At 54.1% G+C, this 922,746-nt stretch carries 775 protein-coding genes, 17 tRNA genes, 3 rRNA genes, 9 other RNA genes, 27 pseudogenes, 3 CRISPR repeat arrays, 1 riboswitch and 1 other annotated feature (2 of these 836 only partly in view); of the genes and pseudogenes, 480 read left to right on the top strand and 351 right to left on the bottom strand.

Translation table 11 applies throughout. The features are described from left to right. From aceE to JGC47_RS13425, 7 genes are all read left to right on the top strand, one after another. Positions 1–477 carry the final stretch of a pyruvate dehydrogenase (acetyl-transferring), homodimeric type gene (gene aceE / locus JGC47_RS13455; protein WP_004159647.1) on the top strand. Its footprint begins 2,187 nt before the window's first position, so 477 of the gene's 2,664 nt are visible here — the last part of the coding sequence; its start codon lies off the left edge, out of view; it ends in the stop codon at positions 475–477. A 14-nt stretch (positions 478–491) separates the two neighbouring features. Then, positions 492–2,087, top strand: a complete 1,596-nt coding sequence (gene aceF / locus JGC47_RS13450; protein WP_004159646.1) for a pyruvate dehydrogenase complex dihydrolipoyllysine-residue acetyltransferase — start codon at positions 492–494, stop codon at positions 2,085–2,087. A gap of 292 nt (positions 2,088–2,379) precedes the next feature. Next, positions 2,380–3,807, top strand: coding sequence for a dihydrolipoyl dehydrogenase (lpdA, locus tag JGC47_RS13445; RefSeq protein WP_004159645.1), 1,428 nt, complete (start codon positions 2,380–2,382; stop codon positions 3,805–3,807). A gap of 107 nt (positions 3,808–3,914) precedes the next feature. Next, positions 3,915–4,616, top strand: a complete 702-nt coding sequence (locus JGC47_RS13440) for an SDR family NAD(P)-dependent oxidoreductase (RefSeq protein ID WP_004159644.1) — start codon at positions 3,915–3,917, stop codon at positions 4,614–4,616. Positions 4,617–4,629: 13 nt separating this feature from the next. Beyond that, on the top strand, positions 4,630–5,304 hold the full coding sequence (locus JGC47_RS13435) for an energy-coupling factor ABC transporter ATP-binding protein (RefSeq protein WP_004159642.1): 675 nt from the start codon (positions 4,630–4,632) through the stop codon (positions 5,302–5,304). Next, on the top strand, positions 5,301–5,918 hold the full coding sequence (locus tag JGC47_RS13430; RefSeq protein WP_013034901.1) for an energy-coupling factor transporter transmembrane component T family protein: 618 nt from the start codon (positions 5,301–5,303) through the stop codon (positions 5,916–5,918). Before JGC47_RS13435 ends, JGC47_RS13430 begins: the two co-directional genes overlap by 4 nt. Continuing rightward, a complete protein-coding gene (locus JGC47_RS13425) occupies positions 5,857–6,468 on the top strand; it encodes a biotin transporter BioY (RefSeq protein ID WP_004159641.1) in 612 nt (203 codons plus the stop codon). Before JGC47_RS13430 ends, JGC47_RS13425 begins: the two co-directional genes overlap by 62 nt. A gap of 40 nt (positions 6,469–6,508) precedes the next feature. Here JGC47_RS13425 and JGC47_RS13420 read toward each other — a convergent pair whose 3' ends face one another. Next, positions 6,509–7,495 carry a zinc-dependent alcohol dehydrogenase family protein gene (locus JGC47_RS13420; protein WP_004159640.1) on the bottom strand — a complete coding sequence of 329 codons (987 nt, stop codon included), beginning with the start codon at positions 7,493–7,495 and terminating at the stop codon, positions 6,509–6,511. A 46-nt stretch (positions 7,496–7,541) separates the two neighbouring features. Between JGC47_RS13420 and JGC47_RS13415 the strand changes: the two genes are divergently transcribed. Genes JGC47_RS13415 through JGC47_RS13405 form a run of 3 tightly spaced genes read left to right on the top strand, consistent with a single transcriptional unit; the run spans position 7,542 to position 10,643 of the window. Continuing rightward, positions 7,542–7,976 carry an acyl-CoA thioesterase gene (locus JGC47_RS13415; protein ID WP_004159638.1) on the top strand — a complete coding sequence of 145 codons (435 nt, stop codon included), beginning with the start codon at positions 7,542–7,544 and terminating at the stop codon, positions 7,974–7,976. Further along, on the top strand, positions 7,976–9,475 hold the full coding sequence (locus JGC47_RS13410; protein ID WP_004159635.1) for a class I adenylate-forming enzyme family protein: 1,500 nt from the start codon (positions 7,976–7,978) through the stop codon (positions 9,473–9,475). The genes JGC47_RS13415 and JGC47_RS13410 overlap by 1 nt, the downstream gene beginning before the upstream one ends. Next, positions 9,438–10,643, top strand: a complete 1,206-nt coding sequence (locus JGC47_RS13405) for a thiolase family protein (protein WP_004159633.1) — start codon at positions 9,438–9,440, stop codon at positions 10,641–10,643. The genes JGC47_RS13410 and JGC47_RS13405 overlap by 38 nt, the downstream gene beginning before the upstream one ends. Before the next feature lies 1 nt (position 10,644). Here JGC47_RS13405 and JGC47_RS13400 read toward each other — a convergent pair whose 3' ends face one another. After that, positions 10,645–11,427 (bottom strand): enoyl-CoA hydratase/isomerase family protein, encoded by a 783-nt coding sequence (locus tag JGC47_RS13400; RefSeq protein WP_004159632.1) that lies wholly within the window; start codon positions 11,425–11,427, stop codon positions 10,645–10,647. Between the two features lie 506 nt (positions 11,428–11,933). Continuing rightward, positions 11,934–14,096: a CRISPR direct-repeat array (repeat unit 29 nt; unit sequence GTGTTCCCCGCGTGAGCGGGGATAAACCG). Positions 14,097–14,158: 62 nt separating this feature from the next. Here JGC47_RS13400 and JGC47_RS13395 point away from each other — a divergent pair. From JGC47_RS13395 to cas2e, 11 genes are all read left to right on the top strand, one after another. Next, complete coding sequence (locus JGC47_RS13395; RefSeq protein WP_004159629.1) at positions 14,159–14,719, top strand: thioesterase II family protein; 561 nt, start codon at positions 14,159–14,161, stop codon at positions 14,717–14,719. Between the two features lie 77 nt (positions 14,720–14,796). Continuing rightward, positions 14,797–15,600, top strand: a complete 804-nt coding sequence (locus tag JGC47_RS13390) for a GNAT family N-acetyltransferase (protein WP_004159627.1) — start codon at positions 14,797–14,799, stop codon at positions 15,598–15,600. A 91-nt stretch (positions 15,601–15,691) separates the two neighbouring features. Next, positions 15,692–16,462, top strand: coding sequence for a TauD/TfdA dioxygenase family protein (locus JGC47_RS13385; protein WP_004159626.1), 771 nt, complete (start codon positions 15,692–15,694; stop codon positions 16,460–16,462). Positions 16,463–16,774: 312 nt separating this feature from the next. Next, the gene (gene cas3 / locus JGC47_RS13380) at positions 16,775–19,408 is read left to right on the top strand and encodes a CRISPR-associated helicase/endonuclease Cas3 (protein WP_004159622.1); all 2,634 of its coding nucleotides are present in this window, start codon (positions 16,775–16,777) and stop codon (positions 19,406–19,408) included. Then, positions 19,405–20,928, top strand: coding sequence for a type I-E CRISPR-associated protein Cse1/CasA (casA, locus tag JGC47_RS13375; protein ID WP_004159620.1), 1,524 nt, complete (start codon positions 19,405–19,407; stop codon positions 20,926–20,928). Before cas3 ends, casA begins: the two co-directional genes overlap by 4 nt. Beyond that, entirely contained in the window at positions 20,912–21,382 is a 471-nt protein-coding gene (gene casB / locus JGC47_RS13370) for a type I-E CRISPR-associated protein Cse2/CasB (RefSeq protein WP_004159618.1), read from the top strand. The genes casA and casB overlap by 17 nt, the downstream gene beginning before the upstream one ends. Next, positions 21,379–22,473, top strand: coding sequence for a type I-E CRISPR-associated protein Cas7/Cse4/CasC (gene cas7e / locus JGC47_RS13365; protein ID WP_004159615.1), 1,095 nt, complete (start codon positions 21,379–21,381; stop codon positions 22,471–22,473). The genes casB and cas7e overlap by 4 nt, the downstream gene beginning before the upstream one ends. Before the next feature lie 2 nt (positions 22,474–22,475). Then, a complete protein-coding gene (cas5e, locus tag JGC47_RS13360) occupies positions 22,476–23,132 on the top strand; it encodes a type I-E CRISPR-associated protein Cas5/CasD (RefSeq protein ID WP_004159613.1) in 657 nt (218 codons plus the stop codon). Next, on the top strand, positions 23,129–23,731 hold the full coding sequence (gene cas6e / locus JGC47_RS13355) for a type I-E CRISPR-associated protein Cas6/Cse3/CasE (protein ID WP_004159610.1): 603 nt from the start codon (positions 23,129–23,131) through the stop codon (positions 23,729–23,731). Before cas5e ends, cas6e begins: the two co-directional genes overlap by 4 nt. Before the next feature lie 39 nt (positions 23,732–23,770). After that, positions 23,771–24,688, top strand: coding sequence for a type I-E CRISPR-associated endonuclease Cas1e (cas1e, locus tag JGC47_RS13350; RefSeq protein WP_004159607.1), 918 nt, complete (start codon positions 23,771–23,773; stop codon positions 24,686–24,688). Position 24,689: 1 nt separating this feature from the next. Continuing rightward, on the top strand, positions 24,690–24,974 hold the full coding sequence (gene cas2e, locus JGC47_RS13345; RefSeq protein WP_004159604.1) for a type I-E CRISPR-associated endoribonuclease Cas2e: 285 nt from the start codon (positions 24,690–24,692) through the stop codon (positions 24,972–24,974). A gap of 88 nt (positions 24,975–25,062) precedes the next feature. After that, positions 25,063–27,107: direct repeats of the CRISPR family, unit length 29 nt; unit sequence GTGTTCCCCGCGTATGCGGGGATAAACCG. Between the two features lie 227 nt (positions 27,108–27,334). On the opposite strand, the gene JGC47_RS13340 is transcribed toward cas2e, so the two are convergent. Together JGC47_RS13340 and JGC47_RS13335 are read right to left on the bottom strand one after the other, a co-directional pair. Further along, positions 27,335–27,805, bottom strand: a complete 471-nt coding sequence (locus tag JGC47_RS13340; RefSeq protein ID WP_004159584.1) for a hypothetical protein — start codon at positions 27,803–27,805, stop codon at positions 27,335–27,337. Then, positions 27,802–28,551: a winged helix-turn-helix domain-containing protein gene (locus tag JGC47_RS13335; RefSeq protein WP_004159583.1), complete on the bottom strand. Its 750-nt coding sequence runs from the start codon at positions 28,549–28,551 to the stop codon at positions 27,802–27,804. The genes JGC47_RS13340 and JGC47_RS13335 overlap by 4 nt, the downstream gene beginning before the upstream one ends. Positions 28,552–29,308: 757 nt before the next feature. Here JGC47_RS13335 and acnB point away from each other — a divergent pair. Both acnB and yacL read left to right on the top strand, forming a co-directional pair. Next, positions 29,309–31,906, top strand: coding sequence for a bifunctional aconitate hydratase 2/2-methylisocitrate dehydratase (gene acnB, locus JGC47_RS13330; protein WP_004159579.1), 2,598 nt, complete (start codon positions 29,309–29,311; stop codon positions 31,904–31,906). 171 nt (positions 31,907–32,077) lie between these two features. Then, positions 32,078–32,440: a protein YacL gene (yacL, locus tag JGC47_RS13325; protein WP_004159576.1), complete on the top strand. Its 363-nt coding sequence runs from the start codon at positions 32,078–32,080 to the stop codon at positions 32,438–32,440. Positions 32,441–32,527: 87 nt separating this feature from the next. On the opposite strand, the gene speD is transcribed toward yacL, so the two are convergent. The 3 genes from speD to JGC47_RS13310 all read right to left on the bottom strand — a co-directional run bounded on the left by speD (position 32,528) and on the right by JGC47_RS13310 (position 34,658). Then, the gene (gene speD, locus JGC47_RS13320; RefSeq protein WP_004159573.1) at positions 32,528–33,331 is read right to left on the bottom strand and encodes an adenosylmethionine decarboxylase; all 804 of its coding nucleotides are present in this window, start codon (positions 33,329–33,331) and stop codon (positions 32,528–32,530) included. 21 nt (positions 33,332–33,352) lie between these two features. Then, entirely contained in the window at positions 33,353–34,210 is an 858-nt protein-coding gene (gene speE, locus JGC47_RS13315; protein WP_004159571.1) for a polyamine aminopropyltransferase, read from the bottom strand. A 100-nt stretch (positions 34,211–34,310) separates the two neighbouring features. Beyond that, positions 34,311–34,658: a YacC family pilotin-like protein gene (locus JGC47_RS13310; protein ID WP_013035878.1), complete on the bottom strand. Its 348-nt coding sequence runs from the start codon at positions 34,656–34,658 to the stop codon at positions 34,311–34,313. 180 nt (positions 34,659–34,838) lie between these two features. Here JGC47_RS13310 and cueO point away from each other — a divergent pair, with 180 nt between their 5' ends. The 3 genes from cueO to JGC47_RS13295 all read left to right on the top strand — a co-directional run bounded on the left by cueO (position 34,839) and on the right by JGC47_RS13295 (position 38,624). Then, positions 34,839–36,449, top strand: a complete 1,611-nt coding sequence (cueO, locus tag JGC47_RS13305) for a multicopper oxidase CueO (protein ID WP_013034898.1) — start codon at positions 34,839–34,841, stop codon at positions 36,447–36,449. A 182-nt stretch (positions 36,450–36,631) separates the two neighbouring features. Beyond that, positions 36,632–36,899: a CRISPR direct-repeat array (repeat unit 28 nt; unit sequence GTTCACTGCCGTACAGGCAGCTTAGAAA). A gap of 795 nt (positions 36,900–37,694) precedes the next feature. After that, positions 37,695–38,372: a helix-turn-helix domain-containing protein gene (locus tag JGC47_RS13300; RefSeq protein ID WP_004159562.1), complete on the top strand. Its 678-nt coding sequence runs from the start codon at positions 37,695–37,697 to the stop codon at positions 38,370–38,372. Positions 38,373–38,435: 63 nt separating this feature from the next. Further along, on the top strand, positions 38,436–38,624 hold the full coding sequence (locus tag JGC47_RS13295) for a hypothetical protein (protein WP_013035882.1): 189 nt from the start codon (positions 38,436–38,438) through the stop codon (positions 38,622–38,624). Positions 38,625–38,698: 74 nt separating this feature from the next. On the opposite strand, the gene JGC47_RS13290 is transcribed toward JGC47_RS13295, so the two are convergent. Continuing rightward, positions 38,699–39,979, bottom strand: a complete 1,281-nt coding sequence (locus tag JGC47_RS13290) for a cystathionine gamma-synthase family protein (RefSeq protein WP_004159559.1) — start codon at positions 39,977–39,979, stop codon at positions 38,699–38,701. Positions 39,980–40,232: 253 nt separating this feature from the next. On the opposite strand from JGC47_RS13290, the gene hpt reads away from it, so the two are divergent. After that, entirely contained in the window at positions 40,233–40,769 is a 537-nt protein-coding gene (gene hpt / locus JGC47_RS13285) for a hypoxanthine phosphoribosyltransferase (RefSeq protein ID WP_004159558.1), read from the top strand. 99 nt (positions 40,770–40,868) lie between these two features. On the opposite strand, the gene can is transcribed toward hpt, so the two are convergent. Then, positions 40,869–41,531 (bottom strand): carbonate dehydratase, encoded by a 663-nt coding sequence (can, locus tag JGC47_RS13280; RefSeq protein ID WP_013035883.1) that lies wholly within the window; start codon positions 41,529–41,531, stop codon positions 40,869–40,871. 232 nt (positions 41,532–41,763) lie between these two features. On the opposite strand from can, the gene JGC47_RS13275 reads away from it, so the two are divergent. Together JGC47_RS13275 and JGC47_RS13270 are read left to right on the top strand one after the other, a co-directional pair. Beyond that, the gene (locus tag JGC47_RS13275) at positions 41,764–42,690 is read left to right on the top strand and encodes an ABC transporter ATP-binding protein (RefSeq protein ID WP_004159555.1); all 927 of its coding nucleotides are present in this window, start codon (positions 41,764–41,766) and stop codon (positions 42,688–42,690) included. Beyond that, entirely contained in the window at positions 42,687–43,457 is a 771-nt protein-coding gene (locus JGC47_RS13270; protein ID WP_004159553.1) for an ABC transporter permease, read from the top strand. The genes JGC47_RS13275 and JGC47_RS13270 overlap by 4 nt, the downstream gene beginning before the upstream one ends. 67 nt (positions 43,458–43,524) lie before the next feature. Here JGC47_RS13270 and panD read toward each other — a convergent pair whose 3' ends face one another. The 9 genes from panD to thpR all read right to left on the bottom strand — a co-directional run bounded on the left by panD (position 43,525) and on the right by thpR (position 50,652). Continuing rightward, positions 43,525–43,905, bottom strand: a complete 381-nt coding sequence (gene panD, locus JGC47_RS13265) for an aspartate 1-decarboxylase (RefSeq protein WP_004159549.1) — start codon at positions 43,903–43,905, stop codon at positions 43,525–43,527. Positions 43,906–43,968: 63 nt separating this feature from the next. Then, the gene (gene panC / locus JGC47_RS13260) at positions 43,969–44,823 is read right to left on the bottom strand and encodes a pantoate--beta-alanine ligase (protein WP_004159545.1); all 855 of its coding nucleotides are present in this window, start codon (positions 44,821–44,823) and stop codon (positions 43,969–43,971) included. Positions 44,824–44,838: 15 nt separating this feature from the next. Next, positions 44,839–45,633: a 3-methyl-2-oxobutanoate hydroxymethyltransferase gene (panB, locus tag JGC47_RS13255; protein ID WP_004159544.1), complete on the bottom strand. Its 795-nt coding sequence runs from the start codon at positions 45,631–45,633 to the stop codon at positions 44,839–44,841. Between the two features lie 77 nt (positions 45,634–45,710). Continuing rightward, positions 45,711–46,190, bottom strand: coding sequence for a 2-amino-4-hydroxy-6-hydroxymethyldihydropteridine diphosphokinase (gene folK / locus JGC47_RS13250; RefSeq protein ID WP_033477717.1), 480 nt, complete (start codon positions 46,188–46,190; stop codon positions 45,711–45,713). Continuing rightward, positions 46,190–47,614 carry a polynucleotide adenylyltransferase PcnB gene (gene pcnB / locus JGC47_RS13245; RefSeq protein WP_205217198.1) on the bottom strand — a complete coding sequence of 475 codons (1,425 nt, stop codon included), beginning with the start codon at positions 47,612–47,614 and terminating at the stop codon, positions 46,190–46,192. Before pcnB ends, folK begins: the two co-directional genes overlap by 1 nt. Before the next feature lie 58 nt (positions 47,615–47,672). Then, positions 47,673–48,581 (bottom strand): tRNA glutamyl-Q(34) synthetase GluQRS, encoded by a 909-nt coding sequence (gene gluQRS / locus JGC47_RS13240; RefSeq protein WP_004159540.1) that lies wholly within the window; start codon positions 48,579–48,581, stop codon positions 47,673–47,675. A gap of 70 nt (positions 48,582–48,651) precedes the next feature. Next, positions 48,652–49,107, bottom strand: coding sequence for an RNA polymerase-binding protein DksA (gene dksA, locus JGC47_RS13235; protein ID WP_004159538.1), 456 nt, complete (start codon positions 49,105–49,107; stop codon positions 48,652–48,654). A gap of 303 nt (positions 49,108–49,410) precedes the next feature. Further along, entirely contained in the window at positions 49,411–50,115 is a 705-nt protein-coding gene (sfsA, locus tag JGC47_RS13230) for a DNA/RNA nuclease SfsA (protein WP_004159535.1), read from the bottom strand. A gap of 9 nt (positions 50,116–50,124) precedes the next feature. Beyond that, positions 50,125–50,652: an RNA 2',3'-cyclic phosphodiesterase gene (gene thpR / locus JGC47_RS13225; protein ID WP_004159534.1), complete on the bottom strand. Its 528-nt coding sequence runs from the start codon at positions 50,650–50,652 to the stop codon at positions 50,125–50,127. A gap of 77 nt (positions 50,653–50,729) precedes the next feature. Here thpR and hrpB point away from each other — a divergent pair, with 77 nt between their 5' ends. The 5 genes from hrpB to JGC47_RS13200 all read left to right on the top strand — a co-directional run bounded on the left by hrpB (position 50,730) and on the right by JGC47_RS13200 (position 61,077). Further along, the gene (gene hrpB, locus JGC47_RS13220) at positions 50,730–53,168 is read left to right on the top strand and encodes an ATP-dependent helicase HrpB (RefSeq protein WP_004159533.1); all 2,439 of its coding nucleotides are present in this window, start codon (positions 50,730–50,732) and stop codon (positions 53,166–53,168) included. 126 nt (positions 53,169–53,294) lie between these two features. After that, entirely contained in the window at positions 53,295–55,811 is a 2,517-nt protein-coding gene (gene mrcB, locus JGC47_RS13215) for a bifunctional glycosyl transferase/transpeptidase (RefSeq protein WP_004159532.1), read from the top strand. A 147-nt stretch (positions 55,812–55,958) separates the two neighbouring features. Continuing rightward, positions 55,959–56,411: a DcrB-related protein gene (locus JGC47_RS13210; RefSeq protein WP_206215640.1), complete on the top strand. Its 453-nt coding sequence runs from the start codon at positions 55,959–55,961 to the stop codon at positions 56,409–56,411. A gap of 12 nt (positions 56,412–56,423) precedes the next feature. Further along, on the top strand, positions 56,424–60,671 hold the full coding sequence (locus tag JGC47_RS13205; RefSeq protein ID WP_004159529.1) for an RHS repeat-associated core domain-containing protein: 4,248 nt from the start codon (positions 56,424–56,426) through the stop codon (positions 60,669–60,671). A 1-nt stretch (position 60,672) separates the two neighbouring features. Beyond that, entirely contained in the window at positions 60,673–61,077 is a 405-nt protein-coding gene (locus JGC47_RS13200; RefSeq protein ID WP_013035886.1) for a hypothetical protein, read from the top strand. Positions 61,078–61,140: 63 nt separating this feature from the next. Here the strand turns inward: JGC47_RS13200 and JGC47_RS13195 are convergent, their stop codons facing one another. Then, positions 61,141–61,428 carry a SymE family type I addiction module toxin gene (locus JGC47_RS13195; protein ID WP_004159528.1) on the bottom strand — a complete coding sequence of 96 codons (288 nt, stop codon included), beginning with the start codon at positions 61,426–61,428 and terminating at the stop codon, positions 61,141–61,143. Between the two features lie 320 nt (positions 61,429–61,748). Between JGC47_RS13195 and JGC47_RS13190 the strand changes: the two genes are divergently transcribed. Both JGC47_RS13190 and JGC47_RS13185 read left to right on the top strand, forming a co-directional pair. Beyond that, entirely contained in the window at positions 61,749–61,976 is a 228-nt protein-coding gene (locus JGC47_RS13190; protein WP_004159527.1) for a type II toxin-antitoxin system RelB/DinJ family antitoxin, read from the top strand. Then, positions 61,966–62,202 (top strand): type II toxin-antitoxin system RelE family toxin, encoded by a 237-nt coding sequence (locus tag JGC47_RS13185; protein WP_013035888.1) that lies wholly within the window; start codon positions 61,966–61,968, stop codon positions 62,200–62,202. Before JGC47_RS13190 ends, JGC47_RS13185 begins: the two co-directional genes overlap by 11 nt. Here the strand turns inward: JGC47_RS13185 and JGC47_RS13180 are convergent. Next, positions 62,189–62,407 (bottom strand): hypothetical protein, encoded by a 219-nt coding sequence (locus JGC47_RS13180; RefSeq protein ID WP_004159522.1) that lies wholly within the window; start codon positions 62,405–62,407, stop codon positions 62,189–62,191. The genes JGC47_RS13185 and JGC47_RS13180 overlap by 14 nt on opposite strands. A 327-nt stretch (positions 62,408–62,734) precedes the next feature. Between JGC47_RS13180 and fhuA the strand changes: the two are divergent. The 4 genes and pseudogenes from fhuA to fhuB all read left to right on the top strand — a co-directional run bounded on the left by fhuA (position 62,735) and on the right by fhuB (position 68,662). Then, positions 62,735–64,950 (top strand): annotated as a pseudogene (gene fhuA / locus JGC47_RS13175) (ferrichrome porin FhuA). 48 nt (positions 64,951–64,998) lie between these two features. Beyond that, positions 64,999–65,793, top strand: a complete 795-nt coding sequence (gene fhuC / locus JGC47_RS13170; protein WP_004159512.1) for a Fe3+-hydroxamate ABC transporter ATP-binding protein FhuC — start codon at positions 64,999–65,001, stop codon at positions 65,791–65,793. 14 nt (positions 65,794–65,807) lie between these two features. Continuing rightward, on the top strand, positions 65,808–66,686 hold the full coding sequence (gene fhuD, locus JGC47_RS13165; protein ID WP_004159509.1) for a Fe(3+)-hydroxamate ABC transporter substrate-binding protein FhuD: 879 nt from the start codon (positions 65,808–65,810) through the stop codon (positions 66,684–66,686). Continuing rightward, on the top strand, positions 66,686–68,662 hold the full coding sequence (gene fhuB, locus JGC47_RS13160; protein ID WP_004159505.1) for a Fe(3+)-hydroxamate ABC transporter permease FhuB: 1,977 nt from the start codon (positions 66,686–66,688) through the stop codon (positions 68,660–68,662). Before fhuD ends, fhuB begins: the two co-directional genes overlap by 1 nt. A gap of 41 nt (positions 68,663–68,703) precedes the next feature. Here the strand turns inward: fhuB and hemL are convergent, their stop codons facing one another. Next, positions 68,704–69,984 carry a glutamate-1-semialdehyde 2,1-aminomutase gene (gene hemL, locus JGC47_RS13155; protein WP_004159504.1) on the bottom strand — a complete coding sequence of 427 codons (1,281 nt, stop codon included), beginning with the start codon at positions 69,982–69,984 and terminating at the stop codon, positions 68,704–68,706. Positions 69,985–70,248: 264 nt separating this feature from the next. Between hemL and erpA the strand changes: the two genes are divergently transcribed. Continuing rightward, positions 70,249–70,593: an iron-sulfur cluster insertion protein ErpA gene (gene erpA / locus JGC47_RS13150; RefSeq protein WP_004159503.1), complete on the top strand. Its 345-nt coding sequence runs from the start codon at positions 70,249–70,251 to the stop codon at positions 70,591–70,593. A gap of 104 nt (positions 70,594–70,697) precedes the next feature. Here the strand turns inward: erpA and JGC47_RS13145 are convergent, their stop codons facing one another. Next, entirely contained in the window at positions 70,698–70,943 is a 246-nt protein-coding gene (locus JGC47_RS13145; protein ID WP_004164744.1) for a hypothetical protein, read from the bottom strand. 318 nt (positions 70,944–71,261) lie between these two features. Then, a complete protein-coding gene (gene mtnN, locus JGC47_RS13140) occupies positions 71,262–71,960 on the bottom strand; it encodes a 5'-methylthioadenosine/S-adenosylhomocysteine nucleosidase (RefSeq protein WP_013035891.1) in 699 nt (232 codons plus the stop codon). Between the two features lie 119 nt (positions 71,961–72,079). On the opposite strand from mtnN, the gene dgt reads away from it, so the two are divergent. Both dgt and degP read left to right on the top strand, forming a co-directional pair. After that, positions 72,080–73,585, top strand: coding sequence for a dGTPase (gene dgt / locus JGC47_RS13135; RefSeq protein ID WP_004159496.1), 1,506 nt, complete (start codon positions 72,080–72,082; stop codon positions 73,583–73,585). Between the two features lie 147 nt (positions 73,586–73,732). Continuing rightward, entirely contained in the window at positions 73,733–75,190 is a 1,458-nt protein-coding gene (gene degP / locus JGC47_RS13130; RefSeq protein ID WP_004159492.1) for a serine endoprotease DegP, read from the top strand. A gap of 93 nt (positions 75,191–75,283) precedes the next feature. Here the strand turns inward: degP and JGC47_RS13125 are convergent, their stop codons facing one another. The 4 genes from JGC47_RS13125 to map form a co-directional block, all read right to left on the bottom strand. Continuing rightward, on the bottom strand, positions 75,284–75,676 hold the full coding sequence (locus JGC47_RS13125) for a DUF3461 family protein (protein WP_004159487.1): 393 nt from the start codon (positions 75,674–75,676) through the stop codon (positions 75,284–75,286). Positions 75,677–76,009: 333 nt separating this feature from the next. After that, the gene (dapD, locus tag JGC47_RS13120; RefSeq protein ID WP_004159486.1) at positions 76,010–76,834 is read right to left on the bottom strand and encodes a 2,3,4,5-tetrahydropyridine-2,6-dicarboxylate N-succinyltransferase; all 825 of its coding nucleotides are present in this window, start codon (positions 76,832–76,834) and stop codon (positions 76,010–76,012) included. Between the two features lie 95 nt (positions 76,835–76,929). Beyond that, complete coding sequence (gene glnD, locus JGC47_RS13115; protein WP_004159485.1) at positions 76,930–79,587, bottom strand: bifunctional uridylyltransferase/uridylyl-removing protein GlnD; 2,658 nt, start codon at positions 79,585–79,587, stop codon at positions 76,930–76,932. A gap of 93 nt (positions 79,588–79,680) precedes the next feature. Continuing rightward, entirely contained in the window at positions 79,681–80,475 is a 795-nt protein-coding gene (gene map, locus JGC47_RS13110; protein WP_004159481.1) for a type I methionyl aminopeptidase, read from the bottom strand. Between the two features lie 343 nt (positions 80,476–80,818). Here map and rpsB point away from each other — a divergent pair, with 343 nt between their 5' ends. From rpsB to JGC47_RS18040, 21 genes and pseudogenes are all read left to right on the top strand, one after another. Then, positions 80,819–81,544: a 30S ribosomal protein S2 gene (gene rpsB / locus JGC47_RS13105; protein WP_004159477.1), complete on the top strand. Its 726-nt coding sequence runs from the start codon at positions 80,819–80,821 to the stop codon at positions 81,542–81,544. Positions 81,545–81,745: 201 nt separating this feature from the next. Beyond that, positions 81,746–82,597 (top strand): translation elongation factor Ts, encoded by an 852-nt coding sequence (tsf, locus tag JGC47_RS13100; RefSeq protein WP_004159472.1) that lies wholly within the window; start codon positions 81,746–81,748, stop codon positions 82,595–82,597. 155 nt (positions 82,598–82,752) lie between these two features. Beyond that, positions 82,753–83,478, top strand: coding sequence for a UMP kinase (gene pyrH, locus JGC47_RS13095; protein WP_004159470.1), 726 nt, complete (start codon positions 82,753–82,755; stop codon positions 83,476–83,478). A 122-nt stretch (positions 83,479–83,600) separates the two neighbouring features. Continuing rightward, entirely contained in the window at positions 83,601–84,158 is a 558-nt protein-coding gene (gene frr / locus JGC47_RS13090; protein WP_004159466.1) for a ribosome recycling factor, read from the top strand. A 150-nt stretch (positions 84,159–84,308) separates the two neighbouring features. Next, positions 84,309–85,523, top strand: coding sequence for a 1-deoxy-D-xylulose-5-phosphate reductoisomerase (ispC, locus tag JGC47_RS13085; protein WP_004159464.1), 1,215 nt, complete (start codon positions 84,309–84,311; stop codon positions 85,521–85,523). Between the two features lie 170 nt (positions 85,524–85,693). Beyond that, entirely contained in the window at positions 85,694–86,446 is a 753-nt protein-coding gene (gene ispU / locus JGC47_RS13080) for a (2E,6E)-farnesyl-diphosphate-specific ditrans,polycis-undecaprenyl-diphosphate synthase (RefSeq protein WP_004159462.1), read from the top strand. Positions 86,447–86,464: 18 nt separating this feature from the next. Further along, positions 86,465–87,322 carry a phosphatidate cytidylyltransferase gene (gene cdsA, locus JGC47_RS13075; RefSeq protein ID WP_004159458.1) on the top strand — a complete coding sequence of 286 codons (858 nt, stop codon included), beginning with the start codon at positions 86,465–86,467 and terminating at the stop codon, positions 87,320–87,322. A gap of 9 nt (positions 87,323–87,331) precedes the next feature. After that, a complete protein-coding gene (rseP, locus tag JGC47_RS13070; protein WP_004159457.1) occupies positions 87,332–88,681 on the top strand; it encodes a sigma E protease regulator RseP in 1,350 nt (449 codons plus the stop codon). A gap of 54 nt (positions 88,682–88,735) precedes the next feature. Continuing rightward, positions 88,736–91,147: an outer membrane protein assembly factor BamA gene (bamA, locus tag JGC47_RS13065; RefSeq protein WP_004159456.1), complete on the top strand. Its 2,412-nt coding sequence runs from the start codon at positions 88,736–88,738 to the stop codon at positions 91,145–91,147. Between the two features lie 123 nt (positions 91,148–91,270). After that, entirely contained in the window at positions 91,271–91,768 is a 498-nt protein-coding gene (gene skp / locus JGC47_RS13060) for a molecular chaperone Skp (RefSeq protein WP_013035892.1), read from the top strand. Positions 91,769–91,771: 3 nt separating this feature from the next. Next, positions 91,772–92,794 carry a UDP-3-O-(3-hydroxymyristoyl)glucosamine N-acyltransferase gene (gene lpxD / locus JGC47_RS13055; protein WP_004159449.1) on the top strand — a complete coding sequence of 341 codons (1,023 nt, stop codon included), beginning with the start codon at positions 91,772–91,774 and terminating at the stop codon, positions 92,792–92,794. 159 nt (positions 92,795–92,953) lie between these two features. After that, positions 92,954–93,409 (top strand): 3-hydroxyacyl-ACP dehydratase FabZ, encoded by a 456-nt coding sequence (gene fabZ, locus JGC47_RS13050; RefSeq protein WP_004159448.1) that lies wholly within the window; start codon positions 92,954–92,956, stop codon positions 93,407–93,409. Positions 93,410–93,412: 3 nt separating this feature from the next. Next, the gene (gene lpxA / locus JGC47_RS13045) at positions 93,413–94,201 is read left to right on the top strand and encodes an acyl-ACP--UDP-N-acetylglucosamine O-acyltransferase (protein WP_004159446.1); all 789 of its coding nucleotides are present in this window, start codon (positions 93,413–93,415) and stop codon (positions 94,199–94,201) included. A gap of 3 nt (positions 94,202–94,204) precedes the next feature. Then, complete coding sequence (gene lpxB, locus JGC47_RS13040; RefSeq protein WP_004159440.1) at positions 94,205–95,350, top strand: lipid-A-disaccharide synthase; 1,146 nt, start codon at positions 94,205–94,207, stop codon at positions 95,348–95,350. Next, positions 95,347–95,982: a ribonuclease HII gene (gene rnhB / locus JGC47_RS13035; protein ID WP_004159438.1), complete on the top strand. Its 636-nt coding sequence runs from the start codon at positions 95,347–95,349 to the stop codon at positions 95,980–95,982. Before lpxB ends, rnhB begins: the two co-directional genes overlap by 4 nt. An 18-nt stretch (positions 95,983–96,000) precedes the next feature. Next, positions 96,001–99,483, top strand: coding sequence for a DNA polymerase III subunit alpha (gene dnaE, locus JGC47_RS13030; RefSeq protein ID WP_004159436.1), 3,483 nt, complete (start codon positions 96,001–96,003; stop codon positions 99,481–99,483). Between the two features lie 12 nt (positions 99,484–99,495). Then, positions 99,496–100,455: an acetyl-CoA carboxylase carboxyl transferase subunit alpha gene (gene accA / locus JGC47_RS13025; protein WP_004159433.1), complete on the top strand. Its 960-nt coding sequence runs from the start codon at positions 99,496–99,498 to the stop codon at positions 100,453–100,455. 185 nt (positions 100,456–100,640) lie between these two features. After that, positions 100,641–102,815, top strand: coding sequence for a lysine decarboxylase LdcC (locus JGC47_RS13020; RefSeq protein ID WP_004159429.1), 2,175 nt, complete (start codon positions 100,641–100,643; stop codon positions 102,813–102,815). Positions 102,816–102,843: 28 nt separating this feature from the next. After that, on the top strand, positions 102,844–103,239 hold the full coding sequence (locus JGC47_RS13015) for a VOC family protein (RefSeq protein ID WP_004159428.1): 396 nt from the start codon (positions 102,844–102,846) through the stop codon (positions 103,237–103,239). A gap of 55 nt (positions 103,240–103,294) precedes the next feature. After that, positions 103,295–104,596, top strand: a complete 1,302-nt coding sequence (tilS, locus tag JGC47_RS13010) for a tRNA lysidine(34) synthetase TilS (protein ID WP_004159427.1) — start codon at positions 103,295–103,297, stop codon at positions 104,594–104,596. 21 nt (positions 104,597–104,617) lie between these two features. Continuing rightward, positions 104,618–104,924: pseudogene (locus tag JGC47_RS18040) on the top strand (c-type cytochrome); the annotation flags it as partial. A gap of 87 nt (positions 104,925–105,011) precedes the next feature. Here JGC47_RS18040 and rof read toward each other — a convergent pair. Beyond that, positions 105,012–105,275, bottom strand: a complete 264-nt coding sequence (gene rof, locus JGC47_RS13000; RefSeq protein WP_004159420.1) for a Rho-binding antiterminator — start codon at positions 105,273–105,275, stop codon at positions 105,012–105,014. A 300-nt stretch (positions 105,276–105,575) separates the two neighbouring features. Here rof and JGC47_RS12990 point away from each other — a divergent pair, with 300 nt between their 5' ends. Next, on the top strand, positions 105,576–106,130 hold the full coding sequence (locus tag JGC47_RS12990) for a YaeQ family protein (protein ID WP_004159419.1): 555 nt from the start codon (positions 105,576–105,578) through the stop codon (positions 106,128–106,130). Beyond that, a complete protein-coding gene (gene arfB, locus JGC47_RS12985) occupies positions 106,127–106,543 on the top strand; it encodes an alternative ribosome rescue aminoacyl-tRNA hydrolase ArfB (protein WP_004159418.1) in 417 nt (138 codons plus the stop codon). Before JGC47_RS12990 ends, arfB begins: the two co-directional genes overlap by 4 nt. A gap of 151 nt (positions 106,544–106,694) precedes the next feature. Here arfB and JGC47_RS12980 read toward each other — a convergent pair whose 3' ends face one another. The 7 genes from JGC47_RS12980 to metN form a co-directional block, all read right to left on the bottom strand. Beyond that, on the bottom strand, positions 106,695–107,717 hold the full coding sequence (locus JGC47_RS12980; RefSeq protein ID WP_004159416.1) for a hypothetical protein: 1,023 nt from the start codon (positions 107,715–107,717) through the stop codon (positions 106,695–106,697). A 382-nt stretch (positions 107,718–108,099) separates the two neighbouring features. Then, positions 108,100–109,818 carry a proline--tRNA ligase gene (gene proS, locus JGC47_RS12975; RefSeq protein ID WP_004159413.1) on the bottom strand — a complete coding sequence of 573 codons (1,719 nt, stop codon included), beginning with the start codon at positions 109,816–109,818 and terminating at the stop codon, positions 108,100–108,102. Between the two features lie 92 nt (positions 109,819–109,910). Further along, a complete protein-coding gene (gene tsaA / locus JGC47_RS12970) occupies positions 109,911–110,618 on the bottom strand; it encodes a tRNA (N6-threonylcarbamoyladenosine(37)-N6)-methyltransferase TrmO (RefSeq protein WP_004159411.1) in 708 nt (235 codons plus the stop codon). Continuing rightward, entirely contained in the window at positions 110,615–111,019 is a 405-nt protein-coding gene (rcsF, locus tag JGC47_RS12965) for an Rcs stress response system protein RcsF (protein ID WP_004159409.1), read from the bottom strand. The genes tsaA and rcsF overlap by 4 nt, the downstream gene beginning before the upstream one ends. A 134-nt stretch (positions 111,020–111,153) precedes the next feature. Next, complete coding sequence (locus JGC47_RS12960; protein ID WP_004159403.1) at positions 111,154–111,969, bottom strand: MetQ/NlpA family lipoprotein; 816 nt, start codon at positions 111,967–111,969, stop codon at positions 111,154–111,156. Positions 111,970–112,006: 37 nt separating this feature from the next. Beyond that, positions 112,007–112,660, bottom strand: a complete 654-nt coding sequence (locus tag JGC47_RS12955; RefSeq protein ID WP_004159400.1) for a methionine ABC transporter permease MetI — start codon at positions 112,658–112,660, stop codon at positions 112,007–112,009. Beyond that, on the bottom strand, positions 112,653–113,684 hold the full coding sequence (metN, locus tag JGC47_RS12950) for a methionine ABC transporter ATP-binding protein MetN (RefSeq protein WP_013035893.1): 1,032 nt from the start codon (positions 113,682–113,684) through the stop codon (positions 112,653–112,655). The genes JGC47_RS12955 and metN overlap by 8 nt, the downstream gene beginning before the upstream one ends. 189 nt (positions 113,685–113,873) lie before the next feature. On the opposite strand from metN, the gene gmhB reads away from it, so the two are divergent. The 7 genes from gmhB (at position 113,874) to JGC47_RS12915 (ending at position 121,965) form a co-directional block, all read left to right on the top strand. Beyond that, complete coding sequence (gmhB, locus tag JGC47_RS12945) at positions 113,874–114,434, top strand: D-glycero-beta-D-manno-heptose 1,7-bisphosphate 7-phosphatase (protein ID WP_004159398.1); 561 nt, start codon at positions 113,874–113,876, stop codon at positions 114,432–114,434. Positions 114,435–114,845: 411 nt separating this feature from the next. Continuing rightward, a 16S ribosomal RNA gene (locus JGC47_RS12940) occupies positions 114,846–116,385 on the top strand. Positions 116,386–116,457: 72 nt separating this feature from the next. Further along, positions 116,458–116,534, top strand: a tRNA-Ile gene (locus JGC47_RS12935). A 152-nt stretch (positions 116,535–116,686) separates the two neighbouring features. Next, a tRNA-Ala gene (locus JGC47_RS12930) sits at positions 116,687–116,762 on the top strand. A 344-nt stretch (positions 116,763–117,106) separates the two neighbouring features. Then, positions 117,107–120,099, top strand: a 23S ribosomal RNA gene (locus JGC47_RS12925). A gap of 209 nt (positions 120,100–120,308) precedes the next feature. After that, positions 120,309–120,424 (top strand): 5S ribosomal RNA (rrf, locus tag JGC47_RS12920). Together the 16S, 23S and 5S rRNA genes with 2 tRNA genes alongside form the textbook arrangement of a ribosomal RNA operon. Before the next feature lie 239 nt (positions 120,425–120,663). Further along, on the top strand, positions 120,664–121,965 hold the full coding sequence (locus JGC47_RS12915; protein WP_004159394.1) for an MFS transporter: 1,302 nt from the start codon (positions 120,664–120,666) through the stop codon (positions 121,963–121,965). Here the strand turns inward: JGC47_RS12915 and JGC47_RS12910 are convergent, their stop codons facing one another. The 5 genes from JGC47_RS12910 to trxC all read right to left on the bottom strand — a co-directional run bounded on the left by JGC47_RS12910 (position 121,966) and on the right by trxC (position 127,726). Then, on the bottom strand, positions 121,966–122,286 hold the full coding sequence (locus JGC47_RS12910; RefSeq protein WP_013036181.1) for a YfiM family lipoprotein: 321 nt from the start codon (positions 122,284–122,286) through the stop codon (positions 121,966–121,968). Positions 122,287–122,337: 51 nt separating this feature from the next. After that, positions 122,338–123,696, bottom strand: coding sequence for a CDP-diacylglycerol--serine O-phosphatidyltransferase (gene pssA, locus JGC47_RS12905; protein ID WP_004159391.1), 1,359 nt, complete (start codon positions 123,694–123,696; stop codon positions 122,338–122,340). Between the two features lie 102 nt (positions 123,697–123,798). Then, a complete protein-coding gene (locus JGC47_RS12900) occupies positions 123,799–126,462 on the bottom strand; it encodes a bifunctional acetate--CoA ligase family protein/GNAT family N-acetyltransferase (RefSeq protein WP_004159390.1) in 2,664 nt (887 codons plus the stop codon). Positions 126,463–126,493: 31 nt separating this feature from the next. Further along, complete coding sequence (locus JGC47_RS12895) at positions 126,494–127,243, bottom strand: tRNA-uridine aminocarboxypropyltransferase (RefSeq protein ID WP_004159389.1); 750 nt, start codon at positions 127,241–127,243, stop codon at positions 126,494–126,496. Between the two features lie 63 nt (positions 127,244–127,306). Continuing rightward, a complete protein-coding gene (gene trxC, locus JGC47_RS12890) occupies positions 127,307–127,726 on the bottom strand; it encodes a thioredoxin TrxC (RefSeq protein WP_004159388.1) in 420 nt (139 codons plus the stop codon). A 236-nt stretch (positions 127,727–127,962) separates the two neighbouring features. On the opposite strand from trxC, the gene JGC47_RS12885 reads away from it, so the two are divergent. Further along, complete coding sequence (locus JGC47_RS12885) at positions 127,963–128,997, top strand: tRNA/rRNA methyltransferase (protein ID WP_004159386.1); 1,035 nt, start codon at positions 127,963–127,965, stop codon at positions 128,995–128,997. A gap of 62 nt (positions 128,998–129,059) precedes the next feature. Here JGC47_RS12885 and emrB read toward each other — a convergent pair whose 3' ends face one another. From emrB to nrdH, 11 genes are all read right to left on the bottom strand, one after another. Then, positions 129,060–130,595 carry a multidrug efflux MFS transporter permease subunit EmrB gene (gene emrB, locus JGC47_RS12880; RefSeq protein ID WP_004159385.1) on the bottom strand — a complete coding sequence of 512 codons (1,536 nt, stop codon included), beginning with the start codon at positions 130,593–130,595 and terminating at the stop codon, positions 129,060–129,062. Between the two features lie 16 nt (positions 130,596–130,611). After that, positions 130,612–131,784, bottom strand: coding sequence for a multidrug efflux MFS transporter periplasmic adaptor subunit EmrA (gene emrA, locus JGC47_RS12875; RefSeq protein ID WP_004159384.1), 1,173 nt, complete (start codon positions 131,782–131,784; stop codon positions 130,612–130,614). 165 nt (positions 131,785–131,949) lie between these two features. Continuing rightward, a complete protein-coding gene (mprA, locus tag JGC47_RS12870; protein ID WP_004159383.1) occupies positions 131,950–132,480 on the bottom strand; it encodes a transcriptional repressor MprA in 531 nt (176 codons plus the stop codon). A gap of 465 nt (positions 132,481–132,945) precedes the next feature. Continuing rightward, positions 132,946–134,130: an MFS transporter gene (locus tag JGC47_RS12865; protein ID WP_004159382.1), complete on the bottom strand. Its 1,185-nt coding sequence runs from the start codon at positions 134,128–134,130 to the stop codon at positions 132,946–132,948. A gap of 196 nt (positions 134,131–134,326) precedes the next feature. Next, entirely contained in the window at positions 134,327–135,322 is a 996-nt protein-coding gene (proX, locus tag JGC47_RS12860; RefSeq protein WP_004159380.1) for a glycine betaine/L-proline ABC transporter substrate-binding protein ProX, read from the bottom strand. 65 nt (positions 135,323–135,387) lie between these two features. Further along, positions 135,388–136,551: a glycine betaine/L-proline ABC transporter permease ProW gene (gene proW, locus JGC47_RS12855; protein WP_004159377.1), complete on the bottom strand. Its 1,164-nt coding sequence runs from the start codon at positions 136,549–136,551 to the stop codon at positions 135,388–135,390. Beyond that, complete coding sequence (proV, locus tag JGC47_RS12850) at positions 136,548–137,744, bottom strand: glycine betaine/L-proline ABC transporter ATP-binding protein ProV (protein WP_004159375.1); 1,197 nt, start codon at positions 137,742–137,744, stop codon at positions 136,548–136,550. The genes proW and proV overlap by 4 nt, the downstream gene beginning before the upstream one ends. A gap of 389 nt (positions 137,745–138,133) precedes the next feature. After that, complete coding sequence (nrdF, locus tag JGC47_RS12845; protein WP_004159373.1) at positions 138,134–139,093, bottom strand: class 1b ribonucleoside-diphosphate reductase subunit beta; 960 nt, start codon at positions 139,091–139,093, stop codon at positions 138,134–138,136. 51 nt (positions 139,094–139,144) lie between these two features. Further along, positions 139,145–141,226 (bottom strand): class 1b ribonucleoside-diphosphate reductase subunit alpha, encoded by a 2,082-nt coding sequence (gene nrdE / locus JGC47_RS12840; protein ID WP_033477886.1) that lies wholly within the window; start codon positions 141,224–141,226, stop codon positions 139,145–139,147. A gap of 41 nt (positions 141,227–141,267) precedes the next feature. Continuing rightward, positions 141,268–141,678, bottom strand: a complete 411-nt coding sequence (nrdI, locus tag JGC47_RS12835; protein WP_004159369.1) for a class Ib ribonucleoside-diphosphate reductase assembly flavoprotein NrdI — start codon at positions 141,676–141,678, stop codon at positions 141,268–141,270. Positions 141,679–141,682: 4 nt separating this feature from the next. After that, positions 141,683–141,925: a glutaredoxin-like protein NrdH gene (gene nrdH, locus JGC47_RS12830; RefSeq protein ID WP_004159367.1), complete on the bottom strand. Its 243-nt coding sequence runs from the start codon at positions 141,923–141,925 to the stop codon at positions 141,683–141,685. Between the two features lie 508 nt (positions 141,926–142,433). On the opposite strand from nrdH, the gene JGC47_RS12825 reads away from it, so the two are divergent. Next, on the top strand, positions 142,434–142,769 hold the full coding sequence (locus JGC47_RS12825; protein WP_004159360.1) for a DUF2002 family protein: 336 nt from the start codon (positions 142,434–142,436) through the stop codon (positions 142,767–142,769). A 185-nt stretch (positions 142,770–142,954) separates the two neighbouring features. Next, positions 142,955–143,377: a hypothetical protein gene (locus JGC47_RS12820; protein ID WP_024015318.1), complete on the top strand. Its 423-nt coding sequence runs from the start codon at positions 142,955–142,957 to the stop codon at positions 143,375–143,377. A 35-nt stretch (positions 143,378–143,412) separates the two neighbouring features. Here JGC47_RS12820 and speG read toward each other — a convergent pair whose 3' ends face one another. The 10 genes from speG to fliE form a co-directional block, all read right to left on the bottom strand. After that, entirely contained in the window at positions 143,413–143,979 is a 567-nt protein-coding gene (gene speG / locus JGC47_RS12815) for a spermidine N1-acetyltransferase (RefSeq protein WP_004159349.1), read from the bottom strand. A 129-nt stretch (positions 143,980–144,108) separates the two neighbouring features. Then, on the bottom strand, positions 144,109–144,975 hold the full coding sequence (locus tag JGC47_RS12810) for a nucleoside-specific channel-forming protein Tsx (RefSeq protein ID WP_004159346.1): 867 nt from the start codon (positions 144,973–144,975) through the stop codon (positions 144,109–144,111). 444 nt (positions 144,976–145,419) lie between these two features. Further along, positions 145,420–145,842, bottom strand: a complete 423-nt coding sequence (locus tag JGC47_RS12805; RefSeq protein ID WP_004159342.1) for a flagellar protein FlhE — start codon at positions 145,840–145,842, stop codon at positions 145,420–145,422. Next, a complete protein-coding gene (flhA, locus tag JGC47_RS12800; protein ID WP_004159341.1) occupies positions 145,839–147,944 on the bottom strand; it encodes a flagellar biosynthesis protein FlhA in 2,106 nt (701 codons plus the stop codon). The genes JGC47_RS12805 and flhA (JGC47_RS12800) overlap by 4 nt, the downstream gene beginning before the upstream one ends. After that, positions 147,944–149,089, bottom strand: coding sequence for a flagellar biosynthesis protein FlhB (flhB, locus tag JGC47_RS12795; protein ID WP_004159338.1), 1,146 nt, complete (start codon positions 149,087–149,089; stop codon positions 147,944–147,946). The genes flhA (JGC47_RS12800) and flhB (JGC47_RS12795) overlap by 1 nt, the downstream gene beginning before the upstream one ends. An 18-nt stretch (positions 149,090–149,107) precedes the next feature. Next, entirely contained in the window at positions 149,108–149,740 is a 633-nt protein-coding gene (cheZ, locus tag JGC47_RS12790; protein WP_004159335.1) for a protein phosphatase CheZ, read from the bottom strand. 5 nt (positions 149,741–149,745) lie between these two features. Further along, the gene (cheY, locus tag JGC47_RS12785) at positions 149,746–150,129 is read right to left on the bottom strand and encodes a chemotaxis response regulator CheY (protein ID WP_004159332.1); all 384 of its coding nucleotides are present in this window, start codon (positions 150,127–150,129) and stop codon (positions 149,746–149,748) included. A gap of 50 nt (positions 150,130–150,179) precedes the next feature. Beyond that, positions 150,180–151,229 (bottom strand): protein-glutamate methylesterase/protein-glutamine glutaminase, encoded by a 1,050-nt coding sequence (locus tag JGC47_RS12780; RefSeq protein WP_004159330.1) that lies wholly within the window; start codon positions 151,227–151,229, stop codon positions 150,180–150,182. Continuing rightward, positions 151,226–152,083 carry a chemotaxis protein-glutamate O-methyltransferase gene (locus tag JGC47_RS12775; protein WP_004159328.1) on the bottom strand — a complete coding sequence of 286 codons (858 nt, stop codon included), beginning with the start codon at positions 152,081–152,083 and terminating at the stop codon, positions 151,226–151,228. Before JGC47_RS12775 ends, JGC47_RS12780 begins: the two co-directional genes overlap by 4 nt. 9 nt (positions 152,084–152,092) lie before the next feature. Next, a complete protein-coding gene (gene fliE / locus JGC47_RS12770) occupies positions 152,093–152,425 on the bottom strand; it encodes a flagellar hook-basal body complex protein FliE (protein ID WP_004159320.1) in 333 nt (110 codons plus the stop codon). A 267-nt stretch (positions 152,426–152,692) separates the two neighbouring features. On the opposite strand from fliE, the gene fliF reads away from it, so the two are divergent. The 15 genes from fliF (at position 152,693) to JGC47_RS12695 (ending at position 167,869) form a co-directional block, all read left to right on the top strand. Continuing rightward, on the top strand, positions 152,693–154,378 hold the full coding sequence (fliF, locus tag JGC47_RS12765) for a flagellar basal-body MS-ring/collar protein FliF (RefSeq protein WP_004159319.1): 1,686 nt from the start codon (positions 152,693–152,695) through the stop codon (positions 154,376–154,378). Next, complete coding sequence (fliG, locus tag JGC47_RS12760) at positions 154,375–155,361, top strand: flagellar motor switch protein FliG (RefSeq protein ID WP_004159318.1); 987 nt, start codon at positions 154,375–154,377, stop codon at positions 155,359–155,361. Before fliF ends, fliG begins: the two co-directional genes overlap by 4 nt. Further along, the gene (locus tag JGC47_RS12755) at positions 155,348–156,058 is read left to right on the top strand and encodes a flagellar assembly protein FliH (protein ID WP_004159315.1); all 711 of its coding nucleotides are present in this window, start codon (positions 155,348–155,350) and stop codon (positions 156,056–156,058) included. The genes fliG and JGC47_RS12755 overlap by 14 nt, the downstream gene beginning before the upstream one ends. Further along, on the top strand, positions 156,055–157,419 hold the full coding sequence (gene fliI, locus JGC47_RS12750; RefSeq protein WP_004159313.1) for a flagellar protein export ATPase FliI: 1,365 nt from the start codon (positions 156,055–156,057) through the stop codon (positions 157,417–157,419). The genes JGC47_RS12755 and fliI overlap by 4 nt, the downstream gene beginning before the upstream one ends. Positions 157,420–157,453: 34 nt before the next feature. After that, complete coding sequence (gene fliJ / locus JGC47_RS12745) at positions 157,454–157,885, top strand: flagellar export protein FliJ (RefSeq protein WP_004159312.1); 432 nt, start codon at positions 157,454–157,456, stop codon at positions 157,883–157,885. Continuing rightward, complete coding sequence (locus JGC47_RS12740; protein ID WP_004159311.1) at positions 157,882–158,997, top strand: flagellar hook-length control protein FliK; 1,116 nt, start codon at positions 157,882–157,884, stop codon at positions 158,995–158,997. Before fliJ ends, JGC47_RS12740 begins: the two co-directional genes overlap by 4 nt. 127 nt (positions 158,998–159,124) lie before the next feature. Further along, positions 159,125–159,622, top strand: a complete 498-nt coding sequence (gene fliL / locus JGC47_RS12735) for a flagellar basal body-associated protein FliL (protein ID WP_004159309.1) — start codon at positions 159,125–159,127, stop codon at positions 159,620–159,622. A 5-nt stretch (positions 159,623–159,627) separates the two neighbouring features. Further along, positions 159,628–160,626 carry a flagellar motor switch protein FliM gene (gene fliM / locus JGC47_RS12730; protein ID WP_033477715.1) on the top strand — a complete coding sequence of 333 codons (999 nt, stop codon included), beginning with the start codon at positions 159,628–159,630 and terminating at the stop codon, positions 160,624–160,626. Between the two features lie 7 nt (positions 160,627–160,633). Continuing rightward, on the top strand, positions 160,634–161,008 hold the full coding sequence (gene fliN / locus JGC47_RS12725; RefSeq protein ID WP_013034895.1) for a flagellar motor switch protein FliN: 375 nt from the start codon (positions 160,634–160,636) through the stop codon (positions 161,006–161,008). Continuing rightward, positions 161,008–161,412: a flagellar biosynthetic protein FliO gene (gene fliO / locus JGC47_RS12720; RefSeq protein ID WP_004159299.1), complete on the top strand. Its 405-nt coding sequence runs from the start codon at positions 161,008–161,010 to the stop codon at positions 161,410–161,412. The genes fliN and fliO overlap by 1 nt, the downstream gene beginning before the upstream one ends. Further along, the gene (gene fliP / locus JGC47_RS12715) at positions 161,409–162,152 is read left to right on the top strand and encodes a flagellar type III secretion system pore protein FliP (RefSeq protein WP_004159294.1); all 744 of its coding nucleotides are present in this window, start codon (positions 161,409–161,411) and stop codon (positions 162,150–162,152) included. The genes fliO and fliP overlap by 4 nt, the downstream gene beginning before the upstream one ends. 9 nt (positions 162,153–162,161) lie before the next feature. Beyond that, entirely contained in the window at positions 162,162–162,431 is a 270-nt protein-coding gene (gene fliQ, locus JGC47_RS12710) for a flagellar biosynthesis protein FliQ (protein ID WP_004159293.1), read from the top strand. After that, positions 162,431–163,210 carry a flagellar biosynthetic protein FliR gene (gene fliR / locus JGC47_RS12705; protein WP_004159292.1) on the top strand — a complete coding sequence of 260 codons (780 nt, stop codon included), beginning with the start codon at positions 162,431–162,433 and terminating at the stop codon, positions 163,208–163,210. Before fliQ ends, fliR begins: the two co-directional genes overlap by 1 nt. Before the next feature lie 161 nt (positions 163,211–163,371). Then, positions 163,372–166,755 carry a bifunctional class I SAM-dependent methyltransferase/glycosyltransferase gene (locus tag JGC47_RS12700; RefSeq protein WP_004159291.1) on the top strand — a complete coding sequence of 1,128 codons (3,384 nt, stop codon included), beginning with the start codon at positions 163,372–163,374 and terminating at the stop codon, positions 166,753–166,755. Continuing rightward, complete coding sequence (locus JGC47_RS12695; RefSeq protein WP_004159287.1) at positions 166,745–167,869, top strand: DegT/DnrJ/EryC1/StrS family aminotransferase; 1,125 nt, start codon at positions 166,745–166,747, stop codon at positions 167,867–167,869. Before JGC47_RS12700 ends, JGC47_RS12695 begins: the two co-directional genes overlap by 11 nt. A 37-nt stretch (positions 167,870–167,906) precedes the next feature. Here the strand turns inward: JGC47_RS12695 and JGC47_RS12690 are convergent, their stop codons facing one another. The 4 genes from JGC47_RS12690 to JGC47_RS12675 form a co-directional block, all read right to left on the bottom strand. Continuing rightward, on the bottom strand, positions 167,907–168,476 hold the full coding sequence (locus JGC47_RS12690) for an acyltransferase (protein ID WP_004159281.1): 570 nt from the start codon (positions 168,474–168,476) through the stop codon (positions 167,907–167,909). 116 nt (positions 168,477–168,592) lie between these two features. After that, positions 168,593–169,111: a hypothetical protein gene (locus tag JGC47_RS12685; RefSeq protein WP_004159280.1), complete on the bottom strand. Its 519-nt coding sequence runs from the start codon at positions 169,109–169,111 to the stop codon at positions 168,593–168,595. Continuing rightward, positions 169,083–169,889 (bottom strand): winged helix-turn-helix domain-containing protein, encoded by an 807-nt coding sequence (locus JGC47_RS12680; protein ID WP_004159279.1) that lies wholly within the window; start codon positions 169,887–169,889, stop codon positions 169,083–169,085. Before JGC47_RS12680 ends, JGC47_RS12685 begins: the two co-directional genes overlap by 29 nt. A 466-nt stretch (positions 169,890–170,355) precedes the next feature. Further along, positions 170,356–171,807 carry a flagellin N-terminal helical domain-containing protein gene (locus JGC47_RS12675; protein ID WP_004159277.1) on the bottom strand — a complete coding sequence of 484 codons (1,452 nt, stop codon included), beginning with the start codon at positions 171,805–171,807 and terminating at the stop codon, positions 170,356–170,358. 330 nt (positions 171,808–172,137) lie between these two features. Here JGC47_RS12675 and fliD (JGC47_RS12670) point away from each other — a divergent pair, with 330 nt between their 5' ends. The 3 genes from fliD (JGC47_RS12670) to JGC47_RS12660 are packed head-to-tail and all read left to right on the top strand — an operon-like array spanning position 172,138 to position 174,394. Next, positions 172,138–173,607: a flagellar filament capping protein FliD gene (fliD, locus tag JGC47_RS12670; protein WP_004159276.1), complete on the top strand. Its 1,470-nt coding sequence runs from the start codon at positions 172,138–172,140 to the stop codon at positions 173,605–173,607. A gap of 48 nt (positions 173,608–173,655) precedes the next feature. Next, positions 173,656–174,063 carry a flagellar export chaperone FliS gene (fliS, locus tag JGC47_RS12665; protein ID WP_004159275.1) on the top strand — a complete coding sequence of 136 codons (408 nt, stop codon included), beginning with the start codon at positions 173,656–173,658 and terminating at the stop codon, positions 174,061–174,063. Beyond that, positions 174,056–174,394, top strand: coding sequence for a flagellar protein FliT (locus JGC47_RS12660; RefSeq protein WP_004159273.1), 339 nt, complete (start codon positions 174,056–174,058; stop codon positions 174,392–174,394). The genes fliS (JGC47_RS12665) and JGC47_RS12660 overlap by 8 nt, the downstream gene beginning before the upstream one ends. 199 nt (positions 174,395–174,593) lie before the next feature. Here JGC47_RS12660 and JGC47_RS12655 read toward each other — a convergent pair whose 3' ends face one another. From JGC47_RS12655 to flgA, 3 genes are all read right to left on the bottom strand, one after another. After that, positions 174,594–175,037: a flagella synthesis protein FlgN gene (locus JGC47_RS12655; protein ID WP_004159272.1), complete on the bottom strand. Its 444-nt coding sequence runs from the start codon at positions 175,035–175,037 to the stop codon at positions 174,594–174,596. A 19-nt stretch (positions 175,038–175,056) separates the two neighbouring features. Continuing rightward, positions 175,057–175,356, bottom strand: a complete 300-nt coding sequence (gene flgM, locus JGC47_RS12650) for a flagellar biosynthesis anti-sigma factor FlgM (protein WP_004159271.1) — start codon at positions 175,354–175,356, stop codon at positions 175,057–175,059. A gap of 72 nt (positions 175,357–175,428) precedes the next feature. Further along, the gene (gene flgA, locus JGC47_RS12645) at positions 175,429–176,133 is read right to left on the bottom strand and encodes a flagellar basal body P-ring formation chaperone FlgA (protein WP_004159270.1); all 705 of its coding nucleotides are present in this window, start codon (positions 176,131–176,133) and stop codon (positions 175,429–175,431) included. 246 nt (positions 176,134–176,379) lie between these two features. Between flgA and flgB the strand changes: the two genes are divergently transcribed. The 22 genes from flgB to JGC47_RS18035 all read left to right on the top strand — a co-directional run bounded on the left by flgB (position 176,380) and on the right by JGC47_RS18035 (position 198,386). Continuing rightward, positions 176,380–176,823: a flagellar basal body rod protein FlgB gene (gene flgB, locus JGC47_RS12640; RefSeq protein ID WP_004159267.1), complete on the top strand. Its 444-nt coding sequence runs from the start codon at positions 176,380–176,382 to the stop codon at positions 176,821–176,823. Between the two features lie 14 nt (positions 176,824–176,837). Then, positions 176,838–177,242: a flagellar basal body rod protein FlgC gene (flgC, locus tag JGC47_RS12635; protein WP_004159264.1), complete on the top strand. Its 405-nt coding sequence runs from the start codon at positions 176,838–176,840 to the stop codon at positions 177,240–177,242. A 9-nt stretch (positions 177,243–177,251) separates the two neighbouring features. Further along, the gene (locus tag JGC47_RS12630; RefSeq protein WP_004159255.1) at positions 177,252–177,932 is read left to right on the top strand and encodes a flagellar hook assembly protein FlgD; all 681 of its coding nucleotides are present in this window, start codon (positions 177,252–177,254) and stop codon (positions 177,930–177,932) included. A gap of 34 nt (positions 177,933–177,966) precedes the next feature. Further along, positions 177,967–179,199 carry a flagellar hook protein FlgE gene (flgE, locus tag JGC47_RS12625; RefSeq protein WP_004162871.1) on the top strand — a complete coding sequence of 411 codons (1,233 nt, stop codon included), beginning with the start codon at positions 177,967–177,969 and terminating at the stop codon, positions 179,197–179,199. A 12-nt stretch (positions 179,200–179,211) separates the two neighbouring features. Further along, entirely contained in the window at positions 179,212–179,949 is a 738-nt protein-coding gene (locus tag JGC47_RS12620) for a flagellar basal body rod protein FlgF (RefSeq protein ID WP_004159246.1), read from the top strand. 21 nt (positions 179,950–179,970) lie between these two features. Then, the gene (flgG, locus tag JGC47_RS12615) at positions 179,971–180,753 is read left to right on the top strand and encodes a flagellar basal-body rod protein FlgG (RefSeq protein ID WP_004159244.1); all 783 of its coding nucleotides are present in this window, start codon (positions 179,971–179,973) and stop codon (positions 180,751–180,753) included. A gap of 64 nt (positions 180,754–180,817) precedes the next feature. Continuing rightward, positions 180,818–181,531, top strand: coding sequence for a flagellar basal body L-ring protein FlgH (locus JGC47_RS12610; RefSeq protein ID WP_004159242.1), 714 nt, complete (start codon positions 180,818–180,820; stop codon positions 181,529–181,531). A 1-nt stretch (position 181,532) separates the two neighbouring features. Continuing rightward, positions 181,533–182,657, top strand: coding sequence for a flagellar basal body P-ring protein FlgI (locus tag JGC47_RS12605; RefSeq protein ID WP_004159241.1), 1,125 nt, complete (start codon positions 181,533–181,535; stop codon positions 182,655–182,657). Further along, complete coding sequence (flgJ, locus tag JGC47_RS12600) at positions 182,657–183,598, top strand: flagellar assembly peptidoglycan hydrolase FlgJ (protein ID WP_004159240.1); 942 nt, start codon at positions 182,657–182,659, stop codon at positions 183,596–183,598. Before JGC47_RS12605 ends, flgJ begins: the two co-directional genes overlap by 1 nt. 108 nt (positions 183,599–183,706) lie before the next feature. Next, positions 183,707–185,344 carry a flagellar hook-associated protein FlgK gene (gene flgK / locus JGC47_RS12595; protein ID WP_004159238.1) on the top strand — a complete coding sequence of 546 codons (1,638 nt, stop codon included), beginning with the start codon at positions 183,707–183,709 and terminating at the stop codon, positions 185,342–185,344. A 24-nt stretch (positions 185,345–185,368) separates the two neighbouring features. Further along, on the top strand, positions 185,369–186,277 hold the full coding sequence (gene flgL / locus JGC47_RS12590) for a flagellar hook-associated protein FlgL (RefSeq protein WP_004159237.1): 909 nt from the start codon (positions 185,369–185,371) through the stop codon (positions 186,275–186,277). A 90-nt stretch (positions 186,278–186,367) separates the two neighbouring features. Further along, a complete protein-coding gene (locus JGC47_RS12585) occupies positions 186,368–188,008 on the top strand; it encodes a methyl-accepting chemotaxis protein (RefSeq protein ID WP_004164690.1) in 1,641 nt (546 codons plus the stop codon). A 171-nt stretch (positions 188,009–188,179) separates the two neighbouring features. Then, a complete protein-coding gene (locus JGC47_RS12580) occupies positions 188,180–188,911 on the top strand; it encodes an RNA polymerase sigma factor FliA (RefSeq protein WP_004159235.1) in 732 nt (243 codons plus the stop codon). Positions 188,912–189,337: 426 nt separating this feature from the next. Next, positions 189,338–189,688, top strand: coding sequence for a flagellar transcriptional regulator FlhD (gene flhD / locus JGC47_RS12575; RefSeq protein WP_004159234.1), 351 nt, complete (start codon positions 189,338–189,340; stop codon positions 189,686–189,688). Next, positions 189,689–190,261, top strand: a complete 573-nt coding sequence (gene flhC, locus JGC47_RS12570; protein ID WP_004159233.1) for a flagellar transcriptional regulator FlhC — start codon at positions 189,689–189,691, stop codon at positions 190,259–190,261. A gap of 86 nt (positions 190,262–190,347) precedes the next feature. Beyond that, a complete protein-coding gene (motA, locus tag JGC47_RS12565) occupies positions 190,348–191,244 on the top strand; it encodes a flagellar motor stator protein MotA (RefSeq protein ID WP_004159232.1) in 897 nt (298 codons plus the stop codon). Beyond that, entirely contained in the window at positions 191,241–192,149 is a 909-nt protein-coding gene (motB, locus tag JGC47_RS12560; RefSeq protein WP_004159230.1) for a flagellar motor protein MotB, read from the top strand. Before motA (JGC47_RS12565) ends, motB (JGC47_RS12560) begins: the two co-directional genes overlap by 4 nt. Continuing rightward, on the top strand, positions 192,136–194,106 hold the full coding sequence (gene cheA, locus JGC47_RS12555; RefSeq protein WP_004159228.1) for a chemotaxis protein CheA: 1,971 nt from the start codon (positions 192,136–192,138) through the stop codon (positions 194,104–194,106). The genes motB (JGC47_RS12560) and cheA (JGC47_RS12555) overlap by 14 nt, the downstream gene beginning before the upstream one ends. Beyond that, positions 194,103–194,609 (top strand): chemotaxis protein CheW, encoded by a 507-nt coding sequence (locus JGC47_RS12550; RefSeq protein WP_004159227.1) that lies wholly within the window; start codon positions 194,103–194,105, stop codon positions 194,607–194,609. The genes cheA (JGC47_RS12555) and JGC47_RS12550 overlap by 4 nt, the downstream gene beginning before the upstream one ends. 369 nt (positions 194,610–194,978) lie before the next feature. Next, the gene (locus tag JGC47_RS12540; protein WP_004159224.1) at positions 194,979–197,003 is read left to right on the top strand and encodes a capsular polysaccharide biosynthesis protein; all 2,025 of its coding nucleotides are present in this window, start codon (positions 194,979–194,981) and stop codon (positions 197,001–197,003) included. Positions 197,004–197,107: 104 nt separating this feature from the next. Continuing rightward, positions 197,108–197,728, top strand: coding sequence for a Tar ligand binding domain-containing protein (locus JGC47_RS12535; protein ID WP_004159221.1), 621 nt, complete (start codon positions 197,108–197,110; stop codon positions 197,726–197,728). A 304-nt stretch (positions 197,729–198,032) separates the two neighbouring features. Continuing rightward, on the top strand, positions 198,033–198,386 hold the full coding sequence (locus tag JGC47_RS18035) for a TIR domain-containing protein (RefSeq protein WP_080515489.1): 354 nt from the start codon (positions 198,033–198,035) through the stop codon (positions 198,384–198,386). A 278-nt stretch (positions 198,387–198,664) separates the two neighbouring features. On the opposite strand, the gene ssrA is transcribed toward JGC47_RS18035, so the two are convergent. Both ssrA and smpB read right to left on the bottom strand, forming a co-directional pair. Continuing rightward, positions 198,665–199,045: a transfer-messenger RNA gene (ssrA, locus tag JGC47_RS12530) on the bottom strand. Positions 199,046–199,094: 49 nt separating this feature from the next. Then, entirely contained in the window at positions 199,095–199,577 is a 483-nt protein-coding gene (gene smpB / locus JGC47_RS12525; RefSeq protein ID WP_013036172.1) for an SsrA-binding protein SmpB, read from the bottom strand. A 160-nt stretch (positions 199,578–199,737) separates the two neighbouring features. Here smpB and JGC47_RS12520 point away from each other — a divergent pair, with 160 nt between their 5' ends. Together JGC47_RS12520 and JGC47_RS12515 are read left to right on the top strand one after the other, a co-directional pair. Further along, entirely contained in the window at positions 199,738–200,172 is a 435-nt protein-coding gene (locus JGC47_RS12520) for a type II toxin-antitoxin system RatA family toxin (RefSeq protein WP_004159218.1), read from the top strand. Further along, on the top strand, positions 200,165–200,452 hold the full coding sequence (locus JGC47_RS12515) for an RnfH family protein (RefSeq protein WP_004159216.1): 288 nt from the start codon (positions 200,165–200,167) through the stop codon (positions 200,450–200,452). Before JGC47_RS12520 ends, JGC47_RS12515 begins: the two co-directional genes overlap by 8 nt. Before the next feature lie 135 nt (positions 200,453–200,587). Here JGC47_RS12515 and bamE read toward each other — a convergent pair whose 3' ends face one another. The 3 genes from bamE to nadK form a co-directional block, all read right to left on the bottom strand. Then, entirely contained in the window at positions 200,588–200,935 is a 348-nt protein-coding gene (gene bamE / locus JGC47_RS12510; protein ID WP_004159214.1) for an outer membrane protein assembly factor BamE, read from the bottom strand. 190 nt (positions 200,936–201,125) lie between these two features. Further along, positions 201,126–202,787, bottom strand: a complete 1,662-nt coding sequence (recN, locus tag JGC47_RS12505; RefSeq protein ID WP_004159213.1) for a DNA repair protein RecN — start codon at positions 202,785–202,787, stop codon at positions 201,126–201,128. 86 nt (positions 202,788–202,873) lie between these two features. After that, positions 202,874–203,752, bottom strand: a complete 879-nt coding sequence (gene nadK, locus JGC47_RS12500; RefSeq protein ID WP_004159212.1) for an NAD(+) kinase — start codon at positions 203,750–203,752, stop codon at positions 202,874–202,876. A gap of 123 nt (positions 203,753–203,875) precedes the next feature. Here nadK and grpE point away from each other — a divergent pair, with 123 nt between their 5' ends. Beyond that, positions 203,876–204,460, top strand: a complete 585-nt coding sequence (grpE, locus tag JGC47_RS12495) for a nucleotide exchange factor GrpE (RefSeq protein WP_004159211.1) — start codon at positions 203,876–203,878, stop codon at positions 204,458–204,460. A gap of 151 nt (positions 204,461–204,611) precedes the next feature. Here grpE and ung read toward each other — a convergent pair whose 3' ends face one another. Both ung and srmB read right to left on the bottom strand, forming a co-directional pair. Continuing rightward, positions 204,612–205,292 carry a uracil-DNA glycosylase gene (ung, locus tag JGC47_RS12490; RefSeq protein WP_004159210.1) on the bottom strand — a complete coding sequence of 227 codons (681 nt, stop codon included), beginning with the start codon at positions 205,290–205,292 and terminating at the stop codon, positions 204,612–204,614. 658 nt (positions 205,293–205,950) lie between these two features. Then, positions 205,951–207,279 (bottom strand): ATP-dependent RNA helicase SrmB, encoded by a 1,329-nt coding sequence (gene srmB / locus JGC47_RS12485; protein WP_004159206.1) that lies wholly within the window; start codon positions 207,277–207,279, stop codon positions 205,951–205,953. Positions 207,280–207,411: 132 nt separating this feature from the next. Here srmB and trmN point away from each other — a divergent pair, with 132 nt between their 5' ends. Further along, complete coding sequence (trmN, locus tag JGC47_RS12480; protein WP_004159205.1) at positions 207,412–208,149, top strand: tRNA(1)(Val) (adenine(37)-N(6))-methyltransferase TrmN; 738 nt, start codon at positions 207,412–207,414, stop codon at positions 208,147–208,149. Positions 208,150–208,197: 48 nt separating this feature from the next. Here the strand turns inward: trmN and JGC47_RS18030 are convergent, their stop codons facing one another. Continuing rightward, a complete protein-coding gene (locus JGC47_RS18030) occupies positions 208,198–208,344 on the bottom strand; it encodes a hypothetical protein (protein ID WP_004159204.1) in 147 nt (48 codons plus the stop codon). 138 nt (positions 208,345–208,482) lie between these two features. Beyond that, positions 208,483–208,982: pseudogene (locus JGC47_RS18025) on the bottom strand (FAD-binding protein); the annotation flags it as partial. A gap of 465 nt (positions 208,983–209,447) precedes the next feature. Here JGC47_RS18025 and rpoE point away from each other — a divergent pair. The 13 genes from rpoE to acpS all read left to right on the top strand — a co-directional run bounded on the left by rpoE (position 209,448) and on the right by acpS (position 221,201). Continuing rightward, positions 209,448–210,023: an RNA polymerase sigma factor RpoE gene (gene rpoE, locus JGC47_RS12465; protein ID WP_004159202.1), complete on the top strand. Its 576-nt coding sequence runs from the start codon at positions 209,448–209,450 to the stop codon at positions 210,021–210,023. A gap of 30 nt (positions 210,024–210,053) precedes the next feature. Beyond that, on the top strand, positions 210,054–210,707 hold the full coding sequence (gene rseA / locus JGC47_RS12460) for an anti-sigma-E factor RseA (protein WP_004159201.1): 654 nt from the start codon (positions 210,054–210,056) through the stop codon (positions 210,705–210,707). After that, a complete protein-coding gene (gene rseB / locus JGC47_RS12455) occupies positions 210,707–211,663 on the top strand; it encodes a sigma-E factor regulatory protein RseB (RefSeq protein ID WP_004159200.1) in 957 nt (318 codons plus the stop codon). Before rseA ends, rseB begins: the two co-directional genes overlap by 1 nt. After that, positions 211,660–212,124 carry a SoxR-reducing system protein RseC gene (gene rseC / locus JGC47_RS12450; protein ID WP_004159198.1) on the top strand — a complete coding sequence of 155 codons (465 nt, stop codon included), beginning with the start codon at positions 211,660–211,662 and terminating at the stop codon, positions 212,122–212,124. Before rseB ends, rseC begins: the two co-directional genes overlap by 4 nt. A gap of 409 nt (positions 212,125–212,533) precedes the next feature. Then, positions 212,534–213,310: an antitermination protein Q gene (locus JGC47_RS12445; RefSeq protein WP_004159197.1), complete on the top strand. Its 777-nt coding sequence runs from the start codon at positions 212,534–212,536 to the stop codon at positions 213,308–213,310. Between the two features lie 286 nt (positions 213,311–213,596). Next, entirely contained in the window at positions 213,597–214,484 is an 888-nt protein-coding gene (locus JGC47_RS12440) for a hypothetical protein (RefSeq protein WP_004159195.1), read from the top strand. Between the two features lie 280 nt (positions 214,485–214,764). Further along, positions 214,765–216,564 carry a translation elongation factor 4 gene (lepA, locus tag JGC47_RS12435; protein WP_004159192.1) on the top strand — a complete coding sequence of 600 codons (1,800 nt, stop codon included), beginning with the start codon at positions 214,765–214,767 and terminating at the stop codon, positions 216,562–216,564. A 29-nt stretch (positions 216,565–216,593) separates the two neighbouring features. Then, on the top strand, positions 216,594–217,550 hold the full coding sequence (lepB, locus tag JGC47_RS12430) for a signal peptidase I (protein ID WP_004159190.1): 957 nt from the start codon (positions 216,594–216,596) through the stop codon (positions 217,548–217,550). A 139-nt stretch (positions 217,551–217,689) separates the two neighbouring features. Beyond that, positions 217,690–218,370, top strand: coding sequence for a ribonuclease III (gene rnc / locus JGC47_RS12425; protein ID WP_004159189.1), 681 nt, complete (start codon positions 217,690–217,692; stop codon positions 218,368–218,370). After that, entirely contained in the window at positions 218,367–219,272 is a 906-nt protein-coding gene (gene era, locus JGC47_RS12420; protein ID WP_004159188.1) for a GTPase Era, read from the top strand. Before rnc ends, era begins: the two co-directional genes overlap by 4 nt. A gap of 5 nt (positions 219,273–219,277) precedes the next feature. Further along, entirely contained in the window at positions 219,278–220,015 is a 738-nt protein-coding gene (gene recO / locus JGC47_RS12415; protein ID WP_004159187.1) for a DNA repair protein RecO, read from the top strand. A 74-nt stretch (positions 220,016–220,089) separates the two neighbouring features. Beyond that, complete coding sequence (pdxJ, locus tag JGC47_RS12410; RefSeq protein ID WP_004159186.1) at positions 220,090–220,821, top strand: pyridoxine 5'-phosphate synthase; 732 nt, start codon at positions 220,090–220,092, stop codon at positions 220,819–220,821. Beyond that, positions 220,821–221,201, top strand: coding sequence for a holo-ACP synthase (acpS, locus tag JGC47_RS12405; RefSeq protein WP_004159185.1), 381 nt, complete (start codon positions 220,821–220,823; stop codon positions 221,199–221,201). The genes pdxJ and acpS overlap by 1 nt, the downstream gene beginning before the upstream one ends. On the opposite strand, the pseudogene JGC47_RS12400 reads toward acpS, so the two are convergent. From JGC47_RS12400 to JGC47_RS12395, 3 genes and pseudogenes are all read right to left on the bottom strand, one after another. Beyond that, a pseudogene (locus tag JGC47_RS12400) lies at positions 221,198–221,451 on the bottom strand (YfhL family 4Fe-4S dicluster ferredoxin). The gene acpS and the pseudogene JGC47_RS12400 sit on opposite strands and share 4 nt — an antisense overlap. 45 nt (positions 221,452–221,496) lie before the next feature. Beyond that, a pseudogene (locus JGC47_RS18105) lies at positions 221,497–221,607 on the bottom strand (4Fe-4S dicluster domain-containing protein); the annotation flags it as partial. Positions 221,608–222,017: 410 nt separating this feature from the next. Further along, positions 222,018–222,857, bottom strand: a complete 840-nt coding sequence (locus tag JGC47_RS12395; protein WP_004159182.1) for a MurR/RpiR family transcriptional regulator — start codon at positions 222,855–222,857, stop codon at positions 222,018–222,020. Between the two features lie 192 nt (positions 222,858–223,049). On the opposite strand from JGC47_RS12395, the gene murQ reads away from it, so the two are divergent. From murQ to tadA, 3 genes are all read left to right on the top strand, one after another. After that, the gene (murQ, locus tag JGC47_RS12390; RefSeq protein WP_004159181.1) at positions 223,050–223,955 is read left to right on the top strand and encodes an N-acetylmuramic acid 6-phosphate etherase; all 906 of its coding nucleotides are present in this window, start codon (positions 223,050–223,052) and stop codon (positions 223,953–223,955) included. 215 nt (positions 223,956–224,170) lie between these two features. Further along, complete coding sequence (yfhb, locus tag JGC47_RS12385) at positions 224,171–224,809, top strand: phosphatidylglycerophosphatase C (protein ID WP_004159179.1); 639 nt, start codon at positions 224,171–224,173, stop codon at positions 224,807–224,809. 164 nt (positions 224,810–224,973) lie between these two features. After that, a complete protein-coding gene (gene tadA, locus JGC47_RS12380) occupies positions 224,974–225,453 on the top strand; it encodes a tRNA adenosine(34) deaminase TadA (RefSeq protein ID WP_004159176.1) in 480 nt (159 codons plus the stop codon). Here the strand turns inward: tadA and mltF are convergent. Then, positions 225,442–226,923 carry a membrane-bound lytic murein transglycosylase MltF gene (mltF, locus tag JGC47_RS12375; protein ID WP_004159174.1) on the bottom strand — a complete coding sequence of 494 codons (1,482 nt, stop codon included), beginning with the start codon at positions 226,921–226,923 and terminating at the stop codon, positions 225,442–225,444. The genes tadA and mltF overlap by 12 nt on opposite strands. A 269-nt stretch (positions 226,924–227,192) precedes the next feature. On the opposite strand from mltF, the gene purL reads away from it, so the two are divergent. The 6 genes from purL (at position 227,193) to glyA (ending at position 237,302) form a co-directional block, all read left to right on the top strand. After that, a complete protein-coding gene (gene purL / locus JGC47_RS12370) occupies positions 227,193–231,077 on the top strand; it encodes a phosphoribosylformylglycinamidine synthase (protein ID WP_004159172.1) in 3,885 nt (1,294 codons plus the stop codon). Between the two features lie 587 nt (positions 231,078–231,664). Continuing rightward, entirely contained in the window at positions 231,665–233,104 is a 1,440-nt protein-coding gene (locus tag JGC47_RS12365; RefSeq protein ID WP_004159169.1) for a sensor histidine kinase, read from the top strand. Further along, positions 233,095–233,817, top strand: a complete 723-nt coding sequence (gene qseG / locus JGC47_RS12360) for a two-component system QseEF-associated lipoprotein QseG (RefSeq protein WP_004159167.1) — start codon at positions 233,095–233,097, stop codon at positions 233,815–233,817. The genes JGC47_RS12365 and qseG overlap by 10 nt, the downstream gene beginning before the upstream one ends. Continuing rightward, a complete protein-coding gene (gene glrR / locus JGC47_RS12355) occupies positions 233,814–235,148 on the top strand; it encodes a two-component system response regulator GlrR (RefSeq protein ID WP_004159164.1) in 1,335 nt (444 codons plus the stop codon). Before qseG ends, glrR begins: the two co-directional genes overlap by 4 nt. Before the next feature lie 135 nt (positions 235,149–235,283). Then, positions 235,284–235,622, top strand: coding sequence for a nitrogen regulatory protein P-II (glnB, locus tag JGC47_RS12350; protein ID WP_004159160.1), 339 nt, complete (start codon positions 235,284–235,286; stop codon positions 235,620–235,622). A gap of 426 nt (positions 235,623–236,048) precedes the next feature. Beyond that, the gene (glyA, locus tag JGC47_RS12345) at positions 236,049–237,302 is read left to right on the top strand and encodes a serine hydroxymethyltransferase (RefSeq protein ID WP_004159153.1); all 1,254 of its coding nucleotides are present in this window, start codon (positions 236,049–236,051) and stop codon (positions 237,300–237,302) included. 216 nt (positions 237,303–237,518) lie between these two features. Here glyA and csiE read toward each other — a convergent pair whose 3' ends face one another. Together csiE and suhB are read right to left on the bottom strand one after the other, a co-directional pair. After that, positions 237,519–238,787 carry a stationary phase inducible protein CsiE gene (gene csiE / locus JGC47_RS12340; protein WP_004159151.1) on the bottom strand — a complete coding sequence of 423 codons (1,269 nt, stop codon included), beginning with the start codon at positions 238,785–238,787 and terminating at the stop codon, positions 237,519–237,521. A 629-nt stretch (positions 238,788–239,416) separates the two neighbouring features. Beyond that, positions 239,417–240,220: an inositol-1-monophosphatase gene (gene suhB / locus JGC47_RS12335; protein ID WP_013036166.1), complete on the bottom strand. Its 804-nt coding sequence runs from the start codon at positions 240,218–240,220 to the stop codon at positions 239,417–239,419. Between the two features lie 261 nt (positions 240,221–240,481). Here suhB and trmJ point away from each other — a divergent pair, with 261 nt between their 5' ends. The 14 genes from trmJ (at position 240,482) to JGC47_RS12265 (ending at position 255,483) form a co-directional block, all read left to right on the top strand. Then, entirely contained in the window at positions 240,482–241,207 is a 726-nt protein-coding gene (gene trmJ, locus JGC47_RS12330) for a tRNA (cytosine(32)/uridine(32)-2'-O)-methyltransferase TrmJ (RefSeq protein ID WP_004159142.1), read from the top strand. Positions 241,208–241,363: 156 nt separating this feature from the next. Continuing rightward, positions 241,364–241,861 (top strand): Fe-S cluster assembly transcriptional regulator IscR, encoded by a 498-nt coding sequence (gene iscR, locus JGC47_RS12325; RefSeq protein WP_004159141.1) that lies wholly within the window; start codon positions 241,364–241,366, stop codon positions 241,859–241,861. Positions 241,862–242,000: 139 nt separating this feature from the next. Next, positions 242,001–243,200: an IscS subfamily cysteine desulfurase gene (locus tag JGC47_RS12320; protein WP_004159140.1), complete on the top strand. Its 1,200-nt coding sequence runs from the start codon at positions 242,001–242,003 to the stop codon at positions 243,198–243,200. A 202-nt stretch (positions 243,201–243,402) separates the two neighbouring features. Next, entirely contained in the window at positions 243,403–244,692 is a 1,290-nt protein-coding gene (gene pepB, locus JGC47_RS12315; RefSeq protein ID WP_004159136.1) for an aminopeptidase PepB, read from the top strand. A 106-nt stretch (positions 244,693–244,798) separates the two neighbouring features. Next, the gene (gene sseB, locus JGC47_RS12310) at positions 244,799–245,578 is read left to right on the top strand and encodes an enhanced serine sensitivity protein SseB (RefSeq protein WP_004159133.1); all 780 of its coding nucleotides are present in this window, start codon (positions 244,799–244,801) and stop codon (positions 245,576–245,578) included. A gap of 434 nt (positions 245,579–246,012) precedes the next feature. Then, positions 246,013–247,629, top strand: a complete 1,617-nt coding sequence (locus JGC47_RS12305) for an APC family permease (RefSeq protein ID WP_004159132.1) — start codon at positions 246,013–246,015, stop codon at positions 247,627–247,629. A gap of 28 nt (positions 247,630–247,657) precedes the next feature. Beyond that, a complete protein-coding gene (locus JGC47_RS12300) occupies positions 247,658–248,578 on the top strand; it encodes a dihydrodipicolinate synthase family protein (protein WP_004159131.1) in 921 nt (306 codons plus the stop codon). Positions 248,579–248,650: 72 nt separating this feature from the next. Then, positions 248,651–249,343 carry a GntR family transcriptional regulator gene (locus JGC47_RS12295; RefSeq protein ID WP_004159130.1) on the top strand — a complete coding sequence of 231 codons (693 nt, stop codon included), beginning with the start codon at positions 248,651–248,653 and terminating at the stop codon, positions 249,341–249,343. Between the two features lie 4 nt (positions 249,344–249,347). Beyond that, complete coding sequence (locus JGC47_RS12290; RefSeq protein WP_004159129.1) at positions 249,348–250,277, top strand: 4-hydroxyproline epimerase; 930 nt, start codon at positions 249,348–249,350, stop codon at positions 250,275–250,277. Continuing rightward, positions 250,277–251,383, top strand: a complete 1,107-nt coding sequence (locus JGC47_RS12285) for an NAD(P)/FAD-dependent oxidoreductase (RefSeq protein ID WP_004159126.1) — start codon at positions 250,277–250,279, stop codon at positions 251,381–251,383. Before JGC47_RS12290 ends, JGC47_RS12285 begins: the two co-directional genes overlap by 1 nt. A 4-nt stretch (positions 251,384–251,387) precedes the next feature. Continuing rightward, positions 251,388–251,624, top strand: coding sequence for a 2Fe-2S iron-sulfur cluster-binding protein (locus JGC47_RS12280; RefSeq protein WP_004159124.1), 237 nt, complete (start codon positions 251,388–251,390; stop codon positions 251,622–251,624). Further along, entirely contained in the window at positions 251,617–252,906 is a 1,290-nt protein-coding gene (locus JGC47_RS12275; protein WP_004159122.1) for an NAD(P)/FAD-dependent oxidoreductase, read from the top strand. The genes JGC47_RS12280 and JGC47_RS12275 overlap by 8 nt, the downstream gene beginning before the upstream one ends. Beyond that, entirely contained in the window at positions 252,896–254,485 is a 1,590-nt protein-coding gene (locus tag JGC47_RS12270) for an aldehyde dehydrogenase (NADP(+)) (protein WP_004159121.1), read from the top strand. Before JGC47_RS12275 ends, JGC47_RS12270 begins: the two co-directional genes overlap by 11 nt. Next, on the top strand, positions 254,482–255,483 hold the full coding sequence (locus tag JGC47_RS12265) for an Ldh family oxidoreductase (protein ID WP_004159120.1): 1,002 nt from the start codon (positions 254,482–254,484) through the stop codon (positions 255,481–255,483). Before JGC47_RS12270 ends, JGC47_RS12265 begins: the two co-directional genes overlap by 4 nt. A gap of 98 nt (positions 255,484–255,581) precedes the next feature. On the opposite strand, the gene sseA is transcribed toward JGC47_RS12265, so the two are convergent. Beyond that, positions 255,582–256,442 (bottom strand): 3-mercaptopyruvate sulfurtransferase, encoded by an 861-nt coding sequence (gene sseA, locus JGC47_RS12260; protein WP_004159118.1) that lies wholly within the window; start codon positions 256,440–256,442, stop codon positions 255,582–255,584. 432 nt (positions 256,443–256,874) lie between these two features. Between sseA and ndk the strand changes: the two genes are divergently transcribed. The 9 genes from ndk (at position 256,875) to der (ending at position 266,921) form a co-directional block, all read left to right on the top strand. Further along, positions 256,875–257,306: a nucleoside-diphosphate kinase gene (gene ndk / locus JGC47_RS12255; RefSeq protein WP_004159115.1), complete on the top strand. Its 432-nt coding sequence runs from the start codon at positions 256,875–256,877 to the stop codon at positions 257,304–257,306. Positions 257,307–257,476: 170 nt separating this feature from the next. Then, entirely contained in the window at positions 257,477–258,643 is a 1,167-nt protein-coding gene (gene rlmN, locus JGC47_RS12250; protein ID WP_004159110.1) for a dual-specificity RNA methyltransferase RlmN, read from the top strand. 85 nt (positions 258,644–258,728) lie between these two features. Then, on the top strand, positions 258,729–259,460 hold the full coding sequence (gene pilW / locus JGC47_RS12245; RefSeq protein WP_004159109.1) for a type IV pilus biogenesis/stability protein PilW: 732 nt from the start codon (positions 258,729–258,731) through the stop codon (positions 259,458–259,460). After that, positions 259,450–260,577 (top strand): cytoskeleton protein RodZ, encoded by a 1,128-nt coding sequence (rodZ, locus tag JGC47_RS12240; protein WP_004159108.1) that lies wholly within the window; start codon positions 259,450–259,452, stop codon positions 260,575–260,577. The genes pilW and rodZ overlap by 11 nt, the downstream gene beginning before the upstream one ends. 39 nt (positions 260,578–260,616) lie before the next feature. Continuing rightward, positions 260,617–261,738: a flavodoxin-dependent (E)-4-hydroxy-3-methylbut-2-enyl-diphosphate synthase gene (gene ispG / locus JGC47_RS12235; protein ID WP_004159107.1), complete on the top strand. Its 1,122-nt coding sequence runs from the start codon at positions 260,617–260,619 to the stop codon at positions 261,736–261,738. 225 nt (positions 261,739–261,963) lie between these two features. After that, positions 261,964–263,241, top strand: coding sequence for a histidine--tRNA ligase (hisS, locus tag JGC47_RS12230; RefSeq protein ID WP_033477935.1), 1,278 nt, complete (start codon positions 261,964–261,966; stop codon positions 263,239–263,241). Positions 263,242–263,278: 37 nt separating this feature from the next. Further along, the gene (locus tag JGC47_RS12225) at positions 263,279–263,899 is read left to right on the top strand and encodes a YfgM family protein (protein ID WP_004159105.1); all 621 of its coding nucleotides are present in this window, start codon (positions 263,279–263,281) and stop codon (positions 263,897–263,899) included. 128 nt (positions 263,900–264,027) lie between these two features. Then, on the top strand, positions 264,028–265,209 hold the full coding sequence (bamB, locus tag JGC47_RS12220; protein WP_004159104.1) for an outer membrane protein assembly factor BamB: 1,182 nt from the start codon (positions 264,028–264,030) through the stop codon (positions 265,207–265,209). Between the two features lie 212 nt (positions 265,210–265,421). Then, positions 265,422–266,921 carry a ribosome biogenesis GTPase Der gene (gene der, locus JGC47_RS12215; RefSeq protein ID WP_004159103.1) on the top strand — a complete coding sequence of 500 codons (1,500 nt, stop codon included), beginning with the start codon at positions 265,422–265,424 and terminating at the stop codon, positions 266,919–266,921. A gap of 108 nt (positions 266,922–267,029) precedes the next feature. Here the strand turns inward: der and JGC47_RS12210 are convergent, their stop codons facing one another. Further along, positions 267,030–267,866, bottom strand: coding sequence for an aminoglycoside 6-adenylyltransferase (locus JGC47_RS12210; RefSeq protein WP_004159102.1), 837 nt, complete (start codon positions 267,864–267,866; stop codon positions 267,030–267,032). 314 nt (positions 267,867–268,180) lie between these two features. On the opposite strand from JGC47_RS12210, the gene JGC47_RS12205 reads away from it, so the two are divergent. Continuing rightward, the gene (locus JGC47_RS12205) at positions 268,181–270,610 is read left to right on the top strand and encodes a membrane-bound PQQ-dependent dehydrogenase, glucose/quinate/shikimate family (protein WP_033477933.1); all 2,430 of its coding nucleotides are present in this window, start codon (positions 268,181–268,183) and stop codon (positions 270,608–270,610) included. 55 nt (positions 270,611–270,665) lie between these two features. On the opposite strand, the gene JGC47_RS12200 is transcribed toward JGC47_RS12205, so the two are convergent. The 3 genes from JGC47_RS12200 to xseA all read right to left on the bottom strand — a co-directional run bounded on the left by JGC47_RS12200 (position 270,666) and on the right by xseA (position 273,466). Then, a complete protein-coding gene (locus tag JGC47_RS12200; protein ID WP_004159097.1) occupies positions 270,666–270,992 on the bottom strand; it encodes a protealysin inhibitor emfourin in 327 nt (108 codons plus the stop codon). Next, positions 270,989–272,005 (bottom strand): M4 family metallopeptidase, encoded by a 1,017-nt coding sequence (locus JGC47_RS12195; protein ID WP_004159096.1) that lies wholly within the window; start codon positions 272,003–272,005, stop codon positions 270,989–270,991. Before JGC47_RS12195 ends, JGC47_RS12200 begins: the two co-directional genes overlap by 4 nt. An 87-nt stretch (positions 272,006–272,092) precedes the next feature. Then, entirely contained in the window at positions 272,093–273,466 is a 1,374-nt protein-coding gene (xseA, locus tag JGC47_RS12190) for an exodeoxyribonuclease VII large subunit (RefSeq protein WP_004159094.1), read from the bottom strand. Positions 273,467–273,636: 170 nt separating this feature from the next. On the opposite strand from xseA, the gene guaB reads away from it, so the two are divergent. The 8 genes and pseudogenes from guaB (at position 273,637) to JGC47_RS12150 (ending at position 282,704) form a co-directional block, all read left to right on the top strand. Then, positions 273,637–275,103 (top strand): IMP dehydrogenase, encoded by a 1,467-nt coding sequence (gene guaB, locus JGC47_RS12185; protein ID WP_004159092.1) that lies wholly within the window; start codon positions 273,637–273,639, stop codon positions 275,101–275,103. Positions 275,104–275,185: 82 nt separating this feature from the next. Next, positions 275,186–276,766, top strand: coding sequence for a glutamine-hydrolyzing GMP synthase (guaA, locus tag JGC47_RS12180; RefSeq protein WP_024015310.1), 1,581 nt, complete (start codon positions 275,186–275,188; stop codon positions 276,764–276,766). Positions 276,767–277,071: 305 nt separating this feature from the next. Continuing rightward, positions 277,072–277,599: pseudogene (locus JGC47_RS12175) on the top strand (tyrosine-type recombinase/integrase); the annotation flags it as partial. Positions 277,600–277,754: 155 nt separating this feature from the next. Next, positions 277,755–278,060, top strand: a pseudogene (locus tag JGC47_RS12170) (transposase); the annotation flags it as partial. Positions 278,061–278,223: 163 nt separating this feature from the next. Then, a complete protein-coding gene (locus JGC47_RS12165; RefSeq protein WP_004159084.1) occupies positions 278,224–279,936 on the top strand; it encodes a hypothetical protein in 1,713 nt (570 codons plus the stop codon). Continuing rightward, on the top strand, positions 279,929–280,582 hold the full coding sequence (locus tag JGC47_RS12160; RefSeq protein ID WP_004159082.1) for a hypothetical protein: 654 nt from the start codon (positions 279,929–279,931) through the stop codon (positions 280,580–280,582). The genes JGC47_RS12165 and JGC47_RS12160 overlap by 8 nt, the downstream gene beginning before the upstream one ends. A 337-nt stretch (positions 280,583–280,919) precedes the next feature. Continuing rightward, positions 280,920–282,031: pseudogene (locus tag JGC47_RS12155) on the top strand (IS3 family transposase). A gap of 133 nt (positions 282,032–282,164) precedes the next feature. Then, a complete protein-coding gene (locus tag JGC47_RS12150; RefSeq protein ID WP_004159074.1) occupies positions 282,165–282,704 on the top strand; it encodes a DUF2058 domain-containing protein in 540 nt (179 codons plus the stop codon). A gap of 97 nt (positions 282,705–282,801) precedes the next feature. On the opposite strand, the gene JGC47_RS12145 is transcribed toward JGC47_RS12150, so the two are convergent. Beyond that, positions 282,802–283,500: an RluA family pseudouridine synthase gene (locus JGC47_RS12145; RefSeq protein ID WP_004159071.1), complete on the bottom strand. Its 699-nt coding sequence runs from the start codon at positions 283,498–283,500 to the stop codon at positions 282,802–282,804. 176 nt (positions 283,501–283,676) lie between these two features. On the opposite strand from JGC47_RS12145, the gene JGC47_RS12140 reads away from it, so the two are divergent. Beyond that, positions 283,677–284,159, top strand: a complete 483-nt coding sequence (locus tag JGC47_RS12140) for a cold-shock protein (protein WP_004159066.1) — start codon at positions 283,677–283,679, stop codon at positions 284,157–284,159. A 353-nt stretch (positions 284,160–284,512) separates the two neighbouring features. Here the strand turns inward: JGC47_RS12140 and denD are convergent, their stop codons facing one another. The 3 genes from denD to mgtE all read right to left on the bottom strand — a co-directional run bounded on the left by denD (position 284,513) and on the right by mgtE (position 288,478). Then, on the bottom strand, positions 284,513–285,481 hold the full coding sequence (denD, locus tag JGC47_RS12135) for a D-erythronate dehydrogenase (protein WP_004159060.1): 969 nt from the start codon (positions 285,479–285,481) through the stop codon (positions 284,513–284,515). Between the two features lie 17 nt (positions 285,482–285,498). Beyond that, positions 285,499–286,818 (bottom strand): MFS transporter, encoded by a 1,320-nt coding sequence (locus JGC47_RS12130; RefSeq protein ID WP_004159059.1) that lies wholly within the window; start codon positions 286,816–286,818, stop codon positions 285,499–285,501. Between the two features lie 223 nt (positions 286,819–287,041). Beyond that, entirely contained in the window at positions 287,042–288,478 is a 1,437-nt protein-coding gene (gene mgtE, locus JGC47_RS12125) for a magnesium transporter (protein WP_004159057.1), read from the bottom strand. 596 nt (positions 288,479–289,074) lie between these two features. Between mgtE and JGC47_RS12120 the strand changes: the two genes are divergently transcribed. Next, positions 289,075–291,324 carry a sensor domain-containing phosphodiesterase gene (locus tag JGC47_RS12120; protein WP_013036155.1) on the top strand — a complete coding sequence of 750 codons (2,250 nt, stop codon included), beginning with the start codon at positions 289,075–289,077 and terminating at the stop codon, positions 291,322–291,324. Here the strand turns inward: JGC47_RS12120 and tehB are convergent. The 3 genes from tehB to ppk1 form a co-directional block, all read right to left on the bottom strand. Next, positions 291,314–291,946, bottom strand: coding sequence for a tellurite resistance methyltransferase TehB (gene tehB / locus JGC47_RS12115; RefSeq protein ID WP_004159053.1), 633 nt, complete (start codon positions 291,944–291,946; stop codon positions 291,314–291,316). The two genes, JGC47_RS12120 and tehB, sit on opposite strands and share 11 nt — an antisense overlap. 93 nt (positions 291,947–292,039) lie before the next feature. Then, positions 292,040–293,566, bottom strand: a complete 1,527-nt coding sequence (gene ppx, locus JGC47_RS12110; protein ID WP_004159045.1) for an exopolyphosphatase — start codon at positions 293,564–293,566, stop codon at positions 292,040–292,042. 5 nt (positions 293,567–293,571) lie between these two features. After that, a complete protein-coding gene (gene ppk1 / locus JGC47_RS12105) occupies positions 293,572–295,632 on the bottom strand; it encodes a polyphosphate kinase 1 (RefSeq protein WP_004159044.1) in 2,061 nt (686 codons plus the stop codon). A 144-nt stretch (positions 295,633–295,776) separates the two neighbouring features. Here ppk1 and JGC47_RS12100 point away from each other — a divergent pair, with 144 nt between their 5' ends. From JGC47_RS12100 to pstB, 3 genes are read left to right on the top strand one after another with little or no spacing between them, the layout of a single operon-like run. Next, positions 295,777–297,933, top strand: coding sequence for an ABC transporter permease subunit (locus tag JGC47_RS12100; RefSeq protein WP_004159043.1), 2,157 nt, complete (start codon positions 295,777–295,779; stop codon positions 297,931–297,933). Next, positions 297,930–299,579 carry a phosphate ABC transporter permease PstA gene (pstA, locus tag JGC47_RS12095; RefSeq protein WP_004159042.1) on the top strand — a complete coding sequence of 550 codons (1,650 nt, stop codon included), beginning with the start codon at positions 297,930–297,932 and terminating at the stop codon, positions 299,577–299,579. The genes JGC47_RS12100 and pstA overlap by 4 nt, the downstream gene beginning before the upstream one ends. A gap of 13 nt (positions 299,580–299,592) precedes the next feature. After that, the gene (gene pstB, locus JGC47_RS12090) at positions 299,593–300,369 is read left to right on the top strand and encodes a phosphate ABC transporter ATP-binding protein PstB (protein ID WP_004159041.1); all 777 of its coding nucleotides are present in this window, start codon (positions 299,593–299,595) and stop codon (positions 300,367–300,369) included. 61 nt (positions 300,370–300,430) lie between these two features. Here the strand turns inward: pstB and purN are convergent, their stop codons facing one another. After that, a complete protein-coding gene (purN, locus tag JGC47_RS12085; RefSeq protein WP_004159039.1) occupies positions 300,431–301,069 on the bottom strand; it encodes a phosphoribosylglycinamide formyltransferase in 639 nt (212 codons plus the stop codon). Next, on the bottom strand, positions 301,066–302,106 hold the full coding sequence (gene purM / locus JGC47_RS12080; protein WP_004159038.1) for a phosphoribosylformylglycinamidine cyclo-ligase: 1,041 nt from the start codon (positions 302,104–302,106) through the stop codon (positions 301,066–301,068). Before purM ends, purN begins: the two co-directional genes overlap by 4 nt. Positions 302,107–302,350: 244 nt before the next feature. On the opposite strand from purM, the gene upp reads away from it, so the two are divergent. The 3 genes from upp (at position 302,351) to hda (ending at position 305,352) form a co-directional block, all read left to right on the top strand. Next, positions 302,351–302,977, top strand: coding sequence for a uracil phosphoribosyltransferase (gene upp, locus JGC47_RS12075; RefSeq protein ID WP_004159037.1), 627 nt, complete (start codon positions 302,351–302,353; stop codon positions 302,975–302,977). Between the two features lie 232 nt (positions 302,978–303,209). Further along, positions 303,210–304,496 carry a uracil permease gene (gene uraA / locus JGC47_RS12070; RefSeq protein ID WP_004159036.1) on the top strand — a complete coding sequence of 429 codons (1,287 nt, stop codon included), beginning with the start codon at positions 303,210–303,212 and terminating at the stop codon, positions 304,494–304,496. Positions 304,497–304,644: 148 nt separating this feature from the next. Further along, positions 304,645–305,352, top strand: a complete 708-nt coding sequence (hda, locus tag JGC47_RS12065) for a DnaA inactivator Hda (RefSeq protein WP_004167072.1) — start codon at positions 304,645–304,647, stop codon at positions 305,350–305,352. Here the strand turns inward: hda and JGC47_RS12060 are convergent. Continuing rightward, positions 305,330–305,500, bottom strand: coding sequence for a thioredoxin domain-containing protein (locus JGC47_RS12060; RefSeq protein WP_223386239.1), 171 nt, complete (start codon positions 305,498–305,500; stop codon positions 305,330–305,332). The genes hda and JGC47_RS12060 overlap by 23 nt on opposite strands. Before the next feature lie 180 nt (positions 305,501–305,680). Continuing rightward, positions 305,681–307,147: a beta-barrel assembly-enhancing protease gene (gene bepA, locus JGC47_RS12055; RefSeq protein ID WP_004159031.1), complete on the bottom strand. Its 1,467-nt coding sequence runs from the start codon at positions 307,145–307,147 to the stop codon at positions 305,681–305,683. A gap of 297 nt (positions 307,148–307,444) precedes the next feature. On the opposite strand from bepA, the gene JGC47_RS12050 reads away from it, so the two are divergent. After that, complete coding sequence (locus tag JGC47_RS12050; RefSeq protein ID WP_004159025.1) at positions 307,445–309,058, top strand: sensor domain-containing diguanylate cyclase; 1,614 nt, start codon at positions 307,445–307,447, stop codon at positions 309,056–309,058. A gap of 109 nt (positions 309,059–309,167) precedes the next feature. Here JGC47_RS12050 and bcp read toward each other — a convergent pair whose 3' ends face one another. Together bcp and JGC47_RS12040 are read right to left on the bottom strand one after the other, a co-directional pair. Further along, entirely contained in the window at positions 309,168–309,635 is a 468-nt protein-coding gene (gene bcp / locus JGC47_RS12045; protein ID WP_004159023.1) for a thioredoxin-dependent thiol peroxidase, read from the bottom strand. Between the two features lie 73 nt (positions 309,636–309,708). After that, positions 309,709–310,260 carry a glycine cleavage system transcriptional repressor gene (locus JGC47_RS12040; RefSeq protein ID WP_004159017.1) on the bottom strand — a complete coding sequence of 184 codons (552 nt, stop codon included), beginning with the start codon at positions 310,258–310,260 and terminating at the stop codon, positions 309,709–309,711. A 143-nt stretch (positions 310,261–310,403) separates the two neighbouring features. On the opposite strand from JGC47_RS12040, the gene dapA reads away from it, so the two are divergent. The 6 genes from dapA (at position 310,404) to JGC47_RS12010 (ending at position 317,327) form a co-directional block, all read left to right on the top strand. Next, positions 310,404–311,288, top strand: coding sequence for a 4-hydroxy-tetrahydrodipicolinate synthase (gene dapA, locus JGC47_RS12035; protein WP_004159015.1), 885 nt, complete (start codon positions 310,404–310,406; stop codon positions 311,286–311,288). Between the two features lie 9 nt (positions 311,289–311,297). Continuing rightward, complete coding sequence (gene bamC / locus JGC47_RS12030; RefSeq protein WP_004159013.1) at positions 311,298–312,329, top strand: outer membrane protein assembly factor BamC; 1,032 nt, start codon at positions 311,298–311,300, stop codon at positions 312,327–312,329. Between the two features lie 192 nt (positions 312,330–312,521). Next, entirely contained in the window at positions 312,522–313,235 is a 714-nt protein-coding gene (gene purC, locus JGC47_RS12025) for a phosphoribosylaminoimidazolesuccinocarboxamide synthase (protein WP_004159011.1), read from the top strand. Positions 313,236–313,382: 147 nt separating this feature from the next. Continuing rightward, the gene (gene ypfJ / locus JGC47_RS12020) at positions 313,383–314,246 is read left to right on the top strand and encodes a KPN_02809 family neutral zinc metallopeptidase (RefSeq protein WP_004159009.1); all 864 of its coding nucleotides are present in this window, start codon (positions 313,383–313,385) and stop codon (positions 314,244–314,246) included. A gap of 6 nt (positions 314,247–314,252) precedes the next feature. Next, on the top strand, positions 314,253–316,256 hold the full coding sequence (locus JGC47_RS12015; RefSeq protein WP_004159006.1) for a tRNA(Met) cytidine acetyltransferase TmcA: 2,004 nt from the start codon (positions 314,253–314,255) through the stop codon (positions 316,254–316,256). An 804-nt stretch (positions 316,257–317,060) separates the two neighbouring features. Continuing rightward, positions 317,061–317,327 (top strand): SymE family type I addiction module toxin, encoded by a 267-nt coding sequence (locus JGC47_RS12010; RefSeq protein ID WP_004159004.1) that lies wholly within the window; start codon positions 317,061–317,063, stop codon positions 317,325–317,327. Positions 317,328–317,381: 54 nt separating this feature from the next. On the opposite strand, the gene JGC47_RS12005 is transcribed toward JGC47_RS12010, so the two are convergent. Further along, a complete protein-coding gene (locus JGC47_RS12005) occupies positions 317,382–317,699 on the bottom strand; it encodes a hypothetical protein (protein WP_013036149.1) in 318 nt (105 codons plus the stop codon). A gap of 1 nt (position 317,700) precedes the next feature. Beyond that, a complete protein-coding gene (locus tag JGC47_RS12000; RefSeq protein WP_004159003.1) occupies positions 317,701–319,086 on the bottom strand; it encodes an RHS repeat domain-containing protein in 1,386 nt (461 codons plus the stop codon). Here JGC47_RS12000 and JGC47_RS18020 point away from each other — a divergent pair. After that, positions 318,973–319,251, top strand: coding sequence for a growth inhibitor PemK (locus JGC47_RS18020; protein ID WP_371411500.1), 279 nt, complete (start codon positions 318,973–318,975; stop codon positions 319,249–319,251). The two genes, JGC47_RS12000 and JGC47_RS18020, sit on opposite strands and share 114 nt — an antisense overlap. 57 nt (positions 319,252–319,308) lie before the next feature. Here JGC47_RS18020 and JGC47_RS11995 read toward each other — a convergent pair whose 3' ends face one another. Both JGC47_RS11995 and JGC47_RS11990 read right to left on the bottom strand, forming a co-directional pair. Beyond that, entirely contained in the window at positions 319,309–319,506 is a 198-nt protein-coding gene (locus JGC47_RS11995) for a hypothetical protein (RefSeq protein ID WP_004159001.1), read from the bottom strand. Positions 319,507–319,514: 8 nt separating this feature from the next. Continuing rightward, on the bottom strand, positions 319,515–320,858 hold the full coding sequence (locus JGC47_RS11990) for an RHS repeat-associated core domain-containing protein (RefSeq protein WP_024015416.1): 1,344 nt from the start codon (positions 320,856–320,858) through the stop codon (positions 319,515–319,517). Here JGC47_RS11990 and JGC47_RS18015 point away from each other — a divergent pair. Next, the gene (locus JGC47_RS18015) at positions 320,745–321,023 is read left to right on the top strand and encodes a growth inhibitor PemK (protein ID WP_375217710.1); all 279 of its coding nucleotides are present in this window, start codon (positions 320,745–320,747) and stop codon (positions 321,021–321,023) included. The two genes, JGC47_RS11990 and JGC47_RS18015, sit on opposite strands and share 114 nt — an antisense overlap. 57 nt (positions 321,024–321,080) lie before the next feature. Here the strand turns inward: JGC47_RS18015 and JGC47_RS11985 are convergent, their stop codons facing one another. The 8 genes from JGC47_RS11985 to JGC47_RS11950 all read right to left on the bottom strand — a co-directional run bounded on the left by JGC47_RS11985 (position 321,081) and on the right by JGC47_RS11950 (position 349,718). Further along, positions 321,081–321,341, bottom strand: a complete 261-nt coding sequence (locus JGC47_RS11985) for a hypothetical protein (protein ID WP_013036148.1) — start codon at positions 321,339–321,341, stop codon at positions 321,081–321,083. Continuing rightward, positions 321,341–325,621: an RHS repeat-associated core domain-containing protein gene (locus JGC47_RS11980; protein ID WP_206215639.1), complete on the bottom strand. Its 4,281-nt coding sequence runs from the start codon at positions 325,619–325,621 to the stop codon at positions 321,341–321,343. The genes JGC47_RS11985 and JGC47_RS11980 overlap by 1 nt, the downstream gene beginning before the upstream one ends. Before the next feature lie 12 nt (positions 325,622–325,633). After that, on the bottom strand, positions 325,634–326,086 hold the full coding sequence (locus JGC47_RS11975; RefSeq protein WP_004158997.1) for a DcrB-related protein: 453 nt from the start codon (positions 326,084–326,086) through the stop codon (positions 325,634–325,636). Positions 326,087–326,346: 260 nt separating this feature from the next. Continuing rightward, entirely contained in the window at positions 326,347–347,424 is a 21,078-nt protein-coding gene (locus tag JGC47_RS11970) for a non-ribosomal peptide synthase/polyketide synthase (protein ID WP_013036146.1), read from the bottom strand. Positions 347,425–347,438: 14 nt separating this feature from the next. Continuing rightward, positions 347,439–347,639 (bottom strand): hypothetical protein, encoded by a 201-nt coding sequence (locus JGC47_RS11965; protein ID WP_013036145.1) that lies wholly within the window; start codon positions 347,637–347,639, stop codon positions 347,439–347,441. A gap of 366 nt (positions 347,640–348,005) precedes the next feature. Then, on the bottom strand, positions 348,006–348,194 hold the full coding sequence (locus tag JGC47_RS11960) for a YpfN family protein (RefSeq protein WP_004158988.1): 189 nt from the start codon (positions 348,192–348,194) through the stop codon (positions 348,006–348,008). A gap of 10 nt (positions 348,195–348,204) precedes the next feature. Further along, the gene (gene dapE, locus JGC47_RS11955; RefSeq protein ID WP_004158981.1) at positions 348,205–349,332 is read right to left on the bottom strand and encodes a succinyl-diaminopimelate desuccinylase; all 1,128 of its coding nucleotides are present in this window, start codon (positions 349,330–349,332) and stop codon (positions 348,205–348,207) included. Between the two features lie 2 nt (positions 349,333–349,334). Next, a complete protein-coding gene (locus tag JGC47_RS11950; protein WP_004158980.1) occupies positions 349,335–349,718 on the bottom strand; it encodes an ArsC family reductase in 384 nt (127 codons plus the stop codon). A gap of 978 nt (positions 349,719–350,696) precedes the next feature. Here JGC47_RS11950 and JGC47_RS11945 point away from each other — a divergent pair. After that, positions 350,697–350,891: a hypothetical protein gene (locus JGC47_RS11945; RefSeq protein WP_004158976.1), complete on the top strand. Its 195-nt coding sequence runs from the start codon at positions 350,697–350,699 to the stop codon at positions 350,889–350,891. A 502-nt stretch (positions 350,892–351,393) separates the two neighbouring features. Then, positions 351,394–351,453: a protein YpfM gene (gene ypfM / locus JGC47_RS11940; RefSeq protein WP_004158969.1), complete on the top strand. Its 60-nt coding sequence runs from the start codon at positions 351,394–351,396 to the stop codon at positions 351,451–351,453. Positions 351,454–351,551: 98 nt separating this feature from the next. On the opposite strand, the gene acrD is transcribed toward ypfM, so the two are convergent. The 3 genes from acrD to JGC47_RS11925 all read right to left on the bottom strand — a co-directional run bounded on the left by acrD (position 351,552) and on the right by JGC47_RS11925 (position 356,520). Next, complete coding sequence (gene acrD / locus JGC47_RS11935; RefSeq protein ID WP_004158967.1) at positions 351,552–354,665, bottom strand: multidrug efflux RND transporter permease AcrD; 3,114 nt, start codon at positions 354,663–354,665, stop codon at positions 351,552–351,554. A gap of 221 nt (positions 354,666–354,886) precedes the next feature. Beyond that, a complete protein-coding gene (locus tag JGC47_RS11930; protein ID WP_004158956.1) occupies positions 354,887–355,516 on the bottom strand; it encodes a response regulator in 630 nt (209 codons plus the stop codon). Between the two features lie 17 nt (positions 355,517–355,533). After that, positions 355,534–356,520, bottom strand: a complete 987-nt coding sequence (locus JGC47_RS11925) for a histidine kinase (protein WP_004162794.1) — start codon at positions 356,518–356,520, stop codon at positions 355,534–355,536. Positions 356,521–356,873: 353 nt separating this feature from the next. Between JGC47_RS11925 and JGC47_RS11920 the strand changes: the two genes are divergently transcribed. From JGC47_RS11920 to nudK, 3 genes are all read left to right on the top strand, one after another. Beyond that, positions 356,874–357,149, top strand: coding sequence for a YdgH/BhsA/McbA family protein (locus JGC47_RS11920; protein ID WP_004158951.1), 276 nt, complete (start codon positions 356,874–356,876; stop codon positions 357,147–357,149). 329 nt (positions 357,150–357,478) lie between these two features. Beyond that, positions 357,479–358,927: an L-asparagine permease gene (ansP, locus tag JGC47_RS11915; protein ID WP_004158950.1), complete on the top strand. Its 1,449-nt coding sequence runs from the start codon at positions 357,479–357,481 to the stop codon at positions 358,925–358,927. A gap of 109 nt (positions 358,928–359,036) precedes the next feature. Beyond that, complete coding sequence (nudK, locus tag JGC47_RS11910) at positions 359,037–359,618, top strand: GDP-mannose pyrophosphatase NudK (RefSeq protein ID WP_004158949.1); 582 nt, start codon at positions 359,037–359,039, stop codon at positions 359,616–359,618. A gap of 79 nt (positions 359,619–359,697) precedes the next feature. On the opposite strand, the gene tkt is transcribed toward nudK, so the two are convergent. The 4 genes from tkt to amiA form a co-directional block, all read right to left on the bottom strand. Continuing rightward, positions 359,698–361,698, bottom strand: a complete 2,001-nt coding sequence (tkt, locus tag JGC47_RS11905; protein WP_004158947.1) for a transketolase — start codon at positions 361,696–361,698, stop codon at positions 359,698–359,700. Positions 361,699–361,770: 72 nt separating this feature from the next. Then, positions 361,771–362,721, bottom strand: coding sequence for a transaldolase (gene tal / locus JGC47_RS11900; protein WP_004158945.1), 951 nt, complete (start codon positions 362,719–362,721; stop codon positions 361,771–361,773). 330 nt (positions 362,722–363,051) lie between these two features. Beyond that, complete coding sequence (gene hemF / locus JGC47_RS11895) at positions 363,052–363,960, bottom strand: oxygen-dependent coproporphyrinogen oxidase (RefSeq protein WP_004158943.1); 909 nt, start codon at positions 363,958–363,960, stop codon at positions 363,052–363,054. Positions 363,961–363,990: 30 nt separating this feature from the next. After that, positions 363,991–364,872 carry an N-acetylmuramoyl-L-alanine amidase AmiA gene (amiA, locus tag JGC47_RS11890; protein WP_371410561.1) on the bottom strand — a complete coding sequence of 294 codons (882 nt, stop codon included), beginning with the start codon at positions 364,870–364,872 and terminating at the stop codon, positions 363,991–363,993. 209 nt (positions 364,873–365,081) lie between these two features. Between amiA and JGC47_RS11885 the strand changes: the two genes are divergently transcribed. The 10 genes from JGC47_RS11885 to JGC47_RS11840 all read left to right on the top strand — a co-directional run bounded on the left by JGC47_RS11885 (position 365,082) and on the right by JGC47_RS11840 (position 374,007). Beyond that, positions 365,082–365,507, top strand: coding sequence for a GNAT family acetyltransferase (locus JGC47_RS11885; RefSeq protein ID WP_013036140.1), 426 nt, complete (start codon positions 365,082–365,084; stop codon positions 365,505–365,507). Between the two features lie 75 nt (positions 365,508–365,582). Continuing rightward, the gene (locus JGC47_RS11880) at positions 365,583–366,044 is read left to right on the top strand and encodes a DUF2919 domain-containing protein (RefSeq protein ID WP_004158933.1); all 462 of its coding nucleotides are present in this window, start codon (positions 365,583–365,585) and stop codon (positions 366,042–366,044) included. A 72-nt stretch (positions 366,045–366,116) separates the two neighbouring features. Further along, positions 366,117–366,737, top strand: a complete 621-nt coding sequence (locus JGC47_RS11875; protein ID WP_004158932.1) for an RpoE-regulated lipoprotein — start codon at positions 366,117–366,119, stop codon at positions 366,735–366,737. A gap of 285 nt (positions 366,738–367,022) precedes the next feature. Next, the gene (locus JGC47_RS11870) at positions 367,023–368,039 is read left to right on the top strand and encodes a sulfate ABC transporter substrate-binding protein (protein WP_004158931.1); all 1,017 of its coding nucleotides are present in this window, start codon (positions 367,023–367,025) and stop codon (positions 368,037–368,039) included. Next, a complete protein-coding gene (cysT, locus tag JGC47_RS11865; protein ID WP_004158930.1) occupies positions 368,039–368,872 on the top strand; it encodes a sulfate/thiosulfate ABC transporter permease CysT in 834 nt (277 codons plus the stop codon). Before JGC47_RS11870 ends, cysT begins: the two co-directional genes overlap by 1 nt. Then, complete coding sequence (gene cysW, locus JGC47_RS11860; protein WP_004158928.1) at positions 368,872–369,747, top strand: sulfate/thiosulfate ABC transporter permease CysW; 876 nt, start codon at positions 368,872–368,874, stop codon at positions 369,745–369,747. Before cysT ends, cysW begins: the two co-directional genes overlap by 1 nt. Further along, the gene (gene cysA, locus JGC47_RS11855; RefSeq protein WP_004158926.1) at positions 369,737–370,825 is read left to right on the top strand and encodes a sulfate/thiosulfate ABC transporter ATP-binding protein CysA; all 1,089 of its coding nucleotides are present in this window, start codon (positions 369,737–369,739) and stop codon (positions 370,823–370,825) included. Before cysW ends, cysA begins: the two co-directional genes overlap by 11 nt. A gap of 78 nt (positions 370,826–370,903) precedes the next feature. After that, complete coding sequence (gene cysM / locus JGC47_RS11850) at positions 370,904–371,782, top strand: cysteine synthase CysM (protein ID WP_013036139.1); 879 nt, start codon at positions 370,904–370,906, stop codon at positions 371,780–371,782. A 183-nt stretch (positions 371,783–371,965) separates the two neighbouring features. Beyond that, positions 371,966–372,646: a response regulator transcription factor gene (locus tag JGC47_RS11845; RefSeq protein WP_004158923.1), complete on the top strand. Its 681-nt coding sequence runs from the start codon at positions 371,966–371,968 to the stop codon at positions 372,644–372,646. Further along, a complete protein-coding gene (locus JGC47_RS11840; RefSeq protein ID WP_004158922.1) occupies positions 372,643–374,007 on the top strand; it encodes an ATP-binding protein in 1,365 nt (454 codons plus the stop codon). The genes JGC47_RS11845 and JGC47_RS11840 overlap by 4 nt, the downstream gene beginning before the upstream one ends. Before the next feature lie 127 nt (positions 374,008–374,134). On the opposite strand, the gene crr is transcribed toward JGC47_RS11840, so the two are convergent. The 5 genes from crr to cysZ all read right to left on the bottom strand — a co-directional run bounded on the left by crr (position 374,135) and on the right by cysZ (position 379,218). Beyond that, positions 374,135–374,638, bottom strand: a complete 504-nt coding sequence (gene crr / locus JGC47_RS11835; RefSeq protein ID WP_004158920.1) for a PTS glucose transporter subunit IIA — start codon at positions 374,636–374,638, stop codon at positions 374,135–374,137. Between the two features lie 43 nt (positions 374,639–374,681). Next, a complete protein-coding gene (ptsI, locus tag JGC47_RS11830) occupies positions 374,682–376,409 on the bottom strand; it encodes a phosphoenolpyruvate-protein phosphotransferase PtsI (RefSeq protein ID WP_004158917.1) in 1,728 nt (575 codons plus the stop codon). 206 nt (positions 376,410–376,615) lie between these two features. Further along, a complete protein-coding gene (gene ptsH, locus JGC47_RS11825) occupies positions 376,616–376,873 on the bottom strand; it encodes a phosphocarrier protein Hpr (RefSeq protein WP_004158914.1) in 258 nt (85 codons plus the stop codon). Between the two features lie 394 nt (positions 376,874–377,267). Continuing rightward, positions 377,268–378,239: a cysteine synthase A gene (gene cysK, locus JGC47_RS11820; RefSeq protein WP_004158910.1), complete on the bottom strand. Its 972-nt coding sequence runs from the start codon at positions 378,237–378,239 to the stop codon at positions 377,268–377,270. Positions 378,240–378,456: 217 nt separating this feature from the next. Beyond that, complete coding sequence (gene cysZ / locus JGC47_RS11815; protein ID WP_004158909.1) at positions 378,457–379,218, bottom strand: sulfate transporter CysZ; 762 nt, start codon at positions 379,216–379,218, stop codon at positions 378,457–378,459. 220 nt (positions 379,219–379,438) lie between these two features. On the opposite strand from cysZ, the gene zipA reads away from it, so the two are divergent. From zipA to JGC47_RS11800, 3 genes are all read left to right on the top strand, one after another. Continuing rightward, positions 379,439–380,377 (top strand): cell division protein ZipA, encoded by a 939-nt coding sequence (gene zipA, locus JGC47_RS11810; protein ID WP_004158906.1) that lies wholly within the window; start codon positions 379,439–379,441, stop codon positions 380,375–380,377. A gap of 67 nt (positions 380,378–380,444) precedes the next feature. After that, positions 380,445–382,457, top strand: a complete 2,013-nt coding sequence (gene ligA / locus JGC47_RS11805) for an NAD-dependent DNA ligase LigA (RefSeq protein WP_004162790.1) — start codon at positions 380,445–380,447, stop codon at positions 382,455–382,457. A 1-nt stretch (position 382,458) separates the two neighbouring features. Next, positions 382,459–382,677, top strand: coding sequence for a DUF3820 family protein (locus JGC47_RS11800; protein ID WP_004158903.1), 219 nt, complete (start codon positions 382,459–382,461; stop codon positions 382,675–382,677). 74 nt (positions 382,678–382,751) lie between these two features. Here the strand turns inward: JGC47_RS11800 and JGC47_RS11795 are convergent, their stop codons facing one another. After that, positions 382,752–383,777, bottom strand: a complete 1,026-nt coding sequence (locus tag JGC47_RS11795) for a bile acid:sodium symporter family protein (protein ID WP_004158902.1) — start codon at positions 383,775–383,777, stop codon at positions 382,752–382,754. 94 nt (positions 383,778–383,871) lie between these two features. Here JGC47_RS11795 and JGC47_RS11790 point away from each other — a divergent pair, with 94 nt between their 5' ends. Beyond that, complete coding sequence (locus tag JGC47_RS11790; protein ID WP_004158886.1) at positions 383,872–384,792, top strand: LysR family transcriptional regulator; 921 nt, start codon at positions 383,872–383,874, stop codon at positions 384,790–384,792. On the opposite strand, the gene JGC47_RS11785 is transcribed toward JGC47_RS11790, so the two are convergent. From JGC47_RS11785 to JGC47_RS11750, 8 genes are all read right to left on the bottom strand, one after another. Then, a complete protein-coding gene (locus JGC47_RS11785) occupies positions 384,789–385,127 on the bottom strand; it encodes a FlxA-like family protein (RefSeq protein ID WP_004158882.1) in 339 nt (112 codons plus the stop codon). The genes JGC47_RS11790 and JGC47_RS11785 overlap by 4 nt on opposite strands. A gap of 104 nt (positions 385,128–385,231) precedes the next feature. Beyond that, a non-coding RNA gene (locus JGC47_RS11780) (RtT sRNA) lies at positions 385,232–385,357 on the bottom strand. Between the two features lie 31 nt (positions 385,358–385,388). Beyond that, positions 385,389–385,514: non-coding RNA, RtT sRNA (locus JGC47_RS11775), on the bottom strand. A gap of 31 nt (positions 385,515–385,545) precedes the next feature. Further along, positions 385,546–385,671, bottom strand: a non-coding RNA gene (locus JGC47_RS11770) — RtT sRNA. A 31-nt stretch (positions 385,672–385,702) separates the two neighbouring features. Beyond that, positions 385,703–385,778, bottom strand: a tRNA-Lys gene (locus JGC47_RS11765). 4 nt (positions 385,779–385,782) lie between these two features. Continuing rightward, positions 385,783–385,858, bottom strand: a tRNA-Val gene (locus JGC47_RS11760). Positions 385,859–385,889: 31 nt separating this feature from the next. Further along, a tRNA-Val gene (locus JGC47_RS11755) sits at positions 385,890–385,965 on the bottom strand. 57 nt (positions 385,966–386,022) lie between these two features. Next, positions 386,023–386,098, bottom strand: a tRNA-Val gene (locus JGC47_RS11750). A gap of 258 nt (positions 386,099–386,356) precedes the next feature. Between JGC47_RS11750 and gltX the strand changes: the two genes are divergently transcribed. After that, positions 386,357–387,766 carry a glutamate--tRNA ligase gene (gene gltX / locus JGC47_RS11745; protein ID WP_013036137.1) on the top strand — a complete coding sequence of 470 codons (1,410 nt, stop codon included), beginning with the start codon at positions 386,357–386,359 and terminating at the stop codon, positions 387,764–387,766. Positions 387,767–387,811: 45 nt separating this feature from the next. Here gltX and JGC47_RS11740 read toward each other — a convergent pair whose 3' ends face one another. Together JGC47_RS11740 and JGC47_RS11735 are read right to left on the bottom strand one after the other, a co-directional pair. Further along, positions 387,812–388,162 (bottom strand): YfeC-like transcriptional regulator, encoded by a 351-nt coding sequence (locus JGC47_RS11740; RefSeq protein WP_004158807.1) that lies wholly within the window; start codon positions 388,160–388,162, stop codon positions 387,812–387,814. A gap of 149 nt (positions 388,163–388,311) precedes the next feature. Next, complete coding sequence (locus tag JGC47_RS11735; RefSeq protein ID WP_004158806.1) at positions 388,312–389,100, bottom strand: formate/nitrite transporter family protein; 789 nt, start codon at positions 389,098–389,100, stop codon at positions 388,312–388,314. Between the two features lie 347 nt (positions 389,101–389,447). On the opposite strand from JGC47_RS11735, the gene JGC47_RS11730 reads away from it, so the two are divergent. Beyond that, positions 389,448–389,523, top strand: a tRNA-Ala gene (locus JGC47_RS11730). A gap of 51 nt (positions 389,524–389,574) precedes the next feature. Continuing rightward, positions 389,575–389,650, top strand: a tRNA-Ala gene (locus JGC47_RS11725). A gap of 244 nt (positions 389,651–389,894) precedes the next feature. Here JGC47_RS11725 and JGC47_RS11720 read toward each other — a convergent pair. Further along, entirely contained in the window at positions 389,895–391,079 is a 1,185-nt protein-coding gene (locus JGC47_RS11720; RefSeq protein WP_004158805.1) for a NupC/NupG family nucleoside CNT transporter, read from the bottom strand. A 432-nt stretch (positions 391,080–391,511) separates the two neighbouring features. On the opposite strand from JGC47_RS11720, the gene JGC47_RS11715 reads away from it, so the two are divergent. After that, positions 391,512–392,753, top strand: coding sequence for an Nramp family divalent metal transporter (locus tag JGC47_RS11715; RefSeq protein ID WP_004158804.1), 1,242 nt, complete (start codon positions 391,512–391,514; stop codon positions 392,751–392,753). A gap of 36 nt (positions 392,754–392,789) precedes the next feature. Here the strand turns inward: JGC47_RS11715 and JGC47_RS11710 are convergent, their stop codons facing one another. Together JGC47_RS11710 and JGC47_RS11705 are read right to left on the bottom strand one after the other, a co-directional pair. Beyond that, positions 392,790–393,158 carry a DUF2502 domain-containing protein gene (locus JGC47_RS11710; RefSeq protein ID WP_004158803.1) on the bottom strand — a complete coding sequence of 123 codons (369 nt, stop codon included), beginning with the start codon at positions 393,156–393,158 and terminating at the stop codon, positions 392,790–392,792. 224 nt (positions 393,159–393,382) lie between these two features. After that, on the bottom strand, positions 393,383–394,372 hold the full coding sequence (locus JGC47_RS11705) for an aldo/keto reductase (protein ID WP_004158801.1): 990 nt from the start codon (positions 394,370–394,372) through the stop codon (positions 393,383–393,385). Positions 394,373–394,567: 195 nt separating this feature from the next. On the opposite strand from JGC47_RS11705, the gene JGC47_RS11700 reads away from it, so the two are divergent. Continuing rightward, positions 394,568–396,220, top strand: a complete 1,653-nt coding sequence (locus tag JGC47_RS11700) for an alpha-keto acid decarboxylase family protein (protein ID WP_004158798.1) — start codon at positions 394,568–394,570, stop codon at positions 396,218–396,220. A gap of 165 nt (positions 396,221–396,385) precedes the next feature. After that, positions 396,386–397,351 (top strand): glucokinase, encoded by a 966-nt coding sequence (gene glk, locus JGC47_RS11695; RefSeq protein WP_004158793.1) that lies wholly within the window; start codon positions 396,386–396,388, stop codon positions 397,349–397,351. 14 nt (positions 397,352–397,365) lie between these two features. Here glk and JGC47_RS11690 read toward each other — a convergent pair. After that, positions 397,366–397,574: pseudogene (locus tag JGC47_RS11690) on the bottom strand (LytTR family DNA-binding domain-containing protein); the annotation flags it as partial. Between the two features lie 156 nt (positions 397,575–397,730). Here JGC47_RS11690 and JGC47_RS11685 point away from each other — a divergent pair. Together JGC47_RS11685 and alaC are read left to right on the top strand one after the other, a co-directional pair. Further along, complete coding sequence (locus JGC47_RS11685; RefSeq protein ID WP_004158790.1) at positions 397,731–397,871, top strand: hypothetical protein; 141 nt, start codon at positions 397,731–397,733, stop codon at positions 397,869–397,871. A 118-nt stretch (positions 397,872–397,989) separates the two neighbouring features. Then, entirely contained in the window at positions 397,990–399,225 is a 1,236-nt protein-coding gene (gene alaC, locus JGC47_RS11680; protein WP_004158788.1) for an alanine transaminase, read from the top strand. Between the two features lie 122 nt (positions 399,226–399,347). Here the strand turns inward: alaC and JGC47_RS11675 are convergent, their stop codons facing one another. Continuing rightward, entirely contained in the window at positions 399,348–401,252 is a 1,905-nt protein-coding gene (locus JGC47_RS11675; protein WP_241097882.1) for a type III effector, read from the bottom strand. A gap of 599 nt (positions 401,253–401,851) precedes the next feature. Here JGC47_RS11675 and JGC47_RS11670 point away from each other — a divergent pair. The 3 genes from JGC47_RS11670 to JGC47_RS11660 all read left to right on the top strand — a co-directional run bounded on the left by JGC47_RS11670 (position 401,852) and on the right by JGC47_RS11660 (position 403,685). Continuing rightward, on the top strand, positions 401,852–402,298 hold the full coding sequence (locus JGC47_RS11670) for a universal stress protein (RefSeq protein ID WP_004158784.1): 447 nt from the start codon (positions 401,852–401,854) through the stop codon (positions 402,296–402,298). 44 nt (positions 402,299–402,342) lie between these two features. Beyond that, a complete protein-coding gene (locus tag JGC47_RS11665; RefSeq protein ID WP_004158783.1) occupies positions 402,343–403,152 on the top strand; it encodes a hypothetical protein in 810 nt (269 codons plus the stop codon). A gap of 251 nt (positions 403,153–403,403) precedes the next feature. Then, positions 403,404–403,685: a hypothetical protein gene (locus JGC47_RS11660; protein ID WP_004158781.1), complete on the top strand. Its 282-nt coding sequence runs from the start codon at positions 403,404–403,406 to the stop codon at positions 403,683–403,685. Positions 403,686–403,778: 93 nt separating this feature from the next. Here the strand turns inward: JGC47_RS11660 and JGC47_RS17660 are convergent, their stop codons facing one another. Further along, on the bottom strand, positions 403,779–403,928 hold the full coding sequence (locus JGC47_RS17660; RefSeq protein WP_004162770.1) for a Slp family lipoprotein: 150 nt from the start codon (positions 403,926–403,928) through the stop codon (positions 403,779–403,781). A 247-nt stretch (positions 403,929–404,175) separates the two neighbouring features. On the opposite strand from JGC47_RS17660, the gene JGC47_RS11650 reads away from it, so the two are divergent. Continuing rightward, positions 404,176–405,060, top strand: coding sequence for an SMP-30/gluconolactonase/LRE family protein (locus JGC47_RS11650; RefSeq protein WP_004158778.1), 885 nt, complete (start codon positions 404,176–404,178; stop codon positions 405,058–405,060). Positions 405,061–405,768: 708 nt separating this feature from the next. Here the strand turns inward: JGC47_RS11650 and JGC47_RS11645 are convergent. Further along, positions 405,769–405,978 carry a hypothetical protein gene (locus tag JGC47_RS11645; RefSeq protein WP_004158774.1) on the bottom strand — a complete coding sequence of 70 codons (210 nt, stop codon included), beginning with the start codon at positions 405,976–405,978 and terminating at the stop codon, positions 405,769–405,771. 192 nt (positions 405,979–406,170) lie between these two features. On the opposite strand from JGC47_RS11645, the gene JGC47_RS11640 reads away from it, so the two are divergent. Further along, positions 406,171–407,415, top strand: coding sequence for a mechanosensitive ion channel family protein (locus tag JGC47_RS11640; protein WP_004158773.1), 1,245 nt, complete (start codon positions 406,171–406,173; stop codon positions 407,413–407,415). Positions 407,416–407,801: 386 nt separating this feature from the next. On the opposite strand, the gene JGC47_RS11635 is transcribed toward JGC47_RS11640, so the two are convergent. The 5 genes from JGC47_RS11635 to JGC47_RS11615 form a co-directional block, all read right to left on the bottom strand. Beyond that, positions 407,802–407,873: transfer RNA gene (locus JGC47_RS11635), tRNA-Arg, on the bottom strand. A gap of 110 nt (positions 407,874–407,983) precedes the next feature. Beyond that, on the bottom strand, positions 407,984–409,243 hold the full coding sequence (locus tag JGC47_RS11630) for a sensor histidine kinase (RefSeq protein WP_004158771.1): 1,260 nt from the start codon (positions 409,241–409,243) through the stop codon (positions 407,984–407,986). Beyond that, positions 409,243–409,695: a putative pterin-binding protein gene (locus JGC47_RS11625; RefSeq protein WP_004158770.1), complete on the bottom strand. Its 453-nt coding sequence runs from the start codon at positions 409,693–409,695 to the stop codon at positions 409,243–409,245. The genes JGC47_RS11630 and JGC47_RS11625 overlap by 1 nt, the downstream gene beginning before the upstream one ends. After that, positions 409,695–410,132, bottom strand: coding sequence for a GNAT family N-acetyltransferase (locus JGC47_RS11620; RefSeq protein WP_004158766.1), 438 nt, complete (start codon positions 410,130–410,132; stop codon positions 409,695–409,697). Before JGC47_RS11620 ends, JGC47_RS11625 begins: the two co-directional genes overlap by 1 nt. Before the next feature lie 9 nt (positions 410,133–410,141). Next, complete coding sequence (locus tag JGC47_RS11615) at positions 410,142–410,921, bottom strand: helix-turn-helix domain-containing protein (RefSeq protein WP_004158765.1); 780 nt, start codon at positions 410,919–410,921, stop codon at positions 410,142–410,144. 964 nt (positions 410,922–411,885) lie between these two features. Here JGC47_RS11615 and ccmA point away from each other — a divergent pair. The 10 genes from ccmA to mlaA all read left to right on the top strand — a co-directional run bounded on the left by ccmA (position 411,886) and on the right by mlaA (position 419,668). Then, the gene (gene ccmA / locus JGC47_RS11610) at positions 411,886–412,500 is read left to right on the top strand and encodes a cytochrome c biogenesis heme-transporting ATPase CcmA (protein WP_099258380.1); all 615 of its coding nucleotides are present in this window, start codon (positions 411,886–411,888) and stop codon (positions 412,498–412,500) included. After that, a complete protein-coding gene (gene ccmB, locus JGC47_RS11605; protein ID WP_004158760.1) occupies positions 412,500–413,159 on the top strand; it encodes a heme exporter protein CcmB in 660 nt (219 codons plus the stop codon). Before ccmA ends, ccmB begins: the two co-directional genes overlap by 1 nt. A gap of 89 nt (positions 413,160–413,248) precedes the next feature. Continuing rightward, the gene (locus JGC47_RS11600; RefSeq protein ID WP_004158758.1) at positions 413,249–413,992 is read left to right on the top strand and encodes a heme ABC transporter permease; all 744 of its coding nucleotides are present in this window, start codon (positions 413,249–413,251) and stop codon (positions 413,990–413,992) included. Next, on the top strand, positions 413,989–414,222 hold the full coding sequence (gene ccmD, locus JGC47_RS11595; protein WP_004158755.1) for a heme exporter protein CcmD: 234 nt from the start codon (positions 413,989–413,991) through the stop codon (positions 414,220–414,222). The genes JGC47_RS11600 and ccmD overlap by 4 nt, the downstream gene beginning before the upstream one ends. Further along, the gene (ccmE, locus tag JGC47_RS11590; RefSeq protein ID WP_004158752.1) at positions 414,219–414,701 is read left to right on the top strand and encodes a cytochrome c maturation protein CcmE; all 483 of its coding nucleotides are present in this window, start codon (positions 414,219–414,221) and stop codon (positions 414,699–414,701) included. Before ccmD ends, ccmE begins: the two co-directional genes overlap by 4 nt. Then, positions 414,698–416,653, top strand: a complete 1,956-nt coding sequence (locus tag JGC47_RS11585; protein WP_004158750.1) for a heme lyase CcmF/NrfE family subunit — start codon at positions 414,698–414,700, stop codon at positions 416,651–416,653. Before ccmE ends, JGC47_RS11585 begins: the two co-directional genes overlap by 4 nt. Then, positions 416,650–417,207 (top strand): DsbE family thiol:disulfide interchange protein, encoded by a 558-nt coding sequence (locus JGC47_RS11580; RefSeq protein ID WP_004158745.1) that lies wholly within the window; start codon positions 416,650–416,652, stop codon positions 417,205–417,207. Before JGC47_RS11585 ends, JGC47_RS11580 begins: the two co-directional genes overlap by 4 nt. After that, positions 417,204–417,665, top strand: a complete 462-nt coding sequence (locus tag JGC47_RS11575) for a cytochrome c-type biogenesis protein (protein ID WP_004158743.1) — start codon at positions 417,204–417,206, stop codon at positions 417,663–417,665. Before JGC47_RS11580 ends, JGC47_RS11575 begins: the two co-directional genes overlap by 4 nt. After that, positions 417,662–418,867 (top strand): c-type cytochrome biogenesis protein CcmI, encoded by a 1,206-nt coding sequence (gene ccmI, locus JGC47_RS11570; protein WP_004158738.1) that lies wholly within the window; start codon positions 417,662–417,664, stop codon positions 418,865–418,867. The genes JGC47_RS11575 and ccmI overlap by 4 nt, the downstream gene beginning before the upstream one ends. Positions 418,868–418,906: 39 nt before the next feature. Next, positions 418,907–419,668 carry a phospholipid-binding lipoprotein MlaA gene (gene mlaA / locus JGC47_RS11565; protein WP_004158736.1) on the top strand — a complete coding sequence of 254 codons (762 nt, stop codon included), beginning with the start codon at positions 418,907–418,909 and terminating at the stop codon, positions 419,666–419,668. Positions 419,669–419,729: 61 nt separating this feature from the next. Here mlaA and fadL read toward each other — a convergent pair whose 3' ends face one another. Further along, positions 419,730–421,064: a long-chain fatty acid transporter FadL gene (gene fadL, locus JGC47_RS11560; RefSeq protein WP_004158735.1), complete on the bottom strand. Its 1,335-nt coding sequence runs from the start codon at positions 421,062–421,064 to the stop codon at positions 419,730–419,732. 116 nt (positions 421,065–421,180) lie between these two features. Here fadL and JGC47_RS11555 point away from each other — a divergent pair, with 116 nt between their 5' ends. From JGC47_RS11555 to sixA, 5 genes are all read left to right on the top strand, one after another. After that, positions 421,181–421,369: a hypothetical protein gene (locus JGC47_RS11555; protein ID WP_004158731.1), complete on the top strand. Its 189-nt coding sequence runs from the start codon at positions 421,181–421,183 to the stop codon at positions 421,367–421,369. Positions 421,370–421,444: 75 nt separating this feature from the next. Then, positions 421,445–421,588 carry a hypothetical protein gene (locus JGC47_RS11550; protein ID WP_162010773.1) on the top strand — a complete coding sequence of 48 codons (144 nt, stop codon included), beginning with the start codon at positions 421,445–421,447 and terminating at the stop codon, positions 421,586–421,588. Positions 421,589–421,735: 147 nt separating this feature from the next. Next, positions 421,736–423,046, top strand: coding sequence for an acetyl-CoA C-acyltransferase FadI (gene fadI / locus JGC47_RS11545; protein WP_004158728.1), 1,311 nt, complete (start codon positions 421,736–421,738; stop codon positions 423,044–423,046). Beyond that, the gene (gene fadJ, locus JGC47_RS11540; RefSeq protein ID WP_004158726.1) at positions 423,046–425,193 is read left to right on the top strand and encodes a fatty acid oxidation complex subunit alpha FadJ; all 2,148 of its coding nucleotides are present in this window, start codon (positions 423,046–423,048) and stop codon (positions 425,191–425,193) included. Before fadI ends, fadJ begins: the two co-directional genes overlap by 1 nt. 170 nt (positions 425,194–425,363) lie before the next feature. Next, positions 425,364–425,846, top strand: coding sequence for a phosphohistidine phosphatase SixA (sixA, locus tag JGC47_RS11535; RefSeq protein WP_004158725.1), 483 nt, complete (start codon positions 425,364–425,366; stop codon positions 425,844–425,846). A gap of 91 nt (positions 425,847–425,937) precedes the next feature. Here sixA and smrB read toward each other — a convergent pair whose 3' ends face one another. Continuing rightward, on the bottom strand, positions 425,938–426,489 hold the full coding sequence (gene smrB, locus JGC47_RS11530; protein WP_004158721.1) for an endonuclease SmrB: 552 nt from the start codon (positions 426,487–426,489) through the stop codon (positions 425,938–425,940). Between the two features lie 201 nt (positions 426,490–426,690). Between smrB and prmB the strand changes: the two genes are divergently transcribed. From prmB to JGC47_RS11500, 6 genes are all read left to right on the top strand, one after another. After that, complete coding sequence (gene prmB / locus JGC47_RS11525; protein WP_004158719.1) at positions 426,691–427,623, top strand: 50S ribosomal protein L3 N(5)-glutamine methyltransferase; 933 nt, start codon at positions 426,691–426,693, stop codon at positions 427,621–427,623. 24 nt (positions 427,624–427,647) lie between these two features. After that, positions 427,648–428,733, top strand: coding sequence for a chorismate synthase (gene aroC, locus JGC47_RS11520; protein WP_004158718.1), 1,086 nt, complete (start codon positions 427,648–427,650; stop codon positions 428,731–428,733). Positions 428,734–428,737: 4 nt separating this feature from the next. Continuing rightward, positions 428,738–429,556: a penicillin-insensitive murein endopeptidase gene (gene mepA, locus JGC47_RS11515; protein WP_004158717.1), complete on the top strand. Its 819-nt coding sequence runs from the start codon at positions 428,738–428,740 to the stop codon at positions 429,554–429,556. 9 nt (positions 429,557–429,565) lie between these two features. Then, a complete protein-coding gene (locus JGC47_RS11510; protein WP_004158716.1) occupies positions 429,566–430,363 on the top strand; it encodes a sulfite exporter TauE/SafE family protein in 798 nt (265 codons plus the stop codon). Between the two features lie 88 nt (positions 430,364–430,451). Then, complete coding sequence (locus JGC47_RS11505; RefSeq protein ID WP_004158714.1) at positions 430,452–431,000, top strand: elongation factor P hydroxylase; 549 nt, start codon at positions 430,452–430,454, stop codon at positions 430,998–431,000. 31 nt (positions 431,001–431,031) lie between these two features. Beyond that, positions 431,032–431,313: a YfcL family protein gene (locus JGC47_RS11500; RefSeq protein WP_004158713.1), complete on the top strand. Its 282-nt coding sequence runs from the start codon at positions 431,032–431,034 to the stop codon at positions 431,311–431,313. Positions 431,314–431,436: 123 nt separating this feature from the next. Here JGC47_RS11500 and mnmC read toward each other — a convergent pair whose 3' ends face one another. Further along, positions 431,437–433,434, bottom strand: a complete 1,998-nt coding sequence (mnmC, locus tag JGC47_RS11495; RefSeq protein WP_004158710.1) for a bifunctional tRNA (5-methylaminomethyl-2-thiouridine)(34)-methyltransferase MnmC2/FAD-dependent 5-carboxymethylaminomethyl-2-thiouridine(34) oxidoreductase MnmC1 — start codon at positions 433,432–433,434, stop codon at positions 431,437–431,439. Between the two features lie 157 nt (positions 433,435–433,591). Between mnmC and fabB the strand changes: the two genes are divergently transcribed. Beyond that, positions 433,592–434,815 carry a beta-ketoacyl-ACP synthase I gene (gene fabB, locus JGC47_RS11490; protein WP_004158709.1) on the top strand — a complete coding sequence of 408 codons (1,224 nt, stop codon included), beginning with the start codon at positions 433,592–433,594 and terminating at the stop codon, positions 434,813–434,815. A 244-nt stretch (positions 434,816–435,059) separates the two neighbouring features. Here fabB and JGC47_RS17655 read toward each other — a convergent pair whose 3' ends face one another. Then, a complete protein-coding gene (locus JGC47_RS17655) occupies positions 435,060–435,206 on the bottom strand; it encodes a hypothetical protein (RefSeq protein WP_223386190.1) in 147 nt (48 codons plus the stop codon). On the opposite strand from JGC47_RS17655, the gene JGC47_RS11485 reads away from it, so the two are divergent. From JGC47_RS11485 to JGC47_RS11470, 4 genes are all read left to right on the top strand, one after another. Continuing rightward, entirely contained in the window at positions 435,205–435,435 is a 231-nt protein-coding gene (locus JGC47_RS11485) for an L-2,4-diaminobutyrate decarboxylase (protein ID WP_223386188.1), read from the top strand. The two genes, JGC47_RS17655 and JGC47_RS11485, sit on opposite strands and share 2 nt — an antisense overlap. 278 nt (positions 435,436–435,713) lie before the next feature. Continuing rightward, on the top strand, positions 435,714–436,004 hold the full coding sequence (locus tag JGC47_RS11480; RefSeq protein WP_013034888.1) for a hypothetical protein: 291 nt from the start codon (positions 435,714–435,716) through the stop codon (positions 436,002–436,004). A gap of 161 nt (positions 436,005–436,165) precedes the next feature. Further along, positions 436,166–436,393 (top strand): hypothetical protein, encoded by a 228-nt coding sequence (locus tag JGC47_RS11475; RefSeq protein ID WP_004158703.1) that lies wholly within the window; start codon positions 436,166–436,168, stop codon positions 436,391–436,393. Beyond that, positions 436,380–436,520, top strand: coding sequence for a hypothetical protein (locus JGC47_RS11470; RefSeq protein ID WP_004158701.1), 141 nt, complete (start codon positions 436,380–436,382; stop codon positions 436,518–436,520). Before JGC47_RS11475 ends, JGC47_RS11470 begins: the two co-directional genes overlap by 14 nt. Positions 436,521–436,571: 51 nt before the next feature. Here the strand turns inward: JGC47_RS11470 and pdxR (JGC47_RS11465) are convergent, their stop codons facing one another. Further along, positions 436,572–438,002 (bottom strand): MocR-like pyridoxine biosynthesis transcription factor PdxR, encoded by a 1,431-nt coding sequence (gene pdxR / locus JGC47_RS11465; RefSeq protein ID WP_004158700.1) that lies wholly within the window; start codon positions 438,000–438,002, stop codon positions 436,572–436,574. Between the two features lie 90 nt (positions 438,003–438,092). On the opposite strand from pdxR (JGC47_RS11465), the gene JGC47_RS11460 reads away from it, so the two are divergent. Continuing rightward, positions 438,093–438,545 (top strand): rhodanese-like domain-containing protein, encoded by a 453-nt coding sequence (locus tag JGC47_RS11460; protein WP_004158699.1) that lies wholly within the window; start codon positions 438,093–438,095, stop codon positions 438,543–438,545. A 1-nt stretch (position 438,546) separates the two neighbouring features. On the opposite strand, the gene flk is transcribed toward JGC47_RS11460, so the two are convergent. Beyond that, a complete protein-coding gene (gene flk / locus JGC47_RS11455) occupies positions 438,547–439,584 on the bottom strand; it encodes a flagella biosynthesis regulator Flk (protein WP_004158697.1) in 1,038 nt (345 codons plus the stop codon). 166 nt (positions 439,585–439,750) lie between these two features. Then, positions 439,751–440,629, bottom strand: a complete 879-nt coding sequence (locus JGC47_RS11450; protein ID WP_004158696.1) for a DMT family transporter — start codon at positions 440,627–440,629, stop codon at positions 439,751–439,753. Positions 440,630–440,730: 101 nt separating this feature from the next. Here JGC47_RS11450 and JGC47_RS11445 point away from each other — a divergent pair, with 101 nt between their 5' ends. The 16 genes from JGC47_RS11445 to hisP all read left to right on the top strand — a co-directional run bounded on the left by JGC47_RS11445 (position 440,731) and on the right by hisP (position 459,657). After that, entirely contained in the window at positions 440,731–441,519 is a 789-nt protein-coding gene (locus tag JGC47_RS11445; RefSeq protein ID WP_004158695.1) for an AraC family transcriptional regulator, read from the top strand. 83 nt (positions 441,520–441,602) lie between these two features. Further along, positions 441,603–442,796, top strand: a complete 1,194-nt coding sequence (gene pdxB, locus JGC47_RS11440; RefSeq protein WP_004158693.1) for a 4-phosphoerythronate dehydrogenase PdxB — start codon at positions 441,603–441,605, stop codon at positions 442,794–442,796. 111 nt (positions 442,797–442,907) lie between these two features. Further along, positions 442,908–443,918, top strand: a complete 1,011-nt coding sequence (locus JGC47_RS11435; RefSeq protein WP_004158690.1) for an aspartate-semialdehyde dehydrogenase — start codon at positions 442,908–442,910, stop codon at positions 443,916–443,918. After that, positions 443,918–444,733 carry a tRNA pseudouridine(38-40) synthase TruA gene (gene truA / locus JGC47_RS11430; protein WP_004158689.1) on the top strand — a complete coding sequence of 272 codons (816 nt, stop codon included), beginning with the start codon at positions 443,918–443,920 and terminating at the stop codon, positions 444,731–444,733. The genes JGC47_RS11435 and truA overlap by 1 nt, the downstream gene beginning before the upstream one ends. A gap of 30 nt (positions 444,734–444,763) precedes the next feature. Further along, a complete protein-coding gene (locus JGC47_RS11425; RefSeq protein ID WP_004158687.1) occupies positions 444,764–445,423 on the top strand; it encodes a DedA family protein in 660 nt (219 codons plus the stop codon). Between the two features lie 352 nt (positions 445,424–445,775). Next, positions 445,776–449,954, top strand: coding sequence for a hypothetical protein (locus JGC47_RS11420; RefSeq protein ID WP_004158685.1), 4,179 nt, complete (start codon positions 445,776–445,778; stop codon positions 449,952–449,954). A 301-nt stretch (positions 449,955–450,255) separates the two neighbouring features. Then, the gene (accD, locus tag JGC47_RS11415) at positions 450,256–451,164 is read left to right on the top strand and encodes an acetyl-CoA carboxylase, carboxyltransferase subunit beta (RefSeq protein WP_004158683.1); all 909 of its coding nucleotides are present in this window, start codon (positions 450,256–450,258) and stop codon (positions 451,162–451,164) included. A gap of 65 nt (positions 451,165–451,229) precedes the next feature. After that, positions 451,230–452,492 carry a bifunctional tetrahydrofolate synthase/dihydrofolate synthase gene (gene folC, locus JGC47_RS11410; protein WP_004158681.1) on the top strand — a complete coding sequence of 421 codons (1,263 nt, stop codon included), beginning with the start codon at positions 451,230–451,232 and terminating at the stop codon, positions 452,490–452,492. Then, the gene (gene dedD / locus JGC47_RS11405) at positions 452,482–453,231 is read left to right on the top strand and encodes a cell division protein DedD (RefSeq protein WP_004158679.1); all 750 of its coding nucleotides are present in this window, start codon (positions 452,482–452,484) and stop codon (positions 453,229–453,231) included. The genes folC and dedD overlap by 11 nt, the downstream gene beginning before the upstream one ends. A gap of 295 nt (positions 453,232–453,526) precedes the next feature. Continuing rightward, a complete protein-coding gene (cvpA, locus tag JGC47_RS11400) occupies positions 453,527–454,012 on the top strand; it encodes a colicin V production protein (RefSeq protein WP_013036124.1) in 486 nt (161 codons plus the stop codon). A 36-nt stretch (positions 454,013–454,048) separates the two neighbouring features. Continuing rightward, complete coding sequence (purF, locus tag JGC47_RS11395; protein WP_004158674.1) at positions 454,049–455,566, top strand: amidophosphoribosyltransferase; 1,518 nt, start codon at positions 454,049–454,051, stop codon at positions 455,564–455,566. Positions 455,567–455,635: 69 nt separating this feature from the next. Then, positions 455,636–456,211 carry a UbiX family flavin prenyltransferase gene (locus JGC47_RS11390; RefSeq protein ID WP_004158673.1) on the top strand — a complete coding sequence of 192 codons (576 nt, stop codon included), beginning with the start codon at positions 455,636–455,638 and terminating at the stop codon, positions 456,209–456,211. A 265-nt stretch (positions 456,212–456,476) separates the two neighbouring features. Further along, on the top strand, positions 456,477–457,259 hold the full coding sequence (gene argT, locus JGC47_RS11385; RefSeq protein ID WP_004158672.1) for a lysine/arginine/ornithine ABC transporter substrate-binding protein ArgT: 783 nt from the start codon (positions 456,477–456,479) through the stop codon (positions 457,257–457,259). Positions 457,260–457,475: 216 nt separating this feature from the next. Next, positions 457,476–458,162 (top strand): histidine ABC transporter permease HisQ, encoded by a 687-nt coding sequence (locus JGC47_RS11380; RefSeq protein ID WP_004158667.1) that lies wholly within the window; start codon positions 457,476–457,478, stop codon positions 458,160–458,162. Next, complete coding sequence (locus tag JGC47_RS11375) at positions 458,159–458,875, top strand: ABC transporter permease (protein WP_004158657.1); 717 nt, start codon at positions 458,159–458,161, stop codon at positions 458,873–458,875. Before JGC47_RS11380 ends, JGC47_RS11375 begins: the two co-directional genes overlap by 4 nt. Positions 458,876–458,883: 8 nt before the next feature. Further along, entirely contained in the window at positions 458,884–459,657 is a 774-nt protein-coding gene (gene hisP / locus JGC47_RS11370) for a histidine ABC transporter ATP-binding protein HisP (protein WP_004158651.1), read from the top strand. A 96-nt stretch (positions 459,658–459,753) separates the two neighbouring features. Here hisP and JGC47_RS11365 read toward each other — a convergent pair whose 3' ends face one another. Further along, entirely contained in the window at positions 459,754–460,647 is an 894-nt protein-coding gene (locus JGC47_RS11365; protein ID WP_004158650.1) for a TIGR01777 family oxidoreductase, read from the bottom strand. Between the two features lie 95 nt (positions 460,648–460,742). Here JGC47_RS11365 and JGC47_RS11360 point away from each other — a divergent pair, with 95 nt between their 5' ends. Both JGC47_RS11360 and yfcD read left to right on the top strand, forming a co-directional pair. Continuing rightward, positions 460,743–460,904, top strand: a complete 162-nt coding sequence (locus tag JGC47_RS11360) for a hypothetical protein (RefSeq protein ID WP_004158649.1) — start codon at positions 460,743–460,745, stop codon at positions 460,902–460,904. Between the two features lie 250 nt (positions 460,905–461,154). Continuing rightward, on the top strand, positions 461,155–461,685 hold the full coding sequence (gene yfcD, locus JGC47_RS11355; protein WP_004158646.1) for an NUDIX hydrolase YfcD: 531 nt from the start codon (positions 461,155–461,157) through the stop codon (positions 461,683–461,685). 63 nt (positions 461,686–461,748) lie between these two features. Here yfcD and JGC47_RS11350 read toward each other — a convergent pair whose 3' ends face one another. From JGC47_RS11350 to JGC47_RS11335, 4 genes are all read right to left on the bottom strand, one after another. Continuing rightward, positions 461,749–462,576 (bottom strand): ABC transporter permease, encoded by an 828-nt coding sequence (locus JGC47_RS11350; protein WP_004158645.1) that lies wholly within the window; start codon positions 462,574–462,576, stop codon positions 461,749–461,751. 10 nt (positions 462,577–462,586) lie between these two features. Next, positions 462,587–463,855: an ABC transporter permease gene (locus JGC47_RS11345; protein WP_004158641.1), complete on the bottom strand. Its 1,269-nt coding sequence runs from the start codon at positions 463,853–463,855 to the stop codon at positions 462,587–462,589. A 59-nt stretch (positions 463,856–463,914) separates the two neighbouring features. Further along, positions 463,915–464,940 carry an ABC transporter substrate-binding protein gene (locus tag JGC47_RS11340; RefSeq protein ID WP_004158640.1) on the bottom strand — a complete coding sequence of 342 codons (1,026 nt, stop codon included), beginning with the start codon at positions 464,938–464,940 and terminating at the stop codon, positions 463,915–463,917. Positions 464,941–465,016: 76 nt separating this feature from the next. Next, complete coding sequence (locus tag JGC47_RS11335; protein WP_004158639.1) at positions 465,017–466,279, bottom strand: 4-aminobutyrate--2-oxoglutarate transaminase; 1,263 nt, start codon at positions 466,277–466,279, stop codon at positions 465,017–465,019. A gap of 183 nt (positions 466,280–466,462) precedes the next feature. Between JGC47_RS11335 and pdxR (JGC47_RS11330) the strand changes: the two genes are divergently transcribed. Both pdxR (JGC47_RS11330) and JGC47_RS11325 read left to right on the top strand, forming a co-directional pair. Then, positions 466,463–467,944: a MocR-like pyridoxine biosynthesis transcription factor PdxR gene (gene pdxR, locus JGC47_RS11330; protein WP_004158638.1), complete on the top strand. Its 1,482-nt coding sequence runs from the start codon at positions 466,463–466,465 to the stop codon at positions 467,942–467,944. Positions 467,945–468,218: 274 nt separating this feature from the next. Then, positions 468,219–469,304, top strand: a complete 1,086-nt coding sequence (locus JGC47_RS11325) for an ABC transporter ATP-binding protein (protein WP_004158636.1) — start codon at positions 468,219–468,221, stop codon at positions 469,302–469,304. 83 nt (positions 469,305–469,387) lie between these two features. Here the strand turns inward: JGC47_RS11325 and pta are convergent, their stop codons facing one another. Next, entirely contained in the window at positions 469,388–471,532 is a 2,145-nt protein-coding gene (gene pta / locus JGC47_RS11320) for a phosphate acetyltransferase (protein WP_013034886.1), read from the bottom strand. Between the two features lie 206 nt (positions 471,533–471,738). Further along, entirely contained in the window at positions 471,739–472,941 is a 1,203-nt protein-coding gene (gene ackA, locus JGC47_RS11315; RefSeq protein WP_004158633.1) for an acetate kinase, read from the bottom strand. A 323-nt stretch (positions 472,942–473,264) separates the two neighbouring features. On the opposite strand from ackA, the gene yfbV reads away from it, so the two are divergent. The 5 genes from yfbV (at position 473,265) to JGC47_RS11290 (ending at position 481,526) form a co-directional block, all read left to right on the top strand. Beyond that, on the top strand, positions 473,265–473,717 hold the full coding sequence (yfbV, locus tag JGC47_RS11310) for a terminus macrodomain insulation protein YfbV (RefSeq protein WP_004158631.1): 453 nt from the start codon (positions 473,265–473,267) through the stop codon (positions 473,715–473,717). A gap of 79 nt (positions 473,718–473,796) precedes the next feature. Next, the gene (locus JGC47_RS11305; RefSeq protein ID WP_004158630.1) at positions 473,797–474,456 is read left to right on the top strand and encodes a sugar phosphatase; all 660 of its coding nucleotides are present in this window, start codon (positions 473,797–473,799) and stop codon (positions 474,454–474,456) included. 491 nt (positions 474,457–474,947) lie between these two features. After that, positions 474,948–475,643 (top strand): hypothetical protein, encoded by a 696-nt coding sequence (locus JGC47_RS11300; protein ID WP_013036123.1) that lies wholly within the window; start codon positions 474,948–474,950, stop codon positions 475,641–475,643. Between the two features lie 601 nt (positions 475,644–476,244). Beyond that, positions 476,245–478,791 (top strand): ADP-ribosyltransferase, encoded by a 2,547-nt coding sequence (locus JGC47_RS11295; protein WP_004162625.1) that lies wholly within the window; start codon positions 476,245–476,247, stop codon positions 478,789–478,791. A gap of 203 nt (positions 478,792–478,994) precedes the next feature. Continuing rightward, positions 478,995–481,526 carry an ADP-ribosyltransferase gene (locus JGC47_RS11290; protein WP_004158620.1) on the top strand — a complete coding sequence of 844 codons (2,532 nt, stop codon included), beginning with the start codon at positions 478,995–478,997 and terminating at the stop codon, positions 481,524–481,526. A gap of 93 nt (positions 481,527–481,619) precedes the next feature. Here JGC47_RS11290 and yfbR read toward each other — a convergent pair whose 3' ends face one another. Both yfbR and JGC47_RS11280 read right to left on the bottom strand, forming a co-directional pair. Beyond that, on the bottom strand, positions 481,620–482,216 hold the full coding sequence (gene yfbR / locus JGC47_RS11285) for a 5'-deoxynucleotidase (RefSeq protein ID WP_004158619.1): 597 nt from the start codon (positions 482,214–482,216) through the stop codon (positions 481,620–481,622). A 60-nt stretch (positions 482,217–482,276) separates the two neighbouring features. Next, a complete protein-coding gene (locus tag JGC47_RS11280) occupies positions 482,277–483,494 on the bottom strand; it encodes a pyridoxal phosphate-dependent aminotransferase (protein ID WP_004158618.1) in 1,218 nt (405 codons plus the stop codon). Between the two features lie 1,012 nt (positions 483,495–484,506). Between JGC47_RS11280 and lrhA the strand changes: the two genes are divergently transcribed. The 18 genes and pseudogenes from lrhA (at position 484,507) to JGC47_RS11195 (ending at position 504,445) form a co-directional block, all read left to right on the top strand. Further along, on the top strand, positions 484,507–485,436 hold the full coding sequence (gene lrhA, locus JGC47_RS11275; protein ID WP_004158617.1) for a transcriptional regulator LrhA: 930 nt from the start codon (positions 484,507–484,509) through the stop codon (positions 485,434–485,436). Between the two features lie 667 nt (positions 485,437–486,103). Then, positions 486,104–486,541: an NADH-quinone oxidoreductase subunit NuoA gene (gene nuoA, locus JGC47_RS11270; protein WP_004158614.1), complete on the top strand. Its 438-nt coding sequence runs from the start codon at positions 486,104–486,106 to the stop codon at positions 486,539–486,541. Positions 486,542–486,558: 17 nt separating this feature from the next. Continuing rightward, entirely contained in the window at positions 486,559–487,233 is a 675-nt protein-coding gene (locus JGC47_RS11265) for a NuoB/complex I 20 kDa subunit family protein (protein WP_004158612.1), read from the top strand. Positions 487,234–487,337: 104 nt separating this feature from the next. Beyond that, positions 487,338–489,151, top strand: a pseudogene (gene nuoC, locus JGC47_RS11260) (NADH-quinone oxidoreductase subunit C/D). A 2-nt stretch (positions 489,152–489,153) separates the two neighbouring features. Beyond that, complete coding sequence (gene nuoE / locus JGC47_RS11255) at positions 489,154–489,669, top strand: NADH-quinone oxidoreductase subunit NuoE (protein ID WP_004158605.1); 516 nt, start codon at positions 489,154–489,156, stop codon at positions 489,667–489,669. After that, entirely contained in the window at positions 489,666–491,006 is a 1,341-nt protein-coding gene (nuoF, locus tag JGC47_RS11250) for an NADH-quinone oxidoreductase subunit NuoF (RefSeq protein ID WP_004158603.1), read from the top strand. The genes nuoE and nuoF overlap by 4 nt, the downstream gene beginning before the upstream one ends. 50 nt (positions 491,007–491,056) lie before the next feature. Then, a complete protein-coding gene (nuoG, locus tag JGC47_RS11245) occupies positions 491,057–493,783 on the top strand; it encodes an NADH-quinone oxidoreductase subunit NuoG (protein WP_013036122.1) in 2,727 nt (908 codons plus the stop codon). Beyond that, complete coding sequence (gene nuoH, locus JGC47_RS11240; protein WP_004158600.1) at positions 493,780–494,757, top strand: NADH-quinone oxidoreductase subunit NuoH; 978 nt, start codon at positions 493,780–493,782, stop codon at positions 494,755–494,757. Before nuoG ends, nuoH begins: the two co-directional genes overlap by 4 nt. Before the next feature lie 12 nt (positions 494,758–494,769). Beyond that, a complete protein-coding gene (gene nuoI, locus JGC47_RS11235; RefSeq protein ID WP_004158594.1) occupies positions 494,770–495,312 on the top strand; it encodes an NADH-quinone oxidoreductase subunit NuoI in 543 nt (180 codons plus the stop codon). Positions 495,313–495,322: 10 nt separating this feature from the next. Then, positions 495,323–495,877: an NADH-quinone oxidoreductase subunit J gene (gene nuoJ, locus JGC47_RS11230; RefSeq protein ID WP_004158590.1), complete on the top strand. Its 555-nt coding sequence runs from the start codon at positions 495,323–495,325 to the stop codon at positions 495,875–495,877. Further along, a complete protein-coding gene (nuoK, locus tag JGC47_RS11225; protein ID WP_004158589.1) occupies positions 495,874–496,176 on the top strand; it encodes an NADH-quinone oxidoreductase subunit NuoK in 303 nt (100 codons plus the stop codon). The genes nuoJ and nuoK overlap by 4 nt, the downstream gene beginning before the upstream one ends. After that, a complete protein-coding gene (nuoL, locus tag JGC47_RS11220; RefSeq protein WP_004158587.1) occupies positions 496,173–498,011 on the top strand; it encodes an NADH-quinone oxidoreductase subunit L in 1,839 nt (612 codons plus the stop codon). The genes nuoK and nuoL overlap by 4 nt, the downstream gene beginning before the upstream one ends. A gap of 212 nt (positions 498,012–498,223) precedes the next feature. After that, positions 498,224–499,744, top strand: coding sequence for an NADH-quinone oxidoreductase subunit M (gene nuoM / locus JGC47_RS11215; RefSeq protein ID WP_004158586.1), 1,521 nt, complete (start codon positions 498,224–498,226; stop codon positions 499,742–499,744). A 6-nt stretch (positions 499,745–499,750) separates the two neighbouring features. Then, the gene (gene nuoN, locus JGC47_RS11210; RefSeq protein ID WP_004158585.1) at positions 499,751–501,208 is read left to right on the top strand and encodes an NADH-quinone oxidoreductase subunit NuoN; all 1,458 of its coding nucleotides are present in this window, start codon (positions 499,751–499,753) and stop codon (positions 501,206–501,208) included. A 264-nt stretch (positions 501,209–501,472) separates the two neighbouring features. After that, positions 501,473–502,831, top strand: a complete 1,359-nt coding sequence (locus tag JGC47_RS11205) for a hypothetical protein (RefSeq protein WP_004158583.1) — start codon at positions 501,473–501,475, stop codon at positions 502,829–502,831. 8 nt (positions 502,832–502,839) lie between these two features. After that, a complete protein-coding gene (locus tag JGC47_RS11200) occupies positions 502,840–503,658 on the top strand; it encodes an MFS transporter (RefSeq protein ID WP_004158581.1) in 819 nt (272 codons plus the stop codon). Beyond that, entirely contained in the window at positions 503,556–503,924 is a 369-nt protein-coding gene (locus JGC47_RS17650) for an MFS transporter (RefSeq protein ID WP_004158579.1), read from the top strand. Before JGC47_RS11200 ends, JGC47_RS17650 begins: the two co-directional genes overlap by 103 nt. Before the next feature lie 59 nt (positions 503,925–503,983). Then, entirely contained in the window at positions 503,984–504,445 is a 462-nt protein-coding gene (locus JGC47_RS11195; RefSeq protein ID WP_004162613.1) for a GNAT family N-acetyltransferase, read from the top strand. A 59-nt stretch (positions 504,446–504,504) separates the two neighbouring features. On the opposite strand, the gene JGC47_RS11190 is transcribed toward JGC47_RS11195, so the two are convergent. Beyond that, entirely contained in the window at positions 504,505–506,160 is a 1,656-nt protein-coding gene (locus tag JGC47_RS11190) for a glucan biosynthesis protein D (protein ID WP_013036121.1), read from the bottom strand. A 427-nt stretch (positions 506,161–506,587) separates the two neighbouring features. Here JGC47_RS11190 and elaB point away from each other — a divergent pair, with 427 nt between their 5' ends. After that, positions 506,588–506,896 carry a stress response protein ElaB gene (gene elaB / locus JGC47_RS11185; protein ID WP_004158575.1) on the top strand — a complete coding sequence of 103 codons (309 nt, stop codon included), beginning with the start codon at positions 506,588–506,590 and terminating at the stop codon, positions 506,894–506,896. Between the two features lie 257 nt (positions 506,897–507,153). On the opposite strand, the gene kup is transcribed toward elaB, so the two are convergent. Beyond that, positions 507,154–509,022: a low affinity potassium transporter Kup gene (kup, locus tag JGC47_RS11180; RefSeq protein WP_004158573.1), complete on the bottom strand. Its 1,869-nt coding sequence runs from the start codon at positions 509,020–509,022 to the stop codon at positions 507,154–507,156. A gap of 261 nt (positions 509,023–509,283) precedes the next feature. Between kup and JGC47_RS11175 the strand changes: the two genes are divergently transcribed. The 4 genes from JGC47_RS11175 (at position 509,284) to JGC47_RS11160 (ending at position 513,527) form a co-directional block, all read left to right on the top strand. Then, positions 509,284–509,442: a hypothetical protein gene (locus JGC47_RS11175; protein ID WP_013036120.1), complete on the top strand. Its 159-nt coding sequence runs from the start codon at positions 509,284–509,286 to the stop codon at positions 509,440–509,442. 119 nt (positions 509,443–509,561) lie between these two features. After that, a complete protein-coding gene (locus JGC47_RS11170) occupies positions 509,562–510,935 on the top strand; it encodes an alpha,alpha-trehalose-phosphate synthase (UDP-forming) (protein WP_004158567.1) in 1,374 nt (457 codons plus the stop codon). Positions 510,936–511,045: 110 nt separating this feature from the next. Next, on the top strand, positions 511,046–512,164 hold the full coding sequence (locus JGC47_RS11165; protein WP_004158565.1) for an endonuclease/exonuclease/phosphatase family protein: 1,119 nt from the start codon (positions 511,046–511,048) through the stop codon (positions 512,162–512,164). Positions 512,165–512,336: 172 nt separating this feature from the next. Continuing rightward, positions 512,337–513,527 carry a nicotinamide mononucleotide deamidase-related protein YfaY gene (locus JGC47_RS11160; RefSeq protein WP_004158562.1) on the top strand — a complete coding sequence of 397 codons (1,191 nt, stop codon included), beginning with the start codon at positions 512,337–512,339 and terminating at the stop codon, positions 513,525–513,527. A 139-nt stretch (positions 513,528–513,666) separates the two neighbouring features. Here the strand turns inward: JGC47_RS11160 and JGC47_RS11155 are convergent, their stop codons facing one another. From JGC47_RS11155 to ubiG, 5 genes are all read right to left on the bottom strand, one after another. Further along, entirely contained in the window at positions 513,667–513,924 is a 258-nt protein-coding gene (locus JGC47_RS11155; protein ID WP_004164578.1) for a hypothetical protein, read from the bottom strand. A 73-nt stretch (positions 513,925–513,997) separates the two neighbouring features. Further along, complete coding sequence (yfaE, locus tag JGC47_RS11150) at positions 513,998–514,258, bottom strand: class I ribonucleotide reductase maintenance protein YfaE (protein ID WP_004158558.1); 261 nt, start codon at positions 514,256–514,258, stop codon at positions 513,998–514,000. A gap of 2 nt (positions 514,259–514,260) precedes the next feature. Then, on the bottom strand, positions 514,261–515,391 hold the full coding sequence (gene nrdB, locus JGC47_RS11145; RefSeq protein WP_004158555.1) for a class Ia ribonucleoside-diphosphate reductase subunit beta: 1,131 nt from the start codon (positions 515,389–515,391) through the stop codon (positions 514,261–514,263). A 50-nt stretch (positions 515,392–515,441) separates the two neighbouring features. Continuing rightward, positions 515,442–517,727 (bottom strand): class 1a ribonucleoside-diphosphate reductase subunit alpha, encoded by a 2,286-nt coding sequence (gene nrdA, locus JGC47_RS11140; RefSeq protein WP_004158554.1) that lies wholly within the window; start codon positions 517,725–517,727, stop codon positions 515,442–515,444. Positions 517,728–518,219: 492 nt separating this feature from the next. Next, a complete protein-coding gene (ubiG, locus tag JGC47_RS11135; RefSeq protein ID WP_004158553.1) occupies positions 518,220–518,951 on the bottom strand; it encodes a bifunctional 2-polyprenyl-6-hydroxyphenol methylase/3-demethylubiquinol 3-O-methyltransferase UbiG in 732 nt (243 codons plus the stop codon). Positions 518,952–519,143: 192 nt separating this feature from the next. Between ubiG and gyrA the strand changes: the two genes are divergently transcribed. Together gyrA and rcsC are read left to right on the top strand one after the other, a co-directional pair. Beyond that, entirely contained in the window at positions 519,144–521,780 is a 2,637-nt protein-coding gene (gene gyrA, locus JGC47_RS11130; protein WP_004162608.1) for a DNA topoisomerase (ATP-hydrolyzing) subunit A, read from the top strand. Positions 521,781–522,216: 436 nt separating this feature from the next. Next, positions 522,217–525,087: a two-component system sensor histidine kinase RcsC gene (rcsC, locus tag JGC47_RS11125; protein ID WP_013036119.1), complete on the top strand. Its 2,871-nt coding sequence runs from the start codon at positions 522,217–522,219 to the stop codon at positions 525,085–525,087. Positions 525,088–525,216: 129 nt separating this feature from the next. Here the strand turns inward: rcsC and rcsB are convergent, their stop codons facing one another. The 3 genes from rcsB to JGC47_RS11110 are packed head-to-tail and all read right to left on the bottom strand — an operon-like array spanning position 525,217 to position 528,983. Next, the gene (rcsB, locus tag JGC47_RS11120) at positions 525,217–525,864 is read right to left on the bottom strand and encodes a response regulator transcription factor RcsB (protein ID WP_004158545.1); all 648 of its coding nucleotides are present in this window, start codon (positions 525,862–525,864) and stop codon (positions 525,217–525,219) included. 1 nt (position 525,865) lies between these two features. Next, a complete protein-coding gene (gene rcsD / locus JGC47_RS11115) occupies positions 525,866–528,523 on the bottom strand; it encodes a phosphotransferase RcsD (protein ID WP_004158542.1) in 2,658 nt (885 codons plus the stop codon). A 13-nt stretch (positions 528,524–528,536) separates the two neighbouring features. Continuing rightward, a complete protein-coding gene (locus tag JGC47_RS11110; protein WP_004162607.1) occupies positions 528,537–528,983 on the bottom strand; it encodes a hypothetical protein in 447 nt (148 codons plus the stop codon). 1,090 nt (positions 528,984–530,073) lie between these two features. Here JGC47_RS11110 and ompC point away from each other — a divergent pair. Further along, positions 530,074–531,180, top strand: coding sequence for a porin OmpC (gene ompC, locus JGC47_RS11105; protein ID WP_004158535.1), 1,107 nt, complete (start codon positions 530,074–530,076; stop codon positions 531,178–531,180). A gap of 208 nt (positions 531,181–531,388) precedes the next feature. Here ompC and JGC47_RS11100 read toward each other — a convergent pair whose 3' ends face one another. Beyond that, complete coding sequence (locus JGC47_RS11100) at positions 531,389–531,544, bottom strand: hypothetical protein (RefSeq protein ID WP_004158532.1); 156 nt, start codon at positions 531,542–531,544, stop codon at positions 531,389–531,391. Positions 531,545–531,985: 441 nt separating this feature from the next. Here JGC47_RS11100 and apbE point away from each other — a divergent pair, with 441 nt between their 5' ends. The 3 genes and pseudogenes from apbE to JGC47_RS11085 all read left to right on the top strand — a co-directional run bounded on the left by apbE (position 531,986) and on the right by JGC47_RS11085 (position 535,444). Beyond that, positions 531,986–533,041, top strand: a complete 1,056-nt coding sequence (apbE, locus tag JGC47_RS11095) for an FAD:protein FMN transferase ApbE (protein ID WP_004164544.1) — start codon at positions 531,986–531,988, stop codon at positions 533,039–533,041. Positions 533,042–533,050: 9 nt separating this feature from the next. Further along, positions 533,051–533,725, top strand: coding sequence for a DNA oxidative demethylase AlkB (gene alkB / locus JGC47_RS11090; RefSeq protein WP_004158527.1), 675 nt, complete (start codon positions 533,051–533,053; stop codon positions 533,723–533,725). A gap of 62 nt (positions 533,726–533,787) precedes the next feature. Next, positions 533,788–535,444 (top strand): annotated as a pseudogene (locus JGC47_RS11085) (multidrug ABC transporter permease/ATP-binding protein). Positions 535,445–535,662: 218 nt separating this feature from the next. Here JGC47_RS11085 and JGC47_RS11080 read toward each other — a convergent pair. From JGC47_RS11080 to JGC47_RS11065, 3 genes and pseudogenes are all read right to left on the bottom strand, one after another. Then, a complete protein-coding gene (locus tag JGC47_RS11080) occupies positions 535,663–536,391 on the bottom strand; it encodes a 4'-phosphopantetheinyl transferase family protein (protein WP_004158518.1) in 729 nt (242 codons plus the stop codon). A gap of 1,008 nt (positions 536,392–537,399) precedes the next feature. Next, a complete protein-coding gene (locus JGC47_RS11075) occupies positions 537,400–538,398 on the bottom strand; it encodes a hypothetical protein (protein ID WP_004158517.1) in 999 nt (332 codons plus the stop codon). Positions 538,399–539,051: 653 nt separating this feature from the next. Further along, positions 539,052–539,826 (bottom strand): annotated as a pseudogene (locus JGC47_RS11065) (IS3 family transposase); the annotation flags it as partial. 182 nt (positions 539,827–540,008) lie between these two features. On the opposite strand from JGC47_RS11065, the gene JGC47_RS18010 reads away from it, so the two are divergent. Further along, positions 540,009–540,134 (top strand): tail fiber assembly protein, encoded by a 126-nt coding sequence (locus JGC47_RS18010; RefSeq protein ID WP_080515488.1) that lies wholly within the window; start codon positions 540,009–540,011, stop codon positions 540,132–540,134. On the opposite strand, the gene JGC47_RS11055 is transcribed toward JGC47_RS18010, so the two are convergent. The 4 genes from JGC47_RS11055 to JGC47_RS11040 form a co-directional block, all read right to left on the bottom strand. After that, positions 540,109–541,155, bottom strand: a complete 1,047-nt coding sequence (locus tag JGC47_RS11055; protein WP_004158507.1) for an acyltransferase family protein — start codon at positions 541,153–541,155, stop codon at positions 540,109–540,111. The two genes, JGC47_RS18010 and JGC47_RS11055, sit on opposite strands and share 26 nt — an antisense overlap. A gap of 1,517 nt (positions 541,156–542,672) precedes the next feature. After that, the gene (locus JGC47_RS11050) at positions 542,673–543,398 is read right to left on the bottom strand and encodes a hypothetical protein (RefSeq protein ID WP_013036114.1); all 726 of its coding nucleotides are present in this window, start codon (positions 543,396–543,398) and stop codon (positions 542,673–542,675) included. A 119-nt stretch (positions 543,399–543,517) separates the two neighbouring features. Next, the gene (locus JGC47_RS11045; RefSeq protein ID WP_004158505.1) at positions 543,518–544,684 is read right to left on the bottom strand and encodes a restriction endonuclease; all 1,167 of its coding nucleotides are present in this window, start codon (positions 544,682–544,684) and stop codon (positions 543,518–543,520) included. A gap of 131 nt (positions 544,685–544,815) precedes the next feature. Then, complete coding sequence (locus tag JGC47_RS11040) at positions 544,816–550,329, bottom strand: DUF3320 domain-containing protein (RefSeq protein WP_004158503.1); 5,514 nt, start codon at positions 550,327–550,329, stop codon at positions 544,816–544,818. Positions 550,330–551,128: 799 nt separating this feature from the next. Between JGC47_RS11040 and JGC47_RS17805 the strand changes: the two genes are divergently transcribed. Next, positions 551,129–551,257 (top strand): hypothetical protein, encoded by a 129-nt coding sequence (locus JGC47_RS17805; protein WP_004158501.1) that lies wholly within the window; start codon positions 551,129–551,131, stop codon positions 551,255–551,257. Between the two features lie 147 nt (positions 551,258–551,404). On the opposite strand, the gene JGC47_RS18005 is transcribed toward JGC47_RS17805, so the two are convergent. From JGC47_RS18005 to JGC47_RS11015, 6 genes are all read right to left on the bottom strand, one after another. After that, positions 551,405–551,743, bottom strand: coding sequence for a tyrosine-type recombinase/integrase (locus tag JGC47_RS18005; protein ID WP_004158499.1), 339 nt, complete (start codon positions 551,741–551,743; stop codon positions 551,405–551,407). Beyond that, a complete protein-coding gene (locus JGC47_RS18000; protein ID WP_004158496.1) occupies positions 551,740–552,267 on the bottom strand; it encodes a phage integrase central domain-containing protein in 528 nt (175 codons plus the stop codon). The genes JGC47_RS18005 and JGC47_RS18000 overlap by 4 nt, the downstream gene beginning before the upstream one ends. A gap of 27 nt (positions 552,268–552,294) precedes the next feature. After that, complete coding sequence (locus tag JGC47_RS17995; protein ID WP_004158493.1) at positions 552,295–552,570, bottom strand: integrase arm-type DNA-binding domain-containing protein; 276 nt, start codon at positions 552,568–552,570, stop codon at positions 552,295–552,297. Positions 552,571–552,785: 215 nt separating this feature from the next. Next, positions 552,786–552,862 (bottom strand) — tRNA-Pro (locus JGC47_RS11025). A gap of 75 nt (positions 552,863–552,937) precedes the next feature. Beyond that, the gene (gene yejM / locus JGC47_RS11020) at positions 552,938–554,689 is read right to left on the bottom strand and encodes an LPS biosynthesis-modulating metalloenzyme YejM (RefSeq protein WP_004158492.1); all 1,752 of its coding nucleotides are present in this window, start codon (positions 554,687–554,689) and stop codon (positions 552,938–552,940) included. 21 nt (positions 554,690–554,710) lie between these two features. Further along, a complete protein-coding gene (locus JGC47_RS11015) occupies positions 554,711–554,938 on the bottom strand; it encodes a YejL family protein (RefSeq protein ID WP_004158491.1) in 228 nt (75 codons plus the stop codon). Positions 554,939–555,105: 167 nt separating this feature from the next. Here JGC47_RS11015 and yejK point away from each other — a divergent pair, with 167 nt between their 5' ends. Beyond that, positions 555,106–556,110, top strand: coding sequence for a nucleoid-associated protein YejK (gene yejK / locus JGC47_RS11010; RefSeq protein WP_004158489.1), 1,005 nt, complete (start codon positions 555,106–555,108; stop codon positions 556,108–556,110). A gap of 136 nt (positions 556,111–556,246) precedes the next feature. Here the strand turns inward: yejK and rplY are convergent, their stop codons facing one another. Both rplY and radD read right to left on the bottom strand, forming a co-directional pair. Next, positions 556,247–556,531: a 50S ribosomal protein L25 gene (gene rplY / locus JGC47_RS11005; protein WP_004158483.1), complete on the bottom strand. Its 285-nt coding sequence runs from the start codon at positions 556,529–556,531 to the stop codon at positions 556,247–556,249. Between the two features lie 126 nt (positions 556,532–556,657). Beyond that, positions 556,658–558,412 (bottom strand): DNA repair helicase RadD, encoded by a 1,755-nt coding sequence (radD, locus tag JGC47_RS11000; protein WP_004158480.1) that lies wholly within the window; start codon positions 558,410–558,412, stop codon positions 556,658–556,660. 187 nt (positions 558,413–558,599) lie between these two features. Between radD and rsuA the strand changes: the two genes are divergently transcribed. From rsuA to JGC47_RS10985, 3 genes are all read left to right on the top strand, one after another. Then, the gene (gene rsuA / locus JGC47_RS10995) at positions 558,600–559,304 is read left to right on the top strand and encodes a 16S rRNA pseudouridine(516) synthase RsuA (protein ID WP_004158478.1); all 705 of its coding nucleotides are present in this window, start codon (positions 558,600–558,602) and stop codon (positions 559,302–559,304) included. A gap of 30 nt (positions 559,305–559,334) precedes the next feature. Beyond that, a complete protein-coding gene (locus JGC47_RS10990) occupies positions 559,335–560,534 on the top strand; it encodes a Bcr/CflA family multidrug efflux MFS transporter (RefSeq protein ID WP_004158477.1) in 1,200 nt (399 codons plus the stop codon). Between the two features lie 378 nt (positions 560,535–560,912). Then, entirely contained in the window at positions 560,913–561,263 is a 351-nt protein-coding gene (locus JGC47_RS10985) for a YejG family protein (RefSeq protein WP_004158473.1), read from the top strand. Here the strand turns inward: JGC47_RS10985 and yejF are convergent, their stop codons facing one another. From yejF to yeiP, 8 genes and pseudogenes are all read right to left on the bottom strand, one after another. Beyond that, positions 561,264–562,847 carry a microcin C ABC transporter ATP-binding protein YejF gene (yejF, locus tag JGC47_RS10980; RefSeq protein WP_004158472.1) on the bottom strand — a complete coding sequence of 528 codons (1,584 nt, stop codon included), beginning with the start codon at positions 562,845–562,847 and terminating at the stop codon, positions 561,264–561,266. A gap of 1 nt (position 562,848) precedes the next feature. After that, positions 562,849–563,874, bottom strand: a complete 1,026-nt coding sequence (locus tag JGC47_RS10975) for an ABC transporter permease (protein WP_004158469.1) — start codon at positions 563,872–563,874, stop codon at positions 562,849–562,851. After that, a complete protein-coding gene (locus JGC47_RS10970) occupies positions 563,871–564,965 on the bottom strand; it encodes a microcin C ABC transporter permease YejB (RefSeq protein WP_004158468.1) in 1,095 nt (364 codons plus the stop codon). The genes JGC47_RS10975 and JGC47_RS10970 overlap by 4 nt, the downstream gene beginning before the upstream one ends. 11 nt (positions 564,966–564,976) lie before the next feature. Then, positions 564,977–566,784 (bottom strand): annotated as a pseudogene (locus JGC47_RS10965) (extracellular solute-binding protein). Positions 566,785–566,867: 83 nt separating this feature from the next. Continuing rightward, positions 566,868–568,478, bottom strand: a complete 1,611-nt coding sequence (locus JGC47_RS10960) for a cyclic di-GMP phosphodiesterase (RefSeq protein WP_004158464.1) — start codon at positions 568,476–568,478, stop codon at positions 566,868–566,870. Between the two features lie 286 nt (positions 568,479–568,764). Next, positions 568,765–569,337, bottom strand: a complete 573-nt coding sequence (mepS, locus tag JGC47_RS10955) for a bifunctional murein DD-endopeptidase/murein LD-carboxypeptidase (RefSeq protein WP_004158446.1) — start codon at positions 569,335–569,337, stop codon at positions 568,765–568,767. A gap of 488 nt (positions 569,338–569,825) precedes the next feature. Next, positions 569,826–570,533: a phosphatase PAP2 family protein gene (locus JGC47_RS10950; RefSeq protein WP_004158445.1), complete on the bottom strand. Its 708-nt coding sequence runs from the start codon at positions 570,531–570,533 to the stop codon at positions 569,826–569,828. A 148-nt stretch (positions 570,534–570,681) separates the two neighbouring features. Next, entirely contained in the window at positions 570,682–571,254 is a 573-nt protein-coding gene (gene yeiP / locus JGC47_RS10945) for an elongation factor P-like protein YeiP (protein ID WP_004158444.1), read from the bottom strand. Positions 571,255–571,432: 178 nt separating this feature from the next. Here yeiP and JGC47_RS10940 point away from each other — a divergent pair, with 178 nt between their 5' ends. The 4 genes and pseudogenes from JGC47_RS10940 (at position 571,433) to fruA (ending at position 575,786) form a co-directional block, all read left to right on the top strand. Further along, positions 571,433–571,687: a YkgJ family cysteine cluster protein gene (locus JGC47_RS10940; protein ID WP_004158442.1), complete on the top strand. Its 255-nt coding sequence runs from the start codon at positions 571,433–571,435 to the stop codon at positions 571,685–571,687. 320 nt (positions 571,688–572,007) lie between these two features. Continuing rightward, on the top strand, positions 572,008–573,141 hold the full coding sequence (gene fruB / locus JGC47_RS10935; protein WP_004158440.1) for a fused PTS fructose transporter subunit IIA/HPr protein: 1,134 nt from the start codon (positions 572,008–572,010) through the stop codon (positions 573,139–573,141). Then, positions 573,138–574,079, top strand: a complete 942-nt coding sequence (fruK, locus tag JGC47_RS10930; protein ID WP_004162458.1) for a 1-phosphofructokinase — start codon at positions 573,138–573,140, stop codon at positions 574,077–574,079. The genes fruB and fruK overlap by 4 nt, the downstream gene beginning before the upstream one ends. 16 nt (positions 574,080–574,095) lie before the next feature. Next, positions 574,096–575,786, top strand: a pseudogene (gene fruA, locus JGC47_RS10925) (PTS fructose transporter subunit IIBC). Positions 575,787–576,554: 768 nt separating this feature from the next. Here fruA and nfo read toward each other — a convergent pair. Further along, positions 576,555–577,397, bottom strand: a complete 843-nt coding sequence (nfo, locus tag JGC47_RS10920) for a deoxyribonuclease IV (RefSeq protein WP_004158435.1) — start codon at positions 577,395–577,397, stop codon at positions 576,555–576,557. A gap of 65 nt (positions 577,398–577,462) precedes the next feature. Further along, complete coding sequence (locus JGC47_RS10915) at positions 577,463–578,515, bottom strand: YeiH family protein (protein ID WP_004158434.1); 1,053 nt, start codon at positions 578,513–578,515, stop codon at positions 577,463–577,465. A 161-nt stretch (positions 578,516–578,676) separates the two neighbouring features. Here JGC47_RS10915 and yieE point away from each other — a divergent pair, with 161 nt between their 5' ends. The 5 genes and pseudogenes from yieE to JGC47_RS10890 all read left to right on the top strand — a co-directional run bounded on the left by yieE (position 578,677) and on the right by JGC47_RS10890 (position 585,245). Beyond that, positions 578,677–579,561 (top strand): DNA-binding transcriptional regulator YeiE, encoded by an 885-nt coding sequence (yieE, locus tag JGC47_RS10910; RefSeq protein ID WP_004158432.1) that lies wholly within the window; start codon positions 578,677–578,679, stop codon positions 579,559–579,561. Between the two features lie 156 nt (positions 579,562–579,717). Beyond that, positions 579,718–581,183: pseudogene (locus tag JGC47_RS10905) on the top strand (amino acid permease). A gap of 138 nt (positions 581,184–581,321) precedes the next feature. Continuing rightward, complete coding sequence (locus JGC47_RS10900) at positions 581,322–582,404, top strand: FecCD family ABC transporter permease (RefSeq protein WP_004158428.1); 1,083 nt, start codon at positions 581,322–581,324, stop codon at positions 582,402–582,404. After that, positions 582,404–583,189 carry an ABC transporter ATP-binding protein gene (locus JGC47_RS10895; RefSeq protein ID WP_004158425.1) on the top strand — a complete coding sequence of 262 codons (786 nt, stop codon included), beginning with the start codon at positions 582,404–582,406 and terminating at the stop codon, positions 583,187–583,189. The genes JGC47_RS10900 and JGC47_RS10895 overlap by 1 nt, the downstream gene beginning before the upstream one ends. 127 nt (positions 583,190–583,316) lie before the next feature. Then, positions 583,317–585,245 (top strand): S8 family serine peptidase, encoded by a 1,929-nt coding sequence (locus tag JGC47_RS10890; RefSeq protein WP_004158423.1) that lies wholly within the window; start codon positions 583,317–583,319, stop codon positions 585,243–585,245. 125 nt (positions 585,246–585,370) lie between these two features. On the opposite strand, the gene fghA is transcribed toward JGC47_RS10890, so the two are convergent. The 3 genes from fghA to ptrR all read right to left on the bottom strand — a co-directional run bounded on the left by fghA (position 585,371) and on the right by ptrR (position 588,324). Next, a complete protein-coding gene (fghA, locus tag JGC47_RS10885) occupies positions 585,371–586,216 on the bottom strand; it encodes an S-formylglutathione hydrolase (RefSeq protein WP_004158421.1) in 846 nt (281 codons plus the stop codon). 11 nt (positions 586,217–586,227) lie between these two features. Then, entirely contained in the window at positions 586,228–587,355 is a 1,128-nt protein-coding gene (locus tag JGC47_RS10880) for an S-(hydroxymethyl)glutathione dehydrogenase/class III alcohol dehydrogenase (protein ID WP_004158415.1), read from the bottom strand. 90 nt (positions 587,356–587,445) lie between these two features. Next, positions 587,446–588,324: a putrescine utilization regulator PtrR gene (gene ptrR / locus JGC47_RS10875; RefSeq protein WP_004158414.1), complete on the bottom strand. Its 879-nt coding sequence runs from the start codon at positions 588,322–588,324 to the stop codon at positions 587,446–587,448. A 469-nt stretch (positions 588,325–588,793) separates the two neighbouring features. Here ptrR and folE point away from each other — a divergent pair, with 469 nt between their 5' ends. From folE to mglC, 6 genes are all read left to right on the top strand, one after another. Continuing rightward, positions 588,794–589,459, top strand: coding sequence for a GTP cyclohydrolase I FolE (gene folE / locus JGC47_RS10870; RefSeq protein ID WP_004158413.1), 666 nt, complete (start codon positions 588,794–588,796; stop codon positions 589,457–589,459). Between the two features lie 100 nt (positions 589,460–589,559). Next, positions 589,560–590,720, top strand: coding sequence for a DUF418 domain-containing protein YeiB (gene yeiB / locus JGC47_RS10865; RefSeq protein ID WP_004158412.1), 1,161 nt, complete (start codon positions 589,560–589,562; stop codon positions 590,718–590,720). Positions 590,721–590,872: 152 nt separating this feature from the next. Then, positions 590,873–591,913 (top strand): HTH-type transcriptional regulator GalS, encoded by a 1,041-nt coding sequence (galS, locus tag JGC47_RS10860; protein WP_013036110.1) that lies wholly within the window; start codon positions 590,873–590,875, stop codon positions 591,911–591,913. A 314-nt stretch (positions 591,914–592,227) separates the two neighbouring features. After that, positions 592,228–593,223, top strand: a complete 996-nt coding sequence (gene mglB, locus JGC47_RS10855) for a galactose/glucose ABC transporter substrate-binding protein MglB (protein WP_004158409.1) — start codon at positions 592,228–592,230, stop codon at positions 593,221–593,223. A gap of 54 nt (positions 593,224–593,277) precedes the next feature. After that, positions 593,278–594,798 carry a galactose/methyl galactoside ABC transporter ATP-binding protein MglA gene (mglA, locus tag JGC47_RS10850; protein ID WP_004158408.1) on the top strand — a complete coding sequence of 507 codons (1,521 nt, stop codon included), beginning with the start codon at positions 593,278–593,280 and terminating at the stop codon, positions 594,796–594,798. Positions 594,799–594,817: 19 nt separating this feature from the next. After that, entirely contained in the window at positions 594,818–595,828 is a 1,011-nt protein-coding gene (mglC, locus tag JGC47_RS10845) for a galactose/methyl galactoside ABC transporter permease MglC (protein WP_004158404.1), read from the top strand. 52 nt (positions 595,829–595,880) lie between these two features. Here mglC and sanA read toward each other — a convergent pair whose 3' ends face one another. The 6 genes and pseudogenes from sanA to metG all read right to left on the bottom strand — a co-directional run bounded on the left by sanA (position 595,881) and on the right by metG (position 602,784). Next, positions 595,881–596,594 (bottom strand): outer membrane permeability protein SanA, encoded by a 714-nt coding sequence (gene sanA, locus JGC47_RS10840; protein ID WP_004158403.1) that lies wholly within the window; start codon positions 596,592–596,594, stop codon positions 595,881–595,883. 179 nt (positions 596,595–596,773) lie between these two features. Then, the gene (locus JGC47_RS10835; protein ID WP_004158402.1) at positions 596,774–598,471 is read right to left on the bottom strand and encodes an NAD-dependent malic enzyme; all 1,698 of its coding nucleotides are present in this window, start codon (positions 598,469–598,471) and stop codon (positions 596,774–596,776) included. 132 nt (positions 598,472–598,603) lie between these two features. After that, positions 598,604–599,488 carry a cytidine deaminase gene (gene cdd, locus JGC47_RS10830; protein WP_004158401.1) on the bottom strand — a complete coding sequence of 295 codons (885 nt, stop codon included), beginning with the start codon at positions 599,486–599,488 and terminating at the stop codon, positions 598,604–598,606. A gap of 125 nt (positions 599,489–599,613) precedes the next feature. Continuing rightward, a pseudogene (locus tag JGC47_RS10825) lies at positions 599,614–600,306 on the bottom strand (CidB/LrgB family autolysis modulator). Then, positions 600,299–600,694, bottom strand: coding sequence for a CidA/LrgA family protein (locus JGC47_RS10820; protein WP_004158399.1), 396 nt, complete (start codon positions 600,692–600,694; stop codon positions 600,299–600,301). Before JGC47_RS10820 ends, JGC47_RS10825 begins: the two are co-directional and overlap by 8 nt. A 60-nt stretch (positions 600,695–600,754) precedes the next feature. Further along, positions 600,755–602,784: pseudogene (gene metG, locus JGC47_RS10815) on the bottom strand (methionine--tRNA ligase). Positions 602,785–602,965: 181 nt separating this feature from the next. Here metG and apbC point away from each other — a divergent pair. Next, a complete protein-coding gene (gene apbC / locus JGC47_RS10810; protein ID WP_004158393.1) occupies positions 602,966–604,078 on the top strand; it encodes an iron-sulfur cluster carrier protein ApbC in 1,113 nt (370 codons plus the stop codon). A gap of 38 nt (positions 604,079–604,116) precedes the next feature. Here the strand turns inward: apbC and JGC47_RS10805 are convergent, their stop codons facing one another. Beyond that, a complete protein-coding gene (locus tag JGC47_RS10805) occupies positions 604,117–604,362 on the bottom strand; it encodes a hypothetical protein (RefSeq protein ID WP_004158391.1) in 246 nt (81 codons plus the stop codon). 35 nt (positions 604,363–604,397) lie between these two features. Next, on the bottom strand, positions 604,398–604,820 hold the full coding sequence (locus JGC47_RS10800; protein ID WP_004158389.1) for a GNAT family N-acetyltransferase: 423 nt from the start codon (positions 604,818–604,820) through the stop codon (positions 604,398–604,400). Positions 604,821–605,138: 318 nt separating this feature from the next. Here JGC47_RS10800 and JGC47_RS10795 point away from each other — a divergent pair, with 318 nt between their 5' ends. The 4 genes from JGC47_RS10795 (at position 605,139) to thiD (ending at position 608,273) form a co-directional block, all read left to right on the top strand. Continuing rightward, complete coding sequence (locus tag JGC47_RS10795) at positions 605,139–605,690, top strand: chorismate mutase (protein WP_004158387.1); 552 nt, start codon at positions 605,139–605,141, stop codon at positions 605,688–605,690. 389 nt (positions 605,691–606,079) lie between these two features. Further along, positions 606,080–606,289, top strand: coding sequence for a hypothetical protein (locus JGC47_RS10790; RefSeq protein WP_004158384.1), 210 nt, complete (start codon positions 606,080–606,082; stop codon positions 606,287–606,289). A 259-nt stretch (positions 606,290–606,548) separates the two neighbouring features. Beyond that, a riboswitch (TPP riboswitch) is annotated at positions 606,549–606,650 on the top strand. A gap of 34 nt (positions 606,651–606,684) precedes the next feature. After that, complete coding sequence (gene thiM / locus JGC47_RS10785; RefSeq protein ID WP_004158379.1) at positions 606,685–607,476, top strand: hydroxyethylthiazole kinase; 792 nt, start codon at positions 606,685–606,687, stop codon at positions 607,474–607,476. Further along, positions 607,473–608,273 (top strand): bifunctional hydroxymethylpyrimidine kinase/phosphomethylpyrimidine kinase, encoded by an 801-nt coding sequence (thiD, locus tag JGC47_RS10780; RefSeq protein WP_004158377.1) that lies wholly within the window; start codon positions 607,473–607,475, stop codon positions 608,271–608,273. The genes thiM and thiD overlap by 4 nt, the downstream gene beginning before the upstream one ends. A gap of 133 nt (positions 608,274–608,406) precedes the next feature. Here thiD and yegS read toward each other — a convergent pair whose 3' ends face one another. The 9 genes and pseudogenes from yegS to JGC47_RS10735 all read right to left on the bottom strand — a co-directional run bounded on the left by yegS (position 608,407) and on the right by JGC47_RS10735 (position 622,034). Continuing rightward, the gene (gene yegS, locus JGC47_RS10775; RefSeq protein WP_004158375.1) at positions 608,407–609,309 is read right to left on the bottom strand and encodes a lipid kinase YegS; all 903 of its coding nucleotides are present in this window, start codon (positions 609,307–609,309) and stop codon (positions 608,407–608,409) included. Between the two features lie 175 nt (positions 609,310–609,484). Then, entirely contained in the window at positions 609,485–610,228 is a 744-nt protein-coding gene (locus JGC47_RS10770) for a hypothetical protein (RefSeq protein WP_004164447.1), read from the bottom strand. 274 nt (positions 610,229–610,502) lie between these two features. Further along, positions 610,503–610,913, bottom strand: a complete 411-nt coding sequence (locus JGC47_RS10765) for a type III secretion system chaperone family protein (RefSeq protein WP_004158364.1) — start codon at positions 610,911–610,913, stop codon at positions 610,503–610,505. Positions 610,914–611,210: 297 nt separating this feature from the next. Next, positions 611,211–612,092: pseudogene (locus tag JGC47_RS10760) on the bottom strand (U32 family peptidase C-terminal domain-containing protein); the annotation flags it as partial. A gap of 165 nt (positions 612,093–612,257) precedes the next feature. Next, entirely contained in the window at positions 612,258–612,965 is a 708-nt protein-coding gene (gene baeR, locus JGC47_RS10755) for an envelope stress response regulator BaeR (protein WP_004158359.1), read from the bottom strand. Between the two features lie 14 nt (positions 612,966–612,979). Beyond that, the gene (gene baeS / locus JGC47_RS10750; protein WP_004164443.1) at positions 612,980–614,365 is read right to left on the bottom strand and encodes an envelope stress sensor histidine kinase BaeS; all 1,386 of its coding nucleotides are present in this window, start codon (positions 614,363–614,365) and stop codon (positions 612,980–612,982) included. Positions 614,366–614,626: 261 nt separating this feature from the next. After that, the gene (gene mdtC, locus JGC47_RS10745) at positions 614,627–617,701 is read right to left on the bottom strand and encodes a multidrug efflux RND transporter permease subunit MdtC (protein WP_004158348.1); all 3,075 of its coding nucleotides are present in this window, start codon (positions 617,699–617,701) and stop codon (positions 614,627–614,629) included. Next, on the bottom strand, positions 617,698–620,817 hold the full coding sequence (locus tag JGC47_RS10740; RefSeq protein WP_004158347.1) for an MdtB/MuxB family multidrug efflux RND transporter permease subunit: 3,120 nt from the start codon (positions 620,815–620,817) through the stop codon (positions 617,698–617,700). Before JGC47_RS10740 ends, mdtC begins: the two co-directional genes overlap by 4 nt. Further along, positions 620,817–622,034 (bottom strand): MdtA/MuxA family multidrug efflux RND transporter periplasmic adaptor subunit, encoded by a 1,218-nt coding sequence (locus JGC47_RS10735; RefSeq protein WP_004158346.1) that lies wholly within the window; start codon positions 622,032–622,034, stop codon positions 620,817–620,819. Before JGC47_RS10735 ends, JGC47_RS10740 begins: the two co-directional genes overlap by 1 nt. Before the next feature lie 251 nt (positions 622,035–622,285). On the opposite strand from JGC47_RS10735, the gene JGC47_RS10730 reads away from it, so the two are divergent. Then, positions 622,286–623,248 (top strand): aldo/keto reductase, encoded by a 963-nt coding sequence (locus JGC47_RS10730; protein WP_004158345.1) that lies wholly within the window; start codon positions 622,286–622,288, stop codon positions 623,246–623,248. Positions 623,249–623,287: 39 nt separating this feature from the next. Here the strand turns inward: JGC47_RS10730 and yegD are convergent, their stop codons facing one another. The 3 genes from yegD to JGC47_RS10715 form a co-directional block, all read right to left on the bottom strand. Continuing rightward, on the bottom strand, positions 623,288–624,640 hold the full coding sequence (gene yegD, locus JGC47_RS10725) for a molecular chaperone (RefSeq protein WP_004158344.1): 1,353 nt from the start codon (positions 624,638–624,640) through the stop codon (positions 623,288–623,290). A gap of 209 nt (positions 624,641–624,849) precedes the next feature. Continuing rightward, positions 624,850–627,396 (bottom strand): diguanylate cyclase, encoded by a 2,547-nt coding sequence (locus JGC47_RS10720; RefSeq protein WP_004158343.1) that lies wholly within the window; start codon positions 627,394–627,396, stop codon positions 624,850–624,852. A gap of 98 nt (positions 627,397–627,494) precedes the next feature. Continuing rightward, on the bottom strand, positions 627,495–628,181 hold the full coding sequence (locus JGC47_RS10715; RefSeq protein ID WP_004158341.1) for a phosphatase PAP2 family protein: 687 nt from the start codon (positions 628,179–628,181) through the stop codon (positions 627,495–627,497). 273 nt (positions 628,182–628,454) lie between these two features. On the opposite strand from JGC47_RS10715, the gene udk reads away from it, so the two are divergent. The 3 genes from udk (at position 628,455) to asmA (ending at position 631,679) form a co-directional block, all read left to right on the top strand. Beyond that, the gene (gene udk / locus JGC47_RS10710; RefSeq protein WP_004158338.1) at positions 628,455–629,096 is read left to right on the top strand and encodes a uridine kinase; all 642 of its coding nucleotides are present in this window, start codon (positions 628,455–628,457) and stop codon (positions 629,094–629,096) included. A 25-nt stretch (positions 629,097–629,121) separates the two neighbouring features. Beyond that, entirely contained in the window at positions 629,122–629,703 is a 582-nt protein-coding gene (gene dcd, locus JGC47_RS10705) for a dCTP deaminase (protein WP_004158337.1), read from the top strand. Between the two features lie 128 nt (positions 629,704–629,831). After that, positions 629,832–631,679: an outer membrane assembly protein AsmA gene (gene asmA, locus JGC47_RS10700; RefSeq protein ID WP_004158335.1), complete on the top strand. Its 1,848-nt coding sequence runs from the start codon at positions 629,832–629,834 to the stop codon at positions 631,677–631,679. Between the two features lie 51 nt (positions 631,680–631,730). On the opposite strand, the gene JGC47_RS10695 is transcribed toward asmA, so the two are convergent. Further along, the gene (locus JGC47_RS10695; protein ID WP_004158334.1) at positions 631,731–633,302 is read right to left on the bottom strand and encodes a TerC family protein; all 1,572 of its coding nucleotides are present in this window, start codon (positions 633,300–633,302) and stop codon (positions 631,731–631,733) included. A 799-nt stretch (positions 633,303–634,101) separates the two neighbouring features. On the opposite strand from JGC47_RS10695, the gene wbaP (JGC47_RS10690) reads away from it, so the two are divergent. The 23 genes and pseudogenes from wbaP (JGC47_RS10690) to JGC47_RS10580 all read left to right on the top strand — a co-directional run bounded on the left by wbaP (JGC47_RS10690) (position 634,102) and on the right by JGC47_RS10580 (position 662,101). Further along, positions 634,102–635,535 carry an undecaprenyl-phosphate galactose phosphotransferase WbaP gene (gene wbaP, locus JGC47_RS10690; RefSeq protein WP_004158333.1) on the top strand — a complete coding sequence of 478 codons (1,434 nt, stop codon included), beginning with the start codon at positions 634,102–634,104 and terminating at the stop codon, positions 635,533–635,535. Positions 635,536–635,656: 121 nt separating this feature from the next. Then, positions 635,657–636,790 (top strand): polysaccharide export protein, encoded by a 1,134-nt coding sequence (locus tag JGC47_RS10685; RefSeq protein ID WP_169799810.1) that lies wholly within the window; start codon positions 635,657–635,659, stop codon positions 636,788–636,790. A 15-nt stretch (positions 636,791–636,805) separates the two neighbouring features. Continuing rightward, positions 636,806–637,240 carry a protein-tyrosine-phosphatase gene (locus tag JGC47_RS10680; RefSeq protein ID WP_004158327.1) on the top strand — a complete coding sequence of 145 codons (435 nt, stop codon included), beginning with the start codon at positions 636,806–636,808 and terminating at the stop codon, positions 637,238–637,240. A 12-nt stretch (positions 637,241–637,252) separates the two neighbouring features. Beyond that, positions 637,253–639,433: a polysaccharide biosynthesis tyrosine autokinase gene (locus tag JGC47_RS10675; protein WP_004158326.1), complete on the top strand. Its 2,181-nt coding sequence runs from the start codon at positions 637,253–637,255 to the stop codon at positions 639,431–639,433. 88 nt (positions 639,434–639,521) lie between these two features. Then, positions 639,522–640,427, top strand: a complete 906-nt coding sequence (locus tag JGC47_RS10670) for a glycosyltransferase family 2 protein (protein ID WP_004158325.1) — start codon at positions 639,522–639,524, stop codon at positions 640,425–640,427. Positions 640,428–640,457: 30 nt separating this feature from the next. Beyond that, a complete protein-coding gene (locus JGC47_RS10665; RefSeq protein ID WP_004158324.1) occupies positions 640,458–641,585 on the top strand; it encodes an EpsG family protein in 1,128 nt (375 codons plus the stop codon). 165 nt (positions 641,586–641,750) lie between these two features. Continuing rightward, positions 641,751–642,806: a glycosyltransferase family 4 protein gene (locus JGC47_RS10660; protein ID WP_004158320.1), complete on the top strand. Its 1,056-nt coding sequence runs from the start codon at positions 641,751–641,753 to the stop codon at positions 642,804–642,806. Positions 642,807–642,818: 12 nt separating this feature from the next. Next, positions 642,819–643,547 (top strand): glycosyltransferase family 2 protein, encoded by a 729-nt coding sequence (locus JGC47_RS10655; RefSeq protein ID WP_241097881.1) that lies wholly within the window; start codon positions 642,819–642,821, stop codon positions 643,545–643,547. A gap of 157 nt (positions 643,548–643,704) precedes the next feature. Further along, the gene (locus JGC47_RS10650) at positions 643,705–645,936 is read left to right on the top strand and encodes a phage tailspike protein (RefSeq protein WP_004162445.1); all 2,232 of its coding nucleotides are present in this window, start codon (positions 643,705–643,707) and stop codon (positions 645,934–645,936) included. Between the two features lie 148 nt (positions 645,937–646,084). Beyond that, complete coding sequence (wcaK, locus tag JGC47_RS10645; RefSeq protein ID WP_004158314.1) at positions 646,085–647,332, top strand: colanic acid biosynthesis pyruvyl transferase WcaK; 1,248 nt, start codon at positions 646,085–646,087, stop codon at positions 647,330–647,332. Between the two features lie 4 nt (positions 647,333–647,336). Beyond that, entirely contained in the window at positions 647,337–648,560 is a 1,224-nt protein-coding gene (locus tag JGC47_RS10640; RefSeq protein ID WP_004158313.1) for a glycosyltransferase, read from the top strand. After that, positions 648,557–649,897: a lipopolysaccharide biosynthesis protein gene (locus JGC47_RS10635; RefSeq protein ID WP_004158311.1), complete on the top strand. Its 1,341-nt coding sequence runs from the start codon at positions 648,557–648,559 to the stop codon at positions 649,895–649,897. Before JGC47_RS10640 ends, JGC47_RS10635 begins: the two co-directional genes overlap by 4 nt. 147 nt (positions 649,898–650,044) lie before the next feature. Next, positions 650,045–650,941, top strand: coding sequence for a UTP--glucose-1-phosphate uridylyltransferase GalF (gene galF, locus JGC47_RS10630; protein WP_013036109.1), 897 nt, complete (start codon positions 650,045–650,047; stop codon positions 650,939–650,941). A gap of 54 nt (positions 650,942–650,995) precedes the next feature. After that, a complete protein-coding gene (gene galE, locus JGC47_RS10625) occupies positions 650,996–652,009 on the top strand; it encodes a UDP-glucose 4-epimerase GalE (RefSeq protein ID WP_004158307.1) in 1,014 nt (337 codons plus the stop codon). A 396-nt stretch (positions 652,010–652,405) separates the two neighbouring features. Continuing rightward, positions 652,406–653,482 (top strand): dTDP-glucose 4,6-dehydratase, encoded by a 1,077-nt coding sequence (gene rfbB / locus JGC47_RS10620; protein ID WP_013036108.1) that lies wholly within the window; start codon positions 652,406–652,408, stop codon positions 653,480–653,482. A 1-nt stretch (position 653,483) separates the two neighbouring features. Continuing rightward, positions 653,484–654,350 (top strand): glucose-1-phosphate thymidylyltransferase RfbA, encoded by an 867-nt coding sequence (gene rfbA / locus JGC47_RS10615; protein ID WP_004158304.1) that lies wholly within the window; start codon positions 653,484–653,486, stop codon positions 654,348–654,350. 119 nt (positions 654,351–654,469) lie between these two features. After that, positions 654,470–655,405: an NAD-dependent epimerase/dehydratase family protein gene (locus JGC47_RS10610; RefSeq protein WP_004158301.1), complete on the top strand. Its 936-nt coding sequence runs from the start codon at positions 654,470–654,472 to the stop codon at positions 655,403–655,405. A 72-nt stretch (positions 655,406–655,477) separates the two neighbouring features. Beyond that, positions 655,478–656,245 carry an ABC transporter permease gene (locus JGC47_RS10605; RefSeq protein ID WP_004158298.1) on the top strand — a complete coding sequence of 256 codons (768 nt, stop codon included), beginning with the start codon at positions 655,478–655,480 and terminating at the stop codon, positions 656,243–656,245. Further along, complete coding sequence (locus JGC47_RS10600) at positions 656,245–656,985, top strand: ABC transporter ATP-binding protein (protein ID WP_004158296.1); 741 nt, start codon at positions 656,245–656,247, stop codon at positions 656,983–656,985. The genes JGC47_RS10605 and JGC47_RS10600 overlap by 1 nt, the downstream gene beginning before the upstream one ends. A gap of 24 nt (positions 656,986–657,009) precedes the next feature. Beyond that, positions 657,010–658,901, top strand: a pseudogene (locus tag JGC47_RS10595) (DUF4422 domain-containing protein). An 11-nt stretch (positions 658,902–658,912) separates the two neighbouring features. Beyond that, on the top strand, positions 658,913–660,067 hold the full coding sequence (gene glf, locus JGC47_RS10590) for a UDP-galactopyranose mutase (protein ID WP_004158294.1): 1,155 nt from the start codon (positions 658,913–658,915) through the stop codon (positions 660,065–660,067). Continuing rightward, complete coding sequence (locus tag JGC47_RS10585) at positions 660,055–660,960, top strand: glycosyltransferase (protein ID WP_004158293.1); 906 nt, start codon at positions 660,055–660,057, stop codon at positions 660,958–660,960. Before glf ends, JGC47_RS10585 begins: the two co-directional genes overlap by 13 nt. 13 nt (positions 660,961–660,973) lie before the next feature. Next, positions 660,974–662,101 (top strand): glycosyltransferase family 4 protein, encoded by a 1,128-nt coding sequence (locus JGC47_RS10580; RefSeq protein ID WP_004158292.1) that lies wholly within the window; start codon positions 660,974–660,976, stop codon positions 662,099–662,101. 50 nt (positions 662,102–662,151) lie between these two features. On the opposite strand, the gene JGC47_RS10575 is transcribed toward JGC47_RS10580, so the two are convergent. After that, positions 662,152–663,600, bottom strand: coding sequence for a UDP-N-acetyl glucosamine 2-epimerase (locus JGC47_RS10575; protein ID WP_004158291.1), 1,449 nt, complete (start codon positions 663,598–663,600; stop codon positions 662,152–662,154). Positions 663,601–663,928: 328 nt separating this feature from the next. On the opposite strand from JGC47_RS10575, the gene gndA reads away from it, so the two are divergent. Next, a complete protein-coding gene (gene gndA / locus JGC47_RS10570; protein ID WP_004158290.1) occupies positions 663,929–665,335 on the top strand; it encodes an NADP-dependent phosphogluconate dehydrogenase in 1,407 nt (468 codons plus the stop codon). 414 nt (positions 665,336–665,749) lie between these two features. Here gndA and JGC47_RS10565 read toward each other — a convergent pair whose 3' ends face one another. From JGC47_RS10565 to hisL, 10 genes are all read right to left on the bottom strand, one after another. Continuing rightward, complete coding sequence (locus JGC47_RS10565; RefSeq protein WP_004158289.1) at positions 665,750–666,226, bottom strand: YbaK/prolyl-tRNA synthetase associated domain-containing protein; 477 nt, start codon at positions 666,224–666,226, stop codon at positions 665,750–665,752. Positions 666,227–666,280: 54 nt separating this feature from the next. Beyond that, the gene (gene hisIE, locus JGC47_RS10560) at positions 666,281–666,892 is read right to left on the bottom strand and encodes a bifunctional phosphoribosyl-AMP cyclohydrolase/phosphoribosyl-ATP diphosphatase HisIE (RefSeq protein WP_004158288.1); all 612 of its coding nucleotides are present in this window, start codon (positions 666,890–666,892) and stop codon (positions 666,281–666,283) included. After that, positions 666,886–667,662 (bottom strand): imidazole glycerol phosphate synthase subunit HisF, encoded by a 777-nt coding sequence (gene hisF, locus JGC47_RS10555; RefSeq protein WP_004158287.1) that lies wholly within the window; start codon positions 667,660–667,662, stop codon positions 666,886–666,888. The genes hisIE and hisF overlap by 7 nt, the downstream gene beginning before the upstream one ends. Then, positions 667,644–668,381, bottom strand: a complete 738-nt coding sequence (gene hisA, locus JGC47_RS10550) for a 1-(5-phosphoribosyl)-5-[(5-phosphoribosylamino)methylideneamino]imidazole-4-carboxamide isomerase (protein ID WP_004158285.1) — start codon at positions 668,379–668,381, stop codon at positions 667,644–667,646. Before hisA ends, hisF begins: the two co-directional genes overlap by 19 nt. A gap of 4 nt (positions 668,382–668,385) precedes the next feature. Then, positions 668,386–668,976 (bottom strand): imidazole glycerol phosphate synthase subunit HisH, encoded by a 591-nt coding sequence (gene hisH / locus JGC47_RS10545; protein ID WP_004158284.1) that lies wholly within the window; start codon positions 668,974–668,976, stop codon positions 668,386–668,388. Further along, entirely contained in the window at positions 668,976–670,043 is a 1,068-nt protein-coding gene (gene hisB, locus JGC47_RS10540; protein WP_004158280.1) for a bifunctional histidinol-phosphatase/imidazoleglycerol-phosphate dehydratase HisB, read from the bottom strand. The genes hisH and hisB overlap by 1 nt, the downstream gene beginning before the upstream one ends. Continuing rightward, positions 670,040–671,131 carry a histidinol-phosphate transaminase gene (gene hisC, locus JGC47_RS10535; RefSeq protein WP_004158279.1) on the bottom strand — a complete coding sequence of 364 codons (1,092 nt, stop codon included), beginning with the start codon at positions 671,129–671,131 and terminating at the stop codon, positions 670,040–670,042. The genes hisB and hisC overlap by 4 nt, the downstream gene beginning before the upstream one ends. After that, positions 671,128–672,423, bottom strand: coding sequence for a histidinol dehydrogenase (hisD, locus tag JGC47_RS10530; RefSeq protein ID WP_004158277.1), 1,296 nt, complete (start codon positions 672,421–672,423; stop codon positions 671,128–671,130). Before hisD ends, hisC begins: the two co-directional genes overlap by 4 nt. Positions 672,424–672,439: 16 nt before the next feature. Then, positions 672,440–673,339 carry an ATP phosphoribosyltransferase gene (gene hisG, locus JGC47_RS10525; RefSeq protein WP_004158273.1) on the bottom strand — a complete coding sequence of 300 codons (900 nt, stop codon included), beginning with the start codon at positions 673,337–673,339 and terminating at the stop codon, positions 672,440–672,442. A 69-nt stretch (positions 673,340–673,408) separates the two neighbouring features. Continuing rightward, positions 673,409–673,531 (bottom strand) — a sequence feature (His leader region). Beyond that, complete coding sequence (gene hisL / locus JGC47_RS10520; protein WP_127133421.1) at positions 673,507–673,554, bottom strand: his operon leader peptide; 48 nt, start codon at positions 673,552–673,554, stop codon at positions 673,507–673,509. Its footprint overlaps the feature before it by 25 nt. Before the next feature lie 177 nt (positions 673,555–673,731). Between hisL and JGC47_RS10515 the strand changes: the two genes are divergently transcribed. Both JGC47_RS10515 and JGC47_RS10510 read left to right on the top strand, forming a co-directional pair. Continuing rightward, complete coding sequence (locus tag JGC47_RS10515; RefSeq protein ID WP_004158269.1) at positions 673,732–674,559, top strand: SDR family oxidoreductase; 828 nt, start codon at positions 673,732–673,734, stop codon at positions 674,557–674,559. Between the two features lie 544 nt (positions 674,560–675,103). Next, entirely contained in the window at positions 675,104–676,471 is a 1,368-nt protein-coding gene (locus tag JGC47_RS10510) for an APC family permease (protein ID WP_004158268.1), read from the top strand. A 92-nt stretch (positions 676,472–676,563) separates the two neighbouring features. On the opposite strand, the gene sbcB is transcribed toward JGC47_RS10510, so the two are convergent. After that, the gene (gene sbcB, locus JGC47_RS10505) at positions 676,564–677,991 is read right to left on the bottom strand and encodes an exodeoxyribonuclease I (protein ID WP_004158266.1); all 1,428 of its coding nucleotides are present in this window, start codon (positions 677,989–677,991) and stop codon (positions 676,564–676,566) included. 579 nt (positions 677,992–678,570) lie between these two features. On the opposite strand from sbcB, the gene JGC47_RS10500 reads away from it, so the two are divergent. The 3 genes from JGC47_RS10500 (at position 678,571) to JGC47_RS10490 (ending at position 681,801) form a co-directional block, all read left to right on the top strand. Further along, positions 678,571–679,629 (top strand): FUSC family protein, encoded by a 1,059-nt coding sequence (locus JGC47_RS10500; protein ID WP_024015277.1) that lies wholly within the window; start codon positions 678,571–678,573, stop codon positions 679,627–679,629. A gap of 160 nt (positions 679,630–679,789) precedes the next feature. Then, positions 679,790–680,107: a DUF496 family protein gene (locus tag JGC47_RS10495; RefSeq protein ID WP_004158261.1), complete on the top strand. Its 318-nt coding sequence runs from the start codon at positions 679,790–679,792 to the stop codon at positions 680,105–680,107. Between the two features lie 224 nt (positions 680,108–680,331). Further along, entirely contained in the window at positions 680,332–681,801 is a 1,470-nt protein-coding gene (locus JGC47_RS10490; RefSeq protein ID WP_004158257.1) for an EmmdR/YeeO family multidrug/toxin efflux MATE transporter, read from the top strand. Positions 681,802–682,098: 297 nt separating this feature from the next. On the opposite strand, the gene JGC47_RS10485 is transcribed toward JGC47_RS10490, so the two are convergent. From JGC47_RS10485 to JGC47_RS10440, 10 genes are all read right to left on the bottom strand, one after another. Then, positions 682,099–683,199 carry an NADH:flavin oxidoreductase/NADH oxidase gene (locus tag JGC47_RS10485; protein WP_004158254.1) on the bottom strand — a complete coding sequence of 367 codons (1,101 nt, stop codon included), beginning with the start codon at positions 683,197–683,199 and terminating at the stop codon, positions 682,099–682,101. Between the two features lie 282 nt (positions 683,200–683,481). Continuing rightward, complete coding sequence (locus tag JGC47_RS10480; protein ID WP_004158249.1) at positions 683,482–684,360, bottom strand: alpha/beta fold hydrolase; 879 nt, start codon at positions 684,358–684,360, stop codon at positions 683,482–683,484. 161 nt (positions 684,361–684,521) lie between these two features. Then, positions 684,522–685,148 carry a LysE family translocator gene (locus JGC47_RS10475; RefSeq protein WP_004158247.1) on the bottom strand — a complete coding sequence of 209 codons (627 nt, stop codon included), beginning with the start codon at positions 685,146–685,148 and terminating at the stop codon, positions 684,522–684,524. Positions 685,149–685,150: 2 nt separating this feature from the next. After that, complete coding sequence (locus JGC47_RS10470; protein WP_004158245.1) at positions 685,151–686,152, bottom strand: ornithine cyclodeaminase family protein; 1,002 nt, start codon at positions 686,150–686,152, stop codon at positions 685,151–685,153. A gap of 19 nt (positions 686,153–686,171) precedes the next feature. Next, entirely contained in the window at positions 686,172–686,717 is a 546-nt protein-coding gene (locus JGC47_RS10465; RefSeq protein ID WP_004158241.1) for a carboxymuconolactone decarboxylase family protein, read from the bottom strand. A 17-nt stretch (positions 686,718–686,734) separates the two neighbouring features. Further along, entirely contained in the window at positions 686,735–687,316 is a 582-nt protein-coding gene (locus JGC47_RS10460) for a hypothetical protein (protein ID WP_004158240.1), read from the bottom strand. 25 nt (positions 687,317–687,341) lie between these two features. Continuing rightward, positions 687,342–688,310, bottom strand: a complete 969-nt coding sequence (locus tag JGC47_RS10455) for a branched-chain amino acid transaminase (RefSeq protein WP_004158238.1) — start codon at positions 688,308–688,310, stop codon at positions 687,342–687,344. After that, the gene (locus JGC47_RS10450) at positions 688,310–689,719 is read right to left on the bottom strand and encodes a phenylacetate--CoA ligase family protein (RefSeq protein ID WP_004164435.1); all 1,410 of its coding nucleotides are present in this window, start codon (positions 689,717–689,719) and stop codon (positions 688,310–688,312) included. The genes JGC47_RS10455 and JGC47_RS10450 overlap by 1 nt, the downstream gene beginning before the upstream one ends. A 103-nt stretch (positions 689,720–689,822) precedes the next feature. Beyond that, on the bottom strand, positions 689,823–690,245 hold the full coding sequence (locus JGC47_RS10445) for a DUF2000 domain-containing protein (RefSeq protein ID WP_004158235.1): 423 nt from the start codon (positions 690,243–690,245) through the stop codon (positions 689,823–689,825). 24 nt (positions 690,246–690,269) lie between these two features. Beyond that, complete coding sequence (locus JGC47_RS10440) at positions 690,270–690,665, bottom strand: Dabb family protein (protein WP_004158234.1); 396 nt, start codon at positions 690,663–690,665, stop codon at positions 690,270–690,272. Between the two features lie 123 nt (positions 690,666–690,788). Between JGC47_RS10440 and JGC47_RS10435 the strand changes: the two genes are divergently transcribed. Further along, positions 690,789–691,262 carry an Lrp/AsnC family transcriptional regulator gene (locus JGC47_RS10435; protein ID WP_004162418.1) on the top strand — a complete coding sequence of 158 codons (474 nt, stop codon included), beginning with the start codon at positions 690,789–690,791 and terminating at the stop codon, positions 691,260–691,262. Between the two features lie 206 nt (positions 691,263–691,468). Here JGC47_RS10435 and JGC47_RS10430 read toward each other — a convergent pair. Next, a tRNA-Asn gene (locus tag JGC47_RS10430) sits at positions 691,469–691,544 on the bottom strand. Between the two features lie 664 nt (positions 691,545–692,208). On the opposite strand from JGC47_RS10430, the gene JGC47_RS10425 reads away from it, so the two are divergent. Then, positions 692,209–694,140, top strand: coding sequence for a sigma-54-dependent Fis family transcriptional regulator (locus JGC47_RS10425; protein ID WP_004158228.1), 1,932 nt, complete (start codon positions 692,209–692,211; stop codon positions 694,138–694,140). A gap of 64 nt (positions 694,141–694,204) precedes the next feature. Here JGC47_RS10425 and JGC47_RS10420 read toward each other — a convergent pair whose 3' ends face one another. The 5 genes from JGC47_RS10420 to JGC47_RS10400 form a co-directional block, all read right to left on the bottom strand. Next, positions 694,205–695,260, bottom strand: a complete 1,056-nt coding sequence (locus JGC47_RS10420; protein ID WP_004158227.1) for a 2,3-butanediol dehydrogenase — start codon at positions 695,258–695,260, stop codon at positions 694,205–694,207. Between the two features lie 205 nt (positions 695,261–695,465). Next, entirely contained in the window at positions 695,466–696,923 is a 1,458-nt protein-coding gene (locus JGC47_RS10415) for an AMP nucleosidase (protein ID WP_004158226.1), read from the bottom strand. A 501-nt stretch (positions 696,924–697,424) separates the two neighbouring features. After that, complete coding sequence (locus tag JGC47_RS10410) at positions 697,425–698,084, bottom strand: DUF421 domain-containing protein (protein WP_013036102.1); 660 nt, start codon at positions 698,082–698,084, stop codon at positions 697,425–697,427. A 4-nt stretch (positions 698,085–698,088) separates the two neighbouring features. Then, positions 698,089–698,268: a hypothetical protein gene (locus JGC47_RS10405; protein ID WP_004158223.1), complete on the bottom strand. Its 180-nt coding sequence runs from the start codon at positions 698,266–698,268 to the stop codon at positions 698,089–698,091. Between the two features lie 30 nt (positions 698,269–698,298). Then, complete coding sequence (locus JGC47_RS10400; RefSeq protein WP_004158221.1) at positions 698,299–698,772, bottom strand: V-type ATP synthase subunit E family protein; 474 nt, start codon at positions 698,770–698,772, stop codon at positions 698,299–698,301. An 864-nt stretch (positions 698,773–699,636) separates the two neighbouring features. Between JGC47_RS10400 and JGC47_RS10395 the strand changes: the two genes are divergently transcribed. Further along, on the top strand, positions 699,637–701,322 hold the full coding sequence (locus JGC47_RS10395; protein ID WP_004158219.1) for an AAA family ATPase: 1,686 nt from the start codon (positions 699,637–699,639) through the stop codon (positions 701,320–701,322). Further along, positions 701,312–702,187, top strand: coding sequence for a hypothetical protein (locus tag JGC47_RS10390; protein ID WP_004158218.1), 876 nt, complete (start codon positions 701,312–701,314; stop codon positions 702,185–702,187). The genes JGC47_RS10395 and JGC47_RS10390 overlap by 11 nt, the downstream gene beginning before the upstream one ends. 274 nt (positions 702,188–702,461) lie before the next feature. On the opposite strand, the gene JGC47_RS10385 is transcribed toward JGC47_RS10390, so the two are convergent. Beyond that, positions 702,462–702,537, bottom strand: a tRNA-Asn gene (locus tag JGC47_RS10385). A 569-nt stretch (positions 702,538–703,106) separates the two neighbouring features. On the opposite strand from JGC47_RS10385, the gene nac reads away from it, so the two are divergent. The 3 genes from nac (at position 703,107) to JGC47_RS10370 (ending at position 705,977) form a co-directional block, all read left to right on the top strand. Further along, a complete protein-coding gene (nac, locus tag JGC47_RS10380) occupies positions 703,107–704,024 on the top strand; it encodes a nitrogen assimilation transcriptional regulator NAC (RefSeq protein ID WP_004158211.1) in 918 nt (305 codons plus the stop codon). Positions 704,025–704,160: 136 nt separating this feature from the next. Further along, a complete protein-coding gene (cbl, locus tag JGC47_RS10375; protein WP_004158209.1) occupies positions 704,161–705,117 on the top strand; it encodes an HTH-type transcriptional regulator Cbl in 957 nt (318 codons plus the stop codon). Between the two features lie 260 nt (positions 705,118–705,377). Further along, the gene (locus JGC47_RS10370; RefSeq protein WP_033477689.1) at positions 705,378–705,977 is read left to right on the top strand and encodes a LysE family translocator; all 600 of its coding nucleotides are present in this window, start codon (positions 705,378–705,380) and stop codon (positions 705,975–705,977) included. Between the two features lie 367 nt (positions 705,978–706,344). On the opposite strand, the gene JGC47_RS10365 is transcribed toward JGC47_RS10370, so the two are convergent. Further along, positions 706,345–706,785, bottom strand: coding sequence for a hypothetical protein (locus JGC47_RS10365; protein ID WP_223386145.1), 441 nt, complete (start codon positions 706,783–706,785; stop codon positions 706,345–706,347). Positions 706,786–706,932: 147 nt separating this feature from the next. Between JGC47_RS10365 and JGC47_RS10360 the strand changes: the two genes are divergently transcribed. The 3 genes from JGC47_RS10360 to JGC47_RS10350 are packed head-to-tail and all read left to right on the top strand — an operon-like array spanning position 706,933 to position 709,084. Further along, positions 706,933–708,264: an NAD(P)/FAD-dependent oxidoreductase gene (locus JGC47_RS10360; protein ID WP_004158205.1), complete on the top strand. Its 1,332-nt coding sequence runs from the start codon at positions 706,933–706,935 to the stop codon at positions 708,262–708,264. A gap of 9 nt (positions 708,265–708,273) precedes the next feature. Beyond that, positions 708,274–708,561 carry a hypothetical protein gene (locus tag JGC47_RS10355; RefSeq protein WP_004158204.1) on the top strand — a complete coding sequence of 96 codons (288 nt, stop codon included), beginning with the start codon at positions 708,274–708,276 and terminating at the stop codon, positions 708,559–708,561. Positions 708,562–708,586: 25 nt separating this feature from the next. Beyond that, on the top strand, positions 708,587–709,084 hold the full coding sequence (locus tag JGC47_RS10350; RefSeq protein ID WP_225868847.1) for a GNAT family N-acetyltransferase: 498 nt from the start codon (positions 708,587–708,589) through the stop codon (positions 709,082–709,084). Between the two features lie 374 nt (positions 709,085–709,458). Here JGC47_RS10350 and JGC47_RS10345 read toward each other — a convergent pair whose 3' ends face one another. The 4 genes from JGC47_RS10345 to JGC47_RS10330 all read right to left on the bottom strand — a co-directional run bounded on the left by JGC47_RS10345 (position 709,459) and on the right by JGC47_RS10330 (position 713,834). Beyond that, on the bottom strand, positions 709,459–710,709 hold the full coding sequence (locus tag JGC47_RS10345) for a glycoside hydrolase family 28 protein (RefSeq protein ID WP_004158201.1): 1,251 nt from the start codon (positions 710,707–710,709) through the stop codon (positions 709,459–709,461). Between the two features lie 553 nt (positions 710,710–711,262). Beyond that, positions 711,263–712,099, bottom strand: coding sequence for a glycosyltransferase family 8 protein (locus tag JGC47_RS10340; protein WP_004158193.1), 837 nt, complete (start codon positions 712,097–712,099; stop codon positions 711,263–711,265). A gap of 257 nt (positions 712,100–712,356) precedes the next feature. Then, positions 712,357–712,542: a hypothetical protein gene (locus JGC47_RS10335; RefSeq protein WP_004158187.1), complete on the bottom strand. Its 186-nt coding sequence runs from the start codon at positions 712,540–712,542 to the stop codon at positions 712,357–712,359. 527 nt (positions 712,543–713,069) lie between these two features. Continuing rightward, complete coding sequence (locus tag JGC47_RS10330; protein ID WP_004158177.1) at positions 713,070–713,834, bottom strand: hypothetical protein; 765 nt, start codon at positions 713,832–713,834, stop codon at positions 713,070–713,072. A gap of 274 nt (positions 713,835–714,108) precedes the next feature. Here JGC47_RS10330 and JGC47_RS10325 point away from each other — a divergent pair, with 274 nt between their 5' ends. The 4 genes from JGC47_RS10325 to JGC47_RS10310 are packed head-to-tail and all read left to right on the top strand — an operon-like array spanning position 714,109 to position 718,749. After that, positions 714,109–715,632, top strand: a complete 1,524-nt coding sequence (locus tag JGC47_RS10325) for an ABC transporter substrate-binding protein (protein ID WP_004158175.1) — start codon at positions 714,109–714,111, stop codon at positions 715,630–715,632. Beyond that, entirely contained in the window at positions 715,629–716,564 is a 936-nt protein-coding gene (locus JGC47_RS10320; RefSeq protein WP_004158173.1) for an ABC transporter permease, read from the top strand. Before JGC47_RS10325 ends, JGC47_RS10320 begins: the two co-directional genes overlap by 4 nt. After that, positions 716,564–717,364, top strand: coding sequence for an ABC transporter permease (locus tag JGC47_RS10315; RefSeq protein ID WP_004158170.1), 801 nt, complete (start codon positions 716,564–716,566; stop codon positions 717,362–717,364). The genes JGC47_RS10320 and JGC47_RS10315 overlap by 1 nt, the downstream gene beginning before the upstream one ends. Next, positions 717,361–718,749, top strand: a complete 1,389-nt coding sequence (locus tag JGC47_RS10310) for an ABC transporter ATP-binding protein (protein ID WP_004158169.1) — start codon at positions 717,361–717,363, stop codon at positions 718,747–718,749. The genes JGC47_RS10315 and JGC47_RS10310 overlap by 4 nt, the downstream gene beginning before the upstream one ends. Positions 718,750–718,807: 58 nt before the next feature. Here the strand turns inward: JGC47_RS10310 and JGC47_RS10305 are convergent, their stop codons facing one another. The 14 genes and pseudogenes from JGC47_RS10305 to JGC47_RS10235 all read right to left on the bottom strand — a co-directional run bounded on the left by JGC47_RS10305 (position 718,808) and on the right by JGC47_RS10235 (position 734,465). Continuing rightward, positions 718,808–719,941, bottom strand: a complete 1,134-nt coding sequence (locus JGC47_RS10305) for an ABC transporter substrate-binding protein (RefSeq protein WP_004158167.1) — start codon at positions 719,939–719,941, stop codon at positions 718,808–718,810. 489 nt (positions 719,942–720,430) lie between these two features. Next, positions 720,431–721,645 carry an FAD-dependent oxidoreductase gene (locus JGC47_RS10300; protein ID WP_004158162.1) on the bottom strand — a complete coding sequence of 405 codons (1,215 nt, stop codon included), beginning with the start codon at positions 721,643–721,645 and terminating at the stop codon, positions 720,431–720,433. Between the two features lie 363 nt (positions 721,646–722,008). Continuing rightward, positions 722,009–722,197, bottom strand: a complete 189-nt coding sequence (locus JGC47_RS10295) for a hypothetical protein (protein ID WP_004158160.1) — start codon at positions 722,195–722,197, stop codon at positions 722,009–722,011. 353 nt (positions 722,198–722,550) lie between these two features. Then, positions 722,551–724,650 carry an OspG family effector kinase gene (locus JGC47_RS10290; RefSeq protein ID WP_004158159.1) on the bottom strand — a complete coding sequence of 700 codons (2,100 nt, stop codon included), beginning with the start codon at positions 724,648–724,650 and terminating at the stop codon, positions 722,551–722,553. Between the two features lie 593 nt (positions 724,651–725,243). Further along, positions 725,244–725,673: pseudogene (locus JGC47_RS17880) on the bottom strand (Arm DNA-binding domain-containing protein); the annotation flags it as partial. A gap of 179 nt (positions 725,674–725,852) precedes the next feature. Continuing rightward, positions 725,853–725,928, bottom strand: a tRNA-Asn gene (locus JGC47_RS10275). Between the two features lie 229 nt (positions 725,929–726,157). Beyond that, on the bottom strand, positions 726,158–726,994 hold the full coding sequence (locus JGC47_RS10270; RefSeq protein ID WP_004158155.1) for a metal ABC transporter permease: 837 nt from the start codon (positions 726,992–726,994) through the stop codon (positions 726,158–726,160). After that, entirely contained in the window at positions 726,991–727,848 is an 858-nt protein-coding gene (gene sitC / locus JGC47_RS10265; RefSeq protein ID WP_004158153.1) for an iron/manganese ABC transporter permease subunit SitC, read from the bottom strand. The genes JGC47_RS10270 and sitC overlap by 4 nt, the downstream gene beginning before the upstream one ends. Beyond that, complete coding sequence (locus JGC47_RS10260) at positions 727,848–728,651, bottom strand: manganese/iron ABC transporter ATP-binding protein (RefSeq protein ID WP_004158150.1); 804 nt, start codon at positions 728,649–728,651, stop codon at positions 727,848–727,850. The genes sitC and JGC47_RS10260 overlap by 1 nt, the downstream gene beginning before the upstream one ends. Beyond that, positions 728,648–729,559: a metal ABC transporter substrate-binding protein gene (locus tag JGC47_RS10255; RefSeq protein WP_004158147.1), complete on the bottom strand. Its 912-nt coding sequence runs from the start codon at positions 729,557–729,559 to the stop codon at positions 728,648–728,650. Before JGC47_RS10255 ends, JGC47_RS10260 begins: the two co-directional genes overlap by 4 nt. Before the next feature lie 296 nt (positions 729,560–729,855). Further along, positions 729,856–732,048 carry a catalase/peroxidase HPI gene (katG, locus tag JGC47_RS10250; RefSeq protein ID WP_004158140.1) on the bottom strand — a complete coding sequence of 731 codons (2,193 nt, stop codon included), beginning with the start codon at positions 732,046–732,048 and terminating at the stop codon, positions 729,856–729,858. Positions 732,049–732,810: 762 nt separating this feature from the next. Continuing rightward, positions 732,811–732,885: transfer RNA gene (locus JGC47_RS10245), tRNA-Asn, on the bottom strand. A 98-nt stretch (positions 732,886–732,983) separates the two neighbouring features. Beyond that, positions 732,984–733,766, bottom strand: coding sequence for a DgsA anti-repressor MtfA (gene mtfA, locus JGC47_RS10240; protein WP_013036095.1), 783 nt, complete (start codon positions 733,764–733,766; stop codon positions 732,984–732,986). Positions 733,767–733,808: 42 nt separating this feature from the next. Then, a complete protein-coding gene (locus JGC47_RS10235) occupies positions 733,809–734,465 on the bottom strand; it encodes an ASCH domain-containing protein (protein ID WP_004158135.1) in 657 nt (218 codons plus the stop codon). Between the two features lie 587 nt (positions 734,466–735,052). Here JGC47_RS10235 and JGC47_RS10230 point away from each other — a divergent pair. Next, on the top strand, positions 735,053–735,742 hold the full coding sequence (locus tag JGC47_RS10230; RefSeq protein ID WP_004158134.1) for a phosphohydrolase: 690 nt from the start codon (positions 735,053–735,055) through the stop codon (positions 735,740–735,742). Positions 735,743–735,814: 72 nt separating this feature from the next. Here JGC47_RS10230 and JGC47_RS10225 read toward each other — a convergent pair whose 3' ends face one another. Continuing rightward, on the bottom strand, positions 735,815–736,474 hold the full coding sequence (locus JGC47_RS10225) for an epoxyqueuosine reductase QueH (protein WP_004158133.1): 660 nt from the start codon (positions 736,472–736,474) through the stop codon (positions 735,815–735,817). A 154-nt stretch (positions 736,475–736,628) separates the two neighbouring features. On the opposite strand from JGC47_RS10225, the pseudogene JGC47_RS10220 reads away from it, so the two are divergent. The 6 genes and pseudogenes from JGC47_RS10220 to JGC47_RS10200 all read left to right on the top strand — a co-directional run bounded on the left by JGC47_RS10220 (position 736,629) and on the right by JGC47_RS10200 (position 740,777). Next, positions 736,629–738,037: pseudogene (locus JGC47_RS10220) on the top strand (DNA cytosine methyltransferase). An 82-nt stretch (positions 738,038–738,119) separates the two neighbouring features. Next, on the top strand, positions 738,120–738,587 hold the full coding sequence (locus JGC47_RS10215; RefSeq protein ID WP_004158131.1) for a very short patch repair endonuclease: 468 nt from the start codon (positions 738,120–738,122) through the stop codon (positions 738,585–738,587). A gap of 465 nt (positions 738,588–739,052) precedes the next feature. Next, on the top strand, positions 739,053–739,328 hold the full coding sequence (locus JGC47_RS10210) for a hypothetical protein (RefSeq protein WP_004158130.1): 276 nt from the start codon (positions 739,053–739,055) through the stop codon (positions 739,326–739,328). Positions 739,329–739,339: 11 nt separating this feature from the next. Beyond that, positions 739,340–740,251, top strand: coding sequence for a DUF808 domain-containing protein (locus tag JGC47_RS10205; protein ID WP_004158129.1), 912 nt, complete (start codon positions 739,340–739,342; stop codon positions 740,249–740,251). Positions 740,252–740,285: 34 nt separating this feature from the next. Continuing rightward, positions 740,286–740,417, top strand: a complete 132-nt coding sequence (locus JGC47_RS17800; RefSeq protein ID WP_004158128.1) for a hypothetical protein — start codon at positions 740,286–740,288, stop codon at positions 740,415–740,417. A gap of 180 nt (positions 740,418–740,597) precedes the next feature. Continuing rightward, positions 740,598–740,777 (top strand): YodC family protein, encoded by a 180-nt coding sequence (locus JGC47_RS10200; RefSeq protein ID WP_004158126.1) that lies wholly within the window; start codon positions 740,598–740,600, stop codon positions 740,775–740,777. 64 nt (positions 740,778–740,841) lie between these two features. On the opposite strand, the gene JGC47_RS10195 is transcribed toward JGC47_RS10200, so the two are convergent. Next, positions 740,842–741,165: a DUF6388 family protein gene (locus JGC47_RS10195; protein WP_024015271.1), complete on the bottom strand. Its 324-nt coding sequence runs from the start codon at positions 741,163–741,165 to the stop codon at positions 740,842–740,844. A 276-nt stretch (positions 741,166–741,441) separates the two neighbouring features. On the opposite strand from JGC47_RS10195, the gene yedD reads away from it, so the two are divergent. Continuing rightward, positions 741,442–741,900, top strand: a complete 459-nt coding sequence (yedD, locus tag JGC47_RS10190) for a lipoprotein YedD (protein ID WP_004158122.1) — start codon at positions 741,442–741,444, stop codon at positions 741,898–741,900. Positions 741,901–741,941: 41 nt separating this feature from the next. Here the strand turns inward: yedD and amyA are convergent, their stop codons facing one another. From amyA to fliD (JGC47_RS10170), 4 genes are all read right to left on the bottom strand, one after another. After that, complete coding sequence (gene amyA, locus JGC47_RS10185; RefSeq protein ID WP_004158121.1) at positions 741,942–743,426, bottom strand: alpha-amylase; 1,485 nt, start codon at positions 743,424–743,426, stop codon at positions 741,942–741,944. A 136-nt stretch (positions 743,427–743,562) separates the two neighbouring features. Next, complete coding sequence (fliT, locus tag JGC47_RS10180) at positions 743,563–743,928, bottom strand: flagella biosynthesis regulatory protein FliT (protein ID WP_004158117.1); 366 nt, start codon at positions 743,926–743,928, stop codon at positions 743,563–743,565. Positions 743,929–743,940: 12 nt separating this feature from the next. After that, a complete protein-coding gene (gene fliS, locus JGC47_RS10175; RefSeq protein WP_004158115.1) occupies positions 743,941–744,339 on the bottom strand; it encodes a flagellar export chaperone FliS in 399 nt (132 codons plus the stop codon). Positions 744,340–744,356: 17 nt separating this feature from the next. Then, positions 744,357–745,760, bottom strand: coding sequence for a flagellar filament capping protein FliD (fliD, locus tag JGC47_RS10170; RefSeq protein WP_004158114.1), 1,404 nt, complete (start codon positions 745,758–745,760; stop codon positions 744,357–744,359). Positions 745,761–746,036: 276 nt separating this feature from the next. Between fliD (JGC47_RS10170) and JGC47_RS10165 the strand changes: the two genes are divergently transcribed. The 6 genes and pseudogenes from JGC47_RS10165 (at position 746,037) to JGC47_RS10140 (ending at position 751,511) form a co-directional block, all read left to right on the top strand. Continuing rightward, positions 746,037–746,879 carry a flagellin N-terminal helical domain-containing protein gene (locus tag JGC47_RS10165; protein WP_004158113.1) on the top strand — a complete coding sequence of 281 codons (843 nt, stop codon included), beginning with the start codon at positions 746,037–746,039 and terminating at the stop codon, positions 746,877–746,879. A 71-nt stretch (positions 746,880–746,950) separates the two neighbouring features. Then, the gene (locus JGC47_RS10160; protein ID WP_206215638.1) at positions 746,951–747,919 is read left to right on the top strand and encodes an HNH endonuclease signature motif containing protein; all 969 of its coding nucleotides are present in this window, start codon (positions 746,951–746,953) and stop codon (positions 747,917–747,919) included. Between the two features lie 155 nt (positions 747,920–748,074). Next, complete coding sequence (locus JGC47_RS10155) at positions 748,075–748,797, top strand: RNA polymerase sigma factor FliA (protein ID WP_004158109.1); 723 nt, start codon at positions 748,075–748,077, stop codon at positions 748,795–748,797. A gap of 41 nt (positions 748,798–748,838) precedes the next feature. Continuing rightward, positions 748,839–749,342: a flagella biosynthesis regulatory protein FliZ gene (gene fliZ / locus JGC47_RS10150; protein ID WP_004158108.1), complete on the top strand. Its 504-nt coding sequence runs from the start codon at positions 748,839–748,841 to the stop codon at positions 749,340–749,342. Positions 749,343–749,424: 82 nt separating this feature from the next. After that, a pseudogene (locus tag JGC47_RS10145) lies at positions 749,425–750,176 on the top strand (pyridoxal-phosphate dependent enzyme). A gap of 240 nt (positions 750,177–750,416) precedes the next feature. Then, positions 750,417–751,511 carry an acyltransferase family protein gene (locus JGC47_RS10140; protein WP_004158099.1) on the top strand — a complete coding sequence of 365 codons (1,095 nt, stop codon included), beginning with the start codon at positions 750,417–750,419 and terminating at the stop codon, positions 751,509–751,511. 347 nt (positions 751,512–751,858) lie between these two features. On the opposite strand, the gene putA is transcribed toward JGC47_RS10140, so the two are convergent. Next, positions 751,859–755,806: a trifunctional transcriptional regulator/proline dehydrogenase/L-glutamate gamma-semialdehyde dehydrogenase gene (gene putA / locus JGC47_RS10135; RefSeq protein WP_004158094.1), complete on the bottom strand. Its 3,948-nt coding sequence runs from the start codon at positions 755,804–755,806 to the stop codon at positions 751,859–751,861. 434 nt (positions 755,807–756,240) lie between these two features. Here putA and putP point away from each other — a divergent pair, with 434 nt between their 5' ends. The 5 genes and pseudogenes from putP (at position 756,241) to phoH (ending at position 762,550) form a co-directional block, all read left to right on the top strand. Then, positions 756,241–757,725, top strand: coding sequence for a sodium/proline symporter PutP (gene putP / locus JGC47_RS10130; protein WP_004158089.1), 1,485 nt, complete (start codon positions 756,241–756,243; stop codon positions 757,723–757,725). Positions 757,726–757,941: 216 nt separating this feature from the next. Next, positions 757,942–758,775 carry an iron uptake transporter permease EfeU gene (gene efeU / locus JGC47_RS10125; protein ID WP_004158088.1) on the top strand — a complete coding sequence of 278 codons (834 nt, stop codon included), beginning with the start codon at positions 757,942–757,944 and terminating at the stop codon, positions 758,773–758,775. A 56-nt stretch (positions 758,776–758,831) separates the two neighbouring features. Continuing rightward, on the top strand, positions 758,832–759,962 hold the full coding sequence (gene efeO, locus JGC47_RS10120; RefSeq protein ID WP_004158087.1) for an iron uptake system protein EfeO: 1,131 nt from the start codon (positions 758,832–758,834) through the stop codon (positions 759,960–759,962). A 6-nt stretch (positions 759,963–759,968) separates the two neighbouring features. After that, positions 759,969–761,254 (top strand): annotated as a pseudogene (efeB, locus tag JGC47_RS10115) (iron uptake transporter deferrochelatase/peroxidase subunit). Positions 761,255–761,761: 507 nt separating this feature from the next. Beyond that, positions 761,762–762,550, top strand: coding sequence for a phosphate starvation-inducible protein PhoH (phoH, locus tag JGC47_RS10110; RefSeq protein WP_004158085.1), 789 nt, complete (start codon positions 761,762–761,764; stop codon positions 762,548–762,550). A 76-nt stretch (positions 762,551–762,626) separates the two neighbouring features. Here the strand turns inward: phoH and JGC47_RS17635 are convergent. Then, positions 762,627–763,380: pseudogene (locus JGC47_RS17635) on the bottom strand (nitroreductase family protein). 962 nt (positions 763,381–764,342) lie between these two features. Next, positions 764,343–764,430, bottom strand: a tRNA-Ser gene (locus JGC47_RS10090). A 240-nt stretch (positions 764,431–764,670) separates the two neighbouring features. Between JGC47_RS10090 and phoA the strand changes: the two genes are divergently transcribed. Beyond that, positions 764,671–766,074, top strand: a complete 1,404-nt coding sequence (gene phoA / locus JGC47_RS10085) for an alkaline phosphatase (RefSeq protein ID WP_004158079.1) — start codon at positions 764,671–764,673, stop codon at positions 766,072–766,074. A gap of 255 nt (positions 766,075–766,329) precedes the next feature. Here phoA and JGC47_RS10080 read toward each other — a convergent pair. Further along, a tRNA-Ser gene (locus JGC47_RS10080) sits at positions 766,330–766,417 on the bottom strand. 224 nt (positions 766,418–766,641) lie between these two features. Between JGC47_RS10080 and JGC47_RS10075 the strand changes: the two genes are divergently transcribed. Beyond that, entirely contained in the window at positions 766,642–766,860 is a 219-nt protein-coding gene (locus JGC47_RS10075) for a hypothetical protein (RefSeq protein WP_162010772.1), read from the top strand. Between the two features lie 216 nt (positions 766,861–767,076). Next, the gene (locus tag JGC47_RS10070; protein ID WP_004158076.1) at positions 767,077–767,643 is read left to right on the top strand and encodes a TorD/DmsD family molecular chaperone; all 567 of its coding nucleotides are present in this window, start codon (positions 767,077–767,079) and stop codon (positions 767,641–767,643) included. Between the two features lie 15 nt (positions 767,644–767,658). On the opposite strand, the gene JGC47_RS10065 is transcribed toward JGC47_RS10070, so the two are convergent. Continuing rightward, positions 767,659–768,534, bottom strand: coding sequence for a DMT family transporter (locus tag JGC47_RS10065; RefSeq protein WP_004158074.1), 876 nt, complete (start codon positions 768,532–768,534; stop codon positions 767,659–767,661). 359 nt (positions 768,535–768,893) lie between these two features. On the opposite strand from JGC47_RS10065, the gene exaC reads away from it, so the two are divergent. From exaC to JGC47_RS10045, 4 genes are all read left to right on the top strand, one after another. Then, positions 768,894–770,414 (top strand): acetaldehyde dehydrogenase ExaC, encoded by a 1,521-nt coding sequence (gene exaC, locus JGC47_RS10060; protein WP_004158072.1) that lies wholly within the window; start codon positions 768,894–768,896, stop codon positions 770,412–770,414. A gap of 189 nt (positions 770,415–770,603) precedes the next feature. Continuing rightward, positions 770,604–772,019: a purine-cytosine permease family protein gene (locus tag JGC47_RS10055; protein ID WP_004158071.1), complete on the top strand. Its 1,416-nt coding sequence runs from the start codon at positions 770,604–770,606 to the stop codon at positions 772,017–772,019. A 794-nt stretch (positions 772,020–772,813) separates the two neighbouring features. Further along, positions 772,814–773,800 (top strand): glycosyltransferase family 2 protein, encoded by a 987-nt coding sequence (locus JGC47_RS10050; RefSeq protein ID WP_004158070.1) that lies wholly within the window; start codon positions 772,814–772,816, stop codon positions 773,798–773,800. Continuing rightward, positions 773,800–775,098: a flippase gene (locus JGC47_RS10045; protein ID WP_004158069.1), complete on the top strand. Its 1,299-nt coding sequence runs from the start codon at positions 773,800–773,802 to the stop codon at positions 775,096–775,098. Before JGC47_RS10050 ends, JGC47_RS10045 begins: the two co-directional genes overlap by 1 nt. An 8-nt stretch (positions 775,099–775,106) precedes the next feature. Here the strand turns inward: JGC47_RS10045 and JGC47_RS10040 are convergent, their stop codons facing one another. Together JGC47_RS10040 and JGC47_RS10035 are read right to left on the bottom strand one after the other, a co-directional pair. Next, complete coding sequence (locus tag JGC47_RS10040; protein WP_004158068.1) at positions 775,107–776,441, bottom strand: cation:proton antiporter; 1,335 nt, start codon at positions 776,439–776,441, stop codon at positions 775,107–775,109. A 94-nt stretch (positions 776,442–776,535) separates the two neighbouring features. Then, entirely contained in the window at positions 776,536–777,114 is a 579-nt protein-coding gene (locus tag JGC47_RS10035) for an NADPH-dependent FMN reductase (RefSeq protein WP_004158067.1), read from the bottom strand. 225 nt (positions 777,115–777,339) lie between these two features. Here JGC47_RS10035 and hemB point away from each other — a divergent pair, with 225 nt between their 5' ends. Then, a complete protein-coding gene (gene hemB / locus JGC47_RS10030) occupies positions 777,340–778,317 on the top strand; it encodes a porphobilinogen synthase (RefSeq protein WP_004158065.1) in 978 nt (325 codons plus the stop codon). Between the two features lie 125 nt (positions 778,318–778,442). On the opposite strand, the gene umuC is transcribed toward hemB, so the two are convergent. The 3 genes from umuC to JGC47_RS10015 form a co-directional block, all read right to left on the bottom strand. Further along, positions 778,443–779,705, bottom strand: coding sequence for a translesion error-prone DNA polymerase V subunit UmuC (umuC, locus tag JGC47_RS10025; RefSeq protein ID WP_004158064.1), 1,263 nt, complete (start codon positions 779,703–779,705; stop codon positions 778,443–778,445). A 2-nt stretch (positions 779,706–779,707) separates the two neighbouring features. Then, positions 779,708–780,127, bottom strand: coding sequence for a translesion error-prone DNA polymerase V autoproteolytic subunit (umuD, locus tag JGC47_RS10020; RefSeq protein ID WP_004158062.1), 420 nt, complete (start codon positions 780,125–780,127; stop codon positions 779,708–779,710). Between the two features lie 157 nt (positions 780,128–780,284). Then, on the bottom strand, positions 780,285–781,016 hold the full coding sequence (locus JGC47_RS10015) for a YoaK family protein (protein WP_004158061.1): 732 nt from the start codon (positions 781,014–781,016) through the stop codon (positions 780,285–780,287). 721 nt (positions 781,017–781,737) lie between these two features. Between JGC47_RS10015 and otsB the strand changes: the two genes are divergently transcribed. From otsB to JGC47_RS09970, 9 genes are all read left to right on the top strand, one after another. Next, positions 781,738–782,547, top strand: a complete 810-nt coding sequence (gene otsB / locus JGC47_RS10010) for a trehalose-phosphatase (RefSeq protein ID WP_004158058.1) — start codon at positions 781,738–781,740, stop codon at positions 782,545–782,547. Beyond that, positions 782,522–783,952, top strand: a complete 1,431-nt coding sequence (gene otsA, locus JGC47_RS10005) for an alpha,alpha-trehalose-phosphate synthase (protein ID WP_004158056.1) — start codon at positions 782,522–782,524, stop codon at positions 783,950–783,952. The genes otsB and otsA overlap by 26 nt, the downstream gene beginning before the upstream one ends. 973 nt (positions 783,953–784,925) lie before the next feature. Next, entirely contained in the window at positions 784,926–785,279 is a 354-nt protein-coding gene (flhD, locus tag JGC47_RS10000) for a flagellar transcriptional regulator FlhD (protein ID WP_004158054.1), read from the top strand. Then, the gene (flhC, locus tag JGC47_RS09995) at positions 785,279–785,857 is read left to right on the top strand and encodes a flagellar transcriptional regulator FlhC (RefSeq protein ID WP_004158052.1); all 579 of its coding nucleotides are present in this window, start codon (positions 785,279–785,281) and stop codon (positions 785,855–785,857) included. Before flhD (JGC47_RS10000) ends, flhC (JGC47_RS09995) begins: the two co-directional genes overlap by 1 nt. Before the next feature lie 134 nt (positions 785,858–785,991). Then, positions 785,992–786,876 carry a flagellar motor stator protein MotA gene (gene motA, locus JGC47_RS09990; protein ID WP_004158046.1) on the top strand — a complete coding sequence of 295 codons (885 nt, stop codon included), beginning with the start codon at positions 785,992–785,994 and terminating at the stop codon, positions 786,874–786,876. Beyond that, the gene (gene motB, locus JGC47_RS09985; RefSeq protein WP_004158043.1) at positions 786,873–787,904 is read left to right on the top strand and encodes a flagellar motor protein MotB; all 1,032 of its coding nucleotides are present in this window, start codon (positions 786,873–786,875) and stop codon (positions 787,902–787,904) included. The genes motA (JGC47_RS09990) and motB (JGC47_RS09985) overlap by 4 nt, the downstream gene beginning before the upstream one ends. Positions 787,905–787,914: 10 nt before the next feature. After that, positions 787,915–789,903 carry a chemotaxis protein CheA gene (cheA, locus tag JGC47_RS09980; RefSeq protein WP_004158040.1) on the top strand — a complete coding sequence of 663 codons (1,989 nt, stop codon included), beginning with the start codon at positions 787,915–787,917 and terminating at the stop codon, positions 789,901–789,903. A gap of 24 nt (positions 789,904–789,927) precedes the next feature. Then, positions 789,928–790,425 carry a chemotaxis protein CheW gene (gene cheW / locus JGC47_RS09975; RefSeq protein ID WP_004158039.1) on the top strand — a complete coding sequence of 166 codons (498 nt, stop codon included), beginning with the start codon at positions 789,928–789,930 and terminating at the stop codon, positions 790,423–790,425. Positions 790,426–790,599: 174 nt separating this feature from the next. After that, a complete protein-coding gene (locus JGC47_RS09970) occupies positions 790,600–792,264 on the top strand; it encodes a methyl-accepting chemotaxis protein (RefSeq protein ID WP_004162400.1) in 1,665 nt (554 codons plus the stop codon). 412 nt (positions 792,265–792,676) lie between these two features. Here the strand turns inward: JGC47_RS09970 and JGC47_RS09965 are convergent, their stop codons facing one another. Continuing rightward, on the bottom strand, positions 792,677–792,850 hold the full coding sequence (locus tag JGC47_RS09965) for a hypothetical protein (protein WP_155118290.1): 174 nt from the start codon (positions 792,848–792,850) through the stop codon (positions 792,677–792,679). Between the two features lie 212 nt (positions 792,851–793,062). On the opposite strand from JGC47_RS09965, the gene JGC47_RS09960 reads away from it, so the two are divergent. From JGC47_RS09960 to flhE, 8 genes are all read left to right on the top strand, one after another. After that, positions 793,063–794,670, top strand: a complete 1,608-nt coding sequence (locus JGC47_RS09960) for a methyl-accepting chemotaxis protein (RefSeq protein ID WP_004158035.1) — start codon at positions 793,063–793,065, stop codon at positions 794,668–794,670. Positions 794,671–794,697: 27 nt separating this feature from the next. Next, a complete protein-coding gene (gene cheR, locus JGC47_RS09955; RefSeq protein ID WP_004158033.1) occupies positions 794,698–795,570 on the top strand; it encodes a protein-glutamate O-methyltransferase CheR in 873 nt (290 codons plus the stop codon). After that, a complete protein-coding gene (locus JGC47_RS09950; RefSeq protein ID WP_004158032.1) occupies positions 795,570–796,619 on the top strand; it encodes a protein-glutamate methylesterase/protein-glutamine glutaminase in 1,050 nt (349 codons plus the stop codon). The genes cheR and JGC47_RS09950 overlap by 1 nt, the downstream gene beginning before the upstream one ends. Positions 796,620–796,721: 102 nt before the next feature. Then, positions 796,722–797,111, top strand: coding sequence for a chemotaxis response regulator CheY (gene cheY / locus JGC47_RS09945; RefSeq protein WP_004158030.1), 390 nt, complete (start codon positions 796,722–796,724; stop codon positions 797,109–797,111). A 13-nt stretch (positions 797,112–797,124) separates the two neighbouring features. Next, the gene (gene cheZ, locus JGC47_RS09940; protein ID WP_004158028.1) at positions 797,125–797,769 is read left to right on the top strand and encodes a protein phosphatase CheZ; all 645 of its coding nucleotides are present in this window, start codon (positions 797,125–797,127) and stop codon (positions 797,767–797,769) included. Positions 797,770–797,931: 162 nt separating this feature from the next. After that, complete coding sequence (gene flhB, locus JGC47_RS09935; protein WP_004158026.1) at positions 797,932–799,083, top strand: flagellar biosynthesis protein FlhB; 1,152 nt, start codon at positions 797,932–797,934, stop codon at positions 799,081–799,083. Then, positions 799,076–801,163: a flagellar biosynthesis protein FlhA gene (gene flhA, locus JGC47_RS09930; RefSeq protein ID WP_004158024.1), complete on the top strand. Its 2,088-nt coding sequence runs from the start codon at positions 799,076–799,078 to the stop codon at positions 801,161–801,163. The genes flhB (JGC47_RS09935) and flhA (JGC47_RS09930) overlap by 8 nt, the downstream gene beginning before the upstream one ends. Next, on the top strand, positions 801,163–801,555 hold the full coding sequence (gene flhE / locus JGC47_RS09925; RefSeq protein ID WP_004158022.1) for a flagellar protein FlhE: 393 nt from the start codon (positions 801,163–801,165) through the stop codon (positions 801,553–801,555). Before flhA (JGC47_RS09930) ends, flhE begins: the two co-directional genes overlap by 1 nt. Positions 801,556–801,622: 67 nt before the next feature. Here the strand turns inward: flhE and argS are convergent, their stop codons facing one another. Further along, entirely contained in the window at positions 801,623–803,353 is a 1,731-nt protein-coding gene (gene argS, locus JGC47_RS09920; protein WP_004158020.1) for an arginine--tRNA ligase, read from the bottom strand. A gap of 335 nt (positions 803,354–803,688) precedes the next feature. On the opposite strand from argS, the gene JGC47_RS09915 reads away from it, so the two are divergent. Further along, positions 803,689–804,258: a VOC family protein gene (locus tag JGC47_RS09915; protein ID WP_004158015.1), complete on the top strand. Its 570-nt coding sequence runs from the start codon at positions 803,689–803,691 to the stop codon at positions 804,256–804,258. On the opposite strand, the gene JGC47_RS09910 is transcribed toward JGC47_RS09915, so the two are convergent. After that, positions 804,252–805,391 carry a MalY/PatB family protein gene (locus JGC47_RS09910; RefSeq protein WP_004158011.1) on the bottom strand — a complete coding sequence of 380 codons (1,140 nt, stop codon included), beginning with the start codon at positions 805,389–805,391 and terminating at the stop codon, positions 804,252–804,254. The genes JGC47_RS09915 and JGC47_RS09910 overlap by 7 nt on opposite strands. Before the next feature lie 89 nt (positions 805,392–805,480). Here JGC47_RS09910 and cutC point away from each other — a divergent pair, with 89 nt between their 5' ends. Next, positions 805,481–806,233 carry a copper homeostasis protein CutC gene (gene cutC, locus JGC47_RS09905; protein WP_004158007.1) on the top strand — a complete coding sequence of 251 codons (753 nt, stop codon included), beginning with the start codon at positions 805,481–805,483 and terminating at the stop codon, positions 806,231–806,233. 354 nt (positions 806,234–806,587) lie between these two features. Further along, a complete protein-coding gene (locus tag JGC47_RS09900; RefSeq protein ID WP_004164394.1) occupies positions 806,588–807,454 on the top strand; it encodes a hypothetical protein in 867 nt (288 codons plus the stop codon). Between the two features lie 119 nt (positions 807,455–807,573). Here JGC47_RS09900 and cmoB read toward each other — a convergent pair whose 3' ends face one another. The 4 genes from cmoB to JGC47_RS09880 form a co-directional block, all read right to left on the bottom strand. Further along, positions 807,574–808,539 (bottom strand): tRNA 5-methoxyuridine(34)/uridine 5-oxyacetic acid(34) synthase CmoB, encoded by a 966-nt coding sequence (cmoB, locus tag JGC47_RS09895; protein ID WP_004157997.1) that lies wholly within the window; start codon positions 808,537–808,539, stop codon positions 807,574–807,576. Continuing rightward, positions 808,539–809,279, bottom strand: a complete 741-nt coding sequence (gene cmoA / locus JGC47_RS09890; RefSeq protein ID WP_024015266.1) for a carboxy-S-adenosyl-L-methionine synthase CmoA — start codon at positions 809,277–809,279, stop codon at positions 808,539–808,541. Before cmoA ends, cmoB begins: the two co-directional genes overlap by 1 nt. Positions 809,280–809,364: 85 nt before the next feature. Next, entirely contained in the window at positions 809,365–809,760 is a 396-nt protein-coding gene (locus tag JGC47_RS09885) for an MAPEG family protein (RefSeq protein WP_004157993.1), read from the bottom strand. Positions 809,761–809,846: 86 nt separating this feature from the next. Next, a complete protein-coding gene (locus JGC47_RS09880) occupies positions 809,847–810,671 on the bottom strand; it encodes a DUF72 domain-containing protein (RefSeq protein ID WP_004157985.1) in 825 nt (274 codons plus the stop codon). A gap of 485 nt (positions 810,672–811,156) precedes the next feature. Here JGC47_RS09880 and aspS point away from each other — a divergent pair, with 485 nt between their 5' ends. From aspS to ruvB, 6 genes are all read left to right on the top strand, one after another. Then, positions 811,157–812,944, top strand: coding sequence for an aspartate--tRNA ligase (gene aspS, locus JGC47_RS09875; RefSeq protein ID WP_004157970.1), 1,788 nt, complete (start codon positions 811,157–811,159; stop codon positions 812,942–812,944). Beyond that, positions 812,944–813,378: a dihydroneopterin triphosphate diphosphatase gene (nudB, locus tag JGC47_RS09870; protein ID WP_004164390.1), complete on the top strand. Its 435-nt coding sequence runs from the start codon at positions 812,944–812,946 to the stop codon at positions 813,376–813,378. Before aspS ends, nudB begins: the two co-directional genes overlap by 1 nt. A 182-nt stretch (positions 813,379–813,560) precedes the next feature. Further along, positions 813,561–814,304, top strand: coding sequence for a YebC/PmpR family DNA-binding transcriptional regulator (locus JGC47_RS09865; protein WP_004157966.1), 744 nt, complete (start codon positions 813,561–813,563; stop codon positions 814,302–814,304). A gap of 31 nt (positions 814,305–814,335) precedes the next feature. After that, on the top strand, positions 814,336–814,857 hold the full coding sequence (gene ruvC, locus JGC47_RS09860; RefSeq protein WP_004157961.1) for a crossover junction endodeoxyribonuclease RuvC: 522 nt from the start codon (positions 814,336–814,338) through the stop codon (positions 814,855–814,857). A gap of 69 nt (positions 814,858–814,926) precedes the next feature. Then, positions 814,927–815,541: a Holliday junction branch migration protein RuvA gene (gene ruvA, locus JGC47_RS09855; RefSeq protein WP_004157960.1), complete on the top strand. Its 615-nt coding sequence runs from the start codon at positions 814,927–814,929 to the stop codon at positions 815,539–815,541. An 8-nt stretch (positions 815,542–815,549) separates the two neighbouring features. Continuing rightward, positions 815,550–816,554 carry a Holliday junction branch migration DNA helicase RuvB gene (ruvB, locus tag JGC47_RS09850; RefSeq protein ID WP_004157959.1) on the top strand — a complete coding sequence of 335 codons (1,005 nt, stop codon included), beginning with the start codon at positions 815,550–815,552 and terminating at the stop codon, positions 816,552–816,554. Positions 816,555–816,636: 82 nt separating this feature from the next. Here ruvB and znuB read toward each other — a convergent pair whose 3' ends face one another. Beyond that, positions 816,637–817,422, bottom strand: a complete 786-nt coding sequence (gene znuB, locus JGC47_RS09845) for a zinc ABC transporter permease subunit ZnuB (protein ID WP_004166891.1) — start codon at positions 817,420–817,422, stop codon at positions 816,637–816,639. After that, positions 817,415–818,173, bottom strand: coding sequence for a zinc ABC transporter ATP-binding protein ZnuC (gene znuC / locus JGC47_RS09840; RefSeq protein WP_004166890.1), 759 nt, complete (start codon positions 818,171–818,173; stop codon positions 817,415–817,417). The genes znuB and znuC overlap by 8 nt, the downstream gene beginning before the upstream one ends. 77 nt (positions 818,174–818,250) lie before the next feature. On the opposite strand from znuC, the gene znuA reads away from it, so the two are divergent. The 3 genes from znuA to lpxM all read left to right on the top strand — a co-directional run bounded on the left by znuA (position 818,251) and on the right by lpxM (position 821,658). Next, positions 818,251–819,210, top strand: a complete 960-nt coding sequence (znuA, locus tag JGC47_RS09835; RefSeq protein WP_013036080.1) for a zinc ABC transporter substrate-binding protein ZnuA — start codon at positions 818,251–818,253, stop codon at positions 819,208–819,210. Between the two features lie 11 nt (positions 819,211–819,221). Continuing rightward, on the top strand, positions 819,222–820,547 hold the full coding sequence (gene mepM / locus JGC47_RS09830; protein ID WP_004157954.1) for a murein DD-endopeptidase MepM: 1,326 nt from the start codon (positions 819,222–819,224) through the stop codon (positions 820,545–820,547). Positions 820,548–820,686: 139 nt separating this feature from the next. Next, positions 820,687–821,658, top strand: coding sequence for a lauroyl-Kdo(2)-lipid IV(A) myristoyltransferase (gene lpxM, locus JGC47_RS09825; RefSeq protein ID WP_004157949.1), 972 nt, complete (start codon positions 820,687–820,689; stop codon positions 821,656–821,658). 50 nt (positions 821,659–821,708) lie between these two features. Here the strand turns inward: lpxM and JGC47_RS09820 are convergent, their stop codons facing one another. Continuing rightward, positions 821,709–822,950 carry an MFS transporter gene (locus JGC47_RS09820; protein ID WP_004157943.1) on the bottom strand — a complete coding sequence of 414 codons (1,242 nt, stop codon included), beginning with the start codon at positions 822,948–822,950 and terminating at the stop codon, positions 821,709–821,711. Positions 822,951–823,160: 210 nt separating this feature from the next. Continuing rightward, the gene (pyk, locus tag JGC47_RS09815) at positions 823,161–824,642 is read right to left on the bottom strand and encodes a pyruvate kinase (protein WP_004157940.1); all 1,482 of its coding nucleotides are present in this window, start codon (positions 824,640–824,642) and stop codon (positions 823,161–823,163) included. Between the two features lie 777 nt (positions 824,643–825,419). Here pyk and zwf point away from each other — a divergent pair. Next, complete coding sequence (gene zwf / locus JGC47_RS09810) at positions 825,420–826,895, top strand: glucose-6-phosphate dehydrogenase (protein ID WP_004157937.1); 1,476 nt, start codon at positions 825,420–825,422, stop codon at positions 826,893–826,895. Between the two features lie 281 nt (positions 826,896–827,176). On the opposite strand, the gene purT is transcribed toward zwf, so the two are convergent. Further along, complete coding sequence (gene purT, locus JGC47_RS09805) at positions 827,177–828,355, bottom strand: formate-dependent phosphoribosylglycinamide formyltransferase (RefSeq protein ID WP_004157931.1); 1,179 nt, start codon at positions 828,353–828,355, stop codon at positions 827,177–827,179. A gap of 138 nt (positions 828,356–828,493) precedes the next feature. On the opposite strand from purT, the gene JGC47_RS09800 reads away from it, so the two are divergent. Then, positions 828,494–828,793 carry a YebG family protein gene (locus JGC47_RS09800; protein ID WP_004157925.1) on the top strand — a complete coding sequence of 100 codons (300 nt, stop codon included), beginning with the start codon at positions 828,494–828,496 and terminating at the stop codon, positions 828,791–828,793. Between the two features lie 31 nt (positions 828,794–828,824). On the opposite strand, the gene JGC47_RS09795 is transcribed toward JGC47_RS09800, so the two are convergent. Next, positions 828,825–829,643, bottom strand: coding sequence for a sugar phosphate isomerase/epimerase family protein (locus tag JGC47_RS09795; RefSeq protein WP_004157921.1), 819 nt, complete (start codon positions 829,641–829,643; stop codon positions 828,825–828,827). 414 nt (positions 829,644–830,057) lie between these two features. On the opposite strand from JGC47_RS09795, the gene JGC47_RS09790 reads away from it, so the two are divergent. Further along, a complete protein-coding gene (locus JGC47_RS09790; protein ID WP_004157915.1) occupies positions 830,058–832,118 on the top strand; it encodes a S9 family peptidase in 2,061 nt (686 codons plus the stop codon). On the opposite strand, the gene exoX is transcribed toward JGC47_RS09790, so the two are convergent. Both exoX and JGC47_RS09780 read right to left on the bottom strand, forming a co-directional pair. Then, positions 832,115–832,780, bottom strand: a complete 666-nt coding sequence (gene exoX, locus JGC47_RS09785; protein WP_004157914.1) for an exodeoxyribonuclease X — start codon at positions 832,778–832,780, stop codon at positions 832,115–832,117. The genes JGC47_RS09790 and exoX overlap by 4 nt on opposite strands. A 145-nt stretch (positions 832,781–832,925) precedes the next feature. Next, the gene (locus JGC47_RS09780) at positions 832,926–833,156 is read right to left on the bottom strand and encodes a DNA polymerase III subunit theta (protein ID WP_004157912.1); all 231 of its coding nucleotides are present in this window, start codon (positions 833,154–833,156) and stop codon (positions 832,926–832,928) included. 162 nt (positions 833,157–833,318) lie between these two features. On the opposite strand from JGC47_RS09780, the gene JGC47_RS09775 reads away from it, so the two are divergent. The 7 genes from JGC47_RS09775 (at position 833,319) to JGC47_RS09745 (ending at position 838,439) form a co-directional block, all read left to right on the top strand. Further along, the gene (locus JGC47_RS09775) at positions 833,319–833,516 is read left to right on the top strand and encodes a hypothetical protein (protein WP_013036076.1); all 198 of its coding nucleotides are present in this window, start codon (positions 833,319–833,321) and stop codon (positions 833,514–833,516) included. A 334-nt stretch (positions 833,517–833,850) separates the two neighbouring features. Next, positions 833,851–834,078, top strand: coding sequence for a hypothetical protein (locus tag JGC47_RS09770; protein WP_223386169.1), 228 nt, complete (start codon positions 833,851–833,853; stop codon positions 834,076–834,078). 84 nt (positions 834,079–834,162) lie between these two features. Continuing rightward, positions 834,163–834,369, top strand: a complete 207-nt coding sequence (locus JGC47_RS09765; RefSeq protein ID WP_024015261.1) for a hypothetical protein — start codon at positions 834,163–834,165, stop codon at positions 834,367–834,369. 26 nt (positions 834,370–834,395) lie between these two features. Beyond that, positions 834,396–834,731, top strand: a complete 336-nt coding sequence (locus JGC47_RS09760) for a YebY family protein (RefSeq protein WP_004157904.1) — start codon at positions 834,396–834,398, stop codon at positions 834,729–834,731. A gap of 464 nt (positions 834,732–835,195) precedes the next feature. Then, positions 835,196–836,236, top strand: coding sequence for a TIGR04086 family membrane protein (locus JGC47_RS09755; RefSeq protein ID WP_004157900.1), 1,041 nt, complete (start codon positions 835,196–835,198; stop codon positions 836,234–836,236). A gap of 589 nt (positions 836,237–836,825) precedes the next feature. Beyond that, positions 836,826–837,494: a 2OG-Fe dioxygenase family protein gene (locus JGC47_RS09750; protein ID WP_004157899.1), complete on the top strand. Its 669-nt coding sequence runs from the start codon at positions 836,826–836,828 to the stop codon at positions 837,492–837,494. Positions 837,495–837,548: 54 nt separating this feature from the next. Next, the gene (locus JGC47_RS09745; RefSeq protein WP_013034881.1) at positions 837,549–838,439 is read left to right on the top strand and encodes a LysO family transporter; all 891 of its coding nucleotides are present in this window, start codon (positions 837,549–837,551) and stop codon (positions 838,437–838,439) included. A 175-nt stretch (positions 838,440–838,614) separates the two neighbouring features. On the opposite strand, the gene JGC47_RS09740 is transcribed toward JGC47_RS09745, so the two are convergent. Together JGC47_RS09740 and JGC47_RS09735 are read right to left on the bottom strand one after the other, a co-directional pair. Further along, entirely contained in the window at positions 838,615–839,733 is a 1,119-nt protein-coding gene (locus tag JGC47_RS09740) for an AI-2E family transporter (RefSeq protein WP_004157897.1), read from the bottom strand. A gap of 101 nt (positions 839,734–839,834) precedes the next feature. Beyond that, positions 839,835–840,644 (bottom strand): spermidine synthase, encoded by an 810-nt coding sequence (locus tag JGC47_RS09735; protein ID WP_004157896.1) that lies wholly within the window; start codon positions 840,642–840,644, stop codon positions 839,835–839,837. A gap of 218 nt (positions 840,645–840,862) precedes the next feature. Between JGC47_RS09735 and JGC47_RS09730 the strand changes: the two genes are divergently transcribed. Continuing rightward, the gene (locus JGC47_RS09730) at positions 840,863–841,156 is read left to right on the top strand and encodes a hypothetical protein (RefSeq protein ID WP_004157895.1); all 294 of its coding nucleotides are present in this window, start codon (positions 840,863–840,865) and stop codon (positions 841,154–841,156) included. A gap of 170 nt (positions 841,157–841,326) precedes the next feature. Here JGC47_RS09730 and rsmF read toward each other — a convergent pair whose 3' ends face one another. The 3 genes from rsmF to yebS form a co-directional block, all read right to left on the bottom strand. Beyond that, on the bottom strand, positions 841,327–842,715 hold the full coding sequence (rsmF, locus tag JGC47_RS09725) for a 16S rRNA (cytosine(1407)-C(5))-methyltransferase RsmF (protein WP_004164375.1): 1,389 nt from the start codon (positions 842,713–842,715) through the stop codon (positions 841,327–841,329). A gap of 189 nt (positions 842,716–842,904) precedes the next feature. Further along, entirely contained in the window at positions 842,905–845,538 is a 2,634-nt protein-coding gene (locus tag JGC47_RS09720; protein WP_004157892.1) for a PqiB family protein, read from the bottom strand. Beyond that, positions 845,507–846,775, bottom strand: coding sequence for a membrane integrity lipid transport subunit YebS (yebS, locus tag JGC47_RS09715; RefSeq protein ID WP_004157891.1), 1,269 nt, complete (start codon positions 846,773–846,775; stop codon positions 845,507–845,509). The genes JGC47_RS09720 and yebS overlap by 32 nt, the downstream gene beginning before the upstream one ends. 187 nt (positions 846,776–846,962) lie before the next feature. Here yebS and JGC47_RS09710 point away from each other — a divergent pair, with 187 nt between their 5' ends. The 4 genes from JGC47_RS09710 to htpX all read left to right on the top strand — a co-directional run bounded on the left by JGC47_RS09710 (position 846,963) and on the right by htpX (position 851,391). Next, complete coding sequence (locus JGC47_RS09710; protein ID WP_004164372.1) at positions 846,963–847,463, top strand: GAF domain-containing protein; 501 nt, start codon at positions 846,963–846,965, stop codon at positions 847,461–847,463. Between the two features lie 96 nt (positions 847,464–847,559). Next, a complete protein-coding gene (proQ, locus tag JGC47_RS09705; protein WP_004157889.1) occupies positions 847,560–848,252 on the top strand; it encodes an RNA chaperone ProQ in 693 nt (230 codons plus the stop codon). 19 nt (positions 848,253–848,271) lie between these two features. Next, positions 848,272–850,287, top strand: coding sequence for a carboxy terminal-processing peptidase (prc, locus tag JGC47_RS09700; protein ID WP_004157888.1), 2,016 nt, complete (start codon positions 848,272–848,274; stop codon positions 850,285–850,287). Between the two features lie 222 nt (positions 850,288–850,509). Then, complete coding sequence (gene htpX / locus JGC47_RS09695) at positions 850,510–851,391, top strand: protease HtpX (protein WP_004157887.1); 882 nt, start codon at positions 850,510–850,512, stop codon at positions 851,389–851,391. 169 nt (positions 851,392–851,560) lie between these two features. Here htpX and JGC47_RS09690 read toward each other — a convergent pair whose 3' ends face one another. Beyond that, positions 851,561–851,797, bottom strand: coding sequence for a YobH family protein (locus JGC47_RS09690; RefSeq protein ID WP_004157886.1), 237 nt, complete (start codon positions 851,795–851,797; stop codon positions 851,561–851,563). A gap of 227 nt (positions 851,798–852,024) precedes the next feature. Between JGC47_RS09690 and JGC47_RS09685 the strand changes: the two genes are divergently transcribed. From JGC47_RS09685 to JGC47_RS09660, 6 genes and pseudogenes are all read left to right on the top strand, one after another. After that, positions 852,025–852,300, top strand: a complete 276-nt coding sequence (locus JGC47_RS09685; RefSeq protein WP_004157885.1) for a YebO family protein — start codon at positions 852,025–852,027, stop codon at positions 852,298–852,300. A gap of 20 nt (positions 852,301–852,320) precedes the next feature. After that, positions 852,321–853,331 carry an MBL fold metallo-hydrolase gene (locus JGC47_RS09680; protein ID WP_004157884.1) on the top strand — a complete coding sequence of 337 codons (1,011 nt, stop codon included), beginning with the start codon at positions 852,321–852,323 and terminating at the stop codon, positions 853,329–853,331. 501 nt (positions 853,332–853,832) lie between these two features. Continuing rightward, positions 853,833–854,002 (top strand): annotated as a pseudogene (locus JGC47_RS17630) (DUF2627 domain-containing protein). Continuing rightward, positions 853,989–854,198 (top strand): transcription antiterminator/RNA stability regulator CspE, encoded by a 210-nt coding sequence (gene cspE / locus JGC47_RS09670; RefSeq protein WP_004166884.1) that lies wholly within the window; start codon positions 853,989–853,991, stop codon positions 854,196–854,198. Before JGC47_RS17630 ends, cspE begins: the two are co-directional and overlap by 14 nt. Positions 854,199–854,371: 173 nt before the next feature. Next, positions 854,372–855,190, top strand: coding sequence for a 23S rRNA (guanine(745)-N(1))-methyltransferase (gene rlmA / locus JGC47_RS09665; protein WP_004157880.1), 819 nt, complete (start codon positions 854,372–854,374; stop codon positions 855,188–855,190). A gap of 287 nt (positions 855,191–855,477) precedes the next feature. Beyond that, a complete protein-coding gene (locus JGC47_RS09660; protein ID WP_004157879.1) occupies positions 855,478–857,031 on the top strand; it encodes a TerC family protein in 1,554 nt (517 codons plus the stop codon). A gap of 46 nt (positions 857,032–857,077) precedes the next feature. Here JGC47_RS09660 and sdaA read toward each other — a convergent pair whose 3' ends face one another. The 3 genes from sdaA to pabB all read right to left on the bottom strand — a co-directional run bounded on the left by sdaA (position 857,078) and on the right by pabB (position 860,566). Beyond that, entirely contained in the window at positions 857,078–858,442 is a 1,365-nt protein-coding gene (gene sdaA / locus JGC47_RS09655) for an L-serine ammonia-lyase (protein WP_004157878.1), read from the bottom strand. A 176-nt stretch (positions 858,443–858,618) separates the two neighbouring features. After that, positions 858,619–859,209: a CoA pyrophosphatase gene (locus JGC47_RS09650; protein WP_004157873.1), complete on the bottom strand. Its 591-nt coding sequence runs from the start codon at positions 859,207–859,209 to the stop codon at positions 858,619–858,621. Then, positions 859,199–860,566: an aminodeoxychorismate synthase component 1 gene (gene pabB / locus JGC47_RS09645; protein WP_004157872.1), complete on the bottom strand. Its 1,368-nt coding sequence runs from the start codon at positions 860,564–860,566 to the stop codon at positions 859,199–859,201. Before pabB ends, JGC47_RS09650 begins: the two co-directional genes overlap by 11 nt. Positions 860,567–860,680: 114 nt before the next feature. Between pabB and JGC47_RS09640 the strand changes: the two genes are divergently transcribed. Beyond that, positions 860,681–860,908, top strand: coding sequence for a YoaH family protein (locus JGC47_RS09640; RefSeq protein ID WP_004157871.1), 228 nt, complete (start codon positions 860,681–860,683; stop codon positions 860,906–860,908). 42 nt (positions 860,909–860,950) lie between these two features. On the opposite strand, the gene JGC47_RS09635 is transcribed toward JGC47_RS09640, so the two are convergent. After that, a complete protein-coding gene (locus tag JGC47_RS09635) occupies positions 860,951–861,295 on the bottom strand; it encodes a RidA family protein (protein ID WP_004157870.1) in 345 nt (114 codons plus the stop codon). A 506-nt stretch (positions 861,296–861,801) separates the two neighbouring features. Between JGC47_RS09635 and yoaA the strand changes: the two genes are divergently transcribed. The 5 genes from yoaA (at position 861,802) to rnd (ending at position 868,248) form a co-directional block, all read left to right on the top strand. Further along, positions 861,802–863,712, top strand: a complete 1,911-nt coding sequence (gene yoaA / locus JGC47_RS09630; RefSeq protein WP_004157869.1) for a DNA repair helicase YoaA — start codon at positions 861,802–861,804, stop codon at positions 863,710–863,712. A gap of 60 nt (positions 863,713–863,772) precedes the next feature. Continuing rightward, positions 863,773–864,474 (top strand): tRNA (adenosine(37)-N6)-threonylcarbamoyltransferase complex dimerization subunit type 1 TsaB, encoded by a 702-nt coding sequence (gene tsaB, locus JGC47_RS09625; protein WP_033477878.1) that lies wholly within the window; start codon positions 863,773–863,775, stop codon positions 864,472–864,474. Between the two features lie 57 nt (positions 864,475–864,531). After that, the gene (locus JGC47_RS09620) at positions 864,532–865,125 is read left to right on the top strand and encodes a Slp family lipoprotein (RefSeq protein ID WP_004157863.1); all 594 of its coding nucleotides are present in this window, start codon (positions 864,532–864,534) and stop codon (positions 865,123–865,125) included. 205 nt (positions 865,126–865,330) lie between these two features. Further along, entirely contained in the window at positions 865,331–867,016 is a 1,686-nt protein-coding gene (fadD, locus tag JGC47_RS09615; RefSeq protein WP_013036071.1) for a long-chain-fatty-acid--CoA ligase FadD, read from the top strand. A 122-nt stretch (positions 867,017–867,138) separates the two neighbouring features. Next, positions 867,139–868,248: a ribonuclease D gene (rnd, locus tag JGC47_RS09610; RefSeq protein ID WP_004157856.1), complete on the top strand. Its 1,110-nt coding sequence runs from the start codon at positions 867,139–867,141 to the stop codon at positions 868,246–868,248. Positions 868,249–868,300: 52 nt separating this feature from the next. Here rnd and minE read toward each other — a convergent pair whose 3' ends face one another. From minE to minC, 3 genes are read right to left on the bottom strand one after another with little or no spacing between them, the layout of a single operon-like run. Further along, a complete protein-coding gene (gene minE / locus JGC47_RS09605; RefSeq protein WP_004157855.1) occupies positions 868,301–868,576 on the bottom strand; it encodes a cell division topological specificity factor MinE in 276 nt (91 codons plus the stop codon). Between the two features lie 3 nt (positions 868,577–868,579). After that, on the bottom strand, positions 868,580–869,392 hold the full coding sequence (gene minD / locus JGC47_RS09600; RefSeq protein ID WP_004157848.1) for a septum site-determining protein MinD: 813 nt from the start codon (positions 869,390–869,392) through the stop codon (positions 868,580–868,582). 41 nt (positions 869,393–869,433) lie between these two features. Further along, positions 869,434–870,126 (bottom strand): septum site-determining protein MinC, encoded by a 693-nt coding sequence (gene minC, locus JGC47_RS09595; protein WP_004157846.1) that lies wholly within the window; start codon positions 870,124–870,126, stop codon positions 869,434–869,436. 154 nt (positions 870,127–870,280) lie between these two features. On the opposite strand from minC, the gene JGC47_RS09590 reads away from it, so the two are divergent. The 3 genes from JGC47_RS09590 (at position 870,281) to JGC47_RS09580 (ending at position 872,040) form a co-directional block, all read left to right on the top strand. Further along, complete coding sequence (locus JGC47_RS09590; protein ID WP_004157843.1) at positions 870,281–870,556, top strand: YcgL domain-containing protein; 276 nt, start codon at positions 870,281–870,283, stop codon at positions 870,554–870,556. Between the two features lie 311 nt (positions 870,557–870,867). Then, positions 870,868–871,527, top strand: a complete 660-nt coding sequence (locus JGC47_RS09585; protein ID WP_004157841.1) for a fumarylacetoacetate hydrolase family protein — start codon at positions 870,868–870,870, stop codon at positions 871,525–871,527. A 63-nt stretch (positions 871,528–871,590) separates the two neighbouring features. After that, entirely contained in the window at positions 871,591–872,040 is a 450-nt protein-coding gene (locus tag JGC47_RS09580; RefSeq protein WP_004157840.1) for a YcgN family cysteine cluster protein, read from the top strand. An 88-nt stretch (positions 872,041–872,128) separates the two neighbouring features. Here JGC47_RS09580 and dsbB read toward each other — a convergent pair whose 3' ends face one another. After that, positions 872,129–872,659, bottom strand: a complete 531-nt coding sequence (gene dsbB / locus JGC47_RS09575; RefSeq protein ID WP_004162391.1) for a disulfide bond formation protein DsbB — start codon at positions 872,657–872,659, stop codon at positions 872,129–872,131. Positions 872,660–872,961: 302 nt separating this feature from the next. Between dsbB and fadR the strand changes: the two genes are divergently transcribed. Further along, positions 872,962–873,678 (top strand): fatty acid metabolism transcriptional regulator FadR, encoded by a 717-nt coding sequence (fadR, locus tag JGC47_RS09570; protein ID WP_004157837.1) that lies wholly within the window; start codon positions 872,962–872,964, stop codon positions 873,676–873,678. 98 nt (positions 873,679–873,776) lie between these two features. On the opposite strand, the gene JGC47_RS09565 is transcribed toward fadR, so the two are convergent. Continuing rightward, positions 873,777–875,315, bottom strand: a complete 1,539-nt coding sequence (locus JGC47_RS09565) for a SpoVR family protein (RefSeq protein WP_004157836.1) — start codon at positions 875,313–875,315, stop codon at positions 873,777–873,779. Between the two features lie 510 nt (positions 875,316–875,825). On the opposite strand from JGC47_RS09565, the gene JGC47_RS09560 reads away from it, so the two are divergent. After that, complete coding sequence (locus JGC47_RS09560) at positions 875,826–877,127, top strand: D-amino acid dehydrogenase (protein WP_004157834.1); 1,302 nt, start codon at positions 875,826–875,828, stop codon at positions 877,125–877,127. Positions 877,128–877,156: 29 nt separating this feature from the next. Continuing rightward, complete coding sequence (gene dadX / locus JGC47_RS09555) at positions 877,157–878,227, top strand: catabolic alanine racemase DadX (RefSeq protein ID WP_004157830.1); 1,071 nt, start codon at positions 877,157–877,159, stop codon at positions 878,225–878,227. A gap of 5 nt (positions 878,228–878,232) precedes the next feature. Here the strand turns inward: dadX and JGC47_RS09550 are convergent, their stop codons facing one another. Both JGC47_RS09550 and wbaP (JGC47_RS09545) read right to left on the bottom strand, forming a co-directional pair. After that, entirely contained in the window at positions 878,233–879,423 is a 1,191-nt protein-coding gene (locus JGC47_RS09550) for a multidrug effflux MFS transporter (protein ID WP_004157829.1), read from the bottom strand. 150 nt (positions 879,424–879,573) lie between these two features. Then, complete coding sequence (wbaP, locus tag JGC47_RS09545; protein ID WP_004157828.1) at positions 879,574–881,043, bottom strand: undecaprenyl-phosphate galactose phosphotransferase WbaP; 1,470 nt, start codon at positions 881,041–881,043, stop codon at positions 879,574–879,576. A gap of 420 nt (positions 881,044–881,463) precedes the next feature. On the opposite strand from wbaP (JGC47_RS09545), the pseudogene JGC47_RS18100 reads away from it, so the two are divergent. Next, positions 881,464–881,547 (top strand): annotated as a pseudogene (locus JGC47_RS18100) (hypothetical protein); the annotation flags it as partial. Here the strand turns inward: JGC47_RS18100 and JGC47_RS09540 are convergent. The 4 genes and pseudogenes from JGC47_RS09540 to yeaG all read right to left on the bottom strand — a co-directional run. Further along, positions 881,542–883,158: pseudogene (locus JGC47_RS09540) on the bottom strand (potassium/proton antiporter); the annotation flags it as partial. The pseudogenes JGC47_RS18100 and JGC47_RS09540 overlap by 6 nt on opposite strands. Positions 883,159–883,702: 544 nt before the next feature. Further along, positions 883,703–883,951, bottom strand: coding sequence for a hypothetical protein (locus JGC47_RS09535; RefSeq protein ID WP_013036069.1), 249 nt, complete (start codon positions 883,949–883,951; stop codon positions 883,703–883,705). A gap of 360 nt (positions 883,952–884,311) precedes the next feature. Continuing rightward, positions 884,312–885,592 (bottom strand): YeaH/YhbH family protein, encoded by a 1,281-nt coding sequence (locus JGC47_RS09530; RefSeq protein ID WP_004157822.1) that lies wholly within the window; start codon positions 885,590–885,592, stop codon positions 884,312–884,314. Between the two features lie 72 nt (positions 885,593–885,664). Then, entirely contained in the window at positions 885,665–887,599 is a 1,935-nt protein-coding gene (gene yeaG / locus JGC47_RS09525) for a protein kinase YeaG (RefSeq protein ID WP_004157821.1), read from the bottom strand. A gap of 549 nt (positions 887,600–888,148) precedes the next feature. On the opposite strand from yeaG, the gene JGC47_RS09520 reads away from it, so the two are divergent. Together JGC47_RS09520 and JGC47_RS09515 are read left to right on the top strand one after the other, a co-directional pair. Continuing rightward, positions 888,149–888,898 carry a MipA/OmpV family protein gene (locus JGC47_RS09520; protein ID WP_013036068.1) on the top strand — a complete coding sequence of 250 codons (750 nt, stop codon included), beginning with the start codon at positions 888,149–888,151 and terminating at the stop codon, positions 888,896–888,898. A gap of 79 nt (positions 888,899–888,977) precedes the next feature. Then, on the top strand, positions 888,978–889,829 hold the full coding sequence (locus tag JGC47_RS09515; RefSeq protein WP_004157817.1) for an aldo/keto reductase: 852 nt from the start codon (positions 888,978–888,980) through the stop codon (positions 889,827–889,829). A gap of 96 nt (positions 889,830–889,925) precedes the next feature. Here the strand turns inward: JGC47_RS09515 and JGC47_RS09510 are convergent, their stop codons facing one another. Continuing rightward, on the bottom strand, positions 889,926–890,804 hold the full coding sequence (locus tag JGC47_RS09510; protein WP_004164369.1) for a D-hexose-6-phosphate mutarotase: 879 nt from the start codon (positions 890,802–890,804) through the stop codon (positions 889,926–889,928). Between the two features lie 120 nt (positions 890,805–890,924). After that, positions 890,925–891,920, bottom strand: a complete 996-nt coding sequence (gene gapA / locus JGC47_RS09505; RefSeq protein ID WP_004157815.1) for a glyceraldehyde-3-phosphate dehydrogenase — start codon at positions 891,918–891,920, stop codon at positions 890,925–890,927. 339 nt (positions 891,921–892,259) lie between these two features. Here gapA and msrB point away from each other — a divergent pair, with 339 nt between their 5' ends. Next, positions 892,260–892,670: a peptide-methionine (R)-S-oxide reductase MsrB gene (gene msrB / locus JGC47_RS09500; RefSeq protein ID WP_004157814.1), complete on the top strand. Its 411-nt coding sequence runs from the start codon at positions 892,260–892,262 to the stop codon at positions 892,668–892,670. Between the two features lie 9 nt (positions 892,671–892,679). Continuing rightward, positions 892,680–892,958 (top strand): YeaC family protein, encoded by a 279-nt coding sequence (locus JGC47_RS09495; RefSeq protein ID WP_004157813.1) that lies wholly within the window; start codon positions 892,680–892,682, stop codon positions 892,956–892,958. A gap of 71 nt (positions 892,959–893,029) precedes the next feature. On the opposite strand, the gene pncA is transcribed toward JGC47_RS09495, so the two are convergent. The 3 genes from pncA to sppA form a co-directional block, all read right to left on the bottom strand. Continuing rightward, entirely contained in the window at positions 893,030–893,644 is a 615-nt protein-coding gene (gene pncA / locus JGC47_RS09490) for a bifunctional nicotinamidase/pyrazinamidase (RefSeq protein ID WP_004157812.1), read from the bottom strand. 7 nt (positions 893,645–893,651) lie between these two features. Next, a complete protein-coding gene (ansA, locus tag JGC47_RS09485) occupies positions 893,652–894,665 on the bottom strand; it encodes an asparaginase (protein ID WP_013036065.1) in 1,014 nt (337 codons plus the stop codon). Positions 894,666–894,788: 123 nt separating this feature from the next. Then, positions 894,789–896,642: a signal peptide peptidase SppA gene (gene sppA, locus JGC47_RS09480; protein ID WP_004157810.1), complete on the bottom strand. Its 1,854-nt coding sequence runs from the start codon at positions 896,640–896,642 to the stop codon at positions 894,789–894,791. A 201-nt stretch (positions 896,643–896,843) separates the two neighbouring features. Between sppA and JGC47_RS09475 the strand changes: the two genes are divergently transcribed. The 3 genes from JGC47_RS09475 (at position 896,844) to JGC47_RS09465 (ending at position 899,782) form a co-directional block, all read left to right on the top strand. Then, on the top strand, positions 896,844–897,395 hold the full coding sequence (locus JGC47_RS09475; protein ID WP_004169947.1) for an NAD(P)H nitroreductase: 552 nt from the start codon (positions 896,844–896,846) through the stop codon (positions 897,393–897,395). A 162-nt stretch (positions 897,396–897,557) separates the two neighbouring features. Beyond that, positions 897,558–899,483 (top strand): DNA topoisomerase III, encoded by a 1,926-nt coding sequence (locus tag JGC47_RS09470; protein WP_004157807.1) that lies wholly within the window; start codon positions 897,558–897,560, stop codon positions 899,481–899,483. Further along, on the top strand, positions 899,480–899,782 hold the full coding sequence (locus JGC47_RS09465; protein WP_004157806.1) for a DUF1496 domain-containing protein: 303 nt from the start codon (positions 899,480–899,482) through the stop codon (positions 899,780–899,782). The genes JGC47_RS09470 and JGC47_RS09465 overlap by 4 nt, the downstream gene beginning before the upstream one ends. 75 nt (positions 899,783–899,857) lie before the next feature. Here the strand turns inward: JGC47_RS09465 and xthA are convergent, their stop codons facing one another. From xthA to JGC47_RS09420, 9 genes are all read right to left on the bottom strand, one after another. Beyond that, a complete protein-coding gene (xthA, locus tag JGC47_RS09460) occupies positions 899,858–900,664 on the bottom strand; it encodes an exodeoxyribonuclease III (protein ID WP_013036064.1) in 807 nt (268 codons plus the stop codon). A 157-nt stretch (positions 900,665–900,821) separates the two neighbouring features. Then, positions 900,822–900,952, bottom strand: a non-coding RNA gene (locus JGC47_RS09455) — RtT sRNA. Positions 900,953–900,988: 36 nt separating this feature from the next. Next, a non-coding RNA gene (locus tag JGC47_RS09450) (RtT sRNA) lies at positions 900,989–901,119 on the bottom strand. 36 nt (positions 901,120–901,155) lie between these two features. Then, a non-coding RNA gene (locus tag JGC47_RS09445) (RtT sRNA) lies at positions 901,156–901,286 on the bottom strand. A 37-nt stretch (positions 901,287–901,323) separates the two neighbouring features. Then, positions 901,324–901,454, bottom strand: a non-coding RNA gene (locus JGC47_RS09440) — RtT sRNA. 37 nt (positions 901,455–901,491) lie between these two features. After that, a non-coding RNA gene (locus JGC47_RS09435) (RtT sRNA) lies at positions 901,492–901,622 on the bottom strand. A 37-nt stretch (positions 901,623–901,659) separates the two neighbouring features. After that, positions 901,660–901,744: transfer RNA gene (locus tag JGC47_RS09430), tRNA-Tyr, on the bottom strand. 145 nt (positions 901,745–901,889) lie between these two features. After that, positions 901,890–902,738, bottom strand: a complete 849-nt coding sequence (gene purU, locus JGC47_RS09425) for a formyltetrahydrofolate deformylase (protein ID WP_004157801.1) — start codon at positions 902,736–902,738, stop codon at positions 901,890–901,892. A 38-nt stretch (positions 902,739–902,776) separates the two neighbouring features. Further along, complete coding sequence (locus tag JGC47_RS09420; protein WP_004157799.1) at positions 902,777–903,238, bottom strand: YchJ family protein; 462 nt, start codon at positions 903,236–903,238, stop codon at positions 902,777–902,779. 550 nt (positions 903,239–903,788) lie between these two features. Here JGC47_RS09420 and rssB point away from each other — a divergent pair. From rssB to JGC47_RS09400, 4 genes are all read left to right on the top strand, one after another. Then, positions 903,789–904,802 (top strand): two-component system response regulator RssB, encoded by a 1,014-nt coding sequence (gene rssB / locus JGC47_RS09415; RefSeq protein ID WP_004157798.1) that lies wholly within the window; start codon positions 903,789–903,791, stop codon positions 904,800–904,802. Between the two features lie 194 nt (positions 904,803–904,996). Further along, positions 904,997–905,905, top strand: coding sequence for a UTP--glucose-1-phosphate uridylyltransferase GalU (gene galU, locus JGC47_RS09410; RefSeq protein WP_004157797.1), 909 nt, complete (start codon positions 904,997–904,999; stop codon positions 905,903–905,905). 27 nt (positions 905,906–905,932) lie between these two features. Further along, complete coding sequence (locus JGC47_RS09405) at positions 905,933–907,273, top strand: UDP-glucose dehydrogenase family protein (protein WP_004157796.1); 1,341 nt, start codon at positions 905,933–905,935, stop codon at positions 907,271–907,273. 14 nt (positions 907,274–907,287) lie between these two features. Continuing rightward, complete coding sequence (locus JGC47_RS09400) at positions 907,288–908,295, top strand: NAD-dependent epimerase (RefSeq protein ID WP_004157794.1); 1,008 nt, start codon at positions 907,288–907,290, stop codon at positions 908,293–908,295. Between the two features lie 129 nt (positions 908,296–908,424). Here JGC47_RS09400 and hns read toward each other — a convergent pair whose 3' ends face one another. Beyond that, entirely contained in the window at positions 908,425–908,832 is a 408-nt protein-coding gene (hns, locus tag JGC47_RS09395) for a histone-like nucleoid-structuring protein H-NS (RefSeq protein ID WP_004157793.1), read from the bottom strand. Between the two features lie 343 nt (positions 908,833–909,175). Between hns and tdk the strand changes: the two genes are divergently transcribed. Beyond that, positions 909,176–909,793, top strand: a complete 618-nt coding sequence (tdk, locus tag JGC47_RS09390) for a thymidine kinase (protein WP_004157792.1) — start codon at positions 909,176–909,178, stop codon at positions 909,791–909,793. A 338-nt stretch (positions 909,794–910,131) separates the two neighbouring features. On the opposite strand, the gene JGC47_RS09385 is transcribed toward tdk, so the two are convergent. From JGC47_RS09385 to galB, 8 genes are all read right to left on the bottom strand, one after another. Continuing rightward, positions 910,132–911,445, bottom strand: a complete 1,314-nt coding sequence (locus tag JGC47_RS09385; protein WP_004157790.1) for a cytochrome c — start codon at positions 911,443–911,445, stop codon at positions 910,132–910,134. Positions 911,446–911,454: 9 nt separating this feature from the next. After that, a complete protein-coding gene (locus tag JGC47_RS09380) occupies positions 911,455–913,056 on the bottom strand; it encodes a GMC family oxidoreductase (RefSeq protein ID WP_004157789.1) in 1,602 nt (533 codons plus the stop codon). Beyond that, positions 913,049–913,573, bottom strand: coding sequence for a sugar dehydrogenase complex small subunit (locus JGC47_RS09375; protein WP_004157788.1), 525 nt, complete (start codon positions 913,571–913,573; stop codon positions 913,049–913,051). Before JGC47_RS09375 ends, JGC47_RS09380 begins: the two co-directional genes overlap by 8 nt. A 9-nt stretch (positions 913,574–913,582) precedes the next feature. Beyond that, positions 913,583–914,050 carry a GlcG/HbpS family heme-binding protein gene (locus JGC47_RS09370; protein WP_004157787.1) on the bottom strand — a complete coding sequence of 156 codons (468 nt, stop codon included), beginning with the start codon at positions 914,048–914,050 and terminating at the stop codon, positions 913,583–913,585. Between the two features lie 138 nt (positions 914,051–914,188). Further along, positions 914,189–915,076, bottom strand: coding sequence for an NAD(P)-dependent oxidoreductase (locus JGC47_RS09365; protein ID WP_004157786.1), 888 nt, complete (start codon positions 915,074–915,076; stop codon positions 914,189–914,191). A gap of 4 nt (positions 915,077–915,080) precedes the next feature. After that, positions 915,081–916,169: a 4-oxalomesaconate tautomerase gene (locus tag JGC47_RS09360; RefSeq protein WP_004164359.1), complete on the bottom strand. Its 1,089-nt coding sequence runs from the start codon at positions 916,167–916,169 to the stop codon at positions 915,081–915,083. Position 916,170: 1 nt separating this feature from the next. Beyond that, positions 916,171–916,884: a 4-carboxy-4-hydroxy-2-oxoadipate aldolase/oxaloacetate decarboxylase gene (locus JGC47_RS09355; RefSeq protein WP_004164357.1), complete on the bottom strand. Its 714-nt coding sequence runs from the start codon at positions 916,882–916,884 to the stop codon at positions 916,171–916,173. Then, positions 916,881–917,621, bottom strand: a complete 741-nt coding sequence (gene galB / locus JGC47_RS09350) for a 4-oxalmesaconate hydratase (RefSeq protein ID WP_004157784.1) — start codon at positions 917,619–917,621, stop codon at positions 916,881–916,883. The genes JGC47_RS09355 and galB overlap by 4 nt, the downstream gene beginning before the upstream one ends. Before the next feature lie 128 nt (positions 917,622–917,749). Here galB and JGC47_RS09345 point away from each other — a divergent pair, with 128 nt between their 5' ends. Then, complete coding sequence (locus JGC47_RS09345) at positions 917,750–919,018, top strand: LysR family transcriptional regulator (RefSeq protein WP_004157782.1); 1,269 nt, start codon at positions 917,750–917,752, stop codon at positions 919,016–919,018. A 39-nt stretch (positions 919,019–919,057) separates the two neighbouring features. On the opposite strand, the gene aroQ is transcribed toward JGC47_RS09345, so the two are convergent. The 4 genes in view from aroQ to JGC47_RS09325 are tightly spaced (at most 16 nt apart) and all read right to left on the bottom strand, a layout consistent with a single transcriptional unit that may run on beyond the window. Further along, a complete protein-coding gene (gene aroQ, locus JGC47_RS09340) occupies positions 919,058–919,486 on the bottom strand; it encodes a type II 3-dehydroquinate dehydratase (RefSeq protein WP_004157781.1) in 429 nt (142 codons plus the stop codon). Next, complete coding sequence (locus tag JGC47_RS09335) at positions 919,483–920,319, bottom strand: amidohydrolase family protein (protein ID WP_004157780.1); 837 nt, start codon at positions 920,317–920,319, stop codon at positions 919,483–919,485. Before JGC47_RS09335 ends, aroQ begins: the two co-directional genes overlap by 4 nt. Beyond that, positions 920,319–921,578: a gallate dioxygenase gene (locus JGC47_RS09330; protein WP_004157779.1), complete on the bottom strand. Its 1,260-nt coding sequence runs from the start codon at positions 921,576–921,578 to the stop codon at positions 920,319–920,321. Before JGC47_RS09330 ends, JGC47_RS09335 begins: the two co-directional genes overlap by 1 nt. Before the next feature lie 16 nt (positions 921,579–921,594). Next, positions 921,595–922,746: the 3' portion of an MFS transporter gene (locus JGC47_RS09325; protein ID WP_013036063.1), read on the bottom strand. Its footprint extends 228 nt past the window's final position; 1,152 of the gene's 1,380 nt are visible here — the last part of the coding sequence; its start codon lies off the right edge, out of view; the stop codon is at positions 921,595–921,597.

The following is a 922,746-nucleotide window of genomic DNA, read 5'->3' as shown; positions in this document are numbered from 1 at the left end:
CTGGGTTCAGGCTCTATTCTGCGTCACGTCCGTGAAGCGGCAGAGATCCTGGCGAAAGACTACGGCGTGGGTTCTGACGTGTACAGCGTGACCTCGTTCACCGAACTGGCGCGTGACGGTCAGGACTGCGAGCGCTGGAATATGCTGCACCCAACTGAAGAAGCCCGCGTACCGTACATCGCTCAGGTGATGAACGATGCCCCGGCCGTGGCGTCTACTGACTACATGAAACTGTTTGCCGAGCAGGTGCGCAGCTTCATCCCGGCCAGCGACTATCGCGTACTGGGTACCGACGGTTTCGGTCGTTCAGACAGCCGTGAAAACTTGCGTCACCACTTCGAAGTGGACGCATCCTACGTAGTGGTTGCCGCGCTGGGTGAACTGGCTAAACGTGGCGAAATCGATAAGAAAGTGGTGGCTGACGCTATTGCTAAATTCGACATCGATGCTGATAAAGTTAACCCGCGCCTGGCATAAGAGGTAATAGAGTAATGGCTATCGAAATTAATGTTCCTGATATCGGGGCAGACGAAGTTGAAGTCACCGAGATCCTGGTCAAGGTTGGCGACACGGTAGAAGTTGAGCAGTCAATACTGGTGGTCGAAGGCGACAAAGCATCAATGGAAGTGCCTTCACCACAGGCTGGCGTGGTGAAAGAGATCAAGATTGCCACCGGCGACCGGGTTGAAACCGGTAAGCTGATTATGATCTTTGAAGCGGCGGGCGATGCAGCAGCCCCCGCCGCGGCGCAAGAGAAGCAGGAAGCGGCCCCGGCCGCCCCTGCTGCCGCCCCGGCGGCGGCCAGCGCGGCGAAAGAGGTGAATGTCCCTGATATCGGCGGTGATGAAGTAGAAGTCACCGAGATCATGGTGAAAGTCGGCGACAAGGTTGAAGCTGAACAGTCAATCCTCACCGTTGAAGGTGACAAAGCCTCAATGGAAGTGCCTGCACCTTTTGCCGGTACGGTAAAAGAGATCAAAATCAGCGCCGGCGACAAAGTCAGCACCGGTTCTCTGGTCATGGTCTTTGACGTCGAGGGCGCGGCACCTGCCGCTGCTCCGGCGGCGAAAGCTGAAGCGCCAGCCCCTGCTGCGCCTGTGCAGGAAGAGAAAGCGGCTCCGGCAGCGGCGCCTGCCAAAGCCGAAGCGAAGTCTGAATTTGCAGAGAACGATGCCTACGTGCACGCCACGCCGGTTATCCGCCGCCTGGCGCGTGAATTTGGCGTTAACCTGGCGAAGGTTAAAGGCACCGGCCGCAAATCGCGTATTCTGAAAGAAGACGTGCAGAGCTACGTGAAAGACGCGGTGAAACGCGCCGAAGCGCCAGCGGCTGGCGGCGGCATGCCGGGCATGCTGCCGTGGCCGAAAGTGGACTACAGCAAATTTGGTGAAGTTGAAGAAGTGGAGCTGGGCCGCATCCAGAAAATCTCCGGTGCTAACCTGAGCCGTAACTGGGTGATGATCCCGCACGTTACCCACTTCGATAAAACCGATATCACCGATCTGGAAGCGTTCCGTAAACAGCAGAATGCCGAAGCAGAGAAGCGCAAGCTGGACGTGAAGTTCACCCCGGTGGTGTTCATCATGAAAGCCGTTGCCGCTGCGCTGGAGCAGATGCCGCGCTTTAACAGCTCGCTGTCTGAAGACGCGCAGAAGCTGACGCTGAAAAAATACATCAACATCGGCGTGGCGGTTGATACGCCAAACGGCCTGGTGGTTCCGGTATTCAAGGACGTTAACAAGAAAGGCATTGTTGAGCTGTCGCGTGAACTGACCACCATCTCCAAAAAGGCGCGTGATGGTAAGCTGACCGCAGGCGAAATGCAGGGCGGTTGCTTCACCATTTCCAGCATTGGCGGGCTGGGAACCACCCACTTTGCGCCGATCGTTAACGCGCCGGAAGTGGCTATCCTCGGCGTTTCCAAGTCGGCGATGGAGCCGGTATGGAACGGTAAAGAGTTTATGCCGCGCCTGATGATGCCGATCTCGCTCTCCTTCGACCACCGCGTGATCGACGGGGCCGATGGTGCGCGCTTTATCACCATTATCAATAACACGCTGGCCGACATTCGCCGTCTGGTGATGTAACCGCAGCGTTCAAGGCCGGCGTAAGCCGGCCTTGTTGTAAAGATTCGTGGCACCGTGGTTTGCAGTTTATTAACAATTCTGTAAACTCTTGCGGTGAACGCGTCCCGGTGGATGAAGGACGTTGAATAATATACCCAAAATATCTGGAGCAGCATCAAGGCGGCAAGGGAGCGAGTTCCGACGAGCTTACAGCGGTAGGTGATTCGGGTGAGCGAGCGCAGCCAACACGGATGCAGATGCAGGTATGACGGGTATCAGTCTGACCCGCCGGACTATCAATTAAGAGGTCATGATGAGTACAGAAATTAAAACTCAGGTCGTGGTACTTGGGGCAGGTCCTGCCGGCTACTCTGCCGCCTTCCGTGCAGCGGATTTAGGTCTGGAGACCGTTATCGTTGAGCGCTACAGCACCCTGGGCGGTGTTTGTCTGAACGTTGGCTGTATCCCTTCTAAAGCCCTGCTGCACGTCGCCAAAGTGATTGAAGAAGCGAAAGCGCTGGAAGCACACGGTATTGTCTTCGGCAAGCCGCAGACTGACATTGATAAAGTGCGTGGCTGGAAAGAAAAAGTCATCTCTCAGCTGACCGGCGGTCTGGCCGGTATGGCGAAAGGCCGTAAGGTGAACGTGGTTAACGGTCTCGGTAAATTCACCGCTGCCAACACGCTGGAAGTGACCGCAGAAGATGGTTCAAAAACCACCATCACTTTCGACAACGCGATTATCGCGGCGGGTTCACGCCCGATTGAACTGCCTTTTATTCCGCACGAAGACCCACGCGTTTGGGATTCTACCGATGCGCTGGAGCTGAAAGAAGTACCGGAGCGCCTGCTGGTGATGGGCGGCGGCATTATCGGCCTGGAAATGGCCACCGTCTATCACGCGCTGGGTTCGCAGATCGACGTGGTTGAGATGTTCGACCAGGTGATCCCGGCTGCCGATAAAGACGTGGTAAAAGTCTTCACCAAACGCATTTCTAAGCAGTTCAACCTGATGCTGGAAACCAAAGTGACCGCCGTTGAAGCAAAAGAAGACGGTATTTATGTCACGATGGAAGGCAAAAAAGCGCCGTCCGAACCACAGCGTTATGACGCGGTGCTGGTGGCGATTGGTCGCGTACCCAACGGCAAAGGCCTGGATGCGGGCAAAGCCGGCGTTGAAGTCGACGACCGTGGCTTTATCCGCGTTGATAAGCAGATGCGCACCAACGTGCCGCACATTTTCGCCATCGGCGATATCGTCGGTCAGCCGATGTTGGCGCACAAAGGCGTGCATGAAGGCCACGTAGCGGCAGAAGTGATCTCCGGTAAGAAACACTACTTCGATCCGAAAGTGATCCCATCCATTGCCTACACCGAACCGGAAGTGGCCTGGGTCGGTCTCACCGAAAAAGAAGCGAAAGAGCAAGGCATCAGCTATGAAACGTCCACCTTCCCGTGGGCAGCTTCAGGCCGTGCTATCGCTTCCGACTGTGCAGACGGCATGACCAAGCTGATCTTCGACAAAAACACCCATCGTGTTATCGGTGGTGCGATTGTCGGCACCAACGGCGGCGAGCTGCTGGGTGAAATCGGTCTGGCCATCGAGATGGGCTGCGATGCGGAAGATATCGCGCTGACCATCCATGCGCACCCAACCCTGCATGAATCGGTTGGCCTGGCGGCGGAAATCTTTGAAGGCAGCATTACCGATTTGCCAAACCCGAAAGCGAAAAAGAAATAACCCGCGATCGGTGTTGAAATAACGGCTCCTTCGGGAGCCGTTTTGTATTTCTGCGGCAAAATAGCGTATCTTTGCCGCCTTTGAATAGCGATTGAAAGGCGCGTCTTGTGCGAAAAGTTGCCCTGATCGCCGGTGCCTCGCGGGGTATCGGTCATCATCTTGCCCGCCATTTCTATGCGCAGGGCTATCAGCTGATTTTAGTGGCGCGTAATGCGCAGCGGCTGGCATCCGATGCCGCCACCCTTGATGCGCAGCGCGTGCAGACGCTGGCGCTGGATGTCTGCGACTATCCGGCGGTGGCGCAGCAGCTACAGCAGGCGCTGGCGCGGCATCAGCAGCTTGATGTGCTGATCAACGCCGCCGGGATTTTCCGACCCGGTTCAACGCAAACCCCGCTGGCCGACTTCAGCGCGCTGCTGGCAACCAACGTCACCGCCATTCACCACCTTTGCCAGCTGTGTACCCCGTGGCTGCTGAAATCGGCGGCGGGACGGATCTTTAACCTCGCCTCGATCAGCGGCGTGCAGCCGTACGGCAGCGTAGCCAGCTATGCCGCCAGCAAGCATGCGCTGGTGGGCTACAGCCGCTCCATCGCCCGCGAGCTGGGCGCACAGGGCATTAAGGTCACCACCCTGTGCCCGGACGTGGTGAATACCGATATGGCACAGGGCAGCGGCCTGGGGGAGGATGAAATGCTGACCACCGCCGATCTCTGTCGCGCCGTCGATTTTGTTATGTCGCTGTCGCCGGCTGCGGTGGTTGAACAACTGACCATCGGGCGTCAGCCGCGCCCGCGTCAACCTGCCTGATTCAGGAGCTGTCATGCTGGAACTGCAAGGAGTATCGCACGCGTTCGCTGAACGCCAGGTGCTCAACAACATCAATTTACAACTGAGCGAAAAACGTATCGGCATCGTTGGCAGCAACGGCTGCGGCAAAAGTACCTTTGCCCGGCTGCTGAATGGCCTGCTGCTGCCAAAACAGGGCGAGGTACTGGTCGACGGGCTGAATACCCGCCAGCATGGCAAGGCGGTGCGGCGTAAAGTGGGCTTCGTGTTTCAGAACCCCGATAACCAGATTGTTTTTCCGCTGGTGGAAGAGGATCTGGCTTTCGGCATGAAAAACCTCGGGCTGTCGAAAACCACCATCCGTGAGCGTATCGATGCCGCGCTGGCGCGTTACGATATGCAGGATCTGCGTCAGCATCCGGCACATCGGTTAAGCGGCGGACAAAAGCAGCTGCTGGCGATTTCCGGCGTGCTGGTGATGGAGCCGCAGTATATCGTCTTTGACGAACCGACCACGCTGCTCGATCTGCGCAATAAACGCCGCATTGCCGACGCCATCGCCGGGCTGGAGCAAACCGCCATCGTGGTATCTCACGACCTGGAGTTCTTACAGGATTTTGACCGCGTGCTGGTATTTGAAGGCGGGCAGGTAGTGGCGGATGACGTCCCTGCCGTGGCGCTGAAAACCTATGTCAGGATGATGTCATGACGATGAGTGATTACGTGGCCGCAGAGTCAGCCATCCACCGCCTGGCACCGGGGATCAAAATCCTCGCGCTGGCGCTGACGGGCACGCTGCTGTTTGTTTTTCCCCGGCTGGAGTGTGCCATTGCCGCCCTGTCTGCCATCGTGCTGGGTTATCCGCTGGCGCATATTCCCGCGCGTACCCTGCTGCTGCAACTTAAGCCGCTGCTGTGGCTGTTGCTGCTGCTGTTTGCCGTGCAGTGGTGGATGGTGAGCTGGCAGTCCGGCCTGCTGGTGGTAATACGCCTGTCGGCATTAATGCTGATGGCGGCGCTGGTCACGCTAACCACCCGCACCAGCGCGCTGATTGAGGCGCTGGAGAAGGGGCTGTTCTGGCTGCGCTATATGCGCATCAATCCGGCAAAAATCAGCCTGGCGCTGGCGCTGGCGCTACGCTTTATTCCGGTGCTGGCGGCCATTACGCTTGAAGTGCGCGAAGCGCAACGCGCGCGCGGGCTGGATAACAGCATACTGGCCGTGGCCGTGCCGGTGATGGTGCGCACCCTGAAAATGGCTGATGATATCGCCGCTGCGCTGGAAGCTCGCGCTTACGACCCGCAGCCGCAACGTAAAACCTGAGAGAATAGTTATGTCCACCAAAGATATTGTTTATATCGCGCTGTTTGCTGCCATGACGGCGGCGCTGGGCCTGTTCCCGGCCTTTAACCTGCCGGTGATTGCCGTGCCGATCACCGCCCAGTCAATGGGCTGCATGCTGGCCGGGGCGATTGCCGGCGCAAAACGCGGCGCGCTGGCGATGGTGCTGTTCGACCTGCTGGTGGCCATCGGGCTGCCGCTGCTGGCCGGCGGGCGCGGCGGCTTTGGCATCTTTATTGGCCCGGGCGGCGGTTTTATCCTCGCCTGGCCGCTGGCGGCGCTGCTGATTGGCTGGCTTTATCGCCGCAGCCTGTATTGCCTGACATGGGTGAAAGAGCTGCTGATTGTCACGCTGGGCGGGCTGGTACTGGTCTACTCAATGGGCATCCCGTGGATTGCCGCCGTGGCGGGCATTTCCCTGAAGCAGGCCGCCGTCGCCTCGCTGGGCTTCCTGCCGGGCGATCTGGTGAAAGTGGTGCTGGTGGTGGCCATCGTCCGCACGGTGCGGCGCGCCTGGCCAACGCTGGAATAACGCCGATCGGGCGGGGCGGGCTTTTCCGCCCCGCCCGCGCTTACAGCCGCAGCAAGATCTTGCCTTTCAGCTGGCCTGATTTCACCGCCGCCACCGCCTTATCAATCTCCGTCAGCGCATACTCGGCGGCAATCCCGGTGGCAATCACCCCGTCACCGATCAGCGCCATCACTTCATCGATTTTGCTTTGTACCCCGGCCTTTTCGCGGCCGTGTACCCACTGGCGCAGATGGAAATGGGAAAAACGGATATCGGGGCGGCTGCGCCAGAAAGCTGGCGGGATCGGCTGACCGGACAGCAGGCCATAATGAATAAACTGCCCGCCGGGGGCCAGCGCTCCGGCCAGCGTCAGCGACTCTTCACCGCCGATACAGTCGAAGATTGCCGCCACGCCGCCGCTGCGCTGCAGGGCGGCCAGCGCCTGGGGGTAACCCGCCGCGCTGCTGTTCAGCCGCTGTTCGGTGGCGTAACCGGCCAACAGCGGAAGGTTTTCCGCCTTGCGCACGATGACAATTGGCTCCAGCCCCATATGGTTGGCGATGCGGATCAGCATTTTGCCGATAGCCGAATTGGCGGCATTGATGATAATGCGCATGCCGGGCGTGAAGTCCAGCTCTTCCTTCAGCATCAGCAGCGCGGTCATCGGGTTGACGTAGCCGGTGGCCGCCTGGCGGTCGCTAACGAAATCGGGCAGGGGAAAGCACCATTGTGCATCGCTGTCTTTGTAGTTTTGCCAGGCCCCCATGCTGCCAACCGGCAGCACGCGCTGGCCGACCGCCAGCGCCGGATCGCCGCTCTGGCAGATGCTTCCCACGCCCTCAAAGCCGGGTACAAACGGCAGGGCAATACGTGAACGGTAGGCGCCGGCGATAGTGATCAAATCGGAAGGGTTGATGGTGGCAAAGGACATTTTTACCCGCACCTGTCCGGCGGCAAGCTCGGGCAGTTCGGCCTGCTCAAGCCGCAGGATATCCTCGATATTGCCGAACTCGCGAACCATCGCTCTGGTGAATAAACTGGCTTTCATGGTATCTTTTCTTCAGGGTGTTTCAGTTTACAGGTGGGCTTTTTTTATGCAGCAGCACAACAGCGAAACGTTTCGCATCTCAATGCGGGATATTGATTTGCATGGCCATGTGCATAATTCGGTCTATTTAGACTACTTTGAAGACGCGGTGGTTAATGCCTTTCGCCGTTACCATCTGCTGCCACTGTTTCGCCCGCAGAGCGCTGGCGTAGCCTATCATGTGAAAAAATGTGAGGCAACGTTCCACCATCCGCTGACGGTGGATGATGAAGTGATGCCGCTGGTGGCGGTAGAAAAACTGGGCAACAGCAGCTTAGTTTTTTCTGTGCAACTGCTGCTGGCGGATAAAAGCACTCTCTGCGCCGAGGGGAAACTGATCTGGGTTTGCGTTAATCCGCGGGATCATAAACCCTGCCCGATCCCGGATGAAACCCGCGCCGCATTGCGCCAGCACCTGCCGTTTACTGCGGCCAGCGCCTGATGCCGGTGCACGATCGCGTGCAGCGTCATGCGGCAGAAAAGCCCGATGACGCCGCGCTGAATATCGATGGTGAGACGCTGAACTGGCGTCAGCTGTGGCAAAGTTCAAACGCGCTGTACCAGCATCTTTGCCAGCAGTCGTTAGCCAAAGGCGTGGTGGCGATCGCCAGCGCCAATGACATTACCTTTCCCGTTGCCTGGCTGGCGGCCAGCGCCCGGCCGTTCACGGCGGCGGTTATCGATCCGCTAATGGCGCAACAGCCGCTGGGCGAGATACTGAGCCGCCTGAAACCGGACCTGCTGCTGCTGAAACGGCAGGATCGCCAGCTGATCGCGCTGGCGGATCGGCTGGCGATCCGCTGGCTGGCGCTCGATGGCTGGCAGCACGCGCCGCCGGTCGCCGACGATCGCGCTTTCAGCGCCGATATGCAGGCGGCAACGCCGTTTCTGATCGGTTTCACCTCCGGGACTACCAGCCTGCCAAAGGCGTTTATCCGCTCGCGCCGCTCCTGGCGCTGTAGCTTAGAAAACGGTGCGCAGATCTTCCGGCTGGCGGATGCCCCGTCGACGTTATATCCCGGCCCGCTGTCGCACGGTATCGGGCTTTACTGCCTGAATGAAACCCTGTATGCCGGCGGCTGTTTTTACAGCACGGCGCGCTGGCAGCCGCCGGCGGTGCTGGCGTTGCTGGCGCAGCAGCAGATTGAGCGGCTGGTGGTAGTGCCAACGATGATCGCCGGGCTGGCCGCCGCCGCGCAGTCAGACTATCCCGGCTTGCGCTCTCTGCTCAGCGCCGGGGCCAAGCTGGAACTGAATCATTATCGCCTTGCCAGGGCGCTGTTCCCGCAGGCGGTGATGCAGGAATATTACGGTGCCTCCGAGCTGGGCTTTGTTGCCGTCTCTACCCTTGATAATGACGATATCAGCGCTTCGCTGGCCAGCGTTGGCCGGGCATTCCCCGCAACGGCAATCACCATCCGCAATGACGATGGTCAAACATTGCCCGCCGGGCAGCCGGGTACTATCTGGCTGACCAGCGAACAGATTATTGACGGCTATGTATGGGGCGACGACGGCAGCGCCATCGAAAAACGGCCGTGGGGCGCTACGGTTGGCGATATCGGCTATCTCGACGCGCAGCAGCGCCTGCATATGACTGGCCGCCGGGGAAATATGATCCTCAGCGGTGGCAATAATATTTATCTCTGTGAAATTGAATCGCTGATCAAAAGCCTGCCCGGCGTAATTGAAGCGGTGGTGATTGCGCTCGATGATGCTTATCTGGGGAAAAAAATGGTGGCGGTGATTGAGGCCGATGCTGACGTCATCGGGCAGCTGCCGCAGCAAAGCGCCGCCCGGCTGGCAAAATACAAACGCCCGCGTCATTACTATCAGATTACACGGTGGCCGTTGACGTCGAGCGGAAAAATCAAACGCGCCGAGCTGGAACAGAGGATCAAAGATGGCAGCTGCACAGCGCTTACTGAATTACCAGCCTGAAGAGGACTGGCAGCCGGTGATTGTCGCCGCCTGCCGCACGCCCGTCGGCAGGGCTTATGGCTCGCTGGCCAACGTGCCGCCGCAGGCGCTGCTGGCCCCGCTGTTTGGCAAGCTGCTGGCGGCATTACCCGCTGGGTTTACGGCGATTGATGAGGTGATTATCGGCAACGCCACCGGCGGCGGCGGCAATATTGCCCGGCTGGCGGCGCTGGCGGCCGGGTTACCGCTGGCGGTGCCTGGCGTGACGGTGGACCGCCAGTGCGGCTCCGGGCTGGAAGCGGTGATTAACGCCTGTCGGCTGGTGCAGGCCAGGGCAGGTGAATGTTATCTGGCCGGCGGGGTAGAGAGCGTCAGCACCGCGCCCTGGCGGGTGGAAAAGCCCGCCACGCTAAGGCAGATGCCGCGCTTTTATCCGCGCGCACGTTTTTCGCCGGAAGAGATCGGCGACCCGGAAATGGGCATCGCCGCCGAGAACGTGGCGCGTCAGTGCGCCATCAGCCGGGAACGCCAGGACCGCTTTGCGCTGCGCAGCCATCAGCGCGCGCTGGCCGCCGCGCAGCAGGGCGCATTCCGCGAGGAGATCGTCGCGCTTAACCTTGACCGTTGCCAGGTTGAAAACGACGAATGCCCACGGCCTGATACTTCGCTGGCGCGGCTGGCGGCGTTACCGCCGGTATTTGCCGCCGATGGCTCGGTGACGGCGGGTAACTGCTGCCCGCTGAATGACGGCGCTGCGCTGCTGCTGGTGATGAGCCGCCGCATGGCGCGGGATTGCGGCTTCAGCCAGGGGCTGCTGTTTGCCGATGCCTGTAGCGCGGGGGTTGACCCGAATTTACTGGGGCTTGGCCCGGTTCCCGCCACGCAAAAGCTGCTGCGGCGTCAGCCGGGCCTGGCGTTGGATCGGGTTGAGGTGATCGAGTTTAATGAGGCTTTTGCCGCCCAGGTGCTGGCATCGGTAGATGCGTTGGGCATTGCTGAACACAGGATCAACCAGCAGGGGGGCGCTATCGCACTGGGGCATCCTTACGGCGCTTCCGGGGCGATCATGGTAACGCGGCTGTTCAGCCAGCTGGTAAGTCAGCGGCAGAGCGAAGGCTTCGGGCTGGCGATGCTGGGGATCGCCGGTGGGCTGGGGTTGAGCGCGCTGTTTAAGGGCGTGCGGCTGTAAATCAGCGCCCCTGCCACCGCGGCGCGCGCCGTTCGGCAAACGCATGCTGGCTTTCCTGGTAATCCTCGCTCTGCTGTAGCTGCCGCAACTCTCTGTCGCCCTGCTGGCGGATATCGGCTGCCAGCGCCTGGTTAAGCAGGGCGTTGCAGGCTTGTACCGCCAGCGGCGCGGCCTGATCGAGGCGTTCAGCCAACGCCAGCGCGGCGTCTGCCAGCTGCTCCGCGTCCACAACCTGATTAAATAAGCCGAGCGCCAGCGCGCGCTGCGCATCCATCGTTTCACCGGTCAGCAGCAGCTCACGCGCAATATTCGGTGGCAGACGCGCCGCCAGCTGGCTGATGGCTCCGCCCAGCGGCAGCAGCCCGTGCCGCACTTCCGGCAGGGCAATACGCGTGTTTTCACTGGCGACGATAAAATCGCACGCCAGCGCCATCTCCAGCCCGCCGCCAATCGCATCACCGTTGAGCGCGGCAATCCAGATTTTGCGCCGAGGCAGATGCTGGAGCGGATGATAGCCGCCGCATGAGTTACGCAGCCCCTCACCGCCGTGGGTAAACGCCTCATGCAGATCTGCGCCGCTGCAAAACGCCTTGCCACCCGCGGTCAGGACCACCGTACGTACCGCCGACTGCCGTTCGCACCAGTTCAGCCACTGCTCCAGCTCGCTGACCATCAGCGCATTATAGGCATTGCGCCGGGCGGGGCGCTGTAGCGTCAGGCGCACCACATGTTCAGCCGGGCGATCGCACAGCACCAGTCGGGTTATCGGGTTATCAGCATTCATTACGGCTTCCGCTAAGCATTGGCAGAGAGCGTTGCAGTGTATCACGCCGCGCGCTTCAACCCGGAAAAGCGTCCACGAAAAAGGCAGGGGCGGTTAACTCCCTGTCTTATTCGAGTGACTTCAACCCTTAAGGCGTCCGGTCGGTTGCTTAATAGCAACGATAATCAGCAAACTGACGTGCCGTATCTGCAACATCAGCAGGATTGCTCCCGGCGTTATCACTAGTATTGCCTTGATATAAGAGCGTGCGCGCAGCCTGTAAGTGCGAGCACGTAATGGTCGACAAAAATCAATCCGGTTTACAGGCCGGTTTTTTTCCGCCGCCACGCTGCCATTTCCGCTATATTCAAGAAGTTCACTTAGTCGATTACCCTTGTATTTGGCCGAGTATCAAGCCGACTTTTCCCGTTTTGAGTAGCAAATCCGTGCGTGCTTTAAAGTGGAAAAAAGTTGGTAGAATTGTAGGGCGGTAAAAAAATCACTAAGATCAGTCAGATAGTTTTAGAGTGTTCCCCGCGTGAGCGGGGATAAACCGTTATTCATGAGCCTTTTTATCTTCGCGGCATGGTGTTCCCCGCGTGAGCGGGGATAAACCGGTAAATAGCAAAATGATAAATAATTTATCAATGTGTTCCCCGCGTGAGCGGGGATAAACCGCTATGCAGAAGCGGAGGGCGGCGAGTGATGGAGTGTTCCCCGCGTGAGCGGGGATAAACCGAGCATCTCGGGAACTGTGTTTTTTGTATAAAAGTGTTCCCCGCGTGAGCGGGGATAAACCGAAGATGCTTTGACATTAATTATCTCCATAAAAGTGTTCCCCGCGTGAGCGGGGATAAACCGCAAGCGATCAACCTGTTTTTCAGTAGGTTTAAGTGTTCCCCGCGTGAGCGGGGATAAACCGGATTGCGCATGAGCACTGAAATTGTTCACAGCGTGTTCCCCGCGTGAGCGGGGATAAACCGGATTGCGCATGAGCACTGAAATTGTTCACAGCGTGTTCCCCGCGTGAGCGGGGATAAACCGACAAAAGACAACACCCCCCTTACCCCCCACGGTGTTCCCCGCGTGAGCGGGGATAAACCGCAGGTATTTCGGATAGCCGGTTGTCTCGGCGGGTGTTCCCCGCGTGAGCGGGGATAAACCGACTGAAATTTAAAATCACCGCTAACCCGCCAGGTGTTCCCCGCGTGAGCGGGGATAAACCGGGCGATGAGGGAGTACGCGGAGCGGCAGGGTAGTGTTCCCCGCGTGAGCGGGGATAAACCGAAAAGCCAACCGCCCGCCCGTAATAAACCTGAGTGTTCCCCGCGTGAGCGGGGATAAACCGGTTGCAGAGACTTAAAGATCGTCTGCTAGTTAGTGTTCCCCGCGTGAGCGGGGATAAACCGTAAATGGTTGTCCGTTCTTGGCGCAGACGGCTGTGTTCCCCGCGTGAGCGGGGATAAACCGTAAAGGAGCATGCTTATACAACTGACAAAATCGTGTTCCCCGCATGAGCGGGGATAAACCGAGATTTGGCGGAAATGTCGGCGGAGATGCCCCGTGTTCCCCGCGTGAGCGGGGATAAACCGAAATGTCCTGTGGCTCGGCCCGATGCTGCAATGTGTTCCCCGCGTGAGCGGGGATAAACCGGAGATCATTCTCATCCCTCATGTTTTCCAGGAGTGTTCCCCGCGTGAGCGGGGATAAACCAATTGTAAAATCCTCTCCGCCAAATTTGATTACGTGTTCCCCGCGTGAGCGGGGATAAACCGAAACTCTCGCATACATGGACGGAATTTAACGAGTGTTCCCCGCGTGAGCGGGGATAAACCGACGATTTGCCTGAAACCTCAACGAAGTTCGACGTGTTCCCCGCGTGAGCGGGGATAAACCGCTGATGGCGTCACGAGCCATACGGAATGTGACGTGTTCCCCGCGTGAGCGGGGATAAACCGCAAAAATTTGCGCATGTCATCTATCTTTTTTTGTGTTCCCCGCGTGAGCGGGGATAAACCGCCCTCGGGGAGGGCTTTGCGTTGTTACTCAGAGTGTTCCCCGCGTGAGCGGGGATAAACCGGTTACGTTGAATGTATCGTTGGATGTGATTAAGTGTTCCCCGCGTGAGCGGGGATAAACCGTACATCGAACAATGCCAATTGTTGACGTTCTTGTGTTCCCCGCGTGAGCGGGGATAAACCGCCGCGAAAATCCGCAGTGAGCTGGCAATGAGCGTGTTCCCCGCGTTAGCGGGGATAAACCGGCTGTCTATCTGGGCTGCCTCTATCCAGCAATGTGTTCCCCGCGTGAGCGGGGATAAACCGACTTCGGTGAGAATGTCGAATTGCCACCAGATGTGTTCCCCGCGTGAGCGGGGATAAACCATTGAATCAGAGTCTTTCAGGGACGATGTTTTCGTGTTCCCCGCGTGAGCGGGGATAAACCGTGAAGCAGCCAGAATCCCATCCGGCCTTTATCGTGTTCCCCGCGTGAGCGGGGATAAACCGGCTTTTGTACCCTTTACAGTCAACGTACTGCTGTGTTCCCCGCGTGAGCGGGGATAAACCGAGATTGAGATCTTATCAACGGACTCTGACGCCGTGTTCCCCGCGTGAGCAGGGATAAACCGTTTCTTCACACACAACGGTGAGGGCATTGTCTGTGTTCCCCGCGTGAGCGTGGATAAACCGTGATAAAGTAACGTTCCGAATGGCGCGTGATGGTGTTCCCCGCATGAGCGGGATAAACCGCCATGCCGGACAGTATTGAGCAACTGGCCGACGCCGCTTTACAGGCGCTGGATACCATATGTGACAAACAGATCGCGTTTTTTGGTCACAGCATGGGGGGACTGATTGCTGTTGAACTGGCGCGCAAGATGGAAATCTGTTGGCGCAAACCCGCGCGCGCGCTGTTTGTTTCCGGTTGCCGTGCGCCTGGCGAACCGCTAACGCGCTGCCTTAGCGGATTGGATGATGAGCTGTTTATCAGACAGTTGGCCGGTTTAGGAGGCACAGAATCCGTATTGCTGGAACAGCCGGCACTATTGCGGCTGTTTCTATCCACGTTACGTCAGGATATTGCGCTGTGTGAACGTTATGCCGGGCCACCCCCTGCACCTTTGCAAACGCCAATCCATGTTATATGGGGAACGGAGGACGACTTAATTACGGATGTGATGATCGATTCCTGGCGTAAATTTTCTACTGAGGGGAACGTCTTTTTTTATCCTCTTCAAGGTGACCATTTCTATCATCAACAGCAGTCAGCAAGCGTATGTTCAATAATTTATGAGAAGCTAAATCTCGATTAAATAAAGCGAAATTGAGTGAAAACTACCGGCAAATAGCGGGTTCCCAATGAATAATTATTAGCGTTATTGAGGTGATCATGACTAACCAACAGGAAAAGGATATTACCCGGCGTATGTCTGAAAATATTGCTGGCAAATTCTCATATCTGGCCAGCCAACTACCCGGTATGAAAGTGAAGCATTTGAATGGACTGCAATATGTTGATTGTGGCAGACAGTCGGATACCTTTAATACCGTTCTCGGAACGCCTGCTTCCACAGACGATATCGCTCAGATAACGCGATACTATCAGCAGATGAACAGGCCTGCTGCATGGTGGTTCTCCGAACCGACAACGGCATATGCACAGGCACTGCGGCAGGCAGGCTGGGAGCATGAAGAAAATGAAGTGGGGATGCATTTGTCTTTGACGTCGCAGCTGCAGACTAAATCAGACACCGCTTTATCCCGAATTGAATACTGCGATAGCCTGTCGCATTTCCAGGATTTTGGTCGCGTTCTTTCAGCGATATTTGAGCCGGGAAATACCGTTGAGGCAGAGAACATTCGGGCAATTTATCAGCAGGCTGGCGAGCATAGCGCCTCTTTGGATGACAGACTCATTCAGCTGGTGGGCTACTTCGATGATCAACCCGTCTCTACCGCGACGCTTTATTTTCACCATAATATTGCAGGTGTTTTCGATATTGCGACGCCAGAATGTTGGCGTCGACGGGGTTTTGGTAGCGAGATATTTTATCAGGCATTGCGGGTGGCGCAGCAAAAAAAAGCGACAGCCTGTGTATTGCAAGCGTCACCTGATGGGTTAAATATTTATAAAAAAGCAGGTTTCATTAGCACCGGTAATTTTGAGGTTTGGAATTTACCCCAAAATTACTGAGTGACCGATTAGGGGATCATCATCTGCTCATGAGCGCCATTGTACTGTATATATTGAGCCTTCTTTCGGTCTTAGAGTAAAAGGCGTTGACTTGAAAGTAATCAATCATGCTGAAGTTGAAACCTTGCTTGAATTAATAAAAAAATATCAGGTGTTAGTGGTTGCTGCCCAGCATTTAACTCCGGAGGAGCAAATTGAATTTTGCCGTAAAACAGGCACGATTTTCCCTCATCCTTTAAAAAAAAATACCTGTCCATGGCCGGAAATGACCTATGTCACCAACGTACAGGAAAATGGCGAAGCGCGTGGATATCCCGGTCCTGGTTTTCCCATTTGGCATTCCGATATGTGTTATGAGGAGCATCCTCCCCGCTTAACCACGTTTTATGCCGAAAAGGTGCCGTCAGAGGGAGGAAAAACGTTATTTTGCAATACGTTGGCGGCTTGTGCTGATTTGCCACCGCGGTTAAGCAAGACGCTGGAAGACAAACAGGCAATATTTGGATTTTCACAAAAATTGGTGCAGCGCTGTCAGGAGCGTGGGTATATGTTACACATTGAACCGGAGGATCAGCGGCCCGATACCTTGCATCCGGTTTTACGTCCGCATCCGCAAACAGGGCGTAAAGCCATTTACGTTAATTGGACCCATACAGATGCCATTGTTGGTATGTCAGAGCAGGAAAGCGAACATTATCTTAATGTTCTTTACCGGCATTGTATCAATCCCATCTACCTTTATGCGCACCAGTATCAAGAGGGGGATTTGGTTATATGGGATAATGGTTCAACGTTACATACCGGGGATGGAGCGGTGCCGGAGGGACAGGCAAGAATAATGCGTCGTGTTGTTGTCATGTGAGCATGTGTATTCGTCACGACTTGAACTGACACTTTTTGGTGCTAACCCAGAGCTAATGTTCCCCATCTCAATGGGGATAACCCTTTTTAACAAACAAATTTTAGTGCAGCAGCTGGCGTTCTGACGGTGAAAGCAGGGGGGGACATTCTGCGTAAATACTGCCAGCAGAGGCAGTGACAGGGCAGATGATAATTTTTCATTAAGAATTTCCTTGGTTCATCTATACTGCTTACTAAGCGAGCGCCGCCGCTGCGTGTGTAGCAGCCGGGCTACCCGTCTGATAATGGAATATAACGGTCGTAAAGGGAGCTTATGAATTCGCAGCCTGAGTATTACCGCTATTGGGGTAAGGCGACAGCCGCTACGCCCGAGGGGGAAACAGCGTGTCACTTACTACCCTGGCACTGTCTGGATGTTGCCGCCGTTGCGGCGCGCTGGTGGGATAGCAGCCCCAGCCTGAGATCGCAGTTTTCAACCGAATTAAGCCCCGTTTCCCAGCTCAGAGCCTGGGTGCTGTTTTTTGTCGCGCTGCATGATTTCGGTAAGTTTGATATCCGCTTTCAGGCTAAAGCGCCCGCCGCATTACGTATCCTCAATCCTGATGGTGAGAAGATCTCAGGCAGACTGCCGCCGTGGGATCACGGTAAAGGCGGCGTATTGTGCCTGCGTGAGGATTTCCGCGCAAACGCGGTCTCTGATGACTCACTGCTTGCATTTCTTGATGAACCACCGCATAGCAAACGGGCGTGGTTTCCGTGGATGGAAGCGGTTGCCGGGCACCACGGCTATGTGGTGCGTGAGTATCACCTGCCCGATGAAATGATGAATTACCCTCCGGGTTTGCAGGGCTGGGCGGATGCCGACAGGCAGGCGCGCATGGCGTGGCTGCAGGCGCTGGAGGGGCTATTTTTACAGCCTGTCGGGCTGTCGCTACAGGACAATCCGCCGCCGGTTTCTCCGCTGCTGGCCGGTTTCTGCTCGATATCCGACTGGCTGGGATCCTGGAGCAGTGAGGAGACCTTCTGCTACCGGTCATCCGTTGAACCGCCGGATAACTATTTCGCACGGCGCTATGCGTCCGATGCCGCCATCGTGCTGGAGCGCAGCGGCCTGGTGGCGCAGATAAAACCCTGGTCCGGGGTTGCTGCGCTGCTGGAAAAAGGGCATGCCCCCCGCCAGCTGCAAACGCTGGTCGACCGTCTGCCGGAACAGCCAGGCCTGACGTTAATTGAAGCGCCCACCGGTTCGGGTAAAACCGAGGCGGCGCTGGCCTTTGCCTGGCGCCTGCTGGCCAGCGGCCAGGCCGACAGCATTATTTTTGCCCTGCCCACTCAGGCCACGGCCAACGCCATGTATGCCCGCCTTGAACGCCTGGCCGTTCAGCTTTTCGATCGGCCTAACTTTATTCTGGCACATGGCTATGCGCGCTTTAATCCGGCTTTTGACGCGGTAAAGCAGCGCGCTGCTAACGTGCAGCAGGCTGAAGAGGGCTGGGCGCAGTGCTGTGAATGGCTGAGCCGTGGCAATAAACGCGCATTTCTCGGGCAAATCGGCGTGTGTACTGTCGATCAGGTGCTGATTTCGGTGCTGCCGGTTAAACACCGTTTTATCCGTGGTTTTGGTCTTGGGCGCAGCGTGCTGCTGGTGGATGAGGTGCACGCTTACGACAGTTACATGTATGGCCTGCTGGAAGCGGTGCTGCGGGCGCAGTCTGCCGCCGGCCAGAGTGCGCTGCTGCTGTCCGCTACGCTGCCCGCGCACCTTAAACAGCGTCTGCTAAACACTTACCCGGGGGATCCTGCTGCTGAACTCTCTTCAGCTTATCCGCTGGTCACCTGGCGCGGGCAACGCCAGCAGCTGCATTTTGATCTGTCCGCTACCCCCGAACATCTGCCCGCTGAAAGCGCTCTGCTGCTGCAACCCCGCTATCTGGCCGGCGGCGAACCTGATGATCTGCTATTGCAGCAGATGATGGCCGCCGCCGCTGCGGGCGCTCAGGTTTGCCTGATTTGTAACCTGGTGGATGTTGCGCAGAAAACCTGGCAACGGCTCAGTGCATACGGCCAGGCAGAGGTGATGCTGTTCCATGCGCGTTTTACCCTGACCGATCGCATTGCCAAAGAGCAGCAGGTGCTGGAGTGCTTTGGCCCCCACGGGAACCGGCAGCAGGGACGCATTCTGGTCGCCACCCAGGTGGTTGAGCAGTCACTGGATGTCGATTTCGACTGGCTGATCACCCAGCTGTGCCCGGTGGACTTGCTGTTTCAGCGTAGCGGGCGCTTACATCGCCATCAGCGCAACCGCCGTCCGGCCGGTTTCAGCCAGCCGATGCTGACGGTACTGCTGCCGGATGCCGAAGGCTATGGGCGCAGCGGCTATATCTACGGCAACACCCGCGTGATGTGGCGTACCCAGCAGCTGATTGAAGCACAGGGCGCTACGCCGCTGCCGTTTCCGGCCGCCTGGCGGCAGTGGATCGAAAGTGCCTACCGCCCCGAAGCCGATGATGCAGAACCCGGCTGGGTGCAGGAGGGCTATCAGGACTGGGAGCAGAAAGAGTTTGAGAAGCGGGCCAGCGCCCGCCAGATGCTAAAACAGGCGGAGTACGCCACGCCGTTTTCTGACAACGATCATGCCGTACGCGCCCTGACCCGTGACGGCGAGATGAGCCTGGCGGTGATCCCTTATTTTGACAGCGAACACGGCAGGGTGCTGCTGGATGGTCAGCAGCTGGATCGGCTGGCGGAGTTTGCCCGCCCGGAGGCGCTGGCGTTGAACCGGGTCAACGTTCCGCACGGCTGGCTGGGTGCTTTTCTGCAGCCGATGGATGAGCAGGGCGTTATCTGGCTGCCGGGGCATTTCGTTGCTGGAAAAGCCGGGTTTGCCGGGAAAGGTCAGCATCACTTTACTTACAGTCACCACGAGGGAATGGAGAAGACAGGATGAATTTATTGACCGATGACTGGATCCCCGTGCGCCCGCTGGGCGGCGGCGCATGCCAGCAAATCACCTTACAAACGCTGTTATGCAACGGACAGCGCTGGCTGGTGGCGCTGCCGCGTGATGATATGGAAATGGCCACCTTTCAGCTGCTGATCTGCCTGTTACAAACGCTGTGGATGCCGTCTGACGCGCAGCAGCTGATCCAGCGAATACGCCAACCGCTGAGCGCCGGGGAGTTTGCCGATGGCGTTGCCGGTTGGCAACAGGCGTTTGATCTCAACCATCCGCAGCAGCCATTTATGCAGGTAAAAGGCGTGGCGGCGAAAGAGGTGACCGGGATGGATAAGCTGCTGGTCGGGTTAACCGGTTCCACCAGTGGTGCTTTCGTCAACCAGCCCGGCCAGGGCAAGGCGCTGTGCGGCGGCTGCACGGCGATTGCCTTATTTAACCAGGCCTGTAATGCGCCGGGTTTCGGCGGCGGGTTTAAGAGCGGCTTACGCGGCGGCTCTCCGGTGACCACGCTGGTGCAGGGGGACTGTTTGCGCACCACCATCTGGTTCAACGTGTTGAGTGAAACCACGCTGGATCAGTTCTGCCCCGGCTGGCGCGAGCAGCGGGCGCAGCCGTTTACCTGGCAGCAGCCGATAAAAAAGGAAGAGGTGATTGCCGGCAGCAGTATCGGCCTGGCGCGCGGGCTGTTCTGGCAACCGGCCCATATTAAGCTCAGTCCGCCGGACGGCGCGGGGCAGTGCAGCGCCTGTGGGCGGTCGGCCAGCCAGCGTTATTGCAGCTTTCTGAAAGAGAAATTCAACTTTACCGTCAATGGCCTGTGGCTGCATCCGCACTCTCCGCTGATCCAGCAAATCAAGAAAGGGCAGGTGGAGTGGCGTTATATGGCGTTCAGTACGCCAGCCCCGTCATGGACGCAGATCGGCCGTCTGCTGATCGAGCAACAGGTCAATAAACAGCAGGAGGGGCGCCGGGTGGCGACCACGGTCGGGCAGGCGCGCATGCTGAGCGGGGGGCGGGCATTACGCCTGATGATCGGCGGCTACCGCAATAATCAGGCTTCAATTATTGAGCGCCGCCATGAGGTGCTGCAGATTAATCACGGCTGGCAGCACGCCATGCCGGTGATAAACGAGATTGTTACCCTCGGGCTGGAATACCGCAAGGTGCTGCGCACGGCGTTATGGATTTTTGCCGAAGGCGCAAAAGAGAGCGGGATTAAGGGGGCTGGCGTTGCGCTGCATGAAAAGGTTGATGCCCCGTATTACCGGCAAAGTCAGGCGCGGGTGCTGAATTTACTGGCGCAGATCGATTTCCAATCCCCGCTGCCACAGCTTGCGCAATTCCAGACGCAGCAGCGGCAGCTGTGTCTGCAGCTGTTTAACGACCTTAGCGCGCCCTATGCCCACCATCCGAAATTAATCTGCTCGCTGGCGCAGGCCAGAAGATATCTGACGAGCAGCCTGGCCAAACTTCAACCGCAAGGAGAACACATTGATGGAGCTGCCGTCTGACGCCAAAGCGTTATATGAAAACTGGTTACAGCTGGATCCGGGGAGCAAGGCAAAAATAAGGCGCGCCACGCAGCCCGACGATCTGATGGATATCCCCGCCTTTTACCTGCTGGTGGCCCCCTTTGGCTGGCCGCAGCAGCGCTACGCGTTGCTGCGAATGGTGTTTTGCCTGTCGGCCGGAAAAATCAGGCCCAGCGAAGATAAGCAGCAAAGTATCGGTAGAGTATTCGCTGACAAAGGTATCAGCCAGCCGCGTATTTTCCAGGTCATACGCGCTGATTACCCTAACGATATGGTGCAGCTGCGGCGCTTAATTATTCATGCCGAACCCGAGGTGTACTGGCCCGGTTTCGCACAGCAGCTGTATGGCTGGTATAAAAGCGATCGGCGTAAATTACTGGAAGATTTCGTTATCACTACCGCTCACAAGACATCACGTAAGGACGCTAAATGAACAACTTTATCAATTGCCATGTGCTGATTTCCCACAGCCCTTCCTGCCTGAATCGCGATGATATGAACATGCAGAAAGACGCCGTTTTTGGTGGCAAACGGCGGGTGAGGATCTCCAGCCAGAGCCTGAAACGCGCCATCCGTAAAAGCGCGTATTATCAGCAGCACCTTGGGGAATCAAGCATGCGCACCATCCATCTGGCGGATCTGCGTAATGTGGTTCATGCCCGTCTGGCCGATAAATACGCTGCCGGGGATATCGATAAGGCACTGAGCTTACTAAGCGGAAAAGCCATTGATGGCGCAGAAAAAATTGATGGCGGGGCCGTTTCCCCGTGGGTAATGGATGAAATTGACTGGTTTTGCCAGCAGGTGGCCCAGCCGGAATATGCCGATTTCGACGAAAAAAAGTGGGCGAAGCTGCTGAAAGAGCAGATTAATGCGCTGCGCGGCACCTTAAATAATGCGGTGGATGTGGCGCTTAGCGGGCGCATGGCAACCAGCGGCCTGATGAGCGAGGTGGGTAACGTTGACGGTGCGATGTCACTGGCGCATGCCATCACTACCCACGCCGTCGAGGCCGATATAGACTGGTTTACCGCCGTTGACGACCTGAAAGAGACCACCGGTGCGGCGCATCTTGGCACCCAGGAGTTCTCCTCCGGGGTGTTTTACCGTTACGCCAGCCTTAATCTGAGCCAGCTGCAGCAGAACCTCGGCGGTGCAAGCCGTGAGCAGGCGCTCACTATTGCCGCCCACCTGGTCCATATGCTGGCTACCGAAATCCCCGGTGCCAAACAGCACAGTTTCGCCGCCTTTAACCCCGCCGACCTGGTGATGGTGAACTTCTCTGACTTCCCCCTTTCGCTGGCGAACGCCTTTGAACAGCCGGTGGTGGCGAAAAGGGACGGCTTTCTGCAACCTTCGGTGGCGGCGCTTAATGATTACTGGGCGCGCGTTGCTGCCGGCTACGGCATTGATGGCCCCACCGCGCAATTCAACCTGGCAGAGGGCGAGATGCCTGCTGGCGTGCAGCGTATGGCGGGGTTGGCAGCATTAAAAACCTGGGTGAGCAGTAACGGCGAGGGATAACAATGACCGATTACCTGATTATGCGCCTGTGCGGACCGATGCAGGCGTGGGGGCTGCCGGGTTTTGAAGCCACGCGTTCCAGCGCCTCCTTCCCCACGCGCAGTGGCCTGCTGGGCCTGCTGGGGGCGTGTCTTGGGATCCCGCGTAGCGACCGTACCGCCCTGCAGAAGCTGGCGGACAGCGTGCGTTTTGCCGTGCGCTGTGACGATGACAGTCCGTATAAAGCGGTGAGCCGCGTTGACTTTCATACCGTCCAGGATGCCAGAAAAGAGCATGGCAGCCTGAAAAGCAATGACACGATCCTCACCTGGCGCGAATACCTTTACGATGCCGCCTTTACCGTCGCGCTCTGGACTCCGGCAGCGGATCAACAGGGCTACACGCTGGAACAGCTGAAACTTGCGCTGCAAAAGCCCGTTTTCACCCCTTATCTTGGGCGGCGCAGCTGCCCCTTGTCACAACCGCTGTTTTACGCGCAGCATCAGGCGGAACATGCCGGGCAGGCACTGCGAGAAGCCTCGCCGGGTCAAGGGGTGATTTACAGTGAAACGGCGATTAGCGGTAACGAACGTCACCTGACCATGCGTGATGAACCGTTAATCCACCTACCACGCCAGTTTGCCAGCAGAACCTGGTATGCCATCGCGGGGGATCAATGATCTATTTAAGCCAGATTGCCGTCCCCTGGAGTTGGGCAAAAGACCCCTATCAATTACATCGTGCGCTGTGGCAACTGTTTCCCGACCGGCCATCTGACCGGCGCGACTTTCTGTTCCGCGTTGAAACCCGCCATGCCCGTGCCGGGCAGGTGGTACTGCTGCAATCGCTGCAGGCACCGCAGAATTGCGCAGCGGCACAGGTGCTGGCCAGCAAGGTAACGCAGTTTGCCCTGTCGCCGGGCCAGCGCCTGCATTTCAGGCTGCGCGCTAACCCGGTGAAAAACATCAAAGACAACCGGGGGCGGGTAAACAGCCGGGGGGAGGTAAAAAGCTGCCGCGTTCCGCTGATTGACGATAACCAGCTGATGCAGTGGCTGGTGCGCAAGCTGCAGGATGCGGCCGTATTACACAGCGCCTCGGTGAGCAAAGAGCCAGCGCTCTGCTTTAACAAGCAGGCGGTGGCAGGAAAAATACAGCCGGTCTGTTTTGAGGGAATATTACAGGTGACCAGTGAAACACATTTTTATCAATGCCTGGTTAACGGTATCGGACCGGCGAAAAGCATGGGCTGCGGGATGTTATCCATCGCCCGTGCCTGACCAGCAAGAGGGAGCTACGCGGATGTTACCGGAGGCTTTATGTCGTTTGTTCCTTTAACGCCGCTGCCGCTAAAAGATCGCATCTCGCTGGTTTTTCTCCAGTACGGGCAAATCGATGTGCTGGATGGGGCGTTTGTTTTAATCGATAAAAGCGGCATTCGTACCCATATTCCGGTCGGTAATATCGCCTGCATTATGCTGGAGCCGGGCACACGAGTTTCACATGCTGCCGTCAGGCTGGCGGCAACGGTGGGAACCTTGCTGGTATGGGTCGGCGAGGCGGGGGTGCGCCTTTATGCCTCGGGCCAGCCTGGGGGCGCACGATCTGATAAGTTGCTGTATCAGGCGAAGCTGGCGCTGGATGGCGATCTGCGCCTGAAGGTCGTGCGCAAGATGTTCGAGTTACGTTTTGGCGAACAGGCTCCGGCGCGCAGGTCGGTGGAGCAGCTGCGCGGCATTGAAGGAGGGCGCGTAAAAGCAACCTATTCCCTGTTGGCGAAACAATACGGCGTTGAATGGCGTGGGCGTCGTTACGATATTAAGGACTGGGATAAAGGCGATATCATTAATCAGTGCATTAGCGCGGCGACCGCCTGTCTTTATGGCGTAACGGAAGCGGCAGTGCTGGCGGCGGGATATGCACCCGCTATTGGTTTTGTTCACAGTGGCAAGCCGCTGTCATTTGTTTATGACATCGCCGATATCATTAAATTTGAAACGGTAGTTCCGGCGGCTTTTGCCATTGCGGCGGCGCGGCCAACAGATGCGGAAAAGAGAGTCAGGCTCGCCTGCCGCGATGCTTTCCGCAGTGGAAGAATACTGGGCAAGCTTATTCCTCTGATCGAAACGGTGCTGGCTGCCGGAGAGATCTCCCCACCCCCACCCCCGCCGGATGCCCAGCCGGTTGCCATCCCTGAACCACAGTCTTTTGGCGATGTCGGGCACCGGAGTGCGTAATATGAGTATGCTGGTGGTGATCACTGAAAATGTTCCTCCCCGTCTGCGCGGACGTCTTGCCATATGGCTGCTGGAAGTGCGTGCGGGCGTGTACGTGGGTGATGTTTCGCGCCGCGTGCGGGAAATGATTTGGCAGCAGCTTAATCAGCTTTACGAGAATGGCAATGTGGCGATGGTATGGGCCACTAACAGCGAGTCGGGTTTTGAATTTCAGACGCTGGGTGAGAATCGCCGCCTGCCGGTGGATTTGGACGGTCTGCGGCTGGTGTCATTTTATCCCGTCTGACATGCAAACCGCGGCTTTTGACAGCAAAAAATCCGGTAGATTTTGACGGGTAAAAAAAGCCGTTATGGTTCAATGGTTTGTATCTAGAGTGTTCCCCGCGTATGCGGGGATAAACCGCCATTTTATGACAGTCTGGCGCAAAAACTGGAGTGTTCCCCGCGTATGCGGGGATAAACCGGAGATGCACTGGATATACCGACTCCTCACTGAGTGTTCCCCGCGTATGCGGGGATAAACCGGCTCGGGGGGACATGAGCTTGTACAAAACAGCGTGTTCCCCGCGTATGCGGGGATAAACCGTTTTTAGCAGCGTGACAGTTATGGAGCCGCTCGTGTTCCCCGCGTATGCGGGGATAAACCGATTATAAGGATCACTTGCTAGGGCATTATATAGTGTTCCCCGCGTATGCGGGGATAAACCGACTTGACTGTTTATGCAGTGGTTGTATTTCTTGTGTTCCCCGCGTATGCGGGGATAAACCGATCGGAACGACTTAGATTAGCGTCCTTGCACATGTGTTCCCCGCGTATGCGGGGATAAACCGTAACCGCAACCATCGCCGCGATAAATCCACTGGTGTTCCCCGCGTATGCGGGGATAAACCGGTTGATACGGCTGATTACAATAAAATGTCACTGTGTTCCCCGCGTATGCGGGGATAAACCGTAAAAAATGCCGCCATCGAATCAGCAAAATCGGTGTTCCCCGCGTATGCGGGGATAAACCGCTGCGGAGCGTCAAACGGGCGTTAACTCTCGAGTGTTCCCCGCGTATGCGGGGATAAACCGCCCTTCTGGTGTTTTGATTCTCCTAGGTGATTGTGTTCCCCGCGTATGCGGGGATAAACCTAATGGACGAGATTTCACAGAAAATATCTGTTCGTGTTCCCCGCGTATGCGGGGATAAACCGGCTACTACGTGTACGCACAGCCGCTGGCCAGTGTGTTCCCCGCGTATGCGGGGATAAACCGCAGATGAGGCTGCAAATTCCAGGCACTTTTTAGTGTTCCCCGCGTATGCGGGGATAAACCGGATGGTCGTACCGATGTTTGCGAAAGATTCGCGTGTTCCCCGCGTATGCGGGGATAAACCGACGGTCAGATGGTGGCGCTGGTTGCGCTGGCAGTGTTCCCCGCGTATGCGGGGATAAACCGCTGTTTATGAAAAATGCCAACAAACAGGAAGCGTGTTCCCCGCGTATGCGGGGATAAACCGATTTTTCAGGAACGGGCCGACACGAAAATTTATGTGTTCCCCGCGTATGCGGGGATAAACCGATATTTACTAGCATTTCCCCATGCTGTATCACGTGTTCCCCGCGTATGCGGGGATAAACCGCTGGAGCATGAGACGAAATCGGGGGTAGTGCTGTGTTCCCCGCGTATGCGGGGATAAACCGCCGGTTCAGGTTTGATAGGTTCTGCCTAACTCGTGTTCCCCGCGTATGCGGGGATAAACCGTTCGCATACGACAATCTCCCGGCACTGATTAAGTGTTCCCCGCGTATGCGGGGATAAACCGAGGGTGACGCAACGATTGTTGCAATTCCTAACGTGTTCCCCGCGTATGCGGGGATAAACCGCACCAGTGTGTACATTCCAGACTCAGAAACCACGTGTTCCCCGCGTATGCGGGGATAAACCGCCTCGAGGTGTTCTAAGCACTCCGGGGCTTTTGTGTTCCCCGCGTATGCGGGGATAAACCGGACGCTCAAATCAGTGGCGGCGAAACCCGACAGTGTTCCCCGCGTATGCGGGGATAAACCGCCAGAGGGGATTTAGCAAACGTCATTTCTGACGTGTTCCCCGCGTATGCGGGGATAAACCGTCATCTGCGGGTCGGGTAGGCTGCTTACGGGTGTGTTCCCCGCGTATGCGGGGATAAACCGCAGCTATTCCCCGCATCGGTCAGTACTGCGCTGTGTTCCCCGCGTATGCGGGGATAAACCGTGGCCCACAATGGTAAAACCGGCGGCTTTCCAGTGTTCCCCGCGTATGCGGGGATAAACCGGCCAATGGATTCAGGATTGGAGCCAGAATTTAGTGTTCCCCGCGTATGCGGGGATAAACCGAAAAAAAGCCTAAAGCTCGAAAGAATAAAAATGTGTTCCCCACGTATGCGGGGATAAACCGATGATGGCGCTGATAGTTTTATTAGATGTCGAGTGTTCCCCGCACATACGGGGCTAATCCAATAATATGTTTAATGCCAGCCCGGCTTCGGTATTGCCTCGCCGGACTGAGCCTGGCTACATTACCGGTAAAAGAGGGTAACGCTAAGCAATTCACGGCGTGCCGTTCAGATCGCTGCCTGGTCGAATATCGCCCTGGGTTCGATTGTTAAAACCATGCAATACGTATTATTGGCAGATGCTAAGTGGGCCTCCTTTGAAACCAGCAACGAGACAGCTATTTTTGTAACGAAAAAGGTGTATTTGTCCGGTAAACCCCTCTTTGGCTTGCGGATCGATATATTTCCCGGTGCGTGGGTCACTGGTTAATGGCCCTGCTATTCTGAATGATTTAACGGTATTGACATTAATTGAGTCGTAATTGAAGTGGCGTTCAGTTTCGATAGTCCTTTCTGAAGAAAACTCATCTATTTTTCCCTGTGGACCATCAATTGATACTTGTGCGGAATACCTGTGTTCCTGTCCACCCCGATAGGTAAACCAGGTGCTGCGGCTGATCACATACCGGTCAGGTTCATCGTAGATGATAATGTTTTTAGAAATGCAATCCTCCATATTGTAAAATAGTATCCATGGAGCGAAGAACCATCCACAAGAAAATACTATGACGGCGGCAATAGTAAAGTAACAGCGCCTCATGAGTGATAATCCCCTATAACAGTAACGGAGGTGCAGTTACTACCTTCATTACCGATTTCTCCATTGCAAAGATAAAACGAAGTGTTTCCAGTCCGGGAGTTATTCAAATATACGTACTTCATATCGCTGGCATTGACGAGCTTGTTATCTAACCAGTAACTGATTTTTGCGGCGGCGCTTCCATAATGCGCCTGATTTTTTCGATAGAAATAAAACCTTCCCTCTTTTTCTTCCGCCTGATGATAATTGACTTCTGTTATCATATTCTGCTGGCGAGTATAAAACCCGGCCAAAAACAATATAACAGAGAGAGAGAGGAATTTAGCAATCGGTAACAGCGATGTAACAGTTGAATAATGGTTAGTATGCCGATAGGTATCCTGCTTTACCACTGGCGGCACGCTGCTTTCGATGTCACCACGGTTATGACTGGCGAGGTCGGTCAGTAAGATGATATATCCTGCTTGCAGGATGTGCCCTTTTCTTGCCTGTGTCGTTAACGTATTGGCTGGAAGTCCGGCATCTTCAAATGCACGCCTTAATCGATAAAGACTCTGCCTGACTGCGCTGTCAGAAACTGTCACCCCACGTTTAACCCAGCACTCTTCTAACAGCTTCTCTCTTCTTATGATTTTACCTTCATTTCTAACCAAATAGTCCAGGCATCTTCCTTCCTGCAGGGTTATTTTAATGCTCTTTTTATCATTGCTTAAAATACAATTTTCGGGTTCAAAATACACGCGCATTTGTGCTGCCCTTTAAAAGCATAAGGTTTGCTAATTATAGTTAAAAGCGGTGTTTCAGGGAATGGTTATTTCAGTTTCTGTACTCTGAGTCGGCCAATAATCAGCATTTTAATACATGTAACAAAGGAGGTTGGTAAGGTGACAAATAAAGTTTATCCGATTAGGATTCAGTGGATGATTTTTCTTTGATATTAAGTTTTTATTTTTAAAGGGCTGGGGGTTAATAGTGGTCCGTATGGGCCGGGGTTCAATCATCAAAGCGGTTTCTACTGCTTTGGCAGAATTGGGTTTTCTGTCGATGGACTATTTTCCAGCGGAAGGTTATCTGTTAATAAGCGGCGTTGGCTCCCTGTCGTCTTTGCGTCAGAACCGTGTCTTTTATTCCAGGTAATATCTTAAACTTTGTAAGGTAAGCGATAATGCATCATCCCTCCTTAAATTAACTAAGTTAATTGTCATATCAAGAATATGCGTATTGGCGTGTGACAGATTCAAGGTTTGAAATTGATTAACCAGTAGAATTTATATGCTTGATGCAAAAATCAGTTAAGTACCTGATTAATCCTGCTTTAGCCTGTTGAAACTATGACAAAAATGATGTTGCTATTTTGTAAACAGATTAACAAGTTGATGAATTTCTGCTATGCTGAGCCCCGCAAAACCGGGCACCTCTACCCCGCGCATAGGATTGTTCTTACTGTGGGCTGCGAGCGAGGTAGCCCGGTATGCCAAATACAATGAGAGCGAGGAGAACGTCGTGCTAGAAGAATACCGTAAGCACGTTGCCGAGCGTGCCGCCCAGGGAATCGTTCCTAAACCGTTAGATGCTTCCCAAATGGCCGCGCTGGTTGAACTGCTAAAAGCCCCTCCTGCGGGTGAAGAAGAATTTCTGTCCGATCTGTTAATTAACCGAGTGCCGCCGGGCGTTGACGAAGCGGCGTATGTCAAAGCCGGTTTCCTGGCCGCCGTCGCGAAAGGTGAAGCGACTTCTCCTCTGGTTACTCCTGAAAAAGCGGTTGAACTGCTAGGTACCATGCAGGGCGGTTATAACATCCATGCGCTGGTTGACGCGCTTGACGACGAAAAGCTGGCCCCGCTGGCTGCAGAGTCCCTTTCCCACACGCTTCTGATGTTCGACAACTTCTATGACGTTGAAGATAAAGCGAAAGCGGGCAATCCACACGCCAAAAAAATTATTCAGTCATGGGCTGACGCCGAGTGGTTCCTGAAACGCCCTAAGCTGGCAGAAAAAATCACCGTAACCGTGTTCAAAGTGACCGGCGAAACCAATACGGACGACCTCTCTCCGGCACCGGATGCCTGGTCACGCCCGGATATTCCACTGCACGCGCTGGCGATGTTGAAAAATGCCCGTGAAGGGATAGATCCGGATGAAGCAGGCAACGTAGGTCCAATCAAACAGATTGAAGCCTTACATAAAAAAGGTTTCCCGCTGGCCTACGTTGGTGACGTCGTCGGTACCGGATCTTCGCGTAAATCGGCCACCAACTCGGTGCTGTGGTTTATGGGCGACGATATTCCTTACGTACCCAATAAGAAGGCTGGCGGCGTGTGCCTTGGCGGCAAGATCGCACCCATTTTCTTCAACACCATGGAAGATGCTGGCGCGCTACCGATCGAAGTGGACGTAGATCGTCTGAATATGGGCGATGTGATTGATATCTACCCCTATAAAGGTGAAGTGCGCAACCGCGAAACAGGTGAATTGCTGGCTGACTTCGCGCTGAAAACCGAAGTGCTGCTGGATGAAGTACGTGCAGGCGGCCGCATTCCGCTGATTATCGGTCGTGGTTTAACCACCAAAGCCCGTGAATCCCTGGGTTTACCACACAGTGATGTGTTCCTGCAGGCGAAAGACGTGGCGGCCAGCACGCGCGGTTTCTCACTGGCTCAGAAGATGGTGGGCCGTGCATGCGGCGTTGAAGGGATCCGTCCAGGCGCTTATTGTGAACCTAAAATGACGTCGGTCGGTTCTCAGGACACCACTGGCCCGATGACCCGTGATGAACTGAAAGACCTGGCTTGCCTTGGCTTCTCTGCGGACCTGGTGATGCAGTCTTTCTGTCATACCGCTGCCTATCCTAAGCCGGTGGATGTCACCACGCATCACACCCTGCCTGACTTCATTATGAACCGTGGCGGCGTGTCGCTGCGCCCCGGCGACGGCATTATCCACAGCTGGCTGAACCGTATGCTGCTGCCGGATACCGTCGGTACCGGTGGCGATTCCCATACCCGGTTCCCTATCGGGATCTCATTCCCGGCGGGTTCTGGTCTGGTGGCATTCGCCGCGGCGACCGGCGTAATGCCGCTGGATATGCCTGAGTCGGTTTTGGTACGTTTCAAGGGCAAAATGCAGCCGGGTATTACCCTGCGCGATCTGGTTCATGCCATTCCACTGTATGCGATCAAAGCTGGCCTGCTGACCGTGGAGAAGAAAGGGAAGAAGAACATTTTCTCAGGCCGCATCCTCGAGATCGAAGGGTTGCCGGATCTGAAAGTGGAGCAGGCGTTTGAGCTGTCGGATGCATCCGCCGAGCGTTCTGCGGCAGGCTGTACCATTAAGCTTGGCAAAGATCCGATTATCGAATATCTCAACTCGAATATCGTGCTGCTGAAGTGGATGATCTCTGAAGGCTATGGCGACCGTCGTACAATCGAACGCCGCATCCAGGGCATGGAAAAATGGCTGGCCGATCCGCAACTGCTGGAAGGCGACGCAGACGCGGAATACGCTGCGGTGATCGATATCGATCTGGCAGAGATCAAAGAGCCAATTCTGTGTGCGCCTAACGATCCGGACGATGCGCGTCTGCTTTCTGACGTACAGGGCACCAAAATTGACGAGGTGTTTATCGGTTCGTGCATGACCAACATTGGTCACTTCCGCGCTGCCGGTAAGCTGCTGGATAGCCATAAAGGCCAGCTGCCAACCCGTTTATGGGTAGCACCACCGACTAAGATGGATGCGGCGCAGCTCACCGAGGAGGGCTATTACAGCGTGTTCGGTAAAAGCGGGGCGCGCATTGAAATCCCGGGCTGTTCGCTGTGCATGGGCAACCAGGCGCGGGTAGCGGACGGCGCGACCGTGGTTTCGACCTCGACGCGTAACTTCCCGAACCGTCTCGGCACCGGCGCCAATGTTTACCTGGCCTCTGCCGAGCTGTCAGCGGTGGCATCGCTGCTGGGTAAACTGCCTACGCCAGCTGAATATCAGGGGTTTATGGACCAGGTGGATAAAACAGCCGTTGATACTTATCGTTATCTGAACTTCGATCGGCTGACGCAATATACTGACAAAGCCGATACGGTGATTTTCCAGACGGCGGTTTAACCCCCGTCTGTGCTGAAAACCGGGCCTGGTCCCGGTTTTTTTACGCCTGCAGTAAAAGCGCTGTTTTTCTGCAAGCAGGCTGCGATAATGCGCGCCAACGCTCAGTATTGACCAGCCAGACGCGCAAAATGATCCGAGCGTGCGCAGTTAACTGGTCGGAAGGAAAGCGCTATGGAATATGAATTTTTATCTGATATCACCGGGGCAGTGAAAGTGCGCATGTCGATGGGGCATGAGGCGGTCGGCCACTGGTTTAATGACGAAGTCAGTGACAACCCAGAGATACTGGCCGAGGTGGAAGCGGCGATAGCGCAGGTAAAAGGCAGCGAACGGCAATGGCAGCGGGTCGGACGTGAGTACACGCTGCTGCTTGACGCAGAAGAAGTCATGATCCGTGCTAATCAGCTTGGGTTTGAAGGGGATGAAATGGAAGAGGGCATGACTTACTACGATGAAGAGAGTTTGTCATTCTGTGGGGTAGAAGACTTTTTGAAGGTCATTGCCGCTTACCGGGCATTTTTATCGGAGCGCTAGCAGAGGCGTCAACGCCGTGCCTGACCTGAACACCAGGCTGGCGTTGTCAAGACAAAAGCGGCCTTGCGGCCGCCTGATGATACGATGTTAACCAAGAGCCGGGATATTACGACCGTAGTAAATTTCCCGCATTTCTTTCCACAGCAGGTCGGTAATGCGTTTATGTTCCTGTGCGCTAAGCTCTTCAGGTTTGGTATTAAACAGGTAGTGTTTAAGGTCAAACTCTTTCAGCATCATCTTGCTATGAAACATATTCTCCTGATACACGTTCACATCCATCATGTCATACATTGACTTCATATCTTCCGACATGAAGTTCTGAATCGAATTGATTTCATGATCGATGAAATGCTTCACCCCGTTCACATCGCGGGTAAAGCCTCGTACGCGATAATCGATGGTGACAATGTCAGATTCCAACTGGTGAATTAAGTAGTTCAGCGCCTTTAACGGCGAAATCACGCCACAGGTCGACACTTCAATATCCGCGCGGAAGGTACACAAACCACCTTCGGGATGGCTTTCCGGGTAGGTATGTACGCAGATATGGCTTTTATCCAGATGCGCAACGACCGAGTTCGGCAGCGGGCCTGGATGCTCAGAGGTGTCAATATCGCGCGGATCGATCGGTTCTTCGCTGACCAGAATAGTGACGCTGGCACCCTGTGGTTCATAATCCTGACGTGCAATATTCAGCACATTAGCACCGATAATCGAGCATGTTTCGCTCAGAATTTCGGTCAGGCGGTTAGCATTGTACTGTTCATCAATGTAGGCAATATATCCGTCGCGTTCAGCTTCAGTATTCGCGTAGCAGATGTCGTAGATACAAAAACTCAGGCTTTTGGTCAAGTTGTTGAAGCCGTGTAGTTTCAGCTTTTGCAATTTCATTCACCCCCTTAAAATGCCCGGCTAATCTGCCAGCGCATTTAACAGATATTGCGGCAAGGCAAAGCTGCCAGTATGGATTGCCGGATTGTAATAACGGCACTTCAGGCCAGCCTCCGTGCAGCGGGCGGTCAGTGTGGCGGTATCCAGCTGGCGTAACGCAGGATTGTCGCTTGCCCATGCAAAGGTCATAATTCCGCCGTAGTAGGTTGGAATTGCGGCCTGGTAGAAACTGACATCGTCAAAATAGTGGCTCAGCTTACGATGGCTGTTGACCGCTTCATCCTGCTGCAGGAAACAGACGCCGTTCTGTGCCACAAAAATGCCGTTCTGATTCAGACAGCGGCGGCATCCCTGATAAAATTCCGAAGTAAACAGACTTTCTCCCGGCCCGATAGGATCGGTGCAGTCAGAGATAATCACGTCGAATTTATCGCTGGTTTGATTAACGAAGTTTACGCCATCCTCAATGACCAGTTTGAAACGTGCATCCTCATAGGCTCCGGCGTTATGGTTCGGCAGGTGCTGCTGGCAGAAAGTCACCACGCCTGCATCGATTTCAACCATGGTGATTTGTTCGATATTTTTATGGCGACACACTTCACGCAGCATGGCTCCATCTCCGCCGCCAATAATCAGCACGCGCTTTGGTGCGCCGTGGGCCAGCAGAGGAACGTGAGTCATCATTTCGTGATAAATGAACTCATCGCGTTCGGTGGTTTGTACCACGCCATCCAGCGCCATAACGCGACCCAGGGCGGCATTTTCAAATATAATCAGATCCTGATGATCGGTCTGTTGGCGATAAATGACTTTGTCGACAGAAAAATACTGTCCAAATCCGGCATGAAGCGTTTCATACCACATTTCATTAGCGGTCATGGTGGGGCATTCCTCGTCACGAAAATGGGCGCAGTATGATAGCTATTAATCACCGCCGTTGCACGGTCAACCTGTTTGCGGCAGGGGAAATGGCGGAAAGTTACTTCACCCACGCCAGAAGATTCAGTGAGTCGCGTGCCAACGATTTGCATTTTGCATCGTTAGGAACTGCGATCCCGCTAAGGTCACGGTAGCTGTCTTCACCCAACGCTTTCATATTGAAGCTGCTGTAATTGGTGAGATCCCAGCGATTTTGCTGGGCAAAAAAGACCAGCGCACGGCGTATCTGGCCGTCAGGAAGGTCCCGATAGCCACAATCATTTTTTAAATACACAAATACTGCGGTTAAATCAGCCAGATCTTCTGCTTCCGGCTCGCTCAGGGCGAAGCTGGTGGAAGTGAAGCCAAACAGCCCTGACAGCAACAGAGCCTTGATGCTTTTCTTCATGGTTATTCTCATACGTCTGCAATCATCAGACGTTAGCACAGTTCACGCCGGGCACCAGCCACTTTTACCGTAGAAAATTCCTGAAGTCTGTTTTCACCGCCTTTGTATAACAAACTTGACCTTCCCGCTGGGGCAGGGTTTATGCTGCAAGCTTATGCCGGCCGAAAAAAGGAATGGAAGATGCAACGTCGCGATTTTATCAAACTCTCCGCCGCGTTGGGCGCAGCGGGCGCTCTGCCAGTATGGAGCCGCGCTTTGATGGCGGCAGAGCAGCGCCCGCTATTGCCAATCCCCACCTTACTTATCCCCGATGCGCGCAGTGAAATCAGCCTGACGGCCCAGGCCATCAACAGCAGCTGGCGCGGCAAACGCGTGCCCGGCTGGGGATATCACGCAAACCTGCCTGGCCCTGCCATCCAGCTGGAGCGCGGTAAGGAAGTCAATATAACGCTGTACAACCGCCTGCCTGAAGCCACCACGGTGCACTGGCACGGCCTGGAAGTGCCGGGCAACGTCGACGGCGGGCCGCAGGCGCGCATTGAGCCAAATCACAGCCGTCGCGTGACTTTTACCCCCGATCAGCCAGCGGCAACCTGCTGGTTCCATCCGCACCTGCATGGTCGCACCGGTTTTCAGGTGGCACAGGGGCTGGCCGGACTGGTACTGATCACTGACCCGGAAAGCGGCAAGCTGCTGCTGCCAAAACAGTGGGGTATCGACGATATTCCGGTCATCCTGCAGGACAAGCGCCTGAGCGCCGACGGCAGCCGCATTGATTATAAGCTGGATATCATGAGCGCGGCGGTAGGCTGGTTTGGCGATACGATGTTGACTAACGGGGCAATCTACCCGCAGCACGGGGTGCCGCGCGGCTGGCTACGGCTGCGTTTGTTGAACGGCTGCAATGCGCGCTCGCTTAACCTGACGACCAGCGATAAACGTCCGATGTATGTGATTGCCAGCGACGGCGGGCTGCTGGCAGAAGCGGTGCAGGTCAGCGAGCTGCCGATGATGCCTGGTGAACGCTATGAAGTGCTGGTAGATACGGCTGACGGCAAAGCGTTTGACCTGCAAACCCTGCCGGTGCGGCAAATGGGCATGACGCTGGAACCGTTCAACCAGCCGCTGCCGGTGCTGTCACTTGTGCCGTTACAGGTGCAGGCCAGCGGCACGCTGCCGGATAAGCTGGTCGATCTGCCCGCAATGCCATCGTCACAGGGGCTTAACACCCGTTGGCTACAGCTGACGATGGACGCGGAACTGGATAAGCGCGGTATGCAGGCGCTAATGGATAGATATGGTCATGCGGCGATGGCAGGCATAAGCATGGATGCGCACGGCGGGGGTAAAAAGGCTGGTGCGAACCACCAGCAAATGTCTTCGATCGATCACCGGGAGATAACCGGGATGAATCACGGCAGTTCCGCTCAGCAACAAAAGTATGATTTCCATAATGGCAATCAGATCAACGGCATGGCGTTTAATATGGATAAACCGTCGTATGAGGTTAAGCGGGGCGTTTATGAGAAGTGGACGATCTCAGGCGAAGGCGATGAGATGCTGCATCCGTTCCATATTCACGGTACCCAGTTCCGCATCCTGTCGGAGAACGGCAAACCTCCTGCCGCGCATCGTAGCGGCTGGAAGGATACGGTACGTGTTGAAGGCTGGCGCAGCGAGGTGCTGGTGCGCTTTAACCACCAGGCAGACAGGGCACATGCCTATATGGCGCACTGCCATCTGCTGGAACATGAAGATAGCGGTATGATGCTTGGTTTTACCGTGGCGTAATAAATACAGACTGGCGTTATAGGATGGTTTTCGCCGGGTAACAGGCCTGTCTGGCGAACCCTTTTTTCTAAGATTTAACTTGTTGATTTCTAAAGCGTGATAATTCAACAGAAAAAAGGGTACAGCACGGTTAAGCTGGTAAAAAGTTAATGCGATAAGCCAGTTAGCCCGGTAATGTAACGGTTCACTGCCGTACAGGCAGCTTAGAAATTTACGTTTGCGTTAACAGTAAGCTCTGCAACGTTCACTGCCGTACAGGCAGCTTAGAAAATCGCACCCCACTGATTGAAGAGCAGCACACTGTTCACCGCTGTACAGGCAGTTTAGAAATAGCAATAAATTCGATAGACGCTGATTTGCGTGTTCACTGCCGTACAGGCATCTTAGAAATGGCTTCAATTGCGGTCGGGTGTGATGCATCAGTTCACTGCCGTACAGGCAGCTTAGAGAGCCAACGTTCACTGTCATTTAGCCACGCTTCCGGTTCAATGCCGTACGGGCAGTTTATTGAGGACTGAATGACTTCTCCCCTTGCCTGAAAGCATACTTTGCTTCACGGGCTTCTCATGCTGTGGACATTACGCTGACAGGCAGAAAACAGGTTATCCGTGGCACATCTCCGCTGGCGCCAGCGGCTTCACCGGTGCGCCTGACCTTACCTGTGCAGTGCGGTCTTACCGCCGTTGTATGCAGATATGATTAAGACGGTTGTTTCACTGCAATTAAATCAGCTAAATGTAAAATAAGAAAAACCCCCGGTTAAAGTTCTTAATTTGAGAGTATTAAGTGGGGGTTTTTCACGGTTTTTTTACAATAAAAAAAGAAAGATCTTATATTTTTTTTATGCTCATAATTTGGCTGTTGAACCTGTTTTTAAGCTATTTGAAATTTTTTTACTCAATAATTTTCAGAACTTTCATTTTGAGTTAGCCACTTTTTTTCTCTCCTTTTTCTTCGATAATGGTTCCGCATGCAGTGCAATTGACGTTTTTTGTATTGAATGAAATGCAAAGTTAAACTCAATACGCTTATCAAAAAGAGTATAAATATTGATAAAATTCCGAACATTTACAGATATCCTTTCCAGTAAATCAGGAGGTGACATTAACATAAATCTGGATTTGAATGATTCAATCAACTTGTGAAGGCTGATTGAGGAGGATCTATGGTATTGAAAATGATCTGTTTTTAGGTTTTGATAGGGGCCGTAAAGGAATGATACAAATCGTTATCTAAGAGGGAATTATGGATATTTATGCTCAAGGATTGTCTTCGCGAAAAAAGGTTGTTTTAGTGACGGACGATCGCTATTTTTATTTAGGCATTAAGTCTGCAAGTCTGAGGAATTTGGCTATCACAGCTCTGGGGTTTGACAGGTTCATGAATGAAAGCGTGAGTGCCGACGCACTGATAGTTATAGATATGCTCTCCTGGGCTTTTTTCAAATCAAGCAATGAAACTTCTTTTTATGAAAAAATGATAAAAAATAAAAAACCTGAAGATGTGGTTATGCTGACCTCAAATATCTTCCAGGAGGTCATTACAGACATGCTTTATCCTGGGTTATGCAAAGTTGACAGAAAGTTAACTTTATCATTTTTCTCAGAATTATCTGCCAGTAAAATCAAAAAAAATTCTGCCAGGTGGTGTCCTGCTTTTGCAAAGAAACGCGGCCTGACGAACAGGGAGATGAATATTATTCTCGAACTTTTCAGAGGCGGTAAAGAAGATGAAATTAGTATGCAGCTAAACATTTGTCAAAAAACGGTCAGTGCTCATAAATTATCAGCCCTGTCTAAAGTAGGCTGCAAGAATATTTCTCATTTCTTTCTGCTTGGCAGGCCATTTTACAGAGATCTCAAATTCTTGTTAAGCCCACGAAGGAATAGTCTTTCCGGAAAGAGGTTATCAGTGTCTCAATAAGCGATCAGCGCACAAAATAAGCGCAATTGAGCATCGTCTGGTATAACAGGGTTAAGCAGTAATATGAACTCATCAACTTACCCGCAAGTGAACGATGCAGCTTGTCGCCCGGCAGAAGTGCATGTTGAACGTCGAAGAAAGTCTGTCTGGCAAACTATGCATTATATGTTAATTCCTTCAGGGATTGGCTTGCGATTGGCGTGCAACCTGGCGGATATGGCTATCCGCCAGGCGTTACTGAGTCTTGGTTAGCTGGTGGGTATTCATGCCTGCTGCACTTTCCGGGTGCTGGTAGCGCCAGGCGACAACGCGTTTGCCCATCGCCTTTACCTATCCAGCGACAGCCGCAGATCCTCGATTAAATCATCTTTATTCTCAATGCCAATCGACAAACGAAGGGTAGAGGCTTTAATACCCATTCGTTCCCGCACGGCCAGATCTACTCCCGAATGGGTAGTGCTGGCGGGATGGCTGGCAAGGGACTCGGTGCCACCCAGGCTGACGGCCAGCTTAAACAGCTGCAGGCCGTTGAGAAAGCGGAATGCCGCATCCTGACCGCCGCGAATATCAAAAGAGAACGTCGATCCGGCACCGCTGCACTGGTCGCTATAGACTTTACCGGCCGCAGAGTGCGGATCAATGAACGGCAGATAATGGATTTGCTCGACCAGAGAATGGCTGCGCAAAAATTCTGCCACCGCAGCAGCGTTGTCGTTAGCGCGATCCATGCGCAGTGCCAGGGTTTCCAGCGAGCGGCCAATCATCCAGCTTGAATGCGCATCAAGCTGGGTACCGATGGCGCTGCGCAGTGCCTTTACCTGGCGGATCAACGCCCGATTGCCCATCGCCGCTCCGGCAATCAGATCGGAGTGACCGCCCACATATTTTGTCAGCGAGTAAAGCGAGATATCCGCACCGTGTTCCAGCGGGCGGGAGAATACCGGGCCGAGCAGGGTATTATCGCAGGCGATCACCGGGCGGTGCTGCTGCTGCTGTTCAATCCGATCGGCCACACGCTTGATTAAGGCGATATCCACCAGGCTGTTGGTCGGATTGGCCGGAGACTCAATCAGGATCGCCGATACGCGCCCTTGCGCCAGCGCTTTATCTGCCGCAGCCTGCACCAATGCTTCATCGATTCCGTCAGCAAAGCCGATGGCGGCAACGCCGAGATTGCCGAAGGTTTTACTGAGCAATGTCTCGCTGCCACCGTACAACGGCTGCGAATGCAGGATGGCGTCACCGGGCCGGACGAAAGTCAGTAACGTAGTAGCGATGGCAGACATGCCGGATGAGAACAGCGCCGCGCTTTCACTGCGTTCATAGATGGCCAGTCGGTCCTCAACGATTTCGCTGTTGGGATGATTAAAGCGCGAATAAACCAGCCCGTTGCCCTCTCCCGCAGGTGGTTCACGGCGTCCGGAAACATAGTCAAAGAAATCGCGCCCCTCTTCGGCACTGTTGAAGATAAAGGTTGAAGTCAGAAAGACCGGCGGTTTTACCGCGCCTTCGGATAACGCCGGGTCATAACCGTAGTTCAGCATCTGGGTTTCAGGCTGAAGCTCGCGCTGGCCAATATGGGTTTTTTTAGAATGTGAAGAAGGCATCAGATCTCCTGCCATAACGGCGTGTTGTATCATTATGGGTGCTAAGTTAACATGCGGCCAGACAGGGCAATAAATGAATAATTGCGCTAAGGTTACATCAGTACGCGATATTAAATATGGCTGTATTTGCATGTGGCAGTCTGTATGGCTGTGGTGGTCAGGGGGGCCGCCGCGTTGCGCAACGATGAGGGTAATGGCTGCTAAATGTGATAAACTTTCTCGCTTTCCTTGAGCAATCGGCAAACCGCTACTTATGAAACACACTGTTGAAGTTATGATCTCCGAAGCTGAGATCGCCTCCCGTATTACCGAGCTGGGCAAGCAAATCAGCGAACATTACCGCAACAGCGGCAGTGAAATGGTGCTGGTTGGCCTGCTACGCGGCTCATTTATGTTTATGGCGGATCTTTGCCGCGCCATTGATGTTTCTCACGAAGTCGATTTTATGACTGCGTCAAGCTACGGCAATGGCACCACCAGCAACCGCGATGTGAAAATCCTCAAAGATTTAGATGAAGATATTCGCGGTAAGGATGTGCTGATCGTTGAGGATATAATTGATTCAGGTAATACGCTGAGCAAAGTGCGTGAGATCCTTAGCCTGCGCGAACCAAAATCAATGGCGATTTGTACCCTGCTGGATAAACCGTCAAGGCGCGAAGTGTCTGTGCCGGTGGAGTATGTAGGCTTTGCCATCCCTGACGAATTCGTGGTCGGATACGGGATTGATTACGCCCAGCGCTATCGTCATTTGCCGTACGTCGGCAAAGTGGTGTTGCTGGACGAATAATTCCCGCAAGCATGTGCGACAGCACAATCAACCAAGGCCGGAGGTTCCGGCCTGTTATATCATCTGCGGCGGTTGTAAAGGCGCGGGTAACCGGCGGTCTTACGGGTTGAGATCGGGATCGTTAAGCAGATTGGCAATACCGTGGCGGTAACGCTGTTCCAGTATTTCGCGGTTGGTGGCCGTCACTTCCAGGTCGCGCAGATAGCCATCCTGAATGCCGTACACCCAGCCATGAATGTTGACGTTCTGACCGCGCTTCCACGCAGACTGCATAATGGTGGAGTGGCCCAGGTTGTAGACTTGCTCGATCACATTAATTTCACAAAGCTTATCCACGCGCTTCTCTGGCGGCAGCTCGCCTAATAGCGCGCTGTGCTTGTAGCAGAGATCGCGGATATGCAGCAGCCAGTTGTCAATCAGGCCCAGTTCCGGGTTTTCCACCGCGGCCTGAACGCCGCCGCAGCCGTAGTGACCGCAGATAATGATGTGCTCCACCTCCAGAACTTCGACCGCGTATTGCACTACCGAAAGGCAGTTTAAATCAGTGTGAACCACCAGATTGGCCACGTTGCGGTGAACAAATAATTCGCCCGGCTCCAGCCCGGTCAGCCGCTCGGCGGGTACGCGGCTGTCTGAACAGCCAATCCAGAGAAAACGGGGTTTTTGCGCCAGAGACAGGCGTTCGAAAAAACCGGGATCTTCCTCTTTGAGCAGCCTGGACCACTGACGATTGTTGCTGATAAGGGTACTGATGTCTGTCATTAGGATGTCGACCAATAGCTCAAAATGCGTGGCAATAATATAGGCCAGCGCAGCGTAATTGAAAACGATTAACAAGAAAGCTATAGCCGAAATAATTAAAGCGGCGCAAAAGTGGCAGGTGCTGAATCCCAATAAACTGACTACAGTCAGTAATTGAGACAAATCACTGCTGCTAAGGCAAAAGCCGCTTGAAATGTCGCGAATATACACACAACAGGGCAATTTTTAACTTATGACTTATGCACTGGAACTTGAAAAGCTGACCAAAACCTATCAGGGCGGGGTTCAGGCGCTAAGGGGCATCGATCTCGCGGTGGAGGCCGGTGACTTCTATGCGTTGCTTGGTCCTAACGGCGCGGGTAAATCGACTACCATTGGCATTATCAGTTCACTGGTAAATAAAACCGCTGGCACAGTGCGGGTGTTCGGCTATGACCTGCAAAAGGACACGGTCAATGCCAAGCGCCAGCTGGGGCTGGTGCCGCAGGAGTTCAACTTCAACCAGTTTGAGACTGTACTGCAGATCGTCGTCAGCCAGGCTGGCCTGTACGGCGTGGAAAAGACGGTTGCGCTGCAGCGGGCAGAAAAATATCTGACGCAGCTGGATCTGTGGGGCAAACGCAACGAGCGCTCGCGGATGCTGTCGGGCGGTATGAAACGCCGGTTGATGATTGCTCGCGCCCTGATGCATGAACCGAAACTGCTGATCCTTGATGAACCGACCGCCGGGGTGGACATTGAGCTGCGCCGCTCAATGTGGAGCTTCCTGCAACAGCTTAACGCGCAGGGAACCACCATCATCTTGACGACGCACTATCTGGAAGAAGCTGAAATGCTGTGCCGCAATATCGGTATCATCCAGCACGGCGAATTAGTGGAAAACACCTCGATGAAAAGGCTGCTGGCTAAACAAAAATCGGAAACGTTCATTTTCGATCTGGCGGTGAAAAGCCCGCTGCCTAAGCTGGAAGGCTTCCAGTATCGGCTGACTGACACCTCAACGCTGGAAGTCGACGTGCTGCGCGAGCAGGGGCTGAACAGCGTATTCAGCCAGCTTAGCCACCAGGGCGTGCAGGTTTTAAGTATGCGCAACAAGGCAAACCGTCTTGAGGAGCTGTTCGTTGACCTGGTAAACGGTCGTAGTGGAGATAAATCATGACGCATTTGTACTGGGTGGCCCTGAAAAGTATCTGGTGTAAAGAGGTTGACCGTTTTGCACGTATCTGGATCCAGACGCTGGTGCCGCCGGTTATTACCATGACGCTCTATTTCATTATCTTTGGCAATCTGATCGGTTCACGTATCGGTGAAATGCACGGCTTCAGCTATATGCAGTTTATCGTGCCGGGCCTGATTATGATGGCGGTGATCACCAACGCTTTTGCCAACGTCGCCTCCTCATTCTTCAGCGCCAAATTCCAGCGCAATATTGAGGAACTGCTGGTGGCTCCAGTACCGACCCATGTGATCATTGCCGGCTATGTTGGCGGCGGCGTGGCGCGCGGGATCTGCGTTGGCATACTGGTGACGGCCATCTCGCTGTTCTTTGTGCCGTTCCACGTCCATTCCTGGCTGATGGTGGCGGTCACGCTGCTGCTGACGGCAATATTGTTCTCGCTGGCCGGCCTGCTGAACGCGGTGTTTGCCCGCACGTTTGATGATATCAGCCTGATCCCGACCTTCGTGTTGACGCCGCTAACCTATCTTGGCGGCGTGTTTTACTCGCTGACGCTGCTGCCACCGGTATGGCAGATGGTGTCGAAGCTCAACCCGGTCGTCTACATGATCAGCGGCTTCCGTTACGGATTTCTTGGAATAAACGATGTGCCGCTGGCGTTGACCCTCGGCGTTCTGCTGGCCTTTGTTCTGGTGTTTTATGTGCTGGTATGGTTTTTTATCCAGCGCGGACGCGGGCTGCGTACCTGATGATATAACAGGGGCCGGACGGCATCACCGTTCGGCCCCTGGCTGGCAGCCAACCCGCCGCGTGAAACTAGGCGACCTGAACCGGCACCGCTTTTGCTACGCGTTTCATCTGGTTGTCACCTTCGAAATAGGCCACTTTAGGCTGCCATTGATGTGCCTGCTCATCGGACATCTGTACGTAAGAACAGATAATCAACAGGTCACCTTCACAGGCACAGCGCGCTGCCGCCCCGTTAACCGAGATGATTTTTGAACCGCGTTCGGCGGCGATAGCGTAGGTAGAGAAACGCTGGCCGTTATTAACGTTATAGATGTCGATAGCTTCATATTGCAGAATGCCGGAAGCGTCGAGAAAATCCTGGTCGATGGCGCAGGAACCTTCGTAATTCAGCTCCGCCTGGGTAACTTTCACCCGGTGGAGTTTACCCTGCAACATAGTACGATTCATAAGTCATTACTCTGCAATCAATTTAAAAACGGAGGTCAGTATTGCTCGCACAGGCGCTACTGTCTACTGCGTGAGATCAACCTGCTGGTTATCAATCAGACGCGCTTTACCCAGCCATGCTGCCATCAGGATCACTGCTCGCTGGCTGTCGACGTTCAGTGGCAGCAGCGTATCGGCATCGACTATCGCCAGGCCATCGGCCCGCAGGCCTTTTTCAGCCAGCGCGTTTTCGCCACTGGCGATCAGCTCTGCAACATGGCGTTCCCCCTGACCGAGCCGTGCGGCGATTTGCTGCATCACTTTACTCAGTTCAGGGGCGATTTTACGCTCGTCCGCCGTCAGATAACCGTTACGCGAACTGAGCGCCAGGCCATCTTTGGCGCGTACGGTGGGCACGCCGATAATATCAATATCGTAGCCCATATCCGCCACCATTTTGCGGATCAGCGCCAGCTGCTGATAATCCTTTTCACCAAAGCAGGCGAGATCCGGCTGCACCAGATTAAACAGCTTGCTGACGATGGTGGATACGCCACGGAAATGACCGGGACGGCTGGCCCCTTCCAACAAGGTGGAAAGGCCGGGTACATCAACGAAGGTGTGGTCGTCCAGTCCCTGAGGGTAGATATCAGCAGGAGCCGGGGAGAACACCAGGTCAACGCCATGACGATTCAGCTTTTCGCAGTCTTCCTGCAGGGTGCGCGGATACCGGGCCAGATCGTCTGCGCGTTCGAACTGCATCGGATTAACAAAAATCGACACGATAACGATATCCGCACGTTCACGCGCTTCATCGACCAGCGTCAGATGCCCTTCGTGCAGGTTGCCCATAGTGGGAACCAGCGCAATACGTTTGCCATCCTGACGCCAGCGCCGCACTTCACGGCGTAGCACCGGCAGGGTTTCAATCATCAGCACGCTGTTGCTCCTTGGTTACTGAAAGCTGTGTTGTTCGGCCGGATAGCTACCGGCTTCGACTTCTGCCACGTACTGACGCACGGCGGCACGAATGTCTCCGGTCTCGGCAAGGAAGTTTTTGGCGAATTTAGGAATATGGCCGCCGGTAATGCCAAACGCATCGTGCATCACCAGGATTTGACCGTCGGTGGCATTACCGGCCCCAATGCCGATAACCGGCACGGTAAGCGCTTCAGTCACGCGCTTCGCCAGCGCCGCCGGTACGCACTCCAGAACCAGCAGCTGCATGCCTGCTGCTTCCAGCGCCAGCGCATCTTCCAGCAGTTGGTCAGCTGCTTCCGCGTTCCGCCCCTGCACTTTATAGCCACCAAAAATATTCACCGACTGCGGCGTCAGGCCAAGATGGCCGCAGACCGGAACGGCACGCTCGGTGAGCTGTCTCACCGTTTCGGCCAGCCATGTTCCGCCTTCCAGCTTGACCATATTCGCCCCGGCGCGCATCAGCTGCGCCGCGCTGTCAAAGGTTTGCTCCGGCGTGGCGAAGCTCATAAACGGCAGATCGGCAAGCAGCAGCGCGCCCGGGCTGCCCCGGCGCACGGCCTGGGTATGATAGACAATATCGGCTACGGACACCGGCAGCGTCGACTCCTGGCCCTGTACCACCATGCCCAGCGAATCGCCGACCAGCAGCACCTGAATGCCTTCATCGGCAAACAGGCGGGCGAAGCTGAAATCATAAGCGGTGATGGTGGCGAATTTATGCCCCTGCTGCTTCCACTGGCGTAACGTCGAAACGGTGGTTGGTTTCATCATATCCTCACTCGAAATTTTCTGTTTGGCTATCTTAAAGCAATGGATGGAGGGCGCACAGGAGATGGCAAACGGGCTTACCAGGGGCGGATGCTGCTACAGTCAAGGTTAGCCAGCATATCAGCCAGCGCTCTGCCGTCCGGCAGGCAAAGCGCGGGAGCAATCTCCAGCAGCGGCAGCAGCATAAACGCGCGACGATGCATATCGTAATGCGGCACCGTCAGGCGAGGGGTGTTTAGCGTCTGCTCACCGAACAGCATGATGTCGAGGTCAAGCGTGCGCGGGCCCCAGCGATGCGCCTTGCGTACGCGCCCCTGCTCCAGCTCAATGCGCTGGGTATGGTTGAGTAGCGCTTCAGCGTCAAGCCCGGTATCGAGCGCCACTGCCGCATTGAGAAAATCGGGTTGATCCGGCGGGCCATAGGGTGGCGTGCGGTACAGGGAAGAGGTGGCAACCAGCTGGCAATCAGGTATGGCTACCAGCGCATCAAGCGCGCATTGCACCTGAAGCAACGGGTCGGCCAGATTACTGCCCAACGCCAGATAAACGCGGTTGATCACTGGCGATTGCTGCTACTGTCGCGGCGTGGGCTGCCGGGCACGCGCTTGCGCGGACGGCGGGTGCGGCGGCGCGGTACAGGATCATCACCAAGCGTGTTGAGCATCGTCTTCTGCTGCGGCGGTGCCGAGACCTGAAACTCGCTCCACCAGGTGGTGAGACGCTGCAACTCATGGTTATTTTCCACTTCGGCGCGCAGCGCCAGCAGATCGAAGGCGGCGCGGAACTTAGGATGTTCCATCAGCTTCCACGCGCGTTTACCGTGGCGGCGTGACAGGCGCAGCTGCAGCTGCCAAATATCGCGCACCAGCGTGGTAATACGTTTGGGGATCGCCAGTGAGCGGCAGGCTTCATCCAGCACCTCGTTCATCGCCAGCGCAAATGCGTCGTAATAGACGAGGCCGCTCTCTTGCGCAAATTTCTGCGCCATCTCCAGCTGCGGATACCAGAACATTGCGGCAAACAGGAACGCCGGATTCACGCGCATCTGATTATGGATGCGCGTATCAGTGTTTTTCAGTACCAGCAGGATCATCCGTTCCATATTACTGTCACCCTGTTCGGTGAAGTAGCGGGTGATAATCGGGAACAGCGGCTGGAAAAGCTGGTATTCAAGCAGCTTAAGGTAAGTACTGTGACCATAACCGGCCTGTAGCAGCTTCAGCGTCTCTTCAAACAGACGTGCCGGAGGAATATCGTGCAGCAGGGTGGCCAGACGCGGGATGGGTTCACCGGTCCCGGCTGCGATACTCATGTCCAGTTTGGCAGCAAAGCGCACCACGCGTAGCATGCGCACCGGATCTTCGCGATAGCGGGTTTCCGGGTCACCAATCATGCGGATGATGCCCTGCTGCAAATCGCTTAAACCACCGACATAATCACGCACCGTGAAATCGGCAACGCTATAATAGAGGCTGTTAATGGTCAGATCGCGGCGCTGGGCGTCATCTTCAATCGAGCCGAAAATATTGTCGCGTAGCAGCATGCCATTCTGGTCACGATGCGAGCTGTTACGATCTTCAACCACCTGCTGTTCAGCTTCGTGGTGGCCCCGGAAGGTGGCGACCTCGATAATTTCCGGGCCGAACATGACGTGGGCAAGGCGGAAACGGCGACCGACCAGACGACAGTTGCGAAACAGCTTACGCATCTGATCCGGCGTGGCATTGGTGGTCACGTCGAAGTCTTTCGGCTTTTTACCCAGCAGCAAATCGCGCACGCCGCCGCCAACCAGATAGGCTTCATATCCGGCTTTATTCAGGCGATACAGCACCTTGAGGGCATTTTCACTGATGTCCTTGCGCGAGATATTATGAGCCTCGCGTGGGATGGTCGCCATTTGACGCACTGCCGCGGTCTCGGCGGGTGCCACTTCTTCGCGACTAAGGACTTTCCGGCAAAAATTAGCAACTCGGGTAAAAATGGGACACCTCGATAGTGACAAATAATTCTAATCGATAAAAATAGCGGCTAATCATAGCTCAGAGTGAACCATTTGAGAATGCCGAAGTCGTTGTATGCGTCAGCATCGCGTCGCTTCTGGGAATATTAGCCTGCTTCCAGCCGCTTATTGCCAGTTTTAACAGCGTGGCGACCGTGATATCCCGCCAGTCATCGTTCACCGTCTGGCCAAGAAAACGCAGAGCCTGCACCAGGGACGGACGCGGGTCGCCCGCCGGCAATGGCGGTGCATGATTCTGTTTGGACAGCTTATTACCATCGGGGTTTAGCACCAGCGGCAGATGTAAATGGCGCGGGGCAGGCCAGCCAAACTGTTGATAAAGCACGATTTGCCGCACCGTAGGCTCAATCAAATCCGCGCCACGCACCACCTCGGTGATGCCCTGAAAATGGTCGTCCACCACGACCGCCAGATTATAGGCAAACAGCCCGTCGCGCCGGTGAATAATGAAATCCTCCCGCGCCAGGTTCGGGTTAGCCTGGATGCTGCCGCGCAGCAGATCGTGAAAAGCCAGTACAGGATTATCTACCTTCAGACGCGTGGCTGCCTGCTCAGGGCCACGGTGCAGCTCCCGACAGCGATTGTCGTACAGCCCGCCACACTGCTGAATGCGGCGGCGGGTGCAGGTACAGTGATAGCTCAGTCCCTGCTGGTGAAGATGGTCAAGCGCTGCGCGGTAAGCCTCATGACGCTGCGACTGCCACAGCACTTCGCCGTCCCATTCAAGGCCGTGATCTTCAAGCTGTTGCAGAATACGCGCTGCCGCACCGGGCACTTCACGCGGCGGGTCAATATCTTCGATACGCACTCGCCAGACGCCGTGCTGCGCGCGCGCCTGAAGATAACTGCCTAAAGCAGCAATCAGGGAGCCGAAATGCAGGTCGCCGGAAGGGGAGGGAGCAAAACGCCCGACACAGGATGCTGACATCGTAACAGGAGATTGGCAGTGAAGCGCAAGCGGAAACCGTTTCCTGCTTCACTGCACAATCTACAGGCCGTTAGCCGGCCATCTGTTTTTCGCGGATTTCCGCCAGCGTTTTACAGTCGATGCACAGATCGGCGGTAGGACGCGCTTCAAGACGACGGATGCCGATTTCAACGCCACAGGATTCACAGTAGCCGAAATCATCGTCTTCAACCTTTTTCAAGGTTTTTTCAATCTTCTTAATCAGTTTGCGCTCGCGATCGCGGTTACGCAGTTCAAGACTGAACTCTTCTTCCTGAGCGGCACGATCGACCGGATCCGGGAAGTTTGCCGCTTCGTCTTGCATGTGAGTCACCGTGCGATCGACTTCGTCCCGAAGTTGATTGCGCCAAGCTTCAAGAATTTTCTTAAAGTGCTCCAGCTGGGCCGCATTCATATACTCTTCGCCAGGCTTCTCTTGATACGGCTCCACCCCAGCGATGGCGAGAATACTCAGTGACGATGTTTTACGGTTTTGCCCTTCTTGCATGTTGTGTCTCCTGGATAACACGCACTACACACCCTTCATTATTCAGGGGCAGGAGCATAAGCCCTTTCCTGCACGCCGGAATACTCGGGTATCGATCCCACTAGGGGAAAAAACAGGCCGCTATAAATAACAGAAGCGGGCAAGGTTAGCAATTATTCCTGAACATGCCTTGACAGGCATGTGAGGAAAAGCGTATCTGGCGGCTCGCTGTCCACCTGCAAACCACTGCTACACCATTTAGTGGTATGCCGTCGGTAAGCGGCAAAGTCAGAAGCGCCGTATAAAAGCAAATTGCGCTGCATATTACAACTCCCCTTTCAGGGGGTCTCGCAGCTTAAGCCCCAGCGGGGATAACTGCGCCTTGTAGCACAGAACTTCGACACCGTTACGCTGCGCCTGTTCCAGCAATTCGGCGTAATGTGCATCAATGTGATGCGCCGGGGAAACGTCATTAATCCCCGAATGCAGCACGGCGAAAAACAGCACCGCACGCTGGCCTGACCGGGCGATTTGACTGAGTTCGCGCAAATGCTTTTGTCCGCGCACGGTGACCGCATCCGGAAAGTAGCCATGGCCCTGCTGCAACAGCGTTACCGATTTGACTTCAATATAGCAGTTGCGGCGACTGTCTGCCTGTAGCAGAAAGTCAATACGGCTGTTTTCGCTGCCGTATTTCACTTCAGGCAGCAGCGTTGGGTAACCGGTCAGCTCCGCTATCTGCCCGGCATTCAGCGCCTCACGGAGCAATCCGTTGGCGCGCAGGGTATTGACGCAAATCCAGTGGCCATCTTGCGTCTCGGTCAGCTCCCAGCTGTGCGGATATTTGCGCGTCAGGCTGGCCGAAGTAGAGTACCAGACGGTATCGCCCGGCGTGGCGCATCCGGTCATCGCCCCGGTGTTGGCGCAATGAATGGTTAGCGTTTCTCCTTCGGGGGTTACCACGTCTGCCAGAAAGCGTTTGTAGCGTTGTACCAGCCGCGCCGGACGCAGAGCGGGGCTAAAATCCATAAGACTTCCTTATAATAGTGACCATGCGGCAACTTCCTTATAGCGGCTGCGCCCGGCGGTAAACTGCGACTGAAACAGGACAAAACGCTTTACGGTCAGCGACCAGTTGAAGTTACGCGCCGGCAGCGCCAGCGGCTGGGTAGCATGACGCAACAAGGTGACATGGGGATGAAACGGCTGCGCAGTTTGCGCACAGCCGCTGCGCGCCGCCTGTGAGCGTAATAACTGCGCCAGCTGGAGCAGCCCGCGCGGAGCCTGGCGCGGCCCCAGCCATACCACGCCTGATCGCGGCCAGTGCCCGGCATCGTCCAGCGTCAGGGAAAAAGCGGGCTGCTGAATGCGCGCGGCCAGCTGCATCAGCGCCCGTGCTTTCTCATCACTGACTTCGCCAAGGAATGCCAACGTTAAATTCAGCGCGTCGGCCGCCAGCGGGCGTCCGGCCTCCGCCGGGAAGGTTTCTGCCCGCCAGCGGATTATGCTCTGTTTACAGCTGTCCGGCAGTTCAAGAGCAAAAAACAGCCTTTTTACCTCACCCATTCGCTCCTCCGGTATTTCAAACGCGTCAATGCTACAATGCGCAGCAGATTTAGACCATGTCGTTATGGAGCCAAAACGTGAGTTCATTACCGGTCAGTGCCGTATTACCCGAGATATTAACGGCGCTGCAATCTTCCCCCCAGGTCCTGCTGGCGGCCCCGACCGGGGCGGGTAAATCGACCTGGCTGCCATTGCAAATCCTGCAGCTGGGCGGGTTGAACGGGCGCATTCTGCTGCTGGAGCCGCGCAGGCTGGCGGCGCGCAACGTCGCCCAGCGGCTGGCGGAACAGCTGGGGGAAGAACCGGGGGCTACCGTCGGCTACCGCATGCGTGGTGAAAGCCGTAGCGGAGCCAATACCCGGCTGGAGGTGGTGACGGAAGGGATACTGACGCGGATGTTGCAGCAGGACCCGATGCTGAACGATGTCTCACTGGTGATCCTTGATGAATTCCACGAGCGCAGCCTGCAGGGCGACCTGGCGCTGAGCCTGCTGCTCGACGTACAGGCCGCGCTGCGTGACGATCTGCGCGTGCTGATTATGTCGGCGACGCTGGACAATGCACGCTTAAGCGCATGGTTGCCCGCTGCCCCACTGATCGCCTCGGCCGGGCGCAGCTGGCCGGTGGAACGCCGTTATCAACCGTTGAACGCCAGTCTGCCCTTTGACGAGGCGGTGGCCCGTCAGACCAGCCAGCTGCTGCGCGAAGAGCCGGGATCGCTGCTGCTGTTTCTGCCCGGCGTAGCCGAAATTCAGCGCGTGCAGGCCCGGCTTGCCGGGCTGGTCGCCAGCGATGTCGATCTCTGCCCGCTGTACGGCGCGCTGTCGCTGGCAGAACAGCGCCGGGCGATCCTTCCTTCCCCGGCCGGGCGGCGTAAAGTGGTGCTGGCGACCAACATTGCTGAAACCAGCCTGACCATTGAAGGCATTCGCCTGGTGGTAGACAGTGCGCTGGAGCGCAGCGCGCAGTTCGACGTGCGCAGCGGACTTACCCGCCTGCAAACCCAGCGCGTTAGCCAGGCCTCTATGACCCAGCGCGCCGGGCGTGCCGGGCGACTGGAGCCGGGTATTTGCCTGCATCTTCTGGCACAGGAGCAGGCGGAGCGCGCGGCGGCGCACGCTCCGCCTGAAATCCTCAACAGCGATCTCTCCGCCCTGTGGCTGGATCTGTTGCAATGGGGCTGCCACGATGTCAGCCAGCTCAACTGGCTGGATGCGCCGCCGCCAGCTGCCATTGCCGCGGCGCAACGGCTGCTGTTGCAGCTGGGAGCAACCGACGGCAATGGCAGGCTGACGGCCAGCGGGCGCAAAATGGCGGCATTGGGCAGCGAACCGCGCTATGCCACCTTATTGATTGCCGCCGGGGATAATGCGGATGCGGTCGCCACGGCGGCACAGCTGGTGGCGATGCTGGAGGAGCCACCGCGCGGATTGGTCGATCTGCGTGACGCTTTCCAGCGCAGATTACCGCAGTGGCAGCGGCGCACGCGCCAGCTCCAGCAGCGCCTGAATATCAGCGGCGGCAACATGGATGAAGATCGGCTGGCCATGCTGTTGGCCGCCGCCTTTCCTGACCGCATCGCCCGGCGGCGCGGTGCAGAAGGGCGCTATCAGTTGGCAAACGGCAGCGGTGCCGCGCTGGACCGCGAAGACGGCCTGACACGTTATGAATGGCTGATTGCGCCCGCGCTGTTACAGGGTAATGCCCAGCCGGATGCGCGCATTTTGCAAGCGCTGCCGCTGGATATCGACCGGCTGATCCGTCAGTGCCCTTCGCTGGTTCAGCAGCAAACCGAGGTGGAATGGGATGAGGAAAAAGGGACTTTGCGCGCCTGGCGGCGTGAACAGATTGGGCAGCTGGTATTGACGTCGCAGCCGCTGGCGAAACCTGGCGAAGACCAGCTGCACGCGGCGATACTGCGCCGGGTACGACAAAAAGGGTTATCGGTGCTTAACTGGACGCCGCAGGCCGAACAGCTGCGGCTACGGCTGCTGTGTGCGGCGCAGTGGTTACCGGAGGGCGACTGGCCAGCCGCCGACGATAACGCACTGCTGGCTTCGCTTGAGCATTGGCTGCTGCCGGTTTTGGCCGGGGTGCGTGATGCAAAAGAGCTGCGCCAGGTCGATATGGCCAGCGCGTTATTACCCTTACTAACGTGGGCCCAGCGTCAGCAGCTGGATAGTGCGCTGCCAACTCATTACACTGTGCCGACCGGAAGCCGCTTGCCGATCCGCTATCATCAGGATAAGCCTCCGGCGCTGGCGGTGCGCCTGCAGGAGATGTACGGTGAGGCGCAAAACCCCTGCATCGCACAGGGGCGCGTGGCGCTGGTGCTGGAGCTGTTGTCCCCGGCGCAGCGACCGTTGCAGATAACGCGCGATCTGGCCGGGTTCTGGGCCGGTGCCTGGCGCGACGTACAGAAAGAGATGAAAGGGCGCTATCCTAAGCACTTGTGGCCTGATGACCCGGCCAATACCTTACCCACACGGCGGGTGAAAAAGTTTTCCGCGCCGTAATTTTTCTGTCTGGCTGACGGATTGCGTGCCGTGACCGGATGATTCAGACGGTTCTGCTTCCGCAGAGGCCGTTGTGAGAAGAGAGTAGTCGGCCTGGCCGACGCCAGCCCTGGAGAAATGAAACACATGTCTGACGATCGTGAACCTATCGGGCGCAAAGGAAAGCAGCCGAAGCCGCCGCGCAACAAAGCGGGGCGAGGTCGCCGCAGGGAACAGCAATACGATGATTATGACGATCGGGATGATGACCTGGATGACGAGGAGATAACTCCGGTGCCACGTAAAGCAAAAGGACGCCCGGTGCGTAAAAAAAGAAGCTGGTCGGGCTTATTTATTAAGCTTTTTCTGATTTTCGTTGTGGCGATGGCTGCCTATGGCTTCTGGCTTGACGGCCAGATCCGCAGCCGTATCGATGGTAAAGTCTGGCAGCTGCCGGCCACGGTCTATGGCCGTATGGTCAGCCTTGAACCCGGCATGTCATACAACAAAAAAGAGTTGATCGCGCTACTGGAGGGGACGCAGTACCGCCAGGTAACGCGCATGACGCGGCCCGGTGAGTTTACCGTACAGGCCAACAGCATTGAGATGATCCGCCGTCCGTTTGATTTCCCCGACAGCAAAGAGGGGCAAATTCGCGCGCGTCTCAGTTTCAGCAACGACCGCCTGAGCGAAATCAAAAACCTCGAAAGCGGACGTGATTTTGGCTTTTTCCGCCTCGATCCGCGTCTGATCACCATGTTGCAGTCGCCAAACGGCGAACAGCGCCTGTTTGTGCCGCGTGCCGGGTTCCCGGACCTGCTGGTGGACACGCTGGTGGCGACCGAAGACCGTCACTTCTATCAGCACGACGGTATCAGTTTCTATTCCATTGGCCGTGCCTTCCTGGCCAATATCACCGCCGGACGGGCCGTGCAGGGGGGAAGTACCCTGACCCAGCAGCTGGTGAAAAACCTGTTCCTGACCAACGAACGCTCATTGTGGCGTAAGGCCAATGAAGCCTATATGGCGCTGATCATGGATGCGCGCTACGGCAAAGATCGCATCCTTGAACTTTACCTGAACGAGGTGTATCTCGGCCAGGCGGGCAGCGACCAGATCCGTGGCTTCCCGCTGGCCAGCCTGTATTACTTTGGTCGTCCGGTGGATGAACTGAGCCTTGACCAGCAGGCGCTGCTGGTGGGCATGGTGAAAGGGGCATCGCTCTATAACCCGTGGCGTAACCCAAAGCTGGCGCTGGAACGCCGTAATCTGGTGCTGCGCCTGCTGCAACAGCAGAAGGTGATCGACGAAGAGCTGTACGCGATGCTAAGTGCGCGTCCGCTTGGCGTGCAGCCGAAAGGTGGGGTAATCAGCCCGCAGCCGGCCTTTATGCAGATGGTGCGTAACGGGCTGCAGGCCAGCCTTGGCGACAAAGTGAAGGATCTGTCCGGGGTGAAAATCTTCACCACGCTCGATCCGGTATCGCAGGATGCCGCCGAAAAGTCGGTGGAAGAGGGCATCCCGGCGCTGCGTAAACAGCGTGGCCTGAACGACCTGGAAACCGCAATGGTGGTCGTCGATCGCTTCAGCGGTGAAGTGCGCGCGATGGTAGGCGGTGCCGATCCGCAGTTTGCCGGTTATAACCGCGCGCTTCAGGCGCGGCGTTCAATCGGTTCACTGGCGAAACCGGCCACCTATCTCACCGCCCTGAGCCAGCCGGACGTTTATCGCCTGAACACCTGGATTGCCGATAATCCGCTGGAGTTGAAACAGCCGAATGGTCAGGTGTGGAAACCACAGAATGACGACCGCCGTTTCAGCGGCCAGGTGATGCTGGTGGATGCCCTGACCAACTCGATGAACGTGCCAACGGTCAACCTCGGAATGACGCTGGGGCTGCCGCAGGTGGTGGATACCTGGACCCGTCTGGGTGCGCCGAAAGATCAGCTACAGCCGGTTCCGGCGATGCTGCTGGGGGCGCTGAACCTGACGCCGGTTGAGGTGGCGCAGGCGTTTCAAACCATTGCCAGCGGCGGCAGCCGTGCGCCGCTGTCGGCACTGCGATCGGTGATAGCCGAAGATGGCAGCGTGCTGTATCAAAGCTTCCCGCAGTCGGAACGCGCGGTGCCGGCCCAGGCCGCGTATCTGACGCTGTACAGCATGCAGCAGGTGGTTGACCACGGTACGGCGCGTGCGCTGGGGGCGAAATACCCTAAAGCTACCCTGGCGGGGAAAACAGGTACCACCAACAACCTGGTGGACAGCTGGTTCGCCGGTATTGACGGCAAAGAGGTAACCATTACCTGGATTGGCCGCGACAATAACCAGCCGACCAAACTGTATGGCGGAACCGGGGCGATGCAGCTTTATCGCCGCTATCTGGAAAACCAGGCGCCGCTGCCGTTGCTGCTGAATCCGCCGGAAGATATTGCGCCGATGAACGTCGATTCTGCCGGTAATTTCGTCTGCGACAGCGCCAGCAGCAGCTGGCGCCGCCTGCCGGTGTGGACTACCGATGCCAGTGCGCTCTGCCAGCAGCAACAGCAGCAGGTTCAGCAGCAGCAACATATGTTGCAACAGCAGGATCAGCAACCGCAGCAGCAGAACCAGCAGAAAGACGCTAACGGGGTCGCTGGCTGGATCAAAGATATGTTTGGCCAGTAACAACCGCTATTGAGCATGACAAAAAGCCGGGAAACCGGCTTTCTCATTTGTTTTGTAAGCGTATTTTTGCTCAATACCGGACGATGGATTTTCTTTGCGCCCTTCTTATGCGATGCTTAAGCCCGGTTAATTAAAAGGACCCCGTTAATGCCTGATTTTTCCCGTTGTACCTTCGCGGAAGGCAGCGTGACGTTGCCGGAAGGCTACAGCGACCGCACCGTTAACCTGCTGCTGGCCCCTGACGATGCGTATCCCTCGCTCAATATCTCGCGCGATACGCTACAGCCCGGTGAAACCGTGGCCGGCTACATCACCCGCCAGCTTGATACCCTGTCCGCCAGCCTGAAAGGCTGGGTGCTGAAAGCGCGCGCGGCGGCGCAACTCGGCGAGGCGCAGCAGCCCGGCGAGAGCGTGTCTGCCAGCTATCTGCGCGACGGCCAGCGCATCTGGCAGCACCAGGCGGTGTTTGCGCTGGCCGGAGGGCGCGTGCTGGTGTTCACCCTGGCGCAGACGCGCAGGCTGTCGCCGCAGGATGAAGCCCTGCTACAACAGGTGCTGGCAAGCTACCGCCAGCCTGTGGCTACCGGCCATCAGCCATAATGGGAACTTATCATGAGTGAAGCCGCACGCGTCGGCGACGCCATCGGCCATTCCTCCGCGCTGGCCGGGATGACGGGCGGCACCATAGTCGGCGGGCTGATTGCCGCCGCCGGCGCCGTGGCCGCCGGGGCGCTGTTTGTCGCCGGGCTGGCCGCCTCCTGTCTTGGCGTTGGCGTCTTGCTGATGGGCGCCAGCCTGGCGGTGGGCTATCTCACCGGGGAGGCGGCCACCGCGGCGCGCGACGGCATGGCCGCTGCCGGGGCGGACAGACGGTCCGCTTCCGGCCAGATACTGACCGGCTCACCGAACGTGTTTATCAACGGCAAACCGGCGGCCATCGCCACCGTCAGCCAGGCGGGCTGTGACCGGGACGGGCCGACGATGCAGATGGCGCAGGGCTCCGCCCGGGTGTTTATCAACGGCCAGCCCGCCGCGCGCGTCGGCGACAAAACCAACTGCGGTGCCACGGTGATGGCAGGCTCGCCCAGCGTGCGCATCGGCGGCGGCACCGCCACCACGCTGACGATAAAACCCGAAGTGCCGGACCGGGCCTATAAGGCCTCGGACCTGACGCTGCTGTTTGCCGGGCTGCTTGGCGGCGCGGGCGGCGCGGCCGGCAAGGCGGGCAAACTGGCTGAACTGCTGAGCAGGCTGCCCGGCATCAACAGGCTTGGCCAGGTGGCCTGCCGCTTCGGCGTGCTGATGACCGCCAGCGCGGCGGCGGGCATCATCGCCCGCCCGGTGGATATCATCAGCGGGCAGAAGTTTCTCTCCGGCGACGACGAGCTGGACTTTGTGCTGCCGTCGCGCCTGCCGGTTGAATGGCAGCGCTACTGGCGCAGCGGCAACCCGGCGGAAAGCGTGCTGGGGCGCGGCTGGAGCCTGTTCTGGGAAAGTACCCTCCAGCCTTACGCCGACGGGCTGGTGTGGCGCGCGCCGTCCGGCGACCTGGTTTCGTTCCCGATGGTGCCGCGCGGCCATAAAACCTGGTGTGAAGCCGAAAAGTGCTGGCTGATGCACAACGCCGACGACAGCTGGCAGCTGTTCGACGTCAGTGAACAGGCCTGGCACTATCCGCCGCTGGACGCGCAGTATCCCGCCCGCCTGAGCATGGTGACCGACGCCGGCGGCAACGCCACCTCGCTGTTTTACGACGAGCAGGGGCGGCCGGGCGAACTGGTGGACAGCGCCGGCCAGCGCCTGAGCTGCCGCTACCTGACGACCGCCGGCGGGCATTGCCGCCTGAGCGCGGTGCTGCTGCATACCGCGGACGGGGAGCACACGCTGGTCAGCTACGGGTATGACGACGACGGGCAGCTCGCCAGCGTGCGCAACCGCGCCGGCGAGGTCACGCGCCGCTTCACCTGGCATGACGGGCTGATGGCCAGCCACGAGGATGCCAACGGGCTGCGGAACGAATACCGCTGGCAGGAGATTGACGGCCTGCCGCGCGTCACCGCCTGGCGGCACGGCGCCGGGGAAGCGCTGGCGCTGCACTACGACATTAACGGCGGCACGCGCCGGGCGGTGCGCGACGACGGCATGCAGGCGTGCTGGCAGCTGGACGACGACGACAGCGTGGCGCAGTTCACCGACTTTGACGGCCGCAGGCTGGCGTTTATCTACGCGCGCGGCGAGCTGTGCAGCGTGCTGCTGCCGGGCGGCGGCCAGCGGCACAGCGAGTGGGACCGCTACGGGCGACTGCTGAGCGAAACCGACCCGTCAGGGCGTAAAACCACCTGTCAGTATGCGCGTAACAGCGACCGTCTGGTTTCGGTCACCCATCCCGACGGCAGCCGTGAGTGCCAGTCATGGGATGACAGGGGGCGGCTGATTACACAGAGCGACGCGCTGGGAAACACCACGCTTTACCACTACCCGGACGGGGAAGAAAGCTTACCGGCGCGCATCACCGATGCCCTCGGCGGCGTGGCGCGGCTTGAGTGGGACGGCCGGGGGCTGCTGACGCGCTATACCGACTGTTCCGGCAGCGTCACCGCGTACGACTATGACATTTTCGGCCAGCTCACCGGGCGCACCGATGCGGAAGGCAACGTGACCCGCTACCGCCGGGATACCGCCGGTCGCCTGCAAACCCTGCAGCACGCGGACGGCAGCGAAGAGCACTTCGTCTGGAACGAACGCGGGCAGCTGGCGCGCCATCAGGACCCGTCCGGCAGCGAAACGCAGTGGCGCTACAACCTGCTGGGCCAGCCGGTCAGCGTCACCGACCGCATCAACCGCACGCGCCACTACCACTACGGCCCGCGCGGCTGGCTGACGCGGCTGGAGAACGGCAACGGCGGCGAGTATCAGTTCAGCTACGATGCTGCCGGGCGCATCACCGCCGAACGCCGCCCGGACAACACCGACCACCTCTATCGCTACGGCGCGGACGGCCAGCTTGCCGAACACCGGGAAACCGGCCCGCAGAACAGCCTTGCGCCGCCCGCGCACCGCCTGCACCGCTTCCGCTTTGACGAGGCGGGCCGCCTGGCGTGGCGCGGCAACGACAGCGCCGAATGGCAGTATCACTACGATGCCGCAGGCAGGCTGACCCGGCTTGTGCGTACCCCCACGGCCGCCGGGGCGGAGCTGGGGATTGAGGCGGACAGCGTTGAGCTGCAGTACGACAAAGCGGGTCACCTGCTGTGCGAGCGCGGCGTGAACGGCGCGCCGGTCTACAGCCGGGACGCGCTCGGCAACCTGCAGGCGCTGACGCTGCCGCAGGGCGACCGCCTGCAGTGGCTGCACTACGGCTCCGGCCATGCCGGCGCGCTGAAATTCAACCGGCAGGCGGTGAGCGAATTCACCCGTGACCGCCTGCACCGTGAAACCGGGCGCAGCCAGGGCGCGCTGCACCAGCAGCGCCGCTACGATGCGTCCGGCAGGCGCAGCTGGCAGAGCAGCACTTTCGGTGACGGCCAGATAACCCGGCCGGAAGACGGCATGCTGTGGCGGGCGTTCCGCTACACCGGGCGCGGCGAGCTGGCGGGCGTCAGCGACGCGCTGCGCGGCGAAGTGCACTACGGCTACGACGCCGAAGGCCGCCTGCTGCAGCACCGCGAGCTGCAGTCCGGCAGGACGGGCAGCCGGCTGGTGTATGACGCCGCCGACAACCTGCTGGGCGGGCAAAGCCCGCACGACGACCCGGAACGGCCGCCGCCGCCGCCGCAGAGCAGCAACCGTCTGCCGCACTGGCAGCGGCTGTTCTACCGCTACGACGTCTGGGGCAACCTGGTCAGCCGCCGCCACGGCCTCAACGAGCAGCATTACACTTACGACGCCGACAACCGCCTGATACGGGCGCGTGGCTCCGGTCCTCAGGGCGAGTTCAGCGCGCAGTACCATTATGACGCGCTGGGCCGGCGCAGCCGCAAGGAGGTCACCTTCGCGGGCAAAGCCCCGCAGACCACGCGCTTCCTGTGGCAGGGCTACCGGCTGCTGCAGGAGCAGCGCGCCAACGGCACACGGCGTACCTGGAGCTATGACCCGGAAAGCCCGTGGACGCCGCTGGCGGCCATCGAGCAGGCCGGGGAAGGGCCACAGGCGGATATTTACTGGCTGAACACCGACCTCAACGGCGCGCCGCTGGAGGTGACCGACGCCGATGGCAGGCTGCGCTGGTCGGGACAGTACGACACCTTCGGCAGGCTGCAGGGCCAGACGACGGCCGGTGCGGCACAACGCACGGGGCCGGTTTACGACCAGCCGCTGCGCTACGCCGGGCAGTATGCTGACAGTGAAACGGGACTGCACTATAATCTGTTCCGGTACTACGAGCCTGACGTTGGCAGGTTTACGACCCAGGACCCTGTGGGGCTGGCGGGGGGCCTGAACCTGTATGCGTATGCGCCGAATCCGTACGGGTGGGTGGATCCTCTTGGTTTAACGAAATGTTCGCCGAACAAGAAAACGACTTATGAAGGTGTCAGCCGCAGAGATGCACTCAGGCAGGCTAAACGTGATGCGGGCATACCTAATAACCAGCAGCCTTCAAAGATTGTCAGACCAGAGCTAAGAGATGGTAACGGCAACATAATGATTGGCAAAAATAATCAACCAATCAGGACTAGAGAATACCATTTTGTTAATAAAGACAATAAAACTGTGTTGATTCAAGAGCATAGTTTAGGCCATCAAAAAGCTGTTCCCGGACACGGTGCAGAGCCGCATTTTAATACCAGAAGTATTGATAGGCCAGATGCAGGAAACTTTCCCGAAACACACGGGCACTACAATTTTCCGTGGAGTTATTAGTATGAATCTTATTGATGTGATTGGTTATAATAATTTTTTGAAAAGTCTGTTCCCTAACGGAATGGACGATAATGTCCTAATAGGGAAGCTTTCTTTTGAGTTAGGCGGTAGGTTTGGGGTGAGTATCCACACAAAACAAAGACCTGCTAAAGAAGTGCCCAAGTGGGGTAAGTGGGGCGTAGATTATAATGTGATAGTTATACATCTTTTGGGTGGAAAGGGTGAAGTTGTTAATATAAAAAATTGGAATGATGTTGAATACTCATCGGTATATTTAAAAAAATGTGACGCTGGGTTTAGCATTCAACAATCAGGTGCATCGCATGATATTTATTTTTTATTCGATGCTTTAACTTTCCAGAATTGCAGTACATATGTTGATAACACGGATATCTCGGATATTTAAAAGTAAAATTAGAGCCGGAAGCGATCTCCCCGATCCTTCCGGCCCTTTACCTTCAGCCACCCTTCACGCCAGCATGGCGATCATCCGCTGCTTAGCCTGCTCCAGCTCTTCATGCTGCGCCTTAAGCTGCTGTTCCATTGCTCTTAGCCGCCTCTCCTCGCGGCTGGCGGGGATCGGCAGCAGACAGCCGTCCGGCACCGTCAGATTAACGCCAGTTCCCACCGCAATACCCGCCTCCGCCAGCCACTTGTCCGCAATACTGACCTGTGGCGCGTCGCGTTCGCCGCCCTTCGGGCGGTAGCCGACGATAACGCGGCGCTCGTTTTGGACATTCCCCGTTCTGACCTGCATCGTCATTCGCTCCCGGTTTGTTGCCTGTGGTTAGCGGGCTGGCGGTTCGTTGAAAAACCGTTTTCACGGGGGAACAGGATCGTGAGAAGGCATCGCGCCAGACGTCATGCCGGAGTGAAAGGTGTTGCGTGATAAAACGCATCGGGCAGTGCACTGCGCCCATGCCGCGATCGGCCTTCGTCACGTTCGTCAGGCAGTCAGACTAAGAAAGGCTAAGCCTCCCGGTCACTGTCGGTAAAAAAGGAGTTACGAACGACGTGTAATGCTGTAATGCATTACGGTTAACTCATTACGGCAGAGATATCAGGGCAACATTAAACGTGCGGCTGGATGACAAACTGAAAAGCAAAGCCTGTGCAGTTCTGGATGAACTGGATGTATCGCCAACGGAGGCGGTCCGGCTGTTGTTCCAGTATATAGCGGAAAATGAGCGCCTACCGCTGAAAGCGCTGACGGTAAGTGATGAAAAAGACGCGCTGCTGAAAACGGTTCGCGAAAGGCTGGCATCGCTACAGAAGGGAATAAAGGTAACGCTGGATAAGCTATGAACTGCTCTTCGATCCCTGGGCCTTAAAAGAGTGGAAAAAACTGGGCGCAACGGTTCGGGAACAGTTCAAAAAGAAACTGGCGGAAGTGCTGGTAAACCTGCAGGTGGAATCAGCCAGGCTGAGAGATCACCCGGACTGCTGCAAAATAAAGCTGAAATCATCGGGTTATCGTCTGGTATATCAGGTTCAGGATGAACAGCTGGTAATGTTGGTTATAAGCGTTTGACAAGTTTCTCGTCCATGGTCAGGACAACGCTCACTGAAAGCAGCGCGAGGGAGTGACTGTTAGTCAATGCTGACAGCGTGGCGAGGTCGTGCGCAAACAAACTTTCGGCTTCCTGCTGATGGTGCTGCCAAACCAGCTTCTGAGCAGTTCTGAAAGGGGCGTGTTGCCCCGGCTCCAGCCTGTGGCCGCTTAGTCTCCGGACCACTTCTCCTGACAAGAAGCCATGTGGATCAGCTTCGTTTTACAGATCGGACGGTCATTCTTACCTGTTGCGGCGCAACAACGCTGCATGAGGGGGGGGGTTATGGCATCCGCCGTCAGGACAGTTGGCGTTCTTTGCCGTGACCCGCATTTTCACCTCTGAGACCGGGCGGAGTCAGGCTTAATCAGGCCTGAGATGCCGCAGCAGAAGCTCACGCCTGCCACGGGTTTTTCCTTGCGGAACGCGCTTCGTTTCGCATATTATCCGGGCGTTATAAGAATAATTATCGTTTCGTTTCCCATTCAACAATTCTTTTACCAGAGAAAGATCATGGCGAGTACGCGCACAATATCCTCACCTTTTTCATTTATTAACCCGGTCAAACGCCCGCTTTCGCTGCTGATTGCCCTGTCTTTGGCCAGCGGAGCGGCCATTGCCGCCGAGCAAACCATCACCGTTAATGCTAACGCCAGCAGTGAGGCAGCGGAAAGCGCCTGGGGGCCGTCCGCCACCATTGCCGCGAAACGCAGCGCTACCGGGACCAAAACCGATACGCCGATTGAGAAAAATCCGCAGTCAGTTTCGGTCGTGACGCGCCAGGAGATGGATATTCATCAGCCCGCGTCGGTGAAAGAGGCGTTGGGCTATACGCCAGGGGTAATGGTCGGTAACCGTGGGGCATCCAGTGTGATTGATGCTCTGTCGATCCGCGGCTTCAGCGAAACCAACACCAATCAGTATCTCAATGGCCTGAAGCTACAGGCTGATAACTACTCTGAATTTGCCATTGATCCGTATTTCCTGGAGCGTGCAGAGCTGCTGCGCGGTCCGGTATCGGTGCTGTATGGGAAGAGTAACCCCGGCGGCGTGCTGGCGATGGTCAGCAAGCGCCCGACCACCGAAACCCAGCGTGAAGTACAGTTTAAGATGGGCAGTGATAATCTGTTTTCGACCGGGTTTGATTTCGCTGATGCGCTGGACGACAGCGGCGAGTTCTCTTACCGTCTGACCGGCCTGGCGCGCAGCGCGGACGCCCAGCAGCAGATGAACAAAGAGAAGCGTTATACCATTGCGCCTTCCTTTAGCTGGCAGCCGGATGAAAAGACCAATTTTACCTTCCTGAGCTATTTCCAGAATGAGCCAGAAACCGGCTACTACGGCTGGCTACCGCGTGAGGGCACCGTGGTGCCCATCACCGATGCTAACGGCAATCCGCACAAGCTGCCGACCCATTTCGATGAAGGCGAGGCCAGCAATAAAATCGCACGCAACACGAAAATGGTGGGTTACAGCGTTGATCATGCCGTGAACGATAGCTGGACGGTGCGCCAGAATCTGCGTTACTCCCGGTTGCGGACTCATTATCTCAGTATCTATGGCGATGGCCTGAACACCGTCAATAACACCATCAATCGTGGCTATGCGCGCTCTCAGGAGCAGCTCAACCAGTTTGCCGTGGATACCCAGGCCCAGGCTAAATTTGCCACCGGGCAGTGGGATCACACATTACTGGCCGGCGTGGATTATCAGCGTTCGCGCAACGATATTGACGCCATTTTTGACGCAGCGGCACCGCTGGATGCCCTGAACCCGCAGTATGGTAACGACCAGCCAACCGCGCTTTACAGCCCTTATCAGTATCTGAATAAGCAGTAGCAGACGGGCCTGTATGCGCAGGATCAGATGGAGTGGGACCGCTGGGTACTGACGCTGGGTGGCCGCTACGACTACCTGATGATGTCAGCGTTTGACCGTAACGGCAGTGAGAAAAAGACTCATGACCAGGCTTTCACCTGGCGCGGCGGTTTGAATTAGGTGTTTGATAACGGGATCGCCCCGTACTTCAGCTACAGCGAATCCTTTATTCCCAACGCCGGAACCACGCTTACTGGTGATACGTTCCAGCCATCACGCGCGAAGCAGTATGAAGCTGGGGTGAAATTTGTGCCGAAAGATCGGCCGGTCGTTATCACCGGTGCGGTTTATCAGCTGACCAAAAACAATAACCTGATGGGCGATCCGACCGCGCCACTGTTCAGCGTGCAGGGCGGCGAAATTCGCTCTCGCGGCGTTGAATTTGAAGCCAAAGCGGCGGTTAATGCCAACGTTAATGTGACCGCTTCTTACACCTATACCGATGCGAAATACACCGAGGATAACTATCTGCGGGGTAAAACTCCGGTACAGGTGCCGAAGCATATGGCATCGTTCTGGGGGATTACACCTTTAATCAGACTGCGCTGTCTGGCCTGACGCTGGGTACAGGGCTACGCTATATCGGCGCGAGCAAAGGGCTGTACCGCCCTAATGTTGGTAATATTGACAATGGTGATAATCAGAATCAGAACTTTGACGTGGCCGGTTATACGCTGGTTGATGCTGCGGTGAAATACGATCTGGCCCGTTTTGGCTTGCCAGGTTCCTCCATCGGGATTAACGTCAACAACCTGTTTGACCGCGAGTATGTCGCCAGCTGCTATCGCGAACATGCCTGCTACTGGGGGGCCGAGCGCCAAATCGTCGGTACGGCGACCTTCCGTTTCTAACTTTTTGACCGGGCGCGGTTCGCCGCGCCCGCCTGGCAGAAGAAAACCATGTCTCAACCGCACGCAACAGAAACCACCTTCACGCTGGATAACGTCAGCTTCAGCGTTCCGGGCAGAACCCTGTTACAGCCCCTGTCGCTGTCCTTTCCCGCCGGAAAAGTCTGTGGCCTGATCGGGCATAATGGCTCCGGGAAATCGACCCTGCTGAAAATACTTGGCCGCCATCATGCCGCTACGGCGGGGCAGGTAGTGCTGAACCAGCAGCCGCTGGCTGGCTGGCACAGCAAGGCATTTGCCCGTGAAGTTGCCTATCTGCCCCAGCAGCTGCCTGCCGCCGAAGGGATGACGGTGCGCGAGCTGGTGGCGATTGGTCGCTATCCGTGGCACGGGGCGCTCGGGCGCTATGGCGCAGAAGATCGCCAGCGGGTTGATGAGGCTATCGCTCTGGTCGGGCTGAAACCTTTCGCTCAGCGGCTGGTGGACAGTCTGTCCGGCGGAGAGCGGCAGCGTGCATGGATTGCCATGCTGGTGGCGCAGAACAGTCGTTGCCTGCTGCTGGATGAGCCGACTTCGGCGCTGGATATCGCCCACCAGGTTGAGGTGCTGGCGCTGATCCAGCGTCTCAGTCGTGAACGCGGCCTGACGGTGATTGCCGTGCTGCACGATATCAATATGGCTGCCCGCTACTGCGACAGCCTGGTCGCGCTGCGCGCCGGGGAGGTGATTGCTCAGGGTACTCCTGGCAGCATCATGCAGGCTCCGGTACTGGAACAGATATACGGCATCCCGATGGGGATTTTACCGCACCCGCAGGGCGGGGCGCCGGTCAGCTTTGTTTACTAAGGATTGATATCGTGATGCCGGATTTACCGCGTCGCCGTCTGTTAACGGCTCTGGCTTTTTCACCGCTGCTGGCACGGCTTCCCGGCGTTGCGCACGCCGCCGGCGAACCGCGGGTTATTGCGCTGGAGTGGCTACCGCTCGAACTGCTGATGGCGCTGGGCGTCACGCCGCTGGGGGCGGCAGAGCTGTACAATTACCGTTTGTGGGTCGGCAAACCCGAGCTGCCGCCGTCGGTGGTGGATGTCGGGCTGCGTAGCGAACCCAATCTTGAACTGATCACCCAGATGCAGCCGTCACTGATCCTTTTTTCACAGGGATACGGCCCCGATCCCGCGCGTTTACAGCGTATTGCGCCGGGCATGGGTTTTGCTTTCAACGACGGTAGCGGTAAACCGTTGACCGGCGCACGCCATGCGCTGATGGCGCTGGCAAATCGTATCGACCGCGTGCCACAGGCACAGGCGCACCTGGCGCAGCTGGATGCGCTGATGCAGCAGGTTAAACAGCGGCTGGCTACCCGTGCTCATCGTCCGCTGTTGCTGATGTCGATCCTTGATGCGCGTCACGCCATTGTGTTTACTGCCAATGGCCTGTTCCAGGAAGTCATGGATCACCTCGGGCTGGAAAACGCCTGGAAGGGTGAGAAAACGTTTTGGGGAAGTGCGGTGATTGGTATTGAAAGGCTGGCAAAGCTGGGCGATGTAGAAGCTATCTGCTTCGAACACGGCAACGAGAAGCTGATGCAGCAGGTCAGCGCCAGCGCGCTGTGGCAGTCGATGCCGTTCGTGCGTGAACGGCGTTTCAGGCAGGTGCCGCGCGTCTGGTTCTATGGTGCCACGCTGTCGGCAATGCGGTTTATCCATTGCCTTGACCGTGTGGCGGGGGAGGAATGATGCGTCCGTCTGGTCTGTCACTGCTGCTGCTGCCGCTGTTGTTTATTGCGGCGCTGGCGTTGACCCTGTTTAACCTGCAACAACATTTGCCCGTTACACGGTGGCTCAACGCGCTCAGTTCTCCCGATAGCAACCATATCGAGCAGATGGTGTTTCATTACAGCCTGCTGCCGCGTCTGACGCTGTCGCTGTTAGTCGGAGCCGGTTTGGGGCTGGCCGGGCTGCTGTTTCAGCAGGTGCTGCGTAATCCGCTGGCAGAGCCAGCGACTCTTGGCGTTGCCAGCGGCGCTCAGCTGGGGCTGACGGTGGTTACCCTGTGGGGAGCCGCCGCAAACGTGGTGCCGCAGCCGCTGGCGGCGCTGATCGGCGCGGTGCTGGTCGGAGTGATTGTGTTTGGCGTTGCCTGGGGAAAACGCCTGTCACCGGTCACGCTGATCCTGGCCGGACTGGTGGTATCGCTCTACTGCGGTGCGGTCAATCAGATCGTTGCCATCTTTAATCACGACCAGTTACAGAATATGTTTCTCTGGAGCAGCGGTTCGCTGAATCAGATGGACTGGAGCCGCGTGGCGTTCCTCTGGCCGTATCTGCTGTGCGGGCTGCTACTGACGCTGCTGTTACTGCGGCCGATGACCTTAATGGGGCTGGATGACGGCGTAGCCAAAAACCTTGGGTTGGCGATTTCGCTGGCGCGTATTGCCACGCTGGCGTTGGCAATTGTGCTCAGTGCTGCGCTGGTCAACGCCGCCGGGATTATCGGTTTTGTCGGGCTGTTTTCACCGCTGCTGGCAAGAATGCTCGGCTTCCGTCGCCTGTTCGGCCGTCTGATGGCTGCACCGTTGATCGGGGCGCTGCTGCTATGGCTGGCGGATCAGTCAGTGCTGTGGTTAACCGGTCGTATCGGGGAGATCTCTACCGGGACGGTGACTGCGGTTATCGGCGCGCCCCTGCTGCTGTGGCTGCTGCCGCGTCTGCGCAGCGCAGCGCAGCCTCCGGCGCTGGATCTTGGCGACAAAGTGCCTGACGAACGCCAGCGGGTGCTGTGGTGGGCGCTGTTGGGCGGGGGCATTCTGCTGCTGTTGATAGCGGCGGCGCTAAGCGTTGGCCGCAGCGCCGACGGCTGGGTATGGGCCAGCGGCGAACTGTGGCAGCAGCTGCTGCCGTGGCGGGGGCCACGGCTGGTGGCGGCGCTGGCAACCGGCATGATGCTGGGCGTGGCGGGCTGCGTGGTACAGCGTTTGACCGGCAACCCGATGGCCAGCCCGGAAGTGCTGGGGATCAGCTCCGGGGCGGCCTTTGGCGTGGTCATCATGCTGTTTATCGTCCCCGGTGATGCTTTTGGCTGGCTGCTGCCGGCCGGCAGCCTGGGGGCCGCCTTAACGTTGTTAATTATCTCTGTCGCCGCCGGGCGCGGTGGTTTCTCGCCCGAGCGCATGCTGCTGGCCGGAATGGCGCTCAGTACCGCATTCACCACCCTGATGATGCTGCTGCTGGCCAGCGGCGACCCGCGTATGCGGGGCATCATGGCGTGGATGTCGGGTTCCACCTACCCTGTTGATGCTTTACAGGCGCAACGCACGCTGGTTATCGCCCTGCTGCTGCTGGCAGTGGTGCCGCTGTGCCGTCGCTGGCTGACCATTCTGCCGCTGGGAGGCGTTACCGCTCGTGCGGTGGGGATGGCGCTGACGCCGTCACGTCTGGCCTTACTCCTGTTGGCAGCAGGATTGACGGCAGCGGCGACCCTGACTATCGGTCCGTTGAGTTTTGTCGGGCTGATGGCGCCCCATATGGCACGGATGCTGGGCTTCCGGCGCGCATTACCACAGCAGGTGATGGCGGCATTATTGGGCGGCGGGCTGATGGTGATGGCGGACTGGTGCGGACGGATGTTGTCGTTCCCGGATCAGATCCCGGCAGGGCTGCTGGCCACCTTTATTGGCGCCCCGTACTTTATCTATCTGCTACGTAAGGTCTGAGGCAGCGCGGCGGGCGGCCTGTTGCCGTCCGCCTCGTGAGATTACAGTTTGGCGAAGCTGCGGCGGGCGGCATCGACCGTGTGCTGAATATCCGCCGGGCCGTGTGCCAGCGACATAAATCCAGCTTCAAATGCCGACGGTGCCAGATAAACGCCTTCTGCCAGCATCAGATGGAAGAAACGTTTAAAGCGCTCGACGTCACAGCGCGTCACGTCGGCATAGCGGGTCACGCTGGCGGCATCGGTAAAGAACAGCCCGAACATGCCGCCAACGTGGTTGACCACCAGCGGGATGTTTTCGGCTTTCGCTGCCGCCAGCAGGCCGTCAGCCAGCTGGTTGGTCAGTTCGGTCAGGGTCGCATGCGTGCCGGGCCGGGCGACTTCAGTCAGGCAGGCAAAGCCCGCGGCCATCGCAATCGGGTTGCCCGACAGCGTACCGGCCTGATAAACCGGGCCACCGGGCGCCAGCGCTTCCATCACTTCGCGGCGACCACCAAATGCCCCCACCGGCATCCCGCCGCCGATGATTTTGCCGAGGCAGGTCAGATCCGGCTCGACGCCATAATAAGCCTGAGCGCCGGCCAGCGCCACGCGGAAGCCGGTCATCACTTCATCGATAATCAGCAGCGCGCCAAATTCATCGCACAGCGCGCGCAGCCCCGGCAGGAACTCTGGCAGCGGCGGCACGCAGTTCATATTGCCGGCCACCGGCTCGACGATAATGCAGGCGATTTCCTCCGGGTACTGTTTGAAGGCATCCCGTACCGAGGCGAGATCGTTATAGGTGCAGGTCAGCGTATGTTTGGCGAAGTCCGCCGGTACGCCGGGGGAGTTCGGCTGGCCGAGAGTTAATGCGCCGGAACCGGCTTTCACCAGCAGACAGTCGGCATGACCGTGATAACAGCCCTCAAACTTAATGATTTTGTCGCGGTGGGTAAAGCCACGCGCCAGACGGATGGCGCTCATCGTGGCTTCGGTGCCTGAGTTGACCATGCGTACCATATCCATCGTCGGCACCAGCCCGGTGACCAGCGCGGCCATTTTGACTTCCATCTCAGTAGGTGCGCCGAAGCTAAGACCGCGTTCGGCCGCCTCGATCACCGCATGGCGGATCGCCGGGTGGTTATGGCCCAGCACCATTGGCCCCCATGAGCCGACGTAGTCAACATAGGCTTTACCGTCAGCGTCATACAGGTAAGCCCCGTTGGCACGCTCGATAAACAGCGGCACGCCGCCCACGCCGTTAAAGGCACGCACCGGGGAATTAACGCCGCCGGGGATGAACTGCTGCGCCTGAGCGTACAGGTTTTCAGACTTACTCATGGAACCGCTCCTGATCGTTGGGGTAAAAACGCCTCTATTCTAAGGGAACTTCACCGTCCGGCGAAAGGCCGCTGTGCTAAGGCAAGATTTGGTCGCCATTATTTTATCACTGAGGAAGTGTCATGCTGTGCTATCGTCTGATCAGGCATGCGCGCCGGGGGCGGCAACACTTGATTGCTGTATCTGGCTATTAGATAATGAGCGCAATTATGGTCGAATAATGACCTGTCAGGCACCCGGCCTGTACGAACACTGGAGTTTGCAATGACTGACGATGTAGCACTGCCCCTGCAATTTACTGATGCTGCGGCCAGTAAAGTCAAAAACCTGATTTCCGATGAGAACAACCCGGACCTGAAGCTGCGCGTGTATATCACCGGCGGTGGCTGCAGCGGCTTCCAGTACGGTTTTACCTTTGACGACAAAATCAATGAAGGGGATATGACCATTGAGAAATCGGGCGTGGCGCTGGTGGTTGACCCGATGAGCCTGCAATATCTGGTGGGCGGTTCGGTGGATTATACCGAAGGGCTGGAGGGTTCACGTTTTATCGTCACTAACCCGAATGCCAAAACCACCTGCGGGTGTGGCTCGTCATTCAGTATCTGATGGCGTTACGTCAGCGGTCGGGCATTTTTCACGAATGCTTTGACTGTAACGTGATGATTATTGAGAAAAAGCTTCCTGTTCGTAGCGACCAGGAAGCTTTTTTTTTACCATTCAACGGTAACTAAGTTTTCCTGCCGCCCGGTTTTTGCATCGCGTTTTAGCAGGTTGTGGGTGATTTTGGGCTGTGTTTCAGTACGTTTTGCACAGGGAATGGTATGGGCAGACGGGTTATTGCCGTCGATACTGCACTCTGAGTAGATGACCAAAGACACGCCTATGCTGCCGGTGATGCTGGCAGCATAGGCATGACCCGTTATCATCAGCCCGAGAGCCAGATAAACAGTTTTCATGCGGGTATTTCCTGGCGTTTTAAGTCAAAAAAAGCAGAAGCTTTGTATTTTAATAAGCGGCAATACCGCTGGTCATTGAGTTAACGACTATTTTTCAGAGATCTTTAATCACTTATCAAGATGATGATTTCACGCTTCAGGCGGTTCAGACTACGATAGCTTACCGCTCATTTTTTGCGCAGTTCGCATCATACGCGTTCCGCCGCGATTGAGCCAGTTCTTATCACGGATTATTGTGGGTCAATTGCGCACGTTAGCCAGCAGGGGGCTACCAGCCGTGGCGGGAAGGGCTGCCACGGCAGTCACAGGGGAGGGCGACTAGCCCCGGGTCAGGCGGGCTAGCAGGGTTTCGACCAGCAGTGATGACTGTTTTGCCGCTACCGCCAGGAACTCATCAAAGCTGAGATGTGACTGCTGGTCCGCCACGTCGGAGATAGCGCGCACCACGACAAACGGCGTAGCAAACTGGTGGCAGACATGACCGATGGCGGTTGCTTCCATTTCAACCGCTATCGCCAGCGGGAAAGTGTTGCGAATATGTGCCAGCGGGGCCGCGCCGTTGATAAAGGCATCACCACTGACCACCAGACCGCGCACCGCATGCAGATTCAGCTCACTGATACACTGCTCTGTCGCGCTGATCAACTTCTCGTCGGCTTTAAAGGCGGCCGGGCAGCCTGCCATCTGGCCCGCTTCATAACCAAACGCGGTGACGTCGGCATCGTGATAGCGTACTTCGTCTGAAACCACGATATCCCCTACCTTCAGCGTTGCGGCCAGGCCGCCCGCGGAACCGGTGTTAATCACCACATCCGGCTTGCACAACTGAAGCAGCAGGGTGGTGCCCAGCGCCGCAGAGACTTTACCAATGCCCGATTTCAGCAGGGCAACTTCTACGCCATTCAAGGTACCGGTGTAAATTTCGCAGCCTGCCAGCGTCAGAGTTTGACGGTTTTCAATCTTGTCACGCAGCAGCGTCACTTCCTGTTCCATCGCACCAATAATGCCTGCTTTCATAGTGATACTCTCTGAATTAGTGGAATTTGCCATTCATTTCGGCGCATAGTCTATCATGGCTGCTGAACAGAGATCTGCTCTGCGGCTTTCGTGGCGTCTTAAATCAAAGGGAGCAAGAGATGACCGGTATCGACTTTCGCAGCAAAATCAACTGGCAGCGTTGCTATCGGCCCGACAAGGGAGTAAAAAACGAGCATGAGATTTTGCGCATCTTTGAGAGCGACCGTGGTCGCATCATCAATTCAGCGGCAATTCGTCGCCTGCAGCAGAAAACTCAGGTTTTTCCGCTGGAGCGCAATGCGGCGGTGCGCACCAGACTGACCCATTCGCTGGAAGTGCAGCAGGTCGGGCGCTATATTGCCAAAGAAGTGCTGACGCGACTGCAGGAGGCAGGGCGGCTGGGATCCCTCGGGCTGGCGCAGCTCACCGCTCCGTTCGAAAGCATTGTCGAGATGGCTTGCCTGATGCACGACATCGGTAACCCACCGTTCGGGCATTTTGGCGAATCGGCGATTAACGACTGGTTCTGCCAGCAGCTGGACGCGAGCTGGCTGCCGGAAAGCGGGCGTGAAGACCGCTGCGTTCCACGGGTATTACATCATCAGGATGACGGACTGGATCCGCTGCGCGCGAAGGTTCGTCAGGATCTGGCGCACTTCGAAGGTAATGCCCAGGCCATCCGCATAGTGCACACGTTGATGAAAATGAATCTGACCTGGGCGCAGGTGGGCTGCATTTTGAAATACACCCGGCCAGCCTGGCAGAGCAGCCCGATCCCCGCCAGCCACGATTATTTAATGAAAAAGCCAGGGTTCTACCTTGCTGAAGAACAATTTATCGCTAAACTCCGGGAAGAGTTAGACATTCAGCCGTACTGCCGTTTTCCGCTGACTTATATTATGGAAGCGGCCGACGATATCTCTTATTGCGTAGCGGACCTGGAAGATGCGGTGGAGAAAAATATTTTCACCGTAGAACAGCTGTATCAATTTCTCTTTCAGATCTGGCCGAACCACCAGCCGGGCGATCTGTTTGCCAGCGTGGTCACCAGCGCGCTGGATAAGTCGCGTAGCCAGCAGCCCCATTGCTATAGTGAAGATCAGTTCTTTATGTATTTACGCGTCAATACCGTGGCGCAACTGGTGCCTTATGCCGCCGATCGTTTTATTGATAATCTGCCGGCGGTTTATCGCGGTGAGTTTAACGAGGCGCTGCTGGAAGACTGCAGTCCTCACAGCCAACTGCTGGATATTTTCAAAAAAGTGGCCTTTCGTCATGTATTTAATCATCCTGACGTCGAGCAGCTGGAATTACAGGGCGACCGGGTGATCCGCGGTTTGTTAGATATTTACCGGCCGTTATTATTATTGACGCGAGAAGAGTTCCGTGAACTGGCGGCGAGGGATTATTTGAAAGGATATCCGATTGAAACCCGTCTTTTCCATAAACTTTCTTCACGCTTTCGTCTTGCCTACAGCGAAGCCGTGGAGCAACTGGATAAAAATCAGCAGGAAGAGGAAATTTGGGAATACTATTATCGTGTGCGCCTGTTACAGGATTATATTAGCGGTATGACTGATTTGTATGCATGGGATGAGTACCGACGCATGATGGCGGTGGAGTAAATTGCGGTGCGCTAAGTTTTGTAAAGATGAACAATATTTTTTTACTTATTCTTTATCTTGAAACATGAACTTAGCGCAACCATATGAATCTCATTCTTCACAACCGACCTGACTGTGACTTTATTGAATCACTTGAGAATCCGCCCAATGAAAAAGAATACGTTAGTTCTGAGTGCACTGGCTTTAAGCCTGGGTCTGGCGTTAAACCCCTTAGCGGCCAGCGCGGCCGAAACCGCCTCTTCGTCCTCTTCAAACAGCCAACAATTACCCAGTCTGGCGCCGATGCTTGAAACAGTCATGCCATCCGTGGTTAGCATTAACGTTGAGGGGGCGGCGCCGCGCCGGGCGCAGCAGTCCCAACAGTTCCAGCAGTTTCAACAGTTCTTTGGTGGCAATTCCCCGTTCTGCCAGGAGGGCTCTCCCTTCCTCGGATCGCCGCTGTGCCAGGGGGGCTTGCCCGGCGGTAACGGCACCGATGGCGCAGACAGCCAGCAGCAAAAATTCCAGGCGCTTGGCTCCGGCGTGGTGATTGACGCGGCGAAAGGTTATGTGGTCACCAACAATCACGTTGTTGATAATGCAACAAAAATTCAGGTACAGCTGAGCGACGGCCGCAAATATGATGCGAAGGTGATCGGCAAAGATCCCCGATCTGATATCGCATTGATCCAGCTGAAAGAAGCTAAAAACCTGACCGCTATTAAGATCGCCGACAGCGACAATCTGCGCGTGGGGGATTACACCGTGGCTATCGGTAACCCTTATGGTTTGGGGGAAACCGTGACTTCAGGCATCGTTTCTGCGCTGGGTCGTAGTGGCCTGAATGTCGAGAACTACGAAAACTTTATCCAGACTGACGCCGCCATTAACCGTGGCAACTCCGGTGGCGCGTTGGTTAATCTGAACGGTGAACTGATTGGGATTAACACCGCAATTCTGGCCCCGGACGGCGGCAATATTGGTATTGGCTTCGCGATCCCGTCTAACATGGTGAAAAATCTGAGCGCTCAGATGGTAGAGTACGGGCAGGTTAAGCGCGGAGAGCTGGGCATCATCGGTACCGAGCTGAACTCTGAGCTGGCGAAAGCGATGAAAGTGGATGCTCAACGTGGCGCGTTTGTCAGCCAGGTGTTGCCGAAGTCTTCAGCGGCTCAGGCCGGAATTCAGGCGGGTGACGTCATTGTTTCGATCAATAACAAGCCGATCTCCAGCTTTGCCGCACTGCGTGCTCAGGTGGGTTCGCTGCCGGTAGGCACCAAAATGGAGCTGGGCCTGATCCGCGACGGTAAGCCGATTAAGGTTAACCTGGCGTTGCAACAAAGCAGCGCGGCGAAAGTAGATTCCGCCACCATTTATACCGGTATTGAAGGGGCTGACCTGAGTAATTACGATGTCAAAGGGGTGAAGGGCGTTAAAGTCGATAATCTGAAAGCGGGTTCTGCTGCGGCGCGTATCGGCCTGAAGAAAGACGATATTATTCTGGGCGTTAACCAGCATACGGTTACCAACCTGGGTGAACTGCGCAAAATTCTCGACAGTAAACCTTCGGTTCTGGCATTGAGTATTAAGCGCGGAGACAGCTCTATTTATCTGCTGATGCAGTGACGGTCGCCGTGCGCGCAATCCCGTTACCGGTCAGTCGCATAAGACAGATAACAACACGGTGCCGGCTGGCACCGTTTTTTTTGTCCGTTGGTATTAACGGCCGTTGCGGGTCAGCTTCTCAAGATCCGATTCAATTTCTGCGATCTTGTTAGAGACCACGCTTTCCAGATGGCGCAGGTCATCCAGTATTTTGCGTTTCAGATCGACTTCCATGCGATCCTGCTGACAAATCTGATCGAGTTCATCGATCACATAGCGCAGATTCGGGCTGATCTCCTGCACTTCTTTATAGCCCTGGCTGGCGTTATCTGCCACCACGGTTTTACGCTGGCGTGGATATTTGAATTTCACGCTTTTAGCGAAGAATTCGCCTTTATCCTTACGGAAATAAATTTTCAGGATGTCATGACTGGCTTCCTGGCGCAGGCTGTAGCGGTCGATATCTTCAGGTGAAGCAATGCCCAACCCTTTCAAATTGTCATACATGGTTTGTTCCTTATGCGGGAGATTGTCGTTTCGGCTGCGCGGGGCATAGACGGCGTTGTACTGTGCTCGCACTCCTCACGTATTTCATGTAGGTTACGGCAGCGATGAGCCTGGTCTTTGCCTGGCCCGCTCGTCCCATACTCAAGTCAGTATAAGTAAAAATGCAAAAAAACGAATCGGGGGAGCGCCATAGCGCTGAATGGCGCGGATTATGGATCAGATTGTGCACAATAGCATCACCCGTTTCGCCGCGTGAAAGAGGTTGTTGCATGCAGGATTGTAAAGCTGGCGTTACATAGGGGGACGGGCCACGCAGGTGGCCCGCTGATGGGATCAGTCGATGGTACGAAGTAGTTCGTTGAGGCCGGTTTTACTCAGCGTTTTGGCGTCCACTTTTTTTACAATCACTGCGCAATACAGGCTGTAGCTGCCATCTTTTGAAGGCAGGCTGCCGGAAACCACTACTGAGCCAGCCGGAACGCGGCCGTAATGCACTTCACCGGTTTCGCGGTCATAGATTTTAGTACTCTGGCCAATATATACGCCCATCGAGATCACTGAACCCTCTTCCACGATCACCCCTTCTACGATTTCAGAGCGTGCACCGATAAAGCAGTTATCTTCAATGATGGTTGGATTTGCCTGTAATGGCTCCAGCACGCCACCGATGCCAACGCCGCCGGACAGGTGAACGTTTTTACCAATTTGTACACAGGAACCCACGGTGGCCCAGGTATCAATCATCGAGCCTTCATCGACATAAGCGCCAATGTTGACGTAAGAGGGCATCAGTACGGTGTTACGGGCAATGAATGCTCCCTGGCGTACCGCCGCTGGTGGCACCACACGGAAGCCTTCTTTTTTGAATCGCGCTTCATCGTAATTAGCGAATTTCATCGGCACTTTGTCGTAAAAACGACTCTCTGCACCTTCCATTACCTGATTGTCATTGATGCGGAATGAGAGCAGAACCGCTTTCTTCAGCCACTGGTGGATAACCCACTGGCCGTCGATCTTCTCGGCGACGCGCAGAGTGCCGCTGTCCAGCAGGGCGATAGCCTGATTGACCGCGTCACGGATGGCCGCATCGGCGTTGGTCGGGGTGATGTTAGCCCGATGCTCGAAGGCCGCTTCAATAACATTCTGTAACTGTTGCATAGTTTGTCTCTTCCTGGTTTTTGCCAGCCGCTGTTGAAAATGACGATCCCACCTGAGCGGGATCGGCGGTGGCGCTGTTAAAAAGTGAATTGGACTCACACTTTATCGTTTGGATTCAGTGCCTTTGTCAACCGTTGTTGCAATACTTCGCGCAATTCTGTGTTTAGCGCACGCCGTTCGCTGTCGGCGAGAATAAACAAGTCCTCGACGCGTTCACCGATGGTACTGATGCGTGCACCATGAAGTGACACGCCTAAATCGGCGAAGACTTCGCCAACGCGGGCCAGAAAACCGGGCTGATCGAGTGCCACTAATTCCAGATAGGTACGTCTGTCGGTATGGGTGGGGAGAAAGTTCACCGCTGTTTCCACGTTAAAGTGCCTCAGACGCGCTGACTGACGGCGGGCACGGGGGGGCTGCCAGTCCGTCTGACAGATGGCCTGTTCCAGCGCATGGCGCGTTGCTTCATGACGGTCGGTCGCCAGTGGGCTGCCGTCCGGCTCCAGCACGATGAAGGTGTCCATTGCCATGCCGTCGCGGCTGGTAAAAATCTGGGCATCGTGGACGCTAAGATTACGCCGTTCCAACTCCCCGACGACAGCGGCAAACAGATACGGCCTGTCCGGGCTCCAGATAAAAATCTCGGTGCCGCCGCGCGTGGCCAGCGGGCTGACCAGAACCAGCGGTTTGCCAAGATCGTGAACCAGCAGGTGGCGCGCGTGCCAGGCCAGCTGGTTCGGCGTGTGGCGCAGGAAGTAATCGGCGCGGCAGCGCCCCCAGATTCGATGCAGCGCCTGTTCGTCGATGTTATCCATGCGCAGCAGCGCAAGCGCCTGCAGGCGATGATGACGCACGCGCTCGCGCAGATCCGGGCTGTTTTCCATGCCACGGCGCAGCTGTTTCTCGGTGGCGAAGAAGAGTTCGCGCAACAGACTCTGTTTCCAGCTGTTCCACAGGGTTTCATTGGTGGCGCAGATATCCGCCACCGTCAGGCAGACCAGATAGCGCAGCCGGTTCTCATTTTGCATCGCTTCCGCGAACTGCTGGATCTCGCTTGGGTCCTGGATATCGCGGCGCTGCGCGGTGACCGACATCAACAGATGGTGGCGTACCAGCCAGGCAACCAGCTGCGTTTCGCGCGAATTCAGGCCGTGCATTTCGGCAAATTCCAGCGCGTCCTGAGCGCCGAGGATCGAGTGATCGCCTCCACGTCCTTTGGCGATATCATGGAACAGCGCCGCCATGAGCAGCAGCTCCGGCTGGGGCAGGCGCGGCCACAGCTCAACGCACAAGGGGTGACGCGGACGGACGCTTTCATCGGCGAAGCTTTCCAGCTTCTGCAATACGCGGATGGTGTGTTCATCCACGGTATAGGCGTGGAACAGGTCAAACTGCATCTGGCCGACAATACTGCTCCATTGCGGCATATACGCCCAGAGCACGCTGTGCCGATGCATTGGCAGCAGTGCGCGGCTGACGGCTCCGGGATGACGCAATATCGCCATAAACAGCTCGCGCGCCTCAGCAATGGCGCAGAGCGGCCTTTTCAGATGACGGCGTGCATGGCGCAAATGGCGCAGGGTAGTGGAATAAATGCCGGTGATTTGCGGTGTGCGCACCATGGTATAAAACATGCGCATGATCGCTTCCGGCTGGCGGGTAAATAGCGTTTCGTCGCGCAAGTCTATCAGCGCACCGCGCAGCTGAAATTCATCATCTATTGCACGCGGCTTTTCGTCAGCGCCCAGCGCGAGGATTGCCTCGTCAAACAGCTGCAACAGCATCTGATTCAGTTCACTCACGCGGCGCGTTACGCGAAAGAAATCCTTCATCATGCGTTCGACCGGTTCATTACTTTCGCCCTGATAGTTCAGGCGCCGGGCGACGTTGAGCTGGCGGTCAAACAGCAGGCGGTTATCGTAACGTACCAGGGATAGATGCAGGGCAAAACGGATGCGCCACAGGAAACTCTGGCATTCGTTCAGTTCATTGCGTTCCGCTTCGGTGAGAAAACCGAAACCGACCATCTCAACCATCGAGGTTGCGCCAAAATGGCGTCGTGCCACCCATAGCAGGGTGTGGATGTCGCGCAGGCCGCCGGGGCTGCTTTTGATATCCGGCTCCAGATTATAGCTGGTGCCGTGGTAGCGCTGGTGACGCTCCCTCTGCTCGGCGATTTTGGCCGCGAAAAAGCGGTCAGATGGCCAGAATCCGTCGCTGAAAACGTTTTTCTGCATTTCAAGGAACAGCGCCAGATCGCCGGTGAGCATGCGTGATTCGATCAGGTTTGTGGCCACGGTCAGATCGGAAAGCCCCTCAAGCAGGCACTCTTCCAGCGTACGCACGCTGTGGCCAACTTCCAGCTTTAAATCCCACATCAGCGTCAGCAGTTCACTGGCGCGTTGGGCATCACTGTCGGACAGCGGTTGGCGACTGAGGATCAGCACATCAATATCGGACAGCGGATGCAGCTCACCACGGCCGTAGCCGCCAACCGCCACCAGGACTATGCCCTCTTTTTCCGGGAAACCAAAGAAACGCCACAGGCGGCGCAGCAGGCGGTCAATAAACAGGGTACGGGCTGCAATCAGGCTTTCCGCATCCTGGCCGGCGTCGAAAGCGGTGGCGAGGTGCTGCTGGAAAGTATCAAGGTGATGCCGCAGCTTATCGCGGTTCAGCTCCCGATCATCCCAGCGTCGCGGGGCTTTGGTGAGTTTTTTCAGGATGCTGATTTCCGTCACTTCTTTATTCATTTCACCGCTCCGAAGAGATAAAAAAAAGCCGGCGGCGGCCGGCTTAATATTGCATAACGTGTACGTGGTCCGTACCAGGCCCGCTTCGGTATGTCAGCCTTGGTGCGTCAGAACCGCCGGAATGGTGTCATCTTTACGCAACGTCATTATTTCACAACCGTTTTCAGTGACCACGATAGTGTGTTCGTACTGCGCGGACAAGCTGCGGTCTTTGGTTTTCACCGTCCAGCCATCTTTCATGCTGCGGATGCGATAGTCGCCTGCATTGACCATCGGTTCAATGGTGAACGCCATGCCCGGCTGTAATACCACGCCGCCATCATCGGCATCGTAATGCAACACCTGAGGCTCTTCATGGAAGCCCTTGCCGATGCCGTGACCGCAGTATTCGCGCACCACCGAGAAGTCCTGTGCTTCAACAAACTTCTGGATCTCGCGGCCCAGGGTTCGCAGGCGGATGCCGGGTTTGACCATGCGCAAGGCAAGGTACAGACTCTCCTGAGTGACCCGACACAGGCGTTCGCCTTGAATGGTTGGTTTGCCAACGATAAACATGGTGGATGTATCGCCGTGATAGTCCTCTTTAATCACCGTGACATCGATATTGACGATATCGCCATCCTTGAGGATTTTATCGTCGCTCGGGATGCCATGGCACACCACTTCGTTGACCGAGATGCACACTGATTTAGGGAAGCCATGATAGCCGAGACAGGCGGAAACCGCGTGCTGTTTGTTGACGATATGATCGTGGCACAGACGGTCCAGTTCAGCGGTGCTGACGCCGGGGACAACGTGTTCTGCAATCATCTCAAGAACTTCGGCGGCCAGGCGACCGGCCACGCGCATTTTTTCGATCTCTTCAGGGGTTTTTATTGAAATTGCCATTCATTCGGTCCGCATTTGTCGTCATTTTCGACAATAATAATGAGAGTGGGGCAATGGTAGCAGCCCACCAGGACGCTGCCAATTGGAGTTTGATAACCAGGCGGCGCGGCGTTGATAAAGCAACAAGAGTTGGCTTCAATGGCGACTTTATGGTATAAAGCGCGCCGACGATTCTCTGTACATTGAATTCAATGTAGCGGAGAAACGCATAAATCTCACTATGTGTAAATAACACACACGTATCGATACCTGGGCCGGGGTGCCCTGCTGGTTCAAAAGAGCCGACGGGTCGGTTGCCAGGGATACGTGGAGGCTTAACCCCAAACTATATATAGAGGTAATCATGGCAACTGTTTCCATGCGCGACATGCTCCAGGCCGGTGTACACTTTGGTCACCAGACCCGTTACTGGAACCCGAAAATGAAGCCATTCATCTTTGGCGCTCGTAACAAAGTTCACATCATCAACCTTGAGAAAACCGTACCAATGTTCAACGAAGCCCTGGCCGAGTTGAGCAAGATCTCTTCCCGTAAAGGTAAGATCCTGTTCGTTGGTACCAAGCGCGCTGCAAGCGAAGCGGTAAAAGAGCACGCTCTGAGCTGCGACCAGTTCTTCGTTAACCACCGCTGGTTGGGTGGCATGCTGACCAACTGGAAAACCGTTCGTCAGTCAATCAAACGTCTGAAAGATCTGGAAATTCAGTCTCAGGATGGCACTTTTGACAAACTGACCAAGAAAGAAGCGCTGATGCGCGCTCGTGAACTGGCCAAGCTGGAAAACAGCCTGGGCGGTATCAAAGACATGGGCGGCCTGCCAGATGCACTGTTTGTTGTCGATGCCGACCACGAACACATTGCTATCAAAGAAGCAAACAATCTGGGTATCCCGGTGTTTTCTATCGTTGATACCAACTCTGATCCAGACGGCGTTGACTTCATTATCCCAGGTAATGACGATGCGATCCGTGCTGTTAGCCTGTACCTGACTGCAGTGGCTGCCACTGTACGTGAAGGTCGCTCTCAGGACCTGGCTCAGCAGGCTGAAGAAACTTTCGCTGAAGCTGAGTAATAAGGCTTGCTCTGTTTAAGAGCCCCTTATCAATCAGATATCAATCTGTAACGAAGGGGCCTGAATTGGCCCCTTTATTTTTTCGACTTCGCTTTGCCGATGTTCATCATCGGCGGGGCAGAATGTTTCTCCCGACACCGACATTTGTGGTGAACGCCTGCGGGCACAGCTGACAGATGCAAGCTAACCGAGGATTAGAGAATGGCTGACATTACCGCTGCTCTGGTAAAAGAACTGCGCGAGCGTACCGGCGCAGGCATGATGGATTGTAAGAAAGCACTGACCGAAGCCAACGGCGATATCGAGCTGGCGATCGAAAATATGCGTAAATCTGGCGCAATCAAAGCGGCTAAAAAAGCAGGCAACGTTGCTGCTGACGGCGTGATCAAAACCCGCATTGAAGGCAACTACGGCGTGATTCTGGAAGTCAACTGCCAGACTGACTTCGTGGCTAAAGATGCCGGTTTCCAGGCCTTTGCTGATAAAGTGCTGGATGCGGCCGTTGCCGGCAAAATCACTGACGTTGAAGTGCTGAAAGCGCAGTTCGAAGAAGAGCGCGTTGCGCTGGTAGCGAAAATTGGTGAGAACATCAATATTCGCCGCGTGGCTTCCCTGGAAGGTGACGTGCTGGGCAGCTACCTGCACGGCGCACGTATCGGCGTTCTGATCTCCGCTACCGCGGCTGATGAAGAGCTGGTTAAGCAGCTGGCTATGCACGTAGCGGCAAGCAAGCCAGAATTCGTTAAGCCAGAAGACGTGTCTGCTGAAGTGGTAGAAAAAGAATACCAGGTTCAGCTGGACATCGCCATGCAGTCCGGTAAGCCAAAAGAAATCGCTGAAAAAATGGTTGAAGGCCGCATGAAGAAATTCACCGGCGAAGTCTCTCTGACCGGTCAGCCTTTCGTTATTGACCCAGGCAAGACCGTGGGCCAGTTGCTGAAAGAGAAAAACGCAGACGTGACCAGCTTCATCCGCTTTGAAGTCGGCGAAGGCATCGAGAAAGCTGAGACAGATTTCGCGGCAGAAGTCGCGGCCATGTCCAAGCAGTCTTAATGGTCCGACAAGAACCGCCAAACGGCGGTTCTTTTTTGTCTGCCTTGCGGCAGGGCATTTTCAGTCTCATCCCAATAGTATTTCTTTGCTGCTTTTAGGATGATACCGCACGCAGTTAACACCCCTTTTCGACGATATCTTCCAGGAAAATAACCATGGCGACCAATGCAAAACCCGTATATCAACGTATCCTGCTTAAACTGAGCGGTGAAGCACTGCAAGGTGCTGAAGGTTTCGGTATCGATGCCAGCGTGCTGGATCGTATGGCTCAGGAAGTGAAAGAGCTGGTTGAGTTGGGCATTCAGGTGGGTGTGGTGATCGGTGGTGGTAATCTGTTTCGTGGCGCTGGCCTGGCGAAGGCGGGTATGAATCGCGTTGTGGGCGACCATATGGGCATGCTGGCAACGGTGATGAACGGCCTGGCGATGCGCGATGCGCTGCATCGTGCTTATGTCAACGCCCGCCTGATGTCTGCTATCCCGCTTAACGGCGTTTGCGACAACTACAGCTGGGCCGAGGCAATCAGCCTGCTGCGCAATAACCGCGTGGTGATTTTCTCCGCCGGCACCGGTAACCCGTTCTTTACCACTGACTCCGCAGCCTGCCTGCGCGGTATCGAAATCGAAGCCGACGTGGTACTGAAGGCGACCAAAGTGGACGGCGTCTATTCTGCCGATCCGGTGACTAACCCGGATGCCGTCCTGCATGAGCGTCTGACCTATGCCGAAGTACTGGATAAAGAGTTGAAAGTAATGGATCTGGCGGCCTTTACCCTGGCTCGTGACCATTCACTGCCTATTCGCGTGTTCAATATGAACAAGCCTGGCGCGCTGCGCCGCGTGGTGATGGGCGAAAAAGAAGGTACGCTGATCGCGCATTAATATCTGTCAGCGGTTAGAATAAGGTATATTCTGCCTGTCAGAATTATCGACAAGTCATTGGCATTTGAACGGCTTCTGCCTGGCAGAGGCTGGTGGATCAAACAGAATCCAAGGGTTTCAACGTGATTAACGACATCAAAAAAGATGCAGAAACACGCATGGAAAAATGCGTAGAAGCATTCAAAAACCACATCAGCAAGATCCGTACCGGCCGTGCGTCACCGAGTATTCTCGACGGCATCATGGTTGATTACTACGGGTCTCCTACGCCGCTACGTCAGCTGGCCAGCGTTACCGTGGAAGACTCGCGCACGCTGAAAATCAACGTCTTCGATCGCTCCATCGGTGCCGCCGTTGAGAAAGCGATTATGACTTCTGACCTCGGCCTGAACCCAAGTTCAGCCGGCAGCGATATTCGCGTTCCGCTGCCCGCGTTGACCGAAGAACGTCGTAAAGACCTGATTAAAGTCGTGCGCGGCGAAGCCGAGCAGGGTCGTGTCTCCGTGCGTAACGTGCGCCGTGATGCTAACGACAAACTGAAAGCGCTGCTGAAAGATAAAGAAATCAGTGAAGACGACGATCGTCGCGCACAGGAAGATGTACAGAAGATGACCGACATCTTTATCAAAAAAGTGGATGCCTCACTGGCAGACAAAGAAACGGAGCTGATGGACTTCTGAGTTCGTCACTCTCCGCTCAAACGCCGTACAGGATGCCGTTCGTATGAAGGGCAGTCTGACGGCGTTTTGCATTTGTTAACTCGCCCGACAGCCGCCCGTCACCCTTGTTGAGGTGGGGAGGCGTTCCGGGTCATTACACTGAGCAAACGCATGAAGCAACTGACCATCCTTGGTTCGACCGGTTCTATCGGCACCAGTACACTGGCCGTGGTGCGCGCTAATCCGCAGCGGTTTGCCGTTAAGGCGCTGGTTGCCGGGCGTAACGTTGAAATGATGACCGGGCAATGCCTGGAGTTCCGCCCAACATATGCTGCGATGTCGGATGAGCGAGCTGCGAATGAACTGCGGCTGCGTCTCAAAGATCTCAATGTTGCCACCGAGGTATTGAGCGGTGAGCAAGCTGGCTGCGATCTGGCCGCGCTGGAGGATGTCGACCAGGTGATGGCGGCGATCGTCGGCGCGGCAGGATTATTACCTACCCTGGCCGCCATCCATGCTGGAAAACAGGTGCTGCTGGCGAATAAAGAATCGCTGGTCACTTGCGGCCGTCTATTTATGGAGGCGGTAAGCGCCTCACAGGCCCAGCTGTTGCCAATAGACAGCGAGCACAACGCGATTTTTCAGAGTTTGCCTGCTTCCCTCCAGCAGCAGTTAGGGTACGCTTCTCTGGAGAATAATGGTATTGAAAGCATTATTCTTACGGGATCTGGTGGCCCGTTTCGAGACACGCCGTTGGCGGAACTGCGTCATATGACGCCAGACCAGGCATGCGCGCACCCGAACTGGTCGATGGGACGTAAAATTTCCGTCGATTCGGCCACCATGATGAATAAAGGCCTGGAATATATCGAAGCCCGTTGGCTATTTAATGCCACCGATGCGCAGATGGAAGTGATCCTGCATCCGCAATCTGTGATCCATTCTATGGTGCGTTACCGTGATGGCAGCGTGATCGCCCAGCTTGGTTCGCCGGACATGCGTACGCCAATCGCTCATGCTATGGCCTGGCCACAACGGGTGAACTCAGGTGCTCAACCACTCGACTTCACACGGATGTCGGCGATGACATTCGCAGAGCCTGACTATGCGCGTTATCCCTGTCTGAAGTTGGCGATTGAAGCCAGCAAAGCCGGACAGGCGGCGACAACCACGTTGAATGCGGCGAATGAGATTGCGGTAGCGGCGTTCCTGGCAGCAGAAATCCGCTTTACCGATATCGCTGCGCTGAATATTGCGGTGCTGGAGACCTTATCTTGCCAGGAACCGCGTAGCGTTGATGCGGTGATTGCCATTGACGGCGAAGCCAGGGCAGCTGCGCGAGCATTATTGCCACGCTTTGCGGCTGGCCATGACGGCGTGATTTAACACGTCGCCATTTGTGAGCGCTGGGCGGAGGTGGTATAGTCTTGCCCCACCGTTCAGGGCTAATGACGTGGTTAAGCGGACAACGCCAATGCATTCGCAGCTTTTTTGCGCCAGGCGGGTGAGATATTTCAGAAGCCGTTGAATTCTGAATCAAGGAATCATTACGCGTTATGTCGTCCGAAAATCAATTAAAAACCGATGACCCGCTGTGGGCAGGCCCTCGCCATGTGGCCATCATTATGGATGGCAATGGTCGCTGGGCTAAAAATCAGGGCAAGCTGCGCATTTCTGGTCATAAAGCGGGAGTGAAATCCGTTCGTCGTGCCGTCAGCTTTGCCGTTAGTCGCAAGCTGGATGCGCTCACGCTTTATGCCTTCAGCAGTGAAAACTGGAATCGTCCACAGCTTGAAGTGATGGCGTTGATGGAGCTGTTCGTCTGGGCACTCGACAGCGAAGTGAAAAGTTTGCAGAAGCATAATGTCCGGCTGAAGATTATTGGCGATATCAGTCGGTTCAATAGCCGATTACAAGAGCGTATTCGCCGTGCTGAAGAGCTGACTCAACAAAATAATGGGCTAACGCTCAACATTGCCGCGAATTATGGTGGACGTTGGGATATTATCCACGGCGTCAGACAAATTGCAGAGCAGGTGCAGGAAGGGCTTCTTCGCCCCGATCAGATCGAAGAAGAGACTCTGGGGACGCGCCTTTGCCTGAATGACGTGGCACCTGTAGATCTGGTAATAAGGACCGGGGGAGAGCATCGCATCAGTAACTTCCTGCTATGGCAAGTGGCCTATGCAGAGTTTTGGTTCACCGATACTCTCTGGCCTGATTTTGATGAACAAGTTTTTGAAGGTGCACTGAATGCGTTTGCACAACGAGAGCGTCGCTTTGGCGGTGCAACACCCGGTGGCGCATAAGCGCTCTGGGGGTAATTTTTGTTAAAGTCACGCCTGATTACCGCGTTGATATTAATTCCCATCGTCGTTGCCGCGCTGTTTCTGCTGCCGCCGTCAGGGTTTGCCATCACCATTCTGGCGATAAGCATGTTGGCCGCGTGGGAATGGGGGCAGCTGGCAGGTTTTGCTGCCCGTTCGCAGCGCGTCTGGCTGGCGCTGTTATGCGGCCTGCTGCTGGCATTTATGCTTTTCACCCTCCCTGCTTACCCGCATTCAGTACATCTTCCGCAGATTGGTGACACCCTTTGGCTGGCGTCATGCTGGTGGATAGTGGCGCTGCTGCTGGTATTGTTCTACCCTTCTTCTGCCTCCTTCTGGCGCAATTCGCGTCCATTGCGTTTAGTGTTTGGTTTGCTGACCATTGTGCCGTTCTTCTGGGGCATGCTGGCGCTGCGCCAGTATCACTATGAATCAGACCATTTTGCCGGTGCCTGGTGGCTGCTTTATCTGATGTTTCTGGTGTGGGGAGCGGATTCAGGGGCTTATATGTTTGGCAAACTGTTCGGTAAACATAAACTGGCGCCCAAAGTCTCACCGGGAAAAACCTGGGAGGGTTTTGCCGGGGGGCTACTGACTTCAGCGCTAATTTGCTGGCTGTTCAGCGAATTTGCGCCACTGTCTGTTCCGTTAAACACGTTGCTGATTTGTTCGATTGCCGCCGCACTGGCATCCGTTCTGGGTGATTTAACGGAAAGCATGTTCAAACGCGAAGCCGGCATTAAAGACAGTGGTAATTTGATCCCTGGCCACGGTGGTATTCTTGACCGCATTGACAGCCTGACTGCTGCGGTCCCGGTATTTGCCTGTCTGTTATTGCTGGTCTTTGGAACGTTGTAGGGAAACACAATGCTGAATGTACTCTGGAGTTTTGCTGCTTTTATCGTTGCACTGGGGATCTTAATCACCGTGCATGAGTTCGGCCATTTCTGGGTGGCCCGTCGCTGCGGCGTCAAAGTCGAACGTTTTTCGATTGGCTTTGGCAAGGCACTTTGGCGGCGTTTCGATAAGCATGGCACTGAGTACGTCATCGCCCTTATTCCGCTGGGCGGGTATGTGAAAATGCTGGACGAGCGGATCTCCAGCGTGCCGCCTGAAATCCGCCATCAGGCATTCAACAATAAAACCGTGCTGCAACGCGCAGCCATCGTTAGCGCCGGTCCGGTCGCTAATTTCATTTTTGCTATTTTCGCTTACTGGCTGGTGTTTATCATCGGAGTTCCTGGCGTGCGCCCGGTTATTGGCGAAATAATAAGCGGTTCGCCGGCGGCCGAGGCACAAATTACCCCGGGCACGGAACTTAAAGCGGTTGACGGTATCGAAACGCCTGACTGGGATGCTGTGCGCATGGCGCTGGTGGCGAGAATGGGCGAAGAAGAGACACGTCTCACCCTCGCGCCTTTTGGCAGCGAGCAGACCAGTGAAAAGAGCATCGATCTGCGTCACTGGCAGTTCGAGCCAGATAAGCAGGATCCGGTGACCTCTTTGGGTATCCAGCCCCGGGGGCCGCATATCGAATCGGTGCTGGCCCAGGTGCAGAAGAATTCCGCTGCCGGTCGGGCGGGTTTGCAAGCTGGCGACAGGATCGTTAAAGTCGGTGGTCAGCCGCTGGGCCAGTGGCAGAGTTTTGTCACTATCGTGCGTGATAATCCGGAAAAAGCGATTGCTGTTGAGGTGGAACGTGCAGGCAGTAGGGTGCAGTTAACGCTGACGCCGGATGCCAATCCTCATAACAAGGCTGAAGGGTTTGCCGGGGTGATACCACGTATTATCCCACTGCCTGATGAATACAAAACGGTGCGCCAGTACGGGCCGTTCGCTGCAATCGGTGAAGCCAGCACGAAAACCTGGCAACTGATGAAGCTTACGGTGAATATGTTAGGCAAACTGATTGTCGGTGATGTGAAGCTGAACAATCTCAGCGGGCCGATTTCAATCGCGCAGGGGGCTGGGATATCAGCGGAATACGGTTTGATTTACTACCTGATGTTTCTTGCTCTGATTAGCGTGAACCTTGGGATTATCAATCTGTTCCCACTGCCGGTGTTAGATGGTGGGCATCTGCTTTTCCTGTTGATTGAAAAAATCAAAGGAGGGCCGTTGTCCGAGCGAGTTCAGGACTTCAGTTATCGTATCGGCTCAATTGTGCTGGTGCTGTTAATGGGGCTTGCGCTATTCAATGATTTTTCACGTTTCTGATTTGCCGCAGGCAAGTGATTCGTGGGAACCAGCTAGGAAGAATGCATAACAACGATGGCGATGAAAAAGTTGCTCATAGCGTCGCTGCTGCTTAGCAGCGCTACCGTATACGGTGCAGACGGGTTCGTAGTGAAGGATATTCATTTCGATGGCCTGCAGCGAGTCGCCGTCGGTGCGGCATTGCTCAGTATGCCCGTCCGCGTGGGAGATACCGTCTCTGATGAAGATCTCAGTAACACCATTCGCGCACTGTTTGCGACCGGAAATTTTGAAGATGTTCAGGTTCTGCGCGATGGCGACACGCTGATTGTGCAGGTCAAAGAGCGCCCAACCATTGCCAGCATCACCTTCTCCGGCAATAAAGCGGTCAAAGAGGATATGCTGAAGCAAAACCTCGAAGCCTCTGGCGTGCGGGTAGGTGAAGCGCTGGATCGTACCACCATCACCACTATTGAGAAGGGGCTGGAAGACTTCTACTACAGCGTTGGCAAATACAGCGCCAGCGTAAAAGCGGTCGTTACGCCACTGCCTCGCAACCGTGTTGACCTGAAGCTGGTCTTTACTGAAGGTGTTTCTGCCAAAATCCAACAAATTAACGTGGTGGGCAACAAAGCCTTCAGCTCGGATGAACTGATCTCGCGCTTCCAGCTGCGTGATGAAGTGCCATGGTGGAACGTGGTTGGCGATCGTAAATACCAGAAACAGAAACTGGCCGGGGATCTTGAAACCTTGCGCAGCTTCTATCTGGATCGCGGCTATGCCCGTTTCAATATCGATTCGACTCAGGTCAGCCTGACGCCAGATAAAAAAGGCATTTACATTACCGTTAACATTACCGAAGGCGAGCAGTATAAGCTTTCGGGCGTGGCGGTAAGCGGCAACCTGGCCGGGCATTCAGCGGAAATTGAAGGGCTAAGCAAAGTCAAGCCCGGCGAGCTGTATAACGGAGCCAAAGTCACCCGCACGGAAGACGACATCAAGAAACTGTTGGGTCGTTATGGCTACGCCTATCCTCGCGTGCAGACTCAGACAGAGATTGATGACGCCAACAAAACCGTGAAGCTGCATATCAACGTTGATGCGGGCAACCGCTATTACGTGCGTAAAGTGCGCTTTGAAGGGAACGATACCTCGAAAGATGCCGTGTTGCGCCGTGAAATGCGCCAGATGGAAGGTGCCTGGTTAGGCAGTGACCTGGTTGAGCAGGGCAAAGAGCGTCTGAATCGTCTTGGCTACTTTGAAACGGTTGATACCGATACCCGGCGCGTGCCAGGTTCGCCAGATCAGGTCGACGTGGTGTACAAAGTCAAAGAGCGCAACACCGGTACGCTGAACTTTGGTGTGGGTTACGGCACCGAAAGTGGCGTTAGCTTCCAGGCTGGGATCACTCAGGAGAACTGGCTCGGCACCGGTAATACCGTTGGCCTTAGCGGCACCAAAAATGATTACCAGACCTACGCTGAATTCTCACTGACCGACCCCTACTTCACGGTTGACGGCGTTAGTCTCGGCGGCCGTCTGTTCTATAACGATTTTAAGGCCGACGATGCCGACCTGTCCGACTATACTAACAAGAGTTATGGTGTGGACGGCACGCTGGGCTTCCCGGTTAATGAAAACAATACTCTGCGTGTTGGTCTTGGCTATGTCCATAACAGCCTGTCTAATATGCAGCCACAGGTGGCGATGTGGCGTTATCTGCGTTCCGTAGGGAAAAATCCGTCACTTTCAGGCGACGAAGACTTCTCGGCAGATGACTTCACCTTCAACTATGGCTGGACGTATAACACCCTTGACCGTGGTTTCTTCCCTACGGCGGGTAACCGTACCAACCTGAACGGCAAGGTAACGATCCCCGGTTCGGATAACGCCTTCTATAAGGCGACGCTGGACACGCAGCAGTATCTGCCGCTCGATCAGGATCATTCATGGGTGCTGTTAGGCCGTGGTCGCGTGGGTTACGGCGGTGGTTTGAGCGGTAAAGAGCTGCCGTTCTACGAGAACTTCTATGCCGGTGGTTCCAGCACGGTACGTGGTTTCCGCTCCAATACCATCGGTCCGAAGGCGGCCTATTACAACAATGGTTCTTCCAACTGTTCCGGCAGCGATGTCACCAGGATCTGTAGTTCTGACGATGCGGTCGGCGGTAACGCCATGGCCGTTGCCAGCGCCGAGCTGATCACGCCGACGCCGTTCCTCAGCGATAAATATGCCAACTCGGTGCGTACTTCCCTGTTTGTCGATGCCGGTACCGTCTGGGATACCAACTGGGATAACACCGCAGCGACCAGCGCGGAAGGCATCCCTGATTACAGCAAACCGGGTAACATCCGTATGTCAGCGGGTCTGGCGCTGCAATGGATGTCACCTCTTGGGCCGCTGGTGTTCTCGTACGCTCAGCCGTTCAAAAAGTATGACGGAGATAAGGCCGAACAGTTCCAGTTTAACATTGGTAAAACCTGGTAATTCGGTTCTGCATGGAAGCGGAGTAAGCGAGTATCGCGCTGTTCAAGGTGGCCTGAGTTCAGGCCACCAGGCAGCGCAACCCATGTGTCCGTGACACAAACGTTGATGGTAAGGAGTTTTATAGTGAAAAAGTTGTTGTGTGCCGCAGGTCTGGGTATTGCTCTGGCGGTTTCCGCCGGCGCTCAGGCTGCTGATAAAATTGCAGTGGTGAACGTTTCCAGCATTTTCCAACAGTTACCAGCGCGTGCGACCGTCGCGAAACAGCTGGAGAACGAGTTCAAAGGCCGTGCCACCGAGCTGCAAGGTATGGAGCGCGATCTGCAAACTAAAATGCAACGCCTGCAGCGTGATGGCTCAACGATGAAAGCCAGCGAGCGCAGCCGTGTGGAAAAAGACGTGATGGCCCAGCGTGAAGCGTTCTCCACTAAAGCTCAGGCATTTGAGCAGGATAACCGTCGTCGTCAGATGGAAGAGCGTAATAAAATCCTGAGCCGTATTCAGGACGCCGTACAGAAAGTGGCTGATAGTGAAGGCTATGATGTAGTTATCGACCAGAATGCGGTGGCTTATGTTGCTAAATCCAAGGACATCACTGCCGATGTTTTAAAACAGGTTAAATAAGCCATGCCTTCAATTCGACTGGCTGATTTAGCCCAGCAGTTGGATGCAGAATTGCACGGAGATGGCGAAATCGCCATCTCCGGCATTGCTTCTATGCAATCCGCCCAGGCAGGTCAAATCACTTTTCTTTCGAACAGCCGTTACCGCGAGCAGCTCGCAGCCTGTCAGGCTTCCGCCGTGGTGCTGACGGAAGCGGATCTGGACTTTTTCCATGGCTCCGCGCTGGTGGTTAAAAACCCTTATCTGACCTATGCCCGTATGGCGCAGTTGCTGGACAGCACGCCGCAGCCCGCTAGAGATATCGCTCCGAGCGCGGCGATTGATGCTACAGCCCGGCTTGGCAACCACGTATCGATTGGCGCTAACGCGGTGATTGAATCCGACGTGGTGCTTGGCGACAACGTGGTGATCGGCCCCGGCTGTTTCGTCGGCAAAAAGACCCATATCGGTGCTGGCAGCCGCCTCTGGGCCAATGTTTCTGTCTATCATGAAGTGCAGATTGGCCGCGACTGTCTGATCCAATCCGGTACGGTGATCGGTGCAGATGGCTTCGGTTATGCCAACGATCGCGGGAACTGGGTGAAAATCCCGCAGCTTGGGACGGTAATTATTGGCGATCGCGTTGAAATTGGTGCCTGTACCACTATCGATCGTGGCGCTCTTGATAACACTCAAATAGGTAATGGTGTTATCATAGATAACCAGTGCCAGATTGCGCACAACGTGGTAATTGGCGACAATACCGCAGTGGCAGGTGGCGTTATCATGGCTGGAAGCCTCAAAATTGGCCGCTATTGCATGATTGGCGGGGCCAGCGTGATTAACGGTCATATGGAAATTTGTGACAAAGTGACCGTCACGGGGATGGGAATGGTGATGCGACCTATCACCGAGCCTGGGTTATACTCCTCCGGCATCCCGCTTCAGCCTAACAAAACCTGGCGCAAAACTGCGGCACTGGTAATGAATATCGATGAAATAAGCAAACGCTTAAAAAACATCGAGCGCAAAGTCGGTAAAGACTAAGCGAATACGCACTAACGCTGTCCGGCTTTCATAAATAAAACATGCGAAGCAGGGAAAGCCTGGCGCACAGAAATGATTCGCGGCCTGCGGACGATCGACAGATTGTTGCAGGCCGTGTTGTTGATGCCATCAGATTTTTTTTAGGACAGGAAGAGTATTTTGACTACTGAAACTCATACTCTGAAGATTGAAGAGATTATCGAACTTTTACCGCATCGCTACCCGTTTTTACTGGTCGATCGGGTTCTTGAGTTCGAAGAAAGCAAATATCTGCGTGCGGTTAAAAACGTCTCGGTTAACGAACCGTTTTTCCAGGGGCATTTCCCGGGTAAACCGATTTTCCCGGGCGTGCTGATTTTGGAAGCTATGGCGCAGGCAACCGGGATTCTGGCTTTTAAAAGCGTAGGCAAACTGGAGCCGGGCGAACTGTATTACTTCGCCGGTATCGACGAAGCGCGCTTCAAGCGCCCGGTGGTACCTGGCGATCAAATGATCATGGAAGTCACCTTCGAGAAAACCCGCCGTGGATTGACGCGCTTTAAAGGCGTGGCCACCGTTGACGGTAATATTGTCTGCGAAGCAACGATGATGTGTGCCCGCAGCCGGGAGGCTTAATTCGTGATTGATAGTACCGCCGTTATTCACCCCAGTTCGATCGTTGAACAAGGCGCTGTTATTGGCGCTGGCGTCCAGATTGGCCCGTTTTGCGTGATTGGCGCGAATGTGTCGATCGGCGAAGGTACGATCCTGAAGTCGCACGTTGTTGTCAATGGCCATACCCGTATCGGCAAAGACAATACGATCTACCAGTTTGCTTCGATCGGTGAGGCGAATCAGGACCTGAAGTACGCGGGCGAACCCACGCGGGTTGAAATTGGCGATCGTAACCGTATTCGTGAAAGCGTCACCATTCATCGTGGCACCGCGCAATCAGACGGGGTAACCCGGGTTGGCGATGACAACCTGCTGATGATTAATGCACACGTTGCCCATGACTGTATTGTGGGTAACCACTGCATTCTGGCCAACAACGCCACGCTGGCCGGGCACGTTATCATCGATGATTATGCGATCATTGGCGGTATGACGGCGGTGCATCAGTTCTGCATTATCGGTGCTCATGTCATGGTTGGCGGCTGTTCAGGCGTGGCCCAGGACGTGCCCCCTTACGTGATTGCCCAGGGCAACCATGCCACGCCTTTTGGCATCAACCTTGTAGGCTTGCAACGCCGCGGTTTCAGCAAGGAGGCGCTGCACGCTATTCGTGCCGCGTACAAACTGCTTTACCGCAGTGGTAAGACGCTGGATGACGTTAAACCGGAGATCGCTGACATCGCGCAAGCGCACCCGGAAGTCCAGCCGTTTTACGATTTCTTTGCACGCTCTACAAGGGGCCTGATTCGTTAACCCATGCCAAAGCATCCCTTAACGATTGCCCTTGTCGCCGGAGAAACTTCCGGCGATATTCTTGGTGCCGGTCTTATCCGTGCGCTGAAAGAAAAACATCCTGATGCCCGCTTTGTTGGGGTTGCCGGGCCGCTGATGCAGTCCGAAGGGTGTGAAGCCTGGTATGAGATGGAAGAGTTGGCGGTAATGGGCATTGTTGAAGTGCTGGGCCGACTGCGCCGCCTGCTGCATATCCGCCGCGATCTCACCCGCCGCTTTACCGCGCTGCAGCCCGACGTCTTTGTTGGCATTGATGCCCCTGACTTCAATATCACCCTGGAAGGGCGGCTGAAGCAGCAGGGGATCCGCACTATTCATTATGTCAGCCCCTCTGTGTGGGCCTGGCGTCAAAAACGCGTGTTTAAAATTGGTCGGGCCACCGACCTGGTGCTGGCATTTTTACCGTTTGAAAAAGCGTTTTACGACCGTTTCAACGTGCCATGCCGCTTTATCGGCCACACCATGGCCGATGCGATGCCGATTGAACCCGATAAGCAGGCCGCGCGCCGCGCGCTGGGCATTGCGCCACAGGCCCTCTGCCTGGCGCTGTTGCCGGGCAGCCGCAGTGCCGAAGTCGAGATGCTAAGCGCCGATTTCCTGAAAACGGCGATGCTGCTGCGCGACAAATACCCGCAGCTGGAAATCGTCGTTCCGCTGGTTAATCCACGCCGGCGCACTCAGTTTGAAGCGATTAAGGCCGAAGTGGCACCGGATTTGCCGATGCACCTGCTGGACGGCAAAGGCCGGCAGGCGATGCTGGCAAGCGATGCCGCCCTGCTGGCCTCCGGCACCGCTGCGCTGGAGTGTATGCTGGCAAAATGCCCGATGGTGGTAGGTTATCGCATGAAACCCTTCACCTTCTGGCTGGCGAAACGGCTGGTGAAAACGGATTATGTCTCACTGCCCAACCTGCTGGCGGGCCGTGAACTGGTGCCCGAGCTGTTGCAGGATGTGTGTCAGCCGCCGCGGCTGGCAGCGGCGCTGGAGCCGCTGCTGGCTGAAGGCGAAACCCGTGATGCGCTGCTGGCCACCTTCGCCGGACTGCATCATCAGATCCGCTGGAATGCCGATCAACAGGCGGCGGAAGCGGTACTGGAGCTGTGTCGATGAGCTTATTTACCTATCCTGAAGCCCGGCTGATTGCCGGTGTTGATGAAGTAGGCCGTGGCCCGCTGGTCGGCGCGGTGGTTACCGCGGCGGTCATTCTTGATCCTTCCCGACCAATTGTCGGGCTGGGGGATTCGAAAAAGCTGTCGGAAAAACGCCGGCTGGCCCTGTATGATGAGATTAAAGATAAAGCACTGAGCTGGAGCCTGGGCCGCGCAGAGCCGGAAGAAATCGATCGGCTTAACATCCTGCACGCCACCATGCTGGCGATGCAGCGCGCGGTGGCCGGACTGCATCTGACGCCCGATTTTGTGCTGATCGACGGCAACCGTTGTCCTGCACTGGCCATGCCGAGCCGAGCCGTGGTGAAAGGCGATAGCCTGGTGCAAGAGATTGGCGCTGCCTCGATCATGGCGAAAGTCACGCGAGACCGTGAGATGTGTGAACTGGATCAGCAGTACCCGCAATATGGCTTTGCCCGGCATAAAGGCTATCCAACGGCTTTGCATATGGAAAAGCTGGCCCAGTTTGGCGTAACGCCTCAGCATCGCCGCAGTTTTGCGCCGGTGCGCAATGCATTGCTGGATAGTGACTGGCCGCTGCGGCTACCCGCACGCAGTAATTCTCCTCATTAGCATGAAACAGGAACACTGATGGCCGAACCTCGTTTTATTCATTTACGCGTCCACAGCGACTACTCGATGATCGATGGACTGGCGAAAACGAGTCCGTTAGTGAAATACGCGGCAAGCATAGGTATGCCGGCCATCGGCATCACGGATTTTACCAACCTGTGCGGGCTGGTGAAGTTTTACGGCACGGCCCACGGTCAGGGCATGAAGCCGATTATCGGCGCCGATTTCAACGTCAGCAGTGAAGCAATGGGCGATGAGCTGACGCAAATCACCGTATTAGCCGCCGATAATGAGGGTTATCAAAACCTGACGCTGCTGATTTCACGCGCCTACCAGCGGGGCTACGGGCCAGCGGGACCGACCATCGATCGTGACTGGCTGGCTGAACACCAGCAGGGCCTGATCCTGCTCTCCGGCGGTCGTCGTGGCGATGTCGGTAAAATGCTGTTGCGCGGTAACCACACGCAGGTCCGCGAGTGCCTGAGTTTCTATCAGCAACATTTTCCCGATCGCTACTATCTTGAGCTGATCCGCACCGGGCGGCCTGATGAAGAAGCGTACCTGCACGCGGCAGTAGAGCTGGCGGTAGCGCAGGGGGTTCCCGTCGTCGCCACCAACGAAGTCTGTTTTCTTGCCGAGTCGGACTTTGATGCCCATGAGATCCGCGTAGCGATCCATGACGGTTTCACCCTGGACGACCCCAAGCGCCCGCGTCATTACAGTCCGCAGCAGTATCTGCGCAGCGAGGAGGAGATGTGCGAGCTGTTCTCAGACATTCCTGAAGCGCTGGAAAACAGTGTGGAAATCGCCCGTCGCTGTAACGTCACCATCCGTCTTGGCGAATATTTCCTGCCACAGTTCCCGACCGGAGAGATGACCACGGAAGATTTCCTTGTGGTCGAATCGAAAAAGGGCCTCGAAGAGCGTCTGGAATTCCTGTTCCCGGATGAAAAGGTGCGTGCCGAACGCCGTGCTGATTATGACCAACGTCTGGATATCGAGCTGAACGTTATCAATCAGATGGGCTTCCCCGGCTACTTCCTGATCGTGATGGAGTTCATCCAGTGGTCCAAGGATAACGATGTTCCGGTCGGGCCGGGTCGTGGTTCGGGGGCGGGTTCGCTGGTGGCCTATGCGCTGAAGATCACCGACCTCGATCCGCTGGCGTTTGACCTGCTGTTTGAACGTTTCCTTAACCCGGAACGTGTTTCGATGCCCGATTTTGACGTCGACTTCTGCATGGAAAAGCGCGACTTGGTGATTGAACACGTTGCGGAGATGTACGGCCGTCAGGCGGTATCACAGATCATCACCTTCGGCACCATGGCGGCGAAGGCGGTTATCCGTGACGTCGGGCGCGTGCTGGGCCATCCTTATGGCTTTGTTGACCGCATCTCCAAGCTGGTGCCGCCCGATCCAGGCATGACGCTGGAAAAAGCCTTTGCTGCCGAACCGCAGCTGCCGGAAATTTATGAGGCCGATGAAGAGGTTAAGGCGCTGATTGATATGGCGCGCAAGCTGGAAGGCGTGACGCGTAATGCCGGTAAACATGCCGGGGGCGTGGTGATCGCGCCGACGCAAATTACCGATTTTGCCCCCCTGTACTGTGATGAAAACGGCGACCACCCGGTCACTCAGTTTGATAAAAATGATGTGGAATATGCCGGGCTGGTGAAGTTTGACTTCCTCGGTCTGCGCACGCTAACCATTATCGACTGGGCGCTGGCAATGATTAACGCCAAACGGGCTAAGAGCGGAGAAGCGCCGATTGATATCGCTGCGATTCCGCTTGAAGATAAAAAAAGTTTCGATATGCTGCAACGCTCGGAGACCACGGCGGTATTCCAGCTTGAATCGCGCGGCATGAAGGATTTGATTAAGCGCCTGAAGCCCGACTGCTTCGAGGATATGATCGCGCTGGTGGCCCTGTTCCGTCCGGGGCCGTTACAGTCCGGCATGGTGGATAACTTTATCGACCGTAAGCACGGGCGCGAAGAGATTTCCTACCCGGATATTCAGTGGCAGCATGAGTCGCTTAAGCCGGTGCTGGAGCCGACCTACGGCATCATCCTGTATCAGGAACAGGTGATGCAGATAGCCCAGGTACTGGCCGGTTACAGCCTGGGCGGGGCGGATATGCTGCGCCGTGCGATGGGTAAAAAAAACCCGGTCGAAATGGCCAGGCAGCGAGGCGGCTTCGAAGACGGGGCGAAAGCGCGCGGCATAGACGGCGAACTGGCGATCAAAATTTTCGATCTGGTGGAGAAATTCGCCGGGTACGGCTTTAACAAATCGCACTCCGCCGCCTATGCGCTGGTTTCCTATCAAACGCTGTGGCTGAAAGCGCACTACCCCGCGGAGTTTATGGCGGCGGTGATGACGGCCGATATGGACAACACCGAAAAGGTGGTTGGCCTGGTGGATGAGTGCTTACGCATGGGGCTGAAAGTTCTGCCGCCGGACATTAATTCTGGCCTGTATCAGTTCCATGTGAATGACGAGGGCGAAATTGTCTACGGTATTGGCGCGATAAAAGGCGTTGGCGAAGGGCCGATCGAAGCGATTATCGAGGCGCGTAACGAAGGCGGTTATTTCCGCGAGTTATTCGACCTCTGCGCACGTACCGATACCAAAAAGATGAACCGCCGGATGCTGGAAAAATTGATTATGTCCGGCGCGTTTGACCGTTTAGGTCCGCACCGTGCTGCATTGATGAGCGCGCTGCCGGATGCGTTAAAAGCCGCCGACCAGCACGCTAAGGCCGAGGCGATTGGCCAGGTCGATATGTTTGGCGTGCTGGCAGAAGCCCCGGAGCAGGTGGAGCAGTCCTATTCCGACGTCAAGCCGTGGCCGGAACAGATTCAGCTGGACGGCGAAAGGGAAACTCTGGGGCTTTATCTGACCGGCCACCCGATCAACCAGTATCTGAAAGAAATTGAGCGCTATGTCGGTGGACAGCGCCTGAAAGACATGCACCCGACCGAGCGTGGTAAAATGACCACTGCGGCCGGTCTGGTGGTGGCGGCCCGCGTGATGGTAACAAAACGCGGTAACCGTATTGGCATCTGCACGCTGGATGACCGTTCTGGTCGCCTGGAAGTGATGTTATTTACAGATGCGCTAGACAAGTTCCAGCATATGCTGGAGAAAGACCGTATTCTGATCGTCAGTGGGCAGGTCAGCTTCGATGACTTCAATGGCGGGCTTAAAATGATGGCCCGCGATATGATGGACATCGATGAAGCACGCGAAAAATATGCGCGTGGGCTTGCTATCTCGCTGACGGACAGGCAAATTGATGACCAGCTTTTAAACCGTCTCCGTCAATCCCTTGAACCTTATCGTTCGGGGACAATTCCGGTACATCTCTACTATCAGAGAGAGGATGCGCGGGCAAAGTTGCGCTTTGGTGCAACCTGGCGCGTGTCGCCGAGCGATCGTTTATTGAACGATCTGCGGTCGTTGATAGGATCGGAGCAGGTGGAACTGGAGTTTGACTAAAACAGGATTATTATGAGTCTTAATTACCTGGATTTCGAACAGCCAATCGCAGAGCTTGAAGCGAAAATTGATTCGCTCAAATCGGTTGGCCGTCAGGATGAAAAACTGGATATTAATCTGGATGAAGAAGTTCAGCGTCTGCGCGATAAAAGCGTGGAGCTGACGCGCAAAATCTTCTCCGATTTAGGTGCCTGGCAGATTGCACAGTTGGCGCGTCATCCGCTGCGCCCGTATACGCTGGACTATGTGCGCAACGTGTTCACGGATTTCGACGAGCTGGCGGGCGACCGTGCCTATGCCGATGATAAAGCTATCGTTGGCGGCATCGCGCGTCTGGAAGACCGTCCGGTGATGATCATCGGGCACCAGAAAGGGCGCGAAACCAAAGAGAAAATCCGGCGTAACTTCGGTATGCCCGCGCCGGAAGGCTACCGCAAAGCGCTGCGCCTGATGGAGATGGCCGAACGCTTTAATATGCCGATCATCACCTTTATTGACACGCCGGGTGCCTATCCGGGCGTGGGGGCAGAGGAACGCGGCCAGTCGGAAGCGATCGCCCGCAATCTGCGCGAGATGTCCGGCCTGAAAGTTCCGGTTATCTGTACCGTCATTGGTGAGGGCGGTTCCGGTGGCGCGCTGGCGATTGGCGTGGGTGACAAGGTCAATATGTTGCAGTACAGCACCTACTCAGTGATTTCACCGGAAGGCTGCGCCTCTATTCTGTGGAAAAGTGCGGATAAAGCGCCGCTGGCCGCCGAGGCGATGGGCATTATCGCACCGCGTCTGAAAGAGCTGAAGCTGATTGATAGCGTGATCCCGGAGCCGCTGGGTGGGGCGCATCGCGATCCGCTGGCGATTGGCGCGTCGATGAAAGCACAGCTGCTGGCCGATCTGGCCGATCTGGATACGCTGACCAAAGAAGAGCTGTTGGACCGTCGCTATCAGCGCCTGATGAGCTACGGATACGCCTGACAGCTGATTCTGCATTATTAAGGGCCGGACAGTGAACTGAACCGCAAATGTTGGACTGCAATCTGACATTTTCCGGTACAGTTTCCTGTCTGGCCCTTTTTGTTTCTGTGTCCCTGCCGCCGGGCCAGGCTTAATTTGCTGCCAGACGCCGCGTGTGGATCAGGCAAAACGATTTGGAGAATGTCATGAATATTATTGCCATCATGGGCCCGCATCGCGTCTTCTACAAAGATGAGCCTGTCCGTGAGCTGGATGTCGCATTAACACGACAGGGGTTCCACACCGTCTATCCGCAGGGTGCCGGAGATTTGCTGAAGCTTGTAGAGCATAATCCGCGAATTTGTGGCGTGGTATTTGACTGGGATGAGTACAGTCTCGATCTCTGTCGTGAGATCAACCAGCTGAATGAATATCTGCCGCTTTACGCGTTTATCAACACCGATTCGACGATGGATGTTGGCGTTAACGAGATGCGCATGGCGATCTGGTTTTTTGAGTATGCGCTTAATGCAGGTGAAGAGATTGCCCAGCGTATCCGCCAATATACCGATGAATACATCGATACCATCACGCCGCCGCTGACCAAAGCGCTGTTCAACTACGTCAAAGAGGGAAAAACAACGTTTTGTACTCCGGGGCATATGGCGGGTACGGCATTTCAGAAAAGCCCGGTGGGCAGCCTGTTCTATGACTTCTTTGGTGCCAATACGCTGAAAGCGGATATTTCGATTTCGGTCAGTGAATTAGGTTCGTTGCTCGACCACACCGGCCCCCATCTTGAGGCGGAAGAGTATATCGCGCGCACCTTTGGCGCGGAGCAAAGCTACATGGTCACCAATGGCACCTCCACCGCCAACAAGATTGTCGGCATGTACGCGGCGGCGGCAGGCAGTACCGTGTTGATAGACCGCAACTGCCATAAATCCCTGACCCATCTGCTGATGATGAGCGACATTATTCCCGTCTGGCTGAAGCCAACGCGCAATGCGCTGGGGATCCTTGGCGGCATTCCGAAGCGAGAATTTAGCAAAGAGAGCATTGCGCTCAAGGTGGCACAAACACCGCGCGCCAGCTGGCCGGTACATGCGGCGATCACTAATTCGACCTATGACGGGCTGTTGTATAACACGCAATACATCAAAGAAACGCTGGAGGTGCCGTCGATCCACTTCGACTCGGCGTGGGTGCCTTACACGAATTTCCACCCGATCTATCAGGGATTGAGCGGCATGAGCGGGGAACGCACGCCGGGTAAGGTGATTTACGAGACGCAGTCGACTCACAAATTGCTGGCCGCGTTCTCTCAGGCTTCGCTGATCCACATCAAAGGTGACTACGATGAACAAACCTTCAATGAAGCCTATATGATGCATACCACCACTTCGCCTAACTACGCCATCGTCGCCTCTATCGAAACGGCGGCGGCGATGCTGCGCGGTAACTCTGGCAAACGACTGATTAACCGTTCGGTAGAGCGCGCGCTGCATTTCCGCCGTGAAGTACAGCGGCTGCGTGAAGAGTCAGACGGCTGGTTCTTCGATATCTGGCAGCCGGACGGGGTTGATGAGCCGGAATGTTGGGCGATCCAGCCCGGTGATGAGCAGTGGCATGGTTTCCGTGATGCCGATGCCGATCATATGTATCTGGATCCGATCAAAGTGACCATCCTGACGCCCGGCATGAGCGAGATGGGTGAGATGGCGGAAGAGGGCATTCCGGCAGCGTTGGTAGCCAAATTCCTTGACGAACGTGGCGTGGTGGTGGAAAAGACCGGGCCGTATAATCTGCTGTTTTTGTTCAGTATTGGCATCGATAAAACCAAAGCAATGAGCGTACTGCGCGGACTGACCGAGTTTAAACGCGCTTACGATCTCAATCTGCGGGTAAAAAACATGCTGCCGGATCTGTACGCACAGGATCCTGACTTATATCGTAATATGCGCATTCAGACTCTGGCTCACGGCATCCACAACCTGATCCGCCAACACGATCTGCCACGCCTGATGCTACAAGCTTTCGCCACGCTGCCGGAAATGAAGTTGACGCCGCATCAGATGTTTCAGCAGCAGGTAAAGGGCAACGTGGAAACCGTCGATATCAGCCAGCTGGTCGGGCGCGTGTCGGCCAACATGATCTTGCCTTATCCCCCCGGCGTGCCGCTGGTGATGCCGGGGGAAATGATCACTGAAGAAAGTCGCCCGGTGCTCGATTTCTTACTGATGCTGTGTACCATCGGCAGACATTATCCCGGCTTTGAAACCGATATTCACGGTGCGAAACTGACCGAAGAGGGGCAGTATCTGGTGCGGGTGCTGACTCACGATGGCGAAGTGCGGGCTGCCGGAAATGCGGGGGTTTAACCTCGTCGGGTATCAATCAGGAGCTAACATGTCAGCTTTGGCGTTAAAAAAAGTACATCATATTGCGATTATTGCCCGTGACTATCAGGTCAGTAAGGCGTTTTACTGCGATATCCTCGGCTTCAGCCTGGTGGGCGAAACGTATCGGGCGGAGCGCGACTCATGGAAAGGAGATCTGGCGCTGAACGGTGATTACACCCTCGAACTGTTTTCGTTTCCCGCGCCGCCGGCACGCGTGGATCAGCCGGAAGCGTGCGGTTTGCGCCATCTGGCGTTCAGCGTCGATGATATCGATGCTGCCATGCGTCATCTGGAAAAGCACGGCATTGGTTGTGAAGCGCTACGCGGCGATCCGTTGACCGGCAAGCTTTTTACCTTCTTTAACGATCCGGATGGTTTGCCGTTAGAGCTGTATCAGGCATAAAATAATGCCCGGTTAAACCCGGCCCGTCTGCCGGGTTCTTTATGTCAGGAGCGCCATGTCTGCCATTTCCCATCTTGAACATGCTCTTGCAACGGAGCGCGCCGTGCTGCTGGCCTACAGCGGTGGCCTCGACTCCAGCGTACTGTTGCATCAACTGGTGCAGCTGCGAGAGCAGCGCCCGCAGCTGCAACTGCGCGCCGTGCATATCCATCATGGGCTTAGCCCGCTGGCTGACGGCTGGGTGGCGCACTGCCAGCAGCAGTGCGATCGGTGGCGGGTGCCGCTGGTGGTCGTCCGGGTTCAGGTCGATGCACGGGAAGGTGGGATTGAGGCGGCAGCGCGTCAGGCGCGTTACCAGGCGCTGCGTCAGCAGCTTGCCGCTGGAGAAACCTTGCTGACCGCGCAGCATCTGGACGATCAGAGCGAAACGCTGCTGCTGGCGTTAAAACGCGGCAGCGGCCCCGCTGGCCTGGCAGCGATGCCGCAGCAACAGCTTCTGGGGGATCATCGCCATCTGCGCCCGTTACTGGCGCAGAGTCGTCAGCAGCTGGAGAGCTGGGCGCAACGCTACCAGATCGGCTGGATTGAGGATGACAGCAATCTGGACCCGCGCTATGACCGCAACTTTCTGCGTTTGCAGGTCATGCCGTTGCTTAACCAGCGCTGGCCCCATTTTGCCAGTGCGGTGGCGCGCAGCGCGCAGCTGTGCGGAGAGCAGGAACGCCTGCTGGATGAGCTGCTGGCCGAATCACTTGATGCGTTAGTGGATGAGTCTGGCGCGTTATGCTTCACACCACTGCTGACGATGAGTGATGCCCGGCGTTCTGCGCTGCTACGGCGCTGGATAGCCCGCCAGCACGGCAGCATGCCATCACGCGCTGCGCTGCAACGCATATGGCTGGAGGTTGCCTGCAGCCGTGCGGACGCAGAGCCATGCCTCAGAATGGGCAGCCGTGAAGTCCGGCGGTTCCGCGATCGTCTCTACTGGCTACCGCAGCGGCTGCCACTGGGGGCGAGCCAGCTGGCATGGCCCGCGCCGTGGCAGCCGCTGACGCTGCCAGACGGGCTGGGGCAGCTACGTCAGAGTTCACAGGGGATCGCGCTGCGTTATCCGCAGCCGACAGACAGCGTCAACGTGCGTTTCCGGGCTACGGGGGCTTTTCATATCATTGGTCGGGCCGGTAGCCGATCGATGAAAAAGCTGTGGCAGGAGCACGGCATTCCGCCGTGGCAACGTGAACGCATCCCGTTAATTTTTTATGGCGATCGATTGATTGCCGCGCTGGGGGTATTTGTTACCCGCGACGGCAGCGTGCAACAGGGCGCTAAGGAGTGGCATATTGACTGGTGTCGTTAAACTCACCCGTGGAGCAAAACGATGACATACCGTGTGATGGCAATGCTGCTGCGCAGTAGCAGCCGTCCGCCCCTTGCAGGCGGCAACGGCCGCGCCGGACAGGATAAATCAGAACGCTATGCTGCATGCCATCGCGCAGAGGGTAAAGTTGCCGCGCCTGTTTACCACGATGTTGCCGGGCAGCATGCCCCTTATCAGGTTCAGGCATGACGGGCTCACAAGAGCGGCGCGCGCAGCGGTGGACAGGCCGAGGTGATGAGGGCCTTGGTTGCCGGGTTGAGTAACGAAATATTGGCGATTAGCGGCTTACCAGGCGGGGTCAGAACCTGAGCAAAGGGGGAGAATTGAACCTTGCGAGGCGCGCGGGAAAAACTGGGCAGCGGGCGGATCGACGATCCACCCGCTGGCTGCGAGGCTAATCAGGATCGCTGACTATCACCGTTCCGAGTTCGGGGTGGCTAAAGCTGAATATATGGTCAAGGCGCAGATGCTGGCATGCGCCCGAAACCTGAATACTGAGGTATTCCACGTTTTTACGTGACACGATGTCTTCTGCCCGCGCCTGCAACTGCTCGCCATTTTTCAATGCCAACGTCAGCACCCATTTGTTCTGGCAGGCGAGCTCCAGATTGTCATAATCATCACAGTTGATCGGTGTGTACACTTCATTCGTCAACATAGTTGCTCACCTTTAAAATTGTGGCAGCAAACGCCGCCTGTTCCCTGACAGAAGAGTGTAGCTTTAATTGCTACCTCTTCGAGTGCTTTCATGCGTCAGACAAGTTCCCCGGCTCGCCACTGCCTTGCCCGGCTGCCGTCCGGCGAATCATTTTTCATACTTTTGCATTTGCACCTCCTCGAGAGATCGCTCTGGCGATAATCCGACTATAGCACAGCCCTTTTGGGCAATTCAGCCCGTTATCGGGTGATTTACGGCGTCTTAAGGGTACAATGGCGGGCAACTCAGAAAAGGATCCTTATGGCACTGAAAGCAACGATTTATAAAGCCACGGTTAATGTCGCGGATATGGACCGTAACGTATTTATTGACAATACCCTGACTCTGGCGCGTCACCCTTCTGAAACCGCAGAACGAATGATGCTGCGCCTGCTGGCCTGGATGGTGCATGCCAATGAACGCCTGGCCTTCACGCGTGGGCTAAGCGCTGAAGATGAGCCTGAAGTCTGGCAGCTCAACGACCACAACGGTATCGATGTCTGGATAGAACTCGGTCTGCCGGATGAGCGCAGGATTAAAAAAGCCTGTAGCCGTTCACAGCACGTCTGGCTGTATGCATATAACGGGCGGGCAGCTCAACCGTGGTGGCAGCAGCAGCAGAATAAACTGGCGCAGTACGATAATCTGACGGTGCGTTATTTGCACGATCGGCAGCTTAACGCTTTGGCCCAGCTGGCTTCACGATCGATGACCCTGCAGGCGACCATCCAGGACGCTACCGTCTGGCTTTCCGATGACAATCATCACCTGGAAATTCAATTCGAGCAGTGGCAGGAAGGCGGGAAAAACAGGTGATAGTATTGCCATGCGGGATCGTTATTCCTGCTGCCGAAATTGAGCTCTCTGCTATCCGCGCGCAGGGAGCCGGTGGTCAACATGTCAATAAAAGCTCGACCGCTATTCATCTGCGCTTTGATATTCGTGCCTCCAGCCTGCCGGATTTTTACCAGCAGCGGATGCTGGCGGTCAGCCACCATTTAATTACCCCGGAAGGGATGGTGATTATTAAAGCGCAGGAGTACCGTAGCCAGGAGATGAATCGTGATGCCGCGTTGAAACGTCTGGAGAATCTGATTATCGAACTTACCGCAGTGGAGAAAAGCCGTCGGGCAACGCGTCCGACGCTGGCGTCGAAAAAACGCCGTCTGGAAGGCAAGGCGCGTAAGGCGTCGACCAAATCACTGCGCGGCAAAGTGCGTGGCGATTGAATCAGTGACCGCTGTTCATCCGATAACGATAAAGTCCCGGCGGTGAGGCCGGGACTTTATCGTGAGTGGTCGCTATCAGGGGGCCGTGAGTTTTAAGTGATTAAGCACGACAGGCTGACTCACTCTTTCCCACCCCCTGAGGCTGATGAGGTCAGGAGAATAAGTGCATATGCATATAGAAGTGCAAAATATAATAAGTGGCATAGGAAATGCCCATATACAGCCCCAGCGTAAACAAGAAGCCGAAAGTATTACAGGTTGCGGTGGCGCAAAGTGGCTTTTTACGCGGAATAAACAAGATAGCGACCAGCGGGATAATAAACAGGAAATGTCCGATGAAGTCGATCATGCCAAAAGGAATAACGGCCACCGTCACAAAGAAGCCCATGACGCCTATCCCGGCATAACCTGCCGCCCTGCCGCTATAAATATGCCATGCGCAGCAGAACTCAACAAACCCACTGGCGCGGATGAAGAACGACCAGTCCAGTCCCATGGTCAGATAGTTGTGTTCGGTCAACAGCTGATGAAACAGCTCAGGGTGCATGAACTTCTCTATCGCGCCCCACAGGAAAGAATAAGCAAGAGTAAAGCGAACCAGCTCCAGGGACAGTCCGCGGAAAACCTCCGGCTTTAAGGTCTGCATAATCAGATAGACGCCGGTCCCGATAAACACCAGATAATCCAGCATATGGAATAATCCATACAGCTGGATGGCATAGCCATACAGGAACAGGATGGCTACCCCGGCAATCAGGCTGGTGCGCTGGTGAAACGCGGTTATGGCAATCAGAAAATGAACATAAACCAAACCGGGGTTCTCAATCACCAGCTCCGGGGTCAGGATAATGCTGGGGAAAAATACCGCCAGAGTGAGGAAGAATGCCGAAGTACCATAACGCATAACCTTGGGTACCAGGTCCTCCAGACTGGTCAGGCGCGGCTGCCAGCGGCTAACATCGACCGGTGAGGGGATTTTTCTGTCCAGTACCGAAGTGATGAAAATAACCAGCGTGGATAAGAACAACAGCCCGAGAAATTCCGTGGACTGCATCATTTCCGTCAGAGGCACAGGCTCTTTTGTCGTATCGTAATCTACAAACCATTTTACATGTGCTAAAGCGTCGACTGGCATAAAAAGTGCCAAAAGACTAATTCCAGTGAAGCGTTTCATTGTTCTCTCAATTTGACTAATTTGGGGAGTAGCAGCCAGGAATTAAAAGGTTAATTTGATCCATGTCGCTAATTTGGGTGTTTCTGATTGCGGGCCAGTATATTGAACGGAAGGGAGTATGTTTGCGGATTTTAATGAGTTCAAAGAACAATAAGGAATTTTAATACCTTATATTTTGGTATTATGGATTAATAGCGAGATAATCGTCTGATGTGTCGATCCTCTTACGTGATGAAGTCTGAGGTAGCAGATGCAGGATTAACAGAAAGGGGCGCGGCAGTCGTCAGGCTTCGCCTGTCAGAGACAAATAAACACCCCGGTCGTTGGCTGACCAACGGCCGGGGTGATTTCAGTAACAGATTCCCATTGCCAGCTGCAGAAATTATTGAGCCAGTTCTTCTACCAGAAAATCGATGATTTCGTTAGTTTTGATCATGCGTTTCTCTCCGGCGCGGCGTGATTTGTACTCAACCTCTTCGCTGTCAAGATGACGTTCGCCAACCACGATAGTATGGGGAACGCCAATCAGCTCCATATCAGCGAACATCACGCCCGGACGCTCCTTGCGGTCATCCAGAATAACGTCAATACCTTTAGCACGAAGCTGGTGGTACAGCGCCTCCGCCAGTTCTTTAACGCGGAACGATTTCTGCATGTTCATCGGCAAAATAGCCACCTGGAAAGGTGCCAGCGCCGGGGACCAGATAATGCCGCGTTCGTCGTGATTCTGCTCTATCGCAGCGGCAACGATACGGGTGATACCGATACCGTAGCAGCCCATGGTCAAAATCTGGTTACGCCCATCTTCACCCTGCACCGATGCTTTCATCGCTTCAGAGTATTTGGTGCCAAGCTGGAAAATATGGCCGACTTCAATACCGCGTTTGATCTGAAGCGTGCCTTTACCATCCGGGCTGGCATCGCCCTCAACCACGTTACGAATATCCGCAATGCGTGGCAGTGGCAGATCGCGCTCCCAGTTAATACCGCTAAAATGCTGGCCATCAATGTTGGCTCCGGCGCTGAAGTCACTCATTGCCGCCACGGTACGGTCAGCCACAATTGGCATGTTCAGGCCAACGGGTCCGAGTGAACCCGGGCCAGCATTAACCTGTGCGCGGATCTCTTCTTCGCTGGCGAAGGTCAGCGGAGCGGCAACGATATCGATCTTCTCAGCTTTGATTTCGTTCAGTTCGTGGTCGCCACGCACCAGCAGCGCAACCAGCGTATGGCCACTCTCTTTGGTCGCCTTAACCATCAGGGTTTTTACGGTTTTTTCAACAGGCAGATTGAACTGCTCAACCAGATCGGCGATGGTTTTAGCCTCTGGCGTCGCGAACTGTACCCGTTGCTGCGTGGCAGCAGCACGGCCACCGGCCGGCGGCAGAGCCTCGGCCATCTCGATATTGGCCGCATAGTCCGACTCGCTCGAGAACACGATATCATCTTCACCACTTTGAGCCAGTACCTGGAATTCGTGAGACGCGTTGCCACCGATTGAGCCGGTATCCGCCTGCACGGCACGGAAGTCCAGCCCCATGCGGCTGAAGCTTTGGCTGTAGGCACGGTGCATGGCGTCGTAGGTTTCCTGCAGGGATCCCTGACTGGTGTGGAATGAGTAAGCGTCTTTCATGATGAACTCACGCGAGCGCATCACTCCGAAACGTGGGCGTACCTCATCGCGGAATTTTGTCTGGATCTGGAACAGATTCAACGGCAGCTGCTTATATGAACTCAGCTCATTACGGATCAAATCAGTAATCACTTCTTCATGCGTTGGGCCAAGCACAAACGGACGGTCGCTACGGTCAACCAGGCGCAGCAGTTCCGGGCCATACTGCTCCCAACGTCCACTCTCCTGCCACAGATCTGCTGGCTGCACCACCGGCATGGAAATTTCAATGGCGCCGGCATTGTTCATCTCTTCGCGCACGATGTTTTCAACTTTTTTCAACACGCGTAGACCAGTTGGCAGCCATGTGTACAGGCCAGATGCCAGTTTGCGGATCATCCCGGCGCGCAGCATCAGCTGATGGCTGATCACTTCAGCGTCGGCAGGGGTCTCCTTCAGAGTGGAGAGCAGATATTGAGTAGTACGCATGAGTTAAGATTCCATATAAACGGAAAAAGAGCCAAAAAACGTGGACGCTAGTGTAGCAGCGTGTTCGTGGAGTCAAAAGATGCCGGGAGAAATTAACTCAGGTCCAGGGAAATAACTTCGTTGCCTGCAGGCGTGACGCGCCAACGCACATTGAATTCCAGCAGCGATGCGGCGTACTCGCGGCCGGTTTCTGCGCCCTGGCGATAAGCGGGGCGAGGATCCTGCGCCAGAGTCTGAGTAATAAAACGCTCAAGATGCGGATAGCGCTGCTGATGTTGCGCCAGCTGAAGCCTTGCCTCTGTGCTGAAACTGACCGGCATATCAGCAGCGGGAGCCTGCCGGGCAAAGCCTGAATGGGCTTCTGGCAGCGCTTCGGCAAAGGGCAGATAAGGTTTGATATCGATAACCGGCGTGCCATCCACCAGGTCGAGGCTGCCTAATTGCAGAACGACCTGCTGCTTTTCGCAGCGAATGCCTTTCAGCTCAACCAGCGACATCCCCAACGGGTTAGGGCGGAAGGTAGAGCGAGTAGCGAAAACGCCCATGCGCGTATTGCCACCTAAACGCGGTGGACGGACGGTAGGCCGCCAGCCGCCAGCCATCGTCTGATGGAAGACAAACAGCAGCCACAGGTGGCTGAAATCTTCCAGGCCTCTTACCGCCTCCGGGTGATTATATGGGGCATGCAGATGGAGTTCGCCGCCGCCGTCTTCGACCAGCCTCGGCTGACGGGGGACGGCAAACTTCTCCTTCCACGGTGAATGGATCACCCCAATCTGTGAAAAGGAGAATTCACTCATGGCTTACTGACTTTGAGCGCCGAACCCTGACATATTGCCTGTCGGAAGCAACCCTGAGCGGCACTGACGATTTCGCACCGGTGTAACAGCACCGCATTGGCTTTCAAGCCTGATGCGCGCAGCTGCATGCGTTTACGTGCGGTAGCAAGGTTAGGCGGCGAGTCTTGGTTGCTGCTCTGGCAATCATCACCATACACTTCGCCGAGATCGCGGAAAGGCATGCTGACCAGATCGGCGGGGTTAGTATACAGTTTTACCGGCGCAGGGCGCGCAGCGGCCTTAGTCTGGGTTGACTCGGTTTGCGCTGACGGTGGAAAAGGCGTTACAGGCTTATAAGGCTGCGTCAGCAACGAACACCCTGTCAGCGTCATTGCTAACAAACAGAGCGGTAAAACACGCATGGGAAAATCCTCATTAAGAAAAGTGGTATTATTGAAGCAAGCCGGAGCGGAAATGACAAGCAGATAGCGTGCAGGTGGGGTCGTACAGCAGGAATAAATCGTAGCGGGCAGCAGCTGCTGCCCGCATTGAGCGGTTACCAGCCTTTTACTGCGCCACCGTTAAATACTTTATTAGCAGCGTCATTGACTTCGTCAGACTGATAAGCCTGAACGAATTTTTTCACGTTTTCTGCGTCTTTATTATCTTCCCGTGCCACGATGAGGTTGACGTAGGGTGAGTTCTTATCTTCAACGAAGATACCGTCTTTCGCCGGAGTCAGATTGATCTGGCTGGCGTAAGTGGTATTAATCACTGCCAGGGCAATCTGCTGATCGTCCAGTGAACGCGGCAACTGCGGGGCCTCTAACTCAACCAGCTTAAGGTTTTTCGGGTTTTCAACCACATCCAGCGAGGTTGGCAGCAGGCCAACGCCATCTTTCAGTTTGATCAAACCGACTTTCTGCAGCAGCAGCAGGGTACGCCCCAGATTGGTGGGATCGTTAGGGATAGCCACCTGGGCACCATTTTGCAGCTGATCCAGCGACTTAATCTTTTTCGAATAACCGGCGATAGGGTAAACGAAGGTATTACCGACAGAAACCAGCTTGTAGCCGCGGTCTTTGATCTGCTGGTCGAGGTAAGGTTTGTGCTGGAAAGCGTTAGCATCGATATCGCCTTTGCTCAACGCTTCATTGGGTAACACATAATCATTGAAGGTTACCAGCTCAACGTCCAGGCCATATTTGTCCTTGGCCACTTTCGCAGCCACTTCAGCCACCTGCTGCTCGCTGCCAACGATGACACCGACTTTAATGTGATTAGGATCTTTGGCTTTCTGATCGCAGCCCACCAGAGCCAGGGTTCCGATTAGCGCACCTACAGCGACAAATGTTTTCAAGTTAAAAGACATATCTCTTCCTTAATATAGAGAGAAATCACGGTTATGGTTATTTGTGGCTGACTGCCCGAACGATGCGATCGCCACCGAGCTGAATCAAATACACCAGAACAACCAGCAGGATCAAAACAGTATTCATCACCGTGGCATTGTAACCGATATAGCCATACTGATAGCCAATCTGGCCCAAACCGCCAGCCCCGACGGCACCGCCCATTGCAGAATAGCCAACCAGGGTGATTAAAGTAATAGTAGCGGCATTCACCAGCCCCGGTAGCGCTTCCGGCAACAAAACCTTGCGGATAATCTGTAGTGGGGTTGCTCCCATCGCGCGGGAAGCCTCAATCAGGCCGGCTGGCAGTTCAAGCAGGGCATTTTCGACCATACGCGCAATGAAGGGTGCGGCACCAACCGTAAGTGGCACAATCGCCGCCTGTAGCCCAATTGATGTGCCAACAATTACCCGGGTAAACGGGATCATCCATACCAGCAAAATGATAAAAGGAATAGAACGGAAGATATTCACTGCGGCTGACAGCACGCGGTACAGTTTGGCATTGGCAATAATTTGTCCCGGACGGGTAACATAGAGGAGCACGCCGACCGGCAGGCCGAGAACGAAGCCAAAAAAACCGGAGACAAAGGTCATCATCAGGGTTTCCCAAACGCCGCGACCCAGTAACCACATCATTGCCTCAGACATAACCCAGTACCTCTACCTTTACATGATGCTGTTGCAAAAACGCGATGGCAGCTTGAATATCTGCCGCTTCACCGTGGATTTCGGCCAGCATAATGCCAAACTTCACGCCTCCGGCATAATCCATCTGCGCGCTAATAATGTTGTTATTGACGTTGAAACGACGGGCCGACTCCGAGAGTAAAGGGGCATCGACTGACTTACCGGTGAACTCCAGGCGTAATAATGGCACCTTAGACGTGATGTTTTCAGAAGACAGCCGTTGCTGATAGTCTTCAGGAATATCCAGATGCAGGGTCGACTGAATAAACTGCTGTGCCAAGGGCGTTTTCGGATGAGAGAAAACTTCACTGACGGTATCCTGCTCAATCAGCTGACCATTACTGATAACGGCAACGCAGTCACAAATGCGCTTCACCACATCCATCTCATGCGTGATCAACAGGATGGTAATACCCAGCCGGCGATTGATGTCTTTCAACAGTTCGAGGATAGAACGGGTGGTGGCCGGATCCAGAGCGCTGGTCGCTTCATCGCATAACAGCACTTTAGGATTGCTGGCCAGCGCACGGGCAATCGCCACGCGCTGCTTCTGACCACCTGAGAGGTTAGCAGGCCAGGAGTCGTATTTATCTGCCAGACCGACTAAATCAAGCAGCTCGGTCACACGAGTTTTAATCTCGCCTTTGGTCAAATTGCCCAACTCCAGCGGCAACGCGACGTTTCCGGCAACGGTGCGTGAATTCAGTAAATTAAAATGTTGGAAAATCATCCCTATCTGACGGCGCGCCAGCGTCAGCTGGGCTTCTGAAAGGGTAGTCAGATCCTGATTATCAACCAGAACCTGACCAGAAGTGGGGCGCTCAAGCAGATTGACGCAGCGGATCAGGGTACTTTTACCTGCGCCAGATGCACCAATCACGCCATAAATTTGCCCGGCGGGCACCTGCAAGCTGACATGCGCTAATGCTGTGATAGTGCGCGAGCCTTGCTGGAAAACTTTGGTAATATTTAAAAGTTTAATCATTGATTTATTTATTATCGTGATGGGAATGAGCTGTGGCGTCGATGATAAACGCATCCCGCAACTGTCGGGACTAAGTGGATGGTAAGGCATCCAGACGTCTAAATCAATCGAAGTGATGTAAACGGTCTTTCTCTCTTTTCAGGCAATCATGCGATACTCTACGGCAAATTTTATAGCAGGAGTTTCGACGTGGCTGATAAGGTCCCCGCAATTTTTCTCGATCGTGATGGCACAATAAATGTCGATCACGGTTATGTCTTTGAAATCGACAACTTTGAGTTTATTGATGGCGTCATTGACGCGATGCGTGAGCTGAAGCAGATGGGCTTCGCACTGGTATTGGTCACCAACCAGTCTGGCATTGCACGCGGGATGTTTAGCGAAGAACAGTTTATGCAGTTGACCGAGTGGATGGACTGGTCGCTGGCGGATCGCGATGTCGACCTGGACGGCATCTATTTCTGCCCGCATCATCCTGAAGCGGTTGTAGAGGCGTTGCGTCAGTCTTGTGACTGCCGTAAACCACAGCCGGGTATGCTGCTTACCGCACAGCAGGAATTGCACATCGATATGTCCGCTTCTTATATGGTGGGCGATAAGATAGAAGATATGCAGGCAGCAGTAGCAGCGGGTATCGGTAAGAAGGTGCTGGTGGGCAGCGGCAAACCGCTCACACCAGAAAGCGAAAATGCCGCCGACTGGGTGCTTGATAGCCTTAAAGATCTCCCCGCACGCATCAGACAGGGCTAAAAAGCAGCATTTTGCATAAAATGTCAGCGGGCGAAAAAAACTTTATGTTTACACTTGCGTTCCCGCGAACCATCCCTATAATGCGCCTCCACTGACACGGAACAACGGCTTACCGGCCGGCGTGTTGAGAGGTTCAGAAAGTTCTGAACCGCCGGGAAAAACTTCTGTAAAAGAGGTTGACTCCGGAGGAGGAAAGCGTAATATACGCCACCTCGCGACAGGATGCCAAGGCACTGTGCGCACCGCTCTTTAACAATTTATCAGACAATCTGTGTGGGCACTCGCAGGATTGATATCAGACGCCTCCGGGCGTCAAAAAAATATCAAGTCTTAAGAGTGAACACATAATGAAATTCATTATGACGTTTTACGATTGAGCATCGCTGGACTGGTTTCAGCAAATCGAACTTTTAATTGAAGAGTTTGATCATGGCTCAGATTGAACGCTGGCGGCAGGCCTAACACATGCAAGTCGAACGGTAGCACAGAGAGCTTGCTCTTGGGTGACGAGTGGCGGACGGGTGAGTAATGTCTGGGAAACTGCCCGATGGAGGGGGATAACTACTGGAAACGGTAGCTAATACCGCATAACGTCTACGGACCAAAGTGGGGGACCTTCGGGCCTCACACCATCGGATGTGCCCAGATGGGATTAGCTGGTAGGTGAGGTAACGGCTCACCTAGGCGACGATCCCTAGCTGGTCTGAGAGGATGACCAGCCACACTGGAACTGAGACACGGTCCAGACTCCTACGGGAGGCAGCAGTGGGGAATATTGCACAATGGGCGCAAGCCTGATGCAGCCATGCCGCGTGTATGAAGAAGGCCTTCGGGTTGTAAAGTACTTTCAGCGGGGAGGAAGGGGAAGAGGTTAATAACCTTTTCCATTGACGTTACCCGCAGAAGAAGCACCGGCTAACTCCGTGCCAGCAGCCGCGGTAATACGGAGGGTGCAAGCGTTAATCGGAATTACTGGGCGTAAAGCGCACGCAGGCGGTCTGTCAAGTCGGATGTGAAATCCCCGGGCTTAACCTGGGAACTGCATTCGAAACTGGCAGGCTAGAGTCTCGTAGAGGGGGGTAGAATTCCAGGTGTAGCGGTGAAATGCGTAGAGATCTGGAGGAATACCGGTGGCGAAGGCGGCCCCCTGGACGAAGACTGACGCTCAGGTGCGAAAGCGTGGGGAGCAAACAGGATTAGATACCCTGGTAGTCCACGCCGTAAACGATGTCGACTTGGAGGCTGTTCCCCTGAGGAGTGGCTTCCGGAGCTAACGCGTTAAGTCGACCGCCTGGGGAGTACGGCCGCAAGGTTAAAACTCAAATGAATTGACGGGGGCCCGCACAAGCGGTGGAGCATGTGGTTTAATTCGATGCAACGCGAAGAACCTTACCTGGCCTTGACATCCACGGAATTCTGCAGAGATGCGGAAGTGCCTTCGGGAACCGTGAGACAGGTGCTGCATGGCTGTCGTCAGCTCGTGTTGTGAAATGTTGGGTTAAGTCCCGCAACGAGCGCAACCCTTATCCTTTGTTGCCAGCGATTCGGTCGGGAACTCAAAGGAGACTGCCGGTGATAAACCGGAGGAAGGTGGGGATGACGTCAAGTCATCATGGCCCTTACGGCCAGGGCTACACACGTGCTACAATGGCGCATACAAAGAGAAGCGACCTCGCGAGAGCAAGCGGACCTCATAAAGTGCGTCGTAGTCCGGATCGGAGTCTGCAACTCGACTCCGTGAAGTCGGAATCGCTAGTAATCGTAGATCAGAATGCTACGGTGAATACGTTCCCGGGCCTTGTACACACCGCCCGTCACACCATGGGAGTGGGTTGCAAAAGAAGTAGGTAGCTTAACCTTCGGGAGGGCGCTTACCACTTTGTGATTCATGACTGGGGTGAAGTCGTAACAAGGTAACCGTAGGGGAACCTGCGGTTGGATCACCTCCTTACCTGAAGATACCTTCCGGCGCAGTGTCCACACAGATTGTCTGATAAAAAGTAACGAGCAGAAAAACCTCTACAGGCTTGTAGCTCAGGTGGTTAGAGCGCACCCCTGATAAGGGTGAGGTCGGTGGTTCAAGTCCACTCAGGCCTACCAAATTTCTTCTCATGCTGCGATATGCACTCGGTCGTTTACTGTAGTAAACTTCCCTCCCGCATGCCTTGCCTGAAAAGAAATTACATTATTTCTTAAAGAAGAATAATGTGACTCCTTCCGAGTGGTAGACAAAGGTTTCTGTAAGACCGTATGGGGCTATAGCTCAGCTGGGAGAGCGCCTGCCTTGCACGCAGGAGGTCAGCGGTTCGATCCCGCTTAGCTCCACCATATGGTTTTTCTTCATTCAATACTTCAGAGCGTACTGTTTAACAGTATGCTGCGAAGTATTATGCTCTTTAACAATCCGGAACAAGCTGAAAATTGAAACGACATGTCGTGTTCATTCTCCGTAATCAGAATGAAGCCACGATATGTTCGAGTCTCTCAAATACTTGCACCCGAAAGGGTCTCTTACTCAGGTTGAGTAATGAGCGAGCTAAGTGAAGGCAAGGCGTCAGCGCGCAGCAACGCGGAGTGGACTTGAGTCCATGAGCATTGCGAGCACTGCATAACGCCGCCGTCACGACGCGCAGCCATTACGTGAACCGGAGAGGGACGCTTGTGGGTTGTGAGGTTAAGCGACTAAGCGTACACGGTGGATGCCCAGGCAGTCAGAGGCGATGAAGGGCGTGCTAATCTGCGATAAGCGTCGGTAAGGTGATATGAACCGCAACAACCGACGATACCCGAATGGGGAAACCCAGTGCAATCCGTTGCACTATCATGTCATGAATACATAGTGGCATGAGGCGAACCGGGGGAACTGAAACATCTAAGTACCCCGAGGAAAAGAAATCAACCGAGATTCCCCCAGTAGCGGCGAGCGAACGGGGAACAGCCCAGAACCTGAATCAGTTTGTGCCTTAGTGGAAGCGTCTGGAAAGTCGCGCAGTAAAGGGTGACAGCCCCGTACACAAAAAGGCACTTGCTGTGAGTTCGATGAGTAGGGCGGGACACGTGACATCCTGTCTGAATATGGGGGGACCATCCTCCAAGGCTAAATACTCCTGACTGACCGATAGTGAACCAGTACCGTGAGGGAAAGGCGAAAAGAACCCCGGCGAGGGGAGTGAAACAGAACCTGAAACCGTGTACGTACAAGCAGTGGGAGCACCTTCGTGGTGTGACTGCGTACCTTTTGTATAATGGGTCAGCGACTTATATTCTGTAGCAAGGTTAACCGTATAGGGGAGCCGCAGGGAAACCGAGTCTTAACTGGGCGTTAAGTTGCAGGGTATAGACCCGAAACCCGGTGATCTAGCCATGGGCAGGTTGAAGGTTGGGTAACACTAACTGGAGGACCGAACCGACTAATGTTGAAAAATTAGCGGATGACCTGTGGCTGGGGGTGAAAGGCCAATCAAACCGGGAGATAGCTGGTTCTCCCCGAAAGCTATTTAGGTAGCGCCTCGTGAATTCATCTCCGGGGGTAGAGCACTGTTTCGGCTAGGGGGCCATCCCGGCTTACCAACCCGATGCAAACTGCGAATACCGGAGAATGTTATCACGGGAGACACACGGCGGGTGCTAACGTCCGTCGTGAAGAGGGAAACAACCCAGACCGCCAGCTAAGGTCCCAAAGTCATGGTTAAGTGGGAAACGATGTGGGAAGGCACAGACAGCCAGGATGTTGGCTTAGAAGCAGCCATCATTTAAAGAAAGCGTAATAGCTCACTGGTCGAGTCGGCCTGCGCGGAAGATGTAACGGGGCTAAACCATGCACCGAAGCTGCGGCAGCGGACGTATCACCCAAGCAGATTCACTGAAGTGGATAACGATTGACGGAGCGCAGCGACGTCAATGCGCCATCAAAGTCGAGTCGACTTCGGGATACGTCCGTTGGGTAGGGGAGCGTTCTGTAAGCCGTCGAAGGTGTGCTGTGAGGCATGCTGGAGGTATCAGAAGTGCGAATGCTGACATAAGTAACGATAAAGCGGGTGAAAAGCCCGCTCGCCGGAAGACCAAGGGTTCCTGTCCAACGTTAATCGGGGCAGGGTGAGTCGACCCCTAAGGCGAGGCCGAAAGGCGTAGTCGATGGGAAACGGGTTAATATTCCCGTACTGGGTGTTACTGCGAAGGGGGGACGGAGAAGGCTATGTTAGCCGGGCGACGGTTGTCCCGGTTTAAGCGTGCAGGCTTGAGTTCCAGGCAAATCCGGAACTCTTTAAGGCTGAGGCGTGATGACGAGGCACCACGGTGCTGAAGTAACAAATGCCCTGCTTCCAGGAAAAGCCTCTAAGCATCAGGTAACATCCAATCGTACCCCAAACCGACACAGGTGGTCAGGTAGAGAATACCAAGGCGCTTGAGAGAACTCGGGTGAAGGAACTAGGCAAAATGGTGCCGTAACTTCGGGAGAAGGCACGCTGGCGCGTAGGTGAAGCGACTTGCTCGTGGAGCTGAAGCCAGTCGAAGATACCAGCTGGCTGCAACTGTTTATTAAAAACACAGCACTGTGCAAACACGAAAGTGGACGTATACGGTGTGACGCCTGCCCGGTGCCGGAAGGTTAATTGATGGGGTTATCCGTAAGGAGAAGCTCTTGATCGAAGCCCCGGTAAACGGCGGCCGTAACTATAACGGTCCTAAGGTAGCGAAATTCCTTGTCGGGTAAGTTCCGACCTGCACGAATGGCGTAATGATGGCCAGGCTGTCTCCACCCGAGACTCAGTGAAATTGAACTCGCTGTGAAGATGCAGTGTACCCGCGGCAAGACGGAAAGACCCCGTGAACCTTTACTACAGCTTGACACTGAACATTGAGCCTTGATGTGTAGGATAGGTGGGAGGCTTTGAAGCGTGGACGCCAGTCTGCGTGGAGCCAACCTTGAAATACCACCCTTTAACGTTTGATGTTCTAACCTGGCGCCGTAATCCGGCGTGGGGACAGTGTCTGGTGGGTAGTTTGACTGGGGCGGTCTCCTCCCAAAGAGTAACGGAGGAGCACGAAGGTCAGCTAATCACGGTCGGACATCGTGAGGTTAGTGCAATGGCATAAGCTGGCTTGACTGCGAGAGTGACGGCTCGAGCAGGTGCGAAAGCAGGTCATAGTGATCCGGTGGTTCTGAATGGAAGGGCCATCGCTCAACGGATAAAAGGTACTCCGGGGATAACAGGCTGATACCGCCCAAGAGTTCATATCGACGGCGGTGTTTGGCACCTCGATGTCGGCTCATCACATCCTGGGGCTGAAGTAGGTCCCAAGGGTACGGCTGTTCGCCGTTTAAAGTGGTACGCGAGCTGGGTTTAGAACGTCGTGAGACAGTTCGGTCCCTATCTGCCGTGGGCGCTGGAAGATTGAGAGGGGTTGCTCCTAGTACGAGAGGACCGGAGTGAACGCACCGCTGGTGTTCGGGTTGTCATGCCAATGGCATTGCCCGGTAGCTAAGTGCGGAAAAGATAAGCGCTGAAAGCATCTAAGCGCGAAACTTGCCTCGAGATGAATCTTCCCTGACTCCTTGAGAGTCCTGAAGGGACGTTGAAGACGACGACGTTGATAGGCCGGGTGTGTAAGCGCAGCGATGCGTTGAGCTAACCGGTACTAATGACCCGTGAGGCTTAACCTTACAACGCCAGAAGCGTTCTGGGTTGTGTTGAGAGACGAAAAACGATATTCAGCTTGTTCACCGGAATTAAGTCCGAAGGATTTTGCGCTGAGGCAAGGCGGCAACCGAGACGGCACGAAGAAGCATACATCAGTATGTGACTGATGTGTCGCCAGGGCGGCCAACGCAGCATCAGCACAAAAGACACAGGACAGAGCACAAAGAATTTGCCTGGCGGCTTTAGCGCGGTGGTCCCACCTGACCCCATGCCGAACTCAGAAGTGAAACGCCGTAGCGCCGATGGTAGTGTGGGGTCTCCCCATGCGAGAGTAGGGAACTGCCAGGCATCAAACAAAGCAAAAGGCCATCCTGCGGGATGGCCTTTTTGCGTTCTGAAGGATCTGTTTGAAGACTCACCAGCTTCAGTTAGTGAGCCTTCCTTCAGGCAATATTCAGCGCTGGCTCACAAAAAACACTTTCAGTACCTTTAAAATAAATTCATAACAAACAGCTAGTTGAGTTAACTGGTACATTGATCGCATTTGGTACTCAGTAAAGCTGGGAATTTATCACGAGGTGTATCTAATGACAGAGTCCGTCACCAATAACAACATTCATTTGCAAGGCTCGATGACAACCCGTCAGCGTATCTGGGCCATTGTCGGGGCCTCTTCAGGTAACCTCGTAGAGTGGTTCGACTTCTACGTCTACTCATTCTGCTCGCTTTATTTCGCCCACATCTTTTTTCCAAGTGGTAATCCAACCACCCAGCTATTACAGACGGCAGGGGTCTTCGCCGCAGGGTTTCTGATGAGGCCAATAGGTGGCTGGATTTTTGGTTATATCGGCGATAAACACGGGCGGAAAGCCTCGATGCTGATCTCAGTCTGCATGATGTGTTTTGGTTCACTGGTGATTGCCTGTCTTCCGGGTTACAACACGATTGGGGTTTGGGCGCCGGCGCTGCTGCTGTTGGCCCGTCTGTTTCAGGGACTATCTGTTGGCGGCGAATATGGCACCAGTGCGACCTATATGAGCGAAGTCGCAGTCGAAGGGCGCAAAGGTTTTTATGCGTCTTTCCAGTACGTTACCCTTATTGGGGGGCAGCTACTGGCACTTTTAACCGTGGTAATACTGCAACAGGTGCTGTCCGATCAGGAGCTAAACGACTGGGGCTGGCGCATCCCGTTCGCGCTGGGAGCTTTGCTTGCCGTGGTGGCGCTCTATCTGCGGCGCTCATTGAGAGAAACATCAGACAATAAGACTCGCGCACACAAAGACGCCGGGTCGCTGATAGGGCTGTGGAAACATCGGCGTGCTTTTATTATGGTTCTGGGCTTCACTGCCGGAGGCTCCCTCAGTTTCTACACCTTCACCACTTACATGCAGAAGTACCTGGTCAATACTGCCGCGATGGATCATAAAACGGCCAGCGCGCTGATGACCGCGGCGCTGTTTATTTTTATGCTGCTTCAGCCATTGATCGGTGCACTGTCGGATAAAATTGGCCGCCGCTATTCGATGTTAATTTTTGGTGCTTTGGCTGCCGTTTGTACCGTACCAATCCTGACGATTTTACAGAACGTGACCAGTCCGGTGCTGGCATTTATGCTGGTGATGCTGGCGCTGGCGATCACCAGCTTCTATACCTCAATTAGCGGGATTCTGAAAGCGGAGATGTTTCCACCGCAAGTCAGGGCGTTAGGGGTGGGATTATCCTACGCGGTGGCTAACGCGCTGTTTGGTGGGTCAGCAGAATATGTCGCTCTGTCACTGAAAGCCGCAGGCAGTGAAACCATTTTCTTCTGGTACGTATCGGGGATGGGGGCAATTGCTTTCCTTGTCTCGCTAATGTTGCATCGTCGCGGTCAGGGATTGGCACTGTAATTAGCGGGCTGTATTCCATAATACATAGCCGGTGGCAGCGCCGGCTACATCCCAGCTTAAATCCTTCCAGCTCCAGCCCGTTCCCCCAGCGCGGCTGTCGTTCAGCTCTTTTGCGGCACCAAGGCTGATGGAAAATAAAACGCCGAAGCCCGCACTGTGGCTCGGGCTCCAGTTCTGACGTTCAGCATAAGCGTTAGCCGCAGCGGCAAGAAACGCTGAGGAGAGAAAATGTTGAGCCTTATCCCGCCCAGTCCACTCATCGTTCGCCAGATGAGTGCAGCCACTGCAACACAGCAGGATGATCAGCAGGAAAATGCGCACAGAGGCGCGCCATGAGCCCGTTACTGGCAGGGTTGGAAGCAACACAACCGGTCAGAGAATACGGCTGATAAGCCGATCAATACGGATGCGTCGAAGGCGGCGGATCAGCTTGCGCACCTTCACCGGGTATTCGGCAATGCTTTCCAGATCGTGGAAGTGCGCCACGCAGGAGGTGTGTTGGCGGATCAGGTTGAGTTCCCGATTGCGTTGTTCGGCCAGCTGTTGCAGCGGATCGTGGATTAGCACCGCGTTTTCCAAATCCAGACGCCATGCGCGTGGGTTCAGGTTATTCCCGGTAATCATCATCCATTCGTCATCCACCCATAGCCCCTTCAGGTGGTAGCTGTTCTCGCCGTCTTTCCACAGGCGTACGGTGAGCTGCCCACTGTTAACGTAATATTGCAGGCGGCTGATAAAACGACGCAGGTTGATTTCATACAGATAAGGCAAGGCGCTGATGATCTTAAATGGCTGATCTTCGGGAATATAGAAATCATTGGCGGTTTTGTCGCCGACGATGATCTCCACTTCTTTGCCCCGCCGCAGCAGCCAGATGATGTTACGTACCAGAATGGCCGGCAGATTGAAATAAGGGGTACAGATCGTCAGCTTCTGCTCGGCACAGGGCATCAGATGATAGATGGTCTTGTTAAGCAGGCTGCGTTTTCCCAGACCGACCAGCGGAGTGACGGACAACTCTTCATTGCTGGCAACACCGTTGAATTCGTAGTCGAAGCCGCGCAAATCCTGACGGAACTGGCGGGTTTCGTTTTTAATTTCCGGGCTGGTTGGGCGTTCAAGGCGGTTAAGATGATGCACAGCCTCGGCCTGAATCAGATTCGTTTCGATCCAGGCAAACAGGGTATCGGCAAGAACCGGGTTGCCGATCAGCTGATAGCGGTCGTAGCGGTACCTGTCTTTTTGATGCAAATACACATCGTTGAAGCTGGCACCGGTATACAGCACGGTATCATCAATAACTGAGCCTTTTAAATGCAAAACTCCCAGCGCTTCGCGCGTATTTACCGGAATACCGTAAACGGGAATGCCAGCATCAGGATGCTGGCTGGCCATTTCACAATACCAGTCGGCGTTAGTGGCACCCGCAGCGGCACCGATACGGCCACGTTGAGCACGATGCCAGTCGACCAGCACACGAACGTCCAGCGCCGGTCGACGTTGTTTAGCGGCATAAAGCGCTGAAAGGATAGCGCGACCCCCTTCATCGTTTTCCAGATACAGAGCAACAATGCAAATACGCCGGGTAGCGGAGGCGATTTTTTCCAACAGCACCTGACGGAAATCTGCCGGTGAAAACAGCGTGTGGAAATCAGCCGCTGACTGCGGAATTTTTGGCAGCTGCGCAAGGTGCTGTTGGTGTTTATTGCGTTTGAATTTTGACAACATCACAGTGCGTTGCTTTCCTGTTCATAGAGTGGCCTCGGGCCATAAAATCATGATTCTAACCGCGAATAATACCATTAGTTAGCCCGGATGGTAGCAGATTTACTTCTACCGCCCCGCCTGATTATCCCGCAGAGGTAGCGTAAGCCCGACGATACCGTCTTCCAGCTGGATATCGATATTGAATCCTAACTTACGCGCCAGTGAAATCATGCCCTGGTTGCCCGGCATGGTAATCCCGTTCAGCTGCTGTAAACCATGCTGCCGGGTATAGACAATCATCTTTTCCAGCAGACGGCGGCCCAGGCCCAAACCTTTCAGGTCGGATCGCACCAGCACAGAAAATTCCGCATCGGTATTATCGGCATCAGAGATGGCGCGGGTGACGCCGATAATCTCATCAAGGCCATTGCGCTGACGCACCGCAACGATAGCCATCTCCCGATCGTAGTCGATCTGCGTCATGTTCGCCAAATCGTCATGGGTGAATTCATTTATCTCACTGAAGTAGCGATAAAAGAGGTCCTCTTTTGTCACCCGGGCAATAAACTGCTGTAGCAGCGGCTCGTCTTCCGGCAGGATCGGACGGAAAAGAGCGCGCTGGCCATTTTTCAGCTGGACTATCTCTTCCAGCTCCCGGGGATAAGGGCGTATTGCCAGCCGCGCCTGTGCAACGCCGATAAAGGGCGCCAGCCGAAGCGTAACGTCGAGTAAAGTAAAGCCGCCGGCGCTGGCCAGTAGCGGATGGATATCAAGTCCAACAATTTCCGGGCAATCGACAATCAGGTTCGATACCTGCACCAACAGCTGGCTAAGCCCATCCAGGTTCAGCGGATGCAGCGCGCTGCGGCGGCGTATTTTTCCGCTGCCAATAGCCTGTTTAACCAGATAGCGCGCCAGCGTCATATTGAGCGGCGGCAGGGCGATCGCGGCATGGCGGTCGTCTTGCCAGGGCATTCCGCCTTCTCCCAGCATAATAACCGGGCCGAATAGCGGGTCCTGTTCCACCACGATGCGCAGTTCATGCCCCCCGGCACGGTTTGCCATGCTTTGTACCAGCAGTCCGTCGATGCGCGCCTGAGGCCAGGCTACGCTGACGCGTTCGATGATGGCATCTACCGCCTGCTGAACTTCATCGGCCGTTCTCAGGTTAAGCATAACCCCCTGTACTTCCGATTTATGCGGGATATCCGGCGAGCGCAGTTTCAACGCCACCGGGTAACCGATCTGTGCGGCAATTTTCACCGCCTTCGCGCTGTCGCCGGCAATCCAGGTGGGTAGCGTATTCAGCCCGTAAGCCTGCAAAATCGGCTGCACCTGGTGCGTATCCAGTGAAGTGATGCCGTTGCTAAGTGCCTGACGGATCAAACGATGAGCATCGCTGGTATTGGCGGTCAGATTAAGCGGTAACGACGGCGTTTCACGCAGTTGCTTCTGGTTGCGGCGATATTCCACCATATGCATAAATGCGCTGACCGCACCTTCCGGGGTGCGATAAGTTGGAATTCCGGCTTCATTAAACAGCTGGCGCGCCTCTTGTGAGGAAAACTCGCCACACCAGTTGGTTAGCAAAGCGATCTGCTGCGCGCGCGGATGCTGTTTTACCCGATCGATGATCTTGCTCGCCGTAAGCGCGGGGGGGGCTACCGTGCTGGGGGCGTGGATTATCAGCAGCGCATCGAGATCGTGGCTGTTAAGCAGCATCGACAGTGCCAGCAGATAACGTTCTGGTGTTGCATCATCTTTGAGGTCGAGCGGGTTCCCCGGCCCAATCCCTTTGGGTAACAGCGGAGCTAATGAAGTGAGTAAAGGCTCACTCAGTGTGGCGAGCTTGCCGTTGCGGGCATATAACGCATCAAGCGCCAATGCTGCCGGTGCGGCTCCGTTGCAAATAATCATCAGTCGCTCTCCGCGCAGCGGGCGCATATGACTGAGCGTTTCCACCGCCGAGAATAATTCATGCGTGTTCTGAACGCGCAGCAGGCCAGCGCGCTGGATGGCGGCATCCCAGGCGGCATCCATTCCCCCCTGGGTGTTTAGCAGGCGCTGGGCATGCGGGCTACGGCCGCTTTTAATCACCAGAATCGGTTTATTGCGCGAGGCGCTGCGCGCGGCAGAGACAAAGCGTCGGGCGTCGCTAAGATGTTCAAGATAGAGCAGAATAGCGCTGGTTTTTCCATCGCGGGCGAGAAAGTCCAGCAGGTCATCGGCATCAATATCCAGACTGTCACCCAGTGCGATAAACCACGAGAATCCCAGCTGGCGCTGCTGCGCCCAGTCAAGAATGGTGTTGGAAACCGCAGACGACTGCGAGATAAAAGCCAGCTTTCCTCGCCTGGCAGGCACCGGCGAGAAGCTGGCATTCAGTCCCTGCCACGGGGCAATCAGGCCAAGGCTGTTCGGGCCAAGCAGGCGCATTTGCCAGCGGCTGGCACAGGCTTTCAATTCTGCCAACTGGTCGGGCGGGGCAGAGAGAACGATGCAGGCTTTGCAACCGCGTTCGCCCAGCGCATGCAGTAATGTCAGGTTACGCCGCGCATGAGTACAGAGGATCGCCAGATCCGGTGAGAGTGGCAGGCTGGCGATATCGGGTGAGGTTAGCACGCCACATACCGCCTGGTATTTCCGCGTCACCGGCAGCACCGGGCCGCTGAAGCCCCCGGCCAGCAAATTACGCATCATGACATACCCGGCACGCTCTGGCCGGATGGAGGCGCCGATCACCGCAATGGTTTTGGGTTTTAACAGGGCTTCTAGTCCACGCTGGCTCATTGCTGCTCCCTCCGTAAATAGTGATCTGATTCTACTCCGGGGCGGGCGAAGATGCTGTGTTGTGCATCAGCTTACCAGCAGCAGGCGGCGATGAATTATCAGCAGATTGATGAAGCGGATGATGCGGCTTACCGGCCAGATAACGCTGGCGAAACAGGTCAAAGTGACTGAACAGCGCTTCACCCGCGGCGCTATCGCCCGCCTGCAGCAGCAGTTCTGCCGCCACTTCAGCCGTGCAGTGCTGGCCAGCAGCGTGGGCTACGCGCAGTTGATAATTTGACGGGCGCGTCAGATTAAGCGACATCACCGGCAGCGAGTCCAGCCAGGGACTTTTGCGGAACATTTTTCGCGCTTCCGTCCAGGTTCCATCCAGCATAATAAACAGCGGGGGCTTGCCGTCGAGCGGCGGTGAGTTCAGCACCGGGCGGCCGGGGTCGGCATAGGATGCAGGGAAAACCACCATCGGTTGATAACCCGTATCCTTCACCGCCTGGAGCAGCCCGGCATCCGGCTCGGTGCGTGACCAGCCAAATGCCAGGGTATCAGGCAAAATATCGGCAATCAGCCGCCCGGTATTACTCGGTTTCATCGGCTCGCTGTCAAACATCACCAGACAAAAACGGCTGCGCGCCCGTTGTTGCACGAGGGTAGCGCACAGGCAATTTTTCTGCGGCAGCAGGCAACTCTGGCAGCGGGTAATGCGGTTGCCCCGGGCGAGGAATGGGCGGGTGGCGCGGGCGAGTCGCCAGGCGCGCAGGCGCAGAACAGCGTTATCGGTCATCGTTAGTCATCAGCGAAAAACGCCATGTTAACCAATTCTGACCGCCGCTGCCCGCTCATAATCTTACAGATTTTCGTCCAGCCAGGCTTCGAAGGGCGCTTTTGGCATCGCTCCGCTTAATATATCGGCTACCTGGCCCTGCTTGAACAGTATAATGGTTGGAATACTGCGAATACGGAAACGGGCGCTCAGTGCCGGTTCAGCTTCAGTATTCACTTTAAGAAAGCGTATTTTACCACTGCGTTGCTGTGCGACCGCCTCATAGACGGGAGCAAAGTTAACGCAGGGGCCGCACCAGGGCGCCCAGAAATCAATAACCACCGGCAGGTCGTCCCGCAGGTAATTATCCAGCGTTTCGCCGGTAGCGTTGACGACCTGGCCGTCAAACAACCTGTCACCACAGCGGCCGCATTTAGCGCCGTGCGCAATGCGTTCAGCCGGCAGGCGATTGGTTGCCTGACAGGATGAGCAAACCGTATTCATTTTTCACCTCATTTCAAGAGTAAGTGATTGCTTACTGCGTTTCCGACAATAAGCCAACAGTATGCGGATGGGTGATAAGGGTCACAACGTGATTCGTTCAATAAGTATAATAGGTAATCTCGCACGGTGGTTGATGCTGATACGTGGAAAACGGGCGCATCTATTGGAAGTTGATAGCTAACTACCGCGACATCAGGTAATCTGCGCGCTTCGCGCTCAGCCCAGGTGGAGGAAAAATGAACGACGAACTTAAAGGTAAGAGCAACAAGGTCAAAGTGATGTATGTTCGCAGCGATGACGAAAACAGCAAAAGCGGTAAAAATCCGCGCACCGGCAAAGGTGGCTATCGTCAGGATGGTGAACGCCGTCCCGCGCGCAATGCAGACAGCAAGCCACGTGGCGGGCGCGATCGCGACGAAGGGCGTTCTGACTCTCCGTGGCGTACGGTGTCCCGTGCACCCAATGCCGCTGCGGCGGATGACAAACCTGACCACGGTGGTATCAGCGGGAAAAGCTTTATCAATCCCGAGCAGCTGCGCCGCCAGCGTATGGAAGAAACGCGCGTTTACGGTGAAAATGCCTGCCAGGCATTGTTCCAGAGCCGCCCGGAATCAATCGTACGCGCCTGGTTTTTGCAAAGCGTCACGCCGCGCTTCCGTGAAGCGTTAAAGTGGATGGCGGCTAACCGCAAGGCTTATCACACCGTGGATGACGCCGAACTGCAGAAAGCATCCGGCACGGAACACCACGGCGGCGTCTGCTTCCTGATTAAAAAACGGGTTGGCATGCCGGTAAGCGAATGGCTGGCACAGTCCGGGCAGAAAGACTGTGTGGTGGCGCTGGAGGATATCGGCAACCCACATAACCTGGGCGGCATTATGCGTAGCTGTGCGCACTTTGGCGCAAAAGGTTTGCTGGTGGACGATGCTTCTTTGTTGGAGTCAGGGGCTGCGGTGCGTACCGCAGAGGGCGGCGCAGAACATGTGCAGGCGATCAGCGGTGAAAGTTTTGCCGCCGGACTGGATGCTTTCCGTCAAGCGGGCTACACCATTGTGACCACTTCCAGCCACCAGGGCGTTCCGCTCTCCTCGGCGGAACTGCCGGCCAGAATGGTGCTGGTGCTGGGTCAGGAACGCGACGGTTTATCGGACAGTTCTTTCCAGCAGGGCGATCTCAGCGTCTCGATTGGCGGCACCGGTAACGTAGAAAGCCTTAACGTTTCGGTAGCAACCGGCGTGTTACTCGCTGAATGGTGGCGGCAGAACGCGTAACGCGATGATGATAAAGGGAGCATTCACTCCCTGAAGCAGGGCGGACTGGCGATCCGCCCTTTTTAATGTGCGCCGCCTCCGCCTTCACCCGTTGCAAACGGTGGCCGGGCAAACCATACCAGCACCAGCAGAATCAAAAATACCCCGGCAGAAGCCCAAAAAATTTCATTGGCTGAAATGATCAGCCCCTGACGGGTAACCTGCTGTGCAATCCAGGCCGATGCCTGATCGTGAGTCAGCCCCGCCTGTGCCAGCTTCGCGTACATTTCCTGACTATTCACGCTGAAAGGCGTCACCGATTCCGCCAGCTGGCTGTGGTGGATCGATTCCCGGTTGCTCCACAGGGTAGTTGTAATTGAAGTACCGATCGAACCGGCCAGCGTGCGGGTAAAGTTAGACAAACTGGAGGCTGCCGCCAGCCGATCCGGCGGTAAACCGGACAGGGTAATGGTGGTCAGCGGCATAAAGAAGCACGCCACGGCGAAGCCTTGAATAAACTGCGGCCACGCCGAGGCGCCGAAATCCATCCCGGGTTCAAAGGTATAAGCGCGCCAGTAGAAACACACCGCATACATAATGAAGCTGAAGGTGACCAGCTGTCGCATATCCAGCCTGTGGGAAAACCGGCCAATCACTGGCGACAGGATCACCGGGATAATTCCCACCGGTGCCGAAGCCAGCCCGGCCCAGGTCGCGGTATAGCCGTACACTTCCTGTAGCAGCTGCGGCAACAGCACGATGGAGCCGAAATAAAGCATATAGGCAAGGCTGATAGACAGGCAGCCAATGGTGAAGTTGCGCGATTTAAACAGCGACAAATCCACGATCGGATGGTCATCGGTTAGCTCCCACACCAGCAGCACCGCCAGGGCTACTACGGCTATCGCGGTTAAGGTAATGATTTCCGGTGAGCTAAACCAGTCCAGCTCTTTACCGCGATCGAGCATCACCTGCAAACAGCCGATGCCTACCACCAGCAGCACCAGGCCAACGGTATCGACAGGGCGGATCGCCGTGGTCGTCTCGCGATTGCGCAGCGTCTGCCAGGTGAGGATCACCACCGCTATGCCGACAGGCACGTTAATAAAGAAGATCCAGCCCCAGTGGTAGTTATCACTGATCCAGCCGCCGAGGATCGGGCCACAAATAGGGGCAACAATCACCGTCATCGTCCATAGCGACAGCGCGATGCTGCGTTTCGCCGGGGGATAATTGTTTAAAAGCAGGCTTTGCGACAGAGGGATCAGCGGGCCGGCAACGATCCCCTGAATGACGCGGAAAAAAATAAGCATCGTGAGGTTTTCAGACATGCCGCACAACCATGACGCCGCGACAAAGGCGACGGTTGACCACAGAAACAGCTTCACTTCGCCCAGTCGTTTAGCCAGCCAGCCGGTGATCGGGATGGAAATGGCGTTCGCCACGCCAAAAGAGGTGATCACCCAGGTGCCTTGAGAGTTGGAGGCCCCAAGGTTGCCGGCAATGGTCGGGATGGCCACGTTAGCAATGGTGGAATCCAGCACCTGCATAAAAGTTGCCAGTGACAGCGCAATGGTCATTAAAACCAGCGGCGTACCCGTAAGCGGTTGACGCGCCATATCATCCCCCGCTGATTTAGCTGGCATTAGCGCGAATAATATCGGCGATAAGTTGGTTCACGGGGGCCAGGTCCAGCGCCAGCGCATCACTGGCGTAAGCCGGCTTACTGCGCACGCTGGTGGCTAGCACCGCTCCTTCACTGCTGCGGGTATCTATTTTCACCAGCGTCGACAGCCCAATACGCAGCGGATGTTTCGCCACTTCCTGTGCATCGAGCGCGATACGCACCGGCAGGCGCCGTACCACCTTGATCCAGTTGCCGGTAGCATTTTGTGCGGGCAGCAGCGAGAACGCGCTCCCGGTGCCCATATCCAGCCCAACCACTTTACCGTGATAGACCACGTCATCACCGTAGATATCGCTGACCACGGTGGCCGGTTGGCCGATGCGCATGCCAGCCAGTTGGGTTTCTTTGAAGTTAGCATCTACCCACAGATTATTAGCCGGGACAATAGCCAGCAGCGGCGTGGTGGAGCTAATCTGCGAACCGACCTGCACGCTGCGGCGTGATACATAACCATCAATTGGGCTGACCACGGTGGTGCGCTGCAGGGTAAGCCAGGCATCGCGCAGTTGTGCGGCACTCTGTTTCACCGCAGGCTGGTTTTCCAGCGAGGTATTGAGGATCATCGCCTGATTGGCATTGTACTGCTGCATCGCCACATCCAGCCGTGCTTTCGCAGTGGCTACCGCATCCCGCGCGTGCTGCAGATCCTCTTTACCCAGCAGCTTTGCCGCGCCCAGCGGCTCGCGGCGGCGTAAGTCCGCCTGTGCCTGCTCCAGCGCGGTCTTTTGCAGTTCAATCGTCGCCTGATACTGTTTACCGTTAATAATCAGCTGATGTGTCTGACGCACGCTGGTCGCTAATGCCGTTTGCGCTTTCTCAAATGCCTGGTCGGCATCGGTGCGATCCAACGTAACCAGTACATCCCCTTGCTTGACCAAATCCGTGTTGTCAAACCACACTTTATTGACGCTGCCCGTGACCTGAGCCATCACCTGTGCCTGATTTCCGGCAACATAGGCGTCGTCAGTTTCCTGATAGTGACTTAATATCAGTAACCACCATGCCAGATAAGCAATGCCAATCGTCACCAATAATACGGTTAGAAAAATCAATGCTCTTGTGCGCGTCTTATTCTTCTTATTCGGCTGCTGTGGCTCTCGCGCCGCCGCACTTACGTCCATGATATTCTCCTGAGTTTCTTGCCAGCCAGCGCTGTTCACATCATGGTGGCAATCGTCTGAGTCTAAAATGCCAGCGGGTTAGCGCTGGCATAAGGGAAAATTACGGGAGTAAGGTAGCGATTCGCGACTCAGGTTGTGTCGCACAATATGCTATTGATAGGCTATTTAACGTGACAGGGAAGCGACGACTTCTTCCTCATCCATTTGATCTAAACGATTCAACAGCTTACGAGTAATGGCTTCCAGTTGCGCTTTTTCGGCTTCGCTCAACGCCGACCACAAATGTTGCAGGCACTTATGCTGCGGTGGCAGCAACTGGCGCAGGAATTCGTCGCCTTTTGGCGTCAGGTGCAGATGCAGGCAGCGGCGGTCGTTATCACTTTCACGGCGCTCGATCCAACCGCGTTTTTCCAGCTCGTCAGCGATACGCGTGGCGTTAGTGCGCGAAGAGCCGAGGGCAGCGCTAAGCTCAGACGGCTGGATACTGTGGTTTTCCTGTGCATCCAGCGTAATCAATGCCATAAACAGCGTCTCGTTAATTCCCTGTGCTTTCAGCATCTTATTGCGGTTTTCCAGCAATTTACTCTGCATGTGCATACACAGGCGCGTCAGTATAATCTCCTGCAATGGGAAATCTTTCTGGCGGTTCGCACGAAAATTCAGCATCTGTTCAATGGGAGTAAATGAACTTTCCATTATAAATGAACCTCACTAGTTGCAACGGGTATAATAATGATGGTGATTAATGGGTAATGCGACTTTACCGTCGGTGAGATTTTCACATTGCCGTAGTCATCATCCGTAGTTTCACGGTCACTCCATAACCCAGGCCACTTAATAGCCACGAAAACAATGCTGTGCGTATAATGATAAATCCTAACAGGGGAGTAAGAACCTGAAAGGTCCGGCATCTTCCTGTCAGGAAATGATGGCTGGCTTGAAATACTCAGTAAAACGTGGATGAGTGCGATATCATTATCATGCATATGGGAACCCTCTGATGGGGATATAAGTACGATGACAATTAACTGCTTTGCAATCACCAAACAATTTTACTGTAAAATATAACCATCTTTAATAAATTGCGCCTAACCATAACAGAGCGGGAATTGTCTTAACAGGCAGCAAAATCTAAAAAGCGCCAATTATCACTCAAAAAAATCACTCTGTTGTGGCCTCAAAGTGATGGCCACGCCACCAGATAATCAGATTAATCAGGGTTAGCAGAACGCCAATCGTACATACCCCATACCATCCTGCTGTCTGAAAAGCCAACGCCGACAATAATGACCCGGCCGCCCCGCCAATGAAGTAGCTGGTCATATAACCGGCAGTGAGTCGGTTACGTGCTTCAGGCATACGGCGGTAGATCACGCTCTGATTGGTGATATGTACACCCTGAACCGCAAGGTCCAGCAGGATAATCCCCACAATCAGCGCCAGCAGAGAGTGAGCGCCCAGGGCGGTGATCCCCCACGAGGTCAGTAAAATCAACAATCCTCCGCTGGTGGTCAGCCGGGCATGGCCTTTATCTGCCAGTGCACCGGCATGGCGGGCCGCCAGCGCTCCTGCCGCACCGACCAGGCCAAGTAAACCAATCTCGCCCACTGAATAGTTCCACTGCGGGGAAGAAAGCAGAAATGCCATGGAGGTCCAGAGCACGCTGAAGTTAGCAAACGCCAGACAACCGATAATGGCCCGGGTGCGCAGCACGGGATGACGCGCATACAGGGTGAAAACGGACCCCAACAGCTGGCGATAATTGAGTGCCACCGACTGCTGATAACGCGGCAGATAGCGCCATAGCGCCAGCGCCATCAATACCATCAGTAGGCTGGCTATCCAGTACACGCTGCGCCAGCCGCCCAGCTCTGCCAGCCCGCCGGCTACGGTTCGCGCCAGCAGGATACCCAGCAGCAGACCGCTCATTACGGTGCCAACCACCTTGCCACGTTTTTCCGGCGCGGCGAGCGTTGCTGCCAGCGGCACAAGGATCTGTGCCACCACTGAAAACAGCCCGGTCAGTACCGTACCCAGCAGCATTAGCGGAAGCGTTGATGACATGGCGGTGATCATCAATCCCCCCGCTGCCAGCAGGCTCATCGAGACAATCAGGCCACGACGTTCGAACATGTCACCCAGCGGTACCAAAAAAAGCAACCCGGCGGCATATCCCAGCTGTGCGGTGGTGACAATAAATCCCGCCTGATGGAATGAGAGGCCAAAGGTATGGGCAATGGTGGCCAGCAGCGGCTGCACATAATAGTTGCTGGCCACGGAAAGGCCAGTCGCGAATGACATCAGCGTAACTAAAGCGGGCGTAAGAGCTTGATGGGGGGATTTCATAAAAACCAAACATGAGAGTAAGAAAAGTCCTATAGGCTAATAATAACCTAAAAAACTATTTCACTCACATGATAATTAACAGGACAAACCAGTTCAGCGGCATTAATCATCGAACTGCCGGCTGACCAGAAGAAGTGGCTCAGTTGTTAAAGCGTGAGCAGGTTGCCGCAGGCGGGGGCGGCAACCTGGCTACAGGTTATTTAGCGGCGGCCAGGGCGTCTTTCACCCAGCCATCGAACTGTGCCTGATGCGCTTTGATCCAGCCATTGACATGCGCATTGATATCCGCCTCAGAAGACTGGCCCTGATGCATACGCGAGTTCTGCGCGTTGATATCCGCTAACGGCAGCTTCATTTCTGCAAACAGTTTTGCCGCCGCCGGGTTTTTCTGCGCCCACTCTTTGTTCGCCACAATGTGCATGGAGTTAACCGGGAAGCCATAGTTGGCACCGTTTGCCAGCTTGGTATCGACATTTTTCTGTCCGCCCGGCATGGATGAGAACGGCACCTGCAACCAGACCACATCGCGGCCCGGAACCAGCACATCACTGACCCAGTAAGGTGTCCAGGTGAAATAGAGCACCGGTTTGCCGTCTTTGTAGCGGGTAATCGTGTCGGCGATCATCGCCGAGTAGTTGCCCTGGTTATGTGTAACGGTATTGCTGAGTCCGTAAGCCTTGATCTGGTGGGTAATCACATCATCACAGCCCCAACCCGGCGTACAGCCGGTCAGATCGGCTTTGCCATCATCGTTAGTATCAAACAGTTTGGCCAGCTTAGGATCTTTCAGCTGTTCGATATTAGTGATGTGGTACTTATCAGCGGTTTTCTTATCAATCAGATAACCCTGGGCTGCGCCCTGTACGTAGGCTCCCTGACGGTAGAATTTGGCGTCGCCGCCCGCCGCCTGGTACATATCATCGTGCAGCGGTCTCCAGTTGTTGGCCATAAAAGTGGTATCACCGGCGGCAATTGAGGTGTAGGCAACGTTGTAATCGACCTCACTGGGATCGTTAACGGTGTAGCCCAGTTTCTCCAGCGCGCGGCTTACCAGCAGCGTCTGAAACGTCTCTTCAGTAATGGTGCTTTGAGCGGGCTTTACGGTAATGCCCGTACCCGGCAGATCGGCGGCGGAAACCTGGGCGGCGGCCAGCGTGGTGAACGCGGCGGCCAGCAGTGCTGTCTTACGCATAGCGATTCCTTAATGTTTGGTCGTGCGGAGGTTACGGGCGGCACGGTGGCGTGCCGCCAGAAGAATTATTTTATAAAGGGGCGGGTCAACAGTCCCAGCGGGCCGCTGGTGTACCAGCGACGGTTGCCGCGGCTGCGTTTGTCCTTACCCACCGACTGCGTGAGTCGGTCAAGGATGATCGCCAGAATAACGATACCAACGCCGCCGACGGTAGCCAGGCCCATGTCCAGGCGGCCGATCCCGCGTAACACCATCTGGCCGAGACCGCCTACGGCAATCATTGAAGCGATAACCACCATCGACAGCGCCAGCATCAGCGTCTGATTGACCCCGGCCATAATGGTTGGCATCGCCAGCGGCAGCTGGACTTTAAACAGCATCTGACGCGGGCTGGCACCGAAGGATTCAGCGGCTTCCACCAGGTCAGCAGGCACCTGCTTGATACCCAGGATAGTCAGACGCACAATCGGCGGCAGGGCAAAGATGATGGTCACCACCACGCCCGGCACGTTACCGATGCCAAAAAGCATTACGATCGGCACCAGATAGACAAAGGCTGGCGTGGTTTGCATCGCATCCAGCAGCGGGCGAATAATTTTCGCCGCACGCTGGCTGCGTGCCAGCCAGATGCCTAAAGGCAGGCCAATGATGATACAGAACAGCAGGGCGGTCAGCACCAGCGCCAGCGTCACCATCGCCTGGGACCATGCGCCGATCGCACCGATCGCCACCAGTGACACCAGCGTGGCGACCCCCATACTGACGCTGGAGAGCTGCCAGGCGATCAGGGCAAAAACGGTAATCGCCACCGGTGCCGGCATGCCCAGCAGCAGCTGCTGAAAGGCGCTAAGGATATAATCCACCGGCAGGCGAATGCCCTGGAACAGGGGGCGGAAATGGCTCACAATCCAGTCAATCGCGGTGGTCACCCAGCTGTCGAGTGGGATCAGCGTTTTATGGAACGGGTCGAGGAGATTAAAATGCTCCACCTGCGGTGCCGGGGCGCTGTTCAGCCAGTCGCCGCTCGCTGCCGCGTCATGTGAAGCGCCGGAAGAAGCACCCCAGGCATCGCTGCCGCCGGTAGCAGAACCGGCGGCTGGCTGGCTGGAAGTCGCGGCATTCGGCGCCCCCCACGGGTCGCTGCTGCCGCTGGTGGCCTGGCTGGCATCAGCCGGCGCGCTCTGATTTGTGGTTGCAGAGTCCCACGGGTTACTGGTTTGTTCACTCATGGCTGGCCTCCGTCACGATCCAATGCTTGCAATAACATACCTTTGGAAATAATGCCGATGTACTGCCCCTCTTCACCGATGATTGGCACCGCGCAAGGAGCCTGTGCGACATGGGAAAGCAAATCGTTAAGCGTGGTATCGGCAGGCATCGCCTGGGGGCTGTCCAGCAACGCGCGATCGAGACCTGCTCCCTCTGCCAGCGCAGCTTTCAGCGAGTCGACGGAGACGGTGCCCACAAAGCGCTGTTTTTCCAGCACATAGCCGTACTCACGGTCATTATCCTGCAACAGTTTGATGGCTGAACGCGGGCCAAGACCCGGCGCTTTACGAATTAGCGCGGCGGCGCTGCGGCGGGCGATATCCTTCGCGCTGAATACGTGGCTGATATCCACGCCGCGGAAGAAGGTGCGCACATAGTCGTTAGCGGGGTTATTGAGGATCTCATCCGGCGTACCGACTTGTACCACTTCACCGCCCTGCATGATGGCGATGCGGTCGCCAATACGCATCGCTTCATCCAGATCGTGAGAGATAAAGACGATGGTACGCTGGTGTCGCGACTGTAATTTGACCAGCTCATCCTGCATTTCGGTACGAATTAACGGATCGAGCGCTGAAAAGGCTTCATCCATCAATAATATATCGGGATTGATGGCTAACGCGCGAGCTAATCCAACACGCTGACGCATGCCACCGGAAAGTTCATCCGGGTAGGCATGGGCATAATTATCCAGACCCACCTGACGCAGTGCATCAAGCGCTTTTTCCTGACGCGCTGCCACGGGTACGCCGGCTAATTCCATACCAAATGCGGCATTATTTAATACCGTCATATGTGGCATTAACGCAAATGACTGGAACACCATGCTGATTTTATTTCTGCGCACCTGGCGTAATTCACTTTCCGATATTTTTGCAATATCTTCACCGTCAATGATGACCTGGCCGCGGGTAGGTTCTATCAGACGATTGAGAAGGCGAACCATAGTGGATTTACCGGAGCCGGATAACCCCATGATGACAAAAATCTCGCCTTCTTCAATGGCCAGACTGGCGTTTTTCACGCCAAGAGACAGCCCGGTTTTCTCCAGTAGTGCTTCTTTACCGATCCCTTTATCAATATATTTAAACGCGCGATCGGGATTATCTCCAAAAACTTTATATAGATTCTTAACTTCAATTTTAATAGCCATGCATTAATTTATTTCCCGGTTAAAGTTGATTTTCTAATTGCGACTCTTCTTTGTAATTAAATATTATCGGCCTATACCGTAGCATACTGAGAATCTAAGGCAACCCTCATCATGGAAGTAGAATACTCTCATTCAGGTAGTCGGATCGGCTAATGTCAGAGTGGGTAAGGGATTGCAGCGAGTCACGCGAGGGAAAAAAATTGGATATTTCTCTAGGAATCTTCTCTCTAAAGAGTCAGATATTGTTCTGTAGGTTGTCTGCTGGCGGAAAATAAACTTGTCAAAACGGTCATATTTGAATCAGAAAAAATGCAGGGTTTCACTGAAATAAAACAGCAGCAAAACCAGATATTAAAAATGGCTACCGGCGGCAGCCATCGCTCAACAGGTTAAAAGTCCCAGTCTTCGTCCTCGGTATCGACCGCTTTGCCCATCACATAAGAGGAGCCAGAACCGGAGAAAAAGTCGTGGTTTTCATCGGCATTTGGCGACAGCGCGGCGAGGATCGCCGGGTTGACATCGGTCATTTCAGCGGGGAAGAGCGCCTCGTAACCGAGGTTCATCAGCGCCTTGTTCGCATTGTAATGCAGGAATTTTTTTACATCTTCCTGCCAGCCCACGCCTGAGTAAAGCGCATCCGTATAGGCCAGTTCGTTTTCATACAGCTCAAGAAGCAGTTCAATGGCAAACTGTTGCAGCTCCTCTTTACGCTGTGGCGTCTCTTTCTCCAGTGCTTTCTGGTATTTATAACCAATGTAATAGCCATGCACTGCCTCATCCTTGATTATCAGCCGGATCAGGTCGGCGGTATTGGTCAGCTTGCCCCGGCTCGACCAGTACACAGGCAGGTAGAAACCGGAATAGAACAAGAACGACTCAAGAAACACGCTGGCAATTTTCTTTTTCAGCGGGTCGTTGTGGTAATAGTGTTGCAGGATAATCTGCGCTTTAGCCTGCAACGGCGCGTTATCCTCGCTCCAGGCGTAGGCGGCATCGACGTCGCTGGTGTGGCACAGCGTCGAGAAAATCGAGCTGTAAGAACGTGCGTGCACCGCTTCCATAAAGCTGATATTCGACATCACCGCTTCTTCGTGCGGCGTCAGCGCATCGGCCATCAGCGCCGGAGCGCCCAGGGTATTTTGAATCGTGTCCAGCAGCGTCAGGCCGGTAAACACGCGGATAGTCAGCTGCTGCTCATCGGCACTGAGAGAGTTCCACGACGGAATATCGTTGGAAAGCGGAACCTTTTCCGGTAGCCAGAAGTTGCTGGTCAGGCGGTTCCACACTTCCAGATCCTTGTCGTCTTCGATTTTGTTCCAGTTAATGGCCTGAATTTTATTTAGTTTCATAGTGATATCTTTTTTCGGGCCGGCGCACTCTGGCCCGCGATGAAAGGGGGGTCAGAGTGAGCAGGAGACACAGCCTTCGACCTCAGTGCCCTGCAGGGCCATCTGACGCAGGCGAATGTAGTACAGCGTTTTGATGCCTTTCTTCCAGGCATAAATCTGCGCCCGGTTAATATCGCGCGTGGTGGCGGTATCGCGGAAGAACAGCGTCAGCGACAGCCCCTGATCGACGTGGCGGGTGGCTTCGGCGTAGGTATCGATTATCGCTTCCGGCCCGATATCATAAGCATCGCGGTAAAACGCCTGATTATCGTTATTCATAAAGGGGGCCGGATAATAGACGCGGCCAGTCTTGCCCTCTTTACGGATCTCAATGCGCGACACAATCGGATGAATACTTGAGGTGGCGTGGTTGATATAGGAGATCGACCCGGTCGGCGGGATCGCCTGCAAATTCTGATTGTACAGCCCGTGTTGCATCACCGCCTCTTTCAGCGCCTGCCACTGCTGCTGTGTCGGGATCTCAATCCCTGCCTTGGCAAACAGCGCGGCGACCTGAGCAGTACGTGGCTGCCAGCGTTGCCCGACATACTGGGTGAAATATTCGCCGCTGGCATAACGGGAATCCGCAAAGCCGCTAAAAGTGGTAGCACGTTCACGCGCCAGCTGGTTTGAAGTGCGCAGGGCATGGTACGTCACGGTGTAAAAGTAAATATTGGTGAAGTCCAGACCCGCTTCAGAACCGTACTCAATACCTTCCCGCGCCAGATAACCGTGCAGATTCATCTGCCCCAGGCCGATGGCGTGTGACTGCGCATTGCCCTGTTCGATTGAGGGCACCGAATGGATATGGCTTTGATCGGATACCGCCGTCAGTCCGCGTACGGCGATCTCAACCGTGCGGGCAAAATCGGCAGAATCCATCGCATGGGCGATATTCAGCGAGCCGAGATTGCAGGAAATATCCTTGCCGATATGTCGATAGCTCAGGTCATCGTTATATTCGGTTGGGGTGTTAACCTGCAGGATTTCCGAGCACAGGTTACTCATATTGATACGCCCGTGGACCGGATTGGCCCGGTTCACCGTGTCTTCAAACATGATGTAGGGATAACCGGACTCGAACTGGATCTCCGCCAGCGTCTGGAAAAACTCACGCGGATTGATAAAGGTGCGGCGGATTCGCGTATCCGCCAGCATCTCATGGTATTTTTCGCTGATGCTGATATCGGCAAACGGCAAAGCGTAAATTCGCTCAACGTCATACGGTGAAAACAGCGCCATCTGCTGGTTATCTTTGGCCAGCTGGAAGGTGATATCGGGGATCACTACGCCGAGCGACAAAGTTTTGATGCGGATCTTTTCGTCGGCGTTTTCGCGCTTGGTATCAAGGAAGTGCAGAATATCCGGGTGGTGCGCATGCAGGTAAACCGCCCCCGCCCCCTGACGGGCACCAAGCTGGTTGGCGTAGGAGAAAGCATCTTCCAGCATCTTCATCACCGGGATCACGCCGGAAGACTGATTTTCAATGCGCTTAATCGGTGCACCGGCCTCACGCAGGTTTGACAACAGGAACGCTACGCCGCCGCCACGCTTGGAGAGCTGCAGCGCCGAATTGACCGCACGGCCAATCGATTCCATATTGTCTTCGATTCGCAGCAGGAAGCAGGAGACCAGCTCGCCGCGCTGCTGCTTACCGCAGTTAAGGAAGGTGGGCGTGGCCGGCTGAAAGCGGCCGCTCAGAATTTCATCCGCCAGCGCCAGCGCCAGCGGCTGGTCACCTTTGGCTAACGTCAGTGCCACCATACATACGCGTTCGGTAAAACTTTCCAGATAGCGCTTGCCGTCAAAGGTTTTCAGCGTATAGCTGGTATAGAACTTCCATGCGCCGAGGAATGTCTGAAAGCGAAAGCGGCGTGCAGTGGCCCGGGCGAACAGCGAACAGACAAACTCAAACGGGTATGCGTTCAACACCTCAGCTTCGTAATAGCCTTCCGCCACCAGAAACTGCAAACGTTCGGCGATGGAGTTGAACTGAACGCTGTTGGGGATGACGTGTTGAATAAAGTATTGGCGCGTGGCGTCCTGGTCTTTTTCAAACTGAATATGGCCATTATCGTCGTACAGATTGAGCATCGCGTTGAGCGCGTGATAATCCGCCGTAGCCTCCGCGGCCTCTAAGAATGTGCTGTCTGTCGCTGCCAAAATTCGGTTACTCCGTTGTAGACGTTAGCGATATCTTCAGGGGTACCCATCAGCTCAAAGCGATAGAGACAGGGTACCTGGCATTTTTGCGCAATAATTTTGCCAGCGAGGCAAAAAGCTTCGCCAAAGTTACGGTTACCGGCAGCAATAACGCCGCGGATCAGCCGACGATTATTGCTGTGATTAAGAAACCGGATCACCTGTTTAGGCACCGCCCCCTGGTGCGTGCCGCCGCCGTAACTGGGCACCACCAGAATATAAGGTTCACTGACCTGCAACTGCTGCGCGTAATCGAGCGGAATACGGCGTGACGGCAGGTTTAACCGCGCGATAAAACGGTGGGTGTTTTCTGACAGGCTGGAGAAGTAAACCAGCGAAGCCATGCGATTACCCCCGCACCGCAACGGCATGGCTTAGCGCATGAATTTTGTCCGGACGAAAGCCGCTCCAGTGTTCCTGCTCAGCCATTACCACCGGTACCTGGCGGTAACCTAATGACCTCAGGGTCTCGACATGGGCTGGTTCGTGGTCGAGGTTAATCAGTTGGTAATCAATCCCTTTCTTGTCCATGGCATTTTTTGTGGCGTTGCACTGGACACAATTATCTTTAGTGTAAATAATAATGCGCATGATTCGCATTTCCTTTCTTGGCCGGAGCGTTGATTATATTGGCTCTCACTCAGTCAGTGAGATTTAGCAGAAAACACACCATATAGCGTTTATCCCTTTCACTAAATACTAGATATAGCGTCTGCGGATTGCAACCATACAAATTTCAGGTCATCAGATTTATCTTGCACCATCGCGACACAGGTCCTCTGGCACAAGCTCTCAGCGCGAAAAAATAGCCGAAAAAAAAATCCGCTTTCGTTTGCGGGTGCCGGGCCGGAGTCAACCACTGCGGCATCGGCGCGCCGGCAATCATCACGGCAAAAAATAATCTCTGAAGCGTTTGCAGCACCGATGCCGTTGACCTCAGGCAGCCAAATATTTGTTACTTTGTGCGGAAATCGACTATTAGTTACAGGACTGGCTCAGATTGTGCCGCCTGATGGTCGGCGTTTATGGATTATTCCGAAAGCCCTGAAGGCAGCGCCTGTTGTAAGGTTGCCTGGTTTGCAGACTGAGAGGAACAAGCATGTATTTACGACCTGATGAGGTAGCGCGCGTTTTGGAAAAAGTGGGGTTTGAAATGGATGCGATAACCACCAAAACCTACGGTTATCGTCGCGGTGAAGACTATGTCTATGTCAACCGTGAAGCGCGCCTCGGTCGTACCGCGTTGGTTATCCACCCGACGCTTAAAGAGCGAAGCCAGGCCATCGCTACCGCTGCCTCGGAGGTAAAAACATGCGATCACTATGTCCGCTTCCCGATGTATCTGGTTGGTGAGGCAAACGACCATTACGGTATTCCCCACGGTTTCAGTTCCCGCATGGCGCTGGAGCGTTATCTGGAGCGCATGTTTGGATAATCTCACCGGCAGAAAATGAACTGGCAGGCATGCGCGTCCACGGCATGCAGAATGTTTCCCCTTTAATGGCTGAATAACGCGCTAATTAATCACTGTGTTCCCCCGCTGGCATGCGTGGGTAAATAATGAAAACTTACCCGGTCAGGCTTAGACTGTCAGCATACTGGACATATGCAGGAATAATGATGAAACGGGCGATCGCAGCGCTGATAGCGGCGTGGATATTAACGGGGTGTGCAACCATCGTCTCCAGCGAGACGCAGGATGTGACGCTGCAAACCCAGCCCCCCGGGGTGAAATTTGTGGTGCAGGACGAGAGCGGTAAAGCGGTGGCAGAAGGCTATACGCCAAAAACCGTGACGCTGGCAAAGTCCAGCGGCGACTATTTTGGTAAGAAAAAGTACCTGGTCATGCTGGAGCGTGCCGGCTATGTGCCGCAGACGCTGCCGTTGAAAGAGAGCGCAAACCTGTGGTATTTGCTGGGCAATATTCCACTGCTCGGGTTCCCTGGCTGGCTGGTGGTTGACCCGTTCTATGGCGGGATGTACAAAATTGAGCCGCCGCGCCTGCAGGTGGTGATGAGTCCTGTCGGCGCTCGCGGGGCTTAGTTATTAAACCAGAGCAGGCCGGATTTCCGGCCTGCTTACTGTGCCGCAGGTTGCACCATGCCCTGTGCGGGTTTGAAACGCTCAAGAAACTGAGGCTGGAAGATGCACATACGTATGGTGTTACGGTATTCACCGTTAATAAAGAACTCGTGGATTAACTCGCCTTCCACCTCAAAGCCCAGCTTGCGATAGATGTGAATCGCCTTTTCGTTCTCTTTATCGACAATCAGGTAAAGCTTGTAGAGATTCAGCACCGAGAAACCATAATCCATTGCCATCTTAACCGCCTGACTGGCCAGTCCTTTGCCCTGATGACTGGGGGCGATAATAATCTGAAACTCCGCCCGGCGGTGGACGTGATTAATTTCCACCAGTTCCACCAGCCCCGCATTGCTTCCGGCATGCTCCACTACAAAGCGCCGCTCGCTTTGGTCATGAATGTGCTTGTCATAGAGATCTGACAGCTCCACAAAAGCCTCATACGGTTCTTCAAACCAGTAGCGCATCACGCTGGCGTTATTATCCAGCTGGTGGACAAACCGCAGATCTTCCCGCTCCAGCGGGCGCAGCGTAACGTCGTGGTCAACAAATTTGGCACACATAACTCTTCCTGTTTGCAGATGCTGTATTGCCCAGCAAGTATAACGTTTTACCGGCGGCAAAAAAAACGCGCCGGTCGGCGCGTTGAGCTGTTAGCCATGTTGGCGTCCCTGGCGCAGGCCGGTTCGCTGTCAGAAGTTATAGCCAACCACCAGATAGTAGCCAAAGCCGGTTGATTTCACGGTGAAATCCCCGGCGCCGAAGTTCTGCACCACGCCGTCGTTCCACTGTCCGCCGTTGTGGAAGTAGCGCGCAACAAACGAGTAGTGCCAGCGATCGTAGCCGAGAGAAAGAATATGGCTGGAGGCGATGGAATTGCTGGTTCGTGCCGGGCTGGCGTTATCACCAAGCTGCGAACCCCAGTCAAAGTTGGTAAAGCCGATATAGCTCAGATTGCCGCCCCACAGTGTGGTCAGCGGCACAAAGTATTTCACCTTGAAGCGGTAACCGTCCCAGCGGTCTTCGTTAGCTGCGCCATAGTTCTCCCACTGATATTTGGCGTATACGTTCAAAGACAAGCCCATATCAGAATGTGTGTCGATGTCGGTGCCCAGCCCCATATACCAGGTATTCTGGCGGCTGGCCTTGTTATCGCCCATGTCGTAGACGTAGTTGTTGGCGAAATACCACTCTTTAAACGGGCCAAAGCCCAGCTGGGTGCCGGTCAGTTTATCAATGGAGAAGCGTGGTTCAATCTCCATAAAGAACGGGGAACCGTCATCCCAGGCGCCGACGTTATTACCGTTGCCGGTGCCGAAGAATTTAGGCACATCGATATAGCCGTAAAAATCCAACCCGTCTTTATGCGCAAAGGCTTCATATTCGAGATACACATCGTTATTCAGCCTGGGTCCGAAGCGGGTGTGATAGCTGCCCACCACGTTAACGCTCTGATGCCACCAGTCTGAAACGTATTCGGCGTTGCCGGTTTCAGCGACGGAGGATTGGGTATAAGAAAGCGCGGCCAGCGCTCCGGCCATGATTATTTTATATTTCATTAGTGCTTTTCACATGCTCAGTGACCTGTCTGGCAGCTATCGTTCAGGTCGGGTTGCCGCTTCTACAGGCGAAATGGGTGGTTATCGCGAAGGCAAAAACACCCGCATGAATTCTGCGGCAGTGTGCCGCCGTCAGCGCTCTAGCAAATAGATATCACTCACACTTGTCAAAGTGTGTTTCATTTCGATTTGGTTAAAGTGTGATTTTTATCACAAATTAATCAGTGCAGAGTGAACTTTATCGCTAACGTGCTGTTCAGGCATCTAAACGTCGGGGTAAACGATTGCCTGGTATTGAATGAGCAAATCCTGCCGATTTTGTTGCAGATAGCAGGGTTTTGAATCCGCGCTAAACGCACCAGTGAATAAGTATTCTTATAGATAAAGGCCGGGATCGCCGACTGACAGCCAGCCGCTGCGCGATGGACGCGCCGGCCTTGCCCGTCATCGCAATAGCGCGCCGGTACGATAGTTGACGGTCAGCTGATTACTGAGGATGGTGAGTGCGGGTTGCAGGGAGCCTCGCGTCACCGTGGAATAAATAAAACGAAAAGGGCCGTCGGCGGGAAATGACGACGGTAAGGTTTGCTCACCGGCCAGCGCGGGCAACGCCATGCAGCGCCCCCGGCTGCATAACGTTATTTTAAGATCCGGCGGTGGCGCGCTGTCGGGGGTGATACGCCATGCCACCCGCGCTGCCGTTGCCGAAGCGGGGAGCGGCGCGCCAGGCTGCAGCGGACGGCTGGTGATCTCCTGCTGGCCGCGAGAAATAACGCCACCGAAGCTCTGACTGCTCCAGGCGCCGCCGTGGCTGGCGTGCACGGCAATCGGCAGCATCAACAGCAGGGCAGGCAGCGCGCTTTTCACGACTGCCCCCCGATCATCCAGGTCATGCGCACATTTCGCTGGCTATTAATCTCCTGACTTGACAACACCACCAGCTGCGGGAAGATGCGCCGCAAATAGCGTGACAGCATCAGGCGCAGAGAGGGATTAACCAGCAGCACCGGCGGGGCTCCAATGCCTTCCTGATGTTGTAGCGCCAGGCCAGTCTGCTTCATCAGGTTTTCCGCAATACCTGGCTCAATGGCGCTGCCGCTTTGCGTAGCCTGCACCAGCAGCTGTTCCAGTGACAAATCCAGCCCAATCACCTGAATATCGTCGTCAGCGGTAAACCACTGATGGGTGATTGAGCGCGCCAGCCGCACGCGTACGCGGGCGGTTAATTCATCGGCATCGCTCTGCGCGCTGGCAAATTCGGCCAGCGTGTCGATGATGGTGCGCATGTCGCGGATGGCAATACGTTCGGCCAGCAGGTTTTGCAGCACCTTATGCAGCGTGGTCAGCGAGATCACCCCTGGTATCAGGTCTTCTACCAGCTTAGGTGACTGTTTGGTCAGCTGGTCAAGCAGCTGTTGCGCTTCCTGACGACCAAACAGCTCTTCGGTATGGATGCTGATCAGATGATTCAGATGGGTAGCGACCACCGAACTGGGATCGACCACGGTATAGCCCAACGTTTGTGCCAGCTCGCGCTGTACCTCATCGATCCACAGGGCGGGTAAGCCAAAGGTCGGTTCTACGCAGGCGGTGCCCGGTACGTCACCTTCCGCACAACCCGGGTTGATCGCCATAAAGCGTTCCGGTATCACTTCGCCGCGACCGATCTCAACGCCTTTCAGCAAGATGCTGTAGGAGGTGGGAGAGAGATCGAGGTTATCGCGTATATGCACCGGCGGCGGCAAAAAGCCCATCTGCTGGGCAAACTTTTTACGGATGCCGCGTACGCGCGTCAGCAGCTGGCCCTGCTGTTCCTGATCGACCATCGGGATCAGCCGGTAGCCGACTTCCAGCCCGAGCACGTCTTCCATCTGCACGTCTGACCAGGTAGCTTCATTGACCTGTGCCGCTTCGGCTTCGGCCCGCGCCTTATCTTCCGCCAATTCCGTCGGGCTACCGGGACGTGCGCCTTGCTGGCCTTGACGGCCGCGCAGCCACCAGGCGATGCCCAGCAGCACGGCGGTAAACAGTAAAAACACCACGTTCGGCATGCCGGGGATCAGACCGAGCAGGCCGATCACCCCTGCTGCCAGCAAGATAACGCGTGGCGAGCTGAACAGCTGGCCGATCATCTGCTCGCCAACATCCTGCTCGTTGACCACCCGCGTGACCACCACGCCGGCAGCGGTAGAGATCACCAGACCTGGGATCTGCGCGACCAGTCCGTTGCCGATGGTCAGCAGCGTATAGGTTTCTGCCGCCATTCCCGCCGACATATCATGCTGCATAATGCCGATCATCAAACCGCCAAGCACGTTGATCACCATGATCATCAGTCCGGCAATCGCGTCACCGCGGACAAACTTACTGGCACCGTCCATTGAACCGTAGAAATCGGCTTCCTGGGTGACTTCCTGGCGACGGCGCTTGGCTTCCTCTTCGCCAATCAGTCCGGCGTTGAGATCGGCATCTATCGCCATCTGTTTGCCCGGCATCCCGTCCAGGGTGAAACGTGCACCAACTTCGGCAATACGCCCGGCACCCTTGGTGATGACCATAAAGTTAATGATGATCAGGATAATAAAGACGATAATCCCGATAGCGAAATTACCCCCTACCAGGAAATTACCAAAGGCTTCAACAACGTGGCCGGCGGCAGCGGTTCCGGTGTGGCCATCCATCAGGATCACACGCGTTGAAGCCACGTTAAGCGCCAGACGCAGCAGCGTGGAGAACAGCAGGACCGTCGGAAAAGCCGAGAATTCCAGCGTCTTCTGGGTGAACATGGCCACCAGCAGGATCATGATCGACAGCACAATATTGAAGGTGAACAGCAGATCCAGCACGAAGGCCGGCAGCGGCAGGATCATCATCGACAGGATGGTCATAATCAGCACAGGGCCGGCGAGAACCTGCCACTGCGTGTCTTTCATCTTCGGTAAACGTAACCGGGTGGCTAGATTGGCCATCACTCTTTACTCTCTTGGGCAAAATCCAGCGCTTCAGGCACCGGAAGGTTTTCAGGGGTGTTTGGCCGTTGTCCATAGCCTTTACGCCAGCGCCTGAGGCTATAAACCCAGGCGAGGACTTCCGCCACCGCATGATATAAATCGGCCGGTATCGGTGCGCCAATCTCACAGTGGCGATAGAGTGCTCGCGCCAGCGGGGGCGCTTCCAGCATCGGAACCTTATGGCTTTCAGCCAGTTCGCGAATGCGTAAGGCAACCAGACCGCTGCCTTTCGCCACTACTTTGGGTGCGCCCAGGCTGCCATCTTGATATTTCAGGGCCACGGAGTAGTGGGTCGGGTTATTCACTATCACATCCGCATCCGGTACATCGGTCATCATGCGGCGCTGCGCCATGGCGCGCTGCATCTGCCTGACGCGCCCTTTAATCTGCGGGTCGCCTTCCTGCTTCTTGAACTCATCTTTGATCTCCTGACGGCTCATGCGCAGCTTTTTCCAGTGGCTGTACAACTGGTAAATCACGTCAAAAGCGACCATCGGGATCAGTGACATAATCACCGCCAGCAGGCAGCCAAGCAGCAGGCTGCTGATATCGGTTAACGCCATACCGAGCGGTTCAAAAATCAGCCGGATAAACTTCTCTTTATTCAGCAGCAGATAGAGTCCACCGCCGAGGGTGGCCAGCAGCACTTTCAGAATGGCCTTCACCATCTCTGACGCCATCTGCGCTGAAAACATGCGCTTGATACCGCTAAGCGGATTGAGCTTTTTCAACTTCGGCGCTAACGACTTTCCGCTCAGGATCAGGCCACCGATCAGTGGCGGTGCGCTGACTGCCGTCAGCAGCAGACCGAAGACAAACGGCATGATGGCCATAAAGGCCTGACCAAGCAGGGAAGCGCTACGCTGCAGCATCTGCGCCGGATCGAGGATCAACAGCCGGTCAAAAATCAGACCGTTGTGCAGCAAACCCTGTAAGCTGCGCACCAGATTACCGCCGGAGCACAGCATCAGCCCCCAGCCAACCAGCAGCATCAATAGCGTGGTCAGCTCCCTGGAACGCGGGATCTGTCCTTCTTCACGCGCCCTGGCAATCCGACTGGGCGTGGGGGCTTCGGTTTTTTCATTATCACTTTCTTGCGACATAGTGGCGTATCAGCTCACTCAGAAGCCAAGCGATTCCAGCAAATCATCAACCTGCTCCTGTGAAGCGACAATGCCTTCGGCGGTGGAATTGATTTGCGGACCATTTTTCAGCTGCGCTTGAGCATCGTCGCGATCGGGTTCTAATTCCTGCATATTTTCCAGCAGCACGCAGATCAGCTCTTTTTCCACCAGCTCAATCACATTCACCAGGCCTTGCAGAACTTGCCCGGTCAAATCCTGGAAGTCCTGCGCCATCATGATATCGGTCAGCTGCTGATTGGTGCTGCGGGTGACCTCAGGAACCTGTTGCAGGTAGGCGCGCGTCTGAATAACCAGTTCGCGTGCGTCCTCAAGTGGCTGTGGATTGGCAAACCATGCGTCCCATTTGGCCGACAGGGCAGTCGCCTGGCTGCCTAACTGCTCCTGAAGCGGGCGGGCCACCTCGACGCAGGTTAATGCACAGTTGGCGGCCTGAGAGGTTTTATCTACCACGTAGTCAAGACGGTCGCGGGTATTCGGGAAGGCGCCGGCCATCTCCTTCAGCACCTGTTCAAGACCCAGGTTGGCCATGCTGTTACGCAGCACACGCGTCAGCTGCCCGATACGTGAAAAAATATCTTTGAAGTTGTCGGCGTTATTATCAATTGTCATTGTCGTTAACCGAGTTTTTCGAATATTTTGCCCAGCTTCTCTTCAAGCGTGACAGCGGTGAAAGGTTTAACGATATAACCATTAGCACCGGCCTGAGCGGCGGCAATAATGTTTTCGCGTTTTGCCTCGGCGGTGACCATCAGCACCGGCAACTTCATCAGTTCAGGCTCCTGACGAATGGTTTTCAGCAGCTGAAGACCATCGATGTTCGGCATATTCCAGTCGCTCACCACGAAATCAAACGATGAGGTGCGCAGTCTGTTCAGCGCATCCTGGCCGTCTTCAGCCTCTTCAATATTTTTGTATCCCAGGTCCTGCAACAGATTGCGCACGATGCGGCGCATGGTGGCAAAATCATCAACGACCAGGAAACGTAGGTTTTTATCCATTTAGATTGTTTTCTCAAAAATCCTCCTGACTCGGTGGAGGTGTACCGCATTTACTTTGGTGATTTTGTCCGACCTTGTCGGCTGCAACGATCGATCAGCCGTTGACTGATATCCTGCAAATCGATGACTTCTGCTGCCGCCTGGAGGGCAATGGCTTCACGCGGCATGCCAAACACCACACAGGTTCGTTCACTCTGCGCCAGCGTCCAGGCGCCTGACTGGCGCATCGCCAGCAGGCCTTTGGCTCCGTCAGCGCCCATGCCGGTCAGAATGGCACCAATGGCATGATGGCCAGCCCCGGCGGCAACGGAGTGAAACAGCACGTCGACCGAGGGCCGATGGCGGTTAACTGCCGCATTGCGGTTAAGGCAGATTTGATACCCCTTCTCTAAGCCAGCGATCTGCATATGCCTGTCGCCGGGAGCAATGTACACGGTGCCGCTCTCCACCGGCTCGCCGTCCACGGCTTCTTTCACCCGCATGGCGCACAGCGAATTCAAACGTTGGGCGAAAGACAAGGTAAAGCCGGGCGGCATGTGTTGTGCAATCACCACGCCGGGGCTGGTGGCGGGCATTCGTGTCAGTACCTGGCGCAGAGCCTCGGTTCCGCCGGTCGATGCACCGATCGCGATAATCGTTTTTACGCCAAAACGCATGGCGCTGATGCTGTCCGCCGGTAGCGGGCTGCGGTAAGGCAGCGTCGACTTCGCCGCAAGACGGATTTTTTCCGCCGCCTGTACTGCCCAACTGCCCAGCGCCGCAATCTGGCTGGCATCCGGCTTGGCGATAAAATCCACCGCTCCGATCTCCAGCGCGTTCAGCGTGCTCGCCGACCCCTTTGCCGTCAGCGATGAGATCATCACCACCGGCATCGGGCGCAGCCGCATCAGCCGGGAGAGAAACTCCAGGCCGTTCATCCGTGGCATATCGATATCGAGCGTCAGTACGTCTGGATTAAATTTTTTGATCAACTCGCGGGCGTTGATCGGATCGGATGCTGTTGCCACCATTTCCATATCATGTTGCTGATTCACTACTGCGCTGATCATATTGCGCATCAGCGCGGAATCATCGACGCACAGCACTCGTATCTTGCTCAACTTCCGCTCTCCGTTAGCGCATAAACTGCCTGTCCAAGCAGACGGAACGGGCTTTGTCGGTGGTTGAAATGCTCCGAATGGCCGACAAATAACAGGCCATCTGGCTTCAGCTGCTGTGCAAAGCGCTGGATCAAGCGGATCTGGGTCGGCAGGTCGAAATAGATCATCACGTTACGACAAAAAATCGCATCGAAAGGACCGGGAACCTGCCACGATTCGTCCAACAGATTCAGTCGCTGGTAGTGGATCGCCGCCAGCAGCTCACGCTTTACCCGTACCCGATCGCTGTTGATTCCGGTGCCGCGCAGAAAATATTGTCGCTTCTGCTGAGGGCTGAGGGTGTGTAAATCCGCCATGCGGTAGACTCCGGCACTGGCCCGGTTCAGCACGTCGGTATCAATATCCGTTGCCCAAACTCTGGGGCCACCAATGGCCGGTCCAAGACAGGCATCCAGCGTCATGGCGATGGAGCAAGGTTCTTCGCCGGTTGAGGCTGCCGTACACCAGACGCGGTAGCCAGCACCGTGGCTGCGGGCATGTTCTTCCAACTGGGGAAAATGGTATGCCTCGCGAAAAAAAGAGGTCAGATTAGTGGTTAACGAATTAACAAATATCTGCCATTCTTCACTGTCTACGCTGGATTCAAGAATATGAATATATTCACTAAAACTGTCTAATGAGAGTTCCCGTAGTCGTCGTGACAGGCGATTAAATATCATGTCCCGCTTCTGCTGGCTAAGGACAATTCCCGCCCGCTGATAGATCAGCTGGCTGATTTTTTCTAATTCCCGGTCGGTAAGTGCATCCGAAAAATGGCTTAAACGCACAGAGCTACGTAGATTTTCACATTTCATGTCAAACCTTTATGCAGGCATATTCATGACTTCCTGATAGGCGCTAAGCATTTTATTACGTAGCTGAACGCCAAAGCTGAAAGCAACGGATGATTTCTGTAGAGACAGCATCACATCGTTCAGGCCAATATCGCTGTTGCCAGACATCCAGCTCTGGCTTTGCGCTTTTGCCGTCTGTTGAGATTTATTGATTTCATTAATGCTGTTAAACAAGGCATCAGAAAAATTTGGGCCACTACCCAGACTTGTTAACTTTCCATTTGAAAGGAATTCGTCAGGCGCAGATATTTTTTGTGCCTGAGAATGCATTTGCCCGATTACATTGTGAATTAAAGATGACATTATTTTTTCCCGGATAATAAATAACTCAGAACGTAGCAAGTCTTGTGCAGCTTTATATGGGTGTAGCTTAACATGAGGGAATTAATGGCGAAAAACCCGAAAAGCCGACACAAGCTCGAGCTTATTTACCCTTAAAAAAAACTCCACTCAGAGGATAATACCGACCTCAAAATTTATCCGGAAAAACTTCGTCGGCTGCTGCCTTGCTTAATTAGCAAGTTTGTAAGCAGTTATTCGCTGCGTGATTACTTGTTACAGGATTACGGCATGAGTGCCACAACAGATGATTTAAAAAACAATCCCGCAGATAGCGTCAAGGCGGCGATGAACTCGTTACGTAATAGTCCGAAGCTGCTGCTGCCGATCGCTGCTGCTGCGGCGATTTCGGTAATGATTGCCCTGATGTTTTGGGCCAAAGAGCCGGGATATCGCGTCCTGTTCAACAATATCAGCGATGAGGATGGCGGTGCCATTGTCAGCCAGCTGTCGCAGATGAACGTCCCTTACCGCATTGATACGGCAGGGGGCGCTATCATGGTGCCGGAAGCTCAGGTTCATGAAGTGCGGATGAAAATGGCACAGCAGGGATTACCAAAGGGCGGTTCCGTTGGCTTTGAACTGCTGGACCAGGAAAAATTCGGCATCAGCCAGTTTAGCGAGCAGGTTAACTTCCAGCGGGCGCTGGAAGGTGAGCTGGCGCGCACCATCGAAAATCTTGGCCCGATCCAACATGCCCGCGTGCATCTGGCGGTGCCCAAACCGTCCATGTTTGTGCGCGATCAGAAGCAGCCTACGGCTTCGGTAAACGTGACGCTGGCGCAGGGACGTGCGCTGGATGACGGGCAGGTGACGGCCATTACGCATCTGATCTCCAGCGCGGTATCCGGCCTACCGGCAGCCAACGTTACCCTTGTCGATCAGCGCGGCAACCTGCTGACGCAAAGCGGCACGGGCGCACTGCAAACCTCGCAAGTGAAGTACACCAACGAGATTGAAGCGGATTATCAGCAGCGTATTCAGCGCCTGTTGGCACCGCTGGTCGGCGACAGCAATGTGCGTACTCAGGTGACGGCACAGTTGGACTTTACCCAGCAGGAGCGTACCGACGAACAGTACCAGCCGAACGCCGAGCGGGAGAAAATGGCGATCCGTAGTCGCCAGTCAAGCCAGGCCGCGCAAGGCAACGGTCGTGGTAGCGGCGGCGTGCCGGGCGCGCTAAGCAATCAGCCACCGACGCCGGCAACAGCGCCGCTGACCAAACCGCTTAACGCACCGGCAGCGAACGGTAAGAATGCGAACAATGAGAAAACCCCGCCTGCTGGCGAGGTGGCTCAGCCTTACAACAATCGTAATGACGAAACGACCAACTATGAGCTGGATCGTACCCTGATCCATACCAAAACCAGCGTTGGCCATATTCAGCGTCTCTCTGTCGCCGTGGTGATCAACCACATGGCACAAGGTGCTGAAGGGAAAACCGGTCCGCTGCCTGCTGCCGAACTGGCGCGCATTAATACGCTGGTTAAAGAGGCCATTGGCTACAGCGAGCAGCGCGGTGACAGCGTGAATATCGTCAATTCACCGTTCAATGGCGTCGTTGAAGAAGTGATGCCGCCGCTCTGGCAGCAGCAGAGCTTCCAGACACTGATAATGACGCTTGCCCGCTATCTGGTGATTGCCATTATCGGCTGGGTGATGTGGCGCAGGCTGGTACAGCCAGTCTGGATCCGCCACCAGGACACCACCATCAAGCGTCTGGAGCTGGAAAAAGAAGCGCGCAAGCTTGAGTTGGAAGAGAAAAACAAAGCGGCACAAATGTCCGCCCATGCCAAAGAAAAACGCCGCACCGATACCGAGATTAATGGTCAGCAACTGCGGGAACTGGCAGAACAGGAACCACGGGTTATCGCGCTGGTTATGCGTCAGTGGCTGAACAAGGAACACAAATCATGAATGCTTGTGACAAATGCGCCATCGTCATGCTGACGTTGGGCGATGAGCTGGCTGCCGAAGTTTTCAAACACCTTAATGCGCACGAGGTGAAGCAAATCAGTAGCGCAATGGTGAATATAGCTGGTTTTACCCACGATCAGATGTCTGTCGTGCTGGAAGATTTCAGCCGTGACTCCGGTGAGTATGCCGCGCTCAGTCTCAACACCAATGATTATCTGCGCAACGTGCTGGTGAAAGCGTTGGGCGAAGAGCGTGCTGCATCCCTGCTGGAAGATCTGCTGGATACCCATCAGGGTACCAATGGTATTGAAACGCTGAACTTTATGGAGCCACAGGCGGTGTATGACCTGATCCGCGATGAACATCCGCAGATCATTGCCACTATCCTTGTGCACCTGAAACGTAACCAGGCAGCCGATGTGCTGGGCAAATTTGACGATAAAGAGCGTAACGACATCATGCTGCGTATCGCCACCTTCGGCGGCGTACAGCCTGCCGCGCTGCAGGAACTGACCGAAGTGCTCAACAACCTGCTGCACGGTCAGAATCTCAAACGCAGCAAAATGGGCGGGGTACGTCCGGCGGCCGAGATCCTTAACCTGATGAAATCTCAACAGGAAGAAGCGGCTATCGATGCGGTGCGCGAGTTCGACGGCGAGCTGGCGCAGAAGATCATTGATGAAATGTTCCTGTTCGAAAATCTGGTTGAAGTGGACGACCGCAGCATCCAGCAAATTCTGCAAGAGATCGAAAGCGAAACGCTGCTGGTGGCCCTGAAGGGTGCCAATGAGGCGTTGCGCGATAAATTCTTCCGCAATATGTCACGTCGTCAGGCAGACCTGATGGCCGAAGATCTGGCCTCGCGCGGGCCGTTGCGCCTCTCGCAGGTCGAAGCACAGCAGAAAGCGGTATTGTTGGTAGTCCGTCGTCTGGCAGAAGCCGGGGACATTCTGATTGGGAGCAGCGACGATGCCTACGTCTGATCAAAGCACTAAGCCACAATGGCGCAGCTGGCAGCCGGATAACTTGCTGGAAGCGGTCAGTCCACAGCATGAACCTTTGCCGACCATCGTCAGCGGCGCCTCAGACGCGCAGACGCAGGCCGAGCTGGCACGTTTGCGTAAACAGGCCGAACAGCAGGGTTATAACCAGGGCGTGACGCAGGGAAAAGAAGAGGGCAGGAAACAAGGCTATGATGCCGGCTACCAGAGCGGGCATGAAGCAGGAATGGCGCAGGGGATCGCCGAGGCGCAAGCGGCGCAGCAGGGGCGACTGAAGAGCATCGAGGGCTGGATCACCTCTTTCAAGCTGTCGCTGGATAACCTCGACAGCCTGATCCCCAGCCGTCTGGTGCAGCTGGCGCTGCAGGCGGTACAGGATCTGCACGGTAGCGAACAGGTTACCAACGGTTCGGTGCTGCTGGCGCAGATTAAGCAGCTCATCAAGCAGGATGCTTTGCTGCAAGGGGAAGTGCGGCTGGTGGTCCATCCTGATGACCGCGAGATTATCGAATCAACCCTGGGCGATACGCTGAAGGCCATCGACTGGGAAATGCAGTTTGATGCGCAGATGTCACCCGGCGGCTGCCGCATCCTGACGGAAGACGCGGAGCTGGACGCCACGCTGGAAACCCGCTGGCAGACCCTGTGCCAGCTGGCGCGTGAGGAGCTGTCCGAATGACCCGGCATTTGAAAAGCTGGCTGGACACTATCGAACGCACCGAAGCCAAAATGGGCGCAATCCCGGCGTTTCGCCGTTATGGCCGCCTGACTCGTGCCACCGGGCTGGTGATGGAAGCCGTGGGGCTAAAGCTGCCCATTGGGGCAATCTGTGTCGTAGAGCGCCAGACCCGTAACGGTATTATGCCGGTCGAATGTGAAGTGGTGGGTTTTAAAGACCAGCTGCTTTATCTGATGCCGTTGGAACATGTGGATGGCGTGCTGCCGGGGACGCGCGTATACGCCCCGGATGGCGACAGCTACGAGGGTAAACAGCTACCGGTCGGGCCACAGCTGCTTGGCCGGGTGCTGGATGCGCAGGGACGCCCGCTGGACGGACGTCCGGCACCGTTGAAAACCAGCAGCGCCAGCCTGTTTACCCAGCCGATTAACCCGCTGCACCGCGACCCGATCAAAAGCGTGCTTGACGTTGGCGTCCGCGCCATCAACGGCCTGCTGACCGTCGGACGCGGGCAGCGCATGGGCCTGTTTGCCGGTTCCGGGGTGGGTAAAAGCGTGCTGCTGGGCATGATGGCGCGTTATACCGATGCAGATGTGATCGTCGTCGGGCTGATCGGTGAGCGTGGGCGCGAAGTCAAAGATTTTATCGAGAACATTCTTGGGGCAGAGGGGATCGAACGCGCGGTGGTGATCGCTGCGCCAGCCGATGTTTCGCCTGTTTTGCGCATGCAGGGCGCGGTCTACGCTACCCGTCTGGCGGAGGATTTCCGCGATCGCGGAATGAACGTCCTGCTGATCATGGACTCCCTGACGCGTTTTGCCATGGCGCAGCGTGAGGTGGCATTGGCGATCGGTGAGCCGCCGGCAACCAAAGGTTATCCGCCATCGGTGTTTGCGCGCCTGCCGGCGCTGGTAGAGCGTGCGGGCAACGGCGTTGCCGGGGGCGGTTCTGTCACCGCTTTTTATACCGTTCTCACCGAAGGCGACGACCAGCAAGACCCGATCGCGGATTCGGCACGCGCCATTCTTGACGGGCATATTGTGCTGTCACGTCGTCTCGCCGAGTCCGGCCACTATCCGGCAATCGATATTGAAGCCTCGATCAGCCGTGCGATGACCGAGCTTATTCCGCACGCGCAGTACCGTAATGTGCAAAGCTTCAAGCAGCAACTCTCATCGTATCAGCGCAACAGCGACCTGGTCAGCGTGGGGGCTTATGTCAGCGGCAGCGATGCCCTGCTCGATCGCGCCATTGCGCGTTATCCGCAGATGGAAAGCTATTTGCACCAGGCGGTCCATGAAAGCTGCGGCTATGCAGAAGCCGTTAGCGCGCTCTCTGCGCTGCTGCCTGAAGTGAGCTGATAAACCGGAGCCTGGCATGAAGGTGAGAAATCCCATGACGATGCTTTGTGAGATGGCCGAAGAACAGCTGACAAAGACCACACAGGCGCTGGGAGCCGTACAGCAGAACTGGCAACAGGCGGTCACCCAGGAACAGCATTTACAGCGTTACGAGCGTGAATATCAGCAGTCGCTCCGCAGCGGCATGCAGTCGCGCGGCATGAGCGTGGCCGATTTAGTCAATCACCAGTCATTTATTTTATCCCTTAATCAGGTGCTTAAACAGCAGGGGCAGCATGTTGCCCACTGCGAGCAGGCGGTGGCGCTGGCGAAGCAGAGCTGGATTAACGACAAACAGCGGCTTAATGCCTTTGAAACGTTGCTGACGCGGCGTGAAAACGCGCGCATGCAGGCAGACAGCCGCTATGAGCAGAAATTGATGGATGAGTTCGCACAACGTGCCGGGCAAAAACGAGAAATACTATGAATATTGATATCAACGCCCTGCTGACTGGCGAAGTCGTTGGCAAGGCTAAAGGACTCAGACAGGCTGCGGCACCGGCGGGCTTGTTTAACCGCATGATGATGGCAGAGATGCCTGACGGGCGTCCGTTGTTGCCGGACACCGCGCCGGGCGATCTGCCGCAAACGAACAGGCTGCCGGAGATCGGCACGGAGCTGGTGGAAACCCTTTGCCCACAGCCGGGCGACGAACGGTTGCAGGAAATTCAGTCAGCGGATGAAGAAGCCGGCGCGTTGCTGACCCAGCCGGTGATGCCGGAAGGATGGGAGAAAAGCCCGCTCTGGCAGCTACAGCAGGCGGTGATGCAAAACGCGGCGAGCAGTGACGGGGGCGGGGAGACGCTGGCGGCGGATGAGATATCCACTGGCAAAGCGCATAACCCGTTGCCGGCGCTGCCGTTAAGCCTGAATGTGAACGACAGGCAAGACGGCGCCGCACCCCTGCTATTGCCAGACGCCCATCCGCTGGAGGTTAAATCGCAGCCTGTTACCGCTGTGCTGCGGGAAACCGGTTTGACGGAAGCAGTCAGCGCGGCTGAAGTGCAGGCACCGGGCGCGCAGTATGACGCTGGCGTAACGCGCCAGCTGCAGGCCGCGGAGCTGGCAGCACGAACTGCGGCGCTGCCAGCTCCGGCAACGGCACACAATTCGCACCCGATCGGATCGGCAGCCTGGCAACAGTCGTTGAGCCAGCAGCTGGCGCTTTATACCCGCGACGGCGTGCAGAATGCCGAGATCAGGCTGCATCCAGAAGAGTTGGGATCCCTGCAGATCACCGTGCGTATGCAGCAGGACCAGGCGCAGTTACATATTATCAGCGAACATCCTCAGGTGCGTCAGGCGCTGGAAGCGGCTTTTCCTCAGCTGCGTAGCGCGCTGGCAGAGTCCGGCGTACAGCTGGGGCAGGCCAGCGTCAGCGCTGACGGCTCATCTTCTGCCGGCGCTAACGCCCAGGGAAGTTCAGAGGGGAAAAGCGCCGAACAGGACGAGCAAGGCATTGATGACGCAGACAATAATGAGCGGACAGGCGTGACGCAGACAGCGTTGCCCGTATCAGGGATTAATACCTTCGCCTGATGTGCTGAAATAGCTGCGGTAATGCAACCTCATCACATAATTAGCCTGCTGTTTGAGTAGTCTACAATATGCGCCTTATCTGATTTGAATCAAAGCTGACGCGAGTTCTAATTACAGGATTGAGTTAATGAGTAACAAAATTAAAAAAACATCTGGCGGCGGCTCGTTGCGTACGGTTGTGTTTACCATCATGTTTCTGGTGATGATGGCAACCTGCGGTATTGCCGGATATGCCGTCTGGGAAATGAGTAAATCAACAGGCCAGTCAGCTAATCACAATGCGGTAGCAGGGGCAACGGTTGATGCAGATCCGCTATATCAGTCCTTAAGCACTTTCACCGTCAGTTTAAAGCCGACAGAAAATGAAAACGACCGCGTGCTGTATATCGGGCTGTCATTACGCATGGCCGACAAGCAGTCATTATTGACGATAGAAAAATATCTGCCGGAATATCGCAGCCGTCTTCTTATTCTGCTGGCGAAATCAAGCTATGAAGAGTTGTCCACCAATGAAGGGAAACAATTATTGGTAGATAAAATTAAACATGAAGTGAGTAAGCCGCTGGCAGCTAATCAGTCGGTGAAAGTCGCAGACGTGTTATTTAATGAATTTATTCTGCGGTAATGACTATGTCTGATAATTTTTTATCCCAGGCTGAAATTGATCATCTGCTTAACGCCGACGGCGGTGACGATCGTCAGGTTGAAGAGCAGTCCGGTTCTGTCGCTCGCGAAGCGCAGCCCTATGACCCGCATACCCAGCGGCGGGTGATCCGTGAACGTCTGCACTCGCTGGAAATTATCAACGAGAGATTCGCCCGACAGTTTCGTATGGGACTGTTTAATTTACTGCGTCGCAGCCCGGATATTACCGCCGGAAATATTAAGATTCAGCCTTACCACGAGTTCGCCCGCAATCTGCCGGTGCCAACCAACCTGAATTTGCTGCACCTGAATCCGCTGCGCGGCACCTCGCTGATGGCTTTTTCTCCCGGCGTGGTCTTCATGGCGGTGGACAATTTATTTGGCGGCGACGGGCGTTTTCCCACCAAAGCTGACGGGCGTGAATTTACCCCAACGGAACAGCGGGTCATTCATCGCATGTTGACCATGGCGCAGGAAGCGTATGAGTTTGCCTGGAGCACGATTTTCAAAATTAAGACCGAATATATTCGTTCTGAAATTCAGGTCAAATTTACCAACATTACTTCTTCGCCGAATGATGTGGTGGTAACGACGCCGTTTTTCATCGAAATCGGTTCGCACCAGGGTGAGTTCAATATTTGCATTCCGTTCAGCTCCATCGAACCGTTACGCGAACTGTTGAGTAACCCGCCGATGGAAAACTCCGGCCAGGAAGATACTCAGTGGCGCGGGCTGCTGGTCAGTCAGATGCGGGAAACCGAGCTGGAACTGGTGGCGACGTTCCCTGACTTACCGACCCGTCTGACAAACGTGATGAAGCTTAAGAAAGGGGATGTTATCCCACTCGATAAGCCAGAGCTGATCGCCGCGAGTGTCGGTGGCGTGCCGGTATTTACGGCGAAATATGGTTCAGTTAATAATCAATTTGCTCTTAAAGTAGAGCAGATGATCCCTTCAGCATTACATTCGTTAAATAAGGAATAATTTCCCCATGAGCGACAATAAACTCTCGTCGGGTTCAGCTGTAAATGACCTGGGGGCTGAGGCGATGAGCGAACAGACCTCAGAGGGAATGACACAAGCTATGTCCGCAACACATATTTCTGATGAATTGAATTTAATTCTCGATATCCCGGTAAAAATGACCGTGGAGCTGGGTCGTACCAAAATGACCATTAAAGAGCTGCTGCGTTTAAGTCAGGGTTCGGTCGTTGCGCTGGATGGTTTGGCGGGGGAACCGCTGGATATTTTGATTAACGGCTATTTAATTGCTCAGGGTGAAGTGGTAGTGGTTTCCGATAAATTCGGTATTCGTATCACCGATATTATTACCCCTTCTGAGCGTATGCATCGCCTGAGCAGATAATGAAAACCTCATCGTCAATCATTCATTCCGTACCCACGGGCGGCCCGCCCGCGTCTGATTCCGTGCTGCTTACGGTATCTGGCGCGCTGGCGTTAATCGTTCTTTTTATGGTCGCGCTGGCCTGGCTGGCCCGTCGCAGCGGTATTACCCGCCGCTTTAATGACGGTAACAGCCTGATAACCGTGGTGGCCACTAAATCGCTTGGCACACGCGAGCGGGTGGTGGTGATTGACGTCGAGGACCGTCGTCTGGTGTTGGGGGTGACGGCAACGCAGATCGCCTGTCTTGACCGCATGGAAAAACCCGCTGATGCAGAACCGGAGATGCAGGCGAGGCCAGTCGCTGATTTCCCGGCGTTACTGAGCAAACTGCGACACAAATATGGCAAAGGGGGGGACCGATGAAGCCCCGTACCGTGTTGCGCACGCTGTTGCTGATCGCGGGCATGCTGCCAGCGGTTGGCGCGCTGGCGGCCAACAGCGATATCACCCTGGCCAGCCCGCAGGGCAATGGCGGCTGGACGTTGCCGGTGCAAACGCTGGTACTGCTTAGCTCGCTGACCTTTTTACCCGCAATATTACTGATGATGACCGGCTTTACCCGCATCATTATTGTGCTGGGACTGATGCGCAATGCCCTGGGAACGCCAACGTCTCCGCCCAATCAGGTACTGGTTGGCCTGGCGCTGTTCCTTACTTTCTACGTGATGTCGCCGGTATTCAATCAGATATACGAGCAGGCCTGGCAGCCGCTGCAGGAAGACAAAATCACCATGGAAGTCGCTCTGGAGCAGGGCGTTAAGCCGCTGCGTGCCTTTATGCTGGACCAGACGCGGGAAAATGATTTGGCGATGTTTGCGCAAATGGCCAAAGCCGGTGAATTTAAAGGACCGGAAGAGGTACCGCTCGGCATTCTGGTGCCGGCCTTTGTCACCAGCGAACTGAAAACCGCCTTCCAGATTGGTTTTACTATCTTTATTCCGTTTCTGATTATTGACCTGGTGGTTGCCAGTATTCTGATGGCGCTCGGGATGATGATGGTGCCTCCGGCGACTATCGCCTTGCCTTTCAAACTGATGCTGTTCGTGCTGGTCGACGGCTGGCAGCTGCTGATGGGTTCGCTGGCACAGAGTTTCTACAGTTAGGTAACCTTGATGACACCTGAAAGCGTAATGAGCCTCGGCATCCAGGCGATTAAACTCGGCCTGATGGTGGCCGGGCCGCTGCTGCTGGCGGCACTCGCCACCGGCCTGATTATCAGTATTCTGCAGGCCGCCACGCAGATTAACGAAATGACCATGACCTTCATCCCGAAAATTCTGGTGATTATCGGGGTGGCGGTGGTGCTGGGGCCGTGGATGATGCGCAATTTCATTGAATATACCCGTTTGACGCTCACCAACATTCCGTTTGTTATTGGCTGATGGCTTTCTCCCTTCCGCTGCCGCAGATATACGATCAGCTCGGTCACTACTTCCTGGTGATGGTGCGCATTGCCGCGCTGCTGACCGTGGCCCCGGTGTTTAGTGAAAAGGGCGTCAATACCCGCGTGCGCGTTGGGCTGGCGCTGCTGATAGCTGTACTGCTTGGCGGCAATATCCCGGACAGCCATATCGCACTCTACTCGTTTCAGGGCGTCTGGGCGGTAGGTAAACAGCTGCTGATTGGCGCGGCCTTAGGGTTGTCGATGCAGCTTTTGTTTGTGGCGGTGCGTATGGCGGGCGAAATCGTCGGTATGCAGATGGGGCTGTCCTTCGCCACCTTCTTTGATCCCAACGCCGGTAATGTGCCGGTGATTGCCCGTTTTCTTAATCTGCTGGTCACGCTGCTGTTTCTGGTGTTTAACGGCCATCTGTGGCTGATTGCACTGCTGGCGGAAAGTTTTCATCAGCTGCCGGTTGACGCTGCTCCGTTGCATAACGGTGGCTTCTTCCTGCTGGTGCAGCAGGCCGGGCTGGTGTTCCGCGAAGGGCTGATGCTGGGGCTGCCAATTATTTCGCTGTTGCTGTGCATTAACTTTACCCTGGGATTACTGAACCGCCTGACCCCGCAGCTCTCCATATTTGTTATTGGCTTTCCGTTAACGCTCACCGTAGGCATGGTAGCACTGTCGCTTATTTCGCAAACGCTGGCACCTTTCATCGAAAAACTGATGGCCACCGTATTTGACAACCTTGCCGCGCTGATATCGGCGCTGGCCTGAACAATATAACCCCTTAATTATTGCTATTTGTGTCTGCTTATTAGTAATTAGCCCGGTTACTGCGGGTGTTAGAATAACCACAATTAATTCCATTTCTTTATCAGCCGCAAGGCATTCATCGCGGCTGAACGCAGCCAGAGAAATATTAATCGGGATCCCTCGTGAATACTTTATATGCTTCCTGGCATTATTCCCCGGCTGCCATCGCCTCGGCCGCGTGCCTGTATCGTTTTACCAGCGCGGATATCAGCACGGCCTCTGTGTTAGAAGTTGGCTGCGCGGCTGGCGGCAATTTACTCCGTCATGCAGCGGCTTATCCGCAAAGTATCTGCGTGGGTATTGATATTGATGCCGGACGCATTGCTGAAGGAGTACGCCAGGCGCAGGAAGCCGCACTGAGCAATCTGCACTTTTACTGCCTGGGATTGCAGGACCTGTTATCCATTGAGGTGGGGAAATTCGATTATATTATTATCCCGTCCATATACAACATGCTGGACGCCCACGCCCGCCGCGCGCTAATTAACTGGTGCCAGCGCCAGCTAGGCCCGAATGGCATTATCGCCCTGTGCTGGAGCACCCAGCCGGGAGCGCGTACGCAGCAGCAGCTGCGCCAGGCGATTGCTTACCACTGCCGCTCTGCACAGACGGAACAGGAGTGGCTGGCCAGCGCCAGGGGAATGCTGTCATTCATTGAAATGAGTAAGGCTGACGGCCTGCTGAAGCAGGCTGCGGGTGCGGCGCTGTTACTAACCGACGCCGAACTACTGGGCCAGTACCTTGAAGACAATCAGGATACCTGCCTGATCGGCGACTTTGCCGTGCGCGTAAATGCGGAACAGCTGCAGCTGCTGGGGGACGTGGTGCCACAGTACGAGATGGCGGAGTACTATGGCGAAAAGGTTGCCATGCTGCAACAGGCCGTTGCCCCGGTCAGCGACCCTTTACAGCTGCGGCAGTACCTTGATTTTGCCGTCATGCGCAGCGAGCGTTTCAGCCTGCTGGTGGCACAGAAATCAGCGCAGAGCTTTAGCGATAAACCTGACCTTAATCAGCTGGCAACTATGCACTGGGCGGCCAGCTGTGTGCCGGGGGATGAAGAACAGGTGCGCATTACCCGCTATGGCGAAAAAGTGGATGCCAGTCATCCGGCGATCCGATGCATTCTTGACTGGCTAAGTGCCGCCTGGCCGCGCAGCCTGAGCACGCAGCAGATAATCCGGTTAACCCTGGAGCCGGAAAGTCCTGACGATCATCGCGAAGTCATACTGGCGGCCTTGCAAAGGCTGTTTCTTAATAAACCGCCTTCGCTGTATCTGAGCAGCACGCCCTCACCCTACAACAGTGCCGCAGCGCAAGCGTTGCAGCCGATCTGCGCCTACAGCGAGGCCGAAGCAGGCGCTGCGGCCCTGTGCGCACGCACCAACTGGTGGGGAGAGCGTCTGGCCTTTAAGCAGCAGGAGCATGCGCTCTGGCTACGCGGGCTGACCATTGAAAATGAACAGGATGCGAAACTCGCCCTTGCCCTTGCCGGTAAAGGTTTGCTCCGCGGGGATGCACTGAGCTGGTCACGCTTTTGGCAGCGTATCTACTCCTGTGGCGACCAGGCTCTGCTGAATGGCTGTATGCGTTCTTATCTGCTGGCGACCAGCGCCGAAAGCGCGGGTGGCATGCTGACCTGTGTGCAACAACAGGTGATACGTTCGGCAAAACCGGCGTGCAGCGTGAATGCTAAAAAGGCGCGCAGAGCCGAAGAGTTGCTCAATGCGGGCTGTATGACTCAGGCTAAAGAAATCATTGCCGCGCTGCTGGCAGAACACGCGGACGATGGCAAATTCCTGCTGCTGGCGGCAACCACTTTTCACAAGTGCGGCGACAACGCAATGGCATTAACTCTGGCGACGAAAAGGCTCAGTCTCGACGGCGATTGCCAGCCGGCGATCAATCTGCTGGCGTCCATCGCCTCCGGTCAGGACAGCATGTTACCGCTGGCAAAAATTCTGTTCCAGCATCTGCTAAAGCAGGACGATAGAAATAGCGAACTGTGGCTGAAACTCTCCGGTATGTACAATATGGCGCACGACCTGGCGCGGGAAGAGCGCTGCCTGCAGAACGCGATACAGCGTGATGCGGCCAACGCCGTCAATATGTTGCGTATGGCGACGGTGTACAGTCATACCGGGCGGCTGGAAGAGGCTAAAGCGTTATGCCAGAAGGCGCTGAAGGGGCAGTTATCGGCCATCTGCCGGGCGAATGCCCAAGCGATGTATCTGTTTATCCTGTCGCACGATGCGGTGCTGACGGCAGAGGAAAAATTCCTTGCCCACCGCGAATTCGGTCAGTTAGCCCACCGCTGGGCGCGCGCCGTGATGCCGACAAGCAGGCAGCCGCAGCCGCGCGGTGAGCGCGAGAAAATACGCATTGGTTTTGTCTCCGGGGATTTGAATTCGCATCCGGTGCATCATTTTTTCTGGCCGGTATGGAAAACCCTCAACCGCGATCGCTATGAACTTTATGCCTATGCCACGGGCAAACAGGATGCGGTAAGCAAAGGTTATCAGTCTTCTGCCACCGTCTTCCGCCACGTTGCCGCTCTGAATGCCGTGGAGCTGGCGCGTCAGATCAGCGAAGACGGCATTGATGTATTGATCGACCTGTCGGGCTTTACCAACGGTAACCGGCTGTTGAGCTTTGCGCTGAAGCCGGCTCCGATACAGATGTCGTGGATTGGCTTTGTCGGCACCACCGGCCTGCAGGAGATGGATTACTACATTATTTATCACGGTATGGCAGAACCCGGCGAGCTGGACGGCATCTTCAGTGAAAAACTGGTTTCTCTGCCTTCAGCGAAACTGTTTGAGTATCACGCCAGTGCGCCCGAAATCAACCCGTTACCCGCACTAAAAAACGGCTACCTGACGCTGGGCAACTTCAACCGTCCGCAAAAACTGACTGCGGCAATGCTTGACTGCTGGGCAAAAATCCTGCTGGCGCTGCCGGATGCCCGTCTGCTGTTTGGTCATATGGCCGACCAGCAGATGAGCGATCATTATCTGGCGGAAATGACCCGGCGCGGCGTACAGCCGCCACAGCTGGTGTTCCGTAGCAAACAGAATTTTGCCGGTTACATGGCAATGCATCATGAGGTCGATATCCTGCTGGACAGCCATCCTTACTCGGCGGGCACCACGGCGCAGCACGCCATCTGGATGGGCGTGCCGCTGATCACCGCCATCGAAGGTTCCGCCGTCTCGCGCACCACGGCAATGGCGATGAAAACCCTTAATCTCGATGAGTTTGTCTGTAATAGCCTGGATGAGTATGCGCAAAAGGTGATCGCCTGGAACTCGCGCTATCAGGAGCTTGATGCCATTCGCCAGTCAATGAGAGCGCGTATTGCGCAGCGTGAGCAGGCACACAGTCACAACGCGTACTATTTTGAGCAGATGATTGATGCCGTCTGGCAGCGCCATCTTGCCGGGCAGCCGCCCGCGCCGCTGTTTATTGCCGATGCGCACCGCCGGGATAAGCCACATGCAATCTGATAAAAAAATCTACGTTACCCGCCCGTTGATGCCACCGCTGGAGGAGTTTATTCCCTACCTGGAGCAAATCTGGCATAACCAGCAGTTAACCAATAACGGCCCCTGTCACCAGCAGCTGGAGCAGGCGCTGGCGGAATATCTCGGCGTACAGCATATCAGCCTGTTTTCCAACGGCACCATGGCATTGCTAACCGCACTGCAGGCGTTGCGCATCAGTGGGGAAGTGCTGACCACGCCCTATTCATTCGTTGCCACCGCGCATTCACTGCTGTGGAACGGTCTGACCCCGGTGTTTGTCGATACCGAGGCGGACGGTTTTAATCTCGATGCGGAAAAGCTGGAGCAGGCCATTACCGCGCGTACCACGGCGATTATGCCGGTGCACTGCTATGGCGTTCCCTGCAACACGGCACGTATCCGTCAGATAGCCGATCTCTATGGTCTTAAGGTGATATACGATGCCGCCCACGCTTTCGGCGTGCAGCAACACGGGCGCAGCGTGCTGCTGGAGGGCGATCTCTCCGTCGTCAGTTTCCATGCCACCAAGGTGTTCAACACCATTGAGGGCGGGGCAATTATCAGTCATGACGCCAGCATGAAGCGCCGTATCGACCTGCTGAAAAATTTTGGCATTGCTGATGAAACCACCGTGGTGGCAGCGGGCATCAACGGCAAAATGAATGAATTGCAGGCGGCTTACGGGCTGTTACAGCTTAAGCATATTGACGGCGCCATCGCCCAGCGCGCCGCCAGCGACCAGCTGTACCGGCAGGGGCTGGCGCGGATCGGCGGCATATCCGTGCCTGATATCCCCGCCGGCATGAAATGGAACTATGCCTATTTCCCTATCGTGGTTGAAGCGGAATATGCAATCAGCCGCGACCAGTTGTACCAGGCGCTGACCGCACAGAACATTATTTCACGTCGCTATTTTTACCCGCTGATCAGCCATTTTCATATGTATAAGGATGCGCCAGGCGCACAGGTGGATAACCTGCTAAATGCGCAGCGGGCGGCCGGTAGGGTTATCTGTCTGCCGCTTTATCCGGGGCTGGAAGAGAAGACGATTGCGCACATTGTGCAGATTATTCGTTATCACTCGGACAACGCGTGATCCACCGGCGGTTGAACCGCCGTCGGGCGGTCACAGGCTAAAGCCGTTTCTCAAGGGTAAGCGGATTACGTTTACGGTCTTTGATTTTTTTAGCCGGTGATCCGCCGTAGATCGACCAGGGCTGCGTATGGTGACTGACTAACGAGTTGGCACCCACGGCAGTCCCTTCGGCAAGATGCACACCCGGCAAAATAGTGGATTGTGAACCGACAATCACATGTCGGCTAAGCGTAATTGTCTCGCAGGTGACGCGAGTCAGGTATGCAGGCACGGTCGGGTTGGTCATAAACTCACCGCTGTAATCATCACTGGTGGTGTAGATCCTTACGCCGTGCGATATGCAGGTGAAGTCATCCATCACCACGCCCCCAGTGGCCAGAATGGTGCTATGACCACCAAGATGAATGTAAGAACCCAGCTTGAAAAAACCTTCCCCGCTGGCAGTTATGGTGGAATATCCATCAATCCTGACGTTGTCGCCAATGCTGATATTAGCCAGTCCAATGATGGTGCAGTTGCGTGCTACGCGCACATTGACGCCTACCGATGCAATGCCAAAGTCTCTTAGCTCATCCTCAGTAAAATAACCGGGGTTAAACCTGTTCATTTCTGTACCCGTCCCTAACCTGAAAAAGTACGCTATTTTAGAGGTTTTTATCCCCCGGCATTGGCCTGGTCAACGTGCGGCGGTTCAGCTAATTCAGCGTAATAACGCCCGATGCTTTAGTTCACGCACAGCGTGCGCGCGCTGTTTTCATTACCGATAGCCAGCGCTTTACCGCCCAGCAGATAAACCCAGTTAGTACTGGCTTCCCCCGGAACGATATGCGGGAAAACATATTTCTCCACCTCGGCATTGCTGCTTTGATCGCCCAGCCTGCTGCTTTGCTGGATCACGGTACTGTGCAGCCGGTTGCCGCTTATTGTGGTGCTGAGCGTAACTTCCCGCAGCACCGCAACCGGGTGAAGCGACCTGCCACCATTAATATAGTGGTTGATACTGCCGGTATAGATGACGCGCCGCTGCATCGGCCCCTCACGGTAAAAGCGGTAAATGCCGCGCGTCAGCGTCCAGTTATTGTTGTCACTGATTTCATACCAGGCCTGTGGGGCAACGCAGCTGGCCTTCAGCGGAAAGAACACCATTTCTTTCAGCAGAAAAACCACAACCGGTAGCATAAAACCGCCGATAAACAACAGAATGGTGGGCGATTTAACGGTATGTAAAAGAGTATGATTCACAGTTGTTCTCCGAATCCCGCAGCGGGGTGACACAGGCGATCAGGCCCAGATTAGGGCTGGATTTGCCGGTCGTAATGTAGAGATAACGGGCATGCTCCGCATTGATATCCCCATCTTTATGTAGCGCGAACTGCGTATAGAGTTGCAGCGTCTGGAGGACCCGTTGTTTATCTGGCTGAGCTTCCCCGGCTACCCAGACTTCAGTCTGGGGAGGGGTTTTTTCATCGTACCAGCGCATATAATGAACCGGCACCGGGTTGATGGTTAGTAGCCAGCTGGTCACAGCCACCGCGCAGCAGCCCAAAACCAGCCCCGCCACGCCAGCCGCGATGCGGCGTTGCAACAGCTGGCGGGGGGCTATAACGGGCAACTCACCGCCCGCCGAAGCGGTCAGGTTGCGGGCAGTCTGTACGTCAGGCTCTGCTGCGGAGACAGCCGTCGCGCCAGGCCGATCCGCACGCACTATCAGCCGGTATCCGCTGCGCGTGACGGCGATCAGCTGGATGCGCTCGTCCACCTTGAGTGTGACCAGCGCACGGCGAATTTTGGTGATCATCACCCGCACGCTGTTGTCGGTGACCTCTATCCCGGCATGTCGCCAGCCAATATCCATTAGCTGCTCTTGAGATAACACCTGTTCTTTCGCCTGTGCCAGGGCTGCCAGACAGCGGCAGGCAGAGGTCGGGAGCATGACGCTTTTTCCGTCCTGAGTGCGCGACAGCGATCGGGTGCGCCTGTCCAGCCTGACCAGATCACCGATGATAATATTGTTATCCATTGTATGAACTCATCTTCTTAGTATAGGTGTCAGTGAGTTATTGATTAAATGGTCCGTGCAGATTATCCCTGTTCGGTGGGAATGACAGACTTATTGTTAACAGGGCAAAGCCGGGCAGATTCGCGTAAGGCTTACCACTATTAATGTATTCGTTAAACATGTTGCTGAATAGCATCCTGTAACAGGCTAATTAGTCAGTCATTGTATCTGTTTATTATGCACAATTTTTCGCGACATGTCGTGCTAGTTACCCGTATCATTATTTTTCTTCGTTATTTTACAGGTCATTTTACGCGTAACGAATAAGCGATGTCGGCGGGCAAGGTTTTATTTAACCTGAGCGAAAAGCAATAACCTTTCCAGACGATAATTTGCTGGCGGGATGATTTCTGCGGGGAATAAAAAAGCCCTCCCGGAAGGGAGGGCTGTAACCCGAAATTAAGGGCAAGGCTGGAAATCAGCGCAATTAACGCAGCAGGCTCAGTACGTTCTGAGGAACCTGGTTTGCCTGTGACAGTACGGTGATACCGGCCTGCTGCAGGATGTTGGCACGGCTCATGGAAGACACTTCTGCAGAGAAGTCAGCATCCAGGATGCGCGACTTAGCTTCAGTCATGTTGTTCACGGTGGTGTTCAGGTTGCTGATAATAGAGTTGAAACGGTTCTGCACCGCACCCAGACCTGAACGGAAGCTGTCAACCTGTGCCAGCGCGGAGTCCATGGTTGCCAGCAGGCCATTGTTGCCATGAGCCAGCTCGCCCAGTTTCTGCGTATCTGCAGCCGCCAGAGCAGTGCCTTTAGCGGCAGTGATTGCGCCTGCATTATCAGCCAGAGTCATCTCTGCGGCAGTTTTCACGCCAGATGCATCGGTGTGAACCGCATAGTACTTAACTGCGCCCGCATCATCAGTCAGGCCGATAAGCTCCATGTCAGCGGCATCAACACCCATTTCCGCAGCGATATCAGTCATATCCTGCTCGGTCAGCTTATGCGCTGTGCCGGCAAGATCGATTTCCTGACCTGCTTTAAGCACTTCGCCTTCACCAGTCAGCTTGCTTGGGCCATTTGCCAGGATATCGGCATCAACGGCGCTGAGTTTTTCACCGGCGGTAGCTGTAGCCAGTACGCCTGAGCCATCACCCTTAAGAGTGACTTCTGTCGCTTCGCCAGTCGCGGAGTCAAGGGCATAGTAAGTTTCTTTACCTGCTTCACCAACGCTGTACAGAGAAACATCACCCGCAGCTGCACCAACGGCTGCTTCAATCGATGACATCGCTGAGGCATTAAGGGTAACTTGTTCCGCACCCGCGTTAACCTTGTCGTTCAGCGTAATTTTGTTACCTGCCGCATCCAGCGTAGGTTTAGCACCCGAGCTGGCCAGCGCGCCGGTCACGTCGTAGCCATCCAGGCCCAGTTTTTCCAGGTCCATTGCCGGCAGGTCGATGCCGATAGTCTGGCCATCTTTCGCGCCGATCTGAATCTGCAGCTGAGAAGTAGAACCGTCCAGCACGTTCACGCCGTTGAAGTCGGTGTCTTTAGCGATACGGCCGATTTCAGCCAGACGCGCGGTGATCTCTTCCTGTACGGATTTCTTATCAGATTCTGAGTTGGTGCCGTTCAGCGCCTGCTCGGTCAGACGACGAATGTTCAGCAGGTTGTCGTTGATTTCGTTCAGTGCACCTTCAGTGGTCTGCGCCAGAGAGATACCGTCGTTGGCGTTACGTGCCGCCTGAGTCATGCCTTCGATGCTGGCAGTGAAACGGTTGCTGATAGCCTGACCGGCAGCATCATCTTTCGCACTGTTGATACGCAGGCCGGAAGACAGACGCTGGATCGCGGTGCCCAGAGAGGCCTGGGATTTGTTCAGGTTAGTCTGAGCCATCAGACTCAGTGCGTTAGTGTTAATGACCTGGGCCATATTAATATCCTCGTAGAATGGTTGGGCTAATTAAACTTATGCGTTCGTTGTTGCGCATAACTTATCTATCGGTGGGAATAAAAAAGGACTAAAATTTTTTTAGCGGTTTTTTTTAAATAAGCGAAATGGATTCACTTTCGTAGCCAGTTTGGCTATTTAAAATATCGCCTTTCCTTTATTGCATCATTAAATGTGAAAACAGACGACAAAGCCTGCTAAACCCGGCGACGCGTATTGTTGGCCCCACGATAAAAAATTAAACTAAAAAACAGAACATCCGATTGCTATAAATGACGATGATAAAATGCCTATGATATGCAGGAGAGAAAAATGGCTGGATTTGCAATACCAGGACTGGGTTCTGGCGGCACCATCGATTTCAGTTCGATGCTCGATCAAATTAAAATGGCTGAACAGCAGAAGCTGGTTCCTTATGACAAGCGTAAAACGGTCTATACCGGCCAGGTATCGGCGTGGGGAAAAATCTCCAGCTCGCTGTCGGCACTGAGCGACAATATCAGCAAGATGGGCGAGGACGGCTTCCACGGCGTCAACGTCAGCACCAACAAGGCGTTTAAAGCCACCGCCAAGGCGGGCGCCCAGCCGGACAGCTATGAAATTTACGTTGAGCAGTTGGCGCGCGCGCACAAAATCGGCACCGGCTCGCAGAGCGATAAAACCAACAATCTGGGCGATCGGAGCGTTGATACGCGTACGCTGAAAATCACCGTGGGCGACGGCGAGCCGATGGAAATCGAGCTGGCGAAGGATCAGACCTCACTGGAGCAGATAGCCAAAAAGATCAACCAGGAAAAAGGCAACGTCACGGCCTCGGTGCGGCCGACCGAAGAGGGCGGCTTCACGCTGGTGATGACCTCGAAGAAAACCGGTGAAGAAGGGCAGATCGCCGTGGAAGTCAGCGGCGATGACGCGCTTGCCGGGGTGCTGGATTTTGATCCGAATGTGCAGCCAAGAGCAGGTAGCAACGCGATGTCCACCGTCACCGAGGCGCAAAACGCCATTATGGTGATCGATGGCACCCGGCTGGAGCGCAGCAGCAACACCATCAACGATGCCGTTGAAGGGGTCACTCTGGAACTGCAGCAGGTATCAGAGAAAGACAAGGATGGCGAGTATGCCTATGAAAACCTGTCGATCACCAGCGATACCAGTAAATTCAAAGGGGCGATTGAGGAGTTCGTTAAGCTGTATAACGCCTTTATCAGCGCGTCCGACAGCGCCAGCGCATGGAAAGCACCGGCTGACGACGCCGAAGGCGAGGCGAATCCCGGCAACGGCCCGCTGATGGGCAACGGCACGCTGCGCCGTCTGACCAATGACATCCGTTCCATTACCGGCAGTGATAACAGCCAGCTAAGCCAGGTATTTTCTTCTTTGGCGAAGCTGGGGATCGAAGTGAAGGTGGAAGATGCCGGTACCGGCAAACTGACCATAGACAGCAGCAAGCTGGATGACGCGGTTAAAAACAATCCGGACGAGATCGAAGCGCTGTTCCTCGGCAAAGGGGAATCTGAAGGTGTCGCTGACAGGTTGCAGGAGATGATTAAAACCTACATCGGCGATAAGGACAGCATTCCGAAAACCACCGGCATCATCGGACAAACCACCAAAGGGCTGGAAGAGCAGACCAAACAGGTCAGCGCGCGCATGAGCCAGGTGCAAAAGATGATTGATGCCACCGTGGAACGTAACCGTAAAGACTTCGAACGCCTCGATCTGGCGATGAACAAAATGAACAATATGAGCAGCCAGCTCTCTTCCATGCTGGCCGGACTTTAACTTTCAGATACGCCGGGCGCGGCTGCGCGCCCGGCAGGAAAACGCACTATGTATACCCGAACTGGCCAAAACGCCTACGCGAAAATTTCGCTGGAAAGCCAGCTGGCAGGTGCCACGCCGCATCAGCTGATCACCATGCTGTATGAGGGCGCTATCAACGCTATGCTGCGGGCGAAAATCTATTTTGAGCAGGGCAATATCCCGCGCCGGGGAGAGATGATCTCGCGTGCGATTAATATTATCGACAACGGGCTGCGCGCCGGTCTCAATCATGAAATCGGTGGCAACATTTCCGCCGAGATGGAGAGCCTGTATGAATATGTTTCGCGCAATCTGCTGCTGGTTAATCTGCAACAGAACCCCGAGCCGCTGCCGCAGCTGATCGAGCTGATGACCGATATGTCCAATACCTGGAAAGAGATTGAGCCGGCGAAAAAGCAGGTAAATCATGGGTAACACGCTGATGTCAGAATTACAGCGCATCAGCCAGCTGCATGATGAGCTGATGGTACTGAGCTGCGAAAGCCGCTGGGATGAGTTTATTGCGGCGTTGGGCCCCTGTGCGGATCTTCTCCGCGAAGCCATGCTGCTGGACAGCAGCGCCCTGAACGTAGATGAGCTGGCGGCCGCCCGCGAGCTTATCACCACTTTGCAGGATAACGAAGCGCTGATGGTTCAGCGTATGCGCGCCAGGCTTGACCAGCTGCGTGAAGAGATGTCCGGACTCAATAAAGGTAAGGCGGTCAGCAACGCCTACGCCGCCCCGTTTACCGCCAGCATTCGTTAAGTTATCCTGTCATCTTTATTCCTCGCGCCGCCTCACCTTCGCTTATCTCATGTCCCCAGCTGCTTAGCGGTTTCAGATCCTGGGGATGCGCTGTCTTATTCCCTCAGCGGGGATGACCATTATTTGAGCGAATTGCAGGCAAAAAAAAGCCAGCGGCTAGCTGGCAAAAGGGCACAATAATTTTAAGGAGTGGATCGCGTTACACGCTGATACGATAACTTCCCCCTACGGGGGCAACGTGCGATTCTCCCGTCGAGCCATAGAGGCTGTTATTTCCCCCGACGGTGGTCACGATCTGCTTTATCTGCGTATTGGTTTTCATATGCATATTCAGCAGCTCTTCAACTCTAAGATTGAGTTTCCTGGTACTTTCAACTTTCTCACTCAATTGCTGCCAGCAGCTAAATAGTTTTACCTGCTGACGGTAGGGGGCAGAAATATGCATTTCTGCCTCTTCCTTACGGCGCAGTTCATCATAATAACGAATGGTCGATAACAGTTGGCTTTTATTATCCGTTAATATCTGTAGCGAAACGGGGTTGATCTGCGGGCGACTTAAATGATTGAACTCTTCAATCATCACCCCTTCCAGTTCGCCAAGCGACGTTTTCATTTGCGACAAGATCGGATATAGCTTATCCATAACAAACACAACTCATTCATTAATTAAATTGAAAAATATCCATTACCAGCGCACGAGCGATTTTTTGCGGATCTAACGGCAGTTCACCGGCGTTTAATGCGGCGCGAATTTCAGCAACCCGACGTTCGTCAATATCGTTGCTGCTGTCGCTTTTCATCTGTTGCACCAGGCTGCTTAATCTTACCCGGGTGGTATCATCCCCGGAAGCGTTGTGGGCTACCGGGTTAGCGGAATCGTGGTTCAGCTGACGGCCGCGCATATCACGAACGGTAGCAATAGCATTAGCGGCGGCGGCCGGTGTGGTACGGTCAATACTCATTTTATCCTCGCCAAATAGTCTTGTTCATTCTGCGTATACTTTTCTCATCGGCGTGCGAGGAAAAAACTAAAATTATTGTTGCAGTAAAATTTCAACCTGGCCGTCATGGGCCACTTTACCGCTGATGGTGCGCCCGGTTCGCATCTGGACTTTCAGCGTATCATCTACTGACGCGTTGGCGAGCGCCTTACCCTGGCTGCGAATACGAAAGCCCTCGCCGTGGGTGACAATATCCACCATTTGTCCGGCATGCAGCAGCCACTGCTGGCGCAGCTGATTTTGCACGATCGGGCTGCCGGCGTTGAGTGCGCGTGTGGTGGTTTGACCAACAATCTGGTTGATGTCAAACAGGATACCGGCTGGCTGATGATCCAGGCTGCCGGCGTGCGTTTCAATATCGTCGGCGCGGATGACGCTGCCCGCCGGAAGATTTTTCTTTGCCACCCACCAGCTGCCGTGTGCGCTGATCTGAATCTGTAAATAATGGCGGCGTGCGCCGCACTGGGCGATCACGCTGCGTTTGCCGGTCAGCCTGCTATCATTTCCGGCCAGTGACAGCACCGGATCGGGGCATATCGCCGCCAGCTGGCGGGCGGGCGTCAGCAGCTTTGCCAGCTGGACCACGTTACCGTCATGCTCCGCTCCCTGTTTTTTCTTTAATAGCTGATCGATTCTCACCGACAGACGTTGCTCAATGCCGGAAGAGGTATGAGGAGTGGCATACAGCGTCGAACTCCAGCACAGCGCCAGGATCAGATAACGATAACGAGAAAACATATTTAAGCGTGCCTTACATCTGTTAATAGCTTGCGGATAACTACGAATAAGCGATCTGATCCCTGTCGCTGACGGTATAAATTATAACCTGGACTGAGAAGATGTTATTGCACTAAATGCCAGCGCTTTTGCAGCTAATTTATCGACTAAATTCTCTATTTCACATAAGCGTGTTCTTATTCATTTAAATGCGCCTGTTTGTGTTATTTCCTTGCGGTGTAATATTTTCTTCCTGCTGGCTAAAATATGACGGTTAATTTACAGGCGCGAGAACAAATATTCATGATTAATAAACTTGATGATGCGTTTCTCTTTCAGCAGGAGGCGTTGAGTTTACTCTCGCGTCGGCAGGAAGTGCTGGCATCCAACATTGCAAATGCGGATACCCCAGGCTATTTGGCACGGGATATTGATTTTTCTCAGCAGCTTAAAAATACCCTGGCGAATCAGTCGATGGCGAAATCGCCGGTATCACTGTCATTAACCGCGGAAAAGCATATTGAGGGGAAAGGCAGGCCGTTTGATGACGCGAATTTGCTGTATCGCACGCCGGACCAGCCGAGTGCGGATGGTAATACCGTGGATATGGACCGTGAGCGTATTGGCATGGCTGATACCAACGTGAAATACCAGTCTGGCCTGACATTCCTCGGTGCTGATATTAAGAAAATGATGAGCGTGCTGGCTTAAGGAGAATCGTAAATATGTCGTTATTTAGCGTTTTTGATATTTCAGGTTCGGCGATGGCGGCGCAGTCAAAAAGACTCAACGTCAGCGCCAGCAATATGGCCAACGCCGACAGTGCGGTCGGGCCGGACGGGCAGCCTTATCGTGCCCGCCAGGTAACTTTTGAAGTCGATGCCGCCGCCGGTAATGAGATTGGTGGCGTAAAGGTGGGCGAAGTGGTGGAAAGCAGCGCCCCGGACCGCCTGGTGTATGAACCCGGTAATCCGCTGGCGGACCAGCAGGGCTATGTGCGCATGCCCAATGTCAACGTGGTGGATGAAATGGTCAACACGCTTTCCGCCTCCCGCAGCTATCAGGCCAATGTCGAAGTGATGAACTCCGCCAAAGCCATGATGTTAAAGACCCTTTCACTGGGTCAGTAAGGAAAATCAATGTCAGTTTCACCCGTTAATAATACCCGTGGCCCTGGTCAGGTTGATATGGGGAGCAGCGCTGCCGATCTCTCCGGTAGTTTTATGACGCTGCTGATTGCTCAGATGCAGAATCAGGACCCGACTAACCCGATGGACAACAATCAGCTGACGTCGCAGCTGGCGCAGTTCAACACCGCTTCCGGAGTCGAGAAACTCAACGACTCAGTCGCCATTGTTGGCGGCATGCTGGTCCAGATGCAGGAAATGGGCGCGACCTCCTGGGTGGGGCGCGAAGTGATGATCGCCGGTGATGCCAAAGTGACCTGGGGTAGTGCTGCGGAGCCGTATGCTGATGCCGGTAAAGAACTGAACTTCAATCTCAGTGGCGATGCGGAAACCGTCACGGTGACGTTGACCAATGATAACGGTGAAAGCTATAGCGCAGAGCTGAAGGATGCGAAGCCCGGAGTGAATAAGTTCAGCCTGAGCGATCTTGAGAACTTCAAGCCATCGCCACCGCCAGCAGGCAGCGAGTATACCGTCACTTATTCTGCCAGTAATGCCGGGGGAGAAGCGCCAACGGTCACCGGGCTGACCCTCGACAAGGTTGAGTCCGTGTCGTTTGACCAGGGGCGTGCGGTGCTGCACCTGGCCAGTAAAGGCACTACCGCCATTAATGACATTTTCGTGATTCAGTAACTCTCTTTCAAACCTTACTTTCTGGACATTTATTATGAGCTTTTCACAAGGCCTTAGCGGGCTGAACGCCGCGGCCAGCGCGCTGGACGTGGTCGGTAACAATATCGCCAACTCGCAGACTTTTGGCTTTAAATCCGGCTCTATCGGCTTCGCCGATATCTTCGCCGGGGCACAGGGCATGGGCGTGCAGGTTGCGGGTAGCGGCCAGAACTTCAAAGACGGTGGCTTAACCGGCACCGGGCGCAATCTGGATATGGGCATTAACGGCAACGGCTTTTTCCGCCTGATGGATGAAGCGGGCCAGGCCTATTACAGCCGCAACGGCCAGTTCGATACCGATGTTAACGGTTATATTACCAACCTGACCAACGGCCTGCGCCTGACCGGCTATCAGGCAACCGGTACGCCGCCTGCCATTCAGGCTGGTGCCGCCGTTGCGCCAATCCAGATCGATAAGACCGGAATGCCGCCGGTAGCCTCCACCAGCGGTAAGCTGAACGGCAACCTGACGGCCAGTTCAGAGGTGATTACCAAAACGCCTTTCGACCACACTGATGCCGATACATTTAACTCATCCAGTCAGATTGAAGCTTTTGACAGCCTTGGCAATCGTCACACCATCGATATCTATTATGTGAAAACCGCCACCGGTGAATGGAAAGCCTATGCCAACGACGCCAGCGCGCCGGTGACCAGCGGTACGCCGCCCAAGTCTGAATACACCGAACTGGCTATCACATTCGATGAAAATGGCAAGCTGACCAATGATGCGGCCAGCAGCATTCTCAACGTCAAGAGCGCTGGCCTCAACGGCGCGACCCCGCTGGATCTGCAGCTCGATCTCTCTGGCATCACCCAGCATGAGTCCGATGCCTCGACCTTTGAACCGGTGAAAACTGACGGTCACGCCGCCGGTAACTACGTCAACTTCCAGATCGGTGATAACGGTGAGATCACCGCTAACTACGACAACGGTGAAAAGCAGCTGATCGCTCAGGTGGTACTGGCGAACTTCGCTAACCCCGGCGGTTTGCAGCAGAACGGCAATAACACCTGGGTGGAATCTCCGCAGTCCGGTGGCTCCATCATCGGCACGGCCGGCTCCGGCAGCTTTGGCAGCCTGACCGGCGGCGCACTGGAGAATTCCAACGTCGATCTGGGTAGCGAGATGGTCAATATGATTGTCTACCAGCGTAACTACCAGTCGAACTCGCAGACGATCAAAACCCAGTCTGAGATGTTGCAGACCCTGGTTAACCTACGCTAAGGGCAGTCATCAATGGATCGCGCTATCTATACCGCGATGAGCGCCGCAAATGCGGCGCTGAATCGCCAGGCGGTAACGTCTAACAATATGGCCAACGCCGCCACCACCGGGTTCCGCGCCCAGATGGCGGCGTTCCGTGCGGTGCCGGTCGAAGGGGAAACCATCGCCACGCGCGCGCTGGTGGTCGACAGCACGCCGTACCACGACGGCACTATGGGCCCGCTTAATCACACCGGCCGCAGTCTGGACGTTGCGCTGCCGCAGAATGGCTGGCTCGCCGTAGCCATGCCTGACGGCACGGAAGCCTACACGCGAAACGGTGCTATTGAGGTGGATCGTGACGGTGCGCTTAGCGTCAATGGCTATCCGCTGATGGGCGATGGGGCACCGCTAACGGTTCCGCCGCAGTCGGCGGTAACCATCGCGCCGGACGGTACGCTGACGGCGCTGGGTGCCGGCGACGATCCCACCACCGTCACACCGGTCGGACGCCTGAAGCTGGCTAACGCCAGTATTCAGGATTTACTGCACGGCGACGAAGGGCTGTTCCATCCTAAAGCCGGTGACTCACTGCCTGCTGATGCCGCGTTGCGCCTCAGTCCGGAAACGCTGGAAGGCAGTAACGTCAGTCCGGTGAAAGCCATGACGGAGATGATCGCCACCGCCCGCAGCTTTGATATGAACATGAAAACCATCCGCACCGCCGATGAAAATGCCAAGCAGGCTAATCAGTTATTAAGTGTGGGCTAACGCCCGTACGGGAGTCATAAGATGATCCGCTCTTTATGGATTGCAAAAACCGGTCTTGAAGCACAGCAGACCAATATGGACGTTATTTCCAACAACCTGGCCAACGTTGGCAGCACCGGCTTTAAACGCCAGCGTGCGGTATTCCAGGATCTGCTTTATCAAACCATGCGCCAGCCCGGCGCACAGGCGTCAGAGCAGACGACCTTGCCGACCGGCATGCAGCTGGGGACCGGGGTGGCGACCGTGGCCACCCAGCGTATGCACACCCAGGGATCGCTGACGCAAACCGGCAGAGATTACGATATGGCGATTCAGGGCAAAGGCTTCTTCCAGGTGCAGCTGCCAGACGGCACCACCGCCTATACCCGCGACGGATCGTTCAGCCTGAATGAAAACGGGCAGATGGTGACGGCGGAAGGCAACCCGGTACAGCCGGATATTACCGTACCGGCCGATGCGCAGAAGCTGACCGTCGGCGAAGACGGTATTGTTACCGCCACCGTACCTGGCCAGGCGGCTCCGCAGCAGATTGGTCAGCTGACGCTGGCGAACTTTATCAATGATGCCGGCCTGGAAAGCCTTGGTGGCAATCTTTACGCCGAGACCCAGGCATCCGGTGCGCCGAACGAAGCCACTCCCGGCATGGACGGCGCGGGTCGCCTCAAGCATCAGTATATCGAAACCTCTAACGTCAACGTGGCGGAAGAGTTAGTGACGATGATCCAGGTTCAGCGCGCCTACGAAATCAACAGTAAGGCGGTTTCGGCTTCCGATCAGATGTTACAGCGGCTTGCCCAGCTGTAATCCTTACCTTTACCCGCCGACGGGTGATGCCGGGCGGGTTGTGGACCCTTTAGTCATAAATGATATGAATAATTCTTGTACTGTTTCTCATCACGGCTGGCGCCGCGTCGTCGCCGTTAGCGCGGTCCTGTTGCTGACTGGCTGTGCGCATATCATGCAGCAACCGCTGGTTCAGGGACCCACTTCTGCGACACCATTACAGATGGCTCCGATCGGTGCCAGCGGCTCGCTGTTTCAAAGCGGGCAGGCTATGAACTATGGCTATCAGCCGATGTTTGAAGATCGCCGACCGCGCAACGTCGGCGATACGCTGACCATTCTGCTGCAGGAAAATGTCAGCGCCAGCAAAAGTTCATCCGCCAGTGCCAACCGTAATGGATCCGCCGGTATGGGGCTTGAGGTCGTACCGTCATCCGTCAGCGGTGCGCTTGGTAACGGCAAACTGGATTTCAACGCCGGTGGTCAGTCCGATTTTGCCGGTAAGGGCGGCGCTGCGGCGCGTAACACCTTCACCGGCACGATTACCGTCACCGTCAATCAGCTGTTGCCAAACGGTAACCTGCAGGTGGTGGGTGAAAAGCAGATCGCCATTAACCAGGGGACGGAATTTATCCGCTTCTCGGGGGTGGTTAATCCGCGCACCATCAGCGGCAACAACACCGTCTCTTCGACGCAGGTTTCAGATGCGCGCATCGAATATGTCGGCAATGGCTATATCAATGAATCGCAGAACATGGGCTGGTTACAGCGTGTGTTATTGAATATCTCACCTTTCTAGAATGATGATGAAAAAACAAACCCTTTTAATGTCTGTCGGCATGCTGCTGTGCTCCCTGCTCGTGGCGTTACCCAACGCGGCCTGTGCCGAGCGTATACGCGATCTGACCACGGTGCAGGGTGTACGCCCCAACACGCTGATGGGTTACGGATTGGTGGTGGGGCTGGACGGCACCGGCGATCAGACCATGCAGGCTCCCTTCACCGGGCAGAGCCTGAATAACATGCTCTCCCAGCTGGGGATTACCGTACCGGCCGGGACGAATATGCAGCTCAAAAATATCGCGGCGGTGATGGTGACGGCCGAACTGCCGGCATTTTCCCGTCCTGGCGATCGCATCGATATCGTTGTCTCTTCGCTTGGCAATGCCAAAAGTTTGCGCGGCGGTACGCTGCTGATGACGCCCCTGAAAGGCGCGGATACCCAGATTTACGCCCTGGCACAGGGTAATGTACTGATTTCCGGCGCAGGCGCGCAGGCGGGTGGCAGCCGGGTTCAGGTTAATCAGCTTAATGGCGGGCGCATTAGCGGTGGGGCAACCGTCGAACGGGAAGTGCCTAACGATTTTGCCAGGCAAACGGCGTTGCGCCTGCAGCTCAACGAGACCGATTTTTCTCTGGCCCAGCAGATTAGCGATGCCATTAACCGCCGCTTTAGCGGTGGCGCGGTGCCGGAAGATGCGCGCACCGTGCGGCTGTTCGGCCCAACTGACGGGCCGTCACGCGTGCGCTTCCTCGCTAATATCCAGGACATACCGCTGCACGTTGCCGTGCAGGACGCCAAAGTGATCGTCAACTCGCGTACCGGTTCGGTGGTGATGAACCGTCACGTCACGCTTGAATCCTGTGCTATCGCCCACGGTGGCCTGACCGTTGAGGTCGCGCAAAACAACCTTATCAGCCAACCGGACACGCCATTAGCCGGTGGTGAAACCGTGGTGGTACCGCAGGCACAAATCTCGGTGCGCGACAGCGGCGGCGCGCTGCAGCGTGTTAACAGCAGCGCGGATCTGAATAACGTGGTACGTGCGTTAAACGGACTGGGCGCCACGCCCAACGAGCTGATGTCGATTCTACAGGCGATGAAAAGCGCTGGCTGTCTGCGGGCGAAACTGGAGATCAACTGATGAGCGCTAACCCACCGTTCAGCACTGCCGCATGGGATCTGCGTTCACTGGATGCGCTCAAACTGAAGGCGGCCAACAACGGGCCGCAGGCGCTGAAAGCGGCAGCGCAGCAGATGGAAGGGCTGTTTGTGCAGATGATGCTGAAGAGCATGCGTGACGCCAGTATCAAAGATGACGCACTGCACAGCCCGGCGACGGATATGTACACCTCGATGCACGATCAGCAGCTGGCTCAGGATATTGCACAAAAAAGCCAGCTCGGTTTTGCCGAGATGATCGTGCGGCAGATGGGTGGAGAAAGCGCGTCGCCGGCTGCGAACATTGCCGCACCTGTTGCCGCATCCTGGTCGTCGTTAGCCGATGGTTTACGTCCATCATCGCCTAAAGCCGAGGCGGTACCGCAGGCATCGCCGATAAACGCGGCCAGCGTGCAGGGCAGCAGTTCACAACCGTTTATTCAGCGTTTGCTGCGGCCGGCATTGCAGGCAGCGCAAAGCAGCGGTATTCACCCGCATCTTATCCTGGCGCAGGCGGCGCTGGAATCTGGCTGGGGTAAACGCGAAATCCCGTCCAGCGACGGCAAACCCAGCCACAACCTGTTTGGCATTAAAGCCAGCGCTGACTGGCAGGGGAAAACCACGGAAATCACCACCACGGAATACCGTAATGGTAGCCCGCACAAAGTGAAGGCTGCTTTCCGCGTCTATGACTCCTATACCGAAGCGCTGACCGACTACAGCAGGCTGTTGAGCAACAATCCGCGTTATCGCCATGTGGCGCAGTCCACTTCAGCGGAACAGGGCGCACATGCCTTACAGGCCGGGGGATATGCCACCGATCCCGCTTATGCCAGCAAGCTTAAGAGCATCATTCAGCAGGTGAAAGGCAGTATCAGCACCGGCATTCAGGCTTATAAGAATGACCTGAACGATATTTTTTAAGAAAGTTTTAGTTAATTTCCGAAAGACCGATGAAGTAATAAGAACAGTGGAATTCAGATTGCCCGGAATAACCTTCGGGTGATGCACTCAGAATCAGGTGGATAAACGATGAACCTTTTTAATATCGCCAGAAGTGGCCTAAGTAGCTCACAAGCAGGATTAAGCGTTATCGGCAGCAACATCAATAATGCCATGAATGGGCACTATAGCCGTCGCGATATTCTGTTGGGCGAATCCGGTGGCATGATTTCAGGCAAAGGCTTTTACGGTTTCGGCGTTCAGGTTAACGGCGTGCAGCGCGGCTACGATGCCTTTATCAACAATGAAATGCGCAGCGGGATCACCGCCTGTGCCGGCCACAAAGCCCGCTATGAGCAGCTGGCTGAAATCGACAATATGCTTGGCAACGATGAAACCAATCCCTCCGTTTCGCTAAATAAGTTCTTTGATGCGTTAAAAGAGATGGAAAAAGATCCAAGCGCACCTGCCGCCCGGCAGTCGGCTTTCAGCACGCTTGGTTCTCTGACCTATCAGTTTAACAGCAGCAGCGAGCGCCTTACCGGACTGGAAAAAAGCACCAATACGCAGATCAAGCAAAGCGTTGATGACATCAACAGCTGCACGCAACAGCTGGCGAAGCTGAATGAGAATATCGAGAAGATCGTCTCACAGCACGGTACGCCACCGGCAGATATGCTGGACGCGCGCGACGGCCTGCTGGAAGACCTGAGCATGCAGACCGGCATCAAGGTAAGCGAAGACAAGCTTACCGGCCGGATGGACGTGATGCTGGCCGACGGCCGCCCGCTGGTTTCCGGCTCTCGCGTTTACCAGCTGAAAGCAGAGGCCAGCGCAGAGAACCCCAATAAGACCGTGGTTTCCTATATCGATGCCAGCGGGAATGCCACCCGGCTTGACGAAGAGCGTATGACCGGCGGCGCACTGGGCGGCCTGTTTACCTTCCGTAACGAAGATTTGAGCAAGGCGCGCAATGAGCTGAACCAGATGGCGCTGAAAATGGCAGGGCGCTTCAACGAAGTCAACGGCCAGGGCTATGACCAGAACGGCAACCCTGGCGGCGACCTGTTTAACGTTCCTACCCCGGAAGCGCTGGCCAACCGTAATAATGGCGGTACTGCCAGCATCGATGTCAAATTAACCGCACCCTACACTGACATCAATGCAGAGGACTACACCATCACCTTCACCAACGGTGACTGGGAAGTGAAAGGGGCAGATGGTCGCGTGGTGCCGCATACGGTTAACGCAGCCGGCGAACTGGAGTTTGATGGTGTCAGCCTCGGCGTCAGCGGCACGGCAGAGGAAGGCGACAGCTTTATGCTGAACCCCGCAGCCGGCGTGGCGGAAAATGTCAGCGTGGCGATCGCCAACGGCGAAGCTATCGCCGCCTCCGATTCCAGCGATCCAGAGGAAGTCTCGAATAACAAAAACCTGGCCCTGCTGCTGGGAATTCAGGATGAAAAGCTGATCGGTAAAGCGACGCTGACCGAGTCCTATGCCAGCCTGGTCAGTGGGCTTGGCTCAACAACCAGTGCGTTAAAAGCCGATTACTCCACCTCAGGTAGCGTGTTGAAAGAGTTGACGACTAAGTGGCAGTCGGTGGTTGGCGTTAACCTGGAAGATGAGTATGTGACCCTGAGTATGTTTGAAAAGTACTACCAGGCGAATGCTCAGGTCCTGCAAACGGCCACTACGATGCTTGACACCCTGTTAGCCATTAAGTAATCGCTCCAGCGAAGAGGAAAAATCATGCGCTTAAGCACGCAATATATGTACAAGCAGAACATGGAGAGCATGTCTGCCCTGATGGATCAAAACAACGGCCTTTTTAGCCGTATCAGCGCGGGTAAAACTCTGCTGGCCGCTTCCGACAATCCCGGAGGGGCAGCAGATGCCGTTATTATGCAAAATGCGCTGGCGAAAATGGAACTGTATAAGGATGCCCGTGCCGGCGTGCGCAGCGGTATGGAGCAGGAGGATTCTACCCTGAGTTCCGTCGGCAAATTGCTGACTAAAAACCTCAGCGAGAAGCTGGTTGCCGCGATGAACGGAACCCTGTCGGAAGAGGATCGCGCCGTACTGGGGCAGGAAATTGAAGGTATCAGTAAGAATATGCTGGACCTGGCCAATACTCGCGACGGCAGCGGTCGCTATATTTTCTCCGGTTTCAAAACCGCGACTGCCGCGTTCGACGATCAGGGTAACTACCAGGGCGGAGATACCGCCATTCACCAGACGGTAGCTGATGGCAGTGACATGCAGACCAGCCATCTCGGCAGCGATATCTTTATGAGCGGAACCGGCAGCGATCTGTTTAAAAATCTGCAGGAAGCGGTCAGCGAGCTGACCAAATCGCCGATCGATGAAGAACAGCTCAAATCGGCGCTGGGTGCGGCGAGCAAAGCGGTGGATGCGGGGATTGATCGTTTAGGCAAGGTGCAGGCCGATTTAGGTACCCAGCTGCAACAGCTCGACGCGCTGGATATCCAGGCCGACGACGATTTCAACGCAATGGTGGGCAAACTGCAGAGCGCGCTGGGGGCAGACACCAGTACGCAGATTAATTTAATTCAAAGAACGAAGATGGCTGAAGTGGTTATGGAAGCCTCAATGAAGGTATTCCAGTCAATGCAGAAGATGAGCCTGTTCAGATCGTAATTCTGATCTTTATTATCGCACTTACCAAGCTAAGGATACAGCATACTGACGGCGGGCAAATGCCTGCTGTCAGTATGCTGTATGGAGATTATGTTAAAAAATCTGAAAATTAACACCACAATCAGCATGATTATTGGCCTGTTCGCTATCACGCTGTTGTTGACCACCAGCTTCTTTGCGATGAACGGCTATGTGACCAAGAAGCACCTTAACTATATTGTTGTTGCCGCCTCCAGTGACCGACATGTACGTGATGCGGCTTATAATATTACTGCCAGCATTGCGCATATTAACAGTCAGATGCTGCAAACCGCCTCAGGAAAGACCATTTCCCAGGACATGGTGCACGCCACCGATGAAATTCTCGGTAAGGCACGCCAGAGCATGGATGATTTTATGACCTCGTCGTTTAACAGCGAGGAGGAGCGTAAAGTGGCAACGGAGATCCTGACCACGTTTAATCGGCTCTACGCGGTGGTGGTGAACAAAAAGCAGTTTATTACTACACCAGCACGCTATACCGGCTCACTGGAAAGTGAAGTGGAGATACGTAACCTGCTGCGCGCGAAGCTAAGGGACTACACCGAAGCCTCAAACCACGTTAGTGATGCCTATATCAATGAGGCTGAAAGTGATAATAAGCAAATGATCGCTATCAGTATTATCGTTGTGATCTGTGCGCTGATGATGTGGCTGTTCGTGCGCTATTGGCTGAAACGTACGCTGGTACAGCGCCTCGATCTGACCGTAAGCTCACTGCAAACCATAGCTGAAGGTGATTTAAGTAAAAAAGTACTGGCCGGCAACCATAATGAAATTGGCATGATGCTAAGAGCCCTTGAGCAAATGCGTAATGCCCTGACGGGGACCATTGTCGGTATTCGCAAAGGCGTGCTGGGCATTCACAAAAATGCCCGTGAGATTGCCACCGGTAACAATGAGCTGTCATCGCGTACCGAACAGCAGGCGTCGGCGCTGCAGGAAACGGCAGCCAGCATGGAGCAAATCAAAACCACCGTGCGCCAAAATGCGGATAATGCCCATACGGCACGTCAGCTGGCAGAAAGCGCCAGCGGCAATGCCCGAAGTGGCGGCGATGCCATGCATAATCTTGAGGATATTATGCAGAAAATCAGCACCAGCTCACGCCAGATTGCCGACATCAATGGCGTCATTGACAGTATTGCAAATCAGACCAATATTCTGGCACTGAATGCTGCCGTTGAGGCTGCCCGTGCCGGCGAACAGGGGCGCGGTTTTGCCGTGGTCGCTGAAGAGGTGCGCAATCTGGCAAAACGCAGTGCCGAGGCGGCGAAAGAGATCAATCATCTGATCAATACCTGCGTATCGACTGTGGATGCCGGCTCGCGTCAGGTGGTACAGGCCAGCAGCGTGATGCAGGAAATAGTTTCTTCCGTCACTCAGGTTACCGAGATTATGGGGGAAATTACCTCTGCCTCCGACGAACAGAGCGCCGGGATTAACCAGATTTCCCAGGCGGTTAACGAGATGGATCTGGTGACACAGCAAAATGCCGCGATGGTTGAAGAAGCTGCAATGGCTGCCGGCGAACTGGAAATGCAGTCTGATGCCCTGGAGAACCTGGTGGCGCAGTTTGTACTCAATGAAAACCGCGAAAGTAAACCTGTAGAATTGACCCGAACTGGCCAGGTAAAAGATTATAAAACCGCAGCGATGCATGCGGATAACGATCAATGGGAAACCTTTTAATTCCCGATAATGCCTGTGTTTGTGATAGTAATTTAAATCGAAAGTTCACCGTGATGTTTATCGGGAAATCAAAGTAGCGGATTAGGCATTTTTATAAGGGGTTTTTGCACTATTTGAATTCCGCTTTTCATCGGATAATTCCAGTTGATATTATTGGGTGAGAGCGTTAGCGTGAGCGGAATATATACCCCGGGTGGCATTGAAGATAAGACGATATTATGGGGAAAGTACAACCATATAGTCCGTCAAGAGGCATTACGCTTACAAAAGCGTTTGCCAGCCAGTGTGGAACTTGATGATCTTATTCAGGCTGGGTCGCTAGGTTTTTTGTCGGCAATCGATCATTTCGACCCGACAAAAGGGGTCACGCTCAGCGCCTTCCTCGCCCAACGTATACGCTGGGCATTAATGGATGAATTGCGTGAGCGTGACTGGGTGCCAAGACGGGTGCGGAAACATGCCAGGGAAATGACGGCGGTTATTCAGCAGCTGGAGCAGAATAAAGGCGGCGAGGCATCAGAAGCGGATATTGCCACAGAAATGGGCGTCTCTGTTTGTGAATTGCAGCAGATGCTGGCAGATACCAATAGCAGCCAGATTTATTCGCTTGATGAACTGCAGGAACAGTTTGCTGATTCGTATGAAACAATCGATGAAGAAAATGAAGCATTAAATCCTGTACACCAGGCCGTGCAGGAAAACCTGGTTGGGAAGATTGCAGAACATATCAGTGTCATCCCCGAAAGAGAACAGGTAATTCTGCAACTTTACTATCAGCAAGATCTGAACATGAGAGAGATTGGCGCTGTTCTCAGTCTGACTGAGACGCGGGTTAGCCAGTTACACAGTCTGGCGATAAAAAGAATCAGGGCCAGAATGGATGCCCTGAACGGCTGTGAGTGAATTTATGGTTTTGAACAAATAAATCTGGGTGTGATGTCGATAGAAATCAGGATTTTCATTTTTGTTTACTTTTAACATCATTATGTTGCCAATTAATAAGGAATAATCCTTTTAATTTGTTTTAATTTTTTTTAATTATTCTTTTAATCAATCAGTTATGTATCTTTCAGGCAGGTTGTGCATTTGGATGTGTTGTGATTGAAAATCGGTGTGGGTAGGATGCTTCCTCGATTTTGATGCAGCCGCAGTCGACAGGGAAATCAATACATTCATATTTAATTGCGCCTAACCAATTGCCATGTTGGTCGCCGTAAATATCAATGCCAAAAGGCTTTGTGTCAGTATCTGGTTGCCGGTTTTATTTTGGGTATCTTTTACATAATGACATGACCGGTTCGTACTGAGTGAGATTAAGAGAATTAGATAATGCCTAGTTTTGATGAGCACCTGCAGAGTATCCATGATATTAATCTGTCATATTTACTGCTTTCACAACAATTAATTCGTAAAGATAAATTTGCTGCTGGATTTCGCCTCGGGCTGTCTGAAGCGACGATTGATAACTTGAAAGCACTTTCATTACCTCAGTTGATGAAACTGGCAGCAACTAATCAGCTGATTTGTCGTCTGCGTGTCGATGATGATATTGCTATTGAAAATCTGACCAAAGATTCACGAATTGAAGCTTTACAGCAAATTCATACCGGGATCCTTTTGTCGACAGATTTACTTAATAAATTAAGCTGTCAACAAAGTACCTCATCCGGAGGGCAGTAAATGAGCGATAAAAGCCTGCTGAATGAAATTAACGAAGTGAATATCGCCATGGAACTGATTAATCTTGGGGCAAGAATGCAGGTTCTTGAATCGGAAACGTCTATCAGTCGTCGGCGTCTGCTGCGTTTATATAAAGAATTACGTGGCTGTCCGCCGCCTAAAGGCATGCTGCCTTTTTCCGAAGACTGGTTTATGTCTTGGGAACAAAATATACATTCTTCAATGTTTTATAATATTTATCTCTATTTGCAGAAAGCTGAAAAAGGGCGGCCGATTAAAACCCTGATGAAAGCCTACCGGCTTTATCTTGAGCAATGTTATCCGCGCTCGTCAGAAAAACCCGTATTGGGATTAACGCGAGCGTGGACGCTATTACGTTTTGTTGGTTGCGGAATCATTTCGCAGAAATCCTGTGCTGTATGCAAAGGAGGCTTTGTGGTGGCAACGGAATTTATCAAGAATCCGTTTACCTGCAGCCTGTGCAGCCCGCCTTCACGGGCGCTGAAGAAAACGCAGGTTAACAACCATGAGTACGTCAGTTCTTACCCTCAGCAGTTGACTGCTTCTGCCTGAACAGCATTGCATGGCAGTCAACGGGCCGGTTTCCCGTTGCAGGCAGAGACGCCGGCACGGGACGTAAACGATAAAAAGGAGTAATTGTGTTAGTAGTCATTGGCTATTTGGTTGTTATTGCGACTGTTTTTGGCGGGTTTGTCCTTTCCGGCGGCAGTCTTGGCTCTTTATTTCAGCCGGTTGAGCTACTGATCATCGGCGGTGCGGGTATCGGTGCCTTTATTGTCGGTAATAATATGAAGTCGTTAAAGGCTACCGGCAGAGCGCTGGTGCGTCTGTTCTTCGGCCGCAGCTACAGTAAAGTCGTCTATATGGATCTGATGGCTATGCTGTTTCTTCTGCTCTCCAAGAGCCGCGTTCAGGGCCTGATGTCGCTGGAGAAGGATATCGAGGATCCTATCAATAGCGATATTTTCAGTGCATATCCACGGTTACTTTCCGACCCGACGCTCATCAATTTTGTGCTTGATTACTTCCGTCTGATGATCAGCGGCAGTATGAACGCCCACCAAATTGAAGATTTGATGGACGAAGAAATTGAAACCTGTCAGGAAGAACTGGAAGTGCCGTCGCAAAGTCTGAATACCGTCGGTGACGCCTTCCCGGCCTTTGGTATTGTGGCGGCAGTTATGGGCGTGGTGAACGCGCTGGGGGCGGCTGACCGTCCCGCTGCCGAGCTGGGCATGCTGATTGCGCACGCTATGGTCGGAACTTTCCTCGGGATCCTTATCGCTTATGGCTTTGTGCTGCCGCTGGCGACGGTATTGCGCCAGAAGAGCAGCGATCAGGTCAAAATGTTGCAATGTATCAAGGTCACGCTGCTCTCCAGCCTCAATGGCTATGCGCCGCAAATCGCCGTCGAGTTTGGCCGTAAGACGTTATATACCAGCGAGCGTCCCTCCTTTGAAGAGCTGGAAACCCACGTTCGTGAGGTCAAAAGCAACGGTAATTTCAAAAATCAGTCCGGGGATGCTGCTGAATGAAAGCAACCACTCCCATTATCAGGCAGCGCAAGCGCAAGCATAAAAAGCATGCTCACCACGGTGGGACATGGAAAATCGCCTACGCCGATTTTATGACGGCAATGATGGCTTTTTTTCTGGTGATGTGGCTGCTCGCTTCCTCTTCCGATATGCAGCGAGAGATGATCGCCGATTATTTCCGTATGCCCATCAAGCCGACAATGGGGCAGGGTAATAAGACCAGTTTCAGCGAAAGCATCATCCCCGGAGGGGGCGATGATGTGATAAGGCAAGAGGGTGAAGTTTACAAACACCAGGTCGACAAGCTGGACAAATTCAAGAACGTAGAAAGTCTGAAGAAAGTCAAAACCCGTCTGGAAACGATGATCGAGAGCGATCCGCGCCTGAGTAACTTTAAATCTAACCTGATGCTGACGCTGACGGATGACGGCCTGATGATCCAAATTACTGACAGTCAGGAACGGCCTATGTTCAAGACCGGCAGTGAAGCGCCTGAATCGTATATGAACGGCATTTTGCAGGCGCTGGTCCCTTTACTGAAAGAGCTGCCTAATTCGCTCAGTCTGACCGGGCATACCGACTCGTTGGCTTATGCCGGCGGCAGCGGTGGCTACAGCAACTGGGAACTATCCACCGGGCGAGCCAATGCTGCACGACGTGTGCTAATTAATGCCGGACTGGATGACGATCGCATTTTACGCGTGATAGGTACCGGTAGCCGCATGGGGCTGGCGGATATCAGCGCAGATAACCCGATGAACCGACGTATCAGCGTTCTGGTACTGAGCAAGCTCAAGGAACGGCAGGTGCTGGAAGAAAACAGCATTCTCCAGCAGACAGACTCGGTTCTCCCTCTGGGAACCAGCGTGAGCGCGGTTCAGGGATATACAGATGGATCTCAATGATTTCTCGCAGGTTTTCTTCTCAGAAGCAGAAGAGCTGTTGTCCGATATGGAGCAACATCTGCTACTGCTGGACGTTGCGCGTCCTGATATTGAGCAGCTAAATGCGATATTTCGTGCGGCCCATTCCCTGAAGGGGGGGGCGGCCACCTTTGGGTTTAGCGTGCTGCAGGAAACCACGCATCTGTTAGAAAATTTACTGGATAAAGCCCGCTGCGGCGAGATACAGCTGAGCCGCGATATGGTTAATCTTTTTCTGGAAGGTAAGGACATTATGCAAGCGCAGCTTGAAGCCTATCAGTCGTTGCAGGAACCAGATGAAGAGTGTTTTCGCTATATTTGCGCGGCGCTACAGCAGATTGCGTTGTCGGAAAAAGGCGAACTGTCGCTGCCGGTAGAGCAACCAGCCACGCCATCTGTAACGCATGCCGCCACAAGCGAAGTTCGCCTTACCGTGACGCTAAGCGGCATCAAAATGCAAGAGCAGTCGCTGCTGCTTGATGAGCTGGCTAACCTCGGAACCGTCATTGGTCACCGGCCTGTTGCCAGCGGTATTGAGGTTGAACTGGAGACCTCGGTACTCGCCGACGAGATCGGCGCAGTGTTATGTTTTGTGCTTGATGAATCCCAGATTGATATTCGTCCGTCGGCTGGCGTCAGTCCGCCGGTTGCAGCCGATGCCGTCGCGCCTGCACAGATCCCGGCAGTGACTGCGGCAGCGGCAGCGATCACCAGCACGAAACCGGATATGGCGAAGCGCCCGAGTGCGACAGAATCCGGCAGCATTCGTGTGGCGGTGGAAAAGGTTGACATGATCATCAATCAGGTGGGTGAGCTGATTATCACCCAGTCGATATTTTCCCAGCTGACCGAGCAGCTTGACCCGGCCAAGTACGGCATGTTGCTTAGCAGCGTGGCACAGCTGGAACGTAATGCGCGCGAGTTGCAGCAGTCGGTGATGTCGATCCGCATGATGCCGATGGATTACGTCTTTAGCCGCTTCCCGCGCCTGGTTCACGATCTTGGTGCACGGCTGAATAAAGAAGTCGAGCTGACCTTGCTGGGCGGTGCCGCCGAACTGGATAAAAGTCTGATTGAACGCATTATCGACCCGTTAACGCATCTGGTACGCAACAGTCTCGATCATGGCATTGAGGAAAAGGACGAACGTCTGCGTAAAGGAAAAAGCGCCACGGGCAATCTGACGCTGTCGGCAGAACATCACGGCGGCAATATCGTTATTGAAGTCAGGGATGATGGTGCCGGCCTGAATCGGGAAAAACTGCTGGCCAAAGCGCGATCGCGCGGTACTCAGATTGCCGATTCAGCCAGCGACGATGAAGTGTGGATGCTGATATTTGCTGCCGGTTTTTCAACGGCAACTAACGTGACCGATGTCTCCGGGCGCGGGGTCGGTATGGATGTCGTGCGGCGCAATATTCTGGCAATGGGCGGACATGTGGAAGTCTGTTCGGTCAGGGATCAAGGCACCACCATCCGTATTCTGCTGCCGCTAACGCTGGCCATCCTTGACGGCATGTCCGTCAAAGTGGGTGACGAAATCTATGTGCTGCCGCTCAACGTGGTGATGGAATCGTTGAAACCCAGTGCAGATATGCTTTATCAATTTGTCGGACAGTCCCGGCTGGTGCAGGTACGCGGTGAGTATCTGCCGTTAACGGAACTGCGCCAGGCCTTTGATGTGTCCGGTGAGGCTGCATCTGAAGACGGCATCATCGTGATTGTGCAAAGCGGTGGCTGCCGCTATGCGCTGTGGGTCGATCAGCTGGTTGGCCAGCATCAGGTTGTGGTGAAAAATCTTGAACACAATTATCGCAAAGTGCCCGGTATCTCTGCCGCGACCATCCTGGGCGATGGCAGCGTGGCGCTGATTCTGGATGTCATTGAACTGGCCAGCCTGAGTCATCAATCCGATCGTTTAGAAGGAAAGAAAATATGACCTTAAAAGCTGGCAATCATCCTGCCGTAGCCGATGCCGGTCGGCAAAAATACCTGGTATTTCGCTTAGCGAATGAAGAATACGGCATCGATATTTTGAAAGTGCAGGAGATCCGCGGCTGCGACAGGGTTACGCGTATTCCCAACGTGCCTGAATTTATTACCGGTGTAACCAACTTGCGCGGCGTGATTGTGCCGATCGTCGATTTGCGCGTGCGTTTTGAGCTGGCGGTGGAGGCCGAGAATACCGCCGCTGTGGTTATCGTGTTGAATCTGAAAGATCGCGTGTTGGGCGTTATGGTTGATGGCGTTGCTGACGTGCTGTCACTGGATGAAAGCCAAATCAGGCCGACGCCGGATGTCTCCTCAGTGATGGCCAGCAGTTATCTGGAAGGGATTGGCGTGATAGACAAGCGCATGGTCATTCTGGTGGATATTGAGATGCTGCTCAGTCGCGAAGAGATGCAGGTGGTGGGATCGCTGGCAGATGCCATGGCGGAATAAATACCCAGGCACGCAGATCGGCGGGCGGCAGAAAACCAGCACGGCGGGAACTCTGTTAATGGCTGGTATTACCAGACATCCTTCAACGGGTTGAACTGCGTCATGCCGGCTTTAAACGCAATGTATTTCCCGACGCAAGGCAATTTTACCTCGTAGGGAACGGAATATCAGGCTCTTCTTATACAGAATATTGAAGACATCCGGAATATATCCGGCCCGCATTACCCGCTCGCTGTCCTGGCAAAAAGGATTCTGGCGCGATAAGGAAATCAGCATGATGCACAAAATAACGACAGGCCCCGTTCGCAATGCTTTTTTGCAGCAGTCCGGGCGGGAAAGCGAATGGCAGGTTAAGCAACAGGTAGCATTATGATTGGCATTTATTCTTCCGGCATCTGGCGTATTCCCCACCTGGCTAACTTTCTGCGTGAGCGTTGCCACAAAGTCGCGCTGCGCCATGCTCTGCCCGCAGAGGTGGATGCAATAGCCGTATGGGGTTATCGTCCATCAGGTAAAAAAGAGGTTCGGGCTGCCCAATCCGCCGGCAAGACCCTGATGCGACTAGAGGACGGCTTTATCCGTTCGCAGGGGCTGGGAGTAGAGGGCGCGTCGCCATTTTCCATGGTCGTTGATCGTCTTGGCATGTACTACGATGCCGGGCGCCCCAGTACGCTTGAGCGCATGATCCAGGACACGCCAGGTAACAGCGTGCTGGCGGCGGAAGCGGAAGATGCCATGCGGACCATTGTTAACGAAGATCTCTCCAAATTTAATCACGCTCTGCCGTTTAAACGCACAACGCCGATACCGTCTGAAGTCGTGCTGGTGGTGGATCAAACCGCTGGCGATCTGTCAGTCAAGTGGGGCGGTGGCGGCGCGACTGATTTTAGCCGCATGGTAAATGCAGCGCTGAGCGAAAATCCTAACGCGACAATCTGGGTCAAGGTTCATCCTGATGTCCTGAGTGGTTCCAGACAGGGCTATTTAGGTGCAGTAGAGTTGGATGACCGGGTCCACCTGTTCACCGAGGATGTCAGCCCGCAATCTTTGCTGCGTGTAGTGACTAAAGTCTATGTTGTTACCTCGCAGTTAGGTTTCGAGGCGTTGCTGGCGGGTAAACCGGTAGTGTGTTTCGGTCTGCCGTGGTATGCCGCCTGGGGGCTGACCGACGACCGTCACTCTGGTGCCGTCTGCCTGGCGCAACGGCGGGGGCGCGCCTCGCTGACCGCGCTGTTTACCGCTGCCTATTTGCGCTACAGCCGCTATATTCATCCCTCAAACGGGCAACCTGCAAGACTGAGCGAAGTCCTTGAATGGCTGGTGCGTGAGCGCCAGCACGGCCTGCAACGTGTCGGACATTTATGGGCACCCGGGCTTCCGCTGTGGAAAGCAACGATGGTGAAACCGTTTTTGCACACGCGTGATAATCAGCTGACCATGGCCAGGCGTTGCCGACCGGCAGAAGCTTGCGTGGTTTGGGGGATCAAAGGAGAGCGCCGCTGGAGCAAGCTGGCACAACAACGCGGTATTCCCGTCTGGCGCATGGAAAATGGCCTTTTACGTTCCAGCGGACACGGATCGGCTCAGAAGCCGCCGCTGTCGCTTGTGCTTGATAAACAGGGCATCTATTACGATGCGCGTCGCCCGAGCGATCTGGAACAGATGCTGAATAACAGCCAGCTTTCAGCGCAGCAAGCGACAAGAGCGCAGCGGCTTCATCAACGGCTGGTGGAGCAGCGCACCGGCAAACAAAACGTTGGCCATTTCCGGCTGCCTGACGCCGCAGCTCATCGCCTGGCGATACTGGTACTGGGGCAGGTGGAAGACGATATTTCGCTCGCCACCGGAGCGCTCGGGGTGCGTACCAATCATGATTTATTACATCGCGTGCGCGAAGATTATCCCCAGGCATTTATTTTTTATAAGCCACATCCGGACGCGCTGACGGGAGATATGAAGGGGGATATTTCACCTGATGCACTGAGCGGCCTGGCGGATTTCGACGCGCGCGACGTCGATATTATCCAGTGCATCATGCAGGCAGATGAAGTGCATACCATGACTTCGCTGTGGGGATTTGAAGCGCTGCTGCACGGAAAACGTGTTCATTGCTACGGATTGCCTTTCTATGCAGGTTGGGGGCTAACGGACGATGAGTTTCCTTGCGCCCGTCGCACGCGCAAACTGACGCGAAACGATCTGATTTATCAGGGACTGATCGCTTATCCCACCTATCTTGATCCTCATAACTATACGGTGATTAGCCCTGAGGATGCGGTGGAAATATTAGTAGAAACGCCGCATGGCAGGCCGTGCACCATGAAAAGAATTCGCCGCAGGATCCGGCACTATTTCCGCCAGCTAATGATGTTTATCAAGCTCAAGCTGTTCTGATAAACCGGCAGCAGAGATATCTGTTGGATAAACGGCCTGTTTGGCAATAAAGGCAATATGGTTCGATCAAAATCCTGCGGCAAAACGGAATAAGAATCTTAACTATGCCTTCAAGAAAGTACATTTTGATTGGCTTCGCTATTTTTATGCTGGTCGTGATGATCGGCATTAGCAATAGCGCAACTGATACAAAAAAATTGAAAGCGTCATCGCATGATATTGATCTACAGATTGGCGTTATTCTGTCACTGATCGACCCGATTAATCACGGGCGTACCAGTCAGATGTATCTGGAGAATTATCTGGATGAAATTGATTCTGGCGATTTCGAGCGTGCAGCAGAGTCACTTATTCTGGCAAAATCCTTATTGGTAAAGGCCGATGCGGCCTTTGCGGCATTTATACAGACGGAGCTACTGGCGGGGGAAGAGAAGCTAAGAGAGAGCTATCGGGCAAGCTATCTTAATCTGCGCCAACAGGGGATGGATCCGCTCATGGCATCGGCAGAACGCCATGACCGGGTGGCGTTTTCTGCTGCTTCGATAAAAGTGGCCAAGCTGAGATCGAAATTCGAAAAACACCTTAGCGGCGAGCTTATGCTGCATGAAAAATATTCCCAACAGTTAAATGCCATCCCCGGCGATAAGTATTTTTTTAGCATCATTATGGGGCTACCCTATTTTGAACAGGTGAAAGGTATAAATTATGTCGTGCCGCAGATATAGAACGGAAATGCCCGATATAACGGCTGGTTGATCCTCGTTCCCTTCATTCACAGCACAAACGGATATCGACGGTGTCTGGCTGTATTCCGTAATTTTTCTCGCACCGGGGCAAGCCGCCATGTACTGCTATATGCCAGGGTTGCTTCACCGTGAAGAGATTAAGAATCACGCCATAAACGGGAACAATAGATAAGCCGCGAAGCTAAAAGCAGTGAACAAGGGCATAAGCACAATTCCCTGCTAACCACCTGTGCTTTATTCTTCGTGGGCTGAAAAGATCGATATCGAATGATGTGTAGCATGGCTGACGAATAGTGGCTGGCTCCAAAATCATTCGAGCATTGACGTCGAACTTGATAAATCTGACCTGGTTTCGCTATTAATAAGCCCCGATTTCCTGGCTTCCAGTTATTGTTTTGACGTCGAAGTCCAGCGAGCAATGCAGCTAAGATCTCAGGGAAATTGCGCAGTTATACCTGTCATTTTGCGACCGTGTGACTGGCAGTCAGCTAATACCCCATTCAGCAAACTTTTAGCGGTACCAACAGACGGTTTTCCAGTTACACAGTGGCCCAATAAAGATGACGCATTTTTAGATATTGTTAAGCAGTTACGTAAAGCGTTAGAATCTCTGTTAGTTAAAACTGCTGCGAAATGACCAAGGCATGTTGCTTCTACGGAAAAATTATTCCCTTCTACTGTTCCCCATATTGATAAGCCCCGCTCAAGTAATCTCAGATTGGCGAAAACATTTACTGATGACGATAAAGATAGATTCTTAGATGAAACTATGCATACATTAAAAATTTCTTTGGCGAGGCGTGGATTCTGGCAACTCTAAAGAAAATATGATGGGCACAAAAAAGCCCGCAGGGCTTGCGCCGTGCGGGCTTTCAGGACTTCTGCGGACGATTCTGGTATCGCCGCTGAAGAATTTGGTGGAGCTGGCGGGAGTTGAACCCGCGTCCAGAATTACTACACCGTCGGCACTACATGCTTAGTCCAGTTATTACATTCGCCGGTTAGCTGCGAACGGACACGCTACTAACAAACTAGCCTGATTGGATTTAACGCTTCAACCCCAGGCAGGGCATCCACGCGATCTCTTTTAGTTTTGACCTCTCTTGATCCCCGTCCTAAGAGCGGAGGCTAGGGAGAGAGGACACCTTCAGTTTATTAAGCTGATTAAGCTGCTAAAGCAGCAGGTGCGAAGTTTTCGTCGTTTGCGACTATTTTTTTGCGGCTTTTAACGAGGCAAACCGCCCCTCGGCATGCTCCTAGGGCTTTGCAAATCCTGTCGAATCCAGAATCAGCCCCAAGTACTGTCGTGTACTATATCACAAAAAGCGGGCGCTGCACCAGCAAGTTAGCGGTTGGCGTGCTTCATGATACGGGCTTTGTCTAATTTCCATTCGCGGTCTTTAATATCATCACGCTTGTCATGTTCTTTCTTCCCTTTTGCAAGGCCAATCTTAAGCTTGGCCCAGGCATTTTTCCAGTACATCGATAGCGCTACAATGGTATATCCGTCACGATTAGCTTTGCCGATAAGCGTATCCAGTTCTCGCTGCTTCAGCAGCAGCTTACGGCTGCGAGTTGGGTCGCACACAATATGTGAGGACGCAACGCTTAGCGGCTGGAAGGTGGAACCGAACAGGAAAGCTTCGCCATCGCGTAGCAGAATATAGCTGTCGCTGATGTTGGCTTTGCCGGCACGGAGAGATTTAACTTCCCATCCCTGTAGCGAAAGACCGGCTTCGAACTCTTCTTCAATGAAGTATTCGTGGCGGGCGCGCTTATTCATGGCAATGGTAGCGGAACCGGGTTTATGTGCTTTTTTCTTTGTCATAGTGCCCGTTATTGTACATGAAGCGGTGATTGATGGCATCCCCGTCACGGCTGCCGCGAGGGAAAAAAGCTATTTTAGCAGAAGCTTCGCAGCAGAGAATTTTTGTTTGATAACTGTCGATGGTATTATCAGGCGGTTATGAGAAATGACAGGAATCGATATGTCCCAGATTAGTCGTTCTGCGCTGGTCCCGTTCAGTGCCGAGCAAATGTTTCGCCTGGTTAACGATGTAGACAGTTATTCGCAGTTTCTACCCGGCTGTGTGGGAAGCCGGGTTCTGGATGCCGGCCCCGCTCAGATGACCGCCGCAGTGGATGTCTCCAAAGCAGGGATAAGCAAGACTTTCGTCACACGCAACACGCTGACTGACAACCAGAGTATTGATATGCAGCTGGTCGATGGTCCGTTTCGCAAGTTAAGCGGCGGCTGGCGTTTCACCGCACTGAGCGAAGAAGCCTGTAAGGTAGAGCTGAACCTGGATTTTGAATTCACCAATATGCTGGTGGAGTTGGCGTTTGGTCGGGTATTTAAAGAGCTTGCCAGCAGCATGGTGCAGGCATTTACCCAGCGCGCAAAAGAGGTTTACAGTGTCTGACATCACTGTGGAAGTGGTGTATGCACTTCCTGACAAGCAGTATATTTACAATGTTAAGGTTCCGCAGGGCAGCTCCGTTGAGCAGGCGATTAACGCCTCGGGGCTGCTACAGCTGCGCCCGGAGATTAATCTGCAGGAAAATAAGGTGGGCATTTTTAGCCGGCCAGTAAAGCTAATGGATGAAGTCAACAGCGGCGACCGCGTGGAAATATATCGCCCGCTGATAGCCGACCCCAAAGATCTGCGTCGCCAACGCGCCGAGCGCGCGGCAAAAAAATAAGGCGCTTCGCGCGCCCTATCTGCTCTTATTTACCAACGGTTAAACTTCTTCCCGATTAAGCCTATGCCCCAGTCTGTGCGAAACAGCAGGGCGGTTTTGCTGGTCTGAACCGCGTTCAGGTCTTGCAAGCAGGGGTTAACCGGCGTTTTTGCTCAGAGCCGGCTTATTATCAATGTTGGTCAGCGTGCCGCTTCTGTCAAAAGACAGTGTTAGCGTCTGCTGCTTAACCGGTTCATGACCGGGCTCCTGACGGAAGACGTAAAACCACTGATTGCGACCAAACGGATCTTGCATCATCGGTGTGCCCAGGGTGTAAGCAACCTGCTGCTGTGTCATTCCGGTGTGAATTTTTGCCACATCGTTGGCAACCAGGTAATTGCCTTGGTTGATATCCGGGCGGTAAACCACTCGCTCCAGAGTGGAACATCCGGCGGTCATCATCAGAAGAACCACCGCAGCAGCAGTCAGCGTTTTACAGCGCATATTCAATGTTTATTCCTTTGTGGCTATATTCGTAACCCCTGAATGCCTGAACCACAGCGTCAGGACTTCCGGGGCTGTCAGTAGGCAGCAATAACTTCAGCTTAAGCTGCCGATGATAATAAACCTTTCCGCAGTTTAAAACCTCTGTGAAGCATCGATATGACCACAAACCACGAATAAAGTGCAATGGTCAGGCAGCTAAAAGCTCCCTGGCGTTCGCCAGCGTGTTGCGGGTGACCTCGCTTCCGCCCAGCAGGCGTGCCAGTTCCTGCAGGCGTGAGCGCTTATCCAGCAGCTGCATATGGGTTTCGGTCATTTCACCGTCGGTTTCTTTATTGACGAAAAAGTGCTGATGACCGCAGCCCGCGACCTGCGGCAGATGTGTAACGCACATGACTTGCGTAGATTCGCCCAGCTGGCGCAGCATTTTGCCGACCACGGCAGCGGTTGGACCGCTGATGCCGACATCCACTTCGTCGAAAATCAGCGCCGGGGTATCCATCTTACGCGCGGTAATCACCTGAATCGCCAGTGCGATACGGGACAGTTCACCACCTGATGCCACTTTTGCCAGCGGCTGGACAGCCTGACCTGGGTTAGTGCTGACACGGAAATCAATGCGGTCGGCTCCTTCAGCAGTCAGGTGGTCCGGGTTGAATTGAATGTCGATGGTAAAGCGACCGTGTGGCATCGACAGCATATGCATACTGTCAGTGATGAGTCCGCTCAGTTCTTCTGCGAAATGAACGCGGCGCTGATGCAGCTGCTCTGCACAGCTAACGGCAGCGGAGTAGTGCGTGTTAACGGCCTGGTTCAGTTCGTCCAGGTCGCTTTCCTGCTGGTCCAGCAACTGTTGCTCGTCCAGCAGCTGCTGATGGAAGCCGGGTAGCTCTTCCGGGCTGATATGATGCTTGCGCGCCAGCCCAATCTGACGCGAAAGACGCTGTTCCAGCTCGTGCAGGCGATTAGGGTCAAGGTCAAGACGATCGCAGTAGTGGCGCAGCTCGTCACTTGCTTCGCCAATCTGAATAGCGGCTTCTTCCAGCATAGAGAAAACGCCACTCAGTTTATCATCCATCTCAATCAGCTCGCTCATCAGCTGGCGTGCGCTGTACAGCTGGCTTAGTAAATTGTTGTCTTCGCCGTCTGCCAGCATCAGCAGCGTCTGCTGGCTGGTAGAAAGCAGCTGTCCGCTGTTGGCCAGCCGCTTATACTCGTCATCAATTTGTTCAAATTCGCCGCTGGCCGGGGCAAATTCATTAAGCTCTTTCAACTGGTAGTGCAACAGTTCTCGTCTTGCCTCACGCTCTTGCGATTGTTGCTGATGCTGGGCAAGGGCGCGGCAGCTTTGGTGCCACTGACGGTAATGCCGCCCCATGCGTTGCATCAGTTCAGGTTCTGCGGCATAGGCATCAAGCAGCGTTTTCTGGTGTTCGGATTTGAGCAGTAGCTGATGGGCATGCTGACCGTGGATTTGAATCAGTGTCTGGCCCAGGTCGCGCAGCTGTGAAAGCGGCACCGCAGTACCATTGATGAAGCCGCGAGAGCGGCCGTCGCTGCCGATCACCCGGCGCAGCAGGCATTCATTGCCGTCATCCAGCTGATTGTCTTGCAGCCAGCGCTGGGCTGACGGCGTATCTTTCAGGGAGAAACGTGCACAGATATCCGCTCGTGATGCTCCCTGACGTACCATATCTGCTTCGGCACGACCACCCAGACAAAGACCCAGCGCGTCGATGGCGATGGATTTACCCGCCCCTGTTTCGCCGGTGATGGCCGTCATACCGCGCTGGAAATCGATCTCCAGCTCGCGCACGATGGCGAAATTACTGATAGTCAGTTGTGACAGCATAGTTGCCTTCCTGTATGAAAACACAGATATGGTTTTTCATACAGTATATACTGGTTTTATAAACAGTAAACAAAGTGGGCGCTTTTTTAGAATAATTTTTTTGACCAGCCGAGCTTTGAACTGAGTGTATTGAAATAATTGTAGTTTTTGGGATGAATTAAGTTGAGGTGGTAATCGCTGCGGCGGATAAGCACATCTTCGCTCTGTTGAATAGGCAGCGCTATCTGGCTGTCGCAGCTGATCTCAAGGTCACTGCGCATATGGGAAAAACGCAGGCGAATGGTACTGCTGCTGTTGATCACCAGCGGACGCGCTGACAGGGTATGCGGGAACATCGGCACCAGCGCAATCGCATCCAGCGATGGCGTCAGGATTGGCCCCCCGGCAGAGAGTGAATAGGCGGTTGAGCCGGTTGGGGTTGAGATGATCAGCCCGTCAGAACGCTGTGAAAAGGCGAAATTTTCATCGATATATACTTCGAATTCAATCATATGTGCCACTTTGCCCGGATGCAGCACCACTTCGTTTATTGCCGTACCGATGCGCGGCGTGCCGGACTGGCGGCACACCTGTGCCTCCAGCAGAAAACGGCTTTCAACGAAATAGTCGCCTTCCAGCACGTCGGCCAGCTGCTGCAGGGCATTATCCGGGTCTAAATCGGTAAGAAACCCGAGGTTGCCACGGTTGATGCCGATGACTTTTATATCGTAGCGCGCCAGCACGCGGGCGGCACCCAGCATATTGCCATCGCCGCCGACCACCACTGCCAGGTCGGCTCTGCGGCCGATTTCTGCCAATGTACCGGTTTCAACGCCTTCCAGCTTTAATTCCCGCGCTATCTGCTGTTCGATAATCACCTGATAGCCTTTCTCCGTCAGCCAGCGATACAGCATTCCATGCGTGGTGAGCGCGGTTGGATGGCGTGGATGGCCAACGATCCCGATACAGCTGAAAGGGTTATTCATGTTACTGACATTCCTTAGGAGGTAAACTCCCCCGACAATGTGACTGGTTCCCTTGAAACCGCGATTCTGATCCCCATAATAAGCGAACCAGCGAGATGAATATGCACAAACGCGGAGAATTTCATGAGTAGTAAAGAACAGAACACACCTAACGAGCAAGTCTCAGACGAAATTGAGATGGAGCAGGCACAAAATCAGGACGCGGAGACGGCAGCAGAAGTGGTGGATCCGCGTGATGAGCGTATTGCTCAGCTGGAGGTCCAGCTTGCTGAATCACAGAACGGCGTGCGTGATGCACAGCTGCGCGCTCAGGCAGAAATCGAAAACATCCGTCGCCGTGCCGAGCTGGATGTGGAAAAAGCGCATAAGTTTGCGCTGGAGAAATTCTCCAATGAACTGCTGCCGGTGATTGACAGCCTGGAGCGTGCGCTGGAAGTGGCGGATAAGTCCAATCCTGAGCTGGCAGCCATGATCGAAGGTATTGAGCTGACGATGAAGTCGTTGCTGGGGGCAGTACGCAAGTTCGGCGTTGAAGTGGTGGGTGACACCAACGTACCATTCAACCCGGAGGTTCACCAGGCGATGTCGATGATGGAATCGGAAGAAGTCGAGCCTAACCACGTTATGATGGTGATGCAGCGAGGCTATACGCTCAACGGTCGCCTGCTGCGCCCAGCTATGGTCGCAGTGGCTAAAAGTAAAAGCTGATCTTCGCAGCCCGGACGCTTCCGTTATGATATAGCCGCAGCAAGCGGCTATTTTTATGTCCCTAGGCAGATTCTGATGGCATCAGATTATCGAGGTTGCGCCCGCCGTTGCCTTGCCATAACCGTGGCCTGGAGGCGCATGTCCCACTCCACTACGGCGTGAGTTGTGGCAGCCAGTCGATCGGGGTTTCACCCTGCTCACTCAACCAGCGGTTGGTTTTAGAGAAGTGAGCACAGCCAAAGAAGCCGCGATGTGCGGAAAGGGGAGAAGGATGCGGGGCCTGCAACACATAGTGGCGTTGGCGATCGATAATGCTGCCTTTCTTCTGGGCATGAGATCCCCATAACAAAAACACCACGCCTTCACGGTGTTGGTTGATGGCGGCGATCACATTATCAGTAAAGGTTTCCCAGCCGAACTTAGCATGCGAATGTGCCTGACCGGCTTCCACCGTCAGCACGGTGTTGAGCAACATGACGCCCTGGCGCGCCCAGCTTTCGAGAAAGCCGTGGTTTGGGCGTTCGAAGCCGGGAATATCGGTCACCAGCTCTTTATAGATATTGACCAGCGACGGGGGCACCGCAACGCCCGGTAGCACGGAAAAGGCCAGCCCGTGCGCCTGATTGGGGCCATGATAGGGGTCCTGTCCCAAAATCACCACCTTCACTGCGCCTAATCCGGTAAGGCGGAAAGCATTGAAGACATCCTTTTGTGGGGGATAAATCGTCTTACCGGACGCGCGTTCAGCGGCGACCATTGCTAAAGTGTCCCTGAAATAAGGTTGCTCTTTTTCCTCAGCCAGCACGTCGTGCCAGGTCATGGTATTGACCATTATCCTCTCCTTTACGTGTCAAAGTACGTAGCTTATCGCGCTTTGCCAGCATGTAATAATGAAAAAGAGGGCAATTTTGCACAAGCGCATACGCTGTTCCGAGCGTGAAAACAGAAACAAAACAGAAAGTTGCTGTTTGAATAATTCCCCCTTCGCGTGCAGCTTGATTTGCATCAATAAGCCTCAAGCCACGATGGCTATACAGTTCAGGGATTTATTTATCAAACCGGTACAGGCTATCCGGCCTGAGCCGTTAGTGCCGGCAGGCAAAATATGATCGGCGGAATTCACGCCACCTGATCTGCCAATCGTGCGCTCTATCTGGTCAGGCGCTAGGTTTTAATACACGGATGCCGGAACAGCAGCGTGAGGCGATTAACCGTCCCTTTACGGGCAGCCTGTCAGGCTCAAACGGGCAGGATAATCAAGCGGGTGTTGGATAACTCACCAGCCGTTTGCCTGTCTAATTATCTGATCTGAAAAACTAAATAAGGTCTACCCAGCATAGTGGTAAGAGATATGCCGCGCTTTCATCACCGATCCACTGAATGATGACTTAGAGGGGGGCATACAAAATGGGTGAAAAAATGCACCGCGACTTGCTGGCTGGCCAACTTTTGCGGTGCAGTCAATTAAGGCGAATATGCCAACGCTAAGGCTATTCAGCGGAGTCTGTTTTGGCGCTGGTTGGCTTACGGCGCTTACCAATGTTTTTGCTGTTGCGATGGCGCTCTTTCACGCGTGGCTTCTCTTCCGCTTTCTGTTTATTTTTTTGTTCAACGCGCTTAGCCAGAACTTTCTTCGAGGGCTTGCCTTTCAGTTTTTCGTTTGGTGCACGCGTGGTCGGGCGCAGTTGATCAATGACGCGTGCTTTTATCGGCTCTTTAACGTAGCGGATGATTTTACCCAGCAGCAGATTGTCATGCGCTTCAACCAGTGAGATGGCGATGCCTTTTTTGCCAGCACGCCCGGTGCGGCCAATGCGGTGCAGATAGGTATCGGAGGTAACCGGCATATCGAAGTTAATCACATGGCTGACATCATCAATGTCGATGCCGCGTGCGGCGATGTCGGTGGCAACCAGCACGTTCACCCGGCCGTCAACCACGCGCTTAATCGCCTCGTTACGTTTGGCCTGTACCAGCTCCCCTTCAAGATAGCTGCTGTTGATACCTGCTTCACGCAGCCAGCCACAGACTTCATGCACGCGCTCACGCTTACGCACAAACACTACGGCACGCGTAACCTCTGGCTGTTTCAGCAAATGCAGTAACAGCGCGGTTTTGTGTTTGATGTCATCCGCACGGTAATACCACTGCTGAATTTTTTTGCGTTCGCGCCGTGCCGGATCGGCTTCTATTTCAACCGGTTCGTTAAGAATACGCTCGGCGAAATCTTTGATAGCTTCGCCTTCCAGCGTGGCGGAGAACAGCAGCGTTTGTTTGCGCCATCGGGTTTCTGCCGAGATGGTTTCGATATCCTGAGCAAAGCCCATATCCAGCATCCGGTCGGCTTCATCGAGGATCAGCGTTTCGACTGCGCGACAGTCGAAGTTTTCTTCCTTAATGTATTGCAGCAGACGCCCGGTAGTCGCAACGACCACGTCCTGATTTTCGCTGAACACCTCAGCGTGGTTCATAAACGCCACGCCGCCGGTGATGGTGGCAATATCCAGACGGGTGTGTTTTGCCAGCTCGCGCGCCTGATCGGCGACCTGCATAGCCAGTTCACGGGTGGGGGTCAGGATCAGAATACGCGGCGGGCCTGACTTCTTACGCGGGAAGTCGAGCAAATGTTGGAGCGCGGGCAGCAGATAGGCCGCAGTCTTGCCTGTACCGGTTGGTGCCGAACCCAGAACATCACGACCCTCCAGTGCTGGCGGGATAGCCTCGGCTTGAATAGCCGTGGGGCGCGTGAAGCCTTTCTCCTGCAGGGACTGCAGCAGGCTCTCGTCAAGTTCAAGTTCGGAAAAAGTGGTTACAGTCATGGTCTACCTCAGTTTGGGGCGCTGATTATAGACAGATTAAGCGCGATCTTCATCTGTTTGTGTGGAGTTAATCACTTTTCCTTCGTCTAAGATTGCCCTATGCTAGCGCCGTTTCCCTTGCAGGTCAGTCAAATGTCACCACAGAAAGCGATTCTTCGCCCCAACGGATTTACCTTCAAACAATTTTTTATCGCTCACGATCGCTGCGCGATGAAAGTGGGCACCGATGGCGTGCTGCTTGGCGCATGGGCTCCGGTTGCCAACGTGCAGCGCGCCCTGGATATCGGTAGCGGCAGTGGACTGATTGCGTTAATGCTGGCACAGAGAACCGCCGACCCGGTACAAATTGATGCGGTGGAACTGGATGAAGCGGCCGCTTTACAGGCGCAGGAAAATGTGGCGGCATCACCCTGGCCGGATAAAGTGCGTGTACAGCAGGCTGATATCGTTGAATGGACGCAACGTTGTGAACACCGCTATTCACTGATCGTCAGTAATCCCCCTTATTTTTCTCCGGGGTCACAATGCGCTTCGCCGCAACGAACTGCGGCACGCTACACCACGGATCTGACACATGAGGTGCTGCTGGGCTGTGCCGGGGATCTGATCGACGAAGACGGTTTTTTCTGCGTGATCCTGCCAGAATCTACGGGGAATAAGCTGGTGGAGCGGGCGCTGAAGCATGGCTGGCATCTTCGTTTTCGGACCGACATTGCCGACAATGACATGCGGCCGCCTCATCGGGTCCTTCTGGCACTGTCACCCAAGCCTGGTGAACAGCTGCTGGACCGCATGGCCATCCGTGGCCCGGACCAGCGCTATTCAGAGGCGCACTGTAGCCTGACGCGCGATTTCTATCTGTTCCGCTGAAGAGGGCGCAAAATGGTCGGACGCGCTTCCCCCGCCGTGCGCGGGTAGTCAGAGCGTAGTGCAGCCCCGGCTTTCTTGACGCCCCATGGCGCAGCGCACCTTCAGCAGCGCCACCTGACCCAGATTGCGCAGTTCCGGCAGAGCGTCAGAGACGCGGAAATTGGCGTAATACTCGTCAATTTCCTGTTGCAGCATAGTGATATGCCGCAGGGCGCGCTACCGCCGTTTGCTGCAGCGAACGATGCCGACACAGCCCCACAGAAGAACGCGCAGTTCATGACAGTTATGCTGGAATACCATCTGTTGTTGAACGAAGCCATCCCCCCGTCATTGGCCAGGCAGGCCGACCTTGTCGAACATTATCAGGTCAACGGCGTGGCTACGTTTAATAATGGTGATGTTCCGGTGGTGAAGCGACGGGTTTACCAGTGTGGTATCCACCGCTTTGCCTGTGGCATCGGCGCTATGCACAATTTGGCGCTGGCTGTGGCCCCCTTTACGCGTCAGGTGGTAGCGATGCGGGCTGTCGGCGCAGGTGTCCTTGTCAGACAGCACAGCTTTTTCAATCATCCACTGCACGCAGTGACGCGCATGGCTGGCGATAAACGATACGGCATCCGGTTCGCACAATCCGTCACCGGCGATAAGCGCATCTTCAATATGGGATCCGCTACTGTCGGTTTCAGCGAACACGGCAGCAATGCCACCCCCTGGTGTACTGGCTTTTTGCTCAGGACGGTGACTCGCTGCTTATCTGCCAGTCGCAGCGCCAGCCCGGCGGCGGCGCTACCAATGATCAACACATCACAGAAATAGCCGGAGGAAAAGGTCATGTTGTTTAATTGACCAAATATAGCAGGCGCTGTGCTTAGCATGAAAATGAGCGAAATAAACAGCTTAAACCCTCCGGGATAGAGATATTCAGCGATATCAGGTAGCGCAGAAATCACTTTGATGACCGCTGTGAACAGTGGCGTTACCCGGCAAAGAGTTTACTATCCAGAACTCTGTCGGCGCGAAGTGATTATAAGGTGAAATAAGAATCGTGTTGCGTTACTCTGCGGGCTTCATCAGGCTGGTGCGCGGATGGAATTCGTGAACAACGTCAGCACAAATCAGCGATAATGCATAATAAAGCCAGCAGATTTGTCTGCGTCACAAGATGACAACACTAAATTATGGCGTAATGGAACTTTCAGCATGATACCGATTCATACCGCATGCTTGCTCGAAATCATGAAGTCAACATTGGGATTGCGGTTACGCGTGGAACAAGATTGGGGGAGATCTTACCTCAGATGAGCGAGCAGTTAACGGATCAGGTTCTCGTTGAACGAGTACAGAAAGGCGATCGGAAGTCATTTAACTTACTGGTAGTTCGCTATCAGCACAAAGTGGCGAGTCTGGTATCCCGTTATGTCCCGTCAGGAGACGTGCCAGATGTGGTACAAGAGTCGTTTATTAAAGCCTATCGTGCGCTGGATTCATTCCGGGGCGACAGTGCTTTCTATACCTGGCTCTATCGGATAGCCGTCAATACGGCCAAAAATTACCTGGTTGCCCAGGGGCGACGTCCTCCGACCAGCGATGTAGATGCAATCGATGCCGAAAACTTCGAAAGTGCTGGCGCGCTGAAAGAAATATCGAACCCTGAGAACTTAATGTTGTCAGATGAGTTGAGAAAGACAGTTTTCCGTACCATCGAGACGCTACCCGAAGATTTACGCATGGCCATCACCCTGCGTGAACTCGATGGCCTGAGCTATGAAGATATCGCTGTTATCATGGATTGCCCGGTGGGTACGGTTCGTTCCCGTATTTTTCGTGCCCGAGAGGCTATTGATAACAAAATTCAACCACTTATCCAACGCTAGCGATAGCGGACACAGGAAGGGTATTGAGCCATGCAGAAAGAACAACTTTCCGCTTTAATGGACGGTGAAACGGTGGACAACGAGCTGATATCTGCGCTGTCCGATGATATCGTGCTGCAGAAAGATTGGGAAAGCTATCACCTGATCCGCGATACGTTACGCGGTGATCTCCCAGCCCGGCTCGATGTCGACATTGCTGCTGGCGTAGCCGCCGCCATTGAATCTGAACCCGCGAAAAACATCAGCCGACTTATCCCTGAAGCGCAGCCAGTACCTGAACAGGCAGCCGCCATGCCGTTCCGGGCAAAAGTGCGTCCGTGGGCCGCTCAGATTATGCAGATTGGCGTTGCGGCCTGTGTTTCCCTTGCGGTGATTGTTGGCGTGCAACAGTACAATCGGCCGGTTGCCGGGCAGTCTTCTGATGCGCCCGTGTTTAACACGCTGCCGATGATGGGACAGGCTTCGCCAGTGAGCCTTGGCGTCCCGGCCGATAATGCTAACGCCGTCGCAAACAATGCCAATCAGCAGGTGCAGGATCAGCGTCGCCGCGTCAATGCCATGTTGCAGGATTATGAACTGCAACGCCGCCTGAATGCGCAGCAGCTTCATTTTGACAGCCCTGACCAGCAGCAGGCCGCCGCTCAGGTTCCTGGTAATCAGTCGTTAGGAACGCAATCGCAGTAATGAAGCAGCTCTGGTGTGCCGTCAGCCTGATGGCTGGTATCCTGATTTACTCATCTGTTGCCCCGGCCGCACCCGTGCAGTCCGGGGCGCTGTTGCAGCAGATGAAACGGGCCAGCCAGTCTCTCAGTTACGAACTTGCCTATATCAATGTCTCTCGTCAGGGCATTGAGTCTTTGCGTTATCGCCATGCCATCATCGACAGCAAGGTTTATGCCCAGCTATTGCAGATGGATGGCCCGCGTCGGGAAATCGTTCAGCGCGGCAACGAAGTGAGCTATTTTGAATCCGGCCTGGAGCCTTTCACCATGCAGGGCGATCATATCGTTGATTCACTGCCCTCGTTGATTTACGCCGATTTTGCTCAGCTTTCCACGGACTATGATTTTGTCTCCGTCGGCCGCACGCGTATTGCCGATCAACTTTGTGAAGTCATACGCATTGTGCCGCGTGACGGCACTCGCTACGGCTACATCGTCTGGCTGGACAGTGAAAGCAGGTTGCCTCTGCGCGTCGACCTGCTCGATCGGGACGGTGAAACTCTTGAACAGTATCGTGTGGTGAGCTTCGCCGTCGATGATGGCGTTGGCAAAATGATGCAGGGGCTGCAAAACGCTAAACTCCCTGCGGTGCTGTCGTTACCGAAGGGTACCCCGTTCACCTTTAACTGGCAGGTTGGTTGGCTGCCGTCTGGGATGAAAGAGGTATCACAAAGTCGTCGCCAGCTGCCAACGCTCGACCGACCGGTCGAGTCGCGCCTGTTTTCCGATGGGCTGTTTAGCTTTTCCGTCAACGTCACGCTGGCAGATAAAACAAGTTCGCCGCAGCTGCTGCGTACCGGACGTCGTACTATGCAGACCGAAGTGCGTAATGATGCGGAAATCACCGTAGTCGGCGAACTCCCGCCGGCTACGGCCAAACGCATTGCAGACAGTATTACATTAGGAACCGCACCATGATGAAAGAATGGGCAACGGTGGTGTCGTGGCAGGATGGTATTGCTACGCTGCACGCCGAAATGAAAACGTCTTGTCACAGCTGCTCGGCCCGCAAAGGTTGTGGCAGTCATATGCTGGAGAAGCTGGGGCCGAAAAATGCGCATGTGATGAAAATCGCCAGCGCTGAACCTCTTATCCCCGGCCAGCGCATTGAACTGGGGATTGCTGAAACCAGCCTGCTCGGTTCGGCTTTTTTGGTGTATATGACCCCGCTGATTGGGCTGTTTGCCTTGGGCGGTGTGTTCCAGATGCTGTTTCACAGCGATCTGGCGGCAGCCAGCGGCGCGCTTCTGGGCGGTATCGGTGGTTTTATTCTCGCTAAAGGCATCTCGGGTTTACTGGGGCGCTCCGCTTCGTTTCAACCGGTGATCCTCAGTGTGGCACTGCCGCCAGACGCGCTGCGCATTCTCAGCGACGGCTAGATAATGCCTTTTGGCCCGCCGGGTGCATAGCCTGTGCGGGTTTGATTATTCTCACATTTTTTCGGTACCCACCTTAATTCCCGTCATCAATTCAGCGATCTGCTGTCTGTTCAGCGCCGGCGGAAACCGCGCAAAACGTCATTTTTAGCAAAAATCACATTTTTAACGTTAAGGCCGCGCCCGCCCTGGATGAAAGCTTTGTCTACCCAGCATTACCAGGTTTTATCTCTTTGGCTTCAATTTTTCATGAATGATTCCAGGTCGCGCCTGGTAAATTATGCCAACGATGTTTTTAACTGATATCAACTGTCGCGTTTGCTTGCCCTCAGGCGGGGCCGGGAGCTATCAAAGCTTCAGTACAATCTGGCAAGGCGTAGTGGATATGCTGCCAGGTGAGAGGGATCCAGCAGTGAAGATCGAAACCGCACTCAATTATTTCAACCCGAAAGGGCAGGGGATCACCGACGGTGCCTGTACGACCGCCACTGACCGCCTGAGCACCAGTGAGGTAATGGCCGCCCTGGCGATATGTCAGAGCAGGGCGAGGTTTGGCGTCAGCGTCTGGATCGGCAAAATGGGCATCAGCCAGCAGGCCGGTGACGAGGTTATCAAACAGCTGACGCGTTATGCGGGCAAATCCGCGCCGGCCCTGCTCAGAAAATCCGCTGGTGACAAAGTAGCCCAATGCATGAGGATTCTGGCAACCTTTGCCTGGCAAGATTACGCACGTTCTGCGGCCGACCGCCAACTCTGTGGTACCTGTAGGGGGAGCGGAGTGATCCCCCTGTCGGCTGGCGTAAAACTGGCCGGTAGAAACGTGGCACCTCAGGATGGCGGTGGCAGCGCGCTGAGATCTCAACGGCAGCATGGCAACAGCTGTGCAACCTGCCATGGCACAGGCACGGTCAGCGTCCGCTGTCGCTGTAATGGCAGCGGGCGCGTGCGGGATATCGCGGCATCGAAAAGGCAAGGCATGCCGGTAGAAAAAGTGTGCCTGTATTGCGGTGGACGCGGGTTCAGGCGTGCGCCATCGTCGCGGGTTTTCAGCGCGATTCGTAGTCAGTTGCCGGCACTGACTCAGTCGTCCTGGTCGCGTAACTGGAAGCCGTTCTACCTGCAGCTAATAGATAAATGTGACGTCGAAGCGACCTTCGCTGCCGCTGAATTTCGCAAAATTACCGTTTAACAGGTGAAACATTGATCGAACCGGGGTGAACTTTGCATAAAAATGGATAATCATCACTAACAGAGTGGGATTTCAATTTCAAACTCATTACGGCCCGACATCAGGCTCCGCAAAAACGCGGGGCCTTTTTGCTTTCTGGCATCCTGTCACCGTCTGCCCCGACTTCGTTCGGGGCTTTTTTATGCCTGAAATTTGCCCACTCCGTCAGCGGCAGCCTGTCAAGGCGGGGTGATGCCGCTGCTGCAAACCCCCTCGTTAATAACCTGTATGTAAAAGGAAATTAGACATGATAACCACTCACAGTCAGCTAATATCGACTGCCATTACACTTGTTTTCTCAACTCAGGGTTTATCGGTCGTCACGCCGCCCAGAACGGCCCACGACATTACCGAGAACTACTTTAATCACTCGACAAACTGCGGCAGCGAAAATAAGCCTGCCTTTTTGTGTTCCGGCGTATTACTGCGCGCTACCGCCGTTTCGGATAACTATCATTCATGGGATCCCAGCCCGCAGTCATTAGAAAGCGGCGGCGTGTCGTTTTCTTATCTCAGGAAGGATGCTAAGTTCACGCGTCTGGCGTATGGCTACAAAAATGGCATGATTTTCTACCCGCATAATAAGGCGCCCTCAGATAAAGATCAGATTGAGGTGCTGTGCGCCTTCCCGGTGGATGCGGATACGGTTAACAGAGAGCACAAAGGCTGTGGCTATCACGCGTTTTACCCCGCTGCAAGCAAGTCATGTCGAACGATGGGCATCCGTACTGCCCATGACTGGTATCAACACTACAAAAGCATCGATCATAATTCACACCAGCATCAGTGTGGTTTTGACACACAGGAGAGTGCGTCCAGAAACGGTTATTACTTTCTCCAGTCACTGGAAGCCAGGCGATTGATGGGGTATAAATTTTTGTCGACTCAGAATGAACTTAGGTTGGCCAGCTGGCAGCCAGGTTCACCCGGAAAATTGCCTCTGCAGGCATTTTTTTATATAGACGGGGGATTGAGCAATGCTCAGCACGACCAGCGCGATTTTTATCAACAAACCGGCAATGTCGTGCCGGTTATCAGGTTAACGTTACCGACGTCGTTACACTCTGATGCGACCTTCAATTACCGGGCGGGCGATCAGGCGGTTAACGCGATACCGTACAGTATCAAAGACTAATATCAGCGGGTAATGGGCTGCTGTTAGCCATACGCTTCTGCCAGTATTGCTCCGCAGCCAACATTAACAGCCTGCCGCTTGTCGGCAGGCTCACCCGCTGGTCTTCTGATCAAGGCTAATGCGCCATTACTTATGGCCTTGTTGTCTTGTATTCTTTCGTGAGCGCAGCGAACAGTGTAATATGCTGGCACATTGATGGTGGGTGCAATGATAGATATGTCCAAAGCCGTGTCCACTGCGCAGAAACGAACGATTTAACTTGCGAAAAAAATTCATATAAATGAAGCACATAAGAAACTTTTCAATCATCGCCCACATCGATCATGGCAAATCAACGCTCTCTGACCGCCTGATCCAAATCTGCGGCGGCCTGACCGAGCGCGAAATGGCAGCACAGGTGCTGGACTCGATGGATTTAGAACGCGAGCGTGGCATCACGATTAAAGCGCAGAGCGTAACCCTCGATTATCACGCGAAAGACGGTGAAACTTACCAGCTCAATTTTATCGACACGCCTGGCCATGTAGACTTCTCATACGAAGTTTCCCGCTCGCTGGCGGCATGCGAAGGTGCACTGCTGGTCGTAGATGCCGGGCAGGGTGTGGAAGCCCAAACTCTGGCTAACTGCTATACCGCGATGGAAATGGATCTGGAAGTTGTACCGGTACTGAACAAAATCGACCTGCCGGCGGCAGATCCGGACCGCGTATCGCAGGAAATTGAAGATATCGTCGGCATCGATGCTACTGATGCGGTACGCTGCTCGGCAAAAACCGGCGTTGGCGTACCTGAAGTGCTGGAACGTCTGGTGCGGGATATTCCGCCGCCGGAAGGCGATCCTGAAGGTCCGCTTCAGGCGTTGATTATCGACTCCTGGTTTGATAACTATCTCGGCGTGGTCTCGCTGGTGCGTATTAAAAACGGCACCATGCGCAAGGGCGAAAAAATCAAGGTGATGAGCACCGGCCAGATTTATAACGCCGATCGCCTGGGGATTTTCACACCAAAACGTGAAGATACTGACGTGCTGAACTGCGGCGAAGTGGGCTGGCTGGTTTGTGCAATCAAAGATATTTTGGGCGCACCGGTCGGCGATACGCTAACGCTGGCGCGTCATCCGGCGGAAAAAGCCTTACCGGGTTTCAAAAAGGTTAAGCCGCAGGTTTATGCCGGTTTGTTCCCGATCAGCTCTGACGATTATGAAGCTTTCCGTGATGCGCTGGGCAAACTGAGCCTGAACGATGCTTCTCTGTTCTATGAGCCAGAAAGCTCTACGGCACTGGGCTTCGGCTTCCGCTGCGGCTTCCTCGGGCTGCTGCATATGGAGATCATCCAGGAGCGTCTGGAGCGCGAATACGATCTTGAGCTGATTACCACAGCGCCGACCGTGGTGTACGAAGTTCAGACCACCGACGGTCAGACCGTCTACGTTGACAGCCCGGGCAAGCTGCCGCCGCTAAACAATATCGAAGAACTGCGTGAGCCGATCGCCGAGTGCCATATGCTGTTGCCGCAGGAGTATCTGGGTAACGTCATTACGCTGTGCATCGAAAAACGCGGCGTGCAGACCAATATGGTTTACCACGGTAACCAGGTGGCGTTGACCTATGAGATCCCGATGGCGGAAGTGGTTCTTGATTTCTTCGACCGCCTTAAGTCAACCTCACGCGGCTATGCGTCACTGGATTATAATTTCAAACACTTCGCCGCCTCTGACATGGTGCGTGTTGACGTACTGATAAACAGTGAGCGCGTTGATGCACTGGCGCTGATCACCCACCGCGATAACTCACAGTACCGTGGGCGCGAGCTGGTGGAGAAGATGAAAGATCTGATCCCGCGTCAGCAGTTTGATATCGCCATCCAGGCGGCGATTGGCAACCACATCATTGCCCGCTCAACGGTCAAGCAGCTGCGCAAAAACGTGCTTGCCAAGTGCTATGGCGGTGACGTTAGTCGTAAGAAAAAACTGCTGCAGAAACAGAAAGACGGTAAGAAACGCATGAAGCAGGTAGGTAACGTCGAGTTACCGCAGGAAGCGTTCCTTGCCATTCTCCATGTCGGTAAAGACAGCAAATAAGCCCGTTTTCGGGCCGAGAGGGAATTGGAATGGCTAATATGTTCGCCTTGATTTTGGCGATAGCAACGCTTGTTACCGGCATCATCTGGGGCATAGACAAAGTTAAATGGGCGCCGGCTCGCCTGGCTAAACGTGCTGCGGCGCGCGCTGAAGGAAAAGCAGAAACGAAAGCTGACAAGCAGCCGGGCTGGGTAGAAACCGCTGCGTCCGTGTTTCCGGTTCTGTTAGTCGTTTTCGTGGTGCGGTCATTTATTTATGAGCCGTTTCAGATCCCTTCAGGATCGATGATGCCGACACTGTTGATCGGTGATTTTATTCTGGTAGAGAAATTTGCCTATGGCATCAAAGATCCGATTACGCAGACGACCCTGATTGCCACCGGGCATCCGAAGCGTGGCGACATTGCGGTATTCAAATACCCGAAAGACCCGAGTCTGGACTATATTAAGCGCGTGATCGGCCTGCCGGGCGATCGCATCACTTACGATCCGTTGGGCAAAACTGTATCGGTGCAGCCTGCTTGCGCTGACGGCCAAAGCTGTGCAAACGCGCTGCCGGTAACCTATTCTGACGTGCAGCCAAGTGATTTTATTCAGACCTTTAGCGGCTTTGGCGGCAATGAATCCGGCAACGGTTTCTACCAGATCCCGCAGGATGAAACAATGCCAGGTGGGCTGCGTTTAGCGATCCGTGATGAAACGCTGGGTGACCTGACGCATCGTATACTGATGGTGACCCAGGCACAAAGCCAGCCGGGTTCTTACTATCAGCAGCCGGGGCAGCCGCAGTCGAGCTGGACAGTGCCACAGGGCATGTACTTTATGATGGGGGATAACCGTGATAACAGTGCTGACAGCCGTTATTGGGGCTTCGTACCTGAACGTAACCTGGTGGGCAAAGCGACCGCGATTTGGATGAGCTTTGACAAGCAGGAAGGGCAATGGCCGACGGGCGTTCGCCTGAGCCGCATTGGCGGTATTCACTAATGTTTGCCTGTGGCTGACATTGACTTAGGGTGGCCTGTTAACCTGACAGGCCACTGCACACGAAACAGAAAGTGTTGGTGTACTGGCTCAGCCCTGTTCCCTGTGCAGCATAATTGACGCATTCAGAAATTGGTAACGCATGAATCCCATTGTAATTAACAAGCTTCAGCGGAAGTTGGGCTACACTTTTACTCATCAGGAATTATTACAGCAGGCACTCACTCACCGCAGTGCCAGCAGTAAGCACAACGAAAGACTGGAATTCCTCGGTGACTCTATTCTTAGCTACGTGATTGCAAACGCACTTTATCAGCGCTTCCCACGCGTGGATGAAGGCGATATGAGCCGTATGCGCGCAACGCTGGTTCGCGGTAATACGTTGGCTGAAATGGCACGGGAATTTGACCTTGGCGAATGCTTGCGCCTGGGGCCTGGTGAACTGAAAAGCGGCGGCTACCGTCGTGAGTCGATTCTGGCAGACACCGTTGAGGCGTTGATTGGCGGGGTTTTCCTCGACAGCGACATTCAGAGGGTGGAACAACTGATCCTCAGTTGGTACGCCAGCCGTCTCGATCAGATCAGTCCAGGCGACAAACAAAAAGATCCAAAAACGCGTCTGCAGGAGTTTCTGCAGGGCCGCCATCTGCCGTTGCCCTCTTATCTGGTGGTACAGGTTCGGGGCGAAGCGCACGATCAGGAATTTACTATTCACTGCCAGGTAAGCGGCATGGCAGATCCGGTTGTGGGAACCGGATCCAGCCGCCGCAAAGCTGAGCAGGCAGCGGCCGAACAGGCGCTGACTAAGCTGGGAATTGAATGAGCGAACTAATCCCCCATTGCGGCTTTATAGCTATTGTAGGCCGTCCGAACGTTGGAAAATCCACCTTGCTGAACCAGCTTTTGGGTCAGAAAGTGTCCATCACCTCGCGTAAGCCACAAACCACGCGCCACCGCATTATGGGCATCCATACCGAAGGGCAATATCAGGCCATTTATGTTGATACACCGGGCCTGCATATGGAAGAGAAGAGGGCGATTAATCGCCTGATGAACCGTGCGGCCAGCAGCTCGATTGGCGATGTTGAAATGGTGATATTTGTCGTAGAAGGCACGCGCTGGACCGCCGACGACGAAATGGTGCTGAACAAGCTGAAGGACGGCAAAGTGCCGGTGCTGCTGGCGATCAACAAGGTCGACAACATCACTGACAAAAGCATTTTGCTGCCGCATTTACAGTTCCTTGGCCAGCAGATGAACTTTATGGACGTGGTGCCGATTTCCGCCGAAAAAGGCAGCAACGTCGATACTATCGCCAGCATTGTGCGTAAGCGGCTGCCGCAAGCGGAGCACCACTTCCCGGAAGATTACATCACCGATCGATCGCAGCGCTTTATGGCGTCAGAAATCATCCGTGAAAAGCTGATGCGCTTTCTCGGCGCCGAGCTGCCCTACTCCGTCACGGTAGAGATTGAACAATTTGTCACCAACGAGCGTGGCGGGCTGACCATCAACGGCCTGATCCTCGTCGAGCGGGAAGGGCAAAAGAAGATGGTAATCGGTAACAAAGGGGCCAAAATCAAAACCATCGGTACTGAGGCGCGCAGAGATATGGAAGAGATGTTCGAGGCGAAAGTCCACCTTGAACTGTGGGTTAAAGTGAAGTCCGGCTGGGCGGATGATGAACGCGCCTTACGCAGCCTGGGCTATACCGACGACCTCTGATCCCGATGGATGGCTGGCAACGCGCGTTTGTCCTGCATGGACGCCCCTGGAGCGAGACCAGCCTGCTGCTTGACCTGTTCTCCGAACAGTGCGGTCGGGTAAGGGTACTGGCCAAAGGCGCCCGCTCCAAACGCTCCAGCCTGAAAGGGGCATTACAACCTTTTACGCCGCTGCTGGTGCGCTGGAGCGGTCGTGGCGAAGTCAAAACCCTCCGCGCTGCCGAACCGGTCTCACTGGCGCTGCCGCTTAGCGGCACCACGCTTTACTGCGGCCTGTACGTTAATGAACTCCTTTCACGCGTGCTGCAACACGAAACTGCCTTCAACGAACTGTTCTTTGATTACCTGCAATGCATCCAGACGCTGGCGGCCGATTCGGGGTCGCCCGAACCGGCGCTTCGGCGCTTTGAACTGTCAATGCTGGGCCATCTGGGCTACGGCGTTGACTTCCTGCACTGCGCCGGAAGTGGTGAAGAGGTGGCAGACAGCATGACCTACAGCTACCGCGAAGAGAAAGGTTTTATTGCCAGCCTGGTGGCAGGGCACCGCAGTTTCTCTGGTCGCCAGCTGCGCGCGCTGTCTGCTCGTGAATTCCCTGATGCAGACACCCTCCGTGCCGCCAAACGTTTTACCCGTATTGCCCTGAAACCTTATCTTGGCGGTAAACCCCTGAAGAGTAGCGAGCTTTTTCGGCAGTTCTTGCCGAGAAAACCAGCAGATACCGCGGCAGCAGGCGAAGAATAGTTACGCTTAATACCCTTCAAAGCAGTGAACGTTGTACACTCGGCAAAACCGTTTATGAAAATCTGAGGACTCTCATGGCAGAGCTGTTATTAGGCGTCAATATCGATCACGTTGCGACCGTACGCAATGCGCGCGGCACCCACTATCCCGATCCGGTTCAGGCAGCGTATGTTTCCGAACAGGCAGGGGCCGATGGCATCACTGTCCATCTGCGTGAGGATCGTCGTCATATCACCGACCGCGACGTGCGCATTCTGCGCGAAACCATTCAAACGCGGATGAATCTGGAGATGGCCGTGACCGATGAGATGGTCGACATCGCCTGTGAGATCCAGCCGCACTTCTGCTGTCTGGTGCCGGAAAAGCGTGAGGAAGTGACCACCGAAGGCGGCCTCGACGTGGCAGGTCAGCAGGATAAAGTGACTGCGGCAGTTAAGCGGCTGAACGCCGCGGGCATTTTGGTTTCGCTGTTTATTGATGCCGACCCTCGTCAGATCGATGCCGCAGTGGCTGCGGGCGCCCCCTATATTGAAATTCACACCGGCGCCTATGCCGAAGCTCAGGAGGGGCCAGCGCGTGACGCGGAGCTGGCACGCATTGCCGAAGCGACCACTTACGCAGCGGGCAAGGGGCTTAAGGTCAACGCGGGTCACGGCCTGACTTACCACAACGTGCTGCCGGTTGCCGCACTGCCGGAAATGCACGAGCTGAATATTGGTCATGCCATCATTGGCCGCGCGATGTTCAGCGGCCTGGCCGCTGCGGTGCAAGAGATGAAGCTACTGCTGCGCGCTGCGCGCCGCTAATGGCTATTCTCGGTCTCGGTAGCGATATCGTGGAGATCGCCCGCATTAGCGCGGTGATTTCCCGCAGCGGCGATCGGCTGGCACAACGGGTACTGAGCGAAAACGAATGGCTGCAGTATCAGGCGCATCAGCAGCCGGTGCGCTTTCTTGCCAAGCGTTTTGCCGTAAAGGAAGCGGCGGCGAAGGCGTTTGGTACCGGCATTCGCGGCGGCCTGGCGTTTAATCAGTTTGAAGTTTATAACGATGAACTGGGTAAACCGGGCCTGAGGTTTTTGCAACACGCGCAGGAAATGGCCAGGCAGCTGGGCGTGGCGCATGTACACGTCACGCTGGCCGATGAACGGCATTACGCCTGTGCCACGGTGATTATTGAAAGTTAACCGGCGGGATGCAGCAGTACAAACTTTTGCCATAGCCTGTCGGCCGTTTCCAGGCGCTGTGGGGCGATGATAATGGCGTTATCAACAGAACAAACCCCTGGCAGGCTGGCGCATCGTAGTGGCCGATGCACTCGATACGGCGAGCGCTGTCGATGCTGAAGTACTCTTCTCCCATCGGGATTGCCTGATTGGGCCATTCCGGTTCGCACATATCGCAGTTGATGCAGCGTTTTGTTATTAATAAAGCCACTAAAACCCTCCTGTGTAGGAGCCGGTCATAACCTGACAGGATACGGCGAGCGCTGTCGATGCTGAAGTACTCTTCTCCCATCGGGATTGCCTGATTGGGCCATTCCGGTTCGCACATATCGCAGTTGATGCAGCGTTTTGTTATTAATAAAGCCACTAAAACCCTCCTGTGCAGGAGCCGGTCATAACCTGACAGGATAAGGAATTTTGAGCGGTGCAGAGTAACACAGCGGACCGGAAGGTCCCGTCATGACGATTTCAGAGCGGCTTGGACGGTATGGGCGGCGGCAAACTGATCGATACGGCGCAGCGACAGCCGGGGAACTCTGACGTTCATTTTGCCAGCCCCTTCCCCTTAGCCGGGTCATATCCACATTAACTCACGCCTGCATAATCATCATTGCCGGTGCAGTCTTCCATGCAGGTTGCATCCGGCAGCGCTTCTCACTCTTCCACCCTTCATTCGCAATGGCTTCGCGTACGCTCCCGATCGCATGCCGATCATCTTCGCCGCCTGAGAAGCCGTCAGGGATAAAATGGCGCAGATGCCCACTGCGCATTTGGCGATCAAACCAGCTTTTTCACCAGCGCCTCGCTGTGGCGAATATGGCTGGAGGCGCGTTCCTGATCGTGTTGGATCAGGGCCATAAACAGCAGATCGGTCAGCGTCAGCTGGGCGGTCGTCGAGGAAAGAGCAGCGCTGCGCGTGCTCTGCTCTTCCGCTACGGTATACAGGCAATGATTAGCCGACTGTTGCAGGGTATTCGGGGTGAAGCCGGTAAATGCCAGTACCGTGGCACCGATGCGCCGCGCTTCCTGTGCCGCCAGGTTAATCTCGCGCCGCTCTCCGGTGTAGGAAATGGCCAGCAGCACATCGCCCACGCTTAACGCCTGGACGCTGGCCAGCAGTGCGTGCATATCCTGTTCTGCCACGGCGCTGATACCAATTTTCATCAGTTTCCACGAGAAGTCTTTCGCCACCAGCCCGGAAGCGCCAATCCCTATCAGCACAATGCGGCGTGCCTGCTTTAACAGGCGGAGCGTTGCCAGCAACATCTCTTCACTGTTGATATCCAGCGTGGCGCGAATAGCTGATGTTTTTTCACTTAACAGCTTCTCACCGACCACCTTGAGCGCATCGTCGCTCAGGATGTGATTATGTACGGTGGTGGCATCCTTCCCTGCCAGCGATTCACTGAGCGCCAGCTTTAACGCGGGAAATCCCTTATAACCGAGCTTCTGGGCGAACTTGACCACGCTTGACTGGCTGACGCCCGACTCATCAGCCAGTTTCTGTGAACTCAGGTGGAGTGCATGCTCCGGCTGCGACAGCAGGTAGTCAGCAAGACGGCGTTCATTCATCGCCAGGCTGGGATAAAGCTGACGGATACGCAGCAGTGAACTCATCTCTTTTCCTCTCAAGTATTCAGGCCTGTTATCGTGAATTATGGCTAAACATAACAGACAGAATACTCAGTCTAACGTGCATTTTAGGGTTTCCATGACTAAACGCGTTAAAATGACCCAAGGTTGAGATTAAAACTGGCGGATGCCGATATAGTCATCGCTGGATAAATAAAACAGGCAGAAGGAAAAATGATGAATATTGGCTCACTGATATCCGAAACGCGTAATCCCGATACGCTCGATCTCGATAAATTGTCGACGCTGGAAATGGTGACTAAATTCAACCAGCAGGATGCCACCGTGGCGGGGGCTGTCAGCCTGACTTTGCCACAGGTGGCCGATGCTGTTGATGCCGCCGCGGCCGCCCTGTCTGCCGGCGGGCGTCTGATCTATATTGGAGCCGGGACCAGCGGCCGCCTGGGCGTGCTGGACGCTTCTGAATGCCCGCCTACCTTTGGCGTACCAAACGACATGGTGATTGGGCTGATTGCCGGCGGCCCGGCAGCCCTGGTGACGTCGATAGAAGGGGCGGAAGATGATGAGCAGCTGGGCGTCAGTGACCTGCAGGCGCTAAATATCAACGCTAACGATATGGTGGTCGGTCTGGCCGCGTCCGGGCGCACTCCCTACGTAACGGCTGCGCTGCGCTATGCGCGCCAGTTGGGTTGCCGTACTGCCGGGATATCCTGTAATCCGCATTCACCGCTGGCCCTCGAAGCTGGAATAGCGATCTTGCCGCTGGTCGGGCCGGAGGCACTGACCGGCTCAACCCGTTTAAAATCCGGTACGGCGCAAAAGCTGGTGCTGAATATGATTTCTACCGGGGCAATGGTGAAAATCGGCAAGGTGTATCAGAACCTGATGGTGGATATGCGGGCGTCGAATATCAAGCTGGTCGACCGCGCGCGCCGCATGGTGTGTGAAGCCACCGGTTGCGAGTCGCAGCAGGCGGAGGCCGCCTTAAAGCAGACGCAATATGAGGTAAAAACCGCCATCCTGATGCTGCTGACCGACCTGTCCGCCGGGCAGGCTAAGCAGAGCCTGTCCGCCCATAACGGCTTTTTGCGAGCAGCACTGCAAGACCCTGACCGGCGCTAACAGCACAGAGAAAAATCTGAGGCGGGCGATTAGCCTGGCTGTCATTGGCTGTGCTAAGGTTGCCAGCCCGATCGGCGTTATCCCGCACCGGCGGCCACTGGCGCTTAGCGCTTTTGCCGGTCAAATAAGGGTATTTTGACCGGCTGGTTAAGCGCAGCAGTCGGCGGTTTTCCCTCGGTCTGGTTTATGGGTTTGATTACCCTGAGGAGTAAGGTTTGACAAGCGGTAGTGAACGACGCGTAGTCTTTTTTGACCTTGATGGCACCCTGCATCGGCAGGATATGTTTGGCACTTTTTTGCGCTGGCTGCTGTGGCGTCAGCCGCTTAATCTGCTGCTGGTCATTCCATTATTACCGGTAATGGCGCTGGGCCTGTTGCTAAAGGGCCGCGCCGCGCGCTGGCCGATGAGTCTGCTGCTGTGGTCAGTGACTTTTGGCCACGGAGAAGAGCGTCTGCTGCAACGGGAAGAACAGTTTGCCAACTGGTTTCGTCAGCGCGTTACGGCTTTTCCGCTGGTGCAGCAGCGGCTGACTGACTATCTGGGCAGTGAAGATGCCGATGTCTGGCTGATCACCGGTTCACCCCAGGCGCTGGTGGAGCGGGTCTATTTCGATTCAGCTTTTCTGCCAGGAGTCAAACTGATCGCCAGTCAAATGGCGCGCGCTTTTGGTGGCAGAGTGCTGATAATGCGCTGTCTGGGCCATGAAAAGGTGGCTCAGCTGGAAGAACAGATCGGTACGCCGTTACAGCTTTACAGCGGTTACAGCGACAGTAAACAGGATAATCCGCTGCTGTTTTTCTGCCAGCACCGTTTTCGCGTTACCCCGACGGGGGAGCTGCAGCAGCTGGAATAATGTGCTGCTCAGTTTCGCCCGATCCTGTCGCAATCTGCTGCTGCAATGGCGCAATATCCGGCACATCCCCGGTCCGGTTCCTTCGCTTTTCATGTGTTTGACGCTTTCCTGCAAGCAGAATTATTTCGGTATATAATGTCGCGTTTTTTTTGCTGGAGGCGCAGGTGACTGATCACAATGATGAATACTGGATGCGCCACGCGCTCCGGCTGGCTCGCCGGGCATGGGACGAGGGCGAGGTGCCGGTGGGGGCAGTGCTGGTGCTGGATAATCAGGTTATTGGCGAGGGTTGGAACCGCCCTATTGGTCACCATGACCCGACGGCCCATGCTGAAATGATGGCGCTGCGCCAGGGGGGTAAGATGATAGAGAATTATCGCCTGCTGGATACCACGCTGTACGTGACCCTGGAGCCTTGCGTGATGTGCGCTGGTGCGATGATCCACAGCCGCATCGGACGGCTGGTGTATGGGGCGCGTGATGCGAAAACCGGTGCGGCAGGTTCATTGCTCGATGTGCTGGGGCATCCGGGGATGAACCATCAAGTGCCGGCTGAATGTGGCTTACTGAATGATGAGTGCGCGGCAATGCTAAGTGATTTTTTTCGCCAGCGACGGGCTGAAAAAAAAATGCTACGGCAGTAGCAAAACCCCGGTCGGGTTTAACGCTGTTTTAGCCTCCACCGCCGGATAAGCCTGGTTCAGTTCGGCTTCTGTCAGCGCCTTCTGCGCCAGCCTTCTCTCCTGATCCTGCAAATAACCGACCAGGCTTAGCTGATATTTACGGATATTCTCCACGTAGGTATAAGCCTCATGGCCACGGGCATAGCCGTAGGTAGTCTGGCTGTAGTAACGTTTTTGACTGAGCATCGGCAGCCGTACTTTCACATCCGCCCAGCTGTTCGGATCGCCTTTCTGTTTTTCCGTCAGCTTGCGCGCATCAAGCATATGGGCGTAACCCATATTGTAGGCGGCCAGCGCAAACCAGATTCGCTCATCTTCAGGCACGCCCGACGGGACTTTCTCCATCATGTGCACCAGATATTCACTGCCGCCACGAATGCTCTGCTCGGGGTCGGTACGATCGCTGACATTCAGGCTGTCGGCGGTATTGCGCGTCAGCATCATCATGCCGCGCACGCCGGTAGGGGAGGTGGCCAGCGGATTCCAGTGCGACTCCTGGTAAGAGATGGCCGCCAGCAGCCGCCAGTCAATTTTCCTGGCATACTTCTCAAACAGCTGGCGAATATCCGGTAGCGTTTCGTCAATCGAACGCAGGAAAGTGCGGGTATCGACATAATCAAACGTGCCAACGTGGCCGAGATACTTCTCATCAAGGCGGGCAATAACACCTTCTTCCGACATTCTGCTGAAGAAATCGAGCATCGCCGCGCTCAGGCTGTCATTCGGCTCCTGTCGGATGTACCAGGTGACGGCTTCGTCATCGGTAATATCGAACGCCACCGCCAGCTGGGGGTGAATACGCTGCATCAGCCCAATGGATACCGAGTCGGCAATGGTATAGTCGAACTTACCGTCTGCCACGGCCTGTAATAAGCCCTCGGGCGTCCGATCGGTGGAGATCGCCCAGTCGAGATCGGAATACTGACGGTCTTTAACCTCGCGCAGCGAGGACAGATAGGCTGAACCAGAAGCCACCGTCAGGCGGCCTCTGAGATCGCCAAGGTTTTTCGGGCGTGGCGTACCGATGCGGTAGACCAGCTGCTGTGAAACGGAATAATAGGCCGGACCGGCACGAAAACGCTTCAGCCGCTCACCGTTGTAAATCAAACCGGCAGCCAGCAGGTCGGCTTTATCGTCCGCCAGGTCGTCAAACAGATCGGCCAGATTCGGCCGCACGGTGACAGCCAGCCTGACTCCCAAATAATCGGCAAAGCGCTTTGCCAGCTCGTAATCCATACCGGCCGGAGATTGATTAACGGTGTAGTAAGTCAGCGGGGAATTGATGGTGCTGATACGCAGCACCCCGCGCGATTTAATCTGCGCGATACGGTCTTCAGAGCCGCCATACCACGGGATCGATGGCCACAATGCCAGCGCAAGTAGCACGGTGATTAATCCGATCAACAGATAATTAATTTTCAGGCGTTTCAAATAGTTATCTCTCGATTTTTCCCGGGCGTCTGTCTTTTTAGGCAGTATTTATGGTCTGTAATCGAACCCGGGCGTGGGGCATTTTGCTTAACTACGGGCTGCACCGCAACTGAATTTCACCACTTTAGTGTGCTTTTTAGCCGTCCTGGTTCGCCGATTAATTCTGCGCAAACGGTTTCGTAACTAACCGGGATTCTCTATAATAGCGCCGGTTTTCCCTGTTGCGCCCAATGAAGCGTCGCCCGGCGCTTTAAGACGAGAGATCTTTAATGATGGAAATTCTGCGTGGTTCGCCCGCTCTGTCGGCATTTCGTATTAACAAACTGCTGGCCCGCTTTCAGGACGCTCACCTGCCGGTGAGTGATATTTACGCCGAGTACGTCCATTTTGCCGATGTCAGCGCGCCTCTCTGTGCAGATGATAAATCACGCCTGCAGCGCCTGCTGAAATACGGTCCCTCTCTCGCGGAACATACTCCGGAAGGCCGTCTGCTGCTGGTGACGCCTCGTCCCGGCACCCTCTCGCCGTGGTCTTCAAAAGCGACTGATATCGCGCATAACTGCTCGCTGCCGCAGATCATTCGCCTGGAGCGCGGCATCGCCTTCTATGTTAAGGCCCCGCAGCTAACCGAAGCGCAGTGGGGGCGGCTGGCTGCACTGCTGCACGACCGCATGATGGAAACCGTGTTCAGCGATTTTCAGCAGGCCGAAGCGCTGTTTGCCCATCATCAGCCTGCTGCGCTGCAAAGCGTTGATGTGCTGGGTGAAGGCCGCCATGCGCTGGTTCAGGCCAATATCAAGCTGGGCCTGGCACTGGCGGAAGACGAAATCGATTACCTGCTGGCGGCGTTTGAAAAACTGGGACGCAACCCGAACGATATCGAACTGTATATGTTTGCTCAGGCCAACTCTGAGCACTGCCGTCACAAAATCTTCAACGCTGACTGGGTGATTGACGGTAAGCAGCAGCCCGAATCGCTGTTTAAGATGATTAAGAATACCTTCGAGAAAACCCCGGACCATGTGCTGTCAGCCTATAAAGACAACGCGGCGGTAATGGAAGGTTCAACGGTGGGGCGCTTTTACGCCGACCCGCACGGGCGCTACGACTTCCATCAGGAAGATGCGCATATTCTGATGAAGGTGGAAACGCATAACCATCCTACCGCCATCTCCCCGTGGCCGGGAGCCGCGACCGGCTCCGGCGGTGAAATCCGTGACGAAGGTGCCACCGGGCGTGGTGCGAAACCGAAAGCGGGCCTGGTCGGCTTCTCGGTGTCTAATCTGCGTATTCCGGGTTTTGAGCAGCCGTGGGAAGAGGATTTCGGCAAGCCGGATCGCATCGTTTCCGCGCTGGACATCATGACCGAAGGCCCATTGGGCGGGGCGGCCTTTAACAACGAATTTGGTCGCCCGGCGCTGAACGGCTACTTCCGTACCTATGAAGAGCGCGTTAACAGTCACAATGGCAGCGAGCTGCGCGGCTACCACAAGCCGATTATGCTGGCGGGCGGCATCGGTAATATTCGTGCAGACCATGTGCAGAAAGGCGAAATCAGCGTGGGAGCCAAGCTTATCGTGCTGGGTGGCCCGGCGATGAATATCGGCCTCGGCGGTGGTGCGGCCTCGTCAATGGCCTCCGGCCAGTCTGACGCCGACCTCGATTTTGCATCCGTACAGCGCGACAACCCGGAAATGGAGCGTCGCTGTCAGGAAGTGATTGACCGTTGCTGGCAGCTGGGGGAAGAAAATCCGATTCTGTTTATCCACGATGTTGGCGCTGGCGGCTTGTCCAACGCCATGCCGGAGCTGGTGAGCGACGGTGAACGCGGCGGCCGTTTTAATCTGCGTGACATTCTGAACGATGAGCCGGGCATGAGCCCGCTGGAAGTGTGGTGCAACGAATCTCAGGAGCGTTACGTGCTGGCCATCGCCCCGGCCAGCCTGGCGCTGTTTGACGCATTGTGCCAACGTGAGCGCGCACCTTATGCGGTGATTGGCGAGGCGACGGAAGAGATGCACCTGTCGCTTACTGACAGCCATTTCGACAATACGCCTATCGATATGCCGCTGGATGTGCTGTTGGGCAAAACGCCGAAAATGACCCGTGACGTCACCAGCCTGCAGGTGAAAGGCGATGCGCTGGTGCGCGATGGCATTTCGCTGGTGGACGCGGTAAATCGCGTCCTGCATCTGCCTGCCGTGGCGGAGAAAACGTTTCTTATTACCATCGGTGACCGCTCGGTTGGCGGCATGGTTGCCCGTGACCAGATGGTCGGGCCGTGGCAGGTTCCCGTTGCCAACTGCGCGGTGACCACCGCCAGCCTCGACAGCTACTACGGCGAAGCGATGGCGCTGGGCGAGCGCTCGCCGGTAGCGCTGCTGGACTTTGCCGCTTCCGGTCGCCTGGCGGTCGGTGAAGCGCTCACCAATATTGCCGCCACGCAGATTGGCCCGCTGACGCGCATCAAACTGTCGGCAAACTGGATGGCGGCAGCCGGTCACCCGGGTGAAGACGCCGGCCTGTATGCAGCGGTCAAAGCGGTGGGTGAAGAACTGTGCCCGGCGCTGGGCATCACCATTCCGGTGGGCAAAGACTCCATGTCGATGAAAACCCGCTGGCAGCAGGGCAGTGAACAGCGCGAAGTGACCTCGCCGCTGTCGCTGGTGATCACCGCATTTGCCCGCGTGGAAGACGTGCGCAAAACAGTGACTCCACAATTGCAGACTGGTGATAACGCCCTGCTGCTGATTGACCTTGGTAACGGGGTTAACGCGCTCGGTGCCACGGCGCTGTCTCAGGTTTACCGTCAGCTGGGCGATAAGCCTGCCGACGTGCGTGATGCGCAGCAGCTGGCAGGTTTCTGGCATGCTATTCAGGCGCTGGTCGCCGACGGCAAACTGCTGGCCTATCACGACCGTTCAGACGGCGGGCTGCTGGTGACGCTGGCCGAGATGGCTTTTACCGGCCACTGCGGTATCGAGGCCGATATTGCCACGCTGGGCAGCGACAGCCTGGCCGCTCTGTTCAATGAAGAATTGGGCGCGGTGATTCAGGTGGCCGCCGCCGACGTAGCGGACGTTAAAGAGCTGCTGGCGGCTCACGGCCTTGGCGACTGCGTGCACCTGCTGGGCAAGGCGGTCAGCGGCGACCGCTTCACTATTTCCAGCGGTGATTCAGCGATCTACAGCGAAAGCCGCACTACTCTGCGTACCTGGTGGGCAGAAACCACCTGGCAGATGCAGCGTCTGCGTGATAACCCGCAAGTTGCCGATCAGGAACATGAGGCGAAGAAAGATGACCGCGATCCGGGCCTGAACGTCGCGCTGACGTTCAAACCACAGGAAGATATCGCCGCACCGTTTATTGCTACCGGCGTCCGTCCGCAAGTGGCGGTGCTGCGTGAGCAGGGGGTCAACTCCCATGTTGAGATGGCCGCCGCTTTCCACCGTGCCGGGTTTGACGCGATTGACGTGCACATGAGCGATCTGCTTGCCGGGCGGCGTGGACTGGGCGACGTCCAGGCGCTGGTGGCCTGTGGTGGTTTCTCCTACGGCGATGTACTGGGTGCCGGCGAAGGTTGGGCGAAGTCAATCCTGTTCAATTCTCGCGTACGTGATGAGTTTGAAACTTTTTTCCACCGGCCACAGACGCTGGCGCTCGGCGTGTGTAACGGCTGCCAGATGATGTCAAACCTGCGCGAGCTGATCCCCGGCAGTGAACAGTGGCCGCGCTTTGTGCGTAACCAGTCAGAGCGCTTTGAAGGGCGTTTCAGCCTGGTGGAAGTTGCCGCCAGCCCGTCACTGCTGCTGGACGGCATGGTTGGCTCACGCATGCCGATTGCGGTGGCCCATGGCGAAGGCTTTGTAGAAGTGCGCAACGAGGCGCATTTGGCCCGGCTGGAAAGTCAAGGCTTAGTGGCGCTGCGCTTCGTCGACAACTTTGGCAACGTTACTCAGCAGTACCCGGCTAACCCGAATGGATCGCCAAACGGTATTACTGCAGTGACCAACGAAAGTGGTCGTGTCACCATTATGATGCCGCACCCGGAACGCGTTTTCCGTACCGTCAGCCACTCCTGGCACCCGGCAGAGTGGGGAGAGGACAGCCCGTGGATGCGGATATTCCGTAACGCGCGTAAACAGCTGGGCTAAATCAACATGTTATAAGGGCCGGAGCTATTCCGGCCTGAGTTAGTCTCGCGGCGTGTTGTCGCCTTTATCCGACAGTGTTTTTGATAAATGTCTCTGAAAGGAGACACTTAGTCCGTTGATTTATTTCGTTTTTGTGAAAAACTCTTCTTTATGTCTCCATATGGAGACGTTTCCAGGTGCGAATGACGCGTATTTTGATAAGGCACTGCCCATGTTTTGCCAAAATCACTGATTTAACAGCAAGTTGAAATTTTTCTCAAATCTGGCATGCCAATTGCTTTCAACAGGGCAGTGGCTCATTCACCCGGTTATGACAGCCCTGCGCAAGCGGACAAGCGCCCATAACATTCGAATGACGCACAATACGGTGCCTGTCGTCCACCCCACCGATAATCGTTCACTTTGTGACGTTATCAGACATCGGACGCAACGTTGAGTTAGGCACCACCTGTTCCGTTACGCGGGTTCTGCCGGCGTAATTCAGAAGGCCGGTTCATTGAACCGGCCTGTTCATTTTGGCCGCAGCGCTTCCTTCCAGGCTTGCTCTCAGCTAGCATCGCCGGTAATCCATCAAAAGAGATCATGCCGTGAAGAAATGGCGTCTGTTTCCCTGTTCCCTGCGCCAGCTGGTGCTGATGGCCTTTTTACTGGTGTTGTTACCGCTGCTGGTGCTGGCCTGGCAGGCGTGGGAAAGCCTGTCGGCGCTTAGTGAGCGTGCGGCGGACACCAACCGCATCACGCTGACCGATGTGCGCAGAAGTGAAGCCATGGCGCGCACAGCCGTGGAGCTGGAGCGCAGCTATCGCCAGTACTGCGTGCTGGATGACCCGATGCTGGCGCGCCTTTATCGCACTCAGTACAGCCGCTATTCGCAAATGCTGGATGCGCATGCCGCAGTGCTGCCGGATATGCGCGTTGATCAAACTTTGCGGCAAGCTCTCGGCCAGCTCGGCAACATGCACTGCGAAAACAGCGCCCCGGTGCGCACGGCGACTGAACGGCTGGAAGTGTTCTCTGATGCCAATAGTCAGCTGGTTCGTGTAACGCGTGAAGTCGCGTTTGCGCGCGGGCTGCAATTGCAGCGGGAAATCGCCCAGCGCGGCCAGTATTTCGGATGGCAGACACTGATCCTGTTTCTGCTCAGTCTGGGACTGGTGCTGCTGTTTACCCGCATGATTATCGGCCCGGTCAAAGCGGTTGAGCGCATGATCAACCGGCTGGGCGAGGGCAAGCCGCTGGACCAGAAACTGGCGTTTAAAGGGCCGCGCGAGATCCGCTCGCTGGGACAGCGTATTCTGTGGCTCAGCGAGCGTCTTGCCTGGCTGGAATCTCAGCGTCACGAATTTTTGCGTCATATCTCTCATGAGTTGAAAACCCCGCTGGCGAGCATGCGCGAAGGCACCGAACTGCTGGCTGACCAGGTGGCAGGCCCGTTGACCGCCGATCAGCGTGAAGTGGTCAGCATTCTTGATGACAGCAGTCGCCATCTGCAACGGCTGATCGAACAGCTGCTGGATTATAACCGTAAACTGGCGGAAGCCCCGCCGGATCTGGAGGATGTCCGGCTTCAGCCGCTGATCGCGACGCTGGTTTCCTCCCACAGCCTTACCGCGCGAGCTAAGCGGGTTCACACCCGTATCGATTTGCAGGTGAGTAGCTGCCGGGCTGAACCGACTTTGTTGCTACGGGCAATCGATAATCTCTATGCCAATGCGCTACACTACGGTGCAGAATCAGGGCAAATATCGATACGCAGTCGGCAGCAGGGCAGCAAGGTGCTGATTGAGGTGGCAAATACCGGTACTGCCATCCCCGTTGCAGAAAGGACGATGATTTTCGAACCTTTTTTTCAGGGGAGTCTGCAACGCAAAGGCGCGGTAAAAGGCAGCGGTCTGGGACTCAGTATCGCCAAAGACTGCGTGCGCCAGCTACGGGGGGATGTGCAATTGATCGATAGCGCTGACGCTGATGTTTGCTTCCGTATTGAATTTAATACTCCCGCCGGCAAAGGAGAATCATGCAGCTAACCCGTTTTACTGTCGCATTGCAGCGCGGACGTTGTGGCAAAGCCCTCACCAGCGCATTGCTGGCGTTCATCCTGACCGCCTGCTGTCAGAAACTGCCGCAAAAGGCGGTGAAGGGGGCGGACAGTTCCCTGAGTGAGCCTGAAAACAGCATTGCCGATTTCCGCCTGGTGAACTGCGAGCGTATCTGGTCCACGGCTGACGGCCCGGCCCTTGATAATCCGCTTTACTGGCAGCGAGCCATTGACTGCGCTGATCGTCTGTCGCCTGCCAATGCACGCGCTGCAGCGAAAGGCTGGCCGGCGGATAACTGGCAAGATGCGTTCAGACAGGCTGTACTGCTCAGTAATGGCAATATGAACCCTGTAGAACGGCGTCAGTACCTGCAGCGGTTGGATTATTACGGCGCTGATTACCCGGCGGCAGTGCGCCCCCTGCTGCAGATATGGCGCGAAGGGCAGGGCGCGCTGTTGCAATTGTCTGCCGAGCGCATGCGCTATGCTATTTTGCAGCAGCACAGTGACGCCGAACTGGACGCGCTGCGCCAGCGGCAAACGGAACTCCAGAGAGACCTGGCCAGTACAAGGCGCAAGCTGGACAGACTGACAGATATTGAACGCCAGCTCTCTTCACGCCGTACGCCGGAGGCGGCCGAGAACAGTGGGCAAGACGATGGCGCAGCAGACAATACCGCAGCGGATGAGGCAAAGCCATGATCAAAGCATCAGCGCGACTGCTGCTGGTCGATGATGACCCCAGTTTGTTGAAATTGTTGGGGATGCGCCTGCGCAGCGAAGGATTCACCGTCGTGACCGCCTGCAGTGGCCCGGAGGCGCTGCGCGTGCTGAACCGTGAAAATGTCGACCTGGCGATCAGCGACTTGCGCATGGATGAAATGGACGGCATGGCGCTGTTTGTTGAAATTCAGAAGCTAAAGCCTGGCATGCCGGTGATTATTCTGACCGCTCACGGTTCCATTCCCGATGCCGTCGCCGCTACCCGTCAGGGCGTATTCAGTTTCCTTACCAAGCCGGTAGACCGCGATGCGCTGTACAAAGCGATAGACGAAGCGCTGGCTCATCGTGCGCCGGTCGGTGATCAGGCCTGGCGTGAACACATTGTTACCCGTAGCCCGGTGATGCTGCGTCTGCTTGAGCAAGCACGAGTGGTTGCCCAGTCCGACGTCAGCGTACTGATCCACGGGCAGAGTGGCACGGGGAAAGAGGTGCTGGCTCAGGCGATCCACGGCGTCAGCCCGCGGGCGGGTAAAGCCTTTATCGCCATCAACTGCGGCGCACTGCCGGAGCAGCTGCTGGAATCGGAACTGTTCGGTCATGCCAAAGGAGCCTTTACCGGCGCGGTGAGCAGCCGCGAGGGATTATTCCAGGCCGCAGAAGGCGGCACGCTGTTTCTTGATGAGATTGGTGATATGCCGCCGGCACTGCAGGTAAAACTGCTGCGCGTATTACAGGAGCGGAAAGTGCGCCCGCTGGGCAGCAATCGCGACCTGGATATCAATGTGCGAATTATCTCCGCCACCCATCGCGACTTGCCCAAAGCCATGGAGAAAAATGAGTTCCGCGAAGATTTATTCTACCGTCTTAATGTGGTGAGCCTGAAGATCCCGGCGCTGCACCAACGCGCTGAAGATATCCCGCTGCTGGCGTACCATCTGCTGAAGCAGTCAGCGGAGCGACATAAACCGTTTGTGCGCAACTTCTCGACCGATGCGATGCGGCGTTTAATGACCGCCAGCTGGCCGGGCAACGTGCGTCAGCTGGTCAATGTTATTGAGCAGTGCGTGGCGCTGACCTCGGCACCGGTAATCAGCGAAGCGCTGGTCGAACAGGCGCTGGTGGGAGAAAACACCGTACTGCCGACCTTTGTCGAAGCGCGTAACCAATTTGAACTCAATTATTTGCGTAAACTGCTGCAAATGACCAAAGGCAATGTGACCAATGCCGCGCGCCTGGCGGGCCGCAATCGTACCGATTTTTATAAACTGTTGTCTCGCCATGAACTCGATGCGGCCGATTTCAAAGGATAATTCCTGTGCCGCTACGCGCGCCAGTTATGGTAGTTTAGCTGGCTGAAACGAGAGACAGCACGCCCGGCGCGAACTGTCCGACGATGCTCACTGATTAACCTGCCGCGCCAGGCGGAGGGAGAAAAAGGATCTGCCATGAAAAAAATTGATGCAATTATCAAGCCGTTTAAACTGGACGATGTGCGTGAAGCGCTGGCGGAAGTCGGCATCACCGGGATGACGGTGACAGAAGTCAAAGGATTCGGTCGCCAGAAAGGGCACACCGAGCTTTATCGTGGCGCAGAGTACATGGTCGATTTTCTGCCTAAAGTGAAAATTGAGATCGTGATTGCTGACGACATCGTGGATACCTGTGTCGATACGATTATGCGCACGGCGCAGACCGGGAAGATCGGCGATGGCAAAATTTTCGTCTATGATGTGGCGCGCGTGGTGCGTATTCGTACCGGCGAAGAAGACGAAGAAGCGATTTGATTATTGCTGATGTTAACTGCAGGGCCTGGCTCCTCAGGCCCTGAGTGCTGACGTTGTTCCCGCCATCTGTAAAGCGCCCACCTTTGTGCTTTATCCCCGACTTAACCGGTTTTTGACGCACGGCGTTGCGTTCTCTGTCTGACGGTGCCCGTAGCGTATGACACCTGTGCCTTTGATAAGTCGGGACGAATTCCCTGTTGTTCAGGGGGACAGATGAGGATCATGCAACTGCCCGATGAAGAAAACTCCGCCAGCAAAGTCCAGCCCGCAACCGGAAGCAAGCCTTACCAGCGGTGAAGCCAATCGTTTGCGTAAAAAGGCGGCCTGGAAGCTATTCAACGGGTGGGAAAACAGTTTACACTGTTGCCTGGCACCCCCCGCATGGGGTTATACCTTTATGAAAGTCAGTTGAGTCAGGAGATGCAGATGTTAAAGCGTGAGATGAACATTGCCGATTACGATGCCGAATTATGGCAGGCGATGGAGCAGGAGAAAGTGCGTCAGGAAGAGCACATTGAGCTGATCGCTTCAGAAAACTACACCAGCCCTCGTGTCATGCAGGCTCAGGGATCTCAGCTGACCAACAAATATGCTGAAGGCTATCCGGGCAAGCGTTATTACGGTGGCTGCGAACATGTTGATATCGTTGAGCAACTGGCTATCGACCGCGCCAAAGAGCTGTTCGGCGCAGACTACGCGAACGTGCAGCCGCACTCCGGTTCTCAGGCCAACTTCGCCGTTTACACGGCGCTGCTGCAACCGGGTGATACCATTCTGGGTATGAGCCTGGCTCATGGTGGCCACCTGACTCACGGTTCTCCGGTCAACCTGTCCGGTAAACTGTACAACGTCATTGCTTACGGCATCGACGAAAACGGCAAAATTGACTACAACGAACTGGCCGAACTGGCCAAAACGCACCGGCCAAAAATGATCGTTGGTGGTTTCTCCGCCTATTCCGGCGTGTGCGACTGGGCTAAAATGCGTGAAATCGCCGACAGCGTTGGCGCTTACCTGTTCGTTGATATGGCACACGTTGCGGGCCTGATTGCGGCTGACGTTTATCCGAACCCGGTGCCCTATGCCCACATCGTGACCACCACCACCCATAAAACGCTGGCAGGCCCGCGCGGTGGTTTGATTCTGGCGAAAGGCGGTGATGAAGACTTCTATAAGAAGCTTAATTCTGCCGTCTTCCCTGGCAGCCAGGGCGGCCCACTGATGCATGTTATTGCCGGTAAGGCGGTGGCATTCAAAGAAGCGATGGAGCCGGAGTTCAGGACTTATCAGCAGCAGGTTGCGAAGAACGCAAAAGCGATGGTGGAAGTGTTTCTGCAGCGCGGCTACAACGTGGTTTCCGGCGGTACGCATAACCACCTGTTCTTGCTGGATCTGGTGGACAAAAACCTGACCGGTAAAGAAGCGGATGCTGCCCTGGGCCGTGCCAACATTACCGTTAACAAAAACAGCGTGCCTAACGACCCGAAAAGTCCGTTTGTGACTTCCGGCATCCGTATTGGTTCGCCGTCGATCACTCGTCGCGGCTTTAAAGAAGCCGAAGTGCGCGAGCTGGCTGGCTGGATCAGTGATATTCTCGATAATATCAACGATGAAGGCGTAAGTGAGCGCGTGAAGAAACAGGTGCTGGATATCTGCGCCCGCTTCCCGGTTTACGCATAAGCGAGCCTTACCCGGTAATGCGGGGATGGCACATCAATAACGGGACTGGTCAGCGTCCCGTTTTTTTTTGCCTTCGCAGCAGAGTCTTCTGACGGTGCCTGATTAGCGAAGGTGTTTTTTGCGGCTATCCCCCGTTTCATGGCCCCCGGCGGCCAGCGTCATTTTTTTGCAGCTGCTTTACCCGGCGCTGCCCCCGGCGGCCAAAACCGCGGCCTGTCAAGGCTCCAGCAGCGCGCGGATACTTTGCTGCTGGTGCTCTCCCAACGGCAGCTCTGCATGGATCAGCGGCGGTGAATAGAGCGGTAACGAGGTGGCATACGGCGTGATAATCAGCGTGATGCCCGGCGGCGCGCTGTCACGCTGAAAATCGTTAACATTCTGGTATTTGATGTTCAGCGGCAGCAGCATCAGTTCACGTAACTGCTGCTCGATCTGGCGTTCCAGTTCGGGATTTTTTCCGGTGAGCAGCAGCACCTGCTTCTCATACGGGGCGTGCTCCTGCACCAGCCATGCACCGAAAATAATCGCGATCAGCTCCATCTCTTCCTGAGAAAACGTTACCGCGTATTGCTGTTCAACAGCGATCATGGCTTTACGCGTAGTCCGTAACAGGCGTGGATATTGTAAAGCGACATTTTCTGCCAGATTGTCATCGATAGCGATGGCGAACAGCGTACGCTCCAGCGCCTGGGCCAGGTGGGTATACAGGCGCACGCTAAGGCCGGCCTGATGATGAAATTCAATACCGGCAGTCTGTTGAAAACGCTGAATCAACAATTCAACCGCTTGCAGCAGCGAGCGCTCACTCTCGGAGGCGATCTCCTCAATCAGTGGCGCGTGCAGCTGGCTGAAGAGCAGAGCGAGCAGGGCTGCCTGATTATCATCGGCATGCCAGCCACGCCTCTGCCAGCAGCGGATAATCTCCTGAGCCAGCGCATACTCGGTTTTACCAAGCAGCCACTGCTGCTGTTGCGGGCTGAAGTGCGGCCGGCATGGCCAGGCAAGAGAATACTGCAGCCAGATGTGCAAAAAATGGCGATCGCGCGCGCTGAACACCCGCGCCAGCCGCTGTGAACAATGCCGGATCAGCCTGGTCAGGTTATGCTCGCTATACAGCGCTTTATCAATGAACTGCGCCTGCAAACGGCGTTTGACGGCGTCGGTAAACCAGCCGCTGACAAACCGGGGAGACAAGCGCAGTGCGCGGCGTAAGCCGTGCATCAGACACAGCCGCTGGTTTAGCGCCGTACCGTTAACAGATAAGCGGCCCCCGGCGTCCTGCTCAATGGCCAGATGATGATTGCGCTGAATTTCCGTTGCCAGCTCAGCGATATCTTGCCGGGCCAAAGTCAGATCCACGCCGTTGAGCTGACATACCGACTCCAGCGTCGCCAGGCAGTCAGGAAGGCAGATCATCAAAAGCAGACGGCAACGGCGCTGTGCAGGGGAGAGGACAGCATTTTCAGGTAAATAGACACTCGTCATCTGCGGTCTCAGTAACGGTAGAAGTAATAAGCATAGTCCGGGCAGCGTTGTCAGTAGCCGATCAGCCCCGGTTTATACAGAGCTTTTAAGGCAGGTCACAAAAAACGGTCGGAAAATCTCTGACAGGACTTCATTTTGTTACATTATAACAAATAAACCGTTCGTCTGCGATGGCGGGTGGCCGCCAGCCATCGCAGACGGTTTCACCACCTCCGCATCGCTTTACCGCTATGCAAACCACGCTGGTTCATCGGGGCGACAGCCTTACCGGGGTTACAATGCGCCGGACGGTGGGTGAAATTCCCCCTGTCGATCTGCTTTATGCTGGTGGTCACGCGCAGCCTGATCCGGTGGTGTGTTTGCCAAAGTGGTTGGCGTCTGGTTCCGGAGCGCGCTGTCGGCGATGGCGTTGCTGACTTAATGCTGCTGAAAGCAAGCGCTGTTTTCAGTCGGGGCAGCGCAAGGGCTGGCTGGCAGTTAGGTTAGCGCTGTTGGGGGATGGGTGCTGCTGGCAGCGGGGGCGCTGCGCTGGTTCAGTGCGCAACCGGCAATCTCTGGCGGTACCCGGCCAATGTTTTGACCGTGGATCGGGACCGATCGCCTGTTTGCGATCGGCCCGCCTGTAACGATCAACGCTTCAGCGCTTCGCTCAGTTCATCACGCATATTGGCCAGCATCGCTTTCACCACGCGCGGATTGCCCGCCACGATGTTACCGGAGTGCATGTAGCCGTGGGCGCCGGTGAAGTCGGAGACCAGCCCGCCAGCCTCACGTACCAACAGTTCGCCAGCGGCGAAATCCCACGGCTTCAGGCCAATCTCAAAGTAACCATCAACGCGGCCGGCAGCCACATAAGCCAGATCCAGCGCTGCAGAACCGCTACGGCGAAAATCAGCACACTGGGTAAACAGTTTGCCGACGATATTGATATAAGGCGTTGCGTGCTGTTTGACCTTAAACGGGAAGCCGGTTGCCAGGATAGTGCCATCCAGATCGCGCGCAGTACCGCCGCGCAGACGATAACCGTTCAACTGAGCGCCCTGACCGCGCACGGCGCTGAACAGTTCATTACGCATTGGATCGTAAACCACCGCCACTTCGGTGCGGCCTTTCAGGCGCACGGCGATAGAAACACTGAAATGAGGCAGACGTTTGATGTAGTTGGTGGTGCCATCCAGTGGATCGATAACCCATTGCACATCCTGATCTTCGCCCTGCAGCTCACCACTTTCTTCGCTGATGATGGTGTGCTTAGGGTAAGATTTGCGGATCACTTCAATAATCTGGCGTTCCGCTTCGCGGTCAACATTGGTGACAAAGTCATTGCTGCCTTTCTGGCTGGCTTCGACGGAGTCCGGGGTTTCATAGTGCTTGGCAATGACGTTTCCGGCCTTGCGCGCAGCGCGCACGGCAATGTTGAGCATTGGATGCATAGGTAATATCGTCTCACTGAATGTTAAAGAACGGGTTATCCTGAATATTTGCAGCGGTACGGCGCAAGGTTTTTCCCTTTTCTGCACCGCAAGATGCAGGCCGGGAGGGCCAGCCGCCTTGTAACCACTGCAATTATTGTGGATTTTTATCATAATCTGATAGAAAACGGCGCATAGTATAGCAGGCTGCTTCGGTAAATGTCCTGAAAATATGCTAGCATCGACAAATTATCTCTCAGACCCGGAAGATCCCTGACCCTTATGTTGCAAAATATCCGAATTGTGCTGGTGGAAACGTCTCATACCGGCAACATGGGTTCCGTTGCCCGTGCGATGAAAACCATGGGCTTAACCAGCCTTTACCTGGTCAATCCGTTGGTTAAGCCTGATTCGCAGGCGATAGCACTGGCCGCCGGTGCCAGTGATGTGATCGGCGAAGCAAAAATCGTTGATACCCTCGATGAAGCGACTTCAGGTTGCAGTCTGGTGGTGGGCACCAGCGCCCGCTCGCGCTCATTGCCGTGGCCGATGCTGGATCCGCGGGAATGCGGGTTAAAGAGCGTCGAAGAAGGTCAGCAGGCCCCGGTAGCGCTGGTGTTTGGTCGCGAACGCGTTGGTTTGACCAACGATGAGTTGCAGAAGTGCCACTACCATGTCGCGATTGCCGCTAACCCGCAGTACAGCTCGCTGAATCTGGCGATGGCGGTTCAGATTATCGCCTATGAGGTGCGCATGGCTTACCTGCAATCCGTGGAAACGCCGCAGGCGCAGTACCATGAATCTTCCTATCCGCTGGTGGACGATCTGGAACGCTTCTATCAGCATATGGAAAAAATGATGACGGACAGCGGATTCATCCGCGCAGCCAGCCCGGGACAGGTAATGAGCAAAATGCGCCGGCTCTTTACCCGCGCGCGCCCGGAGCGGGACGAGCTGAACATTCTGCGCGGCATGTTGTCGTCGCTGGAGAAACGGCAGGGCGATTAAGGTGGTAAAAACAGCGCAATAGTTGAGTAAATTACCAGGTTAAATAGTTGACTGTTTTACCAGGTTAAATACTTGACCAATTTACTCGGGAATGGCAGACTGGCGAACATAATTTGTTAACACCCATTCAGGGTTATCACCGAGGTTGTTTCCGCCATGAGACTGACATCCAAAGGCCGTTATGCTGTTACCGCGATGCTTGATGTTGCACTGCATTCTCACGAAGGTCCGGTGCCTTTAGCTGATATTTCAGAGCGTCAGGGCATCTCCCTGTCTTATCTTGAGCAGCTGTTCTCACGTCTGCGCAAGAATGGTCTGGTGGCCAGCGTGCGCGGCCCGGGTGGGGGTTATCTGCTGGGTAAAGCAGCCGATGCGATCGCGGTTGGCGCCGTGATCACCGCCGTCGACGAATCGGTCGATGCCACGAAGTGCCAGGGTAAAGAAGGTTGCCAGGGCGGGGAGCGTTGTCTGACTCACGTTCTGTGGCGTGACCTGAGCGAGCGCATCAGCGATTTCCTGAATAACATTACTCTGGCCGAGCTGGTCAACAACCAGGAGATCCTGGATGTTGCCGACCGCCAGAACAGCAATGAAATCCGTCGTGCGCCCCATGGCCGTAAGCACGATACCATTGACGTCAATCTGCGCGCCTGACCGCAGTGACGGCGAAGTCTTCTTCGCCCGCAGAAACGAACAAAAGGCCTGTCGCGGCCTTTTGTTCGTTTCTGCCATCCGTAAAGATCCCAGGGCGCAGAAGGGCGGCAGACAGCAACTTTGCGGAGCTTAACAAGCAATGAAATTACCGATTTATCTGGATTATGCTGCCACCACGCCAGTTGAACCGCGCGTGGCGGCCAGGATGATGCAGTATCTCACCCAGGATGGCACTTTCGGCAATCCTGCCTCGCGTTCACACCGCTTTGGCTGGCAGGCTGAAGAAGCGGTCGATGTTGCCCGTAACCAGATAGCCGAATTGGTGGGGGCGGACCCGCGCGAAATCGTTTTTACCTCCGGTGCCACCGAAGCGAATAATCTGGCGATCAAAGGTGCGGCCACGTTCTATCAGGAAAAGGGCCGCCACATCATTACCTGTACCACCGAACACAAGGCGGTGTTGGATACCTGTGCTCATCTGGAGCATGAAGGCTTCAGCATTACTTATCTCCAGCCGCAAAGCGATGGCTCCATCACGCTACAGCAGCTGGAATCCGCGCTGCGCGCCGACACGGTGCTGGTGTCGATTATGCACGTCAATAATGAGATCGGCGTGGTGCAGGATATTGCCGCCATCGGAGAACTTTGCCGCGCCCGTGGCATCGTCTTTCATGTGGATGCGACGCAAAGCGTAGGCAAGCTGCCTGTTGATCTTGGCCAGCTGAAAGTTGACCTGATGTCTTTTTCCGCCCACAAAATTTACGGACCGAAAGGGATCGGCGCACTGTATGTTCGCCGTCAGCCGCGCATTCGTCTGCAAGCGCAGATCCACGGCGGCGGACACGAGCGCGGTATGCGCTCCGGAACGCTGCCGGTGCACCAAATCGTCGGCATGGGCGAAGCCTGTCGTATTGCTAAAGAAGTTATGGCTGATGACATGGCGCGCATCAGCGCACTGCGTAGCCGACTGTGGCAGGGGATCAGCCGTATTGAAGCGGTTTCTGTTAACGGTTCGCTGCAGCATGGCGCGGCGAACATTCTTAACGTCAGCTTTGATTACGTTGATGGTGAATCACTGATTATGGCGCTAAAAGATCTGGCGGTTTCTACCGGGTCAGCCTGTACCTCCGCCAGCATGGAGCCTTCTTACGTTCTGCGTGCTGTCGGCTTAAGCGACGAGCTGGCGCACAGCTCAGTTCGTTTCTCTCTTGGCCGCTTCACCAGCGAAGAAGAGATCGATTACGCTGTTCAGCTGCTGCAAAAATCGGTTTCCCGTCTGCGTGAACATTCCCCGGCGTGGCAGGGATTTAAAGCCAGCGCGAATGCGCGGGCAGGTTAACTTGCGTCACGTCAGTTTAGTCAGCGGGCCGGTATTTTCCGGCCCGTTTTGCTTTCCGTGAAGCCTGAATCTTAGTCTGTGAAAACTTCCCTGGCAGATTTCTGTTAGTCTGACCTGATAAATTCGACTAGCATCGTGCTGCGGCGAAGCGCAGCGGTCGGCAAAACCGGCCAAAATGACAAAAATGATAAGGAGCCATGTGATGACCACCCCGATGAATATAACTCTGTCAACGGCCGCGGCCGACCCGCGCTGGGGCGAAAAAGCGATACTGAGCAGCAACGATCAGGGTATGACCATTCACCTCAACGGCGGTGAACCACTGGTGACCATTCAGCGCGCCGCGCGCAAAATCGACAACCAGGGCATCCGCCACGTTTGCCTGAGCGGCGAAGGCTGGGATTTGGAGAACAGCTGGGCGTTCTGGCAAGGCTATCGCGGGCCGAAAGGCGAGCGTGAAGTGCAGTGGGCGACGTTGAGCGAGGCCAGCCAGCAGGAACTCAAAAGCCGCCTGAAGATTGTCGACTGGGTACGTCATACCATCAATCTGCCTGCAGAAGAGCTTGGCCCGGAGCAGTTGGCCACGCGTGCCATCGATCTGTTGGGTGATGTTGCCGGTGATGCGGTAAGTTATCGTATTACCAAGGGCGACGATCTGCGCCAGCAAAATTATATGGGGCTACATACCGTTGGCCGTGGATCCTCACGCAGCCCGGTACTGCTGACGCTGGACTACAATCCGGGTGGCAAAGATGAAACCCCGGTGTTTGCCTGTCTGGTCGGTAAAGGAATTACCTTCGATACCGGCGGCTACAGTCTGAAACAGAGCGGCTTTATGGATTCTATGAAGTCGGATATGGGCGGAGCGGCTACTTTGACCGGCGCGCTGGCTTTAGCGATTAGCCGCGGTCTGAAAAAACGCGTGAAGTTAATTCTGTGCTGTGCCGACAATATGGTGAGCGGCAACGCTTTCAGGCTGGGTGATATCATTCGCTATCGCAATGGCAAAAGCGTTGAGGTGATGAATACCGATGCGGAAGGTCGTCTGGTGCTGGCCGATGGCCTGATTGATGCCAGTGCGCTCAACCCGGAACTGATTATTGATGCCGCAACGCTGACCGGGGCGGCAAAAACCGCATTGGGCAATGATTATCACGCGCTGTTTAGCTTTGATGATGCGCTGGCCGACTCGCTGTTAACCAGCGCCGCTGGGGAAAACGAGCCGTTCTGGCGTCTGCCGCTGGCAGAATTCCATCGCAGCCATCTGCCGTCGAATTTTGCCGAACTCAACAATATTGCCAGCCCGGCACATTCTGCCGGAGCCAGCACCGCTGCGGCTTTCCTGTCGCACTTCGTCAGCGACTACAAGCAGGGCTGGCTGCATATCGACTGTTCAGCCACCTATCGTAAAGGTGCCGTGGAACAATGGTCGGCCGGTGCCACCGGGCTGGGCGTGCGCACCCTGGCTAACCTGCTGCTAAGCCGCGCATAGCAAGAGGGCGGGCGGTGATAAACCGCTCCTGACTGCCCCATTATCCAGGGCGGGCCTGTTAGCGGGCCCGCCCGTTGAACCTACCGTGTTGAACTGGAATACCGCAATGAATGACCTGAATCCGCGTCTGGAAGACGTGCTGAAACTGGCGGCGACAGAACCTGCTCACCGCCCGGAGTTTTTCGCCCTGTTGATGGCGGCCAGCGTTATCGTGCCGGGCGTCAGCGCACGGCACGGGCAGCCGATTGATGCCAGCTCGCCGGTCGATTTGCAGCACTGGGAAAAAGAAGACGGTACTGACATCATTCCGTTTTTCACTTCGGTCAACGCGCTGGAAAAAGCCGTTAGCGGCGAACAGGCGTATCTGGTGATGCCGGTGCGTACGCTGTTCGCTATGACGCTCGGTGAAACGTTGTTCCTCAACCCGAAGCTGGATAGCGGTAAAGAGTTCACGCCGCGTGAAATAACGCATTTACTGGGCGATGACGGCAATGCCCTTAGCCAGCAGACGGTGCTGGAAGGGGCCACGTCGCTGTTAATGTCTGAGGTCGCAACCCCCCCGGCGCAGATGGTCGATTCACTTGTTCAGCTGTTTGCCGGATATAAGCCTGTACGTCGTGCTTACCTGGCGCAGATCAAAGAGTCGGCGGACCAGCCAGCCAATCTGCTGATTGGCATTGAGGCCGATGGCGATATCGACGCGATTATTCAGGCGGCGGGCAGTGTGGCAACCGATACGCTATCGGGCGATGAACCGATTGATATCTGTCAGGTGGCAGAGGGAGAGAAGGGGATCAGCCATTTCTTTACTGCCCACATTACCCCGTTCTATGAGCGTCGCTGGGGCAGCTTTCTGCGCGATTTCAAAGTTAAAAACATCGACTAAACAAACCGTCAAAGGCGCATCAGCGACATCCATCCTCCCCGGCAGGGGAGGGTTGTCAGAAGCAAAACTCCTCTGCTAAGGATGCGTCTGCATGATTGCCCTGATATCTGCTGATATTGACAACGCCCTGCTGCCCGGCAAGGCTATTTGCTTATTCCTCTGTGCGAGATCACCTTTCTGACTCAAATTTTGTGAAATCTCTGGCCTTGATAACATCCTTTGTGCAATGTTGGTGCAACTGATGCATTAACAGACAGCATCAGCATTCCGATAAAGTGGCATTCTGGATTTAATTAAACCCTTTTCAATAAGTTATAAAATTGGCATAGTCAGTGCGAAATACTGAAGTGAATATCGTATACGATATACATTTTTATTTATCGCTTTGCTGCGCCTCCGAATACGCTGATTGAACAGGGGATACAGGGGTGTTTATGACTGGAAAATTTAAAAAGCAGTTAACGCTGACCGATCTGACGTTTATTGGTCTGGGTGCCATTTTCGGTTCTGGCTGGCTATTCGCCGCCAGTCACGTCTCATCCATTGCAGGACCGGCCGGGGTTTTTTCATGGTTGATTGGTGGAGGCGCCGTTTTGCTGCTCGGTATCGTCTTTTGTGAACTCGGCGCAGCGCTGCCTTGTGCTGGGGGGGTTATCAGCTACCCGGTTTTTTCCCACGGGCCATTGTTGGGTTACATGATGGGATCCATTACCGTTATCGCTTTCACCAGCCTGGTTGCCATAGAGGTGGTTGCCGCGCGCCAGTATGCCGGAGCCTGGTTCGAACAGCTGACGCAGCCGGGTAGCAGCAACCCAACAGCAATTGGTTGGCTATTTCAGTTTGTCCTCCTGTGCGGATTTTTCTACATTAATTACAACAGCGTGAAAACCTTTGCTAAAACCAACAATATCATCAGCGCCTTCAAATTTATTGTCCCGCTGCTGGTATTGTTTACTCTTTTCACTTTCTTTAAGCCGGCCAATCTCACCGTTGCGGGCTTTGCCCCCTTCGGCATGAGTGGGGTTGAAATGGCTGTTTCTGCCGGAGGCGTGATTTTTGCCTACCTCGGCTTAACCCCGATTATCGCAGTGGCCAGCGAGGTCAAAAATCCGCAACGCACTATACCCATCGCCATGATCCTGTCGGTTTTACTCTCTGCCGCTATCTACGCCGCGTTGCAGCTTGCCTTTGTCGGCAGTATTCCCACCGAAATGCTGACGCAGGGATGGCAGAGTATCAGCAAGGAATTTACGCTGCCCTATCGTGATATCTCGCTGTTGTTAGGCGTGGCGTGGCTGGGTTATATGGTGGTGGCCGATGCCATCGTTTCACCGGCCGGTGCGGGTAATATCTATATGAACGCCACGCCGCGCATCGTTTATGCCTGGGCAAGATCCGGAACATTGTTCAGCTGCTTCACGCAGATTGACGCTAAATCCGGTATTCCGCGCCATGCGTTGTGGCTTACTTTTGGCCTCTCTATTTTCTGGACGTTGCCGTTCCCATCGTGGGAAGCGCTGATTAACGTGGTATCTGCCGCTTTGGTATTAAGTTATGCCCTTGCCCCCATTTCGGTAGGCGCATTGCGTAAAACATGCCCGGACCTTCCGCGTCCATTTCGTGTGGCAAGGATCGGCTTTATCGGGCCTGTTACCTTTATGATTGCATCACTGATTATCTACTGGTCGGGGTGGACAACGCTTTGCTGGCTATTAAGTTTGCAGATTGCCATGTTCGTTATCTATATCGTGTGTGGCCGCTATGTGCCGACTGAAAGAATCAGCCTGAGGCAGCAAATTGTTTCATCATCATGGCTTATTGCCTACTACGCCATCATGATTGCTATTTCATCGGCAGGAAGCTTTGGCGGCCAGGGCTATATTTCTCATCCAGCGGATAGTGTGGTTGTAGCCGTTGTTGCTTTTGTTATTTATCAATGGGCTGTGGCCGTGAGTATTCCGAATCATCTTGTCGATTTTGAATATGATGAGGTGACTGACGTACAGGTTGCAGAGAAAAACGTGAAAGCCTCGGTGAGTACTTACGGCTAATTATTTATTCATTCTATAAAGGGAAATTATGATGACTGACAGCGTTAACTGGTGCGGTGTATTTCCGGCTGTATCAACTCAATTCAATGATGACTATTCCCTTAATCTTGAAGCAACCTATACCGTTATGAGTAATCTGGTAAAAGATGGTGTTTCGGGTTTGGTCGTTTGTGGCAGCGTCGGCGAAAATACGTCGCTGACCCTCGATGAAAAAATGGCGGTAACTCAGGTGGCTAAGGATGCTGCCGGAGGCCGCATTCCGGTGATCTGCGGTATCGCCGAGTTCACCAGCGAGGGGGCTGCTAAAGTAGCAAAATCCGTTGAAAGCGTTGGCGTAGACGGCATTATGGTGATGCCAGCGCTGGTCTATTCGGCCAAGCCACATGAAACGGCCCGGCATTTCCGTTACGTAGCCAATCATACCAACCTCCCGGTGATGGTTTACAATAACCCGCCGATTTACAAAAATGATGTGACGCCGGATATCCTTATTTCTTTGGCAGACTGTGAAAATATTGTCTGCTTCAAAGACAGTTCTGGTGATACCCGTCGCTTTATTGACGTGCGTAATCGGGTTGGCGATCGCTTTGCCCTGTTCTCTGGCCTGGATGATGTGGTACTGGAAAGCCTGGCCGTCGGGGCACAGGGCTGGATCTCCGGCATGTCGAACGTATTCCCAAAAGAGGGCGAAACCATCTTCCGCCTGTGCCAGCAGGGGCGTTATCAGGAGGCTATGCCAATCTATGAATGGCTGATGCCTGTCCTGCACCTTGATGCCCGCCCGGATCTGGTACAGTGCATCAAGCTGTGTGAAGAAATTGCCGGGCGTGGCAGCGCACTGACGCGTCCGCCACGCCTGCCTTTACAGGGTGCAGATCGTGAACACGTTGAGGAAATCATGCGTGTTGCGATGGCAACCCGCCCTGTATTACCCGATGTCGGTCTTTAGCTTGCTTGCCGGGAACCCACGTTAGTTGCTGAAGATGTTGAAGGCCGACAAAACAGGATTAACAAGGTAGATATGAATATTTTTGAAACGCCTGATTTAAGCAATGTGCCTTCAACTTCAGATGTGATTACGCAGTATTTACGCCGGGCCATTCTGAACGGTCATTTCGCGGAGAATGAGCCCGTTCGTCAGGACGAAATAGCGAAAAAATTCAACGTCAGCAAGATCCCAGTCAGGGAGGCATTAAAAAAACTCGAAGCAGAAGGGTTAGTGGTGTTTGTCAAAAATAAAGGAGCGACCGTGACGCGTATGAGTGACGATGAACTCGCTCAGTTATTTGAAATGCGTATTCTCCTTGAAGTGAGGCTGCTTGAGCTGGCAATTCCCAATATGCAAATGGCGGACTTTCTGCATATTGAAGAAGTCGGTAATAAATATATCAGCGACCCAAATATTATGAACTGGTCAGCTTTAAACTGGGATTTTCATCTGGCGCTTTACCGTGCGGCTAATCGCCCGCTTATCGTTGACAGCGTGAAAATGATTAACCAGAAGCTGGAACGCTATTTACGAATGCAGCTCAGCCTGTCGAACGGTAAAGAAAAGTCTGACAGGGAACACGCTGAAATTATCTCTTTATGTCGACAAAAAAACATCCCTGGTGCCGTTGACTTGTTGAAAAAACATATTTACGGCGTTTGCCAGTCATTATTAGACAATCTACATGTCAAATCTCGCGAAAAAGGATTTGATATTATGAGGTGAGTTGATGCATAGAATTTCAGTCATAGACTCCCATACGGGCGGAGAACCCACCCGACTGGTCACCCATGGCTTTCCCGACCTCGGACGAGGTTCGATGTCGGAACGACGTGATTTGCTTGCCAGAGAATACGACAGATTTCGCCGAACGGTTATTCTCGAACCTCGTGGTAATGATGTATTGGTCGGGGCTTTACTCTGTCCTCCGGTCTCGCCGGATGCCTGTGCCGGGGTGATTTTTTTCAATAATAGCGGCTATCTCGGGATGTGTGGTCACGGCACCATCGGGCTGGTGCGCTCGCTTGCCTGGATGGGAAAAATCTCACCCGGCGAGCACAAAATTGAAACCCCGGTCGGTGACGTGCTTGCCGTGCTGCATCAAGATCTCACCGTTAGCGTGCGTAACGTTGCCGCACGACGTTATAAGAAGTCGCTTTCCCTTGACGTGCCGGCGTTCGGTCAGGTCACCGGCGATATCGCCTGGGGGGGGAACTGGTTTTTTCTTATCAGCCATCACGAGCTGGCGGTACATCGCGACAATCTTGCACAGTTAACCGAATACTGTACCGCCGTTCAAAAGGCGCTGCTGATGCAAGGGATATTGGGCGATGACGGTGCGCCTGTCGACCATATTGAACTGTTTGCAAGCGATGCCAGCGCCGACAGTCGCAGCTTCGTATTATGCCCGGGGGGCGCGTACGATCGCTCCCCTTGCGGCACCGGCACCAGTGCCAGGCTGGCCTGCATGGCTGCGGATAACCAACTGGCTCCTGATACCGTCTGGCGGCAGGCCAGCGTGATCGGCAGCGTATTTGAAGCCTGGTACCGGCCACTGGCAACCGGCATTGAGCCGGTGATACGCGGTGCGGCTTCCATCTGCGCCGAGACCACGCTGGTTATAGACGACAGCGATCCCTTTGCCTGGGGGATCGGGTAATGCCTCCCTGCACCGCTGCGGATGTCATTGTGATTGGCGGCGGCATTGTCGGAGCCTGCTGCGCATGGACGCTGGCAACAGCAGGCCTGGAAGTGACGATCATTGATGCCGGCTTACCTTGCGCCACGTCGGCGGGCATGGGCCATCTGTTGATCCTCGACGATAATCCTGCCGAATGCGCTTTGACGCGCTATTCACTTAAGCGCTGGCAAGAGATAAGCCATTTACTGCCAGACGCGGCGGCATATCGCAGAAACGGCACGCTGTGGATGGCCGCCAGTGAACAAGAAATGGCGGTGGCCGAACAAAAATATCATCTGCTACGCCAGCTGGGAGAAAACTGTGCCTTGCTCAACGGAGAGCAGCTCACTCAGGCAGAGCCAGCCGTGCGTCAGGGGCTGGCTGGCGGTCTGCTGGTCAAGGATGACGGAATTTTGTACGCGCCCGTGGTCGCACAATGGATGTCACAGCATCCTCGTATCAACAACATACGCGGACGCGTTGTCGACCTCAACGAACCTTATGTCGTCCTTGACGATGGCAGGCAGTATCGCGCCCGGCATATCGTCCTTGCCAATGGCATTCAGGCGACGGAATTGTCGCCCGAATTACCGCTGGTGGCAAAGAAAGGCCATCTGCTGATTACCGATCGCTATCCGCACGGCATCACCCGAACGTTGGTTGAACTGGGCTACGTCACCAGCGTACACCATGCCACCGGGCCGTCTGCCGCCTGTAATATCCAGCCGCGCCCGACCGGACAGCTTCTGGTTGGGGCAACCCGCCAGTTCGATAGCGTTGATCCTGCCGTTGAGCCATGGATGCTTAGCAAGATGGTGCGCAGAGCCTGTGAATATGTCCCCGCGGTTAAAAAGATGAACGCGATCCGCACCTGGACTGGATTCAGGGCTGCCTCGCCCGACGGGCTGCCGCTGATAGGGCGCTATCCGGGACGATGCGGCCTGTGGCTTGCCGTAGGGCACGAAGGGCTGGGTGTGACTACGGCAACCGCCACGGCGGACCTGATCAAAGCCGACATTCTTCAGCAACATCACCCACTGGAAGCCGGGGCTTATTTACCCGATCGTTTCTTATGCGGAGGCTAATCGCATGATCGCACTGTTTATCGACGGCGCGCCCGTCACGGTAGTGGATGGCACCAGCGTGGCCGCAGCACTGTCTCTGGTCGCCGACGGCTGTAGCCGCATCTCGGTCACCGGCCAGCGCCGTGCCCCTTTTTGCGGTATGGGCATCTGTCAGGAGTGCGGGGTCAATATTAACGGGCAACGCAGGCTGGCCTGCCAGACTCTGTGTACGGAAGCGATGAAGGTGGCAACCTGTGACTGATCTTACGACTCAAGTACTGATTATCGGGGCAGGCCCCGCCGGAATGGCTGCTGCCATCGCTGCGGCAAGCAATGGTGCCGATGTGCTGGTGATTGACGACAACCCCAATGCTGGTGGACAAATCTGGCGCGCTGGCCCCGGCCGTTTACCCCGTGCGGGGGTGAAACACGTTAAGGCTTTTTTTCACGCCGAACGCATCACGCTGCTGCCGCAGACGCGTTTGATTATGCAGGTTACGCCCGGGCACTACCTGCTGGAAAACCCGGACAGAGCGCTGCAGGTCAAGGCCGAACGCCTGATCATCTGTAGCGGGGCGCGTGAACTGTTCATTCCCTTTCCGGGCTGGACGCTACCGGGTGTCACCGGAGCTGGCGGGTTACAGGCGCTAATAAAGTCAGGGATGGATGTTCGCGGCCAGCGCGTGGTTATCGCCGGCAGCGGCCCCCTTTTGCTGGCCAGCGCGCATACGGCAGGCAAGCAGGGGGCGAAGGTGGTGCAAATCTGTGAGCAGCAAAACATCAGGATGTTGAGCCGGATGCTGGCACAACTTTGGCGCTGGCCGGCAAAGCTTGCTCAGGCGCTCATGCTGGGCCACCTCCGCTACCGACCCGCCAGCTATGTGGTGTCCGCCCACGGCGCGCAAAAGCTGGAGTACGTGATGATCAACCAGCGCGGGCGTAGCAAAAAAGTGGACTGCGACCGCCTTGCTTGCGGCTTTGGATTACTTCCTGACGTGCAGGTTGCGCAACTTCTTGGGGTAAAAACCGCCGCCGGGGCAGTGGTGGTGAATAGCGACCAGCAAACTTCATCTGCACATATCTGGGCTGCCGGGGAATGCACCGGGGTAGGGGGCAGTGAACTCTCCCTTGCTGAAGGGTTTATCGCCGGGTTTCAGGCGACCGCAGCCGGGCAAAAATGCCAGGCCTGGCGTCCGGCCAAATTAAGCTGGTCGCGCTTTGCTGACTTATTGCAGCAAACCTTTGAGCTGGATGAACGGCTCAAAACGCTAGTTACCGATGAAACAATCCTCTGCCGCTGTGAAGATGTTGCCTACGGCGCAGTGAAAGATGCTGCCGGCCTGAAGCAGGCCAAAATGCAAACCCGATGCGGGATGGGATCCTGCCAGGGGAAAATTTGCCACGCTTCTCTCTGCTGGCTGAAAAGCTGGTCAAATGAACAGATTCGTCCGCCGGTTATGACGGCCCGGCTGGCAACATTGTGCCTGCCGGACGTCACGCCACCCCACTCACTGAAAGTAAAGGAGCACTCTTATGGACCATGATGGCCAAAACTTTATTGATGGAAAAAGAAGCAGCCTGGGTGACAGAATACTGAGCAGTTTTGACGCGCAAAGCGGTGAAGCACTGCCTTATCTCTTCTGGCAGGCGGCCGAAAAGGAAGCGGAGCAGGCATGTCTGGCGGCCCGGCGCGCCTTTGCCGAATACCGCTCGACCTCTGCAGAACAGCGTGCGGTATTTCTTGAAGCTATCGCCGATGAACTGGACGCGTTGGACGACGCATTTATCCGCCTGGTGATGCAGGAAACGGCGCTGCCGGAAGCACGCATTCGCGGTGAGCGTGCGCGTACCAGCGGGCAAATGCGCCTGTTTGCCCGGTTTTTGCAGCGTGGTGACTTTTACGCTGCGCGCATTGACTGCGCCTTGCCGGACAGAAAGCCGCTTGCGCGCCCGGATCTGCGCCAGTCCCGAACCGCCATCGGCCCGGTTGCGGTGTTTGGAGCCAGTAATTTCCCGCTGGCGTTTTCCACCGCGGGAGGCGATACCGCTTCAGCGCTGGCCGCAGGCTGTAGCGTGGTGATGAAAGCGCACAGCGGCCATATGGCCACGGCAGAGAAGGTTGCCGCAGCTATCGTGCGCGCTGCGCAGAAAAGCGGCATGCCCGATGGCGTATTCAATATGCTTTACGGCAGAGACATTGGTGCTGTCATCGTTAAGCACCCGGCGATTCAGGCCGTTGGCTTTACCGGTTCGCTTAAAGGCGGACGGGCTATCTGCGATATGGCGGCAGCGCGCCCGCAACCCATTCCGGTGTTTGCCGAAATGAGCAGTATCAATCCCGTTATCCTGCTGCCTGGCGCGCTGGAAAAGCGTGGTGAGAAGATAGCACGGGAACTGACGGACTCTGTGGTGACGGGCTGTGGCCAGTTCTGTACCAACCCGGGGCTGATTATTGGCATCCGCTCCGGCGCTTTCGAACGCTTCCTTAATGACATGAAAACCAATATTAGCGCCAGCCCACGACAAACCATGCTTAATCGCGGCGTTTTGCATAACTATCAACAGGGACTTAACGCGTTACATCAACATAACGGCATCACCTGGCTGGCAGGGCAGGAACAGAACGGTCAACAGGCCAGCCCGCAGCTGTTCCTGGCAGAGGCCAGGCTACTGGCCCAGGGCGATGCTCTGCTACAGGAAGAGGTGTTTGGACCGGTCTCGATTGTGGTGCAGGTCAGTGACGAAGCAGAACTCAAGCGGGTTATCGACGGTCTGCGTGGTCAGCTGGCCGCAACCTTAATCGCCGATCCGGAAGATGTGAACGCATTCCCGCTGCTGGTGCCTTTGCTGGAGCAGAAAGCCGGCCGTCTGCTGCTGAACGGTTATCCTACCGGGGTGGAAGTCTGTGACGCTATGGTGCATGGCGGCCCCTTTCCGGCCACCTCCGATCCGCGCGGCACTTCGGTCGGCACGCTGGCCATCGAGCGCTATCTGCGCCCGGTCTGTTATCAAAACTACCCGCAGCAGTGGCTGCCGGACGCCCTGAAAGATGAAAATCCGCTTGGCATTATGCGGCTGATTAATGGTGCACTGACCCGTGACGCCATCCGGGGGGATCAATGAAAATCAGCATTAATGATGCCAGGCAACTGGTCAAAACCATCCTGCTGAAAGCCGGTTTTGACGGGCCTAATGCCCATGCGGTGATGCAAACCATTGTTGCCAGTGAAATTGACGGCTGCACGGCTCATGGCCTGTGGCGCACCCTCGGGTGCGTCAGAACCCTGCACAACGGCAAGGTGGTAGCCGATGCCCGGCCGCAGGTCGATAACCTTGCGCCCGGGTTGGTCAGGGTTGACGCGAAAGGGGGATTTTCCGTTCTGGCGTTTGAAACCGGGTGGCCTCATCTGGTCGATAAAGCCAAAACCCAGGGCATTGCCGCCATGTCGATCAACCACTGCGTCCATTTTTCGGCATTATGGGTTGAAATTGAACGCTTAACGACGGCAGGCCTGGTGGCGCTGGCTTTCACCCCCAGTCATGCCTGGGTCGCGCCAGCGGGGGGAAACGTGCCGGTTTTTGGCACAAATCCGATGGCCTTTGGATGGCCGAGAGCGGCGGGGGAGCCTTACGTCTTTGACTTTGCTACCAGCGCGGTGGCGCGAGGTGAAATTGAACTCCACCATCGCGAGTGCAGGCCGATCCCTGAAGGATGGGGCGTGGACAGGCAGGGAAATAGCTGCACCGATCCGGCAGAAGTGCTCGATTACGGTGCGATGCTGACGTTTGGCAGCCACAAAGGCTCGGCGCTGTCGACCATGATAGAGCTGCTTGCCGGCCCGCTGATTGGTGACTTAACCAGCGCCGAGTCGCTGGCTCACGACGCGGGCAGCAAGTCTTCGCCCTATCACGGTGAGTTACTGATAGCCGTCGATCCCGCTCGTTTTCTCGGCAACGCTGCGGCGCAGCATGTTGCCCGGGCGGAAAATCTGTTCGCAGCGGTAGTGGAGCAGGGAGCCAGACTGCCCTCGCAGCGCCGCTATCAGGCCAGAAAACAGAGTCTGGAAAACGGGCTGGAGATCAGCGATTCTGTCTATCAGGAGTTACTTCAATTAACCTGAGTCGCGCATATCCGTCTTCAACAGGTCAATGTATCACCTGTTGAAGATCGTCCGGGTGCCACTACCGGCCAGCCTCATGCCAGCCAGCAGGCTGCTTTTCAAGCCGATAGTGCATCATTGATGGTTGGCAGGTCATTACGGCTACCCCATTCGCCCCAGGAGCCGTCATACAGCGCGACGTTGTTCACCCCGAGGCTGGTCAACGCCAGAATCACCACTACCGCCGTAACGCCCGAACCGCAGCTGGCGATCACCGGTTGGGACAGATCCACCCCCTGATGGTGGAAGATTGCCCGCAGTTCGTCGGCTGATTTCAAACGTCCTTCGCTCACCAGCGTGTTCCATGCAACGTTCAGGCTACCGGGAATACGCCCGCGGTTCAGGCCAGGACGGGGCTCGTCCACTTCACCGTGAAAACGGTTGGCGGCGCGGGCATCAACTATTTGTGCGCCGCCTTCATGGCTGACCAGCAGCACATCGGTAACGCGTTTGATCTCGCCCCAGCCCGGGCCAACAACAAACTCAGCTTCTGCGACATCAACCGCACCGCTGACCAGCGGCAGCTGCGCCTGCTGCCAGCCGGCCAGGCCACCGGCCAGGATCGATACCCGATCTACGCCAAAATAGCGCAGCATCCACCAGGCGCGTGGGGCCGAAAACAGATTGCCCTCGTCGTACACCACCAGATGTTTAGCGCTGCTAATGCCCAGCTCGCGCATCGCAGCCGCAAAGCGACCGGCGCGCGGCATCATATGAGGATAAGGGCTGGTGTGATCGGACAGCGCTTCAATATCGAAAAACGGCGCGCCCGGCAGGTGAGCCGCCAGATATTCGGCGTGGACGTCGCGTGTTTTCTCCAGCCCTGGAGCCAGCATACGGGCATCCAGTATCTGAATATCTTCATCGCTCAGATGCTGTGCCAGCCATTGAGCGGAGACGAAAACAGAGGGTGTTGTCATTGCGGCCTCATTGTCAGTCAGGGGTAACGCAGTGTCAGGGATTTTTTTTGCTATCACAAGGTTAATTACGGCCATTCGCTCAGGCTAACACACGGCGGCGCAACGGCTTGTCAATAACAGAAGCCGGGCGAGCAGATGCTATTTCAGATCGGTTCTGGCATGGCTTAACGTCCTCTACTGGCAGCCTGATAAACAATACGGCTGACGCCCTTATTTCAGACAGTTCCCCGCTGGCTGTTCTGTTCACCGGCTGTGCAACTGCGTAAAATAGCCGCAGATGTGGGGGGATTTCATGCGATGCACGGCGGAATTTTCGATAAATTATGGAAACTCAGATAGTCATCCATGGCTATGCCCCCTATAATCCGCGGCCACTTTCCCGGTTTGGGACAGGTTTTACGGCTAAACTCGAAAAATAAAACAGGGGTTCACATGACTATTGAGCGTACGTTTTCTATTGTTAAACCGAACGCAGTGGCAAAAAATGTTATCGGTGCCATTTTCAACCGCTTTGAAAGCGCTGGCTTCAAAATTGTTGGCAGCAAAATGCTGCACCTGAGCAAAGAGCAGGCTGAAGGGTTCTACGCAGAACATCAGGGCAAACCGTTTTTTGATGGCCTGGTTGAGTTTATGACTTCCGGACCGGTAGTGGTTTCCGTACTGGAAGGCGACAACGCCGTGCAGCGCCATCGTGACCTGATGGGAGCAACCAACCCGGCTAACGCCCTGGCGGGCACGCTGCGTGCTGACTACGCCGATAGCTTCACCGAAAACGCAACTCACGGTTCTGATTCTGCTGAATCTGCCGCGCGCGAAATCGCTTACTTCTTCGGCGAAGGCGAAATCTGCCCACGCACCCGATAATACGGCTGCCTGATGGCGAAGGGGGCAGAATTTATTTTGGTCTACCGCTTTAACCCTTCATCAGTCATGAGTACAATAATGCGCCCCGCCAGTTGATGCTGCGGGGCGCTTACCTTTTATTCACTCGAAACCCAGTGCCATAACGTGTAACAACGAGGCCAGAGAATATTATGTCAGAACTTAATGTGACGCCATCGTCCGTATCACCTGCAATCACCCCGAAAAAAGAAAAAATCAACCTGCTGGATCTTAATCGTCAGCAGATGCGCGAGTTTTTTGCCAGTCTGGGTGAAAAGCCGTTTCGTGCCGATCAGGTGATGAAGTGGATCTACCACTACTGCTGCGATGATTTCAATGAGATGACCGATATCAACAAGGTCTTCCGCAACAGGCTGCAAGAGCTGGCTGAGATCCGCGCGCCCGAAGTGGCAGAAGAGCAGCGCTCGGCGGATGGCACCATTAAATGGGCTATTCAGGTGGGTGGGCAACAGGTAGAAACCGTCTACATTCCGGAAAAAGACCGCGCCACGCTGTGCGTTTCTTCCCAGGTTGGTTGCGCGCTGGAGTGTAAATTCTGCTCGACGGCGCAGCAGGGCTTTAACCGCAACCTTCGCGTGTCGGAAATTATTGGTCAGGTATGGCGCGCAGCAAAAATTATCGGCGCGGCCAAAGTGACCGGTCAGCGCCCGATCACCAACGTAGTAATGATGGGCATGGGCGAGCCGCTGCTCAATCTGACCAACGTGGTGCCGGCGATGGAAATCATGCTCGATGATTTCGGTTTCGGCCTCTCTAAGCGGCGCGTCACGCTGTCCACCTCCGGCGTGGTTCCGGCGCTGGATAAGCTGGGCGATATGATTGACGTTGCGTTGGCCATTTCGCTGCATGCGCCGAATGACACAATTCGTGACGAAATTGTGCCAATCAATAAAAAATACAATATTGAAACTTTCCTGGCATCCGTCAGCCGCTATATTGGCAAATCTAACGCTAACCAGGGACGTGTTACTATCGAGTACGTGATGCTCGATCATATCAATGACAGCACGGATAACGCGCACGAACTGGCTGCATTATTGAAAGACACACCGTGCAAAATCAACCTGATCCCATGGAACCCCTTCCCTGGTGCGCCTTATGGTCGCAGTTCGAACAGTCGCATCGATCGCTTTTCTAAAGTGTTGATGGAATACGGATTTACCACTATTGTGCGTAAGACCCGTGGTGATGATATTGATGCTGCCTGTGGCCAGTTGGCCGGAGACGTTATCGACCGCACCAAACGCACGTTGAAAAAGAAAATGGCCGGTGAGGCCATCTCTGTGAAGGCGCTCTGAAAACAGCGCTTTTTCCCTGTTCACCGCTGTTATCCCGGTGAGATTGGCGTACGATAAGTGGCCACTGGAACCAGGGAGAACAGGGATGAAAACAGGGAAGCTGACCGCTTTGCTGCTGCTTATGCTGGTGGGGTGCCAGACTTCACCGCAGCGCCACGTAAGGGTTGAAACGCGCATCCAGCTGGGCCTGGCCTATCTGTCCAACGGCAATATGGATGCCGCGCGCAGAAATTTGCAGCGTGCGCTCAGTCAGGCTCCGGGTGATTATCGCGTTCAGCTGGCGATGGCGCGTTACCAGCAGCAGACGGGCGATCGCAGCAGGGCAGAGCAACATTACCATCGGGCACTGGCGCAGGCACCGCAAAACGGCTATGTGCTTAATAATTACGGTGCGTTTCTCTGCGGATTAGGGCAGTATGATGCGGCACAACGCCAGTTCAGTCTGGCCAGAGAGGATTCCGTAAGCGGACTGCGTGCCGACAGTGTTGAAAATTCGGGCTACTGTTTTTTGAATGCCGGTCAGCCAGATAAAGCGCGTAAAGCGCTGGTGGATGCGGTGCAGACCGATCCAGCCAAGGGACTGCCCATGCTGGCAGAAGCCGAAAGGCGATTGGGAAAAGGGAGACGCTCAGAATCGCGGCTCTTGTTAGATGTTTATCAACACAACTTTCCTGTTTCTGCGGAAAGCCTGTGGTTAGAGATTCGCTTAGCCGCGCAGGCAAAACGGCCCGCTGATGTACAACATCATGGGGCACAGCTTGCGCAAATTTTTCCACAATCGATACAGTACCAGCATTTTTTAGCTAATGAATACTGAAGCCACTCAAGACAAATCTAACGTTAATTCAACAGGCGAGCGTCTGCGCAACGCCCGTGAACAGATGGGACTGACTCAGCAGAATGTTGCCGAGCGCCTCTGCCTGAAACTTTCCACTATTCGAGATATTGAAGAGGATAACTCGCCTGCTTCACTGGCATCGACATTTCTGCGTGGCTATATCCGCTCTTATGCCAGGCTGGTTCGCGTGCCGGAAGAAGAGCTGTTACCGATGATGGCCAAGCAAGCCCCGATCAGAGCTGCCAAGGTCGAGATGATGCAAAGTTATTCCCTGGGTAAGCAACGCAAGAAGCGAGACGGCTGGTTAATGATTTTCACCTGGCTGGTGCTGTTTGTGGTGTTGGGATTGACCGGGGCCTGGTGGTGGCAGAATCATAAAGCCGCTCAGGACGATTTAGTGTCGATGGCCGATCAAAACGCCTCGCTGGAAGGCAATAATCACCAGTCGATTGCGCTGACCGATGGCAATGCCAGCAGTAGCGCCGCTGGCGTTGCCCAAACTGCCGTGCCGTTAAACAACACGTCAGCGGCAGAGAACGGCATCGTGCCTGATGCAGCGGCAAACAACAGCAGCACGCCAGCAGCTGCGGTAGAGAGCAGCAATACATCACCTGCTGCTAACGCTGCCACGAGCACTAACGCTGCCACTAGCACTAACGCTGCCACTAGCACTAACGCTGCTACTAACGCTAACGCTGCTACTAACGCTAACGCTGCTACTGGCGCCAACGCTGCCGCGCCCGCAGCGTCTGATACTGCGCAGCTGGCTGCCATCACCCCGTCGCAGGCACCGGCTGCTGCTGGTGAGCTGCCTACCGGCAGCGCCGGTATCAGCCAGGCGGCGGCTGATGCCAATAGCCTGGTAATGAGCTTTTCGCGTGACTGCTGGCTGGACGTGACCGATGCTACGGGCAAGAAACTGTTCAGCGGCATGCAGCGCAGCGGAGGTCAACTCAGTCTGGCCGGAAAGGCACCTTATCGCCTGAAGATTGGCGCTCCGGGCGCAGTAGAGATCGAATACCAGGGCAAACCTGTCGATTTGAGTCGTTTTATCCGTACTAACCAGGTTGCCCGCCTGACGGTAGGTGCGCAATAACGCATCTTCTCTGGTCGCGAGTAATTGTGGAGAAAGAATATGCATAACGAAGCACCCATTATCCGTCGCAAATCAAAGCGCATTTACGTCGGCAAGGTGCCTGTGGGTGACGGCGCGCCTGTTGCCGTTCAGTCCATGACCAACACCCGTACCACCGACGTTGCCGCGACGGTCGCTCAGATCAAAGCGCTGGAACGCGTTGGCGTAGATATTGTGCGCGTATCCGTGCCCACGATGGATGCCGCAGAGGCTTTTCGTCTTATCAAACAGCAGGTCAATGTCCCGCTGGTTGCTGATATCCACTTTGACTATCGTATTGCCCTTAAAGTCGCTGAATATGGCGTTGACTGCCTGCGAATTAATCCGGGCAATATCGGTAATGAAGAGCGCATCCGCAGCGTTGTCGACTGTGCACGCCATTACAACATCCCGATTCGCATCGGGGTGAACGGCGGTTCGCTGGAAAAAGACCTGCAGGAAAAATACGGTGAACCAACGCCACAGGCGCTGCTGGAATCAGCTATGCGTCATGTCGACCACCTTGATCGGCTCAATTTTGATATGTTCAAGGTCAGCGTCAAAGCCTCAGACGTTTTCCTCGCCGTTGAGTCGTATCGCCTGCTGGCAAAACAGATCGAGCAGCCGCTGCATCTGGGGATCACTGAAGCCGGTGGTGCACGCGCCGGGTCCGTCAAATCAGCGATTGGCCTCGGCCTGCTGCTGTCTGAGGGCATTGGCGATACGTTACGTATTTCGCTGGCGGCCGATCCGGTAGAGGAAGTCAAAGTGGGCTTCGATATCCTCAAATCACTGCGTATTCGTTCGCGCGGCATTAATTTTATTGCCTGCCCGACCTGTTCACGTCAGGAATTTGATGTAATTGGCACAGTCAACGCCCTTGAAGAACGGTTAGAGGATATCATCACGCCGATGGATATCTCTATTATCGGCTGTGTCGTTAATGGCCCCGGTGAAGCCACGGTTTCAACCATGGGGGTAACCGGTGGCAGTAAAAAAAGCGGCTTCTATGAAGACGGCGTGCGTCTGCGCGAACGTCTGGACAACGACAATATGATCGACCAGCTGGAGGCGCGCATCCGTGCTAAAGCCACCATCCTCGATGCAGCACGTCGGATTGATATCCAACAGCTTGAAAAATAATTTAACAGCATTGTGTCTGGCCTCTTTTGTTGGCCAGACGTAATCGGCGCAGGCCGTTTTGCCGTGACAGCGCAATAGTCGCAGCCTAACGTAGTTACGTAATAATTATTCACCCGTTCAACGGCGCTCAGGTTGTGAACGTGATGGATAATGGGTTCGCGCGTTGACCGGTTGATGGTGGCCCCTGAACCAGCCTGCACATTACCAGATAAAAGAGAATATTTAGTGGCGAAGAACATCCAGGCCATTCGTGGCATGAACGATTATCTGCCGGCTGAAACCGCCGTGTGGCAACGCGTTGAGCAGGTCCTTAAACAGGTACTGAGCAGCTACGGTTTCAGTGAAATTCGTGTGCCGATAGTAGAGCAGACTCCGTTGTTTTTACGCGCTATCGGTGAAGTCACCGACGTGGTTGAAAAAGAGATGTATACCTTCGACGATCGCAACGGTGAAAGTCTGAGTCTGCGCCCGGAAGGTACCGCTGGCTGCGTGCGGGCGGGCATCGAGCACGGTCTGCTGTACAATCAGGAGCAGCGTCTGTGGTACATCGGCCCGATGTTCCGCTATGAACGCCCGCAAAAAGGCCGCTCTCGTCAGTTCCACCAGATTGGTGCTGAAGTGTTTGGCCTGCAGGGGCCGGACATTGATGCCGAACTGATTATGATGACCGCCCGCTGGTGGAAAGCATTGGGTATTGCTGACCATGTCGTGCTGGAGCTTAACTCAATCGGTTCGTTGCAAGCGCGAGCGAACTATCGCGATGCGCTGGTCGCCTTCCTTGAGCAGCATGTTGAAATGCTGGGTGAGGACTGCAAACGTCGCATGTACTCCAACCCGTTACGCGTGCTGGATAGCAAAAACCCTGACGTCCAGGCGTTACTGAACGATGCTCCGACTCTGGGCGATTATCTGGATGACGAATCGCGCGAGCATTTCGCCGGGTTGTGTCGCCATCTGGATGCGGCCGGCATTGCTTATCGCGTTAACCAGCGTCTGGTGCGTGGTCTCGACTACTACAACCGTACGGTATTTGAATGGGTGACCGACAAACTGGGTGCTCAGGGCACCGTTTGTGCCGGTGGCCGCTACGATGGCCTGGTTGAACAGTTGGGTGGCCACGCCACGCCGGCTGTCGGTTTCGCCATGGGGCTGGAGCGGCTGGTGCTGCTGGTGCAGGCAGTCAACCCGGAATTTGAACCGACGCGTGTTGTCGATGTCTATGTTATCGCTGCGGGTCAGGGCGTACAGAGCGCGGCGCTGCTGCTGGCTGAACAGCTGCGCGATGCGCTGCCGGAACTCAAGCTAATGAGCAATCTGGGCGGTGGCAGCTTCAAGAAGCAGTTCGCCCGGGCAGATAAATGGGGCGCGCGTATCGCTCTGGTGATCGGCGAAGATGAAGTGGCCAATGGCCAGCTGGTGATCAAAGATTTACGTACCGGCGAGCAGCAGACCCTGGCGCAGGGTGATGCAGCAACCGCGCTGGCGGCATTGTTACAGCGTTAAGCCTTAAGGCGAGCACGATTTAAAGGAGTAGTATTGCGTGGAAGTGTATAGCAACGATCAAGAACAGACAGATGCGCTGAAAAATTTCTTTGCCCAGAACGGCAAGGCGCTGGTCGTCGGTGTGGTATTGGGAGTAGGTGCCTTAATTGGCTGGCGTTTCTGGAGCAATCATCAGGACAGCGGGTCGCGCGAAGTCTCTGCCGCCTATCAGCAGGTGACCACGGCGCTGGATGCCAGTAAACCCGCATCGATTGCAGCAGCCGCGAAGTTTGCCAGCGAAAACAGCAATACCTACGGAGCGCTGGCTTCACTGGACGTGGCAAAACGGTATATTGATAACAATCAGCTGGATAAAGCCGCTGAACAGCTACAAAGCGGCCTGAAAAATACTCAGGACGCGAATCTGCAGGCCGTGCTCAATCTGCGTCTGGCACGTATCCAACTGCAGCAGAAGCAGCCGGATGCGGTACTGAAGACTCTGGATGGCGTCAAGGGTGATGGTTGGGCAACTATCGTGGCCGACGTGCGCGGAGAAGCCTTGCTCAGCAAGGGGGACGTTCAGGGCGCACGCGATGCGTGGGGCAAAGGGATCGCTTCTGATGCGTCATCGTCGCTGAAAGAGATGCTGCAAATGAAAGTGAATAATCTGCCGGGCTAATACAGCTAAATGATTCAAGTCCAGCGAGGTGCTCAGTGATGTGCACGGTATAAGCCTCTGCCCTCCTGCTTGAAATATCACCTGGTTAGCTCGATAAATTTGGCCTGCACAGGCACAAGAGGAATTTCATGGAATTGCGTAAGTTACTTTTGCCGGGACTGATGTCAGTCACCCTGCTCAGCGGATGTTCATGGTTCAGCGGTGAAGAAGATGTTGTCACCATGTCACCGCTACCTTCGGTACAGAATCAGTTCGAACCGAAAAAAGTCTGGAGTACCTCTGTCGGGGATGGCGTGGGTGATTTTTACTCTAATCTACACCCGGCCTGGGCAGATAACACCGTTTATGCCGGCGATCGCCACGGCACGGTGAAAGCGCTGAATTCTGGCGACGGTAAAGAACAGTGGAAAGTTGACCTGTCTGAAAAAACCGGTTTCTTCTCCAGTAATATCCCGGCGCTATTGTCCGGCGGCCTGACCGTTGATAGCGGCCGTGTTTACGTTGGCAGTGAACGCGCCCAGGTCTTTGCCCTGAATACCAGCGATGGTTCGATTGCCTGGCAGACCAAAGCGGCGGGTGAAGTGTTATCCCGTCCGGTAGTCAGCGATGGCCTGGTGCTGGTTCATACCAGCAACGGCATGTTGCAGGGGCTTGACCAGTTAAGCGGTAAGGTTAAATGGTCAGTAAACCTTGATGTACCAGCACTGAGCCTGCGTGGTGAATCTGCACCGGCCAGCGCATTCGGTGCTGCCATTGTCGGTGGCGACAACGGCCGCGTCAGCGCGGTGATGATGAATCAGGGGCAGATTATCTGGCAGCAGCGTATTTCCCAGCCGAGCGGTGCTACCGAAATCGACCGTCTGGCCGATGTCGATACCACTCCGGTGGTGGTCAATGGCGTGGTCTATGCGCTGGCCTATAACGGCAACCTGACGGCGCTGGATCTGCGCTCCGGTCAGATCCTCTGGAAACGTGAAATTGGATCGGTGCACGATATGATCGTTGACGCTGGCCGTATCTTCCTGGTTGATCAGGATGACCGCGTGATGGCGCTGAATATCGAAGGCGGCGTCAGCATCTGGCGTCAAAGCGATCTTCTGCACCGCAACCTGACTTCACCGGTACTGTATAACGGTTACCTGGTGGTGGGTGACAGTGAAGGCTACCTGCACTGGATGAACACCGACGACGGTCGTTTTGTTGCCCAGCAGAAACTCGACAGCTCCGGTTTACAGACTGAACCCGTGGTCGCCAGCGACAAATTGCTGATCCAGTCGAAAGACGGCGAAGTTTACGCGATTACGCGTTAAGCCGCCTGGTATCACTACCCGTTCGTTTTCGCCTGCTGGCTGGCTCAACGATCAAGGGTAAACGGCTCCTGATTAGTCAGGGGCCGTTTTGTTTTTCTTCCGGCGTGTTATCCTAAGCGCCATCGGCCTGTGCCCTTCGTCAGTTCAACTGACAGCGGGCAGCGAAAACTCTTCGCAGCCAGGCGCTTATTATTCAGTGATGAGGCTTCAATATGGTACCTGTGGTCGCGCTGGTCGGGCGTCCCAATGTGGGAAAATCCACCCTGTTCAACCGTTTAACGCGCACGCGAGACGCGCTGGTAGCGGATTTTCCCGGGCTTACACGAGACCGCAAATACGGTCGCGCCGAAATTGAAGGGCGCGAATTTATTTGTATTGATACCGGCGGTATTGATGGCAACGAAGAGGGCGTGGAAACCCGTATGGCGGAACAGTCACTGCTGGCGATTGAAGAAGCCGACGTGGTGCTGTTTATGGTTGACGCCCGCGCCGGGCTGATGCCGGCCGATACCGCTATTGCTAAACATCTGCGTGCGCGCCAGAAGCCCACTTTTATCGTGGCCAACAAGACTGACGGCCTGGATGCGGATTCGGCGGTAGTCGACTTCTGGTCACTCGGGCTGGGTGAGATCCATCCGATTGCCGCCTCTCACGGGCGTGGCGTGACCAGCCTGCTGGAGCTGGTACTGCTGCCGTGGATGGATGAAGTCGCCCCGGAGCGCGAGCTGACCGAAGAAGAGGAAAACGAAGCCTACTGGGCCGAACTGGCGGCGAAAGAAGCCAAAGCCAGTGGTGAAGATACCGCAGACGCAGAAGATGATTTTAACCCGCTCGATCTGCCGATCAAGCTGGCTATCGTTGGTCGTCCTAACGTCGGTAAGTCAACGCTGACTAACCGTATTCTCGGCGAAGACCGCGTGGTGGTATTCGACATGCCGGGAACCACGCGAGACAGTATTTATATCCCGATGGAGCGTGACGGTCGTGAGTATATCCTGATCGATACTGCCGGGGTGCGTAAGCGTGGTAAAGTCACTGAAACCGTCGAGAAATTCTCTGTCATCAAAACGTTAAAGGCCATCGAAGATGCCAACGTGGTGATGTTGGTTATCGATGCACACGAAGGTATTTCCGATCAGGATCTCTCCCTGCTGGGCTTTATCCTTAACAGTGGCCGCTCGCTGGTAATTGTGGTTAACAAGTGGGATGGCCTGTCGCAAGAAGTGCGCGATGAAGTGAAAGAAGCGCTGGATTATCGCCTCGGCTTTATCGACTTCGCACGTATTCACTTTATCTCCGCCCTGCACGGCAGCGGCGTGGGTAACCTGTTTGAATCGGTGACCGAAGCTTACGACTGTTCAACGCGCCGCGTTAACACCTCGATGCTGACGCGTATCATGCATATGGCGGCTGACGACCATCAGCCACCGCTGGTGCGTAGCCGCCGCGTGAAGCTGAAATACGCTCACGCCGGGGGTTATAACCCGCCGATTGTGGTGATCCACGGTAATCAGGTCAAAGACCTGCCGGATTCCTATAAGCGTTATCTGATGAACTATTTCCGTCGTTCGCTGGATATCATGGGGACGCCGATCCGTATTCAGTTTAAAGAGGGTGATAACCCGTACGAAGGCAAACGTAACCTGCTGACGCCAAACCAGCAGCGTAAACGTCAACGCTTAATGAGCCATCTGAAAAAGAACAAGCGCTGATGCGCAAGGGGGCCTGATGGCCCCTTTTGTTTCAGGTTGACAGCAGATGCGGCCGATCTGGTCTTTTTGATTCTTATCGATCCCGAACGTACTTTTTATTGTTCAGGTTCAGCGCAGCAGCTTCTCGACGCGATCCGGGTAGTTCCAGCCCGCAGTGCTGGCGACCTCTCTGGCGAGTTGCGCGTAAAGTTCGGTTGTTGCGTCATAAGCCCGCCGCGCATCCTCTGCATCGAAGTGGCCAAACGTTGTCTGAAGCCTCTGCCATATTTCCTCCCCGGCCCATAAGCGTATGCCTTTCCCAGAGTGCCAGACATCGGCCAAACCCTTGCTGTGAGCATTGGCGTGCCACTCAATCATCTCCAGCAGGAGTTCCTTCATCGTCCAGTCGCGCTGTTTAACAAGGAAAAGCTCATTACGGGCGAGGTATCCGGGCACATGGAATGCCTCAAACCAGAACTCTTCCACCCGCTGACAGAAAGATGCTTCTCCGGGCAGGGTAGCAGTGGAAAAAGCCAACGTTGGCGCTGGTAATCGTTGAGCCAGGCTATCCTTATCCAGACTAACCCGATAGCCCCTTCGATAAAGGGGATCCAGCAGATTTTCAGATGCCATGTGGGCCAGACGTGCTAAACCTGCGAGGGTAAAATCGACTTTTATCCCCCCCTCGAAAATCACCAGCCGGGTTGGCCACTGCTGGTCACCTTCAGCTTCGAGATGTAAAACGGTGATAATTTCCCCGATTGCACCGATCCAGCCATCGGTGACGGCCAGCAGCTGCGGTTCACGCGCTATTATTTCAATATCGATATCGGAGAACTCATCCGCGAGACCGTCAGCCCTTACCAGGGATCCGGTTTGCACCAGCGCGCGCACGTTATCCGTGATGGTGGCCCATTGATGTATCTTTTCCAACAGGTGTGAACGTTTCAATTCAGTCTCTGTCACTTTTTATTCCTCAGGCTGGTAATGAGTTCGGGATGACGACCAGGCATTTTTATTGTGAAGAAAAATCCTCACTTTCTCGTGAACATTTGTGCCAGAAACGAGTTAAACGTTACTAATAATGAGTAACTTGTTAATTTACTGTTTTTTACATTATGAACCTGATGGTACAATTTTGCTGCTTGCCTGTATTGCTGCTTACGTCTGCGCGTAAAGGTGATGCTTGCGCAAAAAGGAGGGCGTTACAGCCCCATGTCAGTATTAATCAGATAAGGTTTTACGTTAAGTTCGCCTTATTTTCTCCAAGAGTATTTTGTATGCCTCAAATACGCGCCGGGTCCTCTAAATGGCTGGGCTTATGGTGTCTCGTGCTGGGTATTCTGTTACTGGCAACCGGCCTTTACTTTGTCATCGGAGGCGGTAAGCTGCTATCACTCGGCGGCAGCGGGTATTTCGTTATTGCCGGGATCTTCACGGTTCTTTCCGCCATCCAGTTCTTCCGCCGCCGCTCTTCTGCGGTAGTGATTTTTGCCCTGGTGTTTATCGGCTCGGCTATCTGGGCCGTGCAGGATGCCGGCGTGGATTTCTGGCCGCTGGTATCCCGCCTGATGTTCCTTGCCGGCATGCTGCTGCTGGCGCTGCTAACTTACCCGTCGCTGCGGCAGCGTGAAGCGCGCACCAGCCGTGCCAAAGCCGCGTATGGCCTGAGCGGCGTAACGTTGGTCGGCCTGCTGGCTACCGCTTACGGCATGTTCCAGCCGCACCCGACCGTTGAATCGGACGGACAGGAACTGCCGCTGGTCGCGGTTGAGAAATCCGCCGGTCAGGAAAACTGGGACCACTACGGTAATACCGCAGGCGGAAGCCGCTTTGTCGCGCTGGATCAGATCACCCGTGATAATGTAAAAGATCTGAAGCCGGCATGGACATATCACACCGGTGATATTCCTGAAAGCCCGACCGGTAACGGCGCGGAAGATCAGCAGACTCCGTTACAGGTCGGCGACCGCGTGTTCCTTTGTACCCCGCACAACAATGTGATTGCGCTGGACGCTGACAGCGGCAGGCAGATCTGGAAAACCGAAATCAACGCGCATTCTCAGGTATGGAACCGCTGCCGTGGCCTGGCCTATTTTGATGCCGGTAAACCGCTGCAACAGCCTTCCGTGCCGGACTCCACGCCGGTCACGCCGGTTACCCTCGCCGCAGGTGATAGCTGCCAACGCCGTATTCTGATGAACACCATCGATGCGCGTCTGCTGGCGATCAACGCTGATAATGGCGAGCTGTGCCAGCACTTCGGCAACAAGGGATTTGTTGACCTGAAAGCCGGTTTGGGCAAAGCCAGCGATCCTCAATATCAGCTGACTTCCGCTCCGACTTTGGCCGGAACCACTGTGGTTGTCGGTGGGCGCGTGGCGGATAACGTGCAGACTGATATGCCCGGTGGCATGCTGCGCGGTTTCGATGTCGTCACTGGAGCGATGCGCTGGGCGTTCGACCCGGGCAATCATAGCCCTAACGCCCGTCTGCAAAGCGGCAAGAACTATGTTCGCAGCACGCCAAACTCATGGGCGCCGATGTCTTACGATGCGGCCATGAACACCGTGTTCCTGCCGATGGGCAGCTCCTCGGTCGATCTGTGGGGGGCCAACCGTAACGCGCTTGATCATAAATACGGCGCTTCTGTTCTTGCGCTGGACGCCACCAGCGGCAAAGAGAAGTGGGTGTACCAAACCGTGCATAACGATCTGTGGGATTTTGATATCCCGATGCAGCCAGGCCTGATCGACTTCCCGCAAAAAGGGGGCGGCAGCAAACCCGCGGTGGTATTCGGCACCAAAGCCGGACAAATCTTCGTGCTGGATCGCCTGACCGGCCAGCCGCTGACCGAAGTGAAGGAAGTGCCGGTTAAGCGCGGCAATATCCCCAACGAGCAGTACACGCCAACCCAGCCGAAATCCGTTGGCATGCCGCAAATTGGCGCGCAGACGTTGAAAGAGTCTGACATGTGGGGCGCAACGCCGTTTGACCAGCTGGCCTGCCGCATCGGCTTTAAATCAATGCGTTACGATGGCCTGTATACCGTTCCGGGTACCGACGTCTCTTTGAGCTTCCCGGGATCGCTGGGTGGCATGAACTGGGGCAGCCTGTCGACCGATCCGCACAATCATTACATCTTTGCTAACGATATGCGTCTTGGCCTGTGGGTGCAGATGCTGCCGGCAAAAGCCGATGCAAAAGCCGGTAATGGTGGCGAGTCGGTAAATACCGGGATGGGGGCGGTGCCGTTAACAGGCACGCCTTATGCGGTTAACAAAAACCGCTTTATGTCGCCGATCGGCATCCCTTGCCAGAAACCGCCGTTCGGCACACTTTCGGCGATCGATCTGAAAACACAGAAAGTGGTGTGGCAGGTTCCGGTAGGAACGGTGCAGGATACCGGGCCGTTTGGCATGAAGATGCATGCACAGATACCCATCGGAATGCCAACGCTGGGCGGCACGCTGGCGACTCAGGGCGGCCTGGTGTTTATCGCCGGTACGCAGGATTATTATCTGCGTGCTTTCAATACCTCAACCGGTAAAGAAGTGTGGAAGGCCCGGCTGCCGGTCGGCAGTCAGGGTGGGCCGATGAGCTACAAATCGCCGAAAACCGGTAAGCAGTACATCCTGATCTCTGCGGGCGGGGCGCGTCAGTCGCCGGATCGGGGTGACTATGTGATGGCATACGCGCTCGACAAATAGCCAACGTCACTGGCCGTCAGCCATGCCCCTTCAGCAATGAAGGGGCATTTTTTTGTCAGCCGTCACGCCAAAGCGATTCCAGCTCAGTCGGGGCCAGCTGTTCAGGGATCAATAGCACGATAGCGCCAGCGGACTGACGAGTGGCATAGCTTATCTGAATGCGAAAATAACGCTGGTCGCCGCGCCCCAGCGTGGCCTGCTGGTCTTCCGGTTCGCCCAGCCGTAACGCATTACGCACAATCTCACAGACCCGCGCTTTTTGCACGGCGCTAAGCTGGGCCAGCATAAAGCGGCGCGGTTGTGCCAGCTTCGGGATAAACGTAAACCCTCCTTCGCGTGCCACATCGATAATTGCATCATCGCTCAGTTCGGGCAGATTCATGTTAAAACGCCGACCTGTTTCCAGGCGTCCTTGATGGCCGCGCCGGTGGCTTTATTAAAGCGTTTTTCACCGTGGTGCACCGTGAACTCCGCAAAGGTTTTAAAATCGGCATTTTGCGGCAGTTCCTTGTCACAAACGGTATCGTACCAGGCGTAGCCCGCCATCTCCCAGGCATAGCCGCCCAGCGCAACGGCAGTCAGATAAAAGGCGCGGTTGGCAATGCCGGAGTTGAGATGCACGCCGCCGTTATCTTCTCGCGTGCGGAGGTAATCACGCATGTGGGCAGGCTGGGGATCTTTACCCAGCAGCGGATCGTCGTAGGCGCTGCCGGGTTCGGACATCGAACGCAGTCCGCGCCCGTTAATTCCTTCAGCCAGCAGCCCTTCGCCAATCAGCCAGTTGGCCTGCTCCGCGCTCTGTTGCAGATGATACTGCTTCACCAGCACGCCAAAGACGTCGGAAAGGGACTCGTTTAGCGCACCGGCCTGCTCAAAGTAGATAAGCCCGGCTTCGGTTTCCGTGACGCCGTGCGCCAGTTCATGGCCGACCACATCCAGCGCGATGGTAAAGCGGTTAAAAATCTCGCCGTCGCCGTCGCCAAATACCATCTGCTGGCCGTTCCAGAAGGCATTTTGATAATCCCGGCCGTAATGAACCGTACCCAGCAGCGTCAGTCCTTCATTATCCAGGGAGTTGCGCTGGTACGCGTGCCAGAAAAAGTCATAGGTGATGCCAAGATAATCCCAGGCTTCGTCGACTGCGGCATCGTTACTGGCTGGCAGATCGCCACTGCGCACCCGCTGGCCTGGCAGATTTTGCGTCTGCTGCGCATCGTAGATTTCACGCTGAACGTTGCCCGGCGTAGCCGTGATGGCGCTGTGCGGTGCTTGCCAGCTCTCATTCATCAGCGTCTGGACATGGGTCAGCGTTTGGCGCGCGCAGCGTTGCTGGTGGGATGATCCGTTGTTGATAATTTTGCTCAGGATATAGGGGGGGATGACGCCGTAGGGCATATCAGACTCCTTGCGCAACAATGAATGTTAAACAAGTATAGTTCGCCTGCTCCGGATGGGGGGAAGAGGAGGGGGGATCCCCGCCTGCTATTTGACGCTGCGCCCGCGAGTTTTTTTCAGTGGGGTGATGACAGTGACTTCGCTTTCTACCCAGCCATCGTCGAGACGGGTTTTCAGCGTATCGCCCTGATGCAGCTGTCTGGTTTTTTTGACAAGCTGGCCGTTGGCGGTGCTGGTGACGCTAAAGCCGCGCGCCAGCGTAGCCAGCGGGCTGACGCCTTCCAGCCTGGCGGCAAGCTGGCCAAAGCGCTGCTTGTTTGCGCCAAGCTGCTGCTGCATTGCCTGCCGTAGCCGATATTGCCACTGTTGTAACTGTTGGCTTGCGCGCTCAATGCGCAGTTCCGGTCGAAAAGCGTTAAGGCGCTGGCCGAGGTGTTGCTGCCGCCGGGTTGCCTGGCGCAGATGTTGTTGCAGCGCATCGCCCAGACGGCGCTGCAGTTGCATCAGCGCGGTTTGCTGGCGCGCCAGCCTCAGCTGCGGATGCTGCTGCTGTAAGCGATGTTGCAAACGGGTGAAGGTACGCTGCTGTCGGGCGAGATAATAGTCCATCGCCATTTCCATGCGCTGCTGCTGCGACTGTAGCTGACGCAGTCGCTCTGTCTGGTTGCGGCTGACCAGCTCTGCGGCGGCAGAAGGGGTAGGCGCCCGCAGGTCGGCGGCGAAATCGGCAATGGTAACGTCGGTTTCATGCCCCACCGCGCTGACAATCGGGATGCGGCTGGCAAAAATCGCCCGCGCCACGCGTTCGTCGTTAAAGCTGCACAGATCTTCCAGCGAGCCGCCACCGCGACCGACGATCAGCACATCGCACTCGTTGCGGGCGTTGGCCAGCTCAATAGCGCGCACGATACCCGGAGGCGCTTCTGCGCCCTGCACCGGGGTTGGGTAGATCACCACCGGCAGGGAAGGGTCACGGCGCTGCAACACGCGTAACACGTCGTGTAACGCAGCACCGCTGGCAGAGGTGATCACCCCGACCTGGCGCGCCGGGTCCGGCAGCGGCTGTTTATGGCGCTGCTCAAATAATCCTTCCGCCATCAGGCGCTGCTTTAGCTGCTCAAACTGCTGTTGCAGCAGGCCGTCTCCGGCAGGCAGCATGCTTTCGGCGATCAGCTGGTAGTCGCCGCGCGGCTCGTACAGGGTGATGGTGGCACGCACCAGCACCTGCTGGCCGTTTTGCGGTCGGAAGGTGACGCGGCGGTTGCCGTTGCGAAACATCGCGCAGCGTACCTGGGCCGAATCGTCTTTCAGCGTGAAGTACCAGTGGCCGGAAGAGGGCTGGGAGAAATTAGAGATCTCCGCGCTCAACCATACCTGGCCCATTTCCAGCTCCAGCAGCTTACGCACTGTGCTGTTGAGACGACTGACGGTAAAAATATTGCTGCCTGGCGCTTGCGACATGTGATGAAGATCAAACTTTAAATCAGCGGGTTAATTAGCCGATACTACAGGGCTGATTCAGGGGATCAAGAGTTTTAAGTAAATAAAGCTGGAGGCAATCGATTACGGCCTGTATAATGCCGCGGCAATATTTTACAAGTTCTCATTCACCCTGAGGTTGAGATATTGCCATGCTAAGAATCACTAAAGAAGCCCTGACATTCGACGACGTTCTGCTCGTTCCTGCTCACTCCACGGTGCTGCCAAACACCGCCGACCTCAGTACCCAGCTCACTAAAAACATCCGTCTGAACATTCCTATGCTGTCTGCTGCTATGGACACCGTGACCGAAGCCGGTCTGGCCATTGCGCTGGCACAGGAAGGGGGCCTGGGCTTTATCCACAAAAACATGTCTATTGAGCGCCAGGCGGAAGAAGTTCGCCGGGTGAAGAAGCATGAAAGCGGCGTGGTTACCGACCCGCAGACCGTGTTGCCCACTACCGCGCTTAGCGAAGTGAAAGCATTGACCGAACGTAACGGCTTTGCCGGTTACCCGGTGGTCAACGGCGAAAACGAGTTGGTCGGTATTATTACCGGACGTGATGTCCGCTTTGTCACCGATCTGAGCCTGCCGGTTTCTGCGGTAATGACGCCAAAAGAGCGTCTGGTCACGGTGAAAGAGGGGGAAGCGCGCGAAGTGGTGCTGCACAAAATGCACGAAAAACGCGTGGAAAAAGCGCTGGTGGTGGATGACAGTTTCCATCTGCTGGGCATGATCACCGTGAAAGACTTCCAGAAAGCGGAACGTAAACCCCTTGCCTGTAAAGACGAGCATGGCCGTCTGCGCGTGGGTGCTGCCGTCGGTGCAGGTGCCGGTAACGAAGAGCGCGTCGATGCGCTGGTGGCTGCCGGTGTTGACGTACTGCTGATCGATTCCTCCCACGGTCATTCTGAAGGCGTTTTGCAACGCATCCGCGAAACACGTGCTAAATACCCCGATCTGCAAATTGTCGGCGGCAACGTGGCGACCGGCGCTGGCGCGCTGGCGCTGGCCGAAGCCGGCGTCAGCGCGGTGAAAGTCGGTATTGGTCCTGGCTCAATCTGTACTACCCGCATCGTGACCGGCGTGGGCGTACCGCAGATCACCGCAGTTTCTGACGCCGTTGCCGCGCTGGAAGGCACCGGCATTCCGGTTATCGCTGACGGCGGCATCCGCTTCTCCGGCGATATCGCAAAAGCTATCGCCGCCGGTGCTGCTGCGGTGATGGTTGGCTCCATGCTGGCAGGTACTGACGAGTCGCCGGGCGAAATCGAACTGTACCAGGGGCGTTCATACAAGTCTTACCGTGGCATGGGCTCGCTGGGCGCGATGTCGAAAGGTTCTTCCGACCGTTACTTCCAGACCGATAATGCGGCGGACAAACTGGTGCCGGAAGGCATCGAAGGTCGCGTGGCATACAAAGGTCGCCTGAAAGAGATCGTGCATCAGCAAATGGGCGGGCTGCGCTCCTGTATGGGCCTGACCGGCTGTGCTACTATCGACGAGCTGCGCACCAAAGCGCAATTCGTGCGCATCAGCGGTGCCGGTATTTCGGAAAGTCACGTTCACGATGTGACCATTACTAAAGAGTCGCCGAACTACCGTATGGGTTCCTGATAACCCGTAACCGCCCGCCCGGCCTGGCCGGGCATTTTCACCCCATCCCGAATTATGTATGACATCGCCCTGGAATAGCCCAATGACGACGGAAAATATTCATAAACATCGCATCCTGATCCTTGATTTCGGTTCACAGTATACCCAGCTGGTCGCGCGTCGTGTGCGTGAGCTGGGCGTCTACTGCGAGCTGTGGGCGTGGGACGTGACCGAAGAGCAGATCCGCGGGTTCAACCCGAACGGTATCATCCTCTCCGGCGGCCCGGAAAGCACCACCGAGCACGACAGTCCGCGCGCGCCGGATTACGTATTTAACGCCGGCGTGCCGGTGCTGGGCGTGTGCTACGGCATGCAAACCATGGCGCTGCAGCTGGGCGGTAAGGTGGAAGGCTCCAGCGAACGCGAGTTCGGCTATGCGCAGGTAGAAGTGAAAAACCAGAGTGCGCTGATCCGCGATATCGAAGATGCCATCAGCGCAGACGGTAAGCCGCTGCTGGACGTGTGGATGAGCCACGGCGATAAGGTCACCGCCATCCCCTCTGATTTTGTCACCGTTGCCAGCACCGATACCTGCCCGTTCGCCATTATGGCCAACGAGGAGAAGCGTTTTTACGGCGTGCAGTTCCATCCTGAAGTAACACATACACGCCAGGGGCTGCGCCTGCTGGAGCGCTTCGTACGTGATATCTGCCAGTGTGAAGCGCTGTGGACCCCGGCAAAGATCATTGAGGATGCCGTTGAGCGTCTGCGCGAGCAGGTGGGTGACGACAAAGTGATCCTCGGCCTGTCCGGCGGCGTTGACTCATCGGTCACCGCGATGCTGCTGCACCGCGCCATCGGCGATCGTCTGACCTGTGTTTTCGTTGATAACGGCCTGCTGCGCCTGAACGAAGCGGAGCAGGTGATGGAGATGTTTGGTGACCACTTCGGCCTGAATATCATCCATGTGCCGGCGGAAAACCGTTTCCTTGACGCGCTGGCCGGTACCGACGAGCCGGAAGCCAAACGTAAGATCATTGGCCGCGTATTCGTAGAGGTATTCGATGAAGAGGCGACTAAGCTCACCGAGGTGAAGTGGCTGGCACAGGGCACTATTTACCCTGACGTGATTGAATCTGCCGCTTCGGCGACCGGTAAGGCGCATGTGATCAAATCACACCACAATGTTGGCGGCCTGCCGAAAGAGATGAAGCTGGGGCTGGTTGAGCCGCTGAAAGAGCTGTTCAAAGACGAAGTGCGCAAAATCGGTCTTGAGCTGGGCCTGCCGCACGCCATGCTGTTCCGTCACCCGTTCCCGGGACCGGGCCTGGGCGTGCGCGTGCTGGGCGAAGTGAAAAAAGAGTACTGCGACCTGCTGCGCCGTGCCGATGCCATCTTTATCGAAGAGCTGCACAAAGCCGATCTGTACAACAAGGTCAGCCAGGCATTCACCGTGTTTCTGCCGGTACGTTCCGTTGGCGTAATGGGCGATGGCCGCAAGTACGACTGGGTTGTATCGCTGCGTGCGGTAGAAACCATCGACTTTATGACCGCGCACTGGGCGCATCTGCCGTATGAGTTCCTCGGCCGCGTGTCTAACCGCATTATCAACGAAATCGACGGCATTTCCCGTGTGGTTTATGATATCTCCGGTAAACCCCCGGCGACCATTGAGTGGGAATGATTTCGCGTCTGGCAACAGCCTGCACGTTAAAGCAGTAAAGTACCTCTAAGCCCGCGTAACTGCGGGCTTTTTTGTTTTTGTATCTGGCACTTTCTGGCAGCTGTTAGCAACGGGAAGCACGGTTTTTTCAATGGAATTTTTGATGGTACTCTCTGGTTTCGAATTCAAGTTTGAAAAAGTACCATGTGATAAATTTCGGTTGAGTTATGGTATTTGTTTTTTATAACTCAATTAAAAACAGCTAGTTAAATAACTTTTCTGAATTTTACAACATGGTGTTTTTTGATAAAGGAAAACAATAAACCATGTTGACTGACGCCAGGCTGCGTCACCTTAAGCCGAAGGAGAAACTCTATAAAGTTAATGACCGTGATGGTTTGTATGTTGCGGTCACTCCGGCTGGAGCGATCTCATTTAGTTATAATTATTCAATAAACGGAAGACAGGAGACCGTTACTTTTGGCCGCTATGGTGTTGGAGGGATCACGCTTGCAGAAGCGCGTGAACTGCTCAACGAAGCTAAAAAAATGGTTGCCGGTGGAAGATCGCCTGCGAGGGAAAAAGCCAGAGATAAAGCGCGTATCAAAGATGCGGAGACTTTTGGTGCGTGGGCTGAGAAATGGTTACGCGGTTATCAAATGGCTAAATCGACGCGTGATATGCGGCGTTAAGTATATCAAAGGGAGTTGAAGTCAAAATTTGCCCAGCAGAAACTGAGTGAGATTACACATGAAGACTTACGCGCATTAACCGATAACATTGTCGAGAGAGGGGCACCGGCGAAAGCTGTGCACGCCAGAGAGATTGTATTGCAAGTCTATCGCTGGGCTATTGTGTAATCATCCCGCATAATAGTCACATTCACTTTTAGAGATCCTCCGGCATAATCAATCTGCCAGCGAAGGAGATCGCCATGCGTAAAGCCCGTTTTACTGAGCACCAGATCATCGCCGTGATTAAGCCGGTTGAATCCGGACGGACTGTTAAAAATGGTCCGGAATTTATCTCGCTGGCACTGGCTGAATGGGCAGAGAGACATGCGGTAAAACTGGAGTTTATCCAGCCGGGTAGGCCAACGCAGAACGCCTTCATTGAGCGCTTTAACCGGACATACCGCACAGAAATACTCGATTTTTATCAGTTCAGAACGCTGAATGAAGTGCGGGAAATCACGGAAAAATGGTTATCAGAATATAACTGTGAACGCACGCATGAATCGCTGAACAATATGACACCGGAGGAATACCGACAGCACCATTATTTTGCCGGGATCTCAAAAAATGCATGGAACTAAAACGGGTCTATTTACAGCTAACCATCAACACGCCAGATTTAAAGCCTGCCTGTATAGTCTATACTAATCTATACTCTAAGGTTTGTATGTGTGGCTAAGGTCATGAGTGCCATCCTTTAAGAAAAATGATACCTTAAAGAGAAATCTTAAATGGAAGTAAGCAATGAATCCTGATAATAAACCACTGATTTATCTGTTAAACACTCCATCAAGTTTAGTAAAAAAACTAAATCCAGTTTTTAACGCTAATCAATATTGGATGAACGGTTATAGCGAATATGAAGCAGCCAGCTATCGTCCTTTAAAGGTTCCTTATTCTTCTAATCTTCCCTCAAACTTACACGAAGCAGAAATAGTAGTTATTGATACAGGATTGAGAAATAAATTAATTAAAGATCGCTCATCTATAAGTGTGATTTATAATCATACTCCAAGTTTTATTGATCTTTTTCCTCTTGATATGCAAATTGCTCTTACTGACATCTTTTCTACAGAAAAATTTCAGCTCTTGTTCATATTTTGTGAAAGCTACAATGAAGAAGTGTATATACTTCAAAATGAAGCAGGTCAACACAGCCAATATCAAATTAATACCTACTGTTTCCCTAACTACTATGGATTTACTCCTACGCGAAGAACGGGAAGCAGAATGAATGTAGTTGAAGGTAAACAGGCAATGGAGATTAAACAATGCCTTGAAAAATACCTTCCTAATTCAAACTATAACTTTGTGTTTCAGCTATATAAAGGCGATAAGTCTAATGATGTTCCTTTGCTTAGAAATGAAGCAGGTGAAGATGTTTGTTTTATAAGAAAAATGGGATCAAAATTAGTTTTCTTTTTGCCAGAAATATACGATAAGGCGGGTTTGCTATTTGACCTTTTCAATAATGTTTTGCCAGATATTGGCTTTTCTAATGAAAAATTTCCAAATCATGGTAGTTTCAATTGGATAAACGATTTCGATTATATATCTTTGGAAGAAAGAAATAAAATAATAGATATTAAAAACGAAAAAGTTCGACATGAAGAAGCCTTATCTTCCCTGCAAGAAGAATATGAAAGAGTTCATTCTAAAGACGAAAATGTAAAGCTTAGAGCTATGCTAAAAGAAACCGGGGATGATCTTGTATCTGCGGTCAAGTGGTTCCTTGAGTACATAGGCTTCACTAATGTTGTAGATCCTGATAAAGATGTTGATGTAGACGCAGGGGAAGTGTTTGAGGAAGATTTAAACTTTGAGCATAACGGTATTCACTTCTTGCTGGAAGTTAAAGGGATTGGTGGCACTTCAACTGATGCTCAGTGTGCTCAGATCTCTAAGATTGCCCTACGCAGAAAGAAAGCTAATCCGGGAAACACATACAAAGCCGTCTACATAGTCAATCACCGTCGATACAAAGCGCCTAAAGAACGAGAGCTGATCCCCTTCAACGAAAACCAAATCACTGATGCTGAGATAGCTAATCGAGGTATGACATTCACCTATGAGCTTTTCAACATCTATCACATGATAGAAGCAGGTGTTATCAGCAAAGAAGCAGCTCGTGAAGCCTTTAAGCAAGAAGGCCTCATGGACTTCAGACACAGCCTTCATCGGCTCGACTTCAATCACTGCTATACAGGTGCTTCAGTATACTCTTTGGTCATACCTGAAGGCGGTTCGTTTACTATCACTAAAGCTGACAAAATCGCTATTCAAGATAATGAGAACCACTGGCATCAGTTATCTATCGCGAGCATGGAGATAGATCGAGTAGCTTATGAAGAGATCAGCAGTGGCAAGGTCGGTATCAAAGTTGATAAGTTGGTGTCGGGTGCCAGAGATTACTATGTAGTGAAGGTAAGCGAGGACAAGGGGCTTCAAGATGCGTAGCTACAGTGAGATCGCAAAGCGTATAGCAAAAATTATTATATCGCCTGAGTCTGCTATAGGATTTGCTCATGGCGTGCTGTCTGTGCCTACAGACATTGGCTATCTTGCGTATGGTTTCATCGATACAGACAGCCGCTATCAACGTGAAACAGAGAAGATCAGGATGGTTGGGGCTATCAGGCATGGCATTCTCGAAAATCACAACTTCATGAAAACTATTGAGACCGTGCTCAATATCTTCAATAAGAACGTGCCTGAAGCTAAGCAGAACGCTATCTACAGCAAAACGATGGCTTCTGTTGCTGGCCGGACGCTTACAAACTCACTGATAGCCGGAAGGTTAGCAACTACCATTGCGCAGCGTAGCTCGTTTCTTGTAGCTGTTAGAGGTGGCTTGATCGGTAATGCTTTGCTGATCGGTGGTATGACAGAAAGGTGCATCTACACTTCTGAAAAGCTTCAAAAGAACAATCCCGAAGTCTATAATGCATTGCGCGTGCGAAACTATGATTTACTCTACTTCTTAGTTGAGCCTGCTTTAAATCCGTTCTTAGAGGCTCTGAATGTGAAGCGAACGCAGGGACAACCGGCTTTTGAAAGGATCATAGAGATGGTAGACAGGGAGGTTAACGCTAATGCGAGATAACGGGCCTGTTGAGCTGAGCTTGGGTAAGCGCATCATGTATAGCCTTATAGAGGCGTCAGGTGCGATCGTAGGCGGGTTGTTGTTGTTGCTATGCTGCTACTGGTTCTTTCACTATGAAACCTGGCATGAGCGGCTGATAGCGATTGGTTTATCCGTGTTGGTTGTCTATCTGATAGGTAAGATTTTACCGGAACGACCAAATAAATAAGCCCCTACGGGGCTTTTTTATTCTTATAATAATATTTCATTAAACCTGACTGTAACCATCCCGCATAATAGTCCCATTCACTTTTAGAGATCCTCCGGCATAATCAATCTGCCAGCGGAGGAGATCGCCATGCGTAAAGCCCGTTTTACTGAGCACCAGATCATCGCCGTGATTAAGCCGGTTGAATCCGGACGGACCGTTAAAGATGTCTGCCGGGAGGCCGGTATCTCTGAAGCCACTGACTATAACTGGAAGTCCAGATAGGGTGGCATGGAAGCTTCTGATATTAAAAAGATCAAGGCTCTTCAGGACGAGAACCGGCGTCTTAAACAGATGTTTGCCGATCTGAGCCTTGAGAACCGGGCGCTGAAAGACGTTATCGAAAAAAAGCTTTAAAACCCGCCTTTAAGCGTGAGCTGGCCACTCAACTAATAACGACATTCGGACTCAGTATCCGTCAGGCCTGCCGGAGTCTGAACCTGAGCAGAACGGTTTACCATTACCGCCCGGATACCACACGCGATGAACCCGTTTTTACCGCCTTGCAGGCAGCGGCTGAACGATACCCACGATATGGTTTTCCGACGCTTTTCCAGGTTCTGCGACGGCAGGGATACCAGTGGGATCACAAAAGGATCCACCGTATTTACTGTCTGCTGAAGCTGAATTTTCGCCGTAAGGGCAAACAACGGTTGCAGGTGCGTAACCCCTCACCGCTGGCCACGCCGGAAGCGCTGAACCAGAGCTGGTCAGTCGATTTTATGCATGATGCCCTGGTCTGTGGGCGTCGTTTTCGCACGTTCAATGTCGTTGATGACTTTAATCGTGAGGCGCTGTCGATTGAAATCGATCTGAATTTACCCGCTCCACGAGTGGTCCGTGTACTCGACAGGATCGCGGCAAACTGCGGCTATCCGGCCATGCTTCGCATGGATAATGGTCCGGAATTTATCTCGCTGGCACTGGCTGAATGGGCAGAGAGACATGCGGTAAAACTGGAGTTTATCCAGCCGGGTAAGCCAACGCAGAACGCTTTCATTGAGCGCTTTAACCGGACATACCGCACAGAAATACTTAATTTTTATCTGTTCAGAACGCTGAATGAAGTGCGGGAAATCACGGAAAAAGGGTTATCAGAATATAACTGTGAACGCCCGCATGAATCGCTGAACGATATGACGCCGGAGGAATACCGACAGCACCATTATTTTGCCGGCATCTCAAAAAATGCATGGAACTAAAACCGGTCTATTTACACAACCTCTTATCCCCCCTGCAATCTGAAGCCACCCGGCGATTTGGCACTGCACCTGGTACAGCTCCCAGCATTGCAGGTATAATCCCATTAATCATTCAACGGGTTTCAAAGCGAAGATGACAAAACTGACCTTACAAGAGCAGATGCTCAAAGCTGGATTAGTGACCAGCAAAAAAATGGCTAAAGTTCAGAGAACGGCTAAAAAATCACGCGTTCAGGCTCGTGAGGCCAGAGAAGCGGTGGAAGAGAATAAAAAAGCACAGCTTGAGCGCGATCAACAGCTTAACGAACAGCAGAAACAGGCAGCGTTATCCAAAGAATATAAAGCTCAGGTGAAGCAGCTGATTGAAATGAACAGAGTCGTGCTTGCAAAAGGAAATATTGATTTCAATTTCACAGATAATAACCTGATTAAAAAAATAGCGGTTGATAAGACGACGCAAGCTCAGTTGGTGAATGGCCGCCTCGCCATTGCCCGCTTAGCGGCTGCTACTGGAGCAGAGTGCGAATACGCTATCATCCCAGCCATCGTCGCCGATAAAATTGCCCAGCGTGATGCAAACAGTATTGTATTAAACAGCACGCTTAGTCAGGACCAGCAGGATGAAGAAGATCCGTATGCGGACTTCAAAGTACCTGACGATTTGATGTGGTAAATCTCGCGTGTCGGCTTTTACCTTCGCAGCGATCTGATGAAGCACGCTGATGCGCTATCGTCACAGCCCGGATCTCTTCTGGTTGATAATCCCCCTGTCAGAACGGGCAGGCATGACTGGCTTTAATCCTCTCTTCGCTGACGGGATGGACAAATTGCAACTCACTGGCGTGCAGCATCAGCCGCGATGTCCGTTCAGTGCCTGGCAGCAGGCGACCGCCATACAGGTCGCAGCCCAAAATGGGGTAGCCCAGCTGCTGGCAGTGAATGCGCAGCTGATGGGTGCGCCCGGTCTCCGGGGTTAGCTCAACCCGCGTCAATGGCAGCAACGTCCCGTCCTGCAACGCGTGATAACAGCGTTGCAAGACCCGATAGCGGGAGCGGGCGGGCTTGCCGTGGATTGAGCAAATTGACATCAGTGGAAACAGCGCCGGGTCTTTGGCAATCGCAGCATCAATCACCCCTTCGTTATCGTTCAGGTGCCCACAGAGCAGTGCGCAGTACACCTTGGTCACCGTGCGCTGGCTGAACTGCTGGCAAAGGGCAGCATTAATAGCCTTAGTGCGGGCTATCACCATCAGCCCGGAGGTGCCGAAATCCAGGCGGTGAACCAGGGTGCAGCCGGGGAAAATTTGTACCAGCCGGTGATGCACCGAATCGAGATTTTGCGGATTTTTGCCCGAGAGACTGAGCAGCCCGGCGGGTTTATTAATAAGCACCAGGTGTTCGTCCTGACAGAGAACTTCTATCTCATCATGGCACGGAGGGGCAATAAACGTATCGGAAATGTCAGACATCAGGCTGCCCGGATGGAGAATGGAAGCGGATAATAACGAATTTCTAAGCGACTGGCGAATCTGGCTGTCCAGAGATTTATCGTCCAGACTTAAACCAAAGACATAGTCTGCGCAGGCATTGTGTTTTACACTGCCCGCTGCAAAAATTGAGTAGATAAACGATTAAGTAGGCGGTAATGGCGATGAACGGAACGATCACAACCTGGTTTAAAGATAAAGGTTTTGGCTTTATCAAAGATGAAAACGGTGATAACCGTTATTTTCATGTGATTAAGGTCGCCAACCCTGAGCTGATTAAGAAAGATGCGGCGGTGACCTTTGAACCCACCACTAATAACAAGGGCTTGTCAGCCTGTGCGGTGAAAGTCGTACCAGACAGCAATTACATCTATATCGCGGGCGAGCGCCTTAAGCTCACGTCGATCAAGTCTTACCTGGTTTACAGCGAAGAAGTGCCTGCCGCTAGCCGCATTGATAAAGAAAATACGGTGCTGTCTGTGGGGCTACTGATGAACAGTATCAGGCCAAAAACAGCCACAAAGCCTGGCGAAACACGCTCGCTGAAAAAGCTGGCGATCACGACCTTCCAGGGAACGACGTTAATCTTCTCGGAAGATGAGATAGACGTGGATAGCACGGTAAAGCTGCTTAAGGTTTGAAATAATCCGTATTGATCCTGTGCCGGGATCCTGTCGCCTCATAAGCAGGATTCCGGCATCGCTGTCTGGCCTCAGAGCGCCGTGGTACACGCCCCTTTTATAAACTTCGACAAAATTTAAAGCCTGTCATGTCACTCCGTGGATCATCGTAAAGCGGCGGGGAAAATGGGTTACAACCGTGATGAAGCGATCGGCTGGGGCGGCGCGAAAAAGGTGCAGCTTAACGTTAATCTGCCAGAGGGATACGGGGTTTGATGCAACCCCCGCCTGCTGGTGGAGCATCACGGTGCTGAAGCCGGATCGACGGTCCTGCACATCGCGGCCGCCATTGTGCCCTTGCATCGTCCACCCGTTCAGGCAGGTTCCGTCAAATATTCGCTGATCATTTCATCAAATGAGGCGTTAGCCTGGAAACCCAGTTTGCGCGCATAATCAGCATGAAAATCGCCGGGCCAGGAGTTGACAATATCCCCGATTACCTGCTCCTGGTGAAAGCTGACGCGTGATGCGACCTCATCACCGCACAGGCGCTGAAGCGATGCCAGCATCTCCGCTACCGTTACCGACAGACCGCACAGATTAATCACTCGCCCTTCGTCAAGCTGACTGCCGTCCAGATCGTGACCGTGGATTAATGCCTGGACCGCTCTGGCCGGTGACAACAGCCACAGGCGCGTGTGCCGGCTCACCTGACAGGTGGCCGCTTCACCGTTGAGCGGTTCACGGATAATGGCACTGGCGAAGCTGGATGCGGCAGCATTGGGGTGGCCCGGTCGTACCACAATCGTTGGCATGCGCAGGCTGCGTCCGTCTATAAAGCCTCTGCGGCTGTAATCCGCCAGCAGCAGGTCATTTATCGCTTTCTGCGTGCCGTAGGAACTCTGCGGCATCCACACCTGGTCGTCCGCGACTTTGTGCGGCAGCTTACCACCAAATACCGCCACCGAACTGGTGGTCACCAGCCTGATGCGCTGCGGCAGCTGGCGCAGGCGATCCATAATGTGGCGGGCGGCATCCACGTTAATTTTCATGCCGAGGTCGAAGTCCTGCTCCGCCTGGCCGGAGACCACCGCCGCCAGGTGAAATACGCTGTCTGTGCGATCGCCAATCAGCCTTTCCAGTTCAGAAATTTGGCTGATATCGCCACAGACAACCTTCAGTCGCGGATCGCTGACCCCCTTAAGTGCGACGATATCAACGGCGGTAATGCACTCAATCGCCTGTAATTCCCCCTGCTGACGAATTAACGACCCCTTTGCCAGCAGTGCCTGCACCAGTTTTTTTCCCAAAAATCCGGCCGCGCCGGTTATGACAATATGCATGATGTGCCTCATGACAGCTAACGGTTGACAGTACGGCCGGGGATGAGAAAGATTGCCGCCGATCCGACCAGCATCGTGCAGGAGATAATTAACATTCCGCTCAGCGTCGAGTGGGTCAGGTCAGTGAGCATCCCCATCATATAAGGGGCGGCAAAACCGGCCAGATTACCAATGGAGTTGATCAGCGCGATGCCGACCACCGCCATCGAGCCACCGAGGAAGGCGGTTGGCAGGCTCCAGAAAAGTGGCAGAGTGCTCAGGCTGCCCGCAGCTCCGAGCGTCAGCCCACACATCGCCAGCCACAGGTTGTCGCTATAAAGAGCAGAAATCACCATACCCACCGCGCCAATAGTGGCAATAATCGCCAGATGCCAGCGGCGTTCGCGGTGTTTATCCGCACTACGCGCCGCCACGATCATCGTCATAATGGCCGCAGCATAAGGGATTGCGGTCAACAAGCCGACGTGAAACACATCCTCTACCCCGGCGTTATGTATCAGGGTGGGCAGCCAGAAGCTGACGGTGTAAAAACCGGCAATCAGGCAGAAATAGATAAAAGCCAGCAGCCACAGCTTGCTGTTACGCAATACGCTAATCAGTGTTACCTGTACGGTGGCACTATCCTGTACGGTATCTTCCTTCATACGGGCCTTCAGTAACGATTTTTCTTTCGGATCCAGCCAGCGGGCGTGCTCGATACGGTCAGGCAGTAGCCAGAACACCAGTGCCCCAATAAACAACGATGGCGTTCCCTGAATGATGAACAGCCACTGCCAGCCAGCCATGCCTAAATGATGGTGAAAATACGCCATAATCCAGCCCGAAAGCGGGCCGCCGAGTAGCCCTGATAGCGGCACGGCGGCGGCAAACAGGGCAAATATTTTGCCGCGCCGATACGAAGGGAACCACAGAGAAAGATAGAGGATCACGCCGGGGTAGAAACCGGATTCGGTCAGGCCAAGCAGAAAGCGTACCGCATAAAACTGCCAGGGCGTGGCGACCAGGGCAGTGAGCGGAGCGATAGCGGCCCAGGAGACCAGCAGCGCGGCCAGCAGACGGCGCGCACCAACGCGCTGCAGCAGCATATTGCTGGGGATCTGGAAAAAGAAAAACCCGATAAAGAATATCCCGGCACCCAGTCCGTACACGGTTTCAGAAAAGGCGAGATCGTCGGACATGTGTAATTTGGCAATGCCGACGTTAATACGGTCGAGATAGGCAAAAATATAACTGACGGTGAGGAGAGGTAAAATGCGCCAGGTGGCGCGCTTCCATGCGTTTTCTTCTGTGTTATTCGTCGGGCAAGTCAGTGGAAAAGCCTCGATGGGTGAACTCATATGACATCCTTGATTGAGTGAGAGTAGGGCGATATCCTTTCTTCAGGCAATAGCTTACTCGCTTCTGTGGCAACGCAGCGCTAACGTGGCAACAGAAGCGGGCAGTTATTTCAGTCTGGCTTGTTTTCAGGCAGTCTGTATGGGCTGTTGAGAAGGTTCCGGGAGCCTTATCACAACAATAACGTCCGTTATCCATTAAATCGGACGCGTTAGGTTGGTAGCTTCAGTGCAGAAGGAAGAGGGTTGCCAGCCCGAGGAAAATAAAGAAGCCGCCGGTATCGGTAAGCGCGGTGATCAGCACGCTGGAGCCGACAGCCGGATCGCGTTTCATTTTTATCATCAGCAGTGGGATCAGAACGCCCATCAGCGCTGCCAGCAGCAGATTGAGCAACATGGCCAGCATCATCACGCCGCCCAGCGCCGGGTTACCATACATCGCCCAGGTGATGCCCCCCATCACGCCTCCCCAGAACAGGCCGTTGATCAGAGCCACGCCCAGTTCGCGACCGATTAAAAATGAGAAGTTAGCCGGCTCCACCTGATGCAGCGCCATTGCCCGCACAATCATCGTAATCGTCTGGTTACCGGTGTTGCCTCCAATTCCTGCCACAATCGGCATCAGCGTTGCCAGTGCTACCAGCTGCGAAATGGTGTTTTCAAACAGGCCAATCACCCGTGAAGCGACAAAGGCGGTGCACAGATTAATTGCCAGCCAGGCCCAGCGGTTACGCACCGATTTTCTGACTGGGGCAAAAACGTCTTCTTCAGGATTCACCCCGCCCATTTTACGGATATTGCTGTCGTTCTCTTCTTGGACTAAATCGACTACATCATCAATGGTCACACGGCCCATGAGTTTACCGGTGGCATCAATAACGGCGGCAGAAATCAGGTTATAACGCTCGAACGCCCCGGCGGCATCCTCAGCTCTGTCATCGATAAAAAAACTGGTTGGCCGATTGTTCATCACTTCCATTACCCGTTTATCCGGCGTGTTCAGCAGGATGTCAGTCAGCGGCAGCTCGCCCAGCAGCATATTGTTCTTATTGGTGATAAACAGCTTATCGGTGCCGTCGGGAATAGATTTTTTTCGCCGCAGGAAGCGTTGTACGGTCGCCAGCGTCACGTCTGCGCGCACCGTCACCAGTTTGAAATCCATAATGCGGCCGACGCGATCACGATCGAAATCCATGACCTCCAGCACGTTTGAGCGGAGCGCCGGATCCAGTGATGTCAGCAGGCGGCCGGTCAAATCGCGCGACAGATATTTAGCCAGCCACGCCTGTTCGTCGATGTCCAGCGGCTTGATGGCACGCAGCAGATCGCGGTCACTCATCTCCTCAATCAGACTTTCCCAGACATTTTCTGAAACTTCGAGCAGGACATGGCCCCGGCGATCGTTACCTACCAGCCGCCACAGTGCCAGGCGTTCGTCTGCGGGCAAAGCCTCCAGCAGGTCGGCGATATCGGCGGCGTGCAGCAGGGGTAAGGTTTGTTTGATCTCCTCAACCTGCTGACGATGGGCGTCCGCTTCGGCAGAGGACTCATGTCGCGGGCGCTCCATTAGCGTATCGACAAGATCTTTATCAGATAGCAGCAGATTGAGAATGCGACTGCGAACTTCAGCCAGAAGCTGGACATGGGAAGGGGCTAAAGGCATGCAATATCCTTTTGTCTGACGAAAATAAGGTCACAGCTTAACTGATTCAGCCGGCACCAGGTGAGCAAATGTCATCAAAACCTCTGTGTCGCAAGCTCATCATTAACGAAACTTAGCGATAACGATGCTTGCGGGCATCAGCAGTGAGCGTTTTTTCTGTTGGAGACGCCGGACAGCTTCGGCGGCGACATATGCAACCGCCAGAGCATATTAGTCAAGCTGGCGAGCGTGATAACCTGGTTGAGTCGAGGGGGCTTCTGAGGTTTTGCGGATATCACAGCGGTGTTCGGGCAGGATTTCCTGTTACGTACCTTTAAGGGCAATGATCCATTGCGATACAGACGGTGAGCAGCACCAATGGCAAACCTTCGGGCCAACCGTTGACGCAAACGTGATTTTTAAACCCTGACCGATGACATGCACTGATAAAAAGGAGTGAAGTACGAATCACTGGTAATTAGCCTGAACGGGATTAAATGAGTATCATCTTTTCCAGTCCTCCAAGATTTAATAAAAACTTTTCATAAAAATGCCATACAATAGTCGGTTACAATAGTGAAAGTCTGCAAATAAAAATCTTAAATAAAGATAAAACAATGAAAAAAACGAGAATGCTGGAAAAATTTACCACCTGCTGGTGGGGGTTACCGATGCTACTCGCGCTACTGTTGATGCCATTGGCCTCTGCCTTGTCGGTGCGGCTTTGGATCTCCGACGGTTATGTCTACCTGATATATCTCCCCATGGCTATGATGATTGCCATGATGTTGGTGTTTGACTGGCGCTCATTTCCCGGCATCGCTTTGGCCTTATGTTTTCACTTCTGGGGACGTTACAGCGCGTTGCAGGGGGTGTTGCTTATCGCTATCTTTATGATTTCGCTGGCATTGGGCTGGTGGGGCTACCGTTCGCAGCTTAAAACGCGCTGGAACGTCAGCCCGGGTGAGCTGAATCAGATCAGCGTACGCATAGTCTGGTTGGTATTGGTGATACCCACCTTGTTTATTATTTTCACCCAGCTGGCGCTACCGACAGGAATATTGCCTCTTCACCATACGATCCTGGTTGATGAATCCTACTCGCTGCATACACTGCTCAATTATCAGTCGTTGCTGATGGCATCGCTGGCGACAGTGCCACTGTTTTATTTTGCAATACGGCTGTTACGCAATCCGCGTTTTTTTCTGATTTTAAAGACGCGCTGTCAACGCCAGATTGCCGGGGGAGTGACGTGGCGTGAATGGCTGATGTGGCTGATATTGATGGCAACATTACTGATAATGCTGACGTTATTCAGAGCCAGTAAGGAAAATTTGCTGACTACCGAGTACGGTCTTCCCCTTTTGCTGCCGCTGATGTTATGGTGCGCACTGCGTTTTGGTTATCTTTTCACCTCGATCAACTGGGGCATGCTGCTGGTTGTGCTTTACCAGCTACGCGATCGCTTTATGAATCTGGGGGCGATGGAGCCTTTTAATCTGTTGGTGATGTCGGCTTACCTGCTGGTCTTTACGCTCACAATTTTGCTGATGTCGGCTATCAGCACCCGCCAGCGCAGGTTGCTGGTGCGCGCCAGGGAACTGGCGCTGACCGACCCGATTATCGGGCTACCTAATTTGCGTGCTTTGAACAAGGATCTCGCGGTCGTTTCCTGCTCGTCACTCTGTTTTCTACGCATTCCCGATCTCGATCGTTTAAGCCGAACTTACGGGCTGCGACTGCGTATTCAGTACAAACGTAGCCTTGCTATTTATCTGCGGCCTAACCTGTTTGCCGGGGAGACGATATACCAGCTGCCCGGGTTTGACCTGGTGATACGTCTGCATCATGCCGTACTTCAGTCACGTATTGAAGAGCTGGAAGCACGAATAAAAAGTTATCACCTGAGCTGGGACGGCTTGCCGATCCATCCAGATATCGGCCTCAGTTACTGTACGGTCAATACGCCTGTGCTGCATCTGTATGAGCTGCTGGGCGAAATGAGCGCCCTGGCCGAAACGTCACTGCGCAATGGCCATGCGGTAAATCTGCAACAAACGGCAAATGTTCCGGTGCAGCGCCATATCACTGAAAAGCTGGCGATGCTCCATGATATTAAACTGGCGTTGCAAAACGGTTGTTTCCATCTGATGGCGCAAAAGATCTGCGGCGTACGTGGTGATGACTACTATGAAGTGCTGCTGCGTATGGTGAATATGCAGGGGGAATATATCAAACCGGCCAGTTTCTTACCGGTTGTACAGGAGTTTGGTCTGACCTGGGAAGTGGATCGTATGGTACTGGAGCAGGCACTGAAATTTATCAATGGCCATCGCCAACAGTTACCGGGCATTCGTCTCGCGATTAATTTGTTTGCCGCCTCGCTGTGCAGGCCGCAGCTCACGGAAGAGGTCGCCTCCCGGCTTAAAGCTCATGGCGTGGAACCCTGGCAGCTGATTATTGAAGTGAAAGAGTCGCCAATGCTAAGCGATAACAGTTGGGGTAACCGCTCATTAGCTCAGTTACGGAAACTGGGCTGTCGGGTAGCGATAGACGACTTCGGCACGGGATATGCCAGCTATTCACGTCTCAAACGGGTGCAGGTTGATATGTTGAAAATTGACGGCAGCTTCGTGTGTAATATGCTGAATAACAGCCTCGACTATCAGATTATCGTCTCTATTTGCGCGGTGGCACGGCTAAAGCGCATGCAGATTGTTGCCGAGTTTGTTGAAACGGAAGAGGTCGCCGGGGAACTGCGCCGGCTGGGCGTCGACTATTTGCAGGGGGAGGCGGTCGGTATGCCAATACCGTTGCAGGAGCTGGCTTCCGTTCAAACAGAGGCTGATGCTGAAATCAGCCCTTAACGCTGGTTTTCTGCGCCAGCAGGGTCGCAAAGCGCAAGGAGATTCGCTGGCCGTTTTCGTCGGTACGCTGTCGTTGACCGACATTCTCATTGTATTTCACAATATGCCATTTGCGATAGTAATGGCTAAGTTCGCCGGACTTAAAGGTGAAAGGGAACTCCTCATGGCAAGGATAGTCCCGACTGTTCATAACTGACACAATCAGGTTATAGCCATCACGCACCGTGCTGGCCTGCATATCCGCTATCAGCTGCGGAATGGTTGCCGGCTGCAGGAACTTGATCACCGACGTCGCCAATACCAGGTTATATGCCCCGTTAAAGCGCAGCGTATTGAGGTCGTGCCGGGCGGGATGAAGCCCGCGCAGATCTCCGGCAGCGATAATTTGCTCAAGCCGGGCTATGCAGGCCGGGTTATTATCCCAGGCCGTGACGTCGAAGCCTTTGCTGTTAAGCCACAGTGAATGACGCCCATTGCCGCAGCCAATGTCGAGGGCACTGGCTCCTTCAATACGTGGCAACGCTTGCGTTAATTCCGGGTGCGGTGCGCCAGGTGAGTATTTTTTGTAAAAATCGCGATCGACAAGTGGGTTCATCAGCTTCAGTTGATCATTTCCAGTCATTGCGGGGCTGCGGCTGCGGGATGAATGCGGTAGCAAACCAGTCCCGCCGGCCGCAACAGGCGGTCGGCAGCAGTAGGAGTGAGCGTGCCGGGTTTATGATCCTTCCCGGACGGTAAGCTGCCAACCGGCCACATCATTCCAGTAACCCTGCTCGCGTTCCAAATCCAGCTGAACTAAATTGTTCTGGCTAAAGTAATCACGTGGGAAAGTCAGGGTCCAGTTACCTTCATCGGTGTACAGGTGCAGGTAGCCTGGCTTAGTGGTGGCCTGGCGTTGGTTGTTAAGCAGCGTAGCCAGGCGTAACAGAAACACTATTGGCAGGAACTGCTTGCGCTTGAACAGCGTCAGACGCGGCATATCTTCTACCTTTAATGCCTTACGATGATAGCGTACCAGCGTGGCCAGCAGCGTTTGCTGATCCTGATTAAATCCGGGCATATTGGTGTTCTGCAGGATATAGGCAGAATGACGCTGCATGCCGCTGTGGTTAATGGTCAGCCCCACTTCATGCAGCATTGCCGCCCATTTCAACAGCGCCCCCAGCTGCGGATTCGCTTGCCTGGCGTTCTGTTCACGCCACTGACTGTAAAGCTGCCCGGTGGTTTCCAACACCCGACGCGCCTGGTCGCTGTCGATGGCATAATGATTCGCCAGGCTTTGCGCCGTTCGGCTGCGAATATCCTGATGACGAAAACGACCTTCCATTTCATACAACACGCCTTCACGCAGCGCGCCGTCGGAAAGGCGCAGCTCGCGAATAGCAAGGGCATCAAACACGCCGCACAGGATCGCCAGGCCAGGCACGAACACCCTTTTGCGCTCTTCCGACAGCCCGGGCAGACTAAGGGCATCAAAGGATTTATGTTTAACCACTTCGTCATACAGCAGCTGCAGGCGCTCAGGGGTGATCAGCTTATCTTTCTCGCCCATCGCCTGAAGCACTTCACAAGCGGCTTTGATCGTGCCGGAAGCGCCCAACGCAAACTGCCAACCCTTCAGACGATACTGCCATGCCAGCGTTTCCAGCTTTTGTACCGCAGCAAGGCGTGCGCGGCGAAAATTTTCTTTGCTGATCATGCCGTTGGGGAAATAGAGATTGGCAAAACTGACGCAGCCCATACGGCGGCTTTCGACCAGTTTCGGCTCGAAATCTTCACCTATCACCAATTCGGTGGATCCACCGCCAATATCAATAACCAGCTTGCGCCCTTTTTCCGGCTGGGTGTGTTCCACGCCCATGAAGATCAAACGCGCCTCTTCATTGCCCGAGATCACTTCAATGGGATAGGGGATAACCTCTGCTGCGCGTTGCAGAAACTCTTGCGCATTTGCCGCTTCGCGCAGGGTGTGAGTACCGACAATAGTCACATTGGTCGGGCTGAAACTTTGCAAGCGTTCAGCAAATAACGCCAGGCAGCCCAGTCCGCGCTGGATCGCGTCTTCGCTCAGCACATTATGACTGTCCAGCCCGTCTGCCAGATGTACGCGCTGCTTGAGGCGCCCCAGTACCTGCATGGCGCCATCCACCACGCGGGCAATCACCATATGGAAACTGTTCGAACCCAGGTCAATGGCCGCGAATTCTTGCGGTTTGGCAGTGCTTTTAGGGGTAATTGGCATAGTGATTAATCAGGTTGTTCAAGAGATTTTATGTACTCGTAGATTGACAGCTGCGAACGCACCTTACGGCGATTACCGCGCGGTACATAGCGGTTGCTCAGCTCTTTATCAACGAAACGGGCTTTCAGCGTATCACTCATCAGGATGGCGATAATGTCAAGAATGCGCTGTTTCAGAATCGGATCAAGTACGGCAACGGCCACTTCAATACGATAGTCAATGTTGCGCGTCATCCAGTCTGCCGAAGAGAGGAACACTTTTTTGTCGCCGCCATTATCGAAGATATAGACGCGGTCGTGCTCCAGATAACGGTCAACGATGCTGATCACCCGGATATTATCACTGATCCCTTCCAGATTGGGTATCAGTGAGCACATGCCGCGCACCACCAGTTCGACCTTAACGCCAGCGCTGGAAGCGGTGTAAAGGCGATCTACCAGGCCCTTATCAACCAGGTTATTGATTTTCAGCGTGATGCCGGAGGGGATGCCCTGCTGCGCATTAGCAATTTCATTATCTATTAGCTGGTAAAGCATTCGTCGCGAGTTCTGTGGCGATACCATCAGATGTTCGAAACTCACCGGGCGGTACGGGTTTTCAATAAAGTTAAATACCCGCCGCAATTCATTGGTGATACGTGCATCGGCGGTCAGCAGCGAATAATCGGTATAAAGCCGTGCGGTCTTTTCGTTGAAATTACCGGTTCCGATATGCGCGTAGCGGTTGATTCCGCCGTTTTCACGTCGTGAAATCAGGAACAGCTTGGCGTGGATTTTCAGCCCCGGAGCGGAGAAGATGACGTGAACTCCGGCTTCGGTCAGGCGTTTCGCCCAGTGAATATTGGCCTCTTCGTCAAAACGCGCCTGTAACTCAACGACCACCGTCACTTTCTTACCGTTATAGGCGGCGTGGATCATCGCATCGATAATGCGTGAATCCTTGGCAACGCGGTAGATATTGATTTTTATTGCCAACACTGCCGGGTCGAAAGAGGCCTGGCGCAGCAGCTCCAGTACGTGCTCGAAGGTGTGATAAGGGTAATAGAGCAGCACGTCGCGGTTGCGGATGGCGTCAAATCCATTACGAAAACGGTCGAACCAGATATGGCGCAGCTGCGGCAGCGGCTTGTTCACCAGGTTAGCTTTGCCAACGTTGGGGAAAGTAATAAAGTCTTTAAAGTTGTGATAACGTCCGCCGGGCACGATAGAGTCATAATTCGAGATGTTCAGCTTGTTACGCAGCAACTCTACCATCGCATCCGGCATATCACGCTGATAGACAAAGCGCACCGGTTCGGCGGTCAGGCGCTGCTTCAGGCTGGACGACATCAATTCCAGCAGGCTTGATTCCATTTCAGTGACCAGGTCGTATTCGGCATCACGGGTCATTTTCATCGAATAGGCGTTCAGCGCGTCATAATCGAAAAAGCCACGGAAAATATCGCCCAGGCAGTAGCGCAGAATATTATCCAGCAGGATCATCGGCTTTCTGCGGCGCGGCGTTTCCGGCGGCAGGTTGACGAAACGCGGCACTTTATCCGACGGGATCTCCAGCAGAGCGTAGTTTATCTCTTCTCCGCGAATGATCTCCACCGCCAGATAGGTGTAATCGTCCTTGAGAAACTCGATTAAATCGGTGTCATGGTTGATCAGGATCGGAGTGATGTGCTGGCGCAGATGATGTTTGAAGTAATGCCGCAGCCAGCTTTGCTGATTAGGAGAAAGCTGACGTTCGTTGATCAGGAAAATCTGGTTACGCGCCATTTCTAACAGCAGATCGTTATAAAGTCCGTCAAACTCCTGATCGGCTTTCAGAACACGCGCCTGAATTTTCTTCAGCAAATGGCGTGGAGTACCCGGAATGCCCTGTTCTTCGCCGATGAGAATGCGACGCTTCAGGTCAGCAAAACGGACTTTGTAGAATTCTTCCAGATTATTGGAGTAGATACCAAGAAAGCGCATACGTTCAATCAGCGGGTTGGTTTTATCAGCCGCTTCCTGCAATACGCGCTCGTTGAAGGATAACCAACTCAACTCTTTTTCAATATACAGCTTTTCCTGACCCATTTTTACTCCGTCCGCTGATTCAGGATATAGGTTAGCCATTATCCTGAAACATTATGGCGACAGAATGGCAGCATTGTCCAACGCTCGGTGAATGTTGATTGTCTTATTAAGCACATACGGGCAACATAACGGTTTTAGATTACCATGGAAATCTGCTCAGAGATGACTGACCGCCCAATCCCCGTTGACGACAACGCCGGGCGTCGCCGCATTATTGAAAGGCTGACGCGGCGCGTGGTGACCGCGTGCGGGATGGCCATCTTACTGGTCATGATGCTGTTGCTGTTCTGGTTGGTCGCGGTGGTGGTGCCGCTGTTCATCGCTCCGGGACTGCGGGCGGATAATCCAGTCAAACTGTGGCAAAGCGATGCGGTGATAGCAATGGGCATGGACCGCCAGCAGAAGTGGGGCTGGCGTATCGATCATCAGGGCAGCGGGCGTTTTGTGCCGCTCAATGCGCAACCGCCTTCGGCACCCTTAACCTTACTGCGCGGCAGCATCCGAGCCAGTGTCAGTATGGATAATCTTAGCGTGTTGCTGCTTTCAGAACGCGGGGCGATGGTGCTGGTGCAACCGGACTTCTCGTCAGGCGCAGAACCGCGCTGGAAATACCCGCTTGGTGATGTGCCTCTGAGCACCGGGGAAGAGAACATCTACCCTTTTGCCATCACGCAGAGCGCGGAAAATCGCTGGCAGGTCGCACTGGCAACGCCCGATCATATCGCTTTGTGGCAGTTACAGGCGCAGCAGCCTGCTTTGCATTACCGGCTGAATATCCGCGGGGTGGATCAACTGCTGCTCTCGCCCGACGGCAGCAAGCTGTACACGCTGTCCGGCACGCAGCTAAGCGTATGGCTGATTGGCAGCGGCCCACCCAGGCTGCGTGAGGCGCTGACTTTGGCAGAAAAGCCGGCAAGCCTGAAGTTGCTTAGCGGTGGCGCTTCACTGCTGATAGCGGACCATCGCGGCATTGGACAGTGGTTCGATACGGCCAGCGCCGCAGAACCACGGTTGCGCTTTATCCGCGACTTCGCCGGTGCGCAGTGGCAGCCTCTGATAATGACTGAACCTCATCGCCGTGTTTTTGCCACCCTCAGCCCGCAGGGTGAACTCAAACTGTTTGCCAGCAAGCAGCAGGGAGCCATCCTCAGTCGTCAACTGGAGGCCGGCGTGCGGATGGCGCAGTTCGCCCCGCAAGGTGACGGGCTGCTGGTTGAACGGGCAGGAGCCTGGCAGCACTACCGGCTGGACAATCCATGGCCGGATGTCAGCTGGCGCAGCCTGTGGCAAAAAGTCTGGTATGAAAACTACCCTGAACCCGAATATGTCTGGCAGGCAACCTCTGCCAATGACGATTACCAGGGAAAATTTAGTCTGGTACCGATGGTGGTGGGGACGTTAAAAGCCGCCGGGCTGGCCATGTTATTTGCCACACCGCTGGCGCTGGCCGCCGCCATTTACACGGCCTGGTTTATGACCCCGGGCCTGAGGCGCTGGGTGAAACCCGCCATTGAAATGATGGGGGCACTGCCGGGCGTGGTTATCGGACTTATTGCGGGTTTGTGGCTGGCACCGAAAATAGCCGACCGCCTGTCCGGCGTGCTGTTATTACCGCTGATACTGGCATCGGTGCTTCTGTTGTGTAGCTGGACGCGGCAAAAGTTACCGCCAGTCTGGCAAAAGCGCTGGCGCACAGAAGGGCGCGAAGTACTGCTGCTGCTGCCGATATTGCTGTTAAGCGCCTGGTTTTCGCTGGGGGCGATCCCGCTGCTGGAGCATTCTTTGTGGGAACAAGGGCTGGCAGAACGGTTCAGCACCGATTATCAGCAGCGTAACCTGTTAGTGGCCGGGGTGGCGATGGGCTTTGCCCTGGTGCCGCTGATATTTACCCTTGCCGAAGATGCCATTTTTAGCGTGCCCGCCTCACTGGGGCAAGGCTCACTGGCGCTGGGTGCGACCCCCTGGCAGACGCTGATGCGGGTGGTGCTGCCCGCAGCATCCTCAGGTATATTTGCTGCCCTGATGATAGGCTTTGGCCGGGCAATAGGAGAAACCATGATCGTGCTGATGGCCACCGGAAACACCCCGGTAACCGATGGCGGGCTGTTTGCAGGTTTACGATCGCTGGCTGCCAATGTTGCGGTGGAAATGCCGGAGGCGGCGGCAGGAAGTGCTCACTATCGCGTGCTGTTCTTGTCAGCGCTGGTGCTGTTGGTCTTCACGCTGGTGGTCAATACTTTTGCCGAACTGTTGCGCCAGCGACTGCGACGGCGCTACGGTCAGCAGGAGCAGCCAGGATGAAAGGTGCGTCTGCGCGTAATGACCGCTGGCGCTGGCTTACCGCCGGAGCGGTGGCCGTGAGTCTGCTGGCTTTTCTGCTGCTTATCGTGCTGCTGGCCTGGCAGGGGTTACGCTACTTCTGGCCACAGCCGCTGGTACTGTTCACCCTGCAAACCCCGAACGGACAGGTGCAGATGCTGGGGGAAATAGCCGCAGAGCAGCAGGTTTCCCGCCAGCAGTTGCAGTCCGGCGGCCAGCCATTACCGGCCGGTCTGCCGGAAAGCGTGACACGCTATCTGATTAAAACCGGTAACCGCGATTTCAATGGCACGGATTTTCGCCAGCTGCTTTCCAGCGAGATCCTGCATCAGCAGGTGCCGAAGCAAGCCATTGTGCTGCAGCGACGTGCTGGCGGCAACGCCTACGGCTGGTTCGACGGTTTGCTGGAAGAGCGGCATCCGTTGACCGCGAATAACCTTTTCCAAACCTTGCAGCAGCGTTTAACGCAGACTCACGAGCACCTGAAAGAAGCAGAAACGCTGCGCCAGGTAGAGATGGCACGACTCAATGCGCAAATGGAAGAGTTGGAACAGCAAAGGCAGCAGCAGCGTAATGCCCGGCGCTACACGCCGGAAAACCAGTCAGCTTATGAAGCAGATCGCGCCGAGCTGCAGCGCCAGTTTGCCGACCAGTCGTCCAGTCTGGCAGCATTGGATCAGGAAAGTCACAACACCGTACTGGTGCTGCGTGATGCCAGCGGAGAACGGCACCAGATACCGCTGGCGCAGATTGTTGCCGTATGGCAGCCGAATGCCATGAGCGCCGGGATAAAGTGGCGGCATTTTGCGCACCAGCTGTGGCATTTTGTCAGTGATTCGGCATACGAAAGTATCGGTGATGGCGGGGTATTCCCGGCCATTTTTGGCACCATACTGATGGTACTGCTGATGTCGATAGTGGTGATGCCGCTTGGCGTGGTGGCGGCAATCTGGCTGCACGAATATGCCGGCAGTAATCTGTTAACCCGGCTGGTACGCATTGCGGTGGTTAACCTTGCTGGCGTCCCCTCAATTGTTTATGGCGTATTTGGTCTCGGTTTCTTTGTCTGGTTGACGGGCGGCAGCATTGACCGTCTGTTTTTTGCAGCAAGGCTGCCGAACCCGACCTTTGGTACGCCTGGGTTGCTCTGGGCTTCGCTGACGCTGGCTTTGTTAACCTTGCCAGTGGTGATTGTGGCCACCGAAGAGGGGCTGTCGCGCATTCCGCCCTCGCTACGCCAGGGTTCGCTGGCATTAGGGGCCACCCAGGCGGAAACCCTGTGGCATATCACGCTGCCGCTGGCAGCGCCCGCCATGCTAACCGGGCTGATTCTGGCGGTGGCGCGCGCCGCCGGGGAAACCGCACCGCTGATGCTGGTCGGCGTAGTTAAAAAGGTGCCGGAGCTGCCGGTAGATGCGCTGTTCCCTTATTTACACCTCGATCGTAAGTTTATGCACCTCGGGTTTCAGATCTACGATCTGGCTTTCCAAAGCCCCAATGCCGAAGCTGACCGTTCGCTGGTGTTTGCCACTGCGCTGCTGCTGGTATTGTTGATATTGGGGTTAAACCTGGTGGCGATGATATTGCGCCATCGTCTGCGCGAGCGCTACCGTGCGCTGATGCTTTAATTCGGGGCTTTTTATGGCAATCACGTTTAATGATGTAAATACCGCGCTGGAACTGGACAACCTGAACTTATGGTATGGCGAAAAACAGGCATTAAATAACATCAGCCTGCAGTTTCCTGCAAACCGCATCACCGCACTGATCGGCCCTTCAGGCTGCGGCAAGTCGACGCTGTTACGCTGCTTCAACCGCATGAACGATGCCATCGACGGCTGCCGCATCAGTGGAGATATCCGTCTGCAGCAGCACTCCATTCTGGCGTCTGCACAGGACCTCTGCGCGCTGCGCCGCCGGGTTGGCATGGTGTTTCAGCGGCCTAATCCCTTTGCCAGGTCCATCTATGACAACGTGGTGTACGGCCTGCGTTTACAGGGCGTACGTGACAAGCGCGTGCTGGACGAAGCGGCCGAGCGGGCGCTGCGTGCTGCGGGGCTATGGGCAGAGGTGAAAGACAATGTGTGGCAGAACGCCCTGACGCTGTCCAGCGGGCAGCAGCAGCGACTGGTTATTGCCCGTGCTATTGCCATTGAGCCGGAAATCCTGCTGCTGGATGAGCCAACGTCGGCGCTTGACCCGATTGCCACGCTGGTGATTGAAGAGTTGATGACCACGCTGAAACAGCACTTCACCCTGATCCTGGTGACGCACAATATGCAGCAGGCGGCACGCGTATCTGACTATACCGCGTTTATGCATCAGGGCAGAGTCGTGGAATTTGGTCTGACCGATACGCTGTTTACCGCACCACGCCAGCGCCATACGGAGGATTACATTACCGGAAGGTATGGCTGAAGCGGAAAGAAACCGTCGCCAGCTCTGCATACCGCATCGTCCCCGGTTTCGCTTACCGCGTTTATTCGAAAGCATGCCCGGCGGCGGGCAGCCGTCGATCATCCAGCCAGGCCGCGCCATCGTGCATTGTCAGGCGTCCATCAATGAACCAGCTTACCACCAGCGGGTAGATAGCATGCTCCTGATGCTGTACGCGCGCGGCGACATCGTCTTCTGTGTCATCGCTGAACACCGGAACTTTCGCCTGCAAAATCACCGGGCCACCGTCCAACTGTTCAGTGACAAAATGCACCGAGGTGCCGTGCTCTTCATCGCCATTGTCAATCGCCTGGCGATGAGTATGCAGCCCCGGATATTTAGGTAGCAGCGAAGGGTGAATATTCAGCATGCGCCCGGCGTAGCGTTGAACGAATTCCGCACTGAGAATGCGCATATATCCTGCCAGTACCACCAGATCGGGCGCATAGGCGTCTATTTCCTGCATCAACTGACGATCGAAAGCGCAGCGGTCGGCGAATTGCGCCGCTGCCAGCGCATGAGCCGCAATGTTGGCCGCGCGCGCGCGCTCAAGGGCAAAAGCCCCGGCTTTATTACTGAAAACGGCAGCTACCCTGCCGCCGATCCGCCCCTGCTGGCAGGCGTCGAGAATGGCCTGCAAATTGCTCCCGTTACCGGAAACCAGCACGACGATGCGTTTCATGCGTTGATCACCACGCGCTCTTCAGCATCGGAGGCTTTGATCACGCCAATTTTCCAGGCTTTCTCACCGGCATCGTTCATCAGCTGAAGCGCTTTGTCCGCTTCCGCCGGGCTAAGGGCAATCACCATGCCAACGCCGCAGTTGAAGGTGCGGTACATCTCGAAGCGACTGACGTTACCGGCCTGCTGCATCCAGCTGAAGACGGCTGGCCACTCCCAGCTTGACTCTTCCAGCACCGCCTGGGTGTTGTCTGGCAGCACGCGCGGGATATTCTCCCAGAAGCCGCCGCCGGTCAGGTGGGCGATCGCATGCACATCCACCTGCTCAATCAGATTGAGGATGTTCTTCACATAGATGCGCGTTGGTGCCAGCAGGTGGTCCGCCAGGGGTTTACCTTCCAGCTGGGTGGTTTCCGGGTCGGTGTTGCTGACCGCCAGAATTTTGCGCAGCAGCGAATAGCCATTTGAGTGTGGACCACTTGAGCCAAGGGCGATCAGCACGTCGCCTTCAGCGACTTTGCTGCCATCGATGATCTCTGATTTCTCTACCACGCCAACGCAGAAGCCAGCCACGTCGTAATCTTCGCCGTGGTACATGCCCGGCATTTCAGCGGTTTCGCCGCCGACCAGTGCACAGCCTGACTGCGAGCAACCTTCAGCAATGCCGGCGATGACGCTGGCAGCCGTGTCAACGTCGAGCTTGCCGGTAGCGTAATAATCGAGGAAAAACAGCGGCTCGGCACCTGATACCACCAAATCGTTTACGCACATGGCGACGAGATCGATACCAATGGCATCGTGGCGTTTCAGGTCCATCGCCAGACGCAGCTTGGTGCCAACGCCATCAGTACCGGAAACCAGAATCGGTTCACGATATTTTTGCGGCAGGGCACAAAGGGCACCGAAACCGCCCAGTCCACCCATCACTTCCGGGCGACGAGTCTTTTTCACTACGTCTTTGATACGGTCGACTAACGCATTACCCGCATCGATATCTACGCCGGCGTCTTTATAGCTGAGAGAGGTTTTATCGGTCACTACGAAATCCCCACGCGGTTTGCGGTTGGTGTGGTATTGAAAATAGAGCGCGGCAATTCTATCAGTGCAAGCAAACGTTTGCGAGTCCCATCTGCCCGCAAGTTGCGGATAGCGCGTTTCCAGGCGATCCTTAACAATGCCGGGCAGAAGAGGGAACCAGTGACACTAAGTCATAGGGCGGCGGGGGAAATAGCGCTATAATTTCGCGATTTTTTTTGCAGCTTAACACTCCGGGAGTAAAATAATGAAGATCGTGGAAGTGAAACACCCGCTGGTCAAACATAAACTGGGTCTGATGCGTGAACATGACGTAAGCACAAAACGTTTTCGTGAACTGGCGTCAGAAGTGGGAAGCCTGCTGACTTATGAAGCTACCGCCGACCTGCAAACCGAGAAGGTCATCATCGAAGGCTGGAATGGCCCGGTCACTATCGACCAGATCAAAGGCAAGAAAATTACCGTGGTGCCGATATTACGCGCCGGCCTTGGCATGATGGAAGGCGTGCTGGAGCACGTACCGAGCGCACGTATCAGCGTGGTCGGCGTTTACCGTGACGAGGAAACCCTGGAACCGGTGCCCTATTTCCAGAAGCTGGTATCAAACATTGAAGAGCGTATGGCGCTGGTGGTCGACCCGATGCTGGCCACCGGGGGGTCAATGATCGCCACCATTGATCTGCTAAAAAAAGCCGGCTGCAGCAGTATCAAAGTGCTGGTGCTGGTCGCGGCTCCGGAAGGTATTGCCGCGCTGGAAAAAGCGCACCCGGACGTAGAACTCTACACCGCTTCAATCGATCAGGGGCTGAATGAAAAGGGCTATATCATCCCTGGCCTTGGCGACGCCGGTGATAAGATCTTCGGTACCAAGTAAATCATGCTGCAGGCGAGGTTAACGGCCGTTTTGCTCGCCAGCCACGCCCGCGATCTTCATCTGGTGGCAGCGAACACGGCTTGCTTTACGCGGACAAGGCGGGTAGCGGCTGACCTTTCTGCGACTGTGTGCTCCAGTGAGGGTGCCGTAACCTGACATTTGCATTGATAAGCCGGCCGCAGAGTCGGCTTTTTTATCGTTCACACTCAAGGGGTAAAGGGGTAATGACTGTATGACACGTCGCGCAATTGGCGTACACGAGCGGCCGCCGCTGCGGCAAACTATTCCGCTCAGTTTCCAGCACCTGTTTGCCATGTTCGGCGCCACCGTGCTGGTACCGATCCTGTTCCATATCAACCCGGCCACCGTGCTGCTGTTTAACGGCATCGGCACGCTGATCTATTTGTTTATCTGCAAAGGTAAAATCCCGGCGTATCTGGGATCGAGCTTTGCCTTTATCTCGCCGGTTTTGCTGCTGTTGCCATTAGGTTACGAAGTGGCGTTAGGCGGTTTTATCATCTGCGGCGTGCTGTTTTGTCTGGTAGCGCTGATCGTCAAAAAAGCCGGTACCGGCTGGCTGGACGTGATGTTCCCTCCGGCGGCAATGGGGGCGATTGTGGCGGTCATCGGTCTGGAGCTGGCGGGCGTGGCGGCGAATATGGCGGGCCTGCTGCCGGCCGGTAACGCCGCCGATGGCAAAACCATGATTGTCTCAATGGTCACGCTGGGCGTAACGGTTTTTGGCTCGGTGTTGTTCCGGGGTTTTCTTGCCATTATCCCGATTCTGGTCGGCGTGCTGGCTGGGTATGCGCTTGCCTGGGGGATGGGGATGGTTGACTGGACGGCGGTACGGGAAGCGCCCTGGTTTGCTTTGCCAACCTTCTATACGCCGCGCTTCGAATGGTATGCCATTTTCACCATTTTGCCCGCTGCGCTGGTGGTGATTGCCGAACATGTGGGCCACCTGGTGGTCACGGCGAATATTGTTAAAAAGGATCTGATGAGAGATCCGGGCCTGCATCGCTCGATGTTCGCCAACGGTATTTCCACCGTATTCTCCGGCTTCTTTGGTTCCACACCTAATACCACCTACGGGGAAAACATTGGCGTTATGGCGATTACCCGCGTTTACAGTACCTGGGTGATCGGCGGCGCGGCGATTCTGGCTATCCTGCTCTCATGCATTGGCAAACTGGCTGCGGCGATCCAGGCGGTACCGGTACCGGTGATGGGAGGGGTATCGCTGCTGCTGTATGGGGTGATTGCTGCTTCCGGTATTCGGGTATTGATTGAATCGAAAGTGGATTACAACAAGGCGCAGAATCTGATCCTGACATCGGTTGTACTGATTATTGGCGTCAGCGGGGCGAAAGTGCATATGGGTGCCGCCGAGCTGAAAGGGATGGCGTTGGCGACGATTGTCGGCGTGATGCTTAGCCTTATTTTCCGGGCATTCGGCCTGCTGCGCAAGGAAGAGCAAGTGATTGACGTGCCGGACGAACGTCATGACGCGCGCTAAACCTGAAGGGGCAGCGTCTGCTGCCCCTGTCATGGCAGATTTTTTCTATTTCTGCCGCTCCTGTCCTGCCGGGATCCCGCTTAGCATTTCATGATCCTGCCTGAGTTGTGTTAGTATTTTCGCGTTTTCTGCCTGCTCAAACTCTGAGGTGATTCTGAACACGCCGGCACAGCTCTCACTGCCACTTTACCTGCCCGATGACGAAACCTTTGCCAGCTTCTGGCCGGGGGAAAATCCGTTGCTGCTGGCTGCGCTGCAAAGCGCATTGCACCAGCAACATGGTAGCTATTTCTACTTCTGGTCTCGTGAAGGCGGAGGACGCAGTCATCTGTTGCACGCCGCCTGCGCTGAACTGTCGGCGAAAGGCGAAGCGGTCGGTTATGTGCCGCTGGATAAACGCACCTGGTTTGTGCCTGAAGTGCTCGACGGGATGGAGCAGCTGGCTCTGGTTTGCATCGATAATATTGAATGTATTGCCGGCGACAGCCCCTGGGAAATGGCGATCTTCGATCTGTATAACCGCATTCTGGAAACCGGCAAAACGCGACTGCTGATCACCGGAGATCGCCCACCGCGCCAGCTCAATCTGAAGCTGGCCGATCTGGCTTCGCGCCTTGACTGGGGGCAGATTTACAAGCTGCGACCTCTTTGCGATGAAGACAAGCTACAGGCGCTACAGCTGCGCGCCCGGCTGCGTGGATTCGAGCTGCCAGAAGACGTTGGCCGCTTCCTGTTGAAACGCCTCGACCGCGAAATGCGCACGCTGTTCGCGACGCTGGATCAGCTGGATCGCGCTTCTATCAGCGCCCAGCGCAAGCTGACTATCCCCTTTGTTAAAGAGGCGCTGGCGCTATGAGGATCTCCGGAACCTGCTGTGGCGGCCTGCCGATACGCGCGTGGCCGTTTGCCATCACCGTCGGGCGATCGGGCAGTCCGGGCTGGTGCACCCAGCAACGGTTGCTCGTCGGGCTGCGCGTCATCCAGCCCTGCAGCGATATACGCATCCTCTTTTTGTTCACCCCAGCTGCTGTAACGGCGCTGTGAGCGTTGCCTGGCCCGGCGGGATTTCAGGTTAGGGGATAATCTGCGGCTCAATGTCCCGGTCTTTCAACAGCGCCCGCGTTTCGCGGCTCCTGAGCCGCGCGGATTAGGGTAGATCTGTACTTCGCTTATCGCTTCATCCCTTATGATTTCTGGTACTGACGAAAACGCTGTTGCAGCCGGCGCAGCTGGTCTATTCGCGCATCGTAGCGCGCCTGCTTCAGGCTGCCCAGCGCTACCGCCGCGCTGGCGCTGGTGAGACTGCGTATCGCCTGATCGAGCTGACCGGCTAACGCCAGGCTTTCGGCCCGCGCGGCCTGTTCTTCATCACTCAGCCCCTGCCGGGAAGATGCCTGAGCCAGCAGATCCCAGCCGTTGGCATCATCTTTATTCGCCCAGGTATAGCGATACAAAACTTTGCCAGCATTGGCTGGCTGGTTCGCTTCAACATAGGCGTTAGCAAGGTTGAGCTGTATTACCGGGCTGTTGCTGTTATTGCCCTTCACTGCCAGCAGGCGGTTAATCGCCTGCTGCGGCTGTTTCAGCCCAATATCGATGTCGGTCATGATATCCAGATACCAGAGGTTAGCGGGCTGTTTCGCTATCAGCGGCATGATGATACTGCGGGCATCAGCAAACTTATTGTCGCCCAGCAGCAGTACCGCCTTGCCATACTTCGCGGCGGCCTGCTCGCGGCTGTTGCCGCGTGCCAGCGTGGTAAGCACATCGTCATTTAACTGATTTTGCCCGCTGGCGAACATGCCCAGCGCCCTGACTTTTGCCATATAGAAGTCCTGTGAAGACTGGACCACCACCGGCTTCATCTGATTTGCCCGGTTTCGCGTATCGGCAAGGCGGCTGTCCGGCAAAGGGTGAGTCAGCAAAATTTCAGGGGGTTTAGACGCAAAGCGCGATGCGTCGGCCAGCTTTTGCAGAAAATCCGGCATGGCTTGCGCATCAAAACCGGCACGTTGCAGCACCTGAATACCGATGCGATCTGCTTCCTGTTCATTTTGCTGGCTGAAGCTGATCACCCCCTGTTGAACACCGGCGAGCGTGCCGCTTAGCGCCGCCATTCCGGCCTGTGGGCTGGCCATGGCCAGCAAAACCGAACCCAGTGCACCCACCCAGGTGAGCGGCGCGTTACGCTGTTGATCTTCCATCGCTCGCGCCAGATGGCGTTGGGTAACGTGCGAGATCTCATGTGCCATGACCGAAGCCAGTTGGCTTTCAGTATCGCTGTAGCGAAACAGCGCCGAGTGCAGAACTACGTTGCCGCCGAAAAAGGCAAACGCGTTTATCTCATCGTTGCGTATCAGATAGAAATGGAATGGCGTTTTCACCGACCAGGCATGTGCCACCAGGCGTTGCCCCAGCTGGTTGACATAATGACAGAGCAAAGGATCGTTGATGACTGGCGCACTGGCGCGCAGCTGGCGAACATAAAAATCGCCCATTGCCAGTTCCTGATTAATCGACAGCGTACCTGCCGCAGTGGTGCCAATCTCCGGCAGATTATCGCTGATATCGGCGCGGGACGGCATTATGCTTCCAGCCACGACCCATGCGAGCAGCGAAATCAGCAGGTTTTTTTTCAGTCTGATAGACATACGAAACCCTGGTAAGGAAATGCTGTTTTGACCGACAAAGCGGCGAAAAGTGCCCTGTGTGGCTGTTTCCACGGCACCCGTTTTATCTTACCCAGCACCCGCCAGGAAAGAAATGGCTAAAACATCTATGCTTTAAGCCGAATGCTGCCAACGGTAGCCTGTGATATCGCTGGTCATTCTGTTACTGAAGCGGTCAGGCTGCGAACAACGGCTGGTTGCCAGCACCGAGCGGCACGATGTTCATCAACGCGGCTACCACGAGGCGCCGATTGGGATGATTTTTACAATGGAGTGGCGATGTTGATGTTCACACGGCCTAAAACGGACTTGCGCACGTTAATCACCCTGCTGGCGGTGGCCAGTATCGCGATCACGCTTGCCAATTCTCTGTACGCCAGCTGGCGGGTGCAGCGTGAGGTATTAATCAACAATACGCTGGAAGCGAACCGGGTTTACGCCACCAAGCTGGCTTCGACAACGGAGCTTTTTTTCCAGCTGGCCACGTCGCAGCTAGCCTACAGCGCCAGCAGGATAAATAACGAATCTAATAATGGAAGCCTGTTACAGGATGAAGTAGATCGTCTGCGCGAGCAAACCAACAGTTTTAACTCGGTCGCGATCGCTGATGCCGATGGCCGGGTACGCGCCATCTCGCCGGAAACGCTGCCGTTGAAGGGGATGCTGCTCAGTTCCTCTGCGGCAAAGCAGGCGCTGGCCGAACGCAGGCCGCTTATCGGGCGGCCTGGCCTGTCTACCGCCGGGAATCTGCAGGTGTTTATCTCCTCGCCTGTCTGGTCGAATGACGGCCGTTATCTTGGCTATGTGGGGGGCTCAGTCTATTTAAACAAAAGAAGTATTCTTAACGACCTGCTGGGAGCACAGTTCTTTCGTGACGGCTCATCTCTGTACGTCATCGATAGTAAAAATCAGTTGCTGTACCACCAGTACAGTCATCTGGTGGGTCAAACCGTTAACCCGTTAATCACTCCACAACAGCGACAACAGGCCAGTAACGGCCAGTATCAGGTTGTGACGTCAGAGGGTGAAGCGATGCTGGCCGGTTATTCCGTGGTTCCCGCAGCGGGCTGGACAATTGTTTCAATTAAACCGACCGCCGCAACGCTGGTGCCGTTAAACAGTCTGCTGTTGCAGGTGCTGAAGCATTCGGTGCCGTTCGCCCTGCTAACGGTTCTCCTTGCGCTGATCCTCGCACAACGTATCGCTCTGCCGCTGTGGCAGCTGGCGCGTAAAGCCAGCCGGATGGATACGCAAAATGTCTCAAAAGAGATCGGTAGCATCCGCTCCTGGTACTATGAATCTTCACAAATTAAGCGGGCGATGCTGGCCGGAATTGGGCAGATGCATGACAAAATCGGCCGTCTGAAAAGTGAAGCTCAGACTGACCCGCTGACCGGGCTGCTTAACCGCCGTGGCTTAGATGCGGTACTGGACTATTTTCTCTCCACCGGACAGCCCTTCGCCTTACTGGCGCTGGATATCGATCGCTTTAAAGGTGTCAACGATGCTTTCGGCCATGCTGCAGGTGACACGGTGATCAAAACGGTGGCGCAGCAACTGGGCTTGGGAGCCAGACAATCCGACGTTCTCTGTCGCAACGGCGGGGAAGAGTTTCTGATGATCCTGCCCGGAGCAGATCGTGACAGGGCGCTGATGATTGCTGAAAGGGTGCGTAAGCGTATTGAGCAGTTTCAAATAGATGCGATAGGAAATGTGACTATCTCCATCGGCATTTCGTTCTGGTCTTCTGACAGCGAGAACGACATGCATGACGCTTTTGGACAGGCGGACGAAGCGCTTTATCGGGCAAAAAATACCGGACGTAACTGCGTCGTCATAGCGAAAAGCGCTCCGCAGCCATCCGCAGTGGTCAATGAACCTTCGCGCCAGTAGGCTGTGCTTTATATGTTTTCCAGGTCAATACGGCGATCCGCAGGCCGTTGCCTGTCAGCACCCTTGCTGCTGCGCCGGCAGCACGGATCGCTCTGTCTGACCACGTGATTTACGCAGTTTTCAGGTAGTCGATAACGATATCGTGGTGATTGCTGGTTTTGAAGTTATCGAAGACTTTCTCGACCTTGCCATCGGTATCAATCAAGAAGCTGATACGGTGGATGCCGTCATAGGTCTTGCCCATAAAGGTTTTTTCTCCCCAGATGCCAAACTGGTCACTGACCTGGTGGTCTTCATCTGACAGTAAGGTGAAGTTCAGCAGCTCTTTTTCGACGAAGCGCGACAGCTTTTCCGGTTTATCGGTGCTGATACCCAGTACTTCAACGCCGGCTTGTTTTAGCTCATCCATACTATCGCGCAGACCGCAGGCCTGCACGGTGCAGCCTGGCGTCATGGCTTTCGGGTAAAAATAGACCAGAACGCGCTGTCCCTGGAAGTCGGTCAAATTTATTTGTTCACCATCCTGATCGGGCAAACTAAATTTCGGTGCTGTATCACCGGCTTTCAGTGGATTCATTACTACTCTCCGTTAGATATGATTATGCGAGGGATGAATTCAGGCGCCTGACTTATCTCGGGCACTCAGCGCGTCAGGCACCGTGGTGAGAAACGGCTTTAATAGTGCCTTGCGCCTGAAGTTCTGTACACAAACGTTTGAACGCTTGTTCAATAAATGAGGCATCCTGGCTGGCCGGGCTGTGTGCGGTTATCTGAATATAGAGTAACGGCGGCTGATTTTCATGTGCCGACTGCGTGCGTGAGACCAGCTCCGCAATATTCATCTGATGTGAATCAAACAGATCGGTAAAACGCTCAACGATATGCGGCGAGTCAGTCACTTCAACCTGCACCCAAACCGTGGCGGGCATCGGTGGCGGCAGGCTGGCGCGGGTCCGCTTCATCACGATCAACAGCTCCAGCTCAGCGCCCTTTAACGGTAGCGTGGACTCGATCAGCGTTATCGCGTTCCAGCTGCCGGACAGCAGCATAATAAAGCTAAACTCTTCGCCAAGCATAGCAAGACGGCTATCTTCAATATTGCACCCGCAGCTGCTGACATGGCGAGTAATCGTATTGACAATCCCGGGGCGGTCAACCCCAAGCGCGGTAATAACCAGATAGTGTTGCGATGAATGCGGCAAAATCAAGCTTCCTGTCTAAATGCTAATAACCTTAAGGTAAACATAAAAAAAACTGCTGACAAGCACATAGGTCGACCTGTGCACTTGCTTTTATTGCGCGGTCAAACGTACCATGAAGCACTTGTTTGTCGAGGGGATGACTCATGTTCACGGGAAGTATTGTTGCGCTCGTTACACCGATGGATGACAAAGGAAATGTCTGCCGTGCGAGCCTGAAAAAACTGATTGATTACCATGTTGCCAGCGGAACTGCGGCAATTGTTTCTGTAGGAACGACCGGCGAGTCAGCTACTCTGAGCCACGATGAACACGGTGATGTGGTTCTGTTAACGTTGGAACTGGCCGATGGTCGCATTCCGGTGATTGCCGGCACCGGTGCTAATGCCACCGCTGAAGGCGTCTGCCTGACCAAACGTTTTGAAAATTCAGGCGTTGTTGGTTGCCTGACCGTCACCCCTTATTACAACCGTCCTACTCAGGAGGGGTTGTATCAGCACTTCAAAATCATCGCGGAAAGCACCGAACTGCCACAAATGTTATACAACGTTCCCTCGCGTACCGGCATCGATTTACTGCCGGAAACCGTTGGACGTCTGGCGAAAATAAAAAATATTATCGGAATCAAAGAGGCGACCGGGAACTTATCACGGGTTAGTCAGATCCAACAGCAGGTTAATGATGACTTTGTGCTGGTCAGCGGCGATGACGCTACCGCACTGGACTTCATGCAGCTGGGGGGGCATGGCGTGATCTCGGTGACGGCAAATATCGCCGCCCGCGAAATGGCCGAACTCTGCTCTCTGGCTCAGCAGGGCAAATTTGCGCAGGCACGCCACCTGAACCAGCGCCTGATGCATCTGCATCAAAAACTGTTTGTCGAACCCAATCCTATCCCGGTGAAATGGGCCGCGAAACGATTAGGATTAATAGCAACTGATACGCTGCGTCTGCCGATGACGCCGCTGACCGATGATGGTTGTTCGGTTGTTGAGCAGGCACTGAAAGACGCTGGCCCGCTTCAAATTTAGGGAGAATTGATGGTTTACTCAGTACAAAAGTCCACGGTAGCGAAAGTGGTGGGACTGTCTTTGGTGATGCTGCTTGCGGCCTGTTCCAACGACCAGCGCTATAAGCGTCAGGTGAGCGGTGACGAATCCTACCTGCAGGCAGCCGATCTTAGCGATCTGCAGGCGCCCGCTGGTATGACACTGCCGATACAAAATGGCGATTTTGATATTCCGTCGGTTAACGCAAATGGACAGGTGGGCAAGCAGCTTGATATCCGTCCACCGGCTCAGACGCTGGCGCTGATGAACGGTACCCGCAGTCAGTTTGCCGCTAACAGCGGTATTCTGCTGATTGACAGCCAAAGCGGTTCAATCTGGCCTCAGGTGGTGGACGTGGTTCAGACGGCTAAGTTCCCCGTCGCCGATCGTCAGGATGCGCGCCAAACCCTGACCACCGACTGGGTGCAGTGGAACCGTGCGGACGAAGACAATCAGTATCGTGGCCGCTACCAGCTTAGCGTTCAGCAGCAGGGCGGTCAGCAAGCGCTGATGGTGAAACTGCTTGAACTGCAACAGCAGGATAAAGAGGTCAACTCGCCGGTGCAGATCCAGCGTTACACCGCGCAGATGCTTAACGAAATTAGCGCCGGCCTCGACAAAATCGAAACCCGGCGCGAAGATGCCGCAGCCAGCCGTAGCCCAACGCAGATCGATGTGCAAAGCGGTGCTGATGATACCGGCTTGCCTGATCTGATCCTACGTGCGCCGTTCAATGTTGTCTGGCAACGTCTGCCGGCCACGCTGAAGCGTATTGGGATGGAAGTCAAAGATGACAACCGTTCACAGGGTAGTCTGAACGTGACCTATAGCGCACCGGGCAGCAGCACCTTCGATGAGCTGGGTGCTAAAGATCCGCAGCTGAAAAATGGTGACTACAAACTTCAGGTCGGCGATCTGGATAACCGTAGCAGCCTGCAGTTCCTCGATCCGAAAGGTCATCCGTTAACCCAGTCGCAAAATGATGCGCTGGTCGCGGTGTTCCAGGCCGCATTCAGCAAGTAAACCTCAAGGCCGGACATTCTCCGGCCTTTTACTTTGGCGCTACGTAAACGATTGCTTCGGTTTTTCGGCGGTGGAACATATAATCCCGTCAGACATATTCTACCGGGCTGATCCTGGCAGTCCGATGGTCATCAACCTGCTGCCTGAGTGATGCCGGGTAAAGTTCATTATCGTTGGAGTGGAGTTAACAAGATGCAAAAAAAAGCTGAGTTGTATCGCGGCAAAGCGAAAACCGTTTACAGCACCGAAAACCCGGATCTGTTGGTACTCGAATTCCGTAACGATACGTCAGCGCTGGACGGTGAGCGTATCGAGCAGTTTGATCGTAAAGGAATGATTAACAACAAGTTCAATCATTTCATTATGACTAAACTGCAGGAAGCCGGGATCCCAACACAGATGGAGGCCCTGCTTTCTGATAACGAAGCGCTGGTAAAAAATCTGGATATGGTGCCCGTAGAATGCGTAATACGTAATCGTGCTGCGGGATCCCTGGTGAAGCGTCTGGGCGTGGAAGAGGGCATGATCCTCAATCCTCCGCTGTTTGATCTGTTCCTGAAAGATGATGCTAAACACGATCCGATGGTCAACGAATCCTATTGCGAGACGTTCGGCTGGGTCAGCAAAGCAAATCTGGCACGTATGCAGGAGCTGACTTTCCAGGCGAATGACGTCCTGAGCAAGCTGTTTGCCGATGCAGGCCTGATCCTGGTGGACTTCAAACTTGAGTTCGGCCTGTTTAAAGGCGAAGTGGTGCTGGGCGATGAGTTCTCACCGGATGGTGCGCGCCTGTGGGATAAAGACACCCTGAATAAGATGGACAAAGATCGTTATCGTCAGAGCCTTGGTGGGCTGATTGAAGCCTATGAAGAGGTGGCCAACCGGTTGGGCGTGAAGCTGGACTAACGTCATATTTTTGACCGTCGTCATAAGGCCAGGGAAACCTGGCCTTTCGCGTTATACGGCGCGCAGCGCAGCGTTTGCTGGTTTTCCCCGCTTGCTCTGACTAAAATCGACTAAGCTATCAAAAATTATTTGCTCAAGGGGACAGTTATGCGTTGGCAAGGACGTCGCGAAAGCGACAATGTGGAAGACCGTCGTGATCAATCGGGCACCGTTGGCGGTGGGCGCATACGCATTCCCCGTGGTAAAGGCGGCATCGTTCTGCTGATTGTGGTGATAGTGGCTGGTTACTACGGCTACGATCTCAGTCCATTATTAGGCGGCGGCACTTCATCCGTTTCACCGCCCACCCGGCAGCAATGGCAGCAAACTTCAGCGAAAGAGGGCGAAGCCGCGCAGTTCACCCGCACCATTTTTGCCATGACCGAAGATACCTGGCAGCAGCTGTTCCAGAAAATGGGCAAGACCTGGTACGCACCTGTTCTGGTGATGTACCGTAACCAGACGTCAACGGCGTGCGGCAGCGGACAGTCGGCAATGGGGCCATTCTACTGCCCGGCAGACAGCAAGGTTTATATCGATCTTTCGTTTTATGACGAGATGAAAAGCAAACTGGGTGCCGGAGGCGAATTCGCTCAGGGCTATGTTATCGCGCATGAGGTGGGTCACCATGTGCAGCACCTGCTGGGGATCGATCGGAAAGTGCGTCAGATGCAGCAGGGGGCAAACCAGGCCCAGGCGAATCAGCTGTCGGTGAAGATGGAACTTCAGGCGGACTGCTTTGCCGGCGTCTGGGGCTACTATATGCAGCAGGAGAAAGTGCTGGAAACCGGCGATCTGGAATCAGCACTTAACGCCGCCGAGGCGATTGGTGACGATCGCCTGCAGCAGCGTAGCCAGGGGCGCGTGGTGCCGGACAGCTTTACTCACGGCACCTCACAGCAGCGCTATAGCTGGTTCAAAAAAGGGTTCGACGGCGGTAATCCCGCTCAATGCAATACCTTTGCTAATTAAACTGCGGTGAGCGATCTACTTCAGGCGGCAGCTCAAATAAAAAGACAGGGCTGGCGCCGTCTGCTGGTGATAAGCGGAGATGCTTTCTGGTGCGAGCAGCAGGCCGCAGCCTGTATGGCGCAGCTCCCCGGCGACTGGTTGACGGTAGGCGAACAGCCCCTCAGTGCGTTGCACTGTGCGCCGCAGGCGATACGTACGCTGCTGGGACGCGAATTCAGGCATGCGCTGTTTGATGCCCGTCGCGGTTTTCATGCCGAAGCGTTGGCCGCGCTGTCAGGCACGCTTCATGCCGGCAGCTGGCTGATAATGCTGGTTCCCGCATGGCACCGCTGGCCGCTGCAGCCAGATGCCGACTCATTACGCTGGAGCGAATGCGCCAGCCCCATTCCCGCTCCCTTTTTCATCCGCCGTTTCCGGCAGCTTTTACTGGCTGATCAACGTGCGGTGCTGTGGCGTCAGCATCACGCCTGCACGATCCCTGATCTGACCGATCTGCCGACCTGGCCGGGCGACAACAGTGGTCAGCAGCAGCAGATACTGACTAAGTTGCTGCGTGCCAGGCCGGGCATTTATGTCGTCACCGCCGCACGCGGCCGAGGCAAATCGGCGCTGGCCGGAATGCTGGCCGCCCGCTGGCCGGGGCGCTGTCTGGTGACCGCGCCCGCAAAAGTATCGACGGACGTGCTGGCGCACTACGCCGGCCCGCATTTTCAGTTTATCGCCCCCGACCGCCTGCTGGTCGAAGCGCGCCAGCACCGGGCAGGTATTGACTGGCTGCTGATTGATGAGGCGGCCGCGATACCGGCCCCGCAATTACAGCAGCTGGTCGCCTTATTCCCTTATGTGCTGCTGACCACTACGGTGCAAGGCTACGAAGGAACCGGGCGCGGATTCATGCTGAAGTTTTGTGCTACGTTGCCGGATGTCACCCGCTATCAGCTCGATTTGCCGTTACGCTATGCGGTGAACGATCCGCTGGAGCAGTTTATCAGCCAGGCGCTGCTACTTGATGATGCGGTCTCCGTCCCCCAATCAGATACGGTGGTCATTCAGTCGTTAGAGCAGGCCGACTGGGCGCGACGCCCCGCCAGCATGGCCGCCATCTACCAGCTGTTGACCAGCGCCCACTACCGAACCTCTCCCCTTGATCTGCGCCGGATGATGGATGCACCCGGTATGCATTTCAGCGCCGCCTTGCAGGGGGACAATGTGCAGGGCGCGCTGTGGCTGGTGGATGAGGGGGGCCTGTCAGCCGAACTTGCCGCCGCTGTCTGGGCAGGCTACCGCCGTCCTCGTGGCAACCTGGTTGCGCAGTCGCTGGCGGCGCATGCCGGCCTGGCTGAAGCCGCGCAGCTGCGTTCGCGGCGTATCAGCCGCATTGCGCTGGCGCCCGCACTGCGCGGTCGCGGGATTGGCCAGCAGCTGATTACTCGCTGCTGTCAGGCAGTGCACGGGCTGGATTTCCTTTCGGTCAGTTTTGGTTTTACCCCCCGGCTGTGGCGGTTCTGGCAGCGCTGCGGCTTTCAACTGGTGCGGTTTGGCAGCCAGCGTGAAGCCAGCAGCGGCTGCTATACGGCAATGGCCATTTACCCGCTTTCAGCCAGCGGGCAGCAGCTGGCAGAGCGGGCAACACGGCGGCTGGCGCGTGATGGTTACTGGTTACGCCAGCAGTCAGAACAGGAAGAATTGCCGCTGGACGCGCAGCGTGACCTGCTGCTGAACGATGACGACTGGCAGGAGCTGGCAGGATTTGCCTGGGCGCAGCGGCCGTTCGAGGCCAGCTTCGCCGCATTGGGTCGGCTGGTCAGTCAGGGGGGGCATTTCCCGCTGCTGTACGCCGCGCTGATTGAGGGGCAGTCTGCGGCACAACTTTGCAGTCGATTCGCTGTGGCCGGGCGCAAAGCGCTGTTGAACGCCTGGCGGCATGAGGCACAGCAGGCGTTGATCGCGCTGGATAAGGCGAATGCGCTGCACTGGCAGCAGTGGGTTAACGGGCTAAACGCACACTGAACGAACGTTCATCTCTTCAGTACGCCGGAAAGCGCATATTTCAGGCGAAAAAAACCGTTTCGGCAAACCAGGGTTTTCAGTCCCCGATACGGTTGGCGGTGGTTCCCGGAAACAGACTGCTGCATCTGTCAGCTCCTCATTGATACGCGCCGTGAGGGAAGTGCAAGAGCCTGAGCGGCGAGAAGCGCCTGTGCAACGGGGGCTGCCAGATGATAACGCCAGGATTTATCCCGCCGATCCTGCAGATTGTGCACGTCACTATAAGCATTATCGTTGTTGTCAGGCAGCGACAGCGGCATTTCACCGATCCGGTCGTCGTTAAGAAGGTGCAACCGTCAATGGATGCCAGAAAGCGAAACCCCGCATGCCGGCGGGCTTCAGATATGCCAGCATCACGTTTCGCCTGCCTGAGTAGGTCTCTGCGGCTGGCAACTTTCAGTTTGTCATCCAGCCGCACGTTTAATGTTGCCCTGATATCTCTGCCGTAATGAGTTAACCGTAATGTATTACAGCATTACACGTCGTTCGTAACTCCTTTTTACCGACAGTGACCGGGAGGCTTAGCCTTTCTTAGTCTGACTGCCTGACGAACGTGACGAAGGCCGATCGCGGCATGGGCGCAGTGCACTGCCCGATGCGTTTTATCACGCAACACCTTTCACTCCGGCATGACGTCTGGCGCGATGCCTTCTCACGATCCTGTTCCCCCGTGAAAACGGTTTTTCAACGAACCGCCAGCCCGCTAACCACAGGCAACGAACCGGGAGCGAATGACGATGCAGGTCAGAACGGGGAATGTCCAAAATGCAGCGGCGTGTTACCGTCGGCTACCGCCCAAAGGGCGGCGAACGCGATACGCCACAGGTCAGTATTGCGGGCAAGTGGCTGGCGGAGGCGGGTATTGCGGTGGGAACTGGCGTTAATCTGACGGTGCCGGACGGCTGTCTGCTGCCGATCCCCGACAGCCGCGAGGAGAGGCGGCTAAGAGCAATGGAACAGCAGCTTAAGGCGCAGCAGCAGGAGCTGGAGCTGGAGCAGGCTAAACGCCGGATCAAGACGATGCTGGCGTGAAGGGCGGGTGAAGGTAAAAGGCCGGAAGGATCGGGGATCGCTTCCGGTTGCATCTCATTTATCTATTATTTCGTAATGATCCGGTGAACGCCATAAAATAATCTTATAAGGGAAATTTATTTTTCCTTGATCTTTTAAGTACGCCATTAATTCGGAGGGTGCCCAACCATGACCGTAAGAGAATAGAGCGCCAGCCCCAGCAAGTTTTTCGACAAGAGATAATTGCTCTTTTTCATTATCGAAATTAATTGAATAAGCATTGCCTTTCTTAGAAAAACCCAGAGCTAACAATACTGAAGCGTCATCAACTCCCCTTAATTCGACGACAATTCTTTTCGGCTCCAAAATCGTAACTAATATATTGTTAAGCATACTATTTTCCCACGCTTACAGTTAGGATTGTATTAATAATAGAGTTATCAGTAGTTGATTGAGAGTTGATAACCATTTCAGGCGCGCCACCTGGAAGGTGCTGTCCTGGGCCTTTAAAGTAATCATTACCAGCTAATGGGCTTCTTGGGTTTAGCCCATTAATTCCGTTAATTTTCCGAACTTTAAATCCTCCCGATAATGAATCTTTATAGAGCCCCATATTCCTTTCAATGGCTCTTGCTCTAGCCCTTGTTATTGTTATTTCTTTTTCATTCGCAGCATGAGGGAAGTAATTCATTACCCCCTGCTTATCAGTAACAAACGTACCATCCCGTCCAATCGCCGGATATGCATCCCAAGATTTGGGACTAATATTGTAACCCTCATTAGTATTTTTAAGCATGCCATGCTGCCGCTTACGCGCTTGCTCCACACCACACTTCGCCAGCCCCAGCGGATCCACCCACCCGTACGGATTCGGCGCATACGCATACAGGTTCAGGCCCCCCGCCAGCCCCACAGGGTCCTGGGTCGTGAACCTGCCAACGTCAGGCTCGTAGTAACGGAACAGATTATAGTGCAGTCCCGTTTCACTGTCAGCATACTGCCCGGCGTAGCGCAGCGGCTGGTCGTAAACCGGCCCCGTGCGTTGTGCCGCACCGGCCGTCGTCTGGCCCTGCAGCCTGCCGAAGGTGTCGTACTGTCCCGACCAGCGCAGCCTGCCATCGGCGTCGGTCACCTCCAGCGGCGCGCCGTTGAGGTCGGTGTTCAGCCAGTAAATATCCGCCTGTGGCCCTTCCCCGGCCTGCTCGATGGCCGCCAGCGGCGTCCACGGGCTTTCCGGGTCATAGCTCCAGGTACGCCGCGTGCCGTTGGCGCGCTGCTCCTGCAGCAGCCGGTAGCCCTGCCACAGGAAGCGCGTGGTCTGCGGGGCTTTGCCCGCGAAGGTGACCTCCTTGCGGCTGCGCCGGCCCAGCGCGTCATAATGGTACTGCGCGCTGAACTCGCCCTGAGGACCGGAGCCACGCGCCCGTATCAGGCGGTTGTCGGCGTCGTAAGTGTAATGCTGCTCGTTGAGGCCGTGGCGGCGGCTGACCAGGTTGCCCCAGACGTTGTAGCGGTAGAACAGCCGCTGCCAGTGCGGCAGACGGTTGCTGCTCTGCGGCGGTGGCGGCGGCCGTTCCGGGTCGTCGTGCGGGCTTTGCCCGCCCAGCAGGTTGTCGGCGGCGTCATACACCAGCCGGCTGCCCGTCCTGCCGGACTGCAGCTCGCGGTGCTGCAGCAGGCGGCCTTCGGCGTCGTAGCCGTAGTGCACTTCGCCGCGCAGCGCGTCGCTGACGCCCGCCAGCTCGCCGCGCCCGGTGTAGCGGAACGCCCGCCACAGCATGCCGTCTTCCGGCCGGGTTATCTGGCCGTCACCGAAGGCGCTGACCGGCTGCCGATCCCCGCCAGCCGCGAGGAGAGGCGGCTAAGGGCGCTGGAACAGCAGCTTAAAGCGCAGCAGCAGCAGCTGGAGCAGGCTAAACAGCGGATGATCGAGATGCTGGCGTGAAGGGCGGCTGAAGGTAAAGGGCCGGAAGGATCGTCGGGGATCGCTTCCGGCTTATTTTTATAGTTGGATAGGCTTATAGTGCATTATTTTATCGGCTATTTCATCGGCACTTAGATCCTCTTGAAAAATATAATTTGCAGCCTGAGGATCTTCGACGCTATTGCAAAGCAAGTCAATGTCATTATCGGCTTCTTCTTCAGTACCTTCACTGCGCTGTATTTTTTCAATTAACTCTATAAGCTCTTTTCTTTGCATATTTAGCCTCAAAAATGATAGGCCCGATCCAACACATCAAGATGATATCTCGGAGTAACAACTATTAGATTATCAACATCATAGATACCACCACCATGTTGAATCGGTGTACGGTGATGAAGAACATAAGATTTATTTTTCCCATTCCATTGAGAGTTGTGGGAAATTGGGGCTTTACCACTTTTCATCCTGGTAATATTTGAAGGTCTAAATTGTTGAGAAAGATGAGAATCATTTCCTACCTCTTTCCAGACATTTTCCCTGAAATCGTCAAACGATTTAAATTGCCTACCGCGTAGCTTATCAGCTACTGAGGATGGGAATAAGCCAGCATTACCATGAGTCCCTCTCAACCATTTCCCTTCAATCTTGCTACCTTCACCTGAAGCAGTGCCAGGTTTACATCTGCTCAACCCCAGCGGATCCACCCACCCGTACGGATTCGGCGCATACGCATACAGGTTCAGGCCCCCCGCCAGCCCCACAGGGTCCTGGGTCGTGAACCTGCCAACGTCAGGCTCGTAGTAACGGAACAGATTATAGTGCAGTCCCGTTTCACTGTCAGCATACTGCCCGGCGTAGCGCAGCGGCTGGTCGTAAACCGGCCCCGTGCGTTGTGCCGCACCGGCCGTCGTCTGGCCCTGCAGCCTGCCGAAGGTGTCGTACTGTCCCGACCAGCGCAGCCTGCCATCGGCGTCGGTCACCTCCAGCGGCGCGCTGTTGAGGTCGGTGTTCAGCCAGTAAATATCCGCCTGTGGCCCTTCTCCGGCCTGCTCGATGGCCGCCAGCGGCGTCCACGGGCTTTCCGGGTCATAGCTCCAGGTACGCCGCGTGCCGTTGGCGCGCTGCTCCTGCAGCAGCCGGTAGCCCTGCCACAGGAAGCGCGTGGTCTGTGGGGCTTTGCCCGCGAAGGTGACCTCCTTGCGGCTGCGCCGGCCCAGCGCGTCATAATGGTAATGCGCGCTGAACTCGCCCTGAGGACCGGAGCCACGCGCCCGTATCAGGCGGTTGTCGGCGTCGTAAGTGTAATGCTGCTCGTTGAGGCCGTGGCGGCGGCTGACCAGGTTGCCCCAGACGTCGTAGCGGTAGAACAGCCGCTGCCAGTGCGGCAGACGGTTGCTGCTCTGCGGCGGCGGCGGCGGCCGTTCCGGGTCGTCGTGCGGGCTTTGCCCGCCCAGCAGGTTGTCGGCGGCGTCATACACCAGCCGGCTGCCCGTCCTGCCGGACTGCAGCTCGCGGTGCTGCAGCAGGCGGCCTTCGGCGTCGTAGCCGTAGTGCACTTCGCCGCGCAGCGCGTCGCTGACGCCCGCCAGCTCGCCGCGCCCGGTGTAGCGGAACGCCCGCCACAGCATGCCGTCTTCCGGCCGGGTTATCTGGCCGTCACCGAAGGCGCTGACCGGCTGCCGATCCCCGCCAGCCGCGAGGAGAGGCGGCTAAGGGCGCTGGAACAGCAGCTTAAAGCGCAGCATGAAGAGCTGGAGCAGGCTAAACGACGGATGATCGCCATGCTGGCGTGAAGGGTGGCTGAAGGTAAAAAAGCCGGAAGGATCTGTGGGATCGCTTCCGGCTATTTTTTATGGATTTGATTTAATTAATGCGATCGCATTGTTAACAACATTATTAAGTAATTCTTCCTCTTTATATGTAAAATCAGCATATTGGGCCATTGCTCGACAAGTCGATAGCTCTCTTATAACATCTTGAGGTATTCCACGAGCACTTGCTTTTATTGCATCATAGTGCGAAATAAAAAATGACCGTGATTGAATTTTTCCACTTTTATTTAGCTCTGAAATAATCTTTTCAAGAGACAATAATAAATTATCAATACTCATTACCAAGGAACCTTTAGTGTGTTAATAATCCATGATTTAGGTAAATTAGATACTACTGCTTGATATCCTAACCCAGGATAACCAGCCCCTTGAGCTGCGGCTGGCCCCTCACTGATCCATGTACCTTGAGGAACTTTAAATTCAGATACTTTTGTAATGACAACGCCCCAATCATGTCGAATCGCAAGCTTTTGTCTTAACATTTCTTCAGAACCATATCGCTCATTAGTTAGCCATGAATATTTTCTGCCAGTTCTATTATTTAACCCATGATATTTATAGAACGTTTCAGACTTGTAAAGTTGCCTGTTTTTATAAATCCCTTTGTCAAAGGTTTCAGCAATACTGCCGGGAAGTTCAGGACCTTTATAAGATGATTTCTCATTATTACCGCACTTCGCCAGCCCCAGCGGATCCACCCACCCGTACGGATTCGGCGCATACGCATACAGGTTCAGCCCCCCCGCCAGCCCCACAGGGTCCTGGGTCGTAAACCTGCCAACGTCAGGCTCGTAGTAACGGAACAGATTATAGTGCAGTCCCGTTTCACTGTCAGCATACTGCCCGGCGTAGCGCAGCGGCTGGTCGTACACCGGCCCCGTGCGTTGTGCCGCACCGGCCGTCGTCTGGCCCTGCAGCCTGCCGAAGGTGTCGTACTGTCCCGACCAGCGCAGCCTGCCATCGGCGTCGGTCACCTCCAGCGGCGCGCCGTTGAGGTCGGTGTTCAGCCAGTAAATATCCGCCTGTGGCCCTTCCCCGGCCTGCTCGATGGCCGCCAGCGGCGTCCACGGGCTTTCCGGGTCATAGCTCCAGGTACGCCGCGTGCCGTTGGCGCGCTGCTCCTGCAGCAGCCGGTAGCCCTGCCACAGGAAGCGCGTGGTCTGCGGGGCTTTGCCCGCGAAGGTGACCTCCTTGCGGCTGCGCCGGCCCAGCGCGTCATAATGGTACTGCGCGCTGAACTCGCCCTGAGGACCGGAGCCACGCGCCCGTATCAGGCGGTTGTCGGCGTCGTAAGTGTAATGCTGCTCGTTGAGGCCGTGGCGGCGGCTGACCAGGTTGCCCCAGACGTCGTAGCGGTAGAACAGCCGCTGCCAGTGCGGCAGACGGTTGCTGCTCTGCGGCGGCGGCGGCGGCCGTTCCGGGTCGTCGTGCGGGCTTTGCCCGCCCAGCAGGTTGTCGGCGGCGTCATACACCAGCCGGCTGCCCGTCCTGCCGGACTGCAGCTCGCGGTGCTGCAGCAGGCGGCCTTCGGCGTCGTAGCCGTAGTGCACTTCGCCGCGCAGCGCGTCGCTGACGCCCGCCAGCTCGCCGCGCCCGGTGTAGCGGAACGCCCGCCACAGCATGCCGTCTTCCGGCCGGGTTATCTGGCCGTCACCGAAAGTGCTGCTCTGCCAGCTGCGCCTGCCGGACGCATCGTAGCGGCGCTGCTGGTGCAGCGCGCCCTGGCTGCGCCCGGTTTCACGGTGCAGGCGGTCACGGGTGAATTCGCTCACCGCCTGCCGGTTGAATTTCAGCGCGCCGGCATGGCCGGAGCCGTAGTGCAGCCACTGCAGGCGGTCGCCCTGCGGCAGCGTCAGCGCCTGCAGGTTGCCGAGCGCGTCCCGGCTGTAGACCGGCGCGCCGTTCACGCCGCGCTCGCACAGCAGGTGACCCGCTTTGTCGTACTGCAGCTCAACGCTGTCCGCCTCAATCCCCAGCTCCGCCCCGGCGGCCGTGGGGGTACGCACAAGCCGGGTCAGCCTGCCTGCGGCATCGTAGTGATACTGCCATTCGGCGCTGTCGTTGCCGCGCCACGCCAGGCGGCCCGCCTCGTCAAAGCGGAAGCGGTGCAGGCGGTGCGCGGGCGGCGCAAGGCTGTTCTGCGGGCCGGTTTCCCGGTGTTCGGCAAGCTGGCCGTCCGCGCCGTAGCGATAGAGGTGGTCGGTGTTGTCCGGGCGGCGTTCGGCGGTGATGCGCCCGGCAGCATCGTAGCTGAACTGATACTCGCCGCCGTTGCCGTTCTCCAGCCGCGTCAGCCAGCCGCGCGGGCCGTAGTGGTAGTGGCGCGTGCGGTTGATGCGGTCGGTGACGCTGACCGGCTGGCCCAGCAGGTTGTAGCGCCACTGCGTTTCGCTGCCGGACGGGTCCTGATGGCGCGCCAGCTGCCCGCGTTCGTTCCAGACGAAGTGCTCTTCGCTGCCGTCCGCGTGCTGCAGGGTTTGCAGGCGACCGGCGGTATCCCGGCGGTAGCGGGTCACGTTGCCTTCCGCATCGGTGCGCCCGGTGAGCTGGCCGAAAATGTCATAGTCGTACGCGGTGACGCTGCCGGAACAGTCGGTATAGCGCGTCAGCAGCCCCCGGCCGTCCCACTCAAGCCGCGCCACGCCGCCGAGGGCATCGGTGATGCGCGCCGGTAAGCTTTCTTCCCCGTCCGGGTAGTGGTAAAGCGTGGTGTTTCCCAGCGCGTCGCTCTGTGTAATCAGCCGCCCCCTGTCATCCCATGACTGGCACTCACGGCTGCCGTCGGGATGGGTGACCGAAACCAGACGGTCGCTGTTACGCGCATACTGACAGGTGGTTTTACGCCCTGACGGGTCGGTTTCGCTCAGCAGTCGCCCGTAGCGGTCCCACTCGCTGTGCCGCTGGCCGCCGCCCGGCAGCAGCACGCTGCACAGCTCGCCGCGCGCGTAGATAAACGCCAGCCTGCGGCCGTCAAAGTCGGTGAACTGCGCCACGCTGTCGTCGTCGTCCAGCTGCCAGCACGCCTGCATGCCGTCGTCGCGCACCGCCCGGCGCGTGCCGCCGTTAATGTCGTAGTGCAGCGCCAGCGCTTCCCCGGCGCCGTGCCGCCAGGCGGTGACGCGCGGCAGGCCGTCAATCTCCTGCCAGCGGTATTCGTTCCGCAGCCCGTTGGCATCCTCGTGGCTGGCCATCAGCCCGTCATGCCAGGTGAAGCGGCGCGTGACCTCGCCGGCGCGGTTGCGCACGCTGGCGAGCTGCCCGTCGTCGTCATACCCGTAGCTGACCAGCGTGTGCTCCCCGTCCGCGGTATGCAGCAGCACCGCGCTCAGGCGGCAATGCCCGCCGGCGGTCGTCAGGTAGCGGCAGCTCAGGCGCTGGCCGGCGCTGTCCACCAGTTCGCCCGGCCGCCCCTGCTCGTCGTAAAACAGCGAGGTGGCGTTGCCGCCGGCGTCGGTCACCATGCTCAGGCGGGCGGGATACTGCGCGTCCAGCGGCGGATAGTGCCAGGCCTGTTCACTGACGTCGAACAGCTGCCAGCTGTCGTCGGCGTTGTGCATCAGCCAGCACTTTTCGGCTTCACACCAGGTTTTATGGCCGCGCGGCACCATCGGGAACGAAACCAGGTCGCCGGACGGCGCGCGCCACACCAGCCCGTCGGCGTAAGGCTGGAGGGTACTTTCCCAGAACAGGCTCCAGCCGCGCCCCAGCACGCTTTCCGCCGGGTTGCCGCTGCGCCAGTAGCGCTGCCATTCAACCGGCAGGCGCGACGGCAGCACAAAGTCCAGCTCGTCGTCGCCGGAGAGAAACTTCTGCCCGCTGATGATATCCACCGGGCGGGCGATGATGCCCGCCGCCGCGCTGGCGGTCATCAGCACGCCGAAGCGGCAGGCCACCTGGCCAAGCCTGTTGATGCCGGGCAGCCTGCTCAGCAGTTCAGCCAGTTTGCCCGCCTTGCCGGCCGCGCCGCCCGCGCCGCCAAGCAGCCCGGCAAACAGCAGCGTCAGGTCCGAGGCCTTATAGGCCCGGTCCGGCACTTCGGGTTTTATCGTCAGCGTGGTGGCGGTGCCGCCGCCGATGCGCACGCTGGGCGAGCCTGCCATCACCGTGGCACCGCAGTTGGTTTTGTCGCCGACGCGCGCGGCGGGCTGGCCGTTGATAAACACCCGGGCGGAGCCCTGCGCCATCTGCATCGTCGGCCCGTCCCGGTCACAGCCCGCCTGGCTGACGGTGGCGATGGCCGCCGGTTTGCCGTTGATAAACACGTTCGGTGAGCCGGTCAGTATCTGGCCGGAAGCGGACCGTCTGTCCGCCCCGGCAGCGGCCATGCCGTCGCGCGCCGCGGTGGCCGCCTCCCCGGTGAGATAGCCCACCGCCAGGCTGGCGCCCATCAGCAAGACGCCAACGCCAAGACAGGAGGCGGCCAGCCCGGCGACAAACAGCGCCCCGGCGGCCACGGCGCCGGCGGCGGCAATCAGCCCGCCGACTATGGTGCCGCCCGTCATCCCGGCCAGCGCGGAGGAATGGCCGATGGCGTCGCCGACGCGTGCGGCTTCACTCATGATAAGTTCCCATTATGGCTGATGGCCGGTAGCCACAGGCTGGCGGTAGCTTGCCAGCACCTGTTGTAGCAGGGCTTCATCCTGCGGCGACAGCCTGCGCGTCTGCGCCAGGGTGAACACCAGCACGCGCCCTCCGGCCAGCGCAAACACCGCCTGGTGCTGCCAGATGCGCTGGCCGTCGCGCAGATAGCTGGCAGACACGCTCTCGCCGGGCTGCTGCGCCTCGCCGAGTTGCGCCGCCGCGCGCGCTTTCAGCACCCAGCCTTTCAGGCTGGCGGACAGGGTATCAAGCTGGCGGGTGATGTAGCCGGCCACGGTTTCACCGGGCTGTAGCGTATCGCGCGAGATATTGAGCGAGGGATACGCATCGTCAGGGGCCAGCAGCAGGTTAACGGTGCGGTCGCTGTAGCCTTCCGGCAACGTCACGCTGCCTTCCGTGAAGGTACAACGGGAAAAATCGGGCATTAACGGGGTCCTTTTAATTAACCGGGCTTAAGCATCGCATAAGAAGGGCGCAAAGAAAATCCATCGTCCGGTATTGAGCAAAAATACGCTTACAAAACAAATGAGAAAGCCGGTTTCCCGGCTTTTTATGGTGTGCCGCTCATGCTGACCAGCCTGAAGAGAAAGTTCCCCGTCAAGCCGGAACATGGCGAAGCACAGGTGACGAGCTGTCGATGGCACAAGCGCCGCATCATGGCGATACGGCGCTTGTCCGCAGCAGGTTAGTGACGTGAGGTCAGAATCTGACTGATGCGCTGCGCCAACAGACGGCGATTTTCCTTTTCGCTCATGATGCTGGCATGATCGCCGTTTACCCTCTCAACACTAAGCTGACCATCATTGTACAGCGCCTGCCAGCCCAGATCCTCCAGGCGGGCCGTCTGCGCAACAAACTGGTTAAATCTGGCAGCATCGGCGAGCAGCAGCGGATCAACTTCCGGCACCGGCAAGGTTTGCGCGGCCGCAATGAGATGAACACGTGGCAGCACCGGCGGCAGCTTCACGCCGCTGCACAGCTGTTGATAGTGATAGCTCTGCTGCCAGCGTTCAGGTGATACGGCAAACAGCTGCTGCGTTTCCGGCAGATTTAACTGCTTAACGCGTTGATAAACGGCATCCTTGTCCAGCTGCATCAGCTCCGCAATCAGCGCATTGTCCCACTGCTGCGCCAGCGCGGGCGCATTGAACAGGAACATATTCACCAGCCACTGATTAAAGGCAGGCGCGGGCGCAGCCCCGGCGAGCGTATCGATCAGGCCGAGTAGCTCCACCTTTTCTCCTTCCTGCTGCAACTGCACGCCGACTTCATGGGCCAGCAGGCCACCGGAAGAGTAGCCAAACAGCGTGTAAGGCCCTTTCGGCTGGACTGCCTGCACCATTTCCACCATCTGCCTTGCCAGCGCGCCCAGCGTTTTCGGCTGGGGCGCGGCATTGTCAGGCCAGGGCAGGGCATAGACCGGGCAGTCAGTGCTGATTTCACGCGCCAGTCGGAAAGCGTAGGTGTAATCGCCAAGGCCGGTAGGCAGGAAGAAAACAGGTCGCGCTGTTCCTTCGCTGCGCACGGCGACCGCGCGGGACTGCACGCTTTCATCGTGCGCGGCCACTGCTGCGGCAAATTCCCACAGCACCGGTTTAGCGAACAGGATATCTACGCCAATCCGCCCATAGGGACGCAGACGCTCGACAACGCGCACCGCCAGCAGCGAATGGCCACCGAGGTCGAAGAAGTTATCGAAGCGGCCTGGCTCTTCAACATCCAGCAGATCACCCCAGATATCGGCCACAATCGCTTCGGCCGCCGTGGCGGGAACCGCATTTTCTGCCCGAATAAAGGCGTGCTCATCCGGTAGCGGCAGTCGGTCGCGCGCCAGCTTGCCGTTAGGCGACAGTGGCAGGCTGTCCAGCATCACCCAGGCCGCAGGCACCATATAATCCGGCAGGCTGTCATTTAAGGTAAGACGCAGAGCGGCAGCGTTCAGCTGGCTGTGTGGCATAAGCACCACATAGGCCACCAGCTGCGGTTCTCCACGGCGATAATCGACGATAACCGCCGCTGCATCCACCTCAGGATGCGTCTGGATCGCCGCCGCAATCTCGCCGGGTTCAATACGCAGGCCGCGAATTTTCACCTGGTCATCGTTGCGGCCGAGATAGACCAGACTGCCATCGGGCTGGTAGCGCGCCAGGTCGCCGGTGCGATACATGCGTGCGCCGGGAAGCTTGCTGAACGGATCGGCCAGGAAGCGCTCCGCCGTCAGCTCAGCACGACGGTGGTAACCGCGGGCTACCGGCGTGCCGGCAATATACAGCTCGCCGCTGGCCCCGAAAGGCACAGGCTGCTGTTGGTCATTCAGCAGGTAGATGCGGCTGTTAGCAATCGGCCGGCCAATGGGCACCGGCTGCTGCTGCCGTAACGCGTGGCAGCGCCAGGAGGTGACGTCAATAGCGGCTTCGGTAGGGCCGTAGTGGTTGAAACAGGTCACCGTTGGCAATGTGGCCAAAACCTCTTTCAGCAGTTCGGCGGGTAACGCTTCCCCACTGAAGATCAGGCGGCGCAGGCAGTCATCGCAGCGCCCGACCGGATGATGTAAGAACAGCGCCAGCATGGAAGGCACAAAGTGAGCAGTGGTTACCCGCTGCTGCTCAATCAGTTCAGCCAGGTAAGCGGGATCCTTGTGTCCACCGGGCTTGGCAATCACCAGTGAAGCACCGACGATCAGCGGCAGGAACAGCTCCCAGACTGACACGTCGAAACCGAAAGGCGTTTTTTGCAGGACTCTGTCGCTGGCGTCCAGGCCATACTCATCCGCTGCCCACCGCAGCCTGTTAAGCAGTGCGCGGTGGCTGTTACCCGCGCCTTTCGGGTTGCCGGTAGAGCCGGAGGTGTAAATAACGTACGCCAGATCGTCCAGCGCGCCCCGATCCGCATGGTGATGAGGATTGGTGAGCGGCCACTCTCCCTGAAGCGGGATATCAAGCGCAATGGTACCAACCTGATGTTCACCCAGCGCCGCGCGCCCGGCCGCGTCTGCCAGTAGCAGCGGCGCGGCGGCATCCTGCAAGATATAGTGCAGGCGCTGCTGCGGATAGTCAGGATCGAGCGGCACATAAGCGGCACCGGTTTTCAGCACCGCCAGCAGGGCAACCATCAGCTGCGGGCTGCGTGCGGCGCAGATAGCCACCAGACCATCCGGCCCGACGCCTCTGGCCAGCAGCGCATGCGCCAGCCGGTTTGCCCGGCTGTTAAGTTCGCCATAACTGAGGGTTTGCCCCTCAAAGGTGAGCGCCAGCGCGGCGGGGTTTTGCGCCGCCTGCTGCTCAAACAGCACCTGAACCGGCTGGCTGGTCGGCCACGTCACCGTGGTGTGGTTCAGCTCTTCCAGCAGGAAATGCCGCTCCGCCGCCGACAGGATATCCAGCGATTTCACCGCCGTATCCGGGGCTGTTTCCAGCGTATCCGCGAGGGAGGTCAGCGCCTGGCTCATCCAGCCGCAGACCTGTTCTGGCGTTGCCATTGCCGTAGTCTGCGCGGTGAGACCGAGCGCATCGCCGAAATCCTCAACGGATAACACAAACGGATAGTTAGTCCGCTCTTCCGCATCAAGGATCTGCATGCCCTCCGGCGTTTGCTGCACGTTGCGCGCATCGCTATGACGGTAGTTCAGCAGGGCGCTGAACAGCGGAGCCGGTGCGGCGATGCCGCTGCAACGCTGTGCCAGCGCCAGCGAGGCATGTTCATGCATCAGCAGATCGCTCAATGCGTGATGGGTTTCCTCTACCGCCTGGCGAACGCCGCGCTGGTCGATATCCAGCCGCAGCGGCAGCGTGTTGATAAACAGCCCCATGGTACTTCCCGCATCGCGTCCACCCTGCAGGCGACCGAGCAGCACGGTGCCGAACACCACCTGCTGATTGCCACTGGTGTGCGCCAGCACCTGGCCCCAGGCGAGGTGGCACAGGCTGGCCAGGCTAACCCCCAGTCTGCGTGCCACATCGCGTAAGCGCCGGTTAAGCTCAGCCGGCAGGCGCTGGTGCGCTTCTGTTACCGGCGAAGCATCGCAGTGCTCACCGGTTAAGCCAAACGGCAGCGTTGGCGTGTCAATATCGCCCAGCATGTTGCGGAAGAACTGCTCATGCTCCTGCTGACTGACCCCTAACCGCGCCTGAGCAATCAGATTGCGGTAAGGCGTCGGCGGCGGCAGGCTGTCACCCTGTCCGGCATAAATTGCCGCGATCTCCTGCTGCTGAATGGCCAGCGTGGAGTGATCGCCGACCAGATGGTGCCACATTTGCAGCGCATACCAGCGGCCATCATCACCGCGCGCGGCGATCAGGCGCAAAAGCGGAGGCTGGCCCAGATCCAGACGGAAATGCGCCAAATCATAACGCGACAGCAGCTGCGTCATCGCCGGGGCGTTGTCGTCCAGCTCCAGTACGGTCAGCACCGAATCCACCTCGCGCAGCACCACCTGGGCCGGTTCGCTCAGTCCTTCCCAGACGAAGGCGGTACGCAGCACGTCATGGCGGGCCACCACCTGGTCAAGGGCCGCCGCATAGCGCAGCAGGGCGGCGTGGCTGTCAAAGCGCAGCTGAACCAGCAGCAGGTAAGGATCGCCACCGCCAGCCAGCAGATGGTGGAACAAAATGCCTTCCTGTAACGGCGACAGGCCGTAGATATCCTTAATGGCGGCGATGCCGCCGGGCAGGCGCGCCGTCAGGCGGTCAATTTCTGCCTGGCGCAGTGAGATCAGCGGCAGCATTTCCGGGGTGACCTGACGGCAGTCTTGCGTCAGCAGCAGCGGCGGCACGCTGATCTCCTGCTGCTGGCCGAGGCTAGCGGCCAGATCGGCGAGGGTGCGGGTGGTAAACAGCGCCTGCACGCTGGCGGACAGCTGCCGGCGGCGCAGTTGCTCCATCAGCTGCACCGCCAACAGCGAATGGCCGCCGAGGGCGAAGAAGTTATCAAAGCGGCTGACGCGCTCCACGTTGAGCAGCTGCTGCCAGATCGCGGCCAGCGCCTGCTCGACCTCGCCCTGTGGGGCTGCAAAAGCGCTGCGGGCAAAGGCGCTGTCGTCCGGTTCCGGCAGGGCGCGGCGGTCAAGCTTGCCGTTGGCGGTCAGCGGCAGCTGCGCCAGGGCGATATACGCCGCCGGGATCATATAAGCGGGCAGCCTGTCGGCGAGGAAGGTGCGCAGTACGGAGGCAAGATCCTCCAGCGGCAGCTGCGTGACGACGTAGGCCAAAAGCTGCGGTTCGCCGTGCTGCGTGCGGGCGATCACCGCCGCCTCGCGCACCTCCGGGTGTTCACCGAGGCATGCGGCGATTTCGCCCGGCTCGATGCGGAAGCCGCGAATTTTCACCTGGTCATCGTTGCGTCCCAGATAGGCCAGGTTGCCGTCGGGCAGGTAGCGTGCCAGGTCACCGCTGCGGTACATGCGTGCGCCAGGCTGTGGGCTGAACGGGTCAGTCAGGAAACGTTCCCCGGTCAATGCCGGCTGGTTGAGATATCCGCGTGCAACACCCAGTCCGCCGATATAGATCTCGCCGGTTGCACCTGTAGGTACCGGCTGCAGGTTGTCATCCAACAGGTAAATGCAGCTGTTGGGAATAGGCAGTCCGATGGGAATATAGCCTTCCTCACAGGGGCGGTCGGCCACCCAGGCCGTGGTGCAGACCGCCGCCTCAGTTGGGCCATAGGCGTTAAGTACGCGGGTGCGCGGGCCAAGCGTGTTAAGCAGTGCGGCGCCCGGCGCTTCTCCGGCAAATACCAGGCATTCGGCGTCAGCCAGCGGCGCGGGATCAACACCCCTGAACAGCGCCGGAGGCAGCGTGGCATGGGTGATCCCCTGCTGCTGAATAAACTGCATCAGCATGGCGGCATCACGGCGCACCTCTTCCCCGACCAGCGTCAGTCTGGCCCCCTGGCTGAACGCCATCGCCAGCTCGGACACGCTGGCGTCGAAGCTGATCGAGGCAAATTGCAGCACCCGGCTATGTGAGTCAACGGCCAGCAGCCGCTGCTGGGCAAAGCACAGGTGAGTCAGATGCTGGTGCTCTATCATCACCCCTTTGGGGCGTCCGGTGGAGCCGGAGGTGTAGATCACGTAGGCAAGATGCTGCGGGGCAACGGCGCAGTGCGGGTTTTCCGCCGGCCAGCCGTTGTTGTCGCCGGTGCTGTCCAGCGCGATGGTGTTCAGGCCGGTGTCGCCGAGCGCGGTGCGTCCGGCCCGATCGGCCAGCAGCAGCGCGGGGCGGGCATCGTCGAGAATATAGGCCAGGCGGTCAGCCGGGTAATCAGGATCGAGCGGCAGCCATGCCGCACCCGCTTTCAGTACGGCGAGGATTGCGCAGATCATCTGCGGGCTGCGGCTGGCACAGATCGCCGCCAGCTGGTCGGGCTGTACCCCTTCGGCCAGCAGGCGGTGAGCAAGGCGGTTGGCGCGGGCGTTCAGCTCGCCGTAGGTAAGCGTGCCGCCGTCCCACGCCAGCGCCACGGCGTGCGGGCGGCGGGCGGCGTGCTGCTCAAAGTGCTGATGCAGGCAGCGCGTGTCGCGGCCGGCCGGGGTGAGGTTGCTGGTCAGCAGCAGCCGGCGGCGCTCCTCCTCCCCGAGCACCGGCAGCCGTGCCAGCGGCAGCTGCGGTTCGGCCAGCATCGCCTGCAGCACGTTCAGCAGATAGCCGGCGTGGCGCTGTGCGGTGGCGGCGTCAAACAGCGCGGTGGCGTAGCGCAGCGCGCCGTGGATACCGTGCGCGTCGTCGACCAGCGACAGCTCAAGGTCGAACTTGATGCGGGCGTAGGCGTCCGGCGCCGGGCTGACCTGCAGGCCGTCAAGTTCGGGCTGCGCCGGGGCGGTCTGCCAGGCGAGCAGCACCTGGAACAGCGGGGCGTGGGCGAGCTGGCGCGGCGGGTTAAGGCGCTCCACCACCTGTTCGAACGGCAGCTCCTGATTTGCCTGGCCGTCGAGCACCTGCTGGCGCACCCGGGCCAGCAGGTCCGCCACGCTGGTATCGTGCTGCGGGCGGATGCGCAGCGCGAGGGTGTTGACCAGGAAGCCGACCATCGGCTCCAGCTCGGCGCGGTCGCGGCCGGCCACCGGGGTACCGATCACCAGGTCGTCGCAGCCGGCGAGGCGGCCGAGCACCACTGACCAGGCGGCAAGCACCGTCATATAAGGGGTGACGCCGTGCCGGCGGCTGAAGCGGCGCAGCGCGGCGCTGAATTCAGCGCCGAAGTCAACGGGCGCGGCCGCGCCGAGGTAGCTTTGCTGCGGCGGTCGCGGCCGGTCGGTGGGCAGCGGCAGCAGGTCAGGCGCACCGTGCAGCTGCTGATACCAGTAGTCGGCCTGCTGCGACAGGCGTTCCGGGGTGAGGAACCGGCGCTGCCAGGCGGCATAGTCGGGGAACTGCAGCGGCAGCGGCGGCAGCACGGCGGTGCTTCCGGCGCGGCGGGCGTTATAGCAGGCGCTCAGTTCGCGCCACATCACCCCGACCGACCAGCCGTCGGAGACGATGTGGTGCTGGGTGACCAGCAGGCAGCAGCGGTCGTCGGGCAGCCGTACGAGGCGGGCGCGCACCAGCGGACCGCGCGACAGGGAGAAGGGCTGATGGGCTTCCTCCGCGCAGAGCCGTTGCAGCTGCGCCTGATGGTTGGCGTGGTCGCGCAGGTCGTGGTGCACCAGCGGCGGCGCGGCGTCCGGCGGCAGCAGGCGGGCGAAGGGCTGGCCGTCCTGCTCGCTGAAGGTCATGCGCCAGGCCTCGTGGCGGGCGAAGAGGTCGCCGAGGGCGAGGTGCAGGGCGCCGGCGTCGAGGTTGCCGTGCAGCGTCACGGCGGCGGGCATGTTGTAGGTGGCGGGGTCCTCCTCAAGCTGCCAGAGGAACCACAGGCGCTGCTGGGCAAAGGAGAGCGGCAGCGGTCGGTCGCGGTCGGCGCGGATAAATGCGGGCAGGGCGTCACGCGGAGCGGCGCTGACGGCGGCGGCCATCTCTGCCAGCAGCGGGTGGGTGAAAATCTGCTGTACCGTCAGCGCGCCGTGGTGCAGCTGGCGCAGACGGCCGCTGAGCCTGACCGCCAGCAGGGAGTGGCCGCCGAGGGCGAAGAAGTCATCGCGGCGACCGATGCGGCTGACGCCGAGCAGTTCGCTCCACAGGTTGGCGAGGAGCTGTTCGGTGTCGCCCTGAGGCGCTTCGAAGTCGGCGCGGGCAAAGGCGTCGTCGTCGGGGACGGGCAGTGCGCGGCGGTCAAGCTTGCCGTTGGGGGTGAGGGGCAGGGCGTCGAGGGTGAGCCAGGCGGCGGGCAGCATGTAGTCGGGCAGACGCCCGGCAAGGAAGGTGCGCAGCGCGGCGGCGGCGGGGGCGTTGTCCGTGCGCAGCGGGACAACGTAAGCCACGAGGCGCGGTTCGGCGCCGGGGCGCTGCTGTGCGGTGACGGCGGCCTCGCGTACGTCGGGGTGCTCACTGAGGCGTGCGGCGATTTCGCCCGGCTCGATGCGGAAGCCGCGGATTTTGACCTGGTCATCGTTGCGGCCGAGGTAAATCAGGCTGCCGTCATTCTGATAGCGGGCGAGGTCGCCGGTGCGGTACATGCGCGCGCCGGGCAGCGGGCTGAACGGGTCATCAAGGAAGCGTTCGGCGGTCAGTTCCGCACGGTTCAGGTAGCCGCGCGCCACCCCGGCACCGCCGAGGTAGAGTTCGCCCACCGCGCCAAATGGCACCGGATCTCCCTGCTCGTCAAGCACGTAGGCGGCGGTCCAGGCCATCGGCCGGCCGATAGCGATCTGGCTGCCGTCATAATTATCCGGGCACGGCCAGAAAAGCGCGTCGATCGCCGCTTCCGTAGGGCCATACATATTTCTGAACGCCACGCGGGGCAGTACCGACTGGCACTGTTTCAGGTGTTCCGGCGTCAGCGCTTCGCCACCAAAAATCACCAGCCGCAGCGGGCTGGCGTTGTCAGGCGACTGGGTCGCAAGGAAAGGGGCCAGCGTGGAGGGAACAAACTGCGCGATGGTGACCTTTTCACGCGTGACAAGATCCGCCATGCGCTGCGGATCTTTGACGTCCGCATCGCTGGCCAGCGCCAGTTGGGCGCCGCACTGTAGCGAACAGAAGATCTCCCAGACGGACAGATCGAAATTGAAAGTGGTTTTCTGCAGGAAAACGTCGTCTGCGCAGAAGCCGTAGGTTTGCCGCATCCAGTCAAGGCGGCACTGCACGGCGGCATGATCCAGCATCACCCCTTTCGGCTTGCCGGTCGACCCGGAGGTGTACAGGATATAAGCCAGATGCTGCGCGGTGAGCGTGGCCTGACGGCGTTGCGGATTATCCTGTGGCCAGCTTTCCGGCAGGCGGTTATCCAGCGACAGGGCAGGGATATCCACCTCGCCCAACGCTTCACGTCCGGCCGCATCATGCAGCAGCATCACCGGCCGGGCGTCTTCAATAATATAGGCGAGTCGATCTGCCGGGTAGCTCGGATCAAGCGGCACATAAGCGCCGCCCGCTTTCAGGATCGCCAGCAGGGCGACGATCATCGACGGACTGCGTGACACGCACAGCGCAACGCGGCGATCGGGGCCAACGCCCGCCTCCATCAGATAGTGCGCCAGCTGGTTAGCGCGGGCATTCAGCTCACCGTAGCTGATGCGCTGTTCGCCGCAGGTCAGTGCAATAGCCTGTGGGTCAGCGGCCGCCTGCATCTCAAACTCATCGTGCAGGCAGCGATCTGCCGGATAAGGCTGACTGGACTGGTTTAACGTTTCCAGCAGCAGCGTGCGTTCTGCGGCAGGCACCACGCACAGTTGACGCACAGGAGACTGCGGCTCCTTCTCCAGCGCCGCAAGCAGCGAGGTGAGCGCCTGGGCCATCCAGCCACAGGCGTGTTCAGGAGCGATCCCGGCGGTCATCTGTGCGCTCAGGCCCAGCGACTGGCCATCATCATCCACGGCCATCACGAAGGGATAGTTGGTGCGCTCTTCACCGCTCAGCAGGGTGGTTCCGGCTGGCATCGGCAGGCTGCCATCGCTTTCCTGATTATGACGGTAGTTCAGCAGGGCGCTGAACAGCGGGGCCGGGGCGGCGATGCCGCTGCAACGCTGCGCCAGCGTCAGGGACGCATGTTCATGGCCCAGCAGGCGGCTCAGGGCGGCGTGCGTCTCCTGCACCGCTTCACGCGTTCCGCGCTGGTCGATATCCAGCCGCAGCGGCAGGGTATTAATCACCAGGCCGAGGATGCGCTCCGCTTCCGGCCCCGCCTGCAGGCGACCGAGCAGCACGGTGCCGAACACCACCTTGTCATTGCCGCTGGTGTGCGCCAGCACCTGGCCCCAGGCGAGATGGCACAGGCTGGCCAGGCTGACGCCAAGCTGGCGCGCCTGCTCACGCAGGCCACGGCTCAGGGCGTCCGGCAGCGCGAGGTGCGCTTCACGCACGCCCTGGCCGTTGGCATGTACGTCGCTCAGTCCGAACGGCAGCGTTGGCGTGTCAATGTCGCCGAGCATGCTGCGGAAGAACTGCTCATGTTCCTGCTGGCTGACGCCCAGACGGGCCTGGGCGATCAGGTTACGGTAAGGCGTTGGCGGCGGCAGGCTGTCTGCGTGACCGCTGCAGAAAGCCACGATCTCTTCCTGCTGGATCGCCAGCGCGGCGTGGTCGCCGATCAGGTGATGCCACAGCTGCACCGCGTACCAGCTGCCGTCACCGTCGCGTGCGGCAATCAGGCGCAGCAGCGGGGCCTGGCCGAGATCCAGACGGTAGTGGCGCGGATGGAAGCGCGCCAGCAGCTGCTGCAGCGCCGGGGCGTTATCGTCCAGCTCCAGTTCGGTCAGCACGGTATCCACCTGGCGCAGCACCAGCTGGGCCGGTTCGCTCAGTCCTTCCCAGACGAAGGCGGTGCGCAGCACGTCGTGGCGCGCCACCACCCGGTCAAGGGCGGCCGCATAGCGCAGCAGGGCGGCGCGGTCGTCAAAGCGCAGCTGGGCGATCAGCAGGTAAGGGTCGCCTTTGTCGCTCATCAGGTGATGGAACAGGATGCCTTCCTGCAGCGGCGACAGGCCGTAAATGTCCTGGATGGCGGCAACGCCGCCGGGCAGCCGGGCGGTCAGGCTGTCGATCTCCTCCTGACTGAGGGAGATCAGCGGCAGCATCTGCGGGGTGATCTGGCGGCAGTCGCGACCTATCAGCAGCGGCGGTACGCTAACTTCCTGCTGCTGGCCGAGAGTGGCCGCCAGCTCGGCGAGGGTGCGGGTGGTAAACACCGCTTGCACGCTGGCGGGCAGCTGCCGGCGGCGCAGCCGCTCCATCAGGCGCACCGCCAGCAGCGAATGGCCGCCAAGAGCGAAGAAGTTATCAAAGCGGCTGACGCGCTCCACGTTGAGCAGCTGCTGCCAGATCGCGGCCAGCGCCTGCTCGACCTCGCCCTGTGGCGCCTCAAAGGCGCTGCGGGCAAAGGCGCTGTCGTCCGGCCCCGGCAGGGCGCGGCGGTCAAGCTTGCCGTTGGCGGTCAGCGGCAGCTGCGCCAGGGCGATATACGCCGCCGGGATCATATAGGCGGGCAGCCGCGTTTGCAGATGGTCGCGCAGGGTTTCGGCCAGTGCGTCACACGGCTGATGCAGGGTGACGTAAGCGACAAGCTGCGGTTCGCCGTGCTGCGTGCGGGCGATCACCGCGGCCTCGCGCACCGCCGGGTGTTCGCCCAGGCGGGCGGCGATTTCGCCCGGCTCGATGCGGAAGCCGCGAATTTTCACCTGGTCATCGTTGCGTCCCAGATACGCCAGGCTGCCGTCGGGCAGGTAGCGCGCCAGGTCACCGGCGCGGTACATGCGCGCGCCGGGCAGCGGGCTGAACGGATCGGGCAGGAAGCGTTCGGCGCTCAGTTCCGGGCGGTTCAGGTAGCCGCGCGCCACCCCGGCACCGCCGACGTACAGCTCGCCGCTGGCCCCGGCCGGCACCGGCTGCTGCTGCTCGTCCAGCAGGTAGAGGCGTAAATCGGCGACGCGCCGGCCGACCGGGCTGTGCGTCAGTTCGGTGTCGGCGCGGGTCAGCAGGTGCCAGGTGACGTGCACGGTGGTTTCGGTAATGCCGTACATATTGACCAGCTGCGGCGCATCCTCCGCGTGGCGCTGATACCATTCGCCCAGGCTGGCGGTTTCCAGCGCCTCGCCGCCGAAAATCACCCAGCGCAGCTGATGGCTCAGGCCGCTGTCGGCCTCGGCGCGGGCAAAGGCCCTGAACGCCGACGGTGTCTGGTTCAGCACCGTGACGCCGTGCTCGCACACCAGGCGTACAAAGTCCGGGGCGGAGCGGGTGACCGCCGCCGGGACGATCACCAGCCGTCCGCCGTAGCACCACGCGCCCCAGATCTCCCAGACGGAGAAGTCGAACGAGAAGGAGTGGAACAGGCACCAGGTGTCGCGCTCGCTGAAGCCGAAGGTGGGCGCGGTGGCGTGGAACAGGCGATCCACCTGGCGGTGTTCGACCATCACGCCCTTCGGCTGGCCGGTGGAGCCGGAGGTGTAAATGACGTAGGCGAGATGGTGCGGGGCAACGGCGCAGTGCGGGTTTTCCGCCGGCCAGCCGTCGTCGTCGGTGCTGTCCAGCGCGATGGTGTTCAGGCCGGTGTCGCCGAGCGCGGTGCGTCCGGCCTCATCGGCCAGCAGCAGCGCGGGGCGGGCATCGTCGAGGATATAGGCCAGGCGCTCCCCGGCGTAGGCGGGATCGAGCGGCAGGTAAGCGGCACCGGCCTTGAGGATCGCCAGCAGGCCGATCGTCAGCTGCGGCGAACGGTCGGCGCACAGCGCCACCAGCTGGTCGGGCTGCACCCCTTCGGCCAGCAGGCGGTGAGCAAGGCGGTTGGCGCGGGCGTTCAGCTCGCCGTAGGTAAGCGTGCCGCCGTCCCACGCCAGCGCCACGGCGTGCGGGCTGCGTGCGGCGTGCTGCTCAAAGTGCTGGTGCAGGCAGCGCGTGTCGGCAGCGGCCGGGGTAACGTTGGCGTCCAGCAGCAGCTGCCGGCGCTCTTGCGGCGGCAGGATGTTCAGATGGTGAACGGGGGTTTCAGGCGACTGCTGTAGCGCCGCAAGCAGCGACAGCATCGCCTGCTGCATCAGGGCGCAGATGCGCTCCGGCGGCACGGCCGCCACGCTCTGTGCGGTAAGCCCCAGCGAACGATCGTTGTCCTCGACTGAAAGCACAAACGGATAGTTGGTGCGTTCCTCCATGGTCAGGATATCAACGCCGTCAATCAGCGGTTGCGTGACGTCGGTGTCGTTGTGACGGTAGTTCAGCAGGGCGCTGAACAGCGGGGCCGGGGCGGCGATGCCGCTGCAACGCTGTGCCAGCGCCAGCGAGGCATGTTCATGACCCAGCAGGCGGCTCAGGGCGGCGTGCGTCTCCTGCACCGCTTCACGCGTTCCGCGCTGGTCGATATCCAGCCGCAGCGGCAGCGTGTTAACAAACAGGCCAAGGATGCGGTCCGCTTCCGGCCCCGCCTGCAGGCGACCGAGCAGCACGGTGCCGAACACCACCTGCTGATTGCCGCTGGTGTGCGCCAGCACCTGGCCCCAGGCGAGATGGCACAGGCTGGCCAGGCTGACGCCAAGCTGGCGCGCCTGCTCACGCAGGCCACGGCTCAGGGCGTCCGGCAGCGCGAGGTGTGCTTCACGCACGCCCTGGCCGTCGGCATGTACGTCGCTCAGTCCGAACGGCAGCGTAGGCGTGTCAATGTCGCCGAGCATCGCGCTGAAAAAGTCCTCCTGCGCCCGCTGGCTGATGCCAAGACGGGCGTGGGCCACCAGATTGCGGTAGGGAGCCGGTGGCGTCAGGCTGTCACCGCGTCCCTCGCAGATCGCGGCGATCTCTTCCTGCTGGATCGCCAGCGCGGTATGGTCGCCGATCAGGTGATGCCACAGCTGCACGGCGTACCAGCGGCCGTCATCACCGCGTGCGGCAATCAGGCGCAGCAGCGGGGCCTGGCCGAGATCCAGACGGTAGTGGCGCGGATGGAAACGTGCCAGCAGCTGCTCCGGCGCCGGGGCGCTGTCGTCCAGCTCCAGTTCGGTCAGCACCGAATCCACCTCGCGCAGCACCAGCTGGGCCGGTTCGCTCAGTCCCTGCCAGACGAAGGCGGTGCGCAGCACGTCGTGGCGCGCCACCACCCGGTCAAGGGCGGCCGCATAGCGCAGCAGGGCGGCGCGGTCGTCAAAGCGCAGCTGGGCGATCAGCAGGTAAGGGTCGCCTTTGTCGCTCATCAGGTGATGGAACAGGATGCCTTCCTGCAGCGGCGACAGGCCGTAAATGTCCTGGATGGCGGCAACGCCGCCGGGCAGCCGGGCGGTCAGGCTGTCGATCTCCTCCTGACTGAGGGAGATCAGCGGCAGCATTTCCGGGGTGATCTGACCGCAGTCGCGACCTATCAGCAGCGGCGGTACGCTAACTTCCTGCTGCTGGCCGAGAGTCGCCGCCAGCTCGGCGAGGGTGCGGGTGGTAAACACCGCCTGCACGCTGGCGGGCAGCTGCCGGCGGCGCAGCCGCTCCATCAGCTGTACCGCCAGCAGCGAATGGCCGCCAAGGGCGAAGAAGTTATCAAAGCGGCTGACGCGCTCCACGTTGAGCAGCTGCTGCCAGATCGCGGCCAGCGCCTGCTCGATCTCGCCCTGTGGGGCTGCAAAAGCGCTGCGGGCAAAGGCGCTGTCGTCCGGTTCCGGCAGGGCGCGGCGGTCAAGCTTGCCGTTGGCGGTCAGCGGCAGCTGCGCCAGGGCGATATACGCCGCCGGGATCATATAAGCGGGCAGCCTGTCGGCGAGGAAGGTGCGCAGTACGGAGGCAAGGTCCTCCAGCGGCTGCTGCGTGACGACGTAGGCCAAAAGCTGCGGTTCGCCGTGCTGCGTGCGGGCGATCACCGCCGCCTCGCGCACCTCCGGGTGTTCACCGAGGCATGCGGCGATTTCGCCCGGCTCGATGCGGAAGCCGCGAATTTTCACCTGGTCATCGTTGCGGCCGAGGTAAATCAGGCTGCCGTCATTATGAAAGCGGGCGAGGTCGCCGGCGCGGTACATGCGCGCGCCGGGCAGCGGGCTGAACGGGTCGGGCAGGAAGCGTTCGGCGCTCAGTTCCGGGCGGTTCAGGTAGCCGCGCGCCACCCCGGCCCCGCCAACGTACAGCTCGCCACTGGCCCCGGTCGGCACCGGCTGCTGCTGCTCGTCCAGCAGGTAGAGGCGTAAATCGGCGATGCGCCGGCCGACCGGGCTGTGCGTCAGTTCGGTGTCGGCGCGGGTCAGCAGGTGCCAGGTGACGTGCACGGTGGTTTCGGTAATGCCGTACATATTGACCAGCTGCGGCGCATCCTCCGCGTGGCGCTGATACCATTCGCCCAGGCTGGCGGTTTCCAGCGCCTCGCCGCCGAAAATTACCCAGCGCAGCTGATGGCTCAGGCCGCTGTCGGCCTCGGCGCGGGCAAAGGCCCTGAACGCCGACGGCGTCTGGTTCAGCACCGTGACGCCGTGCTCGCACACCAGGCGTACAAAGTCCGGGGCGGAGCGGGTGACCGCCGCCGGGACGATCACCAGCCGTCCGCCGTAGCACCACGCGCCCCAGATCTCCCAGACGGAGAAGTCGAACGAGAAGGAGTGGAACAGGCACCAGGTGTCGCGCTCGCTGAAGCCGAAGGTGGGCGCGGTGGCGTGGAACAGGCGATCCACCTGGCGGTGTTCGACCATCACGCCCTTCGGCTGGCCGGTGGAGCCAGAGGTGTAAATGACGTAGGCGAGATGGTGCGGGGCAACGGCGCAGTGCGGGTTTTCCGCCGGCCAGCCGTCGTCGTCGGTGCTGTCCAGCGCGATGGTGTTCAGGCCGGTGTCGCCGAGCGCGGTGCGTCCGGCCTCATCGGCCAGCAGCAGCGCGGGGCGGGCATCGTCGAGGATATAGGCCAGGCGCTCCCCGGCGTAGGCGGGATCGAGCGGCAGGTAAGCGGCACCGGCCTTGAGGATCGCCAGCAGGCCGATCGTCAGCTGCGGCGAACGGTCGGCGCACAGCGCCACCAGCTGGTCGGGCTGCACGCCTTCGGCCAGCAGGCGGTGAGCAAGGCGGTTGGCGCGGGCGTTCAGCTCGCCGTAGGTAAGCGTGCCGCCGTCCCACGCCAGCGCCACGGCGTGCGGGCGGCGGGCGGCGTGCTGCTCAAAGTGCTGATGCAGGCAGCGCGTGTCGCGGCCGGCCGGGGTGAGGTTGCTGGTCAGCAGCAGCTGCTGGCGCTCCTCTTCCCCGAGCACCGGCAGCCGTGCCAGCGGCAGCTGCGGTTCGGCCAGCATCGCCTGCAGCACGTTCAGCAGATAGCCGGCGTGGCGCTGTGCGGTGGCGGCGTCAAACAGCGCGGTGGCGTAGCGCAGCGCGCCGTGGATACCGTGCGCGTCGTCGACCAGCGACAGCTCAAGGTCGAACTTGATGCGGGCGTAGGCGTCCGGCGCCGGGCTGACCTGCAGGCCGTCAAGTTCGGGCTGCGCCGGGGCGGTCTGCCAGGCGAGCAGCACCTGGAACAGCGGGGCGTGGGCGAGCTGGCGCGGCGGGTTAAGGCGCTCCACCACCTGTTCGAACGGCAGCTCCTGATTTGCCTGGCCGTCGAGCACCTGCTGGCGCACCCGGGCCAGCAGGTCCGCCACGCTGGTATCGTGCTGCGGGCGGATGCGCAGCGCGAGGGTGTTGACCAGGAAGCCGACCATCGGCTCCAGCTCGGCGCGGTCGCGGCCGGCCACCGGGGTACCGATCACCAGGTCGTCGCAGCCGGCGAGGCGGCCGAGCACCACCGACCAGGCGGCAAGCACCGTCATATAAGGGGTGACGCCGTGCCGGCGGCTGAAGCGGCGCAGCGCGGCGCTGAATTCAGCGCCGAAGTCAACGGGCGCGGCCGCGCCGAGGTAGCTTTGCTGCGGCGGTCGCGGCCGGTCGGTGGGCAGCGGCAGCAGGTCAGGCGCACCGTGCAGCTGCTGATACCAGTAGTCGGCCTGCTGCGACAGGCGTTCCGGGGTGAGGAACCGGCGCTGCCAGGCGGCATAGTCGGGGAACTGCAGCGGCAGCGGCGGCAGCACGGCGGTGCTTCCGGCGCGGCGGGCGTTATAGCAGGCGCTCAGTTCGCGCCACATCACCCCGACCGACCAGCCGTCGGAGACGATGTGGTGCTGGGTGACCAGCAGGCAGCAGCGGTCGTCGGGCAGCCGTACGAGGCGGGCGCGCACCAGCGGACCGCGCGACAGGGAGAAGGGCTGATGGGCTTCCTCCGCGCAGAGCCGTTGCAGCTGCGCCTGATGGTTGGCGTGGTCGCGCAGGTCGTGGTGCACCAGCGGCGGCGCGGCGTCCGGCGGCAGCAGGCGGGCGAAGGGCTGGCCGTCCTGCTCGCTGAAGGTCATGCGCCAGGCCTCGTGGCGGGCGAAGAGGTCGCCGAGGGCGAGGTGCAGGGCGCCGGCGTCGAGGTTGCCGTGCAGCGTCACGGCGGCGGGCATGTTGTAGGTGGCGGGGTCCTCCTCAAGCTGCCAGAGGAACCACAGGCGCTGCTGGGCAAAGGAGAGCGGCAGCGGTCGGTCGCGGTCGGCGCGGATAAATGCGGGCAGGGCGTCACGCGGAGCGGCGCTGACGGCGGCGGCCATCTCTGCCAGCAGCGGGTGGGTGAAAATCTGCTGTACCGTCAGCGCGCCGTGGTGCAGCTGGCGCAGACGGCCGCTGAGCCTGACCGCCAGCAGGGAGTGGCCGCCGAGGGCGAAGAAGTCATCGCGGCGACCGATGCGGCTGACGCCGAGCAGTTCGCTCCACAGGTTGGCGAGGAGCTGTTCGGTGTCGCCCTGAGGCGCTTCGAAGTCGGCGCGGGCAAAGGCGTCGTCGTCGGGGACGGGCAGTGCGCGGCGGTCAAGCTTGCCGTTGGGGGTGAGGGGAAGGGCGTCGAGGGTGAGCCAGGCGGCGGGCAGCATGTAGTCGGGCAGACGCCCGGCAAGGAAGGTGCGCAGCGCGGCGGCGGCGGGGGCGTTGTCCGTGCGCAGCGGGACAACGTAAGCCACGAGGCGCGGTTCGGCGCCGGGGCGCTGCTGTGCGGTGACGGCGGCCTCGCGTACGTCGGGGTGCTCACTGAGGCGTGCGGCGATTTCGCCCGGCTCGATGCGGAAGCCGCGGATTTTGACCTGGTCATCGTTGCGGCCGAGGTAAATCAGGCTGCCGTCATTCTGATAGCGGGCGAGGTCGCCGGTGCGGTACATGCGCGCGCCGGGCAGCGGGCTGAACGGGTCATCAAGGAAGCGTTCGGCGGTCAGTTCCGCACGGTTCAGGTAGCCGCGCGCCACCCCGGCACCGCCAATCCAGATCTCACCTACCGATCCTGGCGGCACCTGCTGTCTGGCTTCATCCAGCAGGTAGATTCGGGTATTGGCTATCGGGCGACCTATGGTCTCGCTTATCGCTCCGTCCCGCGTATAGCGGTGCCAGGTTGAATAGGTGGTGGTTTCCGACGGGCCATACAGATTGCACAGCTGCTGAATATTGGTTTCAGCAAAAATACGTTTAATCAGGCTGGCGCTCAGGGCTTCGCCCGCCAGGTTCAGGCTGGCTAACGCTTCGGGGAACTGCCGGTTGTTCAGCAGCGCCTGGGCGGCGGAAGGAACGGTGTTCAGCAGCGTGATATCACTGTTGGCGGCCAGCGCCAGCGCGTTTTCACCAATATGCACCGCCGCGCCACGTATCAGCGGGGCAAAACATTCATATACCGAAAGGTCAAAGTTAAGCGAGGTGGCACTGTAGGTGCGCATCATCTCCGCCTGACTGAATGCGCTTTGGCTCCAGCAGAGGAAGTTAACCATATTCTCATGGCTGATCATCACGCCCTTCGGCTGCCCCGTCGAGCCTGATGTATAGATAATGTACGCCAGACTTTGCGGCGTCAGGGCGGGATGGCTCAGTTCGGGATTACTGGCGGGATAGTCGCGCAGCAGAGCCTCGTCCAGCGCCAGCGTAGCAACGGCGGAGGTATCCATTGTCTGACGCCCCAGCGCATCGGTCAGCAGGCAGATCGGCGCGGCGTCCTGCAGCATATAGTGCAGGCGTTCGCCCGGATAGGCCGGATCGAGCGCGACGTAAGCCGCACCCGCTTTGAGGATGCCCAGCATGGCGATAACCATATCAACGCCGCGTTGCAGGCAGAAAGCGATACGATCTTGCGGCGAAACGCCGCGTGCCAGCAGGCAATGGGCCAGCTGGTTGGCGCGCTGGTTAAGCCCGGCGTAAGTAAGCTGCTGCTCGCCGCTTACCAGCGCAACGGCCGTGGCGCTCTGCTCCGCCTGAGCTTCAAACATCTGCGTCAGGTATTGCGCCGGCGGGTTAGCGCTGGCAGGCGCGTGCCAACTCTCCAGCAGCTGGCGATCGGCGGCTGTCAGCAGCGGTAAAGCCGCTGCGGGCATGTCGGCGTTTTCAGTGCGCGCCGCCGCGCCAAGCAGCGTTTGCAGGCGAGGGGTCAGACGCTCCGCTTCTTCAGTGCTCAGGAAGCTGGCGTTATACAGCCAGCGTATCGCGTTACGCTGGCTATGGTATTGCAGCGTCAGCAGGTTACCCGGCGAGCATTCGCTCTCCGCCGTGCCAGCATCTTCTACCACGCAGAGGGTGAAAGCATCCGCTTTCCCCGCATTGCTTTGTCGCCACTCCGCCGGGCAGGGCAGATGACTGAGCAGGGCGCGGTACTCCTCACTGACGGCATCGGCAATCTGGCTGAACGATAATGAGAGATCGACAGGAACGGCAAACGGCACAACCGCAGCAAACAGCGCTTCAGGCGCGGGATGGCCTTTGGCGCTTAACCGTACGCCGATGTGCGGCGATGCCTGTCGGCTGTCGCGGGCGATATAAACCAGCCAGGCAGCAAGCAGTGCAGGCAGCGTGTCTTTTCGTTGGCTGGCAACTTCCGTCCATTCGGTTGTCTGCCAGCGCGGCAGTATCTGAGGCTGTTGCGGCCGGGCTGCCGATAACCAGCCGCCGTTATGCTGTTTCAGGCGCGGGTTCCACCAGCTCTGGTGCTCTACAGCGTTTTCCCATGCCTGGGTTAGCCGGCGGGCTTCACCGTCACCCAGGATTTTCAGCAGCGATCCGGGCCTGATGCCGGAGGCTTGCGCCAGGGCAAGCGGGCAACAGGCGGCGCCATCAAGCGTGGAAAAGCCCGCTATGTGCACTGCGCCATCGGCAACGGCAATCTGCCAGCCGTGGCTATCCGCCGCCAGCAGGGTGCCCGGTGCGGCATCAACCGGGACGGCCAGCGGGTGTATTTTACTGAAGCTGACAACGCTGTTATCCAGCCAAATTTTACTGACCGGTAGCGGGCTGTTGCCCGCGCCGGCCCACTGAGCGGCATAAAACTGGCTAAGCAGCTGATTGATCTGCCTGTCCCAGCGCAGTACGCCGGCATCGGCGGGGCGACGGCGCAGGGCATAAAAACTTTGTGCCAGCTGCGGATGAGCGTGCCGTTCGGCCGCTTCATCCAGCCGGGAAAGCGGTATATCCGCTGCTTCAGTTAGCTGCTCAAGGAAAAAGTCGAGCTGGCTGCCAACGGCGGCCAGCTCTGCGGATCGGTGCCCTTCAATCGCGTCATCCAGCAGGATGTCCAGCGCACCGTGGCGGGAGTCGCCCCAGAAAGTAAAGTGCATATCGCTGCTGTCAATATGGCGGCCGAAATGCGCTTGCGACTGGCAACCCTGAAATGAGACACCGTGGTCAAACAGCATGATGTTCACATGCGGCCCGAACCCCTGTCGGGCGTTCAGCCCGGCGTGGCGCTGGATCGCCCGGGCGCGGTAGCGCTGATGTGGCAATACCCGTCGCAGTTCTTGCTCAACGGTCGCCAGAACTTGCTGCACGGTTGCCCGTGCAGGGAGGTCGAGGATCAGCGGAACAACGTTGGAGGTCATGCCGGGCTGTTCGGCGTTGCGGGTGCCTTTCACCGGCAGACTTAGGCTGACCGTTTCTTGACCGGTAAGATGGCGCATCAGCAGCGCAACCGCACTGAGGTAGATAACCGGCTCTTTGACTCCCTGCTGGCTGGCCGCTGACCGTATACGCGCACGTTTTTCTTCTGGCAGGCGGCGGGTATCACGGACGTTGAGCGCTCTTCTCTCCTCGCCAATAATACGCTGCGTCATGGCCGCAGCGGGCAGCCTGCTGACGTACTCCTGCCAGAATGCGGCATCGTCTTTGCTGGTTGATGAGTTCAGCCAGGCTTGCTCCTCACAGGCCAAAGAGGAAGCATTCAGCCAGGGAAATGTCGGCAGCGGCGAACCGGCCATCAGGGCGTTATAGCTGTCGGCCAGCAGGGATTTAAGGATTGTCCATGAGCGTACGTCAATCAGGCTGTGATGAAGCCAGGCGGCGAGGCCATAGCGATCTTCACCGAGCTGGCACAGTTTGAAGTGCGAAAGCGCGCCGTCTGTGCATCGGTTGCCCGGCGGGGTTTGCATCAGCAGCTGCTGGAATTCCGCTTCAGGCGCAGCGTGGCCGCGCAAATCAGCCCGTTCAAGGCTCAGGGGGCTTTCGGCAGCAGGCTGCTGCCATAAATGGCCGTCCTGATACAGCAGACGCGTTTGCAGCAGGGGGACCTGCTGACCCAAATGTTCCAGCGCCCTGGCCAGTTTATCGACGTCCAGCTGGCCGTTGATGTCCACTGAAAAGGAAAGCCAACAATTCGCCTGCTGATGCGTCTCTTCTATCAGGAAAATTTCTTCCTGTGCGAGGGTTGTTGCGGTCAGTTTCAGGTTATGACTGTTGGAGCCAGAAGGTAACGTGGGGGGATTCGCATTCATATTGATCTTAAACCTTATTTATAGTTTGCAATATTTGAATCTGTGAGACAGAGCGCGAAGGGCACAAAGCGCCGGCAGCGGCATTCCTGCATCGTGGCCTTGTCGCCCGAGTCATCGGCGAACAACGCATTTCTGGAAAGGGAGGAAGGATCCGATTTGCTATTTCCCGTGCCGGATAATGAGTGACGCAGATACGTCAGCGGGCGGGTCAACATTCCGTTCCTCCTTGTTTATACATAAGTAAAATCAGAGTTTATTTGGGCGTATTTTGGGCTGAACCTTGTTGTACAGGTCTTGCCAGCTAAACCATGAGTGGTAATACATAAGAAAAAATTCCCAATCAGCGGAATTTTTTTGTCGATTACGCGCAAAGGAGAGTGTTGGTGGATGCAGGGATCTGAAAGACGTGGTGTGCAAGGGGGAAGGTCAGGTGTGATCGGGCGTGACGCAGCAAAAGTCGGACGCTGTTCAGGAGGTAAGCGGCATAGCAGCGCAAAATGGGCCGACAAAGCGCAACCCCGGCAGGCTTACCGGGGTTGAGGAGGGGGAGTGCTCAAAGAGAGGGGATTGGGAAAAAGAGATTATTGTTTCTTCGGCCAGTCGTCTTCGTCATCCCATTTATCATTGAAATCACGATGCGGTGGCAGGTCAGGCTTGTTCTCCATGTACTTTTTCGGATCGATGCGTTTCAGGTCTTTGTAGACGTTGAGCAGAATGCCGACCATCAGCAGGATCACCAGAACCCACCAGTACTCTTTTAACCATTCCATCTTTTCACCTTTAAGCGATAAGCTGTTCCATAATCCGTTGATACATGCGGCTAAGCAGCTGCAGATCGGCGGCCTTGACGCATTCATTAATTTTATGAATGGTGGCGTTTACCGGACCCAGTTCAACCACCTGTGCTCCCGTACGTGCAATAAATCGCCCATCGGAAGTACCGCCGTTAGTGAGCAGCTGGGGTTTGATTTCATTATAGTGCTCAACCGCGTTAACTACCGCATCAACCAGCTTGCCGCGTGGGGTAAGGAACGGCTGGCCGGAGAGTTTCCACTCAATGCTATAGCGTAACTGATGGCGGTCGAGCAGCTCCTTGACCTGCTGCTGGATCATCACATCGGTCAGTTCGGTGCTGAAACGGAAATTGAACTGCACCAGGCAGTCACCAGGGATCACGTTGTTGCTGCCGGTTCCGGCCTGTATGTTGGCGATCTGCATACTGGTGGGGGGGAAAAATTCGTTGCCTTTGTCCCATTCGGTTGCCACCAGTTCATTCAGGGCGGGGATGACACGGTGCACCGGGTTGTCGGCAAGGTGTGGATAGGCCACATGGCCCTGAATCCCGTGCACGGTCAGATTGGCTGTGATGGAACCACGGCGGCCATTTTTCACCACATCACCCACCACTTCAGTGCTGGAGGGTTCGCCCACCAGGCAGTAATCCAGGCGCTCATGACGCGCCATTAGCGCTTCTACCACCTTTACCGTTCCGTTGGTGCCACTGGCTTCTTCATCAGAGGTTATCAGAAACGCCAGCCGCCCGTTGTGCTGTGGATAGCTGGCGACAAAGCGTTCAGCAGCCACTATCATCGCTGCCAGCGAACCTTTCATATCAGCCGCTCCGCGGCCAAACAGCATACCTTCGCGGATGGACGGTTCAAACGGGGGGGTGATCCACTGTTCGACATTGCCGGTGGGGACGACGTCGGTGTGACCGGCAAAGGCCAGAGTTTCACCCTCGCCGCGCCACGCCCAAAAATTGAGCGTATCGCCAATATTCATTGGCTCAATGGTGAAGCCCAGCGCCTGCAGACGAGCGATTAAGATCTCCTGGCAACCGGCATCATCGGGGCTGAGGGAAGGGCGAGCAATAAGTTGTTGCGTTAACTCAATAACCGGACAATGCATGATTATGATTTCTCCATGGTAAACGACTGATAAGTGGTTTCATTGAAGCCCAACAGCATAGAGCCGTCCTGGGCGCAGAGCAACGGACGCTTAATGATTGCGGGCTGTGCCAGCATTAATGCCAGCGCGCTGGCGGGGGTATTAACCGCTTTACGCACGGATTCATCCAGATTACGCCAGGTGGTGCCACGAGTATTAAGCAGCGCTTCCCAGCCCAGGTTATCGATAAAGCCTTGCAGTAATTCTGCGTCCAGCCCGTTAACGCGATAGTCATGAAATTGATAATTTATGCCGCTGGTTTCAAGAAACCTGCGCGCCTTTTTTATTGTGTCGCAATTTTTTATGCCATACAGCGTTAGCAAATTTTGAGACTGTTCTTCTTGCATAAATATGGCTACCTCTATAGCAGGTTAAGTTCAGAGCGAAAGCTGACTGGCGCTGGCCTGGGCCACCAGATATACGGGCTAATGAATGATTTTGTGGATAATGCCTTAATGGCGAGTTTCGATCCAGACCGTGGGCCGTTAATTAATGGCGGACGTGCAGTATTAAAAGCCGAGATGTGCACGGGATAGCAGATTTGGGACGATTCTTAAGGTTGTGTCAACGAGATACGTTCAAAACTTTGATTCCTTAATTCATCAGGCATCTTTAAGTGAGACGTCTGTTGGCCTGCCATAAATCGTGAGAGGGAGCCGCAAGAGAATACATTGAGATGAATTGCTTTCGCACAGGACTATCGAAGGACATTAATTTTAAAGAAATTTTCTTGCAAATACGCACTGTTAACCATGCCAGTAAAAGAGGAAGGGAAATTAAATAAACGGTCAGCGAGTTAGCGGGTAAACCAAACAGGTTAAATGAATTGGTGAGGTCAGCGAAAAATGATAGTGGCTTCCTGACAGGCGCTTAAACCAGACCTCTGGAATAATAAACAACCAGGCTAAGGCTGAAGCCATAAAGGCAAGAATAACCTTAAACTTTTTCAGCCGTATTCTTCTTTGCAGACTGTTTAATCCACTCTATTATCCTGAGATTATAAAGACCGGAATATTTTTTGAGTTTTTTTGACGTTAATTTTTCTAATATGCCCATATCGGCCAGGGCTTTCCCCCTTCACAGGGGGGAGGATAAGGAGGTCAGATTACCCTGAGGTCAACCAGGCTGATGAGCGTTGCCGAACAGCAGTGGAAAGCCCTCTGGCTGAATGCTTAAACACGCTTTTTATGCTTTGTGCATCATCACGGACGGGCGTACCCTTCTGTTTCCTGTGGGTTTCATCTATATTTTGATTGACTCAATGGTGCATCATCATTGCCAGCACCACTCAACAAGGGCGAGAACCCGTTTCAGGAGAGCGCGAGATGAACTACATGAAAGAGTCTGACGCACATGTGGTCGAAGAAACCCAGTCGACTATCGTATTGACCCGAAAAAAAGCCACCCGCTGCGTGGAGTTTGCTCATATCGTTGAGGCGGTTTTGAAAGAACACCCGGATGCGAAAACGCATATCGACAGCGACAGCGGCGGTTATGACAAGGTGGTGATTCTTAAATAATGGGTTATCCGGCCGCTACGGCGTGCGGGATAGCCTTTTTTCTTCATCCGGGTGACGCAATCTCTGCATTACTCCCCCTGTGGTTATTTACCCTTCAGAGCATTATGGTCAGCAGGTTGTGTTGCCGGTATCAAAATGGCCGGTTCACACGGCCTTTAAACAGTGCTCAGATACCTGATGCTGTGGTTATTTTTCTCTACAGATTTTTCGTTATCGAAATGCCTTCCTTTAACATCCCATGTCGGTTGTTGCGCAATTTCAGCTGACCCTGTTACCCACTTTTGCGGTTAACACCTGATAAAAGCCTGCGGTAAATATAAGTGTAATGATAATTTCGTCATTATCTTTGTCTGGCTTTTTTGCCATAAGACCGGCCGCAAGCCTTATTAACCATTGAGTCAATACCTGCTATACGTTTCACTGCCGCCGGCAAGCGAGATCTACCTCTGGCTTTTTCCTAAGGTTAATCTTAAAATAGGCGAGAAATAAATGAGAGGTTATGATGATTGATTTAGAACTGGGGAACTGGAAGGACTTTATTGAAGAGATGTTACGTAAGTAACGCGTTCAACAAGGACAGCGCGTCAATGCATTGATACGTTTCTACTTTCAGTAGCAAAATGAGAAGGCAGCCATTAGCAGGCTGCCTTTTTACTGCGTTTAGTACGGCTTATCTTTTAGCGGGAAACGCCGCCTTACCCACACAAAAAACAGGGGAACAAAGAAGATCGCCAGCACCGTGGCGGAGATCATTCCACCTAATACGCCGGTACCGACCGCATGCTGGCTACTGGATCCTGCTCCCTGACTGATGGCCATCGGCAGCACGCCAAAGATAAATGCCAGCGAAGTCATCAAAATCGGGCGCAGACGCTGACGCGAAGCCTCCAGCGTTGCCGCCACCAGTTCGCTGCCGCGGCTATTGATCTCATTGGCGAATTCAACGATAAGAATGGCGTTTTTCGCCGACAGGCCAACAACCGTCAGCAGACCAACCTGGAAATAGACGTCGTTTTCCAGCCCGCGCAGCCAGGTCGCTATCAGGGCACCCAGCACGCCTAACGGCACTACCAGCATCACCGAGAAGGGGATTGACCAGCTCTCGTACAGTGCTGCCAGACACAGGAATACCACCAGCAGAGACAGCGCATACAGTGCCGGAGCCTGCGCGCCAGTCATTCGTTCCTGTAACGATGCCCCGGTCCACTGCAAACCGATGCCGTTTGGCAGCTGACTGACCAGCTGTTCCATCGTATCCATGGCTGCACCATTGCTGACGCCCGTTGCCGCCTCGCCGACAATTTCCAGCGCCGGATAGCCGTCATAGCGCTCCAGCCGCGGTGAGCCATTTTCCCAGTGGGAATGAGCGAAAGCGGTAAAGGGTACCATCGCTCCGCTGGCGTTGCGTACGTACCACTTGCTGATATCGTCAGGCAACATGCGGAATGGTGCATCGGCCTGCACATAGACTTTTTTCACCCGCCCACGATCAAGGAAATCATTAACATAGGTCGATCCCCAGCCGGTTTGCAGCGTAGCGTTGATATCATGGAGGGATACGCCCAGCGTCTGCGCTTTACGTTGGTCGATATCAATACGCAGCTGCGGGGTGTCATCAAGTCCGTTATGACGTACGCGCGTCAGCGAGGGGCTTTTCTGGGCCATTTCCAGCAGCGTATTGCGCGCATTCATTAACGCGCGATGCCCCAGCCCGGCGTTGTCCTGCAACTCCATATCGAACCCTGCCGAGTTACCGAGACCGGTGATGGCAGACGGGCTGCTGGCAACCACTTTCGCTTCGTTAATTCGGCGAAATGCTTTGGTGGCGCGTTCGATAATCGCAAAAGAGGTGTTATCACCGCCGATACGATCATGCCAGTCTTTCAGGCGCACAAAAAGGCGTGCCACGTTTTGTCCATTCCCCCCCGGCCCGGCACCCACGGTGGCAAACACCGACTGCACGTTATTCTGTTCATGAGTCAGATAATAGTGTTCAACTTTTTCCACCACCGCCATGGTTTGTTGCAGCGTTGAGCCGGGTGGCAGTTGAACCTGGGTGGTGAAGAGACCGCGATCTTCCAGCGGCAGAAACGAGGTCGGCAAGCGTATATACAGCAGTGCCATCACGGCGATAAGTGCCAGATACACCAACAGCCAGCGTCCGCCTTTGGCGAGCATTTTCCCTACGCTGCGCTTGTAGCGTTCGGCATTGCGGTTAAAGGTGTGGTTGAACCAGCCAAAAAAGCCGCGCCGTCCATGATGATGCCCCCTGGCCAGCGGTTTTAGCAGGGTGGAGCACAGGGCAGGGGTGAGAATTATCGCCACCAGCACCGACAGCACCATGGCGGAGACAATGGTGACGGAGAACTGACGATAAATGGCACCGGTCGTACCGCCAAAGAAAGCCATCGGCACGAATACCGCCGACAATACCAGCGCGATACCGACCAGCGCCCCCTGAATCTGACCCATCGACTTACGCGTAGCTTCACGCGGGGAAAGACCCTCTTCAGTCATGATCCGTTCGACGTTTTCAACCACCACGATGGCATCATCTACCAGCAGACCTATTGCCAGTACCATGGCGAACATGGTCAGCGTATTGATGCTATAGCCAAAGGCGTAGAGCACGCCGAAGGTACCGAACAGCACCACCGGAACGGCAATGGTTGGGATCAGGGTGGCGCGGAAATTCTGCAAAAACAGGTACATTACCAGGAAAACCAGCAGCACGGCTTCGAACAAGGTTTTTACCACGTCTTCAATCGACGCTTGAACGAAGGGTGAGGTCTCAAAGGCAATTTCGGCTTTTAAACCCTGAGGGAAAAAGCGAGACAGCTCATCAAGACGCGCGCGCACCAGCTTGTCAGTCTGCAGTTCGTTCGCGCCGGACGCCAGTTTGATGCCAAGACCGGAGGCTGGCATCCCGTTGTAGCGGCTTAAGTAATCATACTTTTCTGCACCAAGCGCCACTTGCGCCACTTGCCCCAGCGTTACCACCGAACCATCGGCATTCACCCTCAGGGTTATTGCCCGGAACTGTTGCGGAGTTTGCAGCAGAGACTGTGCGTTGATCGTGGCATTCAGCGCCTGACGCTCTACCGATGGCAGACCGCCTAATTGCCCCACCGCCACCTGGCTGTTTTGCGATTTAATTGCGTCGATCACCTCCGTGGTGGTCAGCGCATAATTTATGAGCTTGTTCGGATCCAGCCAGATGCGCATTGCATACTGTGAGCCATAGGCATCCACCTGACCAACGCCGTTGATGCGGCTAAGCGGATCCTGAAGATGGCTTGCCACGTAGTCGGAAATATCCTGCTTATCCATACTGCCGTCGGTCGACACAAACGCCACCATTAATATATTGGTGTCGCCGGTTTTATTAACATTTACGCCCTGTGATTGCACGTCCTGGGGTAGCTTGCGCAGGGCGGTTTGCAGCTGATTTTGCACCTGCTGGCGTGCTTCATCCGGGTTGGTGCCGGCCTCGAAAGTCAGGCTAACGGTGGCCTGACCGGTATGACTACTTTGAGAAGACATATACATCAGGTTGTCAAGGCCGGTCATGTTCTGCTCAATAACCTGAGTAACCGTGTTTTCCAGCGTTTCAGCCGAGGCACCGGGATAGTTAGCGGTGATACGAACGTTAGGCGGAGCCAGATCGGGATATTGTTCTATCGGCAGAGAGATGATTGCCAGCCCTCCGGTTAAGCACAACAGAATCGCTAATACCCAGGCAAAAATGGGGCGGTCAATAAAAAAATTCGCCATTTAAACAAAAACTCCACAGCTGTTAGCCGAATAAAATCAGAGCGTGCCCCTGTCCCTCGCTCACCATCGGCATATTGAGTCTGGAGCGTGGCAAATATGTGCAATTATTCAATACGCTGCGGCAGCGAATTACTCTACCTGCCGCAGCGCCAGTAATCGTGAAGAAATTGAGGAGATAATGTAAATTATCGTGCGCAATTCTCCGCCCCGCGCGCCGTCCTTTAGCGACAGAATTCCAGCCAGAGTACGGTTGCCGCCACACGCGATCTGACATTGAGTTTACGCAGCACGTTGCGTATATGCACTTTCACCGTTTGTTCCGATATCGCCAGATTCTCTGCGACCTGCTTATTTGGCAAGCCGCTGGCCACTTCCTTCAGCACTTCTTGCTCACGAGCGGTGAGGATGGCAAGCGGATCGCATTTCCAGCTCTCCACCGGTCCTGAAGCCTGCAGACAGGGGCTTCGGGCCACTCTACCTTCAGCCACCTCAATGATTTGCGCCAACAAGTCTTCGGGTTCGCTGTCTTTGAGCAGGTATCCTTCTGCACCAGCCTGCTGCAGCGCGGTGAAGTCTCTGCTCAGAGCCGAAGCGGTAAGCACCACAACCCGGGATGAAATGCCGCTTGAACGGAGTGCCTTTAGGGTTTCAAGTCCCGACATTCCCTGCATTTTCAGGTCAAGCAGGATCAGATGTGGGAGCAGTTGCCGGGCTTTGAACAGTGCTTCTTCGCCATCACCTGCCTCGGCGATGACCTCAAAACGCGGTTCCATCGCCAGCAGCTGATGCAGACCACGGCGTAACAATGGATGATCGTCCACAATTAATACGCTGTACTTTTGTGCTTCCATGCCAGTTTCTCCTTATTTTAAATGACCTCGGTCATCGCGGTAAAGTTCAGAGATACGCAGGTACCTCCAGCCGCACGTCGTTCGATTAACAGAGTACCGTTCAAACATGCGGCACGCTCATTCATGATATTCAGGCCGTGATGACCGTCCGGCTCTTCCAGGCTGGCAATGCCGATGCCGTTATCTTTTACCGCAATAACGATGCCGCCCTCGGGTAATGGCCGGGCATTGACGCTGATTTCCGTGGCGGATGCGTGACGAACGGCATTAACGAGGGCTTCACGAACGATTTGCACGACATAAGTTTGCTGTTGTGCCCCCAGCTGCCCGCTAAACTGACAGGCTAAAGTGATACGGGCGCTGCTGTGTTGGTGCAGCGGGGCGATGACCTGCTCCAATGCGAGCGCCAGGCTGGCGGGGAGGGCGGTCAAACGGAAGTTGTTCAGTAACTCGCGCAACTGGCGACCGGCACCGGTGAGGGACTGTTCAATCCCGGCGACGATGTTCAGGGCTGCCGTGTAATCAGGATCGATCAGATGTCGCAGCCTGACCAGCTGGATGCGCTGAAAGGTCAGTTCCTGTGCCAGCGAATCATGTAGTTCACCGGCAATGGCCGCCCGTTCCTGCTGTATCAGCAGAGCATCCGTTTGCTGCTGATTGCGCCAGCGCTGCAGCGCATTAGCCAGCATTGCGCAGACGCTTTTTATTAGCGGTAGCTGTGAACGCGCGCCCTGCCAGCGCAGTTTGCCAACGGGGGGGCGCGAGGGCTGGCGCAGTAACAGGCTGTGCCAGCGCGTTTGGCCGGCTTTATTGCCTGCACTGAGTACGCCAAATTCTGGGGCAGATAGCTCAAGCCAGACGAGTTTTTCCTCGCTGACTACCAGCGCCAGGGTTTGCTGAAAAGCCAGCTGGTTTTGAGCGCTGTGGCAAAGCAGTTCAGAACAGGCAAAAAGCAGTCGGAGACGACGGTTAGCCTGCCTGACATTGGCATATTTCCTGGTCATGATCATCCCTGTTGTGACTTCAATTTCCCCTTTCCCTGGCAGTTTATACGCAGTTTGAGTGGTAAGAAGCGTCCGGGGCTGGTTTCAGGTAACGCAGCGCCGGGTAACTAAGCAATATCCATTATTTTAGTTCAGTGATTATAACGCCGCGTGGTGATTTACAGAAGTGGCTATTCTGATGACGAATAATGGGTTACATCAGCCTTGCGTAGACATACTTTGTTACTTTCAAACGCTATTCTGCCTGGTTAGTCGACAATACTAATGATGCCTTTACCCGAGACTCACGCTGCTTTTCACTCAATGGGTAATAATCAAATTTGTCATTTACCCGCACAATTTGAGAAGAAAAAATGAACAAAAAATTATCAGCTCCGATCGCGGCCAGTTTGCTTGCTGTGGCATCATTTTCAACTCTGGCAGCGACCCAGGTCAACGAGAACCAGGCCAGCAGTTTGCACAGCATGGGCATCGTGTCCATATCCGGTGCCAGAGGCACTTTAGATGACGCGACCCACAGGTTAGCCAACAAAGCCGATGCGATGGGGGCCAGCAGCTACCGGATTATTGCGCTGACTAATCCTGGTGATTCCAGTATGTGGTTCGGCAACGCCGAGATCTTCCGCTAAGTCACGCCCCTCTTTGACTGCTCCATCCCTGTGTAGTTATTAGTGTTGTCACTGACCGACCGCCTCTTTGCGGTCGGTTTTTTTATGCCCCCTTCGACAAAAATTACATAACTTAACGATTTCAGGCGTGGATTTTTTGCGTCAATTAATCAGAAGAGTTAGGATGCATCGCCGCATTTTCCCTGACAGGGGCAGCGATAAACTCCGGCGGCAGGGGAATTGTTCAGACAGGTGCCAAAAAACGCAAACGTTTGGTTGGCCTATAAGAAGAAAGGATACCCGGGACAGGTAACCGCATCACACAGTGGAAAAGACAATTAGGATTAAAAATGAAAGCAGATAAAAAAACGGGCGCAGAGAAACGCGCAGCAAGAAGACGTTGGTTAAACTCCCAGGATTCCGGTTACCACAAAGCGATGGATAATCGTCACGTTCAGATGATTGCTATCGGCGGTGCAATAGGCACGGGCCTGTTCCTTGGCGCTGGCGCACGTCTTCAGGCTGCTGGTCCGGCACTGGCACTGGTCTATCTGGTTTGTGGTATTTTCTCTTTCTTCATTCTGCGCGCGCTCGGTGAGCTGGTTTTGCATCGACCTTCAAGCGGAAGCTTTGTCTCTTACTCCCGCGAATTCCTGGGTGAAAAAGCCTCCTATGTGGCTGGCTGGATGTACTTCGTTAACTGGGCGATGACCGGCATTGTCGATATCACGGCTGTGGCGCTGTATATGCATTACTGGGGAGCGTTTGGCGACGTACCGCAGTGGTTGTTTGCGCTCGGGGCGCTGGCCATCGTCGGCACCATGAACATGATTGGCGTGAAGTGGTTCGCCGAAATGGAGTTCTGGTTTGCCCTGGTTAAGGTACTGGCGATTGTTGTGTTTTTGGTGGTGGGCGTGGTGTTCCTTGGCAGCGGTAAGCCGCTGGATGGAAACGCAACCGGTTTCCACCTGATCGCTGACAACGGCGGTTTCTTCCCCAATGGCCTGATGCCTGCACTGGTGCTGGTGCAGGGGGTGGTGTTTGCCTTTGCTTCCATCGAGCTGGTGGGAACCGCAGCAGGCGAGTGTAAAGACCCGAAAACCATGCTGCCAAAAGCCATCAACAGCGTTATCTGGCGTATTGGTCTGTTTTACGTGGGATCGGTGGTGCTGCTGGTGATGCTGCTGCCGTGGAATGCTTACCAGGCAGGGCAGAGTCCGTTTGTGACCTTCTTCTCCAAACTGGGCGTGCCATATGTTGGCGGCATAATGAATATCGTGGTACTGAGTGCTGCACTTTCCAGCCTGAACTCGGGGCTTTATTCAACCGGGCGTATTTTACGTTCAATGTCGATGGGCGGTTCAGCACCGAAGTTTATGTCCAAAATGAGTGGTCAGCAGGTTCCTTATATGGGGATCCTGGTCACCATTGGCGTATACGTCATCGGCGTGTATCTTAACTATATTGTGCCGTCTCGCGTGTTTGAAATTGTCCTGAACGTAGCGGCGCTGGGGATCATATCCTCCTGGGCCTTTATCGTGATCTGTCAGATGCGTCTGCGTAAAGCGATAAAAGAAGGTAAGGCGGAAGAGGTGAGCTTCAAGCTACCGTGGGCACCGTTCACTTCGTGGTTAACCCTGCTGTTCCTGTTCAGCGTACTGGTACTGATGGCGTTTGACTATCCGAACGGCACCTATACCATTGCATCGATTCCGCTGATCGCAGTGGTGCTGATCCTTGGCTGGTTTGGTGCACGTAAGCGCGTCCATGCGCTGGCGCAGGAAGAACACAATCATTGATAAAAGGGGCGGAGCCTGAAAGCAGGAGCCGCCCCGCTATTATGAGTGCATCGCCGCTTACGATGAAACCGGCTATGATGAAGGCTGCCGACAACCTCAGGGAGCCTGTATGCCAGCCAAGATCGACGTCATTAAAAATAAAATCCTGTCAGAAAACTGGTTCGTTCTGCGTAATTACACTTACCATCTCACCGCTAAAAACGGCACTGTCCTGCAGCATAAACGCGAAGTCTATGACCGCGGCAATGGTGCAACCATCCTGTTATATAACCGCGACAAAAACAGTGTGGTGCTGACGCGCCAGTTTCGTATTGCTACCTGGGTAAACGGTAATCCGGGAGGGGAACTGATTGAGGCCTGTGCCGGGCTGCTGGATAATGACTCCCCGGAAGAGTGCATCCGCAAGGAGTCAATAGAGGAAACCGGTTACGCCATTGGCGAAGTGCAAAAGCTGTTTGAGCTGTATATGTCGCCTGGCGGGGTCACTGAATTGCTCCATTTCTTTGCTGCGGAGTACAGCGATGCTCAGCGTAATAATGCGGGCGGCGGGGTAGAGGATGAAGCCATAGAGGTGCTGGAAATGACGTTCCCGCAGGCCTGGCAGCTGGTCAAAGATGGCCACATCAAAGATGGCAAAACGGTGATCCTGTTGCAGCATGCTTTGCTGGCGGGATGGCTGCGCCTGGACTGAACGCTTACTGCTGCTATTGACTATCCCGTTCACTTACCCAGGATAAGCGAACGGGATTTTCATTAGCTTTACGCCGCACTCAGTGCGGTTTCAGTAATGCTTCCGCATGGCTGACGATGTTTTCCACCGTAAAGCCAAACTCGGCGAACAGTTTCTCTGCCGGGGCAGACTCACCAAAGCCGGTCATACCGACGATAGCGCCATTCAGGCCGACATATTTGTACCAGTAATCCGCAATACCGGCTTCGACCGCCACACGCGCCGTGACGGTGGATGGCAGCACCGATTCACGGTAGGCAACGTCCTGTTTATCAAACAGGTCGGTGGATGGCATCGACACTACGCGTACCTTGTGGCCGCTGGCCGTCAGTTTCTCTGCCGCACCCAGCGTGATCTCCACTTCGGAACCGGTCGCGATCAGGATCACTTCCGGCTGGCCGTCACTGTCTTTTAATACATAGCCGCCGCGTGAGATGTTCTCAAGCTGTTGTTTGCTGCGTGCCGGCTGTGCCAGATTTTGACGGGACAGGATCAGCGCGGTCGGCCCGTGATGGCGCTCGATGGCATGTTTCCAGGCCACGGCGGTTTCCACTTGGTCACAGGGACGCCAGACGCTCATATTGGGCGTGACGCGCAGGCTGGCGATCTGTTCTACTGGCTGATGCGTTGGCCCATCTTCACCCAGTCCTATAGAGTCATGGGTATACACCATAATCTGGCGCGCTTTCATCAGTGCTGCCATACGCGCTGCATTACGTGCGTACTCCACGAACATCAGGAAAGTTGCGGTATAGGGGATAAAGCCGCCATGATGGGCGATGCCATTAGCAATGGCCGTCATGCCGAATTCGCGCACGCCGTAGTGGATATAGTTGCCGCCGGCGTGCTCTTTGATCGACTTCGAACCAGACCAGAGCGTCAGGTTGCTCGGTGCCAGGTCGGCAGATCCGCCCAGGAACTCTTTAATCAGCGGACCGTAAGCTTCCAGCGCATTTTGCGAGGCTTTGCGGCTGGCAATTTTTTGCGGGTTAGCCTGTAAACCCGCAATATATTTCTGCGTTTCTGCCTGCCAGTTATCAGGCATGCCGCCATCCATACGGCGGGTGTATTCCGCGGCCAGCTCGGGGTACGCGGCTTTATAGGCAGCAAATTTTGCGTCCCAGGCTTTCTCGGCTTTCGCACCGGATTCTTTGGCATCCCAGCGTGCGTAGATCTCTTTCGGAATTTCAAACGGCGGATAGTTCCAGCCCAGCTGTTTACGCGTCAGCGCCACTTCTTCTTCACCCAGCGCGGCACCGTGTGACTCTTCCTTGCCGGCTTTGTTCGGAGAACCGAAGCCGATGACGGTTTTACAGATGATTAGCGATGGCTTATCCGTCACGCTCTGCGCTTCTTTAATGGCGGCAGCCACTGCTTCCGGGTCGTGGCCGTCAATGTCGTGGATCACATGCCAGTGATAGGCCTCAAAGCGTTTGGCAGTGTCGTCGGTAAACCAGCCTTCAGTTTCGCCATCAATAGAGATACCGTTATGATCGTAAAAGCCGATCAGTTTACCAAGGCCCAGCGTGCCCGCCAGAGAACTGACCTCATGGGATATGCCTTCCATCAGACAGCCATCGCCCATAAATACGTAGGTGAAGTGATCGACAATTTGATGATCGGCACGGTTAAACTGCGCTGCCAGCGTTCGCTCCGCAATGGCCAGGCCGACGGCGTTTGCCAGCCCCTGGCCCAGTGGTCCGGTGGTGGTTTCAACGCCTGGCGTGTAACCAATTTCAGGGTGACCCGGCGTTTTAGAATGCAGTTGACGGAAATTTTTCAGCTCTTCCATCGGCAGATCGTAGCCGGAAAGGTGCAGCAGGCTGTAAAGCAGCATCGAAGCATGGCCGTTGGAAAGGATAAAACGGTCACGGTCGGCCCAACCCGGATTGTTCGGGTTGTGATGAAGAAAATCACGCCACAGGACTTCAGCAATATCGGCCATCCCCATGGGCGCGCCCGGGTGGCCCGATTTGGCTTTTTGCACCGCATCCATACTCAGTGCGCGAATGGCGTTAGCCAGCTCTTTACGTGAAGACATAGTTTCTCCCGAAATTCACAGGGTAGAGCGGCGCTCCGCCCTGTCTGATAATGTGTTGATCCTATCGGCGTATTACAGTCGGGCGGCCAGCACGTTTTCCATCGACTGCTGGTCAACGGCGAACTGACGGATGCCTTCTGCCAGCTTTTCTACCGCCATCGGGTCCTGATTGTGCTGCCAGCGGAACTGGGCTTCGGTAAGCGGCGTGGGCTGGTTGAATGCCTCCGTAGAGGGGATGAGCTTACGCTCAACCGGCGCAGAACTGGCCTGCAGCTCTTCCAGCAGGTTCGGCGCCAGAGTCAGGCGATCGCAGCCGGCCAGCGCCAGAATCTGTTCAACTTTACGGAAGCTGGCACCCATAATCACGGTGTTATAGCGGTGCTGTTTGTAATATTCGTAGATGCTGCGCACTGACTTCACGCCGGGATCTTCATCGGCAACATAGGGGTCAAGCGGCTTACGGCTGTTATACCAGTCGTAGATACGACCGACGAACGGAGAAATCAGAAAAACACCGGCTTCGGCACAGGCACGGGCCTGAGCAAAGGAGAACAGCAGCGTCAGGTTACAGTGAATGCCGTTTTTCTCCAGCTCTTCTGCTGCCCTGATCCCCTCCCAGGTGGAGGCCAGTTTGATCAAAATACGTGACCTGTCGATACCGTGCTCTTCATACATTCTGATCAGCTTTTCGGCTTTGGTAACGCACATGCCGCGGTCGTAAGAGAGGCGGGCGTCCACTTCCGTTGAAACCCGGCCAGGAATGCTTTTCAGGATCTCCATGCCAAGATTGATATTCACTTTATCACTGGCATTAATAATCTGGGTCTCTTTGCTGCCACCCTGCTTTTTAGCGTAATCGATGGCATCGGTAATCAGATGTTTGTACGAGTCAAGGGCGGAGGCTTTAAGGATCAGAGACGGGTTGGTGGTGGCATCTTCCGGATGATAATGACGGATAGATTCGATATCGCCACTGTCAGCCACCACGGTGGTGAATTGTTTCAGTGCGTCTAACTGGTTCATCTAAGCTCCTTGGTAAGCAATCTGTGGTGCAAGGGTAAGCGTGACGCTGTCGGTGCGGTAATGACGGGTCAGAGGAAAACGACAACGCTGCGCGTCACGGCTGAATATTTTCAGGCGAAACATTGCATCAGACGGGTAACAATAGAAATGCGTTTTCTCTGATTGTTGCGATGGGTTCACCCAATGGTCCGGCAGCAGAGCCAGAAATACCGCAACCAAAAGTGTAGCAGTTACGGGGAAAAACGTGACGCTGCTGGCCGGCAGGTGGCACACAAGGCTTAATTATCGCGCTTCGGGTTGATTGCGGACGATGGCCGACGGCTTCGCGCCTTACAGCCACTCTTTAACCACGATAAAGTCGCGATACAGCGCCGCTTCCGGGCTGCCCTCCGGCGGCTGGTAGTCATATTCCCAGCGCACCAGCGGCGGCATCGACATCAGAATCGACTCTGTGCGGCCACCGGTTTGCAGGCCAAACAGCGTGCCGCGGTCCCACACCAGATTAAATTCAACGTAGCGGCCACGACGGTAAAGCTGGAAATCGCGCTCGCGCTGGCCCCACGGCAAACCCTTACGGCGCTCGACGATCGGCAGATAAGCATCGCTAAAGCCGCGGCCGACCGCCTGCATAAAGCGAAAACTTTGCTCGAAACCCTCCGCATTCAGATCGTCGAAGAACAGCCCGCCAATACCGCGCTGCTCGTTGCGATGCTTAAGATGAAAGTAGTCATCGCACCATTTTTTATAGCGTGGCCAGACCTCAGCGCCAAAAGGCTGGCAGAGGTTAAACGCGGTCTGATGCCAGTGAACGGCATCCTCTTCGAAACCGTAAAATGGCGTCAGATCGAAACCGCCGCCAAACCACCATACCGGCTCGGCACCGGGTTTTTCTGCAATAAAGAAACGCACGTTGGCATGGCTGGTGGGGATATAGGGATTCTCAGGATGAATAACCAACGAGACGCCCAGCGCTTCAAAACTGCGCCCCGCCAGTTCGGGGCGGTGCGCAGTAGCGGATGCAGGCATCGCGTCGCCGTGAACGTGAGAGAAGTTGACGCCTGCCTGCTCAAACACCTGGCCGTGACGCAGCACGCGGCTGCGCCCGCCGCCGCCGCCAGGGCGCTGCCAGCTGTCCTCGGCAAAGCGGGCAGCGCCATCTGCCTGCTCCAGCTTCTGGCAAATTTCATCCTGCAGGTTAAGCAAGAACTGTTTGACCTGGGCGATATCCGGTATGTTCATAAGAGTATCCTGTGTAAAAAGAGGCACGAATTATATGTCATTTGCCTCATCCTGTGCGTCTGGGGGGGGATTCTGGCTAAAAAAGCTGACAATCCCGTCAGCGATGGCCCCGGCGATTTTCTGACGAAACGCGGTGGTGCCCAGCAGTTTTTCTTCGGCGGGATTGGTGATAAACGAGGTCTCGACCAGCACGGACGGGATGGAAGGCGACTTCAAAACCGCGAAAGCAGCCTGCTCGGTATGCTGGCTGTGCAGAGGGTGAACCGGGCGGATCTGACCAAGCAAATGTTGCCCCAGGATCAGGCTGTTTTTAATGGTGTCCGTTTGCACCAGGTCGAACAGCACCTGCTGTAAATAGCGGTCTTTTGTCGCCGTCTGCACACCGCCCACCTTATCGGCGGCATTTTCTCTTTGCGACAGATAGCGCGCCATGCTGCTGCTGGCTCCGCGATTTGACAGGGCAAAGACGGAAGCGCCGTGGGCGCTCGGGCTGGTATAGCCGTCGGCGTGTACCGACATAAACAGGTCGGCACCGTGCTGATGGGCGATCCCGACCCGTTCACCCAATGGAATAAAGTGGTCGCTTTCGCGCGTCAGGCGCACCTCAATATGCGGATGAGCGCTCAGATGCTGGCGGATGTGATTGGCAATCTCCAGCACGACATGCTTCTCTTCCGATCCTTCATGCCCTACCGCACCGGAGTCAATTCCGCCATGGCCCGGGTCGATCATCACGATTTTTTTGCCGTTGTCCCGACGTGCTGGCATTGAGGCGGACGATATGGGCTGGCGCCGGGCTAACTCTGCTGCGCGAGCGCCAGAGGGCCTGTTTGCCAGCAGCGCGATCCCCATCGCGGAGAGCAGTAGCCGGCGGCGGCTGGTCAGCGGCGTCATTGGGAAATTTTTTTTCATTGCACCATCCATTAGCCAAAAGTGCTTATTGTTATATCGTAACCTTGTTAAGGCGGCGAGAAGTGAACTATTTCAGCCTTTTTCCAATTATTTCAGCAGGCTTGCCCGCCTTATAGCCGCTTTTTTTCCTTAAGGTGCGCCAATGAACTTGCACCAACGGAAGAATGCGTGATAATCAACACATTAAGCTTAAGCACAGGCCAAATCTGATGGAAATTCGCGCATTCCGGCAAGATGATTTTGAAGAAGTGATCACCCTTTGGGAGCGTTGCGATCTGTTACGACCGTGGAACGATCCGGAGATGGATATCGAACGTAAGCTCAACCACGATGCGGACCTGTTCCTGGTGGCCGTGGCCGGCGGCGAAATTGTCGGTACGCTGATGGGCGGTTACGACGGTCACCGCGGCTCGGCCTACTATCTGGGCGTACACCCCGATTACCAGGGGCGCGGTTTCGCTAACGCGCTGATTAATCGCCTGGAGAAAAAGCTTATCGCCCGCGGCTGCCCAAAAATGAATGTGACAGTGCGTGAAGAAAATGACGCGGTGGCGGGCTTTTATGAAAAGCTCGATTATGAGACTCAGGACAGCCTGGTGTTAGGCAAGCGCCTGATTGAAGACCGCGAGTACTGATTTCTCTTCACCTTAACGTAGCGGCGCACTTTGTTAATTCAGTGCCACCCTGCTCATGATGCAGAGATTTACGGTATGCGTGTTATGAAACTATTCAATGTAAAATATTTCCCGGATGATTATGACAGTAATGGCCAGTTGCGCTTGCCGCTGTCTTTTTGGGCGATTTTGCTGCTGCAGGCGCGTACCTGGCTGCTGTTTTTGATGGCAGCAGCCTCAGGTCAGCAAGGTTCGCAGCTGCTGGAACTGTTCTACCCGGATAACTCAAGTTTCTGGCTGGGGCTGTGCCTGGGCGTGCCCGCCGCGCTGGGGTTGCTGTTAACCGGCTATCGTCAACGTTTGCCGCGCCTGTGGCAGGCTTGGCGTTGGGTACTGGTGATAACCCTGGTACTGGCGCTGTTGCTACAGTTTTACCAACTCTGGCAGCACCGCGTTTCCGATCTGCTGCTAACTTGCCTGCTTGACGGCTCGGCGCTGCTGGCGCTGTTGTATTCCCGGCGTCTGCGCGACTGCTTCGATCCCGCTGAAAATCACTGAATAAAACTTTTATGCTGATTAGCACTCCAACAAGCTAATCAGGAAATCCTGTAGAGACTATCTGGAGTTGTCATGAAAACTTTTCGACCGGCGTTGCTGGCAGCTTGCCTGCTGCTGACTGGCTGCGCCAGTTCCACTTCCCAGCCAGAAAGCACCTCGCCATCAACATGGTGGAACCCCGTTTCATGGTCGTGGTCCACCCTGTCACCGTGGAACTGGTTTTCTTCACCGTTACAGGTCAGTGAACAGGGGGTGGGCGGCATCAATGGCAGTACCGCGCTGCAACAGCAAGCGCTGAGTGATGGCCTTAATGGCAATTACCGGCTACGCCAGGGGATGCGCACCGCGGACGGTAACATCGTTCACTTTTGGCAGGCGCTGAATAGCGACAAGCAGGTCAAGTTGGAGTTAACCGGGCAGAGTACCGTCAGCCGTGTTGATATCTCCGACCATACGATTGCCACCGCCAGCGGGGTGAAAATCGGCACGCCGTTCAGCTCTCTGTATAAAAAAGCCTTTAAAAACTGTCAGAAAGCGAGCGGGGCGGATAGCGCCAGCGTTGAATGCAAAGCGCCGGATAGTCAGCACATCAGTTATGTGTTCAGCGGCGACTGGCACGGGCCGGAAGGGTTGATCCCTTCAGACCAAACGCTGAAAAACTGGACGATAAGCAAAATCATCTGGCGGCGTTAATTTAGCCGCTAACTGCGGGGTAGCGACATTCTCCTGGCAGCCAGTCGGACTATGGCGTCACGCGATGGGTTGGCTGACAGGGGATAACATCCCCCGGCGTGTTAAATCTTGCGTATTCAGTGCGGGCTGTTTCCCCTCTCCGGCATAACCAATCCCACAGGCTTATAGCGTTTAATCATTGCAAAGCACCAAACGGTATATAAAACCGCTACGTCTTTACCGCAGGTTATCAATAAACTTAACAACTGACTTTTCCGCTCAACCGGCTCATCTTCAGGGTGCATAATGACGTTACTGACGGTAAAAAAACGAGTCACGGCCTGTGCATTTTCATTGGCGCTGAGTGCGGGGGGGCAGGCTAGCGAGCTGCTCAACAGCTCTTATGATGTCTCGCGCGAGCTGTTCGTCGCCCTCAATGCGCCGTTTGAAAAGCAGTGGGCGCAACAGCATCCAGGCGATACGCTAACCATTAAACAGTCCCATGCGGGTTCCTCTAAACAGGCGCTGGCGATCTTGCAGGGGCTTAAAGCCGACGTCGTCACCTACAACCAGTTCAGCGATGTGCAGATCCTGCATGATAAGGGCAACCTGATCCCGGCCGACTGGCAGCAGCGCCTGCCGAACGGCAGCTCGCCGTTCTATTCAACGATGGCCTTCCTGGTGCGCAAAGGGAACCCGAAACATATTCACGACTGGCACGATCTGGTGCGTGACGATGTAAAATTGATTTTTCCTAACCCGAAAACCTCCGGCAACGGGCGCTACACGTGGCTGGCCGCCTGGGGCGCGGCCGATCGGGCCGATGGCCACGATAAAGCGAAGACAGAAAAATTCATGATGCAGCTGCTGAAAAACGTCGAGGTGTTCGATACCGGTGGCCGTGGAGCAACGACCACCTTTGTAGAGCGTGGCCTGGGTGACGTGTTGATCAGCTTCGAATCCGAGGTGAATACCATTCGCGATCGCTACGCTCAGGATGGCTATCAGGTGATCGTGCCACCCAGCAATATTCTGGCGCAATTCCCGGTGGCGTGGGTCGACAGAAATATCAGTCAGAACCACAGCGAAGAGGCAGCTAAAGCCTACCTGAATTATCTGTACACCCCCTCTGCCCGGCAAATCATCACCCGCTTTTACTATCGGGTGAATAACCCGCAGCTGATGGCGCAACAAAAAGATCGCTTTCCGCACACCGAGTTGTTCGACGTGGAGCAGGCTTTTGGCGGTTGGGATCGGGCAATGAAAACGCATTTCGCCAGCGGTGGCGAACTGGACAAGCTTTTAGCGGCGAGGCGTGAGTGATGCTGGCAACACCAAGTAAACGCGTACTACCCGGATTTGGTATCAGTCTGGGTAGCAGCCTGTTTTTCACCTGTCTGATCCTGCTGCTGCCGATCAGCGCATTGCTGATGCAGCTTGCGCAGATGACGCTGGCACAGTACTGGCAGGTCATCACCAACCCGCAGGTGATGGCGGCTTACCAGGTGACGCTGATTGCTGCCGGGGTGGCCTCTGTCTTCAACGCGCTGTTTGGCATGCTGATGGCGTGGATCCTCACGCGCTATCGCTTTCCCGGGCGCGTACTGCTCGACGGTTTGATGGACCTGCCATTTGCCCTGCCTACGGCGGTAGCCGGACTGACGCTGGCCGGGCTGTTTTCCGTTAACGGCTGGTACGGTCAGTGGCTGGCACAGTTTGACATCAAAGTCTCTTACACCTGGCTCGGCATTGCCGTGGCGATGGCGTTTACCAGCATTCCATTTGTGGTGCGTACCGTACAGCCGGTACTGGAAGAGCTGGGGCCGGAATATGAAGAAGCTGCTGAAACGCTGGGTGCGACGCCGTGGCAAAGCTTTCGTCGCGTGGTTCTGCCGGAAATAGGCCCGGCGCTGCTGGCAGGGACGGCGCTCTCGTTTACCCGTAGCCTGGGCGAGTTTGGCGCGGTCATTTTTATCGCCGGTAATATTGCATGGAAAACTGAAGTGACGTCGTTAATGATTTTTGTTCGTCTGCAGGAATTTGACTATCCGGCAGCCAGCGCGATTGCTTCCGTGATCCTTGCCGCTTCTCTGCTGCTACTGTTTGTCATTAATACCTTGCAGAGCCGCTTTGGCCGCCGTATCGGAGGTCACTGATGGCGGAAGTCAGCGATGTTAAAGACGTGCGCCGGGCGCGCATCCGTTGGGGGAAATGGATGTTGATCGGCCTTGGCGCGTTGATTTCTCTGTTTTTACTGGTGGTGCCTCTGGCAGCGATTTTTGCTACTGCCTTGTCCGAAGGGCTGATAGCGGCGCTCAGTAATCTGCGCGATGCCGATATGCTGCACGCCATCTGGCTGACGTTACTGATTGCCCTGATTGCGGTGCCGGTTAACCTGGTATTTGGTACGCTGCTGGCCTGGCTGGTCACGCGTTTTTCCTTCCCCGGCCGCCAGCTGCTGCTGACATTGTTCGATATCCCGTTTGCCGTTTCGCCGGTGGTGGCCGGCCTGATGTATCTGCTTTTCTGGGGAGTCAATGGCCCGGCCGGCGGGTGGCTTGATGCGCACAGTATCCAGCTGATGTTCTCGTGGCAGGGCATGGCGCTGGTGACGATTTTTGTTACCTGTCCGTTTGTGGTGCGCGAACTGGTGCCGGTCATGCTGAGTCAGGGAAGTCACGAGGATGAAGCTGCGGTGCTGCTGGGGGCTTCCGGCTGGAAAATGTTCTGGCGCGTCACCTTGCCGAATATTCGCTGGGCGCTGCTGTATGGCGTTGTGCTGACCAACGCGCGCGCCATCGGCGAGTTCGGTGCGGTCTCGGTGGTATCGGGGTCGATTCGCGGCGAAACCTATACGCTGCCATTACAGGTTGAATTACTGCACCAGGATTATAACAGCGTGGGCGCATTTACCGCTGCGGCACTGTTAACCCTGATGGCGATAGTGACGCTGTTTCTGAAAAGCGCGCTGCAATGGCGATTAGACAGCCAGCAACAGCGTTTGCAACGGGAGGGGAACCATGAGCATTGAGATCGACAACATCAATAAATCCTTCGGACGGACGAAAGTCCTCAACGATATCTCTCTGGATATCCCTTCCGGGCAAATGGTGGCGTTACTGGGGCCTTCCGGCTCGGGTAAAACCACGTTGCTGCGTATCATCGCCGGGCTGGAAAACCAAAGCAGCGGCCGCCTGAGCTTCCACGGTAAAGACGTCAGTCGGGTACATGCCCGCGACCGCCAGGTCGGTTTTGTCTTCCAGCATTATGCGCTGTTCCGTCATATGACGGTGTCCGACAATATCGCTTTCGGCCTGAGCGTGCTGCCGCGCCGTGAACGTCCGTCGGCCGCTGAAATCAAGCAGAAAGTGACGCGCCTGCTGGATATGGTGCAGCTGGGACATCTGGCAGAGCGCTACCCGGCCCAGCTTTCCGGTGGGCAGAAACAGCGCGTTGCGTTGGCGCGTGCGCTGGCGGTGGAGCCGCAAATTTTGCTGCTGGACGAGCCTTTCGGCGCGCTGGATGCCCAGGTACGCAAAGAGCTGCGCCGCTGGCTGCGACAGCTGCATGAAGAGCTGAAATTCACCAGCGTGTTTGTCACCCACGATCAGGAAGAGGCGATGGAAGTTGCGGATCGCGTGGTGGTGATGAGCCAGGGCAATATTGAGCAGGTCGGTACGCCGGATGAAGTGTGGCGTGACCCGGCAACCCGCTTCGTGCTGGAATTCCTCGGGGAGGTGAACCGCTTCGACGGTGAAGTGCACGGATCTCAGTTTCACGTCGGTGCACATCACTGGCCGTTGGCTTACACCCCGGCGCATCAGGGAAAAGTGGAGCTGTTTCTGCGCCCGTGGGAAATCGACGTCAGTCGTCAGGGCAGCCTCGAAACCCCGTTACCCGCGAAGGTTTTGGAATTAAGCCCGCGCGGGCACTACTGGCAGCTGGTTCTGGAGGCTGCCGAATGGAGCGCCTCTCCGCTGACCGTGGTGATGGAGGGGGATCAGGTGGCCCCGCAACGCGGCGAGCGTTTATTCGTTGGCTTGCAAAATGCACGCCTGTATCACGGCGATGCCGCATTACGACCGGTTGCCTTTGCTGAAAGCGCCTGATATTTTCCTTATATGACGCTCATTTACTCAGGGGCTGGTTGATACCAGCCCCTGCTGTTTCATGCCGGGATGCCTGAATTGACCACCCTCGAAAATACCATCGGTAATACGCCGTTAGTCCGGCTGCAGCGCCTGACCCCGGATAACGGCAGTGAGATCTGGCTAAAGCTGGAGGGCAATAACCCTGCCGGTTCGGTGAAGGATCGGGCTGCGTTATCGATGATCCAGCAGGCGGAGCGACGGGGCGATATCCGTCCCGGCAATGTGCTGATCGAGGCAACCAGCGGTAACACGGGTATTGCCCTGGCGATGATTGCCGCCATGAAAGGCTATACCCTGAAACTATTGATGCCGGAAAGCATGAGCGTTGAGCGCCAGGCGGCGATGCGCGCCTACGGCGCAGAGTTGATCCTCGTCAGCAGCGAGCTGGGCATGGAAGGGGCGCGGGATCTGGCGCTGGAGATGGCCGCTCGCGGCGAAGGTAAGGTACTGGACCAGTTTAATAATCCCGATAACCCGTTGGGCCATTTCCTCACCACCGGGCCGGAAATCTGGCAGCAGACGGCGGGACGTCTGACGCATTTTGTTTCGAGCATGGGCACCACCGGTACCATAACCGGCGTGGGGCGCTTTCTCAAACAGCAGGATCGGGCAGTTGAAATTGTCGGGCTGCAGCCGTCCGAGGGGAGCAGTATTCCGGGCATTCGGCGCTGGCCAGCGGCTTATGTTCCGGGAATTTTCCAGCCAGATCTGGTGGATAGGATGCTGGATATGTCGCAACAGGAAGCGGAAGAGACTATGCGTCAGCTGGCAAGGCAAGAGGGGATATTTTGTGGCGTCAGCTCCGGCGCTGCCGTTGCCGGGGCGCTGCGTATTGCCCGTGCTGATCCCGGCGCTGTGATTGTTGCTATTATCTGTGACCGTGGTGACCGCTACTTATCCACCGGGGTTTATTGACCCTGCTCTCTTACGTACGGCGTTAATGGCCGTTGCCACTATTCCGGCGTCCGTCTGGTCCGTGCAGCGGGTGAATAGCGGACGCATGATTTTCACTTGTTATACTGTAAGGATTGGGTAAAAGCGGCTGCGCATTATCCATTAACAGGTGAAAATGACGCCTGGATCATTGAGAGATCGCGTATGAACATTTTACTGGTCGATGACGACTTCGAGCTGGGCACCATGCTCAGTGAATACCTGATTGCCGAAGGTTTTGCTGCATCCTTAGTGTTAACCGGCAAAGCGGGCGTCGACGGGGCGCTTTCCGGCGACTATCACGCCATGATCCTCGATATCATGCTGCCCGATATGAGCGGCATTGATGTGTTGCGCCAGGTGCGCCAGCACGGCCGTCTGCCGATCATTATGCTGACGGCGAAAGGAGATAATATCGATCGCGTGATTGGCCTGGAAATGGGGGCGGATGACTACATGCCCAAACCCTGCTACCCGCGTGAACTGGTTGCCCGTCTGCGTGCCGTACTCAGGCGCGTTGAAGAACAGCCAGTCGCCAAGAAAAACAAAGAGGTGATTGTTTGGGGTGAACTGAGGTTAAACCCGGCAACGCGTATCAGCGAATGGCAGAATAAGCCTTTCGATCTCACCGCCTCAGAATTCAACTTGCTCGATCTGCTGCTTCGCTCGGCTGAACGAGTGGTGTCTAAAGATGAGCTGTCGGAAAAAGGGCTTGGCCGCCCGCGCGAGGCCTACGACCGCAGCGTGGATGTGCACATCAGTAATATTCGTCAGAAGCTGGCGGGGCTGACTAACGACACCATTGCTATCGAAACGGTGCGCAGTATCGGTTACCGGATCCGATGAAATCGGGCTTACGTGGCTTCCTGTTCTGGAAGATCCTGCTGGGATTCTGGCTTACCTTTATCGTTATTTCTCAACTTCTGTGGCTGGGCTTTGGCCTGTATGGCAAACACCATGAACCCCCGGAAAATCAGGCGACCAGGCGTATTATTAACCTGCAAATGACCTCGGCCGCCTCGGTGCTGCAACGCGGTGGCCTGGATGCGCTGAATAATATGATGGTCGACTGGCCGGCGGGTGACCGGCGGTTTTTTTCGGTGCAGCTGACGGATAGTCTGCCGTTTGCGCAAAGCCCGCATGATGAACTGAACCACTTCCTGCCGCCCGGCAAATTCTCCGAAGAAATCACCGAATCAGTGACAGGTGCGGATGGTCGCCATTACCAACTGCGTTATGACGTGGCTGGAATGCGCGCGGACAGCGGAATGGAACGTCGGTCGCACAGGATCCTTAATATGCCGCTGCCGCTGTTTATTGTCGGCGGTATTTGCGGGCTGTTATTCAGTCTGTGTCTTGCCTGGAATCTGACGCGGCCTATGCGTCAGTTGCGTGCAGGGTTTGCCCGCGTCTCAAGAGGTGACCTGTCCGTGCGCCTGTTCCCGCAGATGCGTCTTCGGCACGATGAACTGTCGGCAGTGGCGCGGGACTTTGATGCCATGGTGGATCGCCTGTCGGTGCTGGTCAGCGCGCGTGAAGAACTGCTGCACGATATATCACATGAGTTACGCTCGCCTCTGGCACGCCTGCAGCTGGCAACAGGGCTGGCGCGTCAAACCCCCGGGTCTGTTGGTGCTGCACTCGACAGGATCGACGAAGAGGCCCGTCGTCTGGATAAGATGATCGGTGAGCTGCTCACTTTGTCACGAACCGAACAGCAGAAGCTGCCAGACGAACAGTACTTTGATTTACTGGGGCTGCTGGCGGCGGTGACTAATGACGCACGTTACGAAGCGCAGATACCCGGCGTTGAGATCTTGCTTGAAGCCGACAGGCAGCATGACTACACGGTGAAAGGGGATGCCAATCTGATTCGCTCGGCGGTAGAAAACGTCGTGCGCAACGCGCTGCGTTTCTCAACCCAGGGCCAACAGGTGCAAATCACTCTTCGACATGAAGATGGCTGGCTGACGATCGGCGTGCACGATCGCGGGCCGGGGGTAGAAGCGGATAAACTCTCCAGTATTTTTGACCCGTTTGTGCGCGTCAATTCGCCGCTGTCCGGCAAAGGTTACGGACTTGGCTTGTCCATCGTGCGTAAAGTTGTGTTAGCCCACGGCGGCGAGGTTAGCGCGGTGAATGCCCGCGAAGGGGGACTGGAGCTGACAATTCGTCTGCCGCACTGGGAGATTGAGTCGGGCGGTTGAATGGCGGAGTTCAGGCAAGGGGCAAAGAGATTTTTACGTGGACAGGGCAGTACAGGTCAGGCGCCGGCAACGGACAGCGATAAAAAAACCCCCTGTAAACAGAGGGCTTATTCATTCACGGGCGCGGTTATTTTTTAATACGAATAACCGGGGTCTCACCCACGACAACGCTGCCTGTCAATTTAACCAGCTCTTTAATCTCATCCATGTTGGAGATCACCACTGGCGTCAGCGTTGATTTCGCTTTCTCTTCCAGCAACGCCAGATCAAATTCGATCACCACGTCACCTTTCTTCACTTTCTGACCTTCTTCCGCGATACGCTTGAAGCCTTCACCCTTCAGTTCGACCGTATCGATACCAAAGTGGACAAACAGCTCAATGCCGCTGTCAGACTCAATAGAAAACGCGTGATTGGTTTCGAAAATTTTTCCGATGGTGCCATCAACCGGCGCAACCATTTTATTGCCTGTAGGTTTGATAGCGATACCATCGCCAACAATTTTTTCAGCAAATACGACATCCGGTACGTCTTCGATATTGACGATTTCACCCGATAACGGTGCGACGATCTCAATGGCACCCGATGCGGAATCTGACTTATCGCCAAAAAGTTTTGAAAACAAACCCATGTTCTTCTCCTAAGCAGTAATGTTGTGCCAGCGTCTTTCGGTCTCAGCAGAGTGTTTTTTCTTCAATGAACTTATTCACCAGGTTCATCACTTCATCCACTGTCGGCTGGGCCAGAGCTTGATCTGCTAACGCCTTCGCATCTTCAAAATGGGTATTACGAATAATTTTCTTGATGCGTGGGATAGAAATGGCACTCATGCTAAATTCGTCCAGCCCCATTCCCAGTAACAGTAGTGTAGCACGTTCGTCACCTGCCAGCTCACCACACATTCCGGTCCATTTACCTGCAGCGTGAGAAGCATCAATAACTTGCTTAATCAACGTTAATACAGAAGGGGACATAGGATTGTAGAGATGCGAAATCAGATCATTACCACGATCTACTGCCAAAGTGTACTGAGTCAGATCGTTAGTCCCAATACTGAAAAAGTCGACTTCTTTCGCCAGATGATGAGCAATCGCTGCGGAAGCAGGCGTTTCCACCATGATACCCACTTCGATTTTCTCGTCGAATGCTTTACCTTCCGCACGCAGTTGGGCTTTCAGGGTTTCCAGCTCTGCTTTCAGGATGCGAACTTCCTCAACGGAAATCACCATCGGGAACATGATGCGCAGCTTGCCAAAGGCAGAGGCGCGCAGGATAGCACGCAGCTGTGCATGCAGGATTTCAGGACGATCCATCGCGATGCGAATAGCGCGCCAGCCAAGGAACGGGTTGTCTTCTTTTGGCAGGTTCATATACGGCAGATCTTTATCACCGCCAATGTCCATAGTTCGCACGATGACGGCCTGAGCGCCAACCGCTTCCGCCACGGCTTTATAGGCCTGGAACTGCTCATCTTCACTGGGTAGCGATTCGCGGTCCATAAAGAGGAACTCGGTGCGGTACAGGCCAACGCCTTCAGCGCCGTTACGTTCAGCCCCCGCGACGTCGCGTACGGTGCCGATGTTTGCGCACACTTCAACCTGATGACCATCAAGGGTGATTGCCGGCAGGTCCTTCAGTTTTGCCAGCTCGTTCTTCTCGCTGACGTACTGATGCGCGACGGCTTTTAATTCTTCGATTTTTTCCGGCGTCGGGTTGATGTATATCTGGTTATTTACGCCGTCGAGGATCAGGAAATCGTCGTTTTTCACCCGGCTGGTCACGTCACCGGTACCAACAATGGCTGGCAGCTCCAGCGAGCGTGCCATGATCGAGGTGTGAGAAGTACGGCCGCCAATATCGGTAATGAAACCTAATACTTTTTTCAGGTTGAGCTGAGCCGTTTCAGACGGAGTCAAATCTTTGGCAATCAGCAGAACTTCTTCATTGATGGCGCTAAGATCGACAATATGCAGGCCAAGAATATTTTGCAGCAGGCGCTTACCGATGTCACGGACGTCGGCAGCACGCTCTTTCAAATACTCGTCATCCAGCTCTTCCAGCGCTTTGGCCTGGCCATCGATAACAGAATAGGCAGCAGAATCAGCGGTGGCGTGCTCATCTTTAATCAGAGCGATGATTTCCTGCTCAAGTTCTTCATCTTCGAGTAGCATGATGTGCCCTTCGAAGATCGCTTCTTTTTCTTCGCCAAAGGTTTCACCTGCTTTGGTTTTAATCGTTTCCAGCTGTGCGGCAGCTTTTTTACGACCCTCAAGAAAACGCTGAACTTCCTGATCGACCTGGTCGGCAGAAATCTTTTTCCGGTCAATAACAATCTCATCTTCTTTCAGCAGAAGCGCCTTGCCGAAAGCGATACCCGGTGATGCTAAAATTCCTGAAATCATAACCCTACCTTTTGTCTTTCTGATTATCGTCTGAGGGGGAAAACGCGGATAAACAGGGCGTTTGTTCCTCCCAGCGAGCCAGACATATATATGCAAACCAACGCGTAAGCCTGCGATAATGCTACCAAAGCAACACCGCGGACGCTCGGTCCGCGATCAATATTGCATTTATCTGCCCGATACTACAGTGCGGGATAGCGAACTGATTACTCGAGTTCAGCCATCAGTTTGACCAGGTGCTCGACGGCTTTCTGCTCGTCTTCGCCTTCTGCAGACAGGGTCACCACGGTGCCTTGAGTCAGACCCAGAGTCTGTAATTTGAACAGGCTCTTCGCGCTGGCAGACTTACCGTTAGAAGTAACGGTGATGTCAGAAGCAAATGCTTTAGCTTCCTTAACGAATTGAGCTGCCGGACGAGTGTGCAGGCCATTTGGTGCGGTAATGGTGACTTCTTGCTGGAACATAATATTTCCCCAACTTAATCAGTTTTGGTGTTGTTGATCTAAAGCCCGGTGCGAAAACGGGGCGTTAGCTTGTATTGAGCCGCGCAAACCAGGGTTCGAGGCTGACTAAAAAGTGCGCTCGTAAGGTGGAGTAAAGGTTAAGAGAAAATCAGGGATCTTCGTCTCACTCATCCGCTTCTCATTATGCCGCGATTTACCTGGCTGCGCCAAATCGGTAAATCGATTCAGCCAAATCCATTTTGCGTTTCGATTAATTTTTTGGATCGAAATAATTGCCAGCTTAAATACCAGACGATTGAGGGTAAAATCAATCTTCATGGTGCTAAAAGTTTGACGTACTCCACAAAAAAGCACCCGCGGGGGTGCTTTTTCATACAAATTAGCCAGGTCAGGATTATTGTTGCAGCTCTTTCTCGGTAAACAGATCGGCAAACAGCGCGGTGGAGAGGTAACGTTCACCGGAAGAGGGGAGTACGACCACAATATTTTTTTCCGCGAATGCGTCATCTTCCTGCAGCTTTAATGCAGCAGCAACGGCGGCACCAGAAGAGATACCGGCCAGAATACCTTCTTCCTCCATCAGGCGGCGCGCCGTGGAAATTGCGTCTTCATTAGTGATGGCAATGACGCGGTCTATCAGGTTGAGATCGAGGTTGGCCGGGATGAAACCTGCGCCAATACCCTGGATCTTGTGCGGGCCTGGTTTGATCTCTTCCCCTGACAGCGCCTGAGTGATGACCGCCGAATCGGTTGGTTCAACCGCGACCGAAATCAGATCCGTCTTCCCTTTGGTGTTTTTCAGGTAGCGGGTGACCCCGGTTAGCGTGCCACCTGTGCCCACGCCGGCAATAAACACGTCCACTTCGCCATCTGTATCTTCCCAGATTTCCGGGCCGGTCGTTTTCTCGTGAATTTCCGGATTGGACGGATTACTGAACTGCTGCAGCAGGACAAATTTATCCGGGTGACTGGCGACGATCTCTTCCGCTTTACTGATGGCACCTTTCATGCCTTTTGCACCCTCAGTCAGCACCAGATTTGCTCCCAATGCTTTCAGCAGCTTACGGCGTTCAACGCTCATGGTTTCGGGCATCGTTAACGTCAGTTTGTATCCACGAGCTGCCGCGACGTAGGCCAGGGCAATACCCGTATTACCGCTGGTCGGTTCGACCAGTTCAATACCCGGCTTAAGAATTCCACGTTTTTCTGCATCCCAAATCATATTGGCACCGATACGGCATTTGACGCTGAAGCTAGGGTTTCGCGACTCAATTTTTGCCAAAATGCGTCCATTGCCGATGCGGTTCAGTCGAACAAGCGGCGTATGACCGATTGTTAAAGAGTTGTCTTCATATATCTTACTCATAGCCCGTCCTTAACTGTATGAAATACTGGAAACGCATAGAGCATACCTTGTTCACTCTGCCCGTGAAGTGATGAAATCGTATATAGATATGTTTAGCAGAAATAAGCCCTGCAAAAAGGGTATAAGCCGCACAACATGGCTGTCGAGGCGCTTTCCCGGCTCACCCATTGGAGGGCCAGAGGTCATTGAAAGCGGCTGGCACCACAGGCTTATGCGCTTAGCGATTCAAGGCCAGCAGTGGGCGATAACGATCCACCCACATGGCGGTGGCCCCGCACACCGCAACCGGCATGATGACAAGATTGAGTAGCGGGATCAGGGTGAACAGGCTGACCAGCGCACCAAACTGCATATTCATCGTTTTGTTCTGCCGCATGGCAGAACGCATCTGGCGAAAGCTGACTTTATGGTTATCAAACGGATAGTCGCAGTACTGGATTGCCATCATCCAGGCGCTAAACAGAAACCACAGCACCGGGGCAACGATCTGACCAAATCCCGGTAGAAAATAGAGCAGCAGCAGCAGCAGTGCGCGCGGAAGATAGTAAGCCAGCTTCTGCCACTCACGCTTGACAATGCGCGGCAGGTCCTTAATCAGTCCACTCCAGCCGTTGTCGGGCAGAAGATTACCGGTCAATCTTCCTTCCAGCTGTTCGGCCAACAGCCCACAGAAGGGGGCTGCAATCCAGTTGGCGACGGTAGAGAATACATAGCTGAAGACCAGAATGATTGACAGTACCAGCAGTGGCCACAGCAGATAGCTCAGCCATTGTAGCCAACCCGGAACCATTGCCATCAGTTCTGGTATCCATTGCCCGAGACGGTGGAACAGCCAGATAAATGCGCCGCCCATCAGCACAATATTGACAACCAGTGGCAGGATCACAAAACGGCGTATTCCCGGCAGGCGAATCAGTTTCCAGCCGACGCTGAAATAGTGAACGCCGTTAGGCGACGGGTTAAAATTGTGATGTGGCATAAACGGCTTTTCTCCTTGAAACGGGAAGGCGGTAACTATCATAACCCAGCTTTTTCTGCTCAACACCGGTCGGGTGTGCGAAAAATCAGCAAATAAGCCCCCTTAAAGCGGGATATTTGTCAGAAAATACTGCACGGACTTGCACTTGTGTACTCTGGCAAATACAGTTAGAGGATAAAGTTTGCCGCGGTGGCAAGGTACTGGAACAACAGAGAATACAATGATGCAAGATTTGCGTCTGATATTAATCGTTGTTGGCGCGATCGCCATTATAGCGCTTTTGCTACATGGCCTGTGGACCAGCCGTAAAGAGCGTTCATCCGTTTTTCGCGATCGCCCTCACAAGCGTTTAAAACAGGACAGGAAAGAAGCTTTCGAAGATGACGAAGAAGGCGTGGGTGAAGTGCGTACGCGGCGCCCCCCTCCTGAAACATCGGAACCTTCCCTGGGGGAAATTAATACCGGGGATGCGCTGCCGCGTCACAGCAAACCGCAGCCGGAGCCAGTCTGCCGCCCGCCGCAGCAGCAGGATGATCGGCCGTCGGTTAAAGACCCGCTGTTCGGTGAGGCACTGCCACACAATCCTCCTTCGCAGCCTGAAGCGACACAGCCGGTTCTCCAGCCAGAAAGGGTTTGGTCGACCGCTGCGCCAGACGAAAAGGTTGAGCCTAAGGTTGAGCCTGTTGCGGCAGCAGCATCCGGGCACAGCCCGCAAGCTTCGGCGGCAGACACGCGTCAAAAAGAGACCGTACTGGTGCTACACGTATCGGCTCATGCTGGCGGCAGTATCAGCGGCGAAGCACTGCTACAGGGCGTTTTGCAGGCAGGATTCCAGTTTGGCGAGATGAACATCTTCCACCGGCATCTCAACCCGGCTGGCAGCGGCCCGGTTCTGTTCAGTCTGGCGAACATGGTTAAGCCCGGTTCGTTTAATCCAGACACTATGTCTGAATTCTCCACCCCGGGGGTGTCAATCTTTATGATGGTACCGTCCTATGGCGATGCGCATCAAAACTTTAAGCTGATGCTGCAATCCGCACAGCGGATCGCCGATGATGTTGGTGGCGTGGTGCTTGATGATGAGCGCCGCATGATGACGCCACAGAAGCTGGAAACGTACAAAGCGCGTATTCGCGACGTGATCGACGCTAACCACTAATTTTGCCCCGGTTAAACTTTGCAAACCCCCGACTTCCGGGGGTTTTTTCATCTCTGATGGTGCCGCTATGGAATCTCTGCAAGACAAAATCACCCATCTGCGAACCCTGCTTCGCCACTATGAACATCAATACCATGTGCTGGATGCACCGACCGTGCCCGATGCCGAATACGACCGTCTGATGGGCGAATTGCGCGAGTTGGAAACGCAGTATCCTGAATTGCTGACCTCCGATTCACCAACCCAGCGCGTTGGCGCAGCACCGCTAAGTGCTTTCGGGCAGGTGCGCCACGAAGTGCCGATGCTGTCGCTGGACAATGCTTTTGATGAAGAGAGCTATCTGGCATTTAATAAGCGTGTACAGGATCGGCTGAAAAGCACTGATGACATCACCTTTTGCTGCGAGCTGAAGCTGGACGGCCTGGCTGTCAGCCTGCTGTATGAAAAAGGGCAGCTGGTGCGGGCCGCGACCCGAGGTGATGGCACCACGGGGGAGGATATTACTGCTAACGTGCGCACCATCCGGGCTATTCCACTGCGTCTGAGCGGCGACAGCATTCCTGAACGGCTGGAAGTGCGCGGAGAGGTATTTATGCCGCTGGCGGGGTTTGAACAAATGAACCAGCAGGCGCGAAGCTGCGGTCAAAAGGTGTTTGCTAATCCACGTAATGCCGCCGCCGGTTCTCTGCGCCAGCTTGATCCGCGTGTCACCGCGAAGCGTCCGCTTACCTTCTTCTGCTACGGTCTTGGCCTACTGGAAGGCGGAGAAATGCCGCGCAGCCATATGGCCCGCCTGCAACAGTTCAAAGCCTGGGGTCTGCCGGTCAGCGATCGTGTGCGCCTTAGCCACAGCCCGGCAGAAGTACTGGACTTCTATCACCAGGTTGAGGCGGCCCGCCCGACGCTGGGCTTTGATATTGATGGCGTGGTGATCAAAGTGGACAGCCTGGAGCTGCAAGAGCAACTGGGCTTTGTCGCGCGTGCACCTCGTTGGGCGATAGCATTTAAATTTCCCGCGCAGGAGCAGATCACCACGGTGCGTGATGTCGAATTTCAGGTTGGCCGCACCGGCGCCATGACGCCGGTTGCCAGGCTGGAGCCGGTGCTGGTCGCCGGGGTTATGGTGAGTAATGCCACCTTGCATAACGCCGATGAAATCGAGCGACTGGGGCTGAAAATCGGCGATCGCGTGGTTATTCGCCGTGCCGGCGATGTTATTCCCCAGGTGATGAGCGTGGTTGAGACAGGCGACGACGCGCTTGAGATTGCATTCCCGACACATTGCCCGATATGTGGTTCGGACATAGAACGGGTTGAAGGGGAAGTGGTGGCGCGCTGCACCGGTGGTTTAATTTGCGGCGCGCAGCGTAAAGGTGCCTTAAAACACTTTGTTTCACGCCGGGCGCTGGATATTGACGGTATGGGTGAGAAAATTATCGATCAGCTGGTAGACAAAGAATATGTCAAAAATCCGGCGGAGCTGTTTGAACTGACGGCAGGCAAATTAACCGGCCTGGACCGGATGGGGCCGAAATCGGCGCAGAACGTGGTGAACGCGCTGGCTAAAGCGAAGCAAACCACTTTTGCACGGTTCCTGTATGCGCTTGGCATCAGTGAAGTCGGCGAAGCCACTGCGGCAAATCTGGCGGCCCATTTTGGCACGCTGGAAGCGCTGATGACGGCCGATCTTGATGCGTTGATGGCGGTGCAGGACGTCGGCAAAGTGGTTGCCAGCCATGTGCGCAATTTCCTTGACGAAGAGAGTAACCGCGAGATCATTCGCCTGCTGGTGGACAAGGCCGGAGTAAACTGGCCGCAGGTGGTGGTGGTCAAAGCCGGGGAAATCGACAGCCCGTTTGCCGGTAAAACCGTGGTGCTGACCGGTTCACTGAGCATCCTTTCCCGTGACGAAGCCAAAGACCGTCTGCAGGCGTTGGGGGCGAAGGTCAGCGGCAGCGTATCGAAGAAAACCGATCTGGTCATCGCCGGAGAAGCCGCAGGCTCGAAGCTGGCCAAAGCACAGGAACTGGGCATTGATGTGATAGATGAGCAGGAAATGATACGTTTACTCGGTGAATAATATGGAAAAAAAACACCTGAATGAAATGGCTAATACCGTTATGCCCTTCGGCAAATATAAAGGGCGCGTGTTAATTGAGCTGCCGGAAGAGTATCTGCTGTGGTTTGCCCGTAAGAATGAGTTTCCTCAGGGCCACCTTGGGGAACTGATGCAGATGACGCTGGCTGTCAAGATTGAGGGATTAGAGGGACTGATTAAACCGTTAACGCAACCGCATTAAAACCTGTTGTTTTAATGTCAGTCAGACAGATACCTCAATGACCGGCGCAGGCGTTATCTCTGCGCCGCTGTCGACTAACGTGCCTTCCGGGATCTGGCCAACGCCCGGCTGCCAGACTCTTCGTGCGCAACAATCTGCTTTTCTCCGGTTTTTCTGTAGCGCTGCGCAAGCATTGAACAGACCATCAGCTGTACCTGGTGGAAGATCATCAGTGGCAGCACGACAATGCCCACCGTTGCGGAAGGGAACAGGATATTGGCCATCGGCACGCCGTTGGCCAGACTCTTTTTAGAACCGCAGAACAGAAGGGTGATTTCATCGGCACGGTTGAAGCCAAACAGACGGGCGGCGGTCAGGTTGATCGCCAGTACCACAAACAGCAGGCCAAGGCTGCCGGCGACAATCCACACCAGCGTCATCACGCCTACCCGGTGCCAGATACCGTTAACCACCGCTTCGCTAAAGGCTGAATAGACTACCAGCAAAATAGATGCCTGGTCAGTTTTGCTTATCAGGCCGCGGTTTCTTTCCACCCAGTTTGCGATCCAGCGGCGGGAAAGATGCCCGACCACGAACGGAACCAGCAGCTGCAGCATAATCTTACCGATCTGTTCAAGACTGCCACCCGGAACGTTGCTGTGCACGTTCATCAGCAGACTGACCAGCAACGGTGAGATAAACACGCCTAACAGGCTGGATGCCGATGCGCTGCACACCGCTGCCGCAACATTGCCTCCGGCCAGCGAAGTCAGCGCGATGGACGACTGAACGGTAGCAGGGAGGATCGTCATATACATAAATCCGCTATAGATCTCGTGGCTCAACGGCAGAGGATGCCACCAGACCAATATGGCTCCCAGCGCCGGAAACAGTACGAAGGTGCTGAACATCACCCACAGATGCAGACGCCAGTGGCCGCCACCGGCAATAATTTTTTCGCGTGACAGCTTGGCGCCGTGCATAAAGAACAGCAGGGCGATGGCGGCGGTAGTCAACCACTCGAAGAAATCAATAAAATGACCGCGAGCGGGCAGCAACGAAGCCAGCAGCACGGTGATAATCAGTTTTAACATCAGTGGATCGATACGAAAAATACCCATTGTTCAAGCCTGGTTAAACACAGATATTGCTATTGTGCGCTGGACGGGTTTATAAATAAAATTAATTTATTGAATTCATATATGAGAGAAATAGATGAATTGCACCTTACGCCAGCTGCGCGTCTTCGTTGCTGTTGCCCGGCAAGGGAGTTTCAGTCAGGCGGGGCAGTTGATTGGGTTGAGCCAGTCAGCAGTCAGCCATAGCATCAAAGAGCTGGAGAGCGAAATGGCTATCCGCCTGCTTGACCGCACTACGCGTGAAGTGTTGTTGACGGAGGCAGGAGAACAGCTCGCCAGCCGCCTGGAACGGATACTGGAGGAACTGAATACCACCCTTCTGGACGTACGCAGCTACGGGCAGCAGCGTAGCGGAACGGTGCGCGTGGCTGCCAGCCAGACCATCTCCGCGCATCTGATGCCGCAGTGCCTGGCCAGCGGGCAGTTGCGCTATCCTGAAATCAAAATCATGTTGCGCGATCGTCCGCAGCAGTGGGTGTTGCAGAGCATTCGTCATGCCGAGGTTGATTTCGGGATTGTGATAGGACCTTTGCAGGCAGACGATTTACAGTGTGAAGCGATTCTGGAGGAACCTTTTTTACTGCTGTGTCGGCAGGACGATCCGCTGGCGCAGCAGCGAACGGTTTACTGGAATATGCTGAATCAACGCACGCTGGTATTACAGGATTACTCATCCGGTAGCCGGGTTCTGATCGACGAAGCGCTACGTTTGCAGCAGGTGAGGGCAGAAATTGTTCAGGAAATAGGCCACCCGGCCACGCTCTATCCGATGGTAGAAGCCGGAATTGGTATCAGCATCCTTCCCGCGCTGGCGCTGCCGTTACCCCAGGGCAGGCCACTAATGGTGAAACGCATCATGCCGGAGATTAATCGCACTATTATGCTGGTAAGACGTAAAAACCGCTCATTGACGCCAGCCGCAGAGGCAATCTGGCAGGAAGTGCGCCAGCAGGCCGGGGCGCTGACACGACAACGTGCCAGCACCTCGCCATTTTAGATATACACGTTTAACGTGTTCGTTTCGGTAGGGCGATTGACGCCATCGGCAACTTCGCTGCTGCCGCTGTCTGTCGCTTTGCTTTCTTGCTGTTGTTCGACGGCCTGCTGCTGTAGCTGGATCTGTGCCAGCTGAGCTTCCAGCATGGCTATCTGGTTTTCTGTCATTTGCAGCTGTTCTGCTTTCTGCTGTTCAGTCAGGGACGTTTCATCGCTGAGGCTTTTCAGCTGCTCCTGCAGTTTGACAATCTGCTTGCTAATACGGTCGGCTTGCGAAACTGAGCTGCCTGCATCCGGGTTAGCGGATACGCTGGTACTGCCACTGATGGTGGTCATCTTTGTCTCCCGTGTTATTAACCTGTATGGGTTATCGGTGGGAAGCGCTTCAGACTTGAGGCATAAAATCGTAAAAGAAGTGATAAGAAAGTGAAAGGTGGCACTGGTGGGTCGTGCAGGATGACTTCGGCTGCGCCTCGCCCTTTGGGCCGTTGCCGCTGGCAACGTTGTCTCACTTACGCTCGACCCGACCTGCTGCAGGTTTGAACCCTGCCCGGTTTGCGCACAGCAAAAAGGCGCTTTCAGGCCGCCTTTCTGCACTGGTGGGTCGTGCAGGATGACTTCGGCTGCGCCTCGCCCTTTGGGCCGTTGCCGCTGGCAACGTTGTCTCACTTACGCTCGACCCGACCTGCTGCAGGTTTGAACCCTGCCCGGTTTGCGCACAGCAAAAAGGCGCCTTCAGGCCGCCTTTCTGCACTGGTGGGTCGTGCAGGATGACTTCGGCTGCGCCTCGCCCTTTGGGCCGTTGCCGCTGGCAACGTTGTCTCACTTACGCTCGACCCGACCTGCTGCAGGTTCGAACCCAGCCCGGTTTGCGCACAGCAAAAAGGCGCCTTTAGGGCGCCTTTTTGCACTGGTGGGTCGTGCAGGATTCGAACCTGCGACCAATTGATTAAAAGTCAACTGCTCTACCAACTGAGCTAACGACCCGATATGGTGGGTGATGACGGGCTCGAACCGCCGACCCCCTCCGTGTAAAGGAGATGCTCTACCAACTGAGCTAATCACCCATATCGTTACTGCAACCGGATTAGAAATGTATGGTGGGTGATGACGGGCTCGAACCGCCGACCCCCTCCGTGTAAAGGAGATGCTCTACCAACTGAGCTAATCACCCATACTTCAATATCCGGGTAGTGCTTTTCTTTCTTAGCGGGCATCATTCCTCAAGGAATGGTGGGTGATGACGGGCTCGAACCGCCGACCCCCTCCGTGTAAAGGAGATGCTCTACCAACTGAGCTAATCACCCCCGCTGTGTGGAGTCGCATTATAGGGAACCATTCGGATGAGTCAACGCTTTTTCCGCATAAGACGTGTGTTCGTCGGAAAAATAGTCATCGCGCCTTGATTTCAGCCAAAAACAGGGAGTTGCCAGGAAAAAGGCACGTCAATAGCGGCCAGCAAACGGGGATTGCCGTTGAGGATTCGCACGCAGGTGTTAGAATGTGAGCCACTAAAATTCTGTGCTGACTCAGGCCAAAGTTTGCGCGTAATAAGGCATTCATTAATGAAAATCAAAACCCGCTTCGCTCCCAGCCCAACTGGCTATCTGCACGTTGGCGGTGCTCGTACCGCACTGTATTCATGGTTGTTTGCCCGTAACCACGGCGGTGAATTCGTGCTGCGTATTGAAGACACCGATCTGGAGCGTTCAACGCAGCAGGCTATCGATGCCATAATGGATGGCATGAACTGGCTCAATCTCGACTGGGATGAAGGCCCGTACTACCAGACTAAACGTTTTGACCGTTATAACGCGGTTATCGACCAGATGCTGGAAGCCGGTAGCGCCTATAAATGCTATTGCTCTAAGGAGCGGTTGGAAACGCTGCGTGAAAATCAGATGGCCAACGGCGAGAAGCCGCGTTATGACGGCACCTGCCGCGACAGCCATGAACATCATGCGGATAACGCACCATGCGTAGTGCGTTTCCGCAACCCGCAGGAAGGTTCAGTTATTTTTGAAGACCAAATCCGTGGTCAAATTGAATTCAGCAACCAGGAACTGGACGATCTGATCATTCGCCGTACTGACGGCGCGCCGACCTATAACTTCTGCGTGGTCATTGACGACTGGGATATGGGGATTACCCACGTTATCCGTGGTGAAGATCACATCAATAATACCCCGCGTCAAATCAATATCTTGAAAGCGATTGGCGCAGATGTGCCAATGTATGCGCACGTATCCATGATCCTTGGCGACGACGGCAAGAAGCTGTCAAAACGCCACGGCGCGGTAGGAGTGATGCAGTATCGCGATGACGGTTATCTGCCTGAAGCATTGTTGAACTATCTGGTTCGCCTGGGATGGTCACATGGCGATCAGGAGATCTTCAGCATTGATGAAATGAAAAAACTGTTCGACCTTGATGCGGTGAGTAAGTCTGCCAGCGCTTTTAATACTGAAAAACTGCAGTGGCTGAACCATCATTATATCAATTCTCTGGCACCTGAATATGTGGCTACCCATCTGCAATGGCATATCGAACAGGAAAAAATTGACACCCGCAGCGGCCCGCAGCTGGCGCAGCTGGTGACGCTACTGGGTGAACGTTGCAAGACGCTGAAAGAGATGGCGGCGTCCTGTCGCTATTTCTATGAAGAGTTCGACGAGTTCGATGCTGATGCGGCGAAGAAACACTTGCGCCCGGTGGCCCGCCAGCCGCTGGAAGTGGTGCGCGATAAACTCGCAGCCATCAATGAGTGGACGGCAGAAAACGTTCACCACGCCATTCAGGCAGCGGCTGATGAACTGGAAGTGGGAATGGGTAAAGTCGGCATGCCATTACGCGTTGCCGTTACCGGTGCCGGACAGTCGCCGGCATTGGACGTGACTGTTGATGCCATTGGTCAGGCGCGCAGCGTAGCCCGCATTGAAAAAGCGCTGGTATATATTACAAATCGCGAGGCGTAATTAAGTGCAATAAAAAACCCGGCCATCGATGTGGCCGGTTTTTTTTCAAGCGCCAATTCCTAACCGCTGCAATATTCCCTGAATGCCTTCACGTAGCAGCATGGCTGCTAATTTTTCCTGTTCGTCATTGCTCAATTGCTGTACCGAGGTGACTAACAGTGCAGGCAGGGAATTCTGATTGACGCGATAGTGAGCGCCAGGCTCCGCGGCATGGCGTGTGGATTTAAGGAAAAGTTTTACTCGTTCATCAATATGAATCATGCGAGCCTTTCCACCCTGAACACCGGGTTTCGGTGCGGTAGTCCAATTCTCTTTCTTAACCCACTTATTAATTGTCTGTCTGCTAAAACCTGTTTGCTGTGCCAGTTCTTCCGGCGTTAACCAATCCTTTTTCACTTTTATATCCCTTTTGCCGAATAAGTGCTCAAGTATATTACAGTAATTCATCACATGAACAACTAACACAAATCATTAACGATGAGATAATAGATAGCAAAAAGGACGGAAAGGAAAATGGGCCCCTGCCGTAACAGGGGCGGGGATAATTAGCGGGAAATAGTGTTTGCCTGGGTTGGTGCGCGGAATGCGACAAAGTAGGCCAGCCCAACAAAGATGGCGCCGCCGACGGCGTTGCCAAGGAATACGGCGACAAAATTAGGCAGATATTCGCCCCAGCTAAGATAACCGGCAAATATAGCCGCAGGAACAATAAACATATTAGCGACAACATGTTGGAAACCGATGGCCACAAAAGCCATCACCGGGAACCACATGGCGAAAATCTTGCCCACCACATCTTTACTGGCAAAAGCCAGCCATGTCGCCAGGCAGACCAGCCAGTTACAGCCAACGCCGGAAATAAAGGCGTGCAGGAAATCTGCATTCACTTTCGCACTGGCAACGGCCACCGTTTTCTTCAAAAAGTCACCTTCGGTCAAACCCAACATATGGCCGAAGAACCAGGCAACGGCGATACTGCCAATGAAATTAGCGATGGTCACCCAGAACCAGTTACGTAATACGCTACAGGCACTGATCTGGCGGGCGAACCATGCTATCGGCATAAGCATCATGTTGCCGGTAAGCAGCTCGCCACCGGCCAGTACGGTAAGGATTATCCCAACCGGAAATACCGAAGCACCCAGCAGCGTGCCAAATGAGCCCCATTCCGGTGGCAACTGAGTCACCACGCGGATGAACAGCAGAAAGCCGAATGAGATAAAGGCACCGGCAAGAAAACCGAGGATAAGTAAAGAAGAAACTGGGGTACTACTTTTAATAACGCCTGCCTGTACTGCGACAGCCGAGATTTCTTTTGGTGTGTGCAAAGACATAATAACTCTGGTGTGTAAATAAAAGGAAAAGTGCCAGATTCCGCAGCTGACGATGTGACGCACGCGTCCCGCGCAGCATGGGGCTGACAGCCAAAATCCGCCGCAGTTTTGCACGGTGGATTAACAAAAACAAGTTTATTCCGAGGGGTTTTTAACGCGTAATTAACAATAATTCAGGCGGGGTGGGGAATTGAAAAACTATACAATAAATAAACAACAGGATAGCGCTTTGTTCAACGCTTTGGCGGCTTTTTCGGCGATCGCACTCAGTTTACTAAATTGCCGTTGACACCAACCCCGACGTTTCATATTATGCCCGCCGTCAACACGACACGGTTTTTCGGCTTGGGGGTATAGCTCAGCTGGGAGAGCGCTTGCATGGCATGCAAGAGGTCAGCGGTTCGATCCCGCTTATCTCCACCAAATCTTATCCAGCGGATTAGGTGGCACCGAAAAACTGATACTTTCTGTAGTGGGGGTATAGCTCAGCTGGGAGAGCGCTTGCATGGCATGCAAGAGGTCAGCGGTTCGATCCCGCTTATCTCCACCAAATCTTCATAGCCTTAAACATCATTTATAATCTGCTCAGGCAGATTTTTTTTATTGGGCTGACTTCTTGTTAACGCCTGCCATCCCATCCTGATCAAAGCAACCGGCCTCACCGCGCTGACCCTCACCATCAGTTGACGAAGGGAGCGAAAGCACAATTTATTTATTTAACGAAGTGCCACAGAGCGCTCAGAATGGCACAGTCTGCGAGCAGGGTAGCGGGGCCAGTCGACCCCGCCCGTGCTTTACAGCACCAGTCCTGCAATTGAGGCCGACAGTACACTGACCAGCGTTGAACCGTACAGCAGTTTCAGGCCAAAGCGCGAAACCACATTTCCCTGTTGTTCATGCAACCCTTTGATTGCGCCGGCAACGATGCCGATTGACGAGAAGTTGGCGAATGACACCAGGAATACCGACAAGATGCCTTCAGCGCGCGGTGACAGCGTGCTGGCGATCTTTTGCAGATCCATCATTGCGACGAACTCATTGGAAACCAGTTTGGTTGCCATGATGCTACCCACCTGTAAAGCTTCACCGCTCGGGACGCCCATCACCCACGCAAAAGGGAAGAATGCATAGCCAAGGATGCCCTGGAAGCTGATGCCGAATAGAGTGTCAAACAGCGCGTTAATGGCGGAAATCAGCGCGATAAAACCAATCAGCATTGCTGCAACGATCACCGCCACTTTGAAACCGGCAAGGATATACTCACCAAGCATTTCGAAGAAGCTTTGTCCTTCATGCGTATTACCCAACTTCAGGTCTTCTTCACTGTCGACGCGGTATGGATTGATGATCGACAACACGATAAAAGTACTGAACATATTCAGTACCAGCGCCGCGACCACATATTTCGGCTGTAACAGGGTCATATAGGCGCCGACTATCGACATGGAGACGGTCGACATGGCGGTGGCAGCCATGGTGTACATGCGGCGTTCTGACATTCTGCCCAGGATATCCTTATAGGCAATAAAGTTTTCTGACTGCCCCAAAATCAGCGAACTTACCGCATTAAAAGACTCCAGTTTACCCATTCCATTGATCTTCGACAGCACGGTACCGATTGCACGGATGATGACGGGCAGAATACGGAAGTGTTGCAGAATACCTATCAGCGCTGAAATAAATACGATAGGACACAGGACGTTAAGCCAGAAGAAGGCCAGACCTTTCTCGCTCATATTGCCAAAGACGAAGCTTGTCCCTTGCGCCGCGTACTTGAGTAATTTTTCGAACAGGTCCGAAAACCCTTTAACAAATCCCAGGCCAGCTTCGGAGTTAAGGAAAAACCAGGCCAGCACAACTTCAATGACCAGCAATTGGATAACAAAGCGGAAACGGATATTTTTACGGTCGCGGCTGACTAACAGGGCCAGCAATGTGACCACCACCAGTGCTAAAGCAAAGTGCAGAACACGGGACATATTTGCTCCAAATTCAAGGGCTGTTATATTTGGTTGCACATTCTATGTAACAAGAGGCGGAAAAACGAGACCTGTACCGTAATATTATACTTAGCAGGCGGCGCAGAATTCAGTCAATTGACGTTCGTCACATCATTTTACTTTAATTTAACAAGCCAGCTCATTCACATTGGTGATGCTCATCACCGCCATGATCCCCCCTCGCGCTGAAAAGATAAGCATAAGGCTGGAAAGTCATTTCCGAATATTCTACATTTTAAGAGGTTGCCTGGCGTGTAGCACCGGCTCATTCTGGCTTAAAGTATAGCAATTGCTATATTTTATAGTGCTGGCTATCACAGTGATACACGTAACCATTAGCGATTTACTGGATAATCATTGCCCTTTCAAGGCTACATTGCCATCAGGCGTAAGGCAGCAGGAGTAGGAATTATGTCGGAAAGCCGCACCGTCGAGCAGAGCGTTCGCAGCAATCGAAAAATCAAGTTTGCCTTAATGGGGCCTGCCTTCATCGCGGCGATCGGCTACATCGATCCGGGCAACTTCGCCACGAATATCCAGGCGGGCGCTTCCTATGGCTACCAGCTGCTGTGGGTAGTGGTATGGGCCAATGTGATGGCGATGGTAATCCAACTTATGTCCGCCAAACTCGGCATCGCCACCGGCAAAAATCTGGCCGAGCATATCCGCGACCGTTTTCCACGCCCGGCGGTCTGGTTCTATTGGGTACAGGCGGAGATTATCGCTATGGCTACCGATCTGGCAGAGTTTATCGGTGCCGCCATTGGCTTCAAGCTGGTGTTTGGCGTAAGTCTGTTGCAGGGCGCGATGCTCACCGGGGTGGCCACGTTTCTGATATTGATGCTGCAAAGCCGTGGGCAGAAACCGTTGGAGCTGGCGATCGGTGGCTTACTGCTGTTTGTTGCGGCGGCCTATGTGATTGAGCTGTTCTTCTCACAGCCGAACGTGGTCGATCTGCTACAGGGAATGGCAGTGCCAGCGTTGCCAACGGCGGATGCGGTGCTGCTGGCGGCGGGCGTGCTTGGGGCGACCATCATGCCTCATGTTATCTATTTGCACTCTTCGCTCACGCAAAACAGTGGTGATAACGGTACGCGAGCTGAACGATACTCTTCGACGAAACTCGACGTGGCGATTGCCATGACGATTGCCGGGTTCGTTAATCTGGCAATGATGGCCACGGCGGCGGCGGCTTTTCACTTCAGTGGCCACAACGGCATTGCCGATCTTGCCCAGGCCTACCGGACGCTCGACCCGCTGCTGGGCAAAGCGGCGGCGCTGGTGTTTGGCCTGAGCCTGCTGGCTGCGGGGCTATCCTCGACCGTGGTAGGCACGATGGCCGGGCAGGTAGTGATGCAGGGCTTTATCCACTTCCATATTCCGCTGCTGGTGCGGCGTGTCATCACCATGCTGCCGTCGTTTATTGTTATCCTGGCGGGCTGGGAACCGACGCGCATTCTGGTCATGAGCCAGGTGTTGTTAAGCTTTGGTATTGCGCTGGCACTGGTGCCGTTACTGGCGTTTACCAGCAACCCAGAGCTGATGGGCGATATGGTCAATTCGCGGCTGATGCAGAGCTTCGGCCGTCTTATTGTGGTGGTGGTGGTGGCGCTCAATGGCTACCTGCTGGTCACGACGAGCCTGAATCTGTAAACGGTTGTACGGCGGGAGGCCCCGCCGCGTAGAGGATTACCAGCGCTCGCGACGATCGCGTTCGTGCTGTCTGAGTATTGGTGGGTTGGGGTGCCAATGATGATGGTGCCCGTGTTGACGCCACCGACGTTCTCTTTCCCATCGATGGTGGCGAAGCATCTGCTGATGACGCCGCCATTGCTCATGCCGCCACCAGCGCCCCTGATCGTAGCGATAGTTATTGCGCCACCAGTGGTCATCACGCCAGCGGCCGCCGTCCCAATAGCGACCATGGCGGTCGCGATCGCCGAAATGCAGTGTAATGCCCGGTGCCAGCTGAATACGTGCGCTATCTGCGTGAGCTGTCTGAAAGGCCTGTGGCGCTAAACTGGCCAGCAAAGCGGCCACAAGCAATAAGCGTTTCATGATGTCTCCTTTATCAGCGGACAGTTCTCCGCTGTAGCAGCACAATATAAAGAGATCTCACTCGCTATGCTTGGAAAATTCTGTAAATTTAGACAAAGAAGGGTATTTAAAATGTTGATGAGAAGCGCGTCACGGTGGGCAGATAAGCCTGCCAGCCGCATCGCGTTTTAACGACCGCTGGCATGCCCGTTTTCGACGCTGCTGTTGGCGCAAGCTATTTGCTGTCAGCCGAGGATAGCTTCAATATGCGCCAGCTCGGCTGCCGTAAAGTCGCGATTGGCCAGCATCTGTACCGCATCATCAATCTGACTGGTTTTACTGGCTCCAATAAGTACGGAGGTCACACGGTTATCCCTTAGCACCCAGGCCAGCGCCATCTGTGACAGTTTCTGTCCGCGCCTGACAGCCAGAGCATTCAGACGCGCGACCTTGTCCATTTTCTCCGGCGTCAGCTGTTCACTGTTTAGAAAACGACTGCCGCTGGCGGCGCGGGAATCTTGCGGAATACCGTTCAGATAGCGGTCGGTAAGTATGCCTCCGGCCAGCGGGGAGAAAGCGATACTGCCCACTCCACTCTGTGACAGCATGTCCAGCAGCCCCTCTTCTGGCGCACGGGCAAACATCGAATATTTTGGCTGGTGGATAAGACAAGGCGTGCCCAGCTGTTTCAACAGCGCAATGGCAGCTGCTGCCAGCTCCGCGGGATAATTAGAAAGGCCAACGTACAGCGCTTTCCCCTGGCGCACCAGATGATCGAGGGCGGTCATGGTTTCTTCCAGCGGCGTTTCCGGGTCCGGGCGGTGGTGATAAAAAATGTCCACATAGTCAACCCGCATACGTTTCAGGCTCTGATTAAGGCTGGAAATCAGATATTTGCGTGAGCCCCAGTCGCCGTATGGCCCCTCCCACATGGTATATCCTGCTTTACTGGACAGCAGCAGCTCATCACGATAGCTGGCAAAATCTGCGCGCAATATACGGCCTAAATTTTCTTCTGCCGAACCGGGAGGTGGCCCGTAATTATTCGCTAAATCGAAATGAGTGATACCGTTATCAAACGCGTGGCGCAGCAGGTCACGACTGTTATCCAACCGCGAGCCGTCACCAAAATTGTGCCATAAACCGAGTGAGATGGCCGGCAGTTTCAGCCCACTGCGCCCGCAGCGATGCCAGGTCATTGTATTATAACGTCGGGTATCTGCTTGATAGACCATGAATAAACCCTGTAACAGAGACGATAAAGTAGTAAAGCGGCCAGTCAGTGTATACGGTTACAATTGGCTAAGGTGCGTGATGGATCGCAACAAATTTAAAATCTAACGTTCAGTTGCCATATTATCCTGATAATTCCATAAACATATCGAAAATATCGCTAATACTCAGATCACATACCAGAGAGGAGTGGCGTGATGAGTACTTATACCGTTGGCGATTATCTGCTTACACGTTTAAACGAGATCGGTATTAGCCATCTGTTTGGTGTGCCGGGTGATTACAATTTGCGCTTTCTCGACCATGTTATCGATCATCCCGATGTAGACTGGGTCGGCTGCGCCAATGAACTGAACGCCGCCTACGCCGCCGATGGTTATGCCCGTTGCCGGGGGGCAGGCGCGCTGCTGACCACTTTTGGCGTGGGTGAACTCAGCGCGATAAACGGTGTGGCCGGCAGCAGTGCGGAGTATCTGCCGGTGATCCACATTGTCGGCGCGCCGTCACAAACTTCACAAAACAAGGGAGAGCTTTTGCATCACACCCTTGGTGACGGTGACTTTGGTCATTTTATTCGTATGCAACAGGAGATTTCTGTCGCCAGCAGCGTGCTGACCACCGCCAATGCCGCCGCTGAAATCGATCGGGTGTTGTTCGAAGCGCTGACAAAGCGGCGCCCGGTCTATCTGCTGCTGGCAACAAATGTGGCAGAAAGCCCGCTCTCTCCTCCTTCTTCCCCGCTTGAGCTGCGGCTGGATTGCGATAAGGCTCAACTGGCGGCCTTTGTCGATGCGGCCGAATCCCTGCTGGCGCCAGCGAGCAGCGTGGCGATGCTGGCCGATTTTCTTGCCGATCGTGCTCAGCAGCAGCAGAGATTGCAGCGCTGGCTGGAGGAGATACCGATGCCCTTTGCCACGTTACTGATGGGCAAAAGCGTGCTGCCGGAAATGCTTACAGGTTTTGTCGGAACCTATGCCGGGGCAGCCAGCGCTGACAGCACGCGCGCGGTGATTGAAAACAGTGATGTGTTAATTAGTGTGGGCGTCAGGTACACCGATAGCATTACCGCCGGTTTTACCCAGCAGATAACGTGCAGTAAAAATATTGACGTTGGCCTGCATTCCAGCAGCGTGGCGGGCCAGCCATTTGAGCCGGTACCGATGGCGGCGGCGCTTGAGGCACTGTATCAGCTGGCGCGGAAATATGGTCAGGGCTGGCAGCGCGGCATTGTTGCTCCCCCGGTTAGCGAAGAGCAGTCGTCAGACGGCCTGACGCAAGATACTTTCTGGCATGCGCTACAGGACTTTCTGCGCCCTGGCGATATTGTGCTGGCCGACCAGGGCACGGCAGCATTTGGCGCGGCCGCTCTGCGCCTGCCACAGGATGTTCGCCTGCTGGTGCAGCCGTTGTGGGGATCGATAGGTTATACCTTACCGGCGGCGTTTGGTGCGCAAACGGCACGACCACAGCAGCGGGTGGTGCTGATTATTGGCGATGGATCCGCCCAGCTGACGGTGCAGGAGTTAGGGAGCATACTGCGGGACGGTCAAAAGCCGGTGATTTTCCTGTTGAATAATGACGGCTACACCGTAGAGCGGGCGATACACGGGGCGCAGCAGCGCTACAACGATATTGCCCGCTGGGACTGGACCCGTCTGCCGCAAACGCTGGGTATTGACAGCCTGGCTCAGAGCTGGCGCGTGACGCAAACGGTTCAGCTACGCGAAGTGATGAAGCTGCTGCAAGAGGGGGGGCATCTCTCGCTGGTGGAGGTGGTGCTGCCAAGGCTTGATGTGCCGCCCCTGTTGGCGTCCGTGTGTCATGCCCTCAACCAGCGGAACAACAGTTAAACCGCTCTTTTACGCGCGATTCGGACGGTTGCCCGTGGGCAGCGGCGGCGGACACCTGTAAGGTAGCGCTGGCCTTTAACGCTCACCTTTTTTCCGCTGGGCGTTGTTGTTTTAACGGGGGAAATTTATAGTGTGTCTAATTGACGTAAGCGGAGCAAAATAACAATGAATAAGTATGCTTTGGTGGGAGATGTCGGCGGCACGAATGCGCGCCTGGCACTATGTGAAATTGAAAACGGTGCCATCTCCCGGGCCAAAACGTTCTCCACTGCCGATTATGGCAGCCTGGAGGCGGTGATCCGTGCTTATCTGGCTGAACACCAGCAGGATGTCAAACACGGTTGTATCGCCATCGCCTGCCCGATTACCGAAGACTGGGTTGAAATGACCAATCATGACTGGGCTTTTTCAACCAACAGCCTGAAAGCGAATCTGGCTTTTGACTCGCTGGAGATCATCAACGATTTTACCGCCGTCTCAATGGCCATCCCGATGCTGACCGAACAAGATCTGATGCAGTTTGGTGGCAGCGCGCCGGTAGCGGATAAACCCGTTGCCGTATATGGTGCCGGAACCGGCCTCGGCGTTGCGCATCTGGTGCATGTGGACAAACGCTGGGTCAGCCTGCCTGGCGAAGGGGGGCATGTTGATTTTGCCGCCAACAGCGAGGAAGAAGATCTGATCCTTGAAGTGCTGCGCGAAGAGCTGGGCCATGTTTCCGCGGAGCGAATTCTCTCCGGCAGCGGCCTGGTTAACCTCTATCGGGCGATTGTTAAGTCAGACAACCGCTTGCCGGACAATCTGAAGCCGCGCGACGTTACCGAGCGTGCATTGCAGGACACCTGTACCGACTGTCGTCGCGCGCTGTCGATGTTCTGTGTGGCTATGGGGCGCTTTGGTGGCAACCTCGCGCTTAACCTCGGCACCTTTGGCGGCGTTTATATTGCCGGTGGCATCGTGCCGCGCTTTCTTGAATTCTTTAAAGCATCAGGCTTCCGCGCAGCGTTTGAAGATAAAGGGCGCTTCAGGGATTATGTCGCGCCAATCCCGGTCTATCTCATCACCCACGATTATCCGGGGTTACTGGGTGCCGGAGGGCATCTGCGTCAGACGCTGGGCCGCGTGCTGTAACGCCTTGCGGCCTTTTACAGTCGCATCAGCTGGCACAACTCCTTCAACCTACTGCGGCTGACCGGCACCTGAAACGCAAGATCGCACAGTTTGAGGAGGCGGTTTTTGTTAACCAGGGTTCGATCTCGTGCATTTTACTGAGGCTGATACAGTACGATCGGTGACAGCAGCAAAAATGTTCGTCCGGCAGACGGCAGAAAAACTCGCTCATGTTCATCGACACACGTACTCTTCACGATTATGTCGACCAATGCACCGTCAGGGCGGGCGGGTTGTTCTCTGCTCAGTGAGCCTTTCGGCCAGGGCTATTGCAGTGAGGCACAGGGCGCCCTGTGTGACTTCCTGTTGACCCGTGCGGGTTTCATAAGCTGAATGCGCAGTGGCAGAGGGGCACCTGGCTTCCGGCCGGGTGCTGGAACAGAACGACTTCGCGCTTGCAGGCACGCTGCGAGATAATTATCTGTTATGCGGCCAGTGGGTGAATGACTGGCCGTTTGGCCGCATTATTCCGGCTGATTGAAATATTTTATTCGGCCTGTCGACAGGTGAAGTGCAGGTAGGTTATGTTGATGATTCGGCCACTTTGGTGGTCTGCGTCGCTCGGACGGTCCGGGCGCTTACGTGAATCAGAGGACGCCATGACTGACAACTCATCCCCACGCCGTTTTTCCCGTATTGAAAGACTGCCGCCGTATGTTTTTAACATCACCGCAGAACTGAAGATGGCAGCCCGCCGTCGTGGTGAAGATATTATCGATTTCAGTATGGGCAACCCCGATGGCCCGACTCCGCCCCACATCGTGGAGAAACTCTGTACCGTGGCACAGCGTGACGACACGCACGGTTATTCCACATCACGCGGTATCCCCCGCCTGCGCCGCGCTATTTCACGCTGGTACGCCGACCGCTATCAGGTTGAGATTGACCCGGAATCTGAAGCTATAGTGACCATTGGCTCGAAAGAGGGGCTGGCGCATCTGATGCTGGCCACGCTTGACCACGGTGATACCGTACTGGTGCCGAACCCCAGCTACCCTATCCACATTTATGGCGCGGTGATTGCCGGTGCTCAGGTGCGCTCTGTACCGCTGGTGGCCGGCGTTGACTTCTTTAACGAGCTGGAGCGCGCCATTCGTGAAAGCTACCCAAAGCCGAAAATGATGATCCTCGGCTTCCCCTCCAATCCGACCGCGCAATGTGTTGAACTGGATTTTTTCGAGCGGGTAATCGCGCTGGCGAAGCAGTACAACGTGCTGGTTATTCACGATCTCGCTTACGCTGACATTGTTTATGACGGCTGGAAAGCGCCTTCAATTATGCAGGTACCCGGTGCGCGCGATGTGGCAGTTGAGTTCTTTACCCTGTCGAAAAGTTACAATATGGCCGGCTGGCGCATTGGTTTTATGGTGGGGAACAAAGAGCTGGTGGCGGCGCTGGCGCGCATTAAAAGCTATCACGACTACGGGACTTTCACCCCGCTACAGGTGGCGGCCATCGCGGCGCTGGAAGGAGATCAGCAGTGCGTTCTTGATATAGCTGAACAATACAGGCGCCGTCGTGATGTACTGGTAAAAGGGCTGCATGAAGCGGGCTGGATGGTGGATAACCCGAAAGCCTCAATGTATGTCTGGGCAAAAATTCCCGACCGCTACGCACATCTGGGATCGCTGGAATTTGCCAAGCTACTGTTGCAGAAAGCAAAAGTCTGTGTCTCACCCGGCATTGGTTTCGGCGATTACGGCGATACGCATGTGCGTTTTGCACTCATCGAAAACAGCGATCGCATTCGTCAGGCAGTCAGAGGGATCAAGGCAATGTTCCGTGCTGAAAGCGTGTTACCAGCAGCGGACAGCACTGGCGAAGAGCAGCCTTAAAGTCAACAGGTTCCGGCCAGGTTCTTTACACAAAGCCAGTTTTGGTAACGCGGCAGGCCAAAATTTTTGTTCAGTTTACCGAATAAAAGTGAGGCCGATAAAAATATATGCTTAAGTGAGTGCTATCTCCAACCCGGCGGGGTGACATTGATCATAACCGCCGGGAAATGAGTTTTTGCGTGTTCCATCATTTGTTGGTAAATAATGGACGTACATGTTTCTATGCCTCCGCTTGTATTTATCGTTCCAAGTAGCGCATTATTCCATTGATCAAAATGACCCCCTGTGATTTGCGGATCTAAAGTATTGGCTTTACACATTAATGCATTGGCATAATCCCTCAATGCTTTTGGTGAATCAAGTTCCGCACCCAGAAAGTAAACGGATGAGTACCGGGTGAATAACGTTGCAAGGCAGAACAGGATTCTGGCTTTAGACATATCACTTTTGCTGCCAAGTCCGTAGGCGTTAGTGATTTCGTCAAAATGCTCTTGCTTAAGATTGCACTGGTAATTTCTGCTTTCATCCACTGTATATGTCAAGACTTTCTCAAATATTGCAGTCAGGTTACGCATATCTTCTTGAGTTTTTATTTTGTCTTTATCCTCCGCGAATGTGCGTGATAGTGCTGATTCAAAACGAGGGTGATAAATACCAAGATCGAGGGTGTTTAAAATTTTTTTTAAACTGTTGTTAAAAATTTCCTTTCGATAGCCATCCTCAAAGATTCTGAACTCGTCACAAAAAATCTTCTCATGATTCAGCTCACCTTGCGTTAAGATTTCATTATTCTCATAAAGAAAGAACTGATTCCAGTTGGCCTGTCTTTCACTATTCTCAACGTTTAACATAGCGCTCAGATTTTCATGGTCAATAATCATGGTCTTGTTACCATTGACGAGAATGAAATTAAAGTGACCTTTCTCAGACCAGTCTGGTTCTGACTCACCGTTGCCGAACTCTGTTTTTGCAGTAAAGGGTTTTACGGCATCCAGTTTAAGATAATTACTGTAGGTTTCTCTGGCGCTTGTCATTAGTCTGGGGTCTTCATGATAAGCACAAGTCGCCATTAATTGAATGAAAACCCCATTGTATTTAATCATGTGTTTTTTTGTTCTGGGGGCATTTGCAAATGAATTAAACATCGTTATGAATGATGACAGGACTTTAGGGTAAAACCTGTCCATATTTACCTTTTTATTCGCATTTTCAATCACTGTAACGATCAGCTTTTTAAAAAAACTGTTAACTTCATTGTCGTTTAAATAGCAGTTTTCAGATGCTATATTATTGAGTAATGAAGCCATAAGGGCGGGGTTTGAATTGATATTCACATCGGAGCTGTCTATCAGGCTGATTATTTCTTTAATGATTTTAGTTTTTATTTCTGGGTGTGCAATGTTTATGGTTCTTAATATATCAAAAATAGTGGTTTGAGATCCGTAATCATTAAGTAACAGGGCCGCATCTGAAATACTTAAAACAGAGGGGAGTTGAAGGTTAATAACTGCTTTGTCAAGTATGGCTCCTGTAAAGTCACAATAGCACAAACCGGATTGAGGCGTATGTTGAAATGGATTCACTACCCGGATAGTAAATCTTGCTCCTGTCATGCTGGTATTCTTGAAAACAGGGTTAAATATAAAGACATCGCTTAAGTCAACGCCATCTAACGTGGATCGTGAAAAATCAGGCCTGCGTTGTAATAAACGTTTGAAATCACGTTGGCTTGTCATCCGGTTTGCACCCTGAAAATCACAATTTCTTAAATCTCTGTACGTAAGAGCTAAATCAGATAAATTAAAATCGGTAAATTTTTCTCTTCTTCTTATATTTACGCCTGTGCTTCTGTTATGTAATAAAAAACCACTTCTTACTATTAAGTTGATGTCTCCTGTCTTATTTATGGCTATCACTTCCAGCTTGTCTAACAGGTCCATGCAGCGGGCTAAGCGAGCCTGGGCTTGTATTTGGTTCGAGGCATCATTCCGCCGGAATACGGCATTTTCAGCTTCTGCGTTCAACAATTTATTGGCAAGTTCAATGTTTTTTTAGTGGGTAATTTATTTGCATATTGCACGGCTGCCTTTGAGTCATTTAAAATATTCGTTCTGAGATAGAGTAGTGGGTTAATCATATTATCATCCAAAAATTAAACAATAAACATAACATAAGTTTGCATGGATAGTATAAATAAACGCTCAATATCTGTTTCTTGAGCTGATTTAATTTACGTTCAATCCCCTGTTGGTGCCTGGTGATATAATTGATCAACAAGCTGTTTATAAGCCCGCCACGTAATTTTGCCCAACCGATATTCATACCATCACTTTTGTCAAATCGGGTTTTTACGCACCTGGATTGCCGATGTGGTGCATCAGATGGTTATAAATTTCTTCATCAACCAGTTATGTCGTTATTGCGATATCATGATCCAGGTTACCGGGGTGCAACAGGGTGCATTATGTCTACCATGTCGAATAGTGCTACAGTTATGTGAATGACTGACTTTGGCAAAAGAGAATGCGTTGGCATTATTAAGGCTATTATCCGCATGGCAAAAATGCAAAGACGCGTTGCTTAATGAGTCAGGAATGTAGCCAAATGAGACGGACAGGAGGGGCAAATGCAAACGCTTTTAGTCGCCATCGATAACTCGGTGATTGCCCGCAAAGTGGTTGCGCTGGCCAGCATCCAGGCGCTGGCGTTACAAGCGCAAGTGGTGGTGGTGTGCTGCATAGACACCGGTTACGCCTGTGGGCCGTTGGAGATAAAAGCGGGTGAGGACCTCGTCGATTGTGAACTGACGCGGGATGAGCAAAATACGGCCGAAGCGGTAGTGCGTCAGGCGCTGGCCGAGCTACAACGTGCCGGGGTAACGGCGAGCGGGCGGGTATTGGCCGGCAAATCGGCTCAAACCATTGTTGCCGAAGCGAATAGCCTGCAGGCGGCGATGATCATTATGGGCCGCCGCCATCTGTCGCCGGTGAATCGCCTGCTAAAAGGCTCGTGCAGTGCTGCGGTTATCGAACATGCCAGCTGCCCGGTACTGGTCGATGTGCGCATTGATTAATCAAAATTGTAATGCGTGCTGACCGATGATTTCAGGTAACTATTTTGACTGCAAACCTGACTCTGGTCTCGCTCTCTTCCACGGTGGTTTGGCTGGTGCTGACTGGCTGGCTGTGGAAAGGTAAAAAACTGTCCGCCCCTGTGGCCATTTTGCTGTGTTTATTGCCACCGCTGGTGGGCAATCTCTGGTATTACCGCTGGATAGCTCCACAGCGTCAGCAAGATACATCGATAATGGCTGCGCGCACGCAGCTGGCCTCTTTCCCCGTCTGGCGAACCATTAAGCAGCAGCAGCCGGCGCTGTATCAACAGGCCAGCGATGAACTTGCAGGCCGTTTGCGTGCAGGGGTGCCACTGCGGCAGGCGGTTGCACAACTGCGCCCGCTAGCCGCAGAGCTGCTGAACCAACGTATCAATGCCGCCCGTAATGAAGATTTGATTGCATATATGAAGATCTCGCTGGAGGAGATGAAACTGATCCGACAGCGCAGCCCCGCCCAGTGTTTCCGCTTCCTGTTTCCTCAGGTTAAGGGCGGAGTGAATATCAGTGAACTGCTGCCGTCTGCTTTGATGGAGCGTGAACTGATGGCAATGGACCGCCTGTTGCAGCACAGTGATGGTAACGGGCAGCAGATTGATTTACCTCGCGGACGATTGCAGCTGCAAAAGGTCGTACAGGGGTTATATAACCGCTGGGGGGGCGATCTGCAGATGATGAATAAGCCGGGTGAGCCGGGTGCAGATGAAACTAAATTGTGTGACATGACGATCGATCTTTATCAGTCTGTTCTGGCACTTACTGATAAGGATTCGGCAAGTGTTTTACGTATCATTATTGGCGGTAAAAGCCATTAAAGAAAAAAGCCCGCTCGCGGCGGGCACAATCATTTTTTTGTTTTTTTGAAAAATTCCCGGTGTTGCGCAGACATATCGTGGTGTCTGTAAGCATATTCTCATTGATACCCGGTCAATGCCACACGGCTCTCTGAATCAATTCAATCGGTGAAACATTGCACAGGTTAAGTAAAATTGTGCAAATGCGCTGGTGTCTGATGGTCGCCACCGTGGGGATTGTTATGATGCGCCACCGGAAGAAAGGAGCCTTGATGAAAAAAGAAGCGTTTGGCGCATTAGCGCTATTACTGTTAGCCGGCTGCACTTCCGGCAAGCCTGGGGCTTATGAAAAGGTCGATGAAGATCCGGCAGTCAATAGCGTACAGTACCGTTTCAAACCGGGGCAGGTTGATAAAACCGCTATGCAAAAAGACGTCGAGCAATACTGTTCTGAACGGGGCTTTGATAAAGTCGATGCGCTTAACCCGCAGGAAAGCCATGTTCCCGGATTAATGAAAGCCTGGTATCAATGCAATTACCGTATTAAAAGCTAATGTGAGGGCGGGCAATACGCCCGCCCATAATTTCATGAGTTAACTGCCTGTCATTATCTTGCCGTATGCAGCCCTTGCCCGCTAATGTCAGCTTTACCAGCCCCGGTGCGGATACCCGCGATAGTAATGACCGTGATGATAGCCGCCATCATAACCCGCACGATGATAAGGCGGGGCAACCACACAGCCAGTCAGCATAAGCATCATAGCGATAACAAAAATCGCTTTAATGAGCCTCATCATGGTGATCTCCTGTGCTTTTTCACTGACTACAAGGCTACGTGAAAAACGTGGAGAAATGATGTCGCCAGTGTGAGTTATGTTCCATCTTGTATTGCAAATTAATTCATTAAACTGAAGTTCTCCCGCCATAACGCCCTGATTGCCGGTCTGCAAGGCTGGCTGCCCGATCTGTCTGTTTTATCCTGCTGCAGCCTGTAAAAAATAACCTAGACTTTAGGCGAACAAACATACCAGCAAGGAATTGAAGATGGCCTACCAGGTAGAAAATGTCTTGTCCGTACAGGCTGAATTAGGGGAGTGCCCGCTGTGGTGCGTAGATCAACAGGTGCTATGGTTTGTTGATATCATTGCCCCTGCTTTACATCGCTTCGACCCGATCAGCGGTGAGCATCAGGCCTGGCCGGTTGCAGAGGATATTGGCTGTATTGGCCTGTGTAAAGACGGTGGATTGATAGCCGCGCTGCGCAGCGGCGTCTGTTTTCTCAATAAGCGTGGCGAAATTACCGGGCGTATCGCCACTAATCCCGGTGATGCCCCCCGCAGTCGCTTCAACGACGGCCGGGTAGATCCGTTTGGCCGTTTCTGGTGTGGCAGCCTGTGGGAGCCGCAGGATCGCAATGGAGCCAAGCTGTACCGCGTAGACAATCAGCTCAAACTTACCGAGCAGGCCGACGATATTATGATCTCTAACGGGCTGGCATTCACTCCCGACCGCCTGTGGATGTATCAGAGCGATACGCCACATGGGTTGCTTTACCGTTATCCGCTGGATGCCGATACTGGCGAAATCGGCCCGCGTGAGGTAGTTCGGCGCTTTGATCCGCAGCAGGGGGGAAGCCCGGACGGTGCAGCGTTGGATAGCGAGGGTTATTACTGGGCGGCAATGTTTGACGGCGGGCGTGTTGTACGCATCGATACGCGCAGCGGGGACATTGTTGATGAGATCCTGCTTCCGGTACGTTGGCCAACGATGGTCGCCTTTGGCGGCCCGGATTTGAAGACTCTGTATATTACCACGTCAAGGGAGGATCGCAGCGCGGACGAGCTGGCGCAGTTTCCGCAATCCGGCGACCTGTTTGCCGTGCGGGTTGCGGTAGCGGGACTTCCTGAACCGCTGTTCCATCAGCAATGACTCCCGCATTCACCGTTGAAACGCCCGCTGCCGTAACCGGCGCGGACGTATTGATTTTCAGCCGGCAATCCGGGGGTTTCCGCTTTCCCTTGCGCTGATCCAGTCAGGGAACGGACGGTGACGCAGGGCAGCATTGGATCGCCAGCAGTGCCATTGTCAGACTAAACGCCACGGTAAAACCCCCTGAAGCGGGGCGACCAGCGATCTTAATACGCCGCCGATGCCAAAGCAGAGGTAAATCCCAACGTATTTTTTGGTCAGGTTAGTCAGTCAAAAGAAGTTTCTCACCAAAAGGTGCTTTCATTCATTTGGCTCAATAACAGGATACTCACCCAGCCACTGATACGAACTACGCCAGGGTAATGTTGCGGATGCGGGCGATTTTGTCAGACAGGATGCCCAAACAGGCGGCCACTGAGATTGGCAATCGCAATGAGGTGGCCGCATTAGCGGCGATTTGTGTTGAGCTGCACCCGTTTTCGCCAGTGTCTTTTGCTACGCCTGTGACGAACAGGCTGCTTATACAGGCAGCCCTGAACATCAGGGCCAGTAGCCAATACTGCGGCAATCGCACGGATTAGGCTCAGGAGTCATCACGCGCTGGCGCGGTAGTGATGTGGTGCGTCTTTCATCTGCATGGCACCAGAAATAGCGATATCCAAACTGGCATAAGTCATACAGCCCGGCCGACGCCGGGCTGTATGGCGGTCAGCGAATATAGCCACGGATCACATCAGCTATCGCTTTATTTGACTCACGTTCGTCACGATGTTCGACGTCATCCGCAACCTTCACCAAATACTTATTCAGCTTGCCACCGGTCGGCACATTGCCGTAAACGATAAGCATTTGAACGATGTGACGTAACGCAAGTACCTCTAAAGAGAGGCGCTCAACAACAGGATCTTTATCTGGCACGAGGAACTCCGGGGTGAATTTAGCATTGGCCCCAACAGATTAAACGCCGAAGACAAGATCAATCCGCAGAATATCGACTATTTTCGATGATGATAAATGCGTTCAGACGCGCAGATTTATTAACAATTGCCGACAAGGGTTGAACCTGTCCGCAGCTCAAGGCATGATCACCGCTGGTTTTAAGGAGACGCTATGCAGCAATTGATTGCACAACTCAAGCAGTTCGGTATTGCACCTGATCATGCTATTTCACTGACGTTAATCTTCGCTATTATTTTTCTGACGGCCGTCATCGTTCACTTTGTGCTTCATCGCATCGTTTTGGCAGCCTGTGAAAAACGTGCTAAGGCCAGCCAGCATCTCTGGTTGCACATCCTTACGGAGCATAAGCTTTTTCGCCGACTGGCATTTACCCTGCAAGGGATCATTGTCAATGTTCAGGCGGTGCTATGGCTGCAAAAAGGCAGCGATGCAGCTGCTATTCTGGCAGCCTGTGCACAGTTGTGGATCATGCTCTACGCCCTGATGTCATTTTTCTCGCTGCTGGATGTGGTGAACAGTTTATCGAACCGTTTCTCTTTTGCTGCACATTTCCCGCTCAAGGGATTGCTACAGGGCGTTAAGCTTGTCGCCGCTATGGTCGTTGGCATTATGATGATCTCGCTGCTGATTGGAAAATCTCCGGCAATTTTGATCAGCGGGCTGGGCGCGATGGCCGCCGTCCTGATGCTGGTTTTCAAAGACCCAATCCTGGGGCTGGTGGCAGGTATTCAGCTTTCTGCCAACAATATGCTCAGGCTTGGGGACTGGCTGGAGATGCCGAAATACGGGGCTGACGGCGCGGTGACGGATATTGGGCTGACCACGGTAAAAGTGCGTAACTGGGATAACACCATTACCACTATCCCCACCTATGCTCTGGTTTCCGACGCATTTAAAAACTGGAGCGGTATGTCGGCCTCTGGCGGCCGTCGCATTAAGCGTTGTATTAACATTGACACTACCAGCATCCACTTTCTGACCACGGATGAGCAGGAAAAACTGGCTCAAGCCCGCCTGCTGTTGCCTTATATGGCGTCTCGTCAGGAGGAAATTGCCAGCTGGAACGGAAAGAATGCAGGGCCAGTTTCGGTGCTGAACCAGCGTAAGATGACGAACGTCGGCACTTTCCGCGCCTATCTGACCGAGTATCTTCGTCAGCACCCGTGCATCCGCCAGGACATGACCTTGATGGTGCGCCAGATGGCTCCGGGAGCAGAAGGCCTGGCGCTGGAAATCTACGCTTTTACCAATACCGTGGTATGGCTGGAATACGAAAGCATCCAGGCAGATATTTTTGACCATGTGTTTGCCGTAGTGAGCGAGTTTGGCCTGCGCATTCATCAGGCTCCAACCGGAAGCGATATGCGCGCCATAGCGGACAATCGCTTATATTGAGCAGGGGGCCAGTGCCTCAGAGTTATCTTTACTCACCAGCCATGCGCTTCCCTTTGCCTCTTGCCGGGAGATGAGTGTGAAGTGACTCACCGTGAAAATTTTTTCTTTACCCGGCAATCAGGCACGTCACCGCCATAATTTTTGCAGATGGTGAAACCACCCGCTTCAGTCCGTTGCTTTCAGACATTCTGCATCAATTCCCCCAGGTTTGGTTGCTTCGGCCTGCTTTACAGTCAGCGTAAGTAAAATATTTACCCACTAATTACCGTTTCGTGAGGCGGCTGTCAGCGAACCGCTACGAACTGTTGCGAACTGTTGATATGCGGCATAGCTGATTTTACAGGGATTTGGCGAACTAACGCGGAGGGCGGCGAACTGTGAAGTATTGTCCCCTGCAGGAATCGAACCTGCAACTAGCCCTTAGGAGGGGCTCGTTATATCCATTTAACTAAGGAGACGTTGAACTGCGCTGAGTGGCTTGCTCAATCGGGGCGCTATCTTAGCGTAAAAACTCATGATTTTTCAAGCTTAACCTTATATCAACCTCATTTGTGATGCAGATGAAAAACTATGCAGGTTCTACAGCAACGCGCACCAGGAATGTTGACCCCATATTCAGACGCGATCTGGCTCTGATTTTCCCATTAAAAATTTTAACGTAATTCTTGATAATGGTCAGCCCCAGGCCCAGTCCTTGCCGGGTCTCTTTTTCAGCGCCCTGATTGAAGGGGCGATAAAGCGTATTGATATTTTTTATATCAAAACCACATCCGTTGTCCTTCACATACAGATAAAGGAAGGAATCAACGAGCTTCAGCGAAAGATAAATTGTGCCATTTTTAGTATTCTTATTAGCATTATCCAATAAGTTAATGATAATCGACAGCAGTTTCTGTTTGTCAGAGCGGATCCGACGGTTTTTTGATGTGCAATTTATGCTTACAGCGTTGCCGTTGGTATTATCAAAGGACGATGCCACCTCATGAAGCAAATCCTTCAAATAAAAAGTTGATTCGTTAAGTTGTATATTACCTATCTCGATTTTTGAGTATTCAAGGATTTCTCGGGTCTGATGGAAAATTTTATTTGAATGCAGCTTTATATTGTTGATGTACCTGGCTGCACCAAATACATCGTTGTGTATATCAATCATTTCAGAAGACAGCTGTATTTTTTGAATTGAGCTGGAGAGTTCATGATATATTGCTGAGATAAATATATTCTTTTTTAACAGTGTCTCTTTTAATTTAGTGATGTGTCGCCACAAAAGCATAATCAGTATAAAAGAGAGAAATATACATAACAAAGCATAATATTTGGTATAGGTTGAGTTGTCTTTAATGATATTTTTGGTTGCGTAGAAATGGCTTATTTGTATTCGGTAGATAACTTCCTGTAAATCTGTCAGCGTAGGTTGCATGTCATTCATAAAGCTAAGAGTCTTCAGCTTACGATCTGCGATATTAGCGTTAGCGGAATAGATCATGCTTAACTGCTCGCTTTGGTTTCTGATTTTTTTAATTAAAATAAGGAATTCATTGTCGTAAAAAAAATCGATATTATTATCGGACTTGTTTTCAAGTATTTTTATTTTGGAGTCAAAAATTTTCTTTCTTATTAGGAATTCATTGTTATTCTCCGTGCTAAGCAATGCAACTTTCATGCGTTCAAATGCAAGCATCGTGATTTCAGCGGTTGAATAGTTATCCAGATTAGGCTCGATGGTTTTATACTGTTCTCTTACACCATTAAATTTATTAATCGTACTGAATATCATTACTGTAAAAACAAGTGCAAGGATAACGACATACAGATAGGTTCTTTTCATTACAAACTCTCGATGGTTTTAACCTGCCAAACGGTTTTTGCGTTTACTTCCAAGGTTTTCAGCTCATGATAATTGTCTCTCGGATAGATAATTGCATAGGGGCCCATTTCAGACATATCCATATATTCATTATTTTTTTTATAGGCAAGTATCACACTATATTTAATAAGCTCCGCAACGGGTAACGTGTAGCTATAATCATCCCATGCAAATGCGCGTATCACTTCTGAGCTGACATGATAATTTTCGAGCAAATCACTGAGTTTTACCCCGGTAAAAATGCTCTGTGGCGTGAAGTTGGTTGAGGTTTTGATTTCCCATGACGGTAATTTCTCTAAATCAGCGGTAGTGATGTAAATTTTAGTACCATGATGGATTAATACCAATGCGTCTTCTTCTGCCGAACAGAGGTTACTGAAGAATATTGAAAGCATGAGAAAAATATATTTCATTATTTCCCCCGATATTTTTTTAAAATTAGCTGGCCAAACTCATCGATACCCGAAGGTTGCCATCCCCGTTGCTGGTAGAAATATTCAGCTTTTGATCCGGGATCGGTGGTTAAACTGATCTCTGTCGTTTCCTGGTCAAAAAACCATTGAGTAACCCGTAATAAAAGCTGTGTTCCAATGCCCTTGTTATGATGTTCAGGCTTAACAAAAAGTCCGCCAATAAGAGGTTCTGGAACAAATATGCCAAGTGCGTATCCGGCATATTCATCACCTGCTTGACAGATCCATCCGCCACCTTGATTGATGTCTTCCAGAACCTGTTCCCGCTGCATATAGCCAATCTGATGGTCGTGCAGCTGATTCTCATGCACTGAAAATCTGATTTCGTAGATGTCTTTCAAGTTCCGTTCAGTTAACTTATGAAAAATAATGCTCATTAACTTGCCTCAGTCTTTGAAAAATAGGTTATTCAAGAGAATGGAAGAGATAATAAAGGTTCTGGTTGGCTTCTCTATTATTTCAACGCCATATTTCATTATCGCTTTACCAATATCTTTTTCATGCTGGTTCAATTGCCCGGTGAGCAGGATAATAGTGGACTTTTCATTCTGTTCTCTGATGGCATCTATCACCTGTTCGGAATTTTCTCCGTAATCCAGTAACCAGTCTATAACAAAGCAGTCAAAAGTCTGCATTGACATGACCTTTAGAATCTCATCTTTGGTTTGAAACGTCTCTGCTTCAATACCAAATCTGCTGCAAACAGACTGCAATAATTCAAGGATATCAGCATCATTATCCAGTATTGCTATTTTAGGCGCGGGTAAGAATTCAAGTTTTCTTACCCGGTACGCATTGGCATTTTTTCTGTTTTGGCTGGCGTTAATAATATAATTCAGGCCATCTTTGACAGCGTAGTTTTCGTCAGCTTTGATCGTTTCTGCGACTTCGGGATCCACGTCAACATTGCATCTTACATGCATATCATTCATGACAAAAACACAGTTGTAATCTCTGCTGCCATCAAATGAGTCGTTGAAATATCGATATATTTTTTTTATCTCCGTAAGCGATATACTTCTTTTTCCATCGAGCTTCTGCTTGGCGCTGTTGTATTTGATGCCGAGTATTTCCGCCAGGGTTGAAGATTGTTTTCTTTTATCCACACCTTTCTTTCCAAGCAAATCGTGGACTTTTTCCAGGTTTGTTGTTTTTTTGTCCATCATCGTCGTCAATTGAAGGGTTATCAGTGTGAGTACGGTTGGTGTATCTGCCGTAATGCATTAGCAAATCTTACAGGATTGGACTGTGAGAAGAAATTTTTTTTACCAATGTATCTTATTGATTAGATTGAATAATGATAATGTCACTCAAAAAAAACGCAAAATGACACTCAAATCCCACTCGATTCATTCTCTTTTTGATGTTAGTATACGTTCCAAAGCGGATCATAATCTCAAGAATACACTATAAATCAGGGAAGCCAGACAGCAAAAGGACAGTGCGTATTTGCCTGACACCAGGGATACCTACCAAAAATAAAATGCCTCTCGCCAGTGAATGCTGGCATTGTCATTTTCCATAAAGCAGGCTGATGAATGCAATCATCATGCCAGAGATGTTATTCAGAGGAGTTAATCGTTCAGCCAAACCCGGTTACCGGGTTGCTTTATCCCGAAAAAAAGCCGAGTACGGCGATCTTTTTAGCCCTCTTTGGCTTCGAACGGCGCCGCCTTATCATTTAGCTGCGCCCCCAACGATGCGCCCGTCGGCAAGCCAGCGGCCGGTGAAAGAGCAATAGTGCCAGCCGGTCGCGCTGCGCATCTTTTCTCCCCTCCCGACGATTTTGCTTATGTATGGCCGCCGCGCGTGCAGGTCATGTCTCTTAATCCCCCTTTTACACAGCACCCTGAGAACCTTCCTTGCTTTCAGGCAGAGGGGTATCGATCTGTCTGCTATCCATTTTTACCTAAAGGAACGGGTTTGCGGCTAAGCATCGCGGGTTATACGCAGCTCGCCAGGCTGCCAACGCTTAAAGCCAGCATTGGCAATAACCCGGTGGTGGAAAGCGGCGTTTGTCAAACGGAGTCAGGGATAATACGCTTTAAGCCCCAGCCTGGCCTGATGCAGTTATCACCCGGTTTATGCTACTATCCTCCAACAAATTTAACACTATACGACTTTTCTTCTATGCTGGCAGCCCGAAATCTGACATGTCTGCGCAACGAGCGAGCGCTGTTTAGCGACCTCAGTTTCACCGTATCACCGGGCGATATTGTGCAGCTTGAAGGGCCTAATGGCGTGGGGAAAACCTCTCTTCTGCGTATCCTTGCTGGCCTGAGCCGTGCAGAACAGGGCCAGGTGCTCTGGCGGCGGCAGCTTATTCAGCACCAGCGTGAAAATTATTATGCCAGCCTGTTGTACCTTGGCCACCAGCCCGGAATTAAGGCGCTGCTAACCCCATTCGAAAACCTGAGTTTCTGGCATGCGCAGTGTTCGCAGGACGAGCTGTGGCACGCGCTGGAGCAGGTGGACCTGCCCGGTTTTGAAGAGCTGCCGGTAGCACAGCTTTCGGCCGGTCAGCAGCGTCGTGTGGCGTTGGCCCGGCTATGGTTAAGCCAGGTGCCGTTGTGGATCCTTGACGAGCCGTTTACGGCGATAGATCAATCCGGGGTGGAAAAGCTGATGGCGCGGTTTGTGCACCATACGCAGCAAGGTGGCGCCGTTATTCTGACGACACACCAGGAGCTTCCCGCATCGGTACGCAATCTGCGCCGCATTTCTCTCAGCGCGGGGGGCGACTGATGTTTTTCCCCGTGCTGAAACGTGAGTTGCGAATTGCTTTTCGCAGCGCTGCGGACATCCTTAACCCGTTGTGGTTTTTTCTGATTGTGGTAACGCTGTTTCCCCTGGGATTGGGGGCGGATCCGCAGCTGTTGGCGCGTATTGCTCCCGGTATCGTCTGGGTAGCGGCGCTGCTGTCGTCACTGCTGGCGCTGGAACGGCTGTTCCGCGATGATTTTCTTGATGGGTCGCTGGAACAGCTGTTGCTGCTGCCCGCGCCGCTTCCCTTGACGGTGATAAGTAAAGTCACCGCTCACTGGCTGGTGACCGGATTGCCGCTGCTGCTGCTGTCGCCGCTGATTGCGCTGTTGCTGGCGCTGGATTTCGCCAGCTGGCGAGCGATGGCGCTAACATTATTACTCGGCACGCCAACGCTAAGCCTGCTGGGCGCGATTGGCGTTGGCCTGACGGTGGGGCTGCATCGCGGCGGGGTTTTACTCAGTCTGCTGGTGCTGCCGCTGGCGGTGCCGGTGCTGATTTTTGCCAGCGCGGCCATCGATGCCGCTACGCAGGGGCTGGCGATAAACGGCTATCTTGCTATGCTCGGAGCTATACTGGCAGGCAGCGCCGCGATTGCACCTTTTGCCACCGCAGCAGCATTGCGCGTAAGCCTGAACTAACTGGCCGATAGCCAGGTGCGATACACCGCGCGCGGTCAGCACCGTTGGCTAAACAGCACGCATCAACTTTTATTGTGAGCAATAAAACAATGTTGAAATGGATACATCAACTGGGCAAGCCGGAGCGGCTGTACCGGTTATGCGGCCGTTTGGTGCCGTGGTTTGTCATTCCCGGCGTTGCGGCTTTACTGCTTGGCTGGGCGTGGGGATTCGGCTTTGCTCCTTCAGATTATCAGCAGGGCAACAGCTATCGCATTATCTATGTTCATGTGCCTGCCGCTATCTGGTCGATGGGTATCTATGTATCAATGGCGACAGCTGCGTTGATTGGGCTGGTGTGGCAGTGGAAGACCGCCGATCTTGCGGCAATGGCAATGGCTCCGGTCGGTGCGGTGTTCACCTTTATCGCCCTGGTGACCGGCTCCGCCTGGGGAAAACCGATGTGGGGGACCTGGTGGATCTGGGATGCGCGTCTGACCTCTGAACTGGTGCTGCTGTTCCTTTATACGGGAGCGATAGCGCTCTATCACGCGGTTGACGATCGCCGTATGGCCGGGCGCGCGGCGGGTATTGTGATGCTGGTTGGCGTAGTCAATCTCCCGGTTATTCACTACTCGGTGCAGTGGTGGAATACCCTGCATCAAGGCTCTTCCGGCGTTTTACAGCAGGCCATCGATCCCAGCATGCGCGTGCCGCTGCGCTGGTCTATTCTCGGTTATCTGTTGGTGTTTATTGCCCTGACGCTGATGCGTCTGCGCAATCTGCTGTTGCAGGCTGAACGCCACCGCCCGTGGGTGTCGGAGCTGGCCGCAAAGGGAGGACGCAAAATATGACGCCCGCTTTCTCCTCCTGGCCGGATTTCTTCGCCATGGGGGGCTATGCCTTCTACGTCTGGCTGGCAGTCGTCTTTACTCTGCTCTCTTTTGCAGCGCTGGTTGGGCATACCTGCTGGCAGCGCCGTCGTCTGCTGGCCGACATCCGTCGGCGTCAGGCGCGTGAGCAGCGTATGCAGGCGGCAAAAGTAAAAACCGCGACACAGGCCGTTGCCGGGGAGCAAGCATGACCCCCCGTCGTAAACATCGCCTGGTACTGCTGATGGTGTTGCTGGTCGGACTGGGGCTGGCAACGGCGCTGGTGATGTACGCACTGCGCGCCAACATCGATCTGTTTTATACCCCGGGCGAAATGATCAATGGCAAAGGGGATCGACAGCTGAAGCCGGAAACGGGCCAGCGGCTGCGCGTGGGGGGAATGGTGATGCCAGGCAGCGTTAAGCGTGACCCGCATTCTTTGCAGGTGGTATTCAAACTTTACGATGCCAGCGGGGTGATTAGCGTCAGCTACGATGGCATCCTGCCGGACTTATTCCGGGAAGGGCAGGGCGTGGTGGCACAGGGCGTCTTACGGGACGCCACTCACGTTATCGCCAAAGAGGTGCTGGCGAAACACGATGAAAAATACACGCCGCCTGAAATTAATGAAGCGATGAAGAACAACCATTCTGCCCCGGTCGCTGGCGACAACAGCGTGAGGTCGTCATGATCCCTGAAATTGGCAGTTTTCTGCTGTGCCTGGCGCTGGCGCTGTCATTGCTGCTTAGCGCCTATCCGCTATGGGGCGCCGCGCGCCAGGATTTGCGGCTGATGGGGCTGGCTCGTCCACTGTCCTGTGCGCTCTTTGCCTGCATCGCCGCCGCCTTTTTGATTCTGGTACATGCTTTTGTGGTCAATGATTTCAGCGTGGCCTACGTGGCGGCTAACTCCAACACGCTGCTGCCGGTTTATTATCGGGTCGCTGCCAGCTGGGGGGCGCATGAAGGCTCGCTGCTGCTCTGGGTTTTACTGCTTAGCGGCTGGACGCTGGCGTTGGCGCTGCTTAGCCGCACGATGCCGCTGGAGGCGATTGCCCGCGTATTGGCGGTGATGGGCATGATCAATCTCGGTTTCCTGCTGTTTATCACGCTCACCTCGAATCCGTTTAGCCGCACGCTACCGGATTTTCCGATTGAGGGCAGCGACCTTAATCCAATGCTGCAGGATATCGGACTGATCTTCCATCCGCCGCTGCTGTATATGGGCTATGTGGGTTTCTCGGTAGCGTTTGCCTTTGCAATTGCTTCGCTGATGACCGGGCGGCTTGATACGGCCTGGTCGCGCTGGTCGCGTCCGTGGACCACGGCCGCCTGGGTGTTTCTCACCATTGGCATTGTGCTGGGGTCGGCGTGGGCTTACTACGAACTCGGCTGGGGCGGCTGGTGGTTCTGGGACCCGGTAGAAAACGCCTCGTTTATGCCGTGGCTGGCCGGTACGGCGCTGATCCACTCACTGGCGGTCACTGAAAAACGCGGCACCTTCAAAGCCTGGACCGTGCTGCTGGCGATTACCGCTTTTTCCCTCAGTCTGTTAGGTACATTCCTGGTGCGCTCCGGGGTGCTGGTATCGGTGCACGCATTTGCCTCCGATCCGGCGCGCGGCATGTTTATTCTCGCCTTCCTGATCATCGTTATCGGCGGATCGCTGCTGCTGTACGCCATCAACGGTGGCAAGGTGCGCAGCCGGGTACAGAATGAAGTCTGGTCGCGTGAATCTTTCCTGCTGGGTAATAACGTGCTGCTGATTGCTGCCATGCTGGTGGTGCTGCTCGGCACGCTGCTGCCGCTGGTGCATAAGCAGCTCGGTCTTGGCACGATCTCCATCGGCGAGCCGTTCTTTAATACGCTGTTCAGCTGGCTGATGGCCCCGCTGGCGCTGCTGCTCGGCATCGGGCCTCTGGTGCGCTGGCGGCGTGACGAGCCGCAGAAACTGTGGAAACGGCTGGCGCTGGCGCTGGTGGCGACGCTGCTGCTGTCAATCCTGCTGCCGTGGCTGATGCAGGATCGCATTGAGGCAATGACGGTGGTGGGGCTGCTGATGGCGCTGTGGGTGATTATCCTGACGCTGATCGAGCTGCACGAACGCGCCACTCATCGCCATCGCTTCTTCAGCGGTCTGCGCCACCTGTCGCGCAGCCACTGGGGCATGGTGCTGGGCCACCTCGGCGTGGCGGTGACGGTGATTGGTATTGCCTTTAGTCAGAACTACAGCGTGGAGCGCGATGTGCGCATGAAGGCCGGGGATAGCGTGGATATCAATCAGTATCACTTCACGTTTCGCGATGTAGCCCGCTTGCAGGGGCCGAACTATTCCGGTGGCGTTGGCCTGATTGACGTCACCCGCAACGGCCATGACGAAGCCACGCTGCGCGCCGAAAAACGCTACTACAGCGCGGCGCGCACGATGATGACGGAGGCGGCGATTGACGGCGGCTTCACCCGCGATCTCTATGCCGCATTGGGCGAGGAGCTGGACGGCGACTCGTGGGCGGTACGTCTGTATTATAAACCTTTTGTGCGCTGGATTTGGTTTGGCGGCGTGTTGATGGCGCTCGGCGGCGTTTTATGCCTGCTGGACCCACGCTACCGCGTGCGTAAACAATCGCCAGAGGATCCGCTATGAACCAGAAAGTTCTCTATATTCCGCTGGTACTGTTTTTGCTGTTGGCCGCCGCGCTGCTGTGGCAGCTCAACCGTAATGCCGAAGGCGACGATCCGACGCGCCTTGAATCAGCGCTGCTGGGCAAACCGGTTCCGGTGTTTAAGCTGGAGTCGCTGGATGAGCCGGGTAAAACCTTTGACCAGTCGGTGCTGAAGGACGGTAAACCGCTGCTGCTGAACGTCTGGGCTACCTGGTGCCCAACCTGTCATGCAGAACACCAGTTCCTCAACTCGCTGGCAACGCAGGGAGTGCGCGTGGTGGGGCTGAACTACAAGGACGATCGGCAGAAAGCCATTCGCTGGCTTAATACCCTGGGTGATCCCTATGCGTTGAGCCTGTATGACGGGGATGGCATGCTCGGGCTGGATCTCGGCGTGTACGGCGCACCGGAAACTTTCCTGATCGACGGTCGCGGCATTATTCGCTATCGCCACACCGGTGAGCTGAATGAGCGGGTATGGGGCGGGGAAGTGAAGCCGCTGTGGCAGAAGTACGGCCAGGAGGGCGGAGCGTGAAGCGTTACCTGATCCTGCTGGTCACGCTGTTGTTCAGCTGCCTGGCTCAGGCCGATAGCGGTGATATTTACCCGTTTGACTCCGTTGCCCGGCAGCAGCAGTTCCGTCATCTGACCGAATCGCTGCGCTGCCCTAAATGCCAGAACAACAGCATTGCCGATTCTAACGCCATGATCGCCGGGGATATGCGGCGCAAAGTGTATCAGCTGCTGCGCGCCGGGCAGACGCCAGAACAGATTAAAGATTATATGGTGGCGCGCTACGGCAATTTTGTCTCGTACCAGCCACCGCTCACTCCATTAACTCTGATCCTCTGGGCTGGCCCGGCGCTGTTTGTCGCCATTGGCGCACTGGTCATCATTCTGCGCAGTCGCAGGCGCCGTCCTCCCCTGGTACTGGATGCCCGGCAGCAGCAGCGTCTTCGTGCTCTGTTACACAAAAACGGCAAGCAACCATGAGCGGATTTTGGCTGATTATTGCGCTGCTGCTGGTGGCGAGCTGCGTGCTGGTCGTGCTGGCAGGCAGCCGTGGTAACAGCGCCAGCGCGAACGATCGCGACACGTTAAACCAGCGCTTTTATCATCAGCGACTGCGTGAACTGGAAGACGATGAAGCACAAGGCGTGGTTGACGACCGGCCGGAAATGGTACGCGAACTGCAACTCGCCCTGCTCATGGATATTCCTGAACGGTCGCCCGTGATCCAGCGCCAGGTTAGCCGCCGGGTATTGCTGCCTGGGGTAGTGGTCTTGCTGTTAGTCAGCTGCGGCGTCTATTTAAAGGCGGGGGGGCTGCAACAGCTGCTGGCCTGGCAGCAAGTGCAAAACGAGCTGCCCGCACTGCGCGCACAGGCGATGAACCCCAATGCTCGCCCGCTAACGATGGAGCAGCTGGCAAGGCTGGCGCTGGGCCTACGCACTGAGCTACAGCAGTATCCTGAAAATGTGAACGACTGGATGCTGCTGGGGCGTCTCGATATGGCGCTGAATAATGCCACCAGCGCCTCGCAGGCCTTTCGTCGTGCTTCGCAGCTGTCCCCCAACAATGCCGGGGCGAAGATCGGCTATGTTGAGGTGCTGGCCCGTTCCGGCGACCCGCAGGATAACCGCGAGGCGAACGCCATGCTGAACGAGATGGTCAGCCATGATGAGCGCAATTTACAGCTGCTGGGATTACTGGCATTTAATGACTTCAGCCTGCAAAACTACGCCCATGCGATGGGTATCTGGCAGAAAATGCTGCAGCTGTTACCGGCTGACGATAAGCGGGTCGTCCCGATCCGGCGCAGTATCGCTCAGGCCAAAAGCGCCTCGGGTTTACAGGAAAGCCAGCTGGCATTGACGGTAAAATTGTCAGATGCAGCAGAAAAAATGTTGCCGTTGCGCGGAGTGTTGTATATTTCTGTAACGGATGGCATTTCACCGGTTCCGGTCGCGGTAAAAAAAGTGCCGTTGAGCCATTTTCCTTTATCACTCACGCTGGACGACAGTCATGCCATGATGCCGGATCGCGTGTTATCCGCGCAGCGTCAGTTGCAGGTGCGCATACGCATTTCACGCGACGGTAGCGCTAATCCGCAACCCGGTGACTGGTACGGTCTGAGTGCGGTAACGCCATTCACGGGTCAACAGCAGCTTGCCGTTGACATAAACCGGCAGTAGCGGGCGAGAATTCACAAAAAGCAGTACTGGGAGATAACTATGAACTATCGCCTGACGGGCTTAGCACTGGCAAGCGTACTGATGGTGGGCTGTGCCAGTTCACCAACGGCGGATGAACCAGCGGGGCATTCCGATCCGCTGGAAGGCTTCAACCGCACCATGTTCAATTTTAACTACAACGTGCTCGACCCGTATGTTGTACGTCCGGTGGCGGTAGCATGGCGTGATTATTTGCCGCTCCCTGCCCGTAACGGACTGAGCAATTTCACCAGTAACCTGGGTGAGCCTGCCTCAATGGTTAACTATTTCATTGAAGGGGAACCGTACAAGGCGATGGTTCACTTCAATCGCTTCTTCCTTAATACCCTGTTAGGGATGGGCGGACTGATTGACGTCGCAAGCATGGCCAACCCGAAACTGGCAAAAGAAGAGAACCGCGCTTTCGGCAGTACCCTCGGTCACTACGGCGTGGGTTACGGCACCTATGTTGAACTCCCGGGCTACGGTGGCTTTACGCCGCGTGAAAACGTGGGTGGCATGGTGGATTATATCTATCCGCCGCTTAGCTGGCTGACATGGTGGATGTCTGCCGGTAAGTGGGCAGTGGAAGGGATTGAAACCCGCGCCCAGCTGTTGGACTCGGATGCCATCGTCAGAAACTCAAACGATCCTTACGCGTTTATGCGCGCGGCCTACTTCCAGCATCACGATTTCCTGGCCAGTGACGGCAAGTTAATCCCGCAGGAAAATCCTAACGCCGCGGCGATCCAAGGCGATATTGGCAATATCGATGCGCAGTAACAGGCGTATAACAGAAAACCCCGCCAGGCGCGGGGTTTTTTCGGGTTAAGCCGGGATTGACTCAGAACTTATAGTTAAAGCTTGCGCCATACAACCAGGCTTTGCCGCTGGAATTAAAGACATAAGGTGTTGACTGACCATTCTGGCGACTGGCAACCGGATCGTTGCCCTCTTTAACGGTGACCCTCTGACCATGCATATAAGAGACGCCTACGTCAACTGAGGCATTTTCATTAAATGCATACGAGGTGCCGGCGCTTAACCACAGCCGATCCTGATCGGGGATGGAAATGGAGCGCTTACCAGCCGGAACCGGGCTGTCATCGAATGCAATACCGCTGCGGAAGGTCCAGTTTTTATCGTAGAAATAACTGGTTCCCAACGCGATGCGCCAGGCATCGTGGTAGCTTTCATCTTTATAGAACAGTTCCTGACCATTGCTGCCGGTGGCTTTCAACTGCTGGAACTGGCTCCAGCTGGTATAGGCCATGCTGTAATGTACCGCCCATTGAGGCGCGACCTTATGGTAACCGGACACTTCCCACATTTCCGGCAGATGCAGAGACAATGAACCGGGCACGGTATTACCGCCGGTCCCCGTCGGTAAGCCAAACTGAGAGCCAATCGCGTTATATGCCACCGGCACAGCGCTGCGATAATCTCCGTCAAAGTCAATTTTGACTTCCGATCGGTAGCTCAGGCCAAAGCGGTTATTATCGTCAACTTCGTACAGAGCGCCGGCATTCCAGCCATATCCCCACTCATCCCCTTTCAGATGGGCGATTTGAGTATCTGCTGGCGCAGCTGGCAGGCCGTAAGCGGGCAATAACGCCCCCAGTTCACCAATAGTGCGCTCAATTTTTGCCCGTGCGTATACGGCGTCAAGGCCGATACCAAAGCTAAAATGCCGGTTAAGGCGATAAGCAGTGCTCAAATTAAGGTTCATGGTCATCAGGTCGGTTTTGCCAGCAAACGGACCGCCCGCGTAGCCATCGTTAAATTCTGTCGCCAAACCATAATTGCTGGTAGCAGAAGCCCCCACCCACCAGCGGTCACTAAGAGGTTGCACATAGTGGATGTTGGGGACCCACTGCGTTGGGGCGATGTTATTGGCCCTCAGGCTGTTGGCGGAAGCGGACTGCCCGTCAACGTTGACATCAGGATCGATAAACACCGCGCCGATGGAAAACATCGGGCGATCCATTAATGCCATGGTTGCCGGGTTGCGGCTGGCGGAAGCCGCAGTATCTCCCATGGCGCCTTCGCCAGAATAAGCGCGCCCCAAACCAATGGTTGAGAATTCGTTTAGCTGGAAGCCAGCCGCTAAAGCATGGGAAGAAACTAACGCCACTGCCGCTGTGAGGGCAGATTTAGCAAGCAGGTTTTTATGGTTCATAACCACAACCTCATTATCTGATTATTATTAAGATCTGTTACCATAAGTAACAAAAAAAAGGGATTGTAGGGACTGGAACACGGCGAACAAATCAGACCAGTGCTGCCAGTATAGGTATGAGCAGTAAACAACTTGCAATATTGTTTTTTTCTTTGAGGCAAAATGATGTTGAAAAAGAGATCTGCTTAACAAAAAACTTACATCTGATGGCCATTCCTTTCCTGCAGAACGGTTTTGCAGCAAGCAAGCGTGTGATTTCTGTCACTCAAGCCCCTGACAAGCGCATACCCGTGAAGGCGAAATAAAGCCGGGCGTAAACTGACATCCTTACAAATTGAGCTGCCGCCTGAAAAGGCTGGTAGCCGCCAAAGGTACCACTGATGCCATCAAGCGTTGTCATACCGGGGAAACAGCAGCCTGCTGCGGTGGTGACGGTGGGTGCCAATCTGGATAACCCGACTGCACAGCCAGCTATAGCGCGCATTTCAGCAACAGCCACAGGCCATGCTTTGCCACCTGAGTGACAAAGCACGCGCGCAGGCAGCTGAACCGTGCTCGCTCCCGCACTTTTATCACCCTGCCGTGGCGTGCACAGGCATTCTGGTTAACACTGTTCGGGTTAAATCTCTCTGACAGTGATGCCATCTGGCAACGGGAAACAGGTGATAAACATGAGCAAGGTAATACCTCTGCTGACGCGTCAGGCCGACCGCATTGCTATCACCCACGGGTTACGCACCCCGTTTGCTCGCCAGGCGACGGCCTTCCACGGCATCCCGGCACTGGAGCTGGGGCGCATGGTGGTCAGTGAACTGTTGGCGCGTAGCGAAATCCCCACCGGGGTTATTGAACAACTGGTTTTCGGTCAGGTGGTACAGATGCCGGAAGCGCCCAATATTGCCCGTGAAATCGTGCTTGCCAGCGCCCTGAGCGCCCACACGGACGCTTACAGCGTCAGCCGCGCCTGTGCCACCAGCTTCCAGGCAGTGGTAAACGTGGCGGAAAGCCTGATGGCCGGTACCATTAAGGCGGGGATTGCCGGAGGGGCGGATTCGTCATCGGTGCTGCCGATTGGCGTCAGCAAAAAACTGGCGCGACTGCTGGTTGACGTTAGCAAAGCGCGTAGCCTGGGCCAAAAACTAAAGCTGTGCAGCCAGCTGCGCCCACGCGACCTGCTGCCGATAGCGCCAGCGGTGGCCGAATACTCCACCGGGTTGCGCATGGGCGATAGCGCTGAACAGATGGCGAAAAGTCACGGCATCACGCGTGAACAGCAGGACGTGCTGGCTTTGCGCTCTCATCAACACGCCGCCAGCGCCTGGCAGCGGGGCTTGTTGAGTGATGAGGTGATGATTGCCTGTGTGCCGCCGTGGAAACAGCCGTTTGAACAGGATAACAACGTGCGTGCTGATTCCACCCTGCAAGATTATGCACGTCTGCGCCCGGCGTTTGACCGCCGCCACGGCACGGTAACCGCCGCTAACAGTACGCCGCTAACCGACGGCGCGGCGGCGGTGATCATGATGACGGAATCGTGCGCCAGGCAGCTGGATATCACGCCACTTGGCTATCTGCGCAGCTATGCTTTCTGCGCCATTGATGTCCGTCAGGACATGCTGCTGGGGCCAGCGTATGCCGCGCCGCTGGCGCTGGATCGCGCCGGGATTACACTCGCCGATTTGCGATTGATTGACATGCACGAAGCCTTCGCGGCACAAACCCTGGCAAACCTGAAGATGTTTGCCGATGAGCGCTTTGCCCGTGAGGTGCTCAATCGTTCACGCGCCCTGGGAGAGGTTGATCCTGACCGGTTTAACGTGCTGGGCGGTTCTATCGCCTTTGGCCATCCGTTTGCCGCTACCGGGGCGCGAATGATTACTCAGACGCTGAACGAGCTGGGTCGTCGCGGTGGCGGGCTGGGGCTGGTGACCGCTTGCGCCGCCGGTGGGCTGGGGGCGGCGATGGTTCTGGAGGTTGAATAATGGATCTGCCATCTGCATTGAGCCTTACCTTGCGCCCGGATCGGGTCGGCGTTATCACCATCGATGTGCCGCATGAAAAGGTCAACACGCTGAAAGTCGAATTTGCCGCCGATATTCTGGCGCTTGTCCGGCAGGCGCGGGCGAACCCGCATCTGGCCGGGCTGGTACTGATTTCGGCTAAGCCTGACAGCTTTATTGTTGGGGCGGATATCAGCACGATCGCCGCTTGCCACCATGCACAGCAGGCGACCGCATTGGCTCAGGCCGGGCAAAAGGCGATGGCGGAGATAGCCGCACTGCCGTTCCCGGTCGTTGCGGCTATCCACGGTGCCTGCCTCGGCGGCGGCCTTGAACTGGCGCTGGCTTGCCATCGCCGCGTCTGTTCGCTGGATGATAAAACCCGGCTTGGCTTACCGGAAGTGCAGCTCGGCCTGCTGCCGGGTTCCGGCGGGACGCAGCGTCTGCCGCGCCTGACTGGCATCCGCGTGGCGTTAGAGATGATGTTGACGGGTAAAACGCTGGATGCCCGTAGCGCATTACGCTGCGGGCTGGTGGACGAGACGGTCGATCACGCCATTCTGCTGGACGCGGCAGTGCAGCTGGCGCTAAAGCCGCTCACTACCGCGCCGCGTCCCTCTCTGAGCGAACGGCTGTTGACCAGCGCGCCCGGCCGCGCGGTGCTGTTTACGCTGGCACAGCGCCGGACGCGGTCGCAAACCCACGGCAACTATCCGGCGGCGGAAAAAATTCTCAGCGTGGTGCGCTGCGGGCTGACGCCGGGCGGCAGCGGCTATTCAGCTGAAGCACAGGCGTTTGGTGAACTGGTGATGACCCCGCAGTCTGCCGCGCTGCGCAGCCTGTTTTTCGCCACCACTGGGTTAAAAAAAGCGCACTTTGGTGTTGAACCCCATGAACTGAAACGCATTGGCGTACTGGGCGGTGGCCTGATGGGCGGCGGTATTGCCTGCATAACCGCTACTCGTGCCGGGTTGCCGGTGCGCATCAAAGACATCAATGCCAACGGCATTAACCATGCGCTGAAAACCAGCTGGCAGACGCTGACCAGCGCGGTGGATCGCCGCCGCCTGAGCGCGGCACAGCGCCAGCAGCAGATGGCCTTTATCACCGGCGGCACCGATTATCAGGGCTTCCGCCAGTGCGATATGGTAATCGAAGCGGTATTCGAAGACCTGGCGCTGAAGCAAAAAATGGTGGCGGAAATTGAAGCGAACTGCAGCGCCCATACGCTGTTTGCCTCTAACACCTCTTCTTTGCCCATAGCCGACATTGCCGCCGCCGCGCAGCGGCCTGAGAACGTCATCGGCCTGCATTATTTCAGCCCACCGGAGAAAATGCCGCTGGTTGAAGTGATCCCTCATGCCGGCACCTCTGCCCAGGCCATCGCCACCGCGGTGATGCTGGCACGAAAACAGGGCAAGACGCCAATCGTGGTGGCCGACCGGGCGGGCTTCTACGTCAACCGCATTCTGGCACCCTATATCATCGAAGCGCTGCACTGTCTGCGCGAAGGCGAACCGGTTGAATATATCGACCGGGCGCTGGTGCAGTTTGGTTTTCCCCTTGGCCCGTTACAGCTGCTGGATGAGGTCGGGCTGGATGTCGGTACGCATATTATGCCGATCCTGCAACACGCATGGGGCGAACGCTTCTCGCTGCCGGCGGGGCTGGAAGCGCTATGGCAGGATGGGCGTAAAGGCCGCAAAAACGGGCGTGGGTTCTATCTGTACCCGCAAAAAGGCGGTAAAAAGCGCGTCGACAGCACGCTGTACCGCCTGCTGCCGGTCAGGGTGAAACATCATCTTGGCGCAGAGCCTGTTTCCCGCCGCTGTGTGATGATGCTGCTGAACGAGGCGGCACGCACGCTGGGTGAGCAGGGGATCGCCAGCGCGCGCGATGGCGATATCGGCGCGGTAATGGGTATCGGTTTTCCCCCTTTCTTCGGCGGGCCGTTCCGCTATATGGACCAGCTGGGCAGCGTTGAAGTGGTTAATTGTTTAACGCAGCTAATGCAACAGCACGGGCCACGTTTTACCCCTTGCTCCCTGCTGCAAAAAATGGCGGCTGAAGGCAAAACCTTTTACCAAAGCGACGTTAAATCTGACAAACCTGCTGATTCAGCTGGTTAGATTCATCGCTGCGGAAAGTGGATCGCGGGGGCGGTGACATCTGGCGCTCATTAAGTAAACAATCGGTTGACTCACGTCAAGGCATTGGGGTACAACACAGCGTTCATTCTCAGAATGAAGAGTCGGATGGCGTTGCCCCCGGCGTTTATGTTTAACAACAGCGGTGCTATATGCAAGTTTTCATAATGCGTCACGGCGATGCTGCTTTAGAAGCAGCAAGTGATTCGGTCAGGCCTCTGACTCACTGCGGCAGTGAAGAAACGCGTCAGATGGCGACGTGGCTAAACGGTCAGTCTGTGGATATTGAGCGGGTTTTGGTCAGCCCTTATCTGCGCGCACAGCAGACGCTAAGCGCAGTGCGTGAGGCGCTACCCCTGCCCGACGGTGCGGATGTGCTGCCGGAGCTGACGCCGGGTGGCGACCCGGAGCAGGTGGCATGTTACCTGCATGCGTTGGCTAACGAAGGGGTAAAATCGGCGCTGGTGATCTCTCATCTGCCGCTGGTGGGCTATCTGGTGACAGAACTTTGCCCACAGGAAACGCCGCCGATGTTTGCGACTTCGGCCATCGCCTGTGTTGATTTTGATGCGGCTAACTCGGCGGGCGAGCTGGAATGGCAGGTTTCGCCGGCAAAACTGGCTAAGGCTATCTGACGGCATTGCGGGGCGCCCCCTAAGGGTGCCCCGCGTATAATATGTCGGAAATCAGGCACAATAACGCCGCGTCATTTATCGCCGGCAAAGCCTAAGGCAGCTGCGGCGGCTGCCACTCTTCCACTTCAATCAACACCAGCAGCGCGGCGTCTCCGCCGAACGGTTTAGGTGCCTGATGAAAAGCCATCACCCACGGATGCTGTGCCAGCCACAGCGGCGTCTGTTGCTTGAGAATATGCTTGCCGTGACCGTGCATCACGCTGGCGCAGAAGATGTGTTCGCGGCGGCAGGCAGCAATCAGCGCGCCCAGTTCCTGTTTCGCCTGCTGCTGCGTCAGACCATGCAGGTCGAGAAAAATCTCTGGCGTATAATCCCCCCGGCGTAGTTTTTTTAGCTCATAGTGGCTGACGTCACGGCGTGCATAGCGAACAGCGCCCTCGCTGGCCAGCAGCGGTTGAAACTCATCGGAAAAATAGTGGCTGGCGTCGACCTGTTCAGACAGCAGGCGTTTCACCGGTATCTGATTCATTTTTTTGCGCGGCGGCCTGTGGACAATCGTATCCTGAGCCAGCTGACGCGTGCCGCTCATCAGCCCGCGAAACAATGCCTTTTCTTCCGCACTGAGCTTCTCTTTTTTACTCATTTCTGGCAATCGCTATTCTGTGAAGGCTGAATTATCGGATAGCTCACTTCGCTATTCCCTCAATTTGATACTGTAAGTCTACCTTTTCCTCCTCTCAGGCTAAAACAAATCTCAGTTTTTTCACCCCCTCTGCGCTGAATTATTGCCGGCTTCGTGGCAAACTAGCGCCCGGGTTTCACAGAACGGCCTGCGGAGGGCACCTTGGACAAAATTTTTGTCGATGAAGCAGTCAATGAGCTGCACACTATTCAGGATATGTTGCGCTGGTCGGTCAGCCGCTTTGCTGCCGCTGATATCTGGTACGGTCACGGCACCGATAATCCCTGGGACGAAGCCGTCCAGCTGGTGCTTCCCACGCTCTATTTGCCGCTGGATATTCCGGAGGATATGCGTACTGCGCGTCTCACCCTGAGCGAGCGCCAGCGCATCGTTGAGCGCGTGATCCGCCGGGTTAATGAACGTATTCCGGTGGCTTACCTTACCAATAAAGCCTGGTTCTGTGGGCACGAATTCTACGTCGATGAGCGCGTGCTGGTACCACGCTCGCCGATCGGCGAACTGATTAACCAGCATTTTGCCGGCATTATCGGCCACCAGCCGCAGCACATTCTGGATATGTGCACCGGCAGCGGCTGCATCGCCATAGCCTGTGCCTGGGCTTTCCCGCAAGCCGAGGTCGACGCGGTGGATATCTCCGGCGATGCGCTGGCGGTCACCGAGCAGAATATCAGCGCGCACGGTCTGGAACAGCATGTGACGCCAATCCGCTGTGACCTGTTCCGCGAATTACCGAAAACTCAGTATGACCTGATTGTCACCAATCCGCCGTACGTTGATGCTGATGATATGGATGACCTGCCGAATGAGTACCGCCACGAGCCGGAACTGGGGCTGGCGGCGGGCAACGATGGCCTGACGCTGGCGCGGCGTATTCTGGGCTGTGCAGCAGATTATCTGAGCGAGCAGGGGGTACTGATCTGCGAAGTGGGTAACAGCATGGTGCACCTTATCAACCAGTACCCGGATGTGCCGTTCACCTGGCTGGAATTTGAAAATGGCGGTGATGGCGTATTTATGCTGACCAGACAGCAACTGATCGACGCGCAACATCACTTTACAATGTACAAAGATTGAGACTGAATTTCGCGAGGAGCCAGCATGGCGGGTAATACCATTGGACAACTATTCCGGGTCACGACGTTTGGTGAATCCCACGGCATCGCTCTTGGCTGCATCGTTGATGGCGTTCCACCGGGCATTCCACTGACCGAAGACGATTTGCAGCACGATCTTGATCGACGTCGCCCGGGCACTTCACGCTATACCACTCCGCGTCGCGAGCCGGACCGGGTGAAGATCCTCTCCGGGGTGTTCGAAGGACGTACCACCGGAACCAGCATTGGACTGCTGATCGAAAATACCGATCAGCGCTCGCAGGATTACGGTGCGATAAAAGAACTCTATCGTCCCGGTCATGCAGATTTCACCTACGATGGTAAATACGGATTTCGCGACTATCGTGGCGGTGGCCGCTCTTCAGCCCGTGAAACGGCGATGCGCGTGGCGGCCGGAGCGATTGCCAAAAAATACCTGGATATGAAGCACGGCATCAAAGTACGCGGCTATCTGGCACAGATGGGTGACGTAGTTTGCGAGTTGAAAGACTGGCAGCAGGTGGAGCAGAACCCGTTTTTCAGCCCGGATGTGGACAAGCTGGATGCGCTGGATGAACTGATGCGCGCATTGAAGAAAGAGGGCGATTCCATCGGTGCCAAAGTGGCAGTGGTGGCGGAAAACGTCCCGGTTGGCCTTGGTGAACCGGTATTCGACCGTCTGGATGCCGATCTGGCCCATGCGCTGATGAGTATCAATGCCGTTAAGGGCGTTGAAATCGGTGATGGTTTCGCCGTGGTTAACCAGCGCGGCAGTGAGCATCGCGATGAAATTCGGGCCAACGGTTTCCAGAGCAATCATGCGGGCGGCATTCTTGGTGGTATCAGCAGTGGCCAGACGGTAACCGCCAACCTGGCGATGAAGCCGACCTCCAGCATTACCGTACCGGGTAAAACCATTAACCGCAGCGGTGAAGAAGTGGAGATGGTCACTAAAGGCCGTCACGACCCTTGTGTCGGCATCCGCGCGGTGCCCATCGCTGAAGCGATGATGGCCATTGTGCTGATGGATCATCTGTTGCGTCATCGTGGGCAAAACGCTGACGTTCACGCCGATACGCCACGCGGGTAACACCATGAAAAAGATGCTGGCAGCGCTGTTGCTTTGCGCCACCACGGTTCGGGCTGCTACGCCGTGGCAGACCGTCTACCAGCCCGTTAGCGGTGCACCGCAGTCGATAGGCGGTTTTGCTAACGGCTGTATCATCGGCGCGCAGCCGCTGCCGCTGGATGCGGCGGGTTATCAGGTGATGCGCAGCGACCAGCGTCGTTTTTTTGGTCATCCTGACCTGATCGCCTTTATTCTGCGTTTCACCAACCGTACCGATCGGCTGGGGCTGGGGGAAGTGCTGATCGGGGATATGGGCATGGCGGCAGGCGGGCGCTTCAGCAGCGGCCACGCCAGCCATCAGTCCGGCCTTGATGTCGATATCTGGTTGCAGCTGCCGAAACGGCGCTGGACTCAGCAGATGCTGCTCAAACCCCAGCCGCTGGATCTGGTGGCCACCGACGGAAAAAACGTGGTGGCACGTCACTGGCAGCCGGAAATTGGCAGCCTGATCAAACTGGCGGCGCAGGACAGCGACGTCACGCGCATTTTCGTAAACCCGGCGATTAAACAGCAGCTGTGTGCGGATGCCGGAAGCGATCGCGGCTGGCTGCGTAAAGTGCGGCCGTGGTTCCAGCACCGTGCGCATATGCACGTACGCTTGCGCTGTCCGGCGGGCAGCCTGCAGTGTGAAGAGCAGCCCGTGCCGCCGCCCGGCGACGGTTGTGGAACCGAACTGCAAAGCTGGTTTGCGCCGCCAAAACCGGGCAGCACGCCGCCGGTGAAGCGTGAACCGCCTCCGCTGCCGCCGGCCTGTCAGGCGCTGCTGGATAACCATCAACTGTAAGGCATTGACATGGAATGGCTTAGCGTTGCGCCTGGCTTACTGGGCGTGCTGTTTCTCGTGGCGTTACTGGCGGGTTTTATCGATTCGATTGCCGGCGGCGGCGGGCTGTTAACGGTTCCCGCCCTGCTGGCAGCGGGGCTTTCCCCGGCCCAGGCGCTGGCAACCAATAAACTGCAATCGGTAGGCGGATCGTTTTCCGCCAGCCTGTACTTTATTCGCCGTAAAGCGGTGAACTTACGCGAACAGCGGCTAAATATTGCGTTGACCTTCGTCGGTTCTCTTGCTGGCGCATTGCTGGTTCAGCATGTGCGGGGGGACATTCTGCGCCAGCTGTTACCGCTGCTGGTGATTGCCATCGGGCTTTACTTCCTGTTGATGCCGCGCATTGGCGAAGAGGATCGCCAGCGCCGTCTGCACGGCCTGCCGTTTGCGCTGGTCGCGGGCGGCTGCGTGGGTTTCTATGACGGCTTCTTTGGTCCGGGGGCGGGATCGTTCTATGCGCTGGCCTTTGTCACCCTGTGCGGCTATAACCTGGCGAAATCAACGGCGCATGCCAAAGTGCTGAACTTCACCTCTAACCTCGGCGGCCTGCTGCTGTTTATGCTGGGCGGCAAGGTGGTGTGGCTGGTCGGGCTGGTGATGCTGGCAGGCCAGGTTTGCGGCGCGCGTCTCGGAGCCAGAATGGTGTTGAGTAAAGGCCAGAAGCTGATCCGCCCGATGATTGTTATTGTCTCGGCGGTGATGAGCGCCAAACTGCTGTATGACAGCCACGGTGCAGAACTGGCCGCATGGATCCATGCGCTGTGACGGTCGGGCTGTGCCGCAGAATAGTGCTCGAAACGCGGCGGGCAAAATGCGACAATTGCGCGCTTTTTTTACTTGACGACAGACGGCTATGAGTACGCAACATCACTACCAGGACCTGATCGACATCTTCGATCGCTGCTTTATGGGTGAATTCAACACCCGCCTGATTAAGGGCGACGACGAGCCGATCTATCTTCCGGCAGATGACCGTTCTCCGTGGCATCGGGTGGTGTTTGCCCACGGCTATTATGCCAGCGGGCTGCATGAAATATCTCACTGGTGCATTGCCGGTGAGGCGCGTCGTAAGCTGGTGGACTTCGGCTACTGGTACTGCCCGGACGGACGCGATGCGGCTACCCAGCACCAGTTTGAAGCGGTGGAGATCAAGCCGCAGGCGCTGGAGTGGCTATTCAGTGCTGCCGCCGGCTTTCCCTTCAACGTAAGTTGTGACAACCTTGAAGGGGATTGTGAGCCGGATCGCATCGCGTTTCAGCGCAAGGTTTATGCCCAGGTGATGGACTACCTGCAAAAAGGCATTCCTGCACGCCCGGCGCGGCTGATTGCTGAACTTCGCTCGTTTTACTCAACTCCACCGCTGACGGCAGCACAGTTTCCCTGGCCGGAAGATCTGTGTTAAGCGCGGAGCGAATCGTTTACAGAGGAAATTTATGATCGATGAATTCGAGGCGCGCATTCTGGGCCTGATTGATGACATGGTGGATCACGCCAGTGATGACGAGCTTTTCGCGGGCGGCTATTTGCGTGGTCACTTAACGCTGGCGGTCGCCGAGCTGGAGCTGACCGGCGAACATACCCCGGAAGCATTGCAGATTCAGGTGCAAAGAAGCCTGCAAAATGCGATTCAGGCCGGGGAACTGTCACCGCGCGACCAGGCGCTGGTGATCGGCATGTGGGACAATCTGTTCCTTAAAGCGCGTCAGGCTTCCTGATCCTTGCCTTATTCGGGGGCGGCTTAGCGGCTGCCCTCTAACGCTGATGTCACGTCCGCAACCCCCCCGCCCATCCTGTGTCAGTTGCTACCTGCCACACGTCAGCGCAAGACATCTCCTCAGTCAGCCCAACGGCCTGCCTTTTATCAGCTTGCGTATCCAAAAGCGATTGGGGCTGGTGGCCGCCAGCGTGGCGCGATCCAGCGGGATTGGCTCCGCGCACAGCTGCGCTGCCAGTACTTCCGCCGCTAAAGGCCCGCTGCACAGGCCACGCGACCCCAACGCGCCCAGCACATACAGCCCTTCATATACCGGTGCAGGCCGGGCCAGTTGCTGCTGCGCCAGGTCAGCGTACTGCTCAAGCGTGGCGGCGTAGTCCGGTAATGCGCCAATCATTGGCAGATGGTCGCGGGTGGTAGCTCGCACTCCGCAGCGTGCCTGTTCGCCGCTAATATCGATCTGACCGGGCCACCGTGCCGTGGGCAGGCAACGCATCAGCCGCTCACGGTTTTCCTGCTGATCGTCGGCGCGGTAGCTGGTGCTGTCGTCGCCACGGTGATAGCTGGCGCCGATGCAGTGCTGCCGGGATCGCGCGCTGGCCGGGGTGAGATAGCCGTCATAGCACAGCACCTGCTTCAACGCCGCCAGCGTGCCGTTGGTCGGCACATGACTGACCTGGCCGCCAGCCGCACTGACCGGCAGTTTTTCACTCTGTGCAAATGCCGCCAGGCGATGACCGGTGGCCAGCACCATATTACGGTGCGTGGTTGCTGGCTGCAGGGTGAAGTTCAGCAGCCAGCCATCCTCATGCGGCGTCAGCTGCACAATTTCATGCTGCCAGTGCAGGACTGCCCCCTGCTGTTCAGCCAGCTGCCACAGGGCGCTGGTCAGCTCGGCGGGGGAGAGCCAGCCGCCCCGGGGATAGGTAATGCCGCCGCAGCCGGTTTCCACTCCGCACAGCGCTTCGGCTTCCTTTGTGTTCACCCCCAGCGCCAGGGTGGCTGGCAGCCCCATCTGCAGCATCTTGCTGATTTTCTCCGCGCTCTTTTTATCCCAGGCCAGCTGGGTAACGCCGCACCACTGGTGTTCAAAGGTGATGCTTAACTGGTCATACAGGCGACGGGCAAAGGTAAATGCGGCTGGGAAAAACTGCGCCAGCGCCGGGTCGTGCTGATTGAGCAACGGATATAACGCGGCCTGGCGATTACCGGAAGCCCCCTGTGCCGGACCGGCATCGGCACAGTAGAGCGTGACTTTTTTTCCGCGTCGCAGCAGCGCCAGCGCCAGCAGCGCACTGGCGATACCACCGCCTGCAATGGCGATGTCATCGCCATCGGCAGCGGGGCGGGCGTACCACGGCGTTCGGGGTTGCGTGCTGACTGACTCAGGCAAACGGCCCGTCAGCATCTCGCGTTTTTCCCCAAAGCCTTTACGTTTGTTCATCTCAAACCCGGCCTGTTGCAGGCCGCGCCGCACAAATCCGGCAGCGGTAAAGGTCGCCAGCGTCGCGCCGGGGCGCGCCAGCCGTGCCATGCAGTCAAACAGCCCGGCGGTCCACATATCCGGATTCTTCGCCGGTGCAAAACCATCCAGCAGCCAGGCGTCGACCTGCTGATTCAGCGTGTCGTCAAAAGTGTGAATAAGTTGGTTAACATCACCAAACCACAAATCGAGCGTAATGCGCCCGCCGTTGAGCAGCAGACGGTGGCAGCCCGGCAGCGCTTCAGGCCACTGTTGAAGCAGCTTGCTGGCCCAGGGAGCCAGCTGCGGCCAGCTGGCATGTGCCGCTGCCAGATCGCTGGCATTCAGGGGAAACTTCTCGCAGCTGATAAAATGTAAACGCTGTAGCCGGGCATCAGGCTGCTGTTGATGGAAATGGTCAAATGCCTGCCAGAGCGCGAGAAAATTCAACCCGGTACCAAATCCGGTCTCGGCGGCAACAAACAGGCTGCGCGGATGGCTGGAAAAGCGGTCCGGCAGGCCGTTACCGTCGAGAAACACGTATTGCGTTTCTGCAAGACCATTCTGGTTAGAAAAATAGACGTCATCGAACGCTCGAGACACAGGTGTACCGCGTTCATTCCAGCTTAGTTCTGCATAATTTATTGCGGCGATTTTCACGACAAAGGCTCATTGATCGGGCAGTGGCGGGATTTTAACGATGAGATTGCCCCTACGCAAATTTACACAGTAATAAGCTGATCGGACTTGTTCGGCGTACAACTGTAAGCTAAAGTGTTTCCCGAATCCTATATTAAAGAAGTGGAAGAGGTATTGAATGAAACGTGCTGTGATTACTGGCTTAGGGATCGTTTCCAGTATTGGTAATAATCAGGAAGAGGTTCTGGCATCATTGCGTGCAGGGCGCTCCGGTATTACCTTCTCGCAGGAGCTGAAAGATTCCGGCATGCGTAGTCACGTCTGGGGTAATGTTAAATTATCTAAAGAAGACATTGCAGCGCGTATCGACCGCAAAATGCTGCGCTTTATGAGCGATGCGTCTGCTTATGCTTTCCTTTCCATGCAGCAAGCGGTGCAAGACTCAGGCTTAACTGAAGAGCAATATCAGAATAATCCGCGCGTGGGGCTGGTTGCCGGTTCCGGCGGCGGCTCTCCGTTCTACCAGGCGGCCAGCGTGGATGGTATGCGTGCCAAAGGTCTGCGTGGCGTTGGCCCCTATATGGTGACCAAAGCGATGGCGTCCGGCGTTTCAGCCTGCCTGGCCACACCGTTCAAAATTCAGGGCGTTAACTATTCCATCAGCTCTGCCTGTGCGACATCCGCGCACTGCATCGGCAACGCCGTTGAACAGATCCAACTGGGTAAACAGGACATCGTTTTTGCCGGCGGTGGCGAAGAGCTGTGCTGGGAAATGTCCTGTGAGTTCGACGCGATGGGCGCACTGTCGACCAAATACAACGAAACGCCGGAAAAAGCCTCCCGCACCTACGATACCGCGCGCGATGGTTTTGTCATTGCCGGTGGCGGTGGCATGGTAGTGGTCGAAGAGCTGGAGCACGCGCTGGCGCGCGGTGCTCATATCTATGCTGAAGTGGTTGGCTACGGCGCAACCTCTGACGGCGCTGATATGGTGGCACCATCGGGCGAAGGCGCAATGCGCTGCATGCGTATGGCGATGGAAGGCCTGGACACGCCAATCGACTACCTGAACACCCACGGTACCTCAACGCCGGTGGGTGATGTGAAAGAGCTGGGCGCCATTCGTGCAGTGTTCCCGGGCAAAACCCCGGCGATGTCAGCCACCAAGGCGATGACCGGTCACTCACTGGGGGCCGCTGGCGTGCAGGAAGCGATCTACACGCTGCTGATGCTGGAGCACGGTTTCATGGCACCAAGCATTAACATTGATGAATTGGATCCGGCGGCTGAAGGTTTTGATATCGTCACCGAGCCAACTGAGCGCCCGCTGACTACCGTGATGTCTAACAGCTTCGGCTTCGGTGGTACCAACGCCACCCTGGTGATGCGCAAGCTGGCCTGACCCTTTCACGGGGAGGGGGCGAATCCGTCGTCCCCTCTGTTCTTCCCGCACCACGGGTTGCGGCCTTTGCGGCAGCCTGCCAATCGCTGTCCTCTCCCGACTTAAAGCTCGCCTGTCGCTCACCGATCCCGCTTTGACCGCCGATCGTCAGATCGGCCTGATCCCCGTCTAATAGTAAGTAAAATCAAACCTTAATATGAATGGGCTATTAAGGTGTCATGGCCTTATGATCCCTGTGAGGGCATTAGCTGCTGGCTTCGTGCGCCGCCAGTTGCCATCCCTCTTTGCCATTCCGTGGGATGGCCCAGCCAGTAATGCTGAATTGCCCGACGAGGTGGCGCTCTACTTTCGGAGCGATCCGCCCGCAGTCAGGGCACTTTCTATTTAACATGGTAACAGTTCCGGGCCTGCAGGCCATTGCCGCCACATGGCTGACAACTGCCTGTAACGCCAACAGCCTGATGGACGTTTTTGCCGGCGAGTCACTGCTCTTTGAACAGAAGGTGGCCCGCTGCATCGTGCGCTGGGCCGGCTGGCCACAGGCGATGGGCATCTCTCGCAGCGGTGGTAAACTCACCTTCAGGTACGCCATCAAATCAGCTAAGCCGCATCGCACCTGAATCGTTACGTGCAGGACTGCCAGGCGAACTGGTGATGTAGTGCAGCGAAGGGACGCATTACTGCGTAGTGCATGCTGCCAGCCCGCCGGGATCAGGTTCCGACAATTGTCTGCGCGTGCCCGGCGGCGACAGACGCATATGCTGTCGCGCCTTGCTACGCATTATCCACCCACAACACGCTCGTGGGCGTCAGGTCGCAGCCATTGTCAGCTGCGGTGGAACCACCATTAATTCAACTGTGAAAATACGCAACAATAGCCGAAATCACCGAACTGTTGGTGCGTGAGCATAATTTGCAGCAACGTCCGTGGCTGCACCTGGACAGCCTGACCGGCTGGCTGTATTCGAGCCTGCTCAACGTCAGTGAGGAACGGCGGCGGTCTGTGATCCCCGATGCGCGTAGCAGCGATCGCCTTACTGCGGTGCGGCAGCGTCTGCAGGGTTTACACGGGTGTGATTCACCCGGCGTGGATTTTCACAAAAATGGCCTTCGCCCGTATGCCAGCAGCGTCTTTATTACCCGCGATCGGCATTTTATGGAGCTGCCCGGCGATGGTCATTACCCCTGAGGCGAGTCGGATTTCCGGTCGGGCAAATTTTGTGCCTGCCGCTAAGCCTCTGAAAACTCGCGATCGGAGCAGGGATCCTTGCCGCCTGGATCAATCTGCGTCGGCTGGGACGCGCGGGCTACGCAGACTATCCTGTCAGTCTGCATCAGGCGCGCAACCCGTTGGTCGATGCGCCTGAGCATCACGGCCTGTTCCGGGTGCTGAACCAGGCAAGTCCCGGTTGGGAAATGGTCTTTGAAGCACCGTTTGCCCCTGACCTGATTGCGCTGGCCCCGTGCGTACAGGATCTGGCGCAGCGCTTTATGCTGCCATGCGGGGATCGGGTCAATGCGGGTGACGATCTGCCGCTGTTCGGCATCGTACCGGGCTATCAGATTGAACAACGCTAAAGCCGTCACCACCGGCTATCTTCTCTATCCCATGCGGCAACGCCGTGATGGCAGGTGGGATGAAACGGTGGCGCTGATTGCCGCACAGTTTGAACGTTCACACGCGCATGCGCGCGCAGCAGCCTGAGCCAGCAACCGTGGCGTTTGCAAAACCCATCCGCCGATCTGCGAGTGGGCATTAAAGGCGGCAAAGCCGGGCGAGTTTATTCACCGCCTGCACCAGCTCGTCAGGCTGCAATGCCGAAAAACCGAGCAGCCAGCCTGCACGCGCAGGCTGCTGGCGATACAGCGGCGACAGGCGCGGCAGCAATAGCCCGTGCCGTAATGCCTGTCGGGTCAACTGCTGTTCATCCCCGGTGTTCAAAGCTACCGTTAGCTGTAACCCTCCCTGGTGCGGAAACAGGCTGAGGCGATGCGCCAGTTTATCGTTCAGCTCGTCAATCAGGAGATTACGGCGGCTGGCATACAGCTGGCGCATCAGGCGCAGATGGGCAGCAAAGTGACCATGCTGGATAAAGTCAGCGGTTACGGCCTGCATCAGCTGCGCGCTGTGACCATCCATCAGGCTACGCTGGCGGCGTAACGGATCGACCAGGGCATCCGGCACCACCAGATAAGCCAGCCGCAGCGAAGGGAACAGGACTTTGGAAAACGTGCCAATGTATAGCACGCGCGCCCGCTCCTCCAGTCCCTGTAGCGCCGGCAGAGGCCGCCCGTCGTAGTGGAACTCGCTGTCGTAATCATCCTCAATCAGCCAGCACTGGTTACGGCGGGCGAAATCAAGCCATGCCAGCCGCCGTTGGCCACTGAGCGTGCAGCCGGTGGGATACTGGTGAGAAGGGGTGAGATACACCAGGCGCGGCGCGGCAGTACGGCCAATTATCGCCCCCTGTTGGTCGGTGGCAATGGCACACACTTCTGCCCCAGCGCTGTGAAAGGCGTGATAAGCGCCGGGATAGCCCGGGTCCTCCATCCATACCCGATCGCCCTGGTCGCAGAGTAGCAGGGCGATCATCTGCAGCGCCTGCTGTGAACTGGTGACAATCACCACCTGGTCTGCCGTACAGCGCACTCCGCGTGACTGGCCAAGGTAATGTGCCACCGCCTGGCGTAGCGCCGGCAGCCCCAACGGGTCGCCGTAACCCATTAGCGACTCACCGCCAGACGCCAGGCGCTGTTGCGTCAGACGCCGCCACAGGTGTTGCGGAAAGGCGCGCAGATCGGGGGAGCCAGCGGCAAAAGCCTGAGGAAACGGCGGATCGTCACAGCCCCCTTTTGCGATAATCCTCTGACCGCGTGCTGATAACACCGGTATCGGCGCGGGCAGGCTGCGGCGCACCGTGCGTCCGGGAAAGAGGGCAACGAATGTTCCTTTGCCGCTGTGGCGCGACAGATAGCCTTCGCTCTCAAGCTGGCCATAAGCAGCCTCAATGGTGACCCGCGACAGGGAAAGATCGCTGGCCAGCAGCCGCGATGATGGCAGGCGCGTTCCCGCCGCTAAGGTGCCGCTGGCGATGGCCTGACGCAGCATGGCGCACACTCTGGCGCGCAGCGTGGCGGCAGGCTGCGTGTTGAACAAGGTGAGGAAAGGGACGTTGGTTTGCGCCATATGGGTCTTATCAGGGTGGCTGAATGGGTCTTATGATTAAGACCTTGTCCGCTTATGATAGCAACACACAATACATATCAGGAGTTCCTTATGAGTGACTTTTCTGCGGTATTACAATTTCCCCCTCCTTCTCCACGACACAGTGAGGCATGGCTCGCGGAAAAGCTGGCTTACTATGCCGATGCCTGGGATGTGGCGCAGGACATGACAAACGCCGTAGCAGAGATTGTGGTGATTGATACGCGCTCACCGCAGCAGTATCACGCCGGACATATTTGTGGTGCCATCAGTTTTCCTCATCGCACGATGGATGCCACCACTCTGGCGCTACTGGATCGTGACAAAGTGTATATCACTTATTGCGACGGCATCGGCTGTAACGGCTCTACCAGGGGGGCGTGGAAGCTGGCAGCCGCAGGGTTTAAGGTGAAAGAACTGATTGGCGGGCTGGATTTCTGGCGGCGCGATCAGCATCCGATCACGCAAGGGGATGAACCAGGCCGCTGGCCTGAAGCGACCACGCAGCCCGACTGCGGCTGCTGAATTACAACAGCATCCACAGCACCAGCCCCAGCAGGATGAACGCCGCAAAGGCGGTCAATACTGGCCGGCTGGCCAGCGGTTGCAGCACTGGCGGCAGCGCCCCCCAGACTGGCATAGCAATCGGTTTTGGCTGCAGTGTACTGTCGGCAACGGGTTGCTCCAGCAGGCGCTCGGCGCGGCGGCTGAACAGCAAATTTAGCAGATCCTGTATCTGCGTTGCACTGAGCACCGTCTGTGGCGTGGCGTTAAAACGCTGCTGGCTGTAATCCTCCAGCAGCCGCTGTTCGCCGGTGTCCAGTGGCTGCTTCAGCGTGGCGGTCAGCTGTGACAGCGAAGAAGTCGCGTGCTGCGTAACAATCTGGCTGGCCTGCAAATACTGGTTCAGCAACGGGAACAAGCGCGATGGGATCGGGTCGCCGCTGTGCAAATTGACCACTTTCAGCAGTGACGCCCATAGTTTGACCGGCTGTTCCCCGGTGGCAGCAGCAAGACGCGAAATTTGCTGATTGAGGGCATGATGTTCCGCTGGCAGCAGCGTGCGATCGGTCGCATGGCCTTGCTGTGGCAGGGGAATGGCCATCTGGCCGTTTTGCAACATGGTCAATACCTGACGCAGCTGATCCGGGTTAAGCGAACTGAGCACCGTGTGACCAAACTGCTGGCGGATGAAATCGCTGACCGCCTGACGGTTATTACCTGTAGGCAGCAGGTCGCTTAGCTGTTGCAGCAGCTGGCGCGTGGCGTGGCTGTCCTGTACCTGTGCCAGGCGGATATTAAGAAACTGTTCGGCCTGGGGAAAGTGACGAGCCTGAAGCCCGGCATCGTTTTTCACGCCTATTTCATGGCGCAACCCGGCCCACAGCTCGGCAGATTTCAGCGAGCTGAGCGAGATGATCTTGACGATAAGACGTTCCAGCGTGGTGCGCTGTGCTGGCGTTAACGGCCGATCGCCTGCACCGGGGCGTACAGTGGCGGATTGGGTATCAATCGCCGGGCGATCGCCGGGTAACGGCGTACCGGGGCCGCTTAATGGTTGCATGGCGAAGTCCTTCAGTCAGAGTCAACGTCCGGGGCGCACCGGAGCAAACGGGTAATCCGCTATGATAACAATCCCGCCCGGCGATAGGTAGAGGAAGGCGCAGCATTCGCCCCGTTTGCCGCAATTTATTTTATCGTGATGAGGATTGACTGCCGGGCGCAGAAGATCAACGGCGTCCGCTCAATGGTATGCGCAGACGCTGTGCCAAAATCACTCCCGCCAGTGCGATACCTCCGCCGATAAAATGGTAGCTGTGCAGCGCCTCATGCAGGAACCCTACTGCAATAACAGCGGTGAAAATGGGCACCAGGTTCATATACATGCTGGTGCTGCTGGCTCCCAGACGCATCACGCCCTGGATCCACAGGAAGGGGGCAATGACCGATGCCGGTATCGCGGCAAACAGCACCAGGGGAAGATTATGTGCATTGAGCGACACATCAGGAGCCAGCAGGAAAACGGGCGTCAGTAACAATACGCCGAAGAAAATCTGCATCCACAAACTCTGCCAGTCAGGCAGCGCGATTGCCCAGCGCCTGGTCAGCACGCCATACAGCGCGTAGGAGGTTGAAGCCGCAAACATCATCATCTCGCCTTTACCCAGCCCGTGGATCAGTAATTGTGCCGGGTCACCCCGGCTGACCAGCCATACCAGCCCGCAAAACGACAGCAGGCTGCCGAGCAGGATGCCACGCGTCGGAGCCAGGCGCATCACCACGACGCTCAGCAGCACGGTAAGCAGCGGTATCAGGGCGGCAATAATCCCCATAAACAGGGCGCTCACGCTGTGGGCGGCGTAGTAAGCCAGGCTTTGGTACATCACCATGCCTAACAATCCCAGCACCAACAGCCGCCACCAGGATTGTTTAATCTGCTGGCGATGACGCCAGACGCCGGGCAGGGCAAACGGGGATAATACCAGCAGCGCCAGCAGCCAGCGATAAAAGGAGATGGCCGCCGGATCTATTGCTGAAGCAGACAGTTTGCTGACGATGGCGTTGACTGACCAGATCAGCACGGCCAGCAGCGGAAAGAGACAATTCATCAGGGGGTTCTCAAATAGCCAGGAGGAGTGGGCCAGTTTATACTTGTCATATTCAAAACAGATAACGAAAACCAGACAATATTGCCCGTCAGGCAGACAAGATGATAAATCAGCTGACTTATACCGCACCTACGGATGCCGAACGGCTGCGGATCTTCTTCCGCTACGAGCAGGCGAATGCCCGCACCGGCTATCTACCGCACCAGCATCGCTGGGGACAGGTTGTTTTTGTCACCTGCAACGTGCTGGAGATGCAGGTCGAAGGGGAACGCCTGTTGACGCCCCCCGGGCTGCCCATCTGGATCCCGCCTGGCCACCAGCATGCCAGTTACAATCATAAGCAGGCGCATTTTCGTACGCTGAATATCGCTGAAGAGTTTTGCCACGGTCTGCCGCAGCGGGCGTGCCTGTTGCGCGTCGGTCCGGTGGTGCATGCGATAATCGAGGATTGTGCCGCGCGCGAACTGTTGGTGCCGCAAAGTGAACAGGATTTACGCCTGTGCGCAGTGCTGTTGGACAAGCTGTGCGAGGCGCAAAGCCAGCAAAGTTATTTGCCCTCCACCGCTGACAAAATGCTGGCTCCGGTGTTAAAGGCGCTGGAGCACAATCCGGCGGATAACACCACGCTGGCGCAGTGGGCGCAACGCGTGTTTACCAGCGAACGTACGCTATCCCGGCGCTGTCAGGCGCTGTTGGGAATGTCGTTCAGCGAGTGGCGGCAGCGTCTGCGCTTTCTGCATGCCATTTCTCTGCTGGAGCAGGGGAAGAGTGTGCAGGAGGTGGCGCTCGATCTTGGATACAACTCGGCGTCGGCGCTGATCGTCATGTTTCAGCAGCAGTCGGGCACCACGCCGGAGCGCTACCGTAGCCGGGTATCCGGCAGCCATTAGCCAGGCGGATAGGGTGCTGACATGAGGGAAGCCCGCTGAACGGGCATGTTTCGCCGCTCGTGCCATTTGTCCCGGCGCTGAAGATGCCTCTCTGCCGGGCTTATGGCAGAATACCCCCTTCTGTAATTGGCTGGAATCCGATCGTGAAAATCCTTGTTGATGAAAATATGCCTTATGCGCGTGAACTGTTCAGTCGCACCGGCGATGTGGTGGCGGTGGCTGGGCGGCCGATCCCCCAGGCGCAGCTGGAAGATGCCGATGCTCTGATGGTGCGTTCGGTGACTCAGGTCGACGCCGGGCTACTGAGCGGAAAACCGGTAAAGTTTGTCGGCACCGCAACCGCAGGCACCGACCATATCGACGAAGCATTCCTGCAACGGCAGGGGATTGCTTTCTCGTCGGCACCGGGCTGCAATGCCATAGCGGTGGTGGAATACGTCTTTTCAGCGCTGCTTCTGCTGGCCGAGCGCGACGGTTTTCAGTTAACCGATCGCACCGTTGGTATTGTCGGCGTGGGCAATGTTGGCGGCCGTTTACAGGCCCGGCTTGCGGCGCTGGGCATTCGCACCCTGCTGTGCGATCCTCCGCGTGCCGACCGCGGTGATGAAGGAGATTTCCTGTCGCTGTCGCAGCTGGTGGCGCAAGCGGACGTGCTCACTTTTCATACCCCGCTGTTTAAGGATGGGCCATATCAAACCCGGCATATGGCTGATGAAGCGCTGCTGTGCAGCCTGAAGCCAGGCTCCATTCTGATAAATGCCTGCCGTGGTGCGGTAGTGGATAACGCAGCGCTGCTGAAGGTGCTGGAGCAGCGCGACGACCTTAGCGTGGTGCTGGACGTCTGGGAAGCGGAACCGGATCTGTCGCTGCCGCTGCTGGCGAAGGTGGATATCGCTACTGCCCATATTGCCGGTTATACCCTTGAAGGAAAAGCGCGCGGCACGACCCAGGTGTTTGAAGCCTGGACACAATTTATTGGCCAGCCACAGCAGGTAGCGCTGGATACGCTGCTCCCCGCGCCGGAGTTTGGCTGCATTACCCTGAGTGGCGAGCTTTGTCAGGCAACGCTGAAACGTCTGGTCCATCTGGTGTATGATGTGCGCCGCGATGATGCACCGCTGCGGCGTGGCGCGGCCATCACCGGTGAGTTTGACCGTTTGCGCAAGAATTATCACCAGCGCCGGGAATGGTCCTCTTTGCGGGTTGAATGCGATAACGCGGCAACGGCCACCTTGCTGAACAGGCTGGGTTTTAACGCGGATCACCCCAGGCGTTGAGCCACCATTTCGCGCTATCATCATTCCCTGCCTGTCACGGGAAAATTCTGAATCTTTGGGCGGTAAACTCACCGCCTTTCATTTTTATGTCATTGTCTGGAGTAAACCAACATGTCTGACGGCTGGAATATCGCTATCTTAGGGGCAACGGGCGCAGTAGGGGGAGCTTTACTGGAATTGCTGGCAGAACGCCAGTTCCCGGTTGGTGAGCTGTACGCGTTGGCAAGCGAACGCAGCGCGGGTGAAGTTCTGCGCTTTCAGGGCAAATCAGTGCGCGTCCACGATGTGGCAGATTTTGACTGGTCACAGGCACAGCTGGCGTTCTTTGTTGCAGGGCGTGAGGCCTCCGGGCGCTACGCAGACGAAGCGGCCAGTGCCGGTTGCCTGGTCATCGACAGTAGCGACCTGTTCGCTCTGGAGCCTGATGTGCCGCTGGTGGTACCCGATGTGAATTCGCAAGTGCTGGCCGACTACCGTAACCGCAATATTGTCAGCGTGGCCGATGCGTTAACCAGCCAGCTGCTGTGCGCCATCAAGCCGCTGATTGAACAGGCCGGTCTGAGCCGCTTACAGGTGACTAACCTGCTGGCCGCTTCAGCGCACGGTAAAGCGGCGGTGGATTCGCTGGCCGGAGAGAGTGCGCGTCTGCTCAATGGTTTGCCGGTGGAAGAGGGTTATTTTGGCCGCCAGCTGGCGTTTAACATGTTGCCCCTGTTGGCGGACGGCGAAGGTAGCGTAGCGCAAGAGCGCCAGCTGGTTGAGCAGGTGCGCAAGGTGTTGCAGGACGAAGGTTTGCCGATCGCGGTCAGCAGCGTTCAGGCCCCGGTCTTCTACGGCAATGGACAGATCGTGCATATTGAAAATCTGCGCCCGCTTTCCGCCGAAGAAGCGCGTGAGGCGCTGGCACAGCGAGAGGATATCAATCTGACGGAGGAAAATAACTTCCCGACTCAGGTTGGCGATGCCTCTGGCAGTGCCCACCTCAGTATTGGCTGCGTGAGGAACGACTACGGCATGCCGGAGCTGCTGCAATTCTGGTCAGTGGCTGATAACGTGCGCTTTGGCGGTGCACTGATGGCAGTGAAAACGGCCGAGAAGCTGGTGCAGGAGTATTTCTACTGATGTCCGATATCGATGTGCCGCAGCCGACGATGAAACTGGCGCTGGGCATTGAATATGACGGCAGCCGCTACTACGGCTGGCAGCGGCAGAATGAAGTGCGCAGCGTGCAGGAAAAACTGGAAAAAGCCTTAACCAGGGTGGCCGATGGTCCGATCGCTGTTTTCTGCGCCGGTCGCACGGATGCCGGAGTTCACAGCACCGGCCAGGTGGTGCATTTTGAGACCACCGCGCAGCGTAAAGACGCTGCCTGGACATTAGGTGTGAATGCCAACCTGCCAGCTGATATTGCCGTGCGCTGGGTTAAATCCGTGCCGGATGACTTCCATGCCCGCTTTAGCGCCACCGCCCGGCGCTATCGCTATGTTATCTACAACCGGCGCTTGCGCCCGGCTATTCTCGCCGCCGGCGTCACGCATTTTTACCACCCGCTGGACGTGGAAAAAATGCAGTCCGCCGGCCAGTGTCTGCTGGGGGAAAATGATTTTACGTCATTTCGCGCCGTGCAGTGCCAGTCGCGTACGCCGATGCGCAACGTCATGCATCTGAACGTCAGCCGCCACGGCGCGTATGTGGTGGTCGATATCAAGGCCAATGCGTTCGTCCATCATATGGTGCGAAATATCGTCGGTAGCCTGATGGAGATCGGCTGCGGTAATCAGCCTGAAAGCTGGATGAGTGAGCTACTGGCGGCAAAGGACCGCAAGCTGGCAGCGGCAACAGCGCGTGCAGAAGGGCTGTACCTGGTTGCGGTGGACTACCCGGACAGCTATGAATTACCCAGCCCACCGATGGGGCCGCTGTTCCTCGGTGACTAATATTCGTTTGAAGTATTCAAGGAAGCCTGTATGGATTTAGTTCGTTTTGTCGTCGACTTTATTCTGCACATTGATGTTCATCTCGCGGAACTGGTGGCTCAGTATGGCATCTGGATCTATGCCATTCTGTTTGTGATCCTGTTTTGCGAAACTGGCCTGGTGGTCACTCCATTTCTGCCGGGAGACTCCCTGCTGTTTGTTGCCGGAGCGCTGGCCGCGCTGCCGGGCAACGACCTTAATGTACACACCATGGTGGCTTTAATGGTGGTGGCAGCCATTCTTGGTGACGCGCTGAATTACACTATCGGGCGACTGTTCGGCAATAAGTTGTTCAGTAACCCGGACTCGAAAATTTTTCGCCGCAGCTATCTGGATAAAACCCATGCGTTCTATCACAGGCACGGCGGTAAAACGATTATTCTGGCGCGCTTTGTGCCGATCGTACGTACCTTCGCGCCGTTTGTCGCCGGTATGGGCAAAATGTCTTATCGCCATTTTGCCCTGTATAACGTGTCGGGCGGGCTTCTGTGGGTGCTGCTGTTCACCTACACCGGCTATTTCTTTGGTAATCTGCCGGCGGTGCAGGAAAACCTCAAGTTATTGATCGTGGCGATTATTCTGCTGTCAATTTTCCCGGGGCTGATTGAGGTTTGGCGACAACGCCGGGCAGCGCGTCACAACAGGGCTTGATATTCAGAGTGTTGCTGCCAGCGCCAGGCAGTACTATCGTCCAGGACAGGCTACCCCGCCAGGGGCAGCCTGCCTGAACAAGAATATTGTCCAGGCAGCCCGTCGCGTCAGGCAAAATCCTTCTTATCAGGCGACGCTTTTCAGCGCCATAGTCCCCGGAACAACCCTCCTCACTGAAATCACCGTAACCCCCCGTTCAGCCTGTTTAACGCAGTTGTTGGCATTGAATCTTCTTATCAGGACGAATGGCGTTTTTAGATAGTATTCTTCTTAAGAATGGTCTTAATTGTAGGGCTACGCCGAACCTCAACCGCCTTGATTCTGACAGTGAATATAACCGAGGAGCCTTATCATGCCTGAAACGTCGGCCCTGTCCCAGATTGTTCTGCACCCGGTCAGTGCAACCCTCAATGACGAAGATATAAACCTGTCGGCTGAAAAAGTAGTAATGGCTGAACATATTATTGCCGTATCAGAATGTGCTGATTCTCTTCGCTTTCATTCAACACCGTCCATCTCACCGCTGCAAACAAGGCTGTTGAGTCGTTCAACGGGTTGGCTGCCCTCAGCAGGTCAGCAGGTAGAATCCAGCGATGAAGAAGAAACCGAGATGGCAGAAATGATGGCTGAAGGCAAGAAGCTACGCCAGCTGGCTGAAAATTGCGCCCAACAGAGCGATGAATACCAGATATCATCCTCTCCGCCAGCGCACAGGTTTACAGCAAAAATGGCGCTGCTGATAGGCACCGGGCTGCTGGCAGGTGTTGTCGGCAGCGTGGCCTGGCAGCGCGCTCGCGCAACAGAGCGCAGCAATAACAGTACGGAACTTTATCGCTCAGAGGTTCCTCCCCCCTTACAGCTGCATGATAATCAGATGGCTTATCGCTCAGCGGACTATTATGCCAGTGAAAATGTCGATCGGGGCGAGCCACTACCACAACCCGCTGCCAGAGCTTCTCCACGCAAGACAACGACCAGCAAGCCATCTGAGCACGATGATGTAAAAAAAATAGCTATCTCCGATCTGATTTGTTATGAAACCGTGGGCGCAGGGCGAATGGCCCACAGAAGAATAGCACCCTGTAAGAATAGTCCCCCTCATGCCAGACAACCCCAATTCAAGCCACTGCTACCGAGAAAGTATTACTATACGGAAAATCAGCCTGATATTTGCAAGTCGGCGCAGTTTAAAGACAGATGTCATAAGTTTCATAGCGTGCAAAGAAAAAAAAATAAGGTTTTTAAAAATGTCGTCCTGAATTTGGGCAAAGTAAGATGCTTATGTCCGCCTCCTTCCGGTGAGAAAGTTGAATTGGTTCGGCCTCTCACGCTCAGGGAAATAATCAGTCATGTAAAGGGGAAAACAAAAAGACCAGAAAATCTGACAACTTCGCCCGCATCCAGTCATGTCACAGCGGCAGGGCAGACTGAACTCAGTTTCCATCCGGTCATTGAAACGAATAACGCCACGATGAGTACAGTTGAAGACGACGTGAAAATTGAGAAGTTATTTGATTTTTCATGTATTGATGAGCGCGAACATATTTCCTGGGCCGACCTTGTCAGGCAGATTGGAAAAACCCTGGCTTCGCCGGTAAGAACGCTGGGAGACGAATCGCTTATCATCTATTATCACAATACTCTGAAGCTGGGGTGTCCAAAAAATCAGACAACGGAACGGATTGATCAGATAACCAGTAAGATTGATCCTCTTACAACGCAAATACTGACTCTTTTGCCGGGATCTCAGATTATTGCCGTGACTCAGCTCATTGTGGCCCCTGCATTGCAGGTACTTGCCGATGACTGGTCAGGGCAGCCTGTTAATTTACAAAATATTGCAGGGCTCAACCAGCAGTTAATGTTTATGGTCAGACAAACGATTCCAACGCTCTCTGGATCGGAGGTTGCCGCTCTCTATGACGCAAAGGCGCAACAAAAAGGGGAAAAAGGATTAGCGATCGGCCAGCCAGTCCGAAGGTTTACATTAAGGGACAATAAACTGGCGGTGGATATTGGCGGAACATCCTATTCCTATCGCAGGCGGAAAACCGGTGAATCTTTTATCATCGATGGTGATGATACGAAGACCATTGCCTACAATAAAGCAAGGTCGCGATGGGATTTCATCAGTAAAGAAACGGAGTTAATTTATTCTTCGCACAATATTAATAATAATAAATCCTTTGGTGTTCCGATAAAAGATTTCATAAAAAACAAGGATGCTTTACTGCTGGCTGATAACGAGAATACTGATATTCTCAGCCTTAAAGAAAAGGACGGCAAAGTAGTAGAGTATGTTCTGAACGGAGGTTTTTTGGTGCCAATAACGCAGTATGATATATCCGAGAACACCATAACTGCTGCTGTTTCACCTAAAGGAAAAGAGCGGAGTATTATGTTGCCAACAGAATATGGCTGGGTATATGAACAAGAATCCACTGTGGTTGATGACAATCTGGATATCCTGCTGGCAAGCAATGGCAATGGACAAGTCTTCAGTAACGATCGGTTATTTAGTCATATCAAGAAAGACGGTTTTAGCTATGACGCTATTGGAACAATGTATCTTAAATACAAGCAAAGCTATTTCGAAGTGCATCAACCTTTTAGCGATATCTATATTCTGGCCAATCGGCCAGAAAGTTTATTCGTCAGGGAAAATGGTATGTTCAAACTACGAAACTCCCCTGATATTATCTTTGGCTACAGAAACCTGAGCGTGGGTTACTCTCCTCTGGAGCCTTCATCAAAAATCTCACTGCGCATTGAAGAAGATGCCTATGATTATCTCTGCACCCACGGAGAAGTCGTCGACACCACTCCGGTGAAAAAAATAGGGCCAGGCGTATACGTCGATGATAAAGGCAAAATGCTGTTCACTGTTAACAATAAGCATTTTTCCGTGTCCAGCCATTCCGGGAAAAACATTGTCATTAATAATGCTGTTGCTACAGGCGGGGAAAGTAAAACAGGCCTTTTTTTAAGCAAGGATATCTACCTGAGAGAGCGAGATGCGAATAAAGAAAATATTCTTAATTATATTGATCTTGATCACTGCGATTTGAAACGCTCACCGGGAATGGCCTCAGGTTGTACTCCGCTGGTTATCACCGATAGTTTAGATGCATTGCTCAAGCACAATATCGAATTGGGCCATACAAGTAAAAAAACGATTTTAAGTACCAAACTTGTTCAATATAAAATGCCGGAGTTTCCCAGCTTATTCGTCAACCCAGAAAAAAGAAAGTATTACTACCTTTTCAACGGGAGTTTTTTCCGGGCTGAAATTGTATCAACTGACAGCGAGGTCAATGCTTCCGGCAGTGCTATGTTACGTATTTTCAGCAAGGGGAACCTGTTCAGGGGGGAAAATGATATTGCTAATATTGTGTTTGAGAATAAAAATGGCAGGGTTGAGTTAAAAACCCAGGCTGAATTTTTAGCCGAAAAGTTGGGTATGAAAAAAGGGGCAGTTAACAGTTATCTGCAGAACAGAGTTTATAACAGTATCGCCAGTCTGGATGCAGTTAAAAATATTGTTGACCAAGTGTTAATGTCAAAGAGATTTATGTTACTCAACCCGAGAGAAAAATATCTTTCCTATATAGAGACTGAGGATGTCAGGGAGTTGATCGGTAAACATTTTTATTCCTCCCGCATCAAATTCAGCGACAATATTGTCGAGTTATCGGAAAGTACAACGATAACTGATTCTTATCCGCTCTATTTGCGTGGCGCGAAGGTCAATATTAAAAATGCCGTTAATCATCTCAAAATAGAGGTTATTCCTGCGGTTATTAAAGAATTGAGCAACTTCACTCAGAATTGCGAAAACTATCTTCGTATCGTCATGGATACGGATAATGTCGATTTTCTGCGGAGTTTCGCCCTTGCCCTGAAAAAATGTTTGGTGAGAACTCGGGCTGCGCTAAAGCTCGACAAGATCCATCTGGCCAGTTTGGTTAAAGAGCCGCTCAGCGATCATTTGTTACCTGGCGACGAGCTTATTCACCACCGCCCCATCCTTACCGAAGAAGAAAGACAGTTTGGAACGTTGGCTTTTGCGCTGCTGGACCGGACGGGAAGGATCTATGTTAACGCCGACAAACTCTATTTTGTTGATCCCACTCATCCCGATGAAAGCATGAGACAGGATCCCGTTTTGACTCTCAGTAGCACTTTACTCCATGAAGCGACGCATGTCGGCATGATGACCAGTGATATCGTCTACTTTCCGATTGAGAATGGGGATATTATACCGATACTGGATGCTAAAGATGATATGATCGAAAAAATCAGGCTGGGAAAAATTGTCGAAAAGAATGATTTCAATGAAATGAATAAGCAGTATCTCAGCCGGATATCTTTGTACCGTGGGCGGATGAAAACTCTCATGGAGTCTGAAAATCTGGCTTACCTGGCCTCACACGATCCAGGCTACCTGGCACATTTGTTTCTGAATACCGCAGACGGTATTGCCATTCTGACACGAGATATCTATCAAAACAGACTGGTGAAAAATGACTAATTGCGCAGTGTTGGCGTAATCTCTGCCGTTCACTGTTTCGTGTTCTGCGCTTAAAATCATCGTCGCAATAAATCGGCCAAAACTTGAGCTTCAGATTTTCCTTATTTGCAGCATTGCCCGGGAATGCGTGAGCGGTGAATCAAAACACCGCCAGTGAAATTCCCCTCAGACAAGTCAGCCTCCCTCATTGACGAATGTGTAGCGAAGTGGCGTATTTTGTGGTGTAATAACGCCTGATTCACAGGCGATAATCTGTGTTAAGTATCTGATTTAGCACAAAAAACAACATAACAGGTCATCAATGAGCTGGATTGAACGAATTCTTAATAAGAGCACAATCACCCCATCGCGCAAAGCAAGTATTCCTGAAGGGGTCTGGACCAAATGTGACAGCTGCGGGCAGGTTCTCTACCGCGCCGAGCTGGAGCGTAATCTGGAGGTCTGTCCGAAATGTGACCATCACATGCGTATGCATGGCCGCGATCGTCTGCACAGTGTACTGGACGAAGGTTCTCTGGTTGAACTGGGTAGCGAACTGGAACCTAAAGATGTGCTCAAGTTCCGTGATTCCAAAAAATACAAAGATCGCCTGTCAGCTGCGCAGAAAGAGACCCGTGAAACCGATGCGCTGATCGTGATGAAAGGCACCCTGCACGGCATGCCGGTTGTCGCAGCCGCTTTTGAGTTTTCCTTTATGGGTGGCTCAATGGGCTCGGTGGTCGGAGCACGCTTTGTGCGCGCCGTAGAGCAGGCGCTGGAAGATAACTGCCCGATGATCTGTTTTTCAGCATCAGGCGGAGCGCGTATGCAGGAAGCGCTGATGTCGCTGATGCAGATGGCGAAAACCAGTGCCGCACTGGCCAAAATGCAGGAGCGTGGCCTGCCGTACATTTCAGTGCTGACCGATCCCACCATGGGCGGGGTCTCTGCCAGCTTCGCCATGCTTGGCGATCTGAATATCGCGGAACCTAAAGCGTTAATCGGTTTTGCAGGCCCCCGCGTAATTGAGCAGACCGTACGTGAGAAACTGCCGCCAGGCTTCCAGCGCAGTGAATTTTTGATCGAGAAAGGGGCGATTGATATGATCGTGCGCCGTCCGGTAATGCGCTTCAAGTTGGCCAGCATACTGGCGAAAATGATGAATCTGCCTGCTCCTCAGGAAGATGTTGTCACCGAAGCGACCGCGGAGCCTCAAAACTCTGAGGCCTGACCGATGATGAGAGGGGGGTTCTGCGTCCCTTTCACTCATGAACCCTAACTTTGTGAACGGGACACATGGATAATCTTCCTCAAGCCACGTCGTCTCTTGCCGCATGGCTTCATTATCTTGAGCATTTGCACTCCCAGGCCGTCGATCTTGGTCTGGAACGTGTCCAACGCGTTGCAACCGCGCTCGACCTGCTTACCCCAGCCCCTGTCGTGATCACCGTTGCCGGGACGAATGGCAAAGGCACCACCTGCCGCACCCTTGAAACCCTGCTGCTGGCCGCAGGCTATCGCGTTGGGGTTTACAGTTCGCCGCACCTGGTGCGCTACACTGAGCGGGTTCGCGTTCAGGGGGAAGAGCTGGCAGAAACGGCGCATACCGCCTCTTTTGCGGCGATTGAAGCCGGGCGTGCCGCCACCTCGCTCACCTACTTTGAATTTGGCACGCTGTCGGCGCTGTGGTTATTCAAACAGGCGCGGCTGGATGTGGTGATCCTGGAAGTCGGCCTGGGCGGGCGGCTGGATGCCACCAATATGGTGAATGCGGATGTGGCGGTGGTCACCAGTATTGCGCTTGACCATACCGACTGGCTGGGCACGGACCGGGAAAGCATTGGCCGCGAGAAGGCAGGCATTTTCCGCAAAGGCAAGCCAGCGGTGGTTGGCGAGCCGGATATGCCAGGCAGCATTGCCGTGATAGCAGCAGAGAAGGGCGCGCAGCTCCGTCAGCGCGACCGTGACTGGTCATATCAGCTCAACGGTGACAGCTGGTCCTTCCACGATGCCAGCGGCAGTATTGAGCATTTGCCACTGCCGCAGGTGCCGCTGCCCAATGCGGCTACCGCGCTCGCGGCGCTGCGTGCATCAACGCTGGAGGTTGAAGAAGCGATCATCCGCCGCAGCCTGCACCAGGCGATTTTGCCGGGACGTTTCCAGACTGTGAGTGAGTCACCCCGGGTTATCCTCGATGTGGCGCACAACCCCCATGCGGCGAGCTATCTGGCGGGGCGTCTGGCGGAGATCAAAGGCGAAGCCAAAGTGCACGCGGTGGTGGGTATGCTGCACGATAAAGATATTGCCGGTACGCTGGCGTGCCTTGCCCCGCAGGTTGATTACTGGTACTGCGCGCCGCTGGAAGGTCCTCGTGGTGCCAGTGCAGAGCAGCTGATGACACATCTCAAGGCGGCGCAGTCCTTTGCGTCGGTAACCGCAGCCTGGCACCATGCGTTAATGCAGGCGGGACAACAGGATATTGTGCTGGTGTGCGGCTCTTTCCACACCGTTGCGCATGTCATGGAAACGATGGCATCGGAGAATGGCAGTGGCAAGTAAGTTTCAAAACCGTTTAGTCGGAACCGTGATTATTGTGGCGCTGGGCGTTATCGTGCTGCCAGGCGTGCTTGATGGTCAAAAGAAACATTATAAAGAAGAGTTTGCGGCCATTCCTCTGGTGCCAAAAGCCGATGAGCAGCCGGAAACTGAAGTGGTGCCGCCGGTAACCCAGTCGCTGCCTGTGCAGCCGCCTGAAAATGGAGACGTCACCGCCGCGGGCAATGATAATCCTTCGCAGGCCGATAGCGGCTCGACCGTGCCGAGGTCGCACAGCCAGCCAGCGGTAGTGATGCCGCCGCCGCCGGTGCAGCAGCAGGTTCAACCGCCTAAAGTGGTGGAAAAACCTGAATCGCAACCCAGGCCGCAGCCGGAACCGGTCGAAAAACCCATCGGGAAAGCCGAGCCGGTTGAAAAACCAAAACCGGCGCCTAAACCTGAGGCGAAGTCTGAAGCTGCGGTAGATAATCCCTCTCCGCCGGCAGAAACGGCACCAACGGGTCAGGCATATGTCGTACAGCTTGGCGCACTGAAAAATGCCGCCAAAGTGAATGAAATTGTTGCCCAGCTGCGCCTTTCCGGCTACCGCGCCTTTACCGTCCCGGCAACGCCGGTACAGGGGCAGATTACCCGTATTTACGTCGGGCCGGATGCGTCGAAAGCCAAAATGCAGGCTGCCATCGGTGCACTACAGGGGATATCAGGGCTGGGTGGCGTGGTGAAACCTTACGCTGCACATTAATGGTTTTGCCGGTCCCGCTGGCTATCGTTGCGATAGCGGTCGTCATCCGCGCCCGGCGTAGCCACCAGGCAACGCCGGGCGTTGTGCATGATGACAACGGCAAATCAAGGTATTGCATCAGGGGACGCTGGTGGAAGAGAAAGGCGGCGGCCAGCGGTTTTTTAAACTGCGGGGGTAATTTAAATTCGCACGGTAAAACCCCTACGCAAACGTTTTCTTTTTCTGTTAGAATTCGCCCCGAACTGAGCCTGAGTCTCTGAAGACCCAGGCCGGGGCAGGGTAACTGGAAGTGTTTATGATCTGGATAGATTACGTCATTATTGCGGTTATCAGTTTTTCGGCTCTTGTCAGCCTGATCCGTGGGTTTGTTCGGGAAGCGCTTTCTCTTGTGACCTGGGGATGCGCCTTTTTCGTCGCCAGTCATTATTACTCCTTCCTTGCCGTCTGGTTCACAGGATTTAAAGACGAACTGGTTCGAAATGGCATCGCCATTGCGCTGTTGTTTATTGCCACGCTGATTGTCGGGGCTATCGTCAACTATGTGATTGGTGCTCTGGTTGAAAAAACCGGTCTGTCAGGAACCGACAGGGTTTTGGGCGTCTGTTTCGGGGCATTACGTGGCGTGCTGATTGTTTCCGCCATGCTGTTTTTTCTCGATACGTTCACCGGCTTTGCTAAGGGCCCGGACTGGCAGCAGTCCCGGCTTATTCCCCAGTTCAGTTATATCATCAGGTGGTTCTTTGATTACCTGAAAAGCACGTCGAGTTTTTTGCCCCGGTAATCGCACCGGGGTCGCGGCTTATGAGGAAATATCACTATGTGCGGTATTGTCGGGATCGCCGGTTTTATGCCGGTCAACCAGTCGATTTATGACGCGTTAACGGTGCTTCAGCACCGTGGGCAGGATGCCGCAGGCATCGTAACCATTGATGCATTGAATTGCTTCCGTCTGCGCAAAGCAAACGGGCTGGTCAGCGATGTATTTGAAGCCCGCCACATGCAGCGTATGCAGGGCAATATGGGCATTGGCCATGTGCGCTACCCGACGGCTGGCAGCTCCAGCGCTTCTGAAGCTCAGCCCTTCTATGTCAACTCTCCCTACGGAATTACCCTTGCCCATAACGGCAATCTGACAAACGCCCACGAGCTGCGTAAAGCGCTGTTCGAAACCGGCCGTCGTCATGTCAACACCACCTCGGATTCTGAAATTCTGCTCAATATCTTTGCACAGGAAGTGGACCGCTTTCAGCAATACCCGCTGGAAGCGGATAACATCTTCGCCGCCATTGCGGCGGTGCATCAGAAGGTGCGCGGGGCTTACGCCTGTGTGGCGATGATTATCGGACACGGGCTGGTAGCGTTCCGCGATCCTAATGGCATCCGCCCGTTGGTGATCGGTAAACGCCCGATGGTCGACGGCCGCACTGAGTATATGGTGGCTTCAGAAAGCGTGGCGCTGGACACCTTAGGCTTTGAGTTTCTGCGTGATGTGGCCCCGGGTGAAGCGGTGTACGTGACGGAAAAAGGCCAGCTATTCACCCGTCAGTGCGCTGAAAATCCGAAATGCAATCCGTGCCTGTTCGAGTATGTTTACTTCGCCCGTCCCGATTCGTTCCTCGACAAGATTTCTGTCTACAGCGCCCGCGTACGCATGGGCACCAAGCTCGGTGCCAAGATCGCCCGTGAATGGGAAGATCTTGACATCGATGTGGTGATCCCCATCCCTGAAACCTCCTGTGATATTGCGCTGGAAATGGCGCGTATTCTGGATAAGCCTTACCGTCAGGGTTTCGTAAAAAACCGCTATGTGGGCCGCACTTTTATTATGCCCGGCCAGCATCTGCGCCGCAGCGCGGTTCGCCGCAAGCTGAACGCCAACCGTGCCGAATTCCGTGGAAAAAATGTGCTGTTGGTGGATGACTCCATCGTGCGCGGCACTACCTCGGAACAGATCATCGAAATGGCACGCGAAGCCGGGGCGAAGAAAGTTTACCTGGCTTCAGCCGCGCCGGAAATTCGCTTCCCGAACGTCTACGGCATCGATATGCCTAGCGCAACGGAGCTGATTGCTCACGGACGCGAAGTGGAGGAGATCCGCCAGCTGATCGGTGCCGATGCGCTGATTTTCCAGGACCTTAGCGATCTGATCGAAGCGGTACGTGAAGAGAACCCGGATATTTCGCAGTTTGAATGTTCCGTTTTCGACGGTATCTACGTTACCAAAGATGTCGATCAGCAGTACCTCGAGTACCTGCAATCCTTGCGCAACGACGATGCCAAAGCAATGCAGCGTCAGAATGAAGTAGAAAATCTGGAAATGCATAACGAAGGCTAAGCGCTTGGTGGTGTAAGCAGGTAACATGGGCCGGAAGCAATTCCGGCTCATTTTTTTTAAGGACAGGGTATGAAACGACTCATTATTGGCATCTCTGGCGCCAGTGGGGTGATTTACGGTATACGCACGCTGCAAATCTTACAGCAGGTCAGCGACATTGAAACGCATCTGATAATGAGCCAGGCAGCGCGGCAGACGCTGGCCCTGGAAACTGACTACTCGGTGCGTGACGTGCAGGCAATGGCTGATGTGGCGCACGACGCGCGCGACATCGCGGCCAGTATCTCGTCCGGATCTTTTAAAACGGACGGCATGGCAATCCTGCCTTGTTCAATGAAAACCCTGTCCGGCATTGTTCACAGTTACAGCGACGGGCTGCTGACGCGCGCCGCTGACGTGATATTGAAAGAGCGCCGCCGACTGGTGCTGTGCGTGCGTGAAACCCCGCTGCATCTTGGTCACTTGCGCATGATGACCACGGCGGCGGAACTGGGTGCGATAGTCATGCCGCCGGTACCGGCGTTTTATCACCATCCGCAAAGCGTGATGGATATTGTCGACCAGACGGTTAACCGCGTGCTCGATCAGTTCGATATTCAACTGGACGATGACCTGTTCACGCGCTGGCAAGGTGCAAAGCCCTGATCGGCAGCGCTAAATGGGTGCAAATACAGGCGCTGAATCGATCTTTGTGCACAATGCACACGATGATGGAAGATTGCCGCTCGTCTGTAGCAAAAACCTGCTATAAGTTTCCCTGCAAACCGGATACACACAGCGCCGGGTGAAACGCATGTTAAAAACAGCGTAATGTCGCGTAAAGTGGCATGGAATCTGCAAATTAAACCGGGTCAGTCACAGCGCAAGGCATCACGCACACCATAATAAAATCCGAAATTGAGGGGGTTCAATGAAAAAGCAGGTTCTGGCTCTTTCCCTGTTAATGGCAATCACTGCGGCAGGCAACGCTTTTGCCGCCGGCCCGAAAACGCTGCGTATCGGTACCGACCCGACCTATGCCCCGTTTGAAATGAAAAATGCCGAGGGGCAGCTAACGGGCTTCGATATCGATCTGGCCAATGAAATTTGTCAACGCATGGAGACGAAATGCACGTTCGTTGAAAGCGATTTCGACGCGCTGATCCCATCGCTGAAAGCAAAGAAGGTGGATGCCATCATCTCCTCCCTGTCGATCACCGCCAAACGCCAGCAGGAGATCGCTTTCTCTGCAAAATTGTACGCGGCGAACTCCCGACTGATTGCACCTAAAGGATCGAAAATTCAGCCCACGCTGGCGTCGCTGAAAGGCAAAACCATCGGGCTGTTACAGGGCACCACCCAGGAAACTTACGCCAACCAAAACTGGCGGCCGCAGGGTGTTACGGTGACGCCTTACGCTAACCAGGACCTGGTGTACCAGGATTTGACCGCAGGCCGTATCGATGCGGCCTTCCAGGATGAAGTTGCTGCCAGCGAAGGTTTCCTCAAGCAGCCCGTCGGTAAAGACTATGCGTTTGCCGGCCCGGCGATAAAAGATGAGAAAATCTTTGGCGTGGGCACCGGCATTGGCTTAAGCAAAGATAATCCGGCTTTGAAAGCCGCCATTGATAAAGCCTTTGATGACATGCGTAAAGATGGCACCTACGCCAGGTTAGCAAAAAAATACTTCGACTTTGACGTGTACGGCGGTTAATGAAACCTGTCTGCGGGCCTCACTGCGTAAGGCGGTGAGGCCGATGCAGCTAATAATGAATTCTGTATCTTCACCACTCATCATGCCACCGTGCAGCCATGCGGTGACGGATAACAAAGCACAATCAATGTGCGCAAGCGCCTTGAAAGCGCGTGGTCGGGTCGCCATTCTATCGGCGAAGTAACAGATGCAGGACATAACGACAGGATATTGCCCATGCTGTATGGCTACTCTGAAGTCATTTTTAAAGGCGCGCTGGTGACGCTGGAGCTGGCGCTTAGCTCGGTCGTGTTTGCCGTGCTGCTAGGATTGATTGGCGCCGCGGCCAAACTCTCCAACAGCCGCCCGTTGGCGGCGATGTCTGAAGTTTACACCACGCTGATCCGCGGCGTTCCGGACCTGGTGCTGATGCTGCTGATTTTCTATGGTTTGCAGATTGCGCTTAACCAGCTGACTGATTTCTTCAGCTTCGCCCAGTTCGATATTGATCCGATGGTGGCCGGGATTATCACCCTCGGCTTTATCTATGGGGCTTACTTCACTGAAACCTTTCGCGGTGCCTGGATGGCGGTGCCGAAAGGGCAGCTCGAAGCGGCCACCGCCTTTGGTTTCACCCGCTCCCAGACTTTTCGCCGTATCTTATTTCCGGCCATGATGCGTTTTGCGCTACCGGGGATCGGTAATAACTGGCAGGTGATCCTGAAAGCCACGGCGCTGGTATCGCTGCTCGGACTGGAAGACGTGGTGAAGGCCACCCAGCTGGCTGGTAAATCGACCTGGCAGCCGTTCTGGTTTGCGATAGTTGCGGGCGTGATTTACCTGATTTTTACCACGCTCTCTAACGGGGTGCTGTGGTGGCTGGAACGCCGTTACACGGTAGGCGTGAAAAGGGCTGAACTATGATTGAGATCGTTCAGGAATACTGGAAAGCCCTGATATGGACTGACGGCTATCGCTTTTCTGGCGTGGCGGTTACCCTGTGGCTGCTGGTGGTTTCCGTCGGGCTGGGCGGCTGTATGGCGCTGCTGCTCTCGATAGCGCGGGTTTCGCCTTACAAAGCGATCCGCTTCCCGGTGTGGTTGTTCACTTACGTGTTTCGCGGTACGCCGCTCTACGTGCAGCTACTGGTATTCTATTCCGGCATGTACACGCTGGAAGTGGTGAAAGGTACGGAGCTGCTCAACGCCTTTTTCCGCAGCGGTTTGAACTGTACGCTGCTGGCACTGACGCTGAATACCTGTGCTTACACCACGGAAGTTTTTGCCGGTGCTATCCGCGCAGTGCCACACGGTGAGATTGAAGCCGCACGCGCTTACGGCTTTTCAACCTTCAAGCTGTACCGCTGTATTATTATGCCTTCGGCGCTGCGTACCGCGCTTCCTGCATACAGCAATGAAGTGATCCTGATGCTGCACTCCACGGCGCTGGCGTTTACCGCCACGGTGCCGGATTTGCTGAAAGTCGCCCGTGACATTAACTCAGCCACCTATCAGCCGTTCATCGCCTTTAGCCTTGCTGCCGTGCTGTATTTGATTATTTCTTATGTGCTGATCAGCCTGTTCCGTAAAGCGGAAAAACGCTGGCTGGCGCACGTTAAACCCTCATCGTCCCATTGAGTAACACTATGGCTGAAAAAAAATTAAGCGTAACCGAACTGCATAAACGTTATGGGGAGCATGAGGTGCTGAAAGGGGTTTCGCTGCAGGCAAACGCCGGGGACGTTATCAGTATTATCGGCTCATCCGGTTCAGGAAAAAGTACTTTATTGCGCTGCATTAATTTTCTTGAAAAACCGAGCGAAGGCTCCATTGCGGTTAACAACCAAAACATCCACCTGGTGCGCGACCATGACGGGCAGCTGAAAGTCTCTGACAAAGAGCAGTTACGCATGTTGCGTACCCGCCTGACTATGGTGTTCCAGCATTTTAATCTGTGGAGCCATATGACGGTACTGGAGAACGTGATGGAAGCGCCGGTACAGGTGCTGGGACTGAGCAAAACTCAGGCGCGTGAACGGGCCATCCGCTATCTGGACAAAGTCGGTATTGACCAGCGGGCGCAAGGAAAATACCCGGTGCATCTGTCCGGCGGTCAGCAGCAGCGCGTCTCAATTGCCCGTGCGCTGGCGATGGAACCTGAAGTGTTGCTGTTTGATGAGCCGACCTCGGCGCTTGACCCGGAGCTGGTTGGCGAGGTGCTACGTATTATGCAGAAGCTGGCGGAAGAGGGGAAAACCATGGTGGTAGTGACGCACGAAATGGAATTCGCCCGCCACGTATCGAACCATGTCATTTTCCTGCATCAGGGCAAAATTGAAGAGGAAGGGCCGCCGGAAACGCTGTTCGGTCAGCCAAAAAGCGCGCGCCTGCAACAGTTTCTTTCAGGGGCATTGAAATAGTTCCGCTCAGAACTTCGCTAAGCAAAGGGCACAGGGGCGGACATCGCCCCCTGTTTGATCCTGCCGATATTGCATAATTTCAGCCGTCGGCAGGATCTAAACCACGTCCTGCAGCGCTTTTTCCAGATCGTACCAGCGGAAAGCAAAACCTGCTGCTTCCAGGCGCTGGGGGATCACATGTTGTCCACCCAGTACCAGCACCGCAGACTCGCCCATCATGAGCTTAATCGCCGCTGCCGGCGTGCGCATAAACGCCGGACGATGCATGGCATGACCGAGCGCGGCGGCAAACTGTTCATTGCGCACCGCATAAGGAGCGACCAGGTTAAACGGGCCGTGCAGCTGTGGCTTATCCAGCAGCCACAGAATGCCGTCAATCGCGTCCTGCAGATGGATCCACGGCATATACTGCTTGCCGTTACCCAGTGGCCCGCCAATGCCAAGCTTAAACGGCAGTTTCATTTGTGCCAGCGCGCCTCCTTCTTTACTTAGCACTACCCCGGTGCGGATCAGGCAGACGCGCGTCTGGTCACTTTGCGCCTGCTGTGCCAGCTGTTCCCAGCGCGCGCACAGCTGATGGGTAAATTCATCATGGCCCGGATCGTCCTCGGTCAGTATCTGATCGCCGCTATTACCGTAGTACCCGGTGGCAGAGCCGGAAATCAGCAGTGCAGGCGGGCGACTGCTGGCCTTAATCAGCGTCACCAAACGTTCAGTTAGCTGCCAGCGGCTGGCGCACAGCAGGCGCTTACGCTCGTCGCTCCAGCGTTTGGCGGCAATAGGCTCCCCGGCCAGGTTAATCACCGCATCAATGCCATTCAGGTCCTGCTGCTGATCAAGCCCGGACCACAGCTTAACCTGCTCACCCAGTTTGCCGCGGGCAGCGGCAACGTCGCGCGTCACCACGCTCAGCTGGTGGCCCAGCTGCAACAGGCGGGCAGTTAACGGGCGGCCAATCAGTCCGGTGCCTCCGGTAATCAGAATATGCATGGGTTTATCCTTTCAGAAGAGTCAGTACGGCATCTGCCCTTTATCATAGGTGAAGATAGCGAAAATGCGTGTGAAGTTATGCACGGAGATCGAGAATGTTAATGACGCGCCGCGCTGGCTATGACGATGGCCTTCAGGGGAAATTCGGTCAACAGGAAAATCCTGATGCGACCACGTCAAAGGACGTGCCGATGCGTTATCCGCCGATTGCGCGGTCGCTGACCGGCGCGGGACTGTGCGCATCTCCATTCCCGTGATGCTGAATTGCCCGGCGTTACATAACGATCTCTTACCACAGCGTCTGGCTGACTGCGCCCATTTTCAGTCGCAACGTGCCCCGTTACAACGCGGGCTGGCAGTGTCGCTGCGCGTTGACAGAGATTAACGCACAAATTGGTGATTGATTAGTGCTTCGTTACACATTAATTTAGTGCGGCTCGCGCTATCAGGCGCGAAGACGGGTGATTCAACTAAGCGCCAGGCGCCAGAACAAAAAAAGGGTTACGGATGGTGGAGCAAGATCAGGGCACGGAGTGGGTGGATATCGTTGATGAAGATAACGAAGTGATTGCACAATCCAGCCGTGCACAGATGCGTGCACAGTGTTTGCGCCATCGCGCAACCTACATCGTGGTTCACGACGGTATGGGTAAAATTCTGGTACAGCGTCGTACTGAAAACAAAGACTTTATGCCGGGCATGCTGGATGCCACGGCGGGTGGGGTGGTACAGAGCGGCGAAGAGATGCTGGCATCAGCACGGCGTGAGGCGGAAGAAGAACTGGGCATTGCCGCAGTGCCGTTTGCCGGGCATGGCCAGTTTTACTTTGAAGATGCGCACTGCCGGGTGTGGGGCGGACTGTTCAGCTGCGTGTCCCGCGGCCCGTTTGCGATGCAGGAAGAAGAAGTGGATGAAATTTTCTGGATGACGCCGGAAGAGATCACCGCCCGCTGTGATGAGTTTACCTCTGATTCGCTGAAAGCGCTGTCGCTGTGGCTGACGCGTAACAACGAGTCCGGGCGCGCCGCCCAGCAGTAATTACCGGCGGTGGTGCCACCAGTGCGCACCATCGCTTTTATCCCGCTTTACCCGGTAACTGATTCAATGTGCCGGAGCAGACTGGCGCATTCTCTCACCACGGCGGCGCAGCATCTCCATGACGATCAGCAGAACCAGCGAGGCCCCGATCATCAGGCTGGCCGCGGCGGCGATGGTGGGATCAAGGTTTTCGCGGATACCGGCAAACATCTGGATTGGCAGCGTGCGCTGGCTTGGGCTGGCGAGGAACAGCGTCACTACCACCTCGTCAAATGAGGCAGCGAAGGCAAACAGCGCGCCGGAAAACACCCCCGGAGCAATCAGCGGCAGCGTCACCTTACGGAATACCCGCAGCGGTGAAGCCCCGAGGCTGGCGGCAGCGCGCGACAGATTAGTATCGTAACTTTTTAACACCGCCATCACGGTGATCACCACAAACGGCATGCCGAGCAGCGCGTGTGCCAGCACCAGCCCGAGATAGCTGTTAAGCAGCGACAGCCGGGCGAAAAAGAAGAACATACCAACAGCAATAATCACCACCGGAGCGACCATCGGCGAGATGATAATTGCCATCACCACCCCTTTGCCGCGAAATTCCCCACGCACCAGCCCCATTGCCGCCATTACTCCGAGTACCGTTGCCAACAGGGTGGCCAGCGGTGCAATCAGCAGGCTGTTACCCAGCGCGCCCAGCCACTCCTGAGAGTGAAAGAAGGTTTGATACCAGCGCAGCGAGAAACCGCTAAGCGGATAGCTAAGAAACGAACTGGCGTTAAACGACAGCGGCACGATGGTCAGTACCGGCACGATCAGAAACAGAAGTACCGCCGCCGCATAGAAGTTGAACAGGCTTTTCCACAGGCGCAGGATCAGAGTGCCTTGTTGTCGCATCGGTATCTCCTTAATGGGCTGCCGCTTCGGCAGAGGTACGGGTCACGCGCACATAGACGATATAAAGCAGCAGGACGATAACCAGCAGCTGGCTGCCCAGCGCCGCAGCCATCCCCCAGTTCATCGTGCTGTTAGTAAAGAAGGCAACAAAATAGCTCACCATCTGGTCGTCCGGCCCGCCCAGCAGGGCAGGGGTGACGTAGTAGCCGATTGCCATCATAAACACCAGCAGCGCCCCGGCGGCGATACCGGCATAGGTTTGCGGCACGAAGACGCGCCAGAAAGCGATAAACGGATGCGCGCCGAGGGAAACAGCGGCGCGGACACAGGCGGGTGAAATGCCCTTCATCACCGCATACAACGGCAGCACGATAAACGGCAGCAGAATATGGGTCATGGAGATATACACGCCGATGCGGTTAAACACCAGCGTCAGGGGATGGTCGATAATGCCGGTGGCCATCAGGGCGCGATTGATCAGACCGCCGGACTGCAACAGCACAATCCAGCTAGCGGTACGCACAATAAGGGAAGTCCAGAAAGGCAGCAGCACCAGGATCATCAGCAGATTGGCGCGGTTAGCGGGCTGCTTTGCCAGCCACCAGGCCAGCGGGTAGCCAATGCCGACACACAGCAGCGTCACCACCGTTGCCATCCACAGCGTGCGCAGCAGCACATTGACATACAGCGCCTGGTCAGCCGGCAGCGGTTGTTCGACGCCGGTTTTCGCGTCCACCTTACGGTCAAAGACCGACAGCAGATAGTAGCTGGTGAGCGGATTAGCCACGCGCTTCAGGGTTTGCCAGGTGCTCAGTTCACCCCATAGCGGCTGCCTGGCGACCAGTGCCGCTTTCACCCCGCTGCCGGAAGCGGGCACCAGCCGTGGAGCGGCCACAATCAGGCGGCGGTAGCTGGCATCTTCATAGCTCAGACGTTTGGCGATGATGGCCAGCCGGCCGTCTTTACGCGCGGCGATAAGCTCTTCCCCCAGGATAGCGAACAGCGCCTCGTCCGGCAGCGCTTTGCCCGACCACTGCTGAAGCGCGGCGCTGGTTTGCGGCAAATTATCATGCAGCTGCGGATTAGCGACGCTTTGACTGAGAATCGAGATGATGGGAAACAGAAAACAGACCACCACGAACACCAGCAGCGGGGCAATCAGCAGCAGGGAGCGCCGGGTTTTTAGCCCATCGGCCTGGCGCAGTTGTCGATCGAGGGCTGGCAACGCCGCGCTTGCAGCCGGCGGCGCGGAGGGATCCATAACGAGGTTTTGACTCATAGCTGCTTCCTTATACGGTTGATGGCTGCTGTCAGCCGGCCATGACGATCCTGACGCGATTACCTGGCAGCCCAGACGTTAAAACGCTGCTCCAGATCTTCGCCGTGTTCCAGCCAGAAGCTGCTGTTGACCTGCAATGAGACGGCGAGGTTTTCCGGCGCGGTGGGCAGCTTGCTCAGACGCTGCGGAGCCAGCAGTTTGCTGGTATTGATATTGGTCGGGCCGTAGGGGATATTTTCGGCATAGACTTTCTGGTTTTCTGGCCGGCTGGCGAAGGCAATAAACTGTTCGGCCAGCGCTTTATGTGAAGAGCCTTTAACCACTGCCCAGTGATCAAGGTCATATAACGCACCGTTCCAGACGATATTGAAGTTGTGGCCCTCATCCTGTGCCGCGCCAATGCGCCCGTTATAGGCCGAACTCATCACCACATCGCCAGATACCAGCCACTGCAGCGGCTGTGCACCTGACTCCCACCACTGGATATGGGGCTTCAGCTGATCGAGTTTTTTAAACGCGCGTTCGATCCCGGCAGGGGTAGCCAGCAGGCTGTAAACCTCCTCGCGCCTGACGCCGTCCGCCAGCAGCGCAATTTCCAGCGTGTATTTCGCGCTCTTACGTAACGCGCGCTTGCCGGGGAACGTTTTGATATCCCAGAAATCGGCCCAGCTTTTCGGGCCTGTTTGCAGTTTGCTGGCGTCATAGGTCAATGCGGTCGACCAGACGAAGATCCCGGCACCGCACTCGCTGACCGCCGCAGGAAGAAAATCGGCCTTATTCCCCAACTTGCTCCAGTCCAGCGGTTCCAGCAGCCCCTCTTCGCAGCCGCGTTGCAGCTCGGGGGTTTCCATTTCCACCAGATCCCAGCCGACCTGGCCGGTCTCCACCATGGCGCGCAAACGCGCCATTTCACCATTGTATTCGCCCGCTTCAATGCTGCCTTTACCTGCTGCCGTAAACGGTTTGTAAAACGCTTTTTCCTGGGCGGCTTTATTGGTGCCGCCAAAGGAGACCACCGTCAGACTCTGCGCCTGTGTCTGCCAGGCAAGCGTGGTGATAACCAGCGCTGTCAGGGTCTTAATCATACTAACCTCCTGATTATTAGATACTTGTCAATGCGGTTTTCGTGCCATCCCCCCGCTGGCTGGCAAGATTATGCCGTCAGCCGTGCAGCAGCGAAGCCAGCAGGTTAAGGGCCGCTTTAAACTGCGCATCGGGGATGGTCAGGGGATAGAGGAAGCGAATAACATTGCCGTGTACGCCGCAGGTCAGCAGAATTAAACCCTGCTCCAGCGCACGCTGCTGGATGCTGCGTGCCATAGCGGCAGAGGGCTTGCCGCTGACCGGGTCGTTAAACTCAGCTGCTACCATTGAACCGCGTGCGCGTACTTCTGCCAGCGCAGGGCAACCGCTGGTATTCAGGGCTTCAGCCAGTTCCGCGCCGAGGCGCTGGGCGCGTGCGCACAGCTGCTCCTCTTCAATCACCTCCAGTACCGCCAGCGCGGCGGCGATCGCCAGCGGGTTACCGGCATAGGTTCCCCCCAGTCCGCCCGGCTCCGGTGCATCCATTAATTCAGCGCGGCCGCTTACCGCGGAAATTGGCAGGCCGCCGCCGAGGCTTTTCGCCATCGTCATCAGGTCGGGTTGGGCATCCGGGTAGTATTCGCTGGCAAACAGCTTTCCGCTGCGCGCAAAGCCGGTCTGGATCTCATCGGCAATCATCACGATGCCGTGCTGGTCGCACAGCTTGCGTAGCCCGCTGACAAATGCGTCAGGGGCAATATTAAAGCCGCCTTCGCCCTGAATCGGCTCATAGATAATGGCGGCAACCTGCTGCGGACTGATATCGCATTTGAACAGGGTTTGCAGGCTTTCCAGCGCATCTTCCACGCTGAAGCCATGCAGCGCATTCGGGTAACGGGCGTGAAACACCGATGCGGGAAACGGACCAAAACCGGTTTTGTATGGCGTAACCTTGCCGGTCAGCCCCAGTGTCATCAGCGTGCGGCCGTGAAAGGCGCCGCTAAAGGCGATCACGCCCGGGCGACCGGTGGCAGCGCGGGCGATTTTCACCGCATTTTCTACCGCTTCAGCGCCGCTGGAGAAAAAGGTGGTTTTACACGGCCCGGCGATGGGAACCCGCTGGTTGAGCTGTTCGGCCAGCCGGATGTAATTCTCGTAGGGGATCACCTGATAAGCGGTGTGGGTGAAACACGCCAGCTGGGCGCTGACTGCGGCCATCACTTTCGGATGGCGGTGTCCGGTGTTGAGCACGGCAATGCCGGCGGTGAAGTCGGTGTACTCGCGTCCCTGTTCGTCCCACAGCGTGGCGTTTTCCGCTTTGGCTACGTAGAAATCGCACATCACGCCCACCCCTCGCGGGGTGGCATTCAGACGACGTTGATCTGTTTCACGATTGTTCATGGTTTATCCCTTATCGAAATTCGACGCGCGCTACCCCGATAACATCAGGCTGCATGTTGATGCGTCTGACGTCGCCCGGATGATTTGAGCTATTCACGCCTGCTACCCCGGCTCTCCTTGCTTTTTAGCCGCTTCGGGGTTTTATAATCCAGAGCCAGTTTTTAAATTTTCAAGGAACCAATTTTGCTAACCTTACTCGGTGACCTGCTAGCGCACCGCCTGGCCCAGAACCTCAACGGTACGCTGGGCAAGCGTTTGTATGATGTTTTGCAGGGTGCCATCCAGGATGGCTCCATCGCCACCGGCCGTCGTCTGCCTGCCTCACGCGATCTGGCAAAAGACCTGTCGGTATCGCGCAATACCGTGCTGACCGCCTACGAGCAGTTGCAGTCGGAGGGCTATTTACAAACCCGTGCCGGCAGTGGCACCTTCGTCTGTGATCCACTACCGGAAAGCGCACCTGAAGTGGATAAGCGGCCGCCGGCCGACGGCCAGACGTTTAACTTTGTGCGCTTCTCCAGCCGGGGTGCGCGCCTGCTGGCACGGAGCGGGGCAGGGCGGTATCAGTGGGGCGCATTTATGCCCGGCGTGCCGGACGTCAGCCATATGCCGCACGATATCTGGCGCAAAATCCGTCTGCGTATCAGCCGCCGGATGCCGGTGGAGGCACTGAGCTACTCCGGCCACGGCGGATGCCTGCAGCTGCAACAGGCGCTGGCGGACTATCTGCGTGTCATCCGCTCCGTTAACTGTACCCCGGAACAGATCCTGATCACTGCCGGAACCCATCAGTCGCTGGATCTGCTGGCGAAAATGCTCTGCGATCCCGGTGACCGGGCGTGGATTGAGGAACCGGGTTACTGGGGCATCCGTAACGTGCTGGCGGTTAACGGCATTGAGCTGCTGCCGACCGGGGTGGATGAACAGGGCATGATGCTGCCCGCTTTAAGCGGTGAGGCGCGGCCGCCGCGTTTGATTTGCGTAACGCCTTCGCATCAGTATCCGCTGGGTTCAGTGATGAGCCTGCAACGCCGACACCAGCTGCTGGCGCTGGCAAAAAGTACCGGCAGCTGGGTGGTGGAAGATGACTACGACGGCGAGTTTCGTTTTGCTGAAACCCCGATCCCGGCGTTACAGGGGCTGGCTGCCGATGCCCCGGTCATCTATCTCGGCACCTTCAGCAAATCCCTTTATCCCGGCCTGCGTTTGAGCTATATGGTGGTGCCCAGGCCGCTGGCGGCGCGTATGAAAATGGCCCATTCGGAGCTGTACCGGGGCGGTAACGGTCTGGAGCAGCTGACCCTGGCCGAGTTTATAGGTGAAGGGCATTACGCGGCGCACGTCAGGCGCATGCGCCAGCTGTACAGCCGCCGCCGCGCCGCGCTGGTGCAGGTTATCCGGGAAAATCTGGGAGAAAGCTTTATTGCCCGGCAGAGTAACGCCGGGCTGCATCTGATCCTGGCGCTGCCGGACAACATCGACGACGTGGCGCTCAGCGCCGAGCTGGAACAGAATGGCGTACTGACGCGCCCGCTGTCGGCCTACTACCTGTTGGGCGCCGCGAAGCGCGGACTGCTGTTAGGCTATGCGTGCGTTGACGAGCAGCAGATGGCGGAGAAGTTTGCGCCGATCCTCACCTGTCTGGCGAGCCGCCTGCAGCGTTAAGCGCTGCGCACCGTACTGGTGCGGATCGTTCGAATTGCCTGATTGTGCATGGGTTTTTAAGGCACATTTTGGTGCGGGCTGCAAAAATCGATAAAAAACAATAAGCTGGGATGCGCTGCCGTCAGGTTTTTTTTTCCTGGATTTAGCAAATTCTGCTTGTCGAAACGAATTTTTTTGTGGTAGAGCTAAAAAAAGCCCCCGACAGATGCGCCCGGTTTCAGTGATGCACAATGCGCGCCCGGGATGATTTTTCCCCGTTTGACGAGAGAATGCGATGAAATCACTGGTGAGTTTTAAAAATATCAAAAAGAGCTACGACGGCGAAAAGCTGGTGGTTCGCAATCTGAACCTGGACGTGCAGGAGGGGGAGTTTCTTACCCTGCTTGGCCCGTCCGGGTCGGGAAAAACCACCAGCCTGATGATGCTGGCCGGTTTTGAAACTCCCACCGATGGCGAAATTTTTCTGCGCGATAAGCCGCTGCATATTCTGCCACCGCATCAGCGCGATATTGGCATGGTTTTCCAGAATTACGCGCTGTTTCCCCATATGACGGTGGCGGAAAACCTTGCGTTTCCCCTGTCCGTCCGCAAGATCAGCAAGTCCGATATCAGGCAGCGCGTGGCGCGCATTCTTGACATGATCAAGCTGACCTCACTGGCCGATCGCTACCCGGCGCAGATGTCCGGTGGCCAACAGCAGCGCGTGGCGCTGGCGCGAGCGCTGGTATTTGAACCTAAGCTGGTGCTGATGGATGAACCCCTGGGAGCGCTGGATAAGCAGCTGCGCGAACATATGCAGCTGGAGATCAAACAGCTGCATGATTTGCTTGGACTGACCATTGTTTATGTAACCCACGATCAAAGTGAAGCGATGACCATGTCAGACCGGGTGGCGGTATTCCATGACGGCGAGATCCAGCAGATGGACAGTCCGGGCAAGCTTTACGAGCAGCCAGTGAACGCCTTTGTTGCGCAGTTTATCGGCGAAAATAACAGCCTGCTGGCGACTCAGGTGACTGCAAATGGCGATTACTACCGCGTGCAGCTTGACGACGGTAGCGAACTGGATGCGCTCAGGGTGCGGCCAAGTTCGCCGGGTAAAAAAATTCAGCTCAGCATCCGCCCGGAACGGATTAACGTCAATGCGCCACAGCCGGGCGATCGACAGATAAAAGCGCGCGTTCAGCAGTTTATTTACCTGGGCGATCATGTGCGCATGCTGACCGAGGTAGCGGGGCAGGGCAACTTTATGGTGAAGCTGTCACCGGCGAAAATGGACAGCCGCTGGCAGGCGGGCAGTGAGGTGATGCTGTCATGGCAGCCGCAGCATTTGCGGGCGCTGGATGTGGTGCGGCAATAGACAAAAAAAGCGGGCCTGCATGCAGGCCCGTTCTTATTACTCCGGTGCGGGTTGGGCAATCGCTGTGCGTTGCCCGTTATCGCTTAACCTTCAGCCTGTTTCGACTGAATTGCCGTCAGCGCGATGGTATAAACGATATCGTCTACCAGCGCGCCGCGCGACAGGTCGTTGACCGGCTTACGCATGCCCTGCAGCATTGGCCCGATGGAGATCAGGTCAGCCGAGCGTTGTACCGCTTTATAGGTGGTGTTACCGGTGTTCAAATCCGGGAAGATAAATACGGTAGCACGGCCCGCCACCGGTGAATTTGGCGCTTTGGATTGCGCCACGTCGGCCATAATTGCGGCGTCGTACTGCAACGGACCATCGATCACCAGATCGGGACGTTTTTCCTGGGCGATACGCGTGGCTTCACGCACTTTTTCCACGTCGCTGCCGGCACCTGAGTTACCGGTGGAGTAGGAGATCATCGCAACTCGCGGTTCAATGCCAAACGCCAGCGCTGAATCTGCGGACTGGATCGCAATCTCGGCCAGCTGCTCCGGGTTTGGATCCGGGTTGATGGCACAGTCACCGTACACCAGCACCTGTTCAGGCAGCAGCATAAAGAACACCGAAGAGACCAGCGAGCTGTTTGGCGCGGTTTTGATCAGCTGCAACGGTGGGCGGATAGTATTCGCCGTAGTGTGTACCGCGCCGGAAACCAGTCCATCCACTTCACCGCGCTCCAGCATCATGGTGCCAAGCATCACGTTATCTTCCAGCTGCTCTTGCGCTACCACTTCGGTCATGCCTTTGTTTTTACGTAGCTCAACCAGACGGGCCACGTAATTTTCGCGCGCGCTCGCCGGGTCGACAATCTCAATGCCGGCGCCCAGCTTTACGCCCTGGGACGCCGCGACGCGTTGAATTTCTTCCGGGTTGCCAAGGAGGACACAGGTGGCGATGCCGCGCTCGGCGCAGATGGCCGCCGCTTTCACGGTACGTGGTTCATCCCCTTCCGGTAACACAATACGCTTGCCTGCTGCACGCGCCAGTTCGGTCAGCTGATAGCGGAATGCCGGTGGCGACAGACGACGGCTGCGCTCAGAGGCGGCGGTCAGGGACTCGATCCACTCGGCATCAATGTGACTGGCCACATACTCCTGCACGCGTTCAATACGCTGGATATCATCGCCCGGAACTTCCAGGTTGAAGCTTTGCAGGCTCAGTGACGTCTGCCAGGTATTGGTATCAACCCTGAATACCGGCAAACCCGTCTGGAAGGCGCGTTCGCACAGTTTCTGGATCGGTGCATCTATGGCGTAACCGCCGGTCAGCAGGATGGCACCAATTTCTACTCCGTTCATCGCGGCCAGGCAGGCAGCGACCAGCACGTCCGGGCGGTCTGCGGAGGTCACCAGCAGTGAGCCAGGACGGAAATGTTCCAGCATATTGGGCAGGCTACGCGCGCAGAACGTCACGGATTTCACCCGACGGGTAGCGATTTCCCCCTCGTTAATCACGCTGGCGTTCAGGTGGCGGCACATATCGATAGCGCGTGTGGCGATCAGCTCAAAGCTCCAGGGAATGCAGCCCAGCACCGGCAGCGGGCTGTTGGCGAACAGCTGTTTTGCGTCGATATGAGCCACGCTGGCTTTGCTGGAGTCGTCGAAGATCTCTGACAAATCCGGGCGGGTACGGCCCTGATCGTCGACCGGGGCATTGAGTTTGTTGATGATTACGCCAGTAATGCTTTTGTTTTTGCTGCCGCCAAAACTGGCCTGGGTCAGTTCAATGCGCTCTTTCAGCTGGTCCGCAGAGTCATTGCCCAGCGCCGTGACAAAGACGATTTCAGCATTCAGCGTTTTGGCAATTTCATAGTTCAGCGCAGAGGCAAACTGGTGCTTACGCGTCGGTACCAGGCCCTCTACCAATACCACTTCAGCCTCTTTGGTATTTTCATGGTAGCTGGCGATGATCTCTTCCATCAGCACGTCCTGCTGGTTGGAACCCAGCAGGGACTCAACGCGGCTCATTGCCAGCGGCGCAGCGGCGGGGATGCTGGAGTGTTGGCGAATGATGGTGGTGGTTTGGTCCGGACTGTCGCCGCCAGAACGTGGCTGGGCGATGGGCTTGAAGACGCTAAGCCGCACGCCTTTGTGTTCCATGGCACGAATAACGCCGAGGCTGACGCTGGTCAGGCCGACGCTGGTGCCGGTGGGGATCAACATAATTGTTCGGGACAAGGTAATTCCTCCTGTAACCTGGCCATATACGCCGCGCTGTATTTCCCCGATCCTGTAACCCGGGGGCGCCCCTGAGACTGACAGCAGCGTAACAGGTCAATGATGGTTGAAGCCGTCATCACTTTTTCCACCGCAGTGATATTGGCCAGATAAACCGTGGTATCTGAGACAGCTCCGCCAGCCGGAGCTGACGGAGCCAAAAGGGGTTATGCGGTCAGGCGGCTGGCGTCCTGAGCGATAACCAACTCTTCATTGGTTGGCAGCACCAGCGCAGGGCGGCTACCTTCTTTATTGATGAAGCCGGACTTGCCGAAACGGGCGTCGAGGTTGCGCTGGTGGTCGACTTCAATGCCCAGCAGAGCCAGTTTGTTCAGCGTCAGCTCACGTACCAGAGAGGAGTTTTCCCCAATGCCACCGGTGAAAATCACCGCATCCAGACGACCATCCATCAGGGCGCTGTAGGAACCGATATATTTAGCCAGACGGTGGCAGTAAACGTCCATTGCACGTTTGGCGTCGGCTTTGTTTGGGTAGTTATCTTCAACATAGCGGCAGTCGCTGGTGACTTCGGTCAGACCCAACAGGCCCGACTCTTTGGTCAGCAAGGTATTGATTGCGTCTACGCTCATGCCCAGCGCGTCGTGCAGGAAGAAAATGATGGCCGGGTCGATGTCACCGCTGCGGGTGCCCATGACCAGGCCTTCAAGCGGAGTCAGCCCCATTGAGGTGTCTACGCATTCGCCGTTACGGATGGCCGAAACGGAACCGCCGTTGCCGAGGTGGCAGGTAATGATGTTCAGTTCAGATACGGGTTTGTTAAGAACTTTAGCCGCTTCCTGAGTCACGTAGTAATGGCTGGTGCCATGAGCGCCATAGCGACGCACGCCGTGCTCTTTATACAGTTTGTAGGGCAGGGCGTAGAGATAAGATTCTTCCGGCATGGTCTGATGGAAAGCGGTGTCGAAAACAGCAACATTCTTATCTGACAGGTGAGGGAAGTTTTTCAACGCTTCATCAATACCGATCAGGTGCGCCGGGTTGTGCAGCGGAGCAAAAGAAGAAGCGTCTTTAATGCCCTGGATGACCGATTGATCAATAATTACTGACTTGGTCAGTTTTTCGCCGCCGTGAACAATACGATGACCGATTGCAGCAATTTGTGCCGACAGTTCTGGTTTTTGTGCCAGAATGGATTTAACCATGAAATTAAGCGCTTCGCTGTGTGCAGCGCCAGCACCCAGCGCCGCTTCTTGTTTAGCGCCATCAAGTTTCCATTTGATACGGGCTTCCGGCAGGTGGAAGCATTCAGCTAAACCTGACAGGTATTCATCGCCATTCGCTGGATCGATAATGGCAAATTTCAGGGAAGAACTACCGCAGTTCAGAACCAGTACTAACTTACTCGACATGGAAGGTCCTATGTGTTTAATGTGGCGAAATAAAAGTCAATCCGACCTTCAGCGTTATGCATGAAAGCTGGTACATTAATGTTGGACATCTGGCTTTAAAAAGTGTTGTCCGAAAGCAAAAATTTTGGAGTTATGATGGTCTACATGTTGTCGCTTTGCGCGTTTTTGCCGTGGTCCGGGCAGCTTCGCTCCCGCTCCAGGGCAATAAATGCGCACAGGATAACCAGAGTCACTGACAAAAACAAAATATTTTGATTTCTTTAAGGTAGAGTTGGTGTGTTGTGTGTTTTTTTTAAAATTTATCTCTGAATTTGAGGTTTGCCATGGCTAATGAATCCGGCTCCGTCGGTTGGTTCAAATTGTTCCAGCTTGGGCAGCACTATATGAAGACATGGCCTGTCGAAAAGCGTCTTGCGCCGATGTTTCCTGAAAACAGAGTAGCGCGCGTAACGCGTTTTGCTATCCATTTTATGCCGCCGCTGGCCATTTTTTGCCTGAGCTGGCAAATTGCTCTGGGGGGACAGCTCGGCCCTGCTGTTGCCACTGCCCTGTTCGCCTGTAGCCTGCCAATGCAGGGGCTGTGGTGGCTGGGTAAACGCTCGGTGACGCCGTTACCGCCGACCTTACTGGACTGGTTCCATGATGTGCGTCAAAAGTTGCAGGCGGCAGGACAGGCGCTTGCCCCGGTTGAAGGTAAACCTACCTATCAGTCACTGGCAGATGTACTCAGGCGGGCATTTAAGCAGCTGGATAAAACCTTCCTTGACGATCTTTAAAACGTGATGCGGGTTTCACCCGTTGGTCCCCCTTGTGCGCACCCGATGCGCCATTATCAAAACCAAGAAGGAAAATGCAGTGAAGTGTAAAGGTTTTCTGTTTGATCTGGATGGCACCTTGGTTGATTCCCTTGCGGTGGTTGAGCGTGCCTGGAAAAATTGGGGTGAACGCCACGGAATAGCCGCTGACGAGCTGCTGAACTTTATCCACGGCAAGCAGGCTATAACTTCACTGCGACACTTTATGGCGGGGGCCAGTGCGCAGGAGATCCAGCAGGAGTTTATCGAGCTGGAGAAAATGGAAGCAGGAGATACCGAGGGCCTTGTTGCCATGCCGGGTGCGCTACAGTTACTGGCAACGCTGGATGAATTAGCGATCCCGTGGGCAATCGTGACCTCCGGTTCTGTGCCGGTCGCCAGTTCACGCCATGCAGCGGCGCGTCTACCCGCTCCGCTGGCATTTGTTACCGCAGAGCGCGTGGAGCGCGGAAAACCAGAGCCGGATGCCTATCTGCTTGGTGCCCGGCTGATTGACCTTGAACCTGAAGAGTGCGTAGTCGTTGAAGATGCTGCTGCTGGCATTCTTTCGGGGCTGGCCGCAGGCTGCCATGTGATTGCCGTCAATCCGCCTGAAGAGGCTCAACGGCTGGAAGATGTCGATATGGTGCTTAGCTCGCTGGAAGAACTGATTATTCATAAAAATGCCGATGGCAGCGTCAATATTTACCGCCGACATTAATCCTGCTTACATTCCGAGCCAGCGCTAAGGTTCTCTTCAGCGCTGGCAATGCACCCCTTAACTTCATGATATCCTCTTATGGATAACCATCCCGAGTTCTTGCCGCAGATCATTTGACGAACAGGTAAAACCTGGCCTGTCGCCAGATTATGCGGGTGACAGGCATGAAGAAAAAGAGGCCATTTCATAAAACGACTTTATACCGTTGTTCAGTCGTATATATATTGTTGTTTTGGGTTGTGTATACTTTAATAGTTATCGGCGGATGTATGAAACCAATCAGATAAGCCGGGTGTCGAATGTACCACTCATTTATCGGTAATGTCGTCTTTTAATTACAAGATATTATGCCTGAAAATAAATATTTCTCTGTGATACCTTATATTATGGGTTGAAATTCAATGAAATAACAATAAGCATGATAAATTATTTCTGCGATAAAATCCGTAGCGAAAAAAACATATTTAACTTAATTGAAGAGGATTTTTATTATGCCATCAAATCTATCGCTTTCTGACTTATCACCCCGCGCTCAGTCTGTGCTTACTTTCCCTGAAACAAGAGCAAAACCGGGTAATTGCCCCAACTGCGGCCAGAGTCTTCTTGAAGACATTTCCTCTGTCACAAATTCCTCAGGCAGGCTGGGTGATCCAGATTTTGGCATTCCAAAAGCAATAAAAAATGCCGCCAGCAGCCTGGATAAATCGACTTCAAATAGTTCTGCAAGTGAAAGCGAAAGCGAGCGTTATTACTGCGCAGTCAGGACTGAATGCAGCGGTGAAAATAGCATTGCCAATGCAGAGTTTAATGATCAAGGCACCGAGCCTGATGGGGTGAGCTCTTTACAAGTGGTGCGTGATCATATCATATCTCAACTTAACTCGCTTATGGAGCAGATAAAAAAGGAACCGGGCATCATGAGTTTAATGGCTATATGCCTGATTATGTGGATTTGTGAGACGATTTATGAATATGGCAAACAGAGTGGTCATTGCTCAATGGATCTGTATCAAGCACACGGATTTTCTTATCCGCCACACAGACTTCATGGCGTGCTCCGTGAGCATGTGAGCGTGCCTGAACTAGCAGCCCGCGTTCCTGAAAGCAGTATTAGTCAGATCTCCTCAAAACATCACTACTATACTGATAACCGACTTGAAAATGTAAATTATTCACCCAGAAACTAAATATCATCTGATTAGCGTAAATCCACGATAAATAGCGGATGTATTGCTAAAACCAGGCATGAATTTTCGAATTTTCAGATTATAGTTTAATTGGCTTTGTAGTAAGTCCGCTATTTTTTTTGTTCAAAAAGTTCATATTAACCCTCATTTTATGACTGCTGAATAACAGGGTTTAATGTGCATTTTTATGTTATCTGATAGCCTTAAATGGCAGAAAAAATATTCTCAATCACTCTCATCTCTAAACTGGCTGAATCCGCTTTAACCGTGAAGCTATATCCTTAGCTTACCGGATGATATCAGAAATAATATCAATACTGGCTACTCAAGCCAGTTAATTACCTCGGCTATTAACCCGGTATTAAGTTCAGTCATTGAAATGGCTAATCCTCCTCTGATTTTCGATAATTCGAAGACCTGTCATTAATCCGTTAATTATAATCAGGCTGCAGGACTGAGCGGTAATGCGCTGCTGGATATCATCTTGTTTTGCACAAAACGCTTTCTGTTACCTTAAAATAGGTTTTTCTGTTGAATTAATCCCCATACACTGAAAAAGTGTTAGCCGAATTTCTCATTTTTGTGTGGAGGGATCTTTTAAATGCAATGTCAACTGTCTGAATTATCGACCCCGTGCACTTTTTCGTCGATAAATGTAGTTTCAGATTGTCCTGAAGACAAGGACACACCTCAATCCAGCCGCGAAGGACTTTCGGCGAATATTATTTCTGTATCAAGAGCGGCTAACGAGATACTCGCATCTGGCCACCAGCGCTGGTATCAATCACGCCAACAAGGACTCAGACGTCCAGCCTGGAGGATATTAGGGATTAATTCAGATAAATCTGATGATAACGATACGCAATTGCACAAAGTTTGCGTTGAAGGAGGCGAGCTGCAACGGCTGGCTGAAGACTGTTCCCGGGCCTGTATGGAAGCGCGGGTGCAACAAACCCCGGTTTTCAAACTTTGCGGTAAATCAGGCTGGCTTGCTGGCGCCGCGCTGGCAACGTTTAGTATCGGTGTATTTGGTTGTAGCCGCTATGCTTTTGGCGCAGGAGGAGCGAGTCGCCCGGCAACAAATATGAGCGAAAATCTGCTTTTGTCCCCGACAAGCGTCGGCACTGCATCAACGCAGCCGGAGCCTCTGCCTATAGCCGCCGGTATATGGGCAGCCGAAATGGCCAGCCCCAGCGAAATAACTCAAGCTAATGATGTGCAGATAGCAAAGCTCGATTTCTCATGTCTGGATGAAAGACAAACGCTGACGCTGGCAGATATTTTCCGACAAATAGGCAACACGTTGTTAAACCCGGTTGAAGAATTAGCAAAAGAAGTTCAGGTGATTGACTATTACAATAGCCTGGGACGTTGCCCTGACGGTGATGAAATAAAATTCCTGTCGTCAGTGACAAGCAAAGTGGATCAGGTCGTTAGTGCGCTCATTTCGATGATTCCCGGGGTGATGCCGGCAGTAATTATACAACGGGTGGGTGGTTCTTTATTCCGCATTTTTGCAGATGATTTGGAAGGGAAACCTATAGATTTTTACAATGTGCTGGCGATTAATGAACAAGTGATGATGATGGCAAAAATGATCGCTGACTTTTCACCTAAGGATGAGAACGGACAGCTGATTAATAATGCATTTTCGCTGCCGGAGAATACCGGTCTTGAAGCTGGTCATGTTACAGTCTGGATTGGAAATGCGAAGTACAGGATAACCAATAAGCATGGGGCATTTCTCGCGCACGGTAAATCAGGTGAGTTCCCCGTTAACTATTCTTATAAAGATAAATCCTGGTATTTAGTAGAAAATGAGAAGAAGTTACTATCTTTGGCCATATCCCCTGCCGTGAAAGCACATCAACTCGCTTTCGCTTACAGTAATCGGATTGACTTTGAAATAGCAGATACTTTAAAGGATGTGCTGCCACTTAACGCCAGGCTTTTTCGCGTCTCACGCCCAAATGGTCAAGGAATTTACCGTTACTTCAGGAAAAAAAAAGAGGTAGTTCTTGCTGTAAAACTTAATGGAAAATTCTATCGTGTCTGTAGCGGGACAACAAAACAGAGGATGTCTTTTTATGACAAACCCGCATCAGAGATCATAATGTTTGACAAAACCTGGTATCTTGCTCCTGACGATAAAAGCGTTGAGGTTAAATCTGTTTCCTGTACAGTGAAAAGATCTCCACCTTCATTGTGTATGAGTTACTCGGAAGATTTGGATAAAATCCTTGCAGATAATCATGATTATGGCGTAAATCCACTGGAAATTACCTGGTTGAGGAGTGATGCTAATAATCCGGCCATTTTGGTATCCGCGAAAAATAATAAGAAATATATCCAGCACAATGGTGTTCTCTTTAGAGTTAAATTAGTTTCAACTACGTCTTCTGGCAGTGCGGGGAGCAGGGAAGTGCGTATTTATGGTAAAAAAAGGTTGGGGTTTCTGAAAAGAAAAACTAAATTTAATATTGCCATTGGTTATTTCAGTGAATCAAAAGGAAATAGTTTCTTATACAGCAAAATAGAAAGCGTTATGGAGTCACTTTATTTGCCAAGGCCGACGGCAGAAGCCTACCAGGCAGTAAAGGATTTTGAACGCAAGAACGGTGAAATTACAGCAGATGAATATGAAAGTATTCGTGCATATGGCGGGGTGAGGTATCGTGAAATTAATGATTTTATTTATAATGGCAGATTAAATGACTATGCTGATGCTGAACTCAAAGCAACAGTGGTTGCTGATATAGAAAATATCAGGGGGCTGTTAAAAAAATTACCAAGTATTGATGGTGTGGTATATCGGGGAAGCCAGCTCAATACTCACGGGGTGGACGCTCTGAACGACCTCAAGGCGGAAGATATTATATCAAGCCGGAAATTTATTTCTGCCTCAATGGATCCGGTCATAGCAAATGCTTTTGCAGCTGGGCCTAATGCTGTCCGTTATACCATCTACGTGCGAAAGGCTGCTCATCCTATATTAACCTTTACAGGGAAATTAAGGGAGGCCGAAGTATTGATTGAGGATAATACCGTGTTCAGATGCGTTTATATTTACGGCAGGGATGTCGTTCTGGAAGAATTAGTTAATCCCTCTGGCTATGATTTAAGAAGATTGAAGCATCTCTATATCTGATTTACAGTCAAACCAAAGTTTATTCTGATTTCGCCTAATATTAATTTCAACGCCAAAATAGATAGATAGCATCGTTCTTATATAATCCTTTTGGCTAAAATAAATGTATTTTCAATATCGACTATAAGAATGACTTTTTTCATTATGTCATCGCTATCGAGGCGCCAGTTGGTTAATTTCAATATGTATTCAGGAATCCAATCATGCCGCGCATTACATCTGAAGCCGCATCTGCGGCTCGAACTTCTTTGCTAATCATCCCCGATCAAAGTAGCGTGGATGATGGCAAGAAAGACCGTATCGATGGGGAACTTACCTTAAGCATCATCTCGGTAGCCAGTTCTGCCATCGAAATGAATACTTCTCTTAATTCTTCTGTCATTCAATGTTGGCAACGTGCTGTCAGCGGGCTGAACGGACGGCTGCGCGCCAGCGAGTCAATAACCCGATCAGCAGAAGAACGTGAACTACAGGAAATGTCTGTTAAAGGAGCAGAGCTGCAACTGTTGGCAGAAAATGGCATCCTTAACGGCCAGCATGCCGGTGCGTTTACTCCTCCTGCTTTCAAGCTTAAGGGAAAATTTGCCTGGTTTGCAGGTGCAGCGCTGTTCACTGCCGGCGCGGGTGCGTGGGCTTATACTCACCATCTCTCCGGTGCTGGCGGCATGAACCGCCCGCCGGCCGATTGGCATACGGACAGCAGCGCGATGACTTCTCTGCAGCAGCCGGAGCCTTTACCCCTGGCGGCCGCGATCTGGGCGCCTCGAGAGGCTACCACGACCGAAAAACTTCTGACTGACGATGTGAAGAGGGTGAAGATAGGTTATTCATGCCTTGAGGAACGACAGTCTCTTAAGCTTAGCGATATATTAAGACAAATCGGCAATACGCTGTCGAATCCTGTTGAGGCGCTGGCGCATGAATCGATGATCATTGCTTACTATAATAAGCTGGGTCGTTGCCCGGACGATTTGGCTATTCAGCACCTGGCAACAATAACAAGCAGAGTAGATCAGACGGTTAGCGCATTGCTATCACTCTTTCCCGCGATGACCCCGTTGGTGATTATGCAAAGAATAGGGGGCAAGTTATTTACCATGCTGGCAGATGATTTGGAGGGTAAACCTCTTAATCCGCAGGATGCTATTGACATGAATAATCAAGTTTTGATGGTGGCAAAGGTGGTTGCGGATATTTCACCTAAAGATAAAAATGGTCAGATTATTGAAAAAAAAGCCGTGCTACCCGAGAAGACATTTATCAGGTACGGCCGTTTACATATTTATATTAATGGTAATGAATATCTTCTGGTTCGTCGCGGGGAAAAATATATTGCGATCGGAGATGACCGGGAAGTGGAAGTGCGCTATTCGATAAAAAATAAGTCCTGGAGCAATGTGAGTAAAAATGCTGTTGTCAGAAAGCTTGATACCAGCATGGCAAGAAAACCGGCAAAGAATTTCATCTCTTACCTGGATGTCTTCGATATTGAAATGGCAAACAGATTAAAAGGAGTCAGGCAGCTTGACGCCAGAGCCTTTATACGTATAAAGCCAAATAAGGAAGGGATTTATCGGTACACTTTGCGCGGTAAAAAAAATCAACTGCTCGCCTTAAAACTTAATGATAAGTTCTATCGGGTAAGCAAAGGGACAACACAACGCCACCTGGCGATTTATGGTCGACCGGAATGCGAAGTATTTTTATTTTATGGTAAGTATTACCTCGCCAATAAGAAGCAAAGCATTGAGGTAACGTATTCGCCCTGCCGTTTGAAAAGAGCGCCTGTTCTACCCTGTATGTATTTTTCTGGAGATATAGGGCAGATTCTCACGGATAACCATGAGGCAGGACTGATTGAAGACAAAGTAGGCGAACTTCACTCCGATAAAAAATATCCTGCTATTATGGTAGCAAGTAATGGAAAAACCTATATTAAGCACAATGGTGTGCTGTTCAGGGCCAAAATAGTCTATAAGGGAACGGCTGAGCAGCCATCTGATGCAGAAGTTCGCATTTATGGCAGGAAGCTCTCAGGTCTTTTAAAGAGAAAAAAAGAGTTTTACCTGGCCAGTGGATTTTTTAGTTTGGTTAACGGCGAGAGTTTTTTAACCAGCAAAACCGAAAACACCATGGAACTCTTTAATTTCTCAAGGCCCACGGCGGAAGCCTACCATCTACTTCAGGATTTCGATGACAACAGTGGTGGTATTACCTCTGACGAATATACAAGCATTCGCAATTATGGAGGCAACAGCTACTTCACTATTAATGGATTTCTGTTGGAAAATATGCCTGAGCAGTATTTAAGCCCACATATAAGAGAGCAGGCATTTCAACATGTGAAAAATATCAGAACGCTGTTAAAAAAATTGCCAAGTATTCAGGGTGTGGTTTACCGCGGAGGAAAGCCCAATAGTCAGGGGATGATGGATTTAGCGGAACTGAAATCAGGAGATATCATTTCAAGCAAAAAGTTTATCTCTGCCTCTACAGAGCAGCAAGTGGCGAGAAATTTCGCGGCTAGTGCCAACGGCATCCGCTATAAAATCCATGTCGTGAAGGCGGCGCACCCGGTGATGCTCTACACGGGCAAACTGACTGAAGCAGAAATTTTGATTGAAGATAATACCGTCTTCAGATGCAAAGCCGTTGCTGGCCGGGATATTGAACTGGAGGAAGTGGTTAATCCGTCAGACGAGGAGAAGGCCAGTTTAAAATATGTCTTTATCTAGTTGCGTCGCCGATCGAAAACGGTGAACTCAGAAACGGCCAGCTGCCTCTGGCTGGACAAAGACTGTTCCCGGGCCAGCCGTCAGAAGGAAGGATTACAATGATTCCTTGCTGATTTCATCCAGCGAAAGGCTAAAGCTTGGAACAAACACCTCGACAAAATAGTCCATTTCCGGGCTGTGGCGCTGAGCCAGGGTTTTCTCCAAACGCGCTTTTGCCAGCAGGAACTCGTTGTTACCGGCAGACAGTTCTTCCAGACATTTCAGATAGGCACACAGTGCATCCGCCTGCTTGACAATAGCCGTTTCTGCCTCGCTGTGCTGATGTTCATCAATTAATGGGGCGTAGGCTGAACGCAGTTCATCGGGCAACATCTCGATCAGCTTGTTCTGGGCGATTTTCTCAATTTTTTTGTACTCATGAGCAATCTGCGCATTGTAATACTTTACGGGGGTGGGCAGATCGCCAGTCAGCACCTCGCTGGCGTCATGATAGAGCGCCATCAGAGCAATGCGTTCGGCATTGAGGCTGCCTGAAAATTTGGCATTTTTAATCAGTGCCAGCGCATGGGCGACCATTGCAACCTGCAGGCTGTGTTCAGAAACGTTTTCAGTACGCACGTTACGCATCAGCGGCCAGCGGTTAATCAGCTTCAGACGGGAGAGGTGAGCAAAAAAGTGGCTCTTGGTCATCGTACTTTTTCCCTTACAGCATAAACCGAGAGCGGCCTGAGCCGCTCTGGGAGAGAAGCATTAAAGCTGGCGGTAACCGCTGAGGAAACGGTCAAATTTACCGATCGCCATTTCCAGTTCATCGACACGCGGCAGGGTCACAATACGCACATGATCCGGCCACGGCCAGTTGAAGGCGCTGCCCTGTACCAGCAAGACTTTTTCCTGTAACAGGAAATCCAGCACCATTTTCTGGTCGTCGTGGATGTTGAACTTCTTACTGTTAATTTTTGGGAACATGTAAAGTGCCCCGTCTGGCTTTACGCAGCTGACCCCCGGGATCTCGTTAATCAGCTCCCAGGCGCGGTTACGCTGCTCATACAGTCGGCCACCGGGCTGAATAAATTCGCTGATGCTTTGATAGCCACCGAGTGCGGTCTGGATGGCATGCTGCGCCGGTACGTTAGCACACAGGCGCATTGAAGCCAGCATCTCCAGTCCTTCGATATAACCTTTGGCGTGTTTCTTAGGTCCGTTAAGTACCATCCAGCCCTGACGGAAACCGGCCACGCGGTAGGTTTTCGACAAACCGTTGAAGGTGATGGTAAGCAGATCCGGCGCAAGAGCAGCAATTGAATGGTGTTGCGCGGCGTCATAGAGGATTTTGTCATAAATCTCGTCAGCAAAAATAATCAGATTATGCTGACGCGCCAGCTCCACAACCTCTGACAGCAGTTCTTTACTGTAGACGGCACCAGTTGGGTTATTCGGATTGATAATCACTATTCCACGCGTGCGCGGCGTGATTTTACTGCGAATATCGTCCAGATCGGGGAACCAGCCAGCGGACTCATCGCACATGTAGTGCACCGCTTTACCACCGGATAACGAAACGGCGGCTGTCCAAAGCGGATAATCGGGTGCCGGAACCAGCATTTCATCCCCGCTATTGAGCAACGCCTGCATAGACTGCACGATCAGCTCCGATACCCCGTTACCAATATAGATATCCTCCACCGTAACGTCGCGCATGCCGTGGGCTTGATAATGCTGCATGATCGCTTTTCGTGCTGAATACAGTCCTTTTGAGTCACAGTAGCCCTGCGCGCCCGGCAGATTGCGGATAACATCGACCAGGATCTCATCAGGGGCTTCAAATCCAAACGGAGCAGGATTACCGATATTCAGCTTAAGTACTTTATTACCTTCTTCTTCGAGGCGCCTGGCTTCTTTTAGTACCGGTCCGCGAATGTCATAACACACATTATCCAGCTTGCCGGATTTTTCAATTGGGGTCATCTTTGTTGCCTTTACTGGCGGAACCGCGTTCCAGCCGTGGAAAACTTAACATGGCACAATGTACTCTTCTCCTTTGCGGTTTTGAAGGGCAGGAAGGGGTTTAGTGAGCTAAAAGAGATTTTTTTACGTTGTTGACGAGGATAAAATGCCAAAAGACCCATATCAAAACATTATGCTGATTATTTCAACTAATTCGATACTATCATCGGCATGCTGCTCTATGTCTGCCAGAGTTTTCCACCGGACACGCTCAACCCGCAAATATTAACGATTCGTGTATTGATGATAGGTGTAACAGTCAAGTTATGCTTATTTGTCAGTACGCTTTTTGAACAGTCCGGGGATAGGGTTTGGTTTGACAAAGTGGGCCTGTCTGCTGGCCCTTTTTGGTGACAGCCGTGTCGTATTCGCTAAGACAAGTATTTTTTATGATGCAGGGCACTGTGTTTTGTGCCACAGCCGCTAAAATCACGCTTTAGTGAAAAGAATAATCAGGTTTGGGCTTAAAAAGCGAGCGGCAGTATGTCAGGATAATGTTCAGAGTACCTTGCACCAGATGCACAGGTCTTTGCAGGGATAAAAAAACGTTTTTTGTTCCTTATATTAGTAAGCAGTACTTAATATTTTACGCTGTGATCCAGCGTGTTGGTTATTTAATTTCCAATGGTTGTTTTAGACTAACAACACTCAAACTCATCTCATAATGAGTTTCGTCAGTGTTAATTAACTTAAACGACGCGGCTTCCTGCAACTTATGGGTTTGTGCAGCGTGCATGAGTGATGTATCAGATGAAAGAATCTTTTCGCCGCAGTCTGTCCGGCATTACTCGGGCAGAATGAGCAGAGTAAAGAATACTTATTGTCTGCAAATCAGGAATGCATCGGGTAATTTTTTTTGATTGCTAATCACTGTCGCCATTTTGCAATTATTACTTATTTATCATCTTATTGATAAATAAAGAAATAACACCAGGGTAGCTGTTTGTAAAAACTTATAAAGTGAAGATATAACATGACTAGTGCAAATCGTCCGATACTCAATCTTGACCTTGATCTGCTGAGAACGTTTGTTGCCGTTGCCGATCTGAACACCTTTGCTGCTGCGGCGACAGCGGTATGCAGAACGCAGTCGGCTGTTAGTCAGCAAATGCAGCGACTGGAACAATTAGTAGGCAAAGAACTGTTCGCCAGACACGGGCGTAACAAGTTATTAACTGAACACGGTATTCAGCTGTTAGGTTATGCCAGAAAGATCCTGCGCTTCAATGATGAAGCCTGTACCTCTTTGATGTACCGCAATATTCAGGGTGTACTGTCCATTGGTGCTTCTGATGATACTTCAGACACCATCTTACCGTTTATGCTGAACCGGGTTACCTCGCTCTACCCAAAACTTGCGATCGACGTTCGCGTTAAGCGCAATCCGTTTATGATGGAAATGCTCAATCAGGGCGAAGTCGATCTGGTCGTCACTACTTCCAGCCCGATGGATTTCACCTGGCAGGTCCTGCGTACGTCGCCAACCTTGTGGTACTGCGCAGCAGACTACATTTTCCAGCCCGGGGAAGCGATTCCTTTGGTATTGCTGGATGAGCCAAGCCCTTATCGCGACCTGGCGATAGACCATCTTAATCAGGCAGGCATTCCGTGGCGTATCTCGTACGTCGCTTCAACGCTTGCTGCGGTTCGTGCCGCGGTGAAAGCCGGGCTGGGAGTCACTGCCCGCCCGGTAGAGATGATGAGTCCTGAACTGCGCGTAATGGGGGCTGCCGAAGGTTTGCCAATGCTACCAGATACCGAGTATCTGCTGTGTCGCAATCCGGACAGTGAAAACGAGCTGGCGCTGGCGATCTTCGAGGCGATGGAGTCCGGCAACAATCCCTACCTACTGAGCACAGAGGGTCAGGGCAGCACAATTTCACCGGATGATGAAGAAGAGTAATCTGCTAAAGGTAAATGATTACTTTTATCAATAAACGTTGATTGACTTTAGCTTTACTCGATAAAAAAGGCCCTTCAGTCGGATTTTCGACAGAAGGGCCTTTTTATTGATAAATGCGCTGCCCCATTCATCGCCAGAAGGCCCTGAAAGTTGATCCCTCACACAATCAAATGACTTCGCAACAAAATAAGAATTATCTTAATTAATCAAGCGTTGAGTTTGCACTGAAAAGTCCCTTTTACCCATTTGATACTGGCTGTTTTTTTGTCATAAAACCCCAAAGTGTGTGCTGGATCAAAAAAATAGCCCTTATAAGGGGAAGGAAAAAGAGATTATTCCTGCCAGAATAGGCCAGGCTAAATTCCAACTTTCAGATGATTTTACCCGCTACACTCTGAAGTCACGAAGTGACTGACTCGATTTAGCTCGCTTAACGCATTTCCTGTGTTAATTTAATGTTCTTAATGTAAAATAATGTGCTGATAGTTTTGTCAAAGTTGACAGAAGGTGAGTTAAAGGAGTAAAAACCACATAAAACTACTGGCTTACTGCTGAAGTCAGTATAATTTATCAGGTTTTTTCATTGTTCCCTTAATCGATGTGGTGTGTGAGCTGCCATTCATTAGAGCAGGACGCGTAACGCCACTTTTGGTGAGTAAGTTAGAGTATGTCAACAACCACAGAAGTCGTCGCCCATCACTGGGCATTCGCTGTTTTCCTGATTGTCTCGATAGGTCTTTGCTGCCTGATGTTGGCAGGAGCATGGTTTTTAGGCGGAAAAGCTCGCGGAAGGCATACAAATACACCTTTTGAATCCGGTATTGCTTCCGTCGGCACTGCGAAATTGCGCCTGTCCGCCAAGTTCTATCTGGTTGCCATGTTCTTCGTCATCTTTGACGTTGAAGCGCTCTATCTCTATGCATGGTCGACCGCCATTCGCGAAAGCGGCTGGGTTGGCTTTGTCGAAGCCGCTATTTTCATTTTGGTCCTGCTTGCTGGTCTGTTTTATCTGGTTCGCATTGGCGCGCTGGATTGGGCGCCTGCCCGTCGTCAGTTCGACGTCAAACCAACTACCATCTCGCACGCCAACCGTCACAAGCAGTAACAGCGAGGCAAAAACACATGGACTATACGCTCACCCGCATAGACCCGAACGGTGAGAATGACCGTTATCCCCTGCACAAGCAGGAGATCGTCACCGACCCCCTGGAAAAGCACGTTCACCAAAATGTTTATATGGGCAAGTTAGAACATGCTCTGCACGATATGGTGAACTGGGGGCGCAAGAACTCCCTTTGGCCGTTTAACTTCGGTCTTTCCTGCTGCTATGTCGAAATGACCACCTCGTTTACTGCGGTGCACGACGTGGCGCGATTTGGTTCAGAAGTGATCCGTGCTTCGCCGCGCCAGGCTGACTTTATGGTGGTGGCGGGAACCTGCTTCACCAAGATGGCTCCGGTGATACAGCGCCTGTACGACCAGATGCTGGAACCAAAATGGGTGATTTCAATGGGAGCCTGCGCCAACTCCGGCGGCATGTACGACATCTATTCCGTGGTGCAGGGCGTTGACAAGTTCCTGCCGGTGGACGTGTATATCCCGGGCTGCCCACCGCGCCCTGAAGCCTATATGCAGGCACTGTTGCTGCTACAAGAGTCGATCGGCAAAGAGCGACGTCCATTATCATGGGTGGTTAACGATCAGGGCGTCTATCGCGCCAATATGCAGTCCGAGCGCGACAGGAAAAACGCAGAGCGTATTGCCGTCACTAATCTGCGCACCCCTGACGAAATTTAAACCTGCAGTTTATGGATGTGGTCAGAAAAAGCGCAAAAAAAACACAACGTAATATGCGCTGGCCCCCTTGACGCCAACACTGAGCGCCTGTCCGTCAGGCCAGAATGGTGAACAACTTATGACAGATTTAACCACGCAAGATCTCGCTCAGCCGTTATGGCAAACCCGTGATCACCAGGATGACCCGGTGATCGGCGAGCTGCGTAATCGTTTTGGGCCTGATGCCTTTACCGTGCAAGCAACCCGTACCGGCGTGCCGGTGGTGTGGGTAAAACGTGAGCAGCTGCTTGAAATTATTGAGTTTCTGCGCAAGCTGCCGAAACCCTATGTGATGCTGTATGACCTGCATGGCATGGACGAGCGTCTGCGCACCCACCGCGACGGTCTACCGGCAGCGGATTTTTCCGTTTTCTACCACTTCATCTCCATTGAGCGCAACCGCGATATCATGCTCAAGGTGGCGTTGTCAGAAAACGATCTGCATGTGCCGACCATTAGCAAAATTTTCCCTAATGCCAACTGGTATGAGCGGGAAACCTGGGAAATGTTTGGCATTGATATTGTCGGCCACCCGCACCTGACGCGCATTATGATGCCGCAGAGTTGGGAAGGGCATCCGCTGCGTAAAGACTATCCGGCGCGCGCCACCGAATTCGATCCTTTCGAGCTGACCAAGCAGAAAGAGGATCTGGAAATGGAGTCCCTGACCTTCAAACCTGAAGACTGGGGCATGAAGCGTTCTACCGCCAATGAGGACTTTATGTTCCTCAACCTCGGCCCGAACCATCCCTCGGCACACGGGGCATTCCGCATCATTTTACAGCTGGACGGTGAAGAGATCGTCGACTGCGTGCCGGATATCGGTTACCACCATCGCGGTGCCGAAAAGATGGGCGAGCGCCAGTCCTGGCACAGCTACATTCCTTACACCGACCGCATCGAATACCTCGGCGGCTGCGTCAACGAAATGCCGTACGTGCTGGCGGTAGAGAAGCTGGCCGGGATTAAAGTGCCGGAGCGCGTGGATGTGATCCGCGTGATGCTATCAGAGCTGTTCCGCATCAACAGCCACCTGCTGTACATCTCCACGTTTATTCAGGACGTTGGTGCCATGTCACCGGTGTTCTTTGCCTTCACCGATCGCCAGAAAATTTATGATGTGGTGGAAGCCATTACCGGTTTCCGTATGCACCCGGCCTGGTTCCGCATCGGCGGCGTGGCGCATGATCTGCCGAAAGGCTGGGAACGTCTGCTGCGCGAGTTCCTTGACTGGATGCCAAAACGCCTGAAAGCCTATGAGCAGACCGCGCTGAAAAACTCGGTGCTGATTGGCCGTGCTAAGGGCGTTTCCGCCTACAACATGGAAGAAGCGCTGGCCTGGGGCACCACCGGTGCCGGGCTGCGCGCCACCGGCCTCGACTTTGACGTGCGTAAATGGCGTCCTTACTCCGGTTATGAAAACTTCGACTTCGAAGTCCCCATCGGAGATGGCGTCAGCTGTGCTTACAGCCGCGTAATGCTGAAGATGGAAGAGATGCGCCAGAGTATGCGTATCCTGGAACAGTGCCTGAACAACATGCCGGCAGGCCCGTTCAAAGCTGACCATCCGCTGACCACACCGCCGCCAAAAGAGCGCACTTTGCAGCATATCGAAACCCTGATCACCCACTTCCTGCAGGTTTCCTGGGGGCCGGTGATGCCGGCCAATGAATCTTTCCAGATGATTGAGGCGACCAAAGGGATCAACAGTTACTACCTGACCAGTGATGGCAGCACCATGAGCTACCGCACGCGCGTGCGTACGCCGAGCTTCCCGCACCTGCAGCAGATCCCTTCGGTGATCAACGGCAGCCTGGTATCCGACCTGATCGTATACCTTGGTAGTATCGATTTTGTTATGTCAGACGTGGACCGCTAATTATGCACGATCAAAGAATTGCGATTGAAACGATCGATGAATCCGGTGCTTTTGTGCTGAGTGCGGCAGAGCGTGACGCCATCGAGCATGAAAAGCACCACTATGAAGATGCGCGCGCTGCCTCGATTGAAGCGCTGAAAATCGTGCAGAAACAGCGCGGTTGGGTGCCCGACGGCGCGATTGACGCCATTGCAGAGGTGCTCGCTATTCCGGCCAGCGATGTGGAAGGGGTGGCAACGTTCTACAGCCAGATCTTCCGTACGCCGGTTGGTCGTCATGTGATCCGCTACTGCGACAGCGTGGTGTGCCACATCACCGGCTACCAGGGGATCCAGGCCGCGCTGGAAGCTAACCTCAACATCAAGCCGGGACAAACCACGGCGGATGGGCGTTTTACGCTGCTGCCAACCTGCTGCCTCGGTAACTGCGACAAGGGGCCGACGATGATGGTGGATGAAGATACTCACGTCCATCTGACGCCGGAAAATATCGCCAACTTACTGGAGCAGTATCAATGAGACAGATTGTGCGTACTGCCGAAATGCATCCGCTGACCTGGCGCATGCGCGAAGATAAGCAGCCGGTATTTCTTGATGAATACCGCAGTAAGAACGGCTATGCCGGGGCGGAGAAAGCGCTGAAAACCCTGACGCCGGATGAAATCGTCAGCCTGGTAAAAGACTCGGGCCTGAAAGGGCGCGGCGGTGCCGGTTTCTCCACCGGCCTGAAATGGAGCCTGATGCCAAAAGACGAGTCCATGAACATCCGCTACCTGCTGTGTAATGCGGACGAGATGGAACCAGGCACCTATAAAGACCGCCTGCTGATGGAGCAGATGCCGCACCAGCTGGTGGAAGGCATGCTGATCAGCGCCTTCGCCCTGAAGGCGTACCGTGGCTATATCTTCCTGCGCGGTGAATACATTGAGGCCGCGGTTAATCTGCGCCGGGCAATTGCTGAAGCCACCGCGGCCGGTCTGCTGGGCAAAAATATTCTCGGCACCGGTTTTGATTTCGAGCTGGTGGTGCATACCGGCGCGGGCCGCTATATCTGCGGTGAAGAAACCGCCCTGATCAACTCGCTGGAAGGGCGTCGCGCTAACCCGCGTTCCAAACCGCCATTCCCGGCTTCGGCTGGCGTCTGGGGCAAGCCAACCTGCGTCAACAATGTTGAAACCCTGTCCAACGTACCCGCTATCCTCGCCAACGGCGTGGACTGGTACAAGAGCATTTCCAACAGCGATGACGCCGGAACCAAGATGATGGGCTTCTCCGGCCGGGTGAAAAACCCTGGCGTCTGGGAACTGCCGTTCGGGACTACCGCACGCGAAATCCTTGAAGAGTACGCCGGCGGCATGCGCGACGGGCTGAAATTCAAGGCGTGGCAGCCGGGCGGGGCGGGTACTGACTTCCTGACTGAGCAGCACCTTGACCTGCCAATGGAATTTGCCAGCATCGGTAAAGCCGGTAGCCGTCTGGGCACGGCGCTGGCGATGGCGGTAGACCACGAGATCAATATGGTGTCGCTGGTGCGCAATCTGGAAGAGTTCTTTGCCCGTGAATCCTGCGGCTGGTGTACGCCATGTCGTGATGGCCTGCCGTGGAGCGTGAAAATTCTGCGTGCGCTGGAACGTAAAGAGGGGCAGCCGGGAGATATCGAAACCCTGCTGCAGCTCTGCCGCCAGCTTGGCCCCGGTAAAACCTTCTGTGCGCATGCGCCCGGTGCAGTAGAGCCACTGCAAAGTGCCATCAAATACTTCCGCGAAGAGTTTGAAGCGGGTATGGCACCCCAGGTATACAGCAACGCCCACGCGATTAGCGGCATCCAGCCCAACCTGTTAAAGGCGCGCTGGTAAGCAAAGTTTAACGCTCGTGCCAGCACGAGCCTTATGGAAGCATGTTCACTATGGCTACAATCCATGTAGACGGTAAAGAATATGATGTTGACGGTGCAGATAACCTGTTACAGGCCTGTCTGTCCCTCGGCCTTGATATTCCTTATTTCTGCTGGCATCCGGCGCTCGGTAGCGTCGGTGCCTGCCGCCAGTGCGCGGTAAAGCAATTTCAAAATGCCGAAGATACCCGTGGCCGTCTGGTTATGTCCTGCATGACTCCGGCGTCTGACGGCACCTTTATTTCGATTGATGACGGCGAAGCGAAAGAGTTCCGCGAAAGCGTGGTGGAGTGGCTGATGACCAACCACCCGCACGACTGCCCGGTGTGCGAGGAGGGCGGTAACTGTCATCTGCAGGATATGACGGTAATGACCGGCCACAGCTTCCGCCGTTACCGTTTCACCAAACGTACCCACCGTAATCAGGATCTGGGGCCGTTCATTTCCCATGAGATGAACCGCTGCATCGCCTGTTACCGCTGCGTGCGCTACTACAAAGATTATGCCGACGGCAAAGATCTCGGCGTCTACGGTGCACACGATAACGTCTACTTTGGTCGTACCGAAGATGGCGTGCTGGAAAGCGAGTTCTCAGGTAACCTGGTGGAAATCTGCCCGACCGGCGTATTTACCGATAAAACCCACTCCGAACGCTACAACCGTAAATGGGATATGCAGTTTGCGCCCAGCATCTGCCAGCAGTGCAGCATCGGCTGTAACACCAGTCCCGGCGAGCGCTATGGCGAGCTGCGCCGCATTGAAAACCGCTATAACGGTACGGTTAACCACTACTTCCTCTGTGACCGCGGCCGCTTCGGCTACGGCTACGTTAATCTCAAGGATCGCCCGCGCCAGCCGATGCAGCGTCGCGGCGACGACTGGATCGCGCTGAATGCCGACCAGGCGATGCAGGGGGCGGCCGACGTGCTGCGTCAGGCGAAGAAGGTAATTGGCATTGGCTCGCCGCGCGCCAGCGTGGAGAGCAACTTTGCGCTGCGCGAGCTGGTGGGCGCGGAAAACTTCTCCACCGGCATCCCCGCTGGCGAGCAGGCGCGGCTGGAGCTGATGCTGCGGGTACTGCGCGACGGCGGTATTCATACGCCGGCGCTGCGTGACATCGAAAGCTATGATGCGGTGCTGGTGCTGGGTGAGGATCTGACCCAGACCGGCGCGCGCGTGGCGCTGTCGGTGCGTCAGGCGGTGAAGGGCAAAGCACGTGAGATGGCGGCGGCACAGAAAGTAGCCGACTGGCAGATTGCGGCGATCCTCAATATTGGTCAGAACGCCAAATACCCGCTGTTTGTCACCAACGTCGATGAAACCCGGCTGGATGATATCGCCGCGTGGAGCTACCGCGCGCCGGTGGAAGACCAGGCGCGTCTCGGCTTTGCCATCGCCCATGAGCTGGACGCCAGCGCGCCGGCGGTGAGCGATATCGATAAAGCGCTGGCCGGTAAAATTGACGTTATCGTCCAGGCGCTGGCCGGAGCGAAAAAACCGCTGATCATCTCGGGAACCCACGCGGGCAGCGAGGCGATGATTCAGGCGGCGGCCAACGTGGCCAGGGCGCTGAAGGGGCGCGGAGCGGACGTGGGGATCACGCTGCTGGCCGCGGCGACCAACAGCGTTGGCCTGGGGCTGATCGGTGGGCATTCACTGGATACGGCGCTGGCTGAACTGACCAGCGGCGCAGCCGATGCGGCGATCGTTCTGGAAAACGATCTCTACCGTCATCTGCCCAAAGCCACCGTCGATGCGGCATTGAGCAACACGCAAAACGTGATTGTGCTCGACCATCAGTGCACCGCGACCACTGAAAAAGCCGGTTTGATCCTGTCCAGCGCCAGCTTTGCCGAAAGTGATGGCACGGTGGTCAGCCAGGAAGGACGCGCCCAGCGCTTTTTCCAGGTTTACGATCCGGCTTATTACGACGAAAAAGTCCAGATGCTGGAAAGCTGGCGCTGGCTGCGCTCGTTACAGAGCACCATCGACAGCCGCTCAGTGGACTGGAGCCAGCTCGACCATGTAATTGATGCCTGCATCGTGGCGCTGCCGCAGCTGGCCGGCATTAAACAGGCGGCGCCGGATGCCAGCTTCCGTATTCGTGGTCAGAAGCTGTCACGCTCGCCGCACCGCGCCAGCGGACGTACCGCGATGCGCGCCAATATCAGCGTGCATGAACCGCGCCAGCCGCAGGACAAAGACAGCATGTTTGCCTTCTCGATGGAAGGGAACAACCAGCCGGGCGCTGCCCGTTCACAGATCCCGTTTGCCTGGGCGCCGGGCTGGAACTCACCGCAGGCCTGGAACAAATTCCAGGCCGAAGTGGGCGGCCATCTGCGCAACGGCGATCCGGGCGTGCGCCTGATCGAAGCGGGTACGCCGCAGCTGGGCTGGTTTGACGCTGTCCCGGCCGCCTTTGCCGCTCAGGACAGCCGCTGGCGCGTGGCGCCGTACTTCCACCTGTTTGGCAGTGAAGAGATGACCCAGCGCGCCCCGGTGATCCAGCAACGTATGCCAGAAGCTTACGTGATGGTGAACCCACAGGACGCGGCGAAACTTGGCGTCAACGCGGGTACCACCCTGGCGTTCAGCTGCCGGGGTGAAACGCTGCGTCTGCCGGTACGCTTCTCCAGCACGCTGCAGGCCGGGCAGGTGGGTTTACCGCTCGGTTTGCCGGGTATTGCGCCGTTCCTCTGCGGGGCAACTATTGACAATCTGCGGGAGGCTGCACAATGAGCTGGCTGACACCGGAAGTTATCGACGTCATTATCGCCGTGGTTAAAGCCTTAGTGATCCTGTTCGTCGTCGTCGGCTGCGGCGCGTTTATGAGCTTCGGCGAACGCCGTCTGCTCGGCCTGTTCCAGAACCGCTACGGGCCTAACCGTGTCGGCTGGGGCGGATCGCTGCAGCTGGTGGCTGACATGATCAAAATGTTCTTCAAAGAGGACTGGATCCCGCCGTTTACCGACCGCGTTATCTTTACCCTGGCACCGATGATCGCCTTTACCTCGCTGCTGCTGGCGATGGCGATCGTACCGGTTACCTCTACCTGGATGGGCGCTGACCTGAATATCGGCCTGCTGTTCTTCCTGATGATGGCCGGGCTGGCGGTGTACGCGGTGCTGTTCGCCGGCTGGTCGAGTAACAACAAATACTCGCTGCTCGGCGCAATGCGCGCCTCGGCACAGACCCTGAGCTACGAAGTGTTCCTCGGCCTGTCGCTGATGGGCGTGGTGGCACAGGCTGGCTCGTTCAATATGGTCGATATTGTTAACAGCCAGGCAAATCTGTGGAACGTTGTCCCGCAGTTCCTTGGCTTCATCACCTTCTGCATCGCCGGGGTGGCCGTGTGTCACCGCCATCCGTTCGACCAGCCGGAAGCCGAGCAGGAGCTGGCCGATGGTTACCACATTGAATATGCCGGGATGAAGTTTGGCCTGTTCTTTGTCGGTGAATACGTGGGCATCGTCACGGTTTCTGCGCTGATCGTTACGCTGTTTTTCGGCGGCTGGCAGGGTCCGTGGCTGCCACCGGTGATCTGGTTCGCGCTGAAAACCGCCTTCTTTATGATGATGTTTATTCTGATCCGTGCTGCGTTACCACGCCCGCGCTATGACCAGGTGATGTCGTTCGGCTGGAAAGTTTGTCTGCCGTTGACGCTGCTGAACCTGCTGGCGACCGCCGCAGTGATTCTGTACACGGCGCAGTAAGGGGTTAAGAACATGACATTAAAAGACATTGTCGTTGGATTTGGTACCACGGTTCGCAGTATCTGGCTGATCGGCATGAATGCCTTCGCCAAACGCGAAACCCTGATGTACCCGGAAGAACCGGTCTATTTACCGCCGCGTTATCGTGGGCGCATCGTGCTGACCCGTGACCCGGACGGTCAGGAGCGCTGCGTGGCCTGTAACCTGTGCGCGGTGGCCTGTCCGGTCGGCTGCATCTCTTTGCAGAAGGCGGAAACGGCCGATGGCCGCTGGTACCCGGAATTCTTCCGCATTAACTTCTCGCGCTGCATTTTCTGTGGCCTGTGTGAAGAGGCTTGCCCGACCACTGCGATTCAGCTTACCCCCGATTTTGAACTGGGTGAGTTTAAGCGTCAGGATCTGGTGTATGAAAAAGAAAACCTGCTGATTTCCGGTCCGGGCAAGTACCCGGAATATAACTTTTACCGGATGGCGGGTATGGCGATCGACGGCAAAGACAAAGGCGACGCGGAAAACGAAGCCAAACCCATCGACGTCAAGGGCTTGTTACCTTAAGGAGCCAGGCATGGAATTTGCGTTTTATCTTTGCGGACTGGTCGCGGTGCTGGCGACATTGCGCGTTATCACCCATACCAATCCGGTACATGCGTTGCTGTACCTGATCATCTCATTGCTGGCGGTGTCCGGGGTGTTCTTCTCGCTCGGGGCCTATTTTGCCGGCGCGCTGGAAATTATCGTTTATGCCGGTGCCATTATGGTGCTGTTCGTCTTCGTGGTGATGATGCTCAACCTCGGCGGTGCCGAAGTGCAGCAGGAAAAAGACTGGCTGAAACCGGGCATGTGGATTGGTCCGGGGCTGCTGTCCCTGCTGCTGCTGGTCACCCTCGTCTATGCCATTCTGTCGGTCAACGATCAGGGCATTGACGGCACGATGATTGACGGCAAGCAGGTCGGTATCAGCCTGTTCGGGCCTTACGTGCTGGCGGTTGAACTGGCCTCCATGCTGCTGCTGGCGGGGCTGGTGGTGGCGTTCCACATCGGTCGCGAACAGCGTGCCGGGGAAGTGCTGGCTAACCGTCCGGCGGACGCGGCGAAAAGTAAGAAGGAGGAGCGGGCATGATCCCTTTGCAGCACGGACTTATTCTGGCGGCGATCCTGTTTGTCCTTGGGCTAACGGGCGTGATGATCCGCCGCAATTTGCTGTTTATGTTGATTGGTCTCGAAATCATGATTAACGCCGCAGCGCTGGCGTTCGTGGTGGCGGGCAGCTACTGGGGGCAGGCCGACGGTCAGGTGATGTTTATCCTGGCTATCAGCCTCGCCGCGGCAGAGGCCAGTATTGGCCTGGCGCTGCTGTTGCAGCTGCATCGTCGCAGTCAGAACCTCAACATTGATAAAGTGAGCGAGATGCGCGGATGAACCTTCTCTATTTAACCATTCTGTTTCCGCTGATCGGCTTTTTGTTGCTGGCGTTTTCGCGCGGTCGCTGGTCAGAAAACCTGTCTGCTGCCGTCGGCATGGGTTCCGTCGGGCTGGCAGCGCTGGTCACGGCGTATGCCGGGCTGGACTTCTTCCATAACGGCCAGCAGGTGTTTAACCAGGCGCTATGGACCTGGATGCAGGTGGGCAACTTCCGGATTGACGTCAATCTGACGCTGGACGGCCTGTCGCTGACCATGCTGTCGGTGGTGACCGGCGTTGGCTTCCTGATCCATATGTTCGCCTCCTGGTATATGCGCGGGGAGGAGGGCTATTCACGCTTCTTCGCCTATACCAACCTGTTTATCGCCAGCATGGTGGTTCTGGTGCTGGCCGATAACCTGATGCTGATGTATCTCGGCTGGGAAGGCGTGGGCCTGTGCTCTTATCTGCTGATCGGCTTCTACTACACCCATCCGGCCAACGGTGCGGCGGCGATGAAAGCCTTTATCATCACCCGCGTCGGTGACGTGTTTCTCGCACTGGCGTTGTTTATCCTCTACAACGAGCTGGGTACGCTGAACTTCCGCGAAATGATGGCGCTGGCACCGGCACACTTTGCTGCCGATAATCATATGCTGCAGTGGGCCACCCTGATGCTGTTGGGCGGTGCGGTCGGTAAATCTGCCCAGCTGCCGTTACAGACCTGGCTGGCCGACGCGATGGCGGGTCCAACCCCGGTCTCGGCATTGATCCACGCGGCGACCATGGTGACCGCCGGCGTCTATCTGATTGCCCGTACCCACGGGCTGTTCCTGATGACGCCGGACGTGCTGCATCTGGTGGGGATTGTCGGTGCGGTGACGCTGGTGCTGGCAGGCTTTGCCGCGCTGGTGCAAACCGATATCAAGCGCGTGCTGGCTTACTCAACCATGAGTCAGATTGGCTATATGTTCCTGGCGCTGGGCGTGCAGGCCTGGGATGCGGCGATCTTCCATCTGATGACCCATGCCTTCTTCAAGGCGCTGCTGTTCCTCTCGTCCGGTTCGGTGATCCTCGCCTGTCACCACGAGCAGAACATCTTCAAAATGGGCGGTTTGCGTAAGCGCATTCCGCTGGTGTACGTCTGCTTCCTGGTCGGCGGCGCGGCGCTGTCGGCGCTGCCGTTGATAACCGCAGGCTTCTTCAGTAAGGATGAGATCCTGGCCGGGGCGCTGGCCAACGGGCATCTCAATCTGATGATTGCCGGGCTGGCGGGGGCGTTTATGACCTCCCTGTACACCTTCCGCATGATCTTTATTGCGTTCCACGGCAAAGAACAGATCCACGCTCATGCCGGGAAGGGCATCACCCATCATCTGCCGCTGCTGGTGCTGTTAGTGCTCTCGACCTTTATTGGCGCAACGATCGTGCCGCCGCTGCGTGGCGTACTGCCCGAGACCAGCGAACTGGCGCACGGCAGCGTGCTTACGCTGGAGATCGCCTCTGGCGTGGTGGCGATTGTCGGCATTCTGCTGGCAGCCGCGCTGTGGCTGGGCAAACGCACGCTGGTGACCGCTATCGCCAACAGCGCGCCGGGGCGGTTCTTCTCCACCTGGTGGTTTGCCGCCTGGGGCTTCGACTGGCTGTACGACAAGCTGTTCGTTAAGCCTTACCTCTTTGTCGCCTGGCTGCTGTCGCGCGATCCGCTGAATTCACTGATGAATATTCCGGCTCTGCTGGCACGCGGCGGCAATAAAGGGCTGGCGCTCAGCGAAAACGGCTATCTGCGCTGGTACCTCGCTGCAATGAGCATCGGTGCCGTGGTGGTGCTGGCGCTGCTGATGGTGATGTAAAGGTGAGTAAGTGGGGGCCTGGGGTTGCTCTGGTCCCGATAAGAGGTTTTGAATTTAACTGAAGCCAGGGCGTTATCGGCGCAGTCAGTTTTGCCATCGCCAGCGCGCAGCAAGCGGAGCATACTTATGTATGTCAGCATTGCGAGCACTGCCGGGGGCGAAAATGGCAAGCAAGATAGCCCTTTCAGAAAAACAATAGGGAACAAATTGCCATGTTACTTCCTTGGCTTATCATACTACCCTTCGTCGGCGGCCTGCTGTGCTGGCAGGGCGAGCGCTTTGGCGCGAAGCTGCCGCGCTGGATTGCCCTGATCGCAATGGGGCTGACGCTGGCGCTGTCGTTGCAGCTGTGGCTGCAGGGCGGCTATTCACTGTCACAGGCCGAGGGTGGCCCACAGTGGCAGGCTCAGTTCTCCGTGCCGTGGATCCCGCGTTTCGGCATTGCTTTCCACTTGGCACTTGATGGCCTGTCGTTACTGATGGTGGTGCTCACCGGCCTGCTGGGGGTGATGGCAATCCTCTGTTCGTGGAATGAAATCGAGAAATGGCAGGGCTTTTTCCATCTTAACCTGCTGTGGATCCTTGGTGGCGTCATCGGCGTGTTCCTTGCCATCGACCTGTTCCTGTTCTTCTTCTTCTGGGAGATGATGCTGGTGCCGATGTACTTCCTGATCGCGCTATGGGGCCATAAAGCCTCCGACGGGAAGACGCGCATTACCGCCGCGACCAAGTTCTTTATCTACACCCAGGCCAGCGGGCTGGTGATGCTGATTGCCATTCTGGCGCTGGTGTTTGTGCACTATAACGCCACGGGCGTGTGGACGTTCAGCTATGAACAGCTGCTGAAAACTCCGATGTCGCACGGCGTTGAATACCTGCTGATGCTCGGCTTCTTTATCGCTTTCGCGGTGAAAATGCCGGTAGTACCGCTGCATGGCTGGCTGCCGGACGCGCACAGTCAGGCTCCGACCGCCGGTTCGGTTGACCTGGCGGGTATTCTGTTGAAAACCGCCGCCTATGGCCTGCTGCGTTTCGCGCTGCCGCTGTTCCCTGATGCCACCGCTGAATTTGCCCCGATCGCCATGTGGCTGGGCATGATCGGCATCTTCTACGGCGCGTGGATGGCGTTCTCCCAGTACGATATCAAGCGTCTGATTGCTTACACCTCGATTTCCCATATGGGCTTTGTGCTGATTGCTATCTACACCGGCAGCCAGCTGGCCTACCAGGGCGCGGTGATTCAGATGATCGCGCACGGTCTTTCGGCTGCGGCGCTGTTTATCCTCTGTGGCCAGCTGTATGAACGCCTGCATACCCGCGATATGCGTCAGATGGGCGGTTTGTGGTCGCGTATCAAATGGCTGCCGGGCCTGTCGCTGTTCTTTGCGGTAGCCAACCTGGGGATGCCGGGTACCGGTAACTTTGTCGGTGAGTTTATGATCCTGACCGGCAGTTTCCACAGCGTTCCGCTGATTATCATCATCGCCACCTTTGGTCTGGTATTTGCTTCGGTCTACTCGCTGGTGATGATGCAACGGGCTTACTACGGCCCGGCAAAATCAGAGACGCCGCTGCGCGGCATGTCAGCGCGTGAGTTCCTGATGATCATGGTGCTGGTGCTGCTGCTGGTGCTGCTGGGGGTTTATCCGCAGCCGATTCTGGATACCTCCCACGCTGCGATGAGCAATATTCAGCAGTGGTTTACTGCTTCAATTTCAACTACAAGGCCGTAATTCGCCATGACAATAACTCCTCAACAATTGATCGCGCTTCTGCCGCTGCTGATCGTCGGATTGACGGTGGTAGTTGTGATGCTGTCCATTGCGTGGCGACGCAACCACTTCGTCAACGCCACGCTTGCCGTCGTTGGCCTTAACCTGGCGCTGTTTTCGTTATACTTCGTCGGCCAGGCTGGGCCAATGGACGTCACCCCGCTGCTGCGGGTAGACGCGTACTCAATGTTCTATAGCGGACTGGTGATCCTCGCCAGTCTGGCGACCTGCACCTTTGCCTATCCGTGGCTGGCAACCTACCCGGATAACCGCGAAGAGTTCTATCTGCTGGTACTGATTGCCGCTCTCGGCGGCGTGGTGCTGGCCAGTGCCAGTCACCTGGCGTCGCTGTTTATCGGTATTGAACTGATCTCGCTGCCGCTGTTTGGGCTGGTCGGTTACGCCTTCCAGCAAAAGCGCTCGCTGGAAGCGGCGATCAAGTACACCATTCTGTCCGCCGCCGCTTCTTCATTCCTGCTGTTTGGTATGGCGCTGGTCTATGCGCACGCCGGAAGCCTCGGGTTTATGGAGCTGGGCAACAGCCTGAATGATGGTTTGATCCACCAACCGCTGCTGCTGGCGGGCCTGGGCCTGATGATCGTCGGCTTTGGCTTTAAGCTGTCGCTGGTGCCGTTCCACCTGTGGACGCCAGACGTCTATCAGGGCGCACCCGCGCCGGTATCAACCTTCCTCGCCACTGCCAGTAAAATCGCTATCTTCGGCGTGCTGATGCGCCTGTTTATGTACGCGCCAATGGCAAACAGTGAAGGGGTGCGGACCGTACTGGGCATTATCGCCGTGGCGTCGATGCTGTTCGGTAACCTGATGGCGATCTCGCAGAGCAATATCAAGCGTCTGCTGGGCTATTCGTCCATTGCTCACCTCGGTTATCTGCTGGTGGCGCTGATTGCGGTGCAATCCCACCAGCTGTCGCTGGAAACCGTCGGGGTTTATCTGGCTGGCTATCTGTTCAGCAGCCTCGGTGCTTTCGGCGTGGTCAGCCTGATGTCCAGCCCGTACCGTGGCCCGGATGCGGAATCGCTCTACTCCTATCGCGGGTTGTTCTGGCATCGTCCAATCCTTGCGGCGGTGATGACGGTGATGATGCTGTCACTGGCGGGGATCCCAATGACGCTGGGCTTTATCGGTAAGTTCTACGTGATTGCGGTTGGCGTCAGCGCGCACCTGTGGTGGCTGACCGGGGCGGTGGTGCTCGGCAGCGCCATTGGCCTTTACTACTATCTGCGTATGACCGTCAGCCTGTATCTGTCGCCGCCTGAGCTGATGCAGCGCGATTCCCCGGCAAACTGGGCGTTTACCGCCGGTGGCGTGGTGGTGCTGATTTCAGCGGTACTGGTGCTGGTACTGGGTATTTACCCGCAGCCGCTGATTTCGCTGGTCAATCTGGCGCAGCCGCTGCACTAAGATAAACGCAGTATCTGTCACTATGCTAATCGGGCTCCCAGGAGCCCGATTTTTTTTGCGTGCTTACCGGTAATTTATTGTCGATGACCCGGCCTGTCTGAGCATACGCTAAGTTCTCAGGCGTATTTTAGAGAAAATTCCTAATGGATATTAAACGACATCGCGATGTCAGCCGGAGGCTGGAACAAAATCTGACGGGCACAGTCTTCAGGTGATACACGGTGTGTTAATGGTTATCACGCCCTGAGATGCTGGAGTATCCCCTTGCTAAGATTGTTGCTGTTATTAATTGGAGCCCGGGAACTGAAAGCGCGCTGGATGCTGCTGGTGGTGTTGAGTGTGATCTGGGCAGGTAGCGGGGTGGTGATACTGGTGGATATTGTCTCGGATGGATCGCTGTCATTCCCGCTGTATGTTCTGACCTCCGTGCTGCTGACAGAAGGCGTGGTGGCGCTGGTCACCGCGCTAATTTCAACACCGCCGTTTAGCAAGGCAAACTTTGTGCGCGGCGGCTGTTTGATCGCCATTGCGCTGCTGGTCTTTGGCTATGACGGTCAAAGCAAACTGCTGTCGCTGCTTTTTGCCACCCTGCTGTTACTGGATGGCCTGTTCCGCATCATCTCAACCTGCCTGATACGCTGCCGCCTGTACGGCAAAAAAGTGCTGTTCGGGCTGCTGCAGCTGCTGCTCAGCCTGCTGATATTCTGCAACTGGCCATTTCATCACCATATCGTGATCGCAGGCTGTTTTGCCGCAATGATGCTCCATTCCGGCGTATCGTTGCTGACGTTTGCGATGCATCTTTGGCTGCTGCCTGCTGACACCTCAGTGACCACTTTGCCGATGTTTACCTCACGCGGCCTGCGTCGTCCTCATGGCACTGCTTACGTGCATCCGCCATTTCCCGCTGCCGAGCCAGCAGCGGCAATGCAGATTCTGGTCTGGACGCCGGTTGGCTCGGCGATGGTGAGCGAACGGCGTATTCTGATTGACCGCTATCTGGCTGCCATCGACGGCGAGCGCAACATTTCCACCGGTCACACGGCGCTGGAGCTACCCGGCCAGTTATATATCAGCCACTACCCGCTGGCAGATATCGACCGTGACTTCAGTAACTTTCGCGCCGTGCTGCGCGGCGGTGAGGAATATGACGTTGCGGGCCGCTTCCTCTCGTCGTTGCAGCAGGAAATCGATGACTGGTGCATCCCGGACAGACGGCTCACGCTGCGCCACTATAATGCCGAGGCGCTGCGTAATTACTGGCAGGTTTACTGCACGGACACCCGCTATAACCTGACATCGCGTAACTGTTCCACCACGGTGATTCAGGCGCTGGATGTGGCGATAGAAGGCGCTCTGGGCGCGCGTGGGGGGAGGGTGTTGGGCCTGCTGCTCAATACTGATTTCTGGCTGCTGTGGCTGGTGCGCAGCCGTGCCGACGGCATGACATGGACGCCCGGTCTGCTGATGGATTATGTCTGCCTGCTGCAAAAGGTGCTGCAACCGGCACCCGGCCGTAGCTGGCACCAGCGTATGCTAAACGCGCTGACGCAGCGACGCCTTAGCCTGATGGATCACCGGCTGCACAAAAGAGGCGTACGGTCACGCCGCTCTTTATTCTGAGGCCAGATATGCGACGCTTCCTGCAACCGATTGCGGCGGCAACGCTGTTTGGTTTGATTTTCGGCCTGAGCGCGCCGCTTATCGCGCTACGGCTGGCAGAGCAGGGCTATAGCACGCTGCAGATCGGCATAAATGCCGCGCTGCATGCCGCTGGCGTACTGCTGATCGCCCCTTTATTACCGTGTCTGTGCCGCCGTTTCGCTGCGCAGCGTTTGCTGCAGCTGGCACTGACGGCGGTAGCGATAGTCCTTTTACTGTTTCTGTGGCGACCCGTTGGCGCCTGGTGGTGGCTGCGTCTGCTGCCGGGCATGGCGGCAGAGGTTATCCTGGTGGTATCGCAAAGCTGGCTCAGCCAGCACAGCAGCGAACAGATCCGGGCAAAAAATATGGCGTTATACATTGCCATGCTGTCGCTGGGCTTTGCCGGCGGCCCACTGATGTTAAGCATCTGGGGCAGCGGTAGCGGCCTGTTTGTCGCGGGTAGCGCGTTGGCGATATTAGCCACGCTACCGTCAGGGCAGCCGCCCCGCGCTACGGCTGATGAAGCGGCGTTAAGCCTGCTCCAGGCGACAGCGATGATCCCGCTGGCACTGGCGGCGGCGGTATTGAGTGCCGCTGTGGAAACCGCCGGGATGAATCTGTTGGGGCTGTATGCCGTCAGGCCTGGCTGGGGCGTGGAGCAGGCTTCCTCGCTGTTAGCTATTCTACTGGGGGGGCCATTATCATGCAGCTGCCCATTGGCTGGCTGGCGGACCGCTACGATCGCAAAAGGTTACTGCTGCTGTGCTCTGCGCTGTCCGTGCCGGGCGCGCTGTGCTGGCCAATAGCCCTGGGCCATCTTTGGTGCAGCTACGCGCTGCTGTTCTGCTGGGGCGGCGTTTTTGTCGGCATCTATACCCTGATGATGACATTAATCGGCGCGCGCTTTCAGGGCGCGGCGCTTACCCGCGTGTATACCTTACTGCCGCTTGCCTGGGGAGCCGGAGCGCTGTCTGGCCCGCTGCTGGGAGGGGCGGCGATGTCGGTTACGCGACAGGGGCTGCCGTGGCTGGCCGCACTGCTTTGCTCACTGTTTCTCTGTCTGGCCCTGTGATTAAATAAACGCAGGGGTTAGCGGCATATCCCTATTAACGGGTGAAAGAGGGACAGGCTATGGAGATTTTCTGGCAGGATTTGCATCATCGCGACCTCAACACCACCCAGCTGTACCAGCTGCTGGGCTTGCGCAATGCCGTATTTATCGTAGAGCAGCGTTGTGCTTATGCTGATATTGACGGAGCGGATCTGGCCGGTGACAACCGCCATATCCTCGGCGTAGCGCGCGGCAGGCTGGTCGCCTGTGCACGTATTCTTGGCCCGGAAAGCGCGGGTAAGCCAGTGAAAATTGGCAGAGTTGCCGTTGCCGCAGAAGCGCGCGGAATGAGGCTTGGCAATCAGTTGGTGCAGCAGGCGATAGCCAGCTGTGAAAAATACTGGCAGCAGCAGGCTATTTTTCTCTCTGCTCAGGCGCATTTACAGCAGTTTTATCGTCGGCTGGGTTTCAGTGCGGTGAGCGCTGAATATCTGGAGGATGGCATCCGCCATATTGATATGCGGCGAAATCCCCGCTGCTGAAGCGCATATCAACCGTTATGCCAGCAGGAGCCAGGCGGCCCCTGCCGATGATGAGGGATTTAGCCGGCGGTCATTACCCGGTCATCAACATATTTGCGCTTATCCGGCGGCGGCGGGAAATACTGATACAGCCAGGTTTCGCTCAGCGTTTCATCTTTGCTGCGCAGGAACAGGCGCATATCCACAGGATGGGTCGCCTCGCTGTCAGGGTACCAGTCAAACAGAATACGGTAGCCGTCGATCGGCTCGACGTAGAGGATCTCCACCTGCTTAATGGTACCCGATGAGACGTTAAGCACCGGCTCGATGCCTTTCGGCGCGGCAGCTTTTAAATCGCCCCCGACGAAGTCCACCGCGAACCGTCGCGCCCAGACGGCAGGATAGTTTTCTCCTGGCGCCCAGCCTTCCGGGAAGCCCCCCATGCCGGAGCGGGTGGCGTTGACGCGCGACAACCCGCTGCGAACCGGCGGCAGGCCGCTCCAGTAGAGCTTGTAGGAGAAACTGTGCTCGCTTCCGGCCTTAATCGCCACGGCAGGCTGCCAGCAGCAAACGATATTATCCAGCGTTTCGCCCGTGGTCGGGATTTCCATCAGGTTAATAGCGCCTTTGCCCCATTTGCCAACCGGTTCGACCCACAGGCTCGGGCGTTTGTTGTACCAGCCAATCACATCCTGATAGCTGTCAAAGTCATGATTGAGTTGCAGCATGCCAAACCCGCGCGGGTTCTCGTCCTGATAGGCGTTATACGTCAGGCGTTGCGGGTTGTTCAGCGGGCGGCAGATCCACTCGCCGCTGCCGGTCCACATCGCCAGACGATCCGAATCGTGGATCTGCGGATGGATGGTATCGCACATGCGGCGTTCATTGGTGCCGCAGCTGAACATGGTGGTCATCGGCGCGATACCCAGCTGCCGGATATCCTTACGCGCATAGAGGTGGTTTTCTACCTCCATCACCACGCGTTTCTCTTCGCAGTGAATAGTAAATTTAAATGCGCCGGTGCAGCTGGGGCCATCAAGCAGGGTGTAAACCACAAAGGTGGTGTCATCCGCTTTTGGCGTCTCGAACCAGAAAGCGGTGAAGTCAGGAAACTCTTCCTGGCCATTGCTGAAGGTGTTGACAGAAACCCCACGTGCCGACAGGCCGTACTGGAAGGTTTCATCGACTGCACGGAAATAGCTGGCCCCGAGGAAAGAGACGATATCGCGTTTAGCCAGCTCCGGTTTCTTAAACGCGCGGAAGCCGGCAAAGCCGAGATCGGTTTTGCCTTCCAGCTGCCTGGTATCAACCCTGGCGTCATTATAGTTGAACAGTTGCGGACGGAAGTGGATCTCACGCGCTTCACGGCTGGCTTCATCCACAGAGAACATGCGAATACGGCGTTTGAAGCCCATCCCCACATGAAAGAACTGGACGTCAAGCTGGCGGTCGGTGCCATTCCACAATGAGTGGTTAGCATCGTACTGGATTTCGTTATAGGCTTGTGGAGTCAGCGTTGCCAGGGTGTCAGGTAACGGGGCGGGGGCTCCGCCATAAGCTTTACCCGCCATGCTGGCGGCCATTTTTTTTAGCTCGTCAAAATCAAATCGCTTTGCGCTGCCATCGGCAATCCCGTCTTCCGCCCAGGCAGCCTGGGAGAATAACGCAGATAGCCCGGACATCCCACTTAAGGTCGCGAATGCCATTGACGCTTTCATAAACATTCTTCGATTCATGCCGGAAATCATTTCCTCTGGTAGAACGGAGTTTGTAGTGGTCGCAACACCTTCCATCTTTCCGTTGGCAGCAGGGGGCGCACCCCGGTCACTGCTTTCTGGCCGCGGTCGGGTGGTCATCTCCCGCCAGCGAAAATCTGTCTGGTATATTCACATTCGCTCAACCGGATTTGGCCCGGTTACAGGGAGTTACGACAGTCAGCCGGGTAAAAAATTCAGTTCAACCAAAAATTTATCAGATTATTCTAATCAGCGCAGGCATTTTGCTGAATTATCGAGTCAGGAAGGCAGAATTGAGGCGAGATTATTAACTGCCGGACGCCGTCAGCTGGCGTCTTAGCCAACTGCTGACCACTTTACTCAGGCAAAACGCTAAAAACTGTCTATAGTTAGTCGACAAACCTTTATTCGCCCACGGAGGAACAAAATGGCAACGAAGACTGAATCACAAGATACCCGCCTGGATGACGATCTGGCGCTGCTGGCAGAAACGCTGGAATCGGTGCTGAAATCGTCTGGCGACGCGGCAGATGAGAAGTACGTTGAGCTGAAAGCTAAAGCAGAAAAGTCACTTAATGAAGTCAAGTCCCGCCTTGGCAGCGCGTCTGATTCTTACTACGCGCGTGCGAAACAGGCCGCTTGCTGCGCGGATGATTACATCCATGACAAGCCGTGGCATGGCGTTGGCGTGGGTGCCACGCTGGGCCTGGTCATCGGTTTGCTGCTGCGTCGTTAATCTCGTTGGTTATCACAGACGCCCTGTCGGGCGTCTGTTCTACGTTCGCTGTTACTTTCCCCGTACGATCCTCGCGGTAATCTTCTTCAGCTGGTGACCGCCATCGCCTCCGGCAGAACTGGCCAGACTATAGAACCAGTTTGAAATGTTGTCAGCCAGGCATCCTTGCCCTGTGGACCTACGTTATGCGGGCGAAAGCAGTCGGGCGGGGCAATCCAGAGCGGATTAGGCTCCGGACTGGTTTTTTGCCGACAGGATCAGAACTCTTTCTGTCCACCCAGTTCAATCACCCTGTTAGGGGGGATCATAAACTGTGCGTGAGCGCGCAGTGCGTTACGCTGGAAGAAGTGGAATATTCCACCGCTCAGGCGTGCCAGGCCTTTCCTTTTTCTCATCACTAAGGTGTCGTGCGAGGTGAAGAAGGAGGCTTCGTTGACCGTGCATCCAAATCCTTCCAGTCCACAGAGGTGCAGAATATCCTGCATGGATGGCACTTCCTGCCAGCCATAGGAGGCGACGATCTGCCAGAAAGAGGGGGAAAGCTGACGGATTGTTATGCGCTGCTGGTTATGCACCCTTGGCGTGTCACAGGTCCTGATATGCAGCAGGACAACGCGTTCATGCAGCACCCGGTTATGTTTCAGGTTGTGCAGCAGCGCTTGCGGAATTTCGTGTTCTTTCTTGGTCAGGAAGATGGCCGTACCATCGACCCGCTTGGGCGGTAACTTCTCCAGCGAGCTGACCATGGCATTGAGCCCTTCAGCATTATCAGTCAGGCGGCGAATAATCTTCGACCGCTCCGAACTCCAGATATACATCAGAACCAGCATAACCAGCGCCATCAGTACCGGAACCCATCCTCCGGACAACAGTTTGCGCAGGTTAGCGCCGAACAGCGGAACGTCAACCGCCAGCAAGCAAAGAATAAAAGGCACCGAAGCGATTAAAGGCCACTTCCAGTTTTTAATGGCAACCACCCCGGCCAGACACGATGTCAGTACCATCGTCCCCGTGACCACAATGCCGTAGGCAGACGACAGGGAAGAAGAGTGCCGGAAAGCCAGAATAACCGCAGTGACTGCGGCAAAAAGCAGCCAGTTAACCACCGGAATGTAGATCTGGCCCGATTCCGTGGCGGAGGTAAACACAATGCGTACCGGGGGCAAAAAGCCCTGGCGTATTGCCTGCTGGGTCAGGGTGTAAATGCCGGTAATGATCGACTGAGCGGCAATAACGGTAGCCAGCGTGGAAAGAACGATTAACGGGATCTGCGCCCACTGCGGTGCCAGCAGGTAGAAGGGGTTCCTGGCGGTGGCGGTATCGGCCAGAACCAGTGCTCCCTGGCCGAAGTAGTTCAGCACCAGCGCCGGCATGGCCAGAATCAGCCAGGCCAGCCTGATTGGGCGTTTACCCAGGTGCCCCATGTCAGCGTATAGCGCCTCGGCACCGGTTACCGCCAGCACCACCATCCCCAGCGCGGCGAAAGAGATCGCCTGATTGCCTAGCAGGAATTCCAGCGCAAATGCCGGATTAAGCGCATGAAGTATCGCGGGGTTCATCATTATCCCCCTGATACCCATGGCGGCGAGCGTGATAAACCAGATCACCATGACCGGACCAAATACCCGGCTGACCTTTTCAGTTCCGTGCTTCTGGATGATAAAAAGCAGCGTCAGGATGGCAACCGACAGCGGGACGATAAAGCGGTCGAGAGCCGGAGCAACAACCTCAATGCCTTCCACCGCGGACAGCACGGAGATAGCAGGGGTGATAATGCCATCACCGTAGAAAAAGGCACCGCCCGTCAGTCCGGCCAGCACGATGATGCGTGAGGCACGGCTACCCACCTTCTGTCGCGCAAGGGACATCAGCGTGAGAATACCGCCTTCCCCGTCATGGTCGGCACGCATCACAAAGCAGACGTACTTCACCGTAACGATCAGCGTAAGCCCCCAGAAAATCAGGGAAAGAAACCCCATAACGGCCACTTTATTAATGCCGCCGTCGGGCAGTATGGACAGGCATTCTCTAAGGGTATAAAGCGGGCTGGTTCCGATATCACCAAATACGATGCCCGCTGCCGCCAGCATGGCCGTGGGCAAGGGTTGTTTATCTGAAGTTTTCATTTACCGGTCTTATTTTGAGTTAAGTATGACGACATATGATCCTCAACTGGCTCCTGAACGTTCGGCAGATTTTGGCCGTAAAGCGAATCATATTGCCGGTCTACTTTCAGGATAGTGCCGAGAGACGCTGTAAGAGCATACATAAGTACAATATTATTTACGTGATTTATATGTTCAGGGCGAAATTTTTACGGCTTTTTTACACCAAAAGCAGTTTAATGCCTGGCACTAATGTTATCTGAGCCATTAACCGGAAGGGCCATGAAGACGCAGATCACCGCCACTGGCGTAGCACTGCATTACAGCAAAGGCGTTGTGCTCCTTAGCGCGCAACAGGCAGAGCAAAATCCTGTTTCACTTTCAGCGGCCAGAACAGCGTTCTGTTTCAATGGTCGGTTTTTTGCCATCGTCACTAAATAATTGCCCCAACGCGACAGCAAGATGTGAAACAACGGCGGCTGCGATTGAGCATGGCACCCCCCGCGCGTATTCACGTCGTATTGTTTCTTATGCCCGCGTCATAACAAGAGGTAATCCTGATGTCTGGTTTAATCCTGGTATCGCTCAATCAATCCGCTCACTCAACCCTTGCAGCGATTTACACGGGTATTCTGTCACGCCGCAAAGGGACGTGGATCAGCTGGGACGGTACAAGGGAAGCAGCCCCGGCAGACGCCTTACGCCAGCTAACCACCCGTTGCGACCGCGGCTTCAACACCCTGACTTTTCCATTGACTGATGACGAATATGAACTGGGCTATCACGGCTACGTGCATAAAGGGATGTGGCCGGTATTCCACCAGCGGCCCGATTTGGCCCACTTCACCGCTGCGTATCTTCTTCAGTATCAGAGCCTTAATAAAGCCTACGCCCGTGCGGTGACAGAATGCGCCGGGCCAGATGATGATATCTGGATACAGGATTATCACCTGATACCCTGTATAAGACTGATCCGCGAAGCTGGCCTGAATAATCCCGTGGGTTTTTTCCTGCATCAGCCCTTTCCGCCGGGGCTCGGTATAGAAGCCATTCCCGAGTGGCAGTGGTTGGCCGAATCATTGCTTTGCTGCGATCTGATCGGTTTTCAGACGCAGCGCGATATGAACGGTTTTCTGCTGTGGATTGAATCAACATTCCGCATCGAGCGAATTGCTGCCACCGCTTTCAGGGTCCGTGGCCGGACGATTAACGTTGGCGTATTTCCCGCTGGTATCGATAGCCGTGACGCGTTGACGCTGAGTGAAAGCGATGGATGCAGCAGCATTGAGCAGCAGTGCCGGGATTCATTGCCAGAAAGCATCATCCTTAGCGGCGGGCATCTGGATGACAGCGCCGGGCTGCCTTACCGCATCAGCGCGATGGAGGCGCTGTTGCAGGCGCATCCACACTATGTCGGTAACGCCACGCTGCTTCAGCTGGCCTCACCGGCGGCGGGCCATGCGTGCCTGTCGCGGGACATTAGCCATCATCTGGAAAGCCTGTGCGGTGGAATGAATGGCGCGCACGGCACGCTGAACTGGTATCCGGTGAGCTGTCTGACCACGTCCTATAGCCGGGAGCAGCAGGCCGGCATTTATCGTGCCGCACGAGTCGCGCTGGTGACTCCGCTGGTTGCTGGCATGAGCCTGATGGCCAAAATGTATATCGCCCTGCAAAACCCGGACGATCCGGGGGTTCTGGTTTTGTCAAAGTTTGCCGGCGCGGCAGAGCAGATGACAGATGCCATGATTGTTAACCCGTACGATCCGCAGGAGATAGCTGAAGCCATGCATTCGGCCTTGCATCTTCCTCTGGAGGAACGCCGTGAACGGCACGGGCGTCTGTTGAGACAGCTTACCCTTCACGACAGTCATTGGTGGGCGGAGGCATTTTTGTCGCGCTTGCACGAAACAACACGGGGCGAGTCAGCCTGAAACAGTGAAAAACCACTTCCTCTGCCCGTCACCCGTGGCAAAACGTGATATTGACCGGTCGGATAAAGCTGCGCAGCAGTGTTTTTAACAGTAATTAAAGGATAGATTGCATGGTTTTTTTGACATTTTTGACGCTGGTGCTGGTGCTGTTAACCCTCGCCCCTCTTCTGCATTTTCAAGCCTGGTGGATACGCGTTTGGGACTTTCCCCGGTTGCAGCTGGCCATTATGGGGGCAGGCTTCACGCTGGTTAGCCTCTGTTTCAGCAGCCAGCATGGCTGGGCGCTGGTGCTGGCACTGATTAATGCTGGCTGTGCCGCTTATCAATGCTGGTGGATCTACCCCTATACGTCTTTCAGCCCAAAGCAGGTCAAGGATCATCGTGGTTATAGCGATGCTCCTCGTTTACGGGTGATGGTGTCGAATGTCCTTACCCCCAACAGACAGGCAGCGCGGCTATTGGCTCAGGTGCAGGCGGAGCAGCCGGATGTCCTGATTGCACTGGAAACGGACCACTGGTGGCAAGCGCAGCTGGACGTGTTGTCAGCAGATTATCCTTATAGCCTGAAGTGCCCACAGGATAATCTCTATGGGATGCACGTTTACTCGCGCCTGCCGCTTAAAGATGCTGAAATTCAGTTTCTGGTCGACGATGCAATCCCTTCAATGCATATGCTGGTTCAACTGGATGAACAGACGGATGTAAGGCTGCACTGTGTACATCCGATGCCGCCCAGTCCGACGGAGAGCGACGAGTCGACAGACCGGGATGCCGAACTGGTGATGGTGGGTAAAAGCGTGGCATCGGCGGCGCAACCGGTCATTGTCACCGGCGATCTTAATGATGTTGCCTGGTCACGCACCACCCAGCTGTTTTTGAAAATCAGCGGCCTGCTTGACCCACGCCGTGGCCGGGGAATGTTCTGTACTTTCCATGCGGGCTACCCCATTTTACGCTGGCCGCTGGATCACGTTTTCCACAGTCAACATTTTGTCCTGGCAGGCATTCGTCGTTTACAAAATATGGGATCGGACCATTTTCCGATCCTTATCGATCTGGTCTATGCACCGCTTAAAGGTCAGCAACAGGAAAGCCTTGAAAAAGATGCCGCTGACGAAGCCGAAGCGCGGGAGATTATGGCAGCAACGGATTCGACAGTTGACGAGGTACATGTACCCGGTGAGCCAGACAAAAGGCCTCTGGGGCAGGTGACGGGCATAGCGGACTGACGTTCGCTCCGCGAGGGGCCGGTGGTCCTGCGCGGCGCCTGACCCGGCCGCGCGGGGTATTTAAACGATGATTCATTCTCCGGCAGAAACTGATTCAATTACTTAAACTTGCATTGTGTTTCTGACTTGCACTTCATACAGTGTCAAGAATTGCTTATATCCGGAGAGAAAAATGATCAGAGTGGAAATGCTCGCGACAGGTGATGAAGTGCTGCACGGGCAGATCGTCGACAGCAATGCGGCCTGGCTGGCCGCATTGCTGTTGGAGCAGGGCTTAGCGATGACGCGGCGCCAGACGGTGGGTGACAGTCTGGAAGAGCTGGTCGCCGTACTGACCGAACGCAGTCAGGTGGCTGACGTCCTGATCGTTAACGGCGGTCTTGGGCCGACCAGTGACGATCTGAGTGCGCTGGCGGCCGCCACTGCCGCCGGTGTGGCGCTGGAATTTCAGCCGGAATGGCTGACTAAAATGGAGGAGTTCTTCGCCAGTCGTGGCAAAGTGATGGCGGCCAGCAATCGTAAGCAGGCTGAAATCCCCCAGGGTGCGGAGATGATCGACAACCCGGTTGGCACCGCCTGTGGTTTTGCCATGCAGTTGAACCGCTGCTGGATATTCTTCACGCCCGGCGTGCCTTCAGAATATAAGGTGATGGTGACGGATCAAATTCTGCCACGTCTGAAAGCGCGTTACGCGCTTCCGCAACCGCCGCTTTGTTTACGCATGACCACCTTTGGCCGTGGCGAGAGTGACCTGGCATCCGCCATTGAAGCACTACCTCTGCCGGAAGGCGTTGTTATGGGTTATCGCGCCTCAATGCCGATCATCGAACTGAAACTGAATGGCCCGCTGGAAAAGCGCCCTGAAATGGAGCAGTTCTGGCAGCAGGTGCGGGAAATCGCCGGCGACAGCGTCATTTTTGAAGGGCTGGAAACGCTGCCTGAACAGCTGGCACGGCGTTTGAAAGAGCATAAGCTGTTACTGTCGGTCAGTGAGCAGTTCAGCGCCGGATTGCTCCAGTGGCAGCTTAATTCTGCCGGCGCCGCTTTGGCCGCGGGTAATGTGCTGCCCGCTCAGGCCGAGACGCTTGGCTTACTGGCGGCGCGCAGTCAGCAGCTGGCCAACAAGCATCACGCCCATCTGGCGCTGGTCGTAGGAACAATGGAAGACCAGCGCTTAGGCCTTGCGCTGCATACGCCGGAAGGGACTTTCGCGCAGAAAGTGAAGTTCGGTGTCAGCCGGCATGGGCTGAAAGCACGTCAGGATATGGTCGCAATGCTGGCAATGAATATGCTGCGTCGCTGGCTGAACGGTCAGACGGTCACCAGCGGACACGGCTGGATTGAGGTGGTGGAAACCTTGTAGCACTGGCAGAGGAAGCTGACGCCCGCTCAATGGCGTGAGCTTCCGGTTGTGCAAGCCGTTGCGCTTGATGTGTTGGTTATCTCAGTCAGGCGCGTCTGCCCGGCTTCACGAAGTATTTCTCTGACAGAGCGTTTCAGCTTTATGAATAAGAAGCCAGGACACCTTCAAAATACCCCTTAGCAAAGGCGGCCTGAACGCTTTTGTGCCTTACAGTGCCAGCCTGACTATCTGGCAACTCACTGTAATCAATATTCAGAAACTGAGCCTTTGTACGCCCTCGTTCGTAACCCTTCTCATAAGCACAACCGGCACACTTATGTCGGCCATTGAATTTACTTTGATCGTCCGGGAGTGCGCTAAAATCAGGGGAGTAACGATGTTGTTGCTGACAAATCATATTCAACTCCTGTCTGGTATGATTGAAAATCCGTTGAAATTTTCTCGGCTTCCCTGATCAAAGAGGCGGTTACTTACAGCTCAATCTCTATATCGCCGCTGGCCCGGCAGCAGCAGGGCAAAATTTCCCCCGGTTGCACAAAGGCCAGCGGTGTTGCGCTGTAGCTGACTTCACCCTTCAGCAGGCGGGTACGGCAGGAGCCGCAATAGCCTTCACGGCACTGATACTCGACACACACGCGGTGCGATTCCAGCGCTGCCAGCAGGGAAGGGTGCTCGTCGTGGCATTCAAGCTGCGTACCGGAAGTCCGCAGCGTAATGGTCGAACGCGCCATATTTAAAGCTGGAAATCGCTGAGGTCATCAGCGTTGACTTCGGAGTCAATCTGGCCGACCAGATATGAGCTGACTTCCACTTCTTGCGGGGCGACCTGTACGTTATCCGAAACCAGCCATGAATTAATCCACGGGATTGGGTTTGATCGGGTCTTGAACGGCAGATCCAGCCCTACGGCATTCATGCGAATATTGGTAATATATTCAATGTACTGCCACAGGATGTCTTTATTCAGGCCAATCATCGAACCGCCGCTGAACAGGTACTCGGCCCACTCTTTTTCCTGTTCTGCTGCCAGCACAAACAGGTCGTAGCACTCCTGACGACACTCTTTAGCAATTTCTGCCATTTCCGGGTCGTCCACACCGCTGCGCAGCAGGTTCAGCATATGCTGAGTTCCGGTCAGGTGCAGCGCCTCATCGCGGGCAATCAGTTTGATGATCTTGGCATTTCCCTCCATCAGCTCGCGCTCGGCGAAGGCAAAGGAGCAGGCAAAGCTGACATAGAAGCGGATCGCCTCCAGCGCATTGACGCTCATCAGGCAGAGATAAAGCTGTTTTTTCAGCGCGCGCAGGTTAACGGTGACGGTTTTGCCATTGACCTGATGCGTTCCTTCTCCCAGCAGATGCCAGTAGCTGGTCATCTCAATCAGATCGTCGTAGTAGCCGGAAATATCTTTGGCGCGCGACAGGATCTGTTCGTTGGTGACGATATCGTCAAACACCAGCGCCGGGTCGTTAACAATATTGCGAATGATATGAGTATAGGAACGAGAATGGATCGTTTCGGAAAACGCCCAGGTTTCAATCCAGGTTTCCAGTTCTGGAATAGAGATCAGCGGCAGTAGCGCAACGTTCGGGCTGCGCCCCTGAATTGAATCCAGCAGCGTCTGGTATTTCAGATTACTGATAAATATGTGTTTTTCGTGCTCCGGCAGCGCCTGATAGTCTATGCGATCGCGCGAGACGTCAACTTCTTCCGGTCGCCAGAAGAAGGAAAGCTGCTTTTCGATCAGCTTCTCGAAGATATCGTATTTTTGCTGGTCGAAGCGCGCAACGTTAACCGACTGACCGAAGAACATCGGTTCCAACAGCTGATTGTTTTTATTCTGCGAAAACGTGGTGTAAGCCATGATTTACTCCAAAAACGGGGGGCTGGCAGGCCAGCCCCCGGAGATAAAGGTTAGATTTTGCAGGCGCCGCTCTCACAGCCATCGTCCTGAATGGAGGGTACGAGGTCGTCCTGTGAATCTTCTGCTCCGTCGCGGGTATTCTGGTAATAGAGCGTTTTTACGCCGAATTTATAGGCGGTCAGCAAATCTTTCAGCAGCTGTTTCATCGGCACCTTTCCGTTAGCGAAGCGCGTCGGGTCGTAGTTGGTGTTCGACGAAATGGCCTGGTCGACAAACTTCTGCATCAACCCAACCAGCTGCAAATAGCCGTCATTATTCGGCATATCCCATAGCAGCTCATAGTTATCCTTCAGAAGCTCGTACTCGGGCACCACCTGGCGCAGAATACCGTCTTTAGAGGCTTTAATGCTGATATGGCCGCGCGGCGGTTCAATGCCGTTGGTGGCGTTGGAAATTTGTGAAGACGTTTCTGACGGCATCAGAGCAGAAAGCGTGGAGTTACGCAGACCGTGGGTTTTCACTGACTCACGCAGGGCTTCCCAATCGAGCAAGAGCGGGGTATTGCAGATGGCATCCAGGTCTTTTTTGTAGGTATCGATCGGCATAATACCCTGAGCGTAAGTGGTTTCTGCAAACCACGGGCAGGCACCCTGTTCGATTGCCAGCTCGTTGGAGGCTTTCAGCAGCCAGTACTGAATCGCTTCAAATGTCTGATGCGTCAGGATGTTGGCGCTACCGTCAGAGTAACGTACGCCGTGCTTCGCCAGATAGTATGCATAGTTGATCACGCCAATACCCAGGGTACGACGTCCCATTGCCCCACGTTTCGCCGCCGGGATAGGGTAATCCTGGTAGTCAAGCAATGCGTCGAGCGCACGCACCGCCAGCGTTGCCAGCTCCTGTAAATCGTCCAGGCTGTCGATAGCACCAAGGTTAAACGCAGAAAGCGTACAAAGCGCGATTTCACCGTTTTCGTCGTTAACATCCTGCATGGGCTTGGTGGGCAGCGCAATTTCCAGGCACAGGTTCGACTGACGCACCGGCGCGATGGCCGGGTCAAACGGGCTGTGAGTATTGCAGTGGTCCACATTCTGAATATAGATACGACCGGTCGAAGCCCGCTCCTGCATCATCAGGGAGAACAGATCGACGGCCTTCACGCGCTGCTTGCGGATGCTGCCGTCTTGCTCATATTGGGTATACAGGCGTTCGAACTCCTCCTGGTTGGCGAAGAACGCATCGTACAGGCCCGGCACGTCTGACGGGCTGAACAGGGTGATATCTTCGCCCTTCAGCAGGCGTTGATACATCAGCTTGTTGAGCTGTACCCCGTAGTCCATATGGCGTACGCGGTTGCCTTCGACGCCACGGTTATTTTTCAGTACCAGCAGGCTTTCCACTTCCATATGCCACATCGGGTAGAACAGCGTAGCCGCGCCCCCGCGCACGCCGCCCTGAGAGCAGGATTTCACCGCCGTCTGGAAGTGTTTGTAGAACGGAATACAACCGGTATGGAAAGCTTCACCGCCACGGATCGGGCTGCCCAGTGCACGAATACGGCCCGCATTGATACCAATACCGGCACGCTGGGAAACGTACTTCACAATCGCGCTGGAGGTGGCATTGATCGAGTCCAGACTGTCGCCGCACTCAATCAGTACACAGGAGCTGAACTGACGCGTTGGCGTGCGTACGCCGGACATGATCGGCGTTGGCAACGAAATTTTGAAGGTTGAAATCGCGTCATAGAAGCGCTTGACGTAATCCAGACGCGTGGCGCGCGGGTAACCTGAGAACAGGCAGGCGGCGACCAGGATGTACAGGAACTGGGCGCTTTCATAGATATCACCGCTGACGCGGTTCTGCACCAGATACTTGCCTTCCAACTGCTTGACCGCGGCGTAAGAGAAGTTCATATCGCGCCAGTGATCAATAAAGCCATCCATCTGCTCAAACTCTTCAGCGCTGTAGTCCGTTAGCAGATGCGGGTCATATTTACCCATTTCCACCATGCGCGTCACCTGGTCGATCAATTTTGGCGGCTCAAACTGGCCGTAGGCTTTTTTACGCAGGTGGAAGATAGCCAGGCGTGCGGCCATATATTGGTAATCAGGCGCATCACGGGAGATCAGATCGGCGGCTGACTTGATGATAGTTTCATGGATATCAGAAGTGCGGATACCTTCGTAGAACTGGATATGCGAACGCAGTTCAACCTGAGAGACGGAGACGTTTTGCAAATCTTCGGCAGCCCAGTCGAGAACACGGTGGATTTTATCGAGATCGATACGCTCGGTGCGGCCATCGCGTTTGGTTACAAGCAGACTCTGATTCATGTCGCGTTTTACCTGTCCTTAACAAATAATCCCCACGTTTATACACAGGTAGCTCTTTGTGAGTAACTCTGTGGATAAACACAACATATAGGGGGTGAAAGAAGTTCCGATAACAATATAGTGAGTATTCTAGTAACTTCCACGCGGTTAACAAGGCTTGATTTTCGTCTAAAAGTGGGAGTGCGAGGCTGGCTTTTTTCCTAAGTCCGCGTTTCTCAAGGGCCTGTGTCGTTGTCAATGGGTTAAGAATATTTTTAGTTTTTTGACCAGGCGCGGGTTTCTTGTTCAGCCAGGCAACCGGCAACTTTTACTTTGCCGGAAAAATGCGCGCCTTGAATGTCCCTCATCGCCAGTAACAGCATAAGGTATAAGTACGTGCAGCTTAGGGAAGGTGGGCGAACGAAAACAGGCGGAAATAGCCCGTGTTTGATAAGCACCGTTGACATTTCATCAGGCGGAGATTCCCCCGCCAGATGAAAATAACAGGATAAATTAGCCATTCATCGCGCGGTGCGTATGCACCATATAGTTTACGTCAACGCCGGGTGCGAGCTTGAAACGGTTGGTCAGCAGATTATAGTGCAGGCCGATAATATGACGTTCACGCAGCGGCGTTTCATCCACCCAGTTGAGCAGTTCTCCCGGACGGATGAACTTCTTAATATCATGCGTACCGCGAGGCACCATGCGCAGCACGTATTCCGCGCCGATAATCGCCATCAGCCATGATTTGCTGTTGCGGTTGAGGGTGGAGAAAAACACCTCGCCACCCGGTTTCACCAGCCGGGCGCAGGCATGTACCACCGAACGGGGGTCCGGGACGTGCTCCAGCATCTCCATGCAGGTGACCACATCATATTGCCCGGCAAACTGTTCGGCATGTTCTTCTACCGTTTGTTGGACGTAATCCACGGTCACGCCGCTGTCGAGTGCGTGCAAACGCGCGACCTGCAGCGGTTCCGCCCCCATGTCCAGCCCGGTGACATTTGCCCCTTCACGCGCCATGCTTTCGGAAAGGATCCCGCCACCGCAGCCGACATCCAGCACCTTTTTACCAAACAGGCCGTTAGAATGTTGTGAAATCCAGCCAAGGCGCAGCGGATTAATGCGGTGCAGCGGTTTAAATTCACCTTCCAGATCCCACCAGCGTGATGCGACTGCTTCAAACTTGGCGATTTCACTGTTGTCAACGTTGTACGCGTTTGTATTTTGTTCTGTTTTCATTGGGGTATCACTCCAGCCAAAGTGGGTTGCAGTATACATCTTAACGCTTTGTGATGGGCAGAACAGCGCTAAGCTAATCATACAGAAAGTAATTGAGCGCCTGCAGCCACGCTTTCCATTCACCACCAGGACGCAATGTGATATACTTTCGCACCTTTGAATCCGGGATTAAATAGAAAGGAAAGCGCGTCCATGAGCGACCTCGCCCGCGAAATTACACCGGTCAATATCGAAGAAGAGTTAAAGAACTCCTATCTGGATTATGCAATGTCGGTCATCGTTGGCCGTGCGCTGCCAGATGTCCGTGATGGCTTAAAGCCGGTTCACCGCCGTGTGCTTTACGCTATGAACGTGCTCGGTAACGACTGGAACAAAGCTTATAAAAAATCCGCCCGTGTCGTCGGCGACGTTATCGGTAAATATCACCCCCATGGCGACAGCGCCGTCTATGACACCATCGTACGTATGGCGCAGCCATTCTCGCTGCGCTACATGCTGGTCGATGGTCAGGGCAACTTTGGTTCCGTCGATGGCGACTCCGCCGCAGCGATGCGTTACACCGAAGTGCGCATGTCCAAAATCGCTCACGAACTGCTGGCGGATTTGGAAAAAGAGACCGTTGACTTCGTGCCGAACTATGACGGCACCGAACAGATCCCTGAAGTGATGCCAACCCGCATCCCGAACCTGTTGATTAACGGTTCTTCTGGGATCGCCGTGGGTATGGCGACCAATATCCCGCCGCACAACATCACCGAGGTGATCAACGGCTGCCTGGCCTACATCGCTGACGAAAATATTACCGTCGAAGGCCTGATGGAGCATATACCCGGCCCGGACTTCCCGACCGCCGCCATCATCAACGGCCGTCGTGGCATTGAAGAAGCCTATCGTACCGGCCGCGGCAAAATTTATATCCGCGCCCGTGGTGAAGTTGAAGTTGATGCTAAAACCGGCCGCGAAACGATCATCGTGCATGAAATTCCGTATCAGGTGAACAAGGCGCGCCTGATTGAGAAAATCGCCGAGCTGGTGAAAGAGAAGCGTCTGGAAGGCATCAGCGCCTTGCGCGATGAATCCGACAAGGACGGTATGCGTATCGTGATTGAAGTCAAACGCGATGCGGTGGGCGAGGTGGTGCTGAACAATCTCTACTCGTTGACGCAATTGCAGACCTCTTTCGGCATTAACATGGTGGCGCTGCATCAGGGCCAGCCAAAAATCATGCCGCTGAAGGATATCCTTGAAGCCTTCGTGCGTCATCGCCGGGAAGTCATCACCCGCCGTACCATTTTCGAACTGCGCAAAGCGCGTGACCGCGCCCATATCCTTGAAGCGCTGGCCGTGGCGCTGGCCAATATTGACCCAATTATCGAGCTGATCCGTGCCGCACCAACGCCAGCGGAAGCCAAAGCGGGCCTGATTGCCCGCCCGTGGGAACTGGGTAACGTTTCTGCCATGCTGGAGCGTGCGGGCGACAACGCCGCGCGCCCTGAGTGGTTGGAAGAGCAGTACGGCATTCACAACGGGCAGTATTATCTGACCGAGCAGCAGGCCCAGGCGATCCTTGATTTACGCCTGCAGAAACTGACCGGCCTTGAGCACGAAAAACTGCTTGATGAGTACAAAGATCTGTTGGCACAGATTGCCGAACTGCTGCGTATTCTGGCCAGTTCAGAGCGTTTGATGGAAGTGATCCGTGAAGAGCTGGAGCTGATCCGCGATCAGTTCGGTGACAAACGCCGCACCGAAATCACCGCCAATACGGCCGATATCAATATCGAAGACTTGATCAACCAGGAAGATGTGGTTGTCACCCTGTCGCATCAGGGCTACGTTAAGTATCAGCCATTGTCTGATTACGAAGCGCAGCGCCGCGGCGGTAAAGGTAAGTCGGCGGCACGGATCAAAGAAGAAGACTTTATTGACCGCCTGCTGGTGGCCAACACCCATGACACGATCCTGTGCTTCTCCAGCCGGGGCCGTTTGTACTGGATGAAGGTTTACCAGCTGCCGGAAGCCAGCCGTGGTGCGCGAGGGCGTCCTATCGTCAACCTGCTGCCGCTGGAAGCCAACGAGCGTATTACTGCAATTCTGCCGGTGCGTGAATATGCCGAAGGCTGGAATATCTTTATGGCTACCGCCAGCGGAACGGTGAAGAAAACCGCGCTGACTGACTTCAGCCGACCGCGCAGCGCCGGTATTATTGCCGTCAATCTGCGTGATGACGATGAACTGATCGGCGTGTCGCTGACGAACGGTAGTGATGAAGCGATGCTGTTTTCTGCCGCCGGTAAAGTGGTGCGATTCGCGGAGAGCGCGGTGCGTACGATGGGCCGTACCGCCTCCGGCGTACGCGGCATCAAGCTGGCTGAAGGCGACCGCGTGGTGTCGCTGATCGTGCCGCGTGATGATGGCGCTATCATGACCGTGACGCAAAACGGCTACGGTAAACGAACGGCTAACGTCGAATATCCCACCAAGTCGCGTGCGACTCAGGGGGTTATCTCGATCAAGGTAACCGAGCGTAACGGGCCGGTTATCGGTGCGGTGCAGGTGGTCGATGGCGATCAGATCATGATGATCACCGATGCCGGCACGCTGGTACGTACCCGCGTGTCCGAGGTCAGCGTGGTAGGGCGTAACACCCAGGGCGTTATCCTTATCCGCACTGCCGAAGACGAAAACGTGGTAGGGCTGCAACGTGTGGCCGAACCGGTTGCCGAAGAAGAGCTCGACGCTATCGACGGCAGCGCTGCGGAAGGGGACGATGATATCGCCCCTGAAGTGGACACCGATGACGAATCACCTGAAGCCGACGACGAGTAAGCGTTAAACCCCAGTCCGAAAACAGAGCCGGTTCTTTTGAACCGGTTTTTTTTTATCACTGAATGTGGCTAAAGGGTATTTTAATCTGCCTGCAGATACCATAAAGCAAGGGGTTGAGCTACGGACAGAGAGGTTCTGCCGCAATGGCGTTCTGGCGCATGCAGGGCAGCTTGTTCGCCGCTAAGCCGTGGTCAGCAGTCAGTGATTAAGGCGATGGAAAGCCCGGGTTTGCTGACTAATGCTGGTTTTGGCCATGCGCTGCGTCGCATGACCGTTGAAATGCCCTCTTAGCGGCACTATACGCCTGGGAACAGGATGAAAGTGCCGTCAATATCTGCGCAGGATGGCCGGGATAACTGGCTTTTTCTGCCTCCCGGCGCTACTGTATCGGCACTCATTTTTTCTTTTGTCCGCTATGGCTGCCAGTGGGTTACGCTTGAAATATCCTGTCTCGTTTCGCACAACGTTAAAGATCTCTCGCTACTTGTTCCGCGTTCTGGCAATGATGCTGTGGACGCTGGGAGCACTACTGACTGTCTTTTACAATAATAATTTATTACGAGAAAGAGAATCTCAGGTTCGGCATGATTTCACTGCCAGCTACCAGCAGGCTCAGTGGTATGTCCGCCACTCGATGGATGTGATGCGAGAGATAAAATTTATTGCTGACAACCACCTCAATGCTTCAGGAAACAGCGGCAATCTGTGGGGCGGCGATCTCCATCCCCGCACGCTCTTGCAGCCACAGATCGAACCGCTGTATGCCGCATCAGACTGTAACTCTACGCGTCATACTTTGTATAACTCCCTGGGTTCCTTCAGTTATTTTCTTGACTATTGGCGAGATAACTTCGCTTCCACCACTCGTCTTAACAGGGTGCTTTTCGTTGGCGAAGAAGATCAGTGCCTGGCCAGCTTCGATCTGGCGCCGATGCCAGCAGACCGTAGCAGAATGATGAAAGTGTTGCGTGAGCGGATTTCCATCTACCGTAATGGCTCTAAAGAAGAGCGCAAAAATAACCTGTCGTGGGTTGCTCCGGCGGTGCAGCCGGGCGTTGGTAACTACTACATGATCACCCCGGTCTACCTCACCAATAACGTCACTGCGCTGCTGGGGATTGAGCAGAGTGTCCGCATAGAAGATCTGATGACGCCCGGCAGCCTGCCGATGACGGCAATGCTGGTCGACCAGAACAACAGGCTTATCCTTTCTTCAGAGCGCGGCTCAGAGAGCTTTTCAGCAGAAGACCTGCCCGGTGATGCCGTATGGTTTGGCTATATTTCGGGTTACAGCCAGCTGATAATGAAAAAGAAGCTGCCGTCCTCTTCGCTCAGCGTGGTTTATGCCGTTTCGACCAGCGCAATGATTGACAGGTTGAAAATGCTGATGGTTAATTCTGTCCTGCTCAATCTGATCAGCGCCATACTCCTGTTTATTTTTGCCCGCTTGTTCGAACGCAGAATGTTCCTGCCCGCGGAAGAGAATGCTTATCGTCTGGAAGAACAGGAGCAATTTAACCGCAAAATAGTGGCCTCGGCGCCGGTGGGGATCTGCATTCTGCGCACCAGCGACGGCACCAATATTCTTAGCAACGAACTGGCGCATAACTATCTGACATTGCTGACTCAGGAAGACAGACTGCGCCTGACCGAAATGATCTGCGGGCAACAGGTCAATTTTGTTGATGTCCTGACCGGCAGTAATACCAACCTGCAAATCAGTTTTGTCCATTCACGCTATCGTAATGAGAACGTGGCGATTTGCGTACTGGTTGATGTCAGCGCACGTGTGAAAATGGAACAGTCTCTGCACGAGATTGCTCAAGAGGCAGAGCAGGCAAGCCAGTCTAAATCCATGTTCCTGGCGACCGTTAGCCATGAACTTCGCACCCCGCTGTACGGGATCATTGGTAATCTCGACCTGTTAAAAACCAAAGCGCTGCCAGCCGGTGCCGATTCGCTGGTGACGGCGATGAACAACTCTTCCAGCCTGCTACTGAAAATTATCAGCGATATTCTTGATTTCTCTAAGATTGAGTCGGAGCAACTGAAGATTGAACCACGAGAATTCTCACCGCGAGAAGTGATTGCTCATATCACCGCAAATTATCTGGCGATGGCAGTGAAAAAACGCCTTACGCTGTGGTGCTTTATTGACAGCGATGTGCCGGTGCTTCTGGAAGGTGACCCGATGCGTTTGCAGCAGGTCATCTCTAACCTGCTTAATAACGCGATTAAATTCACCCATACTGGCGGTATTATCCTCCAGGCTTATGTCAAAGGCGACTATCTGGCTTTTCGCGTGCGCGACAGCGGGGTTGGGATACCGGCGAAGGAAATTACGCGCCTGTTTGATCCTTTTTTCCAGGTCGGTAGCGGCGTTCAGCGTCATTTCCAGGGCACCGGGCTGGGGCTGGCGATCTGCGAGAAACTAATGAACATGATGGATGGTGATATTGAGGTAGAGTCGGAGCCGGGCATGGGGAGTCAGTTTATCATTCGCATTCCGCTTTATAACAGCCGGGTGGTGACGCTGGAACCGCGTGATGGCCTGCAGGGTAAGCAGTGCTGGCTACAGTTGCGTAATGCCAGCCTGGCCACTTTCCTTAGCCGTTTACTGCATGAGCATGGGATGCAGGTTGAGAACTATGAAGGTCAGGCGGCGGCTGACGACATCATTATTAGCGATCATGAGTTCCAGCCGCTACAGAGCGTGCGTGCGGTGATCCGCTTTGACGGGTGTCATAACGACGCGCCAAGAGAGCTGGCACCCGGGCGATGGATTTGCTCAACGACCACTCCTAATGAACTGCCGCTACTGCTGGGGCGCATCTATCGGGTCGAGGTGGCAGTGCCTGAAGGCACACAGACGGTGCTGACGAAAGCCGGTGAAAACGTTGGAAACGACGATATTCTCATCCTGGTAGTAGACGACCATCCGATCAACCGCATGTTATTGTCCGATCAGCTCGGATCGCTGGGCTACCGGGTGAAAACCGCTCAGGACGGTGTTGATGCGCTCAACGTGATTGGCCGCAACGAGATAGATATTGTGCTGACCGATGTCAATATGCCGAATATGGATGGCTATCGTCTCACGCAGCGCCTGCGTGAACTGGGTAAAACCTTCCCGGTGATAGGCGTAACGGCCAATGCGTTAGCGGAAGAGAAACAGCGCTGTATCGAAGCCGGAATGGATAATTGTCTGTCCAAACCGGTCACGATGGAAACATTGCAGCAGGCATTGTCATTTTATGCCGGGCGGGTAAGAAAGAGCCGGGAAGCGCTAAGTAACAGGTTGCGGTAAGGGTGAACCCGCCGTAATACGGCGGATTTTCAAGAAAACAGGGCCGCCTTGTTATGGCGTATGCCCCTTACAGACGGTGAGATCGACTTTTGATAAGGCCGCCACGGCACATTTAGCGCGGACAAAACCTTATTTATCTACCGGCGTCATGCTTACTGATGACAGGTAGTTAAGCAAAGCAATATCGTTATCTACTCCTAATTTCATCATCGCTGATTTTTTCTGGCTGCTGATGGTTTTAATGCTGCGGTTAAGCTTCTTGGCAATTTCGGTTACCAGGAAACCTTCGGCGAACAGGCGCAGAACTTCGCTCTCTTTCGGTGACAAACGCTTATCACCGTAACCACCCGCGCTGATTTTCTCCAGCAGTTTCGCCACGCTTTCCGGGGTATACTTTTTGCCTTTCTGCAAGGCTGCCAGTGCCTTAGGCAGGTCAGTTGGCGCACCCTGTTTCAGCACGATGCCTTCGATATCAAGATCCAGTACGGCGCTAAGAATGGCCGGGTTGTTGTTCATGGTCAGAACAATGATCGACAGGTCAGGATAATGGCGTTTGATGTATTTGATCAGCGTGATGCCGTCACCGTATTTTTCGCCAGGCATCGAAAGGTCGGTGACCAGCACGTTAGCATCGAGTTTGGACAGGCTGTTAATTAACGCCGTAGAGTCTTCAAACTCGCCAACCACATTGACCCACTCAATTTGCTCGAGTGACTTACGAATGCCGAACAGAACAATAGGATGGTCGTCGGCAATAATGACATTCAGATTATTCATATTATTGGTTACCTTGCTGCAGGAGATCTTTGACATAAGTGTCAACTTCACTGGTGGTATTTTTAATGTTAGTTTCATCACAATGTTGAATGTGACGCTCTAAAGTTTCACAAAGCTGCTTGCCGGGTGATAAATTTAACATGGCAAACACACCTTTCAGCCGATGTGCGGTCTGCGCCAGCGTACTGTAATCCCTGTTTGCAGCTTCATTATACAGTCTCTTGATATCATCTGGTACTGTCTCAATAAAAAGCTGCAGGTAGCCACTGGCAAACAACTGAGCAGTGTCCTGCTGCTCAGCGCCATCGTCAGCCAGCTCATCCTGCGCCAGCTGTTGTTCAATCAGCATCAGCAACGCATCCTGCATTGCCTGACTGATATTGAAATTTACCCGATACTGGTTTCCAGCTAGCGGGGTAAAACCGGGTTCGTCATCCGTGACCAGTAGTGACCATGGGGCTAAATGTTCTGGTTGGTCAGTGATCAGAACATCGTGCAGCTGACCGGAGAAGCGCTCGTCGGGAGTGATACAGCTGGCCCCCCAGTTTTCTAACTGGCGAACGACGATTTTACGCACGTCCTCAACGGTAATATCAATCAGCGCATTAACCCCGTCTAAAAGCTTCTCTTCATGGTCCTGTTGTGGCTCCAGCGGAGCCTGAAGTTCGATGTTATAGCGCGTGCCAATATCCGCACGAGCGCCAATCTCCAGGTGCCCCCCCAGCTGTTTACACAGTTGCTTGCAGAGGAAAAAAGCCATTCCCGACGCCTGGCCGTAGCGATCCTGATAAGTATCACCGAGAAAAGGAAATTCAGCGTTGGCCATCTCTTCAGCGGACAGTCCCGCTCCCGTATCTACAATCTCAATCAGCAACCGATCAAGGCGATCGGTGGGAGAGGTGACGGTGACGCTTATCCGCCCCCAGTTGGTGGTGGTGACGGCGTAATGCAGCAAAGTAGAGAGGATTTTGGCAAAGGCTTTACGATCGCCAAAGCGCGTTTCATCGCTGTTGAGGTGATTGGCAATGGTCAGCGACAGCCCTTTACGCCGTATCATCGGCAGGATTTCGCCCACCCGCTCATCCAGCAGGGATTGCAGTTTGAAGCTGCTGATATCCGGCGTCCAATCGAAGGTCTCTAACTGATTAAGCAAAACGATATCGTCGACCAGACGGCTCAGGGCCTGGGAAGCCTCCAGAGAAGCGTCCAGCTGCTCAGACTCCTGCTTGTGGCCGAGCAGCTGTAAATTGGCAATCACGGTATGTAACGGGCGCTGCAACGCCTGGCCCAGATGCTGTAACAATTGCTGGCGCGACAGGTGATTTTTATCTAATACCTGCTGGGCTTTCTGCAATTTTTTATTTACCAGCAATTCCCGGTCCTGATCGCGCATCATAAACAGCTGTGTATGCGGTGACAGTTCGCTGCGCGCATGGCGGATTTCATAGACTTCGTTATTGACCGTAGCCTGCAACACGCCCTGATGTTGATCGGACATATTGATAATTTTTTGCAGGTTAAGATGAGGCAACAGATGATCGGCAACTTTATTACTGATGATGGTGCGGTTATTGACAAAATCATACACCAGCAGCCCGAGTGGTAGCCTGCCAACGATTTCTTCATTTAGCAGCCGCGCCGCTTCCAGTTCTGAGCTCAGATTTTCACTCGGGCGCAACGACTGCTGGCGCAGCAGGGACAAACCCGCCAGCGACAGTAACAGCAGCCCCAGATTAGCCAGTAGCGGCCATAGCAGATTACGCATGATATCAGCCACCAGGACGGTGATCGGGACGCGATAAATAAGCTGAAGTGGGGTACCGGGCAGGGCGGCAGCAATGGCAATATTCGGATTCATCCAAGTGATATGCGTGCTGCCCCCCGGATTATCTCCCTCTTCAGGGAGCGGGGCAGCATCCTGCTTCAACTGGAAATTATCCAGCGGCATATTGCGCTGGATAATGTCATTAACCGGCAGATCAAAAGCGACCACGGTAGCCAGATGGCCTGGCTGATTAAAAGTCGTGCGCACGGTAAAATAGTGATCGTTTTGCCATGTAAAGCGACGTAATGGTGAGAAGCTCTCGCGCTCATCCAGCGCATTGGCCATCTGCAGCATCTCTGCGCGGCGCGCTTCAACGATATTGCTGATGGCATTATCTTTGTCGCGTATTGTCATATCTTTCAGCGGGAGAGTGGAGATGAGGATCAGGCTGTTATCCTGGCCATTGAGAAAATACATTGACCAGGTGCTGTTTTCCGCTCCCCAAAGGGTATCAAGGTACCCGGACATGCGCTGCGACATATCCAGCGCGGTACTTTCATGCGGACCAAAAATCAGCGCTTCGGTTTTACGCCGGGTTTTGTCTACATAATAGACATCCGGGTGCAGAGGGGTTTCCCGCAAACTGCTGTTTGTTGCGCTACCAACAGCATTGGCCGCCAGATTTTCATAAATCTGCCAGGCGGCCAAACGGTAGGCATCAATGCGTTTTTGCATGGCATGAGTGATGTCTTCCACAGCATAACGCTTTTCCGTTAACCAGGCGTTAACCGCATTGTGGATCATAAATCCGGTGGCCAGTATCAGCACCAGGATAAACACCACAAAAAATCGTGTTACATTGCCGGAAGTTAGCGGAAATTTATATGGCAACATGCTGTAACCCCAATTACCTTGTAATCAGTCGGGCGTTGGCCACCACAACTAAAAGTAGCCAGGCCGTGGTGCGGAACGCCAAAGAGCGGCTGGCAAAAAATAAGATTATTCCGACCGCCATTGGGACGGTCAGAATACCCGTATGTCCTGTGATTGTAATAGACGAAACGGTGAAAGTTGACGCCATTCCATAGCGCTTCCCCGCCGCATCGGGCAATGCTTGCAGCGCGTTATGGGCGGCAAAAATCATCACGGCATGAGCCAGGCTCCAGCCAGCAGGCAGGACGGCTGACAGAAATGGCAGCAGCATGACACGGCCGTTGGCAACGGCACGGTGACAGACAGAGTGGCCGGATAACTCGCCAATGTCAGCAAATAACCCTGGTGCGCGTGGCGCATCTTGAGTCACCCGTGATCCACTCACAAAAGCCCGAACGTCCATTTTATACATTTTATCCATGTGCGTGTCATGTAATCAGTGCCAACTTCTATCACAAGTACGACCAGTTAAAAAGAAAATCCCTTAGTTGAAGAGGCATTAGTCCAACCTTGTGAATTGTGCTAGCTTAATAACCTAAATAATTCCTCTTGTTTATCGGAATATTCCTTTAAAGGCACTTCAATCAGCCGTTGACTGGATGAAATTATCTTATGGAAACTGGCTCAGTCATCTGAGCAAAAAGGGGAAAGTGAATCATCCTCGCGCCTGTAACCTCCGGTGATGGCAGGCATGGGCAAACGTGGCTTTCACGGTGAAGCAACGCGGCTAAGCTCTCCTGATGCGCATCCGGGCACACCACACATCCGCTTATAAATCTCAGCCAGAAACTCAATGGGCATAAATCCCCGGCAAATGCTGTGCATGGCCGTTCTCAGACGGTGGCTCTCATCATGCTGCTTAGTATTAACGTTGTGAAACTTTCATCACGCCCGTGCAGGAATACAGACAAACCCGTTTTCCCGTCTGGATTTAGCCCCGGAAGCAGGTAGGGTTAATTATTCTTAGAATAAGCCACCAAGGTGATGTCTTTTTCCCGTATAAAGTATATTTTTTTGTCTGATTTTGATCGGGTGTTAACACGAAATATCTGACTCAGTCATTGTATGATCCTGTCGCAGGATAAAGGTAAGCGTAAAAAAAACGCCAGGCATTAAGCCTGGCGTGAATACTAAGTCGTACAGTTCATTTCGGGAAACGAAGGTAATTATGAAATAAAAATGATGATAGCGGGGAAATAATAACTTCTAGTATCATGAAATTTTTATCATTCAGTGCCTATAATGTAGTTTTAAAACTAACTACATGAAAAGTAATGATTTCATTATTTTTTCACTTTTTTGTGTCATTGATCCCGTCTGCCCTCTCACTCAGAAGTTTCTTGTATTTACACATATCGCAATGACTTCATGTCTGTATGAAACACTTTTGGAAAATTAGTATCATTTTCCCGGTGGATTATTAGCCTTTGCTGCTTAATATGACGCTCTGTGCTTAATTTGACGTTGAGCACGCAGTGGCATTATAAAGCTAATAATAAAGAGGTAGTAAAATGAAACTTCGCGTTCTTTCCCTGATGGTTCCTGCACTGCTGGCTGCTGGTTCAGCAGGTGCGGCTGAAATTTATAATAAAGAAGGAAACAAGCTTGACCTGTTTGGCAAAGTTGATGGCCTGCACTATTTTTCCAACAATTCTGATTCAGATGGCGACAAGTCGTATATGCGTCTTGGTTTTAAAGGCGAAACACAGATTTCCGATCTCCTGACCGGCTACGGCCAGTGGGAGTATCAGGCGGCATTGAACACCACTGAAGCAGAGGGTACAGCTAACAGCTTCACCCGCGTTGGCTTCGCCGGCTTGAAGTTCGGCGATGCGGGATCCTTTGATTATGGCCGTAACTACGGCGTGCTCTACGACATCGGAGCCTGGACCGACGTACTGCCGGAGTTCGGCGGGGATACTTACGGTGCGGACAACTTCATGTTCCAGCGCGGCAGCGGCATGGCGACCTATCGTAACAACAATTTCTTTGGACTGGTTGATGGCCTGAACTTTGCCATTCAGTATCAGGGCAAGAACGATAGCAACGCCGAAGTTGCCGGTAACCGCAGTGCTGTTGCGCAAAATGGTGACGGCTATGGTTTGTCCGCCACTTACGAGCTGGCTCCCGGTTTCAGCGCCGGTGCTGCGATGTTTTCAGCCGATCGTACCGATACCCAGAACCGGGGGGCGCTATCAGGTAAGGGTGATAAAGCAGAAGCTTACTCCGGTGGTCTGAAGTATGACGCCAAAGACTTGTACCTGGCGGCCTTGTATACCAAATCTTTCAACGCGACGCGTTTCGGCAGCAGCAATAACCTGGCCGCGTATGGTTTTGCGGATAAAGCGCAAAACTGGGAGCTGGTGGCACAATACCAGTTTGACTTTGGCCTGCGTCCTTCTCTCTCCTATGTGACATCGCGCGGTGACGATATTCAGAACTGGGGAAGCCAGAACCTGAAGCAGTACATTGAAGTAGGTGCGGCTTACTACTTCAACAAAAACATGTCTACCTATGTTGATTACCAAATCAACCTGCTGGATAAAAATGACTTCACTAAAGCGGCCGGCATCAATACCGACAATGTGATGGCTGTGGGTCTCGTGTATCAGTTTTGATCTGAACCGGTCTTCCGGCGATGGCTGAACGTTAAAAAAACGCCCAATGCATGCAATGCAACGGGCGTTTTTGTCTGCTATGAAAACCTTTATGTAGCCTGTGCCGGAGGGCGTCATCTCATCGCCCCGACTCTTGCGCGCAACGGGCAAGCATCGCCGATGCCGTGGTACGCAATCATGAATTGCACCTTGCCGAAATTGGATTGAATCAGGCCAGAATATCGCCCGCAAGTTTTTTCACCCGTTTTTCCTCTGCGGCTTGCAGATAGCTGCCTTCCAGACCGACGCCACCAAGAGTAAAGGATAAGAAACGGAGCAGCCGCTGCTGCTTCAGGTTGTCTTTCAGCTGATTTTTATTGTGCATATCATGCTCCTCGCCTTATTTAACGTCAGCAGGGGAGAAGCACTAAACGTGCCAGCTGCAAAAGTATGAGATGAGGGACAGTCAGGCTGTTGGTGGCATCCTGTCTGCATTAATCAGGTGCAGCCTGTGCCGAAGTGGTGCCTCAGGATGAAGACGGGCCGGTTGGCCCGCTGCTAACGTTGATAGGGGCCGTGCAGGCGTTTCATGCGGGTATGCTTGTAATGCTTATAGCCCGCAAAGATAATCACAGCAACTGCTATCACTAGCAGTAGGCAAAAAATCATTTTGGCTCTCCAGTAAAGATGGAATGAGGGCGCTGTTTGCGTTCAGCCTGAGGCTATTGTGATATGTAATTAAGGGGAGATAAAGGGGGTGGAATCCCCTTTTTTCGGCGAAGTTGCATGATTGATACCAGCTTTTAATCAAGGTTGCAGAAAATAAATGAACAATTCTTGGCGGTGTTTTACAAGCTTTCTCGTGGTTTACCTGCTGGCGTCCTGTAACGACTCTCAGTTATCAGCAGGACCTGAAAGAGTAGTGTTGCAAGGGCACACAATGGGAACAATCTGGCGGGTAAGCCTCGCCGAAGTGGATCCGTCCCGGCAAAAGGCGTTGCAAATTGCCATACAGCAGCGTCTCGACGACGACGATCGCCAGTTATCCACCTGGAAAAGTGACTCGGTGCTGTCACGCTTTAATCAATATCGCGGCAGTGAACCACAGCCGGTCAGCGCGGAGATGGCCGATATTGTCACTCAGGCGTTGCGTATAGGCCAGCAGACTGGCGGCGCAATGGATATTACCATTGGGCCGCTGGTGAATCTGTGGGGGTTTGGCCCGACCAGGCAGCCGCTGAAAACCCCGACGCAGCCGCAGATTGATACCGCCAGGGCGCTAACCGGCCCGTCCCATTTACAGGTGGTAAATCGTGCTGATCAATCGTATCTGCAAAAAGACCTGCCGGAGCTGTACGTTGACCTCTCCACCGTTGGCGAAGGGTTTGCCACTGACCATCTGGCACGGCTGATGGAACAGGAGGGCATCACTAACTATCTTGTCTCTGTCGGAGGCGCGGTACTGACACGGGGTAAAAACGCGCAGGGTAAGGCCTGGCAGGTGGCGATCCAGAAACCGACCGATCGTGAAAACGCGGTGCAGGCCATCGTTGATTTGCAGGGGCATGGTATCAGCACCTCCGGCAGCTACCGTAACTACTATGAACTGGACGGCAAGCGTATTTCCCACGTTATTGACCCGGCAACCGGGCGGCCGATCCAGCATAAGCTGGTCTCTGCCACGGTGATTGCCACCACTGCGCTGGAAGCGGACGGGTGGGATACCGCACTGATGGTATCAGGGCCTGAGCGGGCTAAAGCGCTGGCGCTGCGTCATAAACTGGCGGTCTACCTGATTTTCAAGCAGGGTGATGAATTTACCCGCTGGATGTCGCCTCAGTTTGCGGCTTTCATTTCGTCTCCATCCCGCAGCGATAGTTAAGGAGCCAGGATGCTCGATCTGTTCGCAGAAGACGAACCCTGGCAAGAACCGCTGGCCGAGGGCGCGCTGATCCTGCGCCGCCGCGCCCGTGATATCGCGCCACGGCTGATGGCGGAGATTAAAGATATTGCTGCCCGCAATGCGTTTCGTCACTGCATTACGCCGGGGGGGCATCGTATGTCGGTTGCGATGACCAACTGCGGCGACCTCGGCTGGTCCAGCGACTCACGCGGGTATCATTACCGCACGCTGGATGAGGCCAGCGGGCAGCGCTGGCCGGCGATGCCGCCGCCGTTCCGCCAGCTGGCTCAGGAATGCGCGCGCGAGGCGGGGTTTGGGGGATTTGATCCGGACGCCTGCCTGATAAACCGCTATGAGTCGGGCGCGAAGATGACCCTGCATCAGGATAAAGACGAGCGCGATCTGCGTCAGCCGATTGTCTCGGTATCGCTCGGGCTGCCGGCGGTCTTTTTATTCGGCGGGTTTACACGGAGTGACGCCAGCCGGCGCGTGCTGTTGGAACACGGCGATGTGGTGGTGTGGGGCGGGCCGTCGCGTTTGCGCTATCACGGCATTTTGCCGCTCAAAGCCGGAATTCATCCCCTGACCGGGGCATTTCGTTTTAATTTGACTTTCCGTTGCGCGGGCCAGAACTCGGCTGCATTCATCACGGGTAAGAATTGATTTTGATCTCATCGGCGTTCTGATTACACTGCGGGCTGCTTTTTACCTGGCGGGATGTCCTGATGGAGCTGCTTCACATCGTTTATAAACAGTATCGCTGGCCGTTTATTCTGGTCATCGTGCTAAGCCTGTTCAGCGCCGCGCTGGGCATTGGCCTGATCGCCTTTATCAATCGCGAACTGATCGTTAGCCTGAATTCTTCACCAGGGGTGTTGCCGCAGTTTCTTGGCTTATTGCTGCTGCTGCTGGCGGTCACGCTTGGCTCTCAGCTGGCGCTCACCCTGCTTGGGCACCATTTTGTCTATCGTCTGCGGGGTGAGTTTATCAAACGCATCCTTGATACCCGGGTCGAGCGCATTGAGGAGGTTGGCAGCGCCAGTCTGCTGGCGGCACTGACCAGTGATGTGCGCAATATCACTTTAGCCTTTGTGCGTCTGCCTGAGCTTATTCAGGGAATTATCCTGACCGTTGCTTCAGCGGCTTATCTCGGCTGGCTGTCAGCCAAAATGCTGCTGGTCACCGCAATATGGGTGACGATCACTATTATCGGTGGCTGGCTGCTGGTGGCGCGCGTCTACCGGCATATGGCAACGCTGCGCGATACTGAAGATCGCCTTTACACTGACTTCCAGACCATCATTGAAGGGTGCAAAGAGCTGGCGCTGAATCGCCAGCGCGCGCAGCAAATCTTCGATAACGTGTACGGCGAAGATGCGAAAACCTACCGTCATCATATCGTGCGCGCCGACACCTTTCATCTTAGCGCGGTAAACTGGTCAAATATCATGATGCTGGGGGCCATCGGGCTGGCCTTCTGGCTGGCAAACGGTCTTGGCTGGGCAGATACCGCTGTCGCGGCCACTTACGGTATTACTCTGCTGTTTTTGCGCACCCCAATGCTGTCGGCGGTCGGCGCGCTGCCAACATTGTTGAGCGCACAGGTGGCGTTAAACAAACTCAGTACTTTTAAGCTGGCCGCATATCAGGCTGATTTCCCACCGCCGTCGGCGGCGAAAAGCTGGCAAACGCTGGAGCTGCGCAATCTGTCGTTTCACTACGGAAACCACGGTTTTAACGTCGGGCCGGTTAACCTGACGCTGAAACGCGGTGAGCTGGTGTTTCTGATTGGCGGCAACGGCAGCGGCAAGTCAACGCTGGCGATGCTGCTCACCGGGCTTTATCAGCCGGTTTCTGGCGAAAATCCTGCTCGATGGCCGGGTGGTGCATCCTTCTGCAATGGAGAGCTACCGACGGCTGTTCTCGGCGGTATTCACCAACGTGCATCTTTTTGACCGCCTGATGGACGATCGCGGACAGCCGGCCGATCCGGCGCTGGTGCAGAACTGGCTGGTGCGCCTGCAAATGCAGGACAAAATTGAGCTGGAGGGCAACCGCGTACTGAACCTTAAGCTGTCTAAAGGTCAGACTAAACGGCTGGCGCTGCTGTTGGCCACCGCCGAACAGCGCGATATTTTGCTGCTGGATGAGTGGGCTGCGGATCAGGACCCGCATTTCCGGCGTATCTTCTACCGTGAGCTGCTGCCGTGGCTGCGAGAAATGGGCAAAACGGTATTTGCCATTAGCCATGATGACCACTATTTCCTCCATGCCGACCGGCTGCTGGAGATGCGCGCAGGGGTTCTGACCGAACTGACCGGCATTGAGCGTGAGCAGGCGACGCTGGATGCGGTGCAGCGTACCGATACATCGAAGAGATGATATGGCGTAGGGGCTTGTACTCCCTGATAATAAAAGGACTTTGGCGCAAAATGACGGGTTCGGAGTTGCTGCGGCTGGCTCAGTACCCGGTGGGCGCAGCGTTGTTCAGCCTTTTACCCCGGACCTTTAAGACCCGACTGCCAGCCGCCTTGCAGGCGAAACCTGTCTGGTGCGTTACCGCCATCAGCATGCTACAGGAAAGCGACAGCTGCCTGCTTTCAGCGTGGCTGCGGTTCGACAACCCAAGTCATTACCCGATCGGGTTGCAGCACGGCATGACCCGTGAACACCCTGCCAGCCACCATTTCAGCGGAAAACGTCTGCGTTAAACGCAGACTAACCTGCTGCATATCGGGGTAGCACTCCATCACTTCGGCCGCGCTGAAATCCATAAACTGCTTAAGGCGCGGATAAAGCGCTTTATACAGACTCTCCTTTAACGAAAAAACCACCGTCAGCGCGTGGTTAAACGGCAGTGAGCATTGCTCAAGTCGCTCTCTTTCTCGCTGATTAATCAGCATACTTTGCATCTCGCTGGCGGTATCCAGCGTCATCATTTGTTCACAGTCAATCCCCAGCAGCAGATTGTCATCGCGCGTGAGCAAAGCGCAAACCTGCTGGTGGGTGTGCGACAGCGAGCCGGCTATTCCCGCTGGCCAGATCGGTGCGCGATTTTCATCATTACCCAGCACAAAACGCGCAATGCCCAGGCTGGCCAATGCCTGCTGCAGGCCGTAGCGGCTGACCAGATACTCCGCCCGGCGCTTGTTTACCGAGCGCTCCAGATGAGCGGGGCAGGGAATATCTAGCGTGCTGAACAGCGACGGCGTGAAATGGCCGGCGTCGAAACGCACATCGAGCCGATCAACGCAAGGGTGGCCGTCGAGCGGTTGCAGGGAGGCGTGAGTGATAAACGGCGGTAGCAGGGGAATGTTCAGGACGGACAAAGCGACTCACCTGTAATGCAAAGATAAATTATTTAAGCAGGTTAGCGTGAGGAGATCAAAATAAACTAATTAGTATGAATGAGGCGCTAATACGGATAGCGACATCATATGGCGTTGTCCCTCTCCAGTCACTGCCTGTACAATTCTATCACTTTGTTGATTGCTGCTTCTGCGCCTGTGCTTCCCATATGCCCTCCAATCACTGACCCCACGGCTGCACATGCAACACCTGCCACTCCGGCTGTGACGATCCCTGCGCCAGCACAGACAACTATCATTGCTGCACCGCCATACAGTCCGCCTGGCAGTACTCATGTTGAAGAGTTTCTCGCCAGCCACACGACCAGCGTAACCACCGGCGACAGATCCGACTGCCGCACATGCTACGCCGCCAACGCCGACTGCAGCACAAACCCCTACCTTAGCGCTACTGCCCCAGGCACCACCAGCCATGCCTCCACCCGTACTTGTCAGAAGGCATGGTCCGGATAAAGTTCCGGATGGCGGAAGGGGTTATGGATGGCTGACTGGCGATGCTGTACGTTGAGCTGGAGATGGACAGTTAACTTAATGAAGGAAGGAATAGCCCACCTTGTGGGCTTTTAACGTTAGGTAACAACCATTTTTATCAGGACCATTACAACAAAAATCATGTACAAAATCATTGCTGCAATTGACATACAATAATAAGTATCGATCCACTTAGTGAGGTTCACGTCAACACGTCTCAGAAAGTTGGAAATATCAAGGTGTTCTTTGGGTTGGAAGATTATTTTTTTCCCTTTTTTAATTCTTGAAAAAAAGTATGCCATTCCAAAAGAACCAAAAAATCCCATTGAGCCGTAAAATTGGTACAGGGGAGGGAGTTGAAATTCGTTACTGTGATACATGGATAACAAAGTGCTATATTTTTTGTTGTTGATAGAAAAAATAAAGAACTGTATAACAAGAATGAAGAAAGGAACGATAGCAAATACAAGCCCGGTGTAATAAATCATACTTTTCATGCTAGTTTAACCATCTGTCAATAATATAATCGTTTGCAGAACTGGCAACAGTTCCACCGACCAGTGAACCCACAGCGGCGCAAGCAACACCTCCGGCACCAGCGGTTACTATGCCTACCGCAACGCAAATGCCCATACCAGCAGATGCACCCAGGGCGCCTCCAGCGATCCCTGTAACTGTACCGGTTGCGAATTCAGTATATTCTTTAATAGCTATCTTCCCGCATTCACCTTCACGCCCTTTGGTGCAGGTATCCGCCACGTCATTAGTCGTTCCGGCAAAAGCGAACCCGATGCCAATATATCCCCCGTACTTGAGGAAGCGCGCGGCTTTTGCGGCGTTGCCGACATAGGTGGAATAACCCGGTATGCCAGTGACGCCGGCCGTTGACCATTCATGCACAATAGAACGACTGGAGAGATTTAGCGCTCTGCGCATATCTTCGTAGGGCCTGAATTTAACGGAGTGGCGGGCAAGGGATTTGACCAGTGGCTTGTTGACCAGCTCTTTTAACTGATGCAGTAGCTGATTGCGCTCAGCATAAAACTGTTGACCGATGAGCGTACCCTGCGTGCGGTACTGGTTCTGATAGCTGGCTTCGATTTTCTTCAGGGTCTGCTCAATGGCAGAAAAATACTTTTCTCCCACGTCTCCCGCAGTGCCAAATATTTTATCACCGGCGCTGGTCAGTCCGGCAATCATGCCGTAGTGCTTTTGAAGAAAGCCGGCATCCTCTGCGCTGACGCCGATAAGGGCGTTATTGGTATTTTGTTTTGCCTGCCTGAGTTTGTGCAGCATCTGCGTAGTGACAGGTGCGGTCGTATCCGGATCGGCCACTATCAGTATCTGACCGGGCTTTAGCCACTGTGTATCAGCATTGAGTTTCATAAACAGGCTGGCCGCAGGGGAGCGGGTATCCCTGAACAGCTCCCGCGCCTGGAAATCCAGGTTTCCCGGACGTTCGACAATACAGTAACCAGGCGCAATCTGACGTGCCATGCATCCGTTCTCCGTTGAGTTTGAGCATGGCGTCAGCTGGCCATAATACTCAGTTATTCAAGGCAATCGCGCTGCAATAGTAAATAATTCTGCTGCGTTACGCAAAAAGTATTGTAACGTGTTAAGGGTGGTGACAACGACAACAGCTTACCATCGTAAAAATTGACAGCCCTGGCCTCTGCCGGGGCTTTTTTTATTCTGAAAGCGATAAATGAGTTGCTGTTAAATTGAACACGAGTTATCTGTATGATATCAGACACGGAACGTATAAAAGACATGTTAAAACAGCAGGATATAACATGTTCCGCGAATATTCTTTATTGCTGTCTCAATAACACACACTGGAAGTCGGTTGAATATCTGGCGAACCTTATGCGTATAAGCGTGGGGCGCTGCCAGCTGATGCTGACCCAGCTTGTTATGGCAGGGATGGCGATTGAGGGTGCTGACGGGGAAATGAACAAACGCTGCCTGTAACGGGCAATTCTTAGCTGTGAAATGGGCGGCTGGTGGGTGTTAGTCGCATCCACCAGCCATTCACCCGTTGTCAGAGTCACAGGCGAACAAGGGCCCACCGCTTTAGCGCTAAAGCAAAGTGAGCCTGGTAAACAGGCCCAGACTATCCATAAAGAATTCTGGTTACCTGTCCGTTAAGTGCGGTTAAAACGTTCAATAAACGCATTCTGGGTCGGTTTGCCCGGTTTAATAAATTCCAGTACTACTTCCCGGGTTTCTGCCCATTCAGCCAGCATCAGAGAAATAAACTCATGGCCATTGTCCATCCGCAGCTTCAGCGGATAGCCCCGGCTGTATGCAATACGATCCAGTACCCGGATTACGCGTTGTGCGGGCAGTTTAAAGTCAATTTCAATCGCCAGTGCCTCACGATTAAAATCGTCTACGACGTTGAAAGTACGAAACCGCCGTCCACACGTCAGTGCATCGTGCATAAATTCTATCGACCAGCTCTGGTTCAACGATGCCGGCACCGCCAGCGGTTCCGCATTGCGGCAGGTAAGCGTTTTTTCTTTCACGCCTGAAATTCAGTTTCAGCAGGCAGTATATCCGGTGCACACGCTTGTGATTCCACGGGTGTCCATTCCGGCGCAGTAGCCGGAACAGCTTGCTGAAACCGTAGCGTGGATAACGCTCAGCCGCCTGCTGAAGCGCACTGATAATGGGTCATCACGTTCTGAGTCCGGGCGATAATGATAAACCGTTCGGCTCAGCGACAGCACCCGGCGGGCCTGCCGGACACTCAGCGAAAATGTCTGAACAATATATGTGGCCAGCTCCTGCTTCACTGCGGGTTTCAGAGTTTTGTTCGGTCACATTCTTCAGCGCCCGGCACTCAAGGCTCAGATTGGCAAACATCTGCTTCAGACGATGATTCTCATTTTCCAGGTCTTTGGTCTTATTTACCGTTGAGCACTACAATTATCTGATGATTGGACAGTCAAACGGAAAAATAGTCACCCCCAGTGGCAGGGAATTACCCATACTGCAAGACCCTGTTGTCGATTACTTAAGCGAGGCAAACGTGCGCAAAAGGCACTAATGGACGAGATTTCACAGAAAGTAGCTGTTCTTCAGAATGCTGTAAAACTGATATGGCGACAGAAGAAGAGAAGGATCGGCTTTTGGAATGGAAAAAATATAGGGTGCGTTTAACTCGTGTCGACACATCAAAAGCACCTGGTATTGAATGGCCTAAAATACCCGCTTATTTGGCTTAATCTCAAGGAGTTTAAATGTCAATTCTGTAAAAATAATCATGCCTGCCACCTGAGCTAAAAAAAGGTAATCCTCGTTTATTTGAAGACCCTCAAATAATTGCCTTACCAATAACCACGAAGGTATATGGCAGCAAAACAGTGAGAAACTTCTGTCTCCAATAAATGTCGTCACTTTATTGATGGCGGATGGCAGGAATGTGTAGAATGAATTCTCACTCACTGCAAGCATAAGCATCACGCATGAAATAAGTGAACCTGACGTTGAAACAAAGTGAGTCAGGGGTTTTAAGGAATTATATGTAGCACCAAGGCACAGTATCAGAAGAGATGAAATAAACGCCTTGTTCACTTTGCTGCATTTAGTTAACTCCTTAATCCTGTTAAGACCTATAGAATCATGAAGCACGTAGTGAGCAATCACACCGAAGAGAACAGGATCAAACCTGAACCACCAGAACTGCTCTCCGCCTGGTCGGTAGAGTGTCATAATAAAGCAAATGACAACAGATAGAGCTACTGCAATTCTTTTTCCGGCTAAAATATATACTGCGGCAAAAATTAAAAATGTCTGCATCTCAAGAGACACCGCCCAAAAATAACCAAACGAGTTCTGGCTGACCGCCTCGCTGAAATCCCTCATCCACGCAACGGTTGATAGAAACTTTTGAATCATAACGTCTGGAGAATACCAGAGATCGGTGTTTCTGGTTAACAATGCCATTACCATAGGAATGGCCGCCCAAAAATATACGGGTAGAAACAATCTCTTAAATTTATTTATCGAGAATATGAGTATTTTTTCAAATCCATTTTTTCGATCGGGAACTTGATATTTAGAGAGTGAGTGAGATAAGAAATATCCCGCTATGACAAAAAATAACTCAACCCCCATGTTGGTGTGAAAAATGCTGTCGACCTTTTTGTAGAGCTGTTGAAAGTTCTCCGGGATGATCATGCCGACATGGACAAAAACCACAAAGATAATTGCGATACACCTTAGTACCTGGATGTCTCTATTCATCCTTCTTCCTTAGTTCCACAATAAATTAGATAACATGAATTATATCATTAATTTAAGGTGAATCCTGCAATCTGTAACCGTTTAAAAGCTACTGTCAGGGGAAGTTTGACTAAAATTGGTGGGCTGGCGGGAGTCGAGCCAGTGATCAATACCGCGGTATCAACATGAAAAGGCAGTGGTTTAACCATCGTTTTACCATCAGCAAGTCATAGGGTTCGCAGCAATCTTAATACCTTTGCTCTTTTCACATACGTCTCAGAAGGGCTACAAAGTCCTCGACGTAGGATTTTCGGTCTGATGTTAAGGCAAAAGACTGTCTCACAATGTGAGCTGGACTTAAAAGCACAGGCTCCTTACTTTGACCCATACCTAAAGACTGCATTGAGTTTGGACTAGCCTGATGCTCAGCAATAGTAAGCCAGCCAGCAGAAGATGTTCCCGCTATGCTTACGGCAGGAACAACATGAGTCAATCGTTGCGTGCTATCCATCTCTGACAGAAGTGAGGAGGTGAAGTCAAAACCTCTCGATAACGTTTCATTCACAGTTTCCTCAAGAATTACCGGCTGTCCAACTGATTGCATTGGCGTGAACGAAATCAATAGTATGTCCCCTTACGGAGAAAGTTTAACGAGGTTGTGCATTTCCCGATTTTATTCTGGCTGACACATAACTAGACATTGTCTAAGCTCTCATTAAAATCAGATTGCCTGTAGAAAATTGCACTTTACCCGTATTATTTCAAAAAAGTGTCTCCTGCAAAATCATATCTACAAGTTTTATTGAATCTATTTGAGCAGGACGAATGATTGTAGTATCAGGACCTGCTGTCACAGATATGTGCAATTTAACTGAGCTGTGAAAATAACTTTAGTGTCATTTGGCAAATTCCGAATGGCTCGGCTTTTCGATCCTTCTGGGTCCATTGGTGATTGTGCATGAGCAAGCTGTAACTGACTAATAGCCTTAATGGACTTCTCAAAAAGATCTTCCGCGGAAGTAAATTCCTCTCAGAAAATCCCTATCTACCAACAACTCACTTCACTTATCAGATTTGCTTTTTTCGGCTCAGGCTCAATATCTGACTGAACAAAGATAATCAGTTGCATAGTAGTTCGGGCTTCTAATGCTTTCTCATGAGTGGCAAATAACCCTTATAACTGTTCATAACCATAGCGAGAACCTGAAATCAAGATTACAACGTCTGATTCTTGCACACCTATCTTACGATCCTATGTAAGAAAGTTCAAAGGTAAGGATGTAAAATATATAATTGAACCCAGTACTCCAGAGTCTGCTACGATTTATATCCCATTTCTTTGGGATAAACTTAATCTTGATATTACACGCGATTTTCCTTTTGCAAATCTTGAGAAAATCAACTCTGACCATTCAAGTTATGCAACTTACTTTAAAAAATTAGCTTGTTTGTTTGATAAGTTAAAATACGGCTGGTTATAAAAATTACTTTCAGCATATCTTACCCTGCCAGTTTATAAGGGCTTGGGTAAGTTTTTTTCAATCAGGCGTTTTGATGATTGAACGATTTTTACGCTGCTTCGCAAGTTCCAAGATGCTTTTCAAATATTCAAAATGATTAATAATGTTTTTCATTATAATAGCCCCTATGGAAATACCAAGTAGAAAAGATAAACCAAATATCGAAATTATATTGGCGATGTCAGAATTGAATAACCCCTTAGCTAAGATATGGGTTATTTTTTCAAATCCTCCTAAAGCTTGTACAGCAGAGTATGATAGCCCTAGAATAGATAATATTGCTGTTTTGGTGCCGAAAAAATCTGAGATACGTGCCTTAAAACGTTCGATTTTAAAAGCTAACAAATGTGTTGCATAATCCAGCTCGGGAATGGAATAATGCTCAAGTTGTTCAACGTTCTTCTCATCGTGGTTAATTTCCATTTGAAAGTCGTTCATTACTTCGTTACGCATGTTGAAGATAAATTTCATACCACTGATTACAGGTGTTAATAAACATACAATCCCAAAAATATGATTTATCACAAGTAGTATTAGTGCGAAAGTTTTTACACTGTTTTTTTCAATCTTGAATGTTAGGCATATTACAAACAAAATCATTAACAAAAGAAAAGAAAAAATACATCCAAGTAAAGAGTAGTTTTGAATTTTTATTGAAATTCTTTTCTTTGCTTTCATCGTCGCAAAAGGAGTGTGTGATTCCATTTTACTAAGAATGCCTACTATCTGATTAATTCTATCCATTTAATTCCTTAGTATCTAACTTAAACCTTGTCTACAAGGATTTTAATTTTAATAAGATAACTTAACGTGAATATAATATAATTTACAGATCTAAGTTTGCTAAATTCAATATGATTGACTTAATTGAAGTCTTCTATTAATTTTTGATTATAATCCTCAAGATATCTCTGTAATTCATTTCTGTCAATCAAACGTACTTTTGCTGATTCTGCAAGCTCTTTAGCCGAATTAGTAAAATATGAGTTTGTAATAACCATTGCTTCGTCACATGAATAAAATGTCTTTGCGGAGATGGCTTGTTGTACTGCTGAATTACCAACTGAGCCAGAATAGTTTTTTGCCTGTATAACAATATTTTTGTCGAAACGAGTAACAAATAAATCTGCACCTTGATCTTGTGTTCTCTTGGTTTCTTTAACATCATACCCAAGAGTCTGGAATATCTTGACTAAGAAGTCTTCAAATTCAAAACCATTCATTGAATCCACTGAGTACATATTAACATACTTATCGGGATTGAAGTGCTCAAGTCGCGTAGCCAATCTCTCGACTAATATGTCAAAGTATATAGTTTCACAGATTGATATATAGTTTCTAATATTATCCATTGAGATTAATGGTGTGCCGGGGGTGTTATATGCATTCTCATTGAAATCTAATTCAGGGAAAGTAATTTTATTGTTCCAGACAAAATATAGAAATAAAGATAGATCCGCTCTAAATGTTGTTCCTGCTTCTTCAATCCATGATTTCAAAGATTCTGTGAATGTAGGTTTGATATGCCTTTTGATCTCTTTCGCAAATCCATTATATAAAGCGTTAAATGATGTGGTAAGTAAAAGCTTGTCCAAAAGCATTGGCAACTCTTCTAACTCATTAAAGCCCTTCCTGACAAGCACCTCACGAAACAAAACAAAATCAGAATAAGTACTTTTGTCTTCAGTAAAATTATTCTCTGAACGCTTATCATGTGAAAACTTTGTCGTGTGAATGAAATTGGTGAAGTAAGGATCCTTAAACGCTGCATATTTATCTAGAACGTTTTGCAGAAGACTATTGAGTTGGGATTGCTCTTTCTTTTTTCCGAACAGGTCTTTTATAACTCCTTTTGACTGATATTGGAATTCAGGATAAAAAGAAGGGTTAAGAGGTATCATTTCTTCTGAGGTTATGGGTGTGTGTGTTTTTGTACCCCATGAATTTGTTGCCGTTGGAACTCCGCCAGAACACCATGGGCAAATAATTTCGAAAGATGTCTTGCTGCATGAATAACATTGATAAATCATAAAGTGTTGTCCATATTTTTTTAATAGTGAGTTAACGTGAGCTTTTTATTGAGTGAGACACGAGAATGATATTCTGTGTCTCAAGTTTCTGCGCATTTAGTGGCCTTGGAATGCAAGCCACTAAATTAGTATCATATGATATAGTACATTGGTTCTTTAAAAACGATTTTATTATCACTTTCCATTTTTTGAATTATGGATATGATAATGCCTTTTAAAGTACCACTTGTAGCCTTGAAGCCTATTGCCCTTGATACAGAATTGACCAGCTCGTCTTGGGTAGCACCGAAGCTTTTATTGATAATATCAATAATTCCTGCCTCCATTTCCTTATTAGATATGTTTTCCGACTTTCTTAATCCTGCTGATTTAACATTCGTTCTGTCTCTCAATCTTATCGAAAGATTATCGTTGTATATAAAGTCATCTTCAAGGCAAATTGAGGAATTTGAGGTTGTGATTTTTATCGCATCTTTAACAATGGCTTCAATACGAGCCCCTGCACGTTGTAGACCCCATGCTGACCTGATACGAGTGATCACTTCGCTCACATGTATCGGGGCCTCAACAAGAACAATCTGCTCGACTATCTTGGCGAGAACCCCCACAGGGGTCTCATGAATCTGAAATCTTGTGTCAACCTCAGGAACAGCCTCAACATATGTGATAGCTTCATTGAAGCTGTCTTCAATTGTCTCTAGCCCAATTTCTGTGACAGTCTCTCTTTCCACTGTCACAATCTCGACAGGAACAGCTCTTGAACGAGAGAGAGAAGTTTCAGAACGATTTTCGAGCTCTTTCTTAGCCGCCTGAATAGCAGAGAGAGTTTTCTGTAGTTGCTCTTCGGGGCGCTGGAACCAATCCGTGCTCCAAATCCTGTGAATGATCCAACCATGATCCTCAAGCACTGCCTGACGTAGGCGATCTCTTTCTCTCGAAGAACGGGAAGAGTGGTAAGTCATACCATCGCATTCAATCCCGATAAGGTAGCGGCCCGGCATATCAGGGTCGGCAATGGCTAAATCAATAAAGAAACCTGCAATGCCGACTTGAGGGTGGACCTGGAAGCCTTCTTTTTGCAGAGCATTTGCAACCTGTTCTTCGAACACACTGTCCATTGAACGGCCACTTTGTTTTGCAACTGACAAGCGTCCAGTTCTTGCATATTGCAGGAAAAGTTTAAAAGCGAATACACCTCTACCTTTAGCCCTTTCAAGATCGATATCTTCGTCAGTGATTGAGGCATAAACTTCGCACCGCCTTTTGGCTCGACTGATAAGAACGTTCAAGCGTCTTTCACCACCCTCTGCTCCAAGAGGACCAAATCTCATTGCGATATAGTTTTGTGGATTTCTGGCATATCCAACAGAAATGATAATGACGTCGCGTTCGTCACCCTGAATGTTTTCAAGGTTTTTTACAAAAAACGGTTCGCTTGGGTGCGCATAGAAAAAGTCCTCGAACTCAGGGTTCAACCTGCGAAGCACTTCAAGCTCGTCCTGAATACGCTTTCTCTGGGTAACAGAAAAGGTAGCAACACCTAAAGATAAATGAGGGTGGCTTCTTGCGTGTTCAAGAATTGCTGTTGCTACGCGTTTTGCTTCGTTTGCATTGCTTCCAGATTCGAATACGCCATCTTCAACTTTATGGAAACGTAGGCCCATACCTGCACCTTGTGTATAGGGGCTGGGAACTATATAAAGCTTGTTTTCATAAAACTGGCTATTCGACACAGCAATCAATGACTGGTGACGGCTTCTGTAATGCCAGCGAAGCATTTTTTGAGGCAACCCTCTGGCAACAAAAAGTCCAAGTATGCTCTCAATGTCTGCCACTTGCGCAGAGTCTTCATCATCCTGCTCATCTGCGGAACCTGTCATTTTGGCGAAGAAAGAAGTTGGAGGTAACTGACGTTCGTCTCCGACAACGACTATCTGCTTACTTCGTGCAATAGCTCCTAATGCATCTACAGGTTGGATCTGACTGGCTTCATCCATTACCAGTAAATCAAACGACTGCTTACTTGGCACTAAAAACTGGGCAACTGACAGAGGGCTCATCATCATAACTGGCTTTAAGGCCTGAATAGCTGCACCAGCTTTTATCATGAGCTGTCGAATCGCCATATGACCACGTTTGCGTGCCATCTCACCCCGCAGGACACCCACAGGGCCTACGCCAACTTTAGAGGGAATTGCTCTGTGGTGAGCTCTTACAACTTCAAAACTAGAAGCTTTAATTCTTCGCAGATCCATCTCAGCGAAGCTTGCTATTCTTCTTGAATGTAAATCACCATCAAAACGAGCCAGTTCTGGCTCATCTTCGACCATTAAAGATAGAATTGAGTCGAAATAAGTTCTGTCAAAAGTACCCAGTAAACGTTCCGGGGAAAGAACGCCACTACTCAAATCGGAGATTAATGGATAAATACCAAATTTTTTCGCCAACTCTACACGGTTTTGCCAGGAAACCCATTTTGAAAGTTGTTCAGAATTATCTATCCAAAGAGTAATCTTGTCATAGACTAAATTAAATGGTATTTCATGAGCATTTTCATTTTCGAAAATTGATCCATAGGAAGATTTAAGAGAACTAATCACTGATGTGAGTTTGGCAAACTGCGCTTGAATAGACTCGCTTAAACTTCTGGATTTATCAACTAAACCCTGTTTGTCATCTATTTTAGACGCTATGATTCTTAGGTCGTTATTTTCTTCAATCCATGAGTGAGCTTGAAGTAACAGATCCCAATCACTGTTTTCTTTCAACCATAATGGGTGCATGGTTGACTGAGCTAAATTATCGAAAGTCTGAATAATATTGAGTTTTTGCTGAGTGCTTGATAACAAGTTCAACAATTCAATACGATCAGAAACCGAGGATTCATTTTTGACGAAAACTTCTTTATATGCGGAATCCATAGCGCTTAGCACATCAGATTTTACTAAAAGTGATTCCAATGGAATGTTTTTAACGGAATAATAGTTATCAAAATACTCTTCTGGCGTGGCTCCCAATGATTCCCAAAGAATACGACTTTCATCTAAAATTTCATGGGTGAGTTTTTTAAGCTGACTCACTTGATATGCTAAGGCGTCTTTGTTGGAGAGGCGACTTGCAATCATTCTGGCTTCAGAGTTGATACCACGTAAGGTACGCATCCATTCGACAAGTGATTTCAGCAATTCACTATCGCTATTCTCACCTCGCCAGTCTGAACCAAATGCAGACTGTCCGAACTCGTTCAAATCAATGATGGATTTTCTTAATTGCTGTGCTTTTATTAACAGCTCGAGATACTCAACCTGCTGAGGGATCGTTAAGCTTTTATCATTTATCAATGAAAGAGTAAGCTTTTTCGACTTTCGCCATTCGCTATTAAGGAATTTCAAAGCGCCAGTGTTGTTTTCAAGGCTGTTTCGGGTGCTTTCTAAATCTGTTTCCCATGCCTTTTCAACGAAGATAAGATTGATTTTTTCTTTATAAACACTAAGTTGTTTAATATCTGTAACCAGACTTGCCGCTTTTTCAATACCACCTTCCCAGACAGTGGCAATGAATGCTTCTGGACTTACATTAGGAGCTTGAGTAATACTTTTTCCCAACTCAATAAGACTTTCAATCTCACTTAAATTAGAGAATCCGATTTTTGAACCCAACTCCTGCTGTAATCTTGAAGACTCTTTTAAGATCTTAGGTGTAAGTGTCTTCAGTTTATACGCAGCAGTAAAAGCATTAATATTAATATCTGCAGGTAATTTACGATAGCCTTCTGAAAGGCTGGCGACCTCGGTGTTGAATTTATCAGCATGTAATTCTTTTTCAAGCTTGGTGTAGAGCTCTTTAAATGAGAATACAGTTTCAATTAACGTTTTTATCTCATCTTTAGAAGTGGCCCATAACGGCGAGCTTAACGATTCAGGTGATAAATTAGGCGCTAAGTTAATTAATTCAGCTGTTCGAATGAATTCCTGTAAATCTTTTGATGAGTCTATATGATAGACTTCATTTGTTAGTTCAAAAAGATTGATAGACTCTTCAATAGAATCTGAAAGTTCAGACTTCAGGTTCGTTAATGAAGCAGTGAGTCTTTCAACTTCACTAGGAAGTATCTCAGTTCTATCGATACCATTCCATGGGTGCGAATCAGGAATGCCAATATCACTTATCCTTTCAATTAATTCATCAATAAGTGCATGTCTTTTGGAGAAATCGTCGTTACTCCATAATTCATACCCGTTGAGCTTATAATCGTTAGGATCAAAATCTGATTGTCTGAGACGTACCAGTTGCGCCATAACCTTATATGGCGTTAACCCAGATGGCATGTACGTTTTATGAAGTCTTGCGGGGTGATTGTTGAGGATATCTCTGCTTTCTGTGAGATTATTGACTAATGTATCTGGAAATTCTCCTCGAGGGGAACCAAGTTCCCAAACTCGCTTCAGTTCTTCAAGGAATGCTCTTTTATTGGTTTTGTTGCTATGTAGCTCTAAACAAGCATCTCCGACACCCGCCTGATCAAGTCTGCGCTTAACTACTTCAAGAGCCGCCATTTTTTCAGCTACAAACAATACTTTTTTACCATCTGCTACTGCTGAAGCTATGATGTTTGCGATTGTCTGAGATTTACCAGTTCCTGGAGGACCCTGAATAACCAAGCTTTTACCATTACGTACTTCGTGAATGGCAAGAGTCTGTGAGCTATCACTGTCCAAAATATGAAGCATTTCTCGGGGAGGAATGACTGAGTCAATTATAATGTCGTCAGAGGTTAACTCTCCACCAGAGAATCCTGTTTCTAAAAGAGACTTTATTGATTCCTGATCTGTGATTTTTGAATCTGGGGGCCAGTTATCAGGATCTAAATCTGTGTACATCATGAATTTAGCGTAAGAAAAAAGTTCTAAATTCACTTCATTTTCTAATACTTCCCAGCCTTCTTTCAATGAAATAGTTTTCTTGAAATCAGCAAAGTAGTCCGTTAAAGAAAACTCGTCATCGATATTTAGTGAGGGTGGAGTTATTTGGTGAACGCGGCTGAGGAATGTCTCAAGCGACAGGTTGCTAATGATGTCCTCATCCCTGACTTTAATTTTAAAGCGTTCTCCTGCTTTAGCTCGCATTAATTCAACTGGCAATAATAAAAGAGGGGCATGGCGTATGTTTTCTTTGTTATTAGGATCTATCCATTTAAGCGATCCTAGCGACAGAAACAGGATGTTTACGCCTTGCTCTTCTTCAAGGGTTTTTGAGTCGTAATATAAATCTAATAATTTTTTTTGTAATGTCTTTGGCGTGAGCTTGGTTTGGAGTTTTGTATCATTATGGTTGGTTTCAGAGTCATCTAAGAAAATAATATCTTCGGACCCTGAGTCTGTCTCACTGTTCTCATTGCTTTCATCTGTCTTTTTATCTTCTCGACCATGAAGAAAAGTGAACGGCTTGCCTTCTTCAAAAAGCATCTTGAACAGAATGTCAGACCTTTCATTAACTACTTCCAAAAATTTTGTAGTTTTTGATTTTGGTATGTTAAGTAAACGATTTCTTGCTGTCAGATCGAGTAATTCTGCTCGCGACTTTTCAAGTTTCTGGCTGAGTGACAGATTGGAGTTTTTGTAAAGTGAGCCTTCAATTTCGTCCATTACGCATAACCTTTGAATTGGGGATTTTACTGTGCTTATCAGTGCATTATCACTTTATAGCTAAGTAACTAAAATTTTTCTATACATATTAGAGTGTTTTGATATGAAAATTAAGAATTTTCTAATTAATTTTGGTTTGTATTTTTTAACTGTTAAAAATCATATAGTTAAATACTACTGTGTAAGCCTTAGCTAAGGTTAAAAGGGTTTGACATAAGTAATATTGATGCTTTTGTGCTTTAAAGTTCAGAAAATAGGTAGTCAAGTTGGAGGTTGTTCATCCCCAAACAGCATAACGTTGTGAAAAAGATTTGGTTGGGCTTAAAAAATTTTATGCCTAATCCAGGGACAGATACATTATTAGGTAATCTATTGAATGCTTTAGGTAACTATAAAGAAATGGTTTCTAGATATAATTAAGGTTTGTGTGCGCAAGTATATGATTTATTTTGTGATTTTATCGTTAAATTTCGGGAGGTGACTTTCGACTACTAGTGTTAATGCTTGAAGCGAGTACGTATAACTCTAGTTATGTTGGTTGATTACTCAGATTATGTGACTAAACCTTTGCTGGATTCGAGTGTAATCCTCCAGCCAGGCAATACGATACTCAGATAGTAGCTCGGCCAAAACGACATTTAACATTAATAGTATCTATGTTTATCTTGTGGGGAACTATTAATAATTAGACATTGATCAAGTGCCCATCAATTTGTCAAAAAGATCTCTTGATATAGCCAATTATCGATCATATTTTGAACAGAAGGGTTCCCTCTTAAGCGTTCACAGGAGAATTTCTATGGCACGCAAGTTTGGTCCGAAACGTATTGCTGACTCAACAGGACAACCTGACCAGCGTCAGCGTGATAACAAGAAAACTCCGGGAAATAATCCAAAGGTAAAGCCTGGTAAAAATTCAAAACCATAGTTACATTTCTAAGTACTACATAATAAATAAGGCTTTCGGGGCTTTTTTTCTTTCCATAAAAGACCAATAAAAAAATCATCAACACTAATCTAAGCCAGAGTAAATGCTATAATTACCCCTTGCTGACAGTTGAACATGTTCGCCCAACTACGCCATCATATTTCTTCGTTGCTCCAAATACTGAGAAAGATTGTATGCTCTCCTAACTCCAATGGTATCAATGTGAGTCAGTGCTGCTTCAATGACGTCAGGTTGAAACCCCTTCTCATTAAGAACAGTTGAAGCTATGGATCTCATACCATGCGCAACAAGGATATCTTTGAAGCCCATACGTTTCAGCGCCATGTTTGCCGTCTGACTGTTCATTGGTTCCAGTGGATTGCGGTGCCCGGGAAAAACGTGTGGTCTGTGCTGGCTGATTGGCTTCATAACTTCTGGTACAGCAAGAATCTGCTCAGATAGTGGAACAATATGCATGCGTTTCATTTCATGCGCCCGGCAGGAATGCGCAATTCCTTTGTCTCGAAGTTGATCTCATCCCAGCGTGTCATCGCCGCTTCTGCCGGTCGTGTCATTGTAAGGAGCTGCCATTCGATGAGACAGCGCGTCTGTTTGCCAATACTCGCAAATGCGAGATTCTTCATAAGCAGAGGTGGCTGTTCAGGTAAGAGGGCGGGGCGGTGTTTTACTTTTGGCTTATGGAACGTCTGACCGATTTTAGCCGCTGGGTTTGAAGTCACTAAGCCAGAGTTCAAAGCGTAATCCATAACCTCATTAATACGCGGACTTAACCTTTCAACAGTTTCGAGTCTGCCTGCTGCATAAGTTGGGCTAAGGGATCCAATGAATTGTTGGGCTGTAATGCTGGAAATAGGCATCGAGCCAATATGTGGGAACACATATTTACTCATTGAGCGCCAGATATCGTTAAGAGTATGGGTTGTTAATCCGGCTGCCTCTTTGGTCTTAAACCACTCAGCTGCAACTTTTTCAAACGTACTTTCACTCACACTCTTCTGACGACGTTGCTCTGCCTTTTAGTGCTCTTGAGGGTTGACGTCTTTGCTGAGAAGAGCGCGGGCTGATTCGCGATTTTGGCGGGGTTCAGAAAGCGAAACGGAAGGGTATGAACCAAAGCTGATCATGGCCCGTTTACGGGTGAAGGGTTTGTAATAACGAAACCGCCAGAGTTTTGAGCCTCCGGGAGTTACCTGCAGTTCCAGAGCGTCCCCGTCATAAAGAACCAATGCTCGTCCAGCAACTTTGGCGTTCTTAACTTCGGTATTGTTTAAGGGCTTGGTCTGTCTTGCCATGAGCAGTCTCCATTCTGTTCCTCGGAAGGCTTAGGCATATTAAAAGGCAGTCTTAGAAACGTATGCCCATGAGTATGCCTAAATCAGGTGGATTCGACTGTATCAATCAGGATTTCACTAGAAAACAGAAAAACAGCAGGTTTCAACAACCTGCTGTCTAAACTGTTTTTTATGGTTCTCTCTGGACTTCACCAGACAAAACGTTTGGGGTAATTTGGTCGGCACGAGAGGATTTGAACCTCCGACCCCCGACACCCCATGACGGTGCGCTACCAAACTGCGCTACGTGCCGACAGTTGCCACTATCTTACTCAAATGAAACGTGAATGCAAGCTGCTAACGCGTTGACTGCTTTAGATTTATACAGCTAATTGGCGATAAATCGTTTTTCGTCGGTCAATACCTGCAGCAGCAGCGCCAGCTGGGGTTTACGATCTTTCAGCCGTTTGCCCTGCAGATCCCAGGCGGAATAATTGCCGTTACTATCCAGCGCCAGCGTCTCCTCAGGCGTGGAAATCAGCAATTGATCGGCGTTCCTGCCGGTAACCCAGTTATGACGGCGTTGAGCGGCAAACAAGTCCTCGCCCTGAGAGTAGTCAGAAGCTGGTGTATTAACCTGCAACAGGCGTTGCATCAGTGTGGTCATAATGTCCTGATGAACGGTCAGTTTATTCACCGTTTGTGCCGGTGTAGATGGCCAGTGCACCACCAGCGGAACCTGCAGCATGGCACGATTACCATCATGAGAATTATCGTCCAACACTACGCCATGCTGGGCGGTGATCACCACCACGGTGTTTGCCAGCAGGCCTTTCTGCTCGAGCGTGTTCAGCACGTTGTGGATTTGCTGGTCGACGTCAGCCGCAGCGCGCTGGTAGTGGCGCTCGTTCGACAGCAGTCGCTCACTGCTGGCGGCAGAGGTCGTCAGCGAAAGATAAGAGAACCACGGAGCCGTCCCATTGTTATGTCCGTTCAGCCAGTTCATCCACTGCAGGGTGGTCTCTGCATTAGACTGATTTTTGACCGTTGGCAGTGAGAAATCGGATAACAGGGCCTGACGATAAAGTGGGGAACTAAAACCGTCGCTGGCAAACATGCCAAACTGGTAGCCGCGCTGCCCCAGGGCACTCATCAGCGCAGAAGGAGTACGCGATGACAGCACGCCATCCATGTAACCTGGCGATATACCGTAAAACAGACTAAACAGCCCGGTATCATCACTGGTCCCGGCACTAAAGTGTTGGCTGAAGCGCACGTTGCTATCCGCAAAGCGTGTCAAATTGGGTAACGCTTGCGCCATTGAGACTTGATTAAGGCCATCAACCGTGATCACCAGCAGATTATTGTGCGTGGCATTATTGCTGAAGGTGATGTCACTGAGTGGATAGGCTACCGACAGCGCCTCCGGACTACCCTGTTGCACCAGACGCCGCTGATACTCTTTTGCGTCCAGCAGCCCGTGTTTCTCCAGAAAACGTCGGGCAGTCATGGGGTAGGAGAGCGGCAGATTTGAGCGTTGCATGGTGATCGGCCGGTAGAAATTTGCATCCGCCCAGATATACATCAGATGGCTGGCAAAGAAAGCGCTGATCAACAACCCGGCGAGAGGTTTACCGAAGGTGCGGCGATTCAGGCTGCGCAGCTTCTGCCAACTCCAGGTAGCAAACAGCATTTCCACCAGAAAAATAACCGGTACGCTGATAAACATCAGCTGCCAGTCGCGTGCCATCTCGCTCTGATCGGGGTTAACCACCAGTTCCCACACCACCGGATTGAGATGCAGGTGGAAGCGAGCAAATACCGCACTGTCGACCAGAATAAGGGTCAGCCCGGCAGTGGCGATGATTGCCGACAGGAAGCGCAGCAAGCGCTGCGACATCACCAGGAAGGTAAGCGGGAATATAATCAGCAGGTAGGCAGCAAAAACGATGAAGCTAAAGTGCCCAATCCAGCTGCTGAATGCATAGAGGCGTCCGGCCAGCGACGCTGGCCAGTCGGAAATAAAAAGGTAACGACTACCCAGAATAACAGCAAAGATGATATTAAACAGGGCGAACCAGTGCCCCCAGCCGATCATCTGGGACACTTTTTCACGGTAGCGCTGTCGGTTGGTTACCATAATGGAATCAGTGTTATCTCATCAGTGGGAGCGGTCATCGCGCACCGAGGCCTGCAAAGCACTGGCAAAAGAGCGAGCCATTGCCTGGCGTTGGGCCGGAGCCACGCTGGTGTTGAGTAAGTTGGTCACCATGTTTCCCAATACCATCAGGGAAAGGTCGGTCGGGGCCTGGTTTTTCTCCAGCACCTGAACCAGTTCTGCGAGGATCTTCTCCACGCGTTCGTTGCTGTAACGGGATGATTGTGCCATGAAGTCAGTTTTACTAGGGTCTAAAGGGCGCTATCTTACCGTAAGAGCGCGTTTTTTTCTGCATTTTTATCGTCATCAACCACGAATGAATCAAGCAGTGTTGTTGCAGTTGATCGTAAAGACGCACAGTGTTTGAATACGCGCCTGTGCATAAAGGAGAGTTTACCATGAGTCTGGATATCGATCAGATCGCCCTTCATCAGATGATTAAGCGCGATGAACAAACGCTGGAACTGGTTCTGCGCGACTCATTGCTGCCGTCTAACCCGACCGTCATGGCGATGATGGAAGAATTACATCGTGTTTACAGTGCCAAAAGTAAAGCCTATGGCCTGTTTAATGAAGAGAGCGAACTGGCCGATGCGCTGCGCAACTGCCGCAAAGGTGAGGGTGATTTTCTTGCTTTCAGTCGGGCTGCCAGTGCGCGCCTGCGTGATGAGTTAGGTAAGTATCCCTTTGCCGAAGGCGGGATCGTATTGTTTGGTCACTATCGCTACCTGGCGGTGGAATATCTGCTGATTGCGGTGTTGAGCAGCCAGAACAGCATGCGGGTTAACGAAGAGCTTGATATCAGCAGCACGCATTATCTTGATATCAATCATGCGGATATCGTTGCGCGTATCGATCTGACCGAATGGGAAACGCAACCCCAATCGACGCGCTATTTGACCTTTCTGCGCGGGCGGGTGGGGCGCAAAGTTGCCGATTTCTTTATGGACTTCCTTGGTGCCAGCGTCGGTTTGGACACCAAAGCGCAAAACCGTGGTTTGTTACAGGCGGTGGACGATTACTGTGCGGAAGCCAGCCTGGACAAAAACGAGCGGCAAAATTACCGTCAGCAGGTTTACAGCTATTGTAATGAGCAGCTGCAGGCGGGTGAAGAGATCGAATTACAGGATCTTTCAAACGAACTGGCTCCGCTGGGCGAGAAAACCTTCCAGGCTTTCACTCAAGAGCAGGGCTACGAACTGGAAGAAAGCTTCCCGGCAGATCGCAGCACGCTGCGCCAGCTGACTAAATTCGCCGGGAGCGGTGGCGGTGTGACGTTGAACTTTGACGCAATGCTGCTAGGTGAACGCATATTCTGGGATGCCAACACCGATACGTTAACCATCAAAGGTACCCCGCCCAATCTGCGTGACCAGCTGCAGCGCCGCACCAGCGCTAAATAATTGACGATGTGCAGCAATGCTGTGACTGGCTGAACGTGCCGTTGCCCGGGACAGTATTATTGTGCCCGGGTGGGAAACTGACGCAAAAAAAACGCCGCATTAAGCGGCGTTTTTCACATCTGTTAATGTCGGGCGATTAAGCGCGAACGAAGTCGATGTGGTGCAGTTTTGGCTTGAACGGGTGACGCTGTACAGCCTGCACTTTCACTTTGGTTTCTTTACCATCTACAACCAGAGTCAGCACTTCTTCGTAGAAACCAGGCTTAGATTGCAGGTTCAATACGGAGTCGTGGTCCAGTTCGATAGCAACAGCTGCTTCGTTTCCGCCATAGATAATTGCCGGGAATTTGTTAGCTGTACGCAGGCGGCGGCTCGCACCCTTGCCCTGCTCTTTACGGGTTTCAACATTAATAGTGAACATTTTAAGTCTCTTCAGGTTTTATTCCTGCTACAGGCGACCCAGCAGCAGGTAGTCTTGTTCAGCTTTCACATAGCAAAAGCGGGCGGCATTATAACGATGTTTGCCGCAGCGGGCAATGTATTAACGCTAGCGCAGCTCATTTGCCCGACGGAAACGGCCCTGGTAATCAAAGACTTTCTCGCGCACTGACCAGAAATGACGCTGTTTACGCGCCACAATAAAGTCCGGATGGCGCAGCAGCGGCTGGAGCGCGACGATATCCGCCGCGTTTTTCCAGCCGAGCGGAACGCCGGGCGCGCGCTGATGAGGCCGCAAAAAGAGCTGCTCAAAAGCGGTGCGCTGTGCGGGGGTTTTTAAGCGGAAGCGCTCGCTGACTTCGCTGGCGTCTTCGTCATAATATCGGGCCTGTAGCCATTCGCCATGCTCATCACTGCCGCTTTCCAGTACCATCGCCGCACAGCGTAGCACCAGCGCATCCTTTAACTTCAGCGCCGCTTTCAGCATGTCGTCCGGGTCGACCAGAATGGCGTCACACTCGCGGCAGCGGCGTGCAGCAATGTCATTTCCGGCGTTGCAGTGCGGGCAGCTTTTAAAGCGAAAACGGTAATCGCACTGCTCACGCCGGCCTTCATCATCCTCCAGAATGCCCTGACAGCGGCGGCCGAAATGTTCAATAAGGGTGCCATCGCTGGTGGTTTTGCCCCAGAAGATGTTGGCAAAGCCACAGCCCGGGCAGAAAACCTGCACCGGCTGGTTGTCGCTCTTACCCTTTGGTGCGCCCACTTCTGGCGTAAACAGATCGTGCGGATTTCCGGCATAATCGAGGATCAGACAATCGCTTTTACCCGGACTGAGGCGCAGACCGCGCCCGACGATTTGCTGGTACAGGCTGACCGATTCGGTAGGGCGTAAAATGGCAATCAGGTCAACATGCGGCGCATCAAAGCCGGTCGTTAGTACCGCAACGTTGACCATGTATAACAGTTTGCGCGCCTTAAAAGCGGCGATCAGTGCATCGCGCTCAGCGGCGGGGGTGGCGGCAGAGATCAGCGCTTTACTCCCCGGTAGCAGGCCGAGGATCTCTCGTGCATGTTCTACCGTGGCGGCGAAGATCATCACGCCCTCACGCTGCTGCGCAAATTCAACAATCTGCTGGATAATATGTGGAGTAATACGCTGTTGCTGTTTCAATTCACGGTTGAGGTCGGCCTCGCTGAACAGCCCGCTTTCCTGCACCTGCAAACGACTGAAATCGTACTGCACCACCGGCATATCCAGCCGCTCTGGCGGAACCAGAAAGCCGTGTTTAATCATATAGCGCAGCGGCAGTTCGTAAATGCAGTCGCGGAACAGCGCGCTTTCAGCGCCTCTTACCATACCATGATAGTGGAACTGATAAATCCAGCCTTTGCCCAGCCGGTAGGGCGTGGCGGTCAGTCCGAGCAGCCGCAGCCCGGGATTATACTGGCGCAGCTGGTTGATGATTTGCTGGTACTGGCTGTCATCGGCATCGCTGATGCGATGGCACTCATCGATAATCAGCAACGAAAACTGCGCGTTGAACTGCTCAAGATTACGCGCTACCGACTGTACGCTGCCAAATACCACCTTTGCCTGGCTCTCTTTGCGCTGCAGGCCGGCGGCGAAAATGTCCGCCTCCAGACCGTAAGCAAGGTATTTGGCATGATTCTGCGCTATCAGCTCTTTGACATGGGCCAGCACCAATACGCGACCACGCGCCAAGCGCGCCAGTTCAGCAATCACCAGACTTTTTCCCGCACCGGTGGGCAAAACAATGACCGCTGGCTGAATGGATCGGCGAAAATAGCGGATAGCGGCATCCACCGCTTCCTGCTGATAGGGGCGTAAGGTAAATGACATGAATACTCGAAAATGGTCAACAATAGCTTATTATGTCATGAAAGCACGATAAGTGTGCCCCCCCCTATGGCCTTCAGGGGTTGTGCAGTTATAATACGCGCTCCATTCAGGATGAGCGCGATGCGCCACATCAACAGACGTACAGCGTCAGTTTTCATTCCAAACCTAAACAGGCAGTGCAGAGTTAATGCGACTTGATAAATTTATCTCCCGGCAGCTGGAAGTCAGCCGCGCCATCGCCGCGCGTGAGCTACGTGCAAGAAAAGTCACCGTGGATGGTGAAGTTGTTCGCGAAGGTTCATATCAATTAAGTGCGGACAGCACGGTAGCATACGATGGCAAGGTGCTGGAACAGCAGTTGGGGCCACGCTACTTTATGCTCAACAAGCCGGTGGGCTATGTCTGTTCTACTGACGATCCGGATCATCCGACCATATTGTACTTCCTTGAGGAGCCGGGCGCGTTCAGGCTGCATGCCGCCGGGCGCCTGGATATTGACACCACCGGACTGGTGCTGATGACCGATGACGGTCAGTGGTCGCATCGTATTACTTCTCCGCGGCACCACTGCGAGAAAACCTATCTTGTGACGCTTGAATCAGCCATCAGTGATGACACCGCGCAGCAGTTTGCTGACGGCGTTCAGTTGCATAATGAAAAGACACTGACCAAACCGGCCATGCTGGCAGTGATAGCGCCGAATCTGGTGCGCCTGACTATCAGCGAGGGGCGCTATCACCAGGTTAAACGTATGTTTGCCGCCGTAGGTAATCGCGTGGTGGCCCTGCATCGTGAACGTATCGGTGCCATTCGCCTCGATAGTGATTTGCAGCCGGGCGAATATCGTCCCCTGAGCGCCGAAGAAATTGCCAGTGTCGGGCTGGCGCGCTAAAAACGGATCAGGGGCAGGCAGGTGGTGCAAATGGCTATGGAAAAAAATTCGCCCGCAGGACTGGTCGTGATCCTCGGACTGTTGGCGATGTTAATGCCGCTATCGATCGATATGTATCTGCCGGCCTTGCCACAGATTGCGCGTGAATTCTCGGTGTCGGCGGGCAGCGTGCAGATGACGCTTAATGTGTATATCCTCGGTTTTTCTCTGGGTCAGCTGATCTATGGCCCACTGGCTGACAGCTTTGGCCGCAAGCCGGTGATCGCCATCGGTACGTTGATCTTCGCCATCACAGCAGCAGCCTGTGCCGTGGCACAAACTATCGAACAACTTATTTATATACGTTTTCTGCACGGTCTTTCAGCAGCGGCAGGCAGCGTGGTGATCAGCGCCCTGATGCGTGACAGCTACTCAAAAGAAGAGTTTTCCCGCATGATGTCTTTTGTGCTGCTGGTGATGACCGTAGCCCCGCTGGTAGCGCCGATTCTTGGCGGCTGGGTGCTGCTGTTATGGAGCTGGCATGCCATTTTCTGGATTATCTCCGCAGTGGCTGTTATCACCACGCTGCTGGTGGTGACGCAAATCAAAGAGACGCTGCCAAAGGAAAAGCGGCAAAAATTTAGTTTGCGTGCCACTCTGGGCAATTTCCTGTTGCTGTTTCGTCATCAGCGCGTACTCAGCTACATGTTGGCGAGCGGTTTCTCTTTTGCCGGGCTGTTTGCGTTTATCAATAGCGGGCCGTTTGTTTATATTGAACTGAACCACATTTCTCCACAGAATTTCGGTTATTACTTCGCGCTGAATATCGTATTTTTGTTCCTGATGACGCTGCTGAATAGCCGTTGCGTGCGCCGTTTCGGGCCGGTGCTGATGTTCCGTCTCGGGCTGCTGATACAGTTTTCCATGGGCATATGGCTGGTAGTGGTCAGTGCCCTGAACCTCGGATTTCTGCCGCTGGTATTCGGCGTCGCAATGTTTATTGGCTGTGTGTCGATGGTTTCCTCTAATGCAATGGCGGTTATTTTAGAAGAATTTCCGCATATGGCAGGTACGGCTTCGTCCCTTGCCGGCACTCTGCGTTTTGGCGTAGGGGGGCTGGCCGGAGCATTACTGTCAGCCCTTAATTTTACCAGCGCATGGCCAATGGTCGTGGCGATGTTTATCTGCTCCACGCTGTCGATATTGCTATTTCTGTACGCTTCGCGTCCGCTGCAAACAACGTTGGCGTAAGCGAGAAAAACGGCGAGCCTGGCGGTCGATCCCTCTTCAATAACAGCTTTGCGACATTCCCTTTACCGCTTACCTGTCAACCCGTGCGTACTAAAACCCCCGTTTAATGTTGATTTTTTGTGAATAAATATTGTGTAAATACAATTAATTTGCGGCAGTAATGATTGTCATCCGTGCATCAAGGCGGTAGATATGTCGAATAAATGAGCATTACTTCTCAAAAAAACAGCCTGATACGGTTTTTACCAGGTGAAATGGTAAAAGAAAAGGCAAATATATCAATTATAATCAATAAGTTAATTCTATCCTGCAAATCGATGATTTACCTTGTGAACTAAATGTGAAATTATTGTTCACTATTTGCTCTGGGGGGGAACTATGTTGAATACGCTGCAACATTCGGTAGTACATCGGTTACCGCATAGTTATCGCTGGTGCTCCGGCCATACAGGTTTGGTTCTGGAACCCCTGGCGCTAAATCACCTTAACAGTGACGACGACCTTATCGGGTTGCGTTTGCTCAGTCACACTGGTGCCAGTGCCTGGGAAATTATGCAGAAAATTGAAGCAGCGCTGGCAGAAATTCGCCTGGTGTGTTCGGTGGTGGAATGGGAAGGAGAGCCTTGCCTGTTTGTTTACCGCGCCGATGAAAGCTCGACCACCTGCCGCCTGAAGAATTTTGGTGTGGGTATTGCCGAGCCATTTGTTTCTGAGCGCTTGCCCTGCTAACTATGCCAGAGCCAGTAGCTCTCGCGTGTAGCGCTGACTGGCCGCATTAAATATCGTTTCGCAGCGCCCCTGTTCCACCACTTCCCCCTGACGTAAAACTACCAGCTGATGACACAGCGACCGAACTATCCGCAAATCATGGCTGATAAAGATGTAGGCCAGCCGGTGCTGCTGCTGCAGCTTCTTAAGTAGCTCAAGGATCTGTTTCTGCACCGTACGATCAAGGGATGACGTGGGTTCATCCAGAATAATCAACTGCGGTTGCAGAATAAGTGCCCGGGCGATGGCAATACGCTGTCGCTGCCCGCCGGAAAACTCGGAGGGGTAACGCTGGCGCGTCGCCGGATCGAGTCCGACCTCTTCCAGCGCGGTAATCACCCGCGCTTCCCGCTCGGCGGCATTCAGGTGCGGATGATGTACCTGCAGGCCCTCGGCGATGATCTGCAATACGTTCAGTCGGGGATTAAGCGCAGAGTTGGGGTCCTGAAACACCACCTGGATCTGGCGGCGCACCGGCAGCATTTTTTTTCGCCGCCACAGATGCAGTGGTGAGCCATTAAACCAGATCTCACCTTGTGAGCCGATCAGGCGTAGTAGCGCCAGGGCAGCAGTACTTTTACCGGAACCGGATTCGCCGACCAGCCCCAGGCTTTCCCCCGGACGCAGCGTAAAGCTGAGTGACTTTAGCGCGTGATGATAGCCCACGGTGCGTTTCATCAGCCCCTGTCTGATCGGAAAAGCCACCTGCAGGTTTTCAACACGTAGTAAAGGCGCTGCCTGCTCATCAGCCGGATCGGGATAACCTTCCGGCTCCGAATTCAGCAGTTGCCGGGTGTAAGGGTGCCGGGCCGCGTTGAACAGCTCCCGGGTGGCGCGGTGTTCCACCGCCTTGCCGTGGCGCATTACGCTAACGTTGTCGGCGATTTTGCGCACGATATTCAGATTATGGGTAATGAACAGCAGCCCCATATTTAGCTCTTGCTTCAGCTCTTTCAGCAGGGTAAGGATCTGCGCCTGCACGGTAACGTCCAGCGCGGTGGTTGGCTCATCGGCAATCAGCAGCTCGGGCTGTGTCAGTAGCGCCATGGCAATCATCACGCGCTGGCGTTCACCGCCGGAGAGCTGATGCGGATAATCATGCAGGCGTTTAGCTGCCTGGCGGATCCCGACCCGCTCCAGGCAGCTTAGCATTTCACCGCGCGCGGCTTCACGCCGCATTCCACGATGTAGCGACAGCACCTCATACAGCTGCTTTTCAATATTATGCAGCGGATTCAGCGAAACCATCGGTTCCTGGAAAATCATCGCTATGCGGTTGCCACGCAGGCCGCGCAGCGTACGTTCATCGGCGTGCAGCACGCTCTGACCGGCAAACAGAATATCGCCCTGTGGGTAAACCACTGGCGGTGTTGGCAGCAGGCCCATCACCGACAGGGCAGTGACGCTTTTCCCGCTGCCAGACTCGCCGACCAGCGCCAGCGTTTCTCCGGCATCCACCGACAGCGACAGCCCGTCAACCACCTGGCGTTGCTCGCCCTGCTGAAGGAAAGCGATACTCAGATCCTTAATCGAAAGAAGCGCCATATCAATACACCTTGCCCGGATCAAAGGCGTCGCGTACCGCTTCACCAATGAAGATTAACAGCGACAGCAGGATCGCCAGCGTGAAGAAAGCGCTCAGACCCAGCCAGGGGGCCTGCAGATTATTTTTGCCCTGTAGCAGCAGCTCACCCAGTGAAGGCGATCCCAGCGGTAAACCAAAGCCGAGGAAGTCCAGCGAGGTCAGAGTAGTGATCGAACCGCAGAGGATAAACGGCAGATAAGTCAGGGTAGCCACCATCGCATTAGGCAGCATATGGCGAGAGATAATGCGCCAGTCACTGACGCCCATCGCCTGAGCGGCGCGAATATAGTCAAAATTGCGCGTGCGCAGGAATTCGGCGCGTACCACGCCAACCAGGCTCATCCAGCCAAATAGCAGGGTGATGGCCAACAGCCACCAGAAACCGGGCTGGATCACGCTGGAAAGCAGGATGATTAAGAACAGCGTTGGCGTGCCGGACCATACCTCAATAAAGCGCTGTCCCCACAGGTCAACACGGCCACCAAAATAGCCCTGCACCGCTCCGGCGAAGACACCAATCACGCTGGAAGAAAGGGTGAGCATCAGGCCGAACAGCAGTGAAATTCGCGTACCGTAAAGAATACGCGCCAGCACATCACCCCCTTTATCGTCAGTACCCAACCAGTTTTGCGCAGAAGGCGGCGAAGGGAAGGGAGTGCGGGTAGCGAAGTTAATGGTGTCATCGCTGAAGCGGACGGGCGCCCAGACAGCCCAGCCATTCTGCGCCAGACGTGATTGTAACCACGGGTCCTGATAATCTGCGGGCGTCGCCAGTGGCCCGCCAAAGTCACTCTCCTGATAGTTCACCAGCAGCGGGAACCAGGTGTTCCCCTGGTAATGCATCACCAGGGGTTTGTCATTGGCCAGCAGCTCCGCGCCAAGACAAAGAATAAACAGCAGCGCCAGCATCCACAGCGACCAGTAACCGCGACGGTTGTGTTTAAAGCGCGCCCAGCGTGCCTGATTAATCGGGTTTAACCGGCTCATTGGCGGCCCTCAAAATCAATGCGCGGATCGACCAGCGTATAGATAATATCGCTCATAATATTCAGCAGCAGTCCAATCAGGGTAAAAATATACAGTGTGGCGAACATCAGCGGATAATCTCGCTGGATAGTGGCGTCGTAACCCAGCAATCCGAGGCCGTTCAGGGAGAACATCACTTCGATAAGTAGCGAACCAGTAAAAAACATACTGACGAAGGTCGCCGGGAAACTGGCAATGACCAGCAGCATGGCATTACGGAATACGTGACGATAGAGGATTTTCTTTTCCTCCAGCCCTTTGGCGCGTGCGGTTACCACGTACTGTTTACGGATCTCATCCATAAATGCGTTTTTGGTCAACATGGTTAACGTGGCAAAGCCACCGATGGTGGTAGCCAGCACCGGCAGGCAGATGTGCCACAGATAGTCGGTTATTTTGCCGTACCACGGCAGGCTGTCGAATTGAGGCGAGGTCAATCCGCGCAGTGGGAACCAGTCGACATAGCTGCCGCCAGCAAATACCACGATCATGATATTGGCAAACAGGAATGCCGGGATGGCGTAGCCGATGATAATCAGCGTGCTGCTCCAGATATCAAAGGCGCTGCCGTTACGCACCGCCTTTTTAATCCCCAACGGGATTGAAACCAGATAGATAATTAGCGTGCTCCACAGCCCAAGTGATGCCGAAACCGGCAGGCTCTCTTTGATTAACTGAGTAACCGAACTGCTGCGAAACAGGCTGTCGCCAAAGTCAAAGCGCAAATAGTTCCACAGCATAGTGAAATAACGCTCATGCAGCGGTTTATCAAATCCGTAGCGTTTGGTTATCTCGGCAACGATTTCCGGATCCAGACCGCGCGATCCGCGATACTGGCTGTCGCCCGGCTGGGCTTTCAGCGCGCCACGCCCGAGCGCCGAACCTTCTGCGGTAGCGCCGGGCATGCCGCTGGTTTGACCAAACTGGATGTTGGCCAGCGCCTGGTCTACCGGCCCCCCTGGTGCGACCTGCACAATAAAAAAGTTAATAGTAATGATCGCCCACAGGGTGGGAACGACTAATAATAAGCGACGGACTAAATAAGCACCCACGGTCAGGCTCCTTAACGACGTTGTGCCGGCAACCGGGCGGCTTTGTTGGCATCAAACCACCAGTTATCGAAGCCTTGCGCATAGGTGGGGCGTATAACTGGCATGGAAAATTTATTCCAGTAAGCGAAGCGATCGTTAGCGGTGTACCACATCGGGATCATATAATAATTCCACAACAGCACCCGGTCCAGCACCCTGGCGAGCGTTAACAGCGCGTCTTTATCGCCCTGATGTTGAACAATCTGGTCGATCAGATTATCGACCAGTGGGCTGCTTACCCCCGGGGTATTCCATGTGGAATTGATATAGGCCGATGCCCAAAAATCTTTAAGTTAGTATCAGGAGTGGCAAAAGCGAGGTAACGCGTTGGCGTCATATCGAAGTCGCGCTTGCGTAAGCGTGCCAGATACTGTGAGCTGTCCACCTGGCGCAGATCGATCGTTATGCCGATGCGTGCCAGATTATGCTGATACGGAAGCACCCATGAATAGCTGCCACCGCCCGGTAACAGCAGTTCGAAACGCAATGGTTGACCGCTTTTCATGTTGACCAGCCGCTGATTTTTCAGCTCCCACCCCGCCTGCTTCAGCAAGGCCAGTGCCTGTAACAGCTTCCCGCGATCGTAGCCTGAACCATCGGTCTTCGGCGGTTGATAAATTCTGTCGAGCACTTCCGCCGGATACTGCTCTTTTAACGGTGCCAGAATGGCCAGTTCTTTCGCATCGGGATAATCGCGCGCCGCAAATTCCGTATTCTGGAAATAGCTGTCCACACGTTTATAAGCGTTATAAAACAGCGCTTTATTCATCCATTCGAAATCAAACAGCAGCGATATTGCCTCGCGTACTCGCCGGTCGGCAAATTGCGGATTCTGGATGTTAAACGCCAGCCACTGAGTATCGGTGGCAACAGTATCAGGCTGTTGTTGTTTAACGATATAACCGTCTGCAAAATTGCTGCCGGAATACTGGGTGGCCCATTTTTTGGCGGAGCCTTCGCGACGGAAATCGAATGATCCTGCCTTAAACGCTTCAAAGGCGACGTTATCATCCAGATAGTAGTCGTAGCGGATGCGGTCAAAGTTATAGCGGCCTTTATTCACCGGGAGGTTGGCTGCCCAGTAATCCTTTACCCGCGAATAGGTGACTGACTGGCCCATTTTCCAGGCGGTGATGCGATAAGGCCCACTTGACGGCGGCGGGGTTGGCAGCGGGTCGGCAAGATTGTGATCTGCCCAGAATTTTTTGGGGTAAACCGGTGTGGAAAGCAGGGAGAGCATCTGGTCGCGATCGGCTTTGGGCAAATCAAAACGCACCGTTAGCCGGGAAGTCACCTTAGCCGTCACGCCCTTATAAAACAGGCGGTATTGAGGGGTTCCCTGGGTCATAAACATATTGAAAGTGAAGACCACATCTTGAGCGGTCATTGGGGAACCATCCTGAAAACGCGCCTGGGGATTGAGGGCGATTTCTACCCAGCGGTAGTCGTCCGGGTAGCGGGCAAAGAGCGCAATCAGCGGGTAGAGGCTACTCGCTTCATCGTCTGAAGAAACAAACAGACGGTCATACAGCGTATCAGTGCCGATGCCGGGATTACCACGTAGCGCCGAACGGTTGAAGTTATCGAAGGTCCCTATTGCGGAGAGCGTCACCGCGCCGCCTTTTGGCGCAGCCGGATTGGCATAATCAAAATGGGTAAAGCCGTTGGCATACTTTGCCGTACCAAGCTGGGCGAAGCTGTAGCCCTGATTGATTTTTTCAGCGTGAAGATAGCCAGCGGACAGGCTGAGCAGGGCAAGGACAGCAATACGCACGATCATGATTTGACTGGCTCCGGCAGTGATGGATTCTCTATCTGTCATATAAAATGTGTTGCTCGGGTAATGAGATTAACCGCAATTTTTCATCTGCTTGGCACGCGCGAAATGTCCGTGTCAGCGCAATCCAAAGCAGGATCTGGCCACTGAATGTAATACTCGGTTAGCCGCGCCACGGTAAGAGGATGGCTATACAGGTAACCTTGCAGATGAGTGACCCCACGATCAATCAGCCATAGAGCCTGCTCCCGGGTTTCAACACCTTCCGCAACCGTTTTTAAATTCAGTTTGCTCGCCAGCGCAAGCACCGTATCAAGCACCTGAGAAGTCACCGATTTGATGCCGATACTTTGCACAAAACCGCGATCTATTTTGAGATAGTCAAAGTGAAACTTTTCCAGATAAAGCAAAGCGCTGTGACCGGTGCCAAAGTCATCAATGGCAATTTTGATATTTTGTTCACGGATCCAGTCAAACATTTCATTGGCGTTGCTTTCCGAAACCATCGTGCGTTCAGTCATTTCAAAGACATACTCGAAATGATCAACGGGCATCATCGCCAGCCATTCATACACATCGTTGCGGAAGCCGGGGCTTATCAAGTGATTAGGGGAGAGATTAAGCCCCAATTGGGTTCCGGCTGGCACCACATGGCGCAAAAACTGGGCGTCCTGAGCAATCAGGGTAAACAAATGGCGCGTGAGCGGCACAATCAGGTTCTGCCCTTCGGCATAGCTGATAAATGCATCGGCTGGCACCGGCCCCTCGGTGGGATGGGTCCAGCGCAGCAGCGCTTCCAGCCCGAAAGGTTGAGCGCTGTTGGTGGCGATAATGGGCTGGTATTCAACGTGGAACTCACCACGCTTGATCCCCTGTAATATCTCTCTGCCGGGCCGCGAACGTAATGTAAATAACAAATAGCAGCCGCAGGCGACAGTTATCCCGAGTAACAGCCCGGCCAATACGATAATGTGCAGGTCGCGGTTGGGCAGCGTTTCACCGTACAGGAACAGCGTTATTGGGTAGCCGGGAATGACAACACGCCGGAGCGGATCTGGCGGCAGCGCACGCGCATTCACGACCTGTTCGTTCCAGGTGGTGATGGCCGTATCACCGGTGACAATGGCCACTCCGCAATTCTCATGCTGACGTGATGTCAGCAGCAGATAGGGGGCCATATTTATATTCAGGGTAGTCAGAATACCGCTGCCGGGAAGAGCGGCGTTTTTCAGCCATAGCATCATAGCAGGTTTACCCTTTAACATTGGCGTACCTGAAATCAGCTGTGTATCCGTTGCTTCATTTGCATTTGTATAAGGGGATATTTTACGGATGTCCATGTTCATCGCGCCGGTAGCCGATGAACAAACGACAACATTGTGATTGACCAATAAAATAGCGCGGATATTGGAAGTAAATGCTGCCCGCTCGGCTAAGTTGTCGCGTACACGGTCGCAGTTGGCATTCGTTTCCGCCTGCAAAGGCAGCAGGGTTTGCTGCAACTCCCTCATAACGTGGATGAGGTAGTTCTTGCTATAGTTGACCAGTCGGTCGTGGTCTTCAGAGCGTTGGTAACAGGTAAGGGCTATTGAGCAACAGACAAAAAGCAGGAAAACAACAAAGCCGATACTCACACTCAGAAAGGTGACTCTGCGCGGCTGGATAACATGCCGTCTGACGGTGGTAGATAATGGCATAGAGTCATTTCTCTTGTTTTAGCCTGTATCGGGTGCAAATTACTTACGCGATCGTCATTGAACGAGGATATAACGCAGTGGACAGTTTGTCTCTAACTTATTGAAGCTTATCAATACCTTTAAATCTTGTTACGCCTGAGCATTGTAAGCAGAAAAGACGCAACCGTCTGGTGTTGTCGGACAAATACGCGGACATCAACATCGAAGACAGCCCGGGCAATAAAAAAAAACGCTGCCACAGGCAGCGTTTTTTTTTCTCGATTTCGCAGAGTTCAAGGGATTGAAATCAACTTTGCGTTTTGCTCAGTACCCGACGTGCTTCGCGATATCGGCTTTTCCAATAGGAGTCGTTCAGGTTCGAAATCATTACGCCACTGCTGGTAGAGGCATGGACAAAATTATCGTTACTGAGATAAATACCGACATGACGGCCGGTGCTTCCGGCACGAAACATTACTAAGTCGCCGGGACGCAGTTTGCTGCGCTGAATGCTTCTACCCGTGTCTTCCTGCTGATACGTTGAACGTGGCAGTTCCAGAGAAAACTGTTCACGGAACGTAGTCTGGACGAAGGCGGAGCAATCAATACCGCGTTTACTGGTACCGCCAAGCCGGTAGCGTACACCTTTCCAGCTGGCATATTGATCCATCAGGCGGGATTTGATATCCACGTTCTGAACCATCTGTTCGAATTCATCCTGAGACGCTTGCAGTAAAAAACCATTTTGACTTTTCACTGCATGAGTATCAGTTTGTACGTTGTGTCCGCTGTTCGAACTACATGCTGACAACAGTGTCGCTAATGCGACAGCGGGGAGTGCCCGCAGGATATATCTCAGGAAAGGTTGAGACGTGACCATTATATGTGTGATCCCTTGAAGTCCTTAACGACGAAGTCGTTAGAAAATGGCGAAGACGAAACGAGATTAAATGAGTACATCGTGGTAAGACAATTGGTAAAAAGTTAAGAAGTGTAAATAAGCGCACTTCAAAACGTAAATTACCGCAATAATTTAGTCTGCATTATCTAACCGAAGTCGAGGTTACCCGATCGCAAGCCGCAAGGCGAGAGCTTTTAAGTACTTTCTTAGGTTTTTTCCCTGTGAAATGACAATGTCATAAATTAGCTACAATAACGTTGTCAATTCGCGCTATTGAACCCGTCTGACGGCAATTCTAGCGCGAATGAGGAATGGGGTGGCGCATGACAGGCCCGTATAAAAGAAGGAAGAGGCAATCAGCCGCAGGCGATGAAATGTGGCTGCCAGCAGCGCGAAAGCCGCTAACGGCGTTTGTTAAGCTGGTGCAGCGGGCCACGGAAACACTTGCGTCCGCTGCGGGCGATATATTATTTCAGCGGTTTATATTTTCCCGGCAAATTACGATATAGCCAGTTCACCAGATAATCGCTGGCCGGGGTAAGCAGCCACCAGCTCATGCCAACCAGCGCAATCGACAGCGATCCGACGGCAATATCGGTAAACCAGTGTGCGCCGATCATGACGCGTGGCAGGGCAAAGAGCAGCACAATGAATACTGCGACAGCAAAAGCGCCACGGGTGAAATAGCGCAGCATAAAGCAGGCGAATATCATCAGCATTAAGCCGTGGTCGCCTGGGAAACTGTCAGCGGCAGAATCTTTGGTCGCAATGCCGGTCAGCTCTGCGACATGGTTCACGTCCGGGAAGAAACGGGTTGGGCTGGGGTGCGAAACGGGGATCAGATGACCGAGCTGGTTCAAACCTATCGCACTGATAAGCATAGTTATACCGATGGCGAACATGCGGCGACGCCCGGCGGGCGTCTCCCGTCGCCAGAACCAGAAATACAGTCCTCCCATCGCCAGTAGCGATACGCCGTCGAAAGCCCGGAAATTGGTCATCGCCACCAGCCACAGCAGGGCCGGACTGGTGACCATATGCGTGTTGAACCAGTAGAAAATCGTTTTATCAATGGTGAACCACAGGCCATGATCGGCTGGCAGATACCAGGAATAAAACAGCAGCAGCCCGGCTGTATTTAGCAGCAGGATGAGCAACATACGTTTAACAGTCATATCTGTTCAAAATCTTCAGAAAAGTCGTCATTTGAGTATGCGCGAGATAATAAACCAATATTGAAGCGAGAACTTTGCAAAAAATTCCAAAAGCGTTCAAGACTATCACCTTAAACGCAAGACGCCACCGGCGATGGCGTCCACAGGGCTAGTCCGCGCGGCTCATATAACGGCGTTCCGGAATATGAATGCGAATTTTGTCCCCGTTACTGAGGTACTCAGGCACCTGAATAATCAGGCCGGTGCTCATGGTGGCCGGTTTAGTGCGAGCACTGGCCGAAGCGCCTTTTATGCCCGGCGTGGTTTCGACAATTTCCATGTCTACCGTTTGCGGCAGTTCCAGCGCCAGGATTTGTCCATCCATGGTCAGGACCTGGATGCCCGGAATGCCTCCTTCAGGCAGGAACAGCAGTTCTTCTTCAATCTGATCCTGCTTGAAGTTATATGGGGTGAAATCCTCATCATCCATAAACACATATTCGTCACCATCAATATACGAGAAGGTCACCTGACGTCGGCTCAGGGAGATGGTGTCGATAATCTCATCGCCTTTGAAGCGCTCTTCAACTTTCAAACCGCTACGGATGTCGGTGAAGCGCATTTTGTAAAGCGTGGACGCGCCACGGGCGCTCGGGCTTTGCACGTCAATATCCTTTACTAACAGCAGCTTGCCGTTAAGGTTGACGGCCATGCCCTTTTTAATTTCGTTGGCTCTTGGCATAAAACAGGTCTCGCGTACAGGTAAGTGGGAATTTATTGCGACACGTTACTCGCGCCCGCGTCGCCAGGCAAGATCTGCCTGTGTCATCCAGAGTAAAGAGGATCTTTTTGCATGATGATATGATGAGTATTCGCCCTGACGGGCTGCTATTATCGCGCTTTGCTTAGAGAGGTCAGCCGTGGAGTGTCGAGCCGCATGTGGGGCCTGTTGTACCGCCCCTTCAATCTCATCGCCTATACCCGGTATGCCGCATGGCAAGCCGGCGAACACACCTTGCGTCCAGCTGGACGCTCAGTTGCGCTGCATGATTTTTGGCTCCGCGCTGCGGCCAAAGGTCTGTGTCCGGCTACAGCCGCATCAGGAAATGTGCGGCCGCAGCCGCGAGCAGGCGATGGTGTTCCTGCTGGATCTGGAGGCGCAAACGGCTCCCTGAAGATGCCGGCGTGCGCGTCACCTGTCCGCCGCTGTAATCCTCGTCGCCCAGGCTTATCGCGCTTTTAACAAGGATCAGCCACTCCTGGCGAGGCTTCAGTTTTCATTTCTGACAAGCGCATTTTTCCGAAAATGCGCAATAAAATGTGCTGGCTGTCAAAAATCTGCTAAGTGGATTACGTTAAAACTTGCAACGAAACTGATAACCGTAACAAAATCATTGAAACGTTTCAGCGCGGTCTCTTCAGGTTATTACTGACGTGGTTGCGCTTTTTTTCTCAAATAAGCTGAAACGATTCAAATTCAGCAACGGGGAGAACTATGTTCCAGCTAGAACTCAATGCCATCAAGCCCGGAGCACGGGCTGGCGACAAACAGGATGCTATTCGTCAGGTTGCTGCGGCATTAACCGCTGCCGGAAACGTCGGCGCAGGCTACGTTGACGGTATGCTGGCGCGTGAGCAGCAAACCTCTACCTACCTGGGCAATGGTATTGCTATTCCGCACGGTACAACCGATACCCGCGATCTGGTGCTGAAAACCGGTGTCCAGGTGTTCCAGTTCCCGCCGGGGGTTGCCTGGGGCGATAACCAGACGGCCTATGTGGCGATCGGCATTGCCGCAAAATCAGATGAGCACCTGGCGCTGTTACGTCAGTTGACCCATGTATTGAGTGATGACAGCGTCGCGGAACAGCTTAAAACCACCGATTCAGCGGAAACCTTGCGCAGCATCCTGATGGGTGAAAAACTGGCCGCTGAATTTAAGTTTGATACCTCGCTGATTGCTACCGACGTGGCCGCCAGCGATCTGATGACGCTGCAGGCGCTTAACGCCGGACGTTTACAACAGGCTGCTGCCGTGGATACCTCCTTCGTTACCGGCGTCATTTCGGCTAAACCACTCCATCTCGGCCAGGGCATTTGGCTAAGCGACTGCGCTGATGGCAACCTGACCAGCGCCGTCGCGGTCAGCCGTGCGGCTAAACCTTTCGATGTCCAGGGTGAAGCGGCAGCGCTGTTGATCACCGTCTCCGTTGCCGATGACCAGCCGATGAACGTGCTGAACTACTTAAGCGAGCTGCTGATCAAACAGCAGGCCGACCGCCTGTTAAGTGCAGATGCTGCCGGCATTCTGGCCCTGCTCACCAGCGAAGTGGCTGAACAGGCTGATGCGGTGAGCGAAGAGTTTACCATCCGCAACGAGCACGGCCTGCATGCCCGTCCGGGCACCGCGTTAGTCAGCGTCATCAAGCAGTTTAACTGCGATGTCAGCGTGATTAATCTCGACGGCAGCGGGAAACCGGCCAACGGCCGCAGCCTGATGAAAGTCGTGGCGCTGGGCGTGAAAAAAGGTCACCGTCTGCGCTTTACCGCCAGCGGCGAAGATGCGCGCCGGGCGCTGGATGCAGTCGGTGAAGCCATCGCCGCAGGCCTGGGCGAGGGGGCAGCATGAGCAGACGCGTAGCCACCATCACTCTTAATCCCGCCTATGATCTGGTGGGATATACCGCGGAAATCGAGCGCGGTGAAGTTAACCTGGTGAAAACCACCGGGTTGCACGCGGCAGGGAAGGGGATTAACGTTGCCAAGGTGCTGAAAGACTTGGGTATTGACGTCACGGTCGGCGGTTTCCTGGGGAAAGAAAATCAGGACGGCTTCCAGCTGCTGTTTAGCGAACTGGGCATCGCTAACCGCTTCCAGGTGGTGGAAGGGCGAACCCGTATCAACGTCAAACTGACGGAAAAAGAGGGCGACGTAACCGACCTGAATTTTTCCGGTTTTGAGGTGACTGTTCAGGACTGGGAGCGTTTTACCACCGATTCACTGACCTGGCTTGGCCAGTTCGACATGGTTTGCGTCAGCGGCAGCCTGCCGGCTGGGGTCGATGCAGATGCCTTCACCGCGTGGATGACCCAGCTCCGCAGCCACTGCCCGTGTATCATTTTCGACAGCAGCCGCGAAGCGCTGGTTGCCGGACTGAAAGCCGCTCCCTGGCTGGTAAAACCTAACCGCCGCGAACTTGAAATTTGGGCCGGACGCAAATTACCGACCTTACAGGATGTGATCGCCGCCGCCCATGCGCTGCGCGAACAGGGTATTGCGCATGTGGTTATTTCGCTGGGTGCCGAAGGGGCCTTGTGGGTCAATGCCTCCGGCGAATGGATGGCGAAGCCACCCGCTTGTGAAGTGGTGAGCACCGTAGGGGCGGGCGATTCTATGGTCGGCGGGCTGATTTACGGACTGCTGATGCGTGAATCCAGCGAGCACACGCTGCGCCTGGCGACCGCCGTGGCGGCGCTGGCCGTCAGCCAGAGCAATGTTGGCGTGACCGATCGCACGCAGCTGGCTGCGATGATGGCGCGTGTCGACTTACAACCTATTAACCACTGACAGCAGGAGACACATAATGAAAACGCTGCTGATAATTGATGCTTCACTGGGACTGGCTACAGGTTATCTGGCCAAAAAAATCACCGGCGCGGCAGCAGCCAGCGCCGGGATCACGCTGACCGATAATCCGGCAGAAGCCGATCGGGCGATCGTGGCAGGTAAGAACATTCCGGCAGACAGCGCGCTTAACGGCAAAGCCATTTATCTGGCGGACATTGAGCGGCTGATACGTCAACCGGGGCAGGTGCTGGCACAAGCGCAAACTGATGCCCAGCCCTATAGCGCACCCACGGCAACGGCGGCAGCTCCCGTGGCAGCAGGCAACGGGCCAAAACGTGTGTTGGCGGTGACCGCTTGCCCAACCGGCGTGGCGCATACCTTTATGGCGGCAGAAGCGATTGATACCGAAGCGAAAAAGCGTGGCTGGTGGGTCAAGGTTGAAACGCGGGGTTCGGTCGGTGCAGGCAATGTCATCACCGCAGAAGAAGTGGCGGCGGCCGACCTGGTGATCGTCGCGGCGGACATTGAAGTGGATCTGGCAAAATTCGTCGGCAAACCGATGTACCGCACCTCAACTGGCCTTGCGCTGAAGAAAACCGTGCAGGAGCTGGACAAAGCGGTGGCGGAAGCGCAGCTATACCAGCCACAGGGTAGCGAGCAGAGTAGTGCACAGCCAGAGAAGAAAGAGAAGGCCGGGGCCTATCGTCACCTGTTGACCGGCGTCTCCTACATGCTGCCGATGGTGGTCGCGGGGGGCTGATTACCGCTCTGTCGTTCGCGTTTGGTATCACTGCGTTCAAAGAGCCGGGTACGCTGGCGGCGGCGCTGATGCAGATTGGCGGTAATACCGCCCTGGCACTGATGGTGCCGGTGCTGGCAGGCTTTATTGCTTTCTCAATAGCCGACCGTCCGGGGCTGGCACCGGGCCTGGTAGGCGGAATGCTGGCCACCACCATCAATGCCGGTTTCCTCGGCGGGATTATCGCCGGCTTTATCGCCGGTTATGCGGCGAAATTCCTCAGTTCGAAACTGAAGCTGCCGACCAGTATGGAAGCGCTCAAGCCGATACTAATAATCCCGCTGGTGTCCAGCCTGGTCACTGGTTTGCTGATGATCTATGTGGTGGGTAAACCGGTTGCCGGTATTATGTCTGGCCTGACCAGCTGGCTGGCGAATATGGGCACCGCTAACGCCGTGGTGCTGGGGGCTATCCTTGGTGGCATGATGTGTCTGGATATGGGTGGGCCGTTGAACAAAGTCGCCTACGCTTTCGGCGTGGGCCTGCTTAGCTCGCAAACCTATGCGCCAATGGCGGCGATCATGGCGGCCGGTATGGTTCCCCCGTTGGCGATGGGGGTGGCAACGCTGGCAGCACGCAGCAAGTTCAGCAAAAGCCAGCAGGAAGGAGGCAAGGCAGCACTGGTACTGGGGATGTGCTTTATCTCTGAAGGTGCCATTCCGTTTGCCGCCCGTGACCCGATGCGCGTCCTTCCATGCTGTGTTATCGGTGGTGCAGTGACGGGGGCGATCTCCATGACCATCGGTGCCAGGCTGATGGCCCCACATGGCGGCCTGTTTGTGCTGCTGATCCCGGGGGCGATCACCCCGGTGGTGGGTTACCTGCTGGCGATTATCGCCGGCACGCTGGTGGCTGGCCTGTCTTACGCGCTGCTGAAACGCCCGGAAACCGAGCTGGCTCAGGCCTGATTGACCGCTAAAGGGTCAATGCTCAGTTTCGCCCAGCCTTGACAAGGGCGGAGCGTTTATTTCGCTCCGTCCTTAATTGTTTCTGTTCTGATTTCAACCACGCACTTTCACCTTTCCAGCTATCTGCATCCGTCATCTTTAATACCGGGTAATCTGACTCTCAGGTCAAAGCACCAAAACCAGAGGGGCCTGTTCCCATTTTTCAGAATTACATCCTGCTCTTTATAAAGGGAAAATTTTTGTCACCTGGCCATGAGACTAACCATTCGCAGCGATGCTCAAGCGCCCGCTCCTTGACAAATTCAATAGCTTGTTACCGACCCAAGATCCCGACATTCAGGCTTCACCTATACATGAGTGACCTTTCCCCGGCACCGATTGATTAAGTTCAGAGATGAGATTTTATTCACCACAAATAGCGGAGAACGCCGATCAACTCAGCCTCTTTTTCAGCAACAACGTAGATTAAATTCTCCATAGCAGGTAATTGCTTTTTTATTGATGATTGCACAGCAAGAGGAGTTTTATCTGTGAGGGGTGCGGTTTCTTCATCATCGCTGCATAAAGCCCGGCGTAAATCGGCGAGAGTGGGCAACTGGTCAATCAGGGATTGATGAATACGGATTTCATCAGCATCGCGGTGAAGCTTCAGGCCGCCTTACCTGAGCTTATGATTAAGCGAATATGACAGATCAGGTTAATGCTATGAGTCGCCCGCACCGGGCGACTCCGTTAAACCGCCGAAAATGGCCTGTTAAAGGCAACGTATTATTTCTGTTCTGACTTCAACCAGGCAATCTCATCTTGCCAGATGGCGGGATTGATCGTTTCCAGAATCATCGGAATACCGTCAAAGCGCTTATCCTTCATCAGCCAGCTGAATACCGTCTTGCCGATATTGCCTTCGCCCAGACTGTGATGTCGGTCGACCCGGCTGTTAAATTCACTTTTGGCATCGTTAAGATGCATACCGCGCAGATACTGGAAACCCACGATGCGATCGAACTCGGCGAAGGTGTTGATACAGGCTTCTTCACTGCGCAGATCGTAACCGCCGGCGAAAGCATGACAGGTATCAATACATACGCCAACGCGTGATTTATCTTCCACGCCGTCAATAATCGCCGCCAGATGCTCGAAGCGAAACCCAAGGTTGCTGCCCTGACCGGCGGTATTTTCAATTACTGCGGTTACGCCGGTGGTTTTATCCAGCACGAGGTTGATCGACTCGGCGATGCGCTTCAGGCACTGATCTTCCGTAATCTGCTGCAGATGACTGCCGGGATGGAAGTTAAGCAGCGTCAGGCCCAGCTGCTGGCAGCGAGTCACTTCATCGAGAAACGCCTCACGCGATTTTTCCAGGGCTTCAGCCATCGGATGGCCCAGATTAATCAGATAGCTGTCGTGGGGCAGGATCTGCGCCGGAGTATAATGGTGTTTTTCACAGGCGCGGCGAAAGGCGCAAATCACTTCATCAGTTAGCGGGGCCGCGCGCCACTGGCGCTGGTTTTTGGTGAAAAGGGCAAAAGCCGTCGCTTCCAACTCCGCAGCGCGTTCCACCGCCCGATCCACGCCGCCCGCTGCGCTCACGTGGGCACCAATATATTTCATGCCGTTCTCCTGTTAATGACCTGCTGAATAGCAGGCTGGCCATGATAACCGGAAAATGCGCGAAATTATGCCATCAAATGCCGTACCAGCAGATTGATCGCACCGCCGCCGGCCATCAGCCAGATAAACAGCACCAGTCCCAGAATCAGCGGTTTGAAACCGGCACGTTTTAGCGCTTCAATACGGGTGGTCAGTCCCAGCGCGGCCATCGCGGTAGCCAGCAGCAGATTATCCAGCTGATTTATGTGCGTTATCCAGTGTGATGGCAGTTGATGCAGCGAGTTAAACAGCGTGACGCCGATAAACATCAAGGCAAACCACGGGAAGACAATCGGGCCGCTGTCGCCCGGGCCGTTGCTGCTGCGCACCCTGGCCGCCAGCAGCAGCAGGAAGGGGGCCAGCAGCATCACGCGCAGCAGTTTGGCAATCACCGCCGCATTTTCCGCTTCAGGACCAAGCGTGTGCCCGGCGGCGACCACCTGTGCCACCTCATGCATGGTAGAGCCGATATACACACCATATTCACCGAGGCTAACCTGCGGTAACAGGTAACTGACCAGCGGCCACATCAACGGATAGATAAATATCGCCAGCGTGCCGAAAATCACCACGGTTGCCATCGCCACCGCCACTTTGGCGGTATCGGCTTTGATCACCGGTTCAGTGGCAAGAATGGCGGCAGCGCCACAGATGCTGCTGCCGGCGCCGATCAGCCAGCTGGTATCGCGATCCAGCCCCAGCAGGCGCTGACCAAGCCAGCAGGCGAGCAGAAAGGTGGAGCCAAGCATCAGCACATCGATGATCACGCCGCGCAACCCCACATCGGTAAGCTGCTGCAGCGTCAGACGAAAGCCGTACAGTACGATCCCGGCGCGTAACAGCTGCTGTTTCGCCAGCTGCGTGCCACTGTCACAGCGCGACGCCAGGCGTGAATAAACGGTATTGCCAACGATAATGCCGCCAATGATCGCCAGCGTTAACGACCCCAGCCCCAGGGCAGCCACCTGTGGCAGGTTACCCAGCGATGTGGCCAGTACGGCGATGGTCACAGCCAGCAGCAGGCCGGGTAGATGGCGGGCAGAATTATGTGCTGTGTGGGCTGTCGTCAGTGTGCTCATGATGCTTCTCCGGTTGCAATATCCCCATCATGCGCGGCGCTGGCTTAAAAGAGAAATTGATTATATATTTATAACCAACCACTATAAGAGATAAAGCCGCACACACAGCATCATCCACCATGAATGATGTTGTGCAGCGACAGACGATGAAAGGAAAGGCTATGCACATTACTCTGCGCCAGCTGGAAGTGTTTAGCGAAGTGCTGAAAAATGGATCCACCACTCAGGCGTCTCAGGTGCTGGCGCTGTCGCAGTCAGCGGTCAGCGCGGCACTGGCGGATCTGGAAAGGCAGCTAGGCGTGCAGCTGTTTGACCGGGTCGGCAAACGGCTGGTGATTAATGAGCACGGTCGGTTGCTCTACCCACGCGTAGTGGCGCTGCTGGAGCAGGCGCTGGATATCGAGCAGCTGTTTCGTGAAGACAACGGTGCACTGCGTCTCTCGGCCAGCAGCACCATTGGCAACTACATGCTGCCAGGCATGATTGCCCGTTACCGTCGTGATTACCCCACTTTACCGCTGGAACTCAACGTCGGTAACAGTCAGGAGGTGATCGCCGCGGTGGCAGATTTCCGCGTCGATATCGGTTTGATCGAGGGGCCATGCCATATGCCGGAGCTGGTAAGCGAACCCTGGCTGGAGGATGAACTGGTGGTGTTTGCCGCGCCGGGTTGTGACATTCTTAGCCGCCCGGTGTCGCTACAAAGCCTGGCTGCCGCGCCGTGGATCTTGCGTGAACAAGGCTCCGGCACGCGCGAAATCGTGGATTATCTGCTGCTGTCGCATCTGCCGCAGTTTACACTGGCGCTGGAGCTGGGAAACTCCGAAGCGATCAAAAACGCGGTGCGCTACGGGATGGGCATCAGCTGCCTGTCGCGCCGGGCGATTGCCGAACAGCTGGCGCTGGGAACGCTGACAGAAGTGGCTATTCCACTGCCCGAACTGAAACGCACGCTGTACCGCATTCACCATCGTCAGAAACACATCTCCAAAGCCCTGGGCCGCTTTCTCAGCTACTGCATGGAAGAAGCAGATAAGTTCGCATAACGCCGTTGTTGCGCTCATTTCCCGCATCGGGCAGAAGGCTCTTCTAATAATCATCAGCGGATCATGAAGCAAACTTATAAAACGGCGTTAGCGCTATACCACCGATGGCAGGTTGCTATAATCGCGCCTCATTTTGCTACAGCGCAGCGTTAAAACATGGATCATGACATAAAAACAACACAACAGTCTGGCTTAAAGCGTGAACTTAAAGCTCGTCATTTAACGATGATCGCCATCGGCGGTTCGATTGGTACCGGTCTTTTTGTCGCCTCTGGCGCCACCATTTCCCAGGCGGGGCCGGGCGGAGCGCTACTGTCTTATGCACTGATCGGCCTGATGGTCTACTTTCTGATGACCAGCCTCGGTGAGCTGGCGGCATTTATGCCGGTCTCCGGCTCCTTTTCCACCTACGGTGCCAAATATGTTGAAGAGGGCTTTGGCTTCGCACTGGGCTGGAACTACTGGTACAACTGGGCGGTGACCATTGCCGTCGATCTGGTGGCCTCACAGCTGGTGATGACCTGGTGGTTCCCGGATACCCCGGGCTGGATCTGGAGCGCCCTGTTCCTGAGCCTGATTTTCCTGCTTAACTACATCTCGGTAAAAGGGTTTGGTGAAGCCGAGTACTGGTTCTCACTGATTAAAGTGAGCACGGTTATCGTATTTATCGTTGTTGGCGTGATGATGATCGTCGGCATTTTGCGCGGCGCGGAAAGTGCCGGTTGGCAAAACTGGCAGATCGGCGATGCGCCGTTCTCCGGCGGTTTCTCCGCCATGATTGGCGTGGCGATGATCGTCGGCTTCTCATTCCAGGGCACGGAACTGATCGGCATTGCTGCCGGTGAATCCAAAGACCCGGCAAAAAATATTCCGCGTGCGGTGCGTCGGGTGTTCTGGCGCATTTTGCTATTCTACGTGTTTGCCATCCTGGTGATCAGCCTGATCATTCCCTATACCGATCCCAGCCTGCTGCGCACCGATATCAAAGATATCAGCGTCAGTCCGTTCACGCTGGTGTTCCAGCATGCCGGGCTGCTGTCAGCGGCGGCGGTGATGAATGCCGTTATCCTGACGGCGGTCCTGTCAGCAGGCAACTCGGGGATGTACGCCTCCACGCGTATGCTTTACACCCTGGCTTCCGAGGGCAAAGCCCCGCGTATTTTCGCCCGGCTGTCTGAAGGTGGCGTGCCGCGCAACGCACTGTACGCCACCACGGTGGTAGCGGGACTGTGCTTCCTGACCTCGATGTTTGGCAACCAGACGGTCTATCTGTGGTTACTGAACACCTCGGGAATGACCGGGTTTATTGCTGGCTGGGGATTGCCATCAGCCATTACCGCTTCCGTAAGGGCTATATGGCACAGGGGCGCTGTCTTGCTGAACTGCCTTATCGTTCCGCTTTCTTCCCGCTGGGGCCGATCTTCGCTTTCGTACTCTGCCTGATGATTACCCTCGGGCAGAACTATCATGCGTTTCTCGCCGACCGCATTGACTGGTACGGCGTGGCAGCAACCTATATCGGTATTCCGCTGTTCCTGCTTATCTGGCTGGGCTTCCGACTGACGCGCAAAAGCCGTTTGGTGAAATACAGCGAAATGGAGTTCCCGACGTTCAATCAGTAGCAGGATTGCCGTCTTGAGTGAAGGCGCGGATCCCGCGCCTTTTTGTTGCTGTATGATTCAGTATGACAAATCATGTTGATAAGTATTATCATTTGCCCTCTTTTCACCGGCATTCACCAGGCTGAACAGGTATTGATAATGAGTTTAACTGACCAGATCGTGCAGCAGACAGACACTGTACCGCCGCGAGGCGTGATGGTGCGCTACCACCAGTTACTGCGCCACCGGCTACTGATTATGGCCTTGCTGATGGTGGCCATTGTCGCCTCGCTGATGCTTGACTTTACCCTCGGCCCTTCCGGGCTGTCCTTACCCGCGCTGTGGCAGACGCTGCTGTCGCCAGAAACGGCGGATGCCGGTACCCGGGTGATCGTCTGGGATATTCGTCTGCCGTATGCGCTAATGGCGGTGGTGGTCGGGCTGGGCCTCGGCCTGGCGGGGGCTGAAATGCAGACCATCCTCAATAACCCGCTGGCCAGTCCTTTTACCCTTGGCGTCTCTTCCGCTGCGGCTTTCGGCGCGGCGCTGGCGATTGTACTCGGTATCGGCATCCCGGGCATTCCCGACCAGTGGTTTATCTCGGCTAATGCCTTTGTCTTTGCCCTGCTGGCCGCGTTGATGCTGGATGCGGTGACGCGCTGGACTCAGGTGTCAACTTCCGGCGTGGTGCTGTTTGGTATTGCGCTGGTCTTTACCTTTAACGCGCTGGTTTCGATGATGCAGTTTATCGCCAACGAAGACACCTTGCAGGGGCTGGTATTCTGGACCATGGGCAGCCTGGCGCGGGCTTCGTGGGAAAAACTGGCGGTGCTGTGCGGCGCGTTGCTGCTGCTGATGCCGTTCTCAATGATGAGCGCCTGGAAGCTGACCGCGCTGCGGTTGGGAGAAGATCGCGCGGTCAGTTTTGGCATTGATGTGCGCCGTCTGCGGCTGGTGACGCTGCTGCGCATCAGTATTATCTCTGCCCTGGCGGTCGCCTTTGTCGGGCCGATTGGTTTTATCGGGCTGGTCGCACCGCATATCTCGCGCCTGATTTTCGGCGAAGATCACCGCTTCTATCTGCCGGCCAGTGCACTGACCGGGGCGCTGGTATTATCCCTGGCCTCGGTGGTGTCAAAAAATCTGATCTCCGGGGTGATTATTCCGGTCGGCATCGTCACCTCGCTGGTCGGCGTACCGTTCTTTCTGAGCATTATCATGCGCCATCGGGGGAGTGTCTGATGCAGGGGCTGAAAATCAGCGGCTTCAAAGCCGGATATCCGAAACGCCAGGTGATCGACAACCTGAACGTGGAGCGGCTGCCGCGTGGCAAAATTACCGTCCTGCTGGGGCCGAATGGCTGCGGTAAGTCGACGCTGTTGCGTTCTTTGGCCGGGCTAAATAAGGCACAAGGGGAGCTGTGGCTGAACGGCGAAGAGCTGACGGCGCAGCCGTTTGCCCGCCGTGCTTCACGCGTGGTGTATCTGCCGCAGTCTTTGCCGGCCGGGGTGCATCTGCATGTGCTGGAGTCGATTATCGTGGCGCAGAGAGCCAGCGGCGGGCGCAGCAGCGCCGCCAGCGAAGCCGAAGTGATGACGCTGCTGGAACAGCTGGGCATCGCGCACCTGGCGCTTAGCTATCTCGACCAGCTTTCTGGCGGACAGAAACAGCTGGTCGGGCTGGCACAGTCGCTGATCCGTCGCCCGGAACTGCTGTTGCTCGATGAACCGTTAAGCGCGCTCGATTTGAACTTTCAGTTTCATGTGATGGATTTAGTCCGGCGAGAAACGCGTCTGCGCAATATTGTTACCGTGGTGGTGGTGCACGACATCAACATCGCGCTGCGCCACGCCGAGCATGTGCTGATGTTGCAAAACGGGGAGTTAATCGCGCACGGGCAGCCGGAAGAGGTGATTACGCCGCAAAGCCTGGCGCGGGTATACGGGGTTAAAGGGCGCATTGAGCGCTGTTCGCAGGGGGTTCCGCAGGTGTTGATTGATGGCCTGATAACCACGCCGGCATTCTAGCCGCGGGTTTACGTCGTATCAGGTCGCTTGACGTGAAGTTAAGCTGACTAAGAGTGTTTAATTTCATTGGGTTACCGTTTCCTTCATACACTGTTTGCTACTTATTAACGATGTAAACTGGAAAAAAATGAAGAAGAAACTGCTATTTACCCTGATGGCGCTCTGTTCAGCTAATGCAGCAGCCAACGTTGATTTCTATGCCGGAGAAGGGATTGATTACACCGCAGTGGTGATTAAATTTAGCGAAAAGGGCATGAAGTCGCTGAACCTGAATGATGCACAGCCCGACAGCCATAAAAATATTCGTCTCAGCAACAGCTATGGTATGCAACTGAGTATGAATAAGCTTTTTGACGATGCTCCCCGCTCCTCACGGCTGGGCGTTAATAGCAATAACAACGGCTTGCATCGGTATTTTGAAATAAAGTTGCCGGAAAGCCAGAAACGCAACATTCATTATATTAATGACATCATCGATGCTATTGAAAAAGAGCATGATGTAGAGACGGTTTATCCGGACTCCAAACCTGTATCTCTGGATCAATATGCCACAGAAACCGGTGTAATGGGCCGCTTTTCCGCCGCAGGCAAGCCATCATCACCGGCTGCGGATGCAACGGTTCCCTCCTTTGTTGCCCTGCAGTACTACATGAAGTCACCGGATGATAAAAAAGCAGGTTACGCTCTGGGCGGGATCAATGCGTTTGCGGCACACGAAACCTATCCCGGCAGTAAAGGTGAGGGCATCACCGTGCTGTCCAATGAGATCGATCGCTGGGATCCTGAACACCTTGACCTTCCTCAACCCCTGTTTGTATTTAGCCCGAAGCCAGAGAAGATAAGCGCACACGATACGATGTCAGTTGGCATCATGGCCGCAAAAGATAATGGTTTTGGCGTGACCGGCATTGCCAATCAGGCCAGCTTCGCCTACAGCGATTCGCCCATTAAGGAGTTTATTAAAGGCGTTCAGCGGCTGAAACCGGGAGACGTGGTACAGCTGGGTATCCAGTTAGGCACGACCGACATAGCCGAATGTAGCGAAAATTGCTATATCCCTATGGAAGGCAGTCAGTCCTGGTTTGATGCCATCAAAACCGCCACCGATAGTGGTATCCACGTCATTGCCGCTGCGGGCAACGGTAATCTGAATCTTGATCACCCGAGTTTCAAAGGCAAGTTCGACCGCAAAAAGCGTGATTCCGGCTCGATTATCGCCGGAGCAATGGATGCGCAAACGGGTAAAAGAGCCTGGTACAGTGATTATGGTTCTGCGGTAAGCAGCGCTTCCTGGGGCGAGGATGTTGTTACCACCTATGCTAATGGCCGGAAAGCCGATTTGTGGGATGCCCCCAACGCGCAATTTACCGAAAGTTTCTCCGGTACTTCTTCAGCTAACCCGATTATCGCCGGTGCGGTGGCTGGCCTGTCGGGCATTGCGAAACAACAGGGTAAAACGATTTCGCCTAAGGAAATGCGCGCGCTGTTAACGAAAACCGGCACCCCGCTGAACAGCCCCGGTAAGCCTGTTGGCACCCAGCCCGACATGGTGAGAGCGGCAGAAGAACTCGTGGGCGATGACAAGCCAACCCAGGATCTTGAGCTGTCTGGTTTGCAGGCAGGCCCGATCGTTAAAGAGTCGGCAACCCTGGGTTTCAAGGTTAAGGCAGAAGGAAAACTGAAACTGGTTGCAGAGGTGGTTAACAGTAAAGGGGTTAAAAAAGGCTCGGTCAAGAAACAGCTCAACGATAACAGCGCGACGGTCAAGGTATCTTTGTCATCCGTTACGCCGGGTGAATATGTTCTGCGCTATACGGCAACCAATGACCAGGGGATGCTGATTAAGCAGGACAGTCAGACATTCTCGCTAAGCGGCGCGCCATCGGCTCCGGGCTGGGATAAAAATAAGACCTATGACAAGGCCTGTACCGAAGTCTCCTGGGGCGGAAAAGTATGGCTGAATGGCTGGTGGGTAAAAGGCACGACGCCAGGCAGTGAAGGTGAATGGGGTGCATGGCGTTTGAAGGGCGCAAAGAACATGCACGGAGGTTGTTAAGAAAGGCGTTGATCGATGTCGTCAGTGGCCACGATCGCCGTGAACAGCTGACGAGTCGGTCACGTTAAGTGTGTCATTCCAGGGTAACAGAGTAACAGGAATGACACATGTCTGCGATCTGCGCGCTACAACGCCAGCAGATGTTTCGCGTGGAAGCGCAGATGATCTTCGATAAAGCTGGCGATAAAGAAGTAGCTGTGGTCATAACCCGGTTGAATGCGCAAGGTGAGCGGATAGCCCAGCTCTTGCGCCATCGATCCCAGCCGCTCAGGCCGCAGCTGGTCGGCCAGGAACTGATCGCTGTCCCCCTGGTCGACCAGCATCGGCAGCACCGCACCGCCGTTGCGCATCAGCCAGCAGCTGTCATATTGCTGCCACGTGCTGGTGTCCTCCCCCAGGTAGGCGTTAAAGGCCTTTTGCCCCCATGCCACCTCCACCGGATTAACGATCGGCGCGAAAGCGGACACCGAACTGAATTTCCCCGGATTGCGCAGTGCCATCATCAATGCCCCGTGCCCGCCCATCGAATGCCCCATCATCGCCTGACGATCGCTGACGTTGAAGTTACCGGCGATCAGCGCCGGAAGCTCGCTGTTGATATAATCGTACATGCGGAAATGGCTGGACCACGGGGCTTCGCTGGCATTGAGGTAGAAACTCGCCCCCTGGCCAAGATCGTAACTGTCGTCGTTGGCGACATGTTCACCGCGTGGACCGGTATCCGGCATCACCAGCACCAGCCCCAGTTCTGCGGCCACGCGCTGCGCCCCGGACTTGACGCTGAAGTTCTCATCGCTGCAGGTCAATCCGGCGAGAAACCAGACGACAGGTGGCGGCGTGCTGCCTTTCGGCTCCGGCAGGAAGATGCTGAAGGTCATCGTGCAGTTCATGCTGGTGGATGGGTGGCGGTAACGCTGCTGCCAGCCACCAAACAGGCGATGTTCCTCTAAAAGCTCCAGTGAAGATGGCATCCTTGTCTTCCTTATGATTTCGTGAAATGCACCACGGTACGAATCGATTTACCTTCATGCATCAACTCAAACGCGTCGTTGATCTCCTCCAGCGGCAGATTGTGGGTAATAAAGTCATTAAGCTGGAACTCTCCGTTCATATAACGCTCAACGATACCCGGCAGCTGCGTGCGGCCCTTCACGCCGCCAAAAGCGGAGCCGCGCCAGACCCGGCCGGTGACAAGCTGGAACGGACGGGTGGCGATCTCTTCGCCCGCGCCGGCCACGCCGATAATCACCGACTCGCCCCAGCCCTTGTGGCAGCACTCCAGCGCAGAACGCATCACGTTGACGTTACCGATGCACTCGAAGGAGAAATCCACGCCGCCGTCGGTCATTTCAACGATGACATCCTGAATCGGCTTGTCGAAGTCTTTCGGGTTAATCAGGTCGGTGGCCCCGAGCTTGCGTGCCAGATCGTACTTGCTGCTGTTAATGTCGATGCCGATAATCCGCCCGGCTTTAGCCATTTTCGCGCCAATAATCGCCGACAGCCCGATACCACCCAAACCGAAGATGGCTACGGTGTCGCCTTCCTTCACGTTGGCGGTATTGATGACCGCGCCCATGCCGGTGGTCACGCCACAGCCCAGCAGGCACACTTCTTCCAGCGGCGCTTCTTTACTGATCTTCGCCAGTGAGATTTCCGGCACCACGGTATATTCAGAAAACGTCGAGGTACCCATATAATGATAAACCGGCTGGCCGTCTTTAAAGAAGCGGGTGGTGCCGTCCGGCATCAGGCCTTTACCCTGAGTGGTGCGGATGGCCTGGCACAGATTGGTTTTGCCGGAGAGGCAGAATTTACACTGACGACATTCCGGGGTATACAGCGGAATAACATGGTCGCCGACCGCCACGCTGGTCACGCCTTCACCGACCGCTTCCACCACGCCGCCGCCTTCATGGCCGAGCACCGCCGGGAACACGCCCTCCGGATCCTTGCCCGACAGGGTATAGGCATCGGTATGACATACGCCGGTGGCCACAATGCGTACCAGCACTTCACCTTTCTGCGGCGGCATCAGGTCCAGTTCTTCTATTTTCAGTGGTTCACCGGCAGCCCAGGCTACGGCAGCGCGCGTTTTAATCATCTGCATATATTGCTCCAGTCAGTGGCTCCGCGCCGGGTTAACCGGTCGGGAGCAGAATGTGTGGTTAAGCCTAACCAGGGTTGAAGAAAAGCGCCTCTATTCGCGGCTGTTTGCATCCAAATGTTCAATAATCAGGTATTTCAGCGCTTCAATATTGGCGCTGAACGCATCGCGTCGCCATATCAGCAGGGTCCTGGTATCACGCATGGCGGGCGGCAGCGGATGCTGGCGCACGCGCTCATGGCCCGGCAGTTGTGCCAGAACGGCAGCGGGCAGCAGCGCCAGCCCACCGCCGCTGGCAACGCAGGCGAGCATCGCGTGATAAGACGGGATCTCTGTCACGCTGCCAGGCTGGACTCCGGCGGCAAGAAACCAGGTTTCGCAGCGAACGCGGTAGGAACAGCCGGGGCGAAAGGCGAACAGGGTGCAGCCTGCCGCATCTGCCGGACGGCTGATGAGGCGGTGATCCAGGCTTGAGATCAGCACCAACTCCTCGTGAAATGCCACGCAGCCGTTAAGCTCATCAATATTCACCGGACCATCCACCAGCGCGGCGGCCAGAGTTCCGGCGCGGACCCGCTCGATCAGCTCGCCCGATGTGCCGGTAACCAGCGCCAGCCTGACTGCCGGATAACGCCGGTGAAACTCGGCCAGCAGCAGAGGCAGGCGCGTGGCCGCCGTGCTTTCCGTTGAGCCAAGAGCGAAATGCCCCCCCGGTTGGCTGGCGTGAGTCATACTGAGTGCTTCTTCACTCAGAAGCAGAATACGCCGCGCATAACAGAGAAAGTTGTGGCCCATCGGTGACAGGCGCAACCGCTGTTTTTCACGAATAAACAGGTTGCCACCCAACTCTTCTTCCAGCTGGCGCAGGCGGGTGGTGAGGTTTGACGGCACGCGATGCAGCTGCTGCGCCGCCCGCGCCATCGAACCGCAGTCCGCCACGGCACAAAACATTTTCAGCTGGGTCAGATCCATGTATTCACTTATCGTAATTAACTTTGTCAGTATTATTCACTTTTCGTCATTCTATTCCTGGTACATGCGGGTGGCAACCGGTATTCCAGCCTGCTGGTATGTTGCCAGGTCGTCTGGCGTAGCGCGCCAACCTGAGGCTGCTGTCGGCCATCTCTACTCTCTCAACCCCACGGCTGGGGCCAGCGCTGCATGTCGCCGGCGGTGCGTTGCCGATTGCCGGAGCGCGGATTTAGCGGCGTGCGGTTGCGGCTGAATAAACTGTTTCACTGCCTGTTAAATGGATTCACTGGATTACACGCCGAATGTGTTCCAGAATAGCGCTCACGAAATTTCGCCGGGACTGTCACGGTTATCCACACGCTTATGCCGCTGTCAACGCCGTCTTACTGTGGCAGGACGACGGTGAGCGGATGCGCTTGCCCGAGGTGGATAGCCAGCAGCCCCCACCACTGCCGGAGAAGAAAAACACATGGCGACGTTGAGTCAGGAAGCCACACTCGTTCATCAGGCGCTGGTCGCCCGTGGTCTGGAAACCCCGCTGCGTTCACCGGGGCGTGAAATGGACGACGAAACCCGCAAACAGCTGATTGCCGGCCATATGACCGAAATCATGCAGCTGCTGAATCTCGATCTGGAAGATGACAGCCTGGCGGAGACACCGCAGCGTATTGCTAAAATGTACGTCAATGAAGTGTTTTCCGGCCTGGATTATGCCAACTTCCCGAAAATCACCGTGATCGAAAACAAGATGAAAGTGGATGAGATGGTGACGGTGCGTGATATCACGCTGACCAGCACCTGTGAGCATCATTTTGTGATCATCGATGGCCAGGCCACCGTGGCGTATATCCCGAAAGACAAGGTGATTGGCCTGTCCAAAATCAATCGCATCGTGCAGTTCTTCTCCTCGCGCCCGCAGGTGCAGGAGCGACTGACACAGCAGATCCTCGTGGCGTTGCAGACGCTGCTCGATACCAGCAACGTGGCGGTATCGATCGACGCGGTGCACTATTGCGTCAAAGCACGCGGGATCCGTGATGCCACCAGCGCCACCACCACCACTTCGCTGGGCGGACTGTTTAAGTCCAGCCAGAATACCCGCCAGGAATTTCTGCGTTCGGTGCGTCATCGTTAATTCATTATCTGTCCCGGGCGGGCGCTTTCTGCGAAGCGCCCGCGCTTAACCGTGAAACAGGGCGCTGAGTAAGAGACACCGCCCCTGTGTGGAACCTGCTATGTCCCGTATTCTTCCGCTGGATTTTGTACGCGGGGTGGCGATCCTCGGCATTCTGCTGCTCAATATCACCGCCTTTGGTTTACCGAAGGCCGCCTATCTTAATCCCGCCTGGAACGGGCTGCCTTCCACCAGTGATTTCCTGGTGTGGGCCACGTTGGATCTGCTGGCCCAGGCCAAATTCCTGACGCTGTTTGCCATCCTGTTTGGTGCCGGGCTGCAACTGCTGCTGCCCAGGGGCAAACGCTGGTTACAGTCGCGTCTCTCCTGGCTGGTGATTATCGGTTTTTTGCACGCGCTACTGCTGTGGGAGGGCGATATCCTGCTGGCCTATGGAATGATTGGGCTGATTGCCTGGCGCATGATCCGCGACGTTGCCGCCAGCAGCCAGTTGTTCAATACCGGTGTAATGCTGTATCTGGTCGGTAGTGCGGTGCTGATGATCCTCGGGCTGGCGTCCGGGTCGCAAGGCAACAGCTCATGGCTTGCGGACGCGGCTGATGTGCAGTATGAAACCTTCTGGCGCACGCACGGTGGCTGGCAAGCGGCGCTCAATCGCCTGGATATGCTGGGATTGACGCTGATGGCGCTGGCGGCGCAGTACGGCTGGCAGCTGGCGGGGTTAATGATGACGGGCGCGTCCCTGATGCGCAGCGGCTGGCTGCGCGGCAGCCGGAGCCTGCAACACTATCGGCGTTGCGGGATACTGCTGGTGCTCACGGGGCTGCTGATTGACCTACCTGCCATCGCCCTGCAATGGTACAGCCAGTGGGATTTCCGCTGGGCCGGATTTTATCTGCAATTGCCGCGTGAGATCAGCGCACCTTTTCAGGCGCTGGGCTATGCCGCGCTCTGTTATGGCTGGTGGCCTCAACTACAGCGGCTGCGCCTTACCCCGGCAATCAGCGCCGTCGGGCGCATGGCGCTTAGCAATTATTTGTTACAGACGCTGATCTGCACCACGCTGTTTAATCACTTCGCCCTGTTCAATCATTTAACCCGCCTGCAGCTGCTGGCGCTGGTACCGGCAATCTGGCTGGTGAACCTGCTGTTTTCTGTACTCTGGCTGCGTTTTTTCCGTCAGGGGCCGGTGGAATGGCTATGGCGGCGTTTGATCTCGTTGGGCGTCAATACAGAGCGTAAATCCTCTGACGGAAGATGACGCGCTTCACAAAGTGGCGAAAGGGGCTGTAACCGTTTTCATGGCTGTGAGGTTTCTCACGTAGCCAGCGTTGGATGCCTGACAAAATAGAAAGCAGAATGTCTTATGTCAGGAGCAACAATGCAACATCGATTGAACAGCGGCGCATCGCCATGTTAACCATACGCGATGTGGCGCGGGAAGCGGGCGTCTCTGTCGCCACCGTCTCGCGGGTGCTTAACAACAGCTCGGTGGTCACCGCAGATACCCGCACCCGGGTAATGAAAACCATTGAACGGCTGGGTTATCGCCCTGATGCCAACGCCCAGGCGCTGGCTAACCGGCTCAGTGATACCATCGGCGTGGTGGTGATGGATGTCTCCGACCCGTTCTTTGGCGCGCTGATCAAAGCGGTTGACGCCGTTGCCCGCTCGATGCAGATGCAGGTCTTGATCAATAATGCCTGGCATCAGGCGGACAAAGAGCGCCACGCCATTGAAGTGCTGATCCGTCAGCGCTGCCATGCCCTGATCGTACACGCAAAAGCATTGTGCGACAGGGAGCTGGCCGCCCTGATGCAGCAGGTGCCGGGCATGGTACTGATCAACCGGGTAGTGCCGGGTTTTGCCCACCGCTGCGTGTATCTTGATAACGTCAGCGGGGCGCTGATGGCGATGCATATGTTGCAACAGCACGGGCACCAGCGCATTGCTTATCTCGGTTCATCCCATGCGATTGAAGATAACGCGCAGCGGCGCGCAGGCTGGCACCAGGCGCTAGGCGAGCAAGGCATAACTCCGCCAGACAGCTGGTGTGCCGGGGGCGAACCTGATTTGCAGGGCGGCGAGCTGGCGATGGTCGAACTGCTGGGGCGCAATCTGCAACTGACGGCGGTATTTGCCTATAACGACAGTATGGCGGCCGGTGCGCTGGCGGCATTGAAAGATAACGCAATTGCGGTGCCGCAGCAGCTTTCACTGGTCGGATTCGACGATATTCCCTTCGCACGTTATACCGACCCGCAGCTAAGCACGATGCGCTATCCCATCGCTTCAATGGCCAAACTGGCGACTGAACTGGCATTAAAGGCCGCCGCCGGGCAGCTTGATCCGCAGGAAAGCCACTGCTTTATGCCAACGCTGGTCAGGCGACATTCGGTCGCAGTTCGACAAACTGTGGCGGTGGTCACTAACTTAGGTGACGGCGGCCTGTAACCGCTTTCAATCTGTGAGTAAATTCACAGTTAATTAACAATTCTTTCTCTAAGATGGCAGCGTTTTCAGGCGGTCAAACATCATCTCTGAGTGCCTCCGCCCCCTGTCGCGGCGCCGCCGGCCATCCCTGAAACAATGAGACATATTCATCACACAGCAAGTGTTACGACACAAACGGTGAAGCGCCCGAAGCCGTTGGCCTGGCGTAACGTGACTGAAACGCATTTTGCATTTCTACCTAAAATCCTCGCTTCCTGTCGCTCTGTTTACCGACATACAGCGTTGAGTCATACCTTACAAAAACCGGAGATAACATGAATAAGAAGGTTTTCACGTTCAGCGTCCTGCTGGCCAGTATGACGTTTGGCGCAGCGGCTCAGGCTGCCGACACGCGCATTGGCGTTACCATCTATAAATACGACGACAACTTTATGTCAATGGTACGCAAGGATATTGAGAAAGAGGCTAAAAACAGCCCGGGCGTTCAGCTGTTGATGAACGACTCGCAGAACAGCCAGTCAACGCAAAACGACCAGGTCGACGTGTTGCTGGCGAAAGGGGTCAAGGCGCTGGCGATTAATCTTGTCGATCCGGCTGCGGCTGCCGTCGTCATTGCCAAAGCGAAAGCGAATGATGTCCCCGTGGTGTTTTTCAATAAAGAGCCGAGCGCCAAAACGCTGGCCAGCTACGACAAAGCTTATTATGTCGGAACGGACTCGAAAGAATCTGGCGTCAAGCAGGGCGAACTGATTGAAAAACACTGGAAGGCCAATCCAGCCTGGGATCTGAACAAAGACGGTGAGATGCAGTTTGTGCTGCTGAAGGGGGAACCTGGCCACCCGGACGCGGAAGCGCGCACCAAATATGTGATTGATACGTTAAACAAAGATGGCGTGAAAACCCAGCAGCTGCATTTAGATAACGCCATGTGGGATACCGCTCAGGCGAAAGACAAAGTGGATGCCTGGCTGTCCGGCCCTAACGGCAACAAAATCGAAGTGGTTATCGCTAATAACGATGCAATGGCAATGGGCGCGGTAGAGGCGTTGAAAGCGCATAACCGATCTTCTGTGCCGGTATTCGGCGTTGATGCACTACCCGAAGCGCTGGCGCTGGTGAAATCCTCAGCGATGGCCGGTACGGTGCTTAACGATGCGAAAAACCAGGCGAAAGCCACCCTGGAGCTGGCCAAAAACCTGGCGGCGGGCAAACCGGCGACCGAAGGCACCCGCTACAAACTTGATGGTAAAGTGGTACGCGTAGCCTATATACCGGTAGATAAAGACAACCTGTCTCAGCTGCCACAATAAGCGTTTCCTGATGCGGCCTGCCAGCCGCATCAGCCTAATCAGCCGGGTGAATTTATGGGCAGTCATAGCGTACCAACAGAGTGCGAATACTTACTGGAGATGACCGCTGTCAGTAAGTCTTTTCCCGGGGTTAAAGCGCTCGATAACGTCAATCTGAGGGTTCGTCCGCATTCTGTTCATGCCTTAATGGGGGAGAATGGTGCGGGCAAGTCTACGCTGCTAAAATGCCTGTTTGGTATTTATGCTAAAGACAGCGGCAGCATTATTTTCCGTGGGATGGCAGTGAATTACCACAGCGCGAAAGAGGCGCTGGAAAATGGCGTTTCAATGGTGCATCAGGAATTAAACCTGGTGCTGCAGCGTAGCGTCATGGACAATATGTGGCTTGGGCGTTATCCGCAAAAAGGGTTATTCGTCGACCAGGATAAAATGTATCTTGATACAAAAGCGATATTCGACGAGCTGGATATTAATATTGACCCACGCGATAAAGTGGTCACGCTGTCCGTCTCGCAAATGCAGATGGTCGAAATTGCCAAGGCGTTCTCCTATGACGCTAAAATAGTCATCATGGATGAGCCGACCTCGTCGTTAACGGAAAAGGAAGTCAACCATCTTTTCACCATTATCCGCAAGTTGAAGGATCGCGGCTGCGGTATTATCTACATCTCGCACAAAATGGAAGAGATATTTCAGCTGTGCGATGAAATAACCATTCTTCGCGACGGCCAGTGGATTGCCACCCGGCCGCTTGCAGGCCTGGATATGGATCAAATCATCGCCATGATGGTTGGACGTTCACTTAATCAGCGTTTTCCTGATAAAACCAACGTGCCGGGCGAGACCATCCTTGAAGTACGCAACCTGTCCTCGCTGCGCCAGCCGTCCATTCGCGATGTTTCTTTCGATCTTCGTCAGGGGGAAATCCTCGGTATTGCCGGGCTGGTGGGAGCGAAACGTACCGATATTGTCGAGACCCTGTTTGGCATTCGCGAAAAATCAGCGGGTACCATCCGGCTGCACGGCAAAGCGATCAATAATCACAGCGCCAATGAAGCCATTAATCACGGATTTGCGCTGGTGACCGAAGAACGGCGTTCTACCGGTATTTATGCCTATCTGGATATTGGATTCAATTCGCTGATTTCAAACATCGCCAAATATAAAAACCGCATTGGGCTATTGGATAACCGCCGCATGAAAAGCGATACCCAATGGGTCATTGATGCGATGCGGGTAAAAACGCCGGGGCATTATACCGCCATCGGTTCCTTATCCGGTGGTAATCAGCAGAAAGTGATCATTGGCCGCTGGTTGTTGACCCAGCCGGAAGTTCTGATGCTGGATGAACCCACGCGCGGCATTGACGTGGGGGCAAAGTTTGAAATCTATCAGCTGATTGCAGAACTGGCAAAAAAAGGTAAGGGGATCATCATCATCTCTTCTGAAATGCCGGAATTATTAGGGATCACCGACCGGATACTGGTAATGAGTAATGGCCTGGTAGCCGGCATTGTTGAGACCAAAACAACGACGCAAAACGAAATATTGCGTTTGGCTTCATTGCACCTTTAATTATTGACGGGTTGTAACTATGAAAGCGGTAAATAAGAAAAATGCGCTCACCTGGCTTAAAGAGGGAGGCATTTATGTGGTGCTGCTGGTGTTGCTGGCCATCATTATTATCCAGGATCCGACGTTTTTAAGTTTAATGAACCTGAGTAATGTTCTGACTCAGTCATCGGTGCGGGTGATCATCGCGCTGGGCGTCGCCGGACTGATTGTAACCCAGGGAACCGATCTGTCCGCCGGGCGTCAGGTGGGGCTGGCCGCCGTGGTGGCCGCCACGCTGTTACAGTCGATGGACAACGCTAACAAGGTCTTTCCGCAGCTGGAAACGCTGCCGATTGCACTGGTGGTGGTGATCGTCTGCGCCATCGGCGCGCTGATTGGGCTGCTTAACGGTGTGATTATTGCTTACCTGAAGGTAACGCCGTTTATCACTACTCTGGGCACCATGATTATCGTTTACGGGGTGAACTCACTCTATTACGACCATGTGGGCGCATCGCCGGTCGCCGGTTTTGACGAGAAGTTTTCCACCTTTGCCCAGGGCTTTCTGCGCATTGGTGACTTCAAACTCTCATATATTACCTTCTATGCGCTGATTGCCGTGTTTTTGGTGTGGGTCCTGTGGACTAAAACGCGCTTCGGTAAAAACATTTTTGCTATCGGCGGTAATCCGGAGGCCGCGCGCGTCTCTGGCGTCAACGTGCCGTTTAACCTGATTCTCGTCTATGCCCTGTCCGGGGTGTTCTACGCGTTCGGTGGCATGCTGGAAGCGGGGCGTATCGGTTCGGCTACCAATAACCTCGGCTTTATGTACGAGCTGGACGCGATTGCTGCCTGTGTGGTGGGCGGCGTGTCGTTTGCCGGTGGGGTTGGAACGGTGGCCGGCGTGGTAACCGGGGTGATTATCTTTACGGTGATCAACTACGGTTTGACCTATATCGGCGTCAATCCTTACTGGCAGTACATTATTAAAGGCAGCATTATTATCTTCGCCGTGGCGCTGGACTCACTCAAGTACGCACGTAAGAAATAGTGATGAGACAGGCGATGATGCTGTGCCAGAGGCTGGCCGTCACGTCAGCCATTTACTTCTTCTGCTGTAATTCCAGCAGCTGCTCCGGGCTGACTGCCGGATAACTTTGTGCATCCTCCGGCACGTCATGGCGGGCTGGGATCGGCACCAGCGGGCCGAGAAAACGCGGCTCGCGCTTCATGACATACAGATCGGCCAGCGCCCCGAGGCGGGCTGCCACTTCGCGCAGCCGCACGCTCATCATATTCTTTGGTGACGGCACCGCATAGCACTGGGCCTGAATCCCCATATGCAGCGCAATCAACAGCGCGCGTTCGCAGTGGAAACGCTGGGTGATGATAATAAAATCATTGGTATCAAACACTTTGCGCGTACGTACGATGGAATCGAGCGTACGAAAACCGGCATAGTCCAGCACGATATCAGAAGGATCCACGCCGGCGGCGATCAGGTCACGGCGCATGGTCATCGGCTCGTTGTAGCTCTGCCGGGCATTGTCTCCGCTCAGCAGCAGGTAATTGACCTTCCCGCTGTTATACGCGTTCAATGCGCCCTGCATACGATAGAGGTAATACTGATTGATCACCCCGGTACGGTAAAACTTGGCGGTTCCCAGTACCACGCCAACCTGACGATGCGGCAGCGCTTGCAGATCGTCATACACGTAGGGTGCCGTTTTCCAGCTGACCCAGCGATCGAGGCCGAGTGCGGTCGCTGCTATCAACGTAATGATGATAATCAGACCATAAATCAGGCGTATCAACATGATGAACTGCACTCGGATTGGCAGGTGAGAGGGGGTCAAGGCTACTTGAGGCAGCGAGGTGAAGCAAGTCACTCCGTGCCAGGTGGGGGATTTTCAGGCAAATCCTCTGTTATTGCTGGTATCACGGCGGGTTTGATTAAAGCGCCTTCTCAGATACCAGCAATAAGGGGGTTACGCGATCAGATTGAGGTACGACGATAATTACGGTACTGCGGCAGCCAGAAGTTGGCAGCTATGGCTTTCGACAGCACGTCTTCAGGGGTTACCACCGCCACGCCAGCCAGCTGGGCCGCTTTGCCAACCGCCATCGCGATCACTTTCGACACGCCCTGGATATCTTTGACTTCCGGCAGTACCGGGCCTTTGCCGTCATTAACCAATGGTGAGCAGTCGGCCAGCGCCCGACTGGCCGCCATCAGCATGCTGTCGGTAACGCGAGTGGCACCGGAAGCAATCACCCCAAGGCCAATGCCGGGGAAGATATAGGAGTTGTTGCACTGGGCAACAGGATACGTTTTATCCTTCCAGCTAACCGGAGAGAACGGGCTGCCGGTTGCCACCAGCGCGCTGCCATCGGTCCAGGTCATGATGTCCTGTGGGGTAGCTTCTACTCGCGATGTCGGGTTAGACAGCGGCATGATGATTGGGCGCGCACAGTGTTTGTACATCTCGCGCACGATCTCTTCGCTGAACAGACCCGGCTGACCGGAAACGCCGATCATAATGTCAGGTTTGGCGTTACGCACTACGTCCAGCAGCGATAGCGCATCGCTGGCGCTGTCCCAGTCGGCCAGATCTTCACTTTTCTGCACCAGCCTGCTCTGGAAGTTCAACAGATTTGGCAGTTTGTCCGTCAACAGGCCAAAGCGGTCAACCATAAACACCCGCGCGCGTGCTTCTTCGTCGCTCAATCCTTCTGATTTCATCTGTGCAATGATCTGCTCGGCAATACCACAGCCGGCTGAACCGGCGCCGAGGAACACCACCTTCTGTTCGCACAGTTTGCTGCCTGCGGCACGGCTGGCGGCAATCAGCGTGCCCAGCGTCACGGCCGCAGTCCCCTGGATGTCATCGTTAAAGCAGCACACCTCGTCGCGGTAGCGTTCAAGCAACGGCATGGCATTTTTTTGCGCGAAGTCTTCGAACTGCAACAGCACGTTTGGCCAGCGGCTCTTCACCGCGTGGATAAATTCATTGACGAAATTGTCGTACTCTTCGCCGGTGATGCGCGGGTGACGCCAGCCCATGTACAGTGGGTCGTTCAGCAGCTGCTGATTATTCGTACCGACATCAAGAACGACGGGCAGTGTATACGCCGGGCTGATGCCGCCACAGGCGGTGTAAAGGGACAGCTTGCCAATCGGGATGCCCATGCCGCCAATACCCTGGTCGCCGAGGCCGAGGATCCGCTCGCCGTCGGTAACGACGATCACCTTGACGTTTTGCTTGGTGGCATTCTGCAACATGTCTTCGATGTTGGCGCGATTCGGGTAAGAGATAAACAGACCGCGGGCGCGGCGGTAGATTTCGGAAAAGTGTTCACAGGCAGCGCCAACGGTCGGCGTGTAGATAATCGGCATCATCTCTTCCAGATGATTGTCCAGCAGGCGATAGAACAGGGTTTCGTTGGTGTCCTGGATATTGCGCAGATAGACGTGTTTATCGTTATTGTTTTTGAAGTCCTGGAATTGACGCCACGCGCGTTCTGCCTGCTCCTCGATGCTTTCTACCGTTTCCGGCAGCAGCCCGTTGAGATTAAAGTCATTACGTTCTTCAATCGAGAAAGCGCTGCCTTTATTCAACAGCGGAAATTCCAGCAGGATAGGGCCAGCGTAGGGGATGTACAGCGATCGTTTACTTTCGTATTCGAGTTCCATGTAATGCTTACTCTTTCAGGATCGGGATGGTGTGGCACCAATCCTAAAATAATTCATCTGAAAGTACAGCGTTTGTTAACAGCTGAAAACAAATGCGGTACTTTTTGCCGTCTTAAAGACCATTTTTTACACTTATCCCAATGGAATGGTGACGAAATCCTGGCACCCCAGCGCCGCCAGCAGTGCTGCGCTGGCGTTTTGCTGGCTCAGCTTTGCTCCTGGCGCTTCAGCCAGCACCGCACGCCTGATATCGTGCAGATCCTCTCCGGCCAGGTTGAGTAAATTCAACGCGCCTTGCAACGGCGGCAGGCTGGGGTTAAAGGCGGCATTTTCTGCATAGCGACCGGCAAAGATGGCTCCGGCGCGGGTTTGCAGCGCAACGCCGCTCCATGCCCCGGTGTAAGGCGCATGACTGCGGTTGGCGGCAGACAGCGCGGCCTGTTGCAGCGCATCGCCCCGGGGGGCGATGCCGTGGTCGACATCGTCCATCAGCAGGGTGGTAATGGCCAGATCGCGTGGTCCGAAGGAGTCCGGCAGATAGTGGCCAAGCGTGGCGGCGGCGCGGCCCGGTAGTTCGATCATCAGCCCGGATCCGCTGTTCAGTTCATTCATAAACTGGCGGCAGTGGCCGCACGGCGTGTAATTAACGGTGATGCCAGCCAGCGCGTTTTCCCCTCGCAGCCAGGCATGCGTGACCGCGCTCTGTTCGGCATGGACCGTTTGCTGCATGGTGGCGCCGACGAATTCCATATTGGCACCAAACCACAACGTGCCGCTTTCGCCCCGGGCTATAGCCCCCACGCTAAAGCCAGACAGCGGTGCAACGGCGCAGGCCGCCGCCAGCGGCAGCAGGGCAAAGGCCAGTTCGCTGTCGTTGAATTCACACTGTTTCTTCAGGGCAACGGCCTGTTCTGCGCTGATAAACCCGGCAAAGTCCGCAGCGGATAGCAGGGGTTTCAGCGCGTGCTGTAAGGGGAGGGGAAGCGTGGCAAATGCCGGCTGAAAACGTGGGTGCATAGTAAGCCTCTTGCGCTGAATGCAGCCCATATCAACGGGCCGGCAGCCAGTTATATGTGATCTAAATCGCTCTATCAATGCAATAAATGAAATGCATCACCAAAATGAGAGACTTATCGCAAGTTTTACCCGCAAAGCTTCAGCAGCAGCGGGAAAATAAACGGGGCCAGCAGCGAGGTGATAATGCCACACAACACCAACGCCAGCGAACTGAATGCCCCTTGCTGATAATCAACCTCGGCAGCGCGTGCGGTGCCCAGCGCGTGTGAAGCGCTGCCCATTGCCAGCCCGCATGCAAATTTGCTGCGTACCTGCAACAGATTGAGCAGCATATGGCCGAATACTGCGCCCAGTATGCCCGCTATCAGCACGCAGATGGCGCTGATGGCCGGAATACCGCCCAGCGTAGCGGAAACTGCCATCGCAATCGGTGTGGTCACCGATTTGGGTCACAGAGTGGCGGCGATTTGCGGTGTGGCCCCCAGCCATAATGCGATAGCGCCGCCGGAGATTATCGCCGTCAGGCTGCCAATAAAACAGATACTGAGAATTGACTTCCAGTGCATGCGGATCTGGTGCATTTGCTCGTACAGCGGCAGCGCCAGCGCCACCACTGCCGGTTGCAGAAGTTGGTTAAGCAACACGCTGCCTTGAAAATAGCGGGCATAGGGCATTTGTAGCAGCATTAACAGCAGAATGATCACCGTCATAGCAATCAATAACGGATTGCAGATGGCGATGTTGACTCTGGCCGCCAGCCTGCGTGCCGCCAGAAACACCAGCACGGTTAACGGCAGCGACCACCAGATGTCACTCATCCTTATCTCCCTGGCGTTGGTGATGGCGGCGCTCCATACGCTGCGCCACCAGAGCGGTGGTCACCAGTACCACCAGCGTGCCGACCGTGCAGGAGATGACAATCGGAGCGAACTGCGCGCTGATGATATCCATATGATCCATGATGCCCACGCTGATGGGGACGAACAGCAGCGCCATATAACGAATGAGCAGATGGCAGCCGGGTTTGACCCAGCTAAGCGGAAGGATGTTTGCGCTAAGCAGGATAAGAAGCAACAGCATGCCGAGAATACTGCCGGGGATAGCAAGGGGCAACAGCATGGCCACACCGCGACCGACATACAGACAGAGATAAATGATCAGCATGGCGCGCAGATATCGCCAGATAACGTGCAGCACGGAACGCATGTAAGCTCCTGAAACCGTCAGGGGCGGCGTAGTGGCTGCCGCCCCAATATCAGATAATAATTACTTAACCTGCTGTCCTGGCTGCGCGCCGCTGTCCGGACTGAGCAGGAAGATATCTTTTCCGCCAGGCCCTGCTGCCATCACCATCCCTTCAGACAGGCCAAAGCGCATCTTGCGTGGTGCCAGGTTGGCGACCATCACCGTCAGGCGGCCCACCAGCAGCGCCGGATCGGAGTAGGCAGCGCGAATGCCGGAGAAGACATTGCGTTTTTCGCCGCCGATATCCAGCGTCAGGCGCAGCAGTTTGTCAGAACCTTCGACCAGTTCGGCATTTTCAATCAGCGCAATGCGCAAATCCACTTTGGCGAAGTCATCAAAGCTGATGGTTTCCTGCAACGGGTCGTCTGCCAGCGGGCCGGTAACTGCCGGTTTCGCCGCGGCGGCATCGTCCTTTGAGGCGGCGATCAGCGCCTTTACCTTATCCATCTCAATACGGCTGTACAGCGCTTTGAACGCGGCAATATTGTGGTTCAGCAGCGGTTGCTCAATGCCTTCCCAGCTCAGTTGCTGATTGAGGAAGGCTTCAGCGCGTTCGGCGAGGGATGGCATCACCGGCTTCAGCCAGGTCATCAGCACGCGGAACAGGTTGATGCCCATTGAACAGATAGCCTGCAGGTCAGCGTCACGCCCTTCCTGTTTTGCCACCACCCACGGCGCCTGTTCATCCACGTAGCGGTTGGCGGCATCAGCTAATGCCATGATTTCACGTACCGCACGACTGAACTCACGGCTGGCCCAGGCCCGGGCGATGCTGTCGGATGCGTCGACAAATGTCTGATACAGCGCCGGATCGGCGAGTTCAGCAGACAGCTGGCCGGCAAAGCGCTTGTTAATAAAACCGGCGTTGCGCGAGGCAAGGTTAACCACCTTGTTAACGATATCGGCATTGACGCGCTGGACGAAATCTTCAAGGTTCAGGTCGATGTCGTCAATACGCGATGAGAGCTTGGCGGCGTAGTAGTAGCGCAGGCTGTCGGCATCGAGATGCTGAAGCCAGGTGCTGGCCTTAATAAAAGTGCCGCGTGACTTGGACATTTTCGCGCCGTTTACCGTGACATAGCCATGCACAAACAGGTTGGTCGGCTTGCGGAACTGGCTGCCTTCCAGCATCGCCGGCCAGAACAGGCTGTGGAAGTAGACGATATCTTTACCGATGAAGTGGTAAAGCTCGGCGTCAGAATCCTGCTGCCAGAAGGCATCAAAGTCGATATCTCCGCGCCTGTCGCACAGGTTCTTAAATGACCCCATGTAGCCGATGGGCGCATCCAGCCAGACATAAAAGTATTTTCCTGGTGCGTTGGGGATTTCGAAGCCGAAATAGGGCGCATCGCGCGAGATATCCCACTGCTGCAGGCCAGATTCGAACCACTCCTGCATCTTGTTGGCCACCTGCTCCTGCAACGCGCCGGAACGGGTCCAGGCCTGTAGCATGGCGCTGAACTCTGGCAGATCGAAGAAGAAGTGTTCCGAATCACGCAGCACCGGAGTTGCGCCGGATACCACCGATTTCGGCTCGATCAGCTCGGTCGGGCTGTAGGTGGCAGAACAGACTTCACAGTTATCGCCGTACTGATCCGGTGATTTACAGTTCGGGCAAGTGCCTTTAACAAAACGGTCCGGCAGGAACATGCCTTTTTCCGCATCGTAAAGTTGGGAAATCGTGCGGTTTTTGATAAAACCGTTCTCTTTCAGCCGGGTATAGATAAGTTCAGACAGTTCACGGTTCTCTTCACTGTGCGTGGAGTGGTAGTTGTCATAGCTGATATCAAAGCCGGCAAAATCAGTCTGATGTTCCTGACTCATGTCTGCAATCATCTGCTCTGGGGCAATGCCGATCTGCTGAGCTTTCAGCATGATGGGCGTACCGTGTGCATCATCCGCACAGATGAAATAAACCTGGTGGCCGCGCATTCGCTGGTAACGGACCCAAATATCGGCCTGGATATGCTCGAGCATGTGGCCGAGATGAATGGAACCATTTGCGTACGGCAGGGCGCACGTTACCAATATTTTTTCGCGACTTGAGTCATAGTAAGACTTAGCTCATACCTGTAGAAAAAGGGGTTTAGATGGTAACCGATTGCCCGACCCGGCGTAAACAAGGTGTTCAGGCGGTGGGGGATTTTACCCTTAAGGTACGTGAGGCAAGCCAGATCTGATATGCTTAACCACCCGTAGCCGCTGAACAACCCGCGAGATCAAGGAAACCCGATGATGCTATCCTCCCGGCAGCCACATACACCCGAAGCGTTACGCGCTATCGTTATGAATGTGCTGGCCACATTTGAGCACGCCAGCCTGCAGCATAATCTCATCAGGCTGAAAGCGTTGCATCACTGTGCGCTGATCGACAACCGTTTGCACATCGAACTGAGTATGCCGTTTGTCTGGCAAAGCCCGTTTGAACAGCTGAAAGACGAGGTCAGCGCTGAACTGCTGCGTCTGACCGGGGCCGGGGAAATTAGCTGGCGCTTAACGCTGAACGTGGCAACGCTGCAGCGGGTAAAAAATCGTCCCGGCGTTAACGGGGTGAAAAACATCATTGCCGTCAGCTCGGGCAAAGGGGGAGTGGGCAAATCCACCACGGCGGTTAACCTGGCGCTGGCGCTGGCGGCGGAAGGGGCGAAAGTCGGCCTGCTGGATGCGGATATTTACGGCCCGTCAATCCCGGATATGTTAGGCACCAATGACCAGCGCCCGACCTCGCCGGACGGTACACATATGGCTCCGATTGTCGTGCACGGGCTGGCAACTAACTCGATTGGCTATCTGGTAACCGAAGATAATGCCATGGTCTGGCGCGGCCCGATGGCCAGTAAAGCACTCATGCAGCTACTGAATGAGACATTATGGCCGGAACTGGATTATCTGGTGCTTGATATGCCGCCGGGCACCGGCGATATACAGCTGACGCTGGCGCAAAACGTGCCGGTGACCGGGGCGCTGGTGGTCACCACGCCACAGGACATTGCGCTGATCGATGCGCGCAAGGGCATAGTGATGTTTGAGAAGGTCAACGTGCCGGTTCTGGGCGTGGTGGAGAATATGAGCGTGCATATTTGCAGCCAGTGCGGTCATCAGGAGTCTGTCTTCGGCAGCGGCGGCGCGGAAAAACTGGCGCAGCAGTATCATACCCGCCTGCTCATTCAACTGCCGCTGCATATCAGCCTGCGTGAAGATTTGGATAACGGTGAACCAACGGTCATTCACCGCCCGGACAGCGAATTCACCGGGCTTTACCGCCAGCTGGCAATAGAGGTTTCCGCCCGGCTTTACTGGCAGGGCAACGTTATCCCGGAAGATATTGCCTTTCGTGCACTGTAATCTTCCCTGTTACGCGGCCGGTGTTTTCCCCGCGGCCGTTACACCAGGCGAACCAGCCGCTGCTGGAAACCGTCCACCATTGAGTAGTCGTAGTCAATCTTTCCGGCGTCGAACAGCTGATTGAGCAGGGTAAAGTCATTATCCGGCGTGACGTTGCAGCGGTGATTAAGCAGGGTGTCCTGGATGGTAAATGTGCTATCGCCACGCGCGATACGCTGCAGGTATTGCAGCATCTCCCAGGCGATCTTGCTCACGCCAGCCTGTTCATGAAGCAGTCTGTTCATCGTCAACTGTCCCTTCTGTCATTTAGAAAGCGCTATTAAAGCACATAGTGCATCAACAGATATTCGCCCTGATCGCTTTGCCCCTGTGCCGCCACCCGCCAGCCGTGCTTTTTATAAAAACTTTGTGCGCGCAGATTTTCCGTCTGGCATTTGAGCGCGCCGGTCGAGGTAAAGCTGCTTTGCACCGCCTGAAGCAACGCGCTGCCAGCGCCGCTGCCCTGGTATGCAGGGTCGATAAACAGGCTGTGCAGGAAATTATCGTTATCCAGCACGGCGGCGAAACCAACGCGGTGGCCCTGGTCCTCTGCCACCAGTACCCGTTCGCCCAGCGTGACGCGATCGAAGTCTTCCAGCTGCCATTCGCTGGCATCGCACCAGGTCCAGTTAGTGTTACGCGCGGCGAGAAAGAGCGTGCGCAGAAACGGACGATCGGCTTCTTTAAAAGGGCGGATTTTCAAAACGAGACTCCTGACATCAATACGCCGTACGGCAACGCCGCAAAGTTTATCTCAAAACCGTTAAAGTCGATGAAGAAAAAAGCGTGCGGTCGTGAGAGCGTTTATCTCAGCTTAGCGCAGCAGGACAGCAATGCGGGATAAACGCCTTGAACAAAATGCGACCTTCTTATCCTGTCGACATTTTCATATAATTTCAACGCTTAACGGGAACTGAGACGGTGGCTTACACCACAAATCCTTCAAAACAGACTGTGAAAATTTAACATTCATTGCCGGTGCGCAATGGCGACTGGCGATTGACCGAAGAGGTGAAAGTAAATGAGTAATAAAGCACCAATGGGGCTGTTGCTTTTGGCAGGGCTGCTTTTCTCGGCAACGGGAATGGCGACGTTAACCCAAAAAGATGATGTGGCCGCTTTGATCAACCAGCGGTTGTCCTACATGAAGGATGTGGCAGGATACAAAGCGAACAACCATCTTGCTATTGAAGATCTCTCTCAGGAGGCCAAAGTTCTCTCCGGCTCGGTGGTCTTAGCGGTAAAGCTCGGGCTGGATGGCGAGTCGGTAAAACCTTTTATACAAGCGCAAATGGATGCTGCCAAGGCGATTCAATATCGCTACCGGGCTGACTGGCTATCCGAAGCGCAAACAGGGTGGCAACCACAGCCACTGGAGCAGGTGAGATCAAAAATCAGCGTCCTGAGCACCGATATTCTGACTCATATCAGTCAACGATTAAGCAAAGGCGAGCGGTTTACCGACAAAACCGCGTTTATGCAAGGGCTTGAGCAAACCAACTTAAAAGACAGTGATAAAACCCGCTTGTGGCAGGCTTTGCAGCAAATTACCTTGCACAAGCCAGTTAAGTAGTTTTTTCCAGGTCGGCACCGCTTCACAGGAACCGGATCTATCCCGGTTGTGACAGCCGTGCCGATACCCAGGCGCGGTTAAAGGCATGGGGAATGATGCCCAAACCGCGTTATGGCTCTTCGTTGCGTGACAGCTGCTGGCGAAACAGGCACTTTCGTTCCCGGCCTGGTCCTGTTAATCCTGCTTATCCGCCCTTATCGCCGATCATTTTACCTGCTCAAGATATAATTCTGCTCTGACAGCCTTCGAATACTCACATCAACATTATTTGTTCCAGATCATCTTTTTCCCGGAAGAATAGAGATAAATTTCTTATGAGGTAAGATAATTCTTATCTGTAGGTCATTGGCTGTTAACTTTGTCAATTCACTAAAAATAAAGGTATTGCTATGCCAATAAACGATCATGACTACGTCAATTTTTCCGAAGATCACGAAATGAACTACCACGCGAGGAAAGTCGATAAGCGGGAAACGGCTATGAACCGGGAAACGCTGCGAACCATGGGGACTGAGCGTAAAGCCGCGCTACAGCAAACCCGTCTTAAACATGCGGATTTTCACCCGTACGTCAAAGAGAACAAAAATCGACTTGATTAAGATTGCAAATTTCTCACCCGGCGTGGCTGTAAGGATGAATGATGATGTGTATGTCGTAGCAATCATGCGGCAGGTCATTGATCTTTTCAGCCCGCGGCCGTCATTTCAAACCTGGACTGATCGTTCAAAGGTAACCTTTTTTTTAGCGTGATAGCCGGGCTTACAGCACGGCAGTAGCCGGGTTGCCCGGGCCGGATATGCCGTTTTGCTGCTTGCCTTCAGCCAGTCACTTCCCTATGCTAACCCACTAATAAGCGTGACCAATGACTCGGGGTGCCGTTCCTTAACAGGAACCGGCTGAGAAATACCCGTTGCACCTGAACTGGATAATGCCAGCGGAGGGAAGTCAGATGCCCACCCGGCATCGCCTTCTTGATCGCCGGTTGGGAGCCGAAATGATCCAACCTCAAGCCCTTCACCACGCCGACGTGGCCCGTTCTTTGATCCTGTTTCGCCAGCAACCTCCGCTGATTCACTGTATGACCAACGATGTGGTGCACACCTTTACCGCCAACCTGCTGCTGGCGCTGGGCGCGTCTCCGGCAATGGTGATCGATGCTGAAGAAGCCGCGCAGTTCAGCGCGATAGCCGATGCGCTACTGATCAATGTCGGTACGCTTACGCACGCGCGTAGCGAGGCGATGATGGCGGCGGTCACATCCGCTAATGCCGCCGGACGCCCCTGGACGCTGGATCCGGTGGCGGTCGGCGTGCTGGATTTCCGTACGCGCTTCTGCCAGCAGCTGCTGCAGCTGAAACCCGCCGCTATCCGCGGTAACGCCTCTGAAATTATGGCGCTGGCCGGACAATCCGTCAGCGGACGCGGCGTTGACAGCCAGCATGATTCGGGCGCGGCACTACCCTGGGCTGGCGCGCTGGCGCGGGAAAGCGGCGCGGTGGTTGCCGTCACCGGCGAGGTGGATTTCGTCACGGATGGCCAGCGGCTACTGCGCATTGGCGGCGGTTCTGCGCTGATGACGCGGGTGGTCGGCACCGGCTGTGCGCTGTCGGCGGCGGTGGCCGGCTTTACCGCGCTGACGGGCGACCGCCTGATGCATGTTGCCAGCGCCTGTCGGCTGGTTTCCCTGGCCGGGGAACGTGCTGCGGCACAGGCGCGGGGGCCTGGGAGCTTTATCCCGGCCTTGCTGGATGCGCTGTTTCAGCTGGATGCGGAGGCGCTGGCATGAAACGTATCAATGCCATGACCATTGCCGGAACTGACCCAAGCGGCGGCGCGGGCATTCAGGCCGATCTGAAAGCGTTCTCCGCGCTGGGCGTCTACGGCACCAGCGTGATCACCGCGCTGGTGGCGCAAAATACCAGCGGCGTACAGTCGGTCAGGCGCGTCGATGCCGATTTTGTCGGTGCGCAGCTGGATTCAGTGCTGTCTGACGTGCGTATTGACACCATCAAGATCGGCATGCTGGCGGACAGTGACATCGTTGAAGTGGTGGCGCAGCGGCTGAAAAAAACCAGCGCGCCCTGGATGGTGCTGGACACGGTGATGCTGGCAAAGAGCGGTGATGCGTTACTCTGCGCCGGGGCCGTCGCCACGCTGCGCGAACGGCTGCTGCCGCTGGTCTCGCTGATCACGCCCAATTTGCCTGAAGCGGCGGCATTACTTAACTGCGCCCAGGCGGGGGATGAAACGCAAATGCGGGAACAGGGCAGGGCGCTACTGGCGCTGGGTTGCCGGGCAGTGCTGATGAAGGGAGGCCATCTTAGCGATTCGGCAAGCCCGGACTGGCTGTTCACGGCGGAAGGCGAACAGCGCTTCAGTACGCCGCGCATCGCCACGTGCAATACGCACGGCACCGGCTGTTCGCTGTCGGCGGCGCTGGCGGCGCTGCGCCCACGCCATGATAACTGGGCAAATACGGTACAGGCAGCCAAACAGTGGTTACAGGGCGCGCTGATGCACGCGGACTCGCTGGAGGTTGGCCACGGACAGGGGCCGGTTCATCATTTTTATCAGTGGTGGTAGGTTCCCAGTGATAGCGAGAACCTGTAAACAGGTTGAAAAAGCGTGGGCTGGTTCTCTAACCGGGAGAGTTTGCCCGGCGGGGGGACAGAAGCCGGGCGATAAGCAGGGTATAATGCGCACTGTCAGTCACTGATTACGCCAGCAGTTCGCAGGACGGCGGCAAACGGCATTCCAAAGCGGCGGGCAGCACCTCAATATGGAACTCGGTGCCGCTCAGCGGCTCGCCGTCGAGATTAAACGTCATCTCGTGCGGTGCGCGGATGGTCAACCACGGCAGGGACGCGGAAACCAGATTAGGATTTTCGTCCCCACCACGGGTCAGTTTGTGCATCAGCGTGGGCAGCAGATCCTGTGAGGGGGCGATGCTCACCTCCAGTTTGCCGTCGTTGATCAGTGCGGTCGGGCACAGGCGCTGGCCACCTCCGGCCTGGCGTCCGTTACCGATGCCGATCACCAGCGCATCGCCCTGCCAGTGGAAGTCCGGCCCTTCCAGCGTGCAGCTGTCCGCTTTCAACGTATCCATACGCGTCAGGCCATGAATAAGATAGGAGACGCCCCCGAGCGCCGATTTCAGTTTTTCCGGCGTTTCACTGGTGATGCGCGTGCCGAATCCACCGGTCGCCATATTAATAAAGTAGCGATCCTGATTAACCCGCGCGAGATCGATCGGCATTGCTTTGCCAAGTATCGCCAGACGAAGGGCGTTTTCCATCTCCAGCGGAATTCCGGCGCTGCTGGCGAGGTCGTTGGCGGTTCCGAGCGGTACCAGCCCCAGCACCGGACGATGTTCTGGTGCGATACCCGCCAGCGCGGTGGCGACCTCATTGATCGTGCCGTCGCCGCCGGCGGCAATCACCGTGGCTGCGTTAAGTTTTACCGCTTCGCGGACGTAGCGCTCGCCGTCGCCATGTTCCCAGGTGACGCGCACTTGCAGACTGAATCCTTCTTCACGCAGGGTAGAAATGGCCTGGCGCAGCTCTTCATTGCCTGCGTTTTTGCCGTTTAGGATCGCCAGCGTCACTGAATGTGTTTCCATATTGTGTTCCCTGAAGGCAATGGCAGTTTGCATCGATCTATAGCATACCTTGCCGTCGTTGAGTAACCCAGGGGAAAAGGAAGCCCGGGTTACTCCTGTTTGTTACACGGGCATGAATGCGTGGCAAATGCCGCCGCCGCCGCTTAAGGGATTTTTCACCGCCTGTTTTTCAGCTTCAGTGATGGTCGTTGAAAAGATAATCAAAACTTCTGCCATAATACTGGCTGTCGCGGGTATAAGTGGTGCTGGGGTCAGTATTAACCCTGACGTCGAATGAGCCGAAAGAGTCATCGTTTAACGCGTGACTCACCAGATCTGCAGAATGAAGCGCTGGTAATCCCTGTTCCCGCAGTTTTTTCTGCAACTTATCGCTGTTCAGTACTTTAACATCTCGCAATAAGGCCATATCACTGCGGCTGGCCGTATCAGACACATCCCAGGTTTCATTGCGGTATTGACCCATCAGGTCGGTTAGCGCCATATGCGTCCCTCTGCTTGCGTCATGCAGCACCGTCTGGTCAAGGGTGCTGGCGCTGGGATGCGCGGGCCAGGCATCGACCACTACCGTATTGCGTTCCCCGAAATGTGGCTCACGATGATCCCCGAGCATGACAAATTCGTGACTGTTATCTTCCGGCAGGCGAATGCGCATGCGGCATATAGGCCGATCGACGCCTTTACTTTTCAGCGCCGCCGCTGCGATTGACGCATGTACGGAACAGTTGCCCCCCTGGAACTTTTGCGCCCGCTTAAGGTGATTGGTTATCCCGCCTCCCGAGTATTTTTCGTAGCCGAGGTGCATCCTCGCCCAACTCTCTCCTGAAGTGGCATGAATCGAGTGTTGCTGGTTGCCTGCACCATGCGGCAGCACATTCTTCACCACGCGATTAGCCCAGCTGGCATCGGCTAGCGCAGACATGGTTCCTGAACTCACCACAACTTCACGATGCTGTTAGCCTGAAAGTCCTAATGAACTTGCGCTGTGCGTTTCGTGAACTTTGCTGTCCGTTTCATAATGTTCAACAATGGCATTGTAAGATGCGGAGGATGAGCTTCCTCCGAATATGCGGAAATTTGGCATGGGTTCTCCTGTTGGTGTTGAAAAAATCAAATCAGTCTTATGTATCAAAATCAGATTATGCCTTGAAGGCATTTTACTCATCTCAGGGGAGGCGATTATTGTTGGCAGTCAGTTACCCGGGTTGCGTGACTTCCCCACGGTACATCCCGTGCGCCAGATGAAAAACTTTCTGGAACAGTTTGACGGCGCCTTCCTCCTTCAGCTCGTTTAAAGGCTGGCGAGTGGAGATAACGAGTTTTTTCCTTTTGCTGTCCATGCCGAAAATGACCGCCGGATGTGTCAGTGAAAAGCTGTTTTCCGCCAGCAGGGATTCCATTCCTTCAGGAGCAAACCAGACCTCCGGAGCCGGGAATGTTGCAACGATATTGATATAACCAGGCTGCGTACCGATCAAATGCATACTTAAATCGTGGTCGAAAGTCAGGCGATAGACGTCATCATCCTGGTGTGCGGGCGGGGATGTAGCCGGCTGATATACCTTTGTGATGGCTCCACAAAGAGAGTGAAACTCTTTATTGCGCATAGAAAACCTTATGTTGGCTTAAAAACGCTAAGTGGAAAAAAAGTCAACGAAGGTTCCATTTATTCCCTGACCGGCAATGCGGCTACAGGCTGCTGTCGATTTGCATCGGCGGTAAAGGGAGGTTCGGTCAGGCACGGCGGAAAAAGAAATGACCCGCACGGGGGAGCCGTGTGGGCCTAAGATGTGACGAGTATCGTTCATCCTGCATGCCTTTACAGACACGATTCAGAACAGATGGTTATGCTATTTGGATTTTATCGTTAGGAGCCTGTGAATTCTGGCAGGAAACTGAGCGTATTACTGTGATCGCATTCTAACATTAATCACCTGACGAAACTTTTTTTGCAAATTCCGTTGCCCGGGCTGGCGGGTATCCCCCTGAAAGGTTAAGCATCAGCAGTGCCCAGCTTAAATCAACTTCTTCAGGCAGCGGCAGCCATATCAGACGGCCGTTACCAGAAGCCACCTCCGTTTGCCGCGCCTCCCCGCTCTCCATTCCTTGCTGCGTAAAATGCATATTCCCAGCCGGCGCCATCAATTCAAGACTGTCACCCTCGCTGAACTTATTTTTTACGTCCACCTGTGCCAGCGGGCCACGGCGCTGGCCGGCGTTCGCCGACAAACTGCCGGCGCTCAGAAACGAAATAGCCGCTATCATCATTCCGATTGCTGTCATGCCTGTGGCGGCGCAAAAAGCCTTCGGTATAGCCACGGTGCGCCAGTTCTTTCAGCGTGGTCAGCAGGTCAGCGTCAAACGGCTTCCGTGCTGCGGCATCGTCAATCGTACGGCGATAAACCCTGGCGGTGCGCGCGCAGTAGCAGAACGATGATGTTCGACCTTCAATCTTCAGGGATGGATGCCGATCTGCGTGAGGCGTTCGACGTGCGCCACGGCACGTAAATCCTGGGATTTATGATGCAGGTGCCGTGCCGATCTTCAAAGGCTGTCATATATTCACCGGGCCGCATTGCTTCTTCCAGCACAAACACCTTGTCGCCGGGCCACTGCCGGCACAGGCTCACCTGCTGCTGGTCTATCGGGCGCTGCTCGATAGGGGCGTTCTCCTCTTCCTTGCCTTCCTGCACGTTGTATTTCCAGCGGCAGGCGTTGGTACAGGCGTTCTGATTGGGGTCGCGCTTGTTAATATAGCCGGAAAGCAGGCAGCGGCCGGAGAAAGCAGTGCTGGTTTAAAGATAATCTCTCAGTTGATATCAGATCAGAAATGGTGAGGATGGACAAACGCTGCAACGAAATGCGGCATCAGCGGTGGGTGACTAGCCAGATGAGCGCGTACGGCTGTCCCGGGCGCGGGATTGTAAAGCGGGGGCCCGGCAATAATTGACCTAGATCAGACGACAGCCATCTGCTTCCCAGCGATAGCCGATGCCGTACACCGCACGAATAAACGGCTGTTCGGCATCCAGCGACTCCAGCTTACGGCGCAGATTTTTAATATGGCTGTCAATGGTGCGGTCGGTTACCACCCGGTAGTCATCATACAAATGATTGAGCAGCTGCTCGCGGGAAAACACTTTGCCCGGCTGCTGCGCCAGCGTTTTCAGCAGGCGAAACTCGGCCGGGGTGAGATCGAGCGGTTTTTCACCCCAGCTGGCCTGGAAGCGTCTTTCATCGATCAGCAGCGGAGAAATAGTCAGCGTTTCTTCCGTAACGCGCCGGCAGCGCTTGAGGATGGTTTTCACGCGCGCCACCATTTCACGCGGGCTGAAGGGTTTACAGATATAGTCGTCCGCGCCGATCTCCAGCCCGAGCAGGCGGTCAATTTCTTCAATTTTTGCGGTGACCATCACCACCGGCAACTCAGAAAAGCGGCGCAGCTCGCGGCACACCGACAGCCCGTCCATTGCTGGCAGCATCAGGTCCAGCAGCACCATGTCGGGCGCATGTTGCTTAACCCAGTCGACCACTTCATCCCCGCGCAGCAGATGATGGGTGCGGTAGTTCGCAGCCTGCAAATAGTCGATCATAAGCTGACCGAGTTTCGGCTCGTCTTCGACGATTAAAATCAGTGGAGTGGCGGGGATCTGGTTCATTTCGTCAGCCCGGGTCAATGTGCCTGATACGGTAAGTGTATCGTAATTCTCACGCCTCCGGCAGCAGAGTGATCGGCTGTGATTGTGCCGTCATGGGCTTCAACGATATTCTGACAGATAGCCAGCCCCAACCCGGACCCGCCGCTGGCACGGTTGCGAGAAGCGTCCGCCCGGTAGAAGCGGTCAAAAATATCTGCCCGCTGCCGATCGTTGATACCCGGTGCGCTGTCGTCAAAGTGCAGCACGTTGCCGTGTGCACATCGTAGTAAGGTGATATGCAGACTGCCGCCGGGATCGGTATAGCGCAGACTGTTTTCGAACAGGTTGGTAAACAGCTGCATTAACCGGCCAGCGTCGCCGAACTGGGCGGCATGCGGCGGCAGATCCAGCGTTAACGTCAGGGGGTGCTGCGCAAGGCGGTGGCGGAAGTTGCCCGACACCAGCTCCAGCAGCGGTACGAGGTCGGTCAGGCTTTTGCGATAGGCCAGCGCGCCTTCATCGGATAACGACAGCTGATGTACATCATCCACCAGCTTGGTCAGGGTGGCGACCTCGCCCTGCAGGGAGATAATCGACTGCGGGGTCAATTCTCGTACCCCATCCTGAATGGCTTCCAGCTCGCCGCGCATGATGGCTAACGGGGTGCGCAGTTCGTGGGAGATATCGGCCATAAAGGCGCGCCGCATGCTCTCGTTTTTCTCCAGCGTGCTGGCCAGGCGGTTAAAGTCCTGGGCCAGCCTGCCCAGTTCGTCACGGCTGGAATCCTCAACCCGGCTGGTAAAATCCCCGGCGGCAAGATGATGGGTGCCTGCCACCAGCCGTTTAACCGGAGCCAGCAGCCCGCGTGACATCAGCCAGGTAACCAGCGCGGCAAGCAGCATTGTCAGGCCGACAATCATCCAGCTGGTGCGTTTTTGCTGCTGGTCAAAGTTGATATCGGCGCTGCGCGTTAGCCGTTCAGGGGGCGAGCCGATCACCCAGCCGACCACCGCACCGTCGCTGGTGATAATACTCCGCCGCAGGCTTTCCGGCGGCAGCGGCGTGCGCGGCCCGATCATGACGTGCGATTGCTGGTCAATAACCCAGAGCGGCGTGCGCCAGCCGTGTGGCGGCAGCTGCGTGCTGGCGTCCGGATTTTGCTCCATTGAATGCAGGATGTTATAAACCAGCTTGGTGTTATTGCGCAGAAAGTCCCAGCTACCGTGCTGCTGGTACTCATCACCCAGCGCATCGGCCAGCAAAATCAGCCGCTGCTCGTTGCCACGCTTGATATAGTCAATAAAGCCATGTTCAAAACTCAGCCGCACTCCCCAGTGCATGGTGATCAGCACCAGCATACAGGTAGAAAAAATGGCGGCGAACAGCTTGGCGGTAATGCCGATACGGATTTTTGCCAACATTTAATGCTTTCTCCGGCGCGCCAGCGGCGCATCAGGGGCGGTATCTGGCGTTGCGCGCCAGAAGATAAGGGCGGTCCTGCACCCCGCGCGCAACGATCAGCCATTGGGCGTGGTGGGCAGCGCACAGCACAGCGATGCTGAACAACACCATCGCTTAAGAACATATCGCCTCCCCCCACGGTGAGCCAGCCGCTGCATAAAAAAGACCCGTGCCCTCAGCCACAGCGTCCTGCACGCCGGGCGGGGGAGGTTGCCATGCTGTCAACTTTGCGCCGGCACCGGCCGCCAGCGCGGCTTGCGCCGCAGTTTGTCCATATACAGATAGACCACCGGCGTGGTGAACAGCGTCAATAGCTGGCTGACTACCAGCCCCCCGACAATGGTGATCCCCAGCGGCTGGCGCAGTTCCGCGCCGTCGCCGCTGCTTAGCACCAGCGGCAGTGCGCCGAGCATTGCCGCCAGTGTGGTCATGATAATCGGGCGGAAACGCAGCAGGCTGGCCTGGAATATCGCCTCGCGCACCGGCATCCCGTCCTGGCGTTGGGCCTGCAGGGCGAAGTCGACCATCATAATAGCGTTCTTCTTGACGATGCCAATCAGCAGCAGAATGCCAATCAGCGCAATCAGGCTGAACGGCGTGTTAAACAGCTTCAGCGCCAGCAGCGCGCCCATCCCCGCCGAGGGCAGGGTCGAGAGGATGGTTAACGGATGCACATAGCTCTCATAGAGCATTCCCAGCACGATATATACCGTGGCAATCGCCGCGAGGATCAGCCACAGCTGGCTGCTCTGCGTCTGCTCAAAGACGGCCGCCGTCCCGGAAAAACTGCCGCGTACGCTGGAGGGCATGCCGAGCGCGATAACGCTGCGGTCAATGGCGGCTGCGGCCTGTGACAGTGAAACCCCTTCCGGCAGATTGAACGAGAGGGTCGAGACGGCCGACAATCCCTCGTGTTCAACCGACAGCGGGGCATTAGCCGGTTGCCAGCTGGCAAACGATGACAGCGGGATCGGCTGGCCCTGGTGGTTAGTAACATACATTTGGTTCAACGCGTTAATATCCTGTGCGTAACGCGCATCGACCCCCATCACCACCTGGTACTGATTGAGCGGCTGATAGATGGTAGAAATCTGGCGCTGACCAAAGGCGTTGTTCAGCAGGCCGTTGACATCGGCAACGTCAATGCCCAGCCGCGCCATGCGGGTACGGTCATAGGTCAGGGCCATTTCGGCCCCTTTATCCTGCTGGTCAGAGTTCACGTCCACCAGTTCAGGCAGGGATGCAAAAGCACGGCGGATTTTAGGTTGCCACTGGCGCAGGTCGTCGAGGCTGTCGGACAGCAGCGAATACTGATAACCCCCATCAGACTGACGCGCCCCGATACGGATATCCTGTACTGCCCTCAGCCACAGGGTGGCACCCGCTTCTTTCGCCAGCTTGCTGCGCAGACGGGCAATCACCTGCTGCGCATTATCACCGCGCGTGGATAACGGTTTTAACGCAATAAACATGGCACCACTATTGGTTTCCCAGCCACCGGTAAAGCCCACCACGCTTTCCACCGCTGGATCGGCATGAACGACACGCATAAAGTGTTCCACCTTACTGCGCATCGCCTGAAATGAAGTACTCTGATCGGCCTGGATAAAGCCCATCAGCCGCCCGGTGTCCTGTTCCGGCATAAATGTTTTTGGCATGGAAATGAACAGGTACACCGTCAGGCCGAGGCTGGCGACAAATACCAGCAGCGCCCAGCGCGCGTGATCAAGAACCCGGTGCAGCGCACGGCCGTAGCCCTGCTGAACGACCAGCAGCATCCGGCCGAAGCCACGCCGGCGCGGCTGCTGGCGCGGCGCCGAGCTGCGTAACAGCCGGGCGCACATCACTGGCGTCAGCGTTAGCGATATCACCAGTGAAATGGCTATCGACACCGACAAGGTGATGGCAAATTCCCTGAAGAAGCGGCCGATTATGCCACCTTGCATCAGCAATGGAATAAACACCGCTATCAGCGAGACGCTCATGGATACTACGGTGAAGCCCACTTCACGCCCCCCCAGCAGCGCGGCCTGCAACGGCTTGAGACCTGCTTCAACGTGGCGCGAGATATTTTCCAGCACCACGATGGCATCATCAACCACAAATCCGCTGGCCACGGTCAGCGCCATCAGCGACAGATTATTCAGGCTGAAGCCACACAGATACATGGCGGCAAAGGTGCCGATCAGCGAAACCGGCACCGCAACGGCCGGGATCAGCGTGGCGCGCCCGGATCGCAGAAAGGCAAACACCACCAGCACAACCAGCCCGACGGACACCGCCAGCGACTGTTCCACCTCATGCAGCGAAGCGCGGATGGTCGCAGAGCTATCCTGGGCGATCTCAAGCTGAATGGCGGCAGGAATGGTTTTACGCAGCTGCGGCACTTCATCGCGGATGCGGTCAATGGTATCGATAACATTGGCCTGTGGTGACTTACGGATAACCACCAGAACCGCCGGGCGGGCATTGGACATCCCGGCGTTGCGCACATTTTCCACCGAATCAGTGACGGTCGCCACATCCTGCAGGCGAACCGCAGCACCTTGATGATAGCGGATCACTAACGGCCGGTATTCGGCGGCGGTATGCAGCTCATCATTGGTTTTCAGCCACCAGCGCTGTTGACGATCGTCAATGGCCCCCTGTGGCCTACGCACGTTGGCATTGGCAATGGTCGTGCGCACCGCATCCAGCGAGACGCCCTGATTAAACAGCGCTTGCGGATTGAGATCGACGCGTACTGCCGGCAGCGAACTGCCACCGATAGTAACATCGCCAACGCCGTCGATTTGCGACAGGCGCTGCGCCAGCTGCGTAGAGGCATAGTCATACAGCTGTCCGGGAGAGAAGGTATCCGACGAGAGCGTCATGATCATAATTGGCGCATCGGAGGGGTTGACCTTGCGATAGCTCGGCCGGCGCGGCATACCGCTGGGCAACAGGCTTTGGGCGGCGTTAATCGCCCCCTGCACGTCGCGCGCCGCGCCGTTAATATCGCGGTCGAAGTCAAACATCAGTACCACCTCGGTACTGCCGAGCGAGCTGCTGGAGGTCATTTCGCTGACGCCGGCAATACGCCCGAGCGCCCGCTCCAGCGGCGTGGCGACGGAGGAGGCCATGGTTTCCGGCGAAGCGCCGGGCAGCGAGGCGCTGACCACAATCACCGGGAAATCCATCTGCGGCAGCGATGCGACCGGCAGCATGCGAAAGCCGAGAAGCCCGGACAGTACCAACGCCAGCGTCAGCAGGCTGGTGGCCACCGGGCGATAAATAAACAGCGAGAGGAATTTCACTCTGTCACCCGTGGCATCATACGACGGCGGGCAGCCCGCGCCAGCCGATCGAACAGCAGGTAAATCACCGGCGTGGTGAACAGCGTCAGCACCTGGCTGACCACCAGCCCGCCGACCATGGCGATGCCGAGCGGACGCCGTAACTCGGCCCCCACGCCGTGACTTAGCATCAACGGCAGCGCGCCAAACAGCGCGGCCAGCGTGGTCATCAGGATTGGACGGAAGCGCAGCAGGCAGGCCTGATAGATGGCCTGATACGGCATCATTCCCTGATCACGCTCGGCAGCCAGCGCAAAGTCGATCATCATGATGGCATTTTTCTTTACTATGCCGATAAGCAGAATGATACCGATGATGGCGATCACATCCAGCTCGTTGCCGGCGATCATCAGTGCCAGCAACGCACCGGCACCGGCGGTAGGCAGGGTAGAAAGGATGGTCACCGGGTGGATAAAGCTCTCATACAGCACGCCAAGCACAATATACATCGCCACAATAGCGGCGACGATCAGCCATACGGTGTTGGCAAGCGCCGTCTTAAAGGCAAGCGTGCTGCCCTGAAACCGGGTGGTAATATCCGCTGGCATCGCCAGTTTCTGCTGCGCCAGGCTAATGGCATCCACCGCCTGTTCCAGCGAAGCGTCGTCGCTGACGTTGAACGAGAAAGTGGTGGACGGGAACTGGTCGAGGTGATTAATGCTCAGTGCGCCATGACGCTGTTCAACGCTGGCAATGGCGCTCAACGGAACGCTGCCGCCATCGCTGCTTTTCAGACGCACGTTCTGCAACGCCGCCAGCCCCGGCGTGGCCGCCGTGTCGTGTTCCAGCACCACGCGATACTGGTTTGCCTGAGTAAAAATGGTGGACACCAGCCGCTGGCCGAAAGCGTTATACAGCGCGTTGTCCACATCGGCCAGCGAAATGCCGAGGCGGCTGGCGCTGTCACGATCAACGCGAATGTAAGCTTCCAGCCCCCGATCCTGCCAGTCGCTGCTGACGTCCCGCAGTTCAGGTAAACCCTGCAACGCCGCCAGCAGTTTAGTGACCCACAGGCTAAGCGCGTCGAGCGAGCCGGCCTGTAAGGTGAACTGGTACTGGGTGCGGCTGGCCTGGGTATCAATGGTCAGATCCTGCACCGGCTGCAGGTAGAGCCGGATGCCGGGCAGCTTTGCAACCTGCTGTTGCAGGCGAGCTATCACTGCGCTGATACGGTCGTCGCGCTGGTCCAGCGGTTTCAGGTTAATGTGCAGCCGTCCGCTGTTGATCGCCGGATTGCTGCCGTCCACGCCGACGAAGGCGGTCAGACTTTGTACCGCCGGATCTTGCATAATTACCGAGGCCACCGCCTGCTGGCGCTGCGCCATATTGGCATAGGAAACCGATTGTGGGGCCTGCACCGTACCCTGGATGATGCCGTTATCCTGCAGGGGGAAAAACCCCTTCGGGATGCTGATCCACAGCAGCACGGTGATCGCCAGGGTGCCAAGCGCCACGCCGAGCGTTAGCCAGGGATGATGCAGCACGCGTTGCAGCAGGAGGCCATAGCGGGCAATGATGCGGTCAAACAGCGCTTCGCTGGCGCGCGAGAAGCGGTTCTGCTGGCGCAGCGACCCGGCGCTTAACATTCGGGCGCACATCATCGGCGTCAGCGTCAGTGAGACAAACGCCGAAATCAGGATCGCCACGGCCAGGGTGACGGCAAATTCGCGGAACAGGCGGCCGACGATGTCGCCCATAAACAGCAGCGGGATCAGCACCGCAATCAGCGAGAAAGTCAGTGAAATAATGGTAAAGCCGATTTCGCCCGCTCCCTTCAGCGCCGCCGCCAGCGGTTTATCGCCCTTTTCGAGGTGGCGTGAGATATTTTCCACCACCACGATGGCGTCATCGACCACAAAGCCGGTGGCGATGGTTAGCGCCATCAGCGTCAGATTGTTGAGCGAAAAACCGAGGAAATACATCGCCGCAAAAGTGCCAATAAGCGACAGCGGTACCGCCACCGCCGGGATCAGGGTAGCCGCCAGGTTGCGCAGAAAAAGGGAGATAATCATCACCACCAGCGCCAGCGCCAGCAGCAGCTCGAACTGCACATCACGCACCGAGGCGCGGATCAGGCTGCTGCGGTCGCTAAGCAGCTTAACCTCGACCGATTTTGGCAGCGAGGCGGTCAGTGACGGCAGCAGGCGACGGATATGATCGGCGGTGGCAATAATGTTGGCCCCCGGCTGGCGCTGCACGTTCAGCACGATTGCCGGCTGGCGGTTGGCCCAGGCACCCAGCCAGCTGTTTTCCGCCCCCTGTTCAACCGTTGCGACATCGCCGAGGCGTACCGGCGATCCGTTTTGATAGCTGATAATCAGCTGGCGGAAGCCATCAGCGGTTTTGATCTGGTCGTTGGCTGACAGGGTAATTGAACGTTCCGGGCCATCGAGGCTGCCTTTTGCCGAATTGACGTTGGCATTGCCGATCGCACTGCGCACCGTTTCGCTGCTGATGCCGAGCGCGGCCAGCGCCGGCGCGTTCAGTTTCACCCGCACCGCCGGGCGTTGTCCGCCGGAAAGCGTCACCAGGCCCACGCCGGAAACCTGGGATATCTTCTGCGCCACGCGGGTTTCCACCATATCGGCAACCTGGGTCATTGGCATGGTGGAGCTGGTGACGGCCAGCGTCATCATCGGCGGATCGGCCGGATTGACCTTGCTGTAAACCGGTTGGTTGGGCAGGTCGTCTGGCAGCAGGTTGGTCGCGGCGTTTATCGCCGCCTGTACTTCCTGCCCGGCAACATCCAAAGCCAGGTTCAGCTGGAATTGCAGGTTGATCACCGAGGCGCCGCCCGAGCTTTGCGAGTCCATCTGTTTCAGACCGGACAGCTGCCCGAACTGGCGCTCCAGCGGGGCGGTAATTGCCGAGGTTACCACGTCCGGGCTGGCCCCCGGGTACAGCGTGACCACCTGGATGGTGGGATAATCTACCTCCGGCAGCGCAGAAACCGGCAGGGCGCGGTAGCCAATAATCCCGGCAAGTAAAATGGCTATCATCAGCAGCGTGGTGGCGACCGGCCTTAGAATAAACTGGCGTGACGGGCCGCCGCCGGGCGATGGGGGCATAACCTGCATCAGCTGCTGGCTCCACTGGCGGGCAGCGGGGTGCTGGCCTGAGCGGGCACGATTTCTGTCTGCGCGCCATCGGTCAGGCGGTCAATACCGTCGGTCACGACTTTTTCACCGGCTTGCAGCCCGGCGCTAATCACCACTTGCCCGCTGCCCTGCAGGCCGGACGCCACGATTTTTTTGCTGACCGTGCTGTCGCCGTTAATCACCCAGACAAAGTGGCTTTCGTTGCCCATCTGCAATGCCGCCGCCGGGATAACGATGGCATCTTCCAGCGTGCCGATCTTCAGCCGTGCGTTAACAAACTGGTTGGGGAACAGGCGGTCGTCCTGATTATCAAAGCGCGCTTTCAGCTTGACGGTGCCAGTGGTGCTGTCGATCTGGTTGTCCATACTGAGCAGCGTTCCCCGGGTCAGCAGGTTTTTGTTATTGCGATCCCAGGCTTCTACCGGCAGCTTGCCGTTTTTCTGTGCGCTAAGGACGCTGGCGATATCGCTTTCCGGCAGGCTGAAGACCAGATCGATAGGATGAGTCTGAGCAATCACCACAATGCCATTGGCATCGCCACTGCTGACATAATTGCCAACGTCGACCTGCTTCAGGCCGACCCGGCCAGCAATCGGGGCGGTCACGCGGCTGTAGGTCAGGTTGAGCCTGGCGCTGGCCACGCTGCCTTCGTCCGCTTTGATCGTGCCAAGCGTTTCACTGACGCGCGCGCGCTGGGTGTCAAGCTCCTGGGCAGAAACCAGCTGGGTTTGCGCCAGTTTTTCATAACGCGCCAGGTCGCGGCGGGCATTGGTCAGCGTTGCCCGATCTTTCGCCAGCTGTCCCTCGGCCTGCATTAAAGCGACCTCGTACGGGCGCGGATCGATTTCAGCCAGCAGCTGCCCGGCTGCGACCTCTTGTCCTTCGTTAAAATGCAGGGCGACTAGGTCGCCATCGACCCGGCTGCGCAGCGTTACGGTATTGGCCGCAGTCACCGTGCCCAGCCCGGACAAATACTGCGGCACGTTCTGACGTAGCGCCTCAGCGGCCTGAACCGGCGGCGCATTGCCCGCGCGCTTTGCGCTACCCTGGCTGTTGCTGGCCCGCTGCTGTTCTGTCCCCTGGCGGTTTTGCACCGTCGATGCCGTGCTGTGACTGTACCACCAGTAAAGCGCGGCAGCCGTCAGCACGGCGGCGACCGTCAAGGCGATAAGGGGGAAACGTCGGGGTGTTTTCATCCTGGGTGCTACTCTCCGTGAAATTAAAGCAGGGCGCGGGGCGGGATTAGGGCTTGCCCCCAGGCTGGCAAGGATAGCGAATTTCAGGCGCTGAAAAATGAAGGAAATAAGGATAACGGCTTAAATAAGAGCTGCTACGGTGAGAAAATTTAGTATTGGCAAATGGTATGCTACAAATCAACGCAGCGCATGCAACGCTGTTTGCCAGTCTTATCAGCTGCGTTATCCACTTATCAATCAGGAGAATCATAATGAGTTATTCAGATCTGCGCTCGCTGGGCCGGTCCGCTATTCAGGTTCCGCGACTGACCTTTGGTGGCAATGTATTTGGCTGGACTGTCGACGAAAAAACGTCGTTTTCACTGCTCGACGCGCTGCTGGAGAAAGGATTAAATTTTATTGACACGGCCGACGTTTATTCGCGCTGGGCGCCCGGCAATCAGGGCGGCGAATCAGAAACGATTATCGGCAACTGGCTGCAGCACAGCGGCAAGCGCGATCGGATTATCCTTGCCACTAAAGTCGGTATGGATTTGGGTGACGGTAAAACCGGGCTGGCGGCGAAGTATATTCGTCAGGCGGTGGAAGCCTCCCTGAAGCGCCTGCGAACTGACTATATTGACCTTTATCAGGCACACCGCGACGATCAGGATACGCCGCTACAGGAGTCGCTGGGGGCATTCGACGCGCTGGTTAAAGAGGGTAAAGTGCGGGTTATCGGTGCGTCTAATTACTCGGCCGAACGCCTGCAAGAAGCGCTGCAAATCAGTGCAGAGCACGGCCTGGCACGTTATGAAACCCTGCAGCCGGAATACAATCTCTATGACCGTGCCGAATATGAAAGCGGCCTTGAGCAGGTCGCCACGGCACACGGGCTGGGGGTGATTAACTATTATTCACTCGCCAGCGGCTTCCTGAGTGGTAAATACCGTAGCAAAAAGGATGCCGCGAAGAGCGCCCGTGGCAAGGATGTGGTCGATAAATACCTGAATGAACGCGGGCTGAAAATTGTTGACGCGCTGGTACAGGTGGCCGAAACGTATCACGCTTCACCCACTCAGGTGGCGCTGGCGTGGCAGATTGCACGCCCGGGGATCACCGCGCCTATCGTCAGCGCCACCTCGCTGGCTCAGGTTGATGAGCTGGCGAAGGCTGCCGTGCTGAAGCTGAAGGATGAGGATCTGCGTCTGCTGTCGGATGCGAGCCACTATTGAAAGCGATGGGCGGGTGCATTAAAGCCCACCCGGAGGCGATCATCTGAACATTACCTGCGCCCAGCGTGCCAGGCCGGCGGTCACTGAACCGAAATCATCACCGCTGGTTAGCAGAATATCTGGCAGCTGCTGTTGCAGCGCCGCCCGCAGCACCGGAGATTTGGCGCTGCCGCCGGTCAGGTAAATCACCTCAGGACGGGTGCCGCTGGTGGTCAGCGCCAGCGTCACCTGCTCCTGAATGCGTTCCAGCGGCTGGCTGATAGCCGCTTCTAATCCCGCTGCGCTAATCCCGGTTTCCAGCCCGCTATCGATAAAGTCCAGTGCGGTCAGCACCTGCGGATGCTGCGACAGGGCAATTTTGCTCTCTTCCGCCGAGTGTACCAGCCGGTAGCCGAGCCGCTGTTGCCACACTTTCAGCAGTCGCTGCACTTTGTGCGGATCGGCGGCATCACGGATCAGATCCTGCAACTGCTTGCGCGATGCGGCGGCGTAAAAGTCGCTTTGTGCCGGAACATCGTTGACCGCCACGGCATTCCACCACGGCAGGGCGGGCAGCGCGGTGCCTTTCACTGTTTCCCCACCCAGGCCGAGCAGCGGCATCAGTTCCTTAAACGCCAGCATGATGTCCAGGTCGTTACCGCCAACGCGACAGCCGCTGTGACCCAGCAGGCTGTCCGCACGATTGGCCTTGTCGTGCCACTGCGGCCCCATCAGCAGCATGGAACAGTCGGTGGTGCCGCCGCCGATATCAACCACCAGCACGCGGGTCTCTTTTTTCAGTGTCGCTTCAAAGTCCAGCCCCGCTGCCACCGGTTCGAACTGAAAGACCACGTCCTGAAATCCGGCGCGGCTGGCGGCGCGCGCCAGAATGCCCTCGGCCTGACGGTTGGCCTCATCGCCACCCAGCCCCTGAAAGTTCACCGGGCGACCAATCACCGCCTGGGTGACGCTGTCGTTAAGTGTGTTTTCCGCCGTCTGACGAATATGTAGCATCATGGCGCAGACCAGGTCTTCAAATAAGGCCACCTGCTGTGGCTTTAAACCGCTGGTACCGAGAAAGGATTTAGGCGATTTAACAAACCAGACTTCTTCCGGGTCCTCCATGTACTGTGCCATCGCCGCCAGACCAAATCTGACGCTGCCGGGCAGGACCTCAATATCTTCTTCACGGTTGCCAGCCAGAGCGCGGCGTAGCAGCGCCTGATTCTCTGCCTGTGGAGTTGGCACCTGATGATGACGGAACAGCCATTCACTTACCGCATCGCGGGTTGGTGCACACAGCATTGAAGGTAAATAAGGCGAGTCCTGCTCTAACGGCAGCAGCCTGGGTGCGCCGTTATCCATAATGGCCATTGAGCAGTTTGCCGTTCCGTAATCGAAACCGATAAACATCGTTTCCTCCGCTGAGTGTGAAAAAAAGGGAGGACTTTAGCCTGAGTGTGCAGGCCACGCAAGCAACAGCGGCTTGCGCACGTTCATAACCGCTGACCAACGCGATCAACCGTGCTCAGTAAGAGGTGAGCCGTACGGGTCAAAAGAGGACGGTCTTTGCCGTTGCGCCCGGCGACTGACCAGCCGCGGCCTTGAGGTTGATGGCGGTATCAGTACACGGAAAGCCGACCGCGCCCGCTGTGTTTGGCGTGATAACAGGCGCGGTCAGCCTGGGCCATTAATTCATTGATATTGGCGTTGTCGGCGCTGATTTGCGTCAGTCCGGCACTGGCACCGATGCGGTGCTCACGGCCATCCCACAGGAAAGGATAGGTGTTAACCGCGTCTAACACCGAGCCGATGATTTTGCCGGCCAGCTCTGTCGGGCATGCTGGCATCAGCACACCGAACTCATCGCCTCCCAGGCGCGCAAGGACGTCATCAGCGCGCAGCATCTTCTTCATGACTGCTGAAATTTCACGCAGCAGTCTGTCGCCGGCCGCATGTCCGGCGCTATCGTTGACCGCTTTGAAACGGTCGAGGTCGATAAATACCAGCGCATGTTGCTGCTGTTCAGGGCTGGACTGCACTAACAGCTTCAGCTGATGCTCAAAGCTGGCGCGATTGGGCAGGCGGGTCAGCATATCGTGCGAAGCGCTGTAGCTCAGGCGTCTCATCATTTCTCGCGCCTCGCTAACGTCCTGGATGACCATGACGCTGCCGATACTTTCTCCTTTCAGGGTTTTCAGCGGTGAATGGCTGAAATTAACCGCAAACTGATGACCGGAACGGTTATGCAGCACCAGCTCGGTATCCATGCCGGCTGATTTCTTCAGCTGCGCCAGATCGCAGCTAAGCAAATCCTCCGCTGCCGGGCCATCGCTGCCGTGAGTCAAGCGCAGAATATCGCTTATCGGCTTACCTGAAGCCTGATGTTGCAGCCAGCCGCTCATCTTTTCCGCCACCGGGTTCATAAAGGCAACCCGCATCTTTTCATCGGTGCTGATCACCGCTTCGCCGATGGCATCTAGCGTGATATGCATGCGCTCTTTTTCCTGGTAGAGCGCGTCGGTCAGCAACCGCACGGAGGTGATGTCCTGGTTAACGCCGAGCATGCGCTCAACGCGACCTTTGTCGTCGCATACGGTATTGCACTGGCTGCGGATGTGGCGCACACCATGGTCGGTGACGATGCGAAATTCGATATCGACCGGCACTGCATGCTTGATTGCATTATCGAATCGGGCAATTGCTATTTCCCTGTCGTTGGGGTGCAGGCGCTCTTCCCAGGTTGTAAAGGTCATCGGTGAATCTTTTGGTAGCTGATAAATCTGGAACATGCGCTTATCCCAGCTGATCATACCGCTTTGCAAATCACACTCCCACACGCCAATGCCGCCAGCTTCATTGGCCAGCGTGATGCGTTCCATCAGACGTTTATTGATGTTTTCAGTCTGTTTGAGTTCGCTAATGTCTTCAATTTGCGCGATAAAATAGAGCGGCTGCTGCTCGCTGTCGCGAACCAGCGATACGGCCACCAGCGCCCAGACGATCTCACCATCCTCACGTAAATAGCGTTTTTCCTGACTGTAGGTTTCAATCTCACCGGCCAGCAGCGAGCGGGCCTGGGTTATTCCGGCAGCCAGGTCGTCCGGATGGGTCAGCTGCTGCGCGGTGAGGTTATACAGTTCTTCCGGGGTATAGCCAAAAAATTTAGCCAGCGACTGATTCACTTTTAGCCACTGTCCACCGGTGGACACCAGCGCCATACCAATGGCCGAGTACTCCATGGCGTGGCGAAAGCGGGTCTCGCTTTCTGAAATGTGTTTCCGCTCTTCGCGAAACGAATGCATGACCAGCGTCATCATATGACTGGGGATGAGTGCTAACAGGAACGGTACCCACGGCATGGCAATCAGCTGCTGTAAGCTGGAGGTATCGCGGGTAATCATCTGAAAAGCCAGCATCAACGACATCATTGAAATAGTGGCCAGATAAACAACGAATGCTTCAAAGCGCGGCAGGCGTACCGCGCTGTAAAACAGGATCACCACCACAAAGGTAAATGGCGAAGGGGCATAGCGCAGCGTCAGCCAGCAGAGGGTGAGGGTGGCCATTAACGTCAGCAGGGTTTCAACCAGGATAGTCTGCCGCAGATGACGACGGACATAATCAGTTTGCCACAGCAGGCCGACCGGCCCCAATGCCAGCATGCCAATGGCTTCTGAGAGGGTCCAGGTAGTAAGAAAATGAAGCGTGCTGTTTGCGGCTGGCTGCAATAACCAGTAAGCCATCACTCCCCCGAGCACAGAGATGAAAATGCCCGCCACCACCACCATTTTTAGCCAGCTCAACAACGAGTTAAGCGGGGAGTTTCGGTCCAGCAACCTACGCAGGAGCATTCCCCCTGCCAGCGCCTGTAGCAGATTGACCAGCGGAAAGACCAGGCTGGATAACGAAAAACCGCTGAATAAAACGTTAGCGCATGTTAAGCCAATCACACAACCTGACAGCAGATACGGCAAATCTCGCGTCGGGTGGCGGAACACCACCACGGTCATCAGCGCGGTGGGAAACCACAGCGGTGAAATCTGCCCGATGACTTTAATAAGTTCAAGGCAGTATAAAGTGAGCACGAAGCTCAAACAGGCAAACAGTAGCGCGTTAAGACAGAGCGAGCGCAGTTGCAGCAACGGTCTTGAATTATCTGTCGACATTACTCTCCGGCATGGTGCCTTTTAGGCATAATCTTAAAATCTTGCACCATGCTAGCATAAGAAATAATCGTTACTCAGGCTAATTCCCAATGTCTGTGTTATTCAGGTGATTTAATTGACCCGTACAGGACGCTCAGTGGGCGGGCGCTTGCCGTTTGCTGATCCGAACCCAGTAATTTCTCGCGCGTCCAGGCGTGTTCAATGCCGGCAATCTGCGCAGAAATGTGTTGCAAGAATTGCTGAGTGGTGGCTTTGCGCCCCTCGGTTATCAGCAGCAGGGGGACTATCAGCAGAAGGCACAGTGGCGTCGTGGGGATGGCGTGGAGGCGATTATGGCGCTGGCCGATCAGATAAACGCTGCTCAGAATAAATCCAAGTAACAATCCGCTGATGACTTCACTGTCTGAGTGGTAGTGAAGGACCAAACGTGAAACACCGATGGACAAAGGAATGAAATAGCCGGTGATTATCGCCACCCGGCGCCAGCCAATGCTCAGCCGGGCGCTGATCAACCATAGCATCACTGGCCACAGGGTTGCCGACATGGCACTGTGGCCGCTGAAACCGGTAAAGTTGAAACGGGCGCTGCCGATGCCAAAACCCATGAAGGCGATTTTAGACAGGCTGACCAGCGCGCCGGCGGTGCAGAATGTCAGTAGCCAGTACCAGGGGCTGCGTTTATCTTCACTTTTCCAGAACAGCAACAGTGTGATGATCGTCGCGGTGGGCAGCAGCAACATGCTGTCACCCAAATAGGTGAGAAGGTGTATAAATTGCCAGAACACTCTGATTCCTTATAACTGTTTTCTGTTGCCCAGTTTAGCGGTGAAAGCGATTGCCACCTAAGAGTAAAGTCTGAAAAGACCTGAGGTGCTTTTTTCTGGCATCATAAGGGGTTACTCCCTATAATTGCGGCGCTGTTCCCTTCATATTTCCAGCTGCAGATGCGTTGTCTGCTATCATTTGACCGTTAACTGGCCTGATGAGGCGATGCTGTATCTGGAAATCAACAGGGAATACTTACCCTTTATACTGTCTCGAAATCAGGTCTTTGAAATATGGCTGACAAGTCGCATCAGTGCGTCATCGTAGGTATCGCAGGCGCATCCGCCTCGGGAAAAAGTCTTATTGCCAGTACGCTTTATCGTGAAGTTCGTGAGCGTGTCGGCGATGAAAACATTGGTGTGATCCCCGAGGATGCCTATTATAAAGATCAGAGTCATCTGACCATGGAAGAGCGGGTCAAAACCAATTATGACCATCCCAGCGCGATGGATCACAGCCTGCTTTTACAGCACCTGCAGATGCTGAAAGCAGGCAAGGCTATCGATCTACCGGTTTACAGTTATGTCGAGCATACTCGTACGCAGCAAAGCGTTCGCCTTGAACCGAAGAAGGTGATTATTCTGGAAGGGATCCTGCTATTGACCGATGCCCGCTTGCGTCAGGAGATGAATTTCTCCATCTTTGTTGATACCCCGCTCGATATTTGCCTGATGCGCCGTATGAAGCGTGATGTCAACGAGCGTGGACGGTCGATGGACTCGGTGATGGCGCAGTACCAGAAAACGGTGCGGCCGATGTTCCTGCAATTCATTGAACCCTCTAAGCAATACGCCGATATTATCGTGCCGCGCGGCGGCAAAAATCGTATTGCCATCGATATCCTGAAAGCGAAAATTAATCAGTTCTTCGAATAACCGAAGCGCATGCCGGAGTTCCTGAATGAGACTATGTGACCGCGATATTGAAGCCTGGCTCGACAATGGCAAGTTGAGTATCGATCCGCGCCCGCCTGTTGAGCGCATCAATGGTGCGACCGTTGATGTGCGCCTGGGTAACCAGTTCCGTACTTTCCGCGGCCATACCGCTGCTTTTATCGATTTAAGTGGCCCTAAAGATGAGGTCAGCGCGGCGTTGGATCGCGTGATGAGTGATGAGATTGTCCTGCCGGAAGGGGATGCGTTCTTTCTGCATCCGGGCGAACTGGCGCTGGCGGTTACCTTAGAGTCGGTGACCTTACCGGATAATCTGGTCGGCTGGCTGGACGGGCGCTCGTCACTGGCGCGCCTGGGGCTGATGGTTCACGTTACCGCACACCGTATCGATCCCGGCTGGCAGGGGCGTATCGTCCTGGAGTTCTATAATTCAGGTAAACTGCCGCTGGCGCTGCGCCCCGGCATGCTGATCGGTGCGTTAAGCTTTGAGCCGCTTTCAGGCCCTGCTGCCCGCCCCTACAACAGCCGACTGGATGCCAAGTACAAAGGGCAACAGGGCGCGGTTGCCAGCCGCATCGATAAGGACTAAATGAGCGAAAGGTGCACCTGTAGGTTAAGATTGCAGAAGGTGGCTACCCGGTAAATTCCCGGCGTCGCGCCGGGTGACGCGCAACCGTGCTGGCAGTCAGTGGCAAGATGAAGAGTGAAGGAGCAGGCATGAAAAGGTTTATTACCACACTTGCGATACTACTGGTCGTGGTGGTTGCCGGAATGACCGCGCTGGTGGTGCTGGTGAATCCGAACGATTTTCGCGCCTATATGGTCCGCCAGGTCGAGCAGCGTAGCGGCTATCACCTTGCGCTTAACGGCGAACTGCGTTGGCATGTCTGGCCGCAGCTTAGCATCCTGTCCGGCCCGGTCACCGTGACCGCTCCCGGGGCGCAGCAGCCGGTGGTTAGCGCGGCTAATATGCGTCTTGACGTGGATCTTTTGCCATTATTCTCCCACCAACTTTCGGTGAAACAGGTAATGCTGAAAGGCGCGGTAATACGCCTGACGCCGGACAGCAAAAGCCTTCCCCCTGCTGATGCACCGATCGGGCCAGCCGGCAGTAGGACCTTTTCGCCCTCTGATGATGTTGCGCGTGGCTGGAAATTCGACATTTCCCATTTGCGAATTGCTGATGGCCTGCTGGTGTGGCAGCAGAGCAACGGCGAGCAGATTAATGTACGCGATCTGAATCTGGCGCTTGACCAGACCCAACCGCGTCAGGTGCATATTGAAATCAGTAGCCGCGTTCACCGCGACCAGCGCGAACTGCAGGTAGATTTGAGCAGCGAGCTGGATATTACTGATTACCCGCGGCGGGTAAATGCGATAATTCAGCAACTGGATTATCAGCTAAAGGGGGCCGATTTACCGCCGGCCGGTATTCTGGGTAAGGCGCAGATGAAAGCCAGCTGGGATAGCCTGACCGGACGCTTCAGTCTTGATGAAATCAATCTTAACGCCAATGACAGCCAGCTAAGAGGAACCCTGTCGGGAACGCTGGGGCCGCACCCCGAACTGCTGGCAAATCTGCATGCCGACAGTATCGATCTTGATTCGCTGCTGGGCCTGTCCGGCGCGATAGAGCAAGACGCATCAGCGGCTGAACCGCGTAGCGGCCATGCGCCGGTCATCGCCAGCGTGCCGGTGACGGACAATGTTCACTCCGTTCTCAATGCGCTGGACGGCCAGCTGACGCTGGCAGTGGATCGGCTTCGCTGGCACCAGATGCAGGCGAATCAGGTGTTGCTGCACGCTGCCAGCCGGCAGGGTTTGCTGACCGTGGACACCTTCAAAGGGGTGGGCGAAGGGGGGAGCTTCTCGCTGCCGGGCACCTTGGATACGCGCAGCGCACAGACCAAAGTCACCCTGACCCCGGAGCTGAAGCAGATTGCCATGAGTTCGCTGCTGAAAGGATTTGAGCTGCCGGACGTAGTCAGCGGTTCATTGTCCCTCCGGGGACGTTTTAGTGGGGATGGACTGAACATAGCCGCGTTTAAGCATCAGTGGCAAGGACAGGCTGAACTGAGCCTTGATAACGCGCAGTTTGCCGGGCTAAATCTGATGCAGATGGTTCAGCGCGCGGTAGAGAATAGTAGTGATAAAGTGCGTGGAAAGAGCGACGACGATACGCCAAATCCGCAACATCTGCAGGGAAGCGCTACCCTGCAGAATGGGGTGATTGCTTTCTCACGGCTTGACGCCAGTTCGGCGCTGCTCAACTACAACTCCAGCGGAAGTATCGATCTCATCAATCAACAGCTGGACGTGTTGTTTGGCGTGACGATCACCGGAGGCTGGAGCGGAGACAGCGCGCTGGTGCAGCGTTTGCAGCAACTGTCGGTGCCACTCAGGGTTTACGGGCCGTGGTCGGCTGTCAATTACAACCTGAAAGTGGACCAGCTGCTGCGCCAGCAGGCGCGTGACGAAGCGCGGCATCGCCTGCAAAAATGGGTGAAGCGTAACCCTGACAAGTCTGATAGCAGTGACGTTAAAAAGTTGATCAACGAGCTGTGATGGCGGGCTATCGCCACCACTGATGCAGTGGGGCGGGGCGCATCTTCGGTTTCAAAGCGACCCCTGCAACGGTAACGGAATAATCTGTACCTTCTGTACCCTGTGGCTGGCAACCCGCAGGGTGCGAAACAGATAGCCACTGACCTCTACCTCTTCGCCTTCCGAGGGAACATGCTGCAGATGCTCCATCAATAGTCCCGCCAGCGTATGATAGTCGCGCTTCTCATTGAGCTGTAGCGGCAGGTGCATCACAAGATCTTCCAGCGGCATATGGCCATTTGCGGTCCAGCTGCCATCGTTAAGCTGCTGGATATCATGACGCGGATCGTTTTTTTCACTTTCGTTGGGCAGGTAACCTGCAATGGTTTCCATCACGTCACTGAGCGTGACCACCCCTTCCAGCGAGCCAAACTCATCGACCACAAAAGCAAAGTGGGTGCGAGCGCTTCGGAATTGCTCCAGTGCCGGCAACAGAGGCAGCCTTTCAGGAAAGATCAGCGGCTGGCGCACCAGCTCGCGCAGATCGATGGGGCGATCATGAAGCGCCTGCTTCAGCAGATCGATGACATGCACGACTCCCAGCGGCTCGTCACTGTTTTCGGTTATCAGCAGGCGCGTATGTTGATTAGCATCAAGCTGTGCCAGGATTTTCTCCGCCGACTCGGCCAGATCGATATGCTGAATATCATGGCGGGTGGTCATAATGCTGCTCACGCTACGCTGGCCCATTGCCAGTACGCGCGCGATCATCATACGTTCCTGTTTATTGAAAATGGCCTTACGTCCGCTATGATCTGCCACCAGCGAAGAGGTTTCTGCATCCAGTTCGGCCTGGTCAGGCTGCCCACGTAATAGCCTTAATACCGCATCCGCCGTGCGTTTACGTAACGGATATTGTGCCGAAAGGAACCGACGGCGGTTGAACCGTGCCAGTTGATTAAGTGCTTCAATAATTACAGAGAAGCCAATGGCTGCGTACAGATAGCCTTTTGGAATAGCGTAGCCAAAACCGTCTGCGACCAGACTGAATCCAATCATCAGCAGAAAGCTCAGACACAAAATAATGAGAGTCGGATGATGGTTAACGAAAGCGGTTAACGGCTTGCTGGCTAATATCATCAACGAAATGGCGATAATGACTGCCGCCATCATTACGGCCAGCTGGTCAACCATGCCAACGGCGGTGACGACGGAGTCCAGAGAGAATACGGCGTCAAGCACCACGATTTGCGCGACGACCGGCCAAAAGCGGGCACCGCGCTTTTGCAGGCTATCCTCCTGATCTTTGCCCTCCAGCCGCTCGTTCAGTTCCATCGTAGCCTTAAACAGCAGGAATAAACCACCCAGCAACATAATGATATCGCGAGCGCTGAAAAGATGACCGCTCAGGCTGAATAATGGTGAAGTCAGTGATGACAGCCAGGTGACGCCAGCCAGCAGCAGCAGTCTCATGCCTAATGCCAGTGATAAGCCGGTCATGCGTGCGCGGTCGCGCAGGGCCGGGGGCAGTTTTTCCGCCAAAATGGCAATAAACACCAGGTTATCAATGCCCAATACCAATTCCAGCACCACCAACGTGACCAGGCCAGCCCAAATTGACGGATCGGCAATCCATTCGAACATTATTTCACCTTAATGAGATGGTTGATAAATCCATGATGGGCGGTATGTGTGGACATTTCAACCCGGTGATGGGGACTTTACAGGTTGTGCCAGACTGCTTAGCGGGCAAAAATGGTTACCCTTGCAAAGCTATTTTGATGCGACTTGTCAGAAAAACCCCACTACTTAATTATTCTATAACTGGGATTAATCGCACTTAACTGTATCGCTTAAAGGGGAAACGGGGCGGGATTTTGAAGAAAAATATATTGAGAATAATCTTAATTTTGAGTAGCTAAAACGAGGGGTAGGTGGTAACCGCGCAACATGAAAGTAGTCTTATTCCTAAAAGGGGCAGCACGGGCAGTGAGACTCTTGTAAAGAGACCATTTATAACTAGTATAGCAACATATTAGTTAATGACTGCGTGGAGGTTGTATTTGGCGCAGTGCAGTGGGGAGGAATGATAAATATTGTGAGGCAGCACACAATCCACTGATAAATGTTAACGCCTGGCGTCAGACATGACGGGCTTATAGCAGAAACGGCAACATTTACAGCGCATTGGCAGCTATAAGCCAGGGGCGGTAGCGTGTTCTGATGAGTGAAAAATAGCCCAGAATATACCTGAGAGCCATACAGGTTTAAGTTGCTAATATCGCCCAAACCTCTGGGGGTGATGCCAGTTAAGATGACCTTTTTGTCGGATTCCCTGAATGAGTTCCCTGTGTAATAACGGACGTGGTGCAAGCAACATCCCTCACTCCCGCTTCGAAACCAATAAATCACAGGCTTCCTGAGATAAAATTAAGAGCTAATTATGCGCGAAATTGAATTCACCTTTAAAGGGTTGTTAATCAGATTGTCACTAGCCCTGTCAGATCTCATCTTCTTTAATATAGCCCTGGCGCTGGCCATCGTGCTGATTAATGGCTTTCCAGGTGAAATTCTTACGGGAATTCCGCAACATGAATTAGATTTGAAAATAGCGACACACATTTTACTGTCGGTGATTTGTGTCGGCTGGTTCTGGGTCCGGTTACGGCACTATACTTATCGCAAACCATTCTGGTTTGAGCTGAAAGAAGTCTTCAGAACAATCTTGATATTTTCTATTGTTGACCTCTCGGTCAGTGCGTTATCTAAATGGGAGCTTTCGCGCTGGATCTGGATTTTAACCTGGTTATTGTCCATGGCGATGGTTCCTTTCGGGCGCGCCTGTGTTAAGCGTCTTTTAAATCGAAAAAAGCTTTGGAAGAAGCAGTCTATTATTATCGGCAGTGGGAAGAATGCACAAGAAGCCTGGCAGGCTCTGCAAAGTGAAGAGATGATGGGCTTTGATGTCATTGCCTTTTACGATGTTGACGGCAGCCAGACCGCTCTTGAACTGTTTGGGGTTCCAGTCCTCAAAGAGGAACAGCAGCTGTGGTCACTTGTAGACAGCGACACGCAGTTTATCGTGGCGGTTGAATATGAGCAAAGTCAGTCGCGCGACAGGTGGCTAAAGAATCTGGCTACCCACAATTGCCGTTCGGTTTCGGTGATCCCCTCCTTACGCGGCGTACCGCTTTATGGCACGGATATGGCTTATATCTTTAGCCATGAGGTGATGATCCTGAGGGTCAGTAATAATCTCGCCAAACACAGTTCACGCTTTCTGAAACGTACCTTCGATCTCGTTGGCGCACTGAGCATTATCACCTTGCTTCTACCCGCATTAGTCATATTGATTTTCATGGTCTCACGCGACGGCGGGGCACCCATTTATGGACATGAACGCGTGGGTCGTGACGGTCGCAAATTCAAGTGTCTTAAGTTCCGCTCGATGGTGGTGAATTCCAAAGAGGTGCTGGAAGAGGTGCTGCGTACCGATCCGGTCGCACGCGCTGAATGGGATGAAGACTTCAAGCTGAAAAACGACCCCCGTATTACTCGCATCGGCCATTTTATTCGTAAAACCAGTCTTGATGAACTGCCGCAACTATGGAACGTGGTACGGGGTGAAATGAGTCTGGTCGGGCCGCGACCGGTGATTGAAGCCGAGCTTGAACGCTATGCGGGCGATGTTGATTACTATTTTATGGCTAAGCCGGGCATGACCGGATTGTGGCAGGTCAGCGGGCGTAACGATGTGAGTTATGAAACCCGCGTTTACTTCGATTCATGGTACGTTAAGAACTGGTCACTTTGGAACGATATCGCCATTTTGTTCAAAACGATCGGCGTGGTACTGAAACGTGATGGCGCTTACTAATCAACGAGGGAGCGAAGGATAGTGATAATTATCAAGCCTGATATGATCAACTGACGACTTCCAGGCGCATACAGCGGCGGTCTTGCCACTGTCATTCAAATTACCGATAGCGATGAACCAGATGATTATAATCAAAACTAAATTGATACCTCTGATGGTATCGGCAGCACTCCTTTCCGGCTGTACCATCGTGCCGGGTAACCATCTCTCGACAATGGGCAAAGACGTTGTTGAGCAGCAGGATAGCGATTTTGATATTGATAAATATGTCAATATTTTTCCGCTGACCCCAAGCCTGGTAGAACGCATGAAGCCTAAGCCGGTAGTGGCCCAGGCGAACGCTACGCTGCAACGGGAACTGCAGAACTACGAATATCGTATTGGCGTGGGTGATGTGCTGATGGTAACGGTTTGGGATCATCCGGAACTGACCACCCCAGCGGGTCAATACCGCAGCGCCAGCGATACAGGCAACTGGGTTCACTCTGACGGCACCATCTTCTATCCCTATATTGGCAGAGTGCGGGTTGCCGGTCATACGGTACAAGAGACCCGTGATGAAATTGCCAGTCGGTTGAGCAAATATGTTGAAAGCCCGCAGGTTGATGTCAACGTTGCCTCATTCAAATCGCAAAAAACTTACGTAACTGGCGAAGTGACAACTTCAGGTCAGCAAGCGATCACCAACGTCCCCCTGACTATCCTTGATGCCATTAATGCCGCTGGTGGCCTGACCGCTACCGCAGACTGGCGCAATGTGGTGCTAACGCATGACGGACGCGAACAGCCTGTTTCCCTACAGGCTCTGATGCAGAATGGTGACCTGTCGCAAAATCACCTGTTGTACCCCGGCGATATCCTCTATGTGCCGCGCAACGACGATCTCAAAGTGTTCGTGATGGGGGAAGTTAAGCAGCAGGCGACGCTGAAAATGGACCGCAGCGGCATGACGCTTTCGGAAGCGCTGGGCAGTGCACAGGGGATGGATCAGAGCGTTGCCGATGCCACAGGCGTGTTCGTTATTCGTCCCGTTAAGGGTGCAAACCGCAGTAAAATCGCCAATATCTATCAACTTAATACCAAAGATGCCGCCGCAATGGTGATGGGAACCGAATTCCGCTTAGAACCTTACGACATTGTTTATGTGACTTCGACGCCTCTCACGCGTTGGAACCGTGTGATTTCACAGCTGGTGCCAACCATTAGCGGTGTCTACGATGCTACGCGAAACGTTCAGACTATCCATAAATGGTAAACGGCGGCAGAGTTTATGATCAATTCAATCTTAGTGGTGTGTATCGGTAATATCTGCCGCTCTCCTACGGGTGAGCGGCTGCTTAAGGCCGCATTGCCAGAGAGGAAAATCGCTTCTGCCGGCTTAAAGGCAATGGTAGGAGGATCGGCTGACGAAACTGCCAGCATAGTGGCCAACGAACATGGTGTGTCCCTGCAGGATCATGTAGCTCAACAGCTCACTGCAGATATGTGTCGGGACAGCGATCTTATTCTGGTGATGGAAAAAAAACATATCGACCTTGTATGCCGTATCAACCCTTCAGTACGTGGTAAAACCATGCTGTTTGGACACTGGATCAATCAGCAGGAAATAGCGGACCCCTACAAGAAAAGCCGGGATGCCTTTGAGGCTGTGTATGGAGTTCTTGAAAACGCTGCCCAGAAATGGGTCAACGCATTAAGCCGATAGTTGGGATTTTCCATGAAATCAAAAATTGAGGAACCGTCAGCGAACGGTGGCGAGGCGATCAGATTCGAACTGGCGCACCTTTTGGGACAGCTTCTTGATCATCGCTGGATGATCGTGGCAGTGTCGGTACTGTTTACGCTAATGGGCACGCTTTACAGTTTGTTTGCTACGCCAATTTACAGTGCAGACGCGATGGTGCAGGTTGAGCAAAAGAATGCCAACACGGTACTTAACGACATTTCTCAGATGATGCCGAACGCGCAACCCGCTTCTGCCGCCGAAATAGAAATTATTACCTCGCGTATGGTTCTGGGCAAAACGGTGGCCGATCTGGGCCTTGATGTGCTGGTACAGCAGGACCATTTCCCGCTGATAGGCGCTGGCCTGTCGCGCATTATAGGACAAAAAGCGCAACAGATAGCTGTTTCACGTCTTAAAGTGCCCACTCTGTGGGATAAGCGTGAGCTTAGCGTAGAAGTAGACGGGCCGGATAGTTACACCGTCAGTAAAGATGGCAATGAGCTATTTAAAGGGAAAGTCGGTCAGTTCGAGCAGCATGGTGATGTGACTATGCTGGTTAATAGTATCGAGGCTGATGCGGGTACCCGTTTTACCGTCAGCAAACTGAACAACTTGCAGGCTATTAAGATGATCAGCAACAATCTGGTTGTGGCTGATATGGGTAAAGATACCGGCGTTTTAGGGCTGACCTATAGCGGTGAGGATCCGGTGCAGATAAGCCGGGTACTGGACCAGGTGATTAACAACTATCTGTACCAGAACATCGCACGCAAATCCGAAGAAGCCGAAAAAAGCATTCAGTTTCTTGCTCAACAACTGCCGGATGTACGCGCCAAGTTGGATCAGGCTGAAGATAAACTCAACGTTTTCCGCCGTAAGCATGATTCGGTCGACATGTCACTGGAAGCAAAATCTGCCCTTGATTCTTCGGTCAGCATTCAGACACAGCTGAACGCGTTAACCTTCCGGGAAGCAGAAGTCTCACAGTTGTTCAAAAAGGATCACCCGACCTATCGCGCCTTGTTGGAAAAACGGCAAACGCTGGATGAACAGCAGAAACAGCTGAATGGCAAGATCAGCCAGATGCCGCAAACCCAGCAGGAGATTGTTCGTCTGACGCGTGATGTGCAGGCGGGGCAGGAGATATATATGCAGCTGCTGAATCGTCAGCAGGAGCTAAATATTAGTAAGGCCAGCACCGTAGGTGATGTACGAATCATCGATCATGCGGAAACCGCCGCAAAACCAGTTGCACCGAAAAGTATATTGATCGTCGCCGGCAGTTTGATCTTGGGGCTGGTCGTGTCGGTTGGATTAGTCCTGATGAAGGCGCTGTTCCATCACGGTATTGATAATCCTGAGCAGCTGGAAGAGCTGGGATTGAACGTCTACGCCAGCGTGCCGCTTTCGGAATGGCAGCGTAAGAAAGATCAGGAAACGCTGCTGAAACGCAAACTGGACGCGAGAACTGACCCGCATAACAGGCTGCTGGCGTTAGGCAATCCTACTGACCTGTCAATTGAAGCGATCCGCAGTCTGCGCACCAGTTTACATTTTGCAATGATGGACGCGCAAAATAACATTCTGATGATCACCGGTGCCAGTCCGGGGATTGGTAAGACCTTTGTCTGCGCCAACCTGGCGACGCTGGTGGCGAAAACCGGCGAGAAAGTGCTGTTTATTGATGGTGACATGCGACGTGGCTATACGCACGAGTTGCTCGGCGCGGAAAGCAAAACCGGCTTGTCAGACATTCTGTCCGGTAAACTCCCCTTCAATACTGATTTGGTGCAGCGTGGAGATTACGGTTTTGATTTTATCGCACGGGGTCAGGTACCGCCCAATCCATCTGAACTGTTGATGAACAGCCGCATGAAAGAGTTGGTTCACTGGGCCAGCCAAAATTACGACCTGGTGCTGATTGATACACCACCGATTCTGGCCGTTACCGACGCCTCTATTATTGGCAAGCTGGCGGGCACTTCACTGATGGTGGCGCGCTTTGAAACCAATACCGTCAAGGAAGTTGAAATCAGTTACAAACGCTTTATTCAGAACGGCATCGATATTAAAGGCATTATCCTCAATGCCGTAGTGCGTAAGTCAGCCAATAACTATGGTTATGGTTATGACTATTACGACTACAGCTACCAGCAGGGTGAGAAAAGCTAGCTGCCGTGCGGAACCTTTTGACACCCGTCGAAAGGTTCCCTGATGCCGGCTAGTATGAGTTTGTGAATGTTTAATAAGGTGCCTGGTAATGAAGGACATTTCCTTTTCGGTTGTCATACCTGCATATAATGCATCAGAATCAATTATCACCACGCTTGATTGTCTGAACGAACAAAGCTATAAAAATTTTGACGTCATTATTGTCGATGACAAATCTGCCGATGCGCAAAAACTGGCAGAAGTTGTGAGCAGTGAACGCTACAGCGGACTAAAAATCAATTTAGTACTCTCTGAGACAAAACTGAACGGTGCGGGGGCCAGAAACCGCGGTATCGACCTGGCAACCGGGGACTACGTCTGTTTTCTCGACGCCGACGATGAATGGCATAAAGACAAGCTACAACAGAATTTGAGCCTGATTGAACGGCTGGAAGGGCAGGGCGATCGGCGCTTTATTATTTATAGTCAGGTCAATATTATTCAGGATGGCAGCTTCCTCAAAGTCATGCCATTAAAGCCGGTCGGTGAACATGAATCAATAGCCGAATATCTTTTTGGCTGCTACGGGTTTATCCAGACCAGTACCATCGTGCTGAAGCGTGAAGATGCGGCTGAAATCCGTTTTGATGAAAGATACATCCGCCATCAGGATTACGATTTATGCATCCGTGCCGACAAGCTGGGCTTTAAGTTTGTCATGATTGCTCAGCCGCTGGCTAATTATCATATGGTGACTCGATTTGGTTCGCAGCATAAAGGTGAATCGGTTAAGTATTCTCTGTTCTGGCTGGACGCAATGAAGCCGCATCTCACCAGACGCGACGTTTATACCTACAAAGCCTATAAATTACCGCTGCGTTATAAGATGGATGGTAAATCATTGCAGGCCAGCCTTAGCTTTGCCCGCTACTTTTTCTTGACCAATAAAGATAACCGCAATGACTTCCTTAAGCGCCTGATGAATAAATTACGGACGCGTTTAACAGGAAAGTAGCGGTCGAGCAGAATAATAACGGGTAAATATATGGCTATATATTGGATAGTTAGCTACAGTATTCTCGTTTTTTGCTTTTTTGAACTGGCGATGATTAATCAGGCCAGCGAAGCTAAAACGAAAATTTTGATTAACTACTTTTTCCTGATAGGGGTATTTGCGCTAATTTTATTCGCCGGTATACGCGGGCCAGATTCTGGCATGGATGATTCACAGTATGTGGGATTTTTCCATGATTTTTCCCGTCAAACTGGCATGACTGGTTATCAGGCGGTAGCGAACATCTACCGCTATGAGAATTTTTTCATGGTGCTGGCCTGGGTGGCCTCGTGTTTCACCCATGAGAGCTACTTCTTCCTGTTGTTTATCAGTTTTATCGCCGTGTCGACCAATGCCTGGGTTTATAAAAAATATTCCCCGTTGATCTTGTGCTCGCTGTGTCTCTATTCGGCGCACCTGTTTATCAACAAGGATATGAATCAAATCCGTTTCGGGTTATGCAGTGCCTTTGCCATTGCCTTCATATGCAGTTTGGTGGCGCGTAATTATCTACTGGCTTTACTTTTTATCGTATTAAGTACCCAGTCTCATTCCACCGGCTACACCATCGTGATGATTATCCCTTTCTTTTTTATTCGGGAGCGTAAGTACCTGCCGCTGGTACTGGTCATTGCATCGATACCGTTAGGTATAATTGGTGGTAAAAAGCTCTTTCTGGACTCTCTCGGGATCGTCCCGGTACTGGGAGAACGTGCTGCAAGTTATAGCGGAACCAATTTTGACACAACTTCCCCGGTATTCGGCCTGGCGAACCTGAAGAATATTGCATTCATTGGCGCGTTTACACTTTATTATTTCCGTAAGGGAATTATGAAGGAAGACCGTTTTGTCTATATACTTCTCATAGCTTACAGCATAGGCGCTGCGGTACGCATCACCTTCTCCGATTTCAGTATTTTCGGTGGCAGGGTTGGTAATCTATTTCTCCATACGGAACCCCTGTTATTTGCATTCCTGATGCTACGCATACGTAATTTGTTGCTGAACTTCTTTATGTTGTTTTCCATTACCACTTATTATCTTGCTTACAACACGATACTTTCAGCTCAGTCTATTATGGGTTACAGCGTTGCGCCATTATTCAGGATATTTAGCTGACTGGATAAAATGTCGTGGATGGATCAGAAATAAACATTAACAGCCGGGTGCAAATTCACTGATTGCTTGCCCGGCACTGATCTTATCTGTGCTAATTTTACAGTGCCCAGAGCTGACAAGTCATTAACCTGCATACAGGCTGAAATTTTTAACAGGATGCTTCACATGTACAAGTTGTTAATCCTTATTGATGGAATTTCCAACAGTGGTGGGACGGACAGGGTTGCCAGCACCTTGTCGAGTTTATTAAGTAATCATAATTATGACGTAACCCTGTACTCGTTGAATTCAGGTGAACCTTACTACCCTGTCGATAATAAAGTCTCTATCCGCCAGCCAAAATCTTCGATGCGTCTGTTCAAGCTGTTTGAGTTTATCCGTTATGCAAAAAATACTCGTCCTGATGGCGTGATGATCATTTCTATGGGTAAACTTTCTGTACAGGCGCTGCTGTTGTCGAAGTTATTCCGTGTTAAATCCAGACTGATTTGTTGCGATCACGTTTCAATAGAAACGTTTAGCGCCGCTGTGCGTAAGCTAAAGGTATTCTGTTATGGCCTGGCGGAAAAGGTGGTGGTACTGACCCAGCATGATAAAAATTATCTTACCTCGGCCTTTTCGCTAAAAAATGTATATGTCGTCGGGAACATCTCACCCTTCCACCACGAAAACAGCCTCAATCGCTTTGATGATGTTTTCGCCCGGAAGCAGAACAGAGTGCTGGCCGTAGGGCGCCTGACATACCAAAAAAACTTTGGCCGACTGCTTGATATCTGGAAAAACGTTCACAAACAGGGATGGAAGTTACTTATTGTAGGCGATGGTGAAGAGAAAGCAGAACTACTTGAAAAAATCAAAAAATATCATCTGGAAGAAAGTGCAGAGATCGTCAGCCCCAGTAAGAAAATTAGCGAATATTACCGTTCGTCCGGGGTCATCGCTATGACATCACGCTACGAAGGTTTACCAATGGTGTTAATCGAAGCGAAGAATTATGCCTTACCTGCAATAGCTTTTGATTGTAAAACAGGGCCTGCAGAAATCATCAAAGATGATGGCTATGTCGTCGATTACCAAAGTAACGAGCTATTTACCGCTCAGTTGAATCAGCTTATTGCGAGTGAACAACTTCGAAAAAATTTCGCTCAAGCCGCCTGGCAAAATTCTGCTGACTACGGGCCTGAGCTAATTTTAAAGAAATGGAATGATATCCTGAACTAAAAAGAAGGTGATATGTTTTCAGTCCTTATTTCACTCTATAATAAAGAGAAGCCAGAGAATCTGGAACAGTGCCTTGAGAGCTTGCATCAACAAACGCTGAATGCTGATGAAATTGTCTTAGTTTATGATGGTCCGGTCAGTGAATCGCTGAAAGCCGTTGCCACCAGGTGGGCAAATTTATTGCCGTTGGTTATTGTGCCACTGGAAAAAAACCTGGGTCTCGGTAAAGCACTAAATGCCGGTCTCGAACGCTGTACGCATAATGTTGTGGCACGTATGGACACAGATGATATCTGTTTGCCTGAGCGCTTTGAGAAACAAATTTCATATATGGAATCACATCCTGAAGTGGTTTTATCAGGTGCCGCAGTTATCGAATTCGATGAGCATGGCAAAGAGCGGCTGAAGCGTTTGCCACTCAGCAATAACGATATCCATCAATTTGCCAGAATGAAAAACCCTTTCAACCATATGTGTGTCGTCTTCCGCAAGGATAAGGTCATTTCCGCAGGCAGCTATCAGCATCATCTGTATATGGAAGATTATAACCTTTGGCTGCGCATAATGTCGCTGGGTCACCCGGTGGCTAATCTCCCTGATGTGTTGATGAAGGTCAGGGCAGGTAGCGATATGGTAAACAAAAGGCGTGGATGGAATTACATCAAAAGTGAAGTTCAGCTGTATCGCCTGAAATTAGCACTTAAGCAAACGGGCTTTATCCGGGGTACGCTTTATTTTTGATCCGCACCATGACACGGTTGATGCCGGTAAAAGTTATGCAGTTTCTTTACGAGAAAGATCGTAAAGGATAATACAAGAATCATTATTCTACATATGAACTGATAATCCTTCTGGGTGAATGAGCAATGAAAACTTTGACTTAATCACGGGACCTTTTATGAAACGCAGAGAATTAATCCGAACCGCATTTTCAACTATCGTGGCAACAGCGGCGCTAAGTTCTGTTTCTGCACGGGCGCGAAGTGAAGATCTGCATGGCCTGACGTTAAAAAAAGTGCCGCCAGATGCCATTCCTAAGAATGACGTGCCGATATTTTCCCCGGATGACGTCTTTACTATGCCAGAACAATTCTGGCGTGATTTTAAGGGCAAACTCTATATTGGCAAAGCGGGTACCGATCCAACACTGCCGCAGAATCTGATTGATGTGTTTGTAAAAAATGCCAATGGCGGCACCGCTTTACTCAGCCAACCTATTGATCTGAACAGCGAGACGTTGAAAACCTTCGTTGCGGCTAAGGGGGCTTTGTGGTCAGCAAGCGAATACTCAATGGCGCTGCATAATGATAATGACGAACAGATTTTCTACGTTCCTGACGTGAAAAACAACGGCGTTTCAGAGTTCAGCCGCCGACTCTCTCAACCAGGGGGTTACCAGCTGATTGGCGAGATTTCCTCTTTTGCGTCGCTGCGTCAGACCCGTCCCCTGTTCTCCGGGGCTAAAGTACGTCTTAAAGGCTGGCATGATGGCACGGAAGTCGGTGGCGGAGCTTTTGTCGGCGAAATGACGCCGTCAGAAGATGACGGCGGCTATATTGCTTCTTCAGGTCAGGATTTCCACTGGCGGCGCGTAAGCGATGATATGAATCGTATTACTCTGTTCGATTTTGGCGCCGTGGCTGATGGCAAAAAGGACTGCCTGCCAGCCGTGATGGCCATGTATCACTGGGCTCAGAATAATAACCAAAAGCTATCGATCCAATTTCCAGCCGGGCGCTTCTTCATTTCATCATTCGATATTTCTGCTAAGTATATTCGTTTTCTGCGCCTGGCAGGTGCACCGGTGAATTTTGGCTATTTTCCTGCGACCACGCTGGTGTCAGACGGGAAATCAGAATTTCTGTTCAAGGTTAATGCCCGCTGGGTTGAGCTAAGTAATATCAGTTTTGAAGGTCAGATCGAACATTCGCCGAACGGTCAGGGATTTTTCCATAATATTTGCCCGGCCGGGCAATATTTTCGCGGATCCTGTCTGCGCTTTACCGGCGTCGGTGGTGTATCGCTTAGCCTGATCGATACGCTCGATTGCAAGATCGATCAATGGTATGCCAGTAAATGTACCGGAGATGTTATCCGCGGCTCATGGTCATTCACTAAAAAAGGCAACTGGGATCATAATACTGCCATTGAGTTATCCAATTTCAACGTGCAGCACTGTCGTCAGGGTAAAGTGCTTAATTTACCGCGCTGCACGCAGTCTATTATCCATAATGGCTGGATTGAGCATTCCGAATTTCCAGGAGATCTCTCCAACGGCCAGTGGATTGTTGATGCCTTGAGTCTTGAAGGCTGTAAGAATCCACTGATAGCGCACTGCTCGCGGCTAAACATGCGTCAGACCAATTTGCAGTCCGGCAGCTGGATTGATAATTCACTGGCCAATGATGAGTGGTTAAGTTCTTTTGAACGTGGCTCAACGCGCGTGGAGTCGTATGGCATCGCCGTTGATGGCAGCATGAAATACAACTACCTGACTTCCCGTTTCCGTATAGAAAACCACAGTTCTCAAGAAAAGTGGTATGAGCTGGGCAATATTCATACCCCCGATGTCGGAGACAGCTGGGAAATCGAAGTCTTTGGTCAGTCACAGTTCAGTAATGGCTCCGGAACTAAGGCATTAATGAGCGTGACTGACGATCGCCATACCGGCGGTAAGGCGATCATTAATCTGCAACGCAAAATACATGGCTTTGAAGCCAGCTGGAGCGTTGAGGGCAGCAGCCCGATCAACGACGTGGTGTATACCACTTCGAACGATAGCGACACGCGTGTATTTGTTAAACTCGCGCAGTGGTTAGGCTCTGCAGGCGTGATGATTAAAACCACCGCCAAGGATCGCTTCGTAACGGGACATTGTGCACGTTTTGACAGCCGGATGGTGCATTCCGAACCGCCAAAAGGGGAGAAAGTGCATTCCGCCGTCCGCCGTTTCTCTTTACATAACGGATTGGCAGGCATCGGTGCGAACGAGCAGGGCGATTTACTGGTCGAATCGCGACATATTGACGCCGCAAAGGTCGAAACCTCCCGGGCCGAAGGTTACATTTCGCTGGTAATCAATGGCCAGCAGGTGGCTGTACCCTATTTCGCACTTAAACAGAATAGCTGATGACTGGCGGGATCATTCCCTGATGTTGTCGGGTATATCAGCAATGCGTTACGCGCTGGCTCATCCGTTTTTTCGGATAACTCCATGCAGCTATTGGTTTATTATCGCAAAAAATAATTTCTAAGATTACAAAAAACCGTGGGGTGTTATGAAGATTTTGTTAGTTGGCAATCACACATGCGGGAACCGTGGTGATGGTGCTATTTTGCGCGGAATTATTGATTCGCTTCACCTCGAAAGAACCGATCTTGATATTGATATTATCAGTCGCTTTCCCACCAGCTCCAGCTATTTACTGCAACAGAATATTTTGCCGGATGAGCTGTTCCTTGAAACTAAAAAGTCGAACAGTCTGGTCGCTAAAGTTAAGCGTCGTCTGATGCCGAAAATTATGATGGCGCATATCAGGGGCAGCGGTTTTTTTAAAAACCTGGCCGTACCGGAATATTTGCAGCAGTTTACCGATAAATTAAAACAGTATGACGCAGTCATTCAGGTAGGCGGTTCATTTTTCGTCGACCTGTACGGGCCATTGCAGTTTGAGCACTCGCTTTGTGCCCTGCTGGCAAAGAAACCCGTCTATATGATCGGTCACAGCGTTGGACCTTTCCAAAAGGAAAGGTTTAATCAGATCGCTAATTTTGTTTTCTCCCGTGTAAACAGCCTGGTACTGCGCGAAAGCGTCAGTTTGGAAATGATGGAAAAGGCGGGGATCACCACGCAAAAAGTGATCCCGGGGGCTGACACCGCCTTTCTGGTACGTACACGCACGCTGGATGCACCTGGTCACAACCTGATCCATTGGCAGAACCAGATAGCCGCATCAAAAACCATTGCCATTACCGTCCGTGAACTGGCTCCGTTCGACAAACGCCTGGGCGTCACGCAGCAGGAATATGAAATGGCGTTCGGTAAGGTGATTAATGCCATGATTGAGAGGGGGTATCAGGTTGTTGCCCTGTCTACCTGCACCGGTATTGATAGCTATCACAGAGATGACCGCATGGTGGCAATTACCCTGGGTGACTATGTGCAACAGAAAGACAAGTACCGCGTCGTCATGGATGAATTCAACGATCTTGAGTTAGGGATCCTGTTGGCTGGATGTCACCTGACCATTGGCACGCGTTTACACTCGGCAATCATTTCCATGAACTTTGGCACCCCGGCGGTGGCGATCAACTACGAACACAAATCTTTGGGGGTGATGAAACAGCTTGGTCTGCCCGAAATGGCAAGTGACGTACAAAGCCTGATGGATGGCAGCATCATTGCCAAGGTGAACGGCGTGCTGGATAACTACGAGGAGATAGAGCAGCAGGTTGCACGGGCGGTCGAGCAGGAAAGGATCCTTGGCAACAAAATTACTGCAGACGTGCTCAAAAGCATAGGGTGATCTAATGAAACTCACATTTTTCACCATGCAATTTCCAGTTTCCTCCGAAACGTTTGTGCTGAATCAGGTCACGCATTTTATTGATATAGGTTATGACGTTGAAATTATAGCCGTTTTTCCAGGCGATTTGGTTAACCGTCATGCCGCGTTCGATCGTTATAATCTCGCTGCCAAAACGCATTATCTGTTGCCTGATGATAAGGATGGCAAAACAGCCAAGCTGGCACAGCGTCTGGCAATCATATTGCCAAAAATCCTTAAACCCGGCACGCTGAAATCATTCCATATCGGGCGATATGGCGCCCAATCCAGCAAGCTGCTGCTGCCGGCAATTGTTGCCGCTAACAAAAAGCCCTTTGCGGCAGATATTTTCCTTGTCCATTTTGGCTATGCCGGCGCGTTGGCCAATAAGCTGCGTGAACTGAAGGTGCTGCAGGGCAAACAGGTTACCGTGTTTCACGGTGCGGATATTTCTCGTCGCCATATTCTGGAAGAGCATAAGAAGGATTACCCCAGGCTATTTGCTCAAAACGAGTTGCTGCTACCCATCAGCCGTCTGTGGCAGCACAAACTGATTGCTATGGGCTGTCCGGCGGAGAAGATTAACGTTACGCGCATGGGCATTGAGCCAGAAAAATTTAACCTTAAGCTACGCGATGCGCTACATCAGCCGCTACGTATTCTCTCCGTAGCGCGCCTGACCGAAAAGAAAGGTTTAGGCGTGGCAATTGAAGCCTGCAGGATTTTGAAACAGCAGGGCGGGTGCTTCGAGTACACTATCATTGGCTACGGCGATCTTGAAGCTCAACTGAAGACCGCCATTGCTGACGGCGATCTGGAAGACTGTGTCAAGCTGGTTGGTTTTAAGCCGCAAGAAGAGATTAAACGCTATCTGGATGAAGCAGATATTTTTCTGCTGCCTTCACTGACTGCCGCCGACGGCGATATGGAAGGCATTCCGGTTGCGCTGATGGAAGCTATGGCGGTGGGATTGCCTGTGGTTTCCAGCGAACACAGCGGTATACCGGAGCTTATTGAACACAATGTATCGGGCTGGCTGGCACCTGAGGGCGATGCGCAGGCTCTGGCGGCTATCTTGTTGAGGCTCTCACAGGGTGAGGCGGATGTAGTTCCGGTAGTGCTGGCGGCACGCGCTAAGGTTGAAACTGAATTTAATCAGCATATTGCCTATCGCCAGTTGGCAGAAATTCTGGAGCGGTTAGCGTGAGCAGCTTAAAGAATCAGGCCATCTGGCTGTTTGGTGCCACCTGCTTTGCCGCTGCATTACAGGTTGTGCAGCTTGGCGTGCTGGCACGCAAACTCGAAGCACACGAGCTGGGTATTCTGGCCATTATCAACGCTATTCTTGCGGTGGCGATGGTGCTGCAGGATATGGGAATGAGCAGTTATATTGTTCATCGACAGAATATCACCCGTAAAGAGCAGAGCACGATTTACTGGGTAAACGTCCTGCTTAGCATGCTGACAGGCTTGCTGCTGGTGGCTATTGCCTGGCCAATCTCCTGGTTTTATCATCTTCCGCAGCTTGGCGGGCTGATTATGCTTACCAGCCTGAACTTTCTGGTGCTGGGGTCGCTATCGCAATATCAGGCACATTTTATCAAAGCCAAGCGAATGATATTGCTGGCAAAAATAGAGATGGTAACCAAGTTTCTTGCCTTTGCGTTCACGGTGATATTGCTTTATTACTCTCCGCTCGGCGTCTCTGCGGTTATCCTCGGTCTTTTTGCCAATGCGGCTTTGCGCATTGGGTGCATGATCTGGTTCGGGGATAAATCCTGGCGGCCCACATTCGAATTTGACCAGGGCACGTTTTACAGCTCGCTCAAATACGGGATTTATCAGCTGGGTTCACAAACCATTAATCAGCTGCGTACTCAGGCAGATTCGCTGATCGTCGGTAAAGTGATGGGTGCAGAGCTGCTCGGGGTATATTCTCTGGCTAAAGAATTGATACTTCAGCCCCTTAAGCTGGTGACACCGGTGATTAACCGTCTGGCTTTACCGCGCTTTGCCGAGAAACAACACGATCCTGTGCGCCTGCAGCAGCTGTTTCTCAAAGGCACTTTCGTTATCATGCTGTTCAGCGCGATCATGTATCTGGCCATCGGCATTCTTTCCCCGGTAATTGTACGCGTGCTATATGGGCCGGCGCACGAAGCCGTGGGGCAACTGATCCCATTGATGTTACTGTTTGGCATGCTAAGGCCGATGGGAGGATTGACCGGAGCTATTTCTCAGGCGAATGGCCGTACCAATGTCGAATTTTACTGGAACGTTGTGGCGAGCATCATTGTGGTACTGGTCCTGGCATCGGTATGGATCTGGCCACAAGTAGAGTATGTAGCGTTAACGTTATCGATTTCTCAGGTACTGATATCCGTCTTTGCCCACCCGTTCTTTATTAAACCGGTGATAGGAATCCGCTTCTTGCCGTATGCACGCCAGTGGATTTCAGTTTCAGCGGTGTTTGTCGGAATTATTGCGCTGGTCAGTCATTATAATTTGTTTATCATGCCTGAATGGTTCAGCCGCTGGCTCTGACCCGGCGTTAATATCAAGGTCACCCTCACGGTGACCTTTTTTATGGTCGAAGCCCGCTGTATTTTTTTCGGATTAAGATTATACTTGCGAATCATCTCTTTAATGCATAATGAATTTGTGTTTCAACATCATTCATATGGAAAAATTATGACCAAGCTTAAAGCAGTTATCCCGGTTGCAGGTCTCGGAATGCATATGCTTCCTGCAACAAAAGCTATTCCTAAAGAGATGCTGCCCGTCGTCGATAAGCCTATGATCCAATACATTATCGATGAGTGCGTGGCAGCGGGTATTAAGGAAATTGTTCTGGTCACCCATGCATCCAAGAATGCGGTTGAAAACCATTTTGATACCTCCTACGAACTGGAAGCCTTGCTTGAAGCCCGCGTTAAACGCTCCTTGCTCAGCGAGGTAAAATCTATCTGCCCACCAGGTGTGACGATCATGAACGTGCGCCAGCCACAGCCGCTGGGGCTGGCTAATGCTCTGTTATGCGCCCGTCCAATGCTGCATGATGAAGCGTTTGTGGTGGTGCTGCCTGACGTGCTGCTGGATAATGCCAGCGCCGATCCGTTGCGTTACAACCTGGCGGCGATGGTAGCGCGTTTTGAAGAAACCGGGCGTAGCCAGGTGCTGGCTCACCACATGCCGGACGCCGATCTTTCAGAGTATTCAGTGATTACCACCGAGGAGCCGTTGGACTTCCCAGGTAAAGTGAGCTCCATTCTGGAATTCGTAGAAAAACCAGAAAACCCGGAAGCGCTGAATTCCGATCTCGCCGCAGTAGGGCGTTATGTGTTGTCTGCCGATATCTGGCCCGAGCTGGAAGCGCTGGAGCCGGGTGCATGGGGTCGCTACCAGCTAACTGATGCCATCGTCAGTTTGAATAAGAAAACGCCTGTTGATGCGCAACTGCTCAGTGGCGATAGCTTTGACTGCGGGCGCAAACTTGGTTATATGAAAGCTTTTGTTACCTGGGGCTTGCGTAATCACAGTCAGGGGCGTGCGTTCCGCGATGAGATCCAGAAAATTTTGGCCAAATAATCCCAAATCTGAGCACAGCCGTGCCACTTGCGCGGCCTGACTGAAGGAGTCTGAATGTCTATTTTAGTCACGGGGGGAGCAGGCTATATTGGATCCCATACCGTACTCTCATTGCTGCAACGTGGCGATGACGTGGTGATACTGGATAATCTGAGTAATGCATCGCGCGAGTCAATTAATCGTGTTGAAAAGCTAACCGGTAAAACGGCGACTTTCTTCGAAGGGGACCTCCTCGATCGTAGCTGTTTGCGGAGTGTTTTCAGCGCTCACCGTATCAGCGCAGTGATCCACTTTGCCGGACTTAAGGCTGTAGGGGAGTCGACGCGCAAACCGCTGGAGTATTACCAAAATAATGTCACCGGTACGCTGGTACTGCTGGAAGAGATGCGCAGTGCAGGGGTGAATCAATTTATTTTCAGCTCGTCTGCCACCGTATATGGAGCCGATGCGCCAGTACCTTATGTTGAAACCACGCCAATTGGCGGTACCACCAGCCCCTACGGCACGTCTAAGCTGATGGTTGAACAGATTTTACGTGACTACGCCAAAGCTAACCCTGAATTCAAAACTATTGCATTACGCTATTTTAATCCGGTCGGTGCTCATGAATCCGGTCAGATTGGCGAAGATCCTAACGGTATCCCAAACAACCTGCTACCGTATATTGCTCAGGTCGCCATCGGTCGGCTGGAAAAACTCGGCATATTCGGTGATGACTATCCGACTGAGGATGGCACCGGCGTGCGGGACTACATCCATGTGATGGATCTGGCAGAGGGACACCTCAAGGCACTGGATCATCTTTCGGCGATTGAAGGTTATAAAGCCTATAATCTTGGCGCGGGGAAAGGCTACTCGGTGCTGGAAATGGTTAAGGCGTTTGAAAAAGCGTCTGGCCGCACGGTCGCATATCAGATTTCTCCACGTCGTGATGGCGACCTGGCTGCTTTCTGGGCCGATGCCACGCTGGCTGATAAAGAGTTGAACTGGCGCGTCTCGCGCGGTATTGACGAGATGATGCGTGATACATGGAACTGGCAGAGCCAGAATCCCCAAGGCTATAGTTGATCGATAGCATCAACTTAAGTAAAACCCAGCGAATGCTGGGTTTTTTTGTTAAAAAAAACTGTTGAATGTATTGTTAACCATCAGAAAGTCATATCTTTTTAGTCTTAGATTAAGTATCTTATCCAGCCTGAAGCAGTAGCCTTTACACTGCTAAATCGGCCAAAACAGTGCCGGGAATGTACCATTTTCATTAGTTTTCATAAAATGCGAATGATATAATTCATACTTGGCTTACCAGTAAGTGGCTGTTTACAACAGACAATAGTCAGATGCATCAGCACGCTGAGAGCTGCAACTCAGAGGCGGTAGCGTGCTTTTTTTATGAGAATGACCTTACCTTCTCCGCTTCCCATCTTAACCTCAATTAAAGAAAACCGCAGTGTATTGAGAAATACTATGAAAATTTTGGTAACGGGTGGTGCTGGCTTCATAGGTTCAGCAGTCATACGCCATATCATTAACAATACTGATGATACTGTATTAAATATTGATAAACTTACTTATGCAGGCAATTTAGAGTCTTTGCAGGAAATCAGTGATAACCCACGTTATCATTTCTCCAAAACAGACATTTGCGACTCAGAGTCCCTGAAACGTGCATTTAATGACTTCGAACCCGACGTTGTTATGCACCTGGCTGCGGAAAGTCATGTCGACCGATCAATCGATGGTCCGGCGGCCTTCATTGAGACAAACATTATCGGAACATATGTTTTACTTGAAGCTGCGAGAATGTATTGGCTTGGGCTGCCTGTCGAAAGAAAAGAAGCATTCAGATTTCATCATATATCTACAGATGAAGTATTTGGTGATTTACACGGCACTGAAGATTTGTTTACCGAGCAAACCGCTTATGCGCCCAGCAGTCCTTACTCTGCTTCGAAAGCTTCCAGCGACCATCTGGTCAGAGCCTGGCAGCGTACCTATGGTCTACCGGTACTGGTAACAAACTGTTCCAACAATTATGGGCCATACCATTTCCCGGAAAAATTAATTCCTCTGACGATATTAAATGCGCTGGCAGGAAAACCACTGCCCATTTACGGTAACGGTAGACAGGTTCGAGACTGGCTTTATGTGGAAGATCACGCCAGAGCATTATATCGTGTAGCCACTACAGGTGTCGTTGGTGAAACTTATAATATTGGTGGTCATAACGAACGACAGAACATCGAAGTTGTGAATACTATCTGCAGCATCCTGAATCGTCTTGTAGTCGATAAGCCCTGTGGTATTGCCGACTTTGCTACACTTATCACTTTTGTCCAGGATCGTCCGGGACATGATTTACGTTATGCGATCGATGCCACAAAAATTGAAAAAGAACTGGGTTGGTTACCCGAAGAGACCTTCGAAACGGGACTTGAGAAGACCGTGCAATGGTATCTGAAAAATACAGAGTGGTGGCAACGGGTTCTGGATGGATCGTACGCCGGTGAAAGATTAGGCTTAGAGGTAAAAGAATTTTTTTGATATGAAAGGTATTATTTTAGCAGGGGGATCTGGCACACGCCTTCATCCTATCACACGAGGCTTATCGAAGCAGCTCTTGCCGGTTTATGATAAGCCAATGATCTACTACCCTCTTTCAGTGCTGATGTTGGCAGGTATTAAAGATATCCTTATCATTACTACACCGCAGGATCTGAGTTCGTTTCAAAGATTGCTTGGTGACGGTGGTGATTTAGGTATCAACCTCCAATTTGCCATACAACCCAACCCGGATGGATTAGCCCAGGCATTTATCATTGGCGAGAAGTTTATTGACGGCGACGAATGTGCTTTGGTTTTAGGTGATAATATTTTCTTTGGTCAGGGATTTGCTCCTGTTCTTGAGAATATAGCGACAAAGAAAACAGGTGCAACAGTATTTGGCTATCAGGTCAAAGATCCTGGTCGTTTTGGTGTTGTAGAGTTTGATCAAAAATTCAAAGCTCTTTCAATTGAAGAAAAACCTGAGGATCCAAAATCAAATTGGGCAGTCACAGGGCTGTACTTTTATGATAAAAATGTAGTTGAGATGGCGAAAAAAGTAACACCATCTCACCGTGGTGAATTAGAGATTACCGCACTAAATGAAATGTACCTTAAGGATGGCTTGCTTGAGGTTGAGTTATTAGGGCGCGGGTTTGCGTGGTTAGATACCGGAACTCATGATAGCTTGATCGAGGCATCACAATTTATACATACCATTGAAAAAAGACAAGGTTTAAAAGTAGCTTGCCTTGAAGAAATCGCTTTCAGAAAAGGTTGGATAACCAAATCTCAATTAGCTGATTTGGCAAAATCACTTGAGAAAACAGATTACGGCAAATATCTTTATAGCGTCATTAGTGGCTAAATATCAGAACTTCAATATTGGCCTTTTGAGCAGATTTTATTTAATTAAGAGCTGAATACAGCAGGATGCTGTATTCAATAAATATTCACTTACAGAGTAAGTGAATTGAGGGAGTTACCATGCCGACGGTTTTGATATTAGGAGGTTCAGGATTTATAGGAACCAATCTGATTGCTTTTTACTGCAATAAAAACTACAAAGTTATCACTTTTGGACGTTCGATGCCGGTAATTGAACATCCCAATCTTGAGATAATTGTGGGTGATATCAGGAACTTGGTTGAATTAGAGCAGGTATTCAATAATCACGAAATAGATCTTGTATTTCACTCGTTGACAAGTATCTCAGCTACGGATTCTTTTGGTAGCTGCCAGAGTTTAGTGTCAGTAAACCTATCTTGCTTAATTGATACCATCTCTTTGATGAGAAAGTACAGTGTACATAAAATGGTGTATTTTTCATCCGGCGGATCGATTTATGGCGTATCTGATGCCCCAATCAATGAGCAGCACGAATTATCTCCGGTTAGTTTTTACGGATGGATAAAGGAAGTTTCAGAACGTTATCTGGCATATGAAAATCGAATAAACACTAAATTCAATTATTTGATATTACGTCCTTCCAATGTATATGGGCAATATCAAAAGTTAAACAGGATAATCGGCGTAGCCCTAAAAAATGCTTTAAAGAAAGAAAATATGCACATATATGGCGATGTAGATATCTGCAAAGATTATATACATATAGATGATGTTTGTGAAATAACGCACGCTTTAGTCGAGAGTAATAACTCCTGGAATGATATATATAATATTGGTTCAGGGAAAGGGACGAGTTTGAAAGAAATATTGCACTACGCTGAAGTCATTAGTGGCAATAAATTGAAGTTAGTCATGCATGATAAAAAGGCCGGCGATATTAGTTATAGCATCCTTGATATTTCTAAAGTACAAGCTAAAATTGGCAAACGAAGCTTCATACCAGTTTATGAAGGGATGAAAAGCATGCATCTCTATGTACATCAGCAGCTAAGTACTGATTCTGTTACGAGCTGATCAATTCAATGCTAGTTTGAATTTTAAATCTGTACAACCTTCCTCGTGAAGTAATCTAATGATGAGAAATTTATGAAGTTTAATATAGGTTACCTTTATGATCTGGTAACAGTCATAACTCAAAAAGAACTCAAAGTCAGATACAAAAGCAGCTTCTTTGGGTATCTTTGGTCTATAGCAAATCCTCTATTGTTTGCCATGATATATTTTTTCATCTTCAAGCTTATAATGAGAGTTCAGATACCCAACTATACCGTTTTTATTATCACTGGATTATTTCCGTGGCAGTGGTTTGCCAGCTCGGCGAGTAATGCACTATTTTCTTTCTTATCCAATGCTCAAATAATTAAAAAAACAGTTTTTCCACGTTCTGTGATCCCGCTAAGTAATGTGCTGATGGAATGCTTGCACTTTCTCTGTACAATCCCAGTTATACTTGTATTTCTATTTATCTATGACATGCGTCCAGCACTTAATTGGCTCTGGGGTATTCCAATAATCGGCTTGGCTCAAATTATATTAATGCTGGGTGTTGCCCTTATGTTTTCAACGCTCAATCTGTTCTTCCGTGATTTAGAGAGGTTTGTGAGTCTGGGGATCATGTTACTGTTCTATTGCACACCAATTTTATATTCTGCAGAAATGATTCCTCAAAAATATAAATGGTTGATCGATTATAATCCTCTTGCCTCAATGATACTCAGTTGGCGTGAATTATTTATGCATAATACACTTAACTATGCTTTGGTGAGTGAGGTTTATGTCTACGCTGCGATTTCCCTACTTATTGGCAGCTTGGTTTTCAATAAGCTCAAACATAGATTTGCAGAGATTTTATAATGAGTGTTGTAATTGAATTCATTAATGTAACTAAATCATACCCGTTATACCATCACATCGGATCAGGCATTAAAGAGCTTATTTTCAATCCACGTAGAGCCTTGAGTTTATTAAGTGGTCGCAGTTATCTTGCAATTGAGCATATAAACTTCAGGATCGAAAAAGGGGAGTCCGTAGCATTAATTGGCCGAAACGGTGCTGGAAAGAGTACATCCCTCGGTTTGGTCGCTGGTGTATTGAAACCAACAGTAGGGAAAGTTAATGTCGTCGGACGCGTGGCATCGATGCTGGAGCTAGGTGGTGGATTTCATCCTGAGTTAACTGGCAGAGAAAATATAAGGCTGAACGCCACTCTTTTGGGATTACGCCGCAAAGAGCTTAAAGCCCGAATAAACGATATTATCGAGTTTTCTGAATTAGGCGAATTCATTGACGAACCCATACGAGTCTACTCTAGCGGTATGCTGGCAAAGCTCGGTTTTTCTGTTATTTCGCAGGTCGATCCGGACATATTAATTATTGATGAAGTGCTGGCAGTCGGCGACATCGCCTTCCAAAGGAAATGCATCAAAACTATAAATGAATTCAAAAGAAAGGGCGTCACCATTCTCTTTGTTAGCCATAATTTATCCGATATCGAAAAAGTATGTGATCGAGTTATCTGGATCGAAAATCATCGCTTAAAAATGACTGGTAGATCCAGTGAAGTTATCAGTGCCTATAAAACTGCAATGGCTTAAAATTATATCAAGAGTCTACATTGAATGAATATTTCCATCTACACATCACATCACAAACCGAGTGCCTTTTTAAGCTCTCCAGTAATCAAACCTATTCACGTAGGTAAAGCTAATTCTCTCGATGAGATATGCTGCGCGGGAGACGACAGTGGGGATAGCATTTCGCTTAAAAATCCCTTTTACTGTGAATTAACCGCTCACTATTGGGTTTGGAAAAATACTGACATCTCTGACTATGTTGGTTTCATGCACTACCGGAGACATTTCAATTTTTCTGACGATCAGTATAAAGATGAAGATGTGTGGGGCATGGTCAGTCGCTCTGAAATTGATGCTGACTACGAAAATGAGTTTGGTTTAGATGAAGATTCAATAAAAAAATGCATCGGTGACGCAGACTTGCTTTTGCCTAAAAAATGGTCGGTGAAAGCAGCAGGAAACATAAACAATTTTGAGCATTATAAAGTTTCTGATCACTTACACATCGAAGACTATCAAAACGCACTTGACATTTTAACCGATAAGTATCCTGAGTACAAAAAAGCTGTAACTCTATTTAATGATGCACATAACGGATATTACACTAATATGTACGTTATGAAGCGAGATCTATTTATAGAGTATTCAGATTGGTTATTCTCAATTTTGAGCGATCTTGAGGAAACCCTTTATTTTAAAAACTATTCACAGCAGGAAAAAAGAGTATTCGGACATATATCTGAAAGACTATTCAATATTTTTATTATCAAAAAAATCGCTGACTCAAAAATAAAAATCAAAGAAATACAGCGTACTTTTATCAGAAAAGAAACATTTAATAGCTATCTTTTACCGCAGTATATCTCCAACTCAGTACCTGTAGTGATTTGCTCGGATGATAATTATGCGATGGCGTTAGGCGGGTTAATTAAATCAATAATAAATAATGCAAGTAGTGATAAAAACTACGATTTGGTTATTTTAGATAACGGATTAACTGTTAAAAACAAGCATCGAATACTTTCACTGATCAAGGATATCACTAATTTCAGTGTTCGTTTTTTCAGCGTACATGCTTTCGATGAAATAAAAGATGCTTATATCAGACCACCTTTTACTATCGCTACATATTCCAGACTTTTTATTCCCCGCCTTTTTAGACATTTTGAAAAGGTAGTCTTTATTGATACCGACACCGTTGTTGAAAGTGACCTGGCGGAACTGATAGACATATCCATGGGTGATAATCTTGTCGCCGCTGTCCAGGATATTGTAATGGAAGGATTTGTTAAGTTCGGCAATATTGCAGAGTCTGATGACGGTATACAAACCGCTGGAGAATATCTTAAATCAAAGCTCGCCTTGAGCAAGCCTGAAGAATATTTCCAGGGTGGGATTATGGTCTTCAATATCGAAGCAATGAATAAAGAGAATATTTTCTCCCGGTTGATGAGTGAGCTCAAGGGACAAAGCTTCTGGTTTCTTGACCAAGATATAATGAATAAGGTATTCCACGGACGGGTGCATTTTTTACCACTGGAATGGAACGTATATCATGGCAATGGCCATACTGATACATTTTACCCGAATCTGAAGTTTTCTACTTACAGTCGTTACCTTAAGGCTAGAAAAAATCCCAAAATGATCCACTTTGCAGGCGAGAATAAGCCTTGGCATACAGATAAAGTAGATTATTATGATAACTTCATCAAAAATATCCAAGGTACTCCCTGGGAGCTGGAAGTTTATTCAAAACTTATTCATTTATCTGCCCCAGCCTCAACAATTCACACTAAAAACATTGAGATGGGTTTATTACAGACAAAGATAAAAGAAAATTACTCCCATATCTCGATAGAATTGCTCCACGAGGGACCAAGCGTCGAAGCGACATAGCCCGTCTCTATTACAAAATCAGACGCAGCATTTTAGGTTAGGACAAATAAAAATGAGCAAAAAAATTTTAATAGTAGGTGCGGGTTTTTCTGGTGTCGTCATCGCCCGTAAGCTGGCCGAAAATGGGCATAAAATTCGTGTTATCGATCGCCGTAATCACATCGCGGGTAACTGTTATGATGCTAGGGACCAGGAAACGAATGTTATGGTTCATACCTATGGCCCACATATCTTTCATACTGATAATAAAGAAGTATGGGATTTCATAAATCAATTTACAAATATGATGCCTTATATAAACAGGGTCAAGGCCACTTACAATGGGAAAGTTTTCTCACTTCCTATTAATCTGCATACTATTAATCAATTTTTTAATAAAACATGTAGCCCTGATGAGGCGAGAAAACTGATCGAAAGCAAGGGTGATAGTTCAATCGAGTCTCCTGTTACCTTCGAGCAGCAGGCACTGAGGTTCGTGGGTAAAGAGCTATATGAAGCATTCTTCAAAGGCTACACAATCAAACAGTGGGGAATGGAACCTTCTGAGCTGCCAGCTTCGATACTCAAACGGTTACCAGTGCGTTTCAATTACGACGATAACTACTTTAATCATAAGTATCAGGGAATGCCAGAAAAAGGCTACACTGAGATGATTGAGAATATGGCTCAGCACCCGAATATCACTATTGAACTGAATGTTGATTATAATAATGAAGAGCGCAGCTCGTACGACCATATTTTCTACAGTGGCCCCCTGGATGCTTTTTATAATAATCAATTTGGCCGATTAGGCTATCGCACACTGGATTTTGAACGTTTTAGTTATGATGGTGATTATCAAGGATGCGCGGTAATGAATTATAGCGAGCAGGATGTACCTTATACCCGCATCACCGAGCATAAATATTTCTCTCCCTGGGAGACTCACGAAAAATCTATTTGCTATAAAGAATTCAGTCGATCTTGTGAGGAGTCAGACATCCCATATTATCCAATTCGCCAAATGGGAGAGATGAATATCTTGCATAAGTATCTTGATCTCGCCGAGAAAGAAAAAAATATTACTTTTGTAGGCCGTCTGGGTACTTATCGTTATCTCGATATGGATGTGACGATTGCCGAGGCATTGAATACTGCCGAAACTTATCTTGATTCAATTAATCATAAAAATAAGATAATGCCTGCGTTTACGGTATGTGTAAGATGAGGACGGTTGCATTAATTGTCACTTATAATCGTCTGGATAAGCTAATGCTGTGCTGGGCCTCAACGGCCCGCCAATCGTTTGACGATATTGTTATTGTTAACAATGCTTCTACCGACGGAACCAAGCTGTGGCTTGACGCTATAGTAGATCCAAGACTACATCGACTTCATCTATCGGATAACTCTGGTGGGGCCGGTGGGTTTAAAAAAGGTGCTCAATTCATAAAAGATACTATCAGTGCAGATTGGGTTTTCATCTATGATGATGATGCTTATCCACAAGATGATATTGTCGAATGTTTTGACCGTCTCTCCGAAGTAAATAGATACGATGCGCATGCTGCAAAGGTGATTGATTTATCTAACAATATTTGCAAAATGAATGCACCATGGATTAAGTATCCAGTTAGCTTCAAAGAAAATATTGCTTATCTGAGAGAGCCACACTTATATTGTGTTAGTGGGGAGCGTCGTGAGCAAATTATATCATTCTCTTTTGTTGGTTTGATAATTAAAAAAGACCTCCTTTGCAATACTACTGATTATATCCACGACGACTTATTTATATACTTCGATGATGTCTACTATTCATATCATCTTCATCTTCGTGGCTCTCGGCTAAACTACTTACCTGAGATATCTTTTATGCATGATATAAATACTAATGTAAAGTCCATAAACCCAGGCTGGAAAGTTTATTATCTTGTCAGGAATTTACTGCTTGAAAATAAATATTTTGGTTCTGAGCGACCCTTTTCATTGTGTTTCATTTGCATGCGTCTGATAAAATATTTTACTATCTCAGTTAGACAACCATCCCCTTTGCAGTATATTAAGTACTTCTTTAAAGCTATAGTTGATGGGCGATCTCTGAAATCGGGACGGCGCCATTGATTGGTGTTCTTGCATGCATAAGATCTGCTATTTCGTTAATACTGACTGGTACTTTGATTTACATTGGTTAGAAAGGGCTTTGTCAGCCAGAGACAATGGTTATGAGGTTCACATTATCTGTAATTTTGATGATGAGATCATCTATGAAAAACTTAAAGGCCTGGGACTAAAATGCTACAAGCTTAATGTTCATTCCCAGTCACTTAGTGTGATAAGGTTCACAAGAAGTGTATATAAGTTTTTTTCCATTCTGAAGAGCATCTCGCCGGATATATTACATTGCATTACCATCAAACCAATAATTATTGGTGGGTTATACTCATTTTATAAAAAAAAACCTGTTGTTCTTAGCTTTGTCGGCCTGGGGAGACTTTTTGATGGCGAAACTACGCTTCTAAAAATATTGAAATATTTCATCACAAAAATATATAAAGTTATCTTCAAAAATCCAAAAGCTCTGTTTATCTTCGAACATAATTCTGACAGAGAGAGGCTATTGAAGTTAACCCACGGCCCCATTCACCAAACTGAAGTCATTGAAGGCGCGGGGGTTAATACCGATCTATTTCGTTATCAACCTGAACCCGTCAATGAAATTCCAATAATATTGTTTGCCAGCAGGCTAATTTGGTCTAAAGGTCTCTATGATCTCATTCAAGCAAAGCTGAAACTCAAAGATCAAGATGTTCACTTCAGGATACTTGTGGCGGGGATTACTGTTACTGATGATAAAGATGCCATCAAGGATTCAGTAATAGAAAAGTGGGTAGAAAATGGGTGGATTGAATGGCTTGGCAAGTCTGATGACGTTGCCCGGCTGATTAGCGGAGCGAATCTGGTTGTTTTACCTTCTGTCTACAACGAGGGGATCCCCAGAATTTTACTCGAATCATGCGCAATTGGCCGTGCGTGTGTCTGCTACGATAGCGGAGGTTGTGGAAGTCTTGTTATCGATGGTGAAAATGGCTTCCTGGTCAGTAAACATGATATTGATTCACTCGCTGAACGCATCGGTTATCTGCTCCAATACCCTTCGACCAGAATAAAAATGGGCAGGCGTGGTACAGAGATCATTTCAGAGAAATTTTCTTCTGAAATTGTTATCGCCAGCACGCTTGCCGCCTATAACGAATTAATATAGCTCGATTGATAATAATTTCATCAATCGATACAGAACTATATTTATCCTGTTCAACGTAAAGAATCCTTTATTTCTTTTAATATGTTTTCTGAAGCTTTTTTTATGTTTAGTAGTTCATTTAAGGTAGTTTTGCGCTGTTGTTTGTAGCAATCTTGCGAAGTTGTCATAAAATTATTTATAGCTTCTTTTACGCCATTGAAGTCAGATACCCGGCAAACACTTTTTGCAATTATCTCGCCGCTCGTTAAGAATGGAAGGTGGTCATTACGTTCTAAAAACACCACCGGCTTTTCCAATATTTGATATTCCAGCAGCCAGCTTATACCATCAATTATTAACGCATCTGATGCTTTAAATATTGCTCCGTAAGTATTGTTCTCGAATAGCATAGTATTAGGTAGATCATTCCATTCCTTGAAAAACAGATCGATTTTATGTCTGATATGATCATATTTCTCGCTTTCTAATGTAGTAAGCAAGGCCGGATGAGGACTAAAGACAATATCTATTTGAGGATTCTCCTTCGCCCATTCAAGCATTTGTTGATAAATCTCCAGGAATGTACCGAAGTTAGACCAGTTTTTCTCAATACTATGATGAGCTCCCCACAGAACACGATAGTTCCTTCTCCCGTCTGGCCATGAAATGGGCCAAGTTCCTTCTGATGAAAGTAACTTCTCAACTTTAGGATGACCCGTGACGAAAATCCGTTCTTCACTTATCCCGGAGCTCTCCTTAAGTGAATCATATGCATACTCATTCGCCACAAAAAGCATAGAGCAATGCTTATGGAATACACTGTTTTCAATGTTCGGATCGACATTGCCGAGGAAATTCATGATTTCGTAGGGGACGTAAGCAAGATGCGCGAAATTTATTTCTTGCGATGCAAATGCCGGAGGGATATCCGCATCCCATTGCGATTGCCTGAAAATAACATCCGGGTTTATTGTTTTGAGTATATCAAGATCTTCGTAAGAATCATCTGAGTTAAGGCGAATGTGTTCTATGTTCTGTTCAATTAGTTTTTCATGCACTACGTCTTCACCACCAAAACAGACTTCACCTGGGAATTTCTTGTTTATGCTTGCAACGGTTGGGTGAAAGCTACTGTCATCTCGCATTGCCTTATATACCGGGCTGAGACTGTCCCAGGCGGTAATATTATGCACGAGGAAAATGCAAGATATCTTGTCGCTTCGACATCTTACCTTACGTGAAAGGCAGTGTAAGGTTTGCTTGGCAATAGCAGCTTGATTTTTTAACAGCAGGCATTGTTCAGCCATTTGCTGGATGAGATATTTGGGGTTTTCACCTTGCAGCCATTCTGTACTTTTATCTAACTCATCTTTTTGGCTACCAGCTTCTGACTGAAGTTTTTTCAAACGATGAATCAATTCATCATTTTGTTTGATGATAATATCCTGATTGCGCAAACTCAGGTCTTGCCTCTTATACAGGTAAGGGTAGATGAAAGATTTTATTCTACTTATCAACATATTGTTACCTTGTTTAGCATTTTCTTTGTTCGATTTTCTAATAAGTATACAGGTTTTTTATAATTTCTCTTAAGTCAACATATACTTTTTTGTGTTAAATGCACCCATTTTTTCTTGAGAGGTTCATGATTTGTTCCCGGAGAGCGTCTCGCATTAGGTTTTTTTTTAAACAAATTTCCATCTGCAGCCTGACGACCCTTTTATCCTGATGCTTTTTTCTACCTATCCCATCTATCGCTTTATGCATGTGTTCTATTTAAGTTAATATCAGGGCATCCATTTGCGAGGTGTACTTCACCCCGTTCACACTTCCTGACAGGAGTTTGTAATGTCCAAGCAACAGATCGGCGTTGTAGGTATGGCGGTAATGGGCCGTAATCTGGCTCTTAACATCGAGAGCCGCGGCTACTCAGTCTCTATCTTCAACCGCTCACGTGAAAAAACCGATGAAGTCGTCGCAGAGAATCCGGGCAAGAAGCTGGTTCCACATTACACCATCGAGGAGTTTGTCAGCTCCCTGGAAAAACCGCGCCGTATCCTGCTGATGGTGCAGGCCGGTGAAGCAACCGATAAAACCATCGCTTCCCTCACCCCTCATCTCGACAAAGGCGATATTCTGATCGACGGGGGTAACACCTTCTACAAAGATACCATTCGTCGTAACCGCGAGCTGTCTGAACAGGGCTTCAACTTCATTGGTACCGGCGTTTCCGGTGGCGAGGAGGGCGCACTGAAAGGCCCATCAATTATGCCTGGTGGTCAGAAAGAAGCTTATGAACTGGTTGCGCCAATCCTTACCGAAATTGCAGCCGTTGCCGAAGGCGAAGCCTGTGTGGCCTACATGGGGCCAGACGGTGCCGGTCATTATGTGAAAATGGTGCACAACGGCATTGAGTACGGCGATATGCAGCTGATAGCTGAAGCCTACTCCCTGCTGAAAGGCGCGCTGAATCTTAGCAATGAAGAACTGGCTGAAACCTTTAGCAAGTGGAATGAAGGTGAACTGAGCAGCTACCTGATTGACATCACCAAAGATATCTTCACCAAGAAAGATGAAGAAGGTCACTACCTGGTCGATGTGATCCTTGACGAAGCGGCAAACAAAGGTACCGGTAAGTGGACCAGTCAAAGCTCGCTGGATCTCGGCGAGCCGCTGTCACTGATCACCGAATCGGTGTTTGCCCGCTATCTTTCTTCGTTGAAAACCCAGCGCGTTGCGGCCTCTAAAGTGCTGTCTGGCCCGAAAGTGCAGGCCGTTAGCGCTGATAAAGCCGAATTTGTTGAGAAAGTGCGTCGTGCGCTGTACCTCGGCAAAATTGTTTCTTACGCGCAGGGCTTCTCACAACTGAAAGCCGCTTCTACTGAGAATAACTGGGATCTCAACTACGGTGAAATCGCCAAGATCTTCCGTGCCGGTTGCATCATCCGCGCCCAGTTCCTGCAGAAAATCACCGATGCTTACGAAGATAATGCCGATATCGCGAACCTGCTGTTAGCGCCTTACTTCAAAAACATTGCTGATGAGTACCAGCAGGCGCTGCGTGACGTGGTGGCTTACGCGGTGCAGAACGGCATCCCAACGCCAACCTTCTCTGCGGCTATCGCCTACTATGACAGCTACCGTTCAGCGGTGCTGCCGGCGAACCTGATCCAGGCGCAGCGCGACTACTTCGGTGCCCATACTTACAAGCGTACCGACAAAGATGGCGTGTTCCACACCGAATGGCTGGACTAATTTAGTCAGCAGATGAATTAAAGGCTTCCTTTGGGAAGCCTTTTTTTGCGTCAGGGCACCAGTCACTCTCCGCTCCTGCTTGTGTCAGCAGCGGAGTCAGTGGATCTGCTAACGCCTTAACGATGGTTGGAAACTGGCGGTTAAAATGCTGGCATTAAGCGTGATTAACACGCTCAGGGTGGCTGTTGTGCCGGCGTTGGCCCGGCGCAATTGGATTTGCCACCGCTGTGCCGGTAAACTCGTCCCTGTACCGCGCGGTCCGAACCTCGATGTGACGTGGCGATGGCAGACCAAAGTGGTAGCTATTGATTTCACGCCGTGCGGCTGCGATTTGGCCAGCGCTTAGCGTTCCTGCATGCCAGTCCACGCAGACATTTTTTGGCTTTTAGTGATGCGGCGGTGGCTAACCAGGCGCTAGCGGCTGAACCCGACCCACTGCGCCGCGCAGATACGCCGGTAATCTTCGGCATTGAGCACCATCGATTTTTCCAGCAGTCCGGCATTAAACGCCAGTTCCTGATAGCGGCTAAACAGGCTGGGATCGGCCACCAGTAGCAGTTGGGGGTGGAAACTGAACGGGGGGATAGCGCCAAACACGCAGCCGGTTAAGTTTTCGACTTCGGCCGGACTGGCCAGCGAAGCGCGGGTGCCGCCCAGCGCGCTGGCCAGTCCGGCAAGATTGGCCTGTTTATCTGCCGGTAGCACCGCCAGCACATGCTGTTTCACCCCATTTCCCTTTACGTGGCACACCAGCGCTTTCGCTCCCTGGCCCAGCTCGGTGCCACGTAATGCCGCCACCTCGGCGCATTTTCCCGTGGCTTCATGTTCCACAATCCGGTAACGGGCCTGATGGCGATTAAGCAGGGCGGTCAGTTTTTCAAACGTGCTCATGGCTGTTCCTGAATGCCATAAGGCCGGATAACCGGCCAGTGGCGGTGACGTTAGCTATGGGTGGCGCTGGCGCAGATGAGTAATGACCGCCGACAGGTTCAGGTTCTGATCCTGTAACAGCACCAGCAAGTGATAGACCAGATCGGCGGCTTCACTGGTCAGCTCCTGGCGATCGTTAACCGTGGCCGCCAGCGCGGTTTCCACGCCTTCTTCGCCGACTTTCTGTGCGATGCGCTTGGTGCCGCTGGCGTACAGCCGCGCGGTGTAGGAGCTTTCCGGGTCGGCATGTTTGCGTTCCGCCAGCAACTGCTCCAGCTGCCAGAGGAAGGTCCAGTCCGCTGCCGCCGGTGAGAAGCAGCTGGACGTGCCAAGATGGCAGGTTGCGCCAGCCGGCATGGCCAGTATCAGCAGCGTATCGTTGTCGCAGTCCGGGGTGATGCTCACCACATGCAGGAAATTTTCTGAGGTTTCTCCCTTGGTCCACAGACGCTGCCTGGTGCGTGACCAAAAGGTGACCTTACCGCTGGTCAGCGTTGTGGTCAGCGCCTGCTGATTCATATATCCGTGCATCAATACTTCGCCGGAAACGGCGTGTTGCACAATGGCTGGCATCATGCCGTCAGTTTTTTCCCAGTCCAGCCGGGACAGCTGTTGTTCTGTTAACACACGCGGATCTCCACACCTTTTTCAATCAGAAACTTTTTCAGTTCGCCAATATTGACTATCTGCTTATGAAATACCGAAGCGGCCAGTGCACCGTCAACGTCTGCGTCACGGAAAGCCTCATGGAAATGTTCCATGGTGCCGGCTCCGCCGGAAGCGATCAGCGGCACTTTACAGGCGGCGCGGACTTTTTGCAGCTGTATCAGGTCGTAACCCTTGCGCACGCCGTCCTGATTCATCATATTCAGCACAATCTCACCGGCACCGCGCTGCTGAACTTCCTTTACCCAGTCCAGGGTTTCCCAGTGGGTCACGCGGGTGCGCTTTTCATCGCCGGTATACTGATTAACATGGTACTGACCGCTCTCGCTGTCATACCAGGTATCAATGCCGACCACAATGCACTGCACGCCAAAGCGATCCGCCAGGCGGGTAATCAGCTCCGGATCGGCCAGCGCCGGGGAATTAATTGAGATTTTGTCCGCGCCAAAGGAGAGCAGTAGCGCAGCGTCTTCTACGGATTTAATACCACCCGCCACACAGAAGGGGATATCAATGACTTCCGCTACGCGCGAAATCCAGCTTTTGTCCACCACACGGCCGTCCGAGGACGCGGTGATATCATAAAACACCAGCTCATCAGCCCCTTCCGCTGCGTAACGCTGCGCCAGCGGCACGATATCACCAATAATTTCGTGGTTGCGAAACTGTACGCCTTTCACTACCTGCCCCTCACGCACGTCAAGGCAGGGGATTATCCGTTTTGCCAGCATGAAATGGCCTCCGATACGGTAAATTTATTTTCCAGCAGGGCGCGACCGACGATCACGCCCTGTGCGCCGCTGCCGCGCAGGGCGTTGATGTCTTCCAGCGAGCCGACGCCGCCAGAGGACTGAAAGGCAATCTGCGGATAGCGTGCCGACACTTCGCGATACAGATCGACGTTGGAACCTGCCAGCGTGCCATCGCGTGAGATATCGGTGCACAGCACATGCTTCAGGCCAAAGGGCAGGAACTGTTCAATCGCCTGTTCCAGCGTGATCCCTGCTGCCTCCTGCCAGCCGCCGATCGCCACTTCCTTACGATTAGCGGCGTCGATGCGCACATCCAGCGCCAGCACGATGGCGTCTGCGCCATATTGTTTAAACCACTGCTGTACGCTCTCAGGCTGTTTCACTGCGCTGGAGCCAACCACCACGCGCGTCGCACCGGCCTGTAGCAGGGCGTCCACATCGTTCTGATGACGAATGCCGCCGCCAACCTGTACCGGAACGTTCACGCCAGCCAGCAGTCGGGACAGCAGCGGGATCTGACGTGCTGCCGGATCTTTGGCTCCGGTCAGGTCGACCAGGTGCAGCACTTCCGCGCCCTGTTGCTGATAATCCTGTAAGCGCGGCAGCGCATCGCTGCCGTAGTCGCGCTGCTGGCCGTAATCGCCCTGATGCAGACGCACTACCTGGCCATCGATCAAATCTAATGCCGGAATAATCATCCGTTTACATCTCCAGGAAGTTTTTCAGCAGCTGCGCCCCGGCGGCACCGGAACGCTCCGGGTGGAACTGTACGCCGAAGAAATTGTCTTTTTGCACGGCGGCGGTAAACGGCTCACCGTAATCGCTCTGGGCAATAGTGAACGCATTGACCGGCATGGCAAAACTGTGCACAAAGTAAAAGTATGCGCCGTCCTCAATGCCGCGAAACAGGTGGTTACCAGCCTGTGAAGTTATCTGGTTCCAGCCCATATGCGGCAGCGGCAGCCCGTGATCGGTCATGCGTTTAACCGGTTGGTCAATAATATTCAGCGTTGGCACGCCGCCGCCTTCATCACTGTCGCTGCCCAGCAGCTGCATGCCGAGGCAGATGCCTAACACCGGCTGGGTACAGGTTTTGATCAGGTCGATCAGATCGCGCTCGCCAAGCTGGTCCATCGCCGCCCGGGCGGTGCCGACGCCGGGTAAAAACAGCTTATCGGCATTAAGCACGATTTCTGCTTCTTTGCTGACCACCGGCTGATAGCCCAGCCGCTGTACCGCCCATTTAACCGACGACAGATTGGCACAGCCGGTATCAAGGATAACGACATCCATTACAGCACTCCTTTCGAGCTGGGTAAGGTATTACCTTCTACGCGGATCGCCTGGCGCAGCGTGCGGCCAAAGGCTTTAAACAGGCTTTCCACCCGGTGATGGTCGTTTTTGCCTTTGGTTCGCAGATGCAGAGTGCTGGCCATGGTGTAAGAGAGTGAACGGAAGAAATGTTCAACCATTTCGGTACTCAGGTCGCCCACGCGCTGATAGCTGAATTCCGCTTTATACTCCAGGTGCGGACGACCGGAGATATCCAGCGCGCAGCGCGCCAGACACTCATCCATCGGCAGGACAAAGCCGAAACGGCCAATACCCCGTTTATCACCCAGCGCTTTCAGCAGCGCTTCGCCCAGCGCCAGACCGGTGTCTTCAACGGTATGATGATCGTCAATATAGAGATCGCCTTTCACGTCGATATTCATGCGGAAAGCGCCATGTGTGGATATCTGGTCAAGCATATGGTCGAAGAAGCCGACGCCGGTATTGATTTTGCTTTCGCCTTCACGGTCCAGCCACACTTCAACTTTGATCTGCGTCTCTTTGGTGTTGCGTTCCACCAGCGCATAGCGGTCACGCCGGGTCAGCTGTTGTTCGATTGCGCTCCAGTTCAGCCCTTCTCTGGCGTACAGCAGGCCGGTAATGCCCATATTGTTTGCCAGCTGGACATCCGAGGCGCGGTCGCCAATCACATAGCTGTTAGCGCGGTCCAGCGCGCCCTCTGCCAGCCATGCCGTCACCATTTTGGTCTTGGGTTTACGGCACGCACAGTCATCTTCCGGGGTGTGCGGGCAGATCAGCACGTCGCTGAAGGTGACGCCCTGTGAATTGAAAATCTGCATCATCAGCTGATGCGGACCATCAAAGTCTGCCTGTGGGAAGCTGCTGGTACCCAGACCATCCTGGTTAGTGATCATCACCAGCTGAAAGCCCGCCTTTTGCAATGACAGCAGGGCGGGGATCGCTCCCGGCTCGAAGGCCAGCTTATCCAACCGATCAACCTGAAAATCTTGCGGTGGCTCAGTAATAAGGGTGCCATCGCGATCGATAAAAAGGATTTTCTGACTCATGCTTGCTCCTGAGATAGGCGTGATCCGGGTAGTGATGTTAAGGCAGCAATGGCGCGCTCGCACTCCTCACGCGTGCCGATGGAGATGCGCAGACAGCCTGCCAGACCAGGTTGCTTGTTCTGGTCACGCAGAATAATGCCTTGTTCCCACAAGGTTTTAAATACCCGGCCGGAGTCGGTGAAGCGCGCCAGCAGATAGTTTGTTTCACTGTTGTACACCTGCTCAACACAGGCGCAGCCGCGCAGGTCGGCAATCAGCCGTTCCCGGGTGGCAATCAGCTCGCGGACGTGCTGGCGCATCAGGGCAATACCTTCATCGCTCAGCGCCTGTCCGGCGATATCCGCCACCGGCGTAGACAGAGGATACGGGGCGATGACTTTCATCAGCAAGGCGATGACTTCGGCGTTGGCAAGAGTAAAGCCGCAGCGCAGACCGGCGAGCGCAAAGGCTTTCGACAGCGTGCGCAGCACCACCAGATGCGGATAATCTTTTAACCAACTGACCAGCGAAGCCTGTGGGCAAAACTCAATATAGGCTTCATCGGCCACCACCAGCGCTCTGCCGCGCGTCATTTCCAGCAGCTGGCGCATGTCGTCAGGATCGATCAGGTTGCCGGTCGGGTTATTCGGGCTACAGACATAGACCAGCTTGACGCCGTCCAGCCGGTCGGCAATGGCTGGCAGGTTGAGCTGCCAGTTTTCACCGGCCGCTACCGTGCGGTACTCGATGCCGATGGTTTCCGCGCTGACGCTGTACATGCCGTAGGTGGGGGGACAGAACAGCACGGCGTCTTGACCCGGCTCGCAGAAGGCGCGCATCAGCAGCTCAATGCCCTCATCGGCCCCGCGACTGACCAGCACCTGATCTTCGGCCAGCCCGGCATAGGCGGCATAGCGCTCGATCACTCGCTTTGGCTGACATTCCGGATAGCGATTCAGCGTCTGCTGGCTTAACTCAAACGGCACCGCCAGCGGATATTCATTGGCGTTGAGCCACACGTCACCGTTACCGCCGAGGCGGCGTGCCGACTGATAGGGCGTCAGCGCGCGCACGTTAGCCCGCGCCAGGCTTTCAATGCTGTGGCTCATGGCTTCTCCTTCAGGGCGGCAACGCGCAGCGTCACGGCATTTTTGTGGGCGGTGAGCTGTTCGGCCGCCGCCAGCGTTTCAATCGTCGCCGCCAGCCCCATAAAGCCTTGTGGCGTCAGTTCCTGCACCGTCATCCTTTTCTGGAAGTCGGCAAGCCCAAGGCTGGAGCAGGTGGAAGTATAGCCATAGGTGGGCAGGACGTGATTAGTGCCCGAGGCGTAATCACCGGCAGATTCCGGTGACCAGTCGCCAAGAAACACCGAGCCAGCGCTGGTAATGCTGTCAACCAGGTCGCGCGCCTGGCGCGTCTGAATAATCAGGTGTTCAGGCCCGTAGCGGTTGCTGATTGCCACGCACTGTTGCAGATCGCGGGCGACAATCAGACGGCTGCTGGCAAGCGCCCGTGCAGCGGTGGCCGCTCGCGGCAGTTCAGCCAGCTGACGCTGGATGGCTTCAGCCACGGCGCTGGCCATTTTCACTGATGGCGTGAGCAGGATCACCTGTGAGTCCGGGCCATGTTCCGCCTGGGACAGCAGATCGGAGGCGACAAAATCCGCCGTGGCCCCTTCGTCGGCAATCACCAGCACTTCTGAGGGGCCCGCTGGCATATCTATCGCCGCGCCGTCGGGACGTTGACTGACCTGGCGCTTCGCTTCGGTCACCCAGGCATTGCCCGGCCCGAAAATTTTGTCCACCTTAGGCACTGATTCGGTGCCTAAGGCGAGGGCGGCAATGGCCTGGGCGCCGCCCACCTGGAACACTTCTTTTACGCCACACAGCTGCGCGGCATACAGAATTTCATCGGCAACCGGCGGTGGTGAGCACAGCACTACCCGCTGACATCCGGCGATGCGCGCCGGCGTCGCCAACATTAACACCGTGGAGAACAGCGGGGCAGATCCACCGGGGATATACAACCCCACTGACGCCACCGGGCGGGTGATCTGCTGGCAGCGTACGCCCGGCTGGGTTTCGATATCGACGACGGGCAACTGTTGCGCAAGATGAAACTTGTCAATGTTGGCCACCGCCACGGCCATCGCCTGTTTGATCTCGTCACCCAGGCGCGCCGCCGCACCGGCAATTTGCTGCTCGCTGACGCGCAGTGCATCCACCCGCATGTTATCAAATGCGGCGCTGTAATCGCGCAGTGCCTGGTCGCCTTCGTTTTCTACCTTGTCGAGAATGCCACGCACGGTGGCGCTGATGCTGGCAGTAGCTTCTACTGCCGGGCGCGTCAGCAGCGCCTGCTGCTGCTGCGGGCTGCACTGCGCCCAGATTATCGGGGTCATCGCGGTCACTGTCGGTTTACTCCATCATCTTCTCAATTGGCAGCACCAGAATGGAGCTGGCTCCCAGCGCCTTCAGTTTTTCCATGGTTTCCCAGAACAGCGTCTCGCTGCTGACCATGTGCATGGCGACGCGGCTCTTGTCTCCGGCCAGCGGCAGCACGGTTGGACGTTCGGCACCCGGCAGCAGGTTGATGATCTCTTCGAGGCGTTCGCCGGGCGCGTGCAACATGATGTACTTGGATTCGCGCGCCTGAATCACCCCCTGAATACGCGTCATCAGCTTGTCGATCAGCAGCTGTTTATTCGCCGGCATCTCGCCATCACGCTGGATCAGGCAGGCTTTAGAGCGGTAAATCACCTCCACTTCGCGCAGCCCGTTTGCCTCCAGGGTGGCACCGGTTGATACCAGATCACAGATGGCATCGGCCAGGCCAGCACGCGGCGCAACCTCAACGGAACCGTTTAGCAGGCAGGACTTGAAACTGACGCGCTGTTCATCAAGATACTTTTTCAGCAGGTGCGGATAAGAGGTGGCAATGCGTGAGTTCTGTAAACACTGTGGTCCGCTGTATTCATCATCAACCGACATTGCCAGCGACAGGCGGCAGCCACCAAAGTCAAGGCGACGCAGCGTCTGGTAGCGCGGATCTTCGCCCTGGGCGCGGCGCGTCAGCAGTTCTTCTTCCAGCACGTTTTCACCGATAATCCCCAGATCCACCACGCCGTCCATCACCAGTCCCGGGATGTCGTCATCACGCACGCGCAAAATATCAATCGGCATATTCTCAGCAAAGGCAATCAAGCGCTGCTGCTGGAGGTTGATCTTGATACCGCAGCGTGCGAGCAATTCGCGTGATTCATCGCTTAAACGGCCTGATTTCTGCATAGCTATGCGTAAACGGGTGTTATCTAACATCGGTGGTTAATCCTCTTTTCCAGTCTGCGTTTATTGTTATAAGCCAGCGTGATTCTGGTATCAGGGCCAAAAAAAAAGCCCCCGGAAGGCGATCTTCCGGGGGCTGATTTTGCGTTCTGCACCGCTGGAAGATCCTGAATGTCTTCCAGCACACATCGCCTGAAAGACTAGTCAGGGTGATGGTGGTGATGGTGGTTGAACTGAACGCGTGCCATAAAATTCTCTTGGATGAATGGATATTCATATCGTGAGAAATAACCTAACCAGAATAAACGTGAGGCGCAACCCTTTTTTTTCATCTTGCATGGATCTCTTATCAATCGTGAGTTGTCTCTGGCTGAAGCCTGGCGTAGCCTTGAGCGATTAAAGTCTGTGTTAACGGGAGCGAAAGGATGAAACGAGTCGCCATTGTTGGGCTGGGATGGTTAGGAATGCCGCTGGCGATGTCGCTAACGGCGGCAGGTTGGCTGGTGACCGGCAGCAAAACCACCCGGGACGGAGTTGAGGCAGCCAGGATGTGTGGCGTCGACGCATATCGGCTGGAGCTGACGCCGGAACTGAACTGTGAGGCTGACGATCTTGAGGCGCTGCTTAACGTAGATGCGCTGGTAATAACGCTTCCGGCCAGCCGCACGGCCGTAGAGGGGGAAGGCTATCTGCATGCCGTGCAGCAGCTGGTGGACAGCGCGCTGGCGTTTAATATACCGCGCATGATCTTCACCAGTTCGACTTCGGTTTACGGCGAGCGTCCCGGCACAACCTGTGAGAGCACGCCACTGGCTCCGGTCAGCGCTGCCGGACGCACGTTAAAGGAGCTGGAGTGCTGGCTGCATCATCTGCCCGGCACATCGGTAGATATTCTGCGTCTGTCCGGCCTGGTAGGACCTGAACGCCATCCGGGACGCTTCCTTGCCGGTAAGACCAACCTGGCAAACGGATCGCAGGGGGTGAATTTGGTGCATCTTGACGATGTGATCGCCGCCATTACCCTGCTGTTGCAGGCGCCAGAGGGCGGGCATATCTACAACCTGAGCGCTCCACTGCATCCGGCGCGCAACCAGTTCTATCCGCAGGTAGCAAACCAGCTGGGGTTGACGCCGCCGACTTTCCTCGCCGATGACAGTCAAAATCAGGGCAAGTTAATCGACGGTAGCAAAATTTGCCGTGAGCTGGGGTTTGCCTATCGCCATCCCGATCCGGCGCGAATGCCGATGTCGTAAACGGGCAGCCTTTCACTAACGGCATGGCCGTTCAGGATGAGGTACTTTGACTAGCCAAAGAATTTACTTTTTGCAGGCCGGTATAACTTGTCATTCAGCCTTACTATGGTGCAGAATATGCCCCCTGCAATATGCCCGTCATACTTCAGGTGGTGCGTTGGCTGCACGCAATTGCTGCTTCCCACAACCCGGATGATTCAGGGTATAAATAAACCTGACCGACGCCGATCCCCTGAACGGCGGCGGTTGTTTTTACGTTTGCAAGCGGTATTAACTTCGTCTTTTAAGAGGCCGGTCCAGAACCGGATAGATAAACGCTTTTAAATACACAGTAATGTGTTCATTGAGGATACAAACATGGGGCTACACCATCTCACTCCGGCTGGAGCTGGAATCCGCCAGCGCGACGACTACGGCGCCGCAACGGTTAATACTCCCACTCCTGCCTGTATATTCCTTAATCCTCTTTCGAAAAGCTATCGCATTAAGCGAAGTTTCCCTGTGGTTCAACCCAGAAAGGTTGACGCTATGGGGAGGCTGAATCATGGCGCATAATACCGTCACTCCAGCCGCACAGCCGCGTGCAAAATTGAAAAAAACCCTGACGTTATTGCCTGTCGTGATGATGGGGCTGGCTTATATGCAGCCAATGACGCTGTTTGATACCTTTGGCATCGTCTCCGGCCTGACTGATGGTCACGTTGCTACCGCATACGCATTTGCGCTAATTGCTATTCTGTTTACCGCGCTGAGCTACGGCCAGCTGGTTCGCCGCTTCCCTTCAGCAGGTTCGGCTTATACCTATGCACAGAAAGCCATCAGCCCGCACGTTGGCTTTATGGTCGGCTGGTCTTCGCTGCTTGATTATCTGTTTATGCCAATGATCAATATTCTGCTGGCAAAAATATACTGGGAAGCGCTGGTGCCCGGCGTTCCGTCGTGGATCTTTGTCCTGCTGCTGGTGGGTTTTATGACCCTCTCTAACCTCAAAGGCATTAAAACCGTTGCCAACTTCAACAGCGTTATTGTGGTGCTGCAAGTGGTGGTGATGGTCACTATCATGGGGATGGTGGTTTGGGGCGTTGCGCACGGCGTAGGAGCCGGCACCTTAGTCAGCAGTAAGCCGTTCTGGTCGGAAAACGCTCACGTCGTGCCGATGATCACCGGGGCGACCATACTTTGCTTCTCATTCCTTGGATTTGACGGTATCAGTTCGCTGTCCGAAGAGACCAAAGATGCCGAGCGGGTGATCCCGAAAGCGATCTTTATGACCGCATTAATCGGCGGCCTGATTTTCATCGTGGTCTCTTATTTCCTGCAACTCTATTTCCCGGATATCTCGCGTTTCAAGGACCCGGACGCGTCACAGCCAGAAATCATGCTGTACGTGGCAGGCAAGGCATTCCAGTTCGGCATTCTCATTTTCTCTTGCGTGACGGTGCTGGCTTCCGGTATGGCTGCCCACGCCGGCGTATCACGACTGATGTATGTTATGGGACGCGATGGCGTGTTCCCGGTGCGTTTCTTCGGCTATGTCCATCCGAAGTGGCGTACCCCGGCGCTTAACGTGCTGTTGGTTGGCGCGATCGCTTTGTCATCCATCACCTTCGACCTGGTGACTGCCACGGCGCTGATCAACTTTGGCGCGCTGGTGGCATTTACCTTTGTTAACCTTTCGGTGATTTCGCAGTTCTGGATCCGCGAGCGCCGTAATAAGACGCTGAAGGATAACTTCACCTTCCTGGTGTTGCCGCTGTTGGGCGCTCTTACCGTGGGCGCACTGTGGGTGAATCTGGAAGCGAGTTCCATGATGCTTGGGCTGGTATGGGCCGCCATTGGCCTGCTGTATCTGACTTTTGTTACCCGCAGCTTCCGTCATCCGGTGCCGCAGTGCAGTGAAGACATGATGTAACAAAAAACGGGGCGACCCCCCATCAGGGGGCGCCTCGTCTTTAAGCGTTATCAGGCTTCGTTAGCCATGCCTTCACCGCGATATCCCCCGGTTTAAGACACCAGTTCCTGCATATACGCAAACAGGGCCTTGAGCTGCTCCTGTCTGGCTTGATCTCCCTCGTACTGATTGAACAGCATTTCCAGCTCCTGCACATAGCCCTGCACACGTTCGGGGCTGAACATCTGACGGCGGTGTTGCAACCAGCGTTGTTGCTCCTTATCGTCCAGCGTGCCGGGGAAGTTACGTGCGCGAAAGCGAAACAGCAGCTTTTCAATACGCGCATCGTTAAAGGTGAGATCCAGCGCCGGCAAATTTTCCGCTGCGGTCTGGCGCACGATGTTCATCGCGTTACGGTCCGCATCACTGAAAAAGCCGTTGTAAATCTGGCTATCAACATCATCAGATGGGGTAAAAGGTGGTGCTTCGGCAAAAAGCGTAACCACTTTTTCACGCACTTCCGGATGTTGCCGCAACAGGGCGAGATTATCGCGACAGCGCTGACGATCGATGCCGATGCGTTCTGCATCCTCCGGGCGCAACGTATTGGCCGGAGCAACCACCGGGCATTTATTGATATGCACCAGCTTTAGCGGTACAGGCGAGGCACCGTTTAGTTCGTCGCGGCGAGTATACAACCGCGCGCGTAACGCATCAGCGTCCAGCTCCAGCAGCGGGGCCATATCTGCGTCCAGGTCACAGGTTATCAGCGCGTTACGGTTATCAGGATGCCACGCCAGCGGAGCAATCCAGCTGGCATTGCCTCTGGCTGCGCCGAACATACCAGAAATATGCACCAGCGGCTTCATCTGCGGTATGTCGATCAGTGTAGTGATTTTCTGCTTGTTACGATGGCTGAACAGGAAATCATACAGGCGCGGCTGTTTCTCCTTCACCAGTTTTGCCATCGCGATGGTGGCATAGACATCCGACATCGCATCATGCGCATTTTCATGCGCGACTCCGTTAGCTTTCGTCAGATGTTCCAGGCGGAAGCTGGGGAAGCCGTCGTCATTCTCAGGCCACGTAATACCGTCCGGGCGCAAGGCGTAACAGGCGCGCATGACGTCCAGCAGGTCCCATCGACTGTTGCCATGCTGCCAGCTCCAGGCGTAAGGGTCGTAAAAGTTGCGGTAAAAAAGGTTTCGGCTCACTTCGTCATCGAAACGTACGTTGTTATAGCCCACCACACAGGTATTCGCTGCGCTAAACAGCAGATGAATACGGGCGGTGAATTCAGCTTCGCTCAGGCCGCGCTGGCGGGCAATCTGCGGCGTGATACCGGTGATCATCACGGCCTCCGGCTGCGGTAAATAGTCATCCGCCGGCCGGCAGTAAAACACTTCCGGCTCGCCAATAAGATTGAAATCCATATCGGTACGAATAGCGGCGAACTGCGCAGGACGGTCCAGCGACGGGCTTTTGCCAAAGGTTTCGTAATCGTGGAAAAGGAAAGTGGGCTGTATTGGCTTATCTTTCACTGTAAAGGTTGCCTGTGGTTGAAGTTATACTTTGATTTGTGTGGTCAAAATTTCATACAGGGGCGATATGGCTGCTGTTGATATCGGCGCATTGTACGGCGTTTGCGCGTTCGCTGGCATGTTAATGACATCCACGCGTCCTTATCAGCGTTCAGCACAGGATCAGGGCTACCTGGTTATGCATCTTTCGATCCCGTATGGTAAACCATATTCACTGACGACTTAAATAGCAGATCCTGCAGGGAAGAGAATCTCTGCCTCGTCAACGAAGCCCTGATAAACACCCTTTTAAGACCGTATGCGGGCTGCATGCACCAGCTTAGTTGATTAACTCTGTTATGCCCGGCCACGGTGCTGCTCCCCCGGCGTGCTGCTGGTCAACGGGTAAAAAATGAAGCATTTGACCCGCTATCCGTAAATAGCTGATTAACGCATTATATCGGCATGATAAGCCGGCATTTGTTGAGCTCACCGCTGCCAATAAGTATCAAAATCAAGTGGAAATCAATTTCAATTCCTGTTACTTATGCCATCTTAGGGTATTATGCCGCGTTATTCCCCCTGCTTGCGGAGCCACTTTTGCCACCGGATAAGCCGCTGTCGGCCTTTCAATTCAGCCTGTACCGTCACTACCGCATTGTGCACGGCGTGCGTATCGCACTGGCGTTTATCCTGTCTTTTCTGCTGGTGCGGGCACTTGAGATCCCGGAAGGCAGCTGGCCGCTGATCACGCTGGTGGTGGTGATGGGGCCGATCTCCTCATGGGGAAATGTGTTCCCACGAGCTGTACAGCGCATTGGTGGAACGCTTTTCGGTACGATAGCCGGGCTGATTGCCATCAAACTGGAGCTTTTCTCCTTACCGTTTATGCTGCTGTGGTGCGCCATCGTCATGTTTATCAGTGGTTATCTTGCTCTCGGTAAACATCCTTACATCGCGCTGCTGATTGGCATTACGCTGGGGGTTGTTTGCGGCGGTGTACCCGGAGATATGGCTACCGCCCTCTGGCGCGGCGGTGATGTTATTCTTGGATCACTGCTCGCCCTGTTGTTTACCAGCATCTGGCCGCAAAAAGCTTATACCCACTGGCGCATCCAGCTTTCCGATCTGCTGCGGGATACAGCGCGCATTTACCACGCCGGATTTTCACCCAACCTGGTCGATAAACCTCGTCTGGCGCGCCCGTTACAGCATTTGCTGGGTAAGGTGATTAAAATGCGTACGCTGATCGAACCTTCCAGTAAAGAAACCCGCACGCCGCGATCGGTTTTTGAGGGTATTCAGACGCAGAACCGGAATCTGATTTGCACACTTGAGCTGCAATTCAACGCATGGTGGGCATCGCGGCAAAGCCATCTGATCATGCTTAACGCGCCGGCGTTACGCCGGGCGCAGCAGATGACGGAAACCACCTTGCGCACCTTATCGCTGGCGATAGTGGAAGGGAATAGTGAGAAAATCGCTGCTCTCAGAGCAGAATTGGCGGAAATTGGCCGTGAGCTGAGGCAGCCGATTGCCGAATCAGCGAGTGATGAACTGGTGGAAACACCGATACATGGCTATGTCTGGCTGAGTATGGAAATGGCTCGCCAGCTGGAACGCTTATCAGAACTTATCAGTCTGGCACTGCGAAAATAGAGCGATTCAGCAACAACTTACTGCGATACGTTCCGCTTCAGGGTAAGATAGCAGGCATCCGGTTCCGCAAGTGAAAATTGCCATCGGTGGCGGTTGACCGCTAAGCTGGTAGCAACAATAATGATGCCTGTAAGCGCAGGCCCAAATGAAAGGTGTCTTCATGGAAAACGCAAAGCAATCATTCCAGGACGTGCTGGAATTCGTTCGTCTGTTCCGTCGTAAGAACAAACTGCAGCGTGAAATTCACGATAACGAAAAGAAAATCCGTGATAATCAGAAGCGCGTGCTGCTGCTCGACAACCTGAGTGAGTACATCAAGCCAGGTATGAGCATCGAGGCCGTTCAGGAAATTATCACCAGCATGCGCAGCGATTATGAAGATCGCGTTGATGAATACATTATCAAGGTTGCTGACCTGTCGAAAGAACGTCGCGACCTGTCTAAGAAGCTGAAAACCCTCGGTGAAGTCAAAGGGTAATTGACCCGGGGGGACGTAACCTTTGATCTGCTAAAGCCGGGCTGGAGACAGTCCGGCTTTTTGCTGTCTGCCCGTAAGGAAATCCGTAAAACGCTGGCGAAATGAATCAAACCCGATATATCCGTCAGTCCTGCTTTACTTACCTCCTGTGCGCTGCAATTTGAAACATAAAAAGACTTTGCATAATTTTAGCGGCTTTACCAGGCTGAAAGTGTCCTTCCCTGGTGATAACTGGAATCATCTTGCAAAAATTCAGCGTCTCATTGCTGCAGGCAATCAAAGGTAGCGCGTGGTATCCGAAACGGCGTGCCTGGCGGGTGATATTCTGGCGTGAAATTACGCCGCTGACGGTGCCTATCTTCTTTGAAAACCTGTGCGTACTGTTGATGGGAGTATTGAGCACTTTCCTCGTCAGCTGGCTCGGTAAAGAAGCGATGGCCGGCGTGGGGCTGGCGGACAGCTTTAATATCGTGGTGATCTCCTTTTTTGCCGCCATTGATCTTGGCACAACCGTGGTGGTGGCTTTTAGTCTTGGCAGGCTCAATCGCGACAGGGCGGTAGCGGCGGCGCGGCAGTCGCTGATTATCATGACAGGGTTTGCCGTTTTGCTGGCGTTGGCGATTGAGTTTATTGGTCCGCAGATCGTTGATTTGATTGCGGGAAAAGCCGACCCGCAGGTGAAAGTGCTGGCGCTTTCTTATCTTCAGGTTACGGCCTGGAGCTACCCGGCTGCGGCAATTGCCCTGATAGGCTGTGGCGCATTGCGCGGCGCGGGAAATACCAACATACCCATGTTGATTAACGGCGGGATGAATATCCTTAACATTGCCATCAGCAGCGTGCTGATCTACGGCTGTTTCTCGTGGCATGGCATGGGATTTGTTGGTGCCGGTCTGGGGTTAACCATCTCGCGTTACATCGGGGCGGCAGCGGTGATTTACGTGCTGGCGATCGGTTTTGTTCCGGCGTTAAAAATCTCACTCAAGAGTTATTTTACCCGTCTTAATAGCGGCATTCTGCGTGAAGTGCTGGGCATTGGGGTTCCGGCGAGCATTGAGTCGGTATTATTTAACGGTGGCAAATTACTGACGCAAGTATTTGTTGCTGGTATGGGAACCGATGTGATCGCGGGTAATTTTATCGCTATCTCAATCGTTTCGCTGATTAACCTGCCGGGTAATGCGCTGGGTTCGGCTGCAACCATCATTGTCGGAACGCGTCTTGGCCGGGGGCAGCTGGGCCAGCCGGAACGGGTGCTGCGCTATATCTTCTGGCTATCGACCCTGGTCCTTAGCGCTTTGTCGCTGATGACCGTGCCGTTTGCCGGGCTACTGGCGCGGTTTTACTCTCAGGATGAATCGGTTGTTCACATAGTGAAAGTGTTGGTGTGGCTTAATGCCGCCTTTATGCCTTTCTGGGCAGCGTCCTGGGTGCTGCCTGCCGGGTTGAAAGGAGCGCGTGATGCGCGCTACACCATGTGGATTTCACTGTTAAGCATGTGGTGCGGGCGAATTATTGCCGGTTATCTGTTGGGGATCGTGCTCGGATTGGGCGTAGTGGGTATCTGGCTGGGGATGGTTCTGGACTGGATAATCCGTGGTAGATCCTTCTATCGGCGCATGGACAGCGGGCGCTGGCTGTGGAAGTACAGGCCGCAGGCGAAAGGGGGTAACGCACAAAACGATCCATATTAAACGCAGCGCGATGCTCCATCCCCTGAGTTAAGGATAGACCTCAGAACTATTTCACCGGAAACAAGCATGATCGCTTTGTGAAACGATGCCTGGTTAAATATGCTGATACAAAGCCACCGCGCCGGCGTTGGTAACGATGGGTTACGACAGCTGACCGTCAGCAGAAAAAACTAATTCGCCGGCAGTTTCTGCCATATTGATTTCACCGGCACTGACCTGCAAGGGAAACTGTCGTCCGGGTTATCCGCACGGCTACCGCTTAACGATTGCGGTGCGAATATTCCTTTAGATCAGCAACTATTCACCTAAACGGTAACGTTCCAGCCAGTGTGCGTAGGGTGCTGGCAGCACCCAGGAAGGGCGTTCTGCCTTCAGCTGTTTAGCCAGATAGTACGGATAGTGCGGGTCGGTGAGCAGCGCACGGCCCATCATCACCAAATCCATTTGCTGTTCAGCGATAGCGCGTTCAGCTACATCAGGTGCTTCCAGGCCCCAGGAAGCGGCGACCGGCAAACCGGTTGCGTGGCGCACGCGCTGCGCTACCGGAGCAAGGAAGCCAGCACCCCACGGGATTTCGGTTTCTGCCACGGTGAAGCCGATACTGATATTGAGCATGTCGAGACCGTTATTGTGCAGCAGTTGGGTCAGTTCAATCGACTCGGTCAGCGTCTCTTCATCTCGTCCGTCATATTCAATTACGCCAAGACGTGCGGTCAGCGGCAGGTTTTCCGGCCACACTTCGCGCACCGCCGCAAGGGTCTCCAGCAGGAAGCGACTGCGGCCGGCGAAACTGCCGCCATACTGGTCTGTGCGCTGGTTAGTATGCGGTGAGAAAAAGCTCTGGCCGAGATAGCCGTGGGCAAAATGCAGTTCGAGCCATTCGAAGCCTGCATCACGTGCGCGACCTGCTGCGGCGACAAAATCACTTTTTACCCGGGTAATATCTTCTGTCGTCATCGCTTTCGGCACCTTAGGCAGATGATGACCGAAAGCAATGGCGGATGGGGCGAGGGTTTGCCAACCGCGGCTGTCACCGGCGGCGATATGGTCGTCACCTTCCCATGGACGGTTGGCGCTGGCTTTGCGCCCGGCGTGAGCGATCTGAATGCCCGGTACTGCACCGGCAGCTTTTATTGAGGCGGCGATCTGCGCCATACCTTGTGCCTGACGATCGTTCCACAGCCCGGTACAGTTTGGAGTGATGCGACCTTCCGGCGAAACCGCCGTAGCTTCAACAATAACCAGTCCGGCCCCGCCGCGAGCCATTGACGGATAGTGAACCTGATGCCATTCATTAGTCAGGCCATCTTCAGCACTGTACTGGCACATCGGTGCTACGGCAATGCGGTTACGCAAGGTGACATCTTTCAGTTTAAACGGGGTAAAAAGTGCGGACATAGTTAACCTCAATGATCAAGGCGACTGACCATTACAGTAGGCCAGTAAGGCTGGCAACAATTAACCGCATGTGCTGCCGTCAGCGGCTGAACGCGTCGGACCGTCATGCCTGCAGCCGTCTGTTGCCAGCATCAACCTAAAGCTGGATGGTTCAACACTGTTATAAGGGAGATCATCTCTGGTTATTCCCCTCGCGCCACCACTCTCTTTAAGCGCCGGACTGGCATTGAGTCGATCCCGCCTGAGGACATTGTCTTGACCGGGTGAACAGGCGGTTAAGTATTATCTGGCGAGGAAGTTAACCAGCGCATCATTGAACTCTTTTGGGGCCTGTAAAAAAGCAAAGTGACTGCTGTCAGGCATAATCAGCAGCCCGGCTTGTGGGATCGTCGCGGCAATATGTTCCAGATGTGAACGGATAATACTTTCATCATGATCGCCATCCGCAATCAAAATCGGAGTGTGGATCTTCTTCAACCGATCGTCACTCCAGTCAGGCTGTGATTGCCACATTTCGCCGATTTGCCCGACAAAGTTTTCATATTGCTGTGGCGTTTTAGATAGCCGACGGTACTCGCCGCTGGCGCGGGTAATATAGCGGGCAAACAGCGGATTGTTGGCAGTATCTGTACGCACCCCGGCGGTAGTGGTGTTGGGCGCGTAAGCAAACACTTTGCCAACGCGGTCGGGGTATCGCATTGCGGCATCAATGCCGATGATCGCACCATCACTCCAGCCGACAATATCTGCCTTAGCGATCTTCAACTGGTCCATCAACGCCACGACATCGTCGGTCATCAGGTCATAGCCAAACGGACGGCTGTCGCGTGAACTGCGCCCGTGTCCGCGGCTGTCAACCACGATGACCTGATGCGTGCGTGCAATTACCGGGATCTGATTGCCCCAATAGTCGGAATTAGCCAGACCGCCATGAAGAAAAATAACCGGACTGCCCTGGCCAACGGTGCCATAGAACAGTGCAATACCATTCACTTGCGCATAACCCGTTTTCAGGCTGGCATCAGGTGCCGGCGTTGCTGGCAGATGTAGCCAGCGCTCGCCCCAGGCGAACTTTTCTTCTGCAACGGCAGCCTGTGGCGTAAGGGTGGAGCCAAGCAGCGCACAGCTCAGTAAGAAGGAGAGATACCTTTTTGTTTTCATTACGTTGTCCTGGTCAGATGTGCTTATTGGATTGCGCCAGTGCTGGCAGCTGGCAAGTGATTGCAACCCCTTTTTACACTTTCCATCGCATGGGTCAACTCATCATTAACGATCGGTCCCTGTTCATCCCCCCGTTTAACGGCCAATGGCAACAGTGAGCCTCAGAGCGTCTTCACTACCATGCCAAATGCCGCGAGCATCATGATAACCCCTGTTGTTTTGAACAGACGCTGTTGCGCTTTAGCGCTGGTCAGGAACCGACGGACCTTAAGTGCAGCGAGGATAAAAACTGCGCCCACGGCCAGCAGCACAAATACGGTTAGCGGCACCAGCATCATCCCCCAGGTTGTAAAGGATACGTTATCAAGAGAGACGACCAGCGGCAGGATAGCCAGATAGAATGCAATGGTCTTGGGATTTCCCAGCGTTATTGACAGTCCTGAAAACCAGGCGGACGCCAACTCTCGCTTTGTCGATTTTTGATCGATATTCACAGCCTCAGGCTGATGGCGCCAAAACTGCCATGCGAGCAGGCACAGATAGAGCGCCGCTGCCCAGTTGATCAGCGTTAACAGCGATGTGTAATTATGCGCGATCACCGCCAGGCCAAATTCTGCCGTAGACAGATAAATTAAGTCCCCAAGAATGAGTCCGCCCAGCATGGTAAAGCCGGCCACAGCGCCACCACTGACGCTGCGCGCCACCAGCGCAGTCATACCCGGCCCGGGGATGGCCGCAGCTAATCCCAGCGCGGCGATGTAAGAAATTATTTGTGCGCTTCCTAACATAGTTATTCCTGTGGAAAAGAAATGTGTGATGCAGAATATTTGCAATCTCGTTTAAGGGATGCGTTAGTCTGATTGACGATTTCACGGGCAAATACCAAATCCTGAACGGCAAGGCCCACGGATTTAAACAACGTTCGTTCAGATCTGGGGGGCGAATGACGATCAGTTTTTAGCCATTCTGCTGGCTCAATGCCCACATTGTGCTGAGGTAAAAATCCCTGTTCTCTCGCCTGCAGCATGCAGGTGGACGCACTCCATACTGCCTCTCTGGAATCAACATAGAGTTCTACGGCGGAGTAAACTTCGGGCGAAATTTCCTGAAAGCCGGGAGCAGAAGCGCCAATGGCATTAATATGGCAACGAGCAGGAAGGTCAGCGGCATGAAGGAATGCCTCCTTCGAAGCGGTCAGGGTACAGATAATATCCGCATCTGAAACGGCCTGAGCCGGCGTCGATGCAATGGTGACAGGCAACCCAGACTGCTGGCGGCACCAGCAGGCAAACGCCGATGCGCTCGCTTCGCTTCGTCCCCAGAGGGTGAGATGCGCGATCGGCCGAACCGCCAGCATCATCAGGAAATGCTTTCTTGCCTGAACGCCTGTCCCTAAAATAGCGAGACGGCTTGCACTGCTGGCTGCCAGAACGTCCGTGGCCAGTGCGGAAGCAGCCGCTGTGCGTAATTCCGTCACCGAGGCGGCATCAACCAGAACCATATCGCCTTCATCCGAGGCATCGTAAAGCAAAATACATCCTTCATGGGATGTGCGGCGGGTAGAGTGACTAAAATCAACTTTTACCGTTTTAAGTCCAAAACCGGCGTACCGCCCACCGGTAATGCAGGCGGGCATTGTGCCCATCAAACTACCGTCATCACTGGCGATAACGCTGCGCAGTGTCTGTCTGACTTTGCCCTGACCGAGCAGGGCAAACGCATCACGGCTTAACTGTAAGCTTTTGGCCGGGGACAATGCCTGTTCAACCAGCTTACGACCGATGAATTGCATGCTGAGTTATCTCTCTCTTTTAGCGTGTTGTAACAGATTGAAACTGTGGCTCAATCTGCGTGCCTGCAATGCTGTTCAGCAGCGTTGACATGGTTTTCTGAGATACGCCCAGAATCACGTCCAGTACATTCTGCTGGCTGTAGCCAGCAGCCAGCATTTCCCTCACCGCCTGTTGGGGGATTTGGCCTTGAGCCAGAACCACCTGGCATGTAAAGCGATATAACACGGCCAGCTTGTCGGGAAGGGTTTCAGGCGCGTGAGCCAGTGTTTTCAGCGTTTCCTCCGCGACGCCTTTATGTTGCGCGATCCAGTTATGGGCCTGAACCGTATAATCACATTGATTAAGGGTACCGGTAGTAATCCAGACAATCGCGCGCTGCTCTTCGTTCAGAGAACATTGGGAAAAGGCGTCATGGGCATACTGATAAGACGCGAGCAGGGCGGGTGACTCCGCCATGTACGCGCTTTGCCAGGGGATCCAGCCAAAACCATCAATGGAGCTTTGCAACAACGGGCGGCTGGCCGCCGGTGCGCTGTCAAGAGTGTGCATTTTAAGGATGGACATTTTTGTTCCTTGATGAATTATCGAATATGAGAAGCAAACACCGACCAGAGCATATGGATGGGGCGCGTAGGTGAAACAAAGTCAAGGTTGTGTATTCGGGCGGCCACTTCCGTTGTTAAAGCGATATCCACTTCACCGATGGCCACAGCGTGTGCAGCCGCACTGGTAGATGACATTTTTACTATCCGTTCGACAGATATCCCCGCAGGTAATAACTCTTCTATTAACGGGATGGGCGCCGGGTGCGAAGCAATATATAATGGCCGGTCAGGTAGGGTTTTATTAGCGACTAAACCATAAAGCGGAGTGTCATAAAAAAACGTTGCCAGCAGCTTTAACTTGGTATCCATGTAAAATTCATTGATATTCGGGTACGCATTAGCGACGATCAATAAACCCTTTTCATCTTTAATATTCTCTCTTGCGCACTCGTAGGAGTCATTGAGATGAATTTCGCGCGGGCATTTCTCGTAGTTTTCATTCATCCAGTCATTGAAAAACTGCGAAGCATATTCACTGCTTGTTCCGGCCGGACCTAATGTGTGGACTGGAAAATCCACCGCACGGTCCAGCCCTATATTCATGAAATGGTAGCTCATTTCTCACCTAAATAGACTATTTAACTTAACAAATACGCGTCAGCCAGTGGTTAAAGGCGTTCAATTCCCCGCGAACCGCTTTCTCATAAAGTTCTTTCAGCGAAAGGGATATACTCTGCGAGTCCATGCTGTGAAGCCGGTGATGATCAATCCGGGCTACAGGGGATATTTCGACGCCAGTACCCGTCAGGAAACATTCATCAGCCGTTAATAACTCCGAGGGTAATATGTCGCGCTCAATCACTTCCAGACCAAGGAAATCTGAGGCAAGCGTTATAACCGTGTCGCGCGTGATGCCTTGCAAAATATGTGCAGTCACCGGCGGGGTGATCAGCTTTCCGCTCTTGACTATAAAGACATTAGATGTGGTCGCTTCAGCAACGTAGCCGTGCTGGTTAAGCATAATGGCATCGTCATATCCCCCGCGGTGTGCTGCTTCCATTGCCAGTGCTGAGTTAACGTAACTGCCGGTGATTTTGGCTCTGACAGGTATCGAGCTGTCGGCAACACGACGCCAGGCAGAGAGGGTACAGGCAATACCGTCCTGCTTAACATAGGCTTGCATATCCAGACTGTTGACTGACAGTCCGCTGCTGACGCCTGAAAGCTTCACGCCGAAACCACTACCCGGCAGAAGATGGCGTTTATACGCAATCGGCCTGATGTAACAGTCATTACTGGCTTCGTTACGCTTCAGGAGCGTCAGCACTAACTCTTTCAATGCCTGGTGTTCAGGCAGGTCATCAATTAACAGCAGCGAGGCTGACTGGCAAAGTCGGGTGAGATGGTCATCCAGCCGAAAGACGTTGACTTGCCCATCAATAACGCTGGTATAACCACGGATCCCCTCGAATACTGCGGTTCCATAATTAAACGCCTGTGTTGTGACAGGCAGTAGGGCGGCACTGGCCTCAACGAACTCGCCATTGAGGTAGCTCCAGCAATGGTGGGCCGGTGCTGACTGACTGGTTTTGTTGGGGACGTCCTGCTTCATTATTTAAATCCCCGGTTGATCAACGCCAGAGCCGCTTCTCGATCGCTGTTGTCGGCAGCGGGCCGCAAATCATGAATACGGGCTGCTTTCCAGCTCACCATAGCCGAAGTGCCAGTCACACCGCTGGTTTCGCCAATGACGAGACTGATTTCAACGCCGGCAATCTTTTGCTTCAGATGGGCCTTAACCTTACTAAGGACCGGGGCGACGTCGGCATCTTTGTTGAACATCTCGACCGTAATGTTGAGGACATCGGCATGGTCTTTTCTGTCAATCTGAATGGCATAGTCCAGACAGCCGTTCAGATGCTCAAGAAGCGCTGCCTCTAAATCCCATGCACAGTAAGCTGTACCGTTGAGGGTAAGTACATCACGCACGCGCCCAATGGGAACAATTTTTTGACTGCCGTCAGGCATATAAGTTGAGCGAACCATATCGCCAGTGCGGTAGCGAATAAGAGGTTTCTGACCCTGATAAAGATGGGTAATAACAAGCTCACCGGTCACCTGACCTTTAGTGATGTCGTAACCCTTACCACTGACAGGATCGATAATTTCGTAGTAATTGTTTAACGGGATGGTGTAAAGATGACTGTCGCTGGCGCAGACCGCAAGAATGGATGACTCCTGTGAGGCGTACATACAGCTGTAAACATGCGCGCCCCATACATCACCAATGTTCCTTAACAGCGCCGGAGTGGTCAGCTCACCTACGGTGAGAATTAACCTTACGCTGGTAGTGGCCGGATCCTGACCGGAATCTTTGATAAAGCGCGCCACGGAAATAGCCACGGCGGGGGTGCAGACCAGGGCGGTAATGCGTAATTCGTTGATCAATGCCAAGACACGTTTCATGCCAACGACAGGCGAACGCGGCCACATCTTGACCACGCTGTGGCCCATGCTGCGAAAGACATCTTCGAACGTGTCGCCGGTTGAGTGCAGCTCGCTTGGCCCCATTACCCCCACGATATGATTTTCACCGTGCTGTGCAAATATATCCCGGTAATGAATTATCAGCGGCGTATTATTGTGAATTGAATCGACCTCATTACGCGGACAGGGTGTGGGATTTCCCGTTGTGCCGGTTGTTTCACAGTAAATCCAGCTTTGATGCAGGGGAGCAGAGGCTAATGATGCACCGTGGCTTCTCAGATCATCCTTGGTGGTGAAAGGCAGAGAGCTTATTTTTGCGGTCGTCAGGGTATCAATGTCAGCTGCCGTTAAACCCTGTAAACGTTCACGATAAAAGGGAGAGTTATTTACTACGTATTTAATATTCTCTCTGAGTGCATTTTCTTGCAGGGTATGAAGTTGTTTTAAGCTAATTTCTCCTGCTTCAAATTTCAGGTGTTGATTATAAGTTTCCTTTGCCTTCTCAATTATACCATCTTTAAAAATCGCGTACATCTTGCCAGCCTCTATAGAGAAGTGTTGAACGTTAAGATTTGAATACTCAGATACAGTCAGCAGCATATCTGCTGCTGACTTACCGGGATGGTTTGCTTTAACACTATTTATAAAGTGGCAGGTTCCCTGTCATTTTGGTGATTTTCTTTTTTGGGCCGATCAACCCTATTGCCACTAATTCAATGTTATTACTGTTTACCGAAGAAATTCGCTCTCCGTACTCATCATAATTCTTGCACGACTGGGCTAATGCGCTAAAGGGCATAACGTAAATTTCGTCATCGCTTTCAGCATTATTTAGCAGCTGATGAATATAATCTCCCGTTGCGAGCAGGACGGGAAGGGGGCTGTAAATCACTCCCGGATAATTCACTGCATCCTGACTTTGCATATCAGGGCCGACAAGATTTCCAACCGTGCGACCAAAACTAATGCCGATGACGCTGGCTGCATTTATCGCAAGGCCGGCTGGGAGATCTCTGTCAATTACAATCGTGCAGCGATGCTGGCTGGCTTCAAACTTCATCTTCAGTCCTTTATAAGCGTCTTTTTAGCAAACGGCAGTGAGTTCATTTAGTCGCGCAAGCAAACCCCTGTTTAGCGTAGAATGGCTGTTAAGCTCAATATCAACGACTTTCCAGTCTGCGATGGCTTGCCATTTTTTTACGCCGGCCTGGTGGTCAGGATGAATCAGATAGGCGTTAAGATCGTCACGGCTTTCAAAAAGGCCCATCACCATAAAATCAGCTGCGATCTCACGTTGCGTGGTATTCCTGCCACAGGCCCAACCCTTGATTTCATCAATAAAATTTGGGTGTGCATGGGTCGCTCTCTCGGCATCGATTACCTCTTCAGAGGTCCAGTCAAGTTCTTTTTTCAATGTAAACAGTACAATATGCATTAACACGGGGGTCGCTTTCTCCTCATGCTGCTTGCGAAGAATCATTAAGTGATTAAATGTATTATGCAGTGGCTTTAAGGGAAATTGTTACCTATATTGGGTGATAACAAAATGTTATCTGGAAATAATTTCCTGTTTTTGCCGCGAAAAAGAAAGGAATTTACCGGTATGGCACTTGGTCCGACAGAAATGAAAATTCTCAAACACCTGCAAGCCGATGCTCGCGTAACTAACCAGGAGTTAGCAGAGAAGATAGGAATGTCGGCATCGCCCTGCTGGCGTAAGGTGCGTAAGCTGGAAGAAGAGGGGGTCATCCAGGGCTACCGTGCCGTGCTCAACCGAAAAAAAATAGGCCTGGGCGTGATGGTCTTTATCCGGGTAGCGATTGACAGCCACAGCGAAGCTGATGCTAAAAAGTTCGAGCAGGAGGTGACAGCCCTGGAAGATGTGGTTGCCTGTTACAGCGTGGGTGGCGATGCCGACTTTCTGTTGCAGGTAGTGGCGTCCGATCTGGACTCCTACGCCGAATTTGCCATGGCTGTGGTGCGCAGGTTACCGGGGATCAAAGAGATGCAAAGTATGTTTGTACTTAAGGAAATCAAGCCTCTGGTGACCTACCCACTTAAGAAGAGGGCTGAGTGAATGTCACATAACCCGTCTTAAAAGAGATAATACGCAACCGTCACCGGCGTTGATAACATGCTACTGAACGCTCAGAAGCAGGGTCAGCAGTTATACACGGGAGGCTTCAGAAACACGGTGGCTTTCTATATTTAGCAAACCGGGATGTAGCCAAACGTTGAAAGTAAAAAGCCCGCTCAGGTTTCCCCGAGCGGGCTTTTTTAATCTGGCTCCTCTGACTGGACTCGAACCAGTGACATACGGATTAACAGTCCGCCGTTCTACCGACTGAACTACAGAGGAATTGTCGTAACGGGGCGCATCATATACAGCGTTCCTGAGGATGTCAAAGCCTGTTTTCGTTCATCGGGATTAACTGCTGAATAAATCAGCACCTGCTGTGCGGAATGGGGCTTAGCTGCCCACCGCCCCCGGTGACGGGCGTTTGGGTGCCTGCAAACGGTTCAGTTTTGCCATCAACAATTGTATGATAATAGTACTGAGCCATAATTAAGCTAACATAATGAAAAAACTGATTTCTTTTCCGCTGCTGTGTGCTGTGCTGGTTGTTATTGCCATCATTTTTGCTCTGACCATCCGCAGCTGTGCCACACGCCCGCTTCAGGCGCAACCGGTTACGCCCAGCACGACAGCGTAGCGCCTGATGAGGGAAGCCGACAGGATCGTGCCCCGTTAACATGATTTCTCACCCCGATCTGGCTGCTTTGGTTGGTAGTGAATTATCGGCGTTGTCTCGCGGGCTTTAACAGGCCAACGGCAGGTTGCCCAGCTAAGGGAACCCGAAACGGCATTGTTCGCAGGTGTTCTGACGATCGTCCCTCTGAAGTAAAAACGCAGATGCTGTGACCCGGTTTTTAGCAAAATCAGGCAAGTGATTTATAATCAGCGTGTCCTGTTTGCGCCGAAATAAATCATGTCCTCCCCGTTGCCCACAGGAGAAAGCCCCGTGAACCAGAGCCAACGCGAACATATTGCCACCGTGGTAGCCAGTATTGACGGCAGACCGCCGTCTGTGGCATTGCGTCAGTATGATCAGGCAATCCGCGACTCCTGGTTGCGCTGTGTCGAGTTACACAGGCTTGAACCGAGTCGGATGCAGGAAGCGCATATTTTGCCGTGGGCGCAACTTCGTGAACATCGTCAACGTATTGAAGAGTTTCGCTGCATCGCCCGTCATGTTTTAAAAGCGCTTTATCAGCAAATTGTTCCGGCTGGCTATGTGGTGCTGCTGACCGACGCGCAAGGGGTAGTGGTAGATTTTCTCGGTGATGATACGGGGGATAACGGACTGCGCCGTGCCGGACTGTTCCCTGGAGCTCAGTGGTCCGAAGCCTTTATGGGGACCTGTGCGGTTGGTACTGCGCTGTCGACGGGCAGGGCGCTAACCGTGCATCGCGGGGATCACTTCGACGCAATGCATATTGCACTGACCTGTAGCGCCGTGCCGCTGTTTGACTCCAGGGGCCAGCTTATTGCGGTACTGGATATCTCCGCCCTGTCCTCCCCACAGCCAAAGTCCAGCCAGCAGCTGGCGTTACAGCTTGCCCAACTGGCCGCGCAACAGATTGAAAATGCCTGGCTGATGCATTGCCATCGTGCTGACTGGGTGCTGAAGCTTAGCCCATCCTATCCTTTCGACGAGGTTTGCGCGGATTTCCAGATTGCTTTTGACACTGCCGGGCGGGTAACCGGCTTCAACCCGCGCGCCCGCCGCATGCTGGAGCAGGAACTCGCCGACTGTCCTTCTATTTACCACGGGCGCAGCACCCTGCTGGGCACACCGATCGACCAGCTGTTCAGCACCTCCATCGATAATTTGCCCCAGTGGCTGTCCGCTGCCAACGCCAGCCAGAGGACGCTGGTTTTGTGCAGTAGCGGATCGGTCCTCCATGCCAGTGCACGGCAGCCGGACGGTCGGGGCGGACAGCAGACGTCCGCGGCAGCGCGAAGCTTGCCCGCCCCGCTGGCAGCATTGTGCGGCGGCGATGCGGATTTGCAGCAGCAACTGCAGCGCGCAGCACGTTTGTTAAATACACGTTTACATTTGCTGGTGCACGGTGAAACCGGCAGCGGGAAAGAGTACTTTGCTAAAGCGTTTCATCAGTCGGGCGAGCGCGGCAACCGGCCGTTCATTGCCGTCAACTGCGCTGCAATCCCGGCGGAACTGATTGAAAGCGAGCTGTTTGGCCATCTGCCGGGCAGTTTCTCCGGTGCGGGCAGCAAGGGGCGGCGTGGCCTGATTCAGGAGGCTGACGGTGGCACGCTGTTTCTTGATGAAATCGGTGATATGCCGCTGACGATGCAGACACGCCTGTTGCGGGTACTGGCTGAACAGGAAGTGCTGCCGGTAGGAGCATCACGTCCTGTTGCGGTCAATATTCGGGTCATTTCTGCTTCTCATCACGCGCTTGAACGTCTGGTCGAGCAGGGGCGTTTCCGTGCCGACCTGTTCTATCGTTTACAGGGGGCGCAAATATCGTTGCCGCCGCTGCGTCGGCGTAGCGATCTTGACTGGCTGATAGGCAATATGCTTGATGCGCAGGTGCAGCTTTCTCCGGCAGCTCGGCAGCGCCTGCATCAGCACGCCTGGCCCGGCAATCTGCGCGAACTGAGTAACGTGCTGGCCTACGCCACAGCCATGTGTGAACGCGGGCGTATCGAGGTTGTCGATCTGCCTGACAATGTCGGGGAACCGGCGCTTTTGCCGCACAGCCTCTGCGAACAACCCGAGCTGTCGCAAGATGCGTTGCGGATTATCCAGCATCTGCGTGCCGCCCGCTGGAACCACAGCGCTGCCGCACGTCAGATGGGGATCAGCCGCATGACGCTGTATCGCCGTATGCAGCGCTTTGGCATTACTTCTCCACAACCACAATAAAGCTGCCAGCGCCTGGGTCGGTGGCGCAGGCGCTTAGCCTACCCAGGCGACAATAACGAGGTGATTATTGTGGTGGACGAACCAGTATTTTCACCTGGTTTTTTTCTTTCACCAGCGTTTCAAATCCCTCAGTCACCAGGTCCGCGAGATCGATGCGCTTTGTCACCAGCTTTTCTGCCTGGAAATATCCCTGGGTCATTAGCTCCATCACCGCCGGGAAAATATGCCGATAGGCAATGATACCTTTTACGTTACGCTCTGCCAGCACCACTGTATTGGGGTGGAACGAAGCCTCGCCTTCCCAGATGGAAACGATGATTGTTTCGCCTTCGTAACGCGAACTGTCGATACATTGCTTCAGCACCACCGGTACGCCGGTCACCTCGAAAGCAACATCTACCCCGCCTTTGCTCCGTTCACGAATGGTAGCCACCGCGTCCTGCTGGCTGGGATCGATAACCACATTGGCTCCCAGCTCGCGCGCTTTTTCTGCCCGCTGCGGCGACAGCTCGACCACGTAAATCTCTGATGCACCTGCTGCACGCAAGGCTTCAATCATGAGCAGGCCAATCGGTCCCGCGCCAAAAACCGCCGCTTTATCTCCGGCCTTCAGCTTGCTCATCCGTACCGCGTGCAACGCCACGGCTGCCGGTTCGACCAGCGCCCCTTGCTCATACGAAAGTCCCTCTGGCATGGGATGCACCATATGTTCTTCGACCACGGTAAAGGAGGAAAACCCACCGCCGCCGCCGGACAGTCCATGAAAACCGAGATCCGCGCACAGATTATATTTCCCTTCGCGACAGGCTTCACAGGTACGGCAGGAGAGGACAGGCTCAACCACCACGCGGTCACCCACTTTCACTTTAGTCACACCGTTGCCCACCGCGACAACCTTGCCGGAGAACTCGTGGCCCATCACAATCGGGGCAACGTCATGACTGAGTTTGTGCGGCTTACCGACAGGTGCAAAGATCGGGCCAGCGAGATATTCATGCAGATCGCTGCCGCAGATGCCCGTCCAGGCGACTTTAATTTTTACCTTGCCAGCGCTGACCAGGGGTTCTTCAATATCTTCAATCCGAATGTCATGGGCTTTATGCCAACGAGCTGCTTTCATCTTCTTTTCCCTTGAGATTGGTTAATTGCCTGCCCATTGTCACCGTGGCAGTGACCGGCGCGGGCGCTCTGGCAGGTTAATGCGAAAAGCGTGCCACAATCGGGAAGTGGATTGTCAGGGGTAAATAAGGATATCCGTAACAGTGAGAGCGCGAAAATGATGCAGTTTGTGACACCTGTAACAGTGACAGGTGTCACAGAGGATATTAACGGAATGGCGGCTCATCAAAGGTGCGCAGTTTGCGCGAGTGCAGGCGATCTCCTTCCGCGCGCAACAGATCGATGGCGCGAATGCCAATTTGCAGGTGTTCGGAAATGGCCCCTTCATAGAAACGATTTGCCTGGCCCGGCAGCTTGATCTCGCCGTGTAACGGCTTGTCTGAGACACAAAGCAGCGTGCCATAAGGGACGCGGAAGCGGTAACCCTGGGCGGCAATAGTAGCGCTTTCCATATCCACCGCTACCGCACGACTGAGATTAAAACGCAGTGCTGAAGCACTGTAGCGTAGCTCCCAGTTTCGGTCATCAGTGGTCACCACCGTACCAGTACGCAGCCGCTGCTTCACCTCTTCACCCGGCATGCCGCTCACCTCTTTGGTGGCGTCGTACAGCGCGCGCTGAACCTCCGCAATACTCGGGATCGGGATATCCGGCGGCAGAACCGCATCCAGTACATGATCATCGCGCAGGTAAGCATGTGCCAGCACATAGTCGCCGATGGTTTGACTTTCGCGCAGGCCACCGCAGTGACCAATCATCAGCCAGGCATGCGGACGTAGTACCGCCAGATGGTCACAGATAGTTTTGGCATTCGATGGACCTACGCCAATATTGACTAACGTGATGCCCTGACCATTGCGGGCGGTCAGGTGCCATGCGGGCATCTGATGCTTTTTCCACGCCAGATCGGACACCGCCTTTTCGGGATGTAACGTGTCGCGGGTAATGCTGATGCCGCCCGCGCAAGAGAGCGTCTGGTATGGCGAAGCGGGGTCAGCAATTTGCGCACAGGCCCACAAGACAAACTCATCGACATAGCGCGTGTAGTTGGTGAACAGCACATAGGGCTGAAAATCCTCAACCGGGGTACCGGTGTAATGGCGCAGACGCGCCAGCGAGAAATCCGTGCGCAGCGCATCGAAGTGCGACAGCGGGAAGGTTTCTCCCGCTGGTAGCAGCCCGTCAGCGTTTTCATCGCCAATTTGCGACAGTTCGGTGGTTGGGAAGTGCCTGGCGATACCGGCGCTCATGCTGCGATCCAGCATGAGATCGGAGCCATCAATCACGTACGGGAAGGGGATCTCCTGTTGTGACGGTAGCACCGCGATCTCAATCGGATATTCGCCGCTCAGCATATTGAGCTGTTCACTCAGATAGTGACGCAACAGCGACGGGCGGGTAATGGTGGTGCTGTAGCAGCCTGCACGGGTAAAGCGGCCAAACGCACGGGTGAGGCGCTGCGACGGTGCGCTACCGTTCCATTTAACGCGAAGCTGCGGATAAACAAACAGCCCGGCGGCGCGCTGGGCCGGGTCCGGCAGGCTGCCGTCGGCGATAAAAGCGGTGATGGCAGTTCGCAGGGCATCTACCGCCGAGTGGTACTGGCTTTCAAGGGCATCGAGCGCCTCGTTGACCGTCAGGGATCGCACTTCGGGTTGAGTCATGAAAACTCCTTACATGGTTTACGGGGCTGTTGCACAGACTAACTCAAGATGGTGATAAAGGTTAGCGTCGGTGATACTGACGGAAACGTCCAGCGGTGTTTAAACTTGATCAGTATCAAACCTCACAAACCTGAAAGTGAAAGCGTTATAGTGACAATACGCGATTGCACATTATCAGCCGCACTGCTCACATTGAGTCAGAAAAAAAACGGGGCTGGAGCGCTGGCGCATACATAGTCGGACGGGAGGTGAACGCAATAAATAACGCATGGCGTGATCTGAAGCTTTTAACACGGGCACGCGAAGTCGGGGGGGCGGGTGGCAAACTGCGTCATGCTGTCGAACTGCCGAACTGCCGAACTGCCGGACGGCTTTCATTTCACATTTACGCTTTGAGCCGACATTTATCTAAACTACCAGACAGAAAACAATCAGCCCGCGCATTCTTGCCGTCGCGGGCTGTACAGCTCTGCCGCATTTAACCTAAGCCGGGCGGGTTATTCACTCTACGTCACGCTTAACATCACCATTTTTCAGTATGAATGTCAGCTTGCCATCCCAAAATTCAGCAATAAAAACGTCATCACGTTTAACGGCTATTCTCTCAAGCTTGCTGTTAAGCCAGTCTTCATCTTTCTCGATGCCGTTTAATTCCGAAAATCTGGGGGTTCCATCTTTCATTAATATGATGGAAGGCATTTTTCCTCCTTCACAGACGACTGAAAGCGAGCCGCTTGGTTCAATTTGCGCATAGCGGATCTCCTGGAAAGAGTGAACTCCCTGTGAGTGAAGTTGTGATGCAACATTCAATATATCAATTTTGTTTTTTCTTTTTAAAATGTTGTCCATCAGAAACTTACCATTTTTGATAATGGGTATTGGCTCGCCAATGGTAAAGGAGCGGAAAAACCAGATATGCTTACTTACCCAGTTTAGCAGGGATATCAGGCTTACTCCGATCAGAAGAACCAAAATATACTGATGCATAGGGATAGCATCACTATAAATAACACCGCCTATTATGCCACCAAGAACAAAGTTGCCAATGAAATCAACCGGAGTCATTTGAGAGAGTTGAGTCTTACCGGAAAAATTAAGATGCGAAATAACTACAACAAAGCCGATTATAAATTTGGTCAGAACAATCGCATAGTAAATCATATTTTTATCCTTGCAAGAAAAAGGGGGCATACAGCCCCCTTAAAATGACGGTTGAGACAATGATGGCAACCACCATATTGCTAAAATTGAACCCACCAGCCTTAGCCAATCTGAACGGGATGCTATCCCAGCCGCCGGCTATTACGCCAGAAAAGCCGGGGATAACCCAGGATAACATTCCCATTCCCGGCTCCTTATCAGCCATTATTGGCAATTATTGTTGTTGGGGGCTGTCAACCTGTTTGGGCTGAATACTGTCTTTGATTTCCTTTGCCTGCCCGGCTGCGTCTGAGGCCAGAGTATTAGCACCGGCGATGGCATTATCCTTAATCTGACCTGCCTGCTCTACGATCCGGTCGCTTTGCTGTTTTGCATCAGCCTTGATGGCTTCGGCTTTGTTCCGGGCCTCGTCTGACAGAGAGGCTGCCTTACTGTCTGCTTCAGCTTTGATCGCTTTAGCCTTATCGGTTAGCTGCTGCGCCTGGGTTGATGCTTCCTGCTTAATAGCGTCAATATGCTTGTCCACATCTTTTTCTAGTGCGCTGGCTTTATCTGCAGCAGCATCTTTGATTTGTGCGGCATTGTCCTTTGCTTTATCGAGGTTTGCATCTACCTTTGATGCATCATCGCAGCCTGAGATAAGCAGACAAATAGCAGAGGCAAGGAGGGTTTTATTCCATAATTTCATGCATTTTCCTTTTGGATTTATCATGTTGAACGCAAAATATTTTGATACAGAAGTGACTCAGGGCTGGCGAGCCTGGAAAATGTGGTGCAAAGGCCATCAGAATGTAGGTTTCTGCATTAGTAGGAAGCATCCTATAGTCATGAATATAGTAATTTATTTCTGTGCGTCAAGTATTTTTTAAGACAACATGAAGTGGAATATATGGCTGTCAGCAGATGCTAAAATGTCATGTGGTCTTAGAAACACCATGACATCAAATATTCTGTCGCCTAATCAAACCAACTATCGATAGGGTGATTGAAAAATTCAATAAATTCGCAGTATAAACAACGTGCTGATAATTTTTTCAACGATCGGTCTTTACTGAGCCGTTTTAGACAAGCATTAATGAAAATATTCTATTTTTATCAGCTATATAGATAAGTGAAATTATGTCTACCTATTCTGAAACGTTTAAAACGCTCACCGGCCTTTGTGCCATAAAAGCGGTAACTGTACAGGTTGGCAGGCTAACATTAAGCCAACGTCAAAGAGTCATTCATTTAAACAGCTGATATAAATAAATCAATTGCAAAAAAAATAGTACCGCAACCTGATATGTAATTGAAGCGGACAGGGTGAAAAATGTCGTCGCTATAAGGCAACCCCTGGGTTTTGGTGTTGATTGTGCGTAACTTGATTCGATCTTGAAGGTGAATAATATCAAACAGGCAGAGTTAGTGCGCCTGGCTATTCATCAAAAATATATTGACTTTTAACTATATAGTAAACATCATATTTTTTGATGTGTGCGCACTGGGTCTCACACTCCTTAAGGACGGGTGAGTATTTTTTTTTAATTTCGCAGCAAGGATCGTTGGTCTAATGAAAGCTGTCTACACGCCTGGAAGATCATGGGTATCTTCTGCTCCTTTGATTAATAAAGAAAAAGATTATCTTTCACTCAGTGGTAATAACTGGGACGATTATAGTTATAAAACAACGCTGAATGCTGCATTATACATAAATGGAGAAATCAGCTTAAATTTCCAGCTTAAAATCTTGATTGAAAACATTTCATATACAGCCAGTCACCTCGATAAGTTGTGCAAGGAAGGTTGGGATGGCATTTTTCCTATTCCCGGAGAAAATTATATCTCAGTCGTTTCAGATATCGATTTTTACAAAATTACGCACTCCAGATCGAAAGATAACATAACTAAATCCTTCCTTAGCGATATCAGAGATGCAGGCTATGTGATCAATATTTTAAACGATCATAAAGCAATCGAATTGTCACAAACAGAAGGTTTTAACAACTCTTTACTTAGAGAGAGTGGTGCGAATAAATCTTATCAGGATGGTTGGCGGATATTGGATGGTAATGAACAAGAAATCAATAATTTTAAATTAAATCTGCTAACTGAAAATAGAGAGGTGAGAACTATCTCATTAAATTTTGAATCGGAATTATTACCCTATGATATAAACGTGTTGATTGGTCCAAACGGAATAGGAAAGTCATTTAGTTTAAAGTCTCTTGTAGAATACTGGTTGCAAATAGGCAGCGGGGATCTAAAAATATTAGAGAAGATCAAACATACCCCCTTTGATGTAAGACCTAATATAAGAAGGCTGATATTAATTTCTTATAGCCCTTTCGAAGACTTTATTCTGGCTTTAAGTAAGAAGGATAATTTAATTGACACGGATGCCTATAAGTACTTTGGTTTCAGGAAGGAAAGGAAAAACAAAACGGTCGGTATAAGTCGAAATTTACCAAAAGAAGACGCTGCTAAATCTATTATAGATTGTATTTACCAGGATAAAAATAATAGTAAAAATTCCTGGTGGGTAAGTAAATTCTCATCGGTAGATACATCATTAAAAACTGAACTGAAATATGACCACATAGCAGTGAAAGTTCGGGGAGGTGAACATAGTCAGCTCCCTGCTGAAGATATAATTGAAATCAAAGATGAATTTTATTTGATATTACACCCGAAGCTGGCGGTAAATATAAAATCCAGTGTTTTAGACGAATACTGCATATTCCAGGCTGGAGTATTTTTTGTAAAGAATAATAAACTGATTGATCTTAGCTCGGGTCAAAGTCTCTTCACATTCATTGTGATCAATGTAGTTGGAGCCATTCGCGAAAATAGTTTAGTGGTGATAGACGAACCCGAGTTATTCTTGCATCCAAATCTTGAAATTGAATTTATATCTTTACTTAAAAAGACACTTAAGCCATTCAAATCTAAAGCGATACTTGCGACTCATTCCTTAGCCATTGTTCGAGAAGTCCCATCCAATTGCGTTCATATATTCCGGGATGAAGGGTATGGATTGGATATTGTTAAGCCACCCTTTGAAACATTTGGTGGAAATATGCAGAGGATTTCTACTTACGTCTTTGGAGATAAATCAGAATCTAAACCATTTGATATTTGGCTAAAAGAAATGGTTAAAATACACGAGCCTGAACAGCTGATTGAAATGCTGCAGGGGCAGGTAAACGAAGAGATGATTATGAAAATCATGAGGTTAGGAAAGAAAAATGGTCTCTAAAATAAATCTACCTTCAGAGGATTCAATTGAAGTATGGAAAAACGTTTTTTTGCAGAGAAGCGCATACCGGCCATATAAAAAATTTTATAATCTTATATATCAACACATTATTGCGCAATATGCATTGTATATTAATTGCGGCGGCGATCCGAATATCGTTAAGCCACTCGAATTGATTAATTTCACAAGTGACATTACTGAAGCAGCAGCAAGGAAATTGACCTTGCAAAATCTTTATGCAGCGAAAAGAAATAAAAAACCATATGAAATATTAGACGCTATGCGGAGAAAACATAAGCTTCTATATTGCCCGACCTGTGGTGAAGACGGTTCACCCGGAACGCTGGATCATTATCTGCCTAAAGATGTTTTCCCTGAATTAGCCATTTGTCTGGCAAATTTGACCCCAATGTGTAGCCGTTGTCAGGAGGAAAAATCCACAACATATCAGTCGGAGAGTGGGGGTAAGGCTTTCTTTCATCCTTATTTCGATATAATTGATCAATGTTTGTTCAAGGTTGAGATAACTCCTCCTTTTAATGCTCCTTCTGATTTCAAAATAATCATCAGAGAGAATATCAGTGCTGAATGCAGGATTTTAGCTAAAAACCATTTAGCAGGTTTGGACTGGGTATCACGTTTCAGAACTTTCTGCGAACAGAAGCATCTGCATTTGCTGCGCATGGTTTCCGAAGAACGAGACGATGAAGAGCCTTTAAGTGCCGGAAAAATAGCACGTATTTGCCTCCGCCAGGAGGAGCAAAAATCCTTTAATTCGTGGGGAGCAATCTATTATCGTTCTGTGTTGGAGTCTGCAGAATTTCTGGATTATTTAAATAATGCTGAACTACCAGATAACTTGTAGTTTGCTTATTTGCGGAGGTCGTCTCTTGAATAATCATTTATATCTGTTTGATGTTTTCAGGCTGCATTATGTTTCGTTAAAAGATTTGCCATTTCATGAGGTTCCTGTTTGCCTCAAAACTCAGGGCTAACGCTCAGTATCAGGGAGCTATCAGCTGCATCCAGTGAAAGTACCTCTTGATGTTACTTAGCAGAAGTGGGTAGGCGTAATGCTTGAACGAACCAATCAACCAAAGCAAAAAGCAGATGCCTTGCAGCATCTGCTTTTCTAAATTTGGCTCCTCTGACTGGACTCGAACCAGTGACATACGGATTAACAGTCCGCCGTTCTACCGACTGAACTACAGAGGAATTGTCTGAACGGGGCGCATGTTAACGGTGCGGCGGCTGAATGTCAAAGGACTATTTCTGCTGCGCGGTGCGTTTGCTGATAAAAGCAGCATGCTGTTACTGCGGGGGTTAAGCTGGCAGCCAGATATGCATCAGCTTTCACCTGACTGGTGCATGAATACCCGGGCCGAACGCGAGAGGTTTCACCTTGACAGGCGCAGATGCGCACAGGGAAGACCTTATTAACAGTATGATTATCACCGCTGCGGTCTCCATCGATATGTACCGCATCCGCAAAACGCACCAGGTCAGATTACATTAGCCTGTGATGAGCCTGTACCGCACAGCCCAATCGCACCTTGTGCACCATTAACGAGCAATCGCTAAAACGCAGTGCGTGCGTTCATACCCGGCTGGATGTAGCAGGCTATCAGATTCTCTTATTTCTCCTTCTGTCAGGCCGCATATTTTTCATATCCATGCACGCCATACTTTTCTGGCACGTCAATTGCATTACCCCTGAGTCAGAATGAAAACTTATTATAAACGCCGGCACCACTGGCATGTGTGGATACGCGACGGGGGGCACCATGAATTTAAAACGACTGAAGTATTTCATTAATATTGTCGATACCGGCAGCCTGACTCAGGCCGCTGAAGTCCTGCATATTGCCCAACCTGCTCTCAGCCAGCAGGTAGCGACCCTGGAAAACGAACTTGATCAGCAGCTGCTGATCCGCACCAAGCGCGGTGTGACGCCAACCGAAGCGGGCAAAATCCTTTATACACACGCACGGATCATTTTGCGTCAGTGTGAACAAGCTCAAACGGCGGTGATCAATGCCGGACAGGCGATGGCCGGGCAGGTATCCGTGGGTTTTGCGCCGGGATCGGCGGCGGCATCACTGACCTTGCCCCTGCTGCAAACCGTTAGTGAACAGTTCCCGGATGTTGTGGTGTATCTGCATGAGAGCAGCGGGGCGTCACTAAACGAAAAAGTGATGAATGGGCAGCTTGACATGGCGATGCTGTACGATCGGGCGCCAACGGCTGGCATTACCAGTATTCCATTGATGAAAGAAGAACTCTGTCTGGTGGGCACCGGCCCTTGCCCGGGGCAAAGCATTGACCTGGCTGACGTGGCAGAGATGGCGATGTTTCTGCCGCAAGACCACAGCGCGGTGCGTAAGCGCGTTGATGAAGCCTTCGCACTGTATCGTTTGAAAGCTCGCATCATCGGAGAAATTGAATCCACTGCCACCCTGACTGCCGCTATCTCCAGCGGGATGGGCGTTTCGGTTATGCTCGAATCTGCCGCGCATAAGCTGGCCAGCTCAACGCATGCCTGGATGGCGCGCATCACAAACCCAACGCTTAATCTGCCGCTGTCACTGAATTATTCCGCTAAACTGCCGCTGTCACCCTCCGCCCAGGCGGTGAAAAGTATCCTGTTAGACTTGCTGAACAAGCCGAAGGCAGAAGATCGCGAGCTGCAGCTGGTCAGCTAATTCCTCTTTCAGGCCAGGCGTACCAGCGTGCGCCTTATCACTAAAAAACATATAAAACCTTTTTTTATTATTTGTTGCTATCGATTCGCATCCCTAACATGTTGTAAACCAGCAGACAACAGACGGAGTGAATCGCGTGAATTTCCAGCAACTTAAAATCATCCGGGAAGCCGCCCGCTGCGAATTTAACCTCACCGAAGTGGCTAATACGCTGTTTACCTCCCAGTCTGGCGTCAGCCGCCATATTCGCGATCTGGAAGATGAACTGGGCATAGAGATCTTTATCCGTCGTGGTAAACGTTTGTTGGGCATGACTGAACCGGGCAAGGCGCTGTTGACCATCGCCGAGCGTATTCTCGATGAGGCGGGTAAGGTCAGACGTTTGGCCGATGTGTTCACTAACGAATCCAGCGGCGTATTGACCATCGCCACCACCCACACGCAGGCGCGCTACAGCTTACCGAAGGTGATTAAGGCTTTTCGCGTGCTCTATCCTAATGTACGGCTTGAACTGAATCAGGGGTCACCGCAGGAAATTGTCTCGATGCTGATGACGGGCGAGGCAGATGTCGGCATTGCCAGCGAGCAGCTGGTGAATAATCCGGCACTGGCCGCATTCCCGTGGTTTAGCTGGCATCACGCGCTGCTGGTGCCGCAAGGTCATGAGCTGCAGCAGCAGCAGCCGGTTTCGCTGGCCGCACTCAGCCGCTACCCGCTGATTACCTACCGCCAGGGGGTAACCGGACGCTCCAGAGTTGACCGCGCCTTTCAGGACGCCAGCCTGCAGGCAGATATCGTGCTCAGCGCTCAGGACTCTGACGTGGTGAAGACTTATGTTGAACTGGGGTTAGGGGTAGGCATTCTGGCGGATCAGGCTTGTCAGCTGGAGCCACATTCGTCGCTGCACCGCCTTGATGCCAGCCACCTTTTTGAAACCAACACCGTCTGGCTGGGGCTGAAGCGAGGTCAGCTGCAGCGCAACTATGTCTGGCAGTTCCTTGAGCTATGCAACGCTAACCTCTCTCTGGAGGAAATTAAGCGGCAGGCGCTGTCAGTCAATGAAGAAGAGCCAGCAATCGATTTTCAGATCTGAGCACGCTGGTGCACGCCGTCAGGGTTCACTCCTTCGGCGATATCAAGCTTTACGGCGTGAAGGCTCAGGTTGCGAAACAGAAGAGGACCCGCAGAATAAAGCGTTCCTTACAACAGCCTGAGCTGACAAAGTCAACGGGCTGGGCGGCAGGCTGAATGCAGGACATGCCGGTAACATTTGACCAAACCGCAACGGGAAGTGGACTGATTTTTGTGGTGGGCGCTGGTGATTTCAGTGCTCCTCATTTAAATTTTAGCCATATGGATCTCAATTTAGTTGGTTTTATTCCTGCACTGTTACCCGTCGCGCTCTCCCCCGGCGCGAGTTTTACGCTGATGATGAACAGTGCGCTGGCGCGCGGGCCGCGCGGGCTGCTCAACACGCTGGCCGGAACGGCTTTAGGCATATACACGCACGCGCTGCTGATTGGTTTCGGTATGACAGCGGTGCTGGTCTCTTCTCCGGCAGCGTATGGCTTACTGAAAATTGTCAGCATCGCCTGGCTTCTCTGGCTGGGTAGTCAGCTGATCCTCAGTGGCTGCAAAGCCCATAACACAGAGTCTGCCAGCGCGGTAGCCGTCACGCTGCAGGGCGCGTGGTTGGCTAATGTACTGAACCCTAAAGCCATTATGTTTTATCTGACGGTGGTGACACAATTTGCCGGCAGCGACGGCGGAATGGCACATTATCTGCTGCTCGCCTCCGTACACATTATGGTGATGACCGTCTGGCTTGTTGGCATTAGTTATGCGCTGGTTTTCTCAGCGAGAAAAGCCAATTCATTGATGCTAAAAAAATACGTCAATATTGCTGGCGGAATAATGCTGATTTTCTTTTCTCTGTTCAGCCTGTTTCACTAACCTTTATTTCTCTGCACCCTGCCGGCTTAAACCTTACCTCTTCCCGGTCGTTAAACTCCTGAGCTGGTGCAAACCTGCACGCCGTTCCCGGTGGGCATACGGATATTTCTATCATAACGATCGGGTTATTCATCCAGCCTGACTGAAAATAAAGCGGCGAAATAACCGCGCAACATTAGTTTGTCTGGCTTTCAGGCATTTTATTTTCCTTGTGCAGGCATAATTTCAGCATGACTAAAAAAAAGCGCAGTCAATCAATACGATCACTGCTGGCGCTGCTGTAAGCGCCAGCAATGACCGCCACGCCCGGGACGTGGTCATCCACAACATTACTTTCAACGCATACGGGGTGTGGCGTTCAGCCAAATTACGCCGACCGGAGCAGGCGGGTGCCTGATAAACTGGGGGCTGTTCGACGGGTTACGCCAGCGCTAATCCCGGCGCGGGCGATAGTTTCACCCTCATTGGCGCGGATCTGTTTATCGACAGTCTGTAGCGCGATATTCGCTTCAGCGTGCCTGCTGCCGCCAGGGATGTCACTGCATTGGCGCCCGTGCAGCTGTGGCGGTTTCGTGGTAATAAAGTGGCTTATTTCGCGTAATGCGCCGCCGGGTCGCTTAATGCGGCGATCACGCTGACGCAGCAGGTGGTTGAGCCGGTAGCGATCCACGGCATCATGTTGCGGGCGGTGGACGAAGCCGAAGCCGTTGTGCTTTTTCGCCGCTGATGCTTGCGGACATGCACAGCATTGGCAAGTGCTATCCGCACCAGATGTCCGGGGTTCTGCTTCAGCGGCTGATGAACGCATGGTACTGATGGGCGAGCTGAAAGTGGTGATCCGCAATGTACATGTAACGGGGGATACTGCATTGTGGTCGAACGCTTACAGACAAAGGCGGGTTTAACCGCCCGGTTTCATTACGACCGATTAGCAACTGTAAAGGGAAGGAGCAATATGCCCGCACCGATTCGATATGTACAGGACAGCCCGTATTTCCCGCCAGAGAGCGATGTGGTGGTGATCGGCGGCGGCATTGCCGGAACGGCCGCAGCTTACGAGCTGGCAAAAAAGGGCGTCAGCGTGGTGCTGATAGAAAAAGGGCTGGTGGGCGGCGAGCAGTCGAGCCGCAACTGGGGCTGGTGCCGTCAGCAAAACCGCGATGAGCGTGAACTGCCGCTGATTATTTATGCCCTGCAACGCTGGGGAGAACTCGGCGCGGAAACCGGTGAAGAGCTGGGCTTCCGCCGCAGCGGTCTGGTTTACGCCACGCAAAACCAGCAGGACATGAATGCCTGGGAAGCCTGGAATACCATGGCGCAAGGCTACGGCATGCATAGCGAACTGCTCAATGCCGTGCGTGCTAAAGCAATGACGCCGGGCAGTACCAGCGGCTGGCTGGGCGGTGTCTTTTCGCCCACCGATGGTCACGCGGAGCCAGCGCTGGCGGTCCCCGGGCTGGCGCTCGCCGCCCGGCGTCTGGGCGCGAAGCTGTTTCAACAGTGCGCGGTGCGCGGTCTGGATATTTCAGGCGGTAAAGTCAGCGGCGTGCTGACCGAACGCGGCCTGATTAAAACCCGTCGGGTGATCTGCGCGGGCGGGGCATGGACCTCGATGTTCTGCCGCCGTCACGGCATCGATCTGCCACTGGCTAACGTCATCGGCACGGCGTTCCGCACCGCACCGCTTGAACAGCACATTGCGCTACCGCTGTATACCCCCGGCTTTGCCTGTCGTCCACAAATCGACGGCAGCTACACGGTTGCCGTTTCCGGCCGTGGCCGCCTTGAACCGGGCGTGCAGAGCTTGCGCTACGCGCGCCAGTTCTATCCAACCTACAGATCGCGGCGTAAGGATCTGACAATTGCCCCAGGCATCGGCCCGTTTTTGCGCGGGCCTGAATCACTGGCGCGCTGGCAGATGGACGGCGTATCGCCGTTTGAGCAGGTACGTATTCTCGATCCGCGCCCGGATCTGGCGCTGGTGGAAGAGGGGCTAAGAGCGATGCGCAATGAATTCCCACAGATGGCGGCGCTGCGTCTGGAGCAGGCCTGGGGCGGCATGATCGACAGCACTCCCGATGCCGTACCGGTGATCTCCGGCGTAGGCAAATTGCCCGGGCTGATTGTTTCGGCTGGCTACAGCGGCCACGGTTTCGGCATCGGGCCGGGAGCGGGGCGGCTGGCGGCCGATCTTGCCACCGACGACAGTCCGGTTGTCGACCCGACGCCGTTCCGTTATGAACGTCTTATCGCCGGTTCCGGCCTTGACGCGCCCGGCATGATGTAAGGACCCGGGATGACAATTAAACGGGTTGCCATGAACGAATGCCATCTGGATGACGCGTTTGCCCTGACGCAGCAGCTGCAGTGGCCGCACCGCCACACCGACTGGCAGCAGATGTTGCTGTCGGGCGAAGGACTGGTGGCGCTGGAAAACGGTACGCCCGTCGGTAGCAGGCTGTGCTGGCGCTGGGGGCGCAATTACACCATCCTCGGTTTGCTTCGTCGATGCGCGTTGCCGGGGGCGCGTATCGCAGCCTGCTGCTGCGTGCCACGCTCGGGCGTTCTGGCGAGCGGCGCGTAGGTTTACATGTCACGGCAGCCGTTGTGTGAAAGCTGGTTTTTGGCACCAGTGGCCATGTTGTGCAGCACCAAAGCCGCACACTGGCAGCGGTGAGCGCTATTCCGTGCGCAGCAGTGCGACGGCTGGCGATATGGCGCTACTGATTGCACTCGACCGCCAGGCGCTGGGGCAGGCGCAAGCGCCGCTGACAGGCCAGCTGCTTGCCAGTGCGGTGCGCGTGCTGCTACCGGAGGAAGACGGCCGCGTAGTCGGGTTTGCAGGCTTACGCTGCTTCGGTCACGGCTATAGCATCGGCCCGGTGGTTGCCGCCCATGCGCAACAGGCCCAACTGCTGGTCCGCGAGCAGTTGGGCGATCCAGGCGCGCAGTTTGTGCACATTGACCGCCCTGTTCAGGCGGGGCTGACCTCATGGCTGGACATGGTGCAGGTCGAGGCACCAATCACCATGTATAAAGACAAGCCGTGGCAGCCGGAGGCGGGTGGGATGCAAACCCTCGGGCTGCAGAGCCAGTCGCTGGCCTGATAAAGATCGTCTGTTAATCTGACCCTAATGCCGCCCGCAATGGGCGGCGCTGTAAGCCAAACGGGCCACTTTCGCCCGCGTTCGCCGCTGGCCGCACATCGACGACCCGCGTGAGGCGGATGAGCTGGTGGCCTGGCCACGGTGATAGAAGTTTTGTTAAGTTTGACAACGCCATCCGCACCATGGATGAGCTGAAGTTATGCCGTCTTCTTAATGTGGGTGGCAACTCTGTGTGGCGCTTAATCAGCGGCAATATCGCACGTTAGCAGCAGGTTGTGAAAGCGCGCCCGATACCATTATCGCTGTTGTTCACTCTTTTTGGCTATGGCTGGCCTGAGTCAGTCCGTTCGATGACTCAGGCCAGCAAGGTCGATTTACTTATCGATTTGAACGTTGTTAACGTTATATTTTGTCGCAGGATCAAGCTCTACGTGGGTCATTTTGACGATAATTTTCTGTCTGGCATTCTGTCCATTCAGAGTAACCACACCGCTGCCTGTGGAGGTTATATCCTGGTAGCTGATGTTTTTCCAGTCTGCCGTTTGTGAGCCAGACTTGTTTTCATATACCGTATCAATGACGACAGGATTTCTGACATTGGTCATGGTGACGTTTTTATAGGTTACGCCATCAACTTCACCGGCATCTGACCGGTCGCTTTTAATGCGCAGGCCATTTTCCGTGCCGTTCAGGGTCAGGTCGTCCACCAGCACATCATAAATACCGTTTGTTTCACTGCCAATCGACATTCCGTGCCCAAATTCAAACGTATTATGGATAACAGAGATATTCTGCGCCGGGCCTTTATGCGAATAAGCTTTGATAGCAACATTATCATCGCCCGTGGAAATATTGCTGTGGGCGATCGTCACATTTTTAGACGATATCGGATCGATGCCATCGGTGTTTATAGCATCACGCGGCGAATTAATGGTGGTATTCCAAACCGTTAGCCCATTACCAGTATCAAAGACCACATGGAAATGAGGCGCGTTAAGCAGGGTAATATCATATATGGTGAAGTCGGTGCTGTTAGTGATTTGAATAAGGCGCGGAGCATTTTGCTTCAGGCCGCTGTTTTTTGCCATTGCGGCAAGTTGCCACCAGCTGGTTTTTTTATCCTCCAGGGGCACGCCGCCTTGCCCGTCAATCACTCCCTTGCCATAAATGCCACTATTTGTGGCGTCGGAAACCGTTATAAGGGCGTTGCATCCTTTGCCGCTTTGATCCAGTACGCCACATGAGTTTTTAGTCTTGTCAAAAGCTGTGGCGTTGTTGACCGCTTTCAGACTGGCCCCGCTGTCAATCCAGAGATTTGTGCCCGATGGCAGGCTCAACGGGCCGCTCAGGAAAACCGCGCTGCTGGCTGATTTTTGCAGTTTTACCGCCTTGCCCGGCGCGCAGTCATTCAGCGCATTTTGTATCGCATCGGTGCTTATTCCCGGACCAGCCTGCAGAACGCTACAGACGGCGGGATATACCGGCTCAGATACGTTTCGCAAATCCTTCGCTTGACAGATTCCGCCGGACAGTACGATCAATGCCGTTATTTTTGTAATATGATTCATCATTATAGATATTCCGAGGTATAAAAACCTTAATAAACAATTGGTTAGAATAGTCATTTGAGATCCTCTGTGTAACTGGAAAATTCCTAAATCGAAAATATAGTTATTGAGTACGGGTTTAACAGGGGGCTTTATTAACCGATGGCGCAGTATGAAGTGATTATCATCGGGTTTGATATAACATCAGGAATACATTTTTTATTTTTAACCGCGGGTCGTGGAACGATAATATTTCCATGTATTGCAGAGCATTTAATACAGTGGAAATATATATTGATAGATATTAAACAGAATCAGAAGGACCATCAGATTAAGCCAATTACTCCAGGCTTTATACAGTTGGTATTTAATAAATTAAATGAACTCTTCAGGCAGCACGTCTCTGAGCATGGGCTTATCATCCGCTTGCATCGACCCTTTGCCGATATTTATCTCCGGGGTGAACCGTGCAATAAGACATTTCAAACCGTGATTGGCATTGTTAGCCCTCAAAATGAGGGGAGGATCCGTGTTCGTTGCGTAAGCATTTCTGCAAAATTTATGCTTAAGGTAAAACTTACAGCACAGTCTGAGAACGGGCGATTAAAAGACGGCCAATGGCGGCCCGGGGTTAATCGGCCCCTGGTAGCTGTTGCGCAATATCCCACCACCGGCTGTTTAACGCAAAGTCACGGTCTGTCTTATCCCGTCGCTTTTGCCAGGGCTTATCCAGAATAAAGTGGATATTTTTGACCCGCTCCGGCTGCCAGACAGCAGGGTGCTGATGCGGCAAGGTTTTAAGTGCATTATATATCCACGGCAGCGGCCGCCAGCGTGCACGATAAAAATGATTAAGAAAATCTTGTTCGGGGAAGCGGTATGCTTTCAGGTCATCCATCGCCGCCAGCGCACTTAGCATTTGATCAAATACCGCGCGATCCGGCTTCAGCAGCAGTAAGCCGCTGTTCAGGTAGTTATCGACCCTATCGGTTTGTTCAAGGTGATCGACGCCTGTGCACCAGCTGTAAAAACAGTTTTGCGGTACCCAGCTGGCCGGATAGCTGGCAATTTTTTCGGGATTACAGCGGCAGGCGTGGCAGGCGGCAATGGTGCCGCTCATTAGCGGATAGCTGAACAGCTCATCCATATTTTGCGTCACCAGCATGTCGGCATCCAGAAAGGCGACCCGCTCAAATTCAGTTAAGGTCCATGCCGCCAGCTTAGTCCATACTTCTGAAAAACGCGCGTGGGCATAGCTTTGTGACAGATGCGGGCTGGGGCGAATTGGCGCAACGTTACGCAAAATACAGCCTTCCCGTTCCAGCTGCTGACAAGCGATGGCATCAATATTAGCGGTAATCATCACCACCAGCGGGTAGCGGCTGTGTGACGCCCTAAGTGAGGCGTGCAGCGCTCGTACGCCCACCAGATAATCTGGCTGTGTCAGTAAAGTTATCCATGCTTTCATGGCTTGCTCCTTCATCCGGCATTAACACACGGGATGTATTTCTGGCCCCATGCTGTGCATCTGAGCAACAGCTCATGGCAAAACCCCCGTTTCCGTTGCCTGAAGTCGCACTTTGAGCGGTCATCTGCAGCGCGTAACGAGGGCAATAACCGTGTTGAATAAAAGGTAAAGCGGGGAGATCCGTGCAAGCGTTAAGCGTAGAAGAGAAACCCTATTTTTGCCGCATAAACGGACTAAAATCCGTATCTTTAGCTCTTTTAAGCCCAGTATTCGACAGGATGCAGGCAGCGTAAAGTGGCATCGACCACCAGCTGGCGGTTTCGCGCAACACTCTGCTGTTCGCTTTCATTGTGGCCGAACAGGGTATGGAAAATGCAGTGGTGAGCCAGGCAGTGAGTACCAGTACTGCTTTTCAGGCGATGCACGCTAACGGTGGCTATCATTGAGTTAATTTCTCCGTGCGGATCGCCGCGTATCAGGATCTCGTGCAGAACTTGCAGGGCGCTTTAATCAAGCGTTTTCAACGCGTCTGAACGGCTTTTATAGCGGCCATGTATTCAGTGTTCAACACTGGTCAGCCGCCTGAAATTGGGCTGGTTAGAGTGATAGTCGATAGCGGGCTTCGCCAGACGAGCTGTGGCTTGCGATGGCGCGATTGCAGACAGGTCAAGCCCGGGCTCATGCTGGCGCAGTTCCTGATAAACCGAATGCAGTACGGCAACCTAAAGCCTTTCTTTGTGTTTAAAAGGGTAAACCAGCGTACGTTTGGTTGCTGGCACCTGTGCCGCTGTTTGCTCCATTCGTGCCCCCGTCAGACCTGAATCGGCCAAGGTTTTTAATACACTGGCAAGGATGCGTTTCTGTCAACATCAGGATCGTTTTTGCATTTGGCAGAGGTTGGCATAACCGTTTAACATCCGTCGTTCTTTCACTGAAATCCGTGCCAGGGCGGTTGGCAAATATGGCTGCGTTACATGATGTTAAACCACGGATGAGTGCGTTCAATAACGCTGATATGGTGCTGTTTCATTCGCTTCATCAGCTGTGCCGTTCCCGGCAGAGAATGGCCACGCAACAGCGCTTCAGCGGTCACGGCAAACGCAACGATACCACGGGCGGCAATATCAGCTGCGGCGATATAGCCTGTTAGCAGGTGGTGATTGCCACGGAACTCTTCCTGCTTGTGATGGCAGCTTACCAGCAGCTCGGCTAAAACCTGGTAGAGATGATGCGCATCTCCCAGCAGGGCGACCCGGCAGCTGGATCTGTTCAGCACCTTGTTGAGTTGGGCGAATATCGCCTGGTGATCTTCAGCACTGAACAGCGCTGCCAACGTCTTTTGCCAGCGTTGATAGGTACGCAGAAATAGCCTGTATTGAACCAGTGACAGGCTGGCATGTTGCCAGGGGAAATGCCGGCTGAATGCCGCGACTTTGTGCTGCAGCTGAATAAACTGAGCTGCATCATTCAACTCTTCAGCCAGCAGAGGAGCAAGCTGGTCAATAAACGCCGAGATTTCTTTTTCTGCTTTGGGCGTAAGCAGCGGCACAGCCTTACGCTGCTGCAGGAGTTTTAATAAGGTCAGGTCGTAAAACGCAGCGCTCACTACCTCACCGGCTAATAATGCCCGGTTAAGTTGCTGAATAAGTTCGGCTGACTGCACCGTAGAGCGCTGTTGCAGCAGGGTATCATGCAGCTGGAAATAGGCCGGAGATGGGCTGAGTTCAGTATTCATCGTAGCCTCGCATCGAAAATGGCTCCAGCCGATGGCCGGAGAGCTGACACAAAGTATGGCAGATTATACGTCGTGCTAAAGGCTGAAGGCTTTTTTCAGCAACAATCCATTCGAACGCTAATTGACGTCACCTGACCGGGCATTTTTCCGTCCTGTCCGTAAGCTTATGTCAGCGGCGGTTATTAATTGTAATGTTATAAAGTAACAGTTATCATCTGCCGCGCAGGCCTGGCCTGCATGGTTCCATTTCACTGGAGAAAGGATTGATAACCTGATGCACAAATTCGCTTTCTCGCCTCTGCTGGCGATGTTGCTCGCCGTGGTTAATGCTCCAGCCAGCGCAGACCCTGAGCGGGTTGCCGCGCTGGTCGCCCCGTTTGAAATTAAAGGCAGTGACCCCACATTGTCAGGGGATATCTTCCTCAAAATGTCCATTGTTGAAACCCTGGTCAATGCCGACAGTCACGGTCAGCCGCTGCCGGGGTTGGCCAGCAGTTGGTCGGTAACCAATAAGGGTCTTTTGTGGCGCTTCGTGCTGCGTTCCGGCGTTAAATTCCATGACGGCAGCGCCTTGACGGCTAAGAGCGTGGTTAACGCGCTCAACGTTGCAAGGAGCAAGCCGGGCCTGTTGGATAAAGCGCCGATAACTGATATCCGTGCCGAGGGCCAGCAGGTATTGATTGCGCTTAGCCAGCCTTTTACCCCATTGCTAAGCATGCTGGCGGAAAATCGGGCGCAGATCCTCGCTGCCGCCTCCTACAATGATGCGCATAAAGTGGTGCAGGTGATTGGCACCGGGCCATACCGTCTCACCTCGCTTCAGCCGCCGCAGAAGTTGACCGTGGCGCGCTTCCACGATTATTGGGGCGCTGCGCCGTCTATCGAACAGGCCAGCTATATGGCGGTGGGGCGGGCGGAAACGCGGGCGCTACTGGCCGAGAGCGGCAACGCCGATCTGGTGCTGAATCTCGATGCGGCCAGCCGCAGTCGGCTAAATAAAAATGCCAGTGTACGGCTGCTGGCGATGTCTGTTCCGCGCAGCGTGCTGTTGAAAGTGAATGCCGGACATCCGCTGCTGGCCGATGTGCGCGTGCGCCAGGCGTTGAGCATGGCGCTGGATCGCGAAGGGATTGCCCGCGCCATTCTGCGTTACCCGGCGGCGGCTGACCAGCTGTTCCCACCTTCCGTGGTGCAGTGGCATAACGCCAGCCTGGTACCGTTGAGTCACAATTTGCCACAGGCGCGGGCACTGCTGGCTGAGCTCGGCTGGAAACCGGGCGCGGGGGGTACACTACAACGTCATGGCCGGCTGTTTTCTCTTACGCTGACCACCTATCCCGATCGCCCGGAACTGCCGCTGATTGCTGCCGCCATTCAGCAGCAGCTGCGAGATATTGGCGTACAGGTGACAATAAACACGACAAATTCCGGTGAAATAGCCGCCAGGCATCATGACGGCACGCTGGAGCTGGCGCTGGTGGCGCGCAATTTTGCGCTGACGCCGGAGCCGCTTGGCACGCTGTTACAGGATTATGCGCCACAGGGCGGGGACTGGGGGGCAATGAACTGGTCAAATGCGACCTTTAATCAGAGTTTAGCCAGGCTGGAAACGGACAGCAATGCGGCAGACAGTCAGCAGCAGCGTGAACAGCTGACGCGCATTTTGCAAAGCGAGCTGCCCACTATTCCGGTGACGTGGTATCAGCAAAGCGCCGCCGTCTCTGGCCGCCTGAGCGGTGCCGTACTCGATCCTTTCGAACGTAGCTTCGGGTTAGAAAAAATGAGGTGGGCAGAATGATGCGCATGCTGGGCTACCGTTTGCTGCAGGCCGGGCTGGTTGCGCTGCTGGTCGGCGGACTGACTTTTGTCATGATGCGTGCGCTGCCCGGAGACAGTGCTTATCGCATCGCCGCCGGTCGCTATGGTTATGACCACGTTGATGCGGCTGCGGCCAGTGCGGTGCAGCAGGAGCTGGGGCTGGATCGTCCGGCCTGGCAGGCGCTCGCCGACTGGTTTATCGAACTGCTGCGCTTTAATCCCGGCAACTCGCTGGTGTCGGGCGCGCCGGTGATGCAAGAGATCGGCCCCCAGCTGGGCCAGTCCCTGCTGCTGGCGGCGGCGGCGCTGCTGCTGTCGCTGTTGCTCGGGCCGCCGCCGGGTCTTATCGCCGGGCTGTTCCCCGGCGGAAAACTTGACCGCATCCTGTTGGCGGCGTCCACCGTGCTGCGTGCGCTGCCACATTTTGTGCTGGGGCTGATCCTGCTGCTGGTATTTGCCCTTGGTCTCGGCTGGCTTCCCGTTGCAGGCTACGGCGATGCTGCGCATCTGCTGTTGCCGGCACTGACGCTGGCTCTCGGGCTGGCAGCGGTGTCTGGCCGGGTGGCGCGCGATGCAATGCGTCAGGTAAGCGAATCGGCCAGCTATCAATTTGGCCGCAGTAAAGGATTAAACGAACGGACGCTGTTCTGGCGTCACGGGCTGCGTAATGCCAGCGTGCCGCTGATCGCCTACCTCAGCGTACAGTTTATCTATCTGATCGAAGGAGTGATTGTGGTGGAAACGCTGTTTGCCTGGCCGGGTATTGGCCACGCGTTGGTGCATGCCATCTTCGCACGGGATGTTCCTGTCATTCAGGGAACGGCGCTGATCATGGGGCTACTGTTTGTGCTGCTCAACACGCTAAGTGATGGGCTGTGTTACTGGCTCGATCCACGGAGGCACAACGCGTGATGAGGAATCTGATGTGTCGCACCTCAATGGCACAACGCGCCGGAGCGACTTTGCTACTGCTGTCAGGGATCTTCGCCTTTATTCTGCCATTGCTGTGGCCACAAGACCCGCTACGCCAGCAGCTGATGCTGGCGTTACAGTGGCCAGGCCTGGACGCCCCGCTGGGATATGATCATCTTGGGCGATCGCTGTTTGCCCGCCTCACGGCGGCGACCCGTTTATCACTTGGACTGGCGCTGATCGCCGTGTTAAGTGCGCTTATTCCGGGTATTTTTCTTGGCGTACTGGCCGCATGGTGTGGTGGCGTGGTCGACCGCGGCGTTTCGCTGCTGGCTGATGCCTTAATGGCGTTACCGGGTTTGTTACTGGTGTTACTGTTAACCGCACTGGTTCCAGACTCCGCGCTGATGCTGTATATCGGTATTTCGCTGCTGCTGTGGGTAGAGTACTTCCGCCTTAGCCGCGCCATCGCCCGCCCGCTGTTGACGTCCCCGGCGGTGCAGGCTTCTCGCCTGTTGGGCTTCAACCCGTGGCTCATCTTCCGCCGCCATTTGTGGCCGGAGATGGCTCCGATGGTGCTGACCTTAGCCGCATTCGGTGCTGCCAGCGCGGTCATGGCGATTGCCGCACTTGGCTTTGTCAACGTGGGCGTACGCCCGCCCACGCCTGAACTGGGGCTGATGATGACCGAGCTGCTTCCTTATTACCATGAAGCGCCATATGCGCTGCTGCAGCCGGTGGTGGTGGTATTTTTACTGGTGTTAAGCCTGTTGCTACTGGCGCGGAGAGAGAAATCATGATCCTGATGGACATTGAACATGCAGCCGTCAGCGGAGGCGAACTGAATGTGCAGCCGCTCTCATTTACGCTGCATGCTGGCCGGCCGTTTACCCTGCTGGGTGAGAGCGGCAGCGGTAAAAGCCTGCTGGCTCAGGCGGTGACAGGTACGTTGCCCGGCGGATTGCAGGCCAGTGGAACGCTGATTTTTAATGACCAGCGCCACGATCTGGCCAGTCGCCCGGCACGCGCCCTGTGGGGCCGTACGCTGGGCATCTTGCCGCAGGAGCCGGGGCTGGCGCTTGATCCCATCATGCGAGCAGGCGAACAGGTGGCAGAGGGCTATCGCTTTTTGCGCCGTATGACGAAATCGCGCGCGCGCGAATGTGCCATCGATGATTTGCAGGCGCTGGGGGTGGCACAGGCGGCGAATATGCTGCCACAGGCGCTGTCCGGAGGTATGGCCCAGCGAGTGGCGTTTGCTGCGGTCCGTGCCGGGGGTGCTCAAATCATTGTTGCTGACGAGCCGACAAAAGGGCTGGACGTGGCTCGCCGCGATGAGACGATTACCTTGTTATTGCGCGCAGTTCAGGCCGGTGGCGGGCTGTTTACTATCACCCATGATATTGAACTGGCGCGGAAGCTTGGGGGCGAGGTGGCGATAATGCGGCATGGTGAAATTGTCGAACGCGGCAGCGCACAGCAGGTACTGACGCGGCCACAACATCGCTATACTCAGGCGCTGCTGGCCGCTGACCCGGCGCGGTGGCCCGTGCGTAAAACCGCAGTGCACCATGGGCAGGTGGTGCTGGAGGCGCATAATCTCAGTAAAAGCCGCGGCGGCTGCCAGCTGTTCAGCCATCAGTCGCTGCGTGTGCATGCCGGGGAGGTGATTGGCGTCAGCGGGCCAAGTGGCTGCGGTAAGAGCAGCTTTGGCGATATTTTACTGGGGCTGTTGGCTGCCGATAGTGGTGATGTGGTGCGCGACCGTCAACAGGCGGCGGTCAGGTATCAGAAAATTTTTCAGGATCCCTCGTCTGCCTTTGCCCCTCATGCCACCTTGCGCCAGGCACTTGACGATGTGGTTCGCCGTCACCGACTCGACGGTCAACGCATCGGGCAACTGATGAAGCGGTTACAAATCTCCCCACTGCTACTTGAACGTTACCCAAAGGAAATTTCCGGTGGCGAACTGCAACGCTTTGCGCTGCTGCGCGTACTGCTGCCTGACCCGATATTTCTGTTCGCCGACGAGCCAACTTCCCGGCTTGATCTACTGACCCAGCAGCAGACCATTGAACTGCTGGTTGAAGTGGCCGCAGAGCGGAATTGTGCGCTGCTGATAGTCAGTCACGATGAGGCGCTTATCGACCGCATCAGCCACCGGCGCATCAGGTTAGGGGCATAGCAAATGTGGAAACGCGCTGGAGACCAGCGCGCTCAACAGGCTTGTAATAAGCGCAGTGCTACTCTGGATGATATTCGATATTAATCGGCTCGTCCGGCAGTTTGGTAAAGGTGCGGATAAGGGTGTGGTAATCAGCAGTCGGGTTCAGTTGCCTGAACTGCTGTGGGTAAAAATCCTTTGCCAGCATCTCCATGCCGATGATGTTGTACGGATGGTTGTAAAAATGGTGATAAACCGCCGTCACTTTACCCGCTTTCACCGCCGGGATGTCTTTCACACCGGTGCGGTTGCGCAGCTGCCCGAAGGCTGCCTTGATCGCAGCGACATCGGTGTTATAGCCCAGTGGGATCACGTTACTGCCTTTGCCGCCGCGCTTCGAGCCACTCATGAGGTAGTAATCCGGATTGAGGGCGATGACTTTTTCTACCGCTACAGTGCCACTGGTGCCGGGCAGTAATTCTGAACCGAGGTTTCTTGCCCCGGTAGCTTCGATCAGTCCACCCCAACCGTTATGCCCGTGAGTAAAGCAGCAGCTTTCCCCGCCGCCGCTAATGCCCGCAATGGGTTCAACAAACACCGTCGGTTTTGGCGAGACGTCTTTAACTGCGCTTTGCAGCGCATTCAGCTTGTGCTGATACCAGTCGGTATAAGCTTTGGCATTTTCTTCCTGATTCAGTACCTGACCGAGCAGCGTAATGCTGGCTGCGGTGTTTTGTACCGGGTGCAGCTCCGTATCCACAAACAGCACCGGAATATTCAGGGTACTGAGCTGGGCCAGCACGCCGCTCTGCTTCAGGGCTTGTTTAGCCCGCAGCTGGGCAATCATCACATCAGGGTGTTTGGCAATAACCGTTTCAAGATTGACTTCCCCCTGGTCGGAGAAACCCATATCCAGGATTTGGTCGGCTTGTGGCCAGCGCGCGTGCAGCATATTCCAGCTGCCGCTATCCTGCTTCTTTAGCAGATTATTCCAGGCGACCACGCGGCGGAAAGGGTTGTCGCGATCCAGTAATGCAAGACTAAGAACTTCACGGCCGTCCTGCAGGATCACCCGTTGAGGTTCCTGCCTGAACACGACTTTCTGGCCATCCATATCGGTGACGGTCAGCGGATAGCTGGTGGTGAAACCCAGGGTCGGCATTGCGCAAAGTAGTATGGCGGGCAGAATTTTAAACGTTGGAATGGCAGTCATGATGATGATGTCCCGATCAGTCAGTAGATGATAAATATTATCATTCTTCCCGGATGAATTATATTAACGCCTGCACACGGACTAAAGGCTAATACATCCCTTAATGTGCTGCAGAGAATGCTTCTGCGCTGCACTATGGCTGATTAATAATGGTAACGCCGGTGTGGAAAACGACAGCGATTTAATGGGCTTATGGCACTGATTGCTGCACTTCACGCCTGTGCTTCGGGGGTTATACATTTTGTATCCCACTGCGCGGAGCGTGTAGCTGAACGCGTCTACGAATATGAGATGCAGCATCTGCGGGCGCCCGACGTGCCACCCGGTGCGGTACTTTCAGTATTGATGAAGCAGCCGGGTAACCGTCAGGTTGATCTGCACCATATCGCCACACAAAGCGATATCTCTGAAATGATCAACGGCAAACGTGCCATGAGGGTGTCAGAGATTAAGGGGACTGGCGAAATTTTGCACGTTCGCTGGATATGTTTATCGGCCAGTAATAATTCGGCGAGGCTTTTCGCGCCGAAAGCCCAGACCAATAATCCAGCCAAAAATCCACGGCAGGAAGGGGAAGCGCTTGATGATGCGCGGAAGTGGGCTGGGCTGGTCATCGTTACGTTTCTTACCGCTCATTTTTATCTGGATAAACTGTGTTGCACGTGTGGGAAATTGTCGGCGCTGTTGCACTTTTTTCAGCAAACGCAGGCTGACATCTCCTTTGCGCAGTGCGGCAGCCAAATAATTGGCGCTGGCAACGGCATCCTGGATAGCCAGGTTCACGCCAACTCCGCCAATTGGCGACATGGCGTGGGCTGCGTCACCGATGCAGAGTACGCCTGGTTTCATCCAGTTATCGAGTCGGTCGATACGGATATCCAGCAGTCTGAACTGCTGCCATTCTGTCAGTGGTTGCAGGCGCGCCAGCGGGAAGGGGGCTACTGCGGCGACCTGCTGTTTGAAACAATCGATCCCCGCCTCTTTTATCGCGGCGTACTGGCCTTTATCAATGGTGTAGCCGCACTGCCAAAAGCTACCGCGATCGAGCATAATAAAGTTCTGTTTTGGCCCCTTGTGCCCCGTGTTCCACGCCGGGTCATCGGCACATTTGTTCAGCTGAAACCACAGGACATCACGAGGTGAACCAAAGGATTGTCCGGTCAGCCCGGCCAGTTGCCGCACCATCGAATGGCGTCCATCGCAGCCTGCTACCAGCCTGGCCCGGATTTCACAGGGACTGCCAGCACTCATCGCACGCACGCCACAGACCGTATCACCGTCATAGATTAAGTCGCTTAAGGCGGTTGACTGGCGCAGAGTAAAATTAGGCATGGCAGATGCCCGGGCGCTCAGAAAGTTAAGAAAGTCCCACTGCGGCATAAATGCCATAAACCGGCATTTTACCGGCAGCAGCGAGAAGTCTGCGAGCGTGATCTCCTCACCTGCTATTTCCGCCTGCAGGCGAGAAAGTTGCTGATGTGGCAGGCGGAGCAGTTCTTCCAGTAAGCCAAGATGGTGCATAATCTCAAGCGTGGAGGGGTGGATAGTATCGCCACGGAAGTCGCGCAGGAAATCACTGTGTTTTTCAATCACAATGACCTGCACGCCGGCACGGGCCAGCAGATAGCCGAGCATTAATCCCGCCGGACCCCCCCCAACAATACAACAGTCGGTGGTTAAAACTTCAGGTGTTGATGGCTGCATATTCCCTCCCGTAATGACGAAACAAACTTTATGCTAATGGTTATCATTACCTTTATCGGGAGAAGTTTACCACTGGCAGTGGCAGATTAGTTGCGTTTGACAACATGCTGTTCAATCCGTGTCATTTTTAATCAGCTTAGTGTCGAACAGGGATCTGAGGTAATTTGGCTAAGATTTCTCATCCGGAAGGTTCAATTCGTTATCAAGCTTGCGATGTATACGAGCAAATGGCCGCCAGATTGCGTTCGCATGGGGCTAACAGGTAGCCCGTCCTTTTGTAGGACGATAAGAGTTTTTTACCTTCGACGCATTTTCACTCACACGATGTGCAACGGATACCCGTTGATCGCAGAGGGGGCGACATCATCTTCGACAGGGCAATGCATCGTTTTTGACTTGTGAGTCAACCAGGGCACCCACGCGGATTAGCGGCAGCCGCCGATCCGCGAAGAAACGCAGCTGCGGCTGCAAGGTGACAGCAAATTCGGCCTGCTGGCGTAAGCGCCCGTACAGGTCGTTCGTAAAATCAACAGGTTGAAGGGTCTCAGACAAAGAATCGCCCTGAATTAAAAGGAGATGCGGTTCGCGGGTGTGGTAGACCAGGCACGATAAGACAGCTGCCTCGTCCCTTCGCTGGCATGACCCAGGTCAGGTCAAAAGGATTCGGCCTTTGTCATCTCAGTTCGTTACCGGACACCCGCCGGAGCTGAATTTTTTTATACGCAACCCCTTTTGATTAAAACCAGCCCTGAGCGATGACCTGAACCTGCTGCATATCTTCTCTGCAGTCTGTGGCTTTTGGATTGCTGCTAATAAGGTTATGATTATTGTACAGACAGTATCATGCTCACTGAGCAATTCAGGTCAAGGCCGCGGACAAACGGCGTACTCTTTAGGTTAAAACGCTATACTGCTGCCTTAATTTGTTTTTCTCTGATTAATCTTAATGTATATTCCCAATTTTCAGAGGTGTGGGAATTTAATATGTCTTTATCTTTTGGTGAGGAATTGAAAAAGACTTCCTTATTATTTTTGATATCTATAGGATAAAATCTTTCTGTGTTCTTATCCCATATCAAGTTATCGGTATGGAGGTCATCATGAAAAATGCCGTGGGCATTAAGCTCCTCCAGCATGTCGACATATTTTTCAACTGCATTCTCAGGTAACGAGTTGGGGGGTAAGGAGTCAAGAGTTTCACCTGAAACCCGGTACATACGGACATGGTAAATTCCCTCACTATCGATAAAAATGTTGGCAGTATCTTTGCCATAGTAACGTGTAAAGTTTTCGACTTCTGAGTTAACAATGGCCGGCATGTTTTTTATTTCCTGAGCATCATACCGTTTAACAACAAAATACTTATTCGTTGCGTCAGCATAAACAGTAGCAAACTTTCCTTCCCCTAATTCCTCACCCAGATAAAAGTGTTTTTCTTTATCAGGCTCCCCGGGTTTATGGAGTTTAACAAGAATGCTGTCGTCAGGTGGAGTCATATCCAATCGGGCTCTTTTTTTAAATTTTTTAGCCCAGAGAGGTATCCTTCCGTTTTGCTCAATGTCCAGGACGAAAGTGTACGCATCGAAGAGACCATTCTCTGGAAATTCATACTCCGAGAGTAATTCTTTGGCACTTTTAATATCGAAGCCGTCTTGTCTTTTCAATACATCAACAGGGTGTGGCCTTTTTCTACCATTTAGCCCGACCGTCAGGAGGTTCTTCAACCTCGCTGCGATGCTTTCGGGGAAGAATTTATCACCCCTGAAGCGCGAGATCATATTATGAGAGTGCGGGGTTAAGCGTATGGCATATCTGTTATCGTTCATATGACGCAGCTGTATAAAGTTTTTATTCACCTTAAGGTATGCTTTGCCATCCGCGCTCCTGCGCAGCCCCATACGATCCGGTGCTGTGAGTGTATTGATGTCAATCTCTTTTACAAACGTGGCAGATTTTGTTTTTTTTCTGAGCCCGCGAGATGCTTGTACTGAGTTGGCCTGTTCAAATATCCAGCGATCGCCGTCCCACGCCAGCGCGCGCCCTTTTTTGTGGGGCCGTTTTGGATCAAAGGCTTCGTACTGGGACAAACCTTCATCACCATGTGGATGACGCACCGGAACCAGTTTTCCATTCATCTCGACGAAGTTTTGGCCGCTGTGGGCCGAAGCTTGTCTGGACTTTACGGCATGATAAATTTTGCCAGGCCCGTAGACACGCGGATTGTTATTTATCTTAGCCACAAAAAAGGTGTTTGGATCGGCTTCCTGATTTATCCGGGTCAATAATCGTTGATGTTTATCTTTGAATACGGGGTGTCCATTAAGCACAGACATATGCCAGGTTCTGGATAAAGGCTCCATGTAAACAGGAACATAATTTTTTATGGCGGTATCTGTTGGAATAAAAATTTCATACTGACCCTTTTTTGCCAGCTGCAGTTCATACCAGTCATCTTGCACAGTGATGTATTTTTTTCCTTCCCTGATTTCTACATTGAGAACTTCTTTACCCAAATCATCTGCATATCGCCATGTCAGGTGGTTTGAGGCGACAATTACCAGATGAGCCGCAATAGCGCGCACGGACTTGTTATGCGTAACAGCGTTTTTATTTTCTATGGCAAACGAGTTCGGTTTACGGGTAACCTGAGCCGATAATCTCATCGGGCAATGTCTACGGTATTCAATTGATTGAACAATGCTGTACAGATAAGGGCACCACTTCTGCTGGTCAGATTGAGGTGCGGCAGAAACATCAGTGAGCATCTGCATCACATTGTAAGCCGCAGCCGAGGCAATACTGTTGATCTGCGCCGGCTGCAATGAAGCCGGACTGTTGGCTACTATTTTGAGTTGAGTACAAAAAGCGCAACCTTCGAAGTTAACAAGATCGGCGGGCTGACCGCCAATATGTTCTTTTGAGGAGGGAACCGACTTTTTTTCAACGGCCCGGCGGTTCTGGTCATTTCCAACTGCTGAACGATTCTGCTGCACTGGCTGGAGCATTGTTTTTTTCCCTTTATGAGTTGAGATAATGATATAAAGGAATAGTTGCCATTGAACTATAAAAAACGTGACTCAAGAGCATGGCGACTTAAAATAATATAAATACGACTCCTTCACTATTTCGCCAGCAGAAGTGGCTATTAATTTATATTGTATGCGCGGCAGTTAGAATAATATATTGCTCTTGCCTCACGTCTTCAGGGGTGCTGACAGGAATGGGCTTTTAATGAGGCTTTTTTAAATTCTGATGGTGGCCTGAGCAGTATAAAACGGCTCGCTGTTTAGGGAGGATATTTTAATGTTGTGGGTGGTGAATTATTAAGAACATTGTATTTTAGTGTTAAATTTATTTTCAAAAATTCTCAGAAAAATAATTCATTAAACGGTTAATCAGGTTCGTGCAAGGTGAATAAATGTTGATTGTATGTCTGCCAGCTCTAACGCACCCGGCGGGAATCATAGCTGGGTTAAACAATCCCGAGGCTTAGCTGGCCGGCAATCTCATCTACTTCTTCAGGTTTCCCTTGCTGGAAAAGGCTGCTTTTATTGATAACTTACTTCCAGCTTTTACAAAGGGTAGATTTACTCATACTAAGCTCATTGACGTCGACGTTACCAATGAAAGGGAAGATGCAGGTTTTAAGAGGTATCCATGCGGCATTGCCCTAATCTTCTGACTACTTCTTTTGGTAGTAAACCATGCCCAGGCAACAACCCAGTAAGACAGCGTATTGTCTCTTTTGCTTTCAGCTCTTCAACTTCTGCCTGTTTTTTCGGCATCAGGGTCAATTCCCTGAGCAAGTAGCCTTTTAGCTTCATCACGGCGCCGTCTGGCATCAGCAAGAGAAACTGCAGGGTAGACGCCGATAAAATAGATTTTTTGCTAGCTCTCAAAGCGGTAGGCCATCTGCCAGTATTTCGGACCATTGGGATGAACACGAAGGAACATACCTAAGCCATCTGTAAGTTTGTATTCACTATCGAGAAGCTTGGCATTTTTTACTTAGTATCAGTAAGTGGCATCACGGCATCCCCCGTATGTTGCTAAAAACGCAATCGAGATACCTTTACCAACATTTTTTTCAGCAAATGGGTTTGGCTTCGGGTGGTTTTCAATGAACAAGGGTGAACGTGAAGAAGGGGGTAACCATATGATAAAAATGCAGGAAGCAGACGTCAATGAACGTCTGCTTCCTTTAAAATGGCTCCTCTGACTGGACTCGAACCAGTGACATACGGATTAACAGTCCGCCGTTCTACCGACTGAACTACAGAGGAATCGTTTGAGCGGGGGGAATAATAATTATCTCAGGCGGAGGTGTCAACGGCAAAAGTTACCCGGGTCAATTGATTGCTGATGTTTGCAGCAACCTGATGATTTTATACTCATTTTATTTCAGATTTCTCCCCATTACTGGCTGCAAACTGTCGGTCATCTTCCTGCTTGTTGTTTTGATCAGCCCAAACAATCGGGGACGGCGCCCTGGGTCAGCGCCACCCCTGCTAATCAGGTCAAAAGTATCTTGCGCTCGCGGCGCTGTGAATAAATAAACGCCACGACAAACAGCAAAGCGAACAGCACCACAATGGTGGGGCCGGGAGCACTGTCGAGGAAGAAGGACAGGTACGTGCCGCTAAAGCAGACCGCGATCGCCAACAGTAACGCACAGATCATCACCGATGAAAAAGTGCGCATGAGCAGAATAGCAATGGCCCCGGGAGCGATCAGCAGGGCAATTGACAACACGATCCCCACCGCTTTCAGCGTGGCGACGATGGTCAGTGCGATCATGCTCAGCAGGCCGTAGTGCAGCAGCGTGGTATTCAGGCCGCAAGCTTTCGCCTGCTGCGCATCAAAAGCATGCAGCACGAGATCGCGCCATTTCATGCCAATGACAACAGCAATTACGCAAGCAATGGCTGCGCTTTGCAGCATATCGCTGGTGGAAATACCCAACATATCGCCGAACAGAATGTGATCGAGATGCACCTCGGATTTCACCGAGATATAGAGGATCAGACCAGCGGCAAACATCCCCGAGAAGATAATGCCCATCACCGTATCCTGTTTAATGCGGCTGTTATCCTTCACGAACCCGGTCGCCAGTGCACAGAACAGCCCGGCACAAAACGCGCCGACAGCCAGAGGGATGCCGAGCATCCAGGCCACCACCACGCCGGGAAATACCGCATGGCTCATGGCATCGCCCATCAGAGACCAGCCTTTGATCACCATAAAGCTGGAGAGCAGGGCGCAGGGGATAGCGACAATCACTGAGATGGCCAGTGCGGTATTCATAAAGTCAAACTGGAATGGGCTAAGCAGGAATTCAGTCAGGCTCATACCGCCTCCCGGGAAGACTGCGCCACGCGTCTGCGCCGTGCCAGCAGGCCGTGTTTTGGTGCCAGCACAAAAGCACTGAGAAATACCAGCGTCTGTGCCACGACAATGATGCCGCCAGTCGCGCCATCAAGGTAGTAGCTTGTCCACGCGCCGAAGAAGCTGGTGACGCTGCCGATAGCGACCGCAATCAGCAGCAGCAATGGGAATCGGTCGGTAAGAAGATAGGCGGTAGCACCGGGGGTCACCACCAGACAGATCACCAAAAAAGCGCCGACGGTTTGCAGGGCGGCGATGGTGCAGGTCGCCAGCAGGGTGAAAAACAGCAGCTTGAGACGCGTCGGGTTAAGGCCCACCGAGCGGGCATGATTCTCATCAAAGAAAGTGACCATCAAATCTTTCCACTTAATCAATAATATCAGCAGCGAAGTGAAGCCAATAATGGCGAGCTGCAGAATATCCTCTGGGGCAATGGCCAGAATATTGCCGAGGACAATAGTCTGAATATTTACCGCAGTGGGATTAAGGGAAACCATAAATAGCCCGATGCCAAAGAAGGAAGAGAAAATCAGCCCGATAATCGCATCTTCCTTCAAACGTGTACGCTGGTTCAGAAACAGCATACTGCCCGCTGCCAGGCCACCGGAGAGAAAAGCCCCGAGGGCGAAAGGCAGCCCCAACATATAGGCGCCAGCCACCCCCGGAACGATCGAGTGCGACAGCGCGTCACCAATCAATGACCAGCCCTTTAGCATCAGGTAGCAGGACAGAAAGGCGCAAACGCCGCCCACCAGCGCTGAAACCCACATCGCATTGAGCATATATTGATAGTGGAAAGGTTCAGTAAGCCACGCCATCAGTGGTTGCCCTTAACGAGGGAGAGCGCCGGCAGAGCGCTGGCGTCGTTGAACACCAGATCGCGCAACGCACCGCTAAAGGCATTCTCCAGGTTGCTACGGGTAAAGGTGGTGGCAGTGGGCCCACAGGCCAGCACTGTGCCGTTGACAATAACCGTGTGGTCACAATAGTCGCTGACGGAAGCCAGGTTGTGGGTAGAGACCAGCATGGTGCGCCCCTCGTTGCGCAGTTCTTGTAGCAGGTTGACGATCTGACGCTCGGTATTGACGTCGACGCCGGTAAAGGGCTCATCCAGCAGGATCACCTGACCACGCTGTGCGATAGCGCGGGCGAGAAAGACACGTTTTTTCTGCCCGCCGGACAGTTCACCAATCTGACGACGGCGGAAATCGGTCATGCCAACTCGCTCCAGGGCCGCTGCGACCAGACGTTTATCTTCGGCGCGGGCAATGCGCAGCATGCCCATATGGCCGTAACGGCCCATCATCACCACGTCCTCGACCAGTACCGGAAACGACCAGTCGACATCCTCGGACTGCGGTACATACGACACAAGATTGTGTTTTAGCGCCTTGTGCCACGGTTGATCCAGCAGGGTAATCGTCCCTGACGAAGGGGGTACAAAGCCCATAATGGCCTTAAACAGCGTCGATTTTCCGGAACCGTTGATCCCCAGCAGAGCGGCAATGCTGGCGGTGGGGATCTGTAATGAGGCGGCACGCAAGGCCGTGTGCCCGTTGCGATAGGTTACCGTCAGATTATCAACCTCAATGCCGTTCTGGCGTGTGGCGCTATTGTTCATTTAGCCAACCCCTGATGAATACCGTTAACTATCGTTTCGCTGGTAACGCGCAGCAGGTCGAGATAGGTCGGAACCGGGCCATCTGCGGCGCTTAGCGAATCAACGTACAGCACGCCGCCGTAGTGGCTGCCGGTCTCACGTGCAACCTGACGGGCGGCTTTATCGGATACGGTACTTTCGCTGAATACGGCCGGAATTTGATATTGCTTCACTTTGTCAATGACTTTGCGCACCTGCTGCGGCGTTCCCTGCTGATCGGCATTAACAGGCCACAAATACAGTTCCTGCAAACCAAAATCACGCGTCAGATAGGAGAATGCGCCTTCACTAGTAACCAGCCAGCGCTTGTCTGCGGGCAGCTGTGCCAGCGCCTGTTGTACCGGGGCGATGGCCGCGCTGATTTTATCTTTATAGACAGCAGCATTTTTACGATAGGTTTCGGCATGAACAGGATCATATTTCACCAGCGCATCGCGAATATTATCCACGTAGATCAGCGCATTGTCGGGCGACATCCACGCATGAGGATTAGGTTTACCGCTATAAGGGCCTTCGCTGATGCCCATTGGAATAATCCCGCCGGAAACCACCACTTCAGGCACGCCGGACAGGTGCTGGTAAAAGCGATTAAACCATAATTCCAGGCTAAGGCCGTTGGCCAGGATCAGCTGCGCACCCTGTGCGCGTTTGATATCACCAGGGGTTGGCTGATATTCATGGATCTCGGCACCTGGTTTGGTAATCGATGCTACCTCGGCGGCATCTCCGGCAACGTTCCGTGCCATATCGGCAATGATGGTAAAGGTGGTGATCACCTTAAATTTATCTTGCGCCAGCGCGGGTGCCAGCGGCAGCGCAGCGATGGCCAGTGCACATAACCATCCATTTAATCGATGCAGATATGACATGAGTCTCTCCGGTGATGCTTAAAAAAAACGCGCTAAATAGCAATTGCTATAACATATAGCACAGGCTATATCCCGTTGTGAATAATTTTTCATGCAAAAGGCTGATTGGCGTTTTGTTGAAGAGGGGGGCAAACCGCACTGAAAAGAGCAAACGCACGGGTGATATCAGCCATAAAACCGGCCTGAACCTGAAGATTGAGCAATAAACTTGCGAACGGTGAGAGCTTTATGGATTCGCCGACCCGTCAGCCTTTAGCCAAATAAAAACCCGGTAAGTTATCCTTACCGGGTTTAGCTTAGCCGAGGTCGAAGCGGTCGAGATCCATCACTTTGTTCCATGCTGCAACAAAGTCAGTAACAAATTTCTGCCCGGCATCGGCAGAGGCGTAAACTTCTGCCACCGCTCGCAGGATGGCATTTGATCCAAATACCAGGTCGGCCCGAGTGGCACTGTATCTGACTGCGCCCGTTTTACGGTCGTAACCGACAAACAGCCCGGCACCGTCATCGGCGGCACGCCACGCGGTACGCATATCAAGCAGATTGACGAAAAAGTCGTTGCTCAGTACCCCGACATTTTCGGTGAGCACACCGTGTTCGCTGGCATCAAAATTAGCGCCAAGCACGCGCAGCCCGCCGACCAGCACGGTAAGTTCTGGCGTGCTTAACGTGAGCTGCTGCGCCTTATCAATAAGTAGCGTTTCGGTGGATGCACCGTCTGTGATGCGGCGGTAGTTGCGGAAACCATCCGCCAGCGGCTGTAGCAGGTTGAAAGAATCGATATCCGTTTGTTGCTGCCGCGCATCAACACGGCCTGGCGTAAACGGCACTGCAATGCTAACGCCGGCCGCCGTTGCTGCCTGCTCAATACCAACTACGCCCGCCAGCACCAGCGTATCCGCTAACGACATTTTGCCGGATGCCTGTTGAATCGCCTGCAACTGTGGCAGGGCACGAACGGCAATGGCATTAACCGGCCAGTCTTTTTGTGGGGCCAGGGCAAGGCGTGCACCGTTAGCGCCACCGCGTTTGTCGCCGCCGCGGAAGGTCGAGGCGGAAGCCCAGGCAACCGACACCAGTTCACTGACTGAAAGCCCACTTGAGGCAATTGCAGCCTTCACCTCGCTAATATCAGCTGGCGAAGGCTGATGAACAGGGGCCGGAAGCGGGTCCTGCCAGATCAGGTCTTCTTTCGGCACTTCAGGTCCCAGATAGCGTGCTTTCGGCCCCATATCACGATGGGTCAGCTTGAACCAGGCGCGGGCGAAGGCTTCGTTGAACGACTGCGGATCCTGCAGAAAACGCCGGGAGATTTTCTCGAAGTCGGGGTCGAAGCGCAGCGTCAGGTCGGTCACCAGCATGGCAGGCTTACGCTTTTTATTGGCATCGAACGGGTCGGGGATCGAAGCCTCCGCATCCTGAGCTTCGAACTGAATCGCGCCGCCCGGGCTGTGAGTTTGTACCCACTCATATTTGAACAGATTTTCGAAAAAGTAGTTGCTCCACTGGGTTGGCGTCTGTGTCCAGATCACTTCCAGACCGGAAGTGATGGCATCTGCACCTGAACCGCTGCCGTAGCTGCTTGTCCAGCCCAGTCCCTGGGATTCAAGCGGAGCCGCTTCCGGGTCAACGCCAACGTGTCTGGCCTCTCCGGCACCGTGGGTTTTACCCAGCGTATGGCCTCCGGCGATCAGGGCGACGATCTCTTCATCATCCATGCCCATATTGCCAAAAGTGGCGCGGATGGCCGGTGCCGCAGATGCCGGATTACCGCTGGCTTCAGGCCCTTCCGGGTTAACGTAGATCAGCCCCATCTCCGTCGCGCCCAGAGGTGCATGGGCAAGGCTTTCGGGATGGCGGTGCGTCAGCCACTCTTTCTCGTCCCCCCAGTTGATATCAAGGTCAGGCTCCCAGACGTCTTCGCGCCCGGCAGCAAAGCCAAAGGTACGGAAACCGGAATTTTCCAGCGCCACGTTCCCGGCGAGAATATAGAGATCGGCCCAGGAAATCTTCTGGCCATATTTCTGCTTCACCGGCCATAGCAGGCGTCGCGCTTTATCCAGACTGACGTTATCCGGCCAGGCATTAAGCGGTGCAAAGCGCTGTTGACCGCGTCCGGAGCCGCCACGACCATCAACGGTTCGATAAGTACCGGCGCTGTGCCAGGCCATGCGGATAAACAGCCCGATATAGCTACCCCAGTCGGCGGGCCACCACTCCTGTGAGTCGTCAAGCAGTGATTTGAGGTCGGCTTTAAGCTGGGAATAATCCAGTTTGCGGAACTCATCACGATAATTGAAATTCACATTGAGCGGGTTGGAGCGCTGGGAGTGCTGATTTAATAAATCAACACGCAGTTGGTCAGGCCACCAGTCACGGTGACTGGTTCCGCCACCAGCACCGCGGGCCAGAACGCTTTTTTCTTCATTTTGGCCATGGAAAGGACATTTTCCAGCAGGCGCATTGTCATTCGTATTCTGCGTACTCATTTTCGGACTCCATCACTCATATTGACAAAGCCAGCTTAACTGTCGCCAATGATAGTTGATATCTGGATTAATCGACCGGTTTGATAGGTTTTACCTTTTCAAATGGCTGGATCGCATTTTTATTCCGCATCACAATGGCTGATATCGTGGGATGTTACGGACTGAATGTTCTCATTGCATGGCGCAGTATCTGCGGGCCAATCAATCCTGCTGTGTGATGGAAGATCTTCGGTGAATAAATCTGTGGTCAACCGCAACAAGTCCCGTGCAGCAAAATGATTGTTTGCGACCATTTTATAGCGCTGTCAATAACACCTTTGTCCACCGGGGAAGGCCTGATATCAATGCAAGGATCAAAAATGATATTTTCTGTGAATGAGGTTGTTTTTTCATTATCGTCATCTTCCTTGCTTAGCCTGAAAACGGAGTCAGCTACCTCACAAAATGAAGGGATTACATTAATGATCGGGGAGGGCGTAGCGGAGCGAAGCACCTGTGCTTCAGCTGGTAATATCAACGAACCGATCCCTGAAATTATGGCGGAGATGTATCGCTCTCCGTGTACGGCTGACTATATGCCGAAGGAAATTAAGACAACTCTATCTGCGCTTGTTGACGCGCAAACTGGCGTTTTTATAAGAACAGCAGTAAAGACGTCCAGCGTATGGCTATGCTGTTGAGCACTGAAGCCAGACTGCATGCGCCAGTATGTCAGGCGGTAGGGTTTACGCGGATGTCAGCAGACATCTGCTTCCCTTAAACTGGTTCTCTGAGCGGACCCGAACCAGCGACACACGGATTAACAGTCCGCCGTTCTACCGACTGAACGACAGAGGAATTGGTGAGCACGGCAAATTTTGGCGATATGTTTTCTGGCTGTCCACAGCAAAAAAAGATTAGCTATTAACCGGCTGCGTTAAAATCAACCCGGTGGATCAGTGCACGGTTGAGCCATTATTGTGCTGTTGCAAACGCTGCCAGGGATCCTGATGGTAAAACTGGCAAAAACGCTGATATAGCGCCGGAAAACGGTGAACCAACAGTTCAGGGGCGCTAAAAAAATACTCTGAAAGAACGGCGAAGCATTCAGCCGGTTCGCTGGCCGCATAGGGGTCAATACTGCTGACATCTTCTCCTTGCTGGTTGAACTCTGGCTGAATCAGTTTAGCTGCAGCATGCAGATCGCCTTCCCAGCCCGGTACGTCGCGCAGAGCAATAGCCGGAATGCCGTTGGCATAACCGCTGCCGCGTGCATCCAGTTTATGCGCCACCTCGTGGATCACCAGATTGTAACCGGAGCGGTCAAAGGAATCCTCCACGTCCAGCCAGTTGATAACAATCGGCCCCTGCTGCCAGCTCTGGCCGGCATGTACCGTACGTTCGCGGTGCACCAGCCCAAACTCGTCCTGCCATTCGTCGTCGACCACAAAGGGAGAGGGGTAGATCAATACGTCGTGAAAACCGTCCAGCCAGTCAAAGCCGAGTCTCATGATCGGCAAACAGAACAGTAAAGCCAGACGGCAGCAACTGAGCGGATCCAGCTCTAATCCCTGCAAGGGAACCAGGCGTTTCTGACGCAGAAAGCGTTCGGCAAGCTGGCACAGATCCTGGCTTTCGGCCGTGCTCAGGGTCGATAGTAGCGGTATATCCAGCGCCTGTTTCCAGGGCTGGCCGCCATCTGGTGCTTTATTTACGCTTTTCCACGGCCACTTGATCATCTTTTTTCGCTCTTTTCTGCTAAAGGCCATGATAACCGCCAGTCAGACTGGCTTAAATTCAAGCACCCAAACCCAGGGATTTGCTTCCCAGCTGTTGCAGCCGTATAGCCTGGCCCACTCCTTGCGGTAGGCGTCTTTTGCGGATCTGGCTTCGCTGTGCAGGGTGAAAAAATTGTTGAGAAAATGAGTGTCAAGCGGAACGCCTTCTGCCATCACATCGTCATCGCTGATATCCTGGATTTTTTCTACCCTGATGTCGGTGATAAGCAGATCGATGCGGCTGGCCCAACGCGGCATATGAATGCCCGCTTGCCATCCCCCCAGCTCTTCCCGATCGTCCGTACTATAAATGTTGGTATCGGCCTGATACTGGCAATAATCTGGCTTTTTGAACTGCGAAGGTGACTGCTGGAAGTTCACGATTTCCTCCGCCGGTACAATCGGGCCACGCCAGGTTTCACGCACCCAAAGGCGGTCACCGGGCTGTCCGTAAGGGCAGTGGTGACTCAGGTTATCCAGGCTCAGTACGCGGTTACCCTGCAGATGGTTACTCAGCACGTCGATGCCGTAGCAGCCTTCGTGATTATCCTGACCGGGTTCAAGAGGTTGTGATTTCATGATACGCCGCGTTTGTCGTAGCTGGCCAGAGAGCAGGGCGCGCACCCGTTGATGGCTGAATAATATCGGGCGTTCTTTCATTGTCAGACCTCTAATAAATTCCACATTTCTGTTCCAGTGCGGTGCATAAAACCACCGTCCTTTAAGGATAATTCCTAACATTAGCTTAAAAAAAAAGCATGGGTAAATTTTTGACTCATCTTCAGTGAAGATTATTAAAAAGGCACTGTTTTCATTGACGGGTATTTGCACTTTCCTGGGTTAACATTTGGCCTGGGTGCCCGGCACAATGGAAATTACGTTTTGTTGTCAGCTTAATATTTTATACTAATACAATAGGTTGGTGTTGAAATAACAGGCGTCCATTGTAGTAAAGCGCGGCTTAACAGCAGAAAAGAGAGGGAAGCCGACGGGCATATACCAATTAGCTGTCTCAGGGAGTTTTACCAGCGGCCAGTCTGTTTCATCAGGGCATTTTAACATTCTAGTGAGCGAAGATGGCTGAAAACGACAGAAGTCACCTTCCGATATGAAAAAAGTGATGTAATGAGCAACAAATAAACTTATAAGTTTGATGTGGCTAAAATTATGCCGTCGATTTCACCGGCGGCCGCTAACGGGCAATGACTAATGACATCCCAGATAGTTTAAACAATAAGGAGAAGCCCATGACGCTGACTCAGTGGCAATCACGTTTTGAACACTGGCTAAACGAAAGCTGGCAGCAGGATGACAAAGCCCATGACGTGGCACACCTTAAGCGGGTTTGGCAAACCGCGCAGCGGATAATGCAGGGGATTGATGCGGATGCGCTGGTGGTGATGGCCGGATGCTACTTCCATGATATTGTTAACCTGCCGAAAAACCATCCACAGCGTCATCTCGCTTCGGCACAGGCTGCTGAAGAGACGCGGCGCATTTTACCGCAGCAATTCCCGGACTTTCCGGGCAATAAAATAGATGCGGTGACGCATGCCGTCCATGCGCACAGTTTTAGTGCCGGGGTGGTGGCAGAGACAATTGAGGCTAAAATAGTTCAGGACGCTGACCGGATTGAGTCGCTGGGGGCGATTGGTCTTGCGCGCGTATTTTATGTCTCTGGCGCATTGGGGCGGGCGTTATTTGATAGCAGCGATCCGCTTGGGCGCGAACGGCCGCTGGATGATGCCCAATGGGCATTGGATCATTTTCAAAAAAAATTATTGAAGCTACCGCAAACTATGCAAACGCCCGAGGGTAAGCGCCTTGCGCAATATAATGCCGACTTCCTGGTAACCTATATGGCAAAACTGTGCGCAGAACTGAAAGGCGATTTTTATGCCCTGGATGAGAGCGTGCTGGCCGAATTCAGCCTTTAACCGCCTGACTGTGCTTGACAAATTCACCGTCATCTTTCCCGGCGTCCCGGCCACAAGGACGCCAAATCATGGCTATTCTGCCTGGTCATCTCCGTAGTAGAGCACGCCCAGTTTGATTAACGGACGCCCCTGGCTTTTACGATGAAGGTTGGTGTCGCGCAGCGAGTAGACACAGCCGCAGTATTCCTGCTGATAAAAACGTTCGCGCTTGCTGATTTCAATCATGCGCGCCGAGCCGCCTTTTTTGCGCCAGTTATAATCCCAATAGCTGATGCCAGGATAGGGCGCGGCGGCGCGATAGCCGCAATCGTTAATTTGCTGCATGTTTTTCCAGCGTGAAATTCCCAGCGAGCTGGAGATAACCGGGAAACCGTTTTCCCACGCATAAAGCGCGGTGCGTTCAAAGCGCATATCGAAACACATGGTACAACGCACGCCGCGCTCAGGTTCCCATTCCATGCCTTTGGCACGTTCAAACCAGTTATCTGTATCGTAGTCCGCATCAACAAACGGAATACCATGCTGTTCAGCAAAGCGAATATTTTCTTCTTTACGCAGCAGGTACTCTTTCTGCGGGTGGATATTCGGGTTGTAGAAGAAAATGGTGTAGTCAATCCCGGATGCCTGCAAGGCCTCCATCACTTCGCCGGAACAGGGGGCGCAGCAGGAGTGTAGCAGGAGTTTTTTTGCGCCGTCTGGCAGCGTCAGCAGGTCGCGTTGTGGTGCGCTCATGGGAACAATTCCAATGCTATTAAGAAAACGGCACTATTGTAGTAGCACCCTGTGGCGCTGTCATTACCCTTCATCACGCCAGGGATGAATTATCCTGGTTCAGGGCGAATGAAGTGATAGACTGTCACTCATTTATCCCTGTTACCGAGTGATTATGAGCGATTTTGACCGCGTGGCCGCGGAGTTAGCCCGCCAGGCACAAGCACAGGCACGGCAGAAAGAAGACCAGGATCGCCAGCTGTTACTGCGCGTGCTGGAGATTTACGATCAGAAGACCGTGGCAGCGACCTTACGCAAGGCCAGCCTTCGGGAGTGGACGCGAGAATCCGTCAATCGCTGGATTAAAGGCAGCAGAAGCCCCACGCTAAATGAGACGGAAGTCAGTATGTTGCACAACATGCTGCCTGCACCTCCCGCGCATCATCCTGACTATGCGTTTCGCTTTATTGACCTGTTTGCCGGGATTGGAGGTATACGCAGCGGTTTTGAAGCCATTGGCGGCCAGTGCGTATTTACCAGCGAGTGGAATAAGCATGCGGTGCGCACCTACAAAGCCAACTGGTACTGCGATGAACGGCAGCACCGCTTCAATCAGGATATCCGCGACGTGACCTTGAGCGGCAAACCCGAAATTTCTGACAGGCAGGCTTACCAGCATATACAGCAGCAGGTGCCGGATCATGATGTGCTGCTGGCCGGTTTTCCTTGCCAGCCATTCTCGCTGGCGGGCGTATCAAAGAAAAATGCGCTCGGACGGGCGCACGGATTTGAATGCGAAGCCCAGGGGACACTTTTTTTGATGTGGCGCGCATTATCAGGGCGAAAAAGCCGGCCATTTTCGTGTTGGAAAACGTTAAAAACCTGAAGAGCCACGACAAGGGCAACACATTTCGCGTGATTATGGCAACGCTGGATGAGCTGGGTTACGCAGTGGCAGATGCCAACGTCAGCGGGCCACAGGACCCGAAAATCGTCGACGGTAAGCACTTTTTGCCGCAGCACCGGGAGCGTATTATTCTGGTCGGTTTCCGACGCGATCTCAAGCTGCCCGCATTCAGCCTGAGCGCGCTGCCCGCATGGTACCCACAACAGCGTACCCCGCTACATGCGCTGCTCGATACCGACGTTGAGGCGAAATACATTCTGACGCCGACCTTATGGAAGTACCTTTATCACTATGCCAAAAAACACCAGGCGCGCGGCAACGGTTTTGGTTATGGGCTGGTGGACCCGGCGCTGGAAAACGGCGTGGTACGCACCCTGTCAGCACGCTATTACAAAGACGGATCGGAGATCCTGATCGATCGCGGCTGGGATAAGGCGACAGGCGAGCGGGATTTTGAAAACCCGGATAACCAACAGCGCAGGCCGCGCCGGCTGACGCCGCGTGAGTGCGCAAGGTTAATGGGCTTCGAGCAGCCCGGCGCACAGTCGTTCCGTATTCCGGTTTCGGATACCCAGGCTTATCGGCAGTTTGGCAACTCGGTGGTGGTTCCGGCCTTCGCAGCCGTAGCAAAACTGCTGCTGCCATGGATTGAACAGGCGGTGCGCCAGCGTCGGTGATAGCCGGAGAAATGTGAAGCGCTGGCACTACCGCTGCGCCAGTTTTAGCTACACTTATTGTCATCATTGAGGGAATATTAAGATGGCCGACGTTCATACCTCAGCGGTGCGCAGTAAAAACATGCGCGCCATTCGTACCCGCGATACGGCAATTGAACAGCGCCTTGCCGCGCTGTTGAGCGAGCTGGGCCTGCACTATCGGGTACAGGATAAGGCGCTGGCCGGGCGACCCGATTTTATCCTGCCAGCCTGGCGGGCGATTATATTTGTCCACGGCTGTTTCTGGCACGGCCACCATTGTCATCTGTTCAAATTGCCTGCTACGCGTACGGCGTTCTGGCAGGGAAAAATTGACAGCAATGTCGCCCGTGACCAGCGCCATATTGCAGAGCTGACCGCCAGCGGCTGGCGCGTCCTGTTGGTGTGGGAGTGCGCACTGCGTGGAAAAACCAGGCTACAGGAGCAGGAGATCAGCACGCGTCTGGAAGAGTGGATCTGCGCCGCAGCGGGAAACGGCGAGATCGACGAATGGGGTATTCACCAGCTGTAAAGGATGAAGGCCCGCAGGTTTTGATTACCGCCATCGCCGGCAGAAAATATTTTCCGGCGTTTACAGAATCAACGCCGGTACGGTAATTCCCGGCGCCAGCCATTTTCGCTTCGTCAGGCTCTCACCGGCAAAGGCAATACCCAACGGCAGCGCAACCGCCGCATTAACCCGGGCAGAATGGGTGGCGATTGCCGGGCTGATATCAGCGGTGGCCAGCTATCAACGCCGGGGCGGATAACCAGACGGGGGGCGACCCCCAAAAAAAAGTATAGAGCAAACTGCGCTGCCATCAGCGGCAGCTGTCAGGGCGGGATCCCCCGCTTAAATCAGGTTAACAGCAAGTATACGTGGTGAGGTCTTGCCACTCACTGATCTGTGACAGGCAATTTTTTTTCAAAATTTGCACTCATTGCGCATAATTGTTTAGATCGAGCTCTTGTCAATACAGCCAGTCAAAGGTGGGCCATGGGCAGTGTCAAACTGACGGTAAGACGTTTGTATCAACTCAGCGGCGAACGCATGGTGAGCACCCAGGCAACGGCGCGCATTTATGTCGGTGAACATCTGATCGCTACCGAACAGATTGGTGGAATGACAGAAAGCCCGGTGAGTAAGTACCTGCACCATACACAAGCGCAAGGCCAGTTGGTACGCGTTGAATGGGACTGCGACGGCATCGCTGATATGGCAGTGAGTGAAATAGAGCTGTGCCCCTGTTGTCAATATGATGAACATAAATAAGGAATGAGATTTTGGCCGGAAGTAGCTTATTAACCTTGCTGGATGATATTGCCACGCTGCTGGACGATGTTGCCGTTATGGGCAAAGTTGCGGCGAAGAAAACCGCCGGTGTGCTGGGGGATGACCTGTCGCTGAACGCGCAACAGGTCAGTGGGGTGAAAGCCAATCGTGAACTGCCGGTAGTTTGGGCCGTCGCGAAGGGTTCGTTCCTTAATAAGCTGATCCTGGTACCGCTGGCGCTGCTGATCAGCGCCTTCGCCCCGTGGGCCATCACTCCGCTGCTGATGGTGGGGGGCGCATACCTTTGCTATGAAGGAGTGGAAAAGGTGCTGCACAGCCTGCATAAGAACAAAAGTGAGGAGACGCCAAAGGCGCGGGAACAGCGGCTGTTGAAGGTCGCACAGCAGGACCCCGCCGCTTTTGAGAAGAAGAAAGTGAGAGGGGCAGTACGTACTGACTTTATCCTTTCGGCAGAGATTGTAGCGATCACTCTCGGCATTGTTTCCGGGGCACCGCTGCTTAATCAGGTCATTATCCTGTCAGGCGTGGCCATTCTGGTGACTGTCGGCGTGTATGGCATTGTGGCCGCTATCGTGAAGATTGACGATCTTGGCCTGTGGCTGAAGCAAAAAAACGCCCCGCCCGCGCAGGCGGTGGGCCGGTTACTGCTGGCGGCGGCCCCCTGGCTGATGAGAACCCTGACAGTGGTTGGTACGCTGGCCATGTTTCTGGTCGGTGGCGGGATAATCATCCACGGACTTCCGCAACTGCATCACCTGATTGCTGCATTCAGCGCGGAGATGCATGGCCTGATGGCAGCAGTGTTTAACAATCTGGCTAACCTGATACTGGGCCTTATCGTAGGTTCGATTGTGCTGTGGGTGGTCAATCTGATTGGCAAAATGCGTCAGCCATCCGTATAAAGGTGGCGCTGAAGCCATCTCCTGGAGGTAAACAATGCAAGCTGATATTTTCGAATTTGATATTGATGCAGAACTTGAGCAGGCGCTCGCGCGCGCCGGGCAAAAAGCCGCAGAAGTGCCCGTCGATCTGAGTGACGAAGCCGACTGCGAAGGCTGTAAAATCTAGCGCGTAAATGCGACGGGTTTCACATAAAAAGCGGGTGCTAAAACGCCCCGCTTTTTTTATTTCCAGCGTTATTAACCGCTTATAATTATTTAACAGATGTTTAACCCGGCATTAACGGAACAATTAATGCTCAGATGCTATAACTAAGGCTTCAATTCCCGGTTGGTTGAGAGGTGCCTGATGAACTTTACGGTAAGCGACGAAGTGCAGCATAAGGAGGGGGGGCCAGCAATGATTGTAACGGGTTTCTCAAGCGGCATGGTTGAGTGCCGCTGGTATGACGGTTTTAGCGTCCGGCGCGAGGCGTATCGCGCAGAGGAATTGTTGTTAAAGGATCCAGCAGCGCATCTGGTGAGCTAAGCAACGGACCTGACGCGAAAACCGCTTGCCAGTGGGCGATGCATAATCTGCTCGCCCTGCAGGTTCACAGTTCGTTTTTAATACAAAACTCTTCCCAGCTCATCCCCAGCGCTTCAGCGTGGGAGTGCAGATAATGCTCGATCGCCGCAACCATCACCTCTTTGTCCGGCTCCGCCAGCTGGATAGCAAACAGCACGCCGTCGAGTTTCTTTTCGCGCACCCAGGCCGCATAAGCGCGGTCTTTCTGCATCGACTGCAACTGTTCCAGGCTCATACCGAGCGTGGCGGCCTGTTCGGTGGTGAGGTTTTCAATGCCGGATTTCAGCGTCGGATGCGCTTCAAGAAACAGTTCTTTAGCGATGGTGTAATATTCTTCTATGGTTTTCATAGCGGTTCTGCCTGCATAAGTGCCTGGATAGATGCGGCCCATAGTGTACACGGGGCGTTTAATCGGTGAAAGCCGGGCAAGCGTTCGTCTGGCGGGCCGATTCATCATGGTCGCCGCACGGCGAGGCGAATTTTCCTGAGGCATAACCCTTGTTACCGCTGATTAACAGGATATCGCAGAAAGAGCGAAATGGGCTGTGTCAATGCGCATCAGACTTGCGGCAGGGCAGCCAAAAATTATAACTTATCGCGTTATCTAGAAAATCAGGATGAAAGAATGAAAAAGTGGATTATCGCTACGGTGGCAGTCATGGTTCTGAATGGTTGCGCGGAGCTGCCAAACTATTCCGGGGCGGTGAAAACGCCAGCCCCGGCCGAGCTGGTGGGTAACTGGCAAACTTTCGGACCACAGAGCGGCCTGGTCAGTGACCAGGCAAAAGCCAGCCTGCTGATCACCGCACAGGGCGAAACGCTTGACTGCCGCCAATGGCAGCGTGTGCTGGCAAAGCCCGGTAAGCTGACCCGGGCTGATGACCAATGGGTTAACGTGAATAACCAGCAGCGCGTAATGCCGATCGAGCTGAAAGGTCACGTCTTGCATTACGACAGGTTAATTTTACAGAAAGTTGCGCAGCCTACGGCGGAGTGTCAGCAGCAGTTTGATGCTGTGAATAAGCCGGTAGGGCAGGCATCGGCAACCGCCGGTCAGGCGGCTGACAAGGTTAAAACGCGTTAAACGATACGGCCAGTCGTGATCTGTCAGACGGCGACTGGCTGCTAATCAATGACCCATACGCTAACGCTACCGGGCTGGCAGCGAAACACCGCCGTACCCTGTTCGTCGCTGCTTATCCGATCGGTCACCTGACCAAGATAGTCATACCACTGTTTTCCGGCGAAGTTTTCCCCCAGTTGCAGGGCTTTCTCTCCTGCACCGCTATTCGACATAATCACCACGCAGCCGGGAAGTTCATCCGTACCGCTGCGGGAAAAGGCGATGCAGTCAGGGTTATCGAACCACTCGATTTGCGCCCCGTGGGCGTACAACTGCCTGGCGCGCACCAGCGCCTCAAGTTCGGCAATGATCGGGATATCAATTTTATACTGTTCGCCGTCGTTGCCTTCATCTTCGTAGCTGGCACCAAAGAGGTCAGGATAAAACAGCACCGGAACACCATTTTCACGCAGCAGGATCAGCGCGTAGGCCAGCGGCTTAAACCAGGGTTCTACCGGTGCTTCCAGCGCCTGGAGCGGCTGGGTATCGTGGTTGGCAACCAGGGTAACCGCATGCCACGGGTCGGCCGCTACCAGCGTATTGGTGAATATCTGACTGAGATCGTAATCGGCTCCCTGTATTGAGGCATGATGGAAATTCATCTGCAGCGGCGCGTCAAACAGCATGGTTTTACCCTCGACCTGATGAATATACAGCTGCAACTTATCGACCTCGTGTGACCAGTATTCCGCGACGATAAACAGGGGTTCTTCGGCCACCTCCTGCACATACTCAATCCACTCTTTATAGAACCAGGCCGGGATGTGCTTCACCGCATCGAGACGAAAACCACTGCAGTGAACTTCACCCATTACCCAACGCGCCCAGTGCTTTAGCTCTTCGGTCACCGCGTGATTGCGGAAATCGATATTGGCACCCATCAGATAGTCGAAATTGCCCAGCTCGTCATCCACCTGCTGGTTCCAGCCTTCGCCGGTATAATCATTGACGATCTTAAACACGCCGTTCTCATCAGGGTTTTCAATATGATCGACGCCGTTAAAGCACCTGTAGTCCCAGACGAACTGTGAGTACTGACCATTACGCACCGGGAAGGTAAAGCGCGTCCATGCCTCTGCGTCCAGCACCTCAGGATTGATTTCCTCGCGATTATCCGGGTTAACGCGGTTAACCTGGATCTGTTCTTTCTCATCGGCGCCCATTTTATGATTCAGTACCACATCAAGGAGCACGCCCACGCCGTGGGCTTTCAGCGTTTCAACAGCGTGCAAAAGCTGTTGTTTATCACCATATTTAGTGGCGCGTGAACCTTTCTGATCGAATTCTCCCAGGTCAAACAGATCGTAGCTGTCGTAGCCCACCGAATAACCGCCGGATTCGCCTTTATATGCCGGTGGCAGCCAGACGGCACTGATACCCATCTCCGCCAGCCATGGCGCACGTTCGGCCGCCTCCGGCCAAAGTTTGCCGCCTGTGGGGTAATACCAGTGAAAAAACTGCAACAGCGTGGGATTGCGCATAGACATGTTCCATTTTCAACCGAGGTGAAAATGAAGTATGCGCGAGAGCGGTGGAAAAGCGCGGATTGGCGCGAATTTATTTTTTTCGCGCCGCAGCAAATCAGGCGTTAAGTTGGGCTAACCCGGCGAGAAGTTAGCGTTATCAGTTTGCACGGGTAGGAAATAACACCACTCCGGCGCTTTGGCTGTAGGCACTATTCACGGACTTCTGGCGGCCGGCTTGCTGGATTTGCGATGAGATTTCATCCTGACGATGCTGGAGCAGTTGCTTGACCTCCGCCTCGTTATCAAGGATATGACGCAGTACCGGGCGCAGCAGATCCTGAGTGTAGGGGGTGATCTGTTGCTGCTGCATCACCTGTGTCAGCTTTTCCACGGCGCCGAGATAATGATTCACTTCCCTGTCGGTCAGTTCTTCCCACTGACTGTTCGCAGCCAGACGTAGCATAGACTGGCTGTGGTTCAAAATATCCTGATAGAGCGCGAACAGATATTGGGCATTGGGCATAAGTAAAACATCCTAAACCAGAGCGGTGGTGCCAGAAACCTCTTTCCAGGCATCGGCAATATTGCGCAACAGCGCTTCAACTTCTTCAATTCCTTCAGCATCGTTATCCAGGTTAGCGCGAAGCAGGCGATAAACCATATACCGGTACAGTTCTGCCAGATTGCGCGTTAACTCGTCGTCACTGGTTCCATCCACACCCAGCTTTAAACCGTTATCGATAATGTTAATCGCTTTGGAAAGCGACTCTCCTTTTTTCACCATGTTACCGTCCAGCAAAAACAGACGAGCGCGCACCAAGGCGCTAAGCGCCCCGTCGAACAGTAGGGTAATCAGCTGGTCGTTGCTGGCACTCATTACTGCACTTTCTACGCCGATTTTTGCATAGGCTTTAGTACCGCTGGCACTATACATATTGGCTCCTTACCTTATTACTTACTGGAACTGCTTGAGGTTGAAAACTGTGATGTCAAATAGCTGCTGGTAGAGTTCAGTTTGCTAATGGTCACATCCAGTGCGGTAAACTGCTTTTTCAAGCGCGCAATGGTGTCATCAATACGGTCGCTCACCTTTGTATACTGCGCGTTAAGGCTGGTCAGCGTCTTGCTGACACCGTCTTTCGCCGTCTGAACTTCACCGGTGGCAGATAACCAGCCGGTCAGGCTTTTCGCCATTTTAGTGGCGATCCCGGTGGTTTTTCCATCGCCGAAAATCATCGCTTTAATCCCTTCCGGATCCTTGGTCAGCGCTGCATCGAGGGCGGTTTTATCGGTTTTCAGTTTGCCGGTGCTCGGATCGCTGGTAATCCCGATTTGCGACAGCGTCTTAAAGGTCGACGTACTGGAGGCGTTGGTTAACATCGTTTTCAACTGCGACTGAATCGTACGCAGGGTGCTGTCGCCAAGCAGCGGGCCGTTGCTGCTGTCCTGAGTATCAGCATTCTTTTTCACTGCGGTGTATTTGGTCAGCGTGGCAAAGGTATCCAGCAGGGTGTTATATGCGTTTGCCCAGTCGGAAATCACCGTTGAGGTGCTATTGGTGTCTTTGTTCACTGCCAGCGTCTGGTTGCCGCTGGTGACATCGTTAAGGTTAAACGTTATTCCTTCCAGCGCATCACTGATGGTGTTGCTGCTGTTTTCGATCTCAACGTTGTTTACCGTGAGTTTGGCGTTTTGCGCCGCCACGCTCTGCGTGAGATTGCTACTGGCCACGCCATCGTAATTAAGCATGCCCTGCAGCGCACTGTCGCCGCTAACCGACAGCGTCATGGCGTTATCGGTTCCGGTTTTAGCCGAGGTCAGTGACAGGCGATAACTGCCATCGCCGCTTTTGATGACGCTGGCGGTAACGCCCGCATTGGCTTTATTGATCGCATCACGGACGCCGTTCAGCGAAGAGTCTGCCGCGCTGACGGCCACGTTGACCACGTTGTCGCTACCCGCCAGTTTAATGGCAATGGTGCTGTCGCTGCTTGCCAGAGCTTTGCTATTACTGTTCTGTACAGCGGTGGTCAGGGTTTGCGCTTTGGCGAGAGCCGACACGCTAATGTTGTATTTGCCTGCTGTGGCGGTGGCAGTGGTGGTGGCGCTAAAGGCGCTGGAGCTGCTGGTGGTGGTGGTGGCGCTATACAGATCGGCATTATTCAGTTTGGCGTTAGCCGTCTGGAAGGTTTCCAGCGCGCTTTTCATGGTGCTGTAGGCGCTCAGCCTGGCGTTTGATGCCGTTTGCTGATTGGTGATTGGCTTCAAGGCCTCTTTCTCTGCCGATTGCATTTTGTCCAGAATGCTATTCAAATCGAGGCCGGAGCCGATGCCTAAAGTAGAAATACTAGCCATGATGTTTCCTTTTTATCGTTAGCACGGAGTATGGGTACGGAAGTTATCGGCTGTTATCTGGCAAAGTTTACGATTATTTACCAGACGGCAATAAAAAGAATAGCGGTAATAAAGAGGGGTATTTCGGGCAGTTGCGGGGAAAGAAAAAATCAGCGCGAGTTTAAAATAGTTCTAAAGGTTATTGAGAGGCAGACGATAACAACTTTGACGGCGATGAAGCCGGGGGCGAATAACCCTAACCCATACAACCGAACTGATTAAACAGGAATATCTATCATGGCACAAGTTATCAATACCAACAGCCTTTCACTGATCACTCAGAACAACATCAACAAAAACCAGTCAGCGCTGTCTTCTTCTATGGAGCGTCTGTCTTCTGGTTCACGTATCACCAGCTCTAAAGAAGATGCGGCGGGTCAGGCGATTTCTAACCGCTTCACCTCTAACATCAAAGGTTTGACTCAGGCTGCGCGTAATGCTAACGATGGTATTTCTCTGGCACAGACCACTGAAGGCGCTCTGACAGGCATCAACAACAACTTACAGCGCGTTCGTGAATTGACCGTTCAGGCTAAAAACGGCACTAACTCTGATTCCGATCTGTCTTCAATCCAGGACGAAATCAAATCACGTCTGGACGAAATTGACCGCGTATCTGGTCAGACTCAGTTCAACGGCGTGAAGGTTCTGTCTCAGGACAACACCATGAAAATCCAGGTGGGTGCTAACGATAACGAAACCATCGAAGTTAGCCTGAAAAAAATCGACTCGACTACCCTGGGTCTTGATAAATTCACCGTGGCAACTAAAGAAGCTGATGGCACCACCGCAGCGGCTACCACTGCCGATCCGCTGGCTCTGCTGGACAAAGCTATTTCCAGCGTTGACAAACTGCGTTCAGGCCTCGGTGCGGTACAGAACCGTCTGGATTCTGCGGTCACCAACCTGAACAACACCACCACTAACCTGTCTTCCGCTCAGTCTCGCATCCAGGATGCTGACTACGCCACTGAAGTGTCTAACATGTCTAAGGCACAGATCATTCAGCAGGCAGGTAACTCCGTACTGGCTAAAGCGAACCAGGTTCCACAGCAGGTTCTGTCTCTGCTGCAGGGCTAACCGTCGCGTTAACCCTTTACTGAACCCTTTAAACCCCGCGCTTGCGGGGTTTTTTTTCTCTGGAGTGTTTTATGCGCTTCAATTATGACCTGCTCCCCGGGGAACTGCTGCCGTTTGAGGAAATCAACGACCGCTACAGCAAAAAGTACCCTGATGATAAATCGTTAACCGCTCGTGGCCTGCTCAGTCCGTCCACCTCCAGCAAGAACTGGACGATCCGCGCGGTGTTTGCCAGTCAGGACAGCCATATTGCGTTAGAAGATTTACTGTTTATTAGCCACGATAACGAGCGTAAAAACTACTTACAGCGCTTAGAGCACTATTTGCAGAGCCAGCAGAGCTTTCTCTATTTTCGTCGCCCGCCATCGCATTCGCCGTGGAACACCTGGAAGGTCATGGGGGAAAGCCGGGTATTAGCGATGCTGGATCCGGCGTCGATCATGGCACAAAGCTTGCTGCAGCAACGCGGTTACAGCCTGATGCTGCTACGCACTGAAGAAGAGGATGAATACTGGCAGTTGTATGACCGCCAGTCGCAGCCCTGCTTTGAATATGCGCGCCAGCTGCAGTTTATCGTGGTGCTGACTTCGCCACTGTTGCCGCAGCCTGGCGGCGTTATTGCCGGCACCCAGGTGGGGCGACGGGTTAAAGCACGTCTGTGGCATCGCGCCAGCCACCAGGAGTTCACCAGCGCGCTGCGCGAGCGCTACGGTGCCTGTGTGGTCACCGGTACACAACTGACCGACGAGCACGCGTGGCCGTGGGTTGAAGCTTGCCATATCAACATGCAGGAGAACGAACAGGGTTATCTGCTGGATAACAGCACGGATAACGGTTTGTTCTTGCGCAGCGATCTGCAACGGCTGTTTGCCAGCAAACGGATGCGCATCGATCCGCTTCAGGGTACGGTACATTCTCGCTGCATTTCTCCGCAAGATAGCGCCCTGTTGCCCTATTATCAGCACCTGGAGGGCCAGGTTTGTGCCCTGTGGGCGCTGGTGCCGGAAACCACGCGCCGGCGGCTTCGGAGTCACGTTTAACCTGACAGCTTCCCGTGCCAGTAACGCTGAAGGCGGGGAGCTGTCGACCCACAAAAATGAAATAACCCGCTTTTTTAACCGCTATTCCCTCAATCAAATTAGCTACAGAAACCGATAATCATGCCGATAACTTAATTAATCCTGGGTAGGTCAGCGTGAACGATCTGTATACCGCCAATGGCGTGATGGACAAACATTCGCTGTGGCAGCGATACATACCGCTGGTGCGTCATGAGGCGCTGCGTCTTCAGGTTCGTCTGCCGGCCAGCGTTGAACTTGACGACTTGCTTCAGGCCGGGGGGATCGGACTGCTGAATGCCGTAGAACGCTACGACGCCATGCAGGGAACGGCGTTCACCACCTACGCCGTACAGCGTATTCGCGGTGCCATGCTCGACGAGCTGCGTAGCCGCGACTGGGCGCCGCGAAGCGTGCGTCGCAACGCACGCGAAGTGGCAGGGGCTATGCACCAGGTGGAACAGGCGTTGGGCCGAACGGCTACCGAACAGGAAGTGGCGGCACAGTTAGATGTTCCCCTGGAGGAGTACCGACAAATCCTGCTGGATACCAATAACAGTCAGCTATTTTCCTTCGATGAATACCGTGAGGAACATGGCGACAGTGCGGAACTGGTGACGGAAGGCCACGAGCAGGAAAATCCGCTGCATCAGCTGCTGGAAGGGGATCTGCGCGACCGCGTAATCGAAGCTATTGATGGGCTGCCCGAGCGCGAAAAAATGGTGCTGACGCTTTATTACCAGGAAGAGCTGAATTTGAAAGAGATTGGCGCCGTGCTGGAGGTGGGGGAATCCCGTGTCAGCCAGCTGCACAGTCAGGCGATAAAACGCCTGCGCGCCAGGTTATCGGGAGCGCGCTGATCAAGTCAGTTGCGCCCTTTCAACTTTACCGGGAACCTTAAATGGTAACGAAAATTAGAACCAGGCCGTTAAGCCGTTATTTGAAAGACTACAAACACAGCCAGATCCATTGCTGCCATTGCGCTAAAGTCCTGGATCGGATGGCGCTGGTATTTCGTGGTCAAATTATTAATAAAGAAGCCATCGCCAGGATGGATCAGCCTGTGGATGAGCGTGTCTGGTCGAATCTGCAACTTGAGCTGACAGCGCTGTGTCGTTTCTGTAGCGACATTTATTGCAACACCAATGCAACCTACTTCGACATTATGGCGTTTAAACAGTATCTGTTTGAGCAGACGGAAATGAGCCACAGCACCATTCGCGAATATGTTGTTCGCTTGCGTCGTCTTGACGGTATGCTGTCCGCACGCAATTTTCCGTCGGAACGGCTTTGCAGGCCGAGCTGGCATGAATGTCTGGAAAACGATCTGCCAGACGCCGGTAACAACAATTATCGCATCGCGCTGCGTAAGTACGATCAGTTCCTCGGCTGGCAGAGTAATTAGTTATCTGCTGCTGGCAGACGATCGGCGGGGAATGTCCTGTAACACTGTCGAGATAACTTAAGCGCCAGCTATATTGGCCAGCTTGTCTTTACACAATATGATTCACTTTCCCCGTATCGAACTCACGGGTGCGCCCACGCCCTTAAAGCATCTTCCCCGCTTATCAGACTATCCTGAACGCGATATTTTCATCAAGCGTGACGATGTCACGCCCCGGCTTTCGGCGGTAATACGCTGCGCAAGCTCGAATTTATGGCGGCAGATGCCCGGCGCGCTGGTGCCGATGTGCTGCCTGCCGCTGGCGCTTCAGCTGACCATGTGCGCCACACCGCAGCGCTGGCGGCAAAGCTTGGGTTCCTGCCCGCTGGGGGCATTGGTCTACGTCGAATGCGCCCGGTAAATTGCCCAGCAGCGTGAAGGCGTGGTCGATTTTGCCATCGTGGTGGTGGCCTCCGGCAGTCGAGGTACGCATGCCGGGCTGGCGGTCGGGCTGGAAAAGCTGCTGCCTGAATGCGAACGTCGCAGACGTGACCGTATCCTGCAATGCGTCCGACCAGCTGACGAAGATGGGGGCGATCCGCTGGCGCTGGCGAGCTGCGCGCCGCTGACCTTGTGGGATGAGCATTTCGCTACGGGTACGGCCATCCGAACGAAGAGGGCAAGCAGGCAGTGAAACTGCTGGCACGACTGGAGGGGATATTTCCTGATCAGGTTTACACCGGCAAGGCGGTGGCCGGACTGTTTGACGGCATAACGCAACATCGATTTCGTTATCAGCGACCGCTGCTGTTCGTGCATACGGGCGCTGCTGGCAGCTCATCGCTGATCGGTTAACGCCGCCGCTTTTTCTTTCGCTGTTATCAGCCGCAGAGAAGGGCAGGGATAAACCACGCAGATAAGGATTTTCTTAAATAAGAAGGAGAAATAACGGGTTAAAATCGACGGGAAGTGAATGATTTGGGAATAATATAATCACTATCAAGAAAGAGAAAATTATTTAAGACGATCCCTATAGTGATTTTTTCTGCATCCAGAAATACTGCGGAAAATACATTTTATCAGGTTGCTTTTATTATGACAGTTGCTGGCAAGCAGGAAGTCCTGTGGATTAATACCCTGAAGGGGGCGTGCATATTACTGGTAGTATTGCATCACACCGTTATTACTACTTTCATTCCTTCGTTGTCGCATTTGGCAGCTGGTATAGTGCCAGCTGACATATGGGTCGTCTTTAATAAATATCTCTCGCCGCTGCGTATGCCTGCATTCTTTTTCGTTTCAGGGCTGTTAGCTGCAAGTGCCATCAGTAAAAAGAGTTGGAGTGAGGTCTTTACTAAAAAGTTCGTCAATATCCTTTACCTGTATATTCTGTGGGGTGTGATCCAGTGGTTGTGTATTTATCACATCTCCGCCAATTTGATGGGTCAGAAGCTTTCATCTGCGCAGAATGCCGCCTATGCCTCCTCCCCGCTTGAATTCGTCAAACTGCTGGCATTGTCGATGACCAGCCTTTGGTATCTTTATGCTCTGGCATTCTATTTCCTGGCGGCAAAGCTGTTTTACCGTTACAGGGGGGCTTTGCTGGTGGCGGCAATTGTAGTGAACTATGCCACTCAGTTTAATCTGGTGCCTGGCTGGGGTCCGAACAGCGTGATGCAAAATTATGTCTACTTTTTGCTGGGGGCCTATTTCAGCCATAAGCTGGTTGAAATAAGCCAGCTGTCGCGCCGTCATCTGGCATTGCTGGCGGTTATGCTGCTGCTCGGCGTGGCACACCACGCGGCTGGTATGATAAAAAACCCGTTTTACTGCATAATGGCGATCATCTTCAGCATCGTGCTGTGCAGGGCGCTGAGTAACCGTTTTAACATGGGCTGGCTGAACTGGATTGGTCGTAACACGCTGCAGATTTACGTCTTGCACCGAATCTTTATTGAACTGCTGGGCTTGACAATGCTGACGCTGGCGGTGAAATACAGCCTGTTTGACAACCCGGCTTTCTCGCTCAGTTGGGCGTTACTGCTTCCTCCTTTCGCGGTGAGTATTACTACCGGCTTATCACTACTGGCGTGGAAACTGCTTAACAGGGGCCCGGGCAAAGCGCTGTTTATCTACCCGGCGCTGTTAGGCAAACCTGAGGCTGTGAAGAAAGTGGCAACTCATAACTGAAGGTGAAACAGTGGCCGATAAGTTTGTCCATTTTTTATATTGATGATAATGAGATAAGGGCTGGTGAGTCGGGCATCAGGGCGAATTGGTTATCTCACAGGTGATACCACAATAATCAAAACGGCTTAACCGCCGGGGTATATAAAAATCCTGTACTATATTCAACGTAAGCCGGTGACATCCGGCGTTTCAGCCACCGGGATTGCCGGATTATATTGCCGGTAAGCTCCCTGCTTTAGCAGCAGACAGGCTGTTCGCGCCGCACGGCACCATTTTTATTCAACCGGTGGCCCCGGCGTATTGACCGCATTGCGGGCGACCATCACGGCTGCCCGCAAGCCTGCCTGTCAGCCGATGGTCATCAGGCTGGCATTGCCACCCGCCGCTGCGGTGTTCACACTGAGCGAACGCTCCAGCAGCAGGCGCTCCAGCAGCAGATTGGTTTCTCCGCGCGCAAATCCCTGTACCGACACAATGGCGCCATCGCGGGCGGCCACCGCTTCACACAGGGCGCGTAGCTGGTCGGCATCACCGTGCCAGATAACCGCGTCAAATTCACCCCGTTCCAGCGGTGTTGCAGCCAGATCGATGCGCTGGCGAACCTGTTCAGGCAACTGCCGCCACAGGTTACGATGCAGCTCATCGTCGCTCCATAACGCCCGACTGCCGACGGCGGTGACGGCTGCCAGCTGCACCAGCGCATCCTGTTCGTTGTCTGCCAGGCACAGCACCTGATTGCGCGGCAGCAGGGCGAAGGTGTTACGCTCTCCGGTTGGCCCCGGCAGCAGGCGCACGGTGCCGCCCTGACCCAGTTCCGCGTAGCGTGCGCAGCAGGCAGCCAGTTCAGGACGGTCGGCTGCCCACTCGCTCAATGCCTGATGCGGCAACAGCAGAGCAGGGCGCAGCAGCGCATCCACCGGCCGCTCTTTATCCTGGCGGTCCAGCGTCACGCGTAGCGCGCCGTCCGGCCGGTGCGACAGCAAACGGTACAGATACAGCGGCCCACCGGCTTTAGGCCCGGTGCCGGACAGCCCTTCACCTCCGAACGGCTGCACGCCGACAACCGCGCCGACGATATTGCGGTTGACATACAGGTTGCCAACGTGGGCCTGCTGCGTCACCTGGGCGATAGTTTCATCAATACGCGTATGCACGCCCAGGGTTAAGCCGTAAGCGGATGCGTTAATCTGCTGTACCAGCTGCGGCAGGTTACTGCGCGCAAAGCGCACCACATGCAGCACCGGGCCAAATACCTCTTTAGTCAGGTCGGAAACGTGATTCAGCTCAATCAGGGTTGGCAGCACGAAGGTGCCGCTTTGCCATTCACGGCAATCCTGTGCCTGCTGCCGGGCCGTCTGGAACACGCTGAAACCCTTGCTTTGCATGGCCCGGATATGCTGTTCGATGCTGGCTTTCGCTTCGGCATCGATCACCGGGCCAATGTCGGTGGAGAAACGCTCAGGGTTCCCCATACGGCATTCGGCCATCGCGCCGCGTAGCATCTTTAAGGTATGTTCAGCGACATCTTCCTGGATACACAGCAGGCGCAGAGCGGAACAGCGCTGCCCCGCACTGTCAAAAGCAGAGGCCACAATATCGCTGACAACCTGTTCAGTCAGGGCTGAAGAGTCAACGATCATCGCGTTCATCCCGCCGGTTTCGGCCACCAGCGGCGTCGGACGGCCCTGCGGGTCGAGACGGCTGGCCAGGTGACGTTGCAGCAGGGTGGCAACGGCGGTGGAGCCGGTAAACATCACTCCGCGTACGCGATCATCCTGAACCAGTTGGGCGCCAACGGTTTCGCCAGCGCCCGGCAGCAGTTGCAGCGCGCCCGGCGGTACGCCGGCGTCATGCAGAATGGCAACCGCCTGTGCCGCAATCAGTGGCGTTTGCTCAGCCGGTTTGGCCAGCACGCTGTTGCCGGCCGCCAGTGCGGCGGCAATCTGCCCACTGAAGATCGCCAGCGGGAAATTCCACGGACTGATGCATACCACCGGACCGAGCGGGCGGTGGGTTTCGTTATCAAAGTCGTCGCGCACCTGTCCTGCATAATAGTTCAGGAAGTCGACCGCCTCGCGGACTTCGGCAATGGCGTTACTGAAGGTTTTACCGGCTTCACGCACCAGAATGCCGATCAGATACTGCATCTGGCCTTCCATCATTATGGCAGCGCGCTCCAGAATGGCGGCGCGCTCCTGCGGCGGCGTGGCAAACCAGATGGCCCCTTCGCTGACGGCCGCATCCAGCGCTGCAGAAACTTCTGCGGCCGTGGCATGACGCACGTGGCCGACCACGTCCAGCGGCTCCGCCGGGTTAAGCACCGGCAGCAGTTCTCCCGCCTCCAGCGGACCAACAATCAGCGGTTGCGCTTGCCAGCTTTGACTGGCACCGCTTAACAGCGCGCTGGACAGCGAAGCCAGACGGTGTTCGTTTGCCAAATCAAGGCCGGCGGAGTTCTGCCGCTGTTTTCCGTACAGATCGCGCGGCAGCGGGATTTTAGGATGCGGCAAACCGACCGCGCCCTCGCTGTTGGCCAGTTTTTCCACTGCGGCAACCGGGTCTGCTACCAGCTCGTCAAGCGGCAGGGTGGCATCGGCAATGCGGTTAACAAATGAGGTATTGGCGCCGTTTTCCAGCAGGCGACGCACCAGGTATGCCAGCAGCGTTTCGTGCGTACCCACTGGCGCATAGATGCGGCAAGGACGGTTGAGTTTTCCGTCAGCCACTTTTCCTACGACCTGCTCATACAGGGGTTCACCCATGCCGTGCAGGCACTGGAATTCGTACTGGCCCGGGTAATAGTTGTTGCCAGCCAGCTGGTAGATGGCCGCCAGCGTATGGGCGTTGTGGGTGGCAAACTGCGGATAGACAAGGTTCGGTGCGGCCAGCAGTTTGCGGGCGCAGGCGATGTAGGAGATATCGGTGTACACCTTGCGCGTATACACCGGATAACCTTCCAGCCCGTCGATCTGGGCACGCTTAATTTCACTGTCCCAGTAGGCCCCTTTAACCAGGCGGATCATCAGACGGCGGCGGCTGCGCTGCGCCAGATCGATCAGATAATCGATTACCATCGGACAACGTTTCTGATAGGACTGGATCACGAAGCCAATGCCGTTCCAGCCCTCCAGTTCCGGCTCGAAACACAGTTTTTCCAACAGGTCGAGCGACAGTTCCAGGCGGTCGGCCTCTTCGGCATCGATGTTAATGCCAATATCGTAAGAGCGGGCCAGCAGCGTTAGCGACTTCAGCAATGGATACAGCTCTTCCATCACCCGGTCGTATTGAGCGCGGTTGTAGCGTGGGTGCAGGGCCGAAAGTTTGATCGAAATGCCCGGGCCTTCATAGATCCCGCGTCCGTTAGAGGCTTTACCAATCGCGTTGATCGCCTGCTGATAGGAGATCAGATAAGCTTTGGCATCCTGGGCGGTTAGTGCAGCTTCACCCAGCATATCGTAGGAGTAGCGGAAGCCTTTCTCCTCCAGCTTACCTGCATTTGCCAGCGCTTCGACAATGGTTTCGCCGGTGACGAACTGCTCGCCCATCAGACGCATTGCCATATCGACCCCTTTACGGATCAACGGCTCGCCGCTCTTGCCGATAATACGATTCAGCGAACGCGACAAATTGGCTTCGTTATGGGTCGAGACCAGACGACCGGTGAACAGCAGGCCCCAGGTTGCGGCGTTGACAAACAGTGACGGGCTGCGTCCGAGATGCGAGTGCCAGTTGCCGTTGCTGATTTTATCGCGGATCAGCGCATCGCGCGTTGGCTTATCGGGAATGCGCAGCAGGGCTTCCGCAAGGCACATTAACGCCACGCCCTCTTGTGATGACAGCGAAAACTCCTGCAGCAGGCTTTGTACCATGCCGGCGCGCCCACCTGCACCCTTTTGGTGCCTCAGCCTATCCGCAAGCTGCCAGGCAAGACGGTGCGTTGCCTCAGCCAGGTTAGCCGGTAAACGTGCCTGTTCCAGCAGCATGGGCACCGCTTCAGTTTCCGGGCGTCGCCATGCGGAGGTGATGGCAGCGCGGGCCACTGACTGCGGCAGAATATGCTCGGCAAAATCCAGAAACGGCTGGTGCGCTTCTTCCGGCGGGCGTTCATCGCTTTCTGCCTGCTCGCCATTGACCGGCAGTTCCGGCAGCGCGCTGCCCTGTTCTATCTGTTGCAGGTAATTGAAAATAGACTGCTTGATCAGCCAATGCGGCGTGCGGTCAATCTGCGCCGCCGCCTGTTTAATACGATCGCGAGTGGCGTCGTCCAGTTTCACACCCATAGTGGTCGTGCCCATGCCTTACAGCTCCCGAATCAGTAGATAACTATCGATATAGACTGCAATATCACTGAAGTTGCAACTTTGTGCAACCTTGTTAAATGTGACCCCCACCTCATTAATGATAACCTGACGACACCCGTCAGACAAAAAGCGGCATGAATATTGCTGCAATACTGTTGCCAGCTGGCGAAAACAGTGGCTGGCGGGCCTTTTATAGCAAAATTATGGGTGCAACCAGGATAACTGTGACGCAGTGCAACCTGTGGGTAATTATAAGTAAATTCCAGGTGAAATGAATGCGCATGATGTGTTAAATCGTTTGTACGCTGTAGCCGATTACGGCAGGATAAGCCCCCGACTTAGCCTTCAGCTCGTTGCCTCGTTCCGGCAATCTGCGAAAAATGCTTATGGTCAGAGGAAACTGATAATAAATAGAATGGAGAAGCTTAATGACTCTTAGTACACCAATGATGGTGACATTTTGTGTTTACATTATCGGCATGGTGCTGATTGGATTCATTGCCTACCGCTCAACGAAAAATTTTGATGACTATATTCTGGGAGGCCGCAGTCTGGGCAGCGTGGTGACGGCATTGTCAGCCGGAGCGTCAGATATGAGCGGCTGGCTGCTGATGGGCTTGCCGGGAGCAATCTTCCTGTCGGGAATTTCAGAAAGCTGGATCGCCATCGGCCTGACGCTGGGTGCATACCTTAACTGGAAAATTGTCGCCGGGCGTCTGCGCGTGCAGACCGAACATCACGACAATGCCCTGACGTTACCGGATTTCTTCTCCAGCCGGTTTGAAGACGGCAGCAGGCTGCTGCGGGTGATTTCGGCGCTGGTTATCCTGGTGTTCTTCACCATCTACTGTGCTTCCGGCGTGGTAGCCGGTGCGCGTCTGTTCGAAAGCACCTTCGGTATGAGCTATGAAACCGCGCTGTGGGCCGGTGCTGCCGCCACTATCGTTTATACTTTTGTCGGTGGATTCCTCGCAGTGAGCTGGACTGATACCGTGCAGGCCGGCCTGATGATTTTTGCGCTGATCCTGACGCCGGTAATGGTTATCGTTGCCGTCGGCGGCCTGAGCGATGCAATGCAGGTGATTGTTGCCAAAAGCACACAGAATATGGATATGCTGAAGAACCTTAACTTTGTGGCGATTATTTCGCTGCTCGGGTGGGGTCTTGGCTACTTTGGTCAGCCGCATATTCTGGCGCGCTTTATGGCGGCTGATTCACACCGTTCTATTCGCTCGGCGCGCCGTATCGGCATGATTTGGATGATCCTGTGTCTGATGGGAGCGGTGGCGGTCGGCTTCTTCGGTATCGCCTATTTTGAGAACCATCCTGAACATGCGGGAGAGGTAACGAAAAATGGTGAACGCATTTTTATTGAGCTTACGCGCATTCTGTTTAATCCATGGATTGCCGGGATCCTGCTGTCGGCCATTCTGGCTGCGGTGATGTCCACGCTAAGCTGTCAGCTGCTGGTGTGCTCAAGCGCGCTGACTGAAGACCTCTACAAAAACTTCATGCGTAAAGGTGCCAGCCAGCAAGAGCTGGTATGGGTGGGGCGCGTCATGGTGCTGTTGGTGGCGGTCATTGCGATTGCGCTGGCAGCCAACCCGGAAAACCGTGTGCTGGGCCTGGTCAGCTATGCCTGGGCCGGATTCGGCGCGGCATTTGGTCCGGTCGTATTGTTATCACTGATCTGGCGGCGTATGACGCGTAACGGCGCTCTGGCCGGGATGATTGTTGGTGCTGCAACCGTGCTTATCTGGAAACAATACGCCTGGCTGGATCTCTACGAGATTATCCCCGGCTTCCTGTTTGCCAGCATCGCTATTGTGCTATTCAGTCTGGCTGACACACCACCATCAGCCGCCGCACAGCAGCGTTTCGCCGCTGCCGAAGCGGAATATCAGGCCGATTAAGCCGTCCTTCTGCGCCGGTGCCATTTGGCCCGGCGCATCATTATCCCGCATCTCAGTTAAGAGACGCTTATGTCAGCGCCCGGCTGCCATAAATCCGCATAAAAAAGATCCACTTCTGACTTGTATTTCCCTGCACGATAATGATAATCCCTATCGTTCGCATTTTACTTTTATTTACCCGCTTTGACGGTAATCTACTCTTTCGAGGTATGAGGCATGTTTGTCCCGTTTCTTATCATGTTACGTGAAGGGCTTGAAGCGGCGCTGATTGTCAGCCTGATCGCCAGCTACCTGAAACGGACCGGGCGTCGTCAGTGGTTTGCTGCCATGTGGGCTGGCGTGTTCGCCGCTGTCGCCCTGTGTCTGGGGCTGGGCTGGTTTATCAATGAGACCACCGGTGAATTTCCCCAGAAACAGCAGGAGCTGTTCGAAGGTTTGGTCGCCGTCATCGCCGTAGTGGTACTCACCTGGATGGTGTTCTGGATGCGCAAAGTATCACGTAACGTGAAGGCGCAGCTGGAAGATGCGGTTGACAGCGCGTTACAGAAAGGGAGCAACAGAGGCTGGGCGCTGATCCTGATGGTATTCCTCGCCGTTGCGCGTGAAGGTCTTGAATCGGTTTTCTTCCTGCTGGCCGCTTTTCAGCAGGACGTAGGCTATGCGCCGCCGCTGGGGGCGATGCTTGGCTTGGGCGTAGCAGTCGTGCTCGGTATGCTGATTTATTGGGGCGGGGTGCGCCTCAATCTGGCCAGCTTCTTCAAATGGACCAGCCTGTTTATCATCTTCGTCGCCGCAGGGCTGGCAGCAGGCGCCGTGCGCGCCTTCCATGAAGCCGGACTGTGGAACCATTTTCAGGAGGTGGCGTTTGACTTCAGCCAAACCCTCTCTACCCACAGCATCTTTGGCACTTTGTTAGAGGGCCTGCTGGGCTATCAGGAAGCGCCCAGCGTCAGTGAAGTGGCGATGTGGTTAATCTATCTGGTACCTGCACTGCTGTTATTCATGATGCCGGGGCGCGCTTCATCCTCTGCCGCCCCCGCAGCACGCTGATTCTGCCGGGCAGGTCGCCGACCTGCCGGTTTTAACTCTCTGACAGGAATGACATTATGACCAGACAATTTCGCCGTCAGGCACTGAATGTGACAATGCTGGCGGTTCTGACCTCATCCACCGCTGCGCTGGCTGCGGATATCCCTCAGGTTAAAGTCAGTGTGAACGACCGACAGTGCGAGCCAATGACGCTGACGGTTGCTGCCGGTAAAACCCAGTTCATCATCAAAAATAACAGCCAGAAAGGACTTGAGTGGGAGATCCTCAAAGGGGTGATGGTGGTGGAAGAGCGCGAAAATATCGCGCCAGGCTTTACGCAGAAGATGACGGCTAACCTGGAGCCGGGGGAATATGACATGACCTGTGGTCTGTTAAGCAACCCGAAGGGCAAGCTGATTGTTAAAGCTGGCGACAGTCATCAGGCCAATGACGGCAAGCCGGACCTGCTGCAGCTGGTGGGGCCGATAGCGAATTACAAGCTGTATGTTACCCAGGAAGTTGCACAGCTGGTGGCCGCGACGAAAGCGTTTACCGACGCGGTGAAAGCAGGGGATGTCAACAAGGCGAAGGCGCTGTATGCGCCGACCCGTCAGCATTATGAGCGCATTGAGCCTATCGCCGAACTGTTTTCCGATCTGGATGGCGCCATTGACGCGCGTGAGGATGACTTCGAGAAAAAAGCAGAAGACCCGGCCTTTACCGGCTTCCATCGACTGGAAAAAGTGCTGTTTGCAGATAACACCACTAAAGGTATGGATAAGTTTGCCGACCAGCTGTACAAAAACGTGCTGGATCTGCAAACCCGTATTAACGAGTTGGCTTTCCCGCCGGGTAAAGTCGTGGGAGGCGCTGCCGGCCTGATCGAAGAGATCGCCGCCAGCAAGATTTCAGGTGAGGAAGACCGCTACAGCCGCACCGACCTGTGGGATTTCAAGGCCAACATTGACGGCGCGCAGAAAATTGTCAACCTGCTGCGCCCGCTGGTAGAAAAAGCCGACCCACAACTGTTGGCGAAAGTGGACGGTAACTTCAACAAGGTCGATACCATTTTGACCAGGTACCGCACCAAAGAAGGCTATGAATCGTACGATAAGTTAACCGATGCCGATCGCAATGCATTGAAAGGCCCGATTACCGCGCTGGCCGAGGATCTTTCAATGCTGCGCGGCACCCTGGGTTTGGATTAATCAGCCATGGCAAAAACAGTTGACGGGGTGGCGTTAGCGTCACGCCGCCGTTTACTTAAAGGAATGGGCATCCTTAGTGGTGCTCTGGCGGTGACGGGCGGTTGCCCGGTTCATGCAGCATCAGCTGCTGACAACACCTCTTCACCGGGCACGCTTTCACCCGGTACGCGTGAAGAACGCCAGCCGTTCTTCGGCGCTCATCAGGCCGGGATCGTCACGCCGCAACAGGCGGCGATGATGCTGGTGGCATTTGATGTACTGGCCAGCGATAAGTCCGAACTTGAGCGTTTATTCAGGCTGTTGACCGCGCGTATTGCGTTTCTTACCCGGGGGGGAAAGCGCCGTTGGTGACCAATCCGCAGCTTCCGCCAATGGACTCCGGTATTCTTGGCGAGGAGATCTGGCCGGATAATCTGACCATAACCGTTTCCGTCGGCAGCTCGCTGTTTGACGAGCGTTACGGCTTGCAGGCGTTGAAACCGCTGAAGCTTCAGCGCATGACGCGTTTCCCCAACGATGCGCTGGACGGCAGCCTGTGTCACGGCGACCTGCTGTTGCAAATTTGCGCAAACACTAACGATACGGCGATCCACGCGTTGCGCGATATCATCAAGCATTCGCCGGACCTGCTTAGCGTACGCTGGCGGCGTGAAGGGTTTATCTCTAACCATGCGGCACGCAGCAGGGGCAAAGAAACGCCAATTAATCTGTTGGGCTTTAAGGATGGCACCGCCAACCCCGATACTGCCGATAGCGGATTAATGGACAACATTCTGTGGGTGAGTGAACAGCAGGGCGAGCCGGCATGGACGATTGGGGGCAGCTATCAGGCCGTGCGCATCATCCAGTTTCACGTCGAGTTCTGGGATCGTACGCCGCTACGCGAACAGCAAACCATATTTGGCCGCGAGAAACACAGCGGTGCGCCGTTAGGGATGCAGCAAGAGCACGATCTACCGGACTATGACAGCGATCCGGCAGGGGAGGTAATACCGTTGGATGCGCATATTCGTCTGGCCAATCCGCGTACCGCGCAAACGCAGAGCAGCCTGCTGCTGCGCCGCGGCTACAGCTATTCGCTTGGCGTGTCTCATTCCGGTCAGCTGGAGATGGGGCTGCTGTTTATCTGCTACCAGCATGACCTGGAAAAAGGCTTTTTGACGGTACAGCAGCGGTTGAATGGGGAAGCGCTGGAAGAGTATATCAAGCCTGTTGGTGGCGGTTATTTCTTTGCTTTGCCAGGAGTACCAGATGACAAACATTATCTGGCTCAAGGACTGTTCTCGTCCTGATTTTAATCAGCGGATTGATATTAATCCGCTGATCGTCTTTCGATAATATCGCTCTGTTATCCTGTCCGGGCTGATTCAAATAATGCCGCTGCAACACATAAACTCGCCGCAAACATGACCTTAACTGGCTGTTTTGTTATAACGGCCGTAAAAAAAGTGTTGCATTTTTTAGCTATAATGCAGAATATGAAATTGCTGTTGTATCTCGCATGTCGTACATCACTGTGGAGAGAGCGGATGCAGAAGTCCTTTAGCGGACCATTAACCAAACGGCGTTTCAACCTGAAAACATGTGGAGAATCCTTCTCCTCTCCAACCTTCACTCCTTTTATTATCCAACCACAACTCTGTGCTTATAGTCCTTTACGGTGCATTGCAGCGTTATTTTGCCGTGCATCTGTTTTAACGGCCGTACAAGGCTTAAAGGAAGCCAAAACCTCTAAAGCGTTCACGTAATCGCGTCAGTGACATTGATGCGGGAAATGAAACCAACTGTAAGGTGCCACTATGGGAAGACAGAAAGCAGTGATCAAAGCGCGTCGTGAAGCAAAACGTGTGCTTCGTAGCGATTCACGCAGTCACCGTCAGCGTGAAGAAGAATCGGTCACCTCGCTGGTGCAAATGGGTGGGTTGGACTCGATTGGTATGGCACGCGACAGCCGTGACCATTCGCCTATTGAAGCCAGAAATGAAGCACAGGCGCACTATCTTACCGCCATAGAAAGCAAAAAATTGATCTTCGCCACCGGCGAAGCAGGCTGTGGTAAAACGTGGATAAGCGCCGCAAAAGCGGCAGAGGCCCTGATACACAAGGATGTTGACAGGATTATTGTCACGCGCCCGGTGCTGCAGGCAGATGAGGATTTGGGATTCCTGCCGGGGGATATCTCAGAAAAATTTGCCCCTTATTTCCGACCGGTATACGACGTTCTGGTTAAACGCCTTGGCTCTTCCTTTATGCAGTACTGCCTGCGTCCTGAAATCGGCAAGGTGGAAATTGCGCCGTTTGCCTATATGCGCGGCAGGACGTTTGAAAACGCTGTTGTGATCCTCGATGAGGCGCAGAATGTCACCGCTGCCCAGATGAAAATGTTCTTAACCCGCCTTGGCGAGAACGTCACGGTGATTGTTAATGGCGACATTACCCAGTGTGATTTGCCCGCCCACGTACAGTCCGGGCTTAGCGATGCGCTGGCACGCTTCAGTGAAGATGATATGGTAGGCGTGGTGCGTTTTACTCAACGTGACTGCGTCCGTTCTGAACTGTGCCAGCATGCCTTGCTGGCCTATGGTTAATTGACTGTCGTCACGGGGCTGATGTAACCCCGGCCAGTTGATAGCGAAAGCCCGGTCGTACCGGGCTTTCTTGCTGTTACTTATTCACGCCAAAACCCTGTTTGAGTATTGTCGGTTGCACCTGCGGGAAGTAAATATGCTGGTCATCGCTGGCGATATTGCTGCCCCCGTTTTCCCCGTCTTTACGGCCGGTTCGCCGCCAGCGGTCGTTCAGCAGCGGGTTGTAAGCTTCGATCACTTCTGACAGTACGCTGGTGTTTTAGCGCCCTCAATGACGAAAACCGACCAACGACATGCGCGGTTTTTCAACAGCGGGTGGGTCAATAGCGGGCGGGTCAATATAGCCTGGCACCCGGCCCGCTACCGGTAAGGTCAGTTCCGGCAGCTGCAACAATTCAATCATTGCTTGCGGTTCGCGGCAGATACCGCCAATCGGGACTATCTCCAAACCGTGCGAGCGAGCGGCGGTCATCAGTGCACCCAGCGCAATCCCGACATCGGTCGAGCCGCAGATCAGGCTTTCACTACTTCGATGGACAATCTGTTTTTACCCTCGGCGGCAATGCCCTGCTGGCTTTTAAACCTGTCCGGCACCGCGGTCATACCTACCGGGGCCTGGGCAATCCATGCCTGGCCACCCGCCAGTTCAGCAATGCGCGTGCGGGTTTCACATCGCGAACCACGACCAGCGAGACCTGTTGTGAATTTACCGATGTTGGCGCACGCCAGGCCGCTTCGATAACGTCATCCATCACCTCTTCAGGGACGGGTTTATCTGAATAGCTGCGGGTGCTGCGATGGCTTTTCAGCCGTTGGGTTATTTCATTCATCGGGCACCCGGCATTGTACGAATAAGTAGTGAAGTGGGGGGGGAAGACAATCAATATTTTGCAATAAACAATAGTCAGTTTGTGCTGCATATCGCCTTTTGCCTGGCGGAAGAGTCCAGGAGCGGTTGCTCAGTCACTTTCCCTAACCAGTCTGAATGATCAAACTGACCCTTTCTCTTTAAGGCGCAGCCTGCCGGACAGCAGTGCATTGTGACTTGCCACACTGACTCACAGGACCTATCGCAAAGCTGACATGCTTAGCGTCGATAATTTGTTGGTGACAATAAATTTAAACATAACGAAATGTAGCGAGAATGGCCTTTTGAGGCCGGTGTCGGGGGGAAAGGAAATGCTCCAGGTCGCCTGTACCAGCATATTGCCATCGACCTGTGAAGAGGGTGTTGATAGCGGGATCACTCGCTGATGACTCGTCTCATCCATAAGACTCACCCTTAGGGCCGACGCAAGCGTCGTTCGAAGCGCTCCCGGCGTTGTCCCTGTGCCCAACCCTGACGAGGGTTCTTCACTCCCTCTCTCATCCGGGAACAGGCATAAAAAAAGCCCGAACGTGAGTTCGGGCTTTCTCTTTTGAGATGGTGGTGAGAGAGGGGGATCACCGGGCACATCCCTGTGCCCGGCCCTACGGGCAGCCTGTGGCTGTGCAAAACGGCGGTCCTGCCGTTTTGTCGAACCCTGACGAGGGTTCTTCACTCCCTCTCTCATTCGGGAACAGGCATAAAAAAAGCCCGAACGTAAGTTCGGGCTTTCTCTTTTAATATGGTGGTGAGAGAGGGGGATCACCGGGCACATCCCTGTGCCCGGCCCTACGGGCAGCCTGTGGCTGTGCAAAACGGCGGTCCTGCCGTTTTGTCGAACCCTGACGAGGGTTCTTCACTCCCTCTCTCATCCGGGAACAGGCATAAAAAAAGCCCGAAAGTGAGTTCGGGCTTTCTCTTTTAATATGGTGGTGAGAGAGGGGTTCGAACCCTCGATACGTTGCCGTATACACACTTTCCAGGCGTGCTCCTTCAGCCACTCGGACACCTCACCTATTTTTCCGCCAACCACAGGGGATGACGGGGCGCTACTATAGGCAGTAGCAGCGAGTGGGTCAAGCAGTATTTTCCCCCGGGCTGGCGTTTGCGCAGCTCATAAGCAACCGGGAGATCTGGCGCTGGTTGTATCTCATTGCCATCTTTTTGTCATCGGCCTGTCGCGAAAATGAAACAGTTGTATCGCAGACTGGCCTCCTGAAATATTTCGCGAAATTTATTTATGGAGATCCTCTGTATGAAACACCAAGCCCTGGCACTGTCAATAATAAGTTCACTGATTTGTTCCTCTGCCGTTGCCGATATTGCTAGCTGGCATCGCGCAGCCCGGGGCGATATCACCCAGCCGGGTGGCGCTCGTCGTCTGGACATCGACCAAACCGCAGCGATTAAGGCCGCTCTGAGCAATAGCAGGGCGAAAAATGTCATTTTGCTGATCGGTGATGGCATGGGTGATTCTGAGATCACAGCGGCACGTAACTATGCCGAAGGGGCGGGCGGTTTCTTTAAAGGCATCGACGCACTGCCGCTCACGGGGCAGTACACCCACTATGCACTGGATAAGAAAACGCATAAGCCCGATTACGTCACCGATTCTGCAGCATCGGCCACCGCCTGGGCGACCGGGGTGAAATCCTACAATGGAGCCATCGGGGTTGATGTTACGGGTAAGGCTCATCCTACGCTGCTTGAACTGGCGAAGGGGGCTGGCAGGGCGACCGGCAATGTTTCTACTGCGGAGCTGGAGGACGCAACGCCGGCGGCGCAGATTGCCCATGTCACTTCACGTAAGTGTTATGGCCCGGTAGAAACCAGCGAACTGTGTTCAACCAATGCCCTTGAGAACGGCGGTAAGGGGTCGATAGCGGAACAGCTGTTGAATACACGCGCAGACGTCAATTTCGGCGGCGGTGGAAAAACCTTTGCGGAAACCGCGCGCGGCGGCGAATGGCAGGGTAAAACACTGCAAGCGCAGGCGAAGCTGCGTGGCTATCAGCTGGTCAGCGACCTCGACGGGATGAATTCGCTCAGTAGCGCCAGCAATGAGAAACCGGTACTGGGACTGTTTGCCGTCGGTAATATGCCGGTGCGCTGGAAAGGGCCTAAGGCCAGCTATCACGGTAATCTTGCCGCTAAACCGGTCACCTGTGAAGTCAACGCTGAACGTCCTGCCTCCACGCCAACTCTCGCGCAGATGACCGATAAAGCCATTACGTTACTGAGCAGCCATCCGCAAGGCTTCTTCCTGCAGGTTGAAGGTGCCTCTATTGATAAGCAGGATCACGCGGCGAATCCGTGTGGGCAGATCGGCGAAACGGTCGATTTGGATGAAGCAGTGCAAAAGGCGCTCCAATTCGCCCGCAAAGATGGTAATACATTGGTTATCGTCACCGCCGACCATGCCCACTCCAGCCAGATTATCGCTAACGACAGCAAGGCTCCGGGCCTGACGCAGACGCTGATCACCAAAGACGGCAGCCCGATGACCATCAGTTACGGTAACTCGGAAGAAGAGTCACAGGGGCATACCGGTAGCCAGCTGCGTATTGCTGCGTACGGTCCACATGCGGCGAATGTGGTGGGGCTGACTGACCAGACGGATCTGTTTTATACCATTAAGGCGGCGCTGGGAATGCATTAAGAGATAATTCCTACCGGGGAACAGGCATAAAAAAAAGCCCGAACGTGAGTTCGGGCTTTCTCTTTTAAGATGGTGGTGAGAGAGGGGGATCACCGGGCACATCCCTGTGCCCGGCCCTTCGGGCAGCCTGTGGCTGTGCAAAACGGCGGTCCTGCCGTTTTGTCGAACCCTGACGAGGGTTCTTCACTCCCTCTCTCATCCGGGAACAGGTATAAAAAAAAGCCCGAACGTGAGTTCGGGCTTTCTCTTTTAAGATGGTGGTGAGAGAGGGGTTCGAACCCTCGATACGTTGCCGTATACACACTTTCCAGGCGTGCTCCTTCAGCCACTCGGACACCTCACCAGTTTGTCGCCACAATCAAATTGCTGACGGGCGCTAATGTAAGTAAATCGTCTGCGGTGGTCAACTGTCATTGCAGGAAATGATGCGCGTTTAGTCACTTTTACAGCAGTTTGCTGTTTTAATCATCAACAGTGCAGTCTTTTCAAAGCGTTAACGCAAATAAAAAAGCCGCCCTTCGGCACCCACCTGAACCCGGCGCGTTCCTGATTAATCTGGCGCTCGCTGTGCATCGGGTTGAAGTCGATCTGCGGGCAGCGCGGGATGTCGTCAACCAGCCACGGTCGCCGATGGATCACGCATTCTGGTCGCCTAAAGAGATGGCTGTCAGCCCGTACAATGCGGCCGTCACTTTGCCCGGTGATGCGATGAACAATATCGCGCAGGCGCTATGCCTGAATGAAGACAGCATTATGCCATCAGGACCACAGGTTCTGACCGCTTAAACTTACAAGCAGAATGATGATTTGGAGGATTTGGCCACAACAATGGCTGCTTTGCTGCCTGTTTGCGCCCGCACGGTAAGATGGATTTTCCTGGAAATCACGTGTTAAATGTCAAGTCGCAACGGTTGGCCCCTGTTATTGGCCGGCAAAGCGTAAGGAAATAACTGAACAGCTTAATACGTGACATTGTCACATGCATCTCTGGAACCGAATTATATGAATGAGTTTTCCATCATCTGCCGTCTGCTTGGCTCGCTGTATAACCGTCCGCCGCAGGACGCGTTGCTGGCCCCACTGTTCACGCTGCTGCGTGAAGGCAAGCTCCAGCAGCACTGGCCGCTGGAGCAGGACGAACTGTTAACCCGCCTGCAACAAAACTGCGATCCTCAGCGACTGGCAGCCGATTACCAGGCGCTGTTTGTTGGCAGCGAATGCAAGGTACCGCCATACGGTTCGCAATGGGAAAATGGCCCACGGGAAGCCGAGGTGCGCGCCTTTCTGAATCAGCGCGGGATGCCGCTGACTGATGCGCCGACCGACCATATCGGCGCGCTGCTGCTGGCCTCCTCATGGCTTGAAGACCAGTCAGAAGCCGACGAGTCTCAGGCTCAGATCACGCTGTTTGACAACTATCTGCTCCCCTGGGCAGGCGCGTTTCTGGGTAAGGTGGAAGCGCATGCCGCCACCGACTTCTACCGCACGCTGGCGGCCATTAGCCGTGAAGCGATTCAGGCAATGCGCGACGAGCTGGCAGACGACGTTGCTGACGCAGAGGATATCTGAGCATCACTGGTGATTTCAACGGCGGCGGAGGCGCGCGTGCATGTTTAGATTGCGTAAATTGATCACCGCAATTGCCGTGCCGGCAATGACCAGCAGTGAACCAGCAACTTTGAAAAGGTTCATGCTGTCACCTAATACAAAAACACCCATCAGCACCGCCAGCACCGGGGTTAACAGCGAATAGGGCATGATCAGATTGACGTTATAGTGGTTCAGCAGGCTGTACCACAGTGAATAGGCGACTACGGACGAGGCGATGGCGCTGAAAAAAATGGCAAACCAGCCACGCCACGAAGCGTGCATCAGTAGCGTAAGCTGGTGTGATTCGTTCAGCCACGAGGCGCATCCTACCAGCGGAATAGCAAACAGAGAGAGCCAGGCGGTCAGGGTGAGCGGCGGGATCGACGGTGAGATTTTCACAATCAAGTTGCTGGTCGCCCAGCCGCAGGCGCTAAGTAACAGCAGCAGCAGCACTCCCCAACCTGGAATGGTCGGGCTGCCTGACAGCACCACTACGCCGCTCAGTGAGACCGCAATGCCCAGCAGTTGTACCAGCCGCAGTTTTTCTTTCAGCACCACCATCGCCAGCAGCATGGCAATCGGCGTGCCCAGTTGCACAATGACGGCTGCCGTGCCGGCATCGGTATAGTTCAGGCCAACAAACAGCAGGGCGAAGTGCAAAAAGCCAAAGGTGACCCCCAGGGCTGCCAGGTAAGGGATCTGCTGACGGGTCACGCGGGTAAAGGGCACCAGAATAAGTGCTACAACCACAAAGCGCAGGGTGATCAGTAGCAGGGGCGGCAGGTCGAGCAGCCCCCATTTAATCGCAATGTTATTGAATGCCCAGATGGACACCACCAATAAAATCAGTAAGAAATGACGCAAAGCCACTGCAAAATCCTCAGTAAAACAGAGTCGTTTGGTTAATTCTGGCACGAAATTGCATTGCCAGAGGGCCGGGCCGGCGTTTTTCAGCTATTGCCAGCTCTGTGTGGACAACCCCCGCAGCTGATACACAGTTTGAGTTGCGTAAGATGACTCATTTTACCTCTCGATGCGAATCGCGTTTACGATCACCGCCGTATGGCGTCACGTTTTTCAGCTGCCAATCCTGATTTCCTTTCGACAAGGTCACAGTTTCTTGCCTGGCTCACTGACATTCTCGTGCAGGTTGAATAGGTTAATTTAAGGTTAACTCATTGTTACCTGAAATCCATCCCCGGCGTTCAATACGCTACAGGAGAATAACCATGCGCTATGCCCGTCCAGGCAGTAACGATTCACTGATTATCCTCAAGCCAAAATATGGCAATTACATCAACGGGGAATTTGTTGCACCGGTTAACGGGGCCTATTTTACCAACATCTCGCCGGTAAATGGTTCGGCAATCGGTGAGTTCCCGCGTTCGGACAAAGATGATGTTGAGAAAGCGCTGGATGCCGCCCACGCTGCTGCCGACGCCTGGGGCAAAACCCCGGTGCAGGCGCGCTCGCTGGCGCTGCTGAAAATTGCCGACCGCATGGAACAAAATCTGCAACGGCTGGCGGTGAATGAAAGTTGGGACAATGGCAAGCCGGTGCGTGAAACCCTCGCCGCTGATTTGCCGCTTGCCGTAGATCATTTCCGTTATTTCGCCGGCTGCTTGCGCGCTCAGGAAGGCGCGGCTGCAGAGATCGATGAGTTCACCGCTGCCTACCACTTCCACGAGCCGCTGGGCGTGGTGGCGCAAATTATACCGTGGAACTTCCCGTTGCTGATGGCGGCATGGAAACTGGCACCGGCGCTGGCGGCCGGGAACTGCGTGGTGCTGAAACCGGCTGAACAGACGCCGCTGTCGATTACGCTGTTTGCTGAACTTGTCGCCGACCTGTTGCCAAAAGGCGTGCTGAACGTCATCCACGGTTTCGGGCGCGAAGCGGGAGAAGCGCTGGCTGCCAGCCCGCGTATCGCTAAAGTTGCCTTTACCGGCTCAACCACCACCGGCGGGCATGTTCTTGAACTGGCTGCAAAAAACCTGATCCCGTCTACCGTTGAGCTGGGGGGTAAATCACCGAACATCTTCTTCGCCGACGTTATGCAGGCCGAGCCATCCTTTATCGAAAAGGCAGCGGAGGGCGTTGTGCTGGGCTTCCTTAATCAGGGGGAAGTCTGTACCTGTCCCTCGCGCGCGCTGGTACAGGAGTCGATCTATCAGCCTTTTATGGCGGCGGTGCTGGAACGCATAAAAACCATCAAGCGCGGCGATCCGTTGGATACCGATACCATGGTCGGGGCGCAGGCTTCGCAGCAGCAGTTTGACAAAATCCTTGCCTATCTGGAGATCGCCCGACATGAGGGCGCGCAGGTGCTGACGGGGGGCGAAGTCGAAAAACTGTCGGGGGATTTATCCGCCGGTTATTACATCCAGCCTACCTTACTGAAGGGCAACAACCGCATGCGCGTGTTTCAGGAGGAGATATTCGGGCCGGTAGTGGGGGTAACCACCTTTAAAGATGAAGCGGAAGCAATTGCGCTGGCTAACGACTCGATCTATGGCCTGGGAGCGGGCGTCTGGACGCGCGATATCAACCGGGCGTACCGCGTCGGGCGGGCAATAAAAGCCGGGCGCGTCTGGATAAACTGTTACCACCTTTATCCGGCACATGCGGCGTTTGGTGGCTATAAAAAATCCGGCATCGGGCGTGAAACCCATAAAATGATGCTCGGTCACTATCAGCAGACCAAAAATCTGCTGGTCAGCTACAGCGTACAGCCGCTTGGTTTCTTCTGAAAACGGCGATTCGCGGGCCACAGGCAGTCCGGCCATCCTCGTATTTTCCTGTAGCGCTAAAATTGCTGATTTTTGCCGTTTATGACACGGGGGTTTTGGGTGGTACGGACATGTGCGCGCGACCTGTTACGCACAAAACAGCCTAGTCTGCCTCCGGTCGTGGCTGTTCCTTCACACAAGGAGTTGGTTATGTCCCTCCGTTCCTCTTCGTCATCGGTTGAGCCGCAGTCACGGCGACTGTGTGAAAGCCGCACGATTGATTATATCCCTGATGCCGAGCGCCACGGCCGGGTATTCAGCCAGTTCACCCTGTGGTTCGGCGGGAATTTACAGATTACCGCCATTGTTACCGGCGCGCTGGCGGTGGTGCCGGGGGGCGACGTGGTGTGGTCGCTGGCAGGGCTGCTGGTGGGGCAGCTGGTCGGGGCGGCGCTGATGGCGCTGCATGCTGTCCAGGGGCCGCGCCTTGGTTTGCCGCAGATGATCACCTGCCGGTCTCAGTTCGGCATTTACGGCGCCGCGATCCCGCTGGTGCTGGCATGCATCATGTACGTTGGCTTTTCCGCCAGCGGCACGGTGCTGGCCGGTCAGGCGCTGGCCCACCTGGTCAACGTCAGCGATCGTAGCGGGATGATGATATTTGCACTGATTATCATTGTGGTGGCCATGCCCGGTTACCGTCTTATCCACGCGCTGGGGAGAGTCGCCAGCGTGGTCGGGGTGCTGGCGTTTGTTTATCTGTTTGCCCGCCTGCTGCTGGAAAACGATCTCAGTGGGCTATGGGATAATCGCCATTTTTCACTGCCGATGTTTTTGCTGGCGGTGTCGCTCGCGTCCTCGTGGCAGATCGCCTTCTGCCCCTACGTGTCAGATTATTCGCGCTATTTGCCGCGCACGGTATCGGCGCACAGCACCTTTCTGGCGGTATTCTGCGGCAGCGTGCTGGGCGCGCAGGCATCAATGACGCTGGGAGTGATGGCGGCGGCGCTGGCCGGAAGTGCGTTCTCCGGTAATGAAGTGGGTTACATCGTTGGGCTGGGGTCCGGCGGAATGATGGCGCTGGTGCTCTATTTTGCCATCTGTTTTGGCAAGATAACCTTCACCACCCTGAACGCTTATGGCAGTTTTCTGTCACTGGCGACGATCGTGTGCGGCTTCCGCCAGCGTGCGGCGATCGGCGAAGGGATGCGGATGCTGTTTATTGTGCTGATGGTGCTGATATCCTGTGGCATTGCCATTTTAAGTCAGCCTTCATTTCTCAAGTCTTTCACCCATTTCCTGCTGTTCCTGCTGATTTTCTTTGTACCCTGGAGTGCGATTAACCTGACGGACTACTATTTTGTCAGCCGCGGGCAGCTGAACATGGCGGCGTTGAGCGATCCTGACGGCTGCTACGGCCGCTGGAACGCGGTGGGGATGAGTACCTACGCCTTGGGCGTGCTGGTTCAGCTGCCGTTTGCCGCTAACGAATTCTACCGCGGGGTGCTGGTGGGATGGTTTGCCGGCAATGATATTTCGTGGCTGATTGGCTGGGTATTTACCGCATTGTGCTGGCTTGTCGTTAGCCGTTGGCGCGGGGAAACGGTGGGCTGCTCCAGCCGGTAGCAGGCGCGAAACCTCGTGCCCGCTTCCACATCCATTCCTAAGCCTGTGAGCAGCGCAAGCGCCTGCCCCGTTGACGCATAGCGTGATAAGGACTGGACAGATAAATATCCCTTACTTTTATTGCCGATAGAGCGCTGGCAACCGGGAGCGGACGTTGTCATCGACGGTTTGATTTTTCACCGCTTTATCGCTATTTATTTTCGCAAGGTGGCTTTGTCAACAGGATTTGTCACTGTTTTTTGTGCTAACTGGCAACAGTTCCTCCAATATGTTTCTGGCCGCAGACCGCGGGAGCAGGGGGGGAAAGTGTAAATAAAATATCATGCGCCGGCGGGGACATCGCAGCAGCTATACGCAGAGAGTAGCGCTAACGCAACGTGATGAAGACTCAATTTCAGCCAATGTCAGAAATCAGTTTCCAGAAGCGTGTTACAACTCATCGCCTTTTGTTACCCCGAGACATCACTTTCCCTACAGATTAGTCCTGGTTGTTATCCGCGTTTTACTCTTGTTTAAATTGATTGGGAAGCTTTGAAGTTACCTTATTTACCATTGCTCACACACTTCTGTTAATTAACTTTGAATTAATTACTGCCGGTTAATCTGTTTCTTGTTTAATTTTCATTTAAATAATTAATTTCCTCAGGGGAGTAATATTTTATTTTTTCTTAACTGTTTGCTTATTGGCTGCGTATTAGGCGCATTCCTAAAAGATTTCATGATGATAATGCGCCGTTGATATTTTATTTTTTCTGGTGTTAATTAATTCGACTTCAGAAAAAGAGATAATAGTGATGGCAGAAAAACTTTTGTCAGTAATTATTCCTGCCTGTAACGTTGCGGGTTATATTATTGAATGTGTCGATTCTTTACTGGCAGAAATACCCGCACCGAATGAGCTGATCATTATTAATGATGGCTCAACCGACGATACGCTGCTACGCCTGGACGAGCATTACGCCCGGGAAAAGCGGGTACGTGTGGTCACTATCCCTAACGGGGGCGCGGGTGCAGCGCGCGATTACGGCGTCACGCTGGCCAATGGCCAGTTTATCTTCTTTTGTGATCCTGATGACGTGGTGTGTAAGGGGCTTTTCACTGAACTCAGTTGTACCATTCAACAATGGCCGGAACTGGAGCTGTTCTGTTTTAATTCACTGTGTTTTGCCGATGGCAATCCTCAACAAACCTGGAGAAAAGTAAAGCATCATCAGTTTGGTTTGTTGCCCGCCCTTGACGTGTTTCAAGGCCTGCTGCGCAATGGAACTTATACTTCAGCTACCTGGAATTATGTTATCAAAAAAGAAGTCATTGATAGATATAATTTGAAATATGTGCAACGCGTGCATGAAGATCATCTGTTCAGCCTCGGAGCCTTTATGCGCTGCGGCACCGCTTTTGTTAGCCGACATGTTTATTACAGGCAGCGTGTGCGCAGCGGATCTCTCACCAACAGCAGTAAAGATGAATCCTACTTTTTCCAGCGTTACCAGGCTTTCATCGCTGCCTGGGAGAAATTAGTCCGGCTAACCGATTGTGCTGAATTACGCTATCTCTATTTAATTCATTCATTCAGGCTTATGATCCACCTTTTTGTGGTCAGCAGTGAACCTATGCCAGATTATCTCCGGCATGCGATACTTTATTTCGGGAAAAATCTGAAACCTGCGCGGATTGTTGACTGGTTACTGTTAAGAAAACCGGAAATATACTTTAATCTGCTCAGGATCAAGCAGAGAACGCCAACCATAAAGAGATTTTTGCTAAAGGTCAGGGGCTAATGGCTAAAGTAATTGATAAAGGTTTATTGATAAATCTTCTCTCGCTGCTGGCTTATCGCGGGACATCATTTATCTTTCCTCTGGTGACCCTGCCTTATCTGGCCCGCACCCTTGGTGTGGAACATATGGGACTTCTGGCGCTGGGGCTTGCCTGCGTCGTGTATTGCAGCACCATCTCCGATTGGGGATTCAACATTTACACCACCAAGGATATTGCCCAGCATCGCCACGACAAATTGAAAGTAACACAGCTGTTCTGGTCAACCTTCAATGCAAAAATGATCCTGGGTACCTTAACGCTGGCGGTTGTGCTGCTGGCAACCTGGCTCAATCCGGCATGGCACAAGCTGTTTTTTATTGTGTTGGCTAATTCATCGGTGCTTTACGGACAGCTATTGTCTTTCGGCTGGCTGATGCAAGGGTTTGAAAAGCTGGGTAAGACCTCGATCATCTCTACCATCGGGCAGTTCTGTTCCATTCCACTCACTTTCCTGCTGGTACGATCGCCGGAAGACACCTGGCTGGCGGCGCTGATCCCTGGGGTGGTGGCGTTTATCTCGGCAATGATTACCCTTGCCCTGGTGGTGCAGATGCGGGTCATCGGCAGCTATCGCTTTGAAGCACGTGAGATTGTGCAACGCATCAGGGACAGCCTGCATGTGTTTCTGGCTATTTTCGGCGCCAACATGTTTAACAGCGTCAACGTGCTGATCCTTGCCGGTCTCACCAGTACTTATACGGTGGGGTTGTATAACGGGGCCGACCGTCTGAAAAAGGCGGCTAATTCAGTGCCAGAACAGATAGGTAACGCGTTTTTCCCACGAGTCAGTCATCTGTTTCACAAGGATCGCGCTATGGCGATTGCCGCCACGCGTAAAAGCATCTCTCTCTCATTTTTGATCAGCCTGTTTATCGTGGTGTTCACCTTCTTCTTTGCGGACTACGTGGTGCGCATCCTGCTGGGCGCAGCGTTTCATGATTCTGCCAATGTTCTGCGGGTGGCCGTCTGTGGCTTTATCTTTGGCAACGTTTGCTATCCTGCCGGATTGCAAATCCTTATCCCACACGGGCTGGCAAAGCAGCGTATGCATGTGATGTTTATCGTTGGGCTGATCAATATTCCCGTTTGCTGCCTGCTGGCCTGGCAGTTTGGCGCTATCGGCGCCGCCAGCTCTCTGGTGCTGTCAGAATTCCTGGTGTTCCTTGGCATTCTGCGCATTATGATCAGGCATGATCTGTTGAGAACCTATCTTGTCGGACTACCGCCGTTTAAGCAGCCCGGCAAGCAGCAGGGATAAGCGCGGGGTCATTTGCGGCTGCGGCGCGCCTGACGCCAGTTAAGTAGCGGCGTCACCGAAATGCCGTGCACCACCACGCTGGCGACGATCAGGGTGAAAGCCATATCGGCCATGCGCGTTGCCTCAGCGCCCGACAGCCCGTGGGTGTAAGCCCAGGCAATATAGTTAATACTGCCGATACCGCGGATGCCTAACCAGCCGATGGTGGCCCGCTGCAGGCCGGGGGTTTTCATGCCAGCCGTGGCAATCCATACCGACAGCGGGCGGATGACTGCAAACAGCAGCGCGGCCAAAAGCAGCCCATTCGGGTTCCAGTGCTGCGCGAGGGTGATACCCAGCACGATAATAATGGCGGCGGCGAACAGGCGCTCAATGGTGTCGCCAAAAGAGAGCGCATCGCTCACTACCAGCCCGGCGGAGCTGGCCGGATTGGTCCCTGCAAATGCATGTCGGGCGTTAGGATTGACCAGTTCCTCGGCCGGTGGATGCGGGTTACCTTGCTGATAGTCCTGGGAGGGAAAACGCCGCACCACGCCAATTTCGGCGCGTCGCAGTCCGACACCGGCCGCAAATGCCGCGAGGAAACCGGAAGCATCCAGCGCCTGAGCCGCCGCATAGCTAAGGGCGATCAGCGCCAGCGCGAGGAAGTCATTAGGTGCGACATCCTGCTGGGTATGACGCAGGTGCGTGGCATACTGTCCGATCAGGCGGCCGAGGACAAAACCAATCGCGCTGCCGCCGACTACCGCCCACAGCACATCAACCAGCGCCCAGTGGCTGAAAAAGGCCCAGGATATTTCGCCGCTACCGGTCAGCAGTGCCACCGCCAGCATCAACAGCGGCAGGGCGGTGCCGTCGTTCAAACCGGCTTCACTCGACAGCGAAACGCGCAGATTATCGCTATCACTGGCATTATTGACTGAAATCAGGCTGGCCAGCACCGGGTCGGTTGGCGCTACGATAGCGCCAAACGCCAGTGCCAGGGGCCAGGAAAACCCGGCCAGCAGATGCGCGGCCAGCGTGACGCCCGCCACCGTCAATAACATGGCGGGAAACGCCAGCCGCAGGCCCATGCGCCAGCCCGGATCGTTAAGCGGCAGCCTTAATTTCAGTCCGGTAATGAACAGCGACGCGGCCATAGCGATTTCGGTCAGGTTTTTCGCCAGCGAGGCATGCGCTGCAATATCAATGCGCAACAGATCCAGCACCCACGGCCCGCAAACAATACCGGCAAACAGGTAGAGGGCGAATCCCGTTACCGGTCCCCGGCTAATCCACCCTGATGCCAGAGAGATCAACAACAGTAAGCCACCTGTAGCGGCAGTCCAGCCTAAAAACTCCATCATCACTCCTGAGTCGGTTTTTTTTATCTGCTCAGTATGGACGGAATATTGGCAAAGGTTGCCGCCGTCTGCCATTTTTTCGCACAATCAGTAGCTATGCCGGGCGGCGCGCAGCCAGCGCCAGCGCTTCCAGCTGGGCGGTCAGGTGGTGACGGGTGCTTTCGTCGTTAATGGTGCCGCTCTCCACATCAATGCGGCTGCTGGCCTGTCCGATGAAAATTTCCGGCTTATTCAACACCCGGGCATTGAGAAACACCATGCTCTGGCGCAGATGATACTGGGCGCGCGCACCGCCAATCGCCCCCGGTGAGGCAGTCTGAATGGCGACCGGCTTATTAGCGAAAGGATTTTCCGCCAGACGTGACAGCCAGTCGATGGCGTTCTTCAGCGCGCCGGGCAGTGAATAGTTATATTCCGGCGTGACGATAATCACGCCGTCGGCGGCGGCAATCGCATTTCCCATCGCCAGCACCGCAGCCGGAAAACCTTTTGCCTCAATGTCAGCATTGTAATGGGGGAAGTCGGCAATGGACCCCAGAGCGCTGATTTCAATGCCTGCAGGGGCCAGCGCGGGCAGGCTGTTGGCTATCACGGCATTAAGCGAGGCCTGACGCAGGCTGCCCAACAGGGTGACAAACGTAAGTGATTTTTTTTCAGACATGATGGTTTCCATAAATTAACAGAAAGCAGGTAAGGTTAATAAAGCGCCATTTGTTGCCCTCTTTCAAGAGGAAACGTGTTGCAAGGCCGTCAGGTGACACATTCTGTGCCGCCAGCGGGGGCAGTTAATGCTGAAAGATTGTCATCGTGCGCCTTGGGGTATACTGTTAGCACACTATTTATTTCATCATCACCGGAGCCGATATCCGGTGGATGACCCGCTAAAAACGAGGTTGTTTTGTCCAGCTATTCTCCTATCCAGCGTCCACGACGCTTGCGCCAGTCCGCTTCTCTTCGCTCTCTGTTCCAGGAAAACAGCCTCAGCCTGAACGATCTGGCGCTGCCGATCTTTGTCGAAGAAGGGCTTGACGACTATAAGCCGATTGCTGCCATGCCGGGCGTGATGCGCATTCCGGAAAAGCGCCTGGCGTATGAGATTGAGCGTATTGCCAAAGCGGGCGTGCGGTCGGTGATGACCTTTGGTATTTCTCACCATACCGATGCTGACGGCAGCGATACCTGGAATGAGAACGGGCTGGTTGCGCGTATGTCACGTATTTGCAAAAAGACGGTGCCGGAAATGATAGTGATGTCCGATACCTGTTTTTGCGAGTACACCAGCCACGGCCACTGCGGCGTGCTGCATGAGCACGGCGTGGATAATGATGCCACGTTAAAAAACCTTGGCAGACAGGCGGTGGTGGCCGCCGCTGCAGGCGCTGATTTTATCGCGCCGTCGGCGGCGATGGACGGCCAGGTGGCGGCGATCCGCCACGCGCTGGATGCGGCTGGCTTTACCGATACTGCCATCATGTCCTATTCCACTAAGTTTGCCTCCTCCTTCTACGGCCCGTTCCGTGAAGCGGCTGGCACCTCGCTGAAAGGCGATCGCAAAACCTACCAGATGAACCCGATGAACCGCCGCGAAGCGATTCGCGAATCGCTGATTGACGAAGCGGAAGGGGCGGATGCGCTGATGGTTAAACCGGCGGGTGCCTATCTGGATATTCTGCGCGAAGTCCGTGATCGCACCCGGCTGCCGCTGGCGGCCTACCAGGTGAGCGGTGAGTACGCGATGATTAAATTCGGCGCGCAGGCGGGGGCCATCAGCGAACGCGAAGTGGTGCTGGAAAGCCTGGGGGCGATCAAACGCGCCGGTGCCGATATTATTTTCAGCTATTTTGCCCTCGATCTTGCCGAGAAAAATATTCTCTGACGGCTATAGCAGTCGGCTGAACGCACCATGCGGTTATCTTTCTGTTGCCCGGCATATCGCTATGCGTGACGGCTCAGAACAGGTGTCGTCCGGCAGGGGCATATAGCATCGGTGACATCGCCGCATCACTTCGCCACGGGAAGATCGGCATAGCGAGTGGTGTAAGCGGGGGAGAGCATCTCCCGCTTCATCTTCCAGGCCTTCTCTATCCCCTGGCCGGCAAACCAGACCTTGCCTTTACCCGAATGATTTAAGCTGTCGATGGTTTGCATCAGCGCGGCGCTGTTGGCCCATACGCGCTGTTCATCAAACAGGTTAAGCTGCGAAACCCCGTTACTGTAGAAATCTGCCAGCATGACGCCGGCTTTCATATAGCGGTGTCCGTCTATCCAGATACGTTCCAGCGATTCGGTTGCGGCACGAATAATGTCACGCGTATCATTTGACGGCGTCATCAACCGGGTTGACGCCTGGTTGCCGTAGTAAACTTCGTTGTCTGCGTGTGGGCTGGTGCGTACAAACACGCTGATAAAACGGCAGAACTGCCGCTCACCACGCAGCTTTTCTGCGGCTCGCTCGGCATAGGCGCAAACGGCCTGATGCACGTCTGAATATTGCGTCAGGCGGTTGCCAAACGAGCGACTACAGACGATCTGCTGCCTGGTCGGGGCAAACTCTTCCAGCGCCAGACAGGGTTCACCACGCAATTCACGCACGGTCCTTTCCAGCACGACGTTAAAATGTTTCCTGATCACCCACAGCGAGCTTTCTGCCAGATCGAGTGCGGTCTCAATGCCCATCAGATTGAGCTTTTTACTGATACGCCGCCCAACGCCCCAAACGTCTTCTACCGCCACCAGCGCCAGCAGTTTGCGCTGGCGGTCAATATGGGTTAAATCGACAACGCCGCCGGTAGCCGGCCATTTTTTCGCTGCATGATTGGCCAGCTTCGCCAGCGTCTTGGTTTGCGCAATGCCCACGCCAACCGTCAGCCCGGTATTTCTTAACACCTGATTGCGCATCTCATGACCGAAATCCGCAAGAGATACGCAGTGGCTGACGCCAGTCAGATTAACGAAGGCTTCATCAATGGAATATATCTCAATGGCGGGAGCGATATCGGTCAGCGTCTGCATAACCCGTTCACTGAGGTCGGCATAGAGCGCATAATTGGAACTGAATACATGGATCCGGGAGGGGTAGGTACTGTTTTTTATTTTAAAAAAGGGTTCCCCCATTTTTATGCCCAGTAATTTTGCCTCCGCAGATCGTGAAATCACGCAGCCATCGTTATTTGATACCACCACCACCGCTTCTCCCCGCAGATCGGGGCGAAAAACGGTTTCACAAGAGGTATAAAAGCTGTTCACATCAACCAGGGCAAACATGATTACTTATGCGCTTTCAGGGTAAAAGTGACCACGCCAAAGATTTCCAGCTCCTCTTCATTTCGGAATGAAATGGGCGAGTAGTGAGGGTTATGCGGCACCAGTTGCAGAAACGGATGGGTGCGCAGCTCCTTAACGGTAAACTCACCGGCGATGGCGGCCACCACGATATCGCCATGAACTGCGTTCAGCGAACGATCAACGATCAGCAAATCCCCATCGCCGATCCCTGCTTCGCACATCGAGTCACCGCTGACTTTAATAAAATAGGTGGCGCTTGGGTGCTTAATAGCGAGTTTATTCAGGTCGATGCGATCTTCCACGTAGTCCTGAGCAGGGCTGGGAAAACCACAGGGGACGCGCTCGGAGAACAACGGAAGTAGCAGGGAGCAATCAATGTCGAGCGGACGGATAAGCGGCATAACGGCAATTCCAATATAACTGTATTTATATACAGTATCAGCGATTAACCGGAACGATCAAGCCACCCGCCAGAGAATTTCAGGAAGCATTTGAACAGGCACGGAATTTAACTTTTTACAGCGGAGCAAAGCCTGACGCCGGGCCGCAGCTGGCGGGTTAATATCGCGCAATGCGCACGGTGATTACGATCGAGCTGATGGCAATCAGCACCAGGAACATACCTACGGCGATCATTGAGCTGAAGCTAAACTGTTCGAATAACAGCAGGCCAGCCATACCTCCGCTCAGAAAAGAAACAATGGTCACCAGATGAGTCACAAACTGCTGGCATGCGGCGGTCATCGGCTGTGAACGGTCGCGCTGGAACCAGGCGGTCAGTACGGAACCGAGCGCGATCCCCGCATCGGTCAGGGTGCCGGTAACGTGAGTGGAGCGCACGCGGCCGTTAGAGAGCTGGGTGGACGTGGCATTGTGGATCCCCATTAAAAAACCGAGGCAGACAATCGCCTCGCGGTTATTGCCGGCAGCATAAAAAAACGTTTCAAACGCCGACAGCAGCATCAACATCACACCTTCAGTCAGCAGAACGATACTGAATATCGTGCGCAGATGATGTTTGACGCCGTACATCACTATCAACCGCGACGTTACGCAGCCGATAACAAAAGCGGTAAGAATGGCCAGCAAAAACTTCAGATCCCTGATGTCGACGTTGGAGACCTCAGAGGATAATTGCGCAGCATTGCCGGACATATGCGATGGAAAAATACCGAATGCCCCCAGCGCCATGGCATTCAGCAAACCGGCGCTGGTGGCCAGTACCAGCGCCAGATACCGGTCTTCAGCGTGCGTCCTTTCACGTTTTCTTTTAATCATCATGCGCAGCATTATCGCCCCCCTTGGTGTTGAGGTTGGCGATCGGCCGGGCTGTTGCCAATTTTTAACACAATATAAGGTATCCAGACAGGTTGAGTGAAAATGTGGGAAACTAACACCAGTATCTCAGACTTGTCTGGAAAATGGCTGTTTTTTGCTTAAAAAGCGCGAAAAAAACCTGTTAGTCCGGTTACTGGCGCTACGCATCATGTATTTGGCCGCTGTGCAGAGCTGTCCCGCTGTTACCCGCAGGTGATGAAACAGGTTAGAGGGGCACAAGGCGAGCCACTGTAACGCCTTGAAAGAGTTGATTTTAAAGAAGCAGGCCTTGTGAAGCAGCCCCGGCCGGCCGGCTGATATCCAACACGGTTCACCAGCCGGCAGGGTAGCGTTTATTAAAAAACTGTTATACTGGTCCGTCAGTGCAGATAGTATCAGCCTGCTGAAATTGCCGGTCAGCATCGTTGAATCAAAAGTAGAAAAGCTGAATTAGCCTGAACTGCATTATCTTTTTTATCATAGGGTTATTTTGCATTTTTTGGTGTTATCTGGAAATTATCCTATAATAAGCTGCGATGTTGTCCGCACTTAAGGGGTTGACATGGTGAGAAAAACCACGACCCTCTCATCGTCGTCTGACGGCAGGCGTTTCTCTCTGTTTTACTGGTCAGAACACGCGGTTCCCCCTCATTGCCTACAGCATCTTTCTTAACTCTTTATCCAGGAGGAAGATGTGCCGACACCAACAGATCCCGTTCCCTCGTTACAGGCCGCAACAGCCTATGCCTTTTTCTTTGATGTGGATGGCACTCTGGCAGCGATTCAGTCGCGCCCGGATGAGGTATCAATACCTGCTTCTGCGCTGGATGATTTGCAATGGCTGGCGCAGCATTGTGACGGGGCTGTCGCCTTGATATCCGGCCGCCCGATCGTCGAACTGGACGCTCTGGCGGCACCGCTGGTTCTGCCGCTGGCCGGCGTACACGGTGCCGAACGCCGTGATGCTGACGGCAAGATGACCCGTGTGGCGCTTGACCCACATACAGTCAGTACATTGCAGCGGGAGCTGGAACAGGCCATCGCCTCGCTGCCGGGCACCATGCTGGAAACGAAGGGAGTCGCATTTGCTTTGCATTATCGACAGGCACCGCAGAATCAGCAGCAGATAGAGCAGCTGGCCGCCGCAATGGTGGCGCGTTTTCCCGAGCTGGCTCAGCAGCCGGGCAAATGTGTGGTGGAACTGAAGCCGCAGGATGTGAACAAAGGCGCCGCCATTAACCAATTTATGCAACTGCCCCCGTTTGCCTGTCGCGTACCGGTCTTCCTCGGGGATGATTTGACCGATGAAGCCGGTTTTAAGGCGGTCAATGCCATCGGGGGCATCTCTGTTAAAGTCGGTGCCGGTTCCAGTGAAGCGCGGGGACATCTGGCCGATGTTAACGCGGTTTATCGCTGGCTGGCTCAGACTCGAAAACAACTGGATAACGGCGCAAAAGCGTCGCTAAGGAGTCAAGGTTATGAGTCGCTTAGTAGTCGTATCTAACCGTATCGCCATTCCTGATGGCAGTAAGGCCAGTGCCGGGGGCCTGACCGTAGGCATCGTTGACGCGCTAAAAACAACCGGCGGCGTATGGTATGGCTGGAACGGTGAGATAAATGAAATTGGTGAAGATGACGATGAAGTCAACATTCTGGAGCAGGGCGGTATTACCTATGCCTCTTTTGGCCTGAATCAGAACGACTATGATCTTTACTACCTGCAGTTTTCTAATGCCGTACTTTGGCCAGCGTTTCATTACCGCCTCGACCTGGTCAACTTCCAACGTGAAGCGTGGGAAGGGTACCACCGCGTGAATTCGCTGCTGGCTCAGCGCTTGCAGCCGTTGCTTAAACAGGATGATATCCTGTGGATCCACGATTATCATCTGCTACCGTTTGCTGCTGAACTGCGCAAGCGGGGCGTCACCAACCGTATTGGTTTTTTCCTGCACATTCCCTTTCCCACCCCGGAAATCTTCACTGCGCTACCGCCCCATGCCGAGCTGTTGCAGATGATGTGCGAATACGATTTGTTGGGCTTCCAGACGGAAAGTGACCGCGTGGCGTTTATCGAATGCGTATCGTCACTGACCCCGCTGCAAAGCGATGGCAAACAGCATCGGGCTTTTGACCATGCCTTTGCCACTGAGGTCTATCCGATTGGCATTGAACCCGACAGTATTAAAGAAATGGCCGAAGGCCCGCTACCGCCGAAAATGGTGGCAATGAAGAGAGATCTTGGTGACGCACAGAATATTATCGCCTGTGAACGGCTGGATTACTCCAAAGGGTTACCGGAGCGCTTCCTTGCCTATGAGGCGCTGCTGGAGCATTATCCGCAGCATCACGGCAAAATCCGCTATTCGCAGATTGCCCCCACCTCGCGTGGCGATGTTCAGGCTTACCAGGACATCCGTCACCAGCTGGAAACTGAAGCGGGGCGAATTAACGGTAAATATGGCACCTTAGGCTGGACCCCGCTCTACTATCTCAATCAGCATTTTGATCGCAGGCTGTTAATGAAAATCTTCCGTCTGACCGACATCGGGCTGGTGACGCCATTGCGTGACGGGATGAACCTGGTGGCAAAAGAGTATGTTGCTGCTCAGGATCCAGACAATCCGGGGGTCCTGGTGCTTTCGCGCTTTGCCGGAGCAGCAAATGAGCTGACCTCCGCTCTGATTGTCAACCCGTACGACCGTGATGACGTGGCTGCGGCTCTGCATCGCGCCTTAACGATGCCGCGCACTGAGCGCATCGCACGCTATAACGACATGATGGCGGTTCTGCGCCAAAACGATATTACTCACTGGCGTGAGAGTTATCTGCAAGATCTGCGCTCAGTGACACCGTCACGTGCATTGGCTGATAATCACAAGCTTGCAAGCCATCTGTCAAAACTTGCCTGACCGAAGGGTAGGGCCTGATATCAGGTCCACCCTTATATGTAATCCCCCCTGTTTCCCCTGACTCTCCCTTCACCAGCCGGTGAAGGTTGACATCGTCTTACGCTTTGCCCGCGGCAGGCGGCGATAAAATGTGCAGCAAAGCATAAAGTTTGCACAAAAAAGGCATTTCGCTAAAGGTTCCCACGTTGTTGCCGATGCTAATATCACGGAACCGAATGGTTTTGCCTAAAACATTCACATCACTTATGTAACACTCGTTTACAGCTGTTGTTATTCATTAAACGAACGGTGTTACCTGCTTACAAAACGTTATCATTTCCTGTTGAAATTCTGAGATGCATCACACTTTTGCCACGGGTTTTAGAACAATTACCCACCGTGAGTGATTAATTCATAAGTGCTGCAAACCAGCTAAAAAGCAGTATGTTGTGTGCAAGATATCAATATAGTTAGTTTTTTATTTTGATAAATTAATTTTATGTGGTTTTTTATTTTAATAAAAATGCCTGATGATATAAAGTGACCGGTCATATTTATTTACAAGGCTGAAATTTCCCAAAAAAGCATTAATGATTAGTTAGTGAGCTAATCAACAGCATTTCTGATAGGTTTTTAAGAAAAATTTGTCGATAAAGTGTGATCTGCATCACACTTTATCTAAAATTGGGGTTGCCTCTCGTTGTATGTCTAAATCAGAGGGGATAGAGTTGCCTTGCTTTAGGAATAGTCCTGGTAGAGTGCAACAAGAAGTCATAAAGGAAGAAGTCAGGGAAGAAGAGGCTCAGGAATAGCCGCTGGCAAAACGAGTCTATAATTATCTCTGGCTTAGTTTCTCGAACTAAGAAATAAGCCAGCTTTAGCTCATCTTTGGCTCCTGCCACTAAATATTTTGCCATCTTTAGATCTACCAACCAGCAACCAGGTAGCGGTATCCACCGCGCACGTTAAAAGCAGTGCTAGTCAGGATGGAAAAATGGGTACATCAGAATTACTCAAACAAATTTACGACATCAATTTGTCTTACTTATTGCTTGCACAACGAATAATTAATCAGGAAAAAGTATCGGCGATGTTTCGCCTGGGTATTGACGAAGCTATGGCTGACGCCCTGGCGAGGCTGACATTGCCAGAAATGGTTAAGCTTGCCGAGACTAACCAACTGGTTTGTCAGTTCCGCTTCGACGACCACCAGTCAATCAGTCGCTTAACCAGGGAGTCACGGGTGGAAGACTTGCAGCAAATCCATACCGGTATCCTGCTATCCAGTCGTTTGTTACGTAACGTGACGAAAGAACAAGAGACGCCGAAAAAAAGGGCAGCCAGCTAATGGGCGAAAAAAGCATTGTTCAGGAAGCTCGTGATATTCAACTGGCAATAGAGTTGATCACTCTGGGCGCTCGCCTGCAAATGTTAGAGAGTGAAACTCAGTTAAGCCGTGGCCGCTTAATTAAGTTATATAAGGAGCTGCGCGGTAGCCCGCCGCCAAAAGGCATGTTGCCATTTTCCACCGACTGGTTTATGACCTGGGAGCAGAACATTCATGCTTCCATGTTCTGTAATGCCTGGCAATTTATGGTGAAAAGCGGGCTATGTCACGGCGTTGAGGCGGTGATCAAAGCCTACCGACTCTATCTTGAACAGTGCCCGCAACAGGATGATGGCCCGCTACTGGCGCTGACACGCGCCTGGACCCTGGTGCGGTTTGTCGAAAGCGGCATGCTGGAATTAACCGATTGCAAATGCTGTGGAGGAAGTTTTATCAGTCACGCACATCAACCGCGTGGAAGCTTTGCCTGCAGCCTTTGCCAGCCACCCTCCAGGGCGGTAAAAAGACGTAAACTTTCGCCTGAAACTGTCGATAACAACTCACAACTGCTGGATGAACAGGTTAAACAAGCTGTTTAATCGCGTCTGCCACACGGAGTGAATCCAGCAGCGGTCTTTGACCGCTGCTTTTTTTTGCCCCGTGACTGGCGCACAGATCTGCCTGACTTCTGGCTCTCCTCTCACCCACACGTTTTGCAGCGTAAGGATTTATCTTGCTGATTATATTGGGTTATATAATTGTTCTTGGCTCGGTGTTAGGCGGCTACTTAATGGTAGGTGGCCACCTGGGCGCACTTTATCAACCTTCGGAGGTGCTGATTATTGTCGGTGCCGGCGTCGGAGCCTTTATTGTCGGTAATAACGGCAAAGCCATTAAAGCAACGTTGAAGTCACTGCCGCTACTGATGCGGGGATCAAAATATAACAAAGCCGTGTATATGGACCTGATGGCGCTGCTGTATCGCCTGATGGCTAAATCGCGCCAGCAGGGCATGCTGTCACTGGAGCGTGATATCGATAATCCACAGGAAAGTGAAATTTTCGCTAATTACCCACGCATCCTTGCCGATAAAAGACTGGTCGACTTTATTAGCGATTATTTACGCCTGATGGTCAGCGGTAATATGAATGCCTTTGAAATCGAAGCATTGATGGATGAAGAGATCGAAACCTACGAGCACGAGTGCGAAGTTCCGGCTATCGCGCTGGGCACCATGGGCGATTCTCTCCCGGCATTTGGTATCGTCGCCGCGGTAATGGGCATTATCCACACGCTTGCCGCCGCCGACCGACCGGCCGCCGAGCTTGGTGCGCTGATCGCGAATGCGATGGTAGGAACCTTCCTGGGTATTCTGTTGGCTTACGGTTTTATCTCTCCGCTGTCGGGCGTGCTGCGCCAGAAATGTGCAGAGAACACCAAGATGATGCAATGCATTAAGGTCACGCTGCTATCCAGCCTGAACGGTTATGCCCCGCAGATTGCGGTGGAATTTGGCCGTAAGACGCTGTATTCCACCGAACGCCCTTCATTTATCGAACTGGAAGAGCATGTACGCAATGCGAAATCGCCACAACAGACATCGGAACAGGACGCATGAAGCATAACGGCCGCCCCATTGTGCTGGTAAAGCGGAAAAAGTCGCATAAGCATGTCGGCTCGCACGGCTCATGGAAAATTGCCTACGCCGACTTTATGACGGCAATGATGGCCTTTTTTTTGGTGATGTGGCTGATTTCCATCTCCAGCCCTCAACAATTGGTGCAGATTGCCGATTACTTCAAAACGCCGCTAAAGGTGGCGTTAACCGGGGGACAGCGCAGCAGCGATAGCAGTAGCCCGATCCCTGGCGGGGGACTGGATCCGACAGAGAAGATCGGTGAAGTACATAAAGTGGCCGATTTGGATAAGCAAAAAAGTAAGCTGGATGAGATACGTCTTAACCGACTGCGTGAAAATCTGGACCAGCTGATTGAAGCGGATCCACGATTGCGCGCCTTGCGTCCGCACCTGATTATTAACATGGTGCAAGAAGGGCTACGCATTCAGATCATTGACAGTCAGAACCGCCCGATGTTTAAAACCGGCAGCGCTGAAGTGGAATCGTATATGCGCGATATTTTACGCGCCATTGCACCGATTCTGAATCAGATCCCTAACCGTCTTAGCCTCGCCGGCCATACTGATGACTTCCCGTACGCCGGTGGGGAACGTGGTTACAGTAACTGGGAACTTTCGGCGAACCGCGCTAACGCTTCACGCCGTGAACTGGTTGCCGGGGGGCTGAACAGTGGCAAGATGCTGCGGGTGGTGGGGATGTCTGACACCATGAAATTAAAGAACCGCGGTGCTAACGATGCGGTTAACCGACGTATCAGTCTGCTGGTTTTAAACCATGACACCGAAGCGCAGATAGAACGGGAAAATGCTGAGAGTGATGCGACAGAAATTAAAGATACTAATGGTTTTAAAGAGATAGCGGCACCGGAAGTTCCTTCCGTTACCAGTAAAAAACAAGACCCTCAACTCTCACAGGCTGAGCCTGCTGGTGCCAGCGCGGCAGTAACGTCGTTACCTGCTGCAACGGCTCCGTCAGCCCAGACCGAGCGCGACTCACAGCCGAGGTAATACCGTGAGCATGGATATCAGCGATTTTTACCAGACGTTCTTTGATGAAGCCGATGAATTGTTGGCTGACATGGAACAACACCTGTTGGTTCTTGACCCACAAGAACCCGATTCGGAACAGCTAAATGCTATCTTCCGCGCGGCCCATTCCATTAAAGGCGGGGCCGGGACGTTCGGTTTTACTGTATTACAGGAAACCACGCATATTCTGGAAAATATTCTCGACGGTGCGCGCCGTGGCGAAATGCAGCTTAGCACCGATATCGTCAACCTGTTTTTGGAAACTAAAGATATTATGCAGGAACAGTTAGATGCATATAAAACCAGCACAGAACCGGATGCTGCGGCCTTTGAATACATTTGCCAGGCTCTGCGTCAGCTGGCGCTGGAAGTGAATGGGGAAACGCCGGCAGCGGATGCTGCCGTTTCAGCGGGCTTGGAGTCTGCGGCTGGTGCCGCCAGCGGGCTGCGCATCAAGCTGACCGGGCTGAAAGTCAACGAAGCCGATCTGATGCTGGAAGAACTGGCTAACCTCGGTACGGTCTCTGCGGTGGAAAAAGGTGAAAGCTCACTGGAAGCCACGCTGGAATCATCGGTCAGCAAAGACGATATCATCGCGGTATTGTGCTTTGTTATTGACGAATCGCAGATCCATTTCCCGCAAACGGAGGTGGATAGGGTCACGGTCGCGGAAACCCTGGAAGCCGCACAGGAAGCAATGCCAGCCACGGCAGCGCCGCAACCGACCAGCGTTAGCGAAAGCGCGGCACCCAAACGTGAAGCGGCGAAAAAGTCAGCGGCAAAAGGCGGCGAATCGAGCAGTATTCGCGTGGCGGTTGAAAAGGTCGATCAGCTGATCAATCTGGTGGGTGAACTGGTGATCACCCAGTCAATGCTGGCCCAGCGTTCGAGTGCACTTGACCCGGTACATCATGGAGATCTGCTGAACAGCATGGGCCAGCTGGAACGCAATGCCCGCGATTTGCAAGAGTCGGTTATGTCGATCCGCATGATGCCGATGGAGTATGTCTTCAGCCGCTTCCCGCGTCTGGTTCGCGACCTGGCCAGTAAGCTGGGGAAAGAGGTGGAGCTGACCCTGCTGGGAAGTTCAACGGAACTGGATAAGAGTTTAATCGAGCGCATTATCGATCCGTTAACGCACCTGGTGCGTAACAGCCTCGATCACGGCATCGAATCGCCGGATAAACGCATCGCTGCCGGTAAACATGCGACAGGTAACCTGACGCTTTCAGCCGAACATCAGGGCGGTAACATCTGCATTGAAGTGACCGATGACGGAGCGGGCCTCAACCGTGAACGTATTCTGGCAAAGGCATTATCCTCCGGTTTGCCGGTCAGTGATGCCATGAGCGACGAAGACGTCGGCATGCTGATTTTCGCCCCCGGTTTCTCCACCGCCGAACAGGTGACCGATGTATCCGGTCGCGGCGTGGGGATGGATGTCGTGAAACGAAATATCCAGGAGATGGGCGGGCACGTAGAAATATCCTCTAAGCAGGGCAAAGGCGCTACCATCCGCATCCTGCTGCCGCTGACGTTGGCAATCCTTGACGGAATGTCGGTACGCGTGGCGAACGAAGTCTTTATTCTGCCACTGAATGCGGTGATGGAATCACTGCAACCGCAGGCGGATGACCTGAAAGCGCTGGCAGGCGCGGAACGCGTGCTGGAAGTACGCGGCGAATATCTGCCGCTGGTCGAGCTGTGGAAGGTGTTTGATGTGCAGGATGCCAAAACCGAAGCGACTCAGGGGATTGTCGTTATCCTGCAGAGCGCGGGTAAACGTTATGCGCTGCTGGTCGATCAGCTGATTGGTCAGCACCAGGTGGTGGTGAAAAACCTGGAAAGTAATTATCGCAAAGTACCTGGCATCTCCGCCGCCACCATCCTTGGCGATGGCAGCGTGGCGCTTATCGTCGATGTCTCTGCATTGCAGTCTCTGAACCGTGAAAAGCGTGTGGCGGGAGCCGCAGCCTGACAATAACTGATTAAGGGTAGAATTATGACTGGGATGGCTACTGCCACCAAACTCGCCGGAGAAACCGTGGGACAGGAGTTTCTGGTGTTCACGCTGGGTGAAGAAGAGTACGGGATTGATATCCTCAAAGTGCAGGAGATCCGCGGCTACGATCAGGTCACCCGTATCGCCAATACCCCGGCGTTTATTAAAGGCGTGACCAATCTGCGTGGCGTTATCGTGCCGATTATCGATCTGCGTATTAAATTTGCCCAGCCTGACGTCGAATATAATGACAACACCGTGGTGATCGTGTTGAACCTCGAACAGCGCGTGGTGGGGATTGTGGTGGATGGAGTGTCCGACGTTCTCTCGTTAACCCAGGACCAGATCCGCCCTTCGCCGGAGTTCGCCGTAACGATGTCCACCGAGTACCTGACCGGGCTGGGCGCGCTGGGCGAAAGGATGCTGATTCTGGTCGATATCGAAAAACTGCTTGGCAGCGAAGATATGGCATTAATGGACAGGCTGCGCAGTTCATAAAGGGTAATGCGCAAAGGGGCCAACCGGGCAGATCAACGATCTGCCCTTTTTTTGCCTGGCAGCGGGTATGTCAGCCGGCCCCTGTGCGACGAATTTTAGCGGCCCTGTTAATTAAAGCAGGCGCCTGCTAACCGGTTTCCGGTGTTATTACATTATTCAATTCAAAGGTAAATTATGTTCACGCGTATTAAAGTCGTCACCAGCCTGATCCTCGTTCTGTTGATCTTCGGCATTTTACAACTGGTGTCCGGCGGCCTGTTTATCAAAGCGCTTACCCAGGACAAAGAAAACTTTGCGTTATCGGATCTGTCCAGTGAAAACGTCACCCAGTTTACCGACGCGTGGATTGCGCTCAACCAGACGCGCATTGTGCTGAACCGAGGCATGCTGCGTATACAAAGTAATGCCGCTAATGCGGGCAGCAGCGCATCGCTGGCGGAGTTAAGCGAGCGGGCGAAACAGCTGTTGGCTACAGCCAGGACCTACTACGCTACCTATAAATCAACGCCGGACATGCCAGGTGTCGATCCCGGGGTGACGAAAAAAATGGAAGAGGCTTATCTGAATTACAACAGCGCGCTGGAAATGATGACGCAGCAGATGGATAACAGACAGCTGGAAGCCATGTTCAGGCAAAATATCGAACAGAAGCAGATGGCGACGCAGGTTTATTACACCAAATGGCGTGGCTTAATGAATCAGAGGGTAAAGGAAGGGGCAAAACAGAGCCAGCAGTCCTACGATCATATGCTGTGGGCGATTGCCGGGATGATGGCGCTGGTATTTGCGCTGATCGTGCTGTGCTGGTTTGGCCTACGCAATATTCTTATCCGTCCGCTACAGGCGACGATTGCGCACATTAGCAGTATTGCCGAAGGCGATCTGACGCAGAGCATTGAGGTCAACGGATACAACGAAATGGCACAGCTTGCGGGCAGCGTAAAGAACATGCAGCAGGCGCTGGTCAAAACCGTCAGCGTGGTGCGCGATGGAGCCGATGCCATCTATACCGGAGCCAGTGAAATCTCGTCAGGTAATAACGATCTCTCGGCGAGAACTGAACAGCAGGCTGCTTCGCTGGAACAGACTGCCGCCAGTATGGAGCAGCTGACCGCCACGGTAAAACAGAACGCTGAAAATGCGCGTCAGGCATCAAAACTGGCGTTGAATGCGTCCGAAACCGCGCAGAAGGGCGGCAAAGTGGTGGATGGCGTGGTGAAAACCATGAGCGACATTGCCGGTAGCTCGAAGAAAATTGCTGATATTACCAGCGTGATCGACGGTATCGCCTTCCAGACTAATATCCTGGCGCTCAATGCGGCGGTAGAAGCGGCGCGAGCCGGTGAACAGGGGCGTGGTTTTGCCGTGGTGGCAGGAGAAGTGCGAAACCTGGCGCAGCGTAGCGCCCAGGCGGCGAAGGAAATCAAAGGATTGATCGATGACTCCGTAGCGCGCGTCGACAGCGGTTCGGCGCTGGTGGGAACCGCCGGGGAAACCATGAACGATATCGTCAATGCGGTCACCCGCGTCACCGACATTATGGGTGAAATTGCTTCTGCCAGCGATGAACAGAGTCGCGGCATTGACCAGGTGGGAGAAGCGGTAAACGAAATGGACCGTGTGATCCAGCAGAATGCTGCGCTGGTGGAAGAGTCAGCATCGGCTTCGACCTCACTGGAGGAGCAGGCCAGCCGGCTGACACAGGCGGTAGCCGTGTTCCGTATTACGCAGCAGCTCACCGTTGCCGCTGGCGAGCTGAAACGCCCGACGATCGGCCCGATGGCAGCAGTGGCACGGCCGGTACCGGCAGATCGTGACGGCAACTGGGAAACGTTCTGACCCCCGGGCTGCGATCGACCGCCAGCACGGGTTGACCGCAGCACAGTCCAGGATCCCTGTGGACAAAAAGTAAAATCAATCTTCAGGCGTTAAACAGCGTAAAGATCCACGCCCGGCGGCTGATAAAAGCCGACCGAACCGGTAAATCAGGACGATGATGTTTACGCGTATGCAGGCTGTGACCCGCTTATTCTGCTGCCGGAATTGCCGGGTTCACTACCGTCAATCACCGCCGGGCTGTGCTTCCATTCGCTGTACGGCGACAACACAACGTCGCCATATCACAACAGTTGCGCCTGCAACAATCTGCCCCAAACCCATCATGTAACGCCTGATACAGCGCGGAACAGCCTCAGTCGCGGCGGCATCTGCCATATGCCGGATGCCAACCGTACGGGCAATGGCGACACGGTTAAACCGTTGCGTTATTCAGCGCAGGATTGGTCAAGTCTTGCAGAATGCTGCGCTGGTGCAACAGTGCGCTTCGGCGGCGGCTTCGCTGGAAGAACAGCCCGGCGTGCATAAACTGGCGATGGCGGTATTTCAAATCGGTAAAGAAAATCTCACTGCGGCCGTTAATAATCATAGCGTGCAGTTTTCTGCCCGTCTGTCGCCTGTTGCCCCGGCAGAAAAGCCGTGCCGAAGGCGGCTGGACCGAACAAAAACTGGGAAACGTTTAAGGCAAGCTGCACGGGCCAACCCGGTAGCAACACAATAAAACAGGGCTTAACCCGTGCGCGGGCCGTTTGTAACAAATTTTTGCTGGCTTTGGCGGGCAATATCTCCGGGGAGAATGCAATGTTAGGTCGTTTACGTATTTCTGGCACCATTATCTGCCTGTTTGGTCTTTTCTGCCTGATGCAGATGCTGGCCAGCGGCTTGTCGTTTTACTCCTTCCGGCTTGATGCCCACAATCTGCATCAGGTTGAGGTCAGCGGCGTTCAGCGCGACAGATTGGGCGAAAGCTGGGCGGCACTGTTGAGTGCCCGTCTCAATTTGAACCGTGCGAGTACCCGTGCCGCGCTTAATCGTCCTCGTGATCAGGTAATAACCCTGATGGATAAGGCACAGGTTGACCTGGCTGCGGCCGATAAAGCATTTAGTGCTTTCCAGGGGATCACTACGGTAACGGCCGAAGGCGAGGCGCTAAAGCGAGAGATTAAACTGGTTTATGGCGTGTATTACGGTGAGCTGGCGCAGCTGACGGCCTATTTACAAAATAACCAGCTGCAGGAATTTCTCGACTCACCGACGCAGGGCAAACAGGACCAGTTCCAGCAGCTATACAGCCGTTGGATGAAGCACATCGACCTGCTGCGCGATCATGCCGGGGAAGCCGGTAAGGGTTTCTACATGCAGTCCAAAGTGATATTCGCCGTCGCGGTAGTGTTATCGCTGCTGCTAACGCTTACCGCTATGCTTTGGGCAAAGCACGGCCTGATTGCGCCGCTGGCACGTATGCGCAGCCACTTTGAACGTATTTCGCGCGGCGATCTGAATGGCCAAATCGAAGCGGGGAGCAGCAATGAGCTGGGTCAGTTATTTAACAGACTGCAGCATATGCAACAGGCGCTGGCATCGACAGTGCGTGACGTGCGTGATGGCAGTCGCAGCATGCTGACCGGCATTCAGGAAATCGCCATCGGTAACAACGATTTGTCTGCGCGTACCGAGCAGCAGGCGGCATCGCTGGCCGAGACCGCTGCCAGCATGGAACAGTTGACCGCAACGGTGACAGCCAACGCCGAAAATGCCCGCCGGGCTTCGGAGCTGGCACGTTTGGCTTCCGGCACTGCACATAAGGGCGGTACGCTGACCGACAACGTGGTGACCACCATGAACGGGATCGCCGACAGCTCGAAGAAAATTGCTGATATTACCAGCGTCATTGATGGCATCGCTTTCCAGACCAATATTCTGGCGCTCAACGCGGCGGTAGAAGCGGCGCGCGCCGGCGAGCAGGGGCGGGGTTTTGCCGTGGTGGCCGGTGAAGTCCGTAATCTGGCGCAGCGCAGCGCCGGGGCGGCGAAAGAGATCAAGACGCTGATTGAAGAGTCAGTTTCACGTGTCGATCACGGAGCCGGACTGGTGGCTTCAGCCGGAGAAACCATGGGCGAGATTGTACAAAGCGTTAATCGGGTCAGCGACATAATGGGCGAAATCGCCGCAGCCAGTGACGAACAGCGGCGTGGCATTGAACAGGTGGCGCTGGCAGTCAGCCAGATGGATCAGGTTACCCAGCAGAATGCCGCGCTGGTTGAAGAGGGTGCCGCTGCCACCGGCGCGCTGGAAGCGCAGGCCGGGCAATTAACAGCGACGGTCAGCCGGTTCCAGCTGGATGCGGGTCAGGAGAGTGATGGATTTGCGGGTCATAACCTCGGCAGGGAAACCCAACAACATGTGTGAATCTATCCGCGCTGACGGGGTGGCTAAATGAAAAAGACAACGTTGGTCATTCCAGCGGAAAGCGCATCGCTGCTGACGCAGATGGTTCAGCGTCTGCCGTTATCCGATACGCATTTCAAGCGTATCAGCCAGTTGATTTACCAGCGCGCTGGCATCGTTCTCGCCGACCATAAGCGCGAAATGGTTTACAACCGCCTGGTGCGCAGGTTGCGCACCCTGAACATTAATGATTTTGGCAGCTATCTTGCGCTGCTGGAAAAGGACACCAGTAGCGCCGAATGGCAGGCGTTTATTAACGCCCTGACCACTAATTTGACGGCCTTTTTCCGTGAGGCGCACCATTTTCCGATTCTGGCGGCGCATGCCGCGCGTAATACGGGGAATTACAGCGTCTGGTGTGCGGCGGCATCAACCGGAGAAGAGCCTTACTCCCTTGCCATGACGCTGGCAGAAACACCGGGTGGCGGGGCGGGAAAGTTCCAGATCCATGCCAGCGATATTGATACCCAGGTATTGGAAAAAGCCCAGGCAGGCGTATACCGCCAGGAAGAGCTGCGCACGTTATCGCAGCAGCAGCTACAGCGCTTTTTTCTGCGCGGCACCGGCCCGCAAGAGGGCATGGTGCGGGTGCGGCCGGAGCTGACGAACCGGGTGACCTTTTCTCAGCTCAATCTGCTGGCGAATGACTGGGCGCTGCCTGGCACATTTGATGCGATATTTTGCCGTAACGTGATGATCTATTTTGATAAAGAGACTCAGGAAAAGATCTTACGGCGTTTTGTACCCTTACTAAAACCGGGTGGCCTGCTGTTTGCCGGCCACTCAGAAAACTTTAGCCAGATCAGTAAAGAGTTTTATCTTCGCGGCCAGACGGTCTATGGACTGACTAAGGAAAGATGATGAGTAAAATCAAAGTATTGTGTGTTGATGACTCGGCCCTGATGCGTCAGTTAATGACCGAAATTGTCAACAGTCATTCCGATATGGAGATGGTCGCTTCAGCGCCGGATCCGCTGGTGGCACGGGAATTGATCAAGCAATTCAATCCGGATGTGTTAACCCTGGATGTTGAAATGCCGCGGATGGACGGCCTCGACTTTCTGGAAAAGCTGATGCGTCTGCGCCCGATGCCGGTCGTCATGGTCTCATCCCTTACCGGGCAAGGCTCAGAGATTACTCTGCGCGCGCTGGAGCTGGGGGCGGTGGACTTCGTCACCAAGCCGTCGCTGGGGATCCGCGATGGGATGCTGGCCTACAGCCAGACTATCGCCGACAAGGTACGCGCCGCTTCCCGCGCCCGCCTGCATCCGCGTGTTGCGCAGCCCGCCCCGCTGATGCTGAAGGCTGGCCCGCTGCTAAGCAGTGAAAAGCTGATCGCCATTGGTGCGTCCACCGGGGGTACGGAGGCCATTCGCCATGTGCTGCAACCGTTGCCGATAACCAGCCCGGCACTGCTGATTACGCAACATATGCCGGCCGGCTTTACTCGCTCCTTTGCCGAGCGCCTGAATAAGCTGTGTCAAATCACGGTGAAAGAAGCCGAGGACGGGGAACGCATTCTGCCCGGCCACGCCTATATCGCACCGGGTGCCATGCACCTTGAGCTGGCGCGTAGCGGTGCTAATTACCAGGTCAAATTGAATGACGGCCCGGCGGTGAATCGTCACAAACCGTCTGTTGACGTGCTGTTTAACTCCGTGGCGCATTTTGCCGGACGAAATGCCGTCGGGGTGATCCTGACCGGTATGGGAAGCGATGGCGCTGCCGGGATGCTGGCGATGAACAAGGCGGGTGCCTGGACTATCGCCCAGAATGAAGCAAGCTGTGTGGTCTTTGGTATGCCCCGGGAGGCAATAGCTCTTGGTGGAGCCAGTGAAGTGGTCGATCTTCACCAAATCAGTCAGCACATGCTGGCAAAAATTAGCGTCGGACAGGCGTTACGTATCTAGGCCGTGTCGCACAGGTAAAGTTATCTCACAGCACTACGCGTGTGTGAGCGTGCGGCAAAGTCTGAACCGGTCCTCGTAGGGCTACAAAAAACGGGAGTAGTTATGGTCGATAAAAATATGCGATTTTTGGTGGTAGACGACTTCAACACGATGCGTCGTATCGTCCGCAACCTTTTGAAAGAGCTGGGCTTCAACAATGTTGAAGAAGCGGAAGACGGCGTTGATGCGCTGAACAAGCTGCGCGTCGGGGAGTTTGACTTCGTGGTATCTGACTGGAACATGCCCAACATGGACGGTCTGGAACTGCTGAAAACCATTCGCTCAGACGGCGCGCTGGGCAAGTTACCGGTTCTGATGGTAACGGCTGAAGCAAAAAAAGAGAACATCATTGCTGCGGCCCAGGCTGGCGCCAGCGGCTATGTGGTTAAACCCTTTACAGCGGCTACCCTGGAAGAGAAGTTAGGCAAAATCTTCGAAAAACTGGGTATGTAGGTTAGGAGCCGAGATGAGTACTATTCCGAAACCAAATGTTGATGCTGCTTCGGCACAGGACATTATCTCCAAAATTGGTGCACTGACACGGATGCTGCGCGACAGCCTGCGTGAACTTGGCCTGGATCATGCGATTGCCGAAGCGGCAGAAGCGATCCCCGATGCCCGTGATCGCCTTGATTATGTAGTACAGATGACTGCTCAGGCGGCAGATCGCGCGTTGAACTGCGTAGAAGCTTCCCAGCCGCGTCAGACGGTGTTGGAAGATGGCGCGAAACAACTGAAAGGTCGTTGGGATCAGTGGTTTGAAAATCCTATCGAACTGGCAGACGCTCGCTCTTTGGTTTCGGACACGCGCGGTTATCTGGCAGCAGTGCCGGAACATACGTCCTTCACCAATGCCCAGCTGATGGAAATCATGATGGCTCAGGACTTCCAGGATCTGACCGGGCAAGTGATCAAACGTATGATGGATGTGATCCAGGAAATTGAGCGTCAGCTGCTGACGGTTCTGCTGGAAAACGTGCCCGATCAAGGTCAGCGTGTCAAAAAAGAGACCAACAATTTGCTCAATGGCCCGCAGATTAATGCGGCTGCGCCGAACGTGGTGGCAAGCCAGGATCAGGTTGATGACCTGCTGGACAGTCTTGGGTTCTGATATCGCGGGGCGGACTGCATCCGCCCCTTTTTTCCAGCAGGGTTGTCCCACCTTTTCTGCCATTCCATAAATAACCGCCTATTTAGCTGCTTACTCGCGGCATTACCCCCGTTTGAATTTGGCATCCTAGCCGCTGTCATTCCGTGCTAAAGGTCAGAGTCCGTGTCTCAGGATAGCGATGAGGAAAAAACAGAGTCCCCCACGGCGCACCGACTGGAAAAGGCGCGTGAAGAAGGGCAAATCCCGCGCTCGCGTGAACTGACATCGATCCTGATGCTGATTACCGGTTTGAGCATTCTGTGGGTAGGCGGAGAGTGGATGGGGCGCAAAATGGGCGCGCTGCTGGCCGATGGTCTGGTATTCAATCACTCGGTGGTCAGTGACAGCAGCCAGATGCTGCGCCTGGTCGCGAATATGCTGCTGCAGGCGGTGATGGCGGTACTGCCAATGATGTTTGGCCTGGTGGTCGTCGCGATTGCAGCGCCGATGTTGCTCGGCGGACTGGTACTTAGCGGTAAAGCGATCAAGTTTGACCCCGGAAAAATGAATCCAGTCAAGGGATTGGCAAAACTGTTCTCGGCACAATCCGCATCGGAATTGTTGAAGGCGGTGCTGAAAGCCACGCTGGTGGGCATTGTATGCGGTTTATATATCTGGCACCACTGGGCCGGGATGCTGCATTTGATGGCGGAATCTCCGCTTATTGCCCTGGCTGGCGCAATGAACATGATCGCCATGTGCTGCATCCTGGTGGTGCTTGGCTTGTCACCGATGGTCGGCTTTGACGTGTTTTTCCAGCTCTTTAGCTATTTCAAAAATTTGCGCATGTCTCACCAGGACATACGCGATGAGCACAAACAGCAGGAAGGTGACCCGCATGTTAAAGGGCGCATCCGGCAGCAGATGCGCGCCGCCGCCCGCCGGCGCATGATGGCTGATGTGCCGAAAGCCGATGTCATCGTCACTAACCCGACTCACTACTCGGTGGCATTGCAGTATGACGAGAAAAAAATGAGCGCGCCGAAAGTCCTGGCCAAAGGCGCAGGGGATATTGCTTTGCGCATCCGTGAGCTGGCGGCAGAAAACCGCATCCCTATCCTCGAAGCCCCGCCGCTGGCGCGTGCGCTCTATCGCCACAGTGAGATTGGCCAGCATATCCCGGGCACACTGTATGCAGCCGTGGCCGAGGTACTGGCCTGGGTGTGGCAACTGCGCCGCTGGAAAGTGGAAGGGGGGCTTGTGCCGAAACGACCTGTTAAACTGCCGGTGCCGGAAGCGCTGGACTTTGCTGGAGAACAAAAATCCGATGGCTAATCTGGCCGCTTTACTTCGCTTACCGGGCAACCTGAAAGACACGCAGTGGAAAGTGCTCGCCGGTCCAATATTGATCCTGCTGATCCTGTCGATGATGGTGCTGCCGCTGCCGCCGTTCATTCTTGACCTGCTGTTCACTTTCAATATCGCCTTATCGATTATGGTGCTGCTGGTGGCGATGTTTACCCAGCGCACGCTGGAATTTGCCGCCTTCCCAACCATTTTGCTGTTTTCAACCTTACTTCGCCTGGCGCTTAACGTTGCCTCGACGCGCGTCATCCTGCTGGAAGGGCACACCGGGGCGGGGGCTGCCGGACGGGTGGTCGAAGCCTTTGGTCATTTCCTGGTCGGTGGCAACTTCGCCATTGGTATCGTGGTGTTTATCATTCTGGTGATCATCAACTTTATGGTGATCACCAAGGGCGCCGGGCGTATTGCCGAAGTGGGTGCGCGTTTTGTGCTCGACGGGATGCCGGGTAAACAGATGGCTATCGATGCCGATCTTAACGCCGGTTTGATTGGCGAAGAGGAGGCGAAAAAACGCCGTAGTGATGTGACACAGGAAGCGGATTTCTATGGCTCCATGGATGGTGCCAGTAAGTTTGTGCGCGGTGATGCCATCGCCGGAATTATGATCATGGTGATAAACGTGATCGGAGGCCTGCTGGTCGGCGTAATCCAGCATGGCATGGACGCAGCACATGCGGCGGAAACTTACACCCTGTTAACCATTGGTGACGGGCTGGTGGCGCAGATCCCGGCGCTGGTGATCTCAACGGCGGCAGGGGTTATCGTCACGCGCGTTGGCACCGACCAGGACGTCGGCGAGCAGATGGTCAGTCAGATGTTCAATAACCCGCGCGTGATGATGCTTAGCGCTGGCGTATTGGGCATGCTGGGCCTGGTGCCAGGAATGCCGAACTTCGTGTTTCTGCTGTTTACCGCCGGGTTACTGGCACTGGCGTGGTGGGTTCGCGGCAAACAGATGGCACCCAAAACCGCTGCCGTAGTGCAAACTGCCAGCAAACAGCCGGAAAACACCTCCAGTATGGAAGCCACCTGGAGCGATGTTCAGCTGGAAGATTCACTGGGAATGGAGGTTGGCTATCGGCTGATCCCAATGGTCGACAGTAGCCAGGATGGCGAATTGCTTGGACGCATTCGCAGCATCCGCAAGAAATTTGCTCAGGAAATGGGCTTCCTGCCGCCAGTGGTGCATATCCGGGACAATATGGATTTGACCCCTTCCCGCTACCGCATTCTGATGAAGGGCGTGGAAATTGGCAGCGGTGATGCCTTCCCGGGCCGCTGGATGGCGATCAACCCCGGCACGGCTGCCGGCACGCTGCCGGGTGAGAAAACCACCGATCCGGCCTTTGGCCTTAACGCCATCTGGATTGACAGTGCGCTAAAAGAGCAGGCGCAGATACAGGGTTTTACGGTAGTTGAAGCCAGTACCGTAGTGGCGACCCATCTCAACCATCTGATTGGCCAGTACGCCAGCGACCTGTTTGGTCGCCAGGAAGCTCAGCAGCTGCTTGACCGGGTGAGTCTGGACATGCCAAAACTGACTGAAGACCTGATCCCAGCCGTGATCACGCTGACCACCCTGCATAAGGTATTGCAGAATCTGCTGGCCGAACGGGTTTCAATCCGTGATATGCGCACAATAATCGAAACGCTGGCGGAGCACGCGGCGGTGCAAACCGATCCTCAGGAGCTGACGTCGGTAGTGCGCGTTGCCCTCGGCCGTGCCATCACTCAACAGTGGTTCCCCGGCAACGGTGAAGTGCAGGTGATCGGGCTGGACACCACGCTGGAACGTCTGTTGTTGCAGGCATTGCAGGGCGGCGGGGGGCTGGAGCCGGGGCTGGCCGACAGACTACTGGCACAGGCACAAAGCGCGCTCCAGCATCAGGAAGGGTTGGGCGCACCGCCGGTACTGCTGGTGAACCACCCGCTGCGTGCGCTGCTGGCACGTTTTCTGCGGCGCACGCTGCCGCAGCTGATGGTCATCTCGAATATGGAACTGACCGACAACCGCCAGATCCGTATGACCTCAACCATCGGCGGCCAGTGATGAAGGCGGTACTGTGGTTACTGTTCAGCTTTCCTGTTGTGGCCATCGCCAGTGACGGTGGCTGGCAGGCCAGCGCCACCGGTCCTGCTCTGGCGAACCGGGGCGTGGCGGCATCCTCCCGGCCGCTGATCCCCCCTGCCGGGGTCGCCGGGGTGATGACCGACGTGGCCTGGCGCTATACGCTGAACAGCCCGGCTCCCGCCGGCTTACAGGTGCGCCTCTGTGCAGCAGATCGCTGTGTCACGGTGGAAGGTGGCAGCGGCATAACGCGGGGTTTAACCAACGTTGCCGCCGGGGAAACATTACGCTTTGTCTTTCAGGTTGAGGGCAAGGGACGGGTGTTTCCACCACTGCGCGTGGTGAGTAACGAAGTGATGGTCAATTACCATTAATTTGAAGCGAGGCCGGGCGGTGAAGCCCGGTAGCAGGGCCGATCTTCTGCACATCGACCCACCGCATTCACATCCGCTCTACCGTTTCAATCCCTAAGGTGTCCAACCCCTGTTTCAGGGTTTTCGCCGTTAACAGCGCCAGGCGCAGACGGCTCTGTCTGGTGGCGTCATCTTCTGCGTTGAGGATAGGGCAATGCTCGTAGAAGCCGGAGAACAGACCCGCCAGATCGTACAGATAGGCGCACATTACATGCGGCATCCCGTCACGAGCAACCTGAGTTATGGTCTCGTCAAACTGCAGCAGGCGCACGGCAAGTGCGGCTTCACGGTCCTCTATGATGCGCGTGGTGCCGCCCACCGCTTCTGCATCGATACCCGCCTTACGGAATACCGACAGCACGCGCGTATAGGCGTACTGCATGTAGGGCGCGGTATTACCTTCAAACGCCAGCATGTTGTCCCAGTCGAAGATATAATCTGTGGTGCGACTTTTTGACAGGTCGGCATATTTCACTGCACCGATACCAACGATATTCGCCAGCGCTGCCAACTCATCAGCAGGCATATCCGGATTTTTTACCGCCACCAGCTTAGCCGCACGATCTACCGCTTCATCCAGCAGGTCGGACAGTTTGATGGTTCCACCCGCGCGGGTTTTAAACGGCTTACCGTCTTTACCCAACATCATGCCGAACATATGGTGTTCTAGCGGGATGCTGTCCGGCACATAACCGGCTTTACGCACGATAGTCCACGCCTGCATCAAATGCTGGTGCTGGCGCGAATCGATGTAATACAGTACCCGGTCGGCTTTCAACGTTTCATAACGGTATTTGGCGCAGGCGATATCGGTAGTGGTGTAGAGATAGCCGCCGTCCTTTTTCTGAACGATCACGCCCATCGGTTCCCCTTCCTTGTTTTTATACTCATCAAGGAAAACCACCGTTGCACCTTCGCTCTCCACCGCCAGCCCTTTGGCCTTGAGGTCCGACACGATCGCCGGCAGCATATCGTTATACAGGCTTTCACCCATCACATCGTCACGCGTCAATGTGACATTCATACGGTCATAAATCAGCTGGTTTTGCGTCATGGTAATGTCAACCAGCTGCTTCCACATCTTACGGCAATACCGATCGCCGCTCTGTAGCTTAACGACGTAACCGCGCGCGCGCGCGGCGAATGCAGGATCTTCATCGTAGGTTCGCTTGGCTTCACGGTAGAAAGCTTCGAGGTCGGCGAGCGCGATGGCTTCGTGATGCTCGTTCTGCTGCTTCTCGAGGTAGGCAATCAGCATACCAAACTGGGTGCCCCAGTCTCCGACGTGGTTGGCGCGGATCACCTTATGACCGAGAAACGCCAGAGTACGAGCCGCCGCATCACCGATGATGGTGGAACGGACGTGCCCGACGTGCATCTCTTTGGCGACGTTAGGCGCAGAGTAGTCAATGACCACCGTCTCAGGCTCGACGGGCGAAACCCCGAGTTTAGGGGCCGTCAGCACGCTGTCAATCTGTGCCGACAGCCACTGCGGCGCAAGGAAAATATTAATAAAGCCAGGGCCGGCAATGTCAACTTTATGCGCAATACCGTTAAGGTCCAGCTGCTCCAGCACCTTTTCTGCCAGTTGGCGCGGCGGCATACCCAGTTTTTTTGCTACGGCCATTATGCCGTTAGCCTGGTAATCACCAAACTGCGCTTTAGCCGATTGCCGTACCTGAGGCTCGCTATCTGCCGGAGCGCCTACCGCGACCATCGCCTGACTGACTTTTTCTGAGAGAAGGGCCTGAATATTCACCGAGTTACCTTAATTTTTCTCAGCCCACATCCGTGGGCAAGAGGTGATCACCACGCCGCCACCAGAAGATAATTTTTCCTCGCTGGCAGCGGTCAAAAAAGAAGGGGAAAAGTATACTGCATTTAGTGACAAGTTATCCAGGAACCTGAAGTGGTGGTTTCACCATGTTAGCCGGGCAGGACATGCGGCAAGACGGGTGCCTGTCGGCGCAAAACAGGGGGCATAACCAGCCTGTAATCCTGCTGCGACCGTTTTTTTCATGGTGTCGTATGGCACAATATCGGCGAAGACCTGTTTTTCGCTAAGCCCGGTTCCAGCAGAGAAAGGATTTTGTTATGTCAGACATCAATCATGCGCCTGAATTGGCCGATATCCTCGCGGATTTGCCGCGTTTCACCAATGCGATCCAACATCTGGCGCAGCGTTTAGGACTGGAACTGCCGCTCTTAGAAGTCGACCATATTGCGCTGCGCTGCCACCAGAATGCCACTGCAGAACGCTGGAAGCAGGGGCTGCTGCGCTGCGCAACGCTGTTTTCGCAAAAGGAGATTGCCGGGCGACCTGTCGCCCTGTTTGAACTAGCTACCCCGCTCGACGTCGGGCCGTGGAGCATCTCCGTTGTCGAACTGCCCTGGCCAGGACAGCGCCTTTACCGCCACGAAGGTTGGGAGCATGTCGAAGTGGTGCTACGCGGCGAGGCGAGTACCTTAGGCACGCGCGCGCTGGCGCTGATGGCCGACGAAGGGCTGACTCAGCAGGGCATATCAATTAAAACCAGTGCGCCAAAAGGTGCTGGAGAAAGGCTGCCGAACCCCACGCTGGCGGTAACCGACGGTCAGGTCACCATTAAATTTCATCCCTGGAGCCTGAAAGAGATTGTTGCCAGCGAAAATGAGGTTCAGTAACCCACTGCCCGCGTCATGCGCTGCAGCGCTTGCTCCAGCAGCTGGCGCTGACAGCCAAAGTTGAAGCGAATAAATTGATCGTTGCCAAAGTCATGTCCTGACGAAAAACCGAGTCCGTGTTCTTCGAAGAACAGCGCCGGGTTTGCTACGCCGAGTCCGCTGGCATCGATCCAGCCGAGGAAGCTGGCTTCCGGCGACACCATGCTCAGGCCCGGTAGTTGATTAACGTGCTGCACCAGGCTGTCACGGTTGGCGCGCAAATAATCCAGCTGCGCGTCCAGCCACGGCTGACCATCGCGCCAGGCAGCCGTGGCTGCGACGTAAGCCAGGACATCCACATCCGGTACTAATCCTTTGCGCATGCGGTTAAAATGCGCGCGCAGCTCGGGATTAGGGATCACCGCCAGTGAAGCGCCCAGTCCGGCAATATTGAAACTTTTTGATGGTGACAGCAGGGTCACAGAGCGCTGTGCCGCATCCTCGCTCAGGCTGGCGAAGGGGATATGCCGGATACCCGGTTCCAGCAGCAGGTCGCAGTGGATTTCATCCGAACAGACCAGCAGGTCATGACGCTGGGCGAAGCGTAACTGCGCCTCCAGTTCGTCGCGGCGACAGACGGTGCCGCCGGGATTGAGGGGGTTACACAACAGCAGCATTTTCTCATTGCCGCAAAGCCTGTCCTCCAGGCTGTCCAGATCCAGTATCCAACGCTGCTGCTCCAGCCGGAGCGCCGCGCTCAGATGCGTCCGTCCGGCTGATTCAGGTGCGAGGAAAAACGGCGGATAAATGGGCGTCGGGGCAACGGTACCCTGATGCGCTTCGGTAAAGGCGCGCACGGCGATGTTAATTCCGGTCACCACGCCGGGTAAAAAGACCAGCCACTCAGGTTGGATCTGCCAGCCCCAGAGCCTTCCCAGGCGCTCTACGGCGACTGCGGCCAGTTCTTCAGAAGGGACACCGTAGCCAAAAATACCCTGTGAAACACGTTGCTGTAAGGCGTCAATAATGCAGTCTGCAGCACGAAAATCGGTATCGGCAATCCATAGTGGAATAATATCCCGGTCGCCGTACTTTTTCCATTTAAGGCTATCGCTGTGACGGCGGTCTATCCGTTGGTCAAAATTGAATGGCATGATAACGGTTCCAGTTAATAGAAGAACTAATACAGCAACGTTTTAGTATACATTAACAATCAGGACAGCAGTGATAACCGGAGGATGGGATGCGACAACTGGAAATATGCTGCTACGGAGTGGACTGTGCAGTAACGGCAGAACGAGCGGGTGCCGACCGCATTGAATTGTGCACTGCGCCAACAGAAGGCGGGCTGACCCCTTCGGCTGGCGCTTTGCAGAGTGTGCGCCAACGCGTGGGCATTCCGGTTCACCCAATAGTGCGCCCGAGAGGCGGCGATTTTTGTTACAGTGACGCTGAATTTGACCAGATCAAGTCTGATATCGCGTTTATCCGCGATCTGGGATTTCCCGGCCTGGTGATTGGTTTGCTGGATATTGACGGGCATGTCGATCTGCCGCGTATGCGCCAGGTGATGCAACTTTGTCAGGGGATGGACATCACCTTCCACCGTGCATTCGATCTGTGCCACAACCCGCTGGCTGCCCTGGCGCAAATTGCGGATTTGGGCGTAACGCGCATCCTGACTTCCGGCCAGCAGCAGAGTGCGGAAAGTGGGTTACCCTTGCTCAGGGAACTTACCCGGCAGACTTGTGGGCCCATCATTATGGCCGGGGCGGGAGTGCGTTTGAGCAACTTGCAAAAGTTTATCGATGCAGGCGTAACGGAGCTTCATAGTTCCGCAAGCCAGCGAATTTCATCAACCATGCTTTATCGCAAAGCGGGTGTCTCAATGTGTTCTGAAGCGGAGAATGACGAGTTTAGCCGTACCTGTGTAGACGCAGATGTTGTCGCCGCGATGAAAAGCGTTCTCATGGCTTCACCAGAGCAGGTCGCATAAGAGGTTGCCAGACGCTGAATATGTTGCCTTTACCCGGATAACCAACCGATTTTACCGCGCAGCACGCCGAACGTTGACGTGATGTTTGCAAGTACCAGACCCCGGCACCTTTGTTGGGGTTTTTTTTGTCTGTGGCAACGTTAACCTGAGTTAGCATGCTGCAGGGGAACCGCAGCATCGTCACGTCATTGAGTCAGGACGATAATCCATGCGGACATGCTGAATAGCATGGCGGCTTATTTCGGTTGGTGATGTATGACTGATGATTCAAGTTTTCTTTTTTTGTGTTTTGGTTCTCAAACAGATATCCAGAAAGGTTATTGAGATTTTCTTCTGTTCAAAAGGCAGAATAAAGTGCTACAGGGTTTCTCTTTTGCAGAAAGAGTAAATAAATTCGCTATCGAAATCGGAGCTGATATGCCAGTAAAAATAGCTAATATGCCGAATACGCCTTTTCAAAATAGCAGTATCGATTTTAGCTCTTTATTTCCCGCAAGTTTAGAAAATAAAGATAAATCAATCATCAGGGTAATTTTTGCAGTAGAAAATTCATTAAGCGATTTCAAAAAAAACCAGGGTAATAAACTTTTGCCACTAACGCAGTTAGTTATTAATAGTCTTGTGGTTGTACCGTTAATTGAATCAGATAGTCCGTGCGCAAAAAAACATCAATGCCTGATGCGAGAAGCATCGGCTTACATGAAACATGTACCCGGGTTAGAACACCTTGCCGATTTCATTGGCAAATTAGGATTATTGCGTCTTCTGAAAACCCTATCCTTCAAGAAATACCCGGAAACTGCCAGCTATATAGCATCCGTGCGGGCAAAAAAATCCGAGCTGGTTAAAGACATTACGCGAGATCATAAAATTGAAAATCCATCTGATGTAGAAAATATTGAAATTATATTCGCTGATGAAAAGCTGATACCTAACATCGGTAAAAATTTCTCGGTGAATGATGCTATGTCAGATAGTGGAATTCATTCAGAGAAAGTCAGGGACAGGCTTGAAAATGCAACGGTGCAAATTGCAAGGTACAGTATTATTGACGGCGTTTCCTGCAACGATGTGGTGCGAAAATATGGGATACGTAAAGACAGTATTGCGGCCCAATTGCTGAAGAGAACGGCTGAAGAGTTTGCGAAAAACCCCAATGAATACCTCAGACATCCTGTCCTGGCAGATAACAGGGGCAGCGCAGCAGACATTGCAGGTTAATCTTCAGGCTGTCGCACCGGCAGGACTGACCGGTTTTTAATTACATAAATCGCCTTGATGCCCGAACATTTTCACCTTCGGGCATCAAGATTAGGATGAATACTGTGAGCGTTTTGCTGTCAGGGTTTCGTCGCCACCAGCACGGCACGCAGCGGAGCAGGGTAGCCTTCCACGGTTTTTGTCGCATCGTCGGGGTCGAGGAACTCGGCCAGCGATTCACTGGTCATCCAGCTGGTGCGGCGCTGTTCGTCGGTGCTGGTGAAAGAGTGGTCAACAATGCGCACATCAACGAAGCCGCACTTCTCCAGCCAGTTTTTCAGCGCGCCGGCCGAAGGAATAAAATAGATATTACGCATCTGAGCGTAGCGTTCACCCGGCACCAGCACCTGCTGGTCGTCAGCGTCTATCACCAGCGTTTCCAGAACCAGCTCGCCACCGCTGACCAGCTGATTTTTCAGCTGGCAGAGGTGGTCGAGCGGTGAACGGCGGTGGTAGAGCACGCCCATGGAAAACACGGTATCGAATGCCTTCAGATCCGGTAGCTGTTCAATTCCCAGCGGCAGCAGGTGAGCGCGCTGGTCATTGCCCAGCAGTTTACGCACCGCTTCGAACTGACACAGAAACAGCTGCATTGGATCGATGCCAACCACCAGATGCGCCCCAGCGCCGAGCATGCGCCACAGATGGTAGCCACTGCCGCAGCCGACATCCAGCACGGTACGACCGGCCAGCGATGAGATATGCGGCAGCACCCGATCCCACTTCCAGTCGGAGCGCCATTCGGTATCAATATTGACGCCGTACAGCGAGAAGGGGCCTTTGCGCCACGGCATCAGATTACGCAGTAATTTCTCAATCCCTTCACGCTGGCGCGGAGAAAGCTGGCTGCTGTCGGCCGTTACGCCATGCAGTAAATCCAGTGATTCAGGTATCAGGCCTGGCAGATATTCCACCGAGCGATCCCAGTTTTTAAAGTGGCCGTGCAGCGATTCACGCTGCCATGCAGCAAGCTGGGCGGGCAGCGTTTCCAGCCAGTGGGAGAGCGGGCTTTTAGCGATGAGCTGATAAAAGTTGGCAAAATCCATCAATCACCACCTGCTTTTAAGGCTATCAGTGAGCCAAAGTTAAAGCACTGGAACCACAGTTCAGCATGCTGAAAACCGGCCAGCTTCAGGCGCTGTTTATGTGTTTCTACGCTGTCGGTCAGCATCACGTTTTCTAACATGCTACGTTTCTGGCTGATTTCCAGCTCGCTGTAGCCGTTGGCGCGCTTAAAGTCATGATGCATATCGAATAACAGCTCGCCGACGTCGGCATCGGCAAAGCTGAACTTTTCGGACAGCACCAGTGCGCCCCCCGGCTTCAGCCCCTGATAAATGGTATTCAGCAGCTGCTGGCGCTCTTCCGGCTGCAGAAATTGCAGGGTAAAGTTCAGCACCACCAGTGAGGCGTTTTCGATCGGCACCTGGCGAATATCGGCCTCGATCACCTCAACCGGCGTCGCGGCGCGGAAAGCATCTATATGGCGACGGCAGCGCTCAACCATTGCTGGTGAGTTATCCACGGCAATGATGTTGCAACCCGTTGCCTTAATATTGCGCCGAACTGACAGGGTGGCGGCGCCCAGCGAGCAACCGAGATCGTAGATCCGGGAGTCGCTTTGAACGAAGCGCCCGGCTAACATGCCAATCATCGAAATGATATTGGAATAGCCGGGCACGGAACGCTGAATCATGTCAGGAAACACTTCAGCAACGCGCTCATCAAACGTCCAGTCACCAAGGTTGGCTATGGGCGCAGAGAACAGCGTATCGCGGTTAGACATAGTGGTAAGTCCGGGGGAAGCTAACGGAAAGGGCATATTCTGGCAGAAAGCCGCGCGGGCTGCATCTTTTCTGCCACCGGCATGGCTAGTCCAGCGTCAAAATCAGGTCCCAGGGCAAGAACAATAAATTAACGATAACCATACCCAGCAAGGAGAGCAGCGTCAGGATCATGCCGTTGCGCCGCCACAGCAACGTTCTGCTGCGTAAGCCATAAGCGTGCAGAAGACGACCAAAGAAGAAAAACAGCCCAAGCAGATGCAGCAACCAGATATGGCATCCGTTCATCTCCATCATCACCAGCAGCAGCAGCGCAAGCGGAATATTTTCCACCGCATTACCGTGAATACGGATGGCAAGTTGAATATCGGAAATGCCGCCGTCGCCAATGGATACGTGATACTGGCGGCGCAGGCGTACCACATCCAGTGAAAATTTCACCATTAAAAGCGCGCCAAGCACCACGTAGAGAGCACTGACCATGACTTATCCCCATCTGTAACCATGTTTTTGTCTACATGGTAGTCAACAAAAACCGGACTGTCGCCCTGTTTGCGGTTCGCAAGAAATCAGAACAATGTCTCCTGTTGCGGCCAGTCAGGCGCTTCACCCAATTGCGGTAGCGCATGCCGCAACGCGGGCCAAAGGTAGCGCACCAGCTCGGGAGCAAAACCCACATCGGGGGTATGAATGAACAGCCATGGCTGGCCTGCCTGGCTCCATAGCGGTAAACGCTGCAGCCATGATTGAAACCAGCGTAAATTGGCCTGTGGGTCGTCACCGCCGATAAAGCGGATTATCGGCGCGTTTGCCGTCATCACCGCGTGAACCGGCAGCCGGGGCTTTTTACGTTGGGCTTCAACGATGGCTGCATGGGACGGGTTAGCGCTGTGAACGCCGCGCGTGTCAAGGATAACCCGGTTGACGTTGCGCTGGTGCAACCCGCGATTTAGCGCACGCTCCGCCTCGCCTTTGGCAAAGAATTCAGCATGCCTTACCTCCACGCCATAACGAAACTGTTGCGGAAGGGCGTCCAGAAACGTCCAAAGTGCAGGCAAGTCTGACGGTGAAAAGGCTGAAGGTAGTTGCAACCAGTATTGACCGATGCGGTCTGCCAGCGGGTCGAGCAGGGCGAAGAACTCCGTACAGAGATCGCCACACTGACGCAGCGATGCCTGATGGCTTATCGTGGCAGGAAATTTGAAGCAGAAACGAAATTCGTCGTGGGTCATCGCACGCCAGCGCTGTACAACCTCCGGTTTTGGCAGGGCATACAGCGTGGTGTTGCCTTCAACGCAGTTGAAGTAGCGGGCATAATCTTCCAGGGTGGTCATCCCCAGTTTTTTCCATTGCGGGTGCTGCCACTGCGGCAGGCCGAGGTAAAACGGCATCATCGCTTATCCTGGTTGAATCGCTTGCCAGCGACTTTCATCTTTCAGGGGATATTAGCGCAAGAAAGCGCTTGAGGGCAGCACCTGTGCGGCTCACCGTGACAGAATTACCGGGCAGCGATCGAGCGGATTGACGCACGCGGGCAACTTTTTGCTGGTCAGTCAGCAGCCGCGCGTTAGTTTTCACCGTTGTTCTATCCGCACAAGGCGAAAAAGGGTGAAAAACAGAGTCAAAACACGTTTAGGTGACGAAATAATTCTGGCTAAAGCGACGAGCGGGTTCAGCAGGCTGGTCACGCAGCTGTCGTTTTGTTAAGCGGTTATCTCCAACGGCGTGATAGCTGACGCTTTCCCACGCTGACGGCACTTATCCTGTGCGCCATTTTCCATTATAATGAATGCCATTTTTCGCGGCAGCAGCGCTCCTCCGAGCCGGATACAGAGTAAAAATGCTGCGCCAGTAGCGCTGAAGTTAAAAGGATATCGTTATGCGTACCGAGTATTGTGGGCAGATCAATCTGTCTCATGTAGGCCAGCAAGTAACACTCTGTGGCTGGGTTAACCGCCGCCGCGACCTCGGCAGCCTGATCTTTATTGATATGCGTGACCGTGAAGGCATCGTGCAGGTGTTCTTCGACCCGGACCGTCAGGAGGCTTTCACGCTGGCTTCCGAGTTGCGTAACGAATTCTGCATCCGCATTGTTGGCACCGTGCGTGCACGCGATGAGAAAAATAAAAATAGCGAAATGGCCACCGGTGAAATCGAAGTTTTCGCCACCGAACTGACCATCATTAACCGTTCGGAACCGTTGCCGCTGGACTCAAACCAGACTAACAGCGAAGAAGCGCGGCTGAAATATCGTTATCTCGATCTGCGTCGCCCGGATATGGCGAACCGCCTGAAAGCCCGTGCCAAAATTACCAGCTTCGTGCGTCGTTTTATGGACGACGAAGGTTTCCTGGATATTGAAACGCCGATGCTGACGAAAGCCACGCCGGAAGGCGCGCGTGACTATCTGGTGCCCAGCCGTGTGCATAAAGGCAAATTCTATGCGCTGCCGCAGTCGCCGCAGCTGTTTAAGCAGCTGCTAATGATGTCGGGCTTCGATCGCTACTATCAAATCGTCAAATGCTTCCGTGACGAAGACTTGCGCGCTGACCGTCAGCCGGAATTTACCCAGATCGACGTAGAAACCTCATTTATGACCGCACCGCAGGTGCGCGAAGTGATGGAGCGTCTGGTGCGCAATCTGTGGCTGGACGTTAAATCAGTGGATCTTGGCTCATTCCCGATTATGACCTTCGCTGAAGCGATGCGCCGTTATGGTTCGGATAAGCCGGACTTGCGTAACCCGATGGAGCTGGTGGATGTTGCCGACCTGCTGAAAGACATTGAGTTCAAAGTGTTCTCCGGCCCGGCTAACGATGCAAAAGGGCGCGTGGCAGCGCTGCGCGTCCCGGGCGGGGCCGCTCTTAGCCGTAAGCAGATTGACGATTACACCCGGTTTATTGAGATCTACGGCGCGAAAGGCCTGGCTTACATTAAGGTTAACCAGCGAGCCGGGGGCCTGGAGGGCATAACCAGCCCGGTGGCGAAATTCCTTAATGCCGGCATCGTCGAAGCGATCCTGCAGCGTACCGCTGCCGCCGATGGTGACCTGATCTTCTTTGGTGCCGACAGGGCGAAAGTGGTGGCCGATGCGCTGGGCGCGCTACGCCTCAAGCTGGGGCGCGATCTGAAAATCACCAACGGATCCGCCTGGGCACCGCTGTGGGTGGTGGACTTCCCGATGTTCGAAGACGATGGCGAACAGGGGCTGACCGCCATGCACCACCCGTTCACCGCGCCGAAAGACATGTCGCCAGAGCAGTTGAAAAACGCGCCGGAAAGCGCGATTGCCAACGCATACGATATGGTGATCAACGGTTATGAGGTCGGTGGCGGCTCTGTACGTATCCATAACGGGCAGATGCAGCAAACGGTGTTTGGTATCCTCGGTATTAGCGAGCACGAACAGCGTGAGAAGTTTGGTTTCCTTCTCGACGCATTAAAATTTGGCACACCGCCGCACGCGGGCCTCGCTTTCGGCCTCGACAGGCTGGTGATGTTGCTGACCGGAACCGATAATATTCGTGACGTGATCGCATTCCCGAAAACCACCGCGGCGGCCTGTCTGATGACGGAAGCGCCGAACTTTGCTAACCCGGCTTCGTTAACCGAGCTGGGCATTGAGGTGGTGGAAAAGAGTAAAGACCAGCAGCCAGAGAAAGATTAATGGCCTGTAAGCACCCGGTTTCGGTTCTGGTGGTGATCTACGCGAGTGACACCGGACGGGTTCTGATGTTGCAGCGGCGTGATGATATGGCTTTCTGGCAGTCGGTGACCGGCAGCTGCGAGCCGGGTGAAAGCCTGGCGCGCACCGCTCAGCGCGAAGTGCAGGAAGAAACCGGCATTGATGTTAACGCCGGGCAGCTGACTATCGTCGACTGCCAGCGTTATATCGATTTCGAAATCTTCAGCCATTTTCGCCATCGCTATGCGCCGGGCACGACTCATAACCGGGAACACTGGTTTACCCTGGCGCTACCGGGCGAACGCGATATTACGCTTAGCGAGCACTTGACCTTTCAGTGGCTGGATCCACCGGACGCCGCCGCGCTCACCAAGTCCTGGAGTAATCGCCAGGCAATTGAAGAATTTATCAGTTAATTGAGCTGAATTGTTTTTGCACTTAACCAACCGTTCAGGCTTAGTTCGGCGCAGCAAGCTTGTTCGCCGCCAGCGCACAGCAACCGCACATACTGAAACAGGTGAGGAATGCGAGCACTGCCGGCGGACAAAATTGCCAGTCAGATAGCCTGTGCGATGTCAATCTGGAGAAAAAACTAAAGATGGCGGGACATAGTAAATGGGCAAACACCAAGCACCGCAAGGCTGCTCAGGATGCCAAGCGCGGTAAAATCTTCACCAAAATCATCCGTGAACTGGTAACCGCTGCCAAACTGGGCGGTGGAGATGCCGGTTCTAACCCGCGTCTGCGTGCCGCCATGGACAAAGCGCTGGCCAACAATATGACGCGTGACACGATGAACCGTGCCATTGCACGCGGCGTGGGCGGTGATGATGATTCCAATATGGAAACCATCATTTATGAAGGCTACGGCCCGGGCGGCACGGCGGTTATGGTCGAATGCCTGAGCGACAACCGCAACCGTACCGTTTCCGAAGTGCGTCATGCCTTCACTAAAACCGGTGGCAACCTCGGTACCGACGGTTCTGTCGCCTATCTGTTCACCAAGAAAGGGGTGATCTCATACGCACCGGGCCTGAACGAAGATACGGTGATGGACGCGGCGCTGGAAGCCGGTGCTGACGACGTGGTCACTTATGACGATGGCGCAATCGACGTGTTCACCGCCTGGGAGAACATGGGCGCAGTGAAGGATGTGCTGGATGCGGCAGGCTTGCAGGCTGAAAGTGCTGAAGTCACCATGATCCCAGCGACAAAAGCGGACATGGATGTGGAAACCGCGCCGAAACTGCTGCGCCTGATCGATATGCTGGAAGACTGCGATGACGTACAGGAAGTTTACCATAATGGTGACATTTCTGACGAGGTGGCGGAAACCCTGTGAGGGTTAGCCCGACGCTCGCCGGGAGCGCAGTATGGCGATAATCCTGGGAATTGACCCCGGTTCGCGCGTGACCGGTTACGGCGTCATACGCCAAACGGGGCGGCAGTTGAGTTATCTGGGCAGCGGGTGTATTCGTACCAGCGTTACCGATCTGCCGTCCCGCCTTAAGCTGATCTACGCCGGGGTGAGTGAAATCATCACCCAGTTCCGGCCGGAATACTTTGCTATCGAGCAGGTCTTTATGGCGAAGAACGCTGACTCAGCGCTCAAGCTGGGCCAGGCGCGCGGAGCGGCAATTGTCGCGGCGGTCAACCATGATCTGCCGGTATTTGAGTACGCGGCCCGTCAGGTTAAACAGACCGTGGTCGGCATCGGCAGCGCCGAGAAAAGTCAGGTGCAGCATATGGTGCGTACCTTGCTTAAACTGCCCGCTAACCCACAGGCTGATGCGGCAGATGCGTTGGCAATTGCCATCACCCATTGCCATATGAGCCAGAACGTCACCCGCCTGGGTGAGGGAAATCTCAACCTTGCACGCGGTCGTCTGCGTTAAAAGCTGGATATCTATCCAGCTTTTTTTATGCTATAAACCCCTGATTATGATTATCCTGAGGAAGCTATTGTGATAGGTCGTCTGAGAGGCATTATCCTGGAAAAACAGCCGCCAGCGGTGTTAATTGAAGCCAGCGGTGTCGGTTATGAGGTGCAAATGCCAATGACCTGTTTTTATGAGCTTCCCGATATCCGGCAGGAAGCGGTGATCTTCACCCATTTTGTGGTACGTGAAGATGCCCAGCTGCTGTTTGGCTTTAACAGTAAGCCGGAGCGCGCGCTGTTCCGGGAACTGATCAAAGTGAACGGTGTCGGGCCGAAGCTGGCACTGGCTATCCTGTCTGGTATGTCGGCGCAGCAGTTTGTCACCGCCGTTGAGCGCGGGGAGATTGCCGCGCTGGTGAAGTTGCCGGGCGTCGGCAAAAAAACTGCCGAACGTCTGGTGGTCGAAATGAAAGACCGCTTTAAAGGGATGCACGGCGATCTGTTTGCTAGCGACGCACCGTTCGCGTTGACCAGTGAAATGCCGAAAGAGACAGGCAACGATGCCGAAAGCGAAGCGGTAGCCGCGCTGACCGCCCTGGGCTACAAACCCCAGGAGGCCAGCCGGATGATCGGTAAGATAGGTAAGCCTGATGCCGATTGCGAAACGTTAATTCGCGAAGCGCTGCGCGCAGCTATTTGAGGTAGAGCATGATAGAAGCCGATCGCCTGGTCGCCGCCGGTGTTATCACCGAAGAGGAAGTCATCGATCGCGCCATCCGCCCGAAGATGCTGGAAGAATATGTCGGCCAGCAGGTGGTGCGTGAACAGATGGAGATCTTTATTAAAGCCGCACAGATGCGTGGCGATGCCCTCGATCATCTGTTGATTTTCGGCCCTCCCGGTTTGGGAAAAACCACCCTGGCGAATATTGTCGCCAACGAGATGGGGGTCAACCTGCGCACCACTTCTGGTCCGGTGCTGGAGAAAGCCGGCGATCTTGCCGCCATGCTGACCAATCTTGAGCCGCACGATGTGCTGTTTATTGATGAGATCCACCGCCTGTCGCCGGTGGTGGAAGAAGTGCTGTATCCGGCTATGGAAGATTATCAGCTGGACATCATGATTGGTGAAGGCCCGGCAGCACGCTCGATTAAGCTCGATCTGCCGCCGTTTACCCTGATCGGCGCCACTACCCGCGCCGGTTCGCTGACCTCACCGCTGCGTGACCGTTTTGGCATCGTCCAGCGTCTGGAGTTTTACCGCGTCGAAGACTTGCAGCATATTGTCGGCCGCAGTGCTGCCTGCCTCGGTTTACCGCTCAGCGACGAAGGGGCGCTGGAGATAGCCCGCCGTGCACGCGGCACGCCGCGTATTGCTAATCGCCTGCTGCGCCGCGTGCGTGACTTTGCCGAGGTGCGGGCGGCGGGGGAGATGAGTGGAGAAGTGGCCTCACGAGCGCTGGACATGTTAAGCGTTGATTCTCAAGGCTTTGATTATATGGACCGCAAACTGCTGCTGGCCATTATCGATAAGTTTATGGGCGGGCCGGTCGGGCTGGATAATCTGGCGGCGGCTATTGGAGAAGAGCGCGAAACCATCGAAGATGTGCTGGAGCCTTATCTGATCCAACAGGGATTTATCCAGCGCACGCCGCGCGGTCGTCTTGCAACTCAACACGCTTATCAGCATTTTGGCATTACCCGCGAAGGCTGAAAGGCAGACCGTTAGCGGCCGGATCCGGGGTTAATTTGCTGCTGCGGGCTGCTATACGGTCAGGCAGCAGGCAGCAGCAGGTTTATACCCGCGGTTTTTTTATCATACTTAGCATAAACATAAGAGACGCACCCAACACCACCGATGGCCCCGCCGGCGTATCATACCACGCCGAGAAGCTTAGCCCGCTGGTCACCGCCAGCACACCGACAATCACCGCCAGCAAAGCCATTTGTTCCGGGGAACGGGCGAAGCGGCGGGCGGTCGCTGCCGGAATAATCAGCAGGGAGGTAATAATCAAGGCGCCCACAAACTTCATCGCGACACCAATCGTCAGTGCTGTCAGCAGCATCAGAATCATTTTGGTTCGCTGAATATTAATCCCATCCACCTGTGCCAGTTCCGGGCTGATCGTCAGCGACAGCAGGGCGCGCCACTGCCAGGCCAGCAGCACTACCACCAGCGTGACGCCGGCCACAATGGTCCGGAGATCGCCCGGCGTCACCGCCAGCAGATCGCCAAACAGATAGGCCATCAAATCGACGCGCACATCTGACATCAGGCTGACCACCACCATTCCCAACGACAGGGCGCTGTGCGCCATAATCCCCAGCAGGGTATCAAGTGCCAGATGGGGGCGGCGTTCAAGCCAGACCAGGATCAGTGATAACAGCAACGTAACGACAATGACCGCATAAAACGGGCTGACGTTGAGCAACAGGCCGAAAGCGACGCCGAGTAGCGAAGCATGTGCCAAAGTATCGCCAAAGTAGGACATGCGGCGCCAGACAACAAATGAGCCAAGAGGGCCGGCCGCCAGTGCCAGTAAAACCCCGGCCAGCCAGCCGGGCAATAACAGTTCAATCATGACGGATAAATCCCCTGCGCAAAATAATTCGTCCCTGGAGATCGTGACGGTGGTTATGATGGTGGCGGTAAATTGCCAACTGCTCGGCACCACGAGGGCCAAACATCGAGATAAATTCAGGGTGTTGAGAAACCGCTTCCGGTGTACCGGAGCAGCAAATGTGATGATTAAGGCACAGCACCTCATCAGTTTTTGCCATCACCAGATGCAGATCGTGTGAAACCATTAAAACGCCGCAGTTCAGCTCGCGCCGAAGCTGGTCAATCAGGTCGTACAGCGCCACCTGGCCGTTAACGTCCACTCCCTGGGTAGGTTCGTCCAGTACCAGCAGCTGCGGTTGGTTGAGCAACGCTCGCGCCAGCAGTACCCGCTGCATTTCGCCGCCCGAAAGTTTCTGCAAGGGAAATTCCAGCAGGTGCGCTGCCTGCACCCGTTTTAAGGCGGGCAGGATATCGTCACGTTTAACACCAGGGCGCAGCTGCATAAAGCGCCCGACGGACAGCGGCAGCGTGATATCCAGGTGAATTCTTTGTGGAACGTAGCCAATACGCAGTTGAGCAGGGCGCTGTACTTTGCCGGAGCTGGGTGCGATAAGTCCCAGCACCACGCGCACCAGGGTTGATTTTCCTGCACCATTCGGTCCTAGCAGGGTCAGTATTCGGCCCGGCTGTAGCATAAGTGACACGTCAGAGAGCACCTGTCGTTGACCAAAGTTCACTGATATTTTTTCAAGGGCAATCAAATTGGGCATATTAATTACAGTTTGCAGAAAATTTCAAATGTTATAATATCACAAAATAACAGCTCATCACGATGGAATGAATCATTATGTTACATAAAAAATTACGTGATATTTCAATGTTGACCGGGGTGGGTCTTGCCGCCTGGTTAGCGCTTCCGGCTCAGGCTGCCATTGTTGCCTCGGTGAAGCCTGTAGGCTTTATTGCTGCGGCGATTGCCGAAGGCGTAACCCCTGTGGAAATCCTGCTGCCGGACGGAGCATCTGAACATGATTATGCCCTAAGACCATCCGACATCAAACGCCTGCGCGATGCGAACTTAGTCGTATGGGTAGGGCCTGAAATGGAAGCCTTTATGAGCAAGTCGGTGGCCACACTACCGGCAGCAAAAAGCATAGAAATGAGCGAGTTGCCAGGTGTGAAATCGCTGTTGCTGAAAGGCACGGATGATGACGAAGATAAGGAAAATGCCCCGCACGCCGCCGGGAAAAATGGGCACCAGCATGAGCACGAACACCATCATCACGGTGAGTATAATATGCATCTGTGGATGTCTCCGGAGATCTCCAGGAAAACGGCGATTGCAATCCATGCAAAATTGTTGGAACTTATGCCCGCTGACAAGCACCAATTAGATGCTAATCTGCAGCATTTCGAGGCAGAACTGTCGTCTGCCGATGCTAAAATTAACAGCCAGCTTGCCCCGGTGAAAGATAAAGGGTATTTCGTTTTTCATGATGCATACACCTACTTTGAAAAGCATTACGGGCTGTCCCCTACGGGTCATTTTACCGTTAACCCTGAAATCCAACCCGGTGCACAGCGTTTACATCAAATACGAACACAACTGGTTGAGCAGAAGGCGGTATGTGTCTTCGCTGAACCACAGTTCAGGCCGGCCGTGATTGAGGCTGTTGCCAGAGGAACCAAAGTGCGCTCGGGCACGCTGGATCCGCTGGGTACAGATATCTCTCCAGGCAAAGACAGCTACGTGCAGTTTCTTTCGCAGTTGTCCAGCCAGTATGCGAGCTGCCTGAAAGGAGATTAGAGGGTAATGAAGTGCAGCAAAAACTCAACGCTATCAGCGTAGCGTTTAATGGTTTATCCCGCCCCCATCGCATCCTGCTGGGGGCGCTTTCCGTAGTCACTCTGGCCGTTGCCGTGTGGCGGCCGTATGTTTATCACCCCGGTAGCGAAAGTCAGATAGTCAAACGGGTTGAGGTAAATCAAGACCAGCTACGTACCTTGCTCCCTGAAGCCAGTGAACCTATTGACGGGGACAGTCCGGCTCCGGAAGATGAAGTCCCCAACGATGAAATTGATCGAGACGCGCCTAACGAGAGCGGCACCCACGACTATGTGGTGTCTGGCGGCGATACGCTTAGCAGCGTGTTAAATCAGTATGGCATTGATATGTCCGATATCAGCAAGCTGGTAAAGACCGACAGAGAACTGCGCAATCTGCAAATTGGTCAGCAGCTGTCATGGACGCTGAATGGTGATGGCCAGCTACAGCGTATGACCTGGGAAGTTTCCCGGCGTGAAAGCCGCACCTACGACCGTGCCGGAGACACGTTTACACTCTCTTCAGCGCTAAAGAGCGGCGAATGGCAAAATCATGTGCTGAATGGCGTGGTCAATGGCAGCTTTGTTAACAGTGCCAAATCAGCCGGGTTAAGCAGTGGCGAGGTCAGTGCGGTTATCAAATCGATGCAGTGGCAAATGGATTTCCGCAAGCTGCGTGACGGCGACCGCTTCGCGGTGCTGACATCACGAGAAATGCTGGAAGGTAAAAGCCAGCAAAGCCAACTGTTAGGAGTGCGGGTCAACAGTGGAGGTAAGGATTACTACGCTATTCGCGCGGAGGACGGTAAGTTCTACGACCGAAGTGGTTCAGGATTATCGCGTGGTTTTATGCGCTTCCCAACCGTTAAACAGTATCGCGTTTCGTCCAACTTCAACCCGCGCCGTACAAATCCGGTGACCGGTCGCATTGCACCGCATAAAGGCGTTGATTTCGCGGTTCCTGTCGGCACCCCCGTGCTGGCAATAGGTGATGGTGAGGTGATCTTTTCAAAGCGCAGCGGGGCTGCCGGAAACTATGTGGCTATCCGCCACGGCCGTCAATATATGACACGCTACATGCATCTGAAGACGCTATTGGTTAAGCCAGGGCAAAAAGTGAAGCGGGGCGATCGTATTGCGCTTTCGGGTAACACCGGTCGGTCGACCGGGCCGCACGTTCACTTTGAAGTCTGGATCAATAATCAGGCTGTAAACCCGCTGACCGCCAGGCTGCCGCGTATGGAAGGGTTGAGCGGTAAAGAGCGCCGTGATTATCTGGCACAGGTGCGTGAAGTCATCCCCCAGCTGCGCATCAGGTAGCCTCAATCCAGCATGACAGAGCCGACGGGTTGAACCGGTCGGCTTTTTTTATTGGCGGGTGAATGGGCGCTTTGACCGTTACCATTGCAAAATCCCACGTCAGCACTATCATAAGCCGGTTATTGTTTGGGGCCAGCGCATGGAAAACAAAAAAAGCAGCAATGTTGAATTTATTCCCGTCTTTCAGAAATCTTTCTTATTTCCACGCTACTGGGGAAGTTGGTTGGGAGTGGGCGCGTTTGCAGCCCTGGCGTGGGTATCGCCACGCCTGCGCGATCCGCTGCTGGGGGCGTTAGGGCGTCAAGCCGGGAAACTGGCTCGCAGCGCCCGCCGCCGTGCACAGATCAATTTATCTTACTGTCTGCCTGAAAAGTCCGAAGCGGAGCGGGAGCAGATTATTGATAAGATGTTTGCCACGGCACCGCAGTCTATGGCGATGATGGCCGAGCTGGCACTGCGTCCACACGCGGCGAAATCACGCATTCGCTGGCATGGCCGTGAGATTATCGATGCGCTGCGTGACAGCGGGCAGAATGTCATTCTCCTGGTGCCGCATGGCTGGGCGGTTGATTTGCCTGCGATGGTGCTGGCATCTGAAGGGCAGCGGATGGCGGCTTTGTTCCATAATCAGAGTAATGAGGTGACCGATTACGTCTGGAACCTGGTTCGACGTCGTTTTGGCGGGCGTATGCATGCACGTAATGACGGCATCAAGCCTTTTATCAGCTCTATTCGTCAGGGTTACTGGGGCTATTATCTGCCCGACCAGGATCATGGTGCGGAACATAGCGAATTTGTGGATTTCTTTGCCACCTATAAAGCGACGCTGCCGGCCGTGGGGCGGATGAGTAAAGTATGCCGGGCAAAAGTGGTGCCGCTGTTTCCGGTTTACGACAGCAAAACCCATTCACTGGATATTTATCTGCGCCCACCGATGATTGATCTGCCGGACACCGATGATGCAACTCAGGCGCGGCGGTTGAATGAAGAGGTTGAAGCGTTTGTCCGCCCGCATCCGGAGCAGTACACCTGGATCCTCAAGCTGCTGAAGACCCGTCGTCCGGGTGAAGTCGAACCTTACGAACGTCAGGAACTTTACCCAAAAAAGTAAAAAAAGGGGAGCCAGGCTCCCCTTTTCCAGCGAAACATCACACCTGGCGGTCAGACAATCTCGACTTTATTCAGCGTCGAGCGGCGTTTCCATTCGCGTAAAAATGCGCTAACCAACAAATACCACAGTACTCCGCATGCCAGATTGACCAGGCTAAATGCGCGGGCGCCATCGCTGAAATAAGCGTACTTAGTCAGCTCAATGCCTACTGCAAATAGCAGAATAGTGACCATACCCAGCATTGCGGCGACGCTGCCTTTCCCGGCGTTACTGGAGAACAGCGTCAGCCGATACATTCCCGCATTAACCAGCCCGGTACCAAAGCCATAAATGCTTAATCCGGCCGTCAGCCACAAATAACTCTGATTGTCGATAGCAGTAGCCAGCGCAGACACAGCCAGTCCTGTCAAAATCGGCCATGCGCCAAGACGCAGTGGGCGGTCGATCGCCACCCGCGAGGACAACTTGCCCAGCGTCAGGTTTCCGGCAATCATTGCCACAAACACCGGGATCTGGAGCAGCGCATAGTCCATCCGGCTCAGACCTGCATCGTGGATGAGGATCACCGGGGATAATGCTACCCAGGCAAGGCAGGGGACAGTGACCAGACCAATCGCCAGTGAACCGCTCATCACCTGTCGGTCCTTAACCAGCGCCATGTAACCCTTACCGAGTGATTTCAACGACAGCGAGATCCGGGCGTCTCCTGCAGTCTCCGGCATTGTGCGCCACAGTCCCGTCAGCGCAACGGCGGTGACCAGCGCAAAAAGCCAGAACATGGTACGCCAGTCGCCGATTTCCAAAAAAGCGGCACCGGCCAGCGGGCCGGCAAGAGGGGCCAACAGCGCCACGTTGGCCATCAGCGCCATAATCCGCACGCTAAGCGCTTCATTGAAGGCTTCCTGGATGGCGGCATAACCCACAGCGCCGATAAAACAGAGGCTGGTACCCTGTAAGAAGCGCAGCAGGACAAATTGTTCGATGCTTTGCACCCAGTGAGTGGCCAGGCAGGTGAGCATAAAGAAGGCCACGCCGGACAAAAACACCGGCCGTCGTCCAAGCTTATCGGAGAGCGGGCCAAGCAGCCATTGCAGCGTCATGCCGCCGATCAAATAAGCCGTCAGCGAGGCTGAAACCCACTCCGGGCTGACCCGGAATTCTTCGGTCACCAGCAGCATTCCTGGCTGGATCATGTCATGAGCGATATAGGTGGCAAATTCAAACAGAACTAATGATAACGGGAAAATCAGGTGTCGGCGGGTCAGGCTCGACACGGGGGTGTATGACGCCATTCTGGCTCCTTCCTGGAGTTGCATAAAAAGTAAAAAGCACGGAGGCTTAGCGACCGCGCTAACATACCGTATTTTCACCTGGAAATAATGGAAAATTGTCATTTGCAGACAAAGCCATTAGTGACCCGATCGGCAACCACGTATACGAAAGGAAAGGGGGCAAGCGGATGAGAAGCTATCAGGGCGAAGACCCAATAGCTTCAGGCATCATTATTCAACGCGTAGCACACGGCTGGTATTGGTGGTACCGGTGGTGCTCATCACGTCGCCCTGGGTCACGATAACCAGATCGCCGGACAACAGAAAGCCTTTATCGCGCAGCAGGTTAATCGCATCGTGCGCTGCAGCTACGCCATCGCTGTTGCTGTCGAAACAGACCGGGGTGACGCCGCGATAAAGGGTGGTGAGGTTTAACGTGCGCTCGTGGCGTGACATGGCGAAAATCGGCAGGCCGGAGGTGATACGTGAGGTCATCAGCGCAGTACGGCCGGATTCGGTCATGGTGATAATCGCGGTAACGCCCTGCAGATGGTTCGCGGCGTACATGGCCGACATGGCGATGGCTTCTTCAATATTGTCAAACTGAACGTCAAGGCGATGCCTGGAAACGTTAATGCTGGGGATCTTCTCTGCCCCCACACATACCCTGGCCATGGCGGAGACGGTTTCTGCCGGGTACTGTCCGGCGGCGGTCTCTGCAGACAACATCACCGCATCGGTCCCATCCAGTACGGCGTTGGCAACGTCCATGACTTCAGCTCGCGTGGGCATCGGGTTGGTTATCATTGATTCCATCATCTGAGTTGCGGTGATGACAGCGCGATTCAGCTGGCGAGCGCGGCGGATCAATGCTTTCTGGATGCCAACCAGCTCAGGGTCGCCAATTTCCACACCCAAGTCACCCCTCGCAACCATTACCACGTCGGAGGCGAGAATAATGTCATCCATTGCTTCCTGGCTGGCAACCGCTTCAGCACGTTCGACTTTGGAGACAATTTTGGCTTCACATCCTGCCTCACGCGCCAGGCGGCGGGCATAATTCAGGTCTTCACCGCAACGCGGGAACGATACGGCAAGATAGTCAACGCCGATCTGCGCGGCGACGAGAATATCCGCCTTGTCTTTTTCCGTCAGCGCTTCGGCCGACAGACCGCCGCCGAGCTTGTTAATCCCTTTATTATTCGACAGCGGGCCGCCGACGGTCACTTCAGTGAACACCTTCATGCCTTTCACTTCCAGCACTTTTAGCTGCACACGCCCGTCGTCAAGCAGCAGGATATCGCCCGGTACCACATCCGCGGGCAGGCCTTTATAATCAATACCTACTCTTTCTTTGTTGCCTTCGCTTTTACCCAGGCTGGCATCCAGCAGAAAGCGCTCGCCTGGGTTGAGGAAGACTTTCCCTTCTTTGAAAGTTGAAACGCGGATTTTCGGTCCCTGGAGGTCGCCGAGAATGGCGACGTGCCGCCCAAGTTTTGCCGCGATTTCGCGCACGTTGTTTGCCCGCATCTGGTGATCCTGGGCGGTGCCGTGTGAGAAGTTCAGTCGCACCACATTGGCACCCGCGGCAATGATTTTCTCCAGATTGTTGTCACGATCGGTAGCGGGGCCAAGTGTAGTCACAATCTTGGTTCTTCTGAGACGGCGAGAAGGGTACTTAGGATGTAGAAGTGAAGATGATTGATTATTCATTGTACACGACCTGAAGTGAATAGTGAGTCTGTCCCTGTGAATTAATATGTGCAGAGGTTCATAACTGCCTGTACTGTGGTTTCAACATCCTCCAGGGATTCTGACCCGCGATAAGACAAAAAGAGCCATGAGATTTTTTAAGCACATGCACACATAAGGTATCACCTAAAGTAACAAACTCAATAGTTAACATTGAGCTTAAACACTGACGGGTCTTGAACATGTTCGTCAGCCTGAAAACATGTCCGGCGGCGAGGGTTCGCCGCGCGTTAGCCGCTGCCGGGACAGGACTTTATTGACGGAAATGACCGGCTATACGGGCAGGATTTCGGTAAGTCCGGGCAAGCTTCGTGTTAATTTGCACCGTAAAGAGTTCATTTTAGATTACTATTCATAGCGTTAATGCCCTATACATTTTGACGATTTCAATCAAAGGAGAAATCAATGTCATTTTGTAGAGAATAGACGGTGACCTTAAGGCTTTAAAGCAGCGGCACCTCTGCGTTGGACTCCTTTTTACTAACGAATGAGCCGGGCTGCTGTTTCAACAGGTCTTCCGGCAAACGGCGATAGTGAGAATTCAGACATATATGGCCGGCAACCCGCTGCGGTTTGCCACTAAATTAAGCATTGATTGAATACATTGTGCCAGACCTGCGTCACCGGTTTACGTGGACCGGGCAAAAGCAGTACATTGTACAGTTAAAACATGACACTAAGAGCCTGTCCTGGATCGGGATCTACGGGACTGGCTAATCCTGCAACGAGGAGAATGAAATGGCGGTTACACAAACAGCCCAGGCATGCGATCTGGTTATTTTCGGTGCCAAAGGCGACCTTGCACGCCGAAAACTGCTGCCCTCACTGTATCAGTTAGAAAAAGCCGGTCAGATTCATGAAGAGTCACGCATCATTGGCGTGGGGCGCGCGGAATGGGATAAAGCAGCTTATACCAAGGTAGTGCGTGAAGCGCTGGAAACCTTTATGAAGGAAAAAATTGACGAGGCGCTGTGGGATAAACTCAGCAGCCGACTTGATTTTTGTAATCTGGACGTGACTGACAGCAGTCATTTCCCTCGCCTTGGCAAAATGCTCGACCAGAAAAAACGCGTCACCATCAACTATTTTGCCATGCCGCCAAGCACCTTCGGTGCCATTTGTCAGGGGCTGGGCGAAGCTAAACTCAATGCCAAACCCGCACGCGTGGTAATGGAAAAACCGCTGGGCACGTCGCTCGTTACCTCGCAGGAAATCAACAATCAGGTAGGTGAGTACTTCGAAGAGAGCCAGGTCTTCCGCATTGACCATTATCTCGGCAAAGAGACCGTGCTTAACCTGCTGGCACTGCGCTTTGCTAACTCACTGTTTGCCGCAAACTGGGACAATCGCACCATCGACCATGTGCAGATAACCGTGGCGGAAGAGGTGGGGATCGAAGGGCGTTGGGGCTACTTCGATAAAGCCGGTCAGATGCGCGACATGATCCAGAACCACCTTCTGCAGGTGTTAACCATGATCGCAATGTCACCGCCGGCAGACCTGTCTGCTGACCGTATTCGTGATGAGAAAGTCAAGGTACTGCGCTCACTGCGCCGCATTGACCATACCAATGTGCGTGAAAAAACCGTGCGCGGTCAGTACACTTCCGGTTTTGTGCAGGGGAAAAAAGTCCCCGGCTATCTGGAAGAAGAGGGCGCAAACAAGTCCAGCAATACGGAAACCTTCGTTTCTATCCGGGTTGATATCGACGACTGGCGCTGGGCTGGCGTACCGTTCTATCTGCGCACCGGAAAACGGTTGCCGACCAAGTGTTCGGAAGTTGTTGTTTACTTTAAAAATCCGGCGCTGAACCTGTTCAAAGACAGCTGGCAGGAACTGCCGCAAAACAAACTGACCATTCGCCTGCAGCCGGATGAAGGTGTCGATATCCAGATCCTTAACAAAGTGCCCGGCCTGGATCATAAACACAACCTGCAAACCACCAAACTGGATTTAAGCTTCTCAGAGACCTTTAATCAGTCTCATCTGGCTGATGCCTACGAGCGCCTGCTGCTGGAAACGATGCGCGGCATCCAGGCGCTGTTTGTTCGTCGTGATGAAGTCGAGGAGGCGTGGAAGTGGGTCGACTCTATCATGGACGCCTGGGCTGCAGATAAAGAAGCGCCCAAGCCTTACCAGGCAGGTACCTGGGGCCCGGTGGCTTCGGTAGCGATGATCACCCGTGATGGCCGCTCATGGAATGAATTTGAGTAATTTGACCTGAATATTGCAGCCCGCTTCGGCGGGTTTTTTTTCAATCAGAATAACGGTTATGCACAATAAGCCGGCGCTTCGATTCTCCTTGTACAACACCCGCGCCGGCGACGATCGCCTGGCGGACAGGCGATGCGGAGAAGGCTGCATCAATAGCGGCAAAACACGCGGCGAACGGATTTGACCATTGGCACGATGATACCGGCCATTGTTGTCGAACAGCGGGAACAGGCGGTATCGGGGGCGAAAATTTGATTCACCCCAGATAGTGCAGGGCAGAATCAGCCGCTGACGTTCACGCGGGCGACAGCCGTTGTGGCGCGTTGTAGCGCATCCTCAATATCACTTCCGGTTGCCAGCACCACGCCTAAACGGCGTTTACCCTGGATTTCCGGCTTGCCAAACAGACGAACCTGCAGACCCGCGCCGACAGCGGCAGAAAGGTTGGCAAACTGCACGTTATCACTGTGTAGCTCCGGCAGGATAACCGCCGACGCCGCCGGGCCGTATTGACGTATTGCACCCACCGGCAGACCGAGGAAAGCGCGGACGTGCAGTGCGAACTCAGAAACATCCTGTGAGATTAACGTGACCATGCCGGTGTCGTGCGGGCGCGGTGACACCTCACTGAACACCACGTCATCACCACAGACAAACAGCTCGACGCCAAAAAGGCCATAACCACCGAGGGCAGCCACCACCTTTTCGGCTATCTGCCGGGCGCGCTGCAGGGCCAGCTGGCTCATCTGCTGTGGCTGCCACGACTCACGATAGTCGCCATCCTCCTGGCGATGACCGATGGGCGCGCAGAAATGAATACCGTCCACCGCACTGATGGTCAGCAGGGTGATTTCAAAATCGAATTTCACCACGCCTTCAACAATCACGCGCCCGGCACCCGCACGGCCACCCTGCTGAGCATAATCCCAGGCGGTAGCCAGCTGTGCGGCGTCCCGGACAACGCTCTGGCCTTTGCCGGAAGAGCTCATCACCGGCTTAATGATGCATGGCAAGCCGATAGCTTCAGCTGCGGCACAGAATGCATCATAGCTATCGGCGAAGCGATAGGCAGAAGTGGGAAGCTGCAACTCTTCAGCGGCGAGGCGGCGTATGCCCTCGCGATCCATGGTTAACCGGGCTGCACGGGCGCTGGGAACCACCTTCTGGCCCTGTTTTTCCAGTTCGACCAGCCTGTCCGTGGCGATAGCTTCAATTTCCGGCACCACAAAATCCGGCTGCTCTTTTTCAATCAGCGCTGCCAGGGCTGCGCCATCCAGCATATTGATCACATAACTGCGGTGGGCAACCTGCATAGCAGGGGCATCCGCGTAGCGATCTACCGCGATCGTTTCCACGCCCAAACGCTGACATTCCAGCGCCACTTCTTTGCCCAGTTCACCCGATCCTAACAGCATTACGCGCGTCGCATTCGGGCGCAGAGCGGTTCCAAGAGTTGTCATCATCGCCACCTGATTAGATAAAAAAAAGCCGCCGTAGTATAAACGAAAACGTTTGCGTGTTCATCCGTCATTCGGCACTTGAGGCAAAAAAGCAATGCTGATATACTGTATAAAAACACAGTTAAACAAGGCGAGATCATGGCTGTTGAAATTAAATATGTCGTTGTCAGAAAAGGTGAAGAAAAGATGACATTTGCCAGCAAAAAAGAGGCGGATGCCTACGACAAAATGCTCGATATGGCGGAAGTGTTCTCTGACTGGCTGGCGGCCAGCCCGCTGGGTATGCAGGAGCAGCAAAACGAATCGCTGGGGCTTTTTATGGCGGAAAACAAAGACGTGCTGCAGCAAATTTTGCGTACCGGCAGGCTGCCTGATGAAAACGCCGCCAATAAAAGCGATGATGACAATGAAAGCACGCTGCGGGCGGTAGCGGGTTGAGTGCGCAATTGATGGTCATATAGCCTTGCTGTTAAGCGGATGATATCAGCTGGCATAACGCGGCCATTGCAGCTTTTGCGGTTATGTCTGCATCCGCCTGATGCAGCCGATCGTTGAAGACTTCAAGTCCTATTGGCCCCCGGTATTCAATGTGTTGCAGGTGCTGTAACAGCGCCCGCAAAGGGAAGTGACCTTCGCCCGGCAGCAGGCGGTCATGACGGGCAACTTCCTTCAACCGTTGCGCATCCGGCCGGGTATTCAGATCCGACAATTGTACCAGGAATATCTTGTCGGCCGGGATGCCCTCAAGATCTGCCAGCGTTCTTTGCAGAACAAAGATATGGAATGCGTCGACCACCAGGCCCAGATTGGGTGCATCAATACGCTTCACCAGCTGCCATGCTGCGGCGATGTTGTTAATGTGCTGGCTCCACGCCATCGCTTCATACGCCACGCGCAGATTGTGGTGTGCCGCCTGCTGTACCAGCCAGCGTAAATCCTCTTCTGTGCGTTGTTGGCAACATTCGGGATCGGTCGAAGCAGGGACCAGTAGCGTAGTCGCTCCCAATCGTTGTGCGGTTGATATCATCTCCAGCGCTTCGTCGCGCTTGTGATGGCGCATCGCATCCGGTGCGCCATCGAAGTCCATCAGCACCTGGTAATCCGTTAGTGATAACGCCAGACGTGAGCAAAGATCGGCCAGGCCCCCAGCGCCCGCCGGTGCTGCTGCCACATCCTGCTGCCATAATTCCACCTGCTGAAAACCCGCCGCAGAGGCTGCGCGAAGCTTCTCTTCGCTACTGCCACCCAGCAAAATAGTGTTGATAAATAATGGGTTGCCTGAAAGCATCGCTGCCATTTCCTTATTTTCTTGCTGCTTTCATGGTAGAAGTCAATAACGGCTGGCGCAAACCCTACTTTTAAACAATTTGTGCGCGTCAGGTGAAATGCTAAGCCTCTGCACTCTTTGACATCTCCTTACGTTGCTGCCAGAAATCCCGGTGATTCATCTCAACCGTTCAAAGTGCGCAGCGATCTGCAAGCGCCAGGCGAGGCATTGGCGATCCCTCAGGACGTGCGTGGATCAATTAAGCACGATATCCGCAATGAAATCACAGGCTGGCTGTCTGACGGCGGGACAGGCAATAACGCTGGTTCCAGCTGCTGAATGTCCTCTGGGATAACGCTGCCCCATCATCTTTTCTTGGCAATCTGTCACTCGGGTGTCAACCTTACCTACCGAAACTGACATTGCGAACGAACCATGACACCACCAAAAGCAAAGCAAATACCCCATGTTATGACCTTGCATGGTGATACGCGCACCGACAATTACGCCTGGCTGCGTGACGATCGGCGTGAAGATCAGCAGGTACTGGCGCACCTTAACGCCGAAAACGACTTTTGCCTGCAGCAGCTGAAGCCGCAGCAGGCCCTTCAGGCGCAATTGCTAACGGAGATCGTTGAGCGTATACCTGCCCGTGACCATTCCGTGCCCTATGTCAAAAGCGGCTACCGCTATCAAAGCCGCTATGAGGAGGGCAACGAATATACCCTTTATACCCGTCAGCCAGCCGACACCGTCACGCCGGAAGTCTGGGAAACGCTGCTGGACGGAAATCAGCGAGCCGCAGACAGCGAGTTTTATACTCTCGGTGGCGTGGCCATTAGCCCGGATAATCAGACAATGGCGGTGGCCGAAGACTTTTTGTCGCGTAGGGTATATGCCATTCGTTTGCGTAATTTGAACAGCGGCGAGTGGTATCCGGAGGTGCTGGAGGGCGTCTCATCCAGCATGGCCTGGTCTGGCGATTCACAAACACTCTATTATGTGTTGAAGGATAAACAAACTTTGCTGCCTTATCAGGTATGGCGGCATACGCCAGGTACACCGCAGCAGCAGGACCAGCTGGTATATGAAGAGCAGGATGATACTTTTTATGTCGGCCTTGATAAGACCACCTCAGAGCAGTTTGTTGCTATCGTACTTGGCAGCAGTACCACCAGTGAAGTCATGCTGCTGGATGCGCAGCAGGCTGATGCGCAGCCGCAGCGGTTTAGCGCACGTCGCAAAGATCATGAATACAGCGTCGATCACTATCAGGGCGAGTTCTACATCCGTTCTAATCGCGATGGCAAGAACTTTGCTTTGTATCGCAGCGCTGAGGCCAATGAACATCAGTGGCAGACGGTGATCCCTGCTCGTGACGATATCGTGCTGGAAGATTTTTCCCTGTTCCGCGACTGGCTGGTGGTTGAAGAGCGTCAGCGCGGATTGGTCAGCCTGCGCCAGATCCACTGGCTAAGCGGCAGAAGCTGTACGATTGCCTTTGACGATCCGGCTTACGTTACCTGGATTGGTTACAACCCCAGTCCTGAAACCAGTAAGCTGCGCTACGGCTATTCGTCGATGACCACGCCGGACACCTTGTATGAACTCGACCTGGATAGCGGTGAACGGCAGATCCTGAAGCAGACAGAAGTAAAAGGCTTTGACGGCTCATTGTACCGCAGTGAACACCACTGGATAACCATGCGCGACGGCGTCGAAGTGCCGGTTTCGCTGGTTTATCGCCGCGACTGCTATCAGCCCGGAACTAACCCGCTGCTGGTTTATGGTTACGGCTCCTATGGCAGCAGCATGGATGCCGACTTCAGCGCCAGCCGCCTTAGTCTGCTCGACCGCGGGTTTGTCTATGCCCTGACGCATATACGGGGCGGAGGGGAGATGGGGCAACGCTGGTATGACGACGGACGCCTGTTAAACAAGATGAATACCTTCCATGACTTCATCGATATTACCGATGCGCTGGTGGCGAGACAGTACGGTGACGCGCAGAAACTTTACGCGATGGGGGGCAGTGCCGGGGGATTGCTGATGGGCGCGGTGATCAACATGGTGCCGGACCGTTTCCACGGTGTTGTCGCGCAGGTGCCATTTGTCGACGTGCTCACCACCATGCTGGATGAAACCATTCCCCTCACCACCGGTGAATATGATGAGTGGGGAAACCCGGCCGACGAGCAGTATTATCACTACATCCGGAAGTACAGCCCATATGACAACGTGGTGCCGCAGTCTTACCCGCACCTGTTGGTCACTACCGGGCTGCATGATTCCCAGGTGCAGTACTGGGAACCGGCAAAATGGGTGGCGAAGTTGCGCGAGCTGAAAACCGACAACCATCTGCTGCTGCTGCACACCGATATGGACGCCGGCCACGGCGGTAAATCCGGGCGCTTCAAGGCTTATGAAGGACTAGTGATGGAATATGCCTTTTTGATCGCGCTGGCAACGGGCCTGCTGGCTGTCCCGGCAGCTTAATCTGGCTCGCTCAATGCCCGCTGCATGGCGCTGCGTAAGTCGGGTTTCAGATCCGGGATTTTTTTCAGCATCCACTGTAAATAGCCCGGATCTTTTTTCGCCACATCGTCAACTTTTTGTCCGCGATATTTGCCAAAAGGAAAACAGTTAACGGACCCTTTCACCTGCATCCGGCGCAGCATTTCTGCTGCATCCCAGCCGCTGAACGACATAATACGTATCAGCAGTGCAGCGGTTACGTAGCAGTCATATAAAGCGCGGTGAGCGTGTAATTCGGCTGGTGGTGAAACCTCCAGTTGCAGAGACTGGCGTAGCGACTCATTGGTGTATTTCAAGCCAGGCCATAAGCGGCGCGCTAAGGTCATGGTACAAATCCACTCCCCGTGCATCTCAGGCAGCATGCGGCGGTCAAAGCTGGCGTTGTGTGCCACGTAGAAGGGGCTGCCGTGGTAGCGGCCGATAGCCTGCTCTATGGTCGGTTTTCCCCTCACCATCGCTTCGGTGATTTTATGCACAGCGATGGCCTGACGGCTGATTGGCCGGTCAGGTGAGATCAGATCGCTCATCGGATTGACGATCTGTCCATTGATCACGTCAACCGAAGCCACTTCTACCACTCCGCCCTGCAGGCCACAGGTTTCCGTGTCTATAACCCTGAACATAGCTTCTCCCGATGATAAAACTGGCGTGCAGGGTAACGAAAAGGCTCCTGCTTGCCAATGGTCATATTCACGCCGGGTAACAACGATCTGTATTCCCGTGCCAGCGCCCGGCCACGGGCCGCCATCGCGCGGCTAAATGGCATGGCTATTTTTGTTTAGGTTCGTAGGGTAGCCGCGAAAGCGCAAGCGAAGCCTGGCGATAGTGCATCAGGCGTTGTCGGAACCAATCACGCAGCGCTTCCGGCTGTTCACGTTCGACCATTTCGGCGACGATCGGCATATTGTAACGTTCTTTAAAAGCCACCCCGGCGGCGGCCAGGTCAACGTTGACCTTATCTTTTTCTTCCTGTGGCAATGTGGCCAGGTTGTAGCTCATGTTGTATCCCCGTAGTTTGAGGCAGAAAATAATGCACAAAGCACGGATTAGCAAGCCTGCTGACCATTGATTGCTGGCGTTGCCTCGACACTGCTTTTTAAGCGGGGTATTCTTTTGCCCTCAGCCAGCAAGCCGCTGCATCGCCTGTCAGGAGCACTGCGCATGAAGCGTAAATTCTTCAGGTTTTCCGGCCCGCTGATTGTCGTTCTGTTTACCCGTCAGGCCTGTGCTTATGCTCACCTGAATACCCGGTTCTCCTCGGCCAATCCTTGTCCGAAGCGCTCATGCTGGTATTCTGAGAAGATATTCAGCCTGCTTTCGGTGCTGCCGACGTTACGCCAGGCGGCAAACTGCCCCTGAATGTTTGTCGGCCGCGCGCGATGCACAGCAACATAACCTGCTGCGGGTAAAATTAAAGCAACCGCTGACCCGCGGTGAGTACCCGGTTGCTGACGGTGATGTCCTGCTGGCTGACGCTAATGACGGCAATGTTGCAGCTGTTAATCTAATACGGCCAGACGGGAGATGGCTGGCAGGATAATCTGAACGCCGATACAGGGATAGCGGTGTTAAATACCCGGTTTGGTCGCGTCTGGCAGCCGCAGCCGTCATTTGTGCGGGTCTGGCATTGTTATCAGGCAAACAAACGCGCCACAGGGCATTGCTGATTTGCGCACCGGCTTTACTATGCGCAATGGCATTTACCGGATATGCGCTGATGCCGGATTGCTGGCAGGGAGTGCTACAGCAGGTCAATCAGCTGGTGTATCTGTTAGCAGCGACCTGTTGGACAGGGGGGCTGTTACCGCTGGTGATGCAGATGCGCGCAGCGGGTGATATCACCCTGCCATTGCTACCGCGATACGCTGTTCGCACTATGGCCATATTGCAGGGGCCTGGTGCAGATAAGTGGGGCGCTTAATGCCCTGCTCATACCCGGTTGGCCTGTTGCCAGCTTTAAACTCTACCGCCAGGGCGGGCAGTTAAAATCTCGCTGGTGGCCGTAATGGTGGCGATTGCGCTGTATAACCGCTACGGGCTGGTGCCGTGTTTTCAGCGCAGTGGAGCGTGCGCGCAGCAGCCGTTGATCACCACTCGCCAGGTGGCGATCATCCTGGCGGCAGCGGTGCTGCTGACCGTAAGCTGGTTTGCCACCCGGAACCCGCCCGGGCCATCAGCCGGGCAGGCTAAATTAATCACCTTTCAGCTTTAAGTTATATCGTTGAGGTACAGTACAAAATGAAAAAGTTGGCATTTGCATGTCTGGCACTGGGCGTCAGCAGTAGCGCAGTGGCCGGTATTGAAACCGTAAGCCGTTTTGATATGGGGAAAAACGACTGGCCATTTACGCGTGAAGAAATGATGTTAAGCTGCGAGAAGGGCAACATACTGTTTGCTATCAACGACGGCACGCTGGTGCAGTATCCATTGAATGCCGCAGCTGAAGCCAAAGTAAAGGCCGGCCAGATGAAGGGAGAGCCGATAGCCAAAGTTCTGGCAGACGACCCCAACAATCCTGGCCAGAAAAAGAGTCTGGCACCCATTGTGGCACGTGCCGGGAAACTCTGTCCCTGATACCCTCAACGGGCGTGCCGAAAACCTGCAGAGATAGCGGCCATATGGCATCACGCCTCAATTATGTAGCCGCCATCACAATGCTAATCTTTGTATGCCTTGCTGTTTATCGTCGGCTGGAATTCCTCCGGCGCTGGTCTATCTTTAAAGTACCAGGTCACAACGCCTGCAAGAACACCAACTTTTAGCGCACGGCTCATTAAAGAGCCATTCCCTTGGACTGAAGACAGGATTTGTCTTCAGTCTTTTTTTGGCCTGCTAAATATCCTGATGATCCTTTTGTCAGTTATCGCCTGTTCGGTCTTTCCCCGGCCACGTCACGATCCTTAAAGTTCTACCGTCACGTATTATCTGTGAGAAAAATTTCACAATTATTTCAGCCGATTCCAGGAAGAAACAAAATTGACATCTATACTGTAAACGCTAAAAGCAGTTATTGATTGTAATATAAACCGGAGTGAGAAATGGAACTTAGAAACGAACTGGCAATGACTAAACGCGTCTCCTGGGGCAGTATTATCGCTGGCGTGGTTACCGCAATAGCTGTATCACTTCTGCTTACCACCCTCGGGACGAGTCTCGGCTTATCGATGCTGTCGCCAAAATCCGATGATATTGTTAATGGCGCTGACACGGCCGTGTTGGCCTGGTCTGTTATTGGGGTAATAATTAGTCTTGCCTGTGGCGGGTTTATTACCGGACGGCTGGCAGGTGCTGACGGTGCCATCCACGGCTTTCTGATTTGGGCAACCTCATTACTGGTTGCCACCATTCTTGGATTTGCTGCCGTTGGTGGCGTATTAAATACCGCCGGTAATGCAGTGGGTGGCATTGCCTCTGCAACCGGAAGCATGGCAAGTGGGATCGGTAATGTTGCAGGGCAAGCTGCTCAGGGCGCGGGCAACATTGGTGAGAAGATCTACAGCCGCATCGGGCTTGATACAAAGTTACAGTCGCAGGATGCCGATCAACAGGTTATGGAAGCCCTGAAGAAAAGCGGTATTAAAGAACTCCAGCCCGAATATCTGCAGTCACAGCTTGAAGCGGCGGGTGACGATTTAGCCAGTGCGGCCAAAAACCTGGCGAGTCATCCAGACAACAGTGATGCCATTATTAATTCACTCACCGAAAAACTGAAAGGTCGCGCAGAAACCATTGGTAATTCCGTGGACAAAAATGATGTGAAAAAGGCTCTGACGGAAAACACCTCCATGACGCCGGAGCAAGCGGATAAAGCGGTTGATAACTTCATTCAGACGCGAGATAAAACGGTGCAGCAGGTTGACCAGCGTCTTTCACAGTTGGAAGATAATATCAATCAGGCTAAAACGCAGTACGCTGAACTGAAACAGCAGGCTAAAGAGAAAGCGGAAGCGGCAGCCAAAGCCGGTGCCAAAGTGGCTCTTTGGTCATTCTTCGGTTTATTGATTGGCGCCATTGTCAGTACTCTGAGCGGTTTGTGGGGCGTTAACACCCTGACAGGCCACAAAAAAATCAAGGCTTAATTCTCCATTAGCTCAGGCCATGTAACATGCATTGCACCGTCACTCAGGTGGTGCGGCAAGTCAGTGGCCTGATACTCGGTCCCGGTCCAGTACCGGGCTGAGTCCTCTCAAATCTCATGCTGCACGCCACACCTACAGGCCACCCCACAGACGTTCAGGTCAGGCTTCTTTCCATTATCTTGTTATCTACATCAGCCCGGCATTTCTGCCATGCGGTCGAACACGACTTCTCTCTCTTCGCATTTACGGCACCTTCGAGCCTGGCTAAGCTCAAAAGATGACAAGTGATCGAGGGGATTTAACACATAAGCGTTCTACTTAACTAAAATAATCCATATTTTCTGCTGACGATGGTAATCATGACGGTCATAAAATTTGCTTATAGATAAAATAAATTTATGATACCCCGTATATCAATTTAACTACGCATTAACAATGCTTACAGATTGACACAAAAACCTCGATGGAAGAACATGAATTCTTTTAACTTTCATAAAGATGAGGTTTGTTCATGTTTAACTTACACAAAGATGGATTTTCACACTTTAGATCCAGTGTCGCTGTCTCAGCAGAAGAAAAAGGGTATCTTATGCATGAGGTTAGCCTCCTTGAGAGAGATAAGCATGCTCCGGCCAGCACGCTTCGTTTCAGAAGATATGGAAATGCGATCATTCTTCCGTGGAAAGATAACGAACTTCATTGGCTACCAACACATAAAGAGAATGGTAAAGAGTTCTCGGGATACGATCAGGGAAGCAACAATCCAGAGCATGGATCGATTCGGTACTTTAACGCGTTAAGCTCCGCATTGAAAAACTCGGATTTTCTGAAAGATCTGATCATCGATGATTTTAAACAAACATTCGGTTTTGAGAACGACTACCTTCCTGTTTATGTCGGTGTGCACTTAGTAAAAGTTCGCTGTGAAAATAATGAGCTGCCTGGTTTTAGCTCACCTGATTGTTTCCATCAGGATGGAGAACCCTTTACTTTCGCCCACTTAGTCAGTCGAAGTCCTAACGCGATTGGTGGTAATAATTATATAGCCAGCGTAAGTGCGCGCAATAAAAAGCTGTATGAGGTGAATGAGGATGAGATTACCCATCGCTTTACCCTTAATGAATTTATGGATAGCTTCTCGGTGTGTGATGAGATGGTCAGCCACTATGTAGATCACTTATCAATGCAAAGTCCAGGTTCACCTGTAGAAAGGGCAATGATACTGATTGATTTTTCTCGCACTATTCAAAGCATCTGATAATATTGCTGTGTTAATAAGTTCAATATTTGTCCTCAATACAGAAGAATTGCAATGAAAGAATCATTATTGTCGGTTATTATCGTGGTCTTACTGTTATCCTCCGGGTATTTTTCGGGGAAAAAACTTCAAGTGAGAATCAGAAATATCCTTTTGAGCAAGATTGGACTGGTAGTATTACTGCTTCTTTTTTGCATGGGAATCGATTTTGGCGCGGTTTTCAGCAACAGAGAGATCGGCTCCGAAATAGTGAAAAGTGCGTTAGTTCTGTCAACTATTATATCTGTTTCTACATTTATGATTTTAGTCAGAAGGAGGGGGAAGTCCTCTTCACATAACGAAGCAACTAACTTCTCCGGGCCAGTAATTGGGTGCATAAAGGCGATTCTGTCCTTTGCTGCTGGCGTAATGTTATTCAGGTTCACTCACTTTTCGTTGCAGGATATTCATTTCTCCAGCAATTATATCCTGTACGCATTGATTTATCTTGTGGGTATGGACCTGGTAAACTTTCGTATTTCTACCGTGCGTTCGGAGATTTTTATACTGCCGGGCTTAGTCATTGCTGCTAACCTGATTTCAGTCCTGATTTTTTCGAGGTTTAGCAGTTATTCATTAGCTGAATCATTAGTTGTTTCAAGCGGATTTGGCTGGTTTTCACTTTCGGGCCCCATGGTGAATATTCTGGTTTCTCCCAAGATGGGCGCGATGGCTTTTATGACTGATTTCTTTAGAGAAATGCTAAGCATTTTCGTGCTGTACTTTTTAGGTAAAAAACAGCCGAGAAGCGCGATTGGTATATCCGGAGCGGCAGCCCTGGATTCGGCATTACCCTTCATTAAAGAGAACTGTCACGAAGAGTTTATTCAGCACGCCATCGTGAGCGGATTCATCTTAACGTTGTTAGCGCCTATTTTTATCTCATTAACGGTAAGTTTACTCTGAGCAGAAAAGGGCTATTCAATAGCCCTTTTCATATTGGATTTAACTGTGAAGATCATGAATATTTTAAACGACAGACCTCGCCAGCATTTAAGTCAAAAATAACAGATAGCAATTAACCCGTTTTTTACCGACGACCTGAAATAAAAAGAGGCCACTGCTGGCCTCGTTTCACCTGTTATTGGTGTTCATTACCGGGGTGATTCTGGCCTTCTTCCATAAAGTCGCTGTCTATCTCATCAGTATTACCGCGGTGATCTCTGCCTGAAAGCAGATTCCAGCAGGAGATGAACAACGCGGCAATTAACGGCCCGATCACAAAACCATTAATGCCGTAGATTTCCATACCGCCCAGAGTAGAGATCAGAATCAAATAATCGGGCATTTTGGTGTCTTTGCCGACCAGAAGAGGGCGCAGAATATTATCTACCAGACCAATGACCACCACAAAGAAGAATGTCAGCGCCAGCCCTTTAACCATCGCGCCGGAGAATAACAGCCAGATAACCACCGGTAGCCAGATAATCGCCGAGCCTACTGCCGGGATCAGCGACAGGAACGCCATTAGCGAACCCCACAACATGCTGCCCTGTATGCCGGCACACCAGAAAGCGATTCCACCCAGTGTTCCCTGCACCACCGCAACCACCACCGTTCCTTTTACCGTTGCACGGGAAACCGCGGCGAATTTAACAAACAGATGATGTTTAACGAAGCGTGAAAGCGGAATGGCATCCAGCGCCATACCCACCAGATAAGCGCCATCTTTCAGCAGGAAGAACAGCAGGTAGAGCATAACGCCAAATCCGATGGTAAAGCTGAAAGTGCTTTTACCTATCATCATCAGGCTGCCGGCAAAGAACTGCCCCCCCTTCATGGCCACACCGGAGAGCTTTTGTTGAATCGCATTGGCATCATTGAGATTATTCTCTGCGAGGAAATGCCGCAGCCACTCGGGCAGATGGTTCACCACGCTGGTGGCTACCGTGGTCAGTTCAGTCTGGTTGGCCTGGATTCGGTTATACAGCGCATTAAATTCCACTGCCAGAGACGAGACCACCACTGCCAGGGGGATGAAGACGATCAGGCAGATGATTAACAAAGTCAACATGGATGCCAGACCGTTTCTGTCGCCGCAATACTTCCTGATCTTGCTCTTCAGCGGATGGAAGATAATGGCCAGAATGGCGGCCCACAAGATGGCAGAAAAATAGGGTCCCAGTATGTGAAGAAAACCCAGCGTGGTTACCGCCAGAATAAAAATAAAAAATCCTTTACTCATGCCCTGAATGATCATTTCACCGTCTCTGTTATTAACTCATACCGATTGTGCGCTAAAGGTAGACTAGCGGCAGGTTAAGGGCAATATGGTCCGTCGTGCCATCTGTGTACGCTCCGTCACCGTTTAAGGGTGACGGAGCTACCCGGCCAGCGGCTCAGTTTCTGTGCCAGTGATGTAAAATCGGTTGTAAAGTCTTCCCCGCTGCTGCTCATGAGCCGTTGCAGATGATGCAGGGGATGGGGGCAGGGGGAACGGCTGGCAAAGATAACCACATTGCCGCTGGGTGCGACAGTGTAAAAAAGGCTGCAAAAAATCGCCAGCAGGGCCTGTGAGAAGAGGGGATCTTGCTGCGGTAACTGGGGATGATTCAGCACCAGCCAGCCACCGGGTTGCAGCCGGGCGGCGCAGTTGCGTAAAAATTGTTCCGTTGCCTGTAAAGGTGCAAGAGCGTTGGCATTATAAAGGTCAGAGAAAATTAGCTGATAGCCGCGTTGGCTATTTTGCCCGGCGATAAAGCGCGCGGCATCGTCGATGAAATAACGAACGTTGTCACTTTGCGGCAGGCAAAAATAGTCCTGTGCCACCCTCAGTACAGCCTGACGCAGCTCAACCACATCCACCACGATATGAGGGTTGCCGGCGTAAAGTGAGCGAAGCAGGCTACCTCCCCCCAACCCCAGCAGCAGAATATCTTGCGCCTTGACTAACGTGCGCGCCATCAGCATGGCACGAATATAATGATGCACTGGCAGTGCCGCATTGCTTTTCAGCATTTTACTTTGTTCAAAAATCAGGTCAAAGCTCATGCTGCGGAAATCGCGGTTATCAATGACTGTCACAGTGCCGAACTCATCCTGCATCGAGGCTACCTGAGTTCCGCGCAGGTGAAACAGCGTTGAGGAAGAATAGATATCAGCATCGGACATTGTACTTCTCCTGTAAGATCTGCCATTTGACCGGGGGGACCGGTGCAGCAGTCGGCTGCGAATATCTTCCTGTAATGACAGAATGCTATTTTGCATTTTCATTTGATGCCGGGCAAATGCTAACTCTGCTTGTACAGATTAGTCTGACGCTCTACGATGGAGCATGGCCCATTGCAATGGATACCCATTGCAATGAGAACTGGCCAGGAGCCTGTTGCATGAAAAACGACAAAGAGATTTCTATCGACCAGTTTACCGCAGACGAAAAAATTCTGGTGGAGCAGCGGGTAAAGATGCTGACTGACAAATTAAGCCATATTGCCAGTAAAAAAGAAGAGAAAGAAATCCTCAAGGAAGCAAAGCGCCTGGTGATGAAAGAACGCGTTACGCGCGAAAGCAGTAAACAGGTGTTGGCCAAAAGGCCGCGCAGGCCGTCAGCAGCTAAAGAGAGTGAAATCAAAGACTTTGACTGGGCCGCATCGTTGCGTAAAAATCCGCGTGCGTTAAAGTAATTCATCGGGCAAGGCCGTTGACTCCCTGCTTTCAGGCCGGCAAGTCAACGGTGGTTAGATTAGCTGTTGATATTCAGATATACCAGATCTGCAACAACCAGCCTGCAGCCAGGGCCGGAGGGAAAGCGTGCTGCCATATTAACCTGTGTTGCGCGCTGGCCGTCTGGATCTTAAACGCTGAACAACTTACCGTCGCGCACCAGCTCCCGCGGATAGTTGTTCTTAATCCGGCTGCCTACCTTCTTGGCAATCCCGATGGGTTGCTTTTGGTGGCAAATAATCAACTCATCGCCGGGCAAACTGCGATCGGGATAGATATCGCGACCGCGATACCACTCCTCCGCCTCGTGGCTGTTGACTTCAAACGCATTTTCGCTGCGGGCATCTGCCAGCGCTACGGCGGCATGATGCTGCCAGCGATAGCCCTTAGTGAAGGTTTCCGCCAGCTTCAGGCCAATACGTGAGAAGCGTACCCGGCCCAACAGGGGTTCTATCCCGGCGGGAAACAGCCATATCTCTTTGTCGCGCTGCCATAGTTTCAATTCCGTCTTCCACCGCAGACCAACCTTAGCTGCTGCGTCACTCACTTCCTGCTGCTGCTGACGGCTCAAAGGACTGAAAGGGGGTTTGCCCACTTTGTAGGTCGGTTGTGACAGCCTTGCCACGCTCGATACCTTACGCAGGCGGGCAACGAAGAAGCCTTCGCTGTCGAAAATATGCGGAAACACATGCAGGAAACCTTCCGCAGTAGCAACCTGTTCTGCACCGTTGAACAAGGTGTTCAGAGGCTCGATCGCAACCGCATCGGGATACTGTTCCAGCAGCCAGCGGACCACCTGCTGGTTTTCGCTTCGGTTGAGCGTACAGGTTGAATAAACCAGTGTGCCGCCGGGGCGCAGAGCGTGAAAAGCGCTGTTGATCAGATCGCGTTGAGTTGCGGCGATCTCTGCCGTGCTGGTGGCGGACCAGTTGCGTAAGGCGTCTGCGTCCTTGCGCACCACACCTTCACCGGAGCAGGGCGCATCAAGAAGGACCGCATCAAAGCACTCCGGGAGCGCGGATCCAAATACCCGTCCGTCGAAGTGAGTCATGGCGGTATTGCTAATGCCGCAGCGGCTGAGGTTGGCATGCAGCACTTTTACCCGGCTGGCCGAATACTCATTAGCAAGGATGGCTCCACGATCGCCCATGCATGCGGCTATCTGTGTAGTTTTTGAACCAGGCGCTGCCGCCATATCCATGACCCGTTGCGGCATATTACCGCCAGCAAAGAGCGCGCTGACCGGCAGCATTGAGCTGGCTTCCTGTATATAAAACAGTCCGGCCAGGTGCTCCGCCGTGCTGCCAAGCGGCAGCTTATCTGCGTCGTCGCGGCTTATCCAGAACCCCTCCGGGCACCACGGGATCGGCGTCAACGCCCACTGATAAGGCTTTACCAGCTGAAGAAAATCATCGACGCTGATTTTTAGCGTATTGACGCGCAGACTGCGGCGCAATGGCTGCTGACTGATAGCGATAAAACGCGCAAAATCATTGGCGTCGGGCAGCATCTGCTGCATCTGCTCAAGAAAGGCTGGCGGAAAGAACACGCGGGAGATGTGAGGCACAGGCTGGATCCACTAAAAAAAAGTGCATTCAGTTTAGCATAAGTGTTCTGCCGGGGCGGAGCTTCCCGCTATGACGTTTTCGCAGAACACCTTAATGCGCAGCAGAGCGAGGGGAATATCGCCGCTCCGCTGCCGGCACGGTTACTGCGGCAGGGCGGTGCCCCATTGACGCCAGCCGCCAGGTTCTTCGTTCTCCAACAGGAAGTGTTTACCGGAGGAGGCTTGCGGCGCCAGCGGCACGGTCGGTGGCGTGGCGAAAGCAATGCCACCCTGAATAAACTGCTGGAAGGTCCCGGTTTTCACCACACCGCCCGTCAGACCAAACTTCAGGTTATAACCTGATGCCAGCCAGAACACGGTATTATTACGTACCAGATGCTGATATTTTTTGCTGATGCGCAGGGAGATCTGCACACGGTCGGCCATTGTACCCAGCGCAGTACCGGTCACCGTACCGACCTCCACCCCGCGGAACAACACTGGCGTACCGACTGACAGGGAACCCCCTTCTGGTGCATCAACCACCAAGTTTAGCCCGTTCAGATAACGTGCATCGGTAATCGTAGATTCCTGTAGTTCAAAGCTGCGCAGGGCGCGGCCTTTACCCGGGTCGACGTTAATATAGGGCTGCAGTAGCGTATCCAGATGGCTAACCCCGGCGGCAGAGATCTGCGGCGATACCACTGAAAAACGCGATCCGTTGCGGGCAAAGTCCTGCACATATTCCGGATATAGCACCGCTTTCGCTATCACCTGGTTGTTGCCTTCCCCCAGTGCCAACGATTCAAGCTGGCCAATATCAATGCCGAGGTAGCGGATCGGCATACCCGATGACAGCTTACTGGCATCATAGGTGCGCAGCGTTATCTGGCTACCCACAGCGCGTGCGGCGGTTTGTGACCCATACAGTACGCGCTTATCCCGTGGGTTTAAGCCAGCACCGGCACCGGCCAGGTTATCAAAGCTGATTGCACCTTTCAGCGCACGGTTCAGCGGAGAAGCCTGAACCGTCAGGCCGCTGCCGTTCAGCTGGACGCGCGCCCCGCCTTCTGCCCAGAACACGCTGCCCGGTGTCAACAGGTGACGGTATTCGGGTTTGATATGAACGTTCACATCAAAAGAATCAGCGCGTGGCGTGACGCTGACGATTTCACCGACCTGAAACTTGCGGAACAGCACCACAGAACCACTCTGAATATCGGGCAGGCTGCTGGCCGTCAGGGTAAGCGTCGTAGGGGGGCGATCGCCGGTAACGCCTTCTTCGGCCTTTTCGGCACTGGCATACAGCGGATAGCGGCTCTTCAATGTCCCCTTGCTGCCGGGATCAAGGCGAATACCACCGTCTACCCATTCCCGGGCGCTGGCACCCAGCACTTCCATGCCATCGATACCAAGCTTGACGTCCAGCCTGCTGTTAATGATGAACTTACTGTCACCATGCACCAGATGACGATAATCGGCGGCCACCACCACCTTAAAGGCCACCCCTTTTTCCGACAGGGTGCGGTTGATCACCTGGCCAATGCGCATTCCGTGCAGTATCAGCGGCTGACCGGCATCGATGCCGTAGCTTTCGGCAGCAGTGAGCGTCAGCGCCAGTGAGTTGGGCTGCTGAAGCGGGGATTCATTGCTGGGCAGCACCACAAAATGCGTCTGTGCATCGCCTTCGCCCGGGATCAGCTCCAAGGTATTGCCGGTTAAAAGGCTGCTCAGGCTGGTGTCGGTCAGGCTGAATTTTGGGCCTCGCATCTCAATACGTGTTCCCGCACGCATCAATCCGGTGACCGAGGGGTCAAGTATCAGATCACCGCTAACCTTTCCATTGGGCAGCAGGGTCATTTTATTGAGTGTGCCGACTTCCAGCCCCTGATACATCAGCGGCGTGCGGCCCTCTTTAAGATTATTACCGTCCGGCAGGTCGAGTGAAATCATCACGCCGCGCTGACTCTGTGCCAGGTCAGGATACAGTTGGTAGTTATCATCGATGTTTGCTGGCTGTGAACCACCGGGCGAGTCGAAGGCAATCGCACCATTGACCAGCGCCGGCAGGTTTTCCAGCTCGACCTTTGCTCCCCCCAGACCGACATCGGCCCTGATGCCGGAAACATTCCAAAAACGGCTCTCTTTCTTAACCAGATTGGTGAAACGACGCTCAATGAGGACATCCACCGTCACGCCTTTGCTACCGGAATTAATGCTGTAGTCATAAACACGGCCGACCGGAATTTTACGAAAATAGACCAGGGAACCACTGTTTAAGCCACCGAGATCCGGAGCCTGCAGATGGATAAGCATTTCGCCCGAATTAACACGGTATTTGGGCTGCGTATCGAGCGCCACAAAATTTTCACGAGGTTTACCTTCACCCGGCATCATGCCGATGTAGTTGCCACCGACTAATGCATCCAGCCCGGAAACACCGGCTAAAGAGGCTTTTGGTGTCACCAGCCAGAATTGCGTGTTCTCGCGCAGCGCTTCTTTCATGTTGCTCTTAATGCTGGCTTTAATTTTAATGGTGCGCAAATCGTCAGTCATGCTGATATCCTCCACCAGCCCAACCTCCACTCCCTGATAGCGCACCGGTGTGCGTCCCGGCACAATGCCGTCCGCCGTTGCGAAATCAATGGTGACGGTGGTACCGCGTTGCTGATAGTTGGTCCAGAGAAGCCAGCCGGCAATCAACAGGGCGATAAATGGAAGAAGCCAAAACGGCGATATTCTGCGCCGGTTCTTAAGGCGAGCGCTAGTCGGTGTAATTGGCGTTTCCTGTTGCATGCGTATCCCAAAGTAAACGGCTATCCAGCCACTCAACGGCAAGAATAGTCAGTACGACCGCGCTACCGAAATAGAAAGCAGCGGGCCCCATAGTAAAGGCCAGTAGCTGATCGCGGTTGACCAACGACATGGTTAATGAAATTACAAACAGGTCGAGCATTGACCAGCGTCCAACCCACTTCACCAGGCGCAGCAGCCGGATACGGGTTTTCAGCCCCTGCTCACAGTTAAAATGAATGCTGAACAGCAGGGCGATCAGCACGATAACTTTAGTGAAGGGGACCAGAATACTGGCGATAAATACCACCGCTGCTATCGGAATATTACCGGAGGCCAGTGAAAAGATTCCGGAAAGGATCGTATCTCCTTTACGTGCTCCATTCAGCCAGATTTCTGAGATTGGCAGCAGATTAGCCGGGATAAGAAAAATAATCGAGGCGATCAGCGCCGCCCACGACTTTTGCAGACTGAAGGGGCGCCGCAAATGTAGCGTCGTATGGCAGCGCGGGCAGCGTCCGTTCTCGTCAGGGGTTCCGGTATGGCGGCAGTTCAGGCACACCCGTAGTTTATCTAACGGAACACTGGGCATTGGCTGCGGATAAAACCGATGCCATAGCTGTTCAACGTTGAGATGGATAAGCGTGAGCACGCTAAGTAGCATCAGTACAATGAAAGCCGCCAGCCCGATACCGGGCGTGATAGCGGCATAATCCTGTACTTTGATTGACGCAATGCCGATGCCGACCAGATAAATATCCAGCATGATCCACTCTTTCAGCCGGTCGAGCATCAACAATATCGGGCGCAGATTCAGGCCTATTTTACTGCCAAAATAAAGTCCGCTAATGGCGACTACCAGCACAACAGGTGCGCCTATGGTACAAAACGCCACCATCGCTGCGGCGATAACATCACCCTGTTGTGCCATTTGCAGAATCCCGCCCAGCAGGCTGGCATAAATACTGGTTCCCAGCAGGCGGATGGACATGATCGATTCACCAAATGCGAACGGCATCATCAATATCATGGTGACAGCCATCGCGGTCAAACGCGTCATTGACCAGTCACGACCATTGAGGATACGGGCATTGCAGCGTGGGCAGTGCGCTGACTGGTTGGACTTCACATCCGGCAAGCAAAAAAGGGTATCGCATTCGGGACATCGCTGATAACGTGCCTGCGGAAGAGCGTAACGTATGGCGTGTATTTTCATTTTACCAATCGAACTTAGGCCCATGTCGGGGCAGGGTTAGGCTGTTTAATGCCATACTGAGCAGGACTGACTGTTGCCATGCTTTAGCGAGCTGTCCAATCCAAGCTTATAGTAAACATCAACAAATTCCACCCTGGCAGTCAGGCTTTTCAGCGCTGATTATTCCAGGAGCGAAAGACGGCAGCGCCACATTTTCAACTATGGTTAAACAATGACTAAAGCAGAATTTTATACTGAACTCAATCGGGATATGAAAGCGTTACTGAGCGGTGAAACCAGCTTTCTGGCGGTGATGGGCAACTGTAGTGCGCTTTTATATGAACGGCTTGAAGGGGTGAACTGGGCAGGTTTCTATCTGTTAACGGAAGAGAATACGCTGGTGTTGGCACCCTTTCAGGGCAAAGTAGCCTGCGTGCGTATCCCCATTGGACGCGGCGTATGTGGAACAGCCCTTTCAGAGAAGCGTGTTCAGCGCGTTGATGATGTGCATGCGTTTCCGGGACATATTGCCTGCGATGCGGCCAGTAATGCAGAAATTGTATTGCCGCTGGTGGTGAATGGCCATGTGATTGGCGTGCTGGATATCGACAGTGTGGAATATAACCGCTTTGACAGTGAGGATGAAAAGGGGTTAAAAGCGTTAACTGACGGGCTTTGCAACGTACTTAGTGGGACTGATGTGGAAAAATTTATTCATATGAATCGCACCTAAAGTGTTTGATCACGTAGCAATTGCTGAAGGGGTCATTATAATGTCGCCTGTTCATGCCTGCGCTGATTGGCAAACCCGTTGTAATCAGGAAATTTCATGGAAAATCAACCTAAGTTGAATAGCACTAAAGAAGTCATCGCCTTTCTGGCAGAGCGTTTCCCACAATGCTTTAGCGCCGAAGGCGAAGCACGACCACTGAAAATCGGAATTTTTCAGGACTTAGTCGAGCGTGTGCAGGGCGAAATGAGCCTGAGTAAAACTCAGCTCCGCTCCGCTCTCCGCCTTTATACCTCCAGCTGGCGTTATTTGTATGGCATCAAGGCTGGCGCGACACGCGTTGACCTTGATGGTAATGCCTGTGGCCAACTGGACGAACAGCACGTTGAACATGCGCGCAAACAGCTTGAAGAAGCCAAGGCACGCGTGCAGGCGCAACGCGAACAGCAACAGGCGAAAAAGCGTGAAGCGGGTGAAGAGACCACGCCTCGCCGTCCGCGTAAGCCCGTGCGCAAACCTGCAGTCGAGGGGGAGCCGGCGCGCAGCGTGCGTAATAAACCCGCTCGCCCCCAGCCAGCACGCCACACTTCCGCCCCGCGCGAAGAGTCCCGGCCGGAGCAACCTAAACCGGTTACTGACACTGCAGCATTGCAAGTGGGTCAAAGCATCAAAGTCACCGCGGGTAAAAATGCGATGGACGCAACCATTCTTGAGATCGGCAAAGATGGCGTCCGGGTTCAGCTTGCTTCCGGCCTGGCAATGATAGTACGCGCAGAACACTTGCAGTTCTGATACGGAGGCTAATCAGGGCATGAACAGTCTTTTTAAAAGCACTATCTTCGCGGGCCTGCTGCTGGCAGGTAATGTCTTCGCGGCTGAAACGATTATCCGCGCCGATCAAATACCGCAGCTGCAGCAGGAGGCACAGCACGCTACCGTTAGCGAGCGCGTGACTTCTCGTTTTACCCGTTCTCATTACCGTCAGTTCGATCTCAATAAAGAATTCTCCGCTAAAATTTTCGAACGCTATCTCAACTTGCTCGACTACAGCCACAACGTGTTGCTGGCATCGGACATTGCACAATTCGACGACAAGAAAACGACGTTGGGCGAAGGTATGAGAAATGGCCAGCTGTCGGTATTCTACGATTTGTATAATCTGGCACAAAAACGCCGTTTTGAACGCTATCAGTACGCTTTGTCAGTGCTGAAAAAGCCGATGGATTTCACCGGCAATGACACAATTGATATCGACCGCAGTAAATCGCCGTGGCCCAAAACCAGCACAGAGCTAGATCAGCTGTGGGATGAGAAAGTCAAGTTTGACGAGCTAAGTTTGAAGCTGGCCGGCAAAGATCAGAAAGAGATCCGCGAAGTCCTCACTAAGCGTTATCAGTTTGCCGTTCGTCGGCTGGCGCAAAGTAACAGTGAAGATGTTTTCCAGCTGGCGATGACGGCGTTTGCGCATGAAATCGACCCGCACACAAACTACCTGTCGCCCCGAAGTACCGAGCAGTTCAACACCGAAATGAGCCTCTCTCTGGAAGGTATTGGTGCCGTACTGCAAATGGACGACGACTACACCACGATCAACTCGATGGTGGCCGGTGGTCCGGCGGCGAAAAGTAAAAGCTTCACCGTGGGCGATCGCATCGTCGGCGTAGGCCAGCCGGGTAAGCCGATAGTGGATGTGATTGGCTGGCGTCTGGATGATGTGGTGGCGCAGATTAAAGGGCCGAAGGGCAGTAAGTTGCGCCTGGAGATTTTACCCGCTGGTAAAGGCACCAAGACACGCATTGTCACCCTGACCCGTGAGAAAATTCGTCTTGAAGATCGTGCGGTTAAGATGAGTGTGCACCATGTCGGCAAACAAAAAGTCGGCGTGCTCGATATTCCGGGCTTCTATGTCGGGCTGACAGATGACGTTAAAGTTTTGCTGCAGAAATTGCAAAAGCAAAACGTTGACAGCGTAGTTATCGATCTGCGCACCAACGGCGGTGGCGCGCTCACCGAGGCCGTATCATTGTCAGGCCTGTTTATTCCCGGTGGCCCTGTGGTCCAGGTGCGTGAAAATAATGGCAAAGTACGTCAGGACAGCGACAACGACGGCGTAACTTACTACAAAGGCCCGCTGGTGGTTCTGGTCGACCGCTTCAGTGCTTCAGCTTCTGAGATCTTCGCCGCAGCCATGCAGGATTACGGGCGTGCCTTGATTGTCGGTGAGCCGACCTTCGGTAAGGGTACCGTACAGCAATACCGCTCACTGAACCGCATTTACGATCAGATGCTGCGCCCCGAATGGCCAGCCCTGGGTTCTGTGCAATACACGATTCAAAAGTTTTACCGCATCAACGGGGGAAGTACGCAGCGCAAAGGCGTCACGCCCGACCTGCTGATGCCTACGGGTGTGGAAGTGGTTGAAACTGGCGAAAAGTTTGAGGACAACGCGTTACCCTGGGACAGTGTTGATGCGGCCACCTATGTCAAAAGCGGTGACCTGAAGCCGTCAGAGCCAGAGCTGATTAAAGATCATCAGGACCGCATTGCGAAAAATGCCGAGTTCCAGTACATCATCAGCGATATTGCCCGCTTCAATGCCAATAAAGACAAACGTAACATTATTTCTCTCAATCTCGCCAACCGCGAAAAAGAGAATCGTGAAGATGATGCTCGGCGACTGGAACGCGTCAATGCGCGTCTGAAGGTTGCAGGCAAAAAACCGCTGGCGAAACTCGACGATCTGCCGAAAGACTATCAGGAGCCGGACCCTTATCTTGATGAAACGGTACAGATTGCCAACGATCTGGCGCGACTGGATAAGAAATAATTTTCAACCCCGCTCAATAGCTTAGTCAGCCCAACAGGCACAGCATCCGCTGTGCCTTTTTTTATCTGCTGGTTTTACGCTCGAAAGAAGGTGTAAAAAGTAACATAAAATGTAAAGTTATGTTTTTTTAAACACTTAAAGGTTAAGTGTGCTTGAAAAGCAGCGTATTGACCTTACGATGGTGGAACGCGAATAGCGAATAACTGAGGAAGAATAAATCTTATGATGCGTATTGCTCTTTTCCTGCTGACCAACCTTGGGGTTATGGTGGTTTTCGGGCTGATCCTCAGCCTGACAGGGATCCAGTCAAGCAGTGTTATGGGCCTGATGATCATGGCGGGTCTGTTTGGCTTTGGCGGTGCGTTTGTTTCACTGCTGATGTCGAAGTGGATGGCGCTACGTTCCGTCGGCGGTGAAGTGATTGAACAACCGCGTAATGAAACCGAAAGCTGGCTGTTGGATACCATTGCCCGACAGTCCCGGCAAGCGGGTATTGCCATGCCTCAGGTGGCCATTTACCACGCGCCAGACATTAATGCTTTTGCTACCGGCGCACGGCGAGATGCTTCTCTGGTCGCTGTTTCAACCGGACTGCTGCAGAACATGAGTCGTGATGAGGCTGAAGCGGTGCTGGCCCATGAAGTCAGCCACATTGCTAATGGCGATATGGTCACCATGACTCTGATACAGGGGATTGTGAACACCTTTGTCATTTTCATCTCACGCATTCTGGCACAGTTAGCTGCCGGATTTATGTCGGGCGATCGGGAAGAAGAAGGGAGCAGTAACGGTAACCCGATAGTCTACTTCGTGGTTTCCATGGTACTTGAACTGGTATTTGGTATCGTTGCCAGTACCATCACTATGTGGTTTTCTCGTCACCGAGAATTCCATGCAGATGCCGGTGCTGCTCGTCTGGCCGGGAGTGAAAAAATGATTGCCGCTCTGCAACGTTTGAAAACCAGTTACGAGCCACAGGAAGCCAGCAGTATGATGGCTTTATGCATCAATGGTAAATCCGGGGCGATAAGTGAGTTGTTTATGTCGCACCCGCCGCTGGATAAACGTATTGAAGCGCTGCGTAGCGGTCAATACAGCAGATAAGCGCCGTTTCACGCATAAACAAAACCCGCCAGCGGCGGGTTTTGTTCTGTTACGAACCACTTCTCGATCTGATGGCGGCAACCAACCGGTTTGACCCTGTCACGGCGCTGCCGGTGATGACCCTATTCAACAGGAAACGGCCATGAGTGGCGTTCTGTAAGCAGCTGAATCAGTTATCGACCACGTCACTGCTTTTTCTTAGCAGCGGGCAGTCGGTTACGCCGATAATTCCGCTGTCGCTATGCAAATACTGAGCAATGACCATACCGCGGGCGGTCAGGTACTTGCACTGCAGGCCCATGCCAGCCACGTTTTTGTTGCTTCCTGTTAACACGCCATAACCTGTCAATAGCATCGCAAGCCAAATTATGACCAGTAACGCGACCAGCCGTAGCAAAAATTTCATCATTTCTCCTTATTTTATGTGAGGCGTCTTCACCGCCGCGCTCAGCATAGCAGGATGCTGTTTGTAAGAGGTTTAATCGATAAGAGTATGCTGAATTACTATAAAAAATTCACCAAAAATGAACAGGATATCAAATTATTTCCACTGTCAATTCCCGCTTGAACAGGTAAAATCCCCCCGGCAGTGTTGCCTTTTTCAGGCAGTACAACTATAGCTTCGAGGCAGAAATGAACGAATTAACAAGTGGCGCGACAGGCCTGGCGGCAACTGGAATCATCGCCATCATGGTCATTGCCAGTCTGGTTGCGTGGTTCTTTGTCAACCGGGTTAGCGTCAGAGCCAATCAGCAGATCCAACTGCTTGAATCGCTGCTGGCAGAGCAGAAACGGCAAAACCTGTTACTGCATCGTCTGACTGATGCGCTAACAAGCGCAGAACAGGATGCTAAAGGCGGCGTTTCGGATGTGAATGAAGACTACACCCGCCTGATACCCGAACGTTAACTGACCTGAGAGGCACTGCGATGGCACGGAAAAATTCATGGTATGACCCCTCGCTTAATCATCATACCCGGGAAGGATTCCGCAACCTTGAGCCAGATTTACAGCAGCAAGGTGACCTGCAGCGCTGGCGGCGCGAGCGTAAGCAGAACGGGATGCCACGCCCCCCTGCACAAGGCTATGAACATTTTATTCAGCAGTGGTGGCAACCTGCCGATTTAAAGGGTGATGAAGATTGCATCTGGTGGCTTGGACATGCTTGCCTGCTGCTGCGCTATGCCGGACGCTATACGCTAATCGATCCTGCGCTCTCTGTGCGAGCCTCTCCGCTCAGTTTTTATGGGCCGAGCCGAAAAACGCCGCCCGCGCTGACTATAGACGATCTGCCTGCGCTGGATGTGGTGCTGATCTCGCATAATCATTATGACCATCTGGACCGCCGGACAATCAAAAAAATCCTGCTTCGTTTTCCCGATGTGACCTTTGTTGTTCCGCTTGGACTGAAGAGATGGTTCCGGCGAATCGGTGCCCGGCAGGTAGTGCAACTTGACTGGTGGCAGCAAACGCAGACGGGCGGATTCACTTTTCACGCCGTGCCCGCCCGTCACTGGAGTATGCGAACGCCCTGGGATCGTAACCGCTCGTTATGGTGTGGCTGGGTCATTAAAGCCGGGCTGCTCAACCTGTGGTTTAGTGGCGACAGCGGCTACTCGGATAATCTGCTGGATATAGCGCATCGTTTAGGGCCATTTAACCTAGCCGCTCTACCGGTAGGTGCCTATGCACCAGAATGGTTCATGCGTAGTCATCACATGACTCCCGATCAGGCAGTATCTTTGCATCAGGCGATTGGGCAACCAGTGACAATGCCTATTCACTGGGGCGTGTTTGAACTGGCCGACGAATCACTGGATGAGCCGCCACAAGCGCTGGAGCGGGCGATGCAGGCGGCAGGATTAGACGGCAGCCGTTTTCAGGCGTGGAAAATCGGTGGTAAAAAATCACTTGTGAATATCACCGGAGGTTATTCCTAAACAATCTATATTATAACAACCCGGTAATACATCAGAACCGATCTAATTGATTCACTACGCCAATAACATAATCAATATTTAACGGCTACCCGACATGGCGTTAAATGGTGTAAGTTGCCACGCACTGTTCTGATTTTCGGGTGATTGTTAAATAAGGTTGGACTTTCCAGGTTTTTTTTTAACAAAAAAGAAGGTCGTGCATATAGCTCACTGAGCAACATCAATCACATCTTTCGAATTAGCTTTGCCATTAATATGCAATATTGCCTGAACAGAATATTAGTGTCGGGTGATTATTATCAGCAAGCGGCGCACCTTACTGTGTGAGCAGGCTGCCTTGCAGGAGGGTGAAAATATGCACAGTGTTGTGCTACAAACGGTGTGAAGTAGCAAACATCGATTCAAATCTGTGCGACACCCCCTCAGCCTTTTAAAAATGACTTGCCATTAATTAGCGGATATGTGATAAACATTCGGGTAAAACGAGGTACAGTTCTGTTTATGTATGGCATCTTCAGTAAAGAAGTTCTGAGTAAAGACGTTGACGTTGAATACCGCTTCCTTGCCGAGCCTTAATTAATGCCTCATGCAGTAATGTCTCTGGTTTTTCTGAATGTAAAGCCCACGGGCGAATAAACTCTCTAAGGAATTTGCAAAATGGCAAAGATTAAATGTCAGGTTAAGTGGTTCAACGAGTCTAAAGGTTTTGGTTTCATCACTCCTGCTGACGGCAGCAAAGATGTGTTCGTACACTTCTCTGCAATCCAGGGTAATGGCTTCAAAACTCTTGCTGAAGGCCAGAACGTTGAGTTCGAAATTCAGGATGGCCAGAAAGGCCCTGCAGCTGTGAACGTCACCGCTATCTGATTTTCGATCTGAGCTTGTCATTGCCGCACTGCGTGTAATCCAGGCTGATATCTGAATACCGAAGCCCTGTCAGCAATGACGGGGCTTTTTTATTGTTAGCCTCCGGCCGGACTACGGGATTTTAGCGTGCTTTTGCAGTAAACTGCCGCGTCTTTTGTTGATGGAGTGGTGTTATGTCCTACCAATGTCCCCTTTGCCAGCAGCCGCTGACGTTTGATCATCGAGCCTGGCGCTGTGAGAACCAGCATCAGTTTGACCAGGCCAAAGAGGGTTATGTCAATCTGTTGCCGGTACATCATAAACGCTCAAAGCAACCCGGAGACAGCGCGGATATGATGCAGGCGCGGCGTCATTTCCTTGATGCCGGGCATTATCAGCCGTTGCGGCAAAGAGTCGGCGACTGGCTGATGCAGTTGCTGCCTGAACACCCGGTCAGCGTGCTGGATATCGGCTGTGGAGAAGGCTATTACACCCATTATGTTGCCAGCCGCCTGCAGGCGCGGGGTTTGGCACAGGTGCACGGACTGGATGTGGCAAAAATAGCGGTGCGTTCGGGGGCGAAGCGCTATAACAACGTGCAGTTCTGCGTGGCTTCCAGTCATCGTTTGCCGTTCAGTAACAGCCAGTTTGATGCCGTAATACGTATCTATGCACCCTGCAAGGCTGAAGAGCTGGCGCGGGTAGTCAAGCCGCGAGGTTATGTGCTAACCGTCTCTCCCGGGCCGCGTCATCTGCTGCAGTTTAAGGCGCTGATCTATCAGGATGCCCAGCTACATGATACCACCCCGGAGCAGATGCCCGGCTTTACGCTGATTGACCAGCAGCAATTGAGTTATGCGATGACCCTAAACAGCGAAGAGTCAGCAGCATTATTGCAGATGACGCCTTTTGCCTGGCGCGCCCGCCCGGAAGTCTGGGGGATTCTGGCGACCAGTGAGCAGTTCGCCTGTGAAACGGACTTCACCCTACGTTTGTGGCAGCGAGACAGCTAAACCGCATACAAAATAGCCTGACCATGATCCAAAATTGCCCTGTGTAAGAAATTATTTTGACCTGCATCTGGCAACTGATAAAGTAGGGATCCTTTTTTCATACAGGAGTAACGGGCCTCAGCCCTCCCTATGGACTGTCACCGAAGTCGCTTAACCATGCAACCGGGCTACCCGGCATTTGTCTCAACGTCTCCTGACGTGACCTCACACAAAATCGTTTGTCATCTCTGCCGCATGCACAATCTGACGTCTGCTGCGCTTCCCCGTTCCTTTTTCCGGAGTCTTTCATGGAATTTTTCTTAGACCCCTCAATCTGGGCCGGTCTGCTGACGCTGATCGTTCTTGAAATCGTACTGGGCATTGATAATCTGGTGTTTATTGCCATTCTGGCAGACAAACTTCCTCCGAAGCTGCGTGATAAAGCGCGTCTGATCGGACTGTCGCTGGCAATGGTGATGCGATTAGGGCTGCTGTCACTGATTTCGTGGATGGTCACGCTGACCCGTCCTCTGTTTAGCGTGGGCGACTTCAGTTTCTCGGGGCGCGACCTTATCCTGCTGGTGGGGGGACTTTTCCTGTTATTCAAAGCCACTATGGAGCTTCATGAGCGGCTGGAAAACCGCGATATGCACGGCGGGGGCAATAAAGGCTACGCCAGTTTCTGGTCGGTGGTTGTGCAGATTGTCATTCTTGACGCCGTGTTTTCGCTCGATGCGGTGATCACTGCGGTAGGAATGGTGAACAACCTGCCCGTTATGATGACGGCAGTGGTGGTCGCCATGGGCATCATGTTGTTGGCTTCAAAACCGCTGACTAATTTTGTTAACGCTCATCCCACGGTAGTAGTGCTGTGTCTCAGTTTCCTGCTGATGATTGGTCTGAGCCTGGTCGCGGAAGGCTTCGGCTTCCACATTCCTAAAGGTTACCTGTATGCGGCAATCGGCTTCTCAATCATCATTGAGTTGTTTAACCAGATTGCCCGGCGCAACTTTATGCGTCACCAGGAAAGGCGGCCTATGCGTGAGCGTACCGCCGAGGCGATCCAACGGCTGATGGGCGGACGCCGCCAGAACGACAGCCACCTGAGTGAAAACAGTGAAGTCGCAGCCATTATGCCGCAGGAAGCGTTTAAAGACGAAGAGCGCTATATGATCAATGGCGTACTGACCCTGGCTTCACGTTCGGTGCGCAGTATCATGACGCCGCGAGGCGAGATCTCCTGGGTTGATGCAACCCGTCCCGTGGATGAAATTCGTATCCAATTGTTGGACACCCCGCACAGCCTGTTCCCGGTTTGCCGTGGTGAACTGGATGAGATTGTCGGTGTGGTGCGCGCTAAGGAGCTGCTGGTTGCCCTGGATCATGGTATTGACGTTGCCACCTTTGCTGCCGCTACGTCGGCAATCATCGTGCCGGAGACGCTGGACCCGCTGAATCTGCTGGGTGTACTTCGCCGTGCCAAGGGCAGTTTTGTCGTGGTGACCAATGAATTCGGCGTGGTGCAGGGATTGATTACGCCGCTTGACGTGCTGGAAGCTATTGCCGGCGAGTTCCCGGATGAAGATGAAACCCCGGACATCGTTGCCGATGGAGATGGCTGGCTGGTGAAAGGGGGGACGGACCTGCACTCACTGCAACATCTGCTGGATAATCAGGATCTGGTCAAGCCGGAAGACGATCACGCTTCACTGGCGGGTCTGCTGATTGAACAAAAAGGGCAGTTGCCGAAGCCCGGCGAAGTGATCGCTATGCCGCCGTTGCGCTTCCAGATTATCGAAGCCACTGATTATCGCATCGACCTGGTGCGCGTCACCCGGCAGCATGAAGAAGACGAGCATTAATCGCTATTAACAAAAACCGGGGATCCCCCGGTTATGTTATCGCTCTTTAATCGCACTGCACTTTTATTGCCAAACCACCGCGGGACGTCTCGCGGTACTTGGCGTTCATGTCTTTACCGGTCTCGTACATGGTTTCGATCACTTTATCCAGCGAGACTCGCGCTTCGCTGGTGCGGCGCATTGCCATACGCGCGGAGTTAATCGCCTTAACCGAAGCAATCGCGTTACGCTCGATACAGGGAACCTGAACCTGGCCCGCCACCGGGTCACAGGTCAGCCCAAGATTGTGCTCCATGCCGATTTCAGCTGCGACACAAACCTGTTCAGGGCTGGCTCCCAACAGTTCTGCCAGCCCGGCCGCAGCCATAGAACAGGCGACGCCCACCTCTCCCTGGCAGCCGACTTCGGCACCAGAAATAGAAGCATTCATTTTATACAGAATGCCGATAGCACCGGATGCCATAAAGTAGCGGATGAAAATATCCGGAGTGACCGATTCAATAAAGTGGTCATAGTAGGCCAACACCGCCGGAACAATACCGCAGGCACCGTTGGTCGGGGCCGTCACCACACGACCACCGGCGGCATTCTCTTCATTGACCGCCAGCGCAAACATATTCACCCAGTCGATGACGATCATTGGGTCGCTGGAAAGCTTGTCGGATGAGACCAGCAGGCGGCGCAGCGCTGACGCACGGCGCGGCACGCGCAGCGGGCCGGGCAGAACCCCTTCAGTATTTAATCCGCGGTCGATGCAGTCACGCATGGTCTGCCACACGTCGGTGAAATAGCGTTCAATGTCCGCACGGCTGTGGACGGCAAGTTCATTTTTCATCACCATGCCGGACAGGGACAGGCCGGTCACCTGGCAGTGAGCCAGCATCTCCTTAGCGGAATGAAACGGATAGGGAACCGACACCTCATTCAGTGCCGTTTGACCGAAGTGCTCCTCATCGACGATAAAGCCCCCGCCGACCGAATAGTAAGTCTTGCTGTAAATTTTCAGGTCGCCGGCAAAGGCGTGAATACTCATGCCATTTTCATGCAGGACAAGGTTGTCGCTGCGGAACACCATACCGCCTTCACGCGGGAAATCGACTTCGTGTGCGCCGTTGGCCAGCAGCAGGCGTTGGCGCTGCTCAACATCGCGTATAAAGCCGGGGATGGCATCAATATCCACGCTTTGCGGCGAAGCACCGGACAGCCCCATAATAATAGCAATATCAGTATGATGGCCTTTACCGGTCAGCGACAAAGAACCGTATACATCGACCGCAATACGCGTCACCGATGAGAGCTGGTGATTGTCCACCAGATCGTCGACAAACTGTTTGCCGGCTTTCATTGGGCCAACCGTATGAGAGCTTGACGGGCCAATGCCGATCTTAAACATGTCGAAAACGCTAATCACGCTGGATGCTCCTTAAGGATTTGATGACGTTGTGGGGATGTTCATGAAAGACCCCACCTGTTTTGCGAGAAATATAAATGAAATCACGGCACATTGCAGTGATTAGGATCGATATCAAGCCAAATTCTGACGAAAAGTAATGTAAAGATGGGGTTAACTCTGCAAATGGCGACATTTTATTTGCCTAATTCGCTATTTGCCACCTGCAGGCTCAGCTGACGGATAATTCCGGCGGTCATGCCCCAGATAAAATAGTCCTCGTACCATGAAAGCCATACCCGATGAAGTTGCCCCGCGCGCTGGATATCAAGTGGCGTATAGCGGCTAAGACGCAGCGCCTCTGCCAGCGGCATCTCGAACACCGATTCAACTTCGCCTTCGTTGGGCTGCCAGCAAATATCGGCAGGCAACAAGCCGACTACCGGGGTAACCTGAAAGCCGGTACTGCTGGTCACCGGCGGCAGAACGCCGATCACCCTGACCGCTTCGGGAGGAATGGCCACCTCTTCTTGCGCTTCCCGCAGGGCGGTGGCGATCGGGGAACGGTCGTCGGAGTCTCTGACGCCTCCCGGAAAGGCGACCTGACCAGCGTGTTGACGCAGCGTGGCGGCTCGTCGCGTCAACAACAAGGTCGGGGCGGCATGCGCGATCACCGGCACCAATACCGCCGCCTGACGCCGGGGTAAATTGCTGTGCGTTTGCGTAACAGGAGGTTGTAACAGAAAGCGCGTCAGGAAGCGTTGCAGAAGGGTATGTTCAGGATCCATCGGCACCCGCTTCCAGACAGGGCAAAATGCGGTTCACCTTGTCGAAGGTTTCCTGATACTCCGCCGCTTCATCGCTGTCGGCGACGATCCCCCCTCCGGCCGCGCAATACAGCGTGCCGCGTTCGGCAATCAGCGTGCGGATCGTAATGCTGGTATCCATGCGTCCACAGACGCTAAGGTAGCCGATACTGCCGCACCAGGCATTGCGGCGTTGTGGTTCCAGCGCTTCAATAATCTCCATCGATCTGACCTTAGGCGCGCCGGTGATTGAGCCGCCGGGAAAGCAGGCGCGCAGTAAATCACAGGCGGTAAGGCCGGGCTTCAGGCTGGCGGTAATGGTACTGACAAGGTGATGCACCGCCGGGAATGGCTCCACCATGAACAGCTCGGGCACCTCGACGCTGCCCGGTGTCGCCACCCGGCCGATATCATTGCGCAGCAGGTCAACAATCATCAGATTTTCACTGCGGTCTTTCGGCGACTGTGCCAGCTTCTCTCCCTGCAGGCGGTCGGCATTTGGATCGGCAAGGCGGGGCAGGGTTCCCTTGATCGGCCGGGTTTCAATCCGTTGCCGCTCAAGTTTAATGAAACGTTCGGGCGACAGACTAAGGATGACGCTATCGGGCAAACGCAAAAAAGCACTGAACGGAGCGCGGTTAGCCTTGCACAGCCTGCAAAATGCCAGCCATTCGTCGCCGCAATAGGTCGCGGCAAAACGTTGTGCCAGATTGACCTGATAACAGTCGCCAGCCAGCAGCCATTGCTGAACCTGACGGAATTTTTCTCCATACTCCTTGCGTGACATATTCGCCAGCCAGCCGCTGGTGAGACGAAAAGGTTGCGCGAGTAACGGCCGTTGCGCCTGCAGCCAGCTCAGTCTGTTTGCGGCATCACCCTGGACGACAAGGGTCAGCGTTTGACGATGGTGGTCGGCGACCAGCGCCCAGTCATAGATGCCGACAGCCATATCCGGCGTAGTGAGCTGTGGTTGAGCAATGACGGGCAATGTCTCGAACCGGCGTCCGAGATCGTAACCAAACAGGCCCAGCGCTCCGCCCTGAAAGGGAAAGTCGTCGTCAGGCACGGCCTGCATCCCACAATTTTCCAGCTGCTGCTGCAGGAGTGCCAGCGGATCGGCGCTGCTGGTCATACAGTGGCCATCTGCTGCTATTTCCGTTTGCTCACCGCGCGTGGTCAGCGTGACACGCGGCTCGGCAACCAGAATATCGAAGCGATTGTCATTATGTTCGGCAAACCCCGAATGGAGCAGCATCGCCCATGGCAAATGTGAGAGAGCGGCGAACTGATGCTCAACGGCATCGGGCGCATAAGTCAGAGGATAATAAACAGGTGACATGATTCTTCAGCAGCCAGTACGTTACAGAAGCCAAGCCTGACATATTTTTATCCCGCTGGCATCTCTTTGTTACCCGTGAAATAATCCGTGGTGCAAACCCCCCAGGAGTCAATTATGTTCACAGGATTACCCGCGCTGTCATATGAACAGCAGCAACAGGCTGTAGAACGCATTCAGCAACTGATGGCCGAAGGAATGAGCAGCGGTGAGGCAATCGGCATGGTGGCGGCGGAAATCCGTGAGAACCATACCGGTGGGCATGTTGCCGTGATGTTCGACGAAGACGAAGAAGACTATATGGGCGACAATAACCACGATGAGGAACAGCCGGAAGAAGAGTAAACCGGTTGGCCAGCCCCTGCCACAGCGCGGCAGGGGGGCAAACTATATCGCCGCAATAATTTTAATTTCCACCCGGTATTTTTCATCCATCAGATCCGCCTGCACGGTACAGCGTACCGGCGCGTGACCCGGCGACACCCACGCATCCCAGGCACGATTCATAGCCGCAAAATCTTCTTTGTGAACCAAAAACAGGGTGGCATCCAGAATCTTGCTTTTATCTGACCCGACGCGCGTGAGTAGTTTATCGATTGTCGCCAGGGCATTTGCCGTCTGCGCCTCAGCGCCTTCATCCAGATTATCAGGCACGCTGGTGTAGTAAACCGTGTCATTGTGTATCACCGCTTCGGACATGCGGTGTTCTGGATCGATGCGTTCAATGGTCATGCGAGTTCCTTTATCATCGTTTAGTCAAATCGGCTTAAGACTGGCACAATTTGCTATCGCCTGTCATCTGAAGGGTTGAAGCGCGCAGGCGGATACTGAATTTCTGACAGTAGCGCAGCGGTTAATATTGATGAACTTATCATGTAAAAACAGAGCTACAAAACCGATCGTACAGGTGGCTTTCAGCAGCTTTCCCGGCATAGCGGTTTAAGGCCTTACCGATGGATATGCGCATCGTTCAACGTGAATAACCGGTAAAGAGTAATACGGAAAACAGGCGCTGGATATGTCACCATTTGCACCTACGGCAAAAAGACTAATGGAATATCAATGCGATGAGTGTGGCGAACGCCTTGTGAAATTGCCACTGAATTAACAGAGGTCTTAATGCTTTACTTTGTGACATTATCCACATATATCCTATCAGGATTGATGATGCTGATAGTTTTGCACAGCGAAATTGATACTGACATAATTACAGTAGTTTCTATCGCCCGTGAGGATATGTGACAGACGATTTTGCAGCAGATGGCGCCCTGGCGCAGGCAATACCTGGCTTCAGGCCACGTGAACCTCAGCGTGAGATGGCCGCGGCGGTGGCTCGTGCCATCGAAAATAAAAGTGAGTTGGTGGTTGAAGCGGGAACCGGCACCGGAAAAACATATGCTTACCTTGCTCCGGCTCTACGCTGCGGGAAAAAAGTGATTGTCTCTACCGGCTCCAAAGCGTTGCAGGATCAGCTCTACAGTCGCGATTTGCCTACGGTGGCAAAAGCGCTGAAATACAAGGGCAGTATGGCCCTGCTCAAAGGGCGTTCTAATTATCTCTGCCTTGAGCGACTGGAGCAGCAATCGATGGCCGGTGGCGATCTGGCGGTGCAGGCGATGAGCGACCTGGTGCATCTGCGCGGCTGGTCAAATGAAACCGTCGACGGCGATATCAGCACCTGTGGCGGAGTAGCAGAAGACAGCATTATCTGGCCGCTGGTGACCAGCACCAATGATAACTGCCTTGGCAGCGACTGCCCACAATATCAAGATTGCTTCGTGGTGAAAGCACGTCGTAAGGCGATGGATGCCGACGTGGTGGTGGTCAATCACCATCTCTTCCTTGCCGATATGGTGGTCAAGGAGGGCGGCTTCGCCGAGCTGATCCCGGACGCTGATGTGATGATCTTCGATGAAGCCCATCAGGTGCCGGATATTGCCAGCCAGTATTTCGGCCAGCAGTTATCGAGCCGCCAGCTGCTTGACCTGGCGAAAGATATCACCCTTGCTTACCGCACCGAAATTCGTGATTCACAGCAGCTGCAAAAGGCCGCTGACCGACTGGCCCGCAGCGCTCAGGACTTCCGACTGTCGTTGGGCGACCCCGGTTTTCGTGGCAATCTGCGCGACCTGTTGCGCGATGCAAATATTCAGCGCGCGCTGCTACTGCTCGATGACGCGCTGGAACTGTGCTTCGACGTGGCTAAACTCTCCCTGGGGCGTTCAGCACTGCTGGATGCGGCGTTTGAACGTGCTGCGCTCTATCGCGGCCGTTTAAAGCGGTTGAAGGATGTCAGCCAGCCAGGCTTCAGCTATTGGTATGAATGCAACGCGCGCCATTTTGTGTTGGCGCTGACGCCACTGTCGGTGTCAGATCGTTTCCGTGAAGCGATCGATGAGCGCCCCGCCAGCTGGATCTTCACCTCGGCGACGCTGGCGGTGAATGAACAGATGGCCCATTTTGTTGAGCGGCTTGGCGTTGGGCAGGCAGAAGCATTGATCCTCTCAAGCCCGTTTGACTTTGCCCGCCAGGCGCTGCTGTGCGTGCCGCGTCACCTGCCATCGCCCAATCAGCCCGGCGGCGCTCGTCAGCTGGCGCGTATGTTACGGCCATTGATTGAGGCGAATAACGGCCGCTGTTTTTTCCTTTGTACATCTCATCAGGTGATGCGAGATTTGGCGGCCGAGTTCCGCGCTACGCTGGCCTTGCCAGTCCTGTTACAGGGAGAAACCAGCAAAGGCCAACTGCTGAAACAATTTGTGGCGGCAGGCAATGCCTTGCTGGTGGCGACCAGCAGCTTCTGGGAAGGAGTGGACGTGCGCGGTGATGCACTGTCGCTGGTGATTATCGATAAGCTGCCGTTTACCTCTCCCGATGACCCGCTGTTAAAAGCGCGCATGGAAGACTGCAAAGTACGCGGTGGCGACCCCTTTGCAGAGGTTCAGCTGCCGGATGCGGTGATTACCCTGAAGCAGGGGGTTGGTCGTCTGATCCGTGACGTCAATGACCGCGGCGTATTGGTGATTTGCGATAATCGTCTGGTCATGCGCCCATACGGTGCGGTATTCGTTAACAGCCTGCCGCCAACGCCGCGCACCCGCGATGTGCAAAAAGCCGTGGATTTTCTCAAAGCCACCGCGCAGCAGTAATGAATAAGGCATCAATATGATATGCTACGCGCCCGAAAATTCCTTACCCTTGAGGTGGCTATGTCCACGCGAATATTAGCGATTGATACGGCGACAGAGGCCTGTTTGGTCGCACTATTGAATAATCAGCAGCAGCTGGCCTGTTTCGAGCTTTGCGCCCGTGAACATACGCAGCGCATCCTTCCGCTGGTACAGCAGCTGTTGCAGGAGGGCGGGGTAGCGTTGAACGAGCTAGATGCACTGGCCTTTGGCCGTGGCCCCGGCAGCTTTACCGGCGTGCGCATTGGTATTGGCATCGCTCAGGGGTTGGCGTTGGGTGCCGGGATACCGTTAATCGGCATTTCTACCCTGAAAACGATGGCGCAAAGCGCATGGCGGCGGCAGGGTGCAACCCGGGTGTTGGCAGCGATTGATGCGCGTATGGGGGAGGTCTATTGGGCAGAATACCAGCGCGATGAGCGGGGCATCTGGCACGGCGAAGAGAGTGAAGCGGTACTGAAACCTGAGGCCGTTCTGCAACGCATGGCCGCGCTTAGCGGTCAGTGGGCATGCGTCGGTACGGGTTGGAAAGCCTGGCCGCAGTTAGCCGGGTTCGACAGGCTCGATTTGCGGGTGACCGAAGTCGAGCTTCCGTGCGCCGAAGACATGCTTCCGCTTGCGCAGCAGGCGCTGTCAGAGGGATTGACGTTGGCTCCTGAGCACGCGGAACCCACCTACTTACGTAACGACGTCGCATGGAAAAAATTACCCGGGCGTGACTAACCCTCTGCAACTATTCAACCAAGGCGCAGTCCAAGTAACATAACCAGGGGAATTTTTATGCGTAAAACAAAGTTGTGGCACTTCAGTGGTTTGTTATTTGTCTCGCTGTTGTTAAGCGGTTGCGTTACGGTGCCGGATTCGGTTAAAGGCACGTCGGCCAAACCGCAGCAGGATCTGGCGCGGGTGCTGACCGCGCCGCAGCTTTATACCGGTCAGGAATCCCGTTTTGGTGGCAAGGTTATCAGAGTGGATAACCGCAAGGATAAGACCCGCCTGGAAATCGCTGCCATGCCGCTCGATGAAGGCGCCAGACCCATACTCGGCTCGCCCTCTACGGGGCGCATTTATGCGGATGTAAATGGCTTTATTGACCCGACAGACTTTAGCGATCGGATGGTTACCGTGGTGGGCCCGATCGGCGGCGTTGAAAAAGGCAAAATTGGTGAAGCACAATACAATTTCCTGGTCGTTAACGTTACTGGCTACCAGCGTTGGCACCTTGGCCAGCAAATTATTGCGCCAGCCCCCATTGATCCCTGGATCTGGTACGGCTCAAATAGTGGCCATCATCGTGGTGGATACTGGGGGCCTGCTCCCTGGGGCTATTACAACCCGGGGCCGGCTCGCGTGCAGACCATCCTCACTGAATAAGCGCTGCTGACCCTCACTTCACTGCCTGTCCGTACCCCGGACGGGCAGTATTAGCTGGATTTATTCACTTATAAATTTAGTGATGCGCTTCGCAACCTGACCAGGGAACACGCAGCAAGCGGGTGCGATGAGTTAAAGTAATGTTAACAAATGCAGAAAAATCGAGACTGCGATGACGTCCAATATCAACTTTCGAGGCAACTCGTTGCATAAGGTTTGGTTAAACCGATACCCCGTCGATGTACCGGCAGAGATTAATCCCGATCGCTACGGCTCGCTTATCGATCTGTTTGAACATGCCGTACTGCGCTATGCCAGGCAAACGGCGTTTATCAACATGGGCCAACGTCTCTCTTTCAGCCAGTTAGACTCGCGTAGCCGTTCATTTGCGGCCTACCTGCAACAGGGCTTGGGTTTGCAGAAAGGCGATCGGGTGGCACTGATGATGCCCAACTTGCTGCAATATCCTGTCGCCCTGTTTGGCATACTGCGCGCCGGAATGGTCGTAGTGAACGTCAACCCGCTGTATACGCCACGCGAACTTGAGCACCAGTTGCGGGACAGCGGCGCCAGTGCCATCGTTATCGTAACCAATTTTGCCCATACGTTGGAAAGAGTGGTGGCCAATACCAGGGTGAAGCACGTTGTGCTTACCAGTCTTGGCGATCAGCTGTCAGCCGCAAAAGGGACGCTGGTCAACTTTGTCGTTAAGTATATAAAAAAAATGGTGCCGACTTATCATCTGCCGGGAGCAGTCTCTTTTCGTCAGGCGCTGCAAAGTGGCGCACAGATGGAATATGTTAAACCGCACATTGTTAATGACGATTTGGCATTCCTGCAATATACCGGCGGTACTACCGGCGTGGCCAAAGGGGCGATGCTGTCCCATCGCAATATGCAGGCTAATCTGGAGCAGACTAAAGCGACCTACGGTTCACTGCTGAAAGCGGGTAAAGAGACCGTAGTCACGGCATTGCCGCTCTACCATATATTCGCGCTGACGGTGAACTGTTTACTGTTTATAGAGCTTGGCGGGGCCAACCTGCTGATAACTAACCCGCGCGATATTCCGGGGCTGGTCAAGGAGCTGGGCAAATATCCGTTCAGCGCCATTACCGGCGTCAATACCCTGTTTAACGCGCTACTGAATGATGCAGCTTTTAACCGGCTGGATTTCTCCTCGCTCAGCCTGTCGGCAGGCGGCGGTATGCCCATACAAAAAGCGGTCGCCGAGCGTTGGGAGAAACTCACCGGGCACTATCTGCTGGAAGGCTATGGGCTGACGGAGTGCTCACCGCTGGTATCGGTCAACCCGCATGATATTCAGTGTCACAATGGCAGCATCGGTTTACCCGTGCCCTCCACCGATATTATGCTGGTTGATGATGCGGGAAACGAAACGGCCGCTGGTGAGCCCGGTGAGCTGTGTATCAAAGGGCCTCAGGTCATGTCAGGATACTGGCAGCGCCCGCAGGATACCGGTGAGGTGTTGAAAAATGGATGGCTTCGCAGTGGTGATATTGTTACCGTTGATGATGAAGGTTTTCTACGCATTGTCGATCGTAAAAAAGATATGATTCTGGTCTCCGGGTTCAACGTCTATCCGAATGAAATTGAAGAGGTGGTGATGCTGCATCCGAAAGTGGCTGAAGCGGCAGCCATCGGCGTACCGGATGATGTTGCCGGTGAAACGGTGAAAATCTGCGTAGTGAGGAAAGACGCGTCACTGACCGCAGATGAAGTGATAGCCCACTGCAAGAATCATCTGACTGGTTACAAAGTTCCCAAAATTGTTGAGTTTCGCAATGAGCTTCCAAAGACCAACGTGGGTAAAATCCTGCGACGCCAACTGCGCGAGGAAGCAAACACCATTGCGCAGCAGTCACGCTGATGCCCGAGGGCGTTTGCCTTAACATACTATGCCGGGCCACCCGGCATTTTTTACGCTACACATACTAATGACCACCGCAATTACCCGGCCGGTGATGAGAGAATGCTAACTTGAATTACACCATGATCACCACTAACGCAGCGCTGTGCGAAGTGTGCCAGCGCGCCCGCCAGGTTCCGGCGCTGGCGCTGGACACAGAATTTGTTCGTACCCGCACTTACTACCCTCGTCTGGGATTAATACAGCTGTACGATGGTGAAACTATCTGCCTGATTGATCCACTGCCCATTACCGACTGGACTCCATTCAGAGATCTGCTGTTGGACCAGCAGGTCATAAAATACCTCCATGCAGGGAGCGAGGATCTGGAGGTTTTTCAGCATGAATTTGGCGTGCTGCCGCAGCCAATGATCGATACGCAGATCCTGGCGGCGTTCAGTGGCCGTCCGTTATCATGCGGTTTTGCCACTATCGTTGAATCCTTTACCGGCATCGTACTGGATAAAAGTGAATCGCGCACCGACTGGCTGGCGCGGCCATTGAGTGAAAAGCAGTGCCGGTATGCGGCTGCCGATGTGTTCTATTTACTGCCCATTGCCGAAAAGCTGGTAGCCGAAACCGAAGCTGCAGGCCAGATGGCTGCTGCGCTTGACGAGTGCCGTTTACTTTGCCAGCGCCGCACCAGCGTACTGAAACCCCAAGAAGCCTACCGGGAAATTGCCAATGCCTGGCAGTTACGCCCACGCCAGCTGGCGGCATTGCGGCAGATGGCCGCATGGCGACTGGAAGTAGCGCGTGAAAAAGACATGGCGGTTAACTTTGTCGTTCGTGAAGAGAATCTGTGGAAGGCTGCCCGCTTTATGCCCGGATCCCTGGCAGAGCTGGATCATTTAGGGTTATCAGGTCAGGAGATCCGTTTCCACGGTAAGGCGCTGTTGGCAATGGTTGCCGAGGCAAATGCGTTGGAGGAGGAGCAGTTACCGCCACCGGTAGCCAACCTCATGGATTACCCGCATTATAAGCAGGTATTTAAGAGTCTGAAAGGGCTGGTGGCCGAAACGGCAGAGCGGCATGGCGTCAGTCAGGAGCTGTTGGCATCACGGCGTCAGATAAATCAGCTGTTAAGCTGCCACTGGCAACTCAAACCTCAGCAGGGGAAACCTGAACTGATTGACGGCTGGCGTGGCGTTCTGTTAGATGCAGGTATCGCCGAGATCCTCGCTGCACACTGATTAAACCCAATGCCCCCTGCACAGGCAGGGGGCAATCATGAGAAGGAAGAGATCATTTAGGCACTTCTTCCGCTTCTGTTTCGGGCAGCGTGACGTTCAATTCGAGAATGGAAATGTCATCATCTTTTTGATCCAGCTTGACGCTCAACATTTCTGGATCGATTTTCACGTATTTACAAATCACTTCCAAAATGTCCCTTTTCAGCTGGGGCAGGTAGTGGGGCTCGCAGTCGCCCCTTCTGCGTTCCGCCACGATGATCTGTAGCCGTTCCTTGGCTATATTGGCTGTGCTCTTTTTTCGGGATAAAAAGAAATCGAGTAAGGCCATGGTTTATCCCCCAAACAGTCGTTTCAGGAAACCCTTCTTCTCTTCTTCAATGAAGCGGAAGGGACGATCTTCTCCAAGCAGGCGGTCGACGGTATCAGCATAAGCTTTACCTGCATCGGATTCGGCATCAAGGATAACCGGCTCACCCTGATTCGATGCGCGTAACACCGACTGGTCTTCAGGGATCACGCCAGCCAGAGGAATACGCAGTATCTCCAGCACGTCTTCCATGCTAAGCATGTCGCCACGATTGACCCGGCCCGGATTGTAACGCGTCAGTAACAGATGCTCTTTAATCGCATCTTCTCCGTTCTCTGCCCGGCGGGACTTGGAAGACAGAATGCCCAGGATGCGGTCAGAGTCACGCACCGAGGAGACTTCCGGATTGGTGGTGATTATTGCTTCATCGGCGAAATAAAGCGCCATCAGCGCGCCGGTTTCGATGCCGGCTGGTGAGTCGCAGACGATGAAGTCGAAATCCATTTTGCCAAGGTCGTTTAATACTTTCTCCACTCCTTCCCGGGTCAGCGCGTCTTTATCGCGAGTTTGCGATGCAGGAAGAATAAAAAGATTCTCGGTGCGTTTATCTTTGATCAGTGCCTGATTAAGAGTGGCATCACCCTGAATCACGTTTACAAAGTCATAGACGACGCGGCGCTCACAGCCCATGATCAGATCGAGGTTACGCAGACCGATATCGAAATCGATAACAACGGTTTTTTTACCTTTCTGCGCCAGACCGGTAGCGATGGCCGCGCTGGACGTAGTTTTACCTACGCCTCCCTTACCCGATGTAACAACAATTATGCGTGCCATATAGTAATTTCCTTGAAAAAGAAAAAGCTGTTGAGCATGGCTCAGTTCAATGTCTGTATAGTCAATGCGCCGTCTTCAAGATAAAGACGCGATGCTTTTCCGAAATACTCGGCCGGGATCTGGTCCATAATCCAGTAATTCCCCGAAATGGATACCAACTCTGCGGATAAACTGGTGCAAAAAATCTGACAATTCTTGTCGCCATTCGCTCCAGCCAATGCACGTCCGCGCATCATTCCATAGATATGAATATTGCCGTCAGCAATCAGTTCAGCGCCTGCACTGACGCTGTTGGTGACAATGAGATCGCAATCTTTAGCATAAATTTGCTGACCGGAGCGAACCGGAGAAGAAATAACCCGGGTTTTACCGTTCGCCGGCTCGGGCGATGTGGCAACAGGGGGAATATCGATGTTATTTTTCTGCTCTTTGCCTTCATTTAGCACGGGCAGTCCTGAACCTGTAATGATGCGCTTTAACTGTTCATCTTTGCAGCCGCTAATGCCAACAATAAGCAAACCGCACTCCAGAATGGCCTGCTTCATCTGACGCCAGTTTACTTCGCTGGTCAGGGCTGCAACATTGACCACCACTGGCGCGTTTTTCAGGAAAGCGGGCGCCTGACTGACCTTTACCTCAAGTGCTTTTCGCACGATTGCGGGGTCGGTGTGATGTAAATGAATAACCGACAGCGTAAAATTACTGCCTTTCAACTCGATTGACGATTGTGACATCTGTCCCGCTGTGTCCTGTTATTTCTCTTCCCGAACCAATTTACGCCACTTTATGGCGTAACACCAAGTCAGGTAATATTAAGAAGTTCTGCAAGCATGTTATAGTTACTGTTATATTCAGGCAAGCCAACATCCGGTTAATTCGAGTAAAAACATGTTTTGTGTGATCTACAGAAGTCCTCATCGCGACCAAACCTATCTTTATGTTGAGAAAAAAGACGATTTTACACGCGTACCCGAAGCCCTGCTTAAGGGGTTCGGAAAACCCAGACTGGCGATGCTACTACCGCTTGACGGCAGCAAAAAGCTGGTAGGTGCCGACATCGAAAAAGTGAAAACAGCTCTGCAAGATGAAGGCTTTTATTTACAGTTACCGCCGCCTCCTGAAAGCTTGCTTAAGATACATCTTAGTGGAGTGGTAAAAGATTAGCTGGGAATTATCTGTCACTTTGTCTCCGCCGGCAGCAAACAACGCTTTATTATTAAATTCAAAATTTGCCGGCGGGTTTAGCGATAAATGTGCTGCGGTATCTCGCTTCCCCTTGTGCATGACGGTCATCAACCTGATATCTGCCGGTAAAGCTGGCGCATTTCATCACAATCTCCATCCGGTTCATCCTGTCTTTAATTGAAACGGATATCCTTATGGCACAGGATTGCGTCTGACCTGTCACCAGGGCATGCTGCAAATTCGCGCCGGTACCATGCCGGCATTATTCATCAATCAGGCAGGGGAACAGTATGTATCAGCACCACAACTGGCAGGGCGAACTGTTGGATTTTCCGGTAAGCAAAGTGGTTTGCGTTGGTAGTAACTATGCTAAACACATCAAGGAGATGGGAAGTGCCACCCCGTCTGAACCGGTACTGTTTATCAAACCGGAAACGGCGATTTGCGATCTTCGCCAGCCACTGTCTGTTCCACAGGGCTTCGGTGCCGTTCACCACGAAATTGAATTAGCGGTGCTGATTGGCTCTACGCTGAAACAGGCTAGTGAACAGCATGTTGCGCAGGCGATTGCAGGTTATGGTATCGCGCTCGATCTCACGCTTCGTGAGGTGCAGGCAGGATGTAAGCAAGCCGGGCAGCCCTGGGAAAAGGCCAAAGGATTTGATAACTCTTGTCCGCTGTCAGGCTTTATCCCGTTAAGCGAGTTTGATGACGATCCCCAGAACGTAGAGCTGAAACTGACTGTCAATGGCCAGGTCCGTCAGCAGGGGAGCACTGCCGGGATGATCCACAAAATCCAGCCGCTCATTGTCTATATGAGTCGCTATTTCACCTTGCGCGCCGGTGACGTCATCCTTACCGGAACGCCGGAGGGCGTTGGCCCGTTGCAGTCTGGTGACAAACTGTCGCTTTCTCTGGGCGGGCGCGCTGTTTCCACCCGCGTGCTGTAAGGCTTGCATCTTACGCCCAAACCCCTTATAAGGTGCGGGTTTTTACTTTTACCGGACGCGAACATGACTGAGACCCCTTTCTGGCAGCGTAAAACGCTGGAACAAATGAGCGATGAGGAATGGGAATCCTTGTGTGATGGTTGTGGTCAATGCTGCCTGAATAAATTGCAGGACGCTGACACAGATGAGATCTACTTCACCAACGTGGCCTGCAACCAGCTCAATATCAAAACCTGCCAGTGCCGTCATTATGAGCAGCGTTTCGAATTAGAAGAGGACTGTATTAAACTCACCCGTGAAAATTTGCCGACTTTTCAGTGGCTGCCACCCAGTTGTGCTTACCGCATCCTCGCCGAAGGTAAACCGTTACCGCCCTGGCATCCATTGCGCAGCGGATCGCGTGCAGCCATGCACGCCGCGCGCATTTCTGTGCGCCACATCGCGGTGCATGAAAGCGAAGTAGTCGATTGGGAAGAGCACATTATCAACCGTCCACGCTGGTACGGTAAGTAATTATTGTCAGCACGGGGGCGTTAAGCCGGCGGGGCTTTTCTACGGGATCGGCAAAAAGAAGGGCCAGTCACACTGGCCCTGACTGTTTTCAACGCGAGAACAAATCGCGTCTCTTAGCGGTAAATGCCTGTGCTATCAGTACCAGCACGGCGACCACCAGGTATGCAGCGAAGACCCCCAGCAACCACTGAGGCATTGAAAGCGTCAGGAACGACCAGGATTTCACCGCGCAGTCACCGCTGGCAACAAATACCGACGGTAACCATTTATCCACTGGCAGCCAGGATGGGAAGCGGGCAGCAAAATCACAGGTGACAAAGGGGGACGGATGCAGTTGGATCATAGTGTGTTCCCTTGCCAGACGCAGGCCTTGCCACGCGCTGTAAAGCCATAGCAAAATAGCTCCCCAGCGTAACGGGGTTTTTGGCGCGACGGCACCAACCAGACCCGCTCCCATGATGCCAAACAGGGCGCAGCGCTCATAAATACACATTACGCAAGGTGGAAGCTGCATAACATGCTGAAAGTAAAGAGCACTCATTTCCAGCGCAAAAGCGGTCAGGGCCAGCAAAAGCCATGCCCCGCGGCCCTGAGAGCAGCGATTAAGGTATCTCAACATTATTTTGTCCGTGTAAGAGGCGTTTATCCGGAAGTTTAAACCAAAAGTGGCGGCGTGCCATCCTGTCAGCAAGAAATTTAAACATGAAATAACGTAAACAAACCTACAACCGCATTATTGCCAGCACAAATAAGCTCACCATGAGGACGAGTCGATGGCAAGGCAGCCATCCTGAAAAATAGAAATCTATCTGATTTTTGCCTGCAATCTCCTTTTGGCAGCATGGCTGGCTAGGTGATGCCAGGGGCCTCTGCTATGATTGGCCTAATTATCAGTTACAAACGCAACGGAAATTGAACGCTATGATCATTAAGGCGCAGAGCCCGGCGGGTTTCGCGGAAGAGTATATTATTGAAAGCATCTGGAACAGTCGTTTCCCTCCGGGGTCGATTCTCCCCGCTGAACGCGAACTCTCCGAACTGATAGGCGTTACCCGTACCACGTTGCGTGAAGTTCTGCAGCGACTGGCGCGTGATGGCTGGCTGACCATACAACACGGTAAGCCGACAAAAGTGAATAATTTTTGGGAAACCTCCGGCTTAAGCATTCTTGAAACGCTGGCGCGACTTGACCACGACAGCGTGCCACAGCTAATCGATAATCTGTTGTCAGTTCGTACTAATATCTCCTCGATCTTTATTCGCCGCGCAATCCGAACCTATCCGGACAAAGCGCGTGAGGTTCTGGAAACGGCAAGGATGGTTGAAGACCATGCAGAGGCTTATACTCATCTCGACTACAGCATTTTTCGCGGGTTGGCGTTTGCCTCCGGCAATCCAATTTATGGCCTTATCCTTAATGGGTTGAAGGGGCTTTACACTCGCGTCGGGCGTCACTACTTCTCGAATCCCGAAGCGCGTCGGCTGGCTCAGGCGTTTTACCAGCAGTTGCTGGACATCCTGAACACTCAACAGTATGAATTAATCGTTGACTGCGTCAGGAGTTATGGCCGTCAAAGCGGTGAGATCTGGCACGGTATGCAAATCAGTATGCCAACCGACACGCCAACGGGTCGCTGACGGTCGGTACGCAAAGGACTTGCCGGGCGAGCAGTTAACCACCTGCTCAGCGGTAAATCGGGTTCTCACCCGGATTGTGACTTCATGCGAACGCCAGGTCAGATAATGGTTCCGGGGCGCGACGGGCAGCGGTCAAGGATCTCAACGCTGCCATCCTCATTACGCTGTTCAAGCTTTATGTCGAAGCCCCACAGCCGGTGCACATGCTTTAACACCTCACGTCGGCTGCTATCCAGCGGCGCCCGTTTGTGCGGCACATAGCGTAATGTCAGCGATCGGTCACCACGTAAATCCACGTCATAGACCTGAATATTGGGTTCAAGATTGCTCAGATTGTACTGATCGGAGAGCTGCTGGCGGATTTTCTTATAACCTGCTTCATCATGAATAGCCGCTATTTCCAGGAAGTTATTACGGTCGTCATCCATCACGGTAAACAGGCGCAAGTCGCGCATGACTTTTGGCGACAGGAACTGGCTGATGAAACTCTCATCTTTGAACTCGCGCATGGCGAAGTGCAAAGTATCCAGCCAGTCTGAACCCGCGATATCCGGGAACCAGTGGCGATCTTCTGCGGTAGGATGCTGGCAGATGCGTTTGATATCCTGGAACATAGCGAAACCCAGCGCATAAGGGTTTATGCCGTTGTACCACTGACTGTTATACGGTGGCTGGAATACCACGTTGGTGTGACTGTGCAGAAACTCCAGCATAAAGCGCTCGGTCACTTTCCCTTCGTCATACAGATGGTTAAGGATGGTGTAATGCCAGAAGGTCGCCCAGCCTTCGTTCATCACCTGAGTTTGTTTCTGCGGATAGAAATACTGGCTGACTTTACGAACTATGCGCATGCATTCCCGTTGCCAGGGTTCCAGCAGGGGGGCATTTTTCTCCATAAAGTAGAGCAAATTTTCCTGAGGTTCAGCCGGATAACGTGCGCTGGTGAGATGAGCTTCTTCCTGTTGACGCCGTGGCAGGGTGCGCCACAGCATGTTCACCTGACTTTGCAGATATTCCTCACGGCTTTGCTGCCGTGCTTTCTCTTCCTGCAATGAGATTTTTTGTGGGCGTTTATAGCGATCAACGCCGTAATTCATCAGGGCGTGGCAGGAGTCCAGCAGACGTTCAACCTGTTCAACACCGTACCGTTCCTCACACTGTGAAATGTAATTTCGGGCGAAAATAAGGTAGTCGACGATCGAACCCGCATCAGTCCAGGTACGGAAAAGGTAATTGTTTTTAAAAAAGGAGTTATGACCATAGCAGGCGTGAGCTATCACCAACGCCTGCATCGTCATGGTGTTCTCTTCCATCAGATAGGCGATGCAGGGATTGGAGTTGATCACGATCTCATATGCCAGACCCTGTTGGCCATGTTTATAGCGCTGCTCTGTTTCAATAAACTTCTTGCCGAATGACCAGTGAGCATAATTGATTGGCATACCCACGCTGGAATAGGCATCCATCATTTGCTCAGAGGTAATGAGCTCAATTTGGTGGGGGTAGGTTTCCAGCCGGTAGGATTTGGCGACGCGATCTATCTCCTTGAGGTAAACGTCAAGCAGTTCAAAGGTCCAGTCTGGTCCGTCATTGAGTCGTTGATTGTCCTTAACCGGAAGATCAAAAATAGTGGTCATAGCGCACTCCTTTATTTACAAAAGCGGATCGGGCAGTAAAAGATCCGTTTGCATATCGACCTGTCAGCTCAACATCTCAACACCGACAAAGCCTTGAAGTAAACCCATTTCCTCAATAATAGTTCACTGTCTCTTATCCCTCGCGGTAAAACAATGGAAATTTTCGATAGAAAATACAGTGCAGATCGGAAAATTAACGTCATCAAAGGGTAAATACACCCTTATCAGGCATTTACAGGATAAAATCCTGTTTAATAAGGCCAGGGCAAATTAAGTGTGAAAATGCTGACGAACAGGCAATTAAGCTTTCGATAAAATATTACGTGCTGCATAGCTCTTTTACAGAGTATTTATCACTGAAGTTATGTGTCGATGTTGTGTTTTTATCGCATTTAGGTAAAACATAGTTAAAAAAATGCGGTGGAGATAGCCCTCTTGGTTTAGTTCATTAACCTAATGCAAGGCGTTTATCTCAGCATATTATTCTATGTTGCACTGGATGAGGTCGGTATGCGAGTTGTCATTCTGGGTAGTGGGGTGGTTGGCGTGGCAAGTGCCTGGTATCTGGCCCAGGCCGGACACGAAGTTACGGTGATTGACCGTCAGCCGGCTCCCGCGCTGGAAACCAGTGCCGGCAATGCCGGGCAAATATCGCCGGGATATGCGGCTCCCTGGGCAGCACCGGGCGTGCCGCTAAAAGCCATCAGGTGGATGTTCCAGCGACACGCGCCTTTAGCCATCCGTCTTGATGGCAGTCGATTCCAGTTGGAATGGATGTGGCAGATGCTGCGTAACTGCGATATGCGCCATTATCAGCAGAATAAAAGTCGTATGGTGCGTATTGCAGAGTACAGTCGCGACTGCCTTAAAACGCTACGCCATCAAACCGGCATTGCCTATGAAGGTCGTCAGGGAGGAACGCTGCAACTGTTTCGTACCGCTCAGCAGTATGAAAGCGCCGCTAAAGATATCGAAGTGTTACGCGAAGCCGGCGTTCCCTATCAGCTGCTTGAAGCGGCGCAACTGAGCCAGGTCGAACCTGCCCTGGCGGCCACACAGCACAAGCTGACGGGAGGGCTACGCTTACCCAACGATGAAACGGGTGACTGTCAGTTGTTTACCCAGCGCCTGGCGGAAATGGCGATGGCCGCTGGCGTTAACTTCCGTTTCAATACTCCTGTTGATGCGTTGCTACAGGACGCCAACCGCATTGCAGGCGTGCAATGCGGCAGTGAGCGGTTAACGGCAGATGCTTACGTCGTGGCACTTGGCTCATTCTCTACTGCACTGCTGGCTGATATTGTTAACCTCCCTGTCTACCCACTGAAGGGTTACTCACTGACCATCCCCGTGAAAGATGAAAAAGCAGCTCCGCTATCAACGGTGCTGGATGAGAGCTATAAAGTGGCCATTACCCGTTTCGACAATCGTATTCGCGTGGGGGGGATGGCTGAAATTGTCGGTTTCGACACGCAGCTGCTGCCTGCACGCCGCAGGACGTTGGAAATGGTCGTTCGCGATCTTTATCCACAAGGGGGCGATATCGGGCAGGCAACGTTCTGGAGTGGCTTGCGACCGATGACCCCGGATGGCACACCCGTTGTTGGTCGTACTCCGTTGAAAAACCTGTACCTTAATACCGGTCATGGTACTCTTGGCTGGACCATGGCTTGCGGGTCCGGACAGCTGTTGGCAGACATTATTTCCGGGCGCACACCGGCTATTTCTGCTGATGATTTGTCGGTGATACGCTATCTGCCTGGCTTCAACCCTGTCCCCGTTCGTTCGCTGCACGGTGTCAAGGTTCGTTAACTCATCGCATGGTTTTACAAGGAGAGGATATGTCTCGTCCGATTGTCGCAACGATAAACCGCGCCGCGTTGCGGCAAAATCTGGCCATAGCGCGGCATAGTGCTGCTGGTGCGCGCCTGTGGTCAGTCGTCAAAGCAAACGCTTACGGGCACGGTATTGAACATGTCTGGCAAAGTCTGACCGAAACCGATGGTTTTGCCTTACTCAACCTTGAAGAGGCGATATTGCTGCGTGAGTGTGGCTGGAAAAAACCCATTCTGTTACTGGAAGGATTCTTCCACCCGGACGATCTGCCGCTTCTCGACCGCTATCGTTTAACGACCAGCGTGCACAGTAACTGGCAGATTAATGCGTTGGCTCAGGCAAAGCTCTCTGCACCGTTGGATATCTATCTTAAAATGAACAGCGGCATGAACCGCCTTGGTTTTCAGCCCGATCGGGTGCATAGCGTCTGGCAGAAGCTGCGAGCGCTGGAAAATGTCGGCGAACTGACGCTGATGGCACACTTTGCCGATGCAGAAACGACGGAGGGCGTTGCCGGGCCGCTGAAACGCATTGAACAGGCAGCAGAAGGGCTTGAATGCCCTCGTTCATTGGCAAATTCAGCCGCCACGCTATGGCATCCACAGACGCATTACGACTGGGTTCGACCGGGTATTATTCTGTATGGTGCTTCTCCCAGCGGTCAGTGGCGGGATATTGCCGGTAGCGGTTTACAGCCTGTAATGACCCTCACCAGCGAAATCATTGCCGTTCAGCAGCTCGCCGCCGGTTCCAGCGTGGGCTATGGCGGTCGCTATCGCGCAAACTGCAGTCAGCGCATTGGCGTTGTGGCCTGTGGCTATGCTGATGGCTATCCGCGTCATGCCCCCACCGGTACGCCGATCCGGGTTGATGGCGAAAAAACGCAAATCGTTGGGGCGGTTTCGATGGATATGATCACCGTTGATCTGACACCGTGCCCACGGGCGGGAATAGGCAGTCAGGTTGAACTCTGGGGTGACAACGTCAAAATTGATGATGTGGCTGCTGCATCCGGCACCGTGGGTTATGAGCTGATGTGTGCGCTCGCGCCAAGGGTGCCGGTCAAGGTCGTGTAAAGCGCTCAGAGCGCGGTCAGCGTTCCGCGCACTGATTTACTCATCCGCCAGGAAATCATCGCCAGCAGCGCCCCGGCCAGCATCATCAAGCACAGCGCCGTTTTTTCCGCTACCGGGATGACCATCGCCAGCAGGCCTATGGACGCTCCTCCCGCCATTTGAATACAGCCCGCCAGCGCGGAAGCAACACCGGCCTGCTGCTGAAAAGGTTCGAGGGCATAGCTGGTGGCCGGGCCGACGATAAATGCCAGTCCGGCAACGGCAACGGCAACCGGTAACATATAAAGCAGCCAGTTGGTCTGCCAGCTTTCAGGCAGCAACAAGACTCCTGCCATTAACATGATGGCCCCGGCAACCATTGCCAGCGCGCCTGCAGCCAGGCAAAAAGGGCGACCTGCCCGGCGGATCAGCCTGTTCACCAACACGCTGACCAGCATGATCCAAAAACCATTTGCGCCAAAAGCCATAGAGAACTGCAGGGCGCTAAGCTGGCCCTCCGTCATCAGCACTTGCGGTGCCAGCGACACATAGGTGAGCACCATGCCGAGTGCGCCCGCGTTAGCAAAGGCAAAGGTGAAAAAGCGTGGCTGGCGCAGAATTATCCCGTATTGCACCAGGGGCAATCCTTTTACTTTCCGGGTATCAATTGGACGGGTTTCCGGCAGAAAGAGGGCGATGAGAAGGGCTATAAACACCGCAAAGGCAGCCAGGAACCAGAAATTTGCCCGCCAACCGAATGCTTCGGCCAGAAAGCCACCCAGCATTGGCGCCAGCGCAGGAACAATATTCAAAGCGCCGTTGAGGAAACCGTAGGCGCGTGCCGCATCGTCACCGTCAAGACGATCGCGCACGCCACTGAAAGCGACCACGGCGGTACAACACACGGCGCAGCCCTGAATGATACGGGCGCACAGAAATTGAGGCCAGCCGCTGGCTGTTGCAGCCAGAACGCTGCCGATAATGTAAAGCAGCAGGCCGGTCAGGGCGACAGGTTTGCGGCCGAAATTATCCACCAGTGGGCCGGCAACAATTTGTCCCAGGCCCATTACCAGCAAAAAGAGTGGAACGGTGGTCTGGATGGCGGTTAAGGGCGTGTTAAGACCGCTGGCGATGTCGGGCAGCGTGGGCAAGTAGAGATCAATACCCAACGGGGCAAGCAGAACCAGACTGAGCAGAAGCAGAGTAAATTTTTGCATGGCAGGGTGAGTGTCCAGATTAACGCAAGCCGGACAGGTTAGAGTTAAGCGATGTAAAAGAAAAGCCTGAATTTAGAAAAGTGCCGATCAGAAGATGACAGCCACGCCCGGTCACGTGGCATGACTGTCACAAGCGATGAGTCGGTCAGCTTAATAAGCTCCGTCCCGGCGCAGTACAACGCCGGCGGTTTTGAACAGAATGGCAATATCAGTCCACAGCGCCCAGTTTTTTACATACCAGGAATCAAAATAGACTCTGGTATCGTAATCTATATCGTTGCGCCCGCTAACCTGCCATAAACCGGTCATGCCCGGTTTCGCCATCAGATAATAATCGACATCACCGGCATAACGCTCCAGTTCTGCTTCAACCACTGGTCGTGGTCCCACCAGGCTCATGTCCCCACGGATCACGTTCCATAACTGGGGCAGTTCATCAAGGCTGGTTTTGCGCATTAACGCGCCAATTTGCGTAACGCGAGGATCGTTTTTCAGTTTGAAATCTCTCTGCCATTCACGGCGAGCAGCCTCACTGGTGGCCAGCAGCTTTTCCAGCACGTCAGTCGAGTTCACCACCATGGAACGGAACTTCAGGCACTTGAATTTCTCACCATTCTGGCCAATGCGCTCATGACCGTAGATCGGGCTGCCGCCATCACGGCTCACCAGCCAACTGAACACCGCGAACACGGGGCTAAGGAAAAGCAGCAGCAGAGAAGCTACGACCACATCAAAGGTACGTTTCAGGAATCGCGAAGAGCGCTTCGCCAGATTATTACTGACTCGCAATAACATCACCTCGTGGCTGAAAACGAACGACATGTCAGTACCGTAAAGCGGCACGCCGCGCAGAGTGGGAACCACGGAAACGGAGCGGCATTTTTTGCCTGACAGTAGCTTCAGCCAGTGATCACGCAGTGCGCGCTGATCGTTCTCCATCGCCACGATGAATTGCGTATTATCGAGATCGATGGTATCCCATATAATATCCTGCTGATCGATGACCGGAATACCCTTGAAGCTGGCCTCAGTTGTGCTGTCGCCGCCCGGTGCGACAAACGCCTTAACGTCATAGCCGAGAAGCTCTTCACTCTGCAGTGCGGCAAAAGCTTCGTGGGCATTTCTGCCACTGCCAATAATAATAGTGTGCTTCTGCCAATGTCCGGTTTTCAGAATGGTATTTTTAACAGAGGAACGAAGCAGCGGTACTAAAATAAGGGCATATATCCACGTAAAGCTCCACAGCGTACGTGAAAAATCCCATTTTGAAAATGCAATAAGAGCCAGATCCAGCAATGAGAAAATGACCAGCGTTTTAATGATCTCTTTTAATTCAAACCAGAAGGGTTTGCGATAGGTATAATGACGCAGCCGCATCCAGAACCAGGCGGTGCACAATACAGACATCACAGTCTGGGCAGTGAAACGAATTTCTATTTGCTGGGCTGGAATAAACATATCCAGATTACCCCAAACAGCTTTTACGGTAGCCGTTGATAAAAACAAAGCTAAATTTATTGAGAATAAATCAGATAAGCTTAGAGTGATCTTGGCAATAACATTTTTTCGCGAGCCGCTTAACGTACGCCGATTGTTTTTAATTACCAGAGTACTTGCCATAATTCATGTTCTCTTTTAAGGGGGATCAATGACCTGCAAAAGATAATGTACGGATCCAGCAGTCGACATAGTAAACCCCAGGTTGATCAACATAATTTTATGTAACCTGCTCGTTACAATAACAACGGTAACTGTGCCGCATCGTCGTGCACAGCATTAGACAGCTACATGATAGGAATATCAGTATGCAGCAGTTATCGGTTTTCGTTAATACGGGAAAATCCTAAAAGGTGGTCAAAGATTAAACTTAGAAAAATCGCATCAGAAAAAATAAAGTCAGTGACAAAGTAATAGCAGCGAAATAAAGCTTATTTGACAACAAGATGAGCCAGAAGATAATGAAAAAACCGCCAGTGTTAAACAGAGGCGGTTTTCGAATCGGGCTGATAGCACGCTGTACTGACAAGCGATCGGCCCTGCATGCAGGCCGGGAAATTACTCCTCCTGTACCTTTACGCCTATCTTGACGATTTCATTAGCTTCTTTCTCTGCGACCGTCCACAACATATTTTTCCACTCTACCTGATCGCCTACCACCGGTGCGCCGCCGATGATCCCGGAAACCAGTTGGCCCAGCGTTTGTTGGGCATCCGTTTCTTCATCCAGTTCAATGCCGTAAATTTGTGAGACATCCTGTAGCAGGGCATCAGCCTGCAAGATAAAGTCACCAAAGAAACGCTGATCTAACGACACCGGCGGCGACTGGCTGAACAGTTTGCCCAGGGCGGGCAGATCGCGCTCACGGCCAATAACGCATAACACATCATTGACTTTCAGACGGGTGCTGCCGGATGGATGAAGCAACAGGTTATCGCGGAACAGCGCGGCGATACGCGTTTCGCGCGGCATACGCAGATCGCGCAGTGCTGCACCGATGCACCATTTATCGGCGCTAAGCTGGTAGACAAACTGTTCCCAGGGGTTTTCAGGATGGATATCCAGCCCGACGCGGGAAATAGGCGACGCCAGCGGCGGCACCACCACCCGTGCTTTACGTGCGGCCCATCCGAGCGAAGTGCCCTGAACCATCAGTGAAACCAGCACCACAAAGAAGGCGATATTGAAGAACAACGCCGCGTGGGGCAAGCCCGCCATCATCGGAAACACCGCGAGAATGATGGGTAACGCACCGCGCAGTCCTACCCAGCTGATGAACATACGCTCGCGAATATTGAATCCACGGAAAGGTAACAGCCCGATAATTACCGAGAGCGGGCGAGCCACCAGAATCAGACAGAGCGAAAGCAGGGTAGCCGGTAGAGCAATACGCCAGAGGTCAGCGGGGTTAACCAGCAGGCCCAGCACCAGGAACATCCCGATCTGGCTTAGCCATGCCATGCCGTCAAAAGTCTGCAGAATGCCGTGGCGGTTACGGATTGGGCGGTTTCCTAGCACAAAACCACACAGATAAACGGCAAGGATACCGCTGCCTTCCAGCACGGTGGTCAGCGAAAAAACCAGAATGCCGCCACTGACTGCCAGCAGTGGGTAAAGGCCGCTGGCCAGCGACACGCGGTTGATCACCTGCAGCAGCGCCCAGCCGCCGCCCAGACCGAGTACAATACCCAGGCCGAACTGCTGTACCAGATGCACGACAAACATCCAGCTAAGCCCCGTTTGCCCCTGCTGGATCATCTCTATCAGCGTGATGGTGAGAAAAACGGCCATCGGGTCATTGCTGCCAGATTCGATTTCCAGCGTGGCGCTGACGCGTTCATTCAGCCCTTTGCCACCCAACAGTGAAAATACGGCTGCCGCATCGGTGGAGCCAATAATCGCACCCACCAGAAAACCGTTAAGCAAATTCAATTCGAACAGCCACGCGGCGGCCAATCCGGTCAACCCGGCGGTGATAAGAACGCCAACCGTTGCCAGTGAAAGTGCCGGACCTAAAGCGACCTGAAAAGAACTGGCCTGGGTGCGCATTCCTCCATCGAGCAAGATCACCGCAAGGGCCAGGTTGCTTATCAGGTATGCGGCGGGGTAGTTATCAAAGGCAATGCCACCGATACCGTCTACGCCAGCCAGCATGCCAAGCGCAAGGAAAATAACCAGAATGGGGATCCCCAGCCTGGAGGAAAAAGAGCTTAGCAGAATGCTTGCGGCAACCAGCACTGAACCAATGATGAAGAGACTGTAAATCGCGCTGGCTTCCAATGTGTATTTCTCCTGTTTAGAATTTAAACTATTTTTATATTGTGTTGTATGACGAGGCTGATTGTCAAAAACTGTAAGCGAATCACGAGACTTAAAGCGCCAAAAATAAAGTGACGATATAATAGCGTAAAATTCAGAGGAATAAATGTTGTTCACAGCGCTAACAAAAGGCAATCAGGCTATCGATTGCCAGCATGAGCGGATATGGGACAATTTTATAAACGCGGTGCGCCCGGTTAATCGTGACTTATGACCTTATTTATGGCAAACGGGCAGGGTGCATTCAGACAACCGATGGCCTGAGCGATAACAGGGGATGCGACATCTGTATTTTTGTCGCTTAAGGGGGTTGAAGCGAAGCAGGCCAGCGTTGCCAGCTGTGATGCGGCCGCATTGTGCATTGAACAAGATAAGGTGGCACCGCTGTAAGGCCATCATATGGCAACACCTTATTTATTCAGAGTAACCTGTTCAGGATTAGGTCATATTGTTAAATATTCATTCAGCCATTTGCGGGATCAGGGAGGATCAAGTCCGGCCACTTACGTATTGCCAGCCCTTCAATATAAAGGGAATCGCCACGGGGCATAGCCATGACAAAGCTACTCCCGTTGTTGTTTTCTACTTTGAGCAATTTTCCTCCTAATGTAGCTGAATACTTTGCGTTTACTACGCGAGACTTTTCGCTGTTGTTGGGTGCGCCCAGCGTTTGAAGTTGGAGGGGGAGAGAGGATCCGGAAATTTCATACATGCTTTAATCCACTGGTTATAAACGAAACATAAATAACTTATTAAAATAGCAGTGAATTATATAACTGAGTGATAATTTCTCTACCAGAAACCACTTATCAGGATTGATTTTTGCAAAAATTTTCGGAAACTCAACAGTCAAGCTCTTTTGCTCAGGAAATTAGTGGAGTTTATGCCGTGACCGAACGGATAAAAGTGCCACTAACAAGTTGAATAATTAAAAGAGCAGGCTGATAAGGAGCTTTTTCAGCGCAGACTCTCAAAGGCGGGAGGCAACTTCCTGCAGATTGAGGTAAAAGCCACAAGGCGGCAACAGGGAGCAGCACCCCAACCGATGTAATCTCGGCTGAGGGGGATTGACTCAGTAATTTTCTTCTGTCTGTTTTTTAAACAGTTCACGGAACACCGGATAGATATCCTCCTGCTCCCGTATGTGTTCAATGGCAAAATTATCAAAGGTGCTTTGCAGATGTTCATATTCACGCCACAAAGTTTGATGAGCGCGCCGGGTGATCTCAATATAACTGTAGTATCGTACCACCGGCAAAATCTGCCTGGCCAATATTTCATGGCACAAAGGGGAGTCATCAGCCCAGTTATCACCATCTGAGGCTTGCGCCGCATAGATATTCCATTGTGCCGGGTCATAGCGTTCCTTGACTACTTCATCCATTAATTTAAGCGCACTGGAAACGATAGTTCCCCCGGTTTCCTGAGAATAGAAGAACTCCTGTTCATCCACTTCTTTCGCCTGAGTATGATGGCGAATGTAAACCACATCGACGTTTTTATAGGTTCTGCTTAAAAACAGATAGAGCAGGATATAGAAACGCTTAGCCATATCTTTGGTGGCCTGATCCATCGACCCGGAGACATCCATCAGGCAGAACATCACTGCCTGACTGGAAGGTTCAGCACGCTTTTCAAAATTCTTATAGCGCAAATCAAAAGTATCAATAAAAGGCACGCGCTTAATACGAGCACGTAGCTCTTCAATTTCCTTACGTAACCGTTGTTCCTCCAGCAGCTGAGCGGGTTCGCTTTGTTCCACCCGCAGCAGAGCATCCTCCAATTCCGCCAACAGACGCCGTTTGCCCGCGGTCATGGCCGTGCGCCGCGCCAGAGAATTCTGCAATGAACGTACCACGCTGATATTTGCCGGCACGCCATTCGCGGTGTAACCGGCGCGGTGGGTCTTATATTCGGTAAGCTGTCGTTGCTGATTCTTCTTCAAATTCGGTAGCGCCAGGTCCTCGAATAACAGGTCAAGATATTCGTCTTTAGAGATATTGAAAACGAATTCGTCTTGCCCCTCACCGTCTTTGCCGGCATTGCCCTGACCGCTGCCGCTTCCTCCGCCACCGCCCTGAGGACGCTCAACGCGGTCGTTTTGCACAAAATGGTCATTGCCGGGATGAACGCGATAGCGCTCTCCACCGCGTCCCTGATGGAAACTCGGTTCGTTAATATCCTCTATTGGAATCGAGACGGATTCGCCGCTGTCGACGTCGGTGACCGAACGCTTATTAATGGCCCCGGAGATCGACTGTTTTATTTGCGCTTTGTAGCGGCGCAAAAAACGCTGGCGATTGACCGCGCTTTTATTTTTACCGTTAAGACGCCGATCGATAAAATAGGCCATAGCTCCCCCTAAACATGGTTGCCAACCGGGAAAGGGCGCACGGCCCTTGCCCGAACGGATGCGACTGCCGGATCAGGACGATTTTCTTACGCGTAAATACCATTCGCACAGCAGGCGAACCTGTTTACGGGTGTAGCCTTTCTCCATCATGCGATCGACAAAATCGTCGTGTTTTTTCTGCTCGTCGGTGGACGTTTTCGCGTTGAACGAAATGACGGGCAGTAGCTCTTCAGTATTGGAAAACATTTTTTTCTCAATCACCGTGCGCAGCTTCTCGTAGCTGGTCCAGTTAGGATTCCGGCCACTATTATGAGCGCGGGCGCGCAACACAAAATTGACGATTTCGTTACGGAAGTCTTTTGGATTACTGATGCCGGCCGGTTTTTCAATCTTCTCAAGCTCCGCATTCAGCGCTTCGCGGTCGAACAGTTGGCCGGTATCCGGGTCGCGATATTCCTGATCCTGAATCCAGAAGTCAGCATAGGAAACATAACGGTCGAATATGTTCTGACCATATTCTGAATAGGATTCGAGGTAGGCGGTTTGAATCTCTTTACCAATAAATTCGGCATATTTCGGGATCAGGTAACCCTTAAGAAATTCAAGATATTTTTCGGCCAGTTCCTGTGGGAATTGCTCGCGATCTATCTGCTGTTCAAGCACATAGAACAGATGGACCGGGTTCGCTGCCACTTCAGCATGGTCGAAATTAAAGACGCGCGAAAGGATTTTGAAGGCAAAGCGCGTAGACAGCCCATTCATCCCCTCATCGACGCCGGCATAATCACGATATTCCTGATAGGATTTCGACTTAGGATCGGTATCCTTGAGGCTTTCACCGTCGTAGACGCGCATTTTTGAATAGGTGCTGGAGTTCTCTGGCTCTTTCAAACGTGACAGGATGGAGAAGCGCGCCAGCGTTTCCAGCGTTCCCGGTGCACAGGGTGCATGAGCCAATTCGCTGTTAACCAACAACTTTTCGTAGATTTTCATCTCCTCTGAAACGCGCAGGCAGTAAGGCACCTTAACGATGTAAACGCGATCGAGGAAGGCTTCATTGTTTTTGTTATTACGGAAGGTAACCCACTCTGATTCATTCGAGTGCGCCAGAATAATGCCGTTAAAAGGCAGGGCGGAAATGCCCTCCGTGCCGTTGTAGTTCCCTTCCTGAGTAGCGGTAAGCAAGGGATGAAGCACCTTGATTGGCGCTTTAAACATCTCTACAAACTCCATAATCCCCTGGTTCGCCCGGCAAAGAGCGCCGGAATAACCATAAGCGTCAGGATCGTTCTGCGCATGATTTTCAAGCTTGCGGATATCAACTTTTCCTACCAGCGCTGAAATATCCTGGTTGTTTTCATCGCCCGGCTCGGTTTTAGCGATAGCCACCTGCTCCAGTATCGACGGCCAGACTTTCACGACTTTGAAACGGGTGATGTCACCGCCGAAATCGTGCATACGCTTGGCGGCCCAGGGCGACATGATAGTGCCCAGATAGCGGCGCGGTACGCCATATTCTTTGTCAAGAATGTTGGCATCTTCTTGTGGATTGAACAGGCACAGCGGGTGGTCGTTGACCGGGCTGCGTTCGCCGTCTGCGGTGAGCACATAAATCGGTACGCGCTGCATCAGCGATTTTAGCCGTTCAGCCAGAGAGGATTTACCCCCGCCCACTGGCCCAAGCAGATAGAGGATCTGTTTCTTTTCTTCCAAACCTTGCGCAGCGTGCTTCAGATAGGAGACGATCTGCTCAATCGCTTCTTCCATACCATAAAACTCTTCGAACGCCGGGTAACGCGCGACAACGCGGTTGGAGAATAGCCGTGATAGGCGAGGCTCAAGAGCGGTGTCGACCATCACGGGTTCACCGATGGCCATTAATAGTCGTTCCGCCGCATTGGCGTATGCACTGCGATCCTGACGGCAAATAGTCAGGAATTCCTGCAGTGTGAACTCTTCGTCCTTGGCAGCTTCATAACGCTGACGATAGTGATCGAATATATTCATGGCGTTGCCCGTCCTTTTGTTTATGTACCGGAAATACTCCGCGCTGCAGATGGATTTGCTTCGCTTGCTTAGCCGAATCACTTGACTTGATAAGTGCTCGCGCCTCGCGGGTAAGCTGCTCTCCTGCAACCCGAATTATTCGGGTATAGCACAGGTACCAGGAGCTGAAGAAATAACCACTCCTGAAGAATTCATGGTTGAGTACAGCAACCCTTATGCCAATCTGTCATGATTTACAGGCCTGCTTTGAAAATGATGGTCGCCTGCTGCCAGAGCCAGGCGCTTCATTATTAAGCGTAGATCGCATTCAAAAAATTTCCTGAATTAGCGTTAATTTTCAATGAAATTCAAGCACAAAGTTACATCGATGCTCCGCGTCAGCCTTGACTGCTGCGCCCTGACAGGATTTTCAAACCTTCTGAGCTGTACGATGGCCCGCATTGCCAAAACTTAATTCAGAGTGTTGCAGGTTGTGTGATTTTCTGACTCAGGGTACAGATCTTGTTTAGAATGTCAGTTCGATTGTTATATCTATGGATTAAACAAGTTGTGAACCATTTCAAATTTACTACTCTTTGTGCTTTTTTATCCGGCTGCTTTGTTGCTCCGGTGGCACAGGCCAATCCCTTAACGTTGGGAGCCGGTCTGCTTTACATTCAAAGCCCGTATAAAAGTGGCCAGGATCGCTACTTTCCATTGCCTGTAATCAACTATGAAGGGGACAGCTTCTACATTCATAGCTTGCAGGCGGGGTACTATTTGTGGAAAGACCAGCAGGATCAGCTGTCAATAACCTTAATCGGTTCACCGCAAAATTACGATCCTGATAGTGCCGATGACGCCGATATGAAATTGCTAAACAAGCGCCGAATGACGCTGATGGGCGGGTTGGCATATCGTCATAGCGCAGACTGGGGCATCGTTCGAACCACGCTGGCAGGCGACATGCTGAATAACAGCAACGGTATGATTTGGGATCTGGCATATCTTTATCGCTTTGAATCCGGTCAGTTCAGCCTGACGCCGGGCATCGGAGCGCTGTGGAACAGTGCTCCTCAAAACCGCTATTATTACGGTATCACCTCGGATGAATCTCAACGAAGTGGCCTTGAGGCTGACGATCCCGATAGCAGCTGGAGTCCTTATCTGGAACTGAGCGCGGGATGGAAAATAAGTGAAAACTGGAATGCCATGTTGTCCGGTCGCTATTTACGTCCTGGCAGTGAAATTAAAGACAGCCCGATGGTGGATGAAAATGCACAAATGGTGTTATTTACCGGGATGAGCTACACATTCTGATTATCCCGACGCCCTGATTGAGTGCATATCAGGCCCTTTGCATCATCACGGCGCACCAAAACAAAGCAGGGAGAGTCTGATGAGTCGAACGGTTGTTTTCACTGATGGCGCAGTCCTGCCTGCTATCGGACAGGGTACGTGGTTTATGGGGGAAGAGGCCGGGCAGCATCGGCAAGAGGTCACTGCTTTACAGGCGGGGCTGGACATGGGCCTTACCCTGATAGACACAGCAGAGATGTATGCCGATGGCGGTGCGGAACGGGTCGTCGGTGACGCACTGATCGGTCGGCGCGACAGCGCCTGGCTGGTATCAAAGTTTTACCCCTGGCATGCCGGCGAATTTGATGCGTTAGCAGCCTGTGAACGCAGCCTTAAACGCCTTAAAACAGATTATCTTGATCTCTATCTTCTTCACTGGCGCGGTAATATCCCCCTTGAAGAGACGATAAGGGCAATGGACGCTTTGCAACAGCAGGGTAAAATCCGCAGATGGGGTGTCTCGAACTTCGATAGCGACTCTCTGCAAGAGCTATGGTCAGAAAAGGGCGGTAACACCTGTGCCGGCAACCAGATCCTTTATCATCTGGCCTCGCGCGGCGTTGAGTTCGACTTATTGCCGGCATGTCAGCAGCAAGGCATGCCGGTTATGGCTTACTGCCCACTCGCCCGGGCGGGCAGGCTGCGTGGCGCCCTGATGAACCACCCGGTGTTGCAGCAGATAGCACAACAAAAACGCATCAGCATCGCTCAGCTGTTGCTGGCGTGGGTTATCCGCAATGACGGAGTTATTGCGATCCCCAAAGCCAGCAGTATCGCGCACGTAAAGGATAATGCTGCGGCGCTGGGTATTACCTTTAACAGCGATGAGTTGGCCCTGATTAATCAGGCATTCCCGCCGCCAACGGTAAGGGTGCCGCTGGACGTCGTTTGAAGTCTCAGGCGGCCTTAACCGCTTGACGGCACTGCTGCATCAGCATTGCGCGGCGTTATTCAGTCAGGAGTTGGTGCCGGACACGCCACGGAAACTTCACTTTTTGCTGTGAACCCTGAAGGTGGTTGCCAGGCGGGCTGGCCTGTCGTCGCGGCTGATCATTGGCTGACTAATATGCGCCGTTTCAACACAAACCATGGTTTTATAACCCTCATTGGCCATATCGGCCATGCTGCATGACCGCTCCGGTCCCGGATTCCAGGTGACAACGTCACTATGATGGTGGTGATGAACTTCAATTACCCGCTCTCCGCTTTTATCGCTAATAATGCTGCGGTTTTCAGGCTGCGTGTAAATTCGGTCAGTGCAATGAGGATAGGTCTGTACGCCGTCGTCAGACGTTCCTGTCAGGCCATCTTTAACTTTATCAATGTAGTTCGGCCCCAGGCCGCTGACCGAAACGCCATCGATATCAGCCACCGCGAAGTAACTGTGCAGCGCGGCGGTTGACTCAAATTCGCCATGTGCTTCAAGTTCAATTTCACAGCGTTCGCCCAGACGAAACCGGGCAAACAGGGTAAAGTTGTGTGGCCATAACTTCCTGGTTTTTTCACTGCTTTTCAGTGCCAGCGTCAGCATCACGCACTGGTCGTTCTCATCATGTGCGGAAAGCTCCCAGGGCAGGTTACGGGCAAAGCCATGTGCTGGCTCGCCGGCCGGGCCAAACCAGGGCCAACAGACAGGCACACCGCCGCGGATCGCTTTGCCGTCACGTAGCGGGGTTTTATCGCTAATCCAGATAACGGGTTTTTCACCACTGGGTTGCCAGGCAACCAGATGGGCGCCCTGAAGGGCGACGGCTGCGCGAACTTTCGGATGGGTGATGACCATGACCGGTAACTCGCCCATTTGTCGCTGTGAAAGGTAGGGGGTCAACTGGTTATGCACAGGCAGGGAGAATATTTTCTCGTTCATAAGTCAGCCTCAAGAAGTTAAGCGACAAAAAGGGCGACATGCGTCGCCCTCAGGTTCGTTTCACATCCAGCCTTAAAACTTAAACTGCCTTAAGCTGTTCCAGTTTATACGGCTGATAACTTATTTAGCGATGTGAGCAATCAGGTCCAGCACCTTGTTCGAGTAACCTGTTTCGTTGTCGTACCAGGATACCAGTTTCACAAAGTTATCGTTCAGGGCGATACCGGCTTTTGCATCAAAGATAGAGGTCAACTTTTCGCCGTTAAAATCGGTAGAAACCACTTCATCTTCGGTGTAGCCCAGAATGCCTTTCAATTCACCTTCGGCAGCCGCTTTAATCGTGTCACAAATTTCTTTATAAGAAGCAGGCTTTTCCAGACGTGCAGTCAGGTCAACAACGGAAACGTTAGGTGTAGGAACGCGGAACGCCATACCGGTCAGCTTGCCGTTCAACTCAGGGATCACTTTTCCAACCGCTTTAGCCGCACCGGTAGAAGAAGGGATAATGTTCTGAGATGCGCCACGGCCGCCGCGCCAGTCTTTGTGAGACGGGCCGTCAACGGTTTTCTGAGTCGCCGTAGTGGCGTGTACCGTGGTCATCAATGCTTCAACGATACCGAATTTATCGTTGATCACTTTCGCCAGCGGTGCCAGGCAGTTGGTGGTGCAGGATGCGTTAGAAACGATAGCCTGACCCGCGTAAGCCTTGTGGTTAACCCCCATTACGAACATCGGGGTATCATCCTTGGACGGACCAGTCAGTACCACTTTCTTAGCGCCAGCTTCGATGTGTTTACGAGCAGTTTCATCGGTCAGGAAGATACCGGTTGCTTCAGCAACCACATCAACGCCAACCGCATCCCACTTCAGGTTCGCCGGATCGCGCTCAGCAGTAACGCGGATGGTTTTGCCGTTAACAACCAAATGGCCGTCTTTGACTTCTACAGTGCCGTTAAAGCGACCATGAGTTGAGTCATACTTCAGCATGTAAGCCATGTAATCTGCGTCGAGCAGATCGTTGATAGCAACGATTTCTACGTCAGAACGTTCCTGAGCAGCACGGAAAACGATGCGACCGATACGGCCAAAACCGTTGATACCTACTTTGATAGTCATATATTCCACCAGCTTGTTGATAGTGAATAAAAGGTTGGCTGTAAAATTACAAAAACCTTACCAGGCGTCAAGCGGAATCGTGTCAATCGTTGTGACAAATCAACCTCAGAACAGGAATTATTCAAGATAAAACCGCTTTTCTCACCAATGGCAGGACTGATTTTGGGGCAGTTTGTTCTGATCTAAAGGGACGCATGCTCTGAATGGTGATCTGCATCACAATTTTAAACCAGCTCTGCAAAGGTTGCCGGGTGAATACGAAAAATTCACCTGACATTGTTAAGTGTTTGTTAGAATAAGCGCTGTAAATGGCAGATTAACCTGGTCAGAGAGTCCAATATGGCTAATGAAGACACCTCTTTTTCACCCGAAAACGCCTTGACGGATATGCAGCACTATGTAACGCAACAGCGTGGTACTGAGCCTCCTTATTCCGGCAAGCTGCTGCACAATAAAAGCGAAGGCATTTATCATTGTCTGATTTGCCAGGCACCGCTGTTCCTCTCCGGGGCTAAATATGATTCAGGCTGTGGCTGGCCCAGCTTTTATCAATCCTGGAGCGATGAGGCTATCCGCTATCTTGAGGATGACACCCACGGCATGCAGCGCATTGAAATTCGCTGCGGCAGCTGTGACGCTCATCTTGGCCATGTTTTCCCGGATGGCCCGCAGCCAACCGGCGAACGCTTTTGTGTTAATTCAGCGGCGCTAAGTTTTACTGATGGCGATGGCAATAAAACGCCCGGCTAAGGAGTGATGATGGAACTGGATGAGATGATCGACGGCATGACTGCGGAAGTGTATCAGCGACTGGTCACCGCCGTAGAAACCGGCAAATGGGCCGATGGCGTTGCGCTGACGCCGGAGCAAAAAGAGCACAGCCTGCAGCTGGTGCTACTCTGGCAGGCGAGAAATAACGATAACCCGCAGCATATGAGTGTGGCTAAGGGCGGGGAAATAGTTATGAAAAGCAAAAAGCAGCTGAAAGAGGAGTTCGGTATCAGCGATGAGACGGTAACTCGCATCAGGTTGCAGTAATTTATTCCTGCAGGAATAAATTACTGCAACCAAAGCGGGGGCAGCCCGTTCCGGCCCCGCCGCACTCACGGTTAAATGATGATGGCACCTGCCTGTGCCATCGTCATCAGGGCGTTTTCACTGTCATCAGGATGGAGATTGACGCCACGGCAGCCCGCTCTCACCACCGTCACCCGGTAGCCCAGATCCAGTGCATCCATCACGCTAAACTTCACGCAGTAATCGGTCGCCAGGCCCATCACAGTCAGGGCCGTAATGCCATGCTCATGCAGCCAGCCGTGTAACCGCGTCTGCTGGCGATGGCCATTATCATAAAATGCACTGTAGCTATCAATTTCTGCATTCTCACCTTTGTGCACCAGCAGGCTGATTGCTGCGCGATCGAGCAGAGGATGCAGCTGCGCACCCTGGCTATGCTGCACGCAATGATCCGGCCACCAGATTTGTGGTAACCCGTTCAAATCGCCCAGGGTTCCCGCTATTGTCCCGGCGTTAGAGGCAAAACTGCCATGATCTGCAGGATGCCAGTCGAGGGTGGCGATGACTGCCTCGCCGCGTTGCTGAAATTCGGCAGCAAGGCGATTAGCGACGGCGATGGTCTGTTCCCCTTCGCTGACGGCCAAAGCCCCGCCGGAACAAAAGTCATTTTGCAGGTCTATTAACAACAATGCCTGACGTATTCTCATCGTTACCTCAGTCCGGGGTCAGTTCGCCGCGCAAATTTTGCTTCATCAGCTGGCGGATTTCATCGCTGGTCAGATCCTGGCTCAGCAGGTAGTGCAGCTTGGTCAACGTGGCTTCAACGGTCAGATCTGCGCCGCTCACCACACCTGCATGCGCCAACGCGTTTCCGGTGGCGTAACCGCCCATATTGACTTTACCGGAGATACACTGAGTCAGATTCACCACCACAATGCCGCGCCGGGTGGCGTCACACAGCTCCTGAAGAAACGCTTTATTCTGCGGCGCATTACCGACGCCATAAGAGCGCAGGATCAGCGCTTTAACCGGCTGCTGAAGAAAATTACGCACCACTTCGGCCGAAATACCGGGATAGAGGGTAACGACCCCGATCGGCTGCGGGGTGATAGGGTGAACCACCAATGCTCCATCGCCAGCAGGGGCCGGAGAGGTATTGAGACGTCGAATATGGATACCCGCTTCCAGCAAGGGGGGCAGATTGGGCGAGGCAAAAGCGTTGAAGCCATCGGCATGTGCCTTGGTGGTGCGGTTGCCGCGGTACAGGGTATTATTGAAGAACAGCGTGACTTCATTAATCGGGTAGTTAGCGGCGACAAACAGAGAATTCAGCAAATTCTGCTGCCCGTCGGAGCGCAGCTGTTCAAGCGGTATCTGTGACCCGGTCACGATAACCGGCTTGGCGAGGTTTTCCAGCATAAATGAGAGTGCCGAGGCGGTAAACGCCATGGTGTCCGTCCCGTGCAGGATGACAAAACCGTCGTAGCGATCGTAGTTTTGCTTTATATCCTCGGCGATGGTTTGCCAGTCCTGGGGGGTCATATCTGATGAGTCAATCAAAGGCTGATATTCATGGATGGTGAAATCAGGCATTTCTGGCCGGTGGAACTCTGGCATATTGGCCAGCTGTTTCTGCAGATGCCCGGAGACCGGAATAAAACCCTGTTCGGAGCGCTGCATGCCGATGGTCCCGCCAGTATAGGCGACGTAAATGGATTTCTTTTGCATTGGTAAACTCAGGGAGTGACTCAAAGAGCGCAGTATAATGGGAAAAAGGGGTGAAAGCAGCCCGACCAATGATGGCCGGGCTAAGGTGACGTCACACAATTGAAACATGTACGGCGCTGCCCGTTATTTCACATCTCCGCAGGTCAGACAGAGAGCATAGCGGTTTTGCGGATCGTTGAGCTTATCCATCAGGCCCGGTTGTTTATTCATTGCCGACATCACATCAAGCATTGGCGCAGGTAAATACGCTTTCAGGGTGGCTGGCAGCGCTGCATGTGCCGCAACTTCGACCTGGCTGACCAACATATCCAGCAAACCTGGCTCGTCATGATACCAGCTCAGCTGTGGCGTGTGCAGTTTTGCCAGTTCTGCCGCTTTGGTAACCGCATCATCAAAATCACCCAGCGCATCGATCAGCCCGTTAGCTTTCGCATCACTGCCGGTCCAGACATGCCCCTGTGCTATCTGGTCAATCTCCCCGGGGGTCTTATGACGCGATTTAGCGACCAGATCGATGAAGTTCTGATAACCCTTATCGATGCTTAACTGCGTCATCTGCTGCACTTCCGCTGGCAGCGCCCGGGTGCTGGCTACATCTGCCAGCGGTGAGGTCGACACGCCGTCGGTATGGACGCCAATGGCCTCCAGCGAGTTCTCTACGGTGTTGATCACGCTGAAGATACCAATGGAGCCGGTCAGCGTATTCGGGCTGGCAATAATATAATCTGCCGGCGTTGATACCCAATAGCCGCCTGAGGCCGCCATACCGCCCATAGAAACCACTACAGGCTTGCCAGCGTCTTTCGCCGCCGCCAGTTCTTCGCGAATGGTTTCAGATGCCGTCACGCTGCCACCCGGGCTGTTAACGCGGAAGACGATGGCTTTGATTTTAGGATCGAGGCGCGCGGCGCGGATTTGCAGCGCGGTGGTATCACCGCCAACGCTGCCCGGCGTTTCCTCGCCATCCGCTATCGCACCGCTGGCCAGAATCACCGCCACATTACCGTCGCTGCTGCTGTCTTTCACCTGATAGTCATAGATGCTGGTGCCGCGGTAATTGTTCGCTTCTTTATCCCAGCCGAAGGTTTTGGCTAATTCGTGTTCAACCCGCGACGCAGAAGCCAGTTCATCCACCAGTTTATTCTCTTTTGCGTACTGAGCGGTATCACCGCCAAATTTTTGTAGCCCGTTCAGCATGCCCTGTGCGCCAGGGAAGACCTGATCGGCTGTTATCTGGCGGTTAGCGGCCAGCGTATTAAGGTAATTCTGCCACAGTTTCCCGATCCAGCGACCATCAGCATCTCGCGCCTCCGGTGACATGCTGTCACGCAGGAAAGGTTCTACCGCTGACTTGTATGTGCCTACGCGGAACACATGGGAGCTGACTTTCAGCTTATCGATCAGGGTTTTATAATACAGGCTGTGGGTAGCGAAACCATGCAGGTCAACGTTACCCAGCGGCGACAGGTAAATTTTGTTAGCAAAACTGGCAAGATAGTACTGTGCCTGGCTGTAGCTCTCTCCGCTGGCGAAGATCGGTTTACCGCCGTCACGGAACTCACGCAGCGCTTTACCAATATATTGCAGCGATGGCTGGTCCGCGCCGGCAAAGTTACGCAGGTCGAGCACCACACCGGTGATATTCGCATCGTCTTTTGCCTGACGAATGGCGTCCACCACGTCAAACAGGGAATTTTCCTTAAGGCGGTCACTGCTGGCACCTAACAACTGGCGGCCAATCTTGCTGAACTTATTGCTGACGGACGGTTTATCTACCACCACGCCGCTCAGGTTGACGACCAGCGCGCCTTTTTGCGTGGCTGCCGGCGTGCTGGCATTATGTAACTGGAACCAAAGCCCCAGGGCGACAACAATCAGCAGGATCAGGAACAGGTTAAGCACAAATTCGCGAACGAAGTTAAGCACCCGCCACGTCCACTTAAAGATAGTAGCGATAATCCGCCATAACACGCGCATAGACTCTCCATAATGGCAATGAAATGCCCGGTGCGGAGGAAGATTACCACATCGCATCCGCTAAACCGGGCAATAATGCCTGACATCCTAATTAGCAGGGGCGAAATTGTCAGCAGGAAAAAGTGCAATGCTGTAACAAAACATCATCCTGTGCTAGTTTCTGCCTGAGACAATCATTATCAGGAGGATGCTATGGATGCTATGGATGCTCTGGAATTACTGATCAACCGCCGCTCTGCCTCCCGTCTGGTTGAGCCAGCCCCGGCAGGTGCAGCCTTAAAGCATATTTTATCTGCTGGCCAGCGCGCCCCCGACCACGGCACGCTTAAGCCCTGGCGTTTTATTATTATCGAAAATGAAGGACGTGACCGTTTCAGCGCGCTGCTGGAAAAATTGTCGCACGATGCACGGCTGGATGAGAAAGCGATTGAGAAAGCGCGGCGTGCGCCCTACCGGGCACCGATGATCATTACCGTAGTAGCCCATTGCGAAGACCATCCTAAAGTCCCGCGCTGGGAGCAGGTGGTTTCCGCCGGATGCGCCGTTATGGCGATGCAACTGGCCGCTGTCGCGCAGGGGTTCAACGGTATTTGGCGTAGCGGAGCCTGGACGGAGGCAGAGCCGGTACGCGAAGCGTTTCATTGTCGCCCCCAGGATGCGATTGTCGGTTTCCTCTACCTCGGAACGCCGCAGCTCAAATCTTCAACCCACGTTGTCCCGCCGGACAGCGGCGCATTAATTAGCTACTTTTAAATGATTAGCGCAGAAAATAAACGATGTGCCTGTCGCCGGATGCGCGTGCAGGCCGTGGCGGCCCTTCAGCCTGTTTTGCCCGGACTGATGGGCGCAAGCCGAAAGAAGCAGGCCGGAAGGGCCATTTTTGTCACCCAATCCTGAGCAGGAAATTCCCCGCGGATGCGTTTGTTTATCGCCGAAAAACCCAGTCTTGCCCGCGCCATTGCGGATGTTTTGCCCAAACCCCATCGTCGTGGTGACGGCTACATTGCCTGTGGCAGCGACCAGGTGGTGACCTGGTGCGTCGGCCACCTGCTGGAGCAGGCGCAGCCTGACAGCTATAACGGCCGTTTCGCCCGCTGGTCGTTGGCCGATTTGCCGATTGTGCCGGAAAAATGGCGGTTGCAGCCACGTCCGTCGGTGGCCAAACAGCTCAATGTGATCAAAGGGCTGCTGTCGCAGGCCAGCGTGGTGGTTCATGCTGGTGACCCGGACCGGGAAGGCCAGCTGCTGGTCGATGAAGTGCTGGATTACCTGACGCTACCCGCTGAAAAACATGCGCAAGTGCAGCGTTGTCTGATTAACGACCTCAACCCCCAGGCGGTGGAAAGGGCCATAGGGCGGCTACGTGAAAACCGCGAGTTTATCCCTTTGTGTGTTTCCGCGCTGGCGCGTGCACGTGCTGACTGGCTGTACGGAATCAATATGACCCGGGCCTACACGCTGTTAGGGCGCAATGCCGGCTATGACGGCGTGCTTTCCGTAGGTCGCGTCCAGACCCCGGTGCTGGGGCTGGTGGTGCGTCGCGATGAAGATATTGAAAACTTTGTGGCGAAAGACTTCTTCGAAGTCCGTGCCCACATTGTTACGCCCGCAGACGAGCGTTTTGTCGCCCTGTGGCAGCCGAGCGACTCCTGTGAGCCTTACCAGGATGATGAAGGGCGTCTGCTGCATCGTCCGCTGGCGGAGCATGTGGTGGCCCGGATCGGCGGACAGCCCGCTCATGTCACCAGCTATAACGATAAGCGTGAAAACGAGACGGCACCGTTACCGTTTTCGCTTTCCGCCCTGCAAATTGAGGCGGGTAAACGCTTCGGACTCAGTGCGCAAACGGTGCTGGATACCTGCCAGCGCCTTTACGAAACGCATAAGCTGATTACTTACCCCCGTTCTGACAGCCGTCATCTGCCGGATGAGCATTTTGCCGGGCGGCACGCGGTGCTGAATGCGATTAATATCCATCTGCCGAACCTGACCCCGCCGGGCGATTTCAACAGTGACCAGAAGAACCGCTGCTGGGACGACAAAAAGGTCGATGCTCACCATGCGATTATTCCGACTGCGCGCAGCAGTCAGGTCGCTCTTTCGGATCACGAACGGCAGATTTATTGCCTGATAGCCACTCAGTATCTGATGCAGTTTTGCCCCGATGCGATCTATCGTAAATGCGTAATCGAATTAGCTATCGCCGGCGGTAAGTTCCTTGCCAAAGCGCGTTTTCTGGCGGAAGCCGGCTGGCGCGCGCTGCTGGGCAGCAAGGAGCGTGACGAAGAAAACGACGGCACGCCTCTGCCGGTAGTCACCAGAGGGGATGAGCTGCTTTGCGAACGAGGCGAAGTGCTGGAGAAGCAGACACAGCCACCGCGCCCCTTCACCGATGCGACCTTACTGTCAGCAATGACCGGTATAGCACGTTTTGTTCAGGATAAAGATCTCAAGAAAGTGCTGCGTGCGACCGATGGTTTAGGTACGGAGGCGACGCGCGCCGGGATAATCGAGCTGCTGTTTAAGCGCTCCTTCCTGTTTAAGAAGGGGCGCTACATTCACTCCAGCCCCGCCGGACGCGCGCTAATCCACTCTCTGCCGGAGATGGCAGCACGCCCGGATATGACCGCCCACTGGGAATCAACGCTGACGAAAATCAGCGAGAAGCAGTGTCGTTATCAGGACTTTATGTCTCCGCTGGTGGAAACGCTGCACAGTTTAATTCAACAGGCACGACAACAGCCCGCAGCGTATGCGTTTCGCGGCTTGCCCGCTCCGGCAACTGACAAAACGAAAAGGCCCCGCCGTAAAACGGCGCAAAAGAAGGAAAGCGAAACATGAGACGGCACCTGACGCTAATATTATTGCTCGGACTGAGCGTTCCGGCGCTGGCCGAAGGTTATAGCAGTAACAATGGCCACCAGAGCGGCATAAATACCGATGTGGTGGTGGACATGCCGCGCGAGGTGTGGACGCGGGGTAATCAGGATCCTCAGTCGCCATGCCAGCGCTGCTGCGTCTATGAAAACCGTAACTATACCGAAGGGGCGGTGCTAAAAAGAGAAGGCGTATTACTCCAGTGCGTGAGTGATGAAAACGCGCTTGGAACCAATAATCTGATCTGGCGGATGGTGAAGTAATCACCCTTACGCGGTCGGGCTGCAGGCCGATGAGCTGGCTTCCTGCAGTCCGACATCTTACCCGTTGGCGCTGAACTACTCGCTGAACTCGGCCCAGATGGGGGCATGATCGGAAGGTTTTTCCATTGCACGAATATCGTAATCAATACCGGTTGCCACACAGCGATCTGCCAGCGGCCTGCTTGCCAGTACCAGATCGATGCGTAACCCACGATTGTCATCAAAGCCCTTTGAACGATAGTCAAACCAGGAAAAACGGTCGTTAATTGTCGCATGCTGTGCGCGCCATGTATCGACCAGGCCCCAGTTCATTAACTTGTCCATCCATTCGCGCTCTTCCGGCAGGAATGAACATTTTCCCGTGCGGAGCCAACGTTTACGGTTTTCTTCACCGATGCCGATATCCAGATCGCCGCTGCTGATATTCATATCTCCCATGATCAGCAGCTGATTATCAGGCTTTTGCTGCTGTTCGAGATAGCTGTGCAGATCGCGATAGAATTTCTCTTTAGCCGGGAACTTGGTCGGATGGTCGCGGCTCTCTCCCTGTGGAAAGTAGCCGTTAATCACCGTTAGCAGCCCGGAAGGGGTCATGATATCGGCCATGATAATGCGGCGCTGCGCGTCTTCGTCATCGCTTGCAAAACCACGCCGCACGGCGACTGGCTGTTGTTTACATAACAGCGCTACGCCGTAATGGCCTTTCTGACCATGGTAGAAGACGTGATAGCCAAGGCTGGCGACTTCTGCAAGCGGAAACATATCATCGTGAACTTTGGTTTCCTGCAGGCCGATTACATCGGGCTGATGCTGTTCAACGATTGCTTGCAGTTGATGGGGGCGGGCGCGCAGCCCATTGATATTAAAAGAAACAAATTTCATAGCTGGGGCCATTTTGCCGGGTAAAAAAGAGGAAAAGATGGTAGCAGAATTCGCGCCAATAAAGAAATGTCCCTGACCCTTCGGGTCGAAGCTTCTCATCCTTCCCGTGGGGAAGATAAACGTGCAAGAGAATGTCAGGCTGACGTGGTATTTGAAAGGGTGGTGGGGGAAGGATGACGCGTCACGGCGTTCCTTGCCCTACGGGCCGCCATTGCATGGCGTTGTCTCACTGCGTTCGACTCGAACCTTCCGGTCGAAGCTTCTCATCCTTCCCCTGGGAAGATGAACGTGCAAGAGAATGTCAGGCTGACGTGGTATTTGAAAGGGGGATGGGGGAAGGATAACGCGTCACGGCGTCCCTTGCCCTACGGGCCGCCATTGCATGGCGTTGTCTCACGGCGTTCGACTCGAACCTTCGGGTCGAGGCTTCTCATCCTTCCCCTGGGAAGATGAACGTGCAAGAGAATGTCAGGCTGACGTGGTAATTGAAAGGGTGGTGGGGGAAGGATGACACGTCACGGCGTTCCTTGCCCTACGGGCCGCCATTGCATGGCGTTGTCTCACGGCGTTCGACTCGAACCTTCGGGGCGAGGCTTCTCATCCTTCCCGTGGGGAAGATGAATGTGCAAGAGAATGTCAGGCTGACGTGGTAATTGAAAGGGGGATGGGGGAAGGATGACGCGTCACGGCGTTCCTTGCCCTACGGGCCGCCATTGCATGGCGTTGTCTCACGGCGTTCGACTCGAACCTTCGGGTCGAAGCTTCTCATCCTTCCCGTGGGGAAGATAAACGTGCAAGAGAATGTCAGGCTGACGTGATAATTGAAATGGTGGTGGGGGAAGGATAACGCGTCACGGCGTTCCTTGCCCTACGGGCCGCCATTGCATGGCGTTGTCTCACGGCGTTCGACTCGAACCTTCGGGTCGAAGCTTCTCATCCTTCCCGTGGGGAAGATAAACGTGCAAGAGAATGTCAGGCTGACGTGGTATTTGAAATGGTGGTGGGGGAAGGATTCGAACCTTCGAAGTCGATGACGGCAGATTTACAGTCTGCTCCCTTTGGCCGCTCGGGAACCCCACCACTGGCCATACTTGCTACGCTGGTTAAGCGGGGCGCATCATATCAAATGAAATGCCCCTGTAAAGCAGCGAATAAGATAAAAAAATCCGTTTGCCTTTTTTTTGTGCATGATGCTGTTTTGTCGAACAAAACAGCACCCTTCGCATCAAAGAATAATAGTGCGATTGCCATAAACAAACACGCGCTGCGCCAGAACCTCATACAGCGCACGGCTCAACGCGTTTTTCTCAACGTCACGACCGGCCCGCATCATATCTTCGGCCGAATAGGTGTGATCAACATGAATAACGTCCTGCATAATGATCGGACCTTCGTCCAGGTTGTTATTCACGTAGTGCGCGGTAGCGCCTATGATCTTAACCCCGCGCTCATACGCCTGGTGGTAAGGGCGTGCGCCGATAAATGCGGGCAGGAATGAGTGGTGAATATTGATGATCTGGTTCGGATAGCGCTCCACAAATGCCGGGGTTAAGACCCGCATATACTTAGCCAGCACAACGTAGTCTGGCTGGTAGCGGTCAATCTCAGTAGCCAGTTTGTTGTCGTGCTCATCACGCGTCAGTCCTTCATGACTAACCAGAGCAAAGGGGATATCAAAGCGCTCTACCAGCGTTCGTAGCGTTTCGTGATTGCCTATGACGGCAGCGATTTCAACATCCAGCCCGCCATAAACGCTTTTCATCAGCAAATCGCCAAGGCAATGTGCCTCTTTGGTCACCAGAATAACAATGCGACGACGACCAGCGGGATGCAGTTCACGTTCTGAACCGTCTGGCAACGCGCCGTCAAGATCGGCCAGCAGCGTAGCATCATTGAAAATGCCTTCCAGCTCGGTGCGCATAAAGAAGCGGCCGGTGCGGTGATCGACAAATTCATTATTTTGCACAATATTCAGCTCGTGTTTGTAGCAAATATTAGTGATTTTCGCGATCAGCCCTTTTGCATCGGGGCAGATGGTGCGTAGAACTTTTCGTTGCAGTGTTTGCGCTTGCATTGCGATGGTGATCCTGTCGATACAAAGGGAAATCAGGGTCAAGACTGACCACAGCATTTCTTATGTTTTTTTCCGGAGCCGCAAGGACACCGATCGTTGCGTCCCGTTGGCGGGAAGGTTCCGTCGATATAATACCAGCGTTGTTCCTCACGAAGAAAGCGTGAACGTTCGTGAATAAAACTTTCCTGCTGATTTTCAGCCAAACGGGCAAAAAAGGTCACATATCCCTGACCTTGTTCAGTATCGACATCAGTGGTGATGACTCTGAGGCCAAGCCAGCGCGTGGTGGCAAAGCTTTCTTCCAGACTGGCGGCAAAATTTTGCGCCTGGCAAGAAGGGTGCCAGCTGGCAATCAGGTAGTGTAAATCCTGCTTAACGTAAGCGCTGTAGCGCGAGCGCATCAGGGCTTCAGGCGTGCCGGGCCAGGCGCGCCCCCTCAAATAGGGTTCGCAACATAAGCTATACTGCAATCCGCTACCGCACGGGCAATTTTCAGACACGTTAACTCCGGAAGTTTCAAAAAATGCTTTATATTCGCTTGTCATGGTAACCGGGCACGGCCGGGGTCAGAAACTTTTGCAGCTGCCGTGCGCGCGTCTTAACCTGATAACGCACAAACTTCGGGCCGTGACGGATGACATGTTGGCGCGACCATTTGCATTAGCCTGACCCCTTGAGTGGGCGATTGTGTCAACTCACTGGCTACCCGGCAGCTGATTGATGCCACTGTGCAGCCGTGGCAAGGGAAAGGGGCTGACATCCCACGATCCCCCCCGAACACCGCCTCAGGCGAAAGCGGATGGCGGGAAGTTCACTTAATGTTTACTCAACAGCAACGGCTGCGAGTCTTCAGACTGTTCTGCCAGCGGCAAGAAAGTAGCGTCGCAACGGGCAGGCCATCGTCCGGGAAGCCCCATCAGGAACCGTAAGCGCTGGAGAGTTAGAAACATCAAAACCCGGTCGGTATAACATGCTATTTATAGCCATGTAAAGAGGCGTAAAGTCCGTTTATAGGCCACTATTGAGGTATCTTTTATGCAGGGGGAAGCAATGGAAAAGCCATTAACAGGAAAACATATTCTCATCGTTGAGGACGAAGTCGTTTTCCGTTCCCTGCTGGAAAATTTTCTTTGTGAACTGGGCGCGCAAGTGACTCTTGCGGACGATGGTCTGCATGCGATCCAATGCTTAGGCCGCGCGACACCCGACCTGATGATTTGCGATTTGGCCATGCCGCGTATGAACGGTATCAAACTGGTCGAGCATCTGCGCAGTACGGGCAGCGTGATACCGATTTTGGTGATCTCCGCCACCGAAAACATGGCCGATATTGCTCATGTATTGCGGCTTGGCGTGCAGGATGTACTGCTTAAGCCGGTCAAAGACCTGGCGCGGCTGCGAGAAGCCGTATTCGAATGTCTCTATCCTTCGATGTTTACTTCTAAGGTAGAAGAGGATGAACAACTGTTTCAGGACTGGGATGCGCTGGTTAGCGATCCTCAGGCAGCAGCCAAACTACTCAAACAACTTCAGCCTCCGGTTCAGCAAACCATTGCCAACTGTCGCATCAATTATCGCCAGCTTACCATGGCCGAACATCCCGGGCTGGTGCTGGATGTTGCCGCACTTTCTGATAAAGATCTGGCTTTTTATTGTCTGGACGTCACGCGTGCGGGTGACAATGGCGTATTAGCTGCATTATTGCTCCGCGCACTGTTTAACGGCCTGTTGCAGGAACAACTCTCCGATCGGGGGCAGCGTTTGCCAGAGCTGGGCGGCCTGTTAAATCAAGTCAATTTGCTACTGCGCCAGGCCAACCTCGATGGGCAGTTCCCGCTGTTGGTGGGCTACTATCACCAGGGGTTAAAAAACCTGATTCTGGTTTCCGCCGGTTTGAATGCCACGCTCAATATCCACACACATCAAATCAAACTCCGCAACGGGGTGCCACTTGGTACGCTCGGCAGCACGCATCTTAATCAAATCAGCCAGCGGTGCGAGGCCTGGCAGTGCCAGGTCTGGGGGGCGGGTGGTCGTTTGCGCCTCATGCTGTCTACATTATAGGCATCCCAAGACTTTTTTCTCCTGGCCTACGCTGACAGGGCAAGGAATTCGCTTTAAAATTGGGTAATTATCTTAAATTAATGTGAAATGTTCTAACCAGGATAAATCCACGAGGATTGAACTGGTATACTCGTTTCGTTTTTAAAATCGACATATCAAGTAATAACTTGAACGGCCTAAAGAGAGGTATTTTGATGTCTGCCTATAACTCAAAAGTAAAAAAAGCGGTTATCCCGGTTGCTGGTTTGGGAACGCGTATGTTGCCTGCTACCAAAGCGATTCCGAAAGAGATGTTGCCGCTGGTTGATAAGCCGTTAATTCAGTATGTCGTTAACGAGTGTATTGCTGCTGGGATCAATGAGATCGTGCTGGTTACGCACTCATCCAAGAACTCAATTGAAAACCATTTCGATACCAGCTTCGAGCTGGAAGCTATGCTGGAAAAGCGTGTAAAACGCCAGCTGCTGGAAGAAATTCAGTCAATTTGTCCGCCACACGTTACCATCATGCAGGTGCGTCAGGGGCTGGCTAAAGGCCTGGGCCACGCAGTAATGTGCGCATGGCCGGTGATTGGTAACGAGCCGGTAGCCGTTATCCTGCCGGATGTGATTCTGGATGAATACGAATCAGATTTGTCGAAAGACAACCTGGCAGAAATGATCAGACGCTTCGATGAAACTGGCCACAGCCAGATCATGGTTGAACCCGTTGCTGACGTCACCGCTTACGGTGTGGTGGATTGCCAGGGCGCGCAGCTGAACCCGGGCGACAGCGCGCCAATGGTCGGCGTGGTGGAAAAACCCAAAGCCGATCAGGCCCCTTCAAATCTGGCAGTTGTCGGGCGTTACGTGCTGTCTGCAGATATCTGGCCACTGCTGGCTAAAACGCCTCCGGGCGCCGGTGATGAAATCCAGCTGACCGACTCAATTGCCATGCTGATGGAGAAAGAGACGGTAGAAGCTTATCACCTGAAAGGTGTGAGCCATGACTGTGGTAACAAGCTCGGCTACATGCAGGCTTTCGTTGAATATGGTGTGCGTCACGAAACACTGGGCAGCGATTTCAAAGCCTGGCTGGAAAGCGCTGTCGGCAACAAAAAGTAATTTCTTATTTCTAACCGGGACAATTCAATGAAAGTCACCGTATTTGGTATCGGCTATGTGGGTCTGGTTCAGGCTGCGGTTCTGGCCGAAGTCGGACATGACGTTCTTTGCATCGATGTCGACGAAAACAAAGTCGAAAATCTAAAGAAAGGGATCATCCCCATTTTCGAACCGGGCTTGACGCCGCTGGTTATGCAGAATTACGAGGCTGGTCGCCTTAAATTCTCTACACATGCTGAAGAGGGCGTCAATCACGGGGTCATGCAGTTTATTGCCGTTGGCACGCCACCGGACGAAGATGGCTCAGCGGACCTGAAGTACGTCACGGCGGTTGCGAGGACTATTGCTCAGCATATGCAAGGGCATAAGGTCGTGCTGGATAAATCCACCGTTCCGGTCGGTACCGCTGACCGCGTACGCCAGGTGATGGAGGAGACCCTGAAAGGGCGCGGTGCTGCGCTAAGCTTTGATGTGGTGTCCAATCCTGAATTCCTGAAAGAAGGTGCAGCAGTCAGCGACTGTATGCGTCCGGAGCGCATTGTCATCGGCACGGACAATGATGAAGTGGTGGAACTGCTGCGTGAACTGTACGAGCCGTTCAACCGTAATCATGACCGGATGATCCTGATGGACATTCGCAGTGCAGAGCTGACCAAGTATGCGGCAAACTGCATGCTGGCGACCAAAATCAGCTTTATGAACGAAATTTCCAACCTGGCGGAGCGCCTGGGTGCTGACGTGGAAAAAGTACGTCAGGGGATTGGTTCTGACTCACGCATCGGCTATTCGTTTATCTATCCTGGCTGTGGTTATGGCGGTTCCTGCTTCCCGAAAGACGTTCAGGCTCTGATCCGCACTGCGGAACAGATTGGCTACCAGCCGCGCCTGCTGCAGGCGGTAGAAGACGTCAACGACGCGCAAAAACATAAGCTGCCAACGTTTATCAAACGTCACTTCGGTGAAAACCTGCGCGGTAAAACGTTTGCCTTATGGGGGCTGTCATTCAAGCCGAACACCGATGATATGCGTGAAGCGTCCAGCCGGGTGTTGATGGAAGCACTGTGGCAAGCCGGGGCGAGCGTGCATGCTTTTGATCCGGAAGCCATGGATGAAGCGCAACGTATCTACGGCCACCGCAGTGACCTGAAGCTGATGGGAACCAAAGAAGCGGCGTTACAGGGTGCGGATGGGTTGGTTATCTGCACTGAGTGGCAGAATTTCCGCGCACCTGATTTTGACGTGATTAAAAATGCACTCAAAGAACCCGTGATTTTTGATGGTCGTAACCTGTATGATCCAGAAAGAATCATCAAGCGCGGTTTTGTTTATTATGCAATTGGCCGCGGAGCATCTCTCAACATTGCATAATTAACGAGGGCACTATGAAATATCTGGTCACCGGCGCAGCGGGCTTCATTGGCTTCCATGTGGCGCAACGCCTGCTTAACGCCGGTCACCAGGTTGTCGGCCTTGACAACCTGAATGACTATTACGATGTGAATCTCAAAACGGCCCGCCTGGCGCTTATTTCTCATCACGCCAGTTTTACCTTTATTAAGGGCGATCTTGCCGACCGGGAAGGTATGGCAGAATTATTTCGCTGCCATCGCTTTCAGCGGGTAATCCATCTTGCCGCACAGGCAGGAGTGCGTTATTCACTGGAAAACCCTCTGGCATATGCAGATGCCAATCTGGTGGGTCATCTTAATATTCTGGAAGGGTGCCGCCATAATCAGGTGGAACACCTGTTATACGCCTCTTCAAGCTCGGTATACGGGCTTAACCGCAAAATGCCATTTTCTACCGATGATTCAGTCGATCACCCGGTTTCCCTGTATGCTGCTACCAAAAAAGCCAATGAGCTGATGTCCCATACCTATTCTCATCTGTATGGCATCCCGACTAGCGGACTGCGCTTCTTCACCGTTTACGGTCCGTGGGGACGTCCGGATATGGCATTATTTAAATTTACCCGCGCAATAATTGCCGGCGAAAAAATCGACGTTTATAACCATGGCCAGATGCGGCGCGATTTCACCTATATCGACGACATTGTTGAATCTGTTTTCCGCCTGCAGGAGGTGATCCCGCAGGCGGACAAAGACTGGACGGTAGAAGCAGGTAGCCCTGCTACCAGTTCGGCCCCTTACCGGGTTTACAATATTGGCAACAGCCAGCCCGTCACCTTGATGGACTATATTGGGGCGCTGGAGAGCGCACTGGGCACGGTAGCGGATAAGAACATGTTGCAGATGCAGCCTGGTGACGTCGTCGACACCAGCGCGGATATCAGTGCCTTGTATAAGGCCATTGGTTTCAAACCGCAAACTTCAGTGAAAGAGGGGGTTGCGCGCTTTGTGTCCTGGTATAAAGAGTTTTATCACAAGTAAGGCAGACTGATGGCCTGAAAAAAAAGGAAGCCCGATTGCGGCTTCCTTTTTTTTACCTGGTGGCAACGACAAAGCAACTGCAAAAAAGCGGCCGATTATTCCACCGCCAGAACGGGACTTTGAGTTAAATTACAGCAGAAAGTCTTCGAGCTTCTTGCCTTGCTCTTCGATAGCCTGTTTGATTACCGCCGGAGTACGGCCCTGGCCAGTCCAGGTTTTATTTTCGCCATTCTCGTCGACATAAGAATACTTGGCCGGACGAGCAGCGCGTTTAGCTTTACCAGGAGTCTTGGCCGCAGCCAGTGTGGAAAGGAGTTCATTAGGGTCAATGCCATCTGCAATCAGCATATCGCGGTATTGCTGAAGTTTACGTGCACGCTCTTCAACTTCTGCCTGTGCCTGACTTTCTTCTTCACGGCGTTCATTTACCACAACTTCGAGTTTTTCCAGCATCTCTTCAAGAGTTTCCAGAGTACATTCTCTTGCCTGGGCACGAAGTGTGCGGATATTGTTCAGAATTTTAAGTGCTTCGCTCATAGTCCAATTCTCAAGATTATATTGATAGGGATGATTCTGCCTAATAATAGTGTCGGTGCTTAGGAACTGCAATAGTTAATTTCGTCAGAAACACGTTGTAGCTAATAATCGGTTACCCACCAGGTAAAAAGGTGGGGCGAAAATAGCAGGGTCAGTTAAATAACGTCATTTCAGACAGAGTTTCCCTGCCAGCAGGGGGAGGATGGCACTTATTATTAGTAAAAACTTTTCCCGTTATAACTGATACACTTTCCTCTGGCCCCCTGGTTTTGCCCGTGCGGCCGGTGCTTTACGCGGTTTATGATATACTGAGCCATCATTAACGACCTCGGAGTAAGGGCTGATGGCGCAGCTTTATTTCTATTACTCGGCGATGAATGCCGGAAAATCGACAGCTTTGTTACAATCTTCCTATAATTACCATGAACGTGGGATGAGAACCCTGGTGTATACCGCCGAGTTAGATAATCGTTTCGGCGTGGCAAAAGTCAGTTCTCGCATCGGTCTTTCATCTCCTGCTAAGTTGTATAATAACAGTACGTCACTGTTTGCAGAGATAAGCGCCGAGCATCACCGGGAACCAGTGCACTGCGTACTGGTGGATGAAAGCCAGTTTCTGACGCGTGAACAGGTTAAATCATTATCTGAAGTTGTTGATATGTTAGATATACCTGTACTCTGTTATGGGTTGCGCACGGATTTTCGCGGTGAGTTATTTACGGGTAGTCAGTATTTATTAGCCTGGTCGGATAAGCTGGTAGAATTAAAAACTATCTGTCACTGCGGCAGAAAAGCCAGCATGGTGTTGCGCATTGACGCGGGGGGGAAGCCTTTTAAAGAAGGTGAACAGGTACAAATAGGCGGTAATGAGCGTTATGTTTCTGTATGTCGTAAGCATTACTCAGAAGCGCTGGAAAATGGTTCTTTACAGGCTATTTATGGCAAGCAACATGCTGACTAAGATGGCAAAGTGATTTTTATTTGCGCAACTTTCCTCAATCTAAAGCCAATGCGTTTATAAGCATCACTTACTGTTTATTTGAGCAACATTTTGCACTGGGGGCAAATTAATCACTGTAAATCCGCGCATAACGGTTAACCCGCCAGCGATCTCAGGCATATTAATCACGCCCTCAACCATCGCGGCTGGGGGCTTTTTTTATCTTTGATGCTATCAGACTCCCCTTATGGGAACAGATTTTTCAACCCTGTTTCAGTCAGGCGTTAATAAAATCAGCGATAGCGACCTGAAGCGCAACGCGCTGCCTGCCCGCCGTTCGATCTTTATCCAAAGCCAATTTATGGCGTGTCACCCTGCATATAAACGGGTGGCGATGCCAGCTTTGCATCCTTACGCAGCGCTTTCACCTGCTTCGCCGTTACTCCAGCCGCAGCCGGGTTGCCAAACTGCCGGATAACGAAATTACTGACATCGGCCACCTGCTGGTCATCCAGTTCGGCAGCAAAGGCTGGCATAAAGATCTCACCCTGCTGCATATGGCGATGCACGCCGTTTAGCACCACCGATACCAGATTGCGTGCATCCTCCGCTCCGGTGGTGGTGTGGTGAAACAGCGACGGGTAAGCATGCAGGCCCTTGCCGGAACCGGAACCGTCTGCTGCGTGGCAACTGGCACAATTACCGGCAAATACCCGCGCGCCCGGCTGTGTCCGCCATGTTTCTTCATCAGCGCCACGCAGCGCGCTTAAAACGTTCGAAGGACGCCCCCAGACGCTGCGGTCACGAATTTGAGCGCTATTTCCGCGCGCTGGCACGCTCTTCAGGTAGATGGCAATATCGTTAAGGTCGCTATCGTGGAGATATTGCAGACTGTGCTCAATCGCTTCGGCCATCGATCCAGAAGCGCTGGCCTTTTCGACCACAAAGCCGGTTTTCAGATAGGTCACCAGCTGTTGCTGGCTCCAGCTGCCGATGCCCGCCTGCTGGTGCGGAGTGATATTAAAGGCGGCCCAACCGCCAAGGTCACCGCCGGCCAGGGCATTATCATTATCCATCCCCAGCGTGATATTGCGCGGCGTATGGCAGGTGCCGCAATGAGCCAGGGCTTCAACCAGATAGCGCCCGTTGTTCCATGCGGAGCTTTGCAACGGATCCTCCCGCAGCTCGCCGCTGTCGAAGTTGATCCACTTCCAGAAGCGCAGCCCCCAGCGCTGATTAAACGGAAACGGCAGGCTGGTCTGCGGTGACGGCTGATGTACGCCCGGTAACGACACAATATAGGCTTTTATCGCCAGCACATCCGCACGCTTTATTTTGGTGAAAGAGTCGTAAGGCATTGCCGGATAGAGTTGCTCGCCGTTTCTATTGATCCCGTCGCGCACTGCCGCCACAAACTGGTCGTCGCTCCAGCTACCGATGCCGAACTGTTTATCAGATGAAATATTTGGCGCCCAGATCTGGCCAAACGGGGTGCTGACCGCAAATCCGCCGCCAAACAGCGGGCCGTTGGTGGCGGTGTGGCAGGCGGTACAATCCCCGGCACGGGCCAGATATTCACCACGCCTGATGATGTCGCTATTCTGCGCTGCCGGCACAAAGCCGCTCTGCACAAGGATGCATGCCAGGGAAACCTGTAATATGAAGCCTTTCATCCGAACTCCTTACAGGCTCGCCAGTACGCTATCGGCCATGCGCAGCGCCAGCGCCGTTCCGGTCAGGGTTGAGTTCACCGTCGAGGCGGAAGGCATAATACCCGTGCCGGCGATAAACAGATTAGGGTGATCGTGGGTGCGGCAGTGCCCGTCCACCACTGAGTCGTGGGCATTACTGCCCATGATCATGGTGCCGGTAATATGCTGGTTGTTGTCATAGATACCGCGCTTGCTGTAGACCGCATCGCTGCCGCCCATCTCTTTCACCATGCGTTGAAAGTCCACCAGCGACTGGTCGTAGCCGCGATGTACATATTTCGAAAAGCGGTATCTGACCTCAAGGCGTGGAATGCCCCAGGCATCTTTCTCGCTGGTACTGAGGCTGACGCGGTTTTCCGGGTCGGGCAGCATCTCCAGCAGGCACTTCAGCTGAACGAAGCGCTCGGACTGGAAAGCCAACTTATCGTTCAGCGCCTGACCGTAATAACCCTGGCGTATCAGGCGTTCGGTCAGATAGCGTATCGGTGACGTATTGGCCACATCGATGCGCAGCGCTGAACGTTGCCCGCGGAAATTGCCGTCACGCATATTGTTGATACTGCCCGGGCGCATCGGTCCCCGGCCAGACCACATGGGCTCATCGGCATAAAACTCAACGGAAGAACCCGGGTGGTCCATCAGATGACGACCGACCATACCGGAGCTGTTGGCGATGCCGTTGGGGTAACGTTCGCTGGTGGAGAGCAGCAGAATTTTCGGGCTTTCAATACCGTTGGCGGTCAGGACAAATTGACGGCCGGTAACGCGGTGACTGGTTTTGTTGCGGTCAAAATAATGCACCGCCTGGATCACCCCTTTCTCATCCGCCTCAATACGATATACCACCGCATTAGCGACAATCTTCACCCCGGCGTCCAGCGCCTTACGCGCCGATATACCGCCATGATACTGGGCATCAATCGGGCATACCGGCATACAATTGTTATTACCGCAGCAGGCCGGGCGGCCATCGAAAGGAATACTGTTACGTGCCTGTGGGCCAATCCCTACCTCATAGCCCAGCGGCGCAAGGCGCTGCTTCAGGCGCTCAAAGCCGTAAGGCAGCGGAATGCCCGGCAGCGGGTAGGGGCGTGAACGCGGCGAATCGAGGTCGCTGTCACCGGAAACCCCCATCTGGTATTCGGCATCGATATAACAGGGTTCCAGCTCTTCATAGCTGATTGGCCAGTCACGCCCCACGCCGTATAGCGATCTGATACGCATATCGTTCGGCAACAGGCGGAACGCCTGACCGGCCCAGTGCCAGGTGGTTCCCCCCGTGCCGCGCAGATACTGGGCGCGATAGGGATCCGGGCCTTTCTGGATCAGATAGTTGTTATCGTCAGGAATGAATTTCGGCTGAGGAGCCCAGGGCTGCGCGGGGAAAGGCTCGGTAAAATCGCCTTTAAACGGTGAGTTACGGAAGGCTTCCACGGCGAGATCGCGTTTGATCTCGGGGCCGGACTCCAGCATCAGCACCGTCGCCCCCGCTTTCACCATTTTCAGCGCGGCCAGAGAACCGGCAATACCGGCGCCGATCACCACCACATCGGCGCTAAGTGATTCAGACATGCGAACTCCTTGCTGGCGGCCGTGTCCAGAAATTCGGTTCTCCCGGCGCGTAGCTTGGGGGTAACAGCGAGTTTTTCACCAGCCGATAGCTGACGATATTTTCAAAGGCGATGCACTGCGGGCGCGGCAGCGGGCCAACCACCCCGAGATACCAGCCTGAAACCAGCGTCTGATACAGCTCGCGTAGCGCCGCTGGCTGCTGCGCGAGCAGCGTCAGCAGCGCGGCGCCGTGGGTACCGGGGTGGGCCGCCAGCAGAGCATTAAGCTCATCCAGCGCGGTGTCCAGAAGGGGATTGTCGGCGTACAGCCAGCTGTAAAGCCGCTGTGCCAGCAGCGCATCAGGCTGCGCCATGCCGGTCAGCGCGCGGGAAAGCTGTATAAAGCTGTGTGACGGCGTAACGGCAGCGGCCAGCGGTGGACTGGCGATAAAGCGGACGGAGAAAGCCTTCATCAGGGCGCCAGCCACCAGCAGGCCCCCCGTGCCGGTCAGTAACCGGCGGCGTGAAAGGGCGCGCATAGAAACTCCTTAATCAGCGGCCGGTGAGTTCAGGGCCTCGGCCGCAGCCTGTGAAGCCTGATTATCCAGTTGCTGGCTGGGCGTACTGACGCCGAGAGCGCCGACCACTTCATGTCGCAAAGTCAACGGGTAGCCACCGCCAAGCGCAAGCGCATGAGGGATGGCCAGCACGGCGGTTTCGCCATTTTGCAAACGCTGCATAAATTTTAACGAAGGTGTGCGGTAAAGCGCAGAAGTGCGGGCTTTACCGATAGCGGCATCCACGCATCCCGGCGTGGCGCCATCAAAGCGCTGAAAGGCGAGCAATGTGCCGCTGGCATCAAGCACCGCCACGCAGCCGGTACTTTTTTCGTTTTTGAGGGAGGCAGCGACATGCTTAATCACCAGCGCGGTTTGGCGATTGTCGAGCTGCGCAGCGTGCACCTGACTGAGCATGGCCAGTAACAGGCCGCTGGCAAACCGTTTATACGTCTTCATCGGATGATTTCCCACTTTTCTTCTGTGGCGAGCGGCGGTGCGCTGTCAGCCTGGTTGCGGATAAGAGGAACTGCCCATCGCCGGTTAGGCAATTGTGCACGTCATCTGTCATTTAAATGCCCTGGTTCTCAGTATAAATTATTGATCATGATGAATTTTATCCACAGCCGCTTGCCAGGTAAACGGCGTAAGCTGGGCGTATGTCACATCGTGGGCCTTTAGCGCGTCCACCAGTCCCTGCTGGGTAGCGGCTGTCGCCGCGCTCATTGCCGGGGCCACATTCACATCATGCAGAGTTTTCACCACTTCCTGCATCTCCTCGGCGCGGCGCTGGCCGTGCTCGGCTACCCGGCTAATCAGGTAGTGGGGCAGCTGGTCGTCCCAGCCCAGCGAGGGGAAACTGGCATGTAGCGAATCGACTACCGCCTGCTCCACGCCGTAACGGCGTGCCGCGCTAAGGCATTCGGTGGTGAGCGCCTCAAGTCCTTTGATCATCACGCTGCGGCACATCTTGATGGCGGAGGCTTCACCCACTTGCAGACTGTACAGGCGGCTGTTCAGCCCCAGACTTTGCAGCAGGTCGTTGACCGTTGCACCCTGGCTGCCGCCGAGCAGCAACGGGGTGGCCAGCCGTTTGGGCGGCACCGGGGCCATTACCGCTACGTCGATATAAGCGGCCCCCTGTGCGCCAATCAGCCTGGCGGCAGCGCGTTTGGTCTCAGGGGCCACCGAATTGAAATCAAGAAAGGTTTGACCCGGCCGCAAAAACGGGGCGGTGTGCCGGGCGACGTTCAGCGCTTCTGCGGCCGTGACGGTGGAGAAAATAATCTCTGCGTCCTGCAAGGCTTCAGCCAGCGATGCCGCCAGCTGCACTCCGCAGGCTGATGATTTGAGCTGCATGGCAGCCGAACTGGCGGGCCGGGTGTTTTTGACATCCCAAACTGTCAGCTGAAGCGACGGCTGCTGCTGCAGATCGGCGGCGAAAATACCGCCCGCCTCGCCAAATCCAATAACGGTTATCCTCATCTTGCTACTCCGCGCTAATGGGCCAGACTGAACCCGGGATCAGCACCTCACCGGCAAAAATCAGCCGGGCGGTACGCAGCAGGCCGCAGCCTGCAAGCTGGCCGGCGTGATCTCGCTGGAGTCGTACGCTGAACTCTCCGCCGGGGTGCTCAACGCTCAGGCGCTGACTGTTTTCACTGCCGGTGCGCGCCAGCCTGTGTGCCACGCTGCCGGGGATCAGGCAGGCGGTAGCCACGCTCACCGCGCCAAAAACGCCAATCGAGGCGTGACAGCGGTGGGGAATGAAGGTGCGCGAACTGATGGCTCCGCCGTTGCGCGGTTCAGCAAGCAGGGTCATTTTCGGCACCGTGCGCTGGCTGACATCACCGAGGTTCATACGCGGCCCGGCCTGCAGACGAATCGATTCCAGGCGACTTTTCAACGCTTCATCGGCGTCCAGCTGCTCGCGGCTTTCATAACCGCTGCGGCCAAGCGAGTCGGCTCGCACCAGCACCACCGGCATACCGTTGTCGATGCAGGTCACTTCGATATGATCGATGCGATCTCTGGCCTGACCGGTGGGCAACAGTGCCCCGCAGCTTGACCCGGCAATATTTTGAAAATTAAGCACAATCTCTGCGGCACTGCGCGGTACGCCGTCAATTTTCAGCTCGCCATCGTAATCCATCTGGCCATTGGGGGTGGCAAACTCCGCCACTGCAATTTGCCCGGTGTTTTGCATAAAAATGCGTATCGCGCTGCGTTCACCCTGTGCGCTGACCAGGCCACGCTCCAGGGCAAACGGCCCCATCGCCGCAAGGATATTGCCGCAGTTCTGGCCGTAGTCGACATGGGCGACATCGACATCGACCTGGGCAAACAGGTAATCAACATCCGCGTCCGCCCGGGTAGAAGGCTGGACAATCGCGACCTTGCTGGTGAGCGGATCTGCGCCGCCTAATCCGTCTATCTGGCGGATATCGGGCGAGCCCATCACCGCCAGCAGTACGCGGTCGCGCAGCCCGGGGTCTTGCGGCAGGTCGGCGGCGAGAAAACAGGCGGCTTTCGAGGTGCCGCCACGCATCAGCAGGCAAGGGATCCGGCGCTGGCGCATGTTATTCCTCCCAACCTTCAAGGTTGTCGACATAGCGCAGCCCTTTCTCTGCCAGACGCGCGCGCATCTGATAGATATCCAGCCCCAGTTCGCCGTTGGCCAGGCGGACGCGTTTGCTTTCTTCCCGCTCGCCGCGCTGACGGGCGCTGGTGGCCACTGCTGCGGCCTGTTGCCGCGCCACCACCACCACGCCATCGTCGTCGGCGACGATAACATCACCGGGCCAAACCAGCTGCCCGGCGCACACCAGCGGCACATTGACCGAACCCAGCGTCTCTTTCACCGTGCCCTGGGCATACACCGCCCGCGACCAGACGGCGAAACCCATTGCGCGCAGGGTGCGGGTATCACGTACCCCGAGATCCGCCACTAAACCGATGACGCCGCGTGCCTGAAGTGAGGTAGCCAGCAGATCGCCAAAAAAGCCGTCGATGCAGGGAGAAGTGGGAGCCACTACCAGAATATCTCCCGGCTGGCACTGCTCAACGGCGACATGAAACATCCAGTTATCGCCGGGCGCGACCAGCACGGTGACCGCACTACCGGCAATGGCGTTGTCGCGCTGGATTGGTCGGATCGCCGCATCCATTAAGCCTTTACGCTCCTGTGCTTCATGAACGGTGGCCACCCCGGCGGCGCCAAGCGATGCAATATCCTTGCCGGCGGCCCGCACAATATGGCGCACCACCACGCCTTTTTTACCGATGATGCTCATGCCAGATCCTCCGTTACCCGCGGGAAGATGCTCTGATAGCCTTCGCCGTAACTGATGTCGCGCTGGCTGGTGATGCCGACATTACGTTTAGCCTGCACGCCGCGCTGCTGCGCCACGCGGGTGTAGTATTGCCAAAGATGTTCCTGGCCGGCCATGCATTGGATCGCCTGATACTTTTTGTCCCAGACGCGGGTGATATCCAGCAGCACGTCCGGCTTCCAGTTGCACTGTTCCGGCTGATGGGGTTCAAAGCAGTACAGCGGGGGCGCACCAATAATCTTCTCGCCAGGGCGATAACCCTCTGCCTGGGCGATAATGCGCGCTTCCTGGGCCAGATGAGTCGCCAGTGGATGATCGTAGTTGTAGGGATCGTGCAACGAATGGCTCAGCACAAAGTGCGGCTGTACCCGGCGATAGACGTCGGCCAGACGAAACAGCGTCTCTTTGTCGGCGCGCAGGGGATAATCGCCAAGGTCAAAGAACTCAATGCTGGCACCGAGGATCTCTGCGGCAGCCTGGGCTTCTTCGCGGCGTGATGCCTTAACCTTTTCTTCGCTCATCTCGCCCTTGCGCCACAGCTTCGCTGATTCTCCTCGTTCGCCAAACGACAGACAAACGACGTGGACCTGGTAACCTTGTGCATGGTGCAGCGCGATGGCCCCACCGGCGCGCCAGACGAAATCGGCAGAGTGGGCGCTGACCACCAGCGCGGTTTTGTTGGCAGTATTTTCGGTCATGGCATTCTCCTCGGCGTTTTTTCCATGCTGTCACCCGGCGTGCAGGCGGGATAATTCATTTGATTGCAGCGGGTATGCGTTTTATTTATATTGCGGGTCCGGTCTCAGGCGGAAAAGGGCGGTAAAGGATGGCGTCAGAACAGGCAGGCGAGTTGGTAAACCTGATGCAAATCAGGGCATTCAGGCAGGTTGTTGCTCAGGGAAGCGTCTCTAAGGCGGCAGATGAATTATTTCGCACTCAGTCAGCCATTACCCGATCGATTCGTGATTTGGAACTCACTTTAGCGGTGCCGCTGTTTGAACGTCATGCCGGAGGCATGATGCTGACAGACTTCGGTAAATGCGTGCTGCCACGCGCTCACCGGGCAGTAGACGAACTGCTTCAGATCCCCCTGCAGCTGGCAAAATTACAGGGGCGCGCCAGTCCGCGCGGAGATATTGAGCCACTGTGGTTGTTCAATGTGCGCCGCCTGCAAATATTTATTACCCTGTGCCAGACCCGGCATATGCAGTCGGTGGCGGCACGGCTGGGTTTAAGTCAGCCAGCGGTGAGCGCGGCGCTCAAGGTACTGGAAAACGGCGCCGGGGTGGCGCTTTTAGAGCGGACGCCGCACGGCATGATGCCGTCACTTGCCGGGCGCGAGATTGAAGCCGGTATCCGGCGTGCGCTCAACGAACTGCGCCATATCCCGGCAGATATTGCCGCGCGATGTGGGGTGCTGGAAGGCACGGTGCGGGTGGGCGCGCTGCCGCTGGGGCGCACGCGCATATTGCCGCAGGCGATAGTGATGCTTACCGCGCGTTATCCCGGCGTGCGGGTGGTGACCAGCGAAAGCGCTTTTGCCCTGCTGGCCTCGGAGATGCGTGCCGGAGATATCGATTTCATTTTCGGCGCGCTGCGCCGCGATGAGGATGCGCTGGATGTCACGCGGGAAACGCTGTTTTCCGAACGCATGATACTGCTGGCGCGGCACGACCATCCGCTGGCTGGAAAGGCTGTCAGTCATCAGGATCTGCGCCAGGCGCGTTGGGTCTTGCCGCGATCGGCAACGCCAGCCCGTCATTTGTTAGATGACAGCTTCCGGGCGATGGGTATCCCGGCGGCCAATCCGGTGGTGGAAACCGGCGATCTGGCGCTGGTACGCGGCCTGCTGATGCAGTCGGATATGCTGGCGGCGGTTTCCGCTCACCAGTTAGAGGTCGAACTGGCCTGTGGTGCGCTGGTGGCACTGCCGGTGGCGTTAGCTAACACCGAACGGGCTATCGGCCTGACGGTGCGTGCTGGCTGCCTGCATTCCCCGGCGGCGCAAGCGCTGATCGGCTGTCTGCGCGAGGTATGCGGGCAGGGCAGAGATGCCCCTGACCCGGCGGGAGAAAGGCGACTTAAGCCAATTTAGCCGGCGGATCGCTCAACCGAACCACCGGGGGATGAGCCGCTAATCCTGTGCCGCTTCAAGCAGCGCATAGCGATAGCCGCGAATGCCGTAGCCGCAAATCACCCCTTGCGCCACATCCGACAGGTAAGAGTGATGGCGAAACGGTTCCCGGCTGTGCACGTTGGTGATGTGAACCTCCCACAGCGGCAGAGAAACGGCCGTTACGGCGTCACGTATTGCCACTGAGGTGTGCGTCCATGCCGCCGGATTGATCACCAGCGCCTGAGCCTGGGTACGCGACTGCTGGATCCATTCCACCATCTGGCCTTCATGATTGGTTTGGCGAAACACAATGTCGACATCCAGCTCCGCCGCCGTGTCGCGGCACAGCGTTTCGATATCTGCCAGCGTCGCTGAACCGTAGGTTTCAGGTTCACGGGTGCCGAGCAGGTTGAGGTTCGGCCCGTTAAGAACATAAATGGTTTTCATAACGCTCCTTCAGATGCGAAGTTAAACAGTCGTTCAGGCGTTTCCCACAGCACCTGACGGCGCGTTTTGTCATCGGGGATCAGCTGATCAACCAGCAGCAGTTGGGTGCCCATATCCATCCGCTCGCTGGCGCGCAGGAATGGCCAGTCAGAACCCCACATACAGTTTTCAGCACCGAAGGCATCCAGCAGCGCCAGCAGGTAAGGGTGGCCATCGCTGAACGGATAAGGCTGGCGCGAAAACTTCGCCAGGCCAGAGAGCTTCACCGAGCAGCGCTCGCCGCCCGCCAGCGACAACAACGCCCGGAATGCCGGCTGCCGCAGCCCGGCGCTGACATCAGGGCGGCCGCAGTGGTCAAACAGGATCCGGGTGCGGGTGCGGGCCAGCAGCGGCAGCAGCGCCAACAGCTGGTCATCCTGTACCTGGATTTGGGCAAAAAGGTTCAGGTCGGCCAGGTCGGACATCAGCTGATCAAGGTGCAAAAAAGGGTCGGTGCCGAGCATCGCCACATTTAGCGCAATGCCGACCACGCCCTGTGATTGCAAATCTGCCAGCGTTTGCACGTTGGTATCCCTGTGCACCACGGCGATGCCTTTGAAACGCCCCTCGCCCCGCCGCAGGGTATCCAGCAGGCAGCGGTTATCGGTGTTATAGCCCGAAGTCGGGCCGACGATCAGCGAATGCCGGATGTTGTACGCCGTCATCACCGCGCGATAGTAGTCCGGCGTGGCCAGCTCGTGCCCTTGCGGGTTGTAAGCGCTCTCCGCCGACCAGGGGAATCGAGCCGGATCGAATACGTGATGATGGCAGTCAATAATTGGTTGAGTAAACATCAGTCTGCTTTCCCCGCTACGGAATAAAGAACCTGTTGATTTCGCGTCTGCTGGAACTGTTCAAGCGTCTCGCCGCGCATCGCCGAATAGATATGCAGATTGGAAACGCCGACCACCGCCCCGAGTTTTTCCAGCAGGAAGAAACTGACGCCATAATGGATCATGCCGCGCCAGTCGAGCTGATTGATCAGCGCTTGTTCCTCCGCGCTCAACCCGGCTTCAGCATACAGCGACTGCGGCGCAGTACGAAAACGTGTACGCCACTCGGGCTGGATCATCCGGTGCAGGAAGCGATTGATACGTATCGCCTTCAGGCTGCGAGCCTGGGTGAACGGGTAAGTACCCGGCAGCTTGTCCACGCCGTTGAGCTGAAGATTGATTTTATCCCGCTGACGCTGGTGCACATCCACCGGGGCTTCCCGTGACTGATTTTCGAGGATCAAGGTGGCAATCCCGGTCATCGACGGCAGGTAATAATCCTGATGCAGCTTTTGCACGTTGGCCGACAGCGCACCGCGCATGATCAACCACATTATCACCTCCGCACCCTCCAGGCCGCCCAGCGTGGCGTATTCGGCCAGCGTTAACTCCGTCAGGCGCTGCGGGTCATTGACCAGCAGGTCGATGAACTGAGCATCCCATTGTGGATTGTTATAGCCACAGCGCTCGCCGTGAACCTGATGCGACATGCCGCCGGTTGCCACTATCGCCACCTTCAGATCCTGTGGGAAGCTTTCTACCGCACGCTTCAGCGCCTGGCCCAGCCTGTAACAGCGCCGGGCGGTCGGGATGGGGAACTGTAATACGCCCACTGCCAGGGGCACTACCTGCATCGGCCAGCCGTCCTGATACGGTATCAGCGCTGACAGCGGCGAGAACAGACCGTGGTCCAGTGGCTTATCCTGGAAGAATGACATATCAAATTCGTCGGCCATCAGGCTGGCACCAATATGCTGTGACAGCGCGGCATGGCCTCTGACCGACGGCAGATCGCGCGGGCCACCGCCTTCGTCCGCGACGGCATATTGCTCGTCAATACCCAGCAAAAAGGTCGAGTAGTGATCGAAGAAGAAAGAGGTGACGTGATCGTTAAACACGTAAAGCAGCACGTCGGGTTTTTTCTCCTCCAGCCAGCGCTGCATCGGGGCAAAGCCATCGAAGATCGGAGCCCAGCCTTCCTCCTGCTGTTTATGATGGTCGACTGCAAAGCCTATGGTCGGAGTGTGAGAAACAGCCAGCCCGCCGATAATTTTTGCCATAAGTGGTAACCTCTTTTCAGCGATCGTTTGGGGTACGCATCAGGGGCGGCAGGCAGTCAAGGTCAATACCTGTGATTTGGCGCGCAACCTGTGCGGGGTGATGTCGGGTGATGGAAAGCGCCGCCAATAATGCCGGGAGCGACAAAACAATAAAAATTGCCGTCTGGCCGGGGAAAATGCCAAGCAGCACGCCGCCGAGGGAAGAGCTGATAATTGCCCCGCTGCGGCCGATGCCGTGCATCCAGCACACGCCGGTGGCGCGCATCTCAGTGGGATAAAACATCGGTGAAAATGCCTGTAATCCCGTCTGGGCGCCGTTGATGCAGACGCCGGCAAGAAACACCAGCAGTGCCAGCAATGCCGGGCCGAAGCTCCAGATCCCCTGAGAAACCAGACAAAGACTGCCCAGTAAATAAAACAGGCCGATAACATACTTCGCCCTGAGGCGGTCCATCAGCGCGCCAACCAGTAAACCGCCAAGGGTACCCCCCAGCTGGAACAGGCCCGCGACGATAGCTGCCCGCTCCAGCGTGACGCCGCCGGAGCGCATAATGGTCGGCAGCCAGCCGTTCAGCAGATAGATAACGAACATTCCCATAAAATAGGTCAGCCAGAGGACTAAAGTTCCCGCGGCATATCCGGGGGTGAACAGCTGGAGAACCTGTGCCTTTTTCGGTATCACCGGTGCGTTAAGCACGAAAGCCGTACCCGCATGGAACTGGCCACCGATACGCCGCAGCGCGGCAGCAATTTTGTCGCGGTTGACGCTACGCACCACCAGATACATGGCCGATTCCGGCAGGACCCAAATCAGCAATGGCAGCATCAGCAGTGGGATAGCGCCACCAAGCCCCAGAACGGCTTGCCAGCCATAATCGGGTAATATCCCGGCGGCGATAAATCCACCCAGCCCGGAACCGATATTGAAGCCGCTGTACATCACGGTGATCATCAGACTGCGGCGCCGTTCCGGCATGTATTCAGAGACAAGGGTAACGCAGTTAGGCATCACCGCGCCCAGCCCGAGGCCGGTCAGGAAGCGCAGCAAACCCATCTCCAGCGGGGAGCGGGCAAAAGCGCTCATCAGGCTGAAGCAGGCAAAGCAGGCCATAGAGATAAGCAGGATTTTTTTGCGGCCAAACTTATCCGACCACGGGCCAGCGATCAG

The organism is Erwinia amylovora (assembly GCF_017161565.1).
GTDB lineage: Bacteria > Pseudomonadota > Gammaproteobacteria > Enterobacterales > Enterobacteriaceae > Erwinia > Erwinia amylovora.
Note: the sequence above shows the minus strand (reverse complement) of the source record. Positions and strands in the feature narration are given on the sequence as shown.

Coding starts and splice junctions, on each gene's coding strand:
- aceF (WP_004159646.1), top strand. CDS start 492: ATGGCTATCGAAATTAATGTTCCTGATATCGGGGCAGACGAAGTTGAA.
- lpdA (WP_004159645.1), top strand. CDS start 2,380: ATGAGTACAGAAATTAAAACTCAGGTCGTGGTACTTGGGGCAGGTCCT.
- JGC47_RS13435 (WP_004159642.1), top strand. CDS start 4,630: ATGCTGGAACTGCAAGGAGTATCGCACGCGTTCGCTGAACGCCAGGTG.
- JGC47_RS13430 (WP_013034901.1), top strand. CDS start 5,301: ATGACGATGAGTGATTACGTGGCCGCAGAGTCAGCCATCCACCGCCTG.
- JGC47_RS13425 (WP_004159641.1), top strand. CDS start 5,857: ATGATATCGCCGCTGCGCTGGAAGCTCGCGCTTACGACCCGCAGCCGC.
- JGC47_RS13420 (WP_004159640.1), bottom strand. CDS start 7,495: ATGAAAGCCAGTTTATTCACCAGAGCGATGGTTCGCGAGTTCGGCAAT.
- JGC47_RS13415 (WP_004159638.1), top strand. CDS start 7,542: ATGCAGCAGCACAACAGCGAAACGTTTCGCATCTCAATGCGGGATATT.
- JGC47_RS13410 (WP_004159635.1), top strand. CDS start 7,976: ATGCCGGTGCACGATCGCGTGCAGCGTCATGCGGCAGAAAAGCCCGAT.
- JGC47_RS13405 (WP_004159633.1), top strand. CDS start 9,438: ATGGCAGCTGCACAGCGCTTACTGAATTACCAGCCTGAAGAGGACTGG.
- JGC47_RS13400 (WP_004159632.1), bottom strand. CDS start 11,427: ATGAATGCTGATAACCCGATAACCCGACTGGTGCTGTGCGATCGCCCG.
- JGC47_RS13395 (WP_004159629.1), top strand. CDS start 14,159: ATGCCGGACAGTATTGAGCAACTGGCCGACGCCGCTTTACAGGCGCTG.
- JGC47_RS13390 (WP_004159627.1), top strand. CDS start 14,797: ATGACTAACCAACAGGAAAAGGATATTACCCGGCGTATGTCTGAAAAT.
- cas3 (WP_004159622.1), top strand. CDS start 16,775: ATGAATTCGCAGCCTGAGTATTACCGCTATTGGGGTAAGGCGACAGCC.
- casA (WP_004159620.1), top strand. CDS start 19,405: ATGAATTTATTGACCGATGACTGGATCCCCGTGCGCCCGCTGGGCGGC.
- casB (WP_004159618.1), top strand. CDS start 20,912: ATGGAGCTGCCGTCTGACGCCAAAGCGTTATATGAAAACTGGTTACAG.
- cas7e (WP_004159615.1), top strand. CDS start 21,379: ATGAACAACTTTATCAATTGCCATGTGCTGATTTCCCACAGCCCTTCC.
- cas5e (WP_004159613.1), top strand. CDS start 22,476: ATGACCGATTACCTGATTATGCGCCTGTGCGGACCGATGCAGGCGTGG.
- cas6e (WP_004159610.1), top strand. CDS start 23,129: ATGATCTATTTAAGCCAGATTGCCGTCCCCTGGAGTTGGGCAAAAGAC.
- cas1e (WP_004159607.1), top strand. CDS start 23,771: ATGTCGTTTGTTCCTTTAACGCCGCTGCCGCTAAAAGATCGCATCTCG.
- cas2e (WP_004159604.1), top strand. CDS start 24,690: ATGAGTATGCTGGTGGTGATCACTGAAAATGTTCCTCCCCGTCTGCGC.
- JGC47_RS13340 (WP_004159584.1), bottom strand. CDS start 27,805: ATGAGGCGCTGTTACTTTACTATTGCCGCCGTCATAGTATTTTCTTGT.
- JGC47_RS13335 (WP_004159583.1), bottom strand. CDS start 28,551: ATGCGCGTGTATTTTGAACCCGAAAATTGTATTTTAAGCAATGATAAA.
- yacL (WP_004159576.1), top strand. CDS start 32,078: ATGGAATATGAATTTTTATCTGATATCACCGGGGCAGTGAAAGTGCGC.
- speD (WP_004159573.1), bottom strand. CDS start 33,331: ATGAAATTGCAAAAGCTGAAACTACACGGCTTCAACAACTTGACCAAA.
- speE (WP_004159571.1), bottom strand. CDS start 34,210: ATGACCGCTAATGAAATGTGGTATGAAACGCTTCATGCCGGATTTGGA.
- JGC47_RS13310 (WP_013035878.1), bottom strand. CDS start 34,658: ATGAAGAAAAGCATCAAGGCTCTGTTGCTGTCAGGGCTGTTTGGCTTC.
- cueO (WP_013034898.1), top strand. CDS start 34,839: ATGCAACGTCGCGATTTTATCAAACTCTCCGCCGCGTTGGGCGCAGCG.
- JGC47_RS13300 (WP_004159562.1), top strand. CDS start 37,695: ATGGATATTTATGCTCAAGGATTGTCTTCGCGAAAAAAGGTTGTTTTA.
- JGC47_RS13295 (WP_013035882.1), top strand. CDS start 38,436: ATGAACTCATCAACTTACCCGCAAGTGAACGATGCAGCTTGTCGCCCG.
- JGC47_RS13290 (WP_004159559.1), bottom strand. CDS start 39,979: ATGCCTTCTTCACATTCTAAAAAAACCCATATTGGCCAGCGCGAGCTT.
- hpt (WP_004159558.1), top strand. CDS start 40,233: ATGAAACACACTGTTGAAGTTATGATCTCCGAAGCTGAGATCGCCTCC.
- can (WP_013035883.1), bottom strand. CDS start 41,531: ATGACAGACATCAGTACCCTTATCAGCAACAATCGTCAGTGGTCCAGG.
- JGC47_RS13275 (WP_004159555.1), top strand. CDS start 41,764: ATGACTTATGCACTGGAACTTGAAAAGCTGACCAAAACCTATCAGGGC.
- JGC47_RS13270 (WP_004159553.1), top strand. CDS start 42,687: ATGACGCATTTGTACTGGGTGGCCCTGAAAAGTATCTGGTGTAAAGAG.
- panD (WP_004159549.1), bottom strand. CDS start 43,905: ATGAATCGTACTATGTTGCAGGGTAAACTCCACCGGGTGAAAGTTACC.
- panB (WP_004159544.1), bottom strand. CDS start 45,633: ATGAAACCAACCACCGTTTCGACGTTACGCCAGTGGAAGCAGCAGGGG.
- gluQRS (WP_004159540.1), bottom strand. CDS start 48,581: ATGTCAGCATCCTGTGTCGGGCGTTTTGCTCCCTCCCCTTCCGGCGAC.
- dksA (WP_004159538.1), bottom strand. CDS start 49,107: ATGCAAGAAGGGCAAAACCGTAAAACATCGTCACTGAGTATTCTCGCC.
- sfsA (WP_004159535.1), bottom strand. CDS start 50,115: ATGGATTTTAGCCCCGCTCTGCGTCCGGCGCGGCTGGTACAACGCTAC.
- thpR (WP_004159534.1), bottom strand. CDS start 50,652: ATGGGTGAGGTAAAAAGGCTGTTTTTTGCTCTTGAACTGCCGGACAGC.
- mrcB (WP_004159532.1), top strand. CDS start 53,295: ATGTCTGACGATCGTGAACCTATCGGGCGCAAAGGAAAGCAGCCGAAG.
- JGC47_RS13210 (WP_206215640.1), top strand. CDS start 55,959: ATGCCTGATTTTTCCCGTTGTACCTTCGCGGAAGGCAGCGTGACGTTG.
- JGC47_RS13205 (WP_004159529.1), top strand. CDS start 56,424: ATGAGTGAAGCCGCACGCGTCGGCGACGCCATCGGCCATTCCTCCGCG.
- JGC47_RS13200 (WP_013035886.1), top strand. CDS start 60,673: ATGAATCTTATTGATGTGATTGGTTATAATAATTTTTTGAAAAGTCTG.
- JGC47_RS13195 (WP_004159528.1), bottom strand. CDS start 61,428: ATGCAGGTCAGAACGGGGAATGTCCAAAACGAGCGCCGCGTTATCGTC.
- fhuC (WP_004159512.1), top strand. CDS start 64,999: ATGTCTCAACCGCACGCAACAGAAACCACCTTCACGCTGGATAACGTC.
- fhuD (WP_004159509.1), top strand. CDS start 65,808: ATGCCGGATTTACCGCGTCGCCGTCTGTTAACGGCTCTGGCTTTTTCA.
- fhuB (WP_004159505.1), top strand. CDS start 66,686: ATGCGTCCGTCTGGTCTGTCACTGCTGCTGCTGCCGCTGTTGTTTATT.
- hemL (WP_004159504.1), bottom strand. CDS start 69,984: ATGAGTAAGTCTGAAAACCTGTACGCTCAGGCGCAGCAGTTCATCCCC.
- erpA (WP_004159503.1), top strand. CDS start 70,249: ATGACTGACGATGTAGCACTGCCCCTGCAATTTACTGATGCTGCGGCC.
- JGC47_RS13145 (WP_004164744.1), bottom strand. CDS start 70,943: ATGAAAACTGTTTATCTGGCTCTCGGGCTGATGATAACGGGTCATGCC.
- mtnN (WP_013035891.1), bottom strand. CDS start 71,960: ATGAAAGCAGGCATTATTGGTGCGATGGAACAGGAAGTGACGCTGCTG.
- dgt (WP_004159496.1), top strand. CDS start 72,080: ATGACCGGTATCGACTTTCGCAGCAAAATCAACTGGCAGCGTTGCTAT.
- degP (WP_004159492.1), top strand. CDS start 73,733: ATGAAAAAGAATACGTTAGTTCTGAGTGCACTGGCTTTAAGCCTGGGT.
- JGC47_RS13125 (WP_004159487.1), bottom strand. CDS start 75,676: ATGTATGACAATTTGAAAGGGTTGGGCATTGCTTCACCTGAAGATATC.
- dapD (WP_004159486.1), bottom strand. CDS start 76,834: ATGCAACAGTTACAGAATGTTATTGAAGCGGCCTTCGAGCATCGGGCT.
- glnD (WP_004159485.1), bottom strand. CDS start 79,587: ATGAATAAAGAAGTGACGGAAATCAGCATCCTGAAAAAACTCACCAAA.
- map (WP_004159481.1), bottom strand. CDS start 80,475: ATGGCAATTTCAATAAAAACCCCTGAAGAGATCGAAAAAATGCGCGTG.
- rpsB (WP_004159477.1), top strand. CDS start 80,819: ATGGCAACTGTTTCCATGCGCGACATGCTCCAGGCCGGTGTACACTTT.
- tsf (WP_004159472.1), top strand. CDS start 81,746: ATGGCTGACATTACCGCTGCTCTGGTAAAAGAACTGCGCGAGCGTACC.
- pyrH (WP_004159470.1), top strand. CDS start 82,753: ATGGCGACCAATGCAAAACCCGTATATCAACGTATCCTGCTTAAACTG.
- ispC (WP_004159464.1), top strand. CDS start 84,309: ATGAAGCAACTGACCATCCTTGGTTCGACCGGTTCTATCGGCACCAGT.
- ispU (WP_004159462.1), top strand. CDS start 85,694: ATGTCGTCCGAAAATCAATTAAAAACCGATGACCCGCTGTGGGCAGGC.
- rseP (WP_004159457.1), top strand. CDS start 87,332: ATGCTGAATGTACTCTGGAGTTTTGCTGCTTTTATCGTTGCACTGGGG.
- bamA (WP_004159456.1), top strand. CDS start 88,736: ATGGCGATGAAAAAGTTGCTCATAGCGTCGCTGCTGCTTAGCAGCGCT.
- lpxD (WP_004159449.1), top strand. CDS start 91,772: ATGCCTTCAATTCGACTGGCTGATTTAGCCCAGCAGTTGGATGCAGAA.
- lpxB (WP_004159440.1), top strand. CDS start 94,205: ATGCCAAAGCATCCCTTAACGATTGCCCTTGTCGCCGGAGAAACTTCC.
- rnhB (WP_004159438.1), top strand. CDS start 95,347: ATGAGCTTATTTACCTATCCTGAAGCCCGGCTGATTGCCGGTGTTGAT.
- dnaE (WP_004159436.1), top strand. CDS start 96,001: ATGGCCGAACCTCGTTTTATTCATTTACGCGTCCACAGCGACTACTCG.
- accA (WP_004159433.1), top strand. CDS start 99,496: ATGAGTCTTAATTACCTGGATTTCGAACAGCCAATCGCAGAGCTTGAA.
- JGC47_RS13020 (WP_004159429.1), top strand. CDS start 100,641: ATGAATATTATTGCCATCATGGGCCCGCATCGCGTCTTCTACAAAGAT.
- JGC47_RS13015 (WP_004159428.1), top strand. CDS start 102,844: ATGTCAGCTTTGGCGTTAAAAAAAGTACATCATATTGCGATTATTGCC.
- tilS (WP_004159427.1), top strand. CDS start 103,295: ATGTCTGCCATTTCCCATCTTGAACATGCTCTTGCAACGGAGCGCGCC.
- rof (WP_004159420.1), bottom strand. CDS start 105,275: ATGTTGACGAATGAAGTGTACACACCGATCAACTGTGATGATTATGAC.
- JGC47_RS12990 (WP_004159419.1), top strand. CDS start 105,576: ATGGCACTGAAAGCAACGATTTATAAAGCCACGGTTAATGTCGCGGAT.
- JGC47_RS12980 (WP_004159416.1), bottom strand. CDS start 107,717: ATGAAACGCTTCACTGGAATTAGTCTTTTGGCACTTTTTATGCCAGTC.
- proS (WP_004159413.1), bottom strand. CDS start 109,818: ATGCGTACTACTCAATATCTGCTCTCCACTCTGAAGGAGACCCCTGCC.
- tsaA (WP_004159411.1), bottom strand. CDS start 110,618: ATGAGTGAATTCTCCTTTTCACAGATTGGGGTGATCCATTCACCGTGG.
- rcsF (WP_004159409.1), bottom strand. CDS start 111,019: ATGCGTGTTTTACCGCTCTGTTTGTTAGCAATGACGCTGACAGGGTGT.
- JGC47_RS12960 (WP_004159403.1), bottom strand. CDS start 111,969: ATGTCTTTTAACTTGAAAACATTTGTCGCTGTAGGTGCGCTAATCGGA.
- JGC47_RS12955 (WP_004159400.1), bottom strand. CDS start 112,660: ATGTCTGAGGCAATGATGTGGTTACTGGGTCGCGGCGTTTGGGAAACC.
- metN (WP_013035893.1), bottom strand. CDS start 113,684: ATGATTAAACTTTTAAATATTACCAAAGTTTTCCAGCAAGGCTCGCGC.
- JGC47_RS12915 (WP_004159394.1), top strand. CDS start 120,664: ATGACAGAGTCCGTCACCAATAACAACATTCATTTGCAAGGCTCGATG.
- JGC47_RS12900 (WP_004159390.1), bottom strand. CDS start 126,462: ATGAGCCAGCGTGGACTAGAAGCCCTGTTAAAACCCAAAACCATTGCG.
- JGC47_RS12895 (WP_004159389.1), bottom strand. CDS start 127,243: ATGACCGATAACGCTGTTCTGCGCCTGCGCGCCTGGCGACTCGCCCGC.
- trxC (WP_004159388.1), bottom strand. CDS start 127,726: ATGAATACGGTTTGCTCATCCTGTCAGGCAACCAATCGCCTGCCGGCT.
- JGC47_RS12885 (WP_004159386.1), top strand. CDS start 127,963: ATGAACGACGAACTTAAAGGTAAGAGCAACAAGGTCAAAGTGATGTAT.
- emrB (WP_004159385.1), bottom strand. CDS start 130,595: ATGGCGCGTCAACCGCTTACGGGTACGCCGCTGGTTTTAATGACCATT.
- emrA (WP_004159384.1), bottom strand. CDS start 131,784: ATGGACGTAAGTGCGGCGGCGCGAGAGCCACAGCAGCCGAATAAGAAG.
- mprA (WP_004159383.1), bottom strand. CDS start 132,480: ATGGAAAGTTCATTTACTCCCATTGAACAGATGCTGAATTTTCGTGCG.
- JGC47_RS12865 (WP_004159382.1), bottom strand. CDS start 134,130: ATGAAATCCCCCCATCAAGCTCTTACGCCCGCTTTAGTTACGCTGATG.
- proX (WP_004159380.1), bottom strand. CDS start 135,322: ATGCGTAAGACAGCACTGCTGGCCGCCGCGTTCACCACGCTGGCCGCC.
- proW (WP_004159377.1), bottom strand. CDS start 136,551: ATGAGTGAACAAACCAGTAACCCGTGGGACTCTGCAACCACAAATCAG.
- proV (WP_004159375.1), bottom strand. CDS start 137,744: ATGGCTATTAAAATTGAAGTTAAGAATCTATATAAAGTTTTTGGAGAT.
- nrdF (WP_004159373.1), bottom strand. CDS start 139,093: ATGAAACTAAATAAAATTCAGGCCATTAACTGGAACAAAATCGAAGAC.
- nrdE (WP_033477886.1), bottom strand. CDS start 141,226: ATGCTCAATCTGTACGACGATAATGGCCATATTCAGTTTGAAAAAGAC.
- nrdI (WP_004159369.1), bottom strand. CDS start 141,678: ATGGCTTCGCTGGTTTACTTCTCCAGCCTGTCAGAAAACACCCACCGT.
- nrdH (WP_004159367.1), bottom strand. CDS start 141,925: ATGCGCATTATTATTTACACTAAAGATAATTGTGTCCAGTGCAACGCC.
- JGC47_RS12825 (WP_004159360.1), top strand. CDS start 142,434: ATGTATTTACGACCTGATGAGGTAGCGCGCGTTTTGGAAAAAGTGGGG.
- JGC47_RS12820 (WP_024015318.1), top strand. CDS start 142,955: ATGAAACGGGCGATCGCAGCGCTGATAGCGGCGTGGATATTAACGGGG.
- speG (WP_004159349.1), bottom strand. CDS start 143,979: ATGTGTGCCAAATTTGTTGACCACGACGTTACGCTGCGCCCGCTGGAG.
- JGC47_RS12810 (WP_004159346.1), bottom strand. CDS start 144,975: ATGAAATATAAAATAATCATGGCCGGAGCGCTGGCCGCGCTTTCTTAT.
- flhA (WP_004159341.1), bottom strand. CDS start 147,944: ATGGCCAATCTAGCCACCCGGTTACGTTTACCGAAGATGAAAGACACG.
- flhB (WP_004159338.1), bottom strand. CDS start 149,089: ATGTCGCAAGAAAGTGATAATGAAAAAACCGAAGCCCCCACGCCCAGT.
- cheZ (WP_004159335.1), bottom strand. CDS start 149,740: ATGACAATTGATAATAACGCCGACAACTTCAAAGATATTTTTTCACGT.
- cheY (WP_004159332.1), bottom strand. CDS start 150,129: ATGGATAAAAACCTACGTTTCCTGGTCGTTGATGATTTTGCCACCATG.
- JGC47_RS12775 (WP_004159328.1), bottom strand. CDS start 152,083: ATGAAATGTGAAAATCTACGTAGCTCTGTGCGTTTAAGCCATTTTTCG.
- fliE (WP_004159320.1), bottom strand. CDS start 152,425: ATGTCATCTTTAATTCACAATGTAATCGGGCAAATGCATTCTCAGGCA.
- fliF (WP_004159319.1), top strand. CDS start 152,693: ATGAGTGCCACAACAGATGATTTAAAAAACAATCCCGCAGATAGCGTC.
- fliG (WP_004159318.1), top strand. CDS start 154,375: ATGAATGCTTGTGACAAATGCGCCATCGTCATGCTGACGTTGGGCGAT.
- JGC47_RS12755 (WP_004159315.1), top strand. CDS start 155,348: ATGCCTACGTCTGATCAAAGCACTAAGCCACAATGGCGCAGCTGGCAG.
- fliI (WP_004159313.1), top strand. CDS start 156,055: ATGACCCGGCATTTGAAAAGCTGGCTGGACACTATCGAACGCACCGAA.
- fliJ (WP_004159312.1), top strand. CDS start 157,454: ATGACGATGCTTTGTGAGATGGCCGAAGAACAGCTGACAAAGACCACA.
- JGC47_RS12740 (WP_004159311.1), top strand. CDS start 157,882: ATGAATATTGATATCAACGCCCTGCTGACTGGCGAAGTCGTTGGCAAG.
- fliL (WP_004159309.1), top strand. CDS start 159,125: ATGAGTAACAAAATTAAAAAAACATCTGGCGGCGGCTCGTTGCGTACG.
- fliM (WP_033477715.1), top strand. CDS start 159,628: ATGTCTGATAATTTTTTATCCCAGGCTGAAATTGATCATCTGCTTAAC.
- fliN (WP_013034895.1), top strand. CDS start 160,634: ATGAGCGACAATAAACTCTCGTCGGGTTCAGCTGTAAATGACCTGGGG.
- fliO (WP_004159299.1), top strand. CDS start 161,008: ATGAAAACCTCATCGTCAATCATTCATTCCGTACCCACGGGCGGCCCG.
- fliP (WP_004159294.1), top strand. CDS start 161,409: ATGAAGCCCCGTACCGTGTTGCGCACGCTGTTGCTGATCGCGGGCATG.
- fliQ (WP_004159293.1), top strand. CDS start 162,162: ATGACACCTGAAAGCGTAATGAGCCTCGGCATCCAGGCGATTAAACTC.
- fliR (WP_004159292.1), top strand. CDS start 162,431: ATGGCTTTCTCCCTTCCGCTGCCGCAGATATACGATCAGCTCGGTCAC.
- JGC47_RS12695 (WP_004159287.1), top strand. CDS start 166,745: ATGCAATCTGATAAAAAAATCTACGTTACCCGCCCGTTGATGCCACCG.
- JGC47_RS12690 (WP_004159281.1), bottom strand. CDS start 168,476: ATGAACAGGTTTAACCCCGGTTATTTTACTGAGGATGAGCTAAGAGAC.
- JGC47_RS12680 (WP_004159279.1), bottom strand. CDS start 169,889: ATGGATAACAATATTATCATCGGTGATCTGGTCAGGCTGGACAGGCGC.
- JGC47_RS12675 (WP_004159277.1), bottom strand. CDS start 171,807: ATGGCCCAGGTCATTAACACTAACGCACTGAGTCTGATGGCTCAGACT.
- fliD (WP_004159276.1), top strand. CDS start 172,138: ATGGCTGGATTTGCAATACCAGGACTGGGTTCTGGCGGCACCATCGAT.
- fliS (WP_004159275.1), top strand. CDS start 173,656: ATGTATACCCGAACTGGCCAAAACGCCTACGCGAAAATTTCGCTGGAA.
- JGC47_RS12660 (WP_004159273.1), top strand. CDS start 174,056: ATGGGTAACACGCTGATGTCAGAATTACAGCGCATCAGCCAGCTGCAT.
- JGC47_RS12655 (WP_004159272.1), bottom strand. CDS start 175,037: ATGGATAAGCTATATCCGATCTTGTCGCAAATGAAAACGTCGCTTGGC.
- flgM (WP_004159271.1), bottom strand. CDS start 175,356: ATGAGTATTGACCGTACCACACCGGCCGCCGCCGCTAATGCTATTGCT.
- flgA (WP_004159270.1), bottom strand. CDS start 176,133: ATGTTTTCTCGTTATCGTTATCTGATCCTGGCGCTGTGCTGGAGTTCG.
- flgB (WP_004159267.1), top strand. CDS start 176,380: ATGACGGTTAATTTACAGGCGCGAGAACAAATATTCATGATTAATAAA.
- flgC (WP_004159264.1), top strand. CDS start 176,838: ATGTCGTTATTTAGCGTTTTTGATATTTCAGGTTCGGCGATGGCGGCG.
- JGC47_RS12630 (WP_004159255.1), top strand. CDS start 177,252: ATGTCAGTTTCACCCGTTAATAATACCCGTGGCCCTGGTCAGGTTGAT.
- flgE (WP_004162871.1), top strand. CDS start 177,967: ATGAGCTTTTCACAAGGCCTTAGCGGGCTGAACGCCGCGGCCAGCGCG.
- JGC47_RS12620 (WP_004159246.1), top strand. CDS start 179,212: ATGGATCGCGCTATCTATACCGCGATGAGCGCCGCAAATGCGGCGCTG.
- flgG (WP_004159244.1), top strand. CDS start 179,971: ATGATCCGCTCTTTATGGATTGCAAAAACCGGTCTTGAAGCACAGCAG.
- JGC47_RS12610 (WP_004159242.1), top strand. CDS start 180,818: ATGAATAATTCTTGTACTGTTTCTCATCACGGCTGGCGCCGCGTCGTC.
- JGC47_RS12605 (WP_004159241.1), top strand. CDS start 181,533: ATGATGATGAAAAAACAAACCCTTTTAATGTCTGTCGGCATGCTGCTG.
- flgJ (WP_004159240.1), top strand. CDS start 182,657: ATGAGCGCTAACCCACCGTTCAGCACTGCCGCATGGGATCTGCGTTCA.
- flgK (WP_004159238.1), top strand. CDS start 183,707: ATGAACCTTTTTAATATCGCCAGAAGTGGCCTAAGTAGCTCACAAGCA.
- flgL (WP_004159237.1), top strand. CDS start 185,369: ATGCGCTTAAGCACGCAATATATGTACAAGCAGAACATGGAGAGCATG.
- JGC47_RS12585 (WP_004164690.1), top strand. CDS start 186,368: ATGTTAAAAAATCTGAAAATTAACACCACAATCAGCATGATTATTGGC.
- flhD (WP_004159234.1), top strand. CDS start 189,338: ATGCCTAGTTTTGATGAGCACCTGCAGAGTATCCATGATATTAATCTG.
- flhC (WP_004159233.1), top strand. CDS start 189,689: ATGAGCGATAAAAGCCTGCTGAATGAAATTAACGAAGTGAATATCGCC.
- motB (WP_004159230.1), top strand. CDS start 191,241: ATGAAAGCAACCACTCCCATTATCAGGCAGCGCAAGCGCAAGCATAAA.
- cheA (WP_004159228.1), top strand. CDS start 192,136: ATGGATCTCAATGATTTCTCGCAGGTTTTCTTCTCAGAAGCAGAAGAG.
- JGC47_RS12550 (WP_004159227.1), top strand. CDS start 194,103: ATGACCTTAAAAGCTGGCAATCATCCTGCCGTAGCCGATGCCGGTCGG.
- JGC47_RS12540 (WP_004159224.1), top strand. CDS start 194,979: ATGATTGGCATTTATTCTTCCGGCATCTGGCGTATTCCCCACCTGGCT.
- JGC47_RS12535 (WP_004159221.1), top strand. CDS start 197,108: ATGCCTTCAAGAAAGTACATTTTGATTGGCTTCGCTATTTTTATGCTG.
- smpB (WP_013036172.1), bottom strand. CDS start 199,577: ATGACAAAGAAAAAAGCACATAAACCCGGTTCCGCTACCATTGCCATG.
- JGC47_RS12520 (WP_004159218.1), top strand. CDS start 199,738: ATGTCCCAGATTAGTCGTTCTGCGCTGGTCCCGTTCAGTGCCGAGCAA.
- bamE (WP_004159214.1), bottom strand. CDS start 200,935: ATGCGCTGTAAAACGCTGACTGCTGCTGCGGTGGTTCTTCTGATGATG.
- recN (WP_004159213.1), bottom strand. CDS start 202,787: ATGCTGTCACAACTGACTATCAGTAATTTCGCCATCGTGCGCGAGCTG.
- nadK (WP_004159212.1), bottom strand. CDS start 203,752: ATGAATAACCCTTTCAGCTGTATCGGGATCGTTGGCCATCCACGCCAT.
- grpE (WP_004159211.1), top strand. CDS start 203,876: ATGAGTAGTAAAGAACAGAACACACCTAACGAGCAAGTCTCAGACGAA.
- ung (WP_004159210.1), bottom strand. CDS start 205,292: ATGGTCAATACCATGACCTGGCACGACGTGCTGGCTGAGGAAAAAGAG.
- srmB (WP_004159206.1), bottom strand. CDS start 207,279: ATGACTGTAACCACTTTTTCCGAACTTGAACTTGACGAGAGCCTGCTG.
- trmN (WP_004159205.1), top strand. CDS start 207,412: ATGTCACCACAGAAAGCGATTCTTCGCCCCAACGGATTTACCTTCAAA.
- JGC47_RS18030 (WP_004159204.1), bottom strand. CDS start 208,344: ATGCTGCAACAGGAAATTGACGAGTATTACGCCAATTTCCGCGTCTCT.
- rpoE (WP_004159202.1), top strand. CDS start 209,448: ATGAGCGAGCAGTTAACGGATCAGGTTCTCGTTGAACGAGTACAGAAA.
- rseA (WP_004159201.1), top strand. CDS start 210,054: ATGCAGAAAGAACAACTTTCCGCTTTAATGGACGGTGAAACGGTGGAC.
- rseB (WP_004159200.1), top strand. CDS start 210,707: ATGAAGCAGCTCTGGTGTGCCGTCAGCCTGATGGCTGGTATCCTGATT.
- rseC (WP_004159198.1), top strand. CDS start 211,660: ATGATGAAAGAATGGGCAACGGTGGTGTCGTGGCAGGATGGTATTGCT.
- JGC47_RS12440 (WP_004159195.1), top strand. CDS start 213,597: ATGATAACCACTCACAGTCAGCTAATATCGACTGCCATTACACTTGTT.
- lepA (WP_004159192.1), top strand. CDS start 214,765: ATGAAGCACATAAGAAACTTTTCAATCATCGCCCACATCGATCATGGC.
- lepB (WP_004159190.1), top strand. CDS start 216,594: ATGGCTAATATGTTCGCCTTGATTTTGGCGATAGCAACGCTTGTTACC.
- rnc (WP_004159189.1), top strand. CDS start 217,690: ATGAATCCCATTGTAATTAACAAGCTTCAGCGGAAGTTGGGCTACACT.
- era (WP_004159188.1), top strand. CDS start 218,367: ATGAGCGAACTAATCCCCCATTGCGGCTTTATAGCTATTGTAGGCCGT.
- recO (WP_004159187.1), top strand. CDS start 219,278: ATGGATGGCTGGCAACGCGCGTTTGTCCTGCATGGACGCCCCTGGAGC.
- pdxJ (WP_004159186.1), top strand. CDS start 220,090: ATGGCAGAGCTGTTATTAGGCGTCAATATCGATCACGTTGCGACCGTA.
- acpS (WP_004159185.1), top strand. CDS start 220,821: ATGGCTATTCTCGGTCTCGGTAGCGATATCGTGGAGATCGCCCGCATT.
- JGC47_RS12395 (WP_004159182.1), bottom strand. CDS start 222,857: ATGAGTTCACTGCTGCGTATCCGTCAGCTTTATCCCAGCCTGGCGATG.
- murQ (WP_004159181.1), top strand. CDS start 223,050: ATGAATATTGGCTCACTGATATCCGAAACGCGTAATCCCGATACGCTC.
- purL (WP_004159172.1), top strand. CDS start 227,193: ATGATGGAAATTCTGCGTGGTTCGCCCGCTCTGTCGGCATTTCGTATT.
- qseG (WP_004159167.1), top strand. CDS start 233,095: ATGCAGCTAACCCGTTTTACTGTCGCATTGCAGCGCGGACGTTGTGGC.
- glrR (WP_004159164.1), top strand. CDS start 233,814: ATGATCAAAGCATCAGCGCGACTGCTGCTGGTCGATGATGACCCCAGT.
- glnB (WP_004159160.1), top strand. CDS start 235,284: ATGAAAAAAATTGATGCAATTATCAAGCCGTTTAAACTGGACGATGTG.
- glyA (WP_004159153.1), top strand. CDS start 236,049: ATGTTAAAGCGTGAGATGAACATTGCCGATTACGATGCCGAATTATGG.
- csiE (WP_004159151.1), bottom strand. CDS start 238,787: ATGACGAGTGTCTATTTACCTGAAAATGCTGTCCTCTCCCCTGCACAG.
- suhB (WP_013036166.1), bottom strand. CDS start 240,220: ATGCATCCAATGCTCAACATTGCCGTGCGCGCTGCGCGCAAGGCCGGA.
- trmJ (WP_004159142.1), top strand. CDS start 240,482: ATGTTGCAAAATATCCGAATTGTGCTGGTGGAAACGTCTCATACCGGC.
- iscR (WP_004159141.1), top strand. CDS start 241,364: ATGAGACTGACATCCAAAGGCCGTTATGCTGTTACCGCGATGCTTGAT.
- JGC47_RS12320 (WP_004159140.1), top strand. CDS start 242,001: ATGAAATTACCGATTTATCTGGATTATGCTGCCACCACGCCAGTTGAA.
- pepB (WP_004159136.1), top strand. CDS start 243,403: ATGACCACCCCGATGAATATAACTCTGTCAACGGCCGCGGCCGACCCG.
- sseB (WP_004159133.1), top strand. CDS start 244,799: ATGAATGACCTGAATCCGCGTCTGGAAGACGTGCTGAAACTGGCGGCG.
- JGC47_RS12305 (WP_004159132.1), top strand. CDS start 246,013: ATGACTGGAAAATTTAAAAAGCAGTTAACGCTGACCGATCTGACGTTT.
- JGC47_RS12300 (WP_004159131.1), top strand. CDS start 247,658: ATGATGACTGACAGCGTTAACTGGTGCGGTGTATTTCCGGCTGTATCA.
- JGC47_RS12295 (WP_004159130.1), top strand. CDS start 248,651: ATGAATATTTTTGAAACGCCTGATTTAAGCAATGTGCCTTCAACTTCA.
- JGC47_RS12290 (WP_004159129.1), top strand. CDS start 249,348: ATGCATAGAATTTCAGTCATAGACTCCCATACGGGCGGAGAACCCACC.
- JGC47_RS12285 (WP_004159126.1), top strand. CDS start 250,277: ATGCCTCCCTGCACCGCTGCGGATGTCATTGTGATTGGCGGCGGCATT.
- JGC47_RS12280 (WP_004159124.1), top strand. CDS start 251,388: ATGATCGCACTGTTTATCGACGGCGCGCCCGTCACGGTAGTGGATGGC.
- JGC47_RS12270 (WP_004159121.1), top strand. CDS start 252,896: ATGGACCATGATGGCCAAAACTTTATTGATGGAAAAAGAAGCAGCCTG.
- JGC47_RS12265 (WP_004159120.1), top strand. CDS start 254,482: ATGAAAATCAGCATTAATGATGCCAGGCAACTGGTCAAAACCATCCTG.
- sseA (WP_004159118.1), bottom strand. CDS start 256,442: ATGACAACACCCTCTGTTTTCGTCTCCGCTCAATGGCTGGCACAGCAT.
- ndk (WP_004159115.1), top strand. CDS start 256,875: ATGACTATTGAGCGTACGTTTTCTATTGTTAAACCGAACGCAGTGGCA.
- rlmN (WP_004159110.1), top strand. CDS start 257,477: ATGTCAGAACTTAATGTGACGCCATCGTCCGTATCACCTGCAATCACC.
- pilW (WP_004159109.1), top strand. CDS start 258,729: ATGAAAACAGGGAAGCTGACCGCTTTGCTGCTGCTTATGCTGGTGGGG.
- rodZ (WP_004159108.1), top strand. CDS start 259,450: ATGAATACTGAAGCCACTCAAGACAAATCTAACGTTAATTCAACAGGC.
- ispG (WP_004159107.1), top strand. CDS start 260,617: ATGCATAACGAAGCACCCATTATCCGTCGCAAATCAAAGCGCATTTAC.
- bamB (WP_004159104.1), top strand. CDS start 264,028: ATGGAATTGCGTAAGTTACTTTTGCCGGGACTGATGTCAGTCACCCTG.
- der (WP_004159103.1), top strand. CDS start 265,422: ATGGTACCTGTGGTCGCGCTGGTCGGGCGTCCCAATGTGGGAAAATCC.
- JGC47_RS12205 (WP_033477933.1), top strand. CDS start 268,181: ATGCCTCAAATACGCGCCGGGTCCTCTAAATGGCTGGGCTTATGGTGT.
- JGC47_RS12200 (WP_004159097.1), bottom strand. CDS start 270,992: ATGAATCTGCCCGAACTGAGCGATGATGCAATTATCGATGTGGCACGC.
- JGC47_RS12195 (WP_004159096.1), bottom strand. CDS start 272,005: ATGCCCTACGGCGTCATCCCCCCCTATATCCTGAGCAAAATTATCAAC.
- xseA (WP_004159094.1), bottom strand. CDS start 273,466: ATGTCGCAAGCGCCAGGCAGCAATATTTTTACCGTCAGTCGTCTCAAC.
- guaB (WP_004159092.1), top strand. CDS start 273,637: ATGCTAAGAATCACTAAAGAAGCCCTGACATTCGACGACGTTCTGCTC.
- guaA (WP_024015310.1), top strand. CDS start 275,186: ATGACGACGGAAAATATTCATAAACATCGCATCCTGATCCTTGATTTC.
- JGC47_RS12165 (WP_004159084.1), top strand. CDS start 278,224: ATGAATCCTGATAATAAACCACTGATTTATCTGTTAAACACTCCATCA.
- JGC47_RS12160 (WP_004159082.1), top strand. CDS start 279,929: ATGCGTAGCTACAGTGAGATCGCAAAGCGTATAGCAAAAATTATTATA.
- JGC47_RS12150 (WP_004159074.1), top strand. CDS start 282,165: ATGACAAAACTGACCTTACAAGAGCAGATGCTCAAAGCTGGATTAGTG.
- JGC47_RS12145 (WP_004159071.1), bottom strand. CDS start 283,500: ATGTCTGACATTTCCGATACGTTTATTGCCCCTCCGTGCCATGATGAG.
- JGC47_RS12140 (WP_004159066.1), top strand. CDS start 283,677: ATGGCGATGAACGGAACGATCACAACCTGGTTTAAAGATAAAGGTTTT.
- denD (WP_004159060.1), bottom strand. CDS start 285,481: ATGCATATTGTCATAACCGGCGCGGCCGGATTTTTGGGAAAAAAACTG.
- JGC47_RS12130 (WP_004159059.1), bottom strand. CDS start 286,818: ATGAGTTCACCCATCGAGGCTTTTCCACTGACTTGCCCGACGAATAAC.
- mgtE (WP_004159057.1), bottom strand. CDS start 288,478: ATGCCTTTAGCCCCTTCCCATGTCCAGCTTCTGGCTGAAGTTCGCAGT.
- JGC47_RS12120 (WP_013036155.1), top strand. CDS start 289,075: ATGAAAAAAACGAGAATGCTGGAAAAATTTACCACCTGCTGGTGGGGG.
- tehB (WP_004159053.1), bottom strand. CDS start 291,946: ATGACTGGAAATGATCAACTGAAGCTGATGAACCCACTTGTCGATCGC.
- ppx (WP_004159045.1), bottom strand. CDS start 293,566: ATGCCAATTACCCCTAAAAGCACTGCCAAACCGCAAGAATTCGCGGCC.
- ppk1 (WP_004159044.1), bottom strand. CDS start 295,632: ATGGGTCAGGAAAAGCTGTATATTGAAAAAGAGTTGAGTTGGTTATCC.
- JGC47_RS12100 (WP_004159043.1), top strand. CDS start 295,777: ATGGAAATCTGCTCAGAGATGACTGACCGCCCAATCCCCGTTGACGAC.
- pstA (WP_004159042.1), top strand. CDS start 297,930: ATGAAAGGTGCGTCTGCGCGTAATGACCGCTGGCGCTGGCTTACCGCC.
- pstB (WP_004159041.1), top strand. CDS start 299,593: ATGGCAATCACGTTTAATGATGTAAATACCGCGCTGGAACTGGACAAC.
- purN (WP_004159039.1), bottom strand. CDS start 301,069: ATGAAACGCATCGTCGTGCTGGTTTCCGGTAACGGGAGCAATTTGCAG.
- upp (WP_004159037.1), top strand. CDS start 302,351: ATGAAGATCGTGGAAGTGAAACACCCGCTGGTCAAACATAAACTGGGT.
- uraA (WP_004159036.1), top strand. CDS start 303,210: ATGACACGTCGCGCAATTGGCGTACACGAGCGGCCGCCGCTGCGGCAA.
- JGC47_RS12060 (WP_223386239.1), bottom strand. CDS start 305,500: ATGCGTATATCGCTGCAGGGCTGGATGACGCGCAGCCCGACGAGCAAC.
- bepA (WP_004159031.1), bottom strand. CDS start 307,147: ATGTCTATCAGACTGAAAAAAAACCTGCTGATTTCGCTGCTCGCATGG.
- JGC47_RS12050 (WP_004159025.1), top strand. CDS start 307,445: ATGTTGATGTTCACACGGCCTAAAACGGACTTGCGCACGTTAATCACC.
- bcp (WP_004159023.1), bottom strand. CDS start 309,635: ATGAATCCACTGAAAGCCGGTGATACAGCACCGAAATTTAGTTTGCCC.
- dapA (WP_004159015.1), top strand. CDS start 310,404: ATGTTCACGGGAAGTATTGTTGCGCTCGTTACACCGATGGATGACAAA.
- bamC (WP_004159013.1), top strand. CDS start 311,298: ATGGTTTACTCAGTACAAAAGTCCACGGTAGCGAAAGTGGTGGGACTG.
- purC (WP_004159011.1), top strand. CDS start 312,522: ATGCAAAAAAAAGCTGAGTTGTATCGCGGCAAAGCGAAAACCGTTTAC.
- ypfJ (WP_004159009.1), top strand. CDS start 313,383: ATGCGTTGGCAAGGACGTCGCGAAAGCGACAATGTGGAAGACCGTCGT.
- JGC47_RS12010 (WP_004159004.1), top strand. CDS start 317,061: ATGCAGCGGCGTGTTACCGTCGGCTACCGCCCAAAGGGCGGCGAACGC.
- JGC47_RS12005 (WP_013036149.1), bottom strand. CDS start 317,699: ATGCTTAACAATATATTAGTTACGATTTTGGAGCCGAAAAGAATTGTC.
- JGC47_RS12000 (WP_004159003.1), bottom strand. CDS start 319,086: ATGCTGTGGCGGGCGTTCCGCTACACCGGGCGCGGCGAGCTGGCGGGC.
- JGC47_RS11995 (WP_004159001.1), bottom strand. CDS start 319,506: ATGCAAAGAAAAGAGCTTATAGAGTTAATTGAAAAAATACAGCGCAGT.
- JGC47_RS11990 (WP_024015416.1), bottom strand. CDS start 320,858: ATGCTGTGGCGGGCGTTCCGCTACACCGGGCGCGGCGAGCTGGCGGGC.
- JGC47_RS11985 (WP_013036148.1), bottom strand. CDS start 321,341: ATGAGTATTGATAATTTATTATTGTCTCTTGAAAAGATTATTTCAGAG.
- JGC47_RS11980 (WP_206215639.1), bottom strand. CDS start 325,621: ATGAGTGAAGCCGCACGCGTCGGCGACGCCATCGGCCATTCCTCCGCG.
- JGC47_RS11975 (WP_004158997.1), bottom strand. CDS start 326,086: ATGCCCGATTTTTCCCGTTGTACCTTCACGGAAGGCAGCGTGACGTTG.
- JGC47_RS11970 (WP_013036146.1), bottom strand. CDS start 347,424: ATGAATGCGAATCCCCCCACGTTACCTTCTGGCTCCAACAGTCATAAC.
- JGC47_RS11965 (WP_013036145.1), bottom strand. CDS start 347,639: ATGTTGACCCGCCCGCTGACGTATCTGCGTCACTCATTATCCGGCACG.
- JGC47_RS11960 (WP_004158988.1), bottom strand. CDS start 348,194: ATGGAATGGTTAAAAGAGTACTGGTGGGTTCTGGTGATCCTGCTGATG.
- dapE (WP_004158981.1), bottom strand. CDS start 349,332: ATGCATTGTCCGGTTATTGAGTTAACGCAACAACTTATTGCTCGCCCT.
- JGC47_RS11950 (WP_004158980.1), bottom strand. CDS start 349,718: ATGCAAGAAGAACAGTCTCAAAATTTGCTAACGCTGTATGGCATAAAA.
- JGC47_RS11945 (WP_004158976.1), top strand. CDS start 350,697: ATGAACTACATGAAAGAGTCTGACGCACATGTGGTCGAAGAAACCCAG.
- acrD (WP_004158967.1), bottom strand. CDS start 354,665: ATGGCGAATTTTTTTATTGACCGCCCCATTTTTGCCTGGGTATTAGCG.
- JGC47_RS11930 (WP_004158956.1), bottom strand. CDS start 355,516: ATGGAAGCACAAAAGTACAGCGTATTAATTGTGGACGATCATCCATTG.
- JGC47_RS11925 (WP_004162794.1), bottom strand. CDS start 356,520: ATGACCAGGAAATATGCCAATGTCAGGCAGGCTAACCGTCGTCTCCGA.
- JGC47_RS11920 (WP_004158951.1), top strand. CDS start 356,874: ATGAACAAAAAATTATCAGCTCCGATCGCGGCCAGTTTGCTTGCTGTG.
- ansP (WP_004158950.1), top strand. CDS start 357,479: ATGAAAGCAGATAAAAAAACGGGCGCAGAGAAACGCGCAGCAAGAAGA.
- nudK (WP_004158949.1), top strand. CDS start 359,037: ATGCCAGCCAAGATCGACGTCATTAAAAATAAAATCCTGTCAGAAAAC.
- tkt (WP_004158947.1), bottom strand. CDS start 361,698: ATGTCTTCACGTAAAGAGCTGGCTAACGCCATTCGCGCACTGAGTATG.
- tal (WP_004158945.1), bottom strand. CDS start 362,721: ATGAACCAGTTAGACGCACTGAAACAATTCACCACCGTGGTGGCTGAC.
- hemF (WP_004158943.1), bottom strand. CDS start 363,960: ATGAACATACCGGATATCGCCCAGGTCAAACAGTTCTTGCTTAACCTG.
- amiA (WP_371410561.1), bottom strand. CDS start 364,872: ATGAAAAAAAATTTCCCAATGACGCCGCTGACCAGCCGCCGCCGGCTA.
- JGC47_RS11885 (WP_013036140.1), top strand. CDS start 365,082: ATGGAAATTCGCGCATTCCGGCAAGATGATTTTGAAGAAGTGATCACC.
- JGC47_RS11880 (WP_004158933.1), top strand. CDS start 365,583: ATGCGTGTTATGAAACTATTCAATGTAAAATATTTCCCGGATGATTAT.
- JGC47_RS11875 (WP_004158932.1), top strand. CDS start 366,117: ATGAAAACTTTTCGACCGGCGTTGCTGGCAGCTTGCCTGCTGCTGACT.
- JGC47_RS11870 (WP_004158931.1), top strand. CDS start 367,023: ATGACGTTACTGACGGTAAAAAAACGAGTCACGGCCTGTGCATTTTCA.
- cysT (WP_004158930.1), top strand. CDS start 368,039: ATGCTGGCAACACCAAGTAAACGCGTACTACCCGGATTTGGTATCAGT.
- cysW (WP_004158928.1), top strand. CDS start 368,872: ATGGCGGAAGTCAGCGATGTTAAAGACGTGCGCCGGGCGCGCATCCGT.
- cysA (WP_004158926.1), top strand. CDS start 369,737: ATGAGCATTGAGATCGACAACATCAATAAATCCTTCGGACGGACGAAA.
- JGC47_RS11845 (WP_004158923.1), top strand. CDS start 371,966: ATGAACATTTTACTGGTCGATGACGACTTCGAGCTGGGCACCATGCTC.
- JGC47_RS11840 (WP_004158922.1), top strand. CDS start 372,643: ATGAAATCGGGCTTACGTGGCTTCCTGTTCTGGAAGATCCTGCTGGGA.
- crr (WP_004158920.1), bottom strand. CDS start 374,638: ATGGGTTTGTTTTCAAAACTTTTTGGCGATAAGTCAGATTCCGCATCG.
- ptsI (WP_004158917.1), bottom strand. CDS start 376,409: ATGATTTCAGGAATTTTAGCATCACCGGGTATCGCTTTCGGCAAGGCG.
- ptsH (WP_004158914.1), bottom strand. CDS start 376,873: ATGTTCCAGCAAGAAGTCACCATTACCGCACCAAATGGCCTGCACACT.
- cysK (WP_004158910.1), bottom strand. CDS start 378,239: ATGAGTAAGATATATGAAGACAACTCTTTAACAATCGGTCATACGCCG.
- cysZ (WP_004158909.1), bottom strand. CDS start 379,218: ATGCCACATCACAATTTTAACCCGTCGCCTAACGGCGTTCACTATTTC.
- zipA (WP_004158906.1), top strand. CDS start 379,439: ATGATGCAAGATTTGCGTCTGATATTAATCGTTGTTGGCGCGATCGCC.
- ligA (WP_004162790.1), top strand. CDS start 380,445: ATGGAATCTCTGCAAGACAAAATCACCCATCTGCGAACCCTGCTTCGC.
- JGC47_RS11800 (WP_004158903.1), top strand. CDS start 382,459: ATGGAAAAAAAACACCTGAATGAAATGGCTAATACCGTTATGCCCTTC.
- JGC47_RS11795 (WP_004158902.1), bottom strand. CDS start 383,777: ATGGGTATTTTTCGTATCGATCCACTGATGTTAAAACTGATTATCACC.
- JGC47_RS11790 (WP_004158886.1), top strand. CDS start 383,872: ATGAATTGCACCTTACGCCAGCTGCGCGTCTTCGTTGCTGTTGCCCGG.
- JGC47_RS11785 (WP_004158882.1), bottom strand. CDS start 385,127: ATGACCACCATCAGTGGCAGTACCAGCGTATCCGCTAACCCGGATGCA.
- gltX (WP_013036137.1), top strand. CDS start 386,357: ATGAAAATCAAAACCCGCTTCGCTCCCAGCCCAACTGGCTATCTGCAC.
- JGC47_RS11735 (WP_004158806.1), bottom strand. CDS start 389,100: ATGTCTTTGCACACACCAAAAGAAATCTCGGCTGTCGCAGTACAGGCA.
- JGC47_RS11720 (WP_004158805.1), bottom strand. CDS start 391,079: ATGTCCCGTGTTCTGCACTTTGCTTTAGCACTGGTGGTGGTCACATTG.
- JGC47_RS11715 (WP_004158804.1), top strand. CDS start 391,512: ATGTCGGAAAGCCGCACCGTCGAGCAGAGCGTTCGCAGCAATCGAAAA.
- JGC47_RS11710 (WP_004158803.1), bottom strand. CDS start 393,158: ATGAAACGCTTATTGCTTGTGGCCGCTTTGCTGGCCAGTTTAGCGCCA.
- JGC47_RS11705 (WP_004158801.1), bottom strand. CDS start 394,372: ATGGTCTATCAAGCAGATACCCGACGTTATAATACAATGACCTGGCAT.
- JGC47_RS11700 (WP_004158798.1), top strand. CDS start 394,568: ATGAGTACTTATACCGTTGGCGATTATCTGCTTACACGTTTAAACGAG.
- glk (WP_004158793.1), top strand. CDS start 396,386: ATGAATAAGTATGCTTTGGTGGGAGATGTCGGCGGCACGAATGCGCGC.
- alaC (WP_004158788.1), top strand. CDS start 397,990: ATGACTGACAACTCATCCCCACGCCGTTTTTCCCGTATTGAAAGACTG.
- JGC47_RS11670 (WP_004158784.1), top strand. CDS start 401,852: ATGCAAACGCTTTTAGTCGCCATCGATAACTCGGTGATTGCCCGCAAA.
- JGC47_RS11660 (WP_004158781.1), top strand. CDS start 403,404: ATGAAAAAAGAAGCGTTTGGCGCATTAGCGCTATTACTGTTAGCCGGC.
- JGC47_RS17660 (WP_004162770.1), bottom strand. CDS start 403,928: ATGATGAGGCTCATTAAAGCGATTTTTGTTATCGCTATGATGCTTATG.
- JGC47_RS11650 (WP_004158778.1), top strand. CDS start 404,176: ATGGCCTACCAGGTAGAAAATGTCTTGTCCGTACAGGCTGAATTAGGG.
- JGC47_RS11640 (WP_004158773.1), top strand. CDS start 406,171: ATGCAGCAATTGATTGCACAACTCAAGCAGTTCGGTATTGCACCTGAT.
- JGC47_RS11630 (WP_004158771.1), bottom strand. CDS start 409,243: ATGAAAAGAACCTATCTGTATGTCGTTATCCTTGCACTTGTTTTTACA.
- JGC47_RS11625 (WP_004158770.1), bottom strand. CDS start 409,695: ATGAAATATATTTTTCTCATGCTTTCAATATTCTTCAGTAACCTCTGT.
- JGC47_RS11620 (WP_004158766.1), bottom strand. CDS start 410,132: ATGAGCATTATTTTTCATAAGTTAACTGAACGGAACTTGAAAGACATC.
- JGC47_RS11615 (WP_004158765.1), bottom strand. CDS start 410,921: ATGATGGACAAAAAAACAACAAACCTGGAAAAAGTCCACGATTTGCTT.
- ccmA (WP_099258380.1), top strand. CDS start 411,886: ATGCTGGCAGCCCGAAATCTGACATGTCTGCGCAACGAGCGAGCGCTG.
- ccmB (WP_004158760.1), top strand. CDS start 412,500: ATGTTTTTCCCCGTGCTGAAACGTGAGTTGCGAATTGCTTTTCGCAGC.
- JGC47_RS11600 (WP_004158758.1), top strand. CDS start 413,249: ATGTTGAAATGGATACATCAACTGGGCAAGCCGGAGCGGCTGTACCGG.
- ccmD (WP_004158755.1), top strand. CDS start 413,989: ATGACGCCCGCTTTCTCCTCCTGGCCGGATTTCTTCGCCATGGGGGGC.
- ccmE (WP_004158752.1), top strand. CDS start 414,219: ATGACCCCCCGTCGTAAACATCGCCTGGTACTGCTGATGGTGTTGCTG.
- JGC47_RS11585 (WP_004158750.1), top strand. CDS start 414,698: ATGATCCCTGAAATTGGCAGTTTTCTGCTGTGCCTGGCGCTGGCGCTG.
- JGC47_RS11580 (WP_004158745.1), top strand. CDS start 416,650: ATGAACCAGAAAGTTCTCTATATTCCGCTGGTACTGTTTTTGCTGTTG.
- ccmI (WP_004158738.1), top strand. CDS start 417,662: ATGAGCGGATTTTGGCTGATTATTGCGCTGCTGCTGGTGGCGAGCTGC.
- mlaA (WP_004158736.1), top strand. CDS start 418,907: ATGAACTATCGCCTGACGGGCTTAGCACTGGCAAGCGTACTGATGGTG.
- fadL (WP_004158735.1), bottom strand. CDS start 421,064: ATGAACCATAAAAACCTGCTTGCTAAATCTGCCCTCACAGCGGCAGTG.
- JGC47_RS11555 (WP_004158731.1), top strand. CDS start 421,181: ATGAGCAGTAAACAACTTGCAATATTGTTTTTTTCTTTGAGGCAAAAT.
- JGC47_RS11550 (WP_162010773.1), top strand. CDS start 421,445: ATGCCATCAAGCGTTGTCATACCGGGGAAACAGCAGCCTGCTGCGGTG.
- fadI (WP_004158728.1), top strand. CDS start 421,736: ATGAGCAAGGTAATACCTCTGCTGACGCGTCAGGCCGACCGCATTGCT.
- fadJ (WP_004158726.1), top strand. CDS start 423,046: ATGGATCTGCCATCTGCATTGAGCCTTACCTTGCGCCCGGATCGGGTC.
- sixA (WP_004158725.1), top strand. CDS start 425,364: ATGCAAGTTTTCATAATGCGTCACGGCGATGCTGCTTTAGAAGCAGCA.
- smrB (WP_004158721.1), bottom strand. CDS start 426,489: ATGAGTAAAAAAGAGAAGCTCAGTGCGGAAGAAAAGGCATTGTTTCGC.
- aroC (WP_004158718.1), top strand. CDS start 427,648: ATGGCGGGTAATACCATTGGACAACTATTCCGGGTCACGACGTTTGGT.
- mepA (WP_004158717.1), top strand. CDS start 428,738: ATGAAAAAGATGCTGGCAGCGCTGTTGCTTTGCGCCACCACGGTTCGG.
- JGC47_RS11510 (WP_004158716.1), top strand. CDS start 429,566: ATGGAATGGCTTAGCGTTGCGCCTGGCTTACTGGGCGTGCTGTTTCTC.
- JGC47_RS11505 (WP_004158714.1), top strand. CDS start 430,452: ATGAGTACGCAACATCACTACCAGGACCTGATCGACATCTTCGATCGC.
- JGC47_RS11500 (WP_004158713.1), top strand. CDS start 431,032: ATGATCGATGAATTCGAGGCGCGCATTCTGGGCCTGATTGATGACATG.
- fabB (WP_004158709.1), top strand. CDS start 433,592: ATGAAACGTGCTGTGATTACTGGCTTAGGGATCGTTTCCAGTATTGGT.
- JGC47_RS11485 (WP_223386188.1), top strand. CDS start 435,205: ATGGTAACAGTTCCGGGCCTGCAGGCCATTGCCGCCACATGGCTGACA.
- JGC47_RS17655 (WP_223386190.1), bottom strand. CDS start 435,206: ATGTTAAATAGAAAGTGCCCTGACTGCGGGCGGATCGCTCCGAAAGTA.
- pdxR (WP_004158700.1), bottom strand. CDS start 438,002: ATGGCGCAAACCAACGTCCCTTTCCTCACCTTGTTCAACACGCAGCCT.
- JGC47_RS11460 (WP_004158699.1), top strand. CDS start 438,093: ATGAGTGACTTTTCTGCGGTATTACAATTTCCCCCTCCTTCTCCACGA.
- flk (WP_004158697.1), bottom strand. CDS start 439,584: ATGCAACCATTAAGCGGCCCCGGTACGCCGTTACCCGGCGATCGCCCG.
- JGC47_RS11450 (WP_004158696.1), bottom strand. CDS start 440,629: ATGAATTGTCTCTTTCCGCTGCTGGCCGTGCTGATCTGGTCAGTCAAC.
- JGC47_RS11445 (WP_004158695.1), top strand. CDS start 440,731: ATGATAAATCAGCTGACTTATACCGCACCTACGGATGCCGAACGGCTG.
- pdxB (WP_004158693.1), top strand. CDS start 441,603: ATGCCTCTCTGCCGGGCTTATGGCAGAATACCCCCTTCTGTAATTGGC.
- JGC47_RS11435 (WP_004158690.1), top strand. CDS start 442,908: ATGTCTGACGGCTGGAATATCGCTATCTTAGGGGCAACGGGCGCAGTA.
- truA (WP_004158689.1), top strand. CDS start 443,918: ATGTCCGATATCGATGTGCCGCAGCCGACGATGAAACTGGCGCTGGGC.
- JGC47_RS11425 (WP_004158687.1), top strand. CDS start 444,764: ATGGATTTAGTTCGTTTTGTCGTCGACTTTATTCTGCACATTGATGTT.
- JGC47_RS11420 (WP_004158685.1), top strand. CDS start 445,776: ATGCCTGAAACGTCGGCCCTGTCCCAGATTGTTCTGCACCCGGTCAGT.
- accD (WP_004158683.1), top strand. CDS start 450,256: ATGAGCTGGATTGAACGAATTCTTAATAAGAGCACAATCACCCCATCG.
- folC (WP_004158681.1), top strand. CDS start 451,230: ATGGATAATCTTCCTCAAGCCACGTCGTCTCTTGCCGCATGGCTTCAT.
- cvpA (WP_013036124.1), top strand. CDS start 453,527: ATGATCTGGATAGATTACGTCATTATTGCGGTTATCAGTTTTTCGGCT.
- purF (WP_004158674.1), top strand. CDS start 454,049: ATGTGCGGTATTGTCGGGATCGCCGGTTTTATGCCGGTCAACCAGTCG.
- JGC47_RS11390 (WP_004158673.1), top strand. CDS start 455,636: ATGAAACGACTCATTATTGGCATCTCTGGCGCCAGTGGGGTGATTTAC.
- argT (WP_004158672.1), top strand. CDS start 456,477: ATGAAAAAGCAGGTTCTGGCTCTTTCCCTGTTAATGGCAATCACTGCG.
- JGC47_RS11380 (WP_004158667.1), top strand. CDS start 457,476: ATGCTGTATGGCTACTCTGAAGTCATTTTTAAAGGCGCGCTGGTGACG.
- JGC47_RS11375 (WP_004158657.1), top strand. CDS start 458,159: ATGATTGAGATCGTTCAGGAATACTGGAAAGCCCTGATATGGACTGAC.
- hisP (WP_004158651.1), top strand. CDS start 458,884: ATGGCTGAAAAAAAATTAAGCGTAACCGAACTGCATAAACGTTATGGG.
- JGC47_RS11365 (WP_004158650.1), bottom strand. CDS start 460,647: ATGCATATTCTGATTACCGGAGGCACCGGACTGATTGGCCGCCCGTTA.
- JGC47_RS11360 (WP_004158649.1), top strand. CDS start 460,743: ATGTTAATGACGCGCCGCGCTGGCTATGACGATGGCCTTCAGGGGAAA.
- yfcD (WP_004158646.1), top strand. CDS start 461,155: ATGGTGGAGCAAGATCAGGGCACGGAGTGGGTGGATATCGTTGATGAA.
- JGC47_RS11350 (WP_004158645.1), bottom strand. CDS start 462,576: ATGCGACAACAAGGCACTCTGATCCTGCGCCTGTGGAAAAGCCTGTTC.
- JGC47_RS11345 (WP_004158641.1), bottom strand. CDS start 463,855: ATGAGTCAAAACCTCGTTATGGATCCCTCCGCGCCGCCGGCTGCAAGC.
- JGC47_RS11340 (WP_004158640.1), bottom strand. CDS start 464,940: ATGATTAAGACCCTGACAGCGCTGGTTATCACCACGCTTGCCTGGCAG.
- JGC47_RS11335 (WP_004158639.1), bottom strand. CDS start 466,279: ATGAACAATCGTGAAACAGATCAACGTCGTCTGAATGCCACCCCGCGA.
- JGC47_RS11325 (WP_004158636.1), top strand. CDS start 468,219: ATGAAATCACTGGTGAGTTTTAAAAATATCAAAAAGAGCTACGACGGC.
- ackA (WP_004158633.1), bottom strand. CDS start 472,941: ATGTCGAGTAAGTTAGTACTGGTTCTGAACTGCGGTAGTTCTTCCCTG.
- yfbV (WP_004158631.1), top strand. CDS start 473,265: ATGGCTAATGAATCCGGCTCCGTCGGTTGGTTCAAATTGTTCCAGCTT.
- JGC47_RS11300 (WP_013036123.1), top strand. CDS start 474,948: ATGCCATCAAATCTATCGCTTTCTGACTTATCACCCCGCGCTCAGTCT.
- JGC47_RS11295 (WP_004162625.1), top strand. CDS start 476,245: ATGCAATGTCAACTGTCTGAATTATCGACCCCGTGCACTTTTTCGTCG.
- JGC47_RS11290 (WP_004158620.1), top strand. CDS start 478,995: ATGCCGCGCATTACATCTGAAGCCGCATCTGCGGCTCGAACTTCTTTG.
- yfbR (WP_004158619.1), bottom strand. CDS start 482,216: ATGACCAAGAGCCACTTTTTTGCTCACCTCTCCCGTCTGAAGCTGATT.
- JGC47_RS11280 (WP_004158618.1), bottom strand. CDS start 483,494: ATGACCCCAATTGAAAAATCCGGCAAGCTGGATAATGTGTGTTATGAC.
- lrhA (WP_004158617.1), top strand. CDS start 484,507: ATGACTAGTGCAAATCGTCCGATACTCAATCTTGACCTTGATCTGCTG.
- nuoA (WP_004158614.1), top strand. CDS start 486,104: ATGTCAACAACCACAGAAGTCGTCGCCCATCACTGGGCATTCGCTGTT.
- JGC47_RS11265 (WP_004158612.1), top strand. CDS start 486,559: ATGGACTATACGCTCACCCGCATAGACCCGAACGGTGAGAATGACCGT.
- nuoE (WP_004158605.1), top strand. CDS start 489,154: ATGCACGATCAAAGAATTGCGATTGAAACGATCGATGAATCCGGTGCT.
- nuoF (WP_004158603.1), top strand. CDS start 489,666: ATGAGACAGATTGTGCGTACTGCCGAAATGCATCCGCTGACCTGGCGC.
- nuoG (WP_013036122.1), top strand. CDS start 491,057: ATGGCTACAATCCATGTAGACGGTAAAGAATATGATGTTGACGGTGCA.
- nuoH (WP_004158600.1), top strand. CDS start 493,780: ATGAGCTGGCTGACACCGGAAGTTATCGACGTCATTATCGCCGTGGTT.
- nuoI (WP_004158594.1), top strand. CDS start 494,770: ATGACATTAAAAGACATTGTCGTTGGATTTGGTACCACGGTTCGCAGT.
- nuoJ (WP_004158590.1), top strand. CDS start 495,323: ATGGAATTTGCGTTTTATCTTTGCGGACTGGTCGCGGTGCTGGCGACA.
- nuoK (WP_004158589.1), top strand. CDS start 495,874: ATGATCCCTTTGCAGCACGGACTTATTCTGGCGGCGATCCTGTTTGTC.
- nuoL (WP_004158587.1), top strand. CDS start 496,173: ATGAACCTTCTCTATTTAACCATTCTGTTTCCGCTGATCGGCTTTTTG.
- nuoM (WP_004158586.1), top strand. CDS start 498,224: ATGTTACTTCCTTGGCTTATCATACTACCCTTCGTCGGCGGCCTGCTG.
- nuoN (WP_004158585.1), top strand. CDS start 499,751: ATGACAATAACTCCTCAACAATTGATCGCGCTTCTGCCGCTGCTGATC.
- JGC47_RS11200 (WP_004158581.1), top strand. CDS start 502,840: ATGCGACGCTTCCTGCAACCGATTGCGGCGGCAACGCTGTTTGGTTTG.
- JGC47_RS17650 (WP_004158579.1), top strand. CDS start 503,556: ATGCAGCTGCCCATTGGCTGGCTGGCGGACCGCTACGATCGCAAAAGG.
- JGC47_RS11195 (WP_004162613.1), top strand. CDS start 503,984: ATGGAGATTTTCTGGCAGGATTTGCATCATCGCGACCTCAACACCACC.
- JGC47_RS11190 (WP_013036121.1), bottom strand. CDS start 506,160: ATGAATCGAAGAATGTTTATGAAAGCGTCAATGGCATTCGCGACCTTA.
- elaB (WP_004158575.1), top strand. CDS start 506,588: ATGGCAACGAAGACTGAATCACAAGATACCCGCCTGGATGACGATCTG.
- kup (WP_004158573.1), bottom strand. CDS start 509,022: ATGAAAACTTCAGATAAACAACCCTTGCCCACGGCCATGCTGGCGGCA.
- JGC47_RS11175 (WP_013036120.1), top strand. CDS start 509,284: ATGAAGACGCAGATCACCGCCACTGGCGTAGCACTGCATTACAGCAAA.
- JGC47_RS11170 (WP_004158567.1), top strand. CDS start 509,562: ATGTCTGGTTTAATCCTGGTATCGCTCAATCAATCCGCTCACTCAACC.
- JGC47_RS11165 (WP_004158565.1), top strand. CDS start 511,046: ATGGTTTTTTTGACATTTTTGACGCTGGTGCTGGTGCTGTTAACCCTC.
- JGC47_RS11160 (WP_004158562.1), top strand. CDS start 512,337: ATGATCAGAGTGGAAATGCTCGCGACAGGTGATGAAGTGCTGCACGGG.
- JGC47_RS11155 (WP_004164578.1), bottom strand. CDS start 513,924: ATGATTTGTCAGCAACAACATCGTTACTCCCCTGATTTTAGCGCACTC.
- yfaE (WP_004158558.1), bottom strand. CDS start 514,258: ATGGCGCGTTCGACCATTACGCTGCGGACTTCCGGTACGCAGCTTGAA.
- nrdB (WP_004158555.1), bottom strand. CDS start 515,391: ATGGCTTACACCACGTTTTCGCAGAATAAAAACAATCAGCTGTTGGAA.
- nrdA (WP_004158554.1), bottom strand. CDS start 517,727: ATGAATCAGAGTCTGCTTGTAACCAAACGCGATGGCCGCACCGAGCGT.
- ubiG (WP_004158553.1), bottom strand. CDS start 518,951: ATGAAAACAGAACAAAATACAAACGCGTACAACGTTGACAACAGTGAA.
- gyrA (WP_004162608.1), top strand. CDS start 519,144: ATGAGCGACCTCGCCCGCGAAATTACACCGGTCAATATCGAAGAAGAG.
- rcsB (WP_004158545.1), bottom strand. CDS start 525,864: ATGAATAATCTGAATGTCATTATTGCCGACGACCATCCTATTGTTCTG.
- rcsD (WP_004158542.1), bottom strand. CDS start 528,523: ATGTTGCCATATAAATTTCCGCTAACTTCCGGCAATGTAACACGATTT.
- JGC47_RS11110 (WP_004162607.1), bottom strand. CDS start 528,983: ATGGATAAAATGTATAAAATGGACGTTCGGGCTTTTGTGAGTGGATCA.
- ompC (WP_004158535.1), top strand. CDS start 530,074: ATGAAACTTCGCGTTCTTTCCCTGATGGTTCCTGCACTGCTGGCTGCT.
- JGC47_RS11100 (WP_004158532.1), bottom strand. CDS start 531,544: ATGCACAATAAAAATCAGCTGAAAGACAACCTGAAGCAGCAGCGGCTG.
- apbE (WP_004164544.1), top strand. CDS start 531,986: ATGAACAATTCTTGGCGGTGTTTTACAAGCTTTCTCGTGGTTTACCTG.
- alkB (WP_004158527.1), top strand. CDS start 533,051: ATGCTCGATCTGTTCGCAGAAGACGAACCCTGGCAAGAACCGCTGGCC.
- JGC47_RS11075 (WP_004158517.1), bottom strand. CDS start 538,398: ATGGCACGTCAGATTGCGCCTGGTTACTGTATTGTCGAACGTCCGGGA.
- JGC47_RS18010 (WP_080515488.1), top strand. CDS start 540,009: ATGGCGACAGAAGAAGAGAAGGATCGGCTTTTGGAATGGAAAAAATAT.
- JGC47_RS11055 (WP_004158507.1), bottom strand. CDS start 541,155: ATGAATAGAGACATCCAGGTACTAAGGTGTATCGCAATTATCTTTGTG.
- JGC47_RS11050 (WP_013036114.1), bottom strand. CDS start 543,398: ATGGATAGAATTAATCAGATAGTAGGCATTCTTAGTAAAATGGAATCA.
- JGC47_RS11045 (WP_004158505.1), bottom strand. CDS start 544,684: ATGATTTATCAATGTTATTCATGCAGCAAGACATCTTTCGAAATTATT.
- JGC47_RS11040 (WP_004158503.1), bottom strand. CDS start 550,329: ATGGACGAAATTGAAGGCTCACTTTACAAAAACTCCAATCTGTCACTC.
- JGC47_RS17805 (WP_004158501.1), top strand. CDS start 551,129: ATGGCACGCAAGTTTGGTCCGAAACGTATTGCTGACTCAACAGGACAA.
- JGC47_RS18005 (WP_004158499.1), bottom strand. CDS start 551,743: ATGAAACGCATGCATATTGTTCCACTATCTGAGCAGATTCTTGCTGTA.
- JGC47_RS17995 (WP_004158493.1), bottom strand. CDS start 552,570: ATGGCAAGACAGACCAAGCCCTTAAACAATACCGAAGTTAAGAACGCC.
- yejM (WP_004158492.1), bottom strand. CDS start 554,689: ATGGTAACCAACCGACAGCGCTACCGTGAAAAAGTGTCCCAGATGATC.
- JGC47_RS11015 (WP_004158491.1), bottom strand. CDS start 554,938: ATGGCACAATCATCCCGTTACAGCAACGAACGCGTGGAGAAGATCCTC.
- yejK (WP_004158489.1), top strand. CDS start 555,106: ATGAGTCTGGATATCGATCAGATCGCCCTTCATCAGATGATTAAGCGC.
- rplY (WP_004158483.1), bottom strand. CDS start 556,531: ATGTTCACTATTAATGTTGAAACCCGTAAAGAGCAGGGCAAGGGTGCG.
- radD (WP_004158480.1), bottom strand. CDS start 558,412: ATGTCATTTACCTTACGCCCCTATCAGCAGGAAGCGGTGGATGCCGCT.
- rsuA (WP_004158478.1), top strand. CDS start 558,600: ATGCGACTTGATAAATTTATCTCCCGGCAGCTGGAAGTCAGCCGCGCC.
- JGC47_RS10990 (WP_004158477.1), top strand. CDS start 559,335: ATGGCTATGGAAAAAAATTCGCCCGCAGGACTGGTCGTGATCCTCGGA.
- JGC47_RS10985 (WP_004158473.1), top strand. CDS start 560,913: ATGTTGAATACGCTGCAACATTCGGTAGTACATCGGTTACCGCATAGT.
- yejF (WP_004158472.1), bottom strand. CDS start 562,847: ATGGCGCTTCTTTCGATTAAGGATCTGAGTATCGCTTTCCTTCAGCAG.
- JGC47_RS10975 (WP_004158469.1), bottom strand. CDS start 563,874: ATGAGCCGGTTAAACCCGATTAATCAGGCACGCTGGGCGCGCTTTAAA.
- JGC47_RS10960 (WP_004158464.1), bottom strand. CDS start 568,478: ATGCCATTATCTACCACCGTCAGACGGCATGTTATCCAGCCGCGCAGA.
- mepS (WP_004158446.1), bottom strand. CDS start 569,337: ATGGTCACGTCTCAACCTTTCCTGAGATATATCCTGCGGGCACTCCCC.
- JGC47_RS10950 (WP_004158445.1), bottom strand. CDS start 570,533: ATGACTGTTAAACGTATGTTGCTCATCCTGCTGCTAAATACAGCCGGG.
- yeiP (WP_004158444.1), bottom strand. CDS start 571,254: ATGCCAAGAGCCAACGAAATTAAAAAGGGCATGGCCGTCAACCTTAAC.
- fruB (WP_004158440.1), top strand. CDS start 572,008: ATGTTCCAGCTAGAACTCAATGCCATCAAGCCCGGAGCACGGGCTGGC.
- fruK (WP_004162458.1), top strand. CDS start 573,138: ATGAGCAGACGCGTAGCCACCATCACTCTTAATCCCGCCTATGATCTG.
- nfo (WP_004158435.1), bottom strand. CDS start 577,397: ATGAAATATATTGGTGCCCACGTGAGCGCAGCGGGCGGCGTGGATCGG.
- JGC47_RS10915 (WP_004158434.1), bottom strand. CDS start 578,515: ATGAGCACACTGACGACAGCCCACACAGCACATAATTCTGCCCGCCAT.
- yieE (WP_004158432.1), top strand. CDS start 578,677: ATGCACATTACTCTGCGCCAGCTGGAAGTGTTTAGCGAAGTGCTGAAA.
- JGC47_RS10900 (WP_004158428.1), top strand. CDS start 581,322: ATGAGTTTAACTGACCAGATCGTGCAGCAGACAGACACTGTACCGCCG.
- JGC47_RS10895 (WP_004158425.1), top strand. CDS start 582,404: ATGCAGGGGCTGAAAATCAGCGGCTTCAAAGCCGGATATCCGAAACGC.
- JGC47_RS10890 (WP_004158423.1), top strand. CDS start 583,317: ATGAAGAAGAAACTGCTATTTACCCTGATGGCGCTCTGTTCAGCTAAT.
- fghA (WP_004158421.1), bottom strand. CDS start 586,216: ATGCCATCTTCACTGGAGCTTTTAGAGGAACATCGCCTGTTTGGTGGC.
- JGC47_RS10880 (WP_004158415.1), bottom strand. CDS start 587,355: ATGCAGATGATTAAAACGCGCGCTGCCGTAGCCTGGGCTGCCGGTGAA.
- ptrR (WP_004158414.1), bottom strand. CDS start 588,324: ATGGATCTGACCCAGCTGAAAATGTTTTGTGCCGTGGCGGACTGCGGT.
- folE (WP_004158413.1), top strand. CDS start 588,794: ATGGCGACGTTGAGTCAGGAAGCCACACTCGTTCATCAGGCGCTGGTC.
- yeiB (WP_004158412.1), top strand. CDS start 589,560: ATGTCCCGTATTCTTCCGCTGGATTTTGTACGCGGGGTGGCGATCCTC.
- galS (WP_013036110.1), top strand. CDS start 590,873: ATGTTAACCATACGCGATGTGGCGCGGGAAGCGGGCGTCTCTGTCGCC.
- mglB (WP_004158409.1), top strand. CDS start 592,228: ATGAATAAGAAGGTTTTCACGTTCAGCGTCCTGCTGGCCAGTATGACG.
- mglA (WP_004158408.1), top strand. CDS start 593,278: ATGGGCAGTCATAGCGTACCAACAGAGTGCGAATACTTACTGGAGATG.
- mglC (WP_004158404.1), top strand. CDS start 594,818: ATGAAAGCGGTAAATAAGAAAAATGCGCTCACCTGGCTTAAAGAGGGA.
- sanA (WP_004158403.1), bottom strand. CDS start 596,594: ATGTTGATACGCCTGATTTATGGTCTGATTATCATCATTACGTTGATA.
- JGC47_RS10835 (WP_004158402.1), bottom strand. CDS start 598,471: ATGGAACTCGAATACGAAAGTAAACGATCGCTGTACATCCCCTACGCT.
- cdd (WP_004158401.1), bottom strand. CDS start 599,488: ATGCACCCACGTTTTCAGCCGGCATTTGCCACGCTTCCCCTCCCCTTA.
- JGC47_RS10820 (WP_004158399.1), bottom strand. CDS start 600,694: ATGCGTTCCGTGCTGCACGTTATCTGGCGATATCTGCGCGCCATGCTG.
- apbC (WP_004158393.1), top strand. CDS start 602,966: ATGATGCTATCCTCCCGGCAGCCACATACACCCGAAGCGTTACGCGCT.
- JGC47_RS10805 (WP_004158391.1), bottom strand. CDS start 604,362: ATGAACAGACTGCTTCATGAACAGGCTGGCGTGAGCAAGATCGCCTGG.
- JGC47_RS10795 (WP_004158387.1), top strand. CDS start 605,139: ATGAGTAATAAAGCACCAATGGGGCTGTTGCTTTTGGCAGGGCTGCTT.
- JGC47_RS10790 (WP_004158384.1), top strand. CDS start 606,080: ATGCCAATAAACGATCATGACTACGTCAATTTTTCCGAAGATCACGAA.
- thiM (WP_004158379.1), top strand. CDS start 606,685: ATGATCCAACCTCAAGCCCTTCACCACGCCGACGTGGCCCGTTCTTTG.
- thiD (WP_004158377.1), top strand. CDS start 607,473: ATGAAACGTATCAATGCCATGACCATTGCCGGAACTGACCCAAGCGGC.
- yegS (WP_004158375.1), bottom strand. CDS start 609,309: ATGGAAACACATTCAGTGACGCTGGCGATCCTAAACGGCAAAAACGCA.
- JGC47_RS10770 (WP_004164447.1), bottom strand. CDS start 610,228: ATGTCTGCGCTAGCCGATGCCAGCTGGGCTAATCGCGTGGTGAAGAAT.
- JGC47_RS10765 (WP_004158364.1), bottom strand. CDS start 610,913: ATGCGCAATAAAGAGTTTCACTCTCTTTGTGGAGCCATCACAAAGGTA.
- baeR (WP_004158359.1), bottom strand. CDS start 612,965: ATGAACCAGATCCCCGCCACTCCACTGATTTTAATCGTCGAAGACGAG.
- baeS (WP_004164443.1), bottom strand. CDS start 614,365: ATGTTGGCAAAAATCCGTATCGGCATTACCGCCAAGCTGTTCGCCGCC.
- JGC47_RS10740 (WP_004158347.1), bottom strand. CDS start 620,817: ATGCAGGTTATGCCCCCATCGCCCGGCGGCGGCCCGTCACGCCAGTTT.
- JGC47_RS10735 (WP_004158346.1), bottom strand. CDS start 622,034: ATGAAAACACCCCGACGTTTCCCCCTTATCGCCTTGACGGTCGCCGCC.
- JGC47_RS10730 (WP_004158345.1), top strand. CDS start 622,286: ATGAGTTATTCAGATCTGCGCTCGCTGGGCCGGTCCGCTATTCAGGTT.
- yegD (WP_004158344.1), bottom strand. CDS start 624,640: ATGTTTATCGGTTTCGATTACGGAACGGCAAACTGCTCAATGGCCATT.
- JGC47_RS10720 (WP_004158343.1), bottom strand. CDS start 627,396: ATGTCGACAGATAATTCAAGACCGTTGCTGCAACTGCGCTCGCTCTGT.
- udk (WP_004158338.1), top strand. CDS start 628,455: ATGGCTGACAAGTCGCATCAGTGCGTCATCGTAGGTATCGCAGGCGCA.
- dcd (WP_004158337.1), top strand. CDS start 629,122: ATGAGACTATGTGACCGCGATATTGAAGCCTGGCTCGACAATGGCAAG.
- asmA (WP_004158335.1), top strand. CDS start 629,832: ATGAAAAGGTTTATTACCACACTTGCGATACTACTGGTCGTGGTGGTT.
- JGC47_RS10695 (WP_004158334.1), bottom strand. CDS start 633,302: ATGTTCGAATGGATTGCCGATCCGTCAATTTGGGCTGGCCTGGTCACG.
- wbaP (WP_004158333.1), top strand. CDS start 634,102: ATGCGCGAAATTGAATTCACCTTTAAAGGGTTGTTAATCAGATTGTCA.
- JGC47_RS10685 (WP_169799810.1), top strand. CDS start 635,657: ATGATTATAATCAAAACTAAATTGATACCTCTGATGGTATCGGCAGCA.
- JGC47_RS10680 (WP_004158327.1), top strand. CDS start 636,806: ATGATCAATTCAATCTTAGTGGTGTGTATCGGTAATATCTGCCGCTCT.
- JGC47_RS10675 (WP_004158326.1), top strand. CDS start 637,253: ATGAAATCAAAAATTGAGGAACCGTCAGCGAACGGTGGCGAGGCGATC.
- JGC47_RS10670 (WP_004158325.1), top strand. CDS start 639,522: ATGAAGGACATTTCCTTTTCGGTTGTCATACCTGCATATAATGCATCA.
- JGC47_RS10665 (WP_004158324.1), top strand. CDS start 640,458: ATGGCTATATATTGGATAGTTAGCTACAGTATTCTCGTTTTTTGCTTT.
- JGC47_RS10660 (WP_004158320.1), top strand. CDS start 641,751: ATGTACAAGTTGTTAATCCTTATTGATGGAATTTCCAACAGTGGTGGG.
- JGC47_RS10655 (WP_241097881.1), top strand. CDS start 642,819: ATGTTTTCAGTCCTTATTTCACTCTATAATAAAGAGAAGCCAGAGAAT.
- JGC47_RS10650 (WP_004162445.1), top strand. CDS start 643,705: ATGAAACGCAGAGAATTAATCCGAACCGCATTTTCAACTATCGTGGCA.
- wcaK (WP_004158314.1), top strand. CDS start 646,085: ATGAAGATTTTGTTAGTTGGCAATCACACATGCGGGAACCGTGGTGAT.
- JGC47_RS10640 (WP_004158313.1), top strand. CDS start 647,337: ATGAAACTCACATTTTTCACCATGCAATTTCCAGTTTCCTCCGAAACG.
- galF (WP_013036109.1), top strand. CDS start 650,045: ATGACCAAGCTTAAAGCAGTTATCCCGGTTGCAGGTCTCGGAATGCAT.
- galE (WP_004158307.1), top strand. CDS start 650,996: ATGTCTATTTTAGTCACGGGGGGAGCAGGCTATATTGGATCCCATACC.
- rfbB (WP_013036108.1), top strand. CDS start 652,406: ATGAAAATTTTGGTAACGGGTGGTGCTGGCTTCATAGGTTCAGCAGTC.
- rfbA (WP_004158304.1), top strand. CDS start 653,484: ATGAAAGGTATTATTTTAGCAGGGGGATCTGGCACACGCCTTCATCCT.
- JGC47_RS10610 (WP_004158301.1), top strand. CDS start 654,470: ATGCCGACGGTTTTGATATTAGGAGGTTCAGGATTTATAGGAACCAAT.
- JGC47_RS10605 (WP_004158298.1), top strand. CDS start 655,478: ATGAAGTTTAATATAGGTTACCTTTATGATCTGGTAACAGTCATAACT.
- JGC47_RS10600 (WP_004158296.1), top strand. CDS start 656,245: ATGAGTGTTGTAATTGAATTCATTAATGTAACTAAATCATACCCGTTA.
- glf (WP_004158294.1), top strand. CDS start 658,913: ATGAGCAAAAAAATTTTAATAGTAGGTGCGGGTTTTTCTGGTGTCGTC.
- JGC47_RS10585 (WP_004158293.1), top strand. CDS start 660,055: ATGTGTAAGATGAGGACGGTTGCATTAATTGTCACTTATAATCGTCTG.
- JGC47_RS10580 (WP_004158292.1), top strand. CDS start 660,974: ATGCATAAGATCTGCTATTTCGTTAATACTGACTGGTACTTTGATTTA.
- JGC47_RS10575 (WP_004158291.1), bottom strand. CDS start 663,600: ATGTTGATAAGTAGAATAAAATCTTTCATCTACCCTTACCTGTATAAG.
- gndA (WP_004158290.1), top strand. CDS start 663,929: ATGTCCAAGCAACAGATCGGCGTTGTAGGTATGGCGGTAATGGGCCGT.
- JGC47_RS10565 (WP_004158289.1), bottom strand. CDS start 666,226: ATGAGCACGTTTGAAAAACTGACCGCCCTGCTTAATCGCCATCAGGCC.
- hisF (WP_004158287.1), bottom strand. CDS start 667,662: ATGCTGGCAAAACGGATAATCCCCTGCCTTGACGTGCGTGAGGGGCAG.
- hisA (WP_004158285.1), bottom strand. CDS start 668,381: ATGATTATTCCGGCATTAGATTTGATCGATGGCCAGGTAGTGCGTCTG.
- hisH (WP_004158284.1), bottom strand. CDS start 668,976: ATGGATGTCGTTATCCTTGATACCGGCTGTGCCAATCTGTCGTCGGTT.
- hisB (WP_004158280.1), bottom strand. CDS start 670,043: ATGAGTCAGAAAATCCTTTTTATCGATCGCGATGGCACCCTTATTACT.
- hisC (WP_004158279.1), bottom strand. CDS start 671,131: ATGAGCCACAGCATTGAAAGCCTGGCGCGGGCTAACGTGCGCGCGCTG.
- hisD (WP_004158277.1), bottom strand. CDS start 672,423: ATGACCCCGATAATCTGGGCGCAGTGCAGCCCGCAGCAGCAGCAGGCG.
- hisG (WP_004158273.1), bottom strand. CDS start 673,339: ATGTTAGATAACACCCGTTTACGCATAGCTATGCAGAAATCAGGCCGT.
- JGC47_RS10515 (WP_004158269.1), top strand. CDS start 673,732: ATGAAACGAGTCGCCATTGTTGGGCTGGGATGGTTAGGAATGCCGCTG.
- JGC47_RS10510 (WP_004158268.1), top strand. CDS start 675,104: ATGGCGCATAATACCGTCACTCCAGCCGCACAGCCGCGTGCAAAATTG.
- JGC47_RS10495 (WP_004158261.1), top strand. CDS start 679,790: ATGGAAAACGCAAAGCAATCATTCCAGGACGTGCTGGAATTCGTTCGT.
- JGC47_RS10485 (WP_004158254.1), bottom strand. CDS start 683,199: ATGTCCGCACTTTTTACCCCGTTTAAACTGAAAGATGTCACCTTGCGT.
- JGC47_RS10480 (WP_004158249.1), bottom strand. CDS start 684,360: ATGAAAACAAAAAGGTATCTCTCCTTCTTACTGAGCTGTGCGCTGCTT.
- JGC47_RS10475 (WP_004158247.1), bottom strand. CDS start 685,148: ATGTTAGGAAGCGCACAAATAATTTCTTACATCGCCGCGCTGGGATTA.
- JGC47_RS10470 (WP_004158245.1), bottom strand. CDS start 686,152: ATGCAATTCATCGGTCGTAAGCTGGTTGAACAGGCATTGTCCCCGGCC.
- JGC47_RS10465 (WP_004158241.1), bottom strand. CDS start 686,717: ATGTCCATCCTTAAAATGCACACTCTTGACAGCGCACCGGCGGCCAGC.
- JGC47_RS10460 (WP_004158240.1), bottom strand. CDS start 687,316: ATGAGCTACCATTTCATGAATATAGGGCTGGACCGTGCGGTGGATTTT.
- JGC47_RS10455 (WP_004158238.1), bottom strand. CDS start 688,310: ATGAAGCAGGACGTCCCCAACAAAACCAGTCAGTCAGCACCGGCCCAC.
- JGC47_RS10450 (WP_004164435.1), bottom strand. CDS start 689,719: ATGTACGCGATTTTTAAAGATGGTATAATTGAGAAGGCAAAGGAAACT.
- JGC47_RS10445 (WP_004158235.1), bottom strand. CDS start 690,245: ATGAAGTTTGAAGCCAGCCAGCATCGCTGCACGATTGTAATTGACAGA.
- JGC47_RS10440 (WP_004158234.1), bottom strand. CDS start 690,665: ATGATTCTTCGCAAGCAGCATGAGGAGAAAGCGACCCCCGTGTTAATG.
- JGC47_RS10435 (WP_004162418.1), top strand. CDS start 690,789: ATGGCACTTGGTCCGACAGAAATGAAAATTCTCAAACACCTGCAAGCC.
- JGC47_RS10420 (WP_004158227.1), bottom strand. CDS start 695,260: ATGAAAGCAGCTCGTTGGCATAAAGCCCATGACATTCGGATTGAAGAT.
- JGC47_RS10415 (WP_004158226.1), bottom strand. CDS start 696,923: ATGACTCAACCCGAAGTGCGATCCCTGACGGTCAACGAGGCGCTCGAT.
- JGC47_RS10410 (WP_013036102.1), bottom strand. CDS start 698,084: ATGATTTACTATGCGATTGTTCTGACCAAATTTATAATCGGCTTTGTT.
- JGC47_RS10405 (WP_004158223.1), bottom strand. CDS start 698,268: ATGGGAATGTTATCCTGGGTTATCCCCGGCTTTTCTGGCGTAATAGCC.
- JGC47_RS10400 (WP_004158221.1), bottom strand. CDS start 698,772: ATGAAATTATGGAATAAAACCCTCCTTGCCTCTGCTATTTGTCTGCTT.
- JGC47_RS10395 (WP_004158219.1), top strand. CDS start 699,637: ATGAAAGCTGTCTACACGCCTGGAAGATCATGGGTATCTTCTGCTCCT.
- JGC47_RS10390 (WP_004158218.1), top strand. CDS start 701,312: ATGGTCTCTAAAATAAATCTACCTTCAGAGGATTCAATTGAAGTATGG.
- nac (WP_004158211.1), top strand. CDS start 703,107: ATGAATTTAAAACGACTGAAGTATTTCATTAATATTGTCGATACCGGC.
- JGC47_RS10370 (WP_033477689.1), top strand. CDS start 705,378: ATGGATCTCAATTTAGTTGGTTTTATTCCTGCACTGTTACCCGTCGCG.
- JGC47_RS10365 (WP_223386145.1), bottom strand. CDS start 706,785: ATGCGTTCATCAGCCGCTGAAGCAGAACCCCGGACATCTGGTGCGGAT.
- JGC47_RS10360 (WP_004158205.1), top strand. CDS start 706,933: ATGCCCGCACCGATTCGATATGTACAGGACAGCCCGTATTTCCCGCCA.
- JGC47_RS10355 (WP_004158204.1), top strand. CDS start 708,274: ATGACAATTAAACGGGTTGCCATGAACGAATGCCATCTGGATGACGCG.
- JGC47_RS10345 (WP_004158201.1), bottom strand. CDS start 710,709: ATGACTATTCTAACCAATTGTTTATTAAGGTTTTTATACCTCGGAATA.
- JGC47_RS10340 (WP_004158193.1), bottom strand. CDS start 712,099: ATGAAAGCATGGATAACTTTACTGACACAGCCAGATTATCTGGTGGGC.
- JGC47_RS10335 (WP_004158187.1), bottom strand. CDS start 712,542: ATGATAGCCACCGTTAGCGTGCATCGCCTGAAAAGCAGTACTGGTACT.
- JGC47_RS10330 (WP_004158177.1), bottom strand. CDS start 713,834: ATGAATACTGAACTCAGCCCATCTCCGGCCTATTTCCAGCTGCATGAT.
- JGC47_RS10325 (WP_004158175.1), top strand. CDS start 714,109: ATGCACAAATTCGCTTTCTCGCCTCTGCTGGCGATGTTGCTCGCCGTG.
- JGC47_RS10320 (WP_004158173.1), top strand. CDS start 715,629: ATGATGCGCATGCTGGGCTACCGTTTGCTGCAGGCCGGGCTGGTTGCG.
- JGC47_RS10315 (WP_004158170.1), top strand. CDS start 716,564: ATGAGGAATCTGATGTGTCGCACCTCAATGGCACAACGCGCCGGAGCG.
- JGC47_RS10310 (WP_004158169.1), top strand. CDS start 717,361: ATGATCCTGATGGACATTGAACATGCAGCCGTCAGCGGAGGCGAACTG.
- JGC47_RS10305 (WP_004158167.1), bottom strand. CDS start 719,941: ATGACTGCCATTCCAACGTTTAAAATTCTGCCCGCCATACTACTTTGC.
- JGC47_RS10300 (WP_004158162.1), bottom strand. CDS start 721,645: ATGCAGCCATCAACACCTGAAGTTTTAACCACCGACTGTTGTATTGTT.
- JGC47_RS10290 (WP_004158159.1), bottom strand. CDS start 724,650: ATGCTCCAGCCAGTGCAGCAGAATCGTTCAGCAGTTGGAAATGACCAG.
- JGC47_RS10270 (WP_004158155.1), bottom strand. CDS start 726,994: ATGAGCCTGACTGAATTCCTGCTTAGCCCATTCCAGTTTGACTTTATG.
- sitC (WP_004158153.1), bottom strand. CDS start 727,848: ATGGCGTGGCTTACTGAACCTTTCCACTATCAATATATGCTCAATGCG.
- JGC47_RS10260 (WP_004158150.1), bottom strand. CDS start 728,651: ATGAACAATAGCGCCACACGCCAGAACGGCATTGAGGTTGATAATCTG.
- JGC47_RS10255 (WP_004158147.1), bottom strand. CDS start 729,559: ATGTCATATCTGCATCGATTAAATGGATGGTTATGTGCACTGGCCATC.
- katG (WP_004158140.1), bottom strand. CDS start 732,048: ATGAGTACGCAGAATACGAATGACAATGCGCCTGCTGGAAAATGTCCT.
- mtfA (WP_013036095.1), bottom strand. CDS start 733,766: ATGATCAAGTGGCCGTGGAAAAGCGTAAATAAAGCACCAGATGGCGGC.
- JGC47_RS10235 (WP_004158135.1), bottom strand. CDS start 734,465: ATGAAAGAACGCCCGATATTATTCAGCCATCAACGGGTGCGCGCCCTG.
- JGC47_RS10230 (WP_004158134.1), top strand. CDS start 735,053: ATGACGCTGACTCAGTGGCAATCACGTTTTGAACACTGGCTAAACGAA.
- JGC47_RS10225 (WP_004158133.1), bottom strand. CDS start 736,474: ATGAGCGCACCACAACGCGACCTGCTGACGCTGCCAGACGGCGCAAAA.
- JGC47_RS10215 (WP_004158131.1), top strand. CDS start 738,120: ATGGCCGACGTTCATACCTCAGCGGTGCGCAGTAAAAACATGCGCGCC.
- JGC47_RS10210 (WP_004158130.1), top strand. CDS start 739,053: ATGGGCAGTGTCAAACTGACGGTAAGACGTTTGTATCAACTCAGCGGC.
- JGC47_RS17800 (WP_004158128.1), top strand. CDS start 740,286: ATGCAAGCTGATATTTTCGAATTTGATATTGATGCAGAACTTGAGCAG.
- JGC47_RS10200 (WP_004158126.1), top strand. CDS start 740,598: ATGAACTTTACGGTAAGCGACGAAGTGCAGCATAAGGAGGGGGGGCCA.
- JGC47_RS10195 (WP_024015271.1), bottom strand. CDS start 741,165: ATGAAAACCATAGAAGAATATTACACCATCGCTAAAGAACTGTTTCTT.
- yedD (WP_004158122.1), top strand. CDS start 741,442: ATGAAAAAGTGGATTATCGCTACGGTGGCAGTCATGGTTCTGAATGGT.
- amyA (WP_004158121.1), bottom strand. CDS start 743,426: ATGTCTATGCGCAATCCCACGCTGTTGCAGTTTTTTCACTGGTATTAC.
- fliT (WP_004158117.1), bottom strand. CDS start 743,928: ATGCCCAATGCCCAATATCTGTTCGCGCTCTATCAGGATATTTTGAAC.
- fliS (WP_004158115.1), bottom strand. CDS start 744,339: ATGTATAGTGCCAGCGGTACTAAAGCCTATGCAAAAATCGGCGTAGAA.
- fliD (WP_004158114.1), bottom strand. CDS start 745,760: ATGGCTAGTATTTCTACTTTAGGCATCGGCTCCGGCCTCGATTTGAAT.
- JGC47_RS10165 (WP_004158113.1), top strand. CDS start 746,037: ATGGCACAAGTTATCAATACCAACAGCCTTTCACTGATCACTCAGAAC.
- JGC47_RS10160 (WP_206215638.1), top strand. CDS start 746,951: ATGCGCTTCAATTATGACCTGCTCCCCGGGGAACTGCTGCCGTTTGAG.
- fliZ (WP_004158108.1), top strand. CDS start 748,839: ATGGTAACGAAAATTAGAACCAGGCCGTTAAGCCGTTATTTGAAAGAC.
- JGC47_RS10140 (WP_004158099.1), top strand. CDS start 750,417: ATGACAGTTGCTGGCAAGCAGGAAGTCCTGTGGATTAATACCCTGAAG.
- putA (WP_004158094.1), bottom strand. CDS start 755,806: ATGGGCACGACCACTATGGGTGTGAAACTGGACGACGCCACTCGCGAT.
- putP (WP_004158089.1), top strand. CDS start 756,241: ATGACTCTTAGTACACCAATGATGGTGACATTTTGTGTTTACATTATC.
- efeU (WP_004158088.1), top strand. CDS start 757,942: ATGTTTGTCCCGTTTCTTATCATGTTACGTGAAGGGCTTGAAGCGGCG.
- efeO (WP_004158087.1), top strand. CDS start 758,832: ATGACCAGACAATTTCGCCGTCAGGCACTGAATGTGACAATGCTGGCG.
- phoH (WP_004158085.1), top strand. CDS start 761,762: ATGGGAAGACAGAAAGCAGTGATCAAAGCGCGTCGTGAAGCAAAACGT.
- phoA (WP_004158079.1), top strand. CDS start 764,671: ATGAAACACCAAGCCCTGGCACTGTCAATAATAAGTTCACTGATTTGT.
- JGC47_RS10070 (WP_004158076.1), top strand. CDS start 767,077: ATGAATGAGTTTTCCATCATCTGCCGTCTGCTTGGCTCGCTGTATAAC.
- exaC (WP_004158072.1), top strand. CDS start 768,894: ATGCGCTATGCCCGTCCAGGCAGTAACGATTCACTGATTATCCTCAAG.
- JGC47_RS10055 (WP_004158071.1), top strand. CDS start 770,604: ATGTCCCTCCGTTCCTCTTCGTCATCGGTTGAGCCGCAGTCACGGCGA.
- JGC47_RS10050 (WP_004158070.1), top strand. CDS start 772,814: ATGGCAGAAAAACTTTTGTCAGTAATTATTCCTGCCTGTAACGTTGCG.
- JGC47_RS10045 (WP_004158069.1), top strand. CDS start 773,800: ATGGCTAAAGTAATTGATAAAGGTTTATTGATAAATCTTCTCTCGCTG.
- JGC47_RS10040 (WP_004158068.1), bottom strand. CDS start 776,441: ATGGAGTTTTTAGGCTGGACTGCCGCTACAGGTGGCTTACTGTTGTTG.
- JGC47_RS10035 (WP_004158067.1), bottom strand. CDS start 777,114: ATGGAAACCATCATGTCTGAAAAAAAATCACTTACGTTTGTCACCCTG.
- umuC (WP_004158064.1), bottom strand. CDS start 779,705: ATGTTTGCCCTGGTTGATGTGAACAGCTTTTATACCTCTTGTGAAACC.
- umuD (WP_004158062.1), bottom strand. CDS start 780,127: ATGCCGCTTATCCGTCCGCTCGACATTGATTGCTCCCTGCTACTTCCG.
- JGC47_RS10015 (WP_004158061.1), bottom strand. CDS start 781,016: ATGCTGCGCATGATGATTAAAAGAAAACGTGAAAGGACGCACGCTGAA.
- otsA (WP_004158056.1), top strand. CDS start 782,522: ATGAGTCGCTTAGTAGTCGTATCTAACCGTATCGCCATTCCTGATGGC.
- flhD (WP_004158054.1), top strand. CDS start 784,926: ATGGGTACATCAGAATTACTCAAACAAATTTACGACATCAATTTGTCT.
- flhC (WP_004158052.1), top strand. CDS start 785,279: ATGGGCGAAAAAAGCATTGTTCAGGAAGCTCGTGATATTCAACTGGCA.
- motB (WP_004158043.1), top strand. CDS start 786,873: ATGAAGCATAACGGCCGCCCCATTGTGCTGGTAAAGCGGAAAAAGTCG.
- cheA (WP_004158040.1), top strand. CDS start 787,915: ATGGATATCAGCGATTTTTACCAGACGTTCTTTGATGAAGCCGATGAA.
- cheW (WP_004158039.1), top strand. CDS start 789,928: ATGACTGGGATGGCTACTGCCACCAAACTCGCCGGAGAAACCGTGGGA.
- JGC47_RS09970 (WP_004162400.1), top strand. CDS start 790,600: ATGTTCACGCGTATTAAAGTCGTCACCAGCCTGATCCTCGTTCTGTTG.
- JGC47_RS09965 (WP_155118290.1), bottom strand. CDS start 792,850: ATGATTATTAACGGCCGCAGTGAGATTTTCTTTACCGATTTGAAATAC.
- JGC47_RS09960 (WP_004158035.1), top strand. CDS start 793,063: ATGTTAGGTCGTTTACGTATTTCTGGCACCATTATCTGCCTGTTTGGT.
- cheR (WP_004158033.1), top strand. CDS start 794,698: ATGAAAAAGACAACGTTGGTCATTCCAGCGGAAAGCGCATCGCTGCTG.
- JGC47_RS09950 (WP_004158032.1), top strand. CDS start 795,570: ATGAGTAAAATCAAAGTATTGTGTGTTGATGACTCGGCCCTGATGCGT.
- cheY (WP_004158030.1), top strand. CDS start 796,722: ATGGTCGATAAAAATATGCGATTTTTGGTGGTAGACGACTTCAACACG.
- cheZ (WP_004158028.1), top strand. CDS start 797,125: ATGAGTACTATTCCGAAACCAAATGTTGATGCTGCTTCGGCACAGGAC.
- flhA (WP_004158024.1), top strand. CDS start 799,076: ATGGCTAATCTGGCCGCTTTACTTCGCTTACCGGGCAACCTGAAAGAC.
- flhE (WP_004158022.1), top strand. CDS start 801,163: ATGAAGGCGGTACTGTGGTTACTGTTCAGCTTTCCTGTTGTGGCCATC.
- JGC47_RS09915 (WP_004158015.1), top strand. CDS start 803,689: ATGTCAGACATCAATCATGCGCCTGAATTGGCCGATATCCTCGCGGAT.
- JGC47_RS09910 (WP_004158011.1), bottom strand. CDS start 805,391: ATGCCATTCAATTTTGACCAACGGATAGACCGCCGTCACAGCGATAGC.
- cutC (WP_004158007.1), top strand. CDS start 805,481: ATGCGACAACTGGAAATATGCTGCTACGGAGTGGACTGTGCAGTAACG.
- cmoB (WP_004157997.1), bottom strand. CDS start 808,539: ATGGATTTTGCCAACTTTTATCAGCTCATCGCTAAAAGCCCGCTCTCC.
- cmoA (WP_024015266.1), bottom strand. CDS start 809,279: ATGTCTAACCGCGATACGCTGTTCTCTGCGCCCATAGCCAACCTTGGT.
- JGC47_RS09885 (WP_004157993.1), bottom strand. CDS start 809,760: ATGGTCAGTGCTCTCTACGTGGTGCTTGGCGCGCTTTTAATGGTGAAA.
- JGC47_RS09880 (WP_004157985.1), bottom strand. CDS start 810,671: ATGATGCCGTTTTACCTCGGCCTGCCGCAGTGGCAGCACCCGCAATGG.
- aspS (WP_004157970.1), top strand. CDS start 811,157: ATGCGTACCGAGTATTGTGGGCAGATCAATCTGTCTCATGTAGGCCAG.
- nudB (WP_004164390.1), top strand. CDS start 812,944: ATGGCCTGTAAGCACCCGGTTTCGGTTCTGGTGGTGATCTACGCGAGT.
- JGC47_RS09865 (WP_004157966.1), top strand. CDS start 813,561: ATGGCGGGACATAGTAAATGGGCAAACACCAAGCACCGCAAGGCTGCT.
- ruvC (WP_004157961.1), top strand. CDS start 814,336: ATGGCGATAATCCTGGGAATTGACCCCGGTTCGCGCGTGACCGGTTAC.
- ruvB (WP_004157959.1), top strand. CDS start 815,550: ATGATAGAAGCCGATCGCCTGGTCGCCGCCGGTGTTATCACCGAAGAG.
- znuB (WP_004166891.1), bottom strand. CDS start 817,422: ATGATTGAACTGTTATTGCCCGGCTGGCTGGCCGGGGTTTTACTGGCA.
- znuC (WP_004166890.1), bottom strand. CDS start 818,173: ATGCCCAATTTGATTGCCCTTGAAAAAATATCAGTGAACTTTGGTCAA.
- znuA (WP_013036080.1), top strand. CDS start 818,251: ATGTTACATAAAAAATTACGTGATATTTCAATGTTGACCGGGGTGGGT.
- lpxM (WP_004157949.1), top strand. CDS start 820,687: ATGGAAAACAAAAAAAGCAGCAATGTTGAATTTATTCCCGTCTTTCAG.
- JGC47_RS09820 (WP_004157943.1), bottom strand. CDS start 822,950: ATGGCGTCATACACCCCCGTGTCGAGCCTGACCCGCCGACACCTGATT.
- pyk (WP_004157940.1), bottom strand. CDS start 824,642: ATGAATAATCAATCATCTTCACTTCTACATCCTAAGTACCCTTCTCGC.
- zwf (WP_004157937.1), top strand. CDS start 825,420: ATGGCGGTTACACAAACAGCCCAGGCATGCGATCTGGTTATTTTCGGT.
- purT (WP_004157931.1), bottom strand. CDS start 828,355: ATGACAACTCTTGGAACCGCTCTGCGCCCGAATGCGACGCGCGTAATG.
- JGC47_RS09800 (WP_004157925.1), top strand. CDS start 828,494: ATGGCTGTTGAAATTAAATATGTCGTTGTCAGAAAAGGTGAAGAAAAG.
- JGC47_RS09795 (WP_004157921.1), bottom strand. CDS start 829,643: ATGCTTTCAGGCAACCCATTATTTATCAACACTATTTTGCTGGGTGGC.
- JGC47_RS09790 (WP_004157915.1), top strand. CDS start 830,058: ATGACACCACCAAAAGCAAAGCAAATACCCCATGTTATGACCTTGCAT.
- exoX (WP_004157914.1), bottom strand. CDS start 832,780: ATGTTCAGGGTTATAGACACGGAAACCTGTGGCCTGCAGGGCGGAGTG.
- JGC47_RS09780 (WP_004157912.1), bottom strand. CDS start 833,156: ATGAGCTACAACCTGGCCACATTGCCACAGGAAGAAAAAGATAAGGTC.
- JGC47_RS09775 (WP_013036076.1), top strand. CDS start 833,319: ATGAAGCGTAAATTCTTCAGGTTTTCCGGCCCGCTGATTGTCGTTCTG.
- JGC47_RS09770 (WP_223386169.1), top strand. CDS start 833,851: ATGGCATTTACCGGATATGCGCTGATGCCGGATTGCTGGCAGGGAGTG.
- JGC47_RS09765 (WP_024015261.1), top strand. CDS start 834,163: ATGGTGGCGATTGCGCTGTATAACCGCTACGGGCTGGTGCCGTGTTTT.
- JGC47_RS09760 (WP_004157904.1), top strand. CDS start 834,396: ATGAAAAAGTTGGCATTTGCATGTCTGGCACTGGGCGTCAGCAGTAGC.
- JGC47_RS09755 (WP_004157900.1), top strand. CDS start 835,196: ATGGAACTTAGAAACGAACTGGCAATGACTAAACGCGTCTCCTGGGGC.
- JGC47_RS09750 (WP_004157899.1), top strand. CDS start 836,826: ATGCATGAGGTTAGCCTCCTTGAGAGAGATAAGCATGCTCCGGCCAGC.
- JGC47_RS09745 (WP_013034881.1), top strand. CDS start 837,549: ATGAAAGAATCATTATTGTCGGTTATTATCGTGGTCTTACTGTTATCC.
- JGC47_RS09740 (WP_004157897.1), bottom strand. CDS start 839,733: ATGATCATTCAGGGCATGAGTAAAGGATTTTTTATTTTTATTCTGGCG.
- JGC47_RS09735 (WP_004157896.1), bottom strand. CDS start 840,644: ATGTCCGATGCTGATATCTATTCTTCCTCAACGCTGTTTCACCTGCGC.
- JGC47_RS09730 (WP_004157895.1), top strand. CDS start 840,863: ATGAAAAACGACAAAGAGATTTCTATCGACCAGTTTACCGCAGACGAA.
- rsmF (WP_004164375.1), bottom strand. CDS start 842,715: ATGCAGCAGATGCTGCCCGACGCCAATGATTTTGCGCGTTTTATCGCT.
- JGC47_RS09720 (WP_004157892.1), bottom strand. CDS start 845,538: ATGCAACAGGAAACGCCAATTACACCGACTAGCGCTCGCCTTAAGAAC.
- yebS (WP_004157891.1), bottom strand. CDS start 846,775: ATGGGCCTAAGTTCGATTGGTAAAATGAAAATACACGCCATACGTTAC.
- JGC47_RS09710 (WP_004164372.1), top strand. CDS start 846,963: ATGACTAAAGCAGAATTTTATACTGAACTCAATCGGGATATGAAAGCG.
- proQ (WP_004157889.1), top strand. CDS start 847,560: ATGGAAAATCAACCTAAGTTGAATAGCACTAAAGAAGTCATCGCCTTT.
- prc (WP_004157888.1), top strand. CDS start 848,272: ATGAACAGTCTTTTTAAAAGCACTATCTTCGCGGGCCTGCTGCTGGCA.
- htpX (WP_004157887.1), top strand. CDS start 850,510: ATGATGCGTATTGCTCTTTTCCTGCTGACCAACCTTGGGGTTATGGTG.
- JGC47_RS09690 (WP_004157886.1), bottom strand. CDS start 851,797: ATGAAATTTTTGCTACGGCTGGTCGCGTTACTGGTCATAATTTGGCTT.
- JGC47_RS09685 (WP_004157885.1), top strand. CDS start 852,025: ATGAACGAATTAACAAGTGGCGCGACAGGCCTGGCGGCAACTGGAATC.
- JGC47_RS09680 (WP_004157884.1), top strand. CDS start 852,321: ATGGCACGGAAAAATTCATGGTATGACCCCTCGCTTAATCATCATACC.
- cspE (WP_004166884.1), top strand. CDS start 853,989: ATGGCAAAGATTAAATGTCAGGTTAAGTGGTTCAACGAGTCTAAAGGT.
- rlmA (WP_004157880.1), top strand. CDS start 854,372: ATGTCCTACCAATGTCCCCTTTGCCAGCAGCCGCTGACGTTTGATCAT.
- JGC47_RS09660 (WP_004157879.1), top strand. CDS start 855,478: ATGGAATTTTTCTTAGACCCCTCAATCTGGGCCGGTCTGCTGACGCTG.
- JGC47_RS09650 (WP_004157873.1), bottom strand. CDS start 859,209: ATGGATCCTGAACATACCCTTCTGCAACGCTTCCTGACGCGCTTTCTG.
- pabB (WP_004157872.1), bottom strand. CDS start 860,566: ATGTCACCTGTTTATTATCCTCTGACTTATGCGCCCGATGCCGTTGAG.
- JGC47_RS09640 (WP_004157871.1), top strand. CDS start 860,681: ATGTTCACAGGATTACCCGCGCTGTCATATGAACAGCAGCAACAGGCT.
- JGC47_RS09635 (WP_004157870.1), bottom strand. CDS start 861,295: ATGACCATTGAACGCATCGATCCAGAACACCGCATGTCCGAAGCGGTG.
- tsaB (WP_033477878.1), top strand. CDS start 863,773: ATGTCCACGCGAATATTAGCGATTGATACGGCGACAGAGGCCTGTTTG.
- JGC47_RS09620 (WP_004157863.1), top strand. CDS start 864,532: ATGCGTAAAACAAAGTTGTGGCACTTCAGTGGTTTGTTATTTGTCTCG.
- rnd (WP_004157856.1), top strand. CDS start 867,139: ATGATCACCACTAACGCAGCGCTGTGCGAAGTGTGCCAGCGCGCCCGC.
- minE (WP_004157855.1), bottom strand. CDS start 868,576: ATGGCCTTACTCGATTTCTTTTTATCCCGAAAAAAGAGCACAGCCAAT.
- minD (WP_004157848.1), bottom strand. CDS start 869,392: ATGGCACGCATAATTGTTGTTACATCGGGTAAGGGAGGCGTAGGTAAA.
- minC (WP_004157846.1), bottom strand. CDS start 870,126: ATGTCACAATCGTCAATCGAGTTGAAAGGCAGTAATTTTACGCTGTCG.
- JGC47_RS09590 (WP_004157843.1), top strand. CDS start 870,281: ATGTTTTGTGTGATCTACAGAAGTCCTCATCGCGACCAAACCTATCTT.
- JGC47_RS09585 (WP_004157841.1), top strand. CDS start 870,868: ATGTATCAGCACCACAACTGGCAGGGCGAACTGTTGGATTTTCCGGTA.
- JGC47_RS09580 (WP_004157840.1), top strand. CDS start 871,591: ATGACTGAGACCCCTTTCTGGCAGCGTAAAACGCTGGAACAAATGAGC.
- dsbB (WP_004162391.1), bottom strand. CDS start 872,659: ATGTTGAGATACCTTAATCGCTGCTCTCAGGGCCGCGGGGCATGGCTT.
- fadR (WP_004157837.1), top strand. CDS start 872,962: ATGATCATTAAGGCGCAGAGCCCGGCGGGTTTCGCGGAAGAGTATATT.
- JGC47_RS09565 (WP_004157836.1), bottom strand. CDS start 875,315: ATGACCACTATTTTTGATCTTCCGGTTAAGGACAATCAACGACTCAAT.
- JGC47_RS09560 (WP_004157834.1), top strand. CDS start 875,826: ATGCGAGTTGTCATTCTGGGTAGTGGGGTGGTTGGCGTGGCAAGTGCC.
- dadX (WP_004157830.1), top strand. CDS start 877,157: ATGTCTCGTCCGATTGTCGCAACGATAAACCGCGCCGCGTTGCGGCAA.
- JGC47_RS09550 (WP_004157829.1), bottom strand. CDS start 879,423: ATGCAAAAATTTACTCTGCTTCTGCTCAGTCTGGTTCTGCTTGCCCCG.
- wbaP (WP_004157828.1), bottom strand. CDS start 881,043: ATGGCAAGTACTCTGGTAATTAAAAACAATCGGCGTACGTTAAGCGGC.
- JGC47_RS09535 (WP_013036069.1), bottom strand. CDS start 883,951: ATGTATGAAATTTCCGGATCCTCTCTCCCCCTCCAACTTCAAACGCTG.
- JGC47_RS09530 (WP_004157822.1), bottom strand. CDS start 885,592: ATGGCCTATTTTATCGATCGGCGTCTTAACGGTAAAAATAAAAGCGCG.
- yeaG (WP_004157821.1), bottom strand. CDS start 887,599: ATGAATATATTCGATCACTATCGTCAGCGTTATGAAGCTGCCAAGGAC.
- JGC47_RS09515 (WP_004157817.1), top strand. CDS start 888,978: ATGAGTCGAACGGTTGTTTTCACTGATGGCGCAGTCCTGCCTGCTATC.
- JGC47_RS09510 (WP_004164369.1), bottom strand. CDS start 890,804: ATGAACGAGAAAATATTCTCCCTGCCTGTGCATAACCAGTTGACCCCC.
- gapA (WP_004157815.1), bottom strand. CDS start 891,920: ATGACTATCAAAGTAGGTATCAACGGTTTTGGCCGTATCGGTCGCATC.
- msrB (WP_004157814.1), top strand. CDS start 892,260: ATGGCTAATGAAGACACCTCTTTTTCACCCGAAAACGCCTTGACGGAT.
- JGC47_RS09495 (WP_004157813.1), top strand. CDS start 892,680: ATGGAACTGGATGAGATGATCGACGGCATGACTGCGGAAGTGTATCAG.
- pncA (WP_004157812.1), bottom strand. CDS start 893,644: ATGAGAATACGTCAGGCATTGTTGTTAATAGACCTGCAAAATGACTTT.
- ansA (WP_013036065.1), bottom strand. CDS start 894,665: ATGCAAAAGAAATCCATTTACGTCGCCTATACTGGCGGGACCATCGGC.
- sppA (WP_004157810.1), bottom strand. CDS start 896,642: ATGCGCGTGTTATGGCGGATTATCGCTACTATCTTTAAGTGGACGTGG.
- JGC47_RS09475 (WP_004169947.1), top strand. CDS start 896,844: ATGGATGCTCTGGAATTACTGATCAACCGCCGCTCTGCCTCCCGTCTG.
- JGC47_RS09470 (WP_004157807.1), top strand. CDS start 897,558: ATGCGTTTGTTTATCGCCGAAAAACCCAGTCTTGCCCGCGCCATTGCG.
- JGC47_RS09465 (WP_004157806.1), top strand. CDS start 899,480: ATGAGACGGCACCTGACGCTAATATTATTGCTCGGACTGAGCGTTCCG.
- xthA (WP_013036064.1), bottom strand. CDS start 900,664: ATGAAATTTGTTTCTTTTAATATCAATGGGCTGCGCGCCCGCCCCCAT.
- purU (WP_004157801.1), bottom strand. CDS start 902,738: ATGCAAGCGCAAACACTGCAACGAAAAGTTCTACGCACCATCTGCCCC.
- rssB (WP_004157798.1), top strand. CDS start 903,789: ATGGAAAAGCCATTAACAGGAAAACATATTCTCATCGTTGAGGACGAA.
- galU (WP_004157797.1), top strand. CDS start 904,997: ATGTCTGCCTATAACTCAAAAGTAAAAAAAGCGGTTATCCCGGTTGCT.
- JGC47_RS09405 (WP_004157796.1), top strand. CDS start 905,933: ATGAAAGTCACCGTATTTGGTATCGGCTATGTGGGTCTGGTTCAGGCT.
- JGC47_RS09400 (WP_004157794.1), top strand. CDS start 907,288: ATGAAATATCTGGTCACCGGCGCAGCGGGCTTCATTGGCTTCCATGTG.
- hns (WP_004157793.1), bottom strand. CDS start 908,832: ATGAGCGAAGCACTTAAAATTCTGAACAATATCCGCACACTTCGTGCC.
- tdk (WP_004157792.1), top strand. CDS start 909,176: ATGGCGCAGCTTTATTTCTATTACTCGGCGATGAATGCCGGAAAATCG.
- JGC47_RS09385 (WP_004157790.1), bottom strand. CDS start 911,445: ATGAAAGGCTTCATATTACAGGTTTCCCTGGCATGCATCCTTGTGCAG.
- JGC47_RS09380 (WP_004157789.1), bottom strand. CDS start 913,056: ATGTCTGAATCACTTAGCGCCGATGTGGTGGTGATCGGCGCCGGTATT.
- JGC47_RS09375 (WP_004157788.1), bottom strand. CDS start 913,573: ATGCGCGCCCTTTCACGCCGCCGGTTACTGACCGGCACGGGGGGCCTG.
- JGC47_RS09370 (WP_004157787.1), bottom strand. CDS start 914,050: ATGAAGACGTATAAACGGTTTGCCAGCGGCCTGTTACTGGCCATGCTC.
- JGC47_RS09365 (WP_004157786.1), bottom strand. CDS start 915,076: ATGAGGATAACCGTTATTGGATTTGGCGAGGCGGGCGGTATTTTCGCC.
- JGC47_RS09360 (WP_004164359.1), bottom strand. CDS start 916,169: ATGCGCCAGCGCCGGATCCCTTGCCTGCTGATGCGTGGCGGCACCTCG.
- JGC47_RS09355 (WP_004164357.1), bottom strand. CDS start 916,884: ATGAGCATCATCGGTAAAAAAGGCGTGGTGGTGCGCCATATTGTGCGG.
- galB (WP_004157784.1), bottom strand. CDS start 917,621: ATGACCGAAAATACTGCCAACAAAACCGCGCTGGTGGTCAGCGCCCAC.
- JGC47_RS09345 (WP_004157782.1), top strand. CDS start 917,750: ATGGCGTCAGAACAGGCAGGCGAGTTGGTAAACCTGATGCAAATCAGG.
- aroQ (WP_004157781.1), bottom strand. CDS start 919,486: ATGAAAACCATTTATGTTCTTAACGGGCCGAACCTCAACCTGCTCGGC.
- JGC47_RS09335 (WP_004157780.1), bottom strand. CDS start 920,319: ATGTTTACTCAACCAATTATTGACTGCCATCATCACGTATTCGATCCG.
- JGC47_RS09330 (WP_004157779.1), bottom strand. CDS start 921,578: ATGGCAAAAATTATCGGCGGGCTGGCTGTTTCTCACACTCCGACCATA.